This window comes from Methanosarcina sp. WH1, from assembly GCF_000970005.1.
Classification (GTDB): Archaea; Halobacteriota; Methanosarcinia; order Methanosarcinales; family Methanosarcinaceae; genus Methanosarcina.
Map to the genome: position 1 here is coordinate 1,902,683 of NZ_CP009504.1, position 922,746 is coordinate 2,825,428.

775 protein-coding genes, 6 tRNA genes, 42 pseudogenes and 3 CRISPR repeat arrays (1 of these 826 running past the window's edge) are annotated in these 922,746 nt (G+C 40.9%); of the genes and pseudogenes, 401 read left to right on the plus strand and 422 right to left on the minus strand.

Annotated features, from left to right (window positions below):
• Positions 1–868 precede the first annotated feature (868 nt).
• Positions 869–1,725 (plus strand): annotated as a pseudogene (locus MSWH1_RS20015) (IS630 family transposase); the annotation flags it as partial.
• 408 nt (positions 1,726–2,133) lie between these two features.
• Positions 2,134–2,427 carry a transposase gene (locus MSWH1_RS20525; RefSeq protein WP_255350515.1) on the plus strand — a complete coding sequence of 98 codons (294 nt, stop codon included), beginning with the start codon at positions 2,134–2,136 and terminating at the stop codon, positions 2,425–2,427.
• A gap of 32 nt (positions 2,428–2,459) precedes the next feature.
• On the opposite strand, the pseudogene MSWH1_RS08390 reads toward MSWH1_RS20525, so the two are convergent.
• Together MSWH1_RS08390 and MSWH1_RS08395 are read right to left on the minus strand one after the other, a co-directional pair.
• Positions 2,460–2,867 (minus strand): annotated as a pseudogene (locus MSWH1_RS08390) (helix-turn-helix domain-containing protein); the annotation flags it as partial.
• A 227-nt stretch (positions 2,868–3,094) separates the two neighbouring features.
• Complete coding sequence (locus tag MSWH1_RS08395; protein WP_048127691.1) at positions 3,095–5,683, minus strand: DUF3656 domain-containing protein; 2,589 nt, start codon at positions 5,681–5,683, stop codon at positions 3,095–3,097.
• A 459-nt stretch (positions 5,684–6,142) separates the two neighbouring features.
• Between MSWH1_RS08395 and MSWH1_RS08400 the strand changes: the two genes are divergently transcribed.
• The 4 genes from MSWH1_RS08400 to MSWH1_RS20035 are packed head-to-tail and all read left to right on the plus strand — an operon-like array spanning position 6,143 to position 7,452.
• Positions 6,143–6,505, plus strand: a complete 363-nt coding sequence (locus MSWH1_RS08400; RefSeq protein ID WP_048127693.1) for a response regulator — start codon at positions 6,143–6,145, stop codon at positions 6,503–6,505.
• 1 nt (position 6,506) lies between these two features.
• The gene (locus MSWH1_RS20025; protein ID WP_048127694.1) at positions 6,507–6,833 is read left to right on the plus strand and encodes a hypothetical protein; all 327 of its coding nucleotides are present in this window, start codon (positions 6,507–6,509) and stop codon (positions 6,831–6,833) included.
• Positions 6,834–6,863: 30 nt separating this feature from the next.
• A complete protein-coding gene (locus MSWH1_RS20030) occupies positions 6,864–7,175 on the plus strand; it encodes a hypothetical protein (RefSeq protein WP_048127696.1) in 312 nt (103 codons plus the stop codon).
• Between the two features lie 25 nt (positions 7,176–7,200).
• On the plus strand, positions 7,201–7,452 hold the full coding sequence (locus tag MSWH1_RS20035) for a hypothetical protein (RefSeq protein ID WP_369798586.1): 252 nt from the start codon (positions 7,201–7,203) through the stop codon (positions 7,450–7,452).
• A gap of 139 nt (positions 7,453–7,591) precedes the next feature.
• Here the strand turns inward: MSWH1_RS20035 and MSWH1_RS08420 are convergent, their stop codons facing one another.
• Positions 7,592–8,416 (minus strand): alpha/beta fold hydrolase, encoded by an 825-nt coding sequence (locus MSWH1_RS08420; RefSeq protein ID WP_048127700.1) that lies wholly within the window; start codon positions 8,414–8,416, stop codon positions 7,592–7,594.
• A gap of 1,064 nt (positions 8,417–9,480) precedes the next feature.
• Here MSWH1_RS08420 and MSWH1_RS08425 point away from each other — a divergent pair.
• Together MSWH1_RS08425 and mprF are read left to right on the plus strand one after the other, a co-directional pair.
• Positions 9,481–10,953, plus strand: a complete 1,473-nt coding sequence (locus MSWH1_RS08425) for an MATE family efflux transporter (protein ID WP_048127702.1) — start codon at positions 9,481–9,483, stop codon at positions 10,951–10,953.
• A 274-nt stretch (positions 10,954–11,227) separates the two neighbouring features.
• Positions 11,228–13,807 (plus strand): bifunctional lysylphosphatidylglycerol flippase/synthetase MprF, encoded by a 2,580-nt coding sequence (gene mprF / locus MSWH1_RS08430; RefSeq protein ID WP_048127705.1) that lies wholly within the window; start codon positions 11,228–11,230, stop codon positions 13,805–13,807.
• On the opposite strand, the gene MSWH1_RS08435 is transcribed toward mprF, so the two are convergent.
• Together MSWH1_RS08435 and MSWH1_RS20530 are read right to left on the minus strand one after the other, a co-directional pair.
• On the minus strand, positions 13,804–14,508 hold the full coding sequence (locus MSWH1_RS08435) for a type 1 glutamine amidotransferase (protein ID WP_048127708.1): 705 nt from the start codon (positions 14,506–14,508) through the stop codon (positions 13,804–13,806). The two genes, mprF and MSWH1_RS08435, sit on opposite strands and share 4 nt — an antisense overlap.
• Before the next feature lie 246 nt (positions 14,509–14,754).
• The gene (locus MSWH1_RS20530; protein ID WP_255350497.1) at positions 14,755–14,880 is read right to left on the minus strand and encodes a hypothetical protein; all 126 of its coding nucleotides are present in this window, start codon (positions 14,878–14,880) and stop codon (positions 14,755–14,757) included.
• Positions 14,881–15,117: 237 nt separating this feature from the next.
• Between MSWH1_RS20530 and MSWH1_RS18105 the strand changes: the two genes are divergently transcribed.
• Positions 15,118–15,348, plus strand: coding sequence for a hypothetical protein (locus tag MSWH1_RS18105; protein ID WP_082088077.1), 231 nt, complete (start codon positions 15,118–15,120; stop codon positions 15,346–15,348).
• A 173-nt stretch (positions 15,349–15,521) separates the two neighbouring features.
• On the opposite strand, the gene MSWH1_RS08440 is transcribed toward MSWH1_RS18105, so the two are convergent.
• On the minus strand, positions 15,522–15,803 hold the full coding sequence (locus MSWH1_RS08440; protein WP_231591945.1) for a winged helix-turn-helix domain-containing protein: 282 nt from the start codon (positions 15,801–15,803) through the stop codon (positions 15,522–15,524).
• Between the two features lie 1,338 nt (positions 15,804–17,141).
• On the opposite strand from MSWH1_RS08440, the gene MSWH1_RS20040 reads away from it, so the two are divergent.
• The 7 genes from MSWH1_RS20040 (at position 17,142) to MSWH1_RS08460 (ending at position 21,086) form a co-directional block, all read left to right on the plus strand.
• Positions 17,142–17,240: a rhodanese-like domain-containing protein gene (locus MSWH1_RS20040; RefSeq protein WP_231591946.1), complete on the plus strand. Its 99-nt coding sequence runs from the start codon at positions 17,142–17,144 to the stop codon at positions 17,238–17,240.
• Positions 17,241–17,304: 64 nt separating this feature from the next.
• Positions 17,305–17,406, plus strand: coding sequence for a rhodanese-like domain-containing protein (locus MSWH1_RS20800; RefSeq protein WP_369798571.1), 102 nt, complete (start codon positions 17,305–17,307; stop codon positions 17,404–17,406).
• Between the two features lie 118 nt (positions 17,407–17,524).
• A complete protein-coding gene (locus MSWH1_RS08445; RefSeq protein ID WP_231591947.1) occupies positions 17,525–18,667 on the plus strand; it encodes a DUF1015 domain-containing protein in 1,143 nt (380 codons plus the stop codon).
• A 957-nt stretch (positions 18,668–19,624) separates the two neighbouring features.
• Entirely contained in the window at positions 19,625–19,741 is a 117-nt protein-coding gene (locus tag MSWH1_RS18115; protein ID WP_231585728.1) for a DUF1328 domain-containing protein, read from the plus strand.
• A 360-nt stretch (positions 19,742–20,101) separates the two neighbouring features.
• Positions 20,102–20,293 (plus strand): PGF-pre-PGF domain-containing protein, encoded by a 192-nt coding sequence (locus MSWH1_RS18120; RefSeq protein ID WP_231585727.1) that lies wholly within the window; start codon positions 20,102–20,104, stop codon positions 20,291–20,293.
• A gap of 98 nt (positions 20,294–20,391) precedes the next feature.
• The gene (locus MSWH1_RS08455) at positions 20,392–20,622 is read left to right on the plus strand and encodes a polysaccharide biosynthesis C-terminal domain-containing protein (RefSeq protein ID WP_048127712.1); all 231 of its coding nucleotides are present in this window, start codon (positions 20,392–20,394) and stop codon (positions 20,620–20,622) included.
• A gap of 173 nt (positions 20,623–20,795) precedes the next feature.
• The gene (locus tag MSWH1_RS08460) at positions 20,796–21,086 is read left to right on the plus strand and encodes a hypothetical protein (RefSeq protein WP_048127714.1); all 291 of its coding nucleotides are present in this window, start codon (positions 20,796–20,798) and stop codon (positions 21,084–21,086) included.
• Between the two features lie 388 nt (positions 21,087–21,474).
• On the opposite strand, the gene MSWH1_RS08465 is transcribed toward MSWH1_RS08460, so the two are convergent.
• Complete coding sequence (locus tag MSWH1_RS08465) at positions 21,475–21,891, minus strand: hypothetical protein (protein ID WP_048127716.1); 417 nt, start codon at positions 21,889–21,891, stop codon at positions 21,475–21,477.
• Positions 21,892–22,438: 547 nt separating this feature from the next.
• Here MSWH1_RS08465 and MSWH1_RS18125 point away from each other — a divergent pair.
• Together MSWH1_RS18125 and MSWH1_RS08475 are read left to right on the plus strand one after the other, a co-directional pair.
• Positions 22,439–22,663: a hypothetical protein gene (locus MSWH1_RS18125; protein ID WP_082088078.1), complete on the plus strand. Its 225-nt coding sequence runs from the start codon at positions 22,439–22,441 to the stop codon at positions 22,661–22,663.
• A gap of 202 nt (positions 22,664–22,865) precedes the next feature.
• Complete coding sequence (locus MSWH1_RS08475) at positions 22,866–23,447, plus strand: DUF2121 domain-containing protein (RefSeq protein ID WP_048127718.1); 582 nt, start codon at positions 22,866–22,868, stop codon at positions 23,445–23,447.
• A 72-nt stretch (positions 23,448–23,519) separates the two neighbouring features.
• On the opposite strand, the gene ade is transcribed toward MSWH1_RS08475, so the two are convergent.
• Positions 23,520–25,181, minus strand: coding sequence for an adenine deaminase (gene ade / locus MSWH1_RS08480; RefSeq protein ID WP_048127720.1), 1,662 nt, complete (start codon positions 25,179–25,181; stop codon positions 23,520–23,522).
• A gap of 320 nt (positions 25,182–25,501) precedes the next feature.
• Here ade and MSWH1_RS08485 point away from each other — a divergent pair, with 320 nt between their 5' ends.
• Positions 25,502–26,614, plus strand: coding sequence for a phosphoserine transaminase (locus tag MSWH1_RS08485; protein ID WP_048127721.1), 1,113 nt, complete (start codon positions 25,502–25,504; stop codon positions 26,612–26,614).
• Positions 26,615–26,625: 11 nt separating this feature from the next.
• Positions 26,626–26,880: a DUF2121 domain-containing protein gene (locus tag MSWH1_RS08490; protein ID WP_048127723.1), complete on the plus strand. Its 255-nt coding sequence runs from the start codon at positions 26,626–26,628 to the stop codon at positions 26,878–26,880.
• An 88-nt stretch (positions 26,881–26,968) separates the two neighbouring features.
• Here MSWH1_RS08490 and MSWH1_RS08495 read toward each other — a convergent pair whose 3' ends face one another.
• On the minus strand, positions 26,969–29,545 hold the full coding sequence (locus MSWH1_RS08495) for a hypothetical protein (protein ID WP_048127725.1): 2,577 nt from the start codon (positions 29,543–29,545) through the stop codon (positions 26,969–26,971).
• Positions 29,546–30,017: 472 nt separating this feature from the next.
• Between MSWH1_RS08495 and tnpA (MSWH1_RS08500) the strand changes: the two genes are divergently transcribed.
• The 5 genes from tnpA (MSWH1_RS08500) to MSWH1_RS08515 all read left to right on the plus strand — a co-directional run bounded on the left by tnpA (MSWH1_RS08500) (position 30,018) and on the right by MSWH1_RS08515 (position 40,193).
• Positions 30,018–30,377 carry an IS200/IS605 family transposase gene (tnpA, locus tag MSWH1_RS08500; RefSeq protein ID WP_082088079.1) on the plus strand — a complete coding sequence of 120 codons (360 nt, stop codon included), beginning with the start codon at positions 30,018–30,020 and terminating at the stop codon, positions 30,375–30,377.
• A 618-nt stretch (positions 30,378–30,995) separates the two neighbouring features.
• Positions 30,996–34,763: a hydantoinase B/oxoprolinase family protein gene (locus MSWH1_RS08505; protein ID WP_048127727.1), complete on the plus strand. Its 3,768-nt coding sequence runs from the start codon at positions 30,996–30,998 to the stop codon at positions 34,761–34,763.
• 605 nt (positions 34,764–35,368) lie between these two features.
• Complete coding sequence (locus MSWH1_RS20535; RefSeq protein ID WP_255350498.1) at positions 35,369–35,491, plus strand: hypothetical protein; 123 nt, start codon at positions 35,369–35,371, stop codon at positions 35,489–35,491.
• A 1,028-nt stretch (positions 35,492–36,519) separates the two neighbouring features.
• Positions 36,520–36,759 carry a hypothetical protein gene (locus tag MSWH1_RS08510; protein ID WP_048127729.1) on the plus strand — a complete coding sequence of 80 codons (240 nt, stop codon included), beginning with the start codon at positions 36,520–36,522 and terminating at the stop codon, positions 36,757–36,759.
• Positions 36,760–36,884: 125 nt separating this feature from the next.
• Positions 36,885–40,193 carry an ATP-dependent helicase gene (locus MSWH1_RS08515; RefSeq protein WP_048127732.1) on the plus strand — a complete coding sequence of 1,103 codons (3,309 nt, stop codon included), beginning with the start codon at positions 36,885–36,887 and terminating at the stop codon, positions 40,191–40,193.
• Positions 40,194–40,453: 260 nt separating this feature from the next.
• Here the strand turns inward: MSWH1_RS08515 and MSWH1_RS08520 are convergent, their stop codons facing one another.
• Positions 40,454–44,329: an AAA family ATPase gene (locus MSWH1_RS08520; protein ID WP_048127734.1), complete on the minus strand. Its 3,876-nt coding sequence runs from the start codon at positions 44,327–44,329 to the stop codon at positions 40,454–40,456.
• The gene (locus MSWH1_RS08525) at positions 44,319–45,632 is read right to left on the minus strand and encodes an exonuclease SbcCD subunit D (RefSeq protein ID WP_048127736.1); all 1,314 of its coding nucleotides are present in this window, start codon (positions 45,630–45,632) and stop codon (positions 44,319–44,321) included. Before MSWH1_RS08525 ends, MSWH1_RS08520 begins: the two co-directional genes overlap by 11 nt.
• Before the next feature lie 99 nt (positions 45,633–45,731).
• Between MSWH1_RS08525 and MSWH1_RS20045 the strand changes: the two genes are divergently transcribed.
• The 5 genes from MSWH1_RS20045 (at position 45,732) to MSWH1_RS20060 (ending at position 49,672) form a co-directional block, all read left to right on the plus strand.
• Positions 45,732–46,418, plus strand: a complete 687-nt coding sequence (locus MSWH1_RS20045; RefSeq protein ID WP_048127738.1) for a BREX-1 system adenine-specific DNA-methyltransferase PglX — start codon at positions 45,732–45,734, stop codon at positions 46,416–46,418.
• Complete coding sequence (locus tag MSWH1_RS08535; RefSeq protein ID WP_048127739.1) at positions 46,415–46,708, plus strand: DUF234 domain-containing protein; 294 nt, start codon at positions 46,415–46,417, stop codon at positions 46,706–46,708. Before MSWH1_RS20045 ends, MSWH1_RS08535 begins: the two co-directional genes overlap by 4 nt.
• 33 nt (positions 46,709–46,741) lie before the next feature.
• Complete coding sequence (locus tag MSWH1_RS20050) at positions 46,742–46,930, plus strand: hypothetical protein (protein WP_048127741.1); 189 nt, start codon at positions 46,742–46,744, stop codon at positions 46,928–46,930.
• Between the two features lie 298 nt (positions 46,931–47,228).
• The gene (locus MSWH1_RS19020; protein WP_197074628.1) at positions 47,229–47,402 is read left to right on the plus strand and encodes a hypothetical protein; all 174 of its coding nucleotides are present in this window, start codon (positions 47,229–47,231) and stop codon (positions 47,400–47,402) included.
• 1,931 nt (positions 47,403–49,333) lie between these two features.
• Positions 49,334–49,672, plus strand: a complete 339-nt coding sequence (locus MSWH1_RS20060; protein ID WP_231591949.1) for an isoprenylcysteine carboxylmethyltransferase family protein — start codon at positions 49,334–49,336, stop codon at positions 49,670–49,672.
• Between the two features lie 557 nt (positions 49,673–50,229).
• Here the strand turns inward: MSWH1_RS20060 and MSWH1_RS08555 are convergent.
• From MSWH1_RS08555 to MSWH1_RS08575, 4 genes and pseudogenes are all read right to left on the minus strand, one after another.
• Positions 50,230–51,648 carry a hypothetical protein gene (locus MSWH1_RS08555; protein WP_048127744.1) on the minus strand — a complete coding sequence of 473 codons (1,419 nt, stop codon included), beginning with the start codon at positions 51,646–51,648 and terminating at the stop codon, positions 50,230–50,232.
• Positions 51,649–52,189: 541 nt separating this feature from the next.
• Positions 52,190–53,644: pseudogene (gene tnpC / locus MSWH1_RS08560) on the minus strand (IS66 family transposase).
• 88 nt (positions 53,645–53,732) lie between these two features.
• Positions 53,733–54,797, minus strand: a complete 1,065-nt coding sequence (gene cas1 / locus MSWH1_RS08570; RefSeq protein ID WP_369798587.1) for a CRISPR-associated endonuclease Cas1 — start codon at positions 54,795–54,797, stop codon at positions 53,733–53,735.
• Entirely contained in the window at positions 54,794–55,684 is an 891-nt protein-coding gene (locus tag MSWH1_RS08575; RefSeq protein WP_048127746.1) for a hypothetical protein, read from the minus strand. Before MSWH1_RS08575 ends, cas1 (MSWH1_RS08570) begins: the two co-directional genes overlap by 4 nt.
• A 100-nt stretch (positions 55,685–55,784) precedes the next feature.
• Here MSWH1_RS08575 and MSWH1_RS19630 point away from each other — a divergent pair, with 100 nt between their 5' ends.
• The 4 genes from MSWH1_RS19630 to MSWH1_RS08590 all read left to right on the plus strand — a co-directional run bounded on the left by MSWH1_RS19630 (position 55,785) and on the right by MSWH1_RS08590 (position 59,573).
• Entirely contained in the window at positions 55,785–55,925 is a 141-nt protein-coding gene (locus MSWH1_RS19630) for a hypothetical protein (protein WP_197074578.1), read from the plus strand.
• Positions 55,922–56,560, plus strand: coding sequence for a hypothetical protein (locus MSWH1_RS08580; RefSeq protein WP_048127748.1), 639 nt, complete (start codon positions 55,922–55,924; stop codon positions 56,558–56,560). The genes MSWH1_RS19630 and MSWH1_RS08580 overlap by 4 nt, the downstream gene beginning before the upstream one ends.
• Before the next feature lie 12 nt (positions 56,561–56,572).
• Positions 56,573–56,905: an HNH endonuclease signature motif containing protein gene (locus MSWH1_RS08585; protein ID WP_048127750.1), complete on the plus strand. Its 333-nt coding sequence runs from the start codon at positions 56,573–56,575 to the stop codon at positions 56,903–56,905.
• A gap of 637 nt (positions 56,906–57,542) precedes the next feature.
• Positions 57,543–59,573, plus strand: coding sequence for a DNA polymerase (locus tag MSWH1_RS08590; protein WP_231591692.1), 2,031 nt, complete (start codon positions 57,543–57,545; stop codon positions 59,571–59,573).
• Positions 59,574–59,580: 7 nt separating this feature from the next.
• On the opposite strand, the gene MSWH1_RS19025 is transcribed toward MSWH1_RS08590, so the two are convergent.
• Positions 59,581–59,760 (minus strand): hypothetical protein, encoded by a 180-nt coding sequence (locus tag MSWH1_RS19025; protein WP_156148113.1) that lies wholly within the window; start codon positions 59,758–59,760, stop codon positions 59,581–59,583.
• A gap of 223 nt (positions 59,761–59,983) precedes the next feature.
• On the opposite strand from MSWH1_RS19025, the gene MSWH1_RS08595 reads away from it, so the two are divergent.
• A complete protein-coding gene (locus MSWH1_RS08595; RefSeq protein ID WP_048127755.1) occupies positions 59,984–60,871 on the plus strand; it encodes a hypothetical protein in 888 nt (295 codons plus the stop codon).
• A 130-nt stretch (positions 60,872–61,001) separates the two neighbouring features.
• Here the strand turns inward: MSWH1_RS08595 and MSWH1_RS08600 are convergent.
• Positions 61,002–61,086, minus strand: a tRNA-Leu gene (locus tag MSWH1_RS08600).
• A gap of 235 nt (positions 61,087–61,321) precedes the next feature.
• Here MSWH1_RS08600 and MSWH1_RS08605 point away from each other — a divergent pair.
• Both MSWH1_RS08605 and MSWH1_RS08615 read left to right on the plus strand, forming a co-directional pair.
• Complete coding sequence (locus MSWH1_RS08605; RefSeq protein WP_048127756.1) at positions 61,322–62,077, plus strand: MBL fold metallo-hydrolase; 756 nt, start codon at positions 61,322–61,324, stop codon at positions 62,075–62,077.
• Positions 62,078–62,552: 475 nt separating this feature from the next.
• Positions 62,553–62,897, plus strand: coding sequence for a hypothetical protein (locus MSWH1_RS08615; RefSeq protein ID WP_048127760.1), 345 nt, complete (start codon positions 62,553–62,555; stop codon positions 62,895–62,897).
• A gap of 24 nt (positions 62,898–62,921) precedes the next feature.
• On the opposite strand, the gene MSWH1_RS08620 is transcribed toward MSWH1_RS08615, so the two are convergent.
• The 3 genes from MSWH1_RS08620 to MSWH1_RS08630 form a co-directional block, all read right to left on the minus strand.
• Positions 62,922–64,205 carry a glycosyltransferase gene (locus MSWH1_RS08620; RefSeq protein WP_231585359.1) on the minus strand — a complete coding sequence of 428 codons (1,284 nt, stop codon included), beginning with the start codon at positions 64,203–64,205 and terminating at the stop codon, positions 62,922–62,924.
• A 119-nt stretch (positions 64,206–64,324) separates the two neighbouring features.
• The gene (locus MSWH1_RS08625) at positions 64,325–65,329 is read right to left on the minus strand and encodes a glycosidase (RefSeq protein ID WP_048130336.1); all 1,005 of its coding nucleotides are present in this window, start codon (positions 65,327–65,329) and stop codon (positions 64,325–64,327) included.
• An 11-nt stretch (positions 65,330–65,340) separates the two neighbouring features.
• Positions 65,341–67,722 carry a glycosyltransferase family 4 protein gene (locus MSWH1_RS08630; protein WP_048127764.1) on the minus strand — a complete coding sequence of 794 codons (2,382 nt, stop codon included), beginning with the start codon at positions 67,720–67,722 and terminating at the stop codon, positions 65,341–65,343.
• A 968-nt stretch (positions 67,723–68,690) separates the two neighbouring features.
• On the opposite strand from MSWH1_RS08630, the gene MSWH1_RS08635 reads away from it, so the two are divergent.
• Positions 68,691–69,170: a hypothetical protein gene (locus MSWH1_RS08635; RefSeq protein ID WP_231591694.1), complete on the plus strand. Its 480-nt coding sequence runs from the start codon at positions 68,691–68,693 to the stop codon at positions 69,168–69,170.
• Between the two features lie 319 nt (positions 69,171–69,489).
• Here the strand turns inward: MSWH1_RS08635 and MSWH1_RS08640 are convergent.
• The 3 genes from MSWH1_RS08640 to MSWH1_RS08650 form a co-directional block, all read right to left on the minus strand.
• Positions 69,490–69,562: transfer RNA gene (locus tag MSWH1_RS08640), tRNA-Gln, on the minus strand.
• Between the two features lie 204 nt (positions 69,563–69,766).
• On the minus strand, positions 69,767–70,168 hold the full coding sequence (locus MSWH1_RS08645; RefSeq protein WP_048127767.1) for a hypothetical protein: 402 nt from the start codon (positions 70,166–70,168) through the stop codon (positions 69,767–69,769).
• Positions 70,169–70,204: 36 nt separating this feature from the next.
• Complete coding sequence (locus tag MSWH1_RS08650; RefSeq protein WP_048127768.1) at positions 70,205–70,537, minus strand: DUF2551 domain-containing protein; 333 nt, start codon at positions 70,535–70,537, stop codon at positions 70,205–70,207.
• An 885-nt stretch (positions 70,538–71,422) separates the two neighbouring features.
• Between MSWH1_RS08650 and MSWH1_RS08655 the strand changes: the two genes are divergently transcribed.
• Together MSWH1_RS08655 and pap are read left to right on the plus strand one after the other, a co-directional pair.
• Positions 71,423–71,887 (plus strand): hypothetical protein, encoded by a 465-nt coding sequence (locus MSWH1_RS08655; protein WP_048127770.1) that lies wholly within the window; start codon positions 71,423–71,425, stop codon positions 71,885–71,887.
• Between the two features lie 2,916 nt (positions 71,888–74,803).
• Positions 74,804–76,318: a polyphosphate:AMP phosphotransferase gene (gene pap, locus MSWH1_RS08660; protein ID WP_048127773.1), complete on the plus strand. Its 1,515-nt coding sequence runs from the start codon at positions 74,804–74,806 to the stop codon at positions 76,316–76,318.
• A gap of 13 nt (positions 76,319–76,331) precedes the next feature.
• Here pap and MSWH1_RS08665 read toward each other — a convergent pair whose 3' ends face one another.
• The 5 genes from MSWH1_RS08665 to MSWH1_RS08680 all read right to left on the minus strand — a co-directional run bounded on the left by MSWH1_RS08665 (position 76,332) and on the right by MSWH1_RS08680 (position 81,654).
• Complete coding sequence (locus tag MSWH1_RS08665; protein WP_048127775.1) at positions 76,332–76,877, minus strand: response regulator; 546 nt, start codon at positions 76,875–76,877, stop codon at positions 76,332–76,334.
• 18 nt (positions 76,878–76,895) lie between these two features.
• Positions 76,896–77,039 (minus strand): hypothetical protein, encoded by a 144-nt coding sequence (locus MSWH1_RS19030; protein ID WP_156148114.1) that lies wholly within the window; start codon positions 77,037–77,039, stop codon positions 76,896–76,898.
• Between the two features lie 706 nt (positions 77,040–77,745).
• Positions 77,746–78,162 (minus strand): response regulator, encoded by a 417-nt coding sequence (locus MSWH1_RS08670; protein WP_048127777.1) that lies wholly within the window; start codon positions 78,160–78,162, stop codon positions 77,746–77,748.
• Positions 78,163–78,165: 3 nt separating this feature from the next.
• A complete protein-coding gene (locus MSWH1_RS08675) occupies positions 78,166–80,784 on the minus strand; it encodes a histidine kinase dimerization/phosphoacceptor domain -containing protein (RefSeq protein ID WP_048127779.1) in 2,619 nt (872 codons plus the stop codon).
• A gap of 84 nt (positions 80,785–80,868) precedes the next feature.
• A complete protein-coding gene (locus tag MSWH1_RS08680; RefSeq protein ID WP_048127781.1) occupies positions 80,869–81,654 on the minus strand; it encodes a winged helix-turn-helix domain-containing protein in 786 nt (261 codons plus the stop codon).
• Between the two features lie 513 nt (positions 81,655–82,167).
• On the opposite strand from MSWH1_RS08680, the gene MSWH1_RS19035 reads away from it, so the two are divergent.
• Entirely contained in the window at positions 82,168–82,317 is a 150-nt protein-coding gene (locus MSWH1_RS19035) for a hypothetical protein (protein WP_156148115.1), read from the plus strand.
• Between the two features lie 161 nt (positions 82,318–82,478).
• On the opposite strand, the gene MSWH1_RS08685 is transcribed toward MSWH1_RS19035, so the two are convergent.
• The 5 genes and pseudogenes from MSWH1_RS08685 to MSWH1_RS08710 all read right to left on the minus strand — a co-directional run bounded on the left by MSWH1_RS08685 (position 82,479) and on the right by MSWH1_RS08710 (position 90,086).
• Positions 82,479–85,049 carry a histidine kinase dimerization/phosphoacceptor domain -containing protein gene (locus MSWH1_RS08685; protein WP_048127783.1) on the minus strand — a complete coding sequence of 857 codons (2,571 nt, stop codon included), beginning with the start codon at positions 85,047–85,049 and terminating at the stop codon, positions 82,479–82,481.
• 420 nt (positions 85,050–85,469) lie between these two features.
• On the minus strand, positions 85,470–86,915 hold the full coding sequence (locus tag MSWH1_RS08690) for an APC family permease (protein WP_048127786.1): 1,446 nt from the start codon (positions 86,913–86,915) through the stop codon (positions 85,470–85,472).
• Positions 86,916–87,194: 279 nt separating this feature from the next.
• Positions 87,195–88,598, minus strand: a pseudogene (gene mtbB, locus MSWH1_RS08700) ([dimethylamine--corrinoid protein] Co-methyltransferase).
• A gap of 141 nt (positions 88,599–88,739) precedes the next feature.
• On the minus strand, positions 88,740–89,384 hold the full coding sequence (mtbC, locus tag MSWH1_RS08705; protein WP_048127793.1) for a dimethylamine corrinoid protein MtbC: 645 nt from the start codon (positions 89,382–89,384) through the stop codon (positions 88,740–88,742).
• Positions 89,385–89,726: 342 nt separating this feature from the next.
• On the minus strand, positions 89,727–90,086 hold the full coding sequence (locus tag MSWH1_RS08710) for a DUF2769 domain-containing protein (RefSeq protein ID WP_082088083.1): 360 nt from the start codon (positions 90,084–90,086) through the stop codon (positions 89,727–89,729).
• 211 nt (positions 90,087–90,297) lie between these two features.
• Between MSWH1_RS08710 and MSWH1_RS08715 the strand changes: the two genes are divergently transcribed.
• Together MSWH1_RS08715 and MSWH1_RS08720 are read left to right on the plus strand one after the other, a co-directional pair.
• Positions 90,298–91,173 (plus strand): PAS domain-containing protein, encoded by an 876-nt coding sequence (locus MSWH1_RS08715; RefSeq protein ID WP_048127795.1) that lies wholly within the window; start codon positions 90,298–90,300, stop codon positions 91,171–91,173.
• Between the two features lie 227 nt (positions 91,174–91,400).
• Positions 91,401–92,225 (plus strand): winged helix-turn-helix domain-containing protein, encoded by an 825-nt coding sequence (locus MSWH1_RS08720; RefSeq protein WP_048127797.1) that lies wholly within the window; start codon positions 91,401–91,403, stop codon positions 92,223–92,225.
• A 45-nt stretch (positions 92,226–92,270) separates the two neighbouring features.
• On the opposite strand, the gene MSWH1_RS08725 is transcribed toward MSWH1_RS08720, so the two are convergent.
• The 5 genes from MSWH1_RS08725 to MSWH1_RS18140 all read right to left on the minus strand — a co-directional run bounded on the left by MSWH1_RS08725 (position 92,271) and on the right by MSWH1_RS18140 (position 99,137).
• The gene (locus MSWH1_RS08725) at positions 92,271–93,566 is read right to left on the minus strand and encodes a nitrogenase component 1 (protein ID WP_048127799.1); all 1,296 of its coding nucleotides are present in this window, start codon (positions 93,564–93,566) and stop codon (positions 92,271–92,273) included.
• Positions 93,563–95,872: a nitrogenase component 1 gene (locus tag MSWH1_RS08730; protein WP_048127801.1), complete on the minus strand. Its 2,310-nt coding sequence runs from the start codon at positions 95,870–95,872 to the stop codon at positions 93,563–93,565. The genes MSWH1_RS08725 and MSWH1_RS08730 overlap by 4 nt, the downstream gene beginning before the upstream one ends.
• Before the next feature lie 164 nt (positions 95,873–96,036).
• On the minus strand, positions 96,037–96,945 hold the full coding sequence (locus MSWH1_RS08735) for an MBL fold metallo-hydrolase (RefSeq protein WP_048127803.1): 909 nt from the start codon (positions 96,943–96,945) through the stop codon (positions 96,037–96,039).
• Positions 96,946–97,172: 227 nt separating this feature from the next.
• Entirely contained in the window at positions 97,173–98,282 is a 1,110-nt protein-coding gene (gene dinB / locus MSWH1_RS08740) for a DNA polymerase IV (protein WP_048130338.1), read from the minus strand.
• Between the two features lie 141 nt (positions 98,283–98,423).
• Entirely contained in the window at positions 98,424–99,137 is a 714-nt protein-coding gene (locus tag MSWH1_RS18140) for a hypothetical protein (RefSeq protein ID WP_231591696.1), read from the minus strand.
• Between the two features lie 252 nt (positions 99,138–99,389).
• Between MSWH1_RS18140 and MSWH1_RS08750 the strand changes: the two genes are divergently transcribed.
• The 4 genes from MSWH1_RS08750 (at position 99,390) to MSWH1_RS08765 (ending at position 103,592) form a co-directional block, all read left to right on the plus strand.
• Positions 99,390–99,827, plus strand: coding sequence for a hypothetical protein (locus MSWH1_RS08750; protein ID WP_082088085.1), 438 nt, complete (start codon positions 99,390–99,392; stop codon positions 99,825–99,827).
• Between the two features lie 27 nt (positions 99,828–99,854).
• Complete coding sequence (locus MSWH1_RS08755) at positions 99,855–100,994, plus strand: sorbosone dehydrogenase family protein (protein WP_048127809.1); 1,140 nt, start codon at positions 99,855–99,857, stop codon at positions 100,992–100,994.
• A gap of 536 nt (positions 100,995–101,530) precedes the next feature.
• Positions 101,531–101,875: a hypothetical protein gene (locus MSWH1_RS08760; protein ID WP_048127811.1), complete on the plus strand. Its 345-nt coding sequence runs from the start codon at positions 101,531–101,533 to the stop codon at positions 101,873–101,875.
• Positions 101,876–102,671: 796 nt separating this feature from the next.
• Entirely contained in the window at positions 102,672–103,592 is a 921-nt protein-coding gene (locus tag MSWH1_RS08765; RefSeq protein ID WP_048127813.1) for a winged helix DNA-binding protein, read from the plus strand.
• 272 nt (positions 103,593–103,864) lie between these two features.
• Here MSWH1_RS08765 and MSWH1_RS08770 read toward each other — a convergent pair whose 3' ends face one another.
• Positions 103,865–104,239, minus strand: a complete 375-nt coding sequence (locus MSWH1_RS08770) for a hypothetical protein (RefSeq protein WP_048127815.1) — start codon at positions 104,237–104,239, stop codon at positions 103,865–103,867.
• Between the two features lie 1,039 nt (positions 104,240–105,278).
• Positions 105,279–107,216 carry an N-6 DNA methylase gene (locus MSWH1_RS17530; RefSeq protein ID WP_052723151.1) on the minus strand — a complete coding sequence of 646 codons (1,938 nt, stop codon included), beginning with the start codon at positions 107,214–107,216 and terminating at the stop codon, positions 105,279–105,281.
• A gap of 377 nt (positions 107,217–107,593) precedes the next feature.
• Here MSWH1_RS17530 and MSWH1_RS08780 point away from each other — a divergent pair, with 377 nt between their 5' ends.
• The 3 genes from MSWH1_RS08780 (at position 107,594) to MSWH1_RS08795 (ending at position 115,547) form a co-directional block, all read left to right on the plus strand.
• Positions 107,594–108,184 carry an undecaprenyl-diphosphatase gene (locus tag MSWH1_RS08780; RefSeq protein WP_052722666.1) on the plus strand — a complete coding sequence of 197 codons (591 nt, stop codon included), beginning with the start codon at positions 107,594–107,596 and terminating at the stop codon, positions 108,182–108,184.
• A 643-nt stretch (positions 108,185–108,827) separates the two neighbouring features.
• On the plus strand, positions 108,828–115,052 hold the full coding sequence (locus MSWH1_RS17535; RefSeq protein ID WP_052723152.1) for a PAS domain-containing protein: 6,225 nt from the start codon (positions 108,828–108,830) through the stop codon (positions 115,050–115,052).
• A 102-nt stretch (positions 115,053–115,154) separates the two neighbouring features.
• Positions 115,155–115,547 carry a VOC family protein gene (locus MSWH1_RS08795; protein ID WP_048127818.1) on the plus strand — a complete coding sequence of 131 codons (393 nt, stop codon included), beginning with the start codon at positions 115,155–115,157 and terminating at the stop codon, positions 115,545–115,547.
• A gap of 329 nt (positions 115,548–115,876) precedes the next feature.
• Here the strand turns inward: MSWH1_RS08795 and MSWH1_RS08800 are convergent, their stop codons facing one another.
• Positions 115,877–116,338, minus strand: coding sequence for a hypothetical protein (locus MSWH1_RS08800; protein WP_048127821.1), 462 nt, complete (start codon positions 116,336–116,338; stop codon positions 115,877–115,879).
• Positions 116,339–116,478: 140 nt separating this feature from the next.
• Positions 116,479–117,276 (minus strand): hypothetical protein, encoded by a 798-nt coding sequence (locus MSWH1_RS08805; protein ID WP_048127823.1) that lies wholly within the window; start codon positions 117,274–117,276, stop codon positions 116,479–116,481.
• 178 nt (positions 117,277–117,454) lie between these two features.
• Between MSWH1_RS08805 and MSWH1_RS19040 the strand changes: the two genes are divergently transcribed.
• The 4 genes from MSWH1_RS19040 to MSWH1_RS08835 all read left to right on the plus strand — a co-directional run bounded on the left by MSWH1_RS19040 (position 117,455) and on the right by MSWH1_RS08835 (position 121,162).
• Positions 117,455–117,682, plus strand: coding sequence for a hypothetical protein (locus tag MSWH1_RS19040; RefSeq protein WP_156148117.1), 228 nt, complete (start codon positions 117,455–117,457; stop codon positions 117,680–117,682).
• 131 nt (positions 117,683–117,813) lie between these two features.
• On the plus strand, positions 117,814–118,710 hold the full coding sequence (locus tag MSWH1_RS08815) for a carbohydrate kinase (RefSeq protein ID WP_048127825.1): 897 nt from the start codon (positions 117,814–117,816) through the stop codon (positions 118,708–118,710).
• Between the two features lie 883 nt (positions 118,711–119,593).
• A complete protein-coding gene (locus MSWH1_RS20805) occupies positions 119,594–119,815 on the plus strand; it encodes a DUF5652 family protein (RefSeq protein ID WP_048127829.1) in 222 nt (73 codons plus the stop codon).
• 1,134 nt (positions 119,816–120,949) lie between these two features.
• A complete protein-coding gene (locus MSWH1_RS08835) occupies positions 120,950–121,162 on the plus strand; it encodes a hypothetical protein (protein ID WP_048127833.1) in 213 nt (70 codons plus the stop codon).
• Between the two features lie 240 nt (positions 121,163–121,402).
• Here MSWH1_RS08835 and MSWH1_RS08840 read toward each other — a convergent pair whose 3' ends face one another.
• Positions 121,403–122,152: an endonuclease III domain-containing protein gene (locus tag MSWH1_RS08840; protein ID WP_048127835.1), complete on the minus strand. Its 750-nt coding sequence runs from the start codon at positions 122,150–122,152 to the stop codon at positions 121,403–121,405.
• Between the two features lie 458 nt (positions 122,153–122,610).
• Positions 122,611–123,024 (minus strand): IS200/IS605 family transposase, encoded by a 414-nt coding sequence (gene tnpA / locus MSWH1_RS08845; protein WP_156148120.1) that lies wholly within the window; start codon positions 123,022–123,024, stop codon positions 122,611–122,613.
• Between the two features lie 28 nt (positions 123,025–123,052).
• Between tnpA (MSWH1_RS08845) and tnpB (MSWH1_RS08850) the strand changes: the two are divergent.
• Positions 123,053–124,165: pseudogene (gene tnpB / locus MSWH1_RS08850) on the plus strand (IS200/IS605 family element RNA-guided endonuclease TnpB).
• A 218-nt stretch (positions 124,166–124,383) separates the two neighbouring features.
• Here tnpB (MSWH1_RS08850) and MSWH1_RS08855 read toward each other — a convergent pair.
• The 5 genes from MSWH1_RS08855 to MSWH1_RS08875 all read right to left on the minus strand — a co-directional run bounded on the left by MSWH1_RS08855 (position 124,384) and on the right by MSWH1_RS08875 (position 128,543).
• Complete coding sequence (locus MSWH1_RS08855) at positions 124,384–125,787, minus strand: ABC transporter permease (protein WP_231585682.1); 1,404 nt, start codon at positions 125,785–125,787, stop codon at positions 124,384–124,386.
• Positions 125,765–127,102, minus strand: a complete 1,338-nt coding sequence (locus MSWH1_RS08860; protein ID WP_048127839.1) for a COG1361 S-layer family protein — start codon at positions 127,100–127,102, stop codon at positions 125,765–125,767. Before MSWH1_RS08860 ends, MSWH1_RS08855 begins: the two co-directional genes overlap by 23 nt.
• 20 nt (positions 127,103–127,122) lie before the next feature.
• On the minus strand, positions 127,123–127,842 hold the full coding sequence (locus MSWH1_RS08865; protein ID WP_048127841.1) for an ABC transporter ATP-binding protein: 720 nt from the start codon (positions 127,840–127,842) through the stop codon (positions 127,123–127,125).
• Between the two features lie 87 nt (positions 127,843–127,929).
• Entirely contained in the window at positions 127,930–128,136 is a 207-nt protein-coding gene (locus tag MSWH1_RS08870) for a helix-turn-helix transcriptional regulator (protein ID WP_048127843.1), read from the minus strand.
• A 20-nt stretch (positions 128,137–128,156) separates the two neighbouring features.
• The gene (locus MSWH1_RS08875; protein WP_048127845.1) at positions 128,157–128,543 is read right to left on the minus strand and encodes a hypothetical protein; all 387 of its coding nucleotides are present in this window, start codon (positions 128,541–128,543) and stop codon (positions 128,157–128,159) included.
• Positions 128,544–129,156: 613 nt separating this feature from the next.
• Here MSWH1_RS08875 and MSWH1_RS19050 point away from each other — a divergent pair.
• The gene (locus tag MSWH1_RS19050; protein WP_197074579.1) at positions 129,157–129,318 is read left to right on the plus strand and encodes a hypothetical protein; all 162 of its coding nucleotides are present in this window, start codon (positions 129,157–129,159) and stop codon (positions 129,316–129,318) included.
• On the opposite strand, the gene MSWH1_RS19055 is transcribed toward MSWH1_RS19050, so the two are convergent.
• The gene (locus tag MSWH1_RS19055; RefSeq protein WP_156148122.1) at positions 129,309–129,464 is read right to left on the minus strand and encodes a hypothetical protein; all 156 of its coding nucleotides are present in this window, start codon (positions 129,462–129,464) and stop codon (positions 129,309–129,311) included. The genes MSWH1_RS19050 and MSWH1_RS19055 overlap by 10 nt on opposite strands.
• Positions 129,465–129,614: 150 nt before the next feature.
• Between MSWH1_RS19055 and MSWH1_RS08880 the strand changes: the two genes are divergently transcribed.
• Positions 129,615–130,448: a YihY/virulence factor BrkB family protein gene (locus MSWH1_RS08880; protein ID WP_048127847.1), complete on the plus strand. Its 834-nt coding sequence runs from the start codon at positions 129,615–129,617 to the stop codon at positions 130,446–130,448.
• A 401-nt stretch (positions 130,449–130,849) separates the two neighbouring features.
• Here the strand turns inward: MSWH1_RS08880 and MSWH1_RS08885 are convergent, their stop codons facing one another.
• On the minus strand, positions 130,850–131,155 hold the full coding sequence (locus MSWH1_RS08885; protein ID WP_048127849.1) for an MscL family protein: 306 nt from the start codon (positions 131,153–131,155) through the stop codon (positions 130,850–130,852).
• A gap of 371 nt (positions 131,156–131,526) precedes the next feature.
• Here MSWH1_RS08885 and MSWH1_RS08890 point away from each other — a divergent pair, with 371 nt between their 5' ends.
• Both MSWH1_RS08890 and MSWH1_RS08895 read left to right on the plus strand, forming a co-directional pair.
• Positions 131,527–132,345 carry a hypothetical protein gene (locus MSWH1_RS08890; protein ID WP_048127851.1) on the plus strand — a complete coding sequence of 273 codons (819 nt, stop codon included), beginning with the start codon at positions 131,527–131,529 and terminating at the stop codon, positions 132,343–132,345.
• Positions 132,346–132,841: 496 nt separating this feature from the next.
• Complete coding sequence (locus MSWH1_RS08895) at positions 132,842–134,236, plus strand: TRAFs-binding domain-containing protein (protein WP_048127854.1); 1,395 nt, start codon at positions 132,842–132,844, stop codon at positions 134,234–134,236.
• Between the two features lie 285 nt (positions 134,237–134,521).
• On the opposite strand, the gene MSWH1_RS08900 is transcribed toward MSWH1_RS08895, so the two are convergent.
• From MSWH1_RS08900 to MSWH1_RS08920, 5 genes are all read right to left on the minus strand, one after another.
• Complete coding sequence (locus MSWH1_RS08900) at positions 134,522–134,773, minus strand: winged helix-turn-helix domain-containing protein (RefSeq protein WP_369798588.1); 252 nt, start codon at positions 134,771–134,773, stop codon at positions 134,522–134,524.
• Between the two features lie 696 nt (positions 134,774–135,469).
• Positions 135,470–136,096 (minus strand): LysE family transporter, encoded by a 627-nt coding sequence (locus tag MSWH1_RS08905; protein WP_048127858.1) that lies wholly within the window; start codon positions 136,094–136,096, stop codon positions 135,470–135,472.
• Between the two features lie 235 nt (positions 136,097–136,331).
• Complete coding sequence (locus MSWH1_RS08910; protein ID WP_048127860.1) at positions 136,332–137,084, minus strand: ABC transporter permease; 753 nt, start codon at positions 137,082–137,084, stop codon at positions 136,332–136,334.
• Positions 137,081–137,884, minus strand: a complete 804-nt coding sequence (locus tag MSWH1_RS08915) for an ABC transporter ATP-binding protein (protein WP_048127862.1) — start codon at positions 137,882–137,884, stop codon at positions 137,081–137,083. The genes MSWH1_RS08910 and MSWH1_RS08915 overlap by 4 nt, the downstream gene beginning before the upstream one ends.
• 240 nt (positions 137,885–138,124) lie before the next feature.
• A complete protein-coding gene (locus tag MSWH1_RS08920) occupies positions 138,125–138,460 on the minus strand; it encodes a hypothetical protein (RefSeq protein WP_048127864.1) in 336 nt (111 codons plus the stop codon).
• 313 nt (positions 138,461–138,773) lie between these two features.
• Between MSWH1_RS08920 and htpX the strand changes: the two genes are divergently transcribed.
• The 3 genes from htpX (at position 138,774) to MSWH1_RS08935 (ending at position 141,019) form a co-directional block, all read left to right on the plus strand.
• Positions 138,774–139,658, plus strand: a complete 885-nt coding sequence (gene htpX / locus MSWH1_RS08925; protein WP_048127866.1) for a zinc metalloprotease HtpX — start codon at positions 138,774–138,776, stop codon at positions 139,656–139,658.
• 45 nt (positions 139,659–139,703) lie between these two features.
• Positions 139,704–140,333 carry a hypothetical protein gene (locus MSWH1_RS08930; protein WP_048127868.1) on the plus strand — a complete coding sequence of 210 codons (630 nt, stop codon included), beginning with the start codon at positions 139,704–139,706 and terminating at the stop codon, positions 140,331–140,333.
• 155 nt (positions 140,334–140,488) lie between these two features.
• Positions 140,489–141,019, plus strand: coding sequence for a metal-dependent hydrolase (locus tag MSWH1_RS08935; RefSeq protein ID WP_048127870.1), 531 nt, complete (start codon positions 140,489–140,491; stop codon positions 141,017–141,019).
• A gap of 293 nt (positions 141,020–141,312) precedes the next feature.
• Here the strand turns inward: MSWH1_RS08935 and MSWH1_RS08940 are convergent, their stop codons facing one another.
• On the minus strand, positions 141,313–142,278 hold the full coding sequence (locus MSWH1_RS08940) for an ABC transporter permease (protein ID WP_369798589.1): 966 nt from the start codon (positions 142,276–142,278) through the stop codon (positions 141,313–141,315).
• A 241-nt stretch (positions 142,279–142,519) separates the two neighbouring features.
• On the opposite strand from MSWH1_RS08940, the gene MSWH1_RS08945 reads away from it, so the two are divergent.
• The 5 genes from MSWH1_RS08945 to MSWH1_RS20075 all read left to right on the plus strand — a co-directional run bounded on the left by MSWH1_RS08945 (position 142,520) and on the right by MSWH1_RS20075 (position 145,110).
• Positions 142,520–143,401, plus strand: a complete 882-nt coding sequence (locus MSWH1_RS08945) for a carotenoid biosynthesis protein (RefSeq protein ID WP_231585680.1) — start codon at positions 142,520–142,522, stop codon at positions 143,399–143,401.
• A 175-nt stretch (positions 143,402–143,576) separates the two neighbouring features.
• Entirely contained in the window at positions 143,577–144,044 is a 468-nt protein-coding gene (locus tag MSWH1_RS08950; RefSeq protein ID WP_048127878.1) for a DUF3795 domain-containing protein, read from the plus strand.
• Positions 144,041–144,163 carry a hypothetical protein gene (locus MSWH1_RS20540; protein WP_255350455.1) on the plus strand — a complete coding sequence of 41 codons (123 nt, stop codon included), beginning with the start codon at positions 144,041–144,043 and terminating at the stop codon, positions 144,161–144,163. The genes MSWH1_RS08950 and MSWH1_RS20540 overlap by 4 nt, the downstream gene beginning before the upstream one ends.
• Before the next feature lie 96 nt (positions 144,164–144,259).
• On the plus strand, positions 144,260–144,541 hold the full coding sequence (locus tag MSWH1_RS20070) for a hypothetical protein (protein ID WP_231585679.1): 282 nt from the start codon (positions 144,260–144,262) through the stop codon (positions 144,539–144,541).
• 200 nt (positions 144,542–144,741) lie between these two features.
• Positions 144,742–145,110, plus strand: a complete 369-nt coding sequence (locus tag MSWH1_RS20075; protein WP_231585677.1) for a hypothetical protein — start codon at positions 144,742–144,744, stop codon at positions 145,108–145,110.
• A 234-nt stretch (positions 145,111–145,344) separates the two neighbouring features.
• Here MSWH1_RS20075 and MSWH1_RS08960 read toward each other — a convergent pair whose 3' ends face one another.
• Both MSWH1_RS08960 and MSWH1_RS20080 read right to left on the minus strand, forming a co-directional pair.
• On the minus strand, positions 145,345–147,963 hold the full coding sequence (locus MSWH1_RS08960; RefSeq protein ID WP_048127880.1) for a PAS domain-containing hybrid sensor histidine kinase/response regulator: 2,619 nt from the start codon (positions 147,961–147,963) through the stop codon (positions 145,345–145,347).
• The gene (locus MSWH1_RS20080) at positions 147,923–148,240 is read right to left on the minus strand and encodes a response regulator (protein WP_052723154.1); all 318 of its coding nucleotides are present in this window, start codon (positions 148,238–148,240) and stop codon (positions 147,923–147,925) included. Before MSWH1_RS20080 ends, MSWH1_RS08960 begins: the two co-directional genes overlap by 41 nt.
• An 842-nt stretch (positions 148,241–149,082) precedes the next feature.
• Here MSWH1_RS20080 and MSWH1_RS19060 point away from each other — a divergent pair.
• The 7 genes from MSWH1_RS19060 to MSWH1_RS19075 all read left to right on the plus strand — a co-directional run bounded on the left by MSWH1_RS19060 (position 149,083) and on the right by MSWH1_RS19075 (position 153,765).
• Positions 149,083–149,469 (plus strand): hypothetical protein, encoded by a 387-nt coding sequence (locus tag MSWH1_RS19060; RefSeq protein ID WP_156148123.1) that lies wholly within the window; start codon positions 149,083–149,085, stop codon positions 149,467–149,469.
• Positions 149,470–150,091: 622 nt separating this feature from the next.
• On the plus strand, positions 150,092–150,478 hold the full coding sequence (locus MSWH1_RS08970; protein WP_048127882.1) for a response regulator: 387 nt from the start codon (positions 150,092–150,094) through the stop codon (positions 150,476–150,478).
• A gap of 254 nt (positions 150,479–150,732) precedes the next feature.
• Positions 150,733–151,140 (plus strand): IS200/IS605 family transposase, encoded by a 408-nt coding sequence (gene tnpA / locus MSWH1_RS08975; RefSeq protein WP_231591699.1) that lies wholly within the window; start codon positions 150,733–150,735, stop codon positions 151,138–151,140.
• Between the two features lie 56 nt (positions 151,141–151,196).
• On the plus strand, positions 151,197–151,334 hold the full coding sequence (locus tag MSWH1_RS19065; protein WP_231585724.1) for a transposase: 138 nt from the start codon (positions 151,197–151,199) through the stop codon (positions 151,332–151,334).
• Positions 151,335–151,618: 284 nt separating this feature from the next.
• Complete coding sequence (locus MSWH1_RS08980) at positions 151,619–153,031, plus strand: tetratricopeptide repeat protein (protein ID WP_255350517.1); 1,413 nt, start codon at positions 151,619–151,621, stop codon at positions 153,029–153,031.
• Positions 153,032–153,332: 301 nt separating this feature from the next.
• Entirely contained in the window at positions 153,333–153,470 is a 138-nt protein-coding gene (locus MSWH1_RS19070; protein WP_156148124.1) for a hypothetical protein, read from the plus strand.
• Between the two features lie 124 nt (positions 153,471–153,594).
• Positions 153,595–153,765: a hypothetical protein gene (locus MSWH1_RS19075; RefSeq protein WP_156148125.1), complete on the plus strand. Its 171-nt coding sequence runs from the start codon at positions 153,595–153,597 to the stop codon at positions 153,763–153,765.
• A gap of 318 nt (positions 153,766–154,083) precedes the next feature.
• Here MSWH1_RS19075 and MSWH1_RS08990 read toward each other — a convergent pair whose 3' ends face one another.
• From MSWH1_RS08990 to cas10, 9 genes are all read right to left on the minus strand, one after another.
• A complete protein-coding gene (locus MSWH1_RS08990) occupies positions 154,084–154,509 on the minus strand; it encodes a UbiA prenyltransferase family protein (RefSeq protein WP_231585675.1) in 426 nt (141 codons plus the stop codon).
• A 41-nt stretch (positions 154,510–154,550) separates the two neighbouring features.
• The gene (locus MSWH1_RS08995; RefSeq protein WP_156148126.1) at positions 154,551–154,946 is read right to left on the minus strand and encodes a hypothetical protein; all 396 of its coding nucleotides are present in this window, start codon (positions 154,944–154,946) and stop codon (positions 154,551–154,553) included.
• A gap of 729 nt (positions 154,947–155,675) precedes the next feature.
• Positions 155,676–156,017 carry a hydrolase gene (locus MSWH1_RS09000; RefSeq protein ID WP_231591701.1) on the minus strand — a complete coding sequence of 114 codons (342 nt, stop codon included), beginning with the start codon at positions 156,015–156,017 and terminating at the stop codon, positions 155,676–155,678.
• A 265-nt stretch (positions 156,018–156,282) separates the two neighbouring features.
• Positions 156,283–160,362, minus strand: a complete 4,080-nt coding sequence (locus tag MSWH1_RS09005) for a hypothetical protein (RefSeq protein WP_048127889.1) — start codon at positions 160,360–160,362, stop codon at positions 156,283–156,285.
• A 25-nt stretch (positions 160,363–160,387) separates the two neighbouring features.
• Positions 160,388–161,560 (minus strand): type III-A CRISPR-associated RAMP protein Csm5, encoded by a 1,173-nt coding sequence (gene csm5, locus MSWH1_RS09010; RefSeq protein WP_048127891.1) that lies wholly within the window; start codon positions 161,558–161,560, stop codon positions 160,388–160,390.
• Complete coding sequence (csm4, locus tag MSWH1_RS09015; RefSeq protein ID WP_048127893.1) at positions 161,557–162,570, minus strand: type III-A CRISPR-associated RAMP protein Csm4; 1,014 nt, start codon at positions 162,568–162,570, stop codon at positions 161,557–161,559. The genes csm5 and csm4 overlap by 4 nt, the downstream gene beginning before the upstream one ends.
• Positions 162,563–163,339, minus strand: coding sequence for a type III-A CRISPR-associated RAMP protein Csm3 (gene csm3 / locus MSWH1_RS09020; RefSeq protein ID WP_048127894.1), 777 nt, complete (start codon positions 163,337–163,339; stop codon positions 162,563–162,565). Before csm3 ends, csm4 begins: the two co-directional genes overlap by 8 nt.
• Positions 163,340–163,837: a type III-A CRISPR-associated protein Csm2 gene (gene csm2 / locus MSWH1_RS09025; protein ID WP_048127896.1), complete on the minus strand. Its 498-nt coding sequence runs from the start codon at positions 163,835–163,837 to the stop codon at positions 163,340–163,342.
• Positions 163,834–166,356: a type III-A CRISPR-associated protein Cas10/Csm1 gene (gene cas10, locus MSWH1_RS09030; protein ID WP_048127898.1), complete on the minus strand. Its 2,523-nt coding sequence runs from the start codon at positions 166,354–166,356 to the stop codon at positions 163,834–163,836. Before cas10 ends, csm2 begins: the two co-directional genes overlap by 4 nt.
• Before the next feature lie 121 nt (positions 166,357–166,477).
• Positions 166,478–167,025: a CRISPR direct-repeat array (repeat unit 37 nt; unit sequence GTTTCAATCCTTGTTTTGCTGGAAGCTGTTTTTCAAC).
• Positions 167,026–167,560: 535 nt separating this feature from the next.
• Between cas10 and cas1 (MSWH1_RS09040) the strand changes: the two genes are divergently transcribed.
• The 3 genes from cas1 (MSWH1_RS09040) to MSWH1_RS09050 are packed head-to-tail and all read left to right on the plus strand — an operon-like array spanning position 167,561 to position 169,676.
• A complete protein-coding gene (gene cas1, locus MSWH1_RS09040) occupies positions 167,561–168,568 on the plus strand; it encodes a CRISPR-associated endonuclease Cas1 (protein WP_052723155.1) in 1,008 nt (335 codons plus the stop codon).
• 2 nt (positions 168,569–168,570) lie between these two features.
• Positions 168,571–168,873: a CRISPR-associated endonuclease Cas2 gene (cas2, locus tag MSWH1_RS09045; RefSeq protein ID WP_048130349.1), complete on the plus strand. Its 303-nt coding sequence runs from the start codon at positions 168,571–168,573 to the stop codon at positions 168,871–168,873.
• 35 nt (positions 168,874–168,908) lie between these two features.
• A complete protein-coding gene (locus MSWH1_RS09050) occupies positions 168,909–169,676 on the plus strand; it encodes a DUF6293 family protein (RefSeq protein ID WP_048127902.1) in 768 nt (255 codons plus the stop codon).
• Between the two features lie 257 nt (positions 169,677–169,933).
• Here the strand turns inward: MSWH1_RS09050 and MSWH1_RS09055 are convergent, their stop codons facing one another.
• Together MSWH1_RS09055 and ltrA are read right to left on the minus strand one after the other, a co-directional pair.
• Positions 169,934–170,605: a CRISPR-associated endonuclease Cas6 gene (locus tag MSWH1_RS09055; protein WP_048127904.1), complete on the minus strand. Its 672-nt coding sequence runs from the start codon at positions 170,603–170,605 to the stop codon at positions 169,934–169,936.
• Positions 170,606–170,663: 58 nt separating this feature from the next.
• Positions 170,664–171,917 (minus strand): group II intron reverse transcriptase/maturase, encoded by a 1,254-nt coding sequence (ltrA, locus tag MSWH1_RS09060; RefSeq protein WP_156148127.1) that lies wholly within the window; start codon positions 171,915–171,917, stop codon positions 170,664–170,666.
• A 417-nt stretch (positions 171,918–172,334) separates the two neighbouring features.
• Positions 172,335–173,906: a CRISPR direct-repeat array (repeat unit 37 nt; unit sequence GTTTCAATCCTTGTTTTGCTGGAAGCTGTTTTTCAAC).
• A gap of 535 nt (positions 173,907–174,441) precedes the next feature.
• On the opposite strand from ltrA, the gene cas1 (MSWH1_RS09075) reads away from it, so the two are divergent.
• Positions 174,442–175,089, plus strand: a complete 648-nt coding sequence (gene cas1, locus MSWH1_RS09075) for a CRISPR-associated endonuclease Cas1 (protein WP_048130351.1) — start codon at positions 174,442–174,444, stop codon at positions 175,087–175,089.
• A gap of 157 nt (positions 175,090–175,246) precedes the next feature.
• On the opposite strand, the gene MSWH1_RS09080 is transcribed toward cas1 (MSWH1_RS09075), so the two are convergent.
• The 5 genes and pseudogenes from MSWH1_RS09080 to MSWH1_RS19640 all read right to left on the minus strand — a co-directional run bounded on the left by MSWH1_RS09080 (position 175,247) and on the right by MSWH1_RS19640 (position 178,163).
• Positions 175,247–175,783: a GNAT family N-acetyltransferase gene (locus MSWH1_RS09080; RefSeq protein ID WP_048127910.1), complete on the minus strand. Its 537-nt coding sequence runs from the start codon at positions 175,781–175,783 to the stop codon at positions 175,247–175,249.
• Between the two features lie 2 nt (positions 175,784–175,785).
• Positions 175,786–175,932, minus strand: coding sequence for a hypothetical protein (locus MSWH1_RS19080; protein ID WP_156148128.1), 147 nt, complete (start codon positions 175,930–175,932; stop codon positions 175,786–175,788).
• A gap of 252 nt (positions 175,933–176,184) precedes the next feature.
• The gene (locus MSWH1_RS19635; RefSeq protein ID WP_197074580.1) at positions 176,185–176,532 is read right to left on the minus strand and encodes a hypothetical protein; all 348 of its coding nucleotides are present in this window, start codon (positions 176,530–176,532) and stop codon (positions 176,185–176,187) included.
• 1 nt (position 176,533) lies between these two features.
• A pseudogene (locus MSWH1_RS20810) lies at positions 176,534–176,644 on the minus strand (IS5/IS1182 family transposase); the annotation flags it as partial.
• 733 nt (positions 176,645–177,377) lie between these two features.
• Entirely contained in the window at positions 177,378–178,163 is a 786-nt protein-coding gene (locus tag MSWH1_RS19640) for a hypothetical protein (RefSeq protein WP_197074052.1), read from the minus strand.
• 719 nt (positions 178,164–178,882) lie between these two features.
• Here MSWH1_RS19640 and MSWH1_RS09095 point away from each other — a divergent pair.
• A complete protein-coding gene (locus tag MSWH1_RS09095) occupies positions 178,883–179,512 on the plus strand; it encodes a hypothetical protein (protein WP_231585674.1) in 630 nt (209 codons plus the stop codon).
• Between the two features lie 643 nt (positions 179,513–180,155).
• Here the strand turns inward: MSWH1_RS09095 and MSWH1_RS19645 are convergent.
• From MSWH1_RS19645 to MSWH1_RS09110, 3 genes are all read right to left on the minus strand, one after another.
• A complete protein-coding gene (locus MSWH1_RS19645) occupies positions 180,156–183,683 on the minus strand; it encodes a right-handed parallel beta-helix repeat-containing protein (RefSeq protein ID WP_052723159.1) in 3,528 nt (1,175 codons plus the stop codon).
• A 1,145-nt stretch (positions 183,684–184,828) separates the two neighbouring features.
• On the minus strand, positions 184,829–186,076 hold the full coding sequence (locus tag MSWH1_RS09105; protein ID WP_048127914.1) for a hypothetical protein: 1,248 nt from the start codon (positions 186,074–186,076) through the stop codon (positions 184,829–184,831).
• An 834-nt stretch (positions 186,077–186,910) separates the two neighbouring features.
• On the minus strand, positions 186,911–187,330 hold the full coding sequence (locus tag MSWH1_RS09110) for a hypothetical protein (protein ID WP_048127916.1): 420 nt from the start codon (positions 187,328–187,330) through the stop codon (positions 186,911–186,913).
• A gap of 628 nt (positions 187,331–187,958) precedes the next feature.
• On the opposite strand from MSWH1_RS09110, the gene MSWH1_RS20090 reads away from it, so the two are divergent.
• Positions 187,959–188,111: a DUF2795 domain-containing protein gene (locus MSWH1_RS20090; RefSeq protein ID WP_231585723.1), complete on the plus strand. Its 153-nt coding sequence runs from the start codon at positions 187,959–187,961 to the stop codon at positions 188,109–188,111.
• Positions 188,112–188,191: 80 nt separating this feature from the next.
• Positions 188,192–188,281, plus strand: coding sequence for a DUF2795 domain-containing protein (locus tag MSWH1_RS20095; protein WP_231591959.1), 90 nt, complete (start codon positions 188,192–188,194; stop codon positions 188,279–188,281).
• Between the two features lie 376 nt (positions 188,282–188,657).
• On the opposite strand, the gene MSWH1_RS19090 is transcribed toward MSWH1_RS20095, so the two are convergent.
• From MSWH1_RS19090 to MSWH1_RS19095, 6 genes are all read right to left on the minus strand, one after another.
• Complete coding sequence (locus MSWH1_RS19090; protein ID WP_156148129.1) at positions 188,658–188,951, minus strand: hypothetical protein; 294 nt, start codon at positions 188,949–188,951, stop codon at positions 188,658–188,660.
• Between the two features lie 101 nt (positions 188,952–189,052).
• Positions 189,053–189,652, minus strand: coding sequence for an isoprenylcysteine carboxylmethyltransferase family protein (locus MSWH1_RS09125; RefSeq protein WP_048127921.1), 600 nt, complete (start codon positions 189,650–189,652; stop codon positions 189,053–189,055).
• A gap of 319 nt (positions 189,653–189,971) precedes the next feature.
• Positions 189,972–190,484: an Ig-like domain-containing protein gene (locus MSWH1_RS09130; RefSeq protein WP_082088088.1), complete on the minus strand. Its 513-nt coding sequence runs from the start codon at positions 190,482–190,484 to the stop codon at positions 189,972–189,974.
• Between the two features lie 21 nt (positions 190,485–190,505).
• Positions 190,506–190,835 (minus strand): hypothetical protein, encoded by a 330-nt coding sequence (locus MSWH1_RS09135; RefSeq protein WP_231585722.1) that lies wholly within the window; start codon positions 190,833–190,835, stop codon positions 190,506–190,508.
• 475 nt (positions 190,836–191,310) lie between these two features.
• Positions 191,311–191,817: an Ig-like domain-containing protein gene (locus MSWH1_RS09145; protein WP_048127927.1), complete on the minus strand. Its 507-nt coding sequence runs from the start codon at positions 191,815–191,817 to the stop codon at positions 191,311–191,313.
• A 313-nt stretch (positions 191,818–192,130) separates the two neighbouring features.
• The gene (locus MSWH1_RS19095; protein ID WP_156148130.1) at positions 192,131–192,283 is read right to left on the minus strand and encodes a hypothetical protein; all 153 of its coding nucleotides are present in this window, start codon (positions 192,281–192,283) and stop codon (positions 192,131–192,133) included.
• A 508-nt stretch (positions 192,284–192,791) separates the two neighbouring features.
• Here MSWH1_RS19095 and MSWH1_RS09150 point away from each other — a divergent pair.
• A complete protein-coding gene (locus MSWH1_RS09150) occupies positions 192,792–193,358 on the plus strand; it encodes a flavin reductase family protein (RefSeq protein WP_048127929.1) in 567 nt (188 codons plus the stop codon).
• Between the two features lie 17 nt (positions 193,359–193,375).
• On the opposite strand, the gene MSWH1_RS09155 is transcribed toward MSWH1_RS09150, so the two are convergent.
• The 5 genes and pseudogenes from MSWH1_RS09155 to MSWH1_RS09180 form a co-directional block, all read right to left on the minus strand.
• Positions 193,376–195,433, minus strand: a complete 2,058-nt coding sequence (locus MSWH1_RS09155) for a PAS domain S-box protein (protein WP_197074581.1) — start codon at positions 195,431–195,433, stop codon at positions 193,376–193,378.
• 282 nt (positions 195,434–195,715) lie between these two features.
• A pseudogene (gene tnpC / locus MSWH1_RS09160) lies at positions 195,716–197,170 on the minus strand (IS66 family transposase).
• A gap of 316 nt (positions 197,171–197,486) precedes the next feature.
• Positions 197,487–198,683 carry an aldo/keto reductase gene (locus MSWH1_RS09170; protein ID WP_048130356.1) on the minus strand — a complete coding sequence of 399 codons (1,197 nt, stop codon included), beginning with the start codon at positions 198,681–198,683 and terminating at the stop codon, positions 197,487–197,489.
• A gap of 121 nt (positions 198,684–198,804) precedes the next feature.
• The gene (locus tag MSWH1_RS19650; protein ID WP_048127933.1) at positions 198,805–199,065 is read right to left on the minus strand and encodes a hypothetical protein; all 261 of its coding nucleotides are present in this window, start codon (positions 199,063–199,065) and stop codon (positions 198,805–198,807) included.
• Positions 199,066–199,870: 805 nt separating this feature from the next.
• A complete protein-coding gene (locus MSWH1_RS09180; protein WP_048127935.1) occupies positions 199,871–200,170 on the minus strand; it encodes a carboxymuconolactone decarboxylase family protein in 300 nt (99 codons plus the stop codon).
• Between the two features lie 593 nt (positions 200,171–200,763).
• Here MSWH1_RS09180 and ppsA point away from each other — a divergent pair.
• The 4 genes from ppsA (at position 200,764) to MSWH1_RS09195 (ending at position 205,656) form a co-directional block, all read left to right on the plus strand.
• Positions 200,764–203,181: a phosphoenolpyruvate synthase gene (gene ppsA / locus MSWH1_RS09185; RefSeq protein WP_048127937.1), complete on the plus strand. Its 2,418-nt coding sequence runs from the start codon at positions 200,764–200,766 to the stop codon at positions 203,179–203,181.
• A 240-nt stretch (positions 203,182–203,421) separates the two neighbouring features.
• The gene (locus MSWH1_RS09190) at positions 203,422–203,631 is read left to right on the plus strand and encodes a hypothetical protein (protein ID WP_156148131.1); all 210 of its coding nucleotides are present in this window, start codon (positions 203,422–203,424) and stop codon (positions 203,629–203,631) included.
• An 8-nt stretch (positions 203,632–203,639) separates the two neighbouring features.
• On the plus strand, positions 203,640–203,804 hold the full coding sequence (locus tag MSWH1_RS18165) for a zinc finger domain-containing protein (protein WP_082088089.1): 165 nt from the start codon (positions 203,640–203,642) through the stop codon (positions 203,802–203,804).
• A gap of 580 nt (positions 203,805–204,384) precedes the next feature.
• A complete protein-coding gene (locus MSWH1_RS09195) occupies positions 204,385–205,656 on the plus strand; it encodes a helix-turn-helix domain-containing protein (RefSeq protein ID WP_048130357.1) in 1,272 nt (423 codons plus the stop codon).
• 118 nt (positions 205,657–205,774) lie between these two features.
• On the opposite strand, the gene MSWH1_RS09200 is transcribed toward MSWH1_RS09195, so the two are convergent.
• The gene (locus MSWH1_RS09200) at positions 205,775–206,413 is read right to left on the minus strand and encodes a MarC family protein (protein WP_048127942.1); all 639 of its coding nucleotides are present in this window, start codon (positions 206,411–206,413) and stop codon (positions 205,775–205,777) included.
• Positions 206,414–207,106: 693 nt separating this feature from the next.
• Here MSWH1_RS09200 and MSWH1_RS09205 point away from each other — a divergent pair.
• Positions 207,107–207,307, plus strand: coding sequence for a hypothetical protein (locus MSWH1_RS09205; protein ID WP_048127944.1), 201 nt, complete (start codon positions 207,107–207,109; stop codon positions 207,305–207,307).
• Between the two features lies 1 nt (position 207,308).
• Positions 207,309–207,566: a type II toxin-antitoxin system RelE/ParE family toxin gene (locus MSWH1_RS09210; protein WP_048127946.1), complete on the plus strand. Its 258-nt coding sequence runs from the start codon at positions 207,309–207,311 to the stop codon at positions 207,564–207,566.
• 1,203 nt (positions 207,567–208,769) lie between these two features.
• Here the strand turns inward: MSWH1_RS09210 and MSWH1_RS09215 are convergent.
• Positions 208,770–210,062, minus strand: coding sequence for an APC family permease (locus tag MSWH1_RS09215; protein ID WP_048127948.1), 1,293 nt, complete (start codon positions 210,060–210,062; stop codon positions 208,770–208,772).
• Positions 210,063–210,403: 341 nt separating this feature from the next.
• Here MSWH1_RS09215 and MSWH1_RS09220 point away from each other — a divergent pair, with 341 nt between their 5' ends.
• From MSWH1_RS09220 to MSWH1_RS09230, 3 genes are all read left to right on the plus strand, one after another.
• Positions 210,404–210,883 carry a hydrolase gene (locus MSWH1_RS09220; protein ID WP_048127950.1) on the plus strand — a complete coding sequence of 160 codons (480 nt, stop codon included), beginning with the start codon at positions 210,404–210,406 and terminating at the stop codon, positions 210,881–210,883.
• 239 nt (positions 210,884–211,122) lie between these two features.
• Complete coding sequence (locus MSWH1_RS09225; protein ID WP_048130358.1) at positions 211,123–211,833, plus strand: SDR family NAD(P)-dependent oxidoreductase; 711 nt, start codon at positions 211,123–211,125, stop codon at positions 211,831–211,833.
• Between the two features lie 59 nt (positions 211,834–211,892).
• Positions 211,893–212,552 carry a phosphoribosyltransferase gene (locus MSWH1_RS09230; protein ID WP_048127952.1) on the plus strand — a complete coding sequence of 220 codons (660 nt, stop codon included), beginning with the start codon at positions 211,893–211,895 and terminating at the stop codon, positions 212,550–212,552.
• A gap of 109 nt (positions 212,553–212,661) precedes the next feature.
• Here the strand turns inward: MSWH1_RS09230 and MSWH1_RS20815 are convergent.
• A pseudogene (locus tag MSWH1_RS20815) lies at positions 212,662–212,727 on the minus strand (zinc ribbon domain-containing protein); the annotation flags it as partial.
• Positions 212,728–213,455: 728 nt separating this feature from the next.
• Here MSWH1_RS20815 and MSWH1_RS09235 point away from each other — a divergent pair.
• The 6 genes and pseudogenes from MSWH1_RS09235 (at position 213,456) to MSWH1_RS09265 (ending at position 218,520) form a co-directional block, all read left to right on the plus strand.
• Positions 213,456–213,650 carry a CxxC-x17-CxxC domain-containing protein gene (locus MSWH1_RS09235; RefSeq protein ID WP_048127954.1) on the plus strand — a complete coding sequence of 65 codons (195 nt, stop codon included), beginning with the start codon at positions 213,456–213,458 and terminating at the stop codon, positions 213,648–213,650.
• Between the two features lie 523 nt (positions 213,651–214,173).
• The gene (locus tag MSWH1_RS09240; protein ID WP_048127956.1) at positions 214,174–214,362 is read left to right on the plus strand and encodes a CxxC-x17-CxxC domain-containing protein; all 189 of its coding nucleotides are present in this window, start codon (positions 214,174–214,176) and stop codon (positions 214,360–214,362) included.
• 240 nt (positions 214,363–214,602) lie between these two features.
• Positions 214,603–214,935, plus strand: a complete 333-nt coding sequence (gene eif1A / locus MSWH1_RS09245; RefSeq protein WP_048130359.1) for a translation initiation factor eIF-1A — start codon at positions 214,603–214,605, stop codon at positions 214,933–214,935.
• Positions 214,936–215,503: 568 nt separating this feature from the next.
• Positions 215,504–215,701, plus strand: a complete 198-nt coding sequence (locus MSWH1_RS09250; RefSeq protein WP_082088090.1) for a CxxC-x17-CxxC domain-containing protein — start codon at positions 215,504–215,506, stop codon at positions 215,699–215,701.
• A gap of 491 nt (positions 215,702–216,192) precedes the next feature.
• Positions 216,193–217,648 (plus strand): annotated as a pseudogene (tnpC, locus tag MSWH1_RS09260) (IS66 family transposase).
• A 464-nt stretch (positions 217,649–218,112) separates the two neighbouring features.
• Positions 218,113–218,520: a DUF1699 family protein gene (locus MSWH1_RS09265; protein WP_048127961.1), complete on the plus strand. Its 408-nt coding sequence runs from the start codon at positions 218,113–218,115 to the stop codon at positions 218,518–218,520.
• A gap of 329 nt (positions 218,521–218,849) precedes the next feature.
• On the opposite strand, the gene MSWH1_RS09270 is transcribed toward MSWH1_RS09265, so the two are convergent.
• Positions 218,850–219,911, minus strand: coding sequence for an NAD(P)-dependent alcohol dehydrogenase (locus MSWH1_RS09270; protein WP_048127963.1), 1,062 nt, complete (start codon positions 219,909–219,911; stop codon positions 218,850–218,852).
• A gap of 161 nt (positions 219,912–220,072) precedes the next feature.
• Between MSWH1_RS09270 and MSWH1_RS20820 the strand changes: the two genes are divergently transcribed.
• From MSWH1_RS20820 to MSWH1_RS20100, 3 genes and pseudogenes are all read left to right on the plus strand, one after another.
• Positions 220,073–220,270: a type II toxin-antitoxin system HicB family antitoxin gene (locus MSWH1_RS20820; protein WP_369798590.1), complete on the plus strand. Its 198-nt coding sequence runs from the start codon at positions 220,073–220,075 to the stop codon at positions 220,268–220,270.
• Between the two features lie 591 nt (positions 220,271–220,861).
• Positions 220,862–221,047: a CxxC-x17-CxxC domain-containing protein gene (locus MSWH1_RS09275; RefSeq protein ID WP_048127965.1), complete on the plus strand. Its 186-nt coding sequence runs from the start codon at positions 220,862–220,864 to the stop codon at positions 221,045–221,047.
• A 748-nt stretch (positions 221,048–221,795) separates the two neighbouring features.
• Positions 221,796–222,447: pseudogene (locus tag MSWH1_RS20100) on the plus strand (helix-turn-helix domain-containing protein); the annotation flags it as partial.
• A gap of 200 nt (positions 222,448–222,647) precedes the next feature.
• On the opposite strand, the gene MSWH1_RS09295 reads toward MSWH1_RS20100, so the two are convergent.
• Positions 222,648–223,361, minus strand: coding sequence for a cyclopropane-fatty-acyl-phospholipid synthase family protein (locus MSWH1_RS09295; protein WP_231585673.1), 714 nt, complete (start codon positions 223,359–223,361; stop codon positions 222,648–222,650).
• Positions 223,362–223,643: 282 nt separating this feature from the next.
• Between MSWH1_RS09295 and MSWH1_RS09300 the strand changes: the two genes are divergently transcribed.
• The 3 genes from MSWH1_RS09300 (at position 223,644) to MSWH1_RS09310 (ending at position 225,612) form a co-directional block, all read left to right on the plus strand.
• Positions 223,644–224,471, plus strand: a complete 828-nt coding sequence (locus MSWH1_RS09300; protein ID WP_048127969.1) for a TrmB family transcriptional regulator — start codon at positions 223,644–223,646, stop codon at positions 224,469–224,471.
• Between the two features lie 697 nt (positions 224,472–225,168).
• Positions 225,169–225,387 carry a type II toxin-antitoxin system HicB family antitoxin gene (locus MSWH1_RS09305; RefSeq protein WP_048127971.1) on the plus strand — a complete coding sequence of 73 codons (219 nt, stop codon included), beginning with the start codon at positions 225,169–225,171 and terminating at the stop codon, positions 225,385–225,387.
• On the plus strand, positions 225,388–225,612 hold the full coding sequence (locus MSWH1_RS09310) for a type II toxin-antitoxin system HicA family toxin (RefSeq protein ID WP_011307322.1): 225 nt from the start codon (positions 225,388–225,390) through the stop codon (positions 225,610–225,612).
• A gap of 266 nt (positions 225,613–225,878) precedes the next feature.
• On the opposite strand, the gene MSWH1_RS09315 is transcribed toward MSWH1_RS09310, so the two are convergent.
• Positions 225,879–226,133, minus strand: coding sequence for a hypothetical protein (locus MSWH1_RS09315; protein ID WP_048127973.1), 255 nt, complete (start codon positions 226,131–226,133; stop codon positions 225,879–225,881).
• Positions 226,134–226,464: 331 nt separating this feature from the next.
• Between MSWH1_RS09315 and MSWH1_RS09320 the strand changes: the two genes are divergently transcribed.
• From MSWH1_RS09320 to MSWH1_RS17550, 4 genes are all read left to right on the plus strand, one after another.
• Positions 226,465–227,724: a TolB family protein gene (locus MSWH1_RS09320; protein ID WP_052723160.1), complete on the plus strand. Its 1,260-nt coding sequence runs from the start codon at positions 226,465–226,467 to the stop codon at positions 227,722–227,724.
• 418 nt (positions 227,725–228,142) lie between these two features.
• Entirely contained in the window at positions 228,143–228,337 is a 195-nt protein-coding gene (locus MSWH1_RS09325; protein ID WP_048127975.1) for a type II toxin-antitoxin system HicA family toxin, read from the plus strand.
• 2 nt (positions 228,338–228,339) lie between these two features.
• Positions 228,340–228,582: a type II toxin-antitoxin system HicB family antitoxin gene (locus MSWH1_RS09330; RefSeq protein WP_048127977.1), complete on the plus strand. Its 243-nt coding sequence runs from the start codon at positions 228,340–228,342 to the stop codon at positions 228,580–228,582.
• Between the two features lie 658 nt (positions 228,583–229,240).
• A complete protein-coding gene (locus MSWH1_RS17550) occupies positions 229,241–230,959 on the plus strand; it encodes a pentapeptide repeat-containing protein (RefSeq protein ID WP_052723161.1) in 1,719 nt (572 codons plus the stop codon).
• Between the two features lie 1,146 nt (positions 230,960–232,105).
• Here MSWH1_RS17550 and MSWH1_RS09340 read toward each other — a convergent pair.
• From MSWH1_RS09340 to carA, 6 genes are all read right to left on the minus strand, one after another.
• Positions 232,106–234,817 carry a hypothetical protein gene (locus tag MSWH1_RS09340; RefSeq protein ID WP_048127979.1) on the minus strand — a complete coding sequence of 904 codons (2,712 nt, stop codon included), beginning with the start codon at positions 234,815–234,817 and terminating at the stop codon, positions 232,106–232,108.
• Between the two features lie 1,016 nt (positions 234,818–235,833).
• A complete protein-coding gene (locus tag MSWH1_RS09345; RefSeq protein WP_048127981.1) occupies positions 235,834–237,441 on the minus strand; it encodes a hypothetical protein in 1,608 nt (535 codons plus the stop codon).
• 490 nt (positions 237,442–237,931) lie between these two features.
• On the minus strand, positions 237,932–239,680 hold the full coding sequence (locus MSWH1_RS09350; protein ID WP_052723162.1) for a HEAT repeat domain-containing protein: 1,749 nt from the start codon (positions 239,678–239,680) through the stop codon (positions 237,932–237,934).
• 339 nt (positions 239,681–240,019) lie between these two features.
• Positions 240,020–241,207, minus strand: coding sequence for an argininosuccinate synthase (locus MSWH1_RS09355; protein ID WP_048127983.1), 1,188 nt, complete (start codon positions 241,205–241,207; stop codon positions 240,020–240,022).
• Between the two features lie 473 nt (positions 241,208–241,680).
• Positions 241,681–244,893, minus strand: coding sequence for a carbamoyl-phosphate synthase large subunit (gene carB, locus MSWH1_RS09360; protein WP_048127985.1), 3,213 nt, complete (start codon positions 244,891–244,893; stop codon positions 241,681–241,683).
• On the minus strand, positions 244,893–245,999 hold the full coding sequence (carA, locus tag MSWH1_RS09365) for a glutamine-hydrolyzing carbamoyl-phosphate synthase small subunit (protein WP_048130365.1): 1,107 nt from the start codon (positions 245,997–245,999) through the stop codon (positions 244,893–244,895). Before carA ends, carB begins: the two co-directional genes overlap by 1 nt.
• 791 nt (positions 246,000–246,790) lie before the next feature.
• Here carA and MSWH1_RS09370 point away from each other — a divergent pair.
• From MSWH1_RS09370 to MSWH1_RS09380, 3 genes are all read left to right on the plus strand, one after another.
• Positions 246,791–248,284: a glycine betaine/L-proline ABC transporter ATP-binding protein gene (locus MSWH1_RS09370; protein WP_048127988.1), complete on the plus strand. Its 1,494-nt coding sequence runs from the start codon at positions 246,791–246,793 to the stop codon at positions 248,282–248,284.
• Positions 248,278–249,108 (plus strand): proline/glycine betaine ABC transporter permease, encoded by an 831-nt coding sequence (locus MSWH1_RS09375; protein ID WP_048127990.1) that lies wholly within the window; start codon positions 248,278–248,280, stop codon positions 249,106–249,108. Before MSWH1_RS09370 ends, MSWH1_RS09375 begins: the two co-directional genes overlap by 7 nt.
• 283 nt (positions 249,109–249,391) lie before the next feature.
• Complete coding sequence (locus tag MSWH1_RS09380) at positions 249,392–250,321, plus strand: glycine betaine ABC transporter substrate-binding protein (RefSeq protein WP_048127992.1); 930 nt, start codon at positions 249,392–249,394, stop codon at positions 250,319–250,321.
• Positions 250,322–250,466: 145 nt separating this feature from the next.
• On the opposite strand, the gene MSWH1_RS20105 is transcribed toward MSWH1_RS09380, so the two are convergent.
• Positions 250,467–250,991, minus strand: a complete 525-nt coding sequence (locus MSWH1_RS20105) for a PKD domain-containing protein (RefSeq protein WP_231591703.1) — start codon at positions 250,989–250,991, stop codon at positions 250,467–250,469.
• 70 nt (positions 250,992–251,061) lie between these two features.
• Positions 251,062–251,667, minus strand: coding sequence for a NosD domain-containing protein (locus tag MSWH1_RS20110; RefSeq protein ID WP_048127996.1), 606 nt, complete (start codon positions 251,665–251,667; stop codon positions 251,062–251,064).
• A 573-nt stretch (positions 251,668–252,240) separates the two neighbouring features.
• Between MSWH1_RS20110 and MSWH1_RS19125 the strand changes: the two genes are divergently transcribed.
• Together MSWH1_RS19125 and mtaA are read left to right on the plus strand one after the other, a co-directional pair.
• Positions 252,241–252,393, plus strand: a complete 153-nt coding sequence (locus tag MSWH1_RS19125) for a hypothetical protein (protein WP_156148135.1) — start codon at positions 252,241–252,243, stop codon at positions 252,391–252,393.
• A 310-nt stretch (positions 252,394–252,703) separates the two neighbouring features.
• Positions 252,704–253,738: a methylcobamide:CoM methyltransferase MtaA gene (mtaA, locus tag MSWH1_RS09400; RefSeq protein WP_048128000.1), complete on the plus strand. Its 1,035-nt coding sequence runs from the start codon at positions 252,704–252,706 to the stop codon at positions 253,736–253,738.
• Between the two features lie 234 nt (positions 253,739–253,972).
• Here the strand turns inward: mtaA and MSWH1_RS09405 are convergent, their stop codons facing one another.
• On the minus strand, positions 253,973–254,578 hold the full coding sequence (locus MSWH1_RS09405; protein WP_048128002.1) for a flavodoxin family protein: 606 nt from the start codon (positions 254,576–254,578) through the stop codon (positions 253,973–253,975).
• Positions 254,579–254,979: 401 nt separating this feature from the next.
• On the opposite strand from MSWH1_RS09405, the gene MSWH1_RS09410 reads away from it, so the two are divergent.
• Positions 254,980–255,921, plus strand: coding sequence for a glycine betaine ABC transporter substrate-binding protein (locus MSWH1_RS09410; protein ID WP_369798518.1), 942 nt, complete (start codon positions 254,980–254,982; stop codon positions 255,919–255,921).
• A 762-nt stretch (positions 255,922–256,683) separates the two neighbouring features.
• The gene (locus tag MSWH1_RS09415) at positions 256,684–257,526 is read left to right on the plus strand and encodes a tetratricopeptide repeat protein (RefSeq protein WP_048128004.1); all 843 of its coding nucleotides are present in this window, start codon (positions 256,684–256,686) and stop codon (positions 257,524–257,526) included.
• 259 nt (positions 257,527–257,785) lie between these two features.
• On the opposite strand, the gene MSWH1_RS09420 is transcribed toward MSWH1_RS09415, so the two are convergent.
• The 4 genes from MSWH1_RS09420 to MSWH1_RS09435 all read right to left on the minus strand — a co-directional run bounded on the left by MSWH1_RS09420 (position 257,786) and on the right by MSWH1_RS09435 (position 263,226).
• Positions 257,786–258,883 (minus strand): PGF-pre-PGF domain-containing protein, encoded by a 1,098-nt coding sequence (locus tag MSWH1_RS09420; protein ID WP_048128006.1) that lies wholly within the window; start codon positions 258,881–258,883, stop codon positions 257,786–257,788.
• Entirely contained in the window at positions 258,880–259,701 is an 822-nt protein-coding gene (locus MSWH1_RS09425; RefSeq protein WP_231591705.1) for a hypothetical protein, read from the minus strand. Before MSWH1_RS09425 ends, MSWH1_RS09420 begins: the two co-directional genes overlap by 4 nt.
• Positions 259,702–259,752: 51 nt before the next feature.
• On the minus strand, positions 259,753–260,445 hold the full coding sequence (locus MSWH1_RS09430) for a hypothetical protein (RefSeq protein ID WP_197074049.1): 693 nt from the start codon (positions 260,443–260,445) through the stop codon (positions 259,753–259,755).
• 93 nt (positions 260,446–260,538) lie between these two features.
• Complete coding sequence (locus tag MSWH1_RS09435; protein WP_197074582.1) at positions 260,539–263,226, minus strand: hypothetical protein; 2,688 nt, start codon at positions 263,224–263,226, stop codon at positions 260,539–260,541.
• A 949-nt stretch (positions 263,227–264,175) separates the two neighbouring features.
• Between MSWH1_RS09435 and MSWH1_RS09440 the strand changes: the two genes are divergently transcribed.
• From MSWH1_RS09440 to MSWH1_RS20825, 7 genes are all read left to right on the plus strand, one after another.
• The gene (locus MSWH1_RS09440) at positions 264,176–265,309 is read left to right on the plus strand and encodes a hypothetical protein (protein ID WP_048128008.1); all 1,134 of its coding nucleotides are present in this window, start codon (positions 264,176–264,178) and stop codon (positions 265,307–265,309) included.
• Between the two features lie 325 nt (positions 265,310–265,634).
• On the plus strand, positions 265,635–265,811 hold the full coding sequence (locus MSWH1_RS20120; RefSeq protein ID WP_231585669.1) for a hypothetical protein: 177 nt from the start codon (positions 265,635–265,637) through the stop codon (positions 265,809–265,811).
• Positions 265,812–265,815: 4 nt separating this feature from the next.
• A complete protein-coding gene (locus tag MSWH1_RS20125; protein WP_231585668.1) occupies positions 265,816–266,289 on the plus strand; it encodes a hypothetical protein in 474 nt (157 codons plus the stop codon).
• A gap of 40 nt (positions 266,290–266,329) precedes the next feature.
• Entirely contained in the window at positions 266,330–266,512 is a 183-nt protein-coding gene (locus MSWH1_RS20130; protein WP_048128012.1) for a hypothetical protein, read from the plus strand.
• A gap of 126 nt (positions 266,513–266,638) precedes the next feature.
• The gene (locus tag MSWH1_RS20545) at positions 266,639–266,761 is read left to right on the plus strand and encodes a hypothetical protein (protein ID WP_255350457.1); all 123 of its coding nucleotides are present in this window, start codon (positions 266,639–266,641) and stop codon (positions 266,759–266,761) included.
• Between the two features lie 65 nt (positions 266,762–266,826).
• On the plus strand, positions 266,827–267,054 hold the full coding sequence (locus MSWH1_RS20135; protein WP_231591706.1) for a hypothetical protein: 228 nt from the start codon (positions 266,827–266,829) through the stop codon (positions 267,052–267,054).
• Between the two features lie 94 nt (positions 267,055–267,148).
• Positions 267,149–267,436 carry a hypothetical protein gene (locus MSWH1_RS20825; RefSeq protein WP_369798591.1) on the plus strand — a complete coding sequence of 96 codons (288 nt, stop codon included), beginning with the start codon at positions 267,149–267,151 and terminating at the stop codon, positions 267,434–267,436.
• Positions 267,437–267,566: 130 nt separating this feature from the next.
• Here MSWH1_RS20825 and MSWH1_RS09460 read toward each other — a convergent pair whose 3' ends face one another.
• From MSWH1_RS09460 to MSWH1_RS18190, 5 genes and pseudogenes are all read right to left on the minus strand, one after another.
• The gene (locus MSWH1_RS09460; protein ID WP_231585666.1) at positions 267,567–267,800 is read right to left on the minus strand and encodes a hypothetical protein; all 234 of its coding nucleotides are present in this window, start codon (positions 267,798–267,800) and stop codon (positions 267,567–267,569) included.
• A 230-nt stretch (positions 267,801–268,030) separates the two neighbouring features.
• The gene (locus tag MSWH1_RS09465) at positions 268,031–269,764 is read right to left on the minus strand and encodes a radical SAM protein (protein ID WP_048130370.1); all 1,734 of its coding nucleotides are present in this window, start codon (positions 269,762–269,764) and stop codon (positions 268,031–268,033) included.
• A gap of 156 nt (positions 269,765–269,920) precedes the next feature.
• A tRNA-His gene (locus tag MSWH1_RS09470) sits at positions 269,921–269,992 on the minus strand.
• 174 nt (positions 269,993–270,166) lie between these two features.
• Positions 270,167–270,949, minus strand: coding sequence for a sulfide-dependent adenosine diphosphate thiazole synthase (locus MSWH1_RS09475; RefSeq protein WP_048128017.1), 783 nt, complete (start codon positions 270,947–270,949; stop codon positions 270,167–270,169).
• An 809-nt stretch (positions 270,950–271,758) separates the two neighbouring features.
• A pseudogene (locus MSWH1_RS18190) lies at positions 271,759–272,492 on the minus strand (transposase).
• Positions 272,493–272,821: 329 nt separating this feature from the next.
• Between MSWH1_RS18190 and MSWH1_RS09490 the strand changes: the two are divergent.
• Positions 272,822–273,064 carry a hypothetical protein gene (locus MSWH1_RS09490; RefSeq protein ID WP_156148136.1) on the plus strand — a complete coding sequence of 81 codons (243 nt, stop codon included), beginning with the start codon at positions 272,822–272,824 and terminating at the stop codon, positions 273,062–273,064.
• Positions 273,065–273,550: 486 nt separating this feature from the next.
• Here MSWH1_RS09490 and MSWH1_RS09495 read toward each other — a convergent pair whose 3' ends face one another.
• Positions 273,551–273,781, minus strand: coding sequence for a hypothetical protein (locus MSWH1_RS09495; RefSeq protein ID WP_052722657.1), 231 nt, complete (start codon positions 273,779–273,781; stop codon positions 273,551–273,553).
• Between the two features lie 162 nt (positions 273,782–273,943).
• Between MSWH1_RS09495 and MSWH1_RS20140 the strand changes: the two genes are divergently transcribed.
• The 3 genes from MSWH1_RS20140 to MSWH1_RS09505 all read left to right on the plus strand — a co-directional run bounded on the left by MSWH1_RS20140 (position 273,944) and on the right by MSWH1_RS09505 (position 275,566).
• Positions 273,944–274,144, plus strand: a complete 201-nt coding sequence (locus MSWH1_RS20140; RefSeq protein ID WP_048128024.1) for a hypothetical protein — start codon at positions 273,944–273,946, stop codon at positions 274,142–274,144.
• A complete protein-coding gene (locus tag MSWH1_RS20145) occupies positions 274,117–274,260 on the plus strand; it encodes a cob(I)yrinic acid a,c-diamide adenosyltransferase (RefSeq protein WP_231585720.1) in 144 nt (47 codons plus the stop codon). The genes MSWH1_RS20140 and MSWH1_RS20145 overlap by 28 nt, the downstream gene beginning before the upstream one ends.
• 91 nt (positions 274,261–274,351) lie before the next feature.
• Entirely contained in the window at positions 274,352–275,566 is a 1,215-nt protein-coding gene (locus tag MSWH1_RS09505) for a cation diffusion facilitator family transporter (protein WP_231591708.1), read from the plus strand.
• A gap of 901 nt (positions 275,567–276,467) precedes the next feature.
• Here the strand turns inward: MSWH1_RS09505 and MSWH1_RS20830 are convergent.
• From MSWH1_RS20830 to MSWH1_RS19130, 4 genes and pseudogenes are all read right to left on the minus strand, one after another.
• The gene (locus tag MSWH1_RS20830) at positions 276,468–276,629 is read right to left on the minus strand and encodes a helicase C-terminal domain-containing protein (RefSeq protein WP_369798519.1); all 162 of its coding nucleotides are present in this window, start codon (positions 276,627–276,629) and stop codon (positions 276,468–276,470) included.
• Positions 276,630–276,689: 60 nt separating this feature from the next.
• Entirely contained in the window at positions 276,690–276,938 is a 249-nt protein-coding gene (locus tag MSWH1_RS20150) for a hypothetical protein (protein WP_048128028.1), read from the minus strand.
• Between the two features lie 413 nt (positions 276,939–277,351).
• Positions 277,352–278,806: pseudogene (tnpC, locus tag MSWH1_RS09520) on the minus strand (IS66 family transposase).
• Positions 278,807–280,227: 1,421 nt separating this feature from the next.
• A complete protein-coding gene (locus MSWH1_RS19130; protein WP_156148137.1) occupies positions 280,228–280,377 on the minus strand; it encodes a DUF3796 domain-containing protein in 150 nt (49 codons plus the stop codon).
• A gap of 275 nt (positions 280,378–280,652) precedes the next feature.
• Here MSWH1_RS19130 and MSWH1_RS18205 point away from each other — a divergent pair.
• From MSWH1_RS18205 to MSWH1_RS09535, 4 genes and pseudogenes are all read left to right on the plus strand, one after another.
• Positions 280,653–280,841, plus strand: a pseudogene (locus MSWH1_RS18205) (DUF4277 domain-containing protein); the annotation flags it as partial.
• 11 nt (positions 280,842–280,852) lie between these two features.
• Positions 280,853–281,248 carry a hypothetical protein gene (locus tag MSWH1_RS09530; protein WP_048128032.1) on the plus strand — a complete coding sequence of 132 codons (396 nt, stop codon included), beginning with the start codon at positions 280,853–280,855 and terminating at the stop codon, positions 281,246–281,248.
• Positions 281,249–281,329: 81 nt separating this feature from the next.
• Positions 281,330–281,464 carry a matrixin family metalloprotease gene (locus MSWH1_RS20835; protein ID WP_082088093.1) on the plus strand — a complete coding sequence of 45 codons (135 nt, stop codon included), beginning with the start codon at positions 281,330–281,332 and terminating at the stop codon, positions 281,462–281,464.
• Between the two features lie 19 nt (positions 281,465–281,483).
• The gene (locus MSWH1_RS09535) at positions 281,484–282,041 is read left to right on the plus strand and encodes a hypothetical protein (RefSeq protein ID WP_048128035.1); all 558 of its coding nucleotides are present in this window, start codon (positions 281,484–281,486) and stop codon (positions 282,039–282,041) included.
• Between the two features lie 639 nt (positions 282,042–282,680).
• Here MSWH1_RS09535 and MSWH1_RS09540 read toward each other — a convergent pair.
• The 3 genes and pseudogenes from MSWH1_RS09540 to tnpC (MSWH1_RS09550) form a co-directional block, all read right to left on the minus strand.
• The gene (locus tag MSWH1_RS09540) at positions 282,681–284,288 is read right to left on the minus strand and encodes a homoserine O-acetyltransferase (RefSeq protein WP_048128036.1); all 1,608 of its coding nucleotides are present in this window, start codon (positions 284,286–284,288) and stop codon (positions 282,681–282,683) included.
• A gap of 6 nt (positions 284,289–284,294) precedes the next feature.
• Positions 284,295–285,620, minus strand: coding sequence for an O-acetylhomoserine aminocarboxypropyltransferase/cysteine synthase family protein (locus MSWH1_RS09545; protein ID WP_082088094.1), 1,326 nt, complete (start codon positions 285,618–285,620; stop codon positions 284,295–284,297).
• A gap of 281 nt (positions 285,621–285,901) precedes the next feature.
• Positions 285,902–287,356, minus strand: a pseudogene (gene tnpC / locus MSWH1_RS09550) (IS66 family transposase).
• A 390-nt stretch (positions 287,357–287,746) separates the two neighbouring features.
• Here tnpC (MSWH1_RS09550) and MSWH1_RS09560 point away from each other — a divergent pair.
• The gene (locus MSWH1_RS09560; RefSeq protein WP_048128039.1) at positions 287,747–288,070 is read left to right on the plus strand and encodes a transcriptional regulator; all 324 of its coding nucleotides are present in this window, start codon (positions 287,747–287,749) and stop codon (positions 288,068–288,070) included.
• A gap of 128 nt (positions 288,071–288,198) precedes the next feature.
• On the opposite strand, the gene thiE is transcribed toward MSWH1_RS09560, so the two are convergent.
• The 7 genes and pseudogenes from thiE to tnpB (MSWH1_RS09595) all read right to left on the minus strand — a co-directional run bounded on the left by thiE (position 288,199) and on the right by tnpB (MSWH1_RS09595) (position 295,378).
• Positions 288,199–288,897, minus strand: coding sequence for a thiamine phosphate synthase (gene thiE, locus MSWH1_RS09565; RefSeq protein ID WP_052722656.1), 699 nt, complete (start codon positions 288,895–288,897; stop codon positions 288,199–288,201).
• 301 nt (positions 288,898–289,198) lie between these two features.
• A complete protein-coding gene (gene thiM, locus MSWH1_RS09570) occupies positions 289,199–289,984 on the minus strand; it encodes a hydroxyethylthiazole kinase (RefSeq protein WP_048128040.1) in 786 nt (261 codons plus the stop codon).
• Positions 289,985–290,254: 270 nt separating this feature from the next.
• Positions 290,255–291,376 carry a transposase gene (locus MSWH1_RS09575; protein ID WP_231591709.1) on the minus strand — a complete coding sequence of 374 codons (1,122 nt, stop codon included), beginning with the start codon at positions 291,374–291,376 and terminating at the stop codon, positions 290,255–290,257.
• Positions 291,377–291,492: 116 nt separating this feature from the next.
• A pseudogene (tnpA, locus tag MSWH1_RS20840) lies at positions 291,493–292,028 on the minus strand (IS200/IS605 family transposase).
• On the minus strand, positions 292,012–292,260 hold the full coding sequence (locus MSWH1_RS09585; RefSeq protein WP_048128042.1) for a hypothetical protein: 249 nt from the start codon (positions 292,258–292,260) through the stop codon (positions 292,012–292,014). The pseudogene tnpA (MSWH1_RS20840) and the gene MSWH1_RS09585 overlap by 17 nt, the downstream one beginning before the upstream one ends.
• Before the next feature lie 271 nt (positions 292,261–292,531).
• Positions 292,532–293,041 carry a hypothetical protein gene (locus MSWH1_RS20165; protein ID WP_231591712.1) on the minus strand — a complete coding sequence of 170 codons (510 nt, stop codon included), beginning with the start codon at positions 293,039–293,041 and terminating at the stop codon, positions 292,532–292,534.
• Positions 293,042–294,265: 1,224 nt separating this feature from the next.
• Positions 294,266–295,378 (minus strand): annotated as a pseudogene (gene tnpB, locus MSWH1_RS09595) (IS200/IS605 family element RNA-guided endonuclease TnpB).
• Between the two features lie 46 nt (positions 295,379–295,424).
• Here tnpB (MSWH1_RS09595) and tnpA (MSWH1_RS09600) point away from each other — a divergent pair.
• Positions 295,425–295,820: pseudogene (gene tnpA / locus MSWH1_RS09600) on the plus strand (IS200/IS605 family transposase).
• Between the two features lie 40 nt (positions 295,821–295,860).
• Here the strand turns inward: tnpA (MSWH1_RS09600) and MSWH1_RS09605 are convergent.
• Complete coding sequence (locus MSWH1_RS09605; protein WP_082088096.1) at positions 295,861–297,012, minus strand: PKD domain-containing protein; 1,152 nt, start codon at positions 297,010–297,012, stop codon at positions 295,861–295,863.
• A 974-nt stretch (positions 297,013–297,986) separates the two neighbouring features.
• Entirely contained in the window at positions 297,987–299,249 is a 1,263-nt protein-coding gene (locus tag MSWH1_RS09615; protein WP_048128046.1) for a hypothetical protein, read from the minus strand.
• Positions 299,250–299,347: 98 nt separating this feature from the next.
• Between MSWH1_RS09615 and MSWH1_RS09620 the strand changes: the two genes are divergently transcribed.
• Complete coding sequence (locus MSWH1_RS09620; RefSeq protein ID WP_048128048.1) at positions 299,348–299,650, plus strand: hypothetical protein; 303 nt, start codon at positions 299,348–299,350, stop codon at positions 299,648–299,650.
• A gap of 41 nt (positions 299,651–299,691) precedes the next feature.
• Here MSWH1_RS09620 and MSWH1_RS09625 read toward each other — a convergent pair whose 3' ends face one another.
• From MSWH1_RS09625 to MSWH1_RS09635, 3 genes are all read right to left on the minus strand, one after another.
• Positions 299,692–300,240 carry a ferredoxin-thioredoxin reductase catalytic domain-containing protein gene (locus MSWH1_RS09625; RefSeq protein ID WP_048128050.1) on the minus strand — a complete coding sequence of 183 codons (549 nt, stop codon included), beginning with the start codon at positions 300,238–300,240 and terminating at the stop codon, positions 299,692–299,694.
• 12 nt (positions 300,241–300,252) lie between these two features.
• Positions 300,253–300,558, minus strand: a complete 306-nt coding sequence (locus MSWH1_RS09630; protein ID WP_048128052.1) for a glutaredoxin family protein — start codon at positions 300,556–300,558, stop codon at positions 300,253–300,255.
• A 313-nt stretch (positions 300,559–300,871) separates the two neighbouring features.
• Entirely contained in the window at positions 300,872–302,353 is a 1,482-nt protein-coding gene (locus tag MSWH1_RS09635) for an MFS transporter (protein ID WP_048128054.1), read from the minus strand.
• A 473-nt stretch (positions 302,354–302,826) separates the two neighbouring features.
• On the opposite strand from MSWH1_RS09635, the gene MSWH1_RS09640 reads away from it, so the two are divergent.
• On the plus strand, positions 302,827–303,948 hold the full coding sequence (locus MSWH1_RS09640) for a DUF21 domain-containing protein (RefSeq protein WP_048128056.1): 1,122 nt from the start codon (positions 302,827–302,829) through the stop codon (positions 303,946–303,948).
• 215 nt (positions 303,949–304,163) lie between these two features.
• Here MSWH1_RS09640 and MSWH1_RS09645 read toward each other — a convergent pair whose 3' ends face one another.
• From MSWH1_RS09645 to MSWH1_RS09660, 7 genes are all read right to left on the minus strand, one after another.
• Positions 304,164–305,840 (minus strand): nitroreductase family protein, encoded by a 1,677-nt coding sequence (locus MSWH1_RS09645; protein WP_048128058.1) that lies wholly within the window; start codon positions 305,838–305,840, stop codon positions 304,164–304,166.
• A gap of 39 nt (positions 305,841–305,879) precedes the next feature.
• Entirely contained in the window at positions 305,880–306,419 is a 540-nt protein-coding gene (locus tag MSWH1_RS09650; RefSeq protein WP_048128060.1) for a DJ-1/PfpI family protein, read from the minus strand.
• Between the two features lie 287 nt (positions 306,420–306,706).
• On the minus strand, positions 306,707–306,931 hold the full coding sequence (locus tag MSWH1_RS09655; RefSeq protein ID WP_082088097.1) for a helix-turn-helix domain-containing protein: 225 nt from the start codon (positions 306,929–306,931) through the stop codon (positions 306,707–306,709).
• A gap of 73 nt (positions 306,932–307,004) precedes the next feature.
• Positions 307,005–307,127, minus strand: a complete 123-nt coding sequence (locus MSWH1_RS20555) for a transposase (protein ID WP_369798592.1) — start codon at positions 307,125–307,127, stop codon at positions 307,005–307,007.
• Positions 307,103–307,192: a hypothetical protein gene (locus MSWH1_RS20845; protein ID WP_369798521.1), complete on the minus strand. Its 90-nt coding sequence runs from the start codon at positions 307,190–307,192 to the stop codon at positions 307,103–307,105. Before MSWH1_RS20845 ends, MSWH1_RS20555 begins: the two co-directional genes overlap by 25 nt.
• Before the next feature lie 20 nt (positions 307,193–307,212).
• Complete coding sequence (locus MSWH1_RS20850) at positions 307,213–307,317, minus strand: transposase (RefSeq protein ID WP_369798522.1); 105 nt, start codon at positions 307,315–307,317, stop codon at positions 307,213–307,215.
• 227 nt (positions 307,318–307,544) lie between these two features.
• Entirely contained in the window at positions 307,545–308,906 is a 1,362-nt protein-coding gene (locus tag MSWH1_RS09660; protein ID WP_048128064.1) for a TIGR00297 family protein, read from the minus strand.
• A gap of 303 nt (positions 308,907–309,209) precedes the next feature.
• Here MSWH1_RS09660 and MSWH1_RS09665 point away from each other — a divergent pair, with 303 nt between their 5' ends.
• The 4 genes from MSWH1_RS09665 (at position 309,210) to MSWH1_RS09680 (ending at position 312,632) form a co-directional block, all read left to right on the plus strand.
• The gene (locus tag MSWH1_RS09665) at positions 309,210–310,640 is read left to right on the plus strand and encodes a dihydrolipoyl dehydrogenase (RefSeq protein WP_048128065.1); all 1,431 of its coding nucleotides are present in this window, start codon (positions 309,210–309,212) and stop codon (positions 310,638–310,640) included.
• A gap of 330 nt (positions 310,641–310,970) precedes the next feature.
• Complete coding sequence (locus MSWH1_RS09670) at positions 310,971–311,465, plus strand: DUF6141 family protein (protein WP_231585659.1); 495 nt, start codon at positions 310,971–310,973, stop codon at positions 311,463–311,465.
• 56 nt (positions 311,466–311,521) lie between these two features.
• Positions 311,522–312,100 carry a hypothetical protein gene (locus MSWH1_RS09675; protein ID WP_231585658.1) on the plus strand — a complete coding sequence of 193 codons (579 nt, stop codon included), beginning with the start codon at positions 311,522–311,524 and terminating at the stop codon, positions 312,098–312,100.
• Positions 312,066–312,632, plus strand: a complete 567-nt coding sequence (locus MSWH1_RS09680) for a hypothetical protein (RefSeq protein ID WP_048128067.1) — start codon at positions 312,066–312,068, stop codon at positions 312,630–312,632. The genes MSWH1_RS09675 and MSWH1_RS09680 overlap by 35 nt, the downstream gene beginning before the upstream one ends.
• Before the next feature lie 258 nt (positions 312,633–312,890).
• Here the strand turns inward: MSWH1_RS09680 and MSWH1_RS09685 are convergent, their stop codons facing one another.
• A complete protein-coding gene (locus MSWH1_RS09685; protein WP_048128069.1) occupies positions 312,891–314,831 on the minus strand; it encodes a pentapeptide repeat-containing protein in 1,941 nt (646 codons plus the stop codon).
• 376 nt (positions 314,832–315,207) lie between these two features.
• On the opposite strand from MSWH1_RS09685, the gene MSWH1_RS09690 reads away from it, so the two are divergent.
• The 3 genes from MSWH1_RS09690 (at position 315,208) to MSWH1_RS09700 (ending at position 320,198) form a co-directional block, all read left to right on the plus strand.
• Positions 315,208–316,734, plus strand: coding sequence for an AAA family ATPase (locus MSWH1_RS09690; RefSeq protein WP_231591714.1), 1,527 nt, complete (start codon positions 315,208–315,210; stop codon positions 316,732–316,734).
• A gap of 513 nt (positions 316,735–317,247) precedes the next feature.
• Positions 317,248–318,852, plus strand: coding sequence for a VWA domain-containing protein (locus tag MSWH1_RS09695; protein ID WP_082088098.1), 1,605 nt, complete (start codon positions 317,248–317,250; stop codon positions 318,850–318,852).
• Between the two features lie 503 nt (positions 318,853–319,355).
• Positions 319,356–320,198 (plus strand): MBL fold metallo-hydrolase, encoded by an 843-nt coding sequence (locus tag MSWH1_RS09700; RefSeq protein ID WP_048128071.1) that lies wholly within the window; start codon positions 319,356–319,358, stop codon positions 320,196–320,198.
• A 5-nt stretch (positions 320,199–320,203) separates the two neighbouring features.
• Here the strand turns inward: MSWH1_RS09700 and rnhB are convergent, their stop codons facing one another.
• Positions 320,204–320,887, minus strand: coding sequence for a ribonuclease HII (gene rnhB / locus MSWH1_RS09705; RefSeq protein ID WP_048128073.1), 684 nt, complete (start codon positions 320,885–320,887; stop codon positions 320,204–320,206).
• A gap of 585 nt (positions 320,888–321,472) precedes the next feature.
• Between rnhB and cas3 the strand changes: the two genes are divergently transcribed.
• From cas3 to pheT, 8 genes are all read left to right on the plus strand, one after another.
• Entirely contained in the window at positions 321,473–323,773 is a 2,301-nt protein-coding gene (gene cas3 / locus MSWH1_RS09710) for a CRISPR-associated helicase Cas3' (protein ID WP_197074584.1), read from the plus strand.
• 147 nt (positions 323,774–323,920) lie between these two features.
• Complete coding sequence (gene cas5c, locus MSWH1_RS09715) at positions 323,921–324,601, plus strand: type I-C CRISPR-associated protein Cas5c (protein ID WP_197074585.1); 681 nt, start codon at positions 323,921–323,923, stop codon at positions 324,599–324,601.
• Entirely contained in the window at positions 324,598–326,523 is a 1,926-nt protein-coding gene (cas8c, locus tag MSWH1_RS09720) for a type I-C CRISPR-associated protein Cas8c/Csd1 (RefSeq protein ID WP_048128075.1), read from the plus strand. Before cas5c ends, cas8c begins: the two co-directional genes overlap by 4 nt.
• Positions 326,520–327,368, plus strand: coding sequence for a type I-C CRISPR-associated protein Cas7/Csd2 (gene cas7c, locus MSWH1_RS09725; RefSeq protein WP_048128077.1), 849 nt, complete (start codon positions 326,520–326,522; stop codon positions 327,366–327,368). The genes cas8c and cas7c overlap by 4 nt, the downstream gene beginning before the upstream one ends.
• Positions 327,365–328,051, plus strand: a complete 687-nt coding sequence (gene cas4 / locus MSWH1_RS09730) for a CRISPR-associated protein Cas4 (RefSeq protein WP_048128079.1) — start codon at positions 327,365–327,367, stop codon at positions 328,049–328,051. The genes cas7c and cas4 overlap by 4 nt, the downstream gene beginning before the upstream one ends.
• A 67-nt stretch (positions 328,052–328,118) precedes the next feature.
• Positions 328,119–329,150: a type I-C CRISPR-associated endonuclease Cas1c gene (cas1c, locus tag MSWH1_RS09735; protein WP_048128082.1), complete on the plus strand. Its 1,032-nt coding sequence runs from the start codon at positions 328,119–328,121 to the stop codon at positions 329,148–329,150.
• A gap of 13 nt (positions 329,151–329,163) precedes the next feature.
• Entirely contained in the window at positions 329,164–329,451 is a 288-nt protein-coding gene (gene cas2, locus MSWH1_RS09740) for a CRISPR-associated endonuclease Cas2 (protein ID WP_197074586.1), read from the plus strand.
• 164 nt (positions 329,452–329,615) lie between these two features.
• Positions 329,616–331,164: direct repeats of the CRISPR family, unit length 32 nt; unit sequence GTCGCACCCTTCGCGGGTGTGTGGATTGAAAT.
• A gap of 77 nt (positions 331,165–331,241) precedes the next feature.
• The gene (gene pheT, locus MSWH1_RS09745) at positions 331,242–332,870 is read left to right on the plus strand and encodes a phenylalanine--tRNA ligase subunit beta (protein ID WP_048128085.1); all 1,629 of its coding nucleotides are present in this window, start codon (positions 331,242–331,244) and stop codon (positions 332,868–332,870) included.
• Between the two features lie 169 nt (positions 332,871–333,039).
• Here pheT and MSWH1_RS09750 read toward each other — a convergent pair whose 3' ends face one another.
• Positions 333,040–333,666, minus strand: a complete 627-nt coding sequence (locus MSWH1_RS09750; protein ID WP_048128087.1) for a restriction endonuclease — start codon at positions 333,664–333,666, stop codon at positions 333,040–333,042.
• Positions 333,667–333,983: 317 nt separating this feature from the next.
• Between MSWH1_RS09750 and MSWH1_RS09755 the strand changes: the two genes are divergently transcribed.
• Positions 333,984–334,766 (plus strand): DUF429 domain-containing protein, encoded by a 783-nt coding sequence (locus MSWH1_RS09755; protein ID WP_048128089.1) that lies wholly within the window; start codon positions 333,984–333,986, stop codon positions 334,764–334,766.
• Positions 334,767–334,882: 116 nt separating this feature from the next.
• Here the strand turns inward: MSWH1_RS09755 and MSWH1_RS09760 are convergent, their stop codons facing one another.
• Positions 334,883–335,677, minus strand: a complete 795-nt coding sequence (locus MSWH1_RS09760; protein ID WP_048128091.1) for a winged helix-turn-helix domain-containing protein — start codon at positions 335,675–335,677, stop codon at positions 334,883–334,885.
• Between the two features lie 166 nt (positions 335,678–335,843).
• Positions 335,844–336,098 (minus strand): hypothetical protein, encoded by a 255-nt coding sequence (locus MSWH1_RS20175; protein ID WP_231591716.1) that lies wholly within the window; start codon positions 336,096–336,098, stop codon positions 335,844–335,846.
• Between the two features lies 1 nt (position 336,099).
• Here MSWH1_RS20175 and MSWH1_RS09765 point away from each other — a divergent pair, with 1 nt between their 5' ends.
• Entirely contained in the window at positions 336,100–336,828 is a 729-nt protein-coding gene (locus MSWH1_RS09765; protein ID WP_231591718.1) for a formylglycine-generating enzyme family protein, read from the plus strand.
• An 880-nt stretch (positions 336,829–337,708) separates the two neighbouring features.
• Positions 337,709–338,605 (plus strand): right-handed parallel beta-helix repeat-containing protein, encoded by an 897-nt coding sequence (locus MSWH1_RS09770; protein ID WP_048128095.1) that lies wholly within the window; start codon positions 337,709–337,711, stop codon positions 338,603–338,605.
• Positions 338,606–339,866: 1,261 nt separating this feature from the next.
• On the opposite strand, the gene MSWH1_RS09780 is transcribed toward MSWH1_RS09770, so the two are convergent.
• The 5 genes from MSWH1_RS09780 to MSWH1_RS20560 all read right to left on the minus strand — a co-directional run bounded on the left by MSWH1_RS09780 (position 339,867) and on the right by MSWH1_RS20560 (position 343,518).
• A complete protein-coding gene (locus MSWH1_RS09780) occupies positions 339,867–340,181 on the minus strand; it encodes a hypothetical protein (RefSeq protein WP_048128099.1) in 315 nt (104 codons plus the stop codon).
• Positions 340,182–340,259: 78 nt separating this feature from the next.
• Positions 340,260–341,666: a glutamate decarboxylase gene (locus MSWH1_RS09785; protein WP_048128101.1), complete on the minus strand. Its 1,407-nt coding sequence runs from the start codon at positions 341,664–341,666 to the stop codon at positions 340,260–340,262.
• Positions 341,667–342,607: 941 nt separating this feature from the next.
• Positions 342,608–342,694, minus strand: a complete 87-nt coding sequence (locus MSWH1_RS18230; protein WP_082088099.1) for a zinc ribbon domain-containing protein — start codon at positions 342,692–342,694, stop codon at positions 342,608–342,610.
• Positions 342,695–342,801: 107 nt separating this feature from the next.
• Positions 342,802–342,990 carry an IS200/IS605 family transposase gene (gene tnpA, locus MSWH1_RS20180; RefSeq protein WP_231585654.1) on the minus strand — a complete coding sequence of 63 codons (189 nt, stop codon included), beginning with the start codon at positions 342,988–342,990 and terminating at the stop codon, positions 342,802–342,804.
• 405 nt (positions 342,991–343,395) lie between these two features.
• A complete protein-coding gene (locus MSWH1_RS20560; protein WP_255350459.1) occupies positions 343,396–343,518 on the minus strand; it encodes a hypothetical protein in 123 nt (40 codons plus the stop codon).
• Positions 343,519–344,094: 576 nt separating this feature from the next.
• Between MSWH1_RS20560 and MSWH1_RS09800 the strand changes: the two genes are divergently transcribed.
• Positions 344,095–345,228: a tetratricopeptide repeat protein gene (locus tag MSWH1_RS09800; protein ID WP_082088100.1), complete on the plus strand. Its 1,134-nt coding sequence runs from the start codon at positions 344,095–344,097 to the stop codon at positions 345,226–345,228.
• A 1,171-nt stretch (positions 345,229–346,399) separates the two neighbouring features.
• Here the strand turns inward: MSWH1_RS09800 and MSWH1_RS20185 are convergent.
• The 5 genes from MSWH1_RS20185 to MSWH1_RS09820 form a co-directional block, all read right to left on the minus strand.
• Positions 346,400–346,690, minus strand: a complete 291-nt coding sequence (locus tag MSWH1_RS20185) for an ABC transporter permease (RefSeq protein WP_231585653.1) — start codon at positions 346,688–346,690, stop codon at positions 346,400–346,402.
• Positions 346,678–347,235: an ABC transporter permease gene (locus tag MSWH1_RS09810; RefSeq protein ID WP_231585652.1), complete on the minus strand. Its 558-nt coding sequence runs from the start codon at positions 347,233–347,235 to the stop codon at positions 346,678–346,680. The genes MSWH1_RS20185 and MSWH1_RS09810 overlap by 13 nt, the downstream gene beginning before the upstream one ends.
• A 3-nt stretch (positions 347,236–347,238) precedes the next feature.
• Entirely contained in the window at positions 347,239–347,433 is a 195-nt protein-coding gene (locus MSWH1_RS20190; protein ID WP_231591722.1) for a DUF4162 domain-containing protein, read from the minus strand.
• A gap of 18 nt (positions 347,434–347,451) precedes the next feature.
• Entirely contained in the window at positions 347,452–348,222 is a 771-nt protein-coding gene (locus tag MSWH1_RS09815; protein WP_231591723.1) for an ABC transporter ATP-binding protein, read from the minus strand.
• Between the two features lie 397 nt (positions 348,223–348,619).
• Positions 348,620–350,317 carry a SulP family inorganic anion transporter gene (locus tag MSWH1_RS09820; protein WP_048128107.1) on the minus strand — a complete coding sequence of 566 codons (1,698 nt, stop codon included), beginning with the start codon at positions 350,315–350,317 and terminating at the stop codon, positions 348,620–348,622.
• A 180-nt stretch (positions 350,318–350,497) separates the two neighbouring features.
• Between MSWH1_RS09820 and MSWH1_RS09825 the strand changes: the two genes are divergently transcribed.
• Positions 350,498–350,860, plus strand: coding sequence for an STAS/SEC14 domain-containing protein (locus MSWH1_RS09825; protein ID WP_048128108.1), 363 nt, complete (start codon positions 350,498–350,500; stop codon positions 350,858–350,860).
• A gap of 105 nt (positions 350,861–350,965) precedes the next feature.
• On the opposite strand, the gene MSWH1_RS09830 is transcribed toward MSWH1_RS09825, so the two are convergent.
• From MSWH1_RS09830 to MSWH1_RS09850, 6 genes are all read right to left on the minus strand, one after another.
• Entirely contained in the window at positions 350,966–351,604 is a 639-nt protein-coding gene (locus tag MSWH1_RS09830) for a fasciclin domain-containing protein (protein WP_197074046.1), read from the minus strand.
• A 60-nt stretch (positions 351,605–351,664) separates the two neighbouring features.
• Positions 351,665–352,039, minus strand: coding sequence for a hypothetical protein (locus MSWH1_RS09835; protein WP_197074587.1), 375 nt, complete (start codon positions 352,037–352,039; stop codon positions 351,665–351,667).
• A gap of 234 nt (positions 352,040–352,273) precedes the next feature.
• Positions 352,274–353,476 (minus strand): ATP-grasp domain-containing protein, encoded by a 1,203-nt coding sequence (locus MSWH1_RS09840; RefSeq protein ID WP_048130387.1) that lies wholly within the window; start codon positions 353,474–353,476, stop codon positions 352,274–352,276.
• Positions 353,477–353,633: 157 nt separating this feature from the next.
• On the minus strand, positions 353,634–353,795 hold the full coding sequence (locus MSWH1_RS20195; protein WP_231585648.1) for a hypothetical protein: 162 nt from the start codon (positions 353,793–353,795) through the stop codon (positions 353,634–353,636).
• An 8-nt stretch (positions 353,796–353,803) separates the two neighbouring features.
• Positions 353,804–354,208: a polysaccharide biosynthesis C-terminal domain-containing protein gene (locus tag MSWH1_RS20200; protein ID WP_052722654.1), complete on the minus strand. Its 405-nt coding sequence runs from the start codon at positions 354,206–354,208 to the stop codon at positions 353,804–353,806.
• A 489-nt stretch (positions 354,209–354,697) separates the two neighbouring features.
• Positions 354,698–356,542 carry a M3 family oligoendopeptidase gene (locus tag MSWH1_RS09850; protein ID WP_048130388.1) on the minus strand — a complete coding sequence of 615 codons (1,845 nt, stop codon included), beginning with the start codon at positions 356,540–356,542 and terminating at the stop codon, positions 354,698–354,700.
• A gap of 424 nt (positions 356,543–356,966) precedes the next feature.
• On the opposite strand from MSWH1_RS09850, the gene MSWH1_RS09855 reads away from it, so the two are divergent.
• The gene (locus MSWH1_RS09855) at positions 356,967–358,349 is read left to right on the plus strand and encodes an ATP-binding protein (protein WP_048128112.1); all 1,383 of its coding nucleotides are present in this window, start codon (positions 356,967–356,969) and stop codon (positions 358,347–358,349) included.
• A gap of 352 nt (positions 358,350–358,701) precedes the next feature.
• Here MSWH1_RS09855 and MSWH1_RS09860 read toward each other — a convergent pair whose 3' ends face one another.
• Entirely contained in the window at positions 358,702–359,193 is a 492-nt protein-coding gene (locus tag MSWH1_RS09860) for a hypothetical protein (protein WP_231585646.1), read from the minus strand.
• A gap of 416 nt (positions 359,194–359,609) precedes the next feature.
• A complete protein-coding gene (locus MSWH1_RS09865; RefSeq protein ID WP_048128114.1) occupies positions 359,610–359,876 on the minus strand; it encodes a DUF4062 domain-containing protein in 267 nt (88 codons plus the stop codon).
• Positions 359,877–359,944: 68 nt separating this feature from the next.
• Between MSWH1_RS09865 and MSWH1_RS09870 the strand changes: the two genes are divergently transcribed.
• On the plus strand, positions 359,945–360,364 hold the full coding sequence (locus MSWH1_RS09870) for a MarR family winged helix-turn-helix transcriptional regulator (RefSeq protein ID WP_048128115.1): 420 nt from the start codon (positions 359,945–359,947) through the stop codon (positions 360,362–360,364).
• Between the two features lie 99 nt (positions 360,365–360,463).
• Positions 360,464–362,851, plus strand: coding sequence for an endopeptidase La (gene lon, locus MSWH1_RS09875; protein WP_048128117.1), 2,388 nt, complete (start codon positions 360,464–360,466; stop codon positions 362,849–362,851).
• 284 nt (positions 362,852–363,135) lie between these two features.
• Here the strand turns inward: lon and MSWH1_RS09880 are convergent, their stop codons facing one another.
• Positions 363,136–364,095, minus strand: a complete 960-nt coding sequence (locus MSWH1_RS09880; protein WP_048128119.1) for a hypothetical protein — start codon at positions 364,093–364,095, stop codon at positions 363,136–363,138.
• 829 nt (positions 364,096–364,924) lie between these two features.
• Between MSWH1_RS09880 and MSWH1_RS09885 the strand changes: the two genes are divergently transcribed.
• Complete coding sequence (locus MSWH1_RS09885) at positions 364,925–365,863, plus strand: hypothetical protein (RefSeq protein ID WP_048128121.1); 939 nt, start codon at positions 364,925–364,927, stop codon at positions 365,861–365,863.
• An 84-nt stretch (positions 365,864–365,947) separates the two neighbouring features.
• Here the strand turns inward: MSWH1_RS09885 and MSWH1_RS09890 are convergent, their stop codons facing one another.
• On the minus strand, positions 365,948–367,123 hold the full coding sequence (locus MSWH1_RS09890) for a multidrug effflux MFS transporter (RefSeq protein WP_231591724.1): 1,176 nt from the start codon (positions 367,121–367,123) through the stop codon (positions 365,948–365,950).
• Positions 367,124–367,473: 350 nt separating this feature from the next.
• Between MSWH1_RS09890 and MSWH1_RS09895 the strand changes: the two genes are divergently transcribed.
• From MSWH1_RS09895 to MSWH1_RS09910, 4 genes are all read left to right on the plus strand, one after another.
• A complete protein-coding gene (locus tag MSWH1_RS09895; RefSeq protein WP_156151196.1) occupies positions 367,474–367,728 on the plus strand; it encodes an alpha/beta fold hydrolase in 255 nt (84 codons plus the stop codon).
• Positions 367,729–368,506: 778 nt separating this feature from the next.
• Positions 368,507–369,118: a 30S ribosomal protein S3ae gene (locus MSWH1_RS09900; protein WP_048128128.1), complete on the plus strand. Its 612-nt coding sequence runs from the start codon at positions 368,507–368,509 to the stop codon at positions 369,116–369,118.
• A 260-nt stretch (positions 369,119–369,378) separates the two neighbouring features.
• Positions 369,379–369,957 carry a hypothetical protein gene (locus MSWH1_RS09905; protein WP_048128129.1) on the plus strand — a complete coding sequence of 193 codons (579 nt, stop codon included), beginning with the start codon at positions 369,379–369,381 and terminating at the stop codon, positions 369,955–369,957.
• 201 nt (positions 369,958–370,158) lie between these two features.
• Positions 370,159–370,650, plus strand: coding sequence for a hypothetical protein (locus MSWH1_RS09910; protein WP_048128131.1), 492 nt, complete (start codon positions 370,159–370,161; stop codon positions 370,648–370,650).
• A gap of 45 nt (positions 370,651–370,695) precedes the next feature.
• Here the strand turns inward: MSWH1_RS09910 and MSWH1_RS09915 are convergent, their stop codons facing one another.
• Positions 370,696–371,769, minus strand: a complete 1,074-nt coding sequence (locus tag MSWH1_RS09915; protein ID WP_048128133.1) for a YbhN family protein — start codon at positions 371,767–371,769, stop codon at positions 370,696–370,698.
• A 206-nt stretch (positions 371,770–371,975) separates the two neighbouring features.
• On the opposite strand from MSWH1_RS09915, the gene MSWH1_RS09920 reads away from it, so the two are divergent.
• The gene (locus tag MSWH1_RS09920; RefSeq protein WP_048128135.1) at positions 371,976–372,248 is read left to right on the plus strand and encodes a DUF1294 domain-containing protein; all 273 of its coding nucleotides are present in this window, start codon (positions 371,976–371,978) and stop codon (positions 372,246–372,248) included.
• 347 nt (positions 372,249–372,595) lie between these two features.
• The gene (locus tag MSWH1_RS09925) at positions 372,596–373,705 is read left to right on the plus strand and encodes an inositol-3-phosphate synthase (protein ID WP_048128137.1); all 1,110 of its coding nucleotides are present in this window, start codon (positions 372,596–372,598) and stop codon (positions 373,703–373,705) included.
• 417 nt (positions 373,706–374,122) lie between these two features.
• Here MSWH1_RS09925 and MSWH1_RS09930 read toward each other — a convergent pair whose 3' ends face one another.
• Positions 374,123–374,407 (minus strand): ferritin family protein, encoded by a 285-nt coding sequence (locus MSWH1_RS09930; protein WP_048128139.1) that lies wholly within the window; start codon positions 374,405–374,407, stop codon positions 374,123–374,125.
• 588 nt (positions 374,408–374,995) lie between these two features.
• Between MSWH1_RS09930 and MSWH1_RS09935 the strand changes: the two genes are divergently transcribed.
• Both MSWH1_RS09935 and MSWH1_RS09940 read left to right on the plus strand, forming a co-directional pair.
• Positions 374,996–376,579 (plus strand): potassium transporter TrkG, encoded by a 1,584-nt coding sequence (locus tag MSWH1_RS09935; protein ID WP_082088235.1) that lies wholly within the window; start codon positions 374,996–374,998, stop codon positions 376,577–376,579.
• Positions 376,580–376,746: 167 nt separating this feature from the next.
• Positions 376,747–377,397, plus strand: coding sequence for a TrkA family potassium uptake protein (locus MSWH1_RS09940; RefSeq protein WP_048128141.1), 651 nt, complete (start codon positions 376,747–376,749; stop codon positions 377,395–377,397).
• Between the two features lie 305 nt (positions 377,398–377,702).
• On the opposite strand, the gene MSWH1_RS19135 is transcribed toward MSWH1_RS09940, so the two are convergent.
• A complete protein-coding gene (locus tag MSWH1_RS19135; RefSeq protein ID WP_156148141.1) occupies positions 377,703–377,849 on the minus strand; it encodes a hypothetical protein in 147 nt (48 codons plus the stop codon).
• Positions 377,850–378,167: 318 nt separating this feature from the next.
• Here MSWH1_RS19135 and MSWH1_RS09945 point away from each other — a divergent pair, with 318 nt between their 5' ends.
• From MSWH1_RS09945 to MSWH1_RS20205, 4 genes are all read left to right on the plus strand, one after another.
• The gene (locus tag MSWH1_RS09945) at positions 378,168–378,635 is read left to right on the plus strand and encodes a MarR family winged helix-turn-helix transcriptional regulator (protein WP_048128143.1); all 468 of its coding nucleotides are present in this window, start codon (positions 378,168–378,170) and stop codon (positions 378,633–378,635) included.
• Positions 378,636–378,869: 234 nt separating this feature from the next.
• A complete protein-coding gene (locus MSWH1_RS09950) occupies positions 378,870–379,229 on the plus strand; it encodes a TrmB family transcriptional regulator (protein ID WP_048128145.1) in 360 nt (119 codons plus the stop codon).
• A 409-nt stretch (positions 379,230–379,638) separates the two neighbouring features.
• A complete protein-coding gene (locus MSWH1_RS09955; protein ID WP_048128147.1) occupies positions 379,639–380,691 on the plus strand; it encodes an AI-2E family transporter in 1,053 nt (350 codons plus the stop codon).
• Positions 380,692–380,700: 9 nt separating this feature from the next.
• On the plus strand, positions 380,701–381,009 hold the full coding sequence (locus tag MSWH1_RS20205) for an ATP-binding cassette domain-containing protein (RefSeq protein WP_231585640.1): 309 nt from the start codon (positions 380,701–380,703) through the stop codon (positions 381,007–381,009).
• A gap of 181 nt (positions 381,010–381,190) precedes the next feature.
• Here MSWH1_RS20205 and MSWH1_RS20565 read toward each other — a convergent pair whose 3' ends face one another.
• Positions 381,191–381,319 carry a hypothetical protein gene (locus tag MSWH1_RS20565; RefSeq protein WP_255350460.1) on the minus strand — a complete coding sequence of 43 codons (129 nt, stop codon included), beginning with the start codon at positions 381,317–381,319 and terminating at the stop codon, positions 381,191–381,193.
• Positions 381,320–381,386: 67 nt separating this feature from the next.
• Between MSWH1_RS20565 and MSWH1_RS09965 the strand changes: the two genes are divergently transcribed.
• Positions 381,387–381,800, plus strand: a complete 414-nt coding sequence (locus MSWH1_RS09965; RefSeq protein WP_048128152.1) for a potassium channel family protein — start codon at positions 381,387–381,389, stop codon at positions 381,798–381,800.
• 482 nt (positions 381,801–382,282) lie between these two features.
• Here MSWH1_RS09965 and MSWH1_RS09970 read toward each other — a convergent pair whose 3' ends face one another.
• The 12 genes and pseudogenes from MSWH1_RS09970 to tnpB (MSWH1_RS10020) form a co-directional block, all read right to left on the minus strand.
• Positions 382,283–383,134, minus strand: coding sequence for a methanogenesis marker 8 protein (locus MSWH1_RS09970; protein WP_048128153.1), 852 nt, complete (start codon positions 383,132–383,134; stop codon positions 382,283–382,285).
• 336 nt (positions 383,135–383,470) lie between these two features.
• On the minus strand, positions 383,471–383,710 hold the full coding sequence (locus MSWH1_RS09975; protein WP_048128155.1) for an MTH865 family protein: 240 nt from the start codon (positions 383,708–383,710) through the stop codon (positions 383,471–383,473).
• Positions 383,711–384,198: 488 nt separating this feature from the next.
• Positions 384,199–385,434, minus strand: a complete 1,236-nt coding sequence (locus tag MSWH1_RS09980) for a hypothetical protein (RefSeq protein ID WP_231585641.1) — start codon at positions 385,432–385,434, stop codon at positions 384,199–384,201.
• 254 nt (positions 385,435–385,688) lie between these two features.
• Positions 385,689–386,537, minus strand: a complete 849-nt coding sequence (locus MSWH1_RS09985; RefSeq protein WP_048128157.1) for a methanogenesis marker 8 protein — start codon at positions 386,535–386,537, stop codon at positions 385,689–385,691.
• Between the two features lie 505 nt (positions 386,538–387,042).
• Positions 387,043–387,264 (minus strand): hypothetical protein, encoded by a 222-nt coding sequence (locus MSWH1_RS09990; protein WP_048128159.1) that lies wholly within the window; start codon positions 387,262–387,264, stop codon positions 387,043–387,045.
• A 213-nt stretch (positions 387,265–387,477) separates the two neighbouring features.
• Positions 387,478–388,464 carry a tetratricopeptide repeat protein gene (locus MSWH1_RS09995; RefSeq protein ID WP_052722652.1) on the minus strand — a complete coding sequence of 329 codons (987 nt, stop codon included), beginning with the start codon at positions 388,462–388,464 and terminating at the stop codon, positions 387,478–387,480.
• A 651-nt stretch (positions 388,465–389,115) separates the two neighbouring features.
• The gene (locus MSWH1_RS20855) at positions 389,116–389,367 is read right to left on the minus strand and encodes a tetratricopeptide repeat protein (protein WP_082088236.1); all 252 of its coding nucleotides are present in this window, start codon (positions 389,365–389,367) and stop codon (positions 389,116–389,118) included.
• A complete protein-coding gene (locus MSWH1_RS10000) occupies positions 389,367–391,553 on the minus strand; it encodes a tetratricopeptide repeat protein (protein ID WP_197074588.1) in 2,187 nt (728 codons plus the stop codon). The genes MSWH1_RS20855 and MSWH1_RS10000 overlap by 1 nt, the downstream gene beginning before the upstream one ends.
• A 533-nt stretch (positions 391,554–392,086) precedes the next feature.
• Positions 392,087–392,563, minus strand: coding sequence for a hypothetical protein (locus tag MSWH1_RS10005; protein WP_048128163.1), 477 nt, complete (start codon positions 392,561–392,563; stop codon positions 392,087–392,089).
• A 151-nt stretch (positions 392,564–392,714) separates the two neighbouring features.
• On the minus strand, positions 392,715–394,016 hold the full coding sequence (locus MSWH1_RS10010; protein WP_048128165.1) for a phenylacetate--CoA ligase family protein: 1,302 nt from the start codon (positions 394,014–394,016) through the stop codon (positions 392,715–392,717).
• A 493-nt stretch (positions 394,017–394,509) separates the two neighbouring features.
• A complete protein-coding gene (locus MSWH1_RS10015; protein WP_048128166.1) occupies positions 394,510–394,983 on the minus strand; it encodes a nucleoside deaminase in 474 nt (157 codons plus the stop codon).
• A 138-nt stretch (positions 394,984–395,121) separates the two neighbouring features.
• Positions 395,122–396,234, minus strand: a pseudogene (tnpB, locus tag MSWH1_RS10020) (IS200/IS605 family element RNA-guided endonuclease TnpB).
• A 37-nt stretch (positions 396,235–396,271) separates the two neighbouring features.
• On the opposite strand from tnpB (MSWH1_RS10020), the gene tnpA (MSWH1_RS10025) reads away from it, so the two are divergent.
• The 6 genes and pseudogenes from tnpA (MSWH1_RS10025) to MSWH1_RS19140 all read left to right on the plus strand — a co-directional run bounded on the left by tnpA (MSWH1_RS10025) (position 396,272) and on the right by MSWH1_RS19140 (position 402,171).
• Positions 396,272–396,676 carry an IS200/IS605 family transposase gene (tnpA, locus tag MSWH1_RS10025; RefSeq protein ID WP_156148142.1) on the plus strand — a complete coding sequence of 135 codons (405 nt, stop codon included), beginning with the start codon at positions 396,272–396,274 and terminating at the stop codon, positions 396,674–396,676.
• Positions 396,677–396,876: 200 nt separating this feature from the next.
• A complete protein-coding gene (locus MSWH1_RS10030; protein ID WP_048128171.1) occupies positions 396,877–397,149 on the plus strand; it encodes a DUF5661 family protein in 273 nt (90 codons plus the stop codon).
• 427 nt (positions 397,150–397,576) lie between these two features.
• A pseudogene (locus MSWH1_RS18260) lies at positions 397,577–398,131 on the plus strand (transposase); the annotation flags it as partial.
• A 489-nt stretch (positions 398,132–398,620) separates the two neighbouring features.
• Complete coding sequence (locus MSWH1_RS10040) at positions 398,621–400,915, plus strand: PAS domain S-box protein (protein ID WP_082088101.1); 2,295 nt, start codon at positions 398,621–398,623, stop codon at positions 400,913–400,915.
• Between the two features lie 194 nt (positions 400,916–401,109).
• Positions 401,110–401,877, plus strand: coding sequence for a GTPase (locus MSWH1_RS10045; protein WP_048128173.1), 768 nt, complete (start codon positions 401,110–401,112; stop codon positions 401,875–401,877).
• Between the two features lie 132 nt (positions 401,878–402,009).
• On the plus strand, positions 402,010–402,171 hold the full coding sequence (locus MSWH1_RS19140) for a hypothetical protein (RefSeq protein WP_156148143.1): 162 nt from the start codon (positions 402,010–402,012) through the stop codon (positions 402,169–402,171).
• Positions 402,172–402,541: 370 nt separating this feature from the next.
• Here the strand turns inward: MSWH1_RS19140 and MSWH1_RS10050 are convergent, their stop codons facing one another.
• The 3 genes and pseudogenes from MSWH1_RS10050 to MSWH1_RS10070 form a co-directional block, all read right to left on the minus strand.
• Entirely contained in the window at positions 402,542–403,219 is a 678-nt protein-coding gene (locus MSWH1_RS10050; protein WP_048128175.1) for an HAD family hydrolase, read from the minus strand.
• 486 nt (positions 403,220–403,705) lie between these two features.
• Positions 403,706–405,160 (minus strand): annotated as a pseudogene (gene tnpC / locus MSWH1_RS10060) (IS66 family transposase).
• A 357-nt stretch (positions 405,161–405,517) separates the two neighbouring features.
• Positions 405,518–406,051: an NTPase gene (locus MSWH1_RS10070; protein WP_048130394.1), complete on the minus strand. Its 534-nt coding sequence runs from the start codon at positions 406,049–406,051 to the stop codon at positions 405,518–405,520.
• Between the two features lie 242 nt (positions 406,052–406,293).
• Between MSWH1_RS10070 and MSWH1_RS19145 the strand changes: the two genes are divergently transcribed.
• Positions 406,294–406,449: a hypothetical protein gene (locus tag MSWH1_RS19145; RefSeq protein ID WP_156148144.1), complete on the plus strand. Its 156-nt coding sequence runs from the start codon at positions 406,294–406,296 to the stop codon at positions 406,447–406,449.
• Positions 406,450–406,562: 113 nt separating this feature from the next.
• On the opposite strand, the gene rsgA is transcribed toward MSWH1_RS19145, so the two are convergent.
• The 4 genes and pseudogenes from rsgA to MSWH1_RS10090 form a co-directional block, all read right to left on the minus strand.
• Positions 406,563–407,660 carry a ribosome small subunit-dependent GTPase A gene (rsgA, locus tag MSWH1_RS10075; RefSeq protein WP_048128184.1) on the minus strand — a complete coding sequence of 366 codons (1,098 nt, stop codon included), beginning with the start codon at positions 407,658–407,660 and terminating at the stop codon, positions 406,563–406,565.
• Positions 407,661–407,914: 254 nt separating this feature from the next.
• Positions 407,915–409,129, minus strand: coding sequence for a lipopolysaccharide assembly protein LapB (locus MSWH1_RS10080; protein ID WP_048128185.1), 1,215 nt, complete (start codon positions 409,127–409,129; stop codon positions 407,915–407,917).
• A gap of 162 nt (positions 409,130–409,291) precedes the next feature.
• Complete coding sequence (locus tag MSWH1_RS10085) at positions 409,292–410,605, minus strand: ATP-binding protein (protein WP_048128186.1); 1,314 nt, start codon at positions 410,603–410,605, stop codon at positions 409,292–409,294.
• 287 nt (positions 410,606–410,892) lie between these two features.
• A pseudogene (locus MSWH1_RS10090) lies at positions 410,893–411,378 on the minus strand (Holliday junction resolvase-like protein).
• Between the two features lie 321 nt (positions 411,379–411,699).
• On the opposite strand from MSWH1_RS10090, the gene MSWH1_RS10095 reads away from it, so the two are divergent.
• Both MSWH1_RS10095 and MSWH1_RS10100 read left to right on the plus strand, forming a co-directional pair.
• Complete coding sequence (locus MSWH1_RS10095; RefSeq protein WP_156148145.1) at positions 411,700–412,749, plus strand: hypothetical protein; 1,050 nt, start codon at positions 411,700–411,702, stop codon at positions 412,747–412,749.
• Positions 412,750–413,655 carry a mechanosensitive ion channel family protein gene (locus MSWH1_RS10100; protein ID WP_048128192.1) on the plus strand — a complete coding sequence of 302 codons (906 nt, stop codon included), beginning with the start codon at positions 412,750–412,752 and terminating at the stop codon, positions 413,653–413,655.
• Positions 413,656–413,730: 75 nt separating this feature from the next.
• Here the strand turns inward: MSWH1_RS10100 and MSWH1_RS10105 are convergent, their stop codons facing one another.
• Positions 413,731–414,579 carry a mechanosensitive ion channel family protein gene (locus MSWH1_RS10105; protein ID WP_231585644.1) on the minus strand — a complete coding sequence of 283 codons (849 nt, stop codon included), beginning with the start codon at positions 414,577–414,579 and terminating at the stop codon, positions 413,731–413,733.
• Between the two features lie 466 nt (positions 414,580–415,045).
• Between MSWH1_RS10105 and MSWH1_RS10110 the strand changes: the two genes are divergently transcribed.
• From MSWH1_RS10110 to MSWH1_RS10120, 3 genes are all read left to right on the plus strand, one after another.
• A complete protein-coding gene (locus tag MSWH1_RS10110) occupies positions 415,046–415,891 on the plus strand; it encodes an AzlC family ABC transporter permease (RefSeq protein ID WP_082088102.1) in 846 nt (281 codons plus the stop codon).
• On the plus strand, positions 415,891–416,229 hold the full coding sequence (locus MSWH1_RS10115; protein ID WP_048128199.1) for a branched-chain amino acid transporter permease: 339 nt from the start codon (positions 415,891–415,893) through the stop codon (positions 416,227–416,229). The genes MSWH1_RS10110 and MSWH1_RS10115 overlap by 1 nt, the downstream gene beginning before the upstream one ends.
• A gap of 308 nt (positions 416,230–416,537) precedes the next feature.
• On the plus strand, positions 416,538–417,782 hold the full coding sequence (locus MSWH1_RS10120) for an IS110 family transposase (RefSeq protein WP_048125153.1): 1,245 nt from the start codon (positions 416,538–416,540) through the stop codon (positions 417,780–417,782).
• Between the two features lie 299 nt (positions 417,783–418,081).
• On the opposite strand, the gene MSWH1_RS20860 is transcribed toward MSWH1_RS10120, so the two are convergent.
• The 8 genes from MSWH1_RS20860 to MSWH1_RS10155 form a co-directional block, all read right to left on the minus strand.
• The gene (locus MSWH1_RS20860; protein WP_369798594.1) at positions 418,082–418,198 is read right to left on the minus strand and encodes a hypothetical protein; all 117 of its coding nucleotides are present in this window, start codon (positions 418,196–418,198) and stop codon (positions 418,082–418,084) included.
• Complete coding sequence (locus MSWH1_RS18265) at positions 418,174–418,458, minus strand: transposase (RefSeq protein WP_369798595.1); 285 nt, start codon at positions 418,456–418,458, stop codon at positions 418,174–418,176. Before MSWH1_RS18265 ends, MSWH1_RS20860 begins: the two co-directional genes overlap by 25 nt.
• 132 nt (positions 418,459–418,590) lie before the next feature.
• Positions 418,591–418,662: transfer RNA gene (locus tag MSWH1_RS10130), tRNA-Ala, on the minus strand.
• A 65-nt stretch (positions 418,663–418,727) separates the two neighbouring features.
• Complete coding sequence (locus MSWH1_RS10135; protein ID WP_048128206.1) at positions 418,728–418,997, minus strand: elongation factor 1-beta; 270 nt, start codon at positions 418,995–418,997, stop codon at positions 418,728–418,730.
• Positions 418,998–419,089: 92 nt separating this feature from the next.
• A complete protein-coding gene (locus MSWH1_RS10140; protein ID WP_048128208.1) occupies positions 419,090–419,260 on the minus strand; it encodes a zinc finger domain-containing protein in 171 nt (56 codons plus the stop codon).
• Positions 419,261–419,449: 189 nt separating this feature from the next.
• Positions 419,450–420,127 carry an amino acid kinase gene (locus MSWH1_RS10145; RefSeq protein WP_048128210.1) on the minus strand — a complete coding sequence of 226 codons (678 nt, stop codon included), beginning with the start codon at positions 420,125–420,127 and terminating at the stop codon, positions 419,450–419,452.
• 9 nt (positions 420,128–420,136) lie between these two features.
• A complete protein-coding gene (locus tag MSWH1_RS10150) occupies positions 420,137–421,144 on the minus strand; it encodes a hydantoinase/oxoprolinase family protein (protein ID WP_048130396.1) in 1,008 nt (335 codons plus the stop codon).
• 71 nt (positions 421,145–421,215) lie between these two features.
• Positions 421,216–422,193, minus strand: coding sequence for an ATP-grasp domain-containing protein (locus MSWH1_RS10155; protein WP_048128212.1), 978 nt, complete (start codon positions 422,191–422,193; stop codon positions 421,216–421,218).
• 228 nt (positions 422,194–422,421) lie between these two features.
• Between MSWH1_RS10155 and MSWH1_RS10160 the strand changes: the two genes are divergently transcribed.
• The 6 genes and pseudogenes from MSWH1_RS10160 to MSWH1_RS18270 all read left to right on the plus strand — a co-directional run.
• Entirely contained in the window at positions 422,422–422,868 is a 447-nt protein-coding gene (locus MSWH1_RS10160) for a hypothetical protein (protein WP_048128214.1), read from the plus strand.
• 127 nt (positions 422,869–422,995) lie between these two features.
• The gene (gene grpE, locus MSWH1_RS10165; RefSeq protein WP_048128217.1) at positions 422,996–423,625 is read left to right on the plus strand and encodes a nucleotide exchange factor GrpE; all 630 of its coding nucleotides are present in this window, start codon (positions 422,996–422,998) and stop codon (positions 423,623–423,625) included.
• A gap of 131 nt (positions 423,626–423,756) precedes the next feature.
• Positions 423,757–425,610, plus strand: a complete 1,854-nt coding sequence (dnaK, locus tag MSWH1_RS10170) for a molecular chaperone DnaK (RefSeq protein ID WP_048128219.1) — start codon at positions 423,757–423,759, stop codon at positions 425,608–425,610.
• 112 nt (positions 425,611–425,722) lie between these two features.
• Complete coding sequence (gene dnaJ, locus MSWH1_RS10175; protein WP_048128221.1) at positions 425,723–426,877, plus strand: molecular chaperone DnaJ; 1,155 nt, start codon at positions 425,723–425,725, stop codon at positions 426,875–426,877.
• Between the two features lie 513 nt (positions 426,878–427,390).
• Positions 427,391–428,737 carry a Trk system potassium transporter TrkA gene (gene trkA, locus MSWH1_RS10180; protein WP_048128223.1) on the plus strand — a complete coding sequence of 449 codons (1,347 nt, stop codon included), beginning with the start codon at positions 427,391–427,393 and terminating at the stop codon, positions 428,735–428,737.
• A gap of 181 nt (positions 428,738–428,918) precedes the next feature.
• Positions 428,919–429,493, plus strand: a pseudogene (locus MSWH1_RS18270) (type II CAAX prenyl endopeptidase Rce1 family protein); the annotation flags it as partial.
• A 96-nt stretch (positions 429,494–429,589) separates the two neighbouring features.
• On the opposite strand, the gene MSWH1_RS10195 reads toward MSWH1_RS18270, so the two are convergent.
• The 10 genes from MSWH1_RS10195 to MSWH1_RS10245 all read right to left on the minus strand — a co-directional run bounded on the left by MSWH1_RS10195 (position 429,590) and on the right by MSWH1_RS10245 (position 440,809).
• Positions 429,590–431,020, minus strand: a complete 1,431-nt coding sequence (locus MSWH1_RS10195) for a TrkH family potassium uptake protein (RefSeq protein ID WP_048128229.1) — start codon at positions 431,018–431,020, stop codon at positions 429,590–429,592.
• A 55-nt stretch (positions 431,021–431,075) separates the two neighbouring features.
• Entirely contained in the window at positions 431,076–432,422 is a 1,347-nt protein-coding gene (gene trkA, locus MSWH1_RS10200; RefSeq protein WP_048128231.1) for a Trk system potassium transporter TrkA, read from the minus strand.
• Positions 432,423–433,054: 632 nt separating this feature from the next.
• Positions 433,055–434,284, minus strand: a complete 1,230-nt coding sequence (locus MSWH1_RS10205; protein ID WP_048128234.1) for a digeranylgeranylglycerophospholipid reductase — start codon at positions 434,282–434,284, stop codon at positions 433,055–433,057.
• A complete protein-coding gene (locus MSWH1_RS10210; RefSeq protein ID WP_048130397.1) occupies positions 434,281–434,457 on the minus strand; it encodes a 4Fe-4S binding protein in 177 nt (58 codons plus the stop codon). Before MSWH1_RS10210 ends, MSWH1_RS10205 begins: the two co-directional genes overlap by 4 nt.
• Before the next feature lie 825 nt (positions 434,458–435,282).
• Positions 435,283–435,909, minus strand: coding sequence for a 2-phospho-L-lactate guanylyltransferase (cofC, locus tag MSWH1_RS10220; RefSeq protein ID WP_048128238.1), 627 nt, complete (start codon positions 435,907–435,909; stop codon positions 435,283–435,285).
• A gap of 51 nt (positions 435,910–435,960) precedes the next feature.
• Entirely contained in the window at positions 435,961–437,115 is a 1,155-nt protein-coding gene (gene cofH / locus MSWH1_RS10225; RefSeq protein WP_048128240.1) for a 7,8-didemethyl-8-hydroxy-5-deazariboflavin synthase subunit CofH, read from the minus strand.
• 58 nt (positions 437,116–437,173) lie between these two features.
• Positions 437,174–438,304 (minus strand): 5-amino-6-(D-ribitylamino)uracil--L-tyrosine 4-hydroxyphenyl transferase CofH, encoded by a 1,131-nt coding sequence (cofH, locus tag MSWH1_RS10230; protein WP_048128244.1) that lies wholly within the window; start codon positions 438,302–438,304, stop codon positions 437,174–437,176.
• A gap of 26 nt (positions 438,305–438,330) precedes the next feature.
• Positions 438,331–439,332 (minus strand): 7,8-didemethyl-8-hydroxy-5-deazariboflavin synthase CofG, encoded by a 1,002-nt coding sequence (gene cofG / locus MSWH1_RS10235; protein WP_048128246.1) that lies wholly within the window; start codon positions 439,330–439,332, stop codon positions 438,331–438,333.
• A 41-nt stretch (positions 439,333–439,373) separates the two neighbouring features.
• Entirely contained in the window at positions 439,374–440,651 is a 1,278-nt protein-coding gene (locus MSWH1_RS10240) for an NAD(P)/FAD-dependent oxidoreductase (protein WP_048128248.1), read from the minus strand.
• On the minus strand, positions 440,648–440,809 hold the full coding sequence (locus MSWH1_RS10245; RefSeq protein ID WP_048128249.1) for a DUF362 domain-containing protein: 162 nt from the start codon (positions 440,807–440,809) through the stop codon (positions 440,648–440,650). The genes MSWH1_RS10240 and MSWH1_RS10245 overlap by 4 nt, the downstream gene beginning before the upstream one ends.
• 1,211 nt (positions 440,810–442,020) lie before the next feature.
• On the opposite strand from MSWH1_RS10245, the gene fpoA reads away from it, so the two are divergent.
• From fpoA to MSWH1_RS10310, 13 genes are read left to right on the plus strand one after another with little or no spacing between them, the layout of a single operon-like run.
• A complete protein-coding gene (gene fpoA, locus MSWH1_RS10250; RefSeq protein WP_231585754.1) occupies positions 442,021–442,410 on the plus strand; it encodes a F420H2 dehydrogenase subunit FpoA in 390 nt (129 codons plus the stop codon).
• A complete protein-coding gene (gene fpoB, locus MSWH1_RS10255; protein ID WP_048128253.1) occupies positions 442,398–442,952 on the plus strand; it encodes a F(420)H(2) dehydrogenase subunit B in 555 nt (184 codons plus the stop codon). The genes fpoA and fpoB overlap by 13 nt, the downstream gene beginning before the upstream one ends.
• Positions 442,953–442,982: 30 nt before the next feature.
• Complete coding sequence (gene fpoC, locus MSWH1_RS10260; RefSeq protein WP_048128255.1) at positions 442,983–443,459, plus strand: F420H2 dehydrogenase subunit FpoC; 477 nt, start codon at positions 442,983–442,985, stop codon at positions 443,457–443,459.
• 10 nt (positions 443,460–443,469) lie between these two features.
• On the plus strand, positions 443,470–444,594 hold the full coding sequence (fpoD, locus tag MSWH1_RS10265; protein ID WP_048128257.1) for a F420H2 dehydrogenase subunit FpoD: 1,125 nt from the start codon (positions 443,470–443,472) through the stop codon (positions 444,592–444,594).
• 5 nt (positions 444,595–444,599) lie between these two features.
• Positions 444,600–445,637, plus strand: a complete 1,038-nt coding sequence (gene fpoH / locus MSWH1_RS10270; protein WP_048128259.1) for a F420H2 dehydrogenase subunit FpoH — start codon at positions 444,600–444,602, stop codon at positions 445,635–445,637.
• Positions 445,638–445,641: 4 nt separating this feature from the next.
• Positions 445,642–446,052, plus strand: a complete 411-nt coding sequence (gene fpoI, locus MSWH1_RS10275) for a F420H2 dehydrogenase subunit FpoI (RefSeq protein ID WP_048128261.1) — start codon at positions 445,642–445,644, stop codon at positions 446,050–446,052.
• Entirely contained in the window at positions 446,049–446,339 is a 291-nt protein-coding gene (locus MSWH1_RS20570) for an NADH-quinone oxidoreductase subunit J (protein WP_048128263.1), read from the plus strand. The genes fpoI and MSWH1_RS20570 overlap by 4 nt, the downstream gene beginning before the upstream one ends.
• Complete coding sequence (fpoJ, locus tag MSWH1_RS20575; RefSeq protein ID WP_048128265.1) at positions 446,329–446,580, plus strand: F420H2 dehydrogenase subunit FpoJ; 252 nt, start codon at positions 446,329–446,331, stop codon at positions 446,578–446,580. The genes MSWH1_RS20570 and fpoJ overlap by 11 nt, the downstream gene beginning before the upstream one ends.
• The gene (fpoK, locus tag MSWH1_RS10290) at positions 446,577–446,885 is read left to right on the plus strand and encodes a F420H2 dehydrogenase subunit FpoK (protein ID WP_011021517.1); all 309 of its coding nucleotides are present in this window, start codon (positions 446,577–446,579) and stop codon (positions 446,883–446,885) included. The genes fpoJ and fpoK overlap by 4 nt, the downstream gene beginning before the upstream one ends.
• Complete coding sequence (gene fpoL / locus MSWH1_RS10295) at positions 446,879–448,897, plus strand: F420H2 dehydrogenase subunit FpoL (protein WP_048128269.1); 2,019 nt, start codon at positions 446,879–446,881, stop codon at positions 448,895–448,897. Before fpoK ends, fpoL begins: the two co-directional genes overlap by 7 nt.
• On the plus strand, positions 448,897–450,384 hold the full coding sequence (fpoM, locus tag MSWH1_RS10300; RefSeq protein WP_048128271.1) for a F(420)H(2) dehydrogenase subunit M: 1,488 nt from the start codon (positions 448,897–448,899) through the stop codon (positions 450,382–450,384). Before fpoL ends, fpoM begins: the two co-directional genes overlap by 1 nt.
• Before the next feature lie 3 nt (positions 450,385–450,387).
• The gene (gene fpoN / locus MSWH1_RS10305; RefSeq protein ID WP_048128273.1) at positions 450,388–451,863 is read left to right on the plus strand and encodes a F(420)H(2) dehydrogenase subunit N; all 1,476 of its coding nucleotides are present in this window, start codon (positions 450,388–450,390) and stop codon (positions 451,861–451,863) included.
• Positions 451,864–451,876: 13 nt separating this feature from the next.
• Positions 451,877–452,239, plus strand: coding sequence for a F420H2 dehydrogenase subunit FpoO (locus MSWH1_RS10310; RefSeq protein ID WP_048128276.1), 363 nt, complete (start codon positions 451,877–451,879; stop codon positions 452,237–452,239).
• Between the two features lie 112 nt (positions 452,240–452,351).
• On the opposite strand, the gene MSWH1_RS10315 is transcribed toward MSWH1_RS10310, so the two are convergent.
• Positions 452,352–453,389 carry a DUF3800 domain-containing protein gene (locus MSWH1_RS10315; RefSeq protein WP_048128279.1) on the minus strand — a complete coding sequence of 346 codons (1,038 nt, stop codon included), beginning with the start codon at positions 453,387–453,389 and terminating at the stop codon, positions 452,352–452,354.
• A gap of 205 nt (positions 453,390–453,594) precedes the next feature.
• On the opposite strand from MSWH1_RS10315, the gene MSWH1_RS10320 reads away from it, so the two are divergent.
• The 4 genes from MSWH1_RS10320 (at position 453,595) to MSWH1_RS10335 (ending at position 455,054) form a co-directional block, all read left to right on the plus strand.
• Positions 453,595–453,834 carry an antitoxin VapB family protein gene (locus MSWH1_RS10320; protein ID WP_048128281.1) on the plus strand — a complete coding sequence of 80 codons (240 nt, stop codon included), beginning with the start codon at positions 453,595–453,597 and terminating at the stop codon, positions 453,832–453,834.
• Positions 453,821–454,213: a type II toxin-antitoxin system VapC family toxin gene (locus MSWH1_RS10325; RefSeq protein ID WP_048128283.1), complete on the plus strand. Its 393-nt coding sequence runs from the start codon at positions 453,821–453,823 to the stop codon at positions 454,211–454,213. The genes MSWH1_RS10320 and MSWH1_RS10325 overlap by 14 nt, the downstream gene beginning before the upstream one ends.
• Before the next feature lie 219 nt (positions 454,214–454,432).
• Positions 454,433–454,678: a DUF433 domain-containing protein gene (locus MSWH1_RS10330; RefSeq protein ID WP_048128285.1), complete on the plus strand. Its 246-nt coding sequence runs from the start codon at positions 454,433–454,435 to the stop codon at positions 454,676–454,678.
• Positions 454,679–454,694: 16 nt separating this feature from the next.
• A complete protein-coding gene (locus MSWH1_RS10335; protein ID WP_048130398.1) occupies positions 454,695–455,054 on the plus strand; it encodes a DUF5615 family PIN-like protein in 360 nt (119 codons plus the stop codon).
• Between the two features lie 27 nt (positions 455,055–455,081).
• Here MSWH1_RS10335 and MSWH1_RS10340 read toward each other — a convergent pair whose 3' ends face one another.
• Positions 455,082–455,414 carry a nucleotidyltransferase family protein gene (locus tag MSWH1_RS10340; protein ID WP_048128286.1) on the minus strand — a complete coding sequence of 111 codons (333 nt, stop codon included), beginning with the start codon at positions 455,412–455,414 and terminating at the stop codon, positions 455,082–455,084.
• Positions 455,415–455,543: 129 nt separating this feature from the next.
• Positions 455,544–455,957 (minus strand): IS200/IS605 family transposase, encoded by a 414-nt coding sequence (gene tnpA, locus MSWH1_RS10345; RefSeq protein WP_048128287.1) that lies wholly within the window; start codon positions 455,955–455,957, stop codon positions 455,544–455,546.
• Positions 455,958–455,985: 28 nt separating this feature from the next.
• Here tnpA (MSWH1_RS10345) and tnpB (MSWH1_RS10350) point away from each other — a divergent pair, with 28 nt between their 5' ends.
• The gene (tnpB, locus tag MSWH1_RS10350) at positions 455,986–457,098 is read left to right on the plus strand and encodes an IS200/IS605 family element RNA-guided endonuclease TnpB (protein WP_048128288.1); all 1,113 of its coding nucleotides are present in this window, start codon (positions 455,986–455,988) and stop codon (positions 457,096–457,098) included.
• A gap of 374 nt (positions 457,099–457,472) precedes the next feature.
• Positions 457,473–459,137 (plus strand): nitrous oxide reductase family maturation protein NosD, encoded by a 1,665-nt coding sequence (locus MSWH1_RS10355; RefSeq protein WP_048130399.1) that lies wholly within the window; start codon positions 457,473–457,475, stop codon positions 459,135–459,137.
• Positions 459,138–459,322: 185 nt separating this feature from the next.
• On the opposite strand, the gene MSWH1_RS19150 is transcribed toward MSWH1_RS10355, so the two are convergent.
• Positions 459,323–459,430: a MetS family NSS transporter small subunit gene (locus MSWH1_RS19150; protein WP_156148146.1), complete on the minus strand. Its 108-nt coding sequence runs from the start codon at positions 459,428–459,430 to the stop codon at positions 459,323–459,325.
• Positions 459,431–459,565: 135 nt separating this feature from the next.
• Here MSWH1_RS19150 and MSWH1_RS18275 point away from each other — a divergent pair.
• Positions 459,566–460,763: pseudogene (locus MSWH1_RS18275) on the plus strand (ISH3 family transposase).
• Positions 460,764–460,924: 161 nt separating this feature from the next.
• Here the strand turns inward: MSWH1_RS18275 and MSWH1_RS10370 are convergent.
• Positions 460,925–462,412, minus strand: a complete 1,488-nt coding sequence (locus MSWH1_RS10370; protein WP_231591967.1) for a sodium-dependent transporter — start codon at positions 462,410–462,412, stop codon at positions 460,925–460,927.
• A 740-nt stretch (positions 462,413–463,152) separates the two neighbouring features.
• On the opposite strand from MSWH1_RS10370, the gene MSWH1_RS18280 reads away from it, so the two are divergent.
• The gene (locus tag MSWH1_RS18280; protein WP_082088035.1) at positions 463,153–464,343 is read left to right on the plus strand and encodes an ISH3 family transposase; all 1,191 of its coding nucleotides are present in this window, start codon (positions 463,153–463,155) and stop codon (positions 464,341–464,343) included.
• A gap of 401 nt (positions 464,344–464,744) precedes the next feature.
• On the opposite strand, the pseudogene MSWH1_RS20865 reads toward MSWH1_RS18280, so the two are convergent.
• Positions 464,745–464,911, minus strand: a pseudogene (locus MSWH1_RS20865) (IS630 family transposase); the annotation flags it as partial.
• A gap of 910 nt (positions 464,912–465,821) precedes the next feature.
• Here MSWH1_RS20865 and MSWH1_RS20215 point away from each other — a divergent pair.
• A pseudogene (locus MSWH1_RS20215) lies at positions 465,822–466,385 on the plus strand (disaggregatase related repeat-containing protein); the annotation flags it as partial.
• 217 nt (positions 466,386–466,602) lie between these two features.
• Here the strand turns inward: MSWH1_RS20215 and MSWH1_RS10385 are convergent.
• The 3 genes from MSWH1_RS10385 to MSWH1_RS19665 all read right to left on the minus strand — a co-directional run bounded on the left by MSWH1_RS10385 (position 466,603) and on the right by MSWH1_RS19665 (position 468,893).
• Positions 466,603–467,592 (minus strand): hypothetical protein, encoded by a 990-nt coding sequence (locus tag MSWH1_RS10385; protein WP_048128295.1) that lies wholly within the window; start codon positions 467,590–467,592, stop codon positions 466,603–466,605.
• 361 nt (positions 467,593–467,953) lie between these two features.
• On the minus strand, positions 467,954–468,247 hold the full coding sequence (locus tag MSWH1_RS10390) for a hypothetical protein (RefSeq protein ID WP_048128298.1): 294 nt from the start codon (positions 468,245–468,247) through the stop codon (positions 467,954–467,956).
• 490 nt (positions 468,248–468,737) lie between these two features.
• The gene (locus MSWH1_RS19665; RefSeq protein WP_197073969.1) at positions 468,738–468,893 is read right to left on the minus strand and encodes a PEP-utilizing enzyme; all 156 of its coding nucleotides are present in this window, start codon (positions 468,891–468,893) and stop codon (positions 468,738–468,740) included.
• 349 nt (positions 468,894–469,242) lie between these two features.
• Here MSWH1_RS19665 and MSWH1_RS10395 point away from each other — a divergent pair, with 349 nt between their 5' ends.
• The 7 genes from MSWH1_RS10395 (at position 469,243) to MSWH1_RS20580 (ending at position 473,348) form a co-directional block, all read left to right on the plus strand.
• Positions 469,243–469,914: a flavodoxin family protein gene (locus tag MSWH1_RS10395; protein WP_048128300.1), complete on the plus strand. Its 672-nt coding sequence runs from the start codon at positions 469,243–469,245 to the stop codon at positions 469,912–469,914.
• A 49-nt stretch (positions 469,915–469,963) separates the two neighbouring features.
• Positions 469,964–470,182 carry a hypothetical protein gene (locus MSWH1_RS20220; RefSeq protein WP_231585499.1) on the plus strand — a complete coding sequence of 73 codons (219 nt, stop codon included), beginning with the start codon at positions 469,964–469,966 and terminating at the stop codon, positions 470,180–470,182.
• A gap of 34 nt (positions 470,183–470,216) precedes the next feature.
• Positions 470,217–470,651, plus strand: a complete 435-nt coding sequence (locus MSWH1_RS10400; RefSeq protein ID WP_369798596.1) for a DUF169 domain-containing protein — start codon at positions 470,217–470,219, stop codon at positions 470,649–470,651.
• A 197-nt stretch (positions 470,652–470,848) separates the two neighbouring features.
• A complete protein-coding gene (locus MSWH1_RS10405) occupies positions 470,849–471,691 on the plus strand; it encodes a fumarate hydratase (RefSeq protein ID WP_048128301.1) in 843 nt (280 codons plus the stop codon).
• Positions 471,691–472,317, plus strand: a complete 627-nt coding sequence (locus tag MSWH1_RS10410) for a FumA C-terminus/TtdB family hydratase beta subunit (protein ID WP_048128303.1) — start codon at positions 471,691–471,693, stop codon at positions 472,315–472,317. The genes MSWH1_RS10405 and MSWH1_RS10410 overlap by 1 nt, the downstream gene beginning before the upstream one ends.
• A 352-nt stretch (positions 472,318–472,669) precedes the next feature.
• Positions 472,670–473,122, plus strand: coding sequence for an RNA-guided endonuclease IscB (iscB, locus tag MSWH1_RS20225; RefSeq protein WP_048130400.1), 453 nt, complete (start codon positions 472,670–472,672; stop codon positions 473,120–473,122).
• A gap of 94 nt (positions 473,123–473,216) precedes the next feature.
• The gene (locus MSWH1_RS20580) at positions 473,217–473,348 is read left to right on the plus strand and encodes a hypothetical protein (RefSeq protein WP_255350461.1); all 132 of its coding nucleotides are present in this window, start codon (positions 473,217–473,219) and stop codon (positions 473,346–473,348) included.
• Between the two features lie 690 nt (positions 473,349–474,038).
• Here the strand turns inward: MSWH1_RS20580 and MSWH1_RS10420 are convergent.
• From MSWH1_RS10420 to MSWH1_RS10435, 4 genes are all read right to left on the minus strand, one after another.
• Complete coding sequence (locus tag MSWH1_RS10420) at positions 474,039–474,776, minus strand: ABC transporter ATP-binding protein (protein ID WP_369798597.1); 738 nt, start codon at positions 474,774–474,776, stop codon at positions 474,039–474,041.
• 118 nt (positions 474,777–474,894) lie between these two features.
• A complete protein-coding gene (locus MSWH1_RS10425) occupies positions 474,895–476,100 on the minus strand; it encodes an ABC transporter permease (protein WP_048128305.1) in 1,206 nt (401 codons plus the stop codon).
• 55 nt (positions 476,101–476,155) lie between these two features.
• Complete coding sequence (locus tag MSWH1_RS10430) at positions 476,156–477,454, minus strand: COG1361 S-layer family protein (RefSeq protein WP_231585497.1); 1,299 nt, start codon at positions 477,452–477,454, stop codon at positions 476,156–476,158.
• 270 nt (positions 477,455–477,724) lie between these two features.
• Positions 477,725–479,101, minus strand: a complete 1,377-nt coding sequence (locus MSWH1_RS10435) for a sodium:alanine symporter family protein (protein ID WP_048128307.1) — start codon at positions 479,099–479,101, stop codon at positions 477,725–477,727.
• Positions 479,102–479,596: 495 nt separating this feature from the next.
• On the opposite strand from MSWH1_RS10435, the gene MSWH1_RS10440 reads away from it, so the two are divergent.
• Both MSWH1_RS10440 and MSWH1_RS10445 read left to right on the plus strand, forming a co-directional pair.
• Positions 479,597–479,815 (plus strand): winged helix-turn-helix domain-containing protein, encoded by a 219-nt coding sequence (locus MSWH1_RS10440; protein WP_052722764.1) that lies wholly within the window; start codon positions 479,597–479,599, stop codon positions 479,813–479,815.
• Between the two features lie 290 nt (positions 479,816–480,105).
• Complete coding sequence (locus tag MSWH1_RS10445) at positions 480,106–480,510, plus strand: ACT domain-containing protein (protein WP_048128309.1); 405 nt, start codon at positions 480,106–480,108, stop codon at positions 480,508–480,510.
• 256 nt (positions 480,511–480,766) lie between these two features.
• On the opposite strand, the gene MSWH1_RS10450 is transcribed toward MSWH1_RS10445, so the two are convergent.
• The 4 genes from MSWH1_RS10450 to nikR all read right to left on the minus strand — a co-directional run bounded on the left by MSWH1_RS10450 (position 480,767) and on the right by nikR (position 484,518).
• A complete protein-coding gene (locus MSWH1_RS10450; RefSeq protein ID WP_048128311.1) occupies positions 480,767–481,987 on the minus strand; it encodes a calcium/sodium antiporter in 1,221 nt (406 codons plus the stop codon).
• A gap of 174 nt (positions 481,988–482,161) precedes the next feature.
• Positions 482,162–482,674, minus strand: a complete 513-nt coding sequence (locus tag MSWH1_RS10455; protein WP_048130404.1) for a GNAT family N-acetyltransferase — start codon at positions 482,672–482,674, stop codon at positions 482,162–482,164.
• Between the two features lie 464 nt (positions 482,675–483,138).
• On the minus strand, positions 483,139–483,708 hold the full coding sequence (locus MSWH1_RS10460) for an N-acetyltransferase (protein ID WP_082088104.1): 570 nt from the start codon (positions 483,706–483,708) through the stop codon (positions 483,139–483,141).
• Between the two features lie 387 nt (positions 483,709–484,095).
• Positions 484,096–484,518, minus strand: coding sequence for a nickel-responsive transcriptional regulator NikR (gene nikR / locus MSWH1_RS10465; RefSeq protein ID WP_048128313.1), 423 nt, complete (start codon positions 484,516–484,518; stop codon positions 484,096–484,098).
• Between the two features lie 689 nt (positions 484,519–485,207).
• Between nikR and MSWH1_RS10470 the strand changes: the two genes are divergently transcribed.
• Both MSWH1_RS10470 and MSWH1_RS10475 read left to right on the plus strand, forming a co-directional pair.
• Positions 485,208–485,993, plus strand: coding sequence for a peptidylprolyl isomerase (locus MSWH1_RS10470; RefSeq protein ID WP_048128315.1), 786 nt, complete (start codon positions 485,208–485,210; stop codon positions 485,991–485,993).
• A 150-nt stretch (positions 485,994–486,143) separates the two neighbouring features.
• Positions 486,144–486,229, plus strand: a tRNA-Ser gene (locus MSWH1_RS10475).
• Between the two features lie 326 nt (positions 486,230–486,555).
• Here the strand turns inward: MSWH1_RS10475 and MSWH1_RS10485 are convergent.
• The 4 genes from MSWH1_RS10485 to MSWH1_RS10505 all read right to left on the minus strand — a co-directional run bounded on the left by MSWH1_RS10485 (position 486,556) and on the right by MSWH1_RS10505 (position 496,491).
• Positions 486,556–486,771: a hypothetical protein gene (locus MSWH1_RS10485; RefSeq protein ID WP_156148148.1), complete on the minus strand. Its 216-nt coding sequence runs from the start codon at positions 486,769–486,771 to the stop codon at positions 486,556–486,558.
• Positions 486,772–487,189: 418 nt separating this feature from the next.
• Entirely contained in the window at positions 487,190–492,319 is a 5,130-nt protein-coding gene (locus MSWH1_RS10490; RefSeq protein WP_048128321.1) for an ATP-binding protein, read from the minus strand.
• 391 nt (positions 492,320–492,710) lie between these two features.
• A complete protein-coding gene (locus tag MSWH1_RS10495) occupies positions 492,711–493,319 on the minus strand; it encodes a site-specific integrase (protein ID WP_048128323.1) in 609 nt (202 codons plus the stop codon).
• 325 nt (positions 493,320–493,644) lie between these two features.
• Positions 493,645–496,491, minus strand: coding sequence for a DUF2254 family protein (locus tag MSWH1_RS10505; protein WP_048128327.1), 2,847 nt, complete (start codon positions 496,489–496,491; stop codon positions 493,645–493,647).
• A 209-nt stretch (positions 496,492–496,700) separates the two neighbouring features.
• Between MSWH1_RS10505 and MSWH1_RS10510 the strand changes: the two genes are divergently transcribed.
• Positions 496,701–498,005 carry an IS4 family transposase gene (locus MSWH1_RS10510; protein ID WP_048128329.1) on the plus strand — a complete coding sequence of 435 codons (1,305 nt, stop codon included), beginning with the start codon at positions 496,701–496,703 and terminating at the stop codon, positions 498,003–498,005.
• A gap of 128 nt (positions 498,006–498,133) precedes the next feature.
• On the opposite strand, the gene MSWH1_RS10515 is transcribed toward MSWH1_RS10510, so the two are convergent.
• From MSWH1_RS10515 to MSWH1_RS19160, 4 genes are all read right to left on the minus strand, one after another.
• Positions 498,134–499,729: a hypothetical protein gene (locus tag MSWH1_RS10515; protein WP_156148149.1), complete on the minus strand. Its 1,596-nt coding sequence runs from the start codon at positions 499,727–499,729 to the stop codon at positions 498,134–498,136.
• An 85-nt stretch (positions 499,730–499,814) separates the two neighbouring features.
• Positions 499,815–500,090 carry a hypothetical protein gene (locus MSWH1_RS10520; RefSeq protein WP_197074589.1) on the minus strand — a complete coding sequence of 92 codons (276 nt, stop codon included), beginning with the start codon at positions 500,088–500,090 and terminating at the stop codon, positions 499,815–499,817.
• Between the two features lie 185 nt (positions 500,091–500,275).
• Positions 500,276–500,833 carry a GNAT family N-acetyltransferase gene (locus MSWH1_RS10525; protein WP_048128335.1) on the minus strand — a complete coding sequence of 186 codons (558 nt, stop codon included), beginning with the start codon at positions 500,831–500,833 and terminating at the stop codon, positions 500,276–500,278.
• The gene (locus tag MSWH1_RS19160) at positions 500,787–500,960 is read right to left on the minus strand and encodes a hypothetical protein (RefSeq protein WP_156148150.1); all 174 of its coding nucleotides are present in this window, start codon (positions 500,958–500,960) and stop codon (positions 500,787–500,789) included. Before MSWH1_RS19160 ends, MSWH1_RS10525 begins: the two co-directional genes overlap by 47 nt.
• A 343-nt stretch (positions 500,961–501,303) precedes the next feature.
• On the opposite strand from MSWH1_RS19160, the gene MSWH1_RS10530 reads away from it, so the two are divergent.
• Entirely contained in the window at positions 501,304–501,933 is a 630-nt protein-coding gene (locus MSWH1_RS10530; RefSeq protein ID WP_048130408.1) for a CatA-like O-acetyltransferase, read from the plus strand.
• Between the two features lie 880 nt (positions 501,934–502,813).
• Here the strand turns inward: MSWH1_RS10530 and MSWH1_RS10535 are convergent.
• Both MSWH1_RS10535 and MSWH1_RS18305 read right to left on the minus strand, forming a co-directional pair.
• Positions 502,814–503,098: a ferritin family protein gene (locus MSWH1_RS10535; protein ID WP_048128337.1), complete on the minus strand. Its 285-nt coding sequence runs from the start codon at positions 503,096–503,098 to the stop codon at positions 502,814–502,816.
• A gap of 182 nt (positions 503,099–503,280) precedes the next feature.
• Positions 503,281–504,534: an acyltransferase gene (locus MSWH1_RS18305; protein ID WP_082088105.1), complete on the minus strand. Its 1,254-nt coding sequence runs from the start codon at positions 504,532–504,534 to the stop codon at positions 503,281–503,283.
• 1,109 nt (positions 504,535–505,643) lie between these two features.
• Here MSWH1_RS18305 and MSWH1_RS10545 point away from each other — a divergent pair.
• The 3 genes from MSWH1_RS10545 to MSWH1_RS10555 all read left to right on the plus strand — a co-directional run bounded on the left by MSWH1_RS10545 (position 505,644) and on the right by MSWH1_RS10555 (position 508,764).
• Positions 505,644–506,840 (plus strand): peptidase U32 family protein, encoded by a 1,197-nt coding sequence (locus MSWH1_RS10545; protein WP_048130410.1) that lies wholly within the window; start codon positions 505,644–505,646, stop codon positions 506,838–506,840.
• Between the two features lie 282 nt (positions 506,841–507,122).
• The gene (mch, locus tag MSWH1_RS10550; protein ID WP_048128340.1) at positions 507,123–508,088 is read left to right on the plus strand and encodes a methenyltetrahydromethanopterin cyclohydrolase; all 966 of its coding nucleotides are present in this window, start codon (positions 507,123–507,125) and stop codon (positions 508,086–508,088) included.
• 208 nt (positions 508,089–508,296) lie between these two features.
• Positions 508,297–508,764, plus strand: coding sequence for a DUF2124 family protein (locus MSWH1_RS10555; protein WP_048128342.1), 468 nt, complete (start codon positions 508,297–508,299; stop codon positions 508,762–508,764).
• Between the two features lie 165 nt (positions 508,765–508,929).
• Here MSWH1_RS10555 and tnpB (MSWH1_RS10560) read toward each other — a convergent pair whose 3' ends face one another.
• On the minus strand, positions 508,930–510,042 hold the full coding sequence (gene tnpB, locus MSWH1_RS10560; protein WP_048128344.1) for an IS200/IS605 family element RNA-guided endonuclease TnpB: 1,113 nt from the start codon (positions 510,040–510,042) through the stop codon (positions 508,930–508,932).
• A 28-nt stretch (positions 510,043–510,070) separates the two neighbouring features.
• Between tnpB (MSWH1_RS10560) and tnpA (MSWH1_RS10565) the strand changes: the two genes are divergently transcribed.
• Together tnpA (MSWH1_RS10565) and MSWH1_RS10570 are read left to right on the plus strand one after the other, a co-directional pair.
• Positions 510,071–510,484 (plus strand): IS200/IS605 family transposase, encoded by a 414-nt coding sequence (gene tnpA / locus MSWH1_RS10565; protein WP_048128346.1) that lies wholly within the window; start codon positions 510,071–510,073, stop codon positions 510,482–510,484.
• 850 nt (positions 510,485–511,334) lie between these two features.
• Positions 511,335–512,492, plus strand: coding sequence for an LL-diaminopimelate aminotransferase (locus tag MSWH1_RS10570; RefSeq protein ID WP_048128347.1), 1,158 nt, complete (start codon positions 511,335–511,337; stop codon positions 512,490–512,492).
• A gap of 391 nt (positions 512,493–512,883) precedes the next feature.
• Here MSWH1_RS10570 and MSWH1_RS10575 read toward each other — a convergent pair whose 3' ends face one another.
• The gene (locus tag MSWH1_RS10575) at positions 512,884–513,255 is read right to left on the minus strand and encodes a DUF4143 domain-containing protein (protein ID WP_156148151.1); all 372 of its coding nucleotides are present in this window, start codon (positions 513,253–513,255) and stop codon (positions 512,884–512,886) included.
• A gap of 162 nt (positions 513,256–513,417) precedes the next feature.
• On the opposite strand from MSWH1_RS10575, the gene MSWH1_RS10580 reads away from it, so the two are divergent.
• The 5 genes from MSWH1_RS10580 to MSWH1_RS10600 all read left to right on the plus strand — a co-directional run bounded on the left by MSWH1_RS10580 (position 513,418) and on the right by MSWH1_RS10600 (position 521,248).
• A complete protein-coding gene (locus tag MSWH1_RS10580; protein ID WP_048128356.1) occupies positions 513,418–513,699 on the plus strand; it encodes a MoaD family protein in 282 nt (93 codons plus the stop codon).
• A 383-nt stretch (positions 513,700–514,082) separates the two neighbouring features.
• Positions 514,083–514,880 carry a UPF0280 family protein gene (locus tag MSWH1_RS10585; RefSeq protein ID WP_048128358.1) on the plus strand — a complete coding sequence of 266 codons (798 nt, stop codon included), beginning with the start codon at positions 514,083–514,085 and terminating at the stop codon, positions 514,878–514,880.
• Positions 514,881–515,197: 317 nt separating this feature from the next.
• Entirely contained in the window at positions 515,198–518,773 is a 3,576-nt protein-coding gene (locus tag MSWH1_RS10590; RefSeq protein ID WP_052723164.1) for a PAS domain S-box protein, read from the plus strand.
• A 298-nt stretch (positions 518,774–519,071) separates the two neighbouring features.
• A complete protein-coding gene (locus MSWH1_RS10595) occupies positions 519,072–520,895 on the plus strand; it encodes an aldehyde ferredoxin oxidoreductase family protein (protein WP_048128361.1) in 1,824 nt (607 codons plus the stop codon).
• A gap of 68 nt (positions 520,896–520,963) precedes the next feature.
• Entirely contained in the window at positions 520,964–521,248 is a 285-nt protein-coding gene (locus MSWH1_RS10600; RefSeq protein ID WP_048128363.1) for a MoaD/ThiS family protein, read from the plus strand.
• A 312-nt stretch (positions 521,249–521,560) separates the two neighbouring features.
• Here MSWH1_RS10600 and MSWH1_RS10605 read toward each other — a convergent pair whose 3' ends face one another.
• The 3 genes from MSWH1_RS10605 to corA form a co-directional block, all read right to left on the minus strand.
• Positions 521,561–522,433 carry a mechanosensitive ion channel family protein gene (locus MSWH1_RS10605; RefSeq protein WP_231591726.1) on the minus strand — a complete coding sequence of 291 codons (873 nt, stop codon included), beginning with the start codon at positions 522,431–522,433 and terminating at the stop codon, positions 521,561–521,563.
• Positions 522,430–523,173 carry a DUF432 domain-containing protein gene (locus MSWH1_RS10610; protein ID WP_048128366.1) on the minus strand — a complete coding sequence of 248 codons (744 nt, stop codon included), beginning with the start codon at positions 523,171–523,173 and terminating at the stop codon, positions 522,430–522,432. Before MSWH1_RS10610 ends, MSWH1_RS10605 begins: the two co-directional genes overlap by 4 nt.
• Before the next feature lie 362 nt (positions 523,174–523,535).
• Positions 523,536–524,606 carry a magnesium/cobalt transporter CorA gene (gene corA, locus MSWH1_RS10615; protein WP_048128369.1) on the minus strand — a complete coding sequence of 357 codons (1,071 nt, stop codon included), beginning with the start codon at positions 524,604–524,606 and terminating at the stop codon, positions 523,536–523,538.
• 326 nt (positions 524,607–524,932) lie between these two features.
• Here corA and MSWH1_RS10620 point away from each other — a divergent pair, with 326 nt between their 5' ends.
• The 3 genes from MSWH1_RS10620 to MSWH1_RS10630 all read left to right on the plus strand — a co-directional run bounded on the left by MSWH1_RS10620 (position 524,933) and on the right by MSWH1_RS10630 (position 530,168).
• Entirely contained in the window at positions 524,933–525,817 is an 885-nt protein-coding gene (locus MSWH1_RS10620; protein WP_048128371.1) for a hypothetical protein, read from the plus strand.
• Between the two features lie 603 nt (positions 525,818–526,420).
• Complete coding sequence (locus MSWH1_RS10625; RefSeq protein ID WP_231591729.1) at positions 526,421–528,742, plus strand: fasciclin domain-containing protein; 2,322 nt, start codon at positions 526,421–526,423, stop codon at positions 528,740–528,742.
• 301 nt (positions 528,743–529,043) lie between these two features.
• Positions 529,044–530,168 (plus strand): mechanosensitive ion channel family protein, encoded by a 1,125-nt coding sequence (locus tag MSWH1_RS10630; RefSeq protein ID WP_231585492.1) that lies wholly within the window; start codon positions 529,044–529,046, stop codon positions 530,166–530,168.
• 116 nt (positions 530,169–530,284) lie between these two features.
• On the opposite strand, the gene MSWH1_RS10635 is transcribed toward MSWH1_RS10630, so the two are convergent.
• The 4 genes from MSWH1_RS10635 to MSWH1_RS20870 all read right to left on the minus strand — a co-directional run bounded on the left by MSWH1_RS10635 (position 530,285) and on the right by MSWH1_RS20870 (position 534,621).
• Positions 530,285–531,592, minus strand: a complete 1,308-nt coding sequence (locus MSWH1_RS10635; RefSeq protein WP_048128376.1) for a phenylacetate--CoA ligase family protein — start codon at positions 531,590–531,592, stop codon at positions 530,285–530,287.
• Positions 531,585–532,217, minus strand: a complete 633-nt coding sequence (locus MSWH1_RS10640; RefSeq protein ID WP_048130413.1) for an indolepyruvate oxidoreductase subunit beta — start codon at positions 532,215–532,217, stop codon at positions 531,585–531,587. Before MSWH1_RS10640 ends, MSWH1_RS10635 begins: the two co-directional genes overlap by 8 nt.
• A gap of 11 nt (positions 532,218–532,228) precedes the next feature.
• Positions 532,229–534,088 carry an indolepyruvate ferredoxin oxidoreductase subunit alpha gene (gene iorA, locus MSWH1_RS10645; RefSeq protein ID WP_048128378.1) on the minus strand — a complete coding sequence of 620 codons (1,860 nt, stop codon included), beginning with the start codon at positions 534,086–534,088 and terminating at the stop codon, positions 532,229–532,231.
• 302 nt (positions 534,089–534,390) lie between these two features.
• Positions 534,391–534,621 carry a Fic family protein gene (locus MSWH1_RS20870; RefSeq protein WP_369798598.1) on the minus strand — a complete coding sequence of 77 codons (231 nt, stop codon included), beginning with the start codon at positions 534,619–534,621 and terminating at the stop codon, positions 534,391–534,393.
• A gap of 248 nt (positions 534,622–534,869) precedes the next feature.
• Here MSWH1_RS20870 and MSWH1_RS10655 point away from each other — a divergent pair, with 248 nt between their 5' ends.
• A complete protein-coding gene (locus MSWH1_RS10655) occupies positions 534,870–535,394 on the plus strand; it encodes a YIP1 family protein (RefSeq protein ID WP_048128382.1) in 525 nt (174 codons plus the stop codon).
• Between the two features lie 127 nt (positions 535,395–535,521).
• Here MSWH1_RS10655 and MSWH1_RS10660 read toward each other — a convergent pair whose 3' ends face one another.
• From MSWH1_RS10660 to MSWH1_RS10670, 3 genes are all read right to left on the minus strand, one after another.
• A complete protein-coding gene (locus MSWH1_RS10660) occupies positions 535,522–535,698 on the minus strand; it encodes a hypothetical protein (RefSeq protein WP_197073967.1) in 177 nt (58 codons plus the stop codon).
• Between the two features lie 189 nt (positions 535,699–535,887).
• Positions 535,888–536,991, minus strand: coding sequence for an RNA-guided endonuclease TnpB family protein (locus MSWH1_RS10665; RefSeq protein ID WP_048130414.1), 1,104 nt, complete (start codon positions 536,989–536,991; stop codon positions 535,888–535,890).
• A 76-nt stretch (positions 536,992–537,067) separates the two neighbouring features.
• Positions 537,068–537,562: a trans-aconitate 2-methyltransferase gene (locus MSWH1_RS10670; protein WP_082088108.1), complete on the minus strand. Its 495-nt coding sequence runs from the start codon at positions 537,560–537,562 to the stop codon at positions 537,068–537,070.
• 237 nt (positions 537,563–537,799) lie between these two features.
• On the opposite strand from MSWH1_RS10670, the gene MSWH1_RS10675 reads away from it, so the two are divergent.
• On the plus strand, positions 537,800–538,048 hold the full coding sequence (locus tag MSWH1_RS10675) for a hypothetical protein (protein ID WP_048128384.1): 249 nt from the start codon (positions 537,800–537,802) through the stop codon (positions 538,046–538,048).
• Between the two features lie 283 nt (positions 538,049–538,331).
• Here MSWH1_RS10675 and MSWH1_RS10680 read toward each other — a convergent pair whose 3' ends face one another.
• Positions 538,332–539,555, minus strand: a complete 1,224-nt coding sequence (locus MSWH1_RS10680) for an NADP-dependent malic enzyme (protein ID WP_231591970.1) — start codon at positions 539,553–539,555, stop codon at positions 538,332–538,334.
• A gap of 383 nt (positions 539,556–539,938) precedes the next feature.
• On the opposite strand from MSWH1_RS10680, the gene MSWH1_RS10685 reads away from it, so the two are divergent.
• Both MSWH1_RS10685 and MSWH1_RS19670 read left to right on the plus strand, forming a co-directional pair.
• The gene (locus MSWH1_RS10685; RefSeq protein WP_048128386.1) at positions 539,939–540,334 is read left to right on the plus strand and encodes a Mov34/MPN/PAD-1 family protein; all 396 of its coding nucleotides are present in this window, start codon (positions 539,939–539,941) and stop codon (positions 540,332–540,334) included.
• Positions 540,335–540,750: 416 nt separating this feature from the next.
• Positions 540,751–540,924 (plus strand): hypothetical protein, encoded by a 174-nt coding sequence (locus MSWH1_RS19670; protein WP_197073966.1) that lies wholly within the window; start codon positions 540,751–540,753, stop codon positions 540,922–540,924.
• Between the two features lie 321 nt (positions 540,925–541,245).
• Here MSWH1_RS19670 and MSWH1_RS10695 read toward each other — a convergent pair whose 3' ends face one another.
• The 15 genes from MSWH1_RS10695 to MSWH1_RS10760 form a co-directional block, all read right to left on the minus strand.
• Complete coding sequence (locus MSWH1_RS10695; protein ID WP_048128390.1) at positions 541,246–543,438, minus strand: CHASE4 domain-containing protein; 2,193 nt, start codon at positions 543,436–543,438, stop codon at positions 541,246–541,248.
• 400 nt (positions 543,439–543,838) lie between these two features.
• Complete coding sequence (locus tag MSWH1_RS10700) at positions 543,839–544,081, minus strand: KEOPS complex subunit Pcc1 (RefSeq protein ID WP_048128392.1); 243 nt, start codon at positions 544,079–544,081, stop codon at positions 543,839–543,841.
• 179 nt (positions 544,082–544,260) lie between these two features.
• Complete coding sequence (locus tag MSWH1_RS10705) at positions 544,261–544,734, minus strand: rRNA maturation protein (protein ID WP_048128395.1); 474 nt, start codon at positions 544,732–544,734, stop codon at positions 544,261–544,263.
• A gap of 5 nt (positions 544,735–544,739) precedes the next feature.
• On the minus strand, positions 544,740–544,877 hold the full coding sequence (locus MSWH1_RS18315; protein WP_011021777.1) for a DNA-directed RNA polymerase subunit P: 138 nt from the start codon (positions 544,875–544,877) through the stop codon (positions 544,740–544,742).
• A gap of 29 nt (positions 544,878–544,906) precedes the next feature.
• Entirely contained in the window at positions 544,907–545,191 is a 285-nt protein-coding gene (locus MSWH1_RS10710; RefSeq protein WP_048128397.1) for a 50S ribosomal protein L37ae, read from the minus strand.
• Between the two features lie 159 nt (positions 545,192–545,350).
• Positions 545,351–546,154 carry an exosome complex protein Rrp42 gene (gene rrp42 / locus MSWH1_RS10715; RefSeq protein WP_048128398.1) on the minus strand — a complete coding sequence of 268 codons (804 nt, stop codon included), beginning with the start codon at positions 546,152–546,154 and terminating at the stop codon, positions 545,351–545,353.
• Entirely contained in the window at positions 546,138–547,790 is a 1,653-nt protein-coding gene (gene rrp41, locus MSWH1_RS10720; RefSeq protein ID WP_048128400.1) for an exosome complex exonuclease Rrp41, read from the minus strand. Before rrp41 ends, rrp42 begins: the two co-directional genes overlap by 17 nt.
• A 77-nt stretch (positions 547,791–547,867) precedes the next feature.
• Positions 547,868–548,650: an exosome complex RNA-binding protein Rrp4 gene (rrp4, locus tag MSWH1_RS10725; protein ID WP_048128404.1), complete on the minus strand. Its 783-nt coding sequence runs from the start codon at positions 548,648–548,650 to the stop codon at positions 547,868–547,870.
• Between the two features lie 11 nt (positions 548,651–548,661).
• A complete protein-coding gene (locus MSWH1_RS10730) occupies positions 548,662–549,354 on the minus strand; it encodes a ribosome assembly factor SBDS (protein ID WP_048128406.1) in 693 nt (230 codons plus the stop codon).
• Between the two features lie 78 nt (positions 549,355–549,432).
• Positions 549,433–550,182 (minus strand): archaeal proteasome endopeptidase complex subunit alpha, encoded by a 750-nt coding sequence (gene psmA, locus MSWH1_RS10735; RefSeq protein WP_048128409.1) that lies wholly within the window; start codon positions 550,180–550,182, stop codon positions 549,433–549,435.
• Between the two features lie 948 nt (positions 550,183–551,130).
• Positions 551,131–551,529 (minus strand): Rpp14/Pop5 family protein, encoded by a 399-nt coding sequence (locus MSWH1_RS10740; protein WP_048128412.1) that lies wholly within the window; start codon positions 551,527–551,529, stop codon positions 551,131–551,133.
• The gene (gene rnp3, locus MSWH1_RS10745; protein WP_048128414.1) at positions 551,526–552,245 is read right to left on the minus strand and encodes a ribonuclease P protein component 3; all 720 of its coding nucleotides are present in this window, start codon (positions 552,243–552,245) and stop codon (positions 551,526–551,528) included. Before rnp3 ends, MSWH1_RS10740 begins: the two co-directional genes overlap by 4 nt.
• Entirely contained in the window at positions 552,238–552,681 is a 444-nt protein-coding gene (locus MSWH1_RS10750; RefSeq protein WP_082088109.1) for an RNA-binding protein, read from the minus strand. The genes rnp3 and MSWH1_RS10750 overlap by 8 nt, the downstream gene beginning before the upstream one ends.
• Positions 552,678–553,268 (minus strand): 50S ribosomal protein L15e, encoded by a 591-nt coding sequence (locus MSWH1_RS10755; protein ID WP_048128420.1) that lies wholly within the window; start codon positions 553,266–553,268, stop codon positions 552,678–552,680. The genes MSWH1_RS10750 and MSWH1_RS10755 overlap by 4 nt, the downstream gene beginning before the upstream one ends.
• Before the next feature lie 436 nt (positions 553,269–553,704).
• Complete coding sequence (locus MSWH1_RS10760) at positions 553,705–555,861, minus strand: MEDS domain-containing protein (RefSeq protein WP_052722760.1); 2,157 nt, start codon at positions 555,859–555,861, stop codon at positions 553,705–553,707.
• A gap of 581 nt (positions 555,862–556,442) precedes the next feature.
• On the opposite strand from MSWH1_RS10760, the gene MSWH1_RS10765 reads away from it, so the two are divergent.
• Positions 556,443–556,820: an acyltransferase family protein gene (locus tag MSWH1_RS10765; RefSeq protein ID WP_231585748.1), complete on the plus strand. Its 378-nt coding sequence runs from the start codon at positions 556,443–556,445 to the stop codon at positions 556,818–556,820.
• Positions 556,821–556,863: 43 nt separating this feature from the next.
• Here MSWH1_RS10765 and MSWH1_RS10770 read toward each other — a convergent pair whose 3' ends face one another.
• Both MSWH1_RS10770 and MSWH1_RS10775 read right to left on the minus strand, forming a co-directional pair.
• Complete coding sequence (locus MSWH1_RS10770) at positions 556,864–558,945, minus strand: M13 family metallopeptidase (protein WP_048128422.1); 2,082 nt, start codon at positions 558,943–558,945, stop codon at positions 556,864–556,866.
• A gap of 517 nt (positions 558,946–559,462) precedes the next feature.
• Positions 559,463–560,419, minus strand: coding sequence for a bile acid:sodium symporter family protein (locus MSWH1_RS10775; RefSeq protein ID WP_048128424.1), 957 nt, complete (start codon positions 560,417–560,419; stop codon positions 559,463–559,465).
• 625 nt (positions 560,420–561,044) lie between these two features.
• Here MSWH1_RS10775 and MSWH1_RS10780 point away from each other — a divergent pair.
• Together MSWH1_RS10780 and MSWH1_RS10785 are read left to right on the plus strand one after the other, a co-directional pair.
• Entirely contained in the window at positions 561,045–561,743 is a 699-nt protein-coding gene (locus MSWH1_RS10780; protein WP_048128426.1) for a S4 domain-containing protein, read from the plus strand.
• Positions 561,744–561,771: 28 nt separating this feature from the next.
• Positions 561,772–562,440: a DUF2119 domain-containing protein gene (locus MSWH1_RS10785; protein WP_082088239.1), complete on the plus strand. Its 669-nt coding sequence runs from the start codon at positions 561,772–561,774 to the stop codon at positions 562,438–562,440.
• 149 nt (positions 562,441–562,589) lie between these two features.
• Here MSWH1_RS10785 and thsA read toward each other — a convergent pair whose 3' ends face one another.
• The 3 genes from thsA to aspS form a co-directional block, all read right to left on the minus strand.
• Positions 562,590–564,233 carry a thermosome subunit alpha gene (gene thsA, locus MSWH1_RS10790; RefSeq protein WP_048128428.1) on the minus strand — a complete coding sequence of 548 codons (1,644 nt, stop codon included), beginning with the start codon at positions 564,231–564,233 and terminating at the stop codon, positions 562,590–562,592.
• A gap of 387 nt (positions 564,234–564,620) precedes the next feature.
• Positions 564,621–565,325 carry a ribose 5-phosphate isomerase A gene (gene rpiA, locus MSWH1_RS10795; protein WP_048128430.1) on the minus strand — a complete coding sequence of 235 codons (705 nt, stop codon included), beginning with the start codon at positions 565,323–565,325 and terminating at the stop codon, positions 564,621–564,623.
• Positions 565,326–565,417: 92 nt separating this feature from the next.
• The gene (gene aspS, locus MSWH1_RS10800; protein ID WP_048128432.1) at positions 565,418–566,752 is read right to left on the minus strand and encodes an aspartate--tRNA(Asn) ligase; all 1,335 of its coding nucleotides are present in this window, start codon (positions 566,750–566,752) and stop codon (positions 565,418–565,420) included.
• A gap of 554 nt (positions 566,753–567,306) precedes the next feature.
• Here aspS and MSWH1_RS10805 point away from each other — a divergent pair.
• Both MSWH1_RS10805 and MSWH1_RS10810 read left to right on the plus strand, forming a co-directional pair.
• Positions 567,307–567,717, plus strand: a complete 411-nt coding sequence (locus MSWH1_RS10805) for a cupredoxin family copper-binding protein (protein WP_048128434.1) — start codon at positions 567,307–567,309, stop codon at positions 567,715–567,717.
• Between the two features lie 619 nt (positions 567,718–568,336).
• On the plus strand, positions 568,337–569,017 hold the full coding sequence (locus tag MSWH1_RS10810) for a metallophosphoesterase (protein ID WP_231585747.1): 681 nt from the start codon (positions 568,337–568,339) through the stop codon (positions 569,015–569,017).
• 105 nt (positions 569,018–569,122) lie between these two features.
• Here the strand turns inward: MSWH1_RS10810 and tnpB (MSWH1_RS10815) are convergent, their stop codons facing one another.
• Positions 569,123–570,235, minus strand: coding sequence for an IS200/IS605 family element RNA-guided endonuclease TnpB (tnpB, locus tag MSWH1_RS10815; protein WP_048128436.1), 1,113 nt, complete (start codon positions 570,233–570,235; stop codon positions 569,123–569,125).
• Between the two features lie 28 nt (positions 570,236–570,263).
• Between tnpB (MSWH1_RS10815) and tnpA (MSWH1_RS10820) the strand changes: the two genes are divergently transcribed.
• On the plus strand, positions 570,264–570,677 hold the full coding sequence (gene tnpA, locus MSWH1_RS10820; protein ID WP_048128438.1) for an IS200/IS605 family transposase: 414 nt from the start codon (positions 570,264–570,266) through the stop codon (positions 570,675–570,677).
• 144 nt (positions 570,678–570,821) lie between these two features.
• On the opposite strand, the gene MSWH1_RS10825 is transcribed toward tnpA (MSWH1_RS10820), so the two are convergent.
• A complete protein-coding gene (locus MSWH1_RS10825) occupies positions 570,822–571,547 on the minus strand; it encodes a phosphoribosyltransferase (protein ID WP_369798599.1) in 726 nt (241 codons plus the stop codon).
• Positions 571,538–571,687: a hypothetical protein gene (locus MSWH1_RS20875; RefSeq protein ID WP_082088112.1), complete on the minus strand. Its 150-nt coding sequence runs from the start codon at positions 571,685–571,687 to the stop codon at positions 571,538–571,540. Before MSWH1_RS20875 ends, MSWH1_RS10825 begins: the two co-directional genes overlap by 10 nt.
• 1,334 nt (positions 571,688–573,021) lie before the next feature.
• Between MSWH1_RS20875 and MSWH1_RS10830 the strand changes: the two genes are divergently transcribed.
• Together MSWH1_RS10830 and MSWH1_RS18330 are read left to right on the plus strand one after the other, a co-directional pair.
• A complete protein-coding gene (locus MSWH1_RS10830) occupies positions 573,022–573,918 on the plus strand; it encodes a hypothetical protein (RefSeq protein WP_048128440.1) in 897 nt (298 codons plus the stop codon).
• A gap of 138 nt (positions 573,919–574,056) precedes the next feature.
• Positions 574,057–574,206 carry an RRXRR domain-containing protein gene (locus tag MSWH1_RS18330; RefSeq protein WP_255350520.1) on the plus strand — a complete coding sequence of 50 codons (150 nt, stop codon included), beginning with the start codon at positions 574,057–574,059 and terminating at the stop codon, positions 574,204–574,206.
• 36 nt (positions 574,207–574,242) lie between these two features.
• Here the strand turns inward: MSWH1_RS18330 and MSWH1_RS10835 are convergent, their stop codons facing one another.
• From MSWH1_RS10835 to MSWH1_RS10885, 11 genes are all read right to left on the minus strand, one after another.
• A complete protein-coding gene (locus MSWH1_RS10835) occupies positions 574,243–575,424 on the minus strand; it encodes a hypothetical protein (RefSeq protein ID WP_048128442.1) in 1,182 nt (393 codons plus the stop codon).
• A 402-nt stretch (positions 575,425–575,826) separates the two neighbouring features.
• Entirely contained in the window at positions 575,827–577,188 is a 1,362-nt protein-coding gene (locus tag MSWH1_RS10840) for a PFL family protein (RefSeq protein ID WP_048128445.1), read from the minus strand.
• A gap of 26 nt (positions 577,189–577,214) precedes the next feature.
• The gene (locus tag MSWH1_RS10845) at positions 577,215–577,493 is read right to left on the minus strand and encodes an ACT domain-containing protein (RefSeq protein WP_048128447.1); all 279 of its coding nucleotides are present in this window, start codon (positions 577,491–577,493) and stop codon (positions 577,215–577,217) included.
• Between the two features lie 291 nt (positions 577,494–577,784).
• Complete coding sequence (locus tag MSWH1_RS10850; RefSeq protein ID WP_048128449.1) at positions 577,785–578,294, minus strand: shikimate kinase; 510 nt, start codon at positions 578,292–578,294, stop codon at positions 577,785–577,787.
• Positions 578,295–578,518: 224 nt separating this feature from the next.
• Positions 578,519–578,935 carry a hypothetical protein gene (locus MSWH1_RS10855; RefSeq protein ID WP_231585489.1) on the minus strand — a complete coding sequence of 139 codons (417 nt, stop codon included), beginning with the start codon at positions 578,933–578,935 and terminating at the stop codon, positions 578,519–578,521.
• 642 nt (positions 578,936–579,577) lie between these two features.
• On the minus strand, positions 579,578–580,111 hold the full coding sequence (locus MSWH1_RS10860; RefSeq protein WP_048128451.1) for a tRNA (cytidine(56)-2'-O)-methyltransferase: 534 nt from the start codon (positions 580,109–580,111) through the stop codon (positions 579,578–579,580).
• Positions 580,112–580,193: 82 nt separating this feature from the next.
• Positions 580,194–581,714, minus strand: coding sequence for an AMP phosphorylase (locus tag MSWH1_RS10865; protein WP_048128454.1), 1,521 nt, complete (start codon positions 581,712–581,714; stop codon positions 580,194–580,196).
• Between the two features lie 332 nt (positions 581,715–582,046).
• The gene (locus MSWH1_RS10870; protein WP_048128456.1) at positions 582,047–582,922 is read right to left on the minus strand and encodes a DMT family transporter; all 876 of its coding nucleotides are present in this window, start codon (positions 582,920–582,922) and stop codon (positions 582,047–582,049) included.
• Between the two features lie 304 nt (positions 582,923–583,226).
• On the minus strand, positions 583,227–584,534 hold the full coding sequence (locus MSWH1_RS10875) for an IS4 family transposase (RefSeq protein WP_048130427.1): 1,308 nt from the start codon (positions 584,532–584,534) through the stop codon (positions 583,227–583,229).
• A 90-nt stretch (positions 584,535–584,624) separates the two neighbouring features.
• Positions 584,625–584,834, minus strand: a complete 210-nt coding sequence (locus MSWH1_RS10880) for a hypothetical protein (protein WP_048128458.1) — start codon at positions 584,832–584,834, stop codon at positions 584,625–584,627.
• A 424-nt stretch (positions 584,835–585,258) separates the two neighbouring features.
• Entirely contained in the window at positions 585,259–585,459 is a 201-nt protein-coding gene (locus tag MSWH1_RS10885) for a hypothetical protein (RefSeq protein ID WP_048128460.1), read from the minus strand.
• A gap of 126 nt (positions 585,460–585,585) precedes the next feature.
• Here MSWH1_RS10885 and MSWH1_RS10890 point away from each other — a divergent pair, with 126 nt between their 5' ends.
• Positions 585,586–585,807: a hypothetical protein gene (locus MSWH1_RS10890; RefSeq protein WP_048128462.1), complete on the plus strand. Its 222-nt coding sequence runs from the start codon at positions 585,586–585,588 to the stop codon at positions 585,805–585,807.
• Between the two features lie 90 nt (positions 585,808–585,897).
• Here MSWH1_RS10890 and MSWH1_RS10895 read toward each other — a convergent pair whose 3' ends face one another.
• The 4 genes from MSWH1_RS10895 to MSWH1_RS10910 form a co-directional block, all read right to left on the minus strand.
• Positions 585,898–586,215, minus strand: a complete 318-nt coding sequence (locus MSWH1_RS10895; RefSeq protein WP_052723165.1) for a hypothetical protein — start codon at positions 586,213–586,215, stop codon at positions 585,898–585,900.
• 536 nt (positions 586,216–586,751) lie between these two features.
• A complete protein-coding gene (locus MSWH1_RS10900; protein ID WP_197073965.1) occupies positions 586,752–586,973 on the minus strand; it encodes a hypothetical protein in 222 nt (73 codons plus the stop codon).
• 788 nt (positions 586,974–587,761) lie between these two features.
• Positions 587,762–588,931 carry an ABC transporter permease gene (locus tag MSWH1_RS10905; RefSeq protein WP_048128466.1) on the minus strand — a complete coding sequence of 390 codons (1,170 nt, stop codon included), beginning with the start codon at positions 588,929–588,931 and terminating at the stop codon, positions 587,762–587,764.
• Between the two features lie 74 nt (positions 588,932–589,005).
• Positions 589,006–590,157 (minus strand): hypothetical protein, encoded by a 1,152-nt coding sequence (locus MSWH1_RS10910; protein WP_048128468.1) that lies wholly within the window; start codon positions 590,155–590,157, stop codon positions 589,006–589,008.
• 541 nt (positions 590,158–590,698) lie between these two features.
• Between MSWH1_RS10910 and MSWH1_RS10915 the strand changes: the two genes are divergently transcribed.
• Positions 590,699–592,156, plus strand: a complete 1,458-nt coding sequence (locus MSWH1_RS10915) for a cobyric acid synthase (protein WP_048130428.1) — start codon at positions 590,699–590,701, stop codon at positions 592,154–592,156.
• Positions 592,157–593,189: 1,033 nt separating this feature from the next.
• On the opposite strand, the gene ala is transcribed toward MSWH1_RS10915, so the two are convergent.
• A complete protein-coding gene (gene ala, locus MSWH1_RS10920) occupies positions 593,190–594,170 on the minus strand; it encodes an alanine dehydrogenase (protein ID WP_048130430.1) in 981 nt (326 codons plus the stop codon).
• Positions 594,171–594,396: 226 nt separating this feature from the next.
• Between ala and MSWH1_RS10925 the strand changes: the two genes are divergently transcribed.
• Positions 594,397–595,098, plus strand: coding sequence for a DUF434 domain-containing protein (locus tag MSWH1_RS10925; protein WP_048128470.1), 702 nt, complete (start codon positions 594,397–594,399; stop codon positions 595,096–595,098).
• 108 nt (positions 595,099–595,206) lie between these two features.
• On the opposite strand, the gene MSWH1_RS10930 is transcribed toward MSWH1_RS10925, so the two are convergent.
• The gene (locus MSWH1_RS10930; RefSeq protein WP_048128473.1) at positions 595,207–596,259 is read right to left on the minus strand and encodes a lipopolysaccharide assembly protein LapB; all 1,053 of its coding nucleotides are present in this window, start codon (positions 596,257–596,259) and stop codon (positions 595,207–595,209) included.
• A 148-nt stretch (positions 596,260–596,407) separates the two neighbouring features.
• Here MSWH1_RS10930 and MSWH1_RS10935 point away from each other — a divergent pair, with 148 nt between their 5' ends.
• Together MSWH1_RS10935 and MSWH1_RS19175 are read left to right on the plus strand one after the other, a co-directional pair.
• On the plus strand, positions 596,408–597,763 hold the full coding sequence (locus MSWH1_RS10935) for a hypothetical protein (RefSeq protein ID WP_048128478.1): 1,356 nt from the start codon (positions 596,408–596,410) through the stop codon (positions 597,761–597,763).
• A 688-nt stretch (positions 597,764–598,451) separates the two neighbouring features.
• Entirely contained in the window at positions 598,452–598,622 is a 171-nt protein-coding gene (locus tag MSWH1_RS19175; RefSeq protein WP_156148154.1) for a hypothetical protein, read from the plus strand.
• A 10-nt stretch (positions 598,623–598,632) separates the two neighbouring features.
• Here the strand turns inward: MSWH1_RS19175 and MSWH1_RS20230 are convergent, their stop codons facing one another.
• Positions 598,633–600,237 carry a pentapeptide repeat-containing protein gene (locus tag MSWH1_RS20230; protein WP_048128482.1) on the minus strand — a complete coding sequence of 535 codons (1,605 nt, stop codon included), beginning with the start codon at positions 600,235–600,237 and terminating at the stop codon, positions 598,633–598,635.
• 164 nt (positions 600,238–600,401) lie between these two features.
• Positions 600,402–600,872, minus strand: coding sequence for a hypothetical protein (locus MSWH1_RS10945; RefSeq protein ID WP_048128483.1), 471 nt, complete (start codon positions 600,870–600,872; stop codon positions 600,402–600,404).
• A 299-nt stretch (positions 600,873–601,171) separates the two neighbouring features.
• Between MSWH1_RS10945 and MSWH1_RS19185 the strand changes: the two genes are divergently transcribed.
• Entirely contained in the window at positions 601,172–601,462 is a 291-nt protein-coding gene (locus MSWH1_RS19185; RefSeq protein ID WP_156148155.1) for a hypothetical protein, read from the plus strand.
• A 7-nt stretch (positions 601,463–601,469) separates the two neighbouring features.
• Here MSWH1_RS19185 and MSWH1_RS10955 read toward each other — a convergent pair whose 3' ends face one another.
• Positions 601,470–602,735, minus strand: a complete 1,266-nt coding sequence (locus tag MSWH1_RS10955) for a hypothetical protein (RefSeq protein WP_048128488.1) — start codon at positions 602,733–602,735, stop codon at positions 601,470–601,472.
• 489 nt (positions 602,736–603,224) lie between these two features.
• On the opposite strand from MSWH1_RS10955, the gene MSWH1_RS10960 reads away from it, so the two are divergent.
• Entirely contained in the window at positions 603,225–603,929 is a 705-nt protein-coding gene (locus tag MSWH1_RS10960) for a hypothetical protein (RefSeq protein WP_048128490.1), read from the plus strand.
• Positions 603,930–604,220: 291 nt separating this feature from the next.
• Here the strand turns inward: MSWH1_RS10960 and MSWH1_RS10965 are convergent, their stop codons facing one another.
• The gene (locus MSWH1_RS10965) at positions 604,221–605,264 is read right to left on the minus strand and encodes a hypothetical protein (RefSeq protein ID WP_197074590.1); all 1,044 of its coding nucleotides are present in this window, start codon (positions 605,262–605,264) and stop codon (positions 604,221–604,223) included.
• A gap of 434 nt (positions 605,265–605,698) precedes the next feature.
• Positions 605,699–606,133 (minus strand): hypothetical protein, encoded by a 435-nt coding sequence (locus tag MSWH1_RS10970; protein ID WP_156148156.1) that lies wholly within the window; start codon positions 606,131–606,133, stop codon positions 605,699–605,701.
• A 220-nt stretch (positions 606,134–606,353) separates the two neighbouring features.
• On the opposite strand from MSWH1_RS10970, the gene MSWH1_RS10975 reads away from it, so the two are divergent.
• Positions 606,354–606,689 carry a hypothetical protein gene (locus tag MSWH1_RS10975; RefSeq protein ID WP_048128497.1) on the plus strand — a complete coding sequence of 112 codons (336 nt, stop codon included), beginning with the start codon at positions 606,354–606,356 and terminating at the stop codon, positions 606,687–606,689.
• Between the two features lie 105 nt (positions 606,690–606,794).
• The gene (locus MSWH1_RS10980; protein WP_048128499.1) at positions 606,795–607,379 is read left to right on the plus strand and encodes a hypothetical protein; all 585 of its coding nucleotides are present in this window, start codon (positions 606,795–606,797) and stop codon (positions 607,377–607,379) included.
• A 30-nt stretch (positions 607,380–607,409) separates the two neighbouring features.
• Here the strand turns inward: MSWH1_RS10980 and MSWH1_RS10985 are convergent, their stop codons facing one another.
• On the minus strand, positions 607,410–608,396 hold the full coding sequence (locus tag MSWH1_RS10985) for a restriction endonuclease (protein ID WP_048128501.1): 987 nt from the start codon (positions 608,394–608,396) through the stop codon (positions 607,410–607,412).
• Between the two features lie 488 nt (positions 608,397–608,884).
• Between MSWH1_RS10985 and MSWH1_RS10990 the strand changes: the two genes are divergently transcribed.
• Entirely contained in the window at positions 608,885–610,054 is a 1,170-nt protein-coding gene (locus MSWH1_RS10990; RefSeq protein WP_048128503.1) for a peptidase, read from the plus strand.
• A gap of 201 nt (positions 610,055–610,255) precedes the next feature.
• Here MSWH1_RS10990 and MSWH1_RS18340 read toward each other — a convergent pair whose 3' ends face one another.
• Complete coding sequence (locus tag MSWH1_RS18340) at positions 610,256–611,446, minus strand: ISH3 family transposase (protein ID WP_082088035.1); 1,191 nt, start codon at positions 611,444–611,446, stop codon at positions 610,256–610,258.
• A 171-nt stretch (positions 611,447–611,617) separates the two neighbouring features.
• On the opposite strand from MSWH1_RS18340, the gene MSWH1_RS19190 reads away from it, so the two are divergent.
• The 12 genes and pseudogenes from MSWH1_RS19190 (at position 611,618) to MSWH1_RS11055 (ending at position 622,421) form a co-directional block, all read left to right on the plus strand.
• Entirely contained in the window at positions 611,618–611,776 is a 159-nt protein-coding gene (locus MSWH1_RS19190) for a hypothetical protein (RefSeq protein ID WP_156148157.1), read from the plus strand.
• Positions 611,777–611,917: 141 nt separating this feature from the next.
• Positions 611,918–613,372: pseudogene (gene tnpC, locus MSWH1_RS11005) on the plus strand (IS66 family transposase).
• 403 nt (positions 613,373–613,775) lie between these two features.
• Positions 613,776–614,120, plus strand: coding sequence for a hypothetical protein (locus tag MSWH1_RS11010; RefSeq protein WP_048128507.1), 345 nt, complete (start codon positions 613,776–613,778; stop codon positions 614,118–614,120).
• A gap of 41 nt (positions 614,121–614,161) precedes the next feature.
• Positions 614,162–615,318 (plus strand): annotated as a pseudogene (locus tag MSWH1_RS18345) (IS630 family transposase).
• Positions 615,302–615,874: a hypothetical protein gene (locus tag MSWH1_RS11020; protein WP_197074591.1), complete on the plus strand. Its 573-nt coding sequence runs from the start codon at positions 615,302–615,304 to the stop codon at positions 615,872–615,874. The pseudogene MSWH1_RS18345 and the gene MSWH1_RS11020 overlap by 17 nt, the downstream one beginning before the upstream one ends.
• Positions 615,867–616,379 (plus strand): hypothetical protein, encoded by a 513-nt coding sequence (locus MSWH1_RS11025; protein ID WP_048128511.1) that lies wholly within the window; start codon positions 615,867–615,869, stop codon positions 616,377–616,379. Before MSWH1_RS11020 ends, MSWH1_RS11025 begins: the two co-directional genes overlap by 8 nt.
• 204 nt (positions 616,380–616,583) lie before the next feature.
• Complete coding sequence (locus MSWH1_RS11030) at positions 616,584–617,168, plus strand: site-specific integrase (protein ID WP_048128513.1); 585 nt, start codon at positions 616,584–616,586, stop codon at positions 617,166–617,168.
• Positions 617,169–617,192: 24 nt separating this feature from the next.
• Positions 617,193–617,930 carry an NUMOD4 domain-containing protein gene (locus tag MSWH1_RS11035; RefSeq protein ID WP_156148158.1) on the plus strand — a complete coding sequence of 246 codons (738 nt, stop codon included), beginning with the start codon at positions 617,193–617,195 and terminating at the stop codon, positions 617,928–617,930.
• Between the two features lie 152 nt (positions 617,931–618,082).
• On the plus strand, positions 618,083–618,562 hold the full coding sequence (locus MSWH1_RS11040; protein ID WP_156148159.1) for a hypothetical protein: 480 nt from the start codon (positions 618,083–618,085) through the stop codon (positions 618,560–618,562).
• Positions 618,559–618,978 (plus strand): hypothetical protein, encoded by a 420-nt coding sequence (locus tag MSWH1_RS11045; protein ID WP_048128521.1) that lies wholly within the window; start codon positions 618,559–618,561, stop codon positions 618,976–618,978. The genes MSWH1_RS11040 and MSWH1_RS11045 overlap by 4 nt, the downstream gene beginning before the upstream one ends.
• Positions 618,979–619,536: 558 nt before the next feature.
• Positions 619,537–619,761 (plus strand): hypothetical protein, encoded by a 225-nt coding sequence (locus tag MSWH1_RS11050; RefSeq protein ID WP_048128523.1) that lies wholly within the window; start codon positions 619,537–619,539, stop codon positions 619,759–619,761.
• A 182-nt stretch (positions 619,762–619,943) separates the two neighbouring features.
• Entirely contained in the window at positions 619,944–622,421 is a 2,478-nt protein-coding gene (locus tag MSWH1_RS11055; RefSeq protein WP_048128525.1) for a hypothetical protein, read from the plus strand.
• A 368-nt stretch (positions 622,422–622,789) separates the two neighbouring features.
• Here the strand turns inward: MSWH1_RS11055 and MSWH1_RS11065 are convergent, their stop codons facing one another.
• Both MSWH1_RS11065 and MSWH1_RS19195 read right to left on the minus strand, forming a co-directional pair.
• Positions 622,790–624,646 carry an ATP-dependent endonuclease gene (locus tag MSWH1_RS11065; RefSeq protein WP_048128528.1) on the minus strand — a complete coding sequence of 619 codons (1,857 nt, stop codon included), beginning with the start codon at positions 624,644–624,646 and terminating at the stop codon, positions 622,790–622,792.
• A gap of 119 nt (positions 624,647–624,765) precedes the next feature.
• Positions 624,766–624,933: a hypothetical protein gene (locus tag MSWH1_RS19195; RefSeq protein WP_156148160.1), complete on the minus strand. Its 168-nt coding sequence runs from the start codon at positions 624,931–624,933 to the stop codon at positions 624,766–624,768.
• Between the two features lie 116 nt (positions 624,934–625,049).
• On the opposite strand from MSWH1_RS19195, the gene MSWH1_RS11070 reads away from it, so the two are divergent.
• The 5 genes from MSWH1_RS11070 (at position 625,050) to MSWH1_RS11095 (ending at position 628,620) form a co-directional block, all read left to right on the plus strand.
• The gene (locus tag MSWH1_RS11070) at positions 625,050–626,585 is read left to right on the plus strand and encodes a beta-propeller fold lactonase family protein (protein ID WP_231591739.1); all 1,536 of its coding nucleotides are present in this window, start codon (positions 625,050–625,052) and stop codon (positions 626,583–626,585) included.
• Positions 626,586–627,227: 642 nt separating this feature from the next.
• Complete coding sequence (locus MSWH1_RS11075) at positions 627,228–627,536, plus strand: hypothetical protein (RefSeq protein WP_048128530.1); 309 nt, start codon at positions 627,228–627,230, stop codon at positions 627,534–627,536.
• A 48-nt stretch (positions 627,537–627,584) separates the two neighbouring features.
• Positions 627,585–627,800, plus strand: a complete 216-nt coding sequence (locus MSWH1_RS11080; RefSeq protein WP_048128531.1) for a hypothetical protein — start codon at positions 627,585–627,587, stop codon at positions 627,798–627,800.
• Position 627,801: 1 nt separating this feature from the next.
• Positions 627,802–628,137, plus strand: coding sequence for a hypothetical protein (locus MSWH1_RS11085; RefSeq protein ID WP_048128534.1), 336 nt, complete (start codon positions 627,802–627,804; stop codon positions 628,135–628,137).
• Between the two features lie 249 nt (positions 628,138–628,386).
• Entirely contained in the window at positions 628,387–628,620 is a 234-nt protein-coding gene (locus tag MSWH1_RS11095) for a hypothetical protein (RefSeq protein WP_048128536.1), read from the plus strand.
• Between the two features lie 477 nt (positions 628,621–629,097).
• Here the strand turns inward: MSWH1_RS11095 and MSWH1_RS11100 are convergent, their stop codons facing one another.
• On the minus strand, positions 629,098–629,487 hold the full coding sequence (locus MSWH1_RS11100) for a hypothetical protein (RefSeq protein ID WP_231591741.1): 390 nt from the start codon (positions 629,485–629,487) through the stop codon (positions 629,098–629,100).
• Positions 629,488–629,848: 361 nt separating this feature from the next.
• Between MSWH1_RS11100 and MSWH1_RS11105 the strand changes: the two genes are divergently transcribed.
• Both MSWH1_RS11105 and MSWH1_RS19200 read left to right on the plus strand, forming a co-directional pair.
• Positions 629,849–630,631: a metallophosphoesterase gene (locus MSWH1_RS11105; protein ID WP_048128538.1), complete on the plus strand. Its 783-nt coding sequence runs from the start codon at positions 629,849–629,851 to the stop codon at positions 630,629–630,631.
• Positions 630,632–630,871: 240 nt separating this feature from the next.
• Entirely contained in the window at positions 630,872–631,009 is a 138-nt protein-coding gene (locus MSWH1_RS19200; RefSeq protein ID WP_156148161.1) for a hypothetical protein, read from the plus strand.
• 30 nt (positions 631,010–631,039) lie between these two features.
• Here the strand turns inward: MSWH1_RS19200 and MSWH1_RS11110 are convergent, their stop codons facing one another.
• Positions 631,040–632,227 (minus strand): lipopolysaccharide assembly protein LapB, encoded by a 1,188-nt coding sequence (locus MSWH1_RS11110; RefSeq protein WP_048128540.1) that lies wholly within the window; start codon positions 632,225–632,227, stop codon positions 631,040–631,042.
• Between the two features lie 713 nt (positions 632,228–632,940).
• Here MSWH1_RS11110 and MSWH1_RS11115 point away from each other — a divergent pair.
• A complete protein-coding gene (locus tag MSWH1_RS11115; protein WP_048128542.1) occupies positions 632,941–633,345 on the plus strand; it encodes an FxsA family protein in 405 nt (134 codons plus the stop codon).
• A 1,086-nt stretch (positions 633,346–634,431) separates the two neighbouring features.
• Here the strand turns inward: MSWH1_RS11115 and MSWH1_RS11120 are convergent.
• Both MSWH1_RS11120 and MSWH1_RS11125 read right to left on the minus strand, forming a co-directional pair.
• Complete coding sequence (locus tag MSWH1_RS11120; protein WP_048128544.1) at positions 634,432–635,148, minus strand: LrgB family protein; 717 nt, start codon at positions 635,146–635,148, stop codon at positions 634,432–634,434.
• Between the two features lies 1 nt (position 635,149).
• Positions 635,150–635,593 carry a CidA/LrgA family protein gene (locus MSWH1_RS11125; protein ID WP_048128546.1) on the minus strand — a complete coding sequence of 148 codons (444 nt, stop codon included), beginning with the start codon at positions 635,591–635,593 and terminating at the stop codon, positions 635,150–635,152.
• 313 nt (positions 635,594–635,906) lie between these two features.
• Between MSWH1_RS11125 and nifS the strand changes: the two genes are divergently transcribed.
• From nifS to truD, 6 genes are all read left to right on the plus strand, one after another.
• Positions 635,907–637,097 (plus strand): cysteine desulfurase NifS, encoded by a 1,191-nt coding sequence (gene nifS, locus MSWH1_RS11130; RefSeq protein WP_048128548.1) that lies wholly within the window; start codon positions 635,907–635,909, stop codon positions 637,095–637,097.
• 9 nt (positions 637,098–637,106) lie between these two features.
• Positions 637,107–637,496, plus strand: coding sequence for a Fe-S cluster assembly scaffold protein NifU (nifU, locus tag MSWH1_RS11135; protein WP_082088115.1), 390 nt, complete (start codon positions 637,107–637,109; stop codon positions 637,494–637,496).
• 84 nt (positions 637,497–637,580) lie between these two features.
• A complete protein-coding gene (mptN, locus tag MSWH1_RS11140) occupies positions 637,581–638,573 on the plus strand; it encodes a tetrahydromethanopterin:alpha-L-glutamate ligase (RefSeq protein ID WP_048128550.1) in 993 nt (330 codons plus the stop codon).
• 165 nt (positions 638,574–638,738) lie between these two features.
• Entirely contained in the window at positions 638,739–639,086 is a 348-nt protein-coding gene (pth2, locus tag MSWH1_RS11145; protein WP_048128552.1) for a peptidyl-tRNA hydrolase Pth2, read from the plus strand.
• A gap of 111 nt (positions 639,087–639,197) precedes the next feature.
• The gene (locus tag MSWH1_RS11150) at positions 639,198–640,439 is read left to right on the plus strand and encodes a transglutaminase family protein (RefSeq protein ID WP_048128554.1); all 1,242 of its coding nucleotides are present in this window, start codon (positions 639,198–639,200) and stop codon (positions 640,437–640,439) included.
• 185 nt (positions 640,440–640,624) lie between these two features.
• On the plus strand, positions 640,625–641,941 hold the full coding sequence (gene truD, locus MSWH1_RS11155) for a tRNA pseudouridine(13) synthase TruD (RefSeq protein ID WP_048128556.1): 1,317 nt from the start codon (positions 640,625–640,627) through the stop codon (positions 641,939–641,941).
• A 195-nt stretch (positions 641,942–642,136) separates the two neighbouring features.
• Here truD and MSWH1_RS11160 read toward each other — a convergent pair whose 3' ends face one another.
• The 4 genes from MSWH1_RS11160 to MSWH1_RS11180 form a co-directional block, all read right to left on the minus strand.
• A complete protein-coding gene (locus MSWH1_RS11160; RefSeq protein ID WP_197073963.1) occupies positions 642,137–642,469 on the minus strand; it encodes a hypothetical protein in 333 nt (110 codons plus the stop codon).
• Between the two features lie 553 nt (positions 642,470–643,022).
• Positions 643,023–643,553: a DUF4013 domain-containing protein gene (locus tag MSWH1_RS11170; protein WP_231591745.1), complete on the minus strand. Its 531-nt coding sequence runs from the start codon at positions 643,551–643,553 to the stop codon at positions 643,023–643,025.
• A gap of 344 nt (positions 643,554–643,897) precedes the next feature.
• A complete protein-coding gene (locus MSWH1_RS11175; RefSeq protein ID WP_082088241.1) occupies positions 643,898–645,718 on the minus strand; it encodes a PQQ-binding-like beta-propeller repeat protein in 1,821 nt (606 codons plus the stop codon).
• Between the two features lie 17 nt (positions 645,719–645,735).
• Positions 645,736–646,215, minus strand: a complete 480-nt coding sequence (locus tag MSWH1_RS11180; RefSeq protein ID WP_048128564.1) for a hypothetical protein — start codon at positions 646,213–646,215, stop codon at positions 645,736–645,738.
• 225 nt (positions 646,216–646,440) lie between these two features.
• On the opposite strand from MSWH1_RS11180, the gene MSWH1_RS11185 reads away from it, so the two are divergent.
• The gene (locus MSWH1_RS11185; RefSeq protein WP_231585485.1) at positions 646,441–646,752 is read left to right on the plus strand and encodes a hypothetical protein; all 312 of its coding nucleotides are present in this window, start codon (positions 646,441–646,443) and stop codon (positions 646,750–646,752) included.
• Between the two features lie 214 nt (positions 646,753–646,966).
• Here MSWH1_RS11185 and MSWH1_RS20585 read toward each other — a convergent pair whose 3' ends face one another.
• The 4 genes from MSWH1_RS20585 to MSWH1_RS11200 all read right to left on the minus strand — a co-directional run bounded on the left by MSWH1_RS20585 (position 646,967) and on the right by MSWH1_RS11200 (position 650,234).
• Positions 646,967–647,101 (minus strand): hypothetical protein, encoded by a 135-nt coding sequence (locus MSWH1_RS20585; RefSeq protein ID WP_255350462.1) that lies wholly within the window; start codon positions 647,099–647,101, stop codon positions 646,967–646,969.
• A gap of 258 nt (positions 647,102–647,359) precedes the next feature.
• Positions 647,360–648,964 carry a glutamine hydrolyzing CTP synthase gene (pyrG, locus tag MSWH1_RS11190; RefSeq protein WP_048128566.1) on the minus strand — a complete coding sequence of 535 codons (1,605 nt, stop codon included), beginning with the start codon at positions 648,962–648,964 and terminating at the stop codon, positions 647,360–647,362.
• Positions 648,965–649,287: 323 nt separating this feature from the next.
• Positions 649,288–650,037 (minus strand): hypothetical protein, encoded by a 750-nt coding sequence (locus tag MSWH1_RS11195; protein ID WP_048128568.1) that lies wholly within the window; start codon positions 650,035–650,037, stop codon positions 649,288–649,290.
• 14 nt (positions 650,038–650,051) lie between these two features.
• On the minus strand, positions 650,052–650,234 hold the full coding sequence (locus MSWH1_RS11200) for a methytransferase partner Trm112 (protein WP_048128570.1): 183 nt from the start codon (positions 650,232–650,234) through the stop codon (positions 650,052–650,054).
• 562 nt (positions 650,235–650,796) lie between these two features.
• On the opposite strand from MSWH1_RS11200, the gene MSWH1_RS18350 reads away from it, so the two are divergent.
• From MSWH1_RS18350 to MSWH1_RS20880, 10 genes are all read left to right on the plus strand, one after another.
• Positions 650,797–651,123, plus strand: coding sequence for a 4Fe-4S dicluster domain-containing protein (locus MSWH1_RS18350; RefSeq protein WP_082088117.1), 327 nt, complete (start codon positions 650,797–650,799; stop codon positions 651,121–651,123).
• A gap of 42 nt (positions 651,124–651,165) precedes the next feature.
• Positions 651,166–653,205 carry a formate dehydrogenase subunit alpha gene (gene fdhF / locus MSWH1_RS11210; protein ID WP_048128572.1) on the plus strand — a complete coding sequence of 680 codons (2,040 nt, stop codon included), beginning with the start codon at positions 651,166–651,168 and terminating at the stop codon, positions 653,203–653,205.
• 3 nt (positions 653,206–653,208) lie between these two features.
• On the plus strand, positions 653,209–653,685 hold the full coding sequence (locus MSWH1_RS11215; RefSeq protein ID WP_052722759.1) for a 4Fe-4S dicluster domain-containing protein: 477 nt from the start codon (positions 653,209–653,211) through the stop codon (positions 653,683–653,685).
• Entirely contained in the window at positions 653,682–654,191 is a 510-nt protein-coding gene (locus tag MSWH1_RS17575; protein ID WP_052722758.1) for a ferredoxin family protein, read from the plus strand. The genes MSWH1_RS11215 and MSWH1_RS17575 overlap by 4 nt, the downstream gene beginning before the upstream one ends.
• Positions 654,192–654,319: 128 nt before the next feature.
• On the plus strand, positions 654,320–654,778 hold the full coding sequence (locus MSWH1_RS11225; RefSeq protein WP_048130446.1) for a universal stress protein: 459 nt from the start codon (positions 654,320–654,322) through the stop codon (positions 654,776–654,778).
• A 164-nt stretch (positions 654,779–654,942) separates the two neighbouring features.
• Positions 654,943–655,881 carry a nucleoside recognition domain-containing protein gene (locus MSWH1_RS11230; protein WP_048128574.1) on the plus strand — a complete coding sequence of 313 codons (939 nt, stop codon included), beginning with the start codon at positions 654,943–654,945 and terminating at the stop codon, positions 655,879–655,881.
• A 436-nt stretch (positions 655,882–656,317) separates the two neighbouring features.
• The gene (locus tag MSWH1_RS11235) at positions 656,318–657,787 is read left to right on the plus strand and encodes an NAD(P)/FAD-dependent oxidoreductase (protein ID WP_048128576.1); all 1,470 of its coding nucleotides are present in this window, start codon (positions 656,318–656,320) and stop codon (positions 657,785–657,787) included.
• A 1,305-nt stretch (positions 657,788–659,092) separates the two neighbouring features.
• Positions 659,093–660,937, plus strand: coding sequence for an N-6 DNA methylase (locus MSWH1_RS19680; RefSeq protein WP_052723170.1), 1,845 nt, complete (start codon positions 659,093–659,095; stop codon positions 660,935–660,937).
• 45 nt (positions 660,938–660,982) lie between these two features.
• Complete coding sequence (locus MSWH1_RS11250) at positions 660,983–661,432, plus strand: hypothetical protein (RefSeq protein ID WP_048128580.1); 450 nt, start codon at positions 660,983–660,985, stop codon at positions 661,430–661,432.
• 26 nt (positions 661,433–661,458) lie between these two features.
• Positions 661,459–661,710 (plus strand): restriction endonuclease subunit S, encoded by a 252-nt coding sequence (locus MSWH1_RS20880; protein WP_369798600.1) that lies wholly within the window; start codon positions 661,459–661,461, stop codon positions 661,708–661,710.
• 499 nt (positions 661,711–662,209) lie between these two features.
• On the opposite strand, the gene MSWH1_RS11255 is transcribed toward MSWH1_RS20880, so the two are convergent.
• The 3 genes from MSWH1_RS11255 to MSWH1_RS11265 form a co-directional block, all read right to left on the minus strand.
• Positions 662,210–662,647, minus strand: a complete 438-nt coding sequence (locus MSWH1_RS11255) for a CoA-binding protein (RefSeq protein ID WP_048128582.1) — start codon at positions 662,645–662,647, stop codon at positions 662,210–662,212.
• 184 nt (positions 662,648–662,831) lie between these two features.
• On the minus strand, positions 662,832–663,032 hold the full coding sequence (locus tag MSWH1_RS11260; RefSeq protein WP_048128584.1) for a hypothetical protein: 201 nt from the start codon (positions 663,030–663,032) through the stop codon (positions 662,832–662,834).
• 785 nt (positions 663,033–663,817) lie between these two features.
• Positions 663,818–664,045 (minus strand): hypothetical protein, encoded by a 228-nt coding sequence (locus tag MSWH1_RS11265; protein ID WP_048128586.1) that lies wholly within the window; start codon positions 664,043–664,045, stop codon positions 663,818–663,820.
• Positions 664,046–664,368: 323 nt separating this feature from the next.
• Here MSWH1_RS11265 and MSWH1_RS11270 point away from each other — a divergent pair, with 323 nt between their 5' ends.
• Positions 664,369–665,241, plus strand: coding sequence for a winged helix-turn-helix domain-containing protein (locus tag MSWH1_RS11270; protein ID WP_082088119.1), 873 nt, complete (start codon positions 664,369–664,371; stop codon positions 665,239–665,241).
• Between the two features lie 137 nt (positions 665,242–665,378).
• Here the strand turns inward: MSWH1_RS11270 and MSWH1_RS11275 are convergent, their stop codons facing one another.
• The gene (locus tag MSWH1_RS11275; RefSeq protein WP_048128588.1) at positions 665,379–665,609 is read right to left on the minus strand and encodes a ferredoxin; all 231 of its coding nucleotides are present in this window, start codon (positions 665,607–665,609) and stop codon (positions 665,379–665,381) included.
• Between the two features lie 331 nt (positions 665,610–665,940).
• On the opposite strand from MSWH1_RS11275, the gene MSWH1_RS11280 reads away from it, so the two are divergent.
• Positions 665,941–668,001: a PAS domain S-box protein gene (locus MSWH1_RS11280; protein WP_255350522.1), complete on the plus strand. Its 2,061-nt coding sequence runs from the start codon at positions 665,941–665,943 to the stop codon at positions 667,999–668,001.
• Between the two features lie 1,008 nt (positions 668,002–669,009).
• Here MSWH1_RS11280 and MSWH1_RS11290 read toward each other — a convergent pair.
• The 3 genes from MSWH1_RS11290 to MSWH1_RS11300 all read right to left on the minus strand — a co-directional run bounded on the left by MSWH1_RS11290 (position 669,010) and on the right by MSWH1_RS11300 (position 671,648).
• Entirely contained in the window at positions 669,010–669,699 is a 690-nt protein-coding gene (locus MSWH1_RS11290; RefSeq protein ID WP_048128594.1) for a histidine phosphatase family protein, read from the minus strand.
• Between the two features lie 104 nt (positions 669,700–669,803).
• Complete coding sequence (locus MSWH1_RS11295) at positions 669,804–670,451, minus strand: HD domain-containing protein (RefSeq protein WP_048128595.1); 648 nt, start codon at positions 670,449–670,451, stop codon at positions 669,804–669,806.
• 186 nt (positions 670,452–670,637) lie between these two features.
• Positions 670,638–671,648 carry a phosphatase PAP2 family protein gene (locus tag MSWH1_RS11300; RefSeq protein ID WP_048128597.1) on the minus strand — a complete coding sequence of 337 codons (1,011 nt, stop codon included), beginning with the start codon at positions 671,646–671,648 and terminating at the stop codon, positions 670,638–670,640.
• A gap of 357 nt (positions 671,649–672,005) precedes the next feature.
• On the opposite strand from MSWH1_RS11300, the gene MSWH1_RS11305 reads away from it, so the two are divergent.
• The 4 genes and pseudogenes from MSWH1_RS11305 (at position 672,006) to MSWH1_RS11315 (ending at position 676,685) form a co-directional block, all read left to right on the plus strand.
• Positions 672,006–672,458 carry a hypothetical protein gene (locus tag MSWH1_RS11305; RefSeq protein ID WP_048128599.1) on the plus strand — a complete coding sequence of 151 codons (453 nt, stop codon included), beginning with the start codon at positions 672,006–672,008 and terminating at the stop codon, positions 672,456–672,458.
• 407 nt (positions 672,459–672,865) lie between these two features.
• A pseudogene (gene tnpA / locus MSWH1_RS20235) lies at positions 672,866–673,186 on the plus strand (IS200/IS605 family transposase); the annotation flags it as partial.
• An 864-nt stretch (positions 673,187–674,050) separates the two neighbouring features.
• Positions 674,051–675,241, plus strand: a complete 1,191-nt coding sequence (locus MSWH1_RS18375) for an ISH3 family transposase (protein WP_082088035.1) — start codon at positions 674,051–674,053, stop codon at positions 675,239–675,241.
• Between the two features lie 268 nt (positions 675,242–675,509).
• Positions 675,510–676,685, plus strand: a complete 1,176-nt coding sequence (locus tag MSWH1_RS11315; protein WP_048128600.1) for a metal-dependent hydrolase — start codon at positions 675,510–675,512, stop codon at positions 676,683–676,685.
• 224 nt (positions 676,686–676,909) lie between these two features.
• On the opposite strand, the gene MSWH1_RS11320 is transcribed toward MSWH1_RS11315, so the two are convergent.
• Positions 676,910–677,521: a superoxide dismutase gene (locus tag MSWH1_RS11320; RefSeq protein ID WP_048128602.1), complete on the minus strand. Its 612-nt coding sequence runs from the start codon at positions 677,519–677,521 to the stop codon at positions 676,910–676,912.
• A gap of 447 nt (positions 677,522–677,968) precedes the next feature.
• Here MSWH1_RS11320 and MSWH1_RS11325 point away from each other — a divergent pair, with 447 nt between their 5' ends.
• The 7 genes from MSWH1_RS11325 to MSWH1_RS11355 all read left to right on the plus strand — a co-directional run bounded on the left by MSWH1_RS11325 (position 677,969) and on the right by MSWH1_RS11355 (position 688,724).
• On the plus strand, positions 677,969–679,021 hold the full coding sequence (locus MSWH1_RS11325; RefSeq protein ID WP_048128605.1) for a metal-dependent hydrolase: 1,053 nt from the start codon (positions 677,969–677,971) through the stop codon (positions 679,019–679,021).
• A gap of 362 nt (positions 679,022–679,383) precedes the next feature.
• Complete coding sequence (gene iscB, locus MSWH1_RS11330) at positions 679,384–680,667, plus strand: RNA-guided endonuclease IscB (protein WP_048128607.1); 1,284 nt, start codon at positions 679,384–679,386, stop codon at positions 680,665–680,667.
• 757 nt (positions 680,668–681,424) lie between these two features.
• Positions 681,425–681,736: a nucleotidyltransferase family protein gene (locus MSWH1_RS11335; protein WP_048128610.1), complete on the plus strand. Its 312-nt coding sequence runs from the start codon at positions 681,425–681,427 to the stop codon at positions 681,734–681,736.
• Positions 681,733–682,080 carry a DUF86 domain-containing protein gene (locus MSWH1_RS11340; protein ID WP_048128612.1) on the plus strand — a complete coding sequence of 116 codons (348 nt, stop codon included), beginning with the start codon at positions 681,733–681,735 and terminating at the stop codon, positions 682,078–682,080. Before MSWH1_RS11335 ends, MSWH1_RS11340 begins: the two co-directional genes overlap by 4 nt.
• A 398-nt stretch (positions 682,081–682,478) precedes the next feature.
• Complete coding sequence (gene tnpA, locus MSWH1_RS18380; protein ID WP_082088120.1) at positions 682,479–682,940, plus strand: IS200/IS605 family transposase; 462 nt, start codon at positions 682,479–682,481, stop codon at positions 682,938–682,940.
• A gap of 535 nt (positions 682,941–683,475) precedes the next feature.
• Complete coding sequence (locus tag MSWH1_RS11350) at positions 683,476–686,994, plus strand: hypothetical protein (protein WP_048128616.1); 3,519 nt, start codon at positions 683,476–683,478, stop codon at positions 686,992–686,994.
• 440 nt (positions 686,995–687,434) lie between these two features.
• The gene (locus tag MSWH1_RS11355; RefSeq protein ID WP_048128618.1) at positions 687,435–688,724 is read left to right on the plus strand and encodes an ATP-binding protein; all 1,290 of its coding nucleotides are present in this window, start codon (positions 687,435–687,437) and stop codon (positions 688,722–688,724) included.
• 482 nt (positions 688,725–689,206) lie between these two features.
• On the opposite strand, the gene MSWH1_RS11360 is transcribed toward MSWH1_RS11355, so the two are convergent.
• The gene (locus MSWH1_RS11360; protein WP_048128621.1) at positions 689,207–689,518 is read right to left on the minus strand and encodes a protease inhibitor I42 family protein; all 312 of its coding nucleotides are present in this window, start codon (positions 689,516–689,518) and stop codon (positions 689,207–689,209) included.
• A 190-nt stretch (positions 689,519–689,708) separates the two neighbouring features.
• Here MSWH1_RS11360 and MSWH1_RS11365 point away from each other — a divergent pair, with 190 nt between their 5' ends.
• Entirely contained in the window at positions 689,709–689,972 is a 264-nt protein-coding gene (locus MSWH1_RS11365; RefSeq protein WP_048128623.1) for a hypothetical protein, read from the plus strand.
• 714 nt (positions 689,973–690,686) lie between these two features.
• Here MSWH1_RS11365 and MSWH1_RS19685 read toward each other — a convergent pair.
• The 6 genes from MSWH1_RS19685 to MSWH1_RS11395 all read right to left on the minus strand — a co-directional run bounded on the left by MSWH1_RS19685 (position 690,687) and on the right by MSWH1_RS11395 (position 701,026).
• Entirely contained in the window at positions 690,687–691,019 is a 333-nt protein-coding gene (locus MSWH1_RS19685; RefSeq protein ID WP_052722756.1) for a hypothetical protein, read from the minus strand.
• A gap of 1,038 nt (positions 691,020–692,057) precedes the next feature.
• On the minus strand, positions 692,058–694,898 hold the full coding sequence (gyrA, locus tag MSWH1_RS11375) for a DNA gyrase subunit A (protein WP_048128625.1): 2,841 nt from the start codon (positions 694,896–694,898) through the stop codon (positions 692,058–692,060).
• Positions 694,899–694,909: 11 nt separating this feature from the next.
• Positions 694,910–696,814, minus strand: coding sequence for a DNA topoisomerase (ATP-hydrolyzing) subunit B (gyrB, locus tag MSWH1_RS11380; protein WP_048128626.1), 1,905 nt, complete (start codon positions 696,812–696,814; stop codon positions 694,910–694,912).
• Positions 696,815–697,573: 759 nt separating this feature from the next.
• On the minus strand, positions 697,574–698,683 hold the full coding sequence (locus MSWH1_RS11385; RefSeq protein ID WP_048128628.1) for a DNA topoisomerase IV subunit A: 1,110 nt from the start codon (positions 698,681–698,683) through the stop codon (positions 697,574–697,576).
• A gap of 1 nt (position 698,684) precedes the next feature.
• Positions 698,685–700,550 (minus strand): DNA topoisomerase VI subunit B, encoded by a 1,866-nt coding sequence (locus MSWH1_RS11390; protein WP_048128630.1) that lies wholly within the window; start codon positions 700,548–700,550, stop codon positions 698,685–698,687.
• A gap of 263 nt (positions 700,551–700,813) precedes the next feature.
• Positions 700,814–701,026, minus strand: a complete 213-nt coding sequence (locus tag MSWH1_RS11395) for an Lrp/AsnC ligand binding domain-containing protein (protein WP_082088121.1) — start codon at positions 701,024–701,026, stop codon at positions 700,814–700,816.
• Positions 701,027–701,301: 275 nt separating this feature from the next.
• Between MSWH1_RS11395 and MSWH1_RS20885 the strand changes: the two genes are divergently transcribed.
• Positions 701,302–701,592, plus strand: a complete 291-nt coding sequence (locus tag MSWH1_RS20885; RefSeq protein ID WP_369798602.1) for a transposase — start codon at positions 701,302–701,304, stop codon at positions 701,590–701,592.
• On the opposite strand, the gene MSWH1_RS11405 is transcribed toward MSWH1_RS20885, so the two are convergent.
• From MSWH1_RS11405 to MSWH1_RS11440, 8 genes are all read right to left on the minus strand, one after another.
• A complete protein-coding gene (locus MSWH1_RS11405; RefSeq protein WP_048128634.1) occupies positions 701,589–701,777 on the minus strand; it encodes a hypothetical protein in 189 nt (62 codons plus the stop codon). The two genes, MSWH1_RS20885 and MSWH1_RS11405, sit on opposite strands and share 4 nt — an antisense overlap.
• 586 nt (positions 701,778–702,363) lie before the next feature.
• A complete protein-coding gene (locus MSWH1_RS11410) occupies positions 702,364–702,933 on the minus strand; it encodes an RPA family protein (RefSeq protein ID WP_048128638.1) in 570 nt (189 codons plus the stop codon).
• Positions 702,934–704,151, minus strand: a complete 1,218-nt coding sequence (locus MSWH1_RS11415) for a replication protein A (RefSeq protein WP_231591751.1) — start codon at positions 704,149–704,151, stop codon at positions 702,934–702,936.
• 500 nt (positions 704,152–704,651) lie between these two features.
• Positions 704,652–706,490 carry a cation:proton antiporter gene (locus tag MSWH1_RS11420; protein WP_048128642.1) on the minus strand — a complete coding sequence of 613 codons (1,839 nt, stop codon included), beginning with the start codon at positions 706,488–706,490 and terminating at the stop codon, positions 704,652–704,654.
• Between the two features lie 267 nt (positions 706,491–706,757).
• Positions 706,758–707,372 carry an ABC transporter permease gene (locus MSWH1_RS11425; RefSeq protein ID WP_048128644.1) on the minus strand — a complete coding sequence of 205 codons (615 nt, stop codon included), beginning with the start codon at positions 707,370–707,372 and terminating at the stop codon, positions 706,758–706,760.
• Entirely contained in the window at positions 707,363–707,932 is a 570-nt protein-coding gene (locus MSWH1_RS11430) for an ABC transporter permease (protein WP_231585483.1), read from the minus strand. Before MSWH1_RS11430 ends, MSWH1_RS11425 begins: the two co-directional genes overlap by 10 nt.
• A gap of 200 nt (positions 707,933–708,132) precedes the next feature.
• On the minus strand, positions 708,133–709,116 hold the full coding sequence (locus tag MSWH1_RS11435) for an ABC transporter ATP-binding protein (RefSeq protein WP_048128648.1): 984 nt from the start codon (positions 709,114–709,116) through the stop codon (positions 708,133–708,135).
• A 13-nt stretch (positions 709,117–709,129) separates the two neighbouring features.
• Positions 709,130–710,050: a glycine betaine ABC transporter substrate-binding protein gene (locus tag MSWH1_RS11440; protein WP_048128650.1), complete on the minus strand. Its 921-nt coding sequence runs from the start codon at positions 710,048–710,050 to the stop codon at positions 709,130–709,132.
• A 183-nt stretch (positions 710,051–710,233) separates the two neighbouring features.
• On the opposite strand from MSWH1_RS11440, the gene MSWH1_RS11445 reads away from it, so the two are divergent.
• From MSWH1_RS11445 to glmU (MSWH1_RS11475), 7 genes and pseudogenes are all read left to right on the plus strand, one after another.
• A complete protein-coding gene (locus MSWH1_RS11445) occupies positions 710,234–711,181 on the plus strand; it encodes a calcium/sodium antiporter (protein WP_048130453.1) in 948 nt (315 codons plus the stop codon).
• Positions 711,182–711,400: 219 nt separating this feature from the next.
• Positions 711,401–712,618: a bifunctional sugar-1-phosphate nucleotidylyltransferase/acetyltransferase gene (glmU, locus tag MSWH1_RS11450; protein WP_048128652.1), complete on the plus strand. Its 1,218-nt coding sequence runs from the start codon at positions 711,401–711,403 to the stop codon at positions 712,616–712,618.
• 23 nt (positions 712,619–712,641) lie between these two features.
• Positions 712,642–713,685, plus strand: a pseudogene (glmS, locus tag MSWH1_RS11455) (glutamine--fructose-6-phosphate transaminase (isomerizing)); the annotation flags it as partial.
• 100 nt (positions 713,686–713,785) lie between these two features.
• Positions 713,786–714,978, plus strand: a pseudogene (locus tag MSWH1_RS18390) (ISH3 family transposase).
• Positions 714,979–715,185: 207 nt separating this feature from the next.
• Positions 715,186–716,007, plus strand: a pseudogene (locus MSWH1_RS11465) (isomerizing glutamine--fructose-6-phosphate transaminase); the annotation flags it as partial.
• 35 nt (positions 716,008–716,042) lie between these two features.
• Positions 716,043–717,347, plus strand: coding sequence for a phosphoglucosamine mutase (gene glmM / locus MSWH1_RS11470; protein ID WP_048128654.1), 1,305 nt, complete (start codon positions 716,043–716,045; stop codon positions 717,345–717,347).
• Positions 717,344–718,537, plus strand: a complete 1,194-nt coding sequence (gene glmU, locus MSWH1_RS11475; protein WP_048128656.1) for a bifunctional sugar-1-phosphate nucleotidylyltransferase/acetyltransferase — start codon at positions 717,344–717,346, stop codon at positions 718,535–718,537. The genes glmM and glmU (MSWH1_RS11475) overlap by 4 nt, the downstream gene beginning before the upstream one ends.
• A 160-nt stretch (positions 718,538–718,697) precedes the next feature.
• Here glmU (MSWH1_RS11475) and MSWH1_RS11480 read toward each other — a convergent pair whose 3' ends face one another.
• Together MSWH1_RS11480 and MSWH1_RS11485 are read right to left on the minus strand one after the other, a co-directional pair.
• Entirely contained in the window at positions 718,698–719,225 is a 528-nt protein-coding gene (locus MSWH1_RS11480; protein ID WP_048128658.1) for a hypothetical protein, read from the minus strand.
• 119 nt (positions 719,226–719,344) lie between these two features.
• Positions 719,345–719,533 carry a hypothetical protein gene (locus tag MSWH1_RS11485; RefSeq protein ID WP_048128661.1) on the minus strand — a complete coding sequence of 63 codons (189 nt, stop codon included), beginning with the start codon at positions 719,531–719,533 and terminating at the stop codon, positions 719,345–719,347.
• A gap of 695 nt (positions 719,534–720,228) precedes the next feature.
• Between MSWH1_RS11485 and MSWH1_RS11490 the strand changes: the two genes are divergently transcribed.
• Positions 720,229–721,347, plus strand: a complete 1,119-nt coding sequence (locus MSWH1_RS11490; RefSeq protein WP_048128663.1) for an AAA family ATPase — start codon at positions 720,229–720,231, stop codon at positions 721,345–721,347.
• Positions 721,348–721,413: 66 nt separating this feature from the next.
• Here the strand turns inward: MSWH1_RS11490 and MSWH1_RS11495 are convergent, their stop codons facing one another.
• Complete coding sequence (locus MSWH1_RS11495; protein ID WP_048128665.1) at positions 721,414–721,998, minus strand: metal-dependent hydrolase; 585 nt, start codon at positions 721,996–721,998, stop codon at positions 721,414–721,416.
• A gap of 477 nt (positions 721,999–722,475) precedes the next feature.
• Between MSWH1_RS11495 and MSWH1_RS11500 the strand changes: the two genes are divergently transcribed.
• The 9 genes from MSWH1_RS11500 to MSWH1_RS11545 all read left to right on the plus strand — a co-directional run bounded on the left by MSWH1_RS11500 (position 722,476) and on the right by MSWH1_RS11545 (position 733,719).
• Positions 722,476–723,399: a glycosyltransferase family 2 protein gene (locus MSWH1_RS11500; protein WP_048128669.1), complete on the plus strand. Its 924-nt coding sequence runs from the start codon at positions 722,476–722,478 to the stop codon at positions 723,397–723,399.
• Between the two features lie 28 nt (positions 723,400–723,427).
• Positions 723,428–723,979: an acetyltransferase gene (locus MSWH1_RS11505; protein ID WP_082088122.1), complete on the plus strand. Its 552-nt coding sequence runs from the start codon at positions 723,428–723,430 to the stop codon at positions 723,977–723,979.
• A 227-nt stretch (positions 723,980–724,206) separates the two neighbouring features.
• Positions 724,207–725,034 carry a polysaccharide deacetylase family protein gene (locus MSWH1_RS11510; protein ID WP_048128671.1) on the plus strand — a complete coding sequence of 276 codons (828 nt, stop codon included), beginning with the start codon at positions 724,207–724,209 and terminating at the stop codon, positions 725,032–725,034.
• 102 nt (positions 725,035–725,136) lie between these two features.
• Positions 725,137–726,222 (plus strand): glycosyltransferase family 4 protein, encoded by a 1,086-nt coding sequence (locus MSWH1_RS11515; protein ID WP_255350463.1) that lies wholly within the window; start codon positions 725,137–725,139, stop codon positions 726,220–726,222.
• Positions 726,223–726,230: 8 nt separating this feature from the next.
• Positions 726,231–726,788, plus strand: a complete 558-nt coding sequence (locus MSWH1_RS11520; RefSeq protein WP_048128674.1) for a DapH/DapD/GlmU-related protein — start codon at positions 726,231–726,233, stop codon at positions 726,786–726,788.
• A gap of 64 nt (positions 726,789–726,852) precedes the next feature.
• Entirely contained in the window at positions 726,853–729,039 is a 2,187-nt protein-coding gene (locus MSWH1_RS11525) for a DUF2206 domain-containing protein (RefSeq protein WP_048128675.1), read from the plus strand.
• Between the two features lie 160 nt (positions 729,040–729,199).
• Positions 729,200–730,441 carry a polysaccharide biosynthesis C-terminal domain-containing protein gene (locus MSWH1_RS11530; RefSeq protein WP_048128677.1) on the plus strand — a complete coding sequence of 414 codons (1,242 nt, stop codon included), beginning with the start codon at positions 729,200–729,202 and terminating at the stop codon, positions 730,439–730,441.
• 512 nt (positions 730,442–730,953) lie between these two features.
• Positions 730,954–732,525 (plus strand): DUF362 domain-containing protein, encoded by a 1,572-nt coding sequence (locus MSWH1_RS11535; protein WP_048128681.1) that lies wholly within the window; start codon positions 730,954–730,956, stop codon positions 732,523–732,525.
• A gap of 933 nt (positions 732,526–733,458) precedes the next feature.
• The gene (locus MSWH1_RS11545; RefSeq protein WP_048128685.1) at positions 733,459–733,719 is read left to right on the plus strand and encodes a hypothetical protein; all 261 of its coding nucleotides are present in this window, start codon (positions 733,459–733,461) and stop codon (positions 733,717–733,719) included.
• Positions 733,720–734,111: 392 nt separating this feature from the next.
• Here MSWH1_RS11545 and rnz read toward each other — a convergent pair whose 3' ends face one another.
• Positions 734,112–735,029 carry a ribonuclease Z gene (gene rnz / locus MSWH1_RS11550; protein WP_048128686.1) on the minus strand — a complete coding sequence of 306 codons (918 nt, stop codon included), beginning with the start codon at positions 735,027–735,029 and terminating at the stop codon, positions 734,112–734,114.
• A gap of 455 nt (positions 735,030–735,484) precedes the next feature.
• On the opposite strand from rnz, the gene cobA reads away from it, so the two are divergent.
• The 5 genes from cobA to hisE all read left to right on the plus strand — a co-directional run bounded on the left by cobA (position 735,485) and on the right by hisE (position 740,519).
• Entirely contained in the window at positions 735,485–736,252 is a 768-nt protein-coding gene (gene cobA, locus MSWH1_RS11555) for a uroporphyrinogen-III C-methyltransferase (protein WP_048128691.1), read from the plus strand.
• Between the two features lie 20 nt (positions 736,253–736,272).
• Positions 736,273–737,076: a uroporphyrinogen-III synthase gene (locus MSWH1_RS11560; protein WP_048128693.1), complete on the plus strand. Its 804-nt coding sequence runs from the start codon at positions 736,273–736,275 to the stop codon at positions 737,074–737,076.
• Between the two features lie 130 nt (positions 737,077–737,206).
• Positions 737,207–738,406, plus strand: coding sequence for a 12,18-didecarboxysiroheme deacetylase (ahbC, locus tag MSWH1_RS11565; protein ID WP_048128695.1), 1,200 nt, complete (start codon positions 737,207–737,209; stop codon positions 738,404–738,406).
• A 466-nt stretch (positions 738,407–738,872) separates the two neighbouring features.
• Positions 738,873–740,135 carry a 3-isopropylmalate dehydratase large subunit gene (locus MSWH1_RS11575; protein WP_048128705.1) on the plus strand — a complete coding sequence of 421 codons (1,263 nt, stop codon included), beginning with the start codon at positions 738,873–738,875 and terminating at the stop codon, positions 740,133–740,135.
• A 69-nt stretch (positions 740,136–740,204) separates the two neighbouring features.
• On the plus strand, positions 740,205–740,519 hold the full coding sequence (gene hisE / locus MSWH1_RS11580) for a phosphoribosyl-ATP diphosphatase (protein ID WP_048128706.1): 315 nt from the start codon (positions 740,205–740,207) through the stop codon (positions 740,517–740,519).
• Positions 740,520–740,586: 67 nt separating this feature from the next.
• Here the strand turns inward: hisE and MSWH1_RS11585 are convergent, their stop codons facing one another.
• The 3 genes from MSWH1_RS11585 to MSWH1_RS11595 all read right to left on the minus strand — a co-directional run bounded on the left by MSWH1_RS11585 (position 740,587) and on the right by MSWH1_RS11595 (position 742,358).
• Positions 740,587–740,784, minus strand: coding sequence for a zinc ribbon domain-containing protein (locus MSWH1_RS11585; protein WP_048128707.1), 198 nt, complete (start codon positions 740,782–740,784; stop codon positions 740,587–740,589).
• Between the two features lie 14 nt (positions 740,785–740,798).
• The gene (tnpA, locus tag MSWH1_RS11590) at positions 740,799–741,323 is read right to left on the minus strand and encodes an IS200/IS605 family transposase (RefSeq protein ID WP_231591757.1); all 525 of its coding nucleotides are present in this window, start codon (positions 741,321–741,323) and stop codon (positions 740,799–740,801) included.
• A gap of 159 nt (positions 741,324–741,482) precedes the next feature.
• The gene (locus MSWH1_RS11595; protein ID WP_048128708.1) at positions 741,483–742,358 is read right to left on the minus strand and encodes a CBS domain-containing protein; all 876 of its coding nucleotides are present in this window, start codon (positions 742,356–742,358) and stop codon (positions 741,483–741,485) included.
• 681 nt (positions 742,359–743,039) lie between these two features.
• Between MSWH1_RS11595 and MSWH1_RS11600 the strand changes: the two genes are divergently transcribed.
• On the plus strand, positions 743,040–744,185 hold the full coding sequence (locus MSWH1_RS11600; RefSeq protein WP_231591759.1) for an NOG1 family protein: 1,146 nt from the start codon (positions 743,040–743,042) through the stop codon (positions 744,183–744,185).
• Positions 744,186–744,310: 125 nt separating this feature from the next.
• Here the strand turns inward: MSWH1_RS11600 and MSWH1_RS11605 are convergent, their stop codons facing one another.
• From MSWH1_RS11605 to MSWH1_RS11635, 8 genes are all read right to left on the minus strand, one after another.
• Positions 744,311–745,246, minus strand: coding sequence for a cytochrome c biogenesis CcdA family protein (locus tag MSWH1_RS11605; protein WP_231585481.1), 936 nt, complete (start codon positions 745,244–745,246; stop codon positions 744,311–744,313).
• A 377-nt stretch (positions 745,247–745,623) separates the two neighbouring features.
• On the minus strand, positions 745,624–746,736 hold the full coding sequence (locus tag MSWH1_RS11610) for a pyridoxal phosphate-dependent aminotransferase (RefSeq protein WP_048128711.1): 1,113 nt from the start codon (positions 746,734–746,736) through the stop codon (positions 745,624–745,626).
• A 50-nt stretch (positions 746,737–746,786) separates the two neighbouring features.
• Positions 746,787–747,401 carry a 6-phospho-3-hexuloisomerase gene (gene hxlB, locus MSWH1_RS11615; RefSeq protein WP_048128713.1) on the minus strand — a complete coding sequence of 205 codons (615 nt, stop codon included), beginning with the start codon at positions 747,399–747,401 and terminating at the stop codon, positions 746,787–746,789.
• A 383-nt stretch (positions 747,402–747,784) separates the two neighbouring features.
• Positions 747,785–748,297 carry a hypothetical protein gene (locus tag MSWH1_RS11620; protein WP_048128720.1) on the minus strand — a complete coding sequence of 171 codons (513 nt, stop codon included), beginning with the start codon at positions 748,295–748,297 and terminating at the stop codon, positions 747,785–747,787.
• Positions 748,298–748,311: 14 nt separating this feature from the next.
• Positions 748,312–748,671: a DUF2073 domain-containing protein gene (locus tag MSWH1_RS11625; RefSeq protein ID WP_048130466.1), complete on the minus strand. Its 360-nt coding sequence runs from the start codon at positions 748,669–748,671 to the stop codon at positions 748,312–748,314.
• Between the two features lie 5 nt (positions 748,672–748,676).
• The gene (locus tag MSWH1_RS11630; protein ID WP_048128722.1) at positions 748,677–749,318 is read right to left on the minus strand and encodes an Era-like GTP-binding protein; all 642 of its coding nucleotides are present in this window, start codon (positions 749,316–749,318) and stop codon (positions 748,677–748,679) included.
• A 587-nt stretch (positions 749,319–749,905) separates the two neighbouring features.
• Positions 749,906–750,037: a hypothetical protein gene (locus tag MSWH1_RS20590; protein ID WP_255350464.1), complete on the minus strand. Its 132-nt coding sequence runs from the start codon at positions 750,035–750,037 to the stop codon at positions 749,906–749,908.
• Positions 750,038–750,174: 137 nt separating this feature from the next.
• Positions 750,175–751,170, minus strand: a complete 996-nt coding sequence (locus MSWH1_RS11635; RefSeq protein ID WP_082088123.1) for a phosphate uptake regulator PhoU — start codon at positions 751,168–751,170, stop codon at positions 750,175–750,177.
• A gap of 247 nt (positions 751,171–751,417) precedes the next feature.
• Here MSWH1_RS11635 and MSWH1_RS11640 point away from each other — a divergent pair, with 247 nt between their 5' ends.
• From MSWH1_RS11640 to MSWH1_RS11650, 3 genes are read left to right on the plus strand one after another with little or no spacing between them, the layout of a single operon-like run.
• Complete coding sequence (locus tag MSWH1_RS11640) at positions 751,418–752,299, plus strand: shikimate kinase (RefSeq protein WP_048128727.1); 882 nt, start codon at positions 751,418–751,420, stop codon at positions 752,297–752,299.
• Positions 752,296–752,583, plus strand: a complete 288-nt coding sequence (locus MSWH1_RS11645; RefSeq protein ID WP_048128729.1) for a chorismate mutase — start codon at positions 752,296–752,298, stop codon at positions 752,581–752,583. Before MSWH1_RS11640 ends, MSWH1_RS11645 begins: the two co-directional genes overlap by 4 nt.
• A 21-nt stretch (positions 752,584–752,604) precedes the next feature.
• Positions 752,605–753,000, plus strand: a complete 396-nt coding sequence (locus MSWH1_RS11650) for an AIR carboxylase family protein (RefSeq protein ID WP_048128731.1) — start codon at positions 752,605–752,607, stop codon at positions 752,998–753,000.
• Positions 753,001–753,590: 590 nt separating this feature from the next.
• On the opposite strand, the pseudogene MSWH1_RS11655 reads toward MSWH1_RS11650, so the two are convergent.
• Positions 753,591–753,966: pseudogene (locus MSWH1_RS11655) on the minus strand (transposase); the annotation flags it as partial.
• 412 nt (positions 753,967–754,378) lie between these two features.
• Between MSWH1_RS11655 and MSWH1_RS11660 the strand changes: the two are divergent.
• The 4 genes from MSWH1_RS11660 to MSWH1_RS20595 all read left to right on the plus strand — a co-directional run bounded on the left by MSWH1_RS11660 (position 754,379) and on the right by MSWH1_RS20595 (position 760,067).
• Complete coding sequence (locus tag MSWH1_RS11660) at positions 754,379–754,690, plus strand: DUF1622 domain-containing protein (protein WP_048128734.1); 312 nt, start codon at positions 754,379–754,381, stop codon at positions 754,688–754,690.
• A 571-nt stretch (positions 754,691–755,261) separates the two neighbouring features.
• Positions 755,262–756,479, plus strand: coding sequence for a threonine synthase (gene thrC / locus MSWH1_RS11665; RefSeq protein ID WP_048128736.1), 1,218 nt, complete (start codon positions 755,262–755,264; stop codon positions 756,477–756,479).
• A gap of 329 nt (positions 756,480–756,808) precedes the next feature.
• The gene (gene leuS / locus MSWH1_RS11670; RefSeq protein ID WP_048128738.1) at positions 756,809–759,709 is read left to right on the plus strand and encodes a leucine--tRNA ligase; all 2,901 of its coding nucleotides are present in this window, start codon (positions 756,809–756,811) and stop codon (positions 759,707–759,709) included.
• A 229-nt stretch (positions 759,710–759,938) separates the two neighbouring features.
• Positions 759,939–760,067 (plus strand): hypothetical protein, encoded by a 129-nt coding sequence (locus tag MSWH1_RS20595; RefSeq protein ID WP_255350533.1) that lies wholly within the window; start codon positions 759,939–759,941, stop codon positions 760,065–760,067.
• A gap of 81 nt (positions 760,068–760,148) precedes the next feature.
• Here the strand turns inward: MSWH1_RS20595 and MSWH1_RS18395 are convergent.
• Positions 760,149–760,626 (minus strand): annotated as a pseudogene (locus tag MSWH1_RS18395) (RNA-guided endonuclease InsQ/TnpB family protein); the annotation flags it as partial.
• Positions 760,627–760,630: 4 nt separating this feature from the next.
• On the opposite strand from MSWH1_RS18395, the pseudogene tnpA (MSWH1_RS11675) reads away from it, so the two are divergent.
• Positions 760,631–760,870 (plus strand): annotated as a pseudogene (gene tnpA, locus MSWH1_RS11675) (IS200/IS605 family transposase); the annotation flags it as partial.
• A 716-nt stretch (positions 760,871–761,586) separates the two neighbouring features.
• Here the strand turns inward: tnpA (MSWH1_RS11675) and rpsJ are convergent.
• The 15 genes from rpsJ to MSWH1_RS11750 form a co-directional block, all read right to left on the minus strand.
• Positions 761,587–761,895 (minus strand): 30S ribosomal protein S10, encoded by a 309-nt coding sequence (gene rpsJ, locus MSWH1_RS11680; protein ID WP_048124829.1) that lies wholly within the window; start codon positions 761,893–761,895, stop codon positions 761,587–761,589.
• Between the two features lie 38 nt (positions 761,896–761,933).
• The gene (tuf, locus tag MSWH1_RS11685; RefSeq protein ID WP_048128742.1) at positions 761,934–763,202 is read right to left on the minus strand and encodes a translation elongation factor EF-1 subunit alpha; all 1,269 of its coding nucleotides are present in this window, start codon (positions 763,200–763,202) and stop codon (positions 761,934–761,936) included.
• A gap of 349 nt (positions 763,203–763,551) precedes the next feature.
• Entirely contained in the window at positions 763,552–765,744 is a 2,193-nt protein-coding gene (locus MSWH1_RS11690; protein WP_048128745.1) for an elongation factor EF-2, read from the minus strand.
• 75 nt (positions 765,745–765,819) lie between these two features.
• Complete coding sequence (locus MSWH1_RS11695; protein WP_048128746.1) at positions 765,820–766,389, minus strand: 30S ribosomal protein S7; 570 nt, start codon at positions 766,387–766,389, stop codon at positions 765,820–765,822.
• Positions 766,386–766,814: a 30S ribosomal protein S12 gene (locus MSWH1_RS11700; protein ID WP_048128748.1), complete on the minus strand. Its 429-nt coding sequence runs from the start codon at positions 766,812–766,814 to the stop codon at positions 766,386–766,388. Before MSWH1_RS11700 ends, MSWH1_RS11695 begins: the two co-directional genes overlap by 4 nt.
• A 107-nt stretch (positions 766,815–766,921) precedes the next feature.
• A complete protein-coding gene (locus MSWH1_RS11705; protein ID WP_048128749.1) occupies positions 766,922–767,347 on the minus strand; it encodes a NusA-like transcription termination signal-binding factor in 426 nt (141 codons plus the stop codon).
• 20 nt (positions 767,348–767,367) lie between these two features.
• Positions 767,368–767,664, minus strand: a complete 297-nt coding sequence (locus MSWH1_RS11710; RefSeq protein WP_082088124.1) for a 50S ribosomal protein L30e — start codon at positions 767,662–767,664, stop codon at positions 767,368–767,370.
• A gap of 254 nt (positions 767,665–767,918) precedes the next feature.
• A complete protein-coding gene (gene rpoA2, locus MSWH1_RS11715) occupies positions 767,919–769,115 on the minus strand; it encodes a DNA-directed RNA polymerase subunit A'' (protein ID WP_048128753.1) in 1,197 nt (398 codons plus the stop codon).
• The gene (locus tag MSWH1_RS11720) at positions 769,115–771,757 is read right to left on the minus strand and encodes a DNA-directed RNA polymerase subunit A' (protein WP_048128755.1); all 2,643 of its coding nucleotides are present in this window, start codon (positions 771,755–771,757) and stop codon (positions 769,115–769,117) included. The genes rpoA2 and MSWH1_RS11720 overlap by 1 nt, the downstream gene beginning before the upstream one ends.
• Positions 771,758–771,771: 14 nt before the next feature.
• Positions 771,772–773,586: a DNA-directed RNA polymerase subunit B gene (gene rpoB / locus MSWH1_RS11725; protein ID WP_048128756.1), complete on the minus strand. Its 1,815-nt coding sequence runs from the start codon at positions 773,584–773,586 to the stop codon at positions 771,772–771,774.
• A gap of 14 nt (positions 773,587–773,600) precedes the next feature.
• Positions 773,601–775,196 carry a DNA-directed RNA polymerase subunit B'' gene (locus MSWH1_RS11730; RefSeq protein WP_048128757.1) on the minus strand — a complete coding sequence of 532 codons (1,596 nt, stop codon included), beginning with the start codon at positions 775,194–775,196 and terminating at the stop codon, positions 773,601–773,603.
• A 253-nt stretch (positions 775,197–775,449) separates the two neighbouring features.
• A complete protein-coding gene (locus MSWH1_RS11735; RefSeq protein WP_048130468.1) occupies positions 775,450–775,686 on the minus strand; it encodes a DNA-directed RNA polymerase subunit H in 237 nt (78 codons plus the stop codon).
• An 85-nt stretch (positions 775,687–775,771) separates the two neighbouring features.
• Positions 775,772–775,848 (minus strand) — tRNA-Lys (locus MSWH1_RS11740).
• An 824-nt stretch (positions 775,849–776,672) separates the two neighbouring features.
• Positions 776,673–776,855: a hypothetical protein gene (locus MSWH1_RS11745; protein WP_048128758.1), complete on the minus strand. Its 183-nt coding sequence runs from the start codon at positions 776,853–776,855 to the stop codon at positions 776,673–776,675.
• 40 nt (positions 776,856–776,895) lie between these two features.
• Entirely contained in the window at positions 776,896–777,642 is a 747-nt protein-coding gene (locus MSWH1_RS11750) for a class I SAM-dependent methyltransferase (RefSeq protein WP_369798526.1), read from the minus strand.
• Positions 777,643–778,433: 791 nt separating this feature from the next.
• On the opposite strand from MSWH1_RS11750, the gene MSWH1_RS11755 reads away from it, so the two are divergent.
• From MSWH1_RS11755 to MSWH1_RS11780, 6 genes are all read left to right on the plus strand, one after another.
• Entirely contained in the window at positions 778,434–780,008 is a 1,575-nt protein-coding gene (locus MSWH1_RS11755) for an ABC transporter substrate-binding protein (protein ID WP_048128761.1), read from the plus strand.
• Positions 780,009–780,125: 117 nt separating this feature from the next.
• Complete coding sequence (locus MSWH1_RS11760) at positions 780,126–780,818, plus strand: class I SAM-dependent methyltransferase (RefSeq protein WP_048130470.1); 693 nt, start codon at positions 780,126–780,128, stop codon at positions 780,816–780,818.
• A 31-nt stretch (positions 780,819–780,849) separates the two neighbouring features.
• On the plus strand, positions 780,850–781,800 hold the full coding sequence (gene nikB, locus MSWH1_RS11765; RefSeq protein ID WP_082088244.1) for a nickel ABC transporter permease: 951 nt from the start codon (positions 780,850–780,852) through the stop codon (positions 781,798–781,800).
• Entirely contained in the window at positions 781,784–782,623 is an 840-nt protein-coding gene (gene nikC / locus MSWH1_RS11770; RefSeq protein WP_048128762.1) for a nickel transporter permease, read from the plus strand. Before nikB ends, nikC begins: the two co-directional genes overlap by 17 nt.
• A 1-nt stretch (position 782,624) precedes the next feature.
• On the plus strand, positions 782,625–783,563 hold the full coding sequence (locus MSWH1_RS11775; RefSeq protein ID WP_048128764.1) for an ABC transporter ATP-binding protein: 939 nt from the start codon (positions 782,625–782,627) through the stop codon (positions 783,561–783,563).
• The gene (locus tag MSWH1_RS11780) at positions 783,556–784,479 is read left to right on the plus strand and encodes an ABC transporter ATP-binding protein (protein ID WP_048128766.1); all 924 of its coding nucleotides are present in this window, start codon (positions 783,556–783,558) and stop codon (positions 784,477–784,479) included. The genes MSWH1_RS11775 and MSWH1_RS11780 overlap by 8 nt, the downstream gene beginning before the upstream one ends.
• Before the next feature lie 207 nt (positions 784,480–784,686).
• Here the strand turns inward: MSWH1_RS11780 and MSWH1_RS11785 are convergent, their stop codons facing one another.
• Together MSWH1_RS11785 and MSWH1_RS11790 are read right to left on the minus strand one after the other, a co-directional pair.
• Positions 784,687–786,258 carry an MAST domain-containing protein gene (locus MSWH1_RS11785; protein ID WP_156148165.1) on the minus strand — a complete coding sequence of 524 codons (1,572 nt, stop codon included), beginning with the start codon at positions 786,256–786,258 and terminating at the stop codon, positions 784,687–784,689.
• Between the two features lie 343 nt (positions 786,259–786,601).
• Positions 786,602–788,119, minus strand: coding sequence for a DUF4139 domain-containing protein (locus tag MSWH1_RS11790; protein WP_048128768.1), 1,518 nt, complete (start codon positions 788,117–788,119; stop codon positions 786,602–786,604).
• A 232-nt stretch (positions 788,120–788,351) separates the two neighbouring features.
• Between MSWH1_RS11790 and MSWH1_RS11795 the strand changes: the two genes are divergently transcribed.
• The gene (locus MSWH1_RS11795; protein ID WP_082088245.1) at positions 788,352–789,905 is read left to right on the plus strand and encodes a PGF-pre-PGF domain-containing protein; all 1,554 of its coding nucleotides are present in this window, start codon (positions 788,352–788,354) and stop codon (positions 789,903–789,905) included.
• Positions 789,906–789,970: 65 nt separating this feature from the next.
• On the opposite strand, the gene MSWH1_RS11800 is transcribed toward MSWH1_RS11795, so the two are convergent.
• Positions 789,971–790,912, minus strand: coding sequence for a nucleotidyltransferase domain-containing protein (locus MSWH1_RS11800; RefSeq protein ID WP_048128770.1), 942 nt, complete (start codon positions 790,910–790,912; stop codon positions 789,971–789,973).
• Between the two features lie 330 nt (positions 790,913–791,242).
• Between MSWH1_RS11800 and MSWH1_RS11805 the strand changes: the two genes are divergently transcribed.
• Both MSWH1_RS11805 and MSWH1_RS11810 read left to right on the plus strand, forming a co-directional pair.
• Positions 791,243–792,466 carry a M20 family metallopeptidase gene (locus tag MSWH1_RS11805; RefSeq protein WP_369798527.1) on the plus strand — a complete coding sequence of 408 codons (1,224 nt, stop codon included), beginning with the start codon at positions 791,243–791,245 and terminating at the stop codon, positions 792,464–792,466.
• 81 nt (positions 792,467–792,547) lie between these two features.
• On the plus strand, positions 792,548–793,003 hold the full coding sequence (locus tag MSWH1_RS11810; protein ID WP_231591763.1) for a GNAT family N-acetyltransferase: 456 nt from the start codon (positions 792,548–792,550) through the stop codon (positions 793,001–793,003).
• Between the two features lie 237 nt (positions 793,004–793,240).
• On the opposite strand, the gene MSWH1_RS11820 is transcribed toward MSWH1_RS11810, so the two are convergent.
• Positions 793,241–795,259 carry a glycoside hydrolase family 15 protein gene (locus MSWH1_RS11820; RefSeq protein WP_156148166.1) on the minus strand — a complete coding sequence of 673 codons (2,019 nt, stop codon included), beginning with the start codon at positions 795,257–795,259 and terminating at the stop codon, positions 793,241–793,243.
• 718 nt (positions 795,260–795,977) lie between these two features.
• On the opposite strand from MSWH1_RS11820, the gene MSWH1_RS19690 reads away from it, so the two are divergent.
• Positions 795,978–796,133, plus strand: coding sequence for a hypothetical protein (locus tag MSWH1_RS19690; RefSeq protein WP_197073959.1), 156 nt, complete (start codon positions 795,978–795,980; stop codon positions 796,131–796,133).
• A gap of 147 nt (positions 796,134–796,280) precedes the next feature.
• Here MSWH1_RS19690 and wrbA read toward each other — a convergent pair whose 3' ends face one another.
• Positions 796,281–796,910, minus strand: coding sequence for an NAD(P)H:quinone oxidoreductase type IV (gene wrbA / locus MSWH1_RS11825; protein ID WP_048128776.1), 630 nt, complete (start codon positions 796,908–796,910; stop codon positions 796,281–796,283).
• A gap of 348 nt (positions 796,911–797,258) precedes the next feature.
• Here wrbA and MSWH1_RS11830 point away from each other — a divergent pair, with 348 nt between their 5' ends.
• The 6 genes from MSWH1_RS11830 to MSWH1_RS11855 all read left to right on the plus strand — a co-directional run bounded on the left by MSWH1_RS11830 (position 797,259) and on the right by MSWH1_RS11855 (position 804,944).
• Positions 797,259–798,386, plus strand: coding sequence for a glycosyltransferase family 2 protein (locus MSWH1_RS11830; protein ID WP_048128778.1), 1,128 nt, complete (start codon positions 797,259–797,261; stop codon positions 798,384–798,386).
• On the plus strand, positions 798,380–799,570 hold the full coding sequence (locus tag MSWH1_RS11835) for a glycosyltransferase family 4 protein (protein ID WP_231585475.1): 1,191 nt from the start codon (positions 798,380–798,382) through the stop codon (positions 799,568–799,570). The genes MSWH1_RS11830 and MSWH1_RS11835 overlap by 7 nt, the downstream gene beginning before the upstream one ends.
• A 232-nt stretch (positions 799,571–799,802) precedes the next feature.
• The gene (locus tag MSWH1_RS11840; protein ID WP_082088127.1) at positions 799,803–800,897 is read left to right on the plus strand and encodes a glycosyltransferase family 2 protein; all 1,095 of its coding nucleotides are present in this window, start codon (positions 799,803–799,805) and stop codon (positions 800,895–800,897) included.
• Positions 800,875–801,768: a lysylphosphatidylglycerol synthase transmembrane domain-containing protein gene (locus MSWH1_RS11845; RefSeq protein ID WP_048128780.1), complete on the plus strand. Its 894-nt coding sequence runs from the start codon at positions 800,875–800,877 to the stop codon at positions 801,766–801,768. Before MSWH1_RS11840 ends, MSWH1_RS11845 begins: the two co-directional genes overlap by 23 nt.
• Positions 801,769–802,071: 303 nt before the next feature.
• A complete protein-coding gene (locus tag MSWH1_RS11850) occupies positions 802,072–802,659 on the plus strand; it encodes a methyltransferase domain-containing protein (protein ID WP_048128782.1) in 588 nt (195 codons plus the stop codon).
• Positions 802,660–802,757: 98 nt separating this feature from the next.
• A complete protein-coding gene (locus MSWH1_RS11855; protein WP_048128785.1) occupies positions 802,758–804,944 on the plus strand; it encodes a hypothetical protein in 2,187 nt (728 codons plus the stop codon).
• A gap of 19 nt (positions 804,945–804,963) precedes the next feature.
• On the opposite strand, the gene MSWH1_RS11860 is transcribed toward MSWH1_RS11855, so the two are convergent.
• Positions 804,964–806,133: an acyltransferase gene (locus MSWH1_RS11860; protein ID WP_156148167.1), complete on the minus strand. Its 1,170-nt coding sequence runs from the start codon at positions 806,131–806,133 to the stop codon at positions 804,964–804,966.
• Positions 806,134–807,127: 994 nt separating this feature from the next.
• Between MSWH1_RS11860 and MSWH1_RS20890 the strand changes: the two genes are divergently transcribed.
• Together MSWH1_RS20890 and MSWH1_RS11875 are read left to right on the plus strand one after the other, a co-directional pair.
• Entirely contained in the window at positions 807,128–807,424 is a 297-nt protein-coding gene (locus tag MSWH1_RS20890; RefSeq protein WP_369798603.1) for a hypothetical protein, read from the plus strand.
• Positions 807,360–807,539, plus strand: a pseudogene (locus MSWH1_RS11875) (IS1634 family transposase); the annotation flags it as partial. The gene MSWH1_RS20890 and the pseudogene MSWH1_RS11875, both read left to right, overlap by 65 nt.
• A gap of 159 nt (positions 807,540–807,698) precedes the next feature.
• On the opposite strand, the gene MSWH1_RS17590 reads toward MSWH1_RS11875, so the two are convergent.
• From MSWH1_RS17590 to MSWH1_RS11905, 5 genes are read right to left on the minus strand one after another with little or no spacing between them, the layout of a single operon-like run.
• Positions 807,699–810,797: a glycosyltransferase gene (locus tag MSWH1_RS17590; RefSeq protein WP_052722752.1), complete on the minus strand. Its 3,099-nt coding sequence runs from the start codon at positions 810,795–810,797 to the stop codon at positions 807,699–807,701.
• A gap of 11 nt (positions 810,798–810,808) precedes the next feature.
• On the minus strand, positions 810,809–812,209 hold the full coding sequence (locus MSWH1_RS17595; RefSeq protein ID WP_052722751.1) for a bifunctional 2-polyprenyl-6-hydroxyphenol methylase/3-demethylubiquinol 3-O-methyltransferase UbiG: 1,401 nt from the start codon (positions 812,207–812,209) through the stop codon (positions 810,809–810,811).
• Between the two features lie 19 nt (positions 812,210–812,228).
• On the minus strand, positions 812,229–813,473 hold the full coding sequence (locus MSWH1_RS11895) for an ABC transporter ATP-binding protein (protein WP_048128791.1): 1,245 nt from the start codon (positions 813,471–813,473) through the stop codon (positions 812,229–812,231).
• Complete coding sequence (locus MSWH1_RS11900; protein ID WP_048128793.1) at positions 813,473–814,252, minus strand: ABC transporter permease; 780 nt, start codon at positions 814,250–814,252, stop codon at positions 813,473–813,475. The genes MSWH1_RS11895 and MSWH1_RS11900 overlap by 1 nt, the downstream gene beginning before the upstream one ends.
• Positions 814,242–815,312, minus strand: a complete 1,071-nt coding sequence (locus MSWH1_RS11905; protein WP_048128796.1) for a glycosyltransferase — start codon at positions 815,310–815,312, stop codon at positions 814,242–814,244. Before MSWH1_RS11905 ends, MSWH1_RS11900 begins: the two co-directional genes overlap by 11 nt.
• Before the next feature lie 387 nt (positions 815,313–815,699).
• Between MSWH1_RS11905 and gmd (MSWH1_RS11910) the strand changes: the two genes are divergently transcribed.
• From gmd (MSWH1_RS11910) to MSWH1_RS11920, 3 genes are all read left to right on the plus strand, one after another.
• Entirely contained in the window at positions 815,700–816,722 is a 1,023-nt protein-coding gene (gene gmd, locus MSWH1_RS11910; RefSeq protein WP_048128799.1) for a GDP-mannose 4,6-dehydratase, read from the plus strand.
• A 26-nt stretch (positions 816,723–816,748) separates the two neighbouring features.
• Positions 816,749–817,777 (plus strand): GDP-mannose 4,6-dehydratase, encoded by a 1,029-nt coding sequence (gmd, locus tag MSWH1_RS11915; protein ID WP_048130488.1) that lies wholly within the window; start codon positions 816,749–816,751, stop codon positions 817,775–817,777.
• Between the two features lie 110 nt (positions 817,778–817,887).
• Positions 817,888–820,371: an oligosaccharyl transferase, archaeosortase A system-associated gene (locus tag MSWH1_RS11920; RefSeq protein WP_082088130.1), complete on the plus strand. Its 2,484-nt coding sequence runs from the start codon at positions 817,888–817,890 to the stop codon at positions 820,369–820,371.
• Positions 820,372–820,617: 246 nt separating this feature from the next.
• Here the strand turns inward: MSWH1_RS11920 and MSWH1_RS11925 are convergent, their stop codons facing one another.
• A complete protein-coding gene (locus tag MSWH1_RS11925; protein ID WP_048128801.1) occupies positions 820,618–822,084 on the minus strand; it encodes a DHH family phosphoesterase in 1,467 nt (488 codons plus the stop codon).
• 555 nt (positions 822,085–822,639) lie between these two features.
• On the opposite strand from MSWH1_RS11925, the gene MSWH1_RS11930 reads away from it, so the two are divergent.
• The 6 genes from MSWH1_RS11930 to MSWH1_RS11960 all read left to right on the plus strand — a co-directional run bounded on the left by MSWH1_RS11930 (position 822,640) and on the right by MSWH1_RS11960 (position 828,729).
• The gene (locus tag MSWH1_RS11930; protein WP_048130491.1) at positions 822,640–824,142 is read left to right on the plus strand and encodes a bifunctional ADP-dependent NAD(P)H-hydrate dehydratase/NAD(P)H-hydrate epimerase; all 1,503 of its coding nucleotides are present in this window, start codon (positions 822,640–822,642) and stop codon (positions 824,140–824,142) included.
• A 261-nt stretch (positions 824,143–824,403) separates the two neighbouring features.
• Complete coding sequence (locus MSWH1_RS11935) at positions 824,404–824,589, plus strand: hypothetical protein (RefSeq protein WP_048128803.1); 186 nt, start codon at positions 824,404–824,406, stop codon at positions 824,587–824,589.
• A gap of 105 nt (positions 824,590–824,694) precedes the next feature.
• The gene (gene moaC / locus MSWH1_RS11940) at positions 824,695–825,162 is read left to right on the plus strand and encodes a cyclic pyranopterin monophosphate synthase MoaC (protein ID WP_048128805.1); all 468 of its coding nucleotides are present in this window, start codon (positions 824,695–824,697) and stop codon (positions 825,160–825,162) included.
• 97 nt (positions 825,163–825,259) lie between these two features.
• Complete coding sequence (locus MSWH1_RS11945) at positions 825,260–826,111, plus strand: ribose-phosphate diphosphokinase (RefSeq protein WP_048128811.1); 852 nt, start codon at positions 825,260–825,262, stop codon at positions 826,109–826,111.
• A gap of 732 nt (positions 826,112–826,843) precedes the next feature.
• Positions 826,844–827,659 carry a hypothetical protein gene (locus MSWH1_RS11955; protein ID WP_048128820.1) on the plus strand — a complete coding sequence of 272 codons (816 nt, stop codon included), beginning with the start codon at positions 826,844–826,846 and terminating at the stop codon, positions 827,657–827,659.
• A gap of 275 nt (positions 827,660–827,934) precedes the next feature.
• Entirely contained in the window at positions 827,935–828,729 is a 795-nt protein-coding gene (locus MSWH1_RS11960) for a C15orf41 family protein (RefSeq protein WP_048130493.1), read from the plus strand.
• 11 nt (positions 828,730–828,740) lie between these two features.
• Here MSWH1_RS11960 and MSWH1_RS11965 read toward each other — a convergent pair whose 3' ends face one another.
• Both MSWH1_RS11965 and MSWH1_RS11970 read right to left on the minus strand, forming a co-directional pair.
• Positions 828,741–831,965: a DNA double-strand break repair ATPase Rad50 gene (locus tag MSWH1_RS11965; RefSeq protein WP_048128821.1), complete on the minus strand. Its 3,225-nt coding sequence runs from the start codon at positions 831,963–831,965 to the stop codon at positions 828,741–828,743.
• Entirely contained in the window at positions 831,962–833,815 is a 1,854-nt protein-coding gene (locus tag MSWH1_RS11970; RefSeq protein ID WP_048128823.1) for an exonuclease SbcCD subunit D, read from the minus strand. The genes MSWH1_RS11965 and MSWH1_RS11970 overlap by 4 nt, the downstream gene beginning before the upstream one ends.
• Before the next feature lie 357 nt (positions 833,816–834,172).
• Between MSWH1_RS11970 and mmrce1 the strand changes: the two genes are divergently transcribed.
• Entirely contained in the window at positions 834,173–835,042 is an 870-nt protein-coding gene (mmrce1, locus tag MSWH1_RS11975; protein WP_048130495.1) for an MmRce1 family CPBP family CAAX prenyl protease, read from the plus strand.
• Complete coding sequence (locus MSWH1_RS11980; RefSeq protein ID WP_048128824.1) at positions 835,039–836,370, plus strand: MFS transporter; 1,332 nt, start codon at positions 835,039–835,041, stop codon at positions 836,368–836,370. The genes mmrce1 and MSWH1_RS11980 overlap by 4 nt, the downstream gene beginning before the upstream one ends.
• Positions 836,371–836,428: 58 nt before the next feature.
• On the opposite strand, the pseudogene MSWH1_RS20895 reads toward MSWH1_RS11980, so the two are convergent.
• Positions 836,429–836,574 (minus strand): annotated as a pseudogene (locus MSWH1_RS20895) (DNA double-strand break repair protein Mre11); the annotation flags it as partial.
• A 474-nt stretch (positions 836,575–837,048) separates the two neighbouring features.
• Here MSWH1_RS20895 and MSWH1_RS11985 point away from each other — a divergent pair.
• Positions 837,049–838,395 carry a hypothetical protein gene (locus MSWH1_RS11985; protein ID WP_156148170.1) on the plus strand — a complete coding sequence of 449 codons (1,347 nt, stop codon included), beginning with the start codon at positions 837,049–837,051 and terminating at the stop codon, positions 838,393–838,395.
• A 1,266-nt stretch (positions 838,396–839,661) separates the two neighbouring features.
• The gene (locus MSWH1_RS11990; RefSeq protein ID WP_048128827.1) at positions 839,662–840,210 is read left to right on the plus strand and encodes a rubrerythrin family protein; all 549 of its coding nucleotides are present in this window, start codon (positions 839,662–839,664) and stop codon (positions 840,208–840,210) included.
• 106 nt (positions 840,211–840,316) lie between these two features.
• Here the strand turns inward: MSWH1_RS11990 and MSWH1_RS11995 are convergent, their stop codons facing one another.
• The 4 genes from MSWH1_RS11995 to glpX all read right to left on the minus strand — a co-directional run bounded on the left by MSWH1_RS11995 (position 840,317) and on the right by glpX (position 847,987).
• On the minus strand, positions 840,317–840,922 hold the full coding sequence (locus MSWH1_RS11995; protein WP_048130496.1) for a sarcinarray family MAST domain-containing protein: 606 nt from the start codon (positions 840,920–840,922) through the stop codon (positions 840,317–840,319).
• A gap of 5 nt (positions 840,923–840,927) precedes the next feature.
• The gene (locus MSWH1_RS12000; RefSeq protein WP_231591765.1) at positions 840,928–845,046 is read right to left on the minus strand and encodes a hypothetical protein; all 4,119 of its coding nucleotides are present in this window, start codon (positions 845,044–845,046) and stop codon (positions 840,928–840,930) included.
• A 393-nt stretch (positions 845,047–845,439) separates the two neighbouring features.
• On the minus strand, positions 845,440–846,747 hold the full coding sequence (locus MSWH1_RS12005; protein WP_048128831.1) for a tRNA (N(6)-L-threonylcarbamoyladenosine(37)-C(2))-methylthiotransferase: 1,308 nt from the start codon (positions 846,745–846,747) through the stop codon (positions 845,440–845,442).
• 151 nt (positions 846,748–846,898) lie between these two features.
• A complete protein-coding gene (gene glpX, locus MSWH1_RS12010) occupies positions 846,899–847,987 on the minus strand; it encodes a class II fructose-bisphosphatase (RefSeq protein ID WP_048128834.1) in 1,089 nt (362 codons plus the stop codon).
• 272 nt (positions 847,988–848,259) lie between these two features.
• Between glpX and MSWH1_RS12015 the strand changes: the two genes are divergently transcribed.
• Positions 848,260–848,988, plus strand: a complete 729-nt coding sequence (locus MSWH1_RS12015) for a type 1 glutamine amidotransferase (RefSeq protein WP_048128835.1) — start codon at positions 848,260–848,262, stop codon at positions 848,986–848,988.
• Between the two features lie 299 nt (positions 848,989–849,287).
• Here MSWH1_RS12015 and tnpA (MSWH1_RS12020) read toward each other — a convergent pair.
• The 4 genes and pseudogenes from tnpA (MSWH1_RS12020) to MSWH1_RS19220 all read right to left on the minus strand — a co-directional run.
• Positions 849,288–849,694: pseudogene (tnpA, locus tag MSWH1_RS12020) on the minus strand (IS200/IS605 family transposase).
• Between the two features lie 173 nt (positions 849,695–849,867).
• Positions 849,868–850,398 (minus strand): KEOPS complex subunit Cgi121, encoded by a 531-nt coding sequence (gene cgi121, locus MSWH1_RS12025; protein WP_369798529.1) that lies wholly within the window; start codon positions 850,396–850,398, stop codon positions 849,868–849,870.
• A gap of 346 nt (positions 850,399–850,744) precedes the next feature.
• A pseudogene (locus MSWH1_RS17600) lies at positions 850,745–851,044 on the minus strand (IS5/IS1182 family transposase); the annotation flags it as partial.
• A gap of 165 nt (positions 851,045–851,209) precedes the next feature.
• Positions 851,210–851,539 (minus strand): annotated as a pseudogene (locus MSWH1_RS19220) (transposase); the annotation flags it as partial.
• A 13-nt stretch (positions 851,540–851,552) separates the two neighbouring features.
• On the opposite strand from MSWH1_RS19220, the gene MSWH1_RS19225 reads away from it, so the two are divergent.
• Positions 851,553–851,765 (plus strand): DUF1670 domain-containing protein, encoded by a 213-nt coding sequence (locus MSWH1_RS19225; protein WP_231585471.1) that lies wholly within the window; start codon positions 851,553–851,555, stop codon positions 851,763–851,765.
• Positions 851,766–852,165: 400 nt separating this feature from the next.
• Here the strand turns inward: MSWH1_RS19225 and MSWH1_RS12045 are convergent, their stop codons facing one another.
• From MSWH1_RS12045 to coaBC, 6 genes are all read right to left on the minus strand, one after another.
• Entirely contained in the window at positions 852,166–853,401 is a 1,236-nt protein-coding gene (locus tag MSWH1_RS12045; RefSeq protein ID WP_048128840.1) for an adenosylhomocysteinase, read from the minus strand.
• Between the two features lie 314 nt (positions 853,402–853,715).
• Positions 853,716–855,014, minus strand: coding sequence for an amidohydrolase family protein (locus MSWH1_RS12050; RefSeq protein WP_048128843.1), 1,299 nt, complete (start codon positions 855,012–855,014; stop codon positions 853,716–853,718).
• A 464-nt stretch (positions 855,015–855,478) separates the two neighbouring features.
• Positions 855,479–856,123, minus strand: coding sequence for an HD domain-containing protein (locus MSWH1_RS12055; protein WP_048128845.1), 645 nt, complete (start codon positions 856,121–856,123; stop codon positions 855,479–855,481).
• A gap of 61 nt (positions 856,124–856,184) precedes the next feature.
• Complete coding sequence (locus tag MSWH1_RS12060; protein ID WP_048128849.1) at positions 856,185–856,946, minus strand: 4-phosphopantoate--beta-alanine ligase; 762 nt, start codon at positions 856,944–856,946, stop codon at positions 856,185–856,187.
• 144 nt (positions 856,947–857,090) lie between these two features.
• Positions 857,091–857,993: a pantoate kinase gene (locus MSWH1_RS12065; protein WP_048128851.1), complete on the minus strand. Its 903-nt coding sequence runs from the start codon at positions 857,991–857,993 to the stop codon at positions 857,091–857,093.
• A gap of 202 nt (positions 857,994–858,195) precedes the next feature.
• Positions 858,196–859,443, minus strand: coding sequence for a bifunctional phosphopantothenoylcysteine decarboxylase/phosphopantothenate--cysteine ligase CoaBC (gene coaBC, locus MSWH1_RS12070; protein ID WP_082088246.1), 1,248 nt, complete (start codon positions 859,441–859,443; stop codon positions 858,196–858,198).
• Between the two features lie 366 nt (positions 859,444–859,809).
• Between coaBC and MSWH1_RS12075 the strand changes: the two genes are divergently transcribed.
• A complete protein-coding gene (locus MSWH1_RS12075) occupies positions 859,810–860,853 on the plus strand; it encodes a Vms1/Ankzf1 family peptidyl-tRNA hydrolase (protein ID WP_048128853.1) in 1,044 nt (347 codons plus the stop codon).
• Between the two features lie 424 nt (positions 860,854–861,277).
• On the opposite strand, the gene MSWH1_RS12080 is transcribed toward MSWH1_RS12075, so the two are convergent.
• Positions 861,278–861,490: a hypothetical protein gene (locus MSWH1_RS12080; protein WP_048128855.1), complete on the minus strand. Its 213-nt coding sequence runs from the start codon at positions 861,488–861,490 to the stop codon at positions 861,278–861,280.
• 297 nt (positions 861,491–861,787) lie between these two features.
• On the opposite strand from MSWH1_RS12080, the gene MSWH1_RS12085 reads away from it, so the two are divergent.
• Complete coding sequence (locus MSWH1_RS12085) at positions 861,788–862,633, plus strand: 23S rRNA (uridine(2552)-2'-O)-methyltransferase (RefSeq protein WP_048128857.1); 846 nt, start codon at positions 861,788–861,790, stop codon at positions 862,631–862,633.
• Between the two features lie 138 nt (positions 862,634–862,771).
• A complete protein-coding gene (locus MSWH1_RS12090) occupies positions 862,772–863,419 on the plus strand; it encodes a histidinol phosphate phosphatase domain-containing protein (RefSeq protein WP_048128858.1) in 648 nt (215 codons plus the stop codon).
• 15 nt (positions 863,420–863,434) lie between these two features.
• Here the strand turns inward: MSWH1_RS12090 and MSWH1_RS12095 are convergent, their stop codons facing one another.
• The 4 genes from MSWH1_RS12095 to MSWH1_RS12110 form a co-directional block, all read right to left on the minus strand.
• Complete coding sequence (locus MSWH1_RS12095) at positions 863,435–863,704, minus strand: hypothetical protein (RefSeq protein WP_048128860.1); 270 nt, start codon at positions 863,702–863,704, stop codon at positions 863,435–863,437.
• A gap of 859 nt (positions 863,705–864,563) precedes the next feature.
• Positions 864,564–866,498 carry a hypothetical protein gene (locus MSWH1_RS12100; RefSeq protein WP_048128863.1) on the minus strand — a complete coding sequence of 645 codons (1,935 nt, stop codon included), beginning with the start codon at positions 866,496–866,498 and terminating at the stop codon, positions 864,564–864,566.
• A 12-nt stretch (positions 866,499–866,510) separates the two neighbouring features.
• A complete protein-coding gene (locus MSWH1_RS12105) occupies positions 866,511–869,285 on the minus strand; it encodes a type II/IV secretion system ATPase subunit (RefSeq protein ID WP_231591769.1) in 2,775 nt (924 codons plus the stop codon).
• A 425-nt stretch (positions 869,286–869,710) separates the two neighbouring features.
• Complete coding sequence (locus MSWH1_RS12110; RefSeq protein ID WP_048128865.1) at positions 869,711–869,929, minus strand: KilA-N domain-containing protein; 219 nt, start codon at positions 869,927–869,929, stop codon at positions 869,711–869,713.
• Positions 869,930–870,702: 773 nt separating this feature from the next.
• On the opposite strand from MSWH1_RS12110, the pseudogene MSWH1_RS20260 reads away from it, so the two are divergent.
• Positions 870,703–870,888: pseudogene (locus tag MSWH1_RS20260) on the plus strand (nucleotidyltransferase family protein); the annotation flags it as partial.
• Between the two features lie 102 nt (positions 870,889–870,990).
• Here MSWH1_RS20260 and MSWH1_RS19230 read toward each other — a convergent pair.
• The 6 genes and pseudogenes from MSWH1_RS19230 to MSWH1_RS12130 form a co-directional block, all read right to left on the minus strand.
• Positions 870,991–871,302 carry a DeoR family transcriptional regulator gene (locus tag MSWH1_RS19230; protein ID WP_052722748.1) on the minus strand — a complete coding sequence of 104 codons (312 nt, stop codon included), beginning with the start codon at positions 871,300–871,302 and terminating at the stop codon, positions 870,991–870,993.
• Positions 871,303–871,422: 120 nt separating this feature from the next.
• A pseudogene (locus tag MSWH1_RS20900) lies at positions 871,423–871,476 on the minus strand (Fic family protein); the annotation flags it as partial.
• Between the two features lie 12 nt (positions 871,477–871,488).
• Positions 871,489–872,778: an RNA-guided endonuclease IscB gene (iscB, locus tag MSWH1_RS12120; protein WP_048128867.1), complete on the minus strand. Its 1,290-nt coding sequence runs from the start codon at positions 872,776–872,778 to the stop codon at positions 871,489–871,491.
• A gap of 317 nt (positions 872,779–873,095) precedes the next feature.
• A complete protein-coding gene (locus tag MSWH1_RS17605) occupies positions 873,096–873,284 on the minus strand; it encodes a hypothetical protein (RefSeq protein ID WP_052723171.1) in 189 nt (62 codons plus the stop codon).
• A complete protein-coding gene (locus tag MSWH1_RS12125) occupies positions 873,285–873,671 on the minus strand; it encodes a Fic family protein (RefSeq protein WP_052722746.1) in 387 nt (128 codons plus the stop codon).
• A gap of 169 nt (positions 873,672–873,840) precedes the next feature.
• Positions 873,841–875,019: a DUF2117 family protein gene (locus MSWH1_RS12130; protein WP_197074593.1), complete on the minus strand. Its 1,179-nt coding sequence runs from the start codon at positions 875,017–875,019 to the stop codon at positions 873,841–873,843.
• Positions 875,020–875,212: 193 nt separating this feature from the next.
• On the opposite strand from MSWH1_RS12130, the gene MSWH1_RS12135 reads away from it, so the two are divergent.
• Positions 875,213–875,905 (plus strand): metal-dependent hydrolase, encoded by a 693-nt coding sequence (locus MSWH1_RS12135; RefSeq protein WP_048128869.1) that lies wholly within the window; start codon positions 875,213–875,215, stop codon positions 875,903–875,905.
• A 614-nt stretch (positions 875,906–876,519) separates the two neighbouring features.
• On the opposite strand, the gene cooS is transcribed toward MSWH1_RS12135, so the two are convergent.
• Entirely contained in the window at positions 876,520–878,421 is a 1,902-nt protein-coding gene (cooS, locus tag MSWH1_RS12140; protein WP_048128871.1) for an anaerobic carbon-monoxide dehydrogenase catalytic subunit, read from the minus strand.
• A 791-nt stretch (positions 878,422–879,212) separates the two neighbouring features.
• Complete coding sequence (locus MSWH1_RS12145; protein WP_231585469.1) at positions 879,213–880,973, minus strand: hypothetical protein; 1,761 nt, start codon at positions 880,971–880,973, stop codon at positions 879,213–879,215.
• A 329-nt stretch (positions 880,974–881,302) separates the two neighbouring features.
• On the opposite strand from MSWH1_RS12145, the gene larA (MSWH1_RS12150) reads away from it, so the two are divergent.
• Both larA (MSWH1_RS12150) and larA (MSWH1_RS12155) read left to right on the plus strand, forming a co-directional pair.
• Positions 881,303–882,565 (plus strand): nickel-dependent lactate racemase, encoded by a 1,263-nt coding sequence (gene larA, locus MSWH1_RS12150; protein ID WP_048128875.1) that lies wholly within the window; start codon positions 881,303–881,305, stop codon positions 882,563–882,565.
• A gap of 115 nt (positions 882,566–882,680) precedes the next feature.
• The gene (gene larA, locus MSWH1_RS12155) at positions 882,681–883,928 is read left to right on the plus strand and encodes a nickel-dependent lactate racemase (RefSeq protein ID WP_048130510.1); all 1,248 of its coding nucleotides are present in this window, start codon (positions 882,681–882,683) and stop codon (positions 883,926–883,928) included.
• Positions 883,929–884,646: 718 nt separating this feature from the next.
• Here the strand turns inward: larA (MSWH1_RS12155) and MSWH1_RS20265 are convergent.
• The 6 genes from MSWH1_RS20265 to tnpB (MSWH1_RS12180) all read right to left on the minus strand — a co-directional run bounded on the left by MSWH1_RS20265 (position 884,647) and on the right by tnpB (MSWH1_RS12180) (position 895,438).
• On the minus strand, positions 884,647–886,905 hold the full coding sequence (locus MSWH1_RS20265) for a disaggregatase related repeat-containing protein (RefSeq protein WP_231585468.1): 2,259 nt from the start codon (positions 886,903–886,905) through the stop codon (positions 884,647–884,649).
• Positions 886,906–888,631: 1,726 nt separating this feature from the next.
• The gene (locus MSWH1_RS12165) at positions 888,632–890,290 is read right to left on the minus strand and encodes a sodium:solute symporter (protein ID WP_048128877.1); all 1,659 of its coding nucleotides are present in this window, start codon (positions 890,288–890,290) and stop codon (positions 888,632–888,634) included.
• Between the two features lie 99 nt (positions 890,291–890,389).
• Positions 890,390–890,548 (minus strand): symporter small accessory protein, encoded by a 159-nt coding sequence (locus MSWH1_RS19695; RefSeq protein WP_197073955.1) that lies wholly within the window; start codon positions 890,546–890,548, stop codon positions 890,390–890,392.
• Between the two features lie 402 nt (positions 890,549–890,950).
• Positions 890,951–892,225, minus strand: a complete 1,275-nt coding sequence (gatD, locus tag MSWH1_RS12170; RefSeq protein WP_048128879.1) for a Glu-tRNA(Gln) amidotransferase subunit GatD — start codon at positions 892,223–892,225, stop codon at positions 890,951–890,953.
• A 202-nt stretch (positions 892,226–892,427) separates the two neighbouring features.
• Positions 892,428–893,903, minus strand: coding sequence for an argininosuccinate lyase (gene argH / locus MSWH1_RS12175; protein WP_048128881.1), 1,476 nt, complete (start codon positions 893,901–893,903; stop codon positions 892,428–892,430).
• Between the two features lie 422 nt (positions 893,904–894,325).
• Positions 894,326–895,438 (minus strand): IS200/IS605 family element RNA-guided endonuclease TnpB, encoded by a 1,113-nt coding sequence (gene tnpB, locus MSWH1_RS12180; protein ID WP_048128883.1) that lies wholly within the window; start codon positions 895,436–895,438, stop codon positions 894,326–894,328.
• A gap of 28 nt (positions 895,439–895,466) precedes the next feature.
• Between tnpB (MSWH1_RS12180) and tnpA (MSWH1_RS12185) the strand changes: the two genes are divergently transcribed.
• Positions 895,467–895,880, plus strand: coding sequence for an IS200/IS605 family transposase (tnpA, locus tag MSWH1_RS12185; RefSeq protein WP_048128346.1), 414 nt, complete (start codon positions 895,467–895,469; stop codon positions 895,878–895,880).
• 189 nt (positions 895,881–896,069) lie between these two features.
• Here tnpA (MSWH1_RS12185) and MSWH1_RS12190 read toward each other — a convergent pair whose 3' ends face one another.
• A complete protein-coding gene (locus MSWH1_RS12190) occupies positions 896,070–897,377 on the minus strand; it encodes an IS4 family transposase (protein WP_048130427.1) in 1,308 nt (435 codons plus the stop codon).
• Between the two features lie 74 nt (positions 897,378–897,451).
• Between MSWH1_RS12190 and MSWH1_RS12195 the strand changes: the two genes are divergently transcribed.
• Positions 897,452–897,886, plus strand: coding sequence for a hypothetical protein (locus tag MSWH1_RS12195; protein WP_048128884.1), 435 nt, complete (start codon positions 897,452–897,454; stop codon positions 897,884–897,886).
• A 152-nt stretch (positions 897,887–898,038) separates the two neighbouring features.
• Complete coding sequence (locus tag MSWH1_RS12200) at positions 898,039–898,584, plus strand: class I SAM-dependent methyltransferase (protein WP_231591771.1); 546 nt, start codon at positions 898,039–898,041, stop codon at positions 898,582–898,584.
• Positions 898,585–898,857: 273 nt separating this feature from the next.
• Here the strand turns inward: MSWH1_RS12200 and MSWH1_RS12205 are convergent, their stop codons facing one another.
• Together MSWH1_RS12205 and MSWH1_RS12210 are read right to left on the minus strand one after the other, a co-directional pair.
• Positions 898,858–899,202 carry a BadF/BadG/BcrA/BcrD ATPase family protein gene (locus MSWH1_RS12205; protein ID WP_048128889.1) on the minus strand — a complete coding sequence of 115 codons (345 nt, stop codon included), beginning with the start codon at positions 899,200–899,202 and terminating at the stop codon, positions 898,858–898,860.
• A 15-nt stretch (positions 899,203–899,217) separates the two neighbouring features.
• Positions 899,218–900,153, minus strand: a complete 936-nt coding sequence (locus tag MSWH1_RS12210) for a nucleoside recognition domain-containing protein (protein ID WP_048128891.1) — start codon at positions 900,151–900,153, stop codon at positions 899,218–899,220.
• 443 nt (positions 900,154–900,596) lie between these two features.
• On the opposite strand from MSWH1_RS12210, the gene MSWH1_RS12215 reads away from it, so the two are divergent.
• From MSWH1_RS12215 to MSWH1_RS12250, 9 genes are all read left to right on the plus strand, one after another.
• Positions 900,597–901,835: an AarF/ABC1/UbiB kinase family protein gene (locus MSWH1_RS12215; protein ID WP_231591773.1), complete on the plus strand. Its 1,239-nt coding sequence runs from the start codon at positions 900,597–900,599 to the stop codon at positions 901,833–901,835.
• 78 nt (positions 901,836–901,913) lie between these two features.
• Positions 901,914–902,279 (plus strand): hypothetical protein, encoded by a 366-nt coding sequence (locus tag MSWH1_RS20270; RefSeq protein ID WP_231591774.1) that lies wholly within the window; start codon positions 901,914–901,916, stop codon positions 902,277–902,279.
• A 139-nt stretch (positions 902,280–902,418) separates the two neighbouring features.
• Positions 902,419–902,625: a heavy-metal-associated domain-containing protein gene (locus tag MSWH1_RS18425; RefSeq protein ID WP_082088132.1), complete on the plus strand. Its 207-nt coding sequence runs from the start codon at positions 902,419–902,421 to the stop codon at positions 902,623–902,625.
• A gap of 227 nt (positions 902,626–902,852) precedes the next feature.
• A complete protein-coding gene (locus tag MSWH1_RS12225) occupies positions 902,853–903,044 on the plus strand; it encodes a heavy-metal-associated domain-containing protein (RefSeq protein ID WP_369798604.1) in 192 nt (63 codons plus the stop codon).
• A 186-nt stretch (positions 903,045–903,230) separates the two neighbouring features.
• Positions 903,231–903,425: a heavy-metal-associated domain-containing protein gene (locus MSWH1_RS12230; RefSeq protein ID WP_255350523.1), complete on the plus strand. Its 195-nt coding sequence runs from the start codon at positions 903,231–903,233 to the stop codon at positions 903,423–903,425.
• A 42-nt stretch (positions 903,426–903,467) separates the two neighbouring features.
• A complete protein-coding gene (locus MSWH1_RS12235; RefSeq protein WP_048128902.1) occupies positions 903,468–906,395 on the plus strand; it encodes a heavy metal translocating P-type ATPase in 2,928 nt (975 codons plus the stop codon).
• A gap of 188 nt (positions 906,396–906,583) precedes the next feature.
• Positions 906,584–906,835 (plus strand): hypothetical protein, encoded by a 252-nt coding sequence (locus MSWH1_RS12240; RefSeq protein WP_048130513.1) that lies wholly within the window; start codon positions 906,584–906,586, stop codon positions 906,833–906,835.
• A 58-nt stretch (positions 906,836–906,893) separates the two neighbouring features.
• Positions 906,894–907,103: a YwbE family protein gene (locus tag MSWH1_RS12245; RefSeq protein WP_048130515.1), complete on the plus strand. Its 210-nt coding sequence runs from the start codon at positions 906,894–906,896 to the stop codon at positions 907,101–907,103.
• A gap of 167 nt (positions 907,104–907,270) precedes the next feature.
• Positions 907,271–908,080, plus strand: a complete 810-nt coding sequence (locus MSWH1_RS12250) for a DUF6544 family protein (protein ID WP_048128904.1) — start codon at positions 907,271–907,273, stop codon at positions 908,078–908,080.
• 161 nt (positions 908,081–908,241) lie between these two features.
• On the opposite strand, the gene MSWH1_RS12255 is transcribed toward MSWH1_RS12250, so the two are convergent.
• The gene (locus MSWH1_RS12255) at positions 908,242–910,200 is read right to left on the minus strand and encodes a serine hydrolase (protein ID WP_052723173.1); all 1,959 of its coding nucleotides are present in this window, start codon (positions 910,198–910,200) and stop codon (positions 908,242–908,244) included.
• 899 nt (positions 910,201–911,099) lie between these two features.
• On the opposite strand from MSWH1_RS12255, the gene MSWH1_RS12260 reads away from it, so the two are divergent.
• Positions 911,100–911,783, plus strand: a complete 684-nt coding sequence (locus MSWH1_RS12260) for a class I SAM-dependent methyltransferase (protein WP_048128905.1) — start codon at positions 911,100–911,102, stop codon at positions 911,781–911,783.
• Between the two features lie 146 nt (positions 911,784–911,929).
• Here the strand turns inward: MSWH1_RS12260 and MSWH1_RS12265 are convergent, their stop codons facing one another.
• Positions 911,930–912,256: a multidrug efflux SMR transporter gene (locus MSWH1_RS12265; protein ID WP_048128906.1), complete on the minus strand. Its 327-nt coding sequence runs from the start codon at positions 912,254–912,256 to the stop codon at positions 911,930–911,932.
• 301 nt (positions 912,257–912,557) lie between these two features.
• On the opposite strand from MSWH1_RS12265, the gene MSWH1_RS20905 reads away from it, so the two are divergent.
• From MSWH1_RS20905 to eif1A (MSWH1_RS18440), 6 genes are all read left to right on the plus strand, one after another.
• Positions 912,558–912,671: a CxxC-x17-CxxC domain-containing protein gene (locus MSWH1_RS20905; protein WP_082088134.1), complete on the plus strand. Its 114-nt coding sequence runs from the start codon at positions 912,558–912,560 to the stop codon at positions 912,669–912,671.
• A 312-nt stretch (positions 912,672–912,983) separates the two neighbouring features.
• On the plus strand, positions 912,984–913,199 hold the full coding sequence (locus MSWH1_RS12270; protein ID WP_082088135.1) for a CxxC-x17-CxxC domain-containing protein: 216 nt from the start codon (positions 912,984–912,986) through the stop codon (positions 913,197–913,199).
• A 533-nt stretch (positions 913,200–913,732) separates the two neighbouring features.
• On the plus strand, positions 913,733–914,056 hold the full coding sequence (gene eif1A / locus MSWH1_RS18435) for a translation initiation factor eIF-1A (RefSeq protein WP_082088136.1): 324 nt from the start codon (positions 913,733–913,735) through the stop codon (positions 914,054–914,056).
• 553 nt (positions 914,057–914,609) lie between these two features.
• A complete protein-coding gene (locus MSWH1_RS12280; RefSeq protein WP_048128912.1) occupies positions 914,610–914,810 on the plus strand; it encodes a CxxC-x17-CxxC domain-containing protein in 201 nt (66 codons plus the stop codon).
• A 413-nt stretch (positions 914,811–915,223) separates the two neighbouring features.
• Entirely contained in the window at positions 915,224–915,436 is a 213-nt protein-coding gene (locus MSWH1_RS12285) for a CxxC-x17-CxxC domain-containing protein (protein ID WP_048128914.1), read from the plus strand.
• 297 nt (positions 915,437–915,733) lie between these two features.
• Positions 915,734–916,066, plus strand: a complete 333-nt coding sequence (gene eif1A / locus MSWH1_RS18440) for a translation initiation factor eIF-1A (protein ID WP_082088137.1) — start codon at positions 915,734–915,736, stop codon at positions 916,064–916,066.
• Between the two features lie 183 nt (positions 916,067–916,249).
• Here eif1A (MSWH1_RS18440) and MSWH1_RS12295 read toward each other — a convergent pair whose 3' ends face one another.
• The 4 genes and pseudogenes from MSWH1_RS12295 to MSWH1_RS12310 form a co-directional block, all read right to left on the minus strand.
• Positions 916,250–916,624 carry a hypothetical protein gene (locus MSWH1_RS12295; RefSeq protein ID WP_052723174.1) on the minus strand — a complete coding sequence of 125 codons (375 nt, stop codon included), beginning with the start codon at positions 916,622–916,624 and terminating at the stop codon, positions 916,250–916,252.
• Entirely contained in the window at positions 916,614–916,892 is a 279-nt protein-coding gene (locus MSWH1_RS12300) for an FAD-binding protein (protein ID WP_048128916.1), read from the minus strand. The genes MSWH1_RS12295 and MSWH1_RS12300 overlap by 11 nt, the downstream gene beginning before the upstream one ends.
• A 129-nt stretch (positions 916,893–917,021) precedes the next feature.
• Positions 917,022–918,656 carry an acetolactate synthase large subunit gene (locus MSWH1_RS12305; protein WP_048128918.1) on the minus strand — a complete coding sequence of 545 codons (1,635 nt, stop codon included), beginning with the start codon at positions 918,654–918,656 and terminating at the stop codon, positions 917,022–917,024.
• A 27-nt stretch (positions 918,657–918,683) separates the two neighbouring features.
• Positions 918,684–919,404: pseudogene (locus MSWH1_RS12310) on the minus strand (aldehyde dehydrogenase family protein).
• 252 nt (positions 919,405–919,656) lie between these two features.
• On the opposite strand from MSWH1_RS12310, the gene MSWH1_RS12315 reads away from it, so the two are divergent.
• Positions 919,657–920,016: a hypothetical protein gene (locus MSWH1_RS12315; protein WP_048128920.1), complete on the plus strand. Its 360-nt coding sequence runs from the start codon at positions 919,657–919,659 to the stop codon at positions 920,014–920,016.
• Positions 920,017–920,706: 690 nt separating this feature from the next.
• Here MSWH1_RS12315 and MSWH1_RS12320 read toward each other — a convergent pair.
• Together MSWH1_RS12320 and MSWH1_RS12325 are read right to left on the minus strand one after the other, a co-directional pair.
• Entirely contained in the window at positions 920,707–921,612 is a 906-nt protein-coding gene (locus MSWH1_RS12320) for a RimK family alpha-L-glutamate ligase (protein ID WP_048128922.1), read from the minus strand.
• A 189-nt stretch (positions 921,613–921,801) separates the two neighbouring features.
• Positions 921,802–922,746: the 3' portion of a tetratricopeptide repeat protein gene (locus MSWH1_RS12325; protein WP_048128924.1), read on the minus strand. Its footprint extends 252 nt past the window's final position; the window shows 945 of its 1,197 coding nt (coding positions 253–1,197); its start codon lies beyond the right edge, outside the window; its stop codon occupies positions 921,802–921,804.

Sequence of the window (922,746 nt, forward strand, 5' to 3'; positions counted from 1 at the left end):
CTACTTACTTGCAATTCTTGAAATGACGTTTCTGTATCAACTGACATTTCCGATTCAACGTGTGTTGGTGTAAATAGTACCAAAGATACAACGAAAATCAAAAATATAATAAAAAAAATAATAAATTATATTTTATAAATTGATTTCTTCGTCATGAGAAAACTCATCCTTATAATAATCTGGTTTGGGTTAATTGATCTTTAGGACTTATGCATCATATATTCTGCACATCTTTTTCGATTACAGTTAGAATGTCACTATAGTTTAAATTATAATTCATATAGTTATAGTCCCTTTCGATATAAATCTCAGTGTCATTAATTTAGATCTAAAAATAAGCAAAATTGCAATATTTGAAAAAGTATTGCAATTTTGCGCTAAAAGCTTTCAGTAACTCTACTTAAAAATCCAATACTTCTACTTCATAACCGTCTTTTTGCAATCATTTAATTAATTATCTATCCATCCACCACTGGTCTGTCCAAATCTATTACACGTTATATAAACTTTGATATATTTATCCTGTACCGCGAAGTAGTTACCAGCGATTGTATATCCCCAACTGTAGCGCCCGCTACAATAAACTTCTGCAAGAGTACTAGAAATTGCTTGCCCACCTTCTTGCCAGTTAGAAACCTGCCAAGGATTGAAAATAATATGTTTTTGATACCACGAATCTACATGGTGAGGCTCTACAGAATTAAAGTCATACCCAAAATACCCTTGTGTGTATACAGTAAATACTTTCGAGCCAAGATAATTATACCAACTCACGGAATATGTTTTTGTATCAGTATAAGACATACTAGTGCTTCGATTCTGAATTATATGCATAAATCATTATATTAGTAAGACTATAAATGTACTTATGCCTCGCATAAGTCTTCGTCCCAAATTATCATTTACTCAACAAGAGTTAGACTATCTGACCAAGTTAAGTCGTTCTAGAAATCAAACTGCAAGCATTGTTGAAAGATCCAAGATTGTACTTTTGAGCTATCAGGGAAAAAACGATACTGAGATCTCCAGAGATTTGAAAGTAGATTACAAAACTGTGAGAGAATGGATAAAAAGAGTTTTGGATCTTGGAGTTAAAGAAGGCTTGGTAGATAAATCAAGAAGTGGAAGACCTCAAGATATTAGTGCTGAATCACGAGCTTGGGTAGTCTCACTTGCTTGTATGAAACCAAAAGATCTTGGTTATCCTCATGAAATATGGACTCAGAGGCTCCTTGTTGAATATATCAGGGAGAATTGTATCAAAGAGAAACATCCTGATTTATCGAAGATAAATCAGGGGACAATTTCAAAGATTCTCAATGCAAGCAAAATAAAACCACATAAGATTAGCTGTTACATTGCTAAAGTTGATCCCGATTTTGATCAAAAAGCAGCCAATGTCCTGAATACATATAGAGAGGCTAAAAGACTAAATGAAAAAAAAGAAAAAAAGAAGAAATTAAAACTGTGATTATTTCTTACGATGAAAAACCAGGTATTCAGGCAATCGGAAATGCTTATCCAGATCTTATGCCAGTAGAAGGGCATTATTCTACAATAGCAAGAGATTATGAGTATAAAAGATATGGGACTCTTTCACTATTAGCTGGAATTGACTTGATATCTGGGATAATTTATTATAAAGTATTTGAACAGCATAGAAGCTGCGAATTCGTTGAATATCTCAAAGGACTTGAGTCAACATACTTAGAAGAAAAAATCATAATTATACCCTTAGTTTGACAGTATAAATTAAAGTTAGTGAGAAGCTTCGATTTTTTGTCAAAAATCAATTGACAGTATTCATAAATTTCATCAAATTGCCTCTGATTTTCCAGCTACACAATCACTATAAGGTAAATTAGTAGAGATTTTTGTCCTATTTTGGCACTTTTGGCACCTGACTTTTTGGATAGTATCTATATTTTATCTGAGATTCATGCTATCTGTCAAATCCTATACCAAAAATTTGATCAAAAATTATGAAAATAGCCATCAAGAGAAAGAGAATCATCTGTCAAATTGAATCGTAAAAAATGGGCAAAAATTTGTTGAAATAATATTACTTATTATTCCAACAGATATGAAAACAATCTTTCAACATAAAAATCAAACTGTCAAACTCAGGTTATACTGGATAATCTAAAAATTCATACATCAGAAGAAACTCGGGAATACCTGGCGACGGTTCCTGATAAATTTGAATTTGTTTTCACACCCAAACATGCTTCGTGGCTGAATATCATCGAAAGTTTTTTCAGTAAAATGGTGAGGAGCGTGTTGAGAGGAATAAGAGTAGACTCAATGAATGAATTAAAAGAAAGAATTAGTCAATATATAAACCAGATTAACGAAAAGCAAGTTCTATTTACGTGGAGATATAAAATGGAAGAAATGGATGAAATGCCTGGTGGAATCACAGTCTAAAATGGTGTTAATTAGGAATCGATGCACTAGATTTTGGAACTGAGTCTGATACTTTCTTTGTTTATTGTTTCAAAGCCTTCTTTTTTTCTTAATTCCTCACAGAGTAGTGAAAGTGACCATCTTTTTCTTCCTTCAGGAGGTTTTGTACATGCTTGAGCTATTATTTCGGCAACGTGCCTTTCACTATATTTTTCAGGTTGACCTGATCTTGGTTTATCTACCAAAGCACTTTGTAGACCTTCTTCAAGATATCTTTTCCTTATCCTTAAAGCAGTGCTTCTCCCAACACCTAATACTTTAGCGATCTCAGTGTCTCCTTTTCCCTGATTTGCCAGTAGTAGAATACGTGCTCTGGTAAGAGATCTTGCATTTTTCTTTCCTTTTCTTATAAAGTTTCTAAGGAATATAACTTTATTATCTCTAAGATTAATATTTAACATAAGATATAATATAGAATTCAAAGTATATAAATGATTCATAACTATATTGTCACGATACTAGTCCTCTTGAGCGCAGCTCACTGCGATAAACTATAAATGAGTTTTCTTGAGCGAGCGAAGCTCACTACTATAACCCATAAATAAGTCCTCTTGAGCGCAGCGAAAAGGACCGCGTACTCCCGAGGCGCAACTCGGGTGGCGCAACTCGGGTGGCGCGACTCGGGCGCTCAGACCCCCTTAAAGTAATGCCCTGTCGTATATTCAATCCCTCTTATAGGTTTCAGTTTTGCCTCTTTTCCTGCAAGTGCCTCTTTATATGCCCCTACGATCTCTTCTATCTCGGCAGTAGTGTTGAACGAAAGGTCAAGCCTGAGTACGTCCACACCGTACCCTTTCATTTTCGGAACGTATTTTAGCATGTCAAGCACCTTTGAATTATAGATCAGGGTCCGGGTGCCAAGGCGCTGGACGGGAAATTCGGAGCCGGCATGGTCAACAAGGAGCACTTCGCTATCTTCTCTTACGATTTTCCGGTCAACGAGGGGCTTTAAGAGATCATTTTCCGTAATGAGCATCAGTTCACTGCCGTAAACTAATATTTCGGTCTGGCCTGAATCTCCACATGCCTGGAGAGTTTCACAGACATGTTTTATTTCGCTCAGGTTCAATTCGCTTGAAAGGGTTGCCCTGTATGCTCCCGCCTGGTAGAAAGTGCTCGCAGTAAAAGCATTGAAGATATTGAAGTCCTTCTGGGCGACAAAAGGTATGGAAAGCTCTTTTGCAAGCTGTGCGGTTCCCAGGCTGGAACATGCCACACTGAAGCCGGCATCCCTTATTTTTTCCAGCAGGGGTTTTAGTTCAGTCAGTTCGCTGTCATGGGTTATCCGGGGTATCCTGAAAACGAGTTCAATCCTTTCTGCTTTCAGGTCCTCAAACTTCTCCACGTTTTTAGGAGACATCAGCTCTTCGAACAGTGATACCGGGATGTAGGCGATATCTGCTCCAGCTTCAGCTGCCTGTAAGAGATAAGGAATTCCCTGCACTTCAACGCTCAGGAGAAGTTTATTTGAAGCTGTATCCTTTGATCTGGTCCTGCTCATGCTGCCTTCATTCTTGCTGCCTTCATTATTATTTTCATCTTTGATTTCTACAGCGCACAGGCGATTGAAATCTGCCAGATCAGGGTGTTTTTGCTCTCTTTTATACCCCTCAAGAGTCTTTTCCAGCAGGAGCCCTGCAGCCTTTCGTCTTGCATTTTTCAGCACGCCGACAGGGATGAAGATATTTTCGTCAGCTTCTATCTCAATGGAGACGGCTTCGAAAGGAGTGTCTCCAAGGCTTTCCATTGCCTTTTTTATCTGCTCTTCAGTGGTTGGGACTTTTTCGGCTTCCTGAACGATATAACCATCTACAAACTCTGCATACGCGGGTTCTTCTGTTCTGCTGCTTTTTCCATTTTCTGCGCGTTTTCCATTTTCTGCTCTGATCTCAACCTTAAACTGCTCTCCTTTCCGGGCTTTTGCCTTCAGGCTTACGGGGAGGGCTTTCAGTTTTGTTTTCTGAAGGGTATCAAGGAGCTGCGTGTCTGTTGTGAGATAGAGTTCATTCCCTCTCTGGACGGCTCTGCCTGTCTTTGAGCTGATCTCAAGCCCGACTTTTTCGCCTTTTTTTGCGCTTTTTACGTGCTCGCCTGTAATTGTTATAATGCCTGTTACCGCAGAACCGAGCATCTTTTCCCGCGTGAAGATGCTTATGCCGTCTTTTATCTGGATGTCTTCTTCAAGCCGGACTGTTAGTTTTGTGTTCCCTTTTGAACGGGAGAGGTCCAGGACTTTTCCGAGGAAGGCTCCGTAGTTTGAACTGTATTTGGGGTGAGACACGCCTTTTTCCCCGAGGATAAAGCCCCGTGTAAAGCCCCTGTAAAAAAGTTTTGCAAGCTCGGCCTCTCTAGCTTCAAGCTCTTCCTTTGTCGGGTTTTCTCCGGCCTTGCAGATGCCTTCGACTGCAGCTTTGTAGGCAGCGGTACTTGCAGTCACATACTCGGGCTTTTTCATCCGACCTTCGATTTTTAGGCTTATGACCCCGGTTTTTATTATATCCTCAAGCCCTGTGAGTGTGGAGAGCTCGGCACAGCTTATTGGGTAACTGCCCCCGATGTGCCTTTCGTCAATTTCCCTGCCGTTTACCAAAAAGTTATATCTGCGCCTGCAGGGCTGGGCACAGGCTCCACGATTTGCACTCCGGTCGTGAAGAAAACTGCTGAAAAGGCATTTCCCTGAGTAGGAATAGCAGAGGGCTCCATGTACGAAGACCTCAATGCCCACTTTTGAGTGGTCCACAATATCCTTTACCTCGTCTGTGGTAAGTTCCCTGGAAACGATCACTCTATTTGCTCCAAGGTCTGTTGCAAAATCCACTCCCTCTTTATTGTGGATAGTCATCTGCGTGCTTGAGTGAAGGTCTAGGTCAGGATAGATCTCTTTCAAAAGCCTGAGAAGCCCGAGGTCTTGCAGGATAATAGCATCGATTCCGGCTGCGTATGCGCGGTCCACTATTTCAAGGGCGTGCTGCAGTTCTTTTTGCTTGACCGGGATGTTCAGGGCAAGGTAGACAAGGACTCCGTGTGAGTGAGCCAGGTCAACGGCAGTTTTCAGTTCATCAGTGGTGAAGTTTTTGGCTCCCTGGCGGGCATTGAATTCACCGACTCCAAGATAAACGGCATCTGCTCCTCCCTTGATTGCGCCGAGCAGAGCTTCGTTGTCACCTACCGGGGAAAGGATTTCCGGGGGATTGCAAAAATAATTATTGTCAGACATATTTGATCAGGGGTATTTTTCTTCGGGTAACTGTAATTTCTGGTGAATGGAAAATTTCGGTAGCTGAAAAGTATGGTAACTGTAAAAAAGAGCTTACGCAAATCAGTTCAGAGCCGATTTAAAACGTAAAGGTGCTTCTCGCATAAAAAATGGATGGTAAAGTCCGGAATGTTAATAAAAGCTGATCAGTATCTGTTAGCCTGTTTTTATTGCTCCTTATCCTGTTTTTAGTGAGGGTTATCTGATGTGATTCGAGCTTGTTATTTTTATTAATTTATTAATTTATATATTTGGATATATACTAAAACTTATTTAAATAACTAAGCTAGATATACTAACAAATGTTAGTATTATTGGGAAAAGTTTTTTATTTTTGGAAGGTGCTTTTCACAGTTAATGAGGCTATGGATGTAATATTAAGAGCATAATGCAAATAAAGATGTTTAGCGGTTGTTGCCTATGAAAAATATACTTGTTGTGGAAGACAATCCTTTAATTATGGAACTTGTCAGGACTCTGCTGGTTTCATTTGGATATGAGCCAATAGAGGCAGGGGATGGAACTATGGCTATAGTACTTAGTAAAAAAAATAACCCAAACATGATATTATTAGATATACAGTTACCTGGCATCGACGGGACTGAAGTATTAAATATATTAAAAGAAGATTCCGCTACACGTGAGATCCCGATTATTGCCCTGACAGCCCATGCTATGCGAGGGGACGAAGAAAAGTTTTTGAAAGCAGGGTTCAACGGTTACGTTTCCAAGCCCATAGACATTCAGAGGTTCAAGTCGGTTATAGAACAGTTTATCGCATGAAATGGAACAGGGAGCAGGGGAGATTATTTTTGCTTTATGGGAACTGTATTTCTTTACATTCTTTGCCTCTTACTTTGGTATTTTTGAGTCCATCTTTTTACTTGTTGAAGAATACAACCGCCGTGAAATCGGGGGTTTATTCACTCTTTCGGTCTATCTCACCTTTGCTCTCGGGATTTTCTTCCTGCGACGTGGCTGGAATTTGAAAATGCCCTGGCGTTTCAGGAACAGGCAGAAGAGATCCTCAGGGAAAAAGGAGAAAGATACAGGGCCTGGGTCGAGAGTGAAACTGGAAAAAACTCGATTTTTTCATTTGAACTGCCTTTGAAATGCAGGAAAACTCCCGAAAAGTGCGTAAATGGTTCAGACATTCCCGAATGCAGGATACAGGGTTGCTACGGTTTCCAGTGGGAAGAAAGCTCTTTTTTCCATGAATGATGATAAAAACTGCAACATTCTATTGGATGCGTTTGACCATTTGACCAAGCCTGTGGAAAAGAGTCATCTCCTTTCCAGCCTGCAGAGAGCAAAAGTAACAGGGACTGCAAACTCTTCTCCTCAAATCTTAATTGTGGACGATGAACCAGCTATAGTCGAGCTCCTCGGTTCCATTATCGAGCAGGAAGGATATACCAATCTGCGCATACGGGAGCAGGGAAGCAATAGATAAAACCATAAACAGCCGTCCGGATGCAATTCTCTTTGACCTGATGATGCCGAAGTTTGCGGGTTTTGACGTCATCAAAGCTCTTAACGAAAATCCGGAGACCGTAGATATCCCTATTATCGTATCTACCGCAAAGGATCTGAGTTTTGAAGAAAAAGAGCTGCTCAACAGGAATGTCTCTTATGTTATGCAGAAAGAAAACATAAGTAGGGGAAGACTTCTGAGCGTACTTCATGGGGTTGAGGGTGGAAAATCCAGAAGCAAGCTGACAACCCCTTAATCTTAACCTTTAATCCTGTCCTTTAATCCTGTCCTTTAATCCTGTCCTTTAATCCTGTCCTTTAATCCTGTCCTTTAATCTTGTCCTTTAATCTTGACCTTTAATCCTATTAGAAGCAGGAGCAGATTTCAATTATCTGTTACTCTTCTTGCTTAAGGAAATCCAGGGTTGTCTCTGAATATTTCTCTGGGGAATAGCGTTCTCCGGAATGCTTTGCTCCCTCAAATACAATAACCTCTGCCTCCTGAATTTTCTCTGCCATTGCAAGATCAATTCCAGGGGGAGTATACTCATCTTCCGTACCCACCAGAAGCAGGGTTTTACTCCTTATTTCCGGCAGGTGTTCGTAGGTGCCGTTCCATCTAAGGTTTGCATCTGCCTGTTTCCGGATTGTGGGGCTCATTTCTGAATTGCCGGCAAAGGACTGAAACATACTTTTGAGAAGCCCGGCTTCAGGGGCATTAATGCTGTAAGTTGCAGAAGAGAAAATAAGCTTATCAACTTTTTCCGGATAATTGAGAGCCAGTTCCTGGGCAATGGATGCCCCCATTGAGGTCCCGAAGACATTTGCCTCCGGAATTTCAAGCGCTTCAAGCAAACCTGCAGTATCATTGGCAAATAGTTTAAGAGAATAATTTCCTCCATCATCTGAAGAGTATCCCACTCCTCTGTTATCGAATGTGATTATCCTGTAATCCTGAGCCAGTTCCCACACAAAAGTTTTGTTCCAGGTATCCATGGTTCCCCCAAAACCCATAATCAACAGAAGAGGCTCTCCTGACCCGAACTCCCTATATCCGAGTTCGACTCCGTTAACAGAAACATACTTTACAGGGGAGGAGTCGAAGGAAAAGTTTGGAGCCATTAATTGTTGAGTCGAGTCTTTTTGTAGAGCATCTGTACACCCGGAACCTGCAAGAAATATGAGAAATAATGCCAGAGGAAATAGGTTTTTAAGACTCATTGCTTTTGATTACATGCTGCCTCTCTGTATAAGTATTGTTGTCTTGATTTTCCATTTAGGGGTTAACCGAAAGTATGTTCTATCAAAACTATTTTTCGATTCTTCCTATAAAATTGATTTTTTTACACTTTAAAAAAATTGATCTAATTTAACAGAACTTTTATATATGTAAGAGAACTATATATAATATACGTAATAATCTTTCAATAAAATATAATCAGTATTAATGATAATATATCTCTATACATCCTGAGAAACATATAGTTTCTCATATTCTTTTGCACATCGTTTTTCAGATATAGGCTGACAACATTTGTTTTTGGCTTCAGGATCAGTAACCTGGTAAAACAGGAGAGAATGTGAATGTATAAATACGGCGTAAATATTTAGCGGCGCGTAAATATCAGCCAATCAGACGAATTATCTATATATTGGTGAATTTACTTTGGTTATACTTTTACGAAATCTCTATTCAGGATTTCTTATCAGGATTTCTTATCAGGATTTCTTATCAGGATTTCTTATCAGGATTTCTTATCAGGATTTCTTATCAGGATTTCTTATCAGGATTTCTTATCAGGATTTCTTCAGGATTTCCTACCCGGAATTCCTATTTAGAATTCTCTATCCAGAATTATCTGTTCGATTGAATCCGTTTTTGACGGTTAATATATGATGAAGTTTTGTAAAAGAAAGAATTGTGTTGCAGAGATGTAATGCAAAATAACCCTATGAGTAATCAACCCTTAGAATATATGCAATTATCAGTTCAGCGCAGGCAGGAAAATTAATTCTACAACAAAGCAGCTAGACCTTCTATTTGCATATTTTCTGAAACTTCATCCGGAACAAAAAATGTCTTTATAGCAACTATTCACAAAATCCAATAAACATCGTATAAATTTATTAAAAGAACGTACAACTCAGAATAAGTATAATGTCACCGATCTTGCTTTGAACAGAACTATCGCAGGAATAGCTCGGGCTTTTCTCTCTCAGCAAGGACCGGGAATCCGGCTGCAAGCTCCCAAAATAACGGTTTTGCAGCTTGCAGAGGCCCGGATATGGTAAGTGACGAAGAGATGAGGTCCGGGAACATTTTGAGTCTGTTCTTGAAGTTTGCTTTTCCGGCAGTTGTGGGGGTTATCGTTGCAGGAATCCAAGAAATAATCGACGGCTTCTTCATAGGAAATGCGGTTGGAAGCCAGGGACTTGCAGGAATTACCCTTATATATCCCCCTTATCTGGTTATAATCGGAGTTGGCATAATTATAGGAATAGGCTCGTCCAGCCTTACAGCTCTGGAACTTGGAAAAGGCAATACAAAGGGAGCACTGGATATAGTGAACAATGCTTTTCCTTTATGCATTCTTGCAGGAGCTTTTTTTACCATAGGAGGGCTGATTTTTTGTAAAACCTCAATCAGTCTCCTTGGAGCCAGTGGGATTGCCCTTAGCCTTGCCCGCGAATATCTGCAGATAATCTTCTTGGGTTCTGTCTTTATTATCCTTAATATTGCCCTTGACCCTCTTGTAAGGAATGACGGAAAACCGAAGCTCTGTATGAACATAATGATTGCCGGAATCGTTGTAAACGTTGTGCTTGACTACCTCTTTGTCATGCGTATGGGAATGGGAATGTCCGGTGCTGCCATTGCAACAGTAACTGCCTTTGCTCTGTCTGCATTGATGCTCATTTATTACCTTTTCGGCAGTGAGGCAAAGTTGAAACTCCGGGTTAAATCCATGAGATTCAAAATAAGAATCCTGTTCCAGATCCTCAGAACAGGCCTTCCGTCCTTTGTAATGCAGATATCTCTGGCTCTTGTGCTCTTTGTGCATAATTACATGTTGCTCATATACGGTTCAGAGCTTGCGGTTTCAGCCTACGGGATCATAGGTTTTGTCTTTTCAATCTTCTACATGCTCTTTGAAGGAATAGCCCTTGGTGTACAACCAATTATCGGTTTCAATTACGGGGCTGGCTACTATGAAAGAGTTTCGAAGACTCTGAAACTGACAATGTTTTCGTGTATCCTGATCGGAGCTTTAGGATTTCTGTTAATCTACTTCTTTTCCGAGAATTTGGTACAGATTTTCAACCGGGACGACTCCGAACTTCTGGCAATTACGCTTAGAGGTATGAACATTTGTATGGTCTCTTTGCTTGTTGAAGGCACAGTGCTTCTCACTGCCATCTATTATCAGTCAATAAACAGGGTCAGAGCAGCACTTTTCATTCATCTTGGAAAGATCTTCATTTTTCTTTTTCCCCTGCTGTTTATCCTGCCCAGGTTCTTCGGGCTTGATGGGGTCTGGTCTGCAGGTCCGGCTACGGAATATATTATGATGGTAGTGGTGCTGGTTATGCTTTCTAAGGAATTTGAATTTCTCAGGAACAATGGAAAACCAGGAACTGGACAACCAAAAGACACAAAACATGTAGTGTCGGTGTCCAGAAACAACGTAAAAGCAGGGAGCGAGGAGAGTAAAGGGTTTGTTACTTTCAGACAAGTTGACAAAGTGAAAACCTCGTGATCCAACTCCTCCAATGTTATTTTATGTGCCTGCAGTTTTGAAAAGTGGCAGTAATTTCCCTTACCACCCTGTAATATAAATATGTAAGTTCTGCATAAACCGGGAGTTTGCTGAGCTTTTTATATGGACTTATTTTAAACTCCGGACTGATAACTGACAAAAAATATATTAACTTTAAAAGAATAGTTCAACATTAGATACTTTAATCCTGAGCTTTGTCCTTAACTTAAATATTGAACTCTGATCCCATAATTCAAAAGGATGCTCGATCCTGATGAAACAAAACGGTAGTATACAGGGAAAAACCCTTAAAGTAGTCAGTTACCTCTTACCCGGCATCATATTTGGCCTGGCTTTATTGACTCTGGACAAACAGATAGACCATCTGCGTTCGAGTTATATTTTGAAAAGTATTGCCAGCGTTCCCCTGAGCCATATAGGAATTGCCGTCTTTTTTACTATTTTGAGCTATGCTGTTCTAACGGGCTATGATTACCTTGCAACCCGCCATATTAACCCTTCCCTTTCCTATAAACAGGTTGCGAGGTCTTCCTTTATCAGCACGTCCATCAGTTACAGCACGGGTTTTAATTTCCTGACAGGCAGCTCCCTGCGCTACAGACTGTATTCATTGTATGGGCTGACTTTTCTCGATATCTGGGAAATTATAGTTTTTTGCATCTCTACTTTCTGGATCGGTTTTTGTTTCATTGCAGGCCTGCTTTTCACCTTTTATCCTGTAAAGTTGCCGGACTACACTCCTGATATCCCGGTCCCGGCTCCGGTTTTACTGAATATAATTGGAATTCTTTTACTGCTGCTTCTTGCTGCATATTTCTTTTTTTCATTCCGGAAACGGAAGTTTGAGATAATGGGGTACCAGATCAGGATCCCTGAACCAAAAATCGCTCTCATGCAGCTTGCTTTATCTTCAGCGGACTACCTGCTTTCAGGAAGCATAATCTACTTCCTCCTGCCCTCAAATCCACAGCTTACCCTGCTTCATGTGCTTGTATTTTTTGCGCTGGCACAGTTGATCGGACTGATAAGCACGGTCCCGGGTGGGTTTGTCGTTTTCGAGACCTTGATGCTCTTTATGCTGAAGCCTTATTTCGGCACGGTTGATATAATAAGGCCTCTTTTGATCTTCAGAGCAGTTTATTATTTCCTTCCTTTCCTGCTCGGGTTCCTGGCTCTGATCTTCTGTGAATTTGAAGCGAGAAAAAAATTCCTGAAAAAAGCCGGAAAGGCTACTTATACCAGTTTCTCAGAAGTAACCCCCCAGATCTTTTCAGTCCTGATCTTTCTGGGAGGTATTTCCCTCCTTTTTTCCAGAGCCCTGCCTTCAAACCCTCAATACTTGCGTGAAGTCACATACATTGTTCCTCTCCCTCTCATTGAAGCTTCCAGGTTTTTTGGAAGCATAATCGGTGTGCTGCTCTTGCTTCTGGCAAACGGACTCTGGAAAAGGATCGATGGAGCTTATGTGCTCTCCCTAATAGTCCTTTTACTGGGAGGGGTCGTTGCCCTCCTGAAGGATTTTGATTACTATGAGGCTGCAGTGCTTTTTGCCCTATCTGTCCTTTTCTTCCCCTCAAGGAAACATTTTTACAGAAAGTCCTCGCTTTTGCACCAGTCCTTTAGCAGGGAAAATATAATTGCCATAATTCTGGTGCTGGTAAGCTTCATCTGGCTAGGGTTTTTTTCATACCGGAATGTGGAGTATTCAAATGAACTCTGGTGGCAGTTCGGGGTAAATTCCCAGGCGTCGAGCTTTTTAAGAGCTGTCGTTGGAATATTCTTCCTGCTGCTGGTCCTTGGAGTCATGAAAATGTTAAGCCCCTTTTCCAGGGACATTCATCTTCCCGGACCTGAAGAGCTTGAGCTTGCAAAAATGATTCTTAGAGAAAGTCCGGAAACCTGGGGAAACCTTGCCCTTACCGGAGACAAATATCTGCTTTTTGATGATGAGAAAAAGGCCTTTTTGATGTACGGAGTTTCGGGAAAGAGCTGGATTGCTATGGGAGACCCGGTCGGGGAGAGCGGCCAGATAAAAGAGCTGATCTGGGACTTTTATGAAATGAGTAAACTGCACCAGGTCAGAGCCGTCTTTTACGAGGTAAGCGAAAAATATATTCCCATTTACCTCGACCTGGGCCTGAACCTTATCAAAATAGGAGAAGAAGCAAAAGTCCCCCTGGAGTCCTTTACGCTGGAAGGAAGTACGGGCAAGGATTTTCGCTATGCGGTGAAAAATGTAGAAAAAAAAGGGTACTGGTTTGAAATTATTCCGCCAGAAGGGGTACCTGCCCTCATCCCTGAACTTAAAAAGGTCTCGGATTCCTGGTTGGAAATGAAAACCGGAAAAGAAAAAGGGTTCTCAGTCGGGTTTTTTGACGAAAAATACCTCAGTAATTTTCCGCTTGCCATTGTCAGGAACGAAGAAGAAATCGTAGCTTTTGCAAACATATGGACAGGAGCAGGCACAGAAGAGTTCAGTATTGACCTGATGCGCCACAACTCCAGTGCTCCGGCAATGGACTACCTTTTTGTCAATCTCATACTCTGGGGAAAAGAGAACGGATACAAACACTTTTCCCTTGGAATGGCTCCACTTTCAGGGCTTGAAAAAAGGCAGTTTGCCCCTCTCTGGCACAAAGTAGGGGCTTTAATCTTTGCCAACGGGGACTATATTTACAACTATAAAGGCCTGCGGGCTTATAAAGAAAAATTCAATCCGGTCTGGAACCCGAAGTATATCGCTCTTCCCACAGGGTTTAAGAAGAGCCTTGCCCTGAAAGATATTGCAACCCTGGTCTCAGGGATGAAAGATCCTTTTAAAGATATATTTTAAGAATACGTAATCTTTTCAAACTTATCCAGCACTGCAAACATGAATTTCTTTGTCTCAACCAGATGCTTCTCCTGTTCGACCATCTCTTCTTTCCTCTGGGTAAACGGTCCGTTTCCCAATTCGCCCCCGAACCGCCAGATCATGGATTCAATCCTTTCTTCATGCACCTCCGGGTGAAACTGGAGCGCTACAACCATGCCGCCATATATAAATCCCTGATTTTTGCATCCCTCACTCCGGAAAAGATGTACAGCTCCTTCAGGAAGGTCAAAGGTCCGGGAGTGCCAGTGAAAAACAGTGATCTCTTCCGGCAACCCTTTTAAAAATTGGGGTTTATTTTCCTCTTTCCAAGCCGCCTTTACGGGAAACCAGCCCATTTCCCGGTGTCCGTTTTCGTAGATGCGGGCCCTGAGGATGTCGGCAAGTAACTGAGCCCCAAGACAGATCCCGAGCACGGGTTTTCCTGCATCGATAGCCTGTTTTATGAAGGCTTTTTCATCTCTTAACCAGGGGTTTTCGGCGTAGTCGTAGATTCCCATGGGACCGCCCATGATTATGAGAAGGTCGAAGGAATCGAGGGAGGGATGATTTTTTGTTTCGTAAAAACGGGTTGACTCAAGGGGGTAGCCTCTGGTTTTAGCGTATTCTTCGATTGTGCCGAGGGTATTGAGGGCGGAGTGCTGGAGAACTTGGATTTTCATGAGAGATCGGTTTAACTTTGGTGAATGAACTTTTAGAGTTTTCCATTCTTCTATGATTAAGGAAACAATAACTTTTAACCAGTCAATTACTCTTTTTCCGAAATACTATAGAAAAATTATGGAGAACATTCACTGTCCGGTCCGAGGAATAATTTCCTTGGCGACAGGGGATTCATTTTGATTTACAGGTTAATGTCAGCGCCTCCACCAGCTTGTCTGGCAGCCCGTTAACAAAAAGAAAGAAAATTAATACTGAAGGAAAAATATTGAAAAGAAGTATTTCTCAGCTATTTTTAGTTTCTCATATATTTTTAGCTTTTTATTTGCCTTTGCCTGGGTTTTAGTCTTTTCATTTTTTGGTTTTTTCAGCAATTTTTGCGTCTCTTTTTATCCTTGTTTTCTTCTTTTCATTTTTTTGGACAGGCCGCTCTCCTGCGTCGAGCGTGGAAAGAACGACACGATACAGTTAATGACGTTGCCCAGGTTAATATTCAGGCTCCATAATTTCATGCCCTTTTTTGTCCCCACAGAAAAACCCACAGGTATTCGACCGAAATAAGTTTATTTATATTTCAAGATGTAGTTCTAAAAGATAAAAGATGATTGAAAATGAAACTTGACATCATAATCCGCAGTTTTTTGATAGCAGTTTTGATTTCACTTATAGCATTGCTTCTGGAGGCGTCTTACTACGGGCTGCGTACCGCGACTTATTCTATTACCGGTCCTTTTGTCAGTTCGGTTATAAATAGTCCATTAAATATGGCAGTACTCGCTCTAATATTCATTTCCAGCTTCGTGATGGCTTTGAACACGATATCTAAAAGAGAAAGAGCATAAAAAGAGGGTAATGGAAAAAGGTTTGATAGAGGTAAGCACACGAATCCCCCTACATTTTTTCCAGGCACAGAAAATGTACGTCTTTTTAGATCAGGTCAATGACTCTCATGATCTAAAACCAGTAAACTATTAAAAAAATATAAAAAAATTAAAAAAAGTAAATAGAAAGCAGTTTAAAGCCCGATTTCCTTAGCTATATCCTGAAAAATCTTTCCTTTATCATTCGTGATGAAAAGCCCATTTTCATTCCTGATAAGCTCTTTTTCTTTTAACATTTCCAGGTATTTCTGAGCAATGTTGAAGTTAAGATTTACCTCATAAATGATATGAGTTTTCTTTGCCCTATTATTTGCTATTTTTAAAATAGCTACTGCGATATCAGTCCTGCTTCTTCTCTGAATATTGATTTTTTCCCCCACAATATATTCAAAAATAATCTTTGCTAGAATTTCCATTCTGAAAATATCTCAAACGATGTTTTTATATGCAACAAAGATTACAAAGAGTAAATACTTCACTTTTTGTATAAAGATCTAGGAAGATCTAGGAAGATATAGGAAGATCTAGGAAGATCTAGGAAGATCTAGGTTTTTTATAAAAAAATTATAATAAAAATGTTATAATTAAACTTTGGATTATATTGGATTTGAGAATCATGTTGCGAATCGAAGAATATGATGTACAAAGACTTCAAGCTTAAAGAAAACCCTGTTCCGGGCTTCTAACAGATACGCTGGAAAGATTATTTCATATAACAGCATTCCAACCTTGAAGAAAATTGGCTCCAAAAATTCAAAAAATATACGAATCAAGAGACAACGTCGCAAATTATAGGGCACGTATCTAAAAACGTTTATGACCGAAATCTGGAACAATCACAACTGCAAGCCGAAAAATCCGGTTTCGAATTTCTGAGAAAAACCTGGACTGCTTTTTAGCTATCAGCCATCTCTTTATCTCCTGCCTTGCAAATTTTACTATCTAAAACATTAAACTCGTTACAAAGCCGAAAATGCTTGATTTTGTACTTCAAGTTCGTAAGTATTACTTAAGAAAAGGGCTATAATGAGCTTGAAATATTTTACGTCAAACTATTTTTTGTTTGAAAAGAATTTTTGATATAATTTATTTAATATAATTTGTACTATTATTATGTACTGGAGTTGAGGAATAAAGGGGTATCATCAAAATAAACGAATCTCCCGAAGGTCGCTGCTCCTTCTTCGAATCAATGTGCTTGGGGGAGCATAATATTCGAAGAGACTGTATTGGGGAATACAGTAGATTCAGCGCTTTCGGGCATCTTCTTGCATCACATATCCTGAAGATTCTCACCAATTTGATGGTGGAAATTCAATATTCAGTTTTATTATTACAAATGAAGATTCTCACCAGTTTGATGGTGGAAATTCAATATTCAGTTTTATTATTACAAAGCTACGACTATCGCGACTATTATTACTAAGGCTAAGAGCATTATAGCGAAATAAATTATTGTGTTTTTTTCATATAGCTTACTGTTTTTACCAATATATTCAGATTCAATGAGACTATTCCATATAGTAACTATCCCACATGAAATAACATCCCAAATCATACTTCCTATTAATAACTAGAGTGTTCCACTATGGGCATATGATGGAAATAACCCACCAGGCCAATATCGAAATAATGCGCCATAAACCATGTTCTGAGTCCGTCATCGGGGTAGCCAAAAATGCAATTATAAGTGGATACTTATTATCAGAAAAACTAATATTTTCTTTAAAGACATACTCGAAAAAAACGAGGAAATGGTGATTCTGGATATAAGGGGCAACGATGAATGGGATGAGGGACACATTGAAGGAGCCAGGCACATATATGTCGGGCAAGTAGAAGATAATCTATAATCTAGACAAAATTCATAAGAAATGTTTGATAGTTGTCTATCGCGGCGGTGCCTGGTGTTCCAATATGGTAGCTTCAATTTTGAAAAAAAATGGTTATAACAAAGTATACAATGTCCTTGGAAACATGACCACATGGAAGAATGCTGGGTATGAAGTCGTGAAGTAAGGTAGTGTGACTTTTAAAGGTCTCCAGAGAAAGAGTTTAGAAATCTTTATATCTCCTCTCTATTTTTTAATTAACCATGATATTACACGTTCCTCACATTCTTCTTCCAGAAGCTAACTTGAAAGAATGGGCGGTAATTGCCTGTGACCAGCATACTCAGGATATGGAGTACTGGAGAAGAGTAGAAGAATTTGTTGGAGATACTCCTTCTGCTCTTAATATTATTTATCCAGAAATATATCTCCCTTTAGATGAAAATAAAGTAAATAAGATTCATAAAGCAATGCACAATTACAAAGCTATTCTTGTTGATCATGGTCCCTGCTTTATTCTTGTAAAACGTGCTGTTCCAGGGGGTGAAAGGACAGGTCTGGTTGCTGCAATTGATCTAAACGGATACGAATACGATGAGTCCGAATCCTTTATCAGGCCGACTGAAAAAACAATCAAAGAAAGGCTTCCTGCAAGAGTCATGATAAGAGAAAATGCAGAGCTGGAGCTTACGCATGTTCTTGTTTTATATGATGACCCGAACTTTTCCATTATCCCCCTGAATACCGATGATCCGATTTATGAAGGAAACAAAGTATATGATTTTGATCTGATGGAAGGCGGCGGCCATATCAGAGGCTTTAAGATCAGTGACGAAAAGACAATTCGGGAAATTTCAAAAAGAATTCAGGCTCTTGGAACTCTCCTTGTTGGGGATGGAAACCACAGCCTTGCCGCAGCAAAAAGCTTCTGGGAGAAAATTAAAGGGACAGTCCCGGACAACCACCCAGCCAGATATGCTCTTGTCGAGCTTGTAAACCTCCATGACCCCGGGCTTACCTTTGAACCGATCCACCGAATAGTAAGAGGAGTTGACCCTGAGGAGCTGCTAAATAGGTTCAATGCAAGGATTATAGAATCTTCAGCCGGGGACTCAATTACCTGGCTTTCAGATATTAGCCACTCAATTGGCTTTATAACAAAAGACAGGCAAGGTGTCCTTGTCTTTGATAACCCGAAGCATGACCTGGAGGTCGAGACTCTTGACGAGGTTATTGACGCTTATCCGGTTGAATATGAACACGACCCTGAGGTGGTTGAGAAACTCGGTAAAGAGCCTGAAAGTGTTGGATTTTTCCTTCCGGCTTTAAAGAGAAGTGAATTCTTTGCTCTCATAAAAAAGAAGGGAATTCTCCCGAGGAAATCCTTTTCCCTTGGAAAGGAAAACGAGAAAAGGTACTATATTGAAGCGAGAAGGATTATGCCGTAATTTTTCCGGCAACTTTTTCAACCATTCTTTTCTTTTTTCAGTCACTTTTTTTCAGTCACTTTATTTCTCCATAGGACTTGCAGGATAGGCTGATCAGGACTTAGGCTGCAAGGGCTTTGCGTGCAAGCAATATCCCCTCAAGATTCTCAAGAATACAGGACTTGCGCTGCCATAGCATACAAAAAAGATCAAAAAAACCCGTAAAATCAGGGACGTTTCGTGAATCCCGGATTCGAAAAAAACGGGGTCGCAGGCTGAGTATAATTATAGGGGATTTCCACGAAAATAGTGAAGAATGTAAATATCTAACATTGTGTACAGATTTCTTGCCTAATATCTGTCCTCGTAAGTCTCATTTCTTGAGCACCGTGTTTAGTTAGCCTTATGTAATCAATGAGGTCAGTGTCTTTTTAAAATTAAAAAAATAGGTCTACGAAAACTGACTCTTTTTTCAATTTTTTTTATATATTAACTAAATTACCTGTATCTGGTTTACAAAGGCAAAGAGTTTCACAATTTTTTTAAAATTAAAACCCACAAAAATTTGAAAAATCATTGGCATTACAAACTGTCAGAGTCCAGTACAGTCAGAGTCCAGTACAGTCAGAGTCCAGTACAGTCAGAGTCCAGTACAGTCAGAGTCCAGTACAGTCAGAGTCCAGTACAGTCAAATTCTGTATTGTCAAAGTCCGATATTGTTAAATTCTGTATAATGAAGGAATAACTTTTTTTACTGATATTGAATCGGGATTAATTATTTTTTCTTCTATTAGTACCGCAAATTTATTTCAAAAAGGGATTTTGAACGAAAAAAATACTCCAGCTTATTTAAAAGTCATTTAATTTGACAGTCAAATTATAAATATCTCTAATCTAATAATGAATTTAGTGGTTAAACAACCAGAGGGGGAATAAAAGATACCAGATTTGATTGGACTTGCAATAGTATTTTTAATCTTGGCGCTAATTGCATATATTTTTGGTGCGAGGGGAATTGCCGGGTTATCCATGAATATCGCAAAGTGGCTTGTTATAATCTTTATTGTACTTGCGATAATTTCGCTATTCTTGTGACGGTACTCCGTATCGTACGAAGCAGAGTTAAAAGATAAGAGATGGACATAAACGGTTTTGTGTCCATGCTTCTTTTTTATTTTCAAGATCAGGGAATGAAACATTAAATTGGGGCTTTACTTGATCCAAATATTTTGTTTAACTACCGGAAATTTTCTATAAAATTTTTTAGAGGATATATGTATTCCTTAATTATATTTTTTAATATCTGGAGGGAGTACTTACCAGTTTCCAATAAATTAATAAAAGATGAATTCTTGCCGTCGCACAACTATAGTAGATAAAAATTAGCTTAAATGACTACACAGAAACAGGTGTATGAACCCGAAAAAAAATAATTAATGATTAATCCTCATAAAAATTGTACTATTTTCCGGACTCCCTTTTGGTGAGGTCTATAAATTTGTTAATTTATGGGTTGGCAACAGTGGGTATGCAACTGAAAAGAACATTGAAAACCCTGTAATCGGCTTTGAAATGGCCAACCTGATTGTAGAATGGATTAAGTCCGCGTTGGTCTGGAAGAATGATAATAGTCTAAAGAATGGCTGACAGCCTGTAAGAATAGTGACGACTAAGAAATAGCTGATAACCTGAAAGAATGGCTGAAACTTTCTTCCTCTTACTTTGGATTTAACTACCATACCATAATGGTATCAGGAGACTCAGATTTCCTGAGGAAATGCTCGGTTGCAAGTGCAGGAATCAGTGCAGTACTTAACTTTGTACTGATACCGCAGTATGGTATGATAGGTGTAGCAGCAGCATTTTCTGTGTCCTTCACATTTAGAGATCTTAATGACCTTGAATGCCTGGAGGTCACAGCACATGCATCTTTTTTGGTATCAGCCAGGCTCTTTTCGGAAAAGCAACTCTTCTAACAGGAACCCAGACTAAAAAATCTAAAGTAAAATTATTAAATCACTGTTGTTTGAAGACAAGTCTGTCGAAAAATCAAAAGAGATATATGTGGTGAGAGGATATACATCAATATCAAAAATTTTACAAAATAATTGAGTATAAAAATAAGAGAGTAAAAAAGGAGTGGGGACTCATGATTGGAAACAATTTTCAAATAAATAGAAGAAAAAAAGTGAAGTGTTCAGCCTGTAGAGGGTTAACACATATCTCAAGAATGCGTCCATTTCCGAAAATGAGCTCGAAAAGGCCTTCTTTGGAGAAAAAAAAGCCAACATTTGCTGAAAAAAACATACCTGATGCTGAAATGTATAATAGTGATAATTATGAGGCTGTAATGCGTCAAAATGAAAAATTTCATTTACCCCAATTAATAAGGATAAAGGCTACTGATAGAGAGGGTAACTCTATTGAAGTCATCTATTAATTGGAGAAAAAAAACAAGCTGAAGCTGTGAAGTGTAAAAAGGCAAAATTGAAACTTCATGGCTTTTTATTGATTTCCCGATTGCCCGAATTGCACTTTGGGATCGCAGGAAATCGGAGATTTTCTGGGAGTTGCGATGTAATCGCAACAGTATGTGGTCTTTTTCGCTACGCTCAAGAGGACTAATTTACAGATTTTAGCAGTGATCTTCGCTCAAGAGAACTAAATTACTATTTCTTTTACCCGTACAACCTTATTCTCTGTGCCGTGTCTTCGTTTTGTTTGATACACGGGCTTGGGCTACCATAAGCCATTAAATATATTATTTTTTTGAAGGTTGGATTGGTCAATATACAACGATTTTGATTTGTTTTTAGGTTTCCAAAATCTTATTCAACGAAAAGTTCGTCGAGGATTGCAGAATATTCTTCCGAGACGTTCAGGATAGTTTTTTCCATCTCTTCCAGCCTGGCAGTTTCTCCTGCCTCAATTGATTCGCTGTATTTGACAAGGTAGTTTTTAAATTTTACGACTTCTTCATGAAGATCTTTGTTAAAATATTTGTTCTTGTTTTTTATCAGTTTTTCGATATCCTCTATGTCCCCACGGATAAAATTTGCAAGTTTTTTATAATCGAGTTCGTCGCCATTTTTGGAGATGTGCATATGGAATACGGGGTTAGTAATATCAACTTTCAAAATTTTCATAAAAATTTCCTTGTCTTCTGGTCTCACTTTGATTGCATCGTACCAGTTAGTTATTATTTTTATGATATTACCTGCTTTGAATTTCTCATCAGTTCCCATACATAGGTATCTGAAAGAGGTAATAGATATAATTTATTATTTCTCTGATAATGAATCTTCACTATTTCCCGTGGGTAAGATCAGTTTTAATTCAAGACAGTATCTGTTTTTGTGTGGGTTAAACACACAAAAAAACGAGGAGCTATAATATATCACATCTATAGGACTTACACGCTTGAAAGGTCGAACACCGTATATTCTTTTTAAAAATTATACAAATATAAATATATAATTATATGGATTTATGGTTGTGAAATGCCACTAAACTAAAAATTTAGCGACTTCCTGAGTCATCCTTCCCCCTACTGAGAACAAGTCATACAGGCTCTACCTCAATTCGGCACCTAACGTTTATAGCTGTACTAAAGCTGCTAGATGTTTTTCTTTCTGCAGATAATGGTCCTGCTCATGACTCTTTTATGCACTTCCTTCAAAGGCAACCTTCAGACACGGAAACACTATGGAATGAAGTAAAAAATCATGTCAAGCCTAAGGAAGGCTTTCTAATTGTTGGCGATTCAACATTAAATAAACCATACACAAAAAAATGGCTTTTGTTCGTCGTATGTGGAGTGGAAAACATCATCGTACTGTAAAAGGAATGGGTCTGGTTACCTTAGTTTGGACAAACGGTACAACCGTTATATCTATCGATTTTCGAATTTATAACATCGATGAAGAAGACAAAACAAAGAATGACCATTTCCTTGATATGCTTGACAAAGCCGAAGAACGTGGTTTTAATCCAGAATTTGTTTTGTTTGATACATGAAACAGTAGATATTTCTCCAAAAGGATGTGTGGTTCATCTCAAAGCATATGGATTTGTAAAGGGGTTTCTTTAGTTACTCTTTCTGGAATTCACAGAAAAAACAAATTACATCACTTGAGGATTCTCTATAGAGCTAAAGTAATAGGAAATAAGCACTTTAAAGACTGAAGGGCACTTTAATATAGGTTATGGAGAAATCAAAATGACCTTAGTTATCGCTTTTATAGGAAAGAATGGCGCAGTAATGACTGGAGATATGAGAGAAATTATTTTTGAGGGAGATAGCTCACAAAGGCAGAAACTTGAAAAAGAGCTTTACAGTGGGGCAATAGTTACAGACGAAGAACTTGAAAAAAAAGCAGAGGAATTAGGGATTAAAATAACGGTTACTGACTGTAAGAGCAAAGTGTCGGAGAGAAACAGCATTCTTATTGGAGAAGTCTCCTCAGTTGAAGGGGGCATCGTTAAAAAAAGAAGGCTGTATGCCTCGGCAGGAAATTATGCAATCGCTGAACTCAGGGACTCGGAACTTACCCTCACCTCACAGGGAAAAGGCAGCAATTTCATAGCTTTCGGAAATGAGTTTACAAAACAGGTTGCTAACAAGTGTTTCAAGGACAACTGGACAAAGAAAAGCAACCTTCAGGATGCAGTAAAAATCCTCATGCTCTGTATGGAAACCGCAGCAAAGAAAACAGCTTCCGTGAGCAAGCAGTTCGTGATCATGCAAACAGCATCGAATGTTGATGTTTTGAAAATTGTGGAAAAGGACAGAAATAGCTGAAAAGGCAAAAGACAGAAAAAGCAGGAAAGGCTAAAAAGCAGAAGTTGGGGGAATTGCACAGGCCTTTTCTGCTCACTCATCTACGAAAAGCTCGACAAATTCAAATTTCGTCACATCAAACAGGCCTTTATCCCCAAGTTTAAGTTCAGGAATTACCAGAAGCGACATAAATGCAAGGGTCATAAAAGGCGACTCAAGCGATGTTCCCAGTTTCCGGGCTTCCTCATTAAACAGCCGGTAACGTGAAGCTACTTCTTTTCCATCAAGGGTGCTCATAAGGCCCGCAACCTCAAGCGGAAGATCAAGAAGATTGTCTGCGGTGCCAACAACGATTCCTCCTTTGTTTTCCACCAGCCGGTTGACAGCTTCGACTATATCCTTATCAGTGGCTCCAACTGCAATAATATTGTGACTGTCGTGGGCAATGCTGCTGGCAATAGCGCCTTTCTTCAAGCCTATATTCTTTATGAAACCGATTTGAACAGGGTCATCCGCATACCTGCTCAGGACGACCATCTTCAAAATATCCCTGGAAGGATCCGAAACCAGGTTTCCTTTTTCGACTCCAGGCAGAGCCAGTTCCTGTCCTGTAACCAGTTCTCCGCCCTGGGCAACGATCACCCTGATTTTTTGCATTCTTTCCTTTGAGTCCCCTTTTTCTCCAGCCGGCACAGCGAGTTTTACATCATTAATTGAAATTTTATTTCGGTTGAACACATTTTTTGCAGGAACTTTTTCTACAGGGAAAAGAACCTTTCCGTTCTCGTAAACACATTTTCCCTCAATGAAGGTGCTCAGTACGTTGAAAGACTTCAGGTCGTCTACCATGATGAAATCTGCAGGGTCACCCTCGCGCAGCAGCCCTACATTGAGCCCGTAATGCTCCATCGGATTGATCACTGCTGCCCTGATAAGGTTATAGATGTCAAGCCCTTTTTCCTGCCCGCGCCGGATCAGTTTATCAATATGCCCTTCATAGATAAGGGTATCAGGATGGGAATCGTCGGTGCAGAGCATGACCATTTCGGGGTATTCATCTATCAGACTATACAGGGTTTCAAAATTCCGGGCTGAACTCCCTTCCCGGATCAGGACCTTCATCCCGAGCTTTATTTTTTCAGCCGCTTCTTCGTAAGTAAAACACTCGTGGTCTGTGGAAATTCCTGCCCCGATGTATTTCTGAAGATCGGCTCCTCTCAAACCGGGTGCGTGCCCATCCACGACCTTTCCGTACTTTTTTGCGGATTCCAGTTTTGCCATTACCTCGGGGAATCCCATAATAACACCAGGGAAATTCATCATCTCGGAAAGGTAATACAGGTTCTCCTTTGCCAGCAGGCGGTCTACAGCTTCCGCATCCAGGACTGCCCCTGCGGATTCGAATGAAGTTGCCGGTACACATGAGGGCACCCCAAAAAAGATTTTCAGAGGGGATTTTTTCGCATCCTCAAGCATGTAGTCAATACCTTCTTCCCCCATAACGTTTGCAATCTCATGCGGGTCGCTGACCACGGCAACCGTCCCTCTTGCAACAGCCATCCGGGCAAAAACCGAAGGCACGGTCATGGAACTTTCGATATGCACGTGGGCGTCCACAAGCCCCGGCAGGATATAATGCTCATAATCGTGTTCCTTTTCTTCAACATGAATAATCTTCCCGTTTTCAACGGCAATCTCTCCTTTGAACTGCCGTCTGGAAACGGCGTCGACAATAATCCCCAGGTACTTTTTCATGTGGATTTATTTCTCCCCAACAATGTATAAATTTTTTCCAAAAAACCAGTATTGGGAACTTGGATAAAAAAGAATAAAAAAAGAAAGATACAGGTTAATTGGTCGATTACCTTTCATCAAATACAAAAACTATAAAAATATATAGGCACTTTTTTTGTTGGCTACGAACATCGGTTTTGACCATGTAAAAGTAGCATGAAAAGAAAAATAAAAGGTACACTGTCAAATCTTCGGGGATGACTATAATTACATTTTCGCCTGTAACTGGAAAATTTCTTATCTCCCTAAGACATAACAGTACCAAAAAAGGAAAATACAAAATGAAACCAACACGAGTTCCTAAAAATCCTTGTTTTTCTTCTGGACCTTGTGCCAAACATCCAGGGTATTCTGTTGAAGAGCTGAAGGATACACCTTTTGGCCGGTCACACCGAAGCAAATTAGGCAAGGAAAAATTAGCTGAAACAATTAAAAGAACAAGAGATATGCTTGGACTTCCTGCTGATTATCTGGTAGGTATTGTACCGGCTTCCGATACAGGCGCTTTTGAAATGTGCTTGTGGTCCATGCTGGGGTGTCGCGGGGTTGATGTTCTGGTTTGGGAATCTTTCAGTAAAGAATGGGCAACCGACATCACTAAACAGTTAAAATTAAAAGATACCCGAGTTTTTGAGGCAGAATACGGGAAATTACCAGATTTAAAGAAGGTCGATTTCAAGAATGATGTAGTCTTTGTCTGGAATGGGACTACTAGCGGGGTCAAAGTACCCAATGGCGACTGGATTCCTGATAACCGGGAAGGGCTCACGCTTTGTGATGCCACCTCTGCTGTATTTGCTATGGATATACCCTACCATAAATTAGATGTCATTACCTTCTCATGGCAGAAGGTTTTAGGTGGGGAAGGTGCACACGGGATGCTGATTTTATCTCCGCGGGCGGTTCAGCGGTTAGAAAGCTATACTCCTACCTGGCCATTGCCCAAGATTTTCCGCCTGACCAAAGGTGGTAAACTGAATAAGGGGATTTTTGAAGGCTCTACTATTAACACCCCATCCATGCTGGCTAATGAAGATTGGCTGGCAACAATGAAATGGGCAGAGTCTATCGGAGGACTTAAACAACTTATCCAGCGGGCAAATGAAAATCTGGCGGTCTTTGAGGAATTTGTTGCTAAAAACAACTGGATCCATTTCTTAGCGGAAACAAAAGAGATAAGGTCCAGCACCAGTGTCTGCTTTAAAGTTGATTTACCCGACGAAAAGCTTAAAACACTGATTAAAATGCTTGAGAATGAAAAAGTTGCTTATGACATCGGTTCTTACCGGGATGCCCCTTCAGGCTTGCGCATCTGGTGTGGTGCTACCATCGAGAAAGAGGATTTGGAATGCCTCTGTGAATGGATCGAATGGGCTTACAATTCGATTGAATAATAAAATTCTTTTTGTTATCAACAAAGAAGGATTCACAAGAGATCGTTATTATCTTTTTTGTTGATAGCGACAAGACAAAAACAATAGCTAACAAATGTTTCAAAAACAACTGGAAAAACGGAAAACTGGAGATTGAGGTGAAAATCATAATGCTTGCCATGGAGACAGCGGCAAGAAAGGCAGCTTCCGTCAGCAAAAATTATATGCTTTTGCAGACAGTGTCGGAGGTTGACGTGTCCGGAATTGTCAAAAAGGATATGAAATAAGCGGTTATGGATGGAGCCACTCAAAATCATATTTAATGAAAAAAAGTAAATGAAGGGGCCCTTAAACCCTTTCATCCCCTGTTCTTCTTCAGCTTTTTTTCAACAGGCAGAATCCAACGCTTTTTCCGCTGTAATGTCCAATAGAGCCGCTGTTGATGATGGTCCTGTCAGACCCGTACAACCTCATGATGTAACCGCAGGGGTCCATTTCTTCGGTCTTCAGTGACCATACACCTTCTTCTCCGGTGGTGGAAACGACTGGAGACGGATAAGTCCGGGTTACCGAGGGAGGGGTGCTCCAACCCGAGCTTGCCGTACAGGGGGTAGTGCCTGGCTGGACACACAACTCTCCGCCATCCGCCGGGTTCAAAGGTTCGGCCCTGAGGTAGAAACTGCGGATATAGTTGTTTTTCATACTGTAGGTGCCGTGGATGATATCTCCCTGTCTGAAAGCTCCACATCCCTCTGCCGGATTTGTAACTCCATCCCGGATGTACCCGGTAATGCTCAGGTCAGGTATCGGCCATGTATTATCAATCATAACCCTTATGATCTGGTCAGTCCCATCCGCATTCAGTGCCGGATATGTTATCAATGTCATGGGGTCGAAGGCTTCCATACAAATCTCCCACAACCCATCCATGGGAGCGCTCGTAATCCACTTTGCCAGTACAAAGCCTTCCACAAAACGCCTTTCGTTTCCTTCCAGATCTTCAAGATATGTGTAATATCCGTCGGAATCAAGCTTCTGTGTGTGGTTATAGGGGCCGGTGAAACTGGAACCCACCTGGTCCACAAGTTTGACGTTGAAGGAATTGGTCAGCTGTTGCCAGGGTTCGCCCGGAAGGCTGCGGCGTACGAACACCCTGTACTTGAGGGGCATTACGCTCGTCCCGCTTCCTGTGAAGGTATTTGGCGGGAATGCAATATGTCCGCAGATGGTCACCACCCCGCCGAACGGGCTTTCGTTTGCGGTGAAAGCAGCCATTACTCCGGTACCGGTAGCAAGCCCGGTTGAGCTGTCGATGTCCTCGATCCCCATGTTGCCGACAATTGAGATGTAAGGCGTGTGGTCCCCTTCCTCGACGGTCGGGCCTGGAGGTATATGCATAAGCGTATCCCTGCGGTTACCCCATCTGGGAATATAGTTCGGGTCCCATGCAGGTGGTGCCACTTCCCATGAAAGGATTGCACGGACCTTAACAATTTTTGCTCCCTCACTGCAGGGCTTGTGGCGGCCTGTGAGGTTCACGGGCAAAAACACGGAGTACTGCAGTTTCCCCGAAGGGGTATTTTTGATATCGTGCACATTCACCACTGAGGTTCCCACATATGTCCAGCCGTCTCCGTCTCCCCAGTCTGCCCAGAACGCCACATACTCCTCACTTCCGGCGGTGCACAGGCCTCCGGAATAGCCATTTGACTTCTTGAGTTCGATTACACCGGCTAGCTCTTCCAGGTTCGCGTTCAGGCCGATGCATTTCAGCTCCTCGTATGTCGTGTCCCCTGAGGATATCGGCACGAGTCCCTCAATTATGCCAGGTACTACAGAGAGCTCAAACCCTGAATCGATCAGGGTGTCATGCAGGGATACGGTGCTGGCGGCAATGACACTTTTGCCGGATTTTTCCGCAACCTTTTGCCCGAGGGAAAGCGTATCCTTACCGAGCAGGTTCTTGATCTGTGAAAATCCGAACCTCTGTCCGGGTACTTCTTTGTCTTTGTATAGCTGGAGAAGTTTTGGCAAGCCAAGCTTTTCAGGTTCCTTGAAGGTAATTTCTTTCTCAAGGTCCACAAGCTCCAGGATATTCTCCGGGATGTTGACCGCTTCCAGTTCAAGAACATCTTTTATGAGAACAAACCTGAGGGCATCTATCTGGATATATGCATCGAGTGAATTCCCCCATACCGGTACAAAATCCGGGGTTTCAGCAGGAGGAGAGTTGTTCCAGGACAGGATTGCCCGTACTTTCGGAATGTTTTCTTTTATGCACCACTTCTTCTTAGCATCAAGAGGGATGCTTACAGCATATTCCAGGGGTTTGTTTCCGGGTATATTGTAAGCCTTGAAGCTGACCACCCCAAGGTCCTCCCATGTGTCCGTATCGTCCCAGTCCACATAGAAGCGGATATATTCGGGGGTCCCGCCGGAACAGAGATTGCCACCGTAACCGGAAGACTTTTTGATATGTATTACGGCTTCCATCCGTTCGAACCTGGGGTTAAAACCCACACATTTCAGTTCTTCATAGGTGGTCTTATTTGCCATCACCTTTACAGCTTTTAATGAACTTTCTTTCAGGTTCCCGAAATAATTGGGGTTTATCGCGGTCAGGTACTTAAAGTAAGTCCTCTCCGTTTCAGCGACCTCATATTTGCCTGAAACGGCGGATACCAGCTCAGTGAACCTCTTTGGACCCACTCCCTTAACATTCATAACTTCTTTGAGATTACTGAAACTTCCGATCTTATTTTTTTTTGTAAGTATTTTTTCAGCAACTTTTATCCCGATATCGGGTTCGTCGGGAAATTCTACGATTTTTGCAATTTCCTCTGCGTTCTCAACGGTATTCAAAAACTCAAGGATCTTTTTTTCATCCGCGGGATCCACGTCTTCAAGTGCGATTAAGGGCTTTTCTATTGATATTGTTCTTTTAGCTGTCAAAGAATCACTTCCGACACTACTAACTTTCATATATACTGCCTTTTTTGCAGCCTTGCCTACTAAATCAAGATCTACAGCCGTTAATGCCTGCTAAACGTTTTTTGGTGAAATCCCAAAAAAATAAAGTTGTCATTGAGAAAATCATTTTATACCGTTTTGCTTTCTTTTCCCACTGTCCGGACTCCACATTAACATTATTTTTATATATAGTATTCCAAATTATTAAAGTTTTTCAGTAAGTATATTTGAAAGATTCGGGCAAAAAAAGGATTAAATGCTACGCGATATGCTTAAGAAATTTTAATGTGAACAGCGGTAAAAATGACTCTGGGTCCGGGAGGATTAACCTTTTGTTTCTTTCAATTCTTTTCAAATTTTTCTTTTCAGTACCTGTTCGTGTATCCGGCAAAGCTCCGGCGGTAGTGAAAAGAAGGTTTTTTTTCGAAAAAACGGGGTCTGTGAAAGATATAAGGTGAACTACCACTCAGCTTTTGTTTGCAAATACCAAAAAGTCATACTTGAACCAATTAGCGAAGAACTCAAACAGATTATGATTGACATTTCAAAAGAGTCTAACTTTGAAATCCTTGAAATGGAAACTGACAAAGACCATATTCATTTCTTGATCAAGAGTGAGCCGAAAGTTAGCGTTTTGTCAATTGTCAGAAAATTGAAACAAGAATATACTAACAGGTTATGGAAAACTCAAAAAGAATATCTGAAAAAGTATTATTGGGGTGAGAATACGTTATGGAGTGATGGTTATTTTGCGTCTATTATCGGAAATGTTAGTAAAGAGGCGGCAGAATATTACATACGGAATCAGGGTTGAAGTTGACGCTTATATCCCCTGAGCTAAAGACTCAGGGGTTTTACGCTTCTTCATATAAACGGTCGATGGAATATTTCATGAACCCGGAGCCGTTCATACCATAGCAGAAATAATTCCATCTGACTCTGCCGTTCCATTGGATTTGATATTCAAACCAAAACTTCACTTAACTTGACATTGTCAGATTAATTATTTTATTAAATTAAAAAAGAATCCTTAATATTTGACGTTTATTCCTTTGGAAACAGGTTTATTTAATATTATTCGCCGTTAAATATATATTAAATCTCTAATGCAGGTAGCTACTTTACTGTTCAAATCTGACCTTTTGTTTCGATATGTTTGCAATATAAAACGGGAAAGAGGGTTGCCATATAAGTTATTACAAATTTTTACTGGAAAGACCGCCCGTAAGCGGGCGGTGAGGACCCGAAGTTTCTATACTTAAATATCACAAATCAACCCTTTACCTGACTCTTAATTGAATCGGTATCATATCCAACCCGGGTCAGTACATCAACTTCAGACTTTTGTGGACTTCCTGTTGCCTTCGGTTGATGCAAGACAGGCTCCTGTTGAATTAAGAATTAATATTACTTACACAATTATATTCATCTCATGTTTTCCCAACCCCAAAAAGCCCGCTGGCAGTTCTGGATAGACCGCGGAGGCACGTTTACTGATCTCGTAGCCCGCAGCCCTGACGGAAAACTGATCACACACAAGCTCCTTTCCGAAGACCCTGCTCATTATAAAGATGCAGCCATGCACGGGATCCGCCAGATCCTCGGGCTTCCAAAAGATGCTTCCTTGCCTGCGGAACTGATCGAAGCCGTAAAGATGGGCACAACCGTTGGCACAAATGCCCTCCTTGAACGAAAAGGAGAACGGACTGTTCTTGCAATAACGAAAGGGTTTGGAGACGCTTTAAGGATAGGATACCAGAACCGTCCGGATATTTTTGCTCAGAAGATCGAACTTCCTGACCAGCTGTATGAAAGAGTCATCGAAGTTTCCGGAAGGTTCAGAGCCGATGGAAAAGAACTTGTAGTTCTGGACCTCGAAAGTGCTAAAAAAGAGCTTGAAGCAGCCTACAAAGCCGGGATTCGCTCAGCTGCAATTGTACTCATGCATGCCTACAGGTATCCTGAACATGAACTCAAACTAGGCAGGCTTGCACGGGAGATAGGGTTTACACAGGTGTCCCTTTCCCATCAGGCGAGCCCTTTGATAAAACTCGTGAGCAGGGGAGAAACTACTGTTGTGGATGCCTATCTTTCTCCGGTACTCCGCAGGTACATTGATATGATCCAGAAAACTCTGGAAGAAAGAGGGGCTGAAATAGAAGAAAAAGAAAGCGAAAAGGAAGGAAGTCCGGAAGAAAAAAATCCTGAAGAAAAATACAGGGGAAAAAACACTCCAAGACTCATGTTTATGCAGTCCAGCGGCGGGCTTATAGGTGCGGACACTTTTCAGGGCAAAGATTGCATTCTCTCCGGACCGGCAGGTGGAATTGTGGGGGCAGTTGCAACTTCGGAAATGGCAGGAGCAAAAAAGGTCATCACTTTTGATATGGGGGGGACTTCCACTGATGTGGCTCAGTACAGTGGGGAATACGAGCGCAGTCTTGAAACCGAGATTGCAGGTGTTCGCCTGCGTTCTCCTATGATGCGCATCCATACCGTAGCTGCAGGCGGGGGTTCCATACTTCACTACGAAGGAAGCAGGTTCAGGGTAGGCCCGGATTCTGCTGGATCAGACCCCGGACCGGCATCTTACCGAAAAGGTGGACCTCTTACGGTTACCGACTGCAATGTCATGCTTGGGAAATTGCAGCCCGAATTGTTCCCGAAGATATTCGGACCCGATGGGGACCAGCCCCTTGACTCCGAAATCGTACGTCGGAAATTTTCAGAGATTGCAAAAGAAGTTTCTGAAAAAGAGGCTGTAAGTGGAGGCAGTGTACGGACTCCAGAGCAGGTAGCAGAAGGTTTTCTTTCAGTCGCAGTCGAGAATATGGCAAATGCCATAAAGAAAATCTCGGTCCAGCGGGGATACAACATAAAAGAATATACCCTATGCTGCTTCGGAGGAGCCGGTGCCCAGCACGCCTGCAGGGTTGCAGACAGCCTCGGGGTCAAAAGGATCTTCATCCACCCTTATGCAGGGGTGCTCTCAGCATACGGGATGGGGCTTGCAGACCAGAGGCTGATAAAAGAGAGTTATGTGGGAGCAGAACTTTCCGACGGGCTGATAGAGGAATTGAAAACAGTCTTTGCCAGGCTTGAAAATGACAGCCGCCTGATGATGCTGGAACAGGGAGTGCAGGAAGACTGCATTGCTGTGCTCTTTAAAGCCCATATGCGTTATGCGGGTTCGGATACGCAGTTAGCTGTGGATTTTGCAGATAAGGACGCCCTCAGACGCGGCTTTGAAGAAGCGCACAAGAAACGCTTCGGGTTTGTGATAGAGGGTAAAGCCATGGTTATTGAAGCCGTTTCCGTGGAAATCATAGGGATTACTGAGAGAGTTTTGGACCCTTTACTGAAAACCGAAACAAACCCTGCCTTTTCTCCCGTCTTGGTGGTTCAAATGTACAGCTATGGGGAATTCCATGAGACTCCTGTTTTCCAGAGACAGGAACTCAAACCGGGAACCTGCATAAGCGGACCTGCGATTTTTATCGAGAAAAATACGACCATTATTATCGAACCCGGCTGGGAAGGAGAGATAACGAAACGCGATCATCTTCTCCTGCATCGTAAGATTCCTCTCCCGACCCACACCGCCATAGGGACAGAAGCTGACCCTGTAATGCTCGAGATTTTCAACAACAGGTTCATGTCCGTTGCCGAGCAGATGGGCTATACCCTGCAGAACACAGCCTACTCGGTAAACATAAAAGAAAGGCTGGACTTCTCCTGTGCTATTTTTGACAGGTATGGAAACCTTATAGCAAACGCCCCTCACATCCCCGTGCACCTGGGTTCCATGGGGGAATGCGTAAAATCCCTTATTCGAACACAGTTTCAGGAAATGCAGGCAGGGGATGTCTACCTGATTAACTCCCCGTACCACGGAGGGACTCATCTCCCGGACATCACGGTTGTCACTCCGATGTTTGGCAGTTCCGGAGATGTCCTGTTTTATCTGGCTTCCCGGGGTCACCATGCCGACGTAGGAGGGATAAACCCAGGCTCAGTGCCTCCGGGCAGCAGGACCATTGAAGAAGAAGGGGTGCTCAGCGAAGGCATGAAAATAGTCAAACAGAGTCATTTCTGTGAAGAAAAGCTGAGGGTCTGGTTAAACTCGGGGAAATACCCTGCAAGAAACCCGGACCAAAATATGGCAGACCTCCGGGCCCAGGTAGCTGCAAATGAAAAAGGGCTGCAGGAACTGCGCAGGATGGTTGAAGAATTCTCCCTCGAAACCGTTGAAGCTTACATGAACCATGTGCAGGATAACGCTGAAGAGGCTGTAAGAAGAGTTATTGACAGGCTTTCCAACGGAGAATTCACCTACATGCTCGATGACGGAAGTGCCATTAAAGTGAAGGTCACCATTGACCGCAAGCACCGGGGTGCAAGGATCGATTTTACGGGTACTTCCCCTCAGCTTTCAAATAATTTCAATGCCCCTGCCTCGGTCTGTCTGGCTGCTGTCCTCTATACTTTCCGGACGCTTGTAAAAAGTGATATCCCTCTTAATGCAGGTTGTTTAAGGCCGCTTGAAATTATTATCCCTGAGGGTTCCATGCTCAAGCCAGAATATCCTGCAGCAGTTGTTGCAGGCAATGTTGAAACTTCACAGTACATTGTTGATGCTCTTTTCGGAGCTCTTGGTACAATGGCTGCTTCTCAGGGTACCATGAATAATTTCACCTTTGGAAATTCGGATTTCCAGTACTATGAAACCATCTGCGGAGGAGCAGGAGCAGGCCCAGGATTTTCAGGGACAGATGCTGTCCATACTCACATGACCAACTCGAGAATTACCGACCCTGAAATCCTTGAAACAAGGTTCCCGGTTTTTCTGGAGGATTTTTCCATCCGGCAGGAAAGTGGAGGAGAGGGGAAATTCAGGGGTGGAAATGGGGTTATCCGAAAAATCAGGTTCCTGAAGGACATGCATGCTGCTGTTCTCTCAAGCCACAGGAAACTCCCACCCTTCGGGCTAAATGGCGGCATGCCCGGTGAGTGCGGAAAGAACACGCTAATCCGCAGGGACGGCAGGGTTATGGAGGTTGGGGGACAGGCAGAAATTAAGCTTAAAAACGGAGATGTTTTTGTTATCGAGACGCCGGGTGGAGGAGGATATGGTGAGAAGCACAAACAGGAGAAAAAAGAACAGAAAAGTAGGAACAGAAATGTATCAGATCTAAAGTGAATATACTAGAATTGAATAAGACTCAATAAAGAATTCCCAGCATAAGTAATGTAGAAGAAGCCTGAAGACGCTGCATTTACTGTATCCCCCATACAGTCTCTTCGAATATTATGCTCCCCCAAGCAAATTGATTCGAAGACGGATCAGCGCCCCCGGGGTGTCTTTTATTTTTATTCCAGGGTATCTTTTATTTTGATGATGCACCAACTCTATTTCCCAACTCCATTTCCTAACACCAGCATCTAATAATTTGATAAATTATTTTCAATTTTTTATATAAAAATTTGTTTTTAAGTGAAAAATAGTTTCATGTGTTTTATTTTAATACCATTAAAATTTTTGATATAACATAACCATTTGATTATATAAAAATATCAAATCAGAAACAATCTTTCGCATCAATTATGATATATATCTCTGAGACATTATAGAAGTATAGATTAAGAGTAATAGGGTTTCCTCTTAATCTTTGGGTTGGATACAGGTAGGAACCTGAGAATTGGGCTCGGGACTCAAAACCCTACTTTCTGAAACATTCCGGAAAGCGTGGGAAGAAGTAATTGAGGAATACAGAGAAAGACTTAAGGTGCAGGTGAGGTTTTAACATGGAAAAAGAGACATATCGTGAGGCATATCTTACATTTGAGGATCATGAGGATTTCCTGAGGACTCTTGAAGAAGTGCTCCTGGATAGGAAGAGATTACTTACAACGCTTGCAAGAGCATAATCACTTTTTCTGCAGCAGCCCTTTTTTCTTGTGGCTTTTGAGCAATTTCACTGTAATTCTTATGAATCAAGAGTATTGAATGGTCATGAATCGAATGGTCATGAATCGAATGGTCATGAATCGAATGGTCATGAATCGAATGGTCATGAATCGAATGGTCATGAATCGAGTAATGTATTTTTGAGGTTTTTTATTACTTTTTGGTTTTGAATCGATTGCCGTTAATTTCCAGGGGCTAATGACTGGTGACCCCGGAAGATATTAATAAGTATCAAAATTTATAGCCATCAATTCAAGACAGTTTACCAGGAATCTACCTCAATGTCTTGAAAAGATAGCTTTATACTTTTTTTAGGTTAATTTGCTGTCTTAGACTTAGTTGCTGGCTAGATGTTAAGGTTAGTGCCAGCGACCCCAATGCCTCTGGCCGCCCCGGCCACCGCAGTGACCCCAGCGACACCAGTAGCCCCAGTGCCCCCAGCCGTTTCCATATCTCCACATATCATTTACCTCCATGGTTTTACATTTCTTATTATTTTCTTTTTGCATAGAAAAGGTGAACGTTTCAAGATTAGAGTGTATAATTCTCCAATCAAACTTTTCATCCACCCCTGATACTTCCCTGGCAACTTTTTTTAGAAATAATGCTTGTTACTGATTGTCATTTGGAGAGGAACAAATTTGATTGCCAGAATGTATGAATAAAATTATATATATAATAACAGACCATATAAAAGTGACAGAATGACTGTTTCTTAATATAAATAATCATTTAAAAATTGAGTAAATCCTCTCTCAACAAAACATGCTTATTTTACACTTAATCTACAGGTTCTAATTCTTTTAAAGCTCCCAATAGGAAATAAGACTTTGTTGTCTTACCAAATGGTTCTGTATCAGTACATACTAGTTTTACTTTCGATAAAAGAAGCGAAGTCAATGAGCTTAATAAGGTTTTAGTCGTTGAACTTAAAAAGGGTAAATGGGAAATTGGTAATGATAAATAGAGACAAGTAAAAGATTATGCAATGGAACTTAGAAAGTGTGGCATTGGGGTTAGCACTGAGACAAGGATCCAATGCTTCTTAAAAGGTGCCAGCGTAAATCCTGATTGTACTCCTGGCGAGAGGGACAAAGGTGCAATTTCCATAATACCTTGTGCATATGAAATAATTTTGAATAGGGCGAAAGCAAGGACATTTTACCTTATTACTAAAATAAAAAAACTAATTAAAATAACTAATAAGCAAAACTCTAATAAAATGTGATCTGACTGGATTGACGGTTAAAAATTCTGAATAGGCAGGCATTTTTCTTCTAAAAAGAGGCTATTTTTTATATATGTCTCGCTTTCTGGCACACAAAATAAAGTGAACTGTCTTAGGGTATTCCCATGTTAGAAAAACTCCTCGCAACCCTCACTTCCAAGCAAATAGACGCAGTTGAACACACTTCGGGTCCTCTCTTAATCCTTGCAGGGGCAGGTACAGGCAAGACCACAACAATCACCAGCAAAATCGCCTGCATGATCAAAGTACAGAGAGTTAAACCGGAAAAGATCCTTGCCCTTACTTTTTCAAGGGAAGCCGCCAGAAATATGGAAAAGAAAATCCATGAGCTTCTCGGGCAGGGAACAGATGTGAAAGTGAGTACTTTTCATGCTTTCTGTGCCGAATTGATAAGAGATAATTCTGAAAAGTGTGGAGTTTCGGAGCAGTTTACTATTTTTGAGGATATTGATTCAGCTATCCTGCTTTATAAGGAACTGGGCACCAGTCCGAGAAATGCAGCTTTATATTCCAGCACAATTGCAAAGGCAAAGGACCTCAACATTTCGATTGATGAGTTCAAAGCTTATCTTGAAACAAAGAAGGAATCCCTGCTTGAGTTTGCTGAAGAAAGCAGATTGGAGCAGTTTTATACCGAATGTAAGATCAACTTGAACACGTTTCATTTAAAGGATAAAAGCCAGCAAAAAGCCCTGAAAAATGAAAAGAAAAACTGGCAGGACTTCATTGGACTTTATGAGGAATACCGAAAATATGCTGATTTCACCCACGCCTGGGTAACATATGAAGAAAAAAAGAGAGCCCTAAATTGCCTTGATTACGGAGATCTCAACCGGATTGCCCTTGAGTTCTTGAATACCTGCGGCACAGCAGAGCTTAACGATACCTATACTCACATCATTGTGGACGAGTTCCAGGACACTAACTACGTGCAGTTCGAACTTATTAAGCACCTGACCGCACGGGAGCAAAATATCACGGTTGTTGCGGATGCGAACCAGAGTATCTACGCTTTTCGGGGAGCGTACTCAAACAATATAGAGGATTTTAAAAAGCAATTCGGAATTTCAGAAAAGGATATAGTGTCTCTAGATGTGAGTTTCAGGTCCACGAACAAAATCCTAAGGGTCGCTCACAAGCTGATCTCACAGAATTATCCCGAAGACCGGAAAAGCGAGTGCATTCTCCTCAAAAACTGCAACAATAACAAAGGCAGAAACGTCGTCATCCAGGAAACAAAAGACGAAGGGGAAGAAGCAAGAAAAGTCGTCGAGCAGATCGAATCTTATATCGAAAAGGGCATTCCCCTAAACGAAATTGCAGTCCTTTATCGAACCCATAACCAGGGTAGGCAGATCAGGCAGGCGCTCCAGAGGCGGGAAATACCTGTAGTTGTGAAAGACGATGCTGATTATCTAAAACAGCCCGAAATCAAAACAGTGCTTTCCTATCTCTATATATTAAATAACCTCACGGACCCGACTCCCAGAGGAACGGAGGCCTGGTGGCGGCTCTTTCATTACAATAATGGCCTGGAGAACCGTGACTCCGTTCAGATAGGGGAGTTCATCAAGAAAAACAAGATTTCTTTTCAGGAAGCTATCTACCATCATCTTGATGAGATCAGATTAAGTGAAAATGGGTGCAATACTATTGGAAAGGTTAAAGAAACAATCAGGGTCCTTGGTGAGAAAAACCTGCTGGATGTTTCTGATCTTTTGCTTGAAATTTATGATCACAGTGGGCTTATGAGGCACCTTAATAGGCTGGATACGCTGAAAGCCAGGGAAGCTTTCCTGAACCTGAGAAACCTGCACGAAATGGCAAAGAATTATGAACAATTCTACAACAGAGAGCTTTTTGGCTTCATTGATTATCTGGAGATTCTGGACGAAATGGGAGGCAACCCTGCATCGGCAAAGATCAGGGAGGATGATGCTGTAAGCCTAATGAGTATCCATGCAGCAAAGGGACTCGAATTCAGGGTCGTTTTTGTGACCAGCATGGCAAAGGACAAATTTCCTCTATTCAGGGGCGGGCAGGAACCCCTGATTCCACTGGAAATGATGAACCAGTACAGGGATCTATTTTCAATGGGCCTGAGCAAAACCGCACTTGAAAAGGCAATCCGTGAGCGGAAAAAAGAGATCAAGCTCGAAGAGGAACGCAGGCTCTGCTATGTAGCCTTTACAAGAGCAAAAGAAGACCTTATACTAACTCTTTCTCTGGAATATGGTGGTAAGGAGAAAGAACCCTCTGAGTTTCTAATGGAAATCGGGTATGACCACTGGCGGGATATAAACACCGATACAGCTGATAGGACAAAAGGTGATATGGAAAAGGAAATCGCTTTTGATGAGTTGAGCCTGTCTTATCGGAAAGACCTTGAGGTTAAAACCGCAGGTCTTGTAAAGGACAACGAGCTTGAAAGAGAGAAAAACAAATGTGTTCGACTGCTTATTGAGGCTCTTGATAAGGATCTTGAAGAAGCTGTACACTACTTGATGGTCTACAGGGCTCTAAGAGATGGTGGATGTGGAAACTATCTAGAAGAATTGAAGCAAAAATGGGACCTTGTAGATCCGACTGAAAAAGCAGGAGAGATCCTCTCAAAAGTGGAGATCAGAAGCAACGGCTTGAGATTCAATCCGGAGGCGTTTGGGTTCAGCTTTTCCACTTTGAAGTTGTACGAAAACTGTCCGAGACAGTATGAATTACAGGAAATCCTGCGCATGCCAAGCCGAAAGAACGAAGATTCGACAGGAGTCATGGCAAAGGGAAGTTTCGTGCATGAGGTGCTAGAGATTGCAGTTAAAGAAAAAGTTTCGGAAAAGCAGGCACTCTACAAGATAGTTGAAAATCTTCATAAAAAGCCTGAATGGATGTATGTGGATCTGGAATCAACTTTTCCTCTTTTTGAAGTATTCTGGCTCCGAAATAAAGACCGGATTTCAAATAATCTCATGGTTGAAAAATGGTTTAGTGTTCCTATCGAAGGATTTGTTTTCAGGGGAAAGATCGACCGGATCGATTTGCTTGACCCCTCCACAAAAGAGGTTGAAATTATCGATTACAAAACCGGAAAATATGATGTAAGCCCCGAAGACCGTTCAAGACAGCTTCTGCTTTACGCAAAAGGTTTTGAACACATGCATCCGGAATATCGGGTGAAGAGGCTCACGCTTGATATGCTAGCTCTGGAAAAACCTCGCGTTTTTGAGTTGCAGGAGGATGGAAAGTACGGCAGCACTGAAGGCCGGGTAAGTCCCCTTGACAGTAGGGCAATTGACGCTATGGTCCAAACTGCACGAAATATTGCCCATGATTTTGAGCATGGGTTTAAGGAGACAGAGGATCCTGAAATCTGCAAGGGGTGTGGGTTCAGGTTGTATTGTGATGGTGTTAATCTGTAAGGTCAATTAAAAAATGAGCTGGTAGAATGACTTTTTCTGAAATATACGGCAAGTTGAGAACTGTAGATTCAGAGGATTTGCTTACAATGTAATCCTGAAATCTGATATAAAGTACATAAGATAAAAACCAGGTGATATCTAAAAACCAGGAACCGGAATTGGAATCCGGTTCCCAGATTAAAGGGCTTCACGACAATTTATACATAAACGTTTTAGTTTTAATTCTTTTAGTCTGACTATTTTATGCTTCAACTCCCTTATTACACCGCATCAAGGTCTACAATCCGGGCTTCCGGGAACCTTCCTGCAAGAATTTCTACGGTTTCGGGGTGGCAGGTGAAATAAAAGAGCTGGTTGCCCGGGACAAGGTCCTTTATGGCTTCACAGGTGCTTTTGCAGCGTTCGGGGTCAAAGTTTACCAGCACGTCATCAAAAACGACAGGAAGAGATTCCGAATGCCTCCCGAATTCCCTTATAAAACCGAAACGCAGGGAGAGATAAAGCTGTTCAGCTGTTCCCCGGCTGAGTTCCTGGACGCTCTTCTGGCGGCCTTCCCGGTCTTCAACGTAAATCTCGGAAGAGTTGAGCGGAGAATAAATCCGCGTGTACCTGCCTCCAGTGACCTTTGTGAAAAAGGCCTGGGCTTCCACGATGACTGCGGGCTGCCTTTCTTTTTCATAGACTTCGATTGCTTTGGCAAGGACTTTCCGGGCAAGGACCAGGGATGCCCATTCCCTTGACTTTTCGTGAAGGTCTCCCAGAAGGCTTTCCTGCATTACCCTTGCCAGGGAACCTTCACTTCCGTGTTCGAGCTGTTCGATCTGGTTTCCTATCGCTCCACGTCTGTCCATGTTCTCGGAGGTCTCCTGTTCAAGGGTTTCCAGGCATTCCTCCAGCCTGCGTTTTTTTTCTTCCAGGCTTGGGGGGTCTAAGGCTTGAAGTTCTTCTACGAAAAGCTTATACTTTTCCCCGTCCCCGGAAACCCTTCGGATCTGCTGTTCAGCTTCCCTTACCTTGTTTTCTAGCTCGGTCCGCTGAGCCCAGTGCCGTGCATTTTCACGGAACTCTTCTTCTGTTGCTGCAGAGCCGGACTCAAGAAGAACTGCAAGCTCTTTTTCAGCAGTTTCAGACTTTTCCCGGGCTGCCTGAACTTCGATCTTGAGTTCTTTTGACCTCATTTTCAGCTGCTCCAGTTTCCTTGCCTCCTCGGATGCCTCTTCAAGGTTCGAACGAAGTTTTTCAACCTGGGTATCGAAAGAAAGCCCGAAAAACGGACATCTGCATTCCTGCAGGACCCCGGCAACCTTTGCTTCATAGGCTTCTATCGAAGTTTTGCCGGAAGCTATCTGTTCCTCAAGGCTCCGGATCGTCCGCTGCCTATCAAAGCAGGTCCTGATTACCGAGAAGATTTCAAGCACGCTTTCTACAGAAAGTGAGGGATCAAGCCCGTAATCTCCAAGCCAGAGAGTCCACTTTTCGGAGAGGGCGTCCCTTTGCGTTCTTTCCTCAAGGAGTCGGGCTTCGAGCTCTTCTTTTTTGTGCTCAAGGCTTTCGGATTCAAGTTCAAGGGTCCTCATCCTTTCAGCCTGGTTATATGCAAAACTTACATCCTCCCTGAGCTTTGCTATTTCACTGTCAAGTGTGATTCCCGAAACAGGTCTTTCGCAGGCTTCCAGAACGCCAAGGGCTTTTTCTTCGTACTTTTTAACAGCAGCTACCCTGATCTGCACCTGTTTTTCCAGCTCTTTAACGCTTTTTTGCTTTTCCAGGCAGGCTTTGATCGTGGAAAGGTGTTCAAGCACATGCTCAGGAGAAAGTTCCAGGTCAAGCCCTGAAGAAAGAAGCCATTCTTTCCATTCCTGGCGAACCTCTTCCTGCTTTTTCTCTCCAGACTTCAGCTTACCTTCAAGTTCCTGGTAAGCTGCATCTAACTTCTCCAGCTTCTTCCGGAGCTTGTCCTTTCCCTGGCGCAGTTCCCCGGCAGTTTTCAAATCAAGCAGGACTCTCTGCAGTTCATTGGCTTTCTGTTCCCGAGCCGAGGGATCGGGAATGTCTTCAAACCCACACTTTTTTGCCTGGATTTTCATGTATTCTTTCAGGGTAGCAATCTCTCCGGACAGCTTTTCCTTTGAGTCCTGTGCTTTTTGTTTCCGGGCTTCGGTCCCTTTCAGGCGCTCCTCGCCGGCAGGAGGACTTGACGGCTGACTCGAGGGCTTTTTCCTGGCTTTCAGGAAGTATATGGCAGAAGTAGCAAAAAGGAGGAAAAATATGCCAAGCCCGGGGAGCAGGGCTCCGTTTATGTACTCGTAAATCAGGCCCATACTGCCTGCAAGCAGGAGCATTTCTGCAGGCCAGAGGGGAAGCCCTTCCTCATGTTCAGTTTCTCGGGGCCTGAAGGCTGCAAAAAGCATCTCTTCTTTTTCCAGGTCTTTTTCCAGGTTTTTGAGTTCGTTTTCTTTTTCCCTTAGGAGAGGCTGCTTCACCCTGAGGTAGCTTATGGCTTCAAGTCCCTGCTTTACCTCTTCAGGGTCGGGAAGCTTTGAGTATGCCCCGAGTTTTTCTTCCAGGGCTTCGATTTCCTCGCGGACTTCTTCGATTTCCCCAAGGGCAAGTTCGAGTCTGTCGTGGTACCTTTCGATTGTTTTTTCAGTCTCTTCCATTTCCCTTCGCTTTGCAAGCACGTTTTCCTTTGAAGGGGTCGAATGCTCGAAACGGGCAAGGGTAGTTTCGTCCCAGCCTTCCCCGAGCCCTAAAAGGGTTTCCTTCAGTTCGGCTTTTCTGGCCTGAACTTCCCGGGTTTCGGAAAGGAGGGAGTTCTTATCAGCCCGATATTTCTCGATTCCATTTCCAAGTTCGATTACTTGGTTCCTGTACACCAGGAGGCTTTCTTCAAAGACGTCTTTTTCCTGAAGGACCCGTTCGATGCTGGTGAGGACCTGCTTGAGCTCGTTTTGGATCTCCTTTATTTTAGCCTCAATTTCCTCTACCGCCTTTCGCATCTTGATGACGGTTTCCTTTGCCGGGATTGAACGGTCAAAGTGGTTCAGAGCCTCTTCATCCCAGTCCGGACCCAGTTCCAGGAGGAGCTCGGAAAGCCTGGCTTCTTCCTGCTTGAGCTTTGCTTCCAGGGTCGGGAGCGTTTTTACTTCGGACCTGTATTTCCCAAGCCCGCTTTCAAGTTCAAGCACCGCATCTTTCTGTCTGAGCAGGCTTTCGTCCGGAGAAAGGTTTCGTTCGTTAACGGCATTTTTTTCCAGATCCTGCTCCAGCCGTGAAACATCTTCCCTTATTCCCTCAATTTTATCCAGGAGCCTTTCAAGCTTTTCTTCCCCTTTTTCAGGGAAACTCCCAAGCTCGGGCAAAGTTCCAAGGTCAGTTTTTGACTCCTGCAGGGCTCTCCAGTCGTCCCATACGGAAAGCAGGTTCTGGACGTGGTTTAATTTTTTCCGTATATTCTGGGACTTTTCTTTTAACTGATCAATTTCCAGGTTTCTCTGTTCAAGTTCGAGATGAAGGGTATCGTATTTTTTCTGGGCTTCTTCAAATTCGGCAATTTCGTCATTGGTCTTCCTGATTTTTCTTAGTAGCTCATTAATAAGGGGTTTTCTGCCCCTGGGTTTATACAGGTTGCTTTCCATGTTGTTGATGGACTTCATAAGTTCCGGAATGGAGACTCCGACCCCTGTGCCTGCACTGTAGAGTTTGCTGTTGATGCTCTGGTCGTTCAGGGTCTCAAAACTCTGCAACTCTTCAAGGCCAAAAGCATAGATGTTTTCAAAAACGTTCCTGTCTGCATGACCCAGGAGTTTAAGAAGTTCAGTTTTGCTCCCGGTATTCCCATTGGGAAGCACGACTTTTACATCGTCTTTTCGGCCTGTGTTTCTCTCTATGACCCAGCGCTTCCTTTCAGAATCGATTACAACAAGTCTTCCCCCATGCTGCCCTCCTTCAAGTGGGGGATAGAGGTTGCACCTTGTGTTGGGGATGCCAAAAAACATCCTCCGGATAAAAGTGAATAATGTTGATTTTCCTGCCTCATTTGCTCCTGTTAATATGACCAGGCCGGAAGGCAGGTCTTCCACCGAAAGCTTGGAAAACTTGCCAAATCCGTCGATATGAATGGCATCAATTTTCATGCTTTTCCTCCGTGAGCAGGGCATCAAGCAGGATGTTTTCAGCACACTGGAGCAGGGATTTCATTTCATCATCATCAATTTTGCAGATATATTTGCCCCCACTGCCGGATTTAAAGAGAGGGAAAAGGACTTCATGAAACTCGTCCAGGGCTTCTTCATCAGTCTTTAAGCCCTCCACGATTTTAACCAGGTCTCCCACAAAGTCCTCCCTTTTCAAAAGCAGTTCTCTTTCTATTGGAAAGAGTGTTTCATTTTCAATGCGTTCTACCCAGGTGAACTGCCGGCTACGGATTTCATCTTCCCTGAGCGTATGGAGAAGATCTTCAAGAAAACCCTCTTTCCTGAGAGTGCTGTGCAAAGGTCCTCTTCCGCTGAGAACCAGCCTGCAAATCGCAGACCTTCCCCCTGAATTTTCCCTGATCTCGTCAAGCTGGCTTTGAAGGCTTTCTACCAGTTCCCCTTCTTTTTCCAGGCCTTCTATGGAAACTTCCCTTATATGCCAGCGGACAGAGTCGGTCTCGATGAATTTTGTAGAAATAACCCCTCCGGAAGAAACGTTCACAAGACAGCACCCTCTGGCTCCTGTCTCGCCTGGATGCCTGCCCTGCGGGTTGCCCGGATATATTACAACAGGAGCTTCCTTGCAAACCACGGAAGGAGTATGGATGTGTCCAAGAGCCCAGTAATCGTAGCCAGGCTCCCTGAGATCCTGCAGGGTACAGGGTGCGTAAAGGTCATGCTCAGGATAACTTCCCACGCTGCAGTGGAGAAGCCCTATGGTAAACGGCCAGTGATTCTCTTTTTTCGGGAAGTCTTTCACTAGGTTTTTCATGATATGACGGGTAGGGTAACTCATTCCAACAACAAAAGCAGCCGTTTCTCCTTCTTTTTTGAATTCCACAACTTCCGCTTTATCTCCCCTCATGGTGTGCACGTTTGCGGGCCACTTCAGGCTTGCCGACCAGCCGTCAAGAGGATCATGGTTCCCATGGCAGATAAAAACCTGAATCCCGGCGGTTTCAAGCTTTCGGAGTCCCTCTATAAACCTGACCTGGGCATAGAGGCTCTTGTCGGCACTATCATACACGTCCCCTGCAATGAGCAGAAAATCAACTTCTTCTTCCATACATAGCTCAATAATAGCTTCATAAGCCTGAAAAGTAGCTTTTGCAAGCCTTTCTCCCAGCTCTTGATCAATCCCGGAAATTCCTACAAATGGACTGTCAAGGTGCAAATCAGCTGCATGGACAAAACTCAAAGTCCCGTTCCTATCAGTATCAACCGACAGTTCTCTTTTTTTCATTGGAGGTACCCCTAACATACATATAAAATTTATACATTTAGCTGTATATTTTAAAACAAATTAAATATTTTGGTTTGAATGTTTTGAAGCATGGTTGTCATGATAACCATGCAGAGCTGGATGTTCCTTTCCTCCTATGAAAAACTCCGTAAAAGCATTCTGAATGAAAACACTATCCTATCCATGGCTCATTTTGGGGCTCGAGCTTTTGACAGCATAGGAGGGGAAGTTGTTTCAACAACGGCATTTGTTATCGAAAAGTCTCAACATCTGGAATATAAAGGAGCTTATCTGCAACTAATCGATGGGAACTGTGAAGCAGATAAGAAAGCTGAACTGAAAACAAAAATATCTGATCCTTTCCGCACCTCCGCCGCCGACTTCAAAAAAATTCCAGAGGGTCCGATTATGTATTGGGTAAGTGAGAAGATCACAGATATATTTGAGCACAATAAGAGACTTGAAAGTATTGCTCCAGGTAAAGTTGGATTGCAAACTGGTAGCAACGATATATTTGTACGATATTGGTTCGAGGTTTCAGCAAAAAAGACGAGTTTCAGTATAAATAGGAAACACGATTTTTCGAGGAAATGGTTTCCTTATAACAAGGGTGGAGATTATAGAAAGTGGTATGGAAACAATGAAAATATAGTAAACTGGGAAAATGATGTATATGAAATAAGAAACTTTACTGATCAAAATGGGAAGCTGCGTTCACGACCACAAAATCGTGAATATTATTTCAAGTCGAGGATATTGTTCATGAACTGCTGGTTGAAAAGATGATTGATTATCCAGAGCTTGGGAGCTGGTGGAACCGGAGGGGGGATGAGATTGATGTTCTTGGAGTAGATCACCAGGGAGGGAAAGCCCTGGCAATTGAGGTCAAGAATAAAGAACTGGGTGAGAGCGAGGCGAGAGAGATCCTGGAGTTAACACTCGATAAAACAAAATTAGTAAGAGGAATATCTGATCCAAAATTGAAAGTAGGGATAGTAGCCCGAAAGATCAAAGGCAAAGAACACCTGGAAAGTGATGGATTCCTTGTATGGGAACTGGAAGAGCTTATTCCCTAATTTATCGAGCAGTGGGGCAGTGGTGTCCGGTGCATGTTCAAGGAAGCAGAGGCTTTCGGGCTTCCTGAACCTGAAATCGTTGAAGTGGGTATGCTGGTGAGGTTCATTGTCTATCTGGCGGAGTCCATAAATACTCAGATCTCTATGAAAGCAACCGAACAAGTGGCTGAACAAGTAAATCGGTTGCTCTTCTGCCTGAAGCGTCAACTACTCCTGAGCTAAAGACTCAGGGGGTTTCTACTAAAGGTTTATGAAAACGAAACTTATTGAAATTGCTCTCCCACTGGAGACAATCAACAAGGTTTCTGCGCAGGAGGAAATAGGCTTCTGCGCAGGAGGAAATTCGAGTAAGTTGCTATTCCCCTGCCCCGCTTGATACTGAAGACCCTGGGAGAATATGGGAGTTCGCTTTCAAGTATAATGCATATAAGAAGCTTGGCTCATTTGAAGCCGTCTGTAAGCTCGCTCATGAGAGAAAAAAAGTTTTCATGGATACTGGCAACGGATCAGAATTGTTGAGATGAGTTGTGAACCTGCTTATTCTTTGAACAGCGCCGCTGGCGCCATATGGGTGAAGACCCTGGAAAAATCACTTCACAGAGTAATCCGGCTCTATCGGACAATCTGCAACCAGTGGAGTGAAGTCGAACCTGAGGCTTCTGTTTCCCATGATCATTTAAAAGATGGCGTTTAACTCTCCCATTAAAAGCTCAGAGGCTGGATCCCAAATTCGTCATTTTTGACATGATTTTTTTTTGACATGATTTCTAGGAGTAACTAAGATTTCTTATGGAAGAATGTGATCTAACGTTTTTACCTTGAATATTCTCTCAATAAATTTCCTAACTGCTTCTTGTATATATAAAAGTATAGCTAAGAAATTTAGCCTTTCATTGGCTTTTTGGGCATGTTCTGGCACACCTACAAATCCCAATCTATATTAAAAAAGTCAGATGTATAAGGCACTCAATTTTAGTTTCTTATGAGTTCAGAGTTGCTCATTAACTCCAAGTGTTAATTTCCGACCTTCAGCTTTAGTTTCCAGTAAGTAGCTTCTCTAATCAAAGGAAGGAAACAAGTACATACTTGGAAATGTGGACTTTGAGAGTTATATGAAAACAGTCTGATGAAGCATACTAGAAGGAATCAAAATACTAGAAGGAATCAAAATACTAGAAGGAATCAAAATACTAGAAGGAATCAAAAAATTCATCCTTTCTTGGAGACTTAACATTTAAATGTACTATAGTTTTTAATGTAAAATTTGTAACTCTTTATAATTACAATAGCCTATTGATGGTGATTTTTTGAACTATTGAGGAATGATATGATAACAAAATTTTTCATATATAATAATAAAGGAATTTAGTTTCAAAAAGTTGACACATTATTCAGTTCATACCCAATAAACGAGATCTAAAGCATCTGAAGCTTTCAAAACAAGTAACTTCAAAAATCTGATTAGAGCATTCACTAGAGGAATATCAACTTGGTGTCATCTGTAGGGAGATAGGGAATTTTAAAACAGATGCGGGGATATAGGTAACTTAAAAAAACGCAACGCGTGTGTAAGGATAATGCACAACCGTTTTTTTTTCATAAAATTGCCTTAACTAAAAAAATCTATTTCTATAAAACCTGTTTAATAAAAACGTCAAAAAAAGTGTACATTTTGTAGAGGTAACGCACAACTGTATCATTAGAAAGTTGCCTTAACAAAAAAATGGTTTTTTCTTTCAAAAAATATTTTTCTTAAATTAATTTAAGTTATTTAGTTCATTTATTCTTTTAATATATTCCTTAATATCCAATTCAACAAGATCTAATAAACGTTTGGTTCTAGAATCTCTTTGGAGGCTCTCAAATTAGCTCTTAAAATCCCTAATCTAATTTGATACCCATTTCTTCAAAAATATTTCCCAAATGAATTTTTATTCCCAACTTTATTTTGCATTTCTGTCAGCACCAGCAGTTGATACGCTACGAAACTCAATAAAGAGTAGAGTTTTTTACTCTCATCTCTCAATCTTCTGATGTCGAATTTTACTGTACCCTTGATATGTCCATCCCACTTTCCGCAGTAAATTTTTGCATATTCACAATTTTTCATGCTATCGATTTTCAATAAAACGTGGATTTATTGGACTTTTATGCAGGAGTTAAAAACAGCTAGATGGTGTATTCAGAGCCCAAAAAACGATAGTATTCAATTTCACCAAGTCCCAATTTGACCCTCTATTATTTGAATCTGTTTCAAAAATGCTATCAGGGAAAATATTGATTTTTGAAAAAATACTGCGGGATGTGGGTTATAAAGCGAAGAATAATGCTTGTATTTTTAGAGAGCATTGTCATGATAATACTGTTTCTGTTTATTCCTGCTCTCTCACTTAATTTCTTGGAAACATGGGTTTACTCAATTGTATTGTTTGTGTCACTTGAAATCGGAGTAGTCAAAGAGAAAGAAAAGCATCCAAAGATTATACAAGGATTTACTTATATGGGATTTGCTTTAATCTATGTGATTCCAGCGTTGGATCACCGATTCTTTTGGTCACATGTCCCATCTTCTATTGTAATCTTCGGTGATATTCTTGTCGTTGCTGGACTTTATTATACGTTCTTGTGCTCAAGGAAAACATCTTTGCCTCTGCTATTATTGAAATAACAACCGACCAGAAAGTAATAACAACCAACCAGAAAGTAATAACAACCGACCAGAAAGTAATAACAACAGGACCATATAGTATAGTGAGACATCCTATGTATTTAGGTGGTCTCATTATATTATTTGGCGTTCTTCTTGCACTTGGCTCTTGGTGGGGATTACTATTACTGATTCCATTTGCACTTATTTTCATAATAAGGCTACTTGATGAAGAAAAGTTACTATCTAAAAACTTGCCGGGTTACGACGAATACCATCAAAAAGTTCGTTACAGATTAATTCCATTATTATGGTGAGTATAAATTATCAATTATTAGTGAATCTACATATTTTTAATATATTGGCGATATCTCTTAATAAGCTCATCCAAAAACCCAGTTTTAATATCAATTATCAGAATTATTCTGAATTCCTTTTGCAATCAGAAGCTCATTGGTCATTTTAAATACGAGATCCAAAACAGCAAAATTTGAGTTTTGGAATAGGCTCATATAATAAATATTTTAGAGATTTTTGGAATAGGCTCATATAATAAATATTTTAGAGATAAGGCAAGTTTTGAAAAAATACGGTTGTGTGTGACTTTTACACATGCGTTGCGTTTTTTTGAGTTACCTAGATCCCTTAAAACAAATGCGGGGATATAGGTAACTCAAAAAAACGCAACGCATTTGTGGAGATTATGCAAAACCGTTATTTTTCTAAAATTGCCTTAACTAAAAATCAGTTTTCTCTTTTTGCAAAGTTTGTTTGGTAATAAGTCTTTTTTTGTATCTAATGTAATTTTAGCTAAATAATAAATATATATATCTTAAAAAAAGTATGGTATATTTAGATAAAAATATAGTTTAAGTTAATCTTTTTTAAACTTTAAACCAATTCCATAAAAATTTGGTTCAAACATAATTCGACTTTTTAACTCTGATAAAAAAGTCAAAAGCTTTGATTTAGAATCAACATTTTTATTGTTACAATAATCTTGTAATCTTTTGATGACCTCTTTTGTATAATTATCAAAGTAAATTATACCATAATTTAGCTCCTTTAGATGTTTTAATACTTCTTCTGCTAAACTGTAGTCATCGTATTTAAGAGCCAATTTTGCACGAAATATTAGATAATCATATTCTTCATTCTTATTGAGAGAATCTTTTGCTATTTTTTTGTCCCATTCAGAAATTTCCTCTTTATTATCATCTTCCATCTCAACTAGACAATCTAATAAGTATATAATTGTTGTATTTGAAAAAAACAACCCTATACTCTCTATGTAATAGGTTTTAGCTTCATTATAATTAGATTTAAATTTATAGCAATCCCCTAGTAAGTTAAATAACTCCGCTTTACCTTCAGTATTTAATTCATTAAGAGATAATGTTTTAGTGAATTTATTTATTGAACAATCTACCAAAAACACATTATTTGTTAAAGTACCTAACATATAGTATGTATTACCCCAAACGAAATAAGTATAAGAGTTATTTTTCTCAGTTTCATTAATATAAAAATCATCAATTGCTTTTTTTATTTCATCAATTGCCTTTTCTTCTACTCCAATTAACATATATTGAATACCCAATAAAGTTTGATATTGAAGTTTAACTGTGGGGGATTCAGTGTTTTTAATTATTTTTTCGATTAGAGATATATTTTCACTATCATTTAACTCCTCAGTGAAAATATCTAAACAAACGGTCAATAATTCTACATCATTAATATTACTGATATCATTTTTATTGCTAATTTCTTTCTTAGCTGAGATTATATCCTTGTGTATGATATATTTGACAACAATTTTATATAATATAATTTTTTCATCCCATGTGACGGATTCAATTATACTTTTGATTTTATCTAAAAATAGGATGATATCGAACTCTTTTTGAGAGTAAGAGTAAGAATATACAAGAAGTTCAAGAGCTTCACAAAGACGATCAATGTCGATTTTCAAAAATTGGTCATATGATTTAGGACCTAATGGTAACCTTGGATAGTCTTGATTATAATACTTTAAAGGAATAGTATCAATGATATGTAATATTAAATACTCCTCTATATACTCAGACATTCTTAAAACAGAGGTGTCATACTCTCCTTTATTATACAGTTTTTTCGCATTTTTCGCTTTGAGCTCAACTCTGGTAGAGTTTGGATGAATATTGAAATCTTTTAATATCTCTTTTCTAACTTCGTTAATATCATCATGGCTCGTAACAGTACAAAGCCTTTTTTTCATATTTGTTGACAATTCATTTATGTCAATCGAATTCATGATTATCCCATTTCCTTCACGATTTAGACATTTCCCTCAATTATCTAAACATTTGGTTCCTGTCTATATATGATATGTTTAAATGTAACACAATAAGACAATTTCTACTTAATTTACAAGAAATACAAAACTCTATTTTTTTACACTTTGTTTACAATTTCTTTTGATACCTTTTTACAATTTTACCTTTAAAATTTACAAGTCCTCTTGATGCCGTTTTACTATTTTACAGTAAAATTTACAATTCCCCTTGATACCGTTTTACAATTTTACCTGTAAAATTTACATTTTTACAATTTACAGTAAAAACATACATATTTTTACTTTTGACTTGAAACCAGAGCCTCCCACTTATTTACTCTTTCCAGAACATGACTGTTAAGAGTAAACGGCTTATCTGATTTTGCATTCTGCTTCATGTAATGCAAAGTGCCTTTAGAATACCCTAACTTCTTCCAATCAACATAAGAAATATTGAAAATCTTGTAACTATTCAGCCACTGATAAAAAAGTATGTTTTTTCAGCAAAATGCTGAAATTCTCAGAATAATAGCGGCGCTCCTTTGAGCGCCGCGAGAATAGCATCTATAACATTGAAACCATTCTTTTTAATGGTTGAGATATAAGCTCTAATTCTGCAGAAAGCTTCCGCTCCTTGTATAGTTCTGAAAGTTCCTGATATTTTCTGCTGTAATTTCATCATCCTTATGTCTCTTTCTGCTTGGTTATTCTCAAACGGAACTCTCAAGTCATTGAGGAATCTCAGGATCTGTTTTTTGTTTTCTATAAACCTGTCAAGTAGGTTCCTTGCTTTTGTTTTTGGATTTTTACCACGTTTTCCTTGTTTTTCAGGGTTTAGAGAAGGTGGATTTTCTTCAATCCCTTTCATGACTACAGCATCGAACCTTTCTTCTAACACTTTAATTTGCTCAAAGTCCAGATCTTTGACCTGCTCTTTACACTCATCAGTATACTTTTTCATTTCTGTTAACAGTTCATTCATCTCTTTAGCCCATTGCTGTTTATAGTTCTCCTCAATTCCAGTAAGTTCTCTCTGGAGATGAGCATTGCAAAGAGCATGATCACATTCATAACTGTTATAGGGTTTCCATCCGTCATGAACTGCTATTCCTTTAAACTCTGGAAGAATTCCCATGGCATTAATTGCTTCTGATCCTCTTTTTGAGTGAGCAAAATAACAGGTGTATTTGTCATTAGAAGCTACATGAAGCCAATGCCTTTTTCCTTCAATTTTCATCCCAGTTTCATCACAATGGATTACAGGAGAAGTTATTAACCTCTCCTGACTCACATTTTCAAACTCCTCTAAATTCCGGAAGCATTCTTTTTCTGCTCTGATTATCGTAGCAGAACAGATTTTTATCCCCATAACGTCATCAAAAAACTCTAAAATCCTTTTATAGGGAATAAACTGGTAGTTTTTACAGTAAATTGCTGAAGCTAAAATATTAGGACCATACTGGACGGGATATTTCACAGATTCTGGAAAAGAAGCTTTATTTGATTTTCCACAGTGAGTACAGGTCTTAATCTGACTTCGATGTTCCGTAACAATTAGATTTACAGGAGGAATATCAAAAATTTGTCTTCTCTCATAAGCTTCAACTTCAACATCCTCAAGAGTATGTCCACATTCTTTGCAGCAGGTCAAAGAATGTTCAATTACCTAATCAGGATCATTAACCATATCAAGAGTTGTGCCTGGATGACCTTCTTGACCTCCAGGTTTCTTCCCACTCTTTTTCCGGAGACTCTTGGGATTAGGTTTTTCTTTGACTAAAAAGTCAGTAGAAGGAGGTTTACTGCTGTTTCTGCTATTTTGATTTAAGCGAGATTCTAAAATCCTTACACGTTCTTCTAGTTCAGCAATTCGAATAGCTTGTTCTTCTATGATAGTTTCAAGTCTCTGGATTACAGAAATTACAGCTTCAGGACCAGCTTCATAGATAACGAGGATCTCTTCACGTGTAAGCATAATAACGAAACAAAATAGGATTCAATTTATATGCAATTTTTCCTCGAAAAGAGGAAAAATTGTAGCCTTTCAAAGGCTACCTGAATTGTTACAAAATCTTTTGCCTTATGTCATAAGAATCAATTCTTTCAATCTCATATTCGGGCTTAACAAAATCCAGTTTCTCCTTTTTACTTGTGAGGTAATGAGCTAATTCTCTTACCTTAAGAAAGATAACATAACTCCAAGTGCTTTCTTTTCCCTGGTAACTTACTTTTTTATTCAGCATATTGGAAAACTCGTTAACAACCTTCCTAGCTCCTGTAGGTTTTAATCTCATATTGTAATTTTCTGTTCTTATGAAATCCTTAGTTTCCATAGCCCCACTTTCAACCAGGCTGATAACTGTCAGATCAACAAGGAACCTGAAAGGTTCCTGAAGGTCATAGGCTAAACTGTTTTTGCTTGGTGTCATTTCATGCAAAAACCCTACATGAGCATCCAGACCCACAGAATTAATGGCTCTAAGGCATTCAGATTCAAGCAGAGAATAGCCATAATTAAGCATGGTGTTTACCATATCCCCAGATCCTACAGGTCTTCTGTACTGGTCTATCCTAGAACAGAAATCATATTCCTTTGGAACAGCCTTTGAAAACTCATTCCAGTATTTCCAGGCTAACCCTCCCTCTGTCCCCATAAGCCCCCTGATACTCTTTACATTTTTTAGATTTGTGAGCTCATCCGATACCTCAAATTTAATTTCAGGATATCTTTGGCTAAGGAAATCAAGAACAGTCTTGGACTTCTCAAATTTAGCCTCAATAAACTTCTTTGCTATCTCAAGCCTCGCTTCCTTATCCTCAAAAGCGTGATACTGAGCAAACTTTGTTTTTACATTGGTACTTTCAGGGGGAAGCATTGTTGTTAAGATCTTGCCATTCCAATTGAGAATAGTGACCTGGACATTATGCTTAATCAGCCATCTAACAGCCTCTAAGGTCAGGTTTCCACTCTTTCCATAAATGATAATGCTGTCAATGTCAATCCTTTTTGGAGAAAACACGTATTCTTGAGGCTCTTCAGTAGTCGAAAACCTCCCATCCTTGATATGGAGCCTGGCTCCATCAACGTGCATATTTATGCCATGACCATTCAAAAGAAGAAGCTTCACCAAGAATCATCCTCCTTCTTTCCTTTAGTATAAGGATTTTCATACAAACCCAAATTAATTAGAGCATCAGTTCGTATATTAGAAACAAACTGTGAAGCATACTCTTTTCCTTCTATTGCTAGCTCTTCTTCTAGCTTGTAAAGTTCTTCTCTGTGTTCTTCAATAAGATTGGCTGTGTATTCTGTATTGTAAACATTTTCTACAGAAAAAGGGTCTTGTAGGGTTTTTGCATCTTTTATAAACCTTTCAATTACAGCCTTATGCCCATAATGCCCAAGAAGATAGATAATGTGAGTTCTAAGGTTTACATGGGTTGAAACAGGAACAGGATATTTGTCTAGCAATTTTACTAACAAGTCAATTGTTTTTGCTTTATTCGTTGGCTCAATATCTTTTTTCAAAATATATCTGTCTAACAAGAGCAATAACTTATCAGTAAGGTCGTCATCTATGTTTCCTTTATCAATGTTTTTATCAAACTGAGCTACAACTAGATCCAGTTGTACAGGAGTTAAAACATAAGTTTGTTCATAACGGGCAATCTCTTTTAAAGCCATTTTTTGCTTCATGGGCTCTTCTGAATCAAGCCTTTCTAAGATCTTATCCATATGCTCCGTTATTTTGGATATATTTTTCAAGGTGAGATAACTGGCGTTTTTATCAGTATCTTCTATTCCTAATTTCCCAAAATCGGAATATTCCATCCGTATAATCATACCTTGATTCTTTAGTTTGTCTAATTTGCGGTTTATACTTTTGAGGCTATATCCAAGTTCATTTTTATGTATTTCCATGAGGTCTTTTATGAGTTGCCGCCTTCTTGCATATCCTTTTTGCGTAAGATAATTCTTTACTTCAGTGTCAAAATCATATTCTTTCTTTTTCATATTGATCCCAAGTATATATAAAATATATGTCAAACTTATACTTAAAGTTATACTCAATTCTGTACAATACCTAGTAATGCATACTGTTTATTGTGAGACTATGACCACAAAAGACCGAGTACTGATAACATTGTCTCCTTACCTCAAGGAGAAACTGGCACAGAAAGCAAAAGAATACGGATGCTCTCAGGCTGAAGTTATGAGAACAGCTTTTATCAGAATGATGGAGGCGGAAAGATGAGCCGACCAAGATTTTCCAAAGAATGTAGAACCTATGGAGAATGGCTCAAGGCTCAGCCCAGAGATACAAAATATGCAAAAGAAATTATCAGGAAACACAAGTTTTTCCCTGATCGGAGCCTCAGCCAACTTAGAAAACTCAAGATCGGAGATTTTGATCTAAGCCAAGTAGCCTGGAAAACTCTTTCAGCCCAGGATAAGAGAGATAGAACTCTATCTCTCCAAATTTTAAGAGAAATGAGAAAAGGGGAAACCCTTTCTTCGATACTTGAAAAAATAGGCAAAAGAACCGAATTTGCAGTCAAGCATCTTGGAAAGAACCTGTACAAGTCAGGAGGAACTTGGAAGGTCACAAAAGCCGATACTATCCAGGTTAATATGCTGATCTATTCCATAGAAGGACAAAAAACGATCATTACAACCAGTTCTAAAGATAGGTCTTTGATTGGAGAATATTTCGCCAGTGTCCAGAAGGCTACAAAAAATAATGATCCTTCTGTTCTTGCCAAGTTCAAGGATATTCAAATAGTGGATGCTGAAGGCAAAGTCCACCATTTTGAAACTGACCTTGATAAGCTCTATGAGATCCTGGAAGCACAGGAAGAGCCTGAATTTTTGGAAATCTATCAGCATTGAGGAGGGGAAACTATGGATAAAGAAGCATATCAGAAAACTTTGAACAAACAGAAGAGAAACCGAAAAACTTCTGTTTGCTGTGTTATTTGTGGGGAAGATGACCCAGATGTAATTGAAATGCATCATCCCTATGGGCGGAGCAATTCAGACCAAGTTCAGCCTCTCTGTAAAAACTGCCATTCCAAGATATCAAGGGAACAGAATAAGCTAAGCCCAAAAGCCAGATCTGGAAATGCCTCTCCTGAACAAAAGAGAGCTTTTCAGATAGTCTCTATTGGTGCTTTACTAACAGAATTAGGAACTCAGCTAATTGATGTTGGAAATGAGATGATGCAAAATGTCTAAAGTTGCAGTTAGGGGATATACTCAGAGACTTGAGAAAAAAGGGGAGTATAGGAGCTTTAGGCATTATGATACCCCTCTCAGGCATAACAGGGTACTGGTCTTTGATACTGAAACAACCATAGACCAATATCAAAATTTCAAAATAGGATACTTTCAGATCTACCAGGATGGAGTTATTCAGCATGAGGGGTTATTTCATGATCCAACTATCCTGAATGAAAGAGAAAATAAGATTCTGGAAGCCTATTCAAAAAACCATAACTTAAACCTGTACCTCCTGGATGAGTTTATAGACAATGTATTTTATCCTGAAGTCTTTGAGCTTAAAACCCTCTGCAATGGGTATAACCTGGCTTTTGATATAAGCAGGATAGCTAAAAGATCAGGAGATTCAAGAGGAAGGAACAGAGGAGGCTTTACCCTTACCCTCTCAGATGATCCCTTTAAGCCTCCTGTAATCATCAGGAAGCTTGGAGATTCTAACAGCTTCAAGTTTACCACTACCAAGCAGAACAAAGGAGAGAGCTATTTCTCAGGCTATTTCCTGGATACTCAAAGGCTTGCTGAAGTTCTCCTCCAATCAAACCATATTTCCCTTGAGAAAGCAGGAGAGAAGCTTAACACGCCTGTTCAGAAAATGAAAGGGGTTGAGCATGGAAAGGTTACTGAAAAGTATATTGAGTATCTGGTTAAAGATGTTGAAACCACCCAGGCTGTATATAAGGCACTTATTAAGGAGCTTGACGTTTATCAGATCCATATACCCATAACAAAGATCTTTAGCTCTGCTTCCATTGGAAAACATGCTCTCAGCCAGTTAGGGGTTAAGCCATTCTTGGAAATGAATCCAGATTTTCCAGATTCGGCTATTGGAAACATGATGACTTCTTATTTTGGGGGAAGAACAGAATGTAAAATCAGGAAGGAGCCAACAAAGGTTACAGTTCTGGATTTTACAAGTATGTATCCCACAGTTACAATGGAAATGAACCTTTGGAAATACATCATAGCTGAGAGCCTGGAAATTCAGGACATCACAGAAGAAACCAGGGAGTTTATCTCAAAACTGAAGCTTTCAGACCTTCAGAAACAGGATACATGGAAAAAGCTTGTTGTTATGGTCAAGATTCAGCCTGATAATGATAATTTACCTGTAAGGATGGATTACAAAGGAAATAATACAGGGTTTAACGTAGGAATCAATTATCTGAGTTCTAACTCTGAGATGTGGTATTCTTTACCGGATGTTATAGGCTCCTACCTCCTTACTGGCAAGGTTCCAAAGATCAAAGAAGCTGTAAAATTTATTCCTAAAGGAGTACAGAAGGGGTTAAGAAAATCCAGGATTCTTGGAGTTGATATTGACCCATCAAAGGATAATATTGTTCAGGTTCTTGTAGAAGAGAGGCAGAAGATTAAGGAAAAGTCAAAAAAGGCAGATAAGAATGATCCTGAACTTCAGCATATATCAAGCAGAGCCCAGGCTATCAAGATTCTTGTAAACGCTCTCAGTTATGGAATCTTCATTGAGCTTAACCCAGAAGATAAGAAAAGTGAGTTTCAGGTTTATGGGCTTGATAACTTTGTTACTAAGGAAAACAGGTTTGAGAAGTCAGGCAAGTATTTTCATCCTCTCCTGGCTGTTATGATTACTTCAGGAGCCAGGCTTTTCTTAACAATGGCTGAAGCCAGGTTAAAAGAGCTTGGAGCTATTCACACTTATATGGATACTGATTCTGTGTTTGTGCCTCCTGAAAAGGCTCAGGAGCTTGTAGAGTTCTTTAAGCCTCTTAACCCCTATAACATTGATATTCCATTGCTCAAGCCTGAGAAAAAGGATCTCTGGTTTTATGGAATTGCTTCTAAAAGGTATGCCCTGTACTACTATGAGAATGGAAAAATCAGGTTCATGGAAGATGAAAGGTCTTACAAGCTTCATGGGCTTGGACATTTGACAAACCCTTTCCCTAATTCAGTTGAAGATTGGCAGGCTGAAATCTGGCAGGATATTCTTAAGCTACACTATGGGCAAATTACTGGACGGGATATTGAAGAGAAGTATTCTAACCTTTATGCGATTTCTCAGCTTACTGTTAGCACTTCCAATGTATTGAACAGGTTTAAGAAACTGAACGAAGGGAAGCCATGGAAAGAACAGATTAAACCTTTCAATTTCTTCCTTGTAGGGTTCCAGGCAATTGAAGAAAATGATAAGGCTGTCAAGCCTATGGCTCCATTTACCAAAGATTATCAGAAGATTGTCTATGAGCCGTTTATTGATTATGAAAAAGGAGAAGTTAAGGACGGATCTCAATATTTCAAACCATTGAGCAGAACCATATTGCAGTATATTGAGCATTTTGAAAATAAGTTTGATGGAGATATTGGAGTTTTAGAGAGAAAATACATTCAGGCTGATGGTTTAGTTTATATTGGGAAAGAAGCCAATAATATTGAGGATCAGCCTTTAGATGTTACTGGAGCACAAGTTTTCATTAATGAGGTAGAGATTAAAAAGAAAATACTTGCTCTTACTCCTGAAGAGGCACGAAAGTTAGGGGTTATGCATAGAAGTACATTGAAGAGAATGAAAGATAGAATTATGAAAGGAGATAAAATAAATTTGGATACAAAAGAAGTAAAAAAAGTAGTTTATTTTGAAAAATAATACTGAGTTATTGGTTCAAAGCATTATACACGAAACCAATAACTCCAGCTAATACTACAACCCACGCCAGTATTCCAAGGAAACCAAAACTTTCATTTGAAAAATGTTGAGCTATTACAACTATTGCGCTGAATAAAAAAACAACTCCATAAGTTGGAATTCCTAAGAATGGAGATTTATCACTCATATTTATCAGAATGTTATTAGATCATATACTTAATAAACTTTTTTATACATTAGATCTATGGTTGAATAATCTTTAGTTATAACCAATCAAAGAAAAAATAAATCTAATCGCCTGATTTTCTTATTATTAAATAAGAGAGGTTGTAAAAGACAACACTAAAAATAAGACTTCCAATGAGCCTCCTAATTTTGCAAACCTCTTTACTGAATGGAGATTCTTACTAATGACTTCCGAAGAATATATAAAAATTACCAATAAAGATGGACAGATAAAACTTTTACCTGTTCCTAAAAGTGATGAGATTAGTAAAGTCAAATATTTATTAAGATCGATTGATGCTTTTATGCTCAGTATAATTCATAAAAAACATAGAGATGGTTTGATATCTAAAGAGGACTATACAAAGATACTCCATCACAATTTTTGTTATATTGATTCTATTTTTACAAGAATTAGGATTTTTAGTTTATTAAGAGAAGATATTTATTACATTGTTCGCGATGTGATAAAAGATAATGAAGAAAATGAAGGATTTATGATACCGAATTCTAACAGTCTTAGATTAGTTTCATTATATAAAGAATACTTGGATAATATTTACAACATTATGGAAAACATTTCAAGATTTAATTTGTTTTTCTTTAATAAAAATATGGCACATAGTTTTTCGGATCAGTGTAAAAAAATAATTGATGGGAAATATGATATTCCGCCTGAGTATATTAAAATTATTGAGAATGAGATGGATTGGTATAGAGATGTTCATTTAATACGAAGCAACATGAATCATTTCTTGATTGGCGATTATGAAATTAAAAAAACTGATAATGGAGAATGGATTTTTAAATACGAAAATGTAAATTTATCTTCTCGTATGTCACATACGGAGATAAGTTACATCGAAAGAAACATTCTCAATGATGTTGAAGAATTTTATATGTTTTTATTCCAGTTTTTGAAAAAAATCTTTTTAGTTTATCTAAAACAAACTGGACCCAAATCTAAAGGGCACTTTTTGAAATATACTGAGGATGGTATATGTATTCATGAGTTGTCTTTTTACGAATATATTTCTGGAGAAAAAGGTGAAATAATTGAAAAATTCGATTAATACTTTTAGGCAAACTTCACAAAAACAATAGGACATTTTTAGTTAAGGTAGCTTTTAAAAATGAGTGGTTGTGCGTAACTCTCACACATGCGTTGCGTTTTTTTGAGTTACCTAGATCCCTTAAAACAGATGCGAGGGGTGGGATTCGAACCCACGAAATCCTTCAATACCGGATCTTAAGTCCGGCGCCTTTGGCCTGGCTGGGCAACCCTCGCAAATTGAAGAGTAACTTTTTATTTTTATCTGTCCTACCTTTTAACAGCCTTTTTGCTTTTAGCTCTTTTCCTCGGGGTTTTGTTCAAGCATATAATAATTCCTTAAGTTTGATGCCTCTGAACTGCTGATCGACTCTTGTGCTTGAAAAAACAGGCTGGTTTTGAGCCGCAAAAATTTCCTTATGCGGGCATGCTCTAAATAGAGTTAAATTATTTAAAGTTTATTCCTTACCTTATGGAGATTACATTTCTTGGCACTGGAGTTGCTATACCTGAAAAAGGTCGGGTACAGTCCGGATTACTTGTCAGTCTTGAGGACAAACCTCTGCTTGTTGATTGTGGAAGCGGCGTCTTAAGCAGGTTCCCCGATGCCGGAATCTCACATACGGAAGTAGATACCGTACTTCTATCACACCTTCACCTTGACCATGTTGCTGACCTTCTCCCCCTCATTAAAGCAAACTGGCTTAGAGGAAAAACCGATATGCGAGTGTATGGTCCTGAAGGGACTGATGACTGGTTCTCAAAGGTAATTGGAGCTTATGAGTATATTCTGGACGAAGTGGACGTGGATGTTATTGAACTCTCTTCCGGAAGGAAGTTTACACCTGAGGAGTTTGACTGTGAAATAACCTGTGCAACTGCTGCCCACAGTGTTCCGACTCTGGCATACTGCGTGACCGCAGAAGACGGAGAATTCGTATACTCAGGGGATACCGAGCCCTGCAGAAATATAATGGACATGGCACTTGAAGCCGACCTCCTGATACACGAATGCTCCTTCCCCCCCGGCACAAAAGTAACAAACCACACAACCCCAAGCACTCTGGCTGAAATGCTTGAAGACTACAACAAAGAAATCGGAAGTCTTTGCCTTACACACTTCTATCCGGAAATGAAGGGGCATGGTAAAGAAGCAATACACCGCCTCAAGGACTATGTTGACGGAGAGGTGATCCTTGCAGAAGACCTGATGAAGCTTGAATTATAAAGGAATTCAATAAGGAATTCAATAAGGAATTCAATAAGGAATTCAAATTGCAAAAATTTGAACTATGAACATTTGAACTAAACATTTGAACTATGAACATTTGAACTATGAACATTTGAACTATGAACATTTGAACTAAACATTTGAACTATGAACATTTGAACTATGAACATTTGAACTATGAACATTTGAACTATGAACATTTGAACTATGAACATTTGAACTATGAACATTTGAACTATGAACATTTGAAATCTGATTAGAATCAAAAATTTTGTGGAATCTGGAGAAGTACAGGATTTTAAAATCCCCGGCTTTTCCATCTGTTTAAAGTATCTTAGGCTCAATCCAGGATTTGTCTTACTAGAATTTATCTTACCGAGATTTACTTTAATGGAGAGCAAAAAAGAGAGTCTGCTTTTGTTTATGAAAAGCTCTGAAAGACCAGAATTACATTTTGTCCACGGTGATTATCATGGCAAGAATACTTTCCGAACTTGATATTGGCATTCTGAAAACTGTCGCCCCGGAATGTGAGGGGCTCCTCTGTTCAGGCTCAGGAGTACCCTATCGTTCCATTCTCCCGCCTCTGGCAAACCACTACTCAAAAGATGCAGCCGATTTTCTGAGGAGGATCAAGCTGCTGTCCATTTATGACCTTGAATACCTTGTAAGGCTTATTCTGTCAGGAGAAGAAAGCCTGGGCTGCGTACCTTTTGATTACATCACTCTCTTTGTGGAAAACGTATCAGAGAGGCTAGGGGAAGAGGTTGCATCTCAGGTGAGAAAATCATATGAAAATTCCGAATGTCCTGCCTGAAGATACAGGTCCGGATAAGCCGTCTTACGCTCTCCCGTATTTATCTTCAAGCCTTTCGATATCGTCCTCTCCGATATACTCTCCCTGCGAGATCTCAATGAATACCAGGTTCTGGCTGCCTGTGTTTTTAATGCGATGTATTTCTTTTATCGGTAGATCGACCGAATCTCCTGCAAGGACCTTTATCTTGTCACTGTTTTTAGTTACGACCCCCTCGCCGCTGATTATATACCAGTGCTCTTTCCTGTGAGAATGGCGCTGAAGTGAAATTTTTTCCTGAGGCAAGACCGTAATGCGTTTGACCTTATATCCTGGCTTATCCGTGAGCACCTCATAAAAACCCCAGGGCCTTTTTGCCTCACGTTTGCGCTTTTCCAGGATTGTTTCATATACCCTGATATAGTCATCTACCATCCGACCAACAGAGAAACGTTTTTCCACGCTTTTCCGGCATTTTCTGCGTGATATGGAGTTAACCTTCTGGACAGCCTCTACAGCTTCGTCTACATCGTTTACCAGGAATCCGGTCTCTCCGTCCATGATCAGTTCAGGCATTGCACCTCTATTTATTGCAATTACGGGCGTCCCGCAGGTAAGGGCTTCGACTACCCCGAGCCCGAAAGCCTCCTCATAGTTGATCATGTGCAGGAGAGCACGGGCATTTGAGAGCAGCTCCTTTTTGTGCTCCTGAGAGACATGCCCTTCATAGATTATCTGCTCGTCATCGATCTGGGGCTCAACTTCATTCCTAAAATATTCAGAGTCTCCAATAAAGCCAGCCATTTTCAACTTCATTCCTGCTTTTTTTGCAACTTCTATTGCCTCTTTTGCGCCTTTGTCCCTGTGAATACGTGAGATAAAAAGAAGATAGTCCTCAGGCCTCTCTTTAAATGGAAAACTCTCGATATCTATCCCGTGCCGGACCGTTGCTATATAGTCCAGCTCATTGCACCGGGAGGCATCGCTTATGGATACGTAATAAGTACTGTTGTTATATTTTTTATAAACCGGCAGAATTTTCCGCGAAGAAAAGCCGTGTATGGTTGTTACGACAGGCGTGTCTACAAGTCCGCTGTAAGTGAGAGGAAGATAATCAAAGTGGTTATGGATTATGTCAAACTCATTTGCCCTTTCAAAAACCTCTGAGATATGCAGGCCTTCATAAACTTTTATAATCATATCTTTATCTTCTTCGTACGGACTCGGGCACACTGCATGAAGTTTGCCTGCAGTATGCGAATCAGCTGTTGCAAACAGCGTAACATCGATGCCCCGTTTCACCAGCCCTTCAGTTAATAAGGATACCATTGCCTCCCACGGACCGTATTTCTTAGGCGGTGTGCTCCAGGCAATCGGAGATAACATAGCAATTCTGATAAAGGTCTCCCCCAGTACTTTTTATTTTTAAGCTCCTCTATCTCTCTATTTTATTCAGGAGTTATGTGCATGTTCCCCTCACCGATCGGCAGAACTCTGCAGATCTGTTCTTCAGGGCACCCATGGATATATTCCAGGACATCGGAAATTTTTGCGCTTGCCATGGACACAGATGTATCTGCGCTTCCGTAATAAATACGGATTTGATCGTCAATTAAGACCCATCCGCAGGGGAAAACAACATCATTAACATCTCCACTGCGTTCGTAAAGTTCATGGGGTCCGAAAACCCACCCTTCTGACCTGTGGAGGACTTTCCTCGGGTCTTCAAGGTCAAGAAGAGCCAGCCCAAGTCGATAACTTGCTTTAGATGTCGTTTGGCGTACCCCATGATACATAATTAACCATCCGTCGTATGTACGAATTGGCTGTGGGGATAAACCTATTTTGCGGGCATCCCACCACCCTCCTTCCCGGGCATACAGGAGAACCTGATGATCACCCCAGTGTCTCATATCCGGAGAGAAGGAGATCCAGATATTTGCCTTCGCTCCGCTCATTGAGGAGACCGGCCTGTGTAACATTGCCCACTTGTTGTTAAACCTTACAGGAAACAGAGCTGAATCCTTATTCTCAGGAGGCATGGTAGCTCCTATCCGCTCAAAATTGCGGAAATCCTCTGTAAAGGCAAGAGATGTTAAGGGACCGGAATCCGAATAAGCAGTATACGCTACAGCCCATTTTCCCATCTCATCTATGTAGGTTATACGCGGATCTTCAACGCCGTATAGCTCTTCAGGATAGTTTACAGGGTCCGGGGCAAAGGTTGGTTCAAAGTCGATCTCCCAACCATCTACCCCGTTATTACTTCTGGCTACTGTAAGGTGAGAAAAGCCCCTGTGGTCTTCAACCCGCACCAGTAATAGAGTTTTATTATCAACTATAGCGGCTGCAGGGTTGAATACCGAATTGGCCTGATATGGCCAGTCTTCAATAGTGAGTATAGGATTTTTTTTATGCCTTACAAACAGTTCTCCGTGGTCCTTCCAGATCATGATATCATTTCTCACTCTGCTTTATTTACTGATAACAGGTTCTTTCTCTTCGGCAAGACTTCTTCAATTGCTGCCGGTTGGAATAATGTACTGTAGGCTTTATCTGCATGTTTATTTAAAGAGCTTAAAGCCATGAGGAAACAGATTACGGGTTCTGCTCCCTGGTTGCAGTTCATCCCGTTGCAGTTGAGCCCGTCGCAGACCGAACCTGTTGAATAGTCATACATGAGAGTTTGCAGGCGGTTTCTGCCCAGGAAATATTCAAAAGAGTATCTTGCAAGCTCCAGATATCTTCTCTCACGGACGGTCTCATAAGCTGAAATATACGCCTGAGTCAGGTAACCTGCCTCGATGGGCTGCTGGTCAAAAATTGGTTTTTCTCCATCACAAGAATACCAGCCCTGATTTCCAACAATATCGAAAAATTCGCCTTTCCACTGGATGTCCGTAAGAAAGTCAAGGGTGTTAAGCCCAACTCTCCTGTAAGTTCGGTCTTTGGTATAGTTATACGCCAGTATAAGGGATTCACTCAGTTTTGCATTGCTGTAGGTAACTGTGGGTTCAAACCAATTCCAGCCTTCTTTCCTGTTAGCCTCATACAGGTCTATCAGAGAGTCTGCATGGCTGATAAATATGGATTCAAAGTTATCTTCTATAAGGGAGTCTATGGACCTGCCAGCATCCCTGTGTGTGTTAAATATGGATTCAAAAGAGTCCTCATCCACACCTGCCCTGAGCATTTCATACAGCCCGCACATTGTATAGGCTTTTGCTCTCGGATAACTCAGTCTTTCCATCTGCTTTCTGGATTTACTGACAAGTGTATATGCAAGCGTACGTATGTTTTTTGACAGATAAGGACAGCTTATCACATGCCCAAGCCCATAGACCGCGCGCCCGAGAGTATCTTCACTGCCTTCTTCGTCCAGAAACTCCCTTCTATAGCTCATAAAGTTATGGAAATGCCCTGTATCGGTCTGGGCATGTTCGAGAAAGCTCATGTATGTGGTAATCAACTTCCAGAGCTCTGCGGCTTTTTCCTGGCTGTCGATAAGCAGTGTCAGGGCAACGAGCCCTCTGCCTACATCATCGGTACTGTATCCATAGTGGCGGGCAGGCACACCCAGATTGGTATGCTGGATAATTCCCACGTCATCGGTCAGCAGTTTGATGTGGTCGAGTTTTACTTCGGGAAGCTGGTCTGGAAGGAAATTAAATCTGTTTTGTACTCCGGGAGAGACATTGTAGTGCTTTAAAGCCTTGCTGAACACAGTATTGTATTCTTTGCCTATATTTTTCCAGGTCATTTTTCTGCCAAAATCGTATGCATTTCTGCGCATATTATTACACTCTTTTGGGTTTTCGATTAAGTATAAAAGCGAGTTTTTAAAGCCTGCAGTGTCTCCGAAATCTACAAGCAGCCCACGATTATCGGAAAGCATTTCCTGGGCGTACCAGTAAGGAGTGGATACTATTGCTTTTCCCATGCCTATCGCGTAGGTCAGAGCACCGCTTACTATCTGTTCTCTGGAAAGATAGGGAGATGCGTAAATGTCACTGGCAAGGATATAATTGCAGAGCTCTTCTTTTTCGACAAATTTATCATGAAACACTACGTTATTCTCAAGCCCGAGTTCGGAAACCCTCTTCATAAGATACTGCCTGTATGCTTCTCCATTGTGTTTTTTGACCATGGGGTGGGTGGCACCCAGTACAAGGTAAACGAGGTCAGGATACTGGCTTACAAGCTCCGGGAGAGCCTCAAGAATACTTTCAATGCCTTTATTCTGGCTCAGCAAGCCAAAGGTAAGGATAAGGGGAGTCCCTTTCAGATTCAGCATTTGTTTATACTTGCTGCAGTTGTCAAATGGATAGTCAGGTAAGCCGTGAAAAATGATCTCTATTTTTTCATCTGGAACTTTATAAACATCTTTTAACATATCGACTGCAGTCTGGCTCATCACTACCAGCTTTTCTGAGTATTGTATGAGTTTTTCCGTGGATGTGCGGTATTCCGGTTCCGGTTCTCGTATCACTGTGTGCATTGTAGTAATCACAGGCTTGTTTATTCCTGAAAGAAGAGCGAAAATGTAATCGCCTGCGTTTCCCCAAAAAAGACCGAATTCGTGTTGAAGACATACGATATCTGCATCGGACTGGTTTATAAAATCTGCAGCCCTGTAGTAATCTTCGAGTTTGTCCCTCTCTATTTGAAAAACGACCTCTTCAGGATAGTTGTGGTTTTCAGAAGGGTCATTGAGGGCGATGACCTCACAATGTATATCGTCATGCACCCCGGATACTGAATTCAAAAGATCAAAAGTAAATGTAGCAATTCCACATTCTTTCGGAACATAAGTTCCTATAAATAAAACTCTCAGTTTCTTATTCAACTATTTCTCCCCCCAAACTTAGAGTAATCAGGGTCGTAATTCTCAATAACAGAACTAAAGCACTTAATTAAGTATGCTCCCCACTTAGTAACACTTAATTAAGTTGTACTCCCCGGTTTTTTAATTTATACTTTATAATTATACTTCATAATTCTTCATTTCTATATGTCCACATATTGCCATATCGGGTTAAACATATAATTATATATGTATTTATTGTGAAATGAGCAACTTATTGAAAAATAAATAGTTACAAATCGAAAAAGAATTATTCTGTTTCGATTCTGTTTCGAGAACTCCAATCAGCAATCGCTCAATTTACTGAGAAAAAGCGATATGTTTACAATCTCCACCCATGCACTCATTTCGCGCACTCACTTTGCTAAAATTTAGTTAAATGAGTAACAAAATATCGATTGGATATAGCAATTGTATCCGATAATATTTAATATTATTTATAAATATATTTGTGTAAGATAACTGGATAAAACAACCAAACTTAGATAAAATATTGTTATCTAAAAATGCCCGATAAATATATTTTAAAAAAATTCTGATAAAAATAAGGCGCTTCATAATCTAAAACTATATTTTTGCTTCCTGCTGCTACTGTATACAGTATGATTATTTTTCTTGTTTCCAGTTTATAAATTTTGAATGGGAATCATGTTTTATACATATCGATTTTTGCCTGAATTAATTTTTCATTTGGATTAAACGGAACAGGAAAATAAAACTTTTTAACTCCTTAACATTCACTTTTTATGGAATTTTTGTAATGAGGTTTTTTTTCGTTTATTCCATTTTTTCAGTTTCATTTTCAACTTTATCCTCCACTAATGAAAACCATAAACTGATGAAAAAATTTAAGAACATGATCCTCCTATATACACTGTATAATTAAAATTTAAATGTTGGCGACAGCTATGGTAACTAGTCAAGAAAGACAGAAGGCAAATCTAGCCAAAATGAAAAGAATAATGGAAGAAATTGAAAGCACAACAAATGATTCCCATCTAATAGTCGAATTAAATGAACTTCTAAAAAAACAATATCCACTGTCTCTAAAATGGCATATGGTTATATTTAAAAGTGAAATTGATAAAAGCTTAAGGTACTTAGAAGATATAAGAAAAGTAGAAATTAAGGAGACTGGTGGAAAGCACAAGCAAAGAAAGGAGCCAAAAGGGGGAAAGCAAGTATACGATAAACCCTCAGAGATACCAGGCGCGTTTAAACTTGATTACTCCATAGTATATGATGCTAAAACAAACCAGTATAAATGGTTAAAGTGCAGCACTCCCAGAAATACAAGGGCAAAAGTGTTTACAATTCCAATATCTATGATTGGAGAAGATAGGCTCAAATGGAGTGAAGAGATGAAACGTAAATGGGGAGAAGACAGCATCGGAAAAAGAGAATTAATGGAAAGGGCTGTTAATAATTGAAAAATTCAGAATTAAGCAGTTATTAACTCAAAAATTCAAAATTTTATAAGATTGAGAATAATGCCTCTAAAAGAGGATTAAAGCTGGAGATTAGGGAATCTACTGGATAGTGGTTTGCTGAATTTAAATTCAGACTGTAAATTTATTATGAAATATTTCTATGGACTTTGAAACCGTGCTCATGTAAGAAAAAGCCAATAAGAGATAATCAATCCAAAATTATTCTTTTGATTCTATGAAAAACAACTATAAAAAGTTCGAAAAAAATCAGATGTTTTGCTTTGAGTCAATAGAAAAAGATTACAAAAAAATGTGTGTATAGCCCGGCACGGATTCGAACCGAGGTTGCAGGATCCAGAGTCCCACATGATTGACCGCTACACTACCGGGCTTCGATGATTTTTCGCTGCGGGGCGTGATTCTTGCGCCTTGAAGCGTATCTTCTAAAGGAAGATTATATATATATAACTTTCGGCTGGGCACCCCCAAATTTGTCAAAAGTTTAATTATCGGATAGGATCTCAGAATTTTAAAAAGTTTAATTTCAAAAGTGGGATTATTACTCAGTCAGAAAGGATGTTGCTCAAATTGTCTGATTACAGGCTTTCTTCGGACTGGTTGAGGACAGCAGTCCACCACCAGCGGGCCATATCTATAAGGTCTTTTGAGAATTGGCCGGAAAGCCGGTACTCTTTGTTTTTTATTGAAATAAGCCCGGCTCCGAGGAGCTTATTGCGCATTGCATAAAAAGAGGCACGACCTATCTGGAGTTCTTCCAGAATGGTTTTCCATTCATCAGTTCGGATGGCATTGCCTGCTGCCTGCCGATCTTCAACCATTGACAGGAATTTTTGACCCCGTATAGCAGTGGCATCTTCCTGAAAAATACGCCTCATAAGATTATAATATGGGTCTCTTGAGTGACCTATACGGGCATTGGCATCCGATCGTACTACGATAGTGGTTGCCGTTCTTGGTGCGTTTTTCACAAGTGACATTGTCCATCAGGCAATTGGGGTGAATTGATAAGCTTTTCAGGCTGCGGAATCAGTAGATTTTTTCGTGGGTGAGGCAACTATCTTCATAAGCAGGTCTATATACTCTTCTCTTAAAAGATAAACCATTGGAGTTTTGTAAGATTCCTTATGTGCCCTTAGAATTCCAAGTTTCGAATGAATGTACCCTACCATTGATGCCACAGTATTTCTTGATACATTATATCTGCTTGAAAGCATTTCATGCAGCTCATCAATAGTTGCTTTCTTTACCCTGATGAAGATACACAGAATAGCCCTTCGATATCCACTGGAATCTACTTCAAGAAATTTCTCTAGTCTGGATTTAATTTTAGCTCGGATGGATACCATAAATTACCACCTCTACTGATGTAGTAAACTATCTCAGTTATAGCTCTATATATAGGTTTGTAAATTTATTCGTTCTGCTGGGAATGGATATTAAAGCTCCTGTTCTTCAGGCAATTTTACTTTGCTCAAGTTCAGCTTTGTGTATAGATATATCCTTTATCCAATATATCGCTTTTTATGATCCATTTCCATTCTCAAAATCCCGGAGTTTTCCGGGAGTTGTTCTGCATAGAGGCATGACTTTTTATATTTTTGTATTTAACTACTTTCTTTGATAAAGATTTTTACTCCATTTAGAGCTTAAAAAACCTTTAAATTTTCTACTAGATATTAATATATTTTTATACTATATTAATTTGACAACATTACAATTTTCTTATGAATAAACATATTAAGTTTGTGTTTAAGTTTGTGTTTAATTGGCAAAAATGAGCTGAGTTTATTTGATTGATATAACGAGAGTTTGATTTTTATGTTTATTCATGGTATTATTTGTTTCCTTTTGGAATCTTGAAAAATACAGGGAACCCTGAAGAAGCTAATGTTTTCAGGGTTATTTTTTTTAATCCAGCATAGCACTTATTTTATTTAAGTAAATCGATTCCACACAAAAAAGAGGTTTAACAGTCTATTGTTGAAGAAACGTGCGGCAACTTTTTTATAAAAAACAAAAGAGGAGTAAGGTAACAGGAAAAGTAAAAAATAGCTGGGAGGACATGGGAGCAACAGGGATGTCTCTGGACTCTCAATTTCTTCATCAAAAGAGGGATTAATATTAATAGGGTTATTACCTTAGACAGAAATCAAAGAGGAAATTAAATATCCAGACCTGGAATAGAAAAAATAACTTTCCGGGACTTCAGGCCTCATTCAGGAGCGGATAATGTGGAATATAGGTATGACCTTAATGAGAAAACTCTTTACATCGAAGGAAACCGAATACCTGCGTATAGCCTGGAAAAAAACGAGATTGGAAACTGCACCATCTGCGACTCCATGCTCATGAGTCTTAGCTATCACTCTGCAGGGGAAAATATAGCAGTAATTACGAAGTGTGTTTCGTGCGGTGCCTTCTATGCGAATATATATGATTCTGACTGGAACTGGGTAAGCGAGGTCCAGGTAACGCTTCTTCCCATCCCCATCCTCATAAGTAACCCTGTAATTGATAGCTGGGAAGGGCTTGAAGCTGTTTCCATCAAAAAGCTTGAAGCTGTTTTTTCAAGAGGAGAGATTGAAGCCCTTTTTGCACGGGCAAAAGACAAAAACCCGATCCGTCAGTACCTTTACAGAGCTCGCAAAAAGTACGAACTTTTTGAAGAAATCTTTGATTTAAGGCTGGAGTTATAATTTCGTTACATAAAATTTCTGTTTTTGAGCAAAAAGAGGATGAAATAAACGCGAAAAAACTAATTAAATGTATGTAATAAAATAATATCACTTAAAATAAATACATATGAATTATAATATCATTGGTAACAATTTTTTCATTCAAAATAACATGAGTCACTATGGTTCGAGTTTAGTTCGAGTTTAAATCAAAGCCCTTACAAAAATACCAGAAAATGACGAAATGTATCCTAAAAATAACTTATACCGATTATGTAACTATTTGATAATTTCTATGAGTCAGTACATTCATACCAAATAATTATAGATATCTATTTTTCGCCATTAAGATCATAAATTGAGTCAGAAAATAAATTTATTTCAAAAACCAAACTGATTCGATATTTAGCTTAGTATTAATATAAAATATATGATTTGACTATTGTTAGGACAATTTCCCCATATTATATCTATGTGTTTTTACCTCTTTTTAACCTATGAAGTATAGAATATTTGATAGATATATGAATATATAAAAATAGGCTAATAAAATAATATTTTAACAATGAATGTATATAAAATGTTACATAAAATATATATAACGTATGGAAATTTAATATAAAGATAAACTAATTAAATACAATATTGTTAGGACAATTTCCCCATATTATATCTATGTGTTTTTACCTCTTTTTAACCTATGAAGTATAGAATATTTGATAGATATATGAATATATAAAAATAGGCTAATAAAATAATATTTTAACAATGAATGTATATAAAATGTTACATAAAATATATATAACGTATGGAAATTTAATATAAAGATAAACTAATTAAATACAAAAATGAGTTTCTTTCAAAAAAAGATTTATTTCTTTCAAGGACCGTAAATTTTAGAGCGTGTCATCTATAAAATAATGAAATTATTGCTCAAAATAATGAACTTATTGCTCAAAACATATAAGTGCTATTTTTACTGAACAAGACTATGATTTTTTTAATATATGTTTAAATTAATTATTATCTATTTGCATACAGGTCGTTTTTGGTTTCAAGCTCCTTTAATTAAGCCAGGTCCCTGATCCCGAAGAAATAGTTATGGTCAACTATTCTCATACAATATATGAATTAATTTTTCATTTGGTGAAATCTACTGATTAACCCATATTTTGTTAAGTCGATTGTTACATATACTATGTGAATAGACTCCTTTTGACCGATCACCGCCCCATTAAATGCGAAATAATATTGCTGCAAACAAGTTCTGAAAATAAGCACAATCATACCCATAGTATATATGTACAGAAACTTTTATTAATTCTATGCTTCTAAACGATTCTCCTTACAAAATAGACATTCGTTTTGATTAATAATATTAATTTTCGATAAATAGTACTACTCATTCATTTCTTTCCTATGTGGTTTTGATGATATATTGGTCAAATAGTCTACCCTATTTGTCTGAAAAAACATATTATAAATATGTGATGATTTTAAAGATACTGTATAATATTATTTTATAGTTGGTGAAATTATTTATAAAACTATGTGAGTTGGTAAATGATGTCATGACTTCAAAAAATATACACCATATGATATATAACTATATTTTTGAGTAATTAATATATATATGGTGTGAATAACATGCTAAATAAGATGTAATTATATATGCTTACAATAAAGATAACTATAAATTAAATAATTTGTAAAATAAATAATTAATTAGGTGCATTAAATAAAATAATTAATGTAACAATCACTCATTGATATAAATATATTGATGAATGCTAATAATGATAGTATCTAATAATTATATAATACTTTAAAACATGTTTTTTAATAAATATTTTACACATCTCAATAGATATACACTGACTTAAAAATATATTATTGATTATACACATAGTTAATGGTATATCTTTTTAAACATAGCTACGCATTATTATGCATACAAGGACATATTTAATATAAATTATAATTAGATAATGGATTAAGAGAATTCGTCTAATAATTAGAATGTATAAAATAAGTATATCAGGATATATGTTCTTTTGTATATGTTTTTTATATTACATATAAATTATCGTTACACCAGATAACCACAAATTTAATAAACAGATATTATGTGATCTTTGTCAAATAATATATAGTTAATTAGATGCATCTCATGTTATAACAACATATTAGAATAATCATTACTCATTGAATAATGAGTTATTTAATAGATATCTCTAATTATATACAGAATATTTAATATATATAGATCATTTATCAGAATTATAGTACATTTGATAATGTATATATTGTGAAGAAAATATAATTTGTCTCAGGTTTTCAGTTGCTAATTATTAAGCAATATTTATAAAATATTTTTTGAACTCATCAGTCTAGGACTATTTGTATGAATCATGCATAAAAAATATATTTATAAGTAAAAATGAAAGTTTGAATATATTTAATCTTATTGGAGTAAATATGATGAGTATCCAACATATTTGAAGCAGATATATCTGAATGAATAAATAAAAAATAATATTGCATAGTGTATTGCACAGTGTATTGCACAGTGTATAATGCAGAGAATACTCTGAAGATATTTCCATCAACCCCCTGAGTTTCAGCTCAGGGACATAAGCGCCAACTCCAACCCTGATTCCGTAATGTATTTTTACTCCAATAATAATTATTTAGATATTCTTTTCCGTATATCACGTTTGCCAAAAAATATATAAGTTGTTAAATCATATAATTACTTTTATGATGAAAGCGTTCAATTTTAGACTCAATCCTACAATACAAGCTGGACAACTTAACCAGCACATGTAGCTGCAGGTTTGTCTTCAACCGGGCACTCGATCAAAAAATTTAAGCACATTCTAAGAAATCTGATTTTTGAGAATAAACTGATTTTTAAAAATAACGCGGGACTCCTACATGCTTGAAAACGTTGACTTATCCCAGGCAATAGCAAACGAAGAATATAAGAAGAGTATAAAAACGCTTGAGGTTAAACTCGGCGAGCTTCAACGCAGAGCCTGGGAGCTGAAAATACCTATTATACTTGTTTTTGAAGGCTGGCACGCATCAGGGATGGGGGAGGATATCAACCGTTTTATCTTGCCCCTGGACCCAAGGGGATTTGATTTTCATACCATGATCAGGCCCTGTTATGAGGACCGCCTCAAGCCTTTCCTTATGCGGTTCTGGGCGTGGATTCCAGTAAAAGGAAGAATTGGAATCTTTGACCGGAGCTGGTACAGCAGAGCAATAATCGAGCTCTTCGGAAAAGAAAAAAATGAAAGAGCTCTGGAAAAGGCTCTGGAAGAAATCACCTATTTTGAGCGCCAGCTTGCAGATGACGGGTACCTGATACTCAAGTTTTTCCTCCACATCAGTGAGAAAGAACAGAAAGAGCGTTTTAAGGAAATCAAAAAAAAGGATATCCCCCTTATTCTCGATGAATATGAAGGAAAAAACGGAAAAGAACAGGATTTTATCGATCAATATGATGAATACCTACCTGTTATAGAAAAAATACTTGAGAAAACAGATGTCCCCAATGCCCCCTGGGCAATAGTCGAGGCAAACGACAGGAACTTTGCAGTCCTGAAAATCATGGTAACAGTAACTCACGCAATTGAGAAATCTATTGAAAAGATAACAAGGACTCCGGGGCTACAGACGATCAAATATCTTGACATGTCAACTACAAATCTCCCAGTCCTTAACAGTTCAGCTCTGGAAAAGACTGACCTCTCAAAAAATATTTCTATAGAAGAATACAGAGAGTCTAAAAAACTTTACCAGCACAGACTCGAAGCCCTCCAGTATGAGCTTTTTAGAAAAAAGCGCTCAGTTATTATAATCTTTGAAGGATGGGATGCCGCAGGGAAAGGAGGGGATATTCACCGCCTTGTCGAAGTGCTTAACCCCCGGCTTTACAGGGTTGTACCTGTGGGTTCACCAAATGATACTGAAAAAGCCCACCAGTACCTCTGGCGCTTCTGTGACGCAATCCCAATGGCAGGACATATTACTATCTTTGACAGGAGCTGGTACGGCCGCGTCCTCGTAGAAAGAGTAGAAGGGCTCTGCACGGAAGATGAATGGAGAAGAGCCTACAGGGAAATCAATGAGTTTGAAAAAATCCTTGCTGATGCGGGAGCAATTATCTTCAAATTCTGGCTTCATATCGATAAAGAAACCCAGCTCGAGCGTTTTGAAAGCCGGCTAAATGACCCGGAAAAACACTGGAAAATTACAGAAGAAGACTGGCGAAACCGGAACAGATGGGATGAATACAAAGTTGCAGTCGATGAGATGCTCCAGAAAACGAGTACTACAGGTGCCCCATGGATAGTTATCGAATCCAGGGATAAACGTTATTCAAGAGTAAAAGTCCTGAAAACCGTAGCTGAAACCCTTGAAGAAGAATTGAAGAAGGCTTAAAAAATCCAGGGAATTATTTTAAATTCTGAAATCTTTCAGTGCATTCAACCGACTCAAGACTTTTTCTTGAGTTTTTTCCACACTTTTCTAAATCTTTTTCTGGTTTTTCTGGTTTTTCTGGCTTTTCTGGCTTTTCAGAAACTTTCTCAGCTTTATCAGAGCCCTTTTCAAGCTCATTTTTTTCCATCCTGTGCCTGCACAGAGCTACATCAATACTCTTTTGCAGGTCCTTTTCGTCAAACGGTTTCACAATATACCCAAGAGGCCCTGTCTTCCAGGCACGTTCCACTATTTTGCTTTCGGAGCAGGCGGTCAGGTAAACCACAGGCACATCAAAGCGTGCTTTGATCTCTTTTGCAGCTTCTATCCCGTTCATATCTCCTTTCAGCATTATGTCCATCAGCACAAGGTCAGGAAAAGTGCTTTCGGTTTTGCTTATAGCGTCCTCTCCGGATGAAGCAACGCCTGCCAGTGTATATCCCAAATTCTTTAACATCCGTTTTATTCCCATTGCGACAATATGTTCATCTTCGACAATCAGAATTCTTCCTTCTGCCATTAATTACACCTTCGTTTTTTACTTCAGCTCCTGAATAGTTTTTATTCTTCTATTTACCCTGTTGAAGCTGTTGATTTCACTACCAACATCATTATCAATCTTTCTATCACCGCAAAGATAAAAGGCAATCACTAATGTTCTTGAATAATTTGCAAATTCCATATTAATCCCCCTGGCAACCCCTCAGACTACCATCATTTCATCCATCCAGCGGATTTTATAACCGGAGAAACAATGTGGTCAAACAAAGACTCAACCCGAGAGTTTTTCTGATAGTTTATATATAAATAAAACTATATAGCCTCCTCCATACGGTACTGGCATAAGAGAAGAGATAATTTCAAGACCTTATCCTATTCAGAACGGAAAGGTTATGGCAAAGGCTATGCGATATTTTGACACCATTCAAAATTTTAACCTTAAAAATTTGTCCTCTTCCATGATATTCATTTTCTTCAGGATATTCAAATTTAGAAGAAACTTATAAGGAAAAAATTCCAAAAGAACAAATCCCACGAAGAACATGTGAATAAAGCTGATATGTATGAGAAATTGAATCAGGGTTGAGGGCTGAAATCAAGACTGATGGAGAGCTGAAATAAAGACTGATGGAGAGCTGAAATCAAGACTGATGGAGAGCTGAAATCAAGATTGATGGAGAGCTGAAATCAAGAATGGTTTATCTCTCTTACTGACCTATTTTTCTTACTGACTTATCTCTTTTACTAACATATTTTTCTTACTGACTTATCTCTCTTTCTGACCTATTTTTCTTACTGACTTATCTCTCTTTCTGACCTATTTTTCTTACTGACTTATCTCTCTTTCTGACCTATTTTTCTTACTGACTTATCTTTCCCTTCACCGGTTATTTTTCCTCTTCAATCGTTTCCTCGAGATTTTCTTTTTCTTTCCTGTACCTGTGCAGGGCTATTTCGATATTGCTGTGCAGGTCTTTTTCGTCAAAGGGTTTTACGATGTAGCCAAAGGGTCCGGTCTTTTTAACCCGTTCGACAATATTGCTATCAGAATAAGCAGTCAGGTAAACCACAGGCACATCAAAGCGTTCTTTGATCTCCTTTGCAGCTTCCACGCCATCAAGTTCTCCTTTTAGCATTATGTCCATCAGCACGAGGTCAGGAAAGGTGCTTTCGGCTTTGCTTATGGCATCCTCTCCGGATGAAGCGACACCTGTAACCGTATATCCCAGACCTTTCAACATGCGCTTTATTCCTATCGCAACGATATGTTCATCTTCGACTATCAGAATTCTTCCTTTTGCCATTCTTTACACCCTTGGTTTGTACTTCAGCTCCTGAAAGACAATTATAAACCCGGTTCCCCTGCTGGTATCAAGTTCTATGCTCCCGTTAATCTGATCTACAAGCGCAGTCACCAGCTGGAGCCCGAGAGAATCCGTGTTTCTGAAATCAAGGTCTTTGGGGAATCCTCTGCCGTTATCCCTTACAATCATGGTCAGCCTGTCCTCTACTTTTTTATTCCCCTGTATGCTGCTAAAGCCGGTACTATCAACTTTTTCGCTCTTAGCCACTTGATCTTCTGCATTTTTATAATTATCTCTGTTCCCGGGTAGGTTTCCTCCATCCCTGTGCAGCTGGATTCGGATTTCCCCGTCTTCTCCTTTGGAAAAAGCATGTTTAAGGGCGTTTGAGACAAGTTCATTGATAATGATACCCAGGGGGACTGCCGTATCCATGCCCAGGAAAACGTTTTCAACATCAAGCTTCAGGCTGACTTCTCCGCTGCCTGTAGAGTAGGCCTGGGAGAGGTAATCAGCGAGGTTTTTAATGTAGTCCGCAAAGTCCACGTTTACCATGTCTTCAGACTGGTAGAGTTTTTCATGGACAAGAGCCATTGACTTAACCCTGTGCTGGCTATCTTTGAAAGCTTCTATTACCTTTCTGTCTGAGAAATTACCGGACTCCAGGTAAAGCAGGGTTGAGATTACCTGCAGGTTGTTTTTGATCCTGTGATGAATTTCTTTTTTGTGGATTTCTTCGATCTGCAGCAGGGCTTCTTCGGCTTTTTTGTGATCGGTGATATCGAGGATAATGCCCTGTAGGTGGATTCCTCCTTTACCATCTCTCTGGATAAACGTTCTTTCATCCACCCAGCGGACTTCCCCGGATTTGGTAAAGATTCGGTATTCCGAGGTATAGACGTCACAGCCCGCTTCCACATTTCTGGCAAGTTCTTTTTGCATCTTTACCAGGTCCTCGGGATGGACGATATCTCCGTAAAGAATTTCCTTTGAGGCAAAATCCTCTGCATCATAGCCAAGCCGTGTAATGTTTTCCGAAACGAATTCCGCAGGCCACCCTTCTTCAAATTTCCATAAAAAGACAATTACCGGACTATTGTTGATAACTCGTTCCATTTCTTCTTTAAGCTTGTTGGAACGTTCCAGCTCCAGAGAGTAGTCCAGCAGGGCTTTTTCTGCTTCCCTGCGCTGCGCGGTAACAAGATCAAGAGCCCTGCGGGTTTCTTCGATCCCGTCCGTAAGGAGCTTAAAGTCCCCATGCCCGTGCACAAGGATCTCTCGCTTGAAATCATTATTCTGGAAAGCCATCAGAACAGCATTTGAATCATCAATGATCCTGTTGAGGGTTTCGGAAAATTTATCAAGGGTGTCCCCAAGATCTCTGAACTCCCCCTGAACATCTACATTGACCCTTTCCTTCAACTCTCCCTGTGCAAGGGCATTGGTTACCCTCATGGCTTCTCGGATAGGGATGATTACGGCTTTGAGGATCTCATTCAGGCCGGTTGGAATTTCCCGGAAATCGATTTCCACATCGGTGTTTGCCCTTACATCAAGCTTTCCTTTAACCGCATCCTGGGCAATGCTCTTGAAGTCCTCAACAATTTCATCGATAGGTCTTGTGATGGAGCGGGCAATCATATAAGCCAGGGCAGCCATGAACAGGATCGAGATTGCAGAGATGATCAGCAGCCTGTTCCGCAGGGCAGTGACTCCGGCAAGCATTTCCTCTTTTGGGACAACCAGGACGAAGGCAAAGTCTCCGGTCTCAACGGGTTCGTAAAACATAATAACGGTCTTGCCGGTGATTGGGTCATTGATCTCAATGTTTCCTCCGATTCCCTTTTGGATATCATCGGCTGCCCTTCTAATTTCTTCCACGTCAAAATCGGAAAGGCTTTTCTTTCCGATCCAGTCCTTCTGCGTGGGATGTGAGAGAAAGATCCCGGAATTGCTTACCATGAAAGCATACCCGGTATCAAACGTGTTGATCTTGCTTGCAATCTCATCCACATATTCAAGGGGGACGTCCACACCAGCTATCCCTGTGAACTCTCCGTCTTTAAAAATTGGAGAGTCGTAGCTTACCATAAATACTCCCTCATAAAAGTAGGGCTCTGTCAGGACATCTTTGCCTGTAGTTTTCGGTAGCTGGTAGTAGTCCGAGGAATCATAATTGACAAGAGGATCGATAGTTATCTGACCATTAATCATATTGCAGTAAGGAACGAACCTACCTGTAGCATCATGTCCAGGCGCATTCACATATTCGGAATCCCTGCCATCAAAAGCATCCGGCTCATATCCTGCATAGACCCCTATAAGATTTGGATTTTCTTTGAGGATATTTTTCAGGATATCCATTGCCTCTTCCCGGTCGGAAGCTTTGTACTTGGCCATCGTAAGCGCAAGGGTTCTTGCAACGGCTCGGTTTGCTTTCATGTCCGCATCAAACTGGTTTGCATAATTGGAAGCCATTTCAACGGATTTCTGGTAGGCCAACATTTCTTCCTGAGCCGTAACCGTGTTTATAATAATTGCCGTGGATACAGCCAGAACCAGAAAAATCCCCACAACAATAAAGATAACCAGTTTTGATTTTAAGGGGACCTCTTTGAACCTCATCGTACTAAACTCCCGCAATTGATGTTTTTGAGAAAGGACTCCGGATGGAACGGTTATTGTTTAGTGTTTTAAAAACCATGGGCATTAAACGTCTGTTACTTCCCGGGCGGATTTCCTGTAATGCATGAAAAGTTCCCTGCCCCAGCGAAGTGCACTTTCATCGAAGCTCATCACCTTTCTGTGGTCATATCTTCCCTGCCTGTCGAAAAGGCAGAGGTACATAAAACGGTCAGTGACAGCAATGGTGGGAATTCCAAGGCTTTCTTCACAGACCGCTACAATTGTATTTTCTGAGTCAAAAAGGGACTGAAGGTCGCCGGGGGAGTCATGTTTAAGCCTCTCAAATACGGATTCCGTTAGCACGAGTTCCACTTCAACCTCACTCTTTGCAAGCTTTGAATATAAAGAAGGATACAGAGGATGATAATAAGAAAGGGAGCTCAGGATGCACCTGGATTTTGCAAGATTTTCAGTAAATTCCCTGGGGAGGTCAAAAAGGTGGTTCAGGTCAGGTTCGATCACCATGCATTCCCCGAGTTCACCAAGGCGCATGAACATGTCCATCGGTATCATGCTCGTATCCCGGCTTGCCCAGTATTCCTTGTTTTCTTCGATGACCTCAAATGTGTTGAGCAGGGGCAGCATGTTCCCTACCACCAATTTTCCAATCTCCGAAAGTTCATAAGTGTCCTCTTTCTGGAGGATCAACTCCTGTTTTTTCAGGATCTTGATCTGAGGCATCATCGCTTTAGCAGTCACATTAAGAGAGGTCTTGATCTGCTCGATGTTCCGGGGCCCTTCCATCAACAGGAGGAGAAGGTTTTTCCTTTTTTCAGAAAGCCAGATAGTATCACATAAAGATGAGCTCATTGCTACTTTTATAATATTGAAAACCTTTTATTAATATGTTATGTTATGAGGAGATGAATAATTATCAAGAAATAAATTTAAAAAGCCTGAAAAATGTACCTTTTTTCCGAAAAGGGGCCTTTTAAAGCTCTCAAAAATTTTAACGGCATCAAAAAATCTCCTCTCTATGGCATTTCCCCATTACTCACTCCTTAACCCGAAAGTTATGAAAAAACCCCATAGGTTGGGCTATATATTATCGGAGTTATAGAATAAATTACACACTGGGAAAGTGATCAAACCTTCTGGGATAGGCAAATTGTCTTGAGTAAATCCCCGGTACAATAAAAGAGAAGGTTTGAAAACAGATTTAAATAAGACACAAAAAAGGATAAAACACAGTGCAGAAAAATTGTTGCATCATCGAAAAAAAGTGAAATGAATCTCAGGGAAGAACGAAAGCTTTCCGGGCTGCATGTGGGAATGCAATCCGACACTTACGGGACAAACTGAGAATAATGAGAAAAAGAACAGTTGATTGCCATCAGAGATGTCCAGGCAGTTTTCTTAACTGCTTCTGAACTCCAGCAAATGCATTACAACATTTACCTGAGGGCTGTAGCCGTGGGATTTAAGGCCATATTCCTCAGGTACCTCCAAATAATACCTGCTCTTTTCAAGTGATTGGCCTGCCTTATTTCAAGTGATTGAAACTTTTAACGGTATTGAATTTAAGACCACGAGCGAGAAATACTTAACTGTATAAACTTAAATAGTGTTGACGAGTCCGCATGTGCATTATTTTTCATTTCAAGTACGTAAGTCCTATTCTTTTATAGCAGCATTCATAATTTTTGCTTGTACTTTAATTCCCGGAACATGATCCTGAATTCGGTTCCCCTGCTCGTGTCAAGTTCAATGCTGCCCTCAACCTGGTCCACAAGGGAAACAACAAGTTGCAGGCCCAGGGAATCGGTCTCTTTGAAATCAATATCTTCCGGAAAACCTTTGCCGTTATCCCTGACAATAAGTGAAAAACAATTTCCTGGGATTCCTGCCTTGCTTCCTTTACCGGTGCCAAGCCGTCCGGTCTCTTTGCCATCCTTTCCGTTTTCTTCTTTTTTGAGACCGACGCAAATCTCGCCGCTTTCTCCTTCTGAGAAGGCATGCTTAAGGGAGTTTGAGATTAGTTCATTGATAATGATACCGAGAGGGACAGCCGTATCCATACCAAGGAAAACGTTGTCAACGTCAAGCTTTAACTTGATGTCTCTGCTCCCCACCGAATATGCCCCAAAAAGGTAATTTGCAAGGTTCTGGATGTAGTCTGCAAAGTCCACACTTATCATATCTTCGGACTGGTAGAGTTTTTCGTGGACCAGTGCCATGGACTTTACTCTGTGCTGGCTATCTTTGAAAGCTTCTATTACCTTTTCATCGGAGAAATTTCCGGACTCAAGGTAGAGCAGGGTTGAGATTACCTGCAGGTTGTTTTTAATCCTGTGGTGAATTTCTTTTTTGCGGATCTCTTCCATCTGCAACAGGGCTTCTTCGGCTTTTTTGTGCTCGGTGATGTCCAGGATAATCCCCTGCAGGCGGATTTCTCCTTTTCCATCTCTCTGGATAAAAGTTCTCTCATCCACCCAGCGGACTTCCCCGGATTTTGTAAAGATCCGGTATTCCGAGTTGTAGGCATCACAGCCCACATCCACGTTTCTGGCAAGTTCATTATCTACTTTTTCCAAGTCATCCGGATAGACAATGTCTGCATAGAGAATTCTGTTTGAGATTAAATCCTCTACTTCATATCCAAGTAGGGTAACGTTTTCCGAGACAAATTCTATTGGCCAGCCTTCCTCATACTTCCACAAAATGACGATCACAGGGCTGTTGTTAATTATCCGTTCCATTTCTTCTTTTAACCTGTTTGAGTGCTCAAGTTTTCTCGCATACTCAATTAAGGCTTTTTCTGCCTCCCTGCGCTGGGTTGTAATCCTGTCAAGGACCAGGCGGGTCTCTTCAATCCCATCAGTCAGGAGTTTGAAGTCTCCCTGCCCCTGTATCCGGATAGGGAGCTTGAAATTATTGTGCTGAAAAGCTGTAAGTACGGCGTTCGAGTCGTCAATAATCATATTAAGGGTCTCGGAAAACTTATCCAGCGTGTCCTCAAGTTTCCTGAACTCTCCCTGAACGTCCACATTGACCCTTTCCTTCAACTCTCCCTGTGCAAGGGCATTGGTCACCCTCATGGTTTCCCGGATAGGGACAACCACAGCATTGAGGATTTCATTCAAACCTCTGGGAATTTCCCTGAAATCGATTCCCACATTCGTGTCAGCCCTTACTCCGAGTTCTCCTTTAACTGCATCTTCAGCAATGCTCTTAAAATTATCAACAATTCTGTTAATCGGCTTTGTTACGGATCTTGCAATCATATAAGCCAGAGCCGCCATAAACAGGATTGAGATTGCAGAAATAATAAGAAGCTTGTCTCTCAGATCGGTAACTCCGGCAAGCATTTCTTCTTTGGGGACTACCAGTACAAAAGCGAAGTCTCCGGTCTTAACAGGTTCGTAAAACATAATAACGGTTTTTCCGGTTGTCGGGTCCGTTGTTTCAAGGTGTCCACCAACACCTTTTTCAATATCAATGGAGGCTTTTTTGAGTTCTTCTCCTCCAAAATCATACAGGTTCTTTTTTCCGATCCAGTCCTTATGGGTCGGATGGGACATAAGAATTCCCTCATTGCTGACCATAAAAGCGTATCCCGTATCAAAAGTCCGGACCTCACTTACCACTTCATCCACATATTCAAGGGAAACGTCCACTCCCCCAATCCCTGCAAATTCTCCACCCTTAATGATAGGAGAAACGTAACTCACCATGAAGACTCCTTCATAAAAATAGGGTTCAGTAAGCAGATCTTTTTTCGTATCTTTTGGAAGCTGGTAATAATCAGAATCGTCATAATGAAGGAGAGGTGCAACTGCAATAGTCCCGTTCATTTTATTCCAGTAAGGGACAAACCTGCCAGTTCCATCGTGGGCAGGAGCATTTACATATTCAGCGTCTTTCCCGTCAAAGGCATCGGGCTCAAAAGCCACATAGGTCCCGAGGAGATGAGGATTGTCAAGGAGCAGGTTTTCCAGAATAAGAAGAGCTTCGTTCCGGTCTGCAGTTTCATAGCTTGCCATGGTAGTGGAAATCGTTCTTGCAATGGCAAGGTTGGCTTTCATGTCCGTATCAAACTGGTTTGCATAATTGGAAGCCATTTCAACTGACTGCTGGTAGGCCAGCTTTTCTTCCTGCGTTGTAACCGTGGAAATAATCACAGCTGTGGAAGCCGTAAGGATTAGAAAAACCCCGAGAACGGTATAGAGGATCATCTTTGTTTTCAACGGGGTATCACTGAACATTATTTAACCCTCACTATTGGCCTCTCACTATTGGCCTCTCACTATTGGTTCCTCACTATTGGCCTCTCACTATCGGTCCTCTCGTGGTTCCTCTCGTTTTGAGCTGCCTAAAGGGTGAAAAGAAAGCAACTTTCACTTACATACTTCAGACGAATTTATGGACCCGAAGACAAATCAGGTACAATCGAGTATTTAATAATTCAATTTTATGAGCACTTAAAATATTTAAATACTTCTATAAAACTTCAGGACGGCAATTTCTAGATTCAGGCAGAGAATTTTATTATATATTTTACAATGTTACATGTTTTGAGATATTGCCTGTTTGAAGTAATTATCCGATAAAAATATTCAATAAAAATAATGGAATACGGGAAAAAGAAGGAATGCAGGATATGTTTCTGCATTCCTATTTAAAATTTATGTCGTGGTTTCACCCAATACATGGGTTTCTTTTTCCACCCTCGCCGGGTTCTCGTTCTGGGAATAGAACCAGAGCGGGACGTATAGGGCAAGCACCACGAAACCAACTATAGTGGAAGTCCAGCCCACTTCAAGGCTATTGAGGTAAATAACCCCTATCAAACAAAGAGGCAGGTTAAAGAGCCCGAAAATCAGAGCAACGTATTTCCAGCCCCCTGGAGCTTTGAAAGGTCTCTCAAGCTTTGAGAATCGGGGATCGAGTTTTGCCTTCACGTAAGCAAAGAGACTGATTCCGTTGGCACAGACGTATCCGATTGCAGATGCCGCCAGAATGGCTGCAGGAGTTCCAAGGCAAATGAAACCCATGTTAAAGAGAGCGATGACGATCATCGCATTAACGGGGGTTCCGTGAGTATTCATCTTTCTGAAGAACTTTGGAAGATTTCCTTCAGTAGCCATAGAATACATTGCCCTTGAAGCACCAAGGAAAGCAGTCTGGATGATCATTACCATTGCCGCAATCAGCATGAGGATGGTTAGAGCCCCACCTACGGGCCCAAGAGTCATCTGAGCCATCGGGAGCATTGGTGAGAAAGGTTCTGCCAGAATTCCTGCTATTCCCAGGGTTCCGGTACAGGCTGCCTGGACAAGGATGAAAGTCACCAGGCAGATAGTACCGCAGATGAAGAGGGCTTTGGGAACATCGGATTTTGGTTCCTTATACTCGGGCCCGTAGATAGCTGCGGTTTCCCAGGCACAGGCACTCCACTGAGCCATTGCAAAAATCCCGAACAGGATAAGGATATGCGGTATATCCCAGCTCCAGTCTGTGGGCAGCCAGGCTCCTGTGATATTGCTCATTTCAAACTGCCCGGTTATGAAAGGTGCAAGGGCAATGATGATAAGCGGGGCAAGAGAAAGCACGGCAAGGATGTACCCAAGGGTCGCTCCGCCGGCAAGCCCGCGATAATTGACTATCATAAGGAATATGTAAACAACTGCTCCGGAAGCAAGATAGAGAGCAAGGTCAGGAACACCAGCAAAGGCAGGAATCAGGCCTTTAAGGTAGCTTCCGATAAGAATTGCAAAGATAGCAAGCACGGGGTTCCAGGCAAACCAGTAGCTCCAGGCACTGAACCCTCCGAGCAGTTTACCCTGGTCGTATTTCTTGTTTCCCTTATTCGTACCGAACACACTCTGGGCGTATCCCGGAAGCCCTGAGGCTTTAGGGAACATTGTTGCAAGTTCTCCATAGGCAAAGTTCTGCATAAAGCCCTGGAAAACGGAAAAAATCCAGATGACGATTGCAAAAGCCCAGACATAGCTTGCAAAGTAACCGATAGATGGAAGGATCAGCACAGGAACACCAAGGGCGATTGCAAGCCCTTGTTTCCAGTCAATTGTCCGCTGAAGCCCTCCTGATTCACTTTTTTCGTCACTCATTTTCAACACACACTCCGTTTAATTGTTTATTGACATAACCTGAAGATTCGCACAGCTCTTGCAGCATAAATAAGCCTGCAGAACCTGCAAGCAGAAAAAGTGGAAAGATATTCAGAAACCAGGCCGGGAGGGTGCACCTGCGTTTTTCCGCCTGTAGCAGCAACCCGTAAAAAGTTTCGCCACGTTTCCTGAATTATTCCAGAGGAATATGGTTCCTGAAACCCCCGCTATTCGTGTTTATTGCAATCTTTTGTGCAAATTCGGTTCTATTCGATATGTTTATCTGATCTGTTTCCTGAAGAGATCACAGGAGTTGATCTTAACATCGAGCAACTTCTCGATATTCATTTTTGCAGCAATTCCCTTTGCAGCACCTGGGACTGAGGTAATGACGCCAATATCGAGTTCTTCACGGAGTTCTCTCATGACATATTCATCTGAGAGGTCCATTGTGTCGACATTCAGCTTCTTTGCCACATACTCTTTTGCCTCTCCTATGCGCATGTTCTTTGAGAACTGCATCCTTGCAACGAGGTCACCGGCTGCTCTCATGCCTGTCATACCGGAAGCCATTATGTGGGAAATCGGCATACCCAGAGGGTCGCCGACCCCGATCTATATGCCGTCAACGCCGGCAATTTCGACCATTGCCTTGCTTGCCCTTGTAACGGCATCGATTGGAGGAGTCTCAAGCATAGGGATTCCGCCGACACCCATACCCATGTTCACGTGACATGGAATTGAGGTTGCACCTACTGCAGCCTTTATAAATGTGACTGCCCGTGCCAGGTTCCAGGCAGAGGTCATGCTGGTGTTGGTGTTGCACACCGGACCAAAAACGTTTGCACCTGCTTTTTCAATAAGAGGAGCCTGCTGGTGTGGCCAGAGCCCTGCAAGGGTTACGCCGTCATACTGCAGGTTGCCGTGCATCCCGAGCACCATTTCTCCTGCCATCCCGGCTTCGATGTACATGTTTGGGAATTCTTTCCTGAGAGCTTCGATAGCGTGGAGGGTCCCGTACATGTCTGCGTCCCCGGCTGCACCGGTTGTGTCAAAGTTGATCCCGTCTGCCCCGGAGGCAAAGAGTTTCTGCATAACCCACACGGTGTCCCTTGTGAGGTGTTCTGCGGCGTGTTCCATGGAGTCCCAGGCTTCCTGAATCTTGAAAGCCTTCATCAGGTCTCCCGGGTTTTCGAAGGGACCATCGGGAGTATAATACAGGCCCATGTTCGGCATTGCCCCGTAAAAGAGCGGCACGATCATGTTCTGCTGGCAGGTTTCCATGGTCTGACACTCGTTTGAGATTACAGGTTTTACAGGTTTGTAGCTGTAATCGATGTGCCCGAGTTCCATGGTGTCTGCACCAAAGGCTCTCTCATGCATCATGCAGCCGACAAGCCGGCTGGAAGGAATACCAACACCACTGTTGCCCTGGTCCCCGTCAAGCCTGAGAGTACCGATATCGTGGGTCACAGGAACTTCCATGCCCTGCTCGACACTGACTGCCTTTCCGGGCATCATCAGGATTTCTGCAAGCTTTTCAAGTTCATCAGCACTGAGAACAGGAATCTCACCGAGGTCAGCGGCGTTAGCCGTGCCTGCCTCAATCTCCTCAACAATCTTTTCTTTGGTAAGGAAGACACGTTTCCCGTCTCCCATCCTCAAAGCATATTCAGTTGCCATTTTTATATCCTCCATTGATAAATGATATTGATTGAACTTAGATGACTAGACTCAGAATGAGAACCGGAATCAGAACCGGAATTAGAACCGGAATCAGAACCGGAATCAGAACCGGAATCAGAACCGGAATCAGAACCGGAATCAGAGCAGCAGTTCCTTTGCCTTTGCAACAGCTTCGCTTGCGTTTTCGGCGTAGCAGTCTGCCCCGATCTTTTCTGCCCAGGCCTGGGTTGCAGGTGCTCCTCCTACCATTACCTTGACGCGGCTGCGCAGCCCTTCCTCTTTCAGGAGTTCGATTACTTCCCTCTGTCCGGGAAGTGTGGTGGTCATCAGGGCAGAAAGCCCTATCATATTTGCATTGACTTCTTTTGCTTTCTCAACAAAGTTCTTTATAGGAACATCCCTGCCGATATCATGAACTTCAAAACCAGCGGATTGCAGCATTGTGGACACGATCGACTTGCCGATGTCGTGCACATCGCCTTCAACCGTCCCGTTTACAATTACACCGAGCTTTTTGCTCTCGCTCCCGGTAGGGAGATCAGCTTCAAGTAATTTGACTCCTGCTGTCATCGCATCAGCAGCCATCATTACATGGGGCAGAAAAAGTTTCCCTCTCTCAAAAAGAATTCCTACCTGGTTCATGCCTGCTGAAAGTCCTTTATCAATGATTTCTGCGGGTTCCATGACCTGCTTTGCTTTTTCAACAGCAGCCAGTACTGCATCCTTTTTACAGGAGATTACCGTATCCGAAAGCTCCTGAATAAGTTCTTCTTTAGTTGCCATTTTTAAACCTCCATTAAGTCAGAAACCCGCTTTAGCATCCTAAGTATCGCTACTAAAGTTTGATTCCTGAGTATAGAAATTATATGTGTAAAAATATATAGCCCAGACGATGGTGTTTTTTCTTAATGGTATGGAATTGGAACCTTCCGGAAGCATTGTGAAGGACCGAAGGAAAAGGACAGGCTCTTCGGTTGAGGCTCAATCAATAAGATTTTTTGATGGCATTGAAATTTTCAACATAAATAAAAACAGGGATGAAAAACAAAATTGAATTCAAAAATTAGGAAGTGAATCCGAGTTCTCAGGAATCGATTCCTAAAGAATCTCCGCATTGTTCTTTCGTTACTTTGAATGCATATTCCGACCATCCAGCACGCAGACCTTTATTGTTCCGGCACTCGTCTGGAAGTTCGTACAGATATTCAGAGGGGGGTGGGTTCTTTCAAAAACTTCCATTTTTTCTTTCGGCTGGCAGAAATAATCACCCTCAAGCCGGAATTTCTTAAAAAGCTCACATGTTTCACAGAGACATCCCTCTTTATTTCCCTCTACCTCGCTTTTGCCTCTGGCACAGAACATCCCTGTGCCCCCTGAATAAGAAAGACAGTTTTTGCAGACACAGGCTTTCAGGTGGTGGTATGAACTGCAGATCCCGAAATACTTTCCGTATATTTCCCTGGATTTCAAGGTGATATCGGGCATCTCCCGTGAGAACTCTTCTGCTTCTTCGGCATTTTCTCTGCCTTCTGTTGAGACCTCAGAGTCCAGAACATTTCCCCCTGTGTAAAAAAGGACATTAATTTATAAGATGTCAAAATATATTGTATTATTAATTGAGGGTTTTATAAATACATTTTTACCTGTGGCCGTTAGGGCTCTGGATTTAAAAAGGCTTTGGAGGAAAAGGGATAATATGGGATTCAATCAGGTAGCTGAAAGTGACGAACTGATTCTTGATAAAGCACTCGAAAGGCAGCGAATTCTGGAAACCGTGATCAATAACAGCCCTATAATGGCTTTTTTCTGGACCCCGGAAGAGGACTGGCCTGCCAGGTATGTCTCGAAAAACGTGACCCAGCTGGGGTATAGTGCAGAAGACTTCCTTACGGGAAGGATAATGTATGCAAATATAGTTCATTCCGAGGATATAGACCGGATAAGAAAAGAACTCATCAGATGCTGTGAAATCGGAAAAAATGATTTTGTCAATAGATACAGGGTCCTTACAGGCAGGGGAGAAATCCGATGGGTAGAAGAAAAGACCTTTATCCAGCGCGATAAAAAAGGAAATGTTGTCAATTTCCAGGGAATAGTCAGGGATGTTACCTCTGAGATAAAAAACGAAAAAGCATTGAGTGATGCCCTTGAGAGCCAGAAAGCCCTTATGGAAAAACAAAAAGCCCTGCTTGAGCGGCAGAAAGCACTGGAAACAGTGATCAACAACAGCTCTGTGGTGGTTTTTCTCTGGAAGGCAGAAAAGTACTGGCCCACTCTCTACGTATCAGAAAATGTCCGGCAGTTCGGGTACGCTCCTGAAGATTTCATTTCAGGAAGAATCCTCTACGGAAAGATCATCCATCCTGAAGACCTGCTCCTTGTGGAACTTGAACTTGATGAAAACTGTGAAGAAGGTGGAAAAGAGTTTTACCGGCAGTACCGCATCCTGACAAAAACCGGAGAGGTACGCTTGGTAGAAGAAAAAACCTTTATCCAGCGCAATCAGGAAGGGCAGGTGACCAATTTCCAGGGTATTATCGAAGACATAACCGAAAAGATTAAAAAATCCTGAGAGAAAAAGGAATCAATAACTTATTTTTTCCCGGGAAAAAGGGCATCATATACCTAACACCCCTCCCTCTTTTAAGGGGTAAAAAATATGTTAATAATAAGTCATTAATATTTTATAAACCTCTGAATATATTTTATTATTACAGAGGATTCTTCAATATAACATTTATTTCAATAAATATACATTACAGTCCAGAAACTACAGGTGATCAGATCAAGGTGCATAATATGGAAAACTCTTTAATTGACCTTATTTTTTTGTCAGAAAAAAGAAAAAAAGTGCTTCTCCTGCTGTTTGAAGGGCCAAAGGACATCAATACAATAAAAAAAACCCTTAAAGCAAGTGCAACTTCAGTTCAGCCCCAGGTAAAAATGCTCAGGGAAAAACACCTTGTAGTCCAGGATAAAGAGTTCTACAGGCTTAGCGAGATAGGAAAAATCATAACCGAAAAAATGAAACCCCTGCTGGATACCCTTTCTGTGCTGGAAGAAAATATAGATTACTGGGCTGACAGGGATATGAGTAAAATTCCGTCTTTTCTTCTGAACCGTATAGGAGAACTCGGGCATTGCATTACAATTGAACCTCAGCTCGAACATCTGTTCGAAATGATTCCCGAGTATGCAAAAAATGCTGAAGAGGCAAAAACGTTAGAAGCGCTCGTTTCTTATTTTCACCCTCTTTTTCCTTCCTTTTATCTAGGGCTTGCAAAAAAAGGTACAGCAGTGTCACTGATTCTTCCCGAATCAATACTTAAAAGGTGGATTGAAGATGATTACAGGGAACAAACCAGGCAGTTTCTGAAAATGGAGAATACTAAACTCCTAGCCTGCAAAGACTGTGAAAAGACTCCTACTATTATAGCGGCAGACAATTTCATGGGAATAGCACTTTTTCCTAAAGATGCAGTCTTTGATCGAAAATACCTGATAAACTTTGAGCCAGGAGCTCTGTCCTGGGGCAAAGAACTCTTTGAGTATTACAAAAACCTTTCCGAACAGACCACTGAAATTAATGACCTCAATAATGCTGCAGGAAACAGGCATATGTGAAATTCCCAAATAATCCTGTGAAAAATCCGGATTCCAGACAGCTATTCATGTGGAACGCAGCCCATTTATGATTTCTTCCAGAAGGAGGAGGGTCCCCGAAACTCCCAGATACGTTTTCGGGATAAAGTGGATGTACCCTCCGTCCGGAAGGATGATTTCGATAACGGCTTTGCAGCACCCCTTTGATTTTAAAAGCTGCAGGGTATGGGCGTCAGCAAAGGCAATATCAGCCGATTCCAGGGCAGGGTCCCTGTCCCAGGCTTCGCAAAAACCCTTTTCTTCCAGAAACGCCTTAAGAGATGCTGCTGCTTCAGGGTCGCTTCCGGGAAGAAGTTTTATTGCAAGGGGAGCCATCCCCAGATAGGAGTAAAGCCAGTGAGTAAGGGGGAAGGCAAGGGAGCTTTCTGCCCTGATTGAAAAACTGGCTCCTTTGGGTAGCCCTGAGAAAGAATGGAAACGTGAAATCTGTTTATAACTGGTCTGCCTGGCTTTCCGGATTTCCACAAGGGCACGGGCAGGGTCGATATCCAGGACAGCCGCAACTTCCTTAAGCAGGCTTTCATTGGCATCAAACCCAATGGGAGCCCCAAGAGGAGAAAACACGGCAGGTGTTCCGAAGCGTTCCCTGTACCACTCCGCGACCCTTCTGCCGTATTCGGGGAAAAGGACGATATTGCAGGCTGCATCTCTCGATTCCCTAATTTCGTCGAGTGAAGTTCCAGCAAGGAAAACGGTCCCTACTTCCAGGCCCAGAAAAGCCAGGAGCCGCTTCATTTCTGCAACCGAGCCTTCCCAGTGTTTATGGAGCAGGGAAAGCCCTATCAGGTTCACTTTTTTCAGGGAAACGGGGTGGGGGAGGGACCGGGAGAGAGGCCGGGGTTTCAGGTGCTCAAGCAAAGCAAGAGCGGTATTTTCAAAACCCCGGGCTGCGGGAAGGGAAAAACCCGTATTTTCCACCACAAAACAGCGGTTCTGAATCCCTGCTTTTTTAATTACACTCTCCAGGTCGTCTCCCACAAGGCTTGCTCCCGGGGAATTAATCACCACAAGCAAGCCTTTTTCTTTTGCTGCTATTGCTGCAAGGGCACTTTCAAACTTTTCAAGAGAACCCCGTATGTAGTCTTCCCCGTCCAGGCAGGTGCAGGGAACCCTTGGCTGTCCGAAATAGAACTCGTCCTGGAACGAAAGGGGGTCATGGGAACTTTCCCTTGGAAACTGTCTGTCCGAGAGAAAACTATGGTACGACTTGCATCCTGTAGGCCCATTCAGGATCACAGCCGCGTCCCTGATTCCTTCTACCGCCAGGATAGAACCCGTAAAAGCGTCCGGGGAAAAAATCAACTTTCATCACCTCCATCGTACTTCCACCCTTCCATAACCGGCAACCGCAGAAGTGTACTCCAGCGTTTTGCAAGTTCAAGCCCGCTCAGAAACCCCACCTGCGGGGAGAAAGGGATAGTATCATAGTGCACTCCTTCTTCAGGGACCGAAGGGACATAACTCGAAAGAACCAGGTCCGGCCTAAGATCCCTAACATCCCTCGCCCTCCTTTCATCAGTATAGTTTCTCTCCACCTGGAAACCTTCATGGGACAAGAGGCCCGGACTTTCCCTCCCGAAAAACGAGACAGGAATCCCGACCTTGAGGATTTCCATTCCCAGGTCCCGGATCGTGTCCAGGATCCAGCTGATATCCTTGGTGTAGCTCACCAGGAGCACGCGCTTTCCCGAGAGATGCGGGGCATATTTCCCGATCCCTGCTTTGTACGCCTCTTCCTGTTCCTGCAGCAGGAATGAGAGGTCCTTTCCGGGAAGCAGGCGTGCTGCCAGGGTTTTTATCCAGATGGAACTTTTCCGGAAACCCACAGGAAAAGGAAGCTCAAAAAACTCAAGCCCGAAACGCTCGGAAAGGTATGTCTGCAGGGCCCGGGTCTCGGGGTCGTTGCAGGCAAGCAGGTTGATTTCCGCTTTTTTAAAAGAGCGAAGGGAAAAGGTATCTGTCCCTTTTAAAAACCTGCAGTTGACCCCGTACCCCAGCTTCCCTAACAGCTTCTCGACCGTACGGAAGTCTTCCTCCCCCCGCAAAGAAAAGCTCCTTTCTCCAATCACATTAACAAGTCCTTTTTCGGGCCTGCCGGAAGGGTCAATCAGATCGGCAACCCGTTTGTAGCCCTCAAGTAGCCCGGCAGAAAAGTCCCCGGTAAGGACCCCTTCCACAGGGACAGGGATGACCCTTGCTCCCGGAAAACGGACTTCGGTTCTTGAAGCTGCCTCTCTTATGTCGTCTCCTATGATCCCTCCGGGGCAGGTGTTCACCACAAAGACCGTTTGCCAGCCGGCTGAAAGGGCTTCTTCGATTTTCCTCTCAAGTTTTTCGAGCCCTCCGAAGATGACGTCCTCTTCCTCCATATCGGTCGACAGGAGGCACGGGATCTGCTTTTCCTCACGTGTAGGAGCATTTATTCCACCTCCCCTTAAAAAAGAGCAAGAAAGAGCATCGGCTGTGATATGGGTGCAGCTCCTCGGCCCGTGCAGGACCGTGGCGGCATCGTTAACCTGAAAAGTCGCAGTCGTAGCCCCTGAAAAGGCACAGCCGTAAAGAGGCAGCCTGGTGGGAGGTGCCGATGGGGGTGGTGCGGATGCTTCTGTGGGAGTTCCTGCGGACTTTGTGTCGGGAACTCCTGCGGAGATTTCTACAGACTGCCCTTCGGGAATCGCCTTGCAGATTTCTGAGGAAGACCCTTTTTCCCGGTTGGGGGAACCAGGTTCTACACCGGGTTTTTTTCCGGGTGCAGATCCTGGGACAAATGGCTTTCTGTTGGGCAGTTTCCGCTTTCCCAGCACCAGGGTTTCAAGCTCAAGGTCACCAAGGGGGTTGGCGGGATGGAGCAGGCTTCGGTCCTTTTCCAGGGTTTCCACATACCCTGCCAGCTCCCTGAAAATACCTGCAGGGGCAGAGAAAGGGAAAGCTTCAGCCAAGGTTTTTCCGGCTTTTTCAGCCTGGAAAAAGACTTCGTCCCTGGGAAGAGAAATCAGTACAGGCAGCCCTACCGCCCGGGCAAAGGCAAAGACCCTTTCTTCTTCGGCAAAAAGCCCCCGTCCGTTGAAGATAATGCCTGCAACCCTGGGGACTGCGTCCTCGAAATTCCGGATTCCCCTGAGGATATTGTTGGCTGCGTATAGGGCCATGTATTCTCCGGAAGTCACCAGAAAAACCGCATCTGCATATTCTTTCCTGAGGGGAACTGCAAACCCGCCACAGACAACGTCCCCGAGCACGTCATAGAGAACAACGTCAAAGGAAGAATTCCTGAGCCCCAGGCGTTTTAAGACCTCAAAACTACTCAGAATCCCACGGCCTGCACAGCCAACCCCAGGTTTCGGCCCCCCGGCTTCCACACAGGCAGTACCTCCATAGCCTTCAAAAACCAGGGCTTCGAGCTGCTGCGCTTCCAGGGGAGTTTTGAGCATATAGTCCAGCACGGTGGGGATACCAGCCCCTCCGAGGAGCAGCCGGGTGGAATCGTGTTTTGGGTCGCAGCCGACTTGCAGTACTCGCTTTTTCAAACCGGCAAGGGCAGCCGAGAGGTTTGCAGCAACCGTGGACTTGCCTATGCCCCCCTTCCCATAGAGGGCAATCTGGATCACGGTTTTTCCCTCTGTGCCCTCCCGGACTTAAAAGGGCAAAACCCCGGGAAAAGAGAATTAATTGTTTTTTCTGTTTGGATGGGCATACCCGCATTATTAAGACTAAGGCATAAAAAATTATAGGTTATATTTCCGACTTAAAGGCATTTTTCTGACCATTTATGTCAGAGGTATCCTTCAAAATCCGCCTCTCCCCTTGCATAGGCTTCGTGCCATCCCGGGGGAACAGGCATATTTTCATAAAGGGCGGCTCGCTGTGCTTCAAACAGATCCGGCTTATTTCCCATAAATTCTGCTGCACAAAACACCCTGTTTTCTGCCTTTCCGGCAAGCTCTTTTAACCAGCGGTAGCCCCCAAAAGACCGCAGCAAGTGGTGGTCCAGGACCAGCGTATCCACACTTTCAGCCAGGAGGAGGGCATTTTCAAAAGCTTCTTTTGAAGCTTCAGGGACATGATGGGAGAGATAAAGCGGGGGACCTGCGGCAAAAACGATCGTAGGCTTCCAGGCAAGTACTTCAAGCACAGCTCCCCTGTCCAGGAGCTGGATGTCGGAACAGTGGACAAAGACCTCGTCTCCCTCCCTTACGCAGGTCATCATCACCGTGCCAAAACCCTTACCTTTTGTCCCATGCGGAACAGGTGAAGAAAAACTTATGCCATCGAAACTAATGCCTTCGGAATTCGGAAGGGGAAAGCCAAGAAAGGTTGAGAGTTCTTTTCTCCTTCTGGCAGAGAGCCGGGAAATATCCTCCGGTCCTTTGCACCAGAACCTGATTCCTTCCGGGGGAGGGAGGGCTTCTACTGGCAGCTGATAAGGGTCTTCAGCTTTCATGGGCATGTGGTCCCCGTGGTAGTGGCTGATTACTATGTCCGTTACACTTTCAAGTGCAACAAGGATCTTATTCCTGATCCTGAAAGCAGCTGCAACCTCTACAGGGTGGGGAGGTAAACCGTAACGCAGGCGAGCAAGGGCAACCCCCGGATCAATCAAAATTTTTTTCTCCCCGGTTTTTACAGCGCAGGCAAGAGACCTTGCTCCGAAGGACTCACACCCAAGAATTTCAATCTTCATATGTTTCTATCGGTTTGCAGGAATAATAATCCTTTTCATATATAGAAATTTAATATGTTTAAAAGTCTCCTTATCACTCTCTCACTCGTTGTTCGAAAGGTATTCTTCCAAAAATATTTTTACGGTGAGGTGAAAGTAAGCAAGTAGAAGGGGGACGATGATGATTCCCACCAATCCAAAAAAGGAGACTCCTATAATAACCCCAAGCAAAGATTGGAAAAGACCGATTAAGGAAAATCCGTAATCAGAGTCTGCCTTTCATCTCTTTCCCTAAATTTTGTGACCCCTACACCTACAAGCCTGAATTTCCCCCTGCCTATGAATTCCGACAAAAGCTGAATGGCTGTCCTTTTGATCACGAAGATATCCGAAGTCCAGAAAGGGAGAGTCCTTGAGCGTGTATAAGTAGAAAAGTCCTCAAAGCGCACTATAAGGGTTACGGTTTTAAAAAGAAAATGGTGTTTCAGAAGGGACCCATGCACGCTTTCTATAAGAATATCCAGGGACCCGGAGATTTTCACAGGGTCATTCGTGTCCTCTGCAAAGGTCCCGTGTCTGCTGATTGACTTTACGCCTTCTTTTTCAACGACCTCTCCAAAGTCGAGGCCGTTTGCCAACTGCTTCATCCTGAGCCCCATTTTCCCAAATCTTTCCGAAAGCAGCTGGATATCACAGTTTGCGAGCTCTTCTACCCTGTTAATTCCCATACTTTTCAGGTTTTCCGTTGTCTTTTCTCCGATTCCCGGAATTTTAGAAACTGACAGTGGAAAAAGAAAATCCCTGACATCTTCAGGCCTGATTACTGTAAGTCCATCAGGCTTTTGAAAACCCGAAGCAATTTTTGAAATAAGCTTGTTCGGCCCGACCCCAACAGAACAGGTGATCCCCTGCTGCCTCTGCACCTCATCCTTTATCCTGAGAGCATAGATAGCCGCCTCTTCAAAATTCCGGACCTCAGGCCCCGGTATAAGATAAGCTTCATCTACACTGACCTGCTGGAACTTTTCTGCAAACCTCCGCAAAAGCTCCATTACCCCTGCCGAAACCCCTGCATAGAGTTTCATGTTCACAGGTAAAAAAACAGCCCTCGGGCAGAGCCTGTAAGCCTGTGAAATAGGCATTGCCGAGTGGAGTCCATACTTTCTTGCCTCGTAAGAACAGGTGCTTACAACTCCCCTTCCGGACCCTTCTTTAGGATCAGAACCCACAACTACGGGCAGTCCTTTCAGTTCTGGCCTTTCTCTAACCTCTACAGACGCAAAAAAGCTGTCCATATCTACATGGAAAGTGATTCGTCTGTCGGAAGTGTTTGTTTCAGGATTGGGGGCAGGCATCATATCAGATAGAATAAAACATATAAAAAAGGCTTGAGGAAGTCGGGTGAAAGTATTAATCCGACTGGTCTGAAAAGTAAGCATATAGCCTTAATGTGTAATAGAACTTATTTCAGACTGTATAACCACATTGAAAGATTCCTTTCAGGACTCCTGTGTGTTATCGTCCTCTCTGTACATTACCGCTTTTGATAAAAAGCATACTCCTATAGCCGATATGCAGATAACCCAGTAAAAAGCCAGGGGCAATAACACTGCCTCAATGCTCGACCATTTTGAAATATCTCTGAGTGCGAGAATAAGAAAATACATAGAAAATATACTGGCTGCAGATGAAACTGCAACGTATACGTTCGTTGAACCATCGTGCCCATTTGAGGATATAAAAAATAATGCAGAGCAGGGGGACAGTAAAACCAGTATAATGATCCAGAGAGTCTCTACTGCGCTTACCGGGTCACCAAGAAATGATTTCCCATTAGAATAGACCAGAAAATTTGCTATAACGAATATAGATAGGGAAATACACAGAGGGATTGCCAGATACCATCGAGATAGTGTTTTTCTGGCTTCCAGTAAGAAAAGCACAGAACCAGAAAGAGAGATAATACCCAATAATTCGATGATGATGATAAACAGTAAATCGGATGCTATAAAACCCGGTGTTATAATAGACATGGAGCTGAATATGATGGATACAAAACTTGTAACCCACGTCATCATAAAAACAGCTGATGTCAACGCCAGCGCAATGTTTATCCTCATATCATCACCATAAAACCTGAAATAAGGTGAGTATGAAACGGGCTGCCATAAAGTAATAATGAGACACTGACAGCCGATTCTTGCTGGCTTCAATGTGACAGACCCCTCATAAAGGGTGCCGCAGCTTCCTCTCTATTGTATGAAGTGGACACCCTAACCTTAGATCCGAATATTAAATATATCTTACTATGATAGGACTATTCAGGAAAAGCATTTCTACAATATTATAATATGGGTATTAATCTTAATTTTTTATTTTTAGTTTAAATACGGGGGGATTTCATAAAAGCAGAGCAGAACAGTTCAAAAACTGGAAAAGAGATAATCGGACAGCTGTTTCCTGAAATCACATCTAAATCACTTGCAGGCAGGGTTGTGACCCTTCCTGAAGCCATGAAAGGAAAAATTGCACTCGTCTGTATTGCTTTTGTGCGAAGTTCACAGAGTATGATCGATTCCTGGGCTCAACCCTTTGAGCAGGAGTTTGGAAAAGACAGCATGTTTGCAGTCTACGAAGTCCCGATGATAAACGCAGGTTGGAAGGTCCTCTCCTGGATGATTGATGCCGGTATGAGAGGAGGAATCCCAGTGAAGAAACATGACAACGTGGTAACCTTTTATGGAGACTATTCCGGCTACCAAAAAGCTCTTGGAATGGAAAATACTAACCTTGCCTATGTTTTGTTACTGGATCAAAAAGGTATTGTTTGCTGGAAAGGGCAGGGATATGCCAGCCCTGAGACAGAAAAAGAACTTCTCAAAGCTGCAATGGCACTAAAATGATAGAATTTCAGGTAGAATGGAGAGATTATGAAGGTAACAAGGATAATACTCGGATTTTTTGCTTTTGTTGTCCTTATTTTTGCAGCTTATGCCGTCCTGAGAACCGTGCCGATTGATAACTGCGGGGAAAACGGGGCAGGACCTGCCTGCATCAAGCTTCCACCCGATTTTTCTATTGATTATTACGCCGAAAATGTTGGAGGGGCAAGGTCCATGACCCTTAGTCCAGGCGGGACACTTTTTGTCGGAAGCCGGGACACGGGGAAGGTCTATGCCGTCCCTGATCGGAATAGGGACAATAAAGCCGATGAGGTAATTGTGCTTGCCAAAGACCTGGATATGCCAAATGGGGTGGCGTTCAGGAACGGCTCCCTGTATGTAGCCGAAGTTTCCAGGGTGATCCGCTATGACAATATTGAAGCAAGGCTTGAAAATCCACCCGAGCCAGTCGTGGTCAACGGAGATTTTCCATCCGACCGCGCACATGGATGGAAATACATCAAATTCGGTCCCGATGGAAAACTGTATGTGCCTGTGGGTATGCCGTGTAATGTTTGCGAAAAGGAAGAAGAGCTCTACGGAACGATAATGCGGATGGAACATGATGGGAGCCAGCTCGAAATCTTTGCAAGAGGAATAAGGAACACGGTAGGTTTTGCCTGGAATCCCGAAACTGAAGAATTGTGGTTTACTGACAATGGAAGGGACTGGCTTGGGGACAATTTGCCTCCGGACGAACTTAACAGGGCTCCCGAACCCGGTATGAATTTCGGCTTTCCCTACTGCCATGCAGGTGATATTCCTGACCCTGAATACGGAGGACTCAGAAACTGCTCCGAGTTCACACCACCTGAGATAAAACTGGACCCTCATGTGGCTTCTCTTGGGATGACCTTTTACACAGGCACGATGTTCCCTGAAGAATACAGGAACCAGATCTTTATTGCCGAGCACGGCTCCTGGAACAGGAAAATTCCCATAGGGTACAGGGTTACCCTGGTCAGGCTGGAAAACGGAACCCCTGTAAGTTATGAGCCTTTTGCCGAAGGTTGGCTCCTGGGACTTGCAGCCTGGGGTAGACCTGTGGACGTCCTTGTAATGCCTGACGGAGCTTTGCTTGTGTCAGATGATAAGAATAATGCAATCTACAGGATCAGTTACGGCTGATCCTGATATCCTGCAACGTGGTTTTAACCCGAATTTGTTTGGTTTGATACATGGTACACAAGTGTGAAAAACCTTAAAGCAAAGTACAAAAACTTCCAAATAGCGAAAAACCATTATTATGGGAATTTAATGGAAAATACGATTTTTAAAGAATTATATAATTATTTAATGGATTATTTTTGGTTATAATTTAAATTGAAAGTTTAGAAATACTTATTTTTTTAATTAAATCTTATTTACTTCTTTTTGAGTAAGTATATTTATATTTAAACCGGTTAATATTAAACTATCAACCAATAGATAGCTGGCAAGACAATTGGAACGAATTATCCAGAGATGAAAGGTTGAAGGGAAGTGATCTACACAGGAATCATCAGTGTGATCGAGCTTCGTTTCAGCAAATATTGTTAGTGGTCAATATTGTGGGAACAATCCAGAATCACTGGATTTAAGAAATCACCGGATTTCAGAACAGAGTCTTTTCATCGGTGTATAAATCTTTTTCATGCAATTGAACACAATCAGGAGTATAATTTATGAAATATAACAAATTTGATAGGACAAAAAAGACTCTTGCTATTTTGCTGATACTTTGTTTTGTATTGTCAGTGACAGTTGCGTCAGTAAGCGCAGCTGACAATAGTAAGTACGACAAGAGCAAAGAAGGCTACAACAAAGGCTACAACAAAGGCTATAAAGATGGCAAAAAACAGGGTCATAAAGACTGCTGGCAATATGGAAGCAAAGAGATTCTCAATAAAATACCCACTCCTTTCAACAAACCCAGCTGGACCAGAGACTACAAAGAAAGCTACAATAAAGGCTACAAAAACGGATATCTCGATAGCTACAATAAATGTAGATACGAATGCTTAAAATAAGGGCTAGTAGATACGAATGCTTAAAATAAGAGCTGAATGCTTAAAATAAGGGCTAGTAGATACGAATGCTTAAAATAAGGGGTAAGACCCCTTGAAAATAAAAATTAGAATATTGTAATCCCTGAGATAACACCCGGAACAGAGGATTTTCCGTTAAAAGTTATATTTAAATTGACTTCTTTAAGAACCATTTTCCGGGTCTTCTTAATCTGGTATTGGTTTTCAACTTTTTAACTTTTTTTCCTGTCTTTTCACAATCAAGGTTTTGCAAATTTTTATAAATATTTATGTCAATAGTGATAATTTTTGATACATCACATGTTTATATATTTCCATTTTATATTCATTATATATTTAAATCGGAATTAATAATAAATGAAATATTTATCTACTATCTATCCTTATTTAATTGTGATCAGTTGGGTGATCAATTAGATTTTATTTCACGAAGTAAAAATATTAATTGGGGTGTGGATTAATGGAATTAATTTTTGAAACGTGCTCGTGAATAACATAGTTCAGATCAGATCAAGGGGAATAAGATAGTCCAGATTGGATCATAGGGGCAAGTTATTGATCAAACCTGAAAAACGAATACGCCTCCCATATTCGGGAAAAGTACCCGATGTTCAGGAAAAATTCCCCTTATTTAAGAAAAATATTCTATATATAAGAAATATTTTCTATATATAAAAAAAATCTCTTATATTTGGGAAAATGTAGAGAGATTTTTTTGTTCACAATTCTTGGTAGCTAATCTCCACAATCTCATACAATACTGGATTTGCTGGTAAAAATGAATCTGAGGTTCTGCATTATTTTCACTGCTGCTCTACTCACTTTAGTGGCATCTGCATCGCTCACTTTAGGGGTACCTTTCTTAGAAGACAAAAACATCACTGCAACAGTCCACGGGACAACATATTTATGGGATACCCTTGAACCACTGAACGATACTGTTATCAATATAAATTCAGTTCCTCCCCAATCCATGGTAGCAAAAAACGGTGTGTATTCCTTTGAACTGGTGCCCGGAGACTATACTATTACAGCCAGGTTTTACCAGAACAATACCCTCATCTATTCAAAAGAAGCAACTTTCAAGATTGAAGATGAAGGAAATTATGTTTTCGATCTCTTGCTTTATCCAGTCTCCGAATATCCGGTAACAGAACCAATTTCAGCTAAAATGAATAACCCCAATAGCATGGCTCCTCCCGAACAAACCGGGACTAGCTCTTCAACTATAAGTTACCTTCCAATAGCCTTTACGCTTATTATTCTGTTCGGAGGGGGCTATAAACTTTCCAGCAAATACAAAAAGACGAATAAAAATAGGCTTCAGAAAGGAAAGTTCAATATACCCGGGTTTCTGGCAAAAGTCCCCGGTAAAAGTACTGGTTCGGAAGTGACGTCTGGATTCGGAAATATTGGGGAAGCTGTCTTCGTAACGGATCCAATAATAGAACCTGCAGGTAATTCTGAAATTGAAACTGCTGCTCTTAAAAAACCTCCTCTTTCTGCAGATCTGTGTGAAGTCCTGGATGTTATTCGAGGCCATAAAGGCAGGATTACCCAGAAAAATCTACGCAGCAAGCTGGAATATTCCGAAGTAAAAGTCAGCCTTCTGCTTTCAGACCTGGAAAAGAGAGGACTGATTAAGAAGTTCAAGAATGGACGTGAAAATATTGTGATTTTAACGGATGAGAAGCACTAATACTCACGTGCTACACTCACGTGCTACACTCACGTGCTACACTCACGCAATTGAAACTCCTCGGTTTCCTCTGTAATTCCCTCGTGTAATGCTTGGTTATAAGCAGTTACATTTCCAATAGCTCCTAAGGAAAAGATAGAACTAAGGAAAAGATAGAACTAAGGAAAAAAATAGAACTAAGGAAAAGATAGAACTAAGAAACAAAAAGAGAAGCCAGTGAGGGTTCACTTCATCCCCTGAAGCGGGGTATGCGTAACCCTCCACAGTCTGCCTCAGTGATGCCTACCAAAACTGCTGTACCAGCCACAGTACTGATTGTTCCACTTCTTATATTTTAGGCACCATTGCATATAAAGCTGGAACCATCTGTTGTAGTTTTTGTTCCAGGCATTGTAATTTTGGCCCCATCTCTTATAATTATTGTTATTTCTGTTCTTCCCATTCCATTTTTTCTTCTGATTGTCCCAGTTTTTCTTCTGAGTATCCCAGTTTTTCTTCTGACTGTCCCAGTTTTTCTTCTGACTGTCATATTTAGATTTTTCGTTGCCCCATTGCCGATCATTTTTATTAGGTGCTGCACTTACTGATGCAACTGTCACTGACAGTACGAAACAAACTGCCAGCAAAATTCCCAGTATCTTTTTCATTTTCAAGATCCACACACTCCATTAATTTATTTAACCCCTTTATTGATACTAAAATCAATACCGATAAATCTTCCAGAGTTTGAAAGCATCGGTTTTGTTCTTTAAATTGTCTTTCCGGCTATCTGCCGGCTGCTTAAATCAACTTTTATTCTAATTGCCTTACCGACTAGTTGCGGCTTGACAATTCTAGAATTGGGTAGATTAAATATAAACATACTTATAATAATAACCAGCTTAAAAAGGTTTAATTAATAAAATAAAAGTTTTAAAAGGTTTAATTCGTAAAATAAGAGTTTTTAAATTTTAAAAACTATTTATATCCGTAAATAACGTATTTAACACTTATAAAGCACCTTAAACTTTGAGTTCCGAAAGTGAGTTACTGAAAATCTCAGGCATAACAATCACTCTTCATTTTTCAGAACATAGGGGTTGTGTTTGTTTTTTCGAATTAAATCAATAATTTATCCCATTATCGTATATTATAAGTATTCTCAATTGGCCATCAGTTAAGGAATTTTCCTCCCTGAAAAATGAATTTATTTATGGGTAAAAAGGGTTTAAAAGGATTTATTTATGAAAATAATTTTTTCTAAACTTTTGATATCACATATCGTCACAAATCAGGTGTTAAATAAGCATAAAGCTCCTTGAAAATCGTATATTTTTAAAAAAAAGTAATATATTCGTTTATTTAGAGGTTTCAAGGCGCAAGCATAAAATACCGCTATTTCAATTGTTGAAAGCACAGATCTTCCGCAGTTTAACTGAAAAACCAGTGGCAATAGACTTAGAGCATCCAATATTATATTTGGTGAGTCGCTGGTTGCGGTAAGTTTCCAGAACTTCGGCGTACCAGCCTGAAAAATCACGCGTGGTTAAGCAGGATGACGTAGACACAGTCAGGCTGGACAACCATTCCGTCCTTGACCTCATAAACCGGCATCCATGTATAGCATCCTGTCAGGTGCATCCTGTCAGGTTGTGAGAATGCTCTTGTGGAAAGGAATAACAGGGGTTGGAAAATTCCCTGAACATATCAAAGATCTCTGCCTATATTTGAGGACTCTACCAAATTGATTAACTTCAATTTTTTGAAGATTGTGCAATTTAATTCAGCAGCAAGTTTAACTTGTTGTTTCACAATTTCTTTGAATTTATTTAATTCATGTGTGCTCTCGATATAATCCATTGGGACGGTCAAGCTTTTCAAATCATTCGAATTCAAGTGTGCAGTTTGCCCTGTAATCATACTTTGAATTTTTTCTTTCGTTGAAGGAAGTGATAAATAAATATATAAGAGGTAGGGATCAATTTTTTTAATATCAGGTCTTATTAGCATGACTTCGCCTACGTATGAAGCCTGACCACCAATCACCCCCGGGATTTCTTCTATAAAATCTACCTTTTCTGCGATGTATTTTGGGGAGTGAGCCGAGCTTGTTAATAAAATGTCATTCTTTTGAAGCATTAAATTTGTACTGCTATTTTCACGTTTCTTTTTTTCATCTTCGCCTATAAAATTTCTATCTCTGGGTAGCCAATCTATTCCTTTTCCTGTTAAATTTCCAACTTTCACCAAAAATAAACCTTCATCATTCTTACTATATTTGCTTCTTGGTGGGGTTCTACCTGTCCCAACATATGTAGTTAGCTCTCCCAATTTCATACAATCTTCAGACTCGAACCGTTTCAACATTAGTTCTCTAATATTTGATAACGTACTGCTTTTTTTTGTGGGACCTAATTGAATTAGTTTTAATTTTTTTTCACAGCTTTCACAATTATCTTTTAGGTTAGAAGCTAAATATGGTAATTCATTTCCGTCCCTAAATCTTCCAGTGCTATCATAACCTATATTTAATATATTTACATATTTTACAAAGGATTTTTCCTCCATTTCCTCCGGGTACGAATATTTTTTTGCAAATAATAATATGGTTGTTGTTTGAGTTCCCGAAATCTGGAATGTTTCCGCCGGCAGCACTACAATACTTTCAATGTAGCCATATTTGCTCAATTCTCTTCTCTCATTGAAAAAGGAAGAATTAGTTACTACACTTCTGGGTAGTACTATACCCAATCTACCCCCTGGTTTTAGTAATTTCATGCATTTTTCCAGAAAAACTAATTCACTATATTGCCTTTTTTTGTTTAAACATACTGAATATTTAGATAAATCATATTGGTCACTATCAAGAATTACTCCAAATGGAGGATTTGTAATTATTATGTCAAAAGAGTTTGCTACATACCAATCAATACTTCCCTCTTTAACGAATAAGGAGTCTGCAAGTTTGTTATGAAATATGCACTTTTCATCAAAACCTAAGTTCAGCTGAGCAAGTAATAGCATGCGAGGGTTTTTATCTAAGCCATATAATTCAAAATTTGAAATATTTGGGGAATTATTTTGCAAACGTTTGCAGGATTCTATCAAGAATGTTGCTGAACCACATGCTAAATCCAAAATTTTTTCTCCGGGTTTTGGATCAATATATTCAACAATGCTCTTTACGACTTCATCAGGAGTCAGAAATATTCCTAAACCTTTTCTAATATCAGGCGTTAGAAAAGTCCTTAAAGCTGCACTTTTTTTGTCTACAGAAATATCAGTTAGTGTGACATCTTTAAATATCTCATGTATTGCAATAAGTGCTTTTTTTGATAAGTTGAATTTTTTATTATTCCATATAGTTTCAAGCCATTCAACTCGTTCTAAATAATTATAAAGAAGTTTGTTCAATTTAGTATATTGTTCATTTTCCAGTATGAGAAAAGATCCGCTATCACACAATCTTTTCTCGCAATCAAGAATATCCCCCTTTATTTCACTTTGAGTTTTTAAAAATATATATTTCAATAATTCATCAAACGCTTCTTGAGGTTGCAATCCATCAATGTTGCGCATCATGTCATGCGCAGTTCGAAACTTACCTGAAAGCTCTTTAGTTGGGATAAATGTGGAAATAAACATAAACAAACCTCTAACGAATTAACCCCATTATTTAGTTAGAATTAATTCCATTATTTAGTTAGAATTAATTCCATCTTTTCAACATAAAAATCAAACTGTCAAACTAGGTTAAAAGATAATAACAAGAATTGAAGTGAAAAAACAAGAAAAGAAAAAGTGAGAGCATTATCTATCGTGAGAGCTGCGGAGAGACTGAACCAGATGAGAACGATAAGGTAAAGATTACAGTGGAAAAGGACTGCGTATTTACTCAAAAATTTCCGGGATTAATTTGTCCATGCATAAACAAAAAAAACAATCCTGTGGGCAGGCAACCAAAAGCCAATTAATGGTATAAAACAATATAAGTTAAATTTGCATGCTTTAAAGTGAACTTTATGATAACGGATCCGAATCTGACATTATTTCATATCATCAATGATATAGCTGGAAAGAACTTTGCTTTTGATACTACTATGATATTTGCAGCGCAGTATCTCATTTGTATTTTTGCTGCTTATCTTGCATATACCTGGCTTGCAAAAAATGAATATCGTCAGGAAGCTCTGTTTGCCGGATATGCAGCCCTTCTTGGCCTGGGAATAAATTTCATCATTACTCTGTTTTATTTTCACCCGAGACCCTTTATGATCCCCACCGGGACACTCCTTATCGCGCATGTCGCCGAGTCTTCTTTTCCGTCTGACCATGCTACTATAATGTTTTCTGTTTCCCTGATGCTCCTGACATCCAGAGATTTGAGGTGCAACGGGACGATATTATTCATACTTGCGTTCCTCAGCGGGCTCGCGAGGGTTTATGCAGGGCTGCATTTCCCTATGGATATGGCGGGTTCCCTGCTTGTCGCATCATTTTCTGTCGGGATATTGCTTGTCCTGAAAAAATATCTGATTCCTGTTAATCGCATATTAATTACCTATTTTGAAAATATTGAGAAGAAGCTCACAAAAGGTAATTTGAAAACATAGTAATAATTTTCTAATATAGCCCTTCTCATCAAAAGATTTTATCGGGGCTTTTTCAGGGTCAAATGTTGTTATGTCCATCAACAGCATGTTTTTCCCTTTCTTGTTGTTTGGATATAATTTAGCCCGTGTTTTTTGTTTATTGGTAGTTTTGGGCGCCTGTATTAACCAGTCATTATTTTCTTTTACTCAAAACCATCAACCAGGTAACATTGGACAAACGAAGGCTTAATCTCGCATAATTAGCACGCGTTCTTTTTTAGGATATCTTAATATTCAAAAAAGAGCACTCAGTTTTTAAGGTCAATTTCAATAAAATGAATGAAGAATTAATGAATCACTCTTCTGGTTTGAATGTAAATGCCCCATAATTATACAAATATTCGATACACATCATATACTTTTTAAATAATGGATGCATAATGCAAAAAGGTATACATTTTTAAATGAAAGGTTTCCGGGAGTATCAAACAAATGATATTAACGGTGGAAATAAAGCAATCCTCTATAAACTAATTAAAGCAATCCTCTATAAACTAATTAAAGTAATCCTCTATAAACTAATTTTAGTCGGAGATTTTGAGCAAAGGGCAAAAGGGCTCATTTCCACAAAGAAAGGGAACAGAAGCAGAAAAGTGAGGAAAAAATGGGGGACTCTAAAAGCTTCGAAGACAGCAGAAAGCTCAAAAGGGAAGTAAATGAACAATTAATTGGACAGCTTCTTTCCGATGATCCGAATCCTATCCTGAGAGTGGAAAAGGATGGTACAATAGTCTATGCCAATAGGGCGGCGTTTCCTTTGCTGGAAGACTGGGGAGTCCGGGAAAAGGAAAGAGTCCCTCAAGCCCTGAGGCACAGCATCCTGAGAGTGCTTGCTCTAAAAAGTCCGGAATACCTGGAGCTTACTGCAGGAAAAAAGATGTACTCAATAAAGCTCTTCCCCCTCTCCAAAGAGGGCTGCGTAAACATTTACGGGCTTGACATAAGCAGGCAGGTGGAAGCGGAAGAAAAAATCAGGCTCCTTCAAACGAAACTGGAAAAATTCGTTGAAAAAGGAGTCCCGGAATACATTAATGAAAACGAGAAACTTACTGAAGAAATTACAGAGAGAAAGTATATTGGCAAGGTCCTCCGAAACAATTTGCACTTTTTTGAAATCCTTTTAAATACAATCCCGGCCCCGGTCTTCTACAAAGACAGTGAAGGCAGGTACATGGGATGCAATGAAATTTTTGCCAGAAAGGTCCTGGGGCTGGCAAAAGAGGAAATCATAGGCAAGAAACTCTTTGAGATATACAGGGTACCTTTTTCCGAAGTCTCCCGAGAAATCCACGAGCAGGAACTGAAACTTCTCAGAAAAGGGGGAAACGATACCTATGAAAAAGAGCTGGTTTGTGCCGACGGAATAAAAAGGGATTATCTGGTGAACAGGGCGACTTTTCCCGATGAGAAAGGAAAAACAAACAACATGGTTGCCGTAATGCTGGATGTAACCGAATTAAAAAATACTGGCAAAGAAATCCGAAACAGTATTCAATTTTTGAACACTTTGCTAAATACCATGCCAAACCCCACCTTTTACAAGGATAAAGACGGCGCCTTCATAGGCTTCAATGAGGTCTTTGCAAACCAGATTCTCGGACTCCCGAAGGAAAAAATCATCGGAAAAACTCTACCATCCCTCTTACCATCCCTCTCATTATCTATCCCGGAAGAACTTACTGAATACTGCCATAGGGTAGATTTAGAACTGGCCAGGACCGGAGGGAACCGAAGCCAGGACTTAGAGTTACTCTGTGCTGATGGAAAAATAAGAGACTTCCTGATTAACCGGGCTGCATTTAAGAATGAGGGAGGGAAAACAGCCGGCATGGTAGGGGTTATGCAGGACATAACCCAGATTAAGAGGGCAGAAGAAACCCTTCGGAACACCGCAAATTTTCTGGAAACCCTTGTTGACGGCATCCCGAGCCCGGTATTCCAGAGAGACAAAGACGGGATTTACCTGAACTGTAACGAAACCTTTGCCAACCAGATTATGGGGCTTCTGAAGGAACAGGTCATAGGAGGATCTTTTGCCGAATTTCAGAAAAAGATCCCTAAAGATCTTGCAGAAATCTACCAGCTGTATGACCAGGAGCTTCTCAAGCAGGGGGGAAGCCATTATTACGAGACAGAGGTAGTCTGTGCAGACGGTGTAAAAAGAGATTTCCTTTTCCACAAAGCCACTTATGAAGACAGTTCCGGAAATGTGAGTGGGATTGCAGGCGTCATGCTGGACATAACCCCACGCAAGGCAGCGGAAAAACAACTCTGGAGAAGCGAGGAGAGGTACCGCATCGCTGCCGAGCAGACAGGGCAGATTGTATATGATTATTACATTGGATCAAAGCAGGTTGACTGGGCGGGAGCAATCAAAGAGCTTACCGGATACAGCCCTGAAGAGTTCAGGCAGGTAGGCCTCGAAGGCTTGGGGGACCATATACATCCTGAAGACCGGGAAAGGGCCTGGGAAGCCCATGAAAGGTGCATGAGAACAGGGGATAGATACCTTGAAGAATATCGGTTCAGGAGAAAGGATGGGATCTATTTCCATGTGGAAGACAGCAGCGTGTACCTCAGGGACAAAAGTGGCCGCATATCCAGGATCATTGGAGTACTAAAGGACATAAGCGAGAGGAAAATAGCCCGGGAAATTCTGGAGAAAAGTGAAGAAAGATTCCGGGCAGTTGCAGAAAGGACAGGACAGCTTGTTTATGATTATGACTTGAAGACAAACCGGAGTACCTGGGAAGGAGCCATTGAAAAACTAACAGGATACAGTTATGAGGAGTTCCAGAAATTCATTCCTGAGGTCTGGATTGAACACCTCCATCCGGAAGACCGTCAGAGGGCTGTTGAAACCTCTAAAAAATGCCTGGAAACGGGGGAAAACTTCCATAAAGAGTACAGGCTCAGAAGAAAAGATGGCAGCTACTTCTACGCAGAGGACAACGGCTTTTACATAAAAGACAAGGATGGGAAGGTCTACAGGACTGGCGGGGTAATAAAAGACATCACTGAAAGAAAGTCCGCCCAGGAAAAACTGGTGGAAAGTGAGGAGAGGTTCCGCATCGTTGCCGAACAGATTGGGCAGGGAGTCTACGACTATGATATTGAGAGTGACCGGTTTTCCTGGGCGGGCGCGGTAGAAGAGATCACCGGGTACGGCAGCGAAGACCCCCGTATTTCTACCAGGGACCTCTGGGAATCTCTTATCCATCCTGAGGATAGGAAGTGGGCAGCCGGGTACTACGAACAGATCCTGAAAGAGGGGAAAAATTACCAACAGGACTACCGGATACGAAGGAAGGACGGAAACTACATCCATGTGGAAAATAACGGGGTTTTCCTGAGGGATGAGAAAGGCCGGGTATATCGGATGCTCGGTGCAATAAAAGACATCACTGAAAGAAAGCTCGCCCAGGAAAAACTTGAGAAAAATGAAGAAAGACACAGACTGGCAGCTGAACAGACAGGCCAGCTTGTGTACGATTATGAGATTGAATCGGGAAAAACAGACTGGGCCGGAGCTATTGAGGAGATTACGGGATACGGCAAAGAAGAATTCCAGAAATTCGGAAAAGACAAATGGATTTCACACATACACCCCGAAGAAAGAATGCGGGTGGTCGAAAGCATAAAGAGGTCTCTGGAAACCGGGGATAGGATTCAAGAAGAATTCAGGTTCAGAAAGAAAGACGGCAGCTATTTCTACGTGGAAAACAGCGGAACGGTTCTGAAAAGCGAAAAAGGGCTCCCTTACAGGGTCATTGGAGTGAATAAAGATATAACTGAAAAGAAACTCGCTCGTGAAAAGCTTGAGAAAAGTGAAGAAAAGTACCGCATCGCAGTTGAACAGACGGGGCAGATTGTATGTGACCTGGACCTGGAAAAAGGAAACATTGAATGGAACGGAGCCATAAAGGAACTTACCGGGTATAGTTATGAGGAGTTCCAGAAATTCACTCCCCAGATCTGGGGCAAACATATCCACCCCGAAAACCGTGAGTATGTGCTCAAAAATATAAAAGAGTATTTAAAGAGAGGGGGAAGGTTCAAGCAAGAATTCAGGTTCAGAAGGAAAGACGGGAGCTATTTTTACGTAGAAAACAGTGGAATCACTCTTGAGAATGAAAGAGGACAGACGTATAGGATCCTCGGGTTAACGAAAGATATTACGGAACAGAAACTTGCCCGTGAAAAACTTGAAAAAAGCGAAGAAAGGTACCGCCTGATTGCAGAACATATCGGACAGATCCTGTATCATGACGACTATAAGAAAGGGATAACTGAATGGTCAGGAGCTATCCCCAAGATTACTGGATATAGCATGGAGGAATTTCAAAAAATCAACACCAGTAGCTGGCTTGGGTTGATCCATCCTAAAGACAGGAAAAGAGTGAATTCGGCACATGAACAGTGCAGAAAAGAAGGAGGGAATTTCTTTGAAGAGTACAGGCTCAAAAAGGCGGACGGGAGCTATGTCACCGTAGAAGACGAAGGGGTCTACCTTAAAGGCGAAAACGGAAACATATGCAAGGCACTTGGAGTTATCAAAGACATTACAGAGAAGAAGCTTACCCAGAAGAAACTTTCGGAAAGTGAGGAACGCTTCCGGGTCGCTACCGAACAGACCGGACAAATCGTCTTTGAGCATGACCATGTGACTAACGTACTTACCTGGGGAGGAGCAGTCACCGAAATTACCGGGTACAGCATAGAAGAATTCCAGAAATTTGACAGCAAGATGTGGTTTGAACATGTCCACCCCAAAGACCGGGAAAGGGTTCTTGTAGAACTCAAAAAATTCCAGAAAAAAGACAGCCACTTCCGTGTGGAATATAGATTAAGGAAGAAGGACGGAAGCCATTTCGATGTAGAAGACAGCGGGATCTACCTGCGGAACGAAGAAGGGCAGATCCTCAAGGCTGTCGGGGTAATAAAAAACATCACTCCCATAAAGCTTGCCATGGAACAACTCCGGGAAAGCGAGGAAAGGTTCCGCATAGCAGTAGAGAAGACAGGTCAGCTTGTATACGATTACAATGTAGTTTCAGACCGTATAAAATGGGCAGGGGCTATTGGGGACATTAGCGGTTACACCCATGAAGAAATACATCAGCTTACGACCAGGGAACTCTGGAAAAAGCACATCCACCCAGAGGACTATGAAAAAGTAGTTACGTATTTTAGAAACGTTTTCAAGGCCGGTAAGAGTTATACTCAGGAATACAGGCTTAAAAGAAAGTCCGGGGACTATATTTACGTGGAAGATTGTGGAACTTATTTGAGAAACAAAGAGGGCAGAGTCTACCGGATGATCGGGGTGATAAAAAACATCACTGAGAGGAAACTTGTAACTGAAGAATTGCGTAGAAGCGAAGAGAGGTTCCGCATCGTTGCCGAACAGACCGGGCAGCTGGTATACGACTATGATATTCTGGAGGATAAAATAAACTGGACAGGAGCTATCAAAGAACTTACGGATTACAGTGAAGAGGAATTTAAAAATTTAATCAGTCTGGAGGACTGGAAAGAGTTCTTACACCCGGAAGACCGCAAAAGAACGGTTGATTCATATCAAAAGTGCCTGGAAAAGGGAGAAAAGTACCGTGAAGAATACAGGTTAAGGAGAAAGGACAGGACCTATCTTTATGTGGAAAACAGGGGAGTATTCCTGAAGGATGAAAATGGACGCATATACAGGATGCTCGGGACAAATAAAGACATTACACAGCTTAAGAGTTCCCTTGAAAAAGTAAGGGAAAGCGAAGAGAAGTACCATTCATTTATGCAAAACTTCAAGGGGATTGCTTTCCAGGGCGATATGTACTTCAATCCGTTTTTCATGCACGGGGCTCTGGAAGAAATCACAGGATACACGGAAGAGGAATTTCTCTCCGGAACTATTCCCTGGCCCCTGTTAACAGCTCCCGAAGACCGTCACCTGATCTATGAAGATGCAGTAAAAATGAGAACTATTCCGAATACCCTTATCGAACGAGAATACAGGATAAGGCACAAGAATGGAAAATTGCGCTGGATCTGTGAGCTCCTTCAGAACATCTCCGATTCTTCAGGGAAACCCGTACTTGTGCAGGGCTCTGTCTACGACATTACCGAAAGAAAGGAAGCAGAAGAATCCCTGGCAAAAATCGATGAGATCCGCAAAAAAGAGATCCACCACCGGATAAAAAATAACCTCCAGGTAATATCCAGCCTCCTTGAACTGCAATCCGACCAGTTCAGCGAAGAGAAAGTGGTAGAGGCATTCAGGGAAAGCCAGAACCGTGTGGTGTCCATGGCCATTATCCACGAAGAGCTCTACAGGGCAGGAGACACCGAAACCCTTGATTTTTCAGCCTATCTCGGGAAACTTACCTCGGACATTCTACGCTCATATATGGTCAGGCAAGAGGACGTAAAGCTGAAGCTGGAGGTGGATGAGGTATTTCTGGGAATGGACACGGCAATCCCATTAGGGATCATTATCAACGAACTTGTCTCTAATGCCCTAAAACACGCTTTCCCTCCCGGAAGGAAAGGGGAAATCCAGATTACCCTCTGCCGGAAAGATATCAGCGAAAATAAAAACATAGGTAAGATCGCAAATAATAATAGTAAAGGGAATTTAATCAAGAGGAGTTACCTGTATAAACTGGTCGTTTCAGATAATGGGTTGGGTTTTCCGGAAAACATCGACTTCAGGAATACGGATTCACTGGGCCTGCAGCTAGTAAATATCCTTGTAGAACAGCTGGAGGGTACAATCAAAATGGAGAAGAACAGAGGAACTATATTCAGGATCAGTTTCACGGAAACCAGATAAGGAACCCATTATAAGCAAAAGAATATACATTATTCTAAAAAGTGAAGCCCGAATGAATATATAAATACCATCCAGATTATTTAATTATAGCAGGGGGTAGTTATCACGCCAAGAGTAGTTCATTTCGAAATACATGCAGAAGATGTTGCAAGGGCAAAAAAGTTCTACGAAGATGTTTTCGACTGGAAGATAGAGAAATGGGAAGGCCCAATAGAATACTGGAATATAACAACCGGAGAACAAGAAGATCCAGGAATTAATGGCGGCTTGATGAAGAGGCAGATAGAAGAACCGGGAGCAGACACTCCGATAAGCACCTATATCTGCACAATAGATGTCCCGGACATCGATAAATACCTGGATCGGATACAGAAGCACGGCGGCAAAGTGACTATGGAAAAGAGTTCCATACCCGGCATAGGCTGGCTTGCATATTGTCTCGACACAGAAAAAAATATATTCGGGATAATGCAGCCTGACATGAATGCCAGGTAATTCTTTATTTATTTTTTATATTCAACCTTTATTTTTCTTACTCAGCTCTCGTCCCTTATTCTGCTCTGGATCGCAAAAGCATCCTCATCGGAAGCCTTGATTTTCAAATAACTCACCCTTGCATAAATATCTCCGAAGCACGTCTAAAGCTCGTTAAAGGCTTTTCTTTTTCTGGCAAGAGAGATACAGAGCAGGTCCAATTCCGGCAGCCCATAGCCCAAAACATAACGAAAAAGGTTAAATGAAAGTTAATTCTGCCGTTTTTCTGGAATTCCCGGACGGATATGTATTATCTTTTTAGTGAGGTAAGTTATGATATTGTATTTTTCTCACATCCATTTTACAGTTGTTATAATAATAGGGATAGTTTTATGGGTATCATTTTTATGATTAATGATTTCATCGGATTCGGTGTATAAACGTATGTCTACTGAAGTTTTACGGTCTGGAATTTCCACTATAGTTGTGTTTGTAATTTGTTTATCCATAGTTACCTTAAATGCATATTCTCTATTTTCTCCTTGGAGCCTTACTTTTAAAGGGCGGGATAGGGAAACATCACTTTTACTTTTAAGAATGTATGTTTTATTTATTATTGATTTATTATTTTGATCAAATACTTCAACTGTTACTTCATGACTGTTGGTATCGTGATTGTGTATTACAAAAAACGGTGCTGCTGATCCTCCGAATATAAAAGGAATGAGTATGGGAAGAGATATGTAGAAAATTATAACTGTTATCAGGAGAACAGCTATAATAATAAATTTATTCCTTACATTATTGGCCAACTAAATCACCTCTACAATCTTGTATTTCTACAAACTTTTAACTATAACAGAACTATAACAGAGCGAATCCAAAAATATAAAAAAATAAAAGAGAATTTAATATTCAAACTCTTAATAATTCTATTATTATATCCAGCTTTTTAGGTTGCTTCCACACACCTCACAATGTCATATCCTAAACCATCTTTACCTCTAAAAATCCAAACAGGTTTATAGTAAGATTGATCCTTGCCAGTCGTTTCTGAGTAATAGCCAATTTCGATTTCATTAATTTCAATTGGATATTTTTCAGATCCAGCTAGCTTTTCTACAGTTTCGTTCTGCCTTAGTTTTTCTATAGCAGAGTTTGCATCAATTATGGATACTTCACCAGCTTTTTCGACTTCTCTCCAAGTTTTAAAGAAATAGACAATCTCCTCATTTTCTCCAATGCACACTTCCATTGAGTCCCCAGGTCCGACAACCGGGTAACTATCGAGGTTTCGATTATAGGAGACTCTTACGAACACAGGTGTTTCTTTTTCAACAGTATTTGTATCTTCATTTATCGTTTTGATAGTATACGTGTCCAGAAAACTTATATAAGCTCCTTCTAGCAAGTAGTTTCGTTCATCAAGGAACTCATTTGCAATTTTGACAGCTTCCTCTTCAGAAGGAAGAGATCCTCTAGGCTTAATGACTTTATCCACGTTTTCGTGGATTTTATCTTCCTTTAACACCTTATAATATGGAAGGGTTTCTTCCACTTCAGGAACTGAAGCGTTGATGACAATTTCGTCATATGATCCACAAGCCTTGCTTTCTATTGTATCAGAAAAGGCTTCGTCACTTGCTTCTGATTCTGTTACACAATGAATAGTACATGCTCCAAGAACAAGCATTAGAAGTGTTAATGAGATCATTTTATTCAAATCAACACCTCCAAGATCCATATGCATACAAATTATCATCTGGATATTCATCTGATTCCATGGTACCTTGGCCATTTAAGTGGTCATAGACATATTGATCATCAGTGTCTGCTATCATAGCAGCTCTTACATCTGTACTATACGCTTCCCTTTAATACTGGAAAAGGAGCTTTCTCTTTTTCCGAACGTGGAGGCTTTCCTGTTAATGGGAGATGTTGCAATCAAAGCCGTCAACTACATTGCCAGTAGAAACGGAGAGGGAAAAGTGATTCCCGCCGGGTCCACTTACAAGCTTCGAGGCAAAGATTACTTTTTCAGGGGAAAGAGAGCTTTTCCGTCTTACCTGCAAGCAGGCCCCAGTTTTTTCATCGAAAAGAGCAAAAGAAAGATGATAGCCGAAGACATTGCAGCCTCTTTGAGCCTTATCAGGTAATCAAAGAGACCAAAAGTCCAGAGGAATCAAAGCCCGGAGGAATCAAAATCCCAGAGGAATCAAAATCCCAGAGGAATCAAAAAACTCAAGGGGATCAAAACCTTCAAAGGAACCAGAACCAGGTCGAAAGCATGAAAATTCTCACATTCGGAGAAGCCCTTTTTGATATCATCAAAGGCACAGCCCATTTAGGAGGTGCCCCCCTTAACCTTGCAGCCCACCTTGCAAAATTGGGAGCAAAACCGGCTGTACTCACCGCAGTCGGAAAGGATGAGCTTGGTAAAACTCTCCTTGCCAGAGCTGAAGAAATGGGAGTCGATACCTCATACATTCTGATTGATGAAAAAAGGCCAACCGGAACCGTTACTGTCAAACTTAAAGACGAAGGAATCCCTATTTTCATGATAAATGAAGGGGTGGCCTGGGACGCGATTACTCCGGACGAAAGGAAATTTGAAGCGCTTGCAGCTGAGGAATGGGACGTTTTCTGCTTCGGGACCCTTGCCCAGAGGTCAGAAGAAAACAGGAAGATGCTGAAAAGGCTGCTTTCGGAAATAAAAGCAAAACACTTTTTTTACGATATAAACCTGAGAACCGGATTTTACAGAAAGGGATGGATCTTATCTTCCCTTGAACACTGCACAATCCTCAAAATGAATGAAGAAGAGGCAGCAAAAATTTCTGGTATGCTTTTTGGTACCACGTATGCCTGTAGAACTCTCTGCCGCCTGCTTATGGACAGATACCAGAAAATATCCGTAATCTGCATAACAAAAGGACCTGAGGGAGCAGCTGTCTATCAGGATGGAGTTTATGAGGAAATTAAAACCTCACCTGTAGAGGTTGCGGATACAGTCGGAGCCGGAGATGCTTTTTCTGCGGGCTTTTTGTACACCTATCTTTCAGGGTACGGAGCTTTAAAAGCCACTTCAATAGCCTGCATCCTTGGAACTTATGTAGCGTCAAAACCGGGGTCGGTGCCGGAGTATTCGGAAGAACTTATGAAAGAACTGGGAATTTTAGAGTGAGAAAGGAAATCTTCTTTCCTGCAAGTCTTAGAATCTGAAATAGAAGGATTTTGTGAGTCTAATTCCATCCCCGCACTAAATTAGGAGGATATAGGTAACTCAAAAAAAGTGTACTCTTTTGTATTAGCTATACATAGTTATTTTTTTGGAAAATATCTTTAACAAAAATTTCCTCTCTTTTTATGGCGGCTTCATGACAAACTTCTGCATATTAAAAAAATATAATATCAACGTCAGTCAGTTCATTTTCGAAATATTTATATGCCGCTGATATTTACATATCCTAGCTTAATAGTGAGATCCGCGGAAAATGTCAAAAAATATCTGCTGATAAATTGCTCTATTTTGAAAACAAAAGAATAATAGGGCTTTTTGAAACCCTATTGCAAAATAGCTTCCAGCAAAACAGGGATTGAAACAATAAAAAACAAAGGAGGAAAATATATAAAAAGAAGTGAAGATGATTGGGATAAGGAACTTAAGCCAGACATGAAATACTATCGAGGCTGGCATTTGATAGTTCTGATCACTCTTATGCTTGTCAACGTATATATAGAAATTAAATGGCTTTTCTTTAGCTAAAAATTGCAAAACAGCTTCCACACACTGTATTACCAGGGTAATAGGTATCTTCAAAAAACGCAACGCACGTGTAAGGATTATGCACAATCTTTTTTTTAGAAAGTTGCTCTAGCCAAAAATTAGTTCATTTCTATAAAGTCAGAATAATAAAAAACAATTTTTTTGTACAGAACAGGGCTTTCGGATAGTCTCTTAAATTTGGATAGTCTCTTAATTTTGGATAGTCTCTTAAATTTGGATAGTCTCTTAATTTTGGATAGTCTCTTAATTTTGGATAGTCTCTTACATTCCAGAGAGGAAAATGGTAGACACTTCTATCTCATTGCTTCAAACAAATCCACAATTTTCAGCCCTGATTATAATTCTGGTACTGTGGGAGCTTTTCTGGAAGGGTATAGCTCTATGGAAGGCAGCACGAGAATCTCAGAGATACTGGTTTATTGTTATACTCTTTTTGAATACGGTAGGTATTTTACCTATCCTTTATATTTTCGTATTTAAGGAAGGGAAAAAGGGAATATAAATCAAAAAGATCAAATTACACATCTCACCGATATTCAGAAAATTAGTTCAAAAGTAGATGATAAGGTTTTGAGTCCCTATTCTCAAGTCCCTACCTGCGATCCAACCTCTACCTGCAGTCCTACCCATCGATTAAAAGGAAACCCTATTACCCTTAACCCATACATCTTTATAAGTACTTTTTATGTCGTGCCAACACATTTATTTTTGTGACGACCAATAAAATAACCTACACATACGCCTTTAACGAAACCAATTAAACCGGCGCCCATAACAACACAAAAAGCTATTTTTGCAGCTTTTTTGCACACTCTTTTAACCCCATCCATCGATACACCTCTATTAGTTTAATTTTCGATTAAATTTTTCTTTATTTCATGTTTTCTAATATTATAATGCTAGATACGTAAGTACATTTTGTCATGCTTGGCATATTACTGAGATCTGCGCGCCAGCAAAAAGTATGACATATTTTTTTTAATTGTAAATATAGTCTCAAAACTCTCACATATCGCAACAATCCCTTTCGCTTAAAGGGCTGCTTTCGGAAATAAAAGCAAAAAACTTTTTCTACGATGTAAACCTGAGAACCGGATTTTACAGAAAAGAATGGATCCTATCTTCCTTTGGGCACTGCACAATCCTGAAAATTAGTGAAGAAGAGGCAGCGACTATTTCCTGTATACTTTTTGGCACCATGTATGCCTGTAGAACTCTTTGCCGTCTGCTTACGGACAGGTACCCGAAAATATCAGTAATCTGCTTTACAAATCCAGGATTTTGCAGTATTCGAGTTTCAGGGTACTGAAAACCAGCTTTAAGCTTTTGTCTATGAAGGTTTGGAGGCTTTCGCATAGAAAGCCGTTTTTCTCCAGGTCCCACACCCTACTTTTGCAGCAGGGGTTCACCTGCGTTGTTTGAGTAAAGAACTTTCCTATCTTTATTTAGACGAAGCATATTATGATAATAGACTCAAATCGATGAACTAAAAATATATAGGTATCTATGACATATATTTACTACATAGGAAATCTATTTATAGATGCCAAACAACTATACTATGTCGAAGAGAAACCAAAAACTAGACAAAAATAAAAAACAATCGTAAATTAAAATAAAAACAGGTGATATAAATATGGAAAAACTTAGAAACTTAATTATCAAGAACATAGCAATATTCAATAACGCATTTCCAGATAGGTTCTGCCATAGCCCGGATGTAATCTCCGCGATCTCATACGACTATAAATTCACTTACGGACAGGTCGAAAACGAGATTGAAAAGATGGTCCATGAAGGGGTTCTTGATGCAGACCTTTCCGACTGGGATGGAATAAAGCTCTTATAAGAACAGGCTACCCCCATAAGGGAAAAAGATAAGAAAGAAAGCACAAACCAAAGCGTAACGAAACTCTGGATTAGATCAAGTATTCAATCACTTAATAGGGCATTTGATTGCCTTTCTAGAATTTGATCACGTAAACCAGTATTTAAGTCGGGTTAAGAAAATAATACAGCGAGAACTTCAGCGGAAGTTTCGCCAGTAGCTACTTCTTCTCCTTTAAAACCTTTTAATTCATAGAAATTTTCATTCAGGGACAATTCTTAGAAGCGGACACTGCGAATAATTAATCTTCTTTTGATAATACCTCTTTGCATGTTCCACAAGAAGAGCATGGTATTCCTGATAGATGGCCAGGTCTTCCGGTAAATTTTCTTCAAACAGAGACTTGATTTCTGAATATTTTGCTTTCTCTTCAGCCAGGCCAAGATTGCTTAGAACTCTTCTGGTGTATGCATCAACCACAAACGAGGGCTGTTTAAAGGCGTACAGCAAGATTGAATCGGCAGTTTCGGGCCCAACACCTTTTATCGAGAGCAGTTCTTTCCGCTTAGGCATTCTGCTTTTCAAATTCAGAAACCACTCGGCAAGGATTTTGAGACGCATTGCTTTCTGGTTATAATATCCTGCAGGCTTTATGGCTTCTTTTAAGGTTTCTGAGTCAAGGGATAAAAGTGCTTCCGGAGAAAGGGAGTCCATTTGCCTGAGGTTGATGAGCGCTCTTTCAACCTGCTGCCAGCTCGTATTCTGCGTAAGCAGGGCTCCGCAAATAATCTCAAATTGCTGACTCTCTGTATGTGGATAGGTGTAGTCTCCGGGATGATACCCCCGGATAGATCCTGTTTTTGTGGGATTTGTCCCGCTACTGTCTTGAAGTTCTGTTAAAGGCCACCAGCCCTGAGGGCCGTATGAACCAAAGAGGAAGCCGTAGATCTTACGGATAACAGGTTCATTAAAGGTTCTTCCGGAACTGAGGTTCTGAACACTCTTCTTCATTTCAACACATCTATATCAGGGAATTCCATTTTAATTCTTCCATATCCAGAATATCTGGAACTTGTTTAAAAATATCCTTTCAAAATGTTTTGATGCAATTCTACTTTAAATTGCCTGCTCTTTAATCAGAAAAAAGGTAAAGTTTCTCAGTCTGCCGGTCTGAAGGCAGGTGAGAAAATATTGAGGTGAATAAAATTTTGGACTATAATCATCAAATGTTTGACCATAATTATTAGATGTTATACTATAAATATTAAATGTTTGACTATAATTATTAAATCTTATACTATGAATATTAAATTTTTGATTATAATTATTAAAGTTATATTAGAATTATTAAAATTATACTATAACTATTAGATGTTGGACTATAACTATTAGCCTGTCTGCAGGCATCGGTTTATATGAAGAAGCGTAAAACCCCTGAGTCTTTAGCTCAGGGGATATAAGCGTCAACTTCAACCCTGATTCCGTATGTAATATTCTGCCGCCTCTTTACTCACATTTCCGATAGTAGACGCAAAATAACCATCACTCCATAACGTATTCTCACCCCAATAATACTTTTTCAGATATTCTTTTTGAGTTTTCCATAACCTGTTAGTATATTCTTGTTTCAATTTTCTGACAATTGACAAAACGCTAACTTTCGGCTCACTCTTGATCAAGAAATGAATATGGTCTTTGTCAGTTTCCATTTCAAGGATTTCAAAGTTAGACTCTTTTGAAATGTCACTCATAATCTGTTTGAGTTCTTCGCTAATTGGTTCAAGTATGACTTTTCGGTATTTGCAAACAAAAATAACATGATACATTAACAAAAATTTGCTATGATTCCGTGTTTCATACTTCGTATTTACCAAAAAGTATATATGTTGTTAAATCATATAATGCCTTTGTATGATGCAAGCGTTCAAATTTAGACTCTATCCTACAACTACACAAGCTATTCAATTGAATCAGCATATAGGTAGCTGTAGATTTGTCTATAATTGGGCACTTGACCAGAAAATTAAAACTTATGAGCAGGCAGGGGAATCAATTTCCAGATTTGACTTAAACAAATTAATTCCTACTCTAAAGGCTTCTAATGAGTGGTTAGGAGAAGTTAACTCTCAATCATTACAGGGGATGACTAAGCAGGTTGAATCCGCTTTCACTAGATTCTTTAGAGAGAAAACAGGGTTTCCAAAGTTCAAATCAAAAAAGAATCCGATACAGTCTTTCCCTGTACCTCAACACTACACTGTAAACTTTGAAAATAATACTATCAAGCTTCCTAAAATAGAACCAATTAAAGCAGTTCTTCACAGGAAGTTTGAAGGAGAGCCTAAAACGGCTACGGTATCAAGGACATGTAAAGGACATTACTACATCAGTATCCTTGTTGAAGATGGAAAAGAACTTCCAGTAAAGGAAGCTTTCACAGAATCAACAACAGTAGGAATTGATGTAGGTATCAAAGACTTTGCTGTCCTTTCAACAGGAGAAAAGGTTGAGAATCCAAAGTACTTGAAAAACTCTCTTAAAAGGCTCAAAGTATTACAGAAAAGAGTCTCAAGGAAACAGAAAGGCTCTAAGAACAGGGCAAAAGCTAAACGAAGACTTGCTGTACTCCATGACAAAATAACAAATCAGAGAAATGACTTCCAGAACAAACTCTCTTTTAGACTTGTTAGCGAAAACCAAGCTGTAGCTCTGGAAACTCTAAATGTTAAAGGCATGGTTAAGAATCATCACTTAGCACAGGCTATAAGTGATTCTGCGTGGAGTAGTTTTGTAATAAAGTTGGAATATAAGGCTCAATGGTTTGGAAAAACCGTCCTGAGAATAGGACAATTTGGACCCTCTTCTAAGCTATGTAGTGTGTGTGGATACCACAATAAAGAGCTTCAGCTAAAAGACAGAGAATAGATTTGTCCAGACTGTAAAACCAAACACGATAGATACATTAATGCCGCTATCAATATTAAAAAATTCGCTCTCATAGATCAGAATCTAATTGGATTATGACACCGTAGGGACTACGGGGATGAGCTTGGGGACTTGCCCTCAATAGAGGGAGGAATGAACCAAGAAGCCACTCAGTCTTTAGCTGAGTGGTAGTTCACTTGGTTTATTTATTTCAGGCTCGGGGTTGCACCGGTCAAGCAGAGTACTCAAGCCTGTTTTTGAAGGCTGCCCTTCTTCTTTTAAGGGGTAAAAGGCGCCTTTTCAGAATCCCGTTTTCTTCACTCATACCTCAGAGCATCCACTGGTTTCAGTTCTGACGCATTCTTTGCCGGCACAAGGCCTGCAATAAGCCCCACAACTATGGAGACCAGGGTTGCAACAAGGGTTCCTTTCAGGCTGAGGGCAAACTCGAAGGGAACGTTCATTTTAATTGAAATCAGGAGCAAGATTGCCTGTACTGCAGCCGTGCCCAGAAGGATGCCTATTATCCCGCCTACAAGGCTGATCATTGCGGCGTTGCAAAGAAAAATCAGCATGATATCACTATTCTTTGCTCCTATTGCTTTCATGATCCCTATTTCTTTTGTCTTCTCAAGTACAGAGGTAAACATTGTATTCGCGATTCCTGTAGAGCCTACAAGAAGAGAAATGCCTGCGATGAATGCCAAGAAGGTTGTGAGGCCGTTAATCAGCTTTTGGGTACTTTCAATCGCTTCTTTTGGGGAGTTAATATAAAAGTCCTGCGTATCTTCGGTAACTCTTCTCGAGAATCTCAATTTACGTTCAATCTCCTGAAGGGCTGAATCATAATTTGCCCCTTTATAGAGTTTTATTTCTATGCTGTTATAGACGTCTCTTCCCCTTTCAGGTATATCCTCAGCACTATACGGAATGGAATATACCTCCTGGTAAGGCATATAAACGCTGCTCCCAAAAAGCCCTCCCAGGCCTCCGAGAAGCCCTCCGTCCTTTGCCAGGATTCCGATTACCCTGTAAGACCTTCCATTGAGGAGGACCATCTGGTTGAGCCGGATCTCCCGCTCGAAGGTCTCTTTTGCGAGTTCGTTTGAAATAACCACAACCGCCCGGTCTCCGGGTGCCAGCATCCTGCCCTCTTCCACCTTCTTTTTTGTAAGCTTGGGCCAGACATTCGGGTCTACACCTTTAACCCTGACATAAGTCGTCTCGCTTCCTAATTTTAATTCAGCCCCTTCTTCAACGTTGACGTTTACATACTCTATGTCCGGAATACCCCTAAGAACAAATACATCCATCCTTGTGAGTTCTGCCTCTGTTACGGGTTCAAATTCAACAGGACCGGAAATGCCATTTTCAGACTCCTCTTTGGCTTCTGCAGTTATCCCCGGACTCCCTGAGGCTTCTCCCGTATCTTCCCCATACCCCGAATCATCTTCATATGATATTTGAAAAGGAGTTGATGCCACGATTGTAATGGTATCACCTCCCAACCCTTCCAGTGTTTCAGTCACTTGCTCCTGGAAATACTCCCCGGTTGTAACAATTGCCATTACCGAGGCAATGCCTATAATAACCCCTATAATGGTCAGCCAGCTCCTCAACTTATTGGCTTTGACCATGTTTAGGGCAATTTTTAAAATCTTTGCCAGTTTCATAGAAACACAGACCCGGGCTTTTAATTTACTCGTCCGTATTTTTTTCATCCATCTGGTTTTCGCCGATCCGTTCTCCTTCAGCATTCTTTTCTTTCATATTTTTCTGATGCTTCTTATAAGCAAAAAAACTTACAGCACCGAGAAGGATGAGTAATACAAGTTTATATGAGAAACTCGACCCACTACTTTCTTCTGGCATTTTGGAGCCTACCGGAAGGGTAGAAGGGAAAGCATAAAGGGAGAGTACATTTTCCTCAACCTGCCTCATTCCATCACTGGAAGTATAACTGATTTCAAATTTTAGTGGGAGATCCTGGCCAACAGTTTCGGGTTCCAGGCTGAAATCCGCAATCGTGTAGTCCCCTTTTTGCAGGTTCCCGAGAATTACCGAATTACCACCGTCTGTTACAGTCCAGTTTTCCTGCAGGGGGACAGAAATCTTGACTGAGTTTGCTCCGTTGTTTCCTATATTGGAAACCGAAAAGGTGTAAGCTCCCGTAGAGCTCCTTTCCATGAAAGCAATATCAAAGTCCGTGGTACCTCCTATGTAGATTCCTGCTTTACTTTCGATTGTTTTTCGCTTTTGGTTTTCTACAGTACCTGCTTCCGTAATTGTCTGGAGCTCCTCAATATCGTCATATGTAAGCACCATATCCAGCTTATACAGACCTGGCTTTGTATTTACGTTGGTCAGGACCTCGAAGCTGACATTGGCAGTTTCTCCAACATCAATAAGGTTTATATGCTTGACATTGCTGGAACCTACAGGCAAGATCACATCATTTGTGGATTCCCAGGAAAACATTGAGTTTTTGAGAGGAGAATTTCCCACATTTTTTATGCCGAAAATAAGTTTGGTTTTCTCTCCGGGTATCAGCTTTTCGACATTGATGTATTCAATTTCAGCATTTGATTCGCTGTTAATATCTATCGTGAGTTCCCGGGTAAGAGATACTTTATTTTTGCTGCCTGTTGAGTAGAGGTATACTTTGAGGGGATACTTACCTTCGTTGACATCATTTTCAACTCCGAGTTTTAACTTCACGACCTTTCTACGGTCATCTTCGGAGCGTTTTCCCAGTGTACCTATATTCTCTACAAGTGTTTCTCCCGAAAGAGCCCTGAAAGGATAATCTGGCTTGATTTCCAGAAAACAGTTTTCGATGTCATCATAACCGGTGTTCTCGATCGAAATCCTTACTTCAAGCACATCCCCGGGCTTTACAGGGTCAGGGTCCTGGTTGAGAAGGTTAATACTTAAGCCCTTATCAAGACTCCCGCTTGCAGCAAGGACGGTTTCGCTGCATAAAGACAGACTAAGCAGAATCACGCAAATTAAAATGATATATTGTTTAAAACCCATTTTTGGACACCTCAATTTACTTATTCCTGAATTTCAGGACTGATCTGTTCTTCATTTGGTCCATCCCTTATCATCTCCCCATCCTTGAGCTGGATGTGCCGGCTGGCATATCCTGCAAGGTGCATGTCATGGGTGACCATAACTACTGTTTTACCTTTTTCCTTCCAGAGCCTGTAAAGAATTGAAATCACTTCATCTCCGGTGATGCTGTCAAGAGCTCCTGTCGGCTCGTCAGCAAGGATAATTTCGGGGTCACAGGCAAGGGCTCTTGCAATCGAAACTCTCTGCTGCTGGCCCCCGGAGAGCTGGGAGGGTTTGTTCTGCATCTTATCGGAAAGCCCTACAAGGTCAAGTAATTCTTTTGCCCTTTTTTCTGCAGTATTATCGTCAATCTCCTGGATTTCCAGGGGCAAGAGCACATTTTCAAGAGCAGTCATTCCGGGAATCAGGTTGTATTGCTGAAAAACAAACCCAATTGTTTTGCCTCTAAGGGCTGCCAGATCTGATTCCTGAAGACCGGCTATATCCCGGCCTTTCAGGAAAATTTTGCCCTGCGAAGGAATATCGAGACAGCCCACCAGGTTCATCATTGTAGACTTCCCGCTTCCTGAGGGACCGATTATAGCGGCAAATTCTCCTCTAACCAGTTTCACACTCACATTTTTCAAAGCATTGACCTGAACTTCGCCCATCTGATAGGTTTTCCAGACATTCTTAAAGACGATCAGTGTATTTTCCATATTTTCTCCTGAAGAACTTGCCTGGTAAATATAATGCAACATTTAATAAGTTTATTTAATTTGATTCAATTTTGAATAATTACGTCATCATTCAAGATCAGAATCCTCAAAAATAAATAATTCATCAATTGTGGTATCCAATGATCTAGCTATTTTATAGGCAAGCTTCAGAGAAGGGTTATATTTTCCTTTTTCAAGGAAAACAATGGTTTCTCTCCGGACCCCTACCAGATTTGCAAGAGCTTCCTGGGTCCGGTCGTGCCTCGCCCGAAACTCCTTTATCCTTGTTTTCACTCTTAATCCTCCGGATGTCCTTACTCAACATCCCCCTTTTGCATGAAATGCCACCTGAAAACATTTGCTGAAATGCTCATGAAAATAAGAAGTATTCCAAGCACACCTCCAACAGTAAGTTCAACCAGTTTGAAGTATTCCACCCAGTAAAGCACTGCAATGAGCACCAGTGTCAGGAGCCAGGAATAAGTTATTCCGTAAGCTGCCAGTTTTTTTGTTCTCTCGTCCCTTTCCGGAAGGTCCCCCTGTCTGAAAAGCCTGAAGGCTGTTATAACAAAGAGGATCAGACCCACGTTGATCAGAATAATAGAGGTGTTTGTCTCAAATATATGAAAAGCTGCCGAAAGCATCCCGGCAAGCATAATAATTATTCCCAGGACCAGTTTGAACCTGTATATTTTTTCCATACTTTTTGTCCTCCTTCTTTCTGTATATTTGTTCCATGCTTTTTTCACAGATTGCCTAAAATCTGTTTTTTATTTATAACATATTATTCGGTATTTCAAACATTAAGTTAGATATTTTTAACATCTTCTGTTATTTCTATTTTTGGCCTGAAATGGAGGTTTAAGTTAGAAATCAACCACATAATGAGAGATAAATGCAACAAAATGTGTATTTAATATAACTAATATCCCCAGGATAGCAAAAATCATCAGATAGCAAAAATCATCAGATAGCAAAAACGCCAGGATAGCAAAAATAGTTAGAATTCCTGTTCCAGGACAGGTTTTTATCTAATCGGTTTTAAGATCAAATCTTCAATTGCTCAAACTGTGAAGTGAAATTTGAATAAAAGATATAAAGAATAAACTTGAGCATAGTTTGATTTAAGTTATGCAGTTCAAAAGAATAAACTTGAACATAGTTTGATTTAAGTTATGCAGTTCATAGACCATTAAGGCAATATATGCCCAAATATGTAGCTATGCAAACTAACTGTGCAAGGGGTTTTATTCAAATTTCACTTCACAGTTTGAGCATAATATTTGGGGATACATTAATATGGGTATTTTTTCTATGAGAATAAGTTCGGATCTGAAAGCTTTTCTTGAGGCAGAGGATCTGGATGGCTTAATGGAAATAAAATCAAAACTAAGGCAATTAAATAAAAAAGATATTAAGAAGATTCTCTCCTTAAACCTTCAGCAGGAAACCCCTGAGTCTTTAGCTCAAGGGTAGTTGACTTTCAATGCAACTTTATGTGTATATCCCGAATATGAGGGATTTTGTATAAAACCCCTGAAGTTTTCTTCAATTTGAGGAATCTCTATCTTATTTAATCTTTTTTTATAAGCTCTGTCCTTTAAATAATCCAGAGTTGCCATATTTTACGTCCTTGAGTGAAAAAACCAATCGCCGGTTTTAAAATCCTGAATTTGACCCCTATTTCTGTTTACTTGCAGAAATAAGATTTTGCAGAATTTTGATAAGAGATGTTTAATAAAAGATCCATACATTATGAATTAAGGGGAAATATGAATTTCGGGTATATAGGAAAGCTGATCACCGGGACGATAAAAGAGTGGATGGAAAACAATGCACGGACTTACAGTGCCGCACTGGCATTTTATTTTGTGTTAAGCCTTCCTGCCCTTCTGCTATTTTCGGTATTTGTAGGAAGTATTTTTTTCAGGTCAAAACAGATTCAGGACAGCATAATCAATAACCTTCAGGGACTCGTTGATCAGGAGGTGATTGATATGATTAGTTCTCTCTTCGAGTATATCCCGGACATTAATTCCCTCTCAATAGGCGCATTTGTCGGCTTTGTGATTCTTCTATGGAGTGCAAGCAATGTTTTCCGGCAATTGAGAAATTTCCTTGAGAGAGCCTGGGATATTAAACCCGAGAAGTCCAATACTGTTAAAGATTTTATAAAGAATGCAATTGTTTCCTTTTTTGTAGTGATAGTTTTTGGTGGGCTCTTTGTGCTCAGCATAATTGTCGAAGGAGTTCTTTATGCAACTTCAAAACTGTTTCAGGATATTTTCCCCTGCCCCCCGATTCTTGCCCATTATGCTGGTTCCATAGCCAGTTTCCTGATCCTTGTCCTGTTTTTCATGCTTGTCTACTGGGTATTGCCCGATACAAAGCTTGATCTAAAACCTGTTTTTGTAGGGTCGCTGGTAACAACAATTCTCATAACCATAGGCAAGTATGCCCTTGGAATTTATTTTACATACATCAACCTTACAAGCGTTTATGGAGCAATCGGGTCGATTGTTGGGTTATTTCTCCTTATCTATTACATCTCAATTATGATTACAATTGGTGCGGAGTTCACGAAGGTTTATTCAGAATCATTCTGAATCGTAAAGTGTAAACTTCCATAAAAACAAACATGAAATTCTTCAGATTACAGGCACAAATAAATGAAAGTAATTTTCAAATTACAGTACTTTCATGTCAATAAAAAATTTGCAAAAAAATATCCCCCAGACTGAGATAATATTTCCCTTTACTCAGGAGACCTTTTTTAATCAAAAATCCTGAATCGCAATTCGGGGGGTCTAAAAATCCAGTATTACACATATTTAAAAAATTCCTTTTTGAATAAAGGGGTAAAAAATGATATATAAAAAAAGGCATGGCGATTTATGTACCATAAAAAAGGTATGGCAGTTTATGTACCCGGAAATATAGGCTTATAATTTACATAGGCTTATAATTTACCCAAAGACTCATTATAAGCCGCTTCTGTTTTTGGAAGTTATTTTTTTTCTACCCTCTCTTCTTTTAGCATCTTTTTTGCAATGATAAAGACCACTAATGCAATTATTATGAAATTTATCAATTCTCCCAGAAAAGCTCCCCAGCTAAGTACTATTGGCCCAATTGCAAGGGTTGCAGTTTTCCAGGCCCCTCCAGGGATAAAAGGTGTGATGATCGGCATGACAATGTTATCTACAAAAGATTTTATAAAAGCCGTGGACGCGATACCCATGATCAAAGCAATTGCCAGTGGAATTACCTTGTATTCGTAAAGGAATTCCTTGAATTCACTCAGAAGTCCCATATTCATCCTCCGCATAATTGAAATAATATAAATTGTCGGGGTAAGTTTTAAGAGGACAAGAAACATTGATCAGAAACAACGGTAGGAGGCAAAGAATAATGGGTGAACTACCCCGCCCTGCTTTCTGATGAAAGCGAGTAATGGAGTGAATACACAAAATGGTCCCTTAATCTAGTTTATTCTGTACAATTATAGCTATATTGATGTAACTATAAGTGTGAATAATTATGCTACTGTTGTTTTGTAGAAGTTGACGGCTTTCATCTCCCACCTGTCGCTTACGTTCCGAGGAAGGGGACTTTCCGCCTTAAGGTTAAAATACAAAAGGTTAACAAGACTTTAAGCCTAAATTTTGTGTTCAGGGGTTAAAAATGGAAAATACACTTCTCACGATTTTTAGATTGAGCCTGTTCGAAACCCTCTGCGTCACAGGCTCTCTGATCCTTATAGGCATGATCCTCGGGGTGCTTGAGCACCGGGCTAATTTTTATATCCAGAGTATTTTTGGCATGAAAGGGATCATGGCTACAGCCTGGATAGGCACCCCAATCCACGAACTTGGCCACCTGCTGATGTGCTATCTTTTCAAACACAAGGTAAATGAATTCAAGCTCTTTAGCCTGAGACCCCGGGACGGAGTCCTTGGATACGTCAACCACAGCTGGAACAAGAAAAGTCTCTACCAGAATATAGGGAACTTTTTCATAGGCATGGGTCCCATATTCAGCGGTACCTGCGCCCTGATCCTCGGGATGTACCTGTTCCTGCCTGATTCCTTTGCCACCTTTGCAAATTATCTGACCCTTGATCCCGGTCAGCTTGATTCCCGGACGTTATCGAGTATTTTCGTGCTGACAGCCCAGCTTTTTAAAAGCATTTTTTCGGTAGAAAACCTGGTTTCCCCCAGTTTCTGGATCTATTTTGCCCTTGCAATAGGAATTTCTTCCCACATAGCCCTGAGCAAAGAAGATCTTAAAGGAGCAGGAAAAGGCCTGATTGCAATATTCACTTTCATTTTACTGGTAAATGTGATTGCCCTTATTCTCAATGTCGATTTTTCCAGCTTTTTTACCGGAATTCTTACTTTAAATGTTTACATGGTGGCGTTTTCAATGGTTTCGGTTGTGTTTTCTTCGATCAGGCTGGTTTTAAGCGCTTTTGTTTATACTCTTGTGTCCAGAATCATGTGATGTGAAGCAGATTTTCCTTCTATAGTCATCAGATGTAAAACTATAATCCTATGTGAAATTATAGTACAGGCATACCAAAAAATAGAAATAATCAAAGTTATGCTGACACACCCGTTCACGCCCTCTCAAAATTCCGTTAAAGTAGACAATAATTTTAAACGATTTATTTAAGCAGAAGTTAATAGCCAATAAAAATTGATTTGATGAATCATAATATCAGTAATGATACAGAGAACTTTCCCACATCCACAGCAAGCGAATAGGCTATTCGACTGAATTACCCTGGTTTATTTTTAAGTGTACTACAACTAAAAAAAGCAAAAATAACTATTTATGAAAATGTTTATCAATATATAAAAAACGTAAGTATTACATCCTTATAAAAAAAGACTTATTTGCTTCCAATGTAATTTTTGAATGCTGATTTCTGAACTCTGAGGCTATTAATAAATTGAAAATGTTGTCTTCGTAGGGAATTATTGGACTGGGTGAATTAATGAGCGGAAATAGTTACAAATCAATATGTTTCGTTGCTATGCCCTATGGCAAGAAAACTGATTTGGCCACTGGAAATGAAATCGATTTTGACAAAATATACGAATTGGCCATAAAACCAGCGATTGAGGAAGCGGGATTGGAACCACTGCGTGGTGATGAAGAGCTAACTGGGGGGATAATTCATACTACAATGTTTGCCAGGCTGTTACTTTCAGAATATGTGGTAGCTGATTTGACCCTTTCCAATCCGAATGTATTTTATGAACTGGGAATCCGTCACGCCGTCAAACCATTTACTACAGTGCCCATTTATGCTAAAATACATCCGTTACCTTTTGATGTAGATATGATTAGAGCAATTGGTTATAACATGAAAAAAAGTGTCTTATCAAAAGAAGCAGTTTTATCAAAAGAGGCAGCTGAAATTCTAAAATCTGAAATAATGAAACGAATTCAACAAGCAATCAACGGTCCTCAAACAAATGATAGCCCACTGTTCGAATTGATCCCTAAGTTTCCAGCTATCGAGCTACCATATGAAGTAACTCATTCTATAAAAGAGCGAGTTAGCCACGAGAAAGAATTTCAAGAATGTCTTGAGAAAGCCAAATTAAAGCCATCTAATCGAGAACGATGTATGGCCTTGATAGAAATCCAACAAGAATTAGGCGATCTGAAAAAGATTCAAGCTAGTGTACTCGTAGATCTGATGCTTTCTTTTCGCAGTGTGGAAGCTTGGGACGAAATGACGGATCTTTGTGAAGCTTTTCCAGATTATTTAAAAAATAATATTTTTGTACGTCAACAGTGGGTCTTTTCACTAAATCGACGGAACAAACCGGGAGATAGGAATAAGGCTATTTCTCTTCTCACAGAGGTTATGAAAGAATACGGCCCCGATCCCGAGACTCTTGGTATATTAGGGCGCATACACAAGGACTGCTACTGTGATGCAAAAGAGAAGAGAAGTATCATGGCTTTAGCTGCTCTGGACGAATCAATTTCTGCTTACATTAAAGGTTTCGAGTCAGATCCTCGTAATTACTATCCAGGCATAAATGCTATAACACTACTCATTAAGAAGGGCGATGAAGAATCTTTGAAAAAAGCGGAAGAGCTGGCTCCGCTGGTAAGTTTTGCAGTGGCTCGCTGTGGCGGCGTCAGTTCCAATAAATACTGGGATCTTGCTACAGTGCTCGAGCTTAATTGCATAAGTAGTGATTGGATCTCAGCAGTAAACATTTTGCCAAAGGTGCTATATAGAGCAAAAGAATCATGGATGTTAAAGTCTACATTAAAAAATCTCACAATGTTAAAACAGGCTCGTGTTAGCCAAGGTCATGATACGGAAAAGCTTCAAGAGATTATCACAAAATTCGAGGAATGTATATAATCTTGTAACTATTCAAATAGCCTTATTAGAGCTCCACAATTTGTCCTTTTTCCCAGAAAAAATTGGATCTAAAATGAATCAATTCTCTCCTTGATGAAACGTGAAAAGATTCTTGCTCTGTGTATTTTAAAAAGAATGGCATGAATGTAATGGACGCTATTCTAACAGCACTCAATGGAGTGCCGCTATTATCCTGAGAATTGCAGCATTTTGCTGAGAAAACATACTTTTTTATCAGTGGTCGAATAGTTACAAAAAAATTAAAAAAAGCAAATGGAAAGCAGTTTAAAGCTCGATTTCCTTAGCTATATCCTGAAAAACCTTTCCTTTATCAGTCGTGATGAAAAGCCCGTTTTCATTCCTGATAAGCTCTTTTTCTTTTAACATTTCCAGGTATTTCTGAGCAATGTTGAAGTTAAGATTTACCTCATAAACGATATGGGTTTTCTTTGCCCCATTATTTGCTATTTTTAAAATAGCTACTGCGATATCAGTCCTGCTTCTTCTCTGAATATTGACTCCTCCCCCACAATAGATTCAAAAACAATCTTTGCTAGAATTCCTACTCAAAAAACATCTTAAATGACGTTTATTTATATTCAACAAAGATCATAAATAATAAATACTTCACTTTCTATATAAAGATCTCGGTTTTTAATAGTAAATAAATTTATAATAAAAAAGTAATAATTTATCTTAGGTGTATATTGGATTTGAAAATCATGTTGGTAATTGAAGAATCTGATGTACAAAAACTTCAAGCTTAAAGAAAGCCTTGTATTGGGCTTCTAACAGATATGCTGGAAAAACTATTTCATATAACAGCATTCCGACCTTGAAGAAAATCAGCTCCAAAAGAAAATTGGCTCCAAAAATTCAAAAAATCACAAGCATAGAGCAATAACATTGCAAATTCTAGGGTATGTAAAAATGGCGTGGAAAAAAGTAAAGAATATTTTAGGGGATTAAATTGGGTTGGATTAATTGGAAGGAAAACACTTAACATCAAAAATTTAGTTTGATAAATTTTGGATTGGATTTCTAATTCCTTCAAATTTGCATATAAATGAAAAAATGAAACTTTAGGTGCCGAAAGCAGGTAAGTTCATGTGATTACCTGTTTTTAACCTGTGATCCACGGCTGCTTCACAGCTTTTTCCTTTTATCTCTTTCTCTCTTCTTCTGTCTTTTTTCAGGGGAAAGGCCGCTCTTCTGCATCGAGCGTGACAAATCTCAAATTATATTCAACGAATCTAGGCCCACTTTAATAAAAGTTAATCCAAAAACAATCTGTGCAATCCCCAGAACACGGATGATAGAAAAGTAATACTTGCTATTTATAAAATATTTTGACTTCTCTACGATTAACGCAACAATTACCTTTGAGCCTACAAGAAAGATATAGAAACCGGTTATGAATAATATTGTAGCCCAGACATGAGTGCTAAAGCTCTTATAAATTATTGGCCCACCTATGGAAAGCCAGAAGACATATGGGTGCGGGTTCCCGAAGTTAACGATAACTCCTTTTTTAAGGGAGTCTTTTTTTTCTAAATTTAATTCAACGTTGTCCTTTTTGATTTTCAGCGATTCGATTCCTGAATATATCAGATATGATGCCCCAAAAAACGCAATGACCCCTATAAAAAAAGTAGAATTTGTCAAATGTGACAGAACAAACAGTACAGCTAAAATTATTGGCAGATCCGTAATCAAAGGAGATACTGCAACCTTTATTCCTTCCCATTTGCCGTGCTGTAGAGTTTCAGAAATAGTGACAGCCAGCAGTGGGCCCGGAGACATTCCCGCAGCGAGACCAAGAAATGATCCCAGGGCTAAAAATTCAATAATATCCAGCATCTTTACTGCCTCATTTTTTAATATGCCAATTCAAAGAATCTGCTGTAAAATCTGCTGAGATGTGAATGTAGCTAATAATACTACAACGATGCAAAATAACACCTCAATGTTATAAATAATACTTTGATGCTATATAATACACACTATATTAAAAGGAATGATGCTATATAATACACACTATTTTAAAAGGAAATTCGAGTCTTTAAACCCATATTTTCTGGAAGGAAGGAGGCGCTTATGCCTCAAGCTTCGAAAACAGCACTGCTCCGATCGCACAGACAAGGGTTGCTAATATACCTATTACTGCCAGGTCGTTATAGATACCAAACGTGCTCATCCCGGCAATGGCTCCTCTCAGGCCGTCAACACCGTAGGTAAGGGGATCGATCCTGCTTATGAAGTAGATTGCAGGAGGAAGGTTTTCCAGGGGGAAGAGGGCTCCGGACAGGAAGAAGATGGGCATGATCAGGAAGTTCATGATCAACTGGAACCCATGCATATCTTTCATTTTTGAAGCTATGGCAAGGCCAAGACCTGTAAAGAAAATGGCTATCAGGAACATGAAAATTAACCCCAACCCAAGGTTAAAAAGGCTGGAAATCCTGAATCCCAGAACATAGGTCAGGCTCAGCACGATCAGACCCTGGATCATGGCTATGGTTGCGCCCCCAAAGGTTTTCCCTATCATTATTTCTGTCCTTGAGATCGGCGCTACAAGGGTCTCTTTAAGAAAACCGAACTGCCGGTCCCAGATGACCTCCAAGCCTGAAAAGATAGCCGTAAAGAGAATTGCCATAGAAACTATTCCCGGGGCAAGGAAATCCATGTAGTTTGCCCCTCCGCTGGCTCTACTATACATGGGACCGAACCCGAACCCGAAAGTGATCATGAAGAGGAGGGGCTGTCCGAGAGAACCCAGCAGCCTGGATTTCGAGCGCCAGTAATGTTTGAGCTGTCTGAGCCAGAGGATGTAGATTACCTCGATCAATGCCGGTTCCTCCTTCCCATGCCTCGAATCGTTCTCATTTTATTTGCAGTTTCATTATTCTCATCCCGGATATCCCTGCCTGTCAATTTCAGAAAAGCTTCTTCTAAGGATTCGGTTTCTGTCTTTCTTAGAATTTCTTCAACTGTGCCGGATTCTATTATATTCCCGTGATCAATGATTGCGATCTGGTCTGCAATCGCTTCGGCTTCTTCCATATAGTGTGTGGTCAGGAAAATTGTCATTTTTCTTTCTTCGTTCAGGTTTTTGATATGGGTCCAGATAGAGTTTCGGGTCTGGGGGTCAAGCCCCACAGTGGGCTCATCGAGGAAAAGAATTTTCGGGTAATGGACAAGCGCTCGAGCAATCTCAAGCCTGCGCTTCATTCCACCTGAATACTTTTTAACGTAATCTTCCCGCCGGTTCCAGAGCCCGACAATATCCAGGGCTTTCTGGATTCTTTCTGCTCTTTCTTTTTTAGGCACTTTGTAGACAACTGCATGATAGACCATGTTTTCGTAAGCTGTAAGCTCTTCATCAAGGCTGTGGTCCTGAAAGACTATCCCGAAAGATGCACGAGCCTTATCCTGTTCTTTCAGCACATTGAACCCATTGATGCTTATTTCCCCTGATGTGGGCTTCAGGACTGTTGTGAGCATTTTAATAGTTGTTGACTTGCCTGCACCGTTTGGACCAAGAAAAGCAAAGATCGAACCTGTTTCTACATCAAAACTGATGTCTTTTACAGCCGTAAAATCATCGAATTTCTTTGTAAGAGATTTGACTGAGAGTATGTTTTGCATGGATTGGACCTGAAATTATTTTTTAGTATCAGAAAAACAAAGGTATCCTGAATTTTTTTCCTGAATCAGTTGAATTCCTTCCTGATAAAAAAGATATCGGTGTTTTTACTGAATTGGGGATTTGATTTCTCGACAGTCTGCAAGTAGATCTCCTCAAAGTCAGTGAAGTCCTAGTTTATCTGGTCTTCAATCTGGTCTTCAGGGGGTCTTTGCCTATGATCATACCTTTTCCGAAAGGAATCAAAGATTTCCGTCGTCTTTAATTATTTTGTTCTGGTACTTGACTTCAAGGGCAAGGAGTTCTTTTTCTTCTTTGTCTCCTTTTATCCCTCCTTTTATCCCTCCTTTTATCCCTCCTTTTATCCTTCCTTTTATCCTTCCTTTTATCCTTCCTTTTATCCTTCCTTTTATCCTTCCTTTTATCCTTCTTTTTATCCCTCCGTCATCTTTTTCTCCTTTCCAGATTTTTACGACAATGTCTGCTTCCCACCTGTCCTTGTGGTAAAAGATGAAATCGTTGAAACTTCTGCCGGTCTCGGAGCAGATGTCCTTGAAATGCCGGGCAAAGTAGATCACTGAGACAGCTTCTACAAGGGAAGGGTTGATTTCACGTTCCCGGAAGTAGAAAAAGCGACTGATTTGATTATCTGAACTTACTTATTTGACAGGGTTTTTGGATAACTTCGGATTTTCCTGGTTCTTGCGGAGGAAGGAATTTAAAGTGAAACCTTTGCTATGTTCTCCTCTTCTCGCCGCTATCTGAATTATCGATTCGTTTCATCATTCATTTTATATAGTCAGAATATTGTTTTATAGTTCATTTAATCTATCATTCAATCTATTAATTAGTATCACTTAACCTGTCAAATAGAGGCGGGAGTAATAACATATGAAAAGAAAATGGGAACGGGACTTAGGACTTCAGGGGCGGATGCTCTTTACGATGTTTCTTCTGGCAGCAGTTTATCTCTTTTTCCTGGCATTTCTTTCTTACTATGGAACGTCTCAAATTTTCATGGTATTATTTATCGGGCTTTTCATGGGCATTCAGTACTTCTACTCGGATAAAATGGTGCTCTGGACAACAGGAGCACATATTGTCTCTGAAAGTGAAGCACCGCAGCTGCATGATATGATCACCAGGTTATGTGCAATAGCCGACCTCCCGAAACCACAGGTAGCAATTGTCCAGACCCGAGTTCCAAATGCTTTTGCCACAGGCAGGAGCCCAGGTAAAGCTGTTGTTGCAGTCACAACAGGGATTATGGACAAACTCTCTCCAGCCGAACTTGAGGCAGTGCTTGCCCATGAACTGAGCCATGTAAAGAACAGGGACATGGCTGTCCTGACGATTGCCAGTTTTATCTCAACGGTGGCTTTCTACATTGTCCGCTACAGCCTCTACTTCGGAAATATGGGAGGAAATCGACGGCGGGACGGGGGAGGAATTATACTTGTCTGGATTGTTTCAATTGCAGTCTGGGTAATCAGCTTCCTGCTAATCCGTGCCCTTTCCCGCTACAGGGAATTTGCTGCAGACCGGGGGTCGGCAATCATTACCGGGCAGCCTGCAAATCTTGCCTCTGCCCTGATGAAGATAAGCGGGCTCATGGACAGGGTGCCAAACGAGGACCTCAGAAAGGTAGAGGGAATGAATGCCTTCTTCATTATCCCCGCAATCTCAGGTTCTTCGTTTATGAATCTCTTTTCCACTCATCCTTCAGTGGAAAAAAGGCTAGCTCAGCTTGAAAAGATGCAGAAGGAAATGAATTAAATAAGGCAAAGCTGAAGAAGAGTTTTTCAGAGGAGATAGGTTAAAATGGGTTTGCGGAATTTTCTGGATGCAATCACAGGGAGGAGCAGGCTTCCGAAAGCAAAAAGTGAAAAACTATTTGCAATCTCCACAGCCAGCATTACCCTTGAAAGCAATATGGGCCTTAAACCGTCAGGAGCTGCGGGAATTTGTTTTAAACCAATAGGGGCTACAGCTTATGAATCCGCCCGACAGGAGATCGAAGAGCTTCTTGAATATAGCTCAAAGGAGACTGAAACCGAGTTCAGGCTGAAAAAAGATGAGTTCGAATTCCTCTGGGCTATTTTTAAGGACCCTGATTTCGAAGACCTTGTTGCAAACATCCACCTCGTGAGCCAGACCCTGGAAGACCGCGGCTTTGGAGAGCAGATCCTCTGTGCTATTTACAGATTTGATAGCGAACCTGAAGCCGGGACAGCCAGATATGAAGGAAGATCCGGACAAAAGGCTGGCGGTGGAAAAGCAGTTTACTGGATCTACAATTTTAAACAGGGAACTTACTATCCTTTTATTCCGCTTTCTAACAGGCAGAGGGACAGCCCATTTGAATTCAGGCTTAGGACTGCAATGGAAAGGGAAATGCCTGTCGAAAAAAATGTGGAGAAATGGTATCCTCTCTGGGGGATTCCCTTTTAAACACACACCTTTTTTTTAATTTATAGACCAGAATAATTTCAGTTTAACTTTTCTTTTTACTTGTTACTTTTGAAAACTATAAGTTTGGCTTCATTAAATGAAGGTTTATATAGAAACAATCACTATTTAAATAGAAAAGGGTATTCTGATTTTCGATGCTTCTCTTTGGACACCTAGGTATTACGCTCGGGATATTTTTTGGGCTGGGAATTTTCATACCCCGATTAAGGACTATCATAGATCCACGATATCTGGCAATTGGAGCTATTCTCCCCGATTTAATAGACAAGCCTATAGGCGAAGTAATCTTTGCTTCAACTTTCGCAAACGGACGCATCATAGGCCATACCCTGCTATTTTCCCTTCTTCTCTTTATAATAGGCTTATACATGTACGGAAAAAGAAGAGATATCAGGGGTCTCTCTCTTACAGCTGGCTCTTTTTTACATCTCTTTGAAGATCAGATGGGATTAGATCCTCAAACTTTTCTCTGGCCCCTATTCGGATGGAGTTTTCCCAGAGAATCAAGAGATTACATTGGACTGGAACATCTACTAGAAATGCTTGAAGAATCTTTTCACCTTGAGTTCCTGCAAAATCACATGACTGAAATCCTTGGAGTGGTAATAGGGTTCGTTCTGGTTTATTACCTGTCGAAAAAATTAATCGGAAATGAAGAACTTTGATCAGGTCGTAAGAGAATAACTTTGAAAGTATTGGAAGGGAAAACTCTTATGAGATCGTAAAAAAAGAAACTTATAAGGTCAAAATGATTTTTATAATGAAATAGCCGCATATTATGAAGCCTGTTATGTAAAGTCCTGCTGTTAGAGTATCTGGTTTTTCATTGTTTTTTTTCATTCACTTTCCTCTTTTTCTTTATGTTATGTATTCTCTTCTTCAAAAAATTACAGTTGTACTATATCTGAATCTGTTATATATCTGAACATATGACACTATTTTTGAATGAACTTGTATTTTATACTTTTGAAACAGGTTTTTTGTTTAAGAGTACAAAGAGAACGCCCAGCCAGGCAACACCAATACTATCGATGACGATTATTTTTCGCAGAACACTTCCGTTAAATGTCTTTTTCCATACAGAAACATATTCGCTGGAAATGTAATTTTCAGCAGGATATTCTTGAAAGAGCTTGTCCAGTACCGATTTTTCCGAGCCGTTCGCTGTAAAGATAAAGATTTCATTTGCATATTCCGGATGAAAATAATCATTCGTTTTCTTATAGTCGAGATTTCTTGTTACAAATTCATTAAAAGTACCCGCTTCATATTGATAGAGTCCATAGTTTCTTTTTGCGTCAAAGGAGATGTAACAGATATCATATTTGTTTATGCCCACGATGGTATAGGTTTCATTTTCATAGTTAACCCTGCTGCCGATTGCCCGGGTCAGCATTTCATCGGTATATGCAAAGTGTTTTTTCAGCAATTTCTTTGAAATTGTAATTTCATGGGCGCCGTCCCGGGGAAGCCTGCCTTCTTCCAGATATTCTGCCCCGTAAGGGATAACAGTCTGATTAAGGTAATCCTGTGCTATAGGTTCAAGCACTGCAATGAGATTCAATTTATCCAGTAATCTACCTTCTCCTGCACCTGTATAAATAATGGGATCCAAATAACTGGGATCGTAAAGAACTACGTTTTCAACCCCGTCCATTGAAGCAATCTGAGGAATGTCTTCGTAGCTTATCATCCGGTCATAGTTCTCAGGATCAAGATCCAATTCGGCTCCTCTTACATAAACTGCATTAAGGTCCCCATATGTGTGGTCTGCCTGATAGACAGCAATAATATTGCCCGGAGGTATGGTTTCCGTACAAAAATTATTGGTAATCTGAGAATATGTGAACAGGGATAAGGCTATGATAACAAGTAATGTTAGTAAGACTGACAGAATTTTGATTTTTTTATTTGTAAAAATTATTTTTAGCCAACTCCTTGCTGTTAAAAGGGGAGTTTACCCTAATATTCGATAGATCCAGCTCTATAGATATTAATCTTGTTTTTTGTTTACTGGTCCGTTACTTATCAATATACGAGGTATTATAAGAGGCATTATGCGAAGGCATGCATTTATGAGGCATTATGTGAAGGCATTATGCAAGGGAGTGTGTGATCAAATGTTTTCACAAGTTTTTTAAACTGTCAATTAGTATTTAATGCGCATGCCTGTGCTAAATCTATACTTTCTCATCTTCGAGATTCTGGTTTTAGTGCTCTTTCTGGCCTGTCTGCAAAATGCATGGCAGCAGGGCTCCTGGGTGGTCTGGCAACTTCTTTCCGGGGTGCTATTCGGCTTGCTGCTGGAATGGGCTACAATCCAACAGCTCGACGCCTACGAATACGGACGCTTTCTTGTAATGCTTGGGCCTGTCCCTGTGGTCGTTGGGGTGGCCTGGGGAACTATTATCTATAGTGTTCGCTCCTTTTCCGAAAAAACCAACCTTCCGGAATGGGCACGCCCGGTGCTCGACGGCCTGATGGCCTTGAGCATCGACCTTTCCATGGATGCAATAGCAATCCGCCTGGGAATGTGGGATTGGGGAAAAGGTCTTGATTATCAGTTCTTCGGTGTTCCTTACAACAACTTCTGGGCATGGTTCTGGGTTGTGTTCTCATATTCAGCAAGCCTTCGATTGCTATCAAAGCTCCCTGGCTTTGGAGGACGCTGGTTCTCCCCTGCAGGGGCCATAATCTGTGGCACTGCGGGCGTGCTTATTACCAACGAGCTCATTACCAACATTCCCAATGACCTGATACATTACGCCACTATCGCTGCAGTCTTAGGAGGTGCTCTGCTATTGATTTTGGCATTACGCCCGGAAATCTCGGTCCGACCTCAGGCTGCAATTGTCTTTCTTGTGCCTCTCGGATTTCATGCCTATTTCCTGATAGCAGGATTGGTTTCAGGCGCCATCCTGAACCCACCCTTTTTGCTAGTGGTAAGTATAGTTATGAGCATAATAGCACTTGGGCTTCATCGAGATGCTCTAAATTACTGTTATCGGTCTAACAGAGAAAGCAAAACAGAAAAAGCAAGTAATTAAACCACCGACTAATAAAAAAGTAAGTTACCAGGGAAAAGTAAGGGACTAGATGAAATGTCGTATCAGAATGTTGCCGTTTCTGCTACGGATTTTTGTGATGGATATTATATTTTCATAATCAGTATGAAGATTCACTACCACCTCCTTTATATAAAAGCAAGTCGGATTTTTCTGTATGCAGGAAGAAGAGGAAAAAGAGCTTACAGCTTATTGCGGACTTTACTGCGCTGACTGTATCCATTTTCGGAACAAGCACAGTAAACTTGCGGGGCAGCTGAAAGAGGAGCTTGAGAATATAGACTTTCAGAGCTATGCCAGCGTAAAAAGTCCTTTTGGTTCGGAGTTCCAGCAGTACAATGTGTTTTTTACCATACTTGAAGCCCTTATGAACCACTACTGTTCTGAAGGCTGCAGAACCTCAGGAGGGTGTAGTGCAGCACCCTGCCAGATAATTCGGTGCTGCAGAGAAAAAGGCTACGAGGGGTGCTGGGAATGCGGGACTTTTGAAACCTGTGAGAAGTTCGAATTCTTAAAACCCCGCTGTGAAGCTTCGATAATGCATAACCTAAAAGAAATCAGGGAAAATGGTTTTGAAGGCTGGAGCAAGCGCCGCCGACCTATTTATAACTGGCAGCAGGTATGACCGAAGAAAGGTCTAAAAGGAAGGATCCAAAAGAAAGGATCCAAAAAAAAGGATCCAAAAGAAAGGATCCAAAAGGAGGGATCCAAAAGGAAGGATCAAAAGAAAGAAAGGAAACTTAAAATAACTCCTAAAGAAGTAATTAAATTTTATTACACTAAAAATTGAAGCACTCAAGAACCTTCCAGTAATCAAAAACTATTATCGTGTTATGGGCAGTGAAAAAAATAGGCACTGATTTCCTCGAATACTCCCAGAAGAACAGGTTTCCCTCAGTGCTTGTTATAGACAGGGACGAAAATGCATCTGCATCAAGAGAAGCTCAGGTTCTTAAAACCAGAAGTAGAAGAGAAACTAGGCAGTCTGAAACCTACTTTTACGCGATGGATATGCACGATATCCCATTTCTCCCAAGTTTAGGCATCCCTGAAAATATAATCCCTGCCGTGCCCTGTCACACGGTTGCGTATATGCTTAGACCTCCTGAAGTTCCCGATTAAGGAGACGAGGACAGAGGAAAACCACAAAATAAGCCTTCCTGAAATAGATAGCCCTGAAGAAAATTGTTCTGGGAAAAACAGACCTGTCAGACCTGTAAATGAACTCTTCATCAGACCTGAAGATCAAGGGCTCATGTCATTTTTCAAAAATATTGCATCGGCATTTCCCACAAATGTAATCGCAAGCAGTTACCCTGAGTATGCCTGAGTATGGCATGCTGTTTTTCTCATACGCAAGGGAGGGAGAAATCTGTCCGACCGACTGTCCCGGACTAAAAGACAGATGTCCGACCTTCAGAAGAAATAAACCGAAAACCATTACCGAATACACCAGGGAACTCAATAATACCATTCCTGACCAGGTCTTTGAGAGCCCCCAGATGAAGCCTGGAATAGGCGGGCTTAAGGGAGAAAAGTTCAAACAGAATATGCTGGAAATCATGGAGTTCATAAGTACGCTTCAGGAAGACAGAAGCTTGAAAAGGTCTGAAAAACTGGAGGATAGAGCTTTTTTCGTAGCTACTACCTACACATGCCATGGGGTTCTGAACTTCTTCTACGTTACCTGAGTTTACTTATCCAAAGTATCCGGCTGCCTTTCATAAACCGGCTTTCAGAGACAAAAGATACATCTGTCAGCAGGTCCGATACCTGTGAGGGAATTACAAAGATATATTTGTGGACACAAGCGGCTGGTACCATGAGTGAAATGAAAAGAAAAAAACGGCGTCTGGTAAAAAGATATCAGGCCTTTTTTCAGGCCCTTAACTTTAAGAATTTTATTTATTATTTTTCTCAGAAAATCATTCTTCAGATTCGCAGAAACTATGGTCTTCCTGAGGCGCCGAAAAGATACATGTCCCACAACTCTCTTCCCTCGATTCAAGGCTCCTGATTAACTGCAAAAGCGTTTGTTCATTTAAATCCTCTTTTTGCATGACAAACGAAACGTTGCTGTTTAACATCTTCGTTTCCTGCGTGTTCAGGTCTTTTGCGGTGCATAAGATTATCGGGATGTCCACAGTCTCAGGGTTTTTCTTGAGAGTCCTTATAACCTCAAAACCCGACACTTCAGGCATCATCAGATCCAGAATAATAGCATCCGGATGTTCGTTTGATGCCTTTTCAATTGCCTCCCTTCCTCCATATGCTTGGCTGATAATGTAATCTTCCTCTTTAATCAGGGAAACCATAAGTTCAACAGCCTCCTGGTCATTCGCGATCAGAATTTTTGGCGACTCTTTTTTCAGTTTCTCATTTAACCGATCCAGAGTTGAAAGCAGGATTGACTTTTCAACCGGCTTGACAAGATAGTCAAATGCACCCCAGAGCATATTACATTCACTCCGGTCATCTATTGGGAAGACAAGTACGGGAATTCCGGCAGTCTGGCTGTCTGTTTTCAGGTTTTTAAGCACTTCCCACCTATTCATTTCAGGCAGCATGAGTTCCAGAGTGATTGCAAAAGGTTTTAGCTTCCGGGCAAGGAATAGAGCCTGCTTCCCACTGGCAGCCTGGGCTACCCTGTAGCCGGCTTCCTTTAACGTAAATATGAGAAGTTCCCCGGACAACTTATCGTCTTCAACAACCACCACAAGCGGTTCGGAACCGTCTGACCCTTCAGACTCAAAAATATCAGGGAAATTATGTTCTCTGGTGTTTTCAACCTGACCTTCGGTTTCAGGTATTTTCATATTTTCCCCGGCTTTCAGGATTTCTACAGGCACTTCAAAAGTAAAGGTTGACCCCTTCCCGGGTTCGCTCTTAACCCATATACTGCCCCCGTGCATCTCTACGAATTTTTTGGATAGAACAAGACCAAGTCCGGTACCTTCGTATTTACGGCTAAGGGTAGAATCAATCTGTTTGAAGGGCTTGAAAAGATGTTTGATCTCATCTTTCGAAATCCCTATGCCTGTATCGGATACAGTAACCCGGATCCCGTTTTCGGATCTAGCCCCCACGACTTCAACTGAGCCGCCTTCAGGAGTGAACTTTATTGCATTGCTTACAAGATTGTACATAATCTGCTTGAAGCGAGTCCTATCCGCATAGATAAAGAAACCTGATTCCACATTGAAATTCATTGAAATATTTTTCTTCAGGGCGAGAGGGGAGCTTATATTCCTGGTATCGGCAAAAACATCATAAAGGGAGAAAAAGTCAAGCTCAAGATCCATTTTCCCAGCTTCTATCTTAGAAAGGTCCAGGATACTGTTTATGAGCGAGAGAAGATGTTTTCCACTGTTTGAGATATTTCCAAGAAACTTTCTATTAAGTTCGTCAAACTCACCTGTTGTCCCACCAAGCATGAGGTCCGAAAAACCGATTATGGAAGTAAGGGGAGTACGTAATTCATGGCTCATGGTCGCAAGGAATTCACTCATTGCGCGGTTTGCCCCTTCGGCTGCAAATTTTGCCTGCAAAAGTTCTTCTTCAGCCTTTATACGTTCAGAGAGGTCAATGAAACTTTCAATAAAATAACCTTTTCCTCCTATTGAAACAGGCACAACATTTCTGAGGATTGGTATAGGATCTCCTCTGGCTTTTAAAAGTAAACTCTCAGAGAGGTCTCCAGTCTGGTTCAGCGAAAGGGCAGTATCTCTTTCTTCTCCGGCCTGGCAGATTAACTGGCTGCAGACCATTCCTATGAGTTCCTTTTCGGAATAACCCGTAGTTTTCAGTGCAACAGGATTCGCATCCACGATTTTTCTGGAGGAAGCTTCGATCAGCAGGATACCACAAAGTGTATTGTCAAGGACGGTTTTGAGCCTTTCCCGATTATCCTGCTCCCACCGTTCTGCATTTTTCATGCTGGTAATATCCTGGGCTACAATCTGAATAATATTATTTTTTCTGTCGGTAAGGAACAGGTTAACTTCGATATCAATAATTTCCCCTTCAAGTTTCTGGTACCTCATTTCAAAATGAGAAGAATCCTGCTTGAAGGTTTCCCTAAGTGCCTGTTGAAGCTCAGGAAGGTACTCGGAAGGAATAAAGGACATCAGAGAAGCATTAAGTGGGCGCTTCTGCCCGAAACCGAAAATTTCACAACCTTTTATATTGATGTCCAGAACTTTTTTTCCATCCGAAATAATAACAGCATCATTGGACTGTTCAAACAAAGCCCTGTACATCATATTTTTTTCCCTGAGGCCGCCTTCTGCTTCCCTGTAAAGTGTGATGGTACTTTCAAGTTCCATCCATCTTCTGAGAGAAAATATTCCCAATCCAAAAGAGGTATACACCGAAAGAATGAGCAGGAGCCCCATATCATCACGACTATAATTTTCAACAAACAATACAACAGATTCAAAAAGATTATAGTTAGAAGCTGCCAGTGTAAATATAAAACCCAGGCCCAGAATAACCATGAGTTCGTTAGACCTTTTTATGAACGGCGACTTTGAAATATTTTCCATTCCTCATCCCCCTTAAAGGACCAGAACCTGTGTAGATCCCCCACAATACCTGGCATCCACTTGTGCACATATATAATATTGATTTGAAGCTGTCGATGTCATTGGGCTTTGAGATATATCTGCTGCACCCTGCGTTTAAGAACCTTGCTTCTATAGTAATTTTGAGTGCTTCAAACCAATCCCCGAGTTCTCTACTCACATAACCAAAAGTAGTAAGAAGGAACCCTATAAGTCCTATAATTGCAGGACTATCCTCAACTACAAGAACACATTTCATTTCCATGACCTCTCAATCTTTATATATTAAGAGACCTGGCAAAATACAGATGCTTCTCTGGAAAAGTTATCATTTCCCCAGCCTCTGGACTGATATATTAAAAAAATATACCTACCAGCCCATCTAAAGAAATATAAGACCGTGTAAAGAAATATATATATTTGTAAACCAGAGTTAGAAGCAAAGAGTATCTTTGGCAGACTCGATCAGACAATTGCATCAGGTACTCTGTCATTTTCCCCAATTTGAAAAACTTACCAGACAGTAAGTTAAATATCCAATTCGTTTTCCCCAGATATGATATAATTTATTAAATTATAAGAGTTAAACAGTAATTGTACTACATACATATAAAAATTTTGTTTATTGCCAAGAAAAAGCCGGATCAGCAGGTAAATGGAACTGATTTTCTTAAAAAAATGAGTTATGTTTTCCAGAAAACAGGAGAATAGCCGGAAAATGATCAAAGAATAATTGGAGAATAGTCGGAGAGTAATCGGAGAGCAACTGGAGAGTAACCGGAGAATGACCGGAGAATAACCGGAGAGTGACCGGAGAATGACCGGAGAATGACCAGAGAATAACCAGAAAATAACCAGAAAATAACCAGAGAATAACCGAAAAATAACCGGAGAGTAACCGGAGAGTGACCGTAGAATAACCAGAAAATAACCAGGGAAAAACTCTTCAGCTAAATGCAGAAGACCGTGTATATCTGAATAAAGGAAAAAAGAACTTTTAGCGTTCGAAACTTTTATACTTATTATTTTCCTCTTATATTTTCCTATAATTCCCCTTCGTAACCGGCCAAAAACTCTGCATACACAGGATAATGGTCCGAAATGAAGTCCGTTTCTTCAGGCGTCAGTGTATGCCAGGTTATACCTGAATACCCCTGCATTTACTGCAAAATGGGTCTACATGTTGTCTGTAAATATAACCCGGTCATAGGTGCAGTCCGTCTTTCCGGTTGTTGTATCCGTGCTGTTGTCTATCAGCCAGTAATATTCTTCACCGCTCATGGAACTTGCTTTCTCTTCATCAAAATAAGAGCCGTCAGCGTTCAAATCGCCCATGATTATGAAGTCGTCCTCATTCGGGCAGGCTTCCCTTACATAGTCAACGACTGCGGGCAGGGAATTGATTTCTTCGGTGGCTTCTTCAGGGTCGGTATGGACACAAGTGTAAAGCCAAAAGTTTCGTCCAGGTCCTCAAAGGATGCAATGTAGGGCTCCCTGTGAAAGGGATCCGTACCCTTGGTTTGGAATATGTTAAAGGTTCACCTACCAGTTTTACTTTTGTAGTGTCATACAGATAGGCATATTGTTCCTTACTCGAAGTCCTGCCAAGCCTTTCACTAACTACAAAAGAATAGCTATCTCACTGTTTATAACCTCGACCAGCTCAGAAAGGGCAGTCTGCGAACTATCCCAAATTTTCTGAACGGCAACAACATCATAAGTGTAAATTGTTTCGGCAAGAATATTCATGGCCTCAGGATTCGAAGCCCTTTTAACTCCAAATAACTGGATATTGAAAATTCCGACCTTTACAATCTCACCGGAATAATTAACTGAAGATATCGCAGGAGCACTGCGCGAGTCTCACGCAGGTCAGATTCATTCTTATGGTTTATCTCTCCCTTATCAGAGGATCCTCACTTGAAAATGAATAAATATAGAACCCTATACTAATTTTGAAATTTTTAATCTGAACATACTTTTTGCTTTGAGACAATATTTCATATAAGTAATTTAAAATAAATGTGAGAAAGTATTAAATTTCACAATTAGTTATAAGTTTTTGAATATTATCTCAAAAACTGAGTTTTAATCACAAGGAGAACCCTCCATGAAAGTATTGATTGTAGATGACGACCCCTCATTTTTAGAACTATCAAAGACATTTTTAGAAGTTTTCCACAATATACCCTCCGATACTGTGGATTCTGCCAGAGAAGCTCTCAAGATGTTAGAGAAAGACTCCTATGATGTAATAGTTTCGGACTATGATATGCCTGTTATGAATGGTCTCACGCTCCTAAAGACTATCCGTGATAATAAAATCGACATTCCTTTCATTCTATTTACAGGGGTCGGAGAAGAACTTATGTACCAGGCAATGCAAAATGGTGCAAATTCTTTCATTCTGAAAACGAGTGACCCGAAAACTCAGTATTCAGAGTTATCAAAACGAATCTCGCAGGTTGCAAATAGCAACAGGGCACAAAATTCATAATATGTAAATATTATCATAATAATCATCTATATTCATGGCTGGTGTTTGACTTCCAGTTGTATATCAGGCTTTCCAATTTTTTTTACTTTTTTTAATTATAAGGCAGGAAGTCCCCTTCCTCGGAGCATAAGCGACAGGTGGGAGATGAAAGCCGTCAACTTCTACAAAACAACAGTAGCATAATTATTTACACTTATAGTTACATCTATATAATAATAACTATGAAGTGTAAACTGGATTGTAGGAGCCATTCTGTGTATTCACTCCATTATCATTTCGTTCAGTGTGTGAAATATAGGAGAAAAGCTCTAACGAACCCTTTAGTTGTTGATTTTCTAAAAACTAAAATCCATAACATAAGTGAAACATTCGATGTTGAAGTGCTGAATATAGAGTGTGACAAAGACCATTTTCACTTGTTATTTTCAGCAAAACCTTCGCTTGATATTTCAAAATATATCAACACCATCAAGACAATAACTTCAAGGGAGATTCGTAAAAACTTCCCTGAAGTAAAAACTATGTTATGGAAAGATACGTTCTGGTCAAGATCGTATTTTATCGCATTGATAGGGCAAGTAACCTTAGATATACTGAAGCAATATGTGGAAAACCAGGGCAAATATGCATCTGACGAAGAATATAAAGATCAACCCAACTGAAGAAAAGACACGACATGCCTCTTTGGGAAAGAATTATGAATCTTTGGGAAAGAATTATGAAATGTGATTGCGGAAACGTTATTGATAGAGATAGAAATAGTGCTATCAACATCATGAAGCGATTCTTATCACAAAGTGCTTTGTTGACAGGCTATCAGAGATTTTCTGATAATCTTCGACAAACAGGATTATAGATGGATACTTGCATCACTGCAAATATCCAGTTGACGTAACCACTCGAAGGAAGCTCCGTCCTCGCTTTCATCAGAAAGTAGGGCGGGGTAGTTCACTGAGTTTAATATATCTTGTAGTACCCTAATATAGGATCAGCCTGGAATATTTACAACTAGAAACTCAACTAAAGATTTTAATAATTCTATTTTTCATTCAGGAGGAGGAAGTTACGGTTAATCTCAAGAAAGATTCGGGTAAAGAGGAACTTTCTACTGAAAGCGTTCCCAATGAAAAAGAAAAAAGAATAGAGGAAAAGGAAGAAGAAAAAAAGAAGGAAAAGGAAAAGGAAAAGGGGAAAAAAGGAGAAAACCACGCGGTTCTGTTTGAAAGATACAGGCAGAGGTTAAGAGATCTGGATTCTGAACTGGTCACACCGGAAGATGAGATCGTCTTAAAAGAAGCCTTCAGGCACGCAAAAGAGGTTTTAGAGCCTGAAGAACTGATAAGCTGGTATATAAATTCAGCCGAGCCGTTCTACAGGTCTGCAACCTGGGAAGTACTTTTACCCATGTATAAAGAACTGCTTGATACTGCGGAAAGAGAACTGGGACCAGAAGATCCTGGAACTGCAGCTGTGTTGAATGGGCTTGCAGGGATTTACCGGTATATGGGAAAGCATGAAGAAGCCCTGGAGTTATTTTCAAGAGCCCTAAACATCCGGGAAAAAGTATCAGGTCCGGAGCAGCCTGAGACCGGAGACACGCTGGGTGAACTTGGAATTCTCTACTATGTCATGGACAGGCAGAAAGAAGCCCTTTTGTATTATAGCCGGGCTCTTGAAATCCAGGAAAAGTTTCTGAGCCCGGAGAATCCTGGAGCTGTAAGAACACTTAACAGGATGGCTTTTTTATATAAAGGAATGGAAAGGCCGGAAAAAGCGGAAGAACTTTTCATCCGTGCCCTCGGACTGCTTGAAAAACTAGCGGAAAAGGAGCCTGAGAATAAAAAAGTCCTGGCTTATACTGCCGGCACTCTGAACAATCTTGGCGTCCTTCTCTCGGAAATGGGTAAACTTGAGGAAGCCGAGGAAAGATACGGGCAGGCTCTAAAACTTCAGGAGAATGTATATGGAAAGGAGCATCCCCAGATAGCCCAGACCTTAAACAACCTTGCCCTGCTTTATTTCCAGACAACAAGGTATGAAAAAGCCCTTATTCTCTATACGCGTTCTCTTGAGATAATGGAAACTCTGGGAAAAACCGAACATGCCGGCTTTGCCACGACCCTGAACAACCTTGCAGGCGTCTACGTACAGAAAGGCCGCCACGAAAAAGCCCTTGAATTTTACACGCGAGCCCTCGAAACCCGTGAACGCATTCTTGGTCCGGACAATTCAGAAGTTGCAAAGACTTTAAACAATCTTGGCGAACTGCACAGAATCCTGGGCCAGCACAAAAAAGCCCTTCCCCTCTACACACGAGCCCTCAAGATTTATGAAAATACACTCGGCCCCACCCACCCCGATGTCGGAACAACTCTGAACAACCTTGCAGGCCTTCATGAAAGCATGGAGGAATACGAAACCGCAATCGACCTCTACGAAAAAGCTCTTGACATAATCGAAAAAGAATACGGTCCCGACCACCCATATTTCAAGATCACAAGAAATAACTTACTGGGCCTGTACGAAAAAATGGAGAGGAGCTGGCGGAAATAAGGATTATTTTTAACATATAAATAATAACGGTTCGGATGAAATACGGTCTTTAATCCGGGACCTATATTTAATGTTTTTACCTCAACTATTTTTTCAGAGTATAACAACCGGCACACCAGTACCTTAAAACTTATTTTTTATTTCTTTTATTTTACGGAAAAACTGAACTGTGTGTGACAGATTTATTTTAAAAATATATACTAAATGATAAATTAATAAAGTTATATGCGTGTCCAGTTTTCTCTTTTAATTACTAGATCGTATTCACACCATTTCTATGTAATTAATTGGAGTAGATCAGATGAATAAGAATAAAAGATCAAAACTTATCGTTTTGGTTTTAATGATCCTGTTTTTTGGGATAGTGTTTATTCCGGCGGCAAATGCCACTTCAGAAAAATCTGCAAATGAGAAGGAAGGGAAGAGACCGAAATCGTGACCCAGGAATCTAAAGTGTTTACCCTGAAGACGAAACTTATATTTGGTGGACTGCTGCTTCTTCACCTGTTGTAACTTATCCCCAATGGACGTACTCAAAGATTACATCTCCCTTCAAAATTTATGTGAAAGTCGAAGACCCTATAAACCTTCTCTGGGAAGATAAAGGTCTGAATAATATTAAGAAAGTAATCCTGACTCAAAAATGGGTTGATAACCCTGTAGAAGACACTCATTCTCTTTCGTATTCCGATGGAAGCTGGGTTGCCGGGACGGAGTGGCTGACAGCAAAATAAGTGCTATAGTGATTACTATAATGCCTAATTACTATAATGCCTAATTACTATAATGCCTAATTACTATAATGCCTAATTACTATAATGCCTAATTACTATAATGCCTATAATAACGAAAATGCAAAATATTTCTGAGAATTTTAAAAAGTAGTACATTTCAAGTAAGAAACTTAAACAATACTCTTTAATCGATGTGAAAAAAATTCAGAATATATGAGAAAAAAGGATAACGGTTTCCGGATTAAATTCAGGAAGCCGACCAATCCATAAAGCTTTGCTATGCCCCAGAAAGAAATTAAAGACCATCAGGGACCAGGGTTAATTCGCAAAAAGCAGTACGAAAGGAACCATCACTACATAAGTGCCATCCAGGAGGGTATACTGTAAAAACAAATGCCCTTTCCTGTAAGGTTCATGAACGAGGTATTCGATGAGAAAGATAAAATAAGGCAGTGAAATAAGCAATCCCAGACAGGAGGGAGGAAAAGCCCTAAGGAAAAATCCCGCAAGTGTGAGAATTGCTACTATCCCGTTGATGAAATGGAGAAAATATTTCGTTTTTTGAATGCCTAAAACAAGAGGAAAAGTATCCACACCATTAATACGGTCTGCTTCAAGGTCTTTCATGTCATAGATGATCGTATTCATCGCTTCATTAAGAATGGTACGTAAATAGAGAAGTACCATAGCTATAAAATTAGTTGTCTGAAAATAGAGCCCGGTATAAAGGACAACAAAACCCAATCCAATCCCCACCATCAGACTCTTTATACCTAGATAATCCTTTAAACGTCGACCCCTTTTTTGAATATGATTTTCTTAAGGTTGGTTGTATAAAGGGCGAAATAAAAGATTGTTAAAACAATTAAAAGCCCCAGTTCAAACTTAGCATAAAAAGCAAGGAATATCCCGAGTAACGTCATGCTTACAGAAAAGACCAGCAAAAACGGTTTGCAAGCAGTTACTGTGGAAGAAATAACATTGTCAACTGCTGCATCTTTATCACCTTCGATTAACCTGTTCACTGTATACAGGCCTGATGTGATTGAAAACCAGACCAGTGCCGGGTGTAATGAAACCGGTTCGGACAGCAAAATGTTCGTAACCAGTGCCAGGCCAGCCATAGAAAGGCCGACAATTATTCCCGAAGAAAAGACTAAAGCTAGAAATCTATTCATCATTTTCACCTTTCAAACTTTTGTTCTTGTTTATAAAAATCCTGACAAATTTAGATTAAAATTCAATTTTTTTTGTCATCCATACTTTTCTTGCTGATCCCAGAACCCAAAATTACTTTTTTGAATCACGGATTCAGAATAATCAACCAAGTTTCCGATCACGAAAAATGTTTCTGATCACGGAAAATATTTCTGAAACTTCATTGATTTGAGAATAAAGCTGGTTTTGAGATCAGTTTTATAATAACACGAAAAGTAAATCAAAACCAGAGAATCAAAAATTCTCTGCTTTTGATGTAACTATTCAGCCCGGACCAAACAACATCAATAACAACCTTTATAAGGATACAACAGGCAAACCTGAAGAAATTAATTTTAATTGATTATTGGTTATTAATTGCGTTTTTTAACAAAGAATAGTGAAGTGTTCATGTGTAGAGTTATTAAAAGTAAAAATGTAAATGAAAAGCACAGAAAAAAAATGTAAAAATATACAGGAAAATATGCTGAAAATGTTACTCCCCTCCGGTCCTAATTTTTGGGAGTACGTGGTCCTTTTCACTACGTTCAAAAGGACTAAACGACAAGCTGTGGTTACGAAATCTGTATTGAGTATTTTTTTTCCGTGCCTTTTTTTCAAAATTAAGATATTTAAAACCAGGGATAGGTACAGAAGTTCGTATTATGACTCTATTTTTATTTTAAACTTCGGCAACAATAACAACGTAATTTTTACCATATTTCAAAATCCCCTTCATACACTTTGGTCAAGAACTTCCCGCTCATGGTTATGTTTTCAGCCCCATCCACTTCTCGATCAACAGCCAGATAAAGATCCATATTACTTTCTGAGGTATGGTCCGACAAACAGAGCCAGTCAGGTGTTTCCGCGCCAGCCCTGGCGACTTTTTCGTTCATCCTCATTATTACCTCCCCAAAGTTTAGAGGCATGTAATGCTGCGTGGTAACTGAATCCTTGATGAACCTTTTATTGTTCCATTCAAAGACTTTTCCATCCCAGGGGGCGGGGTCAAATCGAGGGCAACATTCCGAAGTTTCGGTTTCACTGGTCATGGCTATTCTCCCTGTTAGAGAATAACTTTTTGGGTTATTTTAGGTTTTTGGTTTTTGGTGTTTTTGGGTGGAAGGCATTTTTCTACAGGTAATTACTCATGAGGATTCATATCTAAAAGACAGGCGTCAACCCTTGTTTTATCGTAGTCCGTCTTGCAACAACCTAATGTAAAATATATGATAATCGGATAAACTGAAGTAACTCCCATCAAACTATAAGTGAAGAAGTTTCAATAAATAAAGACATTCAAGTATCTATTAGAAACTAATCGTTTGATATTACTATTGGAGTGAATTCTTTTTTTACTTCTTCTGAATGCATATCAGGTAAATCTTTGATGTGGTCACCCATTAAGGGTGAATATTCCTCAATCAACTTTTTATTCACAAGTAGTAGATGTTTGATTTCCTCTGTATCCTCTAATTCTCTTATTTTCTTCATAATTTCAAAAAATTTGGTCGCTCTTTCTTTCTCAATAAACTCCTTTAATATATTCCCTTTTGCTCTCCTTTTTGCACAATCATATATGTCGTCATCTTCAAAAATATATATATAGTTCTCTTTTATTGGAGATTGAGCCATCTGGTTATCCCTTGCAGAATTGAAATCCATATTAACAGATGCCAAGATGATGCATTGATCTTTTGTTTTATTTTCAACTTTCTCTTTATTTTCAACTTTCTCTTTATATGAAGACTTGTCCAGTGTGGAAATCACTCCTGAACACCCACCTATGAGTTTACCTTCATGACCTTTCTCAGGAAAGATTCCATTTGCCATGACATAAACTATGTTTCCTAAAGTCGGATTATTGATGTCAGATTCCAGCTTTTCATAGAATCGTTGGGGATTCGGATTTGTTTGTGGAATAAAAATTAGATTGCAAGCCTCTTTAAAGCGCCATCGAAGCTTATCATTCAAACATTCATAACAGATAAGTATCCCGAAGGTCATTTTTTCTAATTCAAATATGAAACTCAGGTTCCCATATGTCATCCCCTTTTCTTTGAAAAGTGCTCTTTCAACTTTTGCAGGAAGCATTTTCTCTACATGGAGAATTTTTGAATCAGGTATCACGATAGGGCAAATGTTTTTAAAAATATCATCTTCTTTGAATTCATATTGAAACAATTCATTGTGTCGTTTTAACTCTGCTTTAGTAATGTAATGCGTACCTGCAATGACATTAATTCCTGTTTTGTTTGAAAATTTTTGAATTTCATGAAGGTATTCAAAAGGTATCGAGAATTCTGGAAAAACAATAAAATCTACTTCGTAGTTACTCAGAGTTTCCAGAATAAGTAACACTTTTTTATGATATTTTTCATCGTTATTAACCTCAATAATACGATTTTTTTGAGTAACCTTATATTTTAACTGTACAACTGCAATATTCAAGTAAGGGTGCCTTACAAATATCTCATTCCTGCAATTTCGTTTCAAGATATAGACTTTGTTGTTATCACTAACTGACTCACGATATTCTCTATCTTCGGATCCTTGTCTGTCATCATAAGTCAAAACAGTAATACATTCCTTTTTTTTTTGAGGATAATGTTTGATACTTACTAATGATTCAGATATTTTTCTTCTGAATATGATATTATCTCCTGATTTGACAACCAATTTATCTTTTATTTCCTCATGATTTTTGATTTCTATCTTGAGCTCCCAATCATTGTAAGATACACCAAAATTCAATGGTTCCTTGAAAGGTTCAGATAATTTATAATAAATATATTTGAGGAGCTTATTCAATTCATTATTGTTAAAATTTGTAATCAACTGATCTAATTTTTTCAGTGATTCCTCTATGAGTTTGTCGTTATGACTATTAACCAGTATTGATAATTCATTAAATATATATTTCAAATCATCATCTATATCTGGTGGAAGTGCCTCGATAAATTTAAAAAAGTTTTCCTTGTATTCATCAATGTGTTCCTTACCAAAAGTTCCTTTTTCGGAAAGAATATCCTCAAGTTTAAGAAATCCTTTGTATGGAAGATACCATACTTTTGTTTCCTCGTCTATATCTTTTATAGATTCTAAAAATTCAATGCCATTTTTGATTAAATCAATATCTGGAGGATCTGAATTGACTGCCTCATTTATCAGTCTTTTTCCCTGAAAGATCTGTTTTTTTCTTTGGAAAATTTGTATCACAGATGAGGATAATTCTTCGAGTTCTTCATCTTTTATTTCTTTTTCAATTCCTTCCATTTTTTTGATAGCTTCATCACATCTTTTGGCACATGACTTATAGAATTCGGCACTTGGCTCGTAGTCTTTTTGTGGTTCAATGTTAAGCAAAGAAAAATTTCTCTGTGAACGTATTTTGATATTTAGAACAAATCTTATTTTCGCCTCAAAATCATACTTGAGGAGAAAATCTTGACATTTTTCGCAATTTCGAATAGCTTCTTCAAAAAAAATCATTTTCTGATGAGTATCTTCTTCATCCTCTGCACAATCAAAATAAAATTGGATTATATTCTGCATGTCATCTAATACAAGTGATTGATAACTTTTATTATCAGGGCACTTCTCAAGAAAATGCTGGTGGATCTTTAGTGCACATTCATATCTATCCGTTGCTTCTTCAATTAAGTTCAACTCATACAACAAATGTCCCAAATTAAAAAAGACAGAGCCGGCAATTGATAGATAATATTCATTCTCAGGATACATTTTTATTAAGTATTCATAAACCGCAAGTGCTTTCTCATACATTTTCTGTGCTTTGTCAATAGAACCTGATTCATATAATAAATGGCCATAGTTAGAATAAGAAGAACCAATGAGAACGAAGTTATCTTCGTTTTCGGGTTGATTTTTAAGTAAATTTTCGATGAGTGGAATCTCTCGTTCATAAATTTCTTTTGCTTCGTCTACTAAATTCATGTTCATAAGAATAAGCTCAAACTCATCAAGAGTTCCAATCATCTCTGATTCAAAAATAGAATTCTCAGGATTTGCTTCCAGTTGATCTTCGCAAAGTTTAAGTTTCAGGTTCATTATATCATAAAGAACCATCTGTGAGTCTAAATATTGGGCACTTTTTTTAGCACCCTCGATAAAACAAAATCCCTCTTCGTAATTTTTTTCCTCAATTGCAACTTTTGCAGAACATAACAGTTTCTTAATTTTGTACTCGATAATTTCATCTAAATCTTGAGGTTTGTAAAAAGGAAATGCTCTTTTGTTAAATTTGAAAAGTGGTTCCAACAGTATGGAAAACTTTTGTTGAGGCGTACCAGCGGTGGTAGAAACAAACACTTTATTCATGTTAGAAGGTATTTTCTCGATCTCACTATGGTAAGTTGTTAACATTTCGATGTAATCGGAGGGATTCTTAGATATTTTATTTATGATTATGCTTTGTTCATCAATTCCGTATTTGTTGATCAGAATCTTTTTAACAATATATGTAATGTATATCGTATCCTTTGGGTGAGGTACTATCTGCTTTGTGCCAAAGAGTATAATATCAAAGAGTATAATATTTTCCAGATCTAATTGTGCTTTTATTTTTTTTATTACTGGGTCCAAAAGAGTCAGTTCAAGATCCTCGAATTCTTCGTTTTCACACATCTTTTTACTTATCTGGAATACGTCTTTATCATTAATATCAAATAAGGGAGCACCCTTCATCCCAAGATCCCGAACTCCAATGTTCGCGATCAAAACCGCAGATTTATTTTTTCTTCCATCTAATGAGAGGCAAAAAACATCCTTTTCAGATAATATGTTTTTTTTTCGTGACTTAATATAATTCCCGATATCATATTCAACAGGTATATTTTTTCCATCTGGCTTATAAATCATTAAACTCTTTTCACTAAATCTGCTCAATGTTTCAATAATAACTGCAGCATTTTGCTGGGGAGTACCTCCAGTCACCGAAACAAACACTTGATCCGTTCTATCTGCAAGTTTTTTGAGTTCATTCTTATATAGTGCAGCAACTTCGATGTAATCAGCAGGATTTTTTTTGATTTTTTTGATTTTTATTTTATCTTTGGCAATGAAATGACGATCACATATTATTTTTTTGACAATATGCGTAATGAAAATAGTGTCTTTAGTGTGTTGTTTGTTGCTTGAATTTTGCTTAGTGCCGAAAAGAATAATTTCTTGAAGAGTGAATTCGGCTTTAATTTTATCTATTACTGGCCCCAAAAGAAGAAGTTCTAAATCATCAAATTTCTTTGATCTCAACAACTCTTTACTTTCATCGTAGACATTTCTCTGAAAAGAAGAATTTCCCGGAAGAAATAGAGGATTCCCCTTTTTGCCAAGATCTCGAACACCGATGTTTGCGATCAGAATTGCCTCTTGCATTATTCACCCCTCAAATTCTTCGGCATCAAAGACTTTCGAATTCTAACTTGACCCAGCCGAGAGGTTTGCCTTCAAGAGTTACCCTACGTGTTTTCGGGAAATTTGAGGAGAATTGGTATGTCCCAGGCTTCTTGCCGAGACTAAAGCTGTGCCTGATTGTATTATTTTCAAGTCTCCATTTTTTCGGATCTCCTATCAGGGGCGTGGAAAATCCTGGCAGTGTTTCAATTATTAAACCAATCGTTGTGCTGTACCAGCCTCCTCCCCAGCCGATATGCAGAACCGCCTCGTTATCCTTACAATTCCCTACTTCGTTCCATAACATGTCAAATTCATCAGCTGTGCTGTCACACCTGTAATTTTCCCACATGTATTCCAGATGTTTTTCGATGACCTTCCTCGAAAATTCATTGCAAGCCTTGCAAATAGCCTGGACATTCATGTATTTGATACAGGGGTGGTTTTTGAAGTTCGGTTCTCCCTTATTCTGCTTAATCAGATATTCATCAAAAACAATATCAAAAAAGAGCTCTGAACCGGCTTCCAGGTTCTCGACATACACGGGAATTTCCTGTGAGTTCCCAACAATTTTGATTTCGGATACCTCTAAACGCTTTTTCCCTGCAGGTCCTGTATCGGAGGGTCTCAGGATGCGAAGTATATCCGAATGTGTATCCTTTCCGAAAACGATTTTTGAAATGTTATCATCAAGGAATTTTAAGTCTCTACCGGTGATTCTATGCTTTTTCAACCAGGGCTTCAGACCATTCTGGACAATCTCAGCTCCGTCAGGTCTTTCATTCAAACAGTTCCACATTAATGCGGTCCTGATTGCTCCTTTTATGGACGAACCGGGTAAATATGGTTCCCCGCATTTTACGAACTCCTTGATAGCAAACTCTGATTCGCGGTCTCGCTTTTCAATTTTTGCGTAAACGGAATAGGAGGTAAAAGCATTGGGGTTGATCTGATTTGCATCCATAAATTTGGTAATCGAGAAATCCCTGCCCGTTTTATACTTATTTTTTGGCATCTCCTTTGTGAGGTCTATATTTTCATTTATGCAGTGTTCAATGAATTTTTCAAAATTTATGAACTTGATTTTCCCTTCCTTTTCATCCAGGTAGAAATCAACCATTTTCAGTTCGTTTCCGTTCCCTACGTGCAAGGGGGACAGGAGTTTCATGCTGCATTTCATGATTGTTCATCCCCGTTGATGCTGATTGGGATCGAGTAGGCAAACCCGTAGTGGTACAGTTTTTCGATTCCTTCCAGACCTGAATCATCTTCGATCAGTTTGCCTTCTGGTTTTTGTTCGAAAATGGACCCTTCTTTTATGAAGAGTCTTTGAGGTTTCTGAGAGGACATTCTGGAACCGTAGGGGTAAGCATACCCTCCCCTGAGGGAAAAGCCCCATCTTGCATTTTTATCTGAAAAAAGTTGTTTCTCATCGGCTGCCGGGTCATCACTCTCGTTTGGATAGAAGAGAGATAGAAGAAGATGGGCACCTGAATCCGGCAATTTCAAATAAAGGTTTTCTTCCTCAAGAGAAAAACTCCCGTATCCCCATGTTCTCTTTCCGCCGATCCCATCGTGCTGGAGCAAACGCAATGCTGAAAGCACCCTATTTTCCCATTCCTTGCTGGCACAGTCAAGTATGAACCAGATCCCGGAATTCTCTTTAAAGCAAACCGAACCAAGGAAATAAATACTGGACTCGGCGCTTTCCCGGCTTATGGACACCTTGGGGAGAAGGAATCCCGTTCCGAATCCCGAATATTTATCGTCACAATCTTTTGCGGCTTCATTTTCTGTGATTTCTTTAAGGTCCTTTTCCGATAATTTCTCCTCTGCAATCCATTTTTCAAAAAAACCTTTAGTTAGATAACTGGTTTTTTTCAGTTTTTTGGAATAATCCTGAAGCAAGTCGTCATCGATTTTCGCCCTGCTCATAGGTTTCGGAAAATAGAGAGTTTGATCTGCGAAAGGAAAACCTGAAGAGATCCTGAAAGGGGGTTCGTTTTTAAAATTCCGGAGTAAATCTGTTACCCAGTCTCTTTCGTAGAGTTTTGCAAGAGCATTGCAGATTGCGTTAAATATGGTGTCTGAGTGCAGTACAAGACTGCTTTCCTCAAGCCCTATTCCAACTTCTCCGATATGCAGAGGGGAAGTGAAATTAAGCTTTACAATCTTAAGATTCTCAAGCATTCTTTTCCCCTATGAAACCGCTTATTATATCTTCTACTGGCTTATTTTCCAGAATGGAACTCTCTTTGCCGTAAATGTAGTATTCTTTCGGATATCCGGTATACGTTATATTTTCAAATTCTACTTTTCCATAACCTCTTGAGCCGTGTCCACCAAGAGCGTCCTGTTCGAGTAACTTCAAAGCCATCTGGATTCTGGTGATGTCCTCTTTAAGCTCAGCTTCTTCTTCAGCATCGTAAACAAGTTCAAATTTGAATTTAGCACCTGCAGGAACCCTTTCGATCTGCCTCGGGTTTGCTGCCGAACTTATCCGGTCGATGCTGTTTTCAAACTTCCATTCAGTGTAGGGAAGGCCGGTGTCAATATTTAACAGTTCATCCCCATTTGACAGGTGCATGTCCCTGACAATTAAACGGCTGGGGATGTTTATTTGATCTTTAGTATTCTCATCTTTTTTGCTGCTCCCAAAAAGTCTGCAAATTTCACAGTGATTGTCCGTGCAGACGTGCACATTGATATCGGGATTATGACTTATTGCGAAGAGGTCTTTTTCCAGAGCCTTTTCGGATAAGCTTCGCAGTTTTCCTTTCAATGAACTGCCTGGGATATAGGGAAGATCTGTCATCGGATCCCTGACTACGGGGCTGTCGATGCCTCCAATCTTTACCGTTTCTTTAGAAGCACCGATATGTATACCGGTAACTACTTTCATCTCACCTGTGATTTTAATCTTTCCAAAAAATTTGAGTTTCATAGTCTCTTCACTCATTTAATCACGCCCCCCGGCAAGTTTGTGATATGCTATTACACCTTCAAGCAGCGTTACAACCAACTCGAATTGTTTATTCAAATCCGTATTTTCAGGGAATCTTTCGTTGTCAAGCATGGAGTCAAGGAGGTCTGTCAGCCTTGTAATGTTGGAATTACGGGCTGTTATGTATGCAAGGTTAAGTTTTAATTTTGAAATATCTGCAGTTTTGATTCCAGAATTTTTTGTTTTCTCTTTAGCTATCTGGAAGCCGGTTAGCAACTTGCGCAGTTGGGTGAATGTAACTTTGTCCTTTGAGAGTTTAATGCCCATTATGCAAGAAGCGTTCAGGACTTTGGAGGAATCAATATTCGAACCCGATTTCAGCGACCGAATATACTCCTCTTCCTTTTCGTACCACTTGTTCACCATCCATGGATCAGAATTTTTTGTCACGTTACACAGCTCAATTAGTTTCCCACTTTTAAGTAAGTTTGAAAGCTCCTGTTCATTACTCATGAATTCACCTTTCTTCCCTGTAGATCCAAAATATTAAGAGGCAGATCAATATCATAAATCGGATTTACCTTTTCATCCGAAACAGAATAGAAATATTTCCTTAGTTCCTCATGACTATCAATGATTCTCTTCAAGTCTTTGTTTCGAGAAACAAAATAATGTAGCTGGATTACCCAGTTGGCTTTTTCAGGATCTTTACAATACACTTCTCTCGCATCGAGGAGTTTTCTCACCATGGATTTAGAGGGATTTCCTTTTTCGTTCATGATGTACCAGAAAATAGGTTTGAAATCAGCGAAGAGTTTCCTTGCTTCGTCCCAGCCAATGGATTCTTTCATGCCTGAAAACTTATCAGATATGTTGTCCTCTCCTACGCCCCTATTAAGGAGATAAATCCTGTTTCTGCCTTCGTCTTTGGAGCATTCTTCTTTAGTTCCGCAGACTCTGGCAATCTGGTACAGTGGGTGTTTGTTGTTGAAGATAGAGAATCCGGCTGAGATTGTAACGTGTGGATTTTCAGCAACATGCTTACGGAACAAACCTTCAATATCAAAACAGAGTTCAAAAACGTCATCCCAGGCTCCGAGAATGAAAAGGTCGTCTCCACCTGCATAAATTATGCTAATATTTCTATAAGGTTTCCTCTTCCTATGAGGTTCCTTATCCTGTATAAGCTTCGGAGAATTACTTTGCCAGTTGCAGACATCCAGGACGGTTTCTTCTTCAAATTCCCCAAGGAGGTTCAGATAGCCTTTGAAGAAATAGTTCATCATTCTTGATAGACTGGATATTCGAGTGATGGTTCGCTGATTTTTATGAAGCCCTAATGTGAAAATTTTTCCAAGATTGTCAACATCCATCCGAACTGCACCGAGCTTCTTTGAGCCTTGTGATTTCTCCGCAAGCTCCTCAAAAGTGAGAAGTTCCCTGTCATTTTTCCTGTCGTCTGGTTTGGCACAGTAAATAGCAATAGGTAGGGGTGATAAGTGAATATCTTGAGGCATTTTTTTGCTTTTAAACATGTTAATTATTTCATCTGTATCAAAGCTGTTAACAGCATATACTGTGGAAGACTTACTGACTGTCCCCATTTTATCTTTATCCATAATCTTCATCGTACCGAATGGTACGGAAAAGCCTTCTCCCCCGTACTCCGTTTTTAAGATGTAGAAAGAATCACCTAACTTGGCCAGTTCACTCCCAATCTCCATCTGATCACGGCAAAGTGGGCAGAAAAGCGCTTCTTCTATGCCTTTAACTGGCTTCAGATCTTCAGAGTGAGTTATCTTCCTGCATGCGTCACAGGGATCACCGTTGTCTCCAAGTTTCAGTATTTTTGAAGGATCCTTCTCGAGTACTGACTGATATTTTTGGGCTTTTTTTAACGAGTTTTCCTGGTTGATATTCATCCATATATTGCTGAAATTCCCAAACTTATCCCCGCAGAAGGGAACCCAAGAAAGGGCGAGGTAAAGGCTGCTGCTGAGCCTGTTGGCAATGAACCAGCCTTCCTGATCCTTTTCTATTCCTTCCAAGTCCTTTTCGATTTCTTCCAGTTTCTTTTTTGCTTCCTTAGTATTTGGGGCAAGAATGAAAAAGTTCCCGCCTCCAGAATAAAGGATGTTTGCTTTTGGAAGCCCCAGTCTTTCAACTATAGTTTGAACAATATCTTCGCAAAACATCTCCAAATAAAATGACCTACCTCTCAGAAGCCTCAAAGCTCCTTTTGAAGAAATTCGGTAAATGAAATCCTGGATTCCAGAAACATCCCCACCTATTAGAAGGTACTTTTCAGCCTCTTTATCAGGAATCTCTTTCTCAAGATCCGTTTCAAGCTCCTTTTCATGGAGCCTATACATGCAGGAAGCAATCGCACAGGTGGTCTTGAGATGGTCAAAGAGCGAAATGTCATTATTTGCCCCCGACCCTGCAGGAATGAACGCTGTATTCTTCTCTAGAAACATCAGCAAAAGATCTTCGTTTATTCTTTTTTCCCCTATATCCGTAAGTTTAGTGAAGAAATCTCTGAAAGACTCATGTATCTCTTTGCATCCCTCTTCAGCCATAGCCGGGAAGTCTTCTTTAAGACGGGGATATGTGAAAACTTTAGGGTCAAGTTTTACGGAAGGATAGTACTTCGATTCTGAATCTTTAACACCTTCCTTGATATTTGAAATCCCCGAAAAAACAGACCTCAACAGGTGCTTTCCAGCAGCATCTTCTCCATCACTACCATCATCACCTGCTGCCAGCCGGGAAGCCTCCCTGACCATCCAGATAAGGTTCTTATATTTCTGACTCAGCCCCTCCTCCTTAATTTCATCAATTGATAGGGCATGGTGATACTTGGCAAACAGCGAAAATAATTCCGTACTTGCAAATGAGCTGAGGAATTCAAATCCCCTCTCAGCATGCCCTTTCTCCTCACCTTCGAGACCTGGGACAACATGGCCTATATCGTGTAGTAAAGCCCCTACTTTTAGAAAAAGATAATCGCTATCGGTATCAATTTCAGACATTAAAGAGTTGTTTATTTGAGATATATATAAACATTACTAAATATTTTTAAAATTTTAAATGTATATAAATAAAAAAAATATTAAGCAATATCTATATTTTTTGAATGTTAAATCAAAAGAGGTTTCAATCCTTGTTTTGCTGGAAGCTGTTTTTCAACTTTGGAAAACAATTTGCCAGAAGACAAGAAGATTAGTTTCAATCCTTGTTTTGCTGGAAGCTGTTTTTCAACCTGAGGATAGGAATACCGGAAAGAGAAACCCTGCTTGGTTTCAATCCTTGTTTTGCTGGAAGCTGTTTTTCAACAAAAGAATAGGAAACATGATAACGGTTACAATAACTGTTTCAATCCTTGTTTTGCTGGAAGCTGTTTTTCAACATAAATAAAAATATTAAATCGGCTTATGAGCTAAAGTTTCAATCCTTGTTTTGCTGGAAGCTGTTTTTCAACTCCCCAAACTCGAAGGGGGATTGAAGTATGTCCAACAGTTTCAATCCTTGTTTTGCTGGAAGCTGTTTTTCAACTGCCCCAAATGTGGGGAACCCTCATTTTATGCAGGGTTGTTTCAATCCTTGTTTTGCTGGAAGCTGTTTTTCAACCTGAAATATATGGATCTGATATCGTCGCAGTTGTGTTTCAATCCTTGTTTTGCTGGAAGCTGTTTTTCAACAGGGTTTCAAAACGCCCTATTAAGCCTTTATTTTCAAAATAGAGCAATTTTTTCCGCATACCCATTTAGGCATTTTCCGCTGATCTCCCTGCCACACTATAGTATATAAAGATCAGCGGTATATTAATTTTTCGAAAATGAACCGCTTGGCGTTGATATTATATTTTAATAATGTATATTAATGTACATTGGGATGAATTTCTTTAGGAACTTGGGGTAGATCAGCGGAAATCAACTTGCTTATTTTGTGTACATTCAAGCCTATTGATAATTAAACTGAATTTCGGACCTTGAGGGTTCGGAAACTGGAAATTGACAACCTTTTTAGAAGAGTTTTCCAGATGGCGCCTTAATGACTGCAGTACCGTGGAATATTTTTTGAATTCACCTGCACTATAATTTATTTCATTAAGACTAATCGTATTCAGAAGCCATTGGTTCGATTCCACGTCGAATTGATCGAAAGACGCTATATCTGCACGGGACGGCATAAAGAAGAATTAAGGAAGGATTTTCTAAAAGGAGGAATACCTGGATGCGAGTTGTGATTGATGAATACGGGACTTACGTGCATAAGAAGCGAAACCGCTTTGTCACTTTGAACAATAAGGACAAGGCGATAAAGTGGGAATTTTCGGCAGACAAGGTTTCCCAGATTCTGATTTACAGGGGAGCTGCGATCACTGCGGATGCGATTGACCTTGCGGTCGAAAAGGGAATAGATATCATTTACCTGGACAGGTTCGGGAAGCCTTTTGCAAGGACATATTCTTGCAAATTCGAAAATTCTGCTGCGATACACCGCTGTCAGGTACGGGCGTATGACAGCGAAAAAGGGGTCCAGCTGATGAGGGGAATGATCGAGGCGAAGGTCAGGAACCAGTCTTTTCTGCTAAAAAGTCTTGCAAAGAACAGGGAAGACAGGGAACTGGAAGAGGTAGCTGAACATATCTTTTCCCTCTGTGCAGGACTTCCCGAAGGCGGAGACATCGACATGTCCAGAAACAGGCTTTTCGGGATAGAAGGGGAAGCTTCCAGGGAATATTTCGGAGCTCTTGGGACTGTGCTCCCCGAAAAAGCGTATTCCGGAAAACGGACAAAGCAGCCGCCTGAAGACCTTTTCAATGCGCTGCTCAGCTACGGCTACGGCATCCTCTACACCGAGGTGGAAAAGGCCTGCGTCCTTGCGGGGCTTGATCCTTATATGGGTTTCATGCACACCGACAGGCCAGGTAAGCCCTCCATGGTGCTGGACCTGATGGAAGAGTTCAGGCAACCTGTGGTTGACAGAGCGGCAATTTCCCTTGTCTCGAAAAAGGTGGTAAAGCCCGAAGAACTCAAAGCAGTTGAAAATGGTTTTTACCTGGACCGTTCGGGGAGGCATAAGATGGTTGAAGCTATGAGCTCGAGGCTTTCGAAAATAATCACTTACAGGAACTACCGGCATTCCTTTTCCACTCTGGTACTCCGGCAGGCGAGGGAAGTCGTGAAGTTCATCTGCGGGCAGGAAGAAGCTTACTCTCCTTTCTTGTATGGGGGATGAAAGTGCTTCTCTGGCTCATCTACGATATCACGGACAATTCCCTGCGCTATCGGGTCTGTGAAACCTGCAAGGACTTCGGTCTCTTCAGAGTCCAGAAAAGCGTGTTTTTCGGGGAACTGGAAGCTGACAAAACAGATTCAATTCTGGACAAAATGGAAGATATCATGAAGGATGAAAACAAAACAGAGCATGATTCGGTACTCATCCTTCCGGTATGCAGGTCATGCCTTTCAAAAATGCTTGTTACTGGGAGAATGTTTGATGTCGGCCTGTACACTGACCAGGAATGTGTAATTCTTGGTTGAAATAAAGGGATAATAAGGGAATCGGGAGGAAAAGCATGTCAGTATTGATTGCTACAGTTGGTGGAACGGAAAGTGTTGTAAAGCTCGGTTTTCGCATGATGGAAAACGTGGAAAAAGTAATACTCGTCCCTGGAAAACCGTTTGAACAGGTAATGGAGAAATCTGAAATTAAGCAAGGAAAGCTCCGCGCAAATCCCGTCCAGAAAGCCCAGGAACTGAAAATAATACTCCAAGACTTCGGAGCAGATGTCGAAATTCACGAAGTAAACCCCCTCGATTTCAAAGAATGTCTGCTGAAAATCATAGAACTGATACAGGAACAACCCAAAGGGACCGATATCGCTGTAAACGTGACCGGTGGGACAAAGCTCCTCTCCCTTGCCGCAATGAACGCCGCTTGCATGTGCTACAGCAAAGCTTTCTACGTCCAGGAGAAAGATTCCGGTGACACAAAGGTTGACCTGCCTTCTCCCAACTCTGGCTACTTTAACGATATCGGAGACCAGGCAAAGAAGATATTATCGTATCTTCTGGACGAGCACATAAAGTTGAAAAAACCTGTCGAAGAATGTAGTGATGACGAGTTAAAGAGTTTCATAAATAGAGAAATAGCCCGTGGATTGGGAGTGACATCACAAACCATCACCAATAAACTCCAAATGATGGAGGCAGACGGGCTTCTCATGAGTAAAAAAGGTGCCATTAAAAATTCTTCAGGATTAGGAAAGAGCAGTGTGAAGATCTGGTGGCTTACTGATGAAGGGAGAATATATGCTGCCTACTTCAGCAAAAAAAATTCTTAATCCCTCTACTTTTTACTTTTTCATATTTTAACCTGTTACATTTTCATTCGCAACAAATCCTGCTGTTTATAACAATAAGGCACCTCGAGGGTTCGGAAATGGAAACTCTTTTCGGAAATGAAAACTCCTTTATGATTTTTTGGGTTTAGATTTCAAAACAGGTTTACTGGCGGCTGAGAATTAAAAAATTGTATCTTTAATGGTGCCAAATGGAGTTTCTGCAGAAAATTGGAGAAAAATCAGGTAAAAGGGGAGTTTCAGTTCTCTCTGTATACACGGATCTTCTGGACAGTGCCCCTGCCCATTGCGGGGGATTTTCCAATTCCCATGTAATTGGGGATGCAGAAGTTTGCCATGAAGCCGCCGTAGAAAGAAAGGAATTTCACATCTTTGTACTCGCTTTTTGTCACCTGAACATCAATGTCGCATTTTATATTATCAGGGACAGTGTATCCGAGACCTTTTGACATTGAAAGAAGATTGCCTGTGAGAATCCGGCGGAGCATTTCTTTTTGCCCATCCCGGCTTTTGATCTGCATAAATTTTTCGTGGTTTTCCTGGTTTAAAGGTAACCAGGGAGTGAGGAATTCGTAAAAATGAATCCTGTCCGAAAGCCCGAATTCCTGTTTTTTGATCGTCATGGACCTCTCGATGATTTCATATTTGGTTTCACCAAGCCTGATAGTGTCGAAATCGTCAAAAATCTCTTTCAGGACATCAATTCCTTCATTGATACCCAGAATGAGGGGTTCGTTTTTGACAACCTTATACTGGATAGTCGGGTAACTGTACACTAATTTATCCGTGATGTGGTTGTGGAGCTGGACATATTCGTTGAATTTTGTCGCAAAGAAGCCACGGGTGCAGAGGATGTTTTCTTTGAATTCCTTCGTGGACTTGAAGGTCATCTCGAGGGTTTTGAGTTTCATATCAACCAGCAAAAAGTTAGCCTAAGAGTAATTAATAAATTAAAAAAGAAATTACCGGTTAAAAAGCTTTTGAAATCTGTCTGCCTTCTTGCATTCTGGAAAGCTCAGTTTCCCGGTATTTACTTGTGTATTGGCGGAGCTGTGCATTAAAGTACCTCTGAATCTCTTCAAGCCCTTCAACGTACTCCGTATGGTGGTAATAATGGAGCCATGGGTTCACAACTTTCTGGACATCTTCAAGTACACACTCGATAGGTCTGGGAAATGAGGGATCAAATTCTGTTGCTTTTTCTACGGCTTCTATAACTCTTCTTATAGAGCTTCCGGTAGGTGTTAGCCTGATTTTTCCTTCAAGCCCCTCTTCCGAGGAAATTTCCAGGAAAGAATAGCCAAGAAACTCAAAACCCTTTTTTATATTGTTTACGGTGGTCTTTTCCCTGTTGACTTCGAGCCCCAAATCTGCAAGTACTGCCCTTATATGCGCGAAATCAACCCAGTTCTTGCCAAGGACTACAAAGTCATCTGCGTATCTCACAAGCCGCTCCCCAGGCTCACCTGCATGTGTTTCAAAAACATCCCTTTTCCAGTTCTTGTCAAACTGGTCAAGGAATATGTTCACAAGCAGGGGGGAAATTATTCCTCCCTGTGGAACTCCTTTTTTGGGATAGAAAACGGAATCTGCCTCCACCACACCGGTTTTGAGCCAGGACTCAATGATGGACAGCACATATTTGTCTTCTATCCTGACTTTCAGGCAGTCCATAAGCTTATCATGAGGAATGTTGTCAAAGCAGTTCTTTATATCCCCCTTAACCACCTGATTGAGTCCGGTTTCCAGCCATTTATACACCTCAAGGCTTGCAAGCTTTGTGGATTTTGAAGGTCGAAAGCCAAAAGAGCAGTTCTCGAAATCCGCCTCAAAGATCGGCTCAAGAACCAGTTTCATAGCTCCCTGGACAAGCCTGTCCTTCACGGTCATGATCCCGAGGTGTCGCTGGCTTCCGTCTTCTTTAGGAATATCGACCCTCCTGATATTGTCAGCCCTGTATTGTTTAGTTTTAAGTTCTTCCCTTACAGTTTGCAAGAATTCTTCTACCCCGGATTCTTCAACCTGCCTGATAGTAAGAGAATCCACTCCTGCAGAATTAGTGTCCTTGTTCAGGTTTTCCCAGGCTGCACGAAGAACTTCCTCTTTCATTAGCAGCTTCTTCAGATGCTTGAAACGCTTCTCTTTTCTGCTGCTGGCCTCCCTGTACAGCTTCATCTGAATATGAGAAGCAGCTCGACTATGATGACGATAATCTCCGTCCAACGTATAACCCTCCAACAAGTCTTACAGATCTTTCCAGTATGCTTCAATACTCTCTTCTGATTTTCAGGCTGCTTCTCCAGCATCCCGGCTGAAAAATTCTTAACTTTTAACTGAGACTCTTTTATAGATTTCCAGGATATCACTTAGTTCCTCCTTTTTGATTGATTACTTACCAATCATCTCTCGCTTGTGATATTCCTGGAGACGAATGATTCGAGAGTGCAACTGACGATTCGATAACTTATCTTATTCTTCGGAAAAACAGCTTTTAAGCCAGGAAAAAGAGCTGATTTTTCGTTATCGCAGAGAATGAAAAAAGCCGGGCTTTATGAGAAAATTAGTGACATGCCGCCTTTTAGTTTGCAAGAATTTTGTGGAGACAAGTGTTGGAAAAAAGAATTAGGATTAATTTTCAGAAATCTGGTCTTTGCTTTGCTGGAAACTGTTTTGCAACTCCTGGAAAGACACATGGTCATTAACCCAGAATATTTGATTCAATCCTTGTTTTGCTGGAAGCTGTTTTTCAACTTAAAAAAACAGAAATGGATTCGCAAACATAAGAGGCCGTTTCAATCCTTGTTTTGCTGGAAGCTGTTTTTCAACCTTCTGTAAGAATAAGTTGCATTACCACCCTAAAATGTTTCAATCCTTGTTTTGCTGGAAGCTGTTTTTCAACTTCATTCGATGATAAGGTGACGAGAGTTGTAGTAAAGTTTCAATCCTTGTTTTGCTGGAAGCTGTTTTTCAACAGAGAGGAGATGCATATGGGACACTTTGTCCTGTAAGTTTCAATCCTTGTTTTGCTGGAAGCTGTTTTTCAACTAGTCCAAGCATACGGTCTAGAATGGGGATCAGGTTTCAATCCTTGTTTTGCTGGAAGCTGTTTTTCAACGGTCCACCCAGGACCATCGAACCGGGAGACATAATAAAGTTTCAATCCTTGTTTTGCTGGAAGCTGTTTTTCAACTATTTTCAATTGTGTTGTTCTCTACCAGGATTCCTGGTTTCAATCCTTGTTTTGCTGGAAGCTGTTTTTCAACTATAGTGCCGTTTTAAACGGAGGGCTATTAAGCGTTTCAATCCTTGTTTTGCTGGAAGCTGTTTTTCAACATCAAACAAAGAAATTAAAGACCTTCGTGCCGATGTTTCAATCCTTGTTTTGCTGGAAGCTGTTTTTCAACGGACGAAGTAGCATACATACAACCGGTGCTGCACCGTTTCAATCCTTGTTTTGCTGGAAGCTGTTTTTCAACTTGGTATACAGTAGGTCAAGAAGTGATTCTCCCTGAGTTTCAATCCTTGTTTTGCTGGAAGCTGTTTTTCAACGGTCGAACGACCCATCTTTATTGGTAGATATGTCCAGGTTTCAATCCTTGTTTTGCTGGAAGCTGTTTTTCAACGGCATGTCGGATATTAATCGCGATTGCGTGTTAGAGTTTCAATCCTTGTTTTGCTGGAAGCTGTTTTTCAACGTTTTGTAGAGTGTTGAGTATTGAGTATTGAGTATTGTTTCAATCCTTGTTTTGCTGGAAGCTGTTTTTCAACTAGGTAAGATCGTTGAAAAATACGACCCCGACGCAATAATGTTTCAATCCTTGTTTTGCTGGAAGCTGTTTTTCAACTGTAACTGCAAGCTTTTTGAAAACCCGATAGGGGTTTCAATCCTTGTTTTGCTGGAAGCTGTTTTTCAACTATGGGATGTACAGGAGCTTCTTGAGAGCAAGAATGTCGTTTCAATCCTTGTTTTGCTGGAAGCTGTTTTTCAACTAGGTGTTTATCTTTGGACTGCAAAAAATGAACAGGGTTTCAATCCTTGTTTTGCTGGAAGCTGTTTTTCAACGACGATGGCTGCTCTAATGTTTGTATTTTTCATCATGGTTTCAATCCTTGTTTTGCTGGAAGCTGTTTTTCAACTTCCTTTGGAAAATCGCGAGAATCACCATAATACGGCAGTTTCAATCCTTGTTTTGCTGGAAGCTGTTTTTCAACAGGGTTTCAAAACGCCCTATTATGCCTTTATTTCCAAAATAGAGCAATTTTTTCCGCATACCCATTTAGGCATTTTCCGCTGATCTCCCTGCTACACTAGGGTATATAAAGATCAGCGGTATATTAATTTTTCGAAAATGAACTGCTTGGTGTTGATATTATATTTTAATAATGTATATTAATGTACATTGGGGTGAATTTCTTTAGGAACTTGGGATAGATCAGCGGAAATCAACTTGCTTATTTTGTGTACATTCATGCCTATTGATAATTAAACTGAATTTCGTACCTTGAAGGTTCGGAAACTGGAAATTGACAACATTTTTAGAAGAGTTTTCCAGATGACGCCTTAATAGCTGCAGTACCGTGAAATATTTTTTGAATTCACCTGCACTATAATTTATTTCATGAAGATTAATCGCATTCAGAAGCCATTGGTTCGATTTCCCATCGAATTGATCGAAAGACGCTATATCTGCACGGGATGGCATAAAGAAGAATTAAGGAAGGATTTTCTAAAAGGAGGAATACCTGGATGCGAGTTGTGATTGATGAATACGGGACTTATGTGCACAAGAAGCGAAACCGCTTTGTCACATTGAACAATAAAGACAAGGCGATAAAGTGGGAATTTTCGGCAGACAAGGTTTCCCAGATTCTGATTTACAGGGGAGCTGCGATCACTGCGGATGCGATTGACCTTGCGGTCGAAAAGGGAATAGATATCATTTATCTGGACAGGTTCGGAAAGCCTTTTGCAAGGACATATTCTTGCAAATTCGAAAATTCTGCTGCGATACACCGCTGTCAGGTACGGGCATATGACAGCGAAAAAGGGGTTCAGTTGATGAGGGGAATGATCGAAGCGAAGGTCAGGAACCAGTCTTCTCTTCTAAAAAGCCTTGCAAAGAACAGGGAAGACAGGAAACTGGAAGAGGTAGCCGAACATATCTTTTCTCTCTGTGCAGGACTTCCCGAAGGCGGAGACATCGACATGTCCAGAAACAGGCTTTTCGGGATAGAAGGGAAAGCTTCCAGGGAGTATTTCGGAGCTCTTGGGACTGTGCTCCCCGAAAAAGCTTATTTCGGAAAACGGACAAAGCAGCCGCCTGAAGACCTTTTCAATGCGCTGCTCAGCTACGGCTACGGCATCCTCTACACCGAGGTGGAAAATGCGGAGTAAAAATCTGGACCCTGACTGACGAAGGAAAAATCTACGCTGCCTATTTCAGCAAAGAAAAGCTTTGAAAGGATACAATTTTGAAAGGATACAATATAGTAGAGTCCTGATGAACTGTTAGTAGAGTCCTCATAAATGTACCATTTTATTAAAAAATCAATTAATCATTGCTCTCAATATTAATTTCAGCAATTATCGGCTGCATGTTAAGATACATCGGGATGAATTCTCGATTTTTGTATTTCTCTACAAGTTTGAATTCGTTTTTTTGATAGAAGCCAATTGAATTTTTTTTCGAGTCAACAAGAATGTATCTACATCCTATATTTTCGCAAACCGATAACGTTTTACCTATTGCTGCCAGCAACAGATATGTTCCAATTCCTCTTCTTTTGAATCTGGTATCCACTGCTAATCTTGCAATTTTAACTCCTGGATATTTGCGGTACTCGTAGTGCTCGATTCCGTCTATTACGGCTTTAGCTTCAATTGTATCTGCAATAAGAGTAAAAAAACCTACCAGTTCATCTTTCCAAAAGCATAAACTGGTTCTGCTTATCATATTCTTTTGGTCATTCAGAGCATCGTTTTTAAGAAAATCATTCAATTCCTGACTCAAACAACTAAAAGAAGAAAGATTGTGATTTTTATTAAGGGTTGTTGTATGAAGTTCAGAGTCCGGAACTATAGAGTACAAGCTTAAAACCTGTTATTCTCATTTATTTCCTTTGCACGCTTGAACATACCTACCAGTTTCTTTGAAACGACAGGATTTTTTTCGTTCCTGAAGAACTCCTTTGCATCTTCTCCTTCAAGAACAAGCCCGAGCTCGATGGGTTTTGCCATATTAAATACCTTCTTTTCTATGATTTAGTAATCTATGTTAAAGTTATATATTTTTATTGGAGGCTTCGGAGTTCTTAGCTCCAGTATATAGCAAAATCATTTGCAAAATCATTTCTTTGACTTGCCTGCACTTCATGTTAAGTTTAAATTCTTGTTTTTATGGATCTTGCTTGCTTATAAGATATTCATATACCTCATCAGCTTCCGGTGTTAGTCTTACACTTACACGTTTCATAGCTCATGCACATTATTTTATAGTTCACGTCCGTAAATCACCACATTCCTTAAATTTTTATTTGGGTTGTGAATCCAAGTCATTCCTCTGAAACCCACAACAATTTTATTACTTTTCTCCAGATATTCCAAAATCGTCATTAAAGCATTGTGATTTACCTGCCGTGGAAGTGCTTTTTTGAACTCTGCAATAGTTATCACGCTATTCGGGCAATTAACTACAGGTCCGGCAGATGAAGTTACTTTGGGGCTTTTCTTTGCAGGGGCCGGGTATGCATCACATCTGATACTTGATGCGCTTACGCGTGCTGGGCTTCCGGTCGTGGGGTTGTAAATGGTTTTGAATTTTTTGACTCTGACAATCATTTTCGCCATCCTGGGTCATTCCTTCGTAATCTTTACTCAAACGTTGATATCGACCCAGCCATCCAAATGTACGTTCTACTACCCATCTGTGAAAAAATACCTTAAAACCTTCTCCGACTCTCAACACTATTATTATGGTAGAAGATACTATACAAAGCAGACTTAAATAGGTCTGATTAAGGTACAGCAGCAAAAGCGCCAGGCAAAGAATTGAATGGAAAAACTTTCTATGGCGCTGGTTTCTGGGAGGCTCGATCAGATCAGGCAACACAGCTCCAAGGGCTGAGGACGCTAAAGCTATCGGAAGAAGTACTGGGCTGAGAACAAGCCCTTTTGAAGTCAAATTCCAGATCAGGATAAAGGAAATTAAAACTCCTGCTGTCATATGCGTTTTTCGACCTGTCACAATATCCCCCTTGTTATCCAAGTAATATCTTCTTTATACACCAACTTTATATATTATTTTCTATAGTATTTCTATTTACTGGTGTATTTGAACTATAATTTTACGTTTTATCAGTTCTACATTGAACATGAGACGTTCACAGGATCATTAGAGGAAAAGCTGCTGCAGATTAGATTATTCTGGAAATTAGTACTATGATTCCAAAATATAGCCAGAAATTCGGACTTGAAATAAACCTGCATGTAAACTTAATGAATCACGAATGGACACGGACATACATGGATTTGGGTCATCTGTGTTATCCATGGTTTACACTAATTTTGAAATCGATGCACTAGAGTGTAAACAAAAGCACTTAAAACAAGCAATAGGTACTGGAAACCATATATTGTTGAAATTATACTGAGAAATGATGAGAAAAAACATGAGGCTTGATAAATTAATGCTGAAATAATGGCCAATCTTTGAAAATATTATTGCAAATAAAGATATAATCAGATTGTAGTGAATGATTGGGAATTCGATATCTACTTTTAAAATTTCCATCTGCATCGATAATGGCCGCAAATTTGTTATAATGATTGCAGCCTTCTCTATCTATAGACATTTTGAATGCATTATACAAATGATCGAATGATATTTCTTTTTCTTCACAGATACAGCAACTTATTATGTGGCGAACAAGCACATCTGATTTGAACTGTTTCCACCTTTTATATTCTAGCACTGACTGTTTCCACTTAGTAAGCAACTGATTCCATTCAAAAGATTTGAAATATTGATCAATTGAGGAATCAAGATCAAATTCAGGTATATAGGAACCAATAACACCATTTTCAAGAATACCATCATCAATAACCCCTTTTTCCCTAAAAATTAAGATAGGCATATCTATTTGAAAAGCCATGGAAGGTTCAATTTGACAGTATGGACTTGTAATCCATTTTTGAGAAATATCGTACTGTAAATGTCCTGCCAGATTAGTACCGGGTTTGCCAACTCCTTTTTCGATAAAGCTTCGTCTAAATGCAACTGATAATAACCCATGACATTCATTCATTATCTCTCGTATTTTGATTAATGGTGCAGAAGTACTATTGTCGGTAATTCCTAGAGTTCTCGGCTTGAAACCATTTTTTACTAAATGTCCTTCAACTTTGCTGATAAATTTTGTTTGTTTTCGATTGAATGGTTTTGCATAACTGAGAAACACTGGAATTTCCATAGAACCATTTAAAAACTACTTTTGTCACTATGTATAATTTTAAAAATTAGATTTTAATCCTATCATCTTTTAATCAGAAACCATCACTTCACAAACGATTAAAAGTTTTTCGTTTTGACATGAAGAAGATGTGGCAATAGATAAAATTACAGAGAATTATAAGTGTGAAGATCAGTTTTAAAAGACGCCAGCAAAAGATGAGTCGAATCTGGCAGAATAAGGAATATCCCTCATTTAAGATAAGATCAATAACTTACCCTATCTCATTTAAGATAAGATCAATAACTTACCCTAACTGCTGAACTATAAAAAATTAGAAAACTAATACTTGTCAAAAAATAAAATTACAGTTTGGTTTCTTTAACTAATCTCCAATAGTGATATCCTAAAGCTGTCAACTTGCAGGATTTTGAATTCATTGCAGCAAAATACATATGTTCCTTACCCACAGGTTTTACAAGCTCTTCAGATTCAAAATTTTATAAATATTTGAGTACTGAGCAATTTAAATCAATCGTGTTTTTGGAAGTAAATGTGTAGGAAGGATCTAATTTGAATTTGTCTTCAGGTTTAGAGAGGTACTTTTATTCAGTATTTCATTTACTTAACTGGTCATCTGTTGAAAAGGATAAGAGAATTCAAAAATCCCAAAAACGCTGACGAAGCTTGAAGACCTAAAACTACAGTTTTATTAAACAAACAGGTATGAGTGGGAAGATTTGAAAGCTTCAATGACCCCGAACGGACAGCCAAAAAAGTGTTTTTATAACTGGGTCCCGAAGAGCCTGCTATCCCTCACTGTCAGGATAGGCAGAATTATCGCAAAAATTCTCGATATTTGCGTTTTTCCGGAGGCTATGGATTTCTTATGGCAGACTCTAAAACCCAATACCCGAAGGCTAACCTTAGCAGAGGCACAGGAAGCGCGAACCGTATTTGGAGACAGCATCAATTACCGGCAGGTGCGTATAGACGAACATTCACTAATTGCCTGGCTCGGGGCAAAGATAAACAATTGCTCGGGTATGGGGGTCACCATCTTTCATACAATCAACTTCAATGAAAAGATCAGGACTGAATCAGGTAATTCAAACATGAAGTGGCTTATTCATGAATTAGCCCATGTTTCACAGATGGAACACATCGGTTCGAAATATCTGATCGAAGCATTTTATGCACAGGCAACAGAAGGATACGGATACACTCCCGGTGCAAAACCGCATTTTTGTAACTATAACCGCGAACAACAGGCTTCGATTGCTGCAGACTATTATATTGCACGTATTTCAGGCAGCTCAACGGCTCCATATGATACTTATATTGAAGAACTGCAAGCAGGGAAGTTATAACTACGATCTTATCCTGACCCTGTCTTCTTCTACAACTGCAAAACTACAACTACAAAATGCATTTCCCAATCATTACGTAATTTTACAAAAATGATGAAATGGAATAAATTAAGGAATATAGACAACAGTACTCTGAAAAAGGAGGAAAGATCCTGTCATTTCCCTATAATTTTTCCACTTTAGCCAGAAACACCCAATGATTTAGGAATTATTTTCGGCAGCAGAAGCTTTAGCCCTCCTGGAACCATTCGATTTTAGTCTGCCTTTAAGCCATCCCTCTGTTCAGTATACATACCCCTGTTGCTTCATAAGGATATTTAAAAAAAAGAGATTAGAAAAGAGATTAGAGAAGATTTGTATCCTCTTCAAATTAAAGCAGAATGTAGAGATTGAATTCCTCATAGCAGAGAACCAAAAGTTTCGAGATGAAATCAACTTACTCAAAGGTGAACAAACCAAACCTAAGATTCGTGGCTTTAAAATAAATGAAGATATTTCGCCAGAAAAAGAGATGTGAGCCTTCAAACAATAAAAAGAAAAGATCAAAAAAGAAATAATCAAAAAAGAAAAATAATAAATGTATAAAAGGTGTCACTGGTTTTTAGTTATCACCTCCTGATGGCTATAACTTCAATCCTCCTCCTTAATTTGCCTCTATCTGATCGATATTATCTTCACTTACTTTTTTATCATCAGGGCTTTTTGTTGGAGCCTGTTTAACGTCTTCAGTGTTTTTTACTGAAGTTTTAGTTTCTCCATTGTCACAATCTTTTGCTTGAGACTGTTCAACATCTTCGGTGTTTCTTACTGGAGTTTTAGTTTCTCCATTGTCACAGCTTTTTGCTGGGGCTTTTACCTTTTCGGGACTTTTTACTGGAGTTTTAATTTCTCCATTGTCGCAGTCTTTTGCTTGAGACTGTTCAACGTCTTCAGTGTTTTTTACTGGAGTTTTAATTTCTCCATTGTCACAGTCTTTTGCTGGAGCCTGTTCAACGTCTTCAGTGTTTTTTACTGAAGTTTTAGTTTCTTCATTATCACAGCTTTTTGCTGGGGCTTTTACCTTTTCGGGACTTTTTACTGGAGTTTTAGTTTCTCCATTGTCGCAGTCTTTTGCTTGAGACTGTTCAACATCTTCAATGTTTCTTACTGGAGTTTTAGTTTCTCCATTGTCGCAGTCTTTTGCTGGAGCCTGTTCAACGTCTTCAGTGTTTTTTACTGGAGTTTTAGTTTCTTCATTATCACAGCTTTTTGCTGGGGCTTTTACCTTTTCGGGACTTTTTACTGAAGTTTTAGTTTCTCCATTGTCACAGTCTTTTGCTGGGGCTTTTACCTTTTCGGGACTTTTTACTGGAGCCTCTTCAACTTCACAGCTTTGATCTGGCATTACTTCTCTATTTTTTTTGTAAATTAGTTTGCAAACTGATTTGGTTTCGATACAAATTGGTTTGGTTTCTGTACAAACTGATTTTGTTTCTTCACAGACTGGTTTACAGGCTGGTTTGGTTTCTGTGCAAACTGACTTGGTTTCTGTACAAACCGGTTTTTCTTCACAAACTGATTTGGTTTCGTCACAAACCGGTTTTTTTTCACAAACTGATTTGGTTTCGTCACAAACTAGTTTTTCGTCACAAACTGATTTGGTTTCTTCACAAACCGGTTTTTCGTCACAAACTGATTTGGTTTCTGTACAAACCGGTTTTTCGTCACAAACTGATTTGGTTTCTGTACAAACTGGTTTTTCTTCACAGACTGTTTTGGTTTCGTCACAAACTGGTTTTTCTTCACAGACTGTTTTGGTTTCGTCACAAACTGAATTTGTTTCGTCACAAACCGGTTTTTCATCACAGACTGGTTTTTCTTCACAGACTAGTTTTTCTTCACAGACTGATTTTTCTTCACAGACTGATTTTTCTTCACAGACTGATTTTTCTTCACAGACTGATTTTTCTTCACAGACTAGTTTTTCTTCACAGACTGAATTTTCTTCACAGACTGATTTGGTTTCTGTACAAACTGGTTTTTCTTCACAGACTGTTTTGGTTTTATCGCAGACTTCGTCAATTACATTGGATGTTCCATCTCCTTCATCCATCTGATAAAGAATTATCTTCGTTTCCTTTACCATATAATCCGCTTCATCAGCCGAGATCTGCTTGCATTCCTTCATTCTTTCAGCGAGATGGATAAAGGATTTAAGCATGGAAATGGCTTTTTCATCCTCACCATTTACCCAGTAACACATTGAGGCATCAAGAAGAGTAGCCAGCCCTGTTTTTGTCATCACATGGCATTTGTATGTACATTCCACATATTCCTTGAGAGCCTGTGTATTATCAAGAGGCGTTAATTCATAGATGGCAGGATTAACAACTGTTTCAGGTGCAGGCACTGTTTCATCCACTACTTCTTCTTCCTCTTCTTCCTCTTCTTCTTCCTCTTTTTCTTCCTTTACAGGTGCAGGCACTGCTTCATCCACTACTTCTTCTTCCTCTTCTTCCTTTACAGATGCAGACACTGCTTTAACCACAACTACTTCTTCTTCCTCTTCTTCTTCCTTTACAGGTGCAGGCACTGCTTCATCTACTACTTCTTCTTCCTCTTCTTCTTCCTTTACAGATGCAGGCACTGCTTCATCCACTACTTCTTCTTCCTCTTCTTCTTCCTTTACAGATGCAGGCACTACTTCTTTTTCCTCTTCTTCTTCCTCTTCTTCTTCCTTTACAGGTGCAGGCACTGCTTCTTTATTTTCTACACTAACTAAATCATCAGAGATTTTTAAGTTTATCTTGTTTATTGGGAACTTCTGATACACTTCCTGTTTTGAAAGATTGCTAAAGGTGTTCTCACTTACTATTATATTCCTGAAACTTTCGTGATCTGGGAAATAAACTCCGTATTCTCCACTATTTTGAACATTATTTGTAATTATAAGAGTATCTCCAACACCTTTTTCACCCCCTTGATACGTAACCCCCGCGATTCCATCCATAATATTATCTTTTATTATATGCACTCCATCATTCACATTGCCTCTTCTAACGACTGCCCCATATCCACCATATATTTCATTCTCGGTAAATTCTGAGTATTGTGTACCGTCAAGGAATGCAAAAAAGTACGGAAGCTGTGGATATATTTTATTTTTAGTGACTATATAACTAATAGTAACTGGATGAGCATCAACAACACATGAGCCAGCGATATCTGCCCCTATCAGAGTATTATTGGCGATAAAAACGTCTCGATTTAAAGATTTACGTTCAGCTGAATTGCCTGTTATAGCATGTCTGCAATTCTTTATGTAATTCTGTTCGATATTGACAAAAGCCGAACCGCTAGCCACATTTACACCATATCCACTGCCGGGCTTAAGACAGTCATATATTTCATTATTATTAATATCCACATTAAAACAGGAATACAGACAAATAGCCCCAAATCCACTATCACTGAACCGGGAATTAGTGACAGAACTGTCCTTGCAATAGTCCATAACCAGTCCATGATGAGGCATTGTCGCCCCCGTATCCTCTATCCCTATGTTCTTTATATGCATTTCAATAGGTCTGTATACTTCAGTTTGGACGGTCTCGGACAAGCTGTAATCTCTAAGAAGTGGTTGATTTAAAGTGACGACATTTCCATTTACACTTTTAACAGCATATATTTCACCTGTCATTTGATCAGGATAATCAAGAGGACACCACTTAACATTTTTCCAGATCTTAATCAAGTCGTTCTGACGAACCTGAGAAGCATCAGTTAAAACCACCTGGGATGAACCCTTTTTAGCGTTATCTGACAGGTTTTTGCTAGTGATAAATGATCCACAGAAATAAATCCCGTAAACTTCTTTTTCAGGAGTTTGAATGTGAAGAGTTACTTTTCCTTCGCCTATCACATTCAGACTTTTACTACATTGATATATTCGGTTTTTTATATAATAGTCTCCTTCGCGGATTGTTATGGTATCTCCACTTTTTGAGTTATCTAGTGCCGCCTGAATACAAGCGGCATCATCTGTATAATCAGATGTCAGATAAAGACCGGAGACAGCTGGTTGAGCATCATCGTCAATTACGATGTTTGATGCCAAAGCAGCAGGGCTACTTAACGTAAAATATAAAAGAGCAAGAACAAATGCCATCAAATAACTTTTTAAAATTTTCATTATAGATCATCCCAATACTTAACTTAACCTCGTTATAGAATTCCTCCATAGTATCCACTCAACCATAACTTTCAAAGATAATAGATATTAAATCCAATTCTCACTTGCAATGAGAATATAATATTTCTTTAAACCTTCCGATTCAAAAGAGTGATTTATTTTCATACGATTGAGTGACTATTATGTGCGTTCTTCAACAAACAGTTCAAACTTAAAAACTCTGTCCTTCTATTTTGCGTACTCTTCATTTTTCCAAAATATATGCGTTAATCAATGCGTTTTTATTTGATTATACGTTACAACAATTAACCTGGGTTTCAAACTAAGGCTTTTAATTAAGCCCGGATAAGACAGCTCTGTTCCCGGCTTCTTCTCTGCAGGCAGTCAAAGTTATAATTTTTCTGGATATAGGCAGGTTGTACGTTCCTCCTCTAAGGCATTCCGGGTTCCAGTCTCAATTATAGTTTTCCGAGACGTTTGTTACGTCACTTGCCTGTTCACATTCATATTCTGGTTACATGCTGGCTGATAACTGGGCGTCCGGGCACAGATAGTAGAAGCCACAGGAATCAAAGTCAACGACATTAAAACAACAAAAAAGGATTCTATTGCCTTCAAGATTGACTTTCTGTTATAATTCATGTTCTACCTCCTATTTTGCTTCTTTTAGTCTGACAATACCCGTAATCAAAAAACGTTGGGAAGAGGAACATATAAAGATACTTTTATTAGAAGGTCTGAAATAATAAAAGAAATGTAAATTTAAAGCTTTATAATACTTTATTTTATCTTATAAAGGATTATCAATCCATTGTTACGCGATTGATATTTTGAAACACATAAATGTTAGGTCCACAAAATTCATCAAAAAAAATTTGAGAAATTGACACTTACAATCAAGTTCATGAAAAATGGGGTTAAAAAATAGATTTTTATGAATTTTGGTGGGATAAATATTTTGATTGTAACAAAAACTAAGAGTAAAACTATATATTGCGCTATTATATTAGACCAATAAAATATAAAAGAACCACCAAAAACAGTATATGAAAAATTAAGGGATATAAATAACAGAACCCTGAAAAAGGAGGAAAGATCCTGTTAACCCCTCATCATTTTTCCACTTTAGCCAGAACCCTTGCCTTTTATTCAGAGTCCCCGATAGTTATCGAATATTCGAAATATTCAGTATTTTTAGGGAGTATTGAAAGCTCCCAGTTTCCTATTGCTCCGGGTACCGTATACGTTTCAGTATAATACCTGTCGTAATTTTGATAGATTGAGTCATCATCAGTTGACCATACCGGGAAATTATACCACCCAATGTTTACGCTGTCTCCCTGCGTTGATTTCATGAGGCTCATATCAACAGGGTTGAAATTGTATTTCAGGTTCAGTTCAAAAGATGGGACTTCATCTTTCGGCGAGGAACGCATCCATGCATCCCAACTGTACGTAGAAGTTGATACTTCAATTGTTATCGGATCGGTGGTTCTTGTTTTAAAGGTTTTCACATAGGGAACTGCAGGCTGCTGCCTAATTGTAAAGTACAGGTCTATTTGCGAGTCAGATTCATCATATGCTCCCCCGTCAACATTCATTTTGATGAACCCATTGTAAGTTCCTGTGGCATTTTTTGGAACAGGAACACGGATAACCATGTCAGCGATCTCACCTGGAGTTAAAACTGAAGGTGCAGTGATTTCTATTGCATCATCATCAAGCCCGAATTCATTAAATGAATACTCATACATATATCTGCTCAGTTCCGGGTCGATGGTAATATCCTTTAATGCTGCGTTCTTGATTTTTATCGAGTATACATATTCCTTTCCGACCTCAACGGAGTCAGAGATGTAATGTGTCTGAAGTTCAAGCTTCTGATAAATCGGGACTCCAACAGAAAGAGACATTGCATTGACATATTGAGGATAGGGATCTACTTCAGGATCTAAGATTATGTCATCTGTAAAGGCTACGTAGGTTTCATAGGTCCCACCATCCGCATCCTCGGGAACATTTACTTCAATGGTAAATTCCTGTTCTGCATCCGAATCTACTATTGTATTTGCCGGGTGTATGGTAATCCAGCTTTCGTCAATGTCGTAAAAGCTGTAAGGCACAGCTACAACTTTAGGTTCTACTTCAATTGCATTTTTACCGTTATTTCTGAAATTTACATCGAAGCTGCTGCTCTCTCCCTGCTGTAAATACAGATCATAGTAACTGGGATTTATCTCATGTATTATGATTTCAGACGTAACGAGAGGACGGACTGTTTCGTTTGCAACTCCTTCATCCTCTGATTGAGCAAATGCAGCCGGTACCCATACCAGGCAAAGCATTAAACCTAATAATAGGGATCCTGCCCTCAATAATGTACTTTTACTCATGTTTCTGACTCCTTACCTGTGTGTTACATTCAAAAACTGTTTATTTTGGTCTATTATTTTGTATTTTCACAATGGCTAAATTTCAGAATTTCATGATTTCCTGACTCCAGTCGGAAATATAGCCTATGTAAATAACGCATTCAAGCTTCCCTGATACTCCCAATGTGCGTAAGTTCCATAATTAATATGTGTCCTCATATAAAATACTTATTACTTTGACAAATCTTTGTGCATGACCTGGAAAAAAATCCAAAAAGAAAAATGCTGCAGGAAGATTTTTAGCATTAGTGACTTACGTGAACAATTTTAGTAACCTTAGGTTGGTAAAGTATGAAAAGAAATGGCAAAAATTAAATGTCAAACTCTTGAATAGTTAAAAATTTGCAAAATTGGGGTCATAATATAAAATACTCAATTTGCACTGTACTTACATTCGGCAGGTCGACATTAGAATTTAGAATATTTTTTTTTGATACCGTTTTAGAACATTAGCTAACTGTATGTTATGCTTAAAACTGATTAACATGTAGCTCAACTTTCAAGATACATATAAAAACGGAATCATTTTTTTTCAATAAAGTTTAGTATGATAGATTATGTTTGGACCATATGTAAACCTAACAACTATACGCAAGTCTGGAGCATTATTTCATAATCATCATCAATGAAATGTATAAAAAATTAAATGTCAACCTACCGAAAGCAAGACTGTATCTCAATGACATTTATTAATGACGTTTTATGAGAATATGTATTTTTGATTTTTTGAGAACATGTGCTTTTGATATAGAATCCAGTCTATTTATGCCTGGAGGTATAATCGCCTACTCTTCTTTAAGGTGACTTTTGGGAAGAATTCCTCTTTTTTTCTAAAAGAGCCCATAACTTTCCACATTCATCAGCTGTCAACCCGATCCGTTCGATCAGATATTTTTCTGTTTTTTCGTTTTTTACCGTCCCTTTTAGCAGATTGCTTATTGTATCCCTGTGGTGCCCTGTTATCCTTTCAATACTTCGTATTCCATTTTTTTCGAGAAAAAGCCGATATATCAGCCTTATTTCAGTTCCAGGCAGATGTTTGCGGTAAACAGCTGTACCAACTGTATCCATGAAAAATTTTCTGCAATGTTTGCAATAATATCTCTGGTGGCCGGTTCTGTATTTTCCACGCTTTATTATGGCTTTTCCTTCCTCCTCGAGATAATATTCACATTCCGGATTTGGACAGACGACTTCATCTGTTTTTCTGGTCATACAATTTCCCTCCCTGAGTCCCGATTTAACTGACTGATTTATTATATATGATATGTAATACTATTTTACGGAGGTATAAATCTGGACAATCAATTCAGTGTGATTTTGCAAACTGAAATAATTTAATTAATAAGTTATGGATTTATTGATATATTTATTTTACTTATTGCGATGTCTACCAGAAATAGATTTCCGCACAATACAACCTATTTACATCTCAAAAAAAGACAAATATGTATAAAAAATATTTATAATGAAATCCATAGCCACCGATTTAACAGAGGTTCCGCCGATCTCCTGAATAAAATTGAAGTTCTGGAATATCAGATTAATGATAATTATATAATATCATGTGGTGGGTGGCAACTTAATTGGAAAAGGCAATAGATACCTGAACCCAGAGACAAACTCCTCAGGAGAAGTTCAAACCGGGTTAATAAATCCATATATGGAAAATCATGGAAGTTCTTAAGGTCCTTCTGGATAAAAATGAAGCAACACTTATGTTAGCAAAAAATTCTACTGCAAATAAAACCAAAAAATGGGGGATAAAATAAATGCAAGCAAGTTCTGCTACTGAAGTTCATAGTTCGATTCAGAAAGCTGTACAAGCTTTCCGGGAGATGAGATATCCTGCAACAAGGAGTCAACGTATCGGAAAGCTAAAAGTCTTAATGCCCGTAGTGAAGTTATCCAGGCTATTGAGGGTATACCAGACAAGGAATACAATAGCACTGCAGATGTTCTTAAACAATTCGAAGGCATTCAAAGGGCTGTGTAAGCTCTCCATAACCTGAAATATCCTTCAACGAAGAATCAACTTATTGAATATACTAAAAAAACAATGCCCGTAGTGAAGTTATTAGAACTCTTGAAAAGTTTCCAGACCGGGAATACAATAATGTCGGCGATGTCGTCATGGAATTCAATGGCAAATTCCAGAGCCGATAACTACATTTTAGCGTAAATCAGCCAGAAACACAAACAAGGAAAAGAAGTGACATCAGCTCAAAACTCAAAGTTTTGAGGGCCAAATTTTTCCTCAAAAAGAGTTTGTCATCCACTGGTTAGGTATATGGTTACGGAGAGGAGAGTAATTAAGGATATGATGAGAAAAGAAGGGTTAAATCCAGCCTTCTTTTTTTAATTTCAGGTTATCGGGGAATTTTAAAGGAACTTTGTTTTAAAAAAATTTTGTTTTGAAAGAACCTTATTTGAAAGAACCTTATTTGAAAGAACCTTATTTGAAAGAACCTTATTTTTTATCTTCATTTTTTGCTTAGGCCTGAAAAGGAAAGCAAAAAAGTGGGTTTTGTTAGTTCTGAGTTTAGGCTTTTTGAGGGTTGATTTTCGAACCAACTGCCAGCGGATCAAAAATCCTGAGCCTGGCCCCTTCTGAATTCCTTGATAATCTCCGGTCTGATCTTCTCCCTGATCCCGTCAGGAACTCTTTCAATACCTCCTTCGGACTGTCTATCTCTTCCAGGTGCTTCAAAAACTCTTCCGGGAAACCATACTTCCACGGAACGGACCCTGGCTCTATTGAGATACTGGTAAAACCGGTACCTGAAGGAGATTGTGGAGTTCTGGTGCAGTGACCTTTTTCATACTGCCATGCCATTCCTGTTTCCTTTCAATATGATATTTTGCAAAAATTGGATCTAGCAAGTGTCCTCATCATGTTAGAGCTGTCTCTATCAGGTAGAAAGTTATACAAATTCTTTAACGATACGCCCCTGAATGAGGAATTATTCTGTGAACCCTTTTTTGGTACTCCCGGTATTCGTCGCCAAACTGTGTCACCAGCCTTGTTTCCCAGTGCAGGGATCCCAGATACAGGTATATGGTAGACAAAATGTATATGACAAGCAGATTGACTGTCATAAAGGGAGTAAACCATATTATGATCAGTCCTGTGAACAGGAAGGGGTCCCTTACCCATCGGTAAATGCCCCGGATATTCAGGGGACCTGCTTCAGGAGTCTTTGGTGCGGATAGCTGTGAACGTATCTTGAATCTATGGGGTGCATCAAGAATTGCTCTGGGAGCAACAAGTGCAGCAATCAACTGTACACCTACCATCAGCCAGCGCCAGGGAGAAGGTATTATGTAGAGAATAGGTCCTGGGTTTTTGATGAGCAGATAAACAAGCGGAGATATCGTTATCACCGCGATGATGCTGAATACCGGCATATACAATGTGTCTGCCTTGGAACCCAGGACTCGAACGAGGCGGCGTTTGAAGGGCAAGCTTGCCATAAAACTGTGAATAGCTGCAAATGCCACCAGACAAAAAACAAGGATAATTGTAGATGAGACCAATTCCAGTACGCCCCTTCTTTTGTTTGAATATTCATATTTATTTTTATAAATTAATAAAACTGTCAGATCTTCTGGTATTAATCAATTTTCCAAATGTTCCCACATTAATATCTAAAAATCTTAATTTATAGACCCCGGTAAATATTAGAAATTCACGCAATATAAAGCCAACGACACGAATTATACCGCTTTTATGCATCCTGCAACCATGTAAAAACCAGATTTTCAAATGTAGAAATGGTTTGAATTTTAAGACAAACTCTAAATAAATTGAAAAAATAGGTTAAAAAAAATGGGATTATTTCGGAGGGTAGATATTTCATTTTATAAGCCTATAAGTATAGACAAAGTCTCCTCCGGCTTTTCCGTCGTTATCACCATCCAGAGCAATTCCCCTTTCGTCAATTATGAAGCCAGATCCGGTTTCGCTCCCAAGTAAGGTAATTGTTATTTCAGCCCCGGTCTCATCCATAGGATAATCACCGTATGGGCGGAACATAAGTATTCTGGACCCCGAATCCAGCAATCCTTCAACAGGCTCATCTAATGCTGAACTTCTGACTATTACAGTCTCATTCGTAATGCTTGCATTATTCATGGGCATATCGAATTCGATCCAGATCGGGGAATCATGCCTGAAAGCAAATGTCTGCCTGTCAGGATAAATTGATTTTACCTTTGGAGGAATCTGTCCCTGTTTGAAGTGAAAGGGTAGAGATTTGAAAGCCTCCGGAAAGGACCTGTTACGCATATACTTTTTAACGGTGTATGCAATTACAGCCCCTGCAACTACCCCCAGCAGAAATTTACCCCAGCCATTAATTTTATGCAAAATCGTTCCCCTCCACTCGTCTCATTGGACTTTGATTTTATATCCACACGTTTTAGCAGAGTATTTTTTAAGAGCATAAATAGCTGTAGCTCCGACAAACACACCTATGAATACTTTACCAAGTTTCATCGTTGAAAATCCCCCACCTGTTTCATTTAATTTTATTTCATCTAGTTCCATTTTCGGTACTGCTTCTTTTTCAGATTTTTCTGACTTGAGTTTCTCAAGCAGATATGCCCCAAGAACTAATTTTCCATATTTATTTATTAGTCCCCTACTCTTTTGGGATCCCCCTAGATTAATTTTCTTCATGATATATGCACTAAGCAATAGCTTACCATATCTATTCATATTTAACAATCTTGCACCCCCTTGATATTTTCCTTACCGGAAAGTCCCTTGTTTTAATATATTTCGGAAAGGAAAGGAATTGAGCTTAATACTCCTGTATTTATCCTATATCACACCTAATATATAACGCCAACTATACAATATATTAAAAATTTTACACTGAATGTGAAAGTATAGCGATTTTCAAACAGGCAGAAAATACAGGACTATAGAAAACTAAAGTAAAGCTTTGATTGAAAATCTTATATGGAGTTCTGCAGGGAAAACTCTGAGACAAACAGGAAATACCAACTCTCTGGCTTGAAGGTTACAGTTCTGTTCCGTATAAAAGTAAATTGAAATCCTGGCACAAAAAGGGTATTTCTTTTTTCCGAAGTCCTATTGAAAAAACCCGGAATGAAAAGAAAAAATGAAAAGAAAATTTTAAAAAAGAGTTTTAAAAAGAATTTAAAAGATTTTTTCAGAGAAAGTTTTATCACCTCATGATACTGAAATTATACTCAAAATCTCCACCGGCTTTTCCATCCTGATCTCCATCAAGGGGAACACCCTTTGCATCTGTAATGGTTCCAGATCCGGTATCTGTTCCTATCAAAGTAATAGAGATTTTGGCTCCGCCATTTTCTACAGGATATTTCCCATACGGCCGGAACATCAGAATCCTGCTACCTGCATCAAGGAAACCTTCTACAGGCTCATCGGATACTGAACTTTTGACAATCACTGTATCTTTCGTAACAGTAGAACTGTCTATAGGTGCATCAAATTCGATCCAGATCGGGGATTTCAGGTTATGAGAAAAAGTTTCTCTATCCGGATAAACAGATTTTACTGTAGCAGGAGCCGGGCCGCGTTTAAACACCTTTCTGGGAATGGATTTGAGTTTTTTATGCATTTGCTGCTCATGAATATATTTATCGTAAATATACTTCAGCGTAACTCCGGCAACCAAACCTCCCACAATTCCAGCAGCTGTCCCCATTAACAGTCCACCAAGTATATGTTTCTTTGTCAGTTTTATACCCCCTGTAATATCTTTTACTTATTCAACCTTAATCTTACTCCTATCCTTTTGAGAGGTCTTTGCAATTGTATATATTATTGCAGCAATAGCAAGTGCTCCTAATGATAATTTGCAGCAACCTTTCAAACCTGGCATTCTTGCCCCCCTGGTTTTGTCCTGGCCGGAAAATAAATGTTCACCGAAAGAAGTAGTGTTTATCAATCCTGAGCAGGACAGAAAATTTCAGTTAGTTTTGAATTTGAATCGAGTGCTTCTTTCTAGATATTTGTTATTATATTATGAGGCATTTCTGATGTCTTCTGGATACTTCATCGAAAATGGATTTGAATTTTTTATGCAGTTGCTCCTGAATATATTTATCATAAGTATACTTCATCGTAATTCCGGCAACCAAACCTCCCGCAATTCCAACGGCTGTCCCCATCAACAAGCCACCAAGTATATATTTCTTCGTCAGTCCTATACCCCCTTTAATATGCTACTTTTTCACTAATTCAACCTTAATCTACCCTGATTAAGAGAAATCTTTGCAACTGTATATTATTGCAGCAGCGGCGAATACTTCAAATGACAATTTGCAGCAGCTCCAAATTTGTATTCACCTGATACTCTTATATCCCCCAATTTTTTACTGGCTGAAGAATCGATGTTCACTGGAAAAAAGAATGTTCCCCAATCCTGAGCAGAACAGAAAAATTCCCCTCTAATTTTGAATTTGAATGACGCGCTTCTTTCAGATATTCATCAATGATTATATTATCGGCAATATATATATTTGCCGCCAAATAAACCGGTTAAATTAATTTGTTGCCACTTTTGACTGCTATTGATAACAAAAAAGATCGAAAAAATAACCGGAAAAAAGAGCAAATAGGATGCCTGTCATACCAGTTCGAAAAACCTTTTTGTATTATCGAAAAGAAGATTAAGCAATGAAACAATCAATCGGAGCAAAGACACTTGCATTTCCGACTCCAGCATGGGTTGTCGGAACCTACGACATGAATGGAAAACCAAATGCCATGACTGTAGCCTGGGCAGGGATCTGCTGTTCAAACCCTCCATGCATCAGCGTATCCTTAAGAAAGGCTACTTACAGTTATGCAGGGATTATGGAAAATAAGGCATTCACTGTAAATATCCCTTCTGAAGATTATGTGAAAGAAACCGATTATTTCGGCATTGCAAGCGGAAAAGACGAGGACAAGTTTGAGGCAGCCTGTCTTACCCCTATAAGAAGCGAACTTGTGCCTGCTCCTTATATTGCAGAGTTTCCAGTTGTCCTCGAGTGCAAACTTCTCCACAGCCTGGAGATAGGGCTTCATACCCTGTTTGTAGGAGAGATTATGGACATAAAAGCCGAAGAAGCCGTGCTCGATGAAAACGGAAATCCTGATATTGAGAAAATCCGACCTGTGGTATACGGGACAGGAAATAGGAGCTATTACGGTGTCGGGTGTAACCTGGGAAAAGCCTTTTCGATAGGAAAGAAGCCCTGAGAAAACCCATCCTTTGATTAATTTGCCGGGTTGAGGGGTATGGTAAAAATGAATTTACTGCCTTCCTCAAACTCGCTTTCAACCCAGATTTTGCCTGCATGCATTTCCACAAATTTCTTGACAAGAGAAAGGCCAAGACCTGTCCCTTTCTGTTCTCCGTATTCGGAGTTCTCAAGCTGTGTAAAAGGTTGAAAGACTTTTTTGGCTTCGGCTTCGGAGATCCCGACCCCCGTATCTCTGACCACAATTTTTGCTTGATCTTCCTCGATTCTGGCTTCAACAATAACGTATCCGTCTTTGGGGGTGAACTTAATAGCGTTATCCACCAGATTGTATAAGATCTGCCTGAACTTCATCCTGTCGGCCCTTATGGTAGTCAGCTCTTTATCAACCGTACTTAGGATCTGGATATCTTTCTTTGATGCCAGAGGGGTCAGTAAAGCCTTAACTTCAGAAATCAAATCGGATACGGAAAACTCCTCTACCTTAAGTTCCATCTTCCCGGCTTCAACCTTGGAGAGGTCCAGAATATCGTTTATCAGCTTCAGGAGATGATTTCCGCTCATAGAGATATTGCTGACATACCTCAGCTGTTTATCATTAAGCGGACCAAAATTCTGAGTGAGCAGCATATCCGAGAAACCTATGATAGAGTTCAGAGGGGTTCTCAGTTCATGGCTCATGCTTGCCAGAAATTCGCTTTTTGTTTTACTGGCAAGTTCGGCTTCCATTTTTGCTTTCATAAGCTCACTCTGCATTTTTCGATTATCCGTTATATCCGAAACGATTGCAAACAGGAGTTTTTTTCCATCCATCAAAATGGGATAGCTGTATCTTTCAACATCCCTCAACACTCCGTTTGATAAGCGGTGAATAAAATAGAAATGGTTTATGTCCCTGGACTTTTCCTGTTCCAGCCCTTCCAGGATCTGTTCTTTTGGAAGGATATTGATATCAGCAATGTTCAGGCTGAGCATTTTCTCTCTCGGGTATCCATAGTAAACACAGGCAGCCGAATTTGCATCAAGTATATTCCCGGTCTCGGGATCAAGCAGCATTATTACCGCGCGGTTATTTTGAAACAGAAAGCTGTACCGGCTTTCGCTCTCCTTAATCAGCTTTTCTGCTTTTTTACGCTCAGTAATGTCTTCTACTATGAAAATAGTCTGGATCTGGTGTCCATTTTCGTCCTTTAAACCCGAAGAATTGACATTTACATCCACAGGTCTTCCATCTTTTCGAAAAATCCTGTACTCTTTGTTGAAGGAAAAACCCCTGCGTTCGATCTCGTCAGAAGCCTCCTTAAGTTTTTTCAGGCAATCTGAAAATATGAGGTTCTTTATAGGCCGCCCTATGAGCTCGTCCTGCCTGTAACCCAGGAGCTCTTCTACGCGGGAATTGCACTCAACAATAACCCCTTTTTTGTCAACAAAAAGAATAAGGTTGGCAGCATTCTTAAACATGGACCTGTAGATTTCTTCCCCTACATGTATTGCTTTTTCCGCCCTTTTGCGCTGTATCCCCATCCCCATCAGGTTTACAGCTATTCTGAGTATGGACACATCATCTTTTCCCCAGTTCCCGGTATTAACCACATTGTCCAGTCCCATGAAACCTGCAAGCATTCCACTTACATACAGAGGTAACACAATAAGGGATTTAATCCCCTGTTTTCCGAGCACCTCTTTCTCCATTGCTGCCTCCGGAGGCAGGGCTGAAACATCGGGGATATGGATGACTTCATCATTGGAAAGTTTTTCCATCCACCAGGGGCATTCCTCGCATAGAACATTTTGAAGGTTGTTTTTCTCAGGCTCCACTCCCTCAGCACACCATTCATGCGTGTTGTCGAAGATAGTTCCGTTTTCTCGAATCAGGAATATATAACTCCTGCCAGCCCCACAGAGCATACCAATCTTTTCGAGTGCAACATCGATATCCTTCTCAAGGTTGGCAGGAGCTATAAACATGTTGGAAATTTCGAGCAATACCTCCTCTATTTCCAGCTTATACCTTATCGATTCCTTTGACTTTATTCTGCTATTAATATCAAAAACCGTACCTGAACAACTCATAATAGCCCCCTCATTTTCAGGCAGTATTGGAATTCTCTTCCTGATTAACCGGATATTTCCTGACTTTTTTAACATCCTGACTCAAGAGTAAAATCCTTATCTCCTTTTTTAAAAATGGGTAAAAAATTCAGATTATGTGCTTTCTGAATTCTTTTTGCATAAAAATTTGTTTTGTGAACTTCCTTCACTTTCCAGATGCAATATATATGAAATTTAAAGGATAAAAGTAACTATTCAGCCACTGATAAAAAAGTATGTTTTTTCAGCAAAATGCTGAAATTCTCAGAATAATAGCGGCGCTCCTTTGAGCGCCGCGAGAATACCGTCTATAACAGGTAAATCGTTCTTTTTAATGGTTGAGATATAAGCTCTAATTCTGCAGAAAGCTTCCGCTCCTTGTATAGTTCTGAAAGTTCCTGATATTTTCTGCTGTAATTTCATCATCCTTATGTCTCTTTCTGCTTGGTTATTCTCAAACGGAACTCTCAAGTCATTGAGGAATCTCAGGATCTGTTTTTTGTTTTCTATAAACCTGTCAAGTAGGTTCCTTGCTTTTGTTTTTGGATTTTTACCACGTTTTCCTTGTTTTTCAGGGTTTAGAGAAGGTGGATTTTCTTCAATCCCTTTCATGACTACAGCATCGAACCTTTCTTCTAACACTTTAATTTGCTCAAAGTCCAGATCTTTGACCTGCTCTTTACACTCATCAGTATACTTTTTCATTTCTGTTAACAGTTCATTCATCTCTTTAGCCCATTGCTGTTTATAGTTCTCCTCAATTCCAGTAAGTTCTCTCTGGAGATGAGCATTGCAAAGAGCATGATCACATTCATAACTGTTATAGGGTTTCCATCCGTCATGAACTGCTATTCCTTTAAACTCTGGAAGAATTCCCATGGCATTAATTGCTTCTGATCCTCTTTTTGAGTGAGCAAAATAACAGGTGTATTTGTCATTAGAAGCTACATGAAGCCAATGCCTTTTTCCTTCAATTTTCATCCCAGTTTCATCACAATGGATTACAGGAGAAGTTATTAACCTCTCCTGACTCACATTTTCAAACTCCTCTAAATTCCGGAAGCATTCTTTTTCTGCTCTGATTATCGTAGCAGAACAGATTTTTATCCCCATAACGTCATCAAAAAACTCTAAAATCCTTTTGTAGGGAATAAACTGGTAGTTTTTACAGTAAATTGCTGAAGCTAAAATATTAGGACCATACTGGACGGGATATTTCACAGATTCTGGAAAAGAAGCTTTATTTGATTTTCCACAGTGAGTACAGGTCTTAATCTGACTTTGATGTTCCGTAACAATTAGATTTACAGGAGGAATATCAAAAATTTGTCTTCTCTCATAAGCTTCAACTTCAACATCCTCAAGAGTATGTCCACATTCTTTGCAGCAGGTCAAAGAATGTTCAATTACCTAATCAGGATCATTAACCATATCAAGAGTTGTGCCTGGATGACCTTCTTGACCTCCAGGTTTCTTCCCACTCTTTTTCCGGAGACTCTTGGGATTAGGTTTTTCTTTGACTAAAAAGTCAGTAGAAGGAGGTTTACTGCTGTTTCTGCTATTTTGATTTAAGCGAGATTCTAAAATCCTTACACGTTCTTCTAGTTCAGCAATTCGAATAGCTTGTTCTTCTATGATAGTTTCAAGTCTCTGGATTACAGAAATTACAGCTTCAGGACCAGCTTCATAGATAACGAGGATCTCTTCACGTGTAAGCATAATAACGAAACAAAATAGGATTCAATTTATATGCAATTTTTCCTCGAAAAGAGGAAAAATTGTAGCCTTTCAAAGGCTACCTGAATTGTTACGGATAAAATTTTATCTATAGATACATTTCCAGTACTTTTTTATCATAATCGGATAAAACTGTTTACTAAATTTAAAACTGATATATTAACGCGTGAAAGACCATCAATGGTGAAAGACCATCAATGGTGAAAGGTCGTCAATGGTGAAAGGTCGTCAATGGTGAAAGGTCGTCAATGGTGAAAGGTCGTCAGATCAGGTAAATCAGGGTTATAGCCTCTGACCTTTATTCTTTCCCAAAAGCCTTTTTGGCCATGACTCGCCAGCCCTTGAAGTCTTTTCCCTCAAATTCTTTTGCAACGGCTTCAAGCAGGGTGGGTATATCCAGATGCTGCGGGCATTTTTCAACGCATTCTCCACATTGTACGCACTGCGAAGCATATCCCATGAAGTCACCTCTTATTATTCCCCCGGGTTTTGCCGCATACATGAGTTTTGCTTCTTTTTCATTCCCTGAGAGGTAAAAGTTATCGTAGATTTCAAAACAACCCGGTATGTCCACTCCCGAAGGGCAGGGTGTGCAATACCTGCATCCAGTGCAGCCTGTTTTCATAAGTTCCCTGTATTTCTGCTCCACTTTCTTTACTAACTGCAATTCAGCTTCTGTAAGGGAATTTGGATAAGCTTCATTTGCTACTCTCAGATTCTCTTCGATATGCGACTCATCATTCATGCCTGAAAGTACAACCGTAACCTCGGAGCGGTTCCAGATCCAGCGAAGCGCCCATTCGGCTGGTGTGCGTTTTACCCCGGCTTTGTCCCAGATTTCCTGTACTGCAGAAGGTATGGGATGTGTCAGTTTCCCTCCGCGCAGGGGCTCCATTATAATTACGCCCAATCCCTTTGAAGCCGCATATTCCAGTCCTTCGGTTCCTGCCTGATTCTTTTCGTCCAGAAAATTATACTGGATCTGGCAGAAAACCCAGGGGTATGCGTCCACAATTCGCTTAAAATCATCAACTGACCCGTGGAAAGAGAACCCCACATTGATTATGCGCCCATCAGCCTTTGCCCGATCAAGAAAACTCAAAACATCAAGTTTTTCCATTTTGTCCCACAGAGCTCCCACAAGCCCGTGTACAAGATAATAATCTATGTGGTCTGTCCTGAGCTTCTCAAGCTGAGCATTCAGAATTCTGTCCATGTCTTCATGGCTTTTCAAGGTCCAGGAGGGAAGTTTTGTTGCGAGTTTAACCTTTTCCCTGTACCCGTCAGCAAGAGCTCTACCCACAAAAGGCTCACTTTCTCCCATGTGGTACGGCCATGCTGTGTCAATGTAGTTTACCCCGTGATCGATTGCATGGCGCACCTGCTGCCTGGCTCTTTCTTCGTCTATTTTTCCTTCTTTGAGAGGAAGGCGCATACATCCGAACCCAAGTATCGAAAGTTCGTCTCCGTTCCCTGGTATTTTTCTGTACAGCATTTCCATTACCTTCTGTTTTAAGTTGTTTCCTTTGATTTTTAAGGGTTTCCACCATTAATTCCCGAAAAAACAGAGATTATTTTACTGATATAATACCAACAAAATGACCAATAGTCAAGTATTATTTTCCTATCCTGGTAGGGGTTCGAAATATGGATTCCCGGGCACCTGAGTTATTTATGGATTCCCGGGCACCTGAGTTATTTATAGATTCCCGGGCACCTGAGTTATTTATGGATTCCCGGGCACCTGAGTTATTTATGGATTCCCGGGCACCTGAGTTATTTATGGATTCCCGGGCACCTGAGTTATTTATGGATTCCCGGGCACCTGAGTTATTTTTTCTTTTAATAATTCTTGAACACCTGTTTTGCCATGGCAACTCTCGCCTCCAGATCAGGCCCTTCAAGTTCCTCCGCAATAGATTCAAGTATTGTGGGAATTTCAAGGTGCTGGGGACATTTTTCCAGATTTTACTCGCATTTTATGTACTGGGATGTAAATCCCGGTTCGGGATCCGTTCTCTATAAGCTCACTTTTATTCAGTGACGGATCTGAACTGCTTTCAATCTCGATTCCTTTTCCCACGCTGCGGCTTAATCCCCCTTTTACCTCAAAATGGAGGCTATTTATGAGGTTCCCTTTGTAGGAAATTAGTTAAAGAGAGTGCCTGTGGTTACACCTGCTTCTTTTGAAATCTGAGCAGTGGAGGTGCCATGGAAAACTCTTTAAGTGAAGAGTTTCAGGGCTGTTTCTATGATGTTTGTTCTTTTGTCCTCAATCTGTTTTTTCATGTTTTATCTCTTGAATTGACTGATTAGTCAGTTATAGTATTATAAGTACTTTGTTATTCAGAGAATAAGAAATTTCTATGCATTAAAGTTTAGAAATGAGGTAAGAAAAAGTTTAGAAGGAAGGAAGGAAGGCATCTGTTTTTGAGAGTAGGGTGGAGTAGGGGATTTGGATAAGGAAACAAAAGAGTTTTTCCAGATACTCTATAGATACTCTATAATAGGTACTCTATATTTAGTCCCCAGAGAATTTATAATAGATACTTTATAATGGATACTTTATAATAGATACTCTATAATAGATACTTTATAATATTTAGTCCCCCCACTTATAAAAATAGTGAAATTACTATTTTTTACTTTTTGAAAATTAAAGTTTTATAAGCGTTTGGATTTTTACAAGACGTCATTCAGGGCTCTTGCAGCTGTGTAAACGCTTCCGACTCCAAAAATATACTGAACTATCCTTATTGCCTGCATTACCTCTTCTTTTGTTGCTCCTTCCTGCATAGCCTGAATTGCAAGGACTTTTACCCCGTCAACCGCACCATTAGCTGCGTCCAGAGCCATTGCAATAAGGAATTTGTACTTAAGAGGAATTCCATCTTCTGTAAAAGAAAGTTCTTGCGTGTTTTCAAGCAGGGAAAATAATTCAGGGTCTTTGTCCATTATAACTTTAAGGGGATGTTCTGGCATGTCATTATCTCCATTCTAATATGTATTAATAGGACTCCAAACTTAATACGATTTTTACATTTGTAAGATCTTATTTGACATTCACTTTGTCCAAGGACTAATTAATTTTAAAGTATTTGACCTTAAGGGTAGAAGTTTTCCTGTTTTTGAACTTATTGTGATTGCTTTATTTCTCACTTTATTATGATTCAATTTATGCTGATTAATGGAATGTTATATTCCTTATTAGATAGCACATAGGCTTTCAGTATATTATTAAGGACACAAAAGTTAAATATGCTATTTTTCAGCATTTTTTAGGAGTGCTCAATTTATTTCAATAACATAACAGCACCCGGAAGTACGAGTCTTTTTAATTTAGTCTGATTTTCCATTTTGTGCGAATACTTTAAAACAATTATAAATATGTAGGCAAACTCATTTCTTTCATTAGAGCATAATTAATATAGGGTTTTAAATTAAATTCGGGAAAGTTTCTGTTCTGATGTTGGATCCATGCGCTTTTAGGTAACTTTCCTACAAAACAATTAAAATATAAATGTTTTGCAGTACTTACTTGGTTCAAACAAGGCTTATGAGGGGAATTGGGAAATATGCCTGGAGATAAAAACAAATACATCCGCTGGTTTGAAGAGACCACGATTGAGGACGTCCCGCTGGTTGGCGGGAAGAATGCTTCCCTTGGGGAAATGTACAGGGAACTTACTTCAAAAGGAATCAGGATTCCAAATGGCTTTTCAGTAACTTCTGAAGCTTACTGGCATACCCTGAAAGCCGGAGGAATTCTCGAAAAGCTCAAAAAGGTAATGGAAGGGCTTGATACTGCGGATGTTGCAGACCTTGCAAAAAGAGGGAAGATTACAAGGGACCTGATCCTTGGAGCCGGAATTCCGGATGACCTCTGGGGAGAGATCAAAGAAGCCTATGACCGCCTATGCAAGCAATACGGAGAAGATACGGATGTAGCTGTGCGGAGTTCGGCAACGGCTGAGGACCTGCCAACTGCTTCTTTTGCAGGGCAGCAGGAGACTTACCTCAATATCCGGGGCTATCCAGAGCTTCGGGATGCCTGTATACGCTGTTTTGCCTCACTCTTTACGGACAGAGCCATTTCCTACCGCGTAACCAACAATTTCGACCACTTCAAGGTAGCTCTTTCCATAGGAATCATGAAAATGGTCAGATCTGACCTGGCTTCCAGTGGGGTTATTTTTACTCTCGATACGGAAACGGGTTTTAGAGATGTGGTCTTCATTACCGGGGCATATGGGCTCGGAGAAAATATTGTGCAAGGGCAGGTCAACCCTGATGAGTTCTACGTCTTCAAGCCGACTTTCAAGGAAGGATACAAGCCGATAATCCAGAAGAAGATGGGAAGCAAAGAAATCAAGATGATCTACGGCAGGGGAGATTCCAAAGTGCTCACCCGGAACGTGGAGGTTCCTGAAGCTGAAAGGTTGCGCTTCTGTATTAATGACAAAGAGGTGCTCAAGCTTGCCGGGTATGCGATCGATATTGAAGACCATTATTCTAACAAGTACAGGGAATCCAGGCCCATGGATATCGAGTGGGCAAAGGACGGCATAACAGGAGAACTCTTCATAGTGCAGGCAAGGCCCGAAACCGTCCAGTCCCAGAGAGAAAAGGATGTGCTGGAAACCTATGTCCTTGAAGAGAAATCCGAAGTCCTTGCAAAAGGCAGGAGCGTAGGAGACAAGATCGCATCCGGAAAGGTCCGTGTGATTCCTGATGTTTCGTACCTTCCCTCTTTCAAGCCCGGAGAGGTCCTGATTGCGGACACAACGACTCCTGACTGGGAGCCGGTTATGAAAACCGCAGCTGCTATTGTTACAAACAAAGGGGGACGGACCTGCCATGCGGCTATTGTCAGCCGGGAACTCGGAATCCCTGCGGTTGTTGGGGCTGGAAATGCAACTGAAATCCTCGAAACAGGCAGGGAAATTACCGTGAGCTGTGCCGAAGGAGAAGACGGGCTTGTATACGCAGGCATCCTCCCCTTCCATAAAGATACCCTCAGCCTCAAAGACCTGGAACGCCCCAAAACCGAGATTATGATGAACCTTGGGAACCCGGACAGCTCTTTTGCTTATTCCATGATTCCTAACGGCGGGATCGGGCTTGCAAGGCTCGAGTTCATTATCACAAGCTATATCAAGGTCCACCCTATGGCCCTTGTGCACCCGGAAAAAGTCAAAGACCCGGAAGAGCTTCGGGAGATCGAAAAACTGACATGGGGATATGGGAAAAAGGAAGATTATTTTGTCGAGCAGCTTGCCAGAGGCGTCGGGATGATTACTGCAGCTTTTTACCCGAAGCCAGTTGTGGTCAGAATGAGCGACTTCAAGACCAACGAATATGCAAGTCTTGTTGGGGGCAGCTATTTTGAAATGGATGAAAATAATCCCATGATAGGGTTCAGGGGGGCTTCCCGTTACTTTGATGAACGCTACAGGGAAGGTTTTGCCCTTGAGTGCAGGGCTATGAAAAAGGTCAGGGATGAAATGGGGCTTACGAACCTTATTCTTATGATCCCCTTCTGCCGGACCATTGGGGAAGCGAAAAAAGTCATTGCCGAGATGGAGAAAAACGGGCTCAAACGCGGAGAAAATGGGCTTCAAGTCTATGTTATGTGCGAAATTCCCAATAACGTCCTGCTTGTCGACGAGTTCAGCAAATTCTTTGATGGCTTCTCTATAGGCTCAAACGACCTGACCCAGTTGACCCTCGGAGTTGACCGCGACTCTGAACTGCTAGCTGCAGAATTCGATGAGCGGGACCCGGGAGTTATGAAAATCATGTCAATGGCAGTGCAGGGAGCAAAACGCAATGGAAGGCACAGTGGGATCTGCGGGCAGGCTCCGAGTGATTTCCCTGAGATTGCAGAATTCCTGGTAAAAGAGGGAATCGATTCTATTTCCCTTAATCCAGACTCTGTTATGAAAATCACCCTTAAGGTTCTCGAAACTGAAAAGAAGTTAGGAAGGCACTGAAAAACTATCCGAGAATCTCTTGACTTATTTTTTATGAGGTTGCCATTTCAGCCGATGATTCTCAGCGGCCGTTTATCAGCAGCTGTCGATCAGTGGCTGTTGATTAATGCCAATTATTGTAGTTCAATGGCTGTATACATTTACAGGATATACCTATACCTGCACCACAAATACTGCGATAAGGGAAAATATATATACGTGATGCAGTAAATATACATATTGGGAGTGAAAAAAAATACAATGGAAGCAATAATTATGCAAAAAATAACCAAAACACAAATTATTGGGGATAAAAAAGAGCCAAAAAATATGCTTTTTTTGAAAAGATGTCCGGAATGCCATTCCAAACTTGAAAATGATCTTTTCAGAGGATTTCAATATTGTACTGTGTGCGGGTACTGGACAAGAAAAGAAACTGCAAGGCTTGAACCACTAATGATTATGGAGTGAGTAGAGATATGTTTGAGTTTCCATCGAAGTGTGCCAGGTGCGGCACACCTCTTAAAAAACAGGTAATTGGTTCGAATAACTTTTACTACTGCAGAAAATGCGGGTGCACATCCTCAGTTACGTCGATCAGTGCAACCACTCAATCCGCAGTCCAGGAGACGGCTAACATTTAAAGAGGATATTAAACAGATAATTGATTTTCAAGGTAAAACAGATAACTGATTTTCAAGGTAAAACAGATAACTGATTTTCAAGGTAAAACAGATAACTGATTTTCAAGGTAAAACAGATAACTGATTTTCAAGGTAAAACAGATAACTGATTTTCAAGGTAAAACAGATATGGTTAAACAGATATTAACCATCCCTGAAGCCAATATACTGTCGAGATGGTTAATATCTGAACTGCAAATCTTAAAACATGTATCAAGCAAACCTGGCTCTGACCAATTAACGAGATGAATTTCGGGTCAGGAAACTGTTTTTGGATTATCTTTTATTTTTCCGGGAACTTCCGGGATTGATGTTCTTTGATTGCCCGGTTAATATTATTCAAAATATCCGAAGCTGGAACTGTTTGTTTTTTCTTATGCGCTTTCTGGGGCTGAGACCATCTTTTTTGCCCCAATATGGTAAAAGAAAAAAGTATATGAGTTTTTAAATTCAATACGTTGCATCAACCTCAACAATTACATAACCCCGAAAACAACTTTAAAACAACTTTAATACCAGAAACCCACTCTGTTTGATCTGCATGGTCGAAAAAGAAATAGATTCATTATGCAGCCAGTATGGCCTGAAGCCGACAAGCCTCTTTGACCTTATGCTGAAGGTCAATTTTCCTGATCCTGACCTCGAGTACGGTTTTACCGAAGAAGAAAACTCCCTCTATCTTCCCCTTCATGAAAAACTGAATGCCGTCAGTTCTCTTCCCGGGACAGGAGGCAATTTTCGGGTTTACATTCAGCTTGTTCTTGATCCTGAGAAGGCAAGTTCGGGATACCTTGCGGACTTTTTCAACAATCCTCTCGGCCTGAAGGTCAGGAAAGCCTGGGAGGCGAGGGGTTTTATCCTGAGACCTGAAACCCGGGAACCCGAAGAGCCAGCTACGGCGCTCTCTGAGGTTTTGGCCCTGCATAACACTGCAGAAGATGCTTCTTTTTCAGGAGAATCCGGATTTTCAAGAATAATCTCCCCCCTGGCGGCAAATGAAACCAAATTTGCAGGCGAAGCTTCGGTTGAAAATATGTGTGCGGAAACCGAGGAAAACACTTCTGTACTTTCGGGCTCGGCTGTCCCTCTTCTTCCTGGAATTTCATCTTTTCCTGATGTGGATCTTGATTCTCTTACACATAGCAAACTTTATCTCCCAGACCTGCAGATCCAGCTTGAGGTCCTTAAAATAAAAAATATTACAAAGGAACTAATTTCCCAGCTAAGCGTTTTCGAGTGCAGGCTTTCAACTTATCCCAAGAGTATAACCCATATCCGCAAGAAGCTTGAACTTATTCGGGAAGCAGTGAAGCTTGAAAATGATTCTGACTACATTCTGGAGTTGATCAGGCGGGGGGAGAGCAAGAAACTTGAGTTCAAGTCCACGTTGCGAATGAACCTTATTACCGAAAAGCCTGACTGGAATATAGAACACGCAGTACTGAAGACAATAATCGCTTACCTGAACACCGACGGCGGCATTCTTCTTGTTGGGGTCTCCAACAGTGGGGAGGTTCTGGGAATCAAAAAAGACGGTTTTCCGAACGAGGATAAGTTCCTCTTACATTTCAAACAGCTCATAAAGCAGCATATAGGTCTTAACTATGCCCCCATGATAGAGTACACCCTTGTGCCTGTAAACGGCAAAAAAGTCCTGGAAATCGACTGTAAAAAAAGTGATAAGGCTGTTTTTCTCAACCCGAATAAAAATAACGAAGAGTTCTATATCCGCATAGGTCCCTCAAGTGAAAGGCTCACAGGCAGTAAACTGATCGAGTATGTGAATCGGCAGTATAACGGAAAACCGGAATAACAAAAAACAGGAATAACCAGCTCTGCCTGATGGCTTTGCCTGAAGATCCTGACTGATAACCCTTTCTGTTTTAGAATTTTGAAGGTTCAAGAGTTTTGGACTCTCAAACCTGAAGGTTTCAAATTACCAGCCCGAATATACTTATTATTCCCGTGGCAGTCAGGTCTACTGCAAGAGCCGCAAGCAAAAGCCCCATGAGCCTTGTAAAGACAAGCATTCCATTATATCCTATAAACTTGTGGATCCTCCTCGAGAAGAGGAAGATAAACAGGCAGAGTATGAATGAAAGTATAATCGATACGAGAACAATTGCTTTTTGTGGAACACCATTTGCCATTCCCATAAGAACAATTACTGTGCTGATCATACCCGGACCTGTAAGGAGCGGAAGAGCGATCGGAAAGACCCATATATCTTCCCGTTCCTGGGACTGAGTAATTTCTTCTTCAGTAATGCTTTCCCTTGAGACTTTTGCATGCATCATGTCAAATGCGATACTGAAAAGCAGGATTCCCCCCGCAACCCTAAGTGAATCAACACTGATGCTAAATAATTTAAGTATCACACTTCCTGTAATTGCAAAAAATAGGGCGATTATACATGCAAGAAACACGGCTTTTTTTGCGATTTCATTTTTTTCCTTGAAGGTCATCTTGCTTGTCAGGGAGATAAAAGTTACAACTCCGCTGATAGGGCTTATAACCACAAAAATAGATGAGAATACATAAATGAAAAACCCGATGTTTCCGTCTACCATTTTTTATCTCCTGCCCCTTAAAGGATCTCCAGGTTTTATATATAATTTGGCCGTTTTTATAGGGAGAAGTGTAAAACTCATGAAATCTTAATTTCATGGGATATAAGCGCCAACTTCCTCAACATTATTTTTGATATGTGTTGCTTTCATATGTACCATCGTCTAATATTATATTAGATTAAGGTATGTGAAAATCAAGCAACCTTTTTCCAAGAGTTCACCTTCAGGCTCGATGAGTCTTGAATAAATCCACTGTATCAAGTTCGTCTTCATGTAAAGCCTAAACGGACGAATGGACATAACTCAGTAGGATGGTATAGCTCGAATTAACGCTCGTGGAGATGTCGATGGTCTTCTATGGAGTGAGAAGCCGTTAAGTCTTTAGCTTAGGGGTAGTTCACATTAGTTACCTTTGAATTTTACCAGATTTTTTATATTCTGTTTATTTAACATTGAAATATAACAGTTAATGTAATATAAACTGGATGTTCTGAATAATCTGGATGTCCTGAGTTTAAATTTTTTTGGGAGTTTTATATTACGATACTTTGATGAGGAAGTAAGAAGATAACACTCTATCAGGAGAAGGCTCTATATTAGAGTATAAATCTTTGATGCAGATTGTAAACCCAATAATAAATAACAGTTCACGATAATAGTTCACGAGCTATATAAGCAAAGGCAGTGGTTCTGATGACCGGGGAAAAAATTGATAAAAAAATCTTTGAAGAGCTTAATTTCATAAAGAAACAGCTTGCAGAAATTAAGGAGCATATGGTAGATATAGATGCCCTGCTCTCTGCAGAAGAAAAAGAGCTTGTTTTCAGAAGTTTTGAAAATGAGGCAAGAGGAAGGCTTGTACCGTTAAAGAAGCTTGAAGAAATGAGGCTTTGAAATGTTCGAAGTTTTTTTTGATATCCCTGCACAGGATTTTATGATGAAGGCAGATGCTAGTACGCACTCCAGGGTAAAGGAAATCCTTGAAGAGCTTGCTTTTAATCCCGTTCCACTGGGAGCAAAAAGAATTATCGAAATCCAGGAAAAATTATTCAGGTTTCGATCCAGGCATTTAAGGCTGCTTTATAGGGTAGATTACGAAAAACTGACTCTTGTAGTTATAACAATAGAACCCCTGAGTCGCATGTACCGTTGAATTGATGGTAAGGGTTTTTACTGGCAATTTCTTCTTCTGTCTACTTTTCATTAAATTTAGTATGAGAGATGATGTTTGGACCACATGTAAACCTGATAACTATACATCCCACTTTCCACAGTAAATTTTTGCATATTCACAATTTTTCCTGCTATCGATTTTCAATAAAACGCGGATTTATTGGACTTTTATGCAGGAGGAAAAGCAGCTATATGGTGTATCATAGAGACAAAAAAACGATATCATTCAATTTCCACCAGGTTCCATTAAAAGTCCAAATTAATTTTATTTGTTTTAAAAACGCTATCAGAGAAAATATTGATTCTTGAAAAAATACTGCGGAATGTGGGATACATAATAATGAGAATTATTTCAAAATCACAATCAATAAAAATTATCAAAAATTAAATGTCGATCTCCGAAAGTAAGTCATAATATTCAGAACTGTAATTTGAAGAACCAATATTCAGAACTGTAATTTGCAGAACCAATATTCAGAACTGTAATTTGCAGAACCAGGAACAATAATCTGATCATTAAAAGGTTTCTTACAAAACAGGTAGTTCCGACTCATCCTGACGCAGGAGCCAGTAAAAGGTCAGATGCAGGTCAGATGCAGGTCAGATGCAGGTCAGATGCAGGTCAAATGCAGGGCGGTTATGTAGCTCCAGAAGATATAGCTTCATAGAGCTTCATAGTCGCAGGAATCAGAGATATCTTTTTAGTGTTAATAGACATATTTTCAGTGTTAATAGGCAAAAGAATAAGAAGCATGCAAGGGATTTGTGTTTTCGTGGAGATAATCTTTTGGTAAGTTACCTCAAAGGTATGGAAAATAGAAAAGAGGGAAGAGTGGGGGGTATGGGCATCTGAGAGTTTTGGAGTAGTTGGGGGGTGGGGGTATAAAAGTTGCTGGATGTATTAAAAGAGTAGTTTTCAGATGCCCTTAGAATATAATAATCGGCCATTTTATATAAAATCATCGTTATATTGATTTTTATTAACTCTCTGCAAGTAATGCGAATAAATAGCCAAAATAGCAGTACACCCCCTTTTTTAAAAAGTAAGCTTAATTTACGGTTATATAGGTAATACCAACCAGTTAACAAGGATAACCTGATTTTTGCTTTTGATATTTTTGCGCTTTACTTTGATCTCCGGTTTCAAACTCCCATTTTACAGGTTTAGTCTATCCTTTCTTTTTTAGTCAATCCTTTCTTTTATCACTCTACCGGAATATCTTCTGTAAACCCATTCGGCAGCAAAACAGGAAACAATCGTAAATGCAAGCAGTCCCAGAGTGGGTTTTGAATGCAAGAATTCATAGTATGTCAGCACCACAAAGAAAATAAAACTGCTTAGAAGGGAAGCCCAAATCAGGTAGGATTTTGCCCCGGTTTCCTTTAGAAGGCGGAGGTGGGAAGCATTAACTGCTACATAAACTATGAGAATGGAAGCGCTGGCAAGCACGCCGATTCCTTCAAGCTTGAGAAAGTTTGCGCAGAGAATGACAAGACCTGAAGTGATAAAGAGCCCTTCTGTTCCTCTATTCCATAGTTTCCTTTCAAAATATTCGGGTAGTTCCCCCTCTCTTGCAAGCAGATAACTTACGTTTGCCCCTCCGTAAAGAGAAGCGTTGATTGCGGAAGATGTCGAAAAAAGGGCAGCTAGAGCCATTATTTTGAAACCAATGTTCCCCAGGAAAGGCTTTGCAGCAGCCGCAAGGGCATAGTCCTGTGCACTTTCAATTTCTGAGATAGAGAGGTTTCCTATCACTGCGAGGCTGACGAGTACATAGATAATAATAACCAGCCCTACGCTTAAATACAGAGCTCTCGGAAGGTTTTTTTCCGGGTCTTTCATATCTTCTGCTGCGTTGGTTATCAGCCCGAAGCCCTGGTAAGCAAGGAAAACCATTCCTGCCCCAAAAAAGAGATTTCTAGAAGTCGGCCAGGCTGAGATCGAGAGGTTTGCCGGGTTCATGTAAAAAAGACCTGCAAAGGCAAAAACCAAAAGTATGCCCACTTTTATTGAAACAATAAAAAGTTCTGATTTCCCCATGGCTTTTGCCCCTACAAAATTGATAGCTGTAAAAACAAAGATAATAGCCGTGGCAAAGACATTGTCCCAGACAGGAGCCGAACCTGCAGGCAGGAAGGTTACTGCATAGTACGAAAAACCTTTTGCATAGAGGGCAAGCCCGAAAACATAACCCACCCAGAGCAGGAGGTTGAGTCCCCCACTTAAAATTCCGTCTCCGAACCCTTTCAGGAGAAACTCCACCGGTCCGCCTGCAGAAGGATACCTGACCCCCATTTTTGCATAGGAATAAGTACTCAAAAGGGCAACAGCTCCTGCAATGATAAATGAAATGTATACCGCATTTCCGGAAATCCGGGCAGCTGTTCCGAAAATTGAAAAAATACCTGCTCCAACCATTGCTCCAACTCCTATAGAAGTTGCAGCCAAGAGGCCCATTGATTTTGTTCCTGCCATTTGAAAACCTCGGTTTATGACCCGATTTATTTTTTACTTCCTTCCTCTCTTCCTTTTTTCATTCTCTCTTCCTTTTTTCATTCTTCTCTTATCTATAAAAATCGATCCACTGTGACCAAACAGCTCGTAAAGCTTCACCTCTATAAGATCCATTAGGACAAACAATAGGGTTATGCAGTATACCAAACAAGATGAGAACCCTGAATTGATTGAAATTATACACTCTTGATAATGATAAAAAACAACTACCAAAAAGCAACTACCAGTATCTTCCTCAAAAAATATCAAAACCAAAACCCTAAAATAACCCCAAAATTCATTAAATAACAGGGAGAATAGCCATGACTAGCGAAACCGAAACTCTGGGATGTTGCCCTCGATTTAACCCCATCCCCTGGGATGGAAAAGTCTTTGAATGGAACAATAAAAAGTTCATCAAGGATTCCGTTACTACTCAGCATTACATGCCTCTAAACTTTGGGGAAGTAATAATGAGGATGAACGAAAAAGTCACCAGGGCTGGTGCAGAAACACCTGACTGGCTCTGTCTGTCGGACCATACCTCAGAAAGTAATATGGATCTTTACCTGGCTGTTGATAGAGAAGTGGATGGGGCTGAAAACGTAACCATGAGCGGGAAGTTCTTGACCAAAGTGTATGAAGGGGATTTTGAAAACACGGAAGGATGGTGCGGGGACTTTGAAGGCTATGCAAAAAGCAAAGGGCTTGAAATTAAGGAATGGTATATGTGGTACACTACCTGCCCCGCCTGTGCCGAAAAATATGGTAAAAATTACGTTGTTATTGTTGCCGAAGTTTAAAATAAAAATAGAGTCATAATACGAACTTCTGTACCTATCCCTGGTTTTAAATCCCTTAATTTTTAAAAAAAGACACGGAAAAAAATACTCAATCCAGATTTCATATCATATCCACGAAAAACACAGAACAAAAAGACTGTAGTCCTGTCGCTTTTTATTTTTCAGGCGGAACTCTATTCAGAAACAATGCTTCCAAAGATATATCCTTCATCCCGATGGAGAATTATAAAAGGATTTATATGAAACTGAAAGGTCAAACAGCTATTGTAACCGGCGGAGGAAGGGGGATTGGCAGGGCTATCTGCCTGGCACTGGCAAAAGAAGGAGCCGATGTTGTAATTGCCGCAAGAACCGAAAAAGAGATCAGAGAAACTGCCAGAATAGTTGAGAGGAATGGAGGAAGGTCTCTTGCAGTAAAGGCCGATATCAGGACGGAAGAAGATGTTAAGGGCTTAATTTCAAAGACAGTAAATGCTTTTGGGAGGATTGACATCCTGGTGAACAATGCAGGAGTAGCACACAATAAGTACCTTGTGGAAACCTCAACAGAGGAATATGATGAAATAATGGATACAAACGTGAAAGGAATTTTTTACTGCACAAAGTATGCCCTGCCCCAGCTGCTGAAACGGGGGAACGGCCGGGTCATCAACATAGCTTCAGAGGAAGGAAAACGTGGGGTTCCCAAGCTTTCGGTTTACTGCACCTCGAAATTTGCGGTAATAGGCCTGACCGAAGCCCTTGCCTACGAGATTGGAGGAGGGCTGCAGGTATATGCAGTCTGTCCTGCAGGTGTTGACACCCGGCTGTACCACACCATATACTCCGATGAGCCAACCCTCAAACCGGAAGATGTTGCAAGGCAGGTCCTTGCCCTCTGCCTGCCGGAAACTACTCTCCCTTCAGGCTCTTCAGTTGAGGTCTACAGCCCCCCTGTAAGGGTTGTTTAATTTAATGGGGATAAAGAGGAAACAACTCAGGAAATTAAAGGGGAAGCTGAGGAGGAAGCATGTTCAAAAACCGTAAAGATGCGGGAGAAAAACTGGCTAAAGCTCTTGAAAGGTACAGAACTGAAAACCCTCTTGTCCTTGCTATTCCACGCGGGGGCGTGGAAGTGGGGTTACAGGTTTCAAGGAGGCTGGGTGTTGACTTCTCCCTTATTATTGTAAGGAAATTGCCTTTTCCTGACAACCCGGAAGCCGGATTCGGAGCAATAGCCGAGGACGGAAGCACCTTTATTTTAGATAATGCCGGTTACTGGCTAGCCAGGGAAACCATTGAACAGATCAAACAGGAACAGATTGCTGAGATCGAAAGGCGTGTAAATGCCTTAAGGGGGGGAAATCCCCTGCCCGAAATTACAGGAAGAACCGTAATCCTTGTCGATGACGGGATTGCCATGGGCTCTACCATGCGGGCAGCTATTGAACTCTGTAGAGCCCGGAAAGCAGGAAAAGTTGTAGTTGCTGCACCTGTTGCCGGGAAAGAGATTGCAGAAACGATAGCAGAAGAAGCTAATGAACTCATTGTACTCGATATGCTTATCAATTTCAGGACTGTTGCTCAGGCTTATGAAAACTGGTATGATGTCTCAGATGAAGAAGTGCTTGACCTGCTCAGGGCAAGGATAAGTGAAAAAGAAGTGAACTACCACTCAGCTAAAGACTGAGTGACTTCTTGGTTCATTCCTCCCTCCATTGAGGGTAAGTCTCCAAGCTCTTCCCCACGTTCCGTAGGTGTTACAATCCAATTAGATTTTGATCTATGAGAGCGAATTTTTAGATATTGATAGCGGCATTTATGTCTTTATCATATTTTGTTTTACAATTAGGGCAAGTCCATTCGCATTTCAGCCGTGATAATGCCAAGGAAGCCAGCGCGCCTGCACTGAACAGGGGCGCTCCTGCAATGTTTTCGTACCACATGCGAGAATGTGATCTGTCAGCCATAGCAATCTGATTAACCAAGGAGGATAAGGATAGTTAAGAGTTACGTTGGGGGAGTGTGAGGAGTATTAGAGAGGATTATACGAATAACATACAAGCATTATACTAACAACAGGCGAACAACAGACAGACTATCCAGCCGTCAGTATTTATTCCTTTGATTCCTTGCCTTTAACTTGTCGTGGTGGGAAAACTTTATAGTTCATATAGCTTTAGCAGTGTTGACGCTGGAGTTTTTGTATATATTTCACAACTTGGTAAAGGGTAAATATTATTTGCTTAATCTAAAAAGTATCAATCGACTTTCTTACCATGAAAACAATCATGAAAATATTTATAATTAAAAGTGAAATGGCTGTTGTATTAAACCCATACATTTCTTATGCATGCGGTTTTCAGAAATCTCTTCGGCAAGCTCTGGTTATAAAGTGTTCTCTTAGTTAAGAGAGTGTGCCATTATATGAATAGATATATTTATATATTATATGTGTGATGTAGAGGTATTGAAAATAAAGAGACGTATAATCATCTGTTGTTAAAAAACCAATTTTTGTTTTTAAACAAAGGGTTCTATACAATCTTATTTTTAAACTATTAACAAAAACTAAAACCAAGGTGAAACAAGAATGGCTTTTAATGACAGAAACTTCAGAGGAAATTCTAATTCTAATTTCGGCGCTCCCAGAGAAATGCACAAAACAAAATGTTCAGATTGTGGTGTTGAAACCGAAGTACCTTTCAAACCTGATCCGGAAAGACCGGTTTACTGCAGGGATTGTCTTCCTAACCACAGGACACCCAGAGAAAACCGCAGATACTAAACTCAATTTTCACATCCCGATTTCACTTCGGGGTCACAGAAAATCAAAGATTTCCAGAGAGTTGTGATTACATCGCAACAGTTCGAGGTCCGTTTTGCTTTTGCTCAAGCGGACTTACGCTTTTACTTTTTTTAATATACCTCAGATCTGAAATATACTTTTGTTTTCCACTTCATCGATCAATTCAATTGGAGATGTTTTTTAGATTACCAATGCGATTTTTTGCATGGTGAAACTGTTTTGAAATTATATTGGTAGGTTTTTCAAGTAGACCATGTTTAAGAAGCCATCAGTAAATAGGCTGTTATCTTCCCTGTAAACCATGTCTAAAAAGAGTTCTCTCATTTGAGATAGAGCATATATTTGTATAGATACATTTATATAATTTGACTGTATTGTATAGGTGTTGAAAATAAAGGGACATATAATCTGTTATTAAAAACCAACTTTTGTTTTTAATCCAAGGGATATACAATCTTGTTTTTAAACTATTGACTATCCGCTAAAGTGGAGGTAAACGAAAATGGTTTTTAAGGACAGAAATTTCAGGGGAAATTCCGGAGGTTTCCGCGGTAACAGTGGACCAAGGGAAATGACAAAAGTGACCTGTTCTGACTGCGGTGTTGAGACCGAAGTACCGTTCAAACCCACCGAAGGCAAGCCAGTATATTGCAGGGAATATCTTCCTAACCACAGGATATTCCAAAAATAATCTGCATCGGGTATTAATTTAGTAATTAAGTGTACATTAACACCTGATTCATTTTTTCCTTTTGTTTTTTGGTTTACTCTCTTTGTTTCTTTACTTATTTCCACCTCATCCGGCAGGGAAAAGTAAGGATAAACCGGCATTGAGAATGTGAACCGGTATGAATTATTCAACACAAAAATTATAAAAAAAATAATCACAGTTTATCAAGGAGGAATTAACCTGGCTAATTACAGAAGCACTATTAGAAAAAGAAGATTAGGAACCACAAAACCAGTAAACTCAAGAGATACCCCTGAAGTATCCAGGGTACGAATCCCTCGCAAGGACAGAAATGAAGTCCTGGCAACAGTTGCGTGTTTACTTGGCTCGAAAAGAGTAACACTTCAATGTATGGATGGGATTGTCCGTATGGGCCGGATTCCTGGCTCTAAAAAGAGGAGGATGTGGATCCGCGAAGGCGACGTTGTCATAGCTAATCCCTGGGAAGTTCAAAACTCCAAAGCCGAAGTAACCTGGAAATATACAAGGCCCCAGGTAGAATGGCTTGAGCGAAAAGGCTACATTAATAACTGATTTAAATTTAAATATCAGAATGAAGATGTTGAAAGATGTTGAAAGATGTTGAAATTTCTTTTACCCCCTCTTGTTTCTATTTTAATATATTTTTCCTGCCAGCGGTCTGCTGGAATCTCTCCTGAATCTTATTACAGAAATCGAGAACTCAAAAACCAGTGATCTTTTACGGATTTGAAAAGAGCACTTTGTAGGGCCGATATATTTTGTTTTATCGGATAATCCGCCGGAATTGGGATTTCAGGCAGTTTATCTTGTTCCATAAACCCTGATCACAAACCCTGATCACAAACCCTGATCACAAACCCTGATCACAAACCCTGATCACAAACCCTTATCATAAAACCTGATCACAAAGCCTGCTCACGAAGTTTTCTTCTATTCAAAAGAAAACATGTTTACTATTATTATGAAAAATTTATATATTTTAAGTGCAATGTATGTGTATTGAAAATAAAGAGATGTATAACGATCTGTTGTTAAAAACCAATTTTTGTTTTTAACCAAAGAGTAGTATACAATCTTATTTTTCAGCAATAACTAACAACTAAAACCAGGGTGAAACAAAGTGGCTTATAATGACAGAGGAAGTAGGGGAAGAGACAGCAACCGCGGAGGTTTCGGAGCTCCCAGGGAAATGCACAAGACAAAATGCTCTGATTGTGGTGTTGAAACCGAAGTACCTTTCAAACCTGACCCGGAGAGACCCGTTTACTGTAGAGAATGTCTTCCTAAGCACAGGAAACCCAGAGAAGATAGATACTAACCCGAATTTCGCGTCGGTCGAGTTGCGGCTCTGCAGGAAGCTGCCCTTTTTGTATCGCTCAAGAGGGCTAATTTAGGGTTATAAAGTGAACTTCGCTCAAGCGGACTTACACTTTTACTTTTTTTATAATACATCCACCCCGGAATCATCCTTTTCTCATAACTCGTGACCTTTACTTATTTCATTGGGGTGATCCGAAACTGGCCCACCGAATACGAAATGAAAAATCTTCCCCCATTCCCAATCAGTTGAAATGTATTTTTTCTACCAGCAAACTACTCAATCTCCCCCGAATACTTTTGCTTAAAAAAAGGAACTTAAAAACCCGTGATAATTTATTTCTGATGGGTACATAGCTTGACTTTGTCAGATACAACATCGTCGAATTAATCGATTTTCGTAACAATTCAGGTAGCCTTTGAAAGGCTACAATTTTTCCTCTTTTCGAGGAAAAATTGCATATAAATTGAATCCTATTTTGTTTCGTTATTATGCTTACACGTGAAGAGATCCTCGTTATCTATGAAGCTGGTCCTGAAGCTGTAATTTCTGTAATCCAGAGACTTGAAACTATCATAGAAGAACAAGCTATTCGAATTGCTGAACTAGAAGAACGTGTAAGGATTTTAGAATCTCGCTTAAATCAAAATAGCAGAAACAGCAGTAAACCTCCTTCTACTGACTTTTCAGTCAAAGAAAAACCTAATCCCAAGAGTCTCCGGAAAAAGAGTGGGAAGAAACCTGGAGGTCAAGAAGGTCATCCAGGCACAACTCTTGATATGGTTAATGATCCTGATTAGGTAATTGAACATTCTTTGACCTGCTGCAAAGAATGTGGACATACTCTTGAGGATGTTGAAGTTGAAGCTTATGAGAGAAGACAAATTTTTGATATTCCTCCTGTAAATCTAATTGTTACGGAACATCGAAGTCAGATTAAGACCTGTACTCACTGTGGAAAATCAAATAAAGCTTCTTTTCCAGAATCTGTGAAATATCCCGTCCAGTATGGTCCTAATATTTTAGCTTCAGCAATTTACTGTAAAAACTACCAGTTTATTCCCTATAAAAGGATTTTAGAGTTTTTTGATGACGTTATGGGGATAAAAATCTGTTCTGCTACGATAATCAGAGCAGAAAAAGAATGCTTCCGGAAATTTAGAGGAGTTTGAAAATGTGAGTCAGGAGAGGTTAATAACTTCTCCTGTAATCCATTGTGATGAAACTGGGATGAAAATTGAAGGAAAAAGGCATTGGCTTCATGTAGCTTCTAATGACAAATACACCTGTTATTTTGCTCACTCAAAAAGAGGATCAGAAGCAATTAATGCCATGGGAATTCTTCCAGAGTTTAAAGGAATAGCAGTTCATGACGGATGGAAACCCTATAACAGTTATGAATGTGATCATGCTCTTTGCAATGCTCATCTCCAGAGAGAACTTACTGGAATTGAGGAGAACTATAAACAGCAATGGGCTAAAGAGATGAATGAACTGTTAACAGAAATGAAAAAGTATACTGATGAGTGTAAAGAGCAGGTCAAAGATCTGGACTTTGAGCAAATTAAAGTGTTAGAAGAAAGGTTCGATGCTGTAGTCATGAAAGGGATTGAAGAAAATCCACCTTCTCTAAACCCTGAAAAACAAGGAAAACGTGGTAAAAATCCAAAAACAAAAGCAAGGAACCTACTTGACAGGTTTATAGAAAACAAAAAACAGATCCTGAGATTCCTCAATGACTTGAGAGTTCCGTTTGAGAATAACCAAGCAGAAAGAGACATAAGGATGATGAAATTACAGCAGAAAATATCAGGAACTTTCAGAACTATACAAGGAGCGGAAGCTTTCTGCAGAATTAGAGCTTATATCTCAACCATTAAAAAGAACGATTTACCTGTTATAGACGGTATTCTCGCGGCGCTCAAAGGAGCGCCGCTATTATTCTGAGAATTTCAGCATTTTGCTGAAAAAACATACTTTTTTATCAGTGGCTGAATAGTTACCGATTTTCTTTAATTTATCGAGTGTCCTTTTCACTTCAACTTTCGAATTAAGTTTCAATGCTGTTTCAAAATGTTTTATTACCTCGGCGTCATTTGCCTGATGGGGAAAGCCTCATAAAAACCTGAAACTGAAATGAATTAGTTATAAAAATAGTTAAGTCAGTATTTAGAATAAATTTGGATATGAAGCGAGGTAAAATTAGAAGTAAAAATAAAAAATCTAACTCATAATGACCGTTTTTATTCCATTTACGACTTTCTTATACCAATTTAGAAAATATGATATGACTGGTATTCTCAGAATACAATCAAAATAATATTAGCTCAATGAGATAACTATATATAATAAGTAAATGTAGTTTATAGTAGATACAATAAAAAAAGAACTTAACAGTGGGGGAATACAACATGAGAATAAGAGTAGTTAGTTCCAGAGAAGAAATCTTTACACTTAATCCGAATGAGCGTCTTGTTCACCTGGCTTTCAGGCCTTCGAACAAGGACATATTTGAACTGGTAGAAACCTGCCCGAAGATTGAGGTAATCCAATTACCTAAATCTTACATGCGTACAGTCTCAAAGTCCATAGAAATGTTCCTTGAAATGCAGAGAGTCCAGCTTATCGAAGGAGATGTCTGGGGACACAGGAAGGATATAAACGAGTATTACGCAATTCCCTCTTCAGTAATTGAAAAGATTAAGGAGATGAAAATCGAAGGTAAATCCACTGAGGAGATTGAGAAAAAGGTTTCAAGGGAAAGCAGGTTGAACCCTGGAATGGTTGTATATATCCTGAACAAGGAAACTCCTGCCTGAATTCAAATAGAATAAAACATTTTGGCAGGTGTTTTGCTGGAGATTAGATCGGCTAGAAATGGGTTGAATCTTCCGTTCCCTAATCTCCAACTTTACATAGAGGAATATCTGGAAAATTGCTGCTGAAAGGGTTTCAACTTTTAGATCAAGAAATTGAGTGAAAATTCCTCTCAAAATTTGGCACTGAAAATTTTACGATGGCTAACCATTAGCTACTTTTACAACTCTACCCTGTCTATCTGATCAATCTTTTATCCCATAAGGCGAGAATACCCTTTCCTCAAAACTCTGAGTTTTGCGAAGAATTCAGGGAGGGGGAGTAAACTCCTTTATTCGCTCAGAAGAACAACAGGTTTGATCAGATCTCTTGGTTTATCTTTCATGAGCAAGAGAGCCTCTTCCATTTTGTCAAATCCTTCGAATACATGGGTGGCCATTTTTTCTGGTTTTATTCTTCCATAGGTACATAGGTCTGCCATTCTTTCCATTCTCAGACGACCTCCGGTTGTCAGACCACCACGTATGTCTTTGTGAGACATACCCGATCCCCATTCAATACGTGGGATAGGAAGTGTGTCTCCGGTGCCGTAGTAGTTGACGTTTGAGACCGTGCCTCCGGGTTTTACAATTTTGACCGCATCCGATATTGTATTTTCATTTCCTCCTGCTATGATAACAGAATCCACACCTTTTCCATTCGTCTTTTCAAGAACCTGTCCAACAAGTCCACCTTTTCTGTAATCAACAATTTCAGATGCCCCGTATTCCAGAGCAAGATCAACACAGACTTTCCGACTTCCTACTGCAATGAGCCTGCCTGCACCAAGAATAGATGCACCTGCCACTGCCATCAGACCAACAGGACCTATTCCAATAACTGCAACTGTAGAGCCCGTTTTAATATTTGCCATTTCTGCACCCTGTATTCCAGTAGTCGCCATATCTGAGAGCATGACAGCCTGTTCGAGAGGCATTCCTTTTGGAAGTAGAGCTAAATTCATGTCTGCATCATTTACATGAAAAAATTCTGCAAAGACTCCACTTTTGAAGTTTGAAAACTTCCATCCAGAAAGCATCCCATTTGAGTGCATAGGCACTCCATCCTGTGCTTCCATGGACCGCCAGTCAGGTGTAATTGCAGGAACAATTACTTTATCGCCTGGTTTGAAGTCTTTGACCTCTGATCCGATTTCTTCTATAACACCTACAGCTTCGTGTCCTAAAACCATGTTTTTACGGTTTCCAAGCGCACCTTCCCAGACAGTATGAATATCTGATGTACACGGCGCGACTGCAAGAGGCCTCACGATTGCATCATATGGGCCTGCAGAAGGTCTTTCAGTATCAATCCAGCCTACTTTTCCAATTTCAAGCATTGCAAATCCTTTCATATTATTACACCAACCTTTTCAAAATAATTCTTTTTCAATGTTTTTTATAGTAACCCGCGTATTAATCTGCTTTACTGGTATTTATAAGTACTAAGGATGGAATCTTGAATTGTAATTAGATATACCAGGTTCGGACAGGTGTAATCATCCTTATCCAGTGTATCCAGGCAGTCCTTGAAAAGGCAAAATATAAAATAAAATATGAAATAATAGATGACGAAGAACCATATTATGGAGAAGTTCCCGAACTTGAAGGGGCCTGGGCTACCGGCAAAAACCTTGAGGAATGCCACAGAAACCTGGAAGAAGTTATTAATGAATGGATTATTATCAAACTGAGAAATGGACTCTACTTTTGAAAGGATCTTTTCAACTCAGTTGAAATATATATTTCCTGCCGACTGGCTGCTTAAATCTTCCCCGAATACGTTTGTATAAATCAAGAACTCGAAAACCTGAAAGCCTTTACATGCAGAAGATAGAGCTATTTCCAACTCGATCAGTTTTGCACTTCATTGATCGATCCCTCTAAGCATTGTTTTTTAGATCATCAATCCGATTTTTGGTATGGGATAACTGTTTTACAATGGGATAACTGTTTTACAATTATAGTGATGGGTTTTCCAGGCGAAGCTTATTTTCAGGAGCTATCAGAAAATGGGTTGTTGTCTCCTATTAAGCCATATATAATCTATTAAGCCATATATGGATTATTAAGTAATATATGGACTATTAAGCAATATATAGACATTATTCTATCATTTGAGGGAGTGTGCCTCGGATTATATAGATACGTTTATATAATATAGATGCCATGTATATGTGTTGACAAATAAAGAGACGTATAACAATCTGTTATTAAAAACCAATTTTTGTTTTTAATCAAAGAGTTCTATACAATCTTATTTTCAAACAATTAACTAACAACTAAAACCAAAGGTGAAACAAATATGGCTTTTAATGACGGAAACATGTTTAGAGGAAATAATTTCGGAGCTCCCAGGGAAATGCACAAGACAACATGCTCTGATTGTGGTGTTGAAACCGAAGTACCTTTCAAGCCCGACCCGGAAAGACCGGTTTACTGCAGAGAGTGTCTTCCTAACCACAGGAAACCCAGGGAAAATAGATATTAAATGTTGCTTGTGTAACTGAGTTACATAAACACATATTTCTTTTCCACTTTTTTTAATACACGTTAGACTCGAAATGCATTTTTTTCTTAACCCAAAGCTTTTAAGGGTGAAAATTAACTTTTACAGTCCAATCGTTTTTACTTTTATCGATAAATTTTCCTCAGGGTTATTTTCAAGAGTTTTCAATATATTTTTTGACCGGGATGGTTGTTTTCGAATTAAAGTGAAAAACTACTAACTGAATTTTGTTTTCATTGCATCTATCCAAAACTGGACCTCCGAATATTAGACGAAAATCTTCCTCTATCCCCAATTCATTTTAAATATATTTTTTCCTGCCAAAAGGCTGTTAAAATCTCCCTCCGAATACGTTTTTTAAGATTATGTCAAGAAAAGGGAACCAAAAACCCGTGATTTTTGCAGCTTTATAAGGGGCACTTTGCCGGGTTTCTTTAGATTAATCGATTCTTTTTTCTCGTGAGGAGTTTCCGATTTAAGGGACTTTTTCAAGTTAATTATAAGTTAAAGAAAGTAGCTCGAAAAAGGATCGCTTAATAAGAGGCGAAAAGTTCTCCTTATCCTTTCCAAGTAACTCAAAATTGATATGAAAAAGGAGTGGAATCATCCATCTATATGTCTTTTTATATGATTCTGAAATATCTGTTATTATGGTTGACACACCCGAAAATTTACCCGGTTGGGTAATTTGGCTTATTATTATATTTGCCATTTTCACAATTTTGGTAAAATGGATATTACCTGCTATAAACTCCTAATTCTGGACATATACAAAAAAGGACATAAAAATGCAAGAGAACTAACCTGAGCCCACATCCTCCTCCTGTCAAACCAGCGAAAAAGAGTTATCAAGATAGCGGAAACATTAAGTGTTTCCAGAGAAACATTAAGTGTTTCCAGAGAAACATTAAGTGTTTCCAGAGAAACATTAAGTGTTTCCAGAAATACTACTTTGAATATAAGGAAAAGGTATGTGGAAGAAGATTTCTCGAACGCTCTTATGGACAAGCCAAGATCCGGTCAACCTGCAAAATACACCGAAAAACATGTTGCAGAAGTAATCGCTTTAGCTTGTAGCAGTTCTCCTGATGGAAGCAAGTGATGGTCGCTGTCCCTGCTTACCGAAGAACTGAGGAAGAAAGAAGGATTTGAAACAATAAGCAAGAGAGTATAAGGCTTATTTTGAAAAAAGCAAAACTAAGCCCTGGTTGAGGCGGATGTGGTGCATTCAGACTATTGATTCTGAATATAGGGAAAGTATGTACAATATTCTTAATCTGTACGAAGAGGATTGCGATCCTAAAAAACCTCTTGTCTGCCTTGACGAGAAACCAAAACAACTTCTTGAAGATAAGAGAAAGTCCATTCCAATGAAGCCGGGTCTTTTAAGAAACTTGATAAAGACTTCAGGACTTGCGGTAGAAGAGATCGAAGCTTTTTTGAAGTAAGATTTTTTTGTTTGGTGGTTTTTATCAAGTAAGTTTAATTTGCCGAGGTATTTTCCTATGAGTTATTATCTCAGTTTGGGTATATTAACTCAATAGGTGGTCTGCTTAAATTTTCCCCAAACACAACTTTAGAATCATAACTTTGTAGCTCTGATCGAAACCAGGTTAAAGTAATTTCCACCTTCAGCTTCCATCATCCCTATATCCCTACGAGCATAGTCGTTATCGCACAAAAGCCAATCCTGCCAGGATTCTTTTAAGCAATTTAATTCTTTGCATTCTTTAATACTTACCAAATCAGAGTTTTTCCATAAATTATACCACCAATCACATGAGTGTAGAGTTAAAGTCATATCTTCAAACCAGTATGGCACTAATTCTTCTGGAACTCCATTTGTAAATTCCTGCTTCAAGCCCGGAACTGCAACTGCTATTTGTCCTCCTTTTTTTACGAGTGGAGCAAAATACTTTGTCAAATAATCTTTTTCAATTCCGAAATAGTGATAGGCATCTATACTGATAGCAGCATCAAAAAATTCATTTGCAAACGGCAAATCGTGGGCTTCTGCGTGTACTGGTATTATTTTATCTTCCAGTCCCATTGACTTAATCCTCTCATAGTTATCTGTCGCACTTATCCAGAGATCAGTTGCAAAAACCGTAACATCATATTCTTTTGCCAGGAATATTGAGGTCAGCCCTCTCCCACAACCAAGATCAAGTATTCTCATGCCTTTTTCAAGCTTCAAAGATTCGGACACTTCCTCAAGAATCTTTATTGCGTTTGGTCCCATCATGTTTTCTTTAACAAAATCAAAATCGTATCTGTTACTTTTTGTAAACATCATCTTGACCACTTTTAGTTAATCTATCCCATACACTTTTAGTTAATCTATCCCATACACTTTTAGTTAATCTATCCCATATTATTCATGGAGTTAGTTGTTTGTTATTCTTATATAGATTCAGTGTAACCTTTGCCACATATCGTTTTTTTATTTGAACTAATGTACTCAGTCAGTGTAGCCTTTAACTTAACAACTTAACTTTCATATGCTAGAACAGTAGTCTTAATATCGTTCGAAAAGATAACCATTTTACTCTACAATAAACTGAAAAGTAGTGAAAAGATGGATGAAAAATTACTTGCAAAAATTGGATTAAACAAGTATGAGAGTTCAGTTTACCTGACACTCCTGAAACAGGATTCTATGGAAGCAAGCAAATTATCAAATGCATCGAAAGTCCCTATAGGAAAGATCTACGAAGTTCTAAAAGCCCTCAAAAACTATGAGCTTGTCGAAATCCAGCCGTCAAGACCACAAAGATACCAGGTGGTTGATCCTGAAAGAGCATTTAAACTCATGTACAAAAGAAAAGAGGAAGAAACACTCAATAAGCTCAAAATGCTCAAAGAAACATTTGATGAAATCGAAAGGGAACTCTGCAACGACAATTCGCCAAAAAATGTTGAAACTGTCTTCTGGCCTGACAGGTTCCGTAATAATGAACTGAATGAAATGGTGACTTCGACTTTTGAGAAAATCGATCATGAAATATGTGTTGTAATCCATGGTAAGTACAGACCTGGAAGATCGGAGCTATATGATTCCTCGGTATCCACCTTCAGCAAAGCTTATTTGAGTTTAGTACAGCGCGGCGTAAAAGTTAAAATTTTAGATCCGGGATCACAATTCCTGCCATCTTTAAAAGAGCTTATTGATTCGATAGAAGACCTGTCATTTAAACGCAATATTAAGGACCTGATGGAAGTAAGAATTTTAGAAAACGAATACAATTTTGTAATCATTGATTCCAGGATAACCCTGCTCGATATTGAAGACCAGTTCAATATGGGTAGAAACCTCGGCATGACAAGAATATATGATGAATCATATGCAAAGCGATTCAAGGCAAAATTTGATGAACTCTGGACAAAGGGTGAATTGTTTCTCTGACTTGCAAGGATATCCGTAAATATTAATTTTTCTATTAGTTTTCGCCTCTCTTTCTCGAAGATAAAAGTAAGTTGCTTAAAATTGACTGAAAGTTTTTCTTCTCTTACCAGTTCAGTAAAAATATATTTTTTCTGCTGGCTGTCTGGTTGACGCTTTTACGAGCACGTTTGTCAAGATAAAGTTAAGAATAAAATGTAATTGAAAAACCCGTGAATCTCAATCCCTCTTCAGACAGCTTCGACTTCGTTCAGGATACGTTTGCCTATATTCGGCTTTAAAGCGTCTTTCATAACCAGGTCTGCCTTAACGCCAAGAGCCTCCAAAAGGTAGTTTTCAAGGTTGACAAATTTAAAAATAGATTTATAATTACTAAAGGAAGAAGGGAGGGAAGGATGAAATTTTCTACCTTTGTTTCCAATTCATTTGAAATATATTATTCTTGCCGGCGGTCCGCTAAAATCTACCCCGAATACGTTTGTTAAGATAAAGTTAAGAAAAGTGAAATTGAAAAACCCGTGATTTTTTAGATTTAGAAAGGGCACTTTGCAGGGCTTCTTTAGATTAAACGATTCTTTTTCCTCGTGGGGATGGGGTTTTCTGATTCAAGCGACTTTTTTCAAGTGAATTATGTATCAAAAATATCAACATTAAACCCTTACCCATACAAATTTAAGCAAAAAGCCTTATAATCGGTCTTATGCGGTTCAAAATTATCCTTGAGGAAGATGAAGAAGTCGTGGGATTTATTGCCAGCTGCCCAGGCTTACCGGGATGTTTTTCACAGGGAGATACTGTAGAAGAAGCTATTGAAAACATTAAAGAAGCAATTCAAGCCTGTCTGGAATCTCTTGCAGAAGACGAACTGCAGGAATGTATTGGGAAATCTTCCTGTAGAGTTATTGACGTGGTTGCTTAAATGTCTGGGCTTCCTGTAATTTCCGGAATGCAGGCAATTAAAGCCTTTTCTAAAGCTGGCTGGCTCCCTCACCGACAGGTGGGCAGTCATGTTGTCCTTAGAAAAGAAGGCTCAAAAGTTACGCTGACGGTCCCGAAGCACAAAGAACTGAAGCCGGGTCTTTTAAGAAACTTGATAAAAGTTTCAGGACTTACTGTAGAAGAATTCGAAGCTCTTTTGAAGTGAAATTTTATTGGTTATGATATATTACTGTGTGAGGCTTATTTGCCAAGATATATTTTTCCCCCATGATCAATTCATTTGAAATATATTTTTCCTGCTAACGGTCTGCTTAAATCTACCCCGGAATACATTTGTTAAAAAAAGTGAAATTGAAAAACCCTTGATTTTTGCATTTTTATAAGGGGCACTTTACAGGGCTTCTTTAGATCAAGCGATTCTTTTCCTCTGGCGGAGGATTTTCTTATACAAGCAAAGTTTTTTCAAGTGAATTATGGATCAAGAAAAGCCGTCAAAAACTGGACCGCCGTGAATACGAAATAAAAATCTTCCCCCGTCACCAATCCAGTTAAAATATATTTTTTCCTGTCGGCGGTCTGCTGGAATCTTCCCCGAATCCTTTTGTCGATATTAAAAGAAATCAGAAACCTATGACCTTTTGCAGCTTTAGAAGGAGCACTTTGCAGGATCGATTGGTCTTGCTTTATCGATACATTTTCTTCAGGAGACACAATTTCGTAATCCATCGATTTCTCTTTTTACTTATTTCCTGAAAATAAGATTACTTCTAAAACCAGTACAGTCCCAAATGCAAATTTTTGTTAAATCCTAAGTATCTTATATGAGGCATACCCAATAGTTATATAGCAATCACTGCAAAAACGTAGGGACTTTAAGCGGGTTTGTTACAAAGGTTTCTTTCTTGACTATAAGTCTAAAAATTAATTGGATTTGGGACATATTCATTTATTTTTGTATTTTGTAGCAGAGCTTGTGTTACAATTGCCACTCTAGCCACTCTAAACAATGCGACTGTGACTGAAATTCAATGATTAAAACATTAGTGGGGAACGATAAATGAAAACCAGAAACAAACTATACCCAATAGTTGTAGCTTTATTCCTTTTGCCTTTCATATGTGCTACTGCGTCCGCAGATACTGCACAGGGAACGGAAACTCAGATTACCACCAATGAATTAGATCAGTGGAATCCTGCTATCTACGGGGACAGGATAGTATGGGATGAGACTCGCAATGGAAACTTGGATATCTACATGTACGATCTTTCCACTTCTACAGAAACCCGGATAACCACCAATGAATCATGTCAGGGAGATCCTGCAATCTACGGGGACAGGATAGTGTGGCATGAGACTCGCAATGGAAACATGGAGATCTACATGTACGATCTCTCCACTTCCACGGAAACTCGGATAACCACCAATGAGTCAATTCAGGCAAATCCTGCTATCTACGGGAATAAAATAGTGTGGCAGGACTATCGCAATGGAAACAACGATATCTACATGTATAATATCACAACTTCCACAGAAACTCGGATAACCACCAATGAGTCAATTCAGGCAAATCCTGCTATCTACGGGAATAAAATAGTGTGGCTGGATTATCGCAATGGAAGTGTCGATATCTACATGTACGACCTCTCCACCTCCACGGAAACTCGGCTCAACACCATTATACCCTCCCCTGCAGCTATTATTCCACTTGCCATCTTCGGTGACAGGATAGTATGGGATGATAATCGTAATGGAAACGAGGATATCTATGTGTACGACCTTGCCACTAACCAGGAAACTCAAATCACCACAAATGAATCCAATCAGAACTCTCCTGCAATCTACGGGGATAGGATAGTATGGAATGATGATCGTAATGGAAACTTGGAGATCTACATGTACGATCTCTCCACTTCAACGGAAACCAGGATAACCACAAATGAATCGAATAAATTCGGGCCTGCGATCTACGAGGATAAAATCGTGTGGCAGGATTATCGTAATGGAAACTGGGACATCTACATGTTTACTCTGCCTCCTGCTGGTGAGTTAACACCCATGGATAGAACGAATGATCTCAAAAACTATGTGGAAAATACCCTCAAAGTCAACAGAGGAACAAAAAAAGCTCTTATTAGATCTCTTGATGCATCGATCTGTTTCCTTGAAACAGGCAAAGACGCAAAAGCCGTTTCCAAACTTAAATCCTTCATTAATCATGTTGAAAAAATGAACAAATGCAATCGGATTTCAGCTGATGATGCGGATTATATGATTATTGAGGCAAGGGGAATTATCGACCAGATAAAGGCTCAGTAAAACATTTAATATTTTGAAGTGAGGAGATATTCTGTTTTCAGGATCATTTCTTCCAATATTTTTTCCCAAGATTCCCTCAGCTTCATGTTTTCGGAACTCCCCGAAACTGGACTGTTGAATATTGAATGAAAACCTTACTTGTAAAAAATTAAAATAAAAGTATATTTTTCCTGCCGGCGGTCTGCTTAAATCTACCCCGAATCCTCTCAAAGAAATATGAAAAATCGAAAACCCAAAAACTTTAATTCTCCTGCCCACAGAACCTATATAAGATTTAGACCGCATAAAATTAGATATACCATGTTCGGACAGGTGTAATCATGCCTATCCAGTATAATCAAATTGAATAATGGATCGCATCTGCCTGTATTCTGCAAATTTTCGAATTACATTTAAATATCCATGAAGATAGATTAAAATGAAAGTACGTGAAGTCATAAAACTTCTTGAAGCCGATGGTTGGTATCTGGTTGCAACAAAAGGTAGCCACCGGCAATATAAGCATCCTACTAAACCGGGTAGGGTAACAATTGCGGGCCATAGTGGAGATGATCTTGCTCCAGGGACATTGAACAGCATCTTAAAACAAGCACAATTAAAAGTGGAGGACTAATCATGCACCGTTTCCTAGTTGTAATCGAAAAAGCAAACAACAACTATTCAGCGTATTCTCCTGATCTTCCAGGCTGTGTGGCCACAGGTTCCACCCGGGAAGAAGCAGAGAAAAATATCTATGAAGCCATTGAAATGCACGTTCAGGGACTGCTGGAGGACAATTTACCAATTCCAGAATCAGAATCCTTTGCCGAGTATGTGGCTATTGCTGAAAAGCCCTCTACAGGTTCTGAAGTTGTGTAAGTTATATTATTTCCTTTAAACCTCTTTCTAATTCAATTGAAATATATTTATCCTGCTGGCGGTCTGCTAAAATCTTCCCCAAATACGTTTGTTAAAGAAAAGGGTTAAGAAAAGTGAAATTAAAAAACCCGTGATTTTTACAGCTTTAGAAGGAGCACTTTGCAGGGCTTCTTTAGATTAAGCGATTCTTTTTCTTCGTGGGGAATTTTCGATTCAAGAGACGTTTTCAGGGGAATTATGGATAAGAAAATCCATCCGAAACTGGACCGCCAAATAAAAAATGAAATTCTTTCCCCATGACCAATTCAGTTCAAATATATTTTTCATGCTAGCGGCCTACTTAAATCTTCCCCGAACACGTTTGTAAATCAAAGTGAAATTGAAAAACCCGTGATTTTTGCATCTTTATAAGGGGCACTTTGTAGGGCTTCTTTAGATTAAGCGATTCTTTTTTTTCGTGGGGGATTTTCTGATTCAAGCAATGTTTTTTCAAGTTATTTATGAGCCTATCCAAAAAGTAAAATAACTACATTTTAGGGTAGTGTTGATTAGTGGATAACACCCAGAGCAACAGGACTTTTCGGATAGGTTCTAAGTGTACCTATTTAGATTAATTTAAATAGATTTTACAACTCTTTTAGAAATAGGAGACGTTTTAATGGCCAGATGCAAATACAAGTTCCAAGGTACTTACTATAACTTTATGTGTCCTTTTGAAGTTGAAGAGGGAAGTGAATACTGCTTCTGGCATCAGGAAATAGAAGAAAAAAGACCTTCTAAAGAGCAGCTAAATCTTTTAAAAGAGAATGAAATTATAGGTGTCTTCCTTTCTAAAGTCAATTTTAACTTTGCTGATTTACGAGGCATTAATTTAATTTTAGCTAATTTAAAGGGCTCATCTTTTTATAAAGCAAATTTAAGAAAAGCTAACTTAAATTCCGCAAATTTGCAAGATTCAGATTTAAAAGAAGCAAATTTAGAAAATGCATATCTACCAAGAGCTGATTTGCAGGGAGCAGAATTTTTCAGAACTAATTTAAAGGGAGCATGCTTGATATTCGCAAGATTGGAAAATTATAGTCTCACTACAGTAAATTTTCAGAATGCTGATTTAGAGTACGCTAATTTAACAAATTCAGACTTGAGTGATACGAATCTTAGTAAAGCAAGTTTGAGATATGCTACTCTCGAAAATTCAAACTTAAGAGGATGTAAATTAATTGAAGCGAATTTATTTTATGCTAATCTTTCAAAATCTGATTTAGCTGGTTCGGATCTTAGTGGGGCAGATCTTGGTTATGCTGATATAAGACAGGCATCTTTAGTAGGTACTATTTTTGATTCTAAATCCATTTTAGAAGGAACTCGGCTCATAGGTTCAAATATATCTAGCTCATATGTTGATGAAACAAAGACGTTCAGAAATGCTATTTTCTTTAACTCTACTGAAATTGGTGAAAAAGAGATTAACGAGTTCGTTGCAGATACTCTCTCTACTAAAAGACCATTTCCATATATATTAAGTAAACGAATTATGTTTGACGTCAGTAAAATTGAGTACTTAGAAAGTGATTCCACTTTTATATTGAATGCTTTAAATAAAGCAGAAATTATAAGGCATATCGGTTATGGTAAAGCACTTAATATTTTCAAAGTTATTTTTTACAAAGATTTAGTTGATGCACATCAAAAAGGGGAAATTTCTTATGAAATAAAGGAAAAATTTGATGATTTAGTATTTTATAAAAAGCCTAAAGAAAATATTCATATTTGGGATAAAATACCATTACTAAAAAACTATATGATAGCTGTTGCATATGAAGATTTCTTATTTGACGATAAGAATGAATCTTTTTTTGAATTTGCAACTTTCCTATCTTCACATAGAAAAGAACTTCTTTATGAGTCTTCCTTCGAAATATATACAAAATTATATAACTTTTATTCATCCAACGGTGACAGTCTTCAAGCAAAACATGCTCATTATAGGGCAAATGAGTCTTATCGAAAACTTTTACTTACAAAGGGTGGCTTTAAGAATATTATTAGGGCAAGAGTTTTTGACGGGTTTATCCTAAAAGTTTTAGCAGGGCATGGAGACCAAATTTGGAATCCTATTTTTTCTTCTATGATTGGTATTATCCTATTTGCTTTTTGTTTCTGGAAGACAAATGGTATAATTGTTCAAGGGAGAGAAGTCAAACTGATTGACTATCTTTACTTTAGTCTCACTACCTTTACAGGATACAGTTTTCCAAACATACAGCCTGATATATCAATACCGTTAATGCAACCGTTAGTAATGGGAGAAACTGTTTTTGGTCTAATGATGGTATCTCTGATTATTTTTGTCATTACATATCAGATCTCAAGATAACTTCTTCACTTAATACGTTCTTAATCTTTTTCGAGTTCTGAGGTCATGAATAGCTAGTATCTTTCAATATCCCTCTGTTTAATCTCCAGCTAATATGCTGTAAAAGCAAAACGAAAAATTGGACACAACTACGAGAATATGATAAGAAAAATAGGATTATACTTCTATGCTCATTTCCTCATAACAATGTTTAGAGTATCAGGACTTTTCGGATAGGCTCTATGGATAAAGGAAAATCGTCACAAATTGTACCGCCGAATACGAAATAAAAATCTTCCCCATCGCCAGTTCATTTGAAATATATTTTTTCCAGCCGGCGGTCTGCTAAAATCTACCCCGAATACATTTGTTAAGATGAAGTTAAGAGAAGTGAAATTGAAAACCCGTGATTTTTGCATTTTTATAAGGGGCACTTTGCAGGGTTTCTTTAGATTAAGCGATTCTTTTCCTTCCTGGGGATATTTCTGATTTAACTGAAACTTGTCAACCGAATCTTTTTTTCATTGGATCTTTCCAAAAATGGATCGTCGAATACAAAATAAAATTCTTCCCCCACAACCAATTCATTTGAAATATATTTTTCCTGCCGGCGGTCTGCTGAAATCTACCCCGAACACGTTTGTTAAGATAAAGTTAAGAAAAGTGAAATTTAAAAACCCGTGATTTTTGCATCTTTATAAGGGGCACTTTGCAGGGCTTCTTTAGATTAATCGATTCTTTTCCTCTGGGGGAGGTTTCTGATTCAAGAGACATTTTTCAAGTGAATTGTGGATCAAGGAAAGCCGTCAGAAACTGGACCGCTGAATACGAAATGAAAATCTTCCCCCATCATCAATTCATTTGAAATATATTTTTCCTGCCGGCGGTCTGCTTAAATCTCCCCCAAATACGTTTGTTAAGATAATGTTAAGAAAAGTGAAATTGAAAAACCCGTGATTTTTGCATCATTATAAGGGGCACTTTGCCGGGCTTCTTTAGATTAAGTGATTCTTTTTCTTCGTGGGGAATTTTCGATTCAAGAGACGTTTTCAGGGGAATTATGGATCTGGGAAAAAATCGTCATGAATTGGACCGCTGAATACGATATGAAAACCTTTGCCCATAAACTTTAGTCAAGTAAAGGTCTATGCAGAATAAATAAAACTTTCAAATATCATATATTAATGCTAAATCTTCTGCTGCTCCTATTAAAGCAATCACAAAAAGTTCTAACTTTTTAGTCTTCACTAATGTGTTCTTGCTATCGATAATATATTCTGATTTAAACACTTCCAAGAGATTTTGCTGTATTTCTTTTTTGAAGCTTTCATCATCTTTAACAAGATATCCCAAGTCCTTGAATGATTCTATTCCATAGAGATCTAACAGCTTAAACAATATAGCTTTCTTGAGTTTATCTTGTTTCAAGAATTTTCCGTAACTTCCCACAACACTCATTTTCAACGTTACTAACTCAAATATCGAATACTGCTCAATAACCTTAAAAAGATTCACGTTTTTATCGAGTACAGTAAGTGCAGTTTTCTCTAAATCATTAGTATATCCCATTGCCATTCTTGCTATAAACTTTGAGATTGACATGTCTTTTACTTGGGCGTCTGATATGTCATCCATGGCACCAAAACTGTACTTAGAAGGTGTTATTCTAATAACTGAAAATCCAACATTCTCCCATTTTTTATCTGATTTCTTTTCATTAAAAATTCTGTTTACATCTTCTTTAATTCCATTTACAAAATCAACAAATGATATGTCTCTGTGTAGAATACCAAATCTAGTAGAATCAGAATATTTTGCAAAATCGTATTTTTTTATTCCTTCTTGAGTGAATAGTGAAATTTTGTATTTGCTTTCAAAATCCTTAACATTTGGTGAATCCGGAGAATTATATTGGTTTATTCTGCAAGACAAAGGATCAATAATTTCTGTTAAAAGTGGACCTTTATAAGAACTAGATAAAATCAAATAGGTTGTAAATAGGTTAGCATCTATAGCTTTATCTAAAGTATTTATGTTAACATTTTCAAAGGATTTCTTAACAACTCCTATATATGTTTCATATTTCTTTTCTACTTGTAGTTTGGATGTGATGTCTTCGAGCATGCTTTTAAGTAACATTTGCCCAGTATCATACCATTCTCCTCTTCTTAACTCGTTTTTGAAAAATTGGTGTTGCCTTTTTTTCATGGGGTTGTTGAGAATTTCCTTTTCTATTTCTTCAAAATCAAAGCCACATTCAAATAGATCATTTAATACGAAAAACTGGTTACCTTTATTCTTTTTCTGTATTAGTTCATGATATTCCATTAAAATGTAAATTGTCTGGTCTAGCTTTGCAGCTTCTTGGCATACTGTGCTCCTGAAGTTAATATCATGGTTAAACACAATAGCCTTAAGAGCATCTTTGTATGGTTCATTTTCGAAAAACAGAGTACTTAGATCAAGTTGTTTGGAGAAAAGAGATAAAAAATTTAATTCGAAAACTTTATCGTATGAAATATTATCAGCAACTTCTCTTTTAGTTAACTGTCTCTCAAATTTGATTTTTCCTTCTGTTTCTAATTTCTTCATGTAATTCTCAATGTAAAGATATACTCTCTGGTATGATTCAATGTTCGAAGAAATAGAAGAAAAACTAAATGTAGGCAATTTTTGAAGTATTAAACAAAATATATCTTCATCAATTAAATTTTCATCAAATTTGATTTGTCCTGAACTGTACAGTATTGATGAAGTAGATAACATATGTCTTTCTGAGTCTTTTAATTTCTGCCACAATAAATCGGTGTTCTCATTATAGTAATGTTTGATTAGAAATTCCATTATTTCTCTATCATATTGTGTCTTATCGCATATCTTGTCAATAATTTCTTTCTCAAGTACTGAATTATCGTCTCTCATCAGGGAATAATCTATGTCGTTTTTCAAAAGAGATATAGCATCGTCGATATTGAGATTAAAATATTTTGAAATATTAGTTAATTTACTGCACTCTAAATCCCACTTTTTTTCGAAAGCATCCATTTCACGTATTTTTTCATACCATGGGTAAGTACTTGCAATAACCTCGATGGTTTTATCTATTTCCGTTTTGATTGTTTTTATAATTCCATACTGTTTTTCTTTTTCATAATTTATCGATGAGAGTCCTCCAATCTTTTTCTCTTCCACCTGAGGGTTATTTTCTATAACTTCTTTGTTCTGTGAATTGAAACTATTGAGAGAACGTTCGATTTTTTCTAGATGCGAATCTAGATGTGAAAATTTGTTTTGAAATTCTTCGCTTTTTTCTTTGTTTCTTTTAATTAACCCAAGTAATTTACAAGAGATAAAGTAAGTGAAAACGGCTAACAATGCTTGGTAAATTGCGATATTTTTAAAAGAAAAACTTATGGTAGATGTAATAATTTGAAAAACAGAACCGTTTGATCTCAGATATATTTCATGCATCTTTTCTACCAAAATATAAGAACAAATGGAAAGGTTGGATATTAATATAAAAAATAATATATTTTTTTGATGGTTGAGTGCTTTAAGAAAATCTTCTAATTCTTTTTTGTAACTTACTATGAATTCTATGCCTTGATAATAAACATGGAAGAGATTTTTTATTATGACTCTACTGTTATCAATTAAATTTTTCTTACTTTTATCTAACCGAAGCTGTTTTTTATTCAACTCAGAGTTTTGTTCTGAGTATTGCTCAGATAGCTTTGATACAAAATCCTCATTAAGTTTTTCTAAGTCTTCGCTCTTGCTATCTAAACTTCCTTCTAATGTTTTTGTGCTACCTTTAATATTTTCTAGTAGCCTCTCGAAATTCTCGCTTGATGATTTTGCTTTTTCTTCATTAGGCATAGAAACATTTCACATGGTCATTATTGAGCATTTAGTTTTAATTAATTTGAATAATTGCAAATACTTTGTGTTAAAATCAACGAACATGATTAACTATTTTGTTCCTTAAATATGTTCCTTTTTATTTCTCTTAAAAAAAGATATGAAGGATCAAGTTTTAGAACCCACATTTCTACCCCCTGCCAAAAGGGGAACATAATTCATGCATATTGGTCAATTACTTAATTGAATATCAGCAAAGTAACACATTTGTATCATGGTTTTGTACAAAAATGCCCTAATTAGAAATGTGGGTTAGAATGCACTAATAGACTTTTTTCTTATTTTTTTCATAAATTCTATATTCGAGCAACTCATGAAAAAAGCTAAATTATTTTGCCTTTTTACATGGTGATGAATACGAACCCTATAGTAAAATTAGCAACTAGCGCTCTTCTAGGTGAAAAAAATATGTTTTGTTTGCTGGTGAGGGTGTATCAAAAGACTAAGGAATTCAAACTGCATGGGATCTAATGTTGAAGACGGCAAGTTTGCTAAACCATTCTGATCCTTCAAGTTGATGAAGAGTTGAGTAATAAATGGTAACATTTTGATCGTTGAGTCAAATTCCGAAGTTCAAAAAAGGTTATTTTTTATTTTTTTGACTACTGTTGTAGATAATCATGAAAGTTTTATTCCTTTATTCCCCTGAATTTTCCTTCGATCTCTCCTTTTTCATTGTCTGAGAACTTCTTAAGAGGAATTGTTTTTGTAACTTTCATTCCATTTCTGTAAAAATCTACCCCAAATACGTTTGTGAAGATAAAGTTAAGAAAAGTGAAATTGAAGAACCCCTAATTTTGAAGATTGAGAAAGAGCACTTTTTGATATCTTTTGTATTTTACAAGAGAGCAGACAAGTGATGTAAGATTCTTTAGAATGTCTTTTAAGTAGCTTTAAAAGTATTGCTTGGGTGCACCCTAACTATCTTATTAAAAAAGGGTAGGATAATTTCCTAAATACTTTCATAAAGTAGCTTATTTGTGATCTCCTAATAATGAATCTATATGTTTTTCTGGAAATCCAATCACTGATCTGTCAACATATTTCCCTTCATATCCTAGAATCTTTAAGAATACTCTATGGAAAAGCGTTTGATATGCATATGTATTAATTCTCATTTCTTCAAATTCTTCATTATTTCCTTTATTCCCTTTATCGCCGTGTGCCATTGGATGCCTGGCTGTTAGAGCACCAGATTCAAATGACCCAATATTAAGCCCGATCTCTTGAAAAAAAGCTTGGTATTGCTTAGTTAAGGACTTTTTATTTGAATTACGTACTTTACCAATTATTGTGTTTTTTAATTCTATGATCTCGTGAATTTCTAATGAATCTTTTTTATCGGGTTCTAACTTCTCTATCTTATTTTCAATATATTCATCAAATTTTTGTTCAATATTTTTTAAGCTTTCCTTTATTAATTTGTTAAATTCCTTTTTTGATAAATAGAATCCTTTACTTCTTGAATTTTCACTATCGAACCATGCCTTCATTATAATTTCTAGTGCGCTAGACAGAACTGGAAGATTTGTTCCAATTGGCATATTTATGGATATCCAATATCTCCATAAAGCGTCTCTTAAATTTAATTTGTCTCTTAGATCTAGATATTTTGGAACAAGACCGCTTATTAATTCTTCAATTTGTTCTTGGTTATTTATAGAACCTCTAGTTCCTAACTTGACGGGTGATAATTGTATATTTTCACAAGTAAATCTTGAATACGCTCTTTCCCATGAAGATTCTGCCAATGATGTTAATATTTGTCCATCTAAAGTATACTCTGTAAATCCAACATTCAAAAGCTGTGTGCCTAACGCAAAGCTGACTATTTCGCTAATTGCTTCTCTTGTTTCATCATCGGGAATTGGGCCAAATTCCTTTCTATATTCTATGCATATTTTTTTTGACCAAATAGGAACAAAATTATTTGGTACTTCTGCAATTATAAATTTCATATTGTCCAATTCTATAAGTGCATAATCACAACTCATCTGTGGAATACTTGAGCGCTCAAAATTTTCAAAACAGAGTTTTAAGGCATCATCGTGTAAAATATCAACATCGACTCTTTTCCTCGATACTTTTTCAGATCCATTCTCTGGGAATCTCACAGTTCTTTTAGGATACCGTATTCTACGTGGTCCATTTAGATACCACTCAGATAAATAAGATACTTCAGAATCGTTGTTTTTTTCAACCTTTATTTCGTCTATTATAATGTGAAGTGTTACTATTTTTTCTGGTGAATCACATTTTACTTGAGAATTTATTTTAGTTACAAAACAGTTTCTCAATTCTACTCTTGAACCGTTTTGGTCTTTACCTTTAATATTGAATGGTTCTAAACATGAACCAGGAGATTCATTATAAAAATGGTTATAATATTCAATATCTTTTTTTGCCAAGAGTACGTTTTCTTGTATAGCTGTTAAAGTAGCTGTTATCTGGTAAGAGTCATTTCTTTCTATCACTATGTTTACGGAATTTTTAGGTATGTATTTATTTGGTTTTATTCTGTCAATTATGATCGGTTCCTGAAGAACTTCCCATTCCAGATCGTTATTATACGATTCAATCAATTTCTCACCAAGTTTTAATATATTTTGAAAATTAGTACTTTATTTCAAATATTTACTTGAGATTTTCAGTTTTTGGATTGTACTCATAGGAGATACAACTCGTAAAGCACTTTATTGCTCTTTCCTTTCATTTAAAGTATATTATTTTTGGTCTATTCAAGATTTTCTTGGATATAGAGAGCCTAGAACCCAAAAGCAATATCATAAAATGTCTTTTGCTTAGAAAGAAAACCAAAAAAGCCTGTTTCCAAGCAAAAGCAACAAAAAAGAAAGCAACAGTTGGAGGAAAGTCAAAACTCAAATAAAAAAAGAGAAGCCTGCCCCTTTTAAAAGGAACAGACAAAATCACGAACTTATTTCTTATCCATCACTTTCCTGTACATCCTAGCCTGGAACCCGTGATACTTCGCAAACCCTTCTGATCCTTCAAGTTGATGAAGAGTTGAGTAATAAATGGCAACATTTTGATCGTTGAGCCAAATTATGAAGTTCAAAAAAGGTGATCTTTTATTTTTTTGACTAGTGTTGCAGGTAAGCTTGAAAGTTTAATTCCCTCATTCCCCTGAATTTTTCCTTCTATCTCTCCTTTTTCGTTGTCTGAAAACTTATGGAGAGGAATTGTTTTTGTAACTTTCATGCCATTTCCGTAAAAATCTGCTCCGAGAGATATTGTAAGATCTGTATGAGATTCAGAAAAGTGGACAATTATATCATCAAGCTTCTTTTCCATTGAATCTATTTTTTGTTCCATACATAAATTGGGAATCAACGGAATGAGAGTAGATACCATTCCATACTGCTTTGGGATGTCTTTTTGTTCCCTAATTTGTTGAATTCTATCGAAAATGTGCTGATTTGCAGGTACTCTAGGAATACTTGATTCTAAAGCAAAAATAAGGTTTTCGACATTCCAGGTCATTTCTTCCTGACTACCAATTTCCCATTTCTGAACCTCTCGACTAACAGCGCATGCAATTTCTTGCGCATCAGTACCTTGAGATTCCCGGCACGCGGTCTTTGCTTTCTCCTGGATTTCTTCGAGGAGGGATTTTAGTTTCCGATCGAGGATGGGAAGGCCTTTTTTTATTGTAGCTGTAGCATAAGGCAATACTTCTTCTGTTTCAATCATCAATTCTGCGGCCTGCTCGCAGTATTTCCTGTAAAAATTAAGTTCATTTTTCTTTGTATCAAAATCTGTTTTTTCAAGGTTCTGGACTTCTTTTAACGCATTAGCAAGATTTTCAACGGCCTCGAATAGAAGTTTCTTATTTTCTGATCTACCAATTGCATTCTTCGCTTCAGATAAGTATTTGTCAACTATTTTCTCAGCTTGTTGTCTTTCGGAGGAAATTATCGTGTAGAATGAACGGTAAAATGGAAGGCAGAATTTAGAAGGATTAAAATATGAAGATTCATCGTATGCTTTTTCAAAAAATTCAATAGCATTTTCTAACTCTTTTTTATATTCTTCCTCGTCCTTTGACTGAGATGCTTTGTTTATGCAAATTTTTCCTAACAAATGATTTATTTGTAGTTTTATATCCTTGTCACTTCTATCAGCTATTTTAACTAAATCTTCCCAAGCCTCTTGTTTATTGTGAATATGGGAATAAGCACAATCGATTGAATGTATCGCACCCCCTCGAATAAGTTTGTCTTCATTTTTTGTCATTTCGACTAAATCTTTCCATGCCTTTTGTTTATCAGGCATATCTAAATAAACAAATCCAAAAGAACGTGCTGCATACCATCGAATATTCTTATCTTGACTTCCAGTTAGTTTAATTAAATCTTTCCAAGCTTGTCTTTTATCTGGAACATACATAACTGAAGAAATAAGCGATCGCGCGGCATTTAATCGCACACTTCGATCTTCATCGAAAGTCATTTCTATTATATCTTCCCACGCCTGTTGTTTATAGGCCGCGTATGGAAATGCGTAGCCAATTGAATATGCTACTTCTTCTCGTAAATTAACTGATCTGTGTTTAGTTAACTTGTGCAAATCTTCCCAAGCTTGTGTTTTGTCAGGAACATGTGAAAAAATAATGCCTAATGAGCGATTCACATATCTTCTAACAAAATTGGGTCTACTATCCAAAAGTTTTATCAAATCTTTCCATGCTAGATTTTTGTCAGGAAATGAGTCAAAATCTGTTATTAGTGTATTTATTGCATTTACACGCTCACTAGGTATGCTACTGAAGCATTTTTTATGGATTTCTTCCTGATCAACCAATTCCCTGCACCATTAACTCTCTAACACCCCAAAACAAATAAATCATTCTTTTTTCTTCCACAATCATCTTTTACAGAATCATTTCATCCTTATATCTACATACACTCTTATTGTCTCAGCTGAAAAATTAAATTCTAAAAAGTCCGGCCTCCTTCGTCGGCCGTTGAGAGCTTTGGGTCTAAAATCTAATTTCAAAAAAAAGCTTTTTGCTTATTGATCAAATCCAAACGATGCGCTCTCTGGACAAATAACACGCAAACCAGAAAATGTTTAAAAAAACAGATTATAATTAAAAAGAGAAACCTGTCCCTTTAAAAGGAACAGACAAAATAAGAGAAATTATTTCTTATCCATTACTTTCCTGTACATCCTCGCCTGGAACCCGTGGTACTTCGCAAACCCTTCAGCATCCTGCTGGTTGATGGTCTGGCTGTCGAAGGAAACGAGATCCTCAGAATACAGGGCATTTGGCGAGCTGCGGGCAAGGATCATAAGGGCGCCTTTGTAGAGCTTCACTTTCACTGTGCCTGTGACCCTTTCCTGGGACTTATCGATAAAAGCGTTGAGGTCGGCAAAGAGGGGGTCGTCCACAAGGCCGCCGTATGCCATTTCGGACCACTGCTCTTCAACGGTCTTCTTGAACTTCAGTTCCCCGCGGGTGAGAACGAGTTTTTCAAGGTCGGCATGGGCTGCGAGGAGAACGGTTGCAGCCGGGTGCTCGTAGTTCTCGCGGGCTTTTAAGCCAAGGACACGGTCTTCGATCATATCTGTCCTGCCGACTCCGTGGGCGCCTGCGATCTCGTTCAGGGATTTGATGAGGGGGTAGCCTTCCATCAGCTCGTTGTTTAAGGAGACCGGGACACCGGCTTTAAACCCGATTTCAAGGACGATGGGCTCGTCAGGAGCTTTTTCCGGGGACTTTGTCCACTCGTAGATATCTTCCGGCGGGACGAAAGAGGGATCTTCAAGCCTGCCGCCTTCGATGCTGCGGCTCCAGATGTTTTCGTCAACGCTCCAGGGCTTGGACTTTGTGGCTTCGACAGGGATGCCGTGTTCTTTTGCGTAGTTGATTTCCCATTCGCGGGTCAGGTTCATCTCCCGCATAGGGGCGATAACGTCCATGTCGGTCTGGCGGAAGACGGCTTCGAAACGGAGCTGGTCATTGCCTTTTCCCGTACAGCCGTGGGCAAGGGCAACTGCCCCTTCTTTAATGGCTGCTTCGACCACTTTCTTGGCAATCAGCGGGCGGGCGACGGATGTGCCCATAACATAGCCTTCGTAGTTTCCGTTGGCTTTGATCAGGGGGAAGATGTAGTCTCTTACGAACTCTTCCTTTGCATCGATCGTGTAGTGCTTGTTGCTGATCTTCTGGGCTTTTGCGTCAGCTTTCCTGATATCTTCTTCGGGCTGGCCGACGTCAACAGCAATTGTGATTACTTCATCGTACCCGTACTTTTCCTTGAGGATGGGGATGCACACCGAGGTGTCAAGCCCACCGGAATATGCAAGTGCAACTTTCTTTACCATGCTTTTACTACCCCTTGTTTGGCGGATTTGTGATAAGAACAATAATGATTAACGTGTCAATAGATTAACGTGTCAATAGATTAACGTGTCAATAGATTAACGTGTCAATAGATTAACGTGTCAATAGATTAACATGTCAATAGATTAACGTGTCAATGAATTAACGTGTCAATGGTTTAACATGTCAATGGTTTAACATGTCAATGGTTTAACGTGGCAATGAATTAACGTGTTAATTGATTAATAAGTTTAATAAGTTTTATAAATTTTATAATTATGGGAGCAATATGCTAAGTCCTGATAAATTTGACAGCTAACGGGCTGGCAAGTTTAAAAACTGATTATCGTTTGCCGGAGGATGGAAAGCCACCCTGCCGGCTCTGATTCTCATTCAATTATTCCGTTTCCGCTGGCACAGCAGTTTTTTAAAGCAGTACTTTTCAGAGATCCTGCTGCCGGTCTTTTTCTTTACCTTACTGCTCCATCTCTTTATGGTACTCGTTGATGGATTTGATCGTTAGCGCTTCCCCTTTCTTCATGGTCTCGATCGCATCGGCTGCTGCAATTGCTGCCTGGATGGTAGTGATATAGGGGACCTTGAAGTCAACAGCTGCTCGCCTGATCCTGTAGCCGTCCTTGCGGGACTGCTTGCTTGTGGGTGTGTTAATAATGAGGTCAACCTCGTCCCTGCGCATCATATCAATAACATTCGGGCTTCCGTCGTGTACTTTCTTTACAGTGTCCATGAAGATCCCGCGCTGTGCTAGGTAGTTCACAGTTCCCCTTGTGCCCATGAGTTCAAGGCCTGCTGCCTGCAGTTTCCTGGCAGCTCCCACAAGTTCGGGTTTGTCTGCTTCCCTGATAGAGAGGAAGACCTTTCCTGTAAGGGGCAGGAGGTTATCAGCTGCAAGCTCTGCCTTATAGTATGCCCTTCCGAAGTCGTAGTCTATGCCCATAACTTCTCCAGTGCTCTTCATCTCGGGTCCGAGGACAGGGTCTGCTCCCGGCAGTTTGTCAAAGGGTAGGAGAACTTCTTTGATCGAGACATGTTTGGGCTTTGGCTCGTCCGTGTAGCCCAGGCTCTTTAAGCTGTGCCCGGCAATCACTTTGGCTGCAATCTTTGCAAGAGGGAGGCCGACCGCCTTTGAGACAAAAGGAATTGTCCTGCTTGAACGCGGGTTTGCTTCAAGCACAAAGACCTTTCCGCCTTTCTCTGCCATCTGGATGTTGATCAGGCCCTTGACCCTCAGGCCGAGCGCAATCTTTCGGGTGTAGTCCCTTACCTGGTCAAGTACGTCTTCTGAGAGCGACTGGGGCGGGATTACACAGGCTGAGTCTCCGGAGTGGACCCCGGCTTCCTCGATGTGTTCCATGATTGCCCCGATGAGGACTTCTTTCTGGTCACAGACTGCATCAACATCAATTTCGCAGGCGCCTTCCAGGAAGTCATCAATAAGGATGGGGTGTTCGGGAGAAACCCTGACCGCCTCTTTCATGTAGCGTTCAAGGTCGATTTCGTCATAAACGATCTCCATTGCTCTGCCGCCGAGCACGTAGGACGGACGTACCAGTACCGGGAATCCGATCCTCTGTGCAACCTTGATTGCTTCCTGCTGCGAGGTTGCATACCCGCCTTCCGGCTGAGGGATACCGAGTTTCTGCATAAGGAGGTAGAACTTTTCCCTGTCTTCGGCAAGGTCCATGTCATCAGGGTCCGTTCCCATGATCACGGTATCAAGGTCTGTCCTGTGTTTTAACTCCTTTTTCAGAGGGATTGCAAGGTTCACCGAGGTCTGCCCTCCGAACTGTACAAAGACACCGTCAGGTCTCTCACGTTCGATTACGTTCATCACGTATTCCATTGTGAGGGGTTCAAAAAAGAGCTTGTCCGAAGTGTCAAAGTCGGTTGACACGGTTTCAGGGTTGTTGTTAATGATATGGGTCTCTATGCCCTCTTCCCTGAGTGCGGTTACTGCATGAACGGTACAGTAGTCGAACTCTATTCCCTGCCCTATCCTGATCGGCCCTGCACCCAGGATAAGGATTTTCTTCCTGTCTGTGGGGTTTGTCTCACAGGTGGCTTCGTAAGTGGAATAGTAGTAGGGGGTTGCTGCCTGGAACTCGGCTGCACAGGTATCGACCATCTTGAAGGTAGCAAGAATTCCGGATGCATGCCTGAGGTCGCTTATTTCCTGCCTGGTCTTTCCGGTCAGTTCTGCAAGGCGACTGTCTGGGAAACCCATCTTCTTTACTTCGCTAAGGAATTCAGGAGTTAGTTCCTCTACACGGATGCGCTTTTCCATATCCACGATATTCTTCATCTTTGAAAGGAAGAAAGGATTGATGCTCGAAAGTTCGGCAATTTCCTTTACCGACATTCCCCTCTCAAGCGCGTGGAAGATCACAAAAAGGCGTTCGCTTGTGGGAGTCTTGAGGAGAGTTTTGATTTCGGGTTCTTCCCAGCGTTTTATTCCCAGCTGGGAGTCGATATCAAGAGACTTGAAAGCCTTCAGGAGGGATTCTTCAATTGTCCTGCCAATTGCCATGATTTCTCCCGTACTCTTCATGGCTGTGGTCAGGGTCTTGTCCGCAGTTACGAATTTGTCAAAAGGCCACCTGGGAATCTTTGTGATCACATAGTCCAGAGCCGGCTCAAAAGAGGCAGGGGTGCTCATGGTAACGTTGTTTATGATCTCATCGAGCGCCATCCCGATTGCAATCTTTGCAGTTACGCGGGCAATCGGGTAGCCCGTGGCTTTGGATGCAAGGGCTGATGACCTTGAGACCCTCGGGTTTACCTCAACAATGCGATAATCGCCTTCCTTTAAAGCATACTGGATATTGCACCCCCCTTCGATCTTGAGGGCACGAATGATCTTAATAGAGGCACTCCTGAGCATCTGGTGCTCTTCATCGGTCAGGGTCTGCGAGGGGGCAACAACTGCCGATTCTCCGGTGTGGACGCCCATGGGGTCGATGTTTTCCATATTACAAATCACGATGCAGGTATCATTTGCATCCCTCATGACCTCGTACTCAACCTCTGCCCAGCCGAGCACGCTTTCTTCAATAAGCACCTGATTGATGCGGCTGCGCCTGAGTCCGCGTTCCGTAATCTCAAGGAGCTCCTCTTTTGTGCGGGCAATTCCGCCACCAGCGCCACCAAGAGTGTAAGCCGGGCGGACAATCAGGGGCAAGCCGAGTTCTCCGACAACCTCTTCAGCTTCTTTTAAGGAGTGGACTGCACGGCTTAAGGGGACCTTTTCTCCGATCTTCAGCATGGTCTCTTTGAAGAGTTCCCTGTCTTCTGTGTTTTTAATGGCTTCTACAGGGGTTCCAAGGATCTGGACTCCGTATTTTTCAAAGACACCCCTTTCAGCAAGTTCACTGGTAATATTGAGGCCTGTCTGCCCGCCAATACCTGCAATGATCCCGTCCGGGCGCTCTTTTTCAATGATTTTTTCAACAATTCTGGAATCAAGAGGCTCGATGTAGACCGAATCCGCCATTTCGGGGTCGGTCATAATGGTTGCAGGGTTTGAGTTCACAAGCACAACCTGTACGCCTTCTTCTTTTAAGGACCTGCACGCCTGGCTTCCCGAGAAGTCGAACTCTGCAGCCTGTCCGATTGTGATCGGCCCTGAACCTATAAGCAAAACTTTCTTTATGTCCTCGTGTTTTGGCATCAGAGATCCCCTCCGAGGACCTTTACGACCTTGTCAAAGAATGTCTCCTCAGTATCCATGGGCCCTGCCTGGGCTTCAGGATGGAATTGCACACTGAAAATGTCCAGGTCTTTGTGGGAAACCCCTTCAACGGTTTTGTCGTTTGCGTTCAGGTACTTCACATAGAGCCCTGTCCCTTCAAGGGAATCCGCATCCACTGCATACCCGTGATTCTGGGAGCTTATGAAAATCTTGTTTTCAATAAGATCCTTTACCGGCTGGTTTCCTCCCCTGTGCCCGAACTTAAGCTTGTAAGTCCTAGCTCCCATTGCAAGGGAGATAATCTGGTGCCCGAAGCAGATCCCTGCGACCGGAATCGTACCTGCAAAAGCTTTTACGGCGTTGATTGCGTCTGTTGCTTTTTCCGGATCTCCCGGACCGTTTGAAACAAAAAGGAGGTCTGGCTCGTAACCTGCAATTTCCTTTGGTTTTGTAGTTGCAGGAACCAGGGTAAGGTCGATTCCCCTTTTATGCAGGTTGTTTATGATGTTGCGTTTTATGCCGAGATCAAACACAACTGCATGTTTGGGTTTTCCGCTGCCCTTCCATGCGCCTTCCGCTCCCGGGATAAAGAGGGGTTCCTTACAGGTTACAAGTGCGATAAGCTCTTCATCCGTTATCTGTGGAAAATTCCTTGCCACATCCACGGCTTCTTCTCCATCGTCACTGCCAGTAAGCAGGGCTGCCCGCATGGTCCCGCGCTCCCTTGCTCCTATAGTAAGCATACGGGTGTCCACGCCTTCAATTCCTGGTTTTCCTTCATCCTCTAAAAATTTGTGGATAGAACGAGTAGATTTGTAGTGATAGGGTTTTTTGCAGGCTTCCCGGACAACAAGCCCCTCCGCATGGATGTTGTCGGACTGGAAACGCTCCCCACTAACACCATAATTCCCTATAAGAGGGTAGGTGAACATTAAAATCTGGCCCTTGTAGGAAGGGTCAGTTAGAGCCTCCTCATATCCCGTAAATTGAGTGGTAAAAACAAGTTCGCCGCAAGCTGTGCCTTCGGCACCAAAACCGGTGCCCTTAATAATTGTTCCGTCTTCTAATCCTAGTACTGCTTTCATCATCTGAACCTGCGAGTAAATGTCATAAGACATGTATAAGTGTTGCGATGACTTTTTCGATTCCCTAATTTCTCATATATTTTCAGTTCTTTAATATATAAATATTTCAATTATAATATTTCATTTGGGAATCCGGCCTTTTAACTATATGAAATTTTTTACCCGAATCTCCCGGTGTTCAACATATATGTTCAATAATAATGTAATCTAATATGATCTCAAACATTAATGAACTACCAAGAAATTGACAAAAATATCTAATTTATTATCCTGGGAAAAATTTATATTTATAAATCCGAAAATGTTATATATATTCTCAATATGATCACGGGTTAAAAATAAATTCACCACAATGTTGAGAATATTGGACAAATCGGCAATTAATTGCCTATTTGTGTACATCTGCGGGAAATGAGATAAAACTAAAGTTATTCCCTGAAACCTCACTATGCTAAAGAAAAGGCAGATTTCATACTTTTAGATCCTGAATTCATATGTGATTTATAACAGTTTTAGTCTCCTGCATATTTATAGTATATATGAATTCCGCAAAAATAATATATATGATGAGGTTACAAATTACAGCCAGGAAAATAAGCAGTTTAATATGTAAAAAATAGAAAGTTCTCTTTAATCTATATATTCAGTTGTCTGAAATTAATAGTACAAAGAGTAGATTAATTCGAATAAAATTTAGTTTTTATTTCCCGGATTTTTGTGACAATTTTTTACTTATCGTAAAGACTGTTGATGATTTTTAAAAACAAGTTCGGTTAAACCGGGGTATTATTATGGACAAAAATATAAAACTTGAAGTACGAAACATTACTAAAGTTTTTGGTAAAAACCCCTCTAAAGTAATTTCTCTTCTAAATGAAGGCTTATCCAAAAGTGAAATTTTTGAAAAGACAAAACAGACTGTAGGGCTCAACAACGTTAACTTTGAGGTTTACGATGGAGAGATTTTCGTAATAATGGGACTTTCAGGCTCCGGAAAATCCACCCTCCTGCGCTGCTTGAATCGCCTTATCGAACCAACAAAAGGAGAGATCCTGATCGACGGGCAAAACATTACCAACATGAACTCTGAGGAACTGAGAAGTACCCGCAGGAGCAAGCTTGGAATGGTTTTTCAGAATTTTGCCCTGTTGCCTCACAGGTCTGTCCTGGATAATGTGGCTTACGGGCTTGAAATCCAGGGGATTCCTAAAGAAGAACGCTACTTAAAGGCGCATGAAGCCATAGAAACCGTAGGGCTCAAAGGTCAGGAAAATAGCAGGATAACCCAGCTCAGCGGTGGCATGAAGCAGAGGGTAGGGCTTGCAAGGGCGCTTGCTAATGACCCTGACATCCTGCTTATGGACGAGGCTTTCAGTGCCCTTGATCCCCTTATCAGGAGTGATATGCAGGACGAGCTGCTTTCTCTTGAGGACAGGGTGCAAAAGACAATTATTTTTGTCTCCCACGACCTGGACGAAGCCCTGAAAATCGGAGACCGCATAGCACTCATGAAAGACGGGGAAGTTGTTCAGATAGGGACCCCTGAAGAGATCCTGACCGAACCTGCAGATTCCTATGTTTCGAGGTTCGTTGCAGGGGTCGACAGGTCCAAAATTCTTACCGCTGAATCGGTTATGAAACGACCGGACCCCGTCATATCCATCAATTCCGGGCCCAGGGTTGCCATTCAGTTGATGAGAGACCATGGAATCTCCTCGATTTATGTGGTTGAGGGGAAGAACAGGCGCCTGAAAGGCATAGTTATGATAGTGGATGTCCTTGAAGCCCTGAAAAAAGGAAAAAGCCTTGAATCAGTGGTGATTTCGGATACCCCCCGCGTAGCTCCAGATATGCCTCTTAAAGAGATAATCCCTCTGATTGCTGAAAGCCAGTACCCTCTTGCAGTAGTCAATGATTCCGGAAAGCTACTCGGGATTATAGTCCGGGCCAGTGTGCTCGGTGCCCTTGCAATTTCCGGAGAGAACGAGCAGGATGACGTTCCCGAAGAAAAAGCTCCCGAAGAAAAGCCTCTCGGAGAAAAAGCTTCAGAAGAAAAGCCTCCTGAAGAGAAGCCTCCCGAAAAAACAGTTCCCATCGATAAAAATGAAGGAGACGCTGGGCAACCACCCGAAGGCTCAGGCGGCCCAGGTGACCCTGGCAGTATAATAAATAACGGAATTGACAACGGACCTGTGCCTGCAGAAGCAGGAGCAAATAATAGAGCGCCTGCCAAAACCCCTGACAAGTCTGATACCATACCAGGCCCTGAGGTGAAAACATGCTAATTCCCCGAATCCCTATCGGAGACACGGTCGAGTTTTCTGTGGACTGGATCGAGGGCAATTTCGGCATATTTCTGGACTTTATAAGCGATCGGCTTGATTTCCTGATCACGGGTTTAAAAGACGTGCTTCTTTTCCTGCCTCCTGAACTCTTTATCCTTGGTATTTCCCTACTCGCCTATTTTGCGGGGAAACGCAATATCAAGCTTGCAGTCGGGACTGCATTTGGTTTTTTCCTCATCCAGAATATGGGTCTCTGGGTGCTCTCGATAGAGACGCTTGCCCTCGTGATCTCCTCTGCCCTGCTTACCCTGATTATAGGGATTCCCGTAGGGATCCTCTGTGCAAAAAACGAAATGCTTTACCATATTGTAAAGCCCCTGCTTGACCTCATGCAGACCATGCCGTCTTTTGTGTACCTGATCCCTGCCCTGATCTTTTTCGGGCTCGGAAACGTCCCGGGGATGATCGCAACGGTTGTCTTTGCCATGCCTCCCGCAATCAGGCTTACCAACCTGGGGATCAGACAGGTCCCAAAAGAGCTAAAAGAGGTCGCAGACGCCTTTGGATCCACGGGATGGCAGAAGCTTACAAAAGTGGAATTGCCTGTGGCTCTCCCGACCATTATGGCCGGGGTCAACCAGTGCATTATGCTCTCCCTTTCCATGGTCGTTATTGCAGCTATGATCGGAGCCAGAGGGCTCGGTTACCAGGTCCTTTTCGGGATCCAGCGAGTGGACATCAGCATGGGCTTCGAAGCAGGGCTTGCTATTGTCATAATAGCGGTTGTCCTGGACAGGATTACCCAGAACCTCAGTCCCAGGTAAAAACGTTCCACTCCCGATGCCTTCCTGAAACAGGCACCTGGGATTCAGAATACCTGGGATTCAGAATTTCACTTTAACAGGGACACCCCCTTCCGACAGCACCACATAGTGCCACAAAATACAGACAGTATAAAACAGTGTCTAAAACAGTTTCTGGAAGAGGTGCATCACTAACTTCAATCCCCTGAATATTCTAAAATAAGAAGAAAACTGGACATCAGAAGTCCGGAAATCTGAATAAAAACCAAAATAGAAATAAATTCGAAAATAGGTTGTAGATATTTTGACCAGTAAAAAATTAAACCCTGAAAGAAAAAAGATCGGATCGATTCTTACAATCGTTCTGATCATAGGGCTTACCCTCTTTGCGGCAGGCTGTGCAGAACAAGGAGATGAAGCTGTAGAAGGAGCAGAAGTTTCAGAAGTAGCAGAGTTAAGCGAGCCTGTGAAAATAGGATATGTCTTATGGGATGGGGAGATTGCAAGTACCAATGTGATGCAGCAGGTTCTTGAACAGGCAGGATATGAAGACGTTGAAATCATTGCAGTTGATGTAGGTCCCCTTTATCAGGGGCTCGCTGACGAGCAGTTTGATTTCACCACATCTGCCTGGCTTCCCTATACCCACCAGACCTACTGGGAAACTTACGGAAACCGGCTAGACTCTGTCCATACAAACCTCGAAGACTGCAGGATAGGACTTGTTGTGCCTTCCTATGTAACTATTAATTCCATTGAAGAGCTCAACTCCGAAAAAGACAAATTTGACGGTAAGATAATCGGCATTGACCCAGGAGCAGGCATCATGCAGGTATCCGAAGACGCAATTTCCGAGTATGGCCTTGATATGGAGCTTGTCTCAGGCAGCAGTGCTGCGATGACCGCCTCCTTGAAAAAAGCCATCGACTCCGAAGAATGGGTAGTTGTGACTCTCTGGTCTCCCCACTGGTCTTTTAACCGCTGGGACCTCAAGTACCTTGATGACCCTAAAGGCGTTTACGGCGAAGCTGACCACGTTGAAACCCTGGCAAGGCTTGGACTCAAAGAAGATAAACCCAACCTCTACGGCATCCTGACCCGCTTCCAGTGGACTCATAACGATATCCAAGCAGTAATGGTGGATATTGAAAACGGAATGGCTCCTGAAGAAGCCGCAGCAAATTGGGTCAAAAGTAACCCTGAAAAAGTTAACGAATGGATCGGAGAGAAGTAAATTTCTCTTTCATTTTCCATTTATCTTTTTTACCTGATTTTTTATTTCGCCGTTCTTTTGCAATACCGATTAGTGTCGTCGATATCCACCTCAACCACCGCTACTGTAGCTGTTTCCTCCACTGGAATCGCTATCAACACCGGAACTACTCCCCAGCACAGTTATTGTAGTAAACTTTGAATCTGTACCATCTGGCGTTGTTTACTATAAGGTAAGCTGTATAGTTTCCCGGTGATAAATAAGTATGAGCTGGATTCTGTTCGTTTGAAGCAGCTTCATCCCCAAAGTCCCAGTTCCACCCAGTTGCATTTTCTGAACTGTCGGTAAACTGAACTGAGAAAGGTGCAAAACCTTCACTGACATTGATGCTGAAATTAGCTACCGGAAATACTGATTCCGGATCCGGAAAGATTGCAAGTCCCCCAATAAAAACATCGATATTTACTGTTGCTGAGACAGTATCGTTTGAGGTGTCAATTGCAGAGACATTGTTGCTATAATAACCGGCCCTGGTTACCACATATACCTTTTCTCCATTAGGTGTGACTGCAATTCCATTAGGAACTTCTCCTACTTTCACCTTGGTTATAATTGTTCCTGTGGCTATGTTAATTACAAAAACAGCCTTAAATTGTGTTGCGATCCACTTGTAATGTATACAAATGGCCACGTGGATGACATCCTATTTTCAACGCTTATATTAGCAAGTTTGGAACTAGTATTGAGTCCGTTGCTAGCTGTCAAATTAACTGTATAGTTTCCTTGAATTCTGTACACATAATCCCTACATCACAGTTTAACATTTTATTATTGTCAATTCCTGAACTTACTAACGAAAGCCTAATCCAATTATTGCAGTTATCAATCCTGTTATTACGAATATCTACTGTTTGATCATATGCATAGATGCCAGTGGAACAATTTGAGATCATATTACCTAATACATTTGAGATCATATTACCTAATATATTTGAGATCGTATTACCTAATATATTTGAGATCGTATTACCTAATATATTTGAGATCGTATTACCTAATATATTTGAGATCGTATTACCTAATATATTTGAGATCGTATTACCTAATATATTTGAGATCGTATTACCTAATACTGTATTATTTCTTCCGCAGTAGGAAATATGTACACCCCCTTCGCCGTTAGAAATTTTATTTTCAGCTATTAAATTGCCTGAACTTTCGGGCCCCAGAAGAGTATAACCATTTTCAATAGTATTACCTGTCACATTATTCATATCACCACGAAAGATGATTGTTAAATTGTCTGGCACATAGGATCCCAGAAAAATAGAACCGTTTTCAATGTTATTACCTGTTACATTATTCATCTTACCATAGCAAAGATTGCATTTTTAGTTGCATCTTACCAGCCCCTGTTATATTTAAACCACTAATCGTTATAATATCAACTGTTATCAGAAAGGTACTTACGCTTTCATTTAGTGGTTTTACCTGCGTATCATCATTGTTTAATTATGACCTGATAGTTAGATCTGTTATATTGACAAGAATGTTTTCAATATAAATACCAGACTTCACGATTATTGTGTCCCCAGTTACAGAATTATTCACAACTTCCTGAATTGATCTGAAATCAGCTCCTGAATAATCATCTACTATAATTTTCCTTGCTGATGAAGTAGCTGAAATAGATATCATAGAAATAAAAACTAAAATCATTAAAAAAATAGTTCAGTTTCTCATATTTCCCCCTTTAATTATAATATAATCGGATATGAATATAAAAAATAAACCACATTAACTACATTTAATATATTTTACATTCAATAGTAATCTTTGATTAATTTTTTTCAGAAATAAAGGTTGAATTGAAATGGGCTATGTAGAAATATGAAGGTTTCTCAAAGGAAAGCACAACAGTGGGGTTATGATTAGCTATAATGAGAGATGTTGAAATCGGAGCAATAGAAAAGAAGAAGACCATCAGCATAATACATATCGGGTTGATACGTATAATTCTGGGCTTCTGTTTGTATCGTGAAGGAAGGTACTGTGGGTTCAGCAGGCATCTCTACAGGCTCCTCAGGTGTTGATTGCAGGAGTATTCCACAGGTTGCTCTGGTTCAGTAAGGTACAGGAGTTGTAATCTGATTACCGATGCATCTGTAAATAGGTATAATCACTTAAAACCCATCCAAAAAGTGTTGTTACCTACTGTAACTTTCCATTAGCAATATAAAAAACCAGAACGGATACTCTGACATTATAGACATATTGTAATTTTTCAACATATATTACTGACTTTTCGGATAGGTTCCTATATATGATACAGTAGTACAGTATCATAGTAATACAGTTAATAGTTCCAGCAAAAGCAAAAGACAATAATCCGGGGTCACTTTTATGGAAAAACCGAACTTCAGGACAGAAATCCTCAGAACCCTCGAAGGAAAAACTCCCGCTCAGATACCGGTCGGCACCTTCACAACTGCGCCGGTACTCGAACTCATGGACCTGAGCGGAGCAGCCAGACCCGAAGCTGACAGCCAGCCTGAAAAGATGGCAGTGCTTGCCTTTTCCCAGTACGTAAATGCCTCTTTTGAAACTCTCAGGTATCCCTTTGATGTGGTTGTGCTCGCAGAAGCCATGGGCTGTACAATTGACCCCGGCACGAAAGCCAGGACTCCGACTGTGCTTAAGGGCCCAATGGAAATCTCTCCCTCAGTTCCGGATCTGCCTGAAGACCTCCTGGAAAGGGGCAGGATCCCGGCAGTCCTGGAAGCTACTGAAATCCTCAGAGAAAAAGCAGGCTCTAAGCTCCCGCTCATCGTGGGGATGGAAGGGCCCGGAGACCTTGCGACTTCCCTTTGCGGAATTATGAATTTCCTGAAGTGGACAATTAAGAGCCCCCATATCGTAACGAGACTTATAGACCTCTGTACCGATGCTTGCATCGTGTACAGCAGGGAATGCCTGAAAAGAGGAGCGGATGTGGTAGTCATCGCAGATGCAGTCTCTTCCCCGGTCATGATTTCCCCGGATGCTTTCAGAGACCTGATAAAACCGGGCATGAGCAGGATCCCGAAAGCCCTCGGGAGCGGAAAAAGCGTCCTTCACATCTGCGGTGCCGCTGACCCGATAATTGCGGACATGGCAGAGTGCGGGTTTGACGGGCTCAGCCTTGAGGAGGGTGTAAAAAACCTCAAAATAGCCGTGGAAACAGCCCATGAATCCGGCGCTGCGGTAATCGGCAACGTTTCAACGTCTCGGACCTTATTTGCCGGAAAGCCGGAAAATGTAAAAAGAAAAGCTTTCAACTGCCTGCGAATGGGTGTCGATGTACTTGCTCCAGGCTGCGGGATTGCCCCCAAAACCCCGCTGAAAAATCTGAAGGCTCTGGTGGAAGCAAGGAATGAGTTTTGCGGGAGAAATCGATGAATTCAGTTCTCAGGATGCCTCTTTAAGTCACTAAGTCACTAAGTCACTCTAATATAGTTTCCCCGATTATCTGGATGCCCTTTTTAGTTATCTCAATATATAGAATTGATTATTCAGATGCACATTTTAGGTATCCAGATATACTTTCCAGAAAAAGCCACCGGCTTCGAAGATGATAGGGGTGGAAATGCCCGAAAAACTCAAAAATAAATATTTTTCCGGGAAATTTACCACTCAATTAGCCTGGAGAAGAGCCTCTGCCAGCTTTTTCCCGCTTTCAAAAGCCTTTTCGAGCAAAGCTTCATTCTTTGACACCGCCCCCTTTGCAAAGCACCCGGTAGCAAGGAATTTTTCCAGCACATCATAACCCAGGGCCTCAAGAGGCATACCGAGAGCTTCGAGCGTAAAGCCCATTTCTTCAAGTTTCTCCTGTTCGCAGACTGTAAAAACAAGGGCCTTTCGTCCCTGGTCTCCAAGTTTGCTCGAGTAAGGTCCCGGACGTTCGTCAGTGAAATTGTAGTAAGGGTAGAGCCGGTCGATGAAGGCTTTCATCGGGGCGGTTACGTTGTAGTTGTAGGTGGGAGAGCCGAGGATAAGGCCTTTTGCGGCTTCGATCTCGGGGTACAGGAGTTCCATTCCATCGTGGAACCTGATACAAGTCCCGGCTTTCCTGCATGCTTCGCAACCTATGCAGGACTCGATCGAATATTCCCTTAACAGGACTTTTTTCGTTTCAGCTCCTGCCGATTCCGCCCCTTTCAAAAAGCTATCAAGCAGGACGTCGGTATTCCCTCCTTTCCGGGGGCTTCCGCTTACTCCTAATATTTTTACGGCATTCATCGTGTAAACCTCATATTATGTCAGGGTTAGTGGGTTAAATAGGTTCCATAACAGGTTCCTTTTTTTAGAAGAATCCAGACTCAATGGTCATCCCCTGCTACACGGTTGATATTTTTGTATTGGAGCTTCTAGCATGGCTGTTAGATCTATTTTTATCTGCAGTACGCAGGTTGGGTTAAGTGGGAAGTGGCGCGTGAAAGGAAAGAATGCGATATGCCATTTACGGTCATTTTGGAATAATACCAATCAATTAATCAGGGAGTACCGACTCAATAATGAAAAAACGAATATGTATTATGAAAATACTAATATATATTATGAAAAAACGAATATGTATTTAAATCAAAGTCCTAATTCGAGAACCTATATTTAGTTGTTGAATTACAAGTGGTTGTGTTATATTGAATAATATAAAGATAAATAATGAGAAAAAACTTAAATTAATTTTCATAGTCGGGCTTGTCCTCAGCCTCTTCATTTTTGGAGCAGGCTGTGCTGGCAACGGACAAGAAATCGAAGAAGGCGCTGATGAAAATATTATAGGAAACGCCGAAGTTTCTGAATTAGACCAGCCCGTAAAGATTGGGTACGTCCTCTGGGACACAGAAATCGCAAGCACCAATGTTATCCAGCAGGTGCTAAAGGAAGCCGGATATAAAAATGTAGAGATTATCGCTGTTGGTGCAGGTCCCCTCTACCAGGGTCTTGCAGATGGTGAATTTGACTTCACGACTTCTGCCTGGCTGCCCAAAACCCAGAAGGAATACTGGGACACCTACGGAGATCAGGTTAACTCTGTCCATACAACCCTGGAAGACTGCCCTATCGGATTCGTTGTCCCTTCATACGTGGAAATTGACTCCATCGAAGAGCTCAACGCCAATAAAGACAAATTCAACGGCAAAATCGTGGGGATAGACCCCGGATCAGGTACGATGAGTATGGCTGAATCAGTTATTGAAGAGTATGGTCTGGACATGGAACTGGTCGCAAGTAGCAATGCAGGCATGATAGCTTCATTAAAGAAAGCCATTGATTCCGGGGAACCCATTGTTGTAACCCTCTGGCTCCCACACTGGGCTTTTAACCGCTGGGACCTCAAATTTTTGGATGATCCAAAAGAGATTTTCTGCGAGGCTGATCATGTGGAAACCCTTTCAAGAAAGGACCTGCAAAAAGACATGCCCAAGCTTTACGGAATTCTTGAGAGGTTCGAGTGGACCCATGAAGATATCCAGAACGTCATGATAGGGATTGAAAACGGTGCAACTCCAGAAGATGCCGCTGCAAAGTGGATAGAAGACAACCCTGACAAAGTAAAAGAGTGGATAGGAGAAGAGTGAAATCACTCCTTTTACTCAATTTTCATAAATCCTCAGCAGGAAACCCCAGTGTCTTTAACTCAGGGGGTGAATGCGTCAACTTCCACATCCTGTTCTATTTAATTCGTTTTTTATTAATGTAATGGGAACGAAAATATGGAAAGGTTTAACGATGCAAGCACTATCCTTAATTCTCAGGACTGTTTAATCGGCATCCTTAAAGCCTTAAACTGAGGCAGCATTTCAGGGTAACTATTTCTTTCTTATCGTTTACCGATTTTCCGTTGCTTTTAATCGGTGATCTGGTTAACCAGGGCTTGCTAGACAAGCCCCTGAGTCTTTACAGGCTGTCCGACAATTACTATCAGTAGGATTCAAAATTATTTTTTTCCAATTTAAGGGGTTTATATGCCTTATTTTTTTCATATTTTTGCCCTGAAATTGAATTTTCGGACAGCCTGTTTAGTTCAGGAGTAGTTGATCTTATTACCCCACATTACTTCACATTGTATCGGAACTAGCGGGTTAAATAGGTTCCATAAAGAAGTCCCATTCTGTTGTAGAATCGGAGTAATAGAAGTTTAAGTAAGGATTAATGAACCTTATTAAATCTCAGAACATTATTTATTATAAAACTCCAAATATTTATCTGGACAATTATCAGGTTTAAAAAAACTAATTTTGAAACATAAACTAATTTTTAATACGACTTCCGAATAATGCAGGTTCAGTTATGAATCCGAATTCAGGGGATTCTAACACATGTAGATATGAGGCAAAAAAATGGCAAAAATGGCAAACACACTCAGAGACCTCAATAGACTGGCCGAGGAGAGCTATAAAAAAGCCAGGGTTTTCTTCCGGATGGGCAGGTATAACGAGGCTCTTGCTGCTTATGGGGAAGCGGATAAAGCCTGGAAAAAAATGGCAGATCTGCTTTTTGAAAAAGGAAAGGAGGACAGCGGAAAAGAGTTACTCAAAAAGGTTCTGGAGGTTCGGTCCTGTTGCGGGATGTCTCTTTTCAAGCTCGGAAGATACGAAGAAGCTCTCAAGATTATTGATGCTACCCTGGAGGTTAAACCAGAAAGCCCAACAGAATGGTCCAACAGGGGGTTTGTGCTCTCTGCCCTCGGCAGGAATGAAAAAGCTCTTGAGGCCTTTGAAAAAGCGCTTTCTTTTGATCCCGCATCCCCCAAAATCCTGACCAGCAAGGGAATTGTTTACTTCAAGATGGAACTCCTGGAAAAAGCTCTGGAGACCTTCGACAAAGCCCTGGCAGCAGAACCCAAGCAGGCATCTGACTGGGCGTGTAAACTTCCCAGGTTCAGCTTCTTCTCCCGAAACAAAGCTCCCATTATGAGACCTGACAACGCAGAGACCTGGTACTGGAAAGGCAACGTTTTCCTGGAACTCGGAGAAAAAGAAAAAGCCCTCGAAGCCTATAAAATAGCTCTTGAAAGCGATCCAGACCACCTGAATTCTCTCCTGTTCGGAGGCAATCTGCTCTGTAAATTTTCAGAATATGAAGAGGCCATCAAGTGCTATGCACGGGCCCTTAAATTAAGCCCTGGAAACGAAACTGCAAAGCAGGGAAAAGAATTCTGCGAGTCTAAGATTAACGAATGAGATCCAGAACATCTTGAAATCGAATCATCCAGTTATCTCTTCTGCGCCACAGGAGGCTGAAAATCATCGTGAACGATGAAAAAAAGCAACGTATGAATTTTTGTTCCTATTAGGTGAGATCAAATACTATCAAAATACACCCCAAGCTAAGAAATATTTCCCTTGAATCCAAAAATCACTTTTCAATCTACAGGTATTCGGGAAAGAAAAAAATAAGCAGCTTTAGATGCTGCTTCAAGCCGGGAATTTATTTCGGCATTTAGAACTTTCTTCTCAGGACGCAGTATGCAGCTCCAACCGTTCCCAGAAAAGCTACAGATTCAAAGCCAGGAATAGGCCAGCCTGAAGGATTGGGTTCGGAAGCCACATCAGGTTCCACTTCTTCAGTAGGCACAGGCTCAACCTCCGTTGGACCAGATTCTTTATCGGCTGCAACAATTACAAAGGGTCCGAAATCTGGAGTTTTAGCTTCAAAGTAGACGTAAGTATCGCTGTCCTCATCTAATTTTTTGGTATCAAGTTTGCTCCATGAATTGTCATAGTACCAGAGGTTTAACGAATCTGCATCAACCTTGTTTTCCTCAAGCCAGGTTTTGTCAACTCTGAAACCGACAACTGCATTTTCGAGACTACCAGCATTTGCGATTCCTCCCGAACCCACCCAGATGTTCACGTTCTGATAAACCGTGCCTTCGGGCAGGCTTGAAACCATCTTTGATTGGTCTTTCAGCATTTCGACAATAGTAGTGATTTTCCCGAGAGTTTTCTTAGCATCAAACTCCACATACCTTATGCAGGTTACACCATTTGGAAAATCGAACTTTACGTGTGTTCCAGCGGTGACGAACGCCTGGGACAGCTCTTTAGCCTTTACATTGCTCTGGAGTTCGGGGGAACCTCCAGATCCGCCACTTAAACTGCTGCTTGAGCTATGACCTGAACCTCCACTGGAGGTTGACTTGACCTTGATGGAAGAACTGGCAGGGAGAACAGAGAATTCAGTTTTGTTGATGTCCCTTAAAAGACCCACGAACTGGTATGTACCGGCTGACGCAGGAGCTTTAAGGGTGTAGCTGAAGTTCTTTTCAGTCAGCAGCAGGAAGGAAACCTTGTTGCCGTTTACAGTTACAGCTTCTTCCGGAAGGGTCGAGTTGATGTATGTGAAACCTGCAGGAAGCTTTTCAAGAACCTGCCCGACGGCACCATAATCGGCTACATTAACCGTTACCTGAAACACCTCATCGGGATTAACTGAAGAAGGAAGAGCCCTTTCCGCACTGCCTGCAGAAGCTGGTGCTGTGCATAAGACCATGGTCAGGAGCAGCACAAAAGCAATTTTAAACTCAGACAGTTTCATATCCGATCCCACCCGTCAGCAAAGTAAATATTCAGAATTGCGTATTTGCTCCTGCTGGAGATTTCATTATTATTTACAATATTGTTGATCTCTTCGGTAGAGAAACTCTTATCAGCGCCTCCATACCTTGTCGTGAGCTCATCTTCTGAAACTACGGTGATCGAGATGCTGTCTTCATCCGTAACTGTATTCCCGAAGTAATCCGTAGCTGTAAGGGCGAGTTTAAACTCTCCTGCCTGAATACTTCCTACATTGCAGGTATAGATACCTCCGCCTTCGAGTGTCAATGGAACCACTTCTCCGCCTATGGGAGTGAGATCAATGGTTACTGACAGAACTCCGGACAAGTCATCCGAGACTTTTACCCTGATAACTGAGTAATCCTCTCCGTCATTCAGGATACACACAGGGGATGCGGAGCAGCTTTCTATGACTGGAGGTACAAAATCTCCTTCGAAAGTAAGATCGAGTTCTACCGGCACAGCTCCTTGCTGGTAGGTCACGGAAACAGGCTCAGATTCAACGAGGCCCAGCTTGAAGATAATCTCTTTTCCATTATCTTCCTCTGTACCCGAGACATCCAACTTGTACACTCCTGCTTCCTTTATAAATTGAGAGCCAGCAAGCTCGGAATCTATATAAGCTGAAATTATCGTTCCTGCGGGTGCATCTGCATCACCTGTAATCAGCTTTCCTTCAAACACATTGGGAATCGAAGGAATACTGTTGGCAGATGCAACCGGAACAAGGGACATGCCCAGTACCAGAATAACCAGGCACGATAAAATTCTTAAGTATTTGTCCTTGATGGTCACCATATCACCTTGAGATTTTTACGTTACCCGTGCAGATCCTTTTAGAAAAATCTGTTAGGGCTTCCTTTTTGATTCCCTCCCGAGCTTTGACCCGAAAGTGAGCAGAATGATGCCCGCAACAGCATAAATAATCTGGAAACCTGGAGCACTGCTCGTTTCAGTGGATGCTTCTGAAGATTCCGCACTCTTTTCGGCTCCGGTATCTTCACCTGAATCGGCAACTGCATTTTCCGAGACAGTTGTTACATTCGGTTGAGTGACTGAACTTTCAATAACCTCAGCTCCAGAAGTTTTTGATTCATTGATTTCTGCCGATCCGGAACTTGTACTTGAAGTTGAGCTCTTCTTAGAACTCCCGGAATCAGCTACAACACCGACTGACAGTTCAATGGATGAGACCTTAGTTCCGGATTTCCAGTCTAACTTCGTATCGGCATCCTTTTCACCAACCTTAAAGGTAACGGATTTTCCTTCATCCTCAGCTTTTCCGGAAATATAGAAAGTGAAATCTCCTGAAGAAGTATTTATGAGAAACTCTTCTACCTGTGTCCCATTAAGGTAAGCTGCAACAACAGTGCCTTTAGGAGCCGGGTCCCCATCAATCAGGGCGACTCCCTCTACTGTCATCGGAATCAAAGGAACCGGGGCCGGGACTTCTTCCCCTGCCATACCTGTATGAGTAGCTGTTAAGAAAAAAAACATCAGTACAGCTGTTCCTAATAAACTATTTTTTAACATCCTGTTCATGATTTACCTCCAATTGCTACGAAAACAAGAAAAAAGAAAAAAAACTTTCAGCCTGATTGGCTGAAAAGTTACTTGTTTTCGAAATATTCCCTCTTACACGGGCAAGGTGCCATTGATGAGAGTACCATTGATGATATCATTAATAGTCTCATTTAAATTGGTACCATTGGTTTCATTACCATTGGTTTCATTACCATTGGTTTCATTACCATTGGTTTCATTACCATTGGTTTCATTACCATTGGTTTCATTACCTGATGCAGGATCAAAGGCGTTTGGATCGGCGGGATCAACGGCGTCGTTTGGATCGGCGGGATCAATGGCGTAGTTTGGATCGGCGGGATCAATGGCGTCATTTGGATCGGCGGGATCAACGTAAACATTCACGCTTTCGATGGAAGCATAGGTACCTGGTTCCTTCATGAAGACCCAGTATCCCTGTCCAGGAATCATAAAGCCTTGAGACTGGAGGCATTCAACCGGGTATGGAGCTGCCTCTCCTGAACCAAGCAGACCCATGTCCATGACTCCAAGGGAAATTGTACCACCCCAACCTTCATTGCAAGAATATGTGATCAGGTTGGAGAACTTATACTCTAAACCCAGAAGACCCTGCAATGAACCCAGAGTCTTGGACCAGTGTACAGGTGCTGTAGAGGTGTGTCCTATCATCTGCCATCCACAAGCAAGGTCAAGACATGGTGGTACTTCTGGAACTGTACAGTCAAGTGACATTGGCTTGAACTTTACATTGGTTATGCAGGCTTCCGGACTGTAAACCCAGTAACCCTTACATGGTTCGATACAGTCAGGGAATACCCAGCCGCAACCGTCCCAGTAAAGTACTGTGCTGCATTCTCCAAAGGCCGATTCCGGGTCTGCATTGAATGGAGCCAGAGTCTTGGGCACGGATTTCAGGTTCCAGCCTTCGTCAAGCATGATGTTTATGTCTTCGTATGTCTGAACAGGACCGCAAACGGCAAAACATTCGTCGTAGTTGCCAGCCCAATCCAGAGCAATAACAGCTACCCAGTAGTCCTGACCATAGACGAGGGATTCTCCACCATACCCTCCAATAAAGACGTCTGTATCAAGAATACACACGCCGTTTTCATCATATTCGGATGTTAGTGGGGTAAATGGTTCTGCCAGTTGCATCTCCTCAATGCATGTGGGCTCGAATTCGCTGATGAGAACCACATATGGAGTGGAATAAGGATCGTTTTCATCGTAGCAAAGATCGTCTTCGATGTTATTATCCCAGCTAACGTACAGTCCGGGCTCATCATACGTATATTCCCATGTAATCTCGCTCAGCGCGTCAACAACACACAGGTTTGCCACAGCAGCCGGAGCAGTACAGTCAACAGAGAAGGAAAATGGCTCAGGTTGATACACATTGCCTGCACAGTCAGTGATGCACACTGTCCAGAGCAGACCTATGCCTTCATCCACTTCTGAATTCACGGAATAGTAGTTAACCTCATCTACACCAACGACGCACGTGCCCCCCTCTACTACTTCACCATCAATGAGCAGTTCGTAATCGAAAGGCAGCCCTGCTCCTCCTGAAACACTGAAGTTAAATTCCGGGCATGAAGAAACAAACTCATCATTCGGGAAATTGAGGCAGACTTCGAGCCCTTCACAGTTGACATAGAATTGCTGGGGGTCGCTAGTAAAGTAGTTTCCTGCCCGATCCGCAACTTCAACGCACCAGATGTAAGCCCCGTCCGCGAAGAAGTATGGATCGTCAATCTCTATGGTTACGAGCTCATCAGAGAACATGGTCCCGGACATTTCCTCAACGGGTTCTCCGTTGATGTACACCTGGTAATATAGCTCCAGACCACAGTCGTCAGAGAAATCATCCTCAGCGGTGAAACTGAATGTCATGAAAGGATAGGGATAGAGGGGATCATAGGAGGGACTGCCGATAACCCCACGAAGATCTAATTCATCATAGGGATCGGGATATTCGCTGATGACACAGCCATTATCCGGAGAAATAATTACTGCACTCGGGCAGTCGGTGTCCACGTACAGGTCGAAGTCGACTTCAGGGATACAAATATTTCCTGCTTCGTCTATGAGTTCGATTCTCCATTGATAATAGCCATCAGCCAACTCAGGTCCATATGTTACATATCCGTCACAATTCACAACCCCTGATTTCTTCTGAACATCATTGATAAAGATGGCATAGGCGATTGTCTCACTCAGTTTATCGACAGCTTTGATATTGAAGCATACACAATTATTGTTGACAGCAACATCCGGTTCAATTATAGTAAATTTCGGAGCTTCGTTGTCAATCACAAAGGCGTAATAATCAATTGCCTCAACCTCGTCAATCACAAAATCCGCCGGAATCATTTCCGGTGTCAAGCCACTTAAGAAGGCTGAAGGAGCAAAGTTACCATCTAAGATGGCTCCATATACCATCACGTCAACTGCATCGTTTACACCGTCTGGAACTAAATATGTACCACACCAGACAGTACCACTGTCATCCGTTGGAGTCATTAAAATGACGGTGGGATCCGGATAGTAGTCACAAACAGTAAAAGCCGCATAATTGACGGGTTCACTGAAGGTTACAGTGATATCTACAGTGTCTCCCATCATGAAAGAACCTTCATCGCTGTAGGCGATACTATCAACGCACAGACCAGTATCTATTGATACAAGATCTGTATTCTCCATATCAATTGCACTTGCCGTTCCTGCTAAAAGGAACATAATTAGCAGCGCACTAAATAGCATTATTTTTTGTTTCATATTCTGCACCTAGATTCCGCAAATGTTCAATTTTAGTTTGGTATTAACATTGAATATTATCATATACTAAATAATATTTTAAAGTTTGCGAGTTGTAGCAGATTCCAGTTAGTTAGAATACAATCCTATAAACAGTCTTCAAATATTTTGATCAATTGTTACTTAAATACTAAAAAAAATAAGACTGTAGGAAAATTTACAGCTTTTATTTACAAAACTGCTTTTCACCTCACCTCCCTAACTTAATTACTCTGATCAATTTTATCCTCAATTAGTAGATAAGAAAGCCAGCGCTTCTCCGGAACCCTTTCGGGAAGGAGGGCAGTAGCCTCTACCTCTGGAGCGGCAAGTATTGGCCCCATTAATTCTTGCGCAACAGGGGAATTATGAACCAACCCGTTTTAATTACCAGGGCTGACTGGTGCCTGGTACATCAGACATATACCTATTAATTGCAAACAGCAAATTCGCCAACAGGCAGATTAAATATGGATCATAAATATTCCACATTTAATATAGTACATGTCTTTGCATATTATCCTGTGACGATAATATGAGATAACTTACGCAAATATTTAATATAAATCTTTCTAAAGAATATATGGAACTAAATATAATCATAAATGAAAAAATTATGTTTAATAATAATGATTTTTTGAAAAATTAAATATTTAAAAAGCCAGGTATTTTTTGAGATAACCACAAAGAGAAGATCAAGATGTGATTGCTCAGAATTAAAAGAATGATTCAGAGGTAATGAAAAAAAATACTGGTAATTGAAGGAGTCATATTATCATTATAAAAAATACATACATTATAAAAAAATATAGTTTTAAATATATATATAATGATAAAAATATACCCTTCTAAAAAGTATATGCTCACAGATTTAAATGTGAAGAAACATAATTTAACAAAAGACATTTTAGCTACCGGGGAGGAATTTAAAATGAAGTATACCTTTCAAGACTCTACAGAACTTCCTGTTCAGAGAGATTTCATCCAGGATCTGCAGGACTTCATAAGGATTTCAAAAGAGGCAATACCTCTCGAAAAATCAATTATAGAGATAAAGCAGGGGAATAAGGAAGAGACAACAAGCTCTCAGGGAAAGCTCGAGGAGATAGACAGATTCCAGGCAGACGTCGTTGGTTATATGGAAGAACTTACGCAGGGAATCGAGTCCCAGGAGATTCTTGAAATTAAAGCAAAAATAATTGAAACCTCTTCAACCGCATCCCTGTTAAAAAAGAATGAAAGGCTTGAAGATATTGATAGGCAAAACAGGCTAGCACTTTCAGAAGTGCAGCAGTTTGAAACCAGGATACTCGCGACCCTAAGCCCTTTTTTTGAAACAAGCATCTATGGAGCCGAGCATGCCTATTATGCTTCAGGTGAAGACAAAGAACTGAAAGGAAGGCAGGTCAGTTCAGTTAACGGTATACAGTACGAGTTTGAACTGAATTTTGTTCATAATTCACTAAAAGTTGAGGATCTTCAAGAATTCACTCTGCCTGTGAGGGCAAAGAGTGGAATCCTGTCCAGGGAAGAAAAAGTAAAGAAGATGAACGTATCCGATTTTCGTATTATGAGTATCGAGTACGAAGGAGACAGCATCAGAACAGTGCTTCAAGACAAGGATGCAGAGCACATGTTCACAATCTCTGCGGATGACAGGACTTTCCTGATCCTGTATGGGGATCATGATATAACAGGAGACGAAAAACTGGCTCCCCTTATAGATAGGGAAGCTCTCTATATGTTCATGGTGAAACTCAAAGAGTTCTTTACAGAATCCGTAGGATCCAAAAGGCTCAGGCGGATCATGCTGGATGGGAAAAACGCTGTTGAAGAGAACACTGTGTTTGACTGCCTTAAGATTATTGCCGGTATATATGGGAAGCTCGTAAGAGAATGCATTGAGAGGGGATACACTAAAGAGGAAGTTACAATTAAGATGGAGGAGTCTGCAAGCGTCCGGACTGAAAAATACATTTCGAAGTCTGAAGCTTCAAGCGAACTCTCATCCATAGGAAGTGAGGGCATGGAGCTTGCCACAATCCTAGGAGTTGCCGAAGCCTGAATAAATTAAGCAGGCTAAGTAGGCATCCGGGTGGTGCATAAATAAAGAGAGAAAGCTTGCTTTCAGGAGTTATTCCTGTACCTGAGATGTTACAGGAACTCCAGACAGGAAGCAAAGGTCTGAAAGGCTCCGAAAGCAGTGAACGTCTTAAAACTTACGGGCAAATATTCTTAAGCCAAAAAAGAGATACGATGCTCTTAATATCCTGCTTTCCCAGTTCAGGAGCCCTTTTACCCTTATTCTCCTATTTACTGCCGGGCTGTCTTTTTTTCTCCACGACCCTACAGACACCCTGATTATTGTAGCCATTGTCCTGATCAGCAGTATGCTGGGTTTCTGGCAGGAAAAAGGAGCTACAAATACCTTTGAAAAACTTCTCACCACTGTGCAGATAACAGCGACTGCACTCAGGGACGGTAGAAAAATAAAAGTCCACATAGAAGAGATCGTGCCTGGGGATATAATATTCCTCAACGCCGGAGATATAATTCCTGCAGATTAGTCACTTGTCTGATGTTAAGACAACGTACAAATTCTCTATGGATGGGAACAAATGTGGTCAGCGGAAGCGGAAAAGTGCTGGCAGTATCTACAGGAAAGGAAACGGTATTCGGGAAAACATCTCAGAGAAGCTAAAACTCAGACCCCCGGAAACCGAGTTTGAAAGGGATATTACAAGCTTCGGCCACTTTCTGATGGAAGTTACCTTGCTTATAGTAATGACCATCTTTGCAATTAACGTATATCTCCAGCACCCTATCCTTGACTCTTTCCTTTTCTCACTGACTCTTACTTTTGGGTTGATTCCCCAGGTTCTGCCTGCAATTATTAACATTAACCTTTCCAGGGGTGCAAGAGAGATGGCGCAAAAGAAGGTCATAGTCAGGAGGCTGGCTTCCATTGAAAACCTGGGGAGCACGAACATGCTCTGCTCCAACAAGACAGGCACACTGACCAGTTCCTCACGATTTCGTGCGTAAAAGATTGAGCATCCTTGTTTCAAAAAGCGAGGGTAACCCGATGGTCACCAAAAAAGGATTTCGCACTCTTGGGGTTGCGTATAGGGAGATGGACCAGCAGGTGATTATCGAAAAGGAAATCGAAATAGGGATGACCTTCCTCGGTTTCCTCTTCTTTTTTGATCCCCCAAAGCAGGGAATTACAGAAACTATAGAAAGCATAGAACAAATTGAAATTTCTTAAAATGATATTGCCGGAGACAACAGGTTTGTAGCTGCCAGCATCAGTAGAGAAATCGGGCTTAAGAACATCAGTAGAGAAATCGGGCTTAAGAACATCAGGTTTATAACCGGGAGTGAACCTGCTCAGATGAGCAGTGAAGCTTTGCTCAGGCAGGTAAACGGTACCGATGTCTTTGCCAAGATAGAGCCAATCCAGAAAGAGCAGATTATCCTTGCACTCAAAAAAACGGAAACGTTGTTGAATATATAGGAGACGGCATAAAAGACGTTTCGGCGCTCCATACTACAGACGTGGGAATTTCCGTTGACAGCATTGTGGATGTTGCTAAAGAAACTGCGGATATCGTGCTTCTGGAAAAGGATCTGGATGCACTTGTAGAGGGTGTGAAAGAAGGACGAAAAACCTTTGCCAATACCAGAAGTATGTCTTTATGGCTACCAGTGCCAATTTTGGGAATATGTTCAGTATGGCAGAAGCATCCCTTTTTTGCCTTTCCTTCCCCTGCTTTCCAAGCAGATCCTGCTAATCAATTTATTGACTGATTTTCCGGAGACGACCATAGCTACGGATACTGTGGACAGGAAAATGGTTGAAAAACCTCACCAATAGGATACAGATTTCATCCGTAAGTTTATGATGGCATTTGGGATTACCAGTTCGGTATTCGACTACCTCACTTTCGGCGTTTTACTTCTTCTCACTGGGATGACAGAACAGTTCAGAACCGGCTGGTTTATAGAATCTGTTATTTTAGCATCCTTTATATTACTCGTAGTCCGGAGCATGAAACCCTTTTTCAAGAGCAAACCTGGAAAATATCTGCTTGTAACCACCCTGCTGATCGAAATCCTGACTCTCAGCTTCCCTTTTCCTCATTTGCCACCCCATTTGGATTCAAACCTCTCCCAATTTCAATCATTTTAATTCTTGGAACCATTGTGGAACTTTATATTCGTACAGCTGAAATAGTAAAGAGGAGTTTTTATAAAAAAATGAGGTTTTAAATTATATTAAAATGAAGCCTTGTAAACCCTGCAGGGAAATTCCATGTTTCCTAAAATTTCTCTTCCTTATAGTCATTTAGATTTTCAATATCACTATAATCTGTTCCGTCAGGCAAAAAAGGCGTGAAAAGAATAACTGAGAAAAGAAGTAGAAATGTTCCAAGCATTTTGGACTGCCCCTCAAAAGTAGCATAAAACAAAAAAATTCCAATCATGACCCATACAATAAAGCTCAACTGAAAAGCAATCTTTACTCTATATAAATATTCTACGCTCTCGCTCAAGCAACTCCCCCTGAAATATCCCATTTAAAATGATTCGGGATTGAATAAATAGCTGTTTATTTGAAAGATTTGGAGCTTTAAGCTCCAGAAATTGGGGATGTTGCTAGGCTGAAAAAGGATTTTCCTGAATAAAATATTCCAATTTCAGGATGCAGATACATAAAAAAATATTAGTACTAGTAGAATGCCGGAAAAAGAAAGTAAAAGAAGAAATAAAAAGATTTAGGGAATCAAATTTCTATAAAGCTGATAATCTTTTCTCCCTCATTTGCCCTTCTGAGAAAATCCTCTCTGTCATTATAGGGAATTCCTGCTGCTATAGAATCAGCCGTTTTTCTGCCGATACTGGGGAGTTCCCGGATAAGGGTAGGAGATGCGGTGTTTATGTGCAAAGGATAGGGAATTCCAGTAATCGAACGCATCCCGTGTCCTGTGACAGTAATGTCCGTGAATTTCCGCAGAGGAATGAGGGCAGGAACTCCCACAAGCAGAGGATAAGAGCCAAGTTGCCTTCCGAAAGTGATCCCTCTGTCATGTACCTCACACATTACATCATTCAGTACCGTTCCTTCCGGCACTACCCGCCGGAGCAGTGGAAGGTCGAAATTCTTCCGGACCTTGTCTTTATAGTCCAGAAAGAGTTTCTTATGCTTCCTGGCTGCTTCGTCCCTGCCGTACATTGGAGTTCCGGGAAATGCCATAACCTGCCGGATATTGATTCTACGCAGGAGTAAACCTGAATCAACCACCTGCTGCAGAAAATCGTAGTTCAGCTGGAAGGTCTTTTTCGTCTCCCCCATAAGCCCGTGGACGAAATTAATGCCTGGGAGAATTTCCGGAAGCCCGTTTGCCCCGCGCACTGCTCCAAACCTGTTTACCAGTTTGATCGCCTCAAAAACTTCTTCGGAAGTCGCCTTGAGGGAATTTGCTGCAACCACTTTCGGGTCGGCAGTCTCCATCCCAAAGGCTGCTACATCTCCGGAGGTGTGATATTTAATAATCGTCTTCAGGATCTGCTCTGACTCTTCGGGGTATGCTGCAAGGGTTATCGGGTTTGCATTGTCCATGTGGAGCACAGAAAGTTCAGGTGCGGAATTTCGGATTCCACGGTAAAGCTTTTCAAGAATCTCAGGCACGGGTTTCGGGACAGGCCCTCCTGCATCGGTCCCATGATAGGAGAAAAGGTCAGGCTGTCTTCCTATTCTAAAATAGCGGGCTCCATGGGAATAAAGTGCAGAGACTTCGGAAACAACGTCCTCTACAGGCCTGTAGTCCGAAGCCCCATAAAATGGCTCGGTGCAGAAAGAGCAGTGGACATGCCTGCCGCAGCCTCTGTAAGTTTCAAGCTCGCACATACAATAAGGATAGTCCGGGTGCTGCCTGATCAAAAAAGCCCCTTTCGGCCCCCAGCGCCCGATCTCGGCTGTTGTCCTGAAACGGTGGTCAACGGATTCCGGGGCTTTCAGCCTGGCAGAGAAGCTTCCGCTGCCTCCGCTGATTGAATTCTCGCCAGCCCCCCCTTCAAAGAGATCGTAAATAAAAGCCTCTAGGTCCATTTTTGCAAGTGTGGCTTCTTCCAGACTTATTCCACTTTCCATCCCCTTTGCAGCCCTTCCGCCTTCGCTACTGAAACCGAGCCTGATAGGGCCACCTATAACCTTTATCCCATTCACAGCTCGAAAAATAGTTTCGATCTCTCCAGGTGTGATTGGGGATGCCCGAAGGTATTTTCCAGGCACGGTCATACCTGCAATAATGACCAGAAGGTCTACCTTTCCTATAAGCCCGCCGACCCCGGGCGGGTTTTCCCTCAGGGTGTCGATGGTCAGGTAGTGAATCTCATTTTCGGAAAGCCCGCGCTCTCTAAGAGCTCCTGCTATGTACCGGGCGTAAGGAGATAGATAAGGAGGAACCCCAAGACAGGCGGGCTCGTCCACATAACCGTCTATAATGAGTGCTTTCATGTCAGTTCTCATTTCCATTTACTTGATTATCGGAGGTGAAGTATAGATTGCATTCAGGTATTAAATTGCAGGTGACTGGTAGAACAATATAAAAGGGGTGCCGCAAAAAACACCGTAACCACATAAGAGAAGAAAAATAATTTAAAAATAGTTTAGGGCCGGGACCGAGAATCGAACTCGGATCGTAGCCTCCACAGGGCCACAGGATAACCTCTACCCTACCCCGGCCACAGGGTCTGGTACTTCAGGTTTGAAGCAACCTATAGAAGGAGTTTTTTTATATAAAGTTTTTGCCGGAAAAGCAGGATACCCTTCTTCGAGAAGGGAGTGATTCTGCTACCCGGCGTTCCGAGCCGGTAAAAACCCGATTTTAGGAGGGCTTCGGTGGGTTTCAGATAAATATCAGATATTTTTAAGTCTGTCAAGGGCAAGTTTTGCAGCCTTTTCTCCGGAAAGTAGCATGCCTCCGAAGACAGGACCCATTCTCGGGGCACGAGTTGCGGCATTTGCGGCCATGCCTGTAACAATCAGCCCGGGATAGATTTCCTGGGTTGCATCCACAGCAAGGCGCTCGCCTACCTCAGACCACATTGGCTTTTCCCCGAGCATGCCGAGTTCTCCGATCTTTGCATCGGGTATCTTCCGGAGAATCGTGTTGCAAACAACCGCATCATGCCCTGTCCCGTCAATCACGAGTTTTGTGCGGATCATGAGAGGATCCACATGCAGGCGCTGAGTTGTTACAGGTCCCCAGTTGATGACAATTCCAGTGATCCTGTCATTCTCCCGAATCATGACGTCCTCAAAGCTCACAAGGTTAAAGACCTCAGCCCCTGCCGAAGTTGCCCCTGCTATCAACTTTCCGACAGATTCCACAGAATTTGCCACATAATACCCGGGCTGGTACTCCTTATACCTGATCCCGAAGTCGTCCAGGACGTGGCAGGCTTCTTCCTGTACAACTATGCGTGGGAACATCATGCCGCCAGTCCACATGCCACCCCCAAGTGACAGCTTCTGCTCATAAATGGCAACCTTTGCCCCGGCTTCAGCCAGGTACCTTGCAGCCACCAAGTTTGCAGGTCCCCCTCCTACAAGTGCTACATCAATGTCCGTGTAGTCAAGGAAGGTTTTTGAATACTCTTCAAAAATTGCCCGTGTGATTATGACTTCGTCGAGTTCCATTTTCATCTCTCATAAAGTTGTACGGTTGAAAGTCCGGGAAAAAACAGCCCGGCATTTTAAGAAAGAAATCAGGGAATTATTAACCCTGATCGTAAGCATTGAAATTCACATTTTGATAAAGGGCATTGCTTTTAAAGTTATTGGAATCTGATGGAGGAAGAGGAAGGTGAATAATTCTCAAAAGATTTCTTCTCGACATAGCAGGAACTTCATGAAAGGAATTTAGGTTTAACTATTCCTGCTTCTGACGTCATGATTACGATTCTGAACGATAGCTGGAATGAAAGCGTCCGCTGAAGCGCAAAGCTGATGGCAAAAATAAAATAGAGCTGGCGAACACAGAAACAAGCTTAGGCCCCGTCACAGAATAATCTATGCATATTCCTGATTGGACGTTTTGATATTCACTATCAAGGTCGCCAATCAAAGTTACAATAAATTATAAGTTGCATAGGTTATTTCGTTGCAGGCACTTAGAGAAATCAACTTAATGAAATAATATTCATCCAAATAATTGTGATATCCAAGACAAAAAGTTCATTTTCTCTGCTCTTATATTTATTGATTTTATTTGAGATGTAGGAATAGCATGCAATTTAGTAAATTCATTAACGCTTTATACTTCTCAACAAAATAATATCTTCATGCTGTGTAATTAGTATCAGAGTTTCGTTTTGTAATTAGGTACTGTTTTCATCCAGTAAAGATACCTGAGCGATTAATACATTAGACCCCACTCCATTAATCAAATATCCTGCATCCCACGATCCTAAAAAAGAGGCTACAAAGCAAAAAAATAGTGTAACTATTCAGCCACTGATAAAAAAGTATGTTTTCTCAGCAAAATGCTTCAATTCTCGGGATAATAGCGGCGCTCCATTGAGCGCCGCTAGAATACCGTCTATAACAGGTAAACCATTCTTTCTAATAGTAGAAATGTAAGCTCTTATTCTGCAGAAAGCTTCCGCTCCTTGTATGGTTCTGAAAGTTCTTGATATTTTCTGCTGTAATTTCATCATCCTGATATCTCTTTCTGCCTGATTGTTTTCAAATGGAACTCTCAAATCAGTCAGGAATCTCAGGATCTGTTCTTTATTTTCTATAAACATATCCAGTAGGTTCCTTGCTTTGGTTTTTGGGTTTTTACCACGTTTCCCCTGTTTTTCAGGGTTTAGAAAAGGTGGATTTACTTCAATCCCTTTAATTCACAACAAGTCAAAGAATGTTCAATCACCTAATCAGGATTATCAACCTTATCAAGAGTTGTGCCTGGATGACCTTCTTGACCTCCAGCTTTCTTGCCACTCTTTTCATGGCGACTCTTAGGGTTAGGTTTATCTCTTACATGAAAATCAGTAGAAGGAGGTTTACTGCTGTTTCTGCTATTTTGATTTAAACGAGCCTCTAAAACTCTTACACGTTCTTCAAGTTCAGAAATCTGAAAAACTTGTTTCTCTATGATATAATCAAATCTCTGGATTGCAGCAATAACTGCTTCAGGACCAGCTTCATAGATTTCAAGAATTTCTTCACGTGTAAGCATGATGTTGAAAAAGAGGGATATTTTATATGCAATTTTTCCTCTTTCCGAGGAAAAATTGCTTTTACTAAAGGTATGGCTGAAAGTTACCTTATAAGTTACTATTAATTACTATTAATTAGCAGTTCCTGAAAATTGATTCAAAAAGAGATATCAAAAAGAGATATCAAAAAGAGATATCAAAAAGAGAAGCTACAGAGTGTCGGAGATAAAATACATATAGATAAATATATATTATACATGGGGGATACATTTTCACATGCATGTTTTATAAATAAAAGGGGGTAGAAGTTATAAGAAGAATAAAAGTTTTAGGTACTGTGCTTATTGCAGTGATGACTCTTTCACTAATGTTATTTGCTTCCGGTTGCTCTCAAAAAGCGGTGGAAAATGAAACAGAAAAAGTAGAAAAAACAGGTGAAAACTTAACAAAAGAAGTAGAAAAAACAGGTGAAAACTTAACAAAAAAAGCTGTAAATGAAAGTGAGACCTTTACAAAAAAAGCTGAAAATGAAAGTGAGAATTTAACAAAAAAAGCTGAAAATGAAAGTGAGAATTTAACAAAGAAAATTTAAAATTCAAGTGTGAACTTAACAAAGAAAATTGGAAATGTACCTCCATTAATGAAGGGAAAATGAGATTTTCAGGAAAATCAAATTTAAATATTGTGCTTTGTTGTGGATGTTAGGGAGCAGTAAAAAAAAGAGTCCACGTTCGTTGTTTTTTTATATTATTACTTATATATAGTATTAGTCCATAGGGTCAGTCCCGATGTATGAAGAAGACGTACAAAGAAGATATGTGACTTAAATAAGTAATAACTTGACTACTAAGTAATAACTTGACTAAGTAACTTAACTGGGTAATGACTTAAATAAGTAGTAAATTAACTGAGTACAGAACTAAATTACATAAAATTGGACCAGACCTTATGGATCACTCTAAAAGATTCTAAAAGGCTTTTCTAGTAAATTAATTTCTTATTAATTAATTTCTTATTATTAGTTCCTTATTATTAGTCCCTTATTATTAATTCCTTATTATTAATTTCTTATTTTAACTCAAATGCGAATCGCCTCCCAATCCCAGATGTCGATTGCTGGCATATTATGTAAGGAGCTTCCCAGCAGCCTGGCAATTATGTTGTCAGGTAAGCGCAGTTTCTCAGGGTCGAACTTGCCGCCAAATATCTCAATAACAATGGGTGTAAGCCAGGGAAACTTCGAAAGCTCCTTATCGAGCTCGGCACGTACTTCTAAACAAATTTTTAGTTTTGGGACCTGCTTAATCACAATTTTTATTATTCCTGAATGCTGGCGGTATACGTAAACCTATTTATAAACAAAAAGTCATAATTATTCATTAATTTTTAGGGAAGGTTATACTGTAGAATCCAGTATGGCTATTGCTTAATTAATCCCTCAATATGCCCCGATAAAGATGAAAACATATCAATGAGTGAAAAAAAGCATTTTAAGGTATTAAATACCAGGTTTGGGATCCCAGGAGGGATGATCAGAACCCTTATAGCAGGAAAAATACGGGTCGGTCTGATACTGGACGAGATAAGTCTTGCAGCCAATTTTGGTATTGTAAGACCGAAGATATCCTCAAACTGCTGGAGGAGATCCCGGAAGAAACCACAGTTGTCCTGACAGGGAGGAGGGTTCCTGGGGAACTGGTAGAAAGGGCAGACCTGTTAACGGAGATGAAGCTTGTGAAATATCCCTTTGAAAAAAACGTCACAGCAAGGGAAAGGGTTGAATATTAACCCCAAAATAATACGTTTATTGCATGTGTGTATTTTTCTGTATGTATATATTCAAGAATGATGTGAGAAAATGGCTGTACAGGAGAACTTATTGTTAGGAGCTAAGGCTTCAAAGAATGCCACTTTTACTCTGTTTTTTCTTTCAATTTTAAAAGGCATCGTCGGCTTTTATTCCGGAAGTGCTGCTCTTATCGCAGATGCTATCCATACGTCCCTGGATATTTTCACATCACTTGCCGTCTGGATAGGGCTCAAGCTCAGCCTGAAGGGCAGTGAAGAAAAGTTCCCCTACGGCTACTACAAAGCAGACAACCTTGTTTCACTTTTTGTATCTATTATAATCCTCTTTTCTGGATTCGAACTTGTACGTGAGGCGCTGCTGAACATCACAAATCCTGTTGAGGTGAAAATGCAGGGGATTGCACTTGGCACAGCTGTATTTTCGGTAGTGGTAATGTATGCATTATCGCAATATAAGTTCAAAGTCGGCAAACAGATAGATTCTCAGGCTTTGATTGCCGATGCACTACACTCCTATACAGACGTTTTCAGTTCCCTGATAGTTGCCATTACAATTATCGGTTCAGTCTTAGGCGTGTTATGGCTCGATAGTGTTGGAGTGCTGGTCATCTCTTTAATGATATTCAAGCTTGGAATCGGTATAGCAAAGGACTCTATAATGACACTGATGGACGCATGGCTGGATAAAGATTCAATTAGAAGAATCAGACAGAATGTGGGCAGTATTCAGGGCGTGAAAACTGTTGGGGAAATCAGACTTCGGAAGTCCGGTCTGGTAGTATTCGGGGAAATTGAAATAGAAATAGAGGGCGATGCTAATCTTAAAAGAGTGGAGATGCTTTCCGAGGAAATAGAAAAGATTGTGGAAAATGAGGTAAAGAACCTGGAACATTTAGTCGTCAATGCAAAGCCTGGAAAGATGTCAGTAATGAAAATTGCAGTTCCTATTCAAATGCAAGAAGGTTTACACTCAAAGATTTCCCGGCATTTTGGCAAAGCCCCGTATTTTATTTTTATCGAACTGGAAGATAGTAAAATAAAAAGCTGGGATATCAGCGAAAACCCTGCCTCAGACCTGGAAAAAAAGAGAGGTTTGAAGACTACGGAGTTTCTGAAAAATCGAGGGATCAATGTTTTGATCGTGGGTGAAATCGGCGAAAGTCCATTTCACAATCTTCACGATAGTTTTGTGAAAATGCTCCAGATGCCAGAGGCAGTAGAAGATGTTGAAAAAGTTGTGGAGAAGATTTCAGAGTTGAGCACGCTCACAGAACCTACAGAGTAAAATCAAACTGCGTGCGGCCACCCCAACTTAAAGAGGCTGTGCTACATCTAATTCTGTAATTCCGTGTTTTCCGGGCATTTCAATCACAGTACTGCGAAAAAACAAGTTTCAGATCGTTGTTTATTTATACCTTTACCTACATAGTTATTATTGGTCCATAGGGTCAGTCCCTGATGTATGAAGAAGACGTACGAAGAAGATATGTGACTTAAATAAGTAGTAACTTGACTAAGGAAACTTAAGTGAGTAATGACTTAAATAAGTAGTAAATTAACTGAGTACAGAACTAAATTACATAAAATTGGACCAGACCTTATGGATCACTTCAAAAGATTCTAAAAGGCTTTTCTAGTAAATTAATTTCTCATTAACTCGTTCTTATTTAAAATTATAATTCACCCATTATAATTCCCTATTATAATTTCCCTAGTATAATTCCCTTATTATAAGTCTTCCAGATCCTACATGAAATGGTGAATTTCAGGGGTTATTTTTAGGAGGGGATCTCATATGACCCTGGTTTAATGTTCTTTCAAAAAGTAAATTCTGGAATATTTCTTTCTTCAATTTCGGTATTGTTTTTTCTGAGGGGAAACCAAAAATTCTTTTCTCATAAAAGTTCACAGAGTTTTTCATCAAATTACTGTTATCTGAAATATATTTAGGGAATCTGGAATCCAAGGTAAAGGTATAGGCCCAATTTTCCTCTGATCTTATAGACCATCCAATACTCTGGCATACTAAAATAGCAGTTTTGTATTATAGCAGTTTTGTATTTATAAAAAAATGGGTCGTCATCTTTCCTTTTTGGAATGTAAATATCACTTATATTCAGGTACGGGACTTTAATCAAAAATATTTGGGTACGAGACTTTAATCAAAAATATTTGGGTACGGGACTTTAATCAAAAATATTTGGGTACGGGACTTTAATCAAAATTTGAAACCTGGAGGATTCATCTGCAATGTCTACACCTTCTATCATGGAAGGGGTGCAAAGCACGGTGGGTTCTGGGGTTTTTAGATGGTGATTCAGAACTCTGCCCTGAAATGTCGAGCTCATCAATGATTCCTACCGCTTCCTGCACAAGAGACGGCTTGGGGACCATGAACACAGCGTTCTTCATATGCTGCGAAAAAAGCGCTCTCCATCATGAATATTCTTGATGAACGGAAACACAACGTCCCTGACGTGCTTCATCATCTCCTCAGCCGGTTTGTGCTTCCATTCCGACCACCTGCAATCCTCATGCCCCTCATAGATAGAAACGTAAACCTGTCCGTTCACGTTCGCCCACCCCTGCTCCAGCACGTCCATATCCTCAAGCTTTTTCATGGAAAAGAGGTACGACATCTGCTCAATGGACTGCAAAAGATTGGACAGCCCACCACTCCAGAACCTGTCCCAGAAGGCATCTATTTTTTACTTTTTTGGGTGGGAGTCTCATGTGATCACCTGTTGTTAACCTGTTTTGAAGCGTTGGTTTCGGGCATTGGAATTTAAATGTTGTGCTTTGTTGTGGATGTTAGATAGCAGTACTGCTAAAAAATAAGATTAAAGTCGTTGCTTTTTTATACTATTACTTACATATACATAATTGGTCCATAGGGTCAGTCCCAATGTATGAAGAAGACGTACAAAGAAGATATGTGACTTAAATAAGTAATAACTTGACTAAGTAACTTAAATAAGTAATAACTTGACTAAGTAACTTAAATAAGTAATAACGTAACTATTCAGCCACTGATAAAAAAGTATGTTTTTTCAGCAAAATGCTGAAATTCTCAGAATAATAGCGGCGCTCCTTTGAGCGCCGCGAGAATACCGTCTATAACAGGTAAATCGTTCTTTTTAATGGTTGAGATATAAGCTCTAATTCTGCAGAAAGCTTCCGCTCCTTGTATAGTTCTGAAAGTTCCTGATATTTTCTGCTGTAATTTCATCATCCTTATGTCTCTTTCTGCTTGGTTATTCTCAAACGGAACTCTCAAGTCATTGAGGAATCTCAGGATCTGTTTTTTGTTTTCTATAAACCTGTCAAGTAGGTTCCTTGCTTTTGTTTTTGGATTTTTACCACGTTTTCCTTGTTTTTCAGGGTTTAGAGAAGGTGGATTTTCTTCAATCCCTTTCATGACTACAGCATCGAACCTTTCTTCTAACACTTTAATTTGCTCAAAGTCCAGATCTTTGACCTGCTCTTTACACTCATCAGTATACTTTTTCATTTCTGTTAACAGTTCATTCATCTCTTTAGCCCATTGCTGTTTATAGTTCTCCTCAATTCCAGTAAGTTCTCTCTGGAGATGAGCATTGCAAAGAGCATGATCACATTCATAACTGTTATAGGGTTTCCATCCGTCATGAACTGCTATTCCTTTAAACTCTGGAAGAATTCCCATGGCATTAATTGCTTCTGATCCTCTTTTTGAGTGAGCAAAATAACAGGTGTATTTGTCATTAGAAGCTACATGAAGCCAATGCCTTTTTCCTTCAATTTTCATCCCAGTTTCATCACAATGGATTACAGGAGAAGTTATTAACCTCTCCTGACTCACATTTTCAAACTCCTCTAAATTCCGGAAGCATTCTTTTTCTGCTCTGATTATCGTAGCAGAACAGATTTTTATCCCCATAACGTCATCAAAAAACTCTAAAATCCTTTTATAGGGAATAAACTGGTAGTTTTTACAGTAAATTGCTGAAGCTAAAATATTAGGACCATACTGGACGGGATATYTCACAGATTCTGGAAAAGAAGCTTTATTTGATTTTCCACAGTGAGTACAGGTCTTAATCTGACTTYGATGTTCCGTAACAATTAGATTTACAGGAGGAATATCAAAAATTTGTCTTCTCTCATAAGCTTCAACTTCAACATCCTCAAGAGTATGTCCACATTCTTTGCAGCAGGTCAAAGAATGTTCAATTACCTAATCAGGATCATTAACCATATCAAGAGTTGTGCCTGGATGACCTTCTTGACCTCCAGGTTTCTTCCCACTCTTTTTCCGGAGACTCTTGGGATTAGGTTTTTCTTTGACTAAAAAGTCAGTAGAAGGAGGTTTACTGCTGTTTCTGCTATTTTGATTTAAGCGAGATTCTAAAATCCTTACACGTTCTTCTAGTTCAGCAATTCGAATAGCTTGTTCTTCTATGATAGTTTCAAGTCTCTGGATTACAGAAATTACAGCTTCAGGACCAGCTTCATAGATAACGAGGATCTCTTCACGTGTAAGCATAATAACGAAACAAAATAGGATTCAATTTATATGCAATTTTTCCTCGAAAAGAGGAAAAATTGTAGCCTTTCAAAGGCTACCTGAATTGTTACGTAATAACTTGACTAAGTAACTTAAATAAGTAATAACTTGACTAAGTGACTTAAATAAGTAATAACTTGACTAAGTGACTTAACTGGGTAATGACTTAAATAAGTAGTAAATTAACTGAGTACAGAACTAAATTACATAAAATTGGACCAGACCTTATGGATCACTTTAAAAAATCCTAAAAGGCTTTTCTAGTAAATTAACTCCTTATTTTAACTCAAATTCTTTGTTTTAACTCAATTTTGGCTTTGGATTCTAATTCTTTCAGGTTACGATTTCATGCTTGTTTTAGCCCGCAGATGTTGTCAGTTATTTCCATTTTCAGAACCCTACACTCCCACCGGTCGCAGGCGACCGGCCTTTTAAAAAAAGCCATGAAAAAGAACTTTGAAGCCCGAATGAAGAGCTTTTAAGCCTTTCAGGTTTAAGGTTTAGTTGGTAGCTGCTTTGTTGCTTTTACTCCATTTCTTTCTTCTTTTTTGTCTGAAAGCCGCTCTCCTACGTTAGCATGACAAGAGCGGTTCGGTATACCTAATAAGGTTGTACAGGTAAAAATTCATAATTCAGGATTTTGAGCCAATCGTTTTTTTCTTTTTGCACTAAATATCAATCACTTAGGACCTATCCGAAAAGTGGTTACATACTGTAACTTTTACAATATGCAATATGCAAAACCGGGACGGACACTCTGATATTATATACCCATTATGACTTTTCAACATTGCATTACTGACTTTTCAGATAGGCTCTTAATCAAAATTGAAAAGATCAAAAAACATCCGGTGAAAAACAGCAGAAAAGTTAACGTAAGAAGAAACCCAGAGGCACTGCATCCTTACTGCATTCCCCAATACAGTCTTCGAATCTTGTTTATGCTTCCCCAAACATATTAAATTCGAAGAAAGGATCAGCGACCCTCCAGGTGATTCTTTGTGTGGTAGATTATACCCCACCTTATTTTCCAACTCCAGCATATAATAATAAGATAAATTATTTTAAATTAATTACATCAAAAATTGTACCCTAACGAAAAATAATTTGGCGTAAAAAATTTCAAGCTCACTATAGCGCTTTTCTTATGCAATTTTTGTTATTTTCAATGACATTATAATTTTTAATATAATATAATTATTTAATTATATCAAAATTTAAAATAAAATTTAATTTTTCGTATCAATTATGATATATATATTGATGTTGTCATAGATGTACAGATTAAGAGTAGTAGGGTTTCCTCTTAATCTAGGGTTGGATCGCAGGTAGGGCTTGAGAATAGGGACTCAAAACCCTACCATCTACTTCTTAGCTAATTTTCAAAAACATGACTTTTTTTAGAAATTAGTATTCTTTGAAATATTTAAAAAAGATAAAAAAACAAAAAAAGCCACGTATCCTGCCATTTCATAGTTTTCGGTTGCTAGTCCCACTACTCCTTTAATTCCTAAAAATCCAAAGTAGCCTAAATTTTTTTTGTTTTCCATAGTGGAAATAATATTAAAAAATATTTAAAATTTTTTAAAAAAGAATGCATACGTCTTTGGTTAAGTGAGAAATCATGATAAATTGCGTCTATTTCTGCAACAGCTATCCATCCACAACAGCTATCCATTCACAACAGCTATCCATCCACAACAGCTATCCATCCACAACAGCTATCCAGGATTTTAACAGAATATGGGCTGGATAAGATCTGCATTCGGCAGGTTGATGAATAATTAAATATATTCAGCACAATATCTCTTTTTGTGACTTCCACATCCCTAAAAACAGCAACAATAAGTCAAATGCCATAATCAAACGTACTACCTTTTTAGGACATCTTGGAATCATAGTCAGTTTATTCCGTGAACTCGAAGTTGACAAATTGATCAATGAAAAGTTTCCCAAATCACGAGATCACAAAGTTTCTCACGCTAATTGTATACTTGCAATGGTCCTCAATGGTTGGCTTTGGCGATGTTAAGGTATGGAAAAATAGTTACTATACAGATTCCTTTTGCCTTGGTTATGGTTGGCTTTGGCGATGTTAAGGTTTGCGTAATCCTGCCTTTAAATAAGAGGCGAAATAAAATGAAGGAACACAGAATCAAAGTTTTATCGATATTGATCACAATGTTGATCATTAGTTCTATTAGCGTGGCCTCAGCCAATGTCTACGTCTTAGGCTATAGTGCCGTCGATGATGGAGAAATCCGCTACGGAGGAAGTACACAATACACTGATGCTCAAGAGTACTCATTCGACTTATGGAATGATCTCGGTGAAGTCGATATTTTACCAGATACCATTTGGACATATGAAGATGACCAATATGGTGACTATTACAACGAAGATGATGGAATGGTTGGATAATACCATCCTTTATCAACATTCACAGATTTAATCAGATTCAATGAATACTATTTCGACAGTTTCACAGCTAGTTACAAAAAAATGGCTGCTTCACACGAATTAGGGCATGCATTAGGACTTGCCCACAGTAATTCAAACAATATAATGTATGAACATGCAACAAGTAGAACCACACTAGGAGTAGACGATATAGACTCTTATAATTATCTATATTAATTCTACAGGAGTGAAAATAGTGGAAAATAAATTTAATAAGCTACTCGCAGTCTTCGTACTTGCAGCCATCCTAAGTACCATTGTTTATATCGCTCAACCAAATGAAACGGGTGATGATATACAAATCTCCTATGGTACTGCTCTCTATGCTATCAATGTTTCTGATGACCGAGAACTAATTGGTGCTTCAACTGATGCATTCATTGGTAAAGTCATTGAGCAAGTTGGTAACTCCACCGAGCCATATGTCCGTACACATTTCAGCGTTGAGGTCTTAGAAACAATAAAAGGTGATGTTTCAGGAAAAGTTATTGTAAATCAAAGAGGTGGCTTCCAAACCATCAACGATGACACATTTCTGATTCTTACAGAGGGAGATGAACTCCTACAGCCAGGGAAAACCTATTTCTTTTGTACTAAAGGAAACGACGAAAGAGGATATACCTTCATTCCTGTATATGGAAATATTTTAATTAAAACAGAAGAAGATTACCAGAATACGACGAAGAGGTTCCAAAAAGCACTTGTTGAAGAGATTCCTGAAAAACTGCCTAATAAAAGAGAACAACAAGAGTAATTTTTTAGTAATTAAATCACTTACGAATCAAAGTTTATTTAAAAAAGCTATGAATCATGGAGTCGTTTATTTAACCAAAAAACGACTCCATTTTTGGTGCAGGCAGAGCCAGTAAACTGGCTGTGTCTTAAGAACTTCTTAGGGCTCACCGCGAAATAACATAGGCAACTTTTTAGACTGTACTCCACCATTTTCACAAGCAAGCCCACCGATTAAATCCCAACATAATTATGCATTATCCAGGTTATTTCGTAACGAGCCCTAAGAGTGTGAGGGATAAGATTCAAACCCTTGCTCACGCCTCTTATTAGGAGACACTTTCTGCAAAAATTATTTATTAGCAAAGTATGAGGTATGTTTATTTATAAGTCAGTTATCATGTTTCCCTCTATTTTAGCCACCTGATAACAAACTGGCTTATACTCACTTTTTTAGAATATATTTCACCGCTAACTATTTTATCCATATAATCATAAAAATATACTTACGTTGAACTATAAAGCAACTGTCTACTGAGGACTTTAGATTCAATCTATTTTTAAAATTTATTAGAATAACCTGAACTCCGTCACATCTTAATTTCACTACCCGTTTTGACACTTTCACTATTCATCGACTTTTCGGTACTTATGTTTACGTTTACTTAGAAATAAGAGCACTTATGCTTTCGCTCGTAACAATGCCTATTACGCGGTGCTCGGAATCAATGACCGGAAGTGCGGAAATTGAGTAATCTTCCATTATTGAGGACGCTTTCTCAATCCTTTCGTCTTCATATACGTACTTGACATACCGTGTGATAATTTCATCTAGCTCATTGATTTTGCAGGCTACTGCTTTTGTAATGTCCCAGGAGGTAACAATGCCTTCAAGCTTTTCATCCTCTGAAATGACCGGCAGGTGGCTCACACGTTCTTTTACCATGAGTCTTGACGCGTGCTCGATTGTTTCGTCTCTTGAGACCGAATAGAAATTCCGGTTCATCACGTCGCTTACAAGAATCTGCGAGAGGAAGCCCCTTATCAGGTAGTTCAGCTGTCCCTCTTCAAGCAGAAAAGCATCGTGTCCGTATTGAGACCTGATTTCTTCGTACCTGGCATCTATTCCGTTTGCAGTAAGAGCCGATACGATCTCCTGACCCTGGTAAGGGGGATAGAGCCAGTCTGAAGAGATAGAAATTACTAGATACTTTGCAGTAACTCCGGAAAAGCCCTCTATAAGGGAGCCGTTTTTTGCAAGGTCAAAGTAGTCCACGGCTTTTGTAATATACAGGTAAGAATTGGCATCAAAACGCTTTGTAAAATTATCTCCCTGATAATTCAGATAGCTCTCAACCTGAAAGTTTGGAGCGAGGTCAGGGGAGACATCCAGGGAGAGTTCAGGGGAGGCAGCCGGGGAGAGTTCAGACAAATTCGTGCTTGTCGTGCCTGTCGTGTTTTTCATGCCTGCTGCATCCGCATCCCGCTCGAGCCTTCCGAACTTCTCCTGCATTGAAGCGTCACTCAGGTATGTAATATGCCCTATCATGCGTGCAAGGGCCAGGCCCTGTGCAGGGATTTCTTTTCCGTAGTAGTTTCCCTCGTTCCATTTCGGATCATCGGTTATGGCTTTCCTGCCGATTGCTCCAAATGCGATTTGCTGCGGGGTCGTAGAGGCTGTGGTCGCTATTGCAATTGCTTTTTTTACCATATCGGGGTAGTTGACCGTCCACTGGAGCACCTGCATTCCTCCCATGGAGCCGCCCACAACCGCAAAAAGCTGTTTTACTCCGAGGTGCTCGACAAGCTTTTTCTGGGCCTTTACCATATCTGCTATGGTAATTACGGGAAAGGAGATGCCGTAATTTTTTCCGGTTTCAGGGTCTATGGAAGAAGGACCTGTAGAGCCTTTACAGCCGCCCAGTATGTTTGAGCAGATGACACAGTATTTTTCAGTGTCAAACGCTTTATTGGGACCGATTACAATGTCCCACCAGCCGGGTTTTCGCTCACCTGTATGGAAACCGGCAGCATGAGCATCTCCCGTAAGGGCGTGGCAGATCAGGATAACGTTACTCTTATCGGCATTCAGCTTTCCATACATTTCGTACTCTATCCTGACGCTAGAAAGGGTTTTTCCGCTCTCAAGGCTGAAGGTTCCTGGGATTTTATAGTTCATTGAGCGGACTATCCCGATACTCTTGCCTTTTTTTTCCGAAAACAGTTTTTTAGATTTAGATTTAGAAGAACTTACGGAAGAAATTGCCATGTTTACTCAGACCTCGGAAAGTGCCTGTTTGATGTCGAAAATCAGGTCTTTTTCATCCTCGATTCCTATGGAAAGCCTGATGAAGTCTTCAGTTACTCCACATGCCAGCTGTTCTTCTTTTGAAAGCTGTTCATGGGTGGTTGAAGCTGGATGGATTACAAGGCTTTTTGTATCCCCGATATTTGCAAGGTGGGAAAAGATCTCAAGGCTTTCAATAAACGTTTTGCACGCACTAATTCCACCTTTAATTCCAAATCCTATTATCGCACCAGAACCTGATGTGAGGTATTTCTGTGCAAGTTCATGGCTCCTGTGAGACTCAAGGCCAGGATAAGAGACCCAGGAAACTTTCGGATGACCCTCCAGGAACTTTGCAACTGCAAGGGCATTGTCGCAGTGTTTTTTCATTCTCAGGGGGAGGGTCTCAAGCCCCAATATGAACAGGAATGAATTAAAAGGGGAAATGCATGCGCCTGTATCCCTCATGAACTGAACCCTCGCTTTTCCAATAAAAGCTGCCTTTCCGAAAGCTTCCTTATACTTCAGGCCGTGGTATCCAGGGTCGGGGTCGCAGATTTCAGGGAACTTCTCAGGGCTCCAGTCAAAGTTTCCGGAGTCAATAATTACCCCACCTATCGAAGTCCCGTGTCCTCCTATGAATTTTGTTGCAGAACAGACGACTATATCTGCTCCGTGTTCTATTGGCCTCAAGATCAAAGGAGAAACAGTATTGTCCACGACAAGGGGGATTCCTGCTGCATGAGCAATCTCTGCAAGTTTTTCAAGGTCAGCGACGTCCAGTCCCGGGTTTCCTATTGATTCCACATACAGGGCTTTTGTGTTCTCGGTGATTGCATTTTTAAATTCCTCAGGGTTTGTTGAGTTTACGAATTTTACAGTCCTTCCGAGTTTGGGGAACGTATAATTGAAAAGCTCGTAGGTCCCTCCATAGAGCTTGTCCCCTGAAACGATCTCATCTCCGGGTTTTGTAAAAGTTAGAAGACCCGTTGTAATTGCAGCCATCCCTGAGGCTGTTGCAAGGGCGTCTATACCTCCTTCGAGAGCAGCAATTTTATTTTCAAAGACATCGGTTGTAGGGTTCATCAGGCGTGTATAGATATTGCCTTCTTTTCTGAGCCCGAAAAGGTCGGCTGCTTCTTCAGTGTCTTTAAATACATACGCTGCTGTCTGATAAATCGGAACTGACCTTGCTCCTGTAGCTGGATCAGGTTTTGAACCGGCATGTATCGCGAGGGTTGAGATACCCGGGTTTACCAGGCTTCTTCTTTTCAACCCTTTTTCTCCAGTTTGATTTTCGTTTTTGTTTTCCATTTTATTTTGTCTCCAGACCGGGGTTTTCAATTTAGAAGTGAGAATCGAATTCACATAGCTCCGGGTTGCAGCCGGAAGCATAGCCACTCTGTCATTCTGACATACATTTACTTTGTACATACATTCACAATTGTGACGTGATCTTCACAATTGTGATATTTCTATAAAAAAGTATCTCTTAACCGAAAAAAACATTGCCTGGAGTCTAAAATTCAAAAAATAGTTGTAACTATTCAGCCACTGATAAAAAAGTATGTTTTTTCAGCAAAATGCTGAAATTCTCAGAATAATAGCGGCGCTCCTTTGAGCGCCGCGAGAATACCGTCTATAACAGGTAAATCGTTCTTTTTAATGGTTGAGATATAAGCTCTAATTCTGCAGAAAGCTTCCGCTCCTTGTATAGTTCTGAAAGTTCCTGATATTTTCTGCTGTAATTTCATCATCCTTATGTCTCTTTCTGCTTGGTTATTCTCAAACGGAACTCTCAAGTCATTGAGGAATCTCAGGATCTGTTTTTTGTTTTCTATAAACCTGTCAAGTAGGTTCCTTGCTTTTGTTTTTGGATTTTTACCACGTTTTCCTTGTTTTTCAGGGTTTAGAGAAGGTGGATTTTCTTCAATCCCTTTCATGACTACAGCATCGAACCTTTCTTCTAACACTTTAATTTGCTCAAAGTCCAGATCTTTGACCTGCTCTTTACACTCATCAGTATACTTTTTCATTTCTGTTAACAGTTCATTCATCTCTTTAGCCCATTGCTGTTTATAGTTCTCCTCAATTCCAGTAAGTTCTCTCTGGAGATGAGCATTGCAAAGAGCATGATCACATTCATAACTGTTATAGGGTTTCCATCCGTCATGAACTGCTATTCCTTTAAACTCTGGAAGAATTCCCATGGCATTAATTGCTTCTGATCCTCTTTTTGAGTGAGCAAAATAACAGGTGTATTTGTCATTAGAAGCTACATGAAGCCAATGCCTTTTTCCTTCAATTTTCATCCCAGTTTCATCACAATGGATTACAGGAGAAGTTATTAACCTCTCCTGACTCACATTTTCAAACTCCTCTAAATTCCGGAAGCATTCTTTTTCTGCTCTGATTATCGTAGCAGAACAGATTTTTATCCCCATAACGTCATCAAAAAACTCTAAAATCCTTTTGTAGGGAATAAACTGGTAGTTTTTACAGTAAATTGCTGAAGCTAAAATATTAGGACCATACTGGACGGGATATTTCACAGATTCTGGAAAAGAAGCTTTATTTGATTTTCCACAGTGAGTACAGGTCTTAATCTGACTTCGATGTTCCGTAACAATTAGATTTACAGGAGGAATATCAAAAATTTGTCTTCTCTCATAAGCTTCAACTTCAACATCCTCAAGAGTATGTCCACATTCTTTGCAGCAGGTCAAAGAATGTTCAATTACCTAATCAGGATCATTAACCATATCAAGAGTTGTGCCTGGATGACCTTCTTGACCTCCAGGTTTCTTCCCACTCTTTTTCCGGAGACTCTTGGGATTAGGTTTTTCTTTGACTAAAAAATCAGTAGAAGGAGGTTTACTGCTGTTTCTGCTATTTTGATTTAAGCGAGATTCTAAAATCCTTACACGTTCTTCTAGTTCAGCAATTCGAATAGCTTGTTCTTCTATGATAGTTTCAAGTCTCTGGATTACAGAAATTACAGCTTCAGGACCAGCTTCATAGATAACGAGGATCTCTTCACGTGTAAGCATAATAACGAAACAAAATAGGATTCAATTTATATGCAATTTTTCCTCGAAAAGAGGAAAAATTGTAGCCTTTCAAAGGCTACCTGAATTGTTACAAATAGTTTAGAGATTCCTCAATAACCTGACAGTTTCGTTTGATAACAATCAAGCACTAAAAAGAATGACCCGAATGTCAGGGATACTATTCTAGCGGTGCTCAATAGAGCTCCACTATTATCTGAGAATTGCAGTTTTTTGCTGAAAAAGCATATTTCATATGGCTGAATAGTTATTTTTTCATTAGATTATTGCTTCACAGGGCAATCTTATTATTATTTATAGCACTGATAATAAATATATACATACATAGGTTATATTATTCTCAATTGTAAATATCAAAAAGTGATGGTAACTATGGAAACTCCGTGTCAGAAGATTGTGTGGGATCTGGTCCCCGCAATAAGGGCCAGTCTTGCAATCGAACTTGTAAATAAAGGACAGTCACAGGCAGCTTCCGCAAAGTTGCTGGGGATTGCACCTTCGGCAGTTTCCCAGTATATATCGGGAAAAAGAGGATACAGAATTGAGTTCCAGGGTGAAACAAAAAAATTGATTGAAAAACTTGCTCAGGACTTAATCGACAATAAAGTCGACGACTTTGTACCAAGGATCTGCAAGATCTGTACAAGTGCCAGAGGAATTGAGAGCAACTGCAGTAGCACCTGTATTACGGAATAACAGGCAGTTAAAATGAAGAAAGATCAAACGTGATAAAAATAACAAGGAAAAACCAGAAAGTAAGAATATCATAAAAAGTCTGTGAGAATATAATCAGGACAGAATTAAGTTCTGCCTGAAAAATGCACTTATACATTTCTGTTTTTGATTTTTTGAATTATATCTATGAAATCTGCAGTTTCCTTTTTTACATCGTCGCTGCAAACTACTGCAGAAATTGCAACAAGGCTGTCAGCTCCATTTTCAACTACAATTTTGCAGTTTTCTTTATTTATTCCGCCAATAGCTGTTACCGGAATTTTTATCGCATTTTTAACTTCTCTTATTCTGGCAGGACCAATTCCTTTTCCTGCATCTTTTTTAGTAGCAGTATCGAATATGGAGCCCAAACCTACATAATTTGCACCATTTATCTCTGCCTCGATTGCTTCATCAACGGTGTGAACAGTGAGGCCGATTATCTTATCTGCACCCAGAAGTGTTCTTGCAGTTTCAATTGGCATGTCGTCCTGACCTATGTGAACTCCATCCGCGTCAACTGCCAGAGCAACGTCAATCCGGTCGTTTACAAGAAATATTGCTCTTTTGCCGCATATTCTTTTGATTTCAGATGCTTCATTGACCATTTCTTTTGTACTCTTGTTTTTCTCCCGGTACTGAACAATTTTGCAGCCTGCTTCAACTGCTTCTCTTACATCGGATAAAGTCCCTTTCTTTGAGAGTCCGGAGTCTGTTACAAGGTAAAAGTCAATCTCTTTTAAAAGGGAAATTTTCCGGGGAAGATTTTTTTGATTGAAATTTTTCGGATTGGAGTTTTTCTGATCCATAATGCTTCAGCCCATTCATTGTACGTGTTTAAAAATAATTCGGATCCACTTAATAAATAAATTAATCAGGAGCCAACTCATAAATTATTGATAATATACTAATCAGCTTTTCTGTGCCCGATATTTATATTGTCATGTATTCAAAGGTGGCAGGCTCCATTCGCCAGGGTGCTGGACGAAAATGATCGAAAGACGCCATTCGAGATGGCATGGCAGGTGCACAGCAAAGGTTCACCAGCAGGGTGCCCGAATAGTATTCGTACCGGTTAAGCAAACCGGGGGTAAGTCCCTTTTTCCAGCTTCATCTTTCTTCGACATTCCTCATACATTTTATTTTCTCATCTGACAGGTTGAACACTTCATCATACAGGTGAACCTTAAAACTTCCGGGTCCGTTTGATTTTACAGCTGCAAGTTCTCCTGCAACTCCGAAGTAACATAAGGCATCTTTGGCAGCATTGCAATAATCCCGATTGACCGCAGCAAATAAACCTATTATTGAGGCAGCCATGCAGCCGGTCCCGACAATTGAACCCATCAATTCATGCCCGTTCTTCACAATAAATGTCCTGTTTCCGTCGCTTACTATGTCTTCCTTTCCTGTCATTACCACTACACATGATTCTGATTTTGCGAATGCTTCTGCAACTTTCTCGGGGTCGGCATTGATTGAGGTAGCTTCAACCCCCTTTGTTTCAGCGTTTTCACCTGCCAGTTTTGCAATTTCGGAGTAATTGCCTTTGATGATGTCAATACGGGCCGAACCAAGGATTTTTGCAGCCATTTCATCCCTGAATTTCGTAGCCCCAACACCGACCGCATCAAGTACCACCGGAATATTCCTTTCGTTTGCAGCGGTAGCGGAAAGGAGCATGGAATCTATAATATCGGATGTCAGGGTCCCGATATTGAGTACGAGAGCCGATGAGATCCTTGTCATGTCGGCACATTCTTCAGGGGCATGAGCCATTACAGGAAGCGCGCCAAAAGCTCTCGTCATATTTGCACAGTCGTAAATAGTTACCCAGTTGGTAATGTGATGAATCAGGGGTTTTGTTTCCCTTATTGTTTTTAGTGGCTCGTTCATCAGTATTCCTCAATAGACATTTTGAATTGTACGCGTTTATTTGCATCAAAGCCTTGCTTCTGGAAAAAGAGCAGGGCTCTAAAATAAGCATCAGGGTTTGGAATAAGCATCTGTAGTATAATTCGTGATAAGTACTACAGTATAAGCACAAGGTAGCACTGAAACTTTCAGTTAAACCTGTAGTACCCGTAATAAAGCATTAAGGACTCATAAGTGAACTACCCCGCCCTGTTTTCTGATGAAAGCGAGGACGGAGCTTCCTTCGAGTGATTACGTCACCTGGATATTTGCAGTGATGCAAGTATCCATCTGTAATCCTGTTTGTCGAAGATTATCAGAAAATTTCTGATAGCCTGTCCACAAAGCATTCTGTGATAAGAACTGTTTCATGATGTTGATAGCACTATTTCTATCCCTATCAATAACGTTTCCACAATCACATTTCATAGTTCTTTCCCAAAGAGGTATGTTGTGTCTTTTTCCACAGACACAGCACTCCTTTGATGTATAAGCTTCATCAATTCTTATCACTCTTTTACCTGTAAGCTCTGCTTTGTAGGTCAAGAATTCGATGATACGAGAAAGGTATCCTTGATTCCGGGTTGATCTACTCTGAGAACGTTTTCTTTTTCCAGTTACTTTCTTTGATTGAGCCATACTTTTTACGTTAAGATCACCAACAATTATTTTATTGGCTCTGGTGTTTTCAATCATGGTTTTAGAAAACTTATGTTGAAAGTCTTTGATCTGATTAGACTTTTTTGCTTCCATCTTTCTATATGTTTTGTGCAGTCGATTCCATCTATTACTTCCTTTTTTACAATGATCTTTTCTGGATTTGATTGTATCTATTTTAGTATTCCAGTATTGATCTGAACGTGGTGTTTTAACTTCAAAGAATTTTCCTTGAGTGTTTACTGCTGTTACTATTTTCGTGATTCCTAAATCTATTGCTTGATACAAATCGTTATCAACATACTCTGTTATAGGACTTATAGGATTTTCATCATATGTTATTGATACAAAGAAATTTCCTCTACCCTTGTATGGATCATCATTGTAGATTTCTATCTGCTTGATTGTCAATAAATCACAGGCGTTTCCGACTTCAAAAGATAATGGGATTTCATTTGCCTTATGAAAGAAACTAAGTTTTTCACTATTGATTTTGAATCCACTTTGATTGTAAACCAACGTCATAAAGTATTTTCCACTTCTGAACTTTGGTGGTCTTGCAGATTTAGCACCATTTTTCCAGAATGAGAAGAATGATTTGTAATTAGCATCAAGCTTTTTCAATACCGATTGCAGTACTTTGGAATACACTATATTGTACTGAGGGTATTTTTCTTTCAATGCTGGAAGATGATTCTGTTGTTCTATATATTTCACACTTCTTTGTTCAGTTTCTTATCTAGTTTCCCATGAGTCTTTTTCTTTTGGCTAAAGCGAAATTATAGAGGCATCTACACTGTTCAGATAATTGTCAAAGAACATCTACTTGTTCTTCAGTTGGATTGATCTTTATCTTCTTCGTCAGATGCATATTTACCTTGATTCTCCACACATTGCTTCAGTATATCTAAGGTTACTTGTCCTTCTAAGGTTACTTGTCCTTCTAAGGTTACTTGTCCTTCTAAGGTTACTTGTCCTTCTATGGTTATTTGTCCTGTCGATTCGATAAAATACGATCTTGACCAGAATGTATCTTTCCATAACATAGTTTTTACTTCAGGGAAGTTTTTACGAATCTCCCTTGAAGTTATTGTTTTATGGTGTTGATATACTTTGGAATATCAAGCGAAGGTTTTGCTGAAAATAATAAATGAAAATGGTCTTTGTCACACTCGATATTCAGCACTTCAACATCAAATGTTTCACTTATGTTATGGATTTTTGTTTTGAGAAAATCAACAACTAAAGGGTTCGTTAGAGCTTTTCTTCTATATTTCACGCATTGAACGAAATGATTATTCATCCCCCACCTGTCGCTAACGCTCCGAGGAAGGGGACTTCCCGCCTTAGAGTTAAAAATGCTCCTCATTTTTGATCCATTCCGTGTATAAAAACCCTGTTACAAATTCTTCAAGCATCGTCGGACTTGCCATTGCGATCAGAGCATGGTGTCCGTTAACAAAAACCGCAAGAGTCACATCCATTACAACATCATGTGATGACGGGACCATTGATCCGTTATCACATTTTATGCAGAAGACCGTTGTGCCTTCCTTCCCACCAATACAACCGCTGATCGAATTATGAGTCTCCTGAAGCATCACAGGTGTTTTATCTGGGTTGCAACCCTTGTTAGCCTGTGTATCTCTCTGGCCATGTTAGCGCGGTACTTAAACTTGAAGAAATTTATATAAGTAAATGAAATTCACAATTGTTAATGTGGTGGAAAAGGAACTTATCGGTAAAATACTTTTTGTCCCAAAAACGAATGCATTATCTTACAAAAAGAATATTTCTGAAAGCTAAATACAATTCTAAAAATCAAATAATTGCTTGAATCATTTATGACTCAAAATTTGAACCCCTTTTGATTCAAAATACATGAACAGCAGCTGCTTTAAAATATAACCAGACACTGGTTCCTATAGAAATATTGAGTTCATTTATAGAAATATTGAGTTCATTTATAGAAATATTGAGTTCATTTATAGAGATATTGAGTTCATTAAGAAATTCACGAGTTATAAAAACAGTGAAGAATTCTCCGGTATCTACTAATAATTTGATAAGTGATCCGGTGTCAATTATGCCATAAACTTTACCCTGAATTCTATTTCTGGCACTGGTTTGTACCTTTTCCCTGGATACTGTTATTTCATCAGGGCGTACCGTGAAATTAACTTTATCCTTTTTTTCAGTCAAAGTAAACACAGTTATCGAATCTGTTTTTATTCTTGCCAGACCATCCGAACTCTGCTCAATTTCCCCATTCATTACATTTTCAATACCAACAAAATCAGCCACAAGCCTGTTTTTCGGTTTCCTGAATATCTTTCCAGGCGTTCCGGATTGCAGAATCTGCCCGTTATAAAGTATAATCATCCTGTCTGCAAGCTTTTGGTCCTGTGAAAGGTCATGAGTGGTCAGTATAATGGTTGTTTCGGATTCACGGTTAATTTTCAGGATTAATTCCTCAAGTTTCTTCTTAGATATGGGGTCAAGATTTGCAGTCGGTTCATTCAGCAATAGTAGCTTGGGATCTGTACTCGTAACCCGGAAGACCTATCAACTCAAGGAGTTCTCTAATCCTCCCGTCATATTCTCTTTTCTTCCCCTGATTTTCAAACCATAAGCAATATTATCATAAACGCTGGCCTTAAAAACGAGAGGTTTTTGGAAAAACATCCCAATTTACCGTCTTATGTCCAGCCGGGCATTACTGGATTCATTAGCATCGGTACCTTCAAAATATATAGTTCCGGAGGACGGTTTTTCCAGTAAATCAATTTACCTGAGCAGCACAGTTTTTTCGAATCCGGTTGGTCCAACAAAAATCAAGTATTACGGCACTCATTATAGCATAACGGGATTCTTTTATGATGAGAACTATTTTTTTATGACGGCAACTGTTTTTTTATGATGATAACTATTGTTTGATACGTGCTGGCCCCGAGAGATATTGCCAATTCTTTTATCTGGGCGCTAACCCCACAAGAGCAGTGACAGTAAATCTGATGAGAATAGGTAGTATTAGCAACGTCTGCCCTATTATTATTCCCGTAGGAGTAAAAAAAGGTTTAAAAATCTGAAAGATCCCTGTTGAGATATCATTAGGAAAAGAAAAAGCCTAACCAAAACTGTAGGAATGCTGTAAAAAGTTTAAATGAGATTTATTAAGGTTTTTTTCCTCGAAATTTTCTGGCCCTACAATCCAGAAATAATTATATGCTATTTCTGTACGATCTGTACTAAATCCATTTCGAGCAGTAGCTATTTTTTGTGGTGCTTTGTGGGAATAAAAAATAAGGAATAATTTTAAAATCTCACTTTTATACCTTTTTGAGTAAAAAATATAATTTAGAGGATTTCCCCAGAGCCCTTTTTATCCCAGAGCCCTTTTTATCCCAGAGCCCTTTTTCTTGCACTTATTTTACACTTATCGTAGCTACCTTCGAATCCGTACTGTTTGTGTTGCTTACTGTCAAACAGACTGTATAGTTTCCAGCTAGTGAACTACCACTCAGCTAAAGACTGAGTGGCTTCTTGGTTCATTCCTCCCTCTATTGAGGGCAAGTCCCCAAGCTCATCCCCGTAGTCCCTACGGTGTCATAATCCAATTAGATTCTGATCTATGAGAGCGAATTTTTTGATATTGATAGCGGCATTAATGTCTCTATCGTGTTTGGTTTTACAGTCTGGACAAATCCATTCTCTGTCTTTTAGCTGAAGCTCTTTATTGTGGTATCCACACACACTACATAGCTTAGAAGAGGGTTCAAATTGTCCTATTCTCAGGACGGTTTTTCCAAACCATTGAGCCTTATATTCCAACTTTGTTACAAAACTACTCCACGAAGAATCACTTATAGCCTGTGCTAAGTGATGATTCTTAACCATGCCTTTAACATTTAGAGTTTCCAGAGCTACAGCTTGGTTTTCGCTAACAAGTCTAAAAGAGAGTTTGTTCTGGAAGTCATTTCTCTGATTTGTTATTTTGTCATGGAGTACAGCAAGTCTTCGTTTAGCTTTTGCCCTGTTCTTAGAGCCTTTCTGTTTCCTTGAGACTCTTTTCTGTAATACTTTGAGCCTTTTAAGAGAGTTTTTCAAGTACTTTGGATTCTCAACCTTTTCTCCTGTTGAAAGGACAGAAAAGTCTTTGATACCTACATCAATTCCTACTGTTGTTGATTCTGTGAAAGCTTCCTTTACTGGAAGTTATTTTCCATCTTCAACAAGGATACTGATGTAGTAATGTCCATTACATGTCCTTGATAACGTAGCCGTTTTAGGTTCTCCTTCAAACTTCCTGTGAAGAACTGCTTTAATTGGTTCTATTTTAGGAAGCTTAATAGTATTATTTTCAAAGTTTACAGTGTAGTGTTGAGGTACAGGGAAAGACTGTATCGGATTCTTTTTTGATTTGAACTTTGGAAACCCTGTTTTCTCTCTAAAGAATCTAGTGAAAGCGGATTCAACCTGCTTAGTCATCCCCTGTAATGATTGAGAGTTAACTTCTCCTAACCACTCATTAGAAGCCTTTAGAGTAGGAATTAATTTGTTTAAGTCAAATCTGGAAATTGATTCCCCTGTCTGCTCATAAGTTTTAATTTTCTGGTCAAGTGCCCAATTATAGACAAATCTACAGCTACCTATATGCTGATTCAATTGAATAGCTTGTGTAGTTGTAGGATAGAGTCTAAATTTGAACGCTTGCATCATACAAAGGTATCATATGCTTTAACAACATGCGTACTTTTTGTTAAATATGAAGTATGAAACACGGAACCATAGCAAATTTTTGTTAATGTATCATGTTATTTTTGTTTGCAAATACCGAAAAGTCATACTTGAACCAATTAGCGAAGAACTCAAACAGATTATGAGTGGCATTTCAAAAGAGTCTAACTTTGAAATCCTTGAAATGGAAACTGGCAAAGACCATATTCATTTCTTGATCAAGAGTGAGCCGAAAGTTAGCGTTTTGTCAATTGTCAGAAAATTGAAACAAGAATATACTAACAGGTTATGGAAAACTCAAAAAGAATATCTGAAAAAGTATTATTGGGGTGAGAATACGTTATAGAGTGATGGTTATTTTGCGTCTACTATTGGAAATGTGAGTAAAGAGGCGGCAGAATATTACATACGGAATCAAGGTTGAAGTTGACGCTTATATCCCCTGAGCTAAAGACTCAGGGGTTTTACGCTTCTTCATATAAATAGGTATGAACCGTGTCCTGCTCGTTTGAAACCTCTCCATCCCCGAAGTCCCAGTACCATGCATCCGGGGTTCCTAAACTGGTGTCATTAAAAGAGACGTTCAAAGCTGTGTTTTCCACACTAACATTGGCGGTGAAATTGGCGGTGAAATTGGCGGTGAAATTGGCGGTGAGATTACTCGATGTATTTGAGAGGTCATAAAGATAAATATCTCTTGCTTCACAATATTCCGGATTATTGCGGCAATCTGCATAGACGATTTTATCGCCGTAAACAGACGGGCTGAATGCAAGGGTACTGTTAGTTATGCGGGTCGTCCTGGCAGCGGAAATCTCATACATGTAGATGTCTTTATTGCCCCCACTATAAGGGTCGCCTATCGTATACACTATCAGGTTCCCGTAGATTGCAGGCTGGTATGCACTTACATTACTGGTGACCTGAGTTGTGTTGTTTGAAGCGATATCATGCATGTATACGTTGCCTGATTCTGTCCATACCACGACATTTCCGAAGATGTCGAGTTTGGGCTCAGGTGTTGAGATATTTGCAGTTGCTATTTTTCCTGTTTCCTGAGTGGATATATCATATAGGTAAATATCATAAGCACTGCTGTTATTCTTCTGCGCCCACACTACTTTGTTCCCGTATATGGCAGGAAAGTTGTAAACCGTAGCGATTCGGGTTTCATTGTGAGTATTGAGGTCGTAAAGGTAAATCCCGTCATTCTGGTGGTCCTGCCCATAATAGTAGTTATTGGTATAGACTATGTAGTTTCCGTAAATATCAGGACCGCGTCGTCCGGATGCTATCAGAGTTTCATTCCCTGTGGAAATGTCATACATATAAACAGTTTCACTATCTCCGGTCCATACCACCTTATCCCCGTATGCATTAATTTCACCTCCTGCTGAATTCCCTGTGATATTTATCCGGTTTCCTGCAGTCAGATCGTAAGCATGTACATCATTTCCGGCACACTCTGTCCAGAAAACATAGTTCTTATATATTGCTGTGCGCTGTGTTAATCGCTCATCCTGTGTGAGCTGAGTTTCCGTTCCAGCCGATACAACTGCAACCAGTAAAATAAAAATTAAAATAAAAATAGATATTGATCCAGCTTTATTTTTCATATCCAGCCCCCCAATGTACCATTGAAAAGAGTCTAACAGCTTTCTGATTTAGTTTTACACCATATATTAGTTATTTTGTATTAAAATATATGTATATATGCATAATTTTTTGATTGATAGGTAACCTGTTTATTGTCCATTTCCCGAATTGCGCCTCAGGATCGCAGGAAATCGGAGATATTCTGGGAGTTGCAATGTAATCACAACAGTAAGCGGTCTGTTTCGCTGCGCTTAAGAAGACTAATTGATTAATCCATACAACAATATTCGCTATATCGTGTCGTTCTTGTCCTGCTCGACACAGGAGAGTGGCAGTCCCAAAAATGAGAAGGAAGAAGAGAATAAGCCTGCAAGTAAGATTTATCTGACACCTTCAAAGAAATAACATAAATTAAAAGTGATAGGAGAAATGATAACTATCTGCTTCTTTTGCTTTTTCTGCTTTTTTCCTTTTATGAAGGGTCGCCAGACAAAGCTGGCGGGGGCACTGATATTTATTGTTAATTTTAATGAGGTTTCCCAGGTCAAGAAAAGTATTCGTCTGTTTTTTGCGTTGCAGACCTGACAGGACCAGCCTGCAAGAAGCAGAACAAAAAGACAAGATCCTAGTTCGGATATCCGGAGAATTTCAATTGATTAATACGGGACCACCATCTGTTTAGAAAGCTAAAAAAGGTGAAATAATCAGCATCAACAGCAAAAGAATTGAGAGTCAGCAGAGGATGTAACCTGCCGACCTCCGGTGAAAAACCCTGAGCCGAACTGCTGGTGGCATTTAGAGCTTATCGGTAGCAGTGTCATCTGTATATGATATTTGTTTATGTTATCTGTTTATGTTATTTGTTTATGTTATCTGTTTATGTTATTTGTTTATGTTATTTGTTTATGTTATTTGTTTATGTTATTTGTTTATGTTATTTGTTTATGTTATTTGTTTATGTTATTTGTTTATGTTATTTGTTTATGTTATTTGTTTATGTTATCTGTCTGTCTTCTCCGTTTGTATTATCCGTTGTGTTCTCGTTCGTGTCCTCCATCCTTAACTGGTAGAAGTGGTACTCGTATGGCTGCCAGGTATCATTGATGGTTCCGTCTGTAACAGTCACGGTTCTGTTCTCCCATAAGACATCATACGTTCCATCTGGCACGCCGATAATTGTTGCATTATTTGCCTTGCCGTTTGCTTCGGTAAAATCAAGCATACTTGATGATGCAATTAATTTTCTGCCATCCACATCTGTAAATATGTAGGCTGTAACCGCATCGATTGTATCGCCAGGATCTGAAGTTATATTTGTCCTGCCACTGGTTACGTTTGTTGTCAGGAATGTCCGGTTTCCTTCCAGAATCCATGGCCAGACCTGTTCATATTTCGGCTTAAAGCTTGCCCATCCGGTATAGCCCGGGGTATCGGCTGCATATTTGTAAGCGTATGAGAAAACACCCTGAGCTCCACCTAAGATTCCCATCACAATCTGACTTTCATGCCGGTCAGCCACTTTTTTCGCAGTATTCAAATCCGGGTCGGAAGCATTCACCTCAATAGCCTGACCAAATGCTTCTGTTGCTACATATACTGTTTTCCCTGCGTTTTTCCAATCCGGGGCATTGGCAATAAGATTCCCATATACCCAAGCGTGCGGGCGTTCAGGATGAAATTTTGTGTAGGTCGTGAAGTAACAAACATCCAGCCCCGGAATAAATTCTTTATTATCAAGTCCGGTTTGCATATCCCCTAAATAATCGCCAGCAATTGCATTGGAAAAGTATTTCTTCATAGCTGTGCGCATGGCGATAAGCGTTGAAGGACTTCCTTCCTCGTCAGGAAAATAGACCCCATAGAAATCATTATCAGTAACGCCCATATCCTTGACTGATTTCCAAAAACTTTCAGAAGCCATTTGCGGGCCGCTGGTAGCTACTAAATATTTAGAAATTCCCAGCTCTTTACCTTTATTAATGTTATCAACAAACTGTTGTGGAGTTATGGAAGTCCTCCATCCAAAGTGGACAAGCGTAGCGTTATCTGTTAAAAATTGAGTACCCGTCTCCCATCCCATCATTCCGTATGCCGGGGCTGTACCACGCGGATACGGAAATCCATTATTTGCTGATGAGTTATTATCCGAAGCATTTTCTTCGCCAGATGCCAGTGCAGCACATGAACTGATAATTAATAAACAAATCATGACTGCTGAAGCCAAAAATGTTAAGGATAAATTATCCTTATTTTTCATCTATTTCCATCCCCCATTTCCGATCTGGTTGTGTATGTGAGTTATCCTGTAATTAGTATAAAATTAGATGATATTTATAATTACAGGAGAATGCTACATTGATAAAGAACTTATTCGAAAAGTGGAATGATTGCTATGTAAGGTTAATGTATCCTATTCTCTGCAGATCGACATTTAATTTTTTTAGGACTTACACACTTGAAGAATGGCATTTCCTTACAAGGTTAAAGAATAATCGTTTGGTAAATTCTGACAACAAAGGAAATGTGCTACTTGAAACAGTAGATATTCCTCCAAAAGGACGGAGGTTCACCTCAAAGCATATGGATTCTGAAAAATTAATTTTAAAAAATTCCCTTGAAAAAGGGAATTTTTATCGGGAAAATCCCAACAATTCTTGAGGAAAAATTCTGGAAAAATTCCTTGATATTTCATGCAGTAATTACATGAACCGTTCAAATCTTTCCTTTTTCGCCTTACAGATAGGACAGACCCCTGGAGCCTCTTCCATGGCACAGAGATATCCGCAAACCTTACATCTCCATACCGGCTTTGAAAGTTTCCCAGAAAATTCCATAGTTTCCATCATCTCCACTCTTGCAGGTTCCTCGGCTCTGGCAGCTTCTCTTTCCTCGCGAGGAGGACGCCTTTCCGGAATAGACTCAACTTCTCTTTCTTCTCGAATAACCTCGTCCGAAACATAGAGTGCGCAGTAACAGGCTCCATAATCGTTAAGATCAGGGTCCCTGTAGTAGCAGGGACAGATGATATCAAGGTCTTCCTCTTTATTTCCTGAAGCCAGTCTGCAAGGGCAGGCCCAGTAACCGTAACGCTCCTCATTGGTCAGCAGCCCACGCACAAGATCTTTTGTGAACTCGACATCAGGGTTCAGGTGGTAGCCTGATTTCTCAACTTCCTGTTTCAACCGCTTATAGGCAGTGTCCACTTTTTCTTCAGATATGCCTTCTTCGTCAGCTTTCTCTTCTTTCAACCCAATTCCCCCTCAAAAGCCAAGGGCTTCACGGATTTGTTTTTCCTTAAAACCCACAATTGCTTTTTCGTCATTTATAATAGTTGTCGGAAAAGAAACTGAGGGATTAAAAAGTCTTAACTTCTCAACGGCTTCGTTTTCGTCCTCTTCTTCCAGCCTGTCCACATAAACGTACTCAAAATCCACTCCAAGATCGATGAGCAGTTTCTTTGTTTTTTTACACCATACACAGGTGCTCAGCCCATACATTACGACATTACCCCTATCAATCCCGGAAACATGCTTTCCTTTATCTGTGTCCTGGTTAAAGATATTCATTATATAAACCCCCTGGAAATGATTAAGTTAGGTGTACACCCAGTTGTTTTGTTCAAACCAGCTTGTTGCTCTGGACATCTGGCAATAAAGAAAAAAAACTGCCAGATAGTAGATTTTAGATTAAAGATATTATAAACTCCTTATCAGAAAATGTCAGATAAAGTATATAAAATTGAGATATAACTCTCCATGGCTGCACGTCCTCTGAAGACGCCAGATTGCTCAGAATAGAGCACATCTCGTCAATCTACCTTCTTTTTGAGCATCCATGTAACAATCAATAATACTTGTCTCCGACACGTTATCTCTTCATTTACTGTTTTTTACCCGCTTCAGGTATGCCCGTGCGAACTTCCAAACCGGATTTTCCTCTAACCAGAGATGCAAATACCCCGATGGTACAGAAGATCGTAAACAGAATAAACGCATAATGCAGGCTTAAAACGAACTGGGAGTAATACGCAGGTGTGATCTCCACAGGGCCGATAACAATCGCAAAAATCATCATTGCGATACCCATCGAAAGCATCTGACCGAGGAGCCGCATAGTCCCATTCATCCCGGATGCAACACCGTAGGACCTTTTATCAACTGAGCTCATAATTGCATTCGTGTTCGGGGAAGAGAAGAGCCCGAAACCTGCCCCAAGTAAGAGAAGGATGAGAACCAGGTGCGAAATGGGCGTCGTTTCTGTAAGGAAAATTAGGAAGAAGAGCCCGATTGCTGTGAGAGCCATCCCCGCCGATGCAACAATCCGCGGCTCAATCCTGTCAGAGAGCCTGCCGGCAATCGGGGAAACCATGGCCTGGACAACTGGCTGCGCTATCAGGATAAGCCCTGAATGCTCGGGTGTGAAACCTTTTGTATACTGCAGGTCCAGGCTTAAGAGAAAAGTCACTGCAAAAGTTGCACTGTAATTGATAAGTGCGGCAAGGTTTGAAAGGGCAAAAATCCTGTTTTTTGTCAGGAGCCTGATGTCAAGAACTGGAGAAGGTATTCTCATCTCATACAGAGCAAAGACAATAATCCCTAGAATTCCCACGGCTGTGAGAGCAGCTCCTTTAAATTCCGGGAGAGTTGAAAACCCGTACATGACAGCAACGACTGCTGCTCCATAGAGACCGGATCCTATCAGGTCGAACTTCTCCCCCCTGCACTCGGCCCATTCCCCTTTTAACTTCCAGAGGATGAGGATAACCGCTAAGATGCCTATGGGAACATTTACGAAGAAAATGCTCCTCCAGCCCAGATATTGCGTCATTAAGCCTCCAAGGAAAGGACCAAGGGAGAGCCCGAGGTAAACTGCAGTGATATAGATCCCAAGAGCCTTTCCACGTTCACCCTGAGGGAAGACGGAGGTAACGATGGCAACTCCTGTTCCGAAGATCATAGCACTCCCAAGACCCTGGATAACCCGAATTCCAATTAGAATTTCTGTCGAAGGGACTATGGTCATTGCCAGGGACGCAAGGCTGAAGATAGCAATGCCGTAGAGGAAAACTTTTTTCCTTCCGTAAATATCTGCGATTTTTCCAAACGGGACGAGAAAAACTGCTGAGGAGAGGAGGTACGCTGTTGCAACCCAGGAGAGAGCAATCGCGTTCATATGAAATTCTGCCCCCAGTGTAGGCAGGGCAATATTTACTGCCGAACTGTCAAAAGGGGTAATAAATCCGGAAAGTATCGCAATAGTGAGTACAATTCGTTTTTCTGTGGCGGCGTCAGAAGTATCAGTATTACGGAATATTTCCGGAACTTCAGCAGATGATCCGGTTTTTTTTGTTTCTGTTTTCATGTGTATCACTGATCGGAAGGATCGTAATAGTCGGAAGGACCGTAATGATCGGAAGGATCATAATCTTCTCTGGAGAGTCCGGAAGACTGCAAGGGTTTGTTCACAGAATGTGGTATTAAGCAGTAATGCTCTCCTTATAATAGTTTTCTTTGTAAAGGTTGACTGATCAAGAAACTTAGTATTACCTGCCTGTTCTTAAATATCATGCAATAACAGGGTCACAAAAAATGATTGAGCAAAACAACCAGTCAAAATGAAATGAAGCAAATGAAGTTATATTATCAGGGCAAAGTTAACTTAACGGCAGGTTAAAAGCCTGTCCAGCAAGGAACAGTAAACCAGACCTGACGTGATGAGATTAAACCAGACGTGATGAGATTAAACCTGACGTGATGAGATTAAGTTTATAAGATATCAATGGATTAAGGATTCGACTGGGTTTATACAGATATTCTAGAGGTTATGGACTTACAATGAATGAAATCATTACCTGGATCTTAATTGCACTTTGCCTAACACAGTCTGCTATTTTTTCAGGATTGACGATCGGGATTTTCGGTCTTGGAAGGCTGAGGCTTGAGATTGAAGCCGAAGCAGAGAATAAAAATGCAATAAAAATCCTTCAGATCCGGCATGACTCCAATTTCTTGCTTACTACTATGCTATGGGGAAATGTAGGCATAAATGTACTTATTGCTCTACTTACAGATTCCGTAATGGCAGGAACATCAGCTTTTCTCTTCTCGACCGTAGGGATTACCTGTTTAGGAGAGATTGTACCCCAGGCTTATTTTTCCAGGAACGCGCTTGTGCTTGGGGCAAAACTGACTCCTCTTGTCCGTTTTTACCAGATGCTGCTCTACCCGGTTGCAAAACCTACAGCGCTTATTCTTGACTGGTGGCTGGGCAGGGAAAAACTTGAGCTTTTCAGAGAGCAAGCCATGCGGATAATGCTCGAAAAGCACATCGAATCCGGAAAGTCCGATATCGGAACTTTTGAAGGGATAGGAGCCCTGAACTTTCTTTCCATTGATGATGTCAATATCTCTGACGAAGGCTCTATAATAGACCCAAGAAGTATTATCTCTCTTCCTGTGGAAAATAACCGCCCTGTTTTCCCTTCATTCAAAAGGGAACCTTCCGATCCTTTCCTGCAGAAAATAGAAGCATCCGGAAAAAAATGGGTAATCATCACCAACCCGGCAGATGAGCCGATAATGGTGCTGGATGCGGATGGCTTCCTGCGGGACGCTGTCTATAAAAAGGGGCCTTTCATTCCGCTTTCTTACTGCCATTTCCCTGTAGTGGTAAAATCTCCGAAAACCAGGCTTGAGAAAGTAATCAGGCAGTTCAAGGTGTATCCGCAGTACCCGGAAGATGATGTAATTGACCAGGACCTCATTCTTTACTGGGGTGAGGAAAAGCGTATAGTAACAGGGTCGGATATTCTGGGCCGCCTGCTCCGTGGAATTGTGGTAGAATGTGATGTGGGCTCAGGATATGAGATGCCTCCTGCAAAGCAGCCGGGATTTGTAAGAAGAGCAACTTTCAGGAAAGATAAAAAGAAAGAAAATGTAGAACAAATAAAGAAGTAAAAGGTAAAAAATCAAAGAAAAAAAATCAAAGAAAAAAAAATCAAAGAAAAAAAATCAAAGAAAAAAAATCAAAGAAAAAAATCAAAGAAAAAAAAATCAAAGAAAAAAAATCAAAGAAAAAAATCAAAGAAAAAAAATCAAAGAAAAAAAATCAAAAAAAAGAAGTGATGATAAAGAATAACAAAGGGAAAAAAGAAGCAAAGGTTACTCTTTAGTTACTCTTTATATGCAGGGAAGGTCAAAATCCCAATTTCCTGAAGAGGCAAGCCCACTGCAAAGTGGTAGAGATCCTGATATTCAAGCCCTTTAAGCCCCAGGGTTTCATGCAGAGGGTCGTCGAAAAAACACCCTATCCCGCAGCCCCTGAAACCTCGGGCTTCTACTTCAAGGTAAAGGAGCTGCCCCAGGATTCCGCATTCCCAGAAAAGGTAAGGGTACATCCATGAACCATATGTTTTCAGAGGTTTTTCGAACTCCGAAAGCATGCATGTGGTAAAACAGGCATCTTCTGCCTTTCTCTGCGCACATGAAAGCTGAGCTGCAAAATGATGCAGTTCCTCTTCCACAAGCAGGAAAAATTCAAGATCAGAAGGACAGCTTTCAGGTTTTTCCCACAGAAAATCCTGTCTAAAAGCAGTTTTAAATTTCTCCTTTTCTCCGGGTTTCCTCAGAAAGATATAAAGCCCTTCACGAATCCCCTTCACCCTGTTTACAAAAAAGAGCATGTGCGCAAAAGGCCCGAAAGCAAGAGTCTCAAAAACGGGATTTTTGTCGGGAAGGGTTCTTCGCAGTATGCCGTAAAAACTATCTTCGTCCATGTAAGCACTGTTATTCATTTCCAGAGCACTTCTTCTCCTGTGAATCACGCTACGCAGAGGAACCATTTCCAGACCTGAAAGGTCCTCATATCCGGTAATTGTGCCGGATAAACCCGCAGATCTGCTTTCAAGCTTCGATCCCGGCTTTTTTTCATCGGAGTAATAAGTTTCTTTCTTTCTGGTTACTGAAGCAGCCTTTTCAATATCAGCCCATTCTACATGTGCAGGACTTAAACGGTTAGGAACTCCATTCCAGGAAATATTTCCAAAATTAGGAAGTGCAGATGAAGAAACCTTACCCGATGGACATTCCTTTCCTGCCGGATAAACTGCAAGTAGACAGGCAGGCTCCTCTTTTTCAGGGCCCTGCCTTCCGGAAACACCCAGAAGTATTCCTGTTTCCTCCGAACCCATATCCACAAGAAGGCTTGTTCTCCAGCCAAGCCCTGCCGCAGCAAAGGTAAGGGCAGCAATAGCGTGTCCGAGGTCGTGGTTTGCATACCTGAAAGCCCTGATACCGTATTTCCAGGCAACCCGCCAGTAAATTGAAGTAAACCCTATGAAAAATGTACCTTCCGGAAAGCCGGAACTCAGCTTTTCCCAGGTCTCCCGGGCAAATTCAGTTCTTAACTCAAGTGCATGTGACAAAGGAGAATAATGGCAGACAGCCGGTTTTTCCAGAAGCTCCGGAACCGGCCCGGAAATAAGGTAAACCTCTGTTGGGTGAAGGTTTCCACTTGAAGGATTGATGCGGAGAGCCCATCTTGCACTTTCTGTTTTTTTCCATACTGATAAAGCTAAGCTGTCAAAAAAAAGCTGAGAAATGCTGTTCCGGTTCAGCCCCGAAGGTACCAGTTTCTCCGGAGAAAATGCCTGTTCATATACAGGAGAAGTTTCGGATTCAATGTCTTCTTCACTCCAGGTGTCGAGCTTTAAAATCGGAGCTCTCTTGTAGTTGAGAAAAGGATCCGGCTGGATTGACATTTCAAGGAATCGAGGGCCTGGAGCATAGGCTTTAAAGCCATGCTTGCTAGCCTGATGATAGGACAGTATAGTTTCAAGTTCCATATTCATAACTGGACACCAGCTTTGCTACCGAATAGTTTACAATCATCAGGCTTTTTTCAGAGCTTTAAGGACAGCTTTTCCAAAGGCTTCCGCACTTTTTGGGTCTCGTCCTGTCACCACCCTGCCTGAAACTACAATGTCCCTGTCCAGGTAGACAGCCCCATGCTCCTTAAGCTCATGCACGGTATCCGGACTACTAAAAACGGTGCTTTCCTTTCCCTTCAGGACCCCTGCCCTTGCCAGAACCACAGGCGAGATACAGATCGCCGAGACCACCTTTTTAAGGGAGTCGGCTTCCTTTACAAGTTCATGCAGATACTGATTGTCCCAGAGGTATTTTCTTGAACCCGACCCCCCGGAAATTACGATGGCATCGTAATCCTCAATTCTGGCATCGGAAATCCTGATATCAGGCTCAATCGTACCTCCCAGTGTCCCCTTTGCAGTTTCCTTAAATTCAGCTGCGACCGTAACCTTTGCCCCTGCAGCTTCAAATAGCTGCTTCGGAACAAAGCATTCTTCATCCCTGAACTGTTCCTGAGCAACAACAAGTAAAATCCGTTCTCCTTTGTGTTCTTCTGTCATCTGACTACTTCCCATAATTTAAAAAGCAAGATTTCTGGCTATCTTTATTGAAAACCAATGGAGTCTGTAGAAAGATAGATTACTGAGAGACATAAAATCTTATTCAAATCTCGCATTAAAGGACACTGCAGTAACCCTACCCGAGTAAGAATATATCCTTAAAGATATAAATGGATGCCTTTTAGGAAGTAAAGACACTTTTTAACAAAATATCTGACTCTTAACGTGAATTACCCCGCCATTTCTTCTGATGAAAGCGAGGACTGAGCTTCCTTCGAGTGATTACGTCACCTGGATATTTGCATAATGCAAGTATCCATCTGTAATCCTGTTTGTCGAAGATTATCAGAAAATTTCTGATAGCCTGTCCACAAAGCATTCTGTGATAAAAACCGCTTTTTTCTTTCAGCTAAAACGAAATTATAGAGGCATCTACACTGTTCAGATAATTGCCAAAGAACATCTACTTGTTCTTCAGTTGGATTGATCTTTATCTTCTTCGTCAGATGCATATTTGCCTTGATTCTCCACACATTGCTTCAGTATATCTAAGGTTACTTGTCCTTCTAAGGTTACTTGTCCTGTCTATGCGATAAAATACGATCTTGACCAGAACGTATCTTTCCATAACATAGTTTTTACTTCAGGAAAGTTTTTACGAACCTCCCTTGAAGTTATTGTTTTTATGATGTTGATATACTTTGGAATAACGAGCGAGGTTTTGCTGAAAATAATAAGTGAAAATGGTCTTTGTCACACTCTATATTCAGCACTTCAACATCGAATGTTTCACTTATCTATGGATTTTAGTTTTTAGAAAATCAACAACTAAAGGGTTCGTTAGAGCTTTTCTCCTATATTTCACACACTGAATGAAATGATAATGGAGCGAATACACAGAATGATTTCCAAGATCCAGTTTATACTACATAGTTATTACTATATAGGTATAACTATATATAAATAATTACATATAAATAATTACATATAAATAATTATATATAAATAATTACATATAAATAATTACATATAAATAATTATATTACTGTTGTTTTGTAGAAGCTGACGGCTTTCATCCCCCACCTGTCGCTTACGCTCCGAGGAAGGGGACTTCTCGCCTTAGAGTTAAAAACCGGATACAAGAAGATATATGCCAGCTGAAATCCCTGCGCCTGCAAAGGTTGCAGCAAAGTTTACCCCGCTGTTTGAGAGCAGTCCTCTTTTCTGAAGGGTAGCCCCGAGCAGGCTGTCCACATTTGTTCCGAAAAAGCCTCCTGCAGTTGTAATAAGGACTGAAAGCAGAAGGCTGTCAGATATCCCGAGAGCATAGCCGAGCACGCCTATTATTGCAGAACCGAAAATTGCGGCAAATTCGCCCAGGGAAGAAACCGCTCCATCAGCTCCAGGTTCCGAAAGCTTGAGAGTTGTGATCATTCTGGGTCTTCCTTTTGCCGTTGTCCCTATTTCACTTGCCAGAGTATCACCTGTAGCGGTTGCAACAGTGCCCATGTAGGCATAAATAATAGGAAGGCTCTGATCAGGGAAGATACCATAAGCTACTGCAAGGACAAGGGCTGCCGTACTGTTCGAGAATACATTTTCATAGCTCCTGATCCCGTTTTTTGTCTGGGCAATCCCTATCGATTCCTTGTATGCGTACTTGTACCTAGTAAACCCACCGCCCAGAATGAAAAAAGTAAGCAGGAGCAAAAACCACGGAAGCCCGCTGAAAACAATTATAAGGACTCCGAGAAGGGCAGCACTGAGGAGGGCAGAAACATCGGCAATTTTCGCCCTGTAAGCCAGAGCCCCGAGGAAAAGGGAAAAGACAAGGGCAACAAGCATTTTCTCAGGAGGGACCCAGTACCTGAACTCCTCAAAAATCCACATTGTCATCCCAGTCCCCAGAGACACCGGGATATTACTGTCTATCTTTGAAGGAATGGACTCAAAAAGAGAACCCGTAACTGCCCCAATAACGGCTATGAAAAAGATAAAGTTATACGAGATTGGAAGTCCCTGCCAGTAGACAATCCAGCTTGCTGCAAGAAACGCCGCGCTAATCCTGAGAGCGAGAAAAATCGAACTCCACAGCAATGAAAAACTTCTCTTCTTCATCCTTCTTTTTCCGGACTCCAAATCAGCCGTGAAGCCTCTTTCAGAAAAGAAAGAGCTGTGATTTCCTACCGCTGCAACTGCAAAGGCGGCAAGGACGATATAAAATGGGAATGTATATGGAAGGTCTTGAGAAACTGCAGAAACAAGCAGCATCAGTGTAAGGGAAAAAGAAAGGCTGGCTGCATCTCTGCTGTAGGAATAAAACTTTCCGGAAAACCTCAGTCCCAGGAAAAGGACAAGAGAAAGAAGGAGAAGGAGATCTACCCCAGTAAAAGGAGCTATCAGAATAAGCAGGAGATACAGGATATGCATCACGGAAATTCTATGATAAGAACTCCCATTTTCGAGGAGGGGGGTAGCTCTGTTCATTCTAAAACATCTTTTGTTTTTTATTCTTCCTGAGAAGCTACATAGAATAGGCTTTTCTTTATAAATAGATAGTTGTTTTTCCTTCAGATAATTGTTTAAAAATGAAACAAGGTTAAAAAATATTTATGCATCTTTATTACTCACGCTCGGGAAGGTTTTCACGCCAGATCTGGCGGTTATTCAATAAGAATCATTTTATTTAAGGATAAATGTAATTAGCAAAGCATACAGATAATTATTGCAGTTAACAAATCCAGTGACTGGCTAAGATCTTATATTATGTTTGCTGTGAGGGGAAAAATAATGAAAAATTATGACCTGATTGTGATAGGCACGGGTTCCGGAATGAACTATGTGAACTCAATTATCGATTCGAATCCGAAAATGAAAATAGCTGTTATAGACAAGGACGAACCTGGAGGGATCTGCCTGACCAGAGGGTGTATCCCTTCAAAGTTTCTGCTTTACCCTGCAGAGCTCGTCAGGGAACTTGAGACAGCTCCACTTTTTGGGATCAAACTAGAGATAAAGGATATTGACTTTCGCATGATCATGGGAAGGATGCGCAGAAGGATAGGAGAAGATATCGATATGATCAGGGAAGGATTGACCGGAAACTCTTACCTTGACTATTATCCCGAAGCTGCTGAATTCATATCCCCGTATACCCTCAAAGTTGGAGAAGAAACCCTCCACTCTGAGATGATCTTCCTGTGTACGGGCTCAAAGCCTGCAATCCCGCCTGTTAAAGGGCTTGAAGAAACCGGTTACCTTACAAGCGACACCGTACTTGAACTCGAGGAATGCCCTAAAAGCCTTGCCATTCTCGGGGGAAGTTACATAGGAGCCGAGTACGGGCACTTTTTTTCAGCCATGGGGGCAGAGGTCACTGTTATAGGAAGAAATGCACATTTTCTTCCTCAAGAAGAACCCGAAATCTCCGAACTTGCCAAGATAAAGATGTCGGAATACATGAAGATCATTACAAACCATGAAGCCATAGAGGTAAGAATAGAAAGCAATGGGCAGAAGACCGTTATTGCAAAGGACAGAAACTCGGGAGAGGAGACAAAAGTTACCGTAGACGAGCTCCTGGTTGCAACAGGTCGGGCCCCGAATACTGATATTCTCCACCCCGAAAAGGCAGGAATCAAGACCGACCACCAGGGCTGGATTTTAGTTGACGAGTATCTTGAAACCTCTCAGCCAAATATCTGGGCTTTCGGGGATGCAAACGGAAAATACCTGCTCAAGCATGTCGGAAACTATGAATCCGGAATAGTTTACCTCAATGCAATCATGAAAAAAAAAGTAAAGGCAAACTACTATGCTGTACCTCACGCTGTTTTCTCTTATCCTGAGATTGCAGGCGTAGGAATGTCAGAACAGGAAGCTATTAAGGAGTACGGGGAGGACAGGGTCGTGATGGGCTTTAAACTCTTTGAAGATACGGCAAAGGGAATTGCTATGGAAGCCAAGGATTATTTTGTAAAAGTGATCCTGGACAGGCAGGAAGAAAAAATTCTGGGAGCCCATATTATAGGCCCTCATGCCTCAGTCCTGATCCACCAGATAATTCCTCTCATGTACACGCCATCAAGAAGTGCAGAGCCAATTATCCGCAGCATGGACATCCACCCTTCCCTTAATGAAGTCGTCACAGGGGCTTTTTATTCAAGGCTGTCCCCTGAACACTACCACCATATAATGAAGCACCTTGGGCTTGAAGACTGAAAAACTCAGCTTGAAGGCTGAATCCTTTTTGTTTCTTTTCCTGTACTGTTTTCTATTTAAAAATCTTTTTATATATTTTTTAAGTAATTTATTACTAAAATTAATTTTTTATCATTGTCTGGGTTTTTAAATAAAAAAAGATATAGAATTCCTATTTTTTTCGGAAGGTTTATTTACCCAGATTTGATAAGAAAAATAGGAAGATTTTCAATAATGCGTATAAGTTTCCTATTTCGTATAATAAGAACACTTACCTGACATACAATGCAAGAAATATATTGAAGTTGATAAAGGCATGTGTCTGGTTAAGTCATACAAGGAGGGATTGCCATGGAACATCCGGAAACAGGTTTAATTTTTCGAGAAGTACAGGATCTGCACAATAACATTTTTCTGGTTTCTGTCCTCTATCCTGCCCTTCTGCTCTGGTATGTCGAGGTATACAGCCTGGTCTTCGGAAAACCTGCCGGGGTCCAGAATGTTCCAGACATCTACTTATTTGCGCTCTGGTTTATCTTTGGGGTATTTTTTCCTCTTCTGTTCTACTGTACAAAACATATCACAGAGGTCAGAAAGGACGGAATCTATATCCGTTTAATACCTCTGAATACCTCATTTAAGAAAATCCCTATTCATGTGGTTGAGGAGTGCATGATTCAGGCATATGACCCTTTTACCGGAAAGGATTACAAAGATACAACCCCTTCCAGGAGAGCAAATTTCGTTGTAACCTTGAAACTCATCACCGGAAAAAGAGTAATGATCAGCTCTAAGAACCCAAAAGAACTACATCAGGCGATTATGTCTGCTGTGGCCAGCTTTTGATCAAAGACAACAGATAAAAAATTCCATACTGGATTCTGGAATAGATCAATAAGTTAATGAGGACCCACCCTTTTTTCTGGTTAAATCCGAAGATAGGTAAAATTATATTATTGATCAGGGAAAATAATTACGTAATGGCTATAATGGGTGGAAGGGAAGCAGGAAGAGGACCTTTGCAACTGGACATAGGTATAGTTGCATCAGGCCTTGGAGGAAATTCCAACGAGGAAAGAAACCAGTTCAATGGTCTTTTTTCCTTTTCTGGCATCGATTTTGGACTTTACATCGGACCATCATATAATCCGTTTCAAACTATAGGACCCAGTATTGGCATTGGTCTGGTCATAGGTTCCAATGGTTTTCTGGCTGCAAAATTAGGCATCCATTTCAGAAGAACATTTGGTCTAGCTATGCTGTTTCCTATAGTTCCTATTTATGGTGTAACTGGAGCGGGCTTTTTAGCCGCGTTGCCTGTTTCAGAAGGAGCTAAAGCTGCAGCAACTATCCCGTTGCTGTTGGTGCCGGCAGCTGTTGTATACCAGGATGATATAAAAGAATTACGCAGACACGGAACGGAGATTTTAATGAAAGTGAGATCTTATGTTTCAGGAGAACACTCAAAAGATTGTTTATGATGAAGACAAAACAATCATTGGAGCCGAAAAAAGGATGTTCCCTGAAGTGGCTCATTCTTTTTGCGTATTTCATCAATTGAAAAACGTTAGCAAGAGATATTATGAGGAATTCAACTCTATTGAAGAGATCCCAGATAATGATATGGTTGTGTACAATGAGATCTGCCAGTTAATCCATTCTGATATGGTCATCAGTGCTGTTGTATATGTTCAAGAGATACGGGAATTTGACTCAAATCTGGAATTTTCAGAAGCGTCTCATAAAGCGATTTCTTATGTAGAAAAGATTTTCAAGAAGAATGTAAGCTTCTTGAAAAAAGTTTTTACACCTGAGATGGATAATACAATGGAACAGATATTTTCTTTGATATATGATATAGCAGACAAAGCAAGATCATTTAAAACCGATAGTGTCCTAACTAATTTTTGTTATAATTTATTTACTTATTTCAACAAACGGTGTTTCAGTACTGGCAAATGGAAAGAATTCTCACCCTTTATGAGGGTAAGATTCCAATATGGTTCTGGATGAAGTAAAGAAAAAACGGAAACTTATAACCTAAACTTGAAATCTTATAGCGGTAGCTAATGAAAATTTCCACAAAAACCAGATGTTTATTGAAAAAATGGAATAAGTGCTCGTCTGAATCGATCAACTTTTCCAAAATGGGTAGATTGGTTTACTCAAATTATGATGAAATTTTATGATTTATTTGAAATTGGAGAAGAACCAGAAAAAATTAAAAAGGCTCATACCTGGCTTAGGGGGTAGCCAGGCGTTTATCGGGCTTTATTCAGAAGTATCAACGGAAAGAAACTTGCGCATTTGATATACAAAAGCACGTATAATAGATTTTATGGTTTTTTCATTAGACTCAATAGATTCTGTAATTATTTCGTTAGATTCAATAGATTCAGTGGTTTTTTCTTCAAATATTTCTGAAGAAATTGGAAAAGTATATCCGGCACCGATACAGGGAGAATCCGGTTTCAGGCAGTAATCATGTTCATTCTGGTTTACGAAGAGTGGATCTGCATAGATGTCAGTGGTTGATGTGCAATTCTGGTAATTACCTGCAGAGTTATTGTACAGACAGTTATTTTCAAGCACAAAAGTCTGTGTTTCAGGAAGATAATTGATTACTGCATATCCTGTCCCTTCAGGGTCTTTCTTACGTTCCCGGGTATTCACTATGATATTATTGCGGACAATTGTTGCATATCCTGTACCTGTAGGTGAAAGATTGGGGTGGTCATCATATGTAGGATATATGTGAGTACCTGTAGGGTACATGTGAATAACTGCAGCATGATATACCCCGTCAAAGATATTGTTTTCGATAAGGGTATCGTAAAACCCGCTTGTTATTATGCCTCCCACCCAGTCAATATTTGGGTTTGTACCGGTACTGTAAAAAATATTGTGATAAATGTGGACGTTCTGTGCCTCTTTTCTGGAGTAGGACTCCGACCAGCCTATCAGCCAGAGTCCGGGTCCGTAAGTATTGTGGATAGTATTATTGTATATCTCCACATCATTGACAGTACCTGCTGTTTTCTCAATGAGAATTCCAGAGCTGCCTGCACTCCAGTGGTAAAAGGAGTCAATTAAGTTATCATAGAATTTTATGTGATTTGAGTTCGTTGCTCTAAGGCCGCTGTCAGTCCTGCAGGTTATCGTGTTGTTCCAGGCCTCTACGTTCTGGCAGGAGATGGCAAAAAGACCATTATGCCCCAATTTATACACGTTGTTATTGTAAAACTGGATATTGTAACTGTGATCTGCTTTCAACCCTTCTCCATGCCCGTCATGCATATACATATCATGAACCTGAATATCCCTGGAATTGAGGAAATGGATCATATTATAGTATCCAAGTCCTTTCTTTTTATCCTCGTTATTGTCATGATTTCCGTCAATTTCAAATCCTTTTATTATGACTCCATGGACTCCTCTCCAGTCCATCTGCGTTATCAGGGGCTTGCCCACTGGCCAGTCCGCTTTGTCTTTAAGCTTAATTACAGCTGTAGGATCTCCTACCAGGGTCGTTTGACTTCCAATGAAAATGCTATCTGAGATAACGTATGTATTTGGACCCCTCAAATAAACTGTTGTAAACTGAGGATTTTCTGCAACATATTCAAGAGCCTGATTTATCTCTACCTGGTCATCAATTCCATCACAGGTGAAGTTTTCACTTCCATAATCCCCCACATATACTGTTTTATATGACTGTGTGAGGTTTGATTGTGTGAGGTTTGGTTGTATAAGGCTTGACTGTGTAAGGTTTGGTTGCGTAAGGTTTGGTTGTATAAGGCTTGACTGTGTAAGGTTTGGTTGCGTAAGGTTTGATTGTATAAGGTTTGACTGTGTAAGGTTTGGTTGTGTAAGGTTTGGTTGCGTGAGGTTTGATTGTGTAAGGTTTGACTGTGTAAGGTTTGGTTGTGTAAGGTTTGACTGTGTAAAGTTTGGTTGTATAAGGCTTGACTGTGTAAGGTTTGACTGTGTAAGGTTTGACTGTATAAGGTTTGACTGTGTGAGGTTTGATTGTGTATAGTTTGACGGTATTAAGGAAGAGTATGACTGTACGGTGTAAAAAACGAACGTTCCCAGTAAAATCAAAAAAACGAGAATTAAAACGGAAAGTCCTATTTTTTCTATGATTTGTCGTACGGGCCCAGGATGTTTTTCATTCACTTTATCCCCTACTTTTAAATATAAACCAAATATAAATCCAATCTCTAAAAGATTTGTAAAGAATATTATTAATCAATCCAGATTAAATAAAAACACTATTAATATTTTATATAAATTAAATAATTATTATGCTTAAACTTTTCATTAAATTACCTGAATCCATATAATATTTACTTAATTATATTCTCAAACAGTTTACTGAATTTTTTATATTAAGATGTTCCAAAGTATAGTTTAAAAGTATGTGAGAAGATAAAAATCCGAAAGCAGATTATTCAGTTCATTTTCTTTTAACAGAATTGCAAGATTTAAAATAGAATCAGGCGAAAGACTACAAAACAGACAGAAAACAGCCCTTGAAAACTCTTTTATCCCGGAACTATCTCATAACTATTACAAAACCGGAGGTTTGAACCTGAAAGAAACCCTTCTTGAGATTAAATCAGAATTTACTGACTACTTCAAAGAACGCGAAGCTGAGATCAACGGCTCTCTTCTCGCTGTCCTTTCAGGCGAAAATCTGCTCTTTCTGGGCCCCCCCGGCACAGCCAAAACCCAGCTTGCCAGAAGTATCTGTCAGACTATTGAAGGTGGGAACTTTTTTAATTACCTCTTAACAAGCTTTTCGACCCCTGAAGAGATTTTCGGGCCTCTTTCCTTAAAAGCCCTTGAAGAAGACGAGTTCAGGAGAAACATTAAAGGTTGCCTCCCAACAGCCCATATTGCTTTGCTGGACGAGATCTTTAAGGCAAGCAGCGCTATCCTCAACAGCCTCCTGACCATACTGAACGAAAGAAAATACCATAATGGAAGGGAGATAGTCAATGTTCCCCTGCTGTCGGTCTTCGGGGCTTCGAACGAACTTCCGGAAGAGGATGATAGCCTGGAAGCCCTTTATGACCGTTTCCTGTTCAGGTACAGGCTCTCATACATCCAGGATGATGAGAACTTCAAAAACCTCCTTTTCAAAGAACCTGATGAATTTAGACCTACTGCGAGCCTTCCGGTTTCAGAAATAGAGAAGCTTCGCAAAAGCGCAAACTCCCTGCCTGTTGACCCTGATGTTGAAGTTATAATCACAGAACTCCGGAGGAACCTCCAGCTTCAGGAAATTGAGATTTCGGACCGGCGCTGGAAAAGAATTGTCCAGGTCCTGAAGGTTGCAGCCTGCAGCAGTGGGTGTCCGGCTGTTGACAGAACAATGGCACTTTTGCTTCAGCACATGCTCTGGAACCTGCCCGAAGAGAAGGAAACCATCAGAAAAACGGTTTTCGAATTCGTGGTCTCGGGTGGAATTAACACGGAGAAATTGCGCCTGGATGCAGGAGACCTCAGGGAAGCCATAAGCCTTGCCCTGAAAAACGATTTGCCTGTGGGAATCGCCTGCGACAGCTGCGGGGAAAAGTTCAGGTTCAGGCAGGAGGTAAACGCCCACCACGATACTCATCCTGACCACAGCTACAGTTTTATGCAGGAAGGCTCGTCAAGAATCTACCCTTACGATAACCTGATCAGAGAACTCGATTCCCTCTATAAAAATTCAGAAATGCCGGGGACCATTCCCCCGGCCCGCAGGAAGGTTTTCGAAACAGAATTCAAGGGCCTAGAAACTCTGGTGAGGGGTATAAAAAAGCGGCTTGGAGAAGAAAGGCAGGTCCTCAGGGACATGATGGAAACAAATATCTGGCTCTCCACCCTTGACAGAAACGAAGTTCTCCTCCTGCACGACAGCAGATATGAGGATTTATCCAAAATTGAAACACTCGTAGAAGAGATCCGGAAAATGCCAGGTCTGGACCTCCTGCCCGAAAAAATGGATACAAAAGTTCAGATCCCCGGTCCGGCTTCTGATACGACATCTGATTCTGAAAACCGGACAGGAAATAGTGCAGGAAACTTTATGAAAGGTCTGGGTTCAAAGTTAGGGTTTAGATGATGGAAGATTTAGAAAAAGGAATTTATATTCAGGTATTAAAGATTTCTAACTGATCTCGAACGAAAATTTAAATCACGGAAGATACTGGAAAAAATCCCAATAAGTTTTATTTTTGTCTTTTCAATTCTTCTTGTCTTTTCAATCCTTCTTATCTTTTCAATCCTTCTATAGATAACAATGAAAAAGTAATAAACCATAGAACTACAATCCAATTTCTTGTTGTTTCATCGACGTTTAAAAATACGATTGCTACTGCGAAAATAATTGAGATTCCAATATTAAAATATGCTATATTTTTAGAATTTATTTTTAAAATCATCTAATGTAATTGATAATTAAGTATTTAAAAGGTTTTAATACAAGGTCAAAATAGAATTGAATATAACTAGAATTGAATATAACATCAGGATTATGAGAAATCGCACGTTGTGCGATGTTTTTCTGCTTTGCTTATGAACAGGTGGAGATACTGAGTTAAGAGTATTGCGTTCCTGACTATAATCTGGTGATGCCATGGACAGTTTTTCGAACCATTTTTACGATCCCTCTCCAAAAGACTCCTTTTTATCAGAAAAATGCCCTCTTCCCTCCTCCCTCAGTTTTCAGAAAACGATCGCTTACCTGCTGGAAAATGAACTTCGAAGCACAGTAGCTTTTCCAGGGGTCGTTCCCCGTCCTCTGCGAGAGAAAATCGCTGAAATAATGACCCTTGAAGTCCTTTTCGGGCAATCTTATGAAATAAAAGACCCGGAAAAATTCATCGGGCGTTTCGGGGCTTTTTACCCACTTTACCTTACCCTGAGAAACTCGAAAAGCTGGCCAAAAATTCGAAAAATCGCGAATAAAAGCCAGGGTGCCGGGATTGCCTGCCTGAAAATCCTTCTGCCTCTGCTTTACGAAACCCTCGAAAAGTTTTCAAAATATTCAGAATTTTCAGGCGGAGGGTTAAAAGAACTCAATGCCGAAATGGAAAAGCTCCTACAGGAATTTGAAAACATTTTGCAGGAAACTTTCCTGCTCTGGGGAAGTTTTTCAGAAGGGAATGCCTTCAGGAATTCAACTTTTCAGGCTCTTCAGGAAAAGGTCCCGGCTTTCATGCAGCTTGAAGGGAGTCAGGCTTTTCTTGAAAACGTGTTGCAAAGGCTTTACCTGCGGATGGAAGGCTTCGTTTCGGAAATAGAGGAAAACCTTGAACTCTTTGAGACCCTTGCCCTTCTCTTCCCTGGCAGGAACTGGAGTTATTCCGTAAAAGAGCTTAAAAAAGAGCCGTTTTATGTCCAGCTTAAGACGCTGAAAAATTATTCGGCTTTTTTTGAAAAAAACCCTGACCTCAGAAGAATTGTGAATTTTATAGGCAGGCGGGAATTTGACCCCCCCGCTGATCGCATACGCTATTCTCCTTTTGGAAAAAACAGGATCCAGAATGTACGGTTTTCAGACTCAATAAATAACCTCCTACCAATGGAAGCCGCAAAGCTCCTTAACCCGGCTCTGAAGCAGAAATTCTATGCCGATATGCTTGAGGGAAAACTCCTGAGCTACCAGCTGCTTGGCAAACACTATACCGGTCCTCCCCGAATAAAGCCGAGAGGCCCTATGATTGTGCTCGTCGATACCTCCGGTTCCATGCACGGGACTCCCCAGACCCTTGCCAAGTCTGCCGTGCTTGCCATGGCAAAGCTGATGCTCATTCAGCAGAGGGACATGAAAGTCATCCTTTTTGCCTCCACAAGCCAGCACCTGGAAATCGAGCTCAGCAGCAGGAAAAAGATGTCCGAAAAATTCCTGAATTTTCTCCTCTACACTTTTGGCGGCGGGACGGATTTCAATACCGCGCTTGCTTCGGGCCTTAAGTCCCTGAAAGAAAAAGACTTTCGGGGTGCAGACCTGCTCTTCATCACGGATGGAAAGTCCGAAATCTCTGATGAGCTGGTCCTTGCCCGCTGGGAAGAGGCAAAGAAGAAGTATAATGCAAAGGTCTATTCACTGATCATTGGAGGCAGCGGGGCAGGCGGGCTTTCTCAGATATCGGATTATACATATATTGTGGAAATGAAGCAGGATCTGGAAGGCACTGGCGGGAAAGTGAAACTGATAAATTGTGAGAATGAAAAATGAAAAAAGATAGAGTAAATGTGAGTTTAGAAATCCTTTCTTTCCTTAAAAGAAACTCACATAAAGGGATTGGGCAAATATATGAACATGTAGATTAAGATCGATAAAGAGATAGCAATCGACAGAATTACACAGATAAATTTTTTTACGTTCATTTTACTGCTCCAATTTAGATTTAAGAGCTGTTAACTATAAAAAGCGTTTCGTTTAAACTCAAAGCATGTATGTGATTATTTTTTCGACGGGTCTCCAGAAAGACTGGTGTAGGCATTATAGAATTTTTGGATTGAAATGTGGTTTCCGAGGGTTGAAGGAAGTGTTTCCCGAACCGAGTGGAGTGTTAATTTATGGCACTCGTTTTTACCTTCCAGGTATTCATACCTTCACTTTTTTCCAGCTTAAAGATAAAAGGTATCGGGTCTTTGCAATAGAAAACACAACCTTGAATGGTTTTACAAGTATATGATAATAATGTTATTATAGGCTTCAGGCAAATTTAACTCTTCATGAAACTCACGGTCCTTGTTGACAATAACACCCTTATTGACAGATATTTCTTTGCTGAGCCCGGTTTGTCCTTTCTTCTGGAAGATTCGGGAACCAGAGTCCTCTTTGATACCGGGTATTCGGATATCTTCCTCAAAAACGCCTGGAAAATGGGACTTTCACTTTCAGACCTCGATTACCTGGTCCTCTCCCACGGGCACCTGGACCACAGCTGGGGGCTTGAACCCCTGATCCGTTTCATCACGGAAGCTGGGATAGAAAGACTACCCTGCAGGTCTCCAGTTCTCGTTGCCCACCCCCTCGCTTTCGAAAGCAAAAAATGTGAAGGGATAGGGGAAATCGGAAGCCTGCTCACTCCCAAAAAGCTTTCCGAACACTTCAGGCTGCAGCTCTCAAGCATTCCCCTCTGGCTGAGCGAGAGGCTCGTATTCCTTGGGGAAATCCCCAGAAACTTCACCTTTGAGTCAGAGGCAGCTGTCGGATACGTGCAGGACAGGGAGGGAAACAAAATTCCTGACCTCCTTCCGGACGACACGGCTCTGGTGTATAGGACAGAGGCAGGGCTCGTAATCATCGCAGGCTGTTCCCATTCCGGGATCTGCAATATCATCGAATATGCAAAAGAAGTCTGCGGAGACAGCAGGGTCCTTGATATAATAGGCGGCTTTCATCTCCTGGAGCCCTCAGAAGAAAGGATGCACGGAACCCTCAAATACCTTAAAAAACTTGACCCCGGCTGCGTCCACGCCTGCCACTGTACGGACTTAAACTCAAAAATTGAGCTTTCGAAGGTCTGCAGGCTTAAGGAAGTGGGAGTTGGACTGCAGATTGAATATTTTTAACTATTCTACCTTTTTGGAAGGCTTTCATCAGCTTTTTCCAGTTCTTTTCTTACATTTTCTACTGTTTGCCAGGACTGCCTGACGATCTCGGGGAACTTTCCGCCGTGTTCTTTTCCCCATTTCAAAAGGAAACTTTTTGTCTTCGGGTCTGAGGGATAGCCGCTTCCGAAGTCTGCACCCCATTCTTTCTTGAGTTCTTCTATAAGCTCGTCTCTGCGTACTTTTGCAATGATAGAGGCTGCTGAGGCTACAGGATAAATTGCATCTGCCTGGTGCATGGAAATGATCTCTATTTTCTTTGCATGATCAGGACTGGTTTTTGCATACTGCCTGCGAAGATTTTCGCCAAAACGCTCGGCTTTTACGTCAGCAGCATCGGCATACACGATATCCGGTTTCAGCTGTTCAAGCACTTTTGCAAAGCAGACAACCATGATCTCATTCATGCTCATTATCTTCCGGAGTTCGTCTATCTGAGAGGGGCTAACCTCAAGGACGAAAAAGCCGTCTGCGTGTTTTTTGATCTGGACTGCAAGCTGCTCCCTTTTTTTTGGAGTCAGCTTCTTGGAATCTACAACCCCCAGCACCTTGAGGATATGGGCTTTAGATTCATCGATCTTTACGCCCCCTATGCACATGGGCCCGATTACCGGACCTTTTCCGGCTTCATCAATTCCTGCGATAATCATTCTCTGGCTGTCTCCTGATTTGAAGGAAGAGGGTTTATTACTTTATAAAAGTAGGTAAAGGTATATTTTTGCAAAGTATTAAAACAGGGCTCTATAATAATCCTTTGAAAAACAGACCTCTATTGATTTGAACTTAATGGCTTGACACATTTTTGTTTATTCATTTTCAGTTTTCTGCAGCTAATTTTTATAGGTTTTCATAAACTCAATAATATAATGTTTCAACTCTCTGAAATAGTGCATTCATGCCTCAACTCTTAAATAAATATTAAATGAAAAAGAAAAACTCAACTGTTAAATATCTTGAAAGAAACCTACTTTAATATTTTAAGATAAGATCATGTAAGTTAAGTGAACGAGGTAGATTTCAAGGTCTTTAAAGAATTTGGAAGTTTTTCCAATATAGTGCCATTTCTTTCTTGGTTGGAAGTCTTAATCTCTTCCTATATAAGTCCTTTAAAAATTTTTATCTGCCTCCCGACTTTAATTTTTCATTTCTGAATATTTATATTAAGCCTACGGACTGCCCTGTATTAAAAGAAGGACATTATCAGGGTTATAAGGATTCTCACGGTGTGAAATGCTATGTATTATGCTCATTCTACAGACAGAAAGGATAAGTCTGATTGGCAACCCCTAAAAGAACACCTAGAAGATGTGGCAGATATTGCTTCAGGATTTTCTAGAGAATTCAATGCCGAGCAATTTGGATATGCTTCAGGTTTACTGCATGATATTGGGAAATACTCCCCTGAATTCCAGAGACGTTTAGATGGCACCAATATCAGAGTCGATCATTCTACTGCAGGCGCACAAGAGGCTAGAAAACTCTACGGAATATTTCAAAGTCGTATACTGGAATATATCATAACCGGGCATCATGGAGGCCTTCTCAACTATGGGACTAAAGAATGTGGACTCGATGAACGTTTATCAAGATCGTTTTTACCGGATTATTCTGCATACAAAAGTGAAATTTTAGCTCCAGATCTGAACAAAGTTCGTCCCAGTCTTAATCCCATCAACAATAAGATGGGTTTTGCAATTTCGTTTTATACCCGTATGCTCTTTTCATGCTTGGTTGATGCTGATTTTCTTGATACAGAACGATTTCTTTCACCTGACAAATCCTCTCTCAGAGAGCAATATGAGTCGTTCAATAAGCTTTTCACAAAATTTGATAACTACATGAACACCAAACTTTCAAAAGCTGAAGACAACCCGATCAACAGATATCGAAGAGAAATCTATGAACAATGCATAGAGAAGGCAGAATTACCGCCACAGATGTTTTCTCTGACTGTCCCTACCGGTGGAGGGAAAACTCTCTCATCAATGGCATTTGCTCTGGACCATTTGAAAAAATACAATTTGAACAGAATTTTCTATGTCATACCATATACGAGCATCATAGAACAGAACGCAGATGTATTCCGCAAGATTTTTGGAAATCAAAATGTGCTTGAACACCATAGCAACTATGATCCGAAAAATGAAAAATCTGAAAATACTGATACTACACAGGAAAAATTGAAACTCTCATCTGAAAACTGGGACATTCCTATCGTCGTTACAACCAATGTCCAGTTTTTTGAATCTCTTTTTTCCAATCGAGTTTCTCGATGTCGCAAGCTGCATAATCTTGCAAAAAGTGTAATAATTCTTGATGAAGCTCAGATGCTACCTACAGGCTTTTTGAAACCGTGCCTTGCTGCTCTCTCTGAGCTGGTGGTCAATTATGGATCAACCGTCGTAATCTGTACTGCAACTCAGCCGAATCTTAATGGACTTCTGGACGAAAGTATCAGGCCTGTTGAGATTATGCGTTCGCCTCAGGAACTGTACGAAGCTTTCAGGCGAGTCCATGTGACGGATCTTGGGGATATGGCAGATACCGATCTTTCAGCTAAACTTAACGCGCATAAACAGGTTTTGTGTATTGTTAACACCCGAAAACACGCACAAAACCTGTATGAACAACTTTCTAAATCAAGTAGTTGTTGTCACCTGAGTGCAAAACTTTCAGTTAGGCTAAAAGCGCATAAACAAGTTCGATGTCTTGTTAACACACGACGTAAACATGCACAGAATCTGTATGGGCAACTTTCTAAATCAAATAGTTGTTACCACCTGAGTGCAAGAATGTGTCCGGTTCATAGGAGAGCGAAACTGAAAGAGATCAAAGATCTGTTGAGAAATGGGGATGAATGCCGCGTCGTTTCCACCCAATTGATCGAGGCTGGCGTTGATATTGACTTTCCTGCCGTGTACCGGGCTAAGGCTGGCATTGATTCTGTCTGTCAGGCTTCAGGAAGATGTAACCGTGAAGGAAAACTGGATTCTGGAGAGGTATATGTTTTTCGATCCACCGAAGCCTATGGCAAGGTGACATCCTGGCAGAGCCGCGTTGCTGAGATTGGAAGTATGATCTTTGATGAATGGGATGATCCTCTGTCACTTCCTGCTGTGGACAGGTATTTTGAGAAACTTTATTCCTATGAGGGTGACGGACTTGATAAAAAGAGAATTCTGCCCTCTTTTGAAGAAAGATTAAGAGATATTGCATTTCCTTTTGAGGATGTAGCTGATGCGTTCAACCTCATTGAGAATAATACGCGAGATATCATTATTCCGTATGATGACAAAGCCAGAGCCATTATCAAACAGATCCAGTATACTGGATTTCCTGGAAATTATGTTCGAAGTTTACAGGGGTATACAGTAAGCATTTATCTCGAAGAGTTCAAGGCGCTGGAGAGAATCAATGCAATTTCCTCCATAGCTGATAGATTTTTTGTTTTGGATGATGCAGAGAATTATTATTCTGAAAATATTGGACTTTTAAACAGAAAATGTGATGAAGAATTTCCATTGTTAACTGCTTAAGGAAGTGAATGGAATTTATTATTCTTTACTAGATACCGAAAATTTATATCCTTGTATACTCATAATCTAATGTATAGATTCCAAAATATGAGGATAAACAATGATCTGGAATTGTAATAATAGGATCTGGAATTGTAATAATAGGAGGTGATTGGAATAGCATTCGGAATCAAACTAAAAGTATGGGGAGATTATGCCTGCTTCACGCGACCAGAGATGAAAGTTGAACGTGTTAGTTATGATGTCATAACTCCTTCAGCAGCTCGAGGAATTCTTGAGGCGATTTACTGGAAGCCTGCGATTTGCTGGAAGATTGACAAAATTCATGTTCTGAACCCGATCAAGTTTGATAATATACGCAGAAACGAAAGGCCGGGAAAAATACCTGCGGGTAAGGTGAAAACTGCTCTTAAGGGGGGTGATGTTCCTCTTTATCAGGATTCAACAGAGGATACGGTTCAAAGGGCTTCCCTTGTTCTTCGTGATGTCTGTTATGTTATTGAGGCACATTTTGAGATGACAAACCATGCAGGGCCTGACGACACCGTTGAAAAACATTACAATATTACACTTCGGCGGATGAGAAAAGGACAGTGTTTCCATCACCCGTATTTTGGCTGTCGTGAATTTCCGGTTCAATTTGAATTAATTGAGGGGGAAGCCCCTGTGTCTTATTATTGTGAAAAAAAAGAAGGCGAACGAGATCTGGGATTCATGCTCTATGATATTGATTTTTCTGACGAGATGAAAGCCGTCTTTTTCCGTGTCTGTATGGTGGACGGGGTGATTGATGTTCAAAAATGCCTGTGTAATGGAGGAGTGTCATGATCATTCAATCCCTCTGTCGTTGTTATGATATTCTTGAGGAGGATGAGAACGCTAACATTCCAAAGTTGGGGTATAGCAGCGCCAAGGTCTCGTTTGCCCTTGTTATTTCTGATGATGGCGTTCTTTCGCATATTGTTGATCTCAGAAGCGAAGACAAGAAACCGAAACCACAAAATATGGATGTTCCTGCCCAGAAGTCTCGTTGCAGTGGAGTATTTCCATATTTTGTCTGTGAAAATTCAAAGTATATCTTCGGTGTTGAAAAACTGAAAAAAAATACTTTTGAGAATAAATTTAATCATCCTTCGTCCGAGGGCAATCCTGTCGATTATACGGTATTGGAGGAGAATGATAAAGAAGTCACTCTGGTTTATCAACGTTCTAGAGAGTGCTTTGAGGCCTTCAAAGCTCTTCACCACAGTATACTAGATGGTCAAGATGATCCAGGAGTCCGTGGATTCCTTGCTTTTCTGGATGGATGGAAGCCGGAAGAATTTCTTGAAAATCCAAAGATCAATCAGTATAAAGATGAACTTCTTGCTGGTGGAAACTGCATTTTTGAATTTGACGGGGAATTTTTACATCGAAATAGTGTGGTGAAAAACGCATGGGAAACAAACTCTCATGATGAGACCGGTGACACAGTAGTTGCTCAGTGCCTGGTGAGTGGAAAAGTGGAGCCGGTAGCCAAGGTACATCAAAAGATAAAGGGCGTAGTCGGGGCTCAGTCTGCAGGGGCTTCCCTTGTCAGTTTTAATGATGATGCATTCTGTTCTTATGGAAAAAAACAGAGTTTTAATTCCTCAGTCAGTGAATCATCGATGTTCAAATACACGACTGCCCTGAATCACCTTCTTTCAAGTCAGAGTAATAGAATTCGGATTGCTGATACAACAGTTGTTTTCTGGGCTGAGACAAGTGATAAATCAGGTAAAAAATCTTGTGAAGATCTTGTGAAATTCTTTTTTGTCCCTCAGGAAACAGAGAAGAATGAAGAAAATCCGGAGATAGAGAAGAATGAAGAAAAGAATGTAGAGGTTCCTCGAGTACAGGACACAAACCAGATTCAGCAGATCGAGGCTATTCTCAATAAGGTCCGAGCTGGAATGAAAATAAATCAAGAAGACATTAAGACAGATCCAGAAATGAATTTCTATATCCTTGGTTTGTCTCCTAATAATGCACGACTTGCTGTCCGTTTCTGGTATGTTGACAGTATTGGGAATTTTATTGAAATGATGGCTCGCCACCATCTTGATATGGAGATCATCCGGGGTGATTATGATCCACAGTACATCTCAATATATCGCCTGTTAAATGAGACCGTCCCTCAGAGTTCTGACAAAAAAACAGTATCTCCACTTCTTGGCGGCCTGATTATGCGTTCGATCCTGACCAATACGGTCTACCCTGTTTCTTTATACAACGCAATCCTGAGCCGTGTAAAGGTAGAGGGCTCAATAAATTCGGTCAGGGCAGGTTTCATCAAGGCATATTTGCTCAGATTAAGCAGAGCCGGATTATTAAATGTTAAGCAGGATTTGATTACCATGAGTTTAAACGAGGAGAGTTCAAATGTGCCATATCGGCTTGGAAGGTTATTTGCCGCTCTTGAAAAGGCACAGAATGATACGAATAAAGAGATGAAGAGCACCATTAACAGCAAGTATTTCAGCAGTGCCTCATCAACGCCCGCTGTTGTGTTTCCGGTGCTGTTAAAACTTGCACAACACCACATCGCCAAGTCTGAATGGGGTTTCAGATCCAGTCAGCTGATTGAACAGATTCTGGCGGGAGTGGATGAGTTTCCTGCGTACCTGAATCTCGAAGACCAGGGTATGTTCATGCTTGGTTATTATCATCAGCGGAAGGCATTTTTCACGAAAAAAGAGGTTATTTCAAGTAAGGAGGAGTCGTTATGAGCGAAATCATCAAGAATCGGTATGAATTTGTGCTGTTGTTTGATGTCGAGAACGGAAACCCGAATGGCGATCCCGATATGGGCAATATGCCCAGAGTTGATCCGCAGACCGGCAACGGTCTCGTCACTGATGTCTGTCTCAAGAGAAAAATCAGAGATTATGTTGACCTTGTGAAAAGTGGAAACGCAGGTTATGACATATATGTTAAGTCCGGGGCTGTCCTCAATGATCAACACAAGAAGGCCTATGATTATCTGGGGATAAAACCGGACTCGAAGAAACCAAAAGACGAGGAACTGACAAAATTCATGTGTCAGAATTTTTTTGACATTCGGGCATTCGGTGCTGTAATGACCACGGAGGTCAACTGTGGCCAGGTCAGAGGGCCTGTACAGTTCAGTTTTGCCCGCAGCATTGATAGGATCTTCCAGCAGGAAATAACGGTTACCCGTTGTGCGGTCACCAACGAGAAAGATGCTGAAAAAGGTCAGACGATGGGCAAAAAACAGATTGTACCTTACGGCCTGTACCGTGCAGAAGGATATATCTCGGCCCATCTGGCCGAAAAGACTGGATTTAGTGAAGATGATCTGGAATTGCTCTGGGACAGTCTGGTCAATATGTTTGAGCATGATCATTCGGCGGCAAGGGGTAAAATGTCCGCAAGAAAACTGATTGTTTTCAAGCATAATAGTAAACTTGGCTGCTGTCAGTCTCATATCCTGTTCGACAAAGTGCAGGTGGAGAGCCTCTCTCACGATCTGCCGCCCAGATCCTTTGGGAATTATAAAGTAACAATTTCAGATGACATCCCGAAGGGCGTTGAGTTGATCGAGAAATTATGATTGAAAAGAAATATGCCGAAGACGAGCTGCTCTCGTTGTCCGGCATACAACATTTCCATTTTTGTAAGCGTCAATGGGCTTTGATTCATATTGAGCGGCAATGGGAAGAAAATCTTCAGACAACTGAAGGTCGCTTTCTCCATGAGCGTGTGGATAATCCCTTCCTGAAAGAAAGCAGAGGCGACGTTGTGTTGTCAAGAGCATTTCCATTGGTTTCGTATCAGCTTGGACTCTATGGGATAGCGGATGTTATTGAATATATCCGTTCTGAAAATGGCATTTCCCTTCCGGATTATGAAGGTTTGTGGAAAATGCATCCCATAGAGTATAAAAGGGGCAAACCGAAGATTGACGAGCGCGATGAAGTACAACTATGTGCACAGGCAATGTGCCTTGAAGAGATGTTTAATGTAACCATAAACTCTGCTGATTTTTACTATAATGAAATTCGGAGAAGAATTCAGCTCGAAATAACCGAAGAATTGAGAAACCTTGTGATTTCTTTGTCCGACGAAATGCATTACCTCTTTAAGAAAGAGCTTACTCCATCTGCTGAAAAATCCCGAAACTGCAAATATTGCTCTCTTATAGATGTCTGTATTCCGAAATTAACGAAAAAGTCTGTTTCTGCTCGCAAATATGTTAGCAAGCATTTGAACGATGCATGTACTGGTGATCTCTAAAAATCATATTTTTCAATGAGTAGCTCTCGATTCAAACTTGTACGTTTAGTAGAAGGGGTCTATATATATGAGAAAATTATTGAATACATTATATGTCACAACCCCCGACTCTTATCTTCTCAGAGACGGAGAAAATGTCGTTGTTAAGGTAAAAGATGTTGAAATATTTCGTATTCCTATACATAATCTTGAGGGTATAGTTTGCTTTGCATATATGGGCGCCAGCCCTCAGCTGATGCGACTTTGTACTGACAATAATGTTGGACTATCTTTTTTGACCCCGAACGGAAAGTTTCTGGCGCGTGTTAATGGAAAAGTTAGAGGGAATGTCCTGCTACGGCGTACGCAGTATCGGAAAGCAGATCTTGACGAAGATTCTCTTGACCTCGCTAAGTGTTTCATCATAGGAAAAGTCGTTAACTGCAGGACTGTTCTTGGAAGAGGTATCCGTGACCACGGAGATGTAGTCGATATCAATAAAATTCGTTCGGTTGATGATTTGCTGATAGATAACCTCAAGAGCATTGATTCCTGTTTAAATTCGGATTCTCTTCGCGGCATTGAGGGAAATTGTGCAAAATTTTATTTTAGCGTATTAGATGAACTTATTCTTAAGCAAAAGGACAATTTTTTCATATCTAATAGGAATCGTAGGCCTCCTCTTGATAATATGAATTCACTTTTGTCTTTTTTGTATACATTGCTTGCTCATGACGTTGAATCCGCCTTAGAAACAGTTGGGCTTGATCCATATGTTGGTTTTTTCCACGTTGATCGTCCTGGAAGACCCAGTCTTGCTCTTGATTTAATGGAAGAACTCCGGCCTTTTATTGCTGATCGCCTTGCATTGAATATGGTAAATCTCAAGCAAATTGATGGAAAAGATTTTCTCAAGAAGGAAAACGGAGCTGTCCTCATGACCGATGATGGGCGGAAAGAAATACTGTCGGTCTGGCAAAAAAGAAAGCAGGATCAAATTACCCATCCTTATCTAAATGAAAAGATCTCTGTCGGATTAATTCCGTATGTGCAGGCAATGTTGCTGGCTCGTTATTTAAGGGGAGACATTGATGGTTATCCGCCATTTTTTATGAATTGAGGTGATTTAAGTGATGGTATTGGTAACATATGATGTGAGTACAGAATCCGAAGGTGGAAAAAGAAGGCTGAGAAAGGTGGCAAAAGAGTGCGAAAATTACGGACAGAGGGTTCAGAATTCTGTATTTGAATGCCTTGTGGACCCTGTTCAGTTTGCACAACTTAAACATTCCTTATGTGATATCGTAGATGAGGATAAAGATAGTCTCAGGTTTTACTATTTGGGTAAAAATTGGAAAAACAGGGTGGAGCATTTTGGTGCAAAAGAGGGGTACGATCCAGAAGGTTTATTAGTTGCATGATCTCTGCGAACCCATAGTGAACATTGATTTACCGGGGGGTTCGCGGAAAAAATCAATTCATTATATTTATTTTTTGCGGCAATTTATCACTGGATTCAAAAACGTAAATTTTTTAAAAATGTATATATATGAACGGGTTGATGCATAACCCTAATTAATTTACAGTCGCACCCTTCGCGGGTGTGTGGATTGAAATATCACAGTACATATCACGACAACGAAACTAATTTATCGTCGCACCCTTCGCGGGTGTGTGGATTGAAATAACATGGATTAAACTGATCAAACAGAAAACCGAGTCGCACCCTTCGCGGGTGTGTGGATTGAAATGTTTCCTAAGATTTCATGTTTAACGCGATAAACGTCGCACCCTTCGCGGGTGTGTGGATTGAAATTTTTATATCTCGTTTGCTCAATTTTCTTTTATATGGTCGCACCCTTCGCGGGTGTGTGGATTGAAATCTGTAATCCCAAAATAAAAATCAACTTTTCCACGTCGCACCCTTCGCGGGTGTGTGGATTGAAATATCATACTGAGCAATCATCGAAAGAGCAGCATCACGTCGCACCCTTCGCGGGTGTGTGGATTGAAATTCTAAGGATGTTATAGAAAAGATGGCGCGGGTTGTCGCACCCTTCGCGGGTGTGTGGATTGAAATTAGGTACACTTTGATCGCTCCGGAAAGCTTCTCGTCGCACCCTTCGCGGGTGTGTGGATTGAAATGATTTAGAATTTTTCAAAAACAAAGAAACTGAACGTCGCACCCTTCGCGGGTGTGTGGATTGAAATCAACATTGAAGGGCGTTCACGGTCTATATTTGCATGTAGTCGCACCCTTCGCGGGTGTGTGGATTGAAATAATAACGATTTTTAAAAACACTGGAGCGACAAATGTCGCACCCTTCGCGGGTGTGTGGATTGAAATCAAAATCATTAGATCTAACATGGGAATCAGCAACGTCGCACCCTTCGCGGGTGTGTGGATTGAAATCTGCTATCGATACGATGAGGCCAACATGTCTATTGTCGCACCCTTCGCGGGTGTGTGGATTGAAATTCGATGATGCTCCGAGGGTTGGCGGAGTATATAAGGTCGCACCCTTCGCGGGTGTGTGGATTGAAATCATCGTCTGCTTTCGGAGTAGTGTATATTATCCTGGTCGCACCCTTCGCGGGTGTGTGGATTGAAATAATTCCCGTTGTGTTGAGATCAAGCCCGTCTATGAGCGTGTCGTCGCACCCTTCGCGGGTGTGTGGATTGAAATTCGTTTCATTCCAAGCTCAAACATTGTAACAGACGTCGCACCCTTCGCGGGTGTGTGGATTGAAATATGTCAAATTTAGCAATTGTATGAAGGCCTGAAGTCGCACCCTTCGCGGGTGTGTGGATTGAAATTCTTCTTCTTCGGAAGGTTTGAACCATATTGGAGTCGCACCCTTCGCGGGTGTGTGGATTGAAATAAATCTAAATTGGATTTGGTTTGCAAATGATGGGGTCGCACCCTTCGCGGGTGTGTGGATTGAAATATAATTTCAATTGTGGATGACACTTTAAAAGGTCGCACCCTTCGCGGGTGTGTGGATTGAAATCAGAATAAACATTGATAATATAGTCATGCCCCGCAAGGGTGTGTGGATTGAAATGGTATATAGTAAAGAATTACTCCGAAAAACAATATAGTCGCACCCTTCACGGGTGTGTGGATTGAAATCCGAAACAAAAGCATTAAATCTAAAGTTGATTATTTTTGGGGTTAAGTTAGCTAGTAACAGATGAGATGAAATCCCCATGCCAGTAATCACCTTGCATTATGAAGACCTTGAGAAACTCACAGGAATAGATAAGGAAACCATCATAAAACGGGTGCCTATGATAGGAGCCGATATCGAAAGGATAGAAGATGAGTCCGTAGATATCGAGTTCTTCCCTGACAGGCCTGACCTTTACAGTGTTGAAGGGGCAGCCAGGGCAATGCGGGGTTTTCTTGACCTTGAGACCGGGCTTTCCGAATATGCGATAAAGCCTTACGAGGTATCCATATCCGTCAGCGAGGATATCCTGAAGATCAGACCCTTCCTAGGGTGTGCGGTCGTAAGGGGAGTAAAGTTTACATCCTCTTCTATCAAATCCCTCATGGACCTGCAGGAAGACCTGCACTGGGGCCTTGGGAGAAACAGGAAAAAAGTTTCCATAGGGGTCCATGACCTTAAAAATGTGAAGTCCCCTTTCCGCTATATGGCAGTAGATCCCGGATTCGAGTTCGTGCCTCTCGATTATACTGAAAAGATGAGCATGACGGAAATCCTGGATAAGCACCCGAAAGGCACAAGGTTTGCCCATCTCGTAAGGGGTTTTGACAAATACCCGATCATCCTGGACGCAGATGACAATGTGCTGTCCTTCCCACCCATCATTAACGGAACACTTACATCCGTAACCGAAAGCACAACCGACCTTTTCATTGATGTTACAGGCCTCGGGGAAGCTGTCTACACGGCTTTGAATATTGTTGTTACAGCCCTTGCAGAAAGAGGAGGGCAGATCGAGTTTGTAAGGCTAATCCGTCCAGGGGGCGAAGAACTTGTCCTGCCTGACCTTGAGCCCAAAGAAAGGCTGCTTACCACAGGCGAAGTAAAATCCCTTATAGGCATGGAACTCTCAGTTGAAGAGATCGTAAAACAGCTTGAGAGGATGCGCTTTGGAGCATCTGCCCTTGATAAGGAAACCATTGAGGTAAAGGTGCCGGCTTACAGGGCAGATATCCTGCACAACTATGACCTTGTAGAGGACATTGCCAAAGGTTACGGCTATGAGAATATCAAAGTAAGGATCCCTGAGACTTATACTGCAGGCAAGTCCCACCCGATTTCCCTGATGCGAGCTCCAGTAAATGAAATAATGGTCGGTCTTGGCTATTATGAGGTTATGCCTTTTACGCTTACCAGTGAAAAGGTCAACTTTGAAAACATGTGCAGGCAAAAGACGGATGACGTTACCTACGTGCTTCACCCGATAAGCGAAGACCAGACAATGCTCAGGACAACCGTGCTTCCCAACCTGCTTGAAATCCTTGCCTTAAACCAACACAGGGAACTTCCGCAGAAAATCTTCGAGTTCGGCGAGGTCGTAAGCAACGAAACAACCAGCCAGCACGTAGCTGCAGTCTCGATCCATCCGCAGGCAAATTTCACCGAAATCTATGAGGTTGTAGACGCCTTCATGAGAGAAATGATGCTTCCTTATGAGGTAAAAGAGTCTGAAGACCCGGCTTTTCTCGAAGGCAGGCGGGCAGATGTTTATGTCAACGGCAAAAAACTCGGAGTCTTTGGAGAACTCCACCCCGAAGTAATAAACAATTTCACACTCGGATACGCCGTTGTAGGGTTTGAACTTGACCTGAACAACCTTATAGGTTAAAAGTAAAAATAACAATAAATAAAATTAAAGAGCAATAAATAAAAATAAATAACAATAAATAAAAATCAAATTTTAGTTAAGAAGAATTAAGAGGGAACTTTCCTCTCCTCTTCTTTCCTTTCCTTTCCTCTCCTCTTCTTTCCTTTACTTTTCTCTCCTCTTCTTTCCTTTACTTTTCTCTCAGCATCTTTTCCATTTCCGCTGCGATTTTCCGAACTTCAGGAATCTCATCGGTTTCAGCCAGCCTGTACACAAGCTCAAGCATCCTCTCTCTCAGGTAGTCCATGTCTTCAAGGGCAAAGGAGAGTTCTTCGATGAGAGCCCCCAGGCTTTTTGTTTCTATGAAATCTGCCAGCTTTTCAGGGTCTGCTTTTATCAGGAAGAGGGCTTCAGGGGAGTTAAAGTCCACATTATATTCTTCTTCAAAGACCCCTTTTGGAAGTGTTTTGAGCCACCTGACCCTCCTTATATGGCTGATAAAGTCAGTGATCTGCCTGTATTCGTAGTCCCCCGTAACCTTTCCGATCAGCACCTCATTTCTGGTCTTGAGGGGGACTGCCACAAGGTCTCCTTTCTTTATTTTTGTAACGAAAGAGCAGATATCCACTGCCCAGGTTTCGGAACGATCTCCCCGCATGCCGGGATATTTTTCGAGTATGAGTTTCTGTACCTGCTCTTCGTTTTTAATACTGGATAAATTCGGGAATTCAGCCCCTCCGATGGTAATCACGCTGTCTTCCAGAATTATCTCTTCGTCTTCCAAAGTGCCTGCGGCTTTGAGTAACCAGAGCTTCATAACCTGCCTCCAATTTATTTATTAATCTGGCAATAATTATATATTGTACGAACATTTATTCTTATAATGAGAATATTTTTTTCATTATGTGAACATTTTTTCCAGTCAAAAAAATTAATTTGATTAACCTTTTTAACCTTTAAATCTATCAGGACAGCCTTTAAGATTATTTTATTTACTTTTAAGGTAATCCTGATAACCTTTCCCTACCTTTGAGCTTCTACAGATTCGTACAGCTTCTTTGCTAATTAACTGTATCCCGCAGTCCCGGATCTCCGCAAGAAAAACTCTTTAAGTTTTCACTCCCAACTGCAGGTATGAGCAAGAAGGTCTTTGTCGGGGTTGACGGCTGCAGAGCAGGCTGGGTTGCAGTGCTCCTTGAAGGAGAAAATGAGAGTGAATGCAGCTGGAAAGTTGAACTTTTTCCGGAGTTTTCGTGCCTTGTTGATTTTTTGAAAAATAATTATATCCAGGCAGAGCCCTTTATTCTGATAGACATTCCTATAGGTCTGAAAACCGGAGGCAGTGGGGAGCGGCTTTCGGATCTTGGAGCCCGTAGAGTCCTGAAAGCCCGGAAATCCAGCATCTTTCCTGTGCCCTGCAGGGAAGCAATTTATGCGGAAACCTATAAAGAAGCCTGTGAGGTCAATGAAAGGCTCACTGGAAAACGCATCTCGAAGCAGACCTGGCACATAGTCCCTAAAATCCGGGATGTGGATAGTTTCCTGGTTGAAAACGAAAATTTCAGGGAAAAAATCCGGGAGGTAGGGCCTGAGATATGTTTTCAGGCTTTTACAGGCTTTCCTATGAAATACCCGAAAAAGAAAGCCGAAGGTTTTCTTGAAAGAAGGGAAGCCCTTGGTAATTTCTGCCCATTTGCAGATGAAGTCATCGAATATGCCCTTGCAAAGTACAGGCGAAAGGATCTTGCAAAAGACGATATCCTGGATGCCCTTGCAGCTGCACTCACTGCAAAAATGGGGAACATTTATGGGTTTGTGTATGTGCCCCATGAACCTGAAACTGATAGTAAAGGATTGAAAATCCAGATGATTTACTGTGAATTCAAGGAAGTTAGAAATCGTAAAAATGCAGAATGAAACGTTGAGGAAGGTCAGAGTAAAAACAACCGGGTTAAAAGCTAGGTTAAAAACTGGGTTAAAAGCTAGGTTAAAAACTGGGTTAAAAACTGGTTCAACTAATATTTTAAAAAAGTTCAAAAGCCTGGCTTTTCTTCCAATGGTTCAGCCACCTGCATGCAATGCCAGAAAAGCTCTTTTCCCCAGCTTAAAGCTTTTTCCTCGGTGGATATAAGAATCTGATCCCTCAATTTGCCATCTTTTTCAAAAAGTTTAAGCGCAAGGAACCTGTCAGTTACAACAATTGAGGGAATGGGTGCGGGTTTCCGGCAGATAAATATTTTTGAATTCTTATTTTTAAACAGCCTGTCAGCTTCTTCCGGAAAACCGGAGAATAAGCGCTCTATAACATTTTCGGTCATGCAGAGAACATGCCTGGTGCCGTTTTCCGCAATGCCTGCATAAAGGGAAGGGGCTTCCGGATGGAAGTAGGATACAAAGGTAAGGATCTCTTTTGAACTCAGGAGTTTTTCCATGAAAAACTTAGGTGTCTCAAACAGATGTTCCGCATCAGGCTCAAGCAATTCACAGTGCCCAAGTTCGTCAATCCTCTCCAGAAGGAAGTCTGGAATCCGGGTTAAATCACGGGTCTTCCAGTAGTCTTCATTGACTTCAAAAACCTCAATTGTACTCAGGAGAGGCTCCATATTTTCAACTATTATTTTTCCTATTTCGGACAACCTGTAAATTTTCTTTTCCTCAATAATCAGGTGAGCATCTCTCATTTTTTTAATATGGGGCTGGATCGAGCCGGCACCTATGTTGAGCAACTCTTTGATTGTATCGATATCTCTTGGTTCTTTCCTCAGAAGAAATAAAAGATCTTTTCTCCTGTCAGAAAAAAGGATGAGATTAATAAGTGACTGTTTCATCTGCTCACCTGCAATTTACACTGTTACTTCTGTATAGTACCCTATGACTTTTTTTATTTATAATTCCAAAAAATTTTTTTATTGGTAATTCCTAAAAAGGTTTTCATTATAAGTTCCTAAAAAGGTTTTCATTTTTGAGCATAATTACTTCCCTATATTTTTATATTTAAAGAATATTTATTCTTACTGGAGTTGTGAGACCGCTGGATCTAAACATATATTCTTGTGGAAAATGTACATGCTCAAAAGAATCTGAGTTTACACTTGAGAATTTAACTGAGAACTTAACTGAGAACTTAACTGAAAACTTAACTGAAAATTTAACCGAAGGTTTAGCTGGAGAATTAACTGATAACTCAGCCAATCTAGATAATTGTTCAGTTAAAGGTTCAACTGCAGGCTCTATTAACAGTCCAATCACTGTGAGCAACCCGTATAAAAACTCCATCGGAATGGAGTTTGTCCCTGTCCCTGCAGGAGAATTTGATATGGGTTCTTCTTCCCGCGAGAAGCGCAGAAAGCTCTGGGAAAGCCCTGTACACAGGGTATCTATAAAAAAACCCTTTTATCTGGGCAGGTATCCAGTTACGCAGGAACAGTGGAGTAAAGTTATGGGGTATAATCCTTCCGATTTCAGGGGTGAAAAGTACCCGATTGAAACTGTTTCCTGGGAAGAAGCGCAGGCTTTTATTCGAAAACTTAATGCCGTTGAAAATATTGGTGAAAAAAGCCCAGTTTATCGCCTCCCCACAGAAGCCGAATGGGAATATGCAGCAAGGGCAGGAACCACAGGCAGTTATTTCTTCGGTGACTGCGAACTCAAACTCACAGAATACGCCTGGTTTCTCAAGAACTCCGGACTTGAAGCTCACCCTGTCGGTTTGAAAAAGCCCAATCCTTGGGGACTTTATGATATATACGGAAATGTAGGGGAGTGGGTACAGGACGAATACCATATCAGCTACAAAGGAGCGCCTTCAGACGGCAGGGCATGGGAGAGTCCCTTCCCAAGCGTATCTGTTCCTGTACGTATAAGAAGGGGTGGGGGTTGGAACGGAAATGCAGGATGCTGCAGGTCGGCTGAAAGGCTTTTTGCAGCGCAGGACAGGAAGCTTAACAGCCTGGGATTCAGGGTGGTTAAGGAAATATAATTACCAGGAAGTATAATAGTGTCTTTTTTAGAGGACAGATCATGAACTTAAATTATGTTCCCATTTGTCCACACTACATTATTAACATCAACTGACGATACAGAAAGTAATCCACCGTTAATCTTCTTCTCGACCATATAAAAATAAAGTCCGAATCTCATTTTTACGCATAATTCTTTTTAGAAACGTGCAGGGGTTTTTTGACACCTATTGCTCTGCAGGGAATGGGACTAAATTTATAGATGTAGATTAATAATTAATGTAATAATCTCTCCAAAGTTCTACCTAACAATCCACTCAAACGTCTACCGTAGCCGAAAATAAAGTGATACTGTATTAATTTTATTACAAAATTACCAAAAATATTTTATAATAGGACTGCATAGACTTTGGATGTCAACTTAGAAATTCAATAACAGGTAAATGAAAACTTTTTAAAAAGAAGAGTTGACCTGGCTAAAGGCCGTGATTAATTAAACAGGAGGTATTGACCAGAGGAGCAATATCCCATGGTCAGTAGCAAATTTTGAGCAGTAGAAGCCAAAACTTCTAACATCTGGCCACCTCCAGTGACTGGTTCCTAGAAAGTAATTGGAGAGTGGAGACTCTGTGTGCAACGTGTCCGCCCCACATAAATCGCAGAGAACCGAATTGGATAGGTTCAAAAATATTACGCAGACGTAATATGATATTTTGAATAACAGCATAGAACCGACCTGATTAGATAATCTAACCTAATCTAATTAGATAGATCGGAAAAGAAGTATTACGAGTACGTAATATAAAATTTTAAGAGAATATTAGGGGAAATATATAGAATTACCCTATAAATGTTGATTTTACTTAAATTCCTATAAAAATCCAACCCAAAGGTGATACGATGCTAAGAAGACAGCTAGGAACCCTATTCCTGGTAACCTGCCTTATTTTAACTACTTTACCCACTGTATTAGGCGGTCAGGACACAAAAACTATAACTGTTGCCGGAGATGGAAGCGGAGACTACAACTGTGACGGAAAAGACGATCACGTCCAGATTAACCAGGCGCTGGAATATGCAGCAAATAATCCAGGCACAACTGTCCACCTTAAAGGCCCATTCACATATGTTATAGGCGATTCACTTCTGATAGGTAGCGCTACAACCCTTGAAGGAGATTCCGGTGTAACACTTAAACTTGCCCCAGGACTACCAGTATGGGGTGGGCGTGAGAGTAGTATTGCAGGAAAGAAAGCTATGCTTATGATTAGAGGCAGTTCTGCAACTGATGTTACAATAAGAAACTTGACGGTTGATGGTAGTCAGAGTGACTATTATTCTGGTGTCAAGCTTGGAACTTCCTGTTATAACATGGCAACTATAGTAAATTGCAATGGATTAACAATTCAGAAAGTTACATTCCAGAACGGATGTAATGATGCTATGCTGATTTCAAAGTCCAGCAACGTAATGATAGATACGGTAACCGTAAACAAATGTGGACATGACGGCGTATATGCCTATCATGTAAATGGCATTACAGTTAAGAATTCTAAATTCATTAACAGGACTAATTCATCCGTTCGGTTCGATTCCGTTACCGATGGAGTCATGAAAAACAACGAATGTACCACATCCGGCGGCGGATATGCAGGCCTGGAATTACAGGGAACTCTTAAGAACATAGAAGCTTCTGGAAACCATTTCCATGACTTAGCTGCCCCTGCAATAGTACATTTAAACACACAAGAAAGCAATGTAAATATCCACGATAACAAAATTGTAAATTGTGGATAAGGAAACTTTATTAATTGGAAAACTCTCAGTTAATGAACTGAGAGCCAATCCAATTCATTTTCCTGAACATATATTAAGATTAAAACTTATGTGGTTGCCTGCTATGCAGTTAACTTTTAAGTTTACACAATTTTTAAGAAATATACACTAAGGAATAATCTGGTTTTCTCAGGAATTTATTAACAGCATTTCCTGTAATGCTCCACTTTGTTTCAAACCACTACATGTTCTCATTCTTTGTATTTCAAATCTTAGAAATGCTCTTATTGCTATCATAATACGTGCTCTCTGCACACAATTTCTCCTTGCCTGAAAGCGTTCTACTCCACAAAACTGTTTAATTCCCTGTGGTATCCAATTTTCCAGGCTTTCCTTGACAACTCTTCTCTTCCTGCATATTCAGTATATCTATAGCCAGGTATTTCCTATCCCCATCTTTGGAAACTATCCAAAATACCTTAATAAAACAGTATTCCTTCAGATGAACCGTTACTTCAAATAAGCCGTTACTTCAAATGAGCCGTTACTTCAAATGAGCCGTTACTTCAAATGAGCCGTTACCTCAAATGAGCCGTTACTTCAAATGAGCCGTTACTTCAAATGAGCCGTTACTTCAGATGAGCCGTTACTTCAGATGAGCCGTTACTTCAGATGAGCCGTACTTCAGATGAGCCGTTACTTCAGATGAGCCGTTACTTCAGATGAGCCGTTATTCCGTTTGGTGGAGTAATTAATAATTCAATAGAAAACATAGGGGAGTGGGTACAGGACGAATACCATATCAGCTACAAAGGAGCGCCTCCAGACGTCAGGGCATGGGAAAGCCCCTCCCAGGATTTGTCCACCTTGGTAAGAATAAGAAGGGGGTGGGAGCTGGAACGGAAATGCAGGCTGTTGCAGGCCGGCTGAAAGGCTTTTTGCGGCACAGGATAAAAGGCTTAACAGCCTGGAATTCAGGATTGCTAAGGAGGTTTGGTTATCTGGAAAAACCCCTAAAAAATTTTATGCCCGTTTATCCATTTCGCTGTTTTTTCATTCTTCCTTTCAGTATTGAGTGAATTTTTCCCTGATCTCCATACAGAATCCCGGGCAAATTTCATTCGTTCTTTCTGCTTATGGTCCCCTTTGAGCTCCCCGTCTCCAGGATTACAGAAGCAGCCAGTTTTAAAGAGATATCTGCCTTATTTGCTGCGTCCTGTGCCATCTGGCAATCAAGAGGTGTTTCATCTACATGGATGAGGTTAAAAGCAATTGTCTCCCCTCACTTCTCAATTACGGATGGGCCGTGAATCCTTTCTATGTGTTTCATTCCAATTTCCAGGGCAGGTATGCTGAGATAATTGATAGTGCCGTCTTCAAAGGCTTCAAAGGCTTCAAAGGCTTCAAAGGCTTCAAAGGCTTCATTGCCCTGGCGCAGCCGATACCAAAAATCAGTATGGCTTTCATTGCGGTCGGAAATCGATTCATAAACCTTCAGCAGGAAATCTGTTAAATCTCCAGATTTAGTGGGTAGTTGACTCACGTATTTTCCACAGGCAACTATCAAAGCAGGAAGTTTGTGTGGAATATTGATCATACTTCGCTGCGTCGACTGTTAATCTTTTATTGGTACAAGGGCTGATTTATCTAAACAAGCTGCTTGAAATGCAACTTTTCAGCAAATATGTGCCATCCCTTTTTCTGACGGGCACGGTTTTTCTATCCCGGATTCAGTTCCATTTTCAAGGAATTGGCAGGCTTTTTCGAGGTCTTCGACTATAATTGTTGCCATGTCCGGAGTAAAGTTTTCTCTTACGACTATGCGCATTATCTCGATATCCGCCGCATTTTCCGGGAGACAGTAGGCAGGGACTATCCAGCCCCTTTCCCTCAATTTGTGTGAGAGCTGGAGCAGGGAATAGCCAGTCTCCTCTTTTTGTCTGAAAGCAATTATAGGGAGCCGTTCTCCTTTGTTCAGCATTTCGAAACGGCCCAGACTGTCAACCTTCTTTGCGAGATCCTGGGAAACGTCAAGGATTTTTTTCATTATTCCGGTATAGCCAGCTCTTCCGAACCTTAAAAAATTGTAATATTGAGCCGCAACCATTGCACTGCCTCCTGAAAAGTTCAGGGTGTACGAATCTTCCATTTCCCCAAGGTAGTTTACATGGAAAATCAGGTCTTCGGGGAGGGCATTTTTATTACGGAAGATCAGCCAGCCAAGGCCCGGATAAGTCAATCCGTACTTATGCCCTGAAACATTTATGGATTTTACTCTTTCCAGCCTGAAGTCCCACTCAAAATTCGGTTCGGTAAAAGGCAATATGAAGCCGCCACTTGCAGCATCGATATGGATAGGTATGTCCCAGCCTTTTTCTTTTTCATATTCCAGAAGTAAATCGTTAATGTCTTTTACAGGATCTATTTCTCCTGTAAAGGTTGTCCCCAGGACGCAACCGACACAGATTGTGTTCTCGTCAATCCTTTCTGCGACAGCTTCAGCCGTGATTGTGCGCCTATCTTTATCTATAGGAACTTTTCTGGCATCAACATCAAAGTACCTGGCAAACTTATCCCAGCAAACGTGAGCATCGTTTCCGAAAATTATGTTTGGTTTATCCGTACCTCGCTCAGATTTTTTCCAGTTCCATTTATGAGCCAGCAATCCCAGCATTATAGCTTCTGAAGAGCCGGCGGTTGACGTGCCCACAAAATCGGTGCGATGGCCATTAAAAAGGCGCCCGAGCATATTCACAATATTGTGGTGAATAACTCTGGAAGTTTGGGGATATTCGAAAACATCTATGATATTTTTGCTAATATTTTCCATAACAAGCTTATCTGCTTCCGGTTCCATCCATGTGTTGACAAAGCTTGCCAGATTAAGGAAAGGATTGCCGTCGAGGCTCTGCTCATCATGTACCAGTTGATAAGCTGCCCTTGGGCTCATACCATCCTCAGGAAATTCATACTTTGGAATACCTTTTTCTCCTGTTTTTGGGACATACCTAGCACTGTATGCTCCAACACGGTATTTTTTAGACTCATCCATACTTTCCAGATTCATTTTCCTTGAAATCATAACTTTAACCCCCCACAGATACAGTAACAAACTCCTCTGTCTTCCCGGCTTACTTTGAAAAAAACGAAAAATACAAAGCTGCTGAAAGACGAGTTTGGGTTTCTAATTAATTATCTCCATTCCTTTTTATAATAACCGTCTAATTTATTTTGTTATTGAGAAAATTTCCATAACACTGTTTTCATTTCGATAGCAATTGTGATTTTTAAATAAAAACTCCCTGAAGAGACTTTATGGTAATCACAGAAATGAGTTGGCACCCTTGACCTCTGCCTGTAAAAATCAGGCAGGGGTAAAAAAGGAGTTTCAGGTGCTTTCAACGATTTAGGAGGCGATTTAAGGTTTGTGTCTGTCGTGTAGAGACACTTATCTATACTACCAGCTGATATTTAATACTTTCATTGATATTCTTGCTACATCATGACAAATATATTATTTATAATCTTACCAACATAAAACTATTGTTTTTCTCAAACGTTTGCGGATACAGGTTGATAAAATATTAGAAATAAACCCAAAAATCAAAAGTCGCATAACATATTAAAAATACAAAAATAAAAAAATAGCAAAACATGACAGTGTGCCCGATTAAAGAAATGTTGAAACAGCGTTCAAGAAAGGTATCGGGATGAAGAAAAAACGGGACTTCTTTATTCTGCTCTTTACTTACAAATTTCAAAAGCTCTACAAGCCCGAGAAAAATAATCCGGATGCCCATGGCTAAGGGAAATAGCTTTTATTCTGCCAGGATCAGCCTTCAAAAACTCTGCGTTAGTGAACTACCCCGCCCTGCTTTCTGATGAAAGCGAGGACGGAGCTTCCTTCGAGTGATTACGTCACCTGGATATTTGCATAATGAAATTATCCATCTGTAATCCTGTTTGTCGAAGATTATCAGAATCTTTCTGATAGCCTGTCTACAAAACATTTTGTGATAAGAATCACTTCATGATGTTGATAGCACTATTTCTATCCCTATCAATTACGTTTCCACAATCACATTTCATAGTTCTTTCCCAAAGAGGCATATCTTGTCTTTTCTTCAGTTGGATTGATCTTTATCTTCTTCGTCAGATGCATATTTGCCCTGGTTATCCACATATTGCTTCAGTATATCTAAGGTTACTTGCCCTGTTTATGCGATAAAATACGATCTTGACCAGAACGTATCTTTCCATAACATAGTTTTTACTTCTGGAAAATTCTTGCGAATCTCCCTTGAAGTTATTGTCTTGATGGTGTTAATATACTTTGGAATATCAAGCGAAGGTTTTGCTGAAAATAATAAATGAAAGTGTTCTTTATCACACTCGATATTCAGCACTTCAACATCGAATGTTTCACTTATCTATGGATTTTTGTTTTGAGAAAATCAACAACTAAAGGGTTCGTTAGAGCTTTTCTCCTATATTTCACACACTGAATGAAATGAGAATAGAGTAAATACACAGAATGATTTCCAAGATACAGTTTATACTGCATAGTTATAACCATATTGATATACTTATATATATAAATAATTATGTTACTGTTGTTTTGTAGAAGTTGATGGCTTTCATCCCCCACCTGCCAGCCTTCGGCTGTCGAGGAAAGGGACTTCCCGCCTTAGAGTTAAAAATGCAGGCTGGAGTAACTGCTGCATCCATCAACACAGTGTGCTCTTCATTCCCTGCCCAGACTTTGATTACAGGTCTATAGAGAGTAAAAGGCGTTTGATCTTTTAAGTTATTCAAATATCCGGGGAGACTACCTGCCCGGCTTCTTTCCCCACGATTAGAGTAACCATTGTGGGTTCGTTTAAGAGAAAGGCAATTACAACGGCGAGGACTGTGGCGTGCGAGGTCCTGTGCATGCGCGATGAGTTCTTCCCTGGAAATCCAAAGTTCTGAATAACGTTTCTTCAACGCTTCGATACGTGAGGATACTACTGTCTCGGGCGACAGGATTAATTTCCATGTACAGCTTTTACTCCCGAGTCGGGTTTCAATAAACCTTTCAAATAGAGAAACCCTTTTGTCAGGGATGATATGATAAAAGCTACTCGGGATAGGGGGCAATTTCCAGGGTAATCAGTTTTGTTCATTATCAATTCATTCCCCTCAGGGACGTTTTTCTATGATGTCAATATGATTTCTTCCTTAGGCGGCTGTTTTTGAATTATTGTATCACTTTCAAGAGAATCTTGGTACAGGTTTATATCAGGGCGCATTTAATATTGGGCTTTACCTCTTTATTTTACAGGATAATTATCTATCCATATCTGACATTTTCGACCTTTATAAGTTAACAGGAGCAGTTTGAAATAAGAGAACGGAGTTTGGAATAAGATTTCTCGGAGAATTTGCCGCCCATCAGGGGAGGTTGGGTGTGTACCGAATTCTCATCACAAAAAGAGTTACTCTAAACCGAATTACACGGAACTGATACTATGGCAAATGATTTTAGAAAAGTAGGAAAGACAGGCAAAACCAAAGGTGCAGGCAGAGCTGATAATGCCGGTGGCACAGCCTATGACCGCCTGAATAAAGCACTTAAGCCTTATGAGAAAACCCTTAAGAAAAACCCTGAGGATGCAACCGCCTGGGCAGGTAAAGCCGCAGTGTTTCTAAGGCACAGAATGTACAGGGATTCCCTGAAAGCCTTTGAAAAAGCTCTTGAAATCGAACCTGAGAATCCTGCCTACCTTTACGAAAAAGGTTTCACACTTCTTCAGCTCAACAGGGATGAAGATGCCCTGCAGGCTTTTGACAGGCTGCTTGAAATCAAGCCAAACAGCGACAAGACCTGGAACCTTAAAACCTTAGTCCACTGCAGGCTCGGACAGCACGAAAAAGCCCTTGCAGCCTCTGAAAAAGCCCTTGCAGCCAATCCCAAACTTGCAGGTGCCTGGCACGCAAAAGGCTCTGCCCTCGCTGACCTCGGCAAATACGAAGAAGCCATAACGGCTTATGATACCGCCCTCAAAATAAACCCGAACCTTTCCCGAGCCTGGGAAGGCAAAGGCTTTGCTCTCTACAGCCTGGACAGACATGTGGAAGCCTTAATAGCCTACGATGCCGCCCTCAAAATAAACCCTGACAATGCAAAGACATGGGTCGGAAAAAGCCTTGTCCATCTCAAGCTCGGTAAACATAAAAAAGCGCTTGGGCCCTGCAGTCAGGCCATCTCAATAAAGCCCAATTTTGCGGAAGCCTGGTACTGTAAAGGTATGGCACTCTCCGGCCTGGAAAAAAATGAAGAAGCTTTTGGAGCTCTTGAAAGAGCTCTCAGGATTAATCCGGACTATGCCGAAGCTCGAAAAGCCAGAAATTCCTTGAGCTCAAAACTCGGATTCGACCTGAATGAAGAGGAAGACGAAGAGGAAAGAGAAGAGGGAAGGCCGAAAGTAAGCAGAAGTGTATGGACAAGGAAGGAACCAACAAGCGAGATAATGAAGAAAAGTTGGGGTCAGGGGAGAAAGCAGAGAGGAGAGAGACCTAAAAAAAGTGAATGGACAAGGAAAGAGCCAAAAGAAGAGAAGACTGAGAAAAACATGAGTAAAGGACGGGAGAGAAAAAAGTAATTTTCAATCCGTTCATATTTTGGTTAGATGCTTAACCACCTGCTTAGAGTATATGGTTAATCTGTTCTATAAGGCTGGAAAATATATCCTCTCCTGCAAGGACAAGAATTAGATATTACCGGATTCAATTTTTTTATAATATAGTTTTTATGCCATTGGCCAGGAGAAAGATTTTCCTGCACTCTGTTTAGTGAGATCTATTCTACAGTTAAACCAGAATTATTTTTTTGGAGAAACCAGATTGAATTAGAACCACTAAAAGTAAGAAAATATGAAAGAAAGCACCAGAACAGTGATTTCTGCGCTCGTCTTATTTCTGCGCTCGTCTTATTTTTGCACTCGTCTTATTTTTGCACTCGTCTTATTTCTGCGCTCGTCTTTGTTCTCCGGTTTATCTATTTTTATTCACATCGGATTCTTTCAGATGGATTTTTATATTTTGAAGTATCTTCATCCAGAAAATTAGTCCAATTATATAAGTTTGCAAAAATTTTTTGATGACCTTGAAGGTGATCTTACGCTTCAAAATGTGGCTCAAGTGTGTGATATAAATTGCCCGACGGAAAATCCTCTAAGGCACGGTCCGAATGTCCTGTTAAACATTTTTAACGACATGGAGTTCAATAGTCCTCTGTATTACTTTACTCTGCCAGGTTTCACTCTTGTAGCAGTCGGGTTGTATATATACCTTAATGATGTGCAACCCTTTTATCCTGGCGGAAGTTTTAATCTCGAGTCTGCTGTTTTGATGTCGCTGCTGACTTTCATTGGGATTTTTATGGCTTTTACCGGAATACTGCTACATTCGATAGCTGGTTTGATCAGATATAAAGCTAACAATTTCTGAGAATCAACAGTGGAAACGAGACTAAAAAACCCTGAATCAGGTCCACAAGGTAAAATGAAAGGAATAGAGAAATGAAAGGAAAAAATAAACCTTTCTTTTCCAGCGCTCGAGTAGATGTTAATGATTTTGCCATTTTTTCGGGAGGAAAGGGAATATATTTCTGGAAACAAAATTCCTGAAAACAAGTTAGGAGTTAAAAAATATCTTAAATGAAAGACCTGAAAAAAGAATTCAGGAGAAAAAGCCTGAAAGATGTAAATAATGCAACTGAATCATTTTACCGGATCATGTAACTGAATCATTTAATCGCATCATGAAACCAAATTATGTAACAGTGACCTTACTGAATCTCCACCTTGCAATCAAAAACATTATTCCTGCAAAAGCCAGCAGGGCAAAATAGGAAATAAAGATCTCTCCCTGTGTGTAAGTATAACGGATCCCAATTGCAGAAAAATCGCTTCCAATTGCAAAATACCTGATCCCACTGACAAGATGAGTGAGTGGGTTGATTGTGGACAGAGCGCGGAGCACAGGCGGGAAAGAGTCTACAGGATAAAGTGCATTGCTTGTGAAAAAGAAAGGCATGGTAAGCAAGGTTATTACTGCCTGCATCCCTCGGGGCTTTCCATGGTTATTGCGATTGCAGCCGAAAGGAAAAGAAATCCGAGGGAAAACGTGCCTACAAAAACCATGATCCCGGCCAGAGAGTAAAGGATCTGCACCGGAGGGTATCCTTCAAAAAACTGGACCCCGAGCAAGAGCCCGAATATCATGATAACGGATGCCTGAATAAAGGACTTGGTCATGCCGGAAAGCCCTATACCTATTATCACATGAATTCTTGGAATCGGACTTGAAAGGGTTTCACGCATGAGCCCCCAGTTTTTGTCAAAAAGCAGCACTGTTCCTCCGAACAGGCTTGTAAAAAGTGTGGTCATTGCAATAACGCCTGCTCCTATGAAGGTCAGGTAGCCGACAGTCCTGACTCCAGGAAGGACCGGGAGAGTTGCAGTCAACCGATCAAAGTTGTTGGACATCGCAATCCCGAAAAAGGCAAGCCAGAGTGCCGGCTGGACAAGAGACGCAAACAGGAGGGTCCTGAACCTGACAAACCTGAGCATGTCCCGCCAGTAAATGGTAAGAAAACCCGTGTGCATCTTTTAGCGCCTCCCTGCCCACACGATTGCCACCGACCCATTCTCTGCCCCCTCTTCCCTGAACTCCCTGCCGGTGTAGTGGACAAAAACATCATCCATTGAAGGTTTTTTGAGGTTTACAGCCTTAACCCTGATCCCCCCGTTTCGAAGTATATCCATGATCTCAGGCAGCAGATAGGTGCCGTCCTCATTGACCATGACAACAATTCCCTTTGTTTATTTCCTGATACCTTTTACGCTGGAAAGCCCTTTGAGCAAACCTGAAGCAACAGCATTGTCGCTGGTTTCAAGGTAAATAAGGTCTTCACCAAGGGCGTTTTTTAATTTCCAGGGCTTGCCCGTTACAATAATTTTCCCGTGGTCTATGATGCTTATCCTGTCACTGAGCTTGTCAGCTTCGTCCATATAATGGGTTGTCAGGAAAATGGTTGTGCCCTGCCGGTTGATATCCTTCACATATTCCCAGATCCTTATCCTTGTCTGAGGGTCAAGCCCGATTGTAGGCTCGTCCATAAAAAGCACTTGTGGGTGGGTCATAAGCCCCCTCGCAATCTCAAGCCTGCGCTTCATCCCACCGCTGAGGTGCCTTGTAAGAGTATCCCGCTTTCCTTCAAGCTCGACCAGTTTAATCAACTCCTCAATCCTTTCCTGCCTTGCAGCTTTCGGCATGGAATTGAGTCTTCCATGGTACTCCAGAATCTCCCTCACAGTCATATCCCTGTCAAGGGTCAGTTCCTGAAAGACAATTCCTATAGATTCCCTTATCTTTTCAGGGTCGGTTTTCACATCAAACCCTGCAATCCTTACGCTCCCTTTCTGGATTGGCAAAAGGGTCGTCAGAATATTGATTACAGTACTTTTCCCTGCCCCATTTGGCCCTAAAAATGAGAAGTTTGCCTCCGGATCAAAAATTTTTACACTATCTCTCTTCTTTGCAAGGCCACCAGATAAGCTGGCGGAGGCGCTTATATTTATATGTGAATTCAAAAGAGGTTCCCGAGGGTAAGGGAAACAGTCTTCGGAGAAGGAAGACATTTCTGAACTCAATTTATATAGTGACGGTATGAATTCTCCTGTTACTTTTTGAGTTGCAGGTGAGACAAGTTCAGCCCTGTAAGGAGTAGAATAGAAAAACAAGAAATTCAGCCGGATATTCCGAATAATATCAACCGCATAATCGGGAACCACCAACATTTTGGCAAATCGTTCTTTTCATAAGCCTGGCTAAAGAAAGGCAGCAAAAATTAATTGCTCCGGAGGACAAAGAGAAATCAAACAGATCAGCAGAATAATTTGTACATGACGGATGAGCCGGATTATCTGTTGTTCAATTTGCAGAACTTCAGGTATGCTGCCAGGGAATAAAAAAATGGAATCTTTAGAGTTAGCGTAAACCATCTGTTGAGTTCTTGTAAGCTTCTATGACATCCTGGACTGACTCAAAGATATGGTCCCTACCAATCATTTTGGTTATGCCGTCCCTATCCAGCTCATTAATTACAGGCCGCACCACTTCACTTAATACAAGAGTAACACCCAGTTTTTGCAGCTGAATGCATACATTTTTTAACGCCTCTATAGCGGTGAAATCTATATCTCCAATGTTCGTTGCAGAAATGCAAAACCACTTAAGTGAGCCATCTTTTTTGGCAAGTTCAATTATTTCTTTTGTGAAACGGTTTTCGTTAGCAAAGTAGAGATTTGAACCAAAACGATAGATCAACAGGCCTTCAACAGCTTGCTGTCCTTTTTCAAGTGGAACTGCCCTCATGGCTCCTCCGGGTTTTGGAACAAGCAGCAGGTTAAGAGGTCTGTAACTGTGGCGCAGGTGAGCAATGATCGAGAGTAAAATAGCTATCACTATTCCCTGCTCGACGCCTATAACTACGACCGTCATAGCTGTTATCAGGGCGACATTGAATTCGACAGGGCGCTGTCTGTGAAGAGCGGTCATCCCCTCAGTATCGATAAGTCGCAGGCCAATTAGGAATACCACCGATGAAAGTACGGCTGTGGGCAAATAGGCAAATGGCCTTGTAAAGAACATAAGAACTATCAGGACTATGAAGACTGTTGTGAGCTGAGTCAGCTGGGTACGCCCTCCGGCACTTCTGACCATCTCGGTCTTGGTCGGGCTGCCGTTGACCACGAAAGTGCCTGATATCCCTGCTGCTGCATTAGCGAGGCTCAATCCGATGAGATCTGAATTCTCATTGAATGTGTCGGAAAACTTCATAGCATAAGCCCGGGACGTTGCAGCACTCTGGGCAAGGATGATAATAAAACAGGCTACTGAGATGTTAAGGAGTTTTGGGATATCAGAAAGTGGGACTTGAGGAAAAGATAGATGAGGCAAACCTCCGGGTACTGTATCAAGGATGTTAATCCCGTAAAAAGAAAAATCGAACATCCAGCTTGCAGTAATTGCCCCGATGATTGCTATTAGTGCACCTGGAACTTTGCTTCCAATCCTTTCGCTAAGAACAATAATCCCGATTACGGATAACGAGACTATGAGTGTGGGAATATTTGTAAGAGCCAGGTCTCTCAATAAAGACGCAAGCTGCATAAATGTTCCAGATGACCCTGTGGATATCCCAAACATCCCACCAAGCTGTGAGATCGAGATACTGATGCCAACACCGGTAAGAAATCCTATCAGGACCGGGTGAGAAAGGAAATCAGCTAGAAAACCGAGTTGTAGCAAGCCTGCAAGAAGAAGAAAGATTGCTACAAGTAGAGCGATCATGCCTGCATATGCAATATATTGAGGAGATTCTGGCACTGCTATTGTTATCAGTCCACTCGCTATAATCGCCGCAGTTGCAGAGTCAGCTCCGACTACAAGATGTCGGGATGACCCGAAAATGGCAAAGGCTAGCATTGGAAGCAGGATTGTGTAGATCCCGGTAACTAAGGGCATACCTGCAATCTTAGTGTACCCCATAACCTCAGGAATAGCAAATGCTGCGAATGCGATCCCTGCAGTGATTTCCAGGGGTATTTGTTTAGGGTTGGAGGGTAATGCTCCCTGGAAGAGGGGGAAGTGAAGGAACCTTTTAGGATTTTGTGCAGGTGCCATATTCGCTTTAATCTCCTAATAAAAAATATTTATGGATTTGAATTCATGTTTCAATCATAATTCATCTATTGGCTTTTAATCAGTATACGTTTTCGAGTTAAAGTTATATTTATAAGGATCAATAAATTAGATTGGTTTTGTATCGTAATTAAATGAAGCAGAATAGAAAAGGGGAGCAAAATGATAGAGATTATACCGGATTTGCCGGAAAACGTCGTTGCAGCTATTGCAAGTGGTAAGGTAACTAGAGAAGATTATGAAAAGGTATTGATTCCTGCAATCGAGGACAAAATACGAAAGTACGGGAAGATTCGTATGCTCTATCAATTGGGCCAGAATTTCACAGGTTTTACCCATGATGCCATGTGGGACGATGCCAAGGTTGGAATATGGCACCTCACTGCATTTGAAAAGATCGCAGTTATCTCAGACGTGGACTGGATAATTGATGCAGTTAAAATATTTAAGTTTGTTATTCCATGTCCGGTGAAAACCTTTAGAAATGAAGAGTTTCCTGAAGCAAAGATCTGGATCAGTGAATGAAAACAGGAAAAATAAAGTAATGAAAAAAAATATGAAAGCTTCTCTTACGACTCCAGAGTTTCTCTGTTTGTAGTCATCTTCATAGAGAAGCTCGTAATTTCCACTTCACTGCGGTGGGATTAACACCTTATCTATTTGATGAATTACCCCATTGCTGGTCAGGATGTCCGCTTCTGTTATGTTTGCGCCTCCAACCTGAATGCCATTGGCTGTCACATTGACAGCGAGTTCTCTTCCTTCAAGTGTCTTGATACTTGTCATGTTTTCAATATCATTTTTCATCAGTATTTTCCCAGCAACAACATGGTAGGTTAAGACTTTATTCAGTTCCTGGGTATTGTTCTCAAGCGCAGGAACCGCATTTACAGGAAGTTGGTCAAAAGCTTCATCAGTTGGAGCAAAAACAGTATAAATTCCATCCTCAGCCAGAGTCATCTCAAGCCCCGCAACGTTGATAAGCTCAACCAGAGTTGCGAAGTTTCTGTCAGCTAACGTTTGCACAATGTTCCTATCACTTTTTTCCACGACATTTAAAATTTCTTGTGGAACACCTTCAGCTTCTTTTGTTAAGTTCTCGCTTTCATTTACCACTTTTTTAGTTTCATTCTCTGGTGCTTTTTGAGAACAGCCGGAAGCGAATAACACTAATGAAATAAGCATCATTGCAATAAGCACAGAACCGAAAAGTTTTATTTTCCCGATAATCTCATCCCCCTTGATAATTTCATCCCCCTTTGATCCCATCCCTCTCTTTATTTATAGAGGTTCATTTTAAGTTTTCTTTGTTAAGTTTTCACCTTCATTTTAAGTTTTCTTTGATAAGTTTTCACCTTCATTTTCGGCTTTCTTTGATAAGTTTTCACCTTCATTTTCGGCTTTCTTTGATAAGTTTTCACCTTCATTTTCGGCTTTCTTTGATAAGTTTTCACCTTCATTTTCGGCTTTCTTTATTAAGTTTTCACCTTCGTTTTCGGCTTTCTTTGTTAAGTTTTCACCTTCATTTTCGGCTTTCTTTGATAAGTTTTCACCTTCGTTTTCGGCTTTCTTTGTTAGGTTTTCACCTATATTTTCAGCTTTTTTTGTTAAGTTCTCGCTTTCATTTACCACTTTTTTAGTTTCATTCTCTGGTGCTTTTTGAGAACAACCGGAGGCAAATAATATTAGTGTGACAAGCATCACTATAATAAGCACAGAACCGAAAAATTTTATTTTCCCGATAACTTCATCCCCCTTTCATTCATACATACATTTGGTAATATATCCCCTATGAATAATATAGATGGGCCTTTATATAATTTTTCTCTCACACGTTGCTACTTCTCCTCCAAACCCTCTTCAAAAATGGAATTAAAAAAGTAAAATTTTGTCTGAACCGGTCTGAATTTTTGAATTCATCGATGCTTTCAATTATTATTAATCTTTGAGCATCGGAACATCAGATGCTATTTCTTTAAAAGAGATATACTCCCTTAAATCAGATTTCAGAATCCTCTTGATCTCTACCCAGTTGCTGTCTCTGGTTTCCGTAAACACATACCCGAAGAGCCCGTATTTCTCATGGTCAGTTTTCCTGAGTTCAAGAGGCTTTTCAAAGTCTGAAAGCAGTTTTTCGTAATCGAAGGTTTGTACCGCTTTTGAATTAATTTCTGCAGGCTTATTCAATATCACAAGGCAGAAACTCTTCCCTTCCTTTCCTGCAAGAACCTTATTCCAGTCCGGTTCAAGCTGCTCAAAGAAATACCTGTAGGTGTTAATTCCATAGGCAAAATGTGCAATATCCGTTGTGCACCAGCCCGCAAAGCGGATCGGATTCAGTTCTATTATCTGGATTCTCCTGTCTTTTCCTACTCTCAGTTCCATATGGAGAGGGAAATTCCTGAGCCCAGCAAGCTTTCCTATTTCTTTTAAAAGATCTTCAACTGTTTCCCTGTAGTTTTCTATAATAGCTTTCGAAGTAAAGTATACCCTATCACTTACATCGTTTTCCGAGGAAAAGATATGCTTCAAGATATCGAGGACTACAGGCTTTCCCGCGCGGTTGAAGTAAGCGTCAACCGCAAATTCTTCTCCTTTAATATTTTCTTCGATAATGAAGTTCCCGGTATCAAGCACCTGAACCGGATAGCGTCCTTTAACTTCCTCGACTTCGGCTTTTATACGCCAGAGGACTGGTTCCCATTCTTCGTCGGTCGAAACCTTGTACACTCCGAGGCTAAAAAAACCTACATCAGGCTTTATGATGAAAGGTTTTTTAATCTCCTCAACCCGAATTTCGTCCAGCTTTTCAAACTCAACACCCTGGAAATAAAAGTCAGGGTATATTCTTTCCAGCAGTTTTCTGAATTTGATTTTGCTCTTGAAAAGCTCTATTTTCTCAGGTAGCTCTGTAAAACCCAAATTTTCCGATATCCAACCAATAGAATTTTCGGAATTGGAATAAAGGGCGTATTCGCCCTCTTCTTTTATTAATTCGATAAACTCGGCTTCTTCAAGAAGCTTCAGCCTTTTTTCCACATCAATTCCAGCTGCCATTTCATTTTTTAGAACAGGAATCTGCATTTCTGCAGCAGTATCTTTCAAAAATTCAGATACGTAGGGGTGATCGAGTATTAACATTTTTCTAACCTTTTTTATGATTGTTGAACCTGGAAACATGAACCCGGAGAAATCTGAATCCGGAGAAATCTGAACCCGAAGAAATCTGAACCCGGATAATAAAAGAGGTTAGTAATATTTATTTTGGCGCTATTAGAAATCTCTTCATCTCTTTGTATCAGGATGTGTTGCGGGAAATTAGTTTTAAGAGAATGTTTTTGTCATTGGAGTCTATCCAGCCAGTAATATAAAGGACTACAGCAAAAACAGGGACAGAGGCAGCACTGAGGATGAGGATATCCGTATATGGACTTAACAGGGGAACGAGCAGAGATATCATGCCTGCGCCTATAAGGGAGAAACGGCTACTTTGAGCGAATTTTCATGTAAAAGATTTTTACGAATCCAGAAAAGCCCGAACATAATAGACCCTAATACTGAAAGTACGGTGGCGACAGCAGCACCTACATAGCTATTTGAAGGAATCAGGACCAGGTTTAAAAATACGTTCAAGAATGCTGCTAAGATGGCTGTTTTTGAGATTATCTGCTGGTTTCCGCTTGAAACGCGTGTCGAACTGATAAGAACACTTTGGAACGTGATGGCTGTTGCCCAGATAAGGATCTGCAACGCAATTACTGATTTCCGATATTCAGGGCTGTAGAAGGTCAGAATGATTTTCTCTGAAGCAAAGGTTACCAGGACTGCAATCAGCAGACCTGCTGCAAACAGGCACTTAAAATATTTAGACATTAAAGGAAACGTGAATGTTGTAAACACTTCCGGGAGGAAGACAAGCGCGTCCGTGGACGGTAGGCTGCAGAACAAAAAAAGCACGAACCGAAAAGAAAGACAATGCTCATTAATTCCAGAAGGACAGCTTCATCGAAACCAGGCAATAAGTGGAATACATTGGTTATAATTGCGCTCCAGGCATGAAGATAACAGACATCAATGTCATCGCAACTTTTAGGAGCTTCTATTGGTTCGATCCCTTTTATATACAAAACGAGATGCTTTTCAAAATGCTGATTGATAGTCTTTCCTATCAAAGCCCTACCCGCAAAGGAATTCCTCAAGGGCGTTAAAGATTCCAGCTTTGAGTATTCTGAATATATCAACCGGTTTATCCGGAACCATCAAAAATCAACCGATTTATCCGGAACCATCAAAAATCAACCGATTTATCCGGAACCATCAAAAAATAAGTAAAGGGAAAAAAGGCTGAGAAATTAAGGTTCATCATCCATTTTCCAGTTTATTCAGTTCCTGAATTCTTAATTCCACAACGTACATGGCATCTTCAAAGAGCTGCCTGTTGATTTCGATCCCGAAATATTTCTTGAGTTTTTCTTCAGGAGGCATTGTCGAACCTGCAGAGAGGTAGGAGATGTAGTTTTTGTTAAAGGTTTCCGGCCCTTCCCTGTACTGCTTGAAGAGGGCGAGAGTTATTGCCTTTGATATCGCATAGTTGAAAGTATAGTAGTTATTTGTCAGGTAGATGTGGTTAATGTAGGTCCATTCCGCAGAATCTTCAGCGTAATATTCTACTGAGTCACTCCTGTATTCTTTAGAGAGAGCTGTCCAGAGGGCATTGAGTTCTGCTCCATTGACAATTCCGTTTTCATTGCTTTTTTCAGCACAGAGCTGGTGGGCCTTATATTCGAATTCGGTGATCATTGGCTGGCGGGTAAAGTAGTTCTGGTATTCCCCTATATGCTGGGCAAGCACGGCAACTGCGGTTTCCTTATCCAAGTTTTCGACCACATAATCAACAAAGAGTTCTTCGTTGAAAGTGGATGGGACCTCCATTTCATATATCTGGCCTGTGCAGTAGAGATAATCCACGGAATTACCCATCAGATAGAAATTAATTCCGTGCCCGAGCTCATGAGTAAGAGTCTTCTGGTCACTGATAATGCCGTTGTAGTTCATAAAAATCAGAGCCGGAGCCTTCAGAGCAAAGAGCCCGTAACAGTAACCTCCGGGCTGTTTTCCGTTTTCAGGTGCAGGATATACGTCTATGAAATTTCCGGTTACTGTTTTTAAGAAAATTTCGTTGAAGCGGGGGTCCATCCCGGCATAGGATTTCTGGATCTCCTGTACAGCATCTATGTAAGTATAACTTTTAGCAGGTTGACCTTGACCTGTCAACTGTAGCATAAGGTCATACGGCCTGAGGGTCTCAAACCCTAGCTTTTTCTTCCTGAACTCATTATAAGCTTCAAATACGGCTTTTCTCTCCTTAAAAACCGTATTCATATCCTCAACCTGATTTTTTGTGAGATAAAGGTTGTACAGACTGGATTCGTAAGAGTCCGGGTAGTTTAGTTGGCCTGCAGCAAGGTCATCAAGTCGGGCTTTTTCCGAATAGAGAGAAGCCATTGAATCGGACTCATTTATCAGATGGTAAAACCTTTGATCATAACATCTTTTCCTGTTTTCCCGATTCTGGTCTGTTGAAAGCAGGATATTGTAAGACTGGGAATTTACTAAAAACTCTTCCCCGTTCTCAAGAGTTATACTTCCTGCCATGGTAACTTTATTGGTGATTTTTGAAAGAGCATCAGTCTCCAGTTTCATGCGCTGATTTTCGAGCTCTGCAAGATATACAGCCTGAGCTTCATCCGCTGGCCTGTGCTCTGCAAACCTCATATAGGTCGCTTCAAGATAAGCTCTGTATACCTCAAGTTTGGGTTCTTCGGAAAAGAGCCGATCCCAATCCCCCTTATTGAGTGAGGTCAGTTTCACGGTTGCAAAGGCGTTAACCTTTTTATATTCGGTAATCAGATCCTGAGTATCCGATAGAAGAGAAATGAAGAACTTATCATTCACATTCTTGGTGAGCTGAGTGTATGCATAGGTGTAGAGAATATCAATAGATCTTGAAAACTCTTTTTCAGCTTCCAGGTATCTGAGTAAAGCAGTCCCGGACAGGTTTTCAAATTCAGGACGATAAGTTTCGTTTATTTGTTCCGAACTCTTTTTTAATGCCCCGAGCTTTTCTAAGGCATCTTCCCTACTACTGAAAAGATAAGAATTGTTCCATTCTGTGGTAACTTCATCAAGGTTAAGCTCTTTAAACATGTGACTCTCTCCTGTGCTTATGGAAGACTTCTCTGCTTTTCCGGAAGTCCCACACCCTGAAAAGACTGTAAAAACCAATTAATACTCCGGGATAACTGAACCGCTTAATTAACTTTTGTCCCATAAAACCGCTACCCTCCGGTTACTATTAGCCTACTACTATTAGCCTATTACTGAAAACACATACATCTGACTGCGAATATATCGAGACTAACGAATATGAACCTGCTGTTTAAAAAATATTCTCATAAAATCCGTTTAAGAGCCCGGTTAAGAGATATCTGGATGGTATAAAATAAGTGTATAGTAAAGTAAGTTACTCTATAATACACTAAACAAAGCTTTAAGTACGAATTAGTATATAATAAAGTAAGTTACTCAACAGTATACTAATCAAGAGATAACCCTGAAAAGGCAGTAAAATATGTTCATAAACCGCAAGCAAGAACTTGAAATCCTGAAAAATACCCTCCAGAGCCCGCGTGCAGAGTTCTTTGTCCTTTACGGCAGGCGCAGGGTTGGGAAAACCGAGCTTATGAAGCAGATCTTAAAAGAAAGAGCTGATGCAATCTACTTTGTGGGAAGGCTTGAAGCACCTTATGATATGCTCGATAGACTTTCCTCAATCACTGCCAAAAAGCTAAGAGACGAGAGGCTTGCACGTTTTCCTTTCAGAAGCGTGGACGAAGCTTTCCACTATTTTTCGGAGAAACAGGAACTTGTACTTATCCTCGATGAATTCCCTTATATGGCCAGTACGGAAAGCTCCATATCTTCAGTTTTGCAGGACTACTGGGATCATAAAATCAAAAGCACAAAGAGCAAGATCTTTGTCTGCGGCTCTTCGATTGCAATGATGGAGAAACAGTTTTTCAACTACTCTTCTCCCCTCTACGGCAGGCGAACAAAACAACTCAACCTGCTACCCTTGAAATTCCTGAGCCTGAAGGACTTCTTTCCAGGCTCTGGCCTGAAAGACCTGATTGAAATTTACGCTGTGTTCGGCGGCACACCTGCTTACCTGCTTGAATATGAAGGTAATATTTTCGAAACCATAAAAATCAGGATTTTGCAAAAGGAAGAGTTTCTTTACAAAGACGCTGAATTCATCCTCAGGGAAGAACTCAGGGAACCCAGGTATTATTTTTCGATCATTCGCTCAATTGCCTTTGGGAACGCCACTTCCGGAAAAATCATAAACGACACAGGCCTTTCAAAAGGCGTGGTCGGCAAATACCTTCAGGTGCTTCAGGACCTGGACATCATCGAAAGGATCATCCCTGTAACCGAGAGCATAAAGTCCAGAAGTGGAATCTACAAAATAAAGGACAACTACTTCAGGTTCTACTTCAGGTTTGTTTTCCCAAACCTCGAACATGTCGAACTCGGAGAACAGGATTTTGTCCTGGACAAAATCAAAAGCGAATTTCCTCGATATCTCGGCCCCGCATTTGAAACCATCATGTTTGAAATCCTGAGGGAACACAGAAACCTGCTTCCAATGGAGTTCGAAAAAATGGGAAGCTGGTGGAAAGCCGGAGAAGAAATAGACCTTGTGGCAGTAAATGAAAAAGCAGATGAAATTCTTTTTGGGGAGGTAAAGTACACCACCAGAAAAATGGGTTTTAAGGTCTTAAACGATCTGAAAAAGAAATCTAAAAAAGTTAAATGGGGATCTGAAAACAGGAAAGAGCACTATCTACTGGTCAGTTTAAGCGGGTTTGATGAAGATTTGATTGAACTGGCTACTGCTGAAAAAATTACTTTGATTGATGGAAATCAGCTTGAAAAAGTTGTTTTTCAGTGAAAAAAGAAACATATGCCAGTTATGTGAACTACCCATAATTTAAATGACGGGCTTCCTGCTTCACGGCTCTCTGTTGAAAATTTTCATTTCCTCTAATTGAATCCTCAGCACTGAACTTCAAAAAGGATGAATTCATTAATTAGTGAGCTATTTTGAGAATAAAACGACAGGAAAAAGGTTTATTCTCGTTTTCAAAGGAATTGGAATTGATTGATACCTCTTTTTCAGAGTGCTTTTTATCAGTATTTATCAAAATCTATCAAAATCTATCAAAATTTATCAAAATCTATCAAAATCTATCAAAATCTATCAAAATCTATCAAAAAGTCATCAAACAAATCTTAAAATTTTGTTAGTATTTTCGCACCATTTCTTCCTGCCATTCAGTTTCCGGCCACCCTCCAAAGCCTCTATGCATATTTATTTCATCAAGATAATTCAGTACCTCTTTCGCCGAAAAACCAAGATCCTTTAGTACGCATCCGAGAACTGTGCCTGTCCTGCCTATGCCTCCCATGCAATGGACAACAATCCCTTCTCCTTCATCCATCTTTGCATTTATAGCAGCAGCAGCCTGCCTGATAAGCCGCTCCTCTCTTTCAGGGTCCTCCGGTCCATAACCAAAATAAAGGTCTTCTAATTCTGCAGAGAACAGCACTTTGAGAGGATAGGGGTCGTAATTAACCTCGGAACTGCTAAGACAGACTACGTTTGAAAAACCGGCTTCACCAATTTTCTCCCAGGGGGTAGACTCCCGTGGACGAGACATGCCAGCAAGAAGAACAGGCTCTTTAAGTACGACATAGAAATTCAGTGGGATTCGGACACCTTCTATTGAAGGCATCTCTCTTGGACTCAACAAAGAGGGCATCATGCTAAGAGTATGGGAAGCAGGAGATATAAATTCATCAATTGATTTGTGGGAGCTGGAAGGTTGAAGAATAAATTCTAAGGTAAAATAATTCTGCAAAATAAGAGCACAAATACAGCCTGAAGTGACCTTTTCCGGCTTAAAAATTAGATTATGTTGAAAAAAAGAAGGCTGGAAAAGAGTTTATTTTCATTTTCAAGAGGGGGGATTGAGATTTTCAAGTTTTTTTATAAGAGTTATCTCTCCAGTAGTAAAGTCAAAATTTAATTATTTCCGATCTATAACAAGAAACTTTCTTCGGCCTAGTTTTGCTGAAGCTAACACTTGAATGGATTTGTGAACGAGACTAAGTCAGCAATAATCAGCTTCTTTTTTAGTTCACATGAATTTTAACCAACGTGTAACCGAGCGGGCGGCCCATCAGCATACCCCATCCTTTGGTTGGGGTGGCCACCCGCAATTTGATTTTGGAAGCTCAACAGGTTAAAGGTCGCAAGAAGCAACGTCTTCCAGACATTATCAATAGGTCTTTTGTCTTCCTCAACAAAATATTCCATCGCCACATCTTCATGGCCCATCCGTCTCAGAACAATTCGGACCTTTTCACGGCATTCTTCCAGATCCTTAAACGTAGAAGATACAAATATACGGGCCATTTTATAAACTCCCCATCACCACAAACTATATAATTAGGTAATGCCTAACTAACTGCACTGATCAAGATATGACTGAGAAAAAAGAGCATTTGTTTATAGTCTTTGAAAACCTGGCCAAAATCAAAAGCGAGTGCTCTTGTGAGATATTCTCTGAATGCGGGTTATCGGATATCACTGTAAAACAAATTGGATATCTGAGAGTCATAGATGAACATGGGGAAGTGACATTTAGCAAGCTTGCTAAAATCACCAGAAACTCAAAGCCAACCATCACAGAGATGGTCAACAAATTCTTAAAAATGGAATGCGTGTACAAAGAAAAGTCCTCGGATGACGGAAGAATTTTTTACATTCGCCTGACTGAAAAAGGACGGAGAATAGCTCGTGCCGAAGAAAACGCTTTGTTGAAAGTCATTGAAAAAATGGCAGATTCTCTGGACGAGAAAGAAATTGACACGCTTATCAACCTTCTGGAAAAGGTATGGTAATTTTTTTGGCCGGTAAAAAAGTTAGGTAAATTCAAACTAAATAATTGAAATAACCGAAACAACTGAGAAAACAACTTTATAAAAATGAGACGATTGACAATGTATCCAGAACAAACCGATGATTACAGAGAGAGCATAGTAATGCCGCTTTTTGAGGTAGTGGTCTACCCGAAAAGCCGGGCAAAATTCCTTGCTGATAAAGTCACCGGAGAAATACTCTTAAATGACATGAAAAACGCCGAATCTGTATATGCCATCGGGCTGACAGTAAAGAGTGGTACAAAACCTTCAGACCTGTCAGAAGATAATCTGTATAAAACAGGAAACCTGCTTAAAATCACATACGTACAGCCTGCTGATGAGGGATATCTGGTTATTGCCAAGGCTGTCCAGAAGGTAGAGGCAGAATCTGTTTGCCAGAAGAACGGCCTGTTCTATGCCACATATGAGCCTGTCATGGACCTTCAGGATCTTGATGAAGATGTTCAGGCAGAAATGATAGAAAATGTAAAAACAATAATTAATGAGATAAGCAGCCGTTTTCAGGGTTCTGAGAAGTTTACCCGGCCAATAGAAAAGATGGGTTCCATTGACCAGATAATGGGACATGTCATGCCATTCATGCCGATAGATCTTGCAGAGAAACAGGCCCTTCTGGAAACTGTTTCTGTCAGGGAACGGTATCTGACGTTTCTTGATATTCTGATTAAGCACAAAGAGAATATCAATTTCCAGATGGAAATAGCAAAAAAAGTTACAGACAAGATCAGCAAATCACATAGAGAAGCGATGCTCCGGGAGCAGCTGAAGGTAATCCAGGAAGAACTCAACGAAAATGAAGATTCCATTTCAGGAGAAGGAGGATACCGGGAAAGAATCGAGAATTCGAAGATGCCTGATGAGGTCAGAAAGAAAGCGCTCTCAGAGCTAAAGAAACTCGAAACCGGAGGCAGCCATAATCCTGAAAGCCCTGTTATCCGAAACTATCTGGACCTCATGCTTGACCTTCCCTGGGTAACGGAAGAGAAAAAGAACATCGATATTGCCGAAGCCCGCCGTGTGCTTGAGAACAACCATAACGGGCTTGAAAAAGTCAAGGAACGAATAATCCAGCACCTGGCAGTAATGAAATTAAAAAAGGAGAAACAGGGCTCGATCCTGCTCTTCCTGGGACCTCCCGGCACCGGCAAAACGAGCCTTGGAAAAAGCATTGCAGATGCCCTTGGCAGGGAATACGTCCGTGTCAGCCTTGGAGGTGTCAAAGATGAATCCGAGATAAGGGGGCACCGCCGGACATATGTAGGGGCTCTGCCCGGAAGGATTATACAGGGCATGAAAAAAGCAGGTACTAAAAACCCGGTCTTTATCCTCGATGAAGTAGATAAGCTTTCAACTTCCTACGCAGGAGATCCTTCAAGTGCCCTTCTGGAAGTCCTCGACCCCGAACAGAACAGCAGCTTCTCAGACCACTACCTTGAAGTTCCATATGACCTGTCCGAGGTGCTGTTCATTGCCACTGCTAACTCCCTGGCAACAATCCCGGCGCCGCTTCTCGACAGAATGGAGTTAATAGAGATTTCGAGCTACACGAAAAACGAGAAGTTTGCAATTGCAAAAGACCACCTGCTCCCCAGTACCCTGGAAGAACACGGTCTTGATACGGATAAACTCAAAATTGAAGATGAAACCCTGAAAGTGATCATCGAAAAATACACCCGAGAAGCAGGAGTCAGGCAGCTCCAAAAACAGCTTGCAAAGACTGCAAGGTTTGTTTCTGAGAAGATTGTTTCAGGCAAGGCTGACCTGCCTTACGTGGTAAAACCGGAGATGCTAAAGGAGATCATCGGAAAAGAGATGGTCAGGCAGGAAGAAGCCAGAAAAGAAAATGTTCCCGGCGTGGTCACCGGACTTGCCTGGACCCCTGTAGGAGGAGATATCCTCTTCATCGAAGGCACTTTCATGCCAGGAAAAGGAAAACTTACACTTACCGGCCAGCTCGGGGATGTGATGAAAGAATCTGCGCAGATCTCTTTGAGCCTTGTGAGGTCCAGGCTTTCAAACACTGCAAATAGCTTTAACTTCACTTCAAGCGATATTCATATCCACGTACCTTCAGGTGCAACTCCAAAAGATGGCCCATCCGCAGGTGTGACCCTCTTTACTGCCCTCACATCCCTGATAACCGGCAAAGCAGTTGACCCAAAAATTGCCATGACAGGGGAAATCACGTTGAGTGGTGCAGTAATGCCTGTGGGCGGCATAAAGGAGAAAATCCTGGCAGCCCACAGGGCAGGCATAAAGAAAGTAATCCTGCCAAAAGAAAACGAGAGAGACCTTGAGGACGTGCCCGAAGACGTCAGAAACGAACTTAAATTCGTACCGGTAGAGACCATTGAGGAAGTCTTGAAAGAGGCACTTGACATGGATCTTCACGGGCCGATGCTGTCGTTTGCAGAAAATGGGTTTACGACTACGCAGAATGTTTAAAGATTGAAAGGTGCAGAAATAAGTACTGGATGGGGTTTCAGGCCTGCCAGAGCCATGAAATACCTCATTCCTCCATCTGTATCCCCCACCTCAACTTGAGTTAAAAAACTCCTAAAATCAAACTCAAGTCTTATCGTGGAGAGATCTGTTTGTAACAATTCACGTTTTAGAAGATTTCCAATTTAGATTTCCAATTTCCGAAAAATGAAGCAAGGAAATTGCTCAATCTAGATTTCCAATTTCCGAAAAATGAAGCAAGGAAATTGCTCAATCCTCAGCCAGCTTCACCAAATCCGTGAAGAGCTGTGAAAAAATTCAAAGCTGTCCACCACTTCAGGAGAAAGCCCCAGTCCTTTAAATATCTCCCTGAAAACCTTCCGGTATTCCTCTTCAGGTATTTCGTCCCCACTGCTTCCTGGGGGCATTAAGATTTCGAGCCTTACTTTTCCCTGGGCATCGAGTTCAACTATATACTTGTTCTCATTATCATAAGTCACTACCTTCGCCTTCGGAACGAAGTACTTTACGGAACCCAGCCGCTTCCCGTCCTTTAAAAAGACTTCTGTGGGGTATGCATTAATACCCAAACTGGATTCGTAACTGGAATCATCTCTGTTTTCTATAAGATTAGCATATACAGCCGGGAAATCAGGAGATTCGTTCACCTGTATTTTAGCATCCCAGGTCTGGTTTTGTGCAGCTTTTTTCAGAGCTTCAAGATACTTTTCCGAAGCTTTTTCATCCAGGCCGAAGAGAAGGCCAAATTTTTCAAGCATCCAGACATCCTGCGGAAATTCTGATAGCTGTAAGGGAGAATCAGGGTCGGTGTGGTTGAGGTTCGAGAGGGCTACACAGGTTTCAGTCACGGCTTTTTGTCCTTCTTCCAGTCCGTTTTTCGGTATTTCTTCGCAGATGAAGACCATAAGCTCGGAGTTCTCGTCATAGTTAAGCCTGATGTTCTCCACAAGAGCGGCACCTCCGAACCTTTCCCGGACCTCCGGGACATCCCCGGGCTCAAAACCCGAAAAATTTCCGGGCCAGGGCCAGGAACCTTCCACTTCATAGCCTGCGTTCTCAGCTTTCGTAAGTACGGAACTGTAATCAAAAGGCCCGATGTCAACTTCCTCGGAATAGTACCAGGAACTGTCAACAAAACCCATCAATAAAAAAGGGCTGAAGAAATAAAATACAAGAAGGACGGGAATGACCAATAATAGTATCATTATAGCTTTTTGCTTATTCATGAAACCCTCAACTCCAGGAAAAAAAAATCAATAAACAGGAGAAGCTGTTAGTATTCCGAATTATATTTCTAATCTTAAAAAGCTCAGAGCTGATAACTCAGAGCTTTTAATAACATCAGATTAGAGACATTAACATAGTAAATAAATAATTTGTATTTGGGGCTTATTTGAAAAATTAAATATTACCAGAGAAAAAAAAAATGGCGGTTATGCAGTCTCCCTATCAAAAGATGACTTCAAAGAAGGCAGCCTGCCTGCCCCCAGGAGCCTGATCCGTACAAATAAAATATTCACTGCCGACATATATATTATTTTTATTTTTTACCAGAGTGGTTCATTAAAACCAGATAAGGTCAGGGAAGTTGAGAAAAAGCTTGCTGAAATATTTACAAAATAACTTCTTCCTCGGGTCACTTCTCCTTTTCCTTTATCTCTTCATTTCATATTTCATAAAACAAAATACTTTTCTTTATTTTCCAGAAGTCCTCTTTGTGCAATGGATTCAGAAAACCCTATTATATCGGGGAAAATAAGCCATTCGTGCAAGCTCCCGCTTTCTTCAAAGAATCGTAGAAACTACCTTATTACTGAGTATTTAAGACGATTCTTGAAAGAAATATTTATATAATATAAGTAGGAAATAGGATTCTGATTTCCGTTGATTAAGAATTGTATATTGGAATAAGCGTTCGACAAAAAATACTGCAACAACGGAGGCTTGAAGTTGTACTTAAAATGAAAGTCGAGTTGAGCACGCAAAAAATTAAGGCTTTGTCATCTCTGGCAAAGCAAAGAACTTGATTCATTTTTCTTGTCAGGGAGGTACATAATGTTAACTGTTGAAACAAGCGATATCAAAGGGATAACGAGCTTTACCACATATGATGGTGGCGAACTGAATGAGTGTAAGCTTAAAGATTACAATTTGATTATCACAAAATATGGGGATTTTGTTCCACAGTACGGAAATCCCGGAGTTAGAACAAAGCAATTAAAAGTTTTGTCTTTTCATAAAAACGGGGAAATTAAAAGCATTTCTTTAGAGCAGCAAACTGAAGTAAGCACATCAATAGGAATATTTCCGGCTGAACTGGTCACTTTCTTTGAAGATGGCTCGATCAATAGTTTGTTCCCATTAAACGGGCAAATCAGCGGTTTCTGGTCGGAAGAAGAAGAAGGTGCACTGGCACAGAAATATGATTTTTCCTTTCCGTTTGGTAACTTTAGTGCAAAGATAATCGGTTTGCGATTTTATCCTGACGGAAAAGTCAGAAGCCTGATCCTGTGGCCAACCGAAAGAATCACAATTGACACCCCGGCAGGAAAAATACCAGTCCGAACAGGATTTAAGCTTTTTGAAGATGACAGCATAGAATCCGTAGAACCGGCAGTTCCGGTCCCTGTTGAAACTCCTATTGGTTTGATCAATGCATATGATGCGAATGCACTGGGTATAGATGCGGATAAAAACTCCCTGAGCTTTGGCATAAACGGCAGATTAACTTCTCTTGCTACCTTTGACATCATTATGGCCAGAAAAAGCAATGGAGAAAAGAAAGTCATTTTCCCAAAGCTAAAACCGGGTCTGATGGAAGAATATGAAAGGGTGCCGATTAAATTGCTCTTTGGCGATGATACCGTAACCATTGATGACGGTATGAAAGTAACCAACTACAGGATATCTGAATCTATGTTCAAAATAACAGGCGGCGACTATAAGGAAGCAACAACCTGCGGCGATTGTTCCAAATGTAAGGGTTGTATGTAACCCGATTATAACTTCATTTGCAACACATAATATCTGTAAATAGATTTATTGTGGAAAATTTTTGCACGGCTGCCCGTGAAAAAATCAAGCAGCACCTCCAATGCCTCTCCTCTGCAAAACAACCCATGCTCCCAGAACCAGAGCTCCGGAACCGAGAGCAATGGTTCCAAGTACAGGGATCTTATCCGCCCATTCAAGGGAAATAAACCACATGCCAACAGCCCCAAGCGTAAAATAGCTAAAGATCAGCAGCGAAGAAGCTGAACCTGCGTCCCGGTCGACCTGTTCCAGCACAAGATTGTTACTTGGAGGACGGCTCAGACCCAGGGAAAATGTGATAAGGAACATCGGGAGCGCAAAGCTCCAGGGGCCGTGCTTTCCGGTGAGAAGAAGAAAAACTCCGCCCAGGAAAATTCCTGCAAACCCTACCGTCATCAGGTGCTTTGACCGAATACTTCTTGTCAGCCGGAGGCAGGAGAAGGAGCCGATCATCAGAGCCATGGCGTTGAAGGCAAAGAAGTAGCTATATTTCTGCTCATTCATGCCAAACTCGTTAATGTAGATGTCAGAAGAGCCTGCAATGAAACTGTACAGGGGAAAAAGGCTTGCCGACATGACCAGTACCATGACTATGTAGGAAGGGTTGAGCAGCAACCGGCTGTAGGTGTGCATTATCCGGGAAAGAGGTGTATCGGATACCTTAGGAAGAGTTTCCGGAAAGCGAAGAACCCCGATAAATCCGATTAAGCCCATAACTGCCTGAATGAAGAAGATCCAGGGCCAGGAGAAATCTGCAAGGACCCAGCCGCCAAGGACCGGAGCAATCATCGGAGCAAGAGCCATTATAACCGCTATGTAAGCCAGAATCCTTTCCCGCTCGTGGCCGGAGAAAATGTCTTTAGTCATGGCCATAGAGATGGAAGAACTGGCAGCAGCCCCTGCAGCTTGCAGTATTCGCAAACCTATCAGCATGGTAGCACTGGACGCAAAGGCGCAGAGCAGGCTTGCCACTATGTATACCACAAGCCCGAAAAGGAGGGGCTTGCGGCGGCCAAACCTATCGGAAATCGGGCCGTAGAAGAGCAGGAAAAAACCATAAGTCACAAAGAAGCAGACAAGGGTCAGGTTAATCACCGACAGAGAAACGTTCCAGGTATCGGCAAGGGATGGTATGGCCGGTAAGATCATGTCCGTGGAAAGAGGGGGAAAGGCCGTAAGAAGGGCCAGAAGTGGCAAGGTTCCTTTCAGATTTCGCTTCAAATTTCCTCCGGAACTATTTACCTTATTAATTGTAGTATCTATTTTACCAGTTCTTTTTTGCTGAGAAGCCATAATAGGATCCTTTTTTCGATTTTATCATTTTTCAGGTGTTTATCAGTTTTTAAGTGATTATTGTAGCTGTTGTAAATTGGGAAGATGATTGCATGTGTAACTAATCTGGATGGTTCTCGAAGGAAGAGAGTTGTATATAACAGTTGCGAAAGTAAAGATCAGTATCAATAAATTTTAAAAACAATCTTGCTTTAAACCAAAGAAGCTTAAAGGAGTCCTTGAACCCCCCCAGACGAAAACAACTCATGAAGCCCAGGAAAGAGAACTCAGAGAGGTTTTTGGAAGAAAATGGAGCTATTCCGGTTACCCTGATAGGGTTTTCCTGGAGGGCAATGCTCAGTTTTATCCTTACAGTCCACTACCCTCAATTCGTAAAAAAACGAATTCTAATCGGAAGCAGCCCCTTCGAAGAAAAGTATGCCGCAAACATAATGAATACACGGATGAAGCCAGCGAGTTTAAGGAGCAGTGGTAAGCTCCCGGAACTCGGGAAGAATATCCTGTGCCCGGTAGTTGTAATTCACAGGGACTAGGACCCCCACCCGTTCGAAGATCCGTCCATAAGGAATAAAATGGTGGTTTTGGGAAAACAAAAAGACCAAAATGAAAAAAAATAAGAGATAAAAGCCACCAGGTAAAAACGACTCGTGATGCCTGTAAGAAACTAACATGTATTAAATGAAATAATACTCTCAGTCCGGGGGACATTCCTTCAATATTTTCCTCTCTTAATTGCGTTGTCAGTTTTTGGGTCGCTTTTTATCTGGCTGACGGCTGTTCCAAACCCCATGCGGCGCAGGAAGAAAAAAAATAGATTTCCTACCTAACTACGGAATAGATACAAAATAGTTAATGAAGAGCCACCAATATTTTCTATTCTCGTTTTTCTCCCCCTGTGATACAAATATCAGGGCAGAAAGCGTTTCTGACCGATTTCTTTATATATGGAAATGGTGTGTATAGTGGCGCCATTAACTAGTTAGTATCCGCTAATTTCTGAGAATAACTGGCCGATTTCCGGTCACATTTTTGACTATCAGGAGCCTGTGGCTGTCGGCAGATGGGATGGGGCCCCAGTCCGGAAACCCAGGAGGCTCAGAGATTTTTGATATATGCAAAGAGAAGGTACTGGAAGAGCTAAACCTGCGGCAGTTTAAAACTGTGCAGAAACACCTAAAAGCCTTTCACATTCATTGATTATGGAACAAGCTCACCTGAGCATCCGGAAGATAAAGACCTGAGATTGCCTGAGGGCATCAGGACAAAGCAAAATAAAACTACATAAAACGAAATATACTTCGGAGGAATTACTTGGCAAGAAAGAAAGTACAAAGAAAGCTTGACGGATGGAAATCCAAGGAATGGTATAATATTGAAGCCCCGGTTTACTTAAACAGGGCTATTGTCGGAAACACGATGGCAGGAGACCCTTCTCTGCTTTTAGGCCGCAATGTTGAAACTACAGTTGGGGAACTCACTAACGATATGACCAAGAACAACACAAAGGTCATTCTCAGGATCAACAACGTCGTAGGAGACATTGCAACTACCGACCTCATGGGCCATGAACTCACAACCGACTATATTCGCTCAATCGTTAAGAGGCAGACTTCCAGAATCGACGCCAATGTCGATGTTAAAACCAAAGACGGCTACATTATCCGCGTAAAGCCTACCTGCTTCACCATCAAGAGGGCACGCTCAAGCCAGATGAAAGCCATCAGGGAAATGATGGTCGAGATCGTCAAGAGGCGCGCAGCAGAATCCGATTTTGAGACTTTCATGCAGGAAGCAATCCTTGGCAGGCTCTCAGCAGCCATTTACAGGCAGGCCAAGTTCATCTACCCGCTCCGCAGAGTCGAGATCAGAAAGACCGAAGTCGAAAAAATACCCGCAGCTGCACCTGCACCTGCAGCAGCATAATTTCTTTTTGATTCAAAACTGGTTGTCCATGAACATGCGACCTGTATTATATATTTTTTCCAATATATAATATATTTAATGTGCAAAAAGCTAATTAGAAGATATTTCTGCCGCCCTGCGGCAGAGCCTTCTGTAACCGTAAAAATCCTTTTTTCTGATATTCGTACTGAAAAAGAGAGCTTTGACTGCTCTTTTTCGTCCAGGTACAATTCCACAGACAACAAACAATTTTTTATATTTCAAAATCCGATTAATCCTCCATGTCTGCCCTCTGGTCTGCATCCCACACCCTCGGAACAAAAGAGAAGGTTTTTTCCTGGCGGATAGATAGCCGGGGGAACATTTTTGTAAAAAGGAAGTTCAGGAACGACTGTTTCCCCAGGATTGATAAAATTAGCTGCAGTCACCTGGACAAACTCCAAAGCTTCATGCAGGACAGGGAATGGAAAGACCTGGCAAACGATGCAGCAAAGCTGTATCTGGGAACTGAAAAAGATGGCATAGGTAAATTCCTGTACAGACTCAGGCCAGAGGTTCCTTATGCCCAGCTCTCAAGCCAGTTAGCAGCTATTTTTTACCACTCCGAAGTATGGGAATGGAATGAGCAAAAAAGGGGCATGAAGTTTCTACTGCTCCCTGGCAACTGGCAGGAGAGGACAATGCAATATTACAGGAGTTCGCTGGCTCCGGAAAATGAAGACAATTTTAGAGATGATATTTCGGAAAGTGGCGCGAAGGTAGAAAAGGTACAGGAACAGGAAGAACTACAAGAAGCCCTACAAAAAGAAGCAGTCCAGAAAATTAAACAGACAAAACTTTCGGCTTTTTTCGGGTTTTAAGAAAAACATCAGTGAATTGTGGTTTTGGGCCTCTTTTACCCATAATATTAGTACATATTTAGATATATAATATCAATCAAATACAAACTGACCACCAATATAAGTGAAACCAAATTTAACTCTAAAGCGGGGTAGTTCACCGTAAACTCCAGAAATACCATTAACTATGTCCAGGCGAAAAAGGCAGGTTGGTTAAAGCCTATGATAAAAGCAGGCTGTTCTTTTTTTCACAATGGAAAACGCGGCACTATTGGCGCTATAATCTCGCTCAAAGGAGTGCTTTACATGATTACGGTTTCCCATATATTCCGGGAGAAAGATGACCATCTAACAGTTAATGGAATGAAACTTGTTGTTACCAGAACTTTGAAAGACCATAATTTAGCCCTGATAGAGCTTCCTCCCGGCACTAAGGTTGAAACCACCGAATTTGGCAGTCCGGAAGAGCTTGAGCTGGCTGAGCTTGTCAATGACACCCATACTATCCATTACTGCAGGGTGGTTAATTCAGGGGCTTCACTGCTTTTCCTGGGCTTTCAGTGCCATGATATGCCGGAGCCGGAGGATAGCGGCTCTCCTATCGTGCAGGGAGGAAAGGTAATAGGGATAATGTCCTCGACAACACTGGACACCTGCATGGGAATGGCGGTTTCATCTAAAATTCTCCGCAGCCTAGAAGTAGAAAGACACTAAGATACTGAATATTAATTTCACATTCGATTTTACTTCAGATTTATCTTAACTTAATTTCCTCTGCAGATAAAAAGCAATCGGAAAACCAACAATCGTAGGAATCCAGAAAGAAAAGACCCTGTATCCGAGCACGACAACAACAGCAACTGAGGCCGGCACTCCAAGTCCGGTATACAGAGCAGCCATCGTACTCTCTACAACCCCGACTCCCCCCGGAATTACAAAAGCCATTTTACCGAAGAGTAAAGGGAGTCCGTATCCTATAAGCAGAACTTCGAACCCTACCGGATGCCCGGCGGCTATAAAGAAAAAGTAGAGTGTCAGTGCATCAAGAACTATGGAAAAGGCTGCCAACAATGCCGGGAGCTGCCAACCCCCATTGTGAAGCATGTCAAGGGCTGCAAAGAGCCTGCTTATAGAGTTTTCAGTTGAAGTGGGGGTGTAAGGCTTGCGTTGAAGTCTTGAAAATGAAGCCGCTATTCTCAAAGCTACGGCTGTAAAATCAGATCTGTGGTTTTTTCCCCAGCTTACGGCCACAATGCCAAGGATCAGTACTGTAAGGATCAGGAGAAAGGCGTAAAACTGCATAGTTGAGAGTTCGTGAACTAAGATCAGGTGGACTATTCCGGCTGCTGCCAGTATTGTTAAAATTGTATTATTGAATATGGTGGGCAGTGTACCTGCAAGCCCTGAGCCTTCTGCACTCACTCCCGATTTTCGGACCCAGCGGTAAGTAGCTGCTGCATTTCCTAAAGTGCCCCCTGCCAGCATCCCCATGCTGGCAGCAGCAAGGGTTATGCAAGCTCCCTCTAAGACGGAGAGGCGCTGGTCTACGATTTTCAGAATTGAATTTATGAGGTACCCGTATCCGATGTAGCTTATAATCTCGGCAAAAGCAGCGAGCAGTACAGCCCATAGAGCCATTGTCTTGATTACCTGAAGAGATGATTCGACTGAAGCAAGCTGTGGAAGGATCAGGTGAACAGCCAGTCCCAGGAAAATAAGGGTTGGAAGGTAACGGCTCACCTTCAGGACAAAGGGTGGAGGTAAAACCAGGATTTTATGGTTTCTATCTTTATCTTCCGGCACCTGCAAATCTTCCTGCCCGTTAATCTCCATATATAATCCTCTGAACCTGGTATCCGTTTTCATCTTATTTTGTATATTCTGCCAGAACCTTTGACATTAATAGGACAAGAGCCTGTGATATATAAGATAAATTCGATGAATTAAGGATGTAATTATTTCATGCGATGAAGTAAGTATGGAACTGTTTCCTGTAAATCATCACAGCCTTTAATTATTATTAATGAGAATTCTTTTCCATGTTAGAGACTTTTTACCTTCTTTTCCCTCTTGTTTATGCTGCCCTTAACGCAGCCTCATTTGCCCTGTATGGGATGGACAAATATAAAGCAAGAAGGAAAATGTGGCGAATCTCGGAAAAAACCCTGCTGGCTATTTCCCTTTTCGGGCCGATCGGCGCATGGCTGGGAATGACGCAGTTCAGGCATAAGACCCAGAAGCCCCTATTCAGGTACTCTGTGCCGGTTTTTGTTGGAATTCACCTTCTTCTGATGCTCTGGATGGACCTGTAAATCTACAGCAACCTGTAACGCTTTTTATACCTGGATTCTGTTAAAGTCGTCTGTTAAGAGCATAAATTGATTATAAAAGGTATAAAAGTCGTAAACATCATGGAATAACCGAAACCGCATATAAAAGCTGGACATACGGTGTCACATTAATTCTTTTTTTTGTAAAATGTTTTTTATAGTATTTTCTTCATAAGATAAGAGGTATCACAGTTTTCATTCCTTGTCCTGGATGAGGGTGCACTCTGGCGATTGGCTTTGGGAACTGCAGATAAATTGGGGACTGAGAAATAAAGATAGCCGGGGAATAAAGATATCTTATACTATTTTGAGCTTATTGGGGGGTTTCAATGACAGGTAAAGACAGGATAAAAATTGCCATTGCAGGAGTTGGGAACTGTGCAAGTTCACTTATACAGGGGATTGAGTATTACAGAAAAAAAGAGAATACAGATTCAATCGGTTTGATGCATCGGGATCTCGGAGGCTACTTACCATATGACATTGACGTAGCAGCAGCTTTTGATATTGACAGGAGAAAGGTTGGAAAAGACGTATCAGAAGCAATATTTACTCTTCCAAACTGCACAACTGTTTTCTGTTCGGATATACCGAAAACAGGTATTAAGGTAAGCCTGGGAAGGGTTCTGGACGGCTGTTCCGAGCACCTTCTCAATTATCCGGAGGAATGCAGGTTTCTGCCTGTGGAAGGTGAAGGTGCGACAAAAGAAGATATCGTAAGCATCCTGCAGAATTCAGGGGCCGAGATCCTTGTAAATTACATGCCTGTAGGTTCCGAAGAAGCTGCCTGTTTTTATGCCGAATGCGCCCTTGAAGCCGGCTGTGCCTTTATCAACAATATGCCTGTTTTTATTGCGAGCAACCCTGAATGGGCAAAACGCTTTGAAGAAAAGAAGCTTCCTATAATTGGCGATGACATCAAGTCCCAGCTCGGAGCGACCATAGTTCACAGGACTCTTGCCGACCTTTTTAGAAAAAGGGGAGTAAAGCTGGAAAGAACATACCAGCTTAACACCGGTGGAAATACTGATTTTCTTAATATGCTAAACCGGGACCGGCTTGCATCCAAAAAAATCTCGAAAACCGAAGCCGTCCAGTCCGTGCTTGCCGAGAGGCTTGAAAACGGAAATATTCACGTGGGTCCGAGTGACTATGTATCCTGGCAGAAAGACAATAAAGTCTGTTTCCTGCGGATAGAAGGAAAACTCTTCGGGGATGTGCCCATGAACCTCGAACTCCGGCTTTCGGTAGAAGACTCTCCAAATTCTGCCGGGGTCGTAATTGATGCTATCAGGTGTTGCAAACTGGCACTTGATAGGGAAAAAGGCGGAATTCTTTATCAGCCGTCTGCATATTTCATGAAACATCCTCCAATGCAGTATCCGGATGATGAGGCATACCGTATGATTGAAGAATTTATTGCAGGGAATCAAAATTAACGGTTGTCCACCTTTACATGGTTGATATTTTTGAAAAAACATCATTGCATCTCCCGAATTGCGCCTCACCCGAATTGCGCTTTGGGATCGCAGGAAATCGGAGATTTTCTGGGAGTTGCGATGTAATCGCAACAGTACGCGGTCCTTTTCGCTCCACTTCGTTCCGTTCAAGAAGACTCATTTATGGATGATGGTACTGAACTTTGCTCAAGAGGAACAAAAAACCTTTCCAGATACAGGGATAAAGTAAATTGAGAGGGGAAACTGAAAACAAGAATTAAAAATCAGAGAATTTATCCAGCTGTTTATCTGGATAGTTTTCCCTCAAACCGTTTATTTAGACAGCTCTTCCTTTAGCTGTTTATTTAGACAGCTCTTCCTTTAGCTGTTTATTTAGACAGCTCTTCCTTTAGCTGTTTATTTAGACAGCTCTTCTTCTACTTCTTCAGCTCCGGCTTCAAGTTCGTCCTTTTGCTGGGTATCGAACCGGAGTAACAGCGTCTGAAACTCCCCTATGTGTGTTTTTTCTTCCTTTGCTATATCCAGGAGAATTGCTCTGATATCCTTATTTTTAGTAAGGGCTGCCATTTGCTCGTAAAGATTTACGGCATCAAGCTCAGCAATAATTCCGGCCCTGAGGATTTCCTTATCGATATCGTCTTCAGATACATTCGCAAGATCTATAGGAATTTTTGATAACAATTTATTCACCCCTGCTTACTGTGTATGGAAGTATAATGATAAGTATTTTTACCAACATCTAATTTAATAAGAGTTATGCAGTTGGCTCTTAGCATGTCGTTTTTAACAATCTCACTCCTACATTAATTAATTTAATGTGTATAGAGGGTCATTAAAATATGCTGTCATTGAAACTCTTCAAATTTTCATCGCACTTTCAAACCAAGGTATTCCACTTTTTATTCTTTGAAATTCCAGATGCCTGTCATTTCAATGATAGGTAGTTCACTCTTTTCTCTACAATAAGTTGCAGACATAAGGATTAGGCAGGTTCAATTCATTGGTCATCGGTTAAGGAATTTTCTTGCTGATGATCTCGATTTCAAAGAAAAAATCAAGCCCAAATCTTGGCGTTTAAACTGAAATTGATATTAAACTCCAGCTTAATATCGCTGAACAATTTGACAAACTTTGTGGAAATCGATACAATTTGATAATGATTCCTGTTTAACCGATGACCGATGAGGTTCAATTTAATACTTCAAAATATGACAACTTGATTCCAGGGTTAAACAGCCTTAAATAAATAAAAAAATATTATTGGTTTTTATGTATGAGCTTGTTTCTCCGGTAAACCCCCTTGCTGTCCTGAGGTACACAGGGCATCTTTTGCAAGTTTTTTCAGTAGTTCTGCTTGTTCCTATGCTTGCAGCATTTGTTCTCGGGGAAACAACTGCGGCTATAATTTATGGGGGCAGTGCCCTTATAACTGCAGTAACGGGGGTTATACTCCACAAAGTGCTTCCGGATTTTGAACTTGAAATAAAAGAAGCCCTGATCCTTGCAGCCATTACTTTTCCACTTTGTTCTTTAGTTAGTGCAGTGCCAATGGCGCTTTTCACCGGAATGCCTTTTCTGGATGCTTTTTTTGAGTGTGTTTCAGGCCTGACAACAACAGGCCTGAGCCTTGCCCCGCCTTCTCCTACAAGGCTCTTTTTCTTCACCCGCTCCTGGCTGCAGTGGGTAGGAGGAATAGGCATAATCGTGCTTGTGCTTGGAATCCTTATCCGCCCGGGGACTACGGCATTCAGGCTTTACAAAGTAAACTTCGGGGAAAGCCGAATCCGCCCCAGTGTAATTACAACTGCCAGGACCCTTGGTACGGTTTATTTTGCCCTAACACTGTTCTCACTGACACTCCTGCTCCTCAGCGGCATGCCTTTTTATGAAGCTATCTGCCATACCCTGAGTGCGATTTCTACAGGTGGATTTTCAACGCAGACTGCTAGCATCGGGGCATATGGGGGCTTTTTGATCCCGTTCCTGATAACAGTTTCCTGCATAATGGGTGCAATCAGCTTTTCGCTATATCCGGAAGTCCTGAAGGACCCCGGGGCGCTTATAAGGGATCCGCAGGTAAGGTACATGCTCGGACTTTCCGTACTCGGGACAGCCCTTTTTGCTTTAACTCTTTCAGGAGAAGCAGGTGGGCTTGAACTACTTCATATGCTTCCTGATGCTGCTTTTCAGGTAATCTCAGCCCTTACCGGGACCGGTTTTTCCACTATAGACCTGGCTCCCCTTTCAGACGCTTCAAAAGGTTTTCTCAGTGCAATTATGTGCATCGGAGGCAGCATAGGCTCAACTACAGGCGGGATTAAGCTTTTCCGGTTGATTGTAATCGTGCAGCTCATAAGACTGGTTTTCTACCGCTTTTTCCTCCCCAGGGAAGCAATTACCCCTCTCAAGGTAAAGTCACAGGTACTTGATTCCGACGAAGTCTACCGCATCATGACCTATGTGCTGCTTTATTCAGTTGTGCTCGTGTTATCAGCTTTCATTTTCATGCTTTACGGCATAAATTCAGCAGATGCTATTTTTGAGACTTCAAGTGCTCTGGCTACGGCAGGGCTGTCAACAGGCGTAACAGCTCCCGGAATGCCGTCCCTGCTCAAGCTTGTGCTCTGTTCTGATATGCTGCTTGGGAGGGTAGAGATAATTCCGCTCTTCATCCTGCTTCTGCCCAGGACGTGGCTTGAGAAAAAGAGTAAAACCGAGGAAAACAGAGTCAAAACCGAGGAAAACAGAGTCAAAACCGAGGAAAACAGAGTCAAAACCGAGGAAAACAGAGTCAAAACCGAGGAAAACAGAGTCAAAACCGAGGAAAACAGAGTCCAGGAAGATGCAACCTGAAAGAAATTTATTAGAAGAAGAGAGTAGAATAGATTAGAAGAGAGCGGTAGAGTAATAAAAGTTAAAAGAGAATAGAAAAGTTAAAAGATTAAGAAAAAACAAAAAGGCTACGAAAAAAGAAAAAGGTCATAATAAAGGAAAGTAAAGGAAAGTAAAGGAAAGAAAAAATGAGAGTAATCATTATTGGAGCGAGTTCCCTTGGGATGCACCTGACCCGCACGATGATTCAGCAGGGAAATGAGGTTGTCCTTATAGAAAAGGAAGAAGAAATTGCAAGGCAGCTTGCTGAAGAACTCGACTGCACCGTGATCAATGCCGAGGGCACCCACCCGGACATTCTTGAAAAAGCAGGAATGGATTCAACGGATGCAATTGTGGCCTGCACCAACCATGACCAGGACAATATTCTGATAGGTCTGATTGCACAGGAAGCAGGAGTTAAAAGGGTCATTGTCAAGACCGATGATACAAAGTTTATGGAAATTGCAAAAAAGCTGGGGATTAGCTCTGCAATTAACCCGCCTCATATCTCCTCAACCATTATTTCTGATACCCTGCGCGGAATTGATACTATCGAGCTGAGCAACCTTATCAGGGCTGACGTCCGTGTAATCAGCTTCATTACAGAGGAACAGCATGCCGGCAAAAAGATTTCAGAAGTCCAGTTTCCAGAAAATACTGACTGTATTGGGCTTTACAGGAAAACTGACTTTATCCTTGCACGGGAAGACCCGAAGCTTGAAGAAGGAGACGAGCTTCTCATAATCACACGTTCGGGGAATATAGACAGGGTTTGTGAGAAACTTCGAGAAACATAACCCGAATTGCGCCTCGCCCGAATTGCGATTTGGGATCTCAGGAAATCGGATATTTTCTGGGAGTTGCACTGCAAGTGCAACAGCCCGCAGTCCTTTTCGCTGCGCTCAAGAGGACTACTTTATGGGTTTTAGCAGGGGGATTCGTTCAAGCGAACTTATTTTAAGAGCTTTCTGATCGATACAACCTTATTCACTGTATCAAACCGTTTTTGTCACGCTCGATGCGGGAGAGCGGCTTTTCCAAAAAATCAAAAAAAAGAAAACATGCATGAAATTTCTTGGATAACAAGCTCAAATAAATGAAATTACTTGAAAGCACTTTCATGCCAAAAGACTAAAAATAAGAGCCATGAAGCAAAATTGAGGTCATGTCTTATTTTATTGATTTTTACTGCTTTTTCTTCTCGAATTCTTCTTTCGTCTTCCTTCATTCTTCTTTCGTCTTCCTTCATTCTTCTTTCGTCTTTCTTCTTTTTAAAAGGGTTGCCATAAAAGCTGGCGGAGGCATCTTATAACGTGTTGATTTTTTGGCATTTATCTTAATCATTTTAGTTTTATTCTCATTTTGAAGCTTTATTTAGGGAAGTATCAAAATCTTTAAATATAATTAGTTATTAGTTGATTTATCAATAATTGATATTTTAATTGTCGTATTTTGAATAATTGAATATTCAATGTGTTTTTATGATAATTCATTATGTTCCAAATAATTATAAGCAAATTCTTCGAGTCAGAGCCTGGCAGACTCCGTGAAAAAGGGATGATTAAAAATGGATGAGGCAACACTGAGTAAGATAATTCTCCTGTCAATGGAAAGAGATGCTCTCAATAATCTGATTTTTGAGCAGACCTTTCAAAGTAAAATTGCAGGTAAGTTCAGGGAACTGAGCAAGAACCAGCCATTGGTAATTAAAATCATAGGAATAGAAGGAGAAATTATGCCTTCAACGATTGGAAAATACACCGGCATGGAAAAGAGCAGCCTTACGAGGATGGTTGATGACCTGGAAAAGAAAGGAATTGTGTTCAGAAAGACAGATCCCGATGACAGGAGAAAGGTGCTTGTTTCCCTCACTGAAAAAGGGTTTGATTATTATAATTGTTTAAACCGGATTACCACCGAAATGGCTGATGAAATCCTTCAGTTTGTTGATGATAAAGACGTTGAGGAGTATATGCATAGCCTTGAAACTATGGTAAAACTCCTGCAGAAAATAGATGCCAGCCAGGCTGCTTGAATAAGGTGACTGCAATCTGGTTATAGAAAATTATTGGTTAGAATTATTGGTTAAAATTATTGGTTAGAATTATTGGTTAGAATTATTGGTTAAAATTATTGGTTAGAATTATTGGTTAAAATTATTGGTTAGAATTATCGGCTATATGAAATTATTGAACGATTGGAACCATTAGATTATGAAGATTACCAGATAGAGCACATCTCTACAACGTGAAAGACGGAGGAAACCTGAATGACTCTTAAGCTTATTGATAACCTTCAGAAACTTGGTTTTACAGGCAATGAAGCCAAGGTTTATGCGTCACTTGTCTGCCTAAAACAGGCAAAAGCAAGTGAGATTGCCGAAAATGCAGGAGTCCCAAGACCTAAAATCTATGGAACCCTCAGAGGAATGGAGAAAAAAGGCTACGTCAGGATAATTGAAGGCGAACCAACCCTTTTTTGCTGCGTGCAACCAGAAGTGCTCATTTTAAGGATAAGGGCAGATTTCATGCTTTCTTTAAGCAAAATCGCCAGTGAACTGAATTCCCTGACTCCTGGAAGCAATAACTTTGCTTCAGAAAGTTTCAATGGGGAAAGGCTCAGGGTCTGAAGAGAAAAAGGGAAAACTTTTTGTTTCTCAACCAGTGCAAAAATACATTTCTCAATTTTTTATATATCTCAATTTTTTATATATCTCAATTTTTTATATACCTCAATTTTTAATTTCTGAACTTCAACGAACTGAAAGGAACTATTATTTATATTTTAAAAGAATTATCTGGACACTAAAAACTTTATCTAAAAACTTATCTAAACTAGAAACTTTAATTTATATTTTAAAAGAATTATCTGGACACTAAAAACTTTATCTAAAAACTTTATCTAAAAACTTTATCTAAAAACTTTATCTAAAAACTTTATCTAAAAACTTATCTAAAAACTTATCTAAAAACTTATCTAAAAACTTATCTAAAAACTTTACATCAATAAACCAAATAAGAGTTTAAAGGTAGAAGTGCATGCCCCTCAGTACTAACCGGAACATATGGCAGTTTCTGGCATTAACAACCATACTTTTCATATTGTTTTTTGCGATACTCTTCTATTTTGAGGATATTTTTATAGTCCTTATTGCAGGTGCAGTCTTGATTCTGATCGCGGAAAAAGTGATAAAAGTATTCAACAGGTTCATGGACAGGTTTCCAAACTGCAATCGAAAAGCAGTAGGTTTAGTCCTTCTTACCGGTGCAGGGCTTGCCGTCCTCTTCCTTGTGGGTAGCCAGGTACAGAGTCTTGGAGTCTTTATAGGAGATTTCAGTAATATACAGCAGGACTACGCAAGTGGAGCTTCAGCCCTTTTTTCCGAACATGAGTCCGAACTTTCAAAGCTTACGGATTCAGGCGTTATTAAACCCCAGGACCTGCAAAAAATAGGGAACACCATCTTTTCCGGGATTGCAGATACTGTTTCAAAGGTCTCTTATTATTTTTTTACTGGAGTATTGATAATCCCCCTCATGTTTAGTGTGTACTTCAAGCACCACAATAAAATAGAAAACTACATCCAGAATTATGCTCCTCCAGAACATGCGGACGGGATCGCAAAAGCCTTAAAAAGTATGGGTCGTGAGCTTGAAGATTTCTTCAGTGCAAAAATGCTTGAGTCTACTATTGTAGGGTTGATTTGTTGTATAGGGTTTTATCTGGGAGGCCTTGAAGGGTGGCTGTTTCTTGGCATCTTGGCAGGCTTTCTAAATATTATTCCGTATATCGGCCCTCTTATTGGGGCAATTCCTCCGGTTATTGTGGGTTATATTGATAGTCCGATGACAGCTCTCTTAGCAGTGATAACAGTTATTATTGCCCAGCTTATTGACAACCTCTACCTCATTCCATTCATGATCTCGGGAAAAGTGAATATTAACCCACTCTTAAGTGTGGTTCTAACTCTTGCCGCCTCCAAACTGTTAGGCCCCCTTGGGATGGTACTCGCAATCCCTATATACATCCTATATAAAATAATTATTCGAGAGTCGTACCGAGAACTGGTAAATATATATTGTGAAGATTAAGGCTTTTTTATGGTTCGGAGATCAGCAGTTTTTATGAAAAAAGGGCTTTCTAAATGCAGGATAAAAAACCTGGGCCCAAACGACTCCGGAAAAACAACTATTATCAAAATGCTTACGGGGCAGATAAAGCCAAACTCTGACACCCTTAAATTACACGGGATAAATGTGCTGGAAGATCCCCTGCGAGTCAGGGAACTTGGAGGAGTCTCCTGCTCCATATATCCGAAAACCTTAATCAGAGTACCCTTTATAACCTTCCAAGCCTTTCCATTTTCCTTGTTCCATCCGAAAACCAGCTCCTGCTTTCAGGTATTCTGATCCTTATTCCTTCTATTTTATCGCTTATTTTCCTGAAAATCGACTTCCCACAGGCGCAAAAGAGCTTCTTCAACTCTTTTTCAAAGCTTTGCAGGTATCTGAGTTCATACAGGTACGCAGCCTTTGTTTCAAAAGATTCCCTTGACCTTAAAAGAAGTGACGAAAGACTCGGAAAAATAATTTATCCTTTTGTGCTACCTCTGATGCTTGTCTGGACCCTGCTGTCCGCTCTCGAGAAGGTTATGCCGGCTTTGAGTACACTTACACTTTTTGCCCTGGTGCTTGGTGTGCTTTCATCCTCGATATACAAATCACGGGTTATCCCCCATAGATGTCTATTTAATCCTTGAAGGAAGACATATTAGGGGGAAAAGGCTATGATTCAGTTTCTTTTGCCGATAATAGTAATTGTAAGAGCATTAAGAACGCTACTTAAAGATCCAAAGTTCCGCTCCCTCCTGGTTCTTGTTATTATTACCCTTACTATGGGGACTTTTTTCTACCATTCTGTTGAGGGCTGGAGCTGGCTTGATTCTCTCTATTTTTCGGTTATCACACTGACAACTGTGGGGTATGGGGACTTTACACCTCAAACTGATTCCGGGAAAATTTTTACTATGATCTATATTTTCCTCGGGCTGGGAATTCTTTTTGGTTTTATTACACCAATTGGAGAATTTTTAATAGATAGAAGAATAGAACGTGTGGAGAAAAGGACACAGATAAAAGAGAAATTTGAGAATGAGCTTGATTATTCTGGTGTGATTGGAAAGTTGAAGAGAAAAAGATAAAACTCATTACAAAATTCGTTCTGACTCATTACAAAACCTGTTCTTACAGTTCCTGACTTAAATATTCAGGTAAATATACACTCAACTCTCTGGAGACCCTATGATCACCGACAAAAACTGACAGCAAACCATCCAAAAGTTCAAAAAAGTAAAAACAAACCAATCACTACCTGGAAACCAACCCTCTCAGCAGCAGCTTATCAAGATTCAAGACTTCTTCAAACTGGAAATCCTAAATTTGTAACATTAAGAGCTCAATCGTGACTGAAAAACGGAATAATAATTAAAATACGGAGAAAGAAATAAGCAATGATGGGTTGCTGCTCTTAGATACAATCTCCGGGATCCGGGCTGCCAGAAATAAGCAGTCTGAACAACCCGGTAACATAAATCACAAATAAATTTTTTATCTATTTTGCCCTTTCAATCAAGATTCTTTTCCTTTCCTCTGTAAAGAGCGAAATTTTGGAATGATACTGATCTTAAATCAATTCCTTCGGTTGTTTATGTTCCGGCAAAACCGGCAGGGGTGAGGTATTGATCAAAATCGGGCTTTCGATATCTTTTGCCCTCTCAATCACAAGTTCCTTTCCTTTCTTCGTGAGAGCAAAGAGAGGGATCGCAGCTGCAACCTGCACAAGAGGCTTTGCAAGTTCCCTGATATATTTTGAGGCACAGCTGATTACAATGTCCGAGTTATCCAGCAGACCCTGAGCTTCTTCCCGGCTGACACCTGTTACGTGTACTGCAATGACCAGCAGGTCAAGCCCGAGTTCTGATTCGATTTCCCTGATTTTTTTAGCGGTTTCTGCACCTGCAACCGTAACTGCGATTTTTTTGTAACCAAGTTCGGCAGCTTTTCTTACTCCGCCTGCCGGGTCGATGGCAGCGGTTGAGGGGGCAAGTACGGTTCCTCCACGCTCTTCGATCCCTTTAATGACCGCATCAATCGGCTCGGTTTCTACCAGGCCGGACATCCTGCCTCCTATTCCCTGGACAAGAACCGGGTTGCTGGATATTACTGTTCCTGCACCGTCACAGGCGGTTACGGTTGTTTCAAGGAAGCCGTTGTTGAGGCCGCTCATCATTATTTCGGAGGCGCCGAAGGCAACAACAGTTGTTTCAAATTCAAGCTTGCGTCTTTCCGTAAACATTCCTAACTCGCTGATCCGGGCCTCCATATTTTTCCGGATTTCTTCCGGGGTCATCTTCTGGACTCCCCGCAGCTTGACAAAGAGGGGGCACCAATCAACTTCCGGAGCCCCGACTTCCACGACCTTCCCATCTTTTACGACTACCCTGGCTTTTCCCATCATTTCCATTATATGAGGCATTATAAACCACCCTTTAAGTACTGGATTAAGTCATATTCGTTAAAAATAAGTGATTCTTATCTTGATTATTCTTTTTCTGGTTATTCTTGCCTTAATAGCCTTAATGATTCTTACCCTAATGATTCTTTTTCTGGTTTTACTTCTTGTCTTAACAAATGACTAATCTACAGGTTAGAATGAATCAATACCCACATAGAATTGGGTTTAAATGAAAATTGATAATGAATAATAAGCAACGGAAAGTGACTGATGAAAAAGCACAAAGAAAAGGCACAAAGAAAAGGCACAAAGAAAAGTGAATAATGAGCAATAAAGAATTAAGAAGGAGAGCAGGGCTTAAAGCCCTGCTCTGTCAACTATTGTGTCTGCCACGTGTTTTGCATCTTTGAATGGGAAATCTGCTGCTGTGAGCAGTTTGCCTGCTTCTCCCGCAGTAACTGCAAGGTCACCTGATCTACATGTGGTGTCTGCGCCGGCAGGGAATGCAGCAAGTAATTCTTCGGGTGTGTTTATGGGAAACTTTGCGTCTTTAAGGCCGCCAACAATCTGTCCGTGAATATCATCTCTTACAGTCATATTTTATCCCTCAAATTTTGTATTTTTTCCTCAAATTTTGTCTTCTTACCGGGTTTCCGGTTTTTATTTATCTGGACTTTTTACTTCTTTGCAGTTTGATTTCCTCCAGTGGATTCATTCTGCAATATCCTATAAGCAGGTTATTGATATATACTTAATCGTTATTGAAATATAGTTAATGTATCCCAGTGCATCACAGAGACCTCTGATTATCCCGACGCCCTTTCGGGCTGCAATCATTAATATCGTGCCGGATTCTCTAAACGATTGTTTACCAGCCGCCTGCACAAATACTAAAAACCAACTGAAATAAAATTTCACTAGAATAGGAAAAAAGAACCTTAAAAACCGAACCTCAAAAATAGAAAAACCAGTCGGAAAAGCCGACTACCGAAACATGAGCCTCACAGGGATCCAAAATCTCACAGGACCCAATATTCGTTCTTAAGATACTCAAATCCATGAAAAAGAACGCTCATTCTCCGAATTCATATTACAAATCCTGATGTATCTTCAACCATGCCCAATCCACTACCAGTTTCCTCAAGGTTTATGACCCTTTCCTCGGTCTCAATCTGGAAATCTACGACATCGACGAGGTTCTCTATGTACCTGAAATTGAAGTTATTGGTGAAGCTGAAAGCCTCCTTGCAATAGCTCTTTGTGACCATGAATACTCTGCCCTCTTCAGCAGTGAGAACCCATCTTTTGTCTCCTTTTTTTGAAGGGTACTCGTACACTTTTGCCTTCTTGAAGCGGTGCAACTTTCTGGTCTCTGCATCGTAGAATTCCATTGAATTGTGTATATTGTATTCTACTCCAACAATTTCGATATTCGGGATATAGTATGTCAGGATCGACCCATTTTTGAAAATAATTCTTGACCACTTCCAGGGAATTAGTGGCCCGATAACAATTACTTTCTGTGCATAGCACTTTCCAGAGAACTCCTTATCAAACAAAACACCCTTGAAATCAAAATAAAGGTTAGCGAACCTGTATCCGAATAAACCTCTGAAAAATTTAGATAATTCTGAATTGTAATTATCATCCGACGGCTCTCTGATATCTAAACAGCAGACATTTTCGCCATTGTTTGAAATATCAAGCGTATATTTCGGAAACGTCCCATGGAAATCCGCGGTCATTTTCTCACTGGAACAGGTCACTCTATCATCTTTAACTTCGATGATCCCCGGATCATCGGTGAGGTTTCTCTTAACCTCATCATATGCCCAGGAGACGCAGTACCCCTCGGTTTTGTCGTTTATTATCCTGCTGTTCTCTACATACCTGCCGTTAACCTCGATATCGCCCGCACTCCTGCCGAACATGAGAAAAAACTGGCGCCTGGATCCGTCATCAGCTGTGAATTTCATGAACCAGTATTCTTTCCCGAAAAGAGGAAGATCCTCAAAAGAAAAAAAAAGGTCATCAATGCCTCTTTTGGTTTCTTTCTTTAACAGGAGTCTTTCTATTTTACCCTTACTTTCCTTTATATCCTGTATTGACGCGATAAATGCTTTCTTTTCAGTATCAGGCAGATTTCTGATGTAATCGTTTCTTTCCCTTATAAAACGCAAAAGCTTGTTTTTTTCGATTATAATTCTCTCTTCAAGAGTTCTGTTTTTACTCTCTTTTTCATTTGCTATGGTGGGTTTGTCATTCACTACGACAGGGTTGTCATTCACTATGGCAGGCTTGTCATTTGATATGGTGGTCATCTCATCTTCCCTGGAACTTTAGACAATACTTTTTCAGAGTTATAACAATCATAAGTTCTAAAAAATATAATATTATCGTAGAAAAATACTGTGAATGGATTGTTTGACGCAAAAAGAAAGAAAGAAAGAAAGAAAGAAAGGAAATAGGTAAAGAAAAAGAAAATAGGTAAAGAAAAAAGAAATAGGTAAAGAAAAAGGAAATAGGTAAAGAAAAAAGTAAACAATAATGGTTTTGATACCGTTTTTATTTCGCTTTATATTAGATCCCTTGGCTGTTTGTGCTCGGGAAGCACAGGCAGAGCCATTGTATTGATCAGAATCGGGCTTTTGATGTCCTTTGCCCTTTCGATCACAAGCTCTTTTCCTTTCTGGGTAAGGGCAAAAAGTGGCACGGCAGTCCCGACCTGTGCGATAGGCTTTACAAGGTCCCGGATTGGTTTTGAAGCACAGCTGGTTACGATATCCGAATTTTCCACAAGGACCTGGGCTTCTCCCCTGTTCAAACCTGTAACATGGACTCCAATTACTATCAAATCAAGCCCGAGTTCAGTTTCAAGCTTCCGTAACTCTTTTGCAATTTCCCCGAAAGCCGCAGTTACTGCGATCTTTTTGTAACCGAGTTCGGCTGCTTTTTTCACACCTGCAACCGGGTCCATTACGGCAGTTGAGGGGTCAAGCACGATTCCACCACGTTCCGTGATTCCGTTTATAATGCCATCGATTGGCTCGGTTTCGACCAGACCGGACATCCTGCCTCCCATGCCCTGGACAAGGGTAGGGTTATTGGAAATGACAGTTCCTGCACCTTCACAGGCGGTCACGGTTGTGTCAAGTAAACCTCTGCTCAGGCCTGTCATCATAACTTCAGATGCTCCAAACCCTACAAAGTCTTCGAGTTCCAGCCGACGCTTGTCCGTAAACATCCCAAAATCGCTGATCCTGAATTCCATATTCTTCTTGACCTCTTCAGGAGTGATCTTCTGGATCCCTCGGATCTTGGCAAAGAGGGGGCACCAATCAACTTCAGGCTCTCCGACTTCGATGACCTTTCCGTCCTTTACGACAACTCTTGTTTTTCCCAGTAATTCCATTATGTGAGGCATAGTTCCACCTTTCAAAATTGAGCAAAAATATAATAGTTAAGAAATTTAAATTTGATAAAAATTACAGGTGAAGTTTGTGGTTGCTTATTTAATAGCTTATTGGTTTTGGGGTTTTGGTTCGATTTATGGATTTTTGCAGAAATTTTTATTGATCTGGATTGTGGTTTTGAAAGTTTGTGGTTTTGAAAGTTTGTGGTTTTGCAAATCACTTTCATGGTTGTTGAGTTTGAAGTGAAAAATTCGTTGTATTAATGTAGTTTAAGATAACGCAATTTGAGATGAAAAGTCATTACTACTTTGTTTTTCAATTTATAGCCGGATTTCCAACCTGCATCTTTCCCCGACCACCTCCGTTTGTGAAACAAACGACTTTTTCTATGAAATTAAAAAAGAAAATAAAAATCATTCCCCAGATCCTTCAAGTTTCTTTAATTTCTGCTCGCAAAAGTCAATTATCCTCGGGTTTTCAACCGCTTTTCCTATAAATAGGGCCTGTTCGTAATATTCAATTGCTTTTCTGGACTCTCCCGGACGGCTCTCCCAGATCCCAGAAAGCTCTTCCAGATCCCAGAAAGCTCTTCCAGATCCCAGAAAGCTCTCCCAGATCCCAGAAAGCTCTTCCAGATCCTAGAAAGCTCTCCCAGATCCCAGAAAGCTCTCTCAGACCTTTTAGTATAGTATGCGTCCCCCAGATTTCCAAGGTGATTTCCTTCTCCCTGCCTGTCACTTATTTATCTTGAAACGTTCAGTGCCTGTTAGTAATGTTTAGTTGCTTTTTTCACGTAACCAGGTTGATAGTAAGTGATTCCAGAGGCACCAAACACAAAACCCTTTATCGTATTGCTTAAAAAAACTTTTTCTTTGAGCAGATAGGCAGGTAGTAATTTCCTTTACAATGTTATGAGGGTAGTGTAGTCTCCCCAAATTTCAAGATAACAAATTATTTTCGGCCCACACAAAAAAGCGAAAACCCCTTTTTTTCTTTTAGCTCCTTTGAAACTCCGACTTTCTGTTTATAATGGCGATCTGTTCTCTTTGTTTCTTTTAGATCCCTTAATTTATCTATTAGAATTTCTTCCTGTCTCCTGTCACCTAATTCTCTGGAAATCACGAGTGCCTGCCCATAACGTTCAATTGCTTTTTCTTTATCTTCCAGAAAACTATATGTCAAACCCAACCTTTCAAGAGTTTGACATTCTTTATATTTTTCCCCAATCTCCCTCAAGATTTCAAGTTCCTGTTCACTATATTCTGCTACTTCTTTCATTTCTCCCAGGCGATTATGTGCTATCACCAGGTTCTTAAGAATATCTCCTTCTCCCCGCTTATCCCCTATTTCCCTTGATATTTTGAGAGTTTGATCAAAGTATCCAATTGCTGCCCTTACTTCCCCCACCTGATAGCATAAGTTACCCAGGTTTCCAAGATTATTTCGTTCTCCTCTTAAGTTACCGTTTACTCTGGCGATTTTAAGTGCACGCTCATAGAATTCAATTGCTTTTCCTGTTTCTCCCAAAAAACCGTATGCCATTCCCAAATTTCCTATTACGGTCCCTTCACTTTCTATATTTCCTGTTTCACGGGAGATTTCCAGGGCCTGTTCGTAGTATTTAATAGCTTTCTCTATTTCTCCTAAACGGCTATAGGCCAATCCCATATTTTCGAAAGCTAGTTCTTCTCCTTGCCTATCACCTATTTCTTTAAAAATCTCTACTGCCTGCTGGTAATATTCAATAGCTTTTCTTATTTCTCCAAGATGGCTGTAAGCTAAACCCAATCTTCCAAGGTTATTTCCCTCTTCTCTTCTATTCCCATTTTCCCTGGAATTTTTAAGATCCAGCTCACAAATTTCAATTGCTTTTTTACTTTCTTTTACATCATTGTGTGTTAATCCAAAATTTACGGATCTGTTTTTTGCTTCCCGCATACTTGTTCCCCCCTATAGAAATTATATATTCTATGCATGTCGTTCACTTATCTTTTCTTTTTCCCTGTAGTCTTCATGATAACTATTTTTAAAAACCATCAGAGACACATTATATATTTTTTAATAATGTTTTTAAACAAGATAAGTTTTTTCTTCTCAAAGATAATGATCAGACAGCGAAAGTTTCAATATAAACTCTTAATTACCATCACTTTTAAAATCTATAGAAAGTAAAAAAACCGCTCGCAGATCTGTAGTAAAAACTCCAGACGTTCTAAGAAACAATACTTCCAATGTTGCTGCTTTGATGAAAAAAGTCTGAATTTAATTAAATAGTAAGCAAAAAAGAGTTACAGAAAATCAGAGAATAAATTCCCTGAAAAGTTACAGAAAATCAGAGAATAAATTCCCTGAAAAGTTACAGAAAATCAGAGAATAAATTCCCTGATTATTGGCTTGTGGTTTTGTAAATCCCTTTATCAGTTGTTGGGTTTGAAATGCAAAATTTTTTGATTGCTGCAGTCTGAGCTAAAAAGTCACTGTTTCTTTGTATTCTAATTTATGGCCGGGTTTTCAACTTGCATCTTTTCCCGGCAACCCCCGTTTGCGAAGCAAACGGCTTTTCCCATGAAATTAAAAAAGAAGACAAAATCATTCATCTGATCCTTCAAGTTTCTTTAATTTCTGCTCGCAAAAGTTAATTAGCCTCGGATTTTCAATCGCCTTTCCTATAGCCAGGGATTGCTTTAAAAACTCTATTGCTTTTTCTAGTTGTCCAAGAGCAGCGTACGAGATTCCTAGACTTATAAGGCTTAAACTTTCTCCCCTTTTATTTCTAGCCTCTCTGTCAATCTTTAAGCTTTGTTCGTAATATTCAATTGCTTCTTCTGCTTGTCCACAAATTAAAAAAGATTTCCAATATTCCCTAACAAATCTCCTTCATCGCTCTTGTTCTCTAGTTCGATTGAGATTTTTAGAGATTTTTCATAACAATCTATAGATTTTTTAAACATTCCTATATTTTTATAAGCTATTCCCAGATTCATATATTGATTTTTTTCTCCTATTTTGTCCCCAACATCTTTAAAAATATTTAGTGATTGCTCAAGGAAATCGATACCTTCATCTATATTTCCAATCTGAGAATATAATATGCCTAAGTTTGAAAAACAACTTCCTTCTCCTCTTTTATTTCCAACATATCTGAATATTTGCCCAGCACTCTTGTAATTTATTATCGTTTGCTCTATTTCTCCCAACTCTAAATACACATTACCTAAGTTTACATAGCTGGTTCCTTCTCCAAGCTGGTCTCTAATATCCTTCGTAATCTTTATTACCTGTTTATAATACTCAATTGATTTTCTGCGGTCTCCAAGTTGTTGATAAGCTAGACCAAGATTGCCTAGTTGATTTGCTTCTCCTTTTTTGTTCTCTCTTAGTCTTGCGATTTTTAACGCTTCTTCAATAAGTATAATTGCTTCTTCAGCTATTCCAAGTTTGAAGCAAGCTATTCCAAGAATTCCAAGAAAATACCCGTGGCATTCTAAAGAAATAATTCTTCCTTCTAGGGAAATATTTGGCAATAAAGGAGTACACAGTTCTACTATAGTTTTGAAGTTTCCCCACATTTCCAACTGACCACATACATTGGAATGATAAAGAATTCTTGCAGCAAGATCGACTCTTCCTGCACTACAGGCATGATAGTGAGCTTCTATTAGAGATTGAAGGTCTTCTATTTTGGATGGTTTTTTTGGGAGTGGAAATAAAACATAATATATATAGGCATTAGCATGTGCTTCCGTTATATCTTTCAGTCCCTTGTAAGCAAATTCTTGTATGAGAGGATGAAGCCAATAGCTACCATTGTGGTTGGTTTCAAGCAAAGATTTATTAAGTAACTTTGAGACTGAATCTCGTGGAGTTTTTTCAGTGAACATAGCTTTGAGAGCCTTTATCGCCACGGGCTTACGATAGACTGAGATGTGCTCCAGAAATTCTTTTTCATTCCCTGCCAATTTGTCAAATAATTTTCTTGCCTTTAAGATTGTATCCTCCATCTGATCTCGGTACATGCTCAGATCTTCCAGGATGTCATTTGCTCCATATTCTTTTACCAACTGTACAAGCAACCTCAAAGCAAGGGGATGGCCGTCCACACCTACAGCCAGTTCCTCCAGCTTTTGAGTTCCAACTTTGTCGAGCCCGTTACTGACTAGATAATTGACTGCAAATTCTTTTCTCAAACCATTGAGATGGTGCTTTTCCTCACCTTCAATCACATCGACAAGACTTTCTCCATTTTCTAATTTGGGAAGGGTCCGACTTGTTACAATGACTTTTGCTTTGTGGTCGTTGTATCGCAGCGAGGAAAAAAGAAGTTCGATTCCTTTGTCAGTAAACTGTTGATCTTCAAGAACGGTGCTCAGGTCATCGAAAATGAGCCAGACTTCGCTTCTTCTATGAAGTTCGCCGGTGAGTTTGTCGACATCAGTTTTTCCTGGTTCTCTTCTTTCGGCTTTAAAGGATGCAATATATGGGGCTTTCATGTAGGCAGCAAGTTTTTCGAGGATGTCTCCAAGTTTTGCGTTCTGGTTCTGATTGAAGTTGAACCAGAAAGGTTCGGGGACGTTTACGGGTCTGAGGTCTACGAGAGCTCTTGCGAGGGTGGACTTGCCCACGCCGCCGATTCCACTGAGAAGTAAAATCCGGTGGTTTTCGAGGTATGTAAGGTCTTTTCTTAACTCATCAGCTCGATTTTGGGTGACAAATTGCTTCAGTTTTTCAGGGTAATAGGGGAGATTTGAAGGGTTGTAGCGGCTCAGGATTTCTTGATTTGATGCTTCTTTTCTTCTCTGATCCAGATATTCGATGATTTTGATTAATTCATCACCGGAAGGAGTTTCAAAATTGAAAAAGGTGTTGTAATTTCCTACCGCGAATTGATCAATATTTTCAATATTCTCGATATTGAGGTTTATAGTAACTTCTATTTCCCTGGCAAGGTCAGGGTTTTTTCTCAGTAATTTCAGGATTTCCTGTTGCAGATCCTCTTTTGCGGCTGGATCTTCGGAGTTTTTGGACACTTTTATAAGCGCTTTTCGAAGGGATTCAGTCATTTTTGGGCTTATCTTTTCCAGCAGAGCTTTTGCCTTTTTCCCGCTTTTAGAACCTATTTTTTTAAAGGCTTTTTCGTAGAGCATATCTCCAAGAACGTCTGTCCCTTTGTCTGCGAGAGGTTTTCCTGCAATGTATAGGGCAGATAAGGCGGGAACAAGAATATCTGCTGCTTGATGGGCAAGAATAGCCGGATCCATGAAACTACTCCAATTTCTTTTCTGACATTGGAGGCAGGTAAAATAAATATTGTTATTTAGAACGGTTGATAAGAATTATTTTCAAGCTTCAACTTTTTTCAGGGCTTCATTTGATAAAATTCAGGAATTTCAGCTTTTTTGCAGACTTCAAGGAAAGGCCGCTCTCCTGCGTCGAGCGTGACAAGACACGTTTGATGAAATAATAAGGATATTCTGGTGAAGATTAAATTATACAAAATAGTCGGAAACTGATTGTCTAACTTTTCAACATAAAATATATACTGGGATCTATTTACTTTACATCAAAAATCAAAAACAGTTGTTCTCCATGAGAAAAAATCAGGTGCTTCTTTGAGGATCAATTTGAGTGAAGAATTGTTAATCCAGATAATTATTGGGTACTCGAATTCCAGTAAATTCTCTCTCAGCATGTTTAGAAGAAATAACGTTTCAGATTTTCCGTTTTTGTTTTTCTTTCTTATTGCTTTATCAAACCCGAGCACAAAAACTGCAACTATTTTATTCTGGGATTTGTTGAACTTATAGGCATCTAATTCCGCTTTTTCTTTTAACAGGTGAAACAGATTTGTCGAATCTTCATCCATTCTCAGTTTATCAATGTAAATTCTGTCACCTACTCGCTCTAAAATTTCATCGCAAACTAAATTGCACAAAATAGGTTCATTACAGTTTACAAATGCAATAGTACAATCATTTGACAGTTCAAGAAGAGTAATTATCTCTTCTATTTTTGAGTGGTGGGATGATTCCAGTTTCATCAATATACCTGTACAAAATAATCTATGAATTTATAGAACAGATTGCCTTGTAAGGAGTATCTAACCTTTTCTCTTTAATGAATTCGAATAAAAAAGTTACCGGAAACTGTAAACAAGTTTCCAGTTTTAAGCATTTAAGTATGAATTTATTTCAGAGTTCTGCCCGCCTGTCAATAATCCTCTTTGCCTTTCCTGCGGTCCTTTCGATGCTGCCTTTCTCCAGCAATTCGACGTTTGTGCGGATGTTCAGGACGGCTTTGAGTTCGTGCTGGACGTGGTTCTGGATGGCTTTGAGGTCTTTGAGATCGCCGGTAAAAGCATTATCTTCAAGTTCGACTTCGATTGTGAGCTCGTCAAGCATGTGTTTATTGCGGTTAAGGATAAGCTGGAATTGTTCACCGACCTGTGGGATTCTTGAGATAACGTCCTGGATCTGGGAGGGGAAGACGTTGATTCCACGGACGATCATCATGTCGTCTACCCTGCCGAGCAGGCGTGAGATCCTGGTTGTTGTTCTGCCGCAGTCGCATTCGGACTCAAGGAGGCGGGTCATGTCACCTGTGCGGTATCTTATGTTGCATAAACCTTCCTTGTTGAGGGAAGTTAAGACGAGTTCACCTTTTTCGCCTTCAGAGACCTGTTCTCCGTTTTCGTCCAGAACTTCGACGAAGAAGTTGTCGCTCCAGATGTGCAGACCGTTCTGTTCCTGGCACTCGAAGCCGACACCAGGACCGAGCATTTCGGAGAGGCCGTAACAGTCATAGGCTTTGAGGTTCAGGCGTTTTTCAAGCTGTTTCCGCGTGTTTTCCGACCAGGGTTCGCCGCCGAAGATGGCTGCTTTTAAGGAAAGTTTGTCTATGAGACCTAGCTCTTCTGCAGTTTCTGCGAGGTAGAAAGCGTAGGAGGGGGTGCAGTGGACCGCAGTTACCCCGAAATCGATCATCATTTCAAGCTGCCGGGCGGTGTTGCCTGTCGCTGCCGGCACGACCAGGGCTCCCATCCTCTCTACACCGTAGTGGAAGCCCATTCCCCCGGTAAAGAGGCCATAGTTCATGGAATTCTGTATAACGTCGCCTTTTGTAAGCCCTATCATCGTAAGGCTTCGAGCGATCAGGTCCGACCAAGTCTCAATGTCCTTTGCAGTATATCCAACAACCGTGGGCTTCCCGCTGGTCCCTGAGGAAGCATGAATGCGCACGATATCCTCTTTCTTTGCAGCAAACAGCCCGAATGGATAGTTGTCCCGAAGGTCTGTTTTGCGTGTGAAAGGCAGCTTCCGGACGTCCTCAAGGGTCTTGATGTCCTCGGGAGCGACTCCAGCCTCTTTGAATTTCTGCCTGTAGAAGGGAACGTTGTCATAGACCAGCTTTGCACTGTGTTGCAGGCGTTTCAGCTGTAGTCTCTTCGTTTCTTTGGGATCCATTGTTTCATATTTCGGCTGCCAGTATTTCATTAAAAGGACCTTCTTTTGATTTGTGAAACCATTTTTTAGATTCAAATGTTGCTATGAACTACTCTATTCGTGCTAAACCTACTCGTGCTATGACTCTACATGTCATGATATTTTAAGTGATCCTATGAGTAATATACAATGTTTGAAAAAATCCTTCTGTACTGTAATCCTTCCCACATATAAATATTGTTGAGTGAACTGTTTGGATTGGGAAGGTTAGTAAACTTAGTGGGTTTAAAGTAATCCATTCAGACGGATATTCTTAAAAATGAAACGCCGTTTGTTGAAATAAGTAAACAAATTATAACAAAAATTAGTTAAACAACTATCGGTTTTAAATAATCTTTCTTTGTCTACGATATCACATCAGAACATATCAACCTACAGATCCCATTGTACGCAACCCTATAATTATCTGGAATCTCTTCAATAGAATTGAATATTTCATAACACTTCTTGCTAACGTTTTTTAAATGATGACGGCCGAAAAGCATTAGTATTCAACCTTATTCTCAGTTTCTTCCCATACCTTAAAAGCCTCCAATGCCTCTTCCTTGAGGAGCTGCCGGAATTCAATTTTTCGTTCCTGTGGAGAACATGAAATTTCCTTGTATATGAAGGAATCATCAAAGCCGATATTTTCAGCATCAGACCTTGTGCTGGCAAAGAAAACTCTATCTATCCTTGCCCAGTAAATGGCCCCAAGGCACATAGGGCAGGGCTCGCAGGAAACGTAGATCTCACATCCGCTAAGATTAAAGGTATTCAGTTTCCGGGCTGCCTCTCTTATGGCACTGATCTCTGCGTGGGCGGTCGGATCATTAAGCACGGTGACCTGGTTGCAGCTTTCAGAAACTATTTCCCCATTTTTCGTAATCACTGCCCCAAATGGTCCTCCCCCTCTTGTTATACTTTTGAGGGAGAGTTCAATAGCACGTTTCATAAACAAAAAATCTTTTTTAGACATGTGTCGCTCCTTCATTCCTATTTTCATGTAGATGATAAATGTGAACTACCACTCAGCTAAAGACTGAGTGGCTTTTTGGTTCATTCCTCCCTCTATTGAGGGCAAGTCCCCAAGCTCATCCCCGTAGTCCCTACGGTGTCATAATCCAATTAGATTCTGATCTATGAGTGCGAATTTTTTGATATTAATAGCGGCATTAATGTCTCTATGGTGTTTGGTTTTACAGTCTGGACAAATCCATTCTCTGTCTTTTAGCTGAAGCTCTTTATTGTGGTATCCACACACACTACATAGCTTAGAAGAGGGTTCAAATTGTCCTATTCTCAGGACGGTTTTTCCAAACCATTGAGCCTTATATTCCAACTTTGTTACAAAACTACTCCACGCAGAATCACTTATAGCCTGTGCTAAGTGATGATTCTTAACCATGCCTTTAACATTTAGAGTTTCCAGAGCTACAGCTTGGTTTTCGCTAACAAGTCTAAAAGAGAGTTTGTTCTGGAAGTCATTTCTCTGATTTGTTATTTTGTCATGGAGTACAGCAAGTCTTCGTTTAGCTTTTGCCCTGTTCTTAGAGCCTTTCTGTTTCCTTGAGACTCTTTTCTGTAATACTTTGAGCCTTTTAAGAGAGTTTTTCAAGTACTTTGGATTCTCAACCTTTTCTCCTGTTGAAAGGACAGCAAAGTCTTTGATACCTACATCAATTCCTACTGTTGTTGATTCTGTGAAAGCTTCCTTTACTGGAAGTTCTTTTCCATCTTCAACAAGGATACTGATGTAGTAATGTCCTTTACATGTCCTTGATACCGTAGCCGTTTTAGGCTCTCCTTCAAACTTCCTGTGAAGAACTGCTTTAATTGGTTCTATTTTAGGAAGCTTGATAGTATTAGTTTCAAAGTTTACAGTGTAGTGTTGAGGTACAGGAAAAGACTGTATCGGATTCTTTTTTGATTTGAACTTTGGAAACCCTGTTTTCTCTCAAAAGAATCTAGTGAAAGCGGATTCAACCTGCTTAGTCATCCCCTGTAATGATTGAGAGTTAACTTCTCCTAACCACTCATTAGAAGCCTTTAGAGTAGGAATTAATTTGTTTAAGTCAAATCTGGAAATTGATTCCCCTGTCTGCTCATAAGTTTTAATTTTCTGGTCAAGTGCCCAATTATAGACAAATCTACAGCTACCTATATGCTGATTCAATTGAATAGCTTGTGTAGTTGTAGGATAGAGTCTAAATTTGAACGCTTGCATCATACAAAGGCGTAATATGCTTTAACAACATACATACTTTTTGGTAAATACGAAGTATGAAACACGGAATCATAGCAAATTTTTGTTAATGTACCATGTTATTTTTGTTTGCAAATACCGAAAAGTCATACTTGAACCAATTAGCGAAGAACTCAAACAGATTAGGATTGACATTTCAAAAGAGTCTAACTTTGAAATCCTTGAAATGGAAACTGACAAAGACCATATTCATTTCTTGATCAAGAGTGAGCCGAAAGTTAGCGTTTTGTCAATTGTCAGAAAATTGAAACAAGAATATACTAACAGGTTATGGAAAACTCAAAAAGAATATCTGAAAAAGTATTATTGGGGTGAGAATACGTTATGGAGTGATGGTTATTTTGCGTCTACTATCGGAAATGTTAGTAAAGAGGCGGCAGAATATTACATACGAAATCAGGGTTGAAGTTGACGCTTATATCCCCTGAGCTAAAGACTCAGGGGTTTTACGCTTCTTCATATAAAGATAGTACATATCTTTTAATGATATAACATGCCTTTTTACTAAAGGGTAAAACCCTCCTGTAAAAGGATAAATAAAAAAAGGACATTTTACAGGACAAACCTTAAGTACGAAAACAAATCAAAACATTACTTAGAGTGATAATGTTGACAACCAAAAGTTTTACCGCTGAAGAAGCAAAGGCAGTTGGGGAACAACTGGGACTAAAATGGGATAAATTCGATGTCGACCAGTTCCGCAGAGGTATGGACGTAGAGCTGGAACATGGGACCATAGACCCCGCAACAAACGTTACGAACGACGACCCCATAATGACAGGAAAGATTGCTCTGGCTCATCTTAACGAGTTTCCGGACTATTACGACAGGCTGGAAGAAATGGAAGAAGAAGCTGAGGAATTCTGGGAAAAAGACTGAACACCGGGCTTTAAAAAACATAATTTTTTCTATTTAATTTTCTCTATTTAATTTTCTCTATTTAATTTTCTCTATTTAATTTTCTCTATTTAATTTTCTCTATTTAATTTTCTCTATTTAATTTTCTATTTAAGTTTCTATTAAAGTTTCTATTTAAGTTTCTATTTAAGTTTATTTCATGCGTCTTCGGTTAAGAGATAATCATGATAAATTGCCCTATTTCTGCGATATATCTCGAAAACATATATTGATCTGAAGTTGGAACAAGATATCGATTTTAGTTTCGGTGTTCGAAATTTAAGATTAATTTTGCTCTAAAATCGATAGCATACAGGCAAGAAAATTCCTTAACCGAAGACGCATGAAGTTTATTTAGTTTACACTTAAAATTTTGGTGGCAGTATAGCGAAAGTTCTGTAAAATATGACTGACTCTATATCCTTTTCCTTTCACCACAAAAAAAGAGGATGCAGAGTCAATGGTTAATTTATTCCCACTCATAAAAGATTATCTTGTCGATCAGGAAGATGGAATTCGCCAGCTAATTACCTGGTATTTTTAAGCCTTGTAATGGAGGAGGAAACCTTCCTCCAGGCTGGTGCACAACGTTATGAGAGGACGGATTCACGTAAAGCAGAAATGGATACAAACCCCGAACTCTCCTGACCAAGCATGGGAAACTCAAATTATTTAAGCTTCAATTCCGGAGTTTCCCTTTGAAACCTAGATTTTTGAGAAATATACAAGAGTTGAAAAGACCATTTTAGCCGCTGTAGCCTAATCTTACCTGCAAGGAGTTTCCACCCAACGGGTGAAAAAGATCATGACTGCTATAGGCATAAGAGAAATCTCAGCCTCTTCTGTATCCAGAATTACTAAAGAACTGGATGAAAAGGTTGAAGAATTCCTCTCAAAGCGAATAGAACATGAAATCCCTTACCTGTTAATCGATAAGACTTATTTCAAGGAAAGTTTAGGTTTATTAATTCTAAAGCTAACTTTCAATTTTTGACATGATTTTGAAAATCAAAGTATTCAATTTCAAAGTATTCAATTTTTTTACCAATTTCAGTTTCAACCAGTCTTTCAGTCCAATCTTCCGTGGTTTCATTCCTGCCCCTGAAAACCAGTTGAAAGGAAAACAGGATGAATTATGTACAAAAATCACGCCTAGATTATAACTTATATTATAAAGACAATAGTTATTATTTAATTATGTTATACCAGGATTTAGACTGGTAATTCAAAGAAAAAAAAATGGCATAAAAATAAAATAAGATGACTATAACCTATTATAATATACCTAATAAATCTGAACTTAACATCAATTATAATGGAAAAATGAGTTAATGTAAATAATTTTTTAAATCTGTGATAGTAAATATATTATATAAGTTAGAATCATACAGATCGTAAATCTGTATAATATTTTCCAGATTGTTACAAAAACCATTAAAAATGGGTACTCAAGATGATAGAATTGGATACTTCCGATAAACCAAAAGTTCTCATCGTGGACGACGAAAGAGACCAGGTAGAATTACTATGTTTGCAGCTTGAAGATGAATATTTTCCAATTCCTGCATATACCGGAAAAGAAGCCATTGAACTTGTGAAAACTGAACTTCCGGATTTGATATTATTAGACTTGATGTTGCCTGTAAGTGATGGTTATGAGATATGCAGCATACTAAAAAATGATCCTGTCTACAGGTTCATACCTATAATTATAATTTCCGGACTTATTGAGAAGCCAAATAAAATAAGAGCAACTCAATGCGGAGCTGATGATTTTATTAACAAGCCAATAGATAGGTTTGAGCTTAAAACAAGGATAAAGTCTCTAATCAGGATAAAAAAGAATTATGAAGCTCTGCAGGAAAGCGAGAACAGATATAAACAACTTTTTAACAACAGCCCGGCTGTCACACTTCTCGTAGATCCGTTCAATTACCGTATTGTCGATGCAAACAATCCTGCATGCGCTTACTATGGGTATACTTATGAAGAGGTAACTGCAAAAAAAATCACTGATATTAACACATTCTCTCAGGAAAGAAATAGAGTAATTAGCCAGCAAGTTTTTTCTGAAAAGAAAGGTCACTTCTATTCCTGCCATAAACTTGCCAGTGGAGAAATAAGGCATGTAGAGATGTATGTCAATACAATAAACGTTAAAGGTAAAGAACTTTTTTTTATAAACGTCTATGATATCACTGCCAGCAAGAAGACAGAAAGGAAACTTGCAGAATCGGAAGAAAAATTCAAACGGGTTGTAGACCTCTCAATTGACGGCATATTAATAGGAACAATTAGTGGAGAAATTGTTGACTGTAATGATGCCGCCTGCAGAATTTACGGGTACGATAAAGTGGAGATCCTGGGGCGGGATATAGCTGATCTTCTTCCTGAGAACTTTACCAGAAGAATTCCGGAAATAATAACCAGTAAAGAAACCACAGGGGACAAAACAGTCGAGATAATTAACAAAAAAAAGGACGGTACGCTCTTTCCAGCTGAAATTGCAACCAGAATATTCAAACTGGGCAATGAAGAAAGGCTGATAGTGTATGTTCGGGACATTACGGAACGTAAAAAAGCTGAAAAGGCATTGAAAGCAAGTGAAGAGAACTTCCGTACCCTTGTGAACAACACTCTCGATGGTATATTGATACTTGATTTTGAAGGCAGTATCCTGGCTGCAAATGCTGCCGTTGGAAAAATGTTCGATCTGGAGCTCAAAGAGGTAACAGGTACAAACATTGCAAAATATCTTGCTCCCGAATCATTGCCGATTGCAATCGAAGACCAGATAAATGTTCTAAATGATAAGGGAGGCTACCTCAGTGTTTACAAAGCAATCTCTTCCAGAGGGGAGCCTCTCTGGATTGAAGGCCTTGGTACAAAAATAATCTACCAGAACCAGCCGGCAAATATCGTGGTTATAAGGGATATAACCGTTAGAAAAAAAGCAGAAGAGGCTCTAATAAATGCAAAAACGGCTGCTGAGGTGGCAAACCGCACAAAAAGCGAGTTTTTAACCAACATGAGTCATGAACTGAAAACTCCTTTAAACTCTATACTCGGGTTTTCAGACCTGTTAAAGGAAGGAATTGCAGGGCCCCTGAACGAAAAACAATCCAAGTATGTCCAGTTTATTTCTTCAAGTGGAAAAACCCTCCTCAATATAATCAGCGACATACTCGATTTATCAAAATCAGAATCAGGAGATGAAGATCTCAATATGAAAGAATTTTATGTCGATGAATCTATTAATAAAGTTATCTCAATGATTCTTCCACAAACTCATGAAAAGAATATTAAATTAAATTACCATTCAGAAAATGGAACATTATGGATATTTGCCGATGAGGTAAAGTTCCAGCAGATTATGGAAAACCTGTTAAGTAATGCCCTAAAATTCACACCTGCAGACGGTTCAATTGATGTAATTTCAAAGCAGGAAGGCAACCTTTTAACTATTATGATCAAAGATACAGGAATAGGAATTCCTGAGAATAGCCTTGAGAAAATTTTTAAGCCATTCATTCAGATAGATTCATCTCTAAGCCGCACTTTCGAAGGTACGGGACTGGGGTTAACCCTGGTAAAAAAGTATGTTGAAATGCATGGCGGCAATATATATGTGGAAAGTAAAATAGGAGAAGGTTCATCTTTTAGATTCGAACTGCCAGTAATTCGACAGAAGACAGGTGGACCTGTTCTAAAAGAGAGAACGAAAAAACTATTATCTGAAACTCTGTAACTGAGAAACCATCATTGGAAAAATCATTGTCTGGATTTTGCCGGATGTATTGTTTGATGGCTAACTGTGCCATTTTATTGTTTTGTATTTGTTTTCGCCCCTTTGGTCACAGGTTATGGAAACAAAAGTTTCCCATGAATATATCCCGAATATGAAGATATCCTTATATCCTTACTCCATCATAGCACAGCTCAATGGCAAGCTACAAAGTTCTGGTAAGGGATGTTATAAAAAAAGCTGATGTCCTTCTTGAGGTCATAGATGCCCGGTTTCCAAAAGAGACCCGAAACAGTGAGGTTGAAAAGGATATTATCCGTTTAAAGAAGCCTTTCATAATAGTCATTAATAAGTGCGACCTTGTATCAAAAGAAAAACTTGATAAAACCAAATCCCACCTCTCCAAAATTGCCCCTACGATTTTTATATCCAGCAAGGACAGGTCCGGGACAACCATGTTAAGGCACCAGATACTTGCCTCCGCCTGCAATATAAAAGAACGTGATATCCTCGTCGGCACCCTCGGTTATCCCAATGTAGGCAAGTCCTCCGTAATCAATGGCGTTACTGGTAGGCACAGGGCGGGCACCTCCCCCATATCCGGCCACACAAAAGGAGTGCAGCATGTGGATGCAGGTTCACATATCATGTTTATAGATACTCCGGGAGTAATCCCCTTCGATGAAAACGATGAATATGTTCAGGGCCTGCTGGGGATAAAGGATGTAACTCACTTGCGGGATCCACTCGGTGTTGCCCTTAAGATAATAGAAAAACTGCTTGCCGAAAACAAAACTTCCCTTGAGTCCTGTTATAATATCATAATCGAAGACCAGAAAGATTACTCCGTACTTGAACTAATAGGCAAACAGTGTAATTTCCTGCAAAAGAAAGGCGAGGTGGATGAAATGAGAGCAGTTGCCAGAATAATCAATGACTGGCAAACCGGGGTGCTCCGAATCTAAAAAAATAGATGACGCTCCAGATCCAGGAACAAAATTTAGCCAGAATCCGGGTTGCGGTTTTCCTGGAGAAAAAGGAAAAATTATTCAAGCTTTAAAACGAAATTAAAGTAAAAAAGGTGAGGATCAAGAAGGATGGCCAGAAGTCCGGAGCAAAAACTGGAAAAATACGATAAACTGGAAAAATATGAAGAATCAGAAAAAGAAAGGATATTGAGGAAAAAACTTATTCTGGTTACCTCAAAACTTTTGATCGTAATTTCCGTGATTCTGCTAGCCCTGCTTTCCCAGAAATAAAGCAGGATACAGCAGAAAGGTATCCTCTTCAAATATGAGGGGCTTTCAATCATAGGGCCTGTTTATTCGGGCAACTTACTTTTCTCTGACAAAACAGGATGCTCTACAGTACGCCCTGATCCTGGATGAGACCGGCCTGTAATTATCTCCTGTACAGAAAACAATACTTTTGATGCCGTACCCACCTGACAGCACAAAAGACTATTTGCAACGATTTCCAAGCGTCATTGGTTAAACGTTAGATAATTGATATTAATAATCTAAATCTGATATTAATAGTCTAGACCAAGGAATTTAAAAAGAAGGTGAAATGAAAAACAATATTGGTAGATGGAAGTAAGTTCTTAACCGATGACCAATGAAATGATTCTCAAATGCTTATTTCCAATTTTTCCCAGTCCATCTCCAGTGCATCGCCGATTTTCGCAATCACCAGATCAGCACCGGCTTCTTTTAGAAGCTCTGGATCCACCGTCTGAGCCACTCCTATAGCGAAAAGTCCTGCGTTCTTAGCAAGTTGCATATCACCCGGTCCGTCCCCAAAATAGACTGACTGCAACGCAAACTGTTTTAAAGACAAACCTTCTTTTTCAGCGAGCATTTCAATATGCTTTGGACCTTTCTTATAAATATCGAATCCTAATAAACAATCAATGTAAGGGAAAATACCAACTTCATACAGACGCTTCATCATTGGTCCAGTACCACTACCTGAAGTGATGAACACCCTGTAACCTTTGGTTTTGAATAATTTTAAAAGCGCTTCTGTTTTCGGAAACAGTGAATATGTTTCATCATAAATGGTGGTACAGAATTCGTCCATCAGTTTTGGCACTGCATCTTTTGGTAGTTTATGTTGTTCCAAAATATGAGAAAATTGTTCATCCCACGGTGTGCCTGTTGCGGCGATGGAATATGCGGCTACATTAGGTGATTCAATCCCTGTCTGTCGTTTCACTACATCGCAGAAAACTCTGGTGTAAATTGGCATAGCATCCACAAGAGTTCCATTGAAGTCTGAAACAATGTATTTTATTTTGATGTCCATAAACTGCACACCTTATGATTTTTATTTTTGTGTATCGCTTCCTGATTAATTCCATATTTTGAATAATAACTCTGTCAGACATTTCGCTCTTTTATTCTATATTATATTTCCACATAAATATGAATGGTGTTTCGTTAATCTGATTGAAGTATCCAAATGCAGGGTCTGAAAATGCAGGGTCTGATCAAGATAAAAATGTTTACCTCGGGCCAGTTACAAAAAAATGTAAAGAATATGCTGAGAATTTCTATCCTGATATCTGGTGTAATTGTTTAAGTGATAGTATCAAACTTCTTATTGCTGCGACCAGAATAAAAAAGGTCATTATTAGTAAAATAAGTAAAAACCAGGGTTAACGAAATTGGATTCCATTGGTCATCGGTTAAGGTGTAAAACATCTTTCCTGACCATAAAATTATATTAATTATTTGTAACTATTCAGCCACTGATAAAAAAGTATGTTTTTTCAGCAAAATGCTGAAATTCTCAGAATAATAGCGGCGCTCCTTTGAGCGCCGCGAGAATAGCATCTATAACATTGAAACCATTCTTTTTAATGGTTGAGATATAAGCTCTAATTCTGCAGAAAGCTTCCGCTCCTTGTATAGTTCTGAAAGTTCCTGATATTTTCTGCTGTAATTTCATCATCCTTATGTCTCTTTCTGCTTGGTTATTCTCAAACGGAACTCTCAAGTCATTGAGGAATCTCAGGATCTGTTTTTTGTTTTCTATAAACCTGTCAAGTAGGTTCCTTGCTTTTGTTTTTGGATTTTTACCACGTTTTCCTTGTTTTTCAGGGTTTAGAGAAGGTGGATTTTCTTCAATCCCTTTCATGACTACAGCATCGAACCTTTCTTCTAACACTTTAATTTGCTCAAAGTCCAGATCTTTGACCTGCTCTTTACACTCATCAGTATACTTTTTCATTTCTGTTAACAGTTCATTCATCTCTTTAGCCCATTGCTGTTTATAGTTCTCCTCAATTCCAGTAAGTTCTCTCTGGAGATGAGCATTGCAAAGAGCATGATCACATTCATAACTGTTATAGGGTTTCCATCCGTCATGAACTGCTATTCCTTTAAACTCTGGAAGAATTCCCATGGCATTAATTGCTTCTGATCCTCTTTTTGAGTGAGCAAAATAACAGTGTATTTGTCATTAGAAGCTACATGAAGCCAATGCCTTTTTCCTTCAACTTTCATCCCAGTTTCATCACAATGGATTACAGGAGAAGTTATTAACCTCTCCTGACTCACATTTTCTAACTCCTCTTAATTCCGGCAGCATTCTTTTTTCTGCTCTGATTATCGTAGCAGAACAGATTTTTATCCCCATAACGTCATCAAAAAACTCTAAAATCCTTTTGTAGGGAATAAGCTGGTAGTTTTTACAGTAAATTGCTGAAGCTAAAATATTAGGACCATACTGGACGGGATATTTCACAGATTCTGGAAAAGAAGCTTTATTTGATTTTCCACAGTGAGTACATGTCTTAATCTGACTTCGATGTTCCGTAACAATTAGATTTACAGGAGGAATATCAAAAATTTGTCTTCTCTCATAAGCTTCAACTTCAACATCCTCAAGAGTATGTCCACATTCTTTGCAGCAGGTCAAAGAATGTTCAATTACCTAATCAGGATCATTAACCATATCAAGAGTTGTGCCTGGATGACCTTCTTGACCTCCAGGTTTCTTCCCACTCTTTTTCCGGAGACTCTTGGGATTAGGTTTTTCTTTGACTAAAAAGTCAGTAGAAGGAGGTTTACTGCTGTTTCTGCTATTTTGATTTAAGCGAGATTCTAAAATCCTTACACGTTCTTCTAGTTCAGCAATTCGAATAGCTTGTTCTTCTATGATAGTTTCAAGTCTCCGGATTACAGAAATTACAGCTTCAGGACCAGCTTCATAGATAACGAGGATCTCTTCACGTGTAAGCATAATAACGAAACAAAATAGGATTCAATTTATATGCAATTTTTCCTCGAAAAGAGGAAAAATTGTAGCCTTTCAAAGGCTACCTGAATTGTTACAATTATTTGTATATTATCCTTTCTGTGATTGCACAGCCTTCCTCAACGCACTAAAAATCTGATACATTTGAAACTCATCTCCATAAAATGTACCCAAAAGTTTGGTTGATATAATTTGCTAAAAAAACGAAGTTCATAAGACTGAAATCAAGATTGAGGTCATTCCTTAACCGAAGACCAATGCAATGGTTTCAGGTCTTCAGGTTTGCAGAAGAACATGTGGACAGAAGTGGAATTGAATCAATACTGCCCCGGTCTGGAATGATTAGTTCCATTCCAACTCTCTGAAGAGGCGATTTGCGATTTTTTCAGGTAGCTCATCCCGGTTCCCCTCATCAACCGTCAAAACTTGGAACTCTTCCCGTATTTTCTGAGCCAGCTGGTGACTGCTTGACCGGTGAAGCACTGCAAGAACCGGTTTATCTGATACCAGGACTGTTTCAACCGCCGAAACGAAAGCTTCGGATTTGAGCTCCATCGGTCCGATCTCATCGATAACTATCAAGTCACAGTCAAGGGCACTCCAGAGAGCATTTGCCCCAATCTTTTCAAGGTCTTCGAGGTTGACGTGGTACTTTCCTATCCTCGGTCCACTCCCCTTGACACTGCTCAGGATGCCGTTTTTCCCGGTTGTAAGGTCCCGGATTGAAAAGCCTTCTCTTGTGCCTTCCTTTCGGATTTCGGCAGTCTGGATGCCGCCTATTTTGAAGCCGGGCTGATCTGCAAGTTTTTCGGCAGCTTTCGCCACAACTGTTGATTTCCCAATCCCTGGACTGCCGGTTACTGCAATTCTCAACATAGTCTTTTTCTCCCCCTGTATTTTTTTCATTTTCCAAAAAAAATAGACCTTACTTTATATATATCAGCCAGAAACCCATTTTACGTTGACTATAAAAACATTGCAGAATATACTGAATGCATTGAATATACACTGAATATACTGAATGCATTGAATATACACTGAATATACACTGAATATACACTTAAAACTCCTATAATTCTAATATGCTAACTTTAGTAGATCTATAAGGAGATGAGATCGTGACCACAGACCAGGAAATTCTTGCCAGACTGCAGGAGATCGAGAAGAGAATGGATAAGATGGAAGCCACACTGGAAAGTATAAACAGTATCCTTAAAAAAGTGGAACAAAATACTTATTTTGGGTGTTATGTAGAGGGAGAAAAACTGGAATAACGACATATTACGGGCTTTTTCTGAAACTTCAGAATCGGAAAGCAGGGCAGGGTTTCAGCTTGTTCTGGAAGATAATTCAGGGGATCCGATTGAGTTCATGCAGAGCATTCAGCTTACGGTTTTCCCGTAAATTTTCGATATTTTTTTATGTTTACTCCCATTTCCCTGTATTTTTCTTTCTCAAGCCGCTTCAGGCCGATTTCGGATTTTTTTGACTGGAATATGAGTTCATTGGTTAACCTGTGATAGCTGTCCAGCCGCTCCTCCGGAATAAGCCCTTCCTTTACTGCCTTCAGAACGGCACAGCCAGGCTCATCATGGTGAGTGCAGTCTTTGAACCGACAGTTGCGGGCTAAATTAATGATATCGGAAAACGCTTTTTCAAGGCCGTCAGAAGAGTCTCCGAGCTGTATTTCCCTGATCCCGGGGTTGTCTATAACAATTGCACCGTTGGGAAGCAGGAACATCTGGCGGACTGTGGTAGTGTGTCTCCCTTTCTCATCATTTTTTCGGATATCTGCAGTTTTCTGGATGACTTCATCGAAAAAAGCGTTTATAAGCGTGGATTTTCCAACACCGGAGGAACCTATAAGTGCCACTGTTTCCCCGGGATTGAGATAAGGGCTGAGTGCATCAAGCCCGTCTTTTGAAAGGGCACTTATGGGAATGACAGGGACGTCTCCTGCAATGGACTGTATTTTTTCTGTCATCAGGGCAGGGTCATCCGCAAGGTCGATTTTGTTCAGTAAAATCACCGGGCTTGCCCCGGATGAATACACAACGGTAAGATACCGTTCAAGCCTTCGCAGGTTAAGGTCTTTTCCCGCAGAAGTTACAATAAAGATGGTATCAAGATTTGCAGCAATCAACTGCTCCCCGCTCCCATCCCCCGTCGCCCCTCTTGATAGGCAGGTTCTTCTGGGGAGGATATTCACAATCATGCGCGAGCCCAGTTCCGGCTGGTCCAGTAAAACGACAAAATCCCCTACTACCGGTTGTTTGCCAATTCTCAGGAGTGCCCCGGAAATTCCTGCCTGTACGACAGCCCCCGGGATAAGAATCTCACAGACCGTTTTATGCCGGGATACGATTCTTCCGGCAATGTAGGGACCTTTGTAGGCAGAAAATGCCGATTCAAGCTCTTCATTCCAGCCGGAAATACGATTAATGCAATTATTACCTGCACCTTCCGTTTCACGATGATCATTCATGAATATAACTATCAATTTTACATGGATAAGTTTATTGATTCTTTATCTACCCAATCCGATTGCAACTGCAAACTTCTTTTATCTGTAAACGTCTCTTTTCTCTAATTATACTCACTTATATAGTCACTTCCTCTTTTGCTTCTTGAGAAAGCCGCCCTCCTTCGCCGGCTGGTGAGAATCCCGGTACTCACCAAACAATTCGATAAACCAACCCTGGATTTTCTGGAAGAATTGAAGGGTATGTTGGAGGAAATTTATGAATCTTCATTACCCTCTTCAACCAGTTTCCTGAATATTTTTTCCGATTTTGCAGTAAACTCCTTTGCTTCTTCATTCCGGTTCAGGTCTGAGAGAGTTTTTGCATACTCCACGGAGATTCCAGCCATTTCTGCCAGATAGCCGGAGTCTTCCGACTCTTCTTCATCTCTTTCTCCAAGGAGAACATAGGCCAGATCCATGGCTTCTTTCACACTGTCTTTCAGCTCTTCTTTGTCTACTCCTCCAAGGAAATCGAAGGCAAGGTCCATGGATTCTTTTGCACTGTCGTATTTCTTTGAAAGGAGGAGGGTCTTTCCACGTTCCATAACTTCGGCAGCCAGCCTCATTTTAACAGAAAGGGGCCAGATTTCATCATCAAAAATCATTACATAATATTCAAGGGCTTCCGAATACTGCTCCTCAGCAAGCTCCTCTTTTCCTACTTTCGCATAAAGGGAGCCCAGTTTATCATAGGCATTGCTTTTGGCTTTCAAATCCTTCCAGTTTGCCAGAAGATCAATAAGTTCCTCCATAACCTCAACGACACGTTCCTGAAGTTGAATCGCGGATTCATAGTCCTGCTGAATTATATAAAAATCAACAAGTTTTCCAAGAGCATGAGCCAGGCCATATATATAGGTCTCACTATCATCAAGCAGCTCAAATGCTTTTTCCCTTACATCCAGGATTTTTTCGTAATACTGCCTTTCAGTTTCGGGGTCCATATCCTCTGGTTCAAAATACTTATATAGATCCCCGATGGCAGTGAAAGCTCTGGCAATTTCCAGTTTGGGTTCATCATCTTCTGGATTTTTCTCCAGAAGAATCTCGTAGACCTTTATTTCATTCATGTAACACTTTTCTGCATTTTCGACACTTTCTGCCATTTTAAAATGTCTTGCGAGCTCACGGAAGGTATTCGAAAGGGTGGATTGAATAACCGAATCCTCATCCTCGTTTAAATCGGAAGCCCTGAAAATATCCAGGGCTTTATCATACAGGTTCTGGCCCTCATTCGGTTTACCCATGGAAAACAGGACCGCTCCCTTTTGTAGTAAGACGCGGCATAAAAGATCCTGCCTCTTTGCTTTTCCCGCAAGGTTTTCGGCCTTATCAAGTTTTTCAAGGGCTTTTTTGTACTTCTTATCTTCAATCAGAGACGAAATGTCCTTTAAATTCCTATTTAACAAATTTTCGGCTTGTCTGGACATAAATGGAATTTAGACCTCAGATTATTAGAATTAAACGCCTTTTCCGGAATTTTCCCGCAAAAAACCGGTGAACTTCGCAATCTTACAACTAAAGTGCCTGAATGTACATAGATATCTACTTCTTCATAGATCTTAGCACCCTCAAAGATCTTAATTCCTTCATCATTCCCCATCAACAAGCAGCCATTTCCAGACAGGTATAACGGTTATTTTTTTGCTCTCCAGCATGATTTCTTCTTCCGCATCTTCAGTGAGGATAAGCCCCTCGTCCAGTTCAAAGGTCTCCATGGCTGACATCAGTCCTTCAATTTCCCTTTTTCTCGTTTTTTCACTGCTTATGTTCCAGCAGACCTGTACTGCCTGAACGATCCTGTTTTTTTCATTGACCAGGAAGTCAACTTCCTTTTGCTTTTCGTTTTTCCAGTAATAGATATCCCGGTATTTTCTTCTGAGCTGCATGAACACGACATTCTCTACCAGCCTGCCGTAATCTTCTGAAAAGGCGAAAGATACTGTATTTCTTAAGCCTGTGTCTATACAATAGACCTTTCTCGGGTTAAGGATCTGTTCTTTTAAGGAATAGGAGTATTTTTTTATAAAGAACAGCATGTATGTGCCTTCAATGTATGAGGAGTAACGCTCGACTGTATCGAGACTTATTTTGAGAACATTTTTTATCCTGTTGTATGAGTTTGGAGACGATATGCTTGTTAGATAATATTTTGTGAGTTCTTCCAGTTTTGCTATGTCTCTTATCCCATACCTCATAGTTACGTCTTTTATCAGGATGTCCCGGAAATAGGTGTAGAGTAGCTCTTTTTTGTTTCTTTCGTCTTCCTCCAGCGCAACTTTCGGAAAGCCACCAGTATCTATGTATTCCTTAAGCATATTTTGTATTCTGTGACGTTCCGAGATAAGGTCAAGCTCACTCTCAATGTGTATGCCCTTGAACCCAAGATATTCTTTAAACGATAGAGGATATACTTCTGTGCCTATGTGGCGGCCTGCGAGGACGGTTGAATATTCAGAACTCAAAAGCCTTGAACTTGAACCGGTTATAAATACGTTTATCCGCCTGTTTTCATGAAGGTAACGTGCGAATTTTTCCCAGCCTTCTATTACCTGAACTTCGTCAAGAACCACGTATTGCTCTTCAGAACCTTTTTTTATTTCCGTTTCGTAGATCTCATAAATCCTGTTCAGGAGCTCGAGATCAAGGCCCCTGAAACGTGGGTCTTCAAAGTTTATTATGAGTATGTCTTCTTTTGCTGTTCCTTTTTTGATTTTGTCTTCGAGATACTGAAGGATTATAGTTGATTTACCTGTCCTTCTTGCACCGGTTATGACCATTATTTCTTTAGCTTGTGCTTTTCTTTCTATTGTGTTCAACAGTCCTTCTCTTCTTGTACCAGTGTACTGGTCCTTTTTCCAGAAGTTCCAATCGAGAAGTATTTCCAGTATCTCTTTTTTGTCCATATATCTTGATATCTTTTGTAGCTATTAAAAGTTACCAGTTATATCGGTAATTTTACCATAATACTTATCATTTATATCGGTAATTTTACTCAAATATTTATCATTTATATCGGTAACTTTACCATAATACTTATCATTTATATCGGTAATTTTACCATAATACTTATCATTTCTGTCGGTCTTCCTTCGGGCTGAAACATACAGGATAAAAACGAGTAATATGAAGGAATTGAAGTTTAAAAAATGAAAAACAAAGCGGTCCCGGAAAAAAAGTTAATGAAAAGGGATCATTCCTTGTTGTGAATGACCTCATAACTGACCTTTCCTCTGTTGATACACTCCCTGACAAGCTTTTCTCTAGGATAAAGGGCGCCGGTTTTACCTGATTTTACCTCGACAAAGACCACCTTATTCATTTCTCCTTCGGAAAGACCATCAAAGATGATGAAGTCCACAGGGGTGCCGAGGAATCTTGCATCTTTGAGGTTGTATTTGAATTCAGGGAAATAAGGGATCAGGTGTTCCGTGACCTTGCCGCAGATTACGGCTTCGCTTTTCTTTACGGCGTCCTGGCGGATTTTTTTCTCCTCGTCAAGTTTCTAGGTCCTGAAGAGAGTATCGGCTTTTTCGGAGACCTGGCGTTCCATCTCCCTGGTCTGCCAGGCTTCATACAGGTCTCTTGCACGGGATTCGACCCTACCTTTCAATTTGATGTATTTAATGAGCAGGTAAACTATAAGGAGAGCAAGAAAAAGGGTCAGGGTTGAAATCATCCAGTCGTCCGCAGTTATTTCTCCGAGAAGAGTTGGGTTTTTTGATAGAGTAAATAGAGTAAATAGAGTAAATAGAGTAAATAGAGTAAATTAAGTGAGAAATAAATCCCGAAGAATAAATTTCAAACTCTATAAATGGCTATAAATATTTAAAAGTTCCAGTAGGGTTTATCTTACATCAAGCCAATACTTTAAAAATTTTTATTTCTGAAAATAACTTAATTTTGGAAATAATAGCTGTATCTATTAAATACAATACATGAAATATAAGATAGAGGAAACTACAAAAAACTACACTACACGAAATATAAGATAGGGGATATGGTGGGAATTCAGCATAGCGGTTCCGGGGAAAAGAGCTTCGGCGAGATTATCGGATTGCAGGAGGAAATTGGGAAAATCCAGGCAGCAATTGCTGATTTTGAGATTGGAAAAAAACTGAATATAGCTATTATAGCCGGACCTCTTAGAGGAAAGACTACTCTGAGTGATGAGATTGAGAAAATGAATTTAAACAGGGCTACAAAAATCACTTTTTCTGAAATTGTAAGAGATAAAAAGGAAATTTTTCTTTCTGGTGATGCAAAAAGGGTAGTAATTTTTGATAACTGTCACTTCCTGTATATGAGAAAACCTGGTGGCTTTGATATTTTTTATGAATTTCTGGATATGATTAGCTCTCAGGATAGGATCTTTGTCACTACCTGGAACCTCTATACATGGAAATACCTGAACGAAGCCTTCGAGCTTGGGCGATACTTTCCGGTACAGATCTTCATTCCTGCTTTTAATAAGGAAGATCTCAGACTCTTTCTCCTCAAAAGATATGGAAAAAATGAGATAATATTTGCTAGCGATAAACAATCCAAAGAAGAACCTCTTTTATATAAAATAAAATATCCTTTTGAACTGGCTTTCCTGGGTAAAGAAATTTTCATCCCAGTCCCGAAAATTAATATTCTTTATCTTAAGAACCGCCTCCTTTACAAGCAAGAGATAGAAACTGCTGAGGACCGGGTATTGGAAAAGATCTATATAGAATCAAAAGGAAACCCTGGAATTGCATTGAGAATCTGGGAACTTGGGTTTGATTATCCCCGGATAGAACCCAAAAATATAGACCAATTTTCATTTAATATAGACCTTGAATATGAGGAAGCTTTTACTTTGAGCCTTATTCTTTCATATCAGAGCCTGAAAAAAACTGAAATCGCAGAAATAATAGGCTCTATAATAAGAGTGGATAAAATCCTCTTCCAGCTTTTAACGCAGGAACTTATTTTGAAAGATGAAGCTAACTCCTACCGCATAAGACCCGAAGCTCTGAACAGCGTTATTACATACATGGAAAAATTGAGGCTGGTGTGGTGAATGGTAGATGTAAATGAAAGCAGGGAGCAACTTCTGGAAACCCTGACGTCGATAGACACTCAAACCCTCATAACCATAGTTCTGATATTTTTATTTGCATACGTTCTCGCCAGGATCATTACCACCCTTTTATCAAAACTTTCTGAAAAAATGAACCGCGGTGGGAGAATCAAAGTAAAAATTATTATCCCCATCGTAAAATTTGCAATCTATGTTATAGCTTTTTATTACATTTTTGGAGAAATTTTCAAGATTTTCGGGGCTGAAATCCTCCTCCTTACGGGGATTCTGGGTGCAGCCATTGGTTTTGGGATTAAAGACCTTTTTTCAGATCTTATCGCAGGGCTGGTAATTACATTTGAAAAACCTTACCAGATAGGAGATAAAATCTCAATGGGAAATTATTATGGGGAAGTCGCTGATATAAGTCTAAGGGCAACGAAACTGGTCACACCTGATGACAATACTGTTACGGTCCCAAACAGCCTGATTTTCAATGAAGCCGTTGCAAGTGGAAATTATGGGGCTTCGGAAATGATGGTTGTAATAGACCTGTATATTGCAGGAGAGTCAAATGTAGAAACTGCAATGAGAATTTTACGCGAAGCTGTTGTGAGCTCGAAATACGTTTATATCTCAAAAAAAAGTCCTGTTGTCATGCTGTATAAAGCCTTTCCATTCTACACGAGGTTAAGAGCCAAAGCTTATGTCAATGACCTTAGAGACCAATTCAAGTTTGAATCCGATGTTCACACAAGAACCTGGATAGAATTTCAGAAGAATGGGATCAGGGCCCCACAACTTAATTTCCTGAATATTTCCTCAATAGAAGGCAATTATGAATTAGATGTCATGACTCGGAGAAATTTTGGGTCAAATGCGGAAGACCTTAAAGAATCCAAATAAAACGTAGATTCCAGGAACGATTCCGAACTCTGAGTCCATTTCAACTCGGATAGTTTGACAGCTTGCATGTAGATTTTATTCTCTTTTATTTGGAGACTTCATAAGGTCGATACTCGTTGCCGTTCCTACCATAATATCTTCTTCTTTTTCAAGAGCCTCAAGAATGTTTGAGATCAAAAGGTGGCTGATTGCTCTTCTTTTCCTGGGTTCCACCACGTATCTTAACCTCATTTCAATCCAGTTTTCCTGCAGCTTTGTGTAGAGTTTTGTCTGCACATCATAGGTTGTGACAAAGTATTTTCCTCCCAGAAGACGTAGCTCCGTCCGCGCCAGGTTTTCGAACTCTCCTACAACTGGACCTGCAGTTTTAAGGGCAATATCTTCGGCTTTTTTCCAGTTACTGCCGTAAATCAGCAAAATCCGGATTTCATCCCAAATAAAGGAGTAGTCCTTCGTATAGTTTTTTATCGTCTGGTTAAGGACAAAACTATTCGGGATATGGAGAATCCTACCAGTGTACTGGTCTGCATCCACCCATTCCTTAATTTCCATAACTGTGGTGCTGAAACTCCCTATATCCAGCACATCCCCTGTACTGTCTCCAACCTGGATTCTGTCTCCTGCTTTAAAGGGATGAGATACAATTATGAGAATTCCTCCGGCTATGCTCCTCAGAAGGTCCTGAAGTGCAATTGCAACACCTGCACTCAGAATCCCATAAGCGATAAGCAGGGTGCTGGTCCTCTCAACCCAGATTGCAAAAAGGGAGGCAAGAACAAGTACTGTGACAAGGATAGATACGGCTTTCCGCAGAGTATATCTATCTTTGGCAGTCGAAACTCTTCTAAGGATGAGGTTTCCGAAAAGGGAATTTATTATATAGGCTAGAAAAACTACAATTAGAGAGGTAAGAAGAGCATCCAATAGAGTCCGATCCTCGACGATATAAAAGTTAGTCAGATACCGGATATATGCAATAAAAAGTATCAAAAACAGCAGGATAAAAACATTAAGTCTCTGGAGAACCCTCATGTAATAAAATATAATGTTATTTATATATCAATATAGGCAGCCTTATAAATGGTCAGTCCCATGGACCAATTCAATTCAAAGCCCTTCTTTAAAACCCTTCTTTCATCTTGAAAATCCTTCTTTTCTTGTGTGGTTGAATATTAAACTTCAATTTGATCGGAACTAATAGGTTCCAGCCGTGAAGGTAACTTGAAGGGCTCGTTCAGATAGTAAATAATCATAGTAAATAATCACCAATTTTTCCAATAATATGATAAGGATTATTATATATATTCATTACATTTAAATATAATAGATACAATTTATGTTTCTCATTCTTCGGAATAAATTACGGCAAAGGAGTAACAGAAGAGATAGTATGACTGGAAAGGAGGCAAAAAGGCACAAAATAAGGAAAGGGAATACGGACCTTTTCCTGAGTGCCCTCAAGACTACGGTTCCTGTGTTTCTCGGATACATACCCCTCGGAATGGCTTTCGGATTTCTGATTGACGGGGCCGGTTACCACTGGATTTATGCTTTCCTTATGAGTCTCCTAATTTATGCGGGTGCAGGCCAGTTCCTGGCAGTAGCTTTACTTGCCGCAGGGGCGGGACTTACTGAGTTTGCTATAGCTACCCTGCTCCTGAACCTCAGGCACTCCTTTTACGGACTGTCCCTGCTGGATAAATTTTCCGATGTCGGGAAGGTCAAGCCTTACCTTATCTTTGCGTTGACTGACGAAACATATGCCCTTCTGACCACAACAGAAGTCCCGAAAGGTGGATCAAAGGCAAAGTTTTACTTCTATATTGCAGCCCTCGACCACCTCTACTGGATAGCAGGGTCGGTGCTTGGGGCAGGGCTTGGCTCCCTGCTGGACCTTAATCTTGAGGGCATGGCTTTTGTGCTGACTGCACTTTTTGTGGTACTGACCATAGAGCAGTATTTCAATTCCAGCGTACGCTTCCCCTTCATAGCTGCGGTGGGTGCAGGAGCCACTTCCCTTATACTCTTCAGCCCTGACAATATGCTGCTGATCTCGATCATTCTGGGGACCCTGATTTTGATAGGCAGAGAAAAACTGGGGCAGGGAAATCTTCAGGTAAACCTGCAGATAAATAAAGTAATCAAAAATACTCATTGTCAGGATCATACACACACTTATACCCAGGCTCATGCGACAGCACAGCCTGTTCAGGATAATTCACAGGAGGAAAGCTGATGACCGATACTTTACAAATACTCGTAACCATCGCGGTGATAGCCCTTGCGACCTTTGCTACAAGGGCTCTTCCATTCCTGTGTTTTGGCTCAAGAGAGCCGCCAGCAATACTTTCAACGATTGAAAAAAACCTGCCTCCAATGATCCTCCTGCTGCTGGTCATTTATTGCCTGAAGGATGTACAGTGGCTTGCAGCTCCATACGGGATTCCGGAATTGTTTACAATAGGGGTTGTTGCAGGACTCCATTTCTGGAAACGAAACGCCATGCTCAGCATCTTTGCAGGGACCGGGCTTTACATGGCACTTATACAGTTCAATGTCTTTTCTTTCCTCTAAGCTTTTCCCCAGATATTTTCCCAAAAATATAATTAGAAGAAGATTAGATAAAACGCATATGAAATTCTTCGAATAACAGGCACAAAGAAATGAAAGTACTTTTTTTTCCTTACCTTTTTTACCTATCAACCTCATCATTCTCTTGGGCAGTAAGGTTGTACTTATTTTGGTTCTTTGAAGCCGTGATAAAACTAACCAGTGAATTGCCATCGAAGGCTCAAATGTGACTTTGATCACGGATGCTAAATTGGCCTTTGAGGCAATTCTACTGCCCAAATTAATTTGGTGATCTAATTTGGTGATCTAAATTGGTTGAAGTCATTAACAAAGCTTGTGGTTTAGACATTCACAAACTCTTTTTCATTGCTACAATCCTCAGTAGATCTGGTGAAAAACAGCAACAATATTTCTCTAGAACCCCTGACGAAATTTTAGCTTTTAAAAACTGGGTTATATCAGATAAATGTGACGTTGTTGCCTGTGAATCAACGAGTGACTTTTGGGTTCCGATTTATGATGCGTTGATAAAACATCTACCTGTTATAGTTGGAAATGCCCGAGATATGAAGGCGTTTACACACAAAAAAACAGATAAGATCGATTCCGAATTCATCGCACAACTTGCATTGAATAATATGATTCAACCATCAAGAGTTTTCCCAAAAAACCATAGAACATTTCGTTCATGTATCCGGCTTCGCCATAACCTTGTACAAAAAAGAACAGATATAAAAAATGAAGCTCACGCCATACTCGCACCTGAAATGTTTAATCTGAAGAATGTGCTAACAGATATTTTTGGTAAGAGTGGTAGAGCAATTCTATCAGGAATTTGTTCAGGTAAAAGCGTTGACCAGATTATAGCAAGCCTTTCCCCAAATGTTCGTAAAAAAAGTGATCAGATAAGGGAAACTCTGGACAGAGAAATCTCTCAAGGTGCTGCATTCAGGCTTCAGATCTGTCTGGATATCATAAAGCATCTTGACAATGAAATCAAAATTTTGGAAAAAGAAATATTCAATTATGCTTATAAAAATCATAAGCAAGAAATGGAAATTTTAATGTCTGTTCCAGGAATAGGAGAACTTGGAGCGGCAACTCTTATTGCTGAAATAGGCGATTTCAAAGATTTTTCTTCAGGGGATAAGCTTGCTTCATGGCTTGGCATAGTTCCGAATGTGTACCAATCAGCGGATAAATACCATAACGGAAGAATCACTAAGAGAGGATCTAAGGAAGCAAGGTGGATTCTAACACAGATTGCTCAGGCAGCAGCAAGAACAAAAAATAGCAGGTTAAAAGAGTTTTTCAACAGAAAAAAGAAGTCGATTGGGCATTCAAAGGCAATTATTGCCCTGGCAAGAAAAATTGCAACAATTATATGGCATCTGATCACAAACGAGGAGATGTATGAAGATGAAACTGGATATAAAAAGGGGGAAATTCAAAAGAGAAAGATAGTGGAGACTGAGATATTCTCAGTTGATGAAAGGATCAAAATAATGAGTGAAATATATGTAATTGCGAGAAATGAAGAAAGAGAGAGTACGTGAGGAAGATCTCCTCATATACTTTCATGCTAAATATAGATACTATCCAAAAAGTCAGGTGCCAAAAGTGCCAAAATAGGACAAAAATCTCTACTAATTTACCTTATAGTGATTGTGTAGCTGGAAAATCAGAGGCAATTTGATGAAATTTATGAATACTGTCAATTGATTTTTGACAAAAAATCGAAGCTTCTCACTAACTTTAATTTATACTGTCAAACTAAGGCTGTAAAAGAGTAATGCTTTTTGGCTGTATTTTTGACAGGGGCAATTACTGCGTTCTTTATTAGTGACAAAAAGGATTACAACACCTGGCTGAAAGTTAAGATAAAAAGCACCATAATAGTTTTTACTTCAGGGAAGTTTTTACGAATCTCCCTTGAAGTTATTGTTTTTATGGTGTTGATATATTTTGGAATATCAAGCGAAGGTTTTGCTGAAAATAATAGTGAAAATGGTCTTTGTCACACTCTATATTCAGCACTTCAACATCGAATGTTTCACTTATGTTATGGATTTTAGTTTTTAGAAAATCAATAACTAAAGGGTTCGTTAGAGCTTTTCTCCTATATTTCACACACTGAATGTTTTCTCTATATTTCACACACCGAATGAAATGATAATGGAGTGAATACACAGAATGGCTCCTAAGATCCAGTTTATACTGCATAGTCACCATTATATTGTTGTAACTATAAGGATCAATAATTATGCTACTGTTGTTTTGTAGAAGTTGACGACTTTCATCCCCCACCTGTCGTTTACGCTCCGAGGAAGGGGACTTCCCACCTTAGAATTAAAAGTATTTAAGTGGACTCGGCGGGATTTGAACCCGCGGCCTTTACGTTGCGAACGTAACGATCTTCCCCTGATCTACGAGCCCTTTTACGAAAAAGAGAATTGTGAAAAAAAGTATTCCGAACACATTGTCCGGTCCTTTTTTCCTTCTCAGATGCGGTAGGCTTCCTGAACCTGAACAGTCTCGACGCCGGAAACTTTTGCGAAGGCTTCTTCCGCTGGTTCAGTTCCTCCTTCTTCATCGTTAACAATTAATGTTACAATCAGAGCCTTCAAGCCAAAAGCAATAGGTTCCTCAACAATATCTCCGTGAAGGTTTGCCCCTGCAGGAATTACGGCTTTTATTTTCTCTTTCAATTCTACAAGGTCGGTTTCAACGCCTTCTGGCATAATTTTAATTTTTGCTGCAACATCGCCCATTTAAATTCCTCTTGTAATTTATATGATTCTATTAACCAATTTTAAGTTGCTTTCACAATGCTCTTCTGGATCTTCAGGCACTCTGCCCAAAATCACGGAGCTTTGAATCCACACTTCGGGCAGGTGTATACGTTACCCTGCTGCCTGCAGCTTGTACATCTTCCAATCTCTGCTCCGCACTGGGGGCAGGGAAACTTCACATAGCCTTTCTCCACAAGACGGATCCCGCATGAGGTACAGTATTCAACTTTCTGTGATGACATTTTTATTCTCCTGAATTATTTTATATAGTGAACTGCAATGAATTAACCGGTAAATCAGGCACCTTCCTTAAGCTTCAGTATCCTGCTTTTTCGGCACCTGTGTTAACATCAACAAGCCTGATGAACTGAATGTAATGATGCTTTTTGGACACGGTTTGCTTCTCTCCCTAGTCATATACGATATACAATTTAAATATTCCCCTTTACCGTCGTACAGGGCACAGGCTTCCCGTACACCGCCTGAATAACTCTTTCCGGAAATTTTCCATTTATAATTCTGCACTCCATTCTGTTTATCTGAAGGAATCCGGGCAGGAAAGGGTCTACGCAGCTTTCAAAATTTTCTGAAAAATCAGAGGCAAAAATTTCCCTGAGAAGTTTTCCTTCCCTGAAAATCCCGTCAACATCCGTAGCCTTAATGAACAGGGCTCCCACCTGCTTTGCAACCCAGGCAGCGATTGTGTCCGAAGTTACGTCCCAGGAGTGGGGCAGAGGGTCTTCTGCCTTCAGCAGTCTGTAGGGAAAAAGAATCGAAACACCCAAAGGCAGTTCTGTGATTGAATCCACAACCTGGGCCCGGCTTTTGTCCTGCAGATAGCAGGCATACTGCTCCATACCAAGCACAGCCATCCAGTGAGCTGCGTCGTCTCCAAGTCCGAACCTCTCATCAGCTCTCCTTATGGCATCTGTAAATATCCCTCCTCCGGGAACAATGAGAATGGAATAAAGACTTTTTTCGGAAGCCTGTTTCTCAGAAACAGCCCCCGAAGTTCCGGAGCCAAATTCTATTATAAGCCTGTCAATAAGCTCTGGAGCTTCGCTGAGCAGGCTTCCCCCTAGTTTGATAACTACCCTCACGGTTTTCATTGGGTTATCTCACTTGTTTAGGTTTTTCTCAATTAATGGTTTTTCGGCGTCCAGTAAGCGGGCGGCCGCATATGCCGGAAAGACCTTTGAGATCTCTTCTCCCCATCGCCCTGAAACAGAAATGCATTCAAATCCGAGCTTTTCTGCCGCTTCCTTTATAAGAAATTCTCCCAGACCCGCTGATGCGATCTTCTTAAGCCCATTTCTTTCCGCAACTTCGGAGATCGCTTCAGCCAGGGTAGAGACCTGTTTTTCTTTAACCTGCTCTGTGATCTCGTATATTTCCCTTTCCCTTACTTCTGAAAGGTCTGCACAGATCAGCCTTGCAATTCTGCGCATGGCATCTGTTTTGCTCCTACCTGCTCCGTCGGCAGTCTCGCATGTGTACGCATCTTCCTCAATTTTCCCGAGTATAAGATAAGCATCTGCTGTCGTTGCAAAGAGTTCTGAGGATGTCCTGCACATGCCTTTCTCAAGCTTTACCTTTTCGAGAAGTACGGCAAGGTTTGTTCTCAGGGTGCCTGCGTATACAAGTTCACTCCTGAGCAGGCGATCAAAGTCTGTAAGCCCTGCCCTGTGCTCTCCTGATATGATCGGAATAATATCACTTGTGGTACTGCCAACATCAACAAAAATGCAGTCTCCTGCTTCTTCTCCTATCAGCCTGGCGGAAGCTGCCCAGTTCGCTGCAGCAAGCTCCCTCAGGGAATTAGCTTCACTCTGGAACCTTCCCTGGCTGTTTATATACGAAACTCTTTCAGAGCCAAAAGCGGAATCAACTGTTTCTTTTATGAACCGGATGCCCTGTTCTTTATCTTCAAAACAGTCCGCAAGCTCTCCGGTCATCACAACAGCAACTCTTTCAGGGTTAAACCTTTGCGCAATCTCTTTTAAGACTTCCGGAAGCCTTGTGTTTTTCCAGAGAGGAAGGTAGTGAAGTTCCACAAGAGTCCCATCCGAGGAAGCAAGCTTTGTGTTTGCCCCTCCAATGTCAAGCCCTATAATTTTTGAATACATTTCGATTCCTTTCCGTATTTTTCCAGGTCTGTAATTTCCCAGGTTTGTAATTATTCTCATTTTTTTTGTTTTCAATTCTTTCCGAAAAGCTCACCAAGCATATCCTTGGAAAAGTGATATTCTCCCTCGATCCGCACTGAATCCGGGAGTTCTCCGAACCTATTTTTAAGAAGAAGTTCGCCTATTTCCTCCTTCATGACCCTGCTAATCCCGAATAATGAGGCTGTAGGTCTTGGATTTACATCCACGACATATGGAAGCTCAGAGAGTACGATGTCCACACCCACATATCCAAAACAATCCAGACATTTTACTGCAGAGATTGCAGTCTCACAGAGTTCATCTTCTCTGGAAGTCCGATAAGGGGTCAGGCTACCGTTGTATTTTATGCCCGAAACTCGATTTATCTCCGGATTTTCTCTTTCTCTGCCCTCTTTCTCTCCAAACTCGATGAACTGGCGGTTTACCGTGAGTATGAGCGGCTTTTTTCCTGCAATGAGGCTTACACTCAGATGTTTTCCTTCAATATATTCACTTGCGATGTACTCACTTGCAATGAAATCTTCTGTCTTTTGGAATTCCGTAACAAGAGATGTTGCCTCTGCCCCGCATCCGAATCTTGGTTTTATGACATACTTTTTGCCCTTTTCAGCTTTTTCCGCAAGCTCGGGGGTATTGATTCCGGCGTTCTTCAGGATTTTTGTGCACAGGACTTTATCCGCACAGTAAGCTGCCGATTCCGGTGAACACCCCAGGTTTACGGTGTTTTCTTCAAGGATCCGGTTCAGTTCGGGAAGCATCCCGTCAGGGGCAATAAGCAGCCCTGCATCACATTTCTTTGCATCTCTTTCAACTACCTGCTTGAAGCTTTCAGCTGTGGATTTCAATGATGTTCCTACACCTATTTCCGTACCTGCAGACGGATAGTACACCTCATGCCCTCCGCGGACAAAACTTTCTGCAAGTGTTTTTAGCATAGCTGCCCCTTCCGGGATAAGGGACTGTTCAATATCAGTACCGACAGCGAATTCTGCAATCAGGATTTTCATCGGAAAAGAAAAACCCGGTCATTTTATATTACTTTTTGTCCTCCCCGGAAGGAAAAATGGAAAGTAGGACACAAATCCGCTTAAGTAAGTAAAGATTTATATAATTTATATAGTTTATAGACTTAAAGTAAGTGATATGTAGTTAATATATATGTAAATAACATATATGCAAATAATATATAAGTAAATAATATATAAGTAAATAAGATAATATTTGTATAATACTTAATGGTGGCTGGTAAAATTAACAGCAAAAACCCAACCTCTCAGTCTTTATTTGAAAATCCTTTTGTCAAAACCCTCGCTATTGCGGTTCTCATGGGTATATTCCTGGTTGACATGGGTCTCGGCCTATTTGATATATTTTCTACAAAATCAAGTCCCCTGCCGTCTGCGTTTGTGCTCATGATCTTTGCCGTGATGTTTATCGGAGGCATGGTCTTCTATGAAAGACAGGGTCTGAACACGCTGAGTTCCCTTATAGGAGGAACACTTGCAGGTTTTGGACTTTCCTTCGTGTTTGTATCCCTTGTAGGAGGCGTGCAGTTTGCATTAGGAGGAGGAATTTCCACGCTTGGGTGGGAACAGGTAATTTCGGCAGTCGCGGCTTGCATGATAGCAGGCGTCATAATGCTCAAAGCACTATCCTATAAACTTCAGAACCACTTTTACTGATTTTTCTTTTTTTTTGCTCTATCAGGAAGATATGCCGCCTGTATAACAGAAAAGTATTTATAGAATTACAAACAATCACAGATCAGGACGAGCGCTACCGTTACACTAATTTTATGGGGATCGATAAATGAAGAAGTCCACTAAAAAGGAAAATATGCATTCAAAAGAAGATAGCCAGAAACAGGCTGAAAATTCCGGAGCTCGGAACTCTGGATCTTCGACTGAAAAAGCCGATGATACAACAGTAAATCCTGAAAAAGAACCTGTAAGTTCCGAAGCTGAAAAGAGTCCGGAAGCAGACTGCAGGAAGGAAAACGAACTTCTCAAAGATCAGCTTTTCCGGCTTGCAGCTGATTTTGATAACTTCAGAAAACGGACCGCCCGTCAGATGGAAGAAAACCGAACAGCTGTGCTTGAGCAGGTGCTTCTGGACTTTGTTGAAGTGACAGATAACTTTGACCGTGCCCTGAAATCTGCACGGACTGCAGAAGATATGGGCTCGATTGTAAGTGGAATCGAACAGCTTTCAAAGCAGTTTTTTTCGATCCTGGAAAAGCACGGGCTTGAAAGGGTAAAATGCGAAAAAGCAGGTGAATTTGACCCTCACAGGCATGAAGCTGTCCAACACATAGAAACCTCCGAAGTTCCGGACAATACCATAGTCGAGGTTTACAAATCAGGATATGCACTGAGGGATAAGGTTGTCAGACCTGCTATGGTTTCAGTCGCAAAAAACCCTGAAGAGACGGAAAAATAAAACTGATTAATTCAAAACCGGACGTATGCTTAAACTGAACTTACGTTCAATTCAATATTAAATTCAATAAACTCTCTGGCCAGGTAGCCTAACTAAATAATTTAATAGACAATTTACTATGAGGATATAATATGGCAAAAATACTGGGAATAGACCTTGGTACTACTAACTCATGTGTGGCAGTGATGGAAGGCGGGGAAGCTGTCGTGATCCCAAATGCCGAAGGCAACAGAACAACTCCTTCAGTTGTTGGATTTTCCAAGAAAGGGGAGAAACTTGTGGGTCAGGTCGCAAAACGGCAGGCTATATCAAACCCGGAAAACACCGTTTATTCCATTAAAAGACACATGGGAGAACCAAACTACAAAGTTACACTTCACGGAAAAGCATATACCCCGCAGGAAATTTCTGCGATGATTCTCCAGAAGCTCAAAAACGATGCAGAGGCTTATCTCGGAGAGACAATAACACAGGCTGTTATTACAGTTCCTGCTTATTTCAACGATTCACAGAGGCAGGCTACAAAAGATGCAGGTTCAATTGCAGGGCTTGAAGTCCTGAGAATTATAAACGAGCCCACAGCTGCGTCCCTGGCTTACGGGCTTGACAAAGGAGATGTAGACCAGAAGATCCTTGTCTACGACCTTGGAGGCGGAACCTTTGATGTATCCGTTCTGGAACTCGGAGGTGGAGTCTTTGAGGTAAAATCCACAAGTGGAGACACTCACCTTGGAGGCGACGACTTCGACCAGCGCATTATCGAGTACCTGCTCGCAGAATTTAGGAAAATCGAAGGAATCGACCTTTCCAAAGACAAGGCTGTACTCCAGCGCCTTAAAGATGCTGCTGAAAAAGCCAAGATCGAACTTTCAGGTGTTGCCAGCACCAACATTAACCTTCCCTTCCTCACAGTCGGTTCTGATGGGGAACCAAAACACATGGATGTTGACCTGACCAGAGCCCAGTTCCAGAAAATGACTGAGGACCTTCTGGAAAAGACCCTTGTATCCATGCGCCGCGCACTCAGTGACTCAAAAATTACCCCAAATGACCTTGATAAAGTGATCCTTGTTGGAGGCGCAACAAGGATGCCTGCCGTGGTTGAACTTGTGGAGAATTTCACAGGCAAGAAACCCTACAAGAACATCAACCCTGATGAAGCAGTTGCAATCGGTGCAGCCATTCAGGCAGGAGTCCTGGGTGGAGAAGTAAAAGATGTCCTTCTACTCGACGTCAATCCCCTTACTCTGGGTATCGAGACCCTCGGAGGCATTGCAACTCCACTCATCCAGAGGAACACCACCATTCCTACTAAAAAGAGTCAGATCTTCTCAACTGCTGCTGACAATCAGCCCTCAGTCGAAATTCATGTTCTGCAGGGAGAACGAGGGATAGCTTCTGAAAACAAGACCCTTGGCAGATTCACCCTTGATGGTATACCCCCTGCTCCGAGAGGTATCCCGCAGATCGAGGTTACCTTTGATATTGATGCAAACGGGATCCTGCACGTGAGTGCAAAGGACCTGGGCACAGGCAAGAAACAGTCCATTTCCATCCAGAAACCCGGCGGACTTTCTGATGCAGAAATCGAGCGCATGGTCAAGGATGCTGAACTGCATGCCGAAGAGGACAAGAAGCGCAAGGAAGAAGTCGAGACCAGAAATAACGCAGAAGCCCTAATCAATGCCTCAGAAAAGACTCTCAAGGAAGCCGAAGATGTAGCAACCGAAGACCAGAAGTCAAAGATCACTGCTGCAATCGAAGACCTGAAGAAAGCCCTGGAAGGCAAGGACATTGAAGATGTCAAGGCAAAGTCAGAGGCTCTTCAGGAAGCCGTATATCCGGTATCGACAGCCATGTATCAGAAAGCTCAGGAGGCAGCACAGCAGGCTGCAGGCGAAGAAGGAAGTACGGATGCCAAAGACCCTGATGAAACAGTCGTTGATGCAGATTACGAGGTAGTTGACGACGAAAAGAGTAAGTAATTAAAGAAGAATTAACATCTAACAACAAGCGCCTGATAATTTGCAGGCATGACCGGTAACCTGTCTACAGGTTCCGGATTTATATCCTTTTTTAAAATAACAGGGAATCCTGATGGCTACAACACGTGATTATTACGAAATTCTCGGAGTATCTAAAGACGCCTCAGTCGAAGATATAAAGAAGACGTATCGAAAGCTTGCACTGCAATACCATCCTGACAGGAACAAAGAAGCAGGGGCTGAGGAAAAGTTCAAGGAGATATCCGAGGCTTACGCTATTCTTTCAGACACTGAAAAACGGGCTCAATACGACCGTTTCGGGCATGCCGGAATTGATGGGCAGTATAGTGCAGAGGACATCTTCCGGGGAGCAGATTTCAGTGGGTTTGGAGACATTTTTGAAATGTTTTTCGGAGGTGGCCGAAGAGGTGGTCCTATGGGGCCGAGGAGAGGTTCAGACCTCCAGTACGACCTCTATATAACCTTTGAAGAAGCTGCTTTTGGAGTCCGTAAAGACATTGATATTCCACGGACAGAAAGGTGTTCTACCTGCTCAGGCACAGGAGCAAAAGTGGGTACAAGCCCAAAACGTTGTCCTGCCTGCGGCGGCACAGGGCAGGTCCGTACCACCCGTTCAACTTTAGGGATGCAATTCGTGAGCACCACCACCTGCAGTACCTGTCACGGCAGAGGCCAAATAATTGAGTCCCCATGCCCAACCTGTGGCGGGGCAGGCAGAATCCGGAACAGGAGAACAATAACAGTCAACGTACCCGCAGGAGCAGACTCAGGCATGAGCCTCAGGCTCAGCGGAGAAGGAGATGCAGGAGAACCAGGAGCGTCTCCCGGAGACCTTTATATTATCATCCATGTGATGGAACACAGGTATTTCAAGCGGGTCGATTACGATGTAATCTCCGAACTGTCAATACCATTCACCCAAGCTGCACTTGGGGCAGACATTATGGTTGATACCCTCTACGGCAAGGTCAAAATGAACATCCCGGCTGGGACTCAGACCCATTCCGTCTTCAGGCTCAAGGACAAAGGCATACAGCACCTGCATGGGCACGGCAAAGGGGATCAGCTCGTAAGAGTAATAATCAAGACTCCCACAAAGCTTACTCATGAACAGGAAGAACTTCTCCGCCAGTTCGAATACCTGAGCAATGGAAAGAAGTCCGATGGGGAGGAAACGAGTAAATCTGAGAAGCACAAAAAAAGCAAGGGAATTTTTGAAAAGGTAAAAGATGTATTAGAGGGTTGAATATTAAGTTTCGGGCTCAATTTTCTATTTTTCTTTTCCTTTTTAAATTTCTATTTTTCTTTTCCTTTTTAATTTTCTATACCGGAAGCTTGAAAACATTTATATATACCTGTTTAATTCTATGGCTAGGAATCTTATCTAATTCACAACTAATTCACAAAAACATAGGTTTGAGAAATTCTGGTTTGCAAAACGTTTAATATCCAGAGATGGTCAACACGCTGATTAACTTTGCTACAAATGATCATGTATCGGGCAGCATGTTACACTTCAACATTATGCCTAGTGCATCGATTCCCAAATAAATCCATTATTTGGTGAGGGATTTGTTGGTCACGAGATAGATTTTGAAGTTTAGGTTTATGGATGTAATCTGGAATCGATACACTAGTATCTATTTTATGTTTATTTTAGCTTTGATTAATTTGATTACTTTCACTTTGACTACTTTCAGCGGTTCAATAATTCCTGCAGTAGTAGATTCATTAAAAACAGTTTTTTTGAAGGTGTCCTATGAAGGCTGTAATTATTGGTGCAGGAGAAGTAGGTTATCATATTGCAAAAGCCCTCTCTCCTAAAAATGATGTAGTAATTATAGAGAAAGACGAGGAAGCAGCAAGAAGAGCAGATGAACTTGATGTGCTCGTGATTGAAGGAAACGGCGCAAACGCTGACATTCTTTCAAAAGTCTTGCAGAATACTGACCTTCTCGTGGCCGTTACGGGCGTTGACGAGGTCAACATCGTTGCCTGCATGACCACCAAGCTGATTACAAAGAACAAACCCGGCTGGAAGGATACAAAGACCATAGCAAGGGTTAGTAATCCCGATTACATAGATTCGCCAGTTACGTCAAGAGCTCAGGTTGGCGTTGACCTTATGATCTGCCCAGAACTTGCGCTCGCCTCAGAGGTTGCCGAGGTGCTCTCAAGCCCTTCTGCAATAGATGCGGAAATGTTTGCCGAAGGAAAAGTAAAGATGACTGAGTTTGCAATAAACCCGGAAAGCAGACTTGTGGGAAAGCATGTGCAGGACCTTCGGCTTGCTGGCTGCTGCATCGTCAGTGCTGTTTTCCGCGAAAAAGAAATAATAATTCCTCATGGAGACGATTTAATCAAGGCAAATGACCATATGGTAGTTGTGGGCAAGCCAGGAGCTATGGAAAACCTGGAAAGCGTTTTCGGAAGCCAGGCGCCCCACAGAACCAGAATTCTTCTTATTGGTTGCGGAATTGTAGGCATCTATCTGGCAAAACTGATCGACAGAGAAGATAACGCGGACCTGAGGATTATAGAGCGCAGGAAGAGCCGCTGCATAGAAGTGGCCGAGATGCTGGAAAACGCCCTTGTGCTCAATGGGGACGGGACTGACGTCAGTCTTCTCAGGGAAGAGAATATTGAGGATATGGATGTTGTTGTTACAGTTACGAACAGTGACGAAAAGAACCTTCTCTGTGCCCTGCTTGCAAAGCAGCTCGGGGCAAAGAAGGTAATTGCAAGGGCTGACCGCTCGGATTACCTGCCTCTTTTTGAGATGGTCGGGATAGACATGGCCGTAAGCCCCAGAGAAGCAACAGTAAATGAAGTCCTCAAACTTACTATGGGCAAAGGCATACAAACGCTCACGACTATCGAAGGTGAAAAAGCCGAAATCATAGAATATACGGCTTCCGAGAAGTCCAAGATTGTCGGCAAGCCATTAAACAAAGTAAAGTTCCCCAAAGGAGCTCTTATTAACATGGTAGTGCGCGGAAAAGAGACTGTAATTCCAAGGGGGAATTTCGTCATCAACAACGGAGACCGTGTAGTTATTTTCTCGATGACTTCTGCGGTTTCTGAAGTGGAAAAATTCTTCAGATGAGTTTTGCGGAATGAGGAGTTTTTCCATGAATAATAAAGCTGTTTTTAATAACAAATCAGTACCTGATGATTTTTTGCAGTCCATACTTGCTTTTGTTGTGATTAATGATTGTATTTATTTGAGCTACAGCAGTTAAAGTTTGGAGGAGCAAATGATTCCTAACTACAGGTACAAACCCGAAATGATTCCTAACTACAGGTACAAACCCGGCATCTATTTTGTTGTGACTTTTATCGTAACCTATGTTCTCTGATTTGCCGGAGTGTATGTAAGTTTTCAGGATAATGAAAGCGGACTGCATATATTACTTATGCTGCCCGAGCTGATGGTACCTTTTCTGATCTCAACTGTATGGTATTTACATCTAAAAATTCGGATTTAAAAAAAGATTTTGTTAACAGGCTTATCAATCCCAGACTAATACAGCCAAAAGTGCTGTCGGCATTTTTATTGATAATCCCGATCTCTGTTCTGACATTTATCTTTCTTTTCCATTTGGAGGATCGATTTCACAGTTTCAATTTGCCGAAAGTTTCTCTTTTTCATCTGGATTTGTCCCTGCTTTACTTCTTCTTTTTCTTGCTGCAGGTTTTGAGGAGCTTGGATGGAGAGGGTATGCCTTTGACAGTCTGCAGAGCCGGTACACCTCCTTATAGCATCGGTTATTTTCGGTATACTCTGGTCGCTCTGGCACTTTCCCTGACATTTGTCAATGAATCCTACCAGTATCTTACCTTAGGCAGGTCGACGTTTTATTGTTCTCTCAGCCCATGGACGTTTCTGAAATAGATCAACCAGTCAATCAGACATCACCCATGTTTTGTTTAAAGTTGAAAAGATGTTACTAAAAAATTACTTGTTCCAGAACTCCGGTGTAAAGAGCACGATGACGGTGTAGACTTCAAGCCTGCCAATCCACATATTCGCAATCAGGATTAATTTTCCAAGAGGAGGGATCGGGTCAAAAGTACCCATCGGGCCTACCACATTCAGGCCCGGACCTATATTCCCGAGAGTGGCTATGGAGGCAGTAATTGAAGTTATGATATCCATACCCAGGACCGAGAGGATAAGGGCGCTTGAGATAAAAATAAGGAGATAGATCACTACAAAGGAGAAAATAGAGTTTATGACCTCATCAGACACGGTTTTATTGTTGAATTTTACACTTCTTATGGCTCTCGGATGAAGAGACTTAAAAAGTTCTACTCTCCCGTGCCTGAGAAGCATAAGGATGCGCACAACTTTTATGCCACCGCCTGTAGAACCGGCACAGCCACCAATAAACATAACGAGAAGAAGAACCATCTTTCCCGAGTCGGACCAGAGGTCAAAGTTCGTTGTGGCAAACCCCGTCGTTGTCATGATGGAAACTACCTGAAAGATCGAAAGCCTGAAAGAGTCAAAAATACCTGTACCAAGATCACGGTAGAGCAAGAGGGTAAGAAGTCCAGTTGCTGCAAGGGTGAGGGCTGTATAGAAGCGGAATTCATCGTCTTTTAGAAGGAAGTCCTTGTCAACATAAATCGCCCTATAATGGAGGGCAAAATTTGCGCCTGCAACGAACATGAAGAAAGTTATTATGAATTCGACCAGAGGACTGTGAAAAGTTTCAATGCTCGCCCCATAAGGCGAGAAACCTCCACAAGCCATTGTGGTAAAAGTATGAGTAACTGCATCGTATAGTGAAAGACCTGCAAGCAGGAGAGCGACAACCTGCACGAATGATATTACAAAGTAGACCATCCACAGGATCTTTGCAGTTTCCCTTATTCTTGGTTTTAGCTTATCTTCAGTTGGACCCGGGGCTTCAGCCCGGAAAAGCTGTCGACCGGCAACTCCGAGTTTTGGCAGGATCGCAATGAAGAGCACAATAATGCCCATACCGCCCAGCCACTGCATCATACACCGCCAGAAGAGAATGCCTTTAGGATGGCTTTCAATATCAGTAAGAATTGTCGAACCTGTGGTGGTAAAGGCCGACATGGATTCAAAAAGGGAATTGAGAGGAGAAATTCCATTCAACATAAAAGGAATTGCCCCGAAAACAGCAGCAGCAAGCCAGCCCAGAGCGACGATCGCAAAGCCTTCTTTACGCATCCAGTCTTCATCGGTTTTGTAGGAAAGCAGGATTAAGCCAGTAAGGACTGTTATTACTATAGAAACAAGAAAAGGTGTAAGGCTTTCCCCGTAATAGTATGCGACTCCGAGAGGAACAACCATGAGTATCCCGAGAAGCCTGAGTAAACCGCCAAGCACATAAAAAACAATCTTAAAATTCATGCTGATCCTCTGTTTTTACAGCTTATGATACTTTTAATGTATTCATATTTATTGCTTACCTGAACAATTTCTCAACATGCGGGACTGCGGAAGAAAGAGCAAAGACTATGACTTTGTCCTCATCTCGGATGATAAACTCCCCTCTGGGGACAATGACCTCATCATTGTGAACCACCATGGTGATAATTGCACCTTTTGGAAACTTTACCTTATTGAGCGGTTTTCCTATAATTTTTGATTGCCCTGATGCCGTATATTCTATGATTTCGGCTTTTTCACCTTCGATAGTCGTGAGCGTTTGTATGCCTTTGCCCATAGTAAGTTTGAGGACTTCGTTTACGGTTGCTGCTCTCGGGCTTACTGCAATATCGATTCCCACCATTTCAAAAAGAGGCACATAGTCCGAACGGTCAGCTCTTGCAATCACTTTTCTGGCACCCATTTGCTTTGCGAGCAGGGCACAAAGAAGGTTCTTTTCGTCGCTGTCCGTAACTGCAATAACAACATCCATATCCTCAATATTTTCTTCTCTGAGGAGGCTGACATCAGTCCCGTCCCCGTTGAGAATAAGGGCATTTTCCAGCATCTCGGCCACTTCTATGCAGCGGCTTTTCCTATATTCAATAATCTTGAGGTCTGTGTTCTCATCCTTATCGATAATTTTGGCAAGGTAAAAACCCACAATTCCGCAACCAATAAGGAGAATTCTGTTTCGATGAGGTCCTTCGTTCCCGAAAACGCTTTCCAGGTTTTCCATGGCTCTGGGCTTGCCAATGATCACCATACGATCGTTTGTTTTAATTACGTCGTCTCCACGGGGAATGATTATTTCGTTTTCCCGGAAAATAGCACTGACAATGCAGCAGTCTTCAAGCTTGAGGTCCTGCATATGCTTTCCTACATACCTGTTGTCAGGACGGATGGCAAATTCCATCATCTGAACTTTACCTCCTGCAAACATTTCCGCATCTATTGCAGAAGGGTTTGAAAGCACCTCGGCAACCTCTGAGGCAAGCGCAAGTTCTGGGCAGATCATAACGTCCACACCCACCTGAGCTCTGGAGGTAACAGGTACATCTATGTAGTCGGGATTGCTAACTCTGGCAATAGTCTTTGTTTCCCTCCAACCAGAATGGGATCTTATGATCAGCTTGGCGGTCATACAGGCAACGATATTAACTTCATCGACTCCGGTAACAGCAACGAGAATATCCGCATCAGGAAGAAGATTTGCAAGAACATCGGCATTTGCGCCGTTACCTTCCACTACCTGAACATCCAGCTCATCTGCTCGTCTCAGAGCATCCTCATTGTTCTCAATAACAACCACGTCATGTGTGAGGGAAAGAAACTTTGCGATATGATATCCAACTTCACCTGCGCCGATTACCACTGCTTTCATAAGATTCCCTCGAAGAAAAGACTGTTTGCAAATAGATTACCCTGCTTGCTTAAGTAGTCTTTGGAAAAAATAAACCGTAAATGGGCGGATTTTTGAGCCTATGAGTATCTCCAGTTTAGAAGTGCCAGAAAACACTTGTAAAGAGTACCAGTACAGTGTATACTTCAAGCCTGCCAACCCACATATTGTTTATCAGGATAATTGAAAATAAAAACTGATATGTGAACTACCCTAAACTAAAGATTTAGCGGCTTTCTGAGTCCTCCTTCCCTCTACTGAGGACAAGTCATACAAGTTCTACCCCGCATACCACAGGTGAAATGGAATATATGATCGTGAGATTACTTGAGATGCTCAGAACATCCGATATTCTCCGGCTTAATGTTCCCGATCCCTTCAGGGATACGATACCCTGTTATCCAACTCCTTCAGCTTGATTTTCGCATTTTGGATTGTGGTGACAGTATCTACTATTAAATTAACTTGATACTACTATTAAATTAACTTGATACGAAAAATAGTTTATTAGAATCAATAATTGAAAAATATATGTAAGTTGACGCTTATATCCCGCGAAGCTAAAGATTTCGGGGTTTTACACTTCTTCCTATAAAAAGAAAGATGCCTGTTTTTCAGGCATTATTTTTGTTTTTAATTACTTCTTTTGCTGCGTCCTTGAAAAATATGCGAAGGTCCCAGAGCAGTTTTTTATTGGCTTTGAAGAGTGCCTGCAGAAGGTCAAAAAGTCTCATTCTCTCAAACTTGACTTCCTTGAGGGAACCGGCAAGGGCATCCAGGTCTTCATCCTGGAGGTTGATAAAACAGTTCTTAACTATGAGGCTCATGTCTATGTCATGCCCTGTGGTTTCTCTCCACCGTTTTTCATAGACTTCTTCGAGCTTTTCAAAGGAGACGTCCCCTGCGGATATGGCTTCGTAAGCAGCCTCTCCGGCAAGCTTTCCTGCATCCATTGCATTCAGGATCCCGCCGCCTGTTATTGGGTCGGACTGGCGTGCAGCATCTCCAACAAGCATTAATCCGTTTGTAGAGGTTTTTTCAATGCTTCCCGAAACCGGAACTCCCCCGAATACCATTTCTACGATACCGGCGTTGGGGAAGTTTTTCTTCACAAATCTATTGAGGTAATCGACAGGCCTGGGTTTGAATTTACCGGTCTTGCTCCCGAGAAGTCCGACTCCTACGTTGGCTTTGCCTTCTCCCTTCGGGAAGATCCAGATGTAGCCTCCAGGAGCTAGCTCATTTCCTATATAAAATTCGCAGTATTCCTGGTCTATGTCTGCACCTGTTATCAGGTACTGTGCGCAGGTCTCGATATCTACAGGTTTCAGGGCTGTGTCGATCCCCGCCCATCTGCCTACTTTGGACTCGATCCCATCTGCACCTATAATTATTTTCGCCCGTACCTCATACTCTTTTCCCAGGTGCATGAGCCTTGCTCCCTTCACGAAGTCATCTTCAATGATCAGACCGGTTGCCCTTGTCTTTACCCTTACCTCTGCTCCAGCTTTTGCAGCATGTTCAGCAAGAGCGCGGTCAAATATTTTTCTTTCAAGGACATACCCAACCTCTCCACCGGAGATTTCCTGTGCCATTTCTATCTTCGTGCCGTTAGGGGAGAAAATACGGGAACCTTTGAGGTCAGCACAAATCCAGCTGTTGTCAATTTCAACATGTTTTTTAAGGTATTCTTTATTCACACCTTCGGCGCAGCGTACAGGGTCCCCTATTTCCTGGCGCTTTTCGATTAAAAGCACATCAAGCCCTTTTTCGGCTGCTGTTTTTGCAGCAATGGAACCCCCAGGCCCGGCTCCTATAACCAGAACATCATACATATCTTTCATTTCATTACCTCAATTGCTCCCACAGGGCAGATGCGATCACATATCCCGCATTGTATGCACATACTTTCATCTACTTCAATCCAGGTCTCCACAAGTTCAAGTGCTCCCTTAGGGCAGACTCCCACACAGGCACCACAGTATCCACATTTGTATCTGTTTATGTTGATGCTCACCAGCTCACCTGTCAGTTTTAAAGGCAAATCATGATTTTTAACCAGAAGATATCATCTCTTGCAAATAATATGTCCTTGCAAATAATATGTCATAAATGAATAGACTCTATGTCATAAATGAATAGACTCGACAATATAATGCCACGTTCCTTAAACTAATGACATTATATATGACTTTTATATAATCCCTGAATATCTCTTTTTTGATAATTATGCTTTCGAAATTTAGATTCTGTTAATGAATCTTTTTTCGGCTCTTAAGGTTTATTTTTATTACTTGCGTTTCTTTTTGAGGAAGGTAATGTCTGAATTAAGATTTATCCGTATAACACAATTTATTTTTACGAATCAGTTTCCACAATTATTGTATTTATCTACTTTAAAGTTATTGGCTATCATGCCGACGCTCTCAATATAGAATTCTCTTTCAGTTACCTTTTTTATGTGTTTTTCTTATATTGCCTATGGTACACTTTTTTGGATGTAAACTCTTCCCAGAAAGTATCATTTGATGTGATTGTCCTGATATAAAATTATTTATAACATATCTCCACAAATTTTTTGAAATATTTTCTACCAGCAAGTCAATAAAGATATTCATAATTTTGGAAAGACCATCGCCCTCAATTTCGTACCTGAAGTAGATGAGGAAAAGAACCACCGGAGTGGTTTCTGCAAGAATCCTGACGGGTTTATCAATAAGAAACCCGATATCTGCTCATTCTTCAAAAAAGGTAGAATTATTGCCATGTTATCTTAATGAATATTTTTAATCAATCTTTCGAGGACCGGGAAACTGTCAGCTCAAGGTGCTCTTATCAGGATTCAAAGCGGAACCAACCCGACCCTTCCCCGGCTGACCTCCAGCCTGAATTTCCGGTTAATGTAGTCTCTTGCAGTTCCTTCTCCATGGATAAGAAGTTCCACCAAGTCTTCGGGTTCATCTATATCCGTGCCTGCAAGGAAAGAGTCATATATTTCAAAATTCTGCCCGGAACCTGTTGCAATCGAACAGTGGGTCAGAAAACTCGACCCGTAATACATTACCCTGTATCTGGAGGGGTTCCTTATAAAAAGGGCATTCGTACCTCCTCCTTTTCCGGGGACGATACATATATCCTTTTTAGTTGAAGTTATCCCTTTTATATGTTCCGGGGAGAGTAACGGCAGGTCAGCCATAACAATCAGGACAGGCTCCTCTGCCTTTTCAAGGTAACTGTTCAGGGCTTCATTCAGGCCTTTTTCGTCCAGCAGAACTCTCGCTTTCGTCATGCCCCCAAGTCCGTAGCCCGAAGGGCTGAGAACGTCGATTTTTTTAATTCCGGCTTCCTTGAGAGAATCTATTACCCGGTTTAACATGAGTTCTACAAACTCTTCCCTTTCTTCCAGGCTCAGGACAGGGGATAATCTGGATTTTGCACCGGCTTTCTTATAGGGGATGACGGCTTTCATATGGGCTCCTGCAATTCATGCTCTTTTTATTATTTCCCGATATTTTTTTCCTTATTCCCTGCTGCCTATTCCAGCTCTTCTGTAATTCGGCAATGGACCTTCCCTGTCAGGAAACCTGGGTTCTGCTTTTCGGTACAGAGTGTCCCTCTGCATAGGGATTCTTCCGGCACCTTTTATCATCCATTCAAACTCCGCAGGAGATACGTATTCTCCATAGTTGCCCCCCGACGCTGTCGAGATCTGGTCTTCCATAAGTGTGCCGCCAAGGTCATTTGCTCCGCACTGCAGGGCAAATTGGGCAAGTTTTTTCCCGAGCTTTACCCAGGTAGCCTGGATGTTGTTTACATGGGTATGCAGGATCACGCGAGATATGGCGATCAGTTGCAGGTCTTCAAGCCCTGTACTTGAGAACTTTCCGGATGCAAGCATCTTTTCCCCTACAGGGTTGTTGTAGGGTAAAAATGACATTGGGATAAGTTCCGAAAACCCGCCGGTTTCCTGCTGGATTTTGCGAATGGTAAAGATATGGTCAAGGCGCTCTTCCAGGGTTTCCACATGTCCGTACATGATGGTTGAATTGGTAGAAATCCCTGCCCTGTGTGCTGCAGTTACAGTATCGATCCACTGCTGTGTATTGATTTTTCTAGGGCAGATAATTTTCCTTACCCTGTCGGAAAGAATTTCAGCTGAAGTCCCGGTAAGAGAATCAAGCCCACTTTTTTTAAGTTTGCGCATTGCTTCTTCTACGGATATGCCGGAAATTCCTGCTGCGTAGTTTACTTCCATCGGGGACAGGGCGTGGATGCAGATCTCGGGGAAACTGGATTTTATGGACTCTATAATTTCCAGGTAGAACTCCATATCAGCTTCAGGGGTGAACCCTCCCTGGACGCAGACCTCCACAGCTCCGGCTTTTCTTGCATCTTCTGTTTTTTTAAGGATTTCTTCCACACTCAGTATATAACCGGTCTCGGTTCTGTAAGCGCAGAACCCGCAGTTTCCGATGCATTTGTTTGTGATGTAGATGTTTCTGTTTACAACATAACTGACAATGTCGCCTACAGAGTTGGCTCGAAGTTCATTTGCAAGTTCAAATAGCTCAAATGGGTTTCCTTCAAGCAGGAGAAGGGCGTCTTCTTTTGTACATTTTCCCTGATGTGCTCTCTCAATGACAGACTCAGAAATTGCCGGGTTTTTCACATACATCCCTATCATTCCTTCCAGATTTCAGACATTTACTTGTCTTTTCCCTTACTGGCCCGGTTTATTCGGATACTCTGCACCCGGACATCCCTCGGGAGTTTCCGGAAGCCAGCTCATTCACTTCCCTGTACAGGGTAGTCCTCTCTTTAGGGACTCTGCCAGCTCCGTGGATCATCCACTCAAGTTCTTCAGCCGTAATCATTTCCCCGTGGCAGGCACCTGCTGATTTGGATATACTTTCTTCCATAAGAGTTCCACCAAGGTCGTTGACTCCGCAGTGGAGGGCAAACTGGGCAAACTTTTTCCCAAGTTTCACCCAGCTTGCCTGGATATTGTCCACATGCCCGTGGAAGAGAATACGGGAGATTGCATAGGTTTTCAGGTCTTCCAGGCCTGGGGTGGCATATCTGCCTTCTCTGATCATTTTTTCCCCTATAGGGTTGTTGTAAGGCATAAAAGGCAGGGGCACAAATTCGGTAATTCCTCCGGTTTCTTTCTGGATATCCCTTATGATTAGCATGTGATCTATCCTTTCCTCCGGAGTTTCAACGTGTCCGTACATCATGGTTGCAGTGGTTGGGATGCCCGCTGAATGCGCCTGCCTGACAACTTCTATCCATTCTCCAGTCTTGATTTTCAAGGGGCAGATTATTTCTCTCACTCTGTCAGAGAGAATTTCGGCTGCAGTTCCCGGCATGGTGTCAAGCCCGCTCCTTTTGAGCCTTCTTAAGGCTTCACTTACCGAAATTCCGCTGATGTGGGCGGCATGGTAGACTTCCATTGGCGAAAAAGAGTGAATATGCATTTCCGGAAATTCGGCTTTTATGGCTTCGACAATTCCCTGGTAAAAGTCCAGGCCCACATCAGGAAGCAGTCCTCCCTGGATGCAAACTTCAGTGGCATTGGCCTTTTCTGCCTCTCTCACCTTTTCCATAATTTCTTCTATGCTCAGGACTTTGCCGTTGTTAGTCCGAAATGCACAAAATCCACAGGTCCCCAAACAGCGGCTTGTGAAATTTATGTTCCTGTTCATGACGTAAGTTACAGTGTCCCCTACGGCAAGAGAGCGGAGTTCATCCGCAAACTTGAAGAGTTCGAAAGGGGGTACCTCCAGGAGCAGGAGAGCATCTTCTTTTGTACTCTTCCCCTGGTATGCGCGTTCTATGAGGTCTTTGGGAATTTTACTGTTCATTTTTCAGACTCCTTCGCGTGCTCTGTTTAGGGTAGTTTCCTGTAACCTTCCCCGTCAGAGAGCCTCCCTATAAGCTCTCCTATTCTGTCTGAGTACCACTTATTTTTCACGTACTGCGGGTAGATTGGAAGGCGTTCTCTAAGTGGAACTGCCCCGAGCTTTTCCTGCAGGTCCTTTACGTCGGGCCATTCGGCTTCGGGGTTGATCCAATCAATGGTCAGGGGGGATATCCCTCCCAGGTCCGTTACCCCTTTTACTATTAGGGCTTTTGGATCAATGAGGTTTGGAGCGACCTGTACGGCCACATCATGCGGCAGAACCTGCCTGGCAAGGGCTACAGTATCCATTATCTCTTCTACTGAAGGTTCAGGGAAGTTTTCCATGGGTGTCCCGGTTTTCGGGGAAAAGTTCTGGATAATGACTTCCTGAATGTGCCCGTACTCCCTGTGCAAGCTTGCAATGGCTTCAAGGGACTCAGCCCTGTCTTTCAGGCTTTCTCCGATCCCTACAAGGAGGCCGGTTGTATAGGGAATCTCAAGTTTCCCGGCTTCCCGGATAGTCTCAAGCCTGCGTTCCGGAACCTTGCCGGGGCAGTCCTTATGGGCTTCCAGAACCGCTGTGGTCTCAAGCATCAGCCCCATGCTCGCATTTAAGGGCTTGAGGACTTTCAATTCGGAACGTGTCATAATCCCCGCGTTCGTGTGAGGGAGAATCCCTATGTTGATTGCGGTTTCACAGAGAAAAACAAGGTATTCCAGGGTAGAAGAATATCCAAGCTCTTTAAGCCATTCCCTGTACTCCGGTACCTCTTCTGCATACTCCCCAAAGGTGAAGAGGGCTTCAGTGCACCCTGCCCCTGCTCCTTTTTCAAGGATTGGGACTACTTCTTCAGGCTTCATCAGCCGGGCTCCGGGTTGTCCGGGCTCCCGTCTGAAGCCACAGTAGCCACAGTGGTTCCTGCATATATTGGTTATAGGGATAAAGACGTTTTTTGAGTAGGTTACGAAAGAAGGGTTCTCCTGTGGAATGGTAAAACACCTGCTGAGTTTTGTTTTTTTTTCTTCCGGGTTTAGCCGAGGATTTTATTCATGGTTGCAGCCACACCGAGAGCTACTCCTTCGACTTCTACGCCTCCTTTTCCCTTGGCTCCGTCCCCTACGACGTAGAGCCCTGGGATCGGGGTCTCATTGCCAGGGTCCATACCAGAGGCTGCCCTGTTTACGGGCCAGTCGTCATGGTAGGACTGGATAAGAAGAACTTCATATTTTTTGCCAGGAAAAACCTCTTTGAGGTCTGCAAGGCCCATCTCAATTTCAGATTCGAGGTTTTTTACGTTCTCAGGAGCCACATACTGGTGACACATGGTAAGATGCTTGCCCGGCGGTGCCAGTTTCGGGTCAACCTGAGTAACCTCATTGGCCCCATTTATGCGCCTTGTATAGGGGGTTAGCAGGACTCCTGAGTGCCCTACTAGAGGCTCATCTGCAGCAAGGCAAATCTTTATGCCTGCAGACGGCTGAAAGGTTTCAAGCATTTTAAGGTAACTTGCATGTACTTCTCCTGAGAGGGCTTCACTGCAGAGCAAAGCAGTTGCAGCATGCCCGAGATTACTGATTATAAAGTCAGCTTCATGTTTCTTGCTTTCAACAATTACCCCTGCAGCTTTTCCATTTTCAACCAAGATTTTTGAAACTTCCTTATCAGTATATATTTTCCCCCCATTTTTCAGAATCACGGCTTCAAGGGCGTCAATAACTCCTTTACATCCTCCGATCGGGATGCCTGTGCCTCCGAACCGGTACATGTTTTCAATTATCTCAAAAACCTCTTCTACCGGAACTTCATCACTTTTCATGCTGAGCGCCCAGCCACAAAAAGAGTCGGCAAACCTTACTAGCCATTCGTCCTTAACCTGAGCCTTTATCCAGGCCTCAAGAGTAACCCCTGAAGGGCGATTTTTCCTTGTGCTCACGATCAAAAAAGCAATTTTAAGGCGATCCATATGCGAAAGTAATGATGGAAATTCAATAAAAGGGATATCTTTGAAGCCTTTCACATAATTAGGGTTTCCTTTTATCAGAGGCACGCGTATAATGGTCTGTTCTGACCGCACGATCTTCACTTCAGCTCCGACCTCTCCGAGAAGCCGGGCAAGTGGCCCTTCAGGTCCGTGGGGCAGCATGTGGAAAGCTCCGCTAGAGAGCTGGAAACCTTTATAGTTAAGATTTGTAAACCTGCCTCCTGTAATAGGAAGCCTTTCGAAAACTTCAACTTCATGCCCTGCGTTCGAGAGCCTGGCAGCGCTTAAGAGCCCTCCAAGGCCTGCACCAATTACAATCGTTTTCATACTGATACCTCGATGGCTTTTACAGGGCAGTAAGGGACGCACATCCCACATTCCACACAGGCATCGGTAGTCCGCGCTCTTCCCCTTACTTCTATTGCTCCCTTTTTGCAAAAAGAAGCGCACTGGCCGCACCCTACACAGTTATCATTTATCTTCATGCGATCCACCGCTTTTCTATCGTGAAAGGACTTATTATAATGTGTTGGTATAGCATTTCGCTCATATTATTTTCTCAGGGTCAATGGGAAAACGGGATTCTCTGATGATAATGCATCGGTTTTAATATACAATGGGTAGCATACTATAGATATATCCTTTCCTGAATATAATATGGATTCTAAGAAAGCTGTCAAATGGACAGGAATACCCATTTTCCTCATGAATATATAGATTATCGAGGGTTCTCTGAAAACTTCAACAGTACACCATTGCCTAACTTCAACAGTACACCATTGCCTATAAGCTACGATGACATTTTTGATCTGTCACATGTATTTCCGATAGCAATAATATTTCTTATAGCCGGGTATCTAATAGTCATTCTTTGCCAGGTATCTGATAGCCATTCTTTATATTAAATCACTTGCCGCATATTTGAATGAAATGAGATGCTGCCGTTTCCGCGCTTACACAGGAAATTTTCAGCCCTTCCAGTTCTTTATTATTTTTATTTTAAAGGTTGCCTCAAGAGACCTTTGCCCATCAGATTTATCATTATTAATTATGTTGTATTCAAAGGTTTTTTATGGGAACTAAAATAATTAACTGATATATATAATTCATTGCCATTCCCGGAGAAAACTTTATGGTCGTAGAAAACCAATTTTCCGGATTTTTTGGCTGTTCAAAGATAATAACATATTTATGGTGTATATATAATTTCGTAAACAAGTCAAGGCTTTCCCCATAAGTTATTTCAACATTAATATATTCTAAAAACAGACTTTTAATTATTTAGACTTAATATTTATATAATATTAATTATCTAGCAAATAGCTATAAATAACCCATGATTCATTTGCAGAACTAACATAGTTACCTGGAATCTTAATTATTAATTATACTACTTTCACAGTAATTGAATCCACATCTCCGAAAGAGGGGCTTTCCCCTGACTTTCAAAAATTTATTGCATAACCTGGGCAACGAAAAAGTAAATTTTTCAGAGCCCGGCAGTCAGAAGTCTGTATTCAGAGCTCTATCCACATGAAGGGAAGTACCCGGGTACAGACATTCTTAACAGGACCTGTGTTCGGACCATAGTGGTTTTTCTAAAGAACCGGGGAATCCGGATGCAGTTTTTTGTCTGCTTATCTTAAAAAATATAAAATCAGGATCATGCGACGCTGCAGTTTCAGATTGCTGCACTCTGATAGGTGATACAATGTCTGGAATAATTGATAATTATATACCGGTTGCAATATTTCTTGCCGTGGGACTGGTTATGCCTCCCATGACAATGTTTATCGTAAAGCAACTGAGTCCGAGGAGCAAGGCAGCCAGCAAATACACGACATACGAATCGGGTTCTGTTCCTATAGGAACTGCCAGGATCCAGTTTAATGTTGAGTATTATCTCTATGCGATTGCTTTTGTTCTCTTTGATATTGAGGTGCTTTTCCTTTACCCCTGGGCTACTGTCTATAAAGGGCATGGAATTACCTCAATTGCAGTAGTTGAGATGTTTGCATTTATCTTCATACTGCTCTTCGGATACGTGTATCTCTGGAAGAAGGAGGCCCTTACATGGGTGAAGTGAAGGAGACAAAAACAACTAATATAAAAGGAACTCCGGAAGACGAAATTCCCGGCGTTATCACAACAACCACCAATGCGATCAGCGACTTTCTCAAGAAGACCAAGGCTCAGGACCTGATCAACTGGGGGCGGAAAAACTCGCTCTGGTTCATGACTCAGCCAATGGGCTGCTGTGGTGTGGAAATGATCGCTACGGGCTGTGCCCACTATGATACTGACCGGTTCGGGATCATTCCCCGAAACTCCCCAAGGCATGCGGATGTCATGATAATCAGTGGTTATGTGACAAAAAAATACCTGCCCGCCTTAAAGAGGCTCTGGGAACAGATGCCTGCTCCTAAATGGGTTCTCTGCATGGGAGACTGTTCTATCAGCGGCGGTCCCTTTTATGAGTCCTACAGTACTGTGCAGAACATCGATGAGCTCTTTCCTATCGATGTCTTCATTCCCGGATGTCCTCCCAGACCCGAAGCCCTGATCCAGGGATTTGTGGAATTACAGGAAAAGATAAAAGCCAAAAAAGACCTGGGGACGGACTACTGAGGAGATTTCAGGCTTATTTGAGGGAATACAATGGATGCCAAAACAATCATAGAATCACTAACCGGTAAATTTCCGGAGGCAATTTCCGAAACCGGGATTGAATCCCCGATCCGTATCCGGGCATATGTGGATAAGGAGAAAGCAAAAGAAGTTTGCCAGTACCTTAAGGACTCCCTTCAGTTCGACCACCTCTGCTCCGTTTGTGGAGTGGACTATCCTCAGAGGAACGAGCTGGAATCGGTGTATCATATAGCTTCTTATGACCACCCTGTAGTTCTTATGTTGAAAGTGAGGCTGCCCAGGGATGCTCCGGAAATAGAGTCTATTGTACCGGTATACTGGAATGCAAACTGGTATGAAAGAGAGACCTACGAACTCTACGGGATTGTGTTTAAAAACCACCCGAACCTGAAGACTCTGGTGCTCCCTGAAGAGATGCTGGGGGAGTGGCCTCTTCGGAAAGACTACGAGGGTTTCCCGAACAAGACAGCAAGAAACCTGGTGTGAGGGGTGAAAAATGGAAGAAATGCTTGAATCAAATGAAATGATTGTACACCTGGGCCCCCAGCATCCCATGCAGCCCGGACCTTTCAGGTTAAACCTGAGGTTGAAAGGGGAAACTGTGATGGATGCTGAAGTGGAACTGGGTTATATTCACAAAGGCATTGAAAAAATCCTGGAGAATAAAACCTACCTTCAGGGAATCACGATAGTTGACAGGATCTGTTACCTTGTAGCCCTGACAAACGAAGAATGTTTTGTGGGCTGCGTCGAAAAGCTGTTAGGCATCGAACCCCCCGCGAGGTCTCAATATATCAGGGTCATTTTAGAAGAGCTTTCCAGGCTCCAGAGCCACCTGCTCGGCATGGGAGAGTTCGGGGAGTTCATCGGCTTCGTGTCCATGTTCATGTATACAATTAAGGAAAGGGAAGATATCCTTACCCTGATTGATATGGTCACAGGGGCAAGGGTCACCCACAGCTACCTGAAATTCGGAGGGGTACGCGATGACCTGCCAGCCGGGTTTAAGGAAAAAGCTCTCCCTGTCCTGAACAACCTCAAGAAAGTTATTAGCGATTACGAGGAAATGTTCCAGTCGGACAGAATTTACAGGGAAAGGACCGAAGGAGTCGGAATCCTGACTGCAGATGTTGCAAAGAGCCTTGGGGTTTCCGGGCCTGCTCTGCGGGCAACGGGTGTTCCCTTCGATATCCGGAAGAACGAGCCATACCTTGTGTATGAGGACCTGGACTTCAAGGTCTGCACGGAAACTGCAGGAGATTGTGCTGCCAGGGTGCGGGTCAGGCTTAACGAGATGCGGGAAAGTATCTACATCCTCGAACAGTGCCTTGACCAGATCCCGAACGGGCCTCTGTTTCCCGAAGGAACCCCTTACGGCAGAAGGACTCCTGTTATGAGAGTTCCTGCAGGGGAGGTATTCCACAGGGTCGAAGACCCAAGAGGAGAAATGGGCATGTACATGATCTCTGACGGCACTGATAAACCTTACAGGGTAAAAGTCAGAGGACCCTACTTCCCGACTCTGCAAGCTCTGCCCCCTCTCATTATAGGCACAACAGTTGCAGACGTTGCAGCGATTTCAGGTAGCATGGACGGCTGCACCAGTGAAGCGGACAGGTGAGTATAATGATAGAAATCCCTGAATTCATAATTCCCTTTATTCCCTGGATTCGCGGGCTTGTAGGCCTGTCTCTTGTGGGAGCTATCTTCCTTGGAGCAATGGGTGCTGTCTGGATTGAGCGTAAATTATCAGCCGACATCCAGTTCAGATACGGCCCTTCAAGGGTAGGCAAGTTCGGGCTCCTGCAGCTGGTGGCTGATGCAATCAAGCTCTTTACGAAAGAAGACTTGAGGCCGAAGAATGCTGACCGCGTACTCTTTGACAACGCCACAATCTTCATGATGAGCTCGGTCTTCCTGATGCTTGTCGCAATCCCTGTAGGTGCAGTCTTCATCAACGGAGTCGAGTACCCGCTGGTTGTAACCGAGATGGACATCAGTGTTCTTTATATCGAGGCAATGTCTGCGCTCACCATTTTCGGGATCTTCATGATTGCCTACGGTTCTAACAACAAGTATTCCCTTCTCGGAGCTTTCAGGAACTTTGCCCGGATGGTCGGGTATGAAGTACCCCTTGGGATCACTGTTGTCAGTGTTGGCATAATGACAGGTTCCCTGAACATAGTGGAAATTGCCAGCGCCCAGGGGCTTCACTGGAACATCTTCCTGCAGCCGATTGGATTTATTGTCTTCTTTATTGCACTTATGGCTGATATGGGGAGGCTTCCTTTCGACCAGAACGAGTCTGAAGAAGAACTGATCGCAGGATGGATTACCGAATACAGTGGAATGCGTTTCGGGCTCGGTTTCTTTGCTGAGTATATCCACATGATCCTTGGTTCCTTCCTTGTTGCACTCCTCTTCCTTGGTGGCTGGAACGTGCCGGCTTTTATCTCAAACAACCCGGTGCTCGGCTTTATTGTCCCCACAGGTTTCCTGCTTCTTAAAACCGTGCTTGTGCTTATGACAATCATCGGAATGAGATGGGCTGTTCCAAGGTACAGGATCGATCAGGTTATAGACCTGAGCTGGAAGAAACTTCTCCCCCTGTCCCTTTTGAACCTTGTCTGGGCAGTGGGCCTTGGACTCTATCTGGGGGCTTAAGAGTATGGTTCTTAAAAACATCAGATATGCACTTAAAAACATCCCTAAAAAACGCGTGACCAGGCTGTGTCCGGAGGTGGAAAGTCCACTCTCCGACAGGTTCAGAGGGCTTCAGATCCTTGACAAAAGTAAATGCATCGGCTGTGGGATCTGTGCCAATACCTGCCCAAATAACGCGATTAAAATTATTAAAGCCCCGATTGCCCCTGGAAGTGGCAAACAGAGGTGGTTCCCCGAAATAGATATCGGCCACTGCCTCTTCTGTGGGCTCTGCATTGACCAGTGCCCCAAAAGTGCTCTTTCAAGCGGGAAAGAATACACCAAAGGCATGGTAAAATGGACTCATAAAGACCTGCTCATGACTCCTGACAAACTCGCAAGGGAAGTAGATATCGATGAAGGTGATGAAAAATGATAGGAATTGAAACTATCGGGGCAGCTCTGGAAATGGCTGTCTTCGGGCTCCTTGCGATTGTCACAGTCTTCTTTGCAATCTTTGTGATTATTGCAAAGGACGTTGTAAGAGCCGGGCTTTCCCTGATCATGTGCATGTTCGGCATTGCAGCTCTCTACATCCTCTTAAACGCCCAGTTCCTGGGAGTTGTCCAGGTGCTGGTCTATATAGGGGCAATCGGAGTGTTGATCCTCTTTGCCGTTATGCTTACAAAGCGTGAACTGGGAGGTGAGTCCCGTGCGAATTAACAGACCTGCATCTCTTCTCGTTGTCCTGCTCTTTGTTGCTGTTGTTGTTACAGGGATTTTTGGGACTTCCTGGAATACGGTTTCGGAACTCCCTGAGAACCCGGCTGACCCGAGCAATATCGAGGGCATAGGTATGTTGATCTTCACCCAGTACGTGGTGCCTTTCGAGGTCCTATCAATCGTCCTGCTCGCGTCCCTTATAGGAGCAATTTACATGGCAAAAGGAGAGGGCAACAGATGACTGCTATTCCATTAACATTTTATCTCGGCCTTGCAGCCCTGCTCTTTTCAATCGGGCTTTATGGCGTAATGACCCATAAAAGCGGTATCAGGATGATCATGTGTATCGAGCTCATGCTGAACTCCGCAAACCTGAACCTTGTGGCTTTTTCAAGCTATACGGACACCCTTAACGGGCAGGTCTTTGCCATTTTCTCAATTGCCCTTGCAGCTGCTGAAGCAGCAGTCGGGTTTGCAATTTTCATGGCAATCTACAGAATGCACGACAAAATTAACCTTGATGAGCTTAACATCCTGAGGTGGTAAAAACGGCTCTGGAAGAATTTGCATTTTTGATCCCCCTGCTTCCGGCACTGGCTTTTGCGATCACCTTCTTCTTTGGCAGGAAAATGCCTTCAGGAGGGGCAATCATCCCCATCCTTGCCATCGCCGCCTCCTTTGTAATCTCTTTTGCGATTACCCTCGGGCTGCTGGCAAACCCCGAAGAGATCGTAAGCCAGTCCTATTCCTGGTTTGCAGTGCTTAACATCGGAATCTTAATTGACCCCCTGGCTGCAGTCATGCTGTCAATGGTCTCCTTTGTGAGCCTGCTGATCCACATCTACGCAGTTAGCTACATGTCTCATGATGAAGGAAAACCCAGGTACTTTGCAGAAACCGCACTGTTTACCGCAGCAATGCTTTCCCTGGTCCTCTCGGACAATATTCTACAGCTCTTTGTTTCCTGGGAACTTGTCGGGCTTTGTTCCTATCTCCTGATCGGTTTCTGGTTCGAAAAACCCTCAGCTGCAGCCGCAGCCAAGAAAGCTTTCCTTACAACCAGGATCGGAGACGTAATGTTCCTTACAGGAATAATCGTGCTGACTTCCGATCTCCTGAAACTTGCAGGTGGCTTCCAGGAAGGAGTATACCTGCTTCGCTTTGACGAAATATTCAGCTATATCCCCCAGCTTTCTGCTCTGCAGTTAAATGTCTTCGGCTTTGAAATAAGCCACCTTACTATTATCACCCTGCTTTTCTTCGGAGGAGCCGTAGGAAAGTCCGGGCAGTTCCCGTTGCATGTGTGGCTGCCTGATGCAATGGAAGGCCCAACAACCGTCTCAGCTCTCATCCATGCAGCAACAATGGTTACTGCCGGGGTTTACCTGGTAGCAAGGACCTTCCCTATGTTTATTGCAGCCCCTGACTCCCTTATGGCAGTCGCTTACTTCGGAGGCTTTACTGCTCTCTTTGCAGGCACAATGGGCATTGTAATGAACGACCTCAAGCGTGTGCTTGCATTCTCTACCATCAGCCAGCTCGGCTACATGATGCTGGGTCTTGGGCTTGGATCGGCAATAGGGCTTGAAGCAGTTGGAATTTCCCTTTTCCACCTGATCAACCATGCTTTCTTCAAGGCTCTCCTTTTCCTCTGTGCAGGCAGTGTAATCCATGCAGTCGGCACCCAGGATATGAGAGAACTCGGAGGCGTAGGAAAGGTAATGCCAATTACTGCTGCCACTATGACTATTGCAGCTCTTGCCCTGGCAGGTTTCGGTATCCCTGGAACCTCAATAGGGACAAGCGGCTTCATTTCAAAGGATGCAATTATTGAAGCTGCCTATCTCTTCGGAGAACACAGCAACAATTGGATCCCGTACATATTCTCAATTGCAGCCGCCTTCCTGACATCCCTCTATATCTTCAGGCTTATCTTCATGACCTTTACAGGGAAGCCAAGAAGCAATTATCACGGGCATGAGTCCTCTGCAATTATGACCATACCCCTATCCATTCTGGCATTCCTTGCCCTTGTTTTCGGAGCGCTTACCCAGACAGGATTCATGAAATTCCTTGAAGAAACCTTTACCAACAGTTTCGTGAGCCTTAACATAGGAAGCCTTGCCAGCATAGGTGGAAACGAACTTGTGGAGGCAGCAGGACACGAGCCTCTCTTTATTCTATGGCTCCCATTAATAATGGCACTTGCAGGCCTTGCAATTGCTTTCGTGATCTATTACCTCAGAGCAGTGAAACTCGGGCCTCTTGCTTCCATGAAGAATCCGATCTACAGACTGCTCTACAAGCGTTACTACCAGCACGAAATCTATACCGAGTTTTTCTCAATCGGAATAGTTTACGGGGTTATTGCTTTCCTTACGCAGGTAGTTGATGTGATCGTTGACAGCATTGTAGAAGGAATTGGAATTATCACAGTTGGTGTGGGCGAAGAACTCAGAAAAGTTCAGACAGGAGTTGTCCAGACCTATGCAACTGTCATAATTGTGGGTGTGAGCCTGCTAATTATATTAATTAAATTAATGATGGAGGTACTCTGATGCTGCCGGTCGCATCATTGTTGATTCTGGTGCCGCTGATTTTCGCAGTCGTGACCTTTTTCACAAAAACAAAAGACCAGGCTGCAGGATTGGGCTTTCTCGGGTCTCTTGTGACTCTGGGCCTTACCCTTTACGCCTATCTGAACTTTGACAGCAGTACTGCTGCAATGCAGTTCTATGAATCTGTGAAGTGGATCCCCTTCCTCGGGGTCAACTATTCAGTTGGAATCGACGGCATTTCCATGCCCCTTATCCTTCTGAATGCGATTGTTATCCCACTTCTGATCCTCTTCAGCTGGAAAGAAGACAGGGAAGCCCCTAACAGGTTTTACGGGCTGATCCTTACCATGCAAGCCGCAGTCATAGGGGTCTTTGTATCCCTTGACTTCGTTGTCTTCTATATATTCTGGGAGCTGACCCTTGTCCCACTCTTCTTCATCGTAAATATCTGGGGTGGAGAAAAGCGGGCTCATGCGTCCTACAAGTTCTTTATCTACACACATGTCGCTTCTCTGGTAATGCTACTCGGAATCTTCGGGCTCTTCTACGCAGCCCTGAATCAGACCGGCGTTGCTACATTTGACATAAGAGAACTGGTCACACAGTTCCAGTTCTTCGAATCCGGCCTGATGAAAGATGGGATCTTCCTTGCAATCCTCTTCGGGTTCCTGGCAAAGATGCCGACTTTCCCCTTCCACTCCTGGCTTCCGGATGCATATTCCGAGGCACCTACTGCAGGCAGTGTACTCTTTATCCTGCTCAAAATCGGAGGGTACGGGCTTTTCAGGATATCCCTCCCGATGCTTCCTAACACCGGGAACCCCCATCTGATGATCATGATGCTGGGCCTGCTCGGCTCTGTCAGCATAGTTTATGGGGCTCTTCTGGCTCTGCGGCAAAAAGACCTCAAGCGCATGATCGCTTACTCCAGTTTGAGCCACATGGGATATGTTACCCTGGGTTCAGCCGGCCTTGTGACCCTTTCGGTTGCAGGCGCAATGTTCCAGCAGTTTTCTCACGGGCTTATCATGAGCATCCTGTTCATGTCCGCCGGCGCAATCCAGACCGGCACAGGCACCAGAATCATTAACAATCTCGGTGGGCTTGCAAAGAAGATGCCAATGCTCACTGTGGTTATGATGGTCGGCTTTATGGCATCCCTCGGGCTTCCGGGTCTGACAGGTTTTATTGCCGAGTTCCTGGTCCTGACTTTCACTTTTGTGAACCTACCTGGCTTTGTCTTAATTGCCCTGCTGGCAATAGTGATTACTGCAGGTTACCACCTCTGGGCAATGCAGAGGGCAATGTTCGGAGTGTACAATGAGAAGCTCGGAGATGTCAGGGACATCAATTCCCTGCAGGTCTTTTCAATGGCAGCTATTGCCCTTCTTGTGCTCTATTTCGGCCTGAACCCGAGCCCGGTGCTTGATATGATGATTAAGAATTCGGAAGCAATAGTCAGCCTTGCGGCTGTCCTGGGGGTGTGAGAAATGAATGAATTAATGTACCTTGCACCTGAACTTATATTAGTTGCAACTGGACTGGTCGTACTCCTGGCCGGAGTTTTCCTTTCCCCCAAGTCCAAAAATGTACTGGGTTACCTGGCAACCCTGGGAATCCTTGCAGCTCTTGCTCTAACGGTTAAAAGCTTAGGGCTTTTGACAATGGAAGGCTTCCAGGTTGGATATTCGATTTATTCAGAAACTCTGAGTATCGATGCCCTTTCCCAGTTTTTCAAACTGGTCTTCCTGGTAGTTGCTCTGATCGTTTCGCTTGCTGCAATCAAGTACACTGAAAACAGTGAACACACAGAAGAGTTCTACACCCTGATGCTCTTTGCAACCTTCGGAATGATGGTTGTGGCATCGGCAAACGACCTTATCGTACTCTTCTGTGCCTTTGAGCTGGCAAGTCTTGCAACCTACGCTCTTGCAGGCTTTGAAAAGCAGAACGCAAAGTCCCTCGAAGGAGCCATGAAATACTTCGTGATCGGCTCAGTCTCTGCAGCGCTCATGCTCTTCGGGATTTCCTTTGTCTACGGAGCGACCGGCACTACCAGCATCCCTCTGATTGCTGCAAACACCGGCCTCCTGACACAAAACCCTATAGGGCTTGTCGCCGTCGTGCTGCTGATTGCAGGTTTTGGCTTCAAGATGGCTCTGGTCCCCTTCCATATGTGGGCTCCGGATACCTACCAGGGGTCCCCTTCAGTTGTTTCCGCCCTGCTTGCAGCCGGGTCCAAGAAAATGGGATTCGTGGCAGCCTTCAGGATTTTCATTGTGGCTCTTGCAGCCCTCCAGCCTGACTGGCAGCTTGCTTTCACCATCCTGGCAGTGGTAACAATGACCTTCGGAAACGTGATCGCAGTTGCTCAGACCAGCGTAAAAAGGATGCTTGCCTACTCCTCCCTGGCACAGGCAGGATACATTGCAATGGCTTTTGCCGTCATGACCCCGGTGGCTCTTACAGGCGGTATCATGTACGCCCTTGCCCATGCCTTTATGAAAGCAGGAGCTTTTATCGCAGCCGGAGTCGTTGTCTGGATGGTTACCTCGGAAAAGACAGGCAACCTCGATATCCCTGACCATCTTGACAGCTTCAGGGGCCTTGGGAAGAGAATGCCTCTCGCCGCCCTTTCCATGACGATATTCGTCTTTGCCCTTGCAGGCATCCCCCCAACTGCAGGTTTCATGGCCAAGTTCGTGCTCTTCTCCTCAACCATTCAGGCAGGCATGACCTGGCTTGCAGTGATTGCAATCCTGAACAGTGCCCTTTCACTGTTCTACTACGCACGGCTTGTGAAATACATGTACTTCATGCCCCCCGAGGGTAAAAAGGTCAGCATTCCTCTCCCATACGCAGCAGCCCTTCTGGTTGCAGTGGCAGGCGTACTGGCAATGGGTCTCTGGCCCGAACCCTTCGTGGAGATGGCTATGAAAGCAGCAATGGTACTATTACCATTATAAGGAGGTATGAGAAATGACAGATTGTGATCTTTGCGGGCGTGCAATCCCGACCGTCATCCCGGTCCGGGCTATCCGCCCCCTCCTCAAATTCGCTTACCCCAACGGGGTCTGGAAAGGACTCTGCGAGACCTGTCTCGATTCCGCCCAGAAAACTTACATAGAAGTAAACAAAAATCAGACTTCATGCAGAAAAGGTAAATGCGTCCTCTGCGGAGATAAAACCGGGGTTTTCTCTATGGAACTTCAAATTCCTGATTTCTCAAAAGGGATCGTAAAAAAAGATGTATATGTCTGCAACAGGTGCCTGAAAGCAGCCGATGAGGCTTATATCAGGCATAAGAAGGAACAGATCGAGCAGGAACACGCACATCATTAAGTAAAATCAAAGCTGCGTTTGCGGCTTTATTTCTTTTCTTTTTTGATAGTTGCCGGCTATTTGGTGGAGCCTGTTGATTGATTTTTTTGTTTTGGCATGAATTATTGATTAATTAAAACCATTTTTCTAGTGTTTGTTGGTTTTTAGATCCAATTAAGCGGGAATAATAAAAGTTGTCTACTTTTAGTTTTTCTTTTCTTTGAATTTTGCCATGCAGATCAAGATAAGTGATTACTTCTTCAGGTGTCATATTGTATTTTGGAAAAAACGATACCTGGTAAGTTCGATAATAATTACTTTTGTAATAATCCCCAATCATCTGACCGTTGGGGCTCTTTTTGCGATCCAATAGTTTATGCAATGTTGGTTTGAAAAGTTCACAAACTTCTTTTTTCCTTGAATTATTTGATGAGTTGTGGATCGTTGAAAAAGTAGCTCCAAGAATCAAGTCAGTTAATTGAATAAACTGAGATTCTTCTGATTTGCTGTTTCTGTGATCTGAGTCTATGAATTCTATTTCGTTGCAGTTTATACTCAACTTGTCTATTTCAAATTCAGTTTGTTTAATTGGATGCCAGGGAAAGAATTCGTGGTGTTCTTGACTTCCTCTGTCATGAAATATAGAGTTCACAACGATATTGAGATAATCTTTAAAAAAATAATTTAAACCACTCATTAGAAGAGTTCTATAAAAGCGATTATAAATATTAAGTTCGGTTTTTCCACCGCTGCCAAATTCACTGTAATTTATGTTTGAAAGATTTATGCCAAGTATATTACAATATAACATTTTTCGATGTTTTTGACAAGCTTCCTTACTGAAGAAACTGATCCAGTCTTTTGCGATCATGAATCTTGCACTCGATCTATGAATTTCTTTGAAGTGAATTTCAGTATTGTTCTCTTTATGAAACTTACAATTTTCAGGGCAGTCTGATTCAGATGTGTTCCAATTATGGTTTTTTATACAGCGAAGATCATTCAAATTTTTCAAAACCTCTGCTTTGTAGTCTGTGGGGACAAAAAGAGCTCCTAAGTACATCCAATTTGTATTGTCAAAGGGATCTATGCCGTTAAAAACTTCATCTGAATAAATGTCGAGTTCTATCTTTTTGGTTAAGGGCGTAAATCTTGAGCCTCCATGATTCATCAGGCTTAATTTTTTGAGTTCAATCCCTTTTAGTCTGTTAAATGTTATATGTGTTTCTTTTTGTTTGGAATTGAGGTTTTATTTTCTTCTTTGGCATAAAATGCGGGTTTGAGTTACCCGACACTTCATTTTTTGTTCAGCTTCTTTTCAGGTCACATATTTCCTATTGAAAATCTTAAATACACATACATACACAGATATTATCATGCCAACCAGAACGATCAGCATAAGCGATGAAGCCTACGAGAAGCTAAAAAGCCTCAAAACCTCCGAAAAAGATAGCTTTTCAGATGTGATCATTAAGTACTACCCCAAAAAAAGAAAGCTCTCGGAAGTGCTCGCAGAAATAGGTCCCAATCCCGAACTCGCTGATGCAATCGAAAAAGCCTCAAGGGACATGAGAACTGCAAAGATGAGGGAAGTTGATTTTGATGCCGGTGCTTGATACTTCTTTTATTGTAGACCTCCTGAGAGGAAAAGAAGAGGCTCTCCACAAACTGGCTGAAATGGAAGTTGAAGGAGTTTTTATCAGCACGACCGAGATTAATGTACTTGAACTGTACAGGGGAGCATACCTGTCCAGAAAGACGCACCAGAATCTGGAAGAAATCAAGAAGCTTCTGGAATGTTTTCAAGTTCTGGAGCTTGAAGAATCGGTCTATGAAGTCTTTGCTTCCCTTTCTGCAAGTTTGCTCTCAAAAGGAAGAGCCATTGGGGCATTCGATGAACTCATAGCTGCTATAGTACTGTGTTATGATGAGAAAATAGTTACCAGAGATAACCATTTCAAAGAAGTGCCAGAACTTGAAGTTATAGGTTATTGATGTGTAGTTTAAAAAGCGATTTGTAAAGTCCAGATGCAGTTCCAAGCAGGTACTGACTATTTTTGGTGGATTCGGCTGCGGAGATAAAAGTGGTTTTTGCAGTTGATTTTCTATTTTGGGTATTTTTTACTTCATGTCACTTTCTCTCCTGGACCGGATGATATCCCACCTTAAACCTAAAATACCTGACAGGCTCATATTCTAATCAGGTGCAATCTTATGACCTGGAGAGAACGTATCATTATTGACCCTGCAGTTCTTGCGGGCAAACCTGTAATCAAAGGCACACGCCTGGCAGTTGAGTTCGTTATCGACTTACTGGCTAAGGATTGGCCTGAATCTGAGATCCTGCGGAATTATCCAGGCCTTACACATGAAGATATTCAGGCTTGCCTTGGCTATGCAAGTGATTTGCTCAGGGCAGAAAAGGTATATCCACTTGAAATTTCTCAGGAAGGAACCTGATTATGGTTGGGATCTGATGCGGCTGCTGGCAAATGAAAATATTCCTCTGGATGCAGTGAAGGCTCTTCGAGTTGGCGGACACGAAGTTCTGTGGATAAGGGAAGAAGTTCCAGGAAGTACTGATATAGAAGTTATGGCACTGGCTCACAGGCAAGGACTTATTCTCATCACTTTCGACAAAGACTTCGGGGAACTGGCTTTCCGCACAACGCAGCCACTAGCGCGTGGAATAATTCTTTTTCGCATACCTATGATCTCTTCAACTTATATAGCGAAAGCCCTTGTAAAGGTGATAGGGTCGCGTGATGATTGGGGAGGACATTTTGCAGTCGTTGAAGAGGATAGGATAAGAATAAAGCCATTGAAAAGAGATTAAATGCCTTTTATGCTTGATAAAGCCCTCTTATAACTGCACAACCTCTTCAAGAATTATTTCTCCAATCCTGGGCTTCAGTGCATTTTTCATAACAAGATTGACCTTCACTCCCAGCATATCCGAAAGATCCTGTTTGAGCCCTATGAATTCAAAGAGGTCCGGTGTTTTAGAAAATTCTACCAGGACATCAAGGTCGCTATCTTCTTTCTGTTCCCCGCGGACGTAAGATCCGAAGATTCCCAGATAGCTGATGCTATATTTTTTTGAAAGCTCCGGAAGGTATTGCCGTAGAATTTTTGTGAAATATGCCGCATCTTTCGTTTTTTCGTCCGTTGGTACTGGAGTGGTTTTGACTGTCATGTGGCCTCCCAGGTTCTGGCTTTTAATTGTTATTAGCAAAAGTATTCCTAATATACTTTTATGTTCAGTATTTATATGAAGAAGCGTAAAACCCCTGAGTCTTTAGCTCAGGGGATATAAGCGTCAACTTCAACCCTGATTCCGTATGTAATATTCTGCCGCCTCTTTACTCACATTTCCGATAGTAGACGCAAAATAACCATCACTCCATAACGTATTCTCACCCCAATAATACTTTTTCAGATATTCTTTTTGAGTTTTCCATAACCTGTTAGTATATTCTTGTTTCAATTTTCTGACAATTGACAAAACGCTAACTTTCGGCTCACTCTTGATCAAGAAATGAATATGGTCTTTGTCAGTTTCCATTTCAAGGATTTCAAAGTTAGACTCTTTTGAAATGTCAATCATAATCTGTTTGAGTTCTTCGCTAATTGGTTCAAGTATGACTTTTCGGTATTTGCAAACAAAAATAACATGATACATTAACAAAAATTTGCTATGATTCCGTGTTTCATACTTCGTATTTACCAAAAAGTGCATGTGTTGTTAAAGCATATAATGCCTTTGTATGATGCAAGCGTTCAAATTTAGACTCTATCCTACAACTACACAAGCTATTCAATTGAATCAGCATATAGGTAGCTGTAGATTTGTCTATAATTGGGCACTTGACCAGAAAATTAAAACTTATGAGCAGACAGGGGAATCAATTTCCAGATTTGACTTAAACAAATTAATTCCTATTCTAAAGGCTTCTAATGAGTGGTTAGGAGAAGTTAACTCTCAATCATTACAGGGGATGACTAAGCAGGTTGAATCCGCTTTCACTAGATTCTTTAGAGAGAAAACAGGGTTTCCAAAGTTCAAATCAAAAAAGAATCCGATACAGTCTTTCCCTGTACCTCAACACTACACTGTAAACTTTGAAAATAATACTATCAAGCTTCCTAAAATAGAACCAATTAAAGCAGTTCTTCACAGGAAGTTTGAAGGAGAGCCTAAAACGGCTACGGTATCAAGGACATGTAAAGGACATTACTACATCAGTATCCTTGTTGAAGATGGAAAAGAACTTCCAGTAAAGGAAGCTTTTACAGAATCAACAACAGTAGGAATTGATGTAGGTATCAAAGACTTTGCTGTCCTTTCAACAGGAGAAAAGGTTGAGAATCCAAAGTACTTGAAAAACTCTCTTAAAAGGCTCAAAGTATTACAGAAAAGAGTCTCAAGGAAACAGAAAGGCTCTAAGAACAGGGCAAAAGCTAAACGAAGACTTGCTGTACTCCATGACAAAATAACAAATCAGAGAAATGACTTCCAGAACAAACTCTCTTTTAGACTTGTTAGCGAAAACCAAGCTGTAGCTCTGGAAACTCTAAATGTTAAAGGCATGGTTAAGAATCATCACTTAACACAGGCTATAAGTGATTCTGCGTGGAGTAGTTTTGTAACAAAGTTGGAATATAAGGCTCAATGGTTTGGAAAAACCGTCCTGAGAATAGGACAATTTGAACCCTCTTCTAAGCTATGTAGTGTGTGTGGATACCACAATAAAGAGCTTCAGCTAAAAGACAGAGAATGGATTTGTCCAGACTGTAAAACCAAACACCATAGAGACATTAATGCCGCTATCAATATCAAAAAATTCGCTCTCATAGATCAGAATCTAATTGGATTATGACACCGTAGGGACTACGGGGATGAGCTTGGGGACTTGCCCTCAATAGAGGGAGGATGAACCAAGAAGCCACTCAGTCTTTAGCTGAGTGATAGTTCACAAGTAAGTCTTGATCATGTATGTTTCCTGCGCTGAGCAATTCTTTTTCTTCTCAGTTGGAATATATCAAGATTGGTCGCCTGTTTTTTCATGTAAAATCAAAGAAACAGTTAATATATATAGTAATGAATTTGATAGTATATTAATAAATAATAGTTTTATGCACGGGAACTGTTGGTTCAAAATTAAGACAATCCTGAGCTTGCGGGGCTGTGCAAAAATACCGGGGTGGGGTAGTTCTGAAAATTATACTTATCGGAGATTGTATTACCAGGCTGATGAGTGCAACGCTAGCTATTGCTTTGCTTCTGGTTTCTGCAGGCGTTGGAAGTGCAGATGTTATTTATGTGGAGCCCGGAGCTTCAATTCAGGCTGCTATCAATAACTCAACGACCGGGGATTTTGTAATTGTGAAAGCCGGGGACTATGAGGAAAATATCATTGTCAATGTTTCAGGGGTAACGGTCACTTCGGAACCTGAGAGCCCTGAAGGTGTACTTATCAGGTCAGGGGATGAAAATTCCAGCGTATTTCAGGTTAAAGCAGATAATGTAACCATCAGCGGCTTTAACATAACAGGCTCAGGAGAAATTTTTAGTGCCCGTGAAGCTTCGGGTTTCATAAACTCTTTTATCTCGAAAAGTTCGGGAAGACTTAACGGGACTTCGGGAATGGAAGCCAGGCAGGCTTACGATTCCGGGGAAAGAGAGATATTTGTCACCAGATGGAACGGGGCTGGTTGTCCTTCAGCAGGGATTTGCCTTGAAAACGCTATAAACTGCACAATCGAAAGAAACAACATTTTCAAAAACCGCTATGGAGTTTATCTGCAGGGCTCCATGAACAATACAATCTCGGAGAATACCTACTTCCACAATGGTATCTGGCTTGATGAAGGGTGCAGCCGGAACATGTTGATAAATAATACTATTGATGAGGGTTACATCACCATTGGAGCGCACTGCTGGGACAATATAATGTTCCAGAACAGGCTCTCAAACGGCGGAGGGATAAGCATTGCCTGCTGCGGAGGAGGCAATCTTGTTTCAAAGAATGAGGTCCGAAATTGCAGTAACGGAATTGATATGTATGACACTCAGGCAAGGACCGTCCTTCGTGATAACCTGATTACGGACTGCGAAAACGGGATCTACCTGATTTTCGTCTTTGATGCCAGAGTGTATAATAACACAATTTCAAACAGCAGCAAGGGCATCTATTTAAGAGAGGAAAGCCACAACAACGAACTGTTCAACAATATGATAACTTCCAGTAACGAATCAGGTATCCTGCTGGACTCCAGTACTGACAACCGTATCTATAATAATTACTTTAACAACAGTGTAAATGTGAAGGCTGAAAACAGTGAAGGAAACAACTGGAACACTACACAAACGTCAGGAACGAATATCATGGAAGGCCCATACCTGAGTGGAAATTTCTGGGCTGACCTTAATGGAACCGGGTTTTCTCAGACCGCTGAGGATTCGGACTCGGACGGGATCTGCGACCTGCCTTATAACGTTAACGGAAGCGATTTTGACTATCTCCCGCTTGCCGAACCCCCTTATATACCCGGGGTGGACCTTAAAGTAATAATCGGGACATCTGAAGCAAATAAGACATCTGATGTTTCCATAGAACTTGACCGGAGCAACCTGGATTTTGGGACCCTGCTTCCCGGGCAGGCCAGTAACCCTCAGGTCTTGAATATAAGAAACACAGGAAAAAGCAATGTGAAAGTTACGGCTGAGATTGGAGCTTCTTCAGATTCTGTTTTTTCCGAAGGTATCTATCTTTCCTCTCATTTCTGGCCTGATTTCTCAGAAGTAATTGCAAACAGTACCGGTAAAGATGTTGAAGTCGTGCTTAACATTCCGGCAAACTATTCAGAAAACGGTATGATTAAAGGGTCCCTTGTCTTCCGGGCTGAGAAGGTTTGAGAGGTTTACTCTCTTTTCTTCTCAATTTCTTATTTCAAAACCATTACTTCACTTTAATTCTTTTAACTTCTTCACCTTTCTCTTCAGGGCATCCTTTTTCTCAGGGCATCCTTTTTCTCAGGGCATCCTTTTTCTCAGGGCATCCTTTTTCTCAGGGCATCCTTTTTCTCAGGGCATCCTTTTTCTCAGGGCATCCTTTTTCTCAGGGCTATACTCAGGCAAAACCCCAGCCCTCCGTAAAGGATTGTGAACCCGAAAACAGCCATCAGAAAGCTGCCTGTTGAGAGCATCATTTTACTCCACCTCCTTATTGATAAAAGGCATCAGTAGTTCCGAATAACCCAAGTTCCGAATGCTGAATTTGGCAGTCATCAAATATTTATGATTTACCGAAAAAAAGATCTAATGAACCATGGAATTCGTTTGTGATGCCAACCAAAAACGACTCCATGGCCATAGATACAGCCAGCTTGATGGCTGTATCCTCTGAATTGTTTCGCAAATATGATATAATAACTTTGCCAGAATCTGCAAATTATGAATGTCAGGACATTTTAAACGTGTTATTACATGCCTCAACATTTTCTACAAACTCTCTTGAATCTGCAAGTAATGACCTCAAAAGCAAAAATCCTGACTTAAGAATCCCCTCAGCAGATACTATTTTCAATTACATCAAAGACAATAATATTGAAGATACTCTTTCTGCTTTCAGAAAAATGAATTTTGAGATTTTCAAGATGATGAAACTTGAAAACACTGTTCATGACATAGCTATTGATTTTCATGATGTTCCATTTTATGGAGACAAAAATACTCCCGGAATTAGGGGCATAAAACCAAAGAATGGCAGTTCGTGGGGTAAATCGTTTTGTACCCTGGATATAATTGGAACTTCTCACTTGACACTTGACGTAATCGACATTAATAGTTTGAACAAGAATTATTCTCTATTCATCGAATCTTTATTCGAAAGACTTAAGGCAATAGGTGTAAAAACAGGGACATCATACCTTGACAAGGAATTTTGTAATAGAGCTGTGATTTCAAAATTAGATGAACTTTAAAGTCAATTTTTGTTTATAGCAGCTAAATCACAATCACGGTTATCAATAGAGAACTTAAAAATCATCAAAAAGAATGGGGAAATACTTCAGTAATTTTTGAATATCAATTTAAGCAAGGAGGACCTTYCTTTCAATATTGTGGCAATATATGATGATAAAAAGGAAAAGTACATCCTGTTTGCTACAAACAAAGAGGCAGAATCAACTGAGAAATTTGAAAAGACAATTCCTGAAGAATACCGAAAAAGATGGAACATAGAAACTGGCTATAGAGTGAAAAACGACTTCAAGATACGAACATGTACAAAATCACCAGTAGCAAGAGTATTGTTCTTTGTTATTCAATGCATCATGTACAATGTTCTAAATATGCTAAAGTCAGTTATCGAAATTACAGCTTATGAGCTAAAATCATTAATAAATGAAGACATAAACAAAGCTGTTAGATATGGGCTAAAATCGCTGAATTTTATTCCAGTTAAGGTGTTACTGGAATGTTTGAGATGGTTTAATGAAGAACGAAATCGAGTGCTACGCCACTCGATTAACTACAATATAACTTGTATTGAATTAAAAATTGCTAACTTAATAGCTTATGCTATAAAATCACTCGATAAAAAATTATTTTTTGAGAACTGTTAGTGGAAATTATAGATTAAGAATTTTAAACTCTAACCAGTAATAGAAAATATTTTGAAAATGAGTGGGTAAAAAGTAAAATCAATATGTTTTTGTCATTCGGAAGTAAGCCTGATCGGAACTACTGGGCATAAGGAAAGAGATAAGAATTCCAAGGACAATTACTCCGGCTCCGATCATCAGGGCTGCAGTATCATAACCTTCATAGGGTGTAACCAGGTTTGACCGGGTCTCTATGTAAACAATATACAGAAGGATAACCGGAATTACCACTTTTATGCAGATGTCCCACCAGGTTCCAGCCCTGATATCCGAATAATTATTGACCCATTCTCTTGTCTTATCTGCACCATAGATCCAGCCGATTGCAATGGTTTCGAGAATTCCCACTATAATTAGTCCATAGGTATTGATAAAGTGGTCTATGATATCAAGCCAGTAAATCCCTGCCTTGGTCGCATAGATCAGGCTAAAGAGCAGTCCAAAACCGATAGTTAGGTCAACTGCCCTGCTCCTTTTCATCTCAAATTTGTCCATTATTGATGAGGCAAATGCTTCCACAAGGGAAATGAGGGAAGAAAGGGCTGCAATAACGATGCACAGGAAAAAAGTAACTGCAGTAAGGACTTTTAATCCGGGGAGCATGTTGAGAGCTTCTGGTAGTACCACAAAGGCAAGGCCTATACTCTGGGCCACTACTTCTTCAATTCCGAGCCCTTTGGCATAGGCCATGTAACCGAGAGTCCCGAAAATCGCAAAGCCCATTGTGAAACTGAAAGCCCCGTCTGCAAGGCTGACAATGAAAGCGTTGTTTACGATATCACTCTTTTTTGGAAGATAGCTTGAGTAAGTAATCATTATTGCCATGCCAAGACTCAGGCTGTAAAACGCCTGTCCATAAGCTGCCTGCCAGACCGTTATGTCCGTGAGTTTGCTGAAGTCCGGCTTCAGGTACCATTCTAGTCCATTGATTGAACCTTCAAGGGTTATTGCTCTGAATACGAGTACGATTAAAAGAACCCAGAGAAGAGGAATAAAGATTTTACTTGACCTCTCAATTCCCGCCTGCACACCTTTTTTTTCGACTACCCAGATAATCAGCCAGGTAGCCAGCAGCCCTATAAAGACCGGATAGGAAAAGTTCCCCAAATTCCAGGGAGAATCGGAAACATGTAACAGTTCGTTATTGAAAAAGGTTCCCGTGTCCGCACCCCAACCGAGTGTAAACGCTTTTAAAAGGTAGACAAGGCTCCAGCCCACTATTACAGAGTAATAAGTCGTAATTATAAAGCTGGCAATTACACCCCACCAGCCTATCCACTCGAAACTTTTATTTGCCTTTTTAAGTGACAGGGGAGCTGAGCCGAGAAACTTGCTTCCAAGTCCGAACTCAAGTATCATAAGAGGAATACCAGCAGTCAGAAGAGCGACAAAATAAGGGATCAAGAAAGCTCCTCCTCCGTTTTCATATGCCACATAGCTGAACCTCCAGATGTTTCCGAGGCCGACTGCAGAACCTATTGCTGCAAGAATAAATCCAACTCTGGTGTTCCAGACTTCTCTCACCACCAAAAATCACATCCTATAAGCTTTTTTTTAATATCACACCTGGAGCAGGGAAGGTTAAAAAGATTAATCGACAAGATAACTGCAAATGAATAAAAAGGACCTTATTCATTCGGTAGACTCACAGCTACTGCCATAAACATAACCTTAAACTATCTGTTCCAACCGACATTCCACAAATGTCCACAAAAATAAAATTATTTTTATTCCATATATAACTGTTCAATAATAATTGAAAGTTGTTATGGCAAATTCGTTGATTCTTAAACACAGCACAAACCGAATTTTTCACTATGCCCATATTTTGAAGAGGAGCATATCGGGTTTACCAAGTTCCATACTACAAATAATGTGAATACCTTAGAAGCCACCTATAAAACGAGAATCATATGTCCACTTGCCATAATGTCCACAGACCCATTACAACCTGATACTGTACCTTTTGGTTAAAGCGTATCAACATGTTTTCGCTTATTCGACTTCACGATTTTTACGACGGTTCACTTCACGTTCTTCATAGCATTCTTATCCTAACCAATTGTCAAAGTCAAGCTCCTTGATTTCTTGTATTGTCTTGAGAGCTTCGCACACAAACGTTACCATTTATGCATTATACTTCAAATACTAATAATAAAACAACAGTAGTTCCGAATAACCCAAGTTCCGAATGCTGAATTTGGCAGTCATCAAATATTTATGATTTACCGAAAAAAAGATCTAATGAACCATGGAATTCGTTTGTGATGCCAACCAAAAACGACTCCATGGCCATAGATACAGCCAGCTTGATGGCTGTATCCTCTGAATTGTTTCGCAAATATGATATAATAACTTTGCCAGAATCTGCAAATTATGAATGTCAGGACATTTTAAACGTGTTATTACATGCCTCAACATTTTCTACAAACTCTCTTGAATCTGCAAGTAATGACCTCAAAAGCAAAAATCCTGACTTAAGAATCCCCTCAGCAGATACTATTTTCAATTACATCAAAGACAATAATATTGAAGATACTCTTTCTGCTTTCAGAAAAATGAATTTTGAGATTTTCAAGATGATGAAACTTGAAAACACTGTTCATGACATAGCTATTGATTTTCATGATGTTCCATTTTATGGAGACAAAAATACTCCCGGAATTAGGGGCATAAAACCAAAGAATGGCAGTTCGTGGGGTAAATCGTTTTGTACCCTGGATATAATTGGAACTTCTCACTTGACACTTGACGTAATCGACATTAATAGTTTGAACAAGAATTATTCTCTATTCATCGAATCTTTATTCGAAAGACTTAAGGCAATAGGTGTAAAAACAGGGACATCATACCTTGACAAGGAATTTTGTAATAGAGCTGTGATTTCAAAATTAGATGAACTTAAAGTCAATTTTGTTATAGCAGCTAAATCAAATCAGGTTATCAATAGAGAACTTAAAAATCATCAAAAAGAATGGGGAAATACTTCAGTAATTTTTGAATATCAATTTAAGCAAGGAGGACCTTCCTTCAATATTGTGGCAATATATGATGATAAAAAGGAAAAGTACATCCTGTTTGCTACAAACAAAGAGGCAGAATCAACTGAGAAATTTGAAAAGACAATTCCTGAAGAATACCGAAAAAGATGGAACATAGAAACTGGCTATAGAGTGAAAAACGACTTCAAGATACGAACATGTACAAAATCACCAGTAGCAAGAGTATTGTTCTTTGTTATTCAATGCATCATGTACAATGTTCTAAATATGCTAAAGTCAGTTATCGAAATTACAGCTTATGAGCTAAAATCATTAATAAATGAAGACATAAACAAAGCTGTTAGATATGGGCTAAAATCGCTGAATTTTATTCCAGTTAAGGTGTTACTGGAATGTTTGAGATGGTTTAATGAAGAACGAAATCGAGTGCTACGCACTCGATTAACTACAATATAACTTGTATTGAATTAAAAATTGCTAACTTAATAGCTTATGCTATAAAATCACTCGATAAAAAATTATTTTTTGAGAACTGTTAGTGGAAATTATAGATTAAGAATTTTAAACTCTAACCAGTAATAGAAAATATTTTGAAAATGAGTGGGTAAAAAGTAAAATCAATATGTTTTTGTCATTCGGAAGTAAGCCTGATCGGAACTACTGAACAAATGAGAATATCTAAATAGTAAAAGTACATATTTTAGCTGTAAAAGTCTTCTTTAAGAGGACATCGTGACTATTAGCTATCTGGAGCGAGCAGTAGGGCGATGAAAACTCCTATGACCAGTTTAAGGTATTTATCCTGAAGCATATTTTTATTTTTTCATATGTTTTTTTATAATATTGTAATCTACTTATAACTCTCTTGAGATCTCAGTGTCGTTTTTTCCATGATAGCTTAAAAGTATGATTTTTGATCTTTCGACAATGCTTGCTGCTTGATTTCTAGAGCGGCTAAGCTTGATAAGATAGTCTAAATCTTTTTGAGTGAATGATAATTGGGGCGACGGCTTATACGAGGCATAAGGTAGTTTAAAGGTAGTTTATTGAATGATTAATATAATTATTTTATGGATTTATATTAGAATCTATGCACTGGCTTGCGACACTTCAAGCAACATTAAAGCTAAAGCTTACCTCTATTTTTGCTATTATTAACTTTGACTTTGTCCCAGCAGTTAATATTCTATCAGCGCTACCACGAGCACAATTCTAACGTTGACAAAATATCATCTTAAACCGGATGCGTGGCAACAATATCGATAATTCAGATTTAGGAACTATTCAACCACCAAATAATCAACATCAAGAGCCTTAATAGAAAACGTCGAACAAGATTCCATATGATTACCTAAACTTGAGATAATGAAAATGATCTCAGCTTATAAATGTAAATTCTACAGGATTTACGGTATTCCTTCATCAATCTTAAAAGAAAAGATGAACCACTGAAAAACCTACAAACGGAAAGAAAGGAATTAAGGGATAATTTTCTGCGTTTTCTTTGTTTTCCATGATTATGAAAAATTGAGTAACTAAGTGTGGATATTTTCATTTTAACTATAATTATTTTTTTAAATAGAAATTAATTAGTGAGTTTACTATAACATTGGAGCAGGAAAATGGATACAATTCTACTTTTTGGGTTTATATTAACATTTTTTGGTATAGTTTACCTTTTACTTAAAGGGACAGGTAAAATTTCAGATAAAGATACCGATATTCAAATCATGAACTTCAGATTAAAAGGAAGTTCAGGCATAATTGTTGTTGTATTAGGGGTTTTACTTATTGTATTAGGAGCTGGTTTGCTACCTGGCACAAATACTAATAATACACCCGATACAAAATTTGATACTCCTGTTGACATAAATAATGGCAACAGGACACCTGTAGATGTTGTTTTCAAATTTGAGGATATAGTTCCCGAAATAGAAGTATCTGACAACCGTTTGCGTGAAGCTTCTCCTAACACTGTCTACAAGAGTTCACCCTATATTGACGTTGGTGGAGAAAATAGCTTCAGGTGGAGGGATGTAATGGGATTTGACCTGAGCGAATACAGCAGTGATACTTCTATCAAAAATGCAGCCCTTTCACTCTACTGGTATTATCCAGCAGGAAAAACAAGACCTGAGGATACCATTATTGAGGTTTACAGACCTGCTTCCACATGGAACTCAGACTACATAAGCTGGAATAAAAAGGACAAAGATGTTTCATGGAAAAATCCTGGAGGAGACTGGTATGATAAAAATGGTGTTCCTCAGGGCAGCACTCCATATGCTACAATAACTATTGAAGGCAGCAATCTCCCTGACAACAGGTATTACGAGCTTGATGTAACCGATCTCGTAAAAGAGTACACCAGTGGGAAGTATGAAAACACGGGATTTCTGATAAAAGCCCGTACAGAGAGCAATAACTATATTGCATTCTATAGCAGTGACTGCGGAAACGAAGGTCAAGAGCCAAAACTTCAACTGGTATACAGCTAAAGGAATAAATGTTTTTTTAGGAGGGGTTCTGAAATTCTGGTTATAGGAAATGTTAATTTCTTAATGCTTGCTTTTCGGAAAAGCCTTCTATTTTTTAGTATTTTATACAATTTCTATGCATTCCAAAATTTAAAATTCAGATGTTTTTAAATAAAATTTTGTGGTGGGTGTCCACCATGTCCCCTGATCTCGTATTCCTTATTGTAAGATTTTCGGGTTAAGCTGCAAGGTCATATAAATAGATACCATTGTCAGTCGCACCATTAACATAGTTCTTATCTATTCCCCATACAACAGTGTTATTGTATACTTCTGGTGTCGTATAAACTTCTTTAGGATAGTTATATACCAGTGTGCTTTGTCCTGTAGTCATGTTATATACATATACTCCGGGCTTGCCTTCATAATCGTCAACAGCTTTATTGTATACAATCTTATCATTCTGTATGGCGATGTGTGTCCCTGTACTGGCCCCGTATTCATTTCCATTTGGATCGGTGTCAAGTGGATGTGTGACATCTATGGTTTTATTTGTTGACGTGTTATATACCACAATATATCCCTGATGGTTATATGCGTCAGACCAGATGACTTTAGTGCCCCATATACGCGGTATGTTCGGATCTCCATATGAAGCGACAGTTACTTTTTCCTTCGTATCGATGTCGTACATTCTGATTGTTATATCCACTTTCGGATCTTCTGAATATGAGTAATACACCACTTTTGTGTTATATATATCAGGATTACTGCCGTTCCCTATTTTTGTCTGTGTGGATGTAGATATGTTCCTCAGATACACACTATCATTTGCACTCCAGACGATTCTGTTGCCGTAAATAGCAGGTTTGCTAAATTGGTCTACATTCTGTGTGATGTAACTTTTTGTGGCTGTTGGTATATCGTATACAGCAAGCCTTGGTGTTCCACTGCTTTCATCACGCCACACTAACTTGTTGTCGTAAATATCCGGACTGGATGCCCCAGAAGAACTAAACGTAGTGTCTGTTCTGTTGTTCATGTCGTATAGATGAATAACAACCCCATTTGCCCATACTACCTTGTTACCATAAACAGCAGGATCATATCCAGTGCCAATTTTCGTAACTTGAGCCGCTGAAGCTGCGACTGAGATTAATATCAAAAAAACAAAAACCAGGAATACTGAAGCTGAAGCTGTAGAACATAACTTCCCCTTATTTATCATTTATTTCCCCCAGGTAGCTTTATTTTTCAAAGTTAATGTACATTTTATAATTCGGATATTTTTCAGGTTATGTGATAATATCTGAATCCTTTTATTACTAAAGTCACATTAATCCAAACCTGGACTATTTGCCCAAACAATTATGTGATAAATTAGTAAAGATACTAAGTAATTATATAATTTATATAATTATGTGAATAAAATATTTTCGAACCTTTGTTACATATCAATTTTTATTAATAATTATAATTACAGACTTCAATTCGATATCAAAAATTGCTTTAAGACCTGAGGTAAATGGAAAATTAAAAAAACAGCAATATCTCAGAAACATCATTATCAAGATGCACAACATTGCACATCAGGCGGTAGGCTCTCTCATTACAGAAAATACGGTTATATCTTCATTGTTTTTGTCATAGAAGATGATTTCGTCATATTTGTGGTCACTGGATTCATTAAGTTCGATACCTACCGAAATTTCATCATTTTCGTCTCGCATGAACCACCCTGTAAGCTCAACGCTGACTAAATCTTCTAAATGGTTTAATATAACCCTATCGTTTCCCCAATTTTCTTTCAAAAATTTAAAAAGTTGATCGAAAACTTTGGTATTTCGATACACTCCAAAATCATCTAACTCAAATTCTACCATGTTATATCCCCTTCTAACGTATTGAGATGATTAATGTGAACTACCCCTAAACTAAAGACTTACAGCTTCTCATTTCATAGAAGACCATCAACATCTCCATGAGCGTTAATTCGGGCTATACCATCCCTACTGAGTTCTGTCCATTCGTCCGTTTAGGTTTAACATGACATCAGTTTCGGCTTTACATGAATACGAACTTGGTACAGTGGATTTATTCAAAACCTATCGAGCCAGATGGTAAACTCTTGGAAAATGGTTGCTTGGTTTTCACATACCTTAATCTAATATAATATTAGACGATGGTACATATGAAGGCAACGCATATCAAAAATTATGTTGAGGAAGTTGACGCTTATATCCCATGAAATTAAGATTTCATGGGTTTTACACTTCTTCCTATAAAGGGATTAGGTTTCTAGGGTTCTGTGTAGTCTTCGAAAGAAAAAATAGAAAAAAATTGAGTGAACCGGATTTTTCAGGCCGCCCACTTTTACACAGTAAACATCTCACTCCAGAACCTGTACAAAGCCCTGGTACCATCAACACGTACATACTGGCCTTCTTTTAATATTCTGGTGACATTTTCTATGCTGACAACGGAAGAAATACCGTATTCCTGCGCAATGACCGTGCTGTGTGTCACCATACCCCCAAGAGAGCGTAGAATATATAATTTTTTAATTTTATTTATCATTTTATAATAAGGATTTTGAAAGAATGCCGTGACTCCCTCTATTAAATGTGGTCTTCTGCCTCCTGAGAACAAAACGTTTTATACCCTTTTATAAATACCAAAGAAATCTACCCGCTTAAAATATAAAATTTTCATGAAGATTTTGGTAGTCCATTTAAAAGACTCCCCATTATTCAAAGTTTACCTATTATTCTACTTCTGTATCTTCGTAATTTCCCCGACCGAGAGTACAATAAAGTTTTAATTGAATACAATACTGTTATTTTTGTAAAAATTCCGTAAAAATAAAGCGAGGGAAACCATGAAGGTAGTCGGAATATCATCAAGCCCAAGAGGCAAAAACAGTAATACCTTAAAACTGCTGGATGCAGCCCTGGAAGGAGCCGCAAAAGCAGGAGCCGAAGTTGAGTCTATTGATGTTGCAAAATTAAAGATCAAATACTGCACAGCATGTAATACCTGCCAGGAAACAGGCGTATGCTCAATAAAAGACGACTATAATGGTGTGCTGGAGAAGCTGCTGGATGCAGACGGCATAATCTTTAGCAGTCCCAATTACATAACAAATGTAACAGCCCAGCTCAAGACCCTGTTCGACAGAAGTCCACTTGTTATTCATGAACAGCTCTTTGAAGGGAAATACAGCCTTTCCTTAACAACTGCAGGCAGTGATGAGCTCGATTTTGTCCTTCGCATTATGGATAATTTTATGATACACTGCGGAGGCAATGTCATCGGAGGAGTGGGATGTTCAGTAGCACGGGGTCCCGAAGCAATGGAAGAAGCCCTTGAAAAATCGCGTGAAATGGGAAAAGACCTTGTTGAAGCGATAAAAGATAAGAGAAAATATTCAGAACAGGAAGCTGTACATCAGGCATGGAGAGACCATTTCAAGTATGTTATCCTTGCCAATAAAGACAACTGGACGCACAACTGCAATTACTGGATCGAAAAAGGCTGGATTAAAGAATAAGATTTTCAGGCTTGGTACCGGGAAAAGTGATACAATGGGGAAAGCTGCGATGTTAAGCGTTGAAGACATGGGGGAAAAGCTTTCCGAAGCCGGCAGGCTAAAACTGCGCCCTCTCTGTGTCTATGGCACGAATGTGCTTCCAGAAGGAGCAGTTCCATCTTACACGGTAGACCGCTGTGTAGCAAAAACAGTCTATACTGCCGCCCTCTTGAAAAGGCACACTGGACTTCCGTGGGGGTGCTGCAGAACATCTGAAAGCAACTCCTGAACTGTTCGATGAGCAGAAAGAACGTGCAGGGAAAATTACTTCTCACGGAAAATACACAGTTATTGTCCCATGTAACGATGAAGTTCCATCTGAAGCTGTCAGAGCCTTTATCCTGTTCGCGGGCGCTGAACAGATCCAAAATCTTTGCGGGCTGGCTCAATTCAGCAACTCTGATCCTTTCTTCAGGACGATAATACCCGGAGGACCGGTCTGTTCCACAATGATTGCTTTTCCGGCAGGTATGGCCGAAAATGCTCCAGAAGGCTCAGCTTATGTCGGGTCTGTAGATCCGACAGGGAACCCCTGGCTTCCATCCGATTTGATAATTATGGGCATCCCTGCAGGGCTTGCGCAGCAGATGGCAGCCGACCTGGAAGAGTCCTTTATCTGCAAACAGAGCAGGATAGCATATCCTGAAAACCGTATTCTCATAAAGCCTCCTGCTACAGATACGCCAAAACAAAAATGAAACATGGTCTGAAATAAAATGTCCTGGCATATGCGGAGGATACGAAATTATTTAATAAAAGAGCCCAATTCTCAGAAAGTCCGAGATCTATTCGCCAGGCGTTCGGAATTAAAACCCCTCTCCTGCGTTTATTATCGACTAATCTTACGTTCATCTTCTAACTATCATCAATCCATTTTAGCAATTTTGGTGGTCTTTTGTCTTCAAAAATTAACCGTGAAACTTTTATAAGGTCTATTGCAGACCTTCTCAGAAAAGCAGAAATCGATCTTCCCGCTGATGTGGTTGACGCTCTGAAGAAAGCCGAAGCTCGGGAAGAAAGCCAGGTTGCAAAGTCCCAGCTTCAGGCAATCCTGAAGAATATCGAGCTTGCAAAAAATCATGGAGTTCCCATATGCCAGGACACAGGTATCCTGATCTTTTTTGTCGAACTTGGAACAGAGTTTCAGCCAGGCTTTGACCTTGAAGCCGCAATCCGGGAAGCTGCTGTCCTCGCAACCCGAGAAATCCCACTCCGCCCGAATGCTGTGGACCCCCTGACCCGAAAAAACAGCGGGGATAATACCGGCGCAGGAATCCCTGATATTAACTGGAAACTTGTGCCCGGAAAAGAGCTCAAGATCACGGTCGCTCCGAAAGGTGCGGGTTCAGAGAATATGAGCGCTCTCAGGATGCTGAACCCGACCGAAGCAGGCAGTATCAAAAACTTCGTGCTCAAAACGGTGATTAATGCAGGTGGAATGCCCTGTCCTCCCCTGACTCTTGGTGTAGGGATCGGAGGTTCCTTTGACAAAGCCGCCAGGCTTGCAAAAGAAGCCCTGCTTGAACCCCTCGACACTCTCATGAACGAGTTTGAAAAGGAAATCCTTGATGCAGTAAACACCCTCGGGATCGGCTGTATGGGCCTTGGAGGCAGCACAACCGCCCTTGCCGTGCATGTGAAAACCGCAAACTGCCATACGGCCTCCCTTCCTGTTGCCGTAAACATCCAGTGCTGGGCGAACAGGCATGCTTCAGTCGTGTTCGGAGGGGAAGAATAATGGAGTATCATTTACAGACCCCGTTGAAGATCGAAGATATAGAGAAACTCAATGCTGGAGACATTGTTTTTATCTCCGGAGAGATCCTGACAGCCCGGGACGAAGCCCACGCCAGAATTCTGGAAATGAAAGAAAAAGGAGAAGAACTTCCTTTCTCCCTTGAAGGGGCAGTTATCTATCACTGCGGCCCCCTTATGCAAAAAACAGGAAAAGGCGAAAAGGAAGAATGGAAAGTCGTCTCCGCAGGCCCCACAACCAGCGGCAGGATGTCAAAAATGACTCCTCCTCTCCTGAAAGCTCATGAAGTCCGGGCAATTATCGGAAAAGGTGGAATGAAAGGAGTCGCAGGCGCACTGAAAAACAGGTGTGTCTACCTTGCATACACTGGAGGATGCGCCGCCCTTGCCGCAGAACTGATAAAAGAGGTGAAAACCGTCCACTGGCTTGACCTTGGTATGCCTGAAGCTGTCTGGGTGCTAAAGGTTGAGAAATTCGGACCTCTCATTGTAGGAATCAATACAAAAGGGGAAGATATTTTTGCAGAGGTCAGAGAAAAAGCTGAAAAAGTGTTTGCAGAAATGAGGAAGTCAACTACCCCTGAGCTAAAGACTCAGGGGCATGTTTAACAAGCCCTGGTTGACCAGATCACCGATAAGGAGCTTTGGAAGATCGGTAAACGATAGGAAAAAAATAATTACCTTGAATGTCGCTTCAGTTTAAGGCTCTAAGGATGCCGGTTAAACAGTCCTGAGAGGTAGGGACAGTGCTTGCATCGTTAAACCTTTCCATATCAGATCAAGAGGAGGACGAATTCCGGAATTGACTTGTTCCAACTTCACGAAGTTGAAGTCCTTCCAACTACGCTGTAATACTCCAACTTCACGAAGTTGGAGTCCTTCCAACTACGCTGTAATACTCCAACTTCACGAAGTTGGAGTCCACAATTTGGATACGCATAACTCTTCGGATGAAGACTATATGTTAGTTTTCGTAATCAATCAAAACAAAAAACCACTAATGCCCTGTAAACCTTCAAAAGCCAGAAATTTACTGCAAGCAGGCAAGGCAAAAGTGGTCCGAAATACGCCATTCACAATTAAGTTATTTTTCGGAAGCAGTGGGTATACTCAACCTGTGACTGCAGGGATGGATACCGGCTCTAAGGTAGTGAGCTGTGCAGCCATTGCTAACGGAAAAGTGTTGTATCAGTCCGAAATTTACCTGAGAGAAAACGTTTCAAAAAAGATGCAACAACGGAAGATGTACAGGAGAACCAGAAGATGTAAAAAAACAAGATATAGATCTGCAAGATTTGATAACCGGGGAAATTCAAAGAAAGAAGGAAGATTAGCTCCTTCTATCCGAAGCAAACTTGAAGCTCATTTCTGGGAAAAGAGGTTTGTGGAATCCCTGCTTCCTGTAACGGCATGAAAGGTAGAACTTGCTTCCTTTGATATTCACAAAATAATAGATCCAGAGGTTTCCGGAAAAGGATACCAGGAAGGGGACCTTAAAGGGTTCTACAATGTCAAAGCTTACGTTCTGGACAGGGATAGCTACACCTGCCAGCACTGCAGGGAAAATCAAAGGATTCCTGGCTGCATTGCCATCATATCGTTTTCAGATCAAACCAGGGAACAGGTACCGGAAAACCTGATAACGCTCTGTGGAACCTGTCACAAAACCTGCTCAATGGATAATTCAAACTCTCAGGAAACAAGTCAAAAACAAAACATGCAACTGAAATCGGGATTCTAAAATCCCAAATCCGGAAATCCGGCTGGAATTTTGCAGAGACTTTCGGATACGAAACCAAGTACAGGAGAGAGCAGGTCTTGAAGTTATTAAAAACACATTACTTTGACACAAATGGGGTCAAACAGTATATTTTCGCTAATTTTGACAAGATCAATAGCTTGATTGTAACAAGAATGAGTGAGATTTCGTAGTATTTATAATAATGTTTTTTTGTATTGATGTTATTTATCAAACTCATTTTGGCTTAAAATCAAGGAGATAATTCTCTGAGATAAGTGGATACTATCAAAATTGTAGATACAATTTAAAATTTTATACAGATTTCGATGTTAGTTATGAATTTTCATTTTTTCAAATTAGATTGTATCTCAGCAAGGCGTTTCTTGTAACTTTGCACTGCATAAGTTGTAAAAATATGCCAAAGTTTGGTATTATTTCTGCGCCGTAGAGTCTAAGAAATACACCCCTTAACCCGGAGATCGGTTTTGAATCCCTGCATTATAAAACGCCTCCACCAGCTTGCCTGGCAGCCCTGAAAAAAAAGCACTTTTTAAGTAGAATACTTTTTTGTTCTCGTTCTTCCCGTTTTTTATTGCTCTAACATCCCGTCCTTTAACCTGATCACCCTGTCAGTATATTCCGCGTGCCAGTCTTCATGCGTAACCATTACGATTGTCTGCCCCAATTCGGTGTTAAATTTCTTGAAAAGGTCTAGAACTTCCTTGGAGTTTTTAGAATCCAGGTTGGCGCAGGGTTCGTCGGCGAAGAGGATGACAGGGTTGTGGGCAAGCGCCCTGGCGATGGAGACTCGTTGCTGCTGGCCGCCGCTCATTTTGGAGGGAAGCTGGGAAAGGCGGTCGCCAAGGCCTACGGCCTCCAGGATTTTGGCAGATGCTGATTCGTATTCTGCTTTGCTTTTGCCCTGCATCATAAGGGAGATGAAAACGTTTTCAGAGGCGGTGAGTTCGGGCAGAAGGGCATAGTCCTGAAAAACGTAGCCCAGGTTGTGGAGACGAAATCTGCCTTTTTCCCTGTCGAACATCAGAGAGGTATCGGCACCGTTGATGATGACTTTCCCGGAGTTGGGGGTATCGAGGAGACCGAGCTGATTTAAGAGGGTGGTCTTTCCGGAACCGCTTGGACCCATAATAGCAACAAATTCTCCGCGCTGGATTTTTAAGGAAATACCGCGGAGCACCCGTACTTCCACTTCACCCATCAGGAAGGTTCGGACAATATCAATGCCTTCGATGATAATGTCTACGTTTTTTTCATTGGGTGTTTTCACTGCAATTTCAATTCCAGCTTCTTTTTTTCGATCGGGCATGTTTTCAGTTCCAGTCTCAATGTTTTCCTTTCCAGGCTCATCTTCTATTTCTTTTTCCATTTCTTTTTCCATTTCTTTTTCCATTTTATCCATGCCTTAACCTCTCTTAACCTCTTTCTCATTTGCCCCAGATCAATTCCAGGAGGTCTTTTTGCGTCAGTGTGTAGGCAGGGATAACGGAGCCAATGATTGAGGCAAGGAAGAGGAGGACTGCACGGTTTATGGCTTCGGCATCGTCCAACTTCAGGCTCATGCTGCCGAGAGGTATGTCCACCGGGTGTGCTGCGGTGTAGGGGGCGAGCCCAAAACGCATGAAAATGAATCCGAGGATGACGCCAATTCCCGCGTAGAACATGGCTTGGAGCACAAAGGAAGCTATGATTACGTTCTGCTCTATCCCTATGGCTTTCTGGACTCCAATTTGCCTCTTTTTGTTAACGATGTTTACATAGATAACTACAAAGATGATCACGAAAGCTATCAGGAGACCGATCACGTTCATTATGTCCCGAATCATCCCAAGGGTGCTTTCGATCAGGCGGAGAATCCCTGCGAATTCGCGCCAGGTGCGAATGTTTTCCCTGATACCCAGAGAGAGGAGAGCCGTCCGGGTCTCATACTCATCCGTGCCTTCTGTTGTCTTAACAGCTATTTCCTGGGCAAAGTCTCTATTCTGTACGCCGAGCATTTCTTCCAGGTCCGCCCTGCTGATGTAGGCCCCGGCATCGACCATGAAGTAGCGGGTTGTGTAGATCCCCTTAACTCTGAACTCCCGGGTTTTGCCGTTGATTGTGATTTCCACCGTATCTCCCACTTCTACGCCACCCAAAGACCTTGATTCCATCAGGGCTCCAAAGCCGCCCGAAACTTCCCTGCCCAGGATTACCTCCCCACGGTCGGGCCCGCTCAGGAATTCCCCGCTTATGACGGCATCTTCGAGGTCTGTTACAAAGTTTTCATTCTCAGGATCAATCCCGTAAACCGTGACTCCCATTTCCTTTTCCTTGTAGTGGAAGTTCCCCGAGGTCTTCAGGCGAGCTGAAGTCCCGACCACCTGGGGAAGGCTTTCGATCTTCTTCTGGAGAGCTGATGCGTCCTCTATATAGCGTTCCTCTTCCCTGGGTTCGACCACGACGTTTCCGGTCTGAAAGTCCACCATAAGCTCGTTAAACTTGAGCGTGACCCCGGCTAACATGCTCGAAAAGAGCACAAGCTGCACGAAGATAAGGGTCAGCACAATGACCGTAAAGATTGTGATCCCCTTATTGCCTCTTGTTATGGTTCGGCCGGCAAGGAAGAAGGAAACTTTCGCTTTTTCAAGCATAATCAGGTGTCCTGCTTGGTTTATTCTGCTTCTAACTTTATTTTTAATGTGTTCTTTAGAGCTTTCCTTTCTTTTTCATGTAGAAGACTGTGGCTGCAAGAATCAGGACTGCTCCCAGTATAATGGGGATAATGCTCCCCTTCTGTCGGTCCACATTGAAGGTCAGGTCCTCGCTAAGCTGGTGCTCCCCGAAATCATCCTCGTATTCTACAAGCAGAGTTACTTCCTGGTATCCTGCTTTATCCGGAATGAAGATAAAGACTGCCGGGGCATCATCGTCTTTTTTCAGGCGTCCCAGGAAGGCTTCCGTGCTTCCCGAGCCTTCAAGCCCTTCAAGGTTGGCTTTCACGAAACGGGCTTCTCCTTCCCCTACATTTTCAAGCCGCAGGATCATGGAGACCTGCTGCCCTTTAACAGGCATCTGGGGATCGAATTTCAGGCTTGCAATGTTAATATTCGCCTGGTTCAGCACATTGACCCCTATTTCCTGGGCCTTGTTGATCTGGAAATCCTCGGCTTCGTTTGAAGCTGTGATCCTTAGGGGGATCTTGTAGGGCTGCACCTCTGCGTTACTGCCTAAAAGGAGTTTAAACGACAGGTTCTTAGAGCTTCCGGCTTTAAGGCCCTCAAAGAAACGGACATTGTCTTCGAGGGGGATAAGGGGAGAAGAACTGTTTAAGTCCAAGATAACCCTGACATTTTTTGCATTTCCGTTCCCTGCATTCTTAACCGTAGTCCGGAGGTAAAAGGCCTGTCCCGGGACCAGGGCATCAACCGAAGAGTTCTCTTTGTTTGTCGGAGTGATTACAGTCCCCGTGAGCACAATGTCAGGGTTTCCTTCCACTCTTATCGGAATCCTTTTCGAAAAGCTCACCCCGTCCCCGTCTACTATGGTAAACTCAAGCTGGCGGACTCCCGAAGTCGCCCTTTCGTCCACCCTGAAGTGGAAGTTAAGCTCTACTTTTGCGCGCTGCCTTATCTGTTCAATTTGAAAGACGCGCTCGGTGTTCGTCCCGGAACCGTAGACCTCTGAGGTGCTGTAAGTGAAAATAAAGGGATCTAGTTCCTCAATTCCTATTATCACATTTTCAGCAGGGTCGTTTCCGGTATTTTCTATGTTGATTTTTATGAGCAGATCTTCTCCGGGCCTGGCAGGGTTGGGGGTTATTTCCGAAACATACACCTCAAGATGGGTGTTTCCGGAGACCACAACCGCAGAAGCTGTAGGAGTCAGGAGGGTGGTTATCATCAGTATAGCTGCAAGAAAACAGAAGGCAGCTGTAGGAGATGTATCTGTTTTTATACATTTCTTCTTCACAGCCCGGATTTTTAGTTCTTGATGGGTGGACTTCATGGGCAACAATCCTTTTCTGGATATGAATTTTATAGGTAACAATCTATTGGAGTTGCTTATAACCGTTACACTTTATTTGCAACCTTTATCAGGTTGTATTTTTCATTCCTCAGATATCATTCTTTATTCCTCAGGTTTTATTTTTTATTTCTTAGGTTTTATTTCTCATTCCCCAGGTTTTGTTTTTCATATCTCAGATTTTATTCTTCATTCCTCATCCGGATTTTTATTCAAGCCAGGTTTCGGGTTTCCGGTTTAAATGGCTTGATTTTAGTCTTCGACCCCCCAATTCTCAAAATATTTTCTGGTCTCAGCTACAACAACCTTTCTCAACGCAAGGAGGGCTATCAGGTTCGGGATAGCCATCAGCCCGTTTACTATATCTGCCAGAATCCAGATAACGTCAAGGGTCAGGAAGGCTCCGGAGGCAACAATGAAAATGTAAAGGACCTTATATGGAAGAATTCCCCTGACCCCGAAGAGGAATTCCGTGCAGCGTTCCCCGTAATAGTTCCAGCCTATGATGGTTGTAAAGGCAAAGAAGATCAGGCCCACGGTCACGATGTAGCTCCCGAGGTCTGAGAGCACGGTGGAAAAAGCGTAGCTGGTCATGTAGGCTCCGGCAAGGTCCCCTGTCCAGGAATCCGTCATGATCAGCACAGTTCCGGTCATGAAGCAAACTACGATTGTATCGAAAAAGGTCCCTGTCATGGAGATCAAGCCCTGTTTTGCCGGCTCTTTGACCCTTGCGGCTGCGGCTGCTATGGGTGTACTTCCGAGTCCCGCTTCGTTTGAAAAGATCCCCCGGGCAATTCCCATCCGGATTGCAAGCATCATCCCGGCTCCAAGAAAGCCACCTTTTGCTGCGGTATCGGTAAATGCAGAACTGAGAATCAGAGAAAATGTTGCGGGAATTTTGTCAAGGTTCAGCCCGATAATCACAAGGCAACCCAGCACATAAGCCACTGCCATAAAAGGCACCATGAACTGGGCGACAGCCGCAATCCTCCTGATCCCGCCAAGTGTCACAAAAGCCACAAGCAGGCTCAGCACGGCTGCAGTCAGGATTTCAGGGATATTAAAAGCAATCCGAACCGAGTCCACAATTGCGTTTACCTGGGGAAAAGTCCCTATCCCGAAAAGTGCCACATTTACCCCGAAGATAGCAAAAAGAGGGGCAAGAATTTTACTATACTTTTTATGGCTCAGTCCGTTTTTAATGTAGTACATGGGACCCCCGGACATCTGCCCGTTTGCGTCAACTGTCCTGTATTTGACTGCCAGCAGGGCTTCGGAATACATGGTAGCCATCCCGAAAAAAGCGGCAAGGAACATCCAGAAAAGAGCTCCGGGCCCCCCTATCTTGATTGCAGTTGCCACCCCCACGATGTTTCCGGTCCCGATCGTTGCCGAAAGCGCCGTACTGAGCGCAGCAAAGCTTGAGACGTCCCCCAGAACTCCGGCTTCATATTTTCTTGAATTCAGGACATATTTGAGAGCTAGAGGCAGCCTGAAGATCTGGATCAGCCCCAGGCACCATGTCAGGAAAAAACCTGTCCCCACAAGCAAAATTAAAAGTGGAGGCCCCCAGACAAAGCTATCTATCTTTGAAAAAACATCAAGTACATTCATACCCAGCAAGTTCATCAAGACCAGCTCCGGTTAAAAGATTAATAAACGATTACCCCACTAATTATTTGTTTAAGGTTGGTATAACGTTGATGTCATTGTCTTCCTTATGCGGAATATTATTCTGGAATTTTAATCAAAATTATATATAGTCTATTATATTTAATTATGTTTAAGAGGCCATTTTCAAGAAGGCTTTTATAATTGCTCAAGATAGCATATACAACAATAACATATTGATTAAGAAGCATATGTACCATAATCTCAAGAAAATCTGCTCATTTTGGGGGATGTATAAAGACCACGGGCAGTAATGACCAGGGTTATTTGCAACAGAGGACAGATATTCTTTATGGAGGACATGGAATCTGGTTCCGGGCTTACGGTGTATTCCAAAATGAAATTTTCTGGGTTTATTTCCTTAATAGTTTTCATAATATGTATATTCCACTAACCAACACAAAATTCTCAAAAACAGCAAATTGTAATCAAAAATAAAAATCGGTGATAAACATGGTTGAGTATATGAATCTAAAGATCGGGGAAGCTGCAGGAGTGCTATACCACAGGCTGGAAGAAGGGGAATGTAGCCTGAACCAGATAAAAACTCATCTGGGCGCGAATGGCTTTGATTCCCAGATTGCTTTGATGGCTATTGGCTGGCTTTCCAGGGAAGACAAGATTAGAGTCAACAGGGAATCTAAGCGGTGGTCTGTCCAGTTGAATAAATAACCTTCGGCTAAAATAACCACCGCTACTCCCTGATTAATTGGTTGATATCATTCGGAAATGCTCGTAAATTGCATCTCGAGTTCTTTCTTTTCACACTCAGCTCTCCACTTGAACCCACCTACTTGAGTTGATAAAAAAGAATTCAATAGTCTTACTGGAAGCTCCAATACTAAAAATATCAACCATGGAGCAGGAGACAACCAGATTATCCCATAAAGTGATGATATACTTCTGACAATGATGTTTCTTAGTTAATCGTATACTTCTACATATTGAATTCGGAGCCCGAAATGAAGCAAAATAAACTCACTTTAAGTATCCTTGAAGGAAGGTTTGGAGTCTGCAAACTGGAAACAGGCTCTGAAATTCCTGCATGGGTGTGTGGGAGCAGTTTCTATTCGATTACGCGAACTCTTGAAGAACTTTCCGTCGTCTGCCAGGAAAGCAGTATTCCTTCAAATATTCCTGCAGGTACCCAGGTTGAAAGGGGCTGGAATTGCCTGAAAGTTGAAGGACCTCTGGATTTCGAGCTGACAGGAATCCTTGCAGAAATCAGCAGGACTCTGGCTGATAAAGGCATCAGCATATTTGCCGTTTCAACGTATGATACTGATTATATCCTAGTAAGGGAAAAAGACCTGGAATATGCAGTAAGAGCCCTTTTAAAGGAAGGCTACGAAATTCAAAAACCTTGAATTCGACGAAGAAAACTATCTTTTCGAATATTATTTCCTAGTGATCCTTACTAATAGGTCGATATTATTCCGGTAGTTCCGAAAATAGAGTATTTCAGTTTTTATTTCAGTTGCTTTTACTTGTTGGTTTATTCAGACTGGCAACATTAAGACTGGCAACATTAAGACTGGCAACATTAAGGGCAACATTAAGACTGGCAACATTAAGGGCAACATTAAGACTGGCAACATTAAGGGCAACATTAAGACTGGTAACTCATCCAAGGCGGAAGATAAAAACCATGAATCCGGAGTAGAGAAGGAAAAGAATAAAACCTTCAAACCTTTTAATTCTCCAGCCTGTTCTGATAAAGAGGAGAAGCAGGAGACTGATGAACAGCATGAAAGGTGTTATATAATAGACACTGATTTCGGTTACTGTGAGGGGGTAGACAAGCCCCGAACAGCCCAGAATCAAAAGAGTATTCGTGATATTTGACCCTATAACATTTCCAAGAGCTATGCTGGCATAGCCGCTGCGAGCTGCAGAAACCGTTACCATCAGTTCAGGAAGAGAAGTCCCGATTGAAACAAGGCTTACACCGATAAGAGTATCCGGAACTTCCAGAATCTGGGCAAAAAACATTGACTGCCCTATGAAATACTTTGCTCCGATTATTATAGCAAATCCGCTTGTGACCAGTTTGAGAAACTCTATTAAAAGGCTGCCTTCAGAAAGATTCTCAGTTTCATTTATTATTTCAGTTTCATTTTCGGCTTGAATCTCAGTGCAAGTTTTATCTTCTGCCCGAATCTCAGTTTCATTTTTGGCTTGAATCTCAGTGCAAGTTTTATCTTCTGCCCGAATCATTTCTTCTGTTTTAGTTTCTCTTTCTGTTTCTTCATAGCTCTCTTTTACGGCTTTCTTAATAATTTTTTCTTCCATTCGTCCTCTGATACCTGTTTCAATCCTTGCTTTTAAATCGAAAATATACTCAAACTTAAAAAAATAGTTCATAAATTCTTTGAAGTATATATCTTCTTCGTGTTTTTTTACCTTGTCAAGCAGGAACAGAAGATAGACAATGTATAGCAAAAGAAAAATTAAGGCCTCGATCCTTGAAATCCTGAAGTTCAGAACAAATAGCAAAAAAAGAAAGATGGAAAATAACATTATATAGCCGTCTCTTCTAAGCATTAGCTCTTCAGTACTCACATTGGACAGAAGGGCAGCGGTACTCACGACCAGTCCTATATTTGCAATGTTTGACCCGAGTACATTGCCTATAACTATTCCACTTGCGTGTTCGAATGATGCTGTCAGAGAAGAGGCAAGCTCGGGCACAGATGTTCCTATCGATACCAGAGTTAGCCCGATTATAAACTCAGAGACCCCAAACCTCTTAGCAATCCAGGACGAAGACATTACAAAAAGGTCTGCTCCCTTTACAAGCAGCAGTAGCCCCCCAACAAAAATAAGGGCGTTAATTAAGTACACATTAAACTGTGAACTCGAATTTTATTTAAACATATCCTTTAAGCTGCCGTATCTGAAAAAATGACAATAAATGATAACCTGTAAGAAAAGGACAATATCTCATCAGGTGACGCTTTTCTGAAATTAGACACACATGCAGGAAGAGGTCAATTTTAAAAATAATTAATAATTAAATCAGGCAAGTTTTAACTCCATTGTATAGCATGTCTCTTCCTTCCCACATACATTATCTATTTTTTGTATGATTTGAAAATCCATTTTTTCATATAGTTTTATTGCAGGAGTATTGTTTACATTTACAAACAGGAGAACAGAGGATATTCCATTCAACCTCATTTCCTTTATACTTTCTTCCAGAAGCTTCCTACCATATCCCATTTTCTTGAATTTGTTGTCAATTGCAATTGAGTAAATTACGGATTTCTTTTTTAGCCCTCTGAACGAAAGTTCTGGTTTCAGGTAGTATATGCAGTAGCCTGCAATTTTGTCCTGGCTTTTAATTACGTAAAATATTTTACCCAGTTTCTTTGAATATCTTATAAGATTTTCCTGGTTCTCACTATCAAATCCCTCTGCCTGAATTCTAAGAATCTCCGGGAGCATGGTTTCATCTACGGGCACAATATTTTCCTTTTCGGTTTGTTTCCATTTTTTTAGAAGATAAACTCCGATGGAATCCCGCAGCAGTTTCATAAAACTCTCAAGATATGAAACTAATCTCATGTAAATTTGTATGGGATCGATAATTTGTGTGGGATCGATAGAATCACCTTTAAGCGCAAAACCATTAGTAATTCTCAATGATTTTTGTCGTTGCTGTTATTGAAAGAAACTCTTTCTTTTGCCGCTACAGATATCAGGTTATAATCAAAGGCATACTTGACTGTAATCAAAGGCATACTTGACTGTAATCAAAGGCATACTTGACTGTAATCAAAGGCATACTTGACTGTAAACCGGATTTTTATTTAGATGTGCCCTTCAGTTATGAATTTCCATAAAAGTGGCTATAAGGAGGGTATGCCACACAATATTCTGAAAGTTAGTATTATATAAAAATGCTTTTGTATAATACATTTTCACTGAGAATACCCTTATTAGGTATTGGCTATAAGAAAAGCACTTTTTAGTGGAAATTCATAGAGATTAAATCAAAAAAGTTTCAGTTCCATTTTGTAGCATATCTCTTTTTGTCCACATACGTTTTCTACTTCTTTGACTATCAAGAAGCCTGTTTTCTCGTATAATTTTATGGCAGGAACATTTTTTATGTTTACGTACAGGAGGACAGATAATACTCGATTCAGCTTCATCTCCCTGATGCTTTCTTCCAGGAGCTTTCTGCCAAATCCCTTGTTTCTGAATTCACTGTCAATTGCAATCGAATAAATTACAGATTTTTTCTCAAACCCCCGGAATGAAAAAGCCGGTTTCAGGTGATATATGCAGTAGCCCATTACCTGATCATGACTTTTAATTACATAAAAAACGTTTCTGAATTTCTTTGAATATTTTATTATTTCTCCCTGCCTTTTATGTTCAAATCCTTCTGCCTGAATTCTAAGGATTTCCGAAAGCATGATATCTTCAACAGTTCCAACATTTTCTTTATCTATCCGCTCCCATTTCTTTAAAAGAAAAATTCCTGCGGTATCCCATAGTTTTTTTTTAAGCACTTTTAAAAATAGATCTGGTCTTACCTGGATTTTTGCAAGATCCATATATACCCCTAGAACTCTGGCTTTAATAAGCTTTTTGGGAATCAACCAGGTTGCCTGAAACTTCGCCGGTCATTCTAAAAATTTGAATTTAAGAAAAATTATTCCAGAAACAGCACCAGTTGCCATTTAGAAAAAGTTATGGAGAAGACCCAATCCGTAAAAAAGAAGTAAAGTCACTTTCATTTTCGTCTTAGAAACTGCAAAGTATTGGAACTGAATGAACTAAAACAACTATTGTTATAAAATATCCAGATGAATTGGATATATATTAGTTATATTTTAATTCCGGGCCTATATAAGATTAAAAAAACCCTATCATAAAAACAGTCAATAGATAAGTTTTAAGTCATCTGTGCAATAAGATAAGTTGATTTCAGTTTTCCTTGTTCATTTTGTTCTCTCTTCAGGCACGGTTGTTAATCTGGAGTGCTTAACTCCCTTTAAACTAAGGATTTTTTCAGCCAGGTCCACTATTTTTTCTCCGTCCCCTTCGAGGATTATCACTTCAAAGCAAAGATTTTCTTCCATATTGAAATGGACTGAAGAGTTTATCAGATCCATATGGTCATGTTGAATTTCTGCCAGGGTACTTGTTACACCTTTTTTTGAGCAGTCGTATACAATAGAGATGGTTGCAGTCCTTGTACCTTTAATCTGCTGCATCCATTCATAGTGCTGGTTATATGTTCTGATGGCATCCCTTATGCCTTCAGAACGTGAAGAGTATCCTCTCTTCATAAGGGCTTTATCAAACTTATCCAGAAGCTCCCCAGGAAGGGAAATCCCTATCCTCATAAGTTTTTTTTCCATACACCTCTCCTGAAAATGGAATTTTTTCTATCAGATTTTCCTGGCTTCAGGCGTTTTACTTATGAAAAATCAAACAGGTTGACCAAATAGATTAAATCCACTATATCTCCGAATCCCCATTAAATATTAGATCCAAGGTTATATTTAACACTTTATTGTATTCGGAATCATAAACAGTAACAAGATAAATATAATTGTAATCTGGAATTATGTTTGATTCAGAAGATATTTATGGCTGGAGTAGCTGAAATAGCTAAGGAACCTTATCTCAAAAAGTCGAACGGATTCTCTGGACATAACTCTCATGAATAGACCGGTTAAGACAAAGGTATTCTTGCCGGAACCTCTGTCCCTGCCTGACAAAGCTGCGAAAAAAGTCATTTTTGCCTCAGAAGGCAGCTTCTATGACGAAAATGAAAGTGACTTCACCTCCTTATTACAGGTCGAATCTTTTCCATAACATACTCTAAACGGCAGCAGGTGCTGTTTCCTGAACAATTTTTCTTAAATTCAAATTTTTACAATGACCGGCGAGGTTTCAGGCAACCCTGTTGAGTCCCAAAAAGCTTATTAAAGCCAGAGTTCTATAGCGTGAAACGCGTTTACTCTGAAAGTTCAGGAATTTAACTGATAAAGGATAATTTCCTTGCTTATCAAATTTAATTAATTTAATAGAAGAGTTGAGTATTATGGCAATTCAGAAAGGCGATTTCATAAAGTTAAACTACACAGGTAGATTTGAAGACGGCAGGATTTTCGACACAACAGACGAAGAGCTTGCAAAAAAAGAAGAGATCTTTAATCCCCAGGGCCTTTACGGCGGAGACGTCGTTATTGTCGGGGCAGGGCACACAATTCAGGGGCTTGATGAAGACTTTGATGGAAAGGAAGCTGGTTACTCCGGCACAGTTTCAATCCCTCCGGAAAAGGCATTCGGTCCTAGAAACCCCACGCTTGTAGAAACTGTTTCCATAACAAAGTTCCAGGACAGAAATGTTCACCCTGGGCAGCCTGTTGAACTGGACGGCAGAAGAGGAGTTGTCAGCAGGGTCATCGGCCGTAGGGTCACTGTAGACTTTAACAGCCCCTTTGCAGGCAAGACCGTTAACTACGAGTACAATATTGAAAAGGTCCTTGAAGATAATGTTGAAAAGATCCAGGGTCTTCTTGCTCTCTATACTGGCATTCGTGACACAGAAGTTGAAATTGATGACTGTGTTGCAAAGATCAATGTGCCCACAGGTCTTACCTTCAACCAGCGCTGGCTTATGGCAAAGAACAGAGTAGCAACCGAACTCTTCAAGTATGCCGATCTCAAAGAAATTCAGTTCATCGAAAAGGTCACCGCCGAAGCTGAAGTCCCTGCACCTGCAGAACCTGAAGTAGAAGCTGAAACCGAAGCTGAAACCGAAGCTGAAGCTGAAGCCGAAACCGAAGCTGAAGTTAAAGAAGAGCCTTCAGAGTCCCAGGAATAATTTTTAACTGTAATTTACAGAGCAGCGAAGAGTTCTTTCTCTTCGCAAATTTTATATATAATAATCAGGTTCTCTGTATACGCTCCCCGGATATCAGGGCGATTTGCCAGGTCCTATCCGAAAAGCCAGTAATATTTATATCTTCAACATGCTGAGGTAGCCCAGCGGACCACGGCGCCGGTCTTGAAAACCGGTAGTGCTCACGCGCTACGGGAGTTCGAATCTCCCCCTCAGCGTCAATTCTTTTTCTGGTCTCTTTTAAATATTGTCTCTTTTTATTCGTTTCTTTTCTAATGTTTTCTCGAATAGTTGCGGCAATTAAAGAAACAGACATTTTTATACTCATATTCTGAGTTCAGGGATACTGTATCAGTGGTGTTATAAGTGCCGAGGTATTGAGAGCCTGATTCAGTCACCTGATATAAGGAAAATTCCTGAGAAGGGTATAAGTTAAGGTCGCTGAATGTTACGTTAACATCTGCAGCCATTGCAGAGCCAGGAAGGAATAAAAGAAGAAGCAGAGGAATAAATAAACGGGAGGGATTCAAGAGAAGCCCCCCTTTTAACGGCGGCCAAAACTAAGCCCTGTGCTTATCGCCCCCAGGATATCATCAAAGAACCTGAGACAGAACATTGCAATTCCTATGGTCATCATAGGGCCAATTGCAGCAGAGACCATATCTCCCATAGCTGGGAGAATACCGGTTATTGCAGAAATCGACTCAGTAATAGCAGTTGTGTTTATTGCTGCAGATGCGTTAGCAGTGAGTACTGCCACACCTCCGGATACTGCGGTAGCAGATTTCAGAGCTACCGATTTGATGTTTTTTCTGGAAAACTTTTCTTTAAATTTGGAGATCATAAAAGGTAATTAACTAATGGGATTATAAAAAGGAAATATAAATTAAGTGAAATAAGATAAATAAGTAATTTTACTTAAAAATTGAAAAAAAGATATGTATGTTACTTACTAACAAAAAGCAAGAAAAAAAGCCCGGAAAAAACGATAGCAGCAAAAATAACATGCTTTTTGAGGTTGGGACCTGGACGGATCCGGAGACCTGAGAGATGCTCAGATACCATATGGAATTATCAAAAATGAACAATAATCGAGTTCCGTGTCATTGAATTTAGTTCTGAAACTTTTATTAATTTACGAAGAAACCAGGTTTTGGGATAAATTCAATAACAAAATCTCAACTAATAATCTTTCTAGAATGAATTAGATGTTCACGAAGATAATAAGCTTCAGAAGAACCTGTTTCAATAATTGCATCTATCAACAATTTACAGGCTTCATGCAAACTCTTTGTCAATGGTTTAGTATTATCAAACAATAAGAAACGGCTAATAGTTTTTTCTAAATAAAAAACAGCATTTTTTGAAAATATCTCTGTCCCTCCTACTTCATTTTGATGTTTTGAGAGTATATGGAGACCTGAATTCAAGAACAAATCGGGATAATAATACATGAGTTTACTCATCGATTCAAAGACATCAATATTGGTTCCAGCACTTTGAACAAATTTTTCAATTTCTTTCTTTCCAGTTTTAATATTGTCATATTCATTATCAGCATATTGATGTGACATATCGGCAAAGAGCATTCTGCGAATTAAATTACGCTTATTTTCTAGTTGCTTAGTTTGATGTTTATTTCTAGCTAGATTAATAGCGATATTTTGAATCGTTTCAGATAATAGATTCCAAAACCACCAATAACGTTCTTTTTGACCCCTTTTCTCTCCTTCTATTTGAATATATAATAATATCAAATCTAAGAAGTTAGGAGCTTTGTCACATCCTATCTTTAAAAGTTCCAAAAATGCCTGTTCAACTGTTGAATCTGAAGCATTAAACAAGTAACCTGCGAATATTTCAGCGAACTTCATTGGAAGATTGTAGGGCATTCTGATTTCAGGTTCATGCTTACTAATATGATTTTGTTCTCTTGCTTCATTTTCAATCAAGAGCTCAAGAACTTGTGAGAGAAGTGAAATATGAGTGGAATCAGATGAGCCTTTTGGAATTATTAAAAGTGGAACTAACAAATGATGTGGAGCATGGGAACGGAAACTAATGTTGTTAATTTCTGCTTTAATGTGTTTATTTGCAATTTTGTCACGGAAAGAATCAAGTTGCATATCAAAATCAGTATTTGTATCTTGCTCGATGCAACTGGCAAGGATATACTTTTCTTGATATTTCAAAGTAGACATTAAACATGCGTATTCAATAGTACCCAGCATACAATTTTGAGCAAATTCGGCGTCTTTTGTCCACATAAATTTTCTAACACCATTTGCAGCGTTAATTCGAACATTTTCATTTGCATGTGTAAGCGCTGTAGCAATAGTTTTCTTTAAAAAAAGAATGTCTTCGCTTTCCGATACAAAGTCTAGAATAATTGGGAGAACGGAAGCGGATGCAGCATCTCCATAATGATCAGTTTCATCGGCTGATTGTATATTATTTGTTGCATCAGCGTTCATTAAAACTGTTTGAATTATCAATCTGATGCACCATAATAAGTCATCCTCATCCATTTCGCTTGAATAATCACGTAAGAAAATCACAGCTGCTTTAACTATACTACCATAAAGCACACTGTCAAAAGTACCAACATTTTTATCATCTAAGAATTTAGCTAAGTTTTTAGCCTCTATTAACGCTTCTTCCCAACTCTCATAGTATATTGCGTCAAGTGGTTCTTTTTTGAATGTCTTTGTAGACCATAAAAATAATGCAAATATTCGATTGTTTAGTGAGGCCTTTCCCTCTCCTTTTTTTTGGATAATTTCAAGGTCTGGATCCAAATTTGATGGAGTAAATATAATTCGGCTATTTTCCGCGTCTACTTCTGGCTGCCAACCTCGAGTATCAATCCTGTGCAAACAAAAACGCCAATTTTCATCGTCATTACCTCTAGATCTAAAATCATCCAATATAGCAAAAATATCTTCCTTTAAATCTGAAAATTGAAGACGAGTAATTAATGTTTCTAAATTTTCTTTTCTCCAAGGTTGTAGAGCTGCAGCACGCCTTTCTTCAAGATAAATAGAGGCAAGTGGATCAGGTCCCATTGCAAACCAATTTGGTTCCTTATCCACCCGTTCAAATATTGAACGTTTTAAATCTAAACCATAAAGCTCAGGAGTTCTCAATAGTGGTAATACCACCTTACCAAGCTTGTCATGAAATCCTAAAGAGACAGAAGCTAAAACAGAAGTTGTCAAAACAGAGTTACTATTCCTAAGAACGTAATCAAAAACCCATTCAATATTTTCTATAGATTTTGAGTACTTTGTGTAATCAATCAACCAATTTTCCAAGGCCATAAGAGCAGATTGTAATAAATGTGGTACTACGGATTGTCCACGATAGCCTAACCACAAGCGTTCTGAACAGTATTGTTTAACTAGTCCTCCGTCATTAAGAATAATGTCTATCTGTTTTACTTCTGATTGATCAATATCTATAGGTATAGACATAGATGAAAGTCTTTCAAGTGAATCTAAATCTGAATTAGCATACCTTTCAGCTGCTGTGTTGAATAGATTTACTATAAAATCTATGCCTTTCCTTGGATGATACTGAAATAGCCATTTGAAAGGGCCCTTTGCCCCACTTGAAGGAAAGAAATTTGATTCTGTTCTATATTGATGGAGGCCAAAACATTCATCCACATCTCTATGATAATATGCGTATTCATCTTGATTGTCTATTAATTCATCAACCTTTAACCATTCATGCTGAGCGATTTTGATTACTGTATTGGGTGCATGTTTACATAAGAATATCGTTGTCATTCCTGTAAGAGACAAATCAACCAACTTGTCAACATAAAATGGTCGGCAGTTAATTTGGTCTTTGTTAAATAAATCAATTTCAAGCATTTCATTGAATTCTTGTGTAATAGTTGGAACAACTTTAATGATGATGTCAAGCAATTTTTTTTGTTCATCTTTGCATATGTATGAATTTTTTATGGTATTGAGCAAATAAAGAGATAGCAAACCCGCCTCTCGAGATATTGACGGTAAATCTTTATCTATATGAATTAAAGAAGACCAGTCAGCTAGGATAGTAGATACGTGTGGAATAAGTTCCTTTGGAAGATTTTCTTTATTTTCAAATAAGAAGTGAATAATAGACTCCCATCCCTTTCCTTGAGGTTTGAGATAAAGAGTTTTCAAAAAACCCAAACTTCTAGTCTCTTTAGTAAACATTTGATTCATTAAATTCTGGTCAGGTGATTTACAAGAAACACGAAGGATAAAACAAAAACGTTTTAAGAGACTACAATTATTCTCTAAAAGAGATTCTTTCAGTTCATTAAGAAATTCACTCGGTTTTTCGCTAAGTAGTACGGCAGTAATAGTTTCATCCTGCCAAAGTTTCTCTATTTGTTTATTATTCAATATAGAAAGAATCAAATTATCGATGCTTTCACCATACTTTAATTTTTGACAGAGCCAAATCCTGAAAGCTCTATTCATGGCCGGTTCGCAACCAATTGCATTAAGAAATACATTGATATTCCCTGTACTGTCTTGGAACTTAGTGTCAATGTATCTTTCAAGTGCCCAGTCTTCTAAAACGTCATGAGCTGGACTAACTAGATTATTTGCGGCATCACGTTGAATTAAATTGTCTTCTTCAAGTTTTAGAAGAGCCTCAGAATCCAATCCTATGCTTGGAATACTATAAACCATTCGTTTTGCACGTCTAACAGAGACTTCAATAAATGTTTGCTGTCTCCTTAAAGGCATACCATTTAATCGTTCAGATTCCTTTGAAATTACTTCTCTCCAAACAGCACTCTGAAACTCTTTTTCACCGTCACCAATTGAGAATTTTTTTCCAGTCCTAGCAACTCTGAATGCCAAATCTGCATAAAATGGACATTTTAGAAGGGGCTTTAATGACTGATTATTCGCAAATGGCATTAAAATTTCTAGTTGCTCACAAAGATTTTGAATATCAACATCGTCAAACCCATTAATTAAAAGAGTAGAATAATCAATTCCATATGGAGCAAGATAATTAAAAGATATCTGTTGAAAAGCATAATCACGACATGATGCAATTATTGTCCATCCTGTGTTTTTCAGAATAAGTTGAAGTAAGTCTTTGAATGCAGCGAAATTTTCTAACTCAAGCACTTTTTCAAGGGACTCGATTAATAAATATTTTTTAGGCATTAGTGCAAAGCCTGCTTCAAGATCACTTAGAGAACTAATTAAACCGATTCTTGAAATAACATTATCGATATGTGCGTTATTAAATTCTTCTGTACGGAAACAAAAAATGGGAGCAGCACTTTCCATTGACTCGGCAAATTCTTTTACAAGGCTTGATTTACCACTACCGCGCTCACCTGTAAGTATGACAAAATTGTGTGCTTCACTAATTTCTAATAGCTCTCTAAGTTTATCATAATTTTTAATGTGCACGCCATCAATACTTGTTTTGATACCACCAATAATGTATTTACCATGTTCTTCCAGTTTTTTTATATCTGACTCCCATTGAGAATTAAATTGAAAATTAAATACTTGTTTAATTTCAGGTGAAAGAGTCTCCAATGAAAGTGTGCCAGCGTCTTTATTAAAAGATTGAACTTCAACTACAAGTTTTGCCCATGTGCCTGAAGGCTCAGCTGTAGAACTTTGAGCAATTAATGACTTCAGTAATTGCATCGAGCTTCCTGTATCTGAATCTAAATCATATCCAAGTAGATAAAAATGCTGTAAGAAACCCCAGAGTTGTCGATCTGTAAGTTCTTTGCCTTCATTTGCCTTTTGTAGCTGTTTCTTGAATGCATCAAGTTTTTCTATTTTTTCTTTGCTGCTGAACTGTTCCGTATTAATCTTGGAAATAAATTCATTTTCATCTTCAGAATGTCGTGCCCACTCCAAGAGGGTTCGGACATTATTTATAACTGTAGCACTTAATGGGCCTGTGATAAGAGCAAATTTATCTGTCTCCTGTGAAAACACATCTGGGTTTCTAAAATCGTCCCAAGAGGCCTGAATTACTTCGCTAAATGTTTTGTCTTTTTCTGTTATGTTTATTGTGTGTTTAATCTGGGCTAATAATTTTGCTTCACGATTTGTTTGCGAATCTTTCACGAAAACTATAAAATCATCTGTGTTGAATCCAGCATAGCGTCCTTGAAGCTTAATTTTGGTAATTGGCCATGGTGGCAAACAAGGTGCAATCCTACCTGTGAGCATAAACAAAGTAAAAGCTGCTTGCACATGTGTTTCAAAGTAGGCACCTCCTGAACCTGTAGAATAAGGATTACTTTGTTCTTTAGCCAATTTGCCACCATGTTCAAGATTATTAAGGAATTACTCACAATAATTTCTTTTTAAAAGCTATTTATTAAGCTAAAAGTTAATTTTCACTATTAATTATTTTTATCAAATGAGATTCTAAATCGTAATGAATCTTTTGTTTAAATTATAGTCCATATCTTTATAAAGTACATAAATGGCTCTATTAACTCTTTCATCTCACTTCACAATTACTATAATCTTCTAAAAGTTTAACATCCAAGGGCTCTAAACCATAATTTTCTATTTCCAATAAAATTGAGTATGCTGTTTGGGGAGCTTTTTTTATAATCTTTTACAAGCCATTGGAAAGTATTTCCCTGTATAATGCAGAAACAGTAATATCTACAGACACGGACATTGGTCTTTTTAAATATTATACCGAAAAACCCCATGCTATCAATTGTTTTTTAATATTCCTTAATTCTTCATCTGAAAAAGCAAGACCCTGATAATGGCGCATAGAGGTTAAAGAATCGTGACCTTGGCGTAAACATACAGTTGACTCGACAATCCCGGAAGCAATTAACCAGGACTCCAATGTTTTTCTACTTGACTTTACCGAGAGTCCATAAGGGTTCATGCCTGCAGATATAGCCCATCTCTGAAGGTTCTTATTCCAGGTACTTTCTAAGGGAGGTTTACGGGCCTGCCAGAAGTCTTTAAGCAAATAATTAAACATGGAAGGCAAAGGATGAATAGTTCTTTCAAGCTGTCTCCTTTTGTGCTTCTTCTGTGCTTCTTCCGGAAGGTGGATTATGTTTCTTTTCTCATTATACCAGGGTGGATTATCATAGAGCCTCAAAAGCTCTGCATATCTCATTCCTGTAATAAGGAGTATATCGAGTATAGTTTTATGCTGATCTTTTGGAATAGCTGCCTTTAATGCCTCATATTCTTTAGGGGTTAGGATTCTTACGTCTTTCACATAAAAATGTAAGGCTTCAGAATCTTTGATATAACCTGATTGAGGATATTTTTCCAAAAAATCACCAATGTTATTAATACACAGCTTTTATTTAAATCTGTGTATAATGAGAATTTTTGAGTCTAAAAAACCCTATAATTATATCAAATCTGCAAAAATGCACAGGTTTTGTAACAAAACCTGTGCATCATCAAGAGATTATAATTCCGTTTACAGTGGTATCCTATGGTTATTTATGGGGAAATTAGATATTTTTAAGCCCGAATATGAGATTGAAAAAATAGTTTCTTTTGACATAAGGCAAAGGATATTGAATATTTCTTATATTGATCGGAAAAAACTTGTTTCTAAGGCTCAGGTTAAGACTTAAAGGGGAAGAAAATTATCTGGAGGATTCTTCTCTCATTCGCCTAACTGTTCCCCTTTTTGAAATATGACGAACTGCTTTGATTATTGGTTTTGTCTTTTCCTTTTTAAGTGGCTTAATTCCATTTTCTGTGATTAATGCTATAATGTCATCATACGCAGATCCCCCAAGCTTAGATTCTTTTATCATTTCCAAAAGATTCTGGAATCTATCTGCGGTCATTCCTAAAAGATCAGGATGCTCTTTATCTATCTTGATTAAGCAATCTACAGATTCCCTTAATATATAAAGTTCAATTAATTTATATTTTAAAGATTCAATTAAAATATGATAAAGTGAGTCTGAAATCAGTGTTTCAGCCCAATAAAAGTCGTCCTCAGCATCTTGACCCTTATCATTTTCCAAATTTTTCAATCTCTCACTTTCAAGCTCTTCCATTGAAATGAGAGACCTTATTATTTTAAATAAGGGGCCTTTTTCTCGCCGATGAATAGATATTATCCCAAAATTTTCAAAACATTTAATCGCCATATAAATTGGATGTACAGAGACGCATGTCTGTGAGTTTTTTTGATATTTAGAGATAAGGTCTCTTATGTTCTCTAAAGTTTCTGGTATTATATAATAATCACTATTAGGTATAATTCTATTTTTGAATGCTTTTAGTGAACCCGGGTGAAATGAATTTAAATCACCCTCTTCTATATCACGAAGGCAAAACACTTTAATATCTTTGTTTTCTATACCATCCACAATCAACGTTTTTTCTTTTTCATCATGTATTTTTTCTATTTCATTATCTTCGTTTTTGCTAACTACCTTTAATTCGATGGAATGTGTATTATCTTCAACCCACATTATATTATTATAATTTAGACTATGAACACATGATTTATTAGACAAAGCAGCATTATATTCCTTATTTAAAAAGTCGATTATTTCACTTTCACTTTCTTCTAAATCAAATAGGTAACCAAATTGTAATATTCCAATTGTGTATAGAGACCTAATTGACTCTTCAACTAAACTAGAAGCATTCTCAACTAAAAGCTTCTGCTTATCTTCCACAGCTTCTGATCCGATATATTTTATATAGCTACAAATATGGAACGAATATCTAGTGTCATTTTCAAAGATTTTTTGAATACGTTCCAGTGATTTTATGCCTTTTTTTGCTATGTCAAAGCAGTTGCTTTTAACGGATTCTTTACTAACTCTGTAAATATGATCAAAAATATGCAAGAAAATTAAATCAGTTTCACGTTTAATTTCTTCCTTAAATTCTTCACGTGAATTATTTGTTTTACCTATATAGTAAGTTTTTTTAGTATAGTGTGTAGTAATATGTTTATAATATTCTATTAGCTGATTTTGTTTAACTCCATTTTTTTCTTTTGATTGGGTATCTATCTGGAATGCTATACTTTCTATATGTTCTATTACGCTTTCAGTTGAAGATTCAAATTCCTTTCCTTTTTTTGCTGATTCTTCGCCAACAATACGAAGTGCTTCCAATATATGAGATATACTATGTATGAGATTATTATTAACTGATGCTTCCCCAATATCTTTAAGAGTAGAAATAACTTCATTTACAGCATCTTTTGAATCTTTTGAGTCTGAGTTGAGTGCAGCAAAACCTATTTCTCCTAAAACGTCTGATAAACCGGAAGTTGAACATTCTAAACTTTCTAAAATAACTATTTGTTCGTCCATTCTTAAATTGCCACGATATCTAAAAGTAGATAACCCAATTCCATGAATAGATTTTATCAAATTTATCGATAACTTTGTAAAATCATCTTCTTTAATTTCTATTATTGATTTAAAAGCTTCCTTCAAATAATATTCTGATAAAAAAGTAGTATATAACAAGTTTTTTTGTACAGCTTTTTGTTCAAAATACGGTATACTTAGAGTATTGTATGATGAAAATAAAGTTTTTGATACATGTCTCAACAGAGAATTAATAAGCGATGAACCACCTACGGGATAAGTGCATTTATCTCCGATGTAACAATATTGTAACAGTACCATGTCGATAAATTTGATATCTTTTTTTCTCAAAGCTAATTTCCAAATTTCTAAAATACGATTAAATATATGCTCTGAAATTCTTTTTTCCTCAATGGGATTTCGTATTAATATGTTTAAAAAAGAGTACGTTACTGCTTCAAGTCCATATCTTGCTGTAGCATAATCATATTTTTCAATTGAAGCACGTATAATTTCGATTATTGGGAGAAGAGGGTCTATCTCGTTGTTTAGACGTACATTTATTCTAACTATTTTTGGCTCATCTTCTGAAATCTCCATGTAAGATTCATCTAAAGGATACCAAGACTCAGATAAGCTCTGTATGTTAATATTTTTATCAAGGCTGTCAATTACTGAGCTTGGCCTTATCATTTTAAAGACATAGTAAATATAATAGAAAAGCGAGAGATATGCAATAACTGAAAGCACGTAAGCTGTGCTATAATATTGGCCCAAATCCGAATCATTCGTTTTATTTATCAATCCAATCAAAAAAAGTGAGTAGAATATTGATAATCCATATAATACTAAAAATTCCCAAATTATAAGATCATTTTTAAAAATATCAACAACTCTCGCCGAATATGAAGAAGCAGAGTGTTGAATTACAACCAAGCTCAAGCTTATAACTATGGCAAGGATAGCAGCTTCACTCTGAGCCAATGTGCTTAATAGAGATAATGCACTTTCTTGGTGTATGTTTATACTTTTGAAGGGTCTAACGTATATAAGATAAAACAAAAAAGAATTTAGTATAAAACATGATACCCATTGCTTTTTTGTTTGTTGAATGTAAAAAAGTGTTTTTTTGAGCAATTGTATCATAATACAATTAACTAAAATGTTTAATTTATATGAATATTGTTTTTTGAATCTAATTTAAAGTATACATCAATCACCAATATATTAAATACTAAAAGCATTATTTTTTAATCTATAATAAATTAAAAATAAGTTCATGCGTCATCGGTTAAGCGTTAGATAGTTACTCTTGTATGTATTTTTATATTAATAATCTAAATATTAGTGCATCTATGTCTCCTCGTCCCCCACCTACTCTTGAAGACTCTCTTCGGGAAATGTTTCCCGAAGAGTGGTTAAGGCAAACTGCCAAAGAAACTGATCTTATAGTACGTGAGCGTAAAATTGACCCTGTCATCATCTTTTGGGTTTTAACTCTTGGTTTTGGTGTACGCTTGCAGCGTACACTTGCCAGTTTGAAAAGAGGATATGAAAAAGAATCAAATAAGACATTAAGCGACAGCAGCTGGTACTATAGATTCACTCCAGAACTTGTTGAGTTTCTTCATCAGTGTGTTATTCACGGCATAGAAGAGCTTGCAAAAGAACCTGGTAGAAAACTTAGCAAAAAACTCGAAAACTTTCAGGATGTTCTTATTCAGGACAGCACAATTGTTCGTCTTCACTCCTCTTTAGCAGACAAGTTTCCAGCAGCAAGAGCAAGAAATGTAGCTGCTGGAGTAAAAGTAGGAGTTATGGTAAGTGCAGTTGCTAACGGACCTAAAACCGTTGCTCTGTACTCTGAAAAAACAGCTGAAATAAAAACATTGAAAATAGGTCCCTGGATTAAAGACCGTATTCTTCTTGTTGATCTTGGTTTTTACAAAACTCAAATGTTTGCAAGAGTTGAGGAAAACGGAGGATATTTTGTTTCAAGAATAAGGAAGAATATGGATCCTGTTCTTGTTTCTGTTGAAGAAGGGCTTCCTAAGACAAAAAATAAAGAATTCGCTGGAAAACCTGTTAGTGAGTGTATTAAACAACTTTCTGGAAAAGATCTTGATGCAGTTGTAAAAATAGCATTCAAAAGAAGAGCATATAAAGGCAAACAAAAACAGGATGAGATGAAAGTACGTCTTGTTGCGGTATATAATGATGAGGATGAAAAGCATCACATATATATCACAAATATTCATAAAGATGTTTTAAATGCAAAAGACATTGCAAAATTATATGGAGCAAGGTGGGACATAGAACTACTTTTCAAGGAGTTAAAAAGCAAATATGCTCTTGACGTTCTTGAAACAAAGAATGAACAGGTAATTGAAGCTATAATCTGGACAGCAATGTTAACATTAATCGTTAGCAGAAAGATTTATTCCCTTGTAAGAAACTCAACAGCTCATCCTGAAAAAATGGCTCAATATACACAGTTACGTTGGAGCACAATATTTGCAGAGAATGCATCAGATTTGTTGACAGTAATTCTGAATAGATGTGGAATTCAAAGAACTTTTGAAACGATAATGAGTGTATATGAAAGTCAAGCATTGGATCCACATGTAAATAGAGAAAGGTTCAGAGAAAAATGGTTTTAATGAAAAAGGTTAAATAGAAAACACTATTGGGAGACGGGAATAAGTTCTTAACCGATGACCAATGAAAATAAGTTTATTTATATTTTCTACTACTTTTACAGTAAAGTATTTTTGGTTTTTTCTTTGTTTTATTCACTTTTTTGTATTTCTAATTTTTCATCTTCCGAAAATAACATTTCATGATTAATAGCTAATATTAACTTGTATGCGTTATTCAGTCTTATATTTTCGAATTTTTTCCAAAATACACCAGGATAATAAAGACACATACCAGCTCCTAAAAGAAAGAAATCTTCCATTCCCATCCTTATGTCTCTTGATTGTAGCCATGTTGTCACCATAAAAATGCCAATTATGATAGGAATGAGCCCATAAACTATATTTATTACTTCATGCTTTTGTATCCAGATTTTTATTCTACTATTTTGATTACCCAGAGACAAAATTGCTGCTAATAAGGTAGCCATAATGTACATCATTATAAGTACAATATATACTCGTATAAAATAATCTAAATGAAGCATTTTTGAAAAAATTGTAGCTTCTAAATTGGTGAGTATAGTTGGTGTCGGGATCGAAAAAGTAAGCCAGTATTCAGTAAAAGAACTGTAAAACCTAAAGACTGGAAGAATCATTAATCCAAGCCCTGCTATAATAGAGCTTTGATATGAAGACAGAGCTTGATGAATTTCGTTTACTAGTTGGTTTGTACAAACTAGCATAAATTGAAGTTCTTTTAAGCTGTAATCCTTTAGATCTAAGTCTTTATCATTTAATACACTGTTATAAATTTCATCATATAGATAATATGGACTTGAATCAATAGGAATTTTTTTGTGTAGAAATTTATTTTCGTACTCAAAAAGTTTCTTAATAAAATAATTCCCAGGCGTTGTGTTAATTATATCATTCTCGTTTGAGTTAGAATTAAACCAGTTTAATACCCAATAGAAATAGGTCTCTAAACCAAAAAGGAATATTATTCCTATTAAACTAAGTACAATTACTAAAGCATTATAGAACCCATTAGTGTATGTGTTAATTAAAAGAAAGCCAACTAAAACAATAAGAAAAAATATTGGATATCTAATCATCTCTTTTTTTGTAATATCTTTTTTTGTAATATTATGTATTATTTTAGTAATGTATGTAAAAAATAGAAGAAAAGATGCAAGGTAAATGCTACCACAAAATGACATAAACAAGGGACTACGAAAAACACTATTAATATAGAAAGTAATTAGAATTAAAAAAAGTGAAAATGAAATCAAAAAACCTTTGGCATATTTATAATTAAAGCTTCTCTCCTCAATTCTAAGTAAAAAGAATGCTGTTATAAGTGCGAATAAAAAACCGAAGTAACCTAAAGCAAGTTCATATATCGACGTCTTTGATAATGAAGGCTCGCCTGTTAAATAAATAGGGAAAAATAACAAATAACAGAATATCCATTTGATGAAGCGATTAAATGTATATGAGTCTTTATATATTTTCCAGCTATAATAAATGAAAAAAATAACAGAGAAGAGACCTAAAATCAATACTAAATATACAAAAAACATAATTACAGTAGGAATTTCAGTTTCCACAGTATCATCTTTTTTTAGCATATATTCTATGGTTAGCATTAATAAAGAGGGTGTTCTATATAAGTATTCTGAAATACTTAATATAATTATATTATAACCCATGAATTTAGTGCGAGGGATAGAATTTGAACTCATCGAATCTTTGGAAACAGTTATCGATAATTTTTAATTTTTAATTTCTTTATAAACTTACCCCTGCATAAATAACTCAGAAGCCCTTCTAAAGTCCGTAATGAGCTTTTCTTTTTCCTTCGGCTTTATCCTTCGGTTTAGCTTGCAAAACCTCGCGGACGTGCTCAAGAGCCCCAGAAAAAAAGGCGTTAGAGTCTGACCTGTGGGAAATCCTGTATCCGGTTATTTTGCTGATTACACCTTTCAAAAAATGTTTTGCCTGGCTTTTCTTATTCACTTTTTCTTTTTCTGGTAAGAGAGATAAAGAACAGGTCCAGTTCCGGCAGCCTATAGCCCAGAACATGAAACCCTCTTCTGGACTCATGCTTTTTCGAGGTATTTCCGGAGATGGTCATAGGTGCAACCCCCGTTGCTTCTTCAGGTCTGCTGCGGGACCAGTGCCAGGACGAGCCCCTGCGCCGGATGGTGTGAATATCAAGGATTTCCCCACCTCCGTAACCCCTCCAAGCTTATTGAATGGCGGATTTGTGCTTGGAATAATCAAGACTCTTAATCTTTAGTCTCAAGGTTCATTTTAGCAATAATCGGTTTCATGTTAAGATACATCGGAATGAAATCTTTTTTCTTATTTTTCTCTGCAATTTTGAATCCGTACTTTCCATAGAAACCAGTTGACCCTTCTTTTGAATCAACAAGAATGTATCTACATCCAATGTTATTGCAAATTGATAACGCTTGACCCATTACTATTTTCACCAGATACGTGCCTATTCCTTTTCCTTCAAATCTGGAATCTACTGCCAGTCTTGCAATTTTAACTGCAGGGTATTTGCTATACTTATAACGCTCAATTCCATCAATTACAGCTTTAGCTTCAATTGTATCTGCTACCAGAGCAACAAACCCCGCCAGTTCATAATTCCAAAAGCACAAACTAGTTCTGGTGATCAAATTATTCTGATCATCCAGAGCATCATTTTTCAAAAAATCGTTTAATTCTGAATTTGAGCAATTAAATGATAAAAGGCTGTGGTGTTCATTGAGTGGTACGATAACAAGTTCAGAGCCTGGAATTGATGCTCGAAAGTTTTCGTTTGTTTTGCTCATATATTTCCTTGCCTTCAATGAACATTGCTATTAATTCGTCTGAAACCTCGGGATTTTCATCATATTCAAAGAACCTCTCTGCATCTTCTCCTTCAAGAACAAGCCCGAGTTCAATAGGTTTTGCCATTTGTGAATACCTTCTTTTTGTATGATTCAACTATCTGTGTTTGTGTTATTTATATATTCTGCTAACAGATCCCTGTCTTGATATGGGCCTAAGAGGCCTGGAATAATTAATACTTTTTTTCAAACATTTTCAAACATTTGTTTAAATCTGAAAACTATGGCTCTGGCCTGATACGGAAATCTGGCAGGATTTGATTTCCACGGGCTTTTTGAATTCTGACTGCCATAATACCCGGAAAACCGCTTAAGGAAACGGTAATGTGTGAGATCTGTAGCGAAAATAGGTCGTGAAACTAAAAAGGAAATATATCGTAATGTAGATTGTATTGAAAGAAGGTGTAAATGTGGGAAACAGATACCAGATAATAGATTTTGAAACATGGAAAAGAAAAGAGTATTGTCAAATATACAGGAGTGCGGTGCAGCCTCAATATTGTGTGAGTTTTGAACTTGATGTGACGAATTTCAAAAAGTACGTTAAAGAAAATAATTGGCCGTTTACGATAGCGTTTATATTTGCCGTTACGAAATGCGCAAATGAAATCGAGGAATTTCGGTATCGTTTTCTTGATGGTGAAGTTGTGTTATACGAATCCATTGACACCTCATTTACATATCTGGAGAAAGAAACAGAATTATTTAAGGTAGTAAATGTTCCCATGCAGGATACGGTTGAGAAGTTTGTACAACTGGCAATCGTAACGGCAGAAAATCAAAAAGAACATTTTACAGGACCTGTAGAAAATGATGTATATCAATTCTCTGCCTTGCCGTGGATAACATTTACGCATATTTCGCACACGGATTTCGGAAACAGAGAAAAAGCGCAGCCCATATTTGATTGGGGAAAATATCATGAAAGAGAAGGCAAATTTATGATGCCGTTTGCAGTTCAGGTTCATCATGCATTTGTTGATGGTATTCATATTGGCAAACTTGCGGATAAGCTGCAGAGATACCTGGATGAAGTGTAGATTATAAGCATAATGGGAGTATCAGTAGTTGAGCTTATCTCAAAACCAATTTTATTCTCGTATCAATAAAAGTTTCAAGAATTTGAATCAAATATATGTGTATGAACAGTTTTGTTTTTATCGGCATATCGGTGTATGTTTACAAACAATTGGTTAAGAATAAAATAGGAGTTTAGAGTTTAGTTCTTTCCCAATCTCATGAATATTTAATTAGCTGGAAATCCGTTTTTCCATTTTTCCATTTTTCCATTTTTCTATTTTTCTATTTTTCTATTTTTCTATTTTTCTATTTTTCTATTTTTCTATTTTTCCATTTTTCCATTTTTCCGTTTTTCCGTTTTTCCGTTTTTCCGTTTTTCCGTTTTTCCGTTTTTCCGTTTTTTTGTTTTTCCGTTTTTTTGTTTTTCCAAGTTATTATATAACTTGTTAATTCTTATTTATTTTTATAATATTTAAAATTTTCTGAGTAAGTGTACCCCCTTAATATAAGATTGTCCGAAGGTTGTCTGCTCTGAAACATCTGTATTTTGAAAGGGAGAGGCAGGTTTGCAGATATGTGGTTGAAAATATACAGGATTCTTTAAATGAAGAAGAGCTTGTCAGGAATATCTCACATGGCCTGCGAAAAAAAAATCATCCATGACGGAATTGAGCTAGAGGTCCTTATAGGAATACTGGAGTAAAATTACGGAGTTACAGGAACTTGCTGCAGGAAACTTATAGAGAAAATCCAGTTTGAGCTTGATATGTATTGTCCGAATCTAAAAATGATTTATTTTGCTGAACCCTGAAGTACCGGATGTAAAAAAGGTCAGATTACTAAAACATTTAAAAGTTGGATTTTCCAGAAGCTTTCTGGAAAGCCAAAAACCAATTTAATTTATTTGGATAACTCTTCTTCTACCTCTTCAGCTCCGGCTTCCAGTTCTTCTTTTTGCTGGGGGTCAAACCTTAGGAGGAGGGTCTGAAACTCTCCTATATGCGTTTTTTCTTCTTTTGCAATGTCCAGGAGAATTGTTTTTATGTCATTATTTTTTGTTAGGGTTGCCATCTGTTCGTAAAGGTTTACGGTATCCAGCTCGGCAATAATTCCTGCTCTGAGGATTTCTTTATCTATATCTTCTTCTGCTACGTTCTTAAGGTCTATTGGTAATGTGGATAACAAATTACTCACCTTTATAAATATATCATGCTTGTCCAATTATAAGTGTTTTCATCACACAAATGAAATCCTTTCATCTTATGAATTCTGTTCCTTGTTATCCTCTTCTTTTATTACCCTGTCTTTTCCCATCCTCAATGCCGACAAGCTTCTGAATTCTCGTTCTCATTTCTCATTCTCATTTCTCATTTATTAAAACCTGTAAAAAATCCTGTGAAAGACAGGTTTTTTCCAGGGAATTTTCTGTGGGAGATACTGCTCTTCAAGTTTTGTTCCATTGTTTGAACATGGTATGAAACAAAAAATAACAGGGGAATAGATATAAACACCATAATAACATCGCGTAAAATTGGAGAATTTATAAAGTTTGTTCCCGAGTTCCACAGGGTAAAAAACGGTCTGTGGAATAAATAAACGCAATACGAAGATGTAGCGATGTATGTAAAAACTGAGCTTAAAGAGCGTGAGAGTTTGTCATTGATAAACTTCATCGCAAACGAATACTCAAAAACACAGAACAAAATTGTAAAAATATTAAGAAGAAGCGTGTCAATGAAGAACTGTAATAAAGGAGGGTTAATACTCAGTAAACCTGCCATACTGTCCAGCATAGATCTTATCATGGAGGAACCTATTGTGCCGCTGCCGGTATCAATGGTTACGGAAACCCTTGGGTCCAGAAACATAGACTCCCTCAATCCCGTAACGATTGTCAATACGAAAATGACCGGAAGAACCGCCAGCAGGATATGGGTAAGGGGGGATTTTACGGATAACTTTACGGCTTTTCCAAACTGGCTTTCCTTGCAAGTAAGGATTCCAAAAACGAATATAAGGAAAAACATGAAAAAACGGTGGTCAATAATATTGAACGTTTTTGAGATTGAAAATAATCCGAGATATATAATGAAAGAAGAAAGCAAAAGAAGTTTTGTAGACTTTGAAAACATAATCAGAAGGGGATAAATGGCATAGAAACAAATAATTAAACCCACAAAATATAACGTTAGCATAGGAGAAGCATAAGTCGGAGCAAGCAGGATTTGCAGCCCCAGGACATGTACAAGTACATTGGATAAACCAAACACATTCTCCGAATCGGGAAAAACAAAGCCCGAATTTAACCGAGGGGCAAATACGTAAAATACCAGTACAAATGTGGCGAGTGCAGCCCAGTAAAGGGGATAGATTCTCAGAAGTCTTTTTCTATAGAAATCAAATACGTTTTGAAGTGATTTTATCGAGTGGTTATTGTAATATAACAGATATCCGCTCATAAATATAAAAAGACCCAAACCCATGTTTGCAAAGTAAGGATCAAAGGCATAGAGTGCTAACTTTCCATATATAGAAAATAAATAATTACTAAGGTGAGCTGGAATAATCATAACTATAGCCAGGGCTCTTAAGAAGTCAAATGCAATTATTTTTTTGTTCATATATATTTCCCTACACTTATTTTAACAGACCCGGAAGTTTATTTTATAAATTAATTTAAGCTAATTGAATTAGTTAACTGTTTCAAGTTTTCTTTTTAGCATAAAAATCGAACTTAAATATATAGTAATTATTAAATATTACTTTATTCATAAAAATCTAAAGCCATTATTATTCCTTGATGTAATTTCTTTAATTATAATGTTAACTATTTTAAGTCCACCAGAAGAGAAATGTAGTTAAATTAAAGCTTCATTGTTTCTACACAACCATTTCAAAATATAGATAACAGAATATACACAATATATAAATATATGTATTAATATATAAATATGGGTATTAGTATATAAATAAAAATAGTAACATATAAATAAAAATAAAAATATATAAATAAAAATATTAACATACAAATAAAAGTGAGAATATATATATACGTTAGGAGCCTGTTCGACCTTCCTATAAACTAACATTAAAATAATAACCTCTCTATATATTTTTATATATTAGCTAAAAAAGCAAAGCTCTTGATTTTCAGGTTTTATAGAATAAAAATATTCAAGAAAATACTCAGGTTTTAAACTAAACCTGAAAAAATCCTTTTAATTGGATAGATCAATTAAAAAGCAATTAGATAGTTAAAAAATAATTTTTTCGTTAAAAATAAAAAATAGTAAAAAATATTGATTGAATTTTAAAAAATATTGATTGAGTTTTGATATGCACTATCATTCATGTTTTAATTCACTTTTATTATTAGTTTTCTATTACTCTTCTCCCATTTCCCTTCTAAATTCTATGTAATCTCTTTCTACTTCTTCGAGTTTTACTTCTTTGAGTTCTATGTCTTCTAATTCGTATTCCATATTATGTACCCCCATGATAGATATCTCTACAGTATAAAGTTATTTTTTTATCAATACGTTAAATTCTTTTCCCTTAAATTTACATTAATCCCCATTTTGAAGACTGAAGTACTTTTATATATAGTTTTCTGTTAACCTTATTCCCTTATTCCTGAATGAAAAAAGTTTGCATTTCTTGTTATTATTTGTGAGACTGATGAAAACAGCAAGGATATTCTTAAATGAAAGTTGAGTCATTTCCATCTCTCATGCATAACAGTTCAGAACCGGAACTTATCCTTGGCGTCAGAAACCTTGCCGGACTGGAGGCATGTTTCAGGTATGCTGATGCCGTTTATTTTTCAACGGACAGGCTCAGCTTGAGGGCTAAGGCAAAAGAGATCACTCTTGAAACTCTGGAGGATTTTGTTTCTGAGATCAGAGCACGGGGATTAAAGGCTTATCTGGCTGTAAACTCGACCGTAAATGAAACCAGGCTTGATGACGTAGAAGCAGTAGTAGCTGCAGCTGTAAAAGCCGGAGTAGATGCAGTTATCGCCTGGGACCCGGCTGTTATCCTTAAAGCACGTAATGCCGGGCTCAGGATCCATATCTCCACCCAGGCAAACGTTACGAACCACGAAACTGCAGAGTTTTACAGGAGCCTTGGAGCGGAACGTATCGTTTTTTCAAGAGAACTTTCCTTAAATGAGATCCGGCAAATCAAACAGCAGACTGAGGTAGAAATCGAAGCTTTTGTTCACGGGGCGATGTGTATGGCAGTTTCAGGAAGGTGCCACCTTTCGGCATATGTCCTGGGAAAATCCGGAAACTGCGGGGAATGCACACAGCCCTGCCGCTGGGAATGGGAGCTTCACGGGGAAAATGGGCTTGTTGTGGAAAGCAGGGGAAAATACCTTCTCAGTGCAAAAGATTTATGCATGATTGGGCATGTGCCGGAACTTATTGAAGCTGGGATAGATGCATTTAAGGTAGAGGGCAGGCTGCGTGACCCGAGATATCTGGAAGTGGTCTCCCGATGCTACAGAGAAGCAATTGATGCCTGTAAAGAAGGGAGCTATACCCTTGAAAAAGTAGAGGCATGGCAGTCCGAACTGGCTTCGGTGTATAACAGGGGCTTTTCTACTGGATTTTATTTCGGAGTTCCGGGTATGGAAAGTTTCTCTCCTGAAAAGGGCATGAACGCCTCGGAAAAGAAACGAAGGGCCGTAGGGGTTGTGGAGAATTATTACCCCAAACAGCAAGCTGCAGCAATAAGATTGCTTGAAGAAGGGCTTGCAATAGGAGATGATATCCTGATTGAAGGAAACACTACCTATCTTAAGCAGCAGGTTCGCTCTCTTATAAAAAAAGGCATGCTTCTGCAAACGGCTGGAAAAGGGGATGAAGTTGGTCTTGCTGTAGATAAGGCAGTCAGAAAAAACGACCGAATATTTATAATCTGATTAATTGTATTACCTAAGTAAATTAGTATTATTTAATTAAAATATTATAACAGTATCTATATATTGGATTCTTCCTTATACGGATTACATCTGGCAGGACAAACTTCAAGCCGGGTAAATTGACTCGATTGGTCTCCAGCCATCTGATCAATAATATGGTTTTCAGTCAAATCCTGACCTGTAAACAATTTCGATAAACAATTTCAATAAATAATTTCGATAAATAATTTCGATAAACAATTTCGATAAACAATTCTCTGACCGATAAGTAAAGGTGATATTTTGATAAGTGTCAACGAAATGGGATCATACGTCATCGAAGAGATGCTCGATTGGAGTGAAGACCTGAAAACGGAAATAATCAAGCTCGAAAACGGAGCCACAATCATTGACTGTGGAGTTAAAGCCGAAGGTGGATATGAAGCCGGTATGTACCTGGCAAGACTCTGCCTTGCTGACCTTGCTGACCTTAAATACAGCACCTTTGATCTTAACGGCATCAAATGGCCTGCCATCCAGGTGGCAACTGACAACCCGGTAATTGCCTGCATGGCTTCCCAGTACGCAGGCTGGAGAATCTCCGTAGGAGATTACTTCGGAATGGGTTCAGGCCCTGCACGTGCACTCGGCTTAAAACCCAAAGAACTCTATGAAGAAATTGAGTACGAGGATGATTTCGAAGCTGCGATCCTTGTCCTGGAATCAGACAAACTCCCTGATGAGAAAGTAGTCGAATACATTGCAAAACACTGCAGCGTAGACCCGGAAAACGTCACTATCGCCGTTGCCCCTACGGCTTCCATTGCAGGCTCTGTCCAGATATCAGCCCGTGTTGTAGAAACCGGAATTCACAAGTTTGAATCCATAGGCTTTGATATCAACTGCATCAAGAGCGGGTACGGAATTGCCCCTATTGCCCCTATTGTCGGAAACGATGTCCAGTGCATGGGCTCAACCAATGACTGTGTGATCTACTGCGGTGAGACTAACTATACAGTCCGCTTCGAAGGCGAAGTGGCCGAACTCGAAGACTTTGTAAAGAAAGTCCCCTCAACAACCTCCGGGGATTTCGGAAAGCCCTTCTACCAGACCTTCAAGGCAGCAAACTTTGACTTTTTCAAGGTTGACGCAGGCATGTTTGCACCTGCAAGGGTAACCGTAAACGACCTAAAGAGCACAAAGACCATTTCAAGCGGCGGGCTTTATCCCGAAATCCTGCTTGAATCCTTCGGAATCAAGCGCGTTTGAAAGGGCATTTGCCCTTTTTCTCTTTTTTCTCTTTTTTGTTTTTTCTCTTTTTTGTTTTTTTCTTGAGATGCATCCGATTCTCAACTTAACTTATTTAAAGGAATGTCCCCTATCTTATTATAGAAATAGATAATGCCGCAAAGAAAGTGTTCAAAAAGCAGGCTTTTAGTAAAAGATCAATAAGAAGAAGATTTAGGAGAAGATTTTCATGCCAATAATAAACACATCTCAGGGAATAGGGGGAATCCTGAACAGTTTCAGGAGCCTTGTCGAAGGAGCAGAAAAAATTACTTTTGTTGGGACTCCTGGTTTCTGCACCCCTTTTGCCGAACTTCTGGGTTTTGTGGTCAGGGACAGAAAACTTATTTTTATTCCCAATCTGGACTTTGAAAAAGCCAGGTCGATCTCCATGGCTCCTGAGGGAATGCAGCTTGGAGAACCTGTAGATGCTCATGCTGACGTCGCTGTCCTGCTTGGCGGGCTTGCAATGCCAAAGATCGGCGTCAGCCCTGAAAAAGCTGGAGAAATTGCAAGCAAAGTCCTTGAAGGGTCGGAAAAACGAAAAATTATAGGAGTTTGTTTCCAGTCGATGTTTACACAGCAAAAATGGGACGAAGTTATCAACTTTGATTATATTATTAATGCCGACCTGGCTGTTGATGTGCTTGAAACCTGATACTTGAAACTGTAATATGCAGGAAAAAAAAATAATCATACTGCTTAAAGCGGTTTACTTAGGAATAGTGAACTACCACTCAGCTAAAGACTGAGTGGCTTCTTGGTTCATTCCTCCCTCTATTGAGGGCAAGTCCCCAAGCTCATCCCCGTAGTCCCTACGGTGTCATAATCCAATTAGATTCTGATCTATGAGAGCGAATTTTTTGATATTGATAGCGGCATTAATGTCTCTATGGTGTTTGGTTTTACAGTCTGGACAAATCCATTCTCTGTCTTTTAGCTGAAGCTCTTTATTGTGGTATCCACACACACTACATAGCTTAGAAGAGGGTTCAAATTGTCCTATTCTCAGGACGGTTTTTCCAAACCATTGAGCCTTATATTCCAACTTTGTTACAAAACTACTCCACGCAGAATCACTTATAGCCTGTGCTAAGTGATGATTCTTAACCATGCCTTTAACATTTAGAGTTTCCAGAGCTACAGCTTGGTTTTCGCTAACAAGTCTAAAAGAGAGTTTGTTCTGGAAGTCATTTCTCTGATTTGTTATTTTGTCATGCAGTACAGCAAGTCTTCGTTTAGCTTTTGCCCTGTTCTTAGAGCCTTTCTGTTTCCTTGAGACTCTTTTCTGTAATACTTTGAGCCTTTTAAGAGAGTTTTTCAAGTACTTTGGATTCTCAACCTTTTCTCCTGTTGAAAGGACAGCAAAGTCTTTGATACCTACATCAATTCCTACTGTTGTTGATTCTGTGAAAGTTTCCTTTACTGGAAGTTCTTTTCCATCTTCAACAAGGATACTGATATAGTAATGTCCTTTACATGTCCTTGATACCGTAGCCGTTTTAGGCTCTCCTTCAAACTTCCTGTGAAGAACTGCTTTAATTGGTTCTATTTTAGGAAGCTTGATAGTATTATTTTCAAAGTTTACAGTGTAGTGTTGAGGTACAGGGAAAGACTGTATCGGATTCTTTTTTGATTTGAACTTTGGAAACCCTGTTTTCTCTCTAAAGAATCTAGTGAAAGCGGATTCAACCTGCTTAGTCATCCCCTGTAATGATTGAGAGTTAACTTCTCCTAACCACTCATTAGAAGCCTTTAGAGTAGGAATTAATTTGTTTAAGTCAAATCTGGAAATTGATTCCCCTGTCTGCTCATAAGTTTTAATTTTCTGGTCAAGTGCCCAATTATAGACAAATCTACAGCTACCTATATGCTGATTCAATTGAATAGCTTGTGTAGTTGTAGGATAGAGTCTAAATTTGAACGTTTGCATCATACAAAGGCATTATATGCTTTAACAACACATGTACATTTTGGTAAATACGAAGTATGAAACACGGAATCATAGCAAATTTTTGTTAATGTATCATGTTATTTTTGTTTGCAAATACCGAAAAGTCATACTTGAACCAATTAGCGAAGAACTCAAACAGATTAGGATTGACATTTCAAAAGAGTCTAACTTTGAAATCCTTGAAATGGAAACTGACAAAGACCATATTCATTTCTTGATCAAGAGTGAGCCGAAAGTTAGCGTTTTGTCAATTGTCAGAAAATTGAAACAAGAATATACTAACAGGTTATGGAAAACTCAAAAAGAATATATGAAAAAGTATTATTGGGGTGAGAATACGTTATGGAGTGATGGTTATTTTGCGTCTACTATCGGAAATGTTAGTAAAGAGGCGGCAGAATACTACATACGGAATCAGGGTTGAAGTTGACGCTTATATCCCCTGAGCTAAAGACTCAGGGGTTTTACGCTTCTTCATATAAACTTTTTCATAAGAGGGTAAGAAGTTTGCCAGAGAGAAGGGTTCTGATGTTTTCACTCAAGGATCTGGATTCAATTGAAGATTGAGAGGTTCTTTTTCTGGTTTCCTTTCTGAAGAGATTAAGTACACCACTAGAAAAATAGGGTTATGGTCACGAGCGACCTGGAGAAAAGAGCTCAAAAAGTCAGCCGGGGGTCTGCAACCCGGAAAGAACATTACCCACTGGCCAGCCTGAAAGAGTTTTTAAAGGAAGAAGCGTGAAACCCATGAAATCTTAATTTCATGGGATATAAGCGTCAACTTCCTCAACATTATTTTTGATATGCGTTGCCTTCATATGTACCATCGTCTAATATTATATTAGATTAAGGTATGTGAAAATCAAGCAACCTTTTTCCAAGAGTTTACCATCTGGCTCGATAGGTTTTGAATAAATCCACTGTACCAAGTTCATATTCATGTAAAGCCGAAACTGATGTCATGTTAAACCTAAACGGATGAATGGACAGAACTCAGTAGGGATGGTATAGCCCGAATTAACGCTCATGGAGATGCCGATGGTCTTCTATGAAGTGAGAAGCCGCTAAGTCTTTAGCTTAGGGGTAGTTCACATGTATTTATCAAATCCTGCTTTACTTTTGTCATCCGGTGCTAACAGGTAAACTACACCTGCAATCGTACAGTATAAATTTATTATAAAGAAATATCATATCCATCCCATACCTTTTAATATTCCCAACACCGTAACTATGCAGACCTACACACTCATAATCATAATCAGGTGACTTTTCCAATGTATTCTGACCGCATAAACGCATTACCACCATATCTTTTTGCAGCGATCGATGAAGCTAAGGACGAAATGATTGCAAAGGGAGTGGACGTGATCGATCTCGGGGTAGGAGACCCTGATCTGCCGACCCACCCCCACATTGTGGAAGCTTTGCGCGAGGCTGTTCTTGACCCAAAGACACACCAGTACCCTTCTTATGCGGGGATGCCGGAGTTTCGGAAAGCTGCGGCTGAATGGTGTAAGAAATATAAGGGAATTGAGCTTGACCCTTCAACCGAGGTAATTTCCCTCATTGGGTCAAAGGAAGCGGTTGCACATATTCCACTCGCCTTTGTCAATCCAGGCGATGTCGTGCTCTATACCGAGCCAGGGTATCCAGTTTATAAGATAGGTACTCTTTTTGCGGGCGGAGAGCCGTATCCACTGCCTCTAAAGGCTGAAAACAACTTCCTGCCTGACCTGGACTCGATTCCAGCAGATGTCCTGAAAAAGGCAAAGCTCTTCTTCTTCAACTACCCGAACAATCCCACCTCGGCAACTGCTGACATGGCGTTCTTTGAAAAGGTCGTTGAGTTCTGCAAGAAAAACGATATCGTTGCAGTGCACGACAATGCATACTGTCAGATGATCTATGACGGGTATGAGGCTCCTTCTTTCCTTGCAGCAAAAGGGGCAATGGACATAGGAATAGAACTTTACTCTCACTCCAAGACCTATAACATGACCGGCTGGAGGCTCGGGTTTGCAGTCGGAAACAAAGCTCTCATAAAGGGGCTCGGGAAGGTTAAGTCTAATGTGGACTCTGGCGTTTTTGATGCGATCCAGATAGCAGGCATTGCAGCTCTTTCCTCTTCCCAGACCTGCGTTGATGATACCAACCTGGTCTACGAAGAAAGACGCAACGCTCTTATCGAAGGGCTCAAAGCCATGGGCCTTGAAGTAAAACCACCAAAAGCTACCTTCTATATCTGGGCTCCTGTCCCAAAAGGCTTTACCTCAATCAATTTTGCAAAACTCCTCCTCGAAGAAGCCGGAATCGTTGCAACCCCCGGAGTTGGTTTCGGAGACGCTGGCGAAGGTTACATCAGGTTCGCCCTCACCAAGCCGGTCGAGAGGATAAAAGAAGCTGTAGAAAGGATGAAGAAACTGCATTTCTGAACCGAATTAGAACAAATCAGTTAAAAGGATCAAAAGTCAGGCGGCGTAATTCTTAAATCTGCCACCTCCTTTTCTCACTTCCTTTTCTCGTATACTTGTTTCAGGAATGTATTTTATTCAAATATTATCAATAGTCTAGGGCCTTTTACCTGCTTTTTTGGTTGTTCATAACTTCAAATCCGGGATCATTGTACGGCATCTTCCAGAAGCCATTTCCAGATTGGTATGACAATTATTTTTTTTCCCTCTATATCGAATTCGTCTTTGGTGTTTTCTTTGAGGATAAGACCCTCTTCAAGATCATATGCCTTCAGTGCTTCGAGAAGACCCTCTATTTCTCTGTTCTTTGTTTTTGGGTTATCCAGGCTTTTTGTTGCCTGTATTGCTTCTTTTACTTCGGTTCCCTCTCAGGTATGAACACAAGGTTTTCAAGCATCTTTTCTCTGTCTTCAGAGAACCTGAATGATATGTTTTGAGCAAGCCCTGTATCTATAAAATAGACTTTTTTGTTTGAGTATATTTGTTTATTCAGCGATTCCGAATACATGGGAATCGTGAACATGAGGTAACTGTTTTCAAAATAATTCAGGTATTCTTTTATTGTAGTCGGGTTCGAAACTTGCAGGGTTTTCCTTAATGAATTGAGACTTAATTCTTTTCCGATGTTCGAGTTTTCCGATGTTCGAGTTTTCCGATGTTCGAGTTTTCCGATGTTCGAGTTCATCATGAAAGCTTGAGTACTCTTATTTATGAGCCCCTGCATAATTCTATAAGATCCAAATTTTAAGAGGATAAGATCCAAATTTTAAGAGGATACAGATCAGAATTTCAGGTTCAAAAAAATTCCATATTAGAAAATCGGAAAATTAGGAAATTCTTGTCAGGAAAGTTCCCTACATTTTATCGAAAAAGGAAGAGCACAACAATGATAATTCTGGTAAAGTTTCTTGAATCCGTGCAGGAGATTACGGGGCAGCAGGAAATCTCAGTTAAGATAGGGAAAGGGGATACCGTACACACTGTCCTTTTTGCTCTGGCCTACAATTACGGGCATGATTTCTATGCTGTTACCATCGGCGACGAAAGCGAGACCCCTAAAATAAGGATAATGCTGAACGGAAGGGACATAGGGTATCTGGACGGGTTCGAAACAGACGTGAAAAGTGGAGACGTTCTGGTTCTGTCCTCACAGGAGACATTACCATGAGCCTCCGGATTAATAGCCACATAAACCCGGAAAACGGCTGTATTTGCACCCAACAAAATGCGCTTACAGGCTCATTTTGTTTCAAATAATTTGCAAACCTAACTGACCGTTCAACTTTGATTTATTACTTTTTTCTTTTTACTTTACTGCCTGCCCAGGACAAAAATGACCTCAAATGAGATCTCACGTTCTTTCTTTTCACTCGCCGCTCTCCACTTGAACCCACCCGCGTACCGAAACTATAAACGAACTCAGTAGCTGTGCAGGGGCTTGAATTCCAAAAAATCAACCATGTCGCAGGAGACAACCAAAAAACCAGACCCAAAAAAATCAGACCCAAAAAAACACTTATTTTTTAAGCCATAACTTCCTTACAGAGCAACATGCCAGATCCCACAAAAGAATCCGCAAAAGAGCCTGCGAATGAGCCAGAAAAAGGACTTGAAAAAAGACATGTAAAGCCCGCCATCAAAGAGTATTTCCAGCTAAGGGAAACCATTGTTACGATTGCAGCTGACGACCCTGTCCACATCAAAGCCGCAAAAGACGCCATCAGAGTTCACAGGGCAGCTCTTGAAAATTACATCCTCTCTGACCCTTATTTTCAGCTCACCCTGGAACCCTACGAATGTCCAAAAAACGCCCCTGAAGCAGTCCGGAGGATGGTAAAAGCCGGAAACACTATGGAGATCGGGCCCATGAGTGCGGTTGCGGGCACAATTTCTGCCCTTGCCGTGGAAGCTATGGTAAAAGCCGGAGCAAAATATGCTATTGTCGATAATGGTGGAGATATTGCACTTATCAACGACCGGCCAGTTGTAGTCGGGATCTATGCAGGGCAGTCTCCGATTAAAAACCTGGGATTAATTTTCGAGCCCCGTGACTCGATTACAGGTATCTGTACCTCGGCAGGGACAGTGGGACCTTCAATCAGCTTTGGGATGGCGGATGCAGCTGCAGTATTTTCGGATGACATTTCCCTGGCGGATGCGGCTGCAACTGCACTCGGGAACGAGGTGGGGATAGGAAAGGAATCAGTAGAGTCTTCCTTTAAAGCAGTAAAAGGGGTTCCAGGAATTAAAGGTGCACTCGTGATCCAGGGGGAATACATAGGAATGTGGGGAGAAGTACCGAAAATCACACGAGCAGATGTCAGATACGAATACATCACCAAAGCGTGAATATTCACCTGAAGCCTTTTAGAAACGCTTTTATGTCTAAAGGATTTATTTTCATAGGACTTGTATTAAAAATAGCCTTTTGGCTTGAATTTTTCAACACCAGGGTAAAAACATTAATATATTATCAATTTTTATTTATTATGAGTTATTTTTATTTCCAAGCAGATAGATTCTATTTTTTTTCAATATATCAAAGAGTATATTCTGCTTAATTTGCCAGGTTTCAGAAAAATTTCCTCCTCTCAAAAATGACAATTACTAACATGCAATTGAATATTATCTTTCATGATTATATTTCCTAGTGAGGAAGATACAGAATGAATGAATATTTGAGGCAGTCTGGTATTGATTTCATTGGGAATGTGCCCTGGGGGACACACTTTTGCCAATTCTACCAGACAAAAGAGGATTTGACTGATATACTTGTTCCCTATTTTAAAGCAGGACTGGAAAATAAAGAATTTTGTATGTGGGTAACATCACAGCCTCTGGATGTGGGAGAGGCAAAAGAAGCTTTAAAAAAGGTTATTTCTGATATTGATGTTTATCTGGAGAAAGGGCAAATCGAAATTATTCCTTACACTCATTGGTATGTAAAAGAAGGGGTTTTCAATTCAGATAGAATCTTAAATGATTGGGTTGAAAAACTCAATTATGCTCTGGAAAGGGGCTATGAAGGACTGAGGTTGGCAGGGAACACTTCCTTGCTGGAAAAAGAGGATTGGGAGAATTTTGTAGAGTATGAGAAAAAAATGGATTCGGTTATTAGCAGTTGCCGTATGATAGCTCTGTGCACCTATTCTCTCGATGTTCACGGTGTAACTGAAGCCATAGGTATTGCCGCAAATCATCAATTCACTCTAGTTAAAAAGGAAAGAAAATGGGAGAAGATCAAAAGTTCCAACCGACAAAATATAATCGAGAGAAAGCGGACAGATGAGGCGCTGCGCCAGAGTGAACAGCGCGTCAGGCTGAAATTGGGAAACATTCTCTCGCCCTCCCGGAAGATGGCTAACCTGGAGCTTGCTGATATTATTGATGCCCAGGCGATCAAGTCTCTCATGGATGAGTTCTATAAGCTTACTCAGATTCCCGTTGGCCTGCTCGATCTCAAAGGCAATATTCTGGTAGGCGTTGGATGGCAAGATATATGCACCGAATTCCACAGGATCCACCCTGAAACCTGCAAGCACTGCGTGGAAAGCGACACAAAGCTATCCGTAGGTGTTGCCCCTGGAGAGTTTAAGCTGTACAGGTGCAAGAACAACATGTGGGATACAGCAACCCCAATCATTGTGGGAGACCAGCACATCGGCAATATCTTTTTAGGACAGTTCTTTTTTGAGGACGAGCCTCTGGACTATGAGCTTTTCCGGACCCAGGCCAGACAATACGACTTCAATGAGAAGAAATACATAGCAGCGCTGGAAAAAGTTCCAAGATTAAGCAGAGAGACTGTGAATACAATCATGGTCTTCTTCATGAAACTTGCCAACATGCTTTCACAGCTAGGCTACAGCAATATTAAGCTGGCCCGGTCGCTGGCGGAACGCGATGTCCTGGTGGACGCGCTGCGGAAGAGTGAAAAACGTGAGCGTGCTCGCTCGGAGGAACTGGCAGTAGTATTGGATGCCGTGCCTGTTGCGGTATTTTTCGCATGCGATCCAGAGGCGCTTCACATAACCGGTAACCGCCTCTCATATGAATGGCTACGGATTCCTGTAGGTACAAACTTTTCCAAGTCCACTCCTGAAGGAGAGCAGCCTGAGATGTTTAAGTTATTCAAGGATGGAGTGGAGCTGCCGCCTGAAAATATGCCATCGCAGATGTCGGCTACAGGCATAGAGATAAACAACTGTGAGCTAGATATTGCATCTTCTGACGGTGAAATACGACATATATTGGGCAATGCCAGACCCTTGCATGACGAGCAGGGAAACCTGCGCGGATCAATTTCTGCATTCATAGATATCACCGAGCGCAAAAAAGCAGAAGAAGCTCTAAAAAAAGTACATGAAAACCTGGAAGAAAAAGTAAAAGAACGAACAACCCAGCTTGAAAAGGCTTATAAATCGTTAAAAGAAAGTGAAAAAGAGCTAGCTGAAGCTCAAAAAATGGCTCATATTGGAAATTGGGATTGGGATATTACAACTGATAAAACATACAGGTCTGAAGAACTGTATCGTATTTTTGGACGCGAGCCTCAAGAATCAGGTGCATCTTTCGATGAATTTTTAAATTTTGTACACCCCGACGATCGAGAATATGTGAATAATTCAAGAGACTATTTGAATATCATTAAGAAAGGGTTAAGTGGGGAGTCCCAAGGCATTGATTATCGGATTATCTTAGATGATGGGGAAGAACGCACAGTCCATTCACAAACCGAAGTTATTTTTGATGAGAAAAATACCCCAATTCGAGTGAAGGGAACAATTCAGGATATTACTAAGTTTAAAAAATCAGAAGAAAAAATTAAGAATTTAGCGGATATTGTGGAATCGTCAAATGATGCTATTGGAACTCTATCACTTGACGGTGTTATTACAGGCTGGAACAAAGGAGCAGAGCAGGTTTATGGTTATTCAGCCAAAGAAATTCTTGGAAAGACAGTATCCATCCTGGCTCCATCTCATTTAGATGAAGAAACAAAAAGATTAGCTGAAATGGTCAAAAAGGGAGAAAAAATCTACAATTATGAGACTTCAAGGTTAAGAAAAGACGGGAAGGTAATAGATGTTTCATTAAACCTTTTTCCGGTTTTTGACATCTCTGGAAAGCTGACCACTATCTCAGTTATTTCCAGAGATGTAACCGAAAGCAAAAAAGCAGAAGAAAAACTTAAAGAAAGTGAGGAAAAGTACCGCAACATCGTGGAGACAGCCAACGAAGGTATATGCGTAATGGATGCCGATACCATAGTCACTTATGCTAATAAAAAAATGATTGACATGCTCGGATACACCCTGGAAGAAGGGATTGGCAGACCTATATTGGACTTTTTCAGTGAAGAAAGTAAAGCTATCGTCAAACTGAATGTGGAAAAAAGGCGGCAGGATGTCAATGAAAACCATGAATATAAATTAATACGTAAGGATGGTTCATCCTTATGGGTGCTTATAAGTTCTAAATTCCTTTTTGATAAGGATGGCAAGTTTATGGGCTGGATAAGCATGCTTACTGACATCACCAAACGAAAAGAAGCTGAAAAAACCCTGGAAAACACCGAGATTGCCCGTAAAAAAGAAATCCACCACAGAATTAAGAATAACCTGCAGGTAATTTCCTCTCTGCTGGACCTGCAGGCTGAGAAGTTCAATAATAAAGAGTATATTAAGGATTCAGAAGTTCTGGAAGCCTTCAGGGAAAGCCAGGACAGAGTAATATCCATTGCCCTAATTCATGAAGAGCTGCACTCAGGAGGAGGATCCGACACTCTGAATTTCTCACCGTACCTGGAGAAGCTCGTTGAGAACCTTTTCCTAACATACAGCCTTGGTGATGTCGATATCAGCTTAGACATGGATCTTGAAAAAAACATTTTCTTTGACATGGACACTGCAGTTCCCTTAGGGATAATTGTCAATGAACTTATTTCTAATTCCTTGAAACATGCATTTCCAGGCAGGAACATGGGGGAAATTAAGATCAAATTAATTAAGGAAGAAAAAGTAGGAAATGAGCTGAGTAATGATGAAGAACCTGCTGAAAAAGCTACCGGTTATACTCTGATTGTTTCAGATGACGGAGTTGGCATTCCCGAAAAAATTGATTTAGAAAATTCAGATACACTTGGTCTGCAGCTTGTAAACATTCTGGTAAATCAGTTAGATGGCGAAATCAAGTTAAAAAGGGATGCAGGTACTGAATTCAAGATAAGAATTAATGTATAACCGGTTTATACTCATTTATTCACTTTCTACTTCTTTCAATTATGGTGAGACCTGGAAATTAATAAACAGAAGGTATCTTTGCAATAATGTTTTTTATACAAATACTTTTATTAAGGAACTTCTGCATAATTAAATATAAATTCAAAATTCATATCACGTTAAAATTAGCGGTCTGACATTTATTCGGCAGGTTCTCATTTGAATTTAGTTCTTGAGCTGGAGAGTAAGGGGATATTGCCGGAAACCGGAAGATAGACCTGTTTGGAAATTGAAAATATACCCCTGGAGGAGATTATCTATGTTAGGTGGCTATACCGGAAAGATCCTGGAAGTTGACCTTGACAGCGGCGAGCTTAAAGACTTACCGCTTGACGAAGAAATGGCAAAGATGTACCTCGGAGGCAAGGGACTCGGCCTAAAACTTGTATACGATGAGTTCAGACCGGACATGCAGCCCTTTGACCCTGATAACCTGCTTGTGTTTGCAACCGGGCCGGCTACCGGGGAAAAAGTCCCGACAAGCGGACGTTACCATATTGTCTGCAGCAAATCCCCGCAGACAGGAACCGTAGGGAGCGGGAATTCCGGAGGGAAATGGGGTCCCATCCTGAAATTTGCAGGATATGACGCAGTTGTGGTCCGGGGAATTTCAAAAGAACCTGTTTACCTTAGCATCGTGGACGGAAAAGCCGAACTTGTGCCAGCCCCGGAACTCTGGGGAATGACAGTCCATGCTGTCACGGACGAACTGACCGAAAGGAGCAAAAACCCCAAAAAGACATCGGTTGCCTGCATAGGACCTGCAGGAGAAAACCTTGTCCCTTTTTCCGGCATCATGAACGACAAGTACCGGACCGCAGGCAGGACCGGGCTTGGGGCTGTGATGGGGAGCAAAAAGTTAAAAGCGGTCGTAGTTTCCGGGAGCCAGAAAGTCGAGCCTGCAAACCCCGAGCTCCTGAAAGAGCGGGTCGTAGAAGCCATGAAAAAGATAAGGGAGAACCCGGTAACGGCTCCCGACGGAGGGCTTCACACCTACGGGACCGCGGTCCTTGTAAACATCATCAACGAAAGCGGAGCCTACCCGACCCGGAACTTTCAGGAAGCCTATTTTCCGGATGCCGACGAACAGAGCGGAGAAACCCTGGTCAAAAAATACCTGACCGGCCGCGGGGGCTGCTGGGGCTGTCCAATCGTTTGCGGGAGGAAGTCAGACGTGCCTGAAGGACCCTACAGTGTCCGGGATACTGAAGGCCCGGAGTATGAGACCCTCTTTGCCTTTGGTTCCGACTGTGGGATAACGGAGCTTGATGCCCTTATTAAGGCCAACCATCTCTGCGACGAACTGGGGCTTGACACCATCTCCATGGGAGGCACCATCGCCTGTGCCATGGAACTCGTGGAGAAAGGAAAAATCCCGCCAGAAAAAATGCACGGCATGAACCTACGATTTGGGGACCCAAACTCGATGATTGAAGCTATCTGGAGAACCGCCTATCGCGCAGGGATAGGAGCTGACCTTGCTCTCGGCTCGAAAAAGCTTGCAGAGAAATACGAGGCTCCAGAACTCTCCATGGCTGTCAAAGGCCTGGAACTGCCCGCCTACGACCCCCGCCCAATCCAGGGGATAGGCCTGAATTACGCAACCGCAAACCGGGGTGGCGACCACGTCTACGGCTACATGATCTCCCCCGAAATCCTGGGGCTTCCCCTGAAACTTGACCCCTACGCCGTTGAGGACAAGCCGAAATGGACCATCATCCTTCAGGACCTGACCTCAGCCATCAATTCATCGGTTGTCTGCCTCTTTACTTCATTTGCCCTGGGCCTTCCCGAATATGCAGGGATGTTGGCAGCGATTACGGGCTTTGACCTCGATGCCGACAAGCTTCTGAAGCTCGGAGAGAGAGTCACAAACCTCGAGAGGCTGATGAACAACATGTATGGGATTGACCGGAATGAAGACATCCTTCCAAAACGTCTCACGGAAGAGCCAATCCCGTCAGGACCCTCGAAAGGCCAGATATCCCATGTCCCGGAAATGATCGACGAATATTACAGACTCAGGGGCTGGGTTGACGGAAAGCCGACTGCAGAAAAGTTGAAGGAACTTGGGATTGCCTGAGTCTTCCCCCTCACTTTTTTTATTATGTTATTTAGCATCAATTCATCCTTTTTTCCGGAGAGATAAGCTTGAAAGTACACGTAAAGTTCCTTGCGACTATCCGTGAAATAATAGGAGTTCCCGAAATCGAGCTTGAGCTCCGTCCTGGCGACACCGTTAGAGTTGCCTTGCAGGCCCTTCAAGCCCGTTACGGGACTGAGTTCAAAGAAGCCACAACAGGTACAACCGCCGGCGAGATTCCAAAAGTGAGGTTTCTGGTTAACGGGAGGAACACCGACTTTCTCGAAGAGCTCGAGACCGAATTAAAAGACGGGGACATTATGGTCCTGGTCCCCCCGGTTGCCGGGGGATAAAATAAGAATTCGGAAACGTTTTTCTAGGAGGAAGCGTAAAACCCCGAAGTCTTTAGCTTTAGGGGATATAAAAGGCACAAATAATGCAAGCCCTTTTCAAATCACAGTACTTTCCAGTACTTTCATGCCGGGAAAACAGGAATGGAAAGGTAGAGGGTAAAGAGGAATCCGAAAACCTTTACATTAAAAAGGCTGCTTTCTTAAATGCCTGCCCGATTTAAATGCCTGCATTCCTTATCCCTTAACCCTTCAATTTATTCTCCGGTTCAGTTCAATACTCTTTCTTCTAAATTCAACATATTTTCATTTTCTTCAGATATTTTTATCATTCAGATTTTCAATTTCCTGAGGCTGTTTTTTCGGATCAGTATTTATATGAAGCACCCGCTGTGGGAAGGGAATCTCTATTCCGTTTTCCTGGAGGGTACATTTTATGGTCCAGAGAAGTCTGGTTTTCAGCCCGAACCATTCACTTACAGGAGCCCAGATCCTGACAACTATTTTTACCGAACTTTCTCCAAGGTCGCTTACGAAAACAGAGGGAGAGGGGTTCAGGAGAGCAAACGGCTCCTTATCTATAAGGTCCTCGATAAGCCAGATTGCGGCATTGGCATCATCGCTATAGCGGATCCCAATTGTGTATTCAAACCTTCTGACCGGATGTTCTACAATGTTTGTGATGTTTGTGGTAAAGACCTGCTGATTGGGCAGGCGGACAAGGAGCCCGTCATAGGTACGGATAAGGGTGGAGATTATGCGGATATCGGTGACATAGCCGGCTATCCCATTGATTTCTACCTGATCCCCTATTTTTATGGGCCTTTCAAACATGAGAAAACAGCCCGATACCAGATTTCCAACAATGTTCTGGCTTGCAAAACCGAGGACAATACCTGCGACCCCTCCTGCAAGCAAAAGCCCCGAGGGGTCGAGCCCTATTAAAGGAAGTATCGCAATGAAAACGATAATAAGAGAGCCATAATAAAAGAGTTTGAGGATAGGTTCGCCCACATCCTTACTGACCCGGTCTTTGAGAGATCTGCGCAGGTAAATTGTGAGAACTTTGGAAAGAATGATCGAAAAAGAAAGAATGATTATAAACTTAATCAGATCCTCCGGGGTAACCGGACCCTGTGAGGTAGAATATAGGGGATAATCAAGAAATTTAATATCAGGAAGAATCAAAAACCCCACTCCATATAAAATTTAAAAGGTACGAAGCCGAGCTTCCGGAAGCCGTAAACACCAAAAGCCTCTTTCCTGACTTTTCGGTCGTTCACAAGAGCACCTTTCAGGTCCCCGTTAATTGACTGCATCTCGAAACCTGTTTCAGCCGTGTTCCGGTTGAGGATATCCATACGGGCTTTCATGAAAACGTCCCCATCATAGTACAGTTTCATCCCGTATGCACTGAAAACAGCTTTTGAGATTGAAGCCCAATCCGAGGAGGTATTTCTGAGGGTAAGCTCCATAACTCCTTCCTGCAGGGGATTGAGTAAAGGTGAAATTGAGTATAACCGGCTTTTCCAGTACTTACAAACAACCCCATTCGAGACCTCTCCGTAAAGGGTAAATTTCTGCCTCACCAGGCTGAACACGTCCAGGACCTGGAGACTCCGATTTTCATTTTCCGAGATAAAAACGCCGATTTCAACTGGAAAAGTCAGAAAAATCTGTTTTTTCTCCCCACCTGCAAGGAGCAGGGTTTTTTCAAACTCTATCAGCAGATTCGGAGTAATTTCTTTTGGCGTATTCAGGGGTTCTACCGGATTTATGATAATTCGCTTTCTATCTCCAAGGATGAACTTTTCCACTTCATCTTTTCCCAGGGTCCTTCTGTATATCCATCTGTCCCCGGTTTTTTCTACCGAAATCGAGATTCCTTCCTGTTTTACTGAAAATGGGGGATCGTAGTAACCGTACATAGTATTCCAGCAGTTAACATATTTCAGTTAATTTCTATATTTCTTTATATTACATCCTAACCATTATAAAAAAATTACTTAGAATAAATATTACAGGGTTGTAGAAAAAGATGGTTTCCAATTAATTGCCCGATCTATTCCGAAATTCGAGAGGAGATTTTTCAGTTTTTCTCTCCCTGCAGCACAATGTGCCTGAACCAGTCGTCATCCAGATAAAAAGTAACCCAAAAACCGACACCTAATTGAGAACAATAATATTGAATGAAATATCTCCGGGACCGAAAGAATATTTATCTTTACCCAGAAAATCTCCAATTTCCTGCGATCCCAAAGCGCAATTCGGGCGAGGCGCAATTCGGGCTTTAGACCCATCTTTTCTTTTTAAAATAAAGAAACATGCTTATTCCTATTAAAGCCATACCCAGCATGACTACAGGATAACCCCAGTGCCATCTGAGTTCCGGCATGTAGTCAAAATTCATACCGTATACTCCTGCTACGAAGGTTAAAGGAATGAAGATAGTGGCTATAATAGTAAGAATTTTCATAATGTCGTTCATTCTGTTGCTTAAGCTCGAGAGGTAAACATCTACCATTGAAGAGAGAATATCCCTGAAGGCTTCGATGGAGTCAATAACCTGAATGGTATGGTCATAAATATCTCTCAGGTAAATCTGCGTACTTTCCTTTATGAGTCCTGACTCGGCTCTCTGAAGACTGTTTATCAACTCCCTGAGGGGCCAGACAGATCTACGAAGGATGATCATATCTCTCTTGTGTTTCTGAATCATCCTCATAGTTTCAGGTGTGGGATTCACTATCAGTTTTTCTTCAAGATCCTCAATCTCTTCCCCAAAGTGCTCAAGAATCAAAAAATAGTTATCAACTATAGCATCAATCAGGCTGTATGCAAGATGGTCCACCCCATTCTTTCGGAGGCGTGAGGCAGGATTTTTTAACCTATCCCTTACAGGATCAAAAACATCTCCTTCCCTCTCCTGAAAAGAGAGGATATAATTGGATCCGAGGATGATGCTTACCTGGTCCATAATTATTTCTTCTCTTTCTTCATCGAGAAGTATCATTTTCAGCACAGTATAAATATATGAATCGTAATCTTCCATTTTGGGGCGTTGCCCCGTGTTTAGCACATCTTCGAGAGTAAGAGGGTGGATATTAAAATAGCTTCCGAGCTTTTCTATAACCTCAATCTGGTCGAGCCCGTCGACATTTACCCATAAATTCATTCCGGGCTTGTCTTTAAAGGTCAGGCATTCCCCCACAGTCTGCAGTTCTTTTTCGATAAGTTCCTCGCCGTTATAGGCACAGAGACTGATCACAATCCTCTCTGCCTTTTTTTCCCCCACATACACAAGCGTGCCAGGGGCAAGCCCGACCTGCAATTGTTTTTTCCCTAACTTTGTAAGTCTCAAGGCTCTTCCTCACTTTCGAATAAAAATAACCGCTTAAGTTAATGGAAACTTCATCAATTTAAGTTCTATGCCTGATTTTTTGTCGAATACGATTATTCAGCTTTTGAAGCAAATAGGATGATTTTCAGTGTGAGCTGGCACTAAGTTTGAAATAGAGCTTTTAAATGTTTGTAGATAAATATAATTATGTATACGACATTATAATACGTTAAATATGTAATAGATTTTTCCAAAATTAGGGTAAATTGGAAAGATCATTAATTTAAAATAAAAATGTGGGGGTAATCAGTACGGTTAAGATAGAACTCTTGGATAGTATATACGGTATGTTTGATCAGTTGATAGCGTTTATTCCGACATTGGTAGCCATAATTCTTCTTCTTGTTATAGGAATAATATTGGGAAAGTTTCTTGGAAAGATCGGTGCGAAAGTACTGGACAAAATAGGACTTGATGATCTGGTTGACAGAACCGTGATAGGTGGAATGATAAAAAAAGGACAGATGAGTACAGTCGGTTTTTTTGATGCAATAATCCGCTGGTTCATTTATATTATCTTCGCCTTAATCATTCTGGATATTCTGAACATTGGGGTAGTGAATAATTTCGTTGATCTTGTAATATTCTACGTCCCACTTGTGATCTCTGCTGTCGTTGTCCTGCTTATAGGTTTGCTGATTGTGGACTTTATTAGCGACCTGCTCCAGAAAGTGATTATTTCAACCGGAATAGATGAAAAACTTGAAAAGACAACTTTTGGAGCTTCAATTAGATCCGGGGGACTGACGGTTTCAGACATCGTAGCTGGAATAGTTAGAATATTTGGGTATCTGATCTTCCTCACGGCTGCGTCTGATATCCTGAAGCTAAATATGATTACTGTTCTGTTGATAAGTATTACTCAATACTTGCCACGTGTTATCATAGCTATCCTGATCCTGGTAATAGGAATTCTTTCTATAGACATAGTAATGGACTACCTGAGAGGTACTGTCAAAGGCATGGAAATAGAAGGGGCAGATATCATTCTCCCACTCCTCAGAGGCTTCCTGCTTCTTATTCTGGTTCTGGTCGCCCTGAATACAATGCTAATTGATACCAGTATTCTCTACCTGTTCTTCGGACCGCTGGCATGGGGAATTGCAATTGTGGTTGCATTCAAATACGGAGTCAAAGATGCAATCGTTGCGTATGCAAAAGAAAGGAAGTAATCGCTTCCTTTCATTTTTTATTTAAAGCATTGTTCCTGGCTTATAAATAATTTATATATAAAATATGTGTTGAACCTATATTATACAGGTTTTTTTTCAACTTTGGAAGGCTATTTTTCAGAGACAAATAAAAAATAATAATTATTATATCCATTTTTGACTTTTCCTGCAATTAATATTTTTTTATTGAGAGAAAGGTTGTATCTATTTTTCGAAAAAGACTAATAAAGAGACATAGGGGTTTAAACCTCAATATGGATGGGAAAGAAGATTTTCTCCAGGAAAAATTAGGTAAAAAAACTGAATGTTCAGATAGCGGATTAAAGGACTTTTCTTATTATATGATTTAAAAGAATTTTTATAAAAATATAGTCTATCATTATAAAATAATATTAATAAGAAAATACAAATACTCTTTGTATGATATATAATATTAGAAGTCATACCAATTCACACGAAATAAAACTTCAGCCAGACAAAAACGGGGTTCAGATTTAATAAGAATAGTAATAAAATAGAATTAGGGTCTGCTGAAGGGAAAAAATTGGGGGAATTTAGATTAGATCAGGATTTACCAGCTTAGCTTGTGTTTTAATTGTTTTTTTGTTATTAAGTGCAGCTACCTGTACCGGTTCGGCACAGGATGACGGAACAACTACCATAATGAACCTGATAGGGGAAAATGGAAATTTTACTATTATCTCAGGTTACTTCAATAACAGCAGCCTCAATACTACCCTGGCCGGGGACGAACCGCATACTGTGTTTGTTCCGAAGGACGACGCTTTTAAGAATGTATCGGAAAGCACTCTTGAAGCTCTAATGAAAGACCCTGCAGCACTTGAACAGATGCTCCTTTATCACGTCACAAACGGGACCCTGATGGCCGAAAACCTGGCCAACGTAAGCAATATTACAACCCTTCAGGGAAGCGAACTGCCGGTCAATGTCACAGACGAAAGGACATTTGTAGGGGAGGCAGAGGTTCTCCAGGCGAACCTTACAGCAGACAACGGGGTTGTACATGTCATTGATGCCGTGCTGATCCCGCCAAAAGCCCCATCTGAAGAAAAGGATATTATCGAAACCGCAACAGAAGATGGAAACTTTACGACTCTTCTGACAGCAATTAGGGCTGCAAACCTTACTGACACTCTGAAAGGGGAAGGTCCTTACACGGTCTTTACTCCGACAGATGAGGCTTTTAACGCCCTGCCAAACGGCACAATCGAATCTCTCCTTAACGACACTGATACGTTGACAAAAATTCTCCTCTACCACGTTGCGAGCGAGAGGCTGATGGCAGAAGATGTTGTTAACATAACCAACATTAAGACCCTTCAGGGTAGTGACATTCCTGTCAATGTCACTGAGGAAGGAGTGTTTGTAGGAGACGCACAGATTATAATGAAGGATGTAAATGCCAGCAATGGAGTGATACACGCTATAGATGTAGTCCTTATCCCGCCTGAACCTGCGCCAGAACAAAATCTGACAGTACTCTATAACGACACTGTAAACCTGACTGAAGAAAACGTCAAGTTCAGGAATGCTTCCCTGAATTATACAATAGCCAATCTCACAGACTTCGGAGCTTTATATGCAACAGGACTCGACTTTAACGCAGCCTTAGCGCAGAACATGACCGGAAATGTGACTAACATGACCAATGTGCCGTTTGTGTTTAAGAGCATAGAAGGAGTCGAGAATAATAACACTACCGGAGAGATGTGGTTTGTCTACATCAACGGAGAGCCGGCCAAAGAGTACTTCGGTATAAACCCGGTAAGTTACGGGGACAAACTCAACTTCTGGTACACAACAGGGAAAAGCGGAGAAGCCTTAATCGAGAATGCAACCTATGTGATTAACATCACAATCGCCGAAATGATGGCGAAAGATACCATTATTGAGGCGGCCCAGAACCAGACGAGATTAGCCACATTTGTAAATGCAACCGAAACTGCAAACCTGACAGAGACCCTGAACGGAACAGAACCTTATACTGTTTTTATTCCGAGTAACGAAGCCTTCAATGAGCTGCCGGTAGAAACCCGTAATAAGCTAATGAACAACACCACCCTGCTCAGGAATGTTCTCTCTTACCACGTATTGAGTGGAAAGTATGTCCGCAAGCAACTTGCCAGTATGAATACCGTCAATAACATTCAGGGCGATGCGCTTCAAATCAAAATGGTAGGGGAGAATATCACAATACAAAACGCAATTGTTACACAGATAATTGTTGTAAACAATGGGGTTATCTGCATAATTGATAAAGTGCTTATCCCTCCAGACAGCGGACTTCTTTCCGATGGAAACCAGACAGATGGAAACCAGACAGATGGAAACCAGACAGATGGAAACCAGACAGATGGAAACCAGACAGATGGAAACCAGACTGAAGATCAGGCAGGAAACTGGTACTTCTTCTCGATTCCCTTCAAAGCCAACAATACGAGCGTTGATTATCTGCTTTCGGATGTAAACTATACCTCCCTGATTTACTACAACGCCTCAACCAGACTCTTTGAAGATGTCTCAAACATTGAACCTCTAAAAGGATACTGGATCAATGTTCCCAACGGAACCGAATTCAATGCTTCGGAACAGTTTGCTTCGGTTGAGAAAAAGCAGGTCACTGTTCCACCGAGCCTGCAAACCTATCCGGGCTGGAACGCACTGGGTTCACCTGTAAACGAGACAATCTCTGCGGAAATTGCATTTACGACCATTGACAGCTCGTATACAAAAATTGTGGGCCCCTGGGTGTCGGGCAACAACACTACAGGCCACTACCAGTATGTAGGTTACAATGGCTTTAACGGAACATTAGGTGAGAACCAGCTTGGAACGGAAGAATTTGAAGTCAAACCCTATGAGGGGTACTGGGTTTTTGTGAAAGAGGAAAATCTGTACGCCTGAGGAGGTCACCTGAAAGATAGTGTATAAGAAACATAATAAACCACTGAGAGACCAGTAAAAGCCGAAAAAACGTCCTTATAAGAGAAAAAAGGAGGCTTCCATTTATGGAAACTTCTTTTTCACTTAAATCTCTTTTTTACTTAAATTTACTTCTTATTTTAATTATATTTCCTTGTCCAACTGACTTTTAATCCATCCCAAAGGCTTCAATTCCCTTTTAGAGAACTTTCTTCGCACTTCTTTAGTTTCTTAGTTTTTAAAATCAATATTTATATAAAGCTTCCTGCCAATGGTTGAGCGCATGCCAACCCTGGATACTTTGAACGAGACTCTGAACGATACTGCGAATAAGACTCTTGGAGAAAACATTTCTAACTTTGACAGATTATTAAATGATATATTCAGCTGGTTCTCAGGTAACCTCGGTACACTGATATTTATAATATTCATAGGCATTGGCACCATACTTGTCGCAAGGACTGTAAACCACCTTATGGAAAGTTACTTCACAAAAGCAAGCAGCAAGCTGCGGATGGATATCACGGCTTTCCGGATGTTCAGGCACATTACGGTTGCAGCGATCTACTTTATCGGGCTGGTTGTTATAATATTCATCATTCCTGGCTTGCACACTCTCTCTGTAGCTCTCTTTTCTGGGGCAGGGCTTGCTGCCATCGTCATCGGTTTTGCAGCCCAGAGCACGCTGAGCAATATTATTGCAGGAATCTCCCTTGCCCTTTTTCAACCTTTCAGGGTTGGAGACCGGCTGAATATTATGAACGAATACGGAAAGGTTACGGACCTCAACCTCAGACATACGGTAATCATAACCTGGGATAACAGGCGCCTTATAATTCCCAACTCGATAATCAGCAACGAAGCGATTATCAACTGGACCATAGAAGACCCTGCGGTTATCTGGCCAATAAACATCGGAATTAGTTATGACTCTGATATTAGCCTGGCAAAAAAAATCATGATTGAAGAAGCCAGAAAGCATCCAATGGTAATGCCTCACCAGGCCATGGAGCACAGCATTGTAAAGCCAAGTTTCCTCAAACCCGAGACTTTTGCAAACGGATTAATGGACCTGTCCGTGCTACATACTATAGACCCGGATTTCAGGGACAGAGGAGAAGTTAATGTATACGTTACAGAACTTGGGGATTTTGCAGTAAATCTCCGCCTGCTGGTCTGGTTTAAGGATAGGGGCGATGCATATAGTTCGGGCTGTGAATTAATGGAAGCAATTAAAAGGCGCTTTGACAGTGAAGGTATTGAAATTCCATTCCCTTACAGAACTATTGTGTACAAGAACGATATCGAGAAAGAAAAAGCTTCTGGAAAATCCGCTGCAGACAGGAGTAAAACGGAATATGCTCCAAGAAGAAGGCTAACCGATATTGATGATGAAACAGATCAATAAAACAGGGTAATAAAACAGGGTAATAAAACAGGATAATAAAACAGGGTAATAAAACAGGGTAATAAAACAGGATAATAAAACAGGTAACGAAAGGAAGCTTAAATGATGAAAGGGTTTTAAAGCTCCCTTTCATCGATTACTCTTTTTGTCTTTTTCATGCTTCTTGGAAGTTCCCCTATTTTTACACCTTCAATATCCACGGTAACCCCTATAAAATCCTTGAAGGCTTTTCCCAGGGCTTTTTTGGTTTTTTCTTTCTTTGAGAGGTCTTCAGCTTCTTCGATTTCTACTCTGAAGAGCATACTGTCCCTGCCGTCTTTGCGGGTAAGGAGGATCTGGTATTCACTGCTTACTCCGGGGACCCTGTGGGTAATATCCTCTATCTGGCCCGGGTAGATATTTACGGCCTTGAATTTTATGCGGTCGTCAGACCTCCCGAGGATCCTGTCAATTCTCGGGAAGGGGCAGCCGCATTTGCAGTGCCCTGGAATTATTCGGGTCAGGTCTCTTGTCCTGTAGCGAATCAGAGGAGCTCCTTCCTTTGTGAGGGTGGTTATTACAAGCTCTCCGAGAGTGCCATCAGGCAGCTGCTCACCGGTAATTGGGTCGATGATTTCAAAAAGCAGGTGGTCAGACCAGTAATGCATCCCTTCGTGGTAGGAGCAGTCAAGGGCAATTCCGGGCCCGTAGATTTCGGTCAGCCCGTAGATGTCAAAAGTCTCGATCCCGAGTTCGGTTTCGATCCTGCTGCGCATCTTTTCGCTCCAGCGCTCTGAACCGATAATTCCTACCCGGAGATTGATCCGGTCCTTCAAGCCGCGCTTTTCGATCTCTTCGGCAAGCAAAAGTGCATATGAAGAGGTGCTTGCAAGGGCTGTGGTCTTGAGGTCAGTAAGCATTTCAAGCTGTTTTTCGGTGTTTCCGGGGCCTGTGGGGATTGCCATTGCTCCAAGGCGCTCGGCTCCGAGCTGGAACCCTATTCCTGCAGTCCAGAGCCCGTATCCGGGCGTTATCTGGATCCTGTCCTGGTTGGTAAGGCCCGCCAGCATGTAGCAGCGCATCATCTGCTCGGCCCAGACATCAACATCTTTGCGGGTATAGGGGATAATGACAGGTTTGCCGGTTGTCCCGGAGGACGAATGGATTCTTACGATTGCGGAATCCGGCACTGCCTGCAGCCCGAGGGGATAGGCGTCCCTAAGTTCCTCTTTGTGTGTGAAAGGCAGGAGTTTCAGGTCTTCAAGTGACCGGATTTTTTCGATATCAACGTTTGCTTCCCTGAACTTCTTCTGGTAAAAGGAGCTACCTTCAACCACGCGTTTAAGCAGGTTCTTCAGTTTTGCAAGGGTATCATCTTCCGAGAGTTTGGGATGGTAGAGCTGGACATCCGGATCGAGCTCAGATTCCAAAGATGCTTCATACATTTGATTTCACCTTCTGTTCCTGGTCCGGGTGCCCGGAGCTTAGCTTAATTTTTTTGATCGCACCTTCAAACACAGCCCTGTTTACAGCCCTGTGTTTTTCAGGAATTTCGGTTTCAAGTACTGCCAGAATAATTTCTTTTGAAAAAGGCAACATATCCGTGCCTGCAGCCGCTCCCAGCATTGCAACGTTCGCAGCCCGGTACGTGCCTGCTTCTTCTGCAAGCTGTGTAAAATCGAGGCAAAGTATACCCGGAACGTGGGCTTCCAGAAAAGCCAGCAAAGCTTCGGGGACATATTCGGGACTTCCCGGAGGTTTTGATGCAGGGGGTATGGCATGAGAGTTTACCAGGATTTTTCCGCCTTTTTTCAGGAAAGGCAGATTTCTTATGGTTTCTGCGGGTTCAAGCCCTATAATCAAGTCTGCATGCCCTGTAGGGATAAGGGAACCCGAAATCTCATCTCCAATCCTTATATGGCTACTTACCGAACCTTCTCTCTGGGACATGCCTATGGTTTCAGCAGTGCTCACCCGGAACCCGGCTTTCATTGCAGCAAGTGCGAACATGCGGGAAGCAAGCACAACACCCTGCCCTCCGACGCCTGCAATCAGAATATCATACTTCATTCCTTCACCCTTCATTCCTTCACCCCGTCTTCCCTTATGGCTCCTGAAGGACAGATCTGTGCACAGAGCCCGCAACCGCTACAGCTGTCCTGGATAAGAGGTTTATCTTCTCCTGCAGGGAGGAATATTGCGGGGCATCCGAGCTGCTTTACGCAGAACCCGCAGCCTGTACAGATTTCAGGATCAATTGTAAGTCTTGTCCCGGATTTTGTAATTCCTACACATTTTCCTTTAAACACGATTGCCGAAGGCCCTTTAAATTCCATGGCTTCCTTTGCCGCCTCCACGCAGTTTTCCAGGCTACCTGTTTCCACGGTCCTTACGAACTCAACTCCACAGCTCCGAACCACATTGGCAATGTCAATGGCTTTTGAGGCACTTCCAAGGGCAGTTACTCCTATTCCGGGATGGGGCTGGTGCCCTGTCATGGCAGTTGTACGGTTGTCAAGAACGGCAAGGGTAACATCGGCTCCATTGTAGACTGCGTTTACCACAGCAGGGATGCCTGAATGGAAGAAGGTCGAATCCCCGACAAAAGCTACCTGCTTTACTTCAGGATTTGTGCGGGAAAGCCCGGCGGCAATACTCATTCCTGCCCCCATACAGAGGCAGGTATCAACCATGTTGAGAGGAAAGGCGTTTCCAAGGGTATAACAGCCGATATCCCCGGAAAAGATAGTTTCAACCTGGGAGCCATTTTTAAGCTGTTTTGCAGCCTGCTTAAATGCGTAAAAAACGGTCCTGTGCATGCAGCCCGCACAGAGGGTCGGAGCCCGGACCGGCAGGGGTGGGAGCTCTTCCCTTAAAACGGCAGGAGAAGCATGGGAAAGGTGGGAAGGTTCTCCAAGGTCTGCAAGCACTTTGTTGATACCGTCAATAACAAGATCCACATTATATTCCCCACTCACCGGGAAAAACCCGTTCTTTTTTCCATAGATATCAACAGGCAGGTGAGCCCTTCCAGTAAGCTGGAGGACCTGTTCCTCGAGGTATGGGTCAAGTTCTTCGACCACGATCAGTTTTTCGATGCCCTTTAAAAAGGAAAGAGCTGCCTTTTCAGGGAACGGATACACTGTCCCAACCCTGAAGAGGGTGAAAAGCTCTTCAAAGCCCTTTACAGCCTCCTTTACGTAGAGGGCAGAAACTCCTGAGGCTATAATCCCTATTTTTCCGTTTCCCGATAAGGAATTGTACGGAAGCCCTGAAAAGCGCTCGGAAAGCTGCACCTGCATGTCCTCAAGCCAGGGATGCCTCTCGGCAGTAAGCCGTGGGAAAATCGTCCAGCGCCTGTCCTTTGTAAAGCCTTCACAGGAAGCTTCAACCGGGGCAGGTTCTGCAATTGCGAGTTCCACATCCCCGCAACTGTGGGAAACCCTTGTGGTAGTCCTGAGGATGACCGGAATTTCGAATTCGTGCGAAAGCTCAAAAGCCAGCTTCGTAAGCTCATACGCTTCCTGAGGGTTTGCAGGGTCAAGGACAGGGATATTTGCAAAATGCCCGAAAGCTCTGGTATCCTGCTCGGTCTGAGAGGAATGAGGCCCCGGATCATCTGCAACAAGCAGGACAAGAGCCCCTGTTACCCCTATGTAGGTCAGGCTCATAAGGGGATCGGATGCTACATTTAACCCTACCTGCTTCATGGTCACAAGCACCCTTGCCCCGGAATAAGCCGCCCCCACAGCCGTTTCAAGTGCAACCTTTTCGTTGCTCGACCATTCGGTATAAATCCCGCACCTGTCCGCATACCGGATAATTGTCTCCAGAGCTTCGGTCGAGGGAGTTCCCGGATACCCGGTAACTACCTGTACGCCGGCTTCTATCGCTCCAAGTGCAATGGATTCATTACCCATTAACAGTTTTTTTTCAGTCAAATAAACTCATCTCGGATCGGGTAATACTTTAACGAATTGGATAAATTTTGACAACCTCAAGCGAAATAAAATGAGGTTGAAAACGAACCTGAATACTCAATGAATTTTGTAAAATTATTTTGAGAATTCGAGAAGAATTTTAAGGAATTTTACCGCTGCTCTCACTTCAGAAACATGATGTTCATCTATATACAATGTTGTGGGAAGAAGTACGTAAAATTCGAATATAAAGGTTTTGTTTTATGAGTCTGTGGAGCAATAAAACCTTTACCTACCCGAACGAATAAAATAAATTGCGAAAATCAAAATTGATTGGCACATCTTATTATTAAATTAAACCAAACATTTCTCCAAATAACTATCACAGTAGCTATTCCGGTCCTTTTGTTTCCGTTAACAAATGGATGCTGACCTGCTATTGTCTGCAATGATATCTCAGCATTTAAGAAAATCGGATTATCAGCTTTAATTTTATGTGAGAGCATTTGCTCAAAAATTGCTAGATCTCGCTCTAAGATGTCATAATAATCAATATTTTCTACCCATCATTGTTTTAACCGGTCAAGGAGAAGAAACATAGGAGCATACTTTTCGGTCCCAATGCTCAAAGATTGAAAAAAGGAGTATTTCAAGGAGTATTTCAAGGAGTATTTCAAGGAGTATTTCAAGGAGTATTTCAAGGAGTATTTCGATTTTTTGCCGGAAATTCTTATTTTTTGCGTTACGTATGTTTACACTCCGGCAGGTCAAATATAAATATAACTTTGTAATATTATTTACCATGAAAAATTTTGATTACATTGGAACCTGGAAAGAGGTTATAAAAAGCCCCTCTCATTTTTACAGCGAAATGCCAAAGACAGGAGGATACAGTGATCCTATCATTTTTGCAGTAATCAACATTGCCATATACTCACTTTTTTACCTGATTTTTAATCCCGGAGCTTACGATATCAAAGGATTCAGTTCTTTGATGGTATTTGCAGTTGCACTTATGACACCGGTAGCAGGTGTTATTGCTCTCCTTCTCGACGCAACACTCCTCCATATTATTCAAAAAAAGCTTGGGGGAAAGGGAACTTATGAGGGTACTGTAAGGTTCGTACTCTATGCCTCTGCTGCGACCTCCCTCCTCTGGATTCCTCTTGCAGGCGGGATTTTCGGGGTTTACCAGCTCTATCTCTATGTTGTGGGCGGCAAGTTTGTACATGACGTAAGCCTGAAGAGGTCTGCTCTGGCTATGTTTCTGTCCATTTTACTGGTAATTGTCTTTGTAGCGCTGGTTTCTTTAAGCGGCTTTGCCTGATTCTGTTATTTATTCGGTAGTGGTTCCGAATCTCCAGGTTCCCAAACCCACTTTTTACAGATGGGACTGAAACACGGATGGGCAAAATCGATTGCATATTTTCCTGCACTTCCAGGGCAGTTTCCATTCAACTATTATTTTTTCCCGTTTTTCTCCCAAAAATCACTGCAAACTGATAGTACTTATATATACAGCTAACATCACAAAAACCTGCTTCTTTAAGCCAATCAAGCTGCTTGTCCAGGCATGTATCCTTATCAAGCTTAACTCTTTCATACCCTGCCAGTATTTCTTCTTCGGGCAAGCCGCTGCTTTCGACATGCTGTCTCCAGGTCGTTTTATTCAGGTTTTCTATGAAAGGGGTTTCCCCATGTACCTAATCGGCGTTAGTGAACTACCCCTCCCTAAAACTTTCGCTTAATAGCTCAAGTTTTTGAGGGAGGTGCTTCCTGCTTCATACTAGGCGGTTGCCGTTTTTTCCTGGTCCACAGGCTCAAACTGTAGTCCCTACAGCAATTTTCTTAATATTGATAGCGGCATTAATGTCTCTATCATGCGTATTTTTGCAATCAGGACATTGCCACTCTCTAATATCTAAACTTAATTCTTGAAGTTTATAACCACACACGTTACAGGTTTTAGAGGAAGGTTCAAACATGCCTATTTTCAGTATAGTTTTTCCTACCCATTCAGCTTTGTACGTTAATTTCAGTACGAAAGAATACCATGCTGAATCACTGATAACCTGAGATAATTTGTGGTTTTTCTTTAATCCTTTAATATTGAGAGTTTCAACGGCTATTGCTTGGTTTTCGCTGATTAACCGATTTGAAACTTTATGCTGGAAATCATGCCTTTGATTACTTATTTTTTCGTGGATTTTCGTAAGTTTATAGACTGCCTTTCTCCGGTTTTTTGAACCTTTAACTTTCTTAGAAACTCTTCTTTGCAAACATTTCAATCTTTCAAGAGAGTTTTTCAGAAATTTTGGGTTATCAATTTTTTCTCCGGTAGAAAGAGTAGCGAAAGTCGTAACTCCTACATCTATTCCAATCAAGGTAGCATGAGAAAATTCTTGTTTTTCTGGAAGTTTTTCTCCATCATTTGTTAGAAAACTTATGTAGTATTTTCCTGTTGGTGTTCTGGATATAGTTATAGTTTTCAAACTTCCTTTGCTAATTTCCCTATGCATCTTAACCTTAATCCAACCAAACTTAGGCAACAAAACTTTGGAAATAGATGTATCAAGACTATAGTGTTGAGGAATCTGAAAGGAAAAATGGTGATCCTTTTTCTTTTTCTTTTGAGGATACCCAAATCCAAAATTAAAGAAGTTTGTAAAAGCTTTATTCAGATTTCTACTTGCTTGTTGCAATGCTCCTGCATTAACTTCTTTCAACCAGGGATACACTTCTTTCAAAACTAAAAGGTGATTATTAAGGTCAAACTCCGAGAGACTTATTCTGAATTTTTTATACATTAACGATTTGATTTCAAGGAGTTTATTATAGACAAAACGACAGCTACCAAAGTGTTTTTCCATAAGAGCTTTTTGCACCTTATTAGGGTAAATTCGGTATCTGTTACCTCGAAGCATCTTTATAAGATACACTTTGTAACTATATAGAGATATACGAAGTTATTATCTTCGGATTGTGGGGAAGTTGACGCTCTCATCTCCCACCTGTCCAATCCGGTAGAACCGGATTGTCCGAGGAAGGAGTCTTCCCGCTTCGGGAGATAAAAACTCCTTTTTCTTTGAGTATGGAGTAACTCTTTTCGTAAAGCTCCTTTTTTTCTTCGTTTTCCAGGTGATGGATAGATACGGCTGACACTACCAGATCGTATTTTTCCGTGAAATCATATTTTGAATAGTCTGCTGCAATGTATTTTACGTTTGAGTTATTTCCAAACCTGTCTTTTGCCATATCCAGCATCTTTTCTGAGGTATCAATAAGCGTAAATGATGCTTCTGGATATCTTTTCATCAGAAATGCCGATAGAAGGCCTGTTCCAGCACCTATATCCAGGATACCTGGATTTTCAGAATCTACTGACGCCACGGATACCGCTGTTCCATAAAAGTCATCGAAGCAGGGTATAAACTTTCTTCTCTGTTCATCATACTTTTTTGAAATAGCATCAAACTTTCGTTGAATTTCGCTCATTTTTTTCCTCCAGGTTTTAGCACCCAGGAAGTGGGCTTCTGTACCTTCTTAATGCATATACCTTGTCCTGCATTTTTCCTTTTTACTGCATACACCTTTGTTCTGCATATAATTAATTCATTATTGGCCTGTTTCCCGTATCCGACATTTGTTTTCAACATCTCAAAGCTCATTTTGATAAATTCCCTATAAAACTAAAAAACTAATCTATTTATATCTCGCAGCAATGTTAGAAGCATGAATCTTGAAGATGAAGAGACAGTAAACGACGAAAAGAGCCGTGAATTTGGTATGTTGGGAGGTGTTCTGCTGGAATTACAAAGGGAAGAAATGGAGGAAACTGAGAAGTGCCTGGTAGAAACCCAGGAAACCATCATCACACAAAACACGATGGAGATTCTGACAGAGATCAATGCAACATTAAAAGAGATTGCAGAGACACAAAAGAAAATATTGGAAGAAATTAAAAAAAACAAAGCCGAATAAATTCCAATTGACACTTTCTTTTTTGGCTTTAAGAATGTTTTGATATTTTCAACTGTTATTTTCCGGGACTTAGATAGTATTCTGAGATGTAAACAGAGCTTTTTTAACCGAAATTTTGGTATCTCAGATACTGTCTGAGTCTTTCAGATACTGTCTGAGTCTTTCAGATACTGTTTGAGTCTTTCAGATACTGTCTGAGTCTTTCAGATACTGTCTGAGTCTTTCAGATACTGTCTGAGTCTTTCAGATACTGTTTGAGTCTTTCTGATACTGTCTGAGTCTTTCAGATACTGTCTTCAAGGTTTTTTCTTGCAGCACAACTTTCAAATGACGCATCAGCAACGGCTTTTGCAACCGCAGACACTACATGCTTCTCAAGGGGGTCCGGGATGATGTGGTCTTCGGAAAGCTCGTTGACAGTCACAACATTTGCAAGGGCATAGGCTGCTGCCATTTCCATTTCAGGCGTTATTTTCCTTGCACAGGTGCCAAGAGCCCCTTTGAAAAGTCCCGGGAAACTCAGGCAGTTATTGAGCTGGTTTGGAAAATCTGACCTGCCAGTAGCAACAATTCTTGCCCCCGCCTGCTTTGCAGCATCGGGCATGATTTCAGGGACAGGGTTTGCCATTGCCATTACAATAGCGTCTTTTGCCATCGAGCGGACCATATCTTCGGTCACGATCCCTCCGGCTGAGACCCCTATAAAAAGATCCGCCCCCGGGAAAGCTTCTTTGAGCCCACCTCTTATTTTTTCAGGGTTTGTAAGCTTTGCAATTTCCTCTTTTATATAGTTCATGCCTTCTTCTCGCCCCTCGTACACAATTCCCTTACTGTCACAGGCAAGAATTTTTGCAGGATCTGCACCTGCCCGGACCAGGAACCTGAGAATTGCAACCCCTGCAGCCCCGAGCCCTGAGATAACTATTTTTAACCCACCCAGCTCCTTTTTCACTACTTTAAGGGCATTCAGAAGCCCGGCAAATACGACAATGGCTGTCCCGTGCTGGTCATCGTGGATGACAGGAAGGTCGAGCTCTTCCCGAAGCCGAGTCTCGATTTCAAAACAGCGGGGGGCACTGATATCTTCAAGGTTGATGCCCCCGAAAGCCGGAGCCAGGTATTTTACCGCTTTTATCACTTCTTCGGTATCCTGGGTGTCAAGGCAGATAGGAAAAGCGTCTATACCGGCAAATTCTTTAAAGATAATCGCTTTTCCTTCCATAACCGGCAGAGCTGCATATGGCCCTATGTTTCCAAGCCCGAGCACTGCTGACCCGTCCGTTACGACAGCAACTGTATTTTTCTTAAGGGTATAAAGGTAGACAAGACTGGGGTTCTCGCTTATTTTCCGGCACGGCTCGGCAACTCCGGGCGTATAGACAACGCTGAGATCGTGGATTGTACGGAGGCGGACCTTGCCTGCAACTTCAAGTACACCCCCAAGCCTCCTGTGCATTGCAAGCGATTCCTGATATAATGAAGCGTGCGTGTCGTTATCCTTTTTCATACCCTTACCGGCGTCCTTTTGAGAAGCTCCTTCAGAGTCCTTCTCCATATTTTCTCCCAGTTCTCTTTCCGAACCTAAAACCAGATGAACGTCTCTTATTTCGAAAACCTCCTGTGCTACAGCAAACCTGTGTCCGGAGAGAGAAAACTCCGGAAAAACTACCTGTAAGAAATATAATGCTACATAATAATTTGTGGAAATAATAGATAAACCCAATGGGGGAGGTAAAATGAACTCGACTAAAAAACACAGGTTCAGGTTGCAGTTTAGAAATATAAAAATTAAGAGAGAATTTTTTCCTTTATTTCTTCCCCAGATTATTTCTTGGAATTCATATCCCGCTTTCCAGAAAAAGATATACCATTTCAGGAGAATTACTCTGTATGCAGATTAAAGGAATTGCCCGGGATACTCTTGATTTTATCCTCGAAGCCAGCAAATCAATGGCTCCGGAAGAGTTTGCCGGGCTTTTACAGGAGAAAAACGGAATAATCACCGAGGTGCTTATCCTTCCCGGAACCGAATCAAGCGACTCAAATGCAGTCCTCAGACTTTTCATGATGCCGAATGTAAAAGCCACAGGATCGGTCCACAGCCATCCGGGAGCAAACCGAAGGCCCTCACAAGCCGACCTGCGCCTGTTTTCAAAAACCGGAAACTGCCATATTATAGCGGGACGCCCATACAACAGGGAGAGCTGGACCTGTTATGACCGGAAAGGAAATGTCAGGGAACTTCCTGTCCTTGATGTAGAATTCGAAGAGGACGAGGAGGTTTGAGAAGATAAAAAATTATATGGCTGCTCCCCCTGCAACATGAAGTTATTATTCCAATAGACACCTGGACAACATCAAGCTAATATCCCTGCTTACATCAAGCTAATATCCCTGATTACATCAAGCTAATATCCCTGATTACATCAAGCTAATATCCCTGCTTTATTCTCCGGAATGACACCTTTACTGTTTTTTCATCATAACTCCTGAAAAAGCAGCATTTTCCTCTAAACTCACCTGCTGCCTACCTTATTGCCTACCAAAAACATTTTATTCATATATACACATTATTTATGGGATACATCCTTCACCTTTATTAAAAGAGGAGCGACTTCCGCTTCAAAGATTGTGTCCCGGAAATAACACATCTGAAACTCAAGAACCAGATGGCCTTCACGTATCTGGAGGTAGTAATCCTAATGCCTACATGCCAAGACTGCAGATTTTATACGGCTATTGATGAAATAAAGGGCGAATGTTTTAGCCTAGGATTTGAAGTACGCGGGAAAACCGATTCCAAGAAATGCCCGGAGCGGGCTTTCAGGCAAAATAAAGGTCCCAAATCGAAAAAAACCGGAGCGGCAAGGTATTAAATATAAATGACGGATCGGGGATGAAAAAAGCTCTATTAAATGAGGTTAAAAGTGTAAAAATTCATTAATCAAGCCTCCAGCTGGACAAAATACCGGAAAGCGCAAAAAATCTTTTTTTTGCTTGCCGGACTCTAATGGATTTTGAATTAAGTCCCATTCAATATTTCCTTTTTATATATCCTTTTTTATCTTTATATATCATATTTGTTGATATCTGCTTGCTAATCTGCTTGCTAATCTGCTTGCTAATCTGCTTACTGATATCTGCTTGCTAATCTGCTTGCTAATCTGCTTACTGATATCTGCGATTTCATCCAGTTTTCAGCTGTTTTGTTCTTTCTTCTCGGGCACAGTATCGCCACAATCCCTTTTCACGCCGTTTATCGGAATTGTGAAAGCAAAGGTGCTCCCCTCTCCAGGACTGCTCCTGAACCAGACATATCCTCCATGCAGGCGTACAATCTGCTTAACTAAAGAAAGGCCAAGCCCAGTTCCCTGGAATTTTTTTGAAGAAAAGGAATCAACCTGGCTGAAGGACTTGAAAAGCTTATTCTGGTCCTCAGCCTTGATCCCGATTCCGGTATCCTTAACCGTAATTTCTACCAGGTCTCCTTTTATTCTTGCCCCTATCTTTACAGAGCTGTTTTCATAGGAGAACTTTATGGCATTATCGACGAGGTTGTACATAATCTGGACAAACCTGGCCTCATCCGCGCGGATGCTGGTAAGCTTGCTATCCATATAGATTTCAATTTGAATATTCTTCCGGCCTGCGATTGGAGACAGGAGATATTTTATCGTGTCAAGTTTACTGGAAAGTTTAAACTCCTTATAATCAAGCTCCATTTTTCCGGCTTCTATTTTAGAAATGTCCAGAATGTCATTGATCAGATTCAGAAGGTGCTTTCCACTCCTCGAAATATTGCCTGTGTACTTTAACTGCTTTTCATTCAACTCTCCAAAAACCTGTTCATGCAGCAGGTCTGAGAAACCTATGATTGAGTTAAGTGGAGTTCTCAGTTCATGGCTAATATTTGCCAGGAATTCACTCTTGGTATGGTTTGCAATTTCTGCTATTTGTTTTTCCCGAAGAAGTTTTTCTATTGCTTTTCTTTCAGTAATGTTACTGCAGGTTTCCATAACCCCTATAATCCTGCCATATTCGTCAGTCACCGGGATAGCCTGGATAAACCAGGAGTTTCCGTCCTCTACAGTAAACTCCCCTGACACTTTATTTCCTGATGCAAAGATATCTTCAAGCGGCAGGTGTTCAACCAGTGAGCCGCCCATACCCGGAGTATCTGTAAGGTGGATTCCCCTTACTTTTTCAAGATCCATCTGCATATATTCAAGAGCGGCTTTGTTTGCCCAGACGATGTTAAGCTGGGGGTTTACGAAAATAACCAGCTCGTTTAAAGAATCAAGCAGGACTTTCTTTTCCCGCTCCTGTGCCCTTAATCCCTGCTCTGCCAGGTGGATTTCACTTAACATCCCGTTTATTTCTCTTGACAGACGATAGAGTTCATCATTATCTTTGAGAACCAATCTTCTGGAAAGGTCTTTTTCCGACCTGACTTTTGTAACGAAATTGTCAATCTCAACCAGTCTTGAAACAAAGAGATTGTCAAGTGCAAATTTAACTCCGACCCCTGTCACAAGCCCGGTTAGCAAAAGGAAAAAATACATGTAATTCAGGGTTCTTTTGCCGTTCAAATAGAGGTCTCTTGGGAAATCAGCTCTCATAATAAGGGCAGACTGGCCTGAAACATCCATTAACTCAAAATAACCTGCGATTCTATTTTCACTAACGGGTTCAACAATATTCCTTTCCGTGAATTCGGAAAAACGTTGAAAATTTACCTGGAAATCGGAAGGCATATCTTTATCTACCCTATACATTAAAATTGAAGAGCAGGTATTTTCTCTGAAATAATCAAGAAGGCCCCTGTCAAAGTACCTCCCGAAAATTAAAGTGCCCTTCACAGGCCCCTCATATTTTGTCGTAAGGATCGGATGGCAGGAAATGTACATGGGATCTTCATCGAGCAAAACATAGCCTTTTATATCGTCATCTTCTGATTTTGTGGAAAGGACACCGCTTTCTACCAGTTCAAGAAGTTTTTCCGGAACTGGCTTTTCTTCACCTGTGTTAATGTCTATCGATTTTGCATAAGTAAGGAATCCGGTATCATTCACAAAAAGCATAACATTTACTTTAAGTCCGGCAAGGGTCTGATTCTGAAGGTCAACATTTATGTATTCCTGATTTCTATCTTCAATAAACTGGTAAGTATCATCCCAACAGGCCCAGTCCTGAACCATGTTATCAAGATAACTCTGTTCGGTAGAAACCACATTCTGTACCTTTTCTACATTCTTCAATGTATCAGCCTGTTCAAGCTCCAAAAAATTAGAAAGCTGAACATTGTAGGTAAACGTAAATGTAGAGATAAGTACGGAAAAAATTAAAATTGTTATTATAAAAACTTTTTTACTAATATCTATTCCAGACACCCCGCAGACTAAGATAAAGACAAGCTAAAAGCAATAGGTATTAACATTAAAAAGGATAGTGAAGCATATAAACACTGGGGGTAAAATAATATAATATTTTATTGAGTTTTGACGTTTGTTCTTTCAATTTTACTCTTTAAATACATATAAAAATTTAATATGAATTTAAATAAGAATTAATAAAAATTTAAATATATCATGGGTAAAACCCTCACAATCCTGCCATCATAGATTTTGGATTCCTTATTTACACACTTATTTTAAAGACCCTGGGCATAAAAAGCAGTTGCATATATATCTGAGGTATATTCCTGCCTTATCCGCTTCTATACCCATGACTGGTAAGTCTGGATATATGCCTCCAAAGATGCTCTGGCTGACTGAACGCTGATTTGCGGGGTTATTCAGATGTGACTTCAAGGACTTCCTGGGCGATCTGGATGAGCCTGAACCAGGTGTTCAGAGCAGAACGCAGAGAAACTGCATCTTCGGCTTTAACCGTAAGTAAAAGGCAGTTTGCCCCTTCAAGGGACAAATCTATTCTTGACCTTTCAGAGAAGTTATCATTAAGTTCTGGAAGGACAGCTTGATAGATCTTTTCGGCAGTTTCGGTTTCAAATGTAAACTCTGCGGAAAGTTTCAAAGAACTCCTCCTGGGAAGAATCTGGATTTAAAAACCTTAAATTTAAACTGGCTATGGATTCTAACTTTACATTTAAAAAGTTTATTCTGAAAACAACAGTCCTGAAAATGAACTCTTAAATCCGGACCTGAAATAAATAAAGTTGATATTAAAAAAAGGGATTGAAAAAGGGTGTTCGGTCAGTACTTTTTGAAACCTTTGACAGTCAGCTTAAAAAGGGACTTCCCACTGCCCATAAAATCGATCTCTTTTTCTCCTGCCGCCATCAATGTGGAACGGGGGGGGAGCTGATCGACTTTATCGCTTTCGACCCTGTTAAAATGGAAAAAAGACTCAAATGCGTCCGCAATCTCTCCCTTACCTGCAATTCCCGGTTCAACATCTGGAAACCAGTAAGAATCGATTTCCTCAGAATACCAGTCCGAAAACCTTAGAGAAAAAAGAAGTTTCCCTGTATCGTCATAAAAGCCGAGTTCCCCGGGGTTTCCGTGGTACTCTCCTACGACTATGAAAGGACCACCCTCTGCAAACTCCAGAAGCTCCTGCATGCCCATCTTACCGCGGGAAATACTTCTGCCGGCAATAAAGCGCGAAAGAAGTTTGCAAAGCGTCCGGGTCTTTGCAGAAGGTTTGCGAGAAGAAGTAACTAACATACTTCTTACTCGGCCTTGATGCGTTTGATGGTTGTAGGACGCTCTTTTACCAGGATCCTGTGTCCGCAATACGGGCACCGTATGCCTGTGTACTCGTAGTCAATTTCCACTTTCTGTTTACATCGAGTGCACTTGTAACCCATACAACCTCACATTCCTAAAAATCGTTTGTTTACTTTGCCTCAACAATGTTTTTCATGGTGCGCAGCAGGGTCTGACCAACACTTGTGGATGGGATATAAGTCCCACCAGCGAAGGTGTGTCCGCACTTGCTGCATTTCCAGATCCCGGTTCCAATCCTTTTAACTGTGGGGCGGGCACATTTAGAGCATACATGCGGAGCTCGCATGCGTTCTTCCAGGTCTGCAACAAGCTTTCGGTCTTTTCTCCCATACCTGGGACCAAACCTGCCTGCAGATCTGGAAATTCTTCCTTTCTTAGTGAATTTTTTTGCCATCGTTATAACTCCTTGAAATGTATGTAATCAAAGTGATAGAGCCCTTAACCGATCTATGGACTGTTAGCCCAGAGACCCGGGTTCTTCTATCACCTTAATATGTGCACTTAGACCGTAATACTGGCATTTAATATTTATATTTAATTAATCCTGCCTGATTTATTCACTTTTTGCAAGCCCTTTCAGGTAAAGTTCCCTGAGTTCGGCTGCCTTTTCAAGTGCCAGGTCTATTGCCTCGAACAGCTCTGCCTCGGTAAGAGGGGCAGAACCCATTTTCTGCATGCCTGCAACAGATCCGTCCGAACTGGAAACTATGGTCAGTTTTGTTTCGCAAACTGCCTCCTCGTCAAGGGAGGGGTCAATCATCAGTTTTGAACCGATCTTAGCAAGAGTTATGCCAACGGGCATTTCTTCTTTCATTGCAAGGGGCACGTTCTCACCCAGTCCATGCTGTTCGTTCGGGACAACTGTGGTCATAAGGGCTGCAATTGCAGCAAGACAGGATGCATCAATGATATTTCCGTCATTGTTCAGGATATGGACATCTATAAAGACAATCCATACGGATTCTCCCATCGTTATGCAAAGCTTCTTTATATCAATTGCGCCTGATTCCCGGATTCCCCTGTCAACAACCCTTGCCATTTCGATTGCATCTTCTCTTGGAGGGCCTGGCTCATATTCGGGAGAAGCTATCGGATTAAGCTCAAGGTTGGTAATAATTACTCCTTCATCCTGAGAGTCTGGGAATGGAGTTCCGGTCTGAAGCTTCACACCTACAAGAACCTGGGTGTTCCCGAGGGTAACCTTTGCAGAACCTTCAGCTTTGGAAATAATGTTTGTTTCGAGCTTGAGATCCCTGAAGTCTTTAAACCCGCGCCCGTCCTGGCGCTTTCCTTTGACCATCAGATTGTAAATATAGTCCTTCTTAAGTGTGGCTATGATTTCACTCATTTTTTTCACCTCTGGTATCGGCTTCAGAGGGGTCTTTTACTACCTTCCAGGGACCTTCGGATTTTTCTTCTTCAGGCTCTTCTTCTGCCTCTACCGCTTCAGTGGAAACTTCTCCGGTTTCACTCTCGGGTTCGACATCTGTTTCAGATTCAATAGTTTCTTCTGAAACAGCTTCAGTTTCCTCAACTTCGGCTTCTTCTTCAAAGGAGAGATCTTCCTCGATAGATTCCTCAGCTTCAGGCTCGAAACCCATTTCTTCTTCGGCTTCTCTGGAAGCAGCTTCTTTCTCAAACCTGGCTTCAATTTCTTCAAATCCTTTGAGTTCAGGACTACCTTCAAAAGAGGCTTCAACTTCGGCTTTCTCTTCAAGAACTTCCTCTTCTTCGAGTTCTTCACCTAAATTTTCTTCTAAATCCTCTTCTAAATCCTCTTCTAAATCTTCCTCTAAATCTTCTTCCGATTCAGCCTCAAATTTCTCTTCTCCGGCTTTCTCTTCGTCTTCAAAATCCCCTTCTTCCTCTTCGGCTTCGAGCTCTTCTTCAATATCTTCCTCGAGTTCTTCCTCAATATCTTCCTCGGGTTCTTCCTCAATATCTTCCTCGGGTTCTTCTTCAATATCTTCCTCGAGCTCTTCTTCAATATCTTCCTCGAGCTCTTCCTTGAACTCTTCTTCAATATCTTCCTCGAGCTCTTCCTTGAACTCTTCTTCAATATCTTCCTCGAGCTCTTCTTCGAGATCAGGGATTACCTCACTGGAAAGGACATCATCTGCAGATGGTTCTTCTGATGCCTCTGCTCCAAATTCTTCCTTTACCTCAATCTCTTTAACCACTGCTGTTTCCGGAGCAGACTTGGGGGAAGGTATGGTCTCTTCTTTTTTGACTTCCTTTTCAGTTTCTGCAGTTTCTTCCGTCGTATCCTCAACAGGGGTCTCAAACTTCTTTCTAAGGACTGCCTGTTGAATCTCAAGGATCTCCTTGCACCCTTTCTTTACGAGCTCAAGGCCTTTCTTAATCTCTTCAGGAGTAAGATGCCCGTCCATCTGGACAAGAGTGATTTCCCCGTCCTGGGTCATTGCTACAGGGAAGTCAGCCTCTCCGTAGTTGTCCTCCTCCTTATTGAGGTCAAGTACAATCTGCCCCTCAACCTTTCCGAAAGCACAGGAGGTAATAAGACCCTTCATGGGAATTCCGGCATCTGCAAGAGCTATACTTGAAGCATTAATAGCTGCTGTCCTTGTCCCTGCATCGGCCTGGAGCACTTCCACGAAAATATCAATTGCTGTCTTCGGAAACAGCTCAGCCATAATCACAGGTTCGAAAGCGTCCCTGGAAACCTTTGAGATTTCGATGCTTCGCCTGCTGGGCCCTGGGCGAGCACGGTCTTCCACGGAGAATGATGCCATATTATACTTGTAACGGACAACTGCCGAATCTGGGCGCTGGCTGCGGCGGGGATGGACTTCCCTGGGTCCGAACACACCTACCAGGATCTTATTCCTGCCCCATTCAAGATAACATGAACCGTCGGCTCGCGAAAGTACGCCGACCTCAATTTTCATGGGCCTTATTTCATCTGCACGTCTCCCATCAAGGCGCAGCCCATCGTCAGTGATTAATATTAAGTTTTCAGGTTTATTACTCATACTTTAATCTCCAAACAACTCCTAAACCAAAATACTCTAGAGAAGCTTACCTAAATCCTATTGACTCTATCCGGAATTCAATTCTTTGAGTCCAGCAGTACATCGATCTTCCTGTAAATATCTTCGGAATGATCTTCCTTTCCTGTAGTAGCGCCTTTATTCTCATTTTGAAAAAACGTAATAGGTTTGGACTCTTTCTGTTTAATCCGTTCATCTTTCAAAAAATTGTAGATCCGGTCTGTCAATCCGGTACGCTGGGCTTCAAGTTCGATTTTCCGAATAGCCTTACTCAAAAGTTCTACATCTTCGTCCTTTCCATCGATCCATATTCTGCCATTCTGGCCTACGAAAATGCTGCAGTTTGTCTCTTTCTTCAACATGGAGATCATGGAACCGCCGTGTCCTATTACACGGGGGACTTTTACAGGCTCAACTTCAACAATCTGGCCTGTTTTGAGTTTATGAAGGCTCGGATCCCTCAGGGCAAGCTCGACTTTCATGGAGCTGTCTACATCTTTTACCCTGAGGATTGCAGAGTCACCCACGTTCATGATTTCAGGCATATCTCGGGATTCGACTCTTCTCGGATATTCGGATACATGGAGCAGACCATCATAAGGAGCTGCAATATTCAGTATCCAGTTGGATGGAGTAACCACAATAACGATCCCTATCACCACATCATTCACTGAGGGGATATACGCTCCCGCAAGTGGGATCACTCCAACTTTATCCTCTTTGAGGTTTTCAATACCACAAAACGAAGAATAGATCTTGTTGTTCTTGATATACGTCCCGTATCCGGCTTTTTTCATTTCCTCGGATAACAGGTCACCAGGGATCACTATTTTTTTATCCATCCAACATCCTCTTATAAAAGTTTCGTCTGAGCCTCTCCCTTCGTGAGATGATTTATAAGAGCGTAAAAATCAGTCTGGACTCCCGCAGGAATCCGCACTATTGCAACCCATGAGCCGTCATGTTGCCATTCTTCTTTCGTAATGCTTCCGGCTTTAGAAATATCTCCGTATGCTTTGGGAGCATATTCGGGAGGGATTTTCACAGCAATATTGATTTCTTCAAAGCGTATCGGGATAAGCGGGCGAATGGCTTTCATTGTAATAGCTACCAGCTGATCTACGCTTTTTAAAGGGTCTATGTGCACCCTTGCCTCTTCCATCGCTCTTTCTATTCTTGCGGGAGGGTGGGGTGCTCTAGTCTGAGGGTTTATAGCATTTCTGGAAATGGTATAGATAACCTTTTTCTTTTTTTCTTCAAGCATTCGTTTTCTCTGATCAGCGGTAAGCTGAAGCTCTCCGCTTTTCAGGATCACGGCAGCAATCTTAAAGGGGTCGGTTGTCTCAAAAGAGTTGATTATATCGGACTCTGCTGCCCGGTCCCCTCTGTTTGCGTCTTCGAAGATAGTTTCAACTGCCAGAATGTCTTCGAGGTTTATTTCCTCTCCTCGCTTATAGGCCAGAGCCCCTTCGGGCTCGACCAGTACTTCGAAATGTTTGCTGCCTCTTTTAAGCCGGGCAGTCACTGCCTCGTCCAAGGACACCATTTTCGAATACCTTCTCTAAGATGTAAGTTTGAGATTCAGAATTTCTCTGATTACTCATTCTTTAAATAGTTATAGGTTTTATTCTTTGTTTTCAGTTTCCTTGTGTTTCTCAAGGATCTGCTGAACGTAGTTCCCAACTTCTTCAGGCTCCAGTTTTCTGAATTTCTTGTCCTGAAGAGACACGACACCCACTTCAAGGGTTCCGGCATCGAATTTGCCTTCAGCTGCTTTATAGAGTGCATCCATCCCGAGGAGGATAGCAGCTTCAATATTCATATCTTCCTTGTAATCTGCCTCAAAAACCTCAACAACTGCATTTCTACCTGCGCCTATGGCTGTTGCCTTGTACTCGAGGAGAGCCCCGCTAGGGTCGGTCTCAAAGAGCCTTGGCCTTTTGTCATCCACGCCGGCAATCAGGAGTGCAGTTCCGTATGGGCGAACTCCACCGTACTGGGTGTAGGTCTGCTTGTGGTCACAAATTTTCTTAGAGATTACCTCCACACCTATGAGTTCGTCATAAGAAACCCTGTTTACCTGGGCTTCTACGCGAGCCCTGTCAACAAGGGCGCGGGCGTCTGCCACAAGCCCTGAGGTTGCGGCTCCTATGTGGTCATCAATCTGGAATATTTTTTCGATTGATTCGGCTTCCACAAGTCTGCTGGTTATTCGCTTGTCAACCAGCAGCACTACCCCATCAGCTGCCTTGATTCCTACGGCTGTTGTTCCCCTTTTGACCGCTTCGCGGGCATACTCTACCTGGAAAAGTCTTCCGTCAGGGCTGAAAACCGTAATTGCCCTGTCATAACCCATCTGTGGTGCCATCTGCATATTCCGTATCTCCTTGCCTTAATTTATGTTCTATATTGTTTCAATTTTCCCGGTGAGAAACCGGTCATTTTTCCTAAGGGATTTCAAATCCGCAGAATCGTCAACTAAATCACCGCATGCCCAAAAAAGGCTTTGGTCAGTAAACGCTATTTAACCTGTGCGGATATCCCGAAAGCTCAGGAGCTTAAAGTCTCCGACCCAGCATTTAGGTAAGGAAACCGATTTTTGATTCCCTATAACGTATTTCTTCCTTATTAGAGTTTTTAGCCTTTTACGCGAGACTTTCAATCCTGATAAAATTTTTTTACTGATGAAACCAGCGGAAAATATCCCGGTTACAGGGAGTTAAAGGCATTTTTACCCTGCAAAGCTCGTTTTCCGGCATAACCCGGATTAACACACTCTAATCAACTTTTTTTGCAGGATCTGAAGGTCCATTCCAATGTTAACTATGTCCGTTAATAAACTGTATTTACTCAGTTATAATGCTTGTGAGAGCCGGGGGCTTTTCCAGCGCTTAAAGTCGGATTTAGAACCTGTAAGGAATAATTTACCTTCCATTGCCTTCTACACCCGAAATTAAGAGACGCCTCCAATCCAGACCCTCATACCACTCATGCATAAACTACCTGGAGTCCGGGCAAAGCTGCTCTTCTGTCAATCAGTTCTGCCAATCAATATTATATCTTGTTACACTAATACCCATTCATTATAGCATATATTAGACAGCTTATTCGGCGGTTACTGAATATTGCAACGGAAAGTTCCCACCTGAAAGATTCAGCAGATACCCTTAAGTCTGGCTGAATGATACTTGCAGACTTCTGTCACTGCTGTAAGGCAGACATCCGGTTCTTACTTCATATAAATAAGCCCGGATATAAACCAGACTACATATAAAATCTGGAATTCTGAAAACCCGGATCTCAGCCCTTACTTTTTCCGATTTTAATTTACCTTTCGGTAGGCATATCCTGAATCTTTTCTTTCCTGTATTTCAGGTTCAAAGGGACTGTAGTCCTGTAGAAACTTTTCCGTCGCTCTTTTAACGGTGCCTGAAGCTCCCAGCACATGAAGAGTTGCCCTTTTTCCGTTAATCCGGGTCAAAACGGCCAGGGCGGCTCTCGTTTCTTTTACTCTGGTATGGGAGCACTGAATAATTCCTTTTCCGTCTTCAAATCCCAGCACCTTAATGTCACAGTCGCTGGTTGTAACATCTCCGAGCAGTGAGGAAGCAGAGGAAATAACTTCTTTAACGATATCATTTCTACCTGCGGGCTCTTCTGAAATCAGCTCAAAGGCAAGATAGCGCTTTTTAGCGCGGAGCGAAGGAAGCAGGCGTTTCAAAAGAAATCCTCTCCCTCAAGCACTTCAATGCCTTCCCTTACATACCCCGGACCAGGGCGATTCTTTGTGATAATTCTTTCAGGAACAGTGCTTATGGCATCAAGAGCTTCAGCTTCTTCAAGCCCGCAAACCTCAGCAAGAGCAAGGGTTTCCATCGGGGAGCGCAGGTCAAAGCAGGACACAGCATCACTGCAAAGTACAAGGGAAACATCATATTTCCTTGCAAGGTCAAGGTTTGCTTTAAGGTCAGACAGCAGGCGGATGCGCCTTGAACCCCGGGAATGAAGAAACGGTCTCAGGGTGATACCTATTGCAACTCCGTTTTCTGCAGCTGCCTTTGCCAGCACCTGGTTTAACCCACTACTCCTGTCAAAAGCCGGGTGGTTAAGGATGTCCACCCTGTGGTTTTCGAGCGCAGCTCTGTTGACCGCTTCGGCCCCTCCGTGAACAATCAGGACATCCATTGAATTCCTGAATTTTCCGATCAAACTGTGCAACTTCGAGGGGTTTTCTTCCACAAGCTCAATTCCCCGAAAGACCTCAAAACCCCCGATGGAAGGTAGTACCGGTTTTTTATCAGGGAGTTTATCGGAATGGTTTGCAAGGGCAATCCCGCTGTATCCAAAATGCCGGGCAAGGGAAACCAGCTCCGGAGCAGTATTATTCCCATCCGGAGTTGCATGAACACAAAAATCATAATACTTCGGTTTACCCAAACAACTCCTCCACTATGGCTCCGGCTTTCTCCCTGTTCTTCGGATAAGTTTCGATCTTGACCTTTGCAATAATAGCGTCAGAAGAGTTAGTCAGTTTTACCTGTTGCAGGTATGCCGCCTGCTTGTCAAAGCGGAGGTGAAAAACCGTATCATCGTCCAGCCTTTCGGGCATTTCTTTCCTGAGCATTCTCGCATCTTCTTCCGAAAAGTTTTCATGGACAAAGCGGGCAAAGTTCAGGCATTCTGCCTTCCTTTTAAGCTGTACGCTAAGGATAGTAATTGGATTTCCATGGTGCCCTTCAGCCTCAAGCTCTTCAACGAGCTTACTCCCTTCCTTTACGCCGACACCGGATAAAAAAAAGTCCAGAGTCTCGCGGACTCTGGATACGTCTTCGGTTGCGTGGGCGATCACACGCATTGTTATGTGATGAATCACTTGCCTCGACTCTTATGTACACGGATGCTCGGCCTGGTCTTTTCAGTTCCCTTGCCGCGTGTGGCCATGCCTCTGCCCTTCCGACCAGCGCTTGTTTTGCCTCTGGTAGCTCTGCCCCTGACGGACGAGTCGCAGACCCAGTTAAGGTTCTTGTCGCTCTTTATTACAGGGTGGTGCGGGTCTACAAGGATGACTTCAAACCACTTGTGCTTTCCATCTTCCCCTACCCAGTAGGAGTTCAGGACTTCAAGGTTCGGGTATTTTCGGTCTGCACGGGCTTCAGCAATCCTCTGGATGCTTATTCCACCTGAGAGCTTATTCGTCCCCAGTTTCTGGGTTCTTCTTCCACGGTTGGGCCTTACTTTACCAAGACCTCCGCGACGCACATTCACTCTAACAACGATAATGCCCTGCTTGGCTTTGTATCCAAGGGAGCGTGCCCTGTCGATTCTTGTGGGCCTTTCAATTCTGGTCACAGAACCCTGCTTTCTCCAGACCTGCAAGCGCTCCCAGCGGAGCTCGTTCACGTAAGTCTCATCAGGGTTTTTCCATGCATCACGTATGTATCCATAAAAAGATTTTACCAATTTAAACACCAAGTTTCACTTATGTTTCACGGTTCAGCCCTGCCTGCAGGACCACATTCCAACGGGATCTAATCCCGAAAATGAAACATGCGATACAACTGAATCATCTGATTTAAAGCTTTGCCTGCAAAGTAAATGACCGAAAAAACCCGAGTGAACCTCAGTGTTTTTTTCTCTTAATCTCAGCCATTCAGACAGTCCAACCTGTGCTGACTGAACAGGACGCTGGATGGAAAACAGAAGAGAACTTCTTCGTATCAGACATCCCGAAATCTTTAGAATTGGGTCTATTCTCAATCAGTGATATCCAAAAATTAGTCCGCTTGAGCAAAACGAAACAGACCGCATACTGTTGCGATTACATCGCAACTCCCAGAAAATCTCCGATTTCCTGCGATCCCAAAGTGTAATTCGGGCGAGACGCAATTAGGGCAGCTCATACTTCTATATCGTTAAATAAGATAGTGAATTTTGTTCCCTTCCCTCTTTCAAGATTTATACAGCCGTCTATCTGTTCAACAAGAATATTTACTAACTGAAGTCCAAGAGAATCCGAGTTCTCGATATAGATCTCTTCAGGTATTCCTTTACCGTTATCCGAAACTTCGAGTGTGTAATGAAAACCGTTTATTTTCCCGCAGTCCTTATCTTGGCCAAAAATATCCTTTCTGGCGGCAGAAGTCTCAGTTTTGTGAAGGTTTATCTGGATTTTGTTTTCCCTTCTATGAGGAAAAGCATGTTTAAAAGCGTTTGAGACCAGCTCGTTTACTATGATGCCGAGGGGTATTGCGGTATCCATGCCAAGAAAAACCTGCTCAAGGTCCAGCTCTAAACTGATATATTTATTTCCAGGTTTGTATGACCTGAAAAGGTCTGCAGTCAGCTTCCTGAGATAAGCTGCAAAATCGAGACTGTCGATTTTATCCCCTCTATATAGCTCTTCATGAATGAGAGCCATGGAAATTACGCGGCTCTGGCTTTCCATAAAAGCCTCCACGACCTCAGGAGTCTTACAGACCTTATTTTTAGAGAAAGTTTCAGCCTGAAGGTCAAGTAAGGATGAAATCACCTGTAGATTATTCTTAATCCTGTGGTGAATTTCTTTTATGCGGATTTTTTCTATTTTTTGCAGGGCTTCTTCAGCTTTTTTTCGCTCGGTGATGTCCTGAACTATTCCCTTTATTCGGGCAGGGACATTCTGCTCGTCAAAAATAACCTGAGATTCCATATGGACTGTGCGTTCTTCCCCCTTAGCCGGTAAGATTCTGTAATCAATACTGTAAGGTTTTCCATTCATGGCTTTCTCAGCAGCATTATTGACATGATCTAGATCAGCGGGATGTACATAACTCAAAAATTCCTGATAAGTTGGATGTAATTCCTGATGGCTACGTCCGAAAATACGATAAAGCTCATCAGACCAGTATGATTCATCAGTTGCGATAGTCCACTCCCAGTGTCCGACATGAGCCATTTTTTGAGCTTCTGCAAGACTTTTTTCACTTTCTTTCAACGACCTATAAGCCTTATCAAGCTTTATTGTCCGTTCTTTCACTAAGTTTTCCAGGTTGTCAAGAGTTTCTTTCAGCTTAGCTTCAGCTTCTTTGCGTTCAGTAATATCTCGAAGAATCAGCGCTAACTTTCCTTTCTCGGGACTGAATACATAAATATCGAGGTATTTATTCGCCACATGGCTAAAAATCTCAAAGTTAATTGGCTGACCAGAAAGTGCAGCATCACTGTACCTTTCAATGGCTTTTGGGTTCACATAAGGAAATGTTTTCAGCATAGTGTTCCCTAACATATGTTCCTTTTTTACACCCAAATAAGACTCAAAAGCAGGATTTACCTCAAGGTAACGATAATCATGAGGTTTATTCTCGTTGTTATACATGACTTCTACAAGCCCGAAACCATCAGTCATGTTTGTGAAAAGCATCCTGTAGCGTTTCTCTCTCTCCTGCAGTTTCTGCTCAGTTCGTCTGCACTCAGTAATGTTTTTCTTTCCTAAATATTCCTTTTTTTCCCATTTTCCTTTTTTTCTGGACAAAACGAATTGATGATTTGCAAAAATATCTATTATATCGGTTGCACTGCACATCTCGAGGGAATAAGTGCATAGCGCTATTATTGGGCATTTGTCCATAACAGAATCCAGTCTTCTCTCATAATCAACGAGATCGTCCCAGTTTTCCTCTTCCAGCCAGAAAATGTCCTTAATTAATCTCAGGCCGTTATAGCCACCTGCCGACGACTTATTTGCTCTCTCTACCAGGTCGTTTAAGGCTCTCTCCGAATCGAAAATCCCATTTATTATATACCAATCAGCGCAGGAAATAATCTCAATTTGTCCTCTACCCAGATAAACATCGAAATCGGGAATAGCCTTTTTCAGGGCTTTTTTTGCCTCTTCCATGTTTACATATTCTGATATGAGCCATAAGCAAAGCTCGTTATTTTTCAACCCTGCTTTTAAATAGGGAATAAGTACATCCATCAAATCTTCTGTTGTCTGGTAAAACTGACTAAAATGTGTTCCCCGGGATATCTCTCCAATAATATCAATTTCAGAATTTCTTATATGATTCTCCATCCACTTCTCTCCGACTTTAAGGATAAAGTCAAAAATGAGTTGATCCTGGGTGCCAGTTTATGTATGATGATTCTTATTTACTCAATCCTTGCCTGGCTCATTCCTAATTAGAGGAGATGAAATTGCATATTCAGTCTAAAGAATATTATTTTATAAATATTAATCAATATCACAAAAGGACTCACGAGAATAATTATATGTATATAATTATTTATAATGATTTGCTCATAAAAATTGTATAAATTATATTTTCGCATATCTGGAAGATCTCTTTATCATGTGATTAAAGGAAATATTAGAGGATTTTTAACCTATTTTCTTAAAGGCGATGTTGCCAGGTTAATTTCGTCAAAGGGAGTTGTCAGGTTACTTTTGTTAGTTATTGATAATATATTCATACATAGAAAATACTAAAATATTATTAGATTGTAAACACTGTTTACGTTCCGGGTTACTATGAGGTTTCACTGGATTGGCACTTAAAAAAGGATTGGGATTATACTTGTCGTATTTGCTCACCACAGCTTACCGATAGCGCTTGATACTTATAGATTTTCTTTTCACATGCCACTTTTTTTTTCATTTCCGGATTTCTATTTGACTTTGGAAAATATGCAGAATCTGCTTCAGGTTTTGTGAAGGGGAGATTCAGGTCTCTTATCGTGCCTTACTTCTGCTTTGCACTTCTTACCTGCCTGTTTTACTTTTTGCTGGATACGGGCTTCCAGCCGGGAGTCACGAATATTGAATTTTTCGAAAACAGTGCGCTTTATGGCACCTACTCAATCCTGTACGCTCTGGACCCCCTTGTCTCTTACAACCCTCCGCCCTGGTTCCTAAGCTGCCTATTCGTAACCGAACTTCTCTTTTATGGCATTGCGAAGAAGTATTACGGGGAACCGCGAAAGCTTGTACTCTGGCTTACTCAACGTTCACAGACCTTTGTTATCAATAAGTAAAGTGAGGCAAAAAGAAAAAGTGAAGTAAGAAAACTTTCCGACTCTACCAGATCACCGGCCTCTCACTCTCTGGCCTGTAAAGTTTATCCGCGGGATTTACGTTAGGGAACGCCCTGTAAAACTCAGGCACGTTGAAGACCACGCCGTTGACCCTGAACCTGGCAGGCGAGTGGGTATCGGTTAGCACTCGCGTCCTCAGGAATTCATTTGTGTCCGATTCCCTCCAGATCTGGGCGTAGCTTAAGAAGAACCTCTGATCTCCGGTGAAACCATCGACCATCTCCGGCTCCTCTTTCGATGAGAGTTTATAGGCGTGGTAAGCCATGGTCAAGCCGCCAAAGTCTGCTATGTTCTCCTGGAGGGTAAGGTTGCCGTTTACTTGCAGGCCGGGCAGGACCTCGAACCTGTTGTACTCATCCACCAGGACCTCCGTGCTCCTGTTAAAATTATCGGAGTCCTCTGGCGTCCACCAATCCGTCAGATTTCCACTGGCATCAAACTTCCTGCCCTGGCTATCAAAGTGGTGAGTCATCTCATGTCCTATAATGGCGCCTATAGCACCGTAGTTAACTGCGTCATCAGCGTCCATGTTGAAGAAAGGAGGCTGAAGAATGCCCGCCGGGAAGACGATGATGTTCTTATTATAGTCTGCATAGGCGTTAGTCTCCTGGGGGTTCATCTCCCAGAGCTTGCTATCTACGGGCTTGCCTATCCTTTCCAGGCCGTAGGGACCGTGGTGGAACTGAAATTTAGAGGCCCTGAAGACATTCATGACATACGAATCGTTCTTCACCTCAAGCTCTGAATAATTCAGCCACTCATCGGGGTAGCCTACCTGGACATCCAGGGCCTCAAGCTTCAGGAGGGCTTTCTTCTTTGTTTCAGGCTCCATCCATGTCAGGTTTTGAATCCTTTCCCTGAAAGCCTTCTTCAAATTGGATACCATCTCCTGCATCCTGGCCCTGGAACCCGGGTCGAAATACCTGTCCACGTAGACACGGCCTATGGCTTCACCTATGGCCTCATTTTCCGCATCTAGGACTCTCTTCCATCGGGGCTTCATCTCCTGCTGGCCATTAAGCTTTCTGTTATAAAAGTCAAAATGCTCTTTCTCAAGGTCGGAGCTGAGATAGGGGGACGTAGCTGAGATCAGCTTCCAGCGCAGGAAAGTCTTCCAGTCAGCTATGCTCTCGTCCTGAAGGACGATGTTCAGCTCCTTGAAGTAGGACGGGTTTCTGACGTTGACCTCGACTACATCCGGGTAGCCCAGAACGCCAAAGAGACAGGACCAGTTCATGCCCGGGGCAAAGGCCTGAAGCTCCTCAAGGCTCATCTTGTTATACGTTTTGACCTCATCAGTGTCGGCCACGTTGGTGAAGGATGCGTTGGCCAGCCTGGTCTCTAGCCTCATCACGGTTCTGGCATTATTCTCAGCGGTCTCCGGGCTATCGCCGAGGAAGACGAACATCCTGGCAACGTGAATCAGGTACTGCTCTCTGATCTTGATAGATTCATTGTCCTGCCTGAAATAGAAATCTCTATCCGGAAGGCCCAGACCTCCCTGGGCGAGGGTAGCGATCATGACTTTGCTATTCTTCTTGTCGGGTGCCGCGTACATGGAGAAAAAGGGGTCCATGCCGTAGTCCATCATGTGCGTCGATACGGCCTGGAGATCTGAGGTGCTGGAGATATCGTCTATCATTTTCAGCTCGTCTTTGATAGGGTCCAGACTCTGCCTTTCCAGAGTGGTATTATCCATTCCCACCCGGTAGAACTCACCGATCTTCTGCTCTATGCTTCCCTCAGGGGCAGATGTATTGTTGGCTGCGTCCTCCACTATTCCTTTGACGCGGTCGAAGGTTCTGTCCTCTACTATCTCGAACTCGCCGTATCGGGATTTGTCCGCAGGCACGGGGTGGTTTTTTATCCAGGCTCCTTCAGCATACTCATAGAAATCGTCTCCGGGTTTTACTGAGAGATTCATGCTTCCGGGGTCAAAGGCCTTCTCGTGTCCCGAGGTGCTCGTACTACCCATTGAAGTTTCAGAAGAAGAAACTACAGGAATTAAAGCGTTAATTAGTGCGATGCAAAAAACGAACAGACATATTACTCCCTTCCCCTTCATGCTCCCCAACCCCTATGGATCCTAAGGAGCCTCTAACACTGCAGCATATAATATATTATTTGGGCTCTGTAGAAATCCTGAATTAAATGCAATTGATTTTTAAGTTCAACTGCATAAGTCCTATTTAGATAATATCAATATACCCATTCAAGTGCATTTATGCGGAACGGGATCAATATCTTCCAGACAATTCTCTATCCCCGTACCCTACGATTATTCCTCAATCGCTGTCCCGTTTGCTCCCGTTATAGGATACAATTATCCCCGTAATTATTTAAAATTAATTATACTAAAAATAAATTCAGTTTCGAAATCCAGTAATTTTTGCATTTCTTGATTGAAATCTTGAAGATTGGCAGAAAAAGAAATCAAAAATATGAAGAAAAAGCAGCAAAATAGAAAAATAGATGAATACAGGAAAAATCCGGGAAATCTGTTGTGATATTCCCGAATTTTATCCTGCTTTCCAACCTCGTTTCTACTTTTGTAAAACCCTTCAAGGTTTTACCCCAATTTCTTAATGTATATGCCCGCTAATTCTGGGCATCTCACTTTCATCGGGATCAGGTACGCTGGTTTTTGACCAGTGTCCTGCAAGGAAAGCTCCGGACAGATTGTGCCAGATGCTGAAGATTGCACCCGGAAGTGCTGCAGCAGCTGTAAAATGTTTTATCGCAAGAGCAACACTGAGACCCGAATTCTGCATTCCGACCTCAATTGCCAGGGTTCTTGCTTCTGTTTCGCTAAGCTTGAAAGCTTTTGCAACCCCGTAGCCGCCTGCAAGGCCCAGCCCGTTGTGCAAGATCACGGCAACAAGGACTAGAAGACCACTCTGCTCAAGGTTTTCGCTGTTTGCCCCTATGATTATGGCAATGATAACAACGATTGCGAGAGCTGAGATTGCCGGAAAGACATCTCTGACTGCTGTTATCCTTTTTTCAAAGAAATAATTGATTGAAAGTCCGAGGACTACAGGCACAATAACAATATTTACAACACTAACAAGCATGCCCATGACGTCCACCTCCACTGTCTGCCCGATAAAGAGCCAGGTAAGGAAGGGAGTTGCGAGAAAGGCAACCATGGTAGAGACAGATGTGAGCACTATCGAGAGTGCAACATCTCCTTTTGCAAGGTAGCAGATAACATTTGAAGCCGTACCGCCGGGACAGCAGCCAAGCAGGATCACACCGGTGGCAAGGTCGACAGGAAGCTTTAGAGCCAGACAGACCATCCACGCTGCCAGAGGCATAAGGGTGTACTGCATGAGGGTGCCCAGAATGACCACATAAGGCTTTTTCAGGACTGCAAGAAAATTGCCCACTGAAAGTGTGACTCCCATCCCGAGCATGATCAGGCTCAAGAGGGGTACAATAAGATTATTATGGGGGGCAAAATACCCTGGATACACATACGCTACTGCAGATAGGAGTATCGCCCACAGGGGGAATAATGACGTAAATTTTTTAAGCATTTTTTAGTACACCGTCTCTTCAAATTGACACTTGAGTCATTAAATAAACTGAGATATAATTACTCTTTTTTGATATTTAGTAGGACATGTTCGATATTTGTAGGTTTTAAGCATTTATAAAAAGAAAAGAAATGATATTATTAATAAGTTTTTATTTTTTTGCAATGTATAACCAGAAAAGTCGGATTTGTTTCTATACTTGCGAAAAAACCGGGTCGTGTTTGTTCATATAATTACGAACAAACATGAGAGTATGAAAACCATTGTGGAAAAGATCAACCCAAAATCAAGGATACCTTTCTCGTTTCATCGAATTCTTGACATACCGTTCACAACATGGATTTATTTGACGTTTTAAAAAAAAAAGCAAAACACTCTCAAAAATCCCCCAAACTAAATTATTCGATAACTGACAACGTTCTACCACTCGGTGATTTTATATAAAGATCTCAAATTGCTTTGAAAATCGATGTTTTACTTTGATTTGACTTTAAATAATGATATCAGTGAACTACATACCAGTGAACTACCATCCTGTTAAACGTTCAGGGCACTCAGTGAACTCAGAATTTCCCGGAAGTCCACTTGCTACTTATATATATAGGCTCTGCCGATACAATCCCCCATGAGACTGGATTCATACCTTGTAGATATGGGACATTTCAAGTCCAGGGGACGAGCCAAGACTGCCGTTCATGAAGGAAACGTTAAAGTCAACGGCACTGTGGTAACAAAAGTCTCCAGAGACGTCTCAGTTGATGACATAATAGAAGTTGTCGAAGGCCTTGACCAGCCACAGGGCTACTTCAAACTCAGGCTTGTTCAGGAAGAAAGTGAGATCCTTAAACCTGGAGACAGAGTTCTTGACATGGGATCGAGTGCAGGTGGTTTTCTCCTTTTTGCATCAGATATTGCAAGCCACGTAAAAGGCATAGAGTTCAGCCGGGATTTCAGGAGCGAACTTGGGAAAATTGCATATGAGCGGGAAAACGTTGAGGTAATATTCGGGGATGTGTTTACCATACCTCTCAAGGAACTCTCTGAGGAACCCGTGGATGTTATTCTCTCGGACATGACTCTTGAACCTGAAGACTCAATCAAAGCCCTTGCCAGAGTGCTCCCTCTCCTGAAAGAAGGGGGAAGGCTGCTCCAGGTAATAAAAATAGGAAAAAAGAAAAACCCGAAGCCAATCCTGAGCAGGATCGAAGACCTGGGGCTTGAAGTCCAGCAGGTTATCAGTTCCGAAAAGCAGGAGATTTACGTGGTTGCAAGAAAACTTCTGTCTGAAGAAATAAATCAGCTTGAAGAACAAGAATCAGCCTGAAGAAAAAAACCAAAAGGGATTAAAACAGATGAAAGTTACTGAAAAAGCTGGATCCCCTCCGGACAACCTCAATTGTACAGACACGTGCCCCACACATAAATACACTAACGAGACCGAACTGAGGGTATATGGGCAGGGAAAACCTGTTCGCCTCTTTGCTGCAGGGCTGCATGGAGATGAGTGGAAGGACACAACGGAAATCCTGCTGAAAATAGAGCCTCCTGAAAAAGGCACCCTTGCATTAATCCCTCTTGTCAACAGGGGAAAATATACTTCAACCCTGGACCCTGCTTACTATCCGGTAATGGGAATAAGTATACTCGAAGCCATTGAAGCCCTGAATCCTGAAATTTATATTGAGCTCCATTCTTATTCCAGAGAAAACTTTGAAAAACTTGCGGGGGAAGACAGGCTGGAAAGAATCGGAGTACCTGCCTACAGCATCCTGAAAGAAGGAGTATTACTGGGTTCGGTTTCTCCCTGGATTAGGAGAAAGTATTTTCCAAAAGAAGCCCTTTGCCTCTCTTTTGAGATCCAAAAAGGAAATCCCCGATCAAGAGAATTTGCTGCCAGCATGCTTGAAGTCCTCAAAGAAAACGAGTCAAGGGATGAGTTCGTTGAATACCTGAGAAAAGAATTTCCTGAGCAGGCAAGAAAAGCTATTGAAGATTACCGCCGTTTTTACGGGGAAATCTGAGAGCTTACTTCTGAGAATTTGAGAAAAAAGAAATAAACCTTAATTGGTGACATTTCTTCCAAAAAAGAGAGCCGCAGAAAAAAATCTGCAGCTTTTTCTGTAATAAACTAAGTTACTTCTTTTCAATTATTAAACTGAAGTATCAGGTTTTACCTGTGCATATTAAGTGCAGGTGCTGACATGCCTTCGTAGGTACTTGCCATATGCTCGGGTTTAACTTCCTGCATTGAGGCACTCTGAGCGCGGAGCATACTGTCCACACGAAGCACCATTGCCGCAGTTTCGGAACCTGATTTGATGGAGTTGACCTTTACTCTGAGAGGGTCAACAACACCTTTTTCAAGCATATCTTCAGCATCACCGGTCAGGATGTTTAAACCTGCATTTTTGTTTTCTGCATGCTTTGCGCGGAGGTTCAGGATGGTGTTGATGGCATCCAGGCCTGCGTTTCTTGCAATTGTCCTTGGGATTTCTTCAAGAGCTTCAGCAAAAGCTGTGATTGCCATCTGTTCCCGTCCACCTACGCTGGAAGCATAAGAACGGAGTGAGAGTGCAACTGCCATCTCCGAAGCTCCGCCTCCGGCAACGACCTTGCCATCTTCAACCACACATTTCACAACTTTAAGTGCATCATCAATTGCACGCTCCAGGTTGTCCACCACATGCTCAGTCCCGCCGCGAAGAACGATTGATACGGATTTTGCACCCTTGCAGTCCCTGAGGTAGGTTTTACCCTGATCGTCATCCCTGTCCTGCTCAAGGAGCCCTGCGTGCCCGAGTTCTTTTTCTGTAAGTTCCTTGATGTTCCTTACAGGCCGGCCTCCCGTAGCGTCAGCAAGGTGCTGCATATCATCACTCTTCACCCTGCGAGTTGCGTAGATACCCCTGCTCTGGAGGTAGGCTGAGACCTTGTCATCCATACCCTTGGAGCAGAAGACAGCATTTGCGCCTGCTCTGATTATGTAATCTGCCATCTCAAAGAGGGCCGCATCCTCTTGCTTTACGAAATTTTCGATATCACTTACGTTGTTGATTTGAAGCTTTGCCTTGTTTGCGGTCTTTGCGGTTTCCATAGGAGCATCAATGAGCGCGATATTGGGATTTACAATTTTGAGAGGGAAGTTTTTATCGAGTGCAACCTTGTCGATTACAACTCCCTCTACAAATTCCGTCTTCTCAACAAGCCCACCGATGTCTTTTGTAAGGATAATGTTTTTAAGGTCGGCTTTTCCGTCCTCATGAATGGCAAGAACTGCATCCACGCAGAGTTCTGCAATCAAACGGCTGTATTTTTCGGAAGCTTTGCCAGTGATGGAGGTTCTGGCAGTTTTTATAAGCAATTCTCTGTCTTCCTCACCTGCAGTAATTGCCAGGTCCTCTAAAATCTCAACAGCTTTTTCTGCTGCAAACCTGTAACCTTTGACAACAACTGACGGATGTACTCCATTTTCAATAAGGTCTTCTGCTTTTTCCAGCAGGGCCCCTGAGAACACAACAGCGCTTGTGGTCCCATCCCCTGCAGAACTTTCCAGGGACTGGGCAACCTCCACAAGCATCTTGGCTGTCGGGTGCTCAATGGACATATCGTGTAAGATAGTAGCACCGTCGTTTGTGATGGTAACGTCCCCCAGAGGATTCACAAGCATCTTGTCCATGCCCCGGGGTCCAAGCGTACTCTTAACTATGTTTGCCACAGCTTTTGCAGCTGCAATGTTCATGCTGAGTACATCTTTTCCCTTTGTTTGTTCCTTACTCGGATCTATTATGTAGATTGGCTGGCCACCTTTATCCATCTGAACAAAACCTCCTGAAAATACATAGTATAAATTGAAGGATAAATAATTGATAATTTGAAGTTGTTTTCCGGCTTGCGGTTACTTTATCTCAGGTATCGAACCCGAGAACCTTGTTTTACGCAATTTACTTGACTTGCAGATAGTAATTGATCAGAAAACTACTGATAATACTTCTATAAAAATATATCGGTAAGACCTGTGATTCTACAAAAAGGACGCTGTTTCCGCTTCCTGTTATGCGATAAAGATGAAAAAGGCAGTACCCTGTCCTACTTACCACAGAGTACTGTAGGAAAATGTTTGCAAGAAGCACTTCTGCCTTTATTGTTTATGATCCTGTTTAACTCATTTTTGATCCCGTTTGTTTCTGCCTGCTTATCCAATTTATTTCTGCTGTACTATAACCTTTACAGATCCGTTTTTATTTCCTATGTAAAGCTCATCCACATTGCAAAAAATACCGTGCTCAACCACTCCTGGAATCGCAGACAGTTGAAGAGCAAGAGCTTCCGGGTCTTTTATAAGACCAAATTCTACATCAAGGACAAAGTTCCCGTTATCCGTTATTACGGGACCGTCTTTTTTTACAGCAGACCTGAGTTGCGGTTTTCCACCCAGTTCCAGGATCTTCCTTACTGCAAGTTCTTTTGCAAAGGGCAGAACCTCCACAGGCACGGTTTTATCAAGCTGCATGCTCGTTTTCGACTCGTCAGCTACAACCACAAACCGTTTTGCAGAAAAAGAAACGATCTTTTCCCTTGTATGAGCCGCTCCTCCTCCTTTAATAGCACGGAGTTCGGAGTCGATCTGGTCAGCTCCGTCAATGGCAATGTCCAGTTCAGGGTGCTGGGCTAGAGTAGTAAGGGGAATTCCAGCTTTAATTGCCAACATCTCAGATTGATAAGAAGTAACAACTCCCAGGATATCGAGCCCTTCCTCCTGCACACAACGTCCAAGTTCCTTTATAGTGTATGCAACTGTTGAACCTGTGCCCAGCCCAACAACCATTCCAGGGCTAACAAGCCTGACTGCAGCAATCCCAGCTGCCCGTTTTTCGGGAGAATCAGTAGAAGTATTTCTTTCCGTCATTTTATGTTCCGCCTTTCAGCTTTAAAAAAGTTAGCAAATATTTTTCAAAAACAGGAAGTCCTTTCAAGCTTAAAAGAAAATATTGGAGGGGATCAGGGAGAAAGTCTTCTCCTGTCCCTCGGGAAGAGTACCGTATCCCTGATATTGTCAGTTCCGAGCATGGTCATGACAAAACGCTCACAGCCCAGTCCCCATCCGGCATGCGGAGGCATTCCGTATTCGAAGGCTTTAAGGTAGAACTCAAAACCGTCAGGGTTTAAGCCCTGGGATGCTATCCTGCTCTTAAGCAGGTCAGGAATGTGAATCCGCTGAGCTCCTGAAGAAAGCTCCATTGTCCGATGCATCATGTCAAAGGACTTGCTGAACTCAGGCCTGTCCTCATAAGGCATGGCATAGAAAGGTTTGATCTCTGTGGGCCAGTCGATAATAAAGTAATGGGATTCACCTGTAGTTTCGTAGACATAATCTCCGACTATATGTTCTCCAAAAGTGCCGAGATCGTCTCCCCAGTGCATTTTCTCTTCCGAGCGGCTGTTTATGATCTCAATTACCTCGTCATAAGTGAGCTTCAGGAAAGGAGTCTTCGGAACCTTCAGTTCAACCCCCAGTATTCCAAGGGAGGCTTTGCAGTTCTCAATTACCCGGGTATAGACGTAAGCAACCAGGTTTTCCAGAATTTCCATTACATCGAAGTGGTCGGCAAAGCTGACTTCAACATCAATAGAAGTGGCTTCGTTTAAGTGCCTGCGGGTATCGTGTTCTTCTGCTCTGAAAATGGGGCCAATTTCAAAGACCCTGTCAAACCCACCGCTCATGAGGATCTGCTTGAAAAGCTGGGGGCTCTGGTTGAGGAAGGCTTCCCTGTCAAAATAGGTGATCGGGAAAAGAGAAGTTCCACCTTCGGTTGCTGTAGCAACGACCTTTGGAGTTGCTGTTTCAATAAAGTTATGCTTTACAAAATATTCCCTGATAGCCTGGAGAGACTCATGCCTTATCTTAAAAACCGCAGTTGTCTCGGCTCTTCTCAGGTCAATAAAGCGGGAGTCAAGCCTCGTGTCCAGTTCGGCTTCTACCTTTCCGGTTGTGTCCATAGGAAGAGGGGAAGCTGCCATGTTCAGGACAGTGATCTCTTCGGGGAGCAGTTCATAACCGTTAGGAGCTTTTTCTTCAAATTTGACAGAGCCAGTTACGGAAACTACGGACTCGCGAACAAGCCTTCTTGCTGCATCGAAGAGTTCTTTGTCAATTTTTTTCTTTACAAGTGTGATCTGAGCCTTTCCTTCCCTGTCCCTGAGAACAACGAAACAGATCCCTCCGAGGTCTCTGACCTCATAGACCCAGCCTGCAAGGGTTATTTTCTGACCGTTATCAACTTTTTCAGGCTTGACATCGGTTGTATAATGTGTTCTGAGATTTGCTAAAGACATAAATTCACCTTAATTAGGAGATAAATTAAACGTAAATATAAGAATGAAGCTGAAACGTAGGTGAATAGTCATAACTCATTATTAATGTATTTGTTCCCCGAGTTGCGCCTCGAGAGTACTCGGTCCTTTTCGCTCCACTTCGTTCCGCTCAAGAGGACTAATTTATGGGTTTAACGTTGCTATTGCTTCAATCAAAAGGGTTTATTGAAGCTTCGATTTGGTTTTGAAGCTATGGATTATAATCCCGAAAGTTATTTTTTGCGCTTGAGAGGGAGGATTTATAGACGGTGGAAATTGTACTTTGCTCAACCGGATAAAGACAGGGAAACATAGTAGAAACTGATTTACTGAACTGAGTTTCCAAACGGGTTACGAGAGAGGTAAGGATTGAATAAAGAAGTAAAGAGTAAAAGAGTAAAAAAAGTATAAGAGTAAAAGAGTAAAAGAGTAAAAAGAGTAAAAGAGTAAAAGAGTAAAAAGAGTAGAAGGGTAAAAGAGTAAAAGAGTAAAAGTAAAAATATAAGTGTAAAAACTGAGTTAGAGAGGAAAATAGCGTGAGAAAGGAAATCATAATTTTTCTGATAATTTTAAGTGTGCTTTTTGTTGTGGGTTGTGCTGACAACGGAGCTTCAGAAAAACCTGCACTTTCCACACCTGTCGAAGGAATAGATGAGGGGGAAATAGCGGGAACCGTAGAGGCTGCGACAGGAACAAGGGATGATATTATTGATGTCAAGATCCAGGGCTACAAATACATACCCCAGAACCTTACTGTTAAAGTTGGACAGACTGTAAAGTGGACTAACAACGATACTGTTCTCCATGATGTGGTAGGTTCGGGTATTGAGTCCGAGTACCTTCAAAAAGGAGAGGCATTTACCTATACTTTTGAGAAGGAAGGAACGTACCAGTATATCTGTACAATACACCCCTGGATGGAAGGGAAGGTAATTGTAGAGGTCTGAATAAAGAAGAGAGTTCATTAAATGAACTCAGCAAGAATTAAAGGCTGATAAGAAGCGTCGTGTAGTAAATAATCACATATCAGCGCTCTGTAAAGATATTCTAACCTATCGGAAAAGTACGCTGGAAGATCGAGTGAACACGCGTCTTTTGTAGAACATTTTTTGAAGAATATTTATTTATAAACTACAAAACTTGAAAAACGGAATCCAATTGTATTTTAAGTTCAAAACCCAAAAGAAGGGATCTTTTTTAAGAGACAAAAACCTCTTCTGCGAGTCCGGGCCTGGCGCACGTCCGGTGACTGCATAGAAAAAAGAGGCTGAAATACCTGAAAAGATTATTTTCTTCATTTTTGTGCCTACTGTTCATGAATGAAGATTAAATAAATATTAATACAATTCAAAAGAGATTGAGTTATAAAACCTTTTTATTATAACGAATTATAATTAGATTTGCAAAAATATGTATTTTCCCCAGATACCTATATATAATGGCACTGAATTAGAAGGTTCTGAATATAAACAATATTATAAAATTTCAGAAACAGGGGAGTAAAAAATTATACAGATTGTACACCTTTCAGATATTCATTTTTCAGAAGCATATTTTGTCCCGGAAATTGCAGAATCCATGTTGCAGAACATAAATCAGCTGGATCCGGATATTGTGGTAATTACCGGCGACCTGACAGAAAACGGGTTTTCAGCCGAATATGATGGAGTTAAAAGATTTATTGACAGGATTGAATGTAAAGATAGAGTCCTTGTCCCTGGAAACCACGACTCCAAAAATGCCGGGTACCTGCACTTTGAAGACCTTTTCGAAAACAGGTTCTCAACCAGGAATCTTGGAGATGTAACCGTTGTGGGAGTTGACTCCTCCCAGCCGGACATTGACGAAGGGCACCTGGGAAGGGAAAACTACGGCTGGATCAAAGAAGCATTTTCCGGAGAGAATTTCAAGGTCTTTGCCCTGCACCACCACCTTGTCCCGATCCCTCTTTCGGGCAGGGAAAACACTGTCCTTGTCGATGCCGGTGATGTCCTTGACCTCTTGAACCACTGCAAAGTAAACCTTGTGCTTTGCGGGCACTGCCACATTCCTCATGTCTGGAACCTGAACAATATGCTTGTTATAAATGCAGGCACCATCTGTTCTTCCAAGACCAGAGGCAAAACGACGCAGTGCTTTAATTTGATCCAGGCTGAAAACGAAAATTCAGATGGAAATTGGAACGTCCGGATATCAAGGGTTTTCCCGCAGGGGAATCTGGAACTGGTCACAGAAACCGTAATGTGAAGGGCAAGTGAACTACCACTCAGCTAAAGACTGAGTGGCTTCTTGGTTCATTCCTCCCTCTATTGAGAGCAAGTCCCCAAGCTCATCCCCGTAGTCCCTATGGTGTCATAATCCAATTAGATTCTGATCTATGAGAGCGAATTTTTTGATATTGATAGCGGCATTAATGTCTCTATCGTGTTTGGTTTTACAGTCTGGACAAATCCATTCTCTGTCTTTTAGCTGAAGCTCTTTATTGTGGTATCCACACACACTACATAGCTTAGAAGAGGGTTCAAATTGTCCTATTCTCAGGACGGTTTTTCCAAACCATTGAGCCTTATATTCCAACTTTATTACAAAACTACTCCACGCAGAATCACTTATAGCCTGTGCTAAGTGATGATTCTTAACCATGCCTTTAACATTTAGAGTTTCCAGAGCTACAGCTTGGTTTTCGCTAACAAGTCTAAAAGAGAGTTTGTTCTGGAAGTCATTTCTCTGATTTGTTATTTTGTCATGGAGTACAGCAAGTCTTCGTTTAGCTTTTGCCCTGTTCTTAGAGCCTTTCTGTTTCTTTGAGACTCTTTTCTGTAATACTTTGAGCCTTTTAAGAGAGTTTTTCAAGTACTTTGGATTCTCAACCTTTTCTCCTGTTGAAAGGACAGCAAAGTCTTTGATACCTACATCAATTCCTACTGTTGTTGATTCTGTGAAAGCTTCCTTTACTGGAAGTTCTTTTCCATCTTCAACAAGGATACTGATATAGTAATGTCCTTTACATGTCCTTGATACCGTAGCCGTTTTGGGCTCTCCTTCAAACTTCCTGTGAAGAACTGCTTTAATTGGTTCTATTTTAGGAAGCTTGATAGTATTATTTTCAAAGTTTACAGTGTAGTGTTGAGGTACAGGGAAAGACTGTATCGGATTCTTTTTTGATTTGAACTTTGGAAACCCTGTTTTCTCTCTAAAGAATCTAGTGAAAGCGGATTCAACCTGCTTAGTCATCCCCTGTAATGATTGAGAGTTAACTTCTCCTAACCACTCATTAGAAGCCTTTAGAGTAGGAATTAATTTGTTTAAATCAAATCTGGAAATTGATTCCCCTGTCTGCTCATAAGTTTTAATTTTCTGGTCAAGTGCCCAATTATAGACAAATCTACAGCTACCTATATGCTGATTCAATTGAATAGCTTGTGTAGTTGTAGGATAGAGTCTAAATTTGAACGTTTGCATCATACAAAGGCATTATATGCTTTAACAACACATGTACTTTTTGGTAAATACGAAGTATGAAACACGGAATCATAGCAAATTTTTGTTAATGTATCATGTYATTTTTGTTTGCAAATACCAAAAAGTCATACTTGAACCAATTAGCGAAGAACTCAAACAGATTATGATTGACATTTCAAAAGAGTCTAACTTTGAAATCCTTGAAATGGAAACTGACAAAGACCATATTCATTTCTTGATCAAGAGTGAGCCGAAAGTTAGCGTTTTGTCAATTGTCAGAAAATTGAAACAAGAATATACTAACAGGTTATGGAAAACTCAAAAAGAATATCTGAAAAAGTATTATTGGGGTGAGAATACGTTATGGGGTGATGGTTATTTTGCGTCTACTATCGGAAATGTTAGTAAAGAGGCGGCAGAATATTACATACGGAATCAGGGGTGAAGTTGACGCTTATATCCCCTGAGCTAAAGACTCAGGGGTTTTACGCTTCTTCATATAAAATCTATTGATATTTCCTTTTTCGTTGAATTTTTCTTCCTTTTTTGTTTTTTATTATTCTGAAAACACAGATGAAATTAATTACACCTACTTCTTCCGGACCCGCCATCCGACCAGATTATCCGTTTCAACCCTCTCAACATCATTTCTCTTAGCCAGATCGATCAGAATTTCAAGCAATTCCTGTTCACCTATCTTGATCTCGTATCTCTTCTTAAACTCAGCAGTGATCCGGGAGAGATCAAGAGTCCTGTCCCCTAAAATCTTTTCCGCAAACCCTGCCAGATCCTCATAACGGGCCCATGGGTAGATTATCCAGCGCCACCTGACAACCTTCTGGCCATAAAAATCCGGGGTGAAGGAAGAACAGGTCTTGTGCTGGAGGACTGCAGTTCTGATCTCGGCAGGTCTAAGGCTCTGCACGTAGTCAACCGAAAGGTTAAGGGTCTCTCCGGTGTCTGTGACGTCGTCCACAATGAGCACTTTTTTCCCGCTTATGTCCACGGAGATGGGAAACTTTATCCTCGCTTCTGCCTGCATATCCGCCCCCCTCATGTAGTGCTCGACTTTCATAGAAGTCAGGTCGTTGAAAAGCAAAAAATCGCAAACCAGCCTTCCAGGCACATAGCCTCCCCTCCCTATTGCAACGATCAAGTCAGGCTGATAACCCGAAGCTTTGATTTGCCGGGCAAGAAACCTGGAAAGGCGAAAAACTTCTCCAAAGCTCATGAGCTCGCACTTGAAAAAACTCTTTTTTGCCGGAGAGCACCTGGACTGTCGGGCTGCTTTTTTTGTTCCAGTGTTCAGATAAATCGCCTTCTGCCTGAATTCTTTCTGCCTGAATTCTTTCTGCCTGAATTCTTTCTGCCTGAATTCTTCCTGCCTGAATTCTTCCTGCCTGAATTCTTCCTGCCTGAATTCTTCCTGCCTGAATTCTTCCTGCCTGAATTCATTCTGTCTGAATTCCTTCTGTCTGTATATATTCATCAATAAAACCGTAAAGTGAATGAGAAACTTATCCTTCCCGTAGTCGGCAGAAGCCCGGATAAAAAATGCATCCTTTTACCGGGTTCCGGGAGGTAAGAGAAGTAAAATTAATATTTGAAAAACATCTCCCGATTTTGATCCCCCAATTATAATTTTACTGGAAAATATATAAGGTTACTTTTGCAAAAGAGTAAAGATCTCCTCCTTTTTATTAAGTTAAAACAACCTTTAGATTTACTTTTTCAATGTTTTGAAAACTTTAAAAGCCAAAATAGGCAGAGATAAAAAAATAACTCGACTGAAAATACGGAAATCAGCTCCAAAAGCGGTAAAAAACGGTATTTTTATATACCTGCATTCCAGTACTGTTTTTACCTACAAAAGGGATTTTTCGTGATAGTTATTAAAAGGAGGATAACAGTTATGGACTTTAAAGCAGTTCTTGCAGTACTTGTATTTTGCACTCTTTACTGGATATATCACTTTTCAGCCGGCGCTATAGCCTGAGAAAATATCTGAAAAAGGAGGATAACAGTTATGGATTTCAAAGCAGTTCTTGCAGTACTTGTATTTTGCATTCTTTACTGGATATATCACTTTTCCAACGGAGCCATTGCCTGAAAAGAAAAAGAAAAGCAATGCGAGGAATTCCATAAAAATATTATTATTGCAATTAAGTATGATTGCCGTATTTAGACTTACTAAATATATTAAGTTACTGTTGAAAATATCTAGTTCTTCCGAAATCCCAGGATCTATGGAAACAAGGCTGGGGAAAGAGTTTATTCCAGGCAATATTTAAAGTATATTTAATTCGATTTTAATCGTACTCTTACTCGTTTTTTGCCATCTTTTGTTTTTTCTTTCGCTTCATTTTCTGTTACCACGGAGCTAAAGACTCAGGGGTTTTACTCTTTGTGTTATAAATGCTGTAGAAGATTGCATCAATATACTTGAAAATTCATCTTATCCTGAAAATATTTGAACTAGGGAAAACATAATTATAAAGCAAATAATTATAAAGCAAATCCGGAGAATAAACAAAAGATGAGGGGATTAATGGGATAAAGGATTTTTTAAAAGGATAGTCTTTAAAGCTGTTCTTGCAATTCTCGTTTTTCTGACACTTTATTATATATGCCATTTTTATGGCGGAGCTATAGGTAAAAAACAAATCAAATGGAAAGACCAAAAGGAATAACAAATTAAATCAGTAACAAGCGTCTTAGAAATTTACAAAAAGAAAAACATGAGCATTTATACTAATAAAAAGCATAACTGATAAAGGAGCTTCAAAGCTATGCTTTCAAAAGAAAACAACCGAGAAATGCATAAAGGGCTGGCTTCCGTAGATGAGGAGTTTGATGAAGGAGTCAGCCAGGCTCTTACCTCTCTGACAGTGATAGGTAAAGGTTATCTTAGCGAAAGAAAGGAACTGGAAGCAGAGAAGACGGTATCTTCCATAAAAGAAATAGGAAAGGCTGCTGCCCTTCAGGGAATGGAAAATGCAGCAGTCAATGCTATAAGATCCCTGGAGAAGATGCTCCAGTGCTCAATGAAGCAGAACATGGAAAGCACAACTGTCAGGGTCCTGCTTTCTTTCGGAACTATTGGAAAAATTGCCACCGAACAGCAACTTGAGACGGTAGCCAAACTTGCAGCATCCATTCTTGGAAAAAGCGGAAATACGGCAGCTCTTCTTAACAGGGAAAGAGAAACCCTTGCAGTTACAATCGGGCTTGGGGAAATTGGAAAAGCAGTCGCCAGGATGAAACTCCCTGATTATTCAGAAAATGCCGCTATATGTATCACCTGCCTTGGAGAAAACGGAAAACTGGCTGCTCAGAAAACCCTTGAAAAAGCTGCAATAGGAGCAGAACTTATGTTAGAAGAAATGGCTGCATTAGCCATGGAAGAAAACCTTCAGAGCGCAGCAGGAATTATCACAGCTTCTATTGAGGAGATAGGAAAAAGCGCTGCGGAAGAAGAAATGGAAAATGCTGTTTTCCAGGCTGCATCCGCCCTTCAGACAATAATGAGCAGTGCAGGGAACAGATACCTGAATGATGCCTCTATTGCGGCAAAGGTTGCGCTTGAATCTTTTAACGAATTTGATATAATAAACGATAAAGACCACATCAAAAAAATAGAAGAAATCAGGGAAATGATGAGAGAATTGTGGGTAAATACAAAATAAAGGAAGGATGGGAAAAACACTTTAGACTTAAACGTCAACTATCCCTGAGCTAAAACTCAGGGGTTTGTCTAACAAGCTCTGGTTGACCAAAGCCCTGGTTGACCAGATCACCGATTAAGAGCTTGGGAAATTTTCGTAATCAATCAAAACAAAAAACCACTAATGCCCTGTAAACCTTCAAAAGCCAGAAAGCTACTGCAAGCAGACAAGGCAAAAGTGATCCGAAATACGCCATTCACAATTAAGTTACTTTTCGGAAGCAAAAGAGGAAATATTCCTGCAAAATAGATCTACAGGTGAGTTTACAGGTCTGAATCTACAGGCTTATTCCTCTTCAACTTGCAATGTTTTCTGGGGAGGGAATATAACCCAATCAGAGACCATATACTCGTAAAATGCACTTCCATGCTCAATATTTCCTTTATACCTAATTGTTGCTTCATCGGGCTGGAAGGACATGAAATCAACAAATCCTACAGGTTGCTCCTGGGAAGACCTATCAAGCTGGACAACATTTTCAGCATTTATGAAGATATTCAGGTCAGGAGCCGAGATTTGAAGGCTGGCTGGTCTGTCCACGGTTTCTCCATTCACATTTGGATGCTGCCAGTCGCCCTGGGTGATACTCACTTCATCCCCAGAGTATTCTGCAATTACCTTCCCTGTATGCTTGTTTATCAAAGTCAGATGTTTATACGTATAATCATCATAACCATCATCAGGTCCTCTAACCCCATAGAACACGGTCTGGTAACTATTTGTTGTAAGTTCTGACCAGCTCCACCCATGCATTTCCCATTCCCACACAAGCTTGTCAGTGGTATAAGGAATCATGTGGTCAAAGTACCCATCAGCCTGTGTAACCGTATATCTCTTACCGTCAAGAACCACACTACCCTTAAGTTTTCCATAAGCGTATTCATATGTGGTAAAATTGACCGGATCTGCGGCACTATCGATTGTTTTTTCGGCATGAGGCTTGAAAAACAGGTTCAACTGCATGTTGTCGTAAGCATAATTCAGTCGGTACCCTTTAAGGGCTGAACCGTAAAATTTCCTTAAACCTTCCGGATAAGTAAAGTCAAGGTAAGGAACATGGAATCCAACGTAATTTTCAATTTCACCCCTTGGCACAAAACACGTTGTATAATTGGTAGAAGTATCCTCCCCATATGGATAAAGCCCATAGAAAGTTACCATATTAGAAAACTGTTCCCCGGTGTTTGGATCATTAAAAAGTGTTGGGGACTCCTGATGAACCATCGTGACAAAAAATGCAAGGTTCCTCTTTTCCCCGCCCTTCCCAACAAGCCGCATGTCTCCGTTCTGGTACCACCATTCCGACATGAAGCTGGAATTGAAGTCGGTATCATAGTGCCCGCCTTCCGTGTAGTCTATGACTGCTTCATTTCCTGAAGTTTTACTGTTCGGCTCTGCTCCTGATATGCCTATAAGGCACACTAAAAGAAGCGGCAAAATCATTATTCTCAAGTATTTTTGGTCCAAATGACTCTCTCCTCTGTTAATAACTCATATTCTTGAAAGCCTCCTTTGAAACGTCCCAACGACTTCCAAAAAAAGAGGATACTAAAAATAACATCGGAAACTGAACAGTATAAATGTTAAAAAAAGTTTCTATATGGAATGATTTTTTTATAATAGTGTACTTTTGAAGGTATTACAAAAAAGGTTTAAAGAAAAAGAACTTCGAAAAGAACAAAATACCTGAATAACTAAAACCAAAAAAGAGAGAGCCATGCCCGTCTTTTAACCACCCGATCCATTTTGTAACAATCCAGGAGGAAAAACAATTCAATAGCCACTTTTTTAAAGGATTAACGGACAACTTTCAGAACGCCCATTTATACCAATTAAAGGCTATTGGCTATGTTTTCCAAGGATAACACATCAGTTTGTCAGCGACTGGATTGGAGCCGGAATTCTTCCTCCTCGCTTTACGAAAGTCTCCGAACTGAAATTGCTTACCGGTATAATAGGTGCACTTCCAAGCAGCCCGCCGAATTCCACGGAATCTCCCACTCTTTTACCGGGTGCGGGAATGATCCTGACTGCAGTTGTCTTTTTATTTATTACCCCAATTGCCATCTCGTCAGCAATGATTGCGGAAAGGGTAGAAGCAGAGGTATCTCCTGGAACTGCTATCATGTCAAGCCCGACAGAACAGACACTAGTCATGGCTTCGAGTTTTTCGAGAGTAAGAGCTCCGACTTTAACTGCTTCGATCATGCCCGCATCCTCACTAACCGGAATGAAAGCCCCGCTAAGGCCCCCTACTGAAGAAGAAGCCATTGCTCCACCTTTTTTTACAGCATCATTAAGAAGCGCAAGAGCTGCAGTCGTCCCATGGGCTCCACAGCGTTCAAGCCCCATGGCTTCCAGAATCGCGGCAACACTGTCCCCGATTTCCGGAGTTGGGGCAAGTGAAAGGTCTAGAATCCCGAATTCCACACCAAGCCTTTTCGAGACTTCTCTTCCTACCATCTCCCCCATGCGTGTGATTTTAAAAGCTGTCTTTTTGATCGTTTCGGAAATTTCCGTAAGGTTCGGGTTTTCAAGTTCGCGAACAGCTGCGTTAACCACTCCCGGACCGCTTACACCCACATTGATAACACACTCTGGCTCACCGATTCCGTGAAAAGCTCCTGCCATAAAGGGATTATCTTCAGGGGCATTTGCAAAAACCACCAGTTTGGCACAACCAATCCCCTCCCTGTCAGCGGTCAGTTCCGCAGTCTTTTTGATTATTGTCCCCATCAGGCCGACTGCATCCATGTTAATACCTGCTTTTGTGGTCGCAACGTTTACGGACGAGCAGACCTTTTCAGTAGATGCAAGGGCTTCAGGAATAGAATTTATCAGTTTGAGATCTCCCCGGGTTTCCCCTTTATGGACAAGGGCACTGAACCCTCCGATAAAGTCCACACCTGAGTCCTTTGCAGCTTCATCCATTGTCTTTGCAACGGAAACGAAGTCCTGAGACTTGCAGCTTTCAGCTACTATAGCTATGGGAGTTACGGAAATCCGCCTGTTGATAATAGGAATCCCATAAAGGCTCTGGATTTCATTCGTTATCCTGACAAGCTCCCTTGCCCGGGAAGTTATTTTTTCATAGATATTCTCGTTGAGAACCTCAAGATCAGGGTGGCTACAGTCCCTGAGACTGATCCCCATGGTGACGGTCCTTATGTCCAGGTGTTCCATCCTGACCATCTGAATTGTTTCCAGTATTTCGTTCGGGTTTATAAGCATGAAAAATCCTCCTGCTTCCTCACAGCTCAGATCCTGTGCATGAAACGGAAAGCATCTTCATGCTGCACCTTGATCTCAACTCCAAGACTCTTTCCTTCGGTATCCATAGCCTGCTGGAAAGCCGAAAGGTCAAAATTTTCCTTCGGGGCTTCTGCAAGCATGATCATGGTAAAGATGCCCTGCATAATAGTCTGGCTGATATCGACAATATTTACATTGTAACTGGCCATCACCGTGGTGACCCTGGCAACAATCCCTACCCTGTCGCTGCCAATAACCGTGATAATGAAACGACTTGATGTCATGAAATATCTCCTGTTGATCCTGTTTTTTTCTGCAGATTAATACACGAAAGCTGTAAACAAGGAAATTTTGTTCAAATTGAATACCTGATAGATAATAAAGTAAACTGCTCCAGTCCCGAAATAAATCCTCTGATACTGAAGGATATGTTTTGATCTTGCTATAACTAAAAATCTTGAAAGGATAATATAAAGGAAAAAAATTTTGGAAATAAAACAATATGAAAACGATTCTGGAAATAAAACAATATGTAAGTCGGTTAACCTGTTATCTATGAAGAGCCATTCCTCAAATCAGGTCTCCTTCTCAAGACAGAGCTGGATAATTTTATCAACAAGCCCCTGAATATTTTCTCTTCCTTTAAGTTTTATTGAAAAGTCAGCATATTTATGATACAGAACCAACCGCTCTTCAAAAAGTTTTTTAAGGCTTCTGTCTCTGAGCCCTACTATACCCCTCTTTCTTGCGTTCGGAATCCTTTTTACGATACTTCTGAAAGGAGTGTCCAGAAAGACTACATTAGATATTTTTTTTAAGTACTCCATGGCATTTTCGGAATAAACCACGCTTCCACCGGGAGAGATAATGCAGTTGTCCACCTGTCCAAGCCCCAGAATAGCTTCTTCTTCAAACCTGATAAAAGCGCAATCACCCTGTTTATCAATCAGAGTCTGAAGGGGCATTCCCGTCCTCTGCGTGATCATGCTATCGACATCAATAAAAGTATAATTCAGGCGTCTTGCAAGTGCCTTTCCTATAGTGCTTTTCCCCGCTCCTGCCATGCCAATTAATGTTATGTTCATTGCCCACACCTCCTACCTTCAAAAATCAAGGACAACATGCCGAAAATTCCCAGGACGAGAGGTCGGCAGTCTGTAGATATAGGACAAAATATAATCTTCTGCTATATAAAATGTGCAACGTGAGTATTTTAAAAAAAGAGGCAAAATTATGAGATACGTCTTGAATATTCCAGTCTAATCAGAAACTTCCCGGACAACTTTTATGATTATAGAACTTTGAGAGACTATTTTCTGATATGCTGCTCTTTTCTGTTTACTGGCTGAGAGCTCAAGCTGCAAATACATTTTTCAACCTCTTTAGAGGAGTGCATGAAAGCAGACATATACTCCAGAAAGACTACCCTGTTGCCAGCGATATAATGTCTGAAAAGGCTTCGGGTCGTCAGCTTATCCACCTGTTCGAGGGATACAATTGCAAGGTACATGAGAAGCCGGATAAAAAATACAAGATGAAGCACAAGCATTTTGACCCAGGGACTGTCCGAACTGATAGCCAGCCCGCAGACCCAATTGCAAAGCTTGAGGGAATAAGAGAGTAGCCTGATATTATAAAAGTGCAAAAATAAAGCCAGGACTATAAAGAGAAGCACGGATCCCGTTAACATATCTATTTTTTGCACTATTAAGTCCATATGGTTCATTAACCTTTACTTCTCACTATTATTTGAATTTAATCTTTTTTAAGGTCCGGCTTTCAATTCATATCAACCGGAAATTTGCTGAAAGCAGCTTGAAACTTATAATTTCCCATTTATAATTTCCCATTTAAAGTTCATTCCAGGGAAGGTTTATCAGAAAAAAAATGAAGAAAACCGGAAGGGATGCCCGACAAATAAAGTGTCCGACCAGAAAAGTTTGTCTGCCTGCACCCCTGTAACCGGACCTTGCCTCAATTTTCCGGAACCGCAATTAAATCATACCTGTCAGCCCCATCTGGCGGGAACGAAGACGGAAAAATCCGGATACTACCATTAGCAGGAGGAATAGTCTGCATATAGACAGTTATCCTATGTAGAACTTATATTTAACACTTATCTAAAAATTCGTAATAATAGACGAGATTGTGCCTAATTAAAAACTTAAAATCTCAGGGATCTATCTGTATTCGAAAAAATGTAAAAATGAAAATTTGTAGCATGGATAAATTATAGGAAGAAGCGTAAAACCCATGAAATCTTAATTTAATGGGACATAATCGTCAACTTCCTCAACATTATTTTTAATATGTGTTGCTTTCATAGCATGGCTTACTTTCATAGCATGGCTTACTTTCATAGCATGGCTTAATCCCTGATGTTTTCTATAACGTGTTTGCCTCTTTCTGCGGGAATAATTGTCAGTTCGGCATCTGAAAACTCTTTTTCAAGCGGCTCACCCTCGGCGATCCTATCCATTGTGATTGCAACTGCCGCAACTTCTGAATGGGGCTGGCTGCCCACAGCTACGTTCCAGTCGGCGAGCTGGTAAATTTCGGGGGGGACTTTTTCTGCACCTACAACGATCATGAGCTTTTCGCACTTTTTGAGTTCGTCAGTAACATCTGGCAGGTTGATCCCGTACATGGAAAGGTGGCAGACTTTTCCACCTTCTTCTTTCCAGTTTCTGATTTCCTGCTTGAAACTAACGTTATTTTTAATGTAAAAATGCCCACCCCAGCGCCTGACCACATCTTCAAGAGTCTGCACAATCCCCGGGTCATCAGAAGCAAGAAGCATGCCTTCAGCTCCCAGCATCCTGGCAGTTAAACCAACATGGGTGGTAATTCTCTTATCCCTCTCAGGGCGATGCCCCAGGCGCAGTAATACAATTCTCTTCATGCTCGGCTAAAACCCTGACAAGGTATTAAAGGGTTTCACTGAAGTTTTTATGAAACAGGGAAAAAAGGAAAAAATATGGGTATCACTGTAACCCATAAATTCCGGGGATTCTCTTCAGAAGCATGCCTTCAACTATTATCGGATTTGTTCTCTGGGCTGTTGTCAATGCAATATCGAGCTTGAACTCTTTTTCAGCATAAATAGTAAGAATCGAATCTCCTTTTTTAACCTGCTCTCCCATTTTTTTATGGATAGCGACCCCGGCTCCCTTGTCGCTTGGAGCCCCTGCAAGCCTGGCAATCTCAATTATCCACTTGTTGTCGAACTCGATAACATATCCATCCGTAGAAGCAAAAATGTCAGCTGTGTACTGCCCTACCTGTACATCATCGGATTTAATATTCGGATCTCCGCCCTGGGCTTCAATGATCTGTCTCATCTTTTCAAGAGCTTTTCCACTCCTGAGCGTTTCCATTGCAACTTCTTTTCCATGATCCCTTGGAGCCGCCCCTCCCATCTCAAGCAGAATACCAGCAAGGGCAGCGCTCTTTTCAATTAAGCTGTTTGGACCTTCCATGCTTTCCAGAACTTTCAGGGCTTCCCTTACTTCCAGCGACGGACCAACTTTTCTTCCAATAGGAGAAGAACCGTAGGTAATGGCACATTCAACGTTCATTCCGAGCCTGTGCCCGAGATTAATAAGGTCTCTTGCCAGTTTCTGTCCTTCCTGAACAGTGGGAACCTTTGTACTTGGCCCGACAGGGATATCCATTACCACATTGTCAGCCCCTATAGCTCCCTTTTTTGCCATGATTGAGGCAAGCATCTGGCAGTAAGGATCAATGGATAGAGGGTACTCAACCCTGATGAGCTTGTCATCCGCGGGTGCAATATTGGTGGCTCCACCCCAGACAAGAGCGCCTCCCACCCTCTCAGTTATCTCCTTAACTTCCTGAGAGCTGAACTCAACGGGGCAGAGCACTTCCATAAGGTCTGCAGTGCCTCCCGCACCTGTGATTGCCCTGGAACTTGTCTTAGGGATCATCAGTCCGTTTGCAGCGACGATAGGGACAACGAGGAGAGAAATCTTGTTTCCGGGCACCCCTCCTATCGAGTGCTTGTCCATAATAGGATGGGTATCAAATTCAATCTTGTCTCCACTGTCGATCATAGCCCTTGTAAGCCATTCGACTTCGTCATCAGTCATCCCGTGGATATAAGAAGATGTTATAAAAGCCGAAAGTTCGACATCACTGAGGTTTTCCTCCACGATATCATTTACAAGCAATTTAATCTCGTCCTGAATAACAGGTTTCTTGTCCATCATCTTCTTTATTACATTCGCCGATTTTGAGCGGAGTGCCGGGACAACTTCAACCGGCTTATCCCAGTCCAGGAAGTGCTCGTGAACTTCAGAAAAAACTCCAAGAGTACCCGGAGGAACCATATTGTCAGTTGTGTCCACAATAACAGAAAGGCTTTGATGTCCACGGATGCGGACCCTATCTCCCGGATTAATTCCCAGCTCCTTCGCATCGGCAATATTAAATAACGCTTTATGCTGCCCTATTTTTATGTCAAAATGTTCCAGCTTCAACTGCATTGAATAAACACCATCCTTTTCTTTCTCAATATAATTATGATTTTGTCATTGTAATTTATTTCGCCTGAATTAGACCCTCGGCTGGCTTTCAAACCCGGAAGCCAACAGAAAGTCTGAAAAAATATGGAGATTAAGAGTAGATACAGTAGATCTCAGGTCAGATATCAGACCATGTAAGATTTCAGGTAAGATATCAGACCATATAAGATCTCAGACCATCAATACTAAACTGAGCTAACATATTAACCTTCATATTATTTTAAATAGTTCCGTAAAACCTTTTGGTAGCAGAAGAGAACCTCGGGAAGAAAGACTGCAGGAAGAAAAAAGGTTCATTTTCGTTCCTGTATCAGTACAACTGCCACAAGTACAAGCAGAACCCCTGCTAGCTGCCAGCCTGATAGCATTTCCCTGAAAAAGAAAAAACCTACAAAGGTACCCACAACCGGCTCTACTGTTGCTACTATGGATGCCCTGCCTGATTCGACTTCCTCAAGCCCTTTTGTGTAAAGCAGGTAGGCAAGTACAGTGGGAAAAAAGCCCAGTCCTGCAAGGTAGATCCAGAAACTGCCCGTAGAAAAAGCTCCTGCCGAATTTTTAAAGTTGCTAAGAGGCAGGAGAGCAAGACTTGCGAAAATGAAAGTATAAGCTGCAATTGTCATTGTATGGTACTTTTTAAGGGCAGCTTTTCCGAATATGCTGTAAAGGGCATATCCGAAACCTGCCCCTAACCCTGTGAGAAGCCCTGGCCGGGAAATGGGAAGAGAATCCCCGAGCCCCGGAAGATAACCGGTCACAAAAGCGCATCCCACAAGGGTTAGCCCCAGAGAAAAAAGTTTTTTTGCTGCAAGGCTTTCCCTGAAAAAAACTCTGGAAAGGACTGCAACAAATGCAGGGGCTGTGTAGAGTAGAGTAACGGCAATTGCAATTGAAGTTTCCCTGATTGTGGAAAAATAGCAGAGATTAAAGAAAGCAAGGCTGAAGATGCCCGTCCCCACAAAATAAAGAGAATCTTGAACCCTTATTTTCAGCAGTTCCGGCCTGGTAAGAAGAAGGTAAATCAGCATGATAACAGCAGCTGAAAAAACCCTCAGAGTTACAACCTGAAGAGGGGAAAATCCGAAACCATAAAAACCTCTAACAAAAATCCCTATCGTACCCCACAGGACCGCCCCTGCAGCAATCAGTAAATATGCCCGTTTTTGCATTCCACAACCTTCTTTTTCCAGATATTCAGTTTAGTATACCTTAACCCTGGTTTACTATTTCTAACCCTGTAATTTATTAATCCAGAACCTTCAGTCATCGTCCTTTAACGACAACACACTACAGAACTGCACCCATACCAGGGCACAATTTGGGTGGTTCAACGAGAGTCAGAAAAAAGTACGGATATAAAAAATAAGAGGGTAAAAGGGGTATATTGGTAAAAAATAGGTACACATTGGAGTTCATTGGTCATCGGTTAAGAACTTACTTCCATCTACCAATAGTGTTTTTCATTTCACCTTTTCATAAAAAGAATTCTTCTCTGAACCTTTCTCTGTTTACATGCGGGTCCAATGCTTGACTTTCATATACACTCATTATTGTTTCAAAAGTTCTTTGAATTCCACATCTATTCAGAATTACTGTCAACAAATCTGATGCATTCTCTGCAAATATTGTGCTCCAACGTAACTGCGTATATTGAGCCATTTTTTCAGGATGAGCTGTCGAGTTTCTTACGAGAGAATAAATTCTTCTGCTAACGATTAGTGTCAACATTGCTGTCCATATTAAAGCCTCAATTACCTGCACATTCTTTGTTTCAAGAATTTCAAGAGCGTATTTGCTTTTCAACTCCTTAAACAGCAGTTCTATGTCCCATCTTGCTCCATATAATTTTGCAATGTCTTTTGCATTCAAAACATCTTTCTGAATATTTGTGATATATATGTGATGCTTTTCATCCTCATCATTATATACCGCAACAAGACGTACAAGCATCTCATCCCGCTTTTGTTTGCCTTTATACGCTCTTCTTTTGAATGCTATTTTTACAACTGCATCAATATCTTTTCCAGAGAGTTGTTTAATACACTCACTAACAGGTTTTTCCGCGAACTCTTTGCTTTTTGTCTTAGAAAGTCCTTCTTCAACAGAAACAAGAATAGGATCCATATTCTTCCTTATTCTTGAGACAAAATATCCTCCGTTTTCCTCAACTCTTGCAAACATTTGAGTTTTGTAAAATCCAAGATCAACAAGAAGAATACGGTCTTTGATCCATGGGCCGATTTTCAATGTTTTGATCTCAGCTGTTTTTTCAGAGTACAGAGCAACTGTTTTAGGCCCATTAGCAACTGCACTTACCATAACTCCCACTTTTACCCCAGCTGATACTGTTCTTGCTCTTGCTGCTGGAAACTTGTCTGCTAAAGATGAGTGAAGACGAACAATTGTGCTGTCTTGAATGAGAACATCCTGAAAGTTTTCGAGTTTTTTGCTAAGTTTTCTACCAGGTTCTTTTGCAAGCTCTTCTATGCCGTGAATAACACACTGATGAAGAAACTCAACAAGTTCTGGAGTGAATCTATAGTACCAGCTGCTGTCGCTTAATGTCTTATTTGATTCTTTTTCATATCCTCTTTTCAAACTGGCAAGTGTACGCTGCAAGCGTACACCAAAACCAAGAGTTAAAACCCAAAAGATGATGACAGGGTCAATTTTACGCTCACGTACTATGAGGTCAGTTTCTTTGGCAGTTTGCCTTAACCACTCTTCGGGAAACATTTCCCGAAGAGAGTCTTCAAGAGTAGGTGGGGGACGAGGAGACATAGATGCACTAATATTTAGATTATTATTATAAAAACACATACGAGAGTGATTCCCTAACGCTTAACCGATGACGTATGCATTGGAGTTTAGTTATTTGTACTTAGATATGGAAACCAGACCCCTTGCAATAGCTATTGCAATTATGCATATCAATGACGAAGTTAAGAGAACCATAAAAAGATTCAGTTCATTAGCAAATTTGATCATAAAATGGAAGAGAACAGCACTTAACGCTAATCCAACAAGCAGCAAGATTACTGCCGGTCCTCCCAAAATCTTTTCGGTGTCCTTCTTGCTCATACAGACAGTCCCTCCTGAGATTATTCACCAGCAAATTATAGTTCTGAATTATTGTTTCAAATTATTATTTTCAAGTTATCCACTTTAAGGACTCTTTAGTTATCCACTTTAAGGACTCTTTAGTTATCCACTTTAAGGACTCTTTAGTTATCCACTTTAAGGACCTTTTAATACTTCTAAAAACCTGAGTATGACGAAATTAAGCAGTAATTACATTTTCTACCGGAAAGAAGTGATTTTACTTCATTACAGTAACCAGAGATAAGAATTCATTAGTAAAGGGGAACTCTATAACTTTATGTATGCCTATTCTTAAGATTTTATAAAAAATCCGGATTGTTGAAATATATGCTTCAGGTATATACAACCTTCTAAGTTATAAATAAATTTATAGTTTTTGATTTTGAAAACCAGGGAATGTATTTTAGAAAACCTGTTTTATGGATGCTGGTACTGAATTACTCTTCAGGCGTTTTCTGTGCATAACACATGCTGTCAGCAAGAGGGCTGCAAATACTATCGAACCCTTAAAACCGGGAGCTCTTTCTTCCTCCGGGGTTTCAACAGGCATGTTTTCTTCCATAAGCGGGTAATTTATGGTAACTTTCCACTCGATTTCATCCATTATAATTGGTTCGGGAACTTCGGACGTGACTATTTCCCGGCCATTTTTTCCACAGTAACCGAAAAAGTATATTCGGCCCTTCGGGGAAGTACAAAACGCACATGTCCTCTAAGCCGGCTTGAACCTTTGAAGCAGGATATCGGCCGGCTGGTCCGCAAAGGTTTCCACCTTTATGGTAACAAAATTGCCTCCCGAATCAAGAAGCTGGCCTTCCTTGAAAAGCTGGACCTCAACCTCTTAATCCCCTGGGTCTGCGACCCCCAGAGAAACGCTATTTTAGGCCAGGGAATGGGTTTTGATATAACCCATGTCGATATTTTTTCCGCCACAATCAGCCGGGTTTCCTGATCAATAATCTTGACTTTAACGGAAAGCATCGAACTGTCAGTGTTCTGGTCATTCTTAACAGAAAATTACACAGTGACGTTTTCGCCTTTCTCAGTTTCCCGGATAGAAAAAAGAAGGAACTATAACCCTGAAACTAACAGAAGCCCGCTTACCTGCAGGAATATTCACCTGTGAGCTTGACCCGACAATCGTAAAAAGATCAAATGAACTTACAGACACCGCATCAATCGCCTGGACGCTGTTGTTGTTGAATATGGACACGGAAACATCCTGCTCATTAAACTCCTTGATAATCAGGGGTTCTGTGCTTACATCCAGATCTTCAGAATCAACCGGAGACTTCGTTGATTCGCAGCCAGATACAAAGATTACTGAAACGAGTAATATCAAAACCAGAAACTTCTTCATATAAGTACCTCCTCAAATTTCAAATCTGGATATTGTCCCGCGGAATCGAGCAAAATGTAAAGGTCAATCCTGAAGGGGTCGAAACTAAATGGATACGAAACTGAGCAAAAAAATCCAGTATTTATTGAGTTAAATAGCGATGCGTAGATTTGACTCCTCAGACCCTTTAACCCGAAGATGGAAAATAAGCCTGAACATACCCAGAAACCGGAGCTTTAGTTTTTAATAGATATTCACTATCCAAAAAAAGTTACAGATTAATATATAACCATTACTGTCGATAGTCAGATATAAAAATAAATAGTTATTATAAAAGACATGAAAAGAGAAAATAATAAAGAACAAATAATAAAGAACAAATAATAAAGAACAAATAATAAATATGATAGAAAAAAATCGGCATGAATATAAAAAAAGGGATTAAGTATGCATTAACAAGACTGTTTTTACTCAAGTTTTTACGACAGGTCGGCTATAGCATTCGTGGCAAGAGAGAATATAGCCTGAGGGAATTAGCCGGTTAGAAAATTAAGTTTTTAAAGAAACTCAAGGCACAGACATACGTAATACTCTCTTGCAATCTTTTTAAGCCAATCCGGAACTACGCAGTACCTGTCAACAACAAGCTCATTCAGATAGTAGAGGGACTCTTCAGTTTTGAATTCACTGAGTTTCTTTACAACCGTCCTTCTTTTCCACGCAGAATTCTCTTCGTCAAGAGCTTCAAGATAAAGCTGGTATTCTTTGCTGTCGTCCATTAAAGAAAAATTATCTACCAAAGAATATAAATATTTGTATCTGGTGTAAAAAACAGTGATATCCAGAATAATTTCGAGAGACTTTCAGAGATTGCAATTGAATATTTCAATTGACAGGACAATTTTAGGAATTTCGATTAAGTATTCGGACAATAAACGTTAAGAACTTCTGATATATCTAAAAAATTAAAGATCATTTTGAAAAAAAAGTTAGGATAATCAAAAAAAGTTAGGATAATCAAAAAGAGGTCAGGGCAATCAAAATATAAATCCCTATAAAAAAAAATGTTTCAGGCTTAAGAGGATAAAAAAATATGAAAGTAGAATTCCCACGCAATGATCAGTTGATGAGAATTCCTGCACAAAGTATTTTTTGTTCGCTTTTGTTCGCTATGCTTGCGAAATAAGTAATAATTCTTCAAAAAAGATATATAATTACCGGCATTGAAATTTCAATCCATGCTACATATTAGCTCACATTGAAATGTTTAATGCCAGCAATAATTATAAGAGCATTACTAATTTTTTTAAGAGCAGTACTAATTTTATTACTTTTACAAATTAATTTGGATGAAACAATAAAAAGAGGAGAAACCTGGAAGTTACTATTTTAACAGAGGTCTTTCCATTTGTAGAATATACTTATTCAACATAGCTATGTGCTGATTTATACATATCTGTATCATTATATCTGTACCATTATTTGTATTAAGTTTTACATTTTTTTAAGTGTTGCTTCCTGCAGGTTATATTCTCATTTAAGGGTGTGAATCAAATCTCCAGAAATTTCACCTTGTGCTTATTGCTTTTACAGGGTCCAGCTTCGCCGCCTGTTGCGCAGGATATATTCCAGTAATCAGGTTCAACAGAAAAACTGCAGCAACAATTAACACGATGTCCTGAGCGCGGACAACAATCGGGATAAAGGTAATACCACTGTAGACATCTGAAGAAGCTGCCGGGATTTCATATCCGCCTATTGCCAGGGCTATAAGGACTCCAATAGAAGTACCGACAAGGGCTCCCAGCAGTCCGAAAATCCCGCTCTGGAGAATGAAGATCTTCTGGATGCTTGAGACCGAGGCACCCATAGCTCGAAGCATGCCTATCTGGCCTGTTGCACCGATAACCGAAAGGTTCAGGGTACTGACCACGCCAAAAGAGGCTATGACAATAATAAGGCCATATACAACATTGTTTGAAGTGCTTTCAATAGCAATGGTACGGAGGATTGCAGGATTGGTCTCTGTCCAGCCCTTTGCCTTATAACCGGTTTCCTCGATCTCGGTTGCAACTTCCCGATCCGTATTGAAATCCCTGAGCCGGACTGAAATACCATTAACCACATCCGAGACGTCGTAAAAATCCTGAGCAGTATCCAGAGAAGTGTAGGTCAGGGACTCATCCAGAGGCGAACCCGTATGAAAGATTCCCACAATTCGGAGCGAAAGAGGATTTGCATTCGGAAAAGACACGTCTATAGAATCGCCCAGATTAACTTCAAGTTTGTCTGCCAGCCTTGAGCCGATAACCACCGTATTTCTTGAAAACTCGAGTTCACGGAAACCGCCTTCGATAATATCTTCTTCAATAGAGTTGATTTCATTTTCCTGTAAAGGAATCACACCTTTAAGCTCGGCATTGAGGGAATTGTCCTTGAACCTGAAAGAAGCCTGCCCCGTCAGGAAAGGGGAAACTGCAGCAACTCCTTCGATTGAACTGATCTCTTCCATGAGAGTCCCGTAGAGATAGATGTGATCCTCACCTTCCTGTGGAGAGACCGAAACGTGAGGGAGCTTGTTAACGGTAGTATTGTAAAGCTCCCCTGTAAAACCCACCATGAGAGCCTGGGAAACCGTGAGTAACATCACAGCAAGGGCTATTGCGCCTACCGACAGGAGAGTCTGAAATTTTCTTGCCCGGATCTGCCTGAGGGCAATAAAGAGTTCATAACGCATGATATTCACGGCTTTTTTGAACTTCAGTCTAATTTTTTCCTGATTTGTACCAGTTCTTTTACGCAGGAAGGGTTTTAATGCAGCTTTTTGAAAAGGGTGAAAACCATTGCAAGTCCTGTGACTCCGAAAGCAACCGAAAAGCCCGGGATGCCGTTTCCGCCGTTTTCACCTGAGGTTTCGTTCCCTGTGCCAGGGCTTAATTCACTCGCATTCGATGGGGAAAGATCAGACTCAATAATGGTTTCCCTGCGTTCGATAACATCTCCGTTGTTGCCAAAAAGTTCGATCTCAAGCCTGTAGACTCCTTCTGTGAGCCTTTCTTTCCAGGCAACCTCAACCGTCTCATCGTCATCATTCAGCAGTACGGGAACCCTTTCCCGGATGGACTCAACAAACACAGAACTGCCACGCTCCGAAGTCTCCTGCAGTTCATATACGGAAAAAACCAGGCTTCCTTCAAAAGGCACCTGGGAACGCCCTAAAACAGTTGCACTTGCTCCGGTTTCATCTTGGTAGATGTCAGTAATCTCTGCATCGTCTACAGAAGTGAAATTCTCTGTTGAAGCGATAAACCCCCTGTTGGGGGAATAGACCTGAACCTTCACTCTCCCTGTGTACTCTTTATTGTTTTCGAGAAGAGTCCCCCAAGACGCAGAAAAAGCTTCTGGAACGCTGGTTAGAGATGCCTTTTCGATTTTTGTACTGTAAAGGACATTATGTCCGTCTACAAGCATATACTCTAGATCAAAAAGTGAAGCCTGAGTGGGGGAAAGCACAACAGTGATTCCTTCGGAGTTGGGGACGAGATCATCGACCTGAAGTTTGGAAGCGGAGTTGCTGCCGTAAACAAAACCATATTCCGATTCAGAAAGTAACTTCCCCTGTTTAAGAAGCCTTGCCTTCAAAGTGTAAGCCCCGCGTTCGGCATTCCTGATATTCCAGAAGCCAACTTTCGTGACCCTCGTATTCGCAGGAAAACTGCCAGTTGAGAATGCCTGTGCAACAATAACCTCTTCATTTCCCCTATCCGGCCTGACCAGAAATACCTCAAGGGTCAGGTTCTCTTCCGGCTGGTTTGAGTAAAGGGTTACATCAAAGGACTCGAGGTCACTGTAGAGTTCGGTTATGCGGGCTGAACCTGTTCCGTCGACCTGAGAAGTGTCTGCCGCAGAGGCCGGAATGACTGAGATCAGAAATGAGATAAGTAAGAAGAGAACGGTTTTCATAGTCTTTTTTCCCAGAATCTATAACAAAAAGATTGTTCGGATCATATTTAAAAGAAATGCAGCCGGACAAACAGGTTATTTTTACCCCTTGCCGAAGGAGAAACAGAGAAAAAAAACCAGGAGCTAGAAAAAACGATATTGAGATACATGTAAAAACGGAACAAAGGAAAAGTAAGGAGAAAATATTGACATGAAAGGAACAGGGAACAGGATAAAAAATGTAAGAAAAAATGAACAGGAGTGAAAATTCCATCTTCGAATATTTCAGGATAACCAACCGATTAATAAGAGATCACCGGAGGTTGAGAAGATAAAAAAATTTGAGAAATCAATAATTTATTGAATGAAATAAACAAAACCTGCAGTGAATCCGAAAGTATTTATTCTTTAGTTGAAGTATAAGATGACAATTATTAAATCAAAGCAAGTTTACTTGATTTATCGCTCTGGGAACAAAAATCTCACTGTCAGTTTTACTGAAATTTTTAGTTTTACCTGAATTATATAAAAAATACGTGTTCGAGCAGAAGGTATGGTAAAAATGGAGAAGAAAAGCCTCTTAATCCTGGGAACCGCCTCTCATGTTGGGAAAAGTTCAGTTGTGACTGCCATATGCAGGATCCTGTCTAGAAGCTACAGGGTTGCCCCCTTCAAGGCCCAGAACATGAGCCTGAATTCCTGGATCACAAAAGACGGAAAAGAGATAGGGATTGCACAGGCAATCCAGGCGAAAGCCGCATGCACCGAACCCACTGCAGACATGAATCCTGTCCTCCTGAAGCCAAAGGGGGATCGTGTTTCCCAGGTAATCCTGCTGGGTGAACCCTATGCTGACAAGAGTGCAGGCGAGTATTACGATTCCATTGAAGAGATGCATAAAGTCCTTAAAGGAGCTCTAGAAAGGCTCTGGAAAGAACACGACGTTATTGTTATGGAAGGAGCCGGAGGGGCTGCAGAGATCAACCTCTATGAAAGGGATATCGTAAATATAGGTACTGCCAGGCTCACTCAGGCTCCCATAATTCTTGTCGGAGATATAGAAAGGGGAGGCGTGTTTGCAAGCCTTTACGGCACAGTTGCCCTTCTGCCCGAGGATGTAAAGAAGAATGTCAAAGGGTTTATAATCAATAAATTCAGGGGCGACCCTGAAATCCTGAAGCCTGGACTTAAGCAGCTTGAGGAAAAAACCGGAATCCCTGTGCTCGGAGTCCTTCCCCATTTCAAGCTCCGCATCCCCTCGGAAGATTCAGTATCACTCGGAGATAAAGAAGATTCAAAGACCGAGAAAGAAATTGAAATCGCTGTAATCCGCCTTCCCAGAATCTCAAATTTTACGGACTTTGAACCCCTGGAGGGACTCGTAAAAGTCCGTTACGTAGACATTGACGAAGAACTCGGAAACCCTGATGCAATCATGATCCCTGGCACGAAGAACACGATCAATGACCTTCTCGACCTCAGGGCAAGCGGGATGGAAAAAAAAATCCAGGCTTTCAAAGGAAAAATCCCGATCTTCGGGATCTGTGGCGGTTACCAGATGCTTGGCAGGACTATCTTTGACTCAGGAGTGGAAAATGGAGTCGAAGCTGAGTTTGAAGGTATGGGGCTTCTGAATATAGGAACCAGATTCGGGGAGTATAAAAAGAGGACAATCCAGGTAACAAAGAAAGTTAACGGCTATGGTCCTATCCTGAAATCCATAGATGGGGAAGAAATAAAAGGTTATGAGATTCACATGGGAGTTACGGATTCAAACCGTACTGTTTTCGGAAACGATGGAGCCATTGATGAAGAAGGCCTGGTGATCGGTACATATCTTCACGGGCTCTTTGACAATGGGAATATCAGAAATGCCCTTGTTCAGTACCTCTTCAAGAAAAAGGGGCTGGAATACAGGCCTGAAGAAATCGTAAGCGAAAACGACGCCTATGAGGAACTCGCAAGGGTATTTGAGCAAAACATTGACATGGAAAAGCTCTACGAAATTGCAGGGATCTGAAAATACCCGGGCCCACAAAGAGAAATTGAGTACTGAAAACACTCTCGACAGGTGCTGCTTTCCTGCAGTACCTGAACCTGTTATTACCTGTTACTTATAGTACCCACCTTAAGGTTTGCAATATCCTGAAACGGGTTGGAATTGAGATAAGTTTTAAAACAGGTGTTGAGCAGATTCTGGAGAGAACATGGTGGAAATTCGGAACTAAAAAAATGATATTATTGGGGTAAAGTACAATGCTCTTGGAGGTATAACTGCTCCCCAGAACCCGCTCAACGTCTAATAATTTTTACCGCTAACTATTTATGTATTGTGAATTTGTCCTACTTAATTAGATTAAGAAACAAGACAATCAGAAAGAAGGCCCGTTACTATTTATACAGACAACGAGATTTAAGGAAAAAATATAGCATTAAATAAAGTACAGTTGTCTGTTAGAATTTTTTGATGAGATACATAGCTTCTAGATACATAGTTTCTATTTTTTTCTGTATTGAAATCCTGTGCCTAAAAAAGAGTTGTTGAATGGTTAGAGGGGGAGAATATGGGGGTTATTTTGGAAAGAAAATTTGATACCATTTGGGGGACTGGTATGTTTGCTCGTAGAGGACTAATAAATCCCAGAAAGTTAACCATTCAACAATACCTGTTTTTGCTGTTAAGTATTTATTCCTTACGAATTAATCTTACTGATCTAAGATCACCACACGAGTAGCCAGACAAGCTGGTAGAGACGTTCATATTTACCTTAAAATTGAAAATCGGTTTTCAGGATAAAGGGAAATATCCTCTTGAACCGGGGGACATTTCTTAAATATATTTTGTGTATCTCAATTGCGGTGTTGTTTTACAGATTATATTTTATCTGGCTGGCGACTGGTCTCGGTCCCACGCGGCGCAGGGAAAGAAAACTGAGGTATTCCTTATCTGGATTCCGGATAGATAAACCAGTTAATCAGAGACTGGCGAAAAAGTAATAAAATTAAAAAAGTGTGGGGACAAAAAGTAGAAAAAAGAAAATAGTTAACAGATTTCAGAACATACGGACCTGCCTGCCCAGTCCTTTCCGGACTGCCCTCTCATAAACCATGTGAGCGGTTGCGACATCCTGAATCGCAAGCCCTGTGGAGTCGAAGATCGTAATCTCCTCTTCACTTGTCCTGCCAGGTTTAAAGCCAGCAATAACTTCTCCAAACTGGGCATGAATGTCATTTTCCGAGATATAGTGCTTCGAAAGGGGAACGTTTACTTCCCCTGAATGGAGCGCCTGTACCATATCATCGACAATGATCTTGGAGCGGAGGAGGAGTTCGGGGTCGAGTTCTTCTTTTCCTACCGCATCTGCCCCTATTGCGTTTATATGGGTCCCCTCTTTAATCCAGCTGGCTTTCACGATTGGTTTTCTAGTAGGGGTTGTCGTGACAAGGATATCGCAGTCGCACACTTTTTCAATGCTTTCCTCATAACGGATTTCACAGGGCACGAAATCTGCCATATCCCGGATAAACTGTTCACAGCTTTCTTTTGTCCTGGAATTGATTTTCACAACTTCGGGCTCAAAAACTTCACAGAGAGCTTCAAGCTGCGTCCTTGCCTGGTTTCCCGCACCTACAAGGCCGATAACTTTAGAGTCCTTTCTTGCAAGGTATTTTGCAGCAATCCCTCCGGCTGCTCCTGTCCGGATGTCAGTCAGGTAAGTCCCGTCCATAATTGCCACAGGAGCACCGGTTTCGGGGGAGATGAGTATAATCAGCGCCATAACCGTAGGAAGGTTACGCATGGGGTTCCCAGGGTGGACGTTTACGATTTTTACACCTGTAATGTCCTCTTCTTCAAGATATGCAGGCATTGTCCTCAGGTCACCGTTGTAAGCCGTATAATAAAGATAGGATTTGGGGGGCATCTGCACCTTACCAAGCCCATGCTGTCTGAAAGCTCTTTCCACTACCAGCATATCAGAATGCATATCCACAACGCTTTTTACCTCTTCCTGAGCCAGCCACAATACTTCCATAACAGAACCCTCCACCGGAGCCATAGACCTTCCTCACATATGAACCATAAGCTGGCTTCCGGCTGAAAACCAGGCTTAAATCGAATAAAATCGGAATAAAAACCGGCAGGCACACAGGCACATCGACTGCCTGGCAGCACAAATTGCCATTTTTATTCGCGCAAATATGTATATATAACATATATCTTCACTCATTTAAAGAACTTCCTTCCTGAAAGGAGAAATTATGCAAGAGAGTTCTGCTGCTTTTCCCGGACCCGACCTGAAAGAAAAACTGCTGAAGCCTGCCAGAGACATTAGAAGCATTCTGCGCTGGGGTTATCCTAAATTTGCAACCATCCGCTTCGTGGCCGACCACTCTCAGCTCAGTGTCGAGGAAAGGCATATTCTCACAAGGGTGATCATGCCTCCGGATAAAATCGTATCCAGAGTCAGGAAAAAAATAGCCTGCAACGGCATAAGAGATAGGAATCTTCTCCTTGACGGATACAATGTCCTCCTCAGCGTGGACAGCCTGCTGAAAAATGAGCCCATGTGGTTCTGCGACGATGGATATATAAGGGACACCCGCTACTACTTCAGCAAGGCGCGTCAGGCTGAAGATATCGAGGAAGCTCTGGATTCTGTTCTTGAATTTATCTCCGAAGCTTGCCCGAAGTCAGTGACCTTCCTTCTTGATGTACAGATCAGCCGAAGCGGAGAACTTGCAGGCTTTATCCGCCGCAAACTTAAGGAACACGAGATTTCAGGTGAGGCCCGTACCTCAAAAACTACGGATTTCGACCTGAAAACCGAAGGTGGAAATCCCAAAAATAACCTCGTTGTCGCAACCTCCGACGGAATAGTAATTGACTCGGTCCTTCAGGTACTTGATATCCCGGCCTGCCTCATGGAAAAAATGGGAATTGAGCCGGTGAGGCTGTATTGAATTAGGGCTCCACTAACCTGAAACTTGTACTAACCTGAGGTTCTACTAACCCGAAATTGTGCTGACCTGAGGCTGTACTTGACTGAGCAGATAAGACTTATTAATTTATTACCAGGCACTCCGCTTAGAAAATTCTGCCTGCCTGTAGATTTCTTCGGCTTCTGCGTACTGCCCTTTTTCTTTCAGAAGATCTCCGTATCCGCAAAGGCTTCCGAAATGTCCGGGATCTAGTTCGAGGGCTTTTTTGTACTGGACTTCAGCTTCGTGCCTGTGCCCGAACCTGGCAAGCAGCCTTGCATATTCACAGTGAGCTTCCACATCCCCGGGGTCAATTTTAAGGGCATACCTGAAGTGCACTCTTGCCCCATGAACAATTCCATGTTCTGCAAGCAGACGGGCATAGAACAGGTGGAGCTTCGGGCTTTCCGGATCTGCTTTGAGGGCTGCTATGTAGTGGGTTTCAGCTTCAAGGGGCTCCCCTTTTTCTTTAAGGAGGCGGGCGTAGCGGAAATTGGACTCCACATGCCCGGGGTCAATTTCAAGCGCCCGGGTATAATGGTAGTTAGCTTCGATTTTTTGCCCGCGTTTGTAAAGCAAAATTCCATAACCGCAGTGAGCTCCAACATGCCTCGGGTCAAGGAGAAGGGCTTTTTTGTACGCTTCTTCGGCGCCGTCCATGTCCTTGAGCCTGTAAAGCAGGCAGCCGTAATTGCAGAGAGTATCAATATGGAAAGGATAGATTTCAAGGGCTCTTTCATACTGGGTTTTTGCAGCTTCGAGTTCCCCGAGCTCGGCAAGCATGGCTCCGTATCCGCAGAGAGCTTCTATATTTCCCGGATTTTCCTCAAGCACCTCTTCAAATTCCCTGGCAGCAAGACCCCCAAGCCCCAGCAAAGAGGCTGTTTTTCCTGCCTCCATATGGGCTTCTTCCCGCATTTTCCCTGAGAAAAGTGAGGCGCATGCCCTGGAAAATACATACCTTTCCCTGTACATCTTATCGTTGCCGAAAATAAAGGAGAGTTTCAGCAGGGTCTCTGGCGAAAGAGAGTGCTCACGTGAAAAAGAAATGACAAACTCAACGACCTCATCGAGATCACATTCATCTTCTGCAACCTTTTCGATTACATGAAAAACCAGCTTGTCTATGGCATCTATTTCCATGCCCAAAAACCTCCTAAATTTTATCCTTACAATCAATTTATTTGGCTGGCTATAAATAAGACGTGCGTCATTTTTGGCTGACTATTCAACTCTATGGAATTATTTATTATACAATAGCTTAATATATTTAATAGAGTCGGTGGGATAAATGGCTAAGTATGACGAATTACGAAATTATGAAGCTGTCAAGACATGGTTTAAAAGGATTCGGAAAAGACCAAAAACCGAAAAAAATTATCTTATGGGGCTTCAGAAATACATTGACTTCACGGGGCTAACGCCAGAACAATTACTTGATGAAGCAGAGGATGAAGTTACCCGTAATGTTTCAATCAGCCGCAGGGCAGTATTAACCCGCCGTGAGGCTTTCATAGAGTACCTTGAAATCAACAAAACATCATCAAGCGTTATCCTGAACGCCATTAATGCTGTAAATAGTTTTTATAGAAGTCATTATATAAAAGATTTTCCAGATTTGGTTATAAAAATATCACCTCAGCCCAAAAAAGAAAACACTGGATTCATAACAAAGGCTGATATTTATGCGTTATTGGACATCGCAGACCCGCTCGAAAGGGCTGTAATTCTTGTTGGAGCTACAAGCGGGCTGTCAATGATTGATATATGCAACCTAAAGGTGCGGAATTTCTGGAATGGTTATGACCCAGAAACCGGAGTCACAGCAATACCGTGGGTAAGGATAAAAACCCTATCGAGAACACCAGTGGAATTTATTACATTCTTGACACCGGAGGCTTCTGAAGCTGTTAAAGCATACCTTAAATTCAGAAACAGACCGTCAGCACCATACCAGCATGTATGGAACGATGATGGATACCTCTTCATCAAAGAGCGGATTGTTGGGAAGTTTGAAAAGAACCCTGAAAAGAACCCTGAAGAGAATTCTGAAGAGAATTCTGAAGAGAATTCTGAAAAGAACCCTGAAAAGAACCCTGAAGAGAATTCTGAAGAGAATTCTGAAAAGAAAAAGAAAAAGAAACGTGCAAAATATAATCCTCAAGACCCTGACGCAGAAGAGCAAAGAAAACTTACTGAGGTTGGATTTACAAGAATGTATGCAAGGCTGGCAATAAACTCAAAAAAGGTAAACCCAAACGGCTGGAATGTAGTTAGAAGTCACCAAATGCGTAAATTCTTTTTCTCGACCCTCATGCAACCTGATACTGGATGCGACTATTTCTTTGTTGACCGGTTAATGGGACATAAGCCCGCAGGCGCTAACAATTCATATTTCCATTGTGACTTAGAGAAAATGAAACCTGAATACATAAAAAAATGTGTCCCATATCTGACATTTGGAAAATCTGGAAATGTAACTGATGATGAAAATTACAAGAGGATAAAAGCAGAAAATGAGATGTATAGAGCCAGAAATGCCGCCGTAGAAGTTGAAAGGTATGAATTTGAAAAGATGAAAAACGTTGTAAAGAAGATTGCAGAAGGAGAAGAATTAACACAGTATGATAGTGAATATTGGCTTTAAACTGCCAGCCATTACCATTACAATAACTTCCAGAGGGCTTTAAACCCTCTTTCCTTTTTTTAATCCCTTTTTAATCCTCATTCCGGTTATCTGCTACCGAATTTTACCATATCCCTTTTTATAGCAAGTGATATTTATAATTATTTAAATCTTATTTGTTATCCTATTAATCTCAAAATAGTATTACATAACACACTATTTGGTGATAATCCATGTTATCAAACACAGAACTCATACTTTCGTATGCGGCAGGCGTAGATGAAGTGGGAAAAATAATTGAAAAGAATTACTATGAATAGACAAGGCTTAACTTGAACATATGAACTGAAAGTGAAAATCCGCCACTCCCATAGAGAGGAATCCTTCCTTGTGGAAGATTCAATCTAATCTCTTCCAGAGCCATATCTTAGCAACACAGCACCGCACCGCCTAGCACAGAGGCACATATAAGCCCATAGAGGGCACATATAGAAGAGTACAAGGAACTTCTACATACCTATCCTATACGCTCTCTATGAGCCTTAGAATAGACCGTAATAAAAAGAGTAGGGGATAGTTAAAAGACCCTTCTAATTATCCATATCAAAGGGTAAAGCCCGATATAGAAGGCTATGTACAGAGGGTACAGGCAGAGCCAATAAAAGACACTGCCCATAAACACGATGAAATACATCATGATCCTGAAGGTATGCGTTTATTACTCCAGGAGAAAGACCAGAGAATAGAAGACCTGAGAAGGGACAAAGAAACCCTTTCTATTTTTGCTCATTACTTCAAGAGCCTTGAATACAGGCGATTAGAGGAGAGTTCTGAAGCTGTTGTGCCGGAAGTAAGAGAGAAAAAAACATGGGAGATATGATAATACCCTATCATTCGTACGGATTCGGATTTTTAATAAGAACTTGGTATTCTTTTGGATATTTCTCTTTAAATGATCTGCGGAGATCTTCGTCAAATTCTGCTTCATAAAGTGTTTTTGCTTTTAATAGCTGGTTAATTGATAAATTGTTAGCTCCTTTCAGATGAGCACCTATGAGGGAAGCACCTATGAGGAAAGCCTCATGTAAATCAGCCTTCTCAAGGTGAGCTTCTTGTAGGTCAGCCCCCTCAAGATGAGTACCACTGAGGTAAGCCCCTTCCAGATGAGCACCTATTAGGTAAGCACCTTCAAGATGAGCTTCTATTAGGTAAGCACCCTCAAGATGAGCTTTTATGAGGGAAGCACCTTCAAGATGAACACCAATAAGTTTAGCTCCTTTAAAGTGGGCATCTTTTAGTTCAGCCCCCTCAAGATGAGCAATATTAAAATCGGCTCCTTCCAAATGAGCTTCTCGCAGATAAGCTCCTTCCAGATGAGCCCAACTTAAGTCAGCCCCTTCAAGGTGGGCTTCTTGTAGATCAGCCCCTTCCAGATGAGCCTCTTTTAGATAAGCTCCTTCCAGATGAGCACCTATTAGGTAAGCACCTTCAAGATGAGCTTTTGTGAGGGAAGCCTCTTCAAGATGAGCTTCTTTTAGGTAAGCTACTTCAAGATGAGCCCAACTTAGGAAAGCTCCTTCAAGGTGGGCTTCTTGTAGATCAGCCACTTCAAGATGAGCCCAACTTAGGTCAGCCCCTTCAAGGTGAGCTTCTTGTAGGTTAGCCCCTTCCAGATGAGTCATTCCCAAGTTTAGACGTGTGCTCTCTCCGTTATTAAAAGAGTGTAGACGTTTTCCAATAACTGTAAGAACTGCTTGAATATCTAATGATATTTTTCTTGCTTTTGGAAATTCGCTCTTTTTACTTTCGTTAGCTTGAATATCCATGGATATTTGAGTAACTTTTTTGTTTTCAACGATATCACTACTAGAATTCTTTCTAACGTAAGCAGTTAAAATCTCCATGATTGGCCAGTAATCATTCTCAGATTCCTTTGATATTCTTTCAAGAGCATATATTCCCCCCAACCTAATCTCCATTGCTACTTTCCCAAGTTGATCAATAGCTCCTAACTGATCTACCGCATGAGTAAAACGTTCAGTTATTTGCCCCTCTTTAGAAACTTTCAGGTTATTTTCAGCAATTTCCTGAGTAACTTTCAAGTTATCCTGGGTAACTTTTAAATTATCCTGTGCAACTTTTAGAGTTGTCTGAGTAGCCTGTAACTCTTTCTCTGCAATACCAATTCTTCGCCACGTATAATAAAGACCAATAGCAATTGCAACCCCGCCTAATATTTGAGCTAAAGTTGCACGGTACTGATTCTCAAGTTCAGCCTCTATTGTAACATTATTTATTCCGCGTAAATCTACCTGCAGGTATGGGAATACAAATAAAAAAATTACTGCAAATATGAAAGATATACTAATTAACGGATACTCCTGAATTATTGAAAAAATTTTATTGAAATCCCTCGTCGTATTTTTTGCGAGCCGACCTATATATTCTTTCAATTTTTCAATGGATTGTTTCGCATCCCCATTTTTTAATGTCATTGTTTTTCCTTAACTGTAAAATATTCAAAATCATATATTTTTTTCATATATGCATTCATACAGTCAGCTTCTACCTATTGACATGATATAAAAACGCAATATAGAGAGGTCACATATAACCGAAGGGTAAAAATGTCATTTTTCTTGAAGATAATGCAAACTCTTTATAGTCCCTTAGGTTGCCCTCCCAAACTATCGAGGAACTTTCCAAGATCAGTGCCCATTTTCACACAGAAAGAAGATCCTATTGCTTCGCTTACTTCTGCATAGTTTGATTCATGACATATACACTTCCATATATCATACAAAGGAACTTGCCTTCTTTTCATATGCATTAGATCTTCCTTTGAGAACATGCCAGGATCGATAATCATAAAACCGAATTTTTTACCTGTGGCAGTTGTTCCGGTGAGTTCGGCTTCATTGGGAATTGTTTTACATGGGAAGGTCTCAATTCCATCTTTAGAGATTATAGTTACATGTTCTTTTTTATCGTCTACTCTAAATCTGAGTTTTTCACCTTCGGGGGTAGTACAGGTAAATTCATCAGTGCCATGTACCATTTCACATGGAAGTGTAACAGTTTTGCCTTTAGTTGTTATAGTTACACGTTTAGGTATTTTTTCATCACTCATATTAACACCATGAATTATCATATTAGTGCATTTAATCAGTCAAATAAGCCTTCGAGGAGCTTTCTAGAAAAGAATTAATGAACTGTCTCTATATGTATTTTTTTAATTTGTATTTGACGTCTATACTCTTTCATTTTTCCACATATCTTCTGACTATGCTTTTGTTCACTCATTTATTCCATAGTATACCGGAATGTACAGTATTCCTTCGATTTGGCCAAACTTTAACGCAAAATTATTTTGAGAAATACATATTAGTCGAAAATAAGCCTTTTAGTATCTGTTTTACTGCTTGTATTTTGTTTCCACTTACTCGAAATCTTGAAAAAAAAATTCAAGCTTATTATCTGGTTTACATTGGGAAGGAAGCCAACAACATTGAGGATCAGCCTTTGGATGTAACAGGGGCTCAGGAGTTCATTAACAAGCAAGAGATAATGAACAATATTCTAAACATGTCTCAAACAGAAGCTGAAGCTCTGGGAGTCTCTAGGAGCAGGTTTCAGGGAATAAAGCAGAGAATAAGGGAAAATGGAAATCTTAATTTGAATACTCCGGCTGTGAGGAGGTTAGTTAATGGTACTACTTAAAAAAATTTTAATGATTCAACGGAAGCTTATTTTTAAAATCATATATTGAAACCAGATGATTTGGACTGATAGACTTAGCAATCTTCTCGCTAACGGTGTTACTTTGCGAATCTATTATTGAATCAGCCAGTTTTAAACCCAAATATGCCATAACTCCTAAACCTGGTATTCCTTCAGCAAGCCCTCCTATTAAACCTAAACTTAATGAAACTCCAAACTTAATCCCGTCAGCTCTCTTGCTTATTATGTTTGCATCATCCCAAACATTATCAAGAATCTCAGCCATGTTTCTGCTTTTTTCTTCGATCGTGTCTGTTTTATTTCTTTTTACCCCTTCATTGAGAGCATTAACCACTTTGTATAAATCATAGTCATGATATTCCTGAATTATTTTAGTGCAACCGCTTATTGTCTCAGGATATATAGTTAGTTTATTCAAGAGAAATTTTCCAATCTCAGGAGGGACAGCAGAGCTATTGATTTCACAATCATATTTATTTTCTAAATCATTCACATAGCTCATGAATTCAGTTCCATAATGACATATAGGTTTTAATAAACTTTTTTGAGGGTTTGCTATCAAAAAACCGTAGACCATTAGGCATAAATGAGCTTTTTCAGGGTTAATACTCATTAAAGTTCCTATTTCTTCAGCCAATTCATCATAACCACTGGCTTTAAGGATAGTGTAACGACTAGCATAATCTTCTAATTTTGCTAAACAGTAGGTTATATTGCTATTTCCAAATGAGGCTGTCGCATCTATTATATATTTATTAAAACCACTCTTAGCTAGCGTTTGAAATTCTTTTTTATATTTTTGGTCTAATTCATGACCTATAACAGATACTGTATCATATTGAATAATTGGAGGTTTGAGTTCAGTAAATAGTGGCTCAAGAAAATCTAGATTTTTATAATGGGTAGGAGGCATCCTGAGGACAAATTGTATTCGACCTGTTTCTTTTTGAAAATCTATCATTTCATCAATGTTATGAGAATTGAAACCCATTGTAAATTCGTGGGTTTCATCAAACGCTTTTTTTGTGTCCTTAGGAACTAACTTAGCTAGTGTTGAACCATAAAATGGAACAACACTCCATATATTAGTATAAGGATCTGCAATTGGTTCTTTCAAGTTAATGAACCTATTTTTAGGTGGATATCTTTCATTTTGCTCAACCTTCCCTTCATCTAGTCTTGTGATAAAACGGATTGTTTCCTCCTTTTCATGAGCTTCATAATCTTGGAGGAACTCGTCAAAAGTATTCATGCTAGATAAATAGACGTCATTGCATATAAAAAATCTTGAACAGGTAATAATTATAATCTGAATCTTTGAACTAAAAAAGACAATTTAGATAAAAAGTTTCTTTTTTCTTGTTCCTTCAATTAACAACACATTGTTAATTTAGAATAAGAGTTCCGTTTTTTCGCCTTACCTATATCCATATTTTAGTGCGAGTGGTCTAATTCGAACCCTTTTTGACAAAAGAAAGGAATTGAAAAGTTAATGGCTTTACCCTGAAGTCGTTTTTCAAGGATTATTTCAGCCGAATATTATTTATCCTTCCTTCTGTAGCTGAAAAATAAAATATGATATTCTTTTATCCTTCAGGATAAGGCTATACACTGCGATTTAACTCATCAAACTAAAACAAAAAAGAAAGAATTAATTACGGGGACTATGATATAGCTTTTTCATATTAAGACCTTAATATATTCACAATACGCTTGAAAGACGATATAGAAGAAAGTGCATATGGATAGTCAAACACTAAACTTATATATTGGTATAATCGGAGTCTCTGTAGCCATAATTGTACCTCTCGCTATTTATTACTTTCAAAGGAAAAAAAAGATTCTAGCATATGAAGAAATTCAAAATCTTTCTGTCGTGAATATAAAAAAGGATTTCAAAGACAAAATGGAAATCAAATACGATGGCAAAGTAATAGACAATCTTTTTGTGTCTACAGCCACACTAAAAAACAAAGGAACTTTACCCATTAAAATAAGTGAAATTTTGAAACCAATTGAAATTGTATTTGATAAGAAAATTCTTGATTGTAGCGTCATAGAGGTAAATCCTAAAGGAATAGAGGTGACTCTAAACCCTAATTCTGAAGACAATTCGATAAATTGTGAATTTAATCTATTGAATCCTCGTGATTATTTTACTCTTCAATTTATTAGCTTAGAGAGGCTATCCACTCCAATAGTAATCTCTCGAATTGAAGGTTTATCCAAAGTAGATATTCTCTCGAATGATAAAAAGGATGGCATCGCAAAAAGAAAATCATCTATTTTGGAAGTTGGTATATCAATATCTGCTTTTTGCCTCATTCTACTTCAATTACTAGGAGTAATCATATTAACTTTTGAAAATTTTGTGTTACTGCTTGTCTTAATTATTTTTACACTTGCATTCACTTTAGAGATAATATATAAGTTAAATAAATTATAATACTATACAAAAAATGGAATGAAAAGCTAGACTCAAGGTTTTAGTAAAAAGGATTTTTTATTTAGAGTTTGTTTCAAAACCACCTCCAATCTCTCTGAACCAATGATTCGGAGTGATGGTCAAGATAAGTAGAACTAAATGAAACATCTGCTTTTGGTCAAAAACACGAATAATCGGAGTTTTGAAAACAGCTCAGTATTATCTAGACAAAATACTTTGACCTTCACTTACTTAGTGATAAACAATTATGAGGAAAACAGCAGGAAAAACAATTACATTGAGCGCATTATGTTAGAATTCATCGAAACTTTTAGCTTTATATTTTGGGTGTTTATGATTATTTGTGAGGGAATCAGTATTCAAAACTTCTAATATCTCCCAATTCACAGTTAATCTTTCAGCTTTATGAGTTGTTTTTCTGTATCTTGCCTCAATTATCACTGTTCCCTCGTTGCTGATGATTACTTCTTTTCGAGAAACCATATGCAGAAAGTTTTCATCCAACACTTTTACTGAAAAATCATCGAGTTTACCTTTAGATTGCTGAGAATTGCCAAAACTCAAACGCCATCCAGTCTGCTTGCCCTCAAAATTACATTGTGTGATTACAAAATGGTCGACGTCTTCTTTCTTGTCAATAATATCGGTGTCTTCAAGATGAAAATAGCCTCTTTCCTCTCTTAATATTTTTTCCTGCTCCTTTCCGTCCACTAAGAAAGTAATATCAGACATATCTTCATCGTCGAGAGGTGACACTACATTTTCTAATGCTTGCTGAATTTTTTTGTTTTCATATAAATTAAGTACAATAATATTAACTGGTATCTCCTCGTTACAACCTTCTACTGTTATTTGACAGGTATTTTCATCAAGTGATTTTTTCGTGAGGATTTTTTTACCTTTTATTTTTTTGTATAACCATATGAGTGTTTTATATGTAACAGCACCGGCGCTACATACACCAGCACTTACAATACCTAAGGTTTCTATAACATTATGAACTGTTTCAATGTTGCCGGAATTAAAAACAGTTTGAATGACACTTGGAGTACTATAAAAAGATGCGATATCAATAATGAAAGACCCTGGTCTAAAAGAACCATGTACTTTAACGGATACTTTTGCATTAGAACCATTAAGAATAGAGTTTGCTGTTTCTATTGCAGTTGACAGCCCTAACAAAGAAGTTGCAACTGCGTTTGCATCCATTTCATTTGATTCAACGGCTTTGCCGTTATACTTAACTGCGAATTCGATTAATTCTGCTCTTTTGGAATCTTCCATTATTTCTTTAAAATCATTGTGACATATATTAAACTTCGGTTTTTGTTCCAATTAATATATAATCAACGCTGAGAATACAACCGTAGTAAGTTTGGGGTATTCAACTGGAAAAAAGAAGAAGGATTGGTTATTTGAATTATTGGTGAAGTAGCCGCACACGTCAATTTTATTGACGCATTCACCTCTTTTCCGGTAGTGAATCCTGCGCATCCCATTCGGGAGAATAATCGGGCACGGTAACCGGTTAAGAAACTGCCAACATCACGGCAAGTAATGCCAACATTTTGTTCTCCATTAGACTTCACCTATCTAATTTATGTTGATTCTGTATATTGTCTTTTCTTTTAGTTGAGTGACCAAAATGAATTTTCATTTCTATCAGTTAAGCAGAAAGCAACAACACTTATGTAATTGAGGGATAGAATGAAAGAAAAGAATTACAAGAGCAGATAATTCTGCCCTTTCATCATTGAATGGGAATTCAATCATTCAAAGTACTGGTCATATTTAGAATCATTTACGTCAGTTATGAATGTACTAAGAACCTGACGACTTGTCAGGTTACTGCCAGCAAAGCCCATCTCTTCTCTCATCATTAGAAGCAAATCACCAAGCTTCCTAATCATCAGTTGCGAATCTTCTTTTGGTGTTTTTATAAGGTTTATGTATGCATTTAGTACGTCTTCTGAAGCATATTGTGACATACCAACATTGACATTAAACCACTCATCTTGGTTGAAAGGTATTTTAGAATTGAGATTTTCTTTTGATTTTTTGGTTGCCATAAATGTAGTAATGAGCACAGTTATTAATTTAGTATACTGATCTTTACGCTGTTCGTGTACTCTAGATTCTATTTCCAGTTCTTTTGCACTCTTAATCTGATATCCTATAAACAACCCGGATGCGGCTATTGTCAAGAATTGAACCACTACTGAACTTATTTGTATCTCTTGGTCAAGTGAAATTGGACACACAGTTTTTCAACAACTCCAATATTATACAGTATATTACATACATTACTTCCTATAAAATTATTAACTTTGGAGTGAAAGTATTCTCTTATCAAGACCTTATAAATCCAAACAAAATCAGAAAAGTTATTTACTCCCTCTATTGACAATATATAGAGGGTTTAAAATGTCAGAAGCGGTTGGATTCGAATCTTTATTTCCTATTGATATTTTTATAAACGGCTTGGGTGCCGGTTTATTTATATTTGTCATTTATGGTGTTCTGTATTCAATTATCAAGCGCAAAACAGAATTCTCGAAACCTCTAATATTACTTGGTTTCATTTCATACATTGCATATCTGTACTTTTCATGGTCTTTCTGCGCACCAGTTTTTGAAATCTTCTCTGATGCAGATATATTTGTTGTACCACCGCTCAACTTTGTGTTTTATGCTACATTATTTTTGATTTTACTTCCAGTAGTTGCTGTGGTCATTTTCTTTTTTCAATCCCTTGGCTAATGTTGTGAATGGCAGAAATGCAGAAAAGATGCCAGAAGCCGTTGAATTTCAGTGATTTGAATGTATTGATTATTAAGATATATTGAGAACTTAAAAGGCGAGGTTATGAATAGAAAACATATAGTTCTGGTACTTGTTTTAATTCTTGGGGTCACATTGGCTCTTGGGTGTACCGAATCAAGTGAGGATTCCGATGTAGCGGTTGAATCTGAGACCTTACAGACCGGCGAAGCACAGGTAATGAAGGAAGAAACAACTACTTCAGCTGAGATAACTTCAACATCTACAGCATCAAAATATCAAGATACAGAGTGGATAAATTCGTGTGACGATAATCTTGATGTTATTAATTCTGACTTGGATAACTTAGGTAATGCATCCTTAAATAGCGACATTCATAATATATGGACATATGGAACAGCATTACGTATTGCTACTCAAATTGCAATAGACGACAGTAAGTTATACAGCGTATCTCCAAGTCTTCAACCTATCAAAGAAAAGTATGAGTTAACATTAAATGAACTATATCAAGCTGGTTACTATGCCGCAGAAGGAGCTTATAATTACAATAATGGAAAATTAGAGCAAGCGTCAGAGGACTTTGAGCTTTCTACAAGTTACTTGAACTTGGCAACTTCTCACTTCCAAGAAATAAATAATGATATAAACAATTATAATTCAAAATAATAGGTTTGACCATCTCCATCTCGTCATAACTTAAGAAAAACTTATTAAAAGAGGTTTTTTGTAAATCAGGGCGGCTTTTATCTTTGTATCAAGCCAATTCTTCAAATCTGCTTCAGTTTCAAGCAATCTGAATATCTCTTCAAGTTTTGCCAACACCACGACTATACCATAGTTTAAAGCATTATGACATGCTGTAATGGACGGCTCAGTATAATCCGAATATGATATGAAAAGTCCTCTTACTTGTCCTCCTCTCTCTTGCATACTTACTATATGGTCGTTAATTTCCAATTTACCGATGGACTGTTTCCACCATTTCATCTCAACCAAGTAATAAGTACCATCAAACTGAATTACTCCGTCAATCTGTTCGACAATTCCTTCAGAATTTTCTCCTGATATTGTGAAAGATTCACTAACTAGAATTCCATAACAAGCGAATAGCTCATTTAACACTTTTTCAAGAGCTTTACCTCTTTTATGCGGGTTTTCCTCTTTAAACAGTGAAGATAATTCAGAATGTACTTTCTTAATACGTTCCTTTTTCTTATTCTGCTCTGCAACTAAAACAGCTTCCTTCAGCCGAATATTCTTAAGTTCCGCTTTGTCTTTTTCAATACGCATTCTTGTGAAGCTATCTTTCCGATTTACGATTTCTCGTACCTTCCAAACTAATCCTCTAGCTTCATTACGTCTATTCTCATAACAGCAGGTGTCAAAGTCTTCAAAATCAACAACTGCCTGTAGAATCTTACGCCGTGCAGAAAGAGCTTTATCTCCTTGCTCATTCAACTCTACCAACAAATTACGTGAAATATCGTACATCTTGATAGCATTTCTATCTCTTGATACTAAATCATCATAAGGTTTTAAAGTAGAAATGCTAACGCCAGCATTTCTAAAAAATGAAAGTAAAGCTTTCTTCGACTTGACAAGTGTTGGAATTGTTTCAGTCAAAACTTCTAAAAGTTCAGGTGGATAATGATACGAAAAATTGTCAAGTATTGGTTCTTCCATCTACGGTCACAAGATTTACAATGCGGTTGCACTATAAATATACAGGTACTGTATGTATTTTAGAAACATATATATTGAAACAAGTTGACGATAAGCATAGAATATTAAATTTAATATATATTTTGAATAATAAAATTAAAACCAATAGCCTGCTATCGGGTGTCCAAAATTTGAAACTAACTTTTGCCCTAAAATAGATAGCATACCGACAAGAAAATTCCTTGACCGATGACCAATGAAGCAGAATACAAAGTCAGATAACCCTTTACTCTTAACAGCCATGTTCTAGACAGAGTGAATAATTGGGAGGCTTTGGTTTCAGGTCAAAAGTAAAAATGTGTATGTTTTTACTGTAAAAAGTAAATTTTTAAATGTATTGAGTAAAGTCTTATTCCAAAAACGAAGATATAAATAGAAAAGCTAAAATGGTATCGGACATATGAAGTTAATAATCAAACTTTATAATTGGTTGTGAGTGATGATCAAAAATGGGCATAATGAGTGAATATATTAAAAAAGGAATGAGTGCACATGATCTTGAAGCAGAACTTCTCAAGCTCATAAAACAATATAACAAAAAGATGAATACTTACTTAATTGTATACGCAAGTGCGATCTGTAAACCGTCCATACCTGATATCTCATTAAATATGGATGATTACTACACTATTTTTGACCTCCTAAGAAGCGTTGACAGCAATAATCTTGATTTTTATATCGAGACACCTGGAGGAAGTGGTGAAGCCGCCGAAGAAATCGTCCGGTGTCTGAGAAGCAAATTTGACTATGTTAATTTCGTAGTTTCTGGTGAAGCAAAAAGTGCAGGAACTATAGTTGTTCTTTCAGGAAATGAGATCCTGATGACTCAAAGTGGTAGTCTTGGTCCAATTGATGCTCAAATGAGGATCGGAAGATCTACTATCTCTGCCTATGATTATATGGAGTGGATAAAAAATAAACATGCCCTTGCAAACAAAGAAGGCAGATTAAACCCCTTCGACGCTACAATGATAGCACAAATAAGCCCTGGAGAATTAGGAGGTGTTGAGCACAGTCTAAACTTTGCTAAAGATTTAGTTGTTAACTGGCTTGCTGAATATAAATTCAAAGATTGGAACCAGAAAGAAACTACTGGGGTAGAAGTTACAGAAGAACTGAAGCTGGAAAGAGCCCAAGAGATTGCATCAGAGTTAATAAATCATGGCAAATGGAGAAGTCATGGTCGTTCGCTTAAAATTAAAGATTTAGAGGAAATTGGGCTGAAAATCAAAAAAATTGATGGCGATCCTATTCTGGCAGATATAGTTTATAGAATACAGATAATTATCAAAATGTTATTTAACAGTACAGGTACATACAAGATTTTTGCGACTGGAGATGAAAAGCTTTTTAGAAATGCAACTCCAATGAACAATCCTCCACAGATTCCTCAAGCCGTTATTGGGAATGCTGAAGTAGCTGATGCCCAAATAAATTGTCCACGATGTGGCACAGTTCACCAACTATATGCTAAATTTGTTCACAATAGTAAGGTTGACAGTGATTTTATAAGGAAAGGATTTAAACCGTTCCCAAAAAATAATAAGCTATTATGCCAGTGTGGGTTTGAAATGGATTTAAATGGGGTCAAAAATCAGTTAGAGACTCAAATACAGTAGTTCCGATCAGGCTTACTTCCGAATGACAAAAACATATTGATTTTACTTTTTACCCACTCATTTTCAAAATATTTTCTATTACTGGTTAGAGTTTAAAATTCTTAATCTATAATTTCCACTAACAGTTCTCAAAAAATAATTTTTTATCGAGTGATTTTATAGCATAAGCTATTAAGTTAGCAATTTTTAATTCAATACAAGTTATATTGTAGTTAATCGAGTGCGTAGCACTCGATTTCGTTCTTCATTAAACCATCTCAAACATTCCAGTAACACCTTAACTGGAATAAAATTCAGCGATTTTAGCCCATATCTAACAGCTTTGTTTATGTCTTCATTTATTAATGATTTTAGCTCATAAGCTGTAATTTCGATAACTGACTTTAGCATATTTAGAACATTGTACATGATGCATTGAATAACAAAGAACAATACTCTTGCTACTGGTGATTTTGTACATGTTCGTATCTTGAAGTCGTTTTTCACTCTATAGCCAGTTTCTATGTTCCATCTTTTTCGGTATTCTTCAGGAATTGTCTTTTCAAATTTCTCAGTTGATTCTGCCTCTTTGTTTGTAGCAAACAGGATGTACTTTTCCTTTTTATCATCATATATTGCCACAATATTGAAGGAAGGTCCTCCTTGCTTAAATTGATATTCAAAAATTACTGAAGTATTTCCCCATTCTTTTTGATGATTTTTAAGTTCTCTATTGATAACCTGATTTGATTTAGCTGCTATAACAAAATTGACTTTAAGTTCATCTAATTTTGAAATCACAGCTCTATTACAAAATTCCTTGTCAAGGTATGATGTCCCTGTTTTTACACCTATTGCCTTAAGTCTTTCGAATAAAGATTCGATGAATAGAGAATAATTCTTGTTCAAACTATTAATGTCGATTACGTCAAGTGTCAAGTGAGAAGTTCCAATTATATCCAGGGTACAAAACGATTTACCCCACGAACTGCCATTCTTTGGTTTTATGCCCCTAATTCCGGGAGTATTTTTGTCTCCATAAAATGGAACATCATGAAAATCAATAGCTATGTCATGAACAGTGTTTTCAAGTTTCATCATCTTGAAAATCTCAAAATTCATTTTTCTGAAAGCAGAAAGAGTATCTTCAATATTATTGTCTTTGATGTAATTGAAAATAGTATCTGCTGAGGGGATTCTTAAGTCAGGATTTTTGCTTTTGAGGTCATTACTTGCAGATTCAAGAGAGTTTGTAGAAAATGTTGAGGCATGTAATAACACGTTTAAAATGTCCTGACATTCATAATTTGCAGATTCTGGCAAAGTTATTATATCATATTTGCGAAACAATTCAGAGGATACAGCCATCAAGCTGGCTGTATCTATGGCCATGGAGTCGTTTTTGGTTGGCATCACAAACGAATTCCATGGTTCATTAGATCTTTTTTTCGGTAAATCATAAATATTTGATGACTGCCAAATTCAGCATTCGGAACTTGGGTTATTCGGAACTACTGAAATAGGTAAAAAGATAATATACTAATAAATGCAATATATAATGGATTTTAGAGAGGGTAACAAAGTATGACAACAGATAAAAATGAAGCACAAGGAATATTCACTTTCTTAAAGCGTGTAAAAGATGGGGAATATGCACCAATTGAGACCAGTTCTCTATCTTATACTAGAATAGAAGAGAAAACTGAATTTAATGAAGAAGTTTATTACTATGGRATTAGCTGATTAAATAACTGATTTTTAAGCTTCCATATTTTTCTTCCCTTTTTGTATCGTAACAATTCAGGTAGCCTTTGAAAGGCTACAATTTTTCCTCTTTTCGAGGAAAAATTGCATATAAATTGAATCCTATTTTGTTTCGTTATTATGCTTACACGTGAAGAGATCCTCGTTATCTATGAAGCTGGTCCTGAAGCTGTAATTTCTGTAATCCAGAGACTTGAAACTATCATAGAAGAACAAGCTATTCGAATTGCTGAACTAGAAGAACGTGTAAGGATTTTAGAATCTCGCTTAAATCAAAATAGCAGAAACAGCAGTAAACCTCCTTCTACTGACTTTTTAGTCAAAGAAAAACCTAATCCCAAGAGTCTCCGGAAAAAGAGTGGGAAGAAACCTGGAGGTCAAGAAGGTCATCCAGGCACAACTCTTGATATGGTTAATGATCCTGATTAGGTAATTGAACATTCTTTGACCTGCTGCAAAGAATGTGGACATACTCTTGAGGATGTTGAAGTTGAAGCTTATGAGAGAAGACAAATTTTTGATATTCCTCCTGTAAATCTAATTGTTACGGAACATCGAAGTCAGATTAAGACCTGTACTCACTGTGGAAAATCAAATAAAGCTTCTTTTCCAGAATCTGTGAAATATCCCGTCCAGTATGGTCCTAATATTTTAGCTTCAGCAATTTACTGTAAAAACTACCAGTTTATTCCCTATAAAAGGATTTTAGAGTTTTTTGATGACGTTATGGGGATAAAAATCTGTTCTGCTACGATAATCAGAGCAGAAAAAGAATGCTTCCGGAATTTAGAGGAGTTTGAAAATGTGAGTCAGGAGAGGTTAATAACTTCTCCTGTAATCCATTGTGATGAAACTGGGATGAAAATTGAAGGAAAAAGGCATTGGCTTCATGTAGCTTCTAATGACAAATACACCTGTTATTTTGCTCACTCAAAAAGAGGATCAGAAGCAATTAATGCCATGGGAATTCTTCCAGAGTTTAAAGGAATAGCAGTTCATGACGGATGGAAACCCTATAACAGTTATGAATGTGATCATGCTCTTTGCAATGCTCATCTCCAGAGAGAACTTACTGGAATTGAGGAGAACTATAAACAGCAATGGGCTAAAGAGATGAATGAACTGTTAACAGAAATGAAAAAGTATACTGATGAGTGTAAAGAGCAGGTCAAAGATCTGGACTTTGAGCAAATTAAAGTGTTAGAAGAAAGGTTCGATGCTGTAGTCATGAAAGGGATTGAAGAAAATCCACCTTCTCTAAACCCTGAAAAACAAGGAAAACGTGGTAAAAATCCAAAAACAAAAGCAAGGAACCTACTTGACAGGTTTATAGAAAACAAAAAACAGATCCTGAGATTCCTCAATGACTTGAGAGTTCCGTTTGAGAATAACCAAGCAGAAAGAGACATAAGGATGATGAAATTACAGCAGAAAATATCAGGAACTTTCAGAACTATACAAGGAGCGGAAGCTTTCTGCAGAATTAGAGCTTATATCTCAACCATTAAAAAGAACGATTTACCTGTTATAGACGGTATTCTCGTGGCGCTCAAAGGAGCGCCGCTATTATTCTGAGAATTTCAGCATTTTGCTGAAAAAACATACTTTTTTATCAGTGGCTGAATAGTTACTTTGTATCTTTAATGACCTTATAATGACCTCTTATAGCGTCATTCCCTCTCACTTAGGGTGGGTCGTTTCATCCCGTCCCTCCTCAACACGTTTTTTAACACACTTTGGATGAAATTAGAATTCTCTTTGTGAACCCAAAGGAAACTATTTTTTCCTGCCTTTTCTCTTTCTTACATGAACAGGTTTTAAGTTAAAATCTATTATTCACTTTTCCCTGACACCATCATTTTATGTTAAAAGGTTGCTATTGAAAAGCTATGAGGTTGGTCAAAATATCACTTAATCGTATAAAGTTAAGTTTTAGCAAAAATTATATAGAGAGTACTCTTTCACTCATAAGGTATGCATGAGTAAAACTATTCAAGTGAACTTAGGAAAGATTACGCATAAATCTTTTGGAAAAGAAAACCCTTTGGATGTAATATATGATGGATTAAAGGGTAATGTGGCAGTTTCATCTGAGTCTTTTTTATATCACTTTAAAAAAGTGGATTTGTTAGAAATAGCTGACTCACGTGCTATATATGGTGAATTATATAAATCGAAGCTATCTTCAAAACATGATGTTTTAGTGGATAAAGAAACTTTAACATACGACCCTGAAATCATTGACGAATTATTTGCTGTTAGTAAATTTGTTGTCTTCAGTGATTTATCAATTGCATTTACTAGTGCTTCGATTCTGATATAAATCCATAAAATAATTATATTAATTGTTAGATAAATAACCTTATGTCTCGTATAAGCCGTCGTTCCAAATTATCATTTACTCAAAAAGATTTAGACTATCTTATCAAGCTCAGCCGATCTAGAAATCAAGCAGCAAGCATTGTTGAAAGATCTAAAATCATACTTTTAAGCTATCAGGGAAAAAACGATACTGAGATATCCAGAGAGTTGAAAGTAGATTATAAAACTGTAAGAAAATGGATAAAAAGAGTTTTAGATTTAGGGGTTAAAGAAGGTTTAGTAGACAAATCCAGAAGTGGAAGACCTCAAGACATTAGTGCCGAATCACGGGCTTTTGTAATTTCACTTGCATGTACGAAGCCAAAAGATCTTGGTCATCCTCATGAAATCTGGACTCAGAGACTTCTTGCGAAGCATATACGGGAGAACTGTATCAAAGAAGGACACCCTGATTTGTCGAAGATAAATCAGGGAACAATTTCAAAGATTCTCAATGCAAGCAACATAAAACCACATAAGATCAAATATTATATTGCTAAAGTTGATCCAGAGTTTGATCAAAAAGCAGCCAATGTTCTGGATACATATAGAGAAGCTAAAAGACTAAATGAAAAAAAAGAAAAAATGAACAAGTTAAGATAGTGATTATTTCCTACGATGAAAAACCAGGTATTCAGGCAATTGGAAATGTTTATCCAGATCTTATGCCAGTAGAAGGGCATTATTCCTCAATAGCAAGAGATTATGAGTATAAAAGACACGGAACTCTTTCACTGTTAGCTGGAATTGATTTGATATCTGGGAGAATTTATTATAAAGTATTTGAGCAGCATAGAAGCTGTGAGTTCGTTGAATATCTTAGAGAGCTTGTGTCAATGTTTCCAGAAGAAAAAATCATAATTATTCTGGATAATCTTAAAATGCATACATCAGAAGAAACTCGGAAATACCTGGCGACAGTTCCTGATAAATTTGAATTCGTTTTCACACCCAAACATGCTTCGTGGCTGAATATAATCGAAAGTTTTTTCAGTAAAATGGTGAGAGGCGTGTTGAGAGGAATAAGAGTAGACTCAATAAAAGAATTAAAAGAAAGAATTAGTCAATATATAAATCAGCTCAACAAAAAACCAGTTCTATTTACGTGGAGATACAAAATGGAAGAAAGGGATGAAATGCCTGGTGGAATCACAATCTAAAATGGAGTTAATTAGGAATCGATATACTAGTAACCATAAAATAGACGATGATTGTTTTATAAAATATTTTAAAAAGTTATATCATCTTAATGCAACAGAATTATTCTCAAAAATAGAAATTCACTATCAAAAAGACAACTTTGATATTTTTGAGAAGATTAATTCATTTTCTAGATTAGTAGAAGTCTATCTAATTAACATAAGGAAGTCAAATCCATGTCCCAAACCAACATTTGACAAAATAGAAGCACTGTTAGACAAAGAACAAACGGATGTTTTAACGGCTAAATTTAAATCGGAAAAACAAACTGGCCTATCAAGAGATTTAGATAGTCATATTATGAGCGGTGTTTCGATAGCCGATTCAGGATATGGAGGTAGTGTAATTTTAGGTCAAAATCCAGATGGTAACTTTGAAAAAATTAACTTAAAAGATAAAGCCGTAAGAAAACGAATTGATGAAATGTTAACAGAAGAAAAAACTCAATTTGCTCTTGCATTGCTGACTGTTTTTAAAAAGTATATATTTTCAGAGGATGAACTCGTAAATGATTAAAGATGTACTTCTATACAAAAAGCATTTTTATAAAGATGTAGGCATATATTTTGGGTTACTACTAAGTGCCGTTTACTTATTCATATTCAATCCGTTTAATTATATCGTTGATGTCTTTAAATTAAGAGTATGGATAGTTGGTATATCGTTTTCTATTATTGCATTGCTAGTTGTATTCTGTTATCAATCACGAAGTTCTTCAAAGGAAATTGTTAATGATTCTAAAAATGGTTTTTATGAACTATTATTGAAAAATGAAATACTGGATGAAGTTGTCTTTTTGTATAAATGGAATGTCAATATAGGAGTTTTTACGATTCTTGTCTTGGTTGCCTACAACATAATAGTATTTTTGAGGATATTTAGTACTGTTACATTAGGGTGCATAACTGTAGCACCAATTTTCTTCGTTGTTTGGACGATTTCAGAGTTCCGTTATTCTAATCAATTATCTAACAAGCTAAATGAAAGTGTTTTAAAATATAGGAAAATACACTCAAAATAAAAATACTAACTTCTTGGTTGCATGACTCTATCCAGCTAAAGAATCTTTCTACTATGCTTTTCTTTCGTTTTTACTCTCTAATTTCATACGTTATATTCCTATTCCCGCCAAAAAAGGCACACAATGTAATAAGCCTCAATTTATTTATAGCATGATTGGCATATATATTCTTACTAAAAATTATAAATGGAATAGGGGTCAAAAATGGGAAGATTTTCTAAAACAGAATACAAATCTGGACAGCACGCTTTGACGGCTGGACAAGTCAAGGCATTGCTTTTATCCTTTAACAACTTGCAAGATAAAGCTATGATAGCTCTTGCAATTTCAATCGGGTTGCGCCGTGAAGATTTGGTTAATGTTAAGCGTAATGATTACAACCCTGATACTGGAAACATAACATACTACGAAAGCAAGAAAAAGCGCACCAGAACCGTTAAAATCCCTTCTGCGGAAACCATACAGCTTCTTAACATGCATATCCAGACATGCAGGAAATCACCGTGGCTGTTTCCATCTCCGAAGCAAACCGGAAAATTTGCAAATGCCCACATTTCTTCAAGGCAGTGCTATGACATCCTGAATGAGCATCTTGAGCGGACAGGGCTTGAAGCCAGACCGTTTCACTCATTGAGAGCCACATGTTACAAGCTGGCTCAAGCTTCTGGTTGGACACAGAGGCAAGCCTGTGAGCTATTGGGGGATTCTCTGAGAGTTGCGGAAATCCATTATGATGCTCCGAGTATTGGAGAAATGCAGGCATTGGCACTAAGTAAGCCCCTCATCTGAGGGGATATTATGAAAACATGTTCAGTGTGCGGGCTTGAGAAAGAAGAGAAAGAGTTCAGCCGGTCTAAATACGTGGTCTGTAAGGCTTGCTTTCCTGAATTAAAAAAGAAGCAACGGCGAGATTACCAACGAGTCAACAGGGAGCGATTCAAACCTTATAAAAAAGAATATGAAAAAAAGAACAAGGAAAAAATCAATGCACAGCAAAGGGAACGAAGAAAAAAGAGAAAAGAGCGGCTTCAGCGCGGCGAAGGGATAATTAAGCCTGAAAAGCCGAAAGAGATAATAAATCCGGTAAATCCGGTAAATCCGGTTAAACCAGTTAAACCAAAAAAAGAGAAGCCGGTTAAGCCGAAAGCACGGAACATCCGTGCACTACCAAAAAAACTTGAGGATAAGATGAAAACAGAAGAATGGAAGGTAATAACGGGCTTTGAGGATTACGAAATCAGTAGCATTGGGCAGATTAGAAGTAAAACCCATAACAGTAGAATGATCCAGCCCTACAGAGCACCTTACGGCATTATGGTAAGCCTTCGGGCGGCAAATGGAGCACACCGGACAATAGGGCTTAAAGCTCTGATGAAGCAGGCGTTTGGAACATCCTTGCCAGAAGTTCCACAGGTCAAACAGGAAGTTCCACAGATCAAACAGGAAGTTCCACAGGTCAAACAGGAAGTTCCACAGATCAGAGAGAAACCCAAGGAGATGCCAGCACCAAAACTGATCCTTGACGAGTCAAGCTGTGAGGCTTGGTTGTAATTGAAGCTAATGCTTGCCATTCAAAAAATAGAACGGGGCTAGTATAAATTTATGGGCTATTTTTTGGATGGTCTTAAACTCATTAAAATAAGTTGATAATTATGAACGAAATTGATGCATACTCAGACAGGCTAAGTAAGGAGGATAAAAACATGATTGAAAGAGTAGAAGTTGAAAATAGTCTTGTATTACTCTGTGATGATATTACGGAATTTATGCAGGCGAGCCAGATTCACGCGGGATATAAACACTCTGAGAAGGTTCTTATTGCCCTTGGGGCGGAAAAGCACGGTGATATATATATCCTTGAACGGAATCTTGACGCAGAGTATGGCGAGTTTAGCATTGCACCCTATACCCAAAGGGTAAAAAGCTTCATAGAACGCATAGGAAAAAATTATGAAATCGTGCTCTCAAGGACATATTATTCGAAAATGGCTCATGTGTGCCTGAAAAAAGATATCTCAAGAAATTACTTTGAACGCTTTGAGCGTGCTACCCACGCAAACAAATACGGCACTACAATGGGCAGAAATGACATGTTCTATTGTATGCGTACCGTGTTCGCAACAGCAGAGGATACAATAGAGAGCAAGAAGGGAAAGAGAAAGAGAAGGGTGATGCTTGAATGACTGCAACCGGTGTATCACACCTTTATAATCAGGCAAAATATAGAATACTGAAAGCAATATATGAAATGACCAAGAAAGGAGATTTAACTTCTGTCACAGCAAAAGAAATTGCTGAATATACTGGTATGGGACAACACAATGTTGAAGACCGCTTGAGTCATTACAGTAAACGTGTAAAGAAACCTCTAATCTTGAGAGGTGCGAGAAAATCAGCCTGCTATCCATATAAGTACAGGGTGTCTGAGGCTGGCATAAAATGGCTCAGAGTTGCATACAATAGGCGACAAAGGGGATATGACCTCAACTTCAAGCATCTGGTTTGTTTCCCAAAGTGGCAACCGAAGGTGAAACCAAATAAAAGAGGATTGGAAGCCGGATTAGACTTGGAAACAGCAAGAGAAGCCGTTGGTCTGTGATAGTGTCGCCTGATAGTGTTTCAGCATTAAGGGCTAAGATGGCAACTGATTGTGTTTTTCGGTTTTCATTTCAGCCCTTGGCAAGCTTACTCTCTTTTTTCTTTAAATTTCTCTCTTTTTTCTCCTTATATATTACTGGCGGGCTTGATTTTTTCAGTCTGGCAGGGTTGAACGGGATTATAGGCATTTATATACTGGATATAACCAGCAGGGCAAATTTTCCGGCTGGATTTTTTTCTTGAGTTGCGGCATGTTTCAAGGCTGTTTATGTCTTGGCGGTTATGCATGAATTGTGCACAACCTATGATGCTCTAAGAAAATCTTGCATACAGTAATGCGATTCCTTCACTTTGTAAACTTAATCCTATATATACCCGTTGGAGAAACACGCACAGAAGGCTTTGTGGTGCAATGGTTTCAAAATATTTTGAAATAAAGGCGGCTGACATATAGCAACATAAACTCATTTTATAACTTTCTAAAAAAAGTAAACGCTTAAATATAAGTTGCGATTTTGTTCAAAATATCAAGTTTTGGTCAATTTATAGGGTGGTATGAATGAAAGGTATCATAGGATTCCAACGAGCAGTCAAACTTCTCGATGCTGGTTGGGTGCCTGAAGAGTTAAGGCTACAAAGAATATCAGAAGAAACAATTCAAAAAGCAATACACGCAAACGAAATAAAATGGAAAGATAATCCAGATGATTATAGTAAAGTGCGACGTGCAAAAACAAGACGGCAGAGAATTAAAAACTACACAAAGAACGGAGAAATGTGCTAAAACAACAAAACAAAAAGGATTGATAGAAAGCACCTTTCAAGCTACCAACAAGAAAGGCGCAGAAAAAGCCAGAAACAAAACTTTCGTTATATGCTAATTAGTACGTAAGTATAAATAAGTTTCGTTCATTATCGGCTGGCTTGTTCTTCTTCTGTCAATCCTGACAAACAGGATTGATACTTATGAGTGAAACAGAAGTAATTGAAAATTTTTGCAATACTATCACGGATATTAAAGCTCTAAAAATAGCTGAGCGCCTAAATTCTGTATTAAATTTGACAGATGCACGGCTATTAGCGGCACATGCAATTTTTCAAGCTATGCGAGGAAAACCATACTCAGTTTTCAATGTCATGAAGGTCGTTCGTGCAGGGGCAACAACAAGCCTAATCCTTGAAGCTCTCAGGCAGGGCAAGAAAATTGTTGTTATCGTTCCTCACCACGGAATTGCGGAGGAAACCATTGTAAGGGATGTTGTGGAATTGGGCAAACTCCAAAAAGAAGACGTATCCCATGTGAAATCAAACAAAGCTTGCTTATATCTTATTGACAAGATGGAAAAATTCCCAGACCTGAAAAGACTTGACACTCTAATCTTACCAACAGATTGCACCGTATGTCCAAGGTTTGACGAGTGCCCTGAAATGGATATACTCAAGAAAGACCCACAGGTAATTGTCCTTACCTACCACAAACTCTGTGTACTTTTGGAAAAGTGGCTCAACAAAGAGAAGAGCGAGGATGAAATTATATTCAAAATTATGGATAAAATTCTAAGTGCAGATATCCATCTCTTTGATGAAATCCACACGTATTTAAATCTTGATTCCGTGCCGGTTGAAATAGAGAGAACAAATCTATCGAGGAAGACAAGAGAAAAATTAATTGAGATTTCGGGTATTAAAGAAAAGCTCGAAGCAACACCTGAGGCGAAAAAAAGCTATAAAGAAATCATAACCCTTGTAAACAGATTTGAAGAAATAATGGATTATCAAAACTATGATATACGTCATGATAACCTGTTTTCTGAGAGATATAGCGAGATGACAAGGAACATAACGTTAGCAGTGCGGAAAATATATCAAAAATCTACAGAGTTGCAATATTATTACAACCACCTACAAGTATATGGAGAAAACACATCCCACATCGGTTCATTCCAGACAGTAAAATTCATAGGATCAGTAATGAAGCAAGTTGAACTTCTTACTATCCACAGGAAAGAGTATGGAATAGAAATGGATGATATAGTCAAACTTCAAAAAATCATCAGCCTAGTAACAGCAGAAGTCCTTGTAATAAGCGGAGTAAGAGCAGATAACGATATTACAATTACCTTTGCACCGGCAAAAAAAAGATCAACATCACTCATTTCAGAATACATAGGAATTATTACAAACAGGAGAAACGGCACACGTAGGGTATTGCTTACAAGTGCAACAACAGATGAAAGTGTCCTTAATTTTCCAAACTTATGCAAATTCATTGACAAAAACAAAATTGAGAATATGTTCTTCGGCACTGGTGGCGACCCGCATAACACAAACGCAAACCATCTCGTAATCTGTGACAACAAAACATACTCACCACACTGGGGCAGATATTCATTCTGGAATAACAGGTATGAGATTGCCGAGGATTGCATAAAAATAATGAATGTATTTGGCGGAGACAACTGTTTTATCTGCGCTCCAAATCAGAAAACAGCAAAGCTAATAAAAACATGCTTGGCAGAAAAAGGATTTCCGCATCATGTAACATATTATAAAGCCCGTGACACTATGGGAACACCTTGCAAGGCAAGAGTAGGCATCATGATAGGAATGGCTCACAAGCCCGCAAACACATTTGATATCATCACAGAAGATGCAGAAGAATCGAGACAGATGCTAACATATTCGGTTCATGCTGACACTCTTCAGGCTCAGGACAGGACAAAGGATTCTATGGGCAAAGTGCCTTCTGTTGTGTTCTATATCGGAGCAAGGACAAATCCAGTTGCAGGGACAAACACATGGGGAACAGGGCGCAAAACATCCTTAGAAGATGGAACTGTCACATGTGAATCCTATCTCACCAGAGCAAAAATTACAGAGAGGAAGAGTCTTGATGAAGGAATATCCCTTGCAAAGATTCATCTTGGTACGAAAAACCAAGAACAGAAGGTACAATCAAAATATAATTGCACTGAGAAGAATGAAAAGTACAATGCTTATATAAAATTGTACAATTCTTCAATCTCAGTGCAATTATATTTTAGAAGTGAATTGACTTTAAACGAAACCAGAAACGAGAAATGGATTAAAGAGCATTTCGATGAAGAAATCAGGACTCAAACAGTCATAGACGGAAAAACCCGCATAATTTATCTTGAGGATATAAGCAACGTTCCAAAGCTCTGTGCTTACCTCTCCGAAAACAAATACTCATACATCCTTGAAAGAACCCCTGAAGACAAACAGGCTGTCAGGATATGTGTGCAGGAAATATCAGGGCAGGAAGCAAAGCGCCTTACAATTCAGATAAAGAAGGATGCAAAGATAAAGGGCAAGGCATATCCAAATAAAGTCACAATGAACAGGAATATGAAAGAGCCTGAAACTGTTCCTTCACTGTTCGGAAAGAATTGCAATAAGGTAGAGTTCATGGAGATGGTGTAATATGCTTTACAGAAGAAGAAAATGCCCGATTTGCGGCGAAAAAATGAAACTTCACGGAAGGGCTTCAAATCCTTATACAGAATTTGGAGTTATGTGCTGGCACTGCTTACCCTGTAAAATGGAATTCAATTACATGAAAACAGCGCAAACATGCGGAAAGTACCTTTTTTTGGATTCTGAAAGAATCAAGGAAAAACTCTGAGGATTCAATTGAGTCCTCAGAAACCGCCTCCAATTAATTCTAATGCTCATAGAGCCACTTTATTTCCTTTCCTGAACTCTTGCCTATCCCTGACAAATTCCGGCTTCTTTTATCCATTGAAATTCTTTAAATCCTGCGTCTTCCAGAAGCAATCATTTCAAAGGATTCATCCATTATTCTCTTTAATGAATTGGTATATTCTTTCGCAAATGCCTTTTGCTTCATTTGAAAGGTCATCCCATTCCGTAATGTATTTTCTAGCTCTCAGACAGAAACCAGATTTATCGCTAACAGTACCAGACTTATCAGCATAAGAAGCCGTTCTTTTTTTATCAGCACCTAATTTATCATCAATAAATTTACCAAGGTACACATTTTTGTAATCCGACTCTTCAAAGTCCTCAATTATCGGGTCTGCTTTCTCATAATCCTTGACAACTTCTAGGAGTACTTTCTTACTGAGAAGGTTTTCAACTTCTTTACATTCAAGGCAATAAAAGCGAACTCCAAGTTCTTTTTCTAATTTTTCGTGTCTTCCATCCTTATTTTTATCTTTATCAGTAATCAAAAATAATTTTCCACATAATTTCTCAACATTAATGGGGTGGTCTTCTTTATCTAAGAAAGACCAATGAGTTATGTTTCCCCCGCCATATTCCACAAAAGAATAATGAAAATCTTCCTTGAATTCAGCAAAATCTTCTCCTTTATTTTTCATATATTCAAGGTATAATTTCAAGTAATGTCTGAAATATAACCTGTCTGTAATTCCTTCAACCCATATAGTACAGTTTGATAGAAATACTGAAGAATTACGGACTCCCAAAAGTTCAAGTGCACTTCTATCGCCTTGGGACAAGTTTTCAATAGAAAATTTAGGGTCTTTCTCATCATGAGTTCCATCATCAAGTTTTTTTCTTAAAGTGTACACAGAAATTTTTGAAAAATCAAAAGTTATGTCTAGTAAATGATTTGAGTGGGTAGTTATGAAATACTGGTAGTTTTCAAACCCTTCTTCGCAAAGTAAAGTTTCAATTAACTTTCTCTGTAATCCTGGATGTAGTAATTTTTCAGGCTCTTCTATGAATACAAGTAAACTTTTGCCTTTGTTAAGGAAAAGAGGCATTGTAAGAATGATTATTGACTCAATTCCATCACCAACTTCATAAATAGGTCTCTCTGTTTCATCTCCGACCTTTACTGTAATAACGCCATTTGATTGTGAAGGAATTAATGCGATGGGTTTATTATCAAAAAAATTTTCAGAGAGATATTTTTCATATCCTGCTATCAATTTTCGTTCCTTAAGATTTCCTAATAAGAAACGTTTAATTTCATTATAAGATGTAGACCCTGTAAAGACTTCGATTTTGTTTGAGACTTCATCAGTGAAGTAGTCTTTTCTTATCCTTGTACCGTAGAAGTCTGCATACTGAAACCCTTCACTCTCAGTATATTTTATGGGCTTCGTACCTCTGAGTATGGGAATGTATATTTTCTGAAACTCAGGTAGTTTCAAAGACTGTTCAAGATTTTCTCCAAATATACATGTTTTTACCCTAAATATTTGAAATAAATTTTGGGCTATTGTGGTGTGTGATACTCCTTCCGAAAAAATGTTACCTTGATTTTCCAATTGTTGAATATTTTGTTCAAGTTTTGACAGTTTCTCATTTAAGTTCATTGATTTATTTATAGATTCAATATTTTTTATCTCATCCAGTGTTTTATATAGGTTTATGAAACCTTTAATATCAATCTTTTTTTTCTGAAAGTAAGATTCAAACTCATTTTTGAGATTTTCAACAAAAGTATTGTAGTCTTCAATAAAGGATGAATCGGGAACATAATCTAATTCGTTTGACAATAAACTTCTTAGTAGCCTACTCTTTCCTGAATTATTCTCTCCAACGAAGATATTTAACTTTGACAGAAACCTTATCCGATTTTCGGAAGTTTCAGAATTGTTTAAAAAGGAATAGTTCTCATCAAGAAGTTTAACTTCTTTAATTAAATGTTGCATAGATTTGAAGTTCTCTGTGAATGTATATAAAAGCTAATTATTAATGATAAACTAGAAAAGGAATCTGATTCTCAGAAATTCTGGCAGAACACTAACGCAGATATATTCTGTTTAAATGCTTAAAACAAGGTTCTTTGTTTGCTGGATTTAAGTGGCTCAATAATTTCTGGATAATCGTTTTTCGGGTCTCTTGCTCCAGCTCCAACCTCCCATTCTTCCAGCTTGTCTTCAGGGAACGGCTTCAATAATGGGAGAAGCTTACTCGCCTCATCGATATCAGGATTCAACCAAATCTCTTCTTCCTCTTTTTCACGATATTTTTGAAATATAACTTAAAAAAGAAAATTTTTAATAAGACCACTCTGGAATATATTGAATGTAAAAAAAGGCGGAGGAGGATAAGTTGAAGAGTTACAAAAAAGTATTTTCTCAATTTTTATCGGTAGCATCTTTGATTTTATGTTTGTTTCTTGTTTCATCTACAGCATCTGCAAGTCCTTATGCATATATTTCGAATATGTGGAGTAAAAATGTCTCAGTAATTGACACTTCCACAGACAAAGTTATAGGATCGGTAAATGTTGGATATTATCCATTAGGAGTTGGAGTCAATCCAGCAGGAACAACGGTATACGTGGTGAATGAAGAAGGAACTGTCTCTATAATTGACATATCCACAAATAATGTTATTGGAACTGTGGAAGTAGGAGAAATTCCTTACGGAATTGCAGTTACCCCTGATGGAAAAAAGGTATTTGTTACTGATAGCGGAAATGTCTCAGTAATTGATACTTCAACCAACAACATCACAGCCACAGTGTCTACCGGAGATACTCCTCTGGGAGTTGCAGTAACCCCTGATGGAAAGAAGTTATATGTGGCGAATTGGGGTAGGCAAGATATAGTCGCTGTAATTGATACTGCCACAAACAGAGTTGTAGGAACTATAAATGTTGGATACCATCCTGTAGGAGTTGCAGTAAGCCCTGACGGAACAAAAGTGTATGTGACTAATATCCGTGAACATTTTGAAGGCATAGTAGAAGTGGATGCAGACTTTGTTATCGGCACCGTCTCTGTAATTGACACAGCAACAGATACTGTTACAGATACAGTGAAAATTGGAGAAGAACCTTCTGGAATTGCGGTCAGCCCATCAGGAACAAAGGTATACGTGGCGAACTATGGCAACAGTAGCGTAAGTATAATTGATACTGCAACAAACAAAGTTATAGGAACCGTGGAAGTAGGAAGTTATCCAAACGGAATTGCAGTCACCCCTGATGGAAAAAAGGTATACGTAGCAAATCAGGGTAGCAATAACGTTTCCGTAATTGACACTGCTACAAATAAGGTTACTGGATCTATTAATGTAGGAAATAGTCCTGTTGCCTTTGGACAGTTTATAGGAGGAAAGTCAGTAGTTCCTGTTTCAAACTTCAATGTCAATGCCACACATGTTATAACCGAGTTGAATGAGTCTGACAATGGAACAAACATAAGTCTCAGAAATGGAGAGATTTTCTATTTAGTACTTATCGACTATGGTTCAGATGGGGGTTATGCTTCACAACTCAATATGAGTCAGGGTCTCACAATTCTTAGTGAGAAAGTAGTACAATATAATCTTCCGTCACTATATATAGAAGAAAGAGGAGGTATGAGCGGGGTTCGTATAAGGGAAATTAAAGCTATTTCTGAAGGTAGCCAATATATACATGTAATATACAAAAGACCGTGGGAACAAGATATAGCAAAAACGTATAATGTTAACCTGACAGTGAGCGATGAAAATATTTCAGGGTCAAATGTTGAACAAACGGCTGAACAGATCCAAAGCCAAAATACTTCTGAAAATAGTAATATGAAAACACCTGACTTTGAAATAGCTTACAGCATAGCCTGTCTGTTTAGTGTTTTTTTGTATAAAAGAAGGTAAATAATCACGAGAACGTAGGCATTGTTCCAAATAAACTAATTGCAAAGATTGGTTCAGGCTTTTGGAAACCCGATGATCTTACAGTTGTTAGACCGAAGATGTGCGAGATTTTTTTCTCGCTATCGGTCTCAAAAATTCCTGGTATAGGTGAAAAAAATATCGTTCTGGATAAAGGTGGAAAATATGAACTCTCAGCAACACAGAAGGAAGAAATTAATGTAAGAAATTTATGGGGTGTTCAAAATAAAATTGACTTCGAGAACTCTTAACAACCGGCATTACAGCATATCCAGAGTAGTAAAATAAACCCTCATCCTTTCTTTTCTAATTCATTTTAATGATTTTTGAGCTATTTTTTGCGCCCGTATGGGCATTTACCCTATCCCTGACAAATTTATCCTAATTCTGCACAATTTCCAAAGCTCTCTCTATTCATAGACAAGTTATATATGACTATGACTATTACTATGTATGGCAAAAATAATAAAATGTCCGAAGTGTGGGTATGAATGGTCATACTCAGGTAAGAAATTGGTAATAATTGAAAAAGGAAAAACAGTATATGTAAGCTGTCCGACCTGCTGAACCAAATAACTGTGACAAAACAGGATTGAATAAATAATATCAGGGAGTTGGGGATAGATGATAAACGAAAATGAACAGAAAGCATGGGTCATACTTGGAAAGTTGTATCAGGAAGTAATAAATGAAAAAACATCCCGTGGCGAGTCTGTGGAATTTGCGCCAACGCTGGAAGTTGGAGAAAATACAGAAAGAGTATTCAATAAGCTCATTGGTTGGGCGTACACTGAGGACAAAAAAGAAGATTTTGGTATCTGTTTCGATTGCATGTTAGAGGAAAAGTTCAGGATGCCAATGGATGAAGTCAGGGAATCCTTCCAGATGGGAATACAGGCGGCAAAAGTTCCAATTCACCCAAGCCAGTCGTAAGAGTTCCTGAATCAAGCAGTTTATGGTAAAAACAAGGGTGTGGGAATAATGGAACGGAGTAAAAACAGCTTCTTAAATGAATGCGCAAGGGCAAATGATGCTTTACATCCTTATACTGGTGACTATACTCATCATGTCTTTAAGGCTAATGAACAGCCTAAAGATATGCTGAATGAATGCAGGAAAGCCAAAGAATCATTAATGGAAACCGCAAAAGAACCACGGATGCATAAAGTAAAGCGGCTTTTAAGGAGTATGCGGTAACATGGGATTTTTCGGCTGGCTGGATAGGCTGTTACATCCACGGGGAAAGAAACACAGGCATCATAAGAGAAAGAGCAGGGTCAGAATAGCGTATCTTGTTTGTGTTGAAAGGTCAGGCTATCAGAGAGAACATGCTGATTATACATTCTGGTCAGGGCGCAAAGCGCATAACTACGCTAAAAAGTTATGCCGGAAAACCAAGACGGCAATAAATGTTTATAAAGTCAATATAGACAATTATAGCTTTGGCGATGGGGATACATTTGATATCCACAGATACGGGATATTTAAAGAATGGACTTATGAGTGGAAGGCCGCCGGTGTGTATGCAAGTTAAATGGAGTGGGGGAAATGGCAAAGATAAAAATCCATCGCTATGGAGCAGATGGAAGGAATATATCAAAGCGTGTTTGTGCTCTGTATGATAGACCTATCGCTTACATTAATCCTGATGCTCCAAAGGAATCCATTCTTGATGCGTGTGGAAATTCAAAAGAGCTTCGCAAAGACACAAAGAGGAAAACCTCTTTTAAAAGTAGAATTAAGATGTTTTTAAGGAGAGTGCGCTATCATCTAAGAGTTCGGTATGGTATTAGATGGTTTTATTGATAATATTTTTATAATTCCCTTTATATCGTCTTATAATATCCAAAAATCCGATAGCGTAAGCCCTTCTAAATTAATCCTTAAAAGAGGGGCACAGGGCGCAGGGAAAGATATGGAAAACCCTTGCCCAATTTGGAGTGAAGCAAGTGAAAAAGCTATGGCAAAAAGCTTGCTTCAAGTTTGCACAGAAGAAAAGCTGTCTGTGCTATGGTGATTTTATGGCTGATGTTAGATGTTTATCGTTAGTCAGGGCGGGCTGTGAACAGGTAAAATTATGACCGCACAATAGCAACAGATGATACCCGCCCGATTGTGAAAAGATAAAGGTGATTGGGAATCAGGTTGTGTCTCCTGACTCCGCCTATAGCTCCACATTCCCTATATTAAAGAAAATGCTTGGAATTCACAGCAAATATATATTATTCTTCTTCCTTTAAAACCTTTTAGTTTATTTAGTCCTGTCTGCCAATCTATTTTCAAAATCGCCATACTGAACAGATACTATTTTTTAAGCCCAATCCACGCCTTTAAATCCTTTGAAAGCGCCAGATAGCTTGTCAAAAATGACAGAGTTAAAATAATTAGCTATATTAAATTCTCTAAATAAATTAAAAAGGAGAGGCTTAAAAAAGATAGGGACCAGAAGAATCTAAAAATAAAAACAGATGAATCGAATATCCGGGTAACTCCATTAAACTCTGTTCACATGCAAACTGTACCTTGTCTCCACATCATACATGCCCTTGAGTTCTTCTTCAGTCAGGGAACCTTTCTCTATTAGCTTACTGAGGTTCTTCCTGTCAACTGATTCGACCATATCCCAGAGTTCACGCTCCATAAGATAAGGCTTCAGCCTGTTAATGTGCCAGAGTTTCCAATCCACCCTGTACCGCCTGAGCTCCACATGCCCTACTCTCAGTACATCAATTTCTTTTTCCGCAAAGGTATTCATAATGCGGGTCCTGAGTTCTTCACGCCTCTTTTCCAGAATAGATATTGCAGAGACAAGCTCTTCATACTCAAGCGCAACATCTGCAAGGTCCATTTCTTCAGGGTCCTGTTCACTGATATCAAGTTCCATTTTCCCATACTCCTGTTCAGATCCTTAAACTTCGCATATCTCTCTTTATCTTGCTCTTTATTCATTACCTCTTTTTCCTACTTTCTGTTTTTTCTGCTTGAACTTCCTTTTCTGTTTTAGTATATGCAGGTAATAAGGTTTAATACCACATATTCGTGCGGGAATTTATTATTGAATATTAGCTGCAGACTGACCTTCCGGTATCTGGCTCGGAAATGCTTATCGAGTAAAACTCCCTCTTATCCCATAAGAAAAACTTCCGGCAGGCAGTCTTTACAGTCTTTAAGCTTCTGAAAACTTTATTCAGGAAATTTAGAGGGGTGGTTTCATAACATTAGCAAATGACCTTGAAAAAGCAAAAATGAAAGAAGAACTTAGCCTTCTCCTCCCGAAGATAAGTAACGTACTTGAGTCCGAACCTGCTGTGCTCCGGATTGACCCGGAGGCTACGGAATCGATTATGCTTATAGGAGATATCCACGGAGACCTTGATGCCCTTGACTTTGTAATGGGAATGAGAGAAGAACTGGGCTGCAAACACATGCTTTTTCTGGGAGACTATGTGGACCGCGGGATGCAGGGGACAGAAGTCCTGATAAAGCTTTTCCGGCTGAAACTTGAAGAGCCTCAAAACATTTTCCTGCTCAGAGGAAACCACGAAACTATGGATATGAACATCTATTACGGCTTTTTTGAGGAAATTGGCTTTGACCGGGGTTTTCTCCTGAATGTCAGCAGGACATATGACAGGCTGCCGGTAGCAGCAGTAATCTCCGGGCAGACCTTCTGCGTGCACGGAGGAATCAATGGAATCGAAAGTGTTGATGCCATCACAAAAGAAGGCGCTTTTCCTTATCTATGGAATGACCCCTCAAAACGTCCGGGGCTTAGCACTTCATCAAGGGGTTCTACTGTTAAGGAATTCGGACCGGATATTGTTGACGGCTTTTTAGAGACAAATGGTTTTAAAAGGATTGTGAGAGGGCACACAGCTCTCAGGACCGGATATGAATGGTGGTTCGACGGCAAACTGCTTTCCCTTTTTTCCTGCCCGGATTATGTGGGGCTCGGAAACGCTGCTGCTTTTGCCTTGATCGAGAAAGGAGAGCTAAAGATCATTACCTTTATAAACCGGTCTCAGTAATATAGAAAAGTTAGCCTGAATAAGTAGAGACACAGCCTGATTAAAGCGAAAAATTAGTTGAAGTAAAAGAAAAAAATTGCTCCAGCCTGAATCACTACTTCAAACCGGAGTCTCTATATAATGCCGGACCTTTGATAGTTTTTATCCAGGGCAAAAAACATAAAAAGTTGGGATATAAAGACGGATGTCAGAGTTATGCCGTGAATATAGATATCCATTGATAACGATAGATGTTTTTGAATGCCTGAATATTTTAGTTCGGATCTTTTGGATTTGGATCTTTTGGATTTGGATCTTTTGGATTTGGATCTTTTGGATTTGGATCTTTTGGATTTGGATCTTTTGGATTTGGATCTTTCAGTTATATTTACTGATTAAATCTTGATTAGATCATCTGGTTAATCGCTCTTAATCCAGAATAATCCAGGTTTCTGTCATTTTGCTCCCTATATCCGGGTCGAGTTGCATTGCTTTCATATACTGTATTTTAGCTTCGTCAAAACGATTCATTTTTCTCATAAGCAGTCCGTAGCTGTAGTGGAGCGGAGGGTAATAAGGATTGAGAGTAAGGGCTTTTTTGTATTCTTCCTCTGCTTCGGGAAAGCGCCCGAGTTCCGAAAGAAGGTTTCCGTAGCTGTAGTGTCCCTCAGCGCTTTCAGGGTCAAGACTGAGAGCTTTTTTGTATTCCAGCTCAGCCTCGTACCTTCTTCCAAAGCGGGCAAGAAGGTTTGCATAATTGGAATGGACTTTTGCATCGTTCTGGTCAAGGGCAAGGGCTTCCATGTACTGTTCTTCAGCTTCCGAGACTCTGCCTTCCCTTGCGAGAAGGTTACCATAGTTGAAAAGAGTTCTCCTGTGCCTGGGGTTAAGGGAAAGAGCTTTCCTGTACTCGACCTCGGCTTCCAAGGAGCGCCCAAGAAAAGAGAGTAAAACACCGAAGTTGTGGTGGAGGCTGGGGTCTTCAGGGTCCAGGTTCATGGCAAGTCTGTATTCTTTCTCGGCATCCCTGAGCCTACCAAGCTCAAAGAGCAGGTTTGCATACCCGCCTCTGGCAGGGACATAGTCCGGGTTGCCAACAAGAGCTCTTAAGTAACACTCTTCTGCTTCAACTCCATTCCCGTATTCGGTAAGGAGGTAAGCGTACCCGGCATTTGCCTTTACATTTCCAGGCGAGCTTTCAAGTACGGTTTTATACTCATTTTCTGCATCCTGAATCATTCCGAGCTCTAAAAGAAGTTCAGCGTAAGCGCATCTTACATCTGCATTTTCAGGGTTTTCGCTCAGAATTTCACGGTAGCTTGCTTCGGCTTCAGGGAAAAAGCCCAGTACATGTGCTGCAGTGCCCAGCGCATAACAAGAATCTTCACGGAGCTTCCCGGAGGCCTGCATTAAGCAGACCTTTGCAAAAACGTATTCTTCCATATGCATTTTTTGCTGCCTGCATGCCCTGGAGAGGTTAAGTAAGAGTTCTGGGGAAAAAGATTTCTTTTTAGAGCTTTTCAGAGCAAAATCAGCTGCATAGGGGAGGTTTTTCTGGTCTGATCCGATTATTCCAATTACTTCGTATACGAAATCGTCAATTGCGTCAAAGTCCATTATCCGGCACCTCAGAAGACTGAGTGTTGTTAATTGATTAGGGGGGTTGTCAGTGTAACATCCGGAGTATAGTTTTACAATTAATTGAATATATTAGTGAGTGAATAGTGCGTAAGACTATTTGACATAATATTAGTGTTTGAATAGTGCATATGAGAACCAGTATAATATTACAATAATCGTATAACACTCTATCCCTTTATTACACAAAATAAAACAGATGATTGCATTGAACGACAGCGTTTTCATAAAAAAATAGATTTTGCAGGATAAAAAACAAGGGAAGTAGGACAGGATAGATTAAATAAATATATAAGAATACATAAAAACATAAAAAATAATACGATTGACTGAGATAAAAAAGTGAAAGTTAGAGTAATAGAAATACGAATAGAATAGAAAAGCATATCGAATGAAAGTATTGTTCATAGGAGAAAGCATTAAAAAAATTTCGAATAAAGCATAAATCAAACATTGAAAAATTACTATTTAGTATTAAATTTGAGATAAAAAAGAGCCATTTCCGATTCTTTTTGCCCTACCAGACCCCGAGCCTTACGAGATAAAGCTCCGAAAAACAATATAGCTCCAAAAAAACAATATATAAGAACTATACTCTTCTTATTGCTTAAAAATTTGAAATGAACTGTTAATTACTGATAAAAATTAATAAACGCTTAATAACCATTTAAGGATCTCTGAAACTGACCACCATGTTTCTCAAACTCTTTTCCCTCTTTCTGATTATTCCCATTGTGGAGATTTATCTCCTGATCAAGATAGGAGGTATAATCGGAGCTACTAACACCATACTTATTATTTTGATTACTGCGACCCTTGGGGCTTACCTGACAAAAAGCCAGGGCTTTCGGGTGCTTCGCCAGATCCAGGAGGCAACAGCACAGGGATATGTGCCGGGAAATGAACTCCTGCACGGGCTCTTTGTCCTGATCGGAGGTTTTGCCCTCCTGACTCCCGGCTTTCTGACCGATGCCATAGGCTTCTCCATGCTAATTCCCCAGATTCGAGAAATCTATGTGGGGTTAGCAAAAGGCATCATAAAGAAAAAGATAGAACAGGGCAATTTCCAGATGCGGATGTATACGGATTTCAGGTGACCCCGAAGTTTCGCTTCCCGAGTTTCGCTTCGGGATCACAGAAAATAGGAGATTTTCTGGGAGTTGCACTGCAAGCGCAACAGCACGAGGTCCTTTTCGCTGCGCTCAAGAGGACTATTTGATGGGGTTTAGCAGTGAGCTTTGCTCAATATGACAAATCTATAAGTTCTAGAGTAATCTTTGCTCAAGCGACCACGATTACAATATTTCTGACCCGTACAACCATATTACCCACTTTCCGCAGTAAATTTTTGCATATTCACAATTTTTCCTGCTATCGATTTTCAATAAAACGTGGATTTATTGGACTTTTATGCAGGAGGTAAAGCAGTTATATGGTGTATCATAAAGACAAAAAAACGATATCATTCAATTTTCACCAGGTTCCATTAAAAGTCCAAATTAATTTGATTTGTTTCAAAAATGCTATCAGGGAAAATATTGATTTTTGAAAAAATACTGCGGAATGTGGGATATTAACTATACCTAAATATTTCTTCAAGCTCGACGCAGGAGAGCGGTCTTACTAAGAAAAAAGAAGACGAAAGGAAGAAACAAGCCATCAAGTAGAAACAGCCAGTGACACCTGTAAGGAACTAGCTTGTAAAAGTGACCAGGGAAACTGATAACTATTTACTTCTTTTTTGCTTTATTACAGGGTCGCTAGACAAGTTGGCGGGGGCATCCAGTAAAATTTAGATTAAAAAAAGTTTTAGTGGTCAGAATAAGTATTTATTAAACCGGGCTATACTTCTTCAAGAGTTCAATTACTCCATATCGTACTATTATCTGACCTTTCGCAGGTGTCTAATAAATTTATCTATTTTTCTAATAAACATATAAATATTAAATATACAGTAGTTCCGAATAACCCAAGTTCAGAACGCTGAATTTAGAACATCATTAAATATTCTCAATTAACTCTCTGGCTCTTCGTCATTCTTTATGGATAGGATGATTTTTAATTCAAGAACGCGTTGGTTTTTATGAAGACATCAATACAAAAGTCACAATAGGTCTATAATATTAGAGTATCCATTCCGGTTTTGCATATCGCATATTGTAAAATTTTGGAAATTAAGATTCTTAGAACAAGAGCCCGAACACGTAAAGTAACACTGGTGCCAGAAAAACCGTAATCAGGCCTGCAATTCCGATTGCAAGTCCGCTCATTGCTCCTTCGGTTTCCCCGAGTTCTATTGCCCTCGTTGTCCCGAGAGCGTGGGAAGCTGTACCGATTGCAATGCCAATTGCAACCCTGTCATTTATGCGGAAGCAGCGGCAGATGAGAGGTCCAAGCACAGCCCCTATGATTCCTGTTACTATAATTGCAGCCACGGTTATTGCAGGCAGGCCGCCTATCTGTTTTGAAATCTCTATTCCTATGGGAGTGGTCACGGATTTCGGGACAAGAGAATTGGTTATCACTTTGTCAAACCCTAAAAGGCTGGAGAAGATAACGATGCTTGAGATACCCGCAATGCAACCTGCACTTATGCCTGTAATTATGGGGAGGGCATCGCTTTTCAGGAGCTGGATTTTTTTGTAGAGGGGCACAGCAAGGACAACGGTTGCAGGCCCGAGGAAAAAGGAAATGTAGTCTCCACCCACATTATAAGTCTCGAAATCTATCCTGAAATAAAGGAGGAAAAGAATCACGAGCACAAGGCTCACAAGAAGAGGATTAAAGACCGAAGAACGGGTCTTCTTATAGAGCAGGGTACCTATCTGAAAAGCAACTAAAGAAAGAAGAATTCCAAAAAGGGGCGTACTGAGAAATGCATCCGGAATACCAGCCTGCATTTCAGCTCACCTCTTTCGTCTTTATCTCGCATGCCTGTGAATTATCAGGAACTTTCCCTACCTTATTTTCTCCTTTTCCGGAAAAAGATACATTCTCAGGCCTTTTTTGGAGGAACTTTTTGACGAGCTCTACTGTCAGCCCGGTTACACCCAGAATAACCACTGTTGAGATAACGGAAAACCCGACGACTGCAGTCAATTTTCCTTCAAGCACAGCAAAACAGGTTATAAGGCTGACACCAGCAGGAAGGAAGAAAAAAGCCAGGTTTTCGAGCAGAAAATCGCTGATTCGGTCTATCATTTCAAACTTTATTACACCCGAATACAGGCCGAAAAAAAGGATTAACATGCCCAGAATATTGCCAGGAACAGGCAACTCGAAGACTTCCTGAAGGAACTCACCCAGAAAATATATGCCAAGAATAATCGAAAATTGTTTTAGCAAAACCTCTTTTGCCTCCTGTTGACTGGAACTGGACTAAAGAAATCGGGTTATAAATACCTTCTTAATGCAGGGAAATTATTTACAGTGTAACCCAGACCACAGCATAGCCGGAACATCCCACATATCCAGAAGCTTTCGAATTTTCGGATACATTCAAATTTTCAGATGTTTTTCGAGTTTCCGGATACTTTCTAATTTCTAGATACTTTTCACACTTCCGACACTTTCACATCTAAAGGTACAAACTGAAAGTTTTCGAAGGGCGCACAATAAATTCATATCGAGAAAACTCCTATTTTCATTGGGTGTTCTGATGGGAGAGAAGCGCTTAGTATACATGGACCACGCAGCTACCACATTCACAAAACAGGAAGTGGTTGAAACTATGCTGCCTTTTTTGAAAGAAAATTACGGGAATCCTTCTTCCCTGTACTCGATAGGCAGAGAAGGCAGGGAAGCCCTGGAAACCTCAAGGGAAAAGCTTTCAAAGGCTCTTGGAGCCAGGCCCGAAGAAATTTATTTTACTTCAGGGGGAACCGAATCCGATAACTGGGCTATCAAAGGCACGGCTTTTGCCAGGCAAAAGAAAGGAAAGCATATTATCTCCACGCCAATCGAACACCATGCAGTGCTTTACCCCTGCAAGTATCTGGAAACGCAGGGCTTTGATGTAACATATCTGCATGTAGACCGATACGGGCTTGTAGACCCTTCGGACCTGGAAACCGCAATAAGAAAGGATACCATTCTGATCTCGATCATGTATGCCAATAACGAAATAGGGACAATAGAGCCCATTTTAGAGATCGGGAAGGTTGCCAGGGAACATGGAATTCCTTTTCATACCGATGCCGTACAGGTAATAGGGAAGGTTCCCCTTGACATGCAAAAGGAACATAAGAATGTGGACATGCTCTCCCTTTCCTCGCATAAGTTCTACGGGCCAAAAGGGGTCGGAGCCCTTTACATAAAAGAAGGGACAGAAATTGACAATTACATGCACGGAGGCGCGCAGGAGAGGGAAAAACGCCCGGGGACAGAAAATGTTGCAGGGATCGTAGGCATGGGAAAGGCGATAGAACTTGCAACCTCAAATATCGAGGAACATAATGAAAAGCTCAGGAAAATGAGAGAACGCCTTATGGTCGGAACCCTTGAAATTCCTTACTGCAGGCTCAACGGGCATCCGGAAAAACGCCTTCCTGAGAACCTGAACTTCAGTTTTGAGTATATAGAAGGGGAATCCCTGCTGCTCATGCTTGACCAGATGGGGATCTGCTGTTCAACAGGCAGCGCCTGCTCTTCGGGTTCTTCTGAACTTTCACATGTGCTCAGGGCATTAGGGGTGCCTCCAAAAACCGCCCAGGGTTCCCTGCGCCTGACCCTCGGGGATGCAAATTCCGAAGAAGATATTGATTATGTCCTCGAAGTGCTGCCTGAAGTCGTTGGAAAATTGAGAGCGATATCTCCATTCTACAAGCCAGAAAACGAGTGTGAAAAGTGAGGGAGTTTTGTGTATAATAAAAAGGTAATGGACCATTTTATGAACCCTAGAAATGTGGGGGAAATAGAGAATGCTGACGGTATCGGAGAAGCCGGAAACCCCCATGGGGACCAGATGAAAATTTTCCTTAAAATCCGGGACAACAGGATTGAGGATGTAAAGTTCAAGACATTTGGCTGTGCAGCAGCAATCGCATCCAGCAGCATGGCAACTGAAATGATAAAAGGCAAAACCCTTGAAGAAGCCTGGGAGCTTACGAACGAAACCGTGGCTGAAGCGCTTGAGGGGCTTCCTCCGGGAAAACTGGAGTGTTCGGTGGTGTCCAGGGAAGCGACCCACAGGGCAATCAATGATTACCGCAAAAAACAGGGGCTTGAGCCTCTTGCAGAGCAGGCTTGAGAGAAATCATCTTGCGTGAACTCCTGCAAGCCTCCTGAATATCTTTATCGTAAACTTGATCATAAGGATACCAGATCATATCCTATGAAAAAAATAGGGATCGCAATTACCGACCCGGAAGACTGGACAGCCCGGGCACTCGTCAATGCTGCGAAGGAAAAAGGCTTTTCTCCTTTTGTTCTTGACCTGAGGACAGCAGAAGTCAGTATAAGTTCAAAAACTTCCGAGCCAGCAGCTCTTTTTAAAGCAGGGAAAATCCTGCTCTCGGACCTTGATGCCCTCATTGTCAGAGATGCAGGGGCAGGGGCTTTTGAAGGAGTATCTTTCAGGTTTGATATCCTTAGGGAACTGGAAGCAGGAGGGGTTCCGGTTATAAACTCTCCAGAAGCTATCCAGAACGCGGCGAACAAGTACCATGCTTCTTACCTCCTGGCAAAAGCCGGCCTTCCGATACCTGAAACTATAGCCATCCAGAGTGTGGAAGCAGCCTTAAGGGTAGTAGCCAGGTTCGGAGATGCTGTCATAAAACCTGTTTATGGTTATAAAGGAAAGGATATTGCAAGGATAAAGGAAGGAGAAATCCGGTTTTCAGATAGAAAAACCGGGCCTGTACCTGTGGAAGAGGCTCTTGAAAGTCTGCTTGAAGATAGGGGGATGTTGTATATCCAGGAGTTTATAGAAAATCCGGGAAGGGACATAAGGGCTTTTGTTGTGGGAGACACTGCCATAGGCGCAATTTACCGAAAAGCTGCAGCAGGTTCCTGGGTGAACAACCTCAGTCAGGGAGGAAGTGCAGACCGATGTGTACTTACCGATGAACAAAAGGAAATTGCAGTAAAAGCTTCCCTTGCAGTAGGCGCGACATTTGCAGGTATTGATATTATAGAAGGTCCTGAAGATCAAAATGAAAAAGAGAATAAAAATAAAAATAAAAAAATTGAAGATAGAGGCAATAGAAATAAACAGGGTTCCCGGATACTTGAAGTTAATGGAACACCTTCAGGAAAAGGGATTTTTGACGCATGGAGAATAAATCCTGCCGAGTATATTCTGGAATACCTGCAAGATATTTTATGAATTAACTATAAATGTTAGCAAAAATTGTATAAAATATATTAGGAAGAAGTATGATAGAGGTATTCTCAAACCTGTAAACTATCAGACCTGTGAAACTCAATTCGGAAAGGTTGCACAGAAAACATTTAAGATATAGGTTAACCTTGGATAAGCCCGAGGAAAAGGATGAGTGAATACAAACAGTGCATAGTTACCCGGGACGACCTGAAACTTTCCAAAGGTAAGTTTGCTGTACAGGTGGCTCACGCTGCTCTTTCTGCAGCAGAATGGGCAAGCAAAAGCGACCTTGAAAAATGGAAGGAAGGAGGACAAAAAAAAGTTGTCCTGAAAGTTCCCACCCTTAAGGACCTTTATGATCTTAAGGAAAAAGCAAGACGGGAAGGTCTTCCAACAGCCATGATACAGGATGCAGGACTTACGGAAATCCCCCCAGGGACAGTCACGGTGCTTGGAATCGGACCGGCAAAAGAAGAGATTATAGATAAGGTCACGCGAGATCTTAAACTTGTTTAATTGCCCTGCAAAAAGGATTGGATACGTTAAAAAATGAGCAGAAGATACCTGGAGAGATGCTTTCACTGACAGAAAAAAGTTCTGCCTGTAATTCTATTCAGGAGGGCATTAATGGATAAACCGGAGTTTTCAGAAAAAAATGCACTATCAATAATTGCAATCTTATTCATATGCCTTGTACTTATTACAATTACTGGATTTCTCTTTTCGGACTCGGTTGGCAATATTACACATGGGTTAAGAGATTATCTCGAGCTGGGTACGGAGTCTGAAAGCTCTGAAGAGGTATTCGTACCTGATACGGGTTCTTTTACTTTCCCGGCAATACCCTCATATTCCACTGAGAAAAACGAACTTACCCCTGTCCTGAGAACCCCACTGCAGCCTGGTTTTTCCCTGAGCAGCAGTTACCAGACCTCAGAGTTTTACCAGGGAGGGATAAGTTATTTTAAAATAAGCATTAAAAACGAAGGCCGAAACCCAATTTTTATTGATAGGTACGGAGTTTCTGTTAACGCCTCCGAAAACCAGGTCTTTTCCGAAGATTGCGGAGCTTTACTTATCCCAGGAGAAGAACAGAGTCTCGGATTAATCGCAGTTCAGGTACCTGAAGAAGAAAAAGCCAGCTTCAGCATTGTCCTCTGGCTGCTTGCCTCGACATCGGAAGGCAAATGGCATGAATATGAGCCCTATTTTATGAATGGATTTGCTCCCGATCTAAAGCCAATGCCTGAAAAAATTACTCCAAAATACAGATACAATCCAACTTATTACTTTAGAATAATAAACCGACTGGTGGAACCAGCCGAACCTGATGTAAGGAGCAAAGCAGCCGAAATAGCCCGGTCATATCCTGGAGCCTACAATATCTATCAGGTCTGTGCCCTCTTTGACATGGTAAAAGAGGAAATCAAATATGTAAGTGACCCGAGAGGTAACGACGTATGGGAGCCAGCCAACGTCACTCTGAGGATAGGAGCAGGAGACTGCGAAGATCAGGCAATTCTCCTCTCGTCCATGCTTGAAGCTGTGGGGGGTACAACTCGAGTCTATCTGACAGACAACCATGCTTTCGCAGCTTCGTATATAGGCAACGGAACCGATTCAACTGATGCCGCAGTTAAAGGAATAAGGGCTTATTACGGAAATGTTGATGTAAACTACCTGACTGACGAATACGGTTCCTGGCTCATGCTTGACCCCACTTCCAGCCTTTATGCAGGCGGACTTCCCGGAAAAACGGCTCAGGTAAAGGTTCAGACCGTCGGAGAAAACGAAACATACAGGAGCTGGACCTTCATAAACACAAGCACAGTAAAAGTGATTGACATCAGCACCGGAGCAATTAAATAAGTCCCGTTTATTAACCCCAGCAGCACACAGGGGAAAAACCCTTCCCTGGAACCTGCTGATCTGCACAATTAATCGGCAGACCTTATCCTTTAATTCTTAGTCTTGGCTAAGAATTTCAATAAATCCAGCCGTAAATTTTACCCAGTTAAATTTGATCTAATTTATATAAGGAGTGTTGGCAACCTATGGAAGTTCCGGAAATTGAAAAACAGATAGGAATGAATCTTTACTTTACTGATACCGAAGGGCTTGGAGGGCAGCTCCGTCAGGAAATAGAGGATTTCATTGTAAAAGAGGTCACAAACAGGGAGGAAGGAAAGGAAGGAAAATACCTCATCCTCGAACTTACAAAACGAGACTGGGATACGCACCATTTCACCAGGACCCTCGCAAAAATCCTCCAGGTAAGCCAGAAAAGAATCAGCGTTGCAGGTACAAAAGATAAACGGGCACTCACTACCCAGAAGATCAGCATATTTGATACCGATGCATCTGAAATCCAAAAAATCCACTTAAAAGACATAGAGCTGAAAGTGCTGGGCCGCTCCCGGAAGTCTGTGGAACTTGGAGACCTGTGGGGAAATGATTTCATTATCACAGTCCGGGGCATTGAGAGTTCTCCAGAAAAAACAGGCTCTCTGCTCAAAAAGACAACTGAAGAAATCCTTGCTCAGGGCGGCGTTCCCAACTTCTTTGGGGTCCAGCGTTTCGGCTCTGTCCGCCCTGTGACTCATCTGGTAGGAAAAGACATTGTTGAAGGAAACTTTGAAAAGGCAGCCCTCCGCTATATTGCTGAACCTTTCCCGGATGAACCGGAAGAGACAAAAGCAGCCCGCCAGTTTGTAAAAGACACCCGCGATTATAGAGAGGGGCTGAAAACCTATCCCCTCCGCCTGGGCCACGAACGGGCAATGATGAACCACCTGATAGCAAACCCGGAAGATTATTCCGGAGCGTTCCGCGTGCTCCCCCAGAACCTCTACAGGATGTTCGTACACGGCTATCAGTCCTATATTTATAACATAGTTCTCTGCCGTCGGATTGAACGCGGCATCCCCTTAAACCAGGCAGTGGACGGAGATCTCGTCTGCTTCAGGAACGAAGCCGACCTCCCTGATTCCTCAAAGACTGAAAAAGTCACCTCCGAAACCGTAAACGCCATGAACCGCTTGATTAAGCATGGCAGAGCTTTCATAACCGCCCCCCTTCCGGGCTTTAAGACTGAATTCGCATCCGGTATACCGGGAGAAATCGAAAGCGAGGTCCTCAAAGAACTTGGAGTTTCTCTCGAAGGTTTCAATATAGAAGAGTTCCCGAAAATGAGTTCGAAAGGCACCCGAAGGGAAGTCCTCCTGCATGTGGAACCGAAGTACGAGGTCTCGGAAGATGAGCTGAATCCCGGAAAGTCAAAAGCGGTTCTGAAATTCATGCTCCCCAAGGGAAGTTATGCTACAACCGTGCTGCGGGAATATATGAAAGTGGACCCGCTGCAGATGAGCTGAGAACTCGAACCGGGAAGGGCGCAGGAATATGATGCAGCAGGAAAAAAGGGCTATTCCATGCCGCAATATGCTTTTTTTAGCCAGAACAGCCCTCGACTTCCCGCCAGCCGGTTAAATCACGCTCAAAGTGGGCGAGAGACTTTTCATCACAGTTTAATTCCATTTTCAGGACCAGGTAATTTTTTCATTTCTCCTTCATTTTCTCCTCATCCGAATCCCGGAAACAAGAAACGCAATTCCAAACAAAAGGATTACAGGCAGGGAATAGAATACCGGAATAGACAGAAACAAAAGTAAACTCCAGGCACAGGTATACGGGTCTATGGCTTTAAGGAAAAGATAAAGAACTCCCACTAAAGCTATCAGCCAGGAGCCAAATACAAGGGCTTTGTTATTGCTTTTTCTCAAAAGTACTGCCAGCAGAAGCAGCATTCCAGCAATAGCAATTGGGGGGAAATTATAGGTAGCAGAGTTCTCGAGTCCCCTGGTAAAGAGCAGCCCTCCTTCCCCGTGCTCAAAGGCATACAATATTCCCTCAGTTGAAACCAGGTATAATTTGTCTTTGTAGATCACCGGGTACGATACCGAGGTACCTCTTATTCTGTTGCTGCTCCATACAGGTTCACCTGTACTTGAATTAAATACTATTCATTGGTCATCAGTTAGGAATTTTTTTACCTGTATGCTATCGATTTTAGAGCAAAAATGATTCTCGAATTTCAAACACCCAAACTAAAATTGATACCTTGTTCCAACTTCATATAAATATATGTTTTTGAACTATGTTGCAGAAATAGGGCAATTTAGAATGATTATTCTCTTAACCGAAGACCTATGGAATTTTAAGACAGCCTCTAAGATCGCTGTAAAAAATAGTGCCTTCCAGATTATTTGGAAGTTATCCCCTGGCAAATTTGAGGTCATTTTTCGCATAAAATCTCACCGAGAAAAGATTTCTACAACCTTTGAGGGCCGTGAAGCAAACAAAAAGAAGAAAATCCTGACCAGGAAATCCCGGCCAGAAACTGAGACTGATAACTTAGGCGATCGACGGAATTTTAATTAATTTTTCAATTAACCTTTACAGACCATGGCCTGCTTTCCGTTCCACTAACCTTCCATACAGGTTTGCAACGAATATCGAATTTGTGAAGAACATTGCAGGTATGCCCACAAGTACAATTGAGAGGACTGCAAATATTATGACAAGAGCATACTGTTTCAGTACTGTAACAATATATTCTCCAGGATTGTCCCTGACGATGTTCAGTACATCAAACTCAAAGAAAGACTCGATGGTCTGTTTCCTGAAGAAATTAACCGCAAGCAGAGGGATCACAAAGAACCCTAACAGCAGATTGACAAGGTTCCCCAGGGTTTCATTAACATACGTTGTAGCAAACAGTATCACCATATATGCAATGTAAAATGGAAGAGCCTTCAGAAAAACCATGAATCCCAGTTTCAGGTCTTCCATAAAATCGAGTTTAATAAGCCCTTCATACATACCCTCAATAAATTCGTTAACAAGCCTTACAGCGTAACCGAAAAGTGCAAGCCATCCTATAATGGGAATAAATAACAGGAGTATATAAAGAAGCCTTTGCGGCACTTTGAACGGATACTTAACAGCTTCAGAAAAACTTATGGTTTCTATAATAATCACCAGATATAGTTTTATTTATCAAGTATATAAAACCGCGTAAATATAAAATTACAGATGTATATAAAGTTCAATAAATAAGCTTCTCGAGCCGAAATCTGCTATTATTGCCTGGAAAACTGATTCTTCCTACCTCAACCGGGGTGCTTTTCAGGATGTATCGGGGATTTAAGAAGTTCAAGAAGAAACAGTAAAAGCCGATCTTAAAAGAGAAGAAAAAAGAGGATATCGGCAGCCAAGTACAATTGAATTAATTTGGCAAATTAAAGAAAAAGCGGCAATATTTGAGATTCTCAAAGCTGCCTCCTCTTTCGGATCCCATACATAAGAAACGCAATGCCAAACAAAAAGATTACAAACATAAACAAGAAGACAAAAACAACAAAGAATCCGAATCCAAGCCCGGCATTATAAGGTTCTATAGCTTTAATAGAAAGAAAAATAACCCCCGTTAGAGCTATTAACCAGGAACCAAAGACAAGGACCCTGTTATCCATTTTTATCAGAAGTATTACCAGCAGGATTAACATTGCTGCGATGGCGACCTGGGGGAAATAATAGGATGCAGAACTCTCGAGACCCTTTGTAAAGAACATACCTTCTTCTCCATGCTCAAAAGCATACAGTGTACCCTCAGTTGAAACCAGGTATAATTTGTCTTTGTAAAGTAAGGGCTTCGAGACATCATATCCTTTTATTCTACTGCTGCCCCATACGAGTTCTCCAGTGCTGGAATCAAAAAATTGTATACTGCTCGAATTCGTACAATATATGAATTTATCACCAATCACAGCTTTGAAAAAACTCACATTTGAATAGGAGTACTCATTAAGAATTTCACCGGTTTCAGGCTTTAGGACACTAGGATTTGAAAAACCAACAAATAATTTGCCATCTGTTACTTCAATGACATTTTCAAACCCCCAATTGTTTGTTTTCCAAACTTCTTCTCCTGATTCAACAGACAATGCAATAATGCTTCTCGGTCTCGAAGCATAAATCAGGTCTTTGTAAAGGAAAGGTTCGAGATTTAAAATCTTGCCCGGATATACAAATTCCCATTCCATGTCTCCCGTATGTGCATTGAGTGCAATTATGCCCTCATCGTCAGGCCATTCCTTATATCCGAACACCACACAATTTCCATTCACCAGAGCCTTTGAAAGCTCATAAACACGACCATTGGTTCCAGCGTCGCTTACATTGAGTTCATATTCCCACTTCAAAGCCCCGTTTTCAGTGTCAATAGCAGACACGTATCTGTCTCTTGGCGTGTTGACAAATAGGGTATCTCCAAATGCAACGGGATTACCCCACCAGATATCCGAATATTCTTTACTCCACAATATTTTTCCGGTTTTTGCGTCCAGTGCATCAATGTTTGAGGAGTAAACAACAAACAAGACCCCATCCTTATACCCCATGTCAACACTCAATCCATCACTCCATTCTTTACTCCAGAGTAAGGTACCAGTTTCCGCATCGAGGGCTATAATGATAGCATCTCCAAAATCCTCTCTACCAATGTAAAGGATTCCGTCCGCAGCAAGTGTTACCCCGGGAGGTATCTCGTACCCGAGCTTCCAGGGCAACTCATAAGTCCAGGCAACTTTCAAAGGCGGCTCCAAGGTTATGGGCTCTGCTTCACTCAAATGGAGTGTGAGGTTGTAAAACTCAAAGTCGTCGTAATTACTGCCATCCGCGTTACTCCCAGAACTGATTTTGATAGTATTGTTCCCCGGATTGAAAAGAGTTGGATGGACCGGAATTTCAATATCCATTTCAGCGTCATCCGGGGTTCCTGCCGGGATATAGTTATTAATGGCTCCAATTTCTATTTCATTGAGGTAAACTTTATCAAGAAATTCATCAGTAGGCCCCAGAACTATGTTTTTGACTGTAGCTCGGAGTTCCGCACTTCTGATATCCACTGAACCCAGAGTAAAAGTTGCCGTATAAACCGGACCTTCCGGATCATCTGGATTCAATTTTTCTTTAAAATTATCCCCAAGGTGATGGGGTTCAGTGTCAAGAACTATTTCAGATGCTGAAGCAGTTGAAACGGAAGCAAATAAAAAAACAAACAAAAATAGTTTAATACAGAATCTTTTCATCACGGATTCCCCCAAATTTATTCCATTTTCCTTACCATGTCAAGAAACACGAGTTTTCTTGCTTCATCTACAGGGAGAAGGTAACCGTCGACCTCATCAATTTTGGGATTTGAGGGATCTACTCCGTATTTTTCAATATAAGTTGCCCTTGCTTCCTCTATTACTGCTAACATTTCCTGCTCGCTCATCACAACATCATAATCCACACCTTCTTTCGAACCCTCCGGGGGCTCACCTGCCTCAGTGACAAGAACTCTTGAGTTACTTTGAAGAACAGTGCCCTCAAGATGATGCGGAAGTTCTCCCCTGGCAAATTTCAGGTCATTTTCAGTAATATCGTATTCTTTATACATCTCCTGCAGTTCCTCGTCCGTATAATTAAGATAGCCGGTAAGAACCATATCAGCAACTGCCTTTACTTGGCTATTGTGAAATGTTCCGAGAATTCCAACGATACACAAAAAAAATACGATTACTGCTATCCATGTTTTATTCATGAAAGCCTCTCCAATGGCCAATGTTGAATACAAGAAATTAAGTACATTACAAAATAAGAAAGAAATTTTAAATCATATAATGTTTCTGTAAAAAAATAAAATAGTTAAAAATTAAAAAATAATTTAGTGAAATAAAATTTAAATTTTCCATTTAGTTAGATAGTATGAAGAGAAAAAGACAAATAGACCTTATATTCAAAAACTGGTGAAGTAAAGAGTTAAAGTATGCAAAAGGGAAAAGAAAAACGAGAAGCGAATAGCAGAAGAAAAGGCGACCCCTGGTTTTTAGAAGGTGACGAATTAAACAGGATGAGCAGTGAAGAACTCCGTGCCCTTGCCGAGCAGAACGAGACGGTAAGAAAAATGCTTGAAGAGGACCAGAAACTTGAACCCGTCCGGATCGAAAGTCTTGAAGATCTGGAACACCTTCCGGAAAACTATCCAGAAGAATTAAAAAGACTGATGATCGAAGATTATCTTGCGAAACAAAATATTTTGGAAGAAACCGCAAACATTTCAGATAATGTCCCGAAATAAACAACAAGGGACGAGGCAGAAATATAAAAAAAGTTCTTACCAGGAGGGAAAATTCTTACCAGGAGGGAAAATTCTTACCAGGAAGGAAAATTCTTACCAGGAGGGAAAATTCTTAAAATTGCACAGTAATTGAGAAGAAATTTACGGGGCCTGGTTTTAGAAATTCCCGGACCCTCTAACGAAAGTAAGACAAAAAGGGAAAAGTATAAAAGGATTATTTTTTCTTCTTTTCCTTTGCAAGCTTTTTCTTTGCGTCCTTGCTGCCTGCGGAAGCCAGTTTTTCCAGCTCTTCTATCTTTCCTTTCTTAGCGGCCTTTCTCCTATCCATATCTTTTTTAGACATTGCCATTGTATATACCTTCATAAAATGTGGTGAAATCACAATACCTGTACATGCTACTGAAGTACAGTGCCGAAACAGATACCATCGTAATCTATTATTCTCAGTTTTAGAAGTATATATCATTTTCCCGCGAAAAGGGAACTCTTTGACTTGAGTATGAGTTATTGGGCTAAAAACTGGCTTTTTAGATTCCAATAAGGATAAAAAGGAGCCAGAAAAGAGGATTGAAGAGAAAAATAATTTTCTTCGATCCCTCTGATGGTGTTACTGTTCTTCCTTTTCCTTCCTGTATTTGCACATTGCCCTGACGAGGCCTTTGAACGGGGGAGATGGCCTTCCCGGTCTTGACCTGAACTCCGGGTGGAACTGAGAAGCAAAGAAGAAACGCTTGTCAGGAATTTCGGCGATTTCCATCCTGTTTTTGTTTTTGCCGGAAAAGACTATGCCAAAGGATTCAAGTTTGTCCACGAAATCGGGATTCACTTCATACCTGTGCCGGTGGCGCTCGACAATGTAATTGGTGCCGTAGAGCTTTGTGGCAATAGATCCTTCTTTAAGGATGGCTTCGTAATCTCCAAGGCGCATGGTGCCGCCCATATCCGCAACTCCGGTCTGCTCCGGGAGGATATCAATGACAGGGTAAGGAGTGTCTTCATCAAACTCCGTGCTGTTTGCATTTTCCAGCTTCACCACATTTCTTGCAAACTCGATTACAGCAAGCTGCATGCCAAGGCAGATCCCGAGGAAAGGAATATTGTTTTCCCTTGCAAATTTGATTGCAAGCATCTTTCCTTCAGTCCCACGTTCGCCAAAGCCTCCGGGAATCAGGATGCCATCAACCTGTATGAGCTTCTCGACCTCTGCAGGATCTTCTTCCAGGGTCTCGGCCTCAACCATGTTGACTTCAACCCTGCACCCATTATCAATTCCGCCGTGCTTGACAGCCTCAAGTATACTGAGGTAAGAGTCCTCAAGGTTTGTATATTTACCTATAATTGCCAGCTTGACCTCGTAGGTTGTGGATTTCATCCTTGCAACCATCTCCCTCCACCCGTTATCTTCAACACAGGACTCAAGTTTCAGGTGCTTCATGAGCTGAGTGGTCAGTCCCTGCTCTTCAATGACAAGAGGCACGTCATAAATATCGTCTGCATCATAAGCGCTGATAACCAGTTCCTGTGGCACATCGCAAAAAAGGGCAATCTTTTCCGTGGCACTTTCATGAAGAGGAGTCTTTGACCTTGCAACGATTACTTCGGGACTCAAACCAAGAGCTCGGAGTTCCTTCACCGAATGCTGGGAAGGCTTGGTTTTCTGTTCGCCCTGAAGGTCTTCCATAACGAGGGTAACATGAATAAAGACAATATTTTCAGAAGGTTCTTCCCTGTGCATCTGGCGGACAGCCTCAAGGAAAGGCATGCTTTCAATGTCTCCGACAGTCCCCCCGATCTCAACAAGACAGATATCAGCCCCGCTCCTGGCTGCAACCTTTCTTATTCTATTCTTGATCTCGTTTGTAATGTGGGGAATGATCTGAACAGTCTTTCCAAGGTAGTCTCCTCTTCTCTCCTTGGAAATTACTTCCTGGTAAACCTTGCCTGTTGTAAGGTTGTGGTCTCTGGTAAGTTCCGTGTCAAGGAACCTCTCATAGTTTCCGAGATCCAGGTCAACTTCACCTCCGTCCCTGAGCACAAAAACTTCCCCATGCTGGTAGGGGCTCATGGTGCCTGCATCAATATTGATGTAAGGGTCGATCTTGATAGCCGTAACTTTATAACCTTTGTTTTTAAGGTTTCTGCCGATGGACGCGATGGTGATGCCTTTCCCAAGCCCGCTCATCACCCCACCGGTAACTACGATATATTTCATGGGTAAGCTTCCTCTATAATTTTTCTAATAGAAGGTTTTAGATCAAAAGATTCCTGTGAACTTTAGACTAAAAAGCAATCAGATGAATAACACATACAAATTATCTGCTTCAATTATTAAGTACGAACACAATACCAATATCTTCATGATATAAAAATTACTCTCTGGTTCCAGGAAAGAAAAAATCTCAAATAGCAAACGAAAAACAAAGTAAGCTTACGGCAAACGAAAACCATAGAAAGATTACAAAACAGCTAAAAAAAAGAACCCAGAAAACTTGATAAAGAATCAAATAAGGTATTTGCCCGGTTTCCTGGGATTACTTAACCTTCTTCCATGATTTTTAGCAGGATGTAGGTAGTACAGGTCACAAACAGGATTGAAAACAAAAGGGCCTGAGCAAAACTGACACTGAACTGGAGTCCAGCTGGCAGAACGAAGTAAAGGAAAAATAAACACACAAGCAGAAAAAAACCTCCAAAAGCCAGGGCCAGTGGAAGCCTTTCGTTCTGCCCCATACCTCTTCGGGTACTTTTTCCTGAGGAGGAAAGCCCTCCTTTAAAGCTTCTCAAGACGGAAGATGAAATCCCACCAGAGCCACCTCCTGTCCTTGGACGTGAGGTTTTCTTTACAGGCTCTGACACGGAAGGCCTTGAGGGAATAAATTCATCCGTATCCTTTTCCCATTTATTAGGCTCGTCTTTTGAGGGCTCCTGCGGCTTTTCCTCTACCTTTCCGATCTGGACTGGAAAACCTTTCTTTTTAGAGCCGTAACCTGCAGTGATGAAGATCTGACCCTTTGTAAGTACCCTGCCATCCTGCGGGATTCTTGCAACTGCGGAAACGTATTCTTTCTGGAGCACATAGGGGTTGTCCCGCAAAAAAGTGATCTGACCTTTTAGTTCTTCACTCACGGAAAGGTGAATATGAGTTGGAGACCCGTAGTTTGTAACCAGAATTTCGAAAGTCTGCTCTCCACCTGGATAAAGAGGAATCTCAATGTTTTCTTTTTCAAACTCAATAGAGTTTATTTCCTGCCGGTTAATGATAACGTTCTGGAATATCTGCTCCAAGTTCAACCCTCACATCAGTTTCTGAGGTCTGGAGGAAGCAAATTCGGAATCCCCTCATCTATGGGATAATGCTCTTTACAGACAGGGCAGTAGAGAGTTCCGGATATGACCTCTTCTTCATTTTCTTCAACAACGTTCAAAATCAAGTCGCCCTTACACATAGGGCAGGCCAGAATATCCATAAGATCTTTTTTCACAAAAATTCACCATCAAAACCACTTTAATCTTACCTTTAACCCTCGTATTGTTCACTCAGAGTATTTATCTTATTCTCTGCTCCCTAACCCTTGATTTTATTTTGTCCCGGGTACTTTTCATCCCATGATTTTATTTTATCCCTGATATCCCTTCATTGGATTTTATTTTATCCCCGGATTCCCAAATCCTTTTATTGGATTTTATTTCCGGTATTCCTTATTTATCAGATTTTACATTTTCCAGGGTGTTCCTTATCACCGTATTTAATCTTATCCTGAGCTTTACTTTTGCCTGTGTACTTACAAATTATTTATGACTTGAGTTTTCATCCATTATCTCCAGAAAAAACTTTAAAAATATATTAACAGATATTATTTTTTCCGAAGGTTTATAAAAAATGACATTTAAGAATTTGTACATTTTACTTTAAAAGTTTTAGGTTTAGAATAGAATATCTAAAATAAAAGAGAAAAACTGATTCTATTTTTTTCAGTACAATGGTTTTTAGAACTCAACTTTTCAACCTGGGAACCGAAACTCAATGAAATAATCTAAAAACTTATAGAAAAAAATGCCCCCTGCACAACCGTCTGCCCCACAAAAGCCCTGAAACAGGATGAAGTTACCAGGGTGGTTACCCATAGCACAGACCTCTGCATAGGTTGCTGGGCATGTTCTATGGTCTGCAACTACGGCGTGATAGGCCGACAGAAAGAAGCAAGAGTAGCCGTGAAATGCGACCTCTGTCCGGGCAGGGAAATCCCTGCTTGCGTGGAGGCCTGCCCCACAAATGCCCTTGTCTTTTTAGAGGTAAAGAAGCTCTCGGGGGTAAAACGCACGGAAGCTGCCCTGAAACTGGCAAGGGGAATGCAGGGAAAAGCCCTCTGAAAAACCCCAACCTTTTCCTAAGAGCACCGGGAGCCAGAAGATATGGAAGAGAAAAACCTGTATCCTACCATCTGCCCTTACTGTAGCCTGGGTTGTGGATTTTTTCTTGAGGTAAAGGAGGGAAAAGTTGCAGGGCTCAGTTATATGCCCGGACACCCGGTAAATGAAGGAAGCCTCTGCCCCAAAGGCAATGCGTCTACAGAGATCCTGACCCACCCTGACCGATTGCTGCACCCCCTCCAGAAGACTGAAACCAGCTGGAAAGAAATCGGCTGGGAAGAAGCTATGAGCCTGGCGGCAACAAAAATGGGTTCCGCCCTGAAGGAATATGGCCCTGATGCCCTTGCATTTCTGGGCTCTGCCAAGTGCAGCAATGAAGAAAATTACCTGTTCCAGAAAATTGCCAGGCTGCTCGGGACAAATAATGTGGACAATTGTGCAAGACTCTGCCATGCGTCGACCCTGACAGGCCTCGGAAAGAGCCTTGGGGCAGGAGCCATGACAAACCCGCTCTCAGACCTTGAGAACTCCGATTGCATCTTCGTGGTGGGATCAAATTTTGCCGAAAACCATCCTGTCATATCCCGCTGGATTCTGCGGGCAAAGGAACGCGGGGCATTTGTGATTGTGGCTGACCCCCGCCGGACTCCCAGCACCTGGCTTTCGGACCTGTTCCTCAGGCTCAGGCCGGGCACGGATGTTGCCCTGTTAAACGGGATGATGCATGTGATAGTATCCGAAGGGCTCCAAGACAGGGAATTTATCCGGAAAAGAACCCTGGGCTTTGAAAGGCTTGAAAAAATCCTTTCCGAATATGCCCCTGAAGCCGCATCCGCAATCACAGGCGTTCCTGCAGGAGACATAATTAAAGCAGCCCGGGAGTATGCAAAGGCAAATGCTGCAGCAATCCTCTATTCCATGGGAATCACCCAGCACATATCGGGCACTGACAACGTTATAGCCTGTTCGGATCTTGCCCTGATCTGCGGGCAGGTAAGGAAAAAGGGAGCAGGTATTTTTCCCCTGAGGGGACAGAACAATGTGCAGGGAGCCTGCGATATGGGAGCCCTTTCCGAATACTTCCCGGGGTACGGAAAAGTTGGGGATAAGGAAGCAGCCGCAAGGCTGAAGAAAATCTGGGCAGCTGAAAAACTTTCGGAAAAACCCGGCCTTACGACCGCGAAAATGAGTGAGGCTGCTCATGCAGGAAAGCTTAAAGCTCTTTACCTGCTCGGAGAAGACCCGGTAAACTCGCATCCAGATTCTCTCAATGTGAGAAAAGCCCTGGAAAAACTGGACTTTCTGGTAGTACAGGACATTTTCATGACAGATACAGCCGAATATGCCGACCTGATATTGCCAGCTGCCGCCTGGGCGGAAAAAGAAGGAAGCTTTACCTCTACCGAAAGACGGGTCCAGTGGGTTTCAAGGGCTATTGCCCCACCGGGAGAAGCAAAAGCCGACCTTGAGATCCTTCAGGGGTTTGCAGAAAAGCTAGGGTTGGGTCTTGAATACAGGGATGCCGGAGAGGTGCTTGCCGAAATTTCCCGGGCAGCCCCAATGTACGGTGGCATAACAAAAGAGAGGCTGCTGCAAGCGTACGGAGTAAGCTGGCCATGTCCCGAATCCGGGCATCCAGGGACCCCTATAATGCACACGGAAAGGTTCAACACCCCTGACGGGTTGGCCAGGCTCATTCCGGTGGAATACAGGCTTCCTGCCGAGAGCCCCGAACCAGCCTACCCTTTTCTGCTTACAACAGGCAGGACAGGGCTTCACTATAACGGAGGTTCTATGAGCAGGCGGAGCAGTTTCCTGCTAGAAAAAGAACCTGAACTCTTTGTGGAAATCAACCCTTCGGATGCACAGACCATGAAAATCGAAGAAGGAAACAACATTATACTGGAAACCCGGCGTGGAAGCACACAAGCAAAAGCCAGGCTGACCGAAAGGGTAAGCAGGGGAGTATTTTTCATGCCTTTCCACTTTTCGGGGACAAACATGCTGACAGGAGACGCCCTTGACAGAGAAGCCGGAATTCCCGAATTCAAAGTCTCAGCCTGTCGGGTAAGGAGGGTATGAGAAATGCCAGCCGCAGTATACTGTGACCTTTCCCGCTGTATTGGCTGCAGGGCCTGTGAACTTGCCTGCCAGAGAGAAAACAAAACCTCACGCATATCCTTAGAAGTCGTGGAAGGACTTGCTCCGGTTCCGGTTTCCTGCCGCCAGTGCGAGACCCCGCTCTGCACGGTTCCCTGTCCCGGAGGAGCTCTAAGGTACGAAAACGGCAGACTCGAATATGATGCTGAAAAATGTACGGGATGCGGGCTATGCATCCTTGCCTGTCCTTTCGGAGCTGCAGTCCTGAAGGGAGGAGTTATTGAACGCTGCGATTTCTGTCCGGAAAAAGAAATTCCTGTCTGTGTAGCCACCTGCCCTACAGCAGCCCTTTTCTGCGCAGAAGCCGAAAGTTTTGGAAAAAATATAAGGCATAGAAATGTGGAGAAAATGAAAAAAATCCTTGATCCTTCGATTGCCGCTGGCAGGGAGGCCCGGAGATGAACGAAAGAATAAGGTTGATTATAGCGGATGAGAAAAAGTGTATAGGGTGCAGGGCCTGTACATCGGTTTGTCCTGAGGGAATAATTCATTTTTCAGAAGAAGGAGGCATGAGGAACATACAGTTCCCTGGAAGCTGTACCCTGAACTGTGAACTCTGCGCCCTGAACTGTCCTGAAAACGCAATAATGTTTCTTTTGAGAGAAGAAAGCAATATAGAAGAAAATATAGAAGGAAAATTGGGAGGAAAATTGGAAGGGGAAAAAAAGGCAGGTGAAAACCGGGTTCTTCTACCGGACAGGATTATTTCCCTCAAACTCACACCCTGTAGGAAGTGCGGAGCCACATTTGCAACTCTCAAGGAACTTGAAAAAGTAAGGAGAGCCATTTCCGAAAAAGTTCCCCTTCTTTCCGGAGAAGATTTCTGGATGGAACTCTGCCCTGGATGCAGGAGGGGTACTTTCAGAGAAAAAGAGGCGAAAACATTGCTCATGACAAGACAGTTCTGAACCTCCGCCCTGGAAGCAAAACCCGGACATCCGGTGGGAAAGGCGCACCTCTTGAGCCCGGACGTGTAGCAGATAAAAACATAAACATTACAGATAATAATGGATATAGAATAGAAGGGGAGTCAAGTATGAAAAGTAATATCTACGGGAAGATAATGGTTGCAACGGATGGTTCGGAACTCGTCAAAAAAGCGGTTGATACGGCGATTGAGATCGCAAGACTGGGCGGGGCAAAGCTCTATGCTATACACGTAGTCGAATCAGGAAGTATTTCCCTGACTCATCCAAGAGACATGGGATGGGATAAAGCAATGAAAGAGCACCTAACTGCCGAAGGAAAGAAAGCGGCAGCTTATGTAGAAACTGCAGGAAAAGCCGCGAATGTTGAGGTCGAACCCGTTATCCTTGAAGGAAATCCAGCGCATGAAATTATTGAGTTTGCAGAAGAAAATGATATAGACCTGATCGTGATGGGAACACACGGCAGGACAGGAGTCCAGAGGTTTTTGCTGGGAAGCGTGGCTCAAAATGTAACGAGACATTCCAGAAAAGCCGTACTCGTAGTGAGAGGAACGGAAGCCGAATAAGATTGAATCTGATGTCCCAGCCATAAATTCAAAACTAAGTAAAAACGCTATGTACAAACGCTAAATGTTAAATTATTAACCTTAAAAACAGGAAGTTTTTAGGACAGGAGTCCCGAACCTTTACTGGATAGATTGATTTACCTGCCCGACCCAAATAAACTTCAATGATAGAACTTTTCCTCAGTGTACTGGATTTTGCTCTTCCGATACTTGTAATGATTTTTGTAGGGCTTGTAGGTACCAGCGTGCTTGTGGAACTCGGCTTGATGCAAAAAATCTCAAAATTTGTAAGCCCTATTTTTGCCTACACGAACCTGCCAGAAACCTGTGCTTCAACCTTCGTTGTGGCAATAGGATCTGCTGTTGCTTCAAACAGTATGCTTTTTCAGGCAAAAAAGGAAAACTGCATTAATGAAAAGGAGGTCGTGCTCTGTTCAATGATGAACGCAACCCCTGCCTATTTTCGGGAGCTCTTCACCTACCAGATCCCCATCGTGCTGCCTGCACTCGGGCTTGTGGTAGGGGGTTTTTACTCTCTTGTATTTGTAATCACTGCAGTGTTCAAGATCCTGGTAATTGCGGTTGCAAGCAAGCTTTTTCTTAAAGGCAACTCCTGCAAAGCCCCAGAGACCCGGAACACGGAAAAAGTGGCTCTGAAGACCGCATTAAAGCGTGCATTAAAAAAAGAGTTCAAGGTTTTCCTGAAGATTGCAGGAATTTACCTCCTGGCAACCACCGTCATCTTTGTCCTTCAGGATCACGGAGCTTTCGAGATATTCAGTGTACTTCCTCTTGCCGAGCTTTTTGAAATCCCTCCGGAGACAATTGTCCCCCTGACAAGTTACGTTGCGAGCCCTATACTCGGAATTTCACTTCTTGGTCCCATGCTCCATTCAGGAGAGATAACAAATGTGCAGGCAATGATCGTGCTTATGCTTGGCAGTATGTTCATGCTCCCGGTTTTTGCCATCCGCAGCCAGCTCCCAAAAAAAGTAGCTATTTTCGGGACACGCCTTGGAGTACAGATTGTTGTGTATTCTACGACACTAAGTATAATTGTAAGGCTTGTAGTTTTGTTATTACTGCTTGGTATAGTTTCCTGAAGCACCGGTTAAAGGTTCTCAAGAAAAATGGAGGTTATCCCAAAAACTGCCGCTTACCAGAGTAGCATAAGTTATCCAAAACAGTATAAGAACCGAAAAGTGCAGGTTGAGAATAGTACAGGTAGTCGTACAGGTAATCATACAGGTAATCCAGAAAAAATGAACACAATGCCTGCCAATGGGAGGGTCTCAGAGTAAATACTGTCCTGAATCATGGGAATGTTTGAAGAAAGTAACTTTTCCGAAGAAACTCGAGACCCTATTCAGCGGAGGTAGGTGTAGCCTGGAGTTGAGTGTAAATACAAGCAGGGAATATAATAATATACCAGGAACTATGGGAATTTACCGAAGGTCATCAAGAAGTTCATATTAATGGGCTTAAAGAAATTCACATGTTATTCCGGGATTAACGTTGAAAATTTTAGGAGAGTGGCCTATGGGTGACGAAAACCAGGCTGTTGAGATAGAAAATGTAGGCTCTGTATATGATGTCGTAATTATAGGGGCAGGGCCTGCTGGGATGTTTTCAGCTTACGAGCTTGCAGCCGGGAAGCTGAAAATTCTTGTTATTGATATGGGCAGGGACATTGACAAACGCCTCTGCTCCATGAAAAACCGGGGCTACTGCATGCACTGCACTCCATGTGAGATCATGTGCGGAGTTGGGGGATGCGGGACATTTTCTGATGGGACCCTGAACCTGCGACCTGACATCGGAGGAGACCTTGCAGCCCTTACCGGAGACCAGACCGAAGCCTGGGAACTGGTGGACAGGGTTGATAAAGTTTTCCTAAAATTCGGAGCGCCTCGAGAAGCTCTCCTTACCGAAGGCCCGGAAATAGAGGAGCTAAAACGCAGGGCCGCTTCGGTCGGAGCCCGGTTTATAGAGATCAAACAACGGCATATAGGTTCGGACAACGCTCCTGCAGTCATAGGGCGCTTCAAAAAGGACCTTGTTGATAAAGGTGTGGATTTCCTGATCGAGACTGAAGTCCAAGGCCTGCTTGTTGAGGGCGGAGCGTGCAAAGGAGTTATACTTTCAGGCGGAAGGGTTATCCGTGCGCGTTACGTGGTCCTGTCCCCGGGGAGAAGGGGCTGCAACTGGGTCTCAGATATGATTGAAAAACATGATATAGAAGCCCGTTACGGGGGGATTGACATAGGAGTCAGGGTGGAAGTCCCTGCAATTATTATGGACCCTGTAACGAAAATCAACCGGGACCCCAAGTTCCATATCCAGAGCCGCCGCTATGATGACTTTGTCAGGACTTTTTGCACAAATCGGCGCGGCTTTGTCGTAAAGGAAGAATATGAAGACTTTATTGCAACTAACGGGCATTCGATGGCAAACACGGAGTCAGAAAACACCAATTTCGCATTTCTTGTCCATATAGAACTGACCGAACCCATGGAAAACACAACCAAATACGCCCGTTCAATAGCAAAGCTTGCAACAACAATCGGTGGAGGAAAGCCTGTCCTCCAGCGCATGGCCGACCTCAGGCGCGGGCGCCGTTCTACAAAGGAGCGTCTTGCCAAAAACCTGGTTATAAACACATTAAAAGACGTCACCCCCGGCGACATCTCGATGGCTCTTCCACACAGGATTGTTATGGATATAATCGAGGGTCTTGAAACCCTAAACGAGATCATTCCCGGTGTTGCCTCGGACTCAACCCTGCTTTACGCCCCTGAAGTAAAGTTCTACGCCATGCACCTGAAAGTCGACCGCCAGATGGAAACCAGCATCAAAAACCTCTTTGCAGCAGGAGACGGAGCCGGGCTCTCAAGGGACATAGTCAATGCCGCTGCAACCGGAATTATGGCTGCAGAAGGGGTTATGAAAAAGATTAAAGAAGAGCTTAAAAGGGTAGAAGGAGACGTGAAAACGATCGACGAAGGCTAAAAAGCAAATTACAAAGGTTATAAGCAAAAGCAAATTACAAAGGTTATAAGCAAAAGTTAATTACAAAGGTTATAAGCAAAAGTTCTAAGGATTGAAAAACTACAAAAAATTATTTTGTTTTTAATTTTGTTTTTAAAAGAGGTGCGTTCTCAAAACCCTGAAAGTTCCGAAAGGAGTTAAAAAAATTTAAGTTTCTCATTTTTGAGTTTGGAAGAGGTTTGAGGTATTTGACTTGTGGGTTGTGGGTTGAGATTTTTTGTTTTATAATCTTTTTAATGTAGGTAAATCTTTGTGGAGTAGGGTTTTTTGCTAGTGGGTGTTCAACTGATGAGAACGCAAGTTATACTATGCACTCAGGGTATATATTATTTTTAACATATAATCACAATGCAGACCTATAACCGATAGCGAATTATACTAACTTTTAGCTTAATAATATAATGTTATATTGATGGTATAACAAAATTCAAAGATTACAAAAAAGGTTAAAATGTGCTGAAAAAGGGTCATCTATGCAAGAACATCAAAAACACAAGACATTTAATAGTTAAAGTGTGAACTACACTGAAAATTACTCCCCGACTAACGTGATAGAATTGAAACTTGAAATGTGATAAAATTGAAAAATGACTTGAAAAATGACTTGAAAAATGACTTGAAAAATGACTTGAAAAATGATTTTGAATTATTTTATTTTTGTTTTAAATTTATATAAAAAGATGTTACGTTCTCATCTAAGAACCTGGAAGTTCCAAATGGCTTTTAGAACATTCTACTTTCTTATTTATATAGAGAAGAGGGTTGAAGTGTCTGATTTGTGGGCTGAAAGTTTTTCATTTTTTAATTTTTTTAGTTTGGGAAGAGGTTTGAGGTTTTGACTTGTGGGTTGAGATTTATTCGTTTTTTAATCTTTTTAGTGGGGTTAATCTTTTTGGAATAGGTGCTTTTTTACTAGTGGATTTTCAATTGATGAGAACGTAAGTTATACTATGAACTCGGAGTATATATTATTTTTAATGTATAATTTACAATACATGAATATAATAGTTAGAGAACCAGACTAACATTTATTTTGACAATTTAATGTTAATCGGTAGTATAAATGGATTCAAAAAAGAAGAAAAAATGGGACCCTGATCCACCAGATCATAAACAAGATAAACGATATCGACTTCACGAATTCAAAAGACCTGCACACCTTCGGCTCAATTTACGAAAAAATCCTCAAAGACCTCAATCCTCAAAGACCTCCAGAGTGCAGGCAATGCAGGCGAGTTCTACACCCCGAGAGCCGTCACCCAGTTCATGGTGGACATGGTTGACCCGAAGCTGGGCGAAAAAGTCCTTGACCCTGCCTGTGGTACAGGCGGTTTTCTGACCAGCACAATAGAACACATCCACGAAAAATACGTGAATTCCGTGGAAGACCACCGCATTTTACAGGAATCCATCTCCGGCGTTGAGAAAAAGCAGCTTCCGCATCTGCTCTGCATAACCAACGTACTCCTCCACGGAATAGAAGTCCCTTCCCGCATCCACCATGACAACACCCTCGATCGCCCGCTCCGTGACTACACCCCGAAAGACCGCGTAGACATGATAGTGACAAATCCGCCTTTCGGAGGCGTGGAAGAAGACGGAATAGAGACAAACTTCCCAACCAATTTCCAGACCCGCGAGACCGCTGACCTTTTCCTAGTCCTGATAATGCACATTTTAAAAGATGGAGACCGCTGCGCAATAGTCCTCCCTGACGGCACCCTCTTTGGCGAAGGCGCAAAGACCCGCATTAAAGAAAAACTCCTTGAGGAGTGCAACCTGCACACAATTGTCCGCCTCCCAAACGGCGTCTTCAGCCCCTACACTGGCATAAAAACCAACCTCCTTTTCTTCACCAAAGGCGAACCCACAAAAGAAGTATGGTACTACGAACACCCCTACCCCGCCGGCTACAAGTCTTACTCCAAAACAAAACCCATGCGCATAGAAGAATTTGCCCCGGAAAAAGCCTGGTGGACCAAGCGCGAAGAAAGTGAAAACGCCTGGAAAGTAAAAGTAGAAGACATAATCGCCAGCAACTACAACCTCGACATCAAAAACCCAAACACAGTTGAAAACGACCACGGGGACCCTGAAGAACTGCTGGAAAAAATACCAGACCCTCCTTTCCGAAATAGAAGAAACCCGAACCGCCCTCAAAAAAGAACTCATGGACGCGCTGGCAGGGAAAAACGCATGAATCCGGACGTATTTTTTGAAAACTTTGAACTGCTTACAGATGCGCCGAATGGGGTGCAGAAGTTGAGAGAACTTATTTTGCAGCTTGCGGTGATGGGAAAACTCGTGCCACAAAATCCAGAGGATGAAACAGCTTCGGTTTTGAGCGGAAAAAATACTAAACCTTTACAATCTGTGCGAGAAGATGAACTGCCATTTGATTCTCCAAAAGGCTGGATTTTTACTCGTATGGATCATGTTTCAAATGCTATTCATTATGGATATACAGCTTCTGCAAATACCACTTTGAAAGATGTTCGACTGCTTAGAATCACAGATATTCAAAATAACAAAGTTAATTGGGAAACGGTTCCAGGTTGTGAAATTGATAAGCATAAGTTAGGCGCTTATGCTCTAAACAACAATGACCTACTCATTGCTCGAACAGGAGGAACTATAGGGAAATCCTACTTGGTCGAAAATTTAACTTTAAATGCGGTTTTTGCCTCATACCTCATTAGAATAGTACCAAATAATTTGATATTCCCTAAGTATTTAAAATTATATGCGGATTCCCCACTTTACTGGGATCAACTCTATTCTAAGTGTGCTGTAACTGGTCAGCCAAATGTAAATGCAACATCTTTAAAGTCTTTGATCGTCCCTCTCCCACCCCTCGCCGAGCAAAAACGCATTGTCTCTAAAGTTGACGAACTAATGTCCCTCTGCGATAAACTCGAAGCCCGCCACCAGAAAAAACAGGAAATCCAGAGCAAATTCAACAGCGCCGCCCTTGACAAAATGTTCAGCGCAGAAAATCAGGAAGAATTCGAACAGAACTGGCAGCGCATCTGCGAAAATTTTGATTTTCTCTACGACAACCCTGAAAATGTTGGAAAACTAAAGCAGGCGATTCTTCAGCTTGCGGTATAGGGGAAACTTGTAGAGCAGAATCCAGAGGATGAGCCGGCAAGTGTTTTGATTGAGAGGATTGAAGCGGAAAAAAGACAGCTAGTTAAAGAAGGGAAAATTAAAAAATTCTCACCTTTACCTGTTGTAGATACTATTGAAATACCATATGAAGTACCTACAAGTTGGGAATGGATAAGATTCGGTAAGATTGTCGAATCAATGATGAACGGTATATACAAACATGCAAAATATTATTCAGAGGACGGAATCGGCTGTCTTAGAATGTATAATATCAATGGTGGGGAGATCAATCTCAAAGATTTAAAACGAATGATTTTGACTGAAGACGAGCTTAAAAATTATCAACTTTTAAGTGGAGACCTGTTAGTTAATCGAGTGAATAGCAGGGAACTTGTTGGAAAAGCTGGTGTTATCCGAGATTTTGGTGAACCTTTAGTTTTTGAAAGTAAGAATATCAGAGTGAGATTATTAATGAAGGAAACTCTTCATGACTAATAAATATTCTATTTCAAACAAGAGAAATCAGGAAAACATTTGAAGGCGATGCAAAGCAGACATGTGGTCAGGCTTCAGTAAACCAAGTCCAAATAGAAAATCTTTTAATTCCTCTCCCACCCCTCAATGAACAAAAACGCATCGTTGAAAAAGTCGAGCAACTCATGGGTTTGTGTGATGAACTTGAGGAAAAGTTAAGGAAGTCTCAGGAAGATAGCGAGAAACTTATGGAAACGGTTGTCAGGGGTTTGTTAGAAGGAGCCGCCACCAAAATATAATAAATAGAGTTGTGAAAATCTTCCCGAAAAACCATATTCACTATCTCGGACCTGTCTTTTCACCGAGCGAACGCTCAGCCCAGTCCGAAAAAGCAGGGCAGGATAATACTCATAAAGCCGATAATAACATGGCTTCTGGAATAACACCATCGATACCCTGAAAATCACAACTTTAAAAATCCCAGGATAAAAAAGAATTGTCAGTGATATTGATAATATGGGGATTGGGCATCCGGGTATTGGAGAGTGGGGGGTATGGGGGGGTTAAAAAAAGAGTTAAAAACAAGTCTTTAACGACCTTTCCAGATGCCCACTAGTCTAGTTGATTTAATGATATATATAAATAAGGGTTAATAATTTATTTACAAAGTCCCATCAAGGCAACAGTGTATGATTTACGAGCAAACGTTTAAAACAAAAAATAGAATAAGAATTGTTTTAAGTCCTCTTAAGCTGAACACAAAAAAGTACATAATAGCGAATCAAACCCATCCTTTTTTCAATATTTCCCCGTCATCTTTGCAATCGTCCTGTGCAATCCGTGTATGCTGAGCCCGCTTCCGAGGTACATCATGGGGCAGCGACCTGCCAGGTATTCGAGTTCTTCATCTCTGCAGGCACTGAGGGCTTTTTCGGTTTCGGTTCTCCAGTGAATCCAGGCTTTTTTTGTGCCTTTTTCTTTCAGGACGGAGATCTGGTCTCCGGGGTCGGATTTCGTTATGCCTATGACGACGCGGTCCAAGCCAGTCGGAAGTTCGGAAACGTTTTTCAAGGAGTCGGGAGCAGGTTTTTCGGAGAGGTCAACGACATATACATTTTTGCCCCGTTTTTTGAGTTCCGAGACGGTCCATTTCATGGCTGGCTTTGTATTGTCGGTAATCACTGCAAAATTGTTTGCGTTCCAGAAATTAATCCAATCTGAGGCTGTTGGTTCCATATTAGATTCCCCCTTGAATTATAGATTCATACTTATAGATTCATAATTTGATTTTATGCGTTATATATCATTCATGTAAAAAATGTGTTGTGAACCCCTGGTCCATAAGCCAAAAAAATAAAAACATAAAGGAGAATATAAAGGGGCAGCAGAACTCTAGTAAGAATTCTGCTTACTCTTTCAATTACTGGCCCTGAAGTCTCTGCCCGGCAGCCTGGAGTGCGCCGCCCAGTGCTTTTGCAAGCTCACAGTTCTGGTTGCACTTTGATGGACAGTTGCAGTAATTTGGCACATTATCCATCATCCACTGGCCGAGGAAACCGAAAGCCTTGAGCTGTTCTTCATTTGCAGTCTCTACGAAGTTGTTAATGTCTTTTAACTCCATGAATTATCACCAATCAGTTAATTAAACTACAGATTTATATACTTAAGCGTCATAATTCTGCACAATCTGTTTTTTTGTACACAAATATGACCTTAAAAATTTAATAATTAGGACATTTGTGCCAAATTAATCTACTTTCACCTCTACTTTTTACCCCTATTTTTATCCCTACTTTTTGTATTTTTGCTTGAAAGTATACATATTGAGAATATGTTTAAAATTAAAACGTAGTTATTTTCATTATTAACCGGTAAAAAATCCCTTTATTCAAGATAATCGATATATTATTACATTAAATGACTTTTAGATTAATTTAAACAGATTTTTTTACAAAATAAGTATTATTATTAAATTTTATTGAAAAAAATAAGGAATTTTATTGGAAATAATAAAAACCCAATTATTTAAAAAGACGGCAGCCTGACTATTCAGACAAATTTTACAGCCGGAAAAAGAACAGTGAAATAGTAAAAAAGATATGTGTAAGCACAGCAGAATACGAAATTAAAAAATAGAAGCCTGGCTAATCCGGCAAAACCCAACCGTAATATATATATAGAAAAAATAATAATGATTATTATAATAAAGAGAGTCGATATAGCAAAATATTGATAAGATAACATATTTAAGAACATTAGGGCTCATTGCCTGAAGAATAAATGACAGTTTATCTCCAGGCCACATAAGCCCTATGTAAATAAAGTAGGTACACACTTGCCGCATGGTGGTGTGTGATTTAAAAGCGGCAAAGGTCTATCGCACTATGAAAAGATAGGTGTATCTACTTACTTTATGTCAGGGCGTTGATCTGCCATACTAAGACGTTGACCTGCAAACTGTAAAGCTCCCTGGAAGGCCTCGGTGTGCTCGCACTCACAAGAGTCGGAATTGCAGAACCTGATTCCGTAGTGTTGCATCCATTTGTTAAGGTAGCCGAAGGCTTCAAGCTGTTCTCCACTGGCATTCAAAACAAAAGCAGTGATGGGGTGCGTATAGTCTGAAGAGTCTGCCATATCGACGAAACTTGGTGCTTCGTATTCTTCGTTTTGTGGGGACTGTACAGTTTCATATGGCGATGGGCGGCAAAAACGCCTCCATGCGGCATGGTGTTCGATCAGATCCGTTTATATATACCTCCATATATTACTTAATATATAGTTTACATATTTTAAAAAGTGTTGAATACATATATATTTGAGCGTCATGATTATGTACAATTAACACTCAGTACAGAAAAATGACCCTTAATAGGAAGAGTTCATAATAAAACAGAATTATTTTGCGGAAAAAATAAAAACCATTTCAATGTAAACTGTAGTACAGGAAGGTACCCGACATGAACTCCGAAACCCTGACAGAAAGCCCAAACCTAAACGGAAAGAATACACAGTCAGTAACCGGGGAACCCATAAATTCACTTGAAAATGTCCCTGACTATTTTTTAAAATATAATGTTGAGAGCAACTACTTTGAAGAACTGCACTCCATAAAAAAAGAAATTAATTCCCTTCGAAATGAGTTTTCCCGTTTCCTGCAACGGGCAAACCAGCAACATATAGATCTTATGCTTTCCGAGATGAGGACAAACTTCATGAAACCCATGATAAACTACCTCTGCGAGGAAGCTGGCGAGCGCATGGAGAACGGGATGACCCAGGACTGTCAGATGCGAGAACTCTGTGAGACCGCTTTCCGGGATCTTTTACAGGAAACTGCAGGTCTTGTCGGAAAAGAGAAAGTCAGCTCCGAAACTATCAAAATATACAGGGAAAAGCTAATAGAACTGAAAAAGCATGCAAAAACCGAAAAGTGCAGCAAGTGTTTTTCGGAAGCTTCTACCCTTTTTGAAAAACAGGTCAGGCTAATGCGTTCCCTCCAGATCTACGAAGATCAAACAGAAGGCACAGAGCATGCTGACATCAGTGAACTCAAACCTGAAAAAATGGTTCCAGAAATCTGCGAACCCATTGCCAACAAACAACGCCTCATTATGCTAAAAGCCCTCTCAGGAGAAAGTAAGACCTTTTCCGAACTATCCAAACTCACCGGGCTTCGCGGTGGAAACCTTCTCTTCCACCTACAGAAATTACTTGATACAAGCATGGTTTTACAGAGGAGTGAACGTGGGGACTATATCATCACAAGAAAAGGTTATTCCACTCTTCAGGGGCTTTCCAGGATCTATTCGGAAATCGGGTTGATAGAATAATGGACAGAAAACAGATGCATAAAAACCTGTGCATAAAAACTGTAGAAAACCTGTAAACAGCTAGAGAAATTACTCTAAATAAAAAATCGATAAACAGAAAAAAATTAAGGAAATTGGATTGGATCGAAAAGACCATTTTAGCCGTCATTTCCTATTGCCTCAACCGGGCAGCTTTCCAATGCCTCCTTACAGGCTTCCTTTTCCTCATCAGTGTCCGGCTGTTTATATACATAAGCGTTAGAGTCCTCTTCAGTCATTTTAAAGTTCTCTGGTGATGTATCCACACATAAATTGCATGCGATACATTCATAATCTACATAATAAGGTCCGGGAACATTTTCCGCAACTTTATCGGTCTTATCAGCCATATTTCACTCCTCCAATTGTGTTTATTTCATAACAAGAGTTATTAAAAGGATTTTTATATATAATTTAACATTCAAAACACCCTTTCAAGCCTTAAAGTTCAGCCATATTCCTGATGTTCAACTACATTGCCCTTATACATCTTTTCACCGTGATGAAAAAATCCTTGAGGAAAAAGAAAGTTTTATTAATAGACTCGATTATTATAATATACAGTTATATAAATAAATTAAAGATACAGGTGTCAGCCTATATTAATTTAAACAGGGGATCAGTATTACGGAAAAAAGCCTTCAGGACAAATTCACAGGTAAATGGCTTCCTGAAAAGGAGCTGCCTGACTTTTTTGAATCCAAAGAAGAATTGAAAATATTCCTCGAAAGTATTCCACCGGTCATTTTTATAAGAAAAGCCGAAGCTGGCTTTCCGGTCGAGTTTTCTTCTGCAAACATTTCATGCTTTGGGTATGAACCTTCTGATTTTAAGGCGGGAAAAATTCTATATGCTGACATAGTTCACCCTGAAGACCTTGAAGCTTTTAATTTCGGAGTTATAAGTAATTCCGAGAGAGGGATTACAGACTATACCCTAGAATACAGGATCCTTACAAAAAGTGGAGATGTTCGCCGGGTTGAGGATCGGACTCTTATCCAGTACGGGAAAAACAGCAGGATAAGCCGTTACTTCGGGATTGTTTCAGACATAACCACTTGCAGGGAGCTTGCAGAAAAGCTGGGGCAGGAGGAGCAAAAATTCAGCTCTTTGCTTAACTCAAGCGGCGATATTTTAATTATCCTGGACAGGAATGGAAAATTCCTGGAAACAAACGAAGGGGCGTGCATGAGCCTGGGGTACGATAGAGAAGAACTCCTTAAACTTGCTCCCGCAAACATCGATACCAGATATGGAAACCAGTTTCCCAGGCAAGTTAAGAAAATATCCCAGAAAGGGAAAATTACTTTTGAGACTACCTATCTGAAAAAAGATGGGAATTCTATCCCGGTAGAAGTAGAAGCCCATTTAATGGATTACGAGGGCAAAAGCACAGTTCTTACAGTTGCAAGAGATATCAGCAAGCAAAAGAAAATAAAAAAAGACCTTTATTACTCATTAAAAGTAAATAAAGTCCTGGAATTAATTGTCAGCAACAGCCCTGTAGTTGTCTTTCTGAGCAGTCCCAGAGAAAAACGACCTGTGGAATTCATGACTGAAAACATAATCCTTTTTGGTTATCCTGCAGGGGCTTTTACCTCAGGGAAACTTACATATGAAGACATTATTCATCCCCTTGATGTTGAAAAGGTAAGGGAGAACCTTTTCAGGAATTATAACGAAGGCAGAAAAGACTTTTTCCAGGAATACAGGATTCTTACAGCTTCCGGAGAGGTCCGCTGGGTTAATGAGCAGACGTTTATTCATTCCGATGAAAAAGGGGATATCGAATACCTCTATGGGACAGTTATAGACGTTACTGAAAAAAGGCAAAGCTCTGACTTCCTGCGTCTCCGCCGCGATATCGGCACTGCCCTTACTTCCACAGATGAGCTTCAGGAAATCTTAAGGCGGCTCCTTGATCTGGCTCTTGAAGTTGAGCCTCTGGATTCAGGTTGCATCTATCTTACGGATGAGAACAGCTGGGAACTGAAACTAAAGACCTGCAAGGGATTATCCCCTGCTTTTGTGAAAGCAGCGTCCGGTTTTGGGAAAGCTAAGGGGCTGACAAACCTGCTCAGGATAGGAAAACCTGTTTACAGGCACTATTTTGAGATTAAAAATATGGCTTCTCTTGAGGCACCACCTGAAGAAAAGCTCAGAGCAGCTGCTTTTATTCCCGTTTTTTCAGGCAGTCGTCTTGCTGCAGTCATGCAGCTAAGTTCCCATAAGGCAGACGAAATTCCCGAAATTTCCAGAAGACAGCTTGAAACCATTGCTCTTGAACTAGGAAACGAAATCGGCAGAATAAAGGAAAAAGCAGAACTCCAGCAAACCAGCAGTGATTTCCAGGGGCTCTTTAAAAGTATAAAGGACTTTATTTTTATAGTGGACCATGAAGGCTGCATTGTCCATTCCAATCCCGCTTTCCGCAAGCACCTTTCATATACGGAAAAAGAACTCCTTGGAAAAAATATCCTTTCCTTCCATCCCCAGAACCAGGTCCTTAAAGCCGCAAAAAACTTCTCTGAAATACTCGAAGGAAAAACATCCCTGTACAGCGTGCCCTTTGTTGCCAGGGGAGGGGGCGAGATTTTTGCTGAAACCAGATTCAGCAGAGGTTCATGGAGAGGACAGGAAGTCCTGATCGCTCTCGCACGCCCCAGGCTTGCAGAGTATGAAACAAAAGGAACAGAACAAGCAAAAGTAACAAAAGAAACAATAAATTCCTCCGGGGTTTAATCAATAATATTATATATCTATTTTTAATTTTATTCTCCCGCTCAGAGAACAAAATAGAGAAAAATTAGCCTTTTCCCTTTTCAACCAAAAGAATGACATATAAAAAAATCTTTGTTTTAAAAAAACTAATATATATGTTTATCCCATCAAGAAATCTAACAATTTTAAAATTATACAGCCGGAAGATACTGATACTTGAAACAATTTCCAAAAAAAAGAGTTAAGTTAGAAATTATCTCATATGGATGAATTTGAAGTTATAGGTTTTTTATGCATATATAAGTCTTCCGAAATTATCCTGTTTGGAGGGAGTTAAAACCATGAGAAATATATTATAAGTTAATGAGCTGTAAATACAGAAAGCTCATACCAGTAAATTGGTTCCAACTATGTGAACCCTGATGGGGGGACACAAGATCAGTACTCATGTGAATAGACCCCAAACAGACTGAAAAAGTACCACAAAGTATAAAAAATACCCCAATGTCTGGAACCGTAACCTGCACTTCACAGGGCCGGGTACCATAAACACCCAAACATATTATCTACCACCATATCTACTATCTACCACACTACCATATCTACACATCTACCACACCACAAACCCGGCCCTGGTGTGCAGTTGAGATGTTTTGAGAACTCCTTTTTTGAACATCCCTTTATCTGAGCAAGCCTGCTTTTAAATGAGCCTGCTTTTAAATGAGCCTGCTTTTGAATGAGCCTGCTTTTGAATGAGCCTGCTTTTGAATGAGCCTGTTTCCGGACAACCCGCTTGTGGACAATTTCATTGCTGAAAGCATATGTTAAAACCAGAAACAGATCCATTCTAAAGTTTCTGGGAAATATATTTAATTCCATTCGCCTTTTTATTAAATTGGGACACGAACTCTATATCCTGCCCCTGGGCGATATATAAACTGCCTGCAAATAGATGCCTGCAAATGCTTTACCGACCAGAGGCGATCAGACGGACCCAAAAAAAGAATTCAGAGAGGGCTAAAAGAAAGCTTAGATGTTCCTTTTCACCGCCGGGTCCATTTCAACATTTTCCCTGACCAGTCTGTCTCCGGAAAGTGTGTAGATTACGGGCCTTGCATTGGCCAATTTGATTTTGCGGATGTCTTCATTGGAGATTCTTTCAATATGCTTGATCAGCGCCCTCAAACTGTTCTGGTGAGCACAGACAATTACATTTTTTCCTTCCAGAAAAACAGGAAGGATCTCCCTTTCGAAATAGGGAACTACACGTCTGTAGATATCTTTGAGGCTCTCCCCTTCAGGAGGCCCTTCGTCGTAGCTCCGACACCAGTGAAAGATCTGTTCCTCCCCATATTTCTCTTTCATTTTTTCCTTTTTCTTTCCTTGCAGTATCCCATAATAGCGCTCATTTAAGGCTTCACTGGAATAGATAGGTATAAGGCTCTTTTCGATTTTAGGGGGATATGAATACCGGTTTTCTTTTTCATGGACAAAGACCCCTATCTTTGCCTGTTTAGAAAGGATAAGAAAGAGAGTTTCCTGCGCCCGGACCAGCTTCGAAGTAAAAGCAATGTCCAGCCTGATCTTCTCAAATTCTGCAGCGCAGAGCAGGGCTTCTTCTATCCCCTTCTCTGTCAGAGGGACGTCTACCCAGCCTCCAAATCTGCCATCAACGTTCCAGCCGGATTCCCCATGTCGTACAAGTATAAGGTAATTCATCCAGATCTTCCAATCCCAAGACTTAATGCTTGTTTTTTAAAAAGTGGTTTTAAAGAATAACCGTAAAGTATGGTTTTAAGGTATGGTTTTTTTGATTTAAACCTTCATGATATATGCAATTGGGGCTTAAACTCAAGTTCCGTATCGTAGAGCAGGTGCCATAGGTCACCTTTTTTGTACATTCTTTCTGCATCAATTGCAGCTCCCTGCCCTATTATTTCGAACCTGACTCCCCGACCTTTGAAAGTGGCCTTCCCGAGCCTGCTTTCCATCCGGCTGTAGTCAAGGGCATCGGCGAGCCGGATAAGGGCGGCCACTTTCAGGGTAATATCCTGCATGGCTTCGGGCATTTTTCCGAAAGTCTTTCCTTTAAGACCCTCAAGTTTCTTTTTTCCAATCTTCTTTTTGTGCAGGAAAGCCGTCCAGGCAACAACCGGCCACAACCTTTCAGGTAACTCGGCAGGCGGGTGGCGAAGCAGGATGTCCCTTCCAGCCCTGTGGTGGTTCTCAAAGTCAGTAGCTACCCCTACATCATGCACGAGGGCAGCCAATTCCACCAGTTTCCGAAACTCTGAGTCCAGCCCGTGGACAGGAGCGAGGATCTCAAAAAGTTCGAGTGCATTTCGGGCCACGTTATCGGCATGGCTACGTTCAATTCCGTATTTATGGAAAAGGTCTTCGAGGGGCAGGGGTTCGGGCAGTAAATCTTCCCAGAATTTGCTATCTTCCGCAGGTCTGGAATTATAACTCATGAAGAATTTCCTTCTTTTTATTTCTTTTTAATGATCAAAATTAACTTGAAGTTATTTCTCAGTTTTCTTTTTTAGATCATCTGCTTTTTTTGCAGGGCCGCCAGACCCAATTTAAAGTTCTTTCAATTTACAGAGCGTTTAATGTTCCTCGAGCTGTTTTTCCATCCCCTGAGGGCTTTCTATTGCTTATTCTCTTCCGTACAGGTCAAGCTTTGTACAGATACCTGCAGAAACCCATATGGTAAGCGCAGGGATGAAAGCTTTTAAAAACTCTATGAGAGTAGCTCCAGGAGAAATGGAAGTTTCCACTGTGGCAAATCCGATATCAAGGACAAGAGTTGATACCCCAAACAGCATGAGGGCAATAAATACCCTGGTTGCTCGCTGCCCCGTGTCTCCCGCATCTTCCGGGAACCCCTTTCGTATTATAAGGAGATATGCCGTGTTCGCACCAAGGAAAAAGCCTGCTACTTCACCGCTTACAAGAGACAGGGATGCAAAAAGAACAGGAACTACAAACATAATAGAGTAAAAAAAGAGATTTTTCTGCCTGAAAACAGGCTTAAAGTTCTCTTTTTTGAAAAATTCATCTTTCAGGGGACCTTTGAGGAAATACTTAAAAGCGACCAGGATACTTAAACCCAGAACAGCTCCTCCCAGGACATCACCCAGAAAATGCCTTCCCAGGTACATTCTCGAAAAAGCTACGATCAGCACTGCTCCGGGAGCCAGCCTACTGATTGTTCTGCTGTTGAAGACACTGGAGGCTCCTCCCCAGAGCACGGTGGTAAGTGCGACATGCCCAGAAGGAAATCCAAAGGGAGAATCGGGAAGGGGCTCCTGAAGACGGAAAGCCTCAATGACCTCCCTGTCTGGAAGTCTGAAAAAGCCTGTATCCCCATTTCCATCAAAAGGAGAGGTATTTTTGATTCCATCCTCCAGGTTAAGTACCCTGCTGTCTACAAAATCCGGCCTTGGAAAGGCAATCAGCGCCTTAAAGGTCTCGGTAATCAGGGCAGTCCAGAGCAGCAGCTGGAACAGAAGAAAACCCTTCTTGAAATCGATCCCGAAAGCGGTGATGATTATCATGCCAGCAAAAAAGGCGGCAGACCCCATTGAAGTTATCAAAACCATGAAGAAAGTAAACCATTCGGTCCCAAGGGATTGGAGGTAAAGTATGGGTTCTGTCTGGAACAAAGGATTTGTCTCCTGATTTCCTGATTAATGCTTACCGGCAGAAATGTATCCAGCTCTATCCGGAAAGCCGAGAATCTGTAAAAAGTTTATGTTAAGTTTGGTATTTGACTTTACTTATTCAGTATGAAAAATTAATAAAAATGTGAAAAAAATATTTATTATTGTGACAGCATTGATATGATTATATTTCGGTCATGAATTGGATATTATCATCAATCATGTATCAGTCATGTTAAACTCCATCTTCTAAGCCGGTAACCGGGACTTTATTAAAACCTGATAATTTATTGGAGCCTGGAATTTAAGCCTGGAATTTAATTGAAGCGCAATGTATTCCAAAGAATCGAGGTCGATTACTTGAAGCTGAACCAGATAGACGATACCCGAAAGAAAAGAGCAGTTATCATTTTCCTTGCTGCCATTATTTTCATCTCGGTCAAGGGATTTTTATCCCCTGTAGTAGGTGTTGGTTTTGTTCTCCAAAAGGAAGTCGTTGGAGTTGAAGGAGAAGATAGGACTATCATCTTCCAGAGCGGCCCTGAAGGGATCTCGGTTCAGGATGAAGCCTGTGGACAATTGCTTCCGGAAGGCACCGAAAACTTCCAGATCAACGAGTCAGTGGAAACCAAACTTAAAACCATGTATCCGGAAATCGAGTACGTTGTCCGAATGCGGCTCTGCGTTGAAGACGAAGTCAGGGAATACAGGGTAAGTAGGGAAGACTTCAATACGCTGGAGGTAGGCAGGGTGGCAAAGTTCAGGGTTTACCGCTCCGAAAGGGACGTTATCGAAAAGATCGTTGAGATGTAAAAACCATATCATGACCCTAGATTTAAAAGAACTCTTCTGCTTTTAACTCTAAGGCGGAAAGTCCCCTTCCTCGGAGCGTAAGCGACAGGTAGGGGATGAAAGCCGTCAACTTCTACAAAACAACAGTAACATAATTATGCATGCTTATAGTTATCTAGATATATATATAACTATACGGCATAAACTGAATCTTAGAAGCCATTTTCATATGTCATCGGTTAAGAAAGAAACCATAATAAATTGCCCTATTTCTACAACAGTTATCTAAAATTTTAATATAATATAGGCTGGAGCAGAGTATCGATTTTAGGAAAAGAGGGCAAAGTTTGAGATCGATTTATGGTACAAAATCGATAGCTTTCGGGCAAGAAAACTCCTTAACCGATGACCAATGAAGCCATTTTACATATTCACCCCATTATCATTTCGTTCAGTGTGTGAAATATAGGAGAAAAGCTCTAACGAACCCTTTAGTTGTTGATTTTCTCAAAACAAAAATCCATACCATAAGTGAAACATTTGATGTTGAAGTGCTGAATATCGAGTGTGACAAAGACCATTTTCACTTATTATTTTCAGCAAAACCTTCACTTGATATTCCAAAATATATCAACACCACAAAAATAATAACTTCAAGGGAGATTCATAAAAACTTCCCTGAAGTAAAAACTATGTTATGGAAAGATACGTTCTGGTCAAGATCGTATTTTATCGCATCGACAGGATAAGTAACCTTAGAAGGACAAGTAACCTTAGATATACTGAAGCAATATGTTGATAACCAGGGCAAATATGCATCTGACGAAGAGAATTAAGATCAATCCAACTGAAGAAAAGGCATGAAATGCCTCTTTGGGAAAGAACTATGAAATGTAATTTTGGAAACGTTATTGATAGAGATAGAAATAGTGCTATCAACATCATGAAGCGATTCTTATCACAAAATGCTTTGCGGACAGGTTATCAGAGGTTTTCTGATAATCTTCGACAAAACAGGATTACAGATGGATACTTGCATTATGCAAATATCCAGGTGACGTAACCACTCGAAGGAAGCTCCGTCCTCACTTTCATCAGAAAGTAGGGCGGGGTAGTTTACCAATTATGATTATCCTGCATACCGGAAGGGACGAAAAACCCTATCCTTTCAATGCAGGTTTTGAAGGCCTTTCCTCTGCTTTTGATCCGGAACAATGGATAATTCATCTCAGTGACCTGAGAGAGCACTATCCGTCTCGTCAACTTAATCGACTCTGTTTATATTTAAAAAAATAGTAGTTTATTCAATTTTTGGGTGTTCCTTAATTATCAGGAGGAGCAGCATAAATAAGGTATAAATTCTGTTTTGTTTTTTTTCGATGTGCACGATATAATTATCTATTTATTTATATAATAAGATATATATGCAGGGTGGAGACACTATAGAGCTAGAACTTATCAAGCTAGAGTTCTTCACGATCATGGTTTCCAGAATCTAATTCATTAAAACAGTAGTTCCGAATAACCCAAGTTCCGAATGCTGAATTTGGCAGTCATCAAATATTTATGATTTACCGAAAAAAAGATCTAATGAACCATGGAATTCGTTTGTGATGCCAACCAAAAACGACTCCATGGCCATAGATACAGCCAGCTTGATGGCTGTATCCTCTGAATTGTTTCGCAAATATGATATAATAACTTTGCCAGAATCTGCAAATTATGAATGTCAGGACATTTTAAACGTGTTATTACATGCCTCAACATTTTCTACAAACTCTCTTGAATCTGCAAGTAATGACCTCAAAAGCAAAAATCCTGACTTAAGAATCCCCTCAGCAGATACTATTTTCAATTACATCAAAGACAATAATATTGAAGATACTCTTTCTGCTTTCAGAAAAATGAATTTTGAGATTTTCAAGATGATGAAACTTGAAAACACTGTTCATGACATAGCTATTGATTTTCATGATGTTCCATTTTATGGAGACAAAAATACTCCCGGAATTAGGGGCATAAAACCAAAGAATGGCAGTTCGTGGGGTAAATCGTTTTGTACCCTGGATATAATTGGAACTTCTCACTTGACACTTGACGTAATCGACATTAATAGTTTGAACAAGAATTATTCTCTATTCATCGAATCTTTATTCGAAAGACTTAAGGCAATAGGTGTAAAAACAGGGACATCATACCTTGACAAGGAATTTTGTAATAGAGCTGTGATTTCAAAATTAGATGAACTTAAAGTCAATTTTGTTATAGCAGCTAAATCAAATCAGGTTATCAATAGAGAACTTAAAAATCATCAAAAAGAATGGGGAAATACTTCAGTAATTTTTGAATATCAATTTAAGCAAGGAGGACCTTCCTTCAATATTGTGGCAATATATGATGATAAAAAGGAAAAGTACATCCTGTTTGCTACAAACAAAGAGGCAGAATCAACTGAGAAATTTGAAAAGACAATTCCTGAAGAATACCGAAAAAGATGGAACATAGAAACTGGCTATAGAGTGAAAAACGACTTCAAGATACGAACATGTACAAAATCACCAGTAGCAAGAGTATTGTTCTTTGTTATTCAATGCATCATGTACAATGTTCTAAATATGCTAAAGTCAGTTATCGAAATTACAGCTTATGAGCTAAAATCATTAATAAATGAAGACATAAACAAAGCTGTTAGATATGGGCTAAAATCGCTGAATTTTATTCCAGTTAAGGTGTTACTGGAATGTTTGAGATGGTTTAATGAAGAACGAAATCGAGTGCTACGCACTCGATTAACTACAATATAACTTGTATTGAATTAAAAATTGCTAACTTAATAGCTTATGCTATAAAATCACTCGATAAAAAATTATTTTTTGAGAACTGTTAGTGGAAATTATAGATTAAGAATTTTAAACTCTAACCAGTAATAGAAAATATTTTGAAAATGAGTGGGTAAAAAGTAAAATCAATATGTTTTTGTCATTCGGAAGTAAGCCTGATCGGAACTACTGTAAAAATACATCGTTAATGAACACACCGTTAATGGCACAGATATAAATTCATGGTAGATTTATGGTAAATACAATATCTCATATTGGAATCGGTCTGCTTCTTGCCTATGCCCTTGGCTTAAAAGGGAGGAAGAGGCTTTGTCTGGTTCTGCTTTCTATAATCCCTGACCTGGATTATTTCACCTATTCGATCTTTACACTCATTAGCGGAGGCGTAAGCCACGAGGCGCGAAACCAGCTTTTCTATTTGCTGGGACACAGGGAGTTTATGCATTCGGTTTTTTTCGCTTTTATTATCGCACTTCTGATCTGGCTTAAAACTAAAGACAGGGCTTTTACATTTGGAGGGTTTCAGGCTGTTTTCCTGCACATCCTCCTGGATTACACTACGATCGCGAAAATGCGACCCTTCTATCCGTTCAGCACAAACGAGTCCGCCCTTAGAGCCATTTATCCCTTTGATCCCGTGATAAATGTCCTTCCTCTGCTGCCTGTCTTCATTGTGGCTGCGGAATATATAAAGAACAGGGGCAAACGGAGTCTTGAAACCAGGGATAAATGGAATGTTAAAAGCAAGGGAAGATGGTCTTTCGAAGGCAAGGACAGCTGGAGCAATAAAAACAGAGACATATTGAATAGAAAATTAAACGGGCTAAGAAAATTAAACGGGCTAAACAGGTTCCATGGTTTTGTAAACAGGAATGAGGGCAAATTCTATGCCTCTTTTATTATAATCCTCCTTGTCTGGACCACAGTGTTCCCTGTTGCAAAAGTCCTCCTTACGGACAGCATCTCCAGAGCAGAAGGGACCGAGATCAGTTACAACGACACTTACCCGATATCGATCGGCAAATTCCTGGCAGCATATTCGTATGATGATACCCGGTATAAACTCCTGGAAGTCAACTACTGGTCAGGAGTTAAAAAAAGTTTTTACGTTGAGAAGGTAACTGTGACCGGGGATATCCCGGACGCTTTTGCCTACGCCGAAAGAGCCGGGAAACTCTACAGTAATTCAGTGCCTCAGGCGATCGACTATCCTGTTTATTCGGTTTCGGAAAAAGGAGGGACTGTAACCGTAATTTTTAGCGATGCCAGAAACCCTTATGTTAAAAATTGGCCTTATTTTGATACGGTTTACAGGTTTGTTTTTGACAGGGAAAGCGGAAAATACGAGGTATATGAGAGCCACTACGGGAGAGCGGAAAAGAAGCTTGACAAGAACTATTTCGAGTGATTCCGAGAACAATATTCCCGGGAATAAAATATAAGGAAAAAAGATTCCAGAAATAAGATCAAGGGAAACAAAAACCCTTCCAAGAAAAATAGTATCATTTCCGATTACATCTCATCCAAAAAAGTGTAATCGGAATAACACAACCATGCTTAAACAACATAATTATGCTGAAAAATGCTGAAAGATAATTTTTTGATTATTATGTCCAAAAATATCTTTTCGATTTATTTCTGTGTCTTTTTAAAGTATTTGTCAATCTCTTCCCAGTCGACAATGTTCCAGAACCCTTCTATGAATTTGCTCCTATCATTCTTGTAATCAATATAGTAGGCGTGTTCCCAGACATCCAGGTCCATAAGGATCGGGAAATCAGGCACAAGATTTACATTATGCTTTTCTATCTGCATGATCCCGAGTCTTTTAGTATCATTACAGAAAGTTAAGGCTGCCCAACCAGAACCTTCGACACTTGATGCGACCTGGGAAAATTCCTTTTTAAACCTTTCAAAACTTCCGAAATCATCCTTAATCACATCAGCTAATTCGCCAACAGGCTCTTTGCTTGCATTGCTTGCAGGAGTCATCTCCCACCAGAAATAATCGTGAAGAACGTGCCCACCCAGATTGAAAGACAGGGCTTTTGCAGTTGTCTTATAATCAAAATCCGTGCCTTCTTTTCTGGCTTTATCCATCATTTCCAGAAGGGCGTTAGTGTTGTTTACATAGCCCTGATGGTGTTTGTCGTGGTGTATGCGCAGCTGTTCTTCGGAAATATAAGGTGCCAGGTCTGCGTAGCCATACTTCAACGGTGGTAATTTATACAACTCTTTAGCCATATTATCTCCCTTTTGAATCAACTGGCTTCACAAAATTCTCTCTGGGAATCTTCTTAACTGTAAGCCTGTAAGTTCACCTGTAAGGCTATATCTTTCAGTTCAAGAATGTTCCGTTTACAAATTCTGCTAACCAATTTCCCCCTTAACTGTATTAACAGAAATATATCTATCAAAATACTCTGTCGCGAAACAATCTGCATTTTAAAATACTCCGCTTTGTTTCACGTCAGATACATATCGAATTGCCATCTGACAATTCTAAGTGTAAAATATAATTATACATCAAACCTATTTAAAGGTAAAAGACGAAAACTATGAGATATTTTTGAAAAAATTTATTCACGGTTTCACCAAAATGTTTCTCCAAATAAGTTTCACCAAATAAGTTTCACCAGATAATTGTGCTTTATCAAAAGTAAAAGGAAAATTTATTCAGGGACAAAACAAATGGTAAACACACTCTCCCATCTGGGAGTTGGCCTTCTGATCGCTCTGGCTCTCGGATATAAAGGAAAAAAGCGGAACATCCTGGCATTTCTGGCAATCCTGCCGGACCTGGATTTCATCCCATACATATTCTTTGCCCTCGTCAGCGACAGCGTAAGCCATGAGACCAGAAACCAGCTTTTTTACCTGCTGGGTCACAGGGAGTTTATGCACTCCATCCTTTTCATCCTGCTTGTAACGTTTTTCACCTGGCTTATAATAAAAGACCTCAGGTTCACAGCCGCCGGGTTTGCAGCTATTTTTCTCCACAGCTACCTTGATTATACCACCAGCTGGAAAATGCGCCCCCTCTACCCGTTCAACACCGAGACTTCAATCATGGGAGCCGTCTACTTCTTCGACCCGCTGGCAAATCTTCTTCCCCTGGTGCCCGTCTTTATTTTACTTGTAGCATACATGAAAAGCCGTGGAAAATGGACAGGAAAGTTCAGTAACTTCTGTACTTTTGTCACCGAAAACCGGAGCAAATTTTATACCACCCTTCTAGTTGTGCTTCTGGTCTGGATTACAGTGCTGCCTGTAGCTAAAATTTGTCTCGTGAATAATATTTCCGACACAGAGGGTACAAAAATCAGCTACCAGAAAACCTACCCATCCTCCCCCGGAAAGTTCCTTACCGCATATTCCTATAACTCCACCTACTACAAGATAATGGAAGTCAGCTACTGGTCAGGGATCGAAAGAAGCGATTATATCGAAAAAATAAATGTGACCGGCGACGTCCCCGATACCTCCGCCTACGCCGAAAGAGCCGAAAAACTCTACCTGACAGGTGTCCCTCAGGAAGTCGATTATCCTGTTTATTCGGTTTCGGAAGAAAACGGCTCGGTAACTGTCATGCTGAGCGATGCCAGGAATCCCTATGTTGGGATGTGGGCATATTTTAGAACGGTTTACAGGTTTATTTTTGATACGGAGAGCGGGGATTATGTGGCATATGCAAGCATGCAGGGGGAAAAGGAGGAGAAATTGGGGGATAACTGGTTTGGGTGAGGGTACATGGAAAAAATAAGTAATCTGTGGGTATTTATACGTTTCATTATAGTCAATTACCCCTCCCTAAAACCTTCACCTAACGGCTCAGGTTTTTGAGGAAGGAGCTTGTTTAACAAGCCCTGGTTGACCAGATCACCGATTAGGAGCAATGGAAAATCGGTAAACGATAGGAAAGAAATAGTTACCCTTGAATGCCGCCTCAGTTTAAGGCTCTAAGGATGCCGGTTAAACAGTCCTGAGAGGTAGGGACAGTGCTTGCATCGTTAAACCTTTCCATATCAGATCGAGAGGAAGACGGATTCCGGAATTGACTCCACAATTCGGATACGTATAACCCTATTCAATAGGAGCAATTACAAATGTTTGTATTTGTACTTAGCAAAGGTGGAAACCCGCTAATGCCCACGAAACCGGCAAAAGCGAGGATCTTGCTCAAAACAGGAAAGGCAAAAGTGGTCCGAACCACGCCCTTCACAATCAAGTTACTTTTCGAAAGCAGTAGCTATACTCAACCTGTAATTGCAGGGATGGATACCGGCTCTAAGGTAGTGGGCTGTGCAGCCATTGCTAACGGAAAAGTGTTGTATCAGTCCGAAATTCACCTTAGAGAAAATGTTTCTAAAAAGATGGACCAACGGAAGATGTACCGGAGAAACAGAAGAGGTAGAAAAACAAGGTATAGACCTGCAAGATTTGCTAACCGGGGAAATTCAAGGAGAGAAGGAAGATTGGCTCCTTCCATCAAAAGCAAACTTGAAGCTCATTTCCGGGAAAAAAGGTTTGTGGAATCCCTGCTTCCTGTAACCGGGTGGAAGGTAGAGCTTGCTTCCTTTGATATTCACAAAATAACAAATCCGGAGGTTTCCGGGGTTGGGTATCAGGAAGGGGACCTTAAAGGCTTCTACAATGTCAAAGCTTACGTTCTGGATCGGGACGGCTACACCTGCCAGCATTGCATGGGAAAGTCAAAGGATTTCCGGCTACATTGCCATCACATTGTTTTCAGGTCACAGAAGGGATCAGATGCTCCGGAAAACCTGATAACACTCTGTGAAACCTGTCACAAAGCCCTGCACAATGGAGAATTCAAGCTTTCAGGGAAAAAGTCAAAAACAAAACATGCAACTGAAATAGGGATCCTTAAATCCCAAATCCGGAAATCCGGCTGGAATTTTGCAGAGACTTTCGGGTACGAAACAAAGTACAGGAGAGAGCAGGTCTTGAAGTTGTTAAAAACACATTACTTTGATGCTGTTGCTATCTGTTGCAGGGACGATCAGAAAGTAGAGGTAGAAGATTCGGTTTTTCTAAAAAGAAACGTTCCTGCGGGAGATTATCAGCAGCGGAGAGGGAAGAGGTCAGAGAAGAAAATGCCTACCGGAAAGCTGTTTGGGTTCAGGAAATTCGATCAGGTAAAAACGGAAAAAGGGATCGGGTTCATTCGTGGCAAACGGTCATCCGGGTATTTTTCAATATCAGATATATTCGGAAACAAAATTTCAGATAGTGTTAATGTTAAGAAAAAATGCAGGAGACTGAGTGCGAGGAGTACAACATTAGTTCAGATTGTACAGATGACGCATTCCTCCCCCACCTGCCATTTCCGGCAAGCCAGAAATGTCGAGGAAGGGGTCTCCTGCTGAGGTAAGATGAATAATGAAAGGTTTTGATGCAAAAACGATCATCATAATGAAAGGTAGTTAAATGAATTCCATTTCTGCAGCTGATTAAAATAACTGTATTTTTATTTTTCTCATGCGTGCTCCTCTCGATCATCCCCCACGAACCTTTTGAACTCCCCGAGTTCCGCTTCGGGATCACAGAAAATTAAAGATTTTCTGGGAGTTGCACTGAAAGTACAACAGCAAGGGGTCCTTTTCACTCAATTCGTTCGCTCAAGAGGACTGGTTTAATTGGTTTTTCATGATTTTTGAAGCGAAAACCGGAATTTTTTCAGAGGAGGAGAAAGTGGAGGGGCGGCTTTTTATCGATCTGGATCTCGTTTATGAGGATTAAAATAACTTTATGTTTATTTTTAGTGCAGTGCTCTCCTGAGCTCGATTCCTGAAATATTTTCACCCTGGTCGCTGTATAGTTCCGTCCCTCTTACCTATCTTTTTTATAACAATCAGTCTTAACTCTCTGGAACTTCCTTGCAGTTCGCATAGATTCAGCACTTTTTTAATTCGTACCTATTTTGCACAGAATGTTGAGCAACAGAAAAAGCATATAGGCGTGAAGCTTGATATTGTATAAGTGGAATCGTTTATTAAAGATACAATCATTAAAATTCAACTAATAGTTGAAACAATACGCTGAGATCTACAGTACCGATGGTTTAGATCGTCAATTCAAATTTGACTGTGCATTTGACTAATAAAAATAAGGGATATGGGTGTCATGGTACACGAAAAAACCCACATGGACGTTGATAAGATCCGGCTTTTTATTCTGGAAAGAAAAGCTGAAATAAAAAGGGAATTCAAGGCAGAAGTGATAGGCATTTTCGGCTCTTACGCCCGTGGCGAGGAAAATGAGAAAAGTGATATTGATGTTCTGGTGAGATTTGGGGAAGGAGCAACCCTTTTACATCTTACGGGGCTTGGATTTTATCTTGAGGACCTTTTCGGAGTTTCAGTCGACGTTGTCTCTGAACGAGCACTTCACCCGATGATGCGGGATGATGTATTGAAGGAACTGGTGCTTGTATGAGGTCCCCAATTCTTTATCTTTCCGAAATGCTCTCGGCTTCCATAACTGTAAAAAGTTTCATAGAGGAAATGGACAAAGATGCTTTTCTGAAAGATGAGAAGACCAAAAGTGCAGTAGTCCGCCAGTTAGAGATCATAGGCGAGGCTGCAAAAGCCATTCCTGCCGACATAAGGTCTTTAGCTCCTGAACTCGACTGGCGAAGTATAGCAGGTATGCGAGACCGCATGATTCATGCCTATTTTAATGTAGATTATAACCTTGTCTGGGATACCGTAGTAAACGATGTCCCGGTGTTTGAACAAACTATTGAAAGATTAATTGGGGAGCTGGATTCCAGTAACTGAGGATTTTTGAAGAGGAGGGGAAAGTGGAACATACGGCTTTTTCTCGATCTGAAGATTACGTTCGGTGAACTAAAATAACTTCTTTTTTATTTCTCGCAGGCGGGAGCCTCCCGCTCATCCTCCACGAACCTTTTGAAGTAGAGTTACGGTTCTGCAGTGTGCTGTCCGTTTTTCTCACTTCGTTCACTCAAGTGAATTAAAATAACTGTGTTTTTATTACTATGGGAGTGCAGAGGGTCACGAATACCCTGACCTTCAGGTCGGGGATGAAGTGAACCCTCGCTGGCTGTTTTGTATTCGCTTAAACTGTATCAATCATCGTTTTTTTGTAAAATGAGGTTTTTTGACACCATAGCCACAGGTGGTTCCAGCTACCTATGGCTAGGATGTGATAAGCGTTGGAATTGCGCAGTTTTAGCCATGGCTATGGTCAGATTACCTACCACATCGTGTTGGTGCCTAAGTATCGATACAAGATATTCTACAATAAACGAGTTAAAAAGGATTGCGAGTCTATATTCCACAATATTTGCACAGAGAAAGGCTACAAAATCCATGCTCTGGAAGTTGTAGATAATCATGTTCACCTGTTCCTGGAATTCCACCCAAGCACCTCTCTATCAGAGGTGGTTCAATACTTGAAAGGAGGTAGTTCTTACAGATTGTTCAAGCTTCATCCTGAACTGAGAACACGATATTGGGGTGGAAGTCTATGGTCAAGTGGTAAATTCTATCGATCCGTTGGAAATGTAACCGCTGACACAATCAAGCACTACATTAAGGAGTCGCAGGGAAAACCGAAAACAGAGGTTCAATCATATAGATTAAAGTCTAGGCAACGGAAAATTGACGATTTCTAAGTACCAGAATAACCGGGCGGGCGGCCCATCAGCATACCCCATCCTTTAGGTTGGGGTGGCCGCACGCAATTTGATTTTTAGTCTTGGAAAATTCAACACAGAAAAGTGATCATTAGCGGCTTAATGACAGCTACCTCTATGCCCCTCGTATACTGAAAGAGGAGAGGCTCTGTACCTGACCGGCGTCCCTCAGGAAGTCGATTATCCTGTTTACAACGTCTGGGAGGGAAATGGCTCGGTAACTGTCATGCTGAGCGATGCGAGAAATCCCTTGGGATGTGGGCATATTTTAAAACGGTTTACAGGTTTGTTTTTGATACGGAGAGCGGGGATTATGTGGCATATGCGAGCATGCATGAGGAAAAGGAGGAGAAATTGGGGGATAACTGGTTTGGGTGAGGTTTAGGAGTAGCTTAAATCCCATTTAAAAAATAATCTTTTTTAAGCTTGTTGTGCTATAATTTTCGTTTAGAGGTTCTTCCATCTGTCAAATGATTTGACAAAATTTAAAACGAGTTAGCACATATCGCATTACATGGATAAAGAAGCCTTTCTGCATCAATTGGAATCCTCTGCAGCAAATAAGGACAATAAATTGTTTGCTAAAACCATTTATGATCTTCCTGCTGATGTAATAGTTGGCTTTACCAAAGAAGAATTTTCGCGAATTATTTACATTTCCCATCATTTTAGCTCACAGAAAATGGACAGATTATTTAATTTTCTTGAGAATAAAGGATTCTCTTACCTAGAAAACGCTTTAAAGGGAATCGATGAACTCAATAATTCTCTTTTCAGTAAATTCTATTACAGTTTATATGTTTCTCTTTCCGGAAACAATATAGAAAATGTCAAGCGCGTATTAGTTAATAATGCCATTGCATGCGGCAAACTTGCAGAGATGGGCATTGATAGCAGGGAAAATCTTGAAACCGCTGTCAGTCTTTGCGGCGATGCCAAGAAAATATTATCCAAAACCAGTGCATCTTACGCTCGTGCATTGATGAATGAGGGTAATGCTAGACAAAGACTTGCTGAAATGGATGTTGACAGCAGGAAAAATCTTGAAACTACTATCAGTCTTTACGGCGATGTCAGGGATATTTTATCCAAAACAAGCACACCTTACGCTCTTGCATTGATGAACGAGGGTAATACTAGACAAAGACTTGCTAAAATGGGCATTGACAGCAGGGAAAATCTTGAAACTACTATCAGTCTTTACGGCAATGTTCGGCAAATTATATCCAAAACAAACGCAGATTACGCTCGTGCGTTGATGAACGAGGGTAATTCAAGACAAACACTTGCAGAAATGGGCATTGACAGCATAGATAATCTTGAAACTGCTATCAGTTTTTATGGCGATGCCAGAGATATTTTATCCAAAACAAGTGCACCTTACGCTCGTACGTTGATGAATGAGGGTAATGCAAGAAAAATACTTGCAGATATGGGCATTGACAACAGGGAAAATATTGAAACTGCTGTCAGTCTTTACGGTAATGCTCGGCAAATATTATCCAAAACAAGCGCAGATTACGCTGGTGTGTTGATAAACGAGGGTAATGCTAGACAAAGACTTGCTGAAATGGGCATTGACAGCAGGGGAAATCTTGAAACTACGGTCAGTCTTTACGGCGATGCTAGGGATATTTTATCCAAAACAAGCGTAAATTACGCTCTTGCGTTGGTGAACGAGAGTAATGCTCGAAGAACACTTGCTGAAATGGGCATTGACAGCAGGGAAAATCTTGGAACTGCTATTAGTCTTTGCGGAAATTCTCGGCAAATTTTATCCAAAACAAGTGTAGATTACGCTCGTGCGTTAGTGAACGAGAGCAATGCAAGACAAAGACTTGCTGAAATGGGCATTGATAACAGGGAAAATCTTGGAACTGCCGTCAGTCTTTACGGTAATGCTCGGCAAATATTATCCAAAACAAGCGCAGATTACGCTGGTGTGTTGATAAACGAGGGTAATGCTAGACAAAGACTTGCTGAAATGGGCATTGACAGCAGGATAAATCTTGGAACTGCTGTTAGTCTTTACGGTGATGCCAGGGATATTTTATCCAAAAAAAGCGAATTTTACGCTCGTGCGTTGATAAACGAGGTTAATGCGAGACAAACACTTGCTGAAATGGGCATTGACAGCAGGGAAAATCTTGGAACTGCCGTCAGTCTTTGCGGTAATGCTCGGCAAATATTATCCAAAACAAGTGCAGATTACGCTCTTTCATTGATGAATGAGGGTAATGCAAGAAAAACACTTGCTGAAATGGGCATTGACAGCAGGATAAATCTTGAAAAAGCGGTCGGTCTTTCCGGTGACGCTCAGAAAATATTCCCCAAAGCAAGCGCAGATTACGCTCGTGCGTTGATGAATGAGGGTAATGCAAGAAAAACACTTGCTGGAATGGGTGTTGACAGCAGGTCAAATCTTGAAAAAGCGGTCGGTCTTTACGGTGAGGCTCAGAAAATATTCCCCAAAGCAAGCGCAGATTACGCTCGTGCGTTGATGAATGAGGGTAATGCAAGACAAACACTTGCTGAAATGGGTGTTGACAGCAAGGATAACTTTGAAAGATCAAAGGAATTGTATTTGCAAAGCATTTCAATTCTTGAAGAATTAGGAGACGGATGGACATATTCCATTGCTTTATTGAATTTGAATAGTCTGCTGAAAGAAATGTTCAACAGAACCGGGGAAAAAAAACATCTTGAAGAATGGGAGAAATATCTCGGAGATGTTGAAGAAAAAATCGTAAGTAGAGACATCAGGTATAAAGAAATTGTACTGGCAAGAATTCATGAAATACGTGCCAGTTTACTTGAGTTTGAAGGCAAGTCTGGAATAAATAAGGCATCTCGCGAATATGGTGAAGCTTATAAACTATCAAAAGATCCTTTTTATAATTTTATGGACGAATTCTGTCAGGCGAGAACTGACAACAAATCTTTTTGTGAGCTTGTGTTAGATTGGAGAGAAAAAGAGAAAGAAGACATCCTTCTTGACTATTATGATTACGCTGTCTTTGAATGTCACCTAGAAAATGCTTTGAAAAAAAGTATCGTTAGAAAAAATGAATTGGAACTGGCGAGAAGAAAACTTGAGGAAATAGGTAATCGCACACAGATCAAAATCATAAAGGATAGAGTTTCAGCATATGTTTTTTTGATAAATTCTCTGGATTTCTGTTTTGAGCAAGGGTCATATGAAGACGCGGCAGAAAATGTTCTAAAAGCCTACAATATTTTCCTTGAATTTGATGACAAACAAGGTTGTGAAATGTGCGAATGCTTCAATGAAGCACTTCTCGAAAACCAAAATCCAGAATCTTGGAGAAATGTTATCCAAAAAATATTAGTTAGTGGAGAATTTGCCTCTAATTTTTATAGGTTACTCTGTAACTATTCGGATAGGAAGAGAACAAGTATTTTGCAAGATTTACCACTTCAAATTCTTAAAAACACGACAGAAATTAAAGAAACGTTAAATGATCTTCAAAAAATGTTAGATCAAATAAGATTAGAATGTATCTCAATAAAAGATCAAATTGGAAAAGGATTCAAAGGTACAGATGATGAACTTAAACAGATAAAAGAAAAAATCGATAATTCTCAACAGAGCCTTGAATATCTGGTACAAGTTTCAAATAAAGTGGATGGAAAAGAAGGAGAATGTATTAGGGAATTTGCGTCACAGATGCTTGAGATTATGAAAAAAGGAGATTCTGAAGCTTTAACGCGTTTCAGTGAAAAGATTGTTCAAAATAGTTCCTCTATTACAGAAATCATAGAAGCAGCAGAGATCCCTGAAAAGGAGAAAGCAGAAGCAAAATCTAAACTCGCTGATCTCAAAAAGATACCAGGAATCTTAAAAGAAAAAATTAAATCCTTCAGTGCAGATGTCACAAAAGATGTAGTAGTAAGTTTGACTTCTGGTGAAATTATTAAGTTGCTTACTCCAGTGCTATCAACCGCAATATTTGGTGTACCTATACCTTCTCAGGTTGTGGGGATACTTCTCGAAGCGATAAAAAACTCGTGAATTTATTAAATTTCGGATCCCTTTTTAGTTTCAGAATCTTCTTTTTTTGTATTTTTGTGGACTCGGCCGCCTGCTCCGCAGTCGTATGGCTGCCCTGTTTTTAAAAAGCATCGAAACTCAAACCAACCCTGAATTCCGAAAATCCTTCAAAACAAACCGGTACCCGACCAGTTCAAAAACCTATTCAAAAAACCCGCCCCCAAAAATAAGTTTTCCGCCCGGCACCCCTCCAAACTAAAAGCCCGCCACCGGAAATTTTCACACATTTTTTCACTCCAACGGAAGCTGGCTGATTTTATCAGAAATTACAGGCCAGAGGGAAATGATCCGAATTTAGATGTCCATTTTTAAACCTTACATTACAATTTAATATTAGTTTATAAATAATGGTAAAATGCCAACGAAAGCTATATAAACTAACTTACAAATATCTAACTTATATGGAGAAAAGTCAGCTTCGCCAGGTAATAATTGACCAGCAGGCCTCTTTCAGGAAAGAGGAGGAGCTTGTTTTCCGGGACGTTGAGCTTGAGAGATACCTCAAGGGGGATGAAATCGTTATCATCTCGGGGATCAGGCGGTGTGGGAAGAGTTCGCTTTTGAAGTTGATAGCCGGACAGCTTGAGGGAGTTAAGTTTTATGTGGACTTCGATGATATCCGGCTTTCGGATTTTGAGGTCAGGAATTATCAGGATTTGCAGGACCTGGTGATTGAGCTTTATGGGAAGGAGATGGAAAAGAGTGAGACGGAGCAGGTGTATTATTTTTTTGATGAGATACAGAACGTTCCGCTCTGGGAAAGGTGGTTGAACAACCTCTACAAAGAAGGCAAAAAGGTATTTGCCACGGGTTCGAATTCTCAGCTCCTCAGTTCGGAAATATCTACCTTCCTGACAGGGAGAAACAAAGTGCTCAAGCTCTTTCCTTTTTCCTTCAGGGAATTCCTCCGCCTGAAGGGGACCGGAATTACAGAAGAAGAACTCAAATCTGACCTGCTTACCAGTTCTCAAAAAGCTGTCTTATTCAGGAATTTCCTGGAATACTTCGAAAATGGAGGTTTTCCACTTGTCCTGAAGAACGGAGATCTCGAACTCACCAGGGGGTATTTTGAAGATATCCTCAACAAAGACATTCTGGTCCGTTACAATATAAAAGAAGTGGGAGCTCTCAAAGACCTGATACTGTTTCTGCTTTCTAATGTGGGCAGAGTGTATTCCTATTCCACATTAAGAAGCATAAGCGGGATAAAGAGTTTAAGCACGATCAAAAACTACCTTGATTATTTCCAGAATGTGTTTTTGCTTTATCAGCTCCCAAGGTTTGACTATTCCCTCAAAAAGCAGAAAATTTCACCTTCCAAGATCTATGCTATAGACAATAGTTTTCTGAAGACAGTAGCTTTCAATTTCTCCGAGAATAAAGGACAAAGGCTGGAAAACCTTGTCTTTGTCGAATTGGCTAGAAGAGAGAAAGAAGTGTACTACCATTCCGGGAAAAAAGAATGTGATTTTGTGCTAAGAGAAGGGCTGCGGATTAGTGAGGCAATTCAGGTTTCAGTAGACCTTAACACTCCGGAAACAAAGAAGAGGGAAATTGAAGGAATCACAGAGGCCATTACAGCATATAAACTGGACAAAGGGCTTATCCTGACGCTTGAAGAGGAAGACACACTGGAAGTAGACGGAAAAAAAATCTTGATAAAACCAGTGTGGAAATGGTTACTTGAGTGAAAAATCCATTCCGTATTTCTTGAAACATCTCGAATGGATGAGGCTATCTAAGTGTGCCTGCTAAATAAGCTTCCATCTCCGCAGTCGCGTATGGTACCCCGTTTTTAAGAAGCATCGAAAGTCGAAACTCAAACCCAACCCTGAATTCAGAAAATCCTGTAAAACAAACCGGTATCCGACATATTCAAAAATCGATTCAAAAAAACCGCCCCTAAAAATAAGTTCCCCGCCCGGCACCCCTCCAGACTGAAAACCCGCCACCGGCAATTCACATCTATTTGCTCTACCAGGTTCCCAGGTTTGACTACTCATTGAAAAAAATAAAAGGTATCGTCTTCAAAGATTTATACCATTGACAAAGGTTTCCTGAAGACGGTGGCATTCAATAACAGGTCGAAAATTAGTCACTTAAACTGAATGCAAAAAAGATTTAATAGTTGTATCAAAAAAGGAAAGAAAAATAGTAAAATGAAGCCATCTAATCATTCTACTATAACAAATCTTTGTTGCATAACAGTGGATTCCAGAATATCAAGAGGATGAGAGAACTTTACACTGTGGAAACTAATTTTGCCTTTACCTTTCTTAACCGCAACAAACTTGAACTTGCTGGTTCCTCCGCTTCCTGGCACGATGGGCTCATCGGGTATATATTCAGACTCCACAAAATAAACACAACTTGGCATCTCTGACAGTAAGCAGCTATAGCCAGTTGAAGGGTTCGAGGGTATTGAAATATCGAATATTTCTCCAATTTTCGTATTAATTGGCGGTAATAAATCCACTTTTTGCATTCATTTATTCCTCCTTTACATTGACTCTCTCACCGTTGTTGAGGTAACAACTGTAGACAACAATACATTAGAAGATTTATTTGTATGAGAGGATCAGAACTTAGAATGTAAGTCCAGGTATATATTACTTTCTAACATTTAATAATATATTATAATGTTAGAAGACGTTAGAGCCGAATTCAAATAAAATGTGACAATTTGTTATGAAAATTGCATAAGAAAGTTTGGAGAAGAATCGGCAATTGATGCTCTTAGAAAGAACAAGGACTGTGAAAACGAGACTCTAAGGCTAATAATTGCAGATATCCTTTATGAAGTTGAGACATGGAATCCCCCGGAAACGGTCGAAGAAGTCGAAGAATCATTGGAAGAAAACTTTGAACCCACGGAGGTAAAAAAACGCTGGAACAATAGAATTGGAAACATGCGTCTTCAGTTAAGTGAAAAATCGTGATAAATTGCTTCCACTTTCACAACAGCTGTCAAATATTTGATTTTATTGTAGGCTAGAACAGGGTGTCGATTTCATATAAATAGGCCAAAACGAAGGTAGGCTTCCGGTTAAAAATCGATAGCTTTCGGGCAAAAAAATTCCTTAACCGATGAATAATGGAATTGGAAGAGAAAAACGCCTAACGAATAGAGTTTACGGAATTTATAGACCAGAGGAAGATGATCCGAATTTAGATCTCATTTTTAAACTTTACATTGAAATTTAACATTCAGTTATAAATACTTGTAAAACTCCAGCGAAAGCATATATAAATTCAAAAAAGCGGGCTTAGAGGATCAGGTACTGAAAATAAGGGGCAAAAAGTAGCTTCCAAATACAATCCCACTTGATATAGCCCATAGAAATCGTAAATAGTTCCTGATAAAAAAGAACTATTTTATGTAGTAAAGGTAGTTAAAAAATTGTATCAACAGATTAGAGTTACGGATGATATTTTCTAGAGAACTTATATGATTGGGAGTAATGATATTATCATACTCATTGACTTTTGAGATCCAGACACAGATCATTTCAAAATGAAAATGAGTAATACTCAAACAGGAAAAACAGATCCTGGAAGTAGAATTGAAAAGCATAAGCAACGGCAGAAGTGCCCTTCTTTCAGGATATTATTAACAAACCCACCACTACCACAAAAAGTAACTAAAAACAAACCTATGTTCCACATTCCTTCAAGATAGGGGGGTCAAGACGCCGGATATCCCTCCTCAATAGCTTTATTCCGGCAGGAAATTTGAGTGAAGGATTATTTTCCTTCATCCAGATTTCATATTCAGTCTTCTTCAATCTCATCTTCTTCAACTTCCCCTGTTCTTCAAGTTCTTCAAGCTCTTCAAGTTCTTCAAGTTCTTCAAGTTCTTCAAGTTCTTCAAGTTCTTCAAGTTCTTCAAGTTCCTCAAGCTCTTCAAACTCTTCGATTTCCTCTACTTCTTCTTCCTCTATTTCCTCATCTACTCCTTCAGCTTTTCTGGCTATGAAGACAGTCACTTACAGTTACTTTTTGTCTTCATCTTCGACTTTGATCCTGACCATACCTGCGACTTTGTCCCCGGGCTTGATGTTCATTATCTGTATTCTTTGGGTGTTTCTGCCCTGTTGAACATCATTTTGTCACCTTAGGATACGGATTTGAAGTTGGAGACTAAGCTGTTTAGATTAAAACCAAAAACAGATTCTATAGGATAATGCATTTTTCAACAAATAAACCTCTTGAACGATTTCTTTATTCACTTTATGGACTCTGTAGACGTATAACACCTCGTTTTTAAGAAGCATCAAAAATCAAACCGACCCTAAATTAAGAAATCTAGCAAAACAAACCGATACCCGATCTGTCCAAAAATCGATTCAAAAAAGTGACCCTGCAAAATAAGTTTCCCACCCGGCCCCCCTCCGAACTGGAAGTCCACCATCGGAAATTTTTCATGCAATTTATCACTCTGGTGAAACCTGGATAATTTTTATCAGAAATTACAGACCAGAGGGAAAAAACCAGAAGTAATATTTCATCTTTAAACCATACATTGCCATTTCACATTTATTTATAAACACATGTAAAATGTCAGCGAAAGCCTATATAAATTCCAAAATATGGGTCATGAGAGTTAATTACTGAAAAAGCATTAGCAAGAGAAGTCAGTATATTTAAGTAAAAATCTAAATCAAATGATCAGAATTACGAATAATATATCCCTTGTAGTTTATATAATTAGGGGTAATATATCGTTTATACTCATTTTATTGAGATCTAGACATCCATCTCAATAGGAGAATGAGTATGTTTAAACAGGAAAAATAAGGTTGTGGGAGTAGAATTGAACAAAATCATAAGAAACGGCAGACGTGTCCTTTTTGCAGGATTTGATCAATAATACCTCACTACCGCACGGAGAGACTGCAAAAAATAAATAAGTCTCCCTCCCTCCCCTCCTGACTGAAGACCTGCCGCCGGAAATTAAACCCCAAAATTTATACTCCGGCGGCAATTTGAGTGAAGGATTATTTTCCTTCACCCATGTTATTTATTCAGTCTTCTTGGTTTTCTTCTGCCTCAGCTGCCTCTTCTACCTCTTTTTCTTCAATCTTATCTTCTTCAATCTCGTCTTCTTTGACTTCCTCTGATTCTTCTATGTCTTCAAGTTCTTCAAGCTCTTCGACTTCGTCTTCTTCAGCCTCTATTTCAGATTCTGGATTTTCTGCATTTCGGGCTATGAGAGCCGTGAGTTTAAGCTGTTTTTCGTCTTCGTCTTCGACTTTGATCCTGGCCATCCCTACGACTTTGTCCCCGGGTTTGAGGTTCATTATCCGTACACCCTGGGTATTTCTGCCATGGATGGAGATGCCTTTTGCCGGGATACGAATGATTATGCCTTCTGCGCTCGTAAACATCAGTTCATCATCTTCAGCTACGGATTTAACGTTCGAGACCGAGCCGTTCCTGAGGTTTGTGATGATTGTAATCACGCCTTTTCCACCGCGACGGTGCGCAGGGTACTGAGAGTATTCCGTCCTTTTGCCAAAGCCTTTTTCGGTTACGGTCAGGAGAGTTGTGGTTTCGTCAACAAGGTCTGTGCTGACCACCTCGTCGTCAGGACCGTCAAGGGTCATGCCGCGGACTCCTCTTGCAGTCCTGCCCATCGGACGGACGTCTTTTTCGGAGAAGCGGATTGCTTTGCCTTTCTTTGAAACCATCACAACTTCCTGTTTTCCGTCAGTAAGGAGGACTTTCACAAGCTCGTCACCCTCATCCAGGCTGACTGCGATGATACCGGCTTTCCGGGGGTTCCTGAACTCAGAAAGCGGGGTCTTCTTGATCGTTCCCGCCCTTGTTGCCATAAGGAGGTATTTGTCTTTGGCAAACTCTTTTACAGGGATCATTGCATTGACCATTTCGCCTTCCTGAAGCTCCAGCAGGTTTACTATTGCTTTGCCTCTCGACTGGCGGGAGCCTTCAGGGATCTCATAAACCTTCTGCCAGTAGAGCCTGCCCCGGTTTGTAAAGAAGAGGATATAGTTGTGGGTTGAAGAAACGAAGAGGTTTTCCACAAAGTCTTCTTCCTTCGTTTCCATGCCAATAATCCCTCTACCTCCGCGGCGCTGCATGGTATAGGTGTCAAGAGGAATGCGCTTTACGTAGCCACTATTTGTGATTGTGACCACGACATCCTCTTCCGGGATCAGGTCTTCATCAGTCACATCTTCTGTGTACTGCACAATCTTTGTCCTGCGGACATCCCCGTACTTTCCCCTGATCTCAAGGAGTTCAGTCCTGATAATTTCGTACTTGATCTCATCGCTTTCCAGGATCTTCCTGAGTTTGGCGATCAGTTTTACGAGACTTTCCAGTTCCTCAAGGATTTTCTGTGTCTCAAGCCCTGTCAGGCGCTGCAGGCGCATTTCCAGAATAGCTTTTGCCTGAACCTCTTCAAAGCCGAAATTATCAATCAAACCCTGTTTTGCTTCATCACCGTTTGCAGAGCCCTTAATCAGGGCAACCACTGCGTCTATATTGTCAAGGGCAATCCTTAACCCTTCAAGGATATGGGCTCTTTCTTCACTCTTCTTCAGGTCGTAGAGCGTCCGTTTCTGGATGATTTCCATCCTGTACTCTAGGTAAATCTCCAGAAGTTGTTTCAGGTTAAGCTCTTTGGGTTTTCCATCCACAAGGGCAAGGTTGATGATCCCGAAAGTGGTCTCCATCTGGGTGTGCTTGTAGAGCTGGTTTAAGATAACATTGGCATTTACGCCCCTTGAAAGCTCGACTACAACCCTTATTCCTTCCCTGTCAGACTCATCCCGCAGATCGGAAATTCCGACAATTACCTTTTCCCTGGCAAGCTGGGCAATGTTTTCAATCAGCCTTGCCTTGTTCACCTGGTAAGGAAGTTCGGTTACTATAATCTGCTGCCTGTCTTTTTTAAGCTCCTGAATTTCGGCAACTGCCCTGATCTTTACCGGGCCTCTTCCGGTTGTGTATGCAGACCTTATACCTGCTGTCCCGAGGATATGCGCACCTGTAGGAAAATCCGGACCCTTTACCACGGTCATCAGTTCCGAAACCGGTGTTTCCGGGTTTTCAATAAGCATAAGGATCCCATCAATGACTTCACTTATGTTGTGGGGAGCCATATTCGTTGCCATTCCGACGGCAATTCCGGTTGACCCGTTGATAAGGAGATTTGGAAGCTTTGCTGGGAGGATTTCCGGCTCTTCCATAGACCCGTCATAATTAGGCCTAAAGGGGACGGTTTCCTTATCAATGTCAGCCAGCATCTCTTCTGCAATCCTGTCCATACGGACTTCGGTGTATCGCATGGCTGCAGCCTCGTCCCCATCAATGGACCCGAAGTTTCCCTGCCCATCGATCAGAGGATAACGCAGCGAAAAATCCTGCACCATTCTTACGATACTATCGTATACGGCAGTGTCTCCGTGAGGGTGGTATTTACCGAGCACGTCACCCACCACACGGGCAGACTTCTTGTAGGGCTTGTCATGGGTAATCCCGGCTTCTTTCATTGCAAAAAGGATTCTGCGGTGGACCGGTTTTAAACCATCCCGGGCATCGGGAAGTGCCCTTCCGACGATTACGCTCATTGCATAGTTGATGTAAGAGCGTTTCATCTCATCTTCGATAAGAATGCCAGTAACCCCACTTATCTCTGGTTCTGGCCCTTCGTCCTCAGGCTCTTCCGAAGAGGGGTCTGAAACGGTTAGTTCGAGTTTTTTGCCTGGCTCTTCATGTGTAAGGGCGGCTGAACCTTCCCTATTTTCCGGCTTTTCATCGTTCTCTTCCGGAATAAGGGTAGCCTGATAAGAGATTTTCATTTCAGCTTCTGATTTATTTTCTTCTTCGTATTTTGCCATTTTTAGCCACCTCAGATATCCAGGTCCACAACCTCTTTTGCGTGCGTTTCTATGAAGTTCCTGCGTGGCTCAACCTCGTCTCCCATAAGAATTCTAAAGATCTCATCAGCCCGGATAGCATCTTCCAGGGTTACCTGTAAAAGAGTCCGGCTCTCAGGGTTCATGGTGGTTTCCCAGAGCTGTTCGGGGTTCATTTCTCCAAGCCCTTTGTAGCGCTGGATTGTAAGTCCTTTTTCCCCGATTTCTTTTTTCTTTGCTTCGAGTTCCCTGTCTGAGTGTATGTAGTGCTCAACTTTGCCTTTCTTTATGCGGTAGAGAGGAGGCTGAGCAATGTAAACGTATCCCGCATCAATCAGAGGTCTCATGTAGCGGAAGAACAGCGTAAGAAGAAGAGTCCTGATGTGTGCTCCATCTACATCGGCATCAGTCATGAGGATGATCTTATGGTAGCGGGCGTTTTCCAGGGAAAAGTCCGCGCTAACCCCTGTCCCTATGGCTGTAACCAGAGAAACAATCTCGTTATTTTTCAGAATCTTTGCAAGCCTGGATTTTTCCACGTTCAGGATCTTGCCTCTGAGAGGTAAAATCGCCTGAAAACCACGGTCTCTACCCTGTTTTGCCGAACCGCCTGCAGAATTTCCTTCAACGATATAAATCTCACAGGCTGCAGGGTTCTTCTCCGAGCAGTCCGCAAGTTTTCCGGGTAGGGTGCTGACTTCGAGTGCATTCTTTCTGCGGGTGAGTTCCCTTGCTTTTTTTGCAGCTTCCCTGGCTCTCTGGGCAAGGAGAGCTTTTTCAAGGATGACGTTTGCAACCTTAGGATTCTCCTCAAAGTATTCCGCAAGCCCGTCTGTTACAAGGGAATCAACTATCCCCTTGACATCACTGTTTCCAAGCCTTGTCTTGGTCTGCCCCTCAAACTGAGGTTCCATAAGTTTGACGCTGATGATCGCAGTCAGCCCTTCCCTTACGTCGTCTCCGGTCAGTTTCACGTCTTCTTTGGAGAGCTTATTAGCTTTTATATAATCGTTTGCGACCCTTGTAAGAGCGGTCTTGAAACCGATAATATGCGTCCCACCCTCATGGGTGTTGATATTGTTTGCAAAAGAGTACACGTTTTCAGTGTAGCTGTTTGTATACTGCATCGCAATTTCTACGACCATATCATCTCTTTGCCGTTCGAAATATATCGGTTTTTCGTGGAGGAACTGCTTTTTCTTGTTCAGGTACTCCACAAATTCCACAATTCCTCCACTATAAGTGAAGGTCTCTGACTGTCCTTCAGGACTTCTTAAGTCCTTCAGGCTTATTGTGAGGCCCCGGTTAAGAAAAGCCAGTTCCCTGAGCCTGTTTGAGAGAATATCATACTGGAAGTCTGTGGTCTCAAAGATTTTTGCATCGGGTTTGAAAGTAGTTTTTGTACCTGTGAGATCTGAAGTTCCAATTTCCTGAACATCAGCCTCTGGCTTTCCACGAACATAGCGCTGGAAATACTTCTTTCCGTCTCTGCTAACTTCTACTTCCAGCAATTCCGAAAGGGCATTTACAACCGAAACCCCTACTCCATGCAGTCCCCCGGAAACTTTGTAGGTATTCTTATCGAACTTTCCTCCGGCATGCAGAACAGTCATAACGACTTCGAGAGCTGATTTCTTGTGAAATGGATGGGGGTCGATGGGGATACCTCTCCCATTGTCCAGGACCATTACGCTTCCATCGGGATTGATCGTGACATCGACCCTGGTACAGAAGCCTGCAAGGGCTTCATCAATACTGTTGTCTACAACTTCATAGACTAGGTGGTGGAGCCCGCGGCCATCCGTGCTCCCTATGTACATGCTTGGGCGTTTTCGGACAGCTTCCAGGCCTTCAAGTACCTGGATGCGCGAAGCGTCATAAACCTGTTTATCACTCATCTTGGTGTATTCTCCATAAAAATCTGGTAAAGTTATTAATTTGGAATCTCATGACATGTTATACATTTTTTAAAACTCGTAGGAAAAATCTGTTCAAAATAGAACCTTAGAAATCGTGTCAATTCTCTAAGCCTTCACCATTTATTAAGTATTTTTTATATAAATCAATTATGTTTCTACCATGAATCAGATTCAATATGCGCTCATACATTTTAAGCCTTTAGATCAGCCGCATATTTCACCTGATTTTTCTATCCGGATTCCCTCCAAATAGGCTATTTTTAGCATAATTTTACGTCCAGGTATACCCTTTTAAGACTAATTTTTTAATATGTCTGTGGTTGAAATAAATACTTGCTGTTAAACAGAGAAAAAACCGGTTTTTTCCAGGTAGTCAGAGCATAACTTGCGGCATTTCAGAAGTCTCGAAAAGTATTTTTGGAACATAATTCTGGTTCTATTTTTCGGAACAGATCGGTCAAACAATGGACCTTCCAAAAATAAGCTGTTGATATTTTGATACTCGATTTTACCGGCGTCGCTCAGATTGTACTTTAGTTTCTCAAAGCCCACAGGTTCCAGTCGGCGAGAAGCGAGGGACTAACAAACTGAAAGACGTCATTAAGGCCTCCACGTAAATAAAATCAACTGATTAACTTCGAACAACCAGAACCATCTACCGTTTTTTAAACAGCCGACCTGCCGTATTTCGTGGAGTGTTTTTCAGTCCCCTCTACTGCTATGTCCACTCGATATCTCTCAAACCATGCCCAATTCTTTCAGCCGATTAGGGAGATATACCTCGGTTACAAAGTCCAGACCTTTTCCTGCGAAAGCCTGCTGTTCAGCCTTTTTGCCTATATCGAGCTGGAGCTTTATCTGCTCTTTCCAGTAATCAGACTCAAAGCGGGGGTCGGAAAGTTCACTACGAAGCGCACTTACATCCTGTTCGGTGAGCTTATCAGTTGAGAGTTCATACTCCACGATGTCCGAAGGCTGGAGCCCCAGAAATTTGGCTGCCGGGGTTGCCATAAATTCAGAGAGATGAGCGCTTTTTATAGCTCCGTAGGCAACAGATGCGTAGATCCTGTAAGACCAGGGGTCACCGTCAGTAAAAACTGCTATAGGAATCCCCAATTCCTCGTTCATCCGCTTGATCATCCTGCGGGTCGACCGGGCAGGCTGGCCCTTCAAGTGGACAAGAATTGCATTATAAGCTTCATCAAACCCGTTTTCCATCAGCCGTGCATACATACCACCGGTCTCTATGGCTATAATCATGCTTGCGTCGTGATTCTTAAACTCAATGTTTTCCACATTGAAGGGGATCTGGTATCCTCCTTCCCCTACATCCTTCTGGCAGTGTATATTACGCACTCCGCGCTTTGTCTGTTCCGAGATTTCAATCGGCCCGAACATCGTAGCCCCGTCTTCCTCAGGGCGCATGTGGAAATACTCCCTCTGGAGACTGGTCAGGAGTTCCAGGTCTTCGATCAGGCGGTCGCTTTCAGCCTGTTCCTTGAATTTTGCAGCGTCCCAGCCCTCGGAGATGTAGTAAAGTTCTCGAAGTGTTGAGCCGCGGTTCTGGGCAAGGTGTTCGTTTATGAGAAAATCGGTAGCATAAGTAGTTTTCAGGAGCTGGAATGCACCTTTTACGGTCTTTGCACTCCTTTCACTTTCCCTGGTTCCGTAGACCCATACATCGCTCTCATCAGAATATTCTATGTTCGCCTTGGTCCGACTGGGAAGGCTGACGCTAGGGACAATCTCATCTTCAAACTGGTTGTAGATCTTTTCTGCAAGCCCGAGCAGCCTTTCCTTTGCCAGGGCATCTCCCTGTCTCGTTTTGCTATTTGATTCTCTTGCCATTTTAAACACCTTTAAAAGCTTTTGCCCCGGTTACCAGTTCTTCTTCAATCCCTTCTACAATCAGTTGAGGAAGCTTTCGGAGTTCTTCTTCGGTTGCAGACTCAATTTTATAGTTGAGTACTTTAGAAGACCCTCCAGCTGCCGATATCTCCCAGATGTAATCGTAATCATTGCCCATGGTCACAATCTTTGGCTCCGGCTTTGCCCCGTCAATTTTGCAGGGAAGCATTTCGTGCACCCTGAAAGAATAAGCTGAGGTTCCGAAATTCTTGACCTTTATAGCCACATCTGCAGTCCCGTCTCCATTGTATTTAACTTTCCTGTGCACAAGCAGGTTTCCCATGATATTTGCAACAACCGGATTTATGTCAGGGACGTCCTTTTCCAAGATATTTGCAACCTTTTCTGCCATTTTCGGAAGTACCTTTGTAATGATAATTTCTTTTTCCCTGCGTTTCTTGAGGTTGCTCTGCTTGCTCAGGTAATGCTTGAGTTTTCTTGCAACCTCTTTGATTGCAAGGTCCACTTCTTCTTTAATGACAGGAATGTCTGCGATCGCATCCTTTGATTCAGAGGTGAAGGGCACGTTAATAGAAGCAACGTGGATCAGGAGGAGGACCGGACCTATAGGAATCCCTCCTCCAGGCTGGTTTAAGCCGTACTGCTTCCATTTTATGTCTTCGACGGCATGTGTGGTCACACACCCTCCCTGCTGGTAAAGCAGAGGCACACGGTTTGCAAACCGCATGATACTGATCTTTTCTTCTTTAGGAAGGTTCCCCCCATATGCAAGCCCGACTTCCACTACAAAGGGATTTCCGGAATATACAGAGGGTTTCCGCGTGCTTGTGGCAATGAAGTCCACGTTTGTCTCTTTCTCAAGCCCCCGATAGATCAGCTCTTCCCCTATCGGGGAAAGACAGTCCGTCGGAGGGGCCATGATCTTTACCTTCTCAAAAGCCTCGATTAGTTTTCTTGCTTCATGGCGGCCCAGGACATGGGGATCGATTTCGGGGTCAAGCCCGGACGCCTTGCAGATTTCCTCGGCAGTGAGCAGCCCAATCTTACAAAAAGAGTAGCGGAGGAAAGGGGCAAGTTTCTGACGCTCCGTATAATGAAGCATTTTCATAAGAGTTCCCAGTTCGATCCCTTCGGGATGAGGTAGAATTTCTTCTGCAGGTTCAGGCATTTTATCCGTAGCCCTTTCAAAGACCTCCTCATTGCCATCAGGGTCGATAAGAGTTATCCTTGCATGGGGATTTACAATTGCAGTGGCTTTAAGGTATTCATAAATGGACTGCCTTCTCCCTTTTACGTAGGCAGCCTTCATCTCCAGTTCAATCTGGGTCCCATGGGGGCGGAACCAGTCCCGGATCTCGTCAATCAGGATATCAGGCTCGTTGGTACTGGTATTGATCATGAGCTCGTAATAGTGAGCAGGAGCCGTTGAGCTGGTTTTGGAGAGGATTTTTGTGTGCCTGCCTGCAGTCATCTGAGCATAGAGCACGGCTGCCGAAATTCCTATCCCCTGCTGCCCCCTGCTTTGCTTGAGGGCATGGAACCTTGAACCATAGAGCAGCTTTGCAAAGACTTTGGGGATCTGTTCTCTTACGATTCCCGGCCCGTTGTCTTCAATGATAACGGTTACATAGTCAGTCCCTGTTCTCTCAACCTGAACAAGGATATCCGGGAGGATTCCAGCTTCCTCACAGGCATCCAGGGAGTTATCCACGGCTTCTTTTACGGTTGTTATAAGGCTTCGAGGCGCTGAATCAAAACCCAGAATCTGCCTGTTCTTTTCAAAAAATTCTGCTACACTTATTGATTTCTGTTTTTTGGCGAGTTCTTCTGCAATGGGGATTTCCATGGACTTTTACCTCAGGGCTGAAAAATTGATCTGATGCTTAAAACAAATCCGGTGTTTAAAACAAATCCGGTGTTTAAAAGGATATTATGTTATTTCTATCCGGAGAGTTTTACGACAGTTTTTCAAAGCAAGATACTCTGTCTAAAGCAGGAGTTCTTTCTTAATAAAAGTGCAAGGTAATAAATGTTAGCGCCCGCTAAAAAAGATAGCGATTCTTCCGGCTCTTTTCTGCCGGAATCTCATGCTTTCAGGCGCCTGGGAACTCAGAGTTCCGCACCGATAATTGTCTGGGTTGCGGTTACAGTCTCGCTTTCCCTGATTTTGTCGACCACGGCATTGAGGATGCTCAGGTCTTTAACGTCTATAATTACGACAAAGTCGTACTCTCCGAAAACATGGTAAGCTTCCTTGATTCCTTCTATATTCTTCATTTCCCTGTATGCTGCTTTTTCGTAGCCTGGCAGCACGTTTATCATTGTAACTCCTATGACCAAAGTGTAAAACCCATCCTTTTCTAGTTTTTATTACAATTATTACAGTTAAATGTTTTGGCATCAAGGTTTAAGTGTGATCAAAAAGATAACACATATGATAGTTTCTTTTGATTATATTTGATTATATTTAACTCTAAGGCGGGAAGTCCCCTTCCTCGGAGCGTAAGCGACAGGTGGGAAATGAAAGCCGTCAACTTCTACAAAACAACAGTAATATAAATTTTTATATTTATAATTGCATCAATATAACAATAACTATGCAGAATAAACTGGATCTTGGAAATCATTCTGTGTATTCGCTCCATTATCATTTCATTCAGTGTGTGAAATATAGAAGAAAAGCTCTAACGAATCCTTTAGTTGTTGATGTTCTCAAAATAAAAATCCATAGCATAAGTGAAACATTTGATGTTGAACAATGTAGATGCCTCTATAATTTCGCTTTAGCTGAAAGAAAAGAAGCGTGGAAAACTGAACAAAGAAGTGTGAAATATATGCTACAAATCTGTGCACCGGTTTATCCACACACGCACTCGTACACTATTTAGCGCATGTTCGTGGTGCAGATCATCTCGACAATTATACCGTCTTTGAGAAATGTGACCTCCCCGGCGCTTCGCGGTATGCGGATGTCTACCTGTTTTCTTACCCTGTCGGCAGAACCTAATTTCTGCCCAATATATATTCCCACCATGTAAAAGAAGTCATCCTGAGCTTTATATATACCTTTCAAAATACCGCATCTTCTGCCCTCGTGTAATTATATAAGTATTTAAGCAAATTGTACTGATATTTACAAAAATAGCAATTATTGTGATGTTTTGAAGTTATAGTAGCGGGCTGTGCTACGCATACCGAACAAGTATATGGGGTGAGATCAGAAATAGGAATGCGAGTAAACCTTCATACCATGTATTCCTTCATACCATGTATCAGGATCTGGTTTCTGCGTTCAAAGATCCTGCGTGGTAAATTCCATTCGGGCGGCGCTCTCAGAGTCATCTTCTTCCCGCCCGGTGCCATACATCCAGATAAATACAGACCGTAAGCTCGTTGAAGAATTGCCAGACTCTATGAGCACAGAGCTGTAACATGTTAAAGAAACAAAGAGTTTCCTAAGTTAAAAGCGTGAATTCAGAGTAAAAAATCCCTGAATTTCACGGCTACTTAATTACGGCTACTTAATTACGGCTACTTAATTACGGCTACTTAATTACGGCTACTTAATTACGGCTACTTAATTACGGCTACTTAATTACGGCTACTTAATTACGGCTACTTAATTACGGCTACTTAATTACAGCTACTTGTTACAATTTTTAGGCATTGTCTTTAAGGGACTCAAGAGCTTTTTTAACCATTTCACGGTAAATCTCGGTATCAGTGGAATAGTGCTCCTTTGCAAGCTTTGAGTTAGAATCTTCCTGTGCCTCAACTGCCCTTATCCTCTCAAGCGTCTGCTTTGCAGTATCGAGTACCCACAGATTTCGGGTCAGCTCATCTACCTGCTGTATAGATTCAGGACGGATAGAGGTCAGGACATTTCCATCGTCGGTGGTATAGGTGCTGGTTTTACCGATGACCGCTACGAAAGCAGGCAGTTCGCACTCTTCAAGGAACTGGGCGGCTTCTGGCTGGTACTGCCCTGCATAGACTAAGAAGGAACCTGTTGGATCGGAAACCCTGCCTCTCCAGTATTCGGAGTCGGTACCGATATCCTCCTTTTCGATAAGAGTCCCCACAATAAAGATGCGGTTAACCTTTGCCCCTGTTGGAGTAAAGAGATACTGAGGGGCATACTGGTCACTTTCATCCCTGGATGTGAGGTTTGAGTCTTTCAGTTCCTGGGAAAAAACTCTGCGTGATACTTCTCTAAAAAAGCCTGTCATTTACTCCACCTCCAGTTCAGCAAGCAATTCATCAAGGAGTTCCCTGTCCAGAGAACTCCTTGGAGTAATGGAATCCACAAGGATATAGCGGTCAAGCCTGTGTCCACTAACAGTATAATACTTGCCAACAAGCTCGTGTTTCAATTTATCCAGTACAACTCCGGGATCAAGGGCATCTGCGGCCATTGCAATGGCACTGTCAAGAGAGATCCCAGCAAGCTCTTCGGTAAGCTCCCGGTTAATCAGGGAGTCCTGGGTGGAAGTCCCCGAATCAAGGACTGCCTTTATCCGGAGGTCATACTCTCCTTTGACCTTTCCGTGCTCTGCACAAGCGCCTTTAACCAGGGCCCGTTTACACTCAGGACACCGTTTTATAAGTCCGGAACCTGTCTGAATGTCAATCATTGCCCCGAAATATGTAAAAGCAGAAGTCCCCACTTCGATGTCTTCATCAAGTGTTTCTATGGAGCTTGACCTGTTAAGCTGAACCTGAACCTTGCCGTTCCACTCATTAACGACCACATTTTTCAGCATGTAACTTTTGCCTTCTTCCATATCAGGAAGTTCGGAGCTTGCCCAGTTAGTGAATTTAATAACACCGGTTTCATCCCCTATAAGCCCTGCCTGTTCTATCGACTCATGGGAGTTTTCCCAGAGCTGGACCACTTTTCCTCTTACTGTAGCCCACTGGTTCCCCACAAGGTCAGCAATATTCCGGAGTTCGGCCTCTCTTGCTGAAGGAATGAAATCCCCGCCTCCTAATTCAATGGGCTCGGAGAGCTTCTCTATGGAACTGTTTTTGTTAACCTGGACCTGGAACCTGGCGTTGTATTCCCCAACAACGACACTCCTGAGAAGGTAGCTCTCTCCCTGTTCGAGGGAAGGAAGTTCGGCATTTTTCCAGATGGTAAACTTTATGATTCCAGTTTCATCTCCAAGAAGCCCAACCTGAGATATGGATTCATGAGTATTTTCCCAGAGCTGAACAACCTTTGCCTTAAGGTTTGCCCACTGCCCATTCTCCGTAATATCCACAATTTTGGTGAGCTGGGGTTCAGCCTGTCTTACATAAAACTCATTTTTAGGAATGGAATACTTCTTCAAAAAATAGTTTGTTACGCTGCGCTGTGCCTCATTTGAAGGCACTTTGAACTTTGTAATCAACTCGTCGAGTCTGCTTTCGATGTCCTCAACAGGCACATCGATGCCAAGTTTCATAAACCGGTCTCTAATGGATTCAGCAGTCTGTTTCATCTTTAATCTACCTCAAGCCTCATGGTTATCATCATCTTATTGAGAGGCATTCTAAAGTACCACAGCAGAGAATATAAAGTTGAGTGAAGCGGGGTGAAAGTATTCAACTGACAGGAAGCGGCTGCCCTGAAAAAGCCCTGCCTTAGTGAATTGCAAAGCCCTAAAAATCACTTGTCTTCCCCTTATCTCTGCTTCGGATTAGCCTCAAAGTTTTTTATATACTTTTTACTGATAGGTTATGTAATCGGATAGTTACTTAAATTGTACAATATCAGTAGACCTTTCGTTTTAGATTGCCAATAACCATCCAATAATCTGTCCACAAGACGCTTTGTAATAAGAAATGTTTTGTAGTGTTGATCACACTGTTCGTAACACCAGTTACCTTATAAAAAATTTATTTAAGTAACTTTAGAATAGATTGTTTTTTAATATTGATATATCTTGGGATGTAGGACTTAGAATTATTTGTGAAGTATGCCCGCAGTCCGTTTGGCTGCATCTCCTTCCCCAATAACGGTTACGATATCCTCATATTCGAGCACAAGGCTCCCGTGGGCGATAATAGAATCATTGCCCCGCTGAACCATAACCAGAAGACTCTTTTCAGGGAACTGGATATCCTTAATGGCTTTCCCGATTACCTTGGGATTCGTGACCTTGACTTCCATCATGTCCCCTTCACCACCTACCTCGCACATAGAGAAGAGATGATGCCTTCCAATCATGTTCTCAAGCACCACTGCAGTCGTTGTGGCCGGGCTCATTGCGCGGATGCCCAGATTCCAGAAAGCCTGGAGGTTTTCTATCTCGTTTACCCTGGCTACCAGCTGGTCACCCCTGAATCCGAAAGAAGCTTTAGCAATCTGGCAGAAGAGAAGGTTCGTGTTGTCCTGATTGGTTGTTGCAACCACATATTTGGCATTCTCTATTCCTGCTTTTTTCAGGACATTTACGTCCCCTCCATCACCCTGGACAATCCGGACCCCGAGTTCCATGCATTTCTTGCAATTGGCCTCGGAAATGTCCACAACAACTACATTTTCTCCTCTTTTGTCAAAACGTTCGGCAAGAATCCTGCCTACCTTTCCTCCACCAATAATAAGAATTTCCATAGGGATTACCTCCAGTAACTCTGCCACTTTTTTTGACAGACTGCCACTCATGAAGACCGTGATGATAACCGTAAGGAAGACAAGTCCAACAAGGGCCTGCCCTCCCTGAATGCCCATCGAATCGAGCTTGATTGCAAAATAGGTTGCAACCGAAGTCGGCACAACGCCCCTGGGCCCAATAAAGGAAATGAAAAGTTTCTCATTCGTACTGATCTGCGAGTTCCACATCGAAACGAAGACTGCAACCGGGCGGATAAAGAATACGAGAAGGAGTACAAGGACTATCCCGTTTACCCCTATTCTCTGGATATCTTCGAATTTAAGCATTGCCGCAAGCAGGATAAAAATCAGGGAGAGCATCACAATCACAATGTCACTCTTGAATTCCTTGATCGTGTCCTTGTAAGGGAATTCTGAAGTCCCAAGGATTATCCCGAAAATGGCTACCGCCAGAATCCCGGACTCGTTGCCCAGGTATTCTGAAAGGACAAAACAGGCAAATACTGCAGTCAGAGAAACCAGCCTTGCGGTCCGATTGCTAATCGCCGTCCCCCGAGTAAAGAACCAGCGAAGGGCAAACCCACTCAAAGACCCCAGTACAATTCCGATCCCCAATCTGTAAAGGATAAAGATCACAGCATCAATCCCGGAAAGTTCTGCTGCAATCCATTCGAAGACCATGGCTGCAAGGATCACACTGGCAGCGTCATTCAGGACCCCTTCGAGTTCCAGGATCTTACCAAGCCTGTGGCTAATCTGGATATTCCTTACAATGGGAACTATTACTGTCGGTCCTGTTGCCGTGATAAGGGCTCCGAAAAGGGCGGCGATTTCGAGAGGGATCCCTATCAAAAGGCTGGTCAAAATCGTGGTTCCCAGGAAGGCCACAATGACCCCTATTGTTGTCAGCTTCAGAACACTTTCCTGAACCATCCTTATATGCTTCAGGTCAATGTGAAGCCCCCCATCAAAGACAATCACGGATACCGAGATTGCCACGATGGCGCTTAACCCCTCGATATAGAGGGCAGGGTCCAGCAGATTAAGGACCTCGGGCCCTACAATGACTCCTTCGATCAACAGGAAAATAATAAAAGGAATCCGGAAATAGCAGCTGAGGGCCTGTGCGACAAGGGACATAATAAGCACGGCAACCACCAGCCCAAGTAGGAGTATCGGATCAAGCATGAGATTCCCTGTAATGCTGCATTAACTTATAAAAAATGATTAGTAAACATTCGAGATAAATTGAATGGAGAGATATTTTAAGGTTATATTGCTAAAAAAGCACAAAATGTTTGACATTGTATACATTATCACACAATTGTTTTATATAAGTTTGACTCCTGACTGTTAACTTTTGAAAATAGTTCTCCGGATAACTCTTAATAGATATAATATATATAGGAAAAATCCGGAACATTTTAACCTTCATTTTAAACATTATATATAAGATTATATTTTAAGGTATTCCGGGATCAAGCGGCGTTCCAGCACTGAGAAGGCAAAATCTAGGAAAAGGGCTATGCCTATGATCGGCAGGGTTCCTGCCAGAATTTTGGTAGTATTGAAATTTGTAAGCCCTTCAAAAATCATGGACCCCAGACCTCCTCCGCCTATAAGGGCTGTCAGGACTGCAATACTGTTGGCGAGGATGGCGGCAAATTTTATTCCGGCAAATATGGCAGGGTATGCATTTGGGAGCCTCACATACCTGATAACCTGAAATTCTGTCAACCCTACTCCTTTTGCGGACTCGATCAGCGAAGGATCCACATTAAAAAGTCCTATATAGGTGTTTTTAATGAGCGGAAGCAGTACCCTCAACATTATGGCGATAACCGCAGGGATAAAGCCAATCCCTATAAGGGGCACAACCACAGCTACAACCGCAAAACTGGGGACTGCCTGAACAAGGTTGGAAAACCTCATGACAAATGAGGCCAGCTTTGCATTGTACAGGGAAAGAAGTATCAGAGGGATAGAAACAAGAGCTCCGATAAGAAGAGCGGTATAAGCAAGAAAAAGGTGCTCAAGCGTAGCCTTAAGGATTTCTGCAATTATGACCATGTCCCATACCTCGCTTTAAGAGTGCTTTCTACTATACCTGCACCTCCGTCCAGGAGTACCGCAAGTAGCCCCACCCAGGCTCCGGTGATAAGAATTGTTCCCATATCGTAGAGCTGAATTCCGTTCTGAAGGGCAGCCCCAAGCCCACCTGCCGCAATCAGCCCTCCAAGGGTTACGACTCCCATTGTAAACACTACTGCAATCCTTATGCCTCCTGCGATCAGGGGAAGGGACAGGGGGAAACGAACTTTGAAGAGAATATCCCCCTGTGTCAGGCCCAGGGCTTCGGCAATCTCTATATATTCCCTCGGCACGTTCGAAAGACCTGTGTATGTATTTCGGGCAATCGGAAGAATGGAATAAAGGACAGAAGCCACGATTGTTGGCTTAGTGCCTATCCCGAATATAGGGAGCAGAAGGACCAGCAGAGCCACATCGGGAACTGTTTCTACTACGTTTAAGCCGTTCAGGACAGGGACTGCAAGTTTCTGGTTCCTGTAAGTAAAGATTCCAATCAGCACACCTATAAGAATAGAAAAGAAGAGAGCAACTAAAAACATGTGGAGGTGCTCAAGTGTGCGTTGAGAGAGCAGCTGAGTGTTCCAAACTCTTATTATTTCCGCAGTAAGCTCATTAAAATCTTCAATTATCAGATAATCACCTTTCGCTAATCAGATAATCACCTTTCGCTAATCAGACAATCACCTTTTGCTAAACCTGGACAGATTCAGGATCAGGTATCATGTAAACTAATGTAAACTTAAATCAGGTTCTGGAGTACCCGGTCGAAAAACAGGACTCCTACAGGTTCGTTATCTTCGAGTACAAGACCCATAGATTCTCCCTCTGACTTGAGCTTTGCAAGAGCTTCAAGAAGTGAGGTGTCAGGGGAGAAAAAGGGCAGGGATCTTGTGGTATCTCTCAGTTCTTTTCCCCCGGCAAAGGGCTGCATCATATCCCTAACCTTCAGGGTATCTATATGCCTGTATTTCCTTTTTGAGTCCACAATCTCCGCAACAAGGTCACTGGCTGGAGAGAAAATTAATTCTTCAGGAGTTCCTACCTGGACAAGTTCAGCATTGTTTATAATTGCAATCCGGTCACCAAGTCGGAAAGCCTCATTGATGTCGTGCGTAATGAAAACAATGGTTCTTCCAAGCTCCTTTTTAATCTTGAAAAACTCATCCTGCAACTGAGTTCGAAGGAGAGGATCAAGTGCCCCGAAAGGTTCATCCATAAGGAAAAGAGGTGGATCCATAGCCATTGCCCTGGCAAGCCCGACCCTCTGTTGCTGGCCTCCGCTCAGTTCATGTGGGTAGCGGCCCATAAAACTCACGGGAGGAAGGGAGACGAGGCTTAGCAGATAACTCACCCTCTTCTTGATTTCCTCTTCTTTCCACCCCTCAAGTTTAAGGAGTACCCCGATATTTTCCGAAATGCAGAGGTGAGGGAGCAAACCGATATTCTGGATCACATAGCCAATATTCCGCCTGAGGAGGACTGGATCAAACTCCCTTACATCAGTCCCATTTATGGAGACAGTACCCGAATCAGGCTCTATCAAGCGGTTTATAGTCCGCATAGCAGTGGTCTTCCCTGAGCCGCTCCTTCCTATAAGGATCAGGAGTTCCCCTCCCCGAATCTCCAGGGTCAGGTTTTTGACGGCAAATTGATCCCCGTACTTCTTTGTAATATTTTCAAGCCGGACTGAATCGATCCGGTCAAAAAGCTTCTTGAATACCATGGGTAGCCCATATTCAGGCAGAAATCAAACCTTCTTCAATCAGGAAATCCCTGGCAATATCTCTTGCTTCCCTACCTTCGAGATCATATTCTCCATTCAGGCGCCTCATAGTGTCCTGGTCAATTATGTCATTAAGCTGTGCAATTGCTTCCATAGCACCGGGGTTTTCCTGTGAAAAGGTCTCAGTAACAAGAATCACTGCGTCATAGGGAGGAAGAGCATCCTTATCATCTTCAAGCACATTTAGCCCGTAGAGATCGTTTCGAGTATCCGTAGTATATGCACTTATGGCATCGACTTCTTTGTTCTTTATGGCCTCATACATGATAGCCGGAACCATTGAATTGTAATTTTTGAATGAGAACCCGTAAATACGGGCAATCTGCGGAAGCCCATCTTCTCTCGTGGCGAATTCGGGATCCGTACCTACTGACATTTCCGAGGCATAAGGCTCAAGGTCACTGATTGTGGACACGTTCCGGCTTTCAGCCCATTCCCTATCAACAGCTATCGCATAAGCATCCTCGAAACCCAGGCGGGCTGCAATCACAACCCCGTCATTTTCAAACATGCCCTGTTCGGACTCCTTATAGACTACTGCCGGGTTCCAGTCCTCAAGAGGCGGTTTTTTTAGAATTTGGCTGTAAATTGTTCCTGTATACTCAGTATATGCCTGGATATCTCCTTTCTTCAGAGCTTCATAATTTACAAGCGTGCCTCCAAGGTTTTCTTTAACATCAGTTTCATAGCCATGCTCTTCGAGTAAAAGAGAGACCACATGAGCGGCAATATAGGACTCCTGGAAAAGCTTTGTTCCAATTACAACTTTTTCAGCAGGTTGTGTACCATTCCCTTCATTCGAACTATTTTCCGTGCAGCCGCTGGTGAGAAGTGAGGCTACAATCAGCAAGACAGCAAGAAAACGAAATTTCATTTCAGTTCCTCCTCAGTACCCGATAATTTGTTTGGTATCCTTATCTCCTTCAATAACTGAACTGATTTATTTTGTAAATTTACTGTCAATAGTAGTTATAACTTTGTAGGACCAAAAACATATAAAATACTGAAAAAAACAGGAGCGTTTGAATTATATTCTTTGTCTTCTTTAGAAGACTCCATGAATTTGCTTTTGATCTTTCTTTTTCTGCTCAGTCTTGCTATGATAAGCAAAGGTTCGGACTGGTTCATTGAAGCTGCGGTTTCAATATCGAACAAAAGCGGAATTCCGAAAATGCTTATAGGAGCCACGATTGTGAGTTTTGCAACCACAGCTCCGGAGTTTGCAGTTTCTGCAACAGCAGCTTATATCGGACATACAGATGTGACAATAGGAAATGCCGTGGGTTCGGTCATATGCAACACCGGGCTTGTACTGGGTTCGATTATAGCTGTAAAAGCAATCCCTATGAAGGATGATACGTTTCCCATTAAAAGCGGGCTTATGCTCCTTTCAGGAATTGTCCTCATCATAGTCAGTCGAGACGGAAATGTGAATCAGCTTGATGGAATTATACTTTTGCTGGTGTTTTTTGCTTTTCTCTTCCATGCTTCAAAGACCCAGCGCGTATTGTTTGGAGATGATGAAACTGGTAAAGAAAAACTGAAAGTCAAAGATATCCGGAGAGATATAGCTTTTTTTGTTCTCGGCTCCCTTTCCGTAGTAATAGGAAGCAGGATCCTGGTCGATTCGGGGATAAAAATAGCCGAATGGATAGGAATCCCTGAAGTAATAATAGCCCTGACAGCGGTTGCAATAGGAACATCCCTGCCAGAACTTGCAACTGCAATTACCTCCCTCAGGAAAGGGCACCAGGACCTCTCCATAGGAAACATCCTCGGGGCAAACACAATGGACATTGCCATGGTCCTCGGGGCATCATCCCAGATTCGCATGCTCCCTGTTTCTGAACAGCTTGCAAGATACGATTTTCCGTTCATGTTCCTGATATCCCTCACCCTTATAATCTTCGGGATCACTGGAAAAAAGCTGGAAAGGTGGGAAGGAGGCGTAATTCTAGGGGCATATCTGGTTTATGTGGCAGGGCTTTTTATCTTCTACGGATAAGCCTGCACTCCAACTTTAAAAAAGTTAGAACCTCTTTACTTATCAAACACAGGATTCATACTTCTTATATATATTTTTTCTTTTTTAGAGATCATGCACTCACTAGTAAATTATATAGAATGTTTTTGCATCTTATATTTTTTATAAACATATTTATATAGATTAATTCAATAGCTTCTGAAGGCAATGTATAAATTCTAAAAAAGGTTCTTTAACTCTATGAAAGCTATTATCCTCGCAGCAGGAGAAGGACTGCGCTGCAGGCCTCTTACTCTTACCCGTTCCAAAGTAATGCTTCCTGTAGCCAACAGGCCTATTCTGGAACATGTCATATCTTCACTTGAAACAAATGGAATCAATGAGATTATCCTGGTTGTCGGATATGAAAAAGAGCGCATAATGAACTATTTTGAAGATGGACTGAATTTCGGGGTTAATATAAAATACGTTGAGCAAAAAGCCCAGCTCGGGACAGCACATGCGATTGAACAGGCAAAAAAACTAATAAGTCCCGAGGACTCCGAATTCCTTGTCCTGAACGGAGACAACCTGGTAGAACCAAAAACCATAGCCGATCTTCTTAACAACTATGAAGGAGATGCGAGCCTTTTAACCGTAAGAATGGAGAACACAACAGGCTATGGAGTGGTACTGAAAGAAAAGAAAAGAATTACCCAAATTCTGGAAAAAAGACCTGGAGATTTAAGCCATATTGTAAACACGGGAATTTATATTTTTACGCCGCAGGTCTTTGAAACTATTGAAAAAACTCCTATATCCGAAAATGGAGAATATGCAATAACCGACACTCTCCAGCTTATGATTGACGAAGGAAAAGTAGTCACTCCAATCTCAACTGAATCCAAGTGGCTGGATGCGGTTCATGCCTGGGATCTTCTGAAAGCAAACTCAATTGTATTAAACTCCTCCAGAAACCTGAGGCAAGAAGGAGAACTTGAAGAAGGAGTAATAATTCGCGGGAAGGTTGCAATAGGAAAAAACACAAGAATCCGTGCTGGAACCTATATTGTAGGTCCTGTAGTAATCGGGGAAAACTGTGATATAGGACCTAATGTAGTAATTTTGCCCTCAACTACGATAGGAGACAATGTGTCCATAAGATCCTTTACCGAAATCCAGAACAGCATCATAATGAATGACTGCAGGATTTCTTCCCATGGACAAATTTCAAACTCCATAATTGGAAGCAATAATACCCTTGGCCCTGGTTTTACTGCAGAGGAAAAGGAAAACCTGGAGATAAACATTAACTGCAGGATCCACAAAGCCCCAAAGCTCGGAACTATAGTTGGGGACGATAACCGGATAGGAGGCAGAGTGCTCGTGAAAGCCGGAGTAATGATTGCTGTCAACTGTCAGGTAGAATCTGGAAACACCATTTACAGAGACCTGCCCCGTGATTCGGTAGTCCTCTAAGCTCTTAAGAAGGAGATAGAAAAATGTGTGGAATTGTCGGATATGCAGGGCAACGTGCTGCTGCACCAGTTATTATAGAATCTCTTAAAAAACTTGAATATAGGGGATATGACTCAGCGGGAGTCACCGTTCTTGGCAGTGGAATTGAGACTTATAAGGCAGTAGGGAAAATCATAAATCTCGAATCCGAAACCCCGAAGAACCTCGGCGGAAATGTCGGAATAGGACATACCCGCTGGGCAACCCACGGACGCCCAAATACGGTAAATGCCCACCCTCATAACTCGGGAAGAAACCCAGAAAAAATCTCGATAGTACATAACGGGATTATCGAAAATTATATGTCATTGAAAGAGAGGCTTATCGGAGAGGGTTACGAATTCAAATCCGAAACCGATACCGAAGTGGTCGCACATCTGCTGCACAAACACATCTATGGGAAACCGGATGGAAAAGAGGCTAAATGCGAACTTCTTGTGGGACTCAGAAAAGCCCTAAAAGAGATTGAAGGTTCATATGCTCTTGGAATCCTCTCTTCTGACGAGCCCGGAAAACTCGTGCTTGCCCGCAAGGACAGCCCTCTCGTCATAGGACTCGGGAAAAAGGAAAATTTTGCTGGATCTGATGTAACTGCTTTTCTGAACTATACCAGGGATGTTATATTTGTAAATGACTTTGAGACAGCAGTACTGACCCCAACAAGCGTGGAGATATTCGACAGGGAAGGAAATCTCACGGAAAAGAAGATCGAAAAGATAGAGTGGGACTTTGAGGCTGCAGAAAAAGCAGGTTATGAACATTTCATGCTGAAAGAGATTCATGAACAGGTCAGTGCAATCCACAACACTCTGGCAGGCAAAGTCTCTGAACTTGAAGGAGCTATATACTTAAACGAACTGAAACTCAGTGAAGACGAAATAAGGAAACTTTCAAGGGTTCAGATCCTGGCATGCGGAACATCCTGGCATGCAGGTTTGCTTGGAAAATACCTGTTTGAACAACTTGCAGGAATCCACTGCGACATTGACATATGCTCGGAGTACAGGTACAGAAACCCTGTTATCAGTAGTTCCGAATAACCCAAGTTCCGAATGCTGAATTTGGCAGTCATCAAATATTTATGATTTACCGAAAAAAAGATCTAATGAACCATGGAATTCGTTTGTGATGCCAACCAAAAACGACTCCATGGCCATAGATACAGCCAGCTTGATGGCTGTATCCTCTGAATTGTTTCGCAAATATGATATAATAACTTTGCCAGAATCTGCAAATTATGAATGTCAGGACATTTTAAACGTGTTATTACATGCCTCAACATTTTCTACAAACTCTCTTGAATCTGCAAGTAATGACCTCAAAAGCAAAAATCCTGACTTAAGAATCCCCTCAGCAGATACTATTTTCAATTACATCAAAGACAATAATATTGAAGATACTCTTTCTGCTTTCAGAAAAATGAATTTTGAGATTTTCAAGATGATGAAACTTGAAAACACTGTTCATGACATAGCTATTGATTTTCATGATGTTCCATTTTATGGAGACAAAAATACTCCCGGAATTAGGGGCATAAAACCAAAGAATGGCAGTTCGTGGGGTAAATCGTTTTGTACCCTGGATATAATTGGAACTTCTCACTTGACACTTGACGTAATCGACATTAATAGTTTGAACAAGAATTATTCTCTATTCATCGAATCTTTATTCGAAAGACTTAAAGGCAATAGGTGTAAAAACAGGGACATCATACCTTGACAAGGAATTTTGTAATAGAGCTGTGATTTCAAAATTAGATGAACTTAAAGTCAAATTTTGTTATAGCAGCTAAATCAAATCAGGTTATCAATAGAGAACTTAAAAATCATCAAAAAGAATGGGGAAATACTTCAGTAATTTTTGAATATCAATTTAAGCAAGGAGGACCTTCCTTCAATATTGTGGCAATATATGATGATAAAAAGGAAAAGTACATCCTGTTTGCTACAAACAAAGAGGCAGAATCAACTGAGAAATTTGAAAAGACAATTCCTGAAGAATACCGAAAAAGATGGAACATAGAAACTGGCTATAGAGTGAAAAACGACTTCAAGATACGAACATGTACAAAATCACCAGTAGCAAGAGTATTGTTCTTTGTTATTCAATGCATCATGTACAATGTTCTAAATATGCTAAAGTCAGTTATCGAAATTACAGCTTATGAGCTAAAATCATTAATAAATGAAGACATAAACAAAGCTGTTAGATATGGGCTAAAATCGCTGAATTTTATTCCAGTTAAGGTGTTACTGGAATGTTTGAGATGGTTTAATGAAGAACGAAATCGAGTGCTACGCACTCGATTAACTACAATATAACTTGTATTGAATTAAAAATTGCTAACTTAATAGCTTATGCTATAAAATCACTCGATAAAAAATTATTTTTTGAGAACTGTTAGTGGAAATTATAGATTAAGAATTTTAAACTCTAACCAGTAATAGAAAATATTTTGAAAATGAGTGGGTAAAAAGTAAAATCAATATGTTTTTGTCATTCGGAAGTAAGCCTGATCGGAACTACTGGTTATGAATGAAGGAACCCTTGCCATTGCAATTACCCAGTCAGGAGAAACTGCAGATACTCTTGCAGCCGTGCGGGAGATTATGTCTTACAACTGTCCCACGCTTGCAATTACGAATGTTGTGGGAAGCACCATTACGAGAGAGGCAAACAGTGTACTCTATACACGGGCAGGGCCCGAAATAGGAGTCGCTGCCACAAAGACCTTCAGTACCCAGCTTACACTTCTTTATCTCCTCGCCGTAAAGTTCGCCCTCGTAAGGGGCAAGCTTAGCCCTGATTACGTAAAGGGGTTCATCACAGAAATCCGGAAAGTCCCGGGAGAGATCCAGCAGATCCTTAACCAGAAAGAAGCGATAAAGGAATGTGCTGAGGGCTTTGCCCGCTCAAAGAATTACTTCTTCCTCGGCAGGCACCTTAACTACCCTATAGCTCTTGAAGGAGCACTGAAGCTCAAAGAGATCTCATACGTACACGCCGAAGGCTTTGCTGCAGGAGAACTGAAACACGGGCCTATTGCCCTTCTTGACGAGGAAACTCCTGTAGTTGCAATTGCCACCAGAGGGCAGACTTATGAAAAAATGCTCAGCAATATTAAAGAAGTGAAAGCCAGGGACGCTTTTGTGATAGCGGTCGCCGACAGTAAGGACACGGAAATAGGAAAGTATGCAGACGTCATCCTCAGAATCCCCCAGAGCGATGAACTGCTAGCCCCCCTTCTGAGTGTTGTCGTGCTTCAGCTACTTGCTTATTACACTGCTCTTGCCAGGAACTGCTCTATTGACAAACCCCGCAACCTTGCAAAGAGTGTTACTGTCGAATAACAGAACGGAACTTCATGAAATATGGAGTAAGATTTATGAAACTCTTTGGATCTTCAGGAATTAGAGGCATAGTTAATAAAGAAGTTACACCCGAACTTGCACTGCAGGTAGGGCTTGTGCTGGGAAACCAGAAAAAAACTGCGGTTATCGGGAGGGACCCCAGAACTTCGGCGCCTATGATAGAGCACGCCCTGGTCGCCGGGCTGACTGCTGCAGGCTGTGATGTTACAAAGGTGGGCATGGTAACTACCCCGACTCTGGCATATGCGGCCAGAAAATATGAGTGCGGAGTAATGGTTACAGCCTCCCACAACCCCTCAGAGTATGTGGGGATTAAGTTATGGAACCCTGACGGCATGGCTTTTGACTCAGCCCAGCAGGAAGAGGTTGAAGAAGCTATAGAGAAAGAAAACTTTTCGCGGGCTACCTGGGACCTTATGGGGAAAATTGCTGAAGACGAAAACGCCATTCGGGACCACATGGATATGATCGAGGGGCTCGTAGGGAAATCAAAGCTGCGCGTGGTTCTCGACTGTGGATGCGGAGCGGGAAGCACAATCACTCCTTATCTCCTGCAGGAGCTTGGCTGTCAGGTAATAACCCTGAATTCCCAGCCTGACGGGCACTTCCCGGCAAGGAACCCTGAGCCTAACGACCAGAACCTTTCAATGCTTAAAAAAGCAGTTGTGGCTTTCGAAGCCGACCTCGGAATAGCCCATGACGGAGATGCAGACAGGATGATGGCAGTCGATGAAAAAGGCAACTTCGTCTCCGGAGACGAACTGCTTGCAATCTTCGGGCGTTTTGAGTGCGGAGACGAAAAAGAAGCTGTTGTCGTGCCTGTGGACACCTCCATGATGGTGGGTGATTATCTTGTAGGTTCTGAAATCATAAGGACAAGAGTTGGGGATGTCTATGTTGCAGAGGGCATAAAGCAGTACGGAGCCATCTACGGTGGAGAGCCTTCAGGCAGCTGGATTTTCCCGAAGATTTCCTATTGCCCTGATGGGATCTATGCAGCTGCAAAGCTTGTTGAGATTGTCAGAGAAAAGAAGTTAAGTGAGCTCAGGGCGGAACTTCCTGTTTACGCTACAAAAAGGGGTGCTCTTCCATGTGCAAACGAAAAGAAAGCAGAGTTCATGGAAAAGGTAAAAACAAGGCTTGAACCCCTTGGGAAAATCCTTGACATTGACGGGATCCGCGTGGAACTCAAAAACGGCTGGGTGCTGGTCCGCCCCTCGGGTACGGAGGCAAAAGTAAGAATTACGGCAGAAGCCCGGAAAAACGTAGAGGAGATATACGACATGGCAGAAAAAATAGTGAAGGAGGCGCTTAAATGAAAGCAGTTGTCCTTGTGGCAGGCAAAGGCACAAGGATGGAACCTCTCACCTCCGACTGCCCGAAAGTAATGCTTCGGGTTGCAAACAAACCGATACTTGAACATATCCTGAACGCAGCCGTAGAAGCAGGAATCGAGGGTTTTGTCTTCATTACGGGATACCTGGAAGAACAAATAAAAGCTCATTTCGGGGACGGAAGCAAATGGGGGGTGAGCATTGAATATGTGCAGCAAAAAAAGCAGCTTGGGACTGCAGATGCTATAGGTTATGCCAGAGAGTACGTTGAAGGAGCATTCCTCGTACTTAACGGAGACATGCTCATAGGACAGGAGGACTTAAAATCCCTGGTTTCAAGAAAAGAAGAGGCTATCATCTGCGTAAAAGAGGTAGAAAACCCCTCGGATTTCGGAGTGCTTGAGACCGAAAATGATAAAGTGGTCAGGATAATTGAAAAGCCGAAAACCCCCCCGACCAATCTTGCAAATGCCGGGGTTTACCTATTCAGAGAGTCCATTTTTGATTTCATTGACAAAACCCAGCCCTCTGTGAGAAGAGAACTTGAGATTACAGACTCCATCCAGATGCTGATCGACAGCGGGGCACCTGTGGGCTACAGCTCCCTCGAAGGCAGGTGGATTGACATCGGATATCCCTGGGACCTCCTGAAAGCAAACGAACACCTTTTAAAAGACCTCAAGGGCAGCTGCGAAGGTACCGTGGAACCAAATGCAACCATAAAAGGGGAAGTTGCAATCGGGAAAGGTACCCTCATCCGGAACGGTTCCTATATCGAAGGGCCTGTAATAATAGGTAATAACTGCGATATAGGACCCAACTGTTTTATTCGCCCTTCAACTGCAATAGGCAACAGTGTAAGGATAGGAAACGCCGTGGAGTTAAAAAACACAATTGTCATGGAAGGCACTCATATCGGACACCTGAGTTACGTAGGGGACAGCGTCATCGGGAACCGCTGTAATTTTGGAGCCGGTACGAAGGTTGCAAACCTCCGTCACGACGGGAAGAACATAAAGGTAATGCTGAAAGGCAGGATTCTTGACTCCGGCAGAAGAAAACTCGGTGTGATTATGGGAGATGATGTGCATACAGGCATCAATACGAGCATAAATATAGGCGTGATAATACAAAAAGGAAGAGTCACCCTTCCCGGAGAAGTAGTAAAACACTGATCCCGGTATCAAAGTCAGAAAACGAAGCAGGACCCCCTCCTTTTCCCTGGCGGCATAGGAAGGGGAATCCCGAGATTTCTTTTTTGAATTTATATATTTTATTTGAATTTATATATTTTATTTGAATTTACAGATTTTATTTGAATCAATTCTATCGGGTTCAGGAATAAAGCTGCTTTATGCTCCAGAACACTGTTTTTCGGAAGAAACCTTCCACTTCTACATCAAGAGAGCCTTCATTCATCTGCTCTACAGCTTTTCTTAAAGGATCATCCGAATCAAGTATCTCTCTTATAGTCTCTTCGTCGGATTCTACAGTTATGGAAGGACCAAACTTTGAATTTGGATCATTGGGAGTGTCATACCTGTAAAAATCTCCTACTTCCCCACCCCTCATAAGTGCAGTTACGTAGAGCATCTCACCACTCTCAAGTTCAATTCTTCCCGCAACCTCTTCACTTGCCACAAGCCGTTTAACAAGTGAGGGGACATTATCAAAATTCTCGTTATAAAGCTCCATCTGCGCACTTAATTCCGAAAAAAGGTCGTTCTCCGCACTGGAATTAAAAGAAGTCGTAAAAGTTTCAGCTGCTGTAACGTTACCCGCACCGGAAGCCGCACCTGCGGAATAAACAAGTAAAAGCACAACCAGAAGGGAACCTATAGCCCTATTTTTCCAATAAACCATGGTTGAAAATAAGTAACAGGGATATAAAAAAGTTCTCAATATAAATAAAAACCTGGCAAAAAGAGTTAAAATCGAAAAATAAAAAACTTACCGGGATAAGTATTATCCAGCGGCAAGATTTAAAGTTTAAGAGAGGGTCTGAACACCTCAGAACAGTACTTGTCGAAGACCTGGTCTTCAACCTGTTCGCAGATTTTCTTATAATCTTTCGACTTTGGGTCGTGCTTGTTCATAGTCTTTTTGACTTCAGCGTTCATCTTGTCAAGAGTTTTTTGGTCGAAACCGTCCGTATTCTCCATAGTAAACATATAAATCATACTCTAGAACTAACTTAGTTAGATGCTTAAGATTTTTTACATTATTTAGATTTCTATATTACATACACAGTATTACCATACAAATAGATTAATTGGTAACACACTGGTAAATAATTGCTAGCTTATAACTATTCGTGAGAATAATTATAATTAGATAATTAAAATATTTATATTAATACTTTAATATATTAGCTTTCCCTTTGATCAACTTCATAAACCCTTAGCATAAAACCTCTGAGTCTTTATCTCAGGGGTAGTTGACTTGTACTTCAAATGAATAGACTTAAGGGATTTGCTAAATAATCCATTATGGAAACCTGTTTACTCAAAGAAATATTATTCAAAGCCTGCATAAACGGTTGTTCAAGCAAATTTTAAACAATAAACTCTTATTTCCTACTCCTATAAATATTTTACATACAGGGAAAAAAATCCTTTAGGACATACACATCTGTACATTACATTAAATATATGAATATATATGGTTACCTGAAGTCAGACTGTATTATATAAATAAACGGCAGGGAAATAATGTCTTTCATGAATGATTTTCAGTAACCGGGTTTATTTCTGCGTAGTCAGGATGAGGCTTTCGTAATCGAATATCCAGAATGGTTCATAGGGTTAATTTTATTAGCTCTTCAGGTTACTATAAGGTATAGAAAAGTATTCGAGTTGATAACAAAGTGCGACCGATCTCACAAAGAGTGAACGCGAAAAAAATTCACGAGAACACTACCGAGTTCGGGAAATCCACATCCGAACTTCTTATTCTGAAGCCTGAAGGATATCCTCTAAGCGGCATGATGGAAGAATATCCTGTTATTGAAAACAGGGATGTTTTTGAATTCTATGCACGGGAACAATGGAACGGATATGTTGCCCGCAAAGGAGATTATCTCTTTGACAGGAGAATGTTTCCTGACTTTGCATACCGCATTATAGATGTGGAACCTGCAGAATCCCTGATAGGGAACTCAACATCAATTATCGTAACCGAAGAGGAAAATGGAATTTCTTCCTCTGAAGAGATAAAAAGTGATGTTAGATTTGAAGATGTGATAGGACAGAAACTTGCAAAACAGAAATGCAGGCTAATCGAACGCTTCCTGGAAGAGCCCGAACGTTTTGGGAAATGGGCACCAAGAAACATTCTGTTCTTTGGACCCTCCGGCACTGGAAAAACCATGCTTGCAAAAGCCCTTGCAAGCAAGACCGATGTGCCGATCATTCCGGTCAAGGCTACCCAGCTAATAGGGGAATATGTCGGAGACGGAGCCCGTCAGATCCATCAACTCTATGACCGGGCAGAAGAGATGTCTCCCTGTATAATCTTCATTGACGAACTTGATGCCATTGCCCTGGACAGGCGATTTCAGGAGCTCAGAGGAGACGTCAGCGAGATCGTAAATGCCCTTCTGACAGAAATGGATGGTATAGTTGAACGCGACGGAGTCTGTACCATCTGTTCAACAAACCGTGTCAATTCCCTGGACTCTGCTGTGAGAAGCAGGTTTGAAGAAGAGATTGAGTTTGTCCTTCCGGAGGAAAAAGAAATCATTCATATACTGGAATCAAATGTGAAGACGTTCCCTCTGAAGGTAGAGGAATTTGATTTCCAGACACTTGCAAAGAAAGCTAAAGGGCTTTCAGGCAGGGACATTGTCGAAAAAATCCTTAAAACCGCCCTTCATCAGGCAATCATAGAAGATAGGGAAATTGTCAGTGGTAAAGACTTTGAAAAAGCCCTTGAAAGATTGAGCAAGAAAGATTTCACTCCGGACCCAACACATCTGTATGTATAAAACTTTAAGAGAAAGTGCCTTTTTATCCCTTTTCCAGGAGATATTTCCAGGTACCTCTCCTATACATCATTCTTTGAATCTGTATTTGAACTCAAAGCCAAATTTATTTAAGGAAAATAATGCCATCATTATAAAAAAGCAAATGAAAGAAACAGATACAAAAGATATTATCAGATAATGAAGAAGTCCAGTTTCCTGAAAATTTATGTTCATCAATGAAAATAAGGCGACTCTCTCATTATATATTGGATAGAAGTAAGTACAATTGGCACCACAAGCATCATCCAGCAATAGATGAGAAAAGAAAGCAGCTTCACCAAAAAGACCTAGATATATTGCCTTACTAACTTTCCCATATGCCATATATCCTATAAGTGTTCCGAACAGGATTGCAGAAAAACTGAATAGAAGTGAATGGGTTGGGACAGAGCCAATCCAGCAGTGTTCAATAGTGCCATTTACGAGCAAATTATAAACAACCATGATGTCTGGAAACAGCGCACATAAACTGCCTACAAATAATAGCAACAGTAAATGCATTGAACCTTCAAAAGAAGCTTCTCTGTGATAAATTGATCTGACAATAGCATACACAGCTACTGCGCTGATACCGAATACAAAGAACAAAATATGTGCAACTGGATAGGGCATAACAAACTACTCTTTTACTGGATGGGGCATAACAAACTACTCTGTTAAAATATATATTCGGCAGGTAACTTTTTTTACTGAATATTTTACTAATTGTGTTTTGTCACCTGTTTAATATACAATGTTTAATAAAAAGGAATGATATCTATAAAACTGTTAGAGAAAATGTATTTAGAAACTATTGTCACTATTGCATATAGTCTGTATTCTACAGGCAAACCTTAAAATGAGAATATTATTATTGATGGCGTTTTTAAAAATAGAAGTTTATCAAAATATTCACAAAAGGAAATCCTCAGTCCCTCCTTAAATAGTCAATTTTTTCTATGACTACTAGACTTAAGGATAATTTGTTCTGTTGTGCTTTTCTATACCCTGATTCTTTATAAATATACTGCAATGCGACTTTGAAGACCAGACCAATTCTGTTGGCTAAGAATTTAGAGCAATTATCATCTAAGAAATGGAGTTTTGCATTTGACTCTTACAATTGCCGCAATGCCTGCGTATAATGAGAGCCACGTGATCACAGAAGTAATTCTGGGTTGCAAAAAATATGTTGATAAAGTTATCGTGGTGGACGATGGAAGTTCGGATAACACTGCAGAAATTGCAGAGTCTGTGGGAGGATATGTAGTGAGGCATGAGGTAAATAAGGGATATGGTGCGGCTCTTAAATCCTGTTTCAAATTAGCTCGTGAATTTCATGCAGATGCAATGGTAATAATAGACTCTGATGGGCAGCATAATCCGGATGAGATTCCTCAGTTACTGGAACCCTTAAAAGATGGTGCAGATCTCGTAATCGGCTCCCGGTTCATAAAAGGTAATGGGAAAAACGTGCCAACCTACAGAAAAATCGGCATGAAAATTCTAGACATTGCCACATACTTTGCAGGTGGGATCTATGTTACAGACTCCCAGAGCGGTTTTCGAGCTTATGGAAAAAAAGCGATTGAGAATATCTGGCTTAAGGGAGATGATATGTCTGCAGGCTCTGAAATTCTGCTTTATACGAGAGATCATAACCTTAACTTTGTAGAAGTTGAGATTCATTGCAGATATGATCTTGAGCAGTGTTCAAGCCAGAATCCGTTTGCACACGGTCTGCAGGTGATGCTCCAGATTCTAAAGGATATGGAGATCAGGAGACCTTTATATTATTTCACGATTCCGGGAATGATGTCAACTACCGCTGGATTGTTTATGGGAACGAAGTTTTTACAGGATTTTTATTCTGGAGAAAGTTTGAGCTCTGGATCGACTTTATTGATGATTTTGATAATGTTTGTTGGGATTTTTATGGTGTTTACCGGGATTATACTTCATGCGATTTCCAAGATGATTTATCAAATAGTATCAATTCAAAAAGAAATTGAATCTCAAGATAATGGTTTTTGAATACAGAAATAGGGGAACAGGAATCTGAATGGAATACTCTGAGGAATTTAACACACGAATGGAAAACCCTGAAGAAATTAACCTGAGGGAAGTTATGGAGTATTATGGTTACACCGGCTCATTCGGTGTAATTAAATTTTATTTTCGTTATGCAATTAACTGGATATTGCAGACAATAGCTAAAATTTGTCCTCATTTTGGAATATCGGTAAAACTCCAGCGGATGAGGGGCGTAAAAATTGGAAAACATGTATTTTTGGGGCCTGGTGTCAATATCGATGATCTATACCCGGAATTAATTACAATCGAAGATTACGTCGGTATCGGAATGGGAACAATGATCTTTGCACATTCGAATCCAACCTGTTCCCCATATCTAAAAAAAAAGTACTATCCAAGGGAAGTAAAACCTGTAACTATAAAAAGTGGGGCCTGGATTGCACCTGGTAGTATAATTCTTGCAGGAATTACAATTGGGGAACATAGTGTTGTTGGAGCTGGGAGTGTTGTTATGAAAAACGTAGAACCCTATACAGTTGTAGTTGGCTGTCCGGCTAGAGTTCTAAAGAAACTTGAGTGATTAGTAGTGACCACCTTTTGGATTTGCTTTAGCAGCGTTATACGTTTGACAGAAATATGAGGAAAATTCATTCCAAAAAAAACCAATTGAATCAAGCCAAAAACATATTACAAAAATAATATAGGTTGCCCATAATAATTCTGGACTTAAATTGACAAACATGTTTGTGAAAATAGGTTAGTACAGTGTGAAAAAATGCCTAAGTCATTTCGTGGGGGGTACTAAGCATGATTAACGCACTAAGTTTCGATCTGGAGTATTGGTACACTGCAGAACTCGTTTGTAGATTTGCACCTGATGAAAAAGAAGACCAAGTAATAGAAGCTGTATATCCTTTACTTGACTTGCTAGATAAATATGATACGAAAGCCACATTTTTTGTTCTGGGGAAATTAGCAGAAAAATATCCCGAGTTAATAATAGAAATCTCCAAAAAGGGTCACGAAATCGGCTCCCATTCATATTCCCATAAGACTCTTCATGAGCTTGGAATGAAAAAATTTGAATATGAAATTGAAAAGACTAACAGCATTTTGAAATCAATTACTGGAAAATCTCCACTTGGATTCAGGGCTCCGACTTTTTCAATCGACAATACGAATAAATGGGCTTTAGATATACTGGTTAAAAATGGTTATAAGTATGATTCCAGTGTTTTTCCGGTGAAGACAAATTTATATGGAGTCCCGGATGCGCCAGTATTTTCGTACTGTCCTTCTAAAGACGATATTACTGTGCATGATCCAGATGGCCCGATAATAGAGTATCCTTTGAGCGTTATAAAATTTGGAATAAATATCCCCATTGCAGGCGGATTTTATCTTAGACTTCTTCCAATTTCTTTTTTAAGATCTGCTATAAATCGGGTAAACACGAAAAGATCCGTGGTTATCTATATGCATCCCTGGGAGATGTATTCTGATACACAAAAGGTTCCACTTCCTTTAATTTCTCGTTTTATTACCTATTATGGGGTTAATTCGGCCTTTAGTAAACTTGAAAATTTACTCAAAAATTTCACATTTTCTCCAATAAAGGAGGTATTAAATTTATGAAGTATGATTTTCAGATTCATTCGAAGTATTCTAAGTATGTATATCTTAAACCTGGAACTATTCTCAAAATTGCAAAAATTAGGACTGTAGACTAATTTTGGGGTGGTTTGTATAAAAATATGTTTCATATTGTTGATAAATAAAGGGGGAATGGTACATTATGTATCACAGCTTTGCAATTCTCTAGCTAACTTTAGTACTGAATGTACTATTTATTTAATCGCTCCAAAAGGTATCAATGAAAATCTCTTTGACAACCGTGTCATTTTGAAAAAAATTCCCTCTATTAGTATACATGGATATCGAATTGATTTGATGATTAAGTATCTTTTGGAAATAAAGCCCGATATTATACATACCAGTATGGTACATCCTTTTATAGTTCCTTTATTGCCAGTCTTAAAAAAAATGGCTCCTGTTGTAGCTACAGTTCATGACGTTCAGTTACACTCTGACCAAAAAAATTTCATTTTTGATATGAGTACATTAATTACTTCTAAATTTGCGGATTTGGATTTTGTTCATGGTGAAAGGCTAAAGTTAGATTTAATAAAGAGAGGAATTTTAGATTCAAAAATCTCTGTTATACCCATTGGAGATTTTTCATTTTTTAGTTCAATAAATCAGAAAGAAATTAATGAAGAAGAAAACACAATTCTATTTTTTGGTAGAATACTTGAATACAAAGGAATAGACTATCTAATAAAAGCAGAACCTCTGATCTCCTCAAAAACATCAAATTTCAGAATAATCATTGCTGGTAATGGTGATTTTTCTCAGTATGAAAATATGATAGATAATAAAAATCACTTTGAAATAATCAATGAATATATCCCGGATGAAAAGGTTTCTGAATTATTTCGGAAATCTTCAGTTGTCGTTTTGCCTTATATCGAAGCATCACAAACAGGAATAATTCCAATAGCTTATGCGTTTAAAAAACCAGTCGTTGCAACAGACGTAGGAAGCCTTTCTGAAGTTGTTTTAGATGGTGTTACAGGTTTTATCGTACCGCCTAAGGATTCACAAAGTCTAGCTGATTCACTATTAAATGTCTTATTAAATAAAAAGTTAAAGAATAGTATGGGCAATGCAGCATATGAGTTTATGAAAAAAAATATGTCATGGGAAGGAATAGCACAAAAAACAATAGGGGAATATAAGAAACTCATTCCTAATAATTGCTGAGGGATAGAATGAAGACTAAAACATATTTTGGTATATTTCCAATAGTTTTCTATTTTTTAAAAAAAAGAGCTAATGATTTAATCCTCAAAAAAAAACTTATGTTCGAAAAAAATGTGTTTATTGGTCCGAATGTAGTATTAGATCCTGAATATCCCTGGCTAATCTCTATTGGAAAAAATAGCTCTTTGGCTAAAGGAGTAGTCGTTTTAGCTCACGACGGAAGCACTAAATTACACACAGGGTATTCAAAAATAGGAAGAGTCAGCATTGGTGAAGAGACTTTTATTGGCATAAATAGCATCATACTTCCACATGTTAATATTGGAAATAATGTTATCATTGGGGCTGGTAGCATAGTAACATCAGATATTCCTGATAATTGTGTTGCGGCTGGAAATCCAGCTAAAGTAATATGTTCTACCTCCGAAATTATTGAAAAACATAAGCAAAAAATGCTCTTATCTCCGATATATGAAAACGGATGGACAAGCAGAACAGGCATTACAGAAAAAAAGAAAGAAAAGATGAATGAAGATTTGAAACAAACGATGGGGTATATAATTTAAAATGCTTACGTTCCTTTCAAAAATATTCTAAAAAAATTAACGGGGTATGACCTAGGAATTTATTATGACAGAATATAACAAAGTGAAAATCAATATTACAAGTATTGCCTTATCAATTCAATTCGCAGCCTTGGGTTTGATATGTGCTGATATTATGGGCATTAGCATTCCAATTATCAACATTCCAATACTAAGACATATTGTAGTTTTTATATATTTAGCCTTTATTCCAGGACTTTTAATTCTCAGTATTTTAAAAATTAATCTAAAATTTATAGACTTGATCATATTCTCTTTTGGCTTAAGCTTATCATTTGTTACGATATCAGCCTTATTTGAAAATATAATTGCAATTATTTTAAACATTGAAAATCCAATATCCGAAATATATTTGACTGTATATTATAACATTACAACATTTGTTCTTATTTTATTGTCAAAATGGAAAGGTTGTACATTTATTACCTTTGATCGATTAGATAACTTGAATTTAAAGGTTATTGCTATATTATTTATTCCTATTTTTTCTATATTTGGCAGTATTAGTCTTAAATATCAAGGTGTAAGTTATTTACTGTTGTTGGTTCTGATTACGATATCCGGAATTCCATTTATGAGTTTAAGGTTAAAAGATAAATATTACCCTTTGATAATTTGGGCGGTTTCTTTTTCATTATTAATACACACTAACCTCTCTTATGCTGGAAAATCATTTTATGAAACATTCCTCCCAGAAATTGTCTACACTGCAGGTATATGGGATCCGTTATTTCCTTATGAACCAAATAATTCTTTATTAACTACTTCTCTTATGCTTCCTGTTTTTTCCAAACTGATGGGTATAGGAATTATTTGGGGAGTTCAGATAATTAGTTGGATTGTAATGGCTTTTATACCCGTAGGAATGTATCAAATTCATTCTAAATTTCATGGTTGTAAAGTGGCTTTTCTTTCTTCGTTTTTATATATATTTATGCCATTTTATTATACACAAGAATGGGTAATGTATGCTCAAAGAACAGCTTTTGCTTTGTTATTTATAACCCTCTTTTTGTTATTGGTATATAGCGATATAGAATTAATTAAAAAGAAAATTCTACTTCCGTTTTGTTTATTTCCAATCGTAGCTTCACATTATGGCGCAGCCTATTTCTTTTTAATTACTCTTACAATATATGAAGTATTAATGAAAATTTTTAAAATAGATCAAATTATCAAATTAAATACATATATACTATATACCGCTCTTCTTATTTTCTGGTATGTAGGTACATCTTCAGCAAGTAACGTCATCTGGATAGGAAGGCTTATTTTAGATGTGTTCAGTAATTTATCTAAGTTCCTACAACCAAGTGATAACTATACGCTGAAATTATTATTTTCAACTAACTCATATTCTCTCGATGTTGCAAAATATTTCAATATAGTTATAATATTCTTATTATTTAGTGGTATTTTATTATATACACAAAAAAAAATACTCGTAAATCGGACAGAATATGGGATATTATCTATATCTTCGATACTTATTTTGGTTACCCAAATATTACCCCATTCTATGGGAAATGGTAGATTGCTTTCTATGGTATTGATCTTTGCTTCTCCATTGTGTATATATTCGTTTTTATTCTTTTTAAAACCATTAAAGTTGGATCATAATAAAACATTAACTATTTTTTCGATTTTTTTATTTGTGTTCTTTATTTTTGGTTCGGGGATTTCGTCGAATATTATAAATACAGTCTCGGGAACAACCGTGGATTATTCTATTAACCGTCAAATGGATAGATTGGCTATTCAAGAAAGTGATGGTACAGGAAAATGGCTTTTATATTGGCCTTATCGTCTAGACTCTACTATAGATGCCACTAATTGGTTTGTGACGCATAATTCCGGGAAACACATATATTTAGATTGGTGTCTTTACAACCATTTCATAACTCATGAAGGAACTTCAGAGATACATAGATGTTATAATGTTGATTACGGAAGAAAAAAAATATTTGAGAATATGGTGATGGCTAATAGAGTACTTTTCACAGAAGTATTACGTGGAATAAAGCCGATAAATAATGGAGAATATTTATTTTTGATCCAGCACAACACGGTAGAAAATTCAATAATTATAGATGAACAAACTGTACTAAAAACATCAGATTATAAAGATCATTTTGAGGAAATGAATAATATTTACAATAACGGTGGAAACATTTTATTTCATACAGATAAAAATGAACTATACTTTCAATAATAACGGAAATATTTCTACATTTTTGTAGGGGCAACAGGGGAAGTGTAGAAAATAATGGATTATACACAGATCTCAAAATTACAGAGAATTACAGAGACATCTGTGGAAAATCCGATTTAGAGTATAGATTTATTCAGATAAACATAAAAGAGTTTTGACAATGATTTCAAACCTTCAAAATAAAATACATTATATAAACTTTATTCATGATCCGTTATTCAAAAATGCCTTTTTTCTCATGCTTTCATGTATTTCTACTGCAGGTTTTGGATTCATTTTTTGGATGCTGGCAGCAAAATATTATTCTGCAAGTGATGTAGGAATTGCAACTGGAATTATATCTTCGATGACATTAATTGTTTATTTATCAAGACTTGGCCTTGATTATTCAATTATCCGTTTTTTTCCCACACATGACAAATGTAGGGTTTTCAACACATCTACAGTTATTCCAACATTTGTTGCATTAATCTTTGGTTCAATATTTATAGCAGATGTGCATTTTTTATCACCAGAACTCATTATATTAAGATCCCCACTATATGCACTTTTTTACTTTATATCACTTGCTTCAAGCTCTGTGATATTTATGGCGGGCATCGCTTTTGTTGCAATAAGAGAAGCAGAATTTCAACTGTATATGAATCTGATTGTGGGCTCCAGAGTATTATTCTTAATGTTATTCATATCTCTAGGAGCAATTGGAATTTTCTATGCGGTAGGTGCTTCATTCTTTTTTGCATTTATTGTTGCTTTAGTGTTAATTATAAAGTCCGGAATAAATCCAAAACTAGAAGTAGATAATAAATATTTGACTGATAGTTTTAATTTTTCTGCAGGGAACTATCTTACAGGTCTGTTTATGACTGTTCCTACTATGTTATTACCAATCATCATCCTGAATATGCATTTGGTTGAGCAGGCAGCTTATTACTACATTGTATATGGGATTGTGCTTTTGTTATTTATGATTCCAGATTCGATCAGTACATCATTATTTGTTGAAGGAAGTAATGGTCAATCATTAAAGAAAACTGTTATTCGAGCATTGATCATTATATTTTTGCTTCTAATCCCAATTGCATTATTTCTCTATTTATATGGGGACTGGATACTTGGATTTATAGGGCAAGATTATGTTGCAGGGGGTTTAGGTGTTTTAAAACTAATGATTTTTGCGAGTTTTTTTGTGGTAGTGAATAATGTCTACTTTGCGATAAAGAGGATTCAGAAGGATACTAAAGAAATTACAGTACTCAGTGGAATAATTTGCGTTTTATTAATAGGATTTTCATATCTGCTTATACCCACTCTTGGAATTTTAGGAATCGGGTATGCCTGGATAATTAGTTATGGAGTTGGAGCGTTGATAATTGCAATTCGAGTATGGAGAAATAGATGACCCTAAAAGGATTACGAAGATTGCACACGAAGTACCCCACCTGTCGAGCTAAAGCCTGCAGAGGAAGGGAACTTTCACCTTATTGTTAAATTTGGGACTGATGTTACAGTCTTTTCGTGTTTTCTGTGGCTATCGAGGGCGTTGATAATTAGAATATGACATCAACTACCCCTGAGCTAGAGACTCAGGGGTTTCCTTCTGAAGGTTAATGAATTAAGTGTAAACATTTACGTGCGAAGCTATAAAAAAAATTCATCACATGCCATTAAATTGCCCTGATATTCTTAAATTATTAATTGTAAGGATAATTTATTCTACAAGGTTTATTAACATCTTTGCTATCTCTATATATGTTCAACCATGAGCAAAATTTAAATTTATTAATCTAAAAACAAAGACGTGTAAACAAAATAATTTAGAAAAATCAAATGCTGTGTGTATCTATATTCACATTTAGGAATTTTAAAACATCACTAATGTAATGGTAGATGACATAATGGTGGACGACATATATGAAAGAGAGTAAAAATAATCATTCTCATAATTCTAATGATATATCTCATTCTCATAACTTCAGTCATTCAGGAAAAATTCCTGTTAAATATAGGATAAAGCATTTGTGGCATAAAATAGAAAACAGTTTTGTATTCATGGCTCTTGCAAGCTTTTTTTGGTTACTATATAAGTCCGGAACAAAACCATCAAGAATTGTTTATCCTTGTCAAAAAGCTGCTGCTGCTAGTCTAAGTACATTTGTAATACTTGCAATAATATCATCTCCACTTTTTATATATATGAAGAAAATTCAAACTTTTTTCGCCCACGATTCTAAATTAAGTAGATCATTATTATTTATAACAATAATAGCTGCTATATTTGGAGTCTTTTTAGCAATTGATTACTATAGTAGCATGCCAATAAATTCTCCAGTTGGACCTGGATTAGAAGGAAAAGTTCTATCCCCATCTGAGCAAGTAAACCTGGGAACTCAAAGTGAATATGCAACAATTCCTGCTGCATATGATTTACCGTCTCCTCATAGAGTTGTAACGGTTCATGATTCGAATTCTTCTACCTGGGAAGGAGAGGGAAATCCGAATAACTACATTAATCAAACTGAAATCGATAAAATGGTAGATATTGGAATAATGGAATTGACCGGAACAACATCTCCCCAAGATGGATGGAGAAAAATAATCCCATATGAGAATGGACAATCAGTTGCAATAAAAATGAATTTTAATAATAATTGGTATTTTTCATCGAGTGGATTTTATTATGATGATAATTCAAATATAAACATGCTCAATTATGCCGCAGTTGTAAATTCAGTAATAAGAGGATTGAAGTCTATTGGTGTACCTTCAGATAAAATATGGATAACTGATCCATCAAGACCTGTGCATGACCAGTTTAGAGAAAGAATAGAAGATAAGGGAGTGCAATATTATATAAATCAAAATTGTGGTGCATATATTGAAGGAAGGCCAAATGTTTATGTAACCGGTTATGTTTCTGATAGCTCGGTATATGCATCAACAAGCACAACATATGATGAAAAAATAAGACCTGCTCAAGTATTTGCTGATGCAACCTATATAATTAATATGCCTCAGCTAAAAGGACATGGATATTCAAATGTTGGAAGAGTGACTTTGGGTCTAAAAAATAATTTTGGAAGTGTTCATTATACTGCTAATGCGCTTGGAGATTGTCCTGCGCATAAAGCGGAGCCTTTTGCAAAACTTTTGGCAGATATCAACAATAATTCAGTTTTTAGAGATAAAACAAGGCTAATTGTAGGGGACGGCATAATGGGCAATCCTGATATAAATTATGGTCCCCCTACTTTATGGAAGTCATTTGGAAACAAGCCACCAGAAACTCTTTTCTTTGGAGTCGATCCGGTAGCAACAGACTCGGTCATGGTGGATTATATAAGAAGAGAAGCAGGTCCACAGGCGACAGGTCTTGTTCAATCTTATGCAGCTGCCCTGGGATTGGGAGTCGCAGAATCCTGGAATGATCAAGAAAAATATACCTATATAGATTATCATCCTATAGATCTTGATAGTCAAATGTGAACTACCCCTGAGATCAGGGTAATTAATTACTTTATTTTTTGAGAACAGGTCGTCTTCAGGCTCTTCTCCGCGTTCTATATGTGTTATATTCCATGCGTCTTCGGTTAAGAGAGAATCATGATAAATTGCCCTATTTCTGTGATATATCTCGAAAACATATATAGATCTGAAGTTGGAACAGGATATCGATTTTAGTTTCGGTGTTCGAAATTTGAGATTAATTTTTGCTCTAAAATCGATAGCATACAGGCAAAAAAATTCCTTAACCGAAGACGCATGTGTTATATATTCTTAATGAATCCTTCCTAAGGAATCATCTTACCTAAAAGATGTCGATATTATACCAGAAGCCTGCCTCAAATTTTGCCCAATTTACCAGAAATCAACACCTTGCTTCACTCCCACTCAGAAATAATAAATTGGTTGTGTTCATCCCATATATGGAGTCGTTTTTGGTGTTAACAAAAGACTCCATGATATCCAATAACTTTTTTGATCAGACATTCATTTATAAAAAACGGGTTTTCGGAGCTAAGAAAATTAGAAACTACGGGCCTCTGGGATAGTTTTATGTATGGAAATCATTAATGTATAGAAATCATTAATGTATGGAAATCATTAATGTATAGAAATCATTAATGTATGGAAATCATTAATGTATAGAAATCATTAATGTATTGAAATCATTAATGTATTGAAATCATTAATGTATGGAAATCATTAATGTATGGAAATCATTAATGTATGGAAATCATTAATGTATGGAAATCATTAATGTATAGAAATCATTATTCTTTATAAGAAGTCTTAGTTCTCAAATAATAAGTGCATACTCCAATATAAGGAGACATTTATCAAAATGCAAAACTTAGACAAAAGTCATATTGAGTAAGATCTCAATCATACCCTAAATAAGATTTAAAAGGGATTCTCATGAATGAAATACGTGAAAGCGATCGCTTTGAGTGCAGGGTTATAAGCGTAATCCAGAACCTAACCTGGAAAGGTGTGACAGTTGAAGAAAAAGACACAAGAGGTAGAGTATACTTCGGAAGGGTCAAAGGTGAAATAGAAATCAACCCCGGAGACACATTCTTCCTCGGTATCAGGCCGATCTATGAAATAGAAGACAAAACCATGAGAGTTACACTCTACGACGCTGAAAATAAAGACCTGGACTGGACGCTTGTCTGAATAACCTGATTTTTGTTGTATAAAGATTATTTCTACAGATTAATATCCTGTAGAGAAATTTAATCTAATTTTTAAACCCTGATTTTAAGGAAAACTTCAATTTTTCCGCAAAACGCCCTGTAAAAGGCATCGTAAGGCTCAATCAGATCTGATTATTTAGATCTGATTTTAGATCTGATTAGTTAGATCTGATTTTAGATCTGATTATTTAGATCTGATTTTAGATCTGATTATTTAGATCTGATTTTAGATCTGATTTTAGATCTGATTAGTTAGATCTGATTTTAGATCTGATTATTTAGATCTGATTATTTAGATCTGATTATTTAGATCTGATTATTTAGATCTGATTATTTAGATCTGATTATTTAGATCTGATTATTTAGATCTGTTCACTCAGGTCTGTATGGTATCTCAAGTTCCATCAGGTCATCGGCTACAATAACATTTTCAAACACTTTTTTTGAGTCTCTCAGGATAGGCTCCACATCATCAGTATAACGCGAACTTATATGGGTAAGGACCAGTTTCCTGACTCCGGCTTCTTTTGCAAGGGCTGCAACCTCACCTGCTGTCGAATGCATGGATTCTTCCGCCCAGTCTGCCATCTCATCAGCGAAACTGCCGTCATGGATAAGGAGGTCGGCATCCCTGCTCGCCTCCAACACGGCTTCACAGGGCCTGGTATCTCCGCTGTACACAATTGTCCTTCCAGGCCTGGGAATTCCCATTACTTCTTCGGGCCTTACAACCTTTCCGCCCACTTCTACAGGCTTTCCTTTTTGCAGTTTTGAAAAAAGGGGACCAGGAGGGACGCCAATCGCGACTGCCTTTTCCCGGTTAAAACGTCCGGGCCGGGGGTTTTCGATAAGGGAATAGCCAAGACTCGGGATGCTGTGTTCGGTCTCTAAAGCCCGGATCACATAGCTTTCCCCTTCTACAGTGTCTCCTGGGCTCAGTTTCACACCCCGGATTTCGTATTTAAGGTTAAAATAACCAAGGGCCTTAAAGAGCTCGGTAAACTCTTTTGTCCCTTCAGGACCATAGATCGTCAACGGCTCTTTCCTGCCCAGAAAAGACATAGTTTGAATGAGGCCAGGAATTCCGAGAAAATGATCGGCATGAAAATGACTGACAAAAATGGAGGACAGACTCATCATCCCCGTTTTTGCCCGCATCATCTGCTGCTGGGTGCCTTCTCCACAGTCAAAGAGTATAAGTTCCCCTTCTCTATTGACCATTACTGCTGACGGATTTCTGTTACGGGTCGGGAGGGACCCTCCAGTGCCAAGAAAAGTTATGCGAAGCATGATGAACTCACTGATTATGATGAAATTACTAACTGGTGACAATGAAATTATCACAATGAACTCACTAATTACATCAGAGGTATTTATTAATTACCAGTTGCTCTATACTCTTTAATTTACACATTCTCTTTTAAGAATCAAACCATGAGCAAACATCTGGAGTATACAAAATAGGCATGAGATATAGAAAATAAGTATGAGGTTTAATATATATATGTTGTGCAATAAATATGCATAAAGATGGTATACTATTTATTATAAAAGCTCTTTAAACCCTACAGATTTGCATTTCTATCAAACCTCTTCCCCTCATAAGAAGATGACTTTCCGCCTTCAGAAGAAGTTATCCTGTGATGGAACATTCCCCTGCAGGTATCAGGTGTCATCTATCAGGAAATGAAGGAAGAGAATTATCTATCAACAATTGTAAAAGAAGAAAAAGGAACCGTCGTCATATGTCAGGAAATTACGGAAAAGTTTATCTTGTGGGTTCTGGTCCCGGCGACCCTGAACTTCTGACCCTTAAAGCCCGCCGGCTGATTGACAGTGCTGAAGTCATTATCTATGACCAGCTCCCGGGAAAGGTGATCCTGGGCTCAATGCCGGAAAGTGCAGAGAAAATAGATGTGGGAAAATACGCGGGCAACCATACCATGACCCAGTCTGATATCAATAAAGTTATTGTGCAGAAGGCAAAGGAAGGCAAGATGGTGGTCCGGTTAAAAGGAGGGGATCCCTACGTCTTCGGAAGGGGAGGAGAAGAAGCTGAGGTGCTTGTAGCAGAAGGCATAGAATTCGAAGTCGTGCCAGGGATAACCTCTGCAATTGCAGTGCCCGCATATGCCGGAATTCCCGTAACCCACCGGGAGAGCACGTCGATGGTCACCTTCATAACAGGACACGAGGACCCCACAAAGGAAGATAGCGGACTGGACTGGGAGACCCTGGCAAAGTTCAATGGGACCATTGTAATCTTTATGGGAGTAAAGATGCTCAGGCGAAATACTGAAGAGCTCATGAAGCACGGAAAGGACCCTAAAACCCCTGTTGCAGTCATAGAGAAAGGAACCCGACCTGACCAACGGGTAACCGTGGGAACCCTTTCAGATATCGCAGACCTGGCAGAAGAACGAAAAGTAAAGGCTCCTGCCATCACGGTAGTAGGAGACGTTGTCAACCTTCACGCGATTCTTGGCGAGCAGATCACAGGAAAGGAATTTTAAAGGCTCTAAGAGGTAAGAGTATGACTGAAGAATCAAACACAATAAAAATCCCCGTGCTTGCGATCATGAGGCCTGAAAGCTACAGGGAAAAATCCGAGATAATTGCCAGGGACTGCGGCTTTGAACCCATCTATGCTCCTATGATAAAGCTTGAAAGCATAAAAGACGAAGGATTCGAGCCCTTCATTCAGAGGGTTGTTGACGGAACTTCGGATTACGTTGTTTTTACGAGCGCAAACGGGATACTTTTCACACTGGAAAAACTCACGGAAACTGAGAAAGAAAACTTCATCACAGCCCTGAAAAAGACCAGGGTAATAGCAATCGGCCCGAACACGGAGAAAGAGCTTATAAAAATAGGGATTGAAGATTCTTTCCTGCCCGCAGATTACAGTTCCGCAGGAATTGTAGAAGCTCTCTGCCCAGAAGTAAAAGGAAAAACAGTTGACCTTGCAAGGAGCGTTTTTGGAGCCAAGGTTTTGATAGAAGGCCTTGAAAAGTGCGGAGCAACCGTATATGAGACTCATGTGTACACCCTCAGCATCCCCGAAGGTGCAGCCCAGAAAGAACTCATAGAACGTACCCTCGCAGGAGAAGTGGATGCCTTTGCCTTTACCAGCTCAATGATGGTCAAAGGTTTTATGAGGCATGCAGAACAGCTGGGAGCAGGAGAGACCATAAAAGAAACTCTCAGCAGGGCTGTTGTAGGCGCAATCGGGACTCCTACGGGAAATACCCTGAAAAAACATGGGGTCAATGCGGACGTAATCCCTGATGAGTTCACTTTCGAGGCTCTGATAAAGGCTATGAAAAAAGAGCTATGAAAAAAGAGCTATGAAAAAAGAGCTTTGAAAAACCGGCAAATAAAAGTCCCCTGAAAATTTACCCCTAAAAGCCGGTTCAAAAAACAATACTTAAAATTCTGGAAAACAATCTCAATTTTGACGGATCAATATGATAGGCATTTCAAAACTTTACTGCGGAACCGTGGAACCTTCTGATGCCCTTCGCTATGGAAGGGATTCAAAGAGGCTTCCCTCTCACCTTCTGCAGTTTTCGAAAGATAAAAAACCGGTAGTGGTCTGGAACATGACCCGCCGCTGCAACCTGAAATGCGTCCACTGTTATGCCCAGGCAAAGGACATGGAGTTCAAAGATGAGCTTTCAACCGAGGAAGGAAAAGCCCTTATCGACGACCTTGCAGCTTTTGGCTCTCCTGTTATGCTCTTCTCCGGGGGCGAACCCACGATGCGAAAAGACCTGCCGGAGCTTGCAGCCTATGCCAGAGAAAAAGGGATGAGAGCCGTGATTTCAACAAACGGGACTCTTATAGATAAACCTCTTGCAAAAAAGTTAAAAGAGGTTGGGCTTTCTTACGTAGGAATCTCCCTTGACGGTATAAGAGAGACAAATGACAGGTTCAGGGGCATGCAGGGAGCATTCGATGCAGCTCTAAGGGGTCTGCATAACTGCCAGGAAGAAGGCATAAAAGTCGGACTCCGTTTTACCATCAACAAGCAGAACGTAATGGACATCCCTGCGATATTTGACCTCCTGGAAGAAGAAAAAATCCCCAGGATCTGCTTCTATCACCTTGTCTATGCAGGCAGAGGTTCGAAGATGGTGAATGAAGACCTTTCCCTCGAAGAATCAAGACAGGCTGTGGACCTGATTGCTGAGAGGACAAAGGCCCTCCACGAAAAAGGCTTCCCTGCGGAAGTCCTGACCGTGGACAACCACTGCGATGGCCCGTACATCTACCTGAAGCTACTAAAAGAAAATCCCGAAAGGGCAGCAGAAGTGTTTGAACTCCTTTCCATGAACCAGGGCAACTCCTCAGGAATAGGTTTCGGCTGCGTTTCCTGGGACGGCTCCGTGCACGCCGACCAGTTCTGGAGGCACTACTCCTTCGGAAACGTCCGCGAAAGACCTTTCAGCGAGATCTGGACAGACCTTTCTGATGAACTGATGGCCGGGCTCAAGAACCGGAAACCCCTTATCCAGGTTAATGCTGACCGCTGCGCCCACTGCAAATGGTTCGACATATGCAACGGAAACTTCCGAGTTCGAGCCGAAGCCGTGTACGGAAACATCTGGGCAGACGACCCTGCCTGCTACCTCACAAAAGAAGAAATCGGATACGACGAAGCCTGAAAACATTTCAGGCTCTTTTTACTTTTGGATTTTTCTTTTAGCCTTTTATCTCAGCTCATTATCCGTGGAGGTTATTTATAACCCGAAACAGGCGCTTTTCAGGTAGAATATAATTCCTTTTGTTTGCGCCACTACTGATCTTTTTTGCCTCTTTTAATTCTGGAATTGCTTTCGGGCAGAAAGTTAACATTTTAGGATCGGAATCCCCGGCGCAAACAGTGTTTTATTTAAAAACTATCATTAGCAAGCAGGCTCAAACGACCCGAGACACTGAAGGGATAAGGCGAATAAGGTTGTCTGAGTCAGAAAGATATGTAATTAGTCCTCTTAAAGCGAAACTTGGATGGAAAAACTCTATTATTCCTGCCCTGAATTTTATTTCTTTCTGAATCATCAATTAAATTTATTTATTAGAAAGCGCCAGTTATTCCCCATGACCGGAATGTCTGGTAGTGACAATCTCCCGATGACCGTTTCGGAGAAGATCTTTTCGAAGGCCTCTGGAACTCCCGTGAAAGCCGGGGATTTTGTACTGGCAAACATAGACCTGGCAATGACCCACGACATCACAGGTCCGCTGGCAGTCCAGGGCTTTTACGAAATCATGAGAGATGAAGAAGAAAAAAAAGTATGGGACCCCAGCAAAATAGTAATCATATTCGATCACCAGGTCCCTGCAGACTCAATTAATGCCGCAGAAAACCATATTATGCTAAGGAAGTTTGCAAAAGAGCAGGGTATTTTAAACTATGATGTGTATGAAGGAGTTTGCCACCAGGTTCTTCCCGAAAAAGGGCATGTGCTGCCCGGAGATCTGATTGTAGGTTCTGACTCCCATACCTGTGCATACGGGTCTTTGGGGGCATTTTCTACCGGCATAGGGTCTACTGACATGGCAGCTGTTTTTGCCACAGGCAAACTCTGGTTCAAAGTTCCTGAAACCTTCCGTTTTGAAGTCGAAGGTAAACTGCCGAAGCGCGTTTACTCCAAAGACCTTATCCTGCATCTTATTGGGGATGTAGGAGTAGAAGGCGCCAGGTATATGGCTGCCGAGTATGCTGGTTCGACAATTCGCTCCCTCTCAATCCCTGAGCGCATGACCATGTCCAACATGGCAATCGAAATGGGAGGAAAGGCAGGAATCATTGAAGCAGATGAAGTTACCGAAGCATACCTCAAAGAGCGTATACCAGGCTACAAACTTGATCCTTACTGGAAGTCTGATGAAGGTGCTAAATATCTGGATATAAGGCATTACGATGTTTCTAACCTTGAACCCCAGATAGCCTGCCCTCACAATGTCGATAACGTAAAGCCGGTAACTGAAGTAGAAGGCACAAAAATTGACCAGATCTTTATGGGATCCTGCACAAACGGCAGGTTCGAAGACATCAAGCTCATGGCGGATATTATGGGTGACGAACCGATTGCAAAAGGTGTGCGTCTTCTTGTTGTGCCTGCTTCAAGGACAGAATACATGAAACTGTTAAAAACCGGATATATTGAAAAACTCATGAATGCCGGAGCAATCGTAGAATCTCCCTGCTGCGGACCATGCATGGGCGGCTCTTTCGGCCTCCTCGGCCCGGGAGAAGTTGGCCTTGCGACCTCCAACCGCAACTTCAAGGGTAGAGAAGGAAGTGCAGAGTCATTTGTGTACCTTTCTTCCCCTGCAACAGCAGGAGCATCAGCCCTCACAGGAGAAATTACCGACCCCAGGAAGGTTTAAAAAACCCTCCTGTTTTTACTTATTTTGAATTATATCATAATTTATCATTTATCTTGAACAGGTGTTAGAATGCCGGAGGCTGACTTATCTATTTTAAACAGGGTGTATGAGATCATCCTGGATCGGAAAGTGAACTATGATGAAAACTCATATGTCTGCAAACTCCTGAATCACCGCAAGGGTATGAATAAAATCCTTGAGAAAGTAGGAGAGGAATCTATTGAAACTATCCTTGCAGTCAGGAACAAAGACCACAAAGAAATTGTCTTGGAGAGCTCGGATCTGATATTCCACCTGCTGGTGTTGCTTGCAGCAAACGACGTTACCCTTGATGAGATTGCAGCAGAGCTCAGTGCCAGGCACGAAAAAATGAAGAGGGACTGAAAAATAGAGGTGAACTACCCCCACCCTGCTTTCTGATGAAAGTGAGGACGGAGCTTCCTTCGAGTGATTACGTCACCTGGATATTTGCAGTTATGCAAGTATCCATCTGTAATCCTGTTTGTCGAAGATTATCAGAAAACCTCTGATAGCCTGTCCACAAAGCATTCTGTGATAAGAACCGCTTAATGATGTTGATAGCACTATTTCTATCTCTATCAATAACGTTTCCACAATCACATTTCATAGTTCTTTCCCAAAGAGGCATGTCGTGTCTTTTCTTCAGTTGGATTGATCTTGATCTTCTTCGTCAGATGCATATTTGCCCTGGTTATCAACATATTGCTTCAGTATATCTAAGGTTACTTGCCCCGTCGATGCGATAAAATACGATCTTGACCAGAAAGTATCTTTCCATAACATAGTTTTTACTTCAGGGAAGTTTTTACGAATCTCTCTTGAAGTTATTGTTTTTATGGTGTTGATATATTTTGGAATATCAAGCGAAGGTTTTGCTGAAAATAATAAGTGAAAATAGTCTTCGTCACACTCTATATTCAGTACTTCAACATCGAATGTTTCACTTATGTTATGGATTTTAGTTTTTAGAAAATCAACAACTAAAGGGTTCGTTAGAGCTTTTCTCCTATATTTCACACACTGAACAAAATGATAATGGAGTGAATACACAGAATGGCCCTTACGATCCTGTTTATATTGTATAGTCATCACTAGATAGAGATAACTATAAGTATAAGTAATTATGCTACTGTTGTTTTGTAGAAGTTGACGGCTTCCATCCCCCACCTGTAGCTTACGCTCCGAGGAAAGGGACTTCCCGCTTTAGAGTAAAATTGCAGATTCAATACACTGATACTGATTGCAGATTCAATACACTGATACTGATTGCAGATTCAATACACTGATACTGATTGCAGATTCAATACACTGATACTGATTGCAGATTCAATATACCGCAAGTTCATTCAGCACGTCGGTTTTTGATAGGGTTCCTTTTGGAACTCCGTTGATTGTTACAATAAGCCTTCCCACGTTATATTTATGGAAGAGTTTTACCACATCATAGAGCTGCATATCCCCATCAACGGTTATCAGCTCTTTTGTCATTATGTCTTTGACCTTGACATTGGGCTTTCCCTGGGCAATGGCATGCGCAATATCAGTGTAGGTAATTATCCCTACGATTTTTCCTTTGTCTTCCACGGGGGCTCCATGTACGTTATTCCGGATAAAAAGCCTTGTTGCTTCCTGAATACTGGCATTGAGATTCACAAGCAGCGGGGGATACTTCATATAATGTTTGACATGTTTTTTAGGCAGGGAGATCATTTCTGTAATGTTAAAAAGGATTGAGTTATTAGTGTCGTCCCTTCCTGTAACTTCTCCACGGACTATGAGACGATTTACAGGTGTTGGGCCTACCTGAAGCTTATCGTCCATTACAAAGTCCTTTATATTTCCTATTACCCTGATTACCCCACTACAGGCATCGGGATTCCGGACAGTCGTAAAACTGATTTCCGCAGCTGTTGCCCCATTAACGATAACATTATTCCTGTAGAGAGGGACTACGGATTCATTTTTCAATTGCTGGATGCGTAAAGAATCATATGCTGCCCCTGTTGGTTTATATCCCCCCTTTGGCCCGGGTACACCTTCAACCAGCCCAAGTGCCTTTAATAACTGCATCTGGTTGCGGACTGTTCCAGGGTTTCGCTGGATAACTTCAGCAATTTCTTCCCCTTTAATTGCCCTGTCTTTTTGCCGCTGAAGGTTGATTAATGTAATAATAATATCTTTTTGAATCGGAGTGAGTTCCATACTACCACCATAAATTTCATATACCTTGTATCAGGATGATGTATAATATCCATACATCGAGAATAGTGTATCCTTAATTTACCATAATTAATGATTATAAATTTATAATACAAATTACAATTACAAATATAAATAAAGTCCGGTTCTTCTTAGACATACAACTGGTTTCATGCCTGTATTTAGGTTATTTAATGATTTGTAATTAAAAACTCCTGATAGAACCATAATTATAATTCGATTATTGATCATGCAATAGACAAAATTAATCAAACAATTCAATTATTGATCATGCAATAGACAAAATTAATCAAACAATTTGATTATTGATCATGCAATAGACAAAATTAATCAAACAGTAATTTTACAGCTACCAAATGCCGCTCCAAATCGCTCTTAAGAGAAGCAAATCAGAGTACCTCAAACATATATATAATTTCGTATGTTGTAGTATTTTAAGACCAGAGCTTAATTATTTTTCCGGGTAATCTTTCCGGTATTCTAAGTTTTGGGCAGAAAAAGCTTGGACTGAAGCTGTTCAGAGAATCCGGATAAGAAAAGCAAAGAAACTCCGCTCAGGAACTTTTGCGAAATTTTTGCTTACGGACTTTAGATTTTTCTGTTAAACGTCTTCAATCAGAAAAACCTTTATATAGATTAAAAGAGCCCCCAGAGGGTTAGAAAATGATGATCTTCGAGAAAATTCACACAGTTCCTACTTCCGAGGAGTTAACTAATAAAGCTTTTAAACGGGCAGCAAGAGCTATGTCCGGGAAAACTATTGAGGGGAGGGACAGCCGTCTCAGAGCCAATGAGTCCATGGTACTGACGGCTGCAAACATTTTCACTGATAACCTTGCAAATATAGTCAGGCGTTTCCCAAGTTTTGAACAGTTGCCTACATTCTATTATGAATTAACCGACGTCCTTGTAGGCATCGAAAAGCTCAAGATGTCTCTGGCATCCGTTGACTGGGCAAGCAGGAAGATCCATGAAGTTGCAAGAAGCTATGTTGGAAAAATTCGGGAGGCCGATCTTCCCGAGCCTGTCCGAAAAGAAGCCTTCGGAAGGATTGCATCCATTGTCAAATCCATTAACAAGGACCTTCTCTTTCTGAATGAAGCCAGAAACATTCTCAGAAAACTCCCTGATGTCCATGACGAGCCAACGATTGTAATCGCTGGCTATCCCAATGTAGGAAAGTCAAGTTTTGTTTCAAAGATTACAGGTGCAACCCCTGAAATTGCGGCATATCCTTTTACAACAAAAGGAGTAGCCATAGGTCACTTCATACGGAACAACATCCGTTATCAGGTTATGGACACCCCGGGTCTCCTTGACCGCCCCATGGCTGAGAGAAACAATATTGAACGCCAGGCAATTACCGCAATCCGCTTCCTGGACGCAGTTGTAATGTTCATGATTGACCCGAGTGAAAGTTGTGGATATGAAATTGAGGACCAGAACCGCCTGCTTGCTGAAATCAAGGAAAACTTTGATCTTCCCATGCTTGTGGTTGCCAACAAAGCTGACAGACCGGAGTTCAGAAAAATGGATGAGATAGAGCTGAACATATCTACAATTACCGGAGAAGGAATAGAAGAGGTAATGGGAAAGCTTCTGGAGATGATAGAAGAAAAGCGCCTTCGTTCAGAACCATCATTAGAAGAACCATCATTAGAAGAACCATCATTAGAAGAACCATCATTAGAAGAACCATCATTAGAAGAACCATCATTAGAAGAACCATCATTAGAAGAACCATCATTAGAAGAACCATCATTAGAAGAACCATCATTAGAAGAGCAGGATAAGGAATCAATTATCTGATTCCTTATTTAGCCTGTATTTAGTTTAAGGATCTGTTTTAGCTAGAACTCTATTTTATGCAGGATTTGTTTCGGCTAGATCTGGTTTTAGCTAGAATCCGATTTTCAGATATTTTTGCTGGCTGCTCAGAGTATCCTGAGCTGCATCAGCAGGGCAAGGATAAGCAGTATCAGCCCTGTTGTCAACCTTATCTCCACTCTTCTTTTTTCTCTGAACTCCGTAACTTTTTTAGGGCTAAGCCCGAAGGCCAGTAAAAGACCAAGACACATTAAAGGCAGTAGAAGTCCAAAGTTGTATATTCCCAGGTATGCTATTCCTCTTACGATATCGGTTTTTATTGCCAGCATACTCAGAATTGAGAGATAGATTGCTCCGATGCAGGGAGCTTTGACCAGGGAGAACATGCTTCCTGCAAGGAAGGACAGAAGCAATAGATTTTTTTCACCCATCCTTCTCATAAAGTCCTTTAGGGATTCCGGAGTCCTGAAAGTCGATTTCGCATATGTTCTCAACAAGTAAGCGTCATAAATGTGCCAGAGACCCAGCAGGGCAGTCAGCAGGATTGCAATTGACGTAAAATGACTCCGGACTTCAGGCAGGAAACTGACAGTACTCAAAATGCCTATCCCTGCAAACATATACATGGTGAAAATTCCTGTAGAAAAGCCCAGGGTGATTTTGAGCATCTCTTTTCTTCCACCTTGCTGGGCAAAGGTGACAGAAGCCAAGAAAGCCATTACTGCAAGCAGGCAGGGATTAAAACCGGCAAGGATGCCTGCAGCCAGGATTAAGAAGGGGCTTATTTTTTCCAGGTTTTTATTTTTGTTTTCTCTGCTTCCTGTGAGAAGATCTAAGGATTCCGGGGTGAAAAGCAAAGCCGGAGTTTCGAGGGTTTCCAGCAGGAGAACTTCTATTGTGTTTACATTTCCGTAAAAATAGCCATTTGATCTGTTTGCAGCTGATATAGTCAAACCGGAAACAGGGCTCAGCAACAAAAAAAGAGATATGAACACAAGAGTTCCTTTAGTTACAGGCAGCAGGCACACAGATCGCTTTTTCATACTTCACTTCCGAAACTGTTTTTGTGACAACAGCCAGAAATTCTCTATATCGGTGACACATATCACAGACAGTTTTCAGGGAATACCTTCAATGGGCAGGACTGTATTTGGAAATATAACATGTTAAAAAAGGCTCGTTGCAACATAATATAAATTAGCAAGCATCGGAAAATTTGCAAAAAGCTCTTTTCATTGTATCAAGTATCTGGATGCCTCAATATAAATATATCCAAAGTTGACAGTGTTTTCCGAGGATAGGGAAACTAAATAAAAAATAGAGGAATAAAAAGAAGGAAAAGTGAAGGAAAAGTTAAACAAAAGAACTGGAAAAAAGGAAGAGAAAAGAGAAAGGAAAAGATCTTTCTCTTTAAAAAGTTTCAGAGCACATTTTCCATGATGCTCAGGGATTTTTCAATATCTTTCATTGAAGCTGCATAGGAAATCCTTATGTAACCATCGCCCTCGCTTCCAAAGGCTGTTCCCGGGACAACAACAACTCCATTTGAGATCATTTTTGAGGCTACTTCTGCGGAGTTTGAGACTTTAGGGAAAGCGTAGAAAGCCCCTTTAGGAAGAGCACATTCCATCCCCAGATCGTTGAGCCCTTTTACAAGCACGTCCCTACGTTTCCGGAACTCTTCACGCATGACATTGACAGAGTCTTTTGGACCGGTCACTGCGGCATAGGCGGCCTTCTGGGCGACTGAGTTTGCACAGGCCTGTATATACTGGTGCACTTTGAGCATCTGGGCGATGTACTCTTTTCTGCCTGCCAGGTACCCGAGCCTCCAACCCGTCATAGCATAACTTTTTGAGGTCGCGTTTACAGTGACCACATTATCCGAATAGCTGGCAGGGCTTACGTGTTCACCTTCATAGATGAAGTACTCGTAGACCTCATCAGAAATAATGGTTATATTGTGGTCGTCTGCAATCTCGGCAAGAGCTTTGATATCTGCCCTGCTTGAGACAGCACCCGTGGGGTTGGACGGGGAATTAAGGATAAGGGCTTTTGTCTTAGGAGTAATTTTCTCAAGGACAGTGTCCGGCTTCATGGTAAGGTCTTCTGCAAGGGGGACGCTTACCACCTTTCCATTCAGGATCTCGGTCAGGGCATTGTAGGAAACAAATCCGGGATTTGAGATAAGGACCTCATCTCCCGTATTGAGAAGGGCTGCAAGGGCAATGGTAAGGGCTTCAGATGCTCCTGAGGTTATAATTATTTCCTGAGGAGAAACCGAAAACCCATTTTCCTCCTGGAATTTATGGCTAAGAGCTTCCCTCAGTTCAGGGATTCCGGAACCTACGGTATAGCCTGTAAAACCTTCATTTATGGCTTTGATTGCTGCGGCTTTTATGTGTTCTGGGGTATCGAAGTCCGGCTGCCCGAGCCCGAGATTAATGGCATTAGAGCCTGCAGCTTCGAAAATCTTTCTGATTCCGGATGTGTCTATCCGGGATACATTTTCTGAAAAATTAATTTCCTTCAAGTTGCACCCTCCTGATATCCTTGCAAATTATATCTTTTAAAATCCTGCTTTTATTCGATATTTGTGTGCCTGGACTTGAGTTCTGCTTCCGAAGCACCTGTAAGCGTTATCAGCTGGGCAATTAATGAGTCCAGGAAAACAAGTGAAGTGATTTCAAAAGAAGTACCCAACGGAGGTGAATTCTTGTAATCTCCTCTCATACTTTTTTCAAGGGAACCGCCTACATCATGATCATTTTTGGTCTTGCTCGGAAGGACCATGGTTATATCAGAGATTTTGCCGAGTGTGGACTCCTTTTTGGAGGTGACAGTTATGAGAGTTGAACCTATATCCTTCACAATTCTTCCGAGATTTGCTATGGAACGGGTTTCTCCTGACCCTGAAATAGCAATAACAACATCCTGTGGATGGACGGCGGGGGTTGTGGTCTCCCCTACAACATACACACTAAACCCGAGATGCATCAGCCTCATTGCAAAAGCTTTGGCAACAAGCCCGGACCTTCCTGCCCCCATTACAAAAATCCTCTCCCCTTCCATGATTTTCTGAAGCATGCTTATTATAGCCTGCAGGTCAAGCATCTTGACAACCTCACTGAGGTTGTCCACCATAAGTTCCATTGATAAAATTACATCTTCGCAGTCATTAACTTGATCTTTTTTCATATGAGTTCTCCAAAAAGTATTGAGTTGAATTCTCAATAAATAATAGAAATAATAATTATTTAACTTTCAAATTACTTACTTTTACTGGATAACTGGTAATAATCCCAAAATGTCGGTGAAGATCTTGATACTATACATACTGTAAATACTTACCGTAGGCTACGTACTGTAAATACTTGTCGTAAATGCGTATCGTAAATACTTATAGTAAATACTTATCATAAATGCGTATCGTAAATACATACTGCATATACTTGTCGTAAATATGGAATTTTAATTCCTAAAATCCTCACAGATAACTTTCTTTGTTTCTTAAACCAATTGGTAAGGATTTCGGGATGAATTTCCGGAAGCTTCTTTTCATCCCGTTCTGCGCCAGAACTTTAGCGGTTTGTTTGCGGCTCAGTCTTATAATTAATAGCTTTTAATTCCCAGTTATCAATATTGTTTCTGAACTCCTTGTAGAGCCGCTGGATATCACAGTCACTCCCATTCCAGTAGAAGTCCTTACGTACCTCTCCTTTCTGGAGTTCTTCAAGTACAAACCTGGATAAATGGAAGAGGGCTTTTTTGTTGGAAAACGGAATACTATAGTTTACACGATAGCCACCGGTTGTTTTACCATAGGAAACCAGTATGTACCCTTTGCTTTCATACTCCGTGATTTCATCAAAGTCGCAGATGATCTCAAACTCATGAACAGTAGACGGGTCTACCTTTGAGATACCTATGAGTACCTGCGCTATGATATAATCAGGAACTTTCCGCCCGAACCATACTGCAATTTTCCCGTAGGTACAGACTACGTTAACGTCGTTCCTGCCCATCTCAAAGGAGCCTAGGGACTGGGGATGGGATATTTTTGCTTCCAGGTCTTGGGTCTTCTGGGCACACATTGTTTCCACTTCGTTTATTTACTTGCAGAGACAAGTGCACTGATCAGATTCCTGTCCTTTTTAAGGGTTTTGAGCTGGTTTGCGGGCCCTATTACCGTAAGTCTCTTGCTGCTCTGTTTTTTGAATAACTTTCCCAGCAAGGAACCGTCCGTATTTGCAGGGTAGCTTTGCATCTCTATTCCAGAAAACACATCCGGCTGAATTGCTGACATTGTCATCTCAATGAGTTTTGCTTCCTCCATAGGGTTGAGACCCTTTTCAAGCACAAGGATTTTACCTTTCCGCACCTCATCGATTATGTACCGGACTTTTTCCATAGAAGCCATCTGAGAAATCCTGGCTTCGGATATAAGATCAAGTTGGATTCCCTGCATTTCGATCACCCGAACTGTTTGGCCAGAGCTTCGTAGAATGAGTCCATTCCCACTCCTTCAAGCGCCGAGACAGGTACCATGGGGTGTTGAGGGAAGGCTTCCTTTATGACTCCTGGATCGGCGTCAGGAAGGTCTACTTTGTTTGCTACAATAAGAAGCGGTAGGTTTCTGGCTTCCATATTCCCTATAACGGTTACGTTAACCTGAGTATAAGGATTTTCTGTGGAATCCATCACCAGTATGACTCCGTCAAGGTCATCCAGCCATTTGACAGCTTCAATTACTCCTTCTGTTGCTTCTTTCGATCTTTTCTTTGATTCGGAGTCACTCATCCCCTGTTCCATAAAATCATGGAAATCGATCTTTGTTGCAAGTCCGGGAGTATCCACAATATCAAGGCTGATAGTATGCCCGTTAGTCTCGATAGTGACTGCGTTTCTTCGTTTTGCATGTCTGGTTTCGTGGGCGATATGTGAAACCGAACCCATGGTTTCCTCGCCTCCGATCCAATCCCTGAGGATGCGATTGCTAAGGGTTGTCTTGCCGGCATTGGGGGGGCCGTAGATACCTATGCATGCTCCTTTTTTCCTGAACAGTTTATTAAACACTTTTGAAAAGCTTACCTTAAATCGTTTTATCATATTCATGGCTTCCCTCCATTGGGAAAAGCATAACACCAAAGGATTTCTCGGATTGCTTTCCTTTATGGGTTTACTGTGCTTTCGTGACCTTTTTATTTAATTGATCCGTGCATATAAATAATTTCTATTTGTTAAGCTGCGGAAATCAAAGAAATTGGAGATACTGACATCTCCTTTACGATATACCTGGAATAAATAGCAAACCTTGCATTCTTTCTATGTGAAAAATAGAAAGTGCCTCCGTGAAATAACACCAGAATATAAATAAATTACTTTTTATCGTCTGATTCCCGGATAGATTTAACAAAAACTTTTTTATAATGAAAATTTTCAGCCCATATGTAACTCTTTTCATTTTCTACTAAATTTTTATGTTTGTACTGATGTTCTGTACTTTCCTTTATATTTTTTCCTATTTTTATTCATCATACCTTAAAAATATAAATGGTTTTTATCTTAGGAAGTATTTCGCAATATTTCACTCCTTATATTTTCATCCTGCCTCTTTTGCTGCCGTGCTCCAAAAAACCTGACCTGCTGAGCCTTAATCTCCTAACCTGACTCACCGCATTCATACATTAACTGCTATTCTGTTACTCTGTACATTTTCCTTTTAGCCTTCCTGAAACTACTTCAGGTAAAGTCCCTCCATGCTTCCTGTTATTGACTCTGAAGGTATTTTTATGCGTCCTGTTATTGACTCTGGAGGTATTTTCATGCGTCATATTATTAACTCTAGAGGCATTTTTGAAAGAGAAGGTTATTTACAATTTCTTCGGCAAAAAGAGAAATGTTTTTAGTTAAAAAGGAAAACATATTTATTTTCTATTTATCAAGACCTGCCTGATTTTTTCACAAAATTTCATTTGTCCCTTATAGAGGAATTGATGGCTATCTCAGATATGTTAGAGCCAAGGTCTCCTATTCTTGAGAGACTGTCCACTATCATCCCCAGGGATATCATGATTTCATGAGATTCCAGTTTGAGAATAGATGCATGCAGCTCTTTTATATGCAAGCGCATACCGTCTATACTATCAATTACCCTGTTTGCAAGAGAGGCATCAGCATTATAGAGGGCATCTACTGCCTGCTGGACAAGTTCCATGTAAGTGTTGCTGAGATCCTCAATGACTTCCATTACATCTTCCCTGACTGGCTCCTGCATTTTTGAGGCAACGTTTGCAATCCTCTGTGAGTGGTCTGCTATTCTTTCGATAGGGCTTGCCGCCATTCTGAAGTCGTGGTATTCCTCGATACTTGTTTCCGAGGAATCGGGAATTCTGCCCCCGCAGAGAACGGAACGGAACTGTTTGGAAATCAGGAGACATAACCTGTCGACCTCGTCATCCCTCTGGCTTACATCAAGAGCAAGGTCGTGGTCAACAGTTTTAAGAGCTCGTATGGCATCTTTTTGCATGGAGCCGGTAATCAGGAACATCCTGTAGATACCTTTTTTTATATGAAGTTCATTGGGGTTAAGTAGATCCTGAATGACCACGCAGTTTGAGCTTTCCTCAATGATTTCAGGGCCTATAAGCTTGTAACAGACCTTCCGGATGACCTGTTTCTGTTCGGCAAGTATCCTTTTTGAGGTAAACTCCATCCTGTCATAACCATAAAGGTATGCAGCAATGATATCCCTTTCAAGAGCTTTTGTCTCATAGCTAGTCACATCGATCCTTTTCGTTTTTATCGTGCGTCCTTCCAGAATAGGGTCAATTAACAGTTTTCCGTCTGGCTGAGCCTGAATGGATACTCTCGTCCCTGTTTCGATTCCTACTTTTTCGGCCCACTGTTTAGGGAGAGAAATAATATAAGTGGATCCGCCTGTCTGCTGTACTTTTCTGGTCTCTATGTGGATTCCCCATTTTTAGTTGCTCAGGCCAGGCCTGGAAGTTAGATGACATTCACTCCATATTTATAGTTGTTATTAGTGTTTAGATAAAGACGTGATGTATATACAATTTGGCTTTACTATTTATATTTGAATGCTTCTTCTTCTTTTTTAGTGGACAAATTCCGGAACCCTGTATTTAAGTTTACCTCGCCCTCTGCTCTGAAGAGAGGTAAAAAATATTAAAGATCAGAGCATTCTGGACGTGATGACACTTGAAGGTCATGCTTGTGCTTTCGGGGCTGGAACAATAATAAACGCCATAGCTACCTGGAAAGGTGCAGCATTCGGAATAGACTTAAAAACCTTTGCAGAAGTGGAACTCTCAGAGGGTAAATCTGGCATTTTGGGCTCAATTGAAGAAATGCCCGACGGAGACCCTCGTCTTATAGAACGCTGCGTAGAACTCGTCCTTGAACGATTCGGGCTTGAACTTGGAGGTACGATAAGGACAGGAAGTGAAATCCCCCTTGCAGGAGGGCTCAAGAGCAGCAGTGCTGCAGCAAATGCTTCAGTCCTTGCCACCCTCCGTGCAGTTGGCGAGACCCTGCCCCCCCTTGAAATCATAAAACTGGGCGTAAAGGCTGCAAAAGAAGTTGGAGTCACGGTAACAGGAGCTTTTGACGATGCCTGTGCCTCCTTTTTAGGTGGGATTGTTATCACTGATAACCGAAAAATGGAACTTATCAGGCACGAAGAAGCAGATTCAAAAGTCCTGATATTTGCCCCGATAAAAAAAGCTTTCAGTGCGGACACAAATGTGAAACGTTCCCATCTGATTGCACCATATGTAGAAATGGCATACAAGCTTGCCCTTGAAGGTGAATACGAACGCGCAATGACACTTAATGGCTTTCTCTACTGCGGAGCCCTTGGTTTTGATACGGAACCCATGCTCAGGGCTCTGGAATGCGGGATAAAAGGAGTCAGCCTTTCCGGAACCGGCCCTTCCTACGCAACACTGGTGAAAGCTGAGCAGGTAAAAGAGCTAAAAGCTGCCTGGGAAAGCTGCGGAATAGAAGGAAAGGTCATAGAGACCAGTATAAATAACAGAGATGCGATATCCTTTAACAGGGAGGGGTCCTTTTGAGTGAACTTGAAGCTGTCCGCAAAGAAATCGAGAAGATTGACAGGGAAATCCTTTCCCTAATTGATAAAAGAGTTAGCCTTTCTGAGAAAGTGCTTGAATCAAAAAGAATAAATGGAACTTCCATAAATGACCGTAAGCAAAACGAGGTTGTAATTAACAGGGCATTAAACGCTGCAACCGAACTCAACCTTGATTTAGGGTCGATAAAAGAAATTTATGAAATTCTTATCAGGATGAGTATCGAACGCCAGAAAGAATTAAGTGGAAAGGGAAGCCTGCCCTGACTTGCCTCAAAGGAGTAAAAAATGGTCGACATCTCACTGATTATGGGTTCTGAGTCCGACAGATCAATCGCCAACAGAGCGGTTTCTGTACTTGAGAAGAGCAAATATACTTACGAAGTAGTGGTTATCTCTGCCCACAGGAACCCTGATGAGCTTGATAGCTATGTTTCAGGTACGGACGCAAAAGTCTTCATCACAATAGCGGGTCTATCGGCAGCTCTCCCTGGAGTTGTGGCTTCCAGGACGAAAAAACCTGTAATAGGTGTGCCTGTAAGTGCAAAACTCGGCGGACTTGATGCCCTTCTCTCCATAGCCCAGATGCCCCCGGGAGTACCTGTGGGGAGTGTAGGGATTGACAATGGGGCAAACGGCGCATATCTTGCCCTGAGAATTCTGGATTTAATCGAAAACCCTTAATCACCCAAATTGCACCTTGGGATCGCAAGAAATCGAAGATTTTCAGGGAGTTGTGGTGTAATCGCAACAATACGCGGTCCTATTCACTGCGCTCAAGAGGACTAATTAAAAAAATATTGGTAAGCTTTCTCTGCGAAGGAGAGCCAAGCTGTCAGACGATTACCATAAGTGATACTGAGTTAACTGAGTTCCTTGTTTTCCGATTTAAAGGCTTTACATGCCTTATATTTTTATATAATTTTGTCCTGAAATTGAATAGAAAAGGGGTATAGAATAATCAGTAAATTGTATTAGGGGTAGGGCACCTGAGTATTGGGGGGTGTGGGAATATGGGGGATAAAAGAGTTGGTTGAGGTTTACAGTGAGAAAAGATTTTTCTTCTCAGATGCCCAATCATACAAATATAGACCTATATATATAAAAATATGCATATACTGCAGGATTTAGGGAAATTTTTGCAGTACCCATATTTTTCAGAGAAGTAATCTCACAAGTTAACAAGCAGCTAAGAGAATCTCACAAGTTAACAAGCAGCTAAGAGAATCTCACAAGTTAACAAACAGCTAAGAGGCTGTCTGAATATTCATTTTTCATTCGGATGAAGGTTTGATTTTAGCCAGTCGTTTACTCATTATACGGATCATAGCAGCATATATGAAAGCTTAACTTGATTCTGTCAATCCTTCGCAATCTTTACTCAAACGTCGATATCGACCCAACCATCCAAATGTACGTTCTACTATCCATCTGTGAGGAAGTACCTTAAAACCTTTGATATCATCGCTTGGCCTCACTATTTCCAATACCCAACCGCACATTACTTTGACCCAATCAACCAGTTGACCAGCATAACCAGCATCAGCCCAAATAAGCTGCAATCAAGAAAATGTCTTTAATTTGTTCCAGAACAAGTTTAACTCCATCCAGATCCTGGATATTGGCGGCGTGAACTACAACCATCAATAGCTTATACTTTAGACATTTAACAGTTTAATGACATCGTTTTTCAGTTCAAATAAAAATTACTGTCACCATTGTAGAATCAAATTTGATTTTAAAAAACGCTCTTAGAGTTCTTCTCTTTAACCATATTTTGCAGCCAAATGATAGCAAAAAAAAGGTTTTGCCTCAGTTTGCCTCAATTTACCTTAGTTTTCCCCAGTTTGCCTCAGTTTAATCTATTTCCTGAAATAGAATTGAGTCCTGTAATCGTATTTGAAGGACAGGTGCAGGAAGAGTATTTATCCCGAAGAAACGAATGTTATATGCTATTCGGGAGTTTCTTTACCGAATTTATGTTATTCGGGAGTTTCTTTACCGAATTTAAAGATCCGGCTTTTTAAGGGGTGGTAAAAGGACATTCGAATCTTTCGTAGGCTTGTTTGTCAACGCATTCTCTTCTCTGTTCAATATTGTGGGCTCTCTCCTCATAATATATGGTGGGCTCAGGGCAACGTTAGGGGTTATCCAAATTGAAATTTTGAAGAAAAATTACAGCTACCAGCATGTAAGAAAAGAGCTTACAAACAAAATTGTCTTCGGGCTTGAGTTTTTCATTGCAGCCGATGTCCTGGAAACCGTACTTAATCCCTCGCAGGAAGAACTGCTCCTGCTGGGTACGGTCGTGTTGATAAGAACGGTTCTTGGCTATTTCCTCAGCAAGGAAGTTTTGGAATACAAGCTTGATTGAAACAGGGTTGAAAAACCGAATCCTGAAAGATGCCTTAACTTCCTTCCTCTTTTAAAACCTTTACCTTTTTCTGTCCTTCCGGTTCTGAATATTCGCTAAAAAATCCCAAATAATTATATAAGTTCTCTTCAGTGCCTTTCAGGGTTTCCAAATTGCTGTGGGACCAGGTATACATTATATGCCTGCTGCTACGGAGCTATTATAAAGCCTGAATACAGTACAATTCTAAAAAATAGTATGATTTAAGAGCAAGTAAAGTGTTAAGGATACAAAATATTATTAAACTCTAATATTATACTAATCCGAAATCGAGATTATGCTGACCTGAACTCCGGGTTGTATTAATAAATCAACATGAAATCGTGTAATAAATCAACATGAAATCGTGTAATAAATACTAACATGAAATCGTGTAATAAATACTAACATGAAATCGTGTAATAAATACTAACATGAAATCGTGTAATAAATACTAACATGAAATCGTGTAATAAATACTAACATGAGATTGGGTGCTACTTGAAACCCAGTATCCGAATAATTCAAAATCATAAGACACAGGAGCAATTTAATGTATCATTTGAAATGTATCGAATGCGGTGCAGAGTATTCCAAAAATGAAGTAATATATACCTGCAGCAAATGTGACGGGCTGCTTGATGTTATTTATGACTATTCTTCAATTAAACTTGACATGGAAAAACTGAAGACCGAATGCCCTTCGGTCTGGAAGTACGCAAAACTCCTCCCGATCGACAGCGAGCCTGTGACTATCCAGGAAGGCGGGACTCCTTTATATAAATGCGACCGCCTGGCCGAAAAGATAGGAATAAAAGAACTCTACGTAAAACACGAGGGGATGAACCCCACCGGTTCCTTCAAGGACAGGGGGATGACCGTAGGAGTTACGAAAGCGCTTGAGCTCGGGATGAAGACTGTTGCCTGCGCATCTACGGGGAACACCTCCGCATCTCTTGCAATCTACGGAGCAAAAGCAGGAGTCCCTGTTATAGTGCTGCTCCCGGCAGGAAAAGTGGCCCTTGGAAAAATAGCCCAGGCCCTCATGCACGGGGCAAAGGTCCTCAGCATCCGCGGAAACTTTGACGATGCCCTTGCTCTTGTGCGCACGCTCTGTTCCCAGGAAAAAATTTACCTTTTAAATTCCATCAACCCGTACAGGCTGGAAGGCCAGAAAACCATCGGTTTTGAGATTGCAGACCAGCTAGGTTTCAAAGTGCCTGACAGGATTGTCCTGCCCGTAGGAAACGCAGGAAATATTACTGCGATATATAAGGGCTTCAGGGAGTTCAAAATACTCGGGATAACGGGTTCTCTCCCGAAGATGACCGGTATCCAGGCAGAAGGTTCTTGTCCCATCGTAAAAGCCATAAAAAACGAGGCTCCTGCAATCACTCCGGAAGAGCACCCTGAGACAGTTGCAACTGCAATCAGGATTGGAAACCCTGTAAACGCTACAAAAGCCCTCAGCGCAATCCGGCAATCCGGTGGAACTGCAGAGTCCGTTACTGATGAAGAAATCCTTGCAGCCCAGAAAGACCTGGCAAGGCTTGAAGGCATAGGGGTCGAACCCGCAAGTGCAGCTTCTGTAGCAGGACTTAAGAAACTTGTCGATATGGGAATTATAGGCAGAGACGAAACCGTTGTCTGTATCACGACAGGTCACCTCCTTAAAGACCCTCAGACTGTGATTGATGTCTGCGAGGAGCCGACTGTAGTGGACGCAAATATCGAAGCCATCCGGGAAGCAATCTTCGGAAAGGCTAAATAAAACCGGAAAACAGATCTGATTTGCGAATTCGATTAAGGAGAAGTTGGAAGATAATTATTTGCGTGCCGGAGCCGTGAACAGTTGTAAGATTAATGTCAAATGAAATCGAATGGTTGATGAAATCAGCGGATTCCGGTATCCTTTAATCAATTTCGGATCTTTAATCAATTTCGGATTCTTGAAGCCGTTAATTGGCTTTTTGAAACTGCTTTACTGTGATTGATTATTCATATCCTTGGGATTATTATTCATATCCTCGGGATTATTATTCATATCCTCAGGATTTCTTCAAATCCTTTTATTATACTCATCGATGAGCGTGAACACGAATGGAGCAGGACTATAAACCTCATGAGATCGAAAATAAATGGCAGAAAAATTGGGACGAAAGCCAAATTTTCCAGCCCGAACCCGATAAGCGGGAGAAGTTTTTCATAACAATCCCCTATCCCTACCTGAACGGGAACCTGCACGCAGGACACACCAGAACCTTCACCATAGGCGATGTGGTGGCAAGGCACAAAAGGATGCTTGGCTACAATGTGCTTTACCCGATGGGTTTCCACGTAACTGGCACGCCCATCGTGGGACTTGCTGAGCTGATTGCAAGCCGGGACCCTCAGACCATGGACGTTTACGAACGCCTGCATGGGATTCCTGGGGATATCCTGCCGACCCTTGATACTCCGGAAAAAATCGTTGACTATTTCAAGCGTGAAGCCGAGAAAGCCATGCGCATGATCGGATACTCCATTGACTGGAGGCGCAAATTCACAACAACTGACCCCACTTACAAAAAGTTCATTGAATGGCAGTATATCCGGCTTGGAGAAAAAGGCCTGATTGTGAAAGGCTCCCACCCCGTGAAATGGTGCCCGAACGACAACAACCCTGTAGAAGACCACGACATCCTGCACGGGGAAGAAGCCACAATTGTAGAGTACACCCTGATAAAGTTCAGATACAAAGACCTGGTCCTCCCCTGTGCTACCCTCAGGCCGGAAACAACATTCGGAGTGACCAATCTCTGGGTCAATCCGGAAGTTGATTACGTAAAGGCAAGAGTTGAAAAAGACGGATACGAAGAGTTCTGGGTTGTCAGCAGGGATGCTTTCCGAAAACTGACCTTTACGGACAGAACTGTGGAATACGTCGAGGATGTGCCTGCAAAATCCATCGTAGGGATAAAACTCACAAACCCGGTAACCGGAGATGAAGTAATCTCTCTTCCTGCATCTTTCGTAAAACCCGAAAACGGAAGCGGAATCGTAATGAGTGTGCCTGCACATGCACCTTTTGACTACCTTGCCCTGCGTGACCTCTATGATGCAGACCTGAGCGAATATGAGATAACTGAAGACCTGAGAAATATCAAACTGATTTCCCTTATTAAAGTGCCCGAATTCGGGGAATTCCCTGCAAAAGAAATCGTAGAAAGCATGGGAATAACAAGCCAGAAAGACCCGAAAGCCGAGGAAGCCACAAAGATCGTGTACCGAAGGGAGTTCCACGGTGGAGTCCTTAAGGAGCTCACAGGCAAATACGAGGGATACGCAGTCTCCAAAATTAAGGACGTTCTTACTAGAGACCTCATCAGCGCAAACGTGGGAGATGTCTTTTATGAGTTCAGCGAACCCGTGGTTTGCCGCTGTGGCACTCCCTGTGTAGTAAACATGGTAAAAGGCCAGTGGTTCCTGAATTACTCAAACCCTGAATGGAAAGCAAAGGTTTACAGATGCCTCAGTCAGATGCGGATTATTCCTGCGGAATACAGGGTTGAGTTTGAGAACAAGGTTGACTGGCTCAAGGATAAAGCCTGCGCCCGCAGGAAAGGCCTTGGAACCCGTTTTCCCCTTGATAAGGAGTGGCTGATTGAATCCCTTGGGGATTCAACAATTTACATGAGCTATTACATTCTTGCCAAGTTCATCGAAAAGGGTGACCTTGCTCTTGAACAGCTTACCCTGTCATTCTTCGACTACGTCTTGCTCGGAATAGGCGATTCAAAAGCAGTTTCTGCGGAAACCGGCCTCAAAACGGAGCTCGTGGAAGAAATTCGCAGACATTTCAATTACTGGTATCCGGTTGACCTGCGTTCTTCCGGAAAGGACCTTGTTCCGAACCACCTGCTTTTCTTCCTCTTCCACCATGTAGCCCTTTTTGAAGAGGAAAACTGGCCAAAAGCTCTTGCAGTAAACGGCTTTGTCTCCCTGGAAGGACAAAAGATGAGCAAGTCCAAAGGCCCCATCCTCACCCTGGAAAGTGCGGTCAGTGAGTACGGCGCAGACATTACAAGGATGTATATCCTTTCTACAGCCGAACAGACTCAGGATGCAGATTGGCAGAAGACAGGAATCGATTCCGCCAGACGGCAGGTGGACAGGTTCTATTCCTTTGCAAAAGATGTAATCGAGAGTGGGAAGCGGGCTTCCCTGAGCACCGAGCTAAAGCAGATCGACCGCTGGATGCTTTCGCGGATGCAGAACTATATCAGGGGGACAAACATCGCCCTTGACTCTATCCAGACCAGGGAAGCCATCCAGAACTCCTTCTTCCTGCTCATAAATGATGTCAGGTGGTACCAGAGGAGAGGCGGAGATAATCTGTTGTACTACGTGCTAGACAACTGGGTTAGGCTTATGACTCCTTTCACTCCTCACCTCTGTGAGGAAATCTGGGAAGCCATGGGGCACGAAGACCCGGTTTCCCTTGCCCAGTATCCACTCTATAATGAAGACCTCATAGACGAAGGAGCCGAACTTGCAGAAGAGGCTGTAAAGAGTACTCTGGATGATATTGAAGAGATTGTAAGGGTAACAAAGATGACCCCTCAAAAGGTCTATCTCTACACCTCTCCTGCCTGGAAAACCGCAGCGATAAAGTGCGCTTGCGAATTGCAGATTAAAGCCCCTCTGGAAGTGGGTACTCTGATCAAAACCCTGATGTCTAACCCTGACCTCAAGCGCTTTGGAAAGGAGATCCCGAAGTTCGTGCAGAAAATAATTCCCGAGTTCAAGAGCGGAGGCGCAGAACGCTACGAAACTTTTGCCTACCTCGGCCTTGATGAACAGACTCTCCTGAAAGAGTCTGCCGCATTCCTGGAAAAAGAAATCGGCTGCCCAGTTGAAATCCAGAGTGCCGATTCTCCAGAGTATGACCCGCAGAAGAAGTCAAGGTTTGCAGAACCTCTCAGGCCTGCGATTTACATTGAGGCAAAGCAGGAAGAATAAGAAGTTTCTTATTAAAGAGGGCTTTTGATTAACCGAATAAGTTGTATCCGGGCAAAATTATACAGCCCGATACTTCTCTCTTTCCCGAGTTTCGCTTTGGGATCACAGGAAATCAGAGATTTTCTGGAAGTTGCACTGCAAGTGCAAACGAGGTCCTTTTCACTGCGCTCAAGAGGACTACTCAAATATTACGACCCGTACAACAGTAATTCTCCATGCAGGGCCAGACTTGGGAATTTCTGTGGAAATAACAGCTGTAAACCCTCCGGAAATTATGGCTTCAAGAGCAGTTGAAACCGGAGAGAAGCTGGAGCTTACCATTTATAAAGGGGCTTACTCTGGTAAAAGAAAAGCGTGATATCGAGCTTGAAAGCAGGACAAACCAGATGAAATATACGGACATTGCTTCCGGAATCATTCCTGCATCGATTATGGTCGAATCATGGAGCACGACTAATCTTTGTTTAGCTTTTTCTCTGTTCTTTGAATATTTATGTTTTCTTGAAACTCTTTTCTGTAATACTTTGAGCCTTTTAAGAGAGTTTTTCAAGTACTTAGGATTCTCTACCTTCTCGCCTGTAGATGATACAACAAAATCTTTGATACCTACATCTATTCCTACAGTTGTTGATTCGGAGAAACTCTGTTTTTCAGGAATCTTGTTACCATCTTCAACAAAGATACTGATGTAGTAACATCCTTTACAAGTTATCGAAACGGTAGCTGTTTTAAGTTTGCCTTCTAACTTTCTATGTAGAACTGTTTTAATTGGTTATATTTTAGGAAGCTTGACAGTGTGATTTTCAAAGTCTACAGAGTAATGCTGAGACAGGGAAAGACTGTATAGGATTATGCTGAGGCACAGGGAAAGACTGTATAGGATTTTTCTTGGACTTGAACTTAGGGAATCCTGTCTTTTAAATGGAAACAGACAAAGGCCATATCCACTTCTTGATTAAGAGTGAACCAAAGGTTAGTGTTCTTTCAATTGTCAGAAAATTGAAACAGGAATCTACGAACAGAATATGGAAAAAACAAAAAGATTATCTGACAAAATATTATTGGGGTGAAAATACGTTATGGAGTGATGGCTATTTTGCGGTTATTATCGGAAATGTGAGTAAAGAGGCAACAGAATATTACATACGTAATCAGGGTTGAAGTTGACGCGTATATCCCCTGAGCTAAAGACTCAGGGGTTTTACGCTTCTTCATAAAAACAGTAAGGTGTACACAGGCAGGTTGCTCAGTCATGAAGGAAGAGAAGTCGTTCTTGAAGCTGAATCAGGTGAAGTTATGCTGCTTCAGAAGGTATCCAGGATAGAGGTGCAGAAGAACTCCAGTTCCTAGAAGAACTCCATTCAGAAGGTATCCAGGATAGAGGTGCAGAAGAACTCCAGTTCCTAGAAGAACTCCAGTTCCTAGAAGAACTCCAGTTCCGTGGTGAAGACGGTATAGAGCATACCCCCTGGGTGAGGAACTGAAAATTTCTGTCGATTCAGCCTTTGACCTCACCTGGAAAATTCAGACGAGTACCGGAAAACTGATGCTTTTACCATTGAGTTCAGAGTGACGGTTCCCGCAAATAGCTACATAATCAGGGTTCAGCAGAAGAAATTGAAGTCTAAAAGTCTGAAATAAAATCAGAAATAAAGTTTAAAGTGGAAGCTGAAGTCCAAAAGTCTGAATTAAAAGTGCAAAAGGAAGAAAAGACCGAAAAGATTTGCAGAATATTCCGGCGGGCTGAAAGTCCCTTCAGAAGATATCCGCCGGCAATTTCTCAAGAAGTGGATAAGTAAATATTCATGAATAGCGAAGTGAAAAGGAATTTGCAAGACCGGGTACAGAGGGTTTCTGTAACCTGGTGGTTTTTGCATTTATCCTTCGAGCACAATCTCGATGTTTATATCTTTGGGGACCTGGATTCTCATGAGCTGACGAAGTGCCCTTTCATCGGCTGCAATGTCGATGAGACGCTTATGTACGCGCATTTCCCAGTGGTCCCAGGTTGCAGTTCCATCACCGCTCGGGCTCTTCCTTGTGGGAACGACCAGCTTCTTTGTTGGAAGCGGAACAGGGCCTGAAATGCTTACTCCTGTCCTTTCTGCAATTGACTTTACCTGGTTACAGACTCCGTCCAGATCCTTGGGACTGATGCCTGACAATCTTATTCTAGCTTTTTGCATAACCTTTTTTCTCCTTAAAAAATGAAAAAAGGAGAGTGTTATTTCTGCTTAACACTCATGCACATACCGGCGGCAATTGTCATACCCATGTCGCGGATAGCGAACCTGCCGAGCTGTGGAATTTCTTTTACGGGCTCGATAACCATCGGCTTTGTTGGTTTGATGGTAACGATTGCTGCGTCTCCTGCCTTAAGGAAGGTCGGATTTTCTTCCTTTACCTGACCAGTCTTCGGGTCCAGCTTCCTGTTAAGAGCAATAAGCTGGCATGCGGTCTGGGAGGTATGAGCGTGGAAGACCGGAGTGTAACCGGCAGTAATTGCGGAGGGGTGCTGGAGGACCACAATCTGTCCTACAAACTCGTCAGCAACCTTTGGCGGGTTTTCAACAGGACCACAGACGTCTCCTCTACGGACGTCGTTCTTGCCAATACCACGGACGTTCCATCCGATGTTGTCTCCGGGGAATGCCTGTGGGATTTCTTCGTGGTGCATCTCAATGGACTTAACTTCACCGGATACTCCTCCGGGCATGAAGACGACCTTATCACCCTTTTTCATGACACCGGTTTCGACTCTGCCTACAGGGACAGTTCCGATACCGGAGATGGTGTATGCATCTTCGACAGGGATCCTGAGGGGGAGAGTGGATGGTTTTTCAGGCTCTTTGAGGTTGTTGAGGGCTTCCATGATGGCGGGCCCCTTGTACCAGGGAGTCTTGTCACTGAGTTTGATGATGTTGTCACCGTAGAATGCAGAGGTCGGTATGAAGGGGATTTCGCTTGGCTTGAACCCGATCATTTTCAGAATGCCGGATACCTGCTCAACGACTTCCTTGTATCTGGCTTCGCTGTATTCTACTGCATCCATCTTGTTGATTGCAACGATAAGCTGGTTGATACCAAGGGTCCTGGAAAGGAAGATGTGTTCCTTGGTCTGAGCCATGACCCCATCAGGGGCTGCAACGACGAGGACTGCAGCGTCAGCCTGGGAAGCACCTGTAATCATATTCTTTACGAAGTCACGGTGGCCAGGACAGTCCACGACTGTGAAGTAGAATTTGTCTGTGTCGAATCTCTTATGAGCGATGTCAATTGTGATACCTCTTTCACGCTCTTCCTTAAGAGAGTCCATAACCCAGGCGAAGGCGAAAGATTCCTTACCCTTCTGCTTTGCTTCTTCTCTAAACTTATCAATGATGTGTGGAGCTACAGCCCCTGCATCGAACATTAAGCGTCCTACGAATGTTGACTTTCCGTGGTCAATGTGACCAATCACTGCTAAATTCATGTGCGGTTTGTCTGCTGCCATTTATAATTCTCCTTTAAATTCTGGATGAGCTTCATTGCTATATCAAATTATAGTATATTAATATTAGGGCAGATCTCGTAATGATCAGACCTTCTCCAGTCTTCTTTCAACCATTACTTATAATATCCCGTTTTGAACATTTATCGGGTCAACGTAATTTGAATTTCCAGCGGCCTGGACTGTTTTCCCCATTATAGGCATACCTTGTTTTAAACCTTTCCCATCGACTTTACTCGTCAATGATTTTGAGATCCATCAAGATTTCTGGACCTTTATCTTTTGAGATTCGTAGAGAGTTTTGCCTCAAAAAGTTTGTAGCTTAAATAAGGAGAAGCGGAAAATATTCCGCTTACATTGAAAGGTAGTCAGAAGCTTTGGGAAGGTCTCTCTTCAAGCCTTTTCTCTCTCTGATCTGACCTACTACTTCAGTCTGGATGCTGGTTGGCACAATATCAAAGCCTCCGAATTCAGTACTCCACATAGCACGTCCTTCGGTTGCTGACCTGATTTCACCTGCAAATCCGAACATCTCGGCCACAGGCACCCTTGCCTCGATAATTGCCAGGTCTCCTTCTGTAGTCATATTAAGAATAATTCCACGACGACCCTGGAGTTCTTTTGTTGCACCACCCATTGTGAGCTGAGGTACCTGGACAAAGACCTTCTGATAAGGTTCGAGAAGGCAGTCTTCTGCCATAAGCATCCCTGCTTGGATTGCCTGTCTTGCTGCAGGGATGACCTGAGCCGGACCCCTGTGGATGGCGTCTTCGTGAAGTTTTGCATCTACTAGTACGCATTTCATGTTTGCCACAGGCTCTCTTGTGAGAGGACCAGCACGCATAACTTCTTCGAACCCATCGAGGATCAGTTCCATTGTCTCGTTCAGATACTGGATACCCTTGGTAATGTCTATAAAGATGTTGGAATTGTGGATGCCAACAATGCCTTTTGCTTCTTCTTTCCCCATGCCGAGTTCGATGAGCTTCTGCCTGCGCTCAAGCTCAGGTAGGTTCATGCTGATATCGCCGGACTTGATCATCTCGACAATTGCAGTGTCAAGGGGTTCCACATAAATATAGAACCTGTTATGCCTGTTAGGGGACTTTCCTTCTACAGGTTCGATCTTTTTCTTGATGGTTTCCCTGTAGACCACAATAGGCTTACTTGTGGTGATTTCCACATTCTTATCTCTCTGGATCCTGTGAGCGATGACTTCCAGGTGAAGTTCTCCCATACCTGCCATCAGGTGTTCCCCGGTTTCCTCATCCAGAGTTATCTGAAGAGTCGGGTCTTCCTTTGCTACCTGCCTGAGGACTTCAACGAGTTTGGGCAGATCTTTGGTGTGCTTGGCTTCCACAGCCACAGTCACCACAGGTTCGCTTACGTGCCTGATGCTTTCGAAAGGTGTCATACCATCAAGGGTTGTAACTGTGGACCCCACGATTGCATCTTTTAAACCCGTAACTGCAGCAATGTTTCCTGCAGGGATTTTCTCCACTTCGAGCCTTTCGGGACCCATGAAAATACCTACCTGCTGGACTCTGCTCTTTCTTGCAGTACCGGATATGTAAACTTCCATTCCGCGGGAAAAAGACCCGCTGAACAACCTTCCGGTTGCAACCTCTCCTGCATGGGGGTCTATGGAAATGTCCGTTACCATGAAAGCAAGGTCACCATCTGCATTTGCACTGGCCATGGATTTGCCAATTTCAGAGTTAGCATCGCCGTGCCAGATAGTAGGTACCCTTCCCTTCTGGGCTTCAAGAGGATTTGGCAGGAACCTGATGACCATATCAAGGACAGTTGCATGCAGAGGGCACTTTTCTGCCAGTGCCTTCATGTCCTCTGCCTTACAATAATCATATACATTTGTAAATGAGATCCCGGTCTTCTGCATCATAGGCACACTGATTGCCCAGTTATAAAGGGCGGAGCCAAATGCTACGGTTCCGGCTGCTGCATCTACTTTCCAGCCTGCCTTGAACTTCTCCGGATTCATGTTCTTGATGAGCTTGTTCACGTGGTCAATTACTTTACCAAGGCGAACCTGCATTTCCTGAGAATCAACCTGCAGCTCATTGATCAACCTGTCTACCTTGTTAACGAAAAGTACGGGTCTGACGTGTTCTCTCAGGGCTTGCCTCAGCACAGTCTCAGTCTGGGGCATTGTGCCTTCTACTGCGTCCACGACCACGACTGCACCATCCACTGCCCTCATGGCACGGGTAACGTCTCCACCAAAGTCAACGTGCCCGGGAGTGTCAATTAGATTGATCAGGTAGTCTTCATTATTGTAAGTGTGAACCATGGAAACGTTAGAGGCATCGATTGTAATACCTCTTTCCTGTTCCTCTTCATCGGAGTCCATGAATAACTGTCTTCCGGCAAGTTCCTTTGAAATCATGCCGGCACCTGCTAACAGGTTGTCCGATAATGTGGTTTTTCCGTGGTCAATGTGCGCAACGATACCGATATTTCGGATTTTTTCTGGTTCATTCATGAGCGTCGTTACGCGCTCGACCATTTTCTTCCTTCGTCCCATGCTAATACCTTTTTAAACAAGTATAATAGTTTAGTTATAAAATCACTTTTTAAATCGGGCAACCCGCACAATTGGTTAGCGTGCTGCCTTTGCAACTCTTTCCTTTGCATCCTTTCTGTTGATAGAGAAGGATTTCGTATCGCGGTTTGCAGCGCCGATGAGCTCGGTTGCAAGACATTCTGCGACAGAGCGCTTGGATTTGAAAGCTGCGGCATTTGTTCCCATGCTGATGTAGCGCAGAGCAGTGTCCACACGCCTCTGAGGTGCAGTATCAACTGCTTTTGGAACGGAGATCCCGCCGTACTTCAGCCTGACTACTTCTTCTCTGGGGCCGGCATTGGAAATGGCTTCCACGAGAACCTGGATTGGGTTCTGCTGGGTTTTCCTGTTCACAATGTCCAGAGCTTCTTCGACTGCACGGAGGGTCACCTGCTTCTTTCCGCTGTTAACTTCGGTCCTCATCAGGTTGTTTACCAGGCGTTCAACAATGGAAATTTCTGATTTGTTAAACTGCTGCCTGGCATGCTTTCCACTGCTATGGGGAACGATTACAGGAGCAAGGCTGACGTAGCGCTTAATTCCAGGGTCTCTGACTTCAACTTCCGTTGGATCCCATTTGCCGAATATTTTGTACACAAAAATCATCTCCTGGGCTTTTCCAATCTTCCGATGACCATCTGGTCCAGGGACACGTTGTTTACGGCAATTACCTTGAAACGTACACCGGGAATGTCACCCATAGCACCGCCCATGCGGCCTCCGATTCTTTCCACGGTAACTTCATCGTGTTCATCAATGAAGTTTACTGCGCCGTCTCCAGGACAGAATGCAGTTACCTGACGCCCGTTTTTAATGAGCTGGATCCTTACGCATTTTCGGATTGCGGAGTTCGGCTGTTTGGCTTCAACTCCTACTTTCTCTAATACTATACCCCGGCCCTGCGGTGCGCCACCAAGAGGGTCAGCTTTCACGTTTAGACCAAGAACACGCCTGCTGTAGTAGTTATCTTTCCAGCGGGCATCTTTCCTGGTTTGTTTTAGAATATTAGCTGCAAATTTTCCTTTAGCCATTGTAAATTTCTCCAGTTAAAAATTGATCACAGTTTCCTATTGTGGCATTAAATGCCAGAATTGTCCTTCAACGCCGGATTAATGGATCAACGTAAATTAATGAGATATTATTGCAGGATCACATCTTCTATAGTGTGGTGACGACGGGCAAGCATCTTCACTTTCTCTATGTTCTTGCCGTTGCGACCGATGGCAAGCCCCTTTTCTTTATTGGGTACCTCTACATAAGCTAATCGCTTGCCATTTTTAGTTGTAAAGTTTACTGAACTTACGGATACCGGTCCGAAGGCATTCTTTATAAAAGTTACAGGATCCTCTGAATACTCCACAAGCTCAATTGGTTTGTCCAGGGCTTTTTTAACACGGTTTATATGCTCTCCGTTTTTGCCTATTGCAAGCCCCATATCGCCCTGCTTTACAACATACACAAGCCTTTCCTCTTCCGGAATACAGTCAAGTATTTTGGCTCGGGTCATGTTTTCAAACAATGCAATGTACTGGATGCTTTCTGCAGTAAGTCTTATTTCACCCAAGACGTTGCAACTCCTTTTTATCAAGCTATAGCTGCCAGGATATCCGATTCTCCTGCATCGAGGATTGCCATGGCTGCAATCGTGAAGGGTTTTCCGCATACGGGCCCGAGTTCTACACTTGTGCCTTCGTATTCCAGGACCAGGACATTTGTTGCCTGGATTTTCTTTTTAATGTCTTCGGGGCAGTTTGATGCCAGGACCACCATTTTTGCTGAGCCGCTTGCTGCTGCATCCACGGTCCGGTTGGCTCCAACTATTACGTTTCCTGTTTTCACAGCCTTGATAAGAGATTTATCAACATTGATCTTCATTTTCATCAACTCTGTCTCAAATTAGCTCGTCTACTCTATCTCTTTCTACATAAAGATTTCAAGCTTGGTGAGTATATGGTACTCTAAATACCTGATGCCTTATATCAATTTTCTGGTTATGAGCCTCGCTGACTCAAGTTTCTGCAGCAGGATTTGATGAAGTCTGTTAAGGTAATGTATACCTGATCTGGACTTGTCTTCTATCAGGTTATATATTTAAATAATTATAGGTCAAAGCCGGGTTTTTTTTCATCATGCCTTCATTCTTCTGCCTCAATTTCCTCAGCTACAACTTTTTCTGCTCTTCTGCTTACAAGGTGCACATCTCCGGTGCCCATACGAATTGGCTGACCAACAATGATATTTTCTGTGACACCCTCCAGCTTGTCCACATCTCCACGCATGCCTGCATCCAGGAGATGATTGACAGTAACTTCGAAAGCTGCACGGGCAAATACACTTGCCTTTTCACCCGAAATTCCATGCCTGCCGATCTGTTTTACTTCTCCGTCACAGGTCATGAGGTCTGACACAAGCATAATGTGCCGGATATCGACGGTAAGGCCCTGTTCGCGCAGGGTATCTGTGGCTTCCTTGATTATTGCGTTTCTTGCAGCCTCAACTCCCAGCACTTCGTAGATTTCATTAATGTTGTTTGTGCTGGTTCTTGTCTTGTCCACCCCTTCAAACTGAAGCACATCGCGCAGAGCCGAACCTTCTGTATAAAGGGTGTACTCTTCCCCCTCCTTTCTGACCACCACTCTCTTGATCCCTTCTATGCCCTTGAGGGTTACATTGTGGATGCTTTTTGCAAGCTGGAGCAGCTCTCTGTAAGAAGGCTCTCCCGGAGTGATGACTATCTGGTTATCTATATCAGGAGAGATGCTGACCAGTACATTCAGCTCTTCGTTGAACTTCTCCTTCACCTGGTCTATTGTAATATTCCTGCCTTCCATTGCCTTTTCGTGCAGGTCTATTATAAGTTTCATCTGGGAGAGGTCGGTGGTCACGTCGGCGATGTGATCGATTTTGGTTGCCTCAATCTCCCAGGCCAGGGCTCTTGTCTTTTCCCTGTCATAAGCATAATCCTCAGGATTATCTTTGGAAAGGGCTATTGTCATCATAGGAGTGCTCGGAATCTTCCGGGCATCCACGATTTCAATAAGGCGGGGAAGACCGAGAGTAACGTTAATCTCGGCCACACCGGCATAGTGGAAGGTACGCATCGTCATCTGTGTGCCCGGTTCTCCTATTGACTGGGCTGCGACAACGCCCGCAGCATCACAGGGTTCAATGCATGAGGCATCATATTCTTCCATCATCTTTTCGATGATTTCTTCCATTTCTTTCTTGCTTACCCCGGCTTTGAGAACATCTTCTCTCAGGGTGTTTAATATGTTAGAAGGAAACGGCAGGTCCTTTATCATGCTGTCTATGGTAGCTTCACTAATACTCATCATGCCACCTCCTTGTTTACCACAGAACGGACAATCCTGTGGATGGTCTCAGGCTTGCTGAAGTCGCTTTTTGTTGGGTTAATCCCATCTTCCCCGTACTTGAACTGCACAAGCACACCTCTGGTGTCCCTGACTGTAAGGTCGTACTGGACTTCAAGGTCCTGAAGGGCGTTGACAAGTCTTCTCTGCAGGTACCCGGACTGTGATGTCCTGACCGCAGTGTCCACAAGACCTTCTCTACCACCGATTGCGTGGAAGAAATACTCTGTCGGGTTTAACCCGCTCTTGTAACTTGCCTTGACGAACCCGTGAGCATCCGATCCCAGGTCACCTTCCTGGAAGTGGGTCAGAGTCCTGCCTGCGTAGCCTCTGCGAATGCGCTCTCCACGCACTGCCTGCTGGCCAACACAGGCTGCCATCTGGGTAAGGTTCAGAATGGAACCTCGAGCTCCTGAACGCGCCATGATAACTGCTGAATTTTCAAGCCCCATGTGGCTGTCTGCAATTCCACCGGTCTCGTCTCTGGCCTTTCCGAGCTTCTGCATGATGCTCATTTCAATTGTTTCATCAAGGGTTCTTCCGGGGAGGGGTTCAAGCTCTTTATTTATGTAAGATTTGATAAGGTTCTGCACAGCGTCTTCAGCTTTACTGAGAACCTCATTGATCTGGATTCTGGCTTCTTTAGGAATATCTTCGTCAGCTATTCCGAAACTCAGGCCTGTCCGCATGATCGCCCGGATTGCAAGCTTGGTCATATCATCTATAAACCTAGACCCGGCTTCGGGACCGATTTCCTTGATAATGCGGTCCTGAATTTTTCCTTTGAATGCCCCAATGGCCGCTTCGTCTATAGTGCCCATAAGGAGTTCACCATTCCGGATTACTACATAGGCATCGTTAGGACATTCTTCTTTTTTACAGGTATCGCAGTGTGCACAGACCTGGGCTGTGAACTCTGTATTAAGGTCTTCAGGCAGGATCTGGCTGAAAATCTGTTTTCCTGTCCAGTAAGGTTTCCCATCTTCGTCGTGGCCGGCAGGTTCAGGCAGGTTGCGTGCGCGGCTCTTCCTCAGAAGGTCATAAGCCTCGTAACTGGTAATATGGTTTTCAAAACGGGTCAGCAGGAAAAGCCCTGAAATGTGGTCGTGAATACCACCGATAATGGGGCCTCCGAAACGCGGGGAGAGGATGTTTTCCTGAACCTGCATGAGGATCTTTGCCTCGGCCCTTGACTCTTCGGTCTGGAGGGCATGCATGTTCATTTCGTCTCCGTCAAAGTCAGCGTTGTAAGGGGGGCAGACCGCAGGGTTCAGCCTGAATGTTTTGTTAGGCAGAACCTTTACGGAATGGGCCATAATACTCATCTTGTGCAAAGAAGGCTGCCTGTTGAAGAGCACGGTGTCGCCGTCTTTTAACTGTCGTTCCACAGTCCAGCCGAATTCCAGCTTCTCGGCAAGGTCGTCCTTGTTCATATTGGTTACCTTTATGCGCCTGCCGTCGGACCTGAGTACATAATTTGCTCCGGGGTGAATGTCTTCGCCGTTCCTTACAAAGACCTTAAGCTGTTCGATGTTCCTTTTGGTCACCACTGCTGGCATTGTCAGAATCCGTGCAATGGGCATGGGGACGCCAACTTCATTTATGCTCAGGTTCGGGTCAGGGGAGATAACGGTACGGGCAGAAAAGTTAACACGCTTACCTGACAAACTTCCTCTGAACCTTCCTTCTTTACCTTTCAAACGCTGGGAAAGCGTCTTAAGAGGTCTGCCTGATCTATGTCTTGCAGGGGGTATTCCTGAAACCGAGTTATCAAAGAATGTAGTAACGTGATACTGAAGAAGCTCCCACAGGTCCTCAATGATAAGCTGTGGGGCTCCCGCCTCCCTGTTTTCCTGGAATCTCTGGTTGATCCTGATGATGTCCACCAGCTTGTGGGTCAGGTCGTCTTCACTGCGCTGCCCGGATTCAAGGGTGATCGAAGGGCGCACCGTAACAGGGGGCACAGGCAAAACTGTGAGGATCATCCACTCTGGTCTTGCATTCTTCGGGTCCATCCCGATAACTTTGATGTCCTCGTCAGGGATGTTCTCAAAGCGGTCCCTGATCTCGGTAGGGGTCAGCTTCTCCCCGTTTTCCAGGTATTCGCTGGGCTTTTCGAATTTTATTTCGAGCTGTTCCTCATTACAGTATGGGCAGCTCTTTATCTTGCTGGCTTCTTTATATGCCTCATTAATGAGATCATCAGGCATGTGCCCGATTTCTTCAACTGCAACGAGTTGATCCAGAAACTGTTGTTTCTGGGCCGGTTCCAGCAGAATCCTGCTGCATTTTCTGCAGGTTGCCCTGAGGAGTTTTCTGATTACTTTGTTAAAACCAACATGGACAACAGGGGCAACAAGTTCAATGTGCCCGAAGTGTCCAGGACATTCGCCCGCCCTGCCGGAGCATGTCTTGCAGCGAAGCCCGGGGTCAATTACCCCGAGTTTTGTGTCCATAAGCCCCATGTCAATTGGAAACCCGTCGTCATCATAAGTGTCAGCCGTGATAATAGGCGTTGCACTCATCTTACGGATTTCTTTTGGGGACATTAAACCGAATTTGATAGAAGCAATTCTTTTCGGAATCGGAGGTACGTTTGCCATATGTCCACCTCACCTTATACAGCATCTTCAAGATTAAGCCTTGGAGCAACACCAAGGGACTTAATTTCATCCAGTAACAGCTTGAACGCGTAGCTCATCTCCACGGGATATATGTCCGTGTCAGCACCGCAGGCTGAACAGAAAGAGACGTTTCGCTGCTTGTCGTACGTTGCAATCATTCCGCAGTGCGAGCAGACAAGTTCAACCACTTTGTCAGACTCGTCCAGCAATCTTTCTTTTAAGGACATGGCGGCTCCGTGCCCTACCAGCACGTCACGCTCCATTTCACCGAACCTGAGACCACCCTCCCTGGCTCGACCTTCAGTCGGCTGGCGGGTGAGCACCTGTACAGGGCCACGGGACCTTGCATGCATCTTGGAGGTGACCATGTGGTGCAGTTTCTGGTAAAGGATTACACCAACGAAGACATCTGCAGGGATCATCCTGCCTGTTGCCCCATCATAAAAAACCTCTTTTCCTGTATGGGCAAAGCCGTGTTTTTTCAAGGCTTCTCTAAGGTCGTCTTCGTTTTCTCCTGAGAAGGCTGTTGCATTCACTCTTCTGCCTTCCATGGAACCTACTTTTCCACCAATCATTTCCAGAACGTGCCCTACAGTCATACGTGAAGGAATTGCATGCGGGTTAATCATCAGGTCCGGAGTCAGACCTGATTCCGTAAACGGCATGTCAGCAATCGGGACTTTTAAGCCAATAACGCCTTTTTGCCCATGCCTGGAAGCGAACTTATCTCCGATATCGGGAATTCTCTCGTCCCTTACCTTTACCTTTGCAAGGCGGGTCCCGTTAATGGATTCTGTAAGAATGACAGTGTCCACAATCCCCATTTCGTTGGACCGCATGGTGACAGAGCTTTCTCTCCTCTGTTCAACTGCAATCCCGAAGTCTGAAGGCTCTTCCAGGAATCTTGGAGGGCTGGTCTTTCCTATAAGCACATCATTTGGGCCTACGGGGGTCTCAGGGTTTACAAGCCCGTCGATGTCAAGATTTGCATACGCATCAGCGCTGCGGGCTCCACGGTATTCGGAGTCAGGAATCTCGAACTTGTCTTCCTGCCCACCAGGATACCTCCTTTCTTCCCCTTCAAAGGTCCTGAGGAAATGGCTTCTTCCAAGCCCTCTCTCGATTGAACCCTTGTTGAAAATCAGAGCATCTTCAATGTTATACCCTTCGTATGAAAGGATTGCAACCACAAAGTTCTGCCCTGCAGGTCTGTCATCAAAACCGATTGCTGAGGAAGTCCTTGTCCTTGTAAGCGCTCTCTGCGGATAATGCAGGACGTGGGCACGGGTATCCGGCCTGAGCTTCTGGTTTGCTGTGGATACTCCGATGCACTGCTTGATCATGGCTGCACCCATGGTGTTACGCGGGGATGCGTTGTGTTCTGGATAGGGGACCATACCGGTACAGATCCCGAGCATAAGTTCAGGGTCTATCTCCATATGGGTGTGCTTGGAGTTAATATCAGACTCATAGAGTGCAATGTATGCATTTTCTTCCTCTTCTGCGTCCAGATACTCCACACAGCCCTCTTTTACGAGGTCCTCAAAGGTGATTTCTTTGTTCTTCAGTTTCTTTATGTGCTCTTCAGTTACCTTCAAAGCTCCGTTTTCTACAACTACAAGAGGCCTTCTTGCCCGGCCCATATCGGAGTTTATAATTACTTCCCTGGTGTTGTCATTAAGAGCTATGTTGACCTGCTTGGATATGAACCCCTGCCGCCTCATCTTTCGGAGCTCTTCTACGAGTTCCGCAGGGTTGTCATGGGTCCCGACGAGCTCTCCATTTATGAATACTTTTGCTTTAGTCATCTGACATCAACCCCTCAGTCCCCGAACAGTGATCCGGAGTCGTCCACATCTGAATAATCGTAGAAGTCATCATCTTTGTATTTGGTTTCAGGTTCCGGAGTTTCTTCAAACTCTTCAACAATCTCTTCCCCGAATTCATCGAGCAATATTTCTTTTATTCTCGCCGGGATTTCGGGCGCCTTTACAACTACTTTTTCGACATTAACGTCGTAGAGTATTTTTTTAATGCTCTCTATCTCCTCTATTCCCGTAGAGAGTTCAACCATCTGAGCAAAGTTTTTCACGAGACCACAATTCGGACCTTCAGGAGTCTCGGAAGGGCAGAGCCGTCCCCACTGAGTTGCGTGCAGGTCTCGGGCTTCAAAGTGAGGCTGGGCACGGGAAAGCGGTGAAATTACACGACGCAGATGTGAAAGGGTAGAGATGTAGTCATTCCGGTCAAGAAGCTGGGAAACACCGGTCCTTCCTCCAACCCAGTTTCCTGTTGCCAGGGGGTGCTGCAGGCGGTCAGTCAGGACATCTGCCCTTACAATAGTGGCGACATTCAGTTCCCTGTTTCTCATGTTTGCGCGTTCAAGCTGGTACTTTATGTCCCTTGCCAACCTGTTGAAAGATACCCTGAAGAGGTCTTCCATCAGGTCGCCTGCAAGTTTCAGCCTTTTGTTTGCATAGTGGTCCTTGTCATCTTCAGTACGCTTGCCAAGTGCAAGCTCAAAACAGGATTCAGCCATTCTTGCCAGGAAATGGGCCTTTGAGGTCCTATCTTTAATGTCGTTTCCGAGGTGGGGGAAAAGATACCTGTCAATAACGTAGTTTGCTCTTTTAATCTGGTACTCCTTGGCCTGCCCTGCAGCAACCCTCGCCCCAATCTTCTCGATTGCTTCTTCCTGGGTTTCGACTTCGGCTTCTTCAAGGTTTTCCAGCATGAACTTGATAATTTCGGGATCACTTGAAACTGCATTTACGATGTCTTCGTCAGTTACTATCCCGAGTGCCCTCATAAGTGTAATAAAGTACACTCTACCGGATATTGAGGGGAAAGACACCTCAAGCAGAGACTTTCTCCCTCTTTCAACAATTACGAGTGCCCTGTATCCTCTTTTCTGGGAGAAGACCTTTGCAACCTCTATAGAGTCCCCGTAACGTTCTCCGTACTCAACAAGGATTTTGTTAGGGGCAAGGTCTTCCAGGGTCATGACTACCCTTTCCGTACCTCCGATAATGAAATATCCACCAGGGTCCAGAGGGTCTTCTCCATAGCGAACTTTTTCGGCATCATTAAGCCCGAGAAGGTTGCAGATTTTGGATTTTACCATAATAGGGAGCTGCCCGATTTTTGCCTCCAGTACGTCGGACTCTATCCCTTCTTTTACGACACTCATCTCCAAATAGAGAGGGCCTGAATAAGAGAGGTTCCTGAGCCTTCCTTCGTTGGGATAAAGCTTTTCGATTGCCCCGTCTGCCTCCTTTACCACCGGATGCTCTACCCGGATCTTGCCGAGTTTAAGAAAGGTGTCTTCAATGTCTGTTTCTATTATCCTCTGTTCATCAATTATTTTTTGCAGCCCGTAATCTATAAACTTGTTAAATGAGTCTATATGGTGCTGCACTATCTTGTCCCGTGTAAAATAAGCCTGCGACAGTATACTGCTTTCTAACGCGATGATAGCACCCTCTTTGCTTTGTTAAAATGAAAATCAATAAACGATGATCCTAAGATCTTTATGCAGCCGTTGAATCTTTCCGTATGCATAAGATCTTTATGCAGCCGTTGAATCTTTCCGTATGATGGTGCATGGGATTCAAAAAGATATCCAGTGAAAAAAAATTTAGTCATGCAAGCGGTTTTAACTCCCCCTCCGCTTACTCGATCACAAGTCTGTAATAGTCTGCCTCCCCTGCAGTTTGACTTTTCCTTGTGATTTTCACAACATCTCCGACGACAGCTCCTATTTCTTTACTAACAGGATCATGCACTTTAATTTTCGGAAGCTGTTCCTTTTCAATTGAATATTTGCTTAAAACAGACTTCAATTCGCCCTCTGCAATTATTTCATGTTTTGGGACTGACTCATGGTCGAGCAGGCTGAATTTTGTCAAATCCTTTCCTCCAAAAATAAAGCATCTCAAAAAATTTGCTGACATTTCCTGCGGATGGCCTATCCGCCGGTTGTAATAAAGAACATGGCGGGCCCGTAGGGATTTGAACCCTAGGCCGACTGGTTAAAAGCCAGTCGCTCTGCCTGACTGAGCTACGGGCCCAGTTTGTTTATTTCTCCACATCTGAATTTTGCACCATTGAAGGCTAATTTCTTAGCATGCCACCCTGTTGCCCCGCTGCATCAGGGAGCACCTCTTACGCCGGTGCAACCCTCTAATTATAGCTATACTATTTATAGTTTATGCTAGGTTTACTTTTTTCCCCCATATTCTTGGAAACAGTGATTAAATTTATTTAATACGTGTTGAATTTATACATAAATTATTCCGCATCTTCCGGAAAGCTATATGTACGAGAATTTTCACTTTTTAAAAAGTAAAGTTAAATTCAATTTGTTTTTCCACAGATTCGGGTTAAACGGCAAATTTTGCCCCGATCTTAAATCACTCACCGCTTTCCCGACAGCCACCTCTCCAAAAATGAAGCATCAATTGATATCACTTATTAATTACACAACTCACTTATTAATTACACAACTAATTATTTAATCAGATAAAATCAATCATTTAATCGGACTCAGGTTATATCAGATAAAATCAATCACTTAATCGGATTCAGGTTATATCAGATAATCAATCACTTAATCGGATTCAGGTTATATCAGATAATCAATCATTTAATCGGATTCAGGTTAAGATTTTCGGAAACTTAAAATTGTTGGACATTATAAGTCTTATAATTAATATAAAAAAGGTGACAGGTAAACAAATTTATCGAAAGACATATTCTTACTGCTTTTTTTTGTACTGCTTTTCTTCCGCTTTGAATCTTACGACGAATTCAGCTCTGGAATCCCTTTTTACTTCAGGTTCACCCTCTAAAAGGCTGTATTAGAATTCAAACCATTTCTACATTTGTATAGTGGTCATGCATCACCACTTATGCCCATTACCGTAATATCCCTCCCGAGGTAACTTTCAAGCAAACCGGAACTGCTCACATGGTCATACTCATAGTTCTGTTCAAGCACAGTCACCTCGCGGTTTTCAGGATCTTCGACCATAACCGATGCAGGAATAATTTCGGAAGCAATGTCCGTATATTCCATCTGGTTGGTTCCGCTTTCAAGCTCGATCTCTCGCCTTTCATCACCGTCCCTGACTTATTTTCTTTGCAAGAATCATATGCGGAGGCTGGGTATATGCTGCTGCATGACCGGGCGGATCATTTCGTTCCAAAAAAGAAAAGTAATCATCCAAAAACCTCCATGAAACAACCTCAAATCCATGGGATTGTACAAGGTCAGTTATCCTCTCAGGTGTATTGTTTTTCGCAAGGGGCAAATTCGGCTTAACATCGGCATACAACTCATCAAACCGAGAGAATCGGCTGCATTCCTTCTCCGTTCCATCAGGATTCTGGAACCACAAACCATCAATTATCATCATAAGACCCCCATCTTTTAATAACCGTGAGTGTTCATCCAGAAACTTATCCGGTTGAGGCAGAGTCCAGAGAAGATACTTGCTAAAAACAAAATCATACTCTCCATCTTTAAGAGGAATTTTTTCTGCATCTCCCTGCAACAACGAGATATTTACTCCCTTTTCTCTGGCATTTGCATCTGCTTTTCCAAGCATACTTTCTGACAAATCAACCCCTGTTACATCGTGTCCCATGGCAGCAAGAGAAATAGCAAGAATCCCGGGACCTGTTCCAACTTCCAATGCACGGATTTTTTTATCCGTTAGCAGAATTTCAGAAAAAATGGATTTCCAGACATCCATTTCCTCATCTATACAATGAGCATATTCTGTGTGATAATCAGAACTTCTGAAGTCCCAGTATTCTACTATATTATTTTTCATACTCTGTCCCTCAAGTAAAATTGGCATCAGGATATTCTATCCGGAACCTTTGGATACATTGTCCAGACACTTTGTTTCGTTCATCCAATCATTCAAGATCAATTTTTGATGTAATCTCCTATAGAGTAAGACTATAATATAATTTAGTGTTACTATTTATAAAGATATTGTAGATATATCATCATGATTAACAATATTCTAATATATATGCATCATATTTCATAATTAAAATTGAATAGATAGCAATTAGTTTATACATATATCCTGTATGGCATAAAAATAGAAAAAAATGGATAAAAACGATTTAGATGGAGAAAGCCGTGTTAGGAAAAGAGATTAGAAATTAATGGGTGAAAGAGCCTGATATTGCGACTATAGTGCAAACCATGGAATGAAAACGTATCAGAAAATCAGTCCTTCAACGAACAGATATATAATTTTGGAATGAAGAGCAAATGAAAACTTTATTATTTATTCGTGCATTTAGTCCAGCTTTGACAGCTAGCGTTTGTATCTCCCGATTAAACTCAGTATTTCTCAAAAAATAGTCTGATTAAACCCGGCAACACAATATCTGTCAGATCAACAATACAGCTTACTGGATAGTCCCTAATTCAAAAAAAAATTGCATTTTATCACACTATCTATGAATATATAGAATAAAATCATGCACTTTAAATATACAGATATAGAATAAAATCACACACTTTGAATATACATCATACATGACTTCGTACATGACTTCGTACATGACTTCTTACATGATTTCTTAAAAAACAGTTCAAAAGTATACAAAGTATTTATGCACATTGGTGTTAATGATGAAATTCAATATACAAAAAACAAACCTCTCCTTCCCTGCCATTGCCTTAATTCTGATTGTTGCACTGCTCTGTGCAGGATGTGTTGATACTGAGGGAGCTGAAGAAAAAGTCCTCCGAGTAGTTTTTAACGAAGGCCCCGACACAGGCGGCAGTCTTGACCCTGCCAACGGCTGGACTGGGTGGTATGTTCATCAGGCAGGCATCTATGAAACCCTGTTTTACTACGACGCAGATATGAATCTCATGCCCAAACTTGCATCCGGCTACAAACAGTTAAACGATACAGAATGGGAAATCCAACTTCGTAAAGGTGTAGCTTTCCACGACGGAACAAAAATGGATGCAGATGCGGTACTGTTTTCAATGAATAGAGTACTTGACCCCTCAAACAGCAGATCATACGAGTACTCCTTTATCAAAGATGTACGAAAAACCGGGAATTACACCATTATTATTGAAACCAACGGCACTTGCACTCCACTAATTTCATCCCTTGTAGACCCTATCATGTCCATTATAAGTCCGAACGCTGAAAGCCCTGACACCGAACCGGTTGGAACAGGCCCCTTCAAATTTGTATCCTTCGAACCGAGTACAAGCCTTGAACTCGAAAAGAATCCTGATTACTGGGGTGGGGAGGTCAAAGTTGACCGCGTACTCATACAGTATAATAAAGACAGCACGGCCAGGACCATGCTGATAAAATCAGGAGATGTCGATATTGCCAGAGATCCACTCCAGAGCGAGTATTCAACACTTCAGAATAATCCTGATATAAACGTCACCTCCAGGGAAACCCTACGCATGTACTTCCTTTATGTAAATGGCGCCAAAGCCCCATTCAATGATACAAGAGTCCGCCAAGCCCTCTCTTATGCGATAAACCGCCAGGAAATCGTGGATACAGCACTGGAAGGAGTCTCCGGTATTCCGGCAACTGGGGTATTCACAAATACTATGCCATGGAACGCAAACGACCAGATTAAATCCTACGAATATAACCCTGAAAAAGCTCTGGAACTCTTCGAAGAAGCAGGAATCACAAAAGGTGAGGACGGAAAACTCTACTACAACGGGAAACCCTTCACCGTTGAGATCCAGACCTACAATAAACGTGCAGCTCTTCAGCCGAGTGCAGAAATAATCGCTTCAGAGCTAGAAGACATTGGCATCACTTCACAGGTTACAATTCTGGAAAGCACCGCACTTAAAGAAAACGCTCTTGCAGGAACATATGATTTATCCCTCAGCGCATGGAACACAGCCCCGATCGGAGATCCCGATTACTTCCTCTCAACTCATTTTCTCTCTACCGGAAGCTATGCATCAGGCTGGATCCGTTATTCAAACCCTCAGGTAGACGAATGGATTCTCGAAGCGAGAAACGAACCTGACAAAGAAAAACGGACCGAACTGTATGAAAAGGTCCAGAGACAGATTCAGGAAGATGTACCAGTACTGCCCGTATTCTATGCCAACGAAATCTATGCCCTTTCCTCAAATGTTGAAGGCTTTGTGATGTATCCGAACGAGTATACAATCATCACAAGGGACATAGGATTTGCATAAATCTGTAGGAGGAAATGAGGAAAAGCTACCGTTTGCAGGTCGCAGCTTTGATGTTATTTGCAAAAAGGTATTACACGTCCATTAAAAATGAAATGGAGCCTGCCTGAAGGATTAAAAATGAAAGACAAAATTACAGTGCACTGGAATAAGATTAGTCCAAGTTACCGGAAGATGCATCGTGACCACCTTGATGAAGAGATTCTCCTTATGAAAAACCTCTTTTCAGAGAAGCTGCCGGCAGGAAAAAAACTCAATGTCCTTGATATCGGAACGGGACCTGGCATTCAGACCTTTGTTTTTGCCCAGATGGGGCATAATGTCACCACTCTTGATATCTCGGAAGAGATGCTCGCACGTGCAAAAGAAGGGGCAAAGAACCGTAATTTGTCAATTAAGTTTGTTAAAGGGGACGGAGAAAACCTGCCTTTTGAAGACCGTATATTCGATATTATCGTAAATATACATCTGTTATGGACGCTCACGGATCATGACAAATTCTTCAATGAATGCCGGAGAGTCCTGGTACCCGGAGGCAGGATTCTTGCAATCGACGGCCAATGGTTTCAGCCAGGGTATGTTCCAAACAAGAATTACAACCAGGAAGAAAGAAATCACGATGAGTTAATTGAGTATCTTCCTCTTTATGACAGCAACTCGCCTGAAATGATTACGGCCATCATGGAAAATAACAGGTTTTCGGAAGTCTCCTGGAAATCTCTTCCCGAGTATGCCGTGTATATGAAAAGATGCGATCCGGAAGGTTATGACTATTTATCTGTCCCGTACCTTGCCACCGGAAAAAAATGTTGAGGAAGGACTAAAATTTTCCAGAGGCACTGTAATGCTGAAAGATTATTTAATACACCGAGCTCTGTATCTCAGCCCGGTTCTCATATTAATCTCATTTATGAGTTTCTCACTTATCTACATCGCTCCGGGCGACCCGGCAGAGATTATGATGACGAGTCCCTCGGGCGGATATGATGAGGCAGCTGTTGAAGCATTCCGTATAGCCCACGGGCTTGACCAGCCATTTTACGTTCAGTATCTGAACTGGCTCAAAGGCGCGGTTGTAGGGGACTTTGGCTACTCATATATGAGCGAACAGCCGGTGTTTGAAACTGTCCTGAACGCATTTAAAAATACGCTGACACTTTCCGTTCTCGCCCTTGTAATTGCTCTTGTTATTGCCATTCCGTTTGGCGTAGTTTCAGCTCTGAAACATAACACGGTTATTGACGATGCCTGCCGCTTTGGAGCTCTTTTTGGGGTATCCATACCGAATTTCTGGCAGGCCTATATGATGATAATTCTTTTCTCGGTAAGCCTTCACTGGCTACCTGCATCCGGGTTCGGGCACGGGACAGAGATCAGCTACATGATTTTGCCTGCAACTGTCCTTGGAACAGGGTCGGCAGCCGTAATGATGCGGATGATCCGTTCAAACATGCTGGATGTCATGGAGAAGGAGTACATCCAAACCGCACGTGGGAAAGGACTTTCGGAAAAGATAGTTATCATCAGACATGCCTTGAAAAACGCGCTTGTCCCGGTTATAACGGTGGTTGGGCTGTCGATTGGTTTCCTCTTAAACGGCTCGGTTGTTGTTGAAACAATTTTTGGATGGTCAGGTATTGGAAATCTTGTGGTGAACTCAATTCTTTCCCACGATTATATGATGGTACAGGGCTCAGTACTCTTTGTTGCCGTCATTTTCCTCCTGATCAACTTCTTTGTAGACCTGGTCTACGTTTGGGCAAACCCGGAGATACGCTATGATAGAACTTCTTAAAAACAGGCAAATTGCTCTTTCCCTGATAATTCTTGGAGGACTTATTTTCATGGCCGTCTTTGCCAATGTTCTGGCTCCGTATGACTACACGGAAAAGGACCTGCAGAACCGTCTGCAGCCTCCGTCTCCTGACCACCTGTTCGGGACCGATCACCTCGGCCGTGATATCCTGACAATGGTGATGTACGGTGCACAGGCATCCCTTTTCATCGGATTTACAGTTGTCAATGTTTCACTTGCAATCGGGGTGGCACTTGGCGTTCTGGCAGGGTATTACGGCGGGTGGCTGGATGAGATTATCATGCGGCTGACGGATAGTTTCCTTGCATTTCCGTCGATGTTTCTGGCACTTGCAATTACAGCGTTTCTGGGACAGGGGATGGAAAACATGATGCTTGCTTTAATTGCTGTCGAGTGGACAGTGTTTGCGAGAGTTGCACGCGGTTCGACGCTTGATGTCAAGACAAAAGGCTATGTCCAGGCAGCCCGGTGGATTGGGGCTTCAAACACCTATGTAATGATAAAGCATGTTCTACCAAACATACTCTCTCCGGTTTTGATTATGGCATCGCTTGGAATCGGGAATGTGATTCTAGCAGCAGCCGGTTTAAGTTTCCTCGGGCTTGGGGTGCAGCCGTCAACACCTGAATGGGGTGCGATGCTGGATGCAGGAAGAACATATTTCACAACTGCTCCCTGGATAATGTTTTTTCCGGGGCTTTTTATTATGATGACCGTGCTTGCGTTCAACTATTTCGGCGATGGGCTGCGGGATACACTTGACCAGAAGATGAAAAATCTTGAGCTTGAAGGGAGGGTCTGATGTGTCTGATGTGCTACTGAAAGTATCCGGTGTTTCCGTATCAATCCCAACCGGACAGGGTACCGTTCGCGCAGTTGATGATGCAGCGTTTTTTATTAATAAACATGAGGTATTTTCACTGATTGGGGAATCCGGAAGCGGCAAGTCAATTCTTGGCCAGGCAATAATGCGGCTGCTACCCCCGAATGCGATGTTTTCCGGGAAAGTGGAACTTGACGGGATGGAAATATCGGCTCTTTCCGAAAAAGAGATGCAGAAAGTCCGTGGCAAAAAGGTAGGATCAATTGCCCAGAACCCGTATCTTTCGATGAACCCCGGAATCAGGGTTGGCACTCAGGTTGCAGAGCCAATGCGCGCACATCTTGGAATGGGTAAAGAGGATGCAAAGTCCAGGACATGCCAGGCTCTGAAGTATTTTGATATTATCCCTCCTGAAGTGAGGGAAAGGGAATATCCGTTCCAGTACAGCGGCGGAATGCTGCAACGGGCAATGGTTGCAATGGGAACGGCTGCAGACCCTGAACTGATTATAGCTGATGAACCGACAAAAGGTGTTGATGTTCTGAAGAGGCGCAATATTGCGGCAATTTTTCAGAAGGTTGCCTCGAAAGGCTGTGCGTTTCTTTTAATTACTCATGATGTAGGTTTTGCCCGGGCGATGTCGGACAGAATCGCGGTAAACTACTGCGGGCAAATTATAGAGATTGCAGGAAAGGACGCTTTTTTCGAAGAGCCTCTGCATCCATATTCAAAAGCGCTTCTGGATGCGGTGCCGGAGCGCGGTATGCACCCGATTCCGGGCTCGTCACCTTCGATGATTGAGGTACCGGAAGGCTGCAGGTTTCATCCGCGGTGCCCGTATAAAACAGACAGGTGCCTGAAGAATCCGCCAGTTGTGGAACTGGATGGAAGGTGTGTGAGGTGCTGGATGTATGCTTAAGGCAGAGAATCTGCGTTATGTTTACACTTCCGGGTTGATAAAAACCGTCAAAAAAACAGCCGTCTGCGGAGTTGATCTTGAGATTTTTCCGGGCGAGACGGTGGCTATCGTCGGGGAGTCGGGGTGTGGGAAATCAACGCTTGCAAAACTGCTTGTCCAGCAACTTGAACCGGCTTCCGGGGAAGTGTTTTTCGACGGGACGAAACTGACAGGGCTGAGCTGGAAGAATCTTCAGAAGTTTATGGGAAAAATCCAGCTGATCCCCCAGAATCCTGATGATGTGGTTGATCCGAGATGGGCGGTTGAGCGGTCTGTTGCCGAGCCGCTGGTGATATCGGGAGCTTTTTCCAGAGAGGAGATTTCAGTAAAGGTAGATGCCCTGTTTGCAGAGGTGGGGCTTTCTAAAGAGCACAAACCCCGATATCCGCATGAGTTGTCAGGGGGAGAACTGCAGAGGGTGGTAATTTCCAGGGCACTTGCTTTGAAGCCTGAACTGCTGGTCTGTGATGAAGCGACCTCGATGCTCGATGTGTCAGTTCAGGCGTTTATTGTGACGATGCTCAAAGAGATTCAGAAAAAACGCGGTCTAGGACTGGTGTTTATTACGCATGACCTGGATGTAGCTAAAGCTGTTTCGGACCGGGTACTGGTGATGTATGCAGGTGAGATTGTTGAAGAGGGAAAGGATGTATTTGATCGACCTCTGCATCCGTATACGCGTGCTCTTCTGGACGCAGTACATTATACGACACTTGAGGTTGTGCTGCCGGAAAAGGAGGGAACGCTGCCGGATAGTTTTTCGGGCTGTTCCTACTTTAAATCGTGCCTGGAGAGAACGGACGTGTGTAAAGAGCCGCAGAAACTACGGGATGTCTCGGGGAGATTGGTGAGGTGCTGGAAAGCAAAAAGACGGTAATCCAAACACGGTTATCCAGAAACTGTTTTATCCCATAGGAATTACGTGTACAGGGAAAGAAAAACTAAGGAAGATTGACTGAAAAGAGCAGAAAACCGTCTTAATAAAAAAATGAGAAAAATATGATGCAGAATTTTGAACCGCATTATCTCTGCATCCAATCTTTCCAATGATACTGGATTTAGACAGACTGACCAGGATTGGTTATTATCTCCTGCGCTTCAGTCCGTATGCGGAAGCCAGCACCGCAACTCCGAGTCCAAACTCGAAAGCTGGCGTGGATTCGGCTTCAGATCCTTCTTCAGTAACTCCCTCTTCCTCAACTTCTTCTCCAGCCCCTTCTTCTCCGGCTTCAGGCTCCAGGTCAATTACTATTTCGTGCTCAGAAAATTTTGGGATATACACGGCCATGGTGGCGGTTTCATTTTCCTGAACGAGATAGCAGAGTGGGCGGTTTCCGCCGACAAAGAGTTCATCGATGCTTTCGGCTTTTTCAATTTCCACCCCGTCAAAGCGGAGCCTGAGGCGATCGGGATTGGAAAGGTTGATGGTCTCGTTGTCCACGTTTACGGTGATGACCCTGCCTTCGGGAAGGTCCGAATCTACCCCAAGCACTATGCGATCCCTGTCTCTTTCCATGACCTGCAAGCCCATGGGAGTGTAGTTCACAATGGATGCGTTATCCCCGCCTGCGCGGATGGCAAGTTCAGCTCCGACACGGCCATTGGCAATTTCCCGGTTGAGCACCTGGTGCATGTACACAGCACGAGAACCGTAATTATATCCGGTCTGCATGAAAGCAGGCTCCATAGGAATTGCACGGAACATAACCACACTGTTCTCTACAAGGGTTACCGTGACCCTGTCATCCGAAACCTTAACATCAAGTCCTTCGAGAGGCTCTGCATCCGTACCGGAAGCAAGGTAATTCTTGAAGACGGTAAGGTATCCCTCAAAATTGTTTTTAGTTATCTTTACAACGATCACATCTTTTAAATCATCTGAAAGTGTGGTATCCATGCTTGCTTCTACTTCGTCTGCAAGGTCAAAAACAATGGTTTTGTCGGCAAAAGCCATTACCTGCATGGTTCCCATCGGGTTGTCGTGAAGTAAAATCTGGCTGTCAGCACTCTCATAGACAGCAGTTGTCCCCGCAACCTGCTCTTCCTTAAAGGCAAAATCGGAAACCGTAACCGAATCAAAAATCATATCTCCGCTAACCGCAAAGTTACTGACTTCGCCTGCATCGGAATCAAAATTGAAAGTCGTGTAATTCCCGTATGCAAAGCGGCCCTGCCGCATAAAATACATTCCTCTGCCCATGCCCCCACCTCTCACAGCCTGTACAGCCTGCTGGCCCATCAGGAGCCTTTGCCTGGCATTGAGCGAGGTCTGGGCCTGCTTCGTGTTCATGACCATGTAGCTGACAATTTCCTGCCCTGAAACCCCGTACTGTTCTTCAACCTCCAGGATTGTAAGCTGCGTACTCATATCCTCCGGAAGCCCGAGATCGGAAAGCGCGGTTTTAACCGGAATTCCAAAATTGCTGCAGACTTCTTGGAAAGTCATGGATCCGAAACCTTCAAACCTGTTGTCGTACTGGTCAAACCCGTACCCATTCATCATTTCCTGGCTTATACCCTGGTTCATACCCTGGTTCATTCCCTGCCCCATTCCATTAATGGGCCCTCCACCCTGCCCCATCTGGGCAAGAGCAGGAGATGCCCCCAGGATCACAATAAAGAGGACAAAAAATACAGATAGCTCTAAGCTTTTCATTTTCAACTTTTTTTTCATACTCCGTCACCCACAAATAAGAATCTATCAATGACCTATCCAGCCCTAAAAAAGAGAAGCTGAAGCAAAACAGAATCACTAAAGAGATAATTCAAACAGATGATTATATGGGTTAATCTTATAAAATCTCTTATACTGAAGTCCAGGACATTGCAGAAGCCCTACTATAAAAAAAAGCTTTTGATCCCGAAAAAACCGATTTAGTGCAGTAAACCCCGGGAAAAACAATAAAAAAACTAATCACTCCCCATTATGAAAAAAAGGGAGTAATTTTTGAAACAAGTAGAAAGATTCTTTGAATATATTGGTCACTTTCAGTCCGGGTTCAATATCTGCGTTCCACTGTGAAAGAGACTTTTTTAGAACCGTCTGCAGGCACGGTTACTTCCCATTCGGCAGTGAATGCATCCGTCTTTTCATAAGAATCGGAATTTGTGGAAATTTCCCAGTCCCCGTAGAAATGTTCTACAATCCTTACTTTCTGGGCCTCTACCTTATGGTTCTTTAATTCAATCTCATAACTTTCCCGCCAGACGTCAGTGCTCACCTTTTTGTAATCGGTCTGGGTTCTGGTGCCTGTTACATCGAAAGCGTTTCCGACAATTACCTTGACTTCCTCATCTTTTGGGGTGTGGTCTATATTGTCTTCTCCAAGGAACTGGAGCTGCCCTTCGGAATCAGCTTTGTATACCCTGACAACCCCTGCAGGGAGAGGCATTCCAAGGCCCTTTTCTTTTGAATTTTCGAGGTTCAGGGCTACCTGCACTTTATCGCTTTTTGAAACATCAAAGATGAGTTCCTTTTCCACAGGTATAGCGTCTGCAGAGAGCAGGGAAAGCTGCTTGATCTGGTTGTTCTTCAGGGTAGCAGGCCTTTCCAGGGTATACAGGTGGTACTCAAAGAGGGATTCCTCAACAAAGCTGTCCTTTGCCCCTGAGTACATTGCTTCCTCTTCTACAATCACATCATAATATCTTGGCTGTGGTACAGCTATACGGTGAACTTCCCCTGCAACGAGCTTCAATTTGGCATCTTCATAGGTGGTCCCTGCCCCATTGTCGACACTGACCCAGCCCTGGATATCAGCCTTTGTATCATCCGCATTAGTCTTTACGATATAGTCTGCCCTCCAGCTCATACCACCCGTAAGATAGGAAGTAAGTACATCCCGGCTGCCTGCTACAGGAGAATAAACCTGCCAGACCAGAGTGGGTTTTGTAAGCAACCCTGCTGAGTCAGGAAACTCAAATTTAGAGACTTCTGTGAGACTTACAACCTTTCCATCACTCAGACTGAGCACAACCCCGCCATCATGGCTGAGAAGAGTCCCTGTGTATGTCGCACCTTCCTTTTCAGTTGCTGTGATTTCCTTTCCCAGGAATTTATCAAGAAGTTTGTAACTGCTTACAAGGTCATACTCATAGTTCTGTTCAAGCACGGCAGTGTTTTTGTTCTTTGTGTCCTCAAACATAACCGATGTAGGATCAATGAGAGCGGCAACATCCGTATACTCAACGCTGTTGACCCCGGTCTTTAAATCGAGTTCCCTACGCTCTTTCACAAGGGCAAGATTATCGTTGTAAACCGTAACCTCGGTAGCTGCATCAGTCCCCACGGCTCCGGCAGTAAGAAATTCCAGAGGATTTGAAGGTTTTACTTTTGTTAGTACACTCGAAGAAGACTCAATTCCATTTGCAGCGATTTCTCTTCCACTAGCAGCGGTTTCTTGCTCATCAGCCTGAATCGTGCCTTCAGTAGATTCGGGAGACGCAAACGCTGCAGCTGTGGCCACAACTCCGATAAAAACCAGAGCAATCCATAGATAACTTTTTCTTGTTATCATAACAGATAATAGACCACTGTTTTATTTATATGTGACTTTGACTGCGGATTCACTTGAAGTTATCCTTCTGCATTCCTAGCTTTTCAAAGCCTCATGACACTGCAAATAAAATACCCCTCAAAGGTATAATAAAAATAAGGCGATGAACAGTTATAATAATATAGGCCAACACGGAATATATAAATTGAGATAGATGCTCGATAAGCCCGAGAAAACTAAAGGACTCGTTTTCATGAAAACAATTGAGACCCTTAGAGTAAAAAACCGGATCAAAATCTCAAATTTTATTTCCGGTCTTATACTTATTCTATTTTTTGCAGTAACTATACTTCCAGTTTCAGCCTCTGAAATTGAGGCGAGCAGGGAGATTTCTGCAGGAACGGTTTATGCAGGTGGGACCTTCACAGTAACCGTACACATATGGACAGACCAGTATATTGAAGCCCCTACTCTTGATGAAAACCTTCCTGATGGATGGAATATAAGCATAATTGAAAGCGATGGGGCTGTGTTCCAAAATACTGAAACTTTCAAAGAGTCTACCCTGGAATGGATCTGGGTAGAGGGCCTTCAACCAGGCAGGAAAAAAACTGTTGTGTACAGGGTCACAGTGCCTTCAGCTTCTGAACCCGGAAATTTTACAATATCAGGCAATGTTTCAGCGTATTCCATCTCCGCCGTGCCTGTTATAGGAGCCTCGGGGATAATAGTCATATACCCTCTTCCTGAAGCCGGATTTTCCGCAAACCCCCTCTCCGGAATCGCACCTCTTACAGTCCAGTTCACGGACTTAAGTACAAACAACCCAGATTCATGGGAATGGGACTTTGATGGAAACGGAAGCATCGACTCTTCAGAGATAAATCCGTCATGGACCTATGAAATTCCGGGCACCTATACTGTTACTCTCATAGCGGCTAACACGACCTACGGAAATGATACTGAGACAAAAACAGGTTATATCACAGTTACGGAGAAAAACTCTTATTCCAAAGAAAGCGGGAGAAGCAGCGGAAGCAGTGGAAGTAGCGGAGGAGGAGGTGGGGGAGGCTCTCCAGAATCAACAAGGAATATAGAGCTCAAGGAGATTTCAAATGAGCAGGTCTTCAAAGGAATTCACACCTGTTACACCTTCAAAGGAGAGACAAACGAAATAATTACTGTTGAGTTTGACCCGAAAAAGAACTTCGGGAAAACACCCACAATTGTGGAGATGCTGAAGAACACGTCCGTAATAGTGAAAGAACCTGCCCCCGGAACCGTCTACAAGAACCTGAATATATGGGTTGGAAACAGTGGATTTTCAAGTTCTGAAAACCTTGAAAACGCCAGGATAAGCTTCAGAGTAAAACAGACATGGCTCTCCGAAAACGGCATAAGTGAAAACACAATGACCCTGTACAGGTACAGCAACAATACATGGAATGCGCTGCCCACAACCCTGACCGGAAAAGATCAGGACTACTTCTACTTTACCGCAGAAACCCCGGGATTTTCGCCTTTTGCAATCTCAAGCCCGGAAAAAAATACTCAAGTGATAGTGATAACTCCGATTAGAAATAGAGGAAGTAATATGATGGGCACAGGAGAAATATTGGAAGAAGATGAAGAAAACCTGGTTTCGAATAATGAAAAAGCCTATGAAGACTCTCCTGGAACCAGGATTTCATTTGACCCGTACAACTTAATAAGCTATTTAAAGTCATTCCTGTCACGCCCGAATTGTGCCTCAGGAGTACGCTTCCTTTTCGCTACGCTCAAGATGACTGAACTACAAATATTTTAGATTGAAAAACTGTTCCCGGAGTAGGAAAAATATTTCTTCGGCCGGGAGGAGGATTTCTACTAATATCAAATATATCCACAATTCTCAAGCCAGGTAAGGGACCGGATCCATTCTCCTTTTGGCTCCCTTGAGGTGCCTACGACCAGCCGCTTCATGTTTCCAACTTTTTCGACCACCCCACGGGCTTCTATGATTTCTCCGGGGAGAGCCTGACCTGCATATGTATGAGTATAGGAGAGCACATGGTCGATTTCTTCGTGTTCTACTTTGTAATAGGCAGGGCTGTCAAAGGCAAAGTCAGCGTTTTTGACCTCGGCTTCGATTTTCATTTTGACGGTATCTTTTCCCCTCTGCGGAGGCTCTTTAATCTGGTCCCATTCCCTTACAAAGAGAAGGTCGAAATACGTGCCCTCTACCATGCCACGGTTGCCTTTCCTGGACTCGTGCAGCATGAATTCGTCAAAAGAAATCTCAGGGATTCTTTTCCTGTAGATCCTCTGCCACATGTCCTCATCAAGCTCTTCGATAGGGCCCTCCTGCTGTTTTGCAATGGTTATGGCATCCCTTGCCCTGAACCACATAGGACCGTAGATAACAAAATCAACGTCAGAGCTCTCGTTCTGCAGGCCTGCGAGCATTGAACCCGTAACTCCCATACTTGTCCGGGGAATTTCTGCCATGTCAAGCACCTTTACAATTGCCCTTACACGGCTGTCAGAATTCACAAGCTCCGGAATGCAGTCATAGGGATGCAGTACCTGTTTTACCTCGGATTCCGGGACAACGTGCACGTCCTGTACCCATTCAGGCCTGTTTTTCTTCATGAATTCGAACGCCGGACCAAAATCGTATTTTTTGTACCTTTTCCCGTTTAACTCCCTCTCCCCGTTTTCATCCGGAACGTAGCGGAGTGTGGCTCTTATTCCATCATTACGGAAATAGTCAGAAACCGCAAAAAACCATTCATCTTTTGTAAGAAGAAAATCCCTGAGGCGTGTTTTGAGCATTTGTATCATCCCTGAAACCTGTGAAGAATATTAGGATCTGCTAAATGTAACTGCCGCAGATTGGCCTTCAGTTGAGAACACTGTTGATTTCAATTAAGAACACTTTATAATAACATTGCAAAGACTTTATAATGACTTTAAGCAGGATAAAATGTATTGTACCATTCATGTATTTAACTGTCATTATTTTAATTTTGAATTGATAGGTAAAAAATGGAGTAATATATACCTGGAGTAATATATACTGAAGGAGTAAAAATAAAGGAACTGAATATTATCGAAAAAATAAACGGAATAAGCTGCATGTGCAGAAAATCCGAGGTAATAAGATTGAGAGATGATCCAAGTGCAGAAGCGCTTGAAGCCTGGATTATCCGGCTGAGGCGAGAATTTCACCGATACCCTGAACTCAGTTTCAAAGAATATGAAACCCAGAAGAGAATTCTGAAAATTCTTGGAGAACTGGGTATAGAAGCTAGGAAGATTGCGGATACCGGCGTGCTTGCAAGCATCCGGGGCACAGTGCCTGGCCCCTGCATTGCCCTTCGTACGGACACGGACGGACTGCAGGTTCAGGAAGAAGCGGGAGAAAGGAACGGAGACTATATATCCAGAAACGAGGGGATTATGCACGCCTGCGGGCACGACGGGCATATGGCAATGATTTTTGGGGCTGCCCGGCTGTTTTTAGAAAAGAGAGACTTTCCAGGGGAAGTTCGCCTGATCTTCCAGCCTGCAGAAGAGATTCCTCCCGGTGGCTCGGAGAGGGTTATTGCCGAAGGGGGGCTTGAGGGCGTGGATGCTGTCATCGGTATGCACCTCTTTACCCACCATGAATCAGGCAGTGTGGGCTTCCGCCCCGGACCGTTTATGGCAAGCACCAACCGTCTTGAAGTCATCTTTAAAGGAAAAGGAGGCCATATATCATTACCTGAAAAATGCATTGATACCGTCAGAATGGCAACTGACTTCATAAGTAGTATCTACCCTGCCCTACAAGCGAACCTCGAGCCTGAAAAGTACGTCCTGGGGGTAGGCAGGATCCGGGGAGGAGCCCAGTTTAACAGGACCCCGGACACTGTCGAAATCCTCGGGAGCTACAGGACCTTTGACAACGAGACCACGGAGATCATCGACAAAATAATAAAGAGCTGTCTGGACGAAGTCATGGAAAAATACATAAAAGCAGGAGAAGAGTTTTCAGGTTTTCCTGCCTATGATCTCGACATCTACCACGGATATCCTGTCCTGGTCAATGATCCCGTATTCACCGAAGCTGCATATTCAAAACTGAAGGAAAGCTTCCCGGAACTTGTACTCTACCCGGAAATGGAAAAGACCTTTGCCGCCGAAGACTTTGCAAGTTACCTGCAAAAAGTACCCGGGATCTTCCTCTCCCTGGGCACCCGGAATCCCGAAAAAGGAATCCTGGAAATCAATCACTCCTGCCGGTTTGACATTGATGAAGAGATCCTGCTGACGGGTACAAAGATCTTTCATACCCTTGCCCTTGATTTCCTGAAAAATCCGGAGAGATACCTGGGAACCACCTGAAAAATCCTGCAAACTGACCAGAAGAAAGAATACCAAGAAAGCTGAACAGGAAACAGGAATGCTGCATGCCTGCAGGAGATAATGCAGGAGATAATACACATGATAATCCAGAGGTACGACGAATCCAGAAAAGAAGAGGTTAGGGACGTTGTCCTTGAAGTCCTGCTTGAACACGGCTTTGAGTACGACAGGCTTAAAGATTCGGACCTGAAAGACATCAAAGGTTACTATTTTACAAAAGGAGGCACCTTTTTTGTAGGCCTAGCCGATGGTAGAGTGGTGGGCACTGCAGGAGTCCGCAAACTTAATGGGGACCTCTGTGAAATCAGGCGCATCTACCTAAAAAAGGGCTTCAGGGGCAAAGGTAACGGAGAGAAACTTTTTCAGGCAGCTCTGGATTTTGCCGGAAAAAACTGTTCAGGTGCCGTGCTTAAAACCGATTCAACCCTTCAAAAAGCGATAGGCATGTATCTCAAGAACGGTTTTACTTTCGTAAAAGAGGAAGAAGGATACCTATACTACGAAAAACGATTTTAACAGAAGCTGATTTTGTATACTTTTGTATGGAAACCGTGTTGCAGAAACCGTGCTGCAGAAACCGTGCTGCAGAAACCGTGTTGCAGAAACCGTGTTGCAGAAACCGTGTTGCAGAAACCGTGTTGCAGAAACAGGTCTGAAATTAACGGTTTCATCAGCAAACACAGGGATTTCGTTTAACTTTTTTACGTTTTCATTTAATTCCTGAACATTCTCATTTGATTTTCAAAACTATTTTTATTTTTCCGGTAAACTGCAGGTTCCACCATCTCTTTTCTCAAGGGCTTGCAGATACTCCAGCACAGCAAGCACAAAAGCTGAGTGGGACCAGGCCAGTGGCAGGACCGAAAGGGGGTTTCCTCTATCATCCACCTGTTCGGACATAAGGCCTGTCGGGTGAGTATGAGCTGCACACCACTCAAGAAGCTCAAGAGCCCTTTTCAGGTTCCCTGTTGCAGAGTGCCACTGGGACAGCCAGAGAGTACAGATAATCCAGCTGTTCATGTAGCCGTAGTAGCTGTCGTCGAGATACCTGGCAATTCCACCAGAGGGACGTATGAGTTCGCTTTCTATTGCTTCCATTGTGCGGACGACTTTGGGGTCTTCAGGTGAGAGAAGCCCGAAGTACCAGACCGCAAACACCGATGAGTCAAGAGTAGGATCATCGAGGGAACGCCGGAACCGCTTGAGTTTATCATCATAAAGCTTCTCAAGGACTGCCTGTTTAACACGGTTTGCTGCTTCCCCCCAGACATCTGCGTTGTCATAATCCCCAAGGGAACGGGAGAGTTCGCAGGCTCCGTAGAGGCCGGCATAGACGGTGCAGGCGCTGTAGGTATGCACACCTTTTCGCTCCTCCCAGAGGTCAAAGCTCGAAATGGGAAGGTTGGTTTCCCTGTCCAGGGCTTTTGTAAGATAATTGGCTGCGGGAAGGACAAGCTCTCTGTAATACCTGCCTGTAGTCCACACACTCCTTGCAAGCTCCCAGTTGTTGTAGAGGGCATAGAGGGGAAGCCCTGTTTCATCAATCTGAACCATGGGCACAGGATGCCATGTGCTCCCGAAATCTCCTGCAGGGGTATACTTGTGGAGGAAGTTGCCTCTATGTGTTATGGTCCTGGAGAAAAATTCAAATATCTCCGTACTCAGGTGATGGTACCGCGCCCGATCAAGCGCAAGGCAGACCCAGGCTGCGTCTCTGGGCCAGCAGTAGGAGTAGAGGTCTGCCCCAAACTGCTTGATATCCGAGTCACAGGACGCTATCACCGAACCCGTTATATCCATGTGGGCGACAACTGCAAGGAGGCTGCGGTAAAAACATTTTGAGACTCTTTCCGGAAGCTGCGGCATCCAGGCAAACTCCGGGAGGACGGAAACCCTCTCGACAAAAGAATTCCAGAAATTGAAGCTGTGGTGGAAAAGAGAGCTTCTTCCGGCTGCCTTTACTCTTTTATGGATCTTAAGTATATTGCAATACTTTTTTCCAAAAACGATCCAGAAATGCACCCTTGTTGACTCTCCGGCTTTCAGTTCAGGCAGAGTCCAGCCGAGAGTGGAATCTACCGAGCCGTGAGCTACGGGGTTTCCACTGAGACTTGCATCATTTTCCATGTCTTTCCAGGTGCCTTCAAGCCCCTTCCACTCTGCAGTCCCTGTAGCATGCTGGTCAAAGGGGGGGTCACTCGAATGCAGGAAATAGCGGTCGCGCTTGTAGTGGATGAGGGTCTGTTTATCAATTACAGCGGTTTCTCCAATCTTGTTTTCAAGAATCCGGTAGTTCTGGTTGGAAAAAAGACGCAGGTGTTTGGAAGAATTCGAGATATTTTTGACTTCATAGGTCCTGTAAAAAATGTTCACTGAAGGATGGACGACCTCCCAGATCGTAACCTGGAGCCCGAGCTCAGGGTTTTCGAATACAGTCTCTCCTATATTTGAAACAGCACCCATGCAGATTTCAGGCACTTTTTCATTAGCCGCCTCTTCTTTATCTGCCCCGGACTCTTCCTGCGTTCCTGAGATTTCGAGAATCCTGCTACAGAAATTCTCCTCGAAATCTGATTTGTACCGCTGCCGGATCTTCCAGTTTTCAAGCCAGCTGCAGTAAAGGGAATCAAGGTCACATACACCGACCTTTATCGAGTTCCCGTGATTCTCAAGCCCTACATATGGGAAATAGACATCCCTTATAGTCCCTTTCTCATCTTCACAAATCAGGATTTTTCCATTTCCAAAAATCAGCGGCCTAATTTCAAACACCTCCGACTCTATTTTATATTATTTCGAATTCTATTCTGTACTCTTCTTTGATCAAGTTCTATCATGAGAAACCAACGCAAACATGAGAAATCAAAGTAAACATGATCAGTGTTGTGGTTTACCCGGTTAACATATTTCACTTTGAGAACTTAATATTCTTTTTTGAGCCATACTTATAAATAAACCTGTACTGTCTTTTGAAATAAACAGATACTGTCCTCTGGACCCAGAATTCATTGAAACTTAACCATTTTTACAGCTGGTCATAAAGGTTGAACCTCTTTTTAAATTCTATCGGTGTGCTGAACATGCTCTGAGCTTAAGTTCGAAGAGCGCAGGATGTACCTCAGCTGACCAGAGAAATCGAATCTATTTTTGAATTTAAGTCTTTATAAGAATTGAATATATCGTTGAAATATTTAAGGGAAAGGAAAGATCCGGGAAAATAACAACTTTAGCCTTAAAATAGATCATCTTCCGGTACAAACTTGTAAATAAATATGGATACCAAATTTAAAGATAGAAAAAACATGTATTTGATGAATACGATTTTTGTGAATATTACGGAACCAGCCCGTGGAAATGATTTTAAATTCTTATTAAAGATATATATAAAATTCATAAGAAAGTTTATATTTAATTGAGTTCTTGTTAGTATGATTTACAAAAATTAAGTCTTTAAAAGAAGTACCCACATACAAAAATATGCGTGTCTACTATGGTTTACGTAAAAAAAATATGCCCCGTTTGCGGGAACGAATTCTTTGTCCTCAAGAGTGCCGAGGAAAAAGCAGTATACTGCACTCTGGCATGCCTGGCAACAGCTCAGGACAGATTTGAGCGCAGAGGCAGTGTCTTACCAAACTATGGCTAAGAATTCTTATTTCAGGAAAAATAACTTAAAAAACTGAAAGGGAAACACCCTGATAGAAGGGAACGTTTTCCATCTCTTTTTATTTTTAAGTAACTAACTGTTTATTGTGAAAACTTAAAATTTTATTTGAAAACCACAACTTCCTTTTTATTTTCCAGAGATTTTCTTTGCAATCTGAGTTACATGCTTCCCCTGATAACGGGCCATTGCAAGTTCATTTTCTGACGGCTGGCGGCTTCCACCTTGTCCAGCAATTGTTGACACTCCATATGGACTACCGCCTGTGATTTCATCCATTCGTGTCTGCCTTTTTTCAGCATATGGAAGCCCGACGATGATCATTCCAAGGTGAAGCAAGGTAACATGAAATGTGAGGATTGTGGATTCCTGCCCCCCATGCTGCGTTCCGCTGGAAGTAAAAACGCTTCCCACTTTTCCTACAAAAGCATCTCTACTCCATAAACCTCCAAGCCCGTCAAAAACTGTGCGCATCTGTGCAGTCATCATCCCGTAGCGTGTAGGAGTTCCGAATATCAATGCATCGGCTCCAGCCAGTACATCTTCATGCATTTCCCGGGTCAGCACAGGGACATGGGCAAAAAGCCTTTTCGTTTCTATTGCCCCCATCTTTTCCAGGACTTCCTCAGGGAGGGTTTCAGGTACCTGATAAAGCCCCACCTCTGCCCCTTCAACCTCCCTTGCCCCGGCAGCGACAGCTTCTGCCATCCTGTAGACATGTCCGTACATACTGTAGAATATTATATTCACTTTAACCATTCGATCCCTCTGTAAAAAACCAGTTAAAAATATAACCGAACTGTTTAAATCCCAAAAATCAAGCTTTTTTATGTATAAAAATGTGCTGAAATGACTTATGAGTTCCGGAAAACTCCAGACTCCCCTCGTAAAAAGAGTTTTCTGATACATTATATAGCTTGTTAACAGAAACTATAATTTGTTAACAGATGTCCAGCTTCATTTCTTTGCACTATACCCCAGGCTCTCTGATCCCTGATTCAAACTACATGGTATCAAACAATACTGTAGAAAATATGAGAGCAAGAAACTTCTGATAAATGTAAAGTATCAAAATAGTTATTAGGAGATATGTTGTATTAGCTGGGCATGCCCTCTCTTTCTATCGTAATGCCTTCCATGAATGAGGAAGAAACTATTCGTGTTTGCATACAGAAAGCCCAGACCATATTTAAAAAATATGATATCGAGGGGGAAATAATCGTTGCTGACAATTCATCGGACAGAACTGCAGAGATTGCAACGTCCATGGGTGCAAAGGTAATAGGCCCGATAAAAGGATACGGGAATGCTTACCTCAAAGGGCTGGCCGAAGCGGAGGGTGATTACATTGCTATTGCAGATGCAGACAACACATATGATCTCCTTGAGCTTGATAAATTTCTGGACCCCCTTATGGCAGGAGAAGCAGATTTCATAATGGGCACGCGGCTTAAAGGTGAAATCAAAAAAGGAGCTATGCCCTGGCTGCACCAGTATATTGGCAACCCTATCCTGACCGGAATGCTCAATTTCCTGTTCAAAACAAAAATTTCAGATGCACACTGCGGGATGAGGGCTTTTACGAAAGAAGCCCTTGAAAAAATGAACCTTAAAACTCACGGCATGGAACTTGCGTCCGAGATGATAATTGAAGCTGCAAGATGCGGGCTAAGGATTAAAGAGGTACCTATAACCTATTATTCACGCAAAGCTCCCTCCAAGCTTCGTTCTTTTCAGGACGGCTGGCGGCATGTAAGGTTTATGATGCTGTATAGGCCAGTCCCTTTCCTCTATCTGCCCGGTGCTTTTGTGTTTATCCTGGGTTTTCTCATAACGGCGTCTCTTCTTCTCACGGAAAGTGCTGCATATAACCGCCTACACTCATTTATTCTGGGCAGCATGCTCTTAATCATTGGTGGGCAAATCCTGGCAACTGGCGGATATATGAAAACCTATGGCCTGATCCACGGCATATATCGGGATGACAGAAAAGGCAAGAAGCTGCTCAGCTACCATTCCCTTGAAAAAGAACTGCTTGGGGGTTCCCTTATCCTGGGTTCTGGTCTCGTTCTTGGGATGAAAGTTACCTATACCTGGATCAGTTCCGGATATGGTTCCCTTGAAGAAGTAGAATCTGCAGTTATTTCAATGGTTCTTGCAGCAATTGGGCTCCAGCTGATTTTTTCTGCAGTCTTTGTAAGCGTAATGCTCCTCGAAGTTGATACTGATTGGTAAAGTGTGATGCAATGAAAATTGCCTTCGTATACGATGCTGTCTATCCCTGGGTCAAAGGAGGCGCAGAAATGCGTATTCATGAACTGGGAAAGCGGCTTTCTTCACAGGGGCATGATGTGCACCTTTTCGGGATTAAATGGTGGGAAGGTGGAGACGTTATTCGGCATGAAAGCATGACCCTGCACGGCGTCTGTCAAGCCCGGGACCTGTACGTAAACGGAAGGCGTTCGATTTCCGAGGCGCTTGTGTTTGCTGTAAAGCTGTTTCCAGCTCTCCTGAAAGAGAAATTTGACCTTATTGACGTAAGCGTATTTCCTTATTTCTCCTGTTTATCCGTAAAAGCAGTTTCAGTTCTGAAAAAGACTCCTGCAGTGTTCACATGGCACGAGGTATGGGGTGATTACTGGTATGAATACCTTGGAAATAGGCAGGGTTTTTTCGGGCTTGCAATAGAGACTGCAGTCGCAAAAATCTCAGGTAATAATATCGCGGTCTCGAACTGGACAAAGAACAGGCTTGAAGCCCTGGGGGTTGCAGACAGCAGGATAGCAGTCCTGTTCAATGGGATCGACCTGAAATTAATCTCTGAAATAAAACCTGCCGGTCAGGGTTTATCGGGCAGGGCAGGAGGCAAGATTTACGATGTTATCTTCGCAGGCAGGCTCATAAAGGAAAAAAACGTCGATGTTTTGATAAAAGCAGTTTCCCTGTTAAAAAAAGATTTTCCTGAAATCTGCTGCTGTGTTGTTGGCGACGGGCCTGAAAAGAAAGCTCTGGAGAAACTTACAAATGAGCTTGATGTCCAGAAAAATGTGAAGTTTGAAGGGTTTCAGGAGTACAGGGCGTTAATCGGGAAAATCAAAGCTTCAAAAGTACTTGTGCTACCTTCTTCAAGGGAAGGCTTCGGGATGGTCTTGATTGAGGCTTTTGCCTGTGGGGTGCCTGTAGTGACAGTGAAACAAAAATATAACGCTGCACAGGGGCTTGTTGAAGATGGAGTTGACGGGCTTGTTGTGGATCTGGAAGAGAGAGCGATTGCAAAAGCCGTGAAAAAAATGATTGAGAAGAACTCAGGGAACAGAAAAGCTTCAGAAGCTGCATTTAACAAAGCTAAAAAATATGATTGGGATGAAATAGTTGAGAATATTCATTCAGTATATGAAGATTATATAGAAAAATACTAATAAAACTCTATTTTTTATAGAAATATAATTAAAAAATATATTAGTTATAAAAAAAAATAATTATGTTTCAACTTTTATAAGAAAGGTAATTAAACTCCTATTTACATAATTTAGTGGGAAATTATGTGAAAAGGGAGTTAAAACAATAGCTCTTATGCCAGTAACTGAATATGTGATTTTGGGCTCTTCAGAACATGGCAGTTTGGACTATTGAGAACCGAACTTATTTCAGATGCAACTTGGGGGAAGCAATCATATTAGTTATACTTTTCAAGTGTTTGGGGGAGATGCTACGTACAGTTCAGAAGGGCAATTAAAAAATCGAGAAATATATACAATAGATATTTCAACCTATTTTTCAGATGCTTGTGCCCCAGGTGATTACACATTCGATAAGCTTGATCTCTCAATTATAATTCCGGTTCACAACGAAGAGGGAAGTATACTTGAGTTATACAAGAAATTGTACAATACTCTTTCACTAATGAAAGAAACATATGAAATAATTTTTGTTGATGATGGCTCTACAGACGATACCTTTGAAAAAATAATAAGCATTAAAGACTGTAAGGTCAAAGTTATAAGATTTCAGAGAAATTACGGAAAAGCTGCAGCTCTTTCCTGTGGATTTAAAAAATCAAGAGGAGACATTGTTATTACCCTAGACGGGGATCTGCAGGACGATCCAAAAGAGATCCCGAGATTTATAGACGAGTTAAGAAAATATGACATGATCTCCGGCTGGAAAAGTAAAAGGCAAGATCCAATCTCAAAAACCCTGCCTTCAAAATTCTTTAACTGGTTAACTCGATTCATAAGTGGGGTCAAAATCAATGACTTCAACTGCGGATATAAAGCGTACAATAACTATGTTGTAAAAAACATAAATCTATATGGAGAGCTTCATCGTTACATCCCGGCTCTTGCTTACTGGAGAGGTTATACTGTAGGAGAAATTGAAGTCGAGCATCATCCAAGAATACATGGAGAGTCAAAATATGGGATCGAAAGGTTATTGAAAGGATTACTGGACCTTATAACAGTTACATTTTTGATGATGTACAAGAAGAGGCCTCTGCATATGTTTGGAGGTATTGGATTCCTTCTTGGATTTTCTGGAGTATTTATATCAGTGTATTTAATGTATTTATGGATTACAGGAGTAGAAATAGGGGACAGACCCCTTCTAATGCTCGGGATATTGCTGACAGTCATCGGAGCCCAGTTTGTTTCTCTTGGTCTTATAGGAGAATTGATCACAAACTCGAGAAATAACGATGACTACATTATAAAATACGATAGTTATGAACTGGAAAACGGCAGGTAAAATTGCAGTTACTTCGGGATTAATGCTTTACCTCATAAGCAAACTCGACATAACGGCAATCTATGAAACCTTTACTCAAATGGATCTGGCATTGCTTTCTCTCTCAATACCTTTTATTGCTCTGATGTACACGATAAAAGCAAGAAAGTGGCAGATCCTGCTTAATTGTATAAATGTTCAAATCTCCATCAGACAATCATTAAAAATAATTTTGATAGGTACGTTCTATGGGGCGCTCACCCCGGGCAGAGCCGGAGAGGTTTCAAGAGCATTTTATATTGATACCGAAAAATCGAGGAGTATCCCCACTGTAATAATGGACAGGGTAATAGATATTGTCTGTCTTCTGGCACTCAGCGTTCTGTCAACAGCTCTCTTTTTTAAAGACAGGAATCTGATTTATTTAATGGTTTTAGTCGTGCTGCTTTTCATTGCTGGAATAATTATAATCACTAATGAAAGGGTAATAACCCTTGTTTTCAAAAGCTTTTCTCAAAGAAAGGAACACAAAGAGAATTATATAAAAACAATTAAAGAGATTACAGGAAACAGAAAAGCATTATTTTTTGTTTTTTCTCTAACACTTGGGTATTATATACTAAATCTAATCGTTTACTGGATAGTGATTAAATCCTTAAGTCCGGCTTTAAACAATATTCTTACATTTTCCCTGCCGATAATCGTAATTTTAGGCAATATTCCAATATCGATATCAGGGTTTGGAGTTAGAGAGTTTGCAAGTGTTACAATTTTCAGAATGTTGAACGAAAACTCAGCTTATGGATTCTCGTGCCCCTTAGTTCTGTACTTTATGACGTCACTGTCTCCTGCATTATTCGGATTTCTACTTACTTTACGGAAAAAATCTTAAAAAACAAAGTAGCTTTAAAAGTAAAAAGTCTTAAAGCAATATAAGCGCTGACATGTAAAAAAGCGCTGACATGTAAACGGGAGGGTTTAAAAACCGCCATGACGTAAAATATTTAGCACATAGGTGCTGAAATAAGAAAGACCTGAACGAATAAGATCTGGCTAAATTGATGTGAAGATTAAAGGATTGATATGGGTATTTCTGTTATGAGATTCCGGTTCACGGATAGTAACTAAAGATTAGCTGATCGAAAATTAGAGATCATTATCAGAAGTTCAAAACTTATTTGTATGTGGGGGCTAGATGAATCAAAATTCTGAGAGTGGAAACTATAAAAAGTATACTTCCAAAAATCCGCTTATGGGAATAGTCACATCGAAATTTATGAAAGATTTGAGTGAGACTATAACTCCACTAGAAAATATAAACAACATCATCGATATAGGTTGTGGGGAAGGGTTCATTGTCAACTGTCTCAACAGGACAGATATCACAGGCGTAGATATCTCAAAGAATGCATTGGATATCGCAAAAAGGAAAAATCCTGGATGTAATTTTTGTACAGGAAGCGTATATGACCTGGCCTTCAAAAAAAACAGTTTTGACCTTGTAATTGCAACGGAAGTCCTAGAACACCTCGAAAGCCCGAAGAAGGCTCTTCAGGAAATCAAAAGGATATCTAAAAATTACTGCATATTCAGCGTACCCAAGGAGCCTTATTTCCGCACAATGAACTTCTTAAGAGGTAAAAATCTGACACGTTTCGGGAATGATATAGAACATGTTCAGAACTGGAGTTCAGGAGAATTCGTGAAACTGATAGGGACATACTTTAATGTGGTCGAAGTAAAGAAACCATTTCCATGGACCATGGTATTATGCAGGAAATAAAAATGACAGAAAAAAACTAAAAATTTACTTTGAAGATGTGGAAAAAATAACAAATTTATCATAAAAACAGTTTTGAGATTTCAACCCTGAGAGATACAATGACACCTGATACACAGAAATGGCTAAAAAAACATTTAATTGATAGCCAGATATCGCATTTTCAGGAAATAAATTTAAAAGAACATGCCGGAGTATTACTATTATACACCTTACTAACCTTTATACTCACTTATCCTGTAGTTTTTAAAATACGCACGTATATTCCGGGAGGAGGAGATGCGTTTCACTGGATAAGAATACTCTGGTATACGCCAGTAGCTATATTCAACCCGGACTTCACAAAATTAACACATGACTACTTAATATTTTATCCCTATGGAATACCAGCGTCCCCTTTTCAATCGGCATTTAACCAGGTTCTTACATACTTGTTATCCAGTGTGATGGCCGTCCATCAAGCATATACTGTATTATGGTTATTATCATTTATTTTTGGAGCATATGGCACCTATTTACTCGGTGATTATTTATTAAATGACAAAGTTGCATCTTTTATAGCTGGACTTGTGTTTGCATTTTCACCATACCATTTTGTACATTCTCTTGGTCATTTAGGGGCAACCAGTATAGAGTGGATACCCTTTTGTGCCTTATACTTAATGAAAATGTTTCGAGAGGGGGGAATTCGAAATAGTCTTTTTGCAGGAATATTCTTTATTCTTGTAGCCATGAGTGATCTTCAATACATGGTGTTCATGGGAATTTTTGTCATGTTATTATTTTTATATGAAATCGACATTGTTTTAAGAAAAGAAAAACAAGATTATAAAGAAAAATTAAAAAGTATTTTTTATAAGTACTCCTTGTTTGGAGTAATTTCATTCATAGGTTTAATACCCCTTACAATGGAAAACATTCTGACAGCAATATCTACTGAAAACTTTTTAAAATTGGACTCTTCTGAAGCTATTACATATTCAACTGATTTATTGAGTTTTTTTCTTCCATCTGTTTTACATCCAGTATTTGGGGGTCATACGAAGGATATTTATGGGAATTTCTCAGGAAATTTCAGTGAGAATACAACTTTTATTGGATATACTGTCATTTTACTTTCTTTGTTTGCGATCCGTAGACTGAAAGAAAACAAGTATGTAAAATTTTGGTCGATATCTGCATTGTTTTTTTCGTTAATCAGTCTTGGCCCACTTCTTCACGTAAACGGCAACACATCATTTACAGTTTTTCATACTACTGTCCCTCTTCCACATTTAGCTCTATATTATTTGATCCCATTTCTGGACAACTGTAGAACGACTGGAAGATTTTTTGTAATTGCTTCCCTCTCATTTGCAGCTTTGACGGGGTATGGAGCTTCAGAATTACTAAAATATAGCAAAGATAATAAAAAAATGGCTGCAGTTGTAATAAGTAGTTTGATAATTTTTGAATATTTAGCAATTCCTTTTCCGGTATCAACTGTCAACAAACCATCATTTTACGAAGAGATCTCACAGGATAAAGACAACTACGCACTGCTCGAAATACCTGCAACTCTAAACTATGGAGCAGGTGTGAGAATCATTTATTATCAAACAATACATGGGAAACCTGTCGTGGGTAACTGGGCTGCCAGATTTCCATCCGATGCAAGAAATTTTGAATTTAATACACCCGTGGTAAGAGAATTAACTCGTTTACAACCTTTTACTGTTGATATCCTTAACCAGGATATAAAGCAAGTTGGAACGTCCATTCTGAACTACTATAACATATCATATGTTATTTTACATACAAATTATATGAATGAAGGACAGGTTGATTTAGCTAAAACATTGATACAGGAAATGCTCAATACAGAACGAAAAACATACGAAAAAGATTCTCTAATTGTATATCATGTCAAAAAAGAGCCTGTAAAATCATTCATGATTTTAAGGGATAACTGGCATAGTCTAGAGGAATGGGATAGTATCCCTACCAGGTGGATATCGAACAATGCTACGTTAATGGTATACTCAAATGAAAAAGTAAATAAAACCCTTAATTTCCGAATACTCAGCTACCATAACCCAAAAACCATCGAAATATGTGTTGAAAGTGATTGTTTTGAAGACATTGTACCAACAGATTTCACAGAGATAAGAATACCATTAACTTTAGAAAAAGGAGAAAATATCATAAGATTTTCTACTCAGGAAGAATGTTTTTCTCCTTCACAAATTAGTGATAGACAGGACACAAGAGAACTTAGCTTTGCAATCCAAAATATCAAAATATCTTAAAGAAGAGACACAAATATTATTATATCCACGCCAATATAGCCGTATAGGTCTTCTTTACCACCAGAGATACCTGATTATAAGAGGTTTCGTATAACACTTTAGAGAGGTGTTGACCACCGAGGTCAAACCAACGATAAAAATAAGTGGCAAACAAGTATACCAAAATAATCGACGACGTAATAGTGGCCATGGCCGCAACATTATATGAGACCATCTGGTTAAGCAGACTAAATGTTATACAACTATAGCTACCGATTATTATCATGTGGACTACGTAGACACTAAAAGACAACTTGCCCATCCACACCATAAAACTGTTGGATAATAATTTGTTTAAAAATGGGCTAAAGGCGACACCTCCCAACACCAGTATCGACCCTAAAATTAAATTCAGGTATTGTGCACCGATATTTAATCCGATTAGGGAAAGCAAACCGTTCACATCATAAGGAACTGCAGCTATCCATAATCCCACGATTGTAATGCTGATGCAAATAGGCTCGGGCACCCTATATTTCAATGTAGTGTTAAGGTCGCACAACGCCATACCTGCCAAGAAACTTATCATGTATCCATCCTTAAATAATAGGAACCCCACGATGTAAGCAAATATGCGTTCCCACCGATCTCCGAAGAACAATAGGAACCCATAGATGAGGAAGCTACCCTGCAGTTCAGTGTTCATCGTCCACAGGGCACCATTATACCTGTTATCCATAGAGAAAAACACGCCAAACAAGCCACTATATATTGCCCCAAAGATATCACCGTGGGGGAATTGGAACAAAGTATCCAGCCACCCCAAAGAACCCGTAATGGCCACTATCTCCATGTGATGGTACAACCCAAAAGAGCCCACGAGGAAAGAGATCATCACGGCCGCAAACACAGGCACCATGAGCCGAAAATACCGTTTATATGCACTTCTCCTCACCGTTTCGGCATCTCTAGTGGTAAAGTATTTGTGGCTCAACACATAGCCACTCAACGAGAAAAATAGGCAAACCGCAAATACACCGTTATATAATAGGTGCACAGGGCTGTCGCGGATGGCGTCCTCGTAGCCAAAGTGGAGCTTGCGGCCCGCGAAAAACATAGAGGGATAGAATGTACATAGCAAATGGTCGACGAGGACCATCAATGCTCCTATTCCTCTCAGGCTTTCGATCGCTTCGATCTTTTGAGACACAATATATCACACCCGATCCAATTGATAATATCCAGACCACTTTTGTAAAATCAAAAATATTTAAACAGTGTGTGTACCACAGTTATAATTATGACGCCAAATATAAAAATATTTTGAAAATGTGGAATTGCGCTGAGCTACTTGACTTTTATTTTGTGATCTCAACTCCATCAATCATAAATAATTTACTTATGTCGGGGATAATTATCCTTATAGAAGAAGATATGCAGCTATAGAAGCAATGAAATTAGGTCATGGAGGACAAAACTACATAAGTAATGTGCTGGACTGCCATTTTCAGACTGTCATGGCTGGAATTACTGAACTCACTAATGGTACCGAAACACCAGAGGACAGGATTCGGAAGCCTGGAGGAGGCAAAAAGAAAATCATCGACACGGTAGAAAATATCGATGAAATTTTCTTAGAGCGTGTCTTAAAATTAAATTTGATTCTACGATGGTGACAGTAATTATCATTTGAACTGAAAAACAGTTTGTCATTAAACTGTTATACATCGAGCGAATAAACCTGATGTAATAAATTTACAGTCTGAATTTAAAGCCAGCAATGACCACTATCCAAATGTAGAAATGGTTTGAATTTTAAGACAGCCTCTTAGAGGTCTTAAAAGACCATACAGCTGGAAGCCCTATTAATGCTAAAACAAAGTGGACAAATCTAAGCCTAAAAGAACTAAACCTAAAAGAAATTTCAAAGGCATTTGAATCAAAGGGTATGAATTAAAGACAGAAACGAGCAATTTGAGAGGATTCAAGAGTTCGGAGAGAAGAGTACTCAAAAAGCAATAATCCAATTATCAGTATAGATGTGAAAAAAAAGAATTCATAGGCAATTTCTACCGATGGCAAAGGATATTGATTACTCAGGCAGTAAAGGTATATAACCACGACTTCAATACATTTTCAGATGGTATTGTAATTCCCATGGCATATACGACCTGAAACGTAACGAAGTATACATCACCCTGGGAATCAATAAGGATACGAGCGAATTTTGTTGTGACTGCATTAAATACTGGTGGGAAAAATTCGGCAAGGAAGATTACCACCAGGCAAGTAACATTTTAGTCTTGGCAGATAGCGGTGGAAGCAACTCAAGCAGGCATTATACTTTCAAGGAAGACCTGCAAAAGCTATCAAATGAAATTGGGATTGAAATCAGACTGGCTTACTATCCACCATATACTTCGAAATACAATCCAACAGAAAGGGAAACCAACAAAAAGACCTACAATGAGATGGATATTTTTCAATTTTCAGGGAATTAAAGAGCTTATTTATCAGAAAAAAGGGCAAATTGAGTCAAAAATATTGAATGTGGAGGAGGTTCACTGGAAAATACTGAGGCTCATGGGAGAAAAATATGAAAATATCTGTCTCTAATTACGTTAACCTGCCGAAGGTAGGATCAAAAATAAAGTTTATGCTATGGGAAGAAAAGCAACTGAAAACTTCAAGGAAAAAATGAAAATTGTCTTTGATGATTATTTGGGGAAATGGAATTATAAGGCCATTCCACAAGTGGAAACTTGAAGTTATTTTTCAAGCATTCCTTAGTTCTTCAGGTACAAATTTTCGGATCTCTTTGTCTTTAAGCAAAACATTGATAGGAATTTGTTCATCAGTATTCCTGTACCCTTCTAAAAAAAACTGCCAAAAATCATCGTTGTGTTTATAATGTCCTTCAGTTTTCATCAATCTAATATACTTATCAGGATGTTTAGCAAAAAGCAAAGGGTCGTTTATAAAGAATTTATCTCTTTCTTTTTGAGATTCACCTTTGTTATTTCTAAAATGTGGGGGATGATAAACACGAACATCTCTGCTATATGGAATAGACCCATAATCCTGTGCTCTCCATGCCAGGTCTGTATCTTCCCTGAAGTGAGGTTTGTCAAAACGCTCATCAAATCCTCCAATTATTTCGAGAATATCACGGCGGATAAAAAGATTTGCAGTCATGAAACCTAGCCCCTCAAATCCTTCATTCGTTACAAGTCGGTAGCTTGGATCATTCCTTTTGGTCTCATCAGAGAAAATATAGCCTTCAATTCCAATTATATTTTTACGCTCAAATAGCTCTTTTGCATTTTTCAACCAGTTTGAATCAGGCTCACAATCATCATCAGTAAATGCAATTATTTTTCCTTCCGCATGCTTTAGTCCAATATTTCTAGCCTGTACAGCGCCTGCTTTTTTGTCGAAGACATATTTAAGTTTAAAATTGCATAACTTTTGAAGACTTGCCTCCCGGTTTTCTCCTGAATCCACAATAACTGCTTCAAAATTTGTATATGTTTGTTGATTTAATCTCTGAATAAGATTATGTAGTTGTTCACCGCGCAATGTTGGGATGATGACTGAAAAATAGGGAAGATTATCCTGATATAATGTAACAATTTTCTTTCCGAGAGCTGATGAAATTTTATTCCAGTCATAATATTGTTCAACCAGAATTCTTCCATTCAAAGAAAGTCTATTGTAAATATCTTTATTTGATAAAACTCTATGAATTTCAGCAGAGAAATTGGATAACTCAGCAACTATAAACGAGTCTTCGTTAACTATTCCTCTTGCCCCAACCGGAGAAGATATTGTTGGAAGCCCGGCAGCCATGAAATCAAACATTTTGATATTTGTCCCGGAACCATGAAGCATTGGGTTTATAGCTATGTCTGAAGCTGAAAGAAGCATGTTTTTTTCTTCTTCGGATACTCTGCCATAGATTTTCACATTGCTTTTGCTCTTTGAATTCAACTGATTTCCGACTCCTCCAAGAATAAGGAAGTAGACATCAGGACTTTCATCTGCAAGTGTGTTAATTATAAAATTGCCAGCTTCTACATTTGGAGCGTATTCACTTCCAACAAAAATAACTGTTTTTGGAGCGAGGTTCAATTTCTTTTTATAATTTATTCTTATGTCTTCACCAATAGGTTTTATTTCTTTTGCATCTACACCGTTTGGGAAAACTTCTACTTTAGAAGAATCCAGGTCATACAACTGCTCAAATTGCTGTTTGTCAACTTCTGAACATGCAAGAATTAAGTCACTTTCCTCACATAACTCTTTTTCAACAAATTTAACCATGTTAACTATGCATTTAGCAAATGAAGAAGAACCTAACAACTGGGTTCTCAAAATTGCTTCACAATTTTGACTGTCATAAATCAAAACTTTATTTTTGAGATTAACCTCAGTTTTTATAATTGGATACAACCAGGGATGGCTGATTATCACCACATCAGCTTTTTCTGCTTCTTTTCGGACAGCTTTAACAAACTCGGGGGAGGCTTCCCCTAAGAATGGAAAAATGGAGTCAATAATCGTTTTGTCAGGCAATAATTTATTAAAATATTCATTTAACTTAAAGTGCTCATTATCCAATGGAATATCAAATTCGTTGAACGAGCGGGATATAGCAACTTCTCTTCTTTTTTCTCCTTTCCAATCAAAGGTTCCAATATATAGTGGTTTTATGTTATCTCCCAGATTAGAATATAATCCCTTCAGTCGTAATCTTCCACCTCCAACTGCAGGATCAATAGGTTGAGTATCGGTAATAAGAACATTAATTTTAGAGGTTACTTTATTTTCTGAACAAATCTGTAAATCGTCTAATAGTTCTTTTACAACATTTTCCCATTTTATATTCTGAACGGATTGGAATCCTTTTTCTCCCATTAAAACGGTTTCTTCAGGATGTTCTATTAAGTAATCCATTTTTTCAGCAATCTTTTCTGGGTCAGGATCAACAATAAATCCGTTTATAGAGTCTTGAACAATGTTTGCTGGCTCTCCTGAATCTTTACAGGTGATAACAGGTTTTTTAGCTCCGAAAGCTTCTATGGTGATATATCCGTAATCTTCCTGAATTGGAACGAACGGAACTAAAATCGATCTGGAATATAAGTCCAATAATTCTTCATTAGAAACTTTTCCTAAAAATTGTACCTTCTGCTCTAAGCCCAGCTTATGTACAAGCTTTCGTAAATCATTAGCATCTTCACCCACACCTGCGAGAAGTAAACGTGTATCGTTCTTCAGATATTTCATAGCTTTAATTATCAGATCAATACGTTTCCATCTGTGCAGCCTTCCCGGAAGAAAGATAAATTCTCCTGTCTGTGGCTCTAAAAAAGTTGAGATTATAGGTGCAGGATATATTACTTTAAAGTTGACATCATTCCAAAAAGGATCTGCGTCCCTCATTCTCTGAGCAACTACTTCCCCAATAACACAATGTTTCTTTATCCTTGCTGGATTCAAGCCATACTTATCAAATTCGTGGATTAGCTTCTTTTGTTTTTGTTTTTCTTTGTCGTTAGAATTGTATTCTACATTGAACATATCATAAAATACTCTTATTGGATGAAGTAAGTAAGAAATATGGTTTCTATGCCTCACCATGTAAGTAGGAGCCTTTGTGGAAATTACAAGGTCATAATCATCTAAATTAAGGTAAAAACAATTGCAATACGATTCTAATATTTTCTCAAAACTGGATTCGTCAACCAGGATATCAATTTTTGTTGCTTGATGTCCTGCCCTATTGAGAGCGCTTACTAACCCATCATAAAGATTTTCTGCACCCCCCCTCTCACAACTTACGCTTTTTGGAGTTACAACTGCAATTTTCATGTTTTAACCTCTCATTTCTTACCAATCACAGCATAATCCTGGGCGCCGTATAAAATATTGTTCAGCATGTCAACGTTTTGATTATGTACTTCCACAATTGAAGAAACCGCTGGTGATACATTATCAGGAGAAGATATTCGTTTTAATCTAGCATAATCCGGAACAGGTGAGAAGAATTTAGTTTCGAGATCTCTGAATCCTGTTGCCTCAAGCAAAAATTTCAATGTATAAGGATGTATAGGCTTTTTATGAGTCATATCTATGTAAAAATTAGCAAATGATACCAGAGAAAGCGGATTTACAGTTTCCACAAAAATATAGTATCCATATTTGAGTTTCTGAAAGCATAGCTTAAGCAACTTAATCAAGTAATCAGGTTCGAGATGTTCAACTACCTGATCGATAAAAATTCCATCAAGACTCTTATCATCAAGCTTTTCTAGATACAAAATCGCTTCGTCTTTCACTACATTGAATCCCTTTGAAAAGCAATAGTCAACCATGGAATCATCAATATCAACACCTTTTGCACCAATACCATGCTCTTTTGATAACTCCAGAAATTCGCCCCTTCCACACCCAATATCCAGAACATTGGAACATCCAATGAAATAATTTATAAAATTAGACTGCCGCTGCTTTATATCTTCTCTTGAACCCCTGAACTGTTCTTCAAATCTAAAATAATTAATATCTAAATCACTGGAGTCGGAAGTTCCAATCTGTTGATCTTTATAACCTTCTTCTAGTTTGCCATCAAGTATACTAGCCAACCATGCTTTATTTTCAATGTCCAGATTCATTGAAGAAACTATAGAGTTAACTTCTGCCTTTATATCCTTATCCATTTCTGACTTAAGTTGTCCAATCTTAATCTCGAATTTAGACTTAAGCTTCTCTACCTTATTTTCTAATTCAGGTCTGAGCTGCTCTACCTTATTTTCTAATTCAGGTCTGAGCTGCTCTATCCTGGAATCCATTTCGGATCGAAGTAGCTCTATCTTATTGTTATAATAGTTGAACTTACCTGCAGTATCATTAAGAAGGCGAACCGTACTCCCATTAAACTCTGTTTGCTTCCAGACAATCGGGTCCACATACCGCCTGATTTCTCCGTGTACCAAGTCTCTACCCTTAACAAGGAATTTCCCCACAACCGGCCGATGAGAACTAATGAAATAACTGTTGTTCTGAATGTCCCAGTTGGAATTTAGATACTCGAGATCTCTCTGGATATTACTTTCACTTAAAGGTGCCTCGGGTGAAGGGCCATTTTGAAGATCTTCAATATTTTTCCCTGGAAAAACCTCTGATCCTTTTCGCTTACGGATGTTTTCCCTTATTTTTCCCATTATTTTTTCAACGTTGATTTCTTCTTCATTAATTTCAGTATTAATGTCAAATATCTCCATAAAATCTCACATCCCGAACTCAGATTTTCCAGTTGCAAGGTACCTCAAAAAGTCCAGCATCTCTACTGGTTGGAATTACATCAAAAGAATACTGTTTATCATGCCAGTCGTAAGGTTTTTGGTCACGGGTATGTACCGCTACTGTAAGTAAAAACCTTCCTGTTATCATAGGGATTCTCTCTATCATGAGGTCAACATGTCCTTTGCCCTCGAGAGTGTCAAGTTCTACGTTTTTTAATTCAGTATTTGTTCCAAAGAGGTTATCTCCTTTTTCGGAATATAGAGCAATGCCAAATACCGGATCAGAGACTTTTTTATGTGCATGGTAAAAGATTCTGATTGTCATAAGATCTAAGGAGTTGAATCTGGAACCTCTATTGCCAAATTTATCGTAAAACTCCACATCAGTAATCTCAACAATTCGATCTCCCCAACGAGTAGTCTTATCCACAAGTGTTTCTTCTGTTTCGGCAGATTCTGCTTCATTTTGGGATTTTTTTTCCGATTCGTTAATACTTTCCGAAGAGGGTGCTTCTTCTCCACCGCCATACACATAACGGTCAATTACATCTCCTGTGTCTCCTAAGACTACCTGCTCCCCTTTATTTAGAAGTAAAGTCCTATCACAAAACCTCCTTACTGCCCCAAGATCGTGTGAAACAAAAACGATAGTAACACCTTCCTTTCGATACTGACTCAGGGTATCCAGGCACTTTTGCTGAAATTCCATGTCCCCTACAGCCAGCACTTCATCCATTAAAAGGATCTCAGGGTCGGTCTGAATCGCCGTTGAAAAGGCAAGCCTTACCTGCATGCCCGATGAAAAATTTTTGAGCTTGGTATCCCTGAACTTCTCAAGTCCTGCGAACTCAATAATATCTTCCAGTTTATCACTAATTTCTCTTTTTTGCATGCCCATGATGGTTGCATAGATTTTTATGTTCTCTGCAGCTGTAAGATCGGGCTGAAAGCCAACTCCCAGTTCCAGAAATGGAGTGATTTTCTTATGAATATTTACTTTTCCTCCAGTAGGGTGCAGAATATTAGCTATAATCTTTAATAAAGTGCTCTTACCACTCCCGTTTACTCCAATGATTCCAAGTGCTTCTTCATCTTCAACTGTAAAATTGATATCTTTTAGTGCGTGGAAAGTTTCATAGGTTGGAGGCTTGAAGACCCCGGTCAGAGCCTCAAATAGAGTGGTTCTTTTTTCATGAGGTATGCGAAATGTTTTGTACAGATGCTCAACTTCAATTGCAGTCATCAGATTTCCTCCGCAAATCCGGGTTCTAATCTGGAAAAAATAATGTATCCTACAAGAAGGAAGGCTATTGATGAAAGACACATAAATAAAAGATCCTCTATTTTCGCTGGAGAAGAATAAATAATGGTATCCCTTGCAGAATTAAGAATCCGGGCAATTGGATTCAATAAGATGAATTTCTGCAGATATTCGGGAAATACGTCAATGGTATAGATTACAGGGGTTGCAAAGAATCCAATCTGCAAAAGAACCTGCCAGATAAACTGCACGTCTCTGTAATATACATTCAATGCGCAAAGCACCAGAGAGAGCCCAAGTGAGATAATAAATAGGAACAGCAGAATAAGCGGTGCATAAGCCAGGTTGATGGAAATTGGTACCCTGAAAAATACCATGAACATTATGAATATAAGAGACTCGAAAATGCTCATGAGCAGAGCTGTAATGCATGAGGAAATGACAAAGATGTCCCTTGGAAAGTAAATTTTCTTAACCATACCTGGTTTTCCTACTATGGAAAACATTCCGATGGTAGTTGCTCTGCTAAAAAAATTCCATAGAATGATACCAAGAAGTAAAAACAACTGGAAGTATTCAACCTGAACCCTCATCAAGTTCGAAAAAACCACATAAAGAACCAGGAGCATAAGCATGGGTTCCAGAAGAGACCAGAAATAACCCAGTATAGAATTTTTATATCTCAATTTAAATTCGCTCCATGAAAGTTGCCAGATAAGATTCCTATAGTCATAGAGCTCTCTCAGGTGCTTAACGATCATTATTTACCACATTTTTTATCTTTTCACTAAAAATCGAAAGATCAAAGCGTTTTGCCTGCTTAAGACAGGCATCCCTGTAACTTTCGGGTTCACGAGATATGAATTCGACAGCCTCTATAGCGCTGTGAATATCTGCATTTATGAGAATACCCGTTTTTTCTGTGACAGTCTCTTTAAACCCGCCTTCGTTTACCGCAATAACGGGCTTCCCGCTTGCCATTGCTTCCACAGGGGTCAGACCAAAGTCTTCGTCAAGCGCTGTGCAGATGAAACCCCTGCACCTGGCGTAAAGGTCAATTAATTCCTGTTCAGAGACTTCTCCAAGTATCTTCACGTTGGGAGGAAGTTTATTTCTTATATTTTTTGCATACTTTTCAGCATGATCACCTTTTGCATAACCACCTACAATAATAAGTTTTTCATCAGGCATTTTTCTAAAAGCTTCTATCTGCAATTCGATTCTTTTTTCAGGATAAAGCCTGTTTACCGAGAGCCAGAAATTCCCATACTCTTCACATTTGAACTTTGAAACATCGACAGGGGGATAAATTATGTCAGCAGTCCTGTGATGATACTTCTCAATTCTTTTCTGAGAATTTTTTGAAATCGTGACAATCTGATCAATATTGTTAACGGATTTTTGATCCAGCCACCTGTGGCCGTGTACCCAGGTACGAAAAGCCTGTCTAGTAATAAAATCCTGCCTCTGTAAGAAAGTATCGTAGAGATCGTAAAAAGCCCTTACAGGTGTGTAGCAGTACCACATGTTAGGATGATGCCTGTGGGCTGCATAGTGACTCCAGTTCCCTGTGAAAATGAAAAAATCATAATCATTTGAGAAATCACATGTATAAAATTTTTCAGTTGCAGAAATCTGTTTTAGCGGGGGAATTTTCTTTGTGTGTCCAAGAGATATCACATTTACTTCTGTATTCAGTTTATCGACTGCATCCAGATCTGTAGTGATAATATCAGCGTTCAATAACTTTGCTAGAGTGATGACAACTTTCTCTCCACCGCCAATAGCTCCGAAGTAATCGTGAAAGATAGCTGTTTTCATGTTTCTTCTCATTTTTTAAATTATTTCACGTTAAATTTAAATTGGGATTTATATGTGTTTCGAACCGATTTTTAATTTGAATAAAAATTCAGTTCTTTACTGTGAAATATAATCAAGTTTAATAGACAGATGACCTTAAGTGAACTTTATTTACCTTGCCGGGGCACCAGTTACAACCAGAATAAAGGACACTTAACAAGAAAACCCTGGATACACCCCCTAATATTACAAAGTAATAACAATTAAACAGGAAGTTAACAAAATATGGTGTATCAATTAGTTTATATAGATTAAGAAGATATGCTTTTTGCAAGGGAGCTACGTTTTTAAGATAATAAATATTTTATCTCCTGCAGGATAAGAATTGGGAGCAAAATAGGTGATTCCTTGACAAAGGTCGCACTGATAACAGGTATAACAGGCCAGGATGGAACATACATTTCAAAACTTTTATTAGATAAGGGGTATGTAGTACATGGAATAAAAAGAGAATCTTCTACCAGAACAGAGGATAAGGACAAAGAGCAGAAAAACACAAATCTTCATTTTCACTTCTGTGACATGACCGATTATTCAAAACTTTTGAGAATAATTAACGATATTGGTCCGGATGAGATCTATAATCTGGCGGCTCAAAGCAATGTACATACCTCTTTTGACAGACCGGAATATACAGCAGAAATTAATGCACTTGGCCCCCTGCGCCTCCTTGAAGCCATACGAACTCTTGGGCTGGAGAAAAAAACAAGGTTTTTTCAAGCTTCCACCGGGGATTTATTCGGAAACTCACTGGAAATTCCGCAAAATGAAAATACTCCCTTTCACCCCCGAAACCCTTATGCAGTGTCCAAATTGTATGCTTATTGGATTGCCATAAACTATCGTGAAGCTTATGATATGTTTGTCTGCAATGGGATCCTTTTTAATCATGAGTCCCCAATAAGATCCGAAAGTTTTGTTACGAGAAAAATCACCAGGGCTGCAGTTAGAATAAAAAAAGGCTTTCAAGAGAAACTGTATCTTGGAAATCTGGATGCAAAAAGAGACTGGGGTTTTGCAGGAGACTATGTTGAAGCTATGTGGCTTATGTTACAACAGGATAAACCGGATGATTATGTAATTGCAACAGGTGAAACCCGTTCGGTACAGGAAATGGTTGAATTTGCATTCAGAGAGGTTGGGCTTGAGATCGAATGGGAAGGAGAAGGGCTTGAAAAAAAAGGAAGAAATGCTGCAACAGGTGAGATCCTGATCGAGGTGGACCCCCAGTTTTACAGGCCTCTAGAGTCAAGCTTATTAATTGGAAACCCTTCAAAAGCCAGAGAAAAACTTGGATGGATGCCAAAGGTAAATTTTGAAGAACTGGTTAGAATGATGGTCAAAAACGACCTGGAATATATAAAATGTTAAAAACTATTTGAAATTGCGTGGTGAAAATGTCTAAGGTCGCATTACTTACAGGTGTAACAGGGCAGGATGGAGCATACCTTGCCGAACTCCTGTTAAATAAAGGATATACAGTGCACGGAATGCACAGAAGATCGTCTCTGAGTAATACAGGACGTATAGATCATCTCCTGCAAGATCCACATCAAAAGGAATCCAAATTTTTTTTGCATTACGGAGACCTGACTGATTCCGCAAACGTTATCAGACTTATTAAGGACATAGAGCCTGATGAAATTTACAACCTTGGCGCCCAAAGTCATGTTCAGGTTTCTTTTGAGGTCCCGGAATACACTGCAAATTCGGATGGAATTGGAGCCCTTCGTATTCTAGAAGCAATAAGAATTCTCGGGCTTGAAGACAAATCCAGGTTTTATCAGGCATCAACCAGTGAATTATTCGGGAAAGTGCGTGAAGTTCCCCAGAAAGAAACAACTCCCTTCTACCCCCGAAGTCCCTATTCAATAGCTAAACTATATGCTTACTGGATTGCCATAAACTATCGTGAAGCTTATGATATGTTTACCTGCAACGGTATCCTGTTTAATCACGAATCTCCTTTGAGAGGAGAAAATTTCGTTACCAGGAAGATTACAATAGCGGTGTCAAAGATAAAAAAAGGCCTTCAGGATAAACTCTACCTTGGAAATCTCAATGCCAAACGTGACTGGGGATTCGCAGGGGATTATGTGGAAGCCATGTGGCTCATGTTACAGCAGGATAAACCCGACGATTATGTTGTAGCAACAGGGGAAACGCACTCCGTCAGAGAATTTACAGAACTTGCATTCAGAGAAGCAGGTATTGACATAGGATGGGAAGGAGAGGGAGTTAACGAGATCGGCAGGGATGCTAACAGCGGAAAAGTACTCGTAGAAGTTGATCCGATGTTTTACAGACCTACTGAAGTGGACCTGTTGATAGGAGACCCTTCAAAAGCCAGAGAAAAACTTGGCTGGAAAACAAAGGTCAGTTTTGAAGAACTGGTAAAAATGATGGTAAAAAGCGATATGAGATAAATACCTCTGGAGAGGGGTGGAAACCCATTTCATTAAAAAGCCTGATTTTTATAAAATAGAAGTTAAAATAGAAACTAAAACAAAGAACTAATTAAAAAAATGTGAGTGATATGGAGAAGTCAGAAAAAATCAATCAAAACAAAAACGCACGAAATGGATTTTCAAAAAATATCTTCGTGCTTGGAGCTGCGCTCTTAGCTGGCTTCATCATGCGCATGCTCACCTATGCTTCACTCACTGCAAACGGGAGCATAACCTTCACGGGATATGATGAGTTTTATCATATGCGACGCATTCTATATACGGCTTCCAGCTTTCCCCATTCCCTTAACTTTGATAGCTATCTTAACTATCCTTATGGTTTTGAGATTGGGTGGCCGCCATTCTTTGACCTGTTAGGCGCCCTGCTTGCAATAATTCTGGGAGGAGGACAGCCTGACACGCATACTGTCGAATTTGCAGGGGCTCTTTTGCCTGTACTGCTCGGAGTCCTGACAATAATTCCGATTTATGTGATAGCGGCTTCAATCTTTGACAGAAAAACAGGGTTTTTTGGAGCTTTCATTTTTGCGCTTCTGCCTGCCCATGTATACATATCCCGTTTTGGGGCAGTCGACCATCACGTAGCTGAAGTGCTCCTCTCAACGACAGCCTATGCACTTTTCATACTTTCCTTGAAGCTGGCAGGGGAGAGAAAACTTTCGTTAAGTTCACTCAAAAACATTTCCTCAGATCAGAAACTCATAAATCCTCTGGGGCTTGCAGCGGCTTCAGGGCTCTTTTTTTCGCTCCTTATCTATACATGGATAGGAGCTCCTGCCCTTATTGGTTTTGTTGCTCTTTATGCACTGGTTCAGGCAACACTCGACCTTAAAGCAGGAAAAAGATCAGATTACCTCTTCATCTGCTCGGCTGCAGCTCTGATTACAACGCTTTTGTTTACAATTCCCCTCTCAGCAGGAGCTGTCCGTCAGGGGTTTGAGATGAGTGCAATGTATCTCTCCTGGTTCCAGGTGGTCTATGTAATGATCCTGCTCGCCGGAATATTCCTTTTATGGGGCTTTTCAGCATATATCTCAAAGAAAGGAATGGACTGGAAGTACTATCCTGGCATTTTAATACTCGTTTTCGGCTCAGGGCTTCTTTTCCTCCGGGTATTTTCCTTCGAATACTACACTTTCATTATTGAAGGCCTGAGGTTCTTTTCGGGAGCAGGTGAATACATAAGCACAATTTCCGAAGCAGTGCCCCTGTTTCTGACCTCACAGGGAAAACTTACCTTCTCATCGGTACTGGGAAGCTTCGGGCTTTCTTTCCTGGCAGCGCTGGCAGGGTTTTTCCTGTTAAGCCTTGAGTTGAAAGGCGAAAAGTCAAAGCCAGAAGGGGTATTTTTCCTTTTATGGACACTATTTTATGCATATCTTGCCCTTTCTCAGAGACGTTTTGCCTACCTTTTTGCAGTAAATATCTCAATCCTTACCGCATATATCCTCTGGGTTTTGTTAGAGTCTCTTGATTTCAGAAAAGAAGTAGATAAGCTGGTAAAATCCAAAAAGAAAACAGAAAAGAATTTGGAATCGGCCTTTCAAACAGGAAAAAAGACAGCATCAAAAACGAAATCAAAACCCAAAAACAGACATGCAGCAGAATCAAAGAGTACGGCTACCGAACCTGACTATTTCAAACTTGTTTCAGGGGTGGCACTGATAGGGCTTGTCTTTGTGCCCTCCATATGGTTAGGTGCTGCTTCTGCAAAGGATGCAGCCTCAATTAACTCAGAATGGCAGGACTCCCTCAAATGGCTTGAAGCCTCAACCCCTACAACGTCCTATTATCTTGAGCCTTCAGAAACCCCTGAGTACGGGGTTCTTAGCTGGTGGGACTACGGAAACTGGATTGTATATTTAGGAAAAAGACCTGCAGTCTCCAATAACTTCCAGACAGGTGTAGAAGACTCTGCACGCTTCTTCATAACGGATTCTGAAGAAGAAGCAAAAACAATAATTGAAAAGCTCAATGTAAAATACGTAATAACCGACACACTGATGGCAGAAGGTAAGTTTAATGCTATTACCGAGATAGCAGGAAAAAATATAGGGGACTATTACGACGTCAAAACTACGAAAGAAAATACAGGTCTCAAAACCATTGCAACTCCCAAACAGGCTCTTCTGCAGACTCAGATATATAAGCTTCATAAACTTGACGGAACAGCCCTGGAAAATTTCAGGCTAATCCACGAAAGCACCATAAATTCCACGGAAAACGAGAGTAGGAATAAAAATACTGTAAAGGTCTTCGAATATGTCAAGGGAGCCAAGTTTTCAGGTACTGTAAGTCCTAATGAGACAGTGATGGCAACACTTGAGCTCAGTTCAAATACAGGCAGGAAATTTATCTATCAGAAAGGTGACGTGGCAGATGAAAAAGGTTTATTTGAGATAACCGTACCCTATTCAACCGAAAATACAGGAAAAGGGGTTCATGCAACATCTGCTTATTCATTGACTGCAGGAGATAAATCAACTATTGCAGAAATCCAGGTAACTGAGAGCGACATTTTAAACGGAAATAGAATAGAGTCATTCCCCTGACTGAAGCAGAAAATGTATGACAAGGAGTAGAAGTGAAAAAATCAGGGAATAAAAAAATTAAAGAATAAAAAAGAAATCTGAATAAATGGAGGAAGAGAAAAAAAATCCCCCCTTCTTTTCGTTCTTATTTTCATTTTCATTTTCATTTTCATATTCATTTTTATTTTCTCTTAGAAAGTTTGATGATGGCGTTTCTACTGAAAACACTACCTTTTTCCCGAGGACTTATTCTCCTGTACTTAGGACTTATTCTCCTGTACTTTCAACTCCAACGGCACTAAGAAATCTCTTGACGACTGCTTCGTTAACGAGCCTTAAGAGTGTCTGCCTATCTTTTGTGGAACTGAAAACTCCGAGGGGGATCTGGGCACCTGCTGCATTTGCATGCCCCCCGGCATCTTCTCCAAAGGCCTGGCGCATAATCTCTCCCAGGTTGACCCTTATATCGTTGCTGCGCCCCGAGATAAAGATGCGTTCCTCAGTGACCCCAAAGACAACAGTTGTGGAGATTCCTTCAAGGCTCAGGAGGTAATCTGCAGCCTGAGGAAGAGTATCCCTATCGCGGATGTTCCCTACATTTGAGAGAAGGTAACTCCCGAGTACCTGACGGTTTCTGATGGCTTCCCCGAGCACCTCAAGAGTCTCAATAGCCATCGAAGGCTGCTCTAGCTGGTCCAGTATCCCATGATTCGAAAGTGGATAGAGGTAAGAAGCAGCTGAGAGATCTGCAGGGTCAGTTTTCCGCTTGAAGTCCTGCGTGTCAGTCCTGATTCCATAAAGTAAAGCCGTTGCGAGAGTCTTCGATATATTGATATTTAGCTGCTGCAGGTACTTTGTCATGATAGTAGCTGTTGCTCCGAAGTTAGGCCGGATGTCTATGTAATCAGCTTTTATCTCGGTTTCTCCGGGTGGGTGGTGATCTATCACGATGCCTACATATGAGTTAAGGGGAACCATATTATTAACACCGGGGATTGAGCAGTCTATCAGAGCAATTTCATCAAAGTTCTTCAAGTCATGCTCTTCCATCTTGCCAAGGTCAATCCCGAGAAGGTTTACAAAAGCCTTGTTTTCCTGATGTCCGATCCTTCCGTGGTAGAGGATATTTGCCTCAACCCCAAGGCTTTTTGCAATTTCCTTTAAAGCAAGCCCACTGGATATCGCATCCGGGTCAGGGTTGTCGTGGATTACGATAGCAAGTTTTTTCTCCCTGATCCCTTTCAGCCATCTGGCAAGCCTGTTGCCCCTGTGGACTGACTCCGCTCTCTCAAGGGAACGGGAAAGGGAGCTGGCAACAAGCTTGGAGGGCATAAAAACGTGATCGGAACCCAGCCCTTCCATCTTTTCTTTATTGATGATATCCGAGGCGCGGGAAAATATCTGGATATCCGGGTTTACTACTTTTTTAAAGTTTTCAATTCCTTTCCTGTTAGCCTCATTATTGGAACTCAGGAAGAGTATTGCAACGACATTTTTAAGGTCAATACTATTAACGAGCTCGGGGTCAGAGATATCTCCAAGAATGGTTTCAAAGCCTTCTTCTCTGAGAGTCTCAACCTTGGCTTCGTCGTTATCTACAATGATTACAAGCTTATTGCTTTCCCTGAGCTCTTTTGCAAGCGCAAAACCAATACTACCGCTACCCAGAATAAGGTACCTGGGTTTAACTGTGCTCTTAAGGCTGCTATCCACATCTTTTGAAGAATTAGCCAAAAGTTATCCTCCTGCTCTCATGTAAGTCCAGACACGTGCAAAGGAAAGCAAACATTTAATCAAATTTCTGCCTGCTTACAATTTTTTACTTTTCACTCTATTTTTATCTCAATAAAGGAATAATGTAAAAACATTACATTGTTAGACATAAGAATATTTAAGGTTATTTCAATACCAAATCCGAGTTATAAAATCATTTTAATTTGTAGATTCTTTTTCGTTTTTACAATTTAAGTGCTGAATATTAACCTGTAATTCTCAAATCTGCTAACTTAAATTACCAACTCTTACTATACATTTGTCACTATTTATGAAGTTACTTATTACGGAGTTAACATTTCAGGCTACAAACTGACCTTAACAAACTGACCTTCTATTCCTGTATAAACCTGTTTCTTACGGTATAGCCCGGGTTCTTATGGCTTTAATCTGAATTCTGCCGATATACATGTTATATTGGAATGTAGCGTATATAGTTAATGACACAGGATAAATTTTCCTCAGTATTAAATAACTTCAATGAAACAATTAATAAAAAACCTGCAGGCAATCAGCATGAAATATATCAGTTCTTTACGGATGAAGGCGATTGATACCAACTGTTCATATATGGGAATGTTCCCGCTTCAGTTAATGGAAAATGCGGGCGCAGCTATTGCACAGAATATAAAGGAAAAGCTTGGGAGCGGAAAGGTACTATTTGTGGCAGGAAGGGGCAATAACGGAGGCGATGCTTTTGTTGCTGCCAGGCACCTTGCAGGCATTCCCGGATATAGTGTAAGGGTGATTCTGCTTGGAAAAGCCCGGGATATAGGGACTGAAGAAGCGTTTCACAATTTCTCCCTGTTGAGGTTCAGCGGGGTGCAGACACTTGAAATCCGGGATTCAAGCCAGCTTGCAACCTCGAGATGGTTTTCGGAAGCCGACATGCTGGTGGATGCCATCTTCGGCACAGGAGTAAAGGGAAACATAAAGAAGCCGGAGTCAACTGCAATTGACCTTATAAATGACAAAGGAAAAGCTGGAAAAATTATAATTGCCGTAGATATCCCTTCCGGGCTTGACCCTGACGGGGGTGGCTTTGAAAAAGCCGTATATGCAGACCTTACAGTAACCTTTCACCGTATGAAAGCCGGGCTACTGGGGGAGCAGGCAAAAGAGCATACAGGCACTATAAAGGTTGCAGAAATCGGAGTCTGCGCGGATGCTGAACAATATGTGGGCCCCGGTGACCTGCAGATGCTTCAGAAGAGGAAGTCTGAAGCGCATAAAGGAAATGCAGGAAGGGTCCTTATCATAGGAGGTGGCCCTTACTCCGGGGCTCCGGCGCTTGCAGCCCTTGCAGCCCTCCGGGCAGGGGCAGACCTGGTAACAGCAGCAGTACCTGAATCTGTAGCCGGGATTGTAGCTTCTTACTCTCCGGATCTCATTGTTCGGAAACTTTCCTCAAACGTACTCTGCCCCGAAGACCTGTCCATCCTCCCTGACCTCATCAATTCCCATGATGTGGTTGTAATGGGGATGGGGCTTGGGAGAACAGCAGAGACCCTTGAAGCTGTCAGAAAGATCCTGCCCTTCTGCAGGAAAGCAGTCCTTGATGCCGACGCCCTTTCCGCCCTTTCAGGCCCTATATTTAAAACCCTTACAGGGAATTGTGAAATAATAGTGACTCCACATACAGGAGAATTTACCCGCCTGAGAAATATGGAAACCCCCGAGGCATTTGAAGCCCGTGAAAGAGCTGTAAGGGAATTTTCAGAGAAAAAGGGAGTGGTAACGCTCCTGAAGGGAAAGATAGACATTATTTCTGACGGGAAGCAGACCCTTCTGAACAGGACAGGAAACCCGGGCATGACTGTAGGAGGCACCGGAGATGTCCTGGCAGGCTTGACAGGATCTATTTTTTCCAGAAACCCTGCGTTTCTTGCCGCAGCCTGTGCAGCTTACATTAACGGGGCAGCCGGCGACCTGGCGTTCGAGAAAGCGGGAAATGCACTGCTTGCAACTGACGTGATTAAGAAGATCCCTGAAATAATCAAAGAGGCAGAAATAGGATGAAAGAGTTATAGCTATAAAAACAGCTCTAAAAAGATAAAATGACGCAGAAACAATATTCAGATGGAACGATAATCAAGCAATATTAAACAATATTCAAATAATAACCGCTCATTAATCAGATAATATCCAGAAAATTCAAGCAATATCTGAGAATCTGGACTATCTGAGAATCCGGACTATCTGAGAATCTGGACTATTACAATGGAAATCCTGTATTATAAATAATATGAAACTGTATGTCGGGAAGGGGGGTAACAGAGTATGACACATGATTTTGAGAGAAAAATAGATGTAGAAATCGAAAGGACAAGAATAAGGCTTACGATTTTTCACGGGGAAGATGAAGAGATTATGAAGTTTAACCTTGAAGAAGCCGAGGAACTTGCAGGAAAACTGGAACAGGCAATACAGGATTACTCACAGCGAAAACAAATCCGGATTGACTGAACAGAAAATTAAGAAACTTAAGAACCTGGGAATTGAAGGTAAAAAATTACAAAAAAATTAAAAATTAATGAAATTCCAGATAAATACGAAAAACGCGGTGATTTAGTGGAAAAGTCATTTACTCATATTGAAGCCGGCAGGGCGCGAATGGTCGATATTAGCGAAAAAAAGCCTGTTCCCAGGCTAGCAAGAGCTGCAGGAGAAATTGTACTTTCCGCAGGAACCCTGGAGAAAATAAGGACAGGGACCGTTGAGAAAGGAAATGTATTTGCAACTGCAAGGGTTGCATCCGTACTTGCTGTAAAGAAGACTCCCGAGACAATCCCCATGTGCCACCAGATCCCGATAACAGGGATAGATGTGGATTTTGAGGTAGGGGAAGATGCGGTTTCTGCAATTGTGGAGGTTCGGACTGTCGGAAAAACGGGGGTTGAAATGGAAGCCCTGACAGGAGTTTCGGTTGCGCTGCTTACTATCTGGGATATGGTGAAATCTGCCGAAAAGGATGAGAGCGGAAATTACCCACATACATTGATACGAAATATCAGGGTGCTTGAAAAGCTCAAAGGGTAAAGGTTCGAAGATGTAAACACCGGAAAAAGAAGGGGCAATTTAAAATAAGCTTTTTAAAGGATGGGATATATCAAGACGGCAAACTGAGGTATGTATCTTGAAGATCATAGGTGGACCAGCATCACAGTTACTTGCCAGCCGCACGGCAAGGGCTCTAGAGACAGAGCCTGTACTCTGCGAGTTTAATTGTTTCCCTGACGGGGAACATTACCTTAGAATCGCAGACGAAATCGAAAACGAAAAAGTGACCCTTATCCAGAGCACGCCCACGGATTCCGATCTTGTAGCTCTACTTCAGCTTATTGATGCCTGTGAAGGGGCAGCTGAAATCAATGTTGTGATCCCCTACATGGGTTATGCCAGGCAGGACAAGAAATTCAAACCAGGTGAACCCATAAGTTCCCGCGCTATTGCCCGCTGCATTAACACTGACCGGGTTTTTACAGTAAACATTCATGAAAAAAGTGTACTTGAATACTTCCCCTGCCCCGCCAGAAATCTTGATGCGGCAAACCTCCTGGGCACATACATCGCAGGCTCTGGCCTCGAAAATCCCATGTTGATTGCCCCAGACGAGGGAGCTCAGGGGCTTGTGAAGAATGTGTCTTCAGGGCATGATTTTGATCATGACCACCTTCAGAAAACAAGGCTCAGCGGGGATACCGTTGTGATCAAGACAAAAACCCTTGATGTAACCGGGAGGCACGTTGTCCTTGTAGACGACATGATTGCAACTGGGGGAACAATGGCTGAGTCAATCCGGATGCTCAAAGCCCAGGGAGCAGTTGATGTCCACCTTGCCTGTGTGCACCCTGTCCTTACAAGAAATGCAACTCTAAGACTGTTCAATGCAGGAGTAAAAGATATTATCGCAACCGATACCCTCGAAAAGGCTGAAAGCAGGCTGAGTGTTGCCCCTCTTATTGCAGAAACCCTTTCAGGGATTTAATTTTGATTCAAAGACCTTTTGAAGACCTTTATATCCCGTGCCCGTTTGAGCAATTGAACTATGGATAACAGTATCAATAAAAATATTATTATTGGTTTCAGTCCCCTATCCAGGTTATTGATTCCAAACTGCGTCATTTGAGCGCCATATAATAGAAAGTATATATTGTTGTACCTTTGCATCCCTCATTCACGATACCCTGGACATACCTGCTGATAATAATATTACTTTCTTTTTATTCTATTGAATAAATGTAAAACGCAAACTATTAAAAAAACGAGAATTACAAACTATTAAAAAAACGAGAATTACAATATACATTACAGGTATCCCAGTTTAATATGTTCAATAGTTCCGAATAACCCCAGTTCGTTACTCCATTAACAATTCCCTCGTGGAAAAAATACTGGTACGATGCAAACAGCCAGAGAATCAAGAAACAGAACTCCGACGAGGAATTCACTTATTACATAAACAAGTTCTACGAAATAGACAACGGCACATCCACCAGCTACTTCTTCCGCGACGACGAACGCGTAGCCAAACAAACATCAGAAGAGCTGTATATTCAGTTATAAAAATCGACCTGCTTTGTAGAATATAGGTTTTCATCAAGCGTAGTAAAAGTAACAGATTATGAAGTACGAACCTTGAGCCATTTCAGAGTTTTAATCATTTACTCTAATTTTATAACCGTTAACTATTTTTTATGTTCTGCGCATTCTTAGTATTATGACCCTTCCAGAAGTTTGTCCGCTTGATGAAACCCAGACATGTAAAGGGCTGGAATGCCATCTATATTGCCTGGAATGGAGAACAAGAGAACCAACCTGCCTTATAGGCTACAATGCAACAAGTAAAGTCAGGTCCGGCATGGATGACCGTAAGAAAGATACCTATGCTGAAGACACATTCCGTAAGTTAGGGAGACAGCCCCTGTCCAGAATGAAAAACTCCTCGAAAAAAGGAGATTGGGCTCCTACCAGGTCAGTAGAAATCCCTCCTGAAAGACCTGTTGAGAGAAGGGAAGAAAAACCTTCTCAGAATTCGGAAAAAAACACCCAGAAATATTTCTTTGGATGCCGCGAAGCACCCGTGACTGCAAAAATGGAAAAATGTCATGAAGAAAGTTATGAAGAAAGTTATGAAGAAAGTTATGAAGAAAGTTATGAAGAAAGTCTTGACAAAGATCCCGAGAAAAGGCTGCAAAGAAGACGGGCTTCCAACGAGGCTGAAAAAGCTTCCCTTAGACTGGAGTCCAGGCTGAAAAAAGATTCTGTAGAAAAAGTAAAAGAAAACCCGATTATATATGCAAAGGCACGTCCAAAGGCTCCGGAAAAACCAAAAACCCAGGAGGAAGTAATCTCCAGAGATAGACATACAACAATCTTTGTAGCCTGTGATGAAGCAGAAAAGAAAAATATATATCCTTCCAGCAGGGAAGAAAAACCAGGAAAAGAAACTGAAAAAAGGAATAAACGCAAAAAACTTGATGAAGTGATGGAAATAGATCTTCCCAATAATTGCGAAGATGAGTTCTGGAGTTAAAAACACCTCTGTTGAGGAAAGAGATAACATTGACTAACTCAAAATTAACTTATAAGAGTAGAATTATAGGGTAACTCCAGCTAAACATTTCCAAGCAGGTCTGCAGAACCTGTCTGATGGATATCCTCCCGGAATTGCGGCTTGATTCCGGGTTTAATCCCTTCTGAAATTTTTCGTTTATGTTATTTGATTTTAATTTCTATGCTAAAAGCAAGTCATGTTATTCGATTTTATTTTCTATGTTAAAAACAAAAACAGGAATATGATGATTGAGGATGGACCGCCAGACATACCAGAAGATATACAGTTCACTGAATAACTTTGGAGACGTTTTTCGCCTTTCAGAGGAATATTCCAGACCTGCAGGCATGCTTGCTACCATTCTTAATCAGAAAATAGTGAAAATGACAAGGTTCAAGCACAGGAGAATCTATTCCAGAGAAAAGGAACTCTTTTCGAGGTGGAAGAAGGGGAGGTCTATTCTTGAACTCGCAGAGTATACGTATTTTCCTCCGACCCTCATGGCTTCCCTGATTCTCAAGAACTGTGACCTGTCCCGAAAAAGCATAAACTGGCTCTTCAAGCATCTCGACTGTATTGAAAACCGCCGCTTGAGAAAAGAGATTGGGAAAGCCCTTGATGCAGACTATTTCTTTTCTCCCCGCGCCCATGAGATGCAGTGCAAAAAAGGTGAAATGGGAGAGGGAATAATCCAAAGATGGCTTGACGACAGAAATATTTCTTACTGCACCGAAGCTGAAATCAGAGCTCATGGAGACGGCAAGACCCCTGATTTTGTCCTTTCGGACCCTATCTGCATAGAGGACCATATGGTCAGGTGGATTGAAAGCAAAGCCCTCTTTGGGGATGAATTAGAGCATAAACATTACGCAAAGAAACAGTTCGGGGAATATGCCAATATTTTCGGAGAAGGCATGGTTGTCTACTGGTATGGTTATCTAGAAGACCTACCATCCGAAGGCGAAGGTTACCTTGTAAAGGACCACAGCTTTTTTGAGGAATACAAAGAGCAGACTGACGAACTGTTCAACTACCTTGTATACTGGTAATGAAGGACCTTTCAAAGCCTGGTAATTGAGGACATGTTGGTAAGGGGATCTTTTTCTACTTGGAAGACGTGGTCTGCCGAATCGATCAAGGAATCGTCGTGGGAGACCACTATGATCTGGCCGACTCCGATGCTGCGCATCATGTCTATGAGTTTCAAAAGCTGCTGGATGTGCCCGCGATCAAGAAAAACAGTGGGTTCATCAAGGATCATAGGGGGAAGCCCTTCTGCCTGGTCTCCGGCAAAACCAAGAGCAAGGAGCCTGTAAATGGCACAGCGCAGGACAAGGTTGAAGATTGCACGCTCGCCTCCACTGAGGAGTTTGGGCTCGAGAGGAGTGCCGTCTTTTCTGTAGACGGTCAGATTGTACTCGGGGTCGAGCTCAATATGGGAGTAAGCATTGTTTGTGTACATGAAACTAAACATCTCATTTAAGAGGACGGAAAGGGCACCTATGTTCCTTGCCCGCATATCGGCCCGGACGCGCAGATAGGTGTTTTCAAGCTCTTCGGCATTGCTGTATACGGCTTCAAGGTACAGCCGCCTGTTTTCAAGAGCCTTCAGTTCTTCTTTGAGTTCCCTGAGGCGTTTTAAGCTGTTTTCAGTCATGCCGATTTCTTTAAGAAGGACATCTTTCTCGGCAGTTACTTCCCGGATTTTTTCTATAATATTTACCTGCGCCTGTTCAAACTGAGCGCGCTTCTCCTGGAGTTCTTCAAGCCTGTTTCCTTCCAGTTTTTCTTTCAGCTGCCTTATCCTCTCACTGCGTTCAAGGATCTCACGGTCAAAGAACCCCACCTTTTCTGCCAGGTTCCTTATGGCAGTCTCAAGCTCGGAGATTTTATGTTTGAGATTTTCCATGCGGAGCAGGTTGGCCTGGAGCTTTTTTGCCTGCCCGAGAAGCTTTTCACATTCTGCATGGGCTCGTTTTGCTTCGTCTTCCTTTTTCCGCATAGCTTCAAGGGCAAGTTCAAGAGCTTTGAGTTTTTCTTTTGAGATAGCTTCCTTTCCTGCAAATGCCTTCAATTTTTCACTGAGCTCTCCAAGCCTCTGCCCGTAATTTTCAATCAGGGCAAGAGATGTACGGATTTTTCCGTTAAGGGCTTCAATTTCAGAGGCGTTTTCGGCAAGCTTTCTTTCAAAAGCTTTTGCCTCGCGAAGAGCAATTTCACCTTCAATGTGTGCTTTTTGAGCTTTCTCTTCCTGATCCTTCAGAGCTTTAATTTCAGGAAGGAGCTGGCTCATTATGGCTTCAAGTTCCTGTTTTCGCTTAGCAAGGCTCTCGAGCTTGAGGGAATCTTCCTCTGTCCGAGCCCTGTGTGTCTCTATCAGTTTCTCGGAGGCTTTTGCTTTCGCCAGGAGTTTTTCAATCTCAATATCATAATCCGAGATTCGTTTTACTAGCTTCTTTGCGTCCTTGAGCCGGGTGAGTTTTTTCTCAAGTTCCACATTCTGGAGTTTTATGTCCGCAAGTTCCGAGGCAAAAGTCTCTTTTTTCAGCTCGCATTCTTCGGCTGTGCATGCAATTTCTGACCCTTTGAGTTCCTGCCCGCAGGTAGGGCACTTCCCCTCGGCAAGCAGTTCCCGGTTTTTACGGAGGCTCTTTTCAAGTTCCCTTAGAGTAGCCTCAAGCTCTTTTTCCCGCCCATGCAACCTGTTTTTGTTTTCCAGCAAAAGCTCGCTGAAATCCTCCAGGTTTTCTAGCTGGTCCTCGGCAAAACCTAGTTCTTTGAACCCCTCAAAAACTTCGGACTTCTGCTCCTGGACTTCCAGTACTGCTTTTGAGTTGTCCCTGAGTTCCTTTTCAAGAGCCTCGATTTCCGCATTTCCTTTCCCAAGCGCAGCCCTGGAGTTTTGCAGTTCCTTTTCAAGCTCGGCAAGATTCAGGTCCCCGGTCTCTTTTTCCTTGAGGGCAAGCCCAAGCTTTGTCGAAACTTCATTTCTCCGGTCCCTGAGAAGGCTTTCTTTTTCTTCAAGCTCCTTAATCACCTGAACGATTTCATCAGCAGCCCCGGAGCCTTCTTTAAAGCCTGCTTTTTCTCTAAGCCTTTTGTTTTCCTGTTCGAACTTCCTTATATTTATTCTGTGCCCTTCAATTTCCTTATTTGCAGCCCCGATACTCGCCCTGCATTCAATCAAGGTGCGTTCAGCCTCAGCTTTCTCATTTTCAAGCTCATGTAATGCCTGTATGCCGGTTTCTTCTTCTTTCTGGAGAAGAGCAAGTTCTTTTGATACGGCATTTACCTTTTCCCTGGCAAAAGACTCCTCTTTTTCCTTGCCCAGAAGCAGAGATTCAATTTCAAGGTCTCCAAAACCATATTCTTCTCTCAAACCGGCATTTTCTTCCCCGAGTTCGAGCAAAATACGCCTTTGCTCCCGCACTTCCCCGGAAAATGTTTCCTTTTCCTTAAAACAGCCAGCCTTATCCTCCTGAGACTTACGGATAGCCTGTTTCAAAGCCTCAATTTCCTGCAGGCGTTCCCTGTAGTCTGCAATCTTGATATCGAGTTCTCCTTTACGGGCAGCTGCAAATTCTTTTTTGTCATTAAGCTCGTTTAAGACAACGTCAGTTTCTTTCACTTTTTGCCTGAGCCTGTTGAGAGCTGCAACGGGTTCGGTGCTTTCAAGCCCTTCGATTTCGGCTTTCACACCCAAAAAGCTGTTTTTTGCATCCCTCTCAAGCCTTCTGACTGCCGTTTTCGCATAGCCTGCCCTTTCGCGGTACTCCTCAAGCTTTCCGAGCTGCAGCAGGTCGTCAATCATGCGCTGCCTGTCCTTTGGCTTTGCATTGATAAGCACGTCAATTTCCCCCTGCCGGATGTAAGCACAATTCCTGTATGCCTCTTCATCCATATTCAGGAGGGAACAGACCTCTTCATAGGTGCGGGTCGCCTGGTCGACAATATTTTCCCCGTCAGCATAGAGCACGCACTTTGAGCTTGAAGCATTTTCAGTTTTCGAAGAGTACCTGAAAGCCTGCTCAATAAGATATTCCCGCCCGAGATGTTCAAAGCCAAGGTTGATTTTTGCATTCTCAGCTCCTTTGAAGATTATGTCCGCAAGCACAAAGTCCTTTGAAAGGATCTTGCTCCCGAAAAGCCCCATGAAGCAGGCTTCGAGCAGGCTTGATTTCCCGCTCCCGTTTACCCCGGAAATAACTGTCACTCCGTCTTCGAAGGTGAAGTCCAGCTTTTTGTAGCTCCGGATATTTTCTATGTACAGATTTTTCAGCTTCACAGGTAATCACCAAGGTTATACTGTTTGGGCACAGCAGTCTTTTCTTTTCCTTTTCTATGGCTTTGTTTTACCGATTTTCCGGATTTAGCCGACATCTGAACTGGTTTTTCATCCTCAGGTTTTTCGGTTTTGCCCTCTCCATCTTTTTCTGAACTGGTTTTTCCCCCAGATTCGGAAAGCTTCCCAGCCTCTTTTTCTTCGGCTTCGGTTTTATTTCCGGCATCTATCCCGAGCTCAGCTCTTTCTCCACCTTCTCCAGGGATTTCTGCAGGAGATTCTATCGAAGCCCCTGAAGTTTTCTGAGAAGTTTCATAGGGGGAGGATTCTTCAGCCGAAGAATTAGCAGCATTTTTGGGCATTTCAATCTCTACAGATGCCCCTACAGATTCAGTATTTTCACATATTACGGGGGCATGAAGAGGTTCAGGACTTTCCTCAAGAGATTCACATGCCTTATTAAGAGGTTCAGGATCCTCATCAGGGCCTTTAAAACTATTATTGAGAGATTCAGAGCTTTCAATTCTTGCAAAAGCCCTCAGAATTTTAGATCTTTTGGCAGTTTCCGCCGCAAATTCAGCCCCTCCGGCGGACTCTAAGTTTTTAACCTGTCCATCTGCGCCTGCTGGTTTGAATTCTTCAGGTTCTTCAATCATGGCAGAGCTAACAGGGCTAACAGGAATCTCTATCCTGAAATCCGGGTCTTTGAAATCCAGTGCTTCAATCAAACCCGAAAGCCGGCTCTCGGTCTCTTCGTCCACTCTTGACCTTGGCACACCCGGATTCCGGATAATCTCATCGACTATCAGCCCACCGTCGTTTAAGCTCAGCCTGCGTATTTCTTCGGCAACCGCATGGTCAGGGTCAGAAAATGTGACTTTCACAACCTCTTCGATAAGAGCTTCTTTTATCCTGAGGTCTTTGACCCTTGCCACCAGCGCTCCTTTGCTCAACAGGTATTCTTCAATCTCACTGAAGGAAAGGACTGGACCTGGGTCTCCTGAGATATCCAGGAACACAACCGAGTCCGGAAGCTCTTCGAGGTGCTCATTAATGGCAGAAAATATCTGTTCATAAGGCTTTTCTTCCCCATCAAGTTTTGCCGGAATAAACAGAAAATTTCGGGTAGGGATGCTACGCTTACTGATTTCCAGCCCTTCCCCGGAAAGAGTGATAATATTGTAAGAACGGGGCTCACTTTCAGATGCACTATTGCGTTCGGTACTGCCCGGGTATGTAGCCCAGGTATCGGTCTTCCCGACCTTTATTTTTTCGTACTTGTGGTAGTCCCCGAGGAGAATTGCATCAACCTTAAAGGGAAGGTTTTCAAGCGTCTCAGCACAGTCCCAGTCCGCATACGGGAAAGGCTGCACGGTCTGGTGCATTACAAGAAGGTTCCTGCAGTTTTCCGGCAGGGATTCCGGAACTTCAAACCCTGAATAATCGTAAAGAGAAATCTTTGACTTCGGAACGCTGTCGATCCCGTATATTGCTGTATTTCCTACCAGTTGGGGTGTTTTCCCGAGCCTTACCGCGAGTCCCATTTCCTCAAAGAGGTCAAGCCACTGGGTATTTTGCTTGCTCTCGTGATTCCCGACAATCGCAAGAAACGGTATATTTGCAGCCTTCAACCGGAACAGGAGGTTCATAGTCTCAAGAAGGTCTTCAAGGGTCGGGTTCCTCGAATCAAAAAGGTCTCCAGCATGCACGACAGCATCAACCTGCATGTCAACCGCGTCCTGAATGACTACCTCAAAAGCTTTAAAAAAGTCCTGCCTCCGTACCTCGTTGTGGTACTGCCGGTATCCCAGGTGCGTGTCTGCTGTGTGGAGTATCCTTGTTTCCTGAACCATGAATATCAGTCTCTGATTTTAACGGTATAAGGGTTTGTATATTAGTATTTAACTCATTTCCAGAAATCCGTGGTTAAAAGCTCATGTTAATCTAGCGAAACCTGAAAATTATATTTAATCAATTCGACTAATGTATTGGAGTGGTTACTCTGTGATTAAAATTTGCTCTTTTTATAAAAAAATCACATATTAATATAAAAAAACATATATGTCATAAATAGAATAAACATTATAATTTGTCACATGCTTTACATAATACTGAAAATTAATGACAAATTTATTGCTTTTAATTGCAAAAATCAGGTTCAATAGATATAAAAATCAGAAACAGTCATGGTAATTAAAAGGTGGGGAAAGATGATTCTTAACCACAGGTACAAACCCGGAACCTATTATATTATGGTTTATATTATAACCTATGCTCTCTGGTTTCCAGCGGCATATTTAAGTTTTCATGATGATAGCGGACTGTATGAATTATTACTATTTCTTGGACTGATGGTGCCTTTTCTTACTGCACTATTTATGATTTTTATATCTAAAAATTCGGATTTAAAAAAGGATTTTATCAACCGATTTATTGATCTCAGGTTAATAAGGCCAAAAGTGCTATTGGCATTTATTTTACTAATGCCACTCACTGTTCTGGTATCTATCTTTCTTTCTCTTCCATTTGGTGGATCGACTTCTCAATTTCAATTTGCCGAAAGTTACTCTTTTTCATCAGGGTTAGTCCCTGCGTTTCTTACTCTTATCCTGGCTTCAATTTTTGAAGAGCTTGGATGGAGAGGATACGGCTTTGAAAGTCTGCAAAGCAGACACACTTTCTTTACGGCATCGATTGTTTTCAGTATACTCTGGTCGCTCTGGCACTTCCCGCTGATCTTTATCAATAACATGTATCAGTACGAGATTTTCCACGAAAACATCTTGTATGCGGTGAATTTTTTTGTCAGCATCATCCCTATGGGAGTGATTATCAGCTGGATTTACATAAAAAACGGAAAAAGTGTTCTGGCAGCGATTATCATTCATATTTCCATCAATTTCTTGCAGGAAGCTCTGCAAATGACCCAATTTTCAAAGTGCATTGAAACAGTGGTTATTACTGTCGTTGCTGTCATAATTATCATATTAGATAAAGAGATGGTTTTTTCAAAAGAACATCTTACTACTGGAGTTGACGAGTTACCGAGAATGAAAGGGTCATCGGAGTTAACTGAATGACAGATAACTCCCAAAATCTCTATTCCAAATTTCTTTTTATCTGGTTTGGACAATTCATTTCAATAATAGGTAGTGGCCTTACTATTTTTTCCTTAGGAATATATGTATATCAACAAACAGGCACAGCTTCAAGCTATGTCTTTATACTCATGTGTGCTTTTTTGCCACCATTTTTACTGAAACCCTATGGAGGTATACTGGCAGATCGCCATGATAGGCGTTTAATGATGATTTTAGGGGATTCAGGATCAACTCTTGGGCTTCTCTTCATATTTATTATGATGCTAAAAGGCAATATTGAACTCTGGCAAATTTATCTTGGGATTGCAATCAGTTCAACGTTTTCAGCTTTTCAGGACCCAGCCTATAAGGCCCTGATTACGGACCTCCTGCCTGAAAATCAATATGCTAAAGCAAGTGGATTAGTGCAATTAGCAAGTTCAGCTCAATATTTAATTTCTCCTTTTTTAGCCGGAATTATACTCACAATAATGGATATCAAATTTGTTTTTTTAATTGATGTTGCCACTTTTTTAATTGCCAGTTCCATTGTTATATGGATAAGAAATATCTCAGGCATAACACAAATTACGAAACCAGAACAGAACAACATGGCTGACCTTAAAGAAGGTATTCAGGAATTTTCGAAAAATAGAGGTGTGGTTAATCTGGTTATTACTACCATGTTCGTGCTCTTTTTTGTCGGATTGCTTCAATCTCTTATTATTCCGATGCTGCTGAATTTAACTACAGTAAAAGCAGCAGGAATCACTCAATCGATCTGTGCATCAGGTATACTGATCGGAAGCCTGTTTATCGGGGTATTTGGCAACAAAAACAAATATGTAAAAACTTTATCAATCTCACTATTCATTTCAGGCATATTTTTTGCCAATCTTGGATTCTCAACAAATATAGCTTATGTCACTTTAGCAGGATTTCTATTCTTTGCCACCCTGCCTTTTATTAATACCTCTATCGAAGTTTTAATCAGAAAGAATATCGACAACAGCAAGCAGGGACGTGTTTGGTCGATTATCTCAATGGTTACTTATCTCGGCTCCATCATAGCTTTTGCAGTCGCAGGTTTTTTAGCAGATAAAATATTCAATCCACTTTTAGAACCTGAGGGCTTATTGTCTGAAACAACTGGTTCTATTATTGGAGTAGGAGAAAGCAGAGGAATTGCCTTAATGTTTATAATTTCGGGGTTAATGATTTCTATAATTGCTCTCTTGATCTGGAAAAATAAAAAGATAAAAGAATTAGAAAATATTGAAGGTCAGGGTAGTGAACTATCTCAAAACAAATATTATATTGAAATGTAAATTTAGAATTGTCAGGAAAGTGGATACGGCTATAGGAGTAATTATCAGCTGATCTGCATAAGACAGCGTCAACCTGCATGTCAACCGCATCCTGAATGACTACCTCAAAAGCTTTAAAAAGTCCTGCCTCCGTACCTCACTATGGTACTGCTGGTATCCCAGGTGCGTGTCTGCTGTGTGGAGTATCCGTGTTTCCTGAACTATGAATATCAGTCTCTGGTTTTAATGGTATAAGGGTTTGTATATTAGTATTTAACTTATTTCCAGAAAAACACGTCTCAGTTGAATGAGGGAGTTTAACACCCGAAACACCGGAATACAAGCTCATAAACATAAACCTGATGTAAAACTCAAATATGCAAGTTCAATAAAGAGATTACAGTAAAAAACATTTTCATTTTTGAGAAAAGACGACTAGATTATAGATATCACTCCTTAAGACCTTTCTAAAAAACCGCCACCCTCTGCGAAACAGAGTAAACGCTAAATTCAGAACTAAAAGAGCGTAAGGAAATGTGAAAATTATAAATTATCATGGATTGTAATTTTGAGCAGTCATTGCAAATACTTTCTGAATATTGCATTAATAGTAATTCTGAATATCAAATACGCAAAAATTTCAAAATCTTTTTGATGAATAACAACGAAGAACTGGTAATTTGTATTTGGAGGAGTAAATTGGAGGATAGTGACTCATTTTTTTTATATTTGAAAGAAAGCATAGAAGGTTATTTTCGAGAGTATGCATGCATTAGCGAAGAAGAGGTAAAGATCGAAGTATCTGGTACTCTTAATTTTGGTGGTGTTCTTTTTACCTCAGATTCAGTTGAGTCCTCTTCTGTAAGTAAAAAATACATTGACCAACTATTTTCTCCTTTGCATTCGGTGTCAATAGAAGGAGAAACTATAATTTTCAATGACTATTTCTATGAATCATTAATTAATTTTGATCTTGAAGTAAGAGACCAAGAAAAAAACAAGATTATTCATAATATATTTAATAGTGAAAAAGTAGATAGTTACAATAAATTAACTTATAAAATAGCCCCTTTATCAGAGTTGTTTCTAGTCTTCTTATATAAGAATATGAGCAAAGATGAAAGAAAAAAATTTATTTACCTTTTAGTAGGTTTATCTTATATTAATCTAGTCACATTTAATGATCGAAGAACATTACCTCATAACTTAATTGAGTTGTTGATACTTTTCCAAAAAAAATTAGTTACTCTACAACTTAATTCGAAAGAGCCTTTAGATTACAGTTCTTTTAGTAAATTAAGTGATGCTTATATATTCAATATTTCGTACAATTTAAACATTCCTTTAGCTAAAAAACTATCAATAGACGGTTTATTTCCATCTGCTGAGCGATTAACAGAGGGGAAATTATCCTTCAACGAAATTGATTGCCCAAAAAGAACTTATGTTTCTGACTTAGTTTATCACTACGAGACAGCGATATCTACCGAAAATCCACATCTTCAGTTTCTTGCTTTTTACCACATACTAGAATATTCCTTTGAGGAGGTTTATAATAAATATCTTCTTGATTCTGTAAAGAATAAAATAACCGACCCCAGTTTTTCCTATAACAAAACAGAAAATATAACTGAGCTTATAAAAATAATAGAAAAAAGTCTCAAGAAAAGGGATTCAGAATACAATTACGATGAATTAGAATCTTTGAGACTTACTTTAAAAGAATACATAGATAATGATACTTTGAAAAATCAGATTTCGAGATATGATTCAAGCCTAATTCATCATTATAGCCAACCAGTACCATTTTTAGGAAAATATAGTATCGATTTTAATGCAAATCCAAAAGAAATAATAGTGAAGATTGCTGAAAGAATATATAAAGTAAGGAATTCTGTTGTTCACAGTAAAAAAGGAAATAAATTCATTTGTATGCCATTTAAGCACGACAGGCAACTGAAGATGGAAATTCCTCTTATCAGATTTATAGCAGAAGAAATAATTATAAAAACTTCTACACTAATTGACTTAAATCAAACAGAGTGACTGAATTTAATCACTATTTTCCTTTATCCAATCCCATCTTATTGTTATTCGATCAGGATTTGTTTAGGATTGATTTCATTGTAAGAAACTTAATGATTACTCAAAAAGAGAGCTTTAATCAAAGTTCCACTGGCACACCCCGCTGCAATCAACAGAGTATGTTCACGCCACCGCTTCCAAATGAGTCAAATTATACTTACTCAGCTTTAAACCCTGGAATTAATTACCTTGAAATAAAAGTAGGACTTACGCACTTAAGTAACAAAATCAATCACATTAGACATTGCGGTTAAATGTATTATTTATTTGGACCCTATCAGGATAATCGGGCACGAAACCCGGCTTGGTAAACCTATGAATTGCATTCGTGGCACGTTTTGAGCTAATTCCGTCTCCAGAATCCCCATATCAGGAAGTCGGTACTCCACCATTTTTTATTTCATCTTCTCAATGTGTTTTAAGAATTTTATCACTTTCATTTTTTCGCTGCTTCTTCGACTCAGTTCCAAAATCCAGTGATGAATGTAAAATCAAAAATCACTGGATTTCAAAATTGGTTATAATTCTTTGAATACGTAATCAGGATTGACGTCTATAGATGTCGAATATTGAGTTTAGTCGAAGTCTGAATTCTTTGTGCAAATTCAGTGTTTCAATCAAAAAATGCAAAAATCACTGGATTTTGGACCAGAGTCGCTTCTTCTGTCCCCTCATATAAATATCAAAACCGGAACACTTCGAACAGGAATGCAGGTGAACTGATACGCCTTTTTCACTGTTGAAACATTTTCCACAATACGGACATTGTGCCATATTTTGTATTTACGTTTTGTATCATGATTAACTTCATGATGAATTTATAGTTGTCATGAAGCTAAAAAGAAGATATAATTTACTCAATATGCTTATATGGACATATAGATCTCAATTCAGAATGAGAAAAATATAAAAAATATAAAAAAGTATTCTGTTTATATTCCCCATTTTTTATCCAAGATTTCTCCATGAATTATTTACCGTCTAGAATAACATCTCCCAGGGGAATTGCTTTAAGATGCTCTCCTAACCAAAAAAGTTTTTATTCTCTGAACTCAATTAAAAAGCAAGCCTGGACTTACACAGTTTAACTGAAAAAAATAGCATGAAACTTCAAACGGTCTCGATTAGAATATCTGTGACAGGCCCATCCATTATTTATTTTACTCCTAAAGTACGTAAGTCCTGAAGTTATAAACTATCGAATTTTGTTTAAAAGGGGTTTATAAAATGAAAAAAATGACAGAACAACATCTTATCAATGCATTTGGTGGGGAAAGCCAGGCACACATGAGATACTTGCACTTTGGAAACCAGGCTGAAAAAGAAAAATTCACAAACGTAGCCCGCTTATTCCGTGCAATCTCCCATGCTGAATATGTACATGCAGGCGACCATTACAAAGCATTGAAACACCTCAACGGGGGCTTTGTCGCAAACAGCATGGCAGCTTTTGGCCCCGGAGATACCCTGAAAAACCTTCAACTGGCAATCGACGGCGAGACATTTGAAATTGAGGAAATGTATCCCGTATACATAGAAGTAGCAAAATTCCAGGAAGAAAAACTCGCACAGAGAAGTTTCGAATGGTCCTATGCTACTGAAAAACTGCACAAACAGCTTTTTGAAAAAGCATTCGATGCAGTTAATGCGGGAAAAGATGTTGACCTTGGGCCTGTCCACGTCTGTGAGGTCTGCGGATATACTCTCGAAGGAGAAGCACCCGATAGGTGTCCCGTATGTGGTGCAGTAAAAGAGAAGTTTACAGCTTTTAGATAATTTCCAAAAAGCAAGCTTATCCTATAACTCAAAACTTACTTTTTTGAATTTCGTATTTTTAGAATATATATAGGATAAGCCCAAAATGAGTCTCCATGTAGGATTTTCACCTGCGGAACAGGGCAAAAGCCAATGTAAGAACTGAAATCGCGCCGAGGAGTGTAAAGGCTGGCGTGGATGCGGATGTCGAGGAAGGTTCGGTTTCCGAAACTGGATGTTCCTCAGAAGTCGGGATTTCACCTTCGTAGTGTTCGTTGGAAATATAGGGATAAACGACTGTGAAACCACCTTTAACAAGAGGCTCTGGACTTCCATGGTCATAAATTTCATAATATATATCCAACGGTAGTGATCCTTCAGCCCATCTTTCAGTCGGTTTTACCATCCATTCATATTCTATCGTAGAGTTTGCCTCTAAAATATTCGCTTTTGAGTAGTCTCCTATTCTCACAGTAGGACCATCTATAATTTCAAAAGAACTCTTTTCCATGCATGAAAGTGATGCGTAAACGTCGCTTTTTTGATTGACTGTTAAACTAATTTTTATGCTAAATGGTTCCCCTATTTTTAAGGTTGGTTTTGCCACTTCCGTTCCCGGCAAAAGTTTATTGTTATAATATACATCCATTGAACCGTATTGAGATTCGGCTAGGGTGACACTAGATGTAAGTAAAAAAACTAAAAGCGCAGAAAATATCAACTTTACTTTTATCATATTTACCCTCTCAATTCGTCGACAAGATTATCATATTCTTCCGATTTTTCATTCGCCATTCCCATCTTATCTCCAACACCTTTTGGGCCTGGGCCTACAATTGTTGTAGAATATCCAGTGAGATGAAAAGTAATTATTTCGTTATTTCCTAATTTTAATGCAATCCCATCTTCATCTTTTTCAAATGGATGCATTACTTGTGAACTCTCCCTCACATACTTTTGTCCCTTATGTCCAAAGTAAGGTTTGGGAATCACTTCATTATCATTATCGATAATAGTAAACACTTCATATCTACCAATAATCTCATACGTCCAAACATTAACCGTAAATACCCAGTGTGGTGGCAGTACAGGTAACCCGCAAGGAACAGCTGCCATCGTCCTGTCCAGCCTTTTTGTGACCTTGTCTGCGATCTCCCCAGAATACCTATCCACGGTCTCGTTTGCCATATTTTTCAGCTCACAGTCAATTTTTCCAAAAAGAATATCAAGAGCCTCACCTTTGCTTTCCGTGACTGCACAGATGCCGCTTGCAACTCCCATTCTAACGTCTGTGTCGACCCTGTTCAAAGTAGCTTCAAGTTCATCAGGCTCAACCGAAGGGTTTGAGTTCTGAATTTCTGTTTTTACTATGGCTGCAAGTTCGGTTGCGAGCAGGTCTGTAGTGGATTTTTCAATTAATTCTTCATCGGAGAGGCTGTTAAGATAACCAGCTGTGACTGCACGGACGCGGTCTTCCTCGATCCAGCCGGAAACAACAGGATTTGAACTTACCTCAGCGACTACCTCTTCAGTAATCTGATACCTCATTTCTTGGGTATAGACCAGTTTCAGGTTGTAAACTTCCGTGTTAAGGTGGGCTGTGTCCAGGGAAATTTCCTGTTCGCTGAGGTTCTGCTCCAGCAGGTAAACTTCTGCGTTAAGGGTGGAAATGCTCTGGCTGATCTGCTGTGCGGTTTCGGTTTTTACGTATTCGCCGCTTGAGGATATGGCATCTGCAATTTCTTCGGAGATGTTGGTTGTGAAAATGCAGGTGTTCCGGACGCCTAGGGGGTAGATTGTTTTACTTCCCATAGAGTCAGCCCACTCGTATTCTCCCCGGAGGTCGAAGTCCGGGTCGTGGTAGAGATAATTCGGCTTCTGGTCAACGATGAGGGTCAGGTTTTCGGTCCAGTTGTATTTGCTTTCGGGCTGGCCTGTGACTTTCATTGTGGAGATTATGCCCATTTCCTGCCCAAGGGCAGAGGCAGCCATATCCATTGCAGGGTTATCGAAAAGGGTCATGGGGCCGGAGGTCACGCTGTCAAACGCGCCGGTGCTGAGGCCTTTTTCCTCAAGGGCATCGAGGATGTAGGAGTTAAGGTCGGAATCCAGTTTTTGGTTCTTCTGCTCGATGTCGTCCAGCAACCTGTTGTAGGCTTCGTTTCTTGCAATGTAGCGGGCTGAGTCGCTGGATGCGTACATATCTCCGGCTGGGGTGAGGTGCGGCTCTTTATTTACGTAGGCTTCCCGGCTTGCTTCGAGGTCAAAAATTAGTTTTTCGGCAGTCTCCACCTGAAGGTCTGTAGGATCCTGGCCAGGAGAATCAAGGAGAGAGTAACTGAAGGTGGGGTTGTCACTTTCAACAGCATCAAGCATTGCCAGCACCTCATCAGCCATAACCCTGTGCAACCAGGGTGGGATATCACAGTTGACGGCGCGCTGTGCGAGATACATCCCGTCAGGGTAAGTCCAGAAAGTGCTTTCTAGCGTCCTGATATTCACATAAGCATCCCTGTATTTGTCTGCGGCATCGGAACAGCAGGGATCAAACCTCTCTGCTCCGGCAGTGTACAGGGTTGTTTCCCTGTATTCCCTTTCTATCGGGTCGGTATAGGTTGATATGCCCGTATAACCGCCTGTGGGAAGGCGCTGGTGGTAAATTATCGTAAAATTTTCAGATTCTGTTTCGGTGTGGAAAAGGGATTCAGGGTCTGTTTTGCTTACAAATTCCAAATCCGAGCCACTTGATGTAGCATAAGTTGTTTCTATGGACGTGCTGCCGTCCTCATTATGGCTGATAGTCTTCCAGGCATACGTGTATGTATAGTCATAATTAATTTTCCACGTTGTCCTGATGCTATAATATATATCATACCGGATGCCCCAATCAAAAATATGGTCCTCTCTACTGAGATAGCCGTCGTCGGTCCTGTACTCGGCAACAAGCACGTCATTACCCCTGTACTCGTAATGGGGCTCTACTCTTACGTCGGTTATTTCCACGGAACTCAATCTAACAGAGGCATCCGTGATATACCAGCTTTTTAGCTTCCCTCTTGGAGGATCGATTTCAGGGTCCATAGTCTCAGAATATAAATTCGTAACAGGGTTACTCCAGGAGTAAGAGGGCACACGTGACCCTGCATGCGTACCCGATGCAAGATAGTCGGAGTCCCAGCTAACGGTATGCCCGCTGTATGAAACCGAATCCCGGTCAAAATCCGCTGTGATTGTTGAAGCCAGAGGGTCAGGAGAATTGAGGCCGTCCCTTAAAATCTGTCCCTGAACCGGAGCCGTGTAAACACTGTCTGCAACATCATGGATAAGGTCAGGGGTTTCCTCTTCCCACAAGTGGTCATTGAAGACCCAGCCGTCGAGGACTCCTTCCGTGTAGTCCGAGGCTGAGACTGTTATTTTCGAATATTCGGAAAGCTCGTCATAGGAAGTGTTTACATCTTCAAGAGACTGCTCTATACCCTCCTCAACATCCAGGGAAAAAGACCTGTTTTCGGCAAGGGAAGCGTAGGTAGTCGAAAGGTTTACGTCCTCATCTGCTTCATAGAAGGTTCCTGAAGAATTAGAGCCGGTTGAGTTCAAAAGGCTGGGACTCGTTTTTGAACTGCTGGAAGCGTGAACGTCTTCATATAGGACCTTTCCATTGTAGTAAGTGGTGTATGTAAGAGCCAGGGGATCAACCGAGTCAAAAACTTTTTTTTGAGTGTAGAGAGTGGCTCCGTTAACCGAGCTTGCAAGGGCAGGGTTGGTCAAAATATTAAGAGGTCCATGTGCATAGTGCTGCCAGGGCCCGTAAATGAAAGACCTCAGGTTCGTCGCCCCGAGCACGATATTGGAGGTTGAGTCAAGGCTTGAAGATGTCCCAAGGGCGGTTTCATATTCCCGGACAAGTTCTTCGAGCAAAGGTTCCCTTGAGGTGATAAGGGTAGTGAGGTTCATGCTCATGTTGAGCGATTCTCCGGATTCAAGGTCTACAAGGGTGTAATTCAAAAGAGGGATTTCAAAAATATAGTAAATCGTGTAGTTTTTGTCAGAGGGAGAAATTTCTCGCTGCAAGATCCCGTTAACTTTCTTTACTCTTATCTGCTCGGGTTCTATATAAGGTTCTACATTAACGGCGTATTCCATGAAGGTGTGGCTGTTGCCCTGGTAGTTTACAGACAGCAACCGGTTAAAAGCCTCTGCTGCAATGTCCTTTATGGGGCTTGCTTCAATCCGAAACCAGTCTGAGGCTTTGAGTTCGTCTCCATAATATAGTTCAATGGATGCATATCCTGATTCTGCAGTTTCCGGAACTTCCATATATTCTTCAAAGGAAACTTTTTGAAGAAAACCGGTAGCCTGCCCATAGTTCACTCGTTTGATTTCCTGCCCTGAAGAGTCATTTACAACCAGGGCAACGTCTTTGTTTTTCCATAGTGATTCGACTTTACCCCAGACGTCTGAAGGCAGGTTTATGGAAATTTGAAGTGTGTCTCCCTTCTCAAGGTTCTGGTTTTGCAGAATTACCATAAAATTATCTTCAGAGGACCTTTCAACCGGAGCACCCTCGGGCAGGATCACAGGGTGTTCTCCCTGCCACTCCAGGGCTTCTGTCCCGGCATAGTTAAGGCAGCGGGCAAGGTCAGATGCCGCAAGGGATATAGCAGTCTGCCTGGGATCGCTTTTCTCTGTAGTATAGATTGTTTCGGCAACCTCACTGTCCATTTTCATCAGGTAGACCGAAGTGAATGTTGCAACAAGGACAATGAAAATTCCGATTACGGCATATGGAATATAGGCGCTGGTATCCTGAAAAAAACAAGAACATTTAGAACATTTAAAAGATTGTTTCCCAGCCATATACCTCACTCAGGAAAATAACAGAATATAAAGAATGGAAGAAATAGAGTGAAAAACATTAGAGAGTTATATACATAAATAGTTTACTTTATTTGAGAGAGTGTTATAAACAAAAATAAAAGAGAATCACATAAAAATCAGAGTTAAGCAAGTAAAAAAACTGAGTGAAGAGCAAAGGTCGTCCCCTACTACATGGTTGAGATTCCGGGGTCAGACTTCCCAGTACGGCTATTGATTTAGTATATATCTACTGTACGCAGGCGAGGTCAAACATTGCGCAGCGCGTGGAAAAAAAGAACGCGAGATACCATTTGCGGTCATTTCGGAAAAAATTCCAACCAATTAATTAGAGGGCACCGAGATTTCATTTTCATTTGCTGACATAACTCACCCTTAATTGATAATCTTCCCCATAAAATAGCCGGGCTTCGCGCTCATAATTTCCACATTAGTGTATTCCCCGGGCTTGAGGTCGGAACCACTAATCACAACAGGACGGTAAGAGTCTGTACGTGTGAGTACATCCCCCATTTCCGTATATTTTGAGACAAAAACTCTGCCTTCCCAGCCAATCATCTCCCGCTTGGACTTAATCTTTATCTGCTCGCATACTTTGTGTAGGTTGTGGGAACGCTGTACTAAAATTCGGGAATCGAGGTTCCGGAAAGAAAAGGCTTTTGTGTGTGGGCGTGGGGAATATCTGGAAATATTGACCTTTTCCGGGCAGTATTTTTTAACCCATTCTATAGTTTCTTCGAAATCCTCATCAGTTTCATCACAGAAGCCAACAATTATGTCGGTAAAAAGGGAAAAATCTTCGAAACGAGCACGGAATTTCGTAATGATTGTGTCCACAGTATCCATTTTATGTAGACGGTTCATATTTTTCAAGACTGAGTGGGAAGCGGACTGAATCGGAAGATGGAGGAGTTTGAAAACCTTATCAGAGTCGAAGGCATCCACAAGCTCGTCCAGGATAGGGAGAACGGAGAATGGGTTCATCATGCCGACCCTCACTTTGAAGTCGCCGGGGATTTCTGAAATCATGCGCAGGAGCTCAGGGAGTTTGACCCCGGTATCCATGCCGTACTGACTGTCGTCCTGGGAGGTGAGCCAGATTTCCCGGCAGCCCTCTGCAACTGCCGAACTAATATCTTTTACGATTTCCTCAGGCGGGAAAGAGCGGAGTTTGCCCCTTGCATACTTTACGATACAATAGGAACAGGCGAAGTTGCAGCCCTGGGAGATCTGGCAGATATGAATATTTGGGTTCGCCCGCTCGCGAGGAACATTCAGGAACCCGATGGGCTCGGAAGTCCGCAGTTCCAGGTGTTCTCCCCCAGGCAGCCCTTCCATTCTCCTCTTTTCGATTGAAGAGAGAAGCTCACCTATACGGGAAACCGCATTTACTCCAAGAATATGGGCTTCGGGGTTTGCATGCAGAATATCTTCAAGCTGGACTTCGGGCATGCAGCCGGAAACAATCACCTGGACACCCTTCTCACCCATACTGCGGATCTTGTAGAGAATCTTCTGTTCTGTTGTGTACTTGACCGTGCAGGAATTGCATATATAGACCTCTGCCTGACCGGCATCAGCAGAGCTCAACAACTCGTGCCCGAGCCTCTCAACACTTGCTTTCATAATCTCGGCTGATGCCTGGCTTGCTGAACAGCCAAAACTCTCTAGATATACTTTCATATTCTTACTTCACATTTTGATATGATAATTTGAATTCTTTGGTTTAGAACTGATCTTCATAATCCACATTTTTGGACTATACCAGAAGATACATGATCCATACTGGTCCGTGTTTCAAAAAAAGATTAAAAACGAAAAGATGAAAAAGGATTTACAGGTAGAGAGGAGTCTCCCGTTTATCCTTGATATAAATACTGTCTGTGAACCTGACAGCTCCAGATGCACCCATAGAAACCGTGTGTACTCTGGCATCTCCACTTCCAAAGAGGTTAACTTCACGCAGGAAGTGACCTGGAGTTACGGCTGTTGCGGAAAAAATTACATCATTACCCGGAACAAGTTTATTGGTATCAAGGACATCATTTAGTTTCTCAAGGGTAATCCCCATCTGTTCGAGCCTGGGCATTTTTTCCTCTATTTCTTCATCGATCTTGTCCCTGGTTTTTCCATTTGCAACCGTTGGCAGGACAAGCCTTGCAAGGATTTTCCCGCCCAGGATCTTGATTGCAGCAGCTGTAAGAACAGCCTCCCCGGAGCCGCCTGCCCCCATAACCACATGGATGCCTGAGCCACGGATGGCGGTTGAAACGCCTGGCATAAGGTCTCCGTCAGTAACCAGCCTTACACGAGCTCCAGCTTCCCGGATTTCGGTTATCTTCTGGACGTGCCTGGGGCGGTCGAGGATTACGACAACGAGTTCTTTAACGCTTCTTCCAAGAGCTTTTGCAACAATTTCAAGGTTGTGCCTGACAGGTGCATCCAGATCAATCTTTTCGTCGGGATGATCATTTTCATAACGAACGACATCTGGCCCGACAACTATCTTGTCCATATAGATGTCCGGGCCGTGGAAGATCCCTCCCCTTTCAGCCATTGCCATTACCGCAACCGAACCCGGGTAGCCGTCTGCCGTAAGGTTTGTGCCTTCCAGGGGGTCAACTGCAATATCAACCTCAAGATTTCCTGTCCCTGTCCCGACCTCTTCCCCAATAAAAAGCATGGGAGCTTCGTCCCTTTCTCCCTCTCCTATCTTAATTATGCCTTTCATGTTAAGTCTATTCAGCATCCTTCGCATGGAAGCAACTGCTACCTTATCAGCAAAGTGCTTGTCCCCGCGTCCCATTTGATAGGCTGCGGCAATGGCAGCAGTTTCTGTTACCTGAATAAGCCTTGGCAGTAACTCACATTCGATGGGTCCGGCACACTCAATCATTTCTTCTACTGTCTTTGGATGAGGCATGATAATCGACTCTTACTTCCTGCTTCCTGATAATATCCTGATAATAATAATCCTTTTCTGAATATTTCCCTTTGTCTGTTTGTCTGTTAATGTGATCTGTTAACACAATAGGATATTAATATCTATTGGAAAGACCTGAGGACAGATATTTATCTTAGGAAATGTTTATCGAAGAAAATCTGAAAAAACATTAATAAAACAGCATATGGTTGAGCTGAATCTATTTTTAGAAAGATAAATGCTGATTCTACTAATAAAGAAAGTGAAAACCCATGAAAATACATTGCCTCCAGCACCTGAAAAACGAGACCCTTGGAAACATAGGGACCTGGGTGTCCCTGAAAGGGCACAGCCTTACAAAAACTCTGCTTTATGAAAAACCTGTCTTTCCTGAGCCTGAAGAGTTCGATATGCTCCTGATAATGGGGGGCACGATGAGTGTTTATCAAGAGAAAGAGTTCCCATGGCTAAGATTAGAGAAAGAGTTTGTAAAAAAAGTGATAGATACAGGCAAACCTGTGCTTGGGAGCTGTTTTGGAGCACAGATGATTGCAGAGGTTCTGGGTGGAAAAGTTGCCAGAAACAGGTTCAAAGAAATAGGCTGGCACAGGGTAAAAGCTCTGGCAGAAGAAAACCTGAACAATGGAGGAGGAATAAACTCAGAGCTTCCTGCAGGCTTATTTCCCGAATTTACCGCATTCATGTGGCATGGGGACACTTTTGAAATCCCGGAAGGCGCAGTAAAACTTTTCGAAAGTAAAGCCTGCCCGAACCAGGGTTTTATTTACAGGGGAAACATCCTCGGACTACAGTTTCACCCTGAAGCTGACAGGCGGTGGATAAGAAATCTTATAGAAGATTCGGGGCACGAACTTGTTGAAGGAAAGTTCATCCAGTCCGAAGAGGAACTACTAGGACACAAACACCTTCTTGAAGGCTCTCAGAATATTGCTTTTTCTCTGATGGACTGGTTAGAGGAAAAATGTGAAAAATTGAAGTAAAGGAGAAGACGTTGAAGTATGAACGAAGATAGTGAACTACCCCGCCCTGCTTTCTGATGAAAGCGAGGGCGGAACTTCCTTCGAGTGATTACGTTACTTGGATATTTGCATAATGCAAGTATTCATCTGTAATCCTGTTTGTCGAAGATTATAAGAAAATTTCTGATAGCCTGTCCACAAAGCATTTTGTGATAAGAATCGCTTCATGATGTTGATAACACTATTTCTATCTCTATCAATAACGTTTCCACAATCACATTTCATAATTATTTCCCAAAGAGGCATGTCGTGTCTTTTCTTCAGTTGGATTGATCTTGATCTTCTTCGTCAGATGCATATTTGCCCTGGTTCTCAACATATTGCTTCAGTATATCTAAGGTTACTTGCCCTGTCGATGCGATAAAATACGATCTTGACAGAACGCATCTTTCCATAACATAGTTTTTACTTCAGGGAAGTTTTTATGAATCTCCCTTAAAGTTATTGTCTTGATGGTGTTGATATATTTTGGAATATCAAGCGAAGGTTTTGCTGAAAATAAAAAATGAAAGTGTTCTTTATCACACCCGATATTCAGCACTTCAATATCGAATGTTTCACTTATGTTATGGATTTTAGTTTTAGGAAAATCGACAACAAAAGAGTTCGTTAGAACTTTTCTCCTATATTTCACACACTGAACGAAATGATAATGAAGTGAATACACAGAATGGCTTTTAAGATCCAGTTTACACTAAATAGATATAACCATATCAATGTAACTATAAGCATAAAGAATTATGCTACTGTTGTTTTGTAGAAGTTGACGGCTTTCATCCTCCACCTGCCAGCCTTCGGCTGTCTAAGAAGGGGACTTCTCACCTTAGAGTTAAATTATGCTCATTTTAAGAAATCTGCCAGCGCCACTCTCTCGATTACGAGTTCAGGGATATGTTCTTCTCCTGAAGCTGCTATTTCTGCATCTGTAATTCTGAAGAGAGAAAAAATTCCTTCCCTTTTGGAATCGGAATAAGCCAGCAGTTCAGAACAGGATTTTTCTTCGATTAACTTCCGAAGTTCGGAGAAAACAAGAAGCACATTATCCATTTTTCCAAGCAGCACGAAAACCGCATTATTTTCTCCTTCATGTAGCCCTATAGAAAAACTCCTTTCAATCTGCCGCTCTCCAGATGCATAACGCATGATCTCGATGCCCGGATCTTTTGCCACATTCCTGCCTGTCGCGACAGCCCTGAGAGCTTTCCCCACTGCAAAATGAAGATGCCTTTCGCCCGCTATCAGGTTAGCATTCAGGCCCTGAACGGTTACCTCGTTTTCGGAAGCGATTGTGTTTATTATTTTTAGAAACCCGGGAAGGTCCGGAATTCTCACCGCTCCACAAATAACCTGGATTTCCCTTTGCATTTCCATACTCCTGCCATATCCCGGGCTTTACAATAAGGATTTCGGTTGGAAAAATGTGTGAGGAAATGAACAGGCACTCTGAAACCTTATATAAAAGTTTTAATTCTTCGAGGATATATACATAATTAGGAATAAAATTAAGGAAGTAGGCAAGTATATATTGTAACTATTCAGCCACTGATAAAAAAGTATGTTTACTCAGCAAAAAAAAGTATGTTTACTCAGCAAAAAAAAGTATGTTTACTCAGCAAAAAAAAGTATGTTTACTCAGCAAAATGCTGTAATTCTCAGGATAATAGCGGCGCTCCATTGAGCGCCGCTAGAATAGCATCCATTAATGGTGCTTTTTATCTTAACTCTCAGCCAAGTGTTTTAACCCCTTTTTGTCACTAATAAAGAACGCAGTAATTGCCCCTGTCAAAAATACAGCCAAAAAGCAGTATTTTTTTACAGAAAGCATCGTATATCGGTGTAAATTCTCCATATTGCACGTTTTTTTGGTTAATTTAAATACATCCTCAATGAGAGATCTAATCGGTCTAAGTCCTCCGCAATTTTCCATCAAAGATTTAAATTTTGCTACAAGTCTTTTATATATTTTCTTTTCTTCTTCCGTATTTTTCTTCGAATCAAATATGTTCAGAGGATAGCTTAACATATCGAAAATTCAGAGGATAGCTTAACATATCGAAAATTCAGAGGATAGCTTAACATATCGAAAATTCAGAGGATAGCTTAACATATCGAAAATTCAGAGGATAGCTTAGCATATCGAAAATTCAGAGGATAGCTTAGCATATCGAAAATTCAGAGGATAGCTTAGCATATCGAAAAGTTTGTTATAATTGCAATTTATTCTTGGAAAAATAATCGGAACTATTTTGTATTTTGCTATTCCTATTACATAATTTTCATGTGAAAAATAACCTTTATCGAAATAAAGTACATCTCCTGGTTTTATTTTCGTTCTTCTCTTTAGCTCTTGTAGAATCTGGGGATAAACCATTTATTCACTAACATTTGCTTCATTAACGATGAAAGCTAAAGGTTTTAAGCTTGGATATTCCATGGCAAGACTCAGTTTCATCCCTATGAAATAACCTCGATGTGTAGAGTGTCCCCACTTAAATTCTCGATCTTCTAATATTGTAGAATTATATTTGAAAGGATACACTCCCACTGAGATCCAGAGATCAACAAGGCATTCATTGCAAAGCATAGAGTGTTATATCAAAGATTTTTCCCGTGTCTCTATTCTTACTCAGAGAGAGGAATCACTGGACAATATCCGATTAATCATCGGCATTTCAGAACGTTTGGTAAAAGAGTACCAGGAACTTTTCATAAAATACGAGGTTTGGCTATATAGGTGATCCTGATGTAGTTAAATTATTCGTTAAAAAAATTGTTGAGTTGAATAATCAGTACTATCTACGAGATGAGTTTGTTCGTCCGGGTCAAACGAGGTGGCTTGCTTTATTGAAAAGCAATAACTAGAGAAATGAAGGGTCATATGAACATATCTGAGCGTGAGTGCATATGATTATATCTTGGATAGAGTGAGCAATAGGTGCGAGATGCTATCTCTGGCTCAACTCATCCAAGAAAAAAGTGCACTGAGTTGAAACTGAAAAGCTTTCCGCTCAATTTGAAGAGGATACAAAATAATGCACAGTAAATATTGCCCCTGCCAATTATGGAAAGAGCCGATATTCACTGCACCCTAAGGCTCAAGAGTTGAAAAATGAAATTATTCTCTGCTTCTTTTTCTATTTATGTCCCGCACTCCCATCCGTTCATGTAGCATTCCTGCTTGGAAGTAAGTTCGTCGGTGCTTATGCCCATTGATTCAAGCTTCAGTTTTGCCACGTAGGTATCAAGTTCCCTTGGGACCCCGTGGACTCCGTTCAAAAGAGTATTTTCGGCAATGTAACGTACACAGAGAGCCTGGTTTGCAAAACTCATATCCATGACCTCAGCAGGGTGCCCGTCCCCGGCAGCGAGGTTTACAAGCCTGCCTTCGGCTATGACATTAATGCGCCTGTTCCCTAGATCATATTCTTTGATATTGTTCCTGACAGTCCTGACGGATTTTGCAAGGGAGGTGAGAGCTTCCATATCGATTTCCACATTGAAATGTCCAGAGTTTGCAAGGATTGCCCCGTCCTGCATGACCTTAAAGTGGTCAGCTGTAAGGATATCACAGTTTCCTGTGGTCGTTACAAAGATCTCTCCTATTTTTGCAGCATCTGCCATTCTCATGACCCTGTACCCGTCCATTCTGGCTTCAAGGGCTCTGATGGGGTCTATTTCAGTGACGATTACATTCGCTCCCAGTCCTGCAGCCCGCATTGAAACCCCGCGTCCACACCAGCCGTAGCCTGCGACAACAACGTTTTTGCCTGCTACAAGGAGGTTTGTGGTCCGGTTTATCCCGTCCCAAGCTGACTGGCCCGTCCCGTAGCGGTTGTCAAAGAGATACTTGGTCATTGCATCGTTTACCGCTATTACCGGCATCTTAAGGGCTCCGTCCTTTTCCATGGCATGAAGCCTGTGGACTCCTGTAGTGGTTTCCTCGCAGCCTCCGAGAATCTTCGGGAGCATACCTGGCCTTTCTTTGTGGAGTTTGAATATAAGGTCTGCCCCGTCATCGATTGTGATGTCGGGCTCAATGTCAAGGACTTTATCTATTGCTTCGTAATACTCGCTCGTACAGCACCCGTATCTTGCAAAACAGCTTATATTTTTCCGGGTATCGAGAGCTAGTGCCACATCGTCCTGTGTGCTCAGGGGGTTGCAACCTGAAATTGCAACCTGTGCACCACCTGCAGCCAGTGTTTCTACAAGGACTGCGGTTTTTGCTTCAACGTGAAGAGCCATTCCTACTTTAAGCCCTTTCAGGGGTTTTTCTTCCTCAAATTTCTCCCTGATGATTGCAATTACAGGCATGTGGCTTCTTGCCCATTCCATTTTCATGTTTCCGGATTCTACAAGTTCTTTTTCGGTCATGATGATCCCGTCATATCAAATAAATGATTGAATAATCAGATAAACGATTGAATTAAATGACTAATGTGGTTGAATAATCAGATAAACGATTGAATTAAATGACTAATGCGGTTGAATAATTAGATGAACGATTGAATTAAGTGACTAATAAAGCTGGTACTTTGATTTCTCTAAACTTTTCAATGATTATTCTCAAACTGAAACTCTGGTTGCCGGCAGATTAAGGCGGACCAGTGGTTAAGTTCGGCTTTCAGGTATTTATTGTTCCTGTATGATTAATGTATCATGCGTTATGCGTCATCCCCTGGAACTTTTCAGGCGTTTGTCCTTGCTACAAGCTCTTCTGCGGCTCTCCTGGCTTCTTCCACCACTTTCTCCTCGTCCAGTACAAGTACCCTGTAATTGTCCATAAGGACTTTTCCGTCCACGATTGTTGTCCTGACATCGCTTCCTTTTGCAGAATATACCAGATGGGACGGGACATCGAAGCAGGGGGTGAGGTGCGGCTTTTTCATATCCACTATAATTACATCCGCATTCTTTCCTACCTTCAACGTTCCGGTTTCCGTGCCAAGGGCTTTTGCCCCGTTAACAGTTGCCATCTCAAGTACCTGGCGAGCCGGAAGAGCAGTCGGGTTGCCTGTGCTCACTTTATGCAGAAGGGCAGCAGTCTTCATTTCTTCAAACAGGTCAAGGTTATTGTTTGAGGCGCAGCCGTCAGTACCAAGGGTGACATTCATTCCCTTTTCCAGCATCTTGTATACCGGAGCAATTCCGGATGCCAGTTTCATATTACTTATGGGGTTGTGGGATACATTTACTCCCCTTTTCCTTAAAATCTCTATATCCCCATCCGAAAGCCAGACACAATGGGCAGCAAGTACATCAGGGCCGAAGAAACCCAGGTCTTCGAGCAGGTGCACAGAGCACTTTCCGTACCTTTCTTTCATTGCATTCAGTTCAGCTTCGGTTTCCAGGACATGGATATGGATGCCTGCTCCATCCCTGCGGGCTTCTTCTTTAACTTTTGCAAGAAACTCTTCTGAGCATGTATTCGGGGCATGGGGTCCGTACATGGTTTTTATCCTGCCGCCTGCCGCTCCCTGCCAGGCCTGGACAAAGCGCTTTCCTTCCTTAAGGTCAGCTTCTCCTTTTTCTTTGTTCCAGAGCTCTATCAGGCCGTGGGAAAGTGAAGCTCGAAGTCCCGATGCTTCAACAGCCTTTGCAGTTTCGTCCATATAAAAATACATGTCTGCAAAGGCTGTTGTTCCGGATTTGATCATTTCCAGGCATGCAAGCAGACTACCCCTGTAAACATCTTCTGCCTTCAGCTGGGCTTCAGCAGGCCAGATGTGTTTCTCAAGCCACTCCGCAAGTTGGAGGTCGTCGGCATAACCCCGGAAAAGGGTCATTGCTGCATGGGTGTGCGTGTTTGCAAGCCCTGGCATTACAACCGAACCCTTTGCATCGATCACGGTATCGGCATTTTCTTTGGTTTTTTCCCCGATTTCAGTGATCTTTCCGTCTTCAATAACAACAGTCCCGTTTTTAAGGTCCCCCACATCAGGGTCCATCGTTAAAACATAAGCATTTTTTATTATTATGTCAGCCATATGATCATATCCGTCAGGTTTGAACTGCAACTTTGTTGGACTTCAACTTTATTGGACTTCAACTTTATTGGACTTCAACTTTATTGGACTTCAACTTTATTGAACTGCAACTTTATTGGACTTCAACTTTATTGGACTTCAACTTTATTGAACTGCAACTCGTTAGATAATGGACTCAAGTTTAAGATGTTATCCTAAAAAAAGTTGTCCTGAGAATTCTCCTTAATTCTCCTGTATTTTTCATAAAATACAAGTCATTATACAGTGCGAATCTTTATAAATTGTTTATGGCTAGTAAGGCCTGGAGTTTTCAGGGTTCAGGTTTCAGGGTCTCGGAAGAAAAATCGGCTTTTGGAGCGTGATCAGGAACGTAAAGATTTTGCTGCTCCAAATACTCAGCCGGGATTTTTCTGCTCCAACTCCTTAAAATTAGCTATCTTGTGGTTTTTTTACTTGCAGGGAATTTATTTGCCGGCTCCGGTTTCCAGGTTCAGGGCTTCAAGGTAGAGGCTCATTATCTTCAGCCTTTCTTCTGCAATCCTCTTTGCTGTAGCGGTATTCAGCTTTCCGGGGATAGTGAAAGGCTTGTAGTGCATGTATTCGTTAAAGCCTTCAACCGGGTCCTGCACATAGACAGTCTTTTTTGAACTTCCTTTATCTATTCCTGTTAAGTGCTTCAGCATCCGGAGAGCTCCCATTGAAAGGATAGACCTGAAAATTCCAATTGCTCCCAGGGCATCAAGCCGATCGGCATCCTGAAGAATCCTGGCTTCTATTGTTTCCGGGATTTTCCCCCCGCTAAACCTGTGAGTCAGGATGCAATATGTCACAGCTTCAACAGTCTTTTTTTCGACGCCTGCCCTTCCCAGGAATTCAGAAGCTATCTCCGCACTGTAGAGGGCATGGTCTCCCCCCTCTTCATGTTCTTTGATAACCCCAACGTCATGCAGAAGAGCCGCGAGCTGAAGAGTGACAAGGTCTCCTCCTTCTTCTTTCTGGATCTCCTTGCAGAGGGCTTCTACACGGGTTATGTGGGACATATCATGGGAACTGGGCTCCCCTTCATGAAAAGTAGCCGCAAATTCCCTCGTTTTTTCTATAATATCCATGTAAGTGTCCTGCTTTCGGGTGGGTATTTTATTTTCAGTATTTTGTTTTCAATGTTCTTTTTCAGTATTCTATCTCTGCGACCAGGGTCTTGAGGTGTTCCTGAATTTCGGAAATCGCTTCGGAGAGGGTTTTTTTGTTTTCATAAGTGGTTATCAGCTCCACAAGTGCTTCTTTTCTCTCCTTTTTCATTTCCTGTGAGAGCTTGGCCATATTTTCAAGAGCCCTTGTAAGGTTATCCACAATTGATATTGTGGCGGTCTTGGAGGTCCGTGAAAGGGGGTTCAGGTCAATTGTTATGACAGTTTTTCCCATTTTGACAAGTTTCTCACAGCGGTCTCCATCTTCCAGGGGAACAAGCACAACATCTGCAATGTAGATTCCCTTACTGTCAACAAGCCTCCTGTCGTGGGAGAGTTCAAGGCTTGCATCCGGATTTTTTCCAAGCACCTCTGAAGCTCCACTGGCCTTCAGATGTTCTATTATGAGGTGTACCCGGGTATCGGTCCTGTGGAAAAGGTTTACTTCAATCTTAGCTCCGGTAATGTCTGCCAGGGAAACGACTTTTTCAGGAGCCAAAGCTGCAACATTCCCATTTACGGAAATAACAGGGTTTTTTGCCAGAAGCAGTGCAGCAACTGCCGCCCTTTCTGCATACAGAGCAGCTTCCGTACTGCGCTCGCCTATAAGGTAGTCAAAGCTTTCGCCTCTTCCCTGGGCAATAAGCCCCTGAATACTTGTAATTCCCATCTTTACCCCGGCTGCAACCTTTTCACGGGCGAGCAGGGATTCATACCTTGGGTGATCTGGGGGTATATCGGTCATATCTGTCGCTTACCTTTTTAATCTGATAATTGTTATCTGATAATTGTTATCTGATAATTGTTATCTGATGCTTTTTATCTGATTCCATTACTTGAACTTGCTAGTTCCATTAATATTCAAAACATAAAAAGCTCCACCTGAAGCTCAATCATAAAGTAATTTCGGTATACAGGTACTCATGCCATATTCCATAACCTGCCCGAATTCCTGGAGGGCTTCATAGAGCTGGAATTCCTGGGTATAGGGGGCGATTGCAAAAACCGTATCTCCAAGCATTGCCTGGGAAGCCATTCCTCCGCTCGCATGTGCAACCTCAATTACATCCTTTGCCGTACTGCTCATGAGGCCGGTATTGTTGGCAAAGTCTTTTGCCTGCTGCATAAAGTTTTCGAGAGTTGGCTTTTTAAGCAGTTCAGACATTGCGATTTTTCCAGCAGCATTAATCCTTCCTGCTGCAACCTCGTCTGTCAGGACAGAGTCTGTAGAAATCTCCCCTAATGCAATGCAGAACACTCTTGCTTCAGGAGCTGGAATTCTGTCTATGCTTCCGAATTCAGGTCCTCCGGGCTTCAGCCTGATTACCACTCCACCGTTGGACTGAGCAGCAATGTCCCCAAGTCCGCTGCAGTTAACGACTTCAGCTACATGAGCGTATTCAGTCAGGTGTTTTGCGGTCTTATTTAAGGAAAGCGCCCTGTTCAGAGCATAAGCTGCCCCGAGTGCTCCTGCTCCCGAGGCTCCAAACCCGCACCCAATCGGAATTTCTGCCCAGCTCTTTACTCTTAAAGGCACATCGGTTAACATATCAATCACTGTACGGGTGGTTCTGCCTTCAACTCTCTTTCCATTGAGGAAGATCTCGGTCTTTTCCACGGATTTTCCAACCATTACCTCGGTTGTAACTCCTCCATTCAGAACAATTCCACAGCCGGTAGATCCCTTGCGGTGAGGGTCATTATGCTCATGAATCTGAAAAAAACCTGTTATATGCCCTGGAGCATATGCTTTTGCTAAAAAGTCTGCCCCTTCACTCTCGTATGTATACATATAAAACGCCCTTTTTGTTGTTAAAACTATTTTTTAGAGTTCATTTTCATTTTGTAGAAATTCCGTTTATGGAAATTTCTGTTTTGTATAAATTGTGCAGGACAATTTGCAGAATCAGCTGATATAGCAGATCAGGTACTGTACCGTCTCCGGTTAGTTGGTCTTAATTTTCCAAAATCGATCAGGTTTGTCAAAAAACCTGTCATGAGTTTAAAATCCCGGCTACCTCCTCAAGAATACAAGCTGCAAGTTTGCGCTTGTTTCCGGTGACGTGCCTGGGTTCACCTTTCCCAAGCAGGTAAAGTTCATTTTCTTCAGTACCCATTCCACCTTTTCCAACGTCGTTTGCTGCAATCATATCGAGTTTTGTTCCTTCAAGAGTTGCAGTTGCCCTTTTAAGGAGTTCTTCTCTCCCGACTCCTGTTTCGGCTTTAAAACCTATGATCACGAGTTCAGGGTATTTTTCCCTGCATTCCCTTATTAGTTTTCGAGTGGTTTTCAGCTTGAGCGCAAACTCTCCTCCCGATTTGATCTTCTCCGGAGAAGGCTCAACTGTATAATCTGCAATTGCTGCAGAACTTATTAGGACGTCATATCCAGTATCCAGTTCCGAGAGCACGGCTTCGGTCATTTCCGCGGCACTTTCGGCAAAGACCTCCCTGATCCCTACAAGCCTGAGCCTGTCCCTGTGCACAAGGGTTACATCAGCTCCGCTGCGGTAAGCTTCAAGGGCAAGTTCTCTGCCGGTCTTTCCGGAAGCCCGGTTAGTGAGAATACGTATAGGGTCAAGGCTTTCAGCAGTGGAACCACCTGTAATAAGCACTTTCCGGTTTTCCAGGCTTCGGTTTCCAAGAGCCCTTTCAACCTCAAGCACTATTTCTTCGTTTGAGGCAATTTTTGCAATGCCTTCTTCGAACTTGGGGCCCACCATGGAGATCCCCCAGCCTTTCAATTTTGCTACATTTTCAACCACAGCCGGGTGCCTGTACATGGACTCATGCATTGCAGGGACAACCATGACAGGGATTCCGGAGCCAAGCGCTGTTGTTGCAAAAGAGGTAACTGTAGTATCGTCGATTCCACAGGCGATCTTTCCTATGGTATTTGCTGTTGCCGGCGCTATCAGGAGGAGGTCTGCTCTGCCCTTAAACCCGCAAAATTCCACGTGCTCCACCCTGCCTCCAAGTTCCGTAATCACAGGGTTTCCGGTAGCATAGTGCAGGGCGTCAGGGTGCAAGATGTGCTGTGCAGCCCCGGTCATGACTGCGTGGACTTCTGCCCCGTTCCGGATCAGTTCCCTTGCAAGTTCAACTACCCTGACCGCTCCTATACTCCCGGTAACACCGAGGGCAATGGTTTTTCCGGCAAGGGAAGAACTCTTCTGTCCCTGGATCCAGAGGGTAGGGTGGATTTTATCAGGCATGTACCGGCCAGGATTTTGCCTGTCCATCCAATCCTTTGATTTTACTCCATCCGGTTCATTTTGACCTGAATTTTCAGGTTCAAGTCCGGGAACATCTGGATTTTTCTGGCCAGGATTCATTTGATCCTCCGCTTTTGAGACTCTTTCAATGGTTTTTATCATTCAGGCACCGAAATAATCGATAAGAATTAAGTATGGAAATGAGCTCACTTTTTTTAAAAAAATCCTGAAATCACAGTGACATTAAATATGATATTCTTAAAACTTTCGAAATATAAGGACCGATTATGTAATTCGCATAATTAATAAGGTATTGCTACTATTATACAGTCCAGTTGCTTTTGGGAGTTTCTTGGAGTGTATGAGATATTATGAGAAAGGGCAGGAAGGCAGATGACCGATAAAATAGCTGCAAAAAGAGAAGTTACCGTAGATGGAAAAAAAGGTTTGGGCACCATTCTAGGAAAAATCTCCGGAAAAAACCGGCTGGAACTTGAGGTTGACAGGCTTAACTCCAGGATAGTTGAACTCGAACTTGACCTTCGGGGTGCAAAAAACCAGCTTAAAAAGAAAGAAGCCCTTGCAAGGCAGGCAGTTGCGGACAGGCAGGAAGCCGAATCCCGTTTAAACCAGGAGCTGGTCCGGACCCATACCCTTTCCCACGAACTTGAAACGATAAGAAATGAGTCCCAGGGCAAGCTGGAGTTTCGCGGAATTGAAACCCTGAGCCAGTCGGCTGTTAAGGCTTACCTTTCCAAACTCAAGTCCTTTCACTCTCCTGCAAATGACCTTTTAACCGTTTATCTGCCCCCCGGAACTCGCCTTTCAGCCATTCTTCCCGAAAAAACCCCTGGCATGATCGAAGAGGAGACCCGCTCCCTTCTTGATAGGCTTGACCCTGAAACTGGCATGGTCTTTTTCTACGACCTGCACCGCATGATTTCCGAAGCCATAGTCCCCCCAGTTCCTGTTTCCCTCCCCACCTGGCATCTTAAAGACAGCTTTGAAACCGCCTCCCTTGAGGAAAGCCTGAACACCGACTATCGCATGCTCGTCCTTGTCCTGCATGCAGGTGAGTCTTTCATAGGCTTTGCCCCTGATGCCCGGGTCTTCGATACGGAAGAACTTATCAAGAGCAGCGTCAAGGAAAAACACAGCAAAGGAGGTTTTTCCCAGCGCCGTTTCGAACGCCTCAGGGAAGAGGATATTGCCCACCATATGGATAAAGTCTTTGAAACCCTGAGAAAAGTCCTTGAAGAAAATCCCGGAATAGACTGTGTTATCATGAGCGGAGATTCCCAGCTTATAAGAGAAGCCCAGAAGCGCCTCCCTCTGAACCTTGAGGTTATCGAAAAGCCGGCTGATCTTAAGATGGAAAAGATAAGCGGGGAAGAAATCCTGAGAACGGTTTTGAGCTGCAGAAGATATTTGCTCTGAAGCATCAGAAGTTTCAAGAGTAGCCGTTAAGTACCTTAAGAAGCTCCGGCATCAGCCTACTCATATGTCGAATATTATTGGACGTCTGAAAGTGTTAGCTATAAAATGGACTCCACGCTTCCTATGGGGTGATCACTTCCGATATATTTTGCTAAGTGTGAATGGAATGGGGCAGGTTCAAGTATCAGGTTTTCTAATGATCAATCGTCCCCCTACAAATTATACTATGGATCGATTGATAATAGATACTTAGCGTTAACTTATACTTTACCGACTAGTCCCGGACCAATGACTTCTATTGCGACACAATTTAATAGCGGTAAAAGTTGGGCAAGTGATGGACGTCCTGGATACTATGATGAGCAGAATGTTATTACTCATGAATTTGGCCACTGGATGAAGTTGGGTGATTTATCTCCTTCTTTTAGTTCTTGCAGTTGACTTTCTTGCAGTTGTTTTTTTTGTTGTCGGCAGAGTCTGTGACCTGCTTCTCGACGTCGTTTTCTTCAGGGTTGATCCCCCCAAGAGTTCCTGCCAATGTTTCAAGTGCATTCACTCTTTTTCTCTGAGCTTTCACCGCACGACCGACTTCAGCGTAACCGGTAAATTGTTTTGGTTTTCTTTTTCCCTTCGGCAATTCCGATAGCTCCATCACAAAACCAGGTGGATTTCTCCGCATTGGATCTGATGATGAACCACCTGCGAGCGGTATGTATGGCCATGGATCATCCGGAATAGGAATTGGGTTTATGGGTGTAGGTTCATCCGGCTCTTTACGGCCAGCTATATATGAAGTTTACAATGCTGTCACAAAAAAATAAAGACTCAGGAGTTTATCAACAAATGATTATGGGATTGATTGACAGAAATTAAGATTAGCGAAGAGACAATTTTTGCGTAAGCTATATGAGCTTTCAGTGCAGGGAAGGTAGCAATGGCAAGAGATAGAAGAGATTATTATTATCACCAGGCAAAAGAGGATGGGTACCGGTCCAGGGCTTCCTTCAAGCTTAAACAGATCAATGATAAACATAAAATAATCAATCGTGGAGACTCGGTTGTTGATTTGGGTGCAGCTCCGGGCGGGTGGCTCCAGGTTGCAAAAGAGCTGTCCGGAGGGAAGGTTCTGGGCGTGGACCTGCAGAGGATCACTCCGATTGAAGGAGTCGAGACCATTGTGGGCGACATAAACGCAGACACGACAATACAGAAGATTATCAAGATTGTAGGGGCTAAAGGAGCTGATGTGGTGATCTGTGATGCAGCCCCCAACCTGTCAGGAAACTGGTCTTACGACCATGCGCGGTCAATCGAACTTACGACCTCAGCTCTTGAGTGCGCAAAAAAGATTCTCAAACCAAAAGGTAACTTTGTGGTCAAGGTCTTTCAGGGCGACATGTTCAACGATTACCTGGACAAAGTCAGGGACAATTTTGTCCGAGTCAAGGCTTATTCCCCGCAAGCTTCAAGGTCGCAAAGTGCGGAAATCTACGTAATCGGGAAAAAATTCCTTACGGCCCCTTTCAGGAGAGGAGACAAATTCGTTGTGGATATAGAGAAGCTCGGTTCAGGTGGAGACGGAGCTGTCCTCATTGAAGGGTTTGTTGTCTTCGTAAAGGAAGTTGAAGTCGGAGAAAAAGTCTGCATTAAAATAACGGATGTCAAACCTAACTTTGCTTTTGCCGATGTTGAAGAAAGGCTTGAAAAGTCTGAGAATCCTGAAAACTCCGGGAATACTGAGAATCCTGAAAACTCCGGGAATACTGAGAAAACCGAATAAATCCTTAGAATCATGATGATACTGAATAAGTTCTTAATAAGTGTCAGGAATATGTCTCATGAGAAAAGTATATATCTGCAAGGGAAAATCTATATGTCAGTGGAAAAAGTCTAAGTTTTTTTAAACACGGTGATCCGGTTGATTGATCTTCATACTCACACAATTTTCAGCGACGGGGAGTTGCTCCCCAGCGAACTTGTCAGGCGGGCTGTTATTCACGGCTACGAGGCTATTGCAATTACCGACCATGCAGACTATACAAACCTCGAACAGCTTCTTGATGCTGCAAAGAAAGCAAAGTACCTGGAAAATGAATGGGATATCCGTGTCCTGTCCGGAGTCGAGCTGACGCATGTCCCTCCAAGGAAGATTGCTCCCATGGCAAAAAAAGCAAAAGAACTGGGCGCAGAAATCGTAGTCGTGCATGGGGAAACAATTGCCGAACCGGTTGCCTCCGGGACAAATGCAGCTTCAGTTGCCTGTGAGTATGTGGATATCCTGGCTCACCCCGGCCTGATCTCTGAAGATGACGTCCGGACTGCGGCAGAGAATAATGTATTTCTTGAGATCACTGCAAGGAACGGGCACAACAGGACTAACGGTCACGTTGCAAGGCTTGCTCTCGAAATCGGGGCAACGCTTGTGTTGAACACCGATACCCATGCCCCCGAGAACCTGATCACCGATGAAACCGCCCTGAAAATTGCAATGGGAGCCGGGCTTACCGAGTCCAGGGCAAAAGAAATGTTTAAAGCGTCAAAAAAGAAGGTAGCAGAGATTGTTTAATTGCTAACGCTTATATCACTTCCTTGTTACTTTAACTATACAATATTCTTCAGCGCCTTCTGGAAGATTATTCATCCCTGGCCAATGGCGAACGGTAGCTGTTTCAAGATAATTTTCGAACTCTTCTTGAGCACTTTCGTTTGCCAGCACAGCGATTATTTTAAACTCCTCACCCACACTTTCTTCAGTACCTATAGTGACGGGAACTGTAAAATCTGATATGTCCTTTTGAATACGAACTTCCTTCATTGGGTGATAATTATACGCTTCGTAAGGAAAAACCACTATCTTCCTTCTTGTTTTTTCAGCTACTTCCTGATTATTCCAGCTTATTTCCCATCCATTTTCCAGCCTATTTTACTCAATCTCACCATCTCGCTGGAAACAACCCCTGAAGAAGCAGTCGATACCACAAAGATAAGAATTGTAATCGTAAGCATGCAGGAGAGGTCGTATTTCAGTTCCGTGATGTGACTTCTGTTATGATGTGACTTCTGTTATTATCTCAACTGAAATTTCGGGAAATGAGTGCTGGTAGTTATCAATGAAGGCAAAAAGTTGAAAATTGTAGGGTATTTCAAGAACACATGTTTGAGTAACCAGGAAGGTTTTCAGAAAAAACGATAGTATGAACAATTATGATTATGAGATAGCATGAACAAGTATGATAATTGAAAGGGCATATGTGAAAAGTGAGATTTCGGCCAAATGTCCAATTGTAAATAATATCATTTTTTCTTTTTGCTATAATAGAAAATAAAGATAATTACAATTAAGAAAATTATGAATGTTGCAATAATTAATTCTTCAGGTATCATTTGGATAGCATGACTTGTACTAGAACCATAACTTGAAAAACCATTGTTCATGCTCTTAATCTGTTAATAAATATTAAATGCTTTTCTAGATTTGTATATTTCTAAAATTTTAAGAGATTTTCAGAATAACTGACCTGAATGTCATGGATGCTATTCTAGCAGCGCTCAATGGAACGCCGCTATTATCATGAGAATTGCAGCATTTTGCTGAAAAAAATACTTTTTTTATCAGTGGCTGAATAATTACCTTATTCGTTATCTTTTCAGCTACTTCCTGATTATTCCAGCTTATATCCCATCCATTTTCCAGCCTATTTTACTCAATCTCACACCAGCCCACTGAAAACAACCCTTGAAGCAGCAGCTGAGACCGCAAAGATCAGTACTGTAATCGGAAGCATACAGGCGAGGTCGTATTTCAGCTGTGCCCTATCCCCTCCATATTCTATGGCTCCTGCAAAGCGCGTGAGGATGGCACTGATAAGGACAACGTAAACCCCTATTGCAAGCAGAAACTGGTCCGGAGGAATGGACTGGGAAAAACTTTCGGGACTGATTTCTACAGGCATTCCGGAAAGGTCTGCGGGTACCCTGCTTACCCTTTCAGCTACCTGGTTCAGGATTTTTGTAATAACTTCTGAGAGGGCAAGGGTGATTCCTGCGATAAGAGGGGCAAAGATTGCAGCAGTAGAACGCATTGTTGAAGTAACGTCGTAGAGGGAACTCTTTATGCGCTCTTCGACTGCACTGAGCTCTTTTAAGTGGTCTGCAAGCTTGATTATCGAAGCTCCTGCAGCTTCGTGGTTTTTATGGACGCTTTCCGTAAAGAGGAGCATTGTGTTTCGGATTCTTTCCGAATACACATGCCTGAAAGCCCCGAATTCTTCATCAAAAATCGCATCTTTGAGGTTCGTCCTCATGCTGACCAGGTTCATGGAAATTTCCTCAAAGGCTTCCCCGATTTTTGAGCCATCCATTGTTCTGGCTGTGTGGGCAAAGGCTTCTTCCGGGGCTTTTCCTTCCGAAATCCTTCTACCGAGCACAAAAAGAGAATCTGCAAATTCCTGCTCCATCTGCTTTATCCTGTCTCTTATTTTCTTATACGGGATGGATGAGAAATACAGGTAGATTGAGAGCCCTGCAGTGCTTCCCACAACTAAAGGAAGAGCAGGGAGGAGATAGCCCCCAAGAGGAGTTGTAGACACTATTCCTCCCGGATTTCCGGCCGCGAGCAGAAGATATCCCAGAGGAGCTGTCAGGACGCAGACCAGGGCTCCGGAGAGTATGGCAAACCGCTTTTTTTGTATGATGCCCGAAAGGTCGGGATGGGAATCCGGGATCTGTCTGGGAATAAAGGCAACAGGCCTCTGCATCAGGATATATTCTGAGTAGACTGCTGCAAGAACAGGAAATACAAAATCGTAAAGGAGGACAAGGTCCGTAATCTCGGGTTTCATCCCTACAACCGTGACCGCAGGCAGGAGAGCTACCAGAGCAAGCGGGATCAGGATGAATATTGAATAGAGCACGTAACTCGGGGTCTTCAGCTTTGCCGCAAAAGCCTCCATCAGAGTTTCAGTGCCTTCAAGGCTGATGTCGAGCGCGCGGTTCAGAGTAATTACCCTCTGGGCTTCATCGGGCTCGGCAGTTGAGCTTTTGATCAGGTGCAGGGAACGTTTGAAATATTCGCTGTTCCTGCCCCACAGGTCGGCAAAAGAAAGGAGAGCATCGTCCATGCTGCTGTAGAACCTCAAATTCAGGTCCCAGGTCAGTTTTTTTAAGTCCGTGGCAAGCGGCCTCTCTGAGTTTCGGGCTGCAAAAAGTACGGCATGTTCAAGATTCGGAACCAGCTTCATTGACATAATGATATAGCTCAGGATTTCCGGAATATCTCCAAGGGAGGAAATTTTCATAAAACCTGCCTTTATTTTCACATACTCGCTCAGGTAGCAGAGGACTATCAGCGGAATTATGAAGGTCAGGGTTCCTATAATGAAAAGAGTCCTGGGCTCAAAACTTCTGGAAAAAAGAAGAAAAAGGTCTATTACGAGCAGTAAAATTAAGGTTGCAAACGTCCCCACGTAAGAAAATAACACCGTCTCGAAGGCTTCGAGGTCAAAACCGGTAAACCGAAGTGCGTCTCTGTACTCAGGACTCACACTTTTTTCACATTTCCGGCTGAAGGCAGGGTCAGGGACAGCCCATCCCCACTGATTTGCTGTGGTCTTGCAGGCTCTTACGTACCAGCTGCTTTCTTCCATGCTCCTGACCCCTCAGGCAGTTATTTTTATTTCTGGCAGCTGTATTTCTTCTGCGAGTCGTTTTTCTTCTGCGAGTCGTTTTTCTTCTGCGAGTCGTTTTCCTGTTCTCTGTTTTCCTGTTTCGGTCCGTACCCAGGAAAAACTTTCAAACCAGGTTTCCCATTGCCTGTAAAGCTCTTCAAAATCGGCTCCTGAGATAGATTCGGGACCAGTTTCAAAGCCAGCTCTGTTACCTGCCTTGATGGAATCCAAAAGCAGCCAGAACATATTGTTTGCCTCGCTTACGGCTTCAGCTTCGAGCAGGAACGGCCTGCGATCCCCTTCAGCTGCAATCCTTTCTTTTATCCTTGTCCTGAGTTCGATATTTTTCAGGGCACCGTCGATGGAAATTCCCCATTTCCGGGCAATCTTTCCTATAAGTTCGGACTGCCCCTGTTCGAGCACCTCTCCTGCAAGCAGGCAGTCCCGAGAGGCATCATAATGCATGATATCGGTAAAGATCTCGGAAGGTTCGGGGTCTTCTATCGATGTACCGGTTACCTCTGCAATCCTGCTCACCCGCTTTAACTTTTTCATGCTCCCTCCGGGCCTGATGCCTGAGCATATTATCACTGCGTCGGTCGCTTTGAAAGAAGCAGGAGGGACTCCAAGGGTGTGTACGACCCTTTCGTATACATTTTCAACGGATGAGCCGTGGATGGTCCCTATAACGGAGTTTCCGGCATTCCCTACCTGCATGGCTTCGTAGAGTACTTTCACCTCTGGCCCCCTTACCTCTCCCAGCACCAGAGAAGAACTTCCAAGCCGAAGAGCAGCCCGAAGTGCGGTTTCAGGGCTCATTTCCGCTCCGGACTTCAGAACCGAAGAGTGGGAACTCATCCCCTGCACTTTCCAGCCCAGGTCCTGGAGCTGTTCTGTCGGGAGCTCGTGGGTGTCTTCGATTGTCAGGATCCTATATTTCTGCGGGATTTCAAGTAGCATTGCCGTCATAAGAGATGTCTTCCCGGCTCCCACCTCTCCCGCAACAAGGACCGAAGCCTGCCCGTCCATGAGGAAACTCAAAAACCCTGCTGCAAAAGGAGAAATAGAGCCTGTATTGATTAGTTTCGGCAGGGTCCAGGGTGTCAGGGAGTGTTTTCGGAAAGCGTATGCAAGCCCGTTTGCACTTAGTGGATCTCCTATTACGGATACCCTTACCCCGAAAGCTTCAAGGTTGAGTTCAAGCACGGGAACAGCTTCTCCAAATGGTCTGCCGCTAATGGTCCTGAACCTTGAGACCAGGGCGTCAAGGTCGTCCTGCGAAAGAAAGACGTTGCTTGTACATTCCTCCCCTTCCATCACAACGTGCACGGGGTTTGTATCCGCAGGGGCATTAATGTACACATCCGTTATCCTCGCATCGGAAAGGAGGTCTTCTACGATCCCGAGCCCGTTCGTATACCTTGCAAGGAGGTCGGCATAGCTTTCAAGCTCACCCGGGCTGCAGGCTTTCCCGCTTTCGAGAAGTTCTTCCCCCAGCAGGCCTTTTGCTATGCGTTTGAAGTACTCCCTGGCTCCTTTCGGGTCTGCAAAGGCGAGGTCCTTTGGTCTGTGCCGGATCATTTTTCTCCTTATTTTCTCAAGGAGCCTGAGTTCCTCCTGCCTGAGATTATACTCGGGAGGCCGGATCATGTAAAGTCTTTCCGGCCTGTCTGTGTAGCGGTAAATGGTGACCTCAAGGTTTCTTCCTTCTCTGCCGTTTATGTCATAGCATTCGAGAAATTCAGTATTTTCAGGAGCTTCTGTGTAAATTCGCGAACTGGAAAAAGACGGCCTGACATGAGATTTGATCCTGCTTTCGTAATCGAAAAAATAATCATCTGGCTTTTTGTTCTCCTTTATTTCTTTTTCTTGTCTCTGATTCTCCTTTCTTTCGTTTTTCTGTCTATTATTCTCCTGTTTTTTTCCAGCCCCGGAAAGTGAGAGCGAAACATTTCTGGATAAAGAAGCAGGAGTTATTTCTCCCGGAGTATATTTTATAAGGGTCTTGATTTTCTTTCCTGATTTTCTACCAATTGTTGTCCTTACCTTTTTCTCTGATTTTCCTTCGAAACTTTTTCCGTTTTCCTTTCTACTTTCTAACCAGCCCGCTGCCGGACAGTAACCCGATATTCTGGTAACCGGGATTTCAGAAAAACAGGATATTTGTTCTTCAATTTCATTCAGGATGCTGTAGAAACACTCCGAACACTCAAGACAAATTGAAGTTGTTTCCGGAACTCTGCCAGCCTTTTTTTTGTGGATAAGCTCTCCTAGCTCCAGCCGGGCTTTTAAGGGATCGGTTCCCACGGTTTCGGAAAGAGAAGCAATTATCTCTTTTCGCTCAAGGCTGCACACCTTTTTTTCGGGACGGGCACATGCTTCAGGCACAACTTCAATGCTCCTGTAAGCAGCAACGGTTCCTTTGAAACCTGCCAAATCGTAAAGCAAGGAGAGGGATTTTCCTTCGTAATCCCGTTCATAGAGCCTTGAGAGTACAAGACAATCGGCATGAACCTCCCTCCGGAGGATGCCGAAGATATTTTCCCTGCACCGCGGATCATTAAGGGAAGACCCGGCTTCGCATTCCTTGCAGTTGATTACAATTGTTTTTCGGTTTTTCGTCTGCTTTATCCTGTGCGGACAGGTTTCCTCTTTCTCTTTATTTTTACCATGAAACAGGCTCTGATTAAGGCTGTTAACAGCATCCTGCAGGCTGCTGGCAGCATCCTGAAGTTTTAGCATTATGTCCAGAATTTGAACCCCCATTTCTCCGGATTACTTTGGAATTTATCTTCTAATGTATTAAACTTTATCTATCAAAGGACCTTGGCGTCTTTTTAGAGTGAAGTTCACTAATTTCTACAAAAACACTTCCAGTTAAACACACACCCATGCTTTATTATTCACGTGCAAAAGACGCGAGTATACAATAAATGGACATTCAACTTCTCTACCTGCTTGAGAAATACTTCCCTTACCCGGGAAGCCTGATTTTTATCTACAATTAATAGAACGCCTCCGCCAGTTTGTCTGGGAACACCGTCCAAAAAGAGCTATAAATATATAAAAGAGATAAAAAAATAATTTAAAATGTTCACAGGTGGGACTGTAAAAATGATATTAGAAACAAAATTTCAAGGAAATTGTACCAATAAATCCAGTTCTCATGGCTGACCGGCAACTGATTCAATTTATCCCTGTAGAAAATCCGGGTTATTGAGCTGTTCCCACATGCCCAGGAATTCCACAGTATTTCGGTTTCTGATCCAGTTGCGGATGAGGTCATCGGTATGATAGGGGTTCTTGTACCGGGCGATATCTGTCAGGCAAATGTAGTCCGCATTTTCCTGGGAAACGATGGATATAGCAGTCCCTCGAACTTCAATGCTGGTCCTTTTGGCCTTTTTCATGATATTCCCCTCTTTATGGAGTCTCTTGTTTCTGCAATTTCTGCATGAATCATATCAACAAAAAAATTTACCAGCTCCTGTTAACGTGCCTTGATGGCTGCAAATGAAGAATAGATCCGCTTTTATCATGTTATTCATTTTCTTGTTATAGTAACTACCTAATAAATACAGTCTAAATTAATTAATGTGTTCATTACACTAAGAAGTTACGATTTGCAGATGGTTTTGTTGCTCATTCTAAAGTTTCAGGTGTACTTTTCTTACTCCGGGAAGCCGGATTTTTATCCACAATTAATAGAGCGCCTCCGCCAGCTTGTCTGGCGGCTCGTCAAAAGAAAGAACTAAAAGTGAAAACAAGACTTGAAAACGAGTGCTGTTAATGTTTATTTAATTCTGTTTTGCGCTTATACATACCGATTTTTTATATCACTTTTACTTTCTGGTTTTTATTTTTGGTCTTTTTCCTTTTCTCTTCTTCTTTCTCTTTTTTGTTTGAAAAGCCGCTCTCCTGCGTCGAGCGTGACAAAAACGACGAGAGACAGCGAATGACGTTGTATGGGTCGAGAGATCTATAAATTAGTCTGCTTGAGCGAGCGAAGTTCACTGCTAAAATCCTATGAAGTAGTCCTCTTGAGCGCAGCGAAAAGGACCACGTACTCCCGAGGCGCAATTCGGGCAAGGCGCAATTCGGGCGAGGCGCAATTCGGGCGAGGCGCAATTCGGGTGGGTCAACTAAAGTATCTGTTTTTGGGTCTTAAGTTAGGAGAGGAGAGAATCCAGAAAGCGACATTGACGTCCTGGGTGAGTTTACCGAACGGGAAAGCCTGCTCACCCTGGTAAACATAGAACTGGAGCTTTCTGACTACCTGGGCATAAAAGTCGATTTGCTTACTGAGAAATCGATAAGTACTTACCTGATTGATGAAATTAAAAAAGAATCCAGAGTGATCTCTGAATGAATAGGTTAGGTGTAACTGCTAGAAAATATAAAGGTTGCGCAAATATTATAGCTTTTGAATAGCTTTTGAATAGCTTTTGAATAGCTTTTGAATAGCCCCCGATCAGAAATTGAGCACGTAAATTACCTGCTGGCCTATTTTCCCATTTTGTTTCAGGAGTTTTTTGTCAAGCATATCCTGGATGTCACGATTTGCAGTGGGTTGACTGACATCACAGATTTCCTGATACTCATTGCTTGTGATCTTACCATTTTCTTTTAAATATTCAATCGCTTTTATCTGCCGGCTGCTCAATCCTATCTGTCCGAATTTATCTTTCATCGAACGGTCGCTGCTCAGCTTCAGGACCGTTTTTTCGACTCTTGAGATTTCCACGGCAATGCCGAAAAGGAAATATTCGAGCCATTCGGTCAAATCCCTGTCCCCGGCATCCGCACTTGAAAGGGCGGAGTAATAAGAGTGGCGTTCTTTGTTGTAGTGCTCCTCAAGAGCGAAAAACCGTTTGGTGTCAAAGCCTCTCTTTGTCAGGACCAGGGTGGCAAAGGCTCTGGCAGTTCTCCCGTTTCCGTCAACGAAGGGGTGGATTCTGGCAAGTTCATCTTACCTCAGCAGGAGACCCCCTTCCTCGACATTTCCGGCTTGCCGGAAATGGCAGGTGGGGGAGGAATGCGTCATCTGTACCATCTGAACTAATGTTGTACTCCTCGCACTCAGTCTCCTGCATTTTTTCTTAACATTAACACTATCTGAAATTTTGTTTCCGAATATATCTGAGATTGAAAAATACCCGGATGACCGTTTGCCACGAATGAACACGGTCCCGTTTTCCGTTTTTACAATATCAAATTTCCTGAGCCCAAACAGCTTTCCGGTAGGTATTTTCTTCTCTGATCTCTTCCCTCTCCGCTGCTGATAATCTCCCGCAGGAACGTTTCTTTTTAGAAAAACCGAATCTTCTACCTCTACTTTCTGATCGTCCCTGCAACAGATAGCAACAGCATCAAAGTAATGTGTTTTTAACAGCTTCAAGACCTGCTCTCTCCTGTACTTTGTTTCGTACCCGAAAGTCTCTGCAAAACTCCAGCCGGATTTCCGGATTTGGGATTTGAGGATCCCGATTTCAGTTGCATGTTTTGTTTTTGACTTTTTCCCTGAAAGCTTGAATTCTCCATTGTGCAGGGCTTTGTGACAGGTTTCACAAAGCGTAATCAGGTTTTCCGGAGCATCTGATCCCTTCTGTGACCTGAAAACAATGTGATGGCAATGTAGCCGGGAATCCTTTGACTTTCCCCTGCAATGCTGGCAGGTGTAGCCGTCCCGGTCCAGAACGTAAGCTTTGACATTGTAGAAGCCTTTAAGGTCCCCTTCCTGATACCCAACCCCGGAAACCTCCGGATTTGTTATTTTGTGAATATCAAAGGAAGCAAGCTCTACCTTCCACCCGGTTACAGGAAGCAGGGATTCCACAAACCTTTTTTCCCGGAAATGAGACTCAAGTTTGCTTTTGATGGAAGGAGCTAATCTCCCTTCTCTCCTTGAATTTTTCCGGTTATCAAATCTTGCAGGTCTATACCTTGTTTTTCTACCTCTTCTGGTTCTCCGGTACATCTTTCGTTGTTCCATCTTTTTCGAAACGTTTTCTCTCAGGTAGATTTCGGACTGATACAACACTTTTCCGTTAGCAATGGCTGCACAGCCCACTACCTTAGAGCCGGTATCCATCCCTGCAGTTACAGGTTGAGTATACCCACTGCTTCCGAAAAGTAACTTGATGGTGAATGGAGTATTTCGGACCACTTTTGCCTTGCCTGCTTGCAGTAGCTTTCTGGCTTTTGAAGGTTTACAGGGCATTAGTGGTTTTTTGTTTTGATTGATTACGAAAACTAACATATAGTTTTCCTCCGAAGAGTTATGCGTATCTGAATTGTGGACTCCAACTTCGTGAAGTTGGAGTGTTACAGCGTAGCTGGAACCAGTCAATTCCGGAATCCGTCTTCCTCTCGATCTGATATGGAAAGGTTTAACGATGCAAGCACTGTCCCTACCTCTCAGGACTGTTTAACCGGCATCCTTAGAGCCTTAAACTGAGGCGGCATTCAAGGGTAACTATTTCTTTCCTATCGTTTACCGATTTTCCATTGCTCCTTATCGGTGATCTGGTCAACCAGGGCTTGTTAGACAAGCCCCTTCCTCAAAAACCTGAGCCGTTAGGTGAAGGTTTTAGGGAGGGGTAATTGACGGTGAGCAACTCCTGCCTGCACGGCGGGCATGAGGTCAAGGGCATCTTCGCTGTTAAGCCACTCGACAAGGGCTTTTGCCAGGACAGGGACTTCAACAGGTCCCGGAGGGGTGTAGGTGACTTTCCCGGTATTAGGGTCTCCGACAACGACCCGCACTTACCGGTAGTTTCCAGCAGAATTATCAGGAAGGATACTTTTTGCCGTAAGCCTGTGGATTTCCAGGAGAAACTCTTCGGTTATGGGTCCGTTTTCAGGTAAGGAATCGATATATTTCAGTACATCTACATAATTCCGGACTTCCTTTTTGTCCTTTTCGTGGGCAAGGACTTCTTTTCCCTCTATAATAAGCTCAACTTCCTCAAGAGTCAGGGGGTTTCCCTCGATACTTGTTGTGTGGTGGGTCTGCTTTATCAGGGCTTCTCGCTGGAGCTGTTTTTCCCATGCCGGAATCAGAGGGCTGTTTATGATGACTTCCCGGGCAGCCTGGATCCTTGCAAGCAGGCGCACGATTTTGTTTGTGTACTTGAAATTTGGCTGAAACATCCATTTATCCGCCTTTCCATCCTATTAAAAGAGTTGCTCCTTTTGTTATTAACTTAGCGGGAATTTGTTTCCGCACCCATTGTGGATATTTCCATAAAATTGCTGCAAAAGATGAAACTCAATCCGATACCTGGAAACCGTGAGTTCCTTTTTAAGGGACGTCGCTATTTTAGTATTCAAAAACAGCCTCAATCGACGACTCTGCCAGTTTCAGCACATCTTCTTTAAAGGCTAGCAGATTCTCAAAAACAGCTGAATCTTGTCCTTTCAGGAGTTCCTGCTTAATCCTCTTGCCCATGATATCATCGCTTCCCTCTATAAGCCTGAGAACAACCGAGCCGGGAAAGATTTTAGTCTCACAGGTAACATTATCGCAGTCTCCGTCTGTGATTCCAATTATCGGGATTCCAAGCCTGAAGAGGATGTCTCCTGCTATGGCTGTGGTGTCGTCTCCAACTGTAACTGCAAGTTCAGCCCCGGAAGCCAGTTCATAGGAATTTTCGGCGGCGTGGTCTATAAGCACAACTTTTCCTGTCCCTGTTCCTGCCCCTGTTCGGGAAATAGGACCTGATTTTCGGGCACTGGAATTTTCTTTTTCGGCTTCCGGGAGTAAGGGATTGCTTCTCCGGATCTCTCCGCTTTTCACCCAGGCTCCGGCAAGGTCAACAGGGTCCCTTTTTTTATAATTATGGAGCTTTTCGAGCCCATGTTCCTTTATTTCTCCGCCTTCGATTGCGGTAATAAACCCGCTTTCGGAGACTATGCTTATTTTGGAAGACAGGGCTTTTCCGATTACGAACCCGTTTACAAAGATATTTTCTCCGGGAAATACACCTGAAAGCTCGCGGATAATCCGGGTTTTGCCGGTTTTCTGGCAGTTTTCCAGAAAAACCGAATCTTGAAAAGGCAGAGGGCTTTCGGCAGGAAGTCCAAATACTTCAGAGAGTTTTTCAATGTAGTTGCCGGCTTTTTTATTAAGGGGGATCAATTTCCCACCGGTGCAACCCGGGCTTTCTATCTGGATCAGGGGTTTCTTCTCAGGGTCCTTCAGGCGAGAGGTAACCTTTGCTCCAAAAATCATGCCGGTTTCGGGCGTTTTTCCCCTGTTCAGGAGACAAACAAGGTCTGAGGTTTCAAAAAAAGATTCAATGCAGGCGCTCGGCTTCAGGTGCTGGCTTATGTCTATAACATTTTCAAGCCCTGCATCAAGGACAGCTGTCTTTCCCATGGTCCCGCCAAGCTGTGCCTCTACTTCACCTATGCAGGAAAGCTTTTCCAGAACTAACTCTGCTTTTCCCGAATCGATTACTTCAGGACCATGGATTACAAGGCCAATCTTTATTTTCATTTGATTACATTCAAGCATTATCATTTGATGAATATTTAAAAGAATATATTATATTATCCTGTATTCATCTCTTTGTGTTCTCCTGATACCCGCCTGAATAATGTATTGTATACTAATTATCCGGTTATTATCGAAAATTACATTACGCATTGTCACATTCTGACAAAAACATAAGTGGACACGAGGCAGAGAAATGGCTGATATAAAGATTACATGGCTTGGGCATGCTGCTTTTTTGCTCGAAGCCGAAAAGAAATTACTGATCGACCCTTTTATTTCCGGAAACCCGAAAGCTCCATGCAGCCCTGAGGATCTGGACCCCGATATTATAGCCGTTACCCACGGCCACAGCGACCATCTGGGAGATACCATCGAGATTGGAGCCCGGACTGGCTGCCGGATCATATCGATCCATGAGGTTGCAAACTATATCAAGTCAAAAGGAGTCTTTGCCGAAGGCATGAATAAAGGGGGCACAATGGAAGTAGAAGGTATGACCCTTACCATGACTCATGCGCTTCATTCCTCCTCAATTGACGCTTCAGGCTTCAGTTTCGACGGAGGCAGCCCTGCAGGGTTTGTGATAGGTATTGGCGGGCATTCCTTTTATCATGCCGGAGATACGAGTGTTTTCGGGGACATGCAACTTATCGGAGAACTCTACGAACCTGAAATCGCCTTTTTGCCTATCGGAGACAAGTTCACCATGGGTATAAAAGAAGCCGTAAAAGCCGTGGAACTCATCCAGCCCAAAATCGTTGTTCCAATGCACTACAACACCTTTGATGTCATCAAGCAGGACTCTGAAAAGTTCAAAAGAGCCGTGGAGACAAAAGTTAATACGAAAGTAATTATCATGGAACCCGGGGAATCGATAGAGCTTTGAATACAGTATTTTCATACAAAAAACGCATTGTATCGGCACACAACAGTTTATAAAAATCTTAGATGTTAAAAATAAATAAACGTCCGATATAAATTTAAATTTAAGGAATAAAACAGAATCATGAAGCCCATTTATACATTAAAAAATGTATCCTTCTGTCAAAGTAGGAATTTATAGTAAATTTCGATTGGTCCGAATGATGCCGAAAACCATTAGGTCCAATTGGAAAATATACGCACGTTATTTTGCCACGAGTCCTTAGTGGCGGGGTGAATGCCATCAACATCCCCTATTTTCGCGATCTTTTAACCTCTAAATACTATTCTGTCCTATACTATGTACTGAATTCCTAAGCGGTAACCAGGTCAGGGAAATCAGAACCAATTTGATCTTTCTTCACCTCTGGAACAGAGGGTAAAGCCGATGGACTTATGAACGGTAGTTCGAGGTATGAAGCAAGAAGCCCGTTACTTCAGGGATGGGTAGTTCACCATAACTTGAAAATAGAGAGTAAAAGAGGTCGGGGTAAATCTTAATTTTTTAGACCTCTTCTTTTAAGGGTTTTCTTTTCAGACCGTTTTTTTTCAGGACTTCAATTTTTCAGATCCTGATTCTCAAATTCCAAGCTTCTTTCTCTTTTCCATGATATGCTGTTCTATCCCATCAACTGCTTTCACAGCATCTGTTTCCACGTTCATGATCCCACCGGTAACTTCCCGGCAGTCCTCGGTCAGCAGTTTGACAAGGTTTGGGCCTCCTGTGATGGTCGGAACAGGGTTTACATATGTGTAGAGCCCGAGGGCCAGGGCAAAGATGGCGTCGATTGTGGCTTTCTGCTCCATGTATTCGGGGGCTGCGGCAGCAACAGGAAGATCAGGGACAGGAGCTCCAAGGGCTCCGGAGATGGCTCCCAGGAGATCGGCAAGCCTGCCTGTGTCGGTGCAGGTCCCATAGCTGAGTACCGGAGGAACCCCGAGGGCTTCACATACCACCTTTAAGCTGTCCCCGGCAAATTCCCTTGCTTCGGGGGAGCAGAGGCCTGCAACCTGCATGGCCCCGTTCCCGCAGCCCATGGAAAGGACCAGGATGTTCCTCTTGATCAACTCTTTTACCACTGCAACGCTGTGCACGTCCTGCCCGGTATCCCTTAATGTAGTGCAGGAGACCATTCCGACCACTCCTTTGATTGCGCCGCTTTTTATGGCATCAAGGAGAGGGTCGAGGGTGCCTCCGAGGGCGTCAAGGATGCTTTCGGTTGAAAAGCCGACAACTGCCTCTTTCATCGGGAGTTTCAGACCGGGTCTAACCGATCCTTTCCGGGTTTTGAAGTTTTCAATTGCCATATCCAGGAGTATTGCTGCCTGCTTATCGGCTTCTACCGGGTTGTAGTTCAGGCGCTCGGTAATACCTTCAAAGGCCACGAGTCCGCTTACGGGCATGAGTTTGAACCCGTATTTCGCGGCGTAAAGGGGGGCTACCGGAAGCGAGCAGTTCATGTCTGCGGCAAAAAGGTCCACAGTCCCGCTTGCGAACACCGCTTCCTGGGAAATCCAGTTTCCGGTAAAACCGTAGAAAACATCGTCTTCCTCCCACCTCTGGATCATTTCCTGCCCAGTTTCTATGCTGGCAATTATCCTCAAGCCCTTTGCTCCTGCTGCTTTTGCTTTCTCCTGCCACTCGGGTTTTCTGGCAAGCTGAACCATGGCAAAGCCGATGAAAGGTTCGTGCCCATTCGGAAGCACGTTCACATACTCAGGTTCAAGGACCCCGAGGTCAACCCTCGTCATGTGAGGCCTTGGGATACCGAAAAGGATGTCCTGGCAGTACTCATTTACTATCTGGCTCTGGTATGCCATCGCAACTCCCAGGCGCATGGCTTTTAAGGCAAGGCTCACGTAGTACCCATCCACGTTTGTCAGGCAGGAACTTGTTGAATACATCATCTCCCCATAGATTCCACCTGGGAACATGTCCAGCTCTTCCCACCTTTTCTTTCTTTCAGGAGGGGAAAGAAGCTCCACAATCTGGCTCTGTTCGTAAGCAGGCCTGTTAAAGTCCTTTTCTACAAATTCGCACAGGCGAAGGGCAACTTCTGAGTCCGTCCCTCCGGTTTCCAACCCCAGCCTGCCTGCAAATGTCCTCAACTTTTCAGGTTCACTTATTTTGTAAGGGGTGTTGCCCTTTGCGGTTTCCCGAAGTGTCCGGATGGTCTGGTCCGTATGATATTGATAAGTCGAAGCCCCCAGTACGTTTCTGAGCAGCATCATCCGCATTACCATCCCGTCGGCAGTGATCCCGCATACCCCTCTCTTGTCCTTTGAAGCATCCGAACGACAGGGACCATTGGAACACAGGTCACAACGTGCTCCTGCCATACAGAAATTACATCTCCGGTCCGGAACTCCACCTATTCCCTGAGCCTCATAGCGGTCCCAGACATTTGTCATATTATCTTCCTTTATCCGTTCATACATCTTTTGAACGGACTCGTGATAGGAAATTCTTTCTTTGTCCATGGTTATTACTCCCCACTTAACTGCCGTTCCCTTCCCCTTCTTACCTCACAGATCAGGAAGCCCCTTCCAGGCATTACATTGCAGGAATATTTTCTTATTAAGTAAATTTTAGTATGAAGTAAATATACATCAGTAAGCCTGTTTGCAGTTATCAGTATATCTGCGCAGGAGATATTTACAATTTATTAAAACACGATGGTTTTTCCCACATTCGGCAGTATTTTTTCAAAAATCAATATGTTCTCTGATAGCATTTTTGAAACAAATCAAATTAATTTGGACTTTTAATGGAACTTGGTGAAAATTGAATGATATCGTTTTTTGTCTCTATTGATACACCATTTTTGTCTCTATTGATACACCATTTTTGTCTCTATTGATACACCATTTTTGTCTCTATTGATACACCATATAGCTGCTTTACCTCCTGCATAAAAGTCCAATAAATCCACGTTTTATTGAAAATTGATAACAGGAAAAAATTGTGAATATGCAAAAATTTACTGCGGAAAGTGAGGGTTTTTGAGAAGTACATGGGTTGTTTTAATTAGAAAGGTGTTGACTTTTATAATTATAAATGTGTTGACTGTTTTATGACATTATACTAAATTTAAGAAAAACATACCGAAAAAAAGCTAATCTGGAATGTATACAAAAAAAAGTTACCCATGAAGGTACATAACAAAAAAAGCTAACAACGGAAGGCACAGACATACACGAAAATGTTGTACATTCGTCCGTTTTTGTGTCTTCCGTGGTTGTGGAATTTATACCTGACTCAAAGGGATCCATTATTTAGAACTGTTCAAATTTATCGTATAAGTATGGTTGTCCTCAACCCGGAAAGTAATTGATTTATCCTGTTCCGTTTCATAATCAAGATACTTTTCAAGGGTAGTGTCGTAGACCTGTATGTCGTTTCCTGCAGTTATGTTTACATTTACAAGAGCGCTGTCACCGTTTGTATGTGCGTCGAATGCGAGCAGTTTCTCATTGTATTGCAGATTTTCAAAGCTTGCGTCATATGTATTGCGGCTTATCTGATTGTATTCATAAAATGATACTATGGTCATGTTGTTTGTATAATAGTTATCCACCCAGTCCCGGAACTTTGAACGGCTTATTGAGTATTTTATTGCAGGTTCCAGGTCAAGTTGATGTGTGAATACCGGATAGGACATGCCTGCTTTTGATGCTGGTTCCCACCATTCCCATGTATCGTCGTACAGGTTTCCTACATCCCTTTCTGCGTGAATTAATGCATCTCCATTTCTCCAGATCATGCCAAAGTTTTCATACGCATAAATTGCGTGTGTAAGGTTATCATGGTTTCTCAGGCAGCAACAACTTGTTGGTTTTCTACCGATTTTCTCATACACGTACTGGTATTCCTCATCCATGACACTGTATGCTTCTTCAAGTGGAAGGCTGCTTAACTCCTTTGTATAGTGTATGCCAACTTCCCAGGAATCGTTAACAACCAGACTGTGCAGGTAATTAATGTGTTTTTCGTTGGATTTTTCAAGCAGTCCCTTATCAAACCACATCGTACCTCTATACCCTTTAGTCTTCAGGTAATCAATTCCTTCTTCGGTTCTATTCACCGGTCCATCAAGTCCGAACGGGATTATCCTGCTATCCCCGATTGCAGTTATGAGTTTTCTATCCGCTGTCTGGTTTATACTGTATATATTAGCGTCAAGGTAAGTTCCTTCTCCAAGGATAAAAACTGTGAATTTGATATAGCCGTTTGAAAAATCGAGATAAGGTAGTTTTTGCCGATCTAAATTATAGAATGGGGTAACTATGGAACTGCCATCCTGTGCGTAAATTGTGTTTGTTTTATTATAACCGTCAAATATTATATTGAAATTTGCTTTTTCTGATGCATTACCAAGAATAACTTTTTCGTATTTTGTCTCTCCGGAAGAGTCTCTATAATAACTTTTAAGTAGAGTCTGCCCTTCACTCTCCTGAATTATCATTCTTGAGCCCGGACTATTCAATTCTACAAAGCTCTGCGGGTCATCCGCATTTATGTCCATTGAGATTCCATAGGCGCATTTAACCATTGGTGTAAGGCTGCATATGTACAGAGCTCCTGTATGCCTTGGTTCCTCAAGATAATGAATTATAGGGACAGAAGTACATTTACAAAAAGTAAAAATATCCAGGTTACTCTTAAAATTCCCCAAGTATTCATTGATTCCAAAACAAGAAATAATATCCATACTTGGAAGTAAACTGCATGGGATTAGAGGAGAGTCTCTTATATTCGTATACTCCAGCCCTTTTGAAGTGTTATTGAAAAATACTTTCGATTCCTGGGTTGCATATATACTTGAATATAGTTTATCGTAAGGCTTTTCTTTCTGACTCCTTGCGATAAAAACATTAGCTGGAAGATAATTTGTTTCAGAGTAGTTCTGTGAAAACAGGATGATACTGCCCTGGTTAATATTCTCAACCGTTTTTGAGTTCTCTGTATCCGGGGATGCATATGCACCTCCAATCCACAGGTAACTTGATATAAGCAGAATCAGTATAAACATTTTTATACTACTTAAATTTTTCACTAAATCACCAAAGTTAATTTATAATTATCCCTACACTCATCTGGAACTTTTATAGCTTTTGATTAACAGGCTTCTGAAAGATCTTCCACTAGCTCTTCACTTATCTTTTTTAAAAAACATATTTAGAATGTGTGGGTCTTGCTGATGTATGGAAATTCTTTCATTATCCAAAATATCTCTATATTTCCAAATAACAGTTTGAATTTGAGATTTAAAGCGCAGATTTAAATTATATTTAAAACATAACTTCACTATTGTTTACCTATACAATTTTATATTATCAATACGAACTCACCGGCATGAACATGATGACAAATATAAAAAAGATTCCACTCGCTTTTGGAAGCGGGATTTTTGAGCTGGATATCCCTGAAAAAAACATTTCCAGCATAATTATTCCTTCGGAACCTGAAAAAAAGGAGGATGGGGCTTTTTTAATTAGAAAAGCGCTCGAAAATCCCATACAAAGCAAGAGACCTTCCGAAATTGTGAACCCGGAAACCAGAATTGCAATTATTGTAAGCGATCTCACGAGACCCACTCCCACCGCAAAAATTCTTCCTCCTCTGCTCGAAGAGCTTTATTCAGGAGGAGCAAGGGATGAGAACATCACAATTATCTTTGCTCTCGGGCTTCACCGTCAGCAGACAGAAGAAGAATGCAGAAAGCTTCTGGGCGATGAAATATCCAAAAGTATCAGGGTTGTCCAGCACGACAGGAGAAGATGCAGGCATATAGGGGAGACGAGTTTTGGGACCCCGGTAGAGGTCTTTGAAGAAGTTCTGGACGCAGACCTAATTATCGGCACCGGGACGGTAGAATTTCATTATTATGCGGGCTATGGGGGGGGAGGAAAGACTGTCCTTCCGGGAGTCAGTTCGGAAAAAGCTATACTTTCATTCCACAGCCACTATACCAAATTCTTTGAAGGTGAACCTCTTTCGGGTAGAGTTGACAGCCCTGCGAGGAAGGATATCGAAGAAGCCGCCGGAATTACAGGCCTCAACTTTATCCTGAACGTGGTAATCAACAGCAGAAAAGAAATTGTTGCTGCCGTTGCCGGGGATTTTGTCCAGGCTCACAGGAAAGGAGCAAGGTATGTAGATGCTATGTACAAAGTGCAGGTAGAGCCTGCAGATGTGGTTATCGTTTCCTGCGGGGGCTATCCTAAGGATATCAATCTCTACCAGGCAACAAAGGCTCTGGAAAATGCCATCCCTGCCGTAAAAGCAGGGGGATCAATAGTACTCGTGGCCGAATGCGCAGAAGGAATCGGGAACCAGGTCTATGAGTGCTGGAACAGGGAGTGTAGGAGTCCGGATGACGCTATAGAACGCTTCAAACAATTCTTCGAGTTTGGGGGACATAAAAGCGCAATAGTTGCAAAAGTCGCAAAGCATTTCAAGCTCTATATTGTTTCAAAACTTTCCGACGAGGAAAGCAGAAATGCGTTTTTCATCCCCGCAAAAAGTGTACAGGAAGCCTTTGAAACGATTCTTGCCGAAAACCCTGAGGCAAAAGTTCATATAATGCCTGAGGGAGGTTGGACTCTGCCTGTCCGGAAATAAGAGCTCAGACAAGTAAAGCCATTAAAAGCTCAGTTTTAATTTTGACATAGATTGTTTACCTATAATAATTTATAGCATCAATACGAAATCACCGGCCATGAACCTGATGATAAATATGAAAAAGATTCCCCTTGCTTTTGGAAGTGGGACATCTGAGCTGGATATCCCTGAAAAGAATCTTTCCAGTATAATCATGCCCTCAGAACCTGATAAAAGGGAAAGTGGGCCTTTTCTAATCAAAAAGGCGCTTGAAAACCCCATAAAAAGCAGGCGCCTTTCCGAGATTGTAAACTCGAACTCCAGGATTGTAATCATTGTAAGTGATATCACCCGTCCCACTCCCACTGAACAGATCCTTCCTCCTCTCTTTGAAGAGCTTTATTCAGGGGGAGCAAGGGATGAGAACATCACAATTATCTTTGCTCTCGGGCTTCACCGCCAGCAGACCGAAGAGGAGTCTAAAAAACTGGTTGGAGAGGAGATGTACAAAAAAATCCGCTGTATCCAGCATGATACTGGCAGATGTAAACGGATAGGTGTAACTTCTCGCGGGACCCCGGTTGAGATCTTTGAAGAAGTTCTGAACGCCGATGTGGTTGTGGGGACAGGGGGAATTGAGTTCCACTACTATGCAGGGTACAGCGGCGGGGCAAAATCCGTACTTCCCGGCGTAAGCTCTGAGGAGGCTGTGCTTACCAACCACAAAATGATGATCGAAGAAAAAGCGGTTTCCGGAAGGGTGGACAGTCCTGTCAGGCAGGATATGGAAGAAGCCGCAAAGATCTTCGGCCTTAGATTTATTCTTAACGTTGTGCTTGACAGCAAAAAAGGAATAGTTGCTGCCGTTGCCGGGGATTTTGTTGAGGCTCACAGGAAGGGAGTAGAGATTGTGGACACTATGTATAAAGTGCCCGTAGAACCTGCAGATGCTGTAATCGTTTCCTGTGGAGGCTATCCTAAGGACATCAACCTTTATCAGGCAAGCAAATCGCTGGATAACGCAACCCAGGCTGTAAAAGACGGCGGTTCGATCATCCTTGTAGCGGAATGCGCCGAAGGGATAGGAAACCAGATATATGAGTGCTGGAACAGGGAGTGCAAAACTCCGGAAGATGCAATAGAGCGTTTCAAGCACTGCTTCGAGTTTGGGGGGCACAAAAGTGCAATCGTTGCAAAAGCTGCACAGAAATTTAAGCTTTACCTTGTCTCGAAGCTTCCGGAAGATAACGCCAGAACCGCATTCTTCACTCCTATGGCAAATGTGCAGGAAGCCCTGTCTGCAATCCTTTCAGAAAATCCTGATGCAAAGGTTCACCTGATGCCTCATGGAGGACAGACCCTACCTGTCAGAAAAGAAAATTGATGGATCCTAAAGAGGATCTTACCTTCAAAAGGTCTATCGAAACAAGATCTTTTTTATTTTTTTTAATTTTCTCTATTTTCCTTCTTTTTTAGGATCTCTTCATTCTTTTTTAGGATCCCTTCATTCTTTTTTAGGATCTCTTCATTCTTTTTTAGGATCTCTTCATTCTTTTTTAGGATCTCTTCATTCTTTTTTAGGATCTCTTCATTCTTTTTTAGGATCCCTTCATTCTTTTTTAGGATCTCTTCATTTTACTATCCTTTTATACACTACCAGGCTTACTGGACAAACTCGATGTCATTGAATGCTTCGAACAGCCAGGCAAATCGCTTAGAGTGGGCGAGATGCTGGAAAAACAAGAACAGATGTACCATGATCTGGGAGTGAACCCGCCTACATTGTTATGAGTAGGCAGGAATCCAGGTTACATAGAATATATAATAAATATTTATAAATTGATAGGACTTATCAAGCCCGATTGAACCAAAAAAGAAAGGAAATATTCAGTACCAATTAGTGGGTACTGTCAAACTGAGGATAGATAATTGTTACTTATTACTATCAGAAATTGTCGGACAGCCTGTAAAGGTAAGGGGTATTCGTGACCCTCTGCGCTCCCGATGTAATAAGTTGGAAGAACTGAAAAGTCTGGTTACGGAGGTTTTTATAATTTCCGCACTACCAGCCTCTTAGAGTTCTCCTCCTGAAGTTAGAGCCTTTATGCCACAGTGTTCTCTTCTATATTCAGGATTGGACGCTTGTTTTCCTCTTCAATCTCGCTGCTGTAGAATGCTACGTAATCCGCATTTTCTGTACGGGCTTTAATCAGGAACCCTGTATTTTCGTACTCGCCGCTGACGTACTCTCTTACTAGGTCCGTTACATTCAACTCATAGTACCTGTTGTCCGGTATATCGCTTCCGTTCAGGGTTATCGTAGCGTACGGTGCGTCTCCCTGAGAGACATTCTTCATATCGAACCAATCTCCTCCTGGCTGTGTCCAGAGTACCCCAGCATCCCTGCTGTTCCAGGTCACATTCCCAGGACTCCAGGATGCAGCGGGCCTGTATATCTCTACTATAGTATCTCCCGGCCTTTCCCGTCCATCGGGATAATACCAGTAAAGGGACAGGGTTGAACTGCTAATATTTTCAGCATTGATGTATTCACTCAGGTCAAATAGAAGAAGGCCTCTATACCTTCCGACTCCAAGATTGCCTCCGATGTCAATATACTTCTTGTCCTGATAAACAACATCAGGAGATGCTTCCCTGAGGCGGTTGTCTATTACAATGTTCGTTGTGTTGTTAACTATTGTCTGGTTTTTGGTCGTTGCAACTTCGGTTTCCACAGTCTCCGTGGCGGTGATCTCGTCAATTGCCATAACTGAAGAATCTTCTTCTAATATCTGGTTTCCGCTCACGAAAGCATTTTGGATATTTTTTATTTTGATTTCGGAGCCTGGACTGGAGGGATATACATTTATTAAGTTATTGTTTTGTATTTTTACATTGCCGTTTGTGTAAGAATTCCCATCGAGATATATTCCCTCTCGTCTGATGTTTTCAAAAGTGTTATCAGAGATTTCTAAGTTTATATCATCTATATGAAATGTTAGATCTACTCCTCTTCCTGAGAGATCACCAAAATGATTCTTACTGATGACTATATTTCTGAAACTTTCGGAATTAAGTCCCACACCATACCATTGTTGTCCATTATTCTGATTATTATTCATAATTACGAGCGTATCCCCGATACCATTCCCCGTTCCTGCATAAAGGTACCCTTCAGTTTCAATATGATTGCCTTTTATTACATGTACTCCATCATTCAAATTGCATCGTCTTGCAACTGCCCCATGTCCGCCATAAACTTCATTTTCTGAAAATATTGATTGTAGTGTTCCGTCATAAAATGCAACAAATTTCGTTTCGGGATATATTTTGTTTTTGATTATGGTATAATCAATCGTCATAGGATGAGCATCGATTACATGAGATGAAGCAATGTTTGCCCCTATCAAAATATTGTTAGATATGACAATATCCCGATTCAGAGCCTTAAAATCTCCTGTGCCGCTCATAATGGCATGTCTGCAATTTTCTATGTGATTATTTTCAATATTAACAAACGCTGCGGCATCTGCCACTGATATGCCATACCCATTTCCTTCATGAATGGAGTTATAAATCTCATTATTTTTGACGTCCACGTTAAAGCATGTATCTATTCTTAAAGATGCCTGTCCATTATCTTTAAACCAGGAATCCGTCACAGAAGAATCCTTGCAATAGCTAAGCTTTATCCCTTCATAGACTCCAGCAGCATTGACGTTTTGTATCCCAATATTTTTTATATGCATTTCAATAGGTCTGTATATTTCGGCTTGAACAGTTTCAGATAATTTATAATCTCTCAGAAGTGGCTGATTTAAAGTGACTACGTTTCCGTTCACGCTTTGAACCGCATATATTTCCCCTGTCATTTGATTCGGATAATCCAAAGGACACCACTGAACATTTTTCCAAATCTTAATTAGATCATTTTGGCGAACCTGTGAAGCATCACTTAAAATCACCTTAGAGGAACCTTTTTGAGCATTAGCAGAGAGAGATTGAGTTGTGATCTTTGAACCCGCGAAACGAATGTTATTATTTCCTTCCGCAGTTTTAAGATGAAGAGTAACTTTTCCTTCACCTATTATATTCAGACTCTTATCTTTTTGAGATATTCGTTTTGTTATGTAATAGTCTCCTTCGCGGATAGTTATGGTGTCACCGCTTTTTGAGTTATCTAGCGCCGCCTGAATGCAAGTGGCATCGTCTTTATAATCGGATGTCAAATAAAGACAAGAGACTGACGGTTCAGCATCATCGTCAATTACGATGTTTGACGCCAAAGTGGTAGGGCTACTTAAAGTAAGATATAAAAAAGCAAGGACAAATATTGTCAAATTAGTTTTTATAGTTTTCATTATAGATCATCCCAAAATTCGATTAAACTGTAATAGAATTCCTCCATAGATCCACTCAACCATAATTTCCAAAGATAATAATATTAAATTCAATTTTTCCTATGGATAAGATGATTTTCAATTCAAGACCACGTTGGTTTTTATGAGAGCATCCATAAAAAACAACGAGAGGCCATACCATAGTTCTTTAAATCCTCCGAGTTAAATGGATGATATATTTTCATACGATTGAGTGACTATTGTGTGTATTTTTTCCATGAAAAATTGTTATTTTATAATACTGTTCTGCGATTTAGTGTACTCTTCACTTTTCCAAAAGATAGTGTTAATCAATGCGTTTTCATTTATATTCGGTTAAGATACAACCGGAAGTATCAAACAAAGGATTTTTAAATAAGCCTGGGTAAAGCCGATCCGATTCCGGTATCTTCTCTGCAGACAGTCGAAGTTACAGTTTCCCGGATCTCGGGCAGGTTGCATGTTCCTTCCCTAAGGCATTCCGGGTACCAGTCCCCATTGCAGGTTCCTTGGACGTATTTACGTCACTTACATGTCAAAAATTACTGTTACAGTTTTCCTGGGCATATGTTGTTTGTAGCGGGTTGTTCGGTCGTAGATTGTAGAAGCTGCAGAGGCTCCTGCAAGAATTAAAACAATAACATCAAAACAACAGAGAAAGATGCTATTACGTTCAAGATTGACTTTTTATTAAATTTTAGGCATTCTCTTCAAATTGTATGGATAAAAGTAAATTTCACATATTTGCAGAATCATTAAAAATTAAACTAAGTCTGAAAAACATGATCAAAAGACAGATTTAACTTCACAACCATGAGATAAAATGTATACAGATGTTTCTGGTTGGAAAATTTTTCCTTGAATTTGAAGAGATACAATTTTGCTTTTTTTCCTATTTGGCTTACTTTTGATCTGAGAATACACGTAATCAAAAAATAGATGGAAAGTGGAACATATAAAGATACTTATATCAAAAGACCTGAAACCATACAAAAAAATAAATTTAAAGCTTTAAAATACTTTATTTTGCTTTATAAACCTTGATTTGGCAGATTAGCATAATTAAAGAAATGTATTTTTATATTTGTCCCCATAAGACTTAATATCTTCCAGTTAATATGGAAGTGTACCGAAAGTTCTGAAAAATGTAATTGACTCTGTATCCTTTTCCATTCACTACAAAAAAATTCACCAACTAATTACCTGGTTTTTAACTTGACATAGGTTCAGATGACCCTTTTATCACTCTAGTTATTGATTTTTCAACATCAGTGTTATTAATTTTTTCTTTCTCATATGATTTTATAATCTCTATGGGGTCCTTAAAAATTTGTCCACCTTAAATCGCTTAGAGAGGGCAAGATGCTGGAAAAACAAAAACAGCTGTACCATGATCTGGGGGTGAACCCGCCTACATCGTCATGAATGGGTGAGAATCTCGGTTTTACAGCTCTGACAGCCTCTTTAGCCCGCCTGTACATAAAAAACGCACATGAAATCCTCTAATAACAGGCACAAATAATTAAAGTACCTGGGAGGACTTTCATGCCAAATAAAAACGAATTCATTAGCTGCACTGGAAACCTAATCCCGGAATATCAACTATGCAACCTGATACGTGATATTTTTTGTTAATTATAATAAATAGAAAGGAAGGAAAAAAAATACGCGCATAAAAATGCGCTTGATTTTTAAAAAAGGAACAGGTTTAAACGCCTGTTGATTCAACTGCCTTGTATGACGCTGGCTCCGATATTTCCTCTTCTTCGTCTTCAAACCTGAGCCTGTAAGCCTTCTTCAAGAATTCGGCTGAAGGCGGGACTGTCATGAGGCTTACCACAATCAAGGTAAGGAAGGAGAGTGGAGTTGCAACCAGAATCGGGTCCACGAGGGGCCAGGTGCCGGTAAGTAAAGTTTCCTTTCCGAAGATTGCCAGGCAGATCTTGAGAGGCACGGCTTCTTTTGCATGTACAAAGACCAGCCAGAACAGGCTGCTCAATGATCCTACAACAAGACTCGCAGTCGCTCCGGCTTTTGATGTGCGCTTCCAGAACAGTGCCCCCATGTAGATGGGCAGAAAAGCTGACGTACACAGACCCATGAACATGGCAGTAGCTCTTGCGATGATGCTTACTGGAAGGATGTAAGCCAGAGCAACCGATGCCAGGATGGTAAAGGCAATCCCTAACTTCGTAGCGTGGACGGCTGTTCCCCCGGACTTGCCGTTCATAAGACCCTGCTGGTAGAAATCGTGCCCTATAGATGTGCCCATTGTGTGGAACTGGGCAGCTGCAGTAGACATCGCAGCTGCGAGCAGGCTGAGCATGAAGAGTGCGACAAAAGTCTCGGGCATTGCCTGGTTCAGGAATTGGGGTATTATAAGGTCAGTGTTCCCGCCTGCAACCTGAAGGGAAATCATGCCTGTAGTCCTGTAAAAGTAGACGTTGGAAAGAGCTCCCACGACATATGCGACTCCTGCCATCATCAGGATAAAAGGTCCTCCAACAAGGACTGCTCTTTTCAGGGAGCGGTCGTCTTTTACCGTCATGAACCTGACTGCGAGCTGTGGCTGTGCAAGCACCCCTATCCCGACTCCCAGGGTGATTGTGGAAACCATTGTCCACCAGATAGGAGAATTGAAAGCCGGCATTGCAGTCCAGCCCATGTGCCCCTGGTCAACAAGGGCTTGAGGAACAAGGCTTGTCATGTCAGTAAGAGCCTGGTGAGCTCCTACAACTCCTCCCAGTTTGCTGTAGGTGAACACCAGAAGAAAAGCCATTCCCAGTAACATTAGAGTGCCCTGCATGGCATCCACGTACATCACTGATAAGAGTCCGCCTTTAATCACATAAGAAGCAATGATTATAGTAAAGATCAGGAGAGCAAGGTTGTAATTGATTCCAAGTGTGGTCTCAAGGAACCTTCCGGCCCCTATGAGCACGCTTGCAGCGTAAAGAGGCATGAAAATTGCTATTAAAAGCCCGGAAAAGCCCTGGATAAACCTGGACTGGAAGCGTTTCCCTATAAACTCAGGGTAAGTTATGGACCCCAGGTTCAGCCCCATACGCCGGGTTCGAGGGCCAAAAACCACGAAGGCGATGAAGATGCCGAAAAAGATGTTCATAAAGACTAGCCATAGAAGCCCCATTCCCAGTGAAGCGGCTACTCCTCCAAACCCTATTATCGCAGAAGTGCTGATAAATGCAGCTCCATAGGAGATAGCCATAACTGCCGGGTGCACCTTTCGGCCCGCGAGCATATACCCATCGACCTGGGAATTCTTCTTATACCCCAGGCGGGCAACGTAGAAAGTGCACGCAAGATAAATGAAAACAAACAGAATAAGAGTTGAAGTACTGACTGCCATCAAAATCATTCCTGAAGAGTTTAAGTTGCTGTTTTTTCGCAGACATTTCAAAAAAAGTCTGATATAAAAGGTACTTTAAGCTTCGGTTTCCGGTGCAGTTTACTGTTCCTGAACCGCTGCTTTTGGAGTACCACTTTTCACTGTCTGCTCTTCGTCTCCGCCCTTCCAGTTCAATGCCCCGTAAACCATACATCCGAGAGCACTTAATATACAAAAAATATATGCAAGCCAGATCTGTGGATCGTCGATTCCTAACATCTATTACACCTTCCGATTTAATCTTTTGCCACTGGTTGACATGACACTTGTTAACATGGTACATAAGCTCTTTTTGTTATTTAAACATATTGTCCAGAGAAATTTAAGATAGGAGTAAATGTAAGGTGTACTGTTAAGGAATGTAATTTCATACCACACCGAATCTGATTCATTCTATAAAGAACCAGGCCCGGATATTAACTGGAACACAACTAACATGTAACTAATGAACCCAATTATGAATTTGGGAGCAGATGTAAGACATGTAACTATGAACCCAATTATGAATTTGGGAGCAGGTGAAAGAAAAGACTTTGAAGGAAGAAGAGATAGATAGATTGTAGGTGAACCCCTTTAGGGGCTCATCTTCTTTTTTTGAGGATTATTTTAAGGAATTTCGTCTTACTTTAATGTACACCCAGTAATTTCCCCACTGAGATCTTCCCTGAGCATATCAACTGCTTTTTCGAAGTCATCGGTCTGGCCGAGCACCCACATCAGTTTGACGAGGGAGGTTTCAGGCAAAGTATCTTCTCCTTCAATTGCACCCACTTTCAGCATATCGCGACCTGTATCATAGACGCGGTCGCAGATCCTGCCGTTAAGGCACTGGGATGTGACTATTACAGGCATTTTTGCATCCACTGCCTTCTGGAGCATGGGAATCCATTTTGTGGAAACGTGACCAAGTCCCGTGCCCTCAATAACAAGCCCTCTGTAGCCTTTACTGATATAATAATCAAGTACTGCCGGATCTGCTCCCGGAGTGAACTTCACAATGGCACACTTCGATTCCATTCCCGGCTTGAATTTGAGGGGCTTTTCTCCACGTCGAGTATAGTCAATAAAAGTCTTTATTTCTCCTGTACTGTAGTCTATAGTCCCTATCGGAAGGGAGTTTACGGACTTGAAAGCGTCCCTGCGGGAGGTATGCATCTTCCTGACTTTCGTTCCACGGTGGATTTCACAGAAATCATCAGAAGTTGTGCCGTGCATAACCACTACAATTTCGGCAATTTCGCTTATAGCAACCCGGGCTGCACAGATTGCGTTCATGGCGTTGTCGCTGCTCGGCCGGTCTGCACTTCTCTGGGAGCCCACGAAAACAATAGGTACAGGCGTTTCTATCATAAAGGACAGGGCTGCAGCCGAGTACATCATTGTATCTGTCCCATGAGTGATGATTACTCCATCAGCTCCGGCTTCTATTTCTTCGACAACGGCTTTCGCGAGGTTTTGCCAGGAATCAGAGTCCATGTTTTCGGAGAGGATGCTTGAGATTACCCTTCCTTTAAAATCCGCAATTTCCTTAAGTTCCGGGATTGCGGCGAGAATATCATCAGCAGTAAACTGGGATGTGACCGCACCTGTACGGTAGTCGATCTTGCTGGCAATCGTCCCGCCCGTAGAAAGGATTGCGATTTTCGGGAGCTTTTTCCCGGGTTCGGGAAGTTTTTCCCCGCTTTTTCTACATTCTTTTACGCCGTTTCTGCTTCCATTTGCAGTTTCTCCGTTATTTTCCAGAAGGGTAATCTTGACCTTATCAATGGAAAAACCGGCGTTATAACCGCTTTTCATTTTTATTGTGATATATCCTTCCATGGAAGGCATTACTTTGCCTTCATAGACTGTACCGTTCCTTTCAATCCGTACCCAATCGCCCTGTTTGAATTCCATGAATAATCCCTTTTCTGCTGATTTTTGAGATGCTGTATAATTTGCGTGATACTAAGAGGTCTAAATAATATTAAAGTTAGATGCGTTATTGAAACTAAATAGGTTTTTGAAATTAAATGTGCTCTCAAATTAAATGGATTTTCGAAATTAAATGTGTTATGAATTTGCTTGAATGTGCTTTTTACTTTTAGCTCAATATGATTCAGATCTTCCTGTATTCATCGACGACTTCAAGCAAGGTTTCAAAAGCCGAGTCGATTGAATCTTTGAGAGTTGTAATCTCCTGCTCGTTCAGTTCAAGTTCCGTCTGCCGCTTTCCAAGATAATGCTGCATTTCTTCCGGAGCAGGTCCTCCCACAATCTTTCTTCTCTTTATGTTAGAGACCGGGTTAAGAGCTTCCTTTACCATATATTCTGTCAATCCCCTGCTTGAAAGCGACTCTCCAAGCACAAATTCAGCCACTGAGTCGATTTTTTCCATAGTGGGTTTTTCCATTTCCTTTGCAAGTATCCCGACAATCTGGTGGGCAGTTCTGAAAGGAATCCCGGTTTCTCTTACAAAGGTATCTGCAAGTTCGGTAGCCGTTGTAAAACCTGTAATGGATTGGGCTGCAAGCACATCAGTATGGATTTTCATGGTCCTTACCATTCCCTCCATTACCCTTGCCGATATCCTGGCAGTTTCTACCGAACGCCATATATTGGGGGTTGCTTCCTGAAGGTCGCGGTTATAACTCAGAGGCAGGCCTTTGCAGATAGTAAGCAGGGACATAAGTGCTCCTACAGCCACTCCCGTTTTCCCGCGCATTAATTCTGCAGTATCCGGATTTTTCTTCTGGGGCATAATCGAAGAAGTGGAGGCGTATGTGTCATCCAGTTCAATAAAATTGAACTCGGACGAAGACCAGATTACAAGTTCTTCAGTCATCCGGCTCAGGTTTATCATGAGGTTTGAAAACACCGAGGCGCATTCAATAAGGAAATCCCTGCTACTGACCGCATCCATTGAATTTTCCAGCAGTCCATCAAAGCCCAGGAGTTCCTGAGTCCGTTTCCTGTTCAGGTCAAAGCCCGTAGAAGCAAATGCAGCAGCCCCGAGCGGACAGAGGTTAACCCTGGAAAAGGCGTCTAAAACCCGGTCAAAGTCCCTGCCTAGAGCCGCTTCGTGGGCACATAGGTGATGGGCAAGGGTTGTCGGCTGGGCATGCTGAAGGTGAGTGAAGCCAGGCATGAGGGTTTCAGTGTGTTTTCCTGCAAGAGTGACAAGGGTTTTCCTGAGGGCAAAGATCTCTTCGAGCAGTCCGGTAAGTTCTTCTCTCAGAGTCAGCCTGATGCAGGTCGCAACCTCATCGTTTCTCGAGCGCCCGGAATGCATCCTGCCTCCCACATCTTCCCCAACCATATCGATGAGCCTGGACTCAAGAGAGATGTGTATATCCTCGTAGCTGAAGTCGAGCTTTTCCATTCCTTCTTCCCTTATCTTCAAAAGCCCGCTAAGGATTTTGCTGCAGTCCTCCTCATTTATAATCCCCTGCTCTCTCAGCATTACCGTATGTGCAAGGTCCACTGCTATATCTGCATTAAAAATCCACCTATCAGCCTCCATAGAGGAGGTGTAACGTAAAATTTCTTCGTCCGGGGCAGCTTCAAGCCTGCCTCTGCGTAAAATGTTGCTCATCGGGAATCCTCTGTATAATTGTAAAGTTCCTCTGTATAATTGTAAAGTAAATTTTTATTGTGAGAGTCTTTATGTAATAATGATTCTGTGGGATAAATGATATTGTGAGCTTGTATGAGGTCTCTATCCCATTCTTAATTTGCAGGCATACAAGACGTATAAAATCCGCAGCGTGATATTATTTCCAAATACTTAAATATGAATCGGTTTTCAGGGAGTTTCCTGTAAGGTAAGTGAATAATGCGGGTTTTTGCTATTTTTGCAAAAATGTCAGAATCAGTACTTTACGTCAGAATCAGTAATTCACTAATTTTTCTCTTATTCGTGAACTACCACTCAGCTAAAGACTGAGTGGCTTCTTGGTTCATTCCTCCCTCTATTGAGAGCAAGTCCCCAAGCTCATCCCCGTAGTCCCTACGGTGTCATAATCCAATTAGATTCTGATCTATGAGAGCGAATTTTTTGATATTGATAGCGGCATTAATGTCTCTATCGTGTTTGGTTTTACAGTCTGGACAAATCCATTCTCTGTCTTTTAGCTGAAGCTCTTTATTGTGGTATCCACACACACTACATAGCTTAGAAGAGGGTTCAAATTGTCCTATTCTCAGGACGGTTTTTCCAAACCATTGAGCCTTATATTCCAACTTTGTTACAAAACTACTCCACGCAGAATCACTTATAGCCTGTGCTAAGTGATGATTCTTAACCATGTCTTTAACATTTAGAGTTTCCAGAGCTACAGCTTGGTTTTCGCTAACAAGTCTAAAAGAGAGTTTGTTCTGGAAGTCATTTCTCTGATTTGTTATTTTGTCATGGAGTACAGCAAGTCTTCGTTTAGCTTTTGCCCTGTTCTTAGAGCCTTTCTGTTTCCTTGAGACTCTTTTCTGTAATACTTTGAGCCTTTTAAGAGAGTTTTTCAAGTACTTTGGATTCTCAACCTTTTCTCCTGTTGAAAGGACAGCAAAGTCTTTGATACCTACATCAATTCCTACTGTTGTTGATTCTGTGAAAGCTTCCTTTACTGGAAGTTCTTTTCCATCTTCAACAAGGATACTGATGTAGTAATGTCCTTTACATGTCCTTGATACCGTAGCCGTTTTAGGCTCTCCTTCAAACTTCCTGTGAAGAACTGCTTTAATTGGTTCTATTTTTGGAAGCTTGATAGTATTATTTTCAAAGTTTACAGTGTAGTGTTGAGGTACAGGGAAAGACTGTATCGGATTCTTTTTTGATTTGAACTTTGGAAACCCTGTTTTCTCTCTAAAGAATCTAGTGAAAGCGGATTCAACCTGCTTAGTCATCCCCTGTAATGATTGAGAGTTAACTTCTCCTAACCACTCATTAGAAGCCTTTAGAGTAGGAATTAATTTGTTTAAGTCAAATCTGGAAATTGATTCCCCTGTCTGCTCATAAGTTTTAATTTTCTGGTCAAGTGCCCAATTATAGACAAATCTACAGCTACCTATATGCTGATTCAATTGAATAGCTTGTGTAGTTGTAGGATAGAGTCTAAATTTGAACGCTTGCATCATACAAAGGCATAATATGCTTTAACAACATATATATATTTTGGTAAATACGAAGTATGAAACACGGAATCATAGCAAATTTTTGTTAATGTATCATGTTATTTTTGTTTGCAAATACCGAAAAGTCATACTTGAACCAATTAGCGAAGAACTCAAACAGATTAGGATTGACATTTCAAAAGAGTCTAACTTTGAAATCCTTGAAATGGAAACTGACAAAGACCATATTCATTTCTTGATCAAGAGTGAGCCGAAAGTTAGCGTTTTGTCAATTGTCAGAAAATTGAAACAAGAATATACTAACAGGTTATGGAAAACTCAAAAAGAATATATGAAAAAGTATTATTGGGGTGAGAATACGTTATGGAGTGATGGTTATTTTGCGTCTACTATCGGAAATGTTAGTAAAGAGGCGGCAGAATATTACATACGGAATCAGGGTTGAAGTTGACGCTTATATCCCCTGAGCTAAAGACTCAGGGGTTTTACGCTTCTTCATATAAACTAATTATTATATTGTTGTTAGCAGTGGTAGCTTTGATAGGGGCACCAATGGCATCAGCTAAACCCAATTCATTGGTCATCGGTTAAGAACTTACTTCCATCTACCAATAGTGTTTTTCATTTCACCTTTTCATAAAAAGAATTCTTCTCTGAACCTTTCTCTGTTTACATGCGGGTCCAATGCTTGACTTTCATATACACTCATTATTGTTTCAAAAGTTCTTTGAATTCCACATCTATTCAGAATTACTGTCAACAAATCTGATGCATTCTCTGCAAATATTGTGCTCCAACGTAACTGCGTATATTGAGCCATTTTTTCAGGATGAGCTGTCGAGTTTCTTACGAGAGAATAAATTCTTCTGCTAACGATTAGTGTCAACATTGCTGTCCATATTAAAGCCTCAATTACCTGCACATTCTTTGTTTCAAGAATTTCAAGAGCGTATTTGCTTTTCAACTCCTTAAACAGCAGTTCTATGTCCCATCTTGCTCCATATAATTTTGCAATGTCTTTTGCATTCAAAACATCTTTCTGAATATTTGTGATATATATGTGATGCTTTTCATCCTCATCATTATATACCGCAACAAGACGTACAAGCATCTCATCCCGCTTTTGTTTGCCTTTATACGCTCTTCTTTTGAATGCTATTTTTACAACTGCATCAATATCTTTTCCAGAGAGTTGTTTAATACACTCACTAACAGGTTTTTCCGCGAACTCTTTGCTTTTTGTCTTAGAAAGTCCTTCTTCAACAGAAACAAGAATAGGATCCATATTCTTCCTTATTCTTGAGACAAAATATCCTCCGTTTTCCTCAACTCTTGCAAACATTTGAGTTTTGTAAAATCCAAGATCAACAAGAAGAATACGGTCTTTGATCCATGGGCCGATTTTCAATGTTTTGATCTCAGCTGTTTTTTCAGAGTACAGAGCAACTGTTTTAGGCCCATTAGCAACTGCACTTACCATAACTCCCACTTTTACCCCAGCTGATACTGTTCTTGCTCTTGCTGCTGGAAACTTGTCTGCTAAAGATGAGTGAAGACGAACAATTGTGCTGTCTTGAATGAGAACATCCTGAAAGTTTTCGAGTTTTTTGCTAAGTTTTCTACCAGGTTCTTTTGCAAGCTCTTCTATGCCGTGAATAACACACTGATGAAGAAACTCAACAAGTTCTGGAGTGAATCTATAGTACCAGCTGCTGTCGCTTAATGTCTTATTTGATTCTTTTTCATATCCTCTTTTCAAACTGGCAAGTGTACGCTGCAAGCGTACACCAAAACCAAGAGTTAAAACCCAAAAGATGATGACAGGGTCAATTTTACGCTCACGTACTATGAGGTCAGTTTCTTTGGCAGTTTGCCTTAACCACTCTTCGGGAAACATTTCCCGAAGAGAGTCTTCAAGAGTAGGTGGGGGACGAGGAGACATAGATGCACTAATATTTAGATTATTATTATAAAAACACATACGAGAGTGATTCCCTAACGCTTAACCGATGACGTATGAAACCCAATTTTTTGACATCTTTCAATCAGCATTATGAAACTGCAGGCACAAGGCTTGATTCATGCCCTACCTGTCATAATGGGGAAGCCGTAAATCCTTATGGTAGAGCATATTTAGGAAGTGGGAGAAATTTCGCAGCAATCGAAAATCTTGATTCGGATGGAGACGGATTTACGAATCTGGTTGAGATCAAAGCCTTGAATTTTCCCGGAAACCCTGACGATCATCCACAAATCACATCAGGAATTGTGCCTGAAACACCCATAAACGTAACTGAACCATCAGACAATGTAACTCCGGAACAGTCAACTACGGAAATGCCAGTAAGTAACACAACCGAGGAACAGAAGTCTCCGGGATTTGCAGCTATCCCTATGGTTGTTGGATTATTAGCAGTGGTGTGCCTGAAGAGAAGATATGTCCGGAAATAATTCCATCATGCACCCCCTAATTGAGGATACTTATCCTGATGTATAAGCTTCCTGCATATCCAAAAAAGCTAATCGTAAGGAAAACGTAAATTCGTTTAATGTCCGCCGCCTCAAAGTACAACCGAATCTCACCAATCTATGAGCTGATAGATTTGCCTCTGGAATATCTCTTTTTCCGGAGATGGAGGACAGAGATACTTTCAGGCCTGAGCGGAAAAGTTCTGGAAGTCGGAGTGGGAACCGGAAGAAACCTGAAATACTATCCTGCAGGCTGTTTTTTAACTGGAATCGATAACAGTGCAGGGATGCTTGAAAAAGCCCGGGAGAAAGCCGGGGGCATGCAAAATATCACTCTTCTCCTTATGGATGCCGAGCACCTGGAATTTCCGGACAACAGCTTCGATTACGTGGTCACGACTTTTGTCCTCTGCACAATCCCTGATCCTCTGAAAGCTCTTGAAGAAATGAGGCGCGTCCTGAAACCCTCGGGTGAGCTTATGGCCCTTGAGCATATGCACAGCAGTAATCCTGTTATCGCTCTTTTTGAGGATCTGATCAATCCTTTTCTGTTTTTTCTGTTTGGAGATCATACGACCCGACATACCCTGAAGAATATAGAAGAAGCCGGCTTCATCGTACTGGAGGCAAAAAGACTGGCATTTAAGGACGTTTTCAGGAAAATCCGGGCAAAACCGTAAAAAGTTCTTTTATTGTCTTATTGGCAGTTGAGTTGTAGTTGAGTTGTATAACTTATTTTGTAACTAAAAATTTGCTTCTTTTAATCTCTTTTTGAGTAGCCGGTCAAGTTTCTGGTTATGAATACAATCCTGAAAAACGTTAATGGCTGAAAACAAAGGAACTTTTAAGATTAATTAATCGATTAATAAACGGGCACCAGTAATTGATCCTGGCAAGAATATTCTATATCAGAAATATCACAAATTCATATTCTCTAATTAGCAAAATAGGATTTACTCAGTTTTTCCTGATTCCATACAGGTCGCAGCCCCAATTGCTCCCGTGATCTGCGGCTCGGTAGGCACGTAGAGTGAGATGCCCAGTTCTTTTTCCAGAAATACCTTCATGCCTGGTTTTTTTGCAACGCTGCCCACGAAAGCCACATTCTGTTTTACCCCTACCTGCCGGACCATAACCGCAACCCTTCTGGCGATACTTTCGATGAGTTCTGCCGCAATATCCTCTTTTTTAAAACCTTTCACCCGGAGAGATATAACCTCGGACTCGGCAAACACAAACGAAGGAATTTTTGATATGAAATGGAAAGAAGCGATAAAACTGGCAGTTTTCTCCTTCATCAACTTATTTTCTTTTTAAAACACCATTAAAATGACCCCTGTGATCCCCACCATTACAAAGATCCTGAGGGTCTGGGAAATCAGAATGGTTTTCATCCCTATTTTGGGGCCGAAGATCCCCACGTAATGCGGGATATAAATTCTCAATGTCCCGAGGCTTGTAACGATATTGCCTACAAGGAGGACAATTATGACTTCTATTCCGCTTAATATTCCCTGTTCCATGAGGTTTGATGCAAGCGTGTAGGCTGCAAGGTGGCTTGCAAAAAGGGCTGCAATTACCGGAAGCCCTTCGACAGGTACAGGCAGATAAGCCGAGATAGGTTCCAGATATGAGCCAAGGGTGTCAAAGACTCCAAGGTCCGTCAGAATAAAAACCAGCACGGTTACCGGGATCATTACTTTGAATATCCTGATTATGGTTTTCTTCGAAGGCCCGAGGCTTTCTTTAAAAGCTATTTTTAATGCCGGAGGTTCTTTCTTTTCAAAGTCTTCAAAACGTACTTCTTTTTCTTCAAGCAGGAAATGCCCGACAATAAGTACTATCAGGGTTTTTACAAGTCCTACGAGGGTTATCAGGCCTACGTAAATGATCCCTGTTGTCCCGAGCAGGGGGACAAGTATCGGAAGCAGGGTTCTCCAGTGCATGACAATTGCAGGAAAAGAGTTCAAAACGGAAGCTATGATCAGTTCGTCTTCTTTTATGATCCCTCCATCGTACATGCTTTTAAGTGAAGCGTTGGCCGAGGAAGTGGACGCAAAAGCGGTAAGAAAACCTACTCCACATTCTTTTCTGAGATGGGCGTAGTTCGTAATCGGCCTTACCAGGAAATCAAATTTATAGAACCAGCCAAGGCTTACCAGAAGTTCGGCAAGGATAACTCCAATGATTATTGAGGGACCTGTTTTTAAAAGGTACTCAGCCGAGTGTGTGAGGGCGGCAGGTAACATTCAATTGTATTGAAGTATCAAAGTTTATTAATTTATCTAAAATAATTCATAATCATTTTTTAAATGACAAAACAGAATGGTTATTTTATCCAGCTTTTCAAAAGCAAAGAAAGGTAAGTTTCAAAGTATGCTCAAAAGTATGTTCCAAAGTATATTCCAAGAAACTATATTAAATCCTACATTCCGCAGTATTTTTTTGAAAATCAATATTTTTTCCGATAGCGTTTTTCAAAAATTCTCAATTAATATACCCAAACTGAAATTTGAATAAAAATTGAATACTAAGTTTTTTGGTCTCTGAACATACCGTATAGCCATTTTTAACTCCTGCATAGAAATCCGATAAATTCACGTTAGGACAAAAATCGATAGCAAGAAAAATAATGAATATACGAAAAATACTGCGGAAAGTGGGTTAAATAATAATAGCTAATTCCTGAAGGATGCTGGAGAAAACAAAGCGCTATCTTGAGGTTACAAGGGTCCTTTTAAAGTACAACCTTATTCCGGAACTCTACCGGGATTTATGTACCAATTATATTTCAAATCCTGATTGCACCTGTGATTTTGATGTTGAGAACAGGCAGACTGCGGTAAAACTCAGGCAGGCTTTCGAAGAGCTTGGGCCTACTTTTATCAAAATGGGGCAGACCATGAGCAAGCGGCCTGACCTTGTGCCCCAGCCTTATGTTATTGAAATGTCGAATTTGCAGGATAAGGTTAAACCTGTGCCTTTTGTGGAGATGGCTGAATCTCTTGACCTTGCCTGCATATGTGAGTATCAGACGCGTGAGGACCGGAACAGGAAAAAAAGTGAAGAAGAACTGAAAGCGGAAAGAGAAAGGAGAGCAAAAGCCTTTATTGAGATTTTTGACAGCTTTGACCCCGAACCAATTGCCTGCGGGTCCATTGCTCAGGTCTATAAAGGGGTGCTTGACGGCAAGACCGTGGCTGTAAAGATTCTGCGCCCGAACCTCATTGATACTATTAATATCGACCTTTCTACCCTGGACGATTTCAAGCCTGTGATGAAAAAAGTACTCAGGGTGAGAAAGAAATTCGATATCAATGCTTTTTTACTGGAGATCCGGAAGATGCTTATCCGGGAAGTTGACCTCAGGATTGAAGCCGTTAACATGAGACGGTTTGATGACAATTTCAAGAATGTGAAAAATATTTCTGTGCCAGAAATCTATCCTGTAGAAATCTATCCTGTAGAAATCTATCCTGTATACTGTTCTGCCAATATCCTTACAATGGAATTTATTCAGGGTACCCAGGTCAAGGACATCATTGATTTGCCTGTGCTCCAGAGCAAAAAATCTGAATATACGCGCACTATTACCAAGAGCTACCTGAAACAGGTCTATATCGACGGCTTTTACCACGCAGACCCCCACGGGGGGAATATGTTGGTCGAGGAGAACGATACTGTTGCCTTCATTAATTTCGGGACTGTGGGCAGTATCGATGATGAACTTCAAAAGAACATGCTTGAGTTTTACTACTCTATCAATAACAGGGACGTGGGAGGGGCAACCCAGGCTTTCCTAAATATCAGGGGGCAGATGCAAGAGATGTGGATGTCCGCGGGCTCAGGAAAGACATGGGCGACCTTATTGCAAACCAGAATTACGGGCTTGAAAGCAGGCAGAGTGACAACTACACAAAACTGGGCTTGAAGTATGATATTCGGCTACCCGGGGAATTTTCAACCCTGCAGAGGGCGATCCTGCTTATCGAAGGAGTCTGCCTTGAACTTGACCCGCGATACAATAAAAACCATTGCAATTCCAGTCCTTATGGATGCCTACAAGAAACTCAATACTCCAAAGGGAGCTGCCCTTCATATCGAATTTTCCGCCGAGCCCCCGGATGAAAAAGCTGAGTTAAGAGCTGCTATCAGGGAGGTTGCCGAAAAAATGGAATACATGGGGGACATGTTCCTTGAAGGAAAGCAAAAAGAAAACAAACGCAGTGTTTTCTCAAAGGAGTTTTACCTCGCTGTCCTGCTCGTAGTCTCGACTTATATCCTGTTATATGGAGATGCGTTCTCGTGGGTTGGATTGGTCGGGTTTATGGGGACGATCCTGATAGCACTTCTTTCTGTTATTCGAAGAAACTGAGATGACCCTCACCTGATACAAAAGCTCTAATAAATGAAAATATAAAATAATGTAATAAAAACAAGTAAAATAAATGTAAAAACAAGTAAAATAAATGTAAAAATTAAAAATTAAGGATTCAGCAATGGGGGGTTAGTTTCTGGTAGAAAAAACCTTAAAAATCGAAGGAATGACATGCAATCACTGCGTTTTAAGAGTGGGAAGAGCTATTACTTCCGTTAAGGGCGTAGTAGAAGTGGATGTAAACATGGAGAAAAGAGAAGCAGTTGTAAATTTTGAAGAGTCCGTGACAGACCTGGAAACAATTAAGGCGGCTGTTCGGGAAGCAGGATATGAGCCCCTTTGAAAATCGGTATTTCCTTTTCCCGACTTTCACTTCAGTCGCTTACACAGACTCTAATTTACAAGTACAGGTACTACTTTTCCCTGCCAATCCGGTTCCGCGGACAGCAAAGAATTTTGCAGCAGACCGGACATCATATATCTGTGCAATCATGCAGTATTCCATTAAATTACTATGTTAACTCGTTCAGTAAAAATTAGACGGAGGTAGAAATCATAACTAAGGAAACCATAAAAGTTGAAGGCATGTCCTGCGGACACTGCGTTATGAGAGTTAAAAAGGCAATTGAAGGTTTGGAAGGCGTAAAGAAAGTAGACGTGAGCCTTGAGAACAAACAGGCGGTTGTCGAATTCGACGAAGGAAAGACTGACGTAAAGAAAATAAAGGCTGTAGTTCAGGAAAACGGGTATGAGCCTTCCTGAATTGGAATAAGGCGTTTAATAGTCTTCAAAATAGAGTCTCAAGAGACTTTATTTATTGTTCACGAGGAATTAATTATATAGTAAAAGGTACAGATTTTTATAATATGGGTAAAGCGCCTGTTTTAAAGCAGGTGATGATTCGGGGGTGAAAACATCAGGGAGACAACACTTGTAGTAGATGATCTGATTTGCAGGTATTGCAAAGACATGGTTACCACGCTCATTACCTCTATTAATGGGGTTTCCCGTGTAAACGTAAACGTCCCTAAAAGGACGGTAAATGTAACCTATGACAGCCGGATAACCGATGCACATGTCATAAGGATGACTCTTCAAGAAGCGGGTTATAAAAATATCATAGAGTCTTTTAACGCTTTTTAAGCGATCAGTAAGTCTGAAAAATTTGGATCGGCGGCGTATCCGATGGAAGTTACGATAGGTGTTTATGGCATGACCTGCGGTCATTGCCAGAAAAGAGTAGCGGAAGCTCTTTCTGGTATTGAGGGTGTGGAGTCTGTAGATGTTAATCTTGAAACCGAAAGTGCAACTGTTATTTTTGATCCTGAAAAAGTAAGCCCTGATGATATTAAGGAGGCTGTCCTAAAGGCCGGGTATTCTACAGAACGCGAAGCAGAAACTGAAGAGGAGGCCCGGGCAGAAATTCTCGAACCTGCCAGGAAAGATGTACCTGCAAGGTCGATTCCAGAAGCTGTCGATAGGGTTTTGGAAGGGACGGAAACGGATGTGGTAGGGAGAGCAGATGAGGGGGCGGGAGAAGAAATCTCAGGAGCATTTCAGACATGTCCCCTTACCGAAGCATGCGCCCTTGCAGACGAAGCAGAAAAAGAAACATCCTACCAATCAGGCCCGAAAACAGGTTCAAAAGAGATCACCCTTGGAGTTTCCGGGATGACCTGCTCGGCATGCGCCCTGAATATTGAAAAAATTTTAAAAAAAAAGAAGGGTGTGGACTCCGTAGCTGTTAATCTGGAACTTGGCAGGGCAAAGGTCAGCTTTGAACCTTCCCTGATCTCTCCTCAGGAAATTGAAGAGGCTATCGAATCCATAGGATATAAAGTCGAAAAAGACAAAGTGGCCCTGAACCTCCAGGGCATGAGCTGCGCCTCCTGTGCTGCAAACATTGAGAAGATCCTCAATAAAACCGACGGCGTAATCTCGGTTTCCGTGAATTTTCCGCTTGAAAAAGCCTTTGTGGAATTTGACTCCTCCCGCATCTCTGTCAGGAAAATTATTGCTGCAGTTCAGGGAATCGGGTATGGAGCCTCAGTCCATTCTGAAACTGTGGAGTATGAGGACAGAGAACAGATTTCAAGGGACACTGAGATCCGAAAACAGGAAAATAATCTAATCGTTGCTCTTTTACTGGGCATTCCCATCTCTCTTGGAAACATGAGCATGATGTTTCCCTTCCTCTCGTTTGTGCCCTCAATCTTTTCTAATCCCATTGTACTTTTTGTAATGTCTACCCTTGTCCTGCTCTTTCCAGGAAGGCAGTTTTTTGTTGGGACTTTCAAAGGTTTCAAGCATGGCGTAACCGATATGAACCTGCTGATTGCTGCAGGGACCGGATCAGCTTATTTTATCAGTGTAGCAGCAACTTTCCTTGACCTGGGCCCGGGATATAACTCCCTCTACTATGACACAGTTGCTTTCCTGATAATTTTCATCGTTTTTGGCAGGTACCTCGAAGCCAGGGCAAGGGGTAAAACCTCGGAAGCCATCCGAAAATTGATGGGATTAAGGGCAAAAACCTCAAGGATCCTTGTAGACGGCGTGGAAAAAGAGGTCCCTGTTGAAGAGGTAGTTGTTGGGGATATTGTTGTGGTCCGCCCCGGAGAAAAGATACCTGTTGACGGGGTTGTTGTTGAAGGAAGCTCTGCAATAGACGAATCCATGATTACTGGCGAGAGCATCCCGGTTGAGAAAGGCGCAGGAGACACGGTTATAGGGGCTACCCTTAACAAGACAGGGTCTTTCAGGTTCAGGGCTACAAAGGTTGGAGCCGATACCGCCCTTGCTCAGATAATCAGGCTTGTAGAAGCAGCCCAGACAAACAAGGCTCCAATCCAGAGGGTCGCAGATGTTTTTGCCGGCAACTTCATCGTAGCCGTGCATATTGTTGCTCTTCTGGCTTTTTCCTTCTGGTTTTTCATCGGCTACTGGCGTTACGGGGTAGGGGTATCTGCAGCTCTTGGAGGAATAAGTCCCTTCCTTTTTTCCCTCCTCATAGCCATCACCGTCCTTGTAATCTCCTGCCCCTGTGCGGTTGGGCTGGCAACCCCTGCAGCCATTATGGTCGGGACCGGCAAAGGTGCGGAAAACGGGATTCTGATCAAAGGTGGGGAAGCCCTCGAGCAGGCTCATAAACTTAATACAATCGTGTTTGACAAAACAGGGACCCTTACTGAAGGTACTCCGAAACTTACAAACGTATTTGCAGTCTCCGGCCACGAGGAAAATGAAGTGCTTTTTATTGCCGCAGCGGCTGAAAAAGGATCCGAGCATCCACTGGGAGAGGCAATAGTAAGAGGTGCAAACGAAAGAAAAATCAGTCTTCCCGAAACAAAAAACTTCCGTTCAATTCCCGGAAAAGGAATCGAAGCCTATCTTGAAGTCAAAAAAATTCTGCTCGGGACCCGCAAGCTTATGGAAGAAAACTCGATTCCTTTTGAGGGACTGGAAGCTGAGATGCTTAAATTTGAAGAGCAGGGGAAAACTGCAATGCTTGTAGCTTTCGAGGGCGAAGCCATAGGGCTTGTTGCAGTTGCCGACACCCTGAAGGAGAACTCTAAAGAAGCTGTAGAGACCCTTATAAAAATGGGCATCGAAGTAGTTATGATAACCGGAGACAACGCAATCACAGCCGGGGCAATTGCAACTGAAGTCGGAATCCCGAGAGTGCTTGCCGAGGTTCTGCCTGAAGACAAGGCAAACGAAATCAAAAAGCTCCAGAAAGAAGGCAAACTTGTCGGCATGGTAGGAGACGGTATAAATGATGCTCCTGCTCTTATTCAGTCCGATGTAGGAATTGCTATGGGGGCAGGTACGGATGTGGCAATGGAATCGGCAAAAATAGTGCTTATAAAAAATGACCCGAGAGACGTTGTCGCAGCGCTTAAACTTAGCCGGCTTACCATTAATAAGATCAAGCAAAATCTGGCATGGGCCTTCGGATACAATATGCTGGGAATTCCTATTGCAGCAGGGATCCTGTATCCAGTTTTTCACCGGATTCTGATTACGCCGGAACTTGCTGCCGCTTTCATGGCATTGAGTTCGGTTTCCGTAACAACCAATTCCCTGCTGATGAAAAGAAGCAGGATTAAATAAGTTCAGGGCAGATATTTTTTAAGCTGAATAAATTAGGGCAGATTTGAATAAAAGAAAAGCCGGAAAACACATGCATGAAGTTTCAAAATGAACTTTCATGCGTGTTTATTTTAAATATTCTTCCGATAAACCGGCTGAAGGTTAAGTTTTCGGGAATTCCGAACACTCAGTTGCTGATGGTGAATTCTATGGTAAAATTCGGATCCAAAGACAAAAGAACCAGACTCGTGTTTCTCTCAAGTATTGCCACCTCGCTGGTGCTGATGAACCTCTTTCTGCTTGGGACTTTGTTAACCAACATGTACCGGGGAGAAGCATCCTACACTCAGACAGATATTGCTGCGGGTTCTATCTTTGTTCTAGTGATCACCATGATAATATCCCTATCTCTCTGGCCCAGGATAATTGACTGGCTTGAAAGTAGAGAAAAAAATAAGTAATGAATTTCAATTTTTTAAAAACGTACTGATTTATATAAGAATGAATTTACCTTCTGCCATGAACAACGGCAGTATCAGAGCAAATATCAAAGAAGGACTAAAAGTAGGCATTGTCTTAAAACAGGACCAGAGAACCGGAAAAATTACCCAGGGCGTTGTAAAGAGAATTTTAACCAATTCTTCAACTCATCCACATGGGATAAAAGTTCAATTAACGGATGGGCAGGTCGGGAGAGTTAAGGAAATTTACTCAAAAGCTGAAGAATGAGGGCCTCCGCAAAATAATTTATGCACTTTTTTTTACTGTACTTAACTATTTTCACAAACAGGCTCATTGATTTAATCCCAAAAATCAGTTAAAAAGCCTGGTAGTGCCCCTTAGTTACATAAACCGCCAATTCACTCAGTGGAAAAAATGCAAATGGGAGGTAAAATATGCTAAAAGTTATTGCCTCAACCATATTTTTTGTTGCCTTGTCGAAGCTTAGAAAGGAAATCGAAAAAATATTTACGCAACATCAGGAACAAAAACAGGTTACTGTTACTGAAGATATGTTGCATAAACTGCCAGATCCAGTAAAAAAATATCTTGTGTACACCGGGGTGGTTGGCAAACCGATTGTTCAAACTGTACGTCTTAAGCAAGTAGGTAAAATTCGAAAAGACACCAAACAACCGTGGATGAACTTTGAGGCTAAAGAATATTATTCCGTAAGTCCACCTGGTTTTGTGTGGATTGCATATATGAAATTTTTTGGTTTGCCACTGATGCGAGTGAGAGATTATTATCTGGAGGGCAAAGGCAATCTCCTGGTGAAGGCGGTTTCATTATTCACAATTGCAAATTCTGTAGGTAAAGAAATGGACCAGGGAGCAATGATGCGTTATCTTAACGAGATGATGTGGTTCCCATCGGCTTTTTTGGGAAAGAATGTTTCTTTTGAATCTATTGATGCTAATTCAGCGAGAGTGACGTTGAAGGATATAGGCAAAAGTGTAACAGCGACAATGTATTTTGACGACGAAGGGAAAGTGACAAACTTTATAGCTCCACGTTATCGAGATATGGGCAACAATATATTTGAATTTGAAAATTGGTCCACTCCATTTCGAGAATATGGGGAATTTGAAGGACTGAAACTCCCTCTAAAAGGGGCAGGGGTCTGGAATTTAAAAGAAGGTGATCTGGAATATATTGATTTAACCATAACTGATTTAAAATACGACCCGGATGAGCCATATTGAAGAATCAAAGGCAACCCTCGGGTCATCCTTTTTTAATCTTAGACATTACATTTTGCTTTACCAGTTTTTCGTATTTTTTCCAGCTGTTTTCATCGATCTTGGGCATTGAGACGATGTGGCTTCGCTTCATTTAATCGAATTCTCATCGGTAAGAGATCAAATCATAATTTGAACCCGAGCAGATTCCAGTTATTCAGCCACCAGACAAACGCCAGCAGAGCCAGGACCACCAGACTGTAATGAATTCTTCCGGAAAAACTCCAGTAACTATTTTTCCATGCCAGGGCTACAAATACAACAGATCCCAGCGCTAGAATCGCAGCTATCAGGGCGATTGCCAGCAGGACTATCAGGAAGTTCGAGACAGAGTATATAAAATCTACATCTGCCGGTCTAGCCAGGAAAAGGAATATTAACCCTGTCAGGAACAGAAGGTTAATCATGCTGGCTCCGCCTGCAAACAATCTGGCGGTGCTGGAAGGTTTAGGTTTTTTGGGCTTTGAGGGGAAGCACTTGATGATAAAGCTTATCGGCCAGATGGACGTCGATAAGAAAAGGAGAATGCAACCTCCCAGAAGGGAAAGGTTAATACTGATATCATCGTTCCAGGGCACTTTTTCATAGGCTGTCGTGGGATCCAGTTTCATGAAGATATAATTGATATGACCCTGGCTGTCTTTGCCAAAGACCAGGGCGTTCTGGGAAGAGAGCGCATCAGCCTGACTGAAAGTCATTGATTCTACTTCTACCCATTTTTCTGACCCCCCTATGAGCTGAGAAATTATGAGAGTGCTGTTCGTGCCCGAAGATACCCGTATCCTATGGAAAAGAGAGGTTAATTTTTCAAAGTTACTGTAGGCGCTCCTTGTTGGGCGATAGCTGCCAGCAAAAAGGCTTGCATTCTTTTCAAAGCCGGAGATGGGTTCAGGTGCCTTGGAAGACGGCACAGGATAGTAATGATCCATAAAAGCCTGAAGTAGCTCATCAACTGCTGTTTCGCTATCCTGTTCGCTGCAGGAGATAAAAAGGCCAAGCTGGCTTTCGGGTATCAGCACCAGCTGGGTGTGGAACAATATAGTGTCGCCTCCATGCCCTATAACTCTCGGATTTTCCTGATTTATCTCCCAGAATCCATAAGTTACACCGTTAACCCTGGGGTCGTTTGTGAAGAGGCGGCTATGCATTTGCCGTGCTGTAGCTTCCTGCAGTATACGGTTATCACCATACTTTCCGTTTTGAAGATGAGCAATCATGAATTTCGCCATATCCTCAGATGTGGAACTCATAGAGCCTGCCGGCCAGACCTGCACGTATTCAAAAGGCTTTGCTGTGTAAACATTATTCGAATAGACATATCCATTGGACATATTCGAAGCCAGCCTGGCTGGCAGGGGCTGGTCGAATGTCGTATTGTTCATGTCCAGCGGAATAAGGATATTCTCTTCTACATACCTCTCAAAAGGCATTCCTGATACCTGCTCAACAATATATGCGGCCAGAGCAGATCCGTAGTTCGAATAGGCAGTTAGTTCTCCAGGAGGTCGCACTCGAGCAGGCATTTCCTTTTCCAGGTACTCACCAAGCGGCATAAGGTCAGTTGAACTGCGCACAAAAAAGCGTCCATCGAGAGCTAAATCCTCGAAGCCCGATGTATGGGACATAAGGTCCTTGAGGGTAATAGGCCTGGAATAGGTGGCAGGGACCTGGAAATCCTTGAGATATATGTTTACATCGGCATCAAGGTCAAGCTTTCCCTGTTCAGCAAGTTGCATTACTGCCGTCCATATGAAGAGTTTGCTGACAGAACCTACACGGAAGAGAGTTTGATTGCCAGAGACTGGCTGGCGTTTATCAATATCGGCATAACCGTATCCTTTGGCAAAAATAACCTGGCCGTCTTTGACCACAGCTACAGTTGCTCCGGAAACATTATTGGTCTTGAGCTGTGTATTTACAGCCCCATCCATAAAGGCCTTTATCTCTCCTGAATCTGTGGGGCCACTGGCGTTTGAGGTAATAACTGAATTTATAGGAGAAGCAGATGCTGCACTGAGAGTCAGGAAAATAACTACCAGATCAAGGATAAAGATGTATGCGTTTCTTCCCGACTCCGATTTCATCCCTGAATATTATACTGGTTCTGTGCTTTATAGTATTTCTCTTCCAGAATTTTGAGAATTTCGATATTGATTTATTCAATAAAGGATCAATAAAGGCTTTTCCTTTGACATGGATCTGTTATGTTTCATAGGGGGGTTAAATATGCTTTTTAGTGGATATGGATTATGCAGATCTTTTATCAAGGAAAATAAAGTATTATCAAGTTTTAAAAGCATCAATTATTCCAGGTAACATAACTATTACAAAAAGTATACTTATATTCTAATTTTACATATGGAATTCTAACCCAAATTGTTTTCAAGGCAAAACAAAACTATAAGTTTTGAAACAATCAGGGGGATTAAAAGATCTTTAGGAAAGTGAAGGAATAAAGGTCTTTAGAAATGAGAAGAAGTAAAGGTCTCAAAAAACAGAACGGAACTAATCTCCAAAAAGTAAGTATTCCAAAAACATTGAGAGAAACCTGAATGTTAAGGGCATTTCCAACCTGAAACGGTGGCATCTGTTGCATCCACATTGATGTCAACGATCCGATTCCTTCCGGAACCTTGCAACAGAAGCCACTGAGTTATCCCGTGAAATAATATCTTGCACCTGGACAGGTTGTCACAGGGCCACTGCGGGATAAAAACCCTGAATGAATCGGTACTGAGGCGGTGTCAAAGTCCGTATTAACGGGGTTAACCCTTAGCAATAAGCATTTTTCAGGCGACGCCTGTAGGGCGGATTCAGGGGTTGCCTGAAATATCTTTATTGTTTAATTGATTTCCAAATTATTTATCTACCCCCTTTTTATTCTTTTATATCCTTTTGTTCCCTATCCTCCATGAGGCTGAAATCTGAGAGTATTTTATGGGTTTCAAAATGTTCTTTATCCTTTACCTGTATCTGGTCCTCTATGCCTAAATCATATTGGGAAACGGTTCCCGGAAGGAAAATACCCTCAAGCCTTGAACTTTACCCCGTAATTCACAGTTATTTGCAGAAAAGCCATAAAATTCTTGATATCGGATGCGGTTTTGGAAAAATCAGCCTTGAACTTGCTTCCCTGGGATATTCGGTAATGGGGATAGATATAAACACTGAAGTGGTCAAGCTTTCAGAAGCTGCTGCAAAAAGCCTGGAGCTGGATAGAAAGACAGAAGGGAGAGCTGAATTTAAAGTTGGAAATGCTTCTGCTCTTCCTTTCCGTGAGTCAAGTTTCAATTTTGCAATCATGCAGGCTTTTTTGACCTCTGTGCCGGATCCGCAGGAGAGGGTCAGGATAATCCAGGAAGCTTTCCGAGTCCTGAAGCCTGAGAGTTACCTTTACCTTGCGGAATTCGGACAGAACTGGCACCTCGAGCCTTACAGAAAGCGCTACCTTGAAGATTTCCCGGTTACAAAAGAAGAAGGTTCTTTCCTTGCCCTTAACCCTGAAACCGGAGAGGTTGAATTTATTGCACACCATTTCTCCGAAAAAGAGCTGGTGTTTCTGCTTGTAGACTGCGGGTTTGAGATTGACTATTTCAGGGTTGAAGAGCTTAAAACCAAGACAGGTAACAAAATTAATGGATTTATAGTTGTGGCTAAAAAGCTTTGAACCACTGACTACTGGCATTCTTTCAACCAGGTACTGAAAAACCTCAAAGCTCTGGCTTCGGCTTTCACAAACCCATTTTAAGCAGATTAATCCTGGAATTCAAGTTAATTATGTGACTCCAGGTTAATTATGTGACTCCAGGTCAATTATGTGACTCTATCACTCAGGTGAAGCCCGATAACTCCTGCAATTACAACGACAAGAGAAATTATCTTGAGGGCAGTGGTAGGTTCCCTGAAATAGAAAATTCCGGCTATGGTAATAAGAGCAGTCCCAAGCCCGGCCCATATTGCATATGCAATGCTCACATCTATTCCTTTAAGGGCAAGAGTAAAGAAAAAGAAACTGATCGCATAGAACACGAAAATCAAAACTGAAGGGGGCAGTTTTGTAAAGCCCTCGGATAATTTCATGCAGATGGTCCCGCATACTTCAAATGCTATTGCCAGTAACAGCAGGTAATAATAGTTCATTAATAGACATTTTCCTTCTATTTATTAATCAGTTCCCTGGTTCATTACATCATCCGTCTACTTACTTTAACATGTGGTCAGGTTTATCTATGTATCAAGTTTATCTATTTATAATCATGTATCAGAGGCCGTTCTTTTGAAAGTACACTGGAATTTCAAAAAGCGGAAGTGAAACAAGAGTAAGTTTTAATGACAGGGGAAATTCTTACCGGGGTGGAAGTAAACACAGCAACCGTGAAAGCAAAGACAACAACCGGGGTGAAAGTGGTGGTTACGAGGTGGCAACAGCGGCCCCAGAGAAATGTATCCAGCGGTGTGTTCTGATTGTGGCGTTGAGACCCAGGTTCCATTCAGACCAACTGAAAGAAAGCCGGTTTGCTGCAGGGACTGTCTCCTAAAAAACAGGAAGTTTTAATTCCAGAAATTCTGAATTTTTTGATTTTTAATCTTATCAATGGAAATCATCTGGCAAAAAGGTTTCCAAATCTACATTTATTCTTCGTCTGATTCGTTACTCTTGTCCTTTATCTTTGAGGGAGACATTTTTATATATATTTTATCTCATGTGGATTAATCTTATATAACATAAGAGGTTTTTACAATTAGTAAAAATAATGAGACATAATCTGTTATTAAAAACTCCCTCTTTTGTTTTTAAATAATAAATTATATCTTATCATATTTTTATGAAATATGTGTATCCGCTATAAGTGGAGGTGAAACAAAATTGGGTTTTAATGACAGAGGAAATTCTTACCGGGGTGGCAGCAGAGACAGCAACCGTGGTGGAAGTGGTGGTTTCAGAGGCGGCAACAGTGGTCCCAGAGAAATGCACAAGGTTATCTGTTCTGACTGCGGTGTCGAGACTGAAGTTCCTTTCAAACCAACTGAAGGGCGGCCGGTTTACTGTAGAGACTGCCTTCCTAACCATAGGAAGTTCTAAATTCAAAGTTCTTATGTAAAGTGTTGCTCTGTAATTTATTAGATCAACACTTACTCCACTTTTTATTCTGTGTTTTTTACCTTTTATGGGTAAAGGCATTGGAACTCATATATCTACATAAACTTATTTATTGAGTTATAATATAAACCATCATTAATTTATAAACCACTATTAATTTATAAACCACCATTAATTACATCTTAGTTAATATTTAGTTAGCATAGTTAAAATTTATTTAGAAGGATGTGGAATTATTCTGAAAGATTTTGAAGCAAATACCCAATCAATTGGTTCTGCAATGACTGAACCAGCCTTAAATATGGGGGAATTTCCTTAGTTTCGAATTTTCGGAGATTCTGATTTTTCAGAGGTTTTTTAATTCCTATCCATTTATGAACCTTCACACCAAAATATCTATAGAAATTGTTACACAGAAAATTCGAAAAAATATGATCTGATAAAAAAATGGTAATTAAACCAACTCAAAAGTAATAATACAACGAGGAATCAACCTGGCAAACTATAGAAGCAATATAAGGAAAAGAAAAGCAGGAACTGGAACTGCCGCCCCAACTACTCAGGAAGTAACAAGGGTACGCACACCGCGCAAAGAAAATCATGAAGTCCTGGCAACGGTAGGAAGCCTCTTAGGTTCAAAGAGGGTTAACTTACAGTGCATGGACGGCGTTGTCCGAATGGGCCGAATCCCTGGATCCAAGAACAAGAAGATGTGGATTCGTGAAGGTGATGTCGTAATTGCCACTCCATGGGAAATTCAGGATTCCAAAGCCGATGTCATATGGAAATACACAAGGCCGCAGATAGAGTGGCTTGAGCGCAAAGGCTACCTTAAATAACTTCCTGATGAATTATAAGACTCAATTCACAAAAAAGAACTCTTTCGATACTATTTGGTTTTAACCAGTGCCAAGGTTAAACCTCTCATTCCTCTTTTCAATAATTCTTTAATATTGACAATAAAATAGATTTTGGGATCAGCTCCAGAACAATTTTAAAAGTTTTCTGCTCTTTTCAGTAATCCTGTTTTATCCTTTCTTAAAATGGGAAGAGTACTACAGAAGATCCCAACAGATATGGTGCCGATGGTTGGAGGGTGGTCTATGTATGGGTTTTCTGTACTAACTGAAAAGAGAAATTGAGTGAAAGATTGGGTTTATAGTTTAAAAAATTGGGGTTAAAAGCAGGCAACTTCAGATGAAAGACATTCTTATGATTTTTTTCCATTATTATGAGTAAAATTTATATAATTTGACTGTATAGTATGAACGTTAAAAATAAAGAGACGTATAATCTGTTATTAAAAACTAATTTCTGTTTTTAATCAAAGAGCTCTATACAATCTTATTTTTAAGCAAATGACTATCCGTTGTAAACGGAGGTGAAAAGAAAATGGCTTTTAATGACAGAAACTCCTTCCGGGGAAGAGACAGCAACCGGGGAGGTTTCGGAGCCCCAAAGGAAATGCACAACGCAATCTGTTCCGACTGCGGCGCTGAAACTCAGGTCCCTTTCAAACCTGATCCCGACAGACCGGTTTACTGCAGAGACTGCCTTCCTAACCACAGGAAGCCCAGAGAGAACCGCTACTAATTTCGAATTCATTCGAAAAATTTCACTTGACAGATTCTGTCCGTTTTGCTTAGCTTGGACGGGTAAAACGGACCACTTATTTTTATAATGTATTTTATTTAATGATTCTGCTTTACACATATCATTTGCTACAGTTTTGAGCTTTCTTTGAGACTCTCTTTTAATCAAAAAACGTCTCCTATCACCTGCTATATCTTTTTTTTGAGCTAATTTTGTTCCTGTCTGATTTTATTCCTGTTAATCGATTTTTTGATAGGTAAATTTATATAATTGAAATACTATGTAGGAGTAGTTGAAAATTAAGAGACGTATAATTGTTATTAAAAACCATTTTTTTTGTTTTTAATCAATAAATTTTATACAATCTTGTTTTTACTCTATAGATACCCGCTATAAGCGGAGGTGAAACAAAAATGGGTTTTAATGACAGAGGAAATTCTTACCGGGGTGGCAGAGACGGCAACCGTGGTGGAAATGGTGGTTTCAGAGGCGGCAACAGCGGTCCCAGAGAAATGACTAAAGTAACCTGTTCTGACTGCGGTGTTGAGACTGAAGTTCCATTCAAGCCAACCGAAGGTCGGCCGGTTTACTGCAGAGATTGTCTTGCTAACCACAGGAAGTTCTAATGATTATCTGCATTGAGTGTTAATTTCTTTATTGAATTAACACTCAATTCATTTTCACTATTCGTTTTTTTATTTACTTTGTTTTTCGTCTCTTGTTTTTACGAATGCGTCCAGAAATCAGAAACAGAACAATTTAATTGCACCTGTTCAAAACAGTAAATGTCTTTGATGGCACCCATAAAAGAAGGAAAAACAAGAGGAATTGGGAATAAAAAACAGTAAACTCAATTCAGCATTGAAATCATTAAGATAAAAATCAGCAGAGGAGGAATTAATCTGGCTAATTACAGGAGCACAATTCGGAAAAGACAGGCAGGATCTAATAAACCAGTAGGACCAGGAAACGGTCCCCAGGAAGTAACAAGGGTACGAACTCCACGTAAGGACAGAAACGAAGTTCTGGCAACAGTAGCAAGTTTACTTGGCTCAAAACGAGTTACGCTACAGTGCATGGATGGAGTAGTCCGAATGGGCAGGATTCCCGGTTCCAAAAAAAAGAGAATGTGGATCCGAGAAGGCGATGTTGTCATAGCCAACCCCTGGGAAGTTCAGGATTCAAAAGCCGATGTTACCTGGAAATATACAAGACCCCAGATCGAATGGCTTGAAAGAAAAGGGTACCTTAATTAAAAGATACCTTAAACATACTTCATTAACTTTTCATAGCACTACCTTAACTGTAGCTTCAATCAACCAATGGTTTTGAATAATTGCAATATATTTTAAATAATTGCAATATTAAACTACAAACTTATAATTAAAAATCCCACAAACAACCTGCGGATTAATACTACAACAGTTTTTCAATTTTGATCAATTCATCAGTTCCTCTTTACTCAAAATTTCTTTCATTAATACAATTTCCTTAACAGGCATTTTCTTTCCAAAATCCTTGATTTCTTTTCTAGCCTTCACGATTCCCTCAATGGGGGAAACACCTTTCGAGCAGACTACCCTGCATTTGGCATGGAATTCACAGCCCCACCAACCGAATTTACTGTTGGCAAGTATAAGCCTTGATTCATCATCCGCCTTACGGGGGTCAATATGGAATCTATACAGCTTTGCAAGAACAGCTGATCCCAAAAAATCATTGTCTTTTCTCGAGATTGGGAAGGAACCCACACACGCAGCACAGAGTATGCAGTTTGTATACTTTCCAAGCTCCTTTACGGCATCAGGCTGCATGAACTTCTCCTTCACAGGGAGGGGGGTCAGAAGCCGGTTTAAGGTCAGCTCGAGAATCGTCTGCTAAGGCATTCCCGAGGGATGCATTTATCCCTCCCTGAGCTGCTACGGAATGGGGACGGAGAAGGCGCACTCTGAAAACGATGGCTGTATCAAGCCCTCTGTTTACCGTCTCAATTGCAGCCCGAAGACCAGTCAGTCCGGCTCCAACTATGACCACGTCATGTAAATTGATAGGATATCCTGCTTTTATTTCTGCATTTTCCAATTATTTCCTCTCGGGTTTGATTTTAATAATGATGGGTTTGCATAAAATTGACCTGAAACCCCTTGAAAAAAAAAAATCTGCTTAAGAATAATCTATTTTAATAAATTTTGCTTGCGTAAATTTTGCTTATCAGAATTTACATGTAAAGTTACTCAGTTCTATCGAGAAGGTCTCATAGTTTACGGAATAGTCGATAGGGCATTCGATAACAGTTACTTTATTCAGAGAAAAAGCTTTTTCCAGAACTTCTGCAAGGTCGTCCCCTTCTTTGACTTTGATGCCTGCAGCCCCGAAACTCTCGGCAAAGAGGGAAAAATCAGGGTTTCCATAATCCAGTGCAAAGTCCTCAAAATGCATTTTTTTCTGCTTCCATTTAATAAAGCCAAAGGCATTGTCATTGAGAATAAGGACAACAACATGGATTCCATAGCGGACTGCAGTCTCGAGCTCCTGACAGTTCATCATAAAGCCCCCGTCCCCGCAGATTGCAAGTACGCGGCGTTCCGGATGAAGAAGCTTTGCGGCAATACCGGACGCGAGCCCTGCGCCCATAGTTGCAAGAGCATTGTCAAGGAGCACAGTGTTCGGAGTATAGGTCTTGTAAAGGCGGGAGAACCAGAGTTTATAAATTCCGTTGTCCAGTGTGATTATGTCTTCTCTCCCAAGCACTTTCCTGACATTCATAACGACCGTCTGCGGGAGAGGAGGGTAACTTTTCCTGGCAGGAGCACTTATTTTTTCATCTATAAAAAGCCTGGTGTGTTCAAAGATGGGGAACTCTCGCTTTTCCGGGATGTTTGCGGCAAGTTCCCTGATTGAAGAGGCAATATTTCCAATAATTTCTATCTCAGGATTAAAGTACCTGTCAGGTACTGACTCAACAAAATCGATGTTTATGATCTGTTTATCCAGTTCCCTGTTCCATAGGTAGGGAGGATATTCCACGATATCGTATCCTACTGTAATAATCAGGTCTGCCCCTTCAATTCCACAGTTAACATAGTCCCGGGCATGGATTCCTGTGGCAAAAAGACTGTAAACGCAATCATCCGGAACTACACCTTTTCCCATCTGAGTGTGTACCAGGTAAATACCCGTACTTCTTGCAAAATCCTCCAGTTCTTTGGCAATGGCTTTCCGGTTAGCCCCCGAAGAAACGATAATCAGGGGGTTTTTAGCCTCACAAATCAGAGCTGCAGCTTTTTTCACGATTTCAGGATCAGGGAAAGGAATTTTTATTTCACTTTTTTTTTGCACTACTGCATCGGTTTCTTCCTCAGCCACATCTTCCGGAAGCTCAATGTGCACAGCTCCCGGCCTTTCAGCTTCCGCATGTTTGAAGGCATTTCGGATAACCGTGGGGATCATCCCCGGGTCGGTGATGGATACAGCTTTTTTGCAAAGTGGCTCCATCATCCTTACAACATCTACAAGCTGGAAACGGCCCTGCCAGTTGTCAATTAGGGCCTTCTGCCCGGATATGGATATAAAGGGAGCTCCTGTAAGCTGTGCCTGGGCAACGCCTGTAACAAGGTTCGTCGCTCCCGGACCAAGGGTTGAAAAGCAGACCCCTGGTTTTCCTGTCAGCCTTCCGTAAGCTGCAGCCATAAATGCCGCAGCCTGTTCATGCCTTGTTACGATCAGTTTTATGTTCGAGTTTCGTAGAGATTCGAGAAGGTCAAGGTTTTCTTCTCCAGGAAGTCCAAAAATATATTCCACACCTTCCTCTTTAAGCTGAGCAACAAAAAGGTCCGAAGCTTTCATAAAAAAAACCCCAATATTAATCAATATTTATTTGTTAACCACGACGGTCTTTATATTTACAAATTCCTTAAGCCCGTAATACGAAAGCTCCCTTCCTATTCCGGAGTTCTTGATCCCTCCAAAAGGCAACCTTGGATCGGACACCCCCATTGATGGTTACAAAACCTGACCTGATTCTTTTTGCCAGCCTTCCGGCTCTCTCCAGGTCTGCAGACCAGACATCGGCTCCGAACCCGAACTCCGTGGAGTTTGCAATCTCCACAGCTTCATCATCCTTTACCATGATTACGGGCGCAATAGGCCCAAAGACCTCAACACTGCAGGCCTTCATGTCCGTACTGGCTGCAGGGATAAGGGCAGGCCTAAAGAAAAAGCCTTTCTCACGTCCCTCCCCGTATACGTAAGGTTCTACACCTTTCTTTTTTGCATCTTTAAGGGTCTTTTCAAGGCTGTCGACAGATTCTTTTTTTACTACCGGCCTAATGTCAGTTCCCTCATCCACGGGATCTCCGATCTTCATTGGCTTTCCCATTTCTTTCGTAATAATCTCGGCATACACCCGCTTGTTCTGCCTGAGTACCTCAACTACCCGTGCAATATACGTGGTTCTTTCCTCAACCGAAAAAACCCCCCATCCTGAAAAAGCAGCCCTGGATTTTTCAATCTGGCCCTCACAATCCCCGAAAGACAACACCTCGTAAGTCCAGTTTACCTCTTCAGTATAAGGATTAGCGAGTTTAATATTCATTACTACCCCTCGAAAAAGGGTCCTTGAGTAATATTAGAATTCCCGGTATTATAATTTAAGGGCAGGTAAAACCCTCAAAAGGAAATAAATGCTCTGAATTACCTCTAGGTACCAGTTTCTGAGATGAAATCCGATTTCATCCGGTAGATTAAAAATGAACTAAATAAGGGAACTGTGTTCAGAAACTGGCAGTAACAATTATAAAACTGGAATATTAATTATAAAACACTCAATTTCACATGGGGGAAAAATATGAGAAAAGCACTGCTTATTTTAATAGTTCTGTTCAGCGTGTTCCTGGCGATAGGATGTGCAGGCAATGAACCTGCAACTCCAACTGAGGAAATGGCTCCAACTGAGGAAATGGCTCCAACTGAAGAAATGGCTCCAACTGAAGAAATGGCCCCAACTGAAGAAATGGCTCCAACTGAGGAAATGGCTCCAACTGAGGAAATGGCTCCAAATGATGCCGAAAATGTAACCGAGGAAGGAGGCGCATTCGAAGAGGAAATTATAGCTGAAGAGGAAATTACAGCCGCAGAGGAAGCAGATACTGAATCTGCAACCACTACAAACAGGACAGGAGTAATCAAAGTAACTCCTACTAATTAAATAGTGAAAGTGGCAGCTTAGAAGCCTGCTTTTTAATTTTAGCAGGTCACAGTATAAAAATCAGGTAGCAGGTTCACCGAGCTTGACAAATATCGTAATATAGACGAATGAAGGTATTCAAAAACAGCTATCATTTTTTGATTGGAATACATAGCTTTTAAACTGCCATTTTTTAGATATGCGATTTTAAATACATCGTTTTTCTATCAATTAAGCCAAATTTATTCTTTTTCTGGTTCTCAAGTTACTGAACCCATTTCAAATAGCCTTATTTTTAAGAGCTTTCTGTCATTCCAGAAAAGACAAACTCATTCTAGAGTGGGTTTATTCAAAACCTATCGAATCTGATGGTAAACTTTTGGAAAAAAATTGCTTGATTTACTCATACCTTAATCTAATATAATATTAGACGAGGGTACGTATGAAGGCAACACATATCAAAAATAATGTCAAAGAAGTTGACGTTTATATCCCATGAAATTAAGATTTCATGAGTTTTACGCTTCTTCCTATAAAATTGGTTTTGGGATGAGCTCAACAATAGAAAACCAATTTGTAAGTTGAACTTTAATACCAGGCAAAAGTATCTTGAACTTTTTTTAAAGCTCCGCTCACTTCGGCGAGCATGAAAAGATCTGGTACTGGAAATCTGCATAGTTTTCTAGCGGCAAAATAGAACCGACCTGGCCTTTACTTTTCCCCCACCCTTTCTCTCACAAAATCATAAATCATGCCTGCAACATTGATTTCGCAGCATTCTTCTATGCCTTCGAAGCCGGGGGAAGAATTAGCCTCGCAGACTTTGAAATGGTCGCCGTTGAAGAGGAGGTCAATGCCGGCGATGTCGAGGCCAAAAGTGCGAGCGGTTTCGGTTGCCAGCTGTTCTATCTCGGGGGTCATGTCGAATTTGCGGACTTCTCCGCCTCTGGAATAGTTGGACTTGAAACTGCCTGCGGGAGCGATTCTTTCCATACAGGCGACTGCCCGGCCTCCGATTACGAGGATTCGGAGATCTCTTCCAAGGCTGGATTTAATAAACTCCTGAAGGATTATGTTTGCATTGGGGTTGGTTACGTGGATCAGTTCCATAAGGTCCCGGAAATTGTCGTGTTTTTCCGAGAGGAAGATGCCTTTGCCCATGGAGCCAGAGAGGGCTTTTACTATAAGGGGGAAACCCAGGTATTTTTCAACCAGAGCTATGTTAACCGGGTTTTTGGCAAACATTGTTCTGGGAGAGGAAATTCCTCTTTCTGCCAGGATCTGCTGGGAGTAGAGTTTGTCCTTGACGGTATCAATGCTCTGCGAAGAATTAAAAACACGGACTCCGAGGCGTTCCAGGTGGCGGATAATCGCAAGTGCGAAGTAGGTTGTACCTGCACCCATTCTCGGCAGGAGAAAGTCCGGAAGAGGGACAACTTCCCCATCCAGAAGAATGCTTTTCCTGTCATCTCTTGTTACAATAAGGTCGAACTGGTCGGGCTTTACTACCCTGAGCTCTATTCCCTTTTCACCCGCAACCTTGATGAAGCGGTGAATTTCGTACAGGTCGGGCCTTAATTCGGCAGCCGCACTCTTGTAAAGAATCCATCCTTCCATTCATAAACCTTCATCAGGAAACCCCTGAGTCTTTAGCTCAGGGGTAGTTGACTCATCCGCTCCACCCTGTGGGGAAGTGTCTCTTAATTTAAAGAGAGATCCATGTCTATTTATTTTAGTACATGACTATAGTTCTATATATCAAAAAAGAAAAAGAATGTAAAATCAGAAGGGAAAATCTTTCCGAATTTACTGAATGTCCCCCCCGATCTCAGAATATCTGGGGTTGATTTCCACAGCTTTTCTATATGCACCCTCAGCTTCTTCTTCACGTCCGAGGAAACTCAGGCAGACAGCTTTTCCAAACCAGGAGTCGGCAGTTTCCGGATCGAGCTTAAGTGCCTTTTCATAGGTTTCCAGGGCTTCTTCAAAGCGTTTGAGTTGAGCTAACACAAAGCCGAGGCTTGAGTAGGCTTCCAGATATTCAGGGTCAAGCTGTGTGGCTTTTCTGTATGCTTCGACAGCTTCTTCAAACCTCTGCATCTGGCTGAGGGTAAAGCCTTTGTTATACCAGACATCGGAGTTTTCGGAATTGATCTCAATTGCTTTTTCAAATGCGTTGATTGCTTCCTCATACCTCTCCAGATTTTCCAGGTCTATCCCCATATTATTCCAAGCATCGTCATTTTTAGGGTCAATTTCCACGGCTTTTTCATAGGCTTTCAGAGCCTGCTTGTAACTGCCAAGGCTATCTAAATCCACTCCTTTGTAATACCAGGCTTCAAGAAAATCAGGGTCAATGCCGAGTGCTTTATCGTATGCAACTATTGCTTCATCGTAGTTTCCCATCTGTCCGAGAGCTATACCCCTTCCTGCCCATGCCTCTTTATACTCCGAATTTTCCTCAAGGACTTTATCATAGGCTTCAACAGCCTCTTCGTATTTTTCTGCCTGGCTGAGGTTCAGGGCTTTTCCATACCATGCGTTGGGATAATCCGGCTTGAGCTCAAGAGCTTTTTCATAGGCTTCGACTGCTCTGTCATATTCTCCCACCTGGGAGTAGGAAAAAGCCATGTTGTTCCAGATATCTGCATCTTCAGAATTTATTTCAATAGCTTTTTGATAGAGTTTGAGAGCTCCCTCAAACTGTCCAAGGCTTTCAAGAGCTGCAGCCTTATTATTCAATAGATAAAT

Bases quoted from the DNA above. Each gene is read 5' to 3' on its own strand.
- MSWH1_RS10205 (WP_048128234.1), bottom strand. From the start codon at position 434,284: ATGAAAGATATGTATGATGTTCTGGTTATAGGAGCCGGGCCTGGGGGT.
- MSWH1_RS09640 (WP_048128056.1), top strand. From the start codon at position 302,827: ATGAATGAAATCATTACCTGGATCTTAATTGCACTTTGCCTAACACAG.
- MSWH1_RS09305 (WP_048127971.1), top strand. From the start codon at position 225,169: ATGCGGTTCAAAATTATCCTTGAGGAAGATGAAGAAGTCGTGGGATTT.
- MSWH1_RS08395 (WP_048127691.1), bottom strand. From the start codon at position 5,683: ATGTCTGACAATAATTATTTTTGCAATCCCCCGGAAATCCTTTCCCCG.
- MSWH1_RS11695 (WP_048128746.1), bottom strand. From the start codon at position 766,389: ATGATTTTTGTGTACAAAATATTCGGCAAATGGGATCCAACGGAAGTT.
- MSWH1_RS11340 (WP_048128612.1), top strand. From the start codon at position 681,733: ATGAGGTCCCCAATTCTTTATCTTTCCGAAATGCTCTCGGCTTCCATA.
- MSWH1_RS09635 (WP_048128054.1), bottom strand. From the start codon at position 302,353: ATGAAAACAGAAACAAAAAAAACCGGATCATCTGCTGAAGTTCCGGAA.
- MSWH1_RS19050 (WP_197074579.1), top strand. From the start codon at position 129,157: ATGAGAATAAGTTCGGATCTGAAAGCTTTTCTTGAGGCAGAGGATCTG.
- MSWH1_RS12245 (WP_048130515.1), top strand. From the start codon at position 906,894: ATGAACAACGGCAGTATCAGAGCAAATATCAAAGAAGGACTAAAAGTA.
- MSWH1_RS09850 (WP_048130388.1), bottom strand. From the start codon at position 356,542: ATGTTTAAAGAGCTTAACCTTGATGAAGTTACCACAGAATGGAACAAT.
- MSWH1_RS10585 (WP_048128358.1), top strand. From the start codon at position 514,083: ATGCCAGATCCCACAAAAGAATCCGCAAAAGAGCCTGCGAATGAGCCA.
- MSWH1_RS09210 (WP_048127946.1), top strand. From the start codon at position 207,309: ATGTTCGAAGTTTTTTTTGATATCCCTGCACAGGATTTTATGATGAAG.
- MSWH1_RS12015 (WP_048128835.1), top strand. From the start codon at position 848,260: ATGAAAATACATTGCCTCCAGCACCTGAAAAACGAGACCCTTGGAAAC.
- fpoC (WP_048128255.1), top strand. From the start codon at position 442,983: ATGGATGCCAAAACAATCATAGAATCACTAACCGGTAAATTTCCGGAG.
- MSWH1_RS20540 (WP_255350455.1), top strand. From the start codon at position 144,041: ATGACCGAAGAAAGGTCTAAAAGGAAGGATCCAAAAGAAAGGATCCAA.
- MSWH1_RS08715 (WP_048127795.1), top strand. From the start codon at position 90,298: ATGGGATTCAATCAGGTAGCTGAAAGTGACGAACTGATTCTTGATAAA.
- argH (WP_048128881.1), bottom strand. From the start codon at position 893,903: ATGAGCAACATTTTACGCAGAGGCAGGCTTGAAGCTGCCCCGGACGAA.
- MSWH1_RS10985 (WP_048128501.1), bottom strand. From the start codon at position 608,396: ATGGAAGAACCAATACTTGACAATTTTTCGTATCATTATCCACCTGAA.
- MSWH1_RS17535 (WP_052723152.1), top strand. From the start codon at position 108,828: ATGGGGGACTCTAAAAGCTTCGAAGACAGCAGAAAGCTCAAAAGGGAA.
- MSWH1_RS10930 (WP_048128473.1), bottom strand. From the start codon at position 596,259: ATGGAAATAGATGCCATAGACAAGCTGGTTTTTCATGTAATCGAAAAG.
- MSWH1_RS11980 (WP_048128824.1), top strand. From the start codon at position 835,039: ATGACAGATAACTCCCAAAATCTCTATTCCAAATTTCTTTTTATCTGG.
- tnpB (WP_048128344.1), bottom strand. From the start codon at position 510,042: ATGATGCAAACGTTCAAATTTAGACTCTATCCTACAACTACACAAGCT.
- MSWH1_RS11560 (WP_048128693.1), top strand. From the start codon at position 736,273: ATGACTGAAGAATCAAACACAATAAAAATCCCCGTGCTTGCGATCATG.
- MSWH1_RS10510 (WP_048128329.1), top strand. From the start codon at position 496,701: ATGTCTCCTCGTCCCCCACCTACTCTTGAAGACTCTCTTCGGGAAATG.
- MSWH1_RS09830 (WP_197074046.1), bottom strand. From the start codon at position 351,604: ATGGGATCAAAGGGGGATGAAATTATCAAGGGGGATGAGATTATCGGG.
- MSWH1_RS11320 (WP_048128602.1), bottom strand. From the start codon at position 677,521: ATGGCTAAAGAGTTGTATAAATTACCACCGTTGAAGTATGGCTACGCA.
- MSWH1_RS10005 (WP_048128163.1), bottom strand. From the start codon at position 392,563: ATGAAACTGGAATCATCCCACCACTCAAAAATAGAAGAGATAATTACT.
- MSWH1_RS11620 (WP_048128720.1), bottom strand. From the start codon at position 748,297: ATGTGTGCCCAGAAGACCCAAGACCTGGAAGCAAAAATATCCCATCCC.
- tnpA (WP_048128287.1), bottom strand. From the start codon at position 455,957: ATGCACTTTTTGGTAAATACGAAGTATGAAACACGGAATCATAGCAAA.
- MSWH1_RS11485 (WP_048128661.1), bottom strand. From the start codon at position 719,533: ATGTTTACTATGGAGAATACGGACGGTTTCGACCAAAAAACTCTTGAC.
- MSWH1_RS11295 (WP_048128595.1), bottom strand. From the start codon at position 670,451: ATGAGTTATAATTCCAGACCTGCGGAAGATAGCAAATTCTGGGAAGAT.
- MSWH1_RS09760 (WP_048128091.1), bottom strand. From the start codon at position 335,677: ATGAAACAGTCACTTATTAATCTCATCCTTTTTTCTGACAGGAGAAAA.
- MSWH1_RS09225 (WP_048130358.1), top strand. From the start codon at position 211,123: ATGAAACTGAAAGGTCAAACAGCTATTGTAACCGGCGGAGGAAGGGGG.
- MSWH1_RS12210 (WP_048128891.1), bottom strand. From the start codon at position 900,153: ATGTTACCTGCCGCCCTCACACACTCGGCTGAGTACCTTTTAAAAACA.
- MSWH1_RS18105 (WP_082088077.1), top strand. From the start codon at position 15,118: ATGAAACTTGACATCATAATCCGCAGTTTTTTGATAGCAGTTTTGATT.
- MSWH1_RS08515 (WP_048127732.1), top strand. From the start codon at position 36,885: ATGTTAGAAAAACTCCTCGCAACCCTCACTTCCAAGCAAATAGACGCA.
- MSWH1_RS08890 (WP_048127851.1), top strand. From the start codon at position 131,527: ATGGAAAATACACTTCTCACGATTTTTAGATTGAGCCTGTTCGAAACC.
- MSWH1_RS20025 (WP_048127694.1), top strand. From the start codon at position 6,507: ATGGAACAGGGAGCAGGGGAGATTATTTTTGCTTTATGGGAACTGTAT.
- MSWH1_RS20590 (WP_255350464.1), bottom strand. From the start codon at position 750,037: ATGACGCATGAAAATACCTCCAGAGTCAATAACAGGACGCATAAAAAT.
- MSWH1_RS11690 (WP_048128745.1), bottom strand. From the start codon at position 765,744: ATGGGACGAAGGAAGAAAATGGTCGAGCGCGTAACGACGCTCATGAAT.
- MSWH1_RS11935 (WP_048128803.1), top strand. From the start codon at position 824,404: ATGACACATGATTTTGAGAGAAAAATAGATGTAGAAATCGAAAGGACA.
- MSWH1_RS09230 (WP_048127952.1), top strand. From the start codon at position 211,893: ATGTTCAAAAACCGTAAAGATGCGGGAGAAAAACTGGCTAAAGCTCTT.
- MSWH1_RS08680 (WP_048127781.1), bottom strand. From the start codon at position 81,654: ATGAGCTCATCTTTATGTGATACTATCTGGCTTTCTGAAAAAAGGAAA.
- MSWH1_RS12110 (WP_048128865.1), bottom strand. From the start codon at position 869,929: ATGAAAAAGGCCAAAAGGACCAGCATTGAAGTTCGAGGGACTGCTATA.
- MSWH1_RS09980 (WP_231585641.1), bottom strand. From the start codon at position 385,434: ATGACCACCATATCAAATGACAAGCCTGCCATAGTGAATGACAACCCT.
- thrC (WP_048128736.1), top strand. From the start codon at position 755,262: ATGTATCATTTGAAATGTATCGAATGCGGTGCAGAGTATTCCAAAAAT.
- MSWH1_RS08765 (WP_048127813.1), top strand. From the start codon at position 102,672: ATGAATCTGAGGTTCTGCATTATTTTCACTGCTGCTCTACTCACTTTA.
- nikB (WP_082088244.1), top strand. From the start codon at position 780,850: ATGCTGAAAGATTATTTAATACACCGAGCTCTGTATCTCAGCCCGGTT.
- MSWH1_RS20835 (WP_082088093.1), top strand. From the start codon at position 281,330: ATGGCTGCTTCACACGAATTAGGGCATGCATTAGGACTTGCCCACAGT.
- MSWH1_RS17590 (WP_052722752.1), bottom strand. From the start codon at position 810,797: ATGAAAATTGCAGTTGTAACTCCAAAAAGCGTAAGTTGTGAGAGGGGG.
- MSWH1_RS10335 (WP_048130398.1), top strand. From the start codon at position 454,695: ATGCGGCTGCTGGCAAATGAAAATATTCCTCTGGATGCAGTGAAGGCT.
- MSWH1_RS12105 (WP_231591769.1), bottom strand. From the start codon at position 869,285: ATGGGGGTTCAAATTCTGGACATAATGCTAAAACTTCAGGATGCTGCC.
- mprF (WP_048127705.1), top strand. From the start codon at position 11,228: ATGAAACAAAACGGTAGTATACAGGGAAAAACCCTTAAAGTAGTCAGT.
- MSWH1_RS20905 (WP_082088134.1), top strand. From the start codon at position 912,558: ATGTATCCAGCGGTGTGTTCTGATTGTGGCGTTGAGACCCAGGTTCCA.
- MSWH1_RS20825 (WP_369798591.1), top strand. From the start codon at position 267,149: ATGGCATTTGGGATTACCAGTTCGGTATTCGACTACCTCACTTTCGGC.
- rpoA2 (WP_048128753.1), bottom strand. From the start codon at position 769,115: ATGAGTATTAGTGAAGCTACCATAGACAGCATGATAAAGGACCTGCCG.
- MSWH1_RS08780 (WP_052722666.1), top strand. From the start codon at position 107,594: ATGATAACGGATCCGAATCTGACATTATTTCATATCATCAATGATATA.
- MSWH1_RS08650 (WP_048127768.1), bottom strand. From the start codon at position 70,537: ATGGTATCCATCCGAGCTAAAATTAAATCCAGACTAGAGAAATTTCTT.
- MSWH1_RS09680 (WP_048128067.1), top strand. From the start codon at position 312,066: ATGTTTCAGGAGAACACTCAAAAGATTGTTTATGATGAAGACAAAACA.
- MSWH1_RS09965 (WP_048128152.1), top strand. From the start codon at position 381,387: ATGATTCAGTTTCTTTTGCCGATAATAGTAATTGTAAGAGCATTAAGA.
- MSWH1_RS10110 (WP_082088102.1), top strand. From the start codon at position 415,046: ATGACTGGAAAGGAGGCAAAAAGGCACAAAATAAGGAAAGGGAATACG.
- MSWH1_RS09155 (WP_197074581.1), bottom strand. From the start codon at position 195,433: ATGAGTTGTTCAGGTACGGTTTTTGATATTAATAGCAGAATAAAGTCA.
- MSWH1_RS10545 (WP_048130410.1), top strand. From the start codon at position 505,644: ATGCATAACAGTTCAGAACCGGAACTTATCCTTGGCGTCAGAAACCTT.
- MSWH1_RS10155 (WP_048128212.1), bottom strand. From the start codon at position 422,193: ATGAAAATCCTGATTGCAGAATTCGCTGTCGGTACTGATATTGAACAG.
- MSWH1_RS12005 (WP_048128831.1), bottom strand. From the start codon at position 846,747: ATGAAAGTATATCTAGAGAGTTTTGGCTGTTCAGCAAGCCAGGCATCA.
- fpoI (WP_048128261.1), top strand. From the start codon at position 445,642: ATGGTTCTTAAAAACATCAGATATGCACTTAAAAACATCCCTAAAAAA.
- MSWH1_RS09605 (WP_082088096.1), bottom strand. From the start codon at position 297,012: ATGAAAAATAAAGCTGGATCAATATCTATTTTTATTTTAATTTTTATT.
- MSWH1_RS11085 (WP_048128534.1), top strand. From the start codon at position 627,802: ATGGGATTTTTCGGCTGGCTGGATAGGCTGTTACATCCACGGGGAAAG.
- MSWH1_RS09840 (WP_048130387.1), bottom strand. From the start codon at position 353,476: ATGTTAATACTCGATCACCCCTACGTATCTGAATTTTTGAAAGATACT.
- MSWH1_RS19160 (WP_156148150.1), bottom strand. From the start codon at position 500,960: ATGGCAAAACCTATTGAACTCGGGCTTGTTCTTGAAGGAGAAGATGCA.
- MSWH1_RS11335 (WP_048128610.1), top strand. From the start codon at position 681,425: ATGGTACACGAAAAAACCCACATGGACGTTGATAAGATCCGGCTTTTT.
- rrp41 (WP_048128400.1), bottom strand. From the start codon at position 547,790: ATGAGTAATAAACCTGAAAACTTAATATTAATCACTGACGATGGGCTG.
- MSWH1_RS10830 (WP_048128440.1), top strand. From the start codon at position 573,022: ATGCTTTCAAAAGAAAACAACCGAGAAATGCATAAAGGGCTGGCTTCC.
- MSWH1_RS11830 (WP_048128778.1), top strand. From the start codon at position 797,259: ATGCCCTCTCTTTCTATCGTAATGCCTTCCATGAATGAGGAAGAAACT.
- MSWH1_RS11080 (WP_048128531.1), top strand. From the start codon at position 627,585: ATGGAACGGAGTAAAAACAGCTTCTTAAATGAATGCGCAAGGGCAAAT.
- MSWH1_RS12320 (WP_048128922.1), bottom strand. From the start codon at position 921,612: ATGGAAGGATGGATTCTTTACAAGAGTGCGGCTGCCGAATTAAGGCCC.
- MSWH1_RS20050 (WP_048127741.1), top strand. From the start codon at position 46,742: ATGTTCAAGGAAGCAGAGGCTTTCGGGCTTCCTGAACCTGAAATCGTT.
- MSWH1_RS20130 (WP_048128012.1), top strand. From the start codon at position 266,330: ATGGTCACCAAAAAAGGATTTCGCACTCTTGGGGTTGCGTATAGGGAG.
- MSWH1_RS08675 (WP_048127779.1), bottom strand. From the start codon at position 80,784: ATGAGGTTCAAAGAGGTCCCCTTAAAATCAAAACTGGTTATCTTTATT.
- rnz (WP_048128686.1), bottom strand. From the start codon at position 735,029: ATGCTTCGCATAACTTTTCTTGGCACTGGAGGGTCCCTCCCGACCCGT.
- MSWH1_RS11030 (WP_048128513.1), top strand. From the start codon at position 616,584: ATGGGAAGATTTTCTAAAACAGAATACAAATCTGGACAGCACGCTTTG.
- MSWH1_RS08575 (WP_048127746.1), bottom strand. From the start codon at position 55,684: ATGAAAAAGAAAGAATATGATTTTGACACTGAAGTAAAGAATTATCTT.
- MSWH1_RS09750 (WP_048128087.1), bottom strand. From the start codon at position 333,666: ATGAAGCTCTGGTTACTCAAAGCCGCAGGCACTTTGGAAGACGAAGAG.
- MSWH1_RS08880 (WP_048127847.1), top strand. From the start codon at position 129,615: ATGAATTTCGGGTATATAGGAAAGCTGATCACCGGGACGATAAAAGAG.
- MSWH1_RS08710 (WP_082088083.1), bottom strand. From the start codon at position 90,086: ATGCCCGATATCACCTTGAAATCCAGGGAAATATACGGAAAGTATTTC.
- cas1c (WP_048128082.1), top strand. From the start codon at position 328,119: ATGAGAAAATTATTGAATACATTATATGTCACAACCCCCGACTCTTAT.
- MSWH1_RS10310 (WP_048128276.1), top strand. From the start codon at position 451,877: ATGACAGATTGTGATCTTTGCGGGCGTGCAATCCCGACCGTCATCCCG.
- aspS (WP_048128432.1), bottom strand. From the start codon at position 566,752: ATGTCTTTAGCAAATCTCAGAACACATTATACAACCGATGTCAAGCCT.
- MSWH1_RS09465 (WP_048130370.1), bottom strand. From the start codon at position 269,764: ATGAAAGCACTCATTATAGACGGTTATGTGGACGAGCCCGCCTGTCTT.
- gatD (WP_048128879.1), bottom strand. From the start codon at position 892,225: ATGGAATTCAAACAGGGCGATTGGGTACGGATTGAAAGGAACGGTACA.
- MSWH1_RS11025 (WP_048128511.1), top strand. From the start codon at position 615,867: ATGATTAAAGATGTACTTCTATACAAAAAGCATTTTTATAAAGATGTA.
- MSWH1_RS09180 (WP_048127935.1), bottom strand. From the start codon at position 200,170: ATGCCAGAACATCCCCTTAAAGTTATAATGGACAAAGACCCTGAATTA.
- MSWH1_RS08935 (WP_048127870.1), top strand. From the start codon at position 140,489: ATGCTTCTCTTTGGACACCTAGGTATTACGCTCGGGATATTTTTTGGG.
- MSWH1_RS12265 (WP_048128906.1), bottom strand. From the start codon at position 912,256: ATGAACTATTATTACCTGCTGTTACTGGCAATAGCATTTGAAGTATGC.
- MSWH1_RS11790 (WP_048128768.1), bottom strand. From the start codon at position 788,119: ATGATAACAAGAAAAAGTTATCTATGGATTGCTCTGGTTTTTATCGGA.
- MSWH1_RS09810 (WP_231585652.1), bottom strand. From the start codon at position 347,235: ATGCACACGGGTTTTCTTACCATTTACTGGCGGGACATGCTCAGGTTT.
- truD (WP_048128556.1), top strand. From the start codon at position 640,625: ATGGAAGTTCCGGAAATTGAAAAACAGATAGGAATGAATCTTTACTTT.
- MSWH1_RS10590 (WP_052723164.1), top strand. From the start codon at position 515,198: ATGAATGAATATTTGAGGCAGTCTGGTATTGATTTCATTGGGAATGTG.
- MSWH1_RS08635 (WP_231591694.1), top strand. From the start codon at position 68,691: ATGAAAAGAATAATGGAAGAAATTGAAAGCACAACAAATGATTCCCAT.
- MSWH1_RS10775 (WP_048128424.1), bottom strand. From the start codon at position 560,419: ATGCTTAAAAAATTTACGTCATTATTCCCCCTGTGGGCGATACTCCTA.
- MSWH1_RS10860 (WP_048128451.1), bottom strand. From the start codon at position 580,111: ATGAAGAGAATTGTATTACTGCGCCTGGGGCATCGCCCTGAGAGGGAT.
- MSWH1_RS12295 (WP_052723174.1), bottom strand. From the start codon at position 916,624: ATGCAGCCTGATGCCGTAAAGGAGCTTGGAAAGTATACAAACTGCATA.
- rpiA (WP_048128430.1), bottom strand. From the start codon at position 565,325: ATGACGGAAAGAAATACTTCTACTGATTCTCCCGAAAAACGGGCAGCT.
- MSWH1_RS09560 (WP_048128039.1), top strand. From the start codon at position 287,747: ATGGAAACTCCGTGTCAGAAGATTGTGTGGGATCTGGTCCCCGCAATA.
- hxlB (WP_048128713.1), bottom strand. From the start codon at position 747,401: ATGAAAAAAGATCAAGTTAATGACTGCGAAGATGTAATTTTATCAATG.
- MSWH1_RS18375 (WP_082088035.1), top strand. From the start codon at position 674,051: ATGCCAACCAAAAACGACTCCATGGCCATAGATACAGCCAGCTTGATG.
- fpoD (WP_048128257.1), top strand. From the start codon at position 443,470: ATGGAAGAAATGCTTGAATCAAATGAAATGATTGTACACCTGGGCCCC.
- trkA (WP_048128223.1), top strand. From the start codon at position 427,391: ATGAAGGCTGTAATTATTGGTGCAGGAGAAGTAGGTTATCATATTGCA.
- MSWH1_RS10340 (WP_048128286.1), bottom strand. From the start codon at position 455,414: ATGACAGTCAAAACCACTCCAGTACCAACGGACGAAAAAACGAAAGAT.
- fpoK (WP_011021517.1), top strand. From the start codon at position 446,577: ATGACTGCTATTCCATTAACATTTTATCTCGGCCTTGCAGCCCTGCTC.
- MSWH1_RS12165 (WP_048128877.1), bottom strand. From the start codon at position 890,290: ATGGCAGTCAGTACTTCAACTCTTATTCTGTTTGTTTTCATTTATCTT.
- MSWH1_RS10680 (WP_231591970.1), bottom strand. From the start codon at position 539,555: ATGAAAAAGGATAACGACACGCACGCTTCATTATATCAGGAATCGCTT.
- pap (WP_048127773.1), top strand. From the start codon at position 74,804: ATGCTTGAAAACGTTGACTTATCCCAGGCAATAGCAAACGAAGAATAT.
- MSWH1_RS09320 (WP_052723160.1), top strand. From the start codon at position 226,465: ATGAAAACCAGAAACAAACTATACCCAATAGTTGTAGCTTTATTCCTT.
- MSWH1_RS08425 (WP_048127702.1), top strand. From the start codon at position 9,481: ATGGTAAGTGACGAAGAGATGAGGTCCGGGAACATTTTGAGTCTGTTC.
- MSWH1_RS20220 (WP_231585499.1), top strand. From the start codon at position 469,964: ATGTTAAGCGTTGAAGACATGGGGGAAAAGCTTTCCGAAGCCGGCAGG.
- cas4 (WP_048128079.1), top strand. From the start codon at position 327,365: ATGATTGAAAAGAAATATGCCGAAGACGAGCTGCTCTCGTTGTCCGGC.
- carA (WP_048130365.1), bottom strand. From the start codon at position 245,999: ATGAAAGCAGTACTAGGATTAGAAGACGGAACAATTATTAAGGGCACC.
- MSWH1_RS11175 (WP_082088241.1), bottom strand. From the start codon at position 645,718: ATGAAAAGATTCTGTATTAAACTATTTTTGTTTGTTTTTTTATTTGCT.
- MSWH1_RS09330 (WP_048127977.1), top strand. From the start codon at position 228,340: ATGCACCGTTTCCTAGTTGTAATCGAAAAAGCAAACAACAACTATTCA.
- MSWH1_RS08435 (WP_048127708.1), bottom strand. From the start codon at position 14,508: ATGAAAATCCAAGTTCTCCAGCACTCCGCCCTCAATACCCTCGGCACA.
- MSWH1_RS08465 (WP_048127716.1), bottom strand. From the start codon at position 21,891: ATGGGAACTGATGAGAAATTCAAAGCAGGTAATATCATAAAAATAATA.
- MSWH1_RS09135 (WP_231585722.1), bottom strand. From the start codon at position 190,835: ATGAATAGATATGGTAAGCTATTGCTTAGTGCATATATCATGAAGAAA.
- MSWH1_RS11290 (WP_048128594.1), bottom strand. From the start codon at position 669,699: ATGAATTACCTTATACTTGTACGACATGGGGAATCCGGCTGGAACGTT.
- MSWH1_RS09905 (WP_048128129.1), top strand. From the start codon at position 369,379: ATGTCTGCCCTCTGGTCTGCATCCCACACCCTCGGAACAAAAGAGAAG.
- MSWH1_RS09055 (WP_048127904.1), bottom strand. From the start codon at position 170,605: ATGAAACTCAAAACCCTCGAGATGACCTTCAAGTCCACGAAGGAATTC.
- MSWH1_RS20885 (WP_369798602.1), top strand. From the start codon at position 701,302: ATGCAGAATAAACTGGATCTTGGAAATCATTCTGTGTATTCGCTCCAT.
- iscB (WP_048130400.1), top strand. From the start codon at position 472,670: ATGTTAGTTTTCGTAATCAATCAAAACAAAAAACCACTAATGCCCTGT.
- MSWH1_RS08755 (WP_048127809.1), top strand. From the start codon at position 99,855: ATGAAGGTAACAAGGATAATACTCGGATTTTTTGCTTTTGTTGTCCTT.
- csm4 (WP_048127893.1), bottom strand. From the start codon at position 162,570: ATGCTTGAGAATCTTAAGATTGTAAAGCTTAATTTCACTTCCCCTCTG.
- MSWH1_RS09105 (WP_048127914.1), bottom strand. From the start codon at position 186,076: ATGAGTAAAAGTACATTATTGAGGGCAGGATCCCTATTATTAGGTTTA.
- MSWH1_RS11700 (WP_048128748.1), bottom strand. From the start codon at position 766,814: ATGGCTAAAGGAAAATTTGCAGCTAATATTCTAAAACAAACCAGGAAA.
- MSWH1_RS18165 (WP_082088089.1), top strand. From the start codon at position 203,640: ATGTTTGAGTTTCCATCGAAGTGTGCCAGGTGCGGCACACCTCTTAAA.
- MSWH1_RS20875 (WP_082088112.1), bottom strand. From the start codon at position 571,687: ATGAATTCAGGCAGGAAGAATTCAGGCAGGAAGAATTCAGGCAGGAAG.
- MSWH1_RS11055 (WP_048128525.1), top strand. From the start codon at position 619,944: ATGAGTGAAACAGAAGTAATTGAAAATTTTTGCAATACTATCACGGAT.
- trkA (WP_048128231.1), bottom strand. From the start codon at position 432,422: ATGAAAGCAGTGGTAATCGGCGCAGGTGAAGTTGGATATCATATCGCA.
- MSWH1_RS20580 (WP_255350461.1), top strand. From the start codon at position 473,217: ATGTCAAAGCTTACGTTCTGGACAGGGATAGCTACACCTGCCAGCACT.
- MSWH1_RS11810 (WP_231591763.1), top strand. From the start codon at position 792,548: ATGCAGGAGATAATACACATGATAATCCAGAGGTACGACGAATCCAGA.
- MSWH1_RS09925 (WP_048128137.1), top strand. From the start codon at position 372,596: ATGACAGGTAAAGACAGGATAAAAATTGCCATTGCAGGAGTTGGGAAC.
- MSWH1_RS08690 (WP_048127786.1), bottom strand. From the start codon at position 86,915: ATGAGTGACGAAAAAAGTGAATCAGGAGGGCTTCAGCGGACAATTGAC.
- MSWH1_RS10895 (WP_052723165.1), bottom strand. From the start codon at position 586,215: ATGAAGAAGTTTCTGGTTTTGATATTACTCGTTTCAGTAATCTTTGTA.
- MSWH1_RS09300 (WP_048127969.1), top strand. From the start codon at position 223,644: ATGGATGAAAAATTACTTGCAAAAATTGGATTAAACAAGTATGAGAGT.
- MSWH1_RS08895 (WP_048127854.1), top strand. From the start codon at position 132,842: ATGAGCGGAAATAGTTACAAATCAATATGTTTCGTTGCTATGCCCTAT.
- MSWH1_RS10770 (WP_048128422.1), bottom strand. From the start codon at position 558,945: ATGAAGGGGAAGGGAGTAATATGTCTGTTCGTTTTTTGCATCGCACTA.
- MSWH1_RS11710 (WP_082088124.1), bottom strand. From the start codon at position 767,664: ATGAAAATGAAGATCAATGTTGATAAATCTCTTATCAAGGCTGTGAAA.
- ahbC (WP_048128695.1), top strand. From the start codon at position 737,207: ATGATAGGCATTTCAAAACTTTACTGCGGAACCGTGGAACCTTCTGAT.
- MSWH1_RS10095 (WP_156148145.1), top strand. From the start codon at position 411,700: ATGGTGGGAATTCAGCATAGCGGTTCCGGGGAAAAGAGCTTCGGCGAG.
- MSWH1_RS10150 (WP_048130396.1), bottom strand. From the start codon at position 421,144: ATGTATTCAAAAATTATAGGGCTTGACATTGGAGGGGCAAACACAAAG.
- MSWH1_RS11100 (WP_231591741.1), bottom strand. From the start codon at position 629,487: ATGGAACTTGATATCAGTGAACAGGACCCTGAAGAAATGGACCTTGCA.
- MSWH1_RS10905 (WP_048128466.1), bottom strand. From the start codon at position 588,931: ATGCGTTATGAACTCTTTATTGCCCTCAGGCAGATCCGGGCAAGAAAA.
- MSWH1_RS10845 (WP_048128447.1), bottom strand. From the start codon at position 577,493: ATGACATCAAGTCGTTTCATTATCACGGTTATTGGCAGCGACAGGGTA.
- MSWH1_RS20585 (WP_255350462.1), bottom strand. From the start codon at position 647,101: ATGGCAATGTCTAAAAAAGATATGGATAGGAGAAAGGCCGCTAAGAAA.
- fpoB (WP_048128253.1), top strand. From the start codon at position 442,398: ATGGGTGAAGTGAAGGAGACAAAAACAACTAATATAAAAGGAACTCCG.
- MSWH1_RS20165 (WP_231591712.1), bottom strand. From the start codon at position 293,041: ATGATTATACTTTATAACGGGCAGATTCTGCAATCCGGAACGCCTGGA.
- MSWH1_RS12255 (WP_052723173.1), bottom strand. From the start codon at position 910,200: ATGAAATCGGAGTCGGGAAGAAACGCATACATCTTTATCCTTGATCTG.
- MSWH1_RS11255 (WP_048128582.1), bottom strand. From the start codon at position 662,647: ATGGAACCAACAGCCTCAGATTGGATTAATTTCTGGAACGCAAACAAT.
- MSWH1_RS20805 (WP_048127829.1), top strand. From the start codon at position 119,594: ATGGTAGACACTTCTATCTCATTGCTTCAAACAAATCCACAATTTTCA.
- MSWH1_RS08685 (WP_048127783.1), bottom strand. From the start codon at position 85,049: ATGTTCAGTGATACCCCGTTGAAAACAAAGATGATCCTCTATACCGTT.
- MSWH1_RS10440 (WP_052722764.1), top strand. From the start codon at position 479,597: ATGGTTGAGTATATGAATCTAAAGATCGGGGAAGCTGCAGGAGTGCTA.
- MSWH1_RS10925 (WP_048128470.1), top strand. From the start codon at position 594,397: ATGCAAGAGAGTTCTGCTGCTTTTCCCGGACCCGACCTGAAAGAAAAA.
- MSWH1_RS09800 (WP_082088100.1), top strand. From the start codon at position 344,095: ATGGCAAATGATTTTAGAAAAGTAGGAAAGACAGGCAAAACCAAAGGT.
- MSWH1_RS11315 (WP_048128600.1), top strand. From the start codon at position 675,510: ATGGTAAATACAATATCTCATATTGGAATCGGTCTGCTTCTTGCCTAT.
- MSWH1_RS10630 (WP_231585492.1), top strand. From the start codon at position 529,044: ATGCCAACCCTGGATACTTTGAACGAGACTCTGAACGATACTGCGAAT.
- MSWH1_RS09145 (WP_048127927.1), bottom strand. From the start codon at position 191,817: ATGGGGACAGCTGCTGGAATTGTGGGAGGTTTGGTTGCCGGAGTTACG.
- MSWH1_RS09240 (WP_048127956.1), top strand. From the start codon at position 214,174: ATGGTTTTTAAGGACAGAAATTTCAGGGGAAATTCCGGAGGTTTCCGC.
- MSWH1_RS10670 (WP_082088108.1), bottom strand. From the start codon at position 537,562: ATGAGCGAAATTCAACGAAAGTTTGATGCTATTTCAAAAAAGTATGAT.
- MSWH1_RS10840 (WP_048128445.1), bottom strand. From the start codon at position 577,188: ATGCTTATAAACCCGAACGAAATACTGGAAACAATTCAGATGGTCAGG.
- glmU (WP_048128656.1), top strand. From the start codon at position 717,344: ATGAAAGCAGTTGTCCTTGTGGCAGGCAAAGGCACAAGGATGGAACCT.
- MSWH1_RS08620 (WP_231585359.1), bottom strand. From the start codon at position 64,205: ATGGTATCCTTATTAACTGAAGGGCTGGTGAAACGGGGCATCGATGTT.
- MSWH1_RS08670 (WP_048127777.1), bottom strand. From the start codon at position 78,162: ATGGCAAAAGGAAGAATTCTGATAGTCGAAGATGAACATATCGTTGCG.
- MSWH1_RS11625 (WP_048130466.1), bottom strand. From the start codon at position 748,671: ATGCAGGGAATCCAACTTGATCTTATATCCGAAGCCAGGATTTCTCAG.
- MSWH1_RS11630 (WP_048128722.1), bottom strand. From the start codon at position 749,318: ATGAATATGATAAAACGATTTAAGGTAAGCTTTTCAAAAGTGTTTAAT.
- MSWH1_RS11520 (WP_048128674.1), top strand. From the start codon at position 726,231: ATGAAGACTAAAACATATTTTGGTATATTTCCAATAGTTTTCTATTTT.
- MSWH1_RS10430 (WP_231585497.1), bottom strand. From the start codon at position 477,454: ATGAAGTCCACCCATCAAGAACTAAAAATCCGGGCTGTGAAGAAGAAA.
- MSWH1_RS12260 (WP_048128905.1), top strand. From the start codon at position 911,100: ATGCCTAAATCATATTGGGAAACGGTTCCCGGAAGGAAAATACCCTCA.
- MSWH1_RS09820 (WP_048128107.1), bottom strand. From the start codon at position 350,317: ATGGCACCTGCACAAAATCCTAAAAGGTTCCTTCACTTCCCCCTCTTC.
- MSWH1_RS10705 (WP_048128395.1), bottom strand. From the start codon at position 544,734: ATGTTAGTTACTTCTTCTCGCAAACCTTCTGCAAAGACCCGGACGCTT.
- MSWH1_RS11585 (WP_048128707.1), bottom strand. From the start codon at position 740,784: ATGCCTCTTTGGGAAAGAACTATGAAATGTGATTGTGGAAACGTTATT.
- MSWH1_RS10420 (WP_369798597.1), bottom strand. From the start codon at position 474,776: ATGCCCGATCGAAAAAAAGAAGCTGGAATTGAAATTGCAGTGAAAACA.
- MSWH1_RS09050 (WP_048127902.1), top strand. From the start codon at position 168,909: ATGTCAGTATTGATTGCTACAGTTGGTGGAACGGAAAGTGTTGTAAAG.
- MSWH1_RS08400 (WP_048127693.1), top strand. From the start codon at position 6,143: ATGAAAAATATACTTGTTGTGGAAGACAATCCTTTAATTATGGAACTT.
- MSWH1_RS20030 (WP_048127696.1), top strand. From the start codon at position 6,864: ATGGTTCAGACATTCCCGAATGCAGGATACAGGGTTGCTACGGTTTCC.
- MSWH1_RS11230 (WP_048128574.1), top strand. From the start codon at position 654,943: ATGATAGAACTTTTCCTCAGTGTACTGGATTTTGCTCTTCCGATACTT.
- MSWH1_RS11840 (WP_082088127.1), top strand. From the start codon at position 799,803: ATGCAACTTGGGGGAAGCAATCATATTAGTTATACTTTTCAAGTGTTT.
- MSWH1_RS18125 (WP_082088078.1), top strand. From the start codon at position 22,439: ATGGCTTTTGTTCGTCGTATGTGGAGTGGAAAACATCATCGTACTGTA.
- MSWH1_RS19680 (WP_052723170.1), top strand. From the start codon at position 659,093: ATGGTGGACATGGTTGACCCGAAGCTGGGCGAAAAAGTCCTTGACCCT.
- MSWH1_RS09860 (WP_231585646.1), bottom strand. From the start codon at position 359,193: ATGCCTTCAATAGAAGGTGTCCGAATCCCACTGAATTTCTATGTCGTA.
- gyrA (WP_048128625.1), bottom strand. From the start codon at position 694,898: ATGGCAAAATACGAAGAAGAAAATAAATCAGAAGCTGAAATGAAAATC.
- MSWH1_RS19095 (WP_156148130.1), bottom strand. From the start codon at position 192,283: ATGGGGACAGCCGTTGGAATTGCGGGAGGTTTGGTTGCCGGAATTACG.
- MSWH1_RS10910 (WP_048128468.1), bottom strand. From the start codon at position 590,157: ATGAAAACCGTTCTCTTCTTACTTATCTCATTTCTGATCTCAGTCATT.
- MSWH1_RS11010 (WP_048128507.1), top strand. From the start codon at position 613,776: ATGAGTAAAACTATTCAAGTGAACTTAGGAAAGATTACGCATAAATCT.
- thiE (WP_052722656.1), bottom strand. From the start codon at position 288,897: ATGGATCAGAAAAACTCCAATCCGAAAAATTTCAATCAAAAAAATCTT.
- MSWH1_RS19630 (WP_197074578.1), top strand. From the start codon at position 55,785: ATGACCACAAAAGACCGAGTACTGATAACATTGTCTCCTTACCTCAAG.
- MSWH1_RS12135 (WP_048128869.1), top strand. From the start codon at position 875,213: ATGGCTGATATAAAGATTACATGGCTTGGGCATGCTGCTTTTTTGCTC.
- MSWH1_RS11755 (WP_048128761.1), top strand. From the start codon at position 778,434: ATGATGAAATTCAATATACAAAAAACAAACCTCTCCTTCCCTGCCATT.
- MSWH1_RS20120 (WP_231585669.1), top strand. From the start codon at position 265,635: ATGCTGGGTTTCTGGCAGGAAAAAGGAGCTACAAATACCTTTGAAAAA.
- MSWH1_RS10900 (WP_197073965.1), bottom strand. From the start codon at position 586,973: ATGGACGACAGCAAAGAATACCAGCTTTATCTTGAAGCTCTTGACGAA.
- MSWH1_RS11445 (WP_048130453.1), top strand. From the start codon at position 710,234: ATGAATTTGCTTTTGATCTTTCTTTTTCTGCTCAGTCTTGCTATGATA.
- MSWH1_RS09195 (WP_048130357.1), top strand. From the start codon at position 204,385: ATGGTCGAAAAAGAAATAGATTCATTATGCAGCCAGTATGGCCTGAAG.
- MSWH1_RS09150 (WP_048127929.1), top strand. From the start codon at position 192,792: ATGAAACAATCAATCGGAGCAAAGACACTTGCATTTCCGACTCCAGCA.
- MSWH1_RS09370 (WP_048127988.1), top strand. From the start codon at position 246,791: ATGGACAAAAATATAAAACTTGAAGTACGAAACATTACTAAAGTTTTT.
- MSWH1_RS19030 (WP_156148114.1), bottom strand. From the start codon at position 77,039: ATGGAATTTGCAAATTATTCAAGAACATTAGTGATTGCCTTTTATCTT.
- MSWH1_RS08720 (WP_048127797.1), top strand. From the start codon at position 91,401: ATGGAAAACTCTTTAATTGACCTTATTTTTTTGTCAGAAAAAAGAAAA.
- htpX (WP_048127866.1), top strand. From the start codon at position 138,774: ATGAAAAGAAAATGGGAACGGGACTTAGGACTTCAGGGGCGGATGCTC.
- MSWH1_RS10870 (WP_048128456.1), bottom strand. From the start codon at position 582,922: ATGCAAAAACGGGCATATTTACTGATTGCTGCAGGGGCGGTCCTGTGG.
- MSWH1_RS10140 (WP_048128208.1), bottom strand. From the start codon at position 419,260: ATGTCATCACAGAAAGTTGAATACTGTACCTCATGCGGGATCCGTCTT.
- MSWH1_RS11225 (WP_048130446.1), top strand. From the start codon at position 654,320: ATGAAAAGTAATATCTACGGGAAGATAATGGTTGCAACGGATGGTTCG.
- MSWH1_RS08595 (WP_048127755.1), top strand. From the start codon at position 59,984: ATGACTTCCGAAGAATATATAAAAATTACCAATAAAGATGGACAGATA.
- MSWH1_RS08815 (WP_048127825.1), top strand. From the start codon at position 117,814: ATGAAAATTCTCACATTCGGAGAAGCCCTTTTTGATATCATCAAAGGC.
- MSWH1_RS08875 (WP_048127845.1), bottom strand. From the start codon at position 128,543: ATGGAAAAAATATACAGGTTCAAACTGGTCCTGGGAATAATTATTATG.
- MSWH1_RS12305 (WP_048128918.1), bottom strand. From the start codon at position 918,656: ATGAAAGCTTCGGACCTTTTTGTTGCTCAGCTTAAAGAGGAAGGTGTG.
- MSWH1_RS12280 (WP_048128912.1), top strand. From the start codon at position 914,610: ATGGCTTTTAATGACAGAAACTCCTTCCGGGGAAGAGACAGCAACCGG.
- MSWH1_RS08580 (WP_048127748.1), top strand. From the start codon at position 55,922: ATGAGCCGACCAAGATTTTCCAAAGAATGTAGAACCTATGGAGAATGG.
- MSWH1_RS10460 (WP_082088104.1), bottom strand. From the start codon at position 483,708: ATGGATCTTGCAAAAATCCAGGTAAGACCAGATCTATTTTTAAAAGTG.
- MSWH1_RS10015 (WP_048128166.1), bottom strand. From the start codon at position 394,983: ATGTCTAAAAAAGATTTTTTGTTTATGAAACGTGCTATTGAACTCTCC.
- MSWH1_RS09935 (WP_082088235.1), top strand. From the start codon at position 374,996: ATGTATGAGCTTGTTTCTCCGGTAAACCCCCTTGCTGTCCTGAGGTAC.
- gyrB (WP_048128626.1), bottom strand. From the start codon at position 696,814: ATGAGTGATAAACAGGTTTATGACGCTTCGCGCATCCAGGTACTTGAA.
- MSWH1_RS10435 (WP_048128307.1), bottom strand. From the start codon at position 479,101: ATGAACTTGCTGGGTATGAATGTACTTGATGTTTTTTCAAAGATAGAT.
- MSWH1_RS11760 (WP_048130470.1), top strand. From the start codon at position 780,126: ATGAAAGACAAAATTACAGTGCACTGGAATAAGATTAGTCCAAGTTAC.
- MSWH1_RS11855 (WP_048128785.1), top strand. From the start codon at position 802,758: ATGACACCTGATACACAGAAATGGCTAAAAAAACATTTAATTGATAGC.
- MSWH1_RS11415 (WP_231591751.1), bottom strand. From the start codon at position 704,151: ATGAAACTTGGCATCGATGTGCCTGTTGAGGACATCGAAAGCAGACTC.
- cas3 (WP_197074584.1), top strand. From the start codon at position 321,473: ATGTATTATGCTCATTCTACAGACAGAAAGGATAAGTCTGATTGGCAA.
- MSWH1_RS10575 (WP_156148151.1), bottom strand. From the start codon at position 513,255: ATGCAGGGGCTCATAAATAAGAGTACTCAAGCTTTCATGATGAACTCG.
- MSWH1_RS19140 (WP_156148143.1), top strand. From the start codon at position 402,010: ATGGCCAGAAGTCCGGAGCAAAAACTGGAAAAATACGATAAACTGGAA.
- MSWH1_RS10555 (WP_048128342.1), top strand. From the start codon at position 508,297: ATGCCAATAATAAACACATCTCAGGGAATAGGGGGAATCCTGAACAGT.
- mptN (WP_048128550.1), top strand. From the start codon at position 637,581: ATGAAAAAAATAGGGATCGCAATTACCGACCCGGAAGACTGGACAGCC.
- MSWH1_RS11545 (WP_048128685.1), top strand. From the start codon at position 733,459: ATGAATGAAATACGTGAAAGCGATCGCTTTGAGTGCAGGGTTATAAGC.
- MSWH1_RS08860 (WP_048127839.1), bottom strand. From the start codon at position 127,102: ATGGGTTTTAAACAATATATCATTTTAATTTGCGTGATTCTGCTTAGT.
- MSWH1_RS09355 (WP_048127983.1), bottom strand. From the start codon at position 241,207: ATGGTAAAGAAAGTTGCACTTGCATATTCCGGTGGGCTTGACACCTCG.
- hisE (WP_048128706.1), top strand. From the start codon at position 740,205: ATGCCGGAGGCTGACTTATCTATTTTAAACAGGGTGTATGAGATCATC.
- MSWH1_RS08885 (WP_048127849.1), bottom strand. From the start codon at position 131,155: ATGGGACTTCTGAGTGAATTCAAGGAATTCCTTTACGAATACAAGGTA.
- MSWH1_RS10730 (WP_048128406.1), bottom strand. From the start codon at position 549,354: ATGGTGTCCTTGGACGAGGCAGTGACTGCCCGGCTTAAAAGAGGCAGC.
- MSWH1_RS10640 (WP_048130413.1), bottom strand. From the start codon at position 532,217: ATGAAGTATGATATTCTGATTGCAGGCGTCGGAGGGCAGGGTGTTGTG.
- MSWH1_RS10395 (WP_048128300.1), top strand. From the start codon at position 469,243: ATGAAGGTAGTCGGAATATCATCAAGCCCAAGAGGCAAAAACAGTAAT.
- MSWH1_RS19200 (WP_156148161.1), top strand. From the start codon at position 630,872: ATGCCTGAATATTTTAGTTCGGATCTTTTGGATTTGGATCTTTTGGAT.
- MSWH1_RS11350 (WP_048128616.1), top strand. From the start codon at position 683,476: ATGGATAAAGAAGCCTTTCTGCATCAATTGGAATCCTCTGCAGCAAAT.
- ade (WP_048127720.1), bottom strand. From the start codon at position 25,181: ATGAAAAAGTACCTGGGGATTATTGTCGACGCCGTTTCCAGACGGCAG.
- MSWH1_RS08805 (WP_048127823.1), bottom strand. From the start codon at position 117,276: ATGCATATGGATCTTGGAGGTGTTGATTTGAATAAAATGATCTCATTA.
- MSWH1_RS09665 (WP_048128065.1), top strand. From the start codon at position 309,210: ATGAAAAATTATGACCTGATTGTGATAGGCACGGGTTCCGGAATGAAC.
- MSWH1_RS10785 (WP_082088239.1), top strand. From the start codon at position 561,772: ATGAAAGTTACTGAAAAAGCTGGATCCCCTCCGGACAACCTCAATTGT.
- pth2 (WP_048128552.1), top strand. From the start codon at position 638,739: ATGAGTGAATACAAACAGTGCATAGTTACCCGGGACGACCTGAAACTT.
- MSWH1_RS10855 (WP_231585489.1), bottom strand. From the start codon at position 578,935: ATGAACCATATGGACTTAATAGTGCAAAAAATAGATATGTTAACGGGA.
- MSWH1_RS11040 (WP_156148159.1), top strand. From the start codon at position 618,083: ATGATTGAAAGAGTAGAAGTTGAAAATAGTCTTGTATTACTCTGTGAT.
- MSWH1_RS11720 (WP_048128755.1), bottom strand. From the start codon at position 771,757: ATGGCAAACGTACCTCCGATTCCGAAAAGAATTGCTTCTATCAAATTC.
- MSWH1_RS20190 (WP_231591722.1), bottom strand. From the start codon at position 347,433: ATGGTCAATGAGGACGGCACCTATCTGCTGCCTGAGATCATGGATATA.
- MSWH1_RS10635 (WP_048128376.1), bottom strand. From the start codon at position 531,592: ATGTATGAAGCATCTTTGGAATCTGAGCTCGATCCGGATGTCCAGCTC.
- MSWH1_RS09975 (WP_048128155.1), bottom strand. From the start codon at position 383,710: ATGACTGTAAGAGATGATATTCACGGACAGATTGTTGGCGGCCTTAAA.
- mtaA (WP_048128000.1), top strand. From the start codon at position 252,704: ATGGAAAAACCGAACTTCAGGACAGAAATCCTCAGAACCCTCGAAGGA.
- MSWH1_RS11180 (WP_048128564.1), bottom strand. From the start codon at position 646,215: ATGAATAAAACATGGATAGCAGTAATCGTATTTTTTTTGTGTATCGTT.
- MSWH1_RS09190 (WP_156148131.1), top strand. From the start codon at position 203,422: ATGGAAGCAATAATTATGCAAAAAATAACCAAAACACAAATTATTGGG.
- MSWH1_RS10100 (WP_048128192.1), top strand. From the start codon at position 412,750: ATGGTAGATGTAAATGAAAGCAGGGAGCAACTTCTGGAAACCCTGACG.
- tnpB (WP_048128883.1), bottom strand. From the start codon at position 895,438: ATGATGCAAGCGTTCAAATTTAGACTCTATCCTACAACTACACAAGCT.
- MSWH1_RS11960 (WP_048130493.1), top strand. From the start codon at position 827,935: ATGGACCGCCAGACATACCAGAAGATATACAGTTCACTGAATAACTTT.
- MSWH1_RS10470 (WP_048128315.1), top strand. From the start codon at position 485,208: ATGGCAATTCAGAAAGGCGATTTCATAAAGTTAAACTACACAGGTAGA.
- MSWH1_RS08960 (WP_048127880.1), bottom strand. From the start codon at position 147,963: ATGGAAAATATTTCAAAGTCGCCGTTCATAAAAAGGTCTAACGAACTC.
- thsA (WP_048128428.1), bottom strand. From the start codon at position 564,233: ATGGATAAAGGTGGCCAGCCAATCTACATAATAGATCCGAGTAAGGAA.
- MSWH1_RS19135 (WP_156148141.1), bottom strand. From the start codon at position 377,849: ATGAAGGAAGACGAAAGAAGAATGAAGGAAGACGAAAGAAGAATTCGA.
- ppsA (WP_048127937.1), top strand. From the start codon at position 200,764: ATGCCTGGAGATAAAAACAAATACATCCGCTGGTTTGAAGAGACCACG.
- MSWH1_RS20830 (WP_369798519.1), bottom strand. From the start codon at position 276,629: ATGAGCTCGACATTTCAGGGCAGAGTTCTGAATCACCATCTAAAAACC.
- MSWH1_RS11990 (WP_048128827.1), top strand. From the start codon at position 839,662: ATGAAAAAAATGACAGAACAACATCTTATCAATGCATTTGGTGGGGAA.
- MSWH1_RS20185 (WP_231585653.1), bottom strand. From the start codon at position 346,690: ATGCAGGCAGTAATAACCTTGCTTACCATGCCTTTCTTTTTCACAAGC.
- leuS (WP_048128738.1), top strand. From the start codon at position 756,809: ATGGAGCAGGACTATAAACCTCATGAGATCGAAAATAAATGGCAGAAA.
- MSWH1_RS11900 (WP_048128793.1), bottom strand. From the start codon at position 814,252: ATGATCGTTAAGCACCTGAGAGAGCTCTATGACTATAGGAATCTTATC.
- MSWH1_RS11605 (WP_231585481.1), bottom strand. From the start codon at position 745,246: ATGAAAAAGCGATCTGTGTGCCTGCTGCCTGTAACTAAAGGAACTCTT.
- MSWH1_RS11110 (WP_048128540.1), bottom strand. From the start codon at position 632,227: ATGGACTTTGACGCAATTGACGATTTCGTATACGAAGTAATTGGAATA.
- MSWH1_RS08420 (WP_048127700.1), bottom strand. From the start codon at position 8,416: ATGAGTCTTAAAAACCTATTTCCTCTGGCATTATTTCTCATATTTCTT.
- MSWH1_RS12065 (WP_048128851.1), bottom strand. From the start codon at position 857,993: ATGTATACATACGAGAGTGAAGGGGCAGACTTTTTAGCAAAAGCATAT.
- MSWH1_RS08770 (WP_048127815.1), bottom strand. From the start codon at position 104,239: ATGAAAAAGATACTGGGAATTTTGCTGGCAGTTTGTTTCGTACTGTCA.
- nikR (WP_048128313.1), bottom strand. From the start codon at position 484,518: ATGGAAAAAAAACTTATGAGGATAGGGATTTCCCTTCCTGGGGAGCTT.
- MSWH1_RS10525 (WP_048128335.1), bottom strand. From the start codon at position 500,833: ATGAGCAAAACAAACGAAAACTTTCGAGCATCAATTCCAGGCTCTGAA.
- MSWH1_RS10960 (WP_048128490.1), top strand. From the start codon at position 603,225: ATGGATAGTCAAACACTAAACTTATATATTGGTATAATCGGAGTCTCT.
- MSWH1_RS20075 (WP_231585677.1), top strand. From the start codon at position 144,742: ATGCCTGAGTATGGCATGCTGTTTTTCTCATACGCAAGGGAGGGAGAA.
- MSWH1_RS10045 (WP_048128173.1), top strand. From the start codon at position 401,110: ATGGCAAGCTACAAAGTTCTGGTAAGGGATGTTATAAAAAAAGCTGAT.
- MSWH1_RS10865 (WP_048128454.1), bottom strand. From the start codon at position 581,714: ATGCAGTTGAAGCTGGAACATTTTGACATAAAAATAGGGCAGCATAAA.
- MSWH1_RS11185 (WP_231585485.1), top strand. From the start codon at position 646,441: ATGCAAAAGGGAAAAGAAAAACGAGAAGCGAATAGCAGAAGAAAAGGC.
- MSWH1_RS11745 (WP_048128758.1), bottom strand. From the start codon at position 776,855: ATGGAATATACGGACATTGCTTCCGAAATTATTCCTGCATCGGTTATG.
- MSWH1_RS20265 (WP_231585468.1), bottom strand. From the start codon at position 886,905: ATGAAAACTATAAAAACTAATTTGACAATATTTGTCCTTGCTTTTTTA.
- MSWH1_RS09615 (WP_048128046.1), bottom strand. From the start codon at position 299,249: ATGAAAAATAAGGATAATTTATCCTTAACATTTTTGGCTTCAGCAGTC.
- MSWH1_RS18340 (WP_082088035.1), bottom strand. From the start codon at position 611,446: ATGCCAACCAAAAACGACTCCATGGCCATAGATACAGCCAGCTTGATG.
- MSWH1_RS11845 (WP_048128780.1), top strand. From the start codon at position 800,875: ATGAACTGGAAAACGGCAGGTAAAATTGCAGTTACTTCGGGATTAATG.
- MSWH1_RS18265 (WP_369798595.1), bottom strand. From the start codon at position 418,458: ATGGTGACTATGCAGTATAAACTGGATCTTAGGAGCCATTCTGTGTAT.
- MSWH1_RS10050 (WP_048128175.1), bottom strand. From the start codon at position 403,219: ATGGACATCAAAATAAAATACATTGTTTCAGACTTCAATGGAACTCTT.
- MSWH1_RS10115 (WP_048128199.1), top strand. From the start codon at position 415,891: ATGACCGATACTTTACAAATACTCGTAACCATCGCGGTGATAGCCCTT.
- pyrG (WP_048128566.1), bottom strand. From the start codon at position 648,964: ATGAAATATATCGTAGTTACCGGTGGGGTGATGAGCGGGCTTGGGAAA.
- MSWH1_RS20110 (WP_048127996.1), bottom strand. From the start codon at position 251,667: ATGAATAATGTAACAGGTAATAACATTGAAAACGGTTCTATTTTTCTG.
- MSWH1_RS08835 (WP_048127833.1), top strand. From the start codon at position 120,950: ATGGAAAAACTTAGAAACTTAATTATCAAGAACATAGCAATATTCAAT.
- MSWH1_RS19065 (WP_231585724.1), top strand. From the start codon at position 151,197: ATGAAATGTGATTGCGGAAACGTTATTGATAGAGATAGAAATAGTGCT.
- MSWH1_RS10945 (WP_048128483.1), bottom strand. From the start codon at position 600,872: ATGAGTGATGAAAAAATACCTAAACGTGTAACTATAACAACTAAAGGC.
- cas7c (WP_048128077.1), top strand. From the start codon at position 326,520: ATGAGCGAAATCATCAAGAATCGGTATGAATTTGTGCTGTTGTTTGAT.
- MSWH1_RS12085 (WP_048128857.1), top strand. From the start codon at position 861,788: ATGGCAAGAGATAGAAGAGATTATTATTATCACCAGGCAAAAGAGGAT.
- tuf (WP_048128742.1), bottom strand. From the start codon at position 763,202: ATGGCAGCAGACAAACCGCACATGAATTTAGCAGTGATTGGTCACATT.
- MSWH1_RS12195 (WP_048128884.1), top strand. From the start codon at position 897,452: ATGAAACCCAATTTTTTGACATCTTTCAATCAGCATTATGAAACTGCA.
- MSWH1_RS10245 (WP_048128249.1), bottom strand. From the start codon at position 440,809: ATGAAGATAAATGATAACTGTGTAGGGTGCGGCCAGTGCGCTTCTTTT.
- MSWH1_RS10780 (WP_048128426.1), top strand. From the start codon at position 561,045: ATGAGACTGGATTCATACCTTGTAGATATGGGACATTTCAAGTCCAGG.
- glmU (WP_048128652.1), top strand. From the start codon at position 711,401: ATGAAAGCTATTATCCTCGCAGCAGGAGAAGGACTGCGCTGCAGGCCT.
- MSWH1_RS12075 (WP_048128853.1), top strand. From the start codon at position 859,810: ATGACCGATAAAATAGCTGCAAAAAGAGAAGTTACCGTAGATGGAAAA.
- MSWH1_RS11095 (WP_048128536.1), top strand. From the start codon at position 628,387: ATGGTATTAGATGGTTTTATTGATAATATTTTTATAATTCCCTTTATA.
- rpsJ (WP_048124829.1), bottom strand. From the start codon at position 761,895: ATGCAAAAAGCTAGAATAAGATTGTCAGGCATCAGTCCCAAGGATCTG.
- MSWH1_RS09995 (WP_052722652.1), bottom strand. From the start codon at position 388,464: ATGCGGGAAGCAAAAAACAGATCCGTAAATTTTGGATTAACACACAAT.
- MSWH1_RS08510 (WP_048127729.1), top strand. From the start codon at position 36,520: ATGGAACTTAGAAAGTGTGGCATTGGGGTTAGCACTGAGACAAGGATC.
- coaBC (WP_082088246.1), bottom strand. From the start codon at position 859,443: ATGGACAGGCAAAATCCTGGCCGGTACATGCCTGATAAAATCCACCCT.
- tnpB (WP_048128288.1), top strand. From the start codon at position 455,986: ATGATGCAAGCGTTCAAATTTAGACTCTATCCTACAACTACACAAGCT.
- MSWH1_RS10070 (WP_048130394.1), bottom strand. From the start codon at position 406,051: ATGTTGAGAATTGCAGTAACCGGCAGTCCAGGGATTGGGAAATCAACA.
- MSWH1_RS09870 (WP_048128115.1), top strand. From the start codon at position 359,945: ATGACTGAGAAAAAAGAGCATTTGTTTATAGTCTTTGAAAACCTGGCC.
- csm2 (WP_048127896.1), bottom strand. From the start codon at position 163,837: ATGAGTAATGAACAGGAGCTTTCAAACTTACTTAAAAGTGGGAAACTA.
- MSWH1_RS09670 (WP_231585659.1), top strand. From the start codon at position 310,971: ATGGAACATCCGGAAACAGGTTTAATTTTTCGAGAAGTACAGGATCTG.
- MSWH1_RS12045 (WP_048128840.1), bottom strand. From the start codon at position 853,401: ATGACCGAAAAAGAACTTGTAGAATCCGGAAACATGAAAATGGAATGG.
- MSWH1_RS11430 (WP_231585483.1), bottom strand. From the start codon at position 707,932: ATGTTTTTAGTTGCTCTCTTCTTTTCTATTCTTATAGGTGTGCTGATT.
- MSWH1_RS09770 (WP_048128095.1), top strand. From the start codon at position 337,709: ATGCTAAGAAGACAGCTAGGAACCCTATTCCTGGTAACCTGCCTTATT.
- MSWH1_RS12285 (WP_048128914.1), top strand. From the start codon at position 915,224: ATGGGTTTTAATGACAGAGGAAATTCTTACCGGGGTGGCAGAGACGGC.
- MSWH1_RS09655 (WP_082088097.1), bottom strand. From the start codon at position 306,931: ATGCATCTGACGAAGAAGATAAAGATCAATCCAACTGAAGAACAAGTA.
- MSWH1_RS11215 (WP_052722759.1), top strand. From the start codon at position 653,209: ATGCCAGCCGCAGTATACTGTGACCTTTCCCGCTGTATTGGCTGCAGG.
- MSWH1_RS09530 (WP_048128032.1), top strand. From the start codon at position 280,853: ATGTTAAGGTATGGAAAAATAGTTACTATACAGATTCCTTTTGCCTTG.
- cas2 (WP_197074586.1), top strand. From the start codon at position 329,164: ATGGTATTGGTAACATATGATGTGAGTACAGAATCCGAAGGTGGAAAA.
- MSWH1_RS18230 (WP_082088099.1), bottom strand. From the start codon at position 342,694: ATGCCTCTTTGGGAAAGAACTATGAAATGTGATTGTGGAAACGTAATT.
- cas1 (WP_048130351.1), top strand. From the start codon at position 174,442: ATGCGAGTTGTGATTGATGAATACGGGACTTATGTGCACAAGAAGCGA.
- MSWH1_RS11440 (WP_048128650.1), bottom strand. From the start codon at position 710,050: ATGAAATTTCGTTTTCTTGCTGTCTTGCTGATTGTAGCCTCACTTCTC.
- MSWH1_RS12125 (WP_052722746.1), bottom strand. From the start codon at position 873,671: ATGTTTCAGCCAAATTTCAAGTACACAAACAAAATCGTGCGCCTGCTT.
- MSWH1_RS09205 (WP_048127944.1), top strand. From the start codon at position 207,107: ATGACCGGGGAAAAAATTGATAAAAAAATCTTTGAAGAGCTTAATTTC.
- MSWH1_RS20140 (WP_048128024.1), top strand. From the start codon at position 273,944: ATGAGTGAAAAAAAGCATTTTAAGGTATTAAATACCAGGTTTGGGATC.
- MSWH1_RS11105 (WP_048128538.1), top strand. From the start codon at position 629,849: ATGAAAGAAGAACTTAGCCTTCTCCTCCCGAAGATAAGTAACGTACTT.
- MSWH1_RS10710 (WP_048128397.1), bottom strand. From the start codon at position 545,191: ATGGCAAAAAAATTCACTAAGAAAGGAAGAATTTCCAGATCTGCAGGC.
- MSWH1_RS12055 (WP_048128845.1), bottom strand. From the start codon at position 856,123: ATGGATATTATAGAAAAAACGAGGGAATTTGCGGCTACTTTTCATGAA.
- MSWH1_RS08440 (WP_231591945.1), bottom strand. From the start codon at position 15,803: ATGGAAATTCTAGCAAAGATTATTTTTGAATATATTGTGGGGGAAAAA.
- fpoN (WP_048128273.1), top strand. From the start codon at position 450,388: ATGAATGAATTAATGTACCTTGCACCTGAACTTATATTAGTTGCAACT.
- MSWH1_RS08460 (WP_048127714.1), top strand. From the start codon at position 20,796: ATGATTGGAAACAATTTTCAAATAAATAGAAGAAAAAAAGTGAAGTGT.
- MSWH1_RS09170 (WP_048130356.1), bottom strand. From the start codon at position 198,683: ATGCTGTACAGAAAAATACCAGGGAACGGAGACGAACTTTCGATACTT.
- MSWH1_RS20535 (WP_255350498.1), top strand. From the start codon at position 35,369: ATGGAAAAAGAGACATATCGTGAGGCATATCTTACATTTGAGGATCAT.
- MSWH1_RS10580 (WP_048128356.1), top strand. From the start codon at position 513,418: ATGATAATTCTGGTAAAGTTTCTTGAATCCGTGCAGGAGATTACGGGG.
- MSWH1_RS09220 (WP_048127950.1), top strand. From the start codon at position 210,404: ATGACTAGCGAAACCGAAACTCTGGGATGTTGCCCTCGATTTAACCCC.
- MSWH1_RS11920 (WP_082088130.1), top strand. From the start codon at position 817,888: ATGGAGAAGTCAGAAAAAATCAATCAAAACAAAAACGCACGAAATGGA.
- MSWH1_RS10315 (WP_048128279.1), bottom strand. From the start codon at position 453,389: ATGAATCATGGAGGCTCAAGATTTACGCCCTTAACCAAAAAGATAGAA.
- MSWH1_RS08865 (WP_048127841.1), bottom strand. From the start codon at position 127,842: ATGGAAAATACACTGATCGTCTTTAAGAATGTCTGGAAAACCTATCAG.
- dinB (WP_048130338.1), bottom strand. From the start codon at position 98,282: ATGATGCCTGCCCCCAATCCTGAAACAAACACTTCCGACAGACGAATC.
- MSWH1_RS09920 (WP_048128135.1), top strand. From the start codon at position 371,976: ATGTTAGAGACTTTTTACCTTCTTTTCCCTCTTGTTTATGCTGCCCTT.
- MSWH1_RS11480 (WP_048128658.1), bottom strand. From the start codon at position 719,225: ATGGTTTATTGGAAAAATAGGGCTATAGGTTCCCTTCTGGTTGTGCTT.
- MSWH1_RS11325 (WP_048128605.1), top strand. From the start codon at position 677,969: ATGGTAAACACACTCTCCCATCTGGGAGTTGGCCTTCTGATCGCTCTG.
- fdhF (WP_048128572.1), top strand. From the start codon at position 651,166: ATGGAAGAGAAAAACCTGTATCCTACCATCTGCCCTTACTGTAGCCTG.
- MSWH1_RS20800 (WP_369798571.1), top strand. From the start codon at position 17,305: ATGGTAGCTTCAATTTTGAAAAAAAATGGTTATAACAAAGTATACAAT.
- MSWH1_RS09950 (WP_048128145.1), top strand. From the start codon at position 378,870: ATGACTCTTAAGCTTATTGATAACCTTCAGAAACTTGGTTTTACAGGC.
- MSWH1_RS09265 (WP_048127961.1), top strand. From the start codon at position 218,113: ATGAGAATAAGAGTAGTTAGTTCCAGAGAAGAAATCTTTACACTTAAT.
- MSWH1_RS20570 (WP_048128263.1), top strand. From the start codon at position 446,049: ATGATAGGAATTGAAACTATCGGGGCAGCTCTGGAAATGGCTGTCTTC.
- MSWH1_RS09785 (WP_048128101.1), bottom strand. From the start codon at position 341,666: ATGATTTCAAGGAAAATGAATCTGGAAAGTATGGATGAGTCTAAAAAA.
- grpE (WP_048128217.1), top strand. From the start codon at position 422,996: ATGAAGAAGTCCACTAAAAAGGAAAATATGCATTCAAAAGAAGATAGC.
- pheT (WP_048128085.1), top strand. From the start codon at position 331,242: ATGCCAGTAATCACCTTGCATTATGAAGACCTTGAGAAACTCACAGGA.
- MSWH1_RS11395 (WP_082088121.1), bottom strand. From the start codon at position 701,026: ATGATAAACGTGCTGCCAGGCTACGAAAAAGCAGCATACAGGGAAATG.
- MSWH1_RS08950 (WP_048127878.1), top strand. From the start codon at position 143,577: ATGCAGGAAGAAGAGGAAAAAGAGCTTACAGCTTATTGCGGACTTTAC.
- MSWH1_RS09660 (WP_048128064.1), bottom strand. From the start codon at position 308,906: ATGAACAGAGCTACCCCCCTCCTCGAAAATGGGAGTTCTTATCATAGA.
- MSWH1_RS08760 (WP_048127811.1), top strand. From the start codon at position 101,531: ATGAAATATAACAAATTTGATAGGACAAAAAAGACTCTTGCTATTTTG.
- MSWH1_RS11895 (WP_048128791.1), bottom strand. From the start codon at position 813,473: ATGACTGCAATTGAAGTTGAGCATCTGTACAAAACATTTCGCATACCT.
- MSWH1_RS08930 (WP_048127868.1), top strand. From the start codon at position 139,704: ATGGGTTTGCGGAATTTTCTGGATGCAATCACAGGGAGGAGCAGGCTT.
- MSWH1_RS09310 (WP_011307322.1), top strand. From the start codon at position 225,388: ATGTCTGGGCTTCCTGTAATTTCCGGAATGCAGGCAATTAAAGCCTTT.
- MSWH1_RS12060 (WP_048128849.1), bottom strand. From the start codon at position 856,946: ATGACCGATATACCCCCAGATCACCCAAGGTATGAATCCCTGCTCGCC.
- MSWH1_RS20080 (WP_052723154.1), bottom strand. From the start codon at position 148,240: ATGAAATGTGTTCTTGTAGTTGAGGATAGTCCTGCAATTATAGGACTT.
- MSWH1_RS10515 (WP_156148149.1), bottom strand. From the start codon at position 499,729: ATGAGTTCAAATTCTATCCCTCGCACTAAATTCATGGGTTATAATATA.
- MSWH1_RS11850 (WP_048128782.1), top strand. From the start codon at position 802,072: ATGAATCAAAATTCTGAGAGTGGAAACTATAAAAAGTATACTTCCAAA.
- MSWH1_RS20195 (WP_231585648.1), bottom strand. From the start codon at position 353,795: ATGATATCTCTGCTCGTTCCCCTGTTAAGTCCATATACGGATATCCTC.
- MSWH1_RS10330 (WP_048128285.1), top strand. From the start codon at position 454,433: ATGACCTGGAGAGAACGTATCATTATTGACCCTGCAGTTCTTGCGGGC.
- MSWH1_RS11595 (WP_048128708.1), bottom strand. From the start codon at position 742,358: ATGGAACTCACTCCGATTCAAAAAGATATTATTATTACATTAATCAAC.
- MSWH1_RS10040 (WP_082088101.1), top strand. From the start codon at position 398,621: ATGATAGAATTGGATACTTCCGATAAACCAAAAGTTCTCATCGTGGAC.
- MSWH1_RS11270 (WP_082088119.1), top strand. From the start codon at position 664,369: ATGAACTCCGAAACCCTGACAGAAAGCCCAAACCTAAACGGAAAGAAT.
- MSWH1_RS10675 (WP_048128384.1), top strand. From the start codon at position 537,800: ATGAATCTTGAAGATGAAGAGACAGTAAACGACGAAAAGAGCCGTGAA.
- carB (WP_048127985.1), bottom strand. From the start codon at position 244,893: ATGCCAAAACACGAGGACATAAAGAAAGTTTTGCTTATAGGTTCAGGG.
- MSWH1_RS09435 (WP_197074582.1), bottom strand. From the start codon at position 263,226: ATGAAACAAAAAATAATGCTATTTAGTGCGCTGCTAATTATGTTCCTT.
- MSWH1_RS11750 (WP_369798526.1), bottom strand. From the start codon at position 777,642: ATGCCAATTTTACTTGAGGGACAGAGTATGAAAAATAATATAGTAGAA.
- MSWH1_RS20230 (WP_048128482.1), bottom strand. From the start codon at position 600,237: ATGACATTAAAAAATGGGGATGCGAAACAATCCATTGAAAAATTGAAA.
- gmd (WP_048130488.1), top strand. From the start codon at position 816,749: ATGTCTAAGGTCGCATTACTTACAGGTGTAACAGGGCAGGATGGAGCA.
- MSWH1_RS11385 (WP_048128628.1), bottom strand. From the start codon at position 698,683: ATGGCAAGAGAATCAAATAGCAAAACGAGACAGGGAGATGCCCTGGCA.
- MSWH1_RS19695 (WP_197073955.1), bottom strand. From the start codon at position 890,548: ATGTTAGGAATCGACGATCCACAGATCTGGCTTGCATATATTTTTTGT.
- MSWH1_RS09585 (WP_048128042.1), bottom strand. From the start codon at position 292,260: ATGCTTCAGGAGACTCATAATTCGATCAGCGGTTGTATTGGTGGGAAG.
- wrbA (WP_048128776.1), bottom strand. From the start codon at position 796,910: ATGGTTAAAGTGAATATAATATTCTACAGTATGTACGGACATGTCTAC.
- MSWH1_RS09630 (WP_048128052.1), bottom strand. From the start codon at position 300,558: ATGAATATCTTTAACCAGGACACAGATAAAGGAAAGCATGTTTCCGGG.
- MSWH1_RS19025 (WP_156148113.1), bottom strand. From the start codon at position 59,760: ATGAGTGATAAATCTCCATTCTTAGGAATTCCAACTTATGGAGTTGTT.
- cobA (WP_048128691.1), top strand. From the start codon at position 735,485: ATGTCAGGAAATTACGGAAAAGTTTATCTTGTGGGTTCTGGTCCCGGC.
- MSWH1_RS09645 (WP_048128058.1), bottom strand. From the start codon at position 305,840: ATGAATATGGAACTTGAAACTATACTGTCCTATCATCAGGCTAGCAAG.
- MSWH1_RS10850 (WP_048128449.1), bottom strand. From the start codon at position 578,294: ATGAACATAACATTAATTGGCATGGCAGGAGCGGGGAAAAGCACTATA.
- MSWH1_RS12145 (WP_231585469.1), bottom strand. From the start codon at position 880,973: ATGTTTATACTGATTCTGCTTATATCAAGTTACCTGTGGATTGGAGGT.
- MSWH1_RS08855 (WP_231585682.1), bottom strand. From the start codon at position 125,787: ATGAAAAAAATACGGACGAGTAAATTAAAAGCCCGGGTCTGTGTTTCT.
- MSWH1_RS20200 (WP_052722654.1), bottom strand. From the start codon at position 354,208: ATGTCTAAATATTTTAAGTGCCTGTTTGCAGCAGGTCTGCTGATTGCA.
- MSWH1_RS09270 (WP_048127963.1), bottom strand. From the start codon at position 219,911: ATGAAAGGATTTGCAATGCTTGAAATTGGAAAAGTAGGCTGGATTGAT.
- MSWH1_RS11150 (WP_048128554.1), top strand. From the start codon at position 639,198: ATGGATAAACCGGAGTTTTCAGAAAAAAATGCACTATCAATAATTGCA.
- MSWH1_RS18280 (WP_082088035.1), top strand. From the start codon at position 463,153: ATGCCAACCAAAAACGACTCCATGGCCATAGATACAGCCAGCTTGATG.
- cas8c (WP_048128075.1), top strand. From the start codon at position 324,598: ATGATCATTCAATCCCTCTGTCGTTGTTATGATATTCTTGAGGAGGAT.
- MSWH1_RS10160 (WP_048128214.1), top strand. From the start codon at position 422,422: ATGGTGGCTGGTAAAATTAACAGCAAAAACCCAACCTCTCAGTCTTTA.
- cofH (WP_048128244.1), bottom strand. From the start codon at position 438,304: ATGAACAGTAAAATTCCCAAAGACCTCATAGAACGCGCATACCAGGGG.
- MSWH1_RS19150 (WP_156148146.1), bottom strand. From the start codon at position 459,430: ATGATGCTCTCAACAGGCAGCTTTCTGATGGCTGTTTTCGGGTTCACA.
- MSWH1_RS09420 (WP_048128006.1), bottom strand. From the start codon at position 258,883: ATGAAACTGTCTGAGTTTAAAATTGCTTTTGTGCTGCTCCTGACCATG.
- MSWH1_RS11390 (WP_048128630.1), bottom strand. From the start codon at position 700,550: ATGGAAATCCCCATTGCAGAAGAACTCGCCAAAAAACAGAAATCAATA.
- MSWH1_RS09415 (WP_048128004.1), top strand. From the start codon at position 256,684: ATGGCAAAAATGGCAAACACACTCAGAGACCTCAATAGACTGGCCGAG.
- MSWH1_RS19640 (WP_197074052.1), bottom strand. From the start codon at position 178,163: ATGGAAATTCCAGTGTTTCTCAGTTATGCAAAACCATTCAATCGAAAA.
- MSWH1_RS10135 (WP_048128206.1), bottom strand. From the start codon at position 418,997: ATGGGCGATGTTGCAGCAAAAATTAAAATTATGCCAGAAGGCGTTGAA.
- MSWH1_RS12190 (WP_048130427.1), bottom strand. From the start codon at position 897,377: ATGTCTCCTCGTCCCCCACCTACTCTTGAAGACTCTCTTCGGGAAATG.
- MSWH1_RS20045 (WP_048127738.1), top strand. From the start codon at position 45,732: ATGATAACCATGCAGAGCTGGATGTTCCTTTCCTCCTATGAAAAACTC.
- cgi121 (WP_369798529.1), bottom strand. From the start codon at position 850,398: ATGGAAATGCAAAGGGAAATCCAGGTTATTTGTGGAGCGGTGAGAATT.
- MSWH1_RS08840 (WP_048127835.1), bottom strand. From the start codon at position 122,152: ATGAAGAAGAGTGTTCAGAACCTCAGTTCCGGAAGAACCTTTAATGAA.
- MSWH1_RS10085 (WP_048128186.1), bottom strand. From the start codon at position 410,605: ATGGACAAAAAAGAGATACTGGAAATACTTCTCGATTGGAACTTCTGG.
- MSWH1_RS10410 (WP_048128303.1), top strand. From the start codon at position 471,691: ATGGAGTATCATTTACAGACCCCGTTGAAGATCGAAGATATAGAGAAA.
- MSWH1_RS09375 (WP_048127990.1), top strand. From the start codon at position 248,278: ATGCTAATTCCCCGAATCCCTATCGGAGACACGGTCGAGTTTTCTGTG.
- MSWH1_RS10620 (WP_048128371.1), top strand. From the start codon at position 524,933: ATGTTTGATCAGTTGATAGCGTTTATTCCGACATTGGTAGCCATAATT.
- MSWH1_RS11930 (WP_048130491.1), top strand. From the start codon at position 822,640: ATGAAATATATCAGTTCTTTACGGATGAAGGCGATTGATACCAACTGT.
- iscB (WP_048128867.1), bottom strand. From the start codon at position 872,778: ATGTTAGTTTTCGTAATCAATCAAAACAAAAAACCACTAATGCCCTGT.
- MSWH1_RS09825 (WP_048128108.1), top strand. From the start codon at position 350,498: ATGATAGAGATTATACCGGATTTGCCGGAAAACGTCGTTGCAGCTATT.
- rsgA (WP_048128184.1), bottom strand. From the start codon at position 407,660: ATGAATGATCATCGTGAAACGGAAGGTGCAGGTAATAATTGCATTAAT.
- MSWH1_RS09005 (WP_048127889.1), bottom strand. From the start codon at position 160,362: ATGCAAGAGGCAATTCTGATCGCAAACATCGGTGTTCGAGATCTTGGC.
- MSWH1_RS09910 (WP_048128131.1), top strand. From the start codon at position 370,159: ATGATAAAAGCAGGCTGTTCTTTTTTTCACAATGGAAAACGCGGCACT.
- MSWH1_RS09955 (WP_048128147.1), top strand. From the start codon at position 379,639: ATGCCCCTCAGTACTAACCGGAACATATGGCAGTTTCTGGCATTAACA.
- MSWH1_RS17550 (WP_052723161.1), top strand. From the start codon at position 229,241: ATGGCCAGATGCAAATACAAGTTCCAAGGTACTTACTATAACTTTATG.
- MSWH1_RS08970 (WP_048127882.1), top strand. From the start codon at position 150,092: ATGAAAGTATTGATTGTAGATGACGACCCCTCATTTTTAGAACTATCA.
- MSWH1_RS11905 (WP_048128796.1), bottom strand. From the start codon at position 815,312: ATGAAAACAGCTATCTTTCACGATTACTTCGGAGCTATTGGCGGTGGA.
- MSWH1_RS08945 (WP_231585680.1), top strand. From the start codon at position 142,520: ATGCCTGTGCTAAATCTATACTTTCTCATCTTCGAGATTCTGGTTTTA.
- MSWH1_RS11355 (WP_048128618.1), top strand. From the start codon at position 687,435: ATGGAGAAAAGTCAGCTTCGCCAGGTAATAATTGACCAGCAGGCCTCT.
- MSWH1_RS10325 (WP_048128283.1), top strand. From the start codon at position 453,821: ATGCCGGTGCTTGATACTTCTTTTATTGTAGACCTCCTGAGAGGAAAA.
- MSWH1_RS12235 (WP_048128902.1), top strand. From the start codon at position 903,468: ATGGAAGTTACGATAGGTGTTTATGGCATGACCTGCGGTCATTGCCAG.
- MSWH1_RS09545 (WP_082088094.1), bottom strand. From the start codon at position 285,620: ATGGAAAACAAAAACGAAAATCAAACTGGAGAAAAAGGGTTGAAAAGA.
- MSWH1_RS09885 (WP_048128121.1), top strand. From the start codon at position 364,925: ATGTTAACTGTTGAAACAAGCGATATCAAAGGGATAACGAGCTTTACC.
- MSWH1_RS10975 (WP_048128497.1), top strand. From the start codon at position 606,354: ATGTCAGAAGCGGTTGGATTCGAATCTTTATTTCCTATTGATATTTTT.
- MSWH1_RS09475 (WP_048128017.1), bottom strand. From the start codon at position 270,949: ATGGAACTCGACGAAGTCATAATCACACGGGCAATTTTTGAAGAGTAT.
- MSWH1_RS11640 (WP_048128727.1), top strand. From the start codon at position 751,418: ATGACACTTGAAGGTCATGCTTGTGCTTTCGGGGCTGGAACAATAATA.
- MSWH1_RS11065 (WP_048128528.1), bottom strand. From the start codon at position 624,646: ATGCAACATTTAATTAAAGAAGTTAAACTTCTTGATGAGAACTATTCC.
- MSWH1_RS10685 (WP_048128386.1), top strand. From the start codon at position 539,939: ATGCAGATTAAAGGAATTGCCCGGGATACTCTTGATTTTATCCTCGAA.
- MSWH1_RS08485 (WP_048127721.1), top strand. From the start codon at position 25,502: ATGAAACCAACACGAGTTCCTAAAAATCCTTGTTTTTCTTCTGGACCT.
- tnpA (WP_048128346.1), top strand. From the start codon at position 510,071: ATGTACATTTTGGTAAATACGAAGTATGAAACACGGAATCATAGCAAA.
- MSWH1_RS12205 (WP_048128889.1), bottom strand. From the start codon at position 899,202: ATGAAGGAGAAAACTGCCAGTTTTATCGCTTCTTTCCATTTCATATCA.
- MSWH1_RS19665 (WP_197073969.1), bottom strand. From the start codon at position 468,893: ATGGTGACACACAGCACGGTCATTGCGCAGGAATACGGTATTTCTTCC.
- nikC (WP_048128762.1), top strand. From the start codon at position 781,784: ATGATAGAACTTCTTAAAAACAGGCAAATTGCTCTTTCCCTGATAATT.
- MSWH1_RS12050 (WP_048128843.1), bottom strand. From the start codon at position 855,014: ATGGCTGACATAATAATAAAAAATGCTTATGTTTTAACGATGGACCCT.
- MSWH1_RS09780 (WP_048128099.1), bottom strand. From the start codon at position 340,181: ATGATCAATATTCCACACAAACTTCCTGCTTTGATAGTTGCCTGTGGA.
- MSWH1_RS11260 (WP_048128584.1), bottom strand. From the start codon at position 663,032: ATGGAGTTAAAAGACATTAACAACTTCGTAGAGACTGCAAATGAAGAA.
- MSWH1_RS11050 (WP_048128523.1), top strand. From the start codon at position 619,537: ATGAAAGGTATCATAGGATTCCAACGAGCAGTCAAACTTCTCGATGCT.
- rrp4 (WP_048128404.1), bottom strand. From the start codon at position 548,650: ATGGATAAAAAAATAGTGATCCCTGGTGACCTGTTATCCGAGGAAATG.
- csm3 (WP_048127894.1), bottom strand. From the start codon at position 163,339: ATGAGTGAAGAGACTATGAAACTCAAATTTTTTGGAAAGATTAAAATC.
- MSWH1_RS11075 (WP_048128530.1), top strand. From the start codon at position 627,228: ATGATAAACGAAAATGAACAGAAAGCATGGGTCATACTTGGAAAGTTG.
- MSWH1_RS11780 (WP_048128766.1), top strand. From the start codon at position 783,556: ATGCTTAAGGCAGAGAATCTGCGTTATGTTTACACTTCCGGGTTGATA.
- MSWH1_RS09755 (WP_048128089.1), top strand. From the start codon at position 333,984: ATGAGCAAGAAGGTCTTTGTCGGGGTTGACGGCTGCAGAGCAGGCTGG.
- MSWH1_RS10875 (WP_048130427.1), bottom strand. From the start codon at position 584,534: ATGTCTCCTCGTCCCCCACCTACTCTTGAAGACTCTCTTCGGGAAATG.
- iscB (WP_048128607.1), top strand. From the start codon at position 679,384: ATGTTTGTATTTGTACTTAGCAAAGGTGGAAACCCGCTAATGCCCACG.
- MSWH1_RS19130 (WP_156148137.1), bottom strand. From the start codon at position 280,377: ATGGAAAACAAAAAAAATTTAGGCTACTTTGGATTTTTAGGAATTAAA.
- MSWH1_RS09440 (WP_048128008.1), top strand. From the start codon at position 264,176: ATGAAGTATACCTTTCAAGACTCTACAGAACTTCCTGTTCAGAGAGAT.
- psmA (WP_048128409.1), bottom strand. From the start codon at position 550,182: ATGCAGATGGCACCACAGATGGGTTATGACAGGGCAATTACGGTTTTC.
- MSWH1_RS19125 (WP_156148135.1), top strand. From the start codon at position 252,241: ATGAGAGATGTTGAAATCGGAGCAATAGAAAAGAAGAAGACCATCAGC.
- MSWH1_RS08520 (WP_048127734.1), bottom strand. From the start codon at position 44,329: ATGAAAATTGATGCCATTCATATCGACGGATTTGGCAAGTTTTCCAAG.
- MSWH1_RS09675 (WP_231585658.1), top strand. From the start codon at position 311,522: ATGAGGACCCACCCTTTTTTCTGGTTAAATCCGAAGATAGGTAAAATT.
- MSWH1_RS09940 (WP_048128141.1), top strand. From the start codon at position 376,747: ATGAGAGTAATCATTATTGGAGCGAGTTCCCTTGGGATGCACCTGACC.
- MSWH1_RS11115 (WP_048128542.1), top strand. From the start codon at position 632,941: ATGTTTCTCAAACTCTTTTCCCTCTTTCTGATTATTCCCATTGTGGAG.
- MSWH1_RS10570 (WP_048128347.1), top strand. From the start codon at position 511,335: ATGTATTCTGACCGCATAAACGCATTACCACCATATCTTTTTGCAGCG.
- MSWH1_RS11785 (WP_156148165.1), bottom strand. From the start codon at position 786,258: ATGAAAAGCTTAGAGCTATCTGTATTTTTTGTCCTCTTTATTGTGATC.
- MSWH1_RS09110 (WP_048127916.1), bottom strand. From the start codon at position 187,330: ATGACCAGAAAAACAGATGAAGTCGTCTGTCCAAATCCGGAATGTGAA.
- MSWH1_RS09295 (WP_231585673.1), bottom strand. From the start codon at position 223,361: ATGATGTTTACAAAAAGTAACAGATACGATTTTGATTTTGTTAAAGAA.
- MSWH1_RS09215 (WP_048127948.1), bottom strand. From the start codon at position 210,062: ATGGCAGGAACAAAATCAATGGGCCTCTTGGCTGCAACTTCTATAGGA.
- MSWH1_RS10665 (WP_048130414.1), bottom strand. From the start codon at position 536,991: ATGCTTCGAGGTAACAGATACCGAATTTACCCTAATAAGGTGCAAAAA.
- MSWH1_RS10445 (WP_048128309.1), top strand. From the start codon at position 480,106: ATGAAGCAAAATAAACTCACTTTAAGTATCCTTGAAGGAAGGTTTGGA.
- MSWH1_RS09695 (WP_082088098.1), top strand. From the start codon at position 317,248: ATGGACAGTTTTTCGAACCATTTTTACGATCCCTCTCCAAAAGACTCC.
- MSWH1_RS12100 (WP_048128863.1), bottom strand. From the start codon at position 866,498: ATGGAAGAAAGCAGCTGGTACGTAAGAGCCTGCAAGACCACAGCAAAT.
- MSWH1_RS08615 (WP_048127760.1), top strand. From the start codon at position 62,553: ATGGCAAGAATACTTTCCGAACTTGATATTGGCATTCTGAAAACTGTC.
- MSWH1_RS08585 (WP_048127750.1), top strand. From the start codon at position 56,573: ATGGATAAAGAAGCATATCAGAAAACTTTGAACAAACAGAAGAGAAAC.
- MSWH1_RS17530 (WP_052723151.1), bottom strand. From the start codon at position 107,216: ATGTTTATTTCCACATTTATCCCAACTAAAGAGCTTTCAGGTAAGTTT.
- nifS (WP_048128548.1), top strand. From the start codon at position 635,907: ATGGGAGAGAAGCGCTTAGTATACATGGACCACGCAGCTACCACATTC.
- glmM (WP_048128654.1), top strand. From the start codon at position 716,043: ATGAAACTCTTTGGATCTTCAGGAATTAGAGGCATAGTTAATAAAGAA.
- MSWH1_RS11530 (WP_048128677.1), top strand. From the start codon at position 729,200: ATGATTTCAAACCTTCAAAATAAAATACATTATATAAACTTTATTCAT.
- MSWH1_RS10320 (WP_048128281.1), top strand. From the start codon at position 453,595: ATGCCAACCAGAACGATCAGCATAAGCGATGAAGCCTACGAGAAGCTA.
- MSWH1_RS08525 (WP_048127736.1), bottom strand. From the start codon at position 45,632: ATGAAAAAAAGAGAACTGTCGGTTGATACTGATAGGAACGGGACTTTG.
- MSWH1_RS11795 (WP_082088245.1), top strand. From the start codon at position 788,352: ATGAAAACAATTGAGACCCTTAGAGTAAAAAACCGGATCAAAATCTCA.
- MSWH1_RS08535 (WP_048127739.1), top strand. From the start codon at position 46,415: ATGATTGATTATCCAGAGCTTGGGAGCTGGTGGAACCGGAGGGGGGAT.
- MSWH1_RS09000 (WP_231591701.1), bottom strand. From the start codon at position 156,017: ATGACCAGTGAAACCGAAACTTCGGAATGTTGCCCTCGATTTGACCCC.
- MSWH1_RS10980 (WP_048128499.1), top strand. From the start codon at position 606,795: ATGAATAGAAAACATATAGTTCTGGTACTTGTTTTAATTCTTGGGGTC.
- MSWH1_RS20040 (WP_231591946.1), top strand. From the start codon at position 17,142: ATGGTGATTCTGGATATAAGGGGCAACGATGAATGGGATGAGGGACAC.
- MSWH1_RS10425 (WP_048128305.1), bottom strand. From the start codon at position 476,100: ATGCTTGAAAAAGCGAAAGTTTCCTTCTTCCTTGCCGGCCGAACCATA.
- MSWH1_RS10915 (WP_048130428.1), top strand. From the start codon at position 590,699: ATGGAGAAGAAAAGCCTCTTAATCCTGGGAACCGCCTCTCATGTTGGG.
- cofH (WP_048128240.1), bottom strand. From the start codon at position 437,115: ATGTATGTGAAAAACCCGGCAATTTCTGAGTCTGTCATTGAGAGAGCA.
- MSWH1_RS11970 (WP_048128823.1), bottom strand. From the start codon at position 833,815: ATGGTTCAGGAAACAAGGATACTCCACACAGCAGACACGCACCTGGGA.
- dnaK (WP_048128219.1), top strand. From the start codon at position 423,757: ATGGCAAAAATACTGGGAATAGACCTTGGTACTACTAACTCATGTGTG.
- MSWH1_RS10030 (WP_048128171.1), top strand. From the start codon at position 396,877: ATGTTGACAACCAAAAGTTTTACCGCTGAAGAAGCAAAGGCAGTTGGG.
- MSWH1_RS11120 (WP_048128544.1), bottom strand. From the start codon at position 635,148: ATGCAGGCTGGTATTCCGGATGCATTTCTCAGTACGCCCCTTTTTGGA.
- cofC (WP_048128238.1), bottom strand. From the start codon at position 435,909: ATGAAAGCCGTCATCCCCTATAAGAAAGCCGGTGCAAAATCCAGATTA.
- MSWH1_RS11045 (WP_048128521.1), top strand. From the start codon at position 618,559: ATGACTGCAACCGGTGTATCACACCTTTATAATCAGGCAAAATATAGA.
- MSWH1_RS08905 (WP_048127858.1), bottom strand. From the start codon at position 136,096: ATGCTGGATATTATTGAATTTTTAGCCCTGGGATCATTTCTTGGTCTC.
- MSWH1_RS19635 (WP_197074580.1), bottom strand. From the start codon at position 176,532: ATGATTGTCAGAGTCAAAAAATTCAAAACCATTTACAACCCCACGACC.
- MSWH1_RS10935 (WP_048128478.1), top strand. From the start codon at position 596,408: ATGGCTAAGTATGACGAATTACGAAATTATGAAGCTGTCAAGACATGG.
- MSWH1_RS09325 (WP_048127975.1), top strand. From the start codon at position 228,143: ATGAAAGTACGTGAAGTCATAAAACTTCTTGAAGCCGATGGTTGGTAT.
- MSWH1_RS10760 (WP_052722760.1), bottom strand. From the start codon at position 555,861: ATGGAGAATCATATAAGAAATTCTGAAATTGATATTATTGGAGAGATA.
- MSWH1_RS11650 (WP_048128731.1), top strand. From the start codon at position 752,605: ATGGTCGACATCTCACTGATTATGGGTTCTGAGTCCGACAGATCAATC.
- MSWH1_RS08995 (WP_156148126.1), bottom strand. From the start codon at position 154,946: ATGATGAATAGATTTCTAGCTTTAGTCTTTTCTTCGGGAATAATTGTC.
- MSWH1_RS19645 (WP_052723159.1), bottom strand. From the start codon at position 183,683: ATGAAAATTTTAAAAAGTTATTTGATGGCATTTGTTCTTGCTCTTTTA.
- MSWH1_RS08915 (WP_048127862.1), bottom strand. From the start codon at position 137,884: ATGCAAAACATACTCTCAGTCAAATCTCTTACAAAGAAATTCGATGAT.
- MSWH1_RS10990 (WP_048128503.1), top strand. From the start codon at position 608,885: ATGGGCATAATGAGTGAATATATTAAAAAAGGAATGAGTGCACATGAT.
- MSWH1_RS09540 (WP_048128036.1), bottom strand. From the start codon at position 284,288: ATGGCAATTTCTTCCGTAAGTTCTTCTAAATCTAAATCTAAAAAACTG.
- MSWH1_RS10955 (WP_048128488.1), bottom strand. From the start codon at position 602,735: ATGAATACTTTTGACGAGTTCCTCCAAGATTATGAAGCTCATGAAAAG.
- MSWH1_RS12130 (WP_197074593.1), bottom strand. From the start codon at position 875,019: ATGAAAATAAAGATTGGCCTTGTAATCCATGGTCCTGAAGTAATCGAT.
- mmrce1 (WP_048130495.1), top strand. From the start codon at position 834,173: ATGATTCTTAACCACAGGTACAAACCCGGAACCTATTATATTATGGTT.
- MSWH1_RS09970 (WP_048128153.1), bottom strand. From the start codon at position 383,134: ATGCCTCATATAATGGAAATGATGGGAAAAGCCAGGGTAGTCGTAAAA.
- MSWH1_RS09880 (WP_048128119.1), bottom strand. From the start codon at position 364,095: ATGAATAAGCAAAAAGCTATAATGATACTATTATTGGTCATTCCCGTC.
- MSWH1_RS09200 (WP_048127942.1), bottom strand. From the start codon at position 206,413: ATGGTAGACGGAAACATCGGGTTTTTCATTTATGTATTCTCATCTATT.
- MSWH1_RS09650 (WP_048128060.1), bottom strand. From the start codon at position 306,419: ATGACAGAAGAACACAAAGGAGAACGGATTTTACTTGTTGTTGCTCAG.
- rpoB (WP_048128756.1), bottom strand. From the start codon at position 773,586: ATGACTAAAGCAAAAGTATTCATAAATGGAGAGCTCGTCGGGACCCAT.
- larA (WP_048130510.1), top strand. From the start codon at position 882,681: ATGAAAAAGATTCCCCTTGCTTTTGGAAGTGGGACATCTGAGCTGGAT.
- rnhB (WP_048128073.1), bottom strand. From the start codon at position 320,887: ATGATTATCGCAGGAATTGATGAAGCCGGAAAAGGTCCGGTAATCGGG.
- MSWH1_RS12240 (WP_048130513.1), top strand. From the start codon at position 906,584: ATGGTAAAATTCGGATCCAAAGACAAAAGAACCAGACTCGTGTTTCTC.
- MSWH1_RS11955 (WP_048128820.1), top strand. From the start codon at position 826,844: ATGACCCTTCCAGAAGTTTGTCCGCTTGATGAAACCCAGACATGTAAA.
- MSWH1_RS08455 (WP_048127712.1), top strand. From the start codon at position 20,392: ATGGTATCAGGAGACTCAGATTTCCTGAGGAAATGCTCGGTTGCAAGT.
- thiM (WP_048128040.1), bottom strand. From the start codon at position 289,984: ATGAACGAGCCACTAAAAACAATAAGGGAAACAAAACCCCTGATTCAT.
- MSWH1_RS10610 (WP_048128366.1), bottom strand. From the start codon at position 523,173: ATGTACGGTTACTACGATCCCCCATTTTCAGTAAAACAGGAAGGAATC.
- MSWH1_RS10885 (WP_048128460.1), bottom strand. From the start codon at position 585,459: ATGGATGAAATCGAGTGGAAAGTTACCATAAATTACCCGCTTATGGAA.
- MSWH1_RS09340 (WP_048127979.1), bottom strand. From the start codon at position 234,817: ATGCCTAATGAAGAAAAAGCAAAATCATCAAGCGAGAATTTCGAGAGG.
- MSWH1_RS19070 (WP_156148124.1), top strand. From the start codon at position 153,333: ATGAATAAGAATAAAAGATCAAAACTTATCGTTTTGGTTTTAATGATC.
- MSWH1_RS09985 (WP_048128157.1), bottom strand. From the start codon at position 386,537: ATGCCTCACATAATGGAATTACTGGGAAAAACAAGAGTTGTCGTAAAG.
- MSWH1_RS10655 (WP_048128382.1), top strand. From the start codon at position 534,870: ATGAAAAATTTTGATTACATTGGAACCTGGAAAGAGGTTATAAAAAGC.
- MSWH1_RS18315 (WP_011021777.1), bottom strand. From the start codon at position 544,877: ATGGGTTACAAGTGCACTCGATGTAAACAGAAAGTGGAAATTGACTAC.
- MSWH1_RS09855 (WP_048128112.1), top strand. From the start codon at position 356,967: ATGTTCATAAACCGCAAGCAAGAACTTGAAATCCTGAAAAATACCCTC.
- MSWH1_RS19090 (WP_156148129.1), bottom strand. From the start codon at position 188,951: ATGGCATGGCAGTATGAAAAAGGTCACTGCACCAGAACTCCACAATCT.
- MSWH1_RS12215 (WP_231591773.1), top strand. From the start codon at position 900,597: ATGCTGGAGAAAACAAAGCGCTATCTTGAGGTTACAAGGGTCCTTTTA.
- MSWH1_RS10505 (WP_048128327.1), bottom strand. From the start codon at position 496,491: ATGATACAATTGCTCAAAAAAACACTTTTTTACATTCAACAAACAAAA.
- MSWH1_RS10010 (WP_048128165.1), bottom strand. From the start codon at position 394,016: ATGAAATACTGGCAGCCGAAATATGAAACAATGGATCCCAAAGAAACG.
- MSWH1_RS19175 (WP_156148154.1), top strand. From the start codon at position 598,452: ATGCGTTTATTACTCCAGGAGAAAGACCAGAGAATAGAAGACCTGAGA.
- MSWH1_RS08605 (WP_048127756.1), top strand. From the start codon at position 61,322: ATGGAGATTACATTTCTTGGCACTGGAGTTGCTATACCTGAAAAAGGT.
- MSWH1_RS11360 (WP_048128621.1), bottom strand. From the start codon at position 689,518: ATGCAAAAAGTGGATTTATTACCGCCAATTAATACGAAAATTGGAGAA.
- MSWH1_RS09425 (WP_231591705.1), bottom strand. From the start codon at position 259,701: ATGGTGACCATCAAGGACAAATACTTAAGAATTTTATCGTGCCTGGTT.
- MSWH1_RS19690 (WP_197073959.1), top strand. From the start codon at position 795,978: ATGGTTTACGTAAAAAAAATATGCCCCGTTTGCGGGAACGAATTCTTT.
- MSWH1_RS10195 (WP_048128229.1), bottom strand. From the start codon at position 431,020: ATGAATTTTAAGATTGTTTTTTATGTGCTTGGCGGTTTACTCAGGCTT.
- MSWH1_RS10595 (WP_048128361.1), top strand. From the start codon at position 519,072: ATGTTAGGTGGCTATACCGGAAAGATCCTGGAAGTTGACCTTGACAGC.
- MSWH1_RS10880 (WP_048128458.1), bottom strand. From the start codon at position 584,834: ATGAGCAAGAAGGACACCGAAAAGATTTTGGGAGGACCGGCAGTAATC.
- MSWH1_RS08505 (WP_048127727.1), top strand. From the start codon at position 30,996: ATGTTTTCCCAACCCCAAAAAGCCCGCTGGCAGTTCTGGATAGACCGC.
- MSWH1_RS18305 (WP_082088105.1), bottom strand. From the start codon at position 504,534: ATGAACAAAAAAATAATTGCATTTGACTTCTTAAGAGCCCTGGCTATA.
- lon (WP_048128117.1), top strand. From the start codon at position 360,464: ATGTATCCAGAACAAACCGATGATTACAGAGAGAGCATAGTAATGCCG.
- glpX (WP_048128834.1), bottom strand. From the start codon at position 847,987: ATGCCTCATCCAAAGACAGTAGAAGAAATGATTGAGTGTGCCGGACCC.
- MSWH1_RS20545 (WP_255350457.1), top strand. From the start codon at position 266,639: ATGAGCAGTGAAGCTTTGCTCAGGCAGGTAAACGGTACCGATGTCTTT.
- MSWH1_RS11410 (WP_048128638.1), bottom strand. From the start codon at position 702,933: ATGACAGGCTTTTTTAGAGAAGTATCACGCAGAGTTTTTTCCCAGGAA.
- MSWH1_RS19080 (WP_156148128.1), bottom strand. From the start codon at position 175,932: ATGGCAAAACCCATCGAGCTCGGGCTTGTTCTTGAAGGAGAAGATGCA.
- MSWH1_RS11235 (WP_048128576.1), top strand. From the start codon at position 656,318: ATGGGTGACGAAAACCAGGCTGTTGAGATAGAAAATGTAGGCTCTGTA.
- MSWH1_RS10080 (WP_048128185.1), bottom strand. From the start codon at position 409,129: ATGTCCAGACAAGCCGAAAATTTGTTAAATAGGAATTTAAAGGACATT.
- MSWH1_RS09945 (WP_048128143.1), top strand. From the start codon at position 378,168: ATGGATGAGGCAACACTGAGTAAGATAATTCTCCTGTCAATGGAAAGA.
- MSWH1_RS09430 (WP_197074049.1), bottom strand. From the start codon at position 260,445: ATGAACAGGATGTTAAAAAATAGTTTATTAGGAACAGCTGTACTGATG.
- MSWH1_RS11435 (WP_048128648.1), bottom strand. From the start codon at position 709,116: ATGGTATTCAAGAAGCTTTTTGACCGGATCGATTCAGTCCGGCTTGAA.
- tnpB (WP_048128436.1), bottom strand. From the start codon at position 570,235: ATGATGCAAACGTTCAAATTTAGACTCTATCCTACAACTACACAAGCT.
- MSWH1_RS11495 (WP_048128665.1), bottom strand. From the start codon at position 721,998: ATGCCCTATCCAGTTGCACATATTTTGTTCTTTGTATTCGGTATCAGC.
- MSWH1_RS11505 (WP_082088122.1), top strand. From the start codon at position 723,428: ATGGAATACTCTGAGGAATTTAACACACGAATGGAAAACCCTGAAGAA.
- MSWH1_RS08475 (WP_048127718.1), top strand. From the start codon at position 22,866: ATGACCTTAGTTATCGCTTTTATAGGAAAGAATGGCGCAGTAATGACT.
- cas1 (WP_052723155.1), top strand. From the start codon at position 167,561: ATGCGAGTTGTGATTGATGAATACGGGACTTACGTGCATAAGAAGCGA.
- MSWH1_RS19040 (WP_156148117.1), top strand. From the start codon at position 117,455: ATGGGAGATGTTGCAATCAAAGCCGTCAACTACATTGCCAGTAGAAAC.
- MSWH1_RS19055 (WP_156148122.1), bottom strand. From the start codon at position 129,464: ATGGCAACTCTGGATTATTTAAAGGACAGAGCTTATAAAAAAAGATTA.
- MSWH1_RS10390 (WP_048128298.1), bottom strand. From the start codon at position 468,247: ATGGTAGAATTTGAGTTAGATGATTTTGGAGTGTATCGAAATACCAAA.
- MSWH1_RS11535 (WP_048128681.1), top strand. From the start codon at position 730,954: ATGAAAGAGAGTAAAAATAATCATTCTCATAATTCTAATGATATATCT.
- MSWH1_RS11800 (WP_048128770.1), bottom strand. From the start codon at position 790,912: ATGCTCAAAACACGCCTCAGGGATTTTCTTCTTACAAAAGATGAATGG.
- csm5 (WP_048127891.1), bottom strand. From the start codon at position 161,560: ATGAAATGCAGCATGAAACTCCTGTCCCCCTTGCACGTAGGGAACGGA.
- MSWH1_RS19020 (WP_197074628.1), top strand. From the start codon at position 47,229: ATGAGTTGTGAACCTGCTTATTCTTTGAACAGCGCCGCTGGCGCCATA.
- MSWH1_RS09700 (WP_048128071.1), top strand. From the start codon at position 319,356: ATGAAACTCACGGTCCTTGTTGACAATAACACCCTTATTGACAGATAT.
- dnaJ (WP_048128221.1), top strand. From the start codon at position 425,723: ATGGCTACAACACGTGATTATTACGAAATTCTCGGAGTATCTAAAGAC.
- MSWH1_RS19060 (WP_156148123.1), top strand. From the start codon at position 149,083: ATGAAGTCCGTTTCTTCAGGCGTCAGTGTATGCCAGGTTATACCTGAA.
- fpoM (WP_048128271.1), top strand. From the start codon at position 448,897: ATGCTGCCGGTCGCATCATTGTTGATTCTGGTGCCGCTGATTTTCGCA.
- larA (WP_048128875.1), top strand. From the start codon at position 881,303: ATGATGACAAATATAAAAAAGATTCCACTCGCTTTTGGAAGCGGGATT.
- MSWH1_RS19670 (WP_197073966.1), top strand. From the start codon at position 540,751: ATGCCTACATGCCAAGACTGCAGATTTTATACGGCTATTGATGAAATA.
- MSWH1_RS10355 (WP_048130399.1), top strand. From the start codon at position 457,473: ATGAGTGCAACGCTAGCTATTGCTTTGCTTCTGGTTTCTGCAGGCGTT.
- MSWH1_RS20560 (WP_255350459.1), bottom strand. From the start codon at position 343,518: ATGCACAGGACCTCGCACGCCACAGTCCTCGCCGTTGTAATTGCCTTT.
- MSWH1_RS12000 (WP_231591765.1), bottom strand. From the start codon at position 845,046: ATGGCTGGGAAACAATCTTTTAAATGTTCTAAATGTTCTTGTTTTTTT.
- MSWH1_RS09405 (WP_048128002.1), bottom strand. From the start codon at position 254,578: ATGAATGCCGTAAAAATATTAGGAGTAAGCGGAAGCCCCCGGAAAGGA.
- MSWH1_RS08735 (WP_048127803.1), bottom strand. From the start codon at position 96,945: ATGAAGATTGAAATTCTTGGGTGTGAGTCCTTCGGAGCAAGGTCTCTT.
- MSWH1_RS17595 (WP_052722751.1), bottom strand. From the start codon at position 812,209: ATGGAGATATTTGACATTAATACTGAAATTAATGAAGAAGAAATCAAC.
- MSWH1_RS11575 (WP_048128705.1), top strand. From the start codon at position 738,873: ATGACCGTTTCGGAGAAGATCTTTTCGAAGGCCTCTGGAACTCCCGTG.
- ala (WP_048130430.1), bottom strand. From the start codon at position 594,170: ATGGAAGTATTGTGGCTGGCTCAGGAAGAGGTAAAAAGCGTTGTGGAT.
- fpoH (WP_048128259.1), top strand. From the start codon at position 444,600: ATGATAGAAATCCCTGAATTCATAATTCCCTTTATTCCCTGGATTCGC.
- MSWH1_RS09865 (WP_048128114.1), bottom strand. From the start codon at position 359,876: ATGGCCCGTATATTTGTATCTTCTACGTTTAAGGATCTGGAAGAATGC.
- MSWH1_RS09915 (WP_048128133.1), bottom strand. From the start codon at position 371,769: ATGGAGATTAACGGGCAGGAAGATTTGCAGGTGCCGGAAGATAAAGAT.
- MSWH1_RS08665 (WP_048127775.1), bottom strand. From the start codon at position 76,877: ATGGCAGAAGGAAGAATTCTGATTGTCGAAGATGAACATATTGTCGCA.
- MSWH1_RS08645 (WP_048127767.1), bottom strand. From the start codon at position 70,168: ATGTCACTTGTGAAAAACGCACCAAGAACGGCAACCACTATCGTAGTA.
- MSWH1_RS08625 (WP_048130336.1), bottom strand. From the start codon at position 65,329: ATGATCTGGAAGGACCACGGAGAACTGTTTGTAAGGCATAAAAAAAAT.
- MSWH1_RS11275 (WP_048128588.1), bottom strand. From the start codon at position 665,609: ATGGCTGATAAGACCGATAAAGTTGCGGAAAATGTTCCCGGACCTTAT.
- MSWH1_RS09315 (WP_048127973.1), bottom strand. From the start codon at position 226,133: ATGGATTACGAAATTGTGTCTCCTGAAGAAAATGTATCGATAAAGCAA.
- MSWH1_RS11525 (WP_048128675.1), top strand. From the start codon at position 726,853: ATGACAGAATATAACAAAGTGAAAATCAATATTACAAGTATTGCCTTA.
- MSWH1_RS20205 (WP_231585640.1), top strand. From the start codon at position 380,701: ATGGTTCGGAGATCAGCAGTTTTTATGAAAAAAGGGCTTTCTAAATGC.
- MSWH1_RS10385 (WP_048128295.1), bottom strand. From the start codon at position 467,592: ATGATAAATAAGGGGAAGTTATGTTCTACAGCTTCAGCTTCAGTATTC.
- cas10 (WP_048127898.1), bottom strand. From the start codon at position 166,356: ATGTCTGAAATTGATACCGATAGCGATTATCTTTTTCTAAAAGTAGGG.
- MSWH1_RS09275 (WP_048127965.1), top strand. From the start codon at position 220,862: ATGGCTTTTAATGACGGAAACATGTTTAGAGGAAATAATTTCGGAGCT.
- MSWH1_RS08590 (WP_231591692.1), top strand. From the start codon at position 57,543: ATGAAAGGGGTTGAGCATGGAAAGGTTACTGAAAAGTATATTGAGTAT.
- MSWH1_RS11600 (WP_231591759.1), top strand. From the start codon at position 743,040: ATGATGATCTTCGAGAAAATTCACACAGTTCCTACTTCCGAGGAGTTA.
- MSWH1_RS12315 (WP_048128920.1), top strand. From the start codon at position 919,657: ATGAGAAAAGCACTGCTTATTTTAATAGTTCTGTTCAGCGTGTTCCTG.
- MSWH1_RS12250 (WP_048128904.1), top strand. From the start codon at position 907,271: ATGCTAAAAGTTATTGCCTCAACCATATTTTTTGTTGCCTTGTCGAAG.
- MSWH1_RS17575 (WP_052722758.1), top strand. From the start codon at position 653,682: ATGAACGAAAGAATAAGGTTGATTATAGCGGATGAGAAAAAGTGTATA.
- MSWH1_RS10240 (WP_048128248.1), bottom strand. From the start codon at position 440,651: ATGAAAACGATTGTAATTGGTGCAGGCCTTGGAGGGCTCTTAAGCGCT.
- MSWH1_RS11425 (WP_048128644.1), bottom strand. From the start codon at position 707,372: ATGGTCATAATTGCAGAAATCCTTAAGGCTACGCTTGAGCACCTTTTT.
- MSWH1_RS10520 (WP_197074589.1), bottom strand. From the start codon at position 500,090: ATGAGTCCAGAAGAGGGTTTCATGTTCTGGGCTATAGGCTGCCGGAAC.
- MSWH1_RS08555 (WP_048127744.1), bottom strand. From the start codon at position 51,648: ATGAATTCGATTGACATAAATGAATTGTCAACAAATATGAAAAAAAGG.
- MSWH1_RS11265 (WP_048128586.1), bottom strand. From the start codon at position 664,045: ATGGCAGACTCTTCAGACTATACGCACCCCATCACTGCTTTTGTTTTG.
- MSWH1_RS10145 (WP_048128210.1), bottom strand. From the start codon at position 420,127: ATGAAAACCGTGAGGGTAGTTATCAAACTAGGGGGAAGCCTGCTCAGC.
- MSWH1_RS11420 (WP_048128642.1), bottom strand. From the start codon at position 706,490: ATGCTTGATCCGATACTCCTACTTGGGCTGGTGGTTGCCGTGCTTATT.
- mtbC (WP_048127793.1), bottom strand. From the start codon at position 89,384: ATGGCAACTAAAGAAGAACTTATTCAGGAGCTTTCGGATACGGTAATC.
- MSWH1_RS11510 (WP_048128671.1), top strand. From the start codon at position 724,207: ATGATTAACGCACTAAGTTTCGATCTGGAGTATTGGTACACTGCAGAA.
- cooS (WP_048128871.1), bottom strand. From the start codon at position 878,421: ATGGACAAAGAAAGAATTTCCTATCACGAGTCCGTTCAAAAGATGTAT.
- MSWH1_RS09235 (WP_048127954.1), top strand. From the start codon at position 213,456: ATGGCTTTTAATGACAGAAACTTCAGAGGAAATTCTAATTCTAATTTC.